The following is an 897,779-nucleotide window of genomic DNA, read 5'->3' on the forward strand; positions in this document are numbered from 1 at the left end:
AACTCAGCATCAATGAAGGGCTCGTGACAGTTGCACTGCCACCGGAAGCGCTCGACCGATATTTTCACGATGAGGAAGAACGCTGGCGCCGCGTCATCAGCGAGGCAGGAATCAAGGTCGAGTAGGACAACGCCGAGCCCTATTGCACTGCAATGATCGGTGCGCCCGTAACCCCGTTAAGGAATATTCCAGCCTCGCGGGGGTTGCAGAGAACGCGCCTTTCAGGCACTTGGCCCGAACGGTCTTCGTCGCCACACTCGTGTTCTGCCATCCATTCAGACCCCATGGAGGATCCCCATGTTCAGTACGCTCCAGCGCATGCTCGCTGCTGCGATTTTTGTGACGGCCTGTTTCGCTCTGCCGGCGTCGGCGCAGGAAACGATGCGCATCCGCGGCACGATCGAGGGCGTCGACGGCGCAACCTATGTCGTCAAAAATCGCGACGGCGCGGAAATGAAGCTCACCGTCACCGATCCCCAGCTCTATGTTGCGATCGTCAAATCGACGATGGCCGACATCAAGCCGGGTCAGTTCGTCGGCGCCACCGGCATGACCCAGCCCGACGGAAGCCAGAAGGCGATCGAAGTGCACATCTTCCCGGAATCGATGCGTGGCACCGGCGAAGGCCACTATGACTGGGACCTCAGGCCCAACACCAAGATGACCAACGCCAATGTCGAGCAGACGGTTGGCGGTGTCGACGGGCCGGTGTTGACCGTGAAATACAAGGACGGTGAGAAGAAGGTGCTGGTGACGCCGGAGACCCAGGTCGTCACTTATGTGATCGGCGACAAGGCCGATCTGAAGCCTGGCACCAAGATCTTCGTGGGCGCCGCGAAGAAGGGCGCTGACGGAACCTGGCAGACGCCGCGCGTCACCTACGGCAAGGACGGTTTGACGCCGCCGATGTGAAGCTACGTTATTTTTAACGAACTACCGGGAAGTAAACTTCAACAAGGAGAGTACATAATGCGTTCGACCATTACTCTGGCGTTGGCGGCGTTTGCCGCCGTGACGATCTCTTCGCAGGCACTCGCGCAGGCTCCGGCGCCCGCACCGGCAGCTCCGCCGGCGATGCCGTCGGCTGGCGGCACGCCCGATGCGATGCCGTTCGATATTCCCTATGGCCAATCGATCGGTCTCGAGAAGGCCAAGCAGGTGATGGCGGCGGCCGAGGCCGAAGCCAAGAAGCGCAACTGGAAAATGAACATCGCCATCGTCGACACCAACGGCGAGCAGGTGCTGTTCGAACGAATGGAAGGCGCCCAGATTGCTTCCGGCGCGATCTCGACCAACAAGGCTCGCACCGCTGCGCGCTTCCGCCGCGAAACCCGCGTGTTCTTTAACGCCTACGAGACCGGTCATAACTTTGCTGGCACCCTCGATCCGACGTTGACGGCAAGCCCGGGCGGATTCCCGCTCGTTGAGGGCGGCAAGCTGATCGGCGCGATCGGCTGCAGCGGCGGCACCGGCGATCAGGATGCGGCCATCTGCAAGGTCGGCGCGGAGATCGTGAAGTAAACTGCGTATCTAGCGCTTTAGTCTAGATCCAACTGACATCAGCGCCGCGGAGGTAATCCTCCGCGGCGCTGTCGTGTTGATCAGACGTCATCGCTGCAATGCGGCAACGCAAAATGCTGGACGGCACACCGATCCGGTCGTAGACAGCAAAAAAGATGGCCGGCTTCGGCCGCTCAAGCCTGCGAAGCCGATTATGAGAGGATGCCCGTCATGTGGGTGCTGTTGCTGTTGCCGTTCGTCGGTCTGTTGTGGGTGCCCTTCTACAATTTCCAGGAGCCGGCGCTGTTCGGCTTTCCCTTCTTCTACTGGTACCAGCTCGCCTGGGTGCCGATCTGCTCGCTTCTGATCTGGATCGTGTATCGCTCGCAAAAGCCCGACGACGAAACGCCGTAAGAATCCGCGCCCCTCAAGCCGCGCCCTTCAAGTCAACCAAGGCCCGCCATGTCCGCAGATATCGATTGGACCGCACTCGTCATCTTCGTATTCTTCTTTGCCCTCGTGACCGTGATGGGTTTCTTCGCGGCGCGCTGGAAATCCGGCGCGACGACCGAGCACCTCGACGAGTGGGGCCTGGGCGGACGTCAGTTCGGCACCTGGATCACCTGGTTTCTGGTCGGCGGCGATTTCTACACTGCCTATACCGTGATCGCCGTTCCGGCGCTGGTTTATGCGGTCGGCGCGTATGGCTTCTTTGCACTTCCCTATACGATCGTGGTCTATCCCTTCGTTTTCGCGGTGATGCCGCTGCTCTGGAAGGTGGCGCATGCCAAGGGGCATGTGACCGCAGCCGACGTGGTCCAGGACGCCTATAGTTCGCGCGCGCTCGAGCTCGCGGTTGCGGTCACCGGCATTGTCGCGACCATGCCCTACATCGCCTTGCAGCTGATCGGCATGGGCGTCGTGATCAAGGCGATCGGCCTGACCGGCGAACTGCCGATCGTCGCGGCCTTCGTCATTCTGGCGCTCTATACCTATAGCTCGGGTCTCCGGGCGCCGGCTTTGATCGCCTTCGTCAAGGACATCATGATCTATATCGTGGTGCTGGTCGCAGTCGTCGTGGTGCCGATGAAGCTCGGCGGCTATGCCGCGGTGTTTTCCGCCGCCAACGACGCCTTTGCCGCCAAGGGCGGCGCCACCGGCCTGATGCTGAAGCCGTCGCAGATGTTGCCCTATGCGAGCCTTGCGCTCGGCTCGGCGTTTGCCGCCTTCATGTATCCGCATACGCTGACCGGCATCTTCGCCTCCAAGTCTGCCGATACGATCCGCAAGAACGCGGTGCTGTTGCCGGCCTATACGCTTCTGCTTGGCTTGATCGCGCTGCTCGGCTACATGGCCTACGCCGCCAACATCAAGGTGGCCTCGAACAACGACGTCGTGCCGATGTTGTTCAAGACCCTGTTCCCATCCTGGTTTGCCGGCTTTGCGTTTTCGGCCATCGCGATCGGTGCGCTGGTGCCGGCCGCGGTGATGAGCATCGGCGCAGCTAATCTCTTCACGCGCAATATCTGGAAGTCCTACGTCAATCCGGATATCAGCCACGCCGGCGAAGCGTCGGTTGCCAAGATCGCGTCTCTCGTGGTCAAGGTCGGCGCGCTCGCCTTCATCACCTTCCTGCCGACGCAATATGCGCTCGATCTGCAATTGCTCGGCGGCCTGTGGATCTTGCAAACCTTCCCGGCGCTGGTGTTTGGCCTGTTCACGCGCCGGCTGCGTGCATCCGGACTGTTGCTCGGCTGGGCCGTCGGCACGCTGTGGGGAACCTGGACGGCGTGGAGCAACGGCTTGAAGCCGCTCGCCACGCTCCAGTTGGGCGACACCAGCTACGTGTTCTACGTCGGGCTGGGCGCGCTGATCCTCAACGCGGCGGTGGCGATCGCCGTCTCGGCGCTGGTCAACATGGCCGCGCCGCGGACCGTCACTGTTCGATCTTGATATTTCCGGCGCGTGCGACTTCGGTCCATCGCGCGATGTCGGCGGCCAGGATTCGCGCAAATTCTTCCGAGGAGTTGCCGACCGGCTGAATGCCGAGCGGCTTCAGCCGGGCCGCGACGTCGGGCTCCCTGATGATCCGCGTCAGTTCGGCCTCCAACTTCTTCACGATCGCAGGCGGCGTCTGCCTCGGTGCGAAAATGCCGCTCCACAACACCGCATCGACGTCGGTGCCGGCTTCCTTCATGGTCGGCACGTCGGGCAGGTCTGCCGCGCGGGTCGGCGAGGTCACCGCAAGCGCGCGCACCTGGCCGCCCTTGACCTGGCCCGACACGGGGCCGGCGTCGGCAATCGTCGCGGTCACCTGGCCGGAAATCACCGCCATCACCGAGTCGTTGGCGCCCTTGTAGGGGATCTCCTGCATCGGCGCGCCGGTCTTCTGCTTGAACAATTCGGTGACCAGCTGAAACGCGGCGGAGGATGACGAATAATTCGCCTCCTTCGGATGCGCCTTGGCAAAAGTGATCAGATCAGCCACGGACTTGATCGGCGACGTCGCATTGACGATCAGGATCAGCGGGAACGAGCCGAGTTCGGTGATCGGAATGAAATCCTTCACCGGATCGTAGCCCAGCCTGGCATAAACCGCGGGATTGATCGCCATCGCGCCGCTGGCACCGATCAGCAGCGTATAGCCGTCCGGTGCCGACTTCGCGACATATTCGGTGGCAACGATCGCGCCGCCGCCCGGCTTGTTATCGATGACGACGGCCTGACCCAGGCTTTCCGACAGCTTCTGTCCAACGATGCGCGCGATCAGGTCGTTGCCGCCGCCCGGCGTGAAGCCGACGACGATATGAATCGCCCGTGTTGGATATTTTGATGGGTCTTCCTGCGCGTCTGCAGAAGTTGAAAGCGCTAGTCCGAGGCAGGCAATGATCGCGATGTTCCGACAAAAAATCATCATGTCGTCATAACCGGGTGATCTGGACATGGAGCACCGCGGCCTGGCCGTCGTCGAGCGCGGCGAGACAACGATCGATTGCGGCTGCAAGGTCCTCCGGTTCGGTGACGTGCTCGCCATGCGCGCCGAAGGCTTTCGCGACGCCCGAAAAATCCCGCCGCTCGCCCTGACGGCCTGACGTCAGCCGTGATTGAAACTGATCGGTCGCCGCGGCCACGCCCTTGGGGTAGACGCGCTGCACGGCCGATTTCACCGCCTGCCAGCCGCCATTGTCGAGCACGATCGTGAAGATCGGCACACGATACTGTTGCGCGACGGCGTAGACGCTGTCGGGCGAGGAGAAATGAAATCCGCCGTCGCCGATCACCTGCACGATGCGGCGGTTGGGTTCGGCGAGCTTCAGCCCGAGCGCCATGCCGCCGGAAAACCCGAGGCCGCCGCCGGCAAGCCCGACATAGCTGCGGGGCCTGGTGCGCCTGATGTGCTCTTGCAGGATCGGTGCGTTACGGATCGCTTCGTTGACGAGGATATCGTCCTGCGAGATTTTATCGTTCAGCGTCGCAAATAGAAAGGCGGGCGTAAGCGCGCCGGACGTGCCGATATTGGCCCTTGCTTCCGCCCGGCGCTTGTTCATCGCCTCGCGCGCGCCGCTCCAGCTTGCGATCCTCGCCGCGACGCGTTGGCGAAAGGCGCTGTCGGCCTTGGCTTCGATCGCCTCGCAGACTTGCTGGAGTATCGTGGCGCAATCGCCCTGGATGCGCAGGTCGGTCGGAAAGCCCCACATCGGAAAATCCGCTTTCAGCGGATCGATATCGATCTGGATCCATTTGATGGCGTCCGCGCGCTTGGCATATTGCGGCACGAATGGCACGTCGGAATCGAGCAGCAGGCCGAGATCGGCACCTTCCATCAGCGGCACCGGATCGAAGCCGGCAAAGCAGGGCGAGTCCTGCGAGATGTTGAGGTCGATCGAATTGAACTCCGCGACACGAATCCCGCAAAGCTGCGCCAGGCGTTCGAGCGCCGCCACGGCCTGCGCCTTACGCCCGAGATAGGCGGTGACGGCGATCGGATTCGTTGCAGCCATCAGCGCATCTGCAATCGCCTCGACCCGCGCGGGCTCGATGCCGCCCGCCTGCACGCTGCCATAGCGCGCCGGCGGATAGGCGGGCATCGCCGCATCATCCCATTCTTCGGCGAGCGTCTCGCGCGGCAGCATCATGTAGACCGGCCCGGGCGGATCGCTTTGCGCGAAGGCATGCGCCCGCGCCAGCGCCTCTTTCACCACGATGCCGGACGGCAGCGAGTATTCCCATTTCGCGTAAGGGCGGACGATGCTTGCGATATCGTAAGGGTCCTGCACGAAATGCACGTAGGTGTCGCGCGATCCCGGCAACTCGCCGTGCAGCGTGAACGGCGCGCGTCCGGCGAACAGCAGGACCGGCAGGCGATAGCGAAACAGGTTCTGGATCGCCATGCAGGCATTCGCCGTGCCGGCATCGACATGCACGAACACGGCCTGCGCTTTTCCCGTGGCCAGCGCGTAGCCGGCGGCCATGTGCACCGCGACCACCTCGTGCGGACACAGGATCACTTCCGGATGCTTGCGCCCGTCGCGATCCCACTCGGCCATCGCCTCGATCAGCGAGACGTGGTCGGTGCCGAGATTGGCGAAGATGTAGTCGATGCCGAGGTCGACGAGACCTTGGAGGAAATGATGCGCCGTCGAATGGCGGGTCATCGCACTACTTCTCGGCGACGAATTTGTTGCGCAGCGTGCCGATGCCGGTGATCTCGATCTCGACAACGTCACCCGCCTTGATGTTCGGCGATGCGCCGTCTGTTCCCATCCAGATCACATCGCCGGGCCATAGCGTGAAATACTTCGTCATCTCGACGATGAATGCCTTGACCCCGAACAGCATGTCGTTGGTGTGGAAACGATTGCTCTCCTTGCCGTTCAGCCGCACGATGGTTTCCATCTTGTCGAGATCGGCGGAGGTCTCGATCCAGGGGCCCATCGGCTTGAAGGTGTCGGCGTTTTTCGAGCGCCACAGGCCCCGGTCGGCCTTCTGCCAGCTCCGCTCGCTGACGTCGTTGCCGATGGTGTAGCCGAACACGCAATCCATCGCGTTCGCCTCGGTGAGATGCTTGGCTTTCTTGCCGATCACCACGACAAGCTCGCCTTCGTAGTGAATCTGCTCGGTCGCATTGGCCGGGATGATCACGTTCTCGTCATGCGCGATCAGCGCGTTCTGGGCGCGATAGCCGACTTCCGGCCGATCCGGCACGTTCGGCACCTCGCCGCGCTTGTTGGCGGCTTCCTTGAGATGCTTGAGATAGTTCAGTCCCACGCAATAGAAGGTGCGTGGGATAACCGGCAGCTCGATCTTGACCTCGGCGAGCGCATGCGTTCGCGGCGTGCGCTGCCATTCGCCGAACGGATCGCCGTCGACCGCGATCACGCGGTCGCCTTCGACGATCCCCCAGGATGAGGTCTGGTTAGCCGTAAACTTCAGCCAGCGCATGGCGTAACCCGGCCGGTTCGAGCGACGGTTACTCTTCCTTCACATATGTCGAGGTCGCCGGACCTTCGCCCTGGATCAGGAGCACGGCGTCCTCATCCTTGGCGCCGTCCCAATGCACTTGCTTGCCGAAATGGGTCACGAAGCTGCCGGCGGGCAGCGGGGTCGTGTTGGCGGGATCGAAATGCGGCCCCGTGCCGACCCACCAGGTGCCTTGCAGCACGACGATGTAGCGGTCGTTCGGGTGGAAGTGAGGCCGGCTGAAATGGGTGCCCTTGGTCCATTTGGTATAGACCATGTAAAATCCCGGTTTAGAGGGATCGCCAACCACCACGGCCTGTTGCGCCCCGCGCGCATCGACCGGGCCCCAGGGAATCTGGTCCGGCAGCTTGTAAATCACAGCGGCTGAGTTGAGCTCGGCCGCCGACGTGATGCTCAGCATGCCGGCGAGCGCCAGCGGCATCAGCAGAAATCGCCAGAGCCGGTTTGTGATTTTCATGATTTTCCTCCCGTGAAAACTGCCTTGGCCCTTATTTTGGGGCGGGCGGATGCTATCCGGTCCGCCTGTCAGGGGGCAAGGGGCGGACACGCATGCGCGGCCGCTCATGCCGTCAACATTTTGCAAACCGTGAGAGTCGTTTACTTAAGCCCGTAAGCAATTGAAAACCCGTCGCCGCCAAAGTTGCTCCCATCAGGAAATTCTGGCCGGGAAGTTTCGGGGAGACAGTCGATGAGCGGGATGGCCATTCTGGAAAACGTGCGGCGATATCGCGCCACGGCGTCGTTGTATCGTCAGACGGCGTCGTTCCGTCCGCTTCAGCGGCTCTCGCTGCTGGAGCAGGCGCTTGAGTGGGAACGCCGCGCTTTGGCCGAGCTCGAGGCCTATTTCGGCCAGCGCGAAACGGGCGTGAGCCCGTTGCAGAGCTGGATGGTCCAGACCACCACCTGGCCGATGCTTAACGCCGCGTAAGTTTTTCGCAGCAGCGCCTCAGGCGCGCATGCCGATGGCCGGCCCAAATGGCGGGTCATCCGGTCCACTAACGTTGGGCGGCGCTTCCGCGTAATGATCGAACCGCATCGTGAATGTGGCGCGGCCACTCGAATTCTCGCGTAACGGACTGGCGTAACCGAACATGTTCATGAGCGGCACCATCGCGTGGACGACTACGACATCGCTACGCGTATCCTGCCCGGTTATTTGACTCCGTCGTAACCGCAGATCGCGAATGACTGCCCCGGCGCAATCCGTCGGCGTCACCACTTCCACTTTCATGATTGGCTCGAGCAGGACTGGCTTGCCCTTCTGCAAGGCTTCGCGGAAGCAGGCACGAGCCGCGATCTCGAAAGCCAGCGCCGACGAGTCGACGTCGTGGTACTTGCCGTCGATCAGCTGCACCTTGACGTCGAATACGGGAAAGCCGGCGACCACGCCGGACGACAGCACGCTCTCCAGGCCCTTTTCGATACCGGGGATATATTCCTTCGGCACCGCGTCGCCCACGATCTTCGTTTCGAATTCGTAGCCTTTGCCGGACTCGTTCGGTTCGACGATGAGCGTGACCGACGCGAACTGGCCAGTGCGGCCGGTCTGCTTCTTGTGAGTGTAACTATGCTCGACACGCTGGGTGATGCGTTCGCGGAACGCGACCTGCGGCGCGCCGATATTGGCGTTTATTCCATCGCGTTTCAGGAAACCGACTTTCGCGTCGAGATGCTCTTCGCTCGTTCCTTTCAAAATGGTCTGACCGGACTCGCCGTCAGTCGATACGACAAATGACGGGTCTTCCGCGGCGAGCTTGGCAAGCGCCTCACCGAGCTTTTGCTGATCGGCCTTCGTCTTCGGCTCGATCGCGACCTCGATGACTGGTAGTCGACTGGCATCATCGTCCGGCATTGCTGTATTCCAAATAAAACACGAAGTTCACTTCAATCTATACCACAGGTTGCCGCCCGGCCTAATTTGCCGGCATAGCTTCACGCACGCATCCATTAGAATTTTGAATTATTTCTATGCGGTTTTCCGGGGTTGCTCTTTGCCTGACCTTTGGCAAGAGTTGCCTGCCTTGCCTGCCTTGCCTGCCTTGCCTGCCTTGCCTGCCTTGACGGGCATCCCCTCGCGAAAGCCGCTCAAATATGACAATCGAAAAAATCCAGCCCGACAAGTTGTTCAAGCGCGCCGTCGGCGGCCATGTGCTCTATTCCCATGTCGTCGTCGCTTCCGGTGAAAGACTGGTGTTCGTCTCCGGCCAGCTGGCGCGCGACAAGGATGGCCAGATCGTCGGTCCGAAGGACATGCGCGCGCAGATCAAGCAGGTCGGCGAAAACCTGAAGAATGCGCTGGAGGCCGCCGGCGCGACGCTCGGCGATCTGGTCAAGACGACAACCTTCGTGACGGACATCGACGAGTTCTTCAAGCACGTCGATGTCAGGCACAACTATCTCGGCGTTGGCCTGCCCGCGAGCACAACCGTTGAGGTGCGTCGGCTGTCACATCCCGACCTCGTCGTCGAAATCGAGGCGATGGCGATCCTGAGGGCATAGCGGCTGGCCTTCAGCATAATGGCTCTTCTCAAGGCATGAGATTTGCCTGATGTTACGGCCGTTGTTTTTGCCATTTCGGCTTTTGCCATTTCGGCTTTGCTAATTTCGTTTGGCCGATGAGAGGAAACCAGATGCCATCGTCGTTCTCCATGTCCCGCCGTGCCGTCATGCGGGGCGCCGCCGGCGCTGCGTTGTCGGCGCCGTTCGTGTCGCGCACCGCGTTCGCCGCGGTGCCCAATATCCGTTATGCGACCGGCGGCGGCATTGGTCCGAACGAGATGGAGACGATCATCTTCCTCGACTACGTCAGGCAGAACGTCCTGAAGAACTACGGCAAGGCCTACACGCTCGACATGACGTTCACGCGCGGCACGCCCGAGGCAGCGGCACTGCTCGCGGCGGGGCAGGCGGACCTCGCCACGTTGTCCGGGCCGGCCTTTGCCACCATCATCGTCAAGGACGCGGTGCCGAATGGGCTGACCATCATCTCGGACAATTACCAGGATGGCCATCCCGGCAACGCGACCAACAGCTTCATGGTGTTGAAGGACTCGGCCATCAAGACCATCGCCGACCTCAAGGGCAAGAAGATCGGCATCAACGCGTTTGCCTCCGCCGTCGATCTGGCGCTGCGCGTGGTGCTGAAGAAAAACAACATCGATCCGCGGCGCGATGTCGAGATCGTCGAAATCGCCTTCCCGAATATCGCCTCCGCCATCCGCGAGAAGCGCATCGATTGCGGCGTGCTGGTGATTCCGTTCCTGGCGATGGAGAGCCCGAAGGGTGACCTGCGGCCGGTCTTCACCGGCGGCGATGCGTTCGGTCCGTCCTCGGTGATCTTCCAGGTCACGACCAATGCGTTCCTGAAAGAGCATCCCGAAGCGGTGAAGGCTTTCCTGGCCGACTATGTCGACGGCATCGGCTGGTTCTACGATCCCGCCAACCGCGAGAAGGCAATCCAGCTCGTGTCGGACTTCACCAAGTCGTCAAAGGACGTGCTGAATTCCTACTTCGCGACCGGCCGCGACTATTATCGCGATCCCAATGCCTGCGTAACGGCGCAGACCATCCAGAAGCCGCTCGATGCGATGTTTGAGGAAAAGCTGATCGATCGCCGCATCGACGCCTCAAAGTATCTCAACGTCAGTCTGCTGCCGAAACCGTGCGCATTGTGATGCCGGATCTCCCCAAGGTCGATATCAAGGGGGTTTCCAAAACTTATCCCGGCGACCGACAGGCGGTACAGGCGCTTCAGACCGTCAACCTCTCGATCAAGACAGGCGAGTTCGTCTCCATCGTCGGGCCGTCCGGCTGCGGCAAGAGCACGCTGCTTTATGTCGTCGGCGGCTTTCTTCCCGCGGCTGGCGAAGTCCTGGTCGATGGCAAGGCCATCGCGGGACCCGGCATCGATCGCGGCGTGGTGTTTCAGGAATATGCGCTGTTTCCTTGGCTCACGGTGCGTAACAACATTCTCTACGGGCTTGAGCGTGGTGGGTTGCCCGCCGACGAACGTGCACGCATCACCGACCGCTTGATCGGCGTGATCGGCCTCAACGGATTTGAAGACCGCTACCCGCGCGAGCTTTCCGGCGGCATGAAGCAGCGCGTTGCGATCGCACGAACGCTGGCCTGCGATCCGTCCATCCTGCTGCTCGACGAGCCCTTCGGGGCGCTGGATGCGCAGACCCGCGAGGTCATGCAGGATGAGCTGTTGCGGATCTGGCTCGAGACCCGCAAGACCGTGCTGATGATCACCCACGATGTCAGCGAGGCGGTCTATCTCTCCAACCGCATCTGCGTGATGTCGGCGCGGCCGGGCAAGATCGTCGAGGAGTTCACCATCGACCTCGATCGCACCATCCCGCGCGAACAGCTCTTCACGTCGGATGCCTTCAACAAGGTGCGCAACGAGGTCTGGATTTCGGTACGGAAGCAGGCATTAGCGGCCCAACTCTAACATTCGCATCCCGGTTTGGCAGGCACTTTTGCGAATGTTAGAGTCAAAGGGGCCGCTAACATCATACGTTTTTGATGGAGTTTTGGATTTGACATTCGCATACGAGTCCGTGGTTTCGCTGGTAGCGAATGTCAAATCCATTCCATCAACGGCCGAGAAGATGGCGCATGGAAACTGACCGCGCCTCAAAGCTGTCGTCACCCCTCGGGCGGGTGTTGCCGCTGCTGCTGATCGGCCTGATCTGGCAAGCGGCCAGCTCCTTGAGCATCGTCGATCCTGCCTTTTTGCCGTCGCCGGCGCGCATCGGCGCCGCCGCCTATGATTTGCTGACGGGGCGGGAGATCAGGGACAATATCTTCATCACGCTATGGCGCGCGGGTCTTGGACTCACGCTCGGTTCGATCGCCGGCATCTGGCTCGGCCTGATGATGGCGCGCTCGCCGGTGTTTCGCGCCTATGCCGCGCCTGTTGTCGGCGGCACCTATTCATTGCCGAAGTCGGCGCTGATCCCGCTCTTCATCCTGTGGTTCGGGATCGGCACGGTGACCACCGTCTGTGCGGTGTTTCTGGCGTGCCTGTTGCCGATGGTCGTCAACACGGCGCAGGGCGTCTCGTCCACGCCGCGCGTCCTGGTCTGGGGCGCGGAAGCATTCGGCACACAGCCGCGCGCGATGTTATGGCGGGTCTACCTGCCACACGCGCTGCCGGATATTTTCGCCGGCCTTCGCGTCGCGCTCGGATTTTCCTTTGTGCTGGCGATCTCCTCGGAGATGATTGCGTCAACCAACGGCATCGGCAAACTGATCTTCATGTACGGCGAGAACGGCGCCTACGATTACATGTTCGCCGCGATTGCCTGCGTGGTGGTCGTCGCATTTCTGGCCGATCGTCTGCTGCTGATGCTGACGGCAAAAAGCCTCCGCTGGCATGAATCGTCCCGAGGATCCTCATGAACAGGGCGATGACGGCCAAGGCCGTAACCCAACGCGGTCTTTTCATCCGTTCGATGACCTCGGTGCTCGTGATCGTCGTGATCTGGGAAGCCGCCGCCCGAGCCGGCCTGGCGTCGGCTTTGTTCCTGCCGCCGTTCACGAAGGTCATTGCCGAATGGTGGTCCGTCTGTGCCGACGGCTCGTTGCCGCTTGATCTTTCCGTCAGCCTGTCGCGCGCGGCGGTCGGGCTTTGTCTGGCGACTGCGATCGGCGTGCCGCTCGGAATCGCGATGGCGCGCAATCGATTTCTGCACTGGCTGTTCGACCCCGTGATCGCGCTCGCGTTCCCATCGCCGAAGATCGCGTTCCTGCCGATCTTCATTCTCTGGTTCGGCATTTACAGCCTCTCGAAAATCCTGCTGGTCGCGTTCGCCTGCGTCTTTCCGATCCTGATCGGAAGTTTTGCGGCGGCGACCGGCGTCAACCGGGTCCTGATCTGGTCGGCCACGTCGATGGGGACGTCGAACGCCGGTGTATTGTTCCGCATCGTGCTGCCGGCGGCGTGGCCGCGGATCTTCGCCGCGTTGCGCGTTGCGCTGCCGGTGTCGCTGATCACGACCTTTACGGCGGAGATGGTCAGTGGCGGCGGCGGAATGGGCGCGACGCTGATGTATTCGCAACGCTTCTTCGAAAGTCCGACCGTGTTCGCCTATATCCTGACCATGCTCGGCGTCGGCCTGCTGCTCGATTTCGTCATGCTGAAGCTGCAAGCGGCATCGGCCTGGTCGCAGCCGTCGTGATTGCTTCGGAAGGCCGCATCTTCTAGAAATCCCTGCCATGACCGATTTCCGCGGCGTATTTCCCTATCTGGTCTCGCCCGTCGATGCCGACGGCACGATTCGCCGCGATGTGCTGGCGCGCCTCTGCGGCGACCTCATCGCGTCCGGCGTCCATGGGCTGACGCCGCTCGGTTCTACCGGCGAGTTCGCCTATCTCAACAACGCCCAGCGGCTCGCCGTGGTAGAGACCACGATCGAGGCCGCTGATGGCCGCGTGCCGGTCGTGGCCGGCGTCGCCTCGACTTCGACCATGGATGCCGTGACACAGGCCAAGGCGTATCAAAAACTTGGCGCCACCGGCATTCTGGCGATCCTGGAGGCATATTTTCCGCTTTCGGATGCGCAGGTCGAATCCTACTTCCGCGCCATTGCGGATGCGGTCGACATTCCTGTTGTCATCTATACCAATCCGCAATTCCAGCGCTCGGACCTGTCGCTCGATTGTATTCAGCGTCTGGCGGCCCATCCGCGCATCCAGTACATCAAGGACGCTTCCACCAATACCGGGCGGCTGCTGTCGATCATGAATCGCTGCGGCGATTCCATCCGCGTGTTTTCGGCGTCCGCCCATATTCCGGCTGCGGTGATGCTGATCGGCGGTGTGGGCTGGATGGCGGGGCCGGCCTGCATCATTCCACGCCAGAGCGTTGCGCTTTATGATCTCTGCAAGGCCAAGCGCTGGGACGAGGCGCTCACACTCCAGCGCAAATTGTGGCGGGTCAACGAGGCCTTCGCCCGTTATAACCTCGCGGCCTGCATCAAGGCGGCGCTTTCGATCCAGCGCTATGACGTCGGCGATCCCGTCCGACCCCAGAAGGCGCTTTCGGCCGACGAGCGCAAGGCGGTCGAGGCGGTGCTGCGGGAAGTGGGGTAAGGCGCGTGTCGTGCCCAACTCACCACCGTCATTCCGGGGCAGCCCGCGAGGGCTGAACCCGGAATCCATTCCTCCCAGCATTCGCGCGGTGCCATGGATTCCGGGTTCGCTCGTTGCACTCGCGCCCCGGAATGACCGGGAAGGGCTTGGCCTGTTCCTTGCCTGTCGCTAGTGTCCCGGTTCTGACATTCGTATCCTGTCGCGGCGGGTGTTTTTACGAATGTCAGAACCAAAGGGACACTAGCAAACATTATATTGATAGTGTGTGGCTTTGACACTGACGTTCCTTGGAAGATGTAGCCGCGAAACCGCAAGGAACGTCAGTGTCGCCACACTATTTACATTACCGCCCAGACAAAACCTCAAGGAAAGTACGATGAACATTCTTCCCGGCAATCTACGTTTCGGTGCAGGCAAGTCGCCCAAGCGTCTGGAAGACCAGCGGCTGTTGACCGGCAAGGGTCAGTTCATCGACGACAAGCCGGAAGAGGGCGCGCTGTGGCTCTATATGCTGCGCTCGCCGCATGCGCACGCCAGGATCGTTTCGATCGATACCAAGGCCGCCCGCGCGATGCCGGGCGTGGAGGCCATCTATACCGGCGCTGATCTGATCGCCGAGGACATCGGCACGCTGCCGACGCTGCTGATTTTCCCGCGGCCCGACGGCTCGCCGATGACGGTGCCGCCGCGCCGGCTGCTGGCCCGTGATCTGGTGCGCTATGTCGGCGAGACCGTTGCCGCGGTGGTTGCGACCTCACGTTACGCTGCGCAGAGCGCTGCCGAGGCGATCGTGGTCGAATATGAAGAACTACCCTCGGTGGTCGATCCGCTGGCGGCGGCCGAGCCGGGCGCGCCGCTCGTGTGGTCTGAAGTACCCGACAATGTCGTGGCCCGCATGAGCTATGGCGACGCGGCGGCGGTCGAAGCGGTCTTCGCCAAGGCCGAGCATGTCGTTTCGCTCGATCTCGTCAATCAACGCCTCGTGCCTTGCGCGATGGAGCCACGTTCGGCCATTGCCGAAGTCGACAAGAAGACCGGCCGCCTGATCCTGCATGTGCAGTCGCAGACGCCGGCCTCGACCCGTGACATCCTTGCGGAAGCCGTGCTGAAGCGGCCAAAAGAAAGCATCCAGGTTCTGGTCGGCGATATCGGCGGCGGCTTCGGCCATAAAACCAACCTCTATCCGGAAGACGGGATGGTGGCTTACGCCGCCGTCAAGCTGAACAAGAAAGTGCGCTGGCGCGGCGAACGCTCGGACGATTTTCTGGGTGGCACCCATGGCCGCGACCTGACCACTACGGCTGAATTTGCGCTCGATGGCAAAGGCCGTGTGCAGGCGTTCCGCGTGCGATCCGTTGGCGGCACCGGCGCCTACATCTCCGGCACCGGCGCGTTGATCCCGCTGATCCTCGGACCCTTCGTGCAGACCGGCGTCTATGATCTGCCGCTGGTGCATTACGACCTCAAGGCAGTGATGACCCACACCGCGCCTGTGGCCGCTTATCGCGGCGCCGGCCGCCCCGAGGCCGTGTTCGTCGTCGAGCGGCTGATGGATGCGGCCGCGCGGCAGTTGAAGATCGACCCCCGCGCGATCCGAAAAGCGAACTACGTCAAGCCGGCGCAGATGCCTTACACCAACGCCGTTGGCCAGGTGTACGATTCCGGCGCCTTCGCGCATATGCTGGAGCGCGCTACCAAGCTTGCCGACTGGGATGGCTTCGCCGCCCGCAAGAAAGCCGCCAGGAAAAAAGGCCTGCTCTATGGCCGTGGCCTCACCAGCTATATCGAATGGACCGGCGGCACTGTGCACAACGAAAAGGTCTCACTGCACGCGACCGCCGATGGGCGCATCGTGCTTCATGCCGGCACGCAGGCGATGGGGCAGGGCTTGCAGACTTCATTCGCGCAGATGATCGCGGAAGCGCTCGGCGTCTCCATCGACAAGGTCGATGTGGTGCAGGGCAACACCGATCTTGCGATCGGTTTCGGCAGCGTCGGCTCGCGCTCGCTGTTCGTCGGCGGCACGGCCGCAGTCGTCTCGGCTGCCGACCTGATCACCAAAGCCCGTGAAAAGGCATCGCAGGTGCTGGAAGCCTCCGTCGAGGATATCGAATATCGCGACGGTAGGCTGACGGTGGTCGGCACCGACAAGCATGTCAGCCTGTTCGACATCGCTAAAAAGGAATCGGGCGCGCGGCTCTCGGTCGACAGCGAAGGTCAGACCGACGGCCCGAGCTGGCCGAACGGCACGCATATCTGCGAGGTCGAGATCGATCCGGAGACCGGCGTGACGCGCGTGGTACGTTATACGACGGTGGACGATGTCGGTGTCGCCATCAATCCGATGCTGGTGACGGGGCAGGTGCATGGCGGCGTCGCACAAGGCATCGGTCAGGCGCTCTATGAGGGCGTGACCTACAGCAACGAAGGCCAATTGATCACCGCGAGCTATCAGGATTACTGTATCCCGCGTGCCGACGACGTGCCGTCGATCGAAGTCACGCTGGATGGTTCGGCGCCCTGCCGCACAAATCCGCTCGGCGCCAAAGGTTGCGGCGAGTCCGGCGCGATCGGTGGCCCGCCGTGTATCGCCAATGGCGTGATGGATGCGCTCGCCGATCTCGGCATTACCTCGATCCAGACCCCGATCTCGCCGATGAAGGTCTGGGAAGCGATCCGCGACGCCAGGACGAAGGCGGCGTAGCTATCTTCTTATCCCTCCCCCGCGCAGCGTGGGGAGGGAAGGCCGAAGCGCAGCGAAGGCCAGGGTGGGGCTCTTGATCCTTAAAGAGGCGCAGCCCACCCGACTCATCGTTCGCCTGCGCTCACGATGAGCCACCCTCCCCGCAAGGGGAAGGGATAAGAAAGCGCACCTGAACCTTTCCTGTCATCAAAGCGACTTAAACCGGCAGCTCCGCAGAATTGCGAGCTCGATGCGGTTTAGGCGGCTGCCCTATCAGTGCTCTTCTGATAGGTTCGTTAGGCGGCTGTAAAGGAGATATTCGATGCGCAAGTTTTTGACCGTGCTCGCAGCACTGGCGACGCTGAGCCTGACCAATTGCGGCTATAACGCGATTCAGACCAACGACGAGCAGGTCAAGTCGGCCTGGTCGGAAGTGCTCAACCAGTATCAGCGCCGTGCCGACCTCGTGCCGAACCTCGTCAATTCGGTGAAGGGTTTTGCGCAGCAGGAAAAGGACGTGCTGCTCGGGGTGACCAATGCGCGCGCCAAGGTTGGCAGCATCCAGGCGACGCCGGAGCTCGTCAACGATCCAGGCGCGTTTGCGAAATTCCAGCAGGCCCAGGGCGAACTCTCCAGCGCCTTGTCCAAGCTTCTGGTGGTGACCGAAAACTATCCGCAGCTCAAATCCGACGCGCTGTTTCACGACCTGATGACGCAACTCGAAGGCACTGAGAATCGAATCACGGTAGCGCGCAATCGCTATATCAAGTCGGTGCAGGATTATAACGTCGGCATCCGCACCTTCCCGAACAACCTGACGGCGATGGTGTTCGGTTACAAGGAAAAGGCCAACTTTACGGTCGAGAACGAAAAGGAAATTTCGACCGCTCCGAAGGTGGATTTCAATCCGGCGCCCGCGCCGGCGAAGTAGCTTCGCTTCGATGCTTGTGAGGGCTCTCATCTTTGCGCTCCTGATCTGCTGGCCGCTTGCGGCGTCGGCGCAAGTCGCCGTGCCGGCTTTGTCCGGGCGCGTCGTCGACCAGACCGGCACGCTGTCGGCGAGCGACGCGGCTGCGCTGACGCAACGGCTGAAGGACCTCGAGACCCGCAAGGGCAGCCAGGTCGCGGTCCTCATCGTTCCGACCACCCAGCCCGAGGCGATCGAGCAATTCTCGATCCGCGTGGCGGAAGCCTGGAAGATCGGGCGCAAGAAGATCGACGACGGTGCGTTGCTCGTCGTCGCCAAGGATGATCACAAGCTGCGCATTGAAGTCGGCTATGGGCTCGAAGGCGCGCTTCCCGACGTGACTGCCCGACGCATCATCGATGAAATCATCGTACCGCGCTTCAAGACCGGCGATTTCGCCGGGGGAATTTCAGCCGGCGTCGACCGCATCATTCGTGTGATCGATGGTGAACCGCTGCCGGTCCCGAAGCCGGAGGTTTCGCACAGCGTCGACCCGAGCATGTTCTTTGACATCGTTTTCAGTCCGTTCGGTTTTATCGGCTATGCGGCGATCGCCGCCATCTTTCGTGGTCTTCTGGGCCGGATGCTCGGCTCCGGCGTCACCGCCGGCGTGGTCGGCGCGGTCGTCTGGTTTCTGTTAGGCTCGATCGCTCTGTCTGGTATCTTCGGCGTCGCCGCCTTCTTCCTCACGATGTTTGGCGACGCCATCCTGTCCGCGAGCCAGCAGGCCTCGCGTAGCGGACGCGGCGGCTACGGTGGAAGCTGGTCGTCGGGATCGTCGGGCGGGTCATGGTCCAGCGGGTCGAGCTCGAGCGACAGCGGCGGGTTTTCCGGCGGCGGCGGCGATTTCGGCGGTGGCGGCGCCTCAGGGAGCTGGTAGCGGGAGTTGGTGGCGATGGGGATCGGGCGCATCGGCAAGCATCTGCTTGAGCATCACTGGCGGGCGCGTCGGATTTTTCCGAAGCAGGTGCTCGACCTGATCGAGCAGACGATCAAGGCCGGCGAGGCCACCACGTCCGGGCAGGTGCGCTTCGTCGTCGAAGGCGCGCTCGACGGCAAGCCTCTGTTCTCCAACCAATCCGCTCGCGAGCGCGCGCTGGATATCTTCTCGCATTTGCGGATCTGGGACACCGCGCACAACAATGGAGTGCTGATCTATCTCTTGCTTGCCGATCGCAAGGTCGAGATCGTCGCCGACCGCGGTATCGATGCGAAAGTCGGTAGCGCCGCCTGGCAGAAAATCTGCGCGGCGATGGAAGCGGATTTTCGCGCCGGCAATTTTTCAGGCGGTGTGATCAGGGGAATCCAGGCCGTCTCGCGCGAGCTCGCGACGTATTTTCCGCGACAAGGCGGCGGGCCGAACGAACTGCCGGATGCGCCGATCGTGATCTGAGCTCGTCATTCAGGGGCGATGCGAAGCATCGAACCCGGAATCCATTTCTCCCAGCGTTCAAGCGGGGCAATGGATTCCGGGCCTACGCCTTGCGGCGTATCCCGGAATGACGCTAGTTGATAGAGCGTACGCTGATCGCTGCTACGCGTGCTTTGCGGTCGCGCATCATGTTGTTCATCATGCTGAACCGTTCATTCGTCTGCGGTTCATTCTCACTGCGACATTCTCTTTGCCGAGGTCACGCCGTGGTCGGCCTCTCGCGAGATCAAACGAATGGAGCACAGTCATGTTGAAGAATTGGATCGCCGCCGGTGCCTTCGCCTGTGGCCTGGGCTTGATGGTTGGAACGCCGACTGCGCAGGCGATGCCGATCGGCGATATCGGTAACGGCGACGCGCAGGTCATTCCCGTTTCCGGCGGCTGCGGTCCTTACTGGCACCGCGGTCCGTATGGCGGATGCCGGCCGGGCGGACAATGGGGCTATCCGGGCGGAGGGGATGGCGGTGTAAGCCCCATTTTTGGCCCGTATGGCGGCAGGTGGTGTCCGCCGGGTTATCACCTCGGCCCGTACCGGGGCCGGTGTTGGCCGAACTGACGGGAGCACACGTCGCTGATTGCGGCGTGTGACACACAAATCTCAAGACAGTCGCTATTGCCTTCGCTCTCCGGGTTACTGCGGATGAGCCCGCTTCTCGCAATGTCGGTTAACAGCCCCGCCGCTCCATTGCGAGCCAACGGGACCGCGCTTTTGCGCGGCCCCGTTGGACTTCGCCGCTGGAATGACTTGGCTCGCGTACGCTCACGCTCGCTTTCCACCAGCAGGCGGGCTGACGGGATCGGCCTTGAGTGAAGGACGCTCTGCCACGCGATCGAACCATGCTTTGACATGGGTATTTTCGGGCGCGATCCCTTGCCCAACCAGGGCGGCAAAATCGAGCCAGCAGAACAGCAGGATGTCGGCGAGCGTGAAGCGCTTGCCGCAGAGATATTCCCGTCCGTCCGCCAATTGGCCGTTGAGCCAGGCCAAGCGATTGGCGGCGACCATCTTCAGGCCGATTGAGGCTTCGGGAATGACGGGAATACGTTTCTCGAAAAATTTCACGGCCTCGCCGTAACGGTAGCCGTTGGCCATCGGCTCGCAGATGTTGAGATCGACGCGGCGCGTCCACATCCGGCATTCGGCGCGTTCCATCGGCGTTGCCCCGATCATTGCCGGCGCGGGCTTGATCTCCTCGAGATATTCGCAGATCGCGGTGATCTCGGAGAGATAGCTGCCGTCGTCGAGTTCGAGCGTCGGCATCTGGCCGTGCGGATTGCGCTTGAGATGTTCGGCCTGGCGGTTCTCGCCGCCGCGCAGATCGACGGTCTGCCTCGGCATCTCGATGCCTTTTTCCGCGATGAAGATGCGCACGACGCGCGGATTGGGCCCGATCGAGTCGTAGAGTTTCACTGGCGTTACCCCCCTTTTTTGCGGCACGCGCATTGAGCCGACGGTCCGGCGGCCTGTCAAACGAGCCACCCTCGGTTCATGCAGGCAGCCGGAAATCGCCTGCGGCACGCCGAAGCCGGCTTTGAAACAGCCCCGGCCATTTCCTAAAATTTCGGTAAGCCCGAGGCGAAGTAAGGATTTGGCAAGATATGAAAGTTACCAAATGGTCAATCTTTTAGGGAGAATTGACCGTGAGCGACCAAGCAGCCGAGCAGCCGAGCGTTGAACAGGGTTCCCTCAATTTTAGCGCTTCCCGTCCGGCCGATGCGCCAGGCGAGCCGGTAACGGCCTCCGCCGGCGAAGTTGGCCCGGCCAAGGATGCGGCGGCGCCTGATGCGGTCGTATCCGAGCCCGTCGCGGCGGCGCCTTCGATGTCCGAGCCTTCGGTGTCCGAGCTGACGTCGTCCGAAGCGCCCAAAGCCGAACCGGTCAAGGCCGAGCCGGCAAAGGCCGAGCCGAGCGCTCAGGCCACCCAGCCGGAAGCCACGTCCGAGAAGGCTTCGCACGTCACCGGCAAGGTCCTCGTGATGCCGCGGGGCGATCGCGCCTGGACCGACCATGACATTCATGTCGGTGCGGAGGAGGCTACCGCGCATGGAAGCGTGTTCGGCAAGCGGCGGATTGCCGCGATCGCGGCCATGGTCACTCTGGCGATTGCAGCCGGCGCGCTGGGCGGCGCGTTCGCGACCGCAACTTTCATGCATGGCGGCAGCGAAGTCGCCAAGGCCGGCAGCCAGACCTCGCTGGAGGCTTCGTTGTCGCGGATCGATTCCGAGGTCCAGGCGCTGAAGACCGGGCTCGATCACACCTCCAAGCTCGGCATGAACCAGTTCAACAAGACCAGCGATCGCCTCGACAAGATCGAGCGTGCGCAGGCCGAACCGGCCGCCAAACTTGCCAAGCTCGGCGAAGCCGTCGACAAGCTCCGTGCTGCACCGGCTGCTGCGCCAGCTGCTGCGGCCGCAACGCCCGCCGCGGCATCTTCGGCGGCGAAGGATACGACCGGTTCGATCGGGCCGGCTTTCGCCCAGCAGCAAGCTGCCGCGCAGGCCCCGAAGATCGAAGCCAAGCCCGAGGCGAAGAGCGAAGTCGGCCGTTTGCCGACGCTGGACGACTGGGTGCTGCGTGACGTCGCTTATGGCGGCGCCCTGATCGGCAGCCGTCGCGGCACCTTTGAGGTCTATGCCGGCGACATGATCCCGGGGCTTGGCCGCGTCGACGCCATCCGCCGCCAGGACGGCCGCTGGGTGGTCGTGACCAGCCGCGGCCTGATCGTAGCGCGCTAAAGACATCTTTTTCCGGCATTCGCCGGAACGTGAATGACGGCGGTTGTCACAAGACAGCCGCCGTCTTTTTGTCTATTCCCTGAACCAAACGCCGCATTCGGGCTCCCGGAATGAGGGCTAAGATGCGGTGTTTGTCAGGACATGGGTTCCTTGCGTTATCTCCTCATCACCGTTGTGAGCGCTTTGTTTCTGTCGAGTTCCGGGCAAACTGCCCCGTTGCTGGAACGCGGCGCAGCGATCACCGATCCGCAGGCCTTGCGCGAACTCGACCGCGGACCATTTGGCCTGGCGCGGATGCTGTCGGCCTCTTCGAGCGAGCCGCTCACGGACAGCGCGCTGTTTGCGCTGCCTTCGATTGCGCCGATCCGAAAATCGCTTGACGGGGAATTCGAGCGCTACGTGCAGCGGCACAGCAGCGAGCACCCGAACCAGACCATCGGCGTCGGGGCGCAGTTCGACTTTCAGCTATTCGATCGCGATCAACTTTATTCGCCAGCGACGCGTTTCGTGCTGGCAGGAATCGTCAACCGGATGGACCGCGCCTTTGTATCGCCGGAGAGTTGCGGCGAAATCCGCCTGATCTACCGGCTCACGCAGTCAGATGCGCCGCCGGTCGGCGATCATGGCGCCTCGGCGCGGCTGCCGATGACGCTCAACCTGGTGCTGAAGGCGAGGGCCGATGGAAGCGCCGCCTCGCTCACCTGCGCGACGATCGCCCGCCGCTGGCTCGACACCGCCGACTCGCCGCTCACGGGCACAGCTCTCGCGGACCGGCTGATGTCGCCGGAAGGCGCGCTCTCCTCGATCGGGCCGGGCAACATCGACCGTATCGAAACCAATCTTCAGATCGTGCATGTCACGCAATCGCCGGCGCATGAGTTTCGCACCGACTATCTCCTGAAAGTCTTCGACTACAGTCCGAACACGAAAGTATTCGAGGAAGCGACGCTGGAAGACCAGATCGATCGCGAGCGTTTGTTGTCGGACGAAAAGCTCAAGCGCGACTTCAAGACGTGGTTGCTCGATCCCGCGCACCTCGCCGAATTCGATCGCGGCACCGTGCTGGTCCCGAAGGAATTTCTCGCCAAGGGCGCGATTGCACCGACCCCGATCGGTTTCGCGCCTTCATCTTCGCAGCCTTCCTTCGGCCTCGTGCAAGGCGAGGGCGACAATCCTGTCTTTTCGAACGACGATGTCGTCACGGCGCTGCAAAAGGCCGCCGCACGCGGGATCAAATTGCAAAATATTCGCTCGGTTGCGGGCTTTGCACGCCGCCTCAACGACATCACCTGCGCCGGATGCCACCAGACCCGCGGCATCGGCGGCTTTCATTTTCCGGGCGTCGACTGGATGGCGCAAAATCCGTCCAACACCACGATCGTGCCGGCCTCGCCGCATTTCTTCGGCGACCAGGTTCGCCGCCGCGAAATCCTGAGCGAAATCCGCGACGGGAAAGACGTCGATTACAGCCGCGGCTTTTCCGAGCGGCCGCAACTGCGTGGCAGCCGCGAACTGGCCGGCACCGAATATGACGACGGCTGGGGCGCGCATTGTTACGGCTTGCGCGCGAAAGCCGCCGACAATGACCGCAGCTTCGCGTCGTGGGCATGCGCCAAGGGGCTTTCCTGCCAGGTCATGAGCGAGGCTTCGCGCATGGGCATGTGTTTTGTCGGCAACCGGTAGCCGGCGGACAGTTCCGACAGATTGACAGTAGGCTCACTAATCGTGTTTGATTACGTAAAAGCCGCGTGAGAAAAAGCGGGAGGAAACATGGACGAGATTCTGATCGTCGGCGGCGGCATCGGCGGCCTGACCCTGGGGCTGGCGCTCCATGCAGCCCAAATCCCCTGCCGTATCTTCGAGTCGACACCGGAAATCCGCGCCGTCGGCGTCGGCATCAATCTTCTCCCGCACGCCACCAAGGAGCTTGCCGCACTCGGGCTCGATGCGGATCTCGCGCGGGTGGCGATTGCAACGAAAGATGCGTCGTTCTTCAACCGCTTCGGCCAGCTGATCTATCAGGAGCCGCTCGGGCGCGCGGCGGGCTATGACCATCCGCAATTCTCGATTCATCGCGGTGACCTGCAAATGGTCTTGCTCGATGCTTTCAGAAGCCGAGTTGGCGAAGACCGCATTCTCACCAACCATCACTGTACCGGCGTCGAGCAGGATGAGACAGGCGTCACCTTGCGCTTTGCATCCGGCCAAAGCGTGCGCGGGCGCGCCGCGATCGCCTGCGACGGCATCAATTCGGTCATCCGCAAGCAGTTCTTCCCGAACGAGGGCGAGCCGCGCTATTCCGGCGTCAACATGTGGCGCGGCGTCACGCGGTGGAAGCCGATCCTGTCGGGCGCCAGCGTCACGCGCGCGGGCTGGCTCTCGCATGGCAAGATGGTGATCTATCCGATCCGCGAGGCGGGCCCCGACGGCTTGCAGCTCATCAACTGGGTCGCCGAGATCGAAACGCCTAACTATCGCCGACGCGACTGGAATCGTGCGGGCTCGATTGACGATTTCATCGGCGCTTTCGCCGACTGGCATTTCGACTGGCTCGACGTTCCCGCCTTTATCCGCGCCGCCGACAGCGCGCTGGAATTTCCGATGGTCGATCAGGATCCGTTGCCGCGCTGGAGTTTCGGCCGCGTCACGCTGCTCGGCGATGCCGCACACCCGATGGTGCCGCGCGGCTCGAACGGCGCAGGGCAGGCGATCCTCGACACCCGGGCGATGGCGTCGGCACTGCTCGCACACGAGAACCCGGTTGTGGCCCTTGCGGTCTACGAGAAGGAACGGCTGGAGAAAACGAGCCGCATCGTCCTGACCAACCGCACCAACCCGCCGGATGCGATCCTGCGCGAAGTCTATCAGCGCACCAACGACAAGCCGTTCAAGGCGATTGGCGACGTTATCAGTCATGAAGAACTGGTTGCCTTGTCCGACAGCTACAAGCAGATTGCCGGCTTTTCCCGAGAAGCGTTGCGCGCCTAGACGCACCGGCGTTGCGCGTCTAAGCGAATCCGGTTCTCGTCCCCCGGAAAAATGCACTGATTTGCAGCGGCGCAGCTTGCAATGACGAAGTTTCAGGGAGACGAAGCGCGATGTCGGCGACGCCAGCACAGGATACCTCCAAGATTGATACAGCAGCGTTCATCGACGCCCAGCCGGTCAGCGCCTTTCAGATCAAGGTGCTTTTGACCTGCGCGGCGGTGCTGTTTCTCGATGGTTTCGACACCACGGCGATCGGCTATGTGGCGCCCGCGCTGACGAAGGAATGGCATATCGGCAAGGAAGCGCTCGGGCCCGTGTTCAGCGCGGGCCTGTTCGGATTGATGATCGGCGCGCTGCTGTTCGGTCCGTTGGCTGATCGTATCGGTCGCAAGAAGATCATCGTGCTCTCGACGCTGGCGTTCGGCGTCGGCACCTTGGTTACGTCTTTCGTCAATGATGTGAGTGTGCTGCTTGCCATCCGCTTCCTGACCGGGCTTGGTCTCGGCGGCGCGATGCCGAACACGGTGGCGCTTACCTCCGAATTCTCACCGCACCGCCGCCGCGCCACCATGGTCATGGTGATGTTTGTCGGCTTCTCGATTGGGGCCGCGCTTGGCGGCCTATTGGCCGCCGCCCTGATTCCGCAGTTCGGCTGGCGATCGGTGTTCGTCGTTGGCGGCGCCGCGCCGCTCGTGCTGGTGCCAATCCTGATCTGGCGGTTGCCGGAATCGGTACGGTACCTCGCGTTGACCGGTCGCTCCAATGCGCGGGTTGCCGAGTTATTGGCGCTTATCAATCCGAAAGCCGTCTTTGCCGCTGGCGCGCGCTTTGTCGTGAACGAGCCGGAGCTGAAAGGCATTCCGATCCAGCATCTCTTCAGGGAGCAAAGGACAATTCCCACGCTGCTCTTGTGGGTCGTGTTCTTCATGAGTCTGCTCGAGCTTTACTTCCTGTCGAACTGGCTGCCGACGGTGCTGAATGATCTCGGCGCCTCGATATCGACAGCCGCTGTCATCGGCTCGATGTTCCAGGTTGGCGGCGTGGTCGGCACGTTTGCGCTCGGCAGCATCATCGACCGCTTTTCGTTTCGGGCGCTGGCGCTGGTCTATTTCGTCGCGGTCTTTGCGGTCGGCGCGATCGGGCAGCTCGGGCACTCGGCTGCCCTCGTCACCACGGCGATCTTTGTTGCAGGGTTTTGTATCGTCGGCGGACAGATCGCCGCCAATGCGCTTGCCGCAGGCTTTTACCCGACCTCGGTCAGGGCGACCGGCGTTGGCTGGGCGCTCGGGATGGGACGGATCGGCTCGATCGTCGGCCCACTGGTCGGCGGCATGCTGCTCGGCTTGAAATGGAGCGTCGGCGAACTTTTTGGGACGGCGGCCGCAGCCGCGTTGTGCGCTGCGCTGGCGGCATTTTTGCTGGGGCGGCTGGCCGGATTGGGTGGAAGCGGCAGAAGCGCGAAGGATCAGGTCCCCTCGCTCGAGGCGGTGACGCGGGCGCAAGCCTAAGGTAGCTTATAGCCAGAGTCGTTGCAGGAGCTGCGCCGTGACCGATCCGACCGGAGAGAGCAGGGAACGCAACCGCGAGATCGCCGCCAATGAGAGCGTGCGGCAGACGACCAGTTCCATTCGCGTCAGTGTCTGGGCGGTCGCGGTCGCCATCGTGATCGGGCTGATCGCGTTCGGCTGGGTGATGATCAACAACAAGTAAGAAGCAAGCTTCAGTCGCCTTTTCCGGCGTAATGCGTCAGGCGCTTGCCCGGCAGGAGATCGTAGGCGGAGCGCCAGCCCGGCAGTGCCGCAACGCGTTGCAGCCAGCGATCGACTGCGGGATGGCTCGCCGCGAGATCGTAGCCGGTTTCGTCGCCCGGATAGTGAAGATAGGCGATCATCGATAGATCAGCGATGGTTGGCCGCATCCCGGCGACGAATGCGCTTCCCTGCACATGGGAATCGAGAATGCCGAGGAAATCGTCGAGACGCCGGCGCAGGAATTTCAGCACGCTCGGGTCAGCCGAGGGCGTGAAGGTGCGCAGGAAACGATAGGTCGCCATGTAGCCGGAGAGCTTGTGGTTGTCCCAGAACAGCCAGCGCAGCACTTCGTATTTCTCCGCACTGCTTTGACCGCCAAAGCGGCCATATTGCTCGGCGAGCTTGAGCAAGATCGGCGCGGTCTGGGTCAGGCGCACGCCGTCCTCTTCCAGCACTGGGATTTCGCCCATCTCGTTCACGGCTTTCCGCCACTCCGCCGTTCGCGTTACGCCGCCGGCGAAATCGGTCCAGACCGGCTCAAAGCGCTCGCCGCAAAGCGTCAGCATCAGCGCCAGCTTGTAGCTGTTGCCGGACTCCGGGAAGTAATGCAGTCGATAGCTCGGCATCTCTAAGTCCTCACGCGACGGCGCCGCCGGCTTTCAGGTTCCGGATCGCGGCCTCGTCGTAACCGGCCTCGCGCAGGATTTCCTCGCTGTGCTGGCCGACGTCGGGCGCCCGTCTCGGCTTGACCTTCTCGCTGCCATCGATCCAGATCGGGCTATTGATCGTCAGCATGATGTCGTTCGCAAACGGCACCAGCACGTCATTTTCGATCATCTGCCGGTCGTCGGGAATATCGTCGAGGATATTGACCACGCCGAACACCAGGCCGTTGCCGTCCAGAAGCTGGCGCCATTCGGCGAGATCCTTGCTGGCGAACACCTCATCGAAGATCGCGATCAATTCGATCGAGCGCGCATGGCGGTCGGCCTTGGTGGCAAAGCGTGCGTCATCGATCAGATCTTCGCGCCCCATGCAGCGCATCAGCGCCGGCCATTGCCGCTCTTCGTTGAGCAATGACAGGATCAGCCAGCGGCCGTCCTTGCAGCGGTAGTGATTGGTCACGGCATTCAGCGCGCGTTCGCGTGGCCGCCGTGGCTCGAACTTCGCGCCGCATAGCTTGGCCTGCGCCAGCACGCCCGCCGCCCATAGCCCGTTCGCCATCAGGTTCGAGGCGACGTGCGAGCCTTCGCCCGTGCGCTCGCGTTTGTAAAGCGCGGTGACGATCGCGCCGTAGAGCGCCATCGCGCAAGGGTGATCGCCCATGCCGGGCACCGAGCGCGCCGGCGTCGTGTTCTCGTCCGCCCGCACCAGGTCCATCAGGCCCGATCGCGCCCAATAGGCGTTGCTGTCGAAGCCGGGCTTGTCGGCCTCGGCGCCTTTTTCGCCATAGCCGGTGAAGGACGCGTAGATCAGGCGCGGGTTGAGCGGCTTGATGTCTTCATAGGTGATGCCAAGGCGCTTGCGCACGCCGGGTGGAAAATTGGTGATGAAGACATCTGCTTCAGCGGCGAGCCGGTACAGCACGTCGCGTCCGTCAGGCCTGGAGAGATCGAGCGCGAGGCTTCGCTTGTTTCGTCCCTCCAGCAGCCAGGCGAAGTTATGCGGGCTCGCCGGATAGCCCGGCAGCTTCGGCAGCAGCCGATAGGGATCGCCCGTTCCCGGCGGTTCGATCTTGATCACCTCCGCGCCGAAATCCGACAGCACGGTTGCGGCCGCGGGCGCCGCGATGAAGCTCGCGCAATCCAGAACCTTTAAACCTTCGAAGATGCCGCCCGCCATGATGGAACTGTCCTCGCCACAGTGTTGGTTTTATTCCGTGCTGTGGAAGAGTCTTCCCACGCAGCTTGCAGACGGTTTTGATCGATAACGGCGACCGACGCAACGGCCGTTTATGCGTCCAGTGACGGCAACTATTCCTCGCCGGACAGTAGCGCGGCGTTGCCGCCGGCCGCGGCCGTGTTGACCGTCACGGTCTGCTCGGTGGCAAAACGCGCCAGATAATGCGGGCCGCCGGCCTTTGGCCCGGTCCCGGAGAGGCGGGAGCCGCCGAACGGCTGCACACCGACCACCGCGCCAATGATGTTGCGGTTGACGTAGACATTGCCCACCGCGAGGCGATCGATCACCGTCTCGACCACGTCGTCGATTCGCGAGTGGATGCCGAGCGTCAGCCCGTAACCGGTGCGTTCGATCGAGGCCAGCACCCCGTCGAGGCGTTCGGCCGGATATCGAACGACATGCAGGATCGGGCCGAACACTTCTTCCGTCAGCTGGCTTGCGCTGGCGAGTTCAAAGATGTGCGGGGCGACATATTGGCCCGTGGGCACGATCCCTTCGAAATGGACGCGCGCTTCGCGTTTCATGCGCGCGATATGGCTGTCCAGGCGGGTCTTCGCATCGGCATCGATGACGGGACCGATATGGACGCTGGTGTCGATGGGATCGCCGATCTTCAGTTCACGCGCGGCGCCGGAAGCCATCTCGATCATGCGGTCGGCGACGTCTTCCTGTACGAACAGAATTCGCAGCGCCGAGCAGCGTTGGCCGGCCGAGCGAAAGGCTGAAGTCAAGACGTCATCGGCGACCTGCTCGGGCAGCGCGGTCGCATCGACGATCATGGCGTTGATGCCGCCGGTTTCCGCAATCAGCGGCACGATGGCGTTATCCTTGGCGGCGAGCGTACGGTTGATGGCGCGCGCGACCTCGGTCGAGCCGGTAAAGGCGACACCGGCGACATCGGGATGGGCCGTCAGCGCCGCACCGATGCGGCCATCGCCGGGCAGAAGATGCAGTGCGGAAGCTGGCACACCGGCCTCATGCAGCAACCGCACCGCTTCAAAGGCAATCAGCGGCGCCTGTTCGGCGGGCTTGGCGACCACGGCATTGCCGGCCATCAGCGCCGCTGTGACCTGGCCTGAGAAGATCGCGAGCGGAAAATTCCATGGCGAGATTGCGACGAACACGCCGCGGCCGCGCAAGGCCAGCGCGTTGCTCTCACCGGTGGGGCCCGGCATCGCCTCGCTATTGCCGAAGAGATCGCGTCCCTGCGCGGCATAGTAACGGCAGAAGTCGATCGCCTCGCGGACTTCCGAAATTGCATCGTCCAGCGTCTTGCCGCCCTCGCGTTGCAGCAGCGCAATGAATCGCGCGGCGCGTTGCTCCAGAAGTTCGGCAGCGCGGTCGAGGGCGCTCGCGCGCGTTGCCGCCGCCGTTCGACTCCATCCGAAAAATCCGGCGCGCGCGGTGACCATGGCGGCATTGGCGTCGTCGATGGTCGCTTCGATCACGCGCCCGATCAATTTCGCCGGATCGGCGGGACTGAAGAGCTCGCGGGCCTGGCCGGTTGCGGCCTTGCCGCCGATCAGTGACGTCGCAATCACAGGCGCGGTCTCGGCTGCGACCGACGCAAGCAAGCCGTGCAACGCTGCGCGATCTCCGAATTCGAGGCCTCGGGAATTCTTCCGCTCGGGTCGGTAGAGATCCGCAGGCAGGGCAATATTGGGGTGCCGGGCGTTTGCCGGCGTGCCGATGATATCGGCCGGGCGGCGTAGCAATTTCGCGATGGGCACCTGATCGTCGGCCGCGAGCGCCACGAACGACGAATTCGCCCCGTTCTCCAGCAAGCGGCGCACCAGATAAGCGAGCAGGTCGCGGTGGCTGCCGACCGGCGCGTAGGTGCGGCAAGCCAATGTTGGCCGGTCCCTGGTCAGCTGCTCATAGAGTGCCTCGCCCATGCCGTGCAGGCGCTGCAATTCAAAACCACCTTGATCGCCGGCGCGTTCGAGCACGGTCGCGACCGTCAGCGCGTTATGGGTGGCAAATTGTGGAAACAGCCGCGGCCGCAGCTTCAGCAGTTGCTCGGCACCGGCGACGTAGTTGAGGTCAGTCATCGCCTTGCGCGTGAACACCGGATAATCGGACAGCCCGCGTTCCTGCGCCCGCTTGATCTCGGTGTCCCAATAGGCGCCCTTGACGAGGCGCACCATCATGCGCCGGTTCAGCGCGGCGGCGAGTTCATGCGCATAGTCGATCACGCTACTGGCGCGCTTCTGGTAAGCCTGAATCGCCAGGCCAAAGCCGTCCCAGCCTGAAAGCGACCTGTCGGCAAAAGCGGCCGCGATCACGTCCAGCGAAAGTTCGAGCCGGTCGGCCTCCTCGGCATCCACGGTTAGGTTGAGGTCGAAAGACTTGGCGCGACGCGCCAGATCAATCAACCTCGGCACCAGTTCGGACAGCACGCGCGGCTGGCTCACGGCTTCGAAACGCGGATGCAGCGCCGAGAGCTTGATCGAGATGCCCGGCCGGTCGGGCAGGGGGCGCGTGCCGGCGCTGGCGCCGATCGCGTCAATTGCGCGCGCATAGGCGTCAAAGTAGCGCTGCGCATCTTCCGCGGTCCGCGCGCCTTCGCCGAGCATGTCGAACGAATAGCGCAGCGCGGCGCCGGATTGCGCGCGGGCGAGCGCAGCCTCGATGGTCTCGCCAAGCACGAAATGGCTTCCCATCAGCCGCATCGCGTGCCGCGTGGCGGCGCGTACAGCCGGCGCGCCGAGCCGCTTTACAAGCCGTCCGATGGTGCCGTCCGGCGTCTCGCCAGGCTGGATCACCCGCGCCGACATTCCGAGCGCCCAGGCCGAGGCGTTGACCAGGAAGGCGCTCGATTTGGTCTCGTGATGGATGAAGTCGCCTTCGCCGAGCTTGTCCTCGATGAAGCGGTCGGCGGTGCGCGCATCCGGCACACGCAACAGCGCTTCCGCCAGCACCATCAGCGCCAGGCCCTCCTTGGTGGAGAGCGCGAACTCGCGCAGCATGTCCTCGACGCCGCCGAGCGGATCGTCGTTGTTGCGGATCGCCTCGATCAGGCGCGTCGCCGTCTGGTCGATTCGCGCCTCGCGCTCCCGGCTCAGCCGGGCCGTCTCCAGGAGCTTGCTTGCGATGGCGACATCGTCCGCGGCGTAGGGCGCCGTAAATGGGGCGAGGCCGGCAGGTTTGGGAAGCATCGCAAGCTCCGAGAATCGCCCGAAGCTTACATTCAAGCCGTTCCTTAAGAAATCGGCATCAATGTCGCCGTCAGCCCGCCCGCAACGAAGCGCCGTGGCTGATCGGCGCAAGAGAGTGCCCGTCCTGGCGCTTGGACCACGCCACGTAGCTTGCGACCAGCGTCATGATGGCGAAGCCGGAAAGGCTGACCAGGGTCTGTTCGAGCAGCGATCCGGAACCCATCACCAGCACGAAATGGCCGGCCAGCGAAAGGAACACACCGGCACAGAACACCGGCAGCGCCTGCTCGCCGCAGACGATCAGCGGCTTGAAGACCGGCCAGTTCAAGCCGTGCCATTTCTTCGGGATCAGACGAGTGGCGAACAACGCCACGACCGCGAAATGCAGGATGCGGTAGGGCGCGAGATTGACCCGGTCAGTGGGGATGAAAACGTCATGCAGCCAGGCGGGAAGCTGGTCGCCCAGCGCGGGAAAGCGCGCGGCCATCGATATCACGTAGGAGAAGACGAGAAAGGCCGCGCCGACATAGGCCCATACCGGCGCGCGGAACAGCGCGCGAAACCGGCTGACGCCGCCGAGCGCGCACCAGGCGCCGAGCACGAACAGCAACTGCCAGCAGAATGGATTGAAATCCCAGGTGCCGTCGGGGAAGGTCGCCAGGTTCCATTCAAACTGGCGTGCGGCCACGTAAAGCGCGATCGAACCGGTCAGCGCCAGCGCTGGGGCGCGCAGCAACAGCCACAGCGCGACGGGGAAGAATGCCATCAGCAGTACCGAAAGCTGAAGCAAATCGAGATTCAGCGCCCTGGATTGCAGCAACAGGCCGTGCGAGACGGTGCGGACCGGGTCTTCCAGAAGACCGGCAAAGTTGAATTCGTAGATGATATCGGGCGCGGCATAACGCGTGGCGACGTCGCCGACCGACACCGCGTAAATCGCAAACAGCACGATGAACGCGGCATAGAGCTGCCAGGCGCGCTTGATGACCCGCGTCGCGCCGACGATGGCGCCGCGCTGGAGCATGATCGGCCCATAGGTCAGGGCTGCGTTATAGCCGATGATGAAAACGAACATGTCGGCTGCGCCGCTCAAGCCGAGATGGCGCGGCGTGATCCAGCTCACGACGTCGTTGGGGATGTGGTCCAGAAAAATGAACCAGTTCGCCAGACCGAGGAACAGATAGAGCCTCGTGTCGCGCGCGTGACGAACGAGGGCGGCGGTAGCATTCATGACGTCAATTTCGTGGTGGGGCGTTCTGCCGGCAAAACAACGGACCGTGCACTTATGATTATTCACCCGCGCTTGCAAGCCGGCTCGCTGTTACGTGAGTCAAAGGTGATCTGCGGTATGCATACATGCTAAATGCCGCAGGGAACACGAAGCCGTGAGCGGCGGGAATATTTAACAATCCGTTAAGCGAACCGGACCGGATCAAAAGTCCGCATCATTGCCGCCGCGGGCTCGTCATGCGGGTGGATTGGCCGCTAATAGGTCGCGGCGAGATATTCGACGATCTTCGGCACATCGGCGTCGGGAATTGGCGCGCCATAGACCTTGATCATCTTGGTGACTTCGGCCCGCCAGAAATCCGTCTTGAATTTTGGCCCGCGCGGCTGGGTCACAATGTAGTCAGCCGAATGGCACCCCGTACAGTTGTTCATGACGACATCGAGATTGGGGCCGGGTCTGAAGGCTGCCGCTTCGGGCGGCAGGTCATAGGCGATCGGGGCTGCGGCGGCCGCGCCGTATTTCAGGATCAGGCCGAGCACGATGATGAGCAGGATCGCGAACAGAAGCCGTCGTTTCATGATCGAACTCCTGTGCGCTGGTGGTCCGATTCTAACATTCGCATCCCGTTTCAGCGGCCACTTTTGCGAATGTTAGAATCAAAGGACCACTAGAAGATATAAGTTTGTAGTGAAGTTTAGGATTTGACATTCGCTTTCCGAACTTGCGGCTGGGTGGGTAGCGAATGTCAAATCCACTCCACTACGCCGCGGTAACGCGGACGGTTTCGACGACATTGCGCAGATAGCCGGCCGGGTTCCAGCCCGGATCCATCGGCTGCGTGTCGCCCGAATTGCTGGTCGCGCGCACCCGCAAGTCGTAGGCGCCGGGAATGAGCTTGACCGGGAGCTTCCATTCGCGGAACGAATATTTGCCGAGATCGCGGCCGAGCTTCGCCGGCGTCCAGGTCGTGCCATTGTCGGTGGAGACGGCAACCTCCTTGATGCCCTTGCCGCCGTCGAAGGCGATACCCTTCAAGGTGACATCCTTGCGCGCCTTCACGCGCGCGCCGTTGCTCACATTGGTGATGAAAGAGCGGATCGTGAAACGGTTGATCGGGATCGTCGCCTTGGGCGCCGTGCCGGGTTCGACGCAGCCGCATGGCGTGTCCGGAATCCGGTAGGCGGTCTTCATCCAGAATCCGTCGAAGACACTGTCGATCACGGTGATCTCGTTCAGGTGCTTGACCCAGTAGGTGCCGTAATAGCCGGGCACCACCAGCCTCAGCGGAAAGCCGTTCAGAAACGGCAGATCCTCGCCGTTCATGCCATAGGCCAGCATCACCTCGCCGTCGCGCGCGTGATCGATGTCGAGCGCCTTGACGAAATCCGGTGTCGGCTCCATCACCGGTCCGTCCATGCCGTTGAACGTCACTTGACGTGCGCCCGCCTGCACGCCCGCCATGTCGAGCACGGCCTTGAGCGGCACGCCGCGCCATCGCGCATTGCCCATCGCGCCGTTGCCGAGTTGCCCGCCGGCGACGCGCGGCTCGGAGAAGCCGCGGCTGTTGCCCGAGCACTGGTTGACCGCGACGAGTTCGGTGGCGGGCAGTTTTCGGATCTCCTTCAACGACAGCTTGAGTGGCCGGTCGACCTTGCCCTTGATCTCAAGCGTGAACTTGTCGGGATCGAGGTTGTAGGGAATGTCGGCCAGATGATAGCGCACGAAGAAGGCGTTGTTCGGCGTGATCGGGCCGCTGTCGAAGACCGAAAACGGGGTTTCGAGTTGCGGCGGGCGGCTGGTCAGTCCGATCATCGGCCGCTTCTGCGGATATCTCACCAGCGGGCGCTCGCCGTTGTCGAACGGCAGGACGACGGCATCCTCGAGTGCGAAAGCCCGCGGTGCTGAAAAACCGGCGGCCAATGCCGCAAGGCCCGTACGCTTGAGCAGCTCCCGTCGGTCCATCATGGCGCGTCTCCCTGGTATTTTCTTTTGCAAGCTTGTTGCCGGCGAGTGTGACACCTGATGTCACCAAGTCAAATCCGGACCGGCGACCCGGCCGAGCCATCGAAGGCTTTCGTTCTAGTGGTCCGATTCTAACATTTGCATCCCGATCAGGCAGGCACTTTTGCAAATGTTAGAATCAAAGGACCACTAGTAAATTAAGGTTCCTAGTGGAGTTTTGGATTTGACATTCGCTTTACGCAATCCGGGCCAGGGGGTAGCGAATGTCAAATCCACTCCACTAGCAAAAAATGCGACACTCCGGCCGTGAGGGCGGCCGGAGCGTCAGATGTTGGCAGTAAGTCGTATAGATCAGTCGACGCAGATGTTCACGGTGCGCAGGCGATAGCCCCGCGGCGTCAGCACGCGCTGCGACACGAAGCAGCTCTCGCTGACAACAGCGGCGTCAACGGCGGCGTCGACAACACCGACAATACCGAAGCCGCCGAAGTGATGATGGTAGCCTCCGAAGCCGCCGAAGGGTTTTGCGGATGCGGTCGAGGGCGCGAGCGCGGCACCGAGAGAGGCGGCGATGGCAATGGCGATGGTCAGTTTGCGAAACATGGTCAGTCTCCTCAAATGGCGCGCTGGTCGGCGCGCGGGTTGGACGATCAGTTTGACCCCTTGCCCGTCAGTCGCGTCGTTTCAAAGCGGGGTTCGATTGGAGCTCAATCGTCCGGAGGATTTTTTTCTGAACGCCCGTTCAGCATGGGGGGTGGGTTGCGGGCCTGACGGTTAAGACCGTCAGGCGGCGACGGGCGTCTCGGCCTCGAGGAGGGCCGACAAGAAGCTCGCCTGTTCCACCACGCACACGCTGGTCGGTCCGGTGCGGCCGCGAATTGCGACGTCCTGCCGCGGCAGCGCGTCGATTGCGAGCCCCGCCGTGGCGCGCACTTCGTCGGAAAAGATGACCTCGCAACCAAGGCTCTTGGTCATGTCCTGCAACCGCGCCGCAACATTGACCGCGTCGCCGAGCGCGGTGAACACCATGTGATCGCGGTAGCCGATATCGCCCACGATCACCTCGCCGCCGTGAATGCCGATGCCGAAGCGGATCGGCTCGCGCAGGTCGTTCTTGAGGAACTGATTGAGCTCATCGATATGGGCCGAGATGTGCCCCGCCGCCGTCAGCGCCTGGCGACAGGCGGTTTGCCGGTTGGTCGTAAGCCCGAACAGCGCAAGTTGCCCGTCGCCGAGAAACTGGTTCGGCTGGCCGCCGCATTCGATCACGGCCTTCGAGACCGCGCCGAGAAAGCGGTTGACGACGAACACCGTGTCGAACGGCAGGCGGTTTTCCGCAAGCCTGGTCGAGCCGCGCATGTCCACGAACATGCTGACGAGATAGCGCTCTTCGCCGATATGCGAGGGGCCATGGCGGGTCGGCGCGACCTGCGGCGTGAAGATCTGGAAAAATGAAAGGTCGGTCTCGGGGCGGAGCTGACAGGCGAGGCGAATCGCGGGGTCCGCAGCGCTCCCGACCCGGTTGAGTACGAAGGATTCACGGTTCGAGGGCTGTGGCAAGGCTGCGCAGTCGCCGATGATGCGAATGCGGCAGGTCGAGCAGCGGGCGCGGCCTCCGCACACGCTGGCATGCGGGACCTGATGGCGCAGGCTTGCTTCCAGCACGGAAAGGCCCTTCGGCACCCGGATGGCGCGGCCATTGCCGTAGGAAAGCGTGATCATGCCGCCGCGTCGCTCGTGCAGCGTGCGAACGCCGCGCGCGATCAGCACGAAGCCGAGCAGGCCGAGATAGCCGATCAGGAAGTAGTTGGTGATGGCCTCCAGTGTCTGCGCCTCGCCCGCCGCGCCGACCTTGTCTGGCGAGAGGTTGGCGGCCCGCCACTCCGGGTCAGCGCTGTCCTTCATGACGGTCCGGCCGCCCTGGTAGATGCCAAGCAAGGCGAGAGCCGGGACCAGTACGGCGGCGGCCAGCAGGAACGGTGCGGCATGGCGGAAGAACGTCTTCAGGCGCAGCCAGAAGTACAGGCCGATGCAGCCGTGGATCCACGAGATGACCAGCACGAGCATGGTAGATCCGAACCGGGGCCCCATCGCCGCGAAGTAGCCGTGAAGTACTTGCGGATAGAACTTCTCTTGCGCAAACAGGGTATGCCCGAGCCTCGTGCTGATCACATGCGCGGCAATGAGCGCCGGGATGCTCAGACCGAGCACGAGTTGCAGCGGCTCGATGGTCTTCCAGCGGAATTGCCGGCGTTCGTAGAGTGCCCAGATGCCGAGGCCGCCATGGACCAGCACCGCAGTGTAAAACACGATCACCACGGGCAGGAACTGCCAGAACAGGAGATGGTAGTGCAGGCCCCAGGCCAGCGCCTCCGCGGAGATATTGCCGAGCGCGTGGTTGAGGAAATGGCTGATCAGGTAGGCAAACAGGATCAGCCCGCAGATCATGCGAATTTGTCGGACGCTGACGCCGCGGAAGAACGTTCCGATTCGGGCGAGGTTGAACGCGGTCATGCCGATCTCTCGATTCATAAGACCCGGGAAACTAGCGTTTAATTCCGCCGGGCACGAGTGGCCGTCCTCGTGAATTTGGCTACTGCCGGGCCGTTGACACCTCAGGCCCAGTCGGGGAGAAAGCGCCGTGACCATGGCGCCCCACGATAGTTTTCGCGACAAAGCGGCAAATCGCGACGTTCGGTTATGGCTCGGCGTCATCGTGCTGATCGCGGCGATGACGGTCATGCGCGGCCTCTATGCGGGCCTGCTCGATCTGCGGACGGACGAGGCCTATTACTGGACCTGGTCCAGGGAAAGCGTGCTGTCCTTCCTCGACCATCCGCCGATGGTAGCGTGGTTCGTGCGCCTCGGCACCGCGATCTTCGGCGACACCAGTTTCGGTGCGCGGTTTGCCGGCCTGCTGGCGATGCTGGCCACGCAAATTCTGCTGGCCGATATGGTCTGGCGCGTCACGCGCGACGCCCGCGCGGTTGTCACCGCCGTGCTGATGATGGAGGCCTCGCTCTATTTCGGCCTGCTGATGACCAAGATCTCGCCCGACGTCCCGCAGGTTCTGTTCGTCACGGCGATGGTGTGGGCGTTGGTCCGGCTTGCCGTGAGCGGCGACGGGCGGTGGTGGCTTGCGGCCGGCGCTTTCGCGGGGCTGGCGGCGCTGTCGAAGTTCACGATTGCGCTTCTGATCCCGGCGGTGCTCGTATTCGCGCTTGCGCCGCGCTGGCGCGGCCAGTGGCTGCGCAGTCCCTATCCCTACGCCGCCGCCGTGATTGCGCTGCTGCTGTTCATGCCGGTCGTGGTCTGGAACGTGCAGCACGACTGGGCCTCGTTCCGTTTCCAGGCGGTGCGGGCGACCTCGGCGACGTCGGAACACACTTGGTCGTTTCGCACCTTCGGCGAATTCATCGGGTTGCAATTCGGCCTTGTCGGCTTTGTGCTGCTGCCCGTGGTGCTGACCGGGGTCGGCCTGACGGCGCGGCGCGGATTTCGACGCGGGGATGCGATCGCCATGCTGCTGTCGACGGCGGTGATCGTTCCCTTATCCTACTTCCTCTGGAAATCGTTCTCCTTGCGCATCGGCGATACCTGGCCGACGCTGATCTGGCCGCTTGGGTTTGCCGCGGCCGCCATCAATCTTGTGACGCTGCGGCAAGAGGGATGGAGCGCCTCGTTCGTCGCGATGTCATTCCGCTGGGCCAGGATCGCCATCGTTTCCGGCATCGCCTTTGTCGTCGTTGTCTGCGTCTATTATCTCGCGCTGCCCTATAATTTCATCGGCCGCACCGATCCGGTCGGCGGCGAGGCCGGCTACGAGGCGGTCGTTGCCCGGGTCGAGGCCGAACTGCAAAAGACCGGCGCGACCTGGATCGCGACGACGGACTATCGCACCTGCGCGATGCTGCGCTGGTTCTTCAAAACCAGAGTGCCGGTGGTGCAGATCAACGAGCGCGGGCGATATCAGGGTTTTCGCGCGCCTGACATAAGTCTGATCGCGGGCCATGTCGGCCTCTATGTCGGGCGCGAACCTGAAAACAACCCGGCGATTGCGTTATGGGCGTCGGTGCCGGCCAAACGCGAGCCGCTCGAAAGCGTCGATCGCGTCTGGCGTGGCGTGGTGATGGATACTTATGCGATCGAAAAGTTCACCGGCTGGACGCCGGACCTGTCGCCGCCGCGGGACTCGCCGCTGTTCGGCTGGCGCTGGCTGGCCTAGACCAGCGTAGACTCACTTCTCGCCGTCGCGCTGGCGCAACAGGTCCTTGGCGAGATCGGTCAGCGACGGACGCGGCAACGCCGTAAACGGCAGCGGCCTGGTGAGGTCGATCGCCGCCAGTCCGAGCCGCGCCGTCAGCAGCCCGTTGAGGAAGCCTTCGCCGAGCCGCTGCGACAATTTGGCCGTCAGGCCGTGACCGAGGATCTGCTGGATCACGCTGTCGCTCGCGGCCATGCCGCCGGTGATCGCCAGATGCGCCAGCACATGGCGGATCAACTTGATCATGCCGAGCGTGCCGGGCCGGCCGCCATAGAGCAAAGCGAGCTGCCGGATCAGGCGGAGCGAGGCCGCAAACACGAAGGCGACGTCGAACAGCGCGCGCGGGCTGATCGCGGTGACGAGCGAGACACGCTGGGCGGCGGCGGAAATCAGCATCCGCGCTTCCTGGTCGAGCGGGCTCATCAATTCGCGTTCGGCCAGCCGAATCATGTCGGCGCCGTCGATGATGTCGCCTGAGTGGTGGGTCAGTGTGGCGCGGGCGCGCGCCAGGTGCGGATTGGCATGCGCGATCTTCAGGAGGTCGCGCAGCACGTTGCGGCTTTCGTTGCGATCGTCGCTCACGATAACCGCGGCCGCGCGCCGGTGCAGTTCTTCGATCGTCGATAGCCGCATCAGGCAGATCGCCTCGCGCGCGGCGATCACCAGCAGCGAAAGCGTGGCCACCAACGTCAGCGCCAGGCCGAGGAAGCCGAGGCTGTCGCTGCGCGCAAACAGGTCCTCGATCAGGTGCGCCACACCGAGGCCGGCCCCGAGCAGCACCAGCCCGCCAACGGCACCCCAGAACAGCGTGCCCCAGCGAAAACGCCGCTCGGCCGGCAAAATCGTTGGCTCGATCGCAACCGGCAACTGCGGCGCATCGTCTTCCGGGGTGACGTGAATGGTGCCGCGCGCCGGATGGCCTTGCTCGCTCGCATCGGTCACGACCACCTTGGCATCGTCGAGCTTGAAGGTCGCGGGCCTGCGATAGGAACGCTCGCTCATTGCAGTCGGTCTCCAATCAGGAACTGCATCGCCCGGTCGAGGCGGATGTGAGGCAGCGCCGGACCATTCTCGCCCTCTTGCGCAAGAGGCGGGGGGCGGAAGCGCAGGAAGCGGAAGTCGGTCCCATCGTCCTGGCCGCCGGCAAGGCCGCGAAACGCGTTTTCACCCGCGAACAAAGCTTGCGGGTCGTCGGGCAGCTCGCCTGGAAAGGTCGCTACTTCCGTGTTGCCGTCGAACACCTCGCCGTCCGCTTTCTCGCCTGACATCGGCGTTCCCAGGATCGACGGCAGCGTTTCGCGCCCGCGTGTCACTTGCGCCTCACGTGTGGCGCGGACCGCGGCCAGCGCCACCACGTCGATGGTAGCGCCAGTGTCTTCGGCGCGAGCCGCCGCGCGCGTGACGGCGCGCCGCAGCACCGCTTCCAGGCGATCATGACTCGAATGATGCAAGTGATCGGCTTTGGTCGCGGCAAACAGGATGCGATCGATCTTCGGGCGAAACAGCGCATTGAGGAACGTGCCGCGGCCGACCCGGAAGCAATCGAGGATGCCGGCGAGCGCCGCCTCGAGATCGAACAGCGCGCTTGGACCCGAGTTGAACGCAGCCAGCGCATCGACCAGGACCACTTGGCGGTCGAGCCGCGCGAAATGGTCGCGGAAGAACGGCCGCACCACGACGTCCTTGTAGGACCGATAGCGCCGCCGCATCATCGCCCACAGCGATCCCTCTGGCGCGGTGCCGTCTTCCGGCACATCCAGCGGTGCAAAGGTCAGCGCCGGCGAACCCGCGAGGCTGCCGGGCATCAGGAAACGGCCCGGCGGCAACAGGCTCATGGCGAAGCGCTCGTCGCGGCAGGCGCGCAGGTACTCGGTGAACAGCCGCGCCGAGGCGAGCGCCGCCTGCTCGTCTGCCGGCGCCTCGGCCTTGAGGCCCGAGAGGTACGCATGCCAGGCGGAGGCAAGCGGCGCGCGGGCCCCGCCACGCGACAACGCCAGGCTCTCGCGTGACCACTGTTCGTAGGATTTGTTGAGCAACGGCAGATCGAGCAGCCATTCGCCGGGGTAGTCGACAATGTCCAGCGTGAGCGTGCGTTCCGCGCCGTTCTGTCGCTGATAGTCGATCACGAGCCGCAACTCGCTGATGTCCACCGTTGAGTTCGGCCAGGCGCGCTGGTCGATGAGGGTGTGGACGTGGCGCTCGTAGTCAAAGCGCGGCACCGCGTCGTCCGGCTGCGGCTCGAGCCGGGCACGCGCGATCCGGCCTGTGGCGAGCGGCTCGAACACGGGAAAACGCCCGCCGCGGGTGAGGCCGTGGATCAAGGCCGTGATGAACACCGTCTTGCCGGCCCGTGAAAGTCCGGTGATTCCGAGCCGCAGCGTGGGATTGAAGAGGCCTTCGCTGAAATCCATCAGCGCGCGCGCCGAAATGCGCGCCTCTTCCACCATGTCGGAAAAATCAAAGGCCATGTGCCAGGAGTTTGCGGCCAGGTGAGTAGCGAATGTCAATCCACTCCACCAAACGGGGGAAATCCGGGTCTTTTGAGCGGTAAATTTGGTAAACCAATCACAAAGGTGGCAATTGGCCCGCCAAAATCAAGTTTTCACATTTACGACGCGATTTTTGCCTTACTGTTTAGGGGATCGTTGAGGCCCCAAAGTTATTATCTGTTTCAGCGTGAAGAAGTGTAGTACCGGCCCATATGTCCGTCTTCAGACTGAAGCAGTTCGCCTCCCATTCGGCCCATGCGGCCGCTGATGCGATTCGCTGGAATTACGACCGCGCCGAGCTGATCGCCGACGGCATCGTTCACGGCATTGGCGTGTTCAGTGCGATTATTGCCGTCACCGTGCTGATCGTGCTCGCGGCCGTGTTCGCCTCGGCCTATGAGATCGTCACCGTGTCGGTCTATGCCGCGGGCTTGCTCGCGATGCTCGGATTTTCCGCCGCCTATAACCTCTGGCCGGTCTCGCGCCGCAAATGGATCCTGCGCCGCTTCGATCACTCGGCGATCTACGTGTTGATTGCGGCGACCTATACGCCGATCTTTGCCCAGTTGCAGGACCGCGCGTTCGCGATGTCGCTGCTCGCTGGCGTCTGGGGCGTGGCGGCGGTCGGCATCGCGGTGAAACTGCTGTTCCCCGGACGGTTCGACCGGCTCTCGGTCGGGCTCTATCTGGCCATGGGCTGGAGCGGCCTGATCGCCTATGACGCCGGCCTTTCCTCGCTGCCAAGTGTGGCGTTGTGGTTCATTATCGCCGGTGGCCTGCTTTACAGTTTCGGGGTAATCTTCCACGCATGGCAACGGCTGCGGTTCCAGAACGTGATCTGGCATTCGTTCGTGCTGCTCGGCGCGGCGTGCCACTATACGGCCGTGCTCGACCTCGTTCTGACGTAAGTCCGATTCCAACACTTAAGGTTCTGCGATGCAGGTGAGCGGCAAAATCGTCGTCGTCACCGGCGGCGCCAATGGCATCGGACGGGCCTTGTGCGAGGCCTTTCACGGCGCCGGTGCGGCCAAGGTGATCGTGGCCGATCTGGATGTCGCTGCCGCTCGGACGGTGGCAGCGTCGATCGATGGCGCGGCGTTCAAATGCGACGTCGCGCAGGAAAAGGATGTCCGTCACGTCATCGAGGAGACCGAGCGGTTGTTCGGACCGATCGCGCTGTTCTGCTCGAATGCCGGCATCTTTGCCGGCATCGATCCCTTGTCGGCGAATGCCGGCGGCAGCTCGGATGAACCGTTTTCGCGAAGCTAGGCCGTTCACGTCATGGCGCATATCTATGCGGCGCGGCATCTCGTCCCGCGCTTCAAGGCGCGCGGCGGCGGTTACTTCCTCAATACGATTTCCGCCGCGGGACTTTTGTCGCAGGTCGGCAGCGCGGCCTATTCCACCACCAAGCATGCCGCCGTCGGCTTTGCGGAGAACCTCGCGATTTCCCACAAGGCCCACGGCATCAAGGTCTCGATCCTGTGCCCGCAGGGCGTCGATACCGAGATGCTCCGTACGCTCCCGAAGGGGCCGCAATCCGGCGACGGCAATCTGCCGCCGGCGCAGGTGGCGAAAGATGTGCTGGAAGGCATCGAGCGGGAGACGTTTCTGATTCTGCCGCATCCGCAGGTGCTTACCTACATGCGCAACAAGACCGAGAATTACGACCGCTGGATTGGCGGCATGGCGAAGATCCAGGCCAAGCTGCGGGAAGAGCACGGCGGGTGACTGCTTAGCCTTTCCCGCAAGGGGAGGGATCAAGGGCGTCACTCATCCAGCGCCGGCGCGGCCTCACGGCCTGTCTGCCGGTCCGCTTTTAGGGCAGCTGCATACAGCCTCAAGCCTTCGCACACCGTTCGCTGCTCGGATTTGCTCAAATGCCCGAGCGCGCCCGTCACCTGGCGCCTGCCGAAATCGTGAAGCGTAGCCAGCGTGCGCCGCCCTTTCGCCGTGAGCGACAGCGGCTTGCTGCGCGCATCGATCGGGTCCGTCGTCTCCTTGAGTTCGCCGGCCTCGATCAGCTTGTGAACCATGCGGCTGACGCTCGATTTCTCCAGATGCAGGAATTCCGCGAGTTGCATCGCGGTCATCGGGCCGCGCAAGCCAATCTCGAGGACGGTGTGGACCGCCGACGGTGGATAGTCGGTGGCTGCGACCGTCGCCTCCATGAAGCCGAGTTCGCGCACCATCTGCCGGGAGGCCGAACGAATGCCGTCGATGAGGGCAATGTCGAGGTCAGGCATCTTGACTCCTCAGATAGTTGTATAATACAACTATCTGAGATGAGTGACAAGGCCCCGGACAAACCGGACCGGCCTTCTGTCGCGATCGGTTGGGCGTCATGAGTGAAATGTTGCCAAGCGGAGTTTGTCCGCAGACCAAGCTCTCGGGTCGCATGCTGGGAAAGGTCTGCCTGGTCACGGGAGGCGGCAGCGGTATCGGCCGCGCCTCCGCGCTTCTGATGGCGGAGGAGGGGGCTGCCGCCGTGCTGATTGCCGGCCGGCGGCAATCCGAGATCGAAGCCGCGGCGCGAGCCTGCGAGGATCTCGGCGCAGAGGCGTGCGCAATCAGAACCGACGTCACGCGCGAGGAAGAAGTCGAGCGCCTCATCGCGACAGCGATCGCGCGCTTTGGCAGGCTGGATGCCGTCTTCAACGATGCGGGCTTTCAGGAAAGACGCGCTCCTCTGGAAGCACAGGACAGCGCCGTCTACGATACGGTATTCGATACCAACGTGCGGGGCGTATTTCTTTGCCTGCGGCATCAGCTGCCGGTGATGTTCGCGCAAGGTTCGGGCAGGATCGTCATCAATGCCTCGGTGAGCGGTGTCCGCAATCCAAATCCGGGCCTGTCGCTTTATTCCGCTTCCAAGGCTGCGGTGCTGTCGCTGGTCCGTTCGGCTGCGATGGAAGCTGCATCGCGCGGCGTCTCCATCAACGCGGTCGCGCCGGGCCGCGTCATCACCGATATGATGCTGCGCTCGGGCGTCGGTGATATGGCAAGTGTTGCGGCCGGCTTGCCGCTGAGGCGTATGGGCAAGGCGGAGGAGGTGGCCGAGGCTGTGGTCTGGCTGCTCTCAGACGCGTCGTCTTACGTGGTAGGTCACATTCTTGCGGCCGATGGCGGCTTCCTGGCCTCCTGAGGCCGCGCTAGCTACGCCTTGCGCTCGTACAGCACCGGCACCGTGGAATCGACCATCACCTCGACGACGCTCGTGCCGTCGTGCGACAGCGCGCGCTTGAGCGCACCCGCCAATTCGGATGACCTGGTCACCCGCGTCGCGTCGCAGCCTAAACCTTCCGCGATCTTCACGAAGTCGATGCCGGGCAGGTTGAGGCCGGGCACATCGCGCACCTGCATCACCTGGCTGAAGGAACGCATTGCGCCGTAGCCTTCGTTATTGATGACGACGACCGTCAAAGGCAGATTCCGCTGCGCGGCCGTCCACAGCGCCTGGATCGAATACATCGCCGAGCCATCGCCGACGAGGCAGACGGTGCGGATGTCGGGGCGGCCGAGTGCGATGCCGACGGAGGCCGGCAGGCTGTGACCGAGCCCGCCGCTGGCCATGGTGTAAAAGCTGTCCGCGCCCCGCATCGGCATGAATTTCTGCATCGCCGGACGGTGCGAAGGCGCTTCTTCCACCAGCACGGCGCCATCCGGCATCGCAACGCCAAGGCTGTGCAGCAGAAATTCTGCCGGAATCGGATCGGCGGCCTGCGGGGCGGCCGGCAGCACGCGGCCCTTGGGCAGCGTGCGTTTGGTCGCAGGCGTTAGTTCGATCAACGCCGCGAGCGCGGGCTTCATGGTGGCGACGATGCTGGCGCCACTTGGTGTCACGGACGCGGCCTCGGGGTCATCGGTGATCTGGAACAGCGTGGTTGCGCCATCGAAGATCGCGGCATGGCCTTCGACATGAAAGGTGAAAACCGGCGCGCCGATCACGACGACGAGGTCATAGGCGCGCAACGCCTCCGAAATCTGGCCGGGCGAGGCGTGCAGAAAGCCGGCAAATTGCGGGTGGCGTTCCGGGAAGCTGCACCGCGCCGAGAAAGGACTGACCCAGACGGCGGCGCGGGTCTTTTCCGCGAGCCGCACCATCAGCTCGACGGCCTGCGCGCGGTCGATGCCCGGGCCGACGACGAAAGCCGGATGTTGGCTTGCCGCGAGCGCGTCCGCCAATCCCCTGATCGCATCACGGTCGGGGCTCAGTTCCCGCGTGACGCTGCGCGCCTCAATCGCTTGCGCCGGTTTGGTCCAGTCGTCGATCGGCACCGAAACGAAGGTCGGTCCGCAAGGCGGCTGCATCGCGGTGTAATAGGCGCGTGCAATCGCGGCCGGCACGTCCTCGGCCCGCGCCGGCTCGACCGCAAACTTCACATAGGGCCGCGGAAACTCGGATGCGCGTTCGGCAAACAGAAACGGCTGCAAGGGCAGGATCGAGCGCGCCTGCTGGCCGGCGGTGATCACGAGCGGGGTCTGGTTGCGAAAGGCCGTGAAGACGTTGCCGAGCGCATGTCCGACGCCGGCCGCCGAATGCAGATTGACGAAGCCGGCGTTGCGGGTGGCTTGCGCATAGCCGTCGGCCATGCCGATCACGGAAGCTTCCTGCAAACCTAGCACATAGTCGATGTCGCCGGGCCAGTCGCTCAGGAAGGGCAGCTCGGTCGAGCCGGGATTGCCGAAGACTTTTTTGATGCCGAACGCGCGCAACAGGTCGAAGGTCGCCTGCTTGACGGTGATCGTGCTCACCACGTCGCGGTGCCCTTCATGGTCGGCTGGCCTTCGGAATTGGCTGTCCAGGTTTCGAGGCCGGCTGCGGTCTCATTGGCATTGACGGAGAAATTGCCCTCGAACAATGGCTGCACGCCGCGATAGGAAAACTTCTTCGGCACCAGGCCGCGCAGTTTCGCGGCGAATTCGATCTGCAACGCCGCCTGCATCGGCCCGTGGAAGATCAACCCGGGATAGCCCTCGACCTTGGTGACGTAATCGCGGTCGTAGTGGATGCGATGACCATTGAAGGTCAGCGCCGAGTAGCGAAACAACAGCACCGGATCGGCGAAGTGCGTTTCACGGTGTTTTGCCGTCGGCGGCGGCCCGGCGGGTTTGGCGGGCGCGGACGATCCAGGGGTGACATCGCGATAGACAATGTCATGTCTTTCGCGGATCGCGATGCCACGCGGCGTCGTCAGTTCGTGGTCCACGGCGACGAAACACAGCTGCCCGGTCGAGCCGGATTTCAGGTTCACGTCCTTGATGCGCGAGGTGCGCGTGACCTCGTCGCCGACGCGCAGCGTATCGAAGAATTCAAGCTCGCCACCGGCCCACATCCGTCGCGGCAGGGGCACCGGCGGCAGGAAGCCGCCGCGCGCCGGATGGCCGTCGGGGCCTAGTTCGGAAGCCGGCACGACCGTCGGCGCCAGGCACCAATGCACGGTGAACGGCGCGGCATCGCCGGTCTTGGGTTCGCCCACGGTGAGGAACAGCGTGGCGCGCAGGCCCTTGACCAGTTGCGCGGTGACGATGTCGGTGGCTTCGGTGCTGCGGCCGATCCATTGCCGCAAATGGTCGAGGTCGGGCTTTTCGGTCATGACGCTTTCCGCGAAGATTTGCCGTGAGAGGCAGGCTGCTCGCCGATCGCGGGCACCGCGCCGTAATGACGCGGCTCGTCGACGAAGATCGCGGCCGGCGCGGGATAGCTCACGACTCCTTTAGGGGTTTCCACCTCGATCCGCCGCAGGTGCGGATGCTGCGCCAGGTCGTCCATGGTGTTGACCTCGGCAAAGGCGATGTCGGCCTCCGCAAGTCGCTTCAGCAGTTCGTCGCGCGTCATCGCGCCAAAACTGTTAGCCACGATGCCGTCGGTGAGGTGGCGGTTCTTGACGCGCTCGACCATGTTGGAAAAGCGCGGATCGTTCGGCAGGTCGGGTTGATCGAGCACCTTGGCGCAGAGTGTCTTCCACTCGCGCTCGCTCTGGATCGAAATCAGGATGTCCTTGCCGTCCCTGGAGCGGAACACGCCGTAGGGCGCGATCGAGGGATGGGCCAGCCCGATGCGCTTGGGCGGCTGGCCGGCTTCGGAATTCAAGAGCGGCACGGCGAGCCAGTCCGCCATCACGTCGAACATCGAGATGCGGATGTCGGCGCCCTTACCCGTCCGCGAGCGCGCAATCAATGCTTCGAGGATCGAGGCATGCGCGGTGGCGCCGGTTGCGATATCGACGATCGACAGCCCCACGCGCGAGGGGCCCTCCGGTCCGCCGGTGATCGAAGCAAGCCCGCTTTCGGCCTGGATCAAAAGATCATAGGCCTTGCGGTGCGCGTAGGGCCCTTCATCACCGTAACCGGTGATGGTGCAGGTGATCAGCGCCGGATAATCCTTCTTCAGCCGGTCCAGCGAGAAGCCGAGCTTGTCCATCGAGCCGGGTTTCAGATTTTGCAACAGCACGTCGGCGCCGGCGATGAGCCGCTCCAGTTCAGCGCGGCCCTCTTTGGTCGCGAGATCGACCACGGCCGAATCCTTGCCGCGGTTGAGCCAGACGAAATAGCTGCTTTGGCCCTTCGCAGCGGCGTCGTAGCCGCGGGCAAAGTCGCCCTCGGGACGTTCCACCTTGATGACATGGGCGCCGGCATCCGCCAGGCGTGACGAGCAGAAGGGCGCGGCGACGGCCTGTTCGACGGCGATGACGGTTATTCCCTCGAGCGGCAACATGTTTCGTTCTCAATAAGAGCGGGGCATGCCGAGAATATGCTCGGCGATATAGGACAAGACCAGATTGGTCGAGATCGGCGCCACCTGATAGAGCCGCGTCTCGCGGAACTTGCGCTCGACGTCGTACTCCTCGGCGAAGCCAAAGCCGCCATGGGTTTGCACGCAGGCATTCGCCGCTTCCCAGGAGGCATCTGCCGCCAGCATCTTCGCCATGTTGGCTTCCGCGCCGCAGTCAAGGCCGGCTTCGTATTTGCGAACCGCTTCCTTCACCATCAGTTCGGCGGCGCGCATCGCCGCATAGGCCTTGGCGATCGGAAACTGGACGCCTTGATTCTGGCCGATCGGGCGGCCGAACACCGCGCGATCCCTGGCATAGGTCGAAGCCTTCTCGATGAACCATTTGGCGTCGCCGATGCATTCGGACGCGATCAGGATGCGCTCGGTGTTCATGCCGGAGAGGATGTAGCGAAAACCTTTACCTTCCTCGCCGATCAGGTTTTCCGCCGGCACCTTCATGTCGGTGAAGAACACTTCGGTGGTCGAGTGATTCATCATGGTGCGGATCGGGCGGATCGTGAGCCCCGCCTTCTTGGCTTCCCGCATGTCGACGATGAACACCGAAAGTCCGTCGGTGCGCTTCTTCGCCTGCTCCTTCGGCGTGGTGCGCGCGAGCAGGATCATCAGGTCGGAATATTCGGCGCGGCTGGTCCAGATCTTCTGGCCGTTGACGATATAGCTGTCATTGCCCTCGCGCCGGGCGAAGGTCTTCAGCGAGGAGGTGTCGGTGCCGCTGGAAGGCTCCGTGACGCCAAACGCCTGCAGGCGCAATTCGCCGCTGGCGATCTTCGGTAGCCATTGCGCCTTCTGAGCGTCGCTGCCGTGCCGTAGCACCGTGCCCATGGTGTACATCTGGGCGTGGCAGGCGCCGGCGTTGCAGCCGTTCCTGTGAATCTCTTCCAGGATCGCGGTCGCGGCCGACAGCTTCAGCCCCGCGCCGCCATATTCCTCGGGGATCAGCACCGAGAGATAACCGGACTCGGTCAGCGCATCGACGAAGGCTTTCGGATAGGCCATCTCGCGATCGAGCTTGCGCCAGTATTCGCCGGGAAACTGCGCACACAGCTTGCCGACGGCGTCGCGGATGTCGGCATGTTCGTCGGGTTGATCGGTCGTTGTCATCGGAACTCGGTTGGAAGATCAAGGCCGCGCATGGTGGCGGTACAGAATGCGCAGAGGGTTTCGCTAATCCCGTCTTTGCTGAAGATTTCGACCGTTGCAACCCCGATCGAGCCCGACATTTTCAGGGTCTTGGCCCGGGCCACCAGCTCCGCACCGCGCGCGGGCTCCATGAAGTTGATCTTGAGCTCGACCGTGACCCCGATCCGTCCCTTCGGCAATTGCGAGGTGACCGCGATGCCGGCGGCCTGGTCGGCCAGCGCCGTGATCACGCCACCGTGGAAATGGCCGAAAAACTGCAAAAGATCGTCTCGGCGCGGCAGCGCCACTTCGGCATAGCCTGGCTGAACGGTGACGATGCGGAAACCGGCCGCCTTCGTGAAACCCTTGGCATTGACGGCTTCCGCGAGGCTTGGCGGGTTCAGCGCCTCGTTCATGAGGGTATGCGCACAGGTAGGGACTCGATACCCCGCACAAAGCTCGAATAAACCCGCTTCGGCTCGCCGACCACCTCGATGCGCTCGAACCGCTTCAGTATTTCCTGCCAGACGATCTTCAGTTGCAGTTCGGCCAACCGCATGCCGACGCAGCGGTGGATGCCGAAGCCGAACGACAGGTGGATCCGTGGCCGCGCGCGGTCGATGATGAACTCGTTGGGCCGTTCGATGACTTCCTCGTCGCGATTGCCGGAGACGTACCACATCACCACGCGGTCGCCCTTCTTGATCTTCTTGCCGCCGAGTTCAGTGTCAACGAGGGCGGTGCGCCGCATATGCGCAAGCGGCGTCTGCCAGCGGATCACTTCCGGCACCATGGTGTCGATCAATGCCGGATTTTCGCGAAGCTTGCGGTATTCGTCCGGGTTTTCGTTCAGCGCCAGCACCGAACCGCTCATGGTGTTGCGCGTGGTGTCGTTGCCGCCGACGATCAGGAGAATGATGTTCCCCATCAGGTTGTCGGGGTCCATGTAACGCGTGGCTTCGTTGTGGGCCATCATCGAGATCAGGTCGTTTCTTGGCTCGACGTTGACGCGTTCGTTCCATAGCTTTGAGAAATAGGCCGCACACTCGTCCATCTCGGCGCGGCGCTGCTCTTCGGAATCGACGATGCCGCCTTTCGGCAACGCGGTCGAGACGTCCGACCAGCGCGTCAGCTTGCGGCGTTCCTCGAACGGAAAGTCGAACAGCGTCGCCAGCATCTGCGTGGTCAGTTCGATCGAAACCAGATCGACGAAATTGAAGGTCTCGTTGCGCGGCAGCGAATCCAGCACGCGCCCGGTGCGCTCGCGGATCAGGATCGCGAGCTGATCCAGATGCGTCGGTGTGAACATCGGCGACACCGTCTTGCGCTGCGCCGAATGCCGCGGCTGGTCCATGGCGATGAAGCTCGGCCAGTCATAGCCGGGCGGAACGTCACGGATCGAAATGCCGCCCAGCGACACGTCCGAGGAGAAGATGCCGTGGTTGGTATCGACATGCATGATGTCGTTATATTTGGTGACCGACCAATAGGGCTCGATCGGCGACTTGGTGCAGTAATGCACCGGCTCTTCCTTGCGTAGCCGTTCGAAGTAGGGCCACAGCGTATCGCTGCGGAACAGTTGCGGCGCGCCGGGGTGAAAATCCGCCAGCGGCATGGCATAGGCGGCCTCGCGCGCGGCGCGCAACATTTCCTGCTTGTCGATTCCCGGCGATGTCTGGATGTTCATGGTCGCTCTTCCCTCGAACTGCCCCTGCCGTTGAATCGGAAGATGGTATGGTTTGACCGAATTACATCCCCTTGCACGGTTGAGGGCAAGAGAGAGTTTCGGTGAAGCCGTTGTAATCGCCGTGGCATGCCACGCGCGGCCCGTGACAAGGCGAAGCCGAGGGATTAAGGCATAGTTTAAAACAACGTCTGATTTCCCCGAAAGGCGCCCGCCATGATTCCGAATGCATACCGGACGTTTAATTTCGACCTCGGCGAGACCGCCGATGCGTTGCGCGAGACCGTGCACGATTTCTCGTCCAACGAAATTGCCCCGCGCGCCGCCGAGATCGACAAGACGAATCAGTTTCCGATGGATCTCTGGCCCAAACTCGGCGCTCTCGGCCTGCACGGCATTACGGTCGAGGAGGAATATGGCGGTTCCGGCCTCGGCTATCTCGAACATTGCGTGGCGATGGAGGAGATTTCGCGCGCATCCGCTGCGGTCGGCCTGTCCTACGGCGCGCATTCAAATCTCTGCGTCAATCAGCTCCGCCGCAACGGCACCGACGCGCAGAAGAAGAAATACCTGCCCGGGCTGATTTCCGGGGAGGATGTCGGGGCGCTGGCGATGTCGGAGCCCGGTTCCGGCTCGGATGTGGTGTCGATGGCGACCCGCGCCGAGAAGAAGGGCGATCGCTACGTGCTCAACGGTTCCAAGATGTGGATCACCAACGGCCCGGTCGCCGAGACGCTTGTGGTCTACGCGAAGACCGATCCGTCCGCCGGCCCGCGCGGCATCACGGCGTTCATCATCGAAAAGGGCATGAAGGGATTTTCCACCGCGCAGAAATTGGACAAGCTCGGCATGCGCGGTTCCGACACCGCCGAACTGGTGTTCGACAATTGCGAGGTGCCGGAAGAAAACGTGCTCGGCGAAGTCGGCCGCGGCGTCAACATCCTGATGTCGGGCCTTGATTACGAGCGTGCGGTGCTGGCGGCGGGTCCGCTTGGCATCATGCAGGCCTGCATGGACGTGGTGCTGCCCTACATTCACGAGCGCAAGCAGTTCGGTGAGCCGATCGGGAGCTTTCAATTGGTGCAGGGCAAGGTCGCCGACATGTACACGACGATGAACGCCTCGCGCGCCTACGTTTATGCGGTGGCGAAAGCCTGCGACCGCGGCGAGACCACGCGCGAGGACGCCGCTGGCGCCATTCTTTATGCCGCCGAAAAAGCGACACAATGCGCGCTCGACGCGATCCAGTTGCTCGGTGGCAACGGTTATATCAACGATTATCCGACGGGACGCTTGCTGCGCGACGCCAAGCTTTATGAAATCGGCGCCGGCACATCCGAAATCCGCCGCATGCTGATTGGCCGGGAATTGTTTGAGAAATCCGCATAATTCGTAACAAATCGATGACATCGCGCTCGCGTTGACATCAGCTCAATCCGAGGTTTCACTGCGGCGCCTTACTCGGGGGTGTTTCAGTGAACGAAATGGGTTCCGTGCCGCACGTTCCAGCGCGGCCGCCGTTGCCGGCCTCTGCGGTGAAGGTGGAATTTTCCGGTAAACGTGGCGACTTCTTCCGTCTGGTGCGCAATGGCACCGGGCTTGAGCTGATCACCTTCGGTTTTTATCGCTTCTGGCTCGCCACCGACATTCGCCATCATCTGTGGTCGCATATTTCGATCGAGGGAGACGCGCCGGAATATACCGGACGCGGAAGAGAGCTCTTGATCGGCTTCCTGTTCGCGATGGCGATCCTGTTGCCGATCTATCTCGCCTACTTCCTCATCGGTATCGAGGCGGAGCGTTACAAGGCCTTTGCCAGCTTTCCGCTGGTCCTGTTCTTCTATCTGTTCGGACAATTCGCGATCTATCGCGCGCGGCGCTATCGCCTGACGCGCACGGTGTGGCGCGGCGTACGCTTCTGGATGGATGGTTCGGGCTGGGCCTATGCGGTACGGGCCGCAGGATGGGCCCTGCTGGTCGCAGTTACATTCGGTGCGGTGCTGCCGTGGCGCGAAGCCGCGCTCGAGCGCTACAAGATGCGGCATTGCCATTACGGGGATCTGCAAGGCAGCTTTGAAGGTCGCGGGTCCGAGCTGTTCAAACGCGGCTGGAAATTATGGCTGGCGGCCCTTTCACCGCTCATCGCCGGGCTCGCGATTGCCATTGTGAACGCCGGTCACAAGATGACTTCCGCGGAAAGCCGCGTGTTGGGTCTCGTCATGCTGATCTGGATGATCGCCCTGCCATTCATCTATGGCGCCTTCAAAGCGATCGAATGGCGCTGGTGGATTTCCGGAATCCGTTTTGGCGAGGTCTCGTTTGAATCCGATCTCGCGTCAGGCGCGCTCTACGGCCTCTACTGGAAAATGATCGGCTGGTACGTGCTGATCTCGCTGGCGTTCGGCGCCTATCTGGTCGCTTGCGTCGGCCTGTTCGTCGGCTTTGGCGATGCCGCCCATATCGCCGCTCGCATGCAGGGAAAAATCTCGGTGACGGTGGCGATGATCTTCGGCTATCTCGCGATCATCCTCGCCATGAATATCGCGCTGCGGGTCTATCTGTTGCGCGACATCTGGGCGAGGGCGGCCGGCTCGACCACGGTCTTCCGCCTAGAGGCCGCCGATAACGTCGCGGCCAAGGGCGAACTCGCCGATGCCCTGGGCGAAGGCTTTGCCAATGGCCTGGATGTGGTTGGATTCTAGGTATGACGTCTGCCACGGACCGCGAATCCCAACCCGGCCCAACCGGTATTGCACCGCCGCCGCAGGGCAGCGCTTCCATTTTCTACGATGGCACGTCGAGCCGCCGTCATACCGTGCAACTCAGCCTTAAAGACCGGCTCGAAGTCGCCGAAAACGGCGCAGTCCTCGCCGGCTGGCCATTTGCCGATATTCGCCGTGTCGACGGTGTCGCCGGTGTCTTGCGCCTCAGTTGCTCCAGCGCACCGCCGCTGGCGCGGTTGGAGGTGCGCGACATGGCGCTTACTGAGGCGCTGATCCTCCGCTGTCCGCATCTCGACGACAATGCGGCCGGGCGTGGCGTCACCGCCATCATCGGCTGGTCGATCGCAGCCACCGTATCGATCGTCGCCGTGATCTGGTTCGGGCTTCCGTTGGCTGCGGATCGTCTGGCGCCGCTGGTGCCGCCTGCGCTGGAACGCCGCATCGGCGATGCGGCCGAAGGGCAAATCTCGGCCTTGTTTGGCGGCAAGCCATGCAAGGCTGCCGCCGGCGCTGCTGCCTTCAATAAGCTGATCAGGGAAATCTCGACCGCGGCCGGCTTCAACACGCCGGTTCGCTCCGCCGTGCTGGATACGCCGGTGCCGAATGCCTTCGCGTTGCCGGGCGGCAAGGTCTTTCTGTTTGATGGATTGCTCGCGCGATCGAACGACCCGGACGAAATCGCGGGCGTGTTGGCGCATGAACTCGGCCATGTCATGCATCGCGACAATACGCGCAACATGATCTATAGCGGCGGCACGTCGTTCCTGATCGGGCTGTTGTTCGGCGACGTTACCGGTTCGGGCGCGCTCGTGTTCGGCTCACGCTCGCTCTTTACCGCGTCCTATTCGCGCGAGGCCGAGCAGAACGCCGATGATTTTGCGATTTCCGTCATGCACCGGCTCGGCCGTCCGACCAAGCCGATGGGCGACTTGATCTTCCGCGTCACCGGCAATCAGGCGGACAAGACGTTGTCCATCCTGGCCAACCACCCGCTCACGGAAGACCGGCTCAAACACCTTTCGGACGAAAACCGTCCCGCCAGCGGCCCGCCGCTGCTCACCACGTCGGAATGGGCAGCGCTGAAGGCGGTGTGCAAGAGTGGGAGTTGAGGGGCGCATGTTGATCGTCATGTTTTCTGCAAGAAGATCAAACAGTGGGCCGAGACCCATTTTCTCGAACGGATGGTTCTCCGATTGTCGTCGTGCTAAGCGATGGATCTAAACACGCGGTCTTCGAGAACAGCCGCGCCGCATCATATGGATCAACTTACCGAGCTCTCGATGATTTGGAATCGCTGGCGACCACGCCTGATCTATCTGGTGATGTCGGCATTCGTCACCTGGCACGCCCTTGCTCTTGTGATCGCACCAGTTCCGACCTCAAGCGAACTGGTGGACGCGCCGCGGGCTATCCTTCAGCCTTATCTGACCTTGTTGAGAATGGACAATCCGTGGAGCTTCTTCGCGCCGACCATTGGCGGGGCTGACGTTCGCTATATCGTCGAGGATGCCGCCGGCGGCCGCGCCGAATTTGGAACGGCCGAAAAGACAAGCTGGTTTCATCCGGAGCATCTCTGGCTGAAGGACTGGAATTACTCGATCATCGACAATCCCGAACTCTACGCCGATCGCGCCGGTGAAATCCTGTGCCGCAAGCACGCCTCGATGCGTCCGGTTTCGATCACCTTTGTGCAACGCGTGCACATCGGTTTCAAACCCGAGGACTGGTTGAGCGGGAAGCGCCCCCTGGATCCCGAGTTCACCAGGGAGAGGACCGTGCAGACCGTTCAATGTCCCACGCCATGACACTCACTCGCTTGCTCCGCGACACGTTTGCAGCCCTCGGCCAAGCCTGGTCCCAGCTCTGGTTTGAGGACAGCCCCACCACGCCGCTGGAGATCACCCGCATCGGCGTCGGCGCGGCAATGCTGCTGCACTACACGCTCGCAATCCCCCATCTTTTCGAGATGTGGGGTAACGACGGCTGGTCGCCGCGCGAGGTTGCTCTCAGTATCCGCGAACCCTGGATGCAGTCGATCTTCTTCTATTTCGACGCCCCATGGCAGTTGGCCGCCTTCCACGGTCTCTTTCTGCTGTGTTGCGCCGCGCTGATGGTCGGCTGGCGGACGTCCTGGGTGAAATGGGTCCTGCTGGTGGGCCACATCTCCTACGTCTATCGCAACCTGACGCTGGTTTACGGTGTCGACTGGATTGTCTCCAGCCTGCTCTTCATCATGTGTATTGCGCCGGTGGGGCGTGCGATGAGCCTGGATCGCGTGCGCGCGGTGCGCAAGGCAAAACTCGGGAATCTTGAAGCCGTGTTGCCGCCCTATCACAGTCCCTGGGCCGGCGCCTGCATCCGGCTGATGCAGATCCAGATGGCGGTGATCTTCTTCTACAGCGCGGTCAGCAAGCTGCATGCGGACATCTGGCTGAACGGCGACGCCGTGTGGATCATGTTCACGTCCGACGACTACTATCACAGCACCATGGTGAGTCTGCTGGCTTCGCACTACTGGATCGGAAACCTCGCGACATACGGCACGGTTCTCGTCGAGATCGCATTCCCGTTCCTGATCTGGCAGCCGAGCACGCGCCCATACCTGCTGGCTGCCGCGATCATTCTTCATCTGCTGTTCGCGTTCCTGATGGGACTGTTCTATTTCTCCATCGTGATGATCATGGGCCATGTGAGCTTCGTGCGGCCGGAATGGCTGGCGCAGCTCGGCGCGGCGTGGAAGCGCACCATCGGCGAGATGGAGATGATCTACGACGGCCGATGCGGGTTCTGCGTGCGATCGATGGCCTGGTTTCTGGCCTTCGACGGCCTTTCGCAAATCAAGGTGCGTAACTTTCGCGACGATCCCTCTCCAGCGGTCAGCGACGCGCAAATGGAGAAGGCGCTCTACCTCGTCCTGCCGGACGGCCGCGCGTTGCCGGGTTTCGAAGCCTATCGATACGTCGTGCCTCGCGTACCGGGTCTATGGTGGCAGATACCGCTATTTTACGTGCCGGTCGTCAGCCGCCTCATCGGCCATCCCGTATACAACTGGATTGCCTCGCATCGAAGCCTGCTGTCCGCGATGTTGAACCGCCCCGTCACCGGGATCATCAAGCAACAGGAACGGTAACGGCGGAAACAGCCGGCATCAGTCGTCGGTATCAGCGGCTGGTATTAATCAAAGGCTGCCGTCGTCTCACTCGCGATCTCGAACAGATCAAGATCGGGATGGTTCGACAGCACGAAGATGCTGAGCGGCTGGTCGAGATAACGGCAGATATACGAATAGAAGCCGCTCCATGAACCTTCGTGCTCGGCAAAGCGCCCGAGGTGATTGACGCCGACGTACCAGCCAAATCCGTAGTTCGTTGCAGAGCCATCGTTGGTGCGGCCGCTGGTGAAGATCTCGCGCATGCCGGCCTCACTGAGCAGGCTGTTCGTCGCGAGCGCGCGATCGTAAAGACCGAGATCGGACACGGTCGTGTAAAACGATCCCGATCCCACGATCTCGTCGTGTCCAAAACCGCCGTGCACGACGTAACCGCCACGATCGTCGCGGAAATATCCGGTGGCGCAACGGGGATCGCCTGTCCGCTGGTCTGGAATCGAAAACGTATCCTTCATGCCGACCACGTCGAATACGCGTTGCTGGAAGAAGTCATGGTACGACTGGCCCGACACGGTCTCGATCACTGCGCCAAGCAACTCGTAGCCGGAATTGCTGTAAAAGAACTCGTCGCCTGGGCGGCAACCGTCTGTTGCCATCGGACAACCGAGATCGGCATAGGTGCGGATCATGTCGGCATTGGTCGCCCGTTCGAAGCGAGCCAGCACTTTTTCAAAACCTTCTTCGTCATAGAGATCGCGAATCCCGGACGTGTGATGCAGTAACCGGCGGATCGTCATCTCTGGGCCAAAGCCGCTGAGCGTCGGAAGATACTTGCCGAGGGAATCGTCGACATCGAGCTTTCCTTCGTCGGCGAGCATCGAAATCCCCAGCCCAGTAAACTGTTTCCCGCAACTGGCCAGGTGGAATATCGTGTCCGGTGTAATCGCCCGTCCGTCCATGTTGGCGAGCCCATAGCCGGCCGCGTGAACGACAACGCCGCCCTTGAGGACGGTGAGCGCGAGCCCCGGACGATCGGGCCGGATCAGGCCTGCGATGTAGCCATCGATCTGCGCCGACGGCGCTGTTCCGGCATGCCTCGCCTTGGGCAGGATACGGTTCCAAATCCACGCCATGGCCCCATTCCTTTCTCGTCTCGACACCGGAAGGCTTGGACGGCTTGCTCGCGACAGCGGCCGTCTTGCGTTCACAGGCGCCGAATAAGAAACATTCACAACGGCAGGCGTCGGTCGCACGAATTCGCGCCCGCGCGCGAACGCTTCGCGCTTGCCGCAGGCCGTGACGAGGATAGATGTTTGTTGGCTACCTCACCACCACCAGCGCGCCGACCGAAACGCGGTTGTAGAGGTCGGTGACATCTTCGTTGGTCATGCGGAAGCAGCCGGAGGAGACGGCGTGGCCGATCGTCTCCGGCTCGTTGGAGCCGTGGATGCGATAAAGCGTCGAGCCCAAATACATCGCGCGGGCGCCAAGCGGATTTTCGATGCCGCCGGCCATGTAGCGCGGCAGATCGGGTCGCCGCCTGCGCATCTCGGCCGGCGGGGTCCAGCCCGGCCATTCCTTTTTCGCGCTGACGTGGTGGACGCCGGTCCAGCGGAAGCCGTCGCGGCCGACGCCGATACCGTAGCGCAGCGCCTCGCCATTGCCCAGGATCAGGTAAAGCCGGCGCTCCGAAGTCGAGATGAAGATGGTGCCGGGCGGCTGTGCAACTGGCGCGGCAACCCGTTCACGCTGGATCGGACCGGAGCCGCCGCTTTCGCCGAAATAGTCGGAGCCCGGACCATAATAGGGCGCGCCGCGCTGCTGCATGCCCGGCTGCATCATCGGCTGCTGCTGGCGGCGGAAGCCGAAGAAGTCATCGTCCATGGTGGCGCGGGCGGGGGAGGCGGCGGCCAGCACCATCAGGGCCGCAGCCAGGGTGGCGAAAATCCGGGTCATCGGGTTCCTCGCTATTAGGCTTGATATGAAAGCAGGCCATATCGGGGGTATTTTCGCAAGCGAACATGACGGATTTCGAAAGGTGCGGTTAAAATTGCGCGGGCTATCGGTGTGATGGCAGCCATGCAGGGTAATCCCCCTTTGACTGATTGCGCGAGGAATGATTGATCTTGAGGCAAATCGAAGCCTTTGAACCGCGAACGGAGCTGAACGAATGAACGGTGCTGAAAGTCTGGTGCGGACCCTGGTCGCGGGCGGCGTCGACGTCTGTTTCACCAACCCCGGCACTTCCGAGATGCATTTCGTCGCGGCGCTGGATCGCGTGGAGGGCATGCGCTGCGTGCTCGGCCTGTTTGAAGGCGTGGTAACGGGCGCGGCCGACGGCTACTTCCGCATGAAGGGGACGCCAGCCTCGACGCTCCTGCATCTCGGGCCCGGCCTCGCCAATGGCCTTGCCAATCTGCATAACGCCAAGAAGGCGCATTCAGGCATCGTCAACATCGTCGGCCAGCATGCGACCTACCACATCGGCTACAACGCGCCGCTGACCTCCGATATCGAAGGCCTGGCGCGGCCGATGTCGGAATGGGTGCGGACCTCGCCGGATGCGAAGTCCGTCGCCGCCGACGGCGCAGCCGCGATCGCTGCCGCCAAGAGCGCGCCGCCCCAGATCGCGACGCTGATCCTGCCGGCCGACACCGCCTGGAACGAGGCCGACGGCATCGCAACGGTCGCCGCGCCGAAGCAGCAGCCGGGTTTTTCGACTGAGGCGGTCGAGAAGGCCGCGAAGATCCTGCATTCCGGCGGTACGCAGAATCTCCTGCTCGTCACCGGCAACGCGCTGACCGAGCGTGGGCTCGCGCTGGCGCAGCAGATCGCCGGCAAGACCGGCTGCAAGGTGATGGGCCAGACCTATCACCCGCGCATGGCGCGCGGCCGTGGCCGGTTCTCGATCGACCGCATCCCTTACGTGATCGAGCTGGCGCTGCCGATCCTGAAGGACTTCAAGAACATCGTCCTGGTCGAGGCCAACGAGCCCATCGCCTTCTTCGCCTATCCGAACAAGCCGAGCGAACTCAAGCCCGCTGGCTGCGAGATCCATCGCATGACCGCCTGGGGCGGCAACTCGATTGCGGCGCTGGAGGCGCTTTCGGATGCGCTTGGCGCCAAGCCGTCCGACGTCAAGCCGCAAGCCCTCGCCGAACTCACCAAGCCGACGGGCGGGCTGACGTTTGCCACGATCGCGCAGGCGATCGCGTGCGCGATCCCCGAGAATGCGATCATCGTCGACGAATCGCTCACCACCGGCCGCGGCTTCTTTCCGCCGACGGCGGCGGCCGCGCCGCATGACTGGCTTCAGAACATGGGCGGCTCGATCGGCTTTTCGACGCCGGTCGCAACCGGCGCCGCGGTCGCATGTCCCGACCGCAAGGTGATCTGCATGGTCGGCGACGGCAGCTCGATGTACACCATCCAGTCCCTGTGGACGCAGGCGCGCGAGGGGCTCAATATCCTCACCGTTGTGTTCGCCAACCGTATCTATCAAATCCTGCGCGGCGAGTTCGATGGCGTCGGCGCCGGGGCGCCGGGCAAGCGCGCGATGGACATGTTGACGATCGACAGGCCGACCATCGACTTTGTCGCGCTCGCCAAGGGCATGGGCGTCGAGGCGCGCGCGGTCAAATCCGCCGAAGAGTTCAACAAGGCGCTGGCGGATTTCGTCCCGGTCAAGGGGCCGCATTTGATCGAAGTGCAGATGTGAGTAGTATCGTCGAGAGATAAACGCCGTCATTGCGAGCGAAGCGAAGCAATCCAGACTCAAGAAGGACTGGATTGCTTCGTCGCTCCAGCGCAAAATTGCTTTGCAATTTTGTCGCGGGCTCCTCGCAATGACGATACGCGGGGGCCAGATGCGCACCGAACTGGACAAGGTCGTCGCCGCGCTGAAGGAATTTTACGCCCGTGAGGCCTTGCTGTTCGAGCAGGACCTCGGCGAGCGAACCCTGACTCATCGCCTGGCCGTGGAGATGGAACGGCAATTTCCGGACTTCGAGGTCGACTGCGACTTCGACCGGCTCGGCCCGAGAACTCTGAATTTGCCGCGCGGTTCGATCGTGTCGACCGATGATCATCTCGGCAAGTCGATCTACCCCGACATCGTCGTGCATCAGCGCGCGGTTCCGAAAAACCACATCGCCATCGAGGTGCGCAAGGCTTCGAACCACCAGCCGGTGGAGCACGACCGGCACAAGCTGCGCGCCCTGACCGACCAGCACATCTGGTTCGCCTACTGGATCGGGGTGCTGGTGCTGCTCGGAAAAAGCGGCGTGACGTCTTCGGAAGTCTTTGTCTCGGGCGAGCCGCACGAGGAGTTATCGAAGTATCTCGCGCAGCGGCTGAAAGAGGCCGGGATCGGCGTCGCGTAGGGCTGCGAGTTTATCTGCCCCGGCCGGCCTTTTCCCGCATGCGATAGAACTTGAGCGCCATTCGCGCGGTTTCCGGCTGAAGGCGGAAGAAGTTGGCGAAGGTCACGTCGAGCTGCTGGCGGGACGTGCCGTTGACGCCGGCATGCAGCAGCAGAAACTTCAGCGTCGTTGCCCATGAGAAATCGAGCGCGCGGGCGATCACCACGATCTGTTCGGTCTGCTTCTGGACGAAAGCCCGTTCCACCGAGCCGGTCGGGATGTCGCACATCAGCGCCAATGCGGCGACGATCTTGTCGAACGAGCCTTCGTCGGCAAACGCGATCAGCCGGTCTTCGTTCAGCTTGCCCGCGGCGTTCAGATCGCGGACTTCGTCGGCGGCCCGCGCAAACTCGTTGGAGCCGGCGCGCGCCTTGGCCTGAATGTCGTCGGTCGCCTGCGCGACCATCGACTTGATCAGTTCGGCGCGCCGCGGGTCGGCCTCGACAAGCTGGTTCTTGACCACCTCGGAGGCATCGACGAACAGCTTGACCAGGTTTTGCCGCGGGATATCCGGGCGCGACCAGACGCACAGCGCGAGGTCGCCGTCGTCGCGCGCCTTCCGCACCAGGGTGGAAACGCCGAAATCGGAGAATTTTGCCCCGGTATTATGCGCGGTCGCCGAGACCACGGCACGGTTGCCGCGGTCGACCAGCACGTCGGTCACTTCTTCGACCAGCATCTTGCGGCCGGAGATCGCCAGCAAATGGTCCTGGCTCTTGGTCAGTGCGGTATCGACCAGCGTCTCGACGTCCAGCCGTTCGCTATGGGTAAGAACGGGGCCGGCGACCTGGATCGCGTCGTCCTGCGCCAGCAGGCGGATGACCCCGCGTGGCGCGTCGGGGAGTTTTGCCAAACGGCCACCGAACTGCGCGCGGGCCGCGCTCTCGATGTTTTCGAGCAGCTTGCTCATCACGACGTCGAACAGCGCGACCTGATCTTCGGAAAACGCCCCGGAGCGGAGCGCAAACAGGTCGGTCACCCGGCGCAGCACCTCGGCGCGCCGCGCCAGGTCCTTGCTGCCGAGCGCGTCCTCGAGCTGGTCGATCAAACCGCCGTGCGGGTCCATTTGCGCGTTCATGGCCAGAATCCGTAGGTCTTGCACACTAGTGTCCCGGTTATGACATTCGTCTTGTATCGCGGCCGTTTCGTTTTACGAATGTCAGAACCAAAGGGACACTAGCAAATATATGATTCTAGTGTGGCTTCGACTCTGACGTTCCTTTGAAGAACTCGCGGCGCCACTGAAAGGAACGTCAGTGTCGCCACGCTAGGCCACCATATTTTGTTTAACCGACGGATAACGAATCGATAAATCGAGCTCGGCGACCGGTACCGGGCGGCTGAAAAGGTAGCCCTGGGCGAGGTTAACGCCGGCCTGGCGCATATATTCGAACTGCTGCTCGGTCTCGATGCCCTCCACGGTCGTGAGCTTGTCGAGGCCGCGCGCCAGCGCGATCACCGACGACACCACCGCGGCATAGTCCCGCCGCTCCAGAACGTCGCGGGTAAAGGCCCGGTCGATCTTGATCTTGTCGAACGGAAAATTCGTCAGGTAGGTCACCGACGAATAGCCGGTGCCGAAATCGTCCAGTGCCAGCGTTATTCCGAGATTCTTGAGCTGGCGGATCGTCGCCAGATGCGCTTCCTGGTTTTCAAGCAGCGAGGTCTCGGTGATTTCGAGCTCCAGCCGCTCCGGCTCCAGTCCGCTTTCGACCAGCGCGCACAGGATCACCTCGAACAGGTTGCCCCTCTTGAACTGGACCGCCGAGATGTTGATCGCTAGCTTGACATGCGAGGGCCACTTCGCCGCGTCAGCGCAGGCCCGTTGCAGGATCCATTCGCCGATCGGCGCGATCAGGCCGGTGGATTCGGCGAGCGGGATGAACTCGTCGGGTCCGACCAGCCCCCTGTCCGGATGCCGCCAGCGCACCAGCGCCTCGACGCCGCAGATTTGCCGGGTCGCGACGTCGACCACCGGCTGGTAATGCAGTTCGAACTGCGCCTCCGCGATGGCATCGCGCAATTCGCTTTCCGCCAGTTGCTGCGAGGTTGCGCTTTCCAGCATGTCCGGCTGATAGATGCGGAAATCGTTGCGCCCTTGCGACTTCGTAGCATACAGCGCGAGGTCGGCGCTCTTGAGCAGTCCGTCGGGAGCGGTGCCGTGTTCGGGCGCCATGGCGATGCCGATGCTGGTCCCGACATTGACCTCGAAGCCGCCGAGATCGAACGGTTCGGAAATCGCGTTGATGATGCGGAGCGCCAGTGCGATCGCTCCTTCACGTTGCGTCGGGCCGCCTTCCTGGATGATGGCGAATTCGTCGCCGCCAAGCCGCGCCAGCAGGTCGGTTTCGCGGAGCGTGGATTTCAGCCGGCGGGCGACTTCGACCAGAAGCTGGTCGCCGGCGGGATGACCGTACCTGTCGTTGACCGCCTTGAAGCGGTCGAGGTCGAGCATCATGACGGTGATTTCGGTGCCGCCGCGCTTCAGCCGCCTGGTGGCCTCGTCGAGCTTCTCGTTGAACTGGGCGCGATTGGGCAAGCCGGTCAGAACGTCGTGCCGCGCCAGATGGACGATCTCGGCTTCCGCGCGCCGCCGCTCGGTGATGTCTTCCATGATCGACAGCCAGCCACCGCCTGCCATCGGTAGACGCGTGAGCTGCAGCAGGCGGCCGTCCGCGAGCTGTTCGACCCGCTGCGAATCCGGCGGAAGTTCGGACAGCTCCGCGACCCTCGCAGTTACCGCGTCGGCGCTGGAATATCCCTTGATCAACCCGCGGGAGAGCTCGTCGGTCACGATAACTTCAAAGGGCGTTCCGACCTTAAGCAATTCCTGCGGCACGTTGCGCAGCTCGGTATAGCGTTTGTTCCAGACGACAAGCCGCTTGTTCTCGTCGAACATGCACAGCCCCTGCGTCATGTGGCTCAGCGCGAGGTCGAACCGCATGTTGATGCGCGCAAGCTCGGCGGCCTGATTGAAAAGCGCTTCCTCGTCGCCGACGCGCTCGGTGATGTCTTCGTGGATCGCGATCCATCCACCGCCGGCGATCGCCGTATTCGTGATCGAGATCGTCCGTCCGTTCTGGAGGCGCGCGACGTTGGTGTTCTTGCCGTGTTCTCGAAGCTCGTTCCGGAATTCGCTGACATAGGCTTTGGCGTCGAAGTCGAGACCGGCGGTCTGCTTGCGGTGCGCGACGATGTCGTTGATGTCCGCGCCCTGCCTGACAACGTCGGGCGACATCCCGTAGAGCTCGACGTAGTGCTCATTCCAGACCAGCAGGCGGCCGTCGGCATCGAACATGCTGAGGCCCGTCGGCATGTTGGCGAGCGCGGCATCGAAGCGGGCATTGGTCCTGTGGAGCGCGATCGAATTCCCGGCGAGTTCCCTGATGGCGCGCCAGACGAAAGCGCCCATCAGCAGGATGAAGCAGGCGATCGCGGCGGCTTCGACCAGCCGGCGGATGGCGCTCGCTTTCCAGGGTGCCATCAGGTCATCCATGTTCTGGGCGACCGCGACGAAGATCGGATAGTTGCGTCCCTGTTCGTAGCTGTTGAAACGCGACACGCCGTCGATCGAAGCCTTGATCTCGAGGCTTCCGGACGGCGCCTGTTTCACCGCTGCCATGATTTTGCTTTGCGCCATGTCGCGGCCGATATTGGCTTCGACGAACGGCCGCCGCACCAGAAGCGTCCCGTCGTTCGTCACCAGGATGACGGCGCTGTTATCGCCGAGGTCGAGGCGATCGTACATGTCCTGGAAGTAGTTCGGATCGATCGCGGTGAGCGCCACGCCGCCGAACGATCCGTCCGGCTTGTTGAAGCGGCGCGTGACCGGGATCAGCCATCCGTTGGACTGGCTGTGAACCGGGCGGCCGATGCGAAGCACATCGTCGTCATGCGAACGGTGGTAGATGAAATATTCGCGATCGGCGAATTGCGAGGGAGCATTCTCTCCGAGCAGGTTCACGACCATCGTCCCCTTGTCGTCGAGGACGCCGAAGGCGAGGAACTGGGCGGAGTTTTTCACTTCCCTCTTGAACCAGGCCTTCATCCGTTCGCGTCCCGCCGCATCCAGCGTTTCGCGTTCAAGCCGTTCGACGACGCCGATCAGCACCGCGTCGGCGGTGCGGAAGGTCAGCTCGGCGTGCTGAATGAGGGAACTCGTGAGGTTCGCCGTGTCCTTGCGTGCGTCGACCATGACTTCCGAGTGATGGGAGACGACGCGGGCGACTTCCAGACCGACCACGATGGTGCAGGCCAGCGCGACAAACCACGCAATGCCGCGCGTCGCCAAAAGGTGCGCCGTGCCGCCGGCCTTCATCCGTGCCTTCAGTCCGAACATGACGGTGGCAGTTCCGTAAACTTCCGGAGAATAAGGAGAATTTACCCACCACGGTAATTTTAAGGGGTTAAGAAAGTGGCGCGGCGATCGCTTAAATGCCGTGCGCAGGGTGGGGCAGATGGCTTGCCAGGAGATCCGAAAACGCTCTCTGATGTCGACCCATCGGTTGATGTGCGCGCCTTGCGTGCGCAATGGTTCCGTAGAAGTACGGAACCGCCCGTCAAAGGCGACGGGAACTTGCCGCATCGCGGAATGAGCGGATTTACGCCGCGTTAAATCTGTTAGCGGCGAACGCTTGCCCGAAGCGCGAGGTGCTAGCTGGCGTCTTCTTTCGCGCGCTCCTTGATATCCGCTTCCGCGGCGTCGAGCTCTTCCGGACTGGCATTCTCGATCGATGCCATCCGGTTGTTGGCGGCTTCCAGCGCCAGGATCAGTTCGGAGAGCTTGACCTGCAGCGCCTTGGTGTCGCGGTTTTGCGTGTTCTGAATCAGGAACACCATCAGGAAGGTGACGATCGTGGTGCCGGTGTTGATGACCAGTTGCCACGTGTCGCTGTAGTGAAACAGCGGGCCGCTGACCGCCCAGATCATCACGACAAGAGCAGCAACCACGAAAGCCGACGATGTGCCGGCCCAATGCGCAATCGCCGCGGAAAAGCGCACGAACCAGTGACGCGATCGCGTGCCTGAACCCGTCAGCGTTGACACCGGAAGACTGCCGCGCATGCATCGGTTCCCGAGAATTACCGCCTTATAATTCTTCGGGTTCCTGTTGGTTCCATGTCGAGGTGGAACGCGTCCCCCCGGCTGGTTAACGGCCGTGCGATTCTAGTGAGCGCTCAAGCGTTCGAGCGTGAGGCGGGCGATCGCAGCCGGCGCCTGGTCCGGAATCGCGAAAACACAGCTGACATTGATTTCGCAAAGCACGTAAGAGTCCTCGCCGGCGGCGTCCTTTGGTCCATACAGAAAGTCCGCGTCCCAGATGATGGGGAGCGAATGTCTCTCGATGCCGAGGACTTTCATCATCTGCGGCGTCCACTCGCTCTCCATTTTCGTCCGCAGGGCCTGAAACTGCGGTGCATCGGGCCCATGCATGATGCGCGGCCCGGGTTGCGCGGCCGGTGCGTCCGGTCCTTCGGGCGGAGGCGGGATCAGCGCCTTTATCTTCTGGTGTCCGAAGCCGGCAACCTTGTCCGCGCCCATGTAACAGCGAATCATCCCGTCGGGCAGCCGCGGCTGAAATGGTTGGTCGATGATGCATCCGCCCCAATCGAAATAGGGATCGCAGCGTGCGATAAATCTTTCGAGCGGCAAGGTCTCCGGCACGCTGCCGCTGCGCGCTTCGAGCACCGTGACGGAAGGCGTGGCGCCGGACGGCTGTGTGATCAGCTCGACCTTCCAGACGCCCTGACCGGCATTGCCGCGATTCTGCTTGATGACGCGCGGTCCACCTGCGTGAAGCTGAAACGGGAAGCCGTCGCGAAATTCGCCGGCGCTGCGGTAGAGACAGGTGTCGGTGCCCCAGCCGAGATGTTTCGTGCGGTGCAGGACTTCCTTGACGCCCATCTTGAGGATCACGTCAGGATGCGCGCTGACGAAGCGTCCCGTTGCAGCCACCTCGCGCAGCAGGGCGTCAAGCTTCTCCCGCGTCCGCTCGTCCTGAAGCGGATTGACCCAAACCAATACGCCGTCGGTTTTCATGAGCTGCGCGCGGACCTCGTCCTGCAACTCCTCGCAGTAGACCGCGGGTTCTGCTTCGATGCCGAGCACCCGAAGCTCGGAGAATATCCTGATGTAGCGATTATTTTCCGGCGTCGCCTCGGCGCGCGTGGCGCCATCTCCACGCCAGACTATCGCAACTTTATGGCTCACCGCGAAAGGCCCCAGTTGCTGAAGGTCACGCCGGGCTTCGTCGGCGCCTTGTCGCCTTCCTCCTTGAACGCAAAGGTAAGGCCGGCGCGGATTTCATTGACGGCGTGACCGTTCACGGTCGCGTAGCGATAGGCGGCGTCGAGCGCGAGATCCTTATCGACCTGCCAGATCGCGCCGACCAGCACCGAACGGCTTTCGGTCTCGGTCCAGACCTTGTCGTAGAACGTCTCGAGCACCGGGCGGACTTTCCAGTCGCGCGGTCCCTCGAGGATGACGCCGACGAACGCTTCGGCCTGATGGTCGCGGGTGAGATTGGTTTCGACGTTGAAATGCGCCGTACCCCAGTCCCAGCGCTGCGACACGATGCCCGCCCAGCTGAAGCCGACGCCGGAGTCGGCATTGATGCCGGGCAACAGCGGGCCGAATTCGGTGGCGACGCTGATGCCGGATCCGGATTTGTCCTGCAGCGAGCCGGGGATGATGACGTATTTGAGGAATGCGCCGGTGGCGGCGACGCTGGGCTGGCCGCCGCCGGTGATCGGCGACAGCATCGCGGTTTGCAGCACCATTTCCCAGCGATCGGCGAATCCGTAGTTATAAACGACGAACGGCGCCACCGCGGTCGATTGCGATCCCGTCTTTTGGTAACCGAACGGCTGCAGTTCGATCTCGGTTTCGTTGACGTCGGCGACCGCCGCATCGGTGCCGTCAAAAGGCCGATAGGCGAGAGCCGGCGGCGCGCAAAGCCCGAGCACGAACGCGGTCAGCGCAACTGCCGCCAGCGTGCGTCGGGTGTGAGCGCGTCGTCTCATCGCGACATCCGCCAGGGCGAGCGATCCGGCCAGGATTCCAGCGCGGCCTTTGCCCATTCGATCGATTTGTCGGTGTGGCAGAGGTTGCAGGCGTTCGGGATCTTCAGCGTCTCGGTGTCGCCCGGCGTCACGAAGCGGAAGGTGTGACTCCGCACGTTCTGGTCGGCGATGGTCTGCTCGATCTTGGGCATGTGGCAGGCGATGCATTCGCTGCCGGCGCTATCCGCCTTGTGGTGGGTATGCGCCTCGACGCTGGGTGCGTGCGGACCGGCCTGCGCATTCGGGCCATGGCAATCGAGGCACAGCGCATTGCCTTGCTTGCGCACCATGGCGACATTGTCGCCGCCATGCGGATCATGGCAGGAAAAGCAGGTGACGCCGCGGGCGTACATCAGGCTTTGCACGAAGTCGTTGCCTTGCATGCGGTTCTTGTGGGAGGTGCCGTCGGCAAAATGGGTGAACGTGGTTTCGCCGAGCTTGTGCTCCTCAAGATTCCAGTAGTCTTTCAGATTCTTGGTGACGTCGTAACCCACCGGCCAGTCATAATATTTGCCTTCGATCGGCTTGGTTTTGGGCTGGCCCTGCGAGTGGCACTGGATGCAGGTGTCGCTGGCATGGACGTAATCGAAGCGGCCGGGATTGGCGACGGTCTCGCGAACCGGCTTCCTGACATGCGCCTCGCCCGGGCCGTGACAACGCTCGCAGCCGACATTCCATTCCGTCACCGTCTTGGTCTTGATGTCGTAGTTCACCGAGTGGCAGCCGTCGCAGAGCGGCCCGGTCGGACGCTGGAAATTATCGGGCGGGTAAAGCGCCGCCCACCAGTCGCCGGTATTGGGTACGAAATACTTGCTCCAGGTCTGATGATAGACGTCCCATTGCACTGGAAGCGGGAAATAGTCGTCGCCGATTTTCTTGAAGTAGCGCTGCTTCCAGCGGCTGCCATAGACGAGGGCGACATCGTCTTTGGTGAAGTTGAAGACCGGATTTGGCTTCGTGATGTCGGGGATGATCGCGTCGGGATGTTCGCGCGGATCGCGCACCACGTTGGCCATGCGCGTCTTGATCCAGCGCGCGTAGACCTCTTCGTGACATCCCTTGCACGCTAGCGATCCGACATAGCGTCCGTGATCCGGCGGCGGGCTCGCATCCGCAGCCGCTGCGGCGGGAACGAGCGACGCCACTTCCGGCAGATGGCGGATGTAACTCACGAGCTGCCAGATCTGCCGGTCGGGCAAATTCCAGGCGGGCATGCCGGTGTTACGAATGCCGTTGCGGATGTGATAGAAAAGCTCGCCGTCGGGCGTCGCCTGGATTGCAAACGAACGCAGCGCGGGCGGGCGCGGATATTGTCCGGCGCCGATGGTCGTCTTGCCGCCGCCGTCATAGGCGTGGCAGGTCTCGCACTTCTCCCGATATAGATCCCGGCCCGCCGCGATGTCGGCGAGATCCTTCAGCGGATTGATGGCGTTCTTGGCTTGGGCGGGGACGCTCTGGTGCAAAAGCCACGTGGCAATGACGACCTCTGCGGTCGGCGGCTCCTGATGGGCGATCGACAGGCCGGGAACAAGAGCCGCGTAGAGCGCGCCGCCGACGGCGCCAACCGCCACAATAATGCCGGCGACCCAGATGAGGGTTTTTCTTCGCTGCGTGTTTTTGGGGGATTCGAGGTTATCTGAAGACATGCTGCGTCCTTGGCGAACGGGACGCGATACTTTGGCTTGGCGCCTCGCGGGGAGATCGCTTTCCCCGTTCGACGAATTAAGTCGGTCGTCCCCGATCTGTCAACCGGCGGAGGCTCCGCGCGACTCACGAACAGTTCATCGCTCAAATTGAGGGCAGTTCTAGTGGACCATGACCCAGTCCGGTCGAAGAATCGGATACGCAATGAGACCGATGACGGCGGTTGCGCCGATCAGCAAGGGATTGCTGACCTTCCAGCGGAACAGGATGGCTAGGCACGCGATTCCGATCAGCGCCGTCAGCCAGTCGCCGATCGCGATCTTTCCAAGCAGGAAACAGGCGCCCAGGATGGTTCCGATCGCGGCCGCATACGCTCCCTTGACGAAACCCTGAACATTGGCGTTTCCGCGATGGCGTGCAAGCAGCGGCGCCACGATCAGCACCAGAAGGAACGACGGCAGGAAGATGCCAATCGTCGACACCACCGATCCCCAGAATCCGGCGACAAGATAGCCGACGAAAGTGGCCGTGATTACCACGGGACCGGGGCTGATCATGCCGACAGCAACCGCGATGAGGAATTGTCGCTCGTCCAGCCAACCGTACTGCTGCACCAGTCCCTGTTCGAGGAACGGAACGATCACGAGCCCGCTGCCGAAGGTCATCGAGCCGGCCTTGAGAAAGAACAGCAGGAGCTTGCCGAGGACCGAGCCTGTCGCGACCGGCGCAATAGGGGCCGCGACAGCCGGCACCACAATGATCGCCGGCAGGGTCGCCGATGTCCGCTTGAACAGGCTGCCATAATAGAGGATGCCGACGAGCCCGGCGCCAATGAACAGCAGCGCGACTTCTGCTTGCAGGATCACGGTGACGGCAAGACAGACGGCCGCAATCCCCCACTGCAACCAGTCTTCCATGCCGAGTTTTGTCAGCCGATAACAGGAATGCAGAATGAGGGCGATCACCGCCGGGCTGACGCCGTAGAAGATAGCCGTTACCGGCTGAAGATCTCCCAGATAGACGTAGAGCGCGCCGAGCGCGGCCACGATCACAAAATTCGGAAGGATGAATGCCCATCCGCCGGCCCAGGCGCCCCAGAAGCCGCAGCGGAGCCAGGCGATATAGATGCCGACCTGAATCGCCAGCGGCCCGGGCAACGATTGGCAGATCGCGATCGCCTCGCGCATCTGCTCTTTCGTCAGCCACTTCTTGTCATCGACCAGTTCCCGCTCCATCTGGCCGACCAGTGCGACCGGACCGCCGAAGCCGAGAAAGCCGAGCCGCAGGAAATAGCGCACCAGTTCGGCCATCCGGCCTTGCTTGATTGCCGTTTCTGTCATGGTCGATACCTCGGTTCGATATCAGCTCTTCGTACTCGCGGTCTTGTCCAGCGCCGCGCGCAGGCCCTTCGCCAGCTTCACGGCATCATCGTTGGCCCAGAAATGCATGAAGTACAGGCGCGGCTGTTCGTCGAGCATGTGACTGTGCAGCGCCGTCACCTCGATGCCGTTCTCTCGCAGCGCTCTGATGACGGGATTGACTTCGCTCCCAATCAGGACGAAGTCGCCCGTAATGGCAGCCTTGCCGCTGCCCGTCCGCTGGAAGTTGATGGCGGTCGCCACACCCATTGGACCGACCGGCGCGAGCTGTATTCCTTCTTCGGTGACCGGATCGCGGCGCGGCACGCCGAACTGGTAGACGCCGCCATTGGCCTGTCCCTTGACGCCGATGATCTGGTCGAGCTGTGCCGTGTCGAGATCGACGGCTGGAGGAGGCGACGTCGACGCCGGGATGATAAGCGGCGTCTTGCTTTCGGCGAGTGCGTTACGGATGGCTGAGGCCAGCTTGACCGGATCGCCATGGCCGCCGACATGCATGTAGAAGGTCGCAGGATTCGCGCGCAGCAGATGATTGTGCACGGCGGTGATCTCAAGGCCGCCTTCCATCAGTTTAAGCATCACCGGATTGACCTCGGACTCCAGCAACACCAGGTCGCCCATCGCCATCACGCCGCCATGCGCGGGCTTGAACGCGACCCAGCCGCCGAGCGCAAAGCTCGTTTTGATCGCCACACCATCCAGCGTCACCGAAAGATCGGAGCGCCCGAAGCCGTAACGATGCACGTCGCCGGAGACGGCCGCTTTCCGGCCAAGCGTCTCGTCGACTTTCGTCCAGTCGATCTCCTGGGCATGCGCGGGCGAAATGAAAACGTCCGCGATGACGTTCCATCCGGCCTTTGCGCCGAGGGTGGCGGAAAACGCCGCGAGAACGAGTGTCGTTGTCAGGAACTTGTTGCGCATGATCGCGTCCTCTCTGCTGATTCATCGCCCCACGTCGTGCTCTCCCCCTTACGGCTTCGCCTTGTTCGTCGGCCAGTTGTGGGTTTCCTTCGCTGCGTCCCGGCACCAGCGATAGAACGCGTCGTAGAGCAGCATGCCGGCGTCGAGCTGTTCCAGATCGTCGTCATACATCCGCGACAGGCCGAGCGAGGCCGCGAGCAATCCCGGCGCCTCCGGCGAAAGATCGAGCCGTGCCGTGTCGGCCGCGCGCACCATGGCGGCCAGCCGCTCCAATGGCGGCATCGACAGGCCGAACTCCTGGACCATGACGTCGAACGTGCACAGCTCGCCGCGATGGCTCCAGAATACGTGTTCGACGTCGAACGGCACGGCTTCAAAGCGCGCGGCGACGCCATCGACTTCGGCAGGCGCAACGAACAGGAAAACGGCGCGAGGGTCGACGAAACGGCGGATCAGCCAGGGACAGGCAATGCGGTCGATCTTCGGCCGCGACCGCGTGACCCAGACCGTGCGTCCCTGCGCATCGCGCTTTGGAAGCTTGTCGGCCGCAACCGTCGGAAGCCCAGCCTTTCTCCAGGCGGCGTGGCCGCCTTCCAGCGTCTCGGCGGCGATGCCATCGTGGCGGAGCCGCGCCGCAGTGCCTTCGGCGAGCGCTCCACCGTTGCGGCAGATCACGATCACAGGCTGCCCGGCAAAGCTGGCCGACCATTCCCCGACATGACGATGTGACTGGCGCGATGCGCCCGGAATGAGGCGCGGGTCCGCCGCCAAGTCTTCGTCGGGGCGAACGTCGATCAGCGCCGGCGCCTTCGCCGTGCCAACGAGGCGGAACAGTTTTTCGGATGAAATCGAGGTGTAGGATGACATGCTGCGTCCTTGGTGAACCGGACGCGATTCTTGGGCATGTCGCCTGGAGGGGAGATCGCTATCCCCTGCTGGATTTAGTATCAAGACGAGCGAGCTTGTCAATCATCCAGTTGCTGTTCCTAGATTCGAACCAGGAGATAGGATGGATCAGATTGTTAGTCGGAGCGCGGGGCGCGCGGCAATGAACGCGGCGCGTTGTCACGATCACAGGCAGGTATCGTTGATCATGATCCGGCAAGGTTTCTCCTTGCCGCCCTTGCCGCGTTTTTCGCGCTTGGGTTCCGGCGCTGCGATCACCATCGCCCAATAGGTGCGGCCGCTCTTGGCGCTTCTGGCGCTGGCGATGCCGACGCGCGAGGCGCCGTGCATCAACAGGTTATAGCGGTGCCCGCTCGATTCGATCCATTGATCGAGCGTCTTCGGGAATGTGTCGTGGCCGTAGGCGATGTTCTCGGCGGATCTGACCGGACCAAGCTGGGTGACGCGCGCGCTGAACGGCCGCAGCGCGTCGTGCTCGAGCACGTCTCTCGCCGCCATCGCCTTTGCCTGCTCTTCGGCGATCCGTGAGAGCGCCGCATCGGTCTTCACCTTGCCTTCGCCGTGCGCGAGCCGGTAACCGGAAATCATCTCGGCCGGCGTCGCGGCCTCGGCAGCCACCGAGCAAACGAGCGCGAACAGGATTGCAGCCGAAGCGACGAGCCATCGAGGCGATGTGGTCGGATCTTGCATGATGAGGTCTGGTCCCTTGCCTGAAACAGAGGTTTTTCTAGCAGGAAAAGGCCAAAAAATGGCGATCCGGCCGTTCGTTGGCCCGGTCTCGATCAGGAATCTTCCCCGATCGGCGTAACTCCCGGCGCTGTTCCGACGTAGATCACCCCACGGGCCTTGTGCCTGAACAGAGGTGGACGCGTGAGCGAGGATCTGAGTTTCCGAAGGGCGCAAGAGGACGATTTTGCCGCCGTGCGCGGCCTTGCCGAACAGTTGGCAGCCCACATCGAAGAGCCGCCGCCACCACTGACGCTCGAGCGTTATCTCACCTTCTATGTTCGCGATCATGCGCCAATGCATCTCGTTCTCGCGGAGCGCGGCGGTCGCGTGGTCGGCATGATCGCGTGGGTACTGACTCACGAACTCTATAGCGCCCGCGCTTGCGTGTATGTCAGCGACATTGCGGTCCATGCCGAGGCGCGCGGGCAGGGCGTCGGCAAGGCGCTGATGGCGCAGGCGAAGGCTGGGGTCGCACGCAAGGAGCGCGCAAGCTTGCCTGGGATGTGTGGGACCGCAACGTCACCGCCCGGCAATTCTATCAACGCCTCGGCGCCGCCATCGATTCCGAGGCGATCGGCCACGTCCTGACGCTTGGCGACTAGTGTCCGTGAGAAGCCGGCGACGGCGCCCCAATCCGCGGGTGCGGATGCGGCCGTAGTCCTCCGTGTCGAGGCGGATTGACATCCGGTCCATATTTCAATAATCGTTGAAGTATGGAAAAGACAGCCGCCGTCGCCGCGCTTGCCGCGCTCGCCCAGGACAATCGTCTCGACGTCTTCCGCCTGCTGGTCCAGGCCGGGCCGGACGGCATGACGGCGGGTTCGATCGCCGAGGCGCTGGATCTGGCCCCCAACACATTGACGTTCCACTTCGACCGGCTGCGCATGGCGGGGCTGGCGACCGTCAGGCGGGACGGACGCTCGATGATCTATGCCGCGCAGTTCGAGACCATGGACGCGCTGCTCGGCTTCCTGACCGAGAATTGCTGCGGCGGGGCGCCGTGCGCGCCGGCCGTCGTCTGCAAGCCTGCGCGCAAGCGCACCAAAGTGCCAGCCTGAAAGGACATGCCATGAAGCGCCTGCACGTTCATGTCTCCGTCGAGGACATCAAGCAATCGGTCGGCTTCTACTCGGCACTGTTCGCCTCAGAGCCCTCGGTCGTGAAATCCGATTATGCGAAATGGATGCTCGAAGACCCGCGGGTGAATTTCGCGATCTCGACGCGGGGCCGCGAGCCAGGTCTCGATCATCTCGGCATTCAGGTGGAGAGCGCCGGCGAATTGCAGGAAGTATATGCGCGCCTGCGCCAGGCCGGTGGCGACGTGATCGAGCAGGGCGAGACGGCCTGCTGCTACGCCAAGTCCGAAAAATCCTGGATCGATGATCCCGCCGGAATCGCGTGGGAGACCTTTCACACCATGGGAGAGAGCATCGTCTATGGCGACGGCAGCGGCGAGAACCAGGCGCGCGTTGCCCATGAAAGGGAACACGAAAAGCAAAATGAGAAGCAATCGGCCTGTTGCGCGCCGCAAGCGGCGCCGAAACCGTCTTCGGCCTGCTGCTGAGGCGCGGACATGAGCTACAACGTCTTGTTTCTCTGCACGGGCAACAGCGCGCGATCAATCCTTGCGGAATCGCTGCTGCGCAAGGATGGCGCAGGACGCTTCCAGGCCTTCTCGGCCGGAAGTCAGCCCAAGGGCGAAGTAAATCCCTTTGCGCTCCGCGTGCTCAAAGAGTCAGGTTATCCGATTGATGGACTTCGCTCGAAAAGCTGGCTGGAGTTCTCGGCGGCCGGCGCGCCGGTGATGGATTTCGTGTTTACCGTCTGCGATAGCGCGGCCGGCGAAACCTGTCCGGTATGGCCCGGCCAGCCGATGGCGGCGCATTGGGGGATCGAGGACCCGGCTGCGGTCGAGGGGAGCGATATGCAGAAAATAGCCGCCTTCGTTCAGGCGCAACGCTACCTGAAAACGCATATCGATCTGCTCATGAATTTGCTGATGAAGAGTATTGATGCGCCAACGCTGCGCTCGCGCCTGACCGAGATAGGCCAGGTCGAGGGTGCAAGCCGTCGCCGCCCGGGCGCCGCCTGATGGACGTTGTCATCTACCACAATCCGGACTGCGGCACCTCGCGCAACACGCTTGCCATGATCCGCAACGCCGGCATCGAGCCGCATGTCGTCGAGTATCTGAAGACGCCGCCCTCGCGCGCGCTGCTTAGGGAGCTTGTCGGACGCATGGGCATTTCGGTGCGCGACCTGCTGCGCGAGAAGGGCACGCCCTATGCCGAGCTCGGGCTAGGCGACCGCTCCCTGAACGATGACGCGCTTCTCGATGCGATGATGGCGCATCCGATCCTGATCAACCGGCCGATCGTCGTGACGCCGAATGGCGTGAGGCTTTGCCGTCCCTCCGAACAGGTCCTCGACCTCCTGCCGGCGCAGGAAGGCGAGTTCGTCAAGGAAGACGGCGAGCGCGTCTTGTTGAGGCGCGGCGGCCGATGATGGATGCTTCGCCAACTGTCGCGCCGGGCGTTGCGTCCAACGTTGCACCGAGCCTTGCACCGAGCCTTGCGCAGCGCGCGACGGCGGAGTGTCTGGGCACCGCGTTCCTGCTCGCAACCGTCGTCGGCTCCGGGATCATGGCCGCCAAATTGGCAGGGGGTAACGGCGCGGTCGCGCTTCTGTGCAACACGCTGCCGACCGGCGCCATTCTCGCCGTGCTCATTCTCGCGTTTGGCCCCGTTTCCGGCGCGCATTTCAATCCGGTCGTCTCGGTCGCGCTGGTGCTGCGCCGCGAATTGCCGGCGAATGTCGCGGCCGTCTATATCGTTGCGCAAATCCTCGGCGGCATCCTCGGCGTGCTCGCGGCGCACGCCATGTTCGAACTGCCGCTGTGGCAGCTATCGATGACGGTGCGATCAGGCCCTGGTCAGTGGTTTGCGGAGTCGGTCGCGACGTTCGGATTGTTGCTGACGATCTTCGGAGTTTCGGCCCGCTCGCCAGGCGCAATTCCCTACGCGGTCGGGCTCTATATCACGGCGGCCTATTGGTTCACCGCGTCGACATCGTTTGCCAACCCCGCGGTGACCATCGCCCGCGCGTTGTCGGACACCTATGCCGGCATTGCGCCCGCAGGCGTCGCCGCGTTCATCGCGGCGCAGCTCGCGGGTGCTGCGATCGCCGTTCCGCTGGCGCGGTGGCTGTGGCGATAGATAGGGCTGCGGCATCCAGCAGGTTGTGATGTCTCGATCTGGTGCGTTCCGTTGCAGTTCCTGACGCAACCCGGATAAACTCCGGCGAGGCCATTTCTTAGGCTCCCTCCAAGAGTAGTGAGAATGCTGACGCGCTGGTCGTTTTTGTTGCTGTCCGCCTTCGTTGGGTTACTCGGTTCAGGCGTCTCTGCCTCGGCGGAGGAATGGAAGTCGCAAAGCTATCCGGATGACGGCTTTCAGGTCGAGTTCTCCGGACCCGTGGCGGTGACAGAGACGGCGATGTCCGAGCAAACCAAAAGCAGGATTGTTCGCGCGACGAACTATTTGCAGGAGGGCGGCGCCTCCGCCTACTTCGTGGCGGCCATGCTGATGAACGAGTCCGTCAATTTCGATGGCGGATCTGCGGACGCTTTTCTGGTCAGCCAATGTCAGGCCAAGAAAGAGACGCCGGTCACGCTTACCGGGGCTGAGAAGGGCCTTGAAATCGTGGGGTCGAACTGCCTCGGCAATGGCAGTCACTTCGAGCAACGGTTTTTTCAGCGAGGCAAATGGTTCTATCAGGTCACGGCCATTTACACCGCCGACGGCGGCGCGGAAGCCGCGCGTCATTTCCTGAACTCGTTCAAGCTGCTTTGGCAGGCCGAGTTGATGTCAAAACCGGTGCGCGCGGCGAGTTTGAACCGGTAGAGCGCTCCGCTTTCGCCGTGCAGGACCTTCCGCGCAGGGCGAAATCCACAGGCTCAGTCATCTCGGGAACCCGGTTTCATCTGGATTCAGAAGGGGTTCCATCTTGAAATAAAATTTGAGGGGATATTTCTAAAAAGAGTCTTGATTTGCCTTCTATCTCCGTCGGGCGACATCGAATGCGTAAGGGAAAGTGACCGATCAGGGTGGCCTTCCGGCAGTCGGTTCCTGCAACGAAGTGAGATTTGGGGTGTGCGTCAATGACGAAGCACTTTTGTTCAAGCGTTCTCACGGCTCTAATCGCCGCGCTGTTTTCAATGGCGATCGCGCCGGCAATTGCAAAGCAACAATGCAGCGCATCGATGCCTTCAGGTTCGCACGGCTATTGGTCCTGGCGCATGATCGACGGACGCAAATGCTGGTACGAAGGCAAACCGATGCTTTCGAAATCATCGCTGGAGTGGCCGGCGCAGCCAGCTGCCAAGCCGGATGCTGAAGAAGTCGCAAGCGCTGTGACGGAGAAGCCGGGCAATCCACTGGATGCCCAGGCAAGGGTGATCGATCCAGATTCCAGGGCAAGGGTGATCGATCGGGATACTTTCGACGCGCTGTGGCGAGCCAGGGTCGGACGCTAGGACGCTAATCAGAACAGCGAGCGCGTTGGGGGTCAGTCATGGATCGCGTCCATCAGAGCAAGCGGATTGGCAAGGAAGCCAGCGACGAAAAGCGGATATTCTGTACCGCGTGTGCGGCGGAGCCCAGCCTGTTCATTTCGCTTCTCGACACGCGAAGCGGCAAACAACATCGCCTCTTCAAATGCGAATGCGGAAAGATCGTCTGGGACGATTAGGGCCGGCTTAGCCCGCACGCATCAGTCCGTCTTCGCCAACGACCATTAAGTGTGGTCAAATATCCCGCTTGTCTCCGTCAATAATGTCGTCAATGTAACTGACGTGCCATACCATTCCTATTTGTGCGTCACCCGGCACGTCGTCCTTGCGACCAGAATATACGCCGATGACGCGGTCTATTGGGCCATCGGTCGTCGCCGCGAAGGCGTTACTCTCCATGATGTGGCTATTCCAACTTCGTAGAATTACAGGTGAGCCAGACATTCCGGGGCGAGAAGCGGTGTCTACGAGGTAGTAGCCCGTTGCTGCTTTCACTAGGTCGGGCTCTGACGCGATGCTACCACGTTTCCAAACGGGAAAGGCCGGTGGGCCTGAGCCGAACGGATACCCAAGAATGAAAACGTCCACGCCTATCATAATTGCAATTCGGCCGGGCGCGAGTTCATTCACCGGGAGCAGCGTAACCTTGCCCTTCAGAGCGTCGGCATCAAGCGGAATTGCGACTATGTCTATGGCGCGTATGTGCTGGGCTGCATAGACGAGCCATAGTGGTTCGTCATTATCGTCCCGTATAGGGATATCAACAATCTCCCGCTCCAATGCTCCAACTCGGATAACGAAGCTGCATCGAAATCTATTCGGCCGCGCCCCTGTTTTTAACAGCAGTTGCTTAGTGAAAATATGCGTGGCTGTAGCGACGTGCCAATTCGTAATCAAGTAGAAGCGGTCCCGGCGTTTCCAAACGAAGCCCGTCGCTTCGGGAAGTCTTAAATCGTTGAAGAATGGGGTGATCGGAACTGTAGAAAGCGATAGTCGATCTAATGCCATCGTTTTTCGTCCGTTCAGTGGCTCATCAAGCCAACGCAGTTTTCCAAATATCGAATGCTCGCTCGCTGTATTCTTCGGCTTCATCCCATCGCAAGGGTATTGCGTTTCCCTTCGCAAAAAGCTCCAAACACTCGCCCATAGTTGTGACTGCTTGTGATAGAGATTTAAGCTCGGCGTAGGTCACTCGCTTTTCTATCTTGTGAGGGGTCAGGTGCGCGACCCCGCGATTTCTAAAATGGACGAGCCTTCCGTGCAGGTCCGTCCAATCAATCGAGCGGTAGGTTTGCAGGAATAGTTCTACAGCTTCACCGGCTAGCTTCATGGTGTTGGACGTCGAGAATGCGCTATCGTCTAGCTCTTTCAGAAGTGATGCAGCGACGGTTTCAGACTTCAGCTTGTGATAAATCGCCTGAAAGCTTACTTGCTTCAAATTGCTATCCAGCAAGAGAGACAACCGCGTTACAGCAGTGAACGCGCAATCGCTTCTATACCCGGCCGCGATTTCACGACGGTCGGTATTTATGTCCGCTTCAAGAAGCGCTCGATTCACGCCTTCCCAAAGCGCAAACGAAATCGCAGTGGCTGCCGCGACCTTCATCAATCGCGGGGCGTTGGTCAGAATATACTCTACGTCGTTATCCACAGCGAGTTCCCGTGCTGTCGTCTGTTAGCGGTCCAATTCTAGTTGCTTTGCCTGTGCCGGAGAAGACAGTCTGTAATCACCGGAATGGGCGCAGCGCGAGGGGCGGCGAGTGCAGCCCAAAACAGATTTGCTTTGAAACCCCTCAAATAATAGCTAAAGCCGAAACGAATGGTGACGACACATGGCTAGGTTTCCTGACGAGTCCGAAGTCAATGCAGCTACCGCCGCGTTCGAGCCGTATTACAAAGCGGTCGGCAAAGTCGTTCATGCTTGGAACGGGCTTCAGGAGCAACTCGCGATTGTCTTCTGCCGTGTGACCAATATTGACCAAACCATGGGGTTATCTGTCTGGCATTCTGCCAATAGTGATCGTGCTCAGCGGCAGATGCTGAAAGCTGCGCTTAGCGCCGTCGATGATGATTGGCACCTGAAGTATCCGAAAGGAGAGGAAGATATCAGGTGGCTGCTGAGTAGCGCGGACGCGCTTGCGGAGGTCCGCAATAACGTCATCCATGCGCCTTGCAGCGTTGCGCTAGACGACAAGTCTGACTTTGAAATTATTCCGTTTTCGTTTCACGGCAACAGGCGAGCGAAGGCTCTACGCGGCAAAGTCATTCTTGACGAATTTTGCCGCTGCGAGGCCAATGCAAATCGTCTCAAAGGATATGCCCGATGGATTGATTGTGTGTTGAGCCTTGAAGGTTACGCTTGGCCCGACAGGCCGGTGCTATCGTAGCCGGCGTCGTTGGGGTTCAAGCCAAACTTCCTTATTGAATAGCCGGGATCAGCCGGTCATAGGCATCTCGTACCTTTGTCACTAATTAATCTTCGTGCACGTGCCTCCCTGCATCGTAGGCGTATCGGCGTTATCGTCTCTTCCATCTACGTACCCGGCGAGATACGCAGCCAAGAAACGATTTGTTCGAAGATTGAAGCGGTATTCACTCGAAAGCGAGTTGCAACGAAATGTGTTCCAATCCCCAAAGCTTACGGGTCTGCTCTCACCATAGCTATCGTGGGATAAGCACGGATTTTGAAAATTCTCTCCAGATTGCGTGATGGTTACCGCGAAGTCATTCACCAATCCGTCTTTCTGGAAAACGTCCTTGATCGTCCTGGTCTGCAAGAACTTTAGCTTCAAGGAGCACCAAGGTCCGCGTGATAAGGCGTTGGGATTGTCTGACGTGAAGGCGATGTTTTTAGAGATGAAGGGCGTCATCGGCTGAAATGAAAAAACCCGTCGTCAATCTATTGGAGCGCAACTGCCCGGAATGTATGGGTGGCGGCTATACGGTTGCGCCACACCCAACGCGGCCCGGAGTCAAGATTTATAAGGAATGCAAGGAGTGCCGTGGCAAGGGACGTGTTGCCGCCAACTGATGCGAGCTTTTGGAAGATCGAATGAATGTCGCGTGTCGAAAAGAGTTGCATGACGCGCAACAATCCAAATTATTTGGATTCGCTGTCAGCTAACGATTTCTGTCGGAAATATCCGACTCAGTTTGCTCTTTGCAAACTTCTTGCTCGGGGAATTTCAGTCTCACTTAACTTTCCATGCTTCTTGGGCGGCGTTTTCAGCATCCGCTTAAGAATGTCATCTCTGGTAAGTGGTTGAGATTCCTTGGCCACGATCTCGCTACAAAATGTATGACAAGATTCTTGCGCGTTGGCTGTTGCGCATCAGACTCAGTTTCGCGTTCAATGGCGGCAACGTCGTGGGACTGATTCGTCCGACCTGCGGCGGAGAGTGCGGGAAGCTGTGCAACCAGCCCCCGCTTTCTCTGGCGATCCCCGCTCTACCCGGAGCGGGACCACGGTGACGGCATCCAACCCGTCTACCGTAGTATCGAGTACCCAACGGCCCTGCGGTTCACCCCGTGGGGCCGTTGCCCTTTCAGCCTACCGATTCTGAGTTCGCAATTTGCGAATCACATATTCGGCTCAACCGAAACTTCGGTAACCGTACCGGTCACATCCAGCTACGGTCAAAGACAAAGTGTCCCAGACAATCACAAACTGTGAACTTCTACTCACGGAATCCCCTGATACCGTTGGATTCGGCGGCATGTAAGGTGTTTAACTCCACACGGCGAGCGCAGAACATCGCGCAAACCTACTGCACGGATTTTGCACGTAACTGCACGCCATTTCATGCTTCGTTCTGCGTGCATACGCCAATCGGCGAACTACCCAACCGGTCGCCAACTCAAAAAGTATCTGATTTCATTGAAGCTTCTGGTGGGCGCACAAGGGATCGAACCTTGGACCTCTCCCGTGTGAAGGGAACGCTCTCCCGCTGAGCTATGCGCCCGGCTGCCCGCAGGGGTGCCAGAAGGGTGCGATTTACGAAGCAGGGGGCAGGGGTGTCAAGCGAAGACTCTATGTCTCATGGGAGTTTTCGTTCCCCGGATGCTGCGCAATACGCGGCGAAGCGGCGTAGTGCGCTGCTGATCCGGGGCCCATCATCCGCGTGTTCATCATGGGTCCCGGCTCTGCGGCGCAGCGCTCCACGCTGCTGCCGCGTCCGGGACACGGCCGGGCTCAAGCAATTGCTCATCACTTGACATGATTTCCGCTGCCACGCCTGATTTGCCCGTCGTGCCAATCGGCCGCAGGGTCGCGCCTTGAGCCGTCGTGCAAATCAGACGCAGAATTCCGGCCATCCCGCGCCCACCAAGGAGGGCGTTTCGCGATCGTCACGAACGTTGGGCGCGGGGAGCGGTGGACGCTTTGGCTTGCGAACGACGAACGCAGGTGCGAAGCGGACGGCGAAGTCGTGTGGTCCTGATGCCTCGACGCTGGCATCAACCCGGTGACGATGCTCCGCATCGCACCGGGGACGGAGACAACAAGCCCGATCTCCGGGGAGAGCACGAAGGAAACCGTTAAAACCATTCGCGCAGGGAATGCCGTGTTTCTCGGCTCACCTGTGGTGACGACGTGTGTTTTTCTACACACAAAACTGCGGGTGCGATCTGAGCGCCCGGCATTCCCTGCGCCCTCCGATTGTCGAGGGACGATGTTCTGATAGAGACTCGGGTGCGAAAGTGCCGCGGGAGTGCGAAGGCGTGTCTGCTCCATCCTTCGAGACGCATCGCCCAAAGGCGATGCTCCTCAGGATGAGGCTGCGCAAGTGGCTGATAATCTCGCTGAGCTAAACCCTCATGGTGAGGAGGCGTGCGTGCCCGAGCAGGCCGAACGAAAGCAAGGCCGTTAGCGAACGGCACGAAACAACAACGCGCCGTCGCTGGACGATGCTTCGTATCGCCAGGAGAACCATGAGGCCCTCACGCCCCCTGACGGGCGCGGGAGGCGTGGGCTTGCAGCGCGCGGATGCGCTCGGCGAGCGTGCCGCCGCCTTCACTTGCGCTGCCGCTGGCTGAACCATTCGCTGGCTTGGCGGGTTCTGTAGCCAGCAGCGCCTCGATCGGCGAGTTCGGTCCTTCGAGCTGCATCGCCAGCTTGGCGACTTCGGCGGCGATGTCGTTGATGCGTTCGCGTAACAGCGCATTCTCCATGCGCTCGGTGGCCCAGGACGATTCCGCCTGCTGCTGGATCGCGTTGATGTCGCGTTGCAGTTTTGAACGCTCGTCGCGTGCGACGCGAAGCTGGTCCTCGACGGCGGCCTTCTCGGACTTCAGCTTCTCGATGACAGGCGCCGAGCCGCCGCTGGCGAGCGCAAGCTCGTCGCGCAAGGCCTGAATGGTGCGTTCGCTCGTGTCCTTGGCCTGGCGCAACTGATTGGCTTCGTAATCGCGCTCGGCGAGCAGTTTGCCTTGCGTGGCAAGCCGTCCTTCGAGATCGTTGACGCGGTTAGAGAGCAGTTCGGCTTCCTTGACTTGCAGGATCAACTGGCGATCCAGATCCGTGACGCGCTGGCTCAGGTTCTCGACGCGGCCGCGCGCCTCGCCGAGATCGCGGCTGGCGGTCTCCGAGGCGGTGCGCTCCTGTTCGAGCCGCGCCTGCGTGGTGGTGAATTCCTTCTCGGCATCGCCGACGCGGTTCTTCAGCGCATCGATCTGCGTATGCACGGCGACCAGTTCGACCTGCCGGCTCTCGGCCATCACGGAGCGGTCGTTCAGCTCGGTCTTGAGGCCGGCGAGTTCGTTCTGCTTGTCGCTCAGCGCCTTCTCGGCGTTGCGCAGCGATGCAGTCTTGGTCGCAAATTCTTCTTCGGTGGCGCGAAGCTGCTCCTTCACCGCCTTCTCGCGCGCTTCCAGCGAAAAGATCGTTGCGTTCTTCTCGCCAAGCTCGAGCTTCATGCGATTGATCGCGTCGGTCTTCTTGCCGAGTTCGGCGAGCTGGCTCGTGGTCTTGTGCTTGAGCTGGTCGACGCTCATCTCCAGCCGCCGCGCCGACATCGCAAATTCCGCGCGCAGCTGGTCCTTGTCGGCCTGGATCTCCGCCATCGATAGAGGTGTCGCCGCTTCCATGCGCCGGGTGGTCAGCCGCACTGCACGGTTATGCACCAGCGGCACGATCGTCAGACCGAGCAGCATCGCGACCAGGAAACCGATCGCCAGATACATGGCCGGCTCGACCATAAAACCTCCACACCAACACGAACGCTAATGACTCGTTAACTAACAATGCCACGGCGCGTGGGGGCAAGGCCAGTCCCAAGCATCGTTAACGTGAATCGGGTCGAACCCGCGTGTTCCGGTTTGGAAACTGCCCGTTACCTGGGCAGGAAAATCAGAAGGGATTCCAGGTCGCGTGCGGCGTGTACTTCAGATAGCCGATATTGGCGCCGAGCCTTAAGCCCAGGCCCGAGCGGATCGGCACCAGCACGATGTTGTTGGCGGTCAGCGCCGTCATGCCGAAGCCGCCGATGATATAGGCGGAACCGTCGATACCGGCGAAGCGCTGGTAGATCGCGCTGGTGGCCGGCAGGTTGTAGACGAGCGTCATGGTGCGCGCGCCGTCGCCGCCCCAGTCGAATCCGACCGACGGCCCCTGCCAATACACCCGCAGATCGCCGGCGTTCTTGGTGTAGAGCGTGCCCTCGCCATAACGCAGGCCTGCGACGAACGCGCCCGAGCCTTCTTCGCCGAGCACGTAGCCGTTCGGCAGACCCCACTGGCTGACCGCGCGCTCGATCACGGAAGCAAGCCCGCGCGAGACGTTGCCGAAGAACTTGTGGCCGGCGCCGACCAGTTCGTCCGGCCCGTAGGTGTTCGGTGACGGCTGGCGCTGCGGTGGCGGCAGGTCCGGCGGCGGCGCCTGTTGCGCCGAAACCGGCACAGCCCAGCACGTCAGCGCGATGAACGACATCGCAGCAAGGCGGGTGGCGAAATTCATCGAAGTTCCCCTAGATAGTCGGATCCGGCGACGGCTTTAACTCAATGCTGACTAGCATGAATTTAGGCTGAACCGGCTTGTCCCCCCGACTCGGAAGTTATCAGGTTCAACTATGACGCTAGAACGGCAGGAAGCCAACGGCATCGCGACGAAACCGCATTTTCGGCCCCGAATGGCCTTGATTTCGCTCGTCCTGCTGGCGGGCTTGGGCGCAAGTGTGGCGGCAGGATCGATGGCGCGGGCGGCCACGACCGAACGCGTGGTCACCAATCGCTATAGCGGGCTCGCCATCGAGGGCTACGACCCCGTCGCCTATTTCATCGACGGTAACCCCGAAGTCGGGCTGCCGGCTTACGAGGCGGCGCAGGGCGGGGCGGTCTGGCGCTTTCGCAACGAGGGCAACCGCGATTCCTTCATCGCCCATCCCGAAATCTATGGCCCCCAGTTCGGCGGCTATGACCCGGTGGATCTGGCGCGCGGCGTGACGGTGGCCGGAAACCCGCGGTTCTGGCTGATCGCCAGCGATCGGCTTTATCTGTTCGGGCGCGAAGACACCCGCGATGCCTTTGCCGCCAACCCGGCGCCCTTTCTGAAAGAGGCGCTCCAGCGCTGGCCGGCGCTGGAGAACCAGCTCGCGCAGTAGCTGGTCGCACAGGCATCCTCTCCCCTCATCCTGAGGAGCCGCGTGAGCGGCCTCTCGAAGGATGAGGCCGGCATCGTGGCCACATGGTTCGAGACGCGCTAGCTCCGCTACCGCTCCTCACCATGAGGGTCCTGGGCTGGCGATCCCCGGTTCTAGCTCGCTTCCGGATCGCCCCAGGCGATGAACGCGGGCACGATAAAGTCGCCGCCCTTGCCAAAACGCAGCGCGCGCCCGGCGGCGTCCGTGACCTTGCCGCCGGCCCCCGTGACGATGGCGTGGCCGGCCGCGATATCCCACTCACTGGTTGGCGCGAGCCGCGGATAGACGTCGACCTCGCCCTCGGCCACCTTGGCCAGCTTCACGGCCGAGCCGAGCTTTAGCCGCACCGCGCCCGGCCTCGCATCGATGAAGGCTTCAGAAGCGGCGTCAGCATGTGAGCGGCTCGTCGCCGCCACCCAGGCCTGCCCCGCTGGCGGAAAGCGGCGGGTGCGGATCGCCTGCGCCGGTCCGCTCTCCTGAGCCCGATTATTTCCCTGGCCGATCGCGAGCCGCTCGGCGCCGCGACCGATTCCCTCAGTAGCCAGTCCGCGCCAGATCAGCCCGAGCGCAGGCGCGCCGATGATGCCGAGCAGCGGCGTTCCCTTGACCACCAGCGCGATATTGACGGTGAACTCGTCGCGGCCGGCGACGAACTCCTTGGTGCCGTCGAGCGGATCGATCAGGAAGAAGGCGTCGGGGCAGCCGCCGAGCGGCCTGGCGCGCTCTTCGGAAAGGGCGGGAATATCGGGCGCGAGTTGCTTCAGCCCGTCAGCGATGATGCGGTCGGCCGCCAGGTCGGCGTCCGTGACCGGCGAGCCGTCGGCCTTGCCGTCGACCTGCATCCTCTTGCGATCGATCTTGAGGATCGCCGATCCGGCCCGGGCGACCAGCGCGGTCAGCGGCGCCATCAGGCGGGCGGCGGCGTCGTCGCCGATGGGGGACGAAGAAACGTGCCTTGGGGGCGGCGAGCCTTTCAATTGCCTCATCTCCTGCGTAGCGACACCAGCTATAAGCCGCTTGTGTGGGGAAGCGTAGCCGCTCCGCGCTTCCCTGTGTTGGCAGCTCATGGCCCGCCAGTGTATCAAACCGTCAACTCAGTCTGCCGTGATTCGGTCGCACGGCGCTGACATCGATTTCAGCTCCGATTTTCAGGAACGCCCAAGGAACACTTAATGTCTGGTGCCCCCGGTCCCGCTCCCGATGCCCTTGAACTGGCGGCGTTGCTGTGTTCGCGGGTCTGCCACGATCTCATCAGCCCGGTGGGCGCCATCGTCAACGGCCTCGAGGTGCTGGACGACAATCCCAAGCCCGAAGATCGCGAATTTGCGCTCGACCTGATCCGCAAGAGCGCGAAGACGGCGTCGGCCCGGCTGCAGTTCTGCCGCCTGGCGTTCGGCGCGGCCGGCTCGGCCGGGGCCCAGATCGATCTCGGCGACGCGCAGAACATGGCGCGCGGCCATATCGAGGACGGCAAGACCTCGATCGCCTGGAACCTGCCGCGGCTGCTGTTGCCGAAGAACCGCGTCAAGCTGCTCCTGAACATGATGGTGATCGCGCAGCAGACCATTCCGCGCGGCGGCACGCTCACGGTCGATCCGATCGGCGAGGGCGAGAGGATGAGTTTCCGCGTCACGGCAAGCGGGCTCAATGCGCGGCTGCCGCAGAATATTGCCGATATCCTGGGTTCGGGGCAGATCGCGGCGAGCGACGCCCATTCGGTGCAGCCGTATTATACGCGCCTGCTCGCCGAGTCCTGCGGGCTGGGCGTCAAGCTGGTGGCCGAGGGCGAATCGGTGGTGGTCACGGCGGCCTGAAACGTCGCGCGGCTGAAATGACGGCGTTTCGGTTGGCATGAGCGGTGGCGCGCGGCGTTCGAACGTGTCGCTGCGCCGGCGAAGGGGTTAACGAAGCGTAACCAAACGCATCATCGCGACCCCGGTATTCTACGGGGAGAGCTTATCTCTTTGTTGAGGCCGTTCTTTTCCACTTACTCAACCAAACTTAAACGCTTTGCATAGAAGCTGGCCACACTCGGAAAGCGCGCCGAATGCGCGTGTGGGGTGAAGGCCAGATTTCATGGACGATCTTTTGAGAGAGTTTTTGACGGAGACCAGCGAAAGCCTGGACACCGTCGACAATCAGCTGGTGCGGTTCGAGCAAGAGCCGAACAATGCCAAGATTTTGGACAACATCTTCCGTCTGGTACACACCATCAAGGGAACCTGCGGTTTCCTTGGTTTGCCACGGCTCGAAGCGCTCGCCCACGCCGGCGAAACGCTGATGGGCAAATTCCGTGACGGCATGCCGGTCACGGCCGAAGCGGTGACGCTGATCCTGGGCAGCATCGACCGCATCAAGGAAATTCTCGGCGGGCTGGAAGCGACCGAGGCCGAGCCCGAAGGCAACGATCAGGACCTGATCGTGCAGCTTCACCAGATGGTCGAACGCGGCATGGCCGCGATGGAAGCGGCCCCTGTGGAGGCGGCAGCGCCGCCGCTGGTGCCGGCTGCGCCGGCGAACACCGAAGGCCAATTGACCTATCAGGTGCTGGAACGCGAGTTACGGCCGGGGGAAGTATCGCTCGACGAGCTTGAGCGTGCCTTCCGCGAAACCGCGATCGAAGTTGCGGCGCCCGCGCCGGCGCCGGTGGCAAAGGCGGCGCCGAAGGCCGAAGCCAGCGCTGCGCCCGCTCCCAAAGCGGAAGCCAAGCCGGCGGCTGTGGCCGAAAAGGCCCCCAAGTCCCCCGCCAAAAAGGCAAAGGTCGCGGTGGAAGTGGACGCAAGCGAAGGCGACCGCGTCGCCAACCAGTCGATCCGCGTCAATGTCGATACGCTTGAGCACCTGATGACGATGGTGTCCGAGCTGGTGCTGACGCGTAACCAGCTTTTGGAAATTTCCCGCCGCAACGAGGATACCGAATTCAAGGTGCCGTTGCAGCGGCTGTCGAACGTCACCGCCGAGTTGCAGGAAGGCGTCATGAAGACGCGCATGCAGCCGATCGGCAATGCGTGGCAGAAGCTGCCGCGTATCGTGCGCGACCTCTCGAGCGAATTGCAGAAGCAGATCGAACTCGAGATGCACGGCGCCGACACCGAGCTCGACCGCCAGGTGCTCGATCTGATCAAGGATCCGCTGACGCACATGGTGCGCAACTCGGCCGATCACGGGCTCGAGACGCCTGCCGAGCGCGCCGCCGCCGGCAAGCCGGAGACCGGTACGATCCGTCTCTCCGCCTATCACGAAGGTGGCCACATCATCATCTGCATCGCCGACAATGGCCGCGGTCTCAACACCGAGCGCATCAAGGCAAAGGCGCTTCAGAACAACCTCGTCACCGAGGCTGAACTGGAGAAGATGACGGAAGCGCAGATCCACAAGTTCATCTTCGCGCCGGGCTTCTCGACCGCGGCGGCCGTCACCAGCGTCTCCGGCCGCGGCGTCGGCATGGACGTGGTGCGCACCAACATCGATCAGATCGGTGGCACCATCGACATCAAGTCGGTCTCCGGCGAAGGCTCCTCCGTCACCATCAAGATTCCACTGACGCTTGCGATCGTCTCGGCGCTGATCGTGGAAGCCGGCGGCGATCGCTTCGCCATCCCGCAGCTTTCGGTGGTCGAACTGGTGCGAGCGCGCGCCAACTCCGAACACCGCATCGAGCGCATCAAGGACACGGCCGTATTGCGCCTGCGCAACAAGCTGTTGCCGCTGATGCATCTGAAGAAGCTGCTCAAGATCGATGACGGCTCTTCCTCCGACCCGGAAAACGGCTTTATCGTCGTGACCCAGGTCGGCAGCCAGACCTTCGGCATCGTGGTCGACGGCGTGTTCCACACCGAGGAAATCGTGGTCAAGCCGATGTCGACCAAGCTGCGTCACATCGACATGTTCTCCGGCAATACCATTCTGGGCGACGGCGCGGTGATCATGATCATCGACCCCAACGGCATTGCGAAGGCGCTTGGCGCCGCCGGTAACGCCGCCCATGAGATCGCCGATGAGAACGCCGCCCATCGCGCCGCCACCGCCGAACAGCTCACCTCGCTGCTGGTGTTCCGCGCCGGCTCCGATCAGCCGAAGGCGGTGCCGCTCGGCCTCGTCACGCGACTCGAAGAAATCGCCGCCGACAAGATCGAGCTCTCCAACGGCCGCTCGATGGTGCAGTATCGCGATCAACTGATGCCGCTCGTGCAGATGAGCGGCGTCAACGTCCGCTCTTCCGGTTCGCAGCCGATCCTGGTGTTTGCCGACGACGGCCGCTCGATGGGGCTCGTCGTCGACGAGATCATCGATATCGTCGAGGAACGCCTCAACATCGAGGTAGCCGGATCGAGCGAGGGCATTCTCGGCTCTGCCGTGATCAAGGGACAGGCAACCGAAGTGATCGACGTCGGTCATTTCCTGCCGATGGCGTTTGCCGACTGGTTCTCGCGCAAGGAAATGCGCCCCTCTCAGTCCGCGCAATCGGTGCTCCTGGTCGACGACTCCGCGTTCTTCCGCAACATGCTGGCGCCGGTGCTGAAGGCCGCGGGCTACAAGGTTCGCACGGCTCCGAGCGCCCAGGAAGGCCTCGCGGCATTGCGCTCCGGCCAGTCCTTCGATGCGGTGCTGACCGACATCGAAATGCCCGACATGAACGGCTTCGAATTCGCCGAGACGATCCGCGCCGACTCGCATCTTGCGGCAATGCCGATCATCGCTCTGTCCTCGCTGGTTTCGCCGGCGGCGATCGAGCGCGGGCGTCAGGCCGGATTCCACGATTACGTTGCGAAGTTCGATCGTCCCGGACTGATCGCGGCCCTCAAGGAACAGACCGCCGAGATGAACCGGGAAGCGGCATAGGGATCACAGCATGACCAGCAAAACCGAAACCGTCGAAGGCGCCGTCGCCGAGTATGTCACTGCCATGATCGGAGGCCAGTTGTTCGGTCTGCCGATCTCGCGGGTGCAGGACGTGTTCATGCCGGAGCGCGTGACCCGCGTTCCGCTGGCCTCGCGCGAGGTCGCCGGCGTACTCAATCTGCGCGGCCGCATCGTCACCGTGGTCAACATGCGTGCCCGTCTCGGGATGCCGAAGAACGAGGACGGCAAGCCGCCGATGGCGGTCGGCGTAGACCTGCGCGGCGAATCCTATGGCCTCTTGATCGACCAGATCGGTGAAGTGCTGAAGCTTCCCGACGACGGCCGCGAAGAAAACCCGGTCAACCTCGATCCCCGCATGGCCAAGCTTGCCGGCGGCGTGCACCGGCTCGACGGCCAATTGATGGTTGTCCTGGATGTCGATCGGGTACTCGAACTTTCACCTGAAATGATGGCCGCTTGAAACTGACGAACGCGTAGCTGAAGTAGCAAATTGATTTAAAGCAAGGGCAACACCATGAAAACATGTCTGGTCGTGGATGACTCGAGCGTCATCCGAAAGGTTGCGAGGCGCATTCTGGAAGGTCTGGATTTCCAGATCGTGGAAGCCGAAGACGGCGAGAAGGCGCTCGAGGTGTGCAAGCGCGGATTGCCGGAAGCCATCCTCTTGGACTGGAACATGCCGGTGATGGACGGTTACGAATTCCTCGGCAATCTCCGTCGTATGCCGGGCGGCGACCAGCCCAAGGTGGTGTTCTGCACGACGGAAAACGATGTGGCTCACATTGCGCGCGCGCTTCACGCCGGCGCCAACGAGTACATCATGAAGCCGTTCGACAAGGACATCGTGACGGCCAAGTTCCAGGAAGTCGGCCTGATCTGATTTCAAATCCGTATCCGGCGGCTCGCCAGCCCCGGCTATACCGTGGAAAGCGTGTGTGCGCTTTGCGGCCTATGAGTTGAGTTCGGTTGGTGAGTATGAGTGTTGCGTTGACAAGTCATTCGGCTACGAGCCCGGTGCAGCCAGAACCGCTGCGGGTCATGGTTGTCGACGATTCCGTCGTCATCAGGGGCATGATCTCCCGCTGGCTGGGCTCCGAGCCTGATATCGTTGTCGCGGCATCGCTGCGCACCGGGCTCGAGGCTGTCAACCAGGTCGAGCGCATCAATCCCGACATCGCCGTCCTGGACATCGAGATGCCCGAGCTCGACGGCATTTCGGCGCTGCCGCAGCTGCTCGCCAAGAAGCGCAACCTGATCGTAATCATGGCCTCGACGCTGACCCGCCGTAACGCGGAGATCAGCTTCAAAGCGCTGTCGCTCGGCGCCTCGGATTATATCCCCAAGCCGGAAAGCACCCGCGAATCCTCGGCGGCCGAAACCTTCCGCCACGATCTGGTGCAGAAGATCCGCCACCTTGGCGCCAAGGTCCGCCGCTCGCCGACGCATGCTCATGCGCACGCGCCGGCCGCCGATCGTGCGCTTCGTGCGCCGGCGATAACGGCCCCGATCGCGCGGCGCAATTTCTCGATGCAAAGCCCCCGCGTGCTGCTGATCGGCTCGTCGACCGGCGGCCCGCAGGCGCTCATGAGCCTGGTGGCAGAGATCGGTCCGGTGATCGACCGCTTCCCGGTCTTGATCACGCAGCACATGCCGCCGACGTTCACGACCATCCTGGCCGAACATCTCGCGCGCGCCAGCCACCGGCCGGCGCATGAGGCGATCGACGGCGAAGTCATCAAGCCCGGCCACATCTATCTCGCGCCGGGCGGCCGCCACATGCGTGTGACGCGCCAGGGCGCAGGCGCGGTGATCGCGCTCGACGATGGCGCCCCCATCAATTTCTGCAAGCCGGCGGTCGATCCGCTGTTCAGCTCCGCGATCGAGGTCTGGCAGGGCTCCATCATGGCGCTGGTCCTCACCGGAATGGGGTCGGACGGCACGCGTGGCGGCAAGGACATCGTCGCCGCCGGCGGCAGCGTGATTGCACAAGACGAAGCTACAAGCGTGGTGTGGGGAATGCCCGGCGCGGCCGCGCACGCCGGCATTTGTGCGGCCGTGCTGCCGCTCAATCAGATCGCACCGAAACTGGTCAGGTTGTTCTCAGGAGATCGCTCGTGACGCCGTTGGATTATGAGTTCTTGCGGAAGCTGCTAAAAGAACGCTCCGGGCTCGATCTGTCAGCCGACAAGCAATATCTGGTCGAGAGCCGGCTGGTGCCGCTCGCGCGCAAGGCTGGCCTTGCGGGCATCAGCGAGCTCGTTCAGAAGATGAAGGCGGGAGCCGCCGAGCCGTTGATTGCGGAAGTGGTCGAGGCCATGACCACCAACGAGACCTTCTTCTTCCGCGACAAGACGCCGTTCGATCATCTGAAGGACACGATGCTGCCGGCGGTATTGCAGGCGCGCGCGGCGCGGCGTGCCCTGCGCATCTGGTGCGCGGCTTCTTCCACGGGACAGGAGCCGTATTCGATCGCGATGTGTCTGAAGGGCCTGGGCGCGGCGCTCGCGGGCTGGAAGATCGACATCGTGGCGACCGACCTGTCGCTGGGCGTTCTGGAAAAATCCAAGGCCGGCATCTTCAGCCAGTTCGAAGTGCAGCGCGGCCTGCCGATTCAGCTTCTGGTCAAGCATTTTACGCAAGTCGGCGATATGTGGCAGCTCAATGCCGATATCCGTTCGATGGTGCAGCACCGCCAGCTCAACCTGCTTCAGGATTTCGGTCACCTCGGAACCTTCGACATCATCTTCTGCCGCAACGTGCTGATCTATTTCGACCAGGATACCAAGGCCGGCATTTTCGAGCGCATGGCGAAGCTGGTCGACACCGACGGCTTCCTGGTGTTAGGGGCCGCCGAATCCGTGGTCGGCATCTCCGACGCCTTCAAGCCGTTTCCCGAGCGGCGCGGGCTCTATCGCCCGAATTCGGCGCGGACCGTCAGGCCCGGCCTGGCCGGTGCGATGCCGCAACGGGCGGCTGCGCTCGCGGCGCGATAGCCGCGGCGTTCGCCGCAAGCGCTGAAATGGCTTCGACGTGAGCCTGAACGACTGAAACGGAAGCCTATCCGAACGGCGCGCCGGCTATTCGGAAGATGATCGGGCCGGCAATCAGCAAACCGAGCAGCAACGCACGGGCTCTCGGTCTGTCGATCGCATCGAGCAACACCAGGTTCGCCAGCGGAATGATGGCCAGCAGCGGCAGGTAGTAGCGCGGATAGGCGCTCGTCAGCCAGCCGAACTCGATATGCAGCCGGTAGGCGAAGATGCCGTGGATCATCAACGTCGCGGCAAAGGCGAGGCAGCCGGCCACGACGATGATGTCGAGCGGCTCTGCCTTTGCGCCTACGGTTCGCCGAACCGCCAGAGCAAGGCCCGCGAAGGCGCATAGCGCCGTCGCAACGGGAATCGCCAACGCTGCGTAGTTCAACACGTTGCGCGGCTTGTCGGTGGGCATCCAGTCGGTCACGAATTCAGAGAGGAAACTTACCACGAAGGCGACGGATGAGGAGCGGGGTGCGTCGGTCCAACCCTTGGCGAGCGCGATGCTCCTGATCATCTCGATCTGCCCCGGCGTTTGCGGTACCGGATTGCCATACTGTGCGCAAAATACGATATAAGGCGCACCAGCGAGCAGCGCAGCAACCGCGATCGGCCCGATCCATCGCCAGGGCAGCCGCCCATGCCACAGCAACCATAGCAGCACGCCGCCGACCAATCCGCCTGTCAGCAACAGCGCGGTGAACTTGGCCCATGACGCAATGATGACGCCGATGAGCGCCGCCACAAGCCATGCCGGGTGGCTCGCGATCAGGAGTTGCGCCGCTGCGAGCGCCGCGATGCCGCTGCCGGCAAAGGCCGCATTGTCGTTGTTGACGGCGCCCGCCAGCGGCACCAGCACGGGAATACAGGCCAGAGGCAGGACGTAGGCGTAGAGCTTCAGCGGCGGCAGCCTCAGGGCGATGCCGATCGCCATCCACGCCGCGAGCCCGATCGCGGCAAGCGCTACATTGAGGAACCGGTAGAAAAGAACCGCGTCGGAATGGCCTTCCAGGGCGGGGCCGATCCGAGCCAGCAACCAGTAGTAAACCGGGGGATGATCGAGATAGTTCGCCACCTCCGTGAAGCGGAAGGTCGATGCGTCCAGCATCCGCATCTCAGCGAATGCGGGCCACATCTCGTGGGTGCTCTGAAGGTGCGCGACGTAGGAGACGTGAGCCACTTCATCGTAGCCGAACGTCACGTCCTTGCGGATCGCGCTGAGCGATGCGGCGGCGATGAACAGCGTCAAGACAATGATGCACACACGCCAGCCGGCATAGGTCGCCGCCGCGCTTTCCCGTTGCTGTGGAGGCGCATCCAAATTGCTGGTCAGGGACATGGCGGCAGTGTGCGGCGCACCCGTTAAATAAGTCCTATGTGGTTGTTGCCGGAGCGGTGCAGACGAATTGCTAATCATGCCGCCGAAAAATGGCCGGTGCCGCGTGTGGGCTGGGGTACGAACTGGCAACCATTGGAATTCATAATCGCCTCGGGCAAGCCGGTGTTCGCCACGACTGGCTGAGACGTTTTGAGGATCGGTCTGATATGACGCGCATAGGTACCCGGGCGGAGGTGTGGTTCTGCAACATCGTCGCATCGTTCGCACGTTACGTCGCCGAGCGTGCGCTGCCTGAATCTGTCCCCATGCTGATGCGGCGTGATGCCGTTCTCGACGCCTTCGATTACGCCAAAACCAATATGCAAGACGCCTACTCGTTCCTGGACCGGTTCGAGGGGCTAAGCCAGTCAATCGACGACGCCAGGAGACGCTTTCCGTCACGCACGCGCGTGCTCGAATTCGGCGTCTACAAGGCCGGAATGATCAACTACCAGGCGAAGAAATTTCCGCAGTTCAGCTTTGTCGGCTTCGACAGTTTTGAAGGCTTGCAGCAGCGCTGGAGCGGCATGGCTCCCGAAAAGACCTTCGATCTCGGCGGCAGGCTGCCAAAGGTCCGGCGCAATGTTGCCTTGGTGAAGGGATGGTTTGCCGAGTCGGGGCCGCGCTGGAAAGCGTCCAATCCCGCCGCCGATATTCCGCTTCTGGTGCATGTCGATTGCGACACATACGCCGCGACCGTCGATGTGCTCGAGCTATGTTCGGACTATGTCGAACAGGGGGTCGTCTTTCATTTTGACGATTATTTCGGATTTCCCAATTGGCGCACCGGCGGGTTCAAGGCGCTCAAGGAAATCTCCGAAAAGAAGCGCTGGCGCCTGACCTATCTCTCCTACGGGACCAAGGAGGCGGCTGTCCTCGCCGAAGCGAACGCGGCCTGATTGCCCGCGGCATTGTTGCGGCCGTGGGACGTGGCTGGGACAACGATTGACGTTTCATTAACGCCCCGATGGCGCTGTACCGCCGCCGATAAGCCTGACGTTAACAAAGCTCTGGGCAAAGTAGCGCGCCAAATGATCTTTGGGGGCCCTGGTCGCGCATGAAGGTGGATGCAGATATCTTTGTGATCGGCGCGGGGCCCGCCGGTCTGACCGCCGCGTATTGCCTGACCAAGGAGACGCCCTCGGTCATCGTCATCGAGAAAGACCCGGTCTACGTCGGTGGCATCAGCCGCACCGTGCGGCACGGCGACTACCTGTTCGACGTTGGCGGCCACCGCTTCTTCTCCAAGTCGAAGGAGGTCGTCGACCTCTGGCACGAGATCCTGCCCGACGATTTCATCACACGGCCCCGATTGTCGCGGATCTATTACGGCGGGAAATTCTATTCCTATCCGTTGAGTGCGTTCGAGGCGCTGCGCAATCTCGGCATCTTCACCAGCGCGATCTGCATGCTCTCCTACGCCTATGCCAGGATGTTTCCGGTGGCGTCACCGCGCAGCTTTCATGACTGGGTCCGCAACCAGTTCGGCGAGCGGCTGTTTCAGATTTTCTTCAAGACCTACACCGAAAAGGTGTGGGGTATGTCATGCGACGAGATCTCCGCCGACTGGGCGGCGCAGCGCATCAAGGGGCTGAGCCTTCGCGTCGCGGTGATGAACGCGCTGCAACGCTCGTTCCGGCGGAAGCCGGCAGCGGCCGGGTCGGCGGCGGTCAAGACCTTGATCGAGACGTTCCAGTATCCGCGCCGGGGGCCGGGCATGATGTGGGAGGCCGCGGCGGCCAAGGTCAGGGAACGCGGCGGCCGGATTCTGATGGGCCGCGAGTTGGCCGGATTGAGCTACAGCAGCACGGAGAAGCTCTGGCACATCGAGGTTTCGACCTCTGACGGAAAACGCGAGAGCTATACCGCGCGCGACGTCATCTGTTCGGCGCCGGTGCGCGAACTGGTTCAGAAGCTCTCGCCGAAGCCGATCTGCCTGCTCAATGCCCGCGAACTGCGCTATCGCGACTTCCTGACTGTCGCGCTGATGATCGACAAGCCGGAAACCTTTGCCGACAACTGGGTCTATATCCACGACCCCAGCGTAAAGGTCGGTCGCGTGCAGAATTTCGGTTCATGGTCGCCGGAGATGTCGCCGGCCGGCACGACCTGTCTCGGCCTCGAATATTTCTGTTTCGAAGGCGACGGCCTGTGGACGATGTCCGACGATGAACTGATCGCGCTTGCCAAGCAGGAGATCACCAAAGTCGGTCTCGTTTCGGCGGATGACGTGACCGGCGGCTGCGTGGTGCGTCAGCAGAAGGCCTATCCGGTCTATGACGACGCCTACCGCGACCACATGGCGATGATCCGGCTCGACCTCGAGCAGAGCTATCCGACCTTGCATCTGGTCGGCCGCAACGGGATGCACAAATACAATAACCAGGACCACGCGATGATGACCGCGATGCTGACGGCGCGGAACATCCTGGCTGGCGAGCGCCTCTACGATATCTGGCAGATCAACGAGGACGCGGAATATCATGAAGCGGGCGCCTCTGGCGCGCAGGCGGCGCTGGCCAGCGAACGTCTTGTGCCCGTCAAGGTGAACAGCCGGGCAGCCTGAGTTGTCGGCCCCGGCTTTTCGGTTGACGCGTTTTCTTCACGCGAACCGGTTCCCACTTCACTTGAAAACGCTTTAGAGGATCGCGTGCGGCAGGAAGCGCGAGGTGTTGCCCGTGATCGGGTTTTCGTCCTCGCGGATCGATAGTCCGCAACTCACGTGATCGACCAGCCAGCTTCCCAGTACCGGATATTGGCCGGAAAAATTCGGCAATGGCGCCAGCGCCTGTCGGATGTAGCCTTCGGCGCCATAGGGACCTGGCTCGGCGGCGACGATATCGCCGTGACGCACGATCGAGACATTGGCGCCTTCGCGGGAATACAGCGGCTTGCGCACAAAGGACGAACTGAGGCTTTTCGCGTTCGGTTCGTCCTCGAAGAAAGCCGGCAGCAGATTCGGATGGCCTGGAAACATCTCCCATAACAGAGCGAGCACGCCCTTGTTGGAAAGGATCGCCTTCCACGGTGGTTCGATCCAGCGGGTCAGCGAGAGGCGAAGTTTGGGGCCGAAGGCCTCCTGAAACATCCATTCCCAGGGATAGAGTTTGAAGGCCAGCCTGATCTTCTCATCGTCGAGATCGAGGAAGCCGCGGCCGTCGCGCCAGCCGATGCTCTCCATGGCGAGCAATGTGGTCTGAAGGCCGGCCTGCCGTGCGGTGTCTTCGAGATAGGCAAGGGTCGTCGCGTCTTCCGGATTATCGAGAACCCCCGCCAGATACAGGTGGTGATTGGTCGTGCCGAACTTCTTCCAGGCTTCGATCAGCCGCTCGTGCAGCGAGTTGAACTGGTCGGCGCCGGAATTTAGCCCTTGCCGCTCGATGTTCTGCTCTAGCCAGGTCCATTGAAACACCGCCGCTTCGAAAATCGAGGTCGGTGTGTCGGCGTTATACTCCAGAAGTTTGGCATCGCCGCTGCCGCCATAGCTGAGATCGAGCCGACCGTAGAGGCTCGGATCGCCCCTGAGCCATGAATCGCGGATCAGCGGCCAGAACGCCTGCGGAATCCGCAACCGTTTCAGATGCCGGTCGTCTTCGACCACGCGCGCGCAGAGTTCGCGGCACATCGCCTCGATCTCGCCGGTCGGCGTCTCGATCCGGTCCTCGATTTCGGAAAGCGTGAAGGCGTAATAAGAGCGCTCGTCCCAGTAGCGTTCGCCATCGATGGTGTGAAAGTCGAAGCCGCAGGCCTGCGCGGTCGCCTGCCAGTCGTCGCGCTCGTTGCAGGGGATGCGTTGCAAATTAGCCGCCGCCGGAGAAAAGATGCGCGAAGCTGCCGAAGCCGCCGCGTGCCGTTGTGGTCGAGCCTGCGCCGGTCGACGTTCCCGACGAAGAGCTGCCGCTATAGTAGCTGCTGTGCGACCACCAGCTTCCCGAGCCGCCATGGCCGCCGCCCCAACGTGACCCACAGGTCGTGGCCGGTGTCGGCGACGGCTGTATGGTCGTCCCGGATATCGGCGGCGAAGGCCCGGCCATTGCCGACGGGCTTGCCGGCTGGCAGTTCTCGCGCGGCATCAGCGCGTAGGCGCCGCCGCCCACCGCCATGGTGCCCATCATCAGCAGTGCAACATGGTGAGAGCGCTTGACCGGCGGCGTCGGCGTCGGCGAAGCAACGACCGGCTTACGCTTGCCGAATTCCGTGGGCGGCGTTGCCATCTCTGCCAGCCAATCTTTAGTAGATCATCGAGGCGGCGTTGAGCGCGCCGGCGGCGAGCGAGGATAAGCCCAGCCAGATCGCGGGGGCCATTTCGCCGGCGGCGATCTTGGCCGACAGGTTCGGCACCGGAATCTTGATCACGTAATAGACCACGATCTGGACGATCAGCGCGACCAGGCTCCAGACCAGGCAGTCCACGACATTGGAGGAATGGGCGATCGCGCTCACCACCGGCAACGTGAAGCCCAGCAGGCTCAAACCCAACGCGATCGCGGCGGCCGGATCGTTGTCGCGAATCAGCTTGAACTCGTCATGTGGCGTGATGCGCGTATAGACGAAGAGATAGACGACGACGCAGAGGATCGCCGTGCAGAAGTAGACCAGAAATGCCGGAAGACCGGCGAGCGATTGCAGGATCATCGTGACTTTGCCTCGCTGATTTCATGCTGCCGACACTGTCGCTCAATATAGAAGTCCGAATCCGGCGAGCGTTCGTATTTTACGACAACTTTAAAATGGTCGCCCCCGCACAAGGAGAGTTCAAATGCCTCAGGTCGCGGTTGCCTTTTCGAACAATGATATTGCCGTCGTTGCCTGGACATTCGATCGACATCTCGATGGCTGTCTCGGCTTTGCCATTCACCAGATCGACATCGACAACAACAGCAAGGAAACGATCCTGCCGGCGATGGCGCGCTTTGCCGGCCAGACTGGCGCGGTCCTGACCACCGCGCAAGCGCCGATCCAGAAGTTCTGGTGGAAAGACCTGTATGCCAAACGCGGGGGATCTTACGAATATCTCATCGTTCCGATGGGCGGCACTCCGGGGCAGACGCTGACGCCGTTGGCCGGTGTCCAGCCGTTGCGCAGCAACCGCGTCACGCTGACGCCGCAGCGAGCGCCGTTCGAAGTCTATTTCAATCGCGGCATTGTCGCGACACAGGCGCTGGCGCATGCGCTCGGCGACCATCCGAGCGTCGATGCGCTGACGCCCCATATCCAGAACCCGGCCGATCCGATCCGCATCAACCTGATGGGCCAGTTGCAGGAGGGCGTGACCTCGCTGCTTGCCCGCGCCGACAAGAACGGCGGCACCATTCATGCCGCGCTATACGAACTCAACGATCCGCAAGGGCTGGAAAAGCAGCTTCATGACAGCGCCAGGCGCCTGAACGTGATCCTCGGCAACGAGGTGGGCCCCAAGAGCGACGACGCCGATGCCGCCAACCGCGCGGCGCTGAAGGCCGCCGGCGCCAATGTGATCGACCGTATTCTCGGCAAGGGCGACATCCCGCACAACAAGTTCATGGTGCTGAGCGAGAACAACCAGCCCACCGCCGTGCTGTCGGGCTCGACCAACTGGACCTCGACCGGGCTTTGCACCCAATCCAACAACGCCCTCGTCATCGAATCGAAAGACGTGGCGCAGCGCTACATCGACTACTGGAACGCGTTGAAGGCCGACACCGATGCAGCCGGGGGCGATCAGCACAAGCTGCAGTCGCCGACCTTGCGTACCTTCGACCATGGCAACAACGACAAGGCGATTACCGGCCCGATCGACCTCGGAGGCGGCGTCAAGGTCGAGGTGATGTTGTCGCCCAACACGCCGGGCAAGCTGGCCAAGAACCCGGACAAGCCCAACGACATGGGGCGCGTGTTCCAGCTGATGGATGGCGCCAAACAGGCGATCCTGTTTCTCGCCTTCGACCCCGGCAACAACTCCATTCTGGATGAGGCGGGAAGCCTGCTTCGGCGAAAGCCCGACCTGTTCGTCCGCGGCGCACTGACCAATGCCCAGCGCGCGACCAATTTTTCCGAGGCCCTGCATGCGGGCGGTTCGGCGGAAGCTGATGATGCGGCCGCGCCCGCCGAGCACGCCAGAGGGGCAGGGACCGTCACCGTGGTCGGCGATCAGGGCAAACCCAAGAAGCAGGGTGAGGCGAACGGTATCGACTACCGCGCCATCCCCGCCGGCGCCATCACGGCGCAGGACGCGCCCGGCGGCTGGGAAGCGGAGCTCGCGAAATACGGCTTTGCCATCATCCACAGCAAGATCGTCGTGATCGATCCGTTCAGCGACGATTGTGTGGTCGTCACCGGTTCGCACAATCTCGGCTACCGTGCTTCCCACAACAATGACGAGAACATGGTGATCATCCACGGCCATCGCGGATTGGCGGAAGCCTATGCCTGCAATGTGCTCGATGTGTACGATCACTACGCCTGGCGCTTCCTGCTGAAGGAGCACCCGAACCAGTTCGGCAAGCCGCTGGAAGGCGACGACCAGTGGCAGGAGCGCTATATCACCGGACCTGCCGTCAAGTCGGCCGAGATGCGGTTCTGGCTAGCCGCGGGCGGGCAGACGCCATCATCGGCGGCGACGGGCGCATCGAAACAGCCGGTCGTGTCCAACGCGCCGCCGACGGCGCCTGAAGCCCCGGTGGAGCAGGCCGCGGTCGTGCAACAGGCCAAAGCAAAGACAAAGACGGCAAAGCGAGCCGTCAAGCCGGCTGCCAAGAAAGCGGCGGCGAAATCCTCGGCCGGGAAGGTCGCGAAGAAGGCGGTGAAGAAGGTAGCGAAGAAAGCTGCCAAGAAGGCCGTCAAGGCGTCCAGGGGTTCAAAGAAGGCCGCCAAGAAAGCAGCGAAGGTGCCGGCGAAAAAGGCTGGCAAGAAAGCCGCCAAGAAAGCTGCAAAGCCCTGGGTCGGCAACAAGGCCGCAAAGAAGAAAGCTGGCAAGAAGAAGCGCTGATAAAACCGTTTCCCCAAATAAAAACCCCGCCATTTGCGGCGGGGTCCAGTTTCGGGAGGATGAGCCTACGGGCTCGCTACGTAAACATCAGGCGGGAATGCGCTCTTCATGTTCGTGCGGCTCGCGCAGCACGTAACCGCGGCCCCACACGGTTTCGATGAAGTTGCGGCCTTCCGAGGCGTTCGCAAGCTTCTTGCGCAGCTTGCAGATGAAGACGTCGATGATCTTCAGTTCGGGTTCGTCCATACCGCCATAGAGGTGGTTGAGGAACATTTCCTTGGTGAGCGTGGTGCCCTTGCGGAGCGAAAGCAGCTCCAGCATCTGGTATTCCTTGCCCGTCAGGTGCACGCGCTGGCCGCCGACCTCGACCGTCTTGGTGTCGAGATTGACCACGAGGTCGCCGGTCTGGATGACCGACTGGGCGTGGCCCTTGGAACGGCGCACGATCGCGTGAATGCGCGCGACCAGTTCGTCCTTGTGGAAGGGCTTGGTCATGTAGTCGTCGGCGCCGACGCCGAGACCCTTGACCTTGTCCTCGATGCCGGCGAGGCCGGAGAGGATCAGAATGGGTGTCTTGATCTTGGAGACCCGGAGCTGCTTGAGCACGTCGTAACCGGACATGTCGGGCAGGTTGAGGTCGAGAAGAATAATGTCGTAGTCGTAAAGCTTTCCGAGATCGACGCCTTCTTCCCCGAGATCCGTCGTATAGACGTTAAAACTCTCGGATTTCAGCATCAGCTCGATCGACTGCGCGACGGCGCTGTCATCTTCTATCAGCAAAACGCGCATGCCAGTCCCCTATAGTCGCCGCTCCGGGCGTCAGGTCGGCCGCACTTGCGGCACTCAAAACGCCTTTGAACAACTGATTCGGATCCTGACGGGATATGGTTAACAAAATCTGATTCTGATCCGCAAGGCCTTTAGGTGCAATTTTTAGCGAATCGCCCTAAGATATTGCGTCGAAGCAGCTTTTCGTACCCGATCTCGATCAAGCTCAACATTAAGAGTCAGGGCTATCCGACTCTCAAGATTCGCCCTTCCTTAAAGCTAAGGTCGAGCGTCCTCAGTCACCAAAGACAGTGACGTAATGATTAACGATGCGGGTAAACACCAAGTTAAGGGCGGAGCCCTCCACTTAAGGTTTTCGCAATGAAGGCGCTTGCCGAACAGATCGGCGATATCGACGGCATCAACATTTATGGCCGCGTCGTCGGCGTTCGCGGGTTGATGGTGGAGATCGCAGGTCCCATTCACGCCATGAGCGTCGGCGCGCGCATCGTGATCGACACCGGCGGCAACCGCTTCATCCCCTGCGAGGTGATCGGCTTCACCGGGAACAATGCGGTGGTGATGCCGTTCGCCGGTCTCGACGGGGTCAGGCGCGGCTGCCGCGCCGTGATCGGCAACGCCGGCAACCAGGTGCGCCCCTCGGTGCACTGGCTCGGCCGTGTCATCAATGCGATGGGAGAGCCGATCGACGGCAAGGGACCGCTGACCCAAGGCGCCTCGCCCGTGCCCTACCGCAACATGCCGCCGCCGGCGCATTCGCGCAAACGCGTTGGCACTCCGCTCGATCTTGGCGTGCGCGCACTCAATACGTTTCTCACCTGCTGCCGCGGCCAGCGCATGGGCATCTTCGCAGGTTCCGGCGTCGGCAAGTCGGTGCTGTTGTCGATGCTGGCGCGCAACGTCGATGCCGATGTCACGGTGATTGGGCTCGTCGGCGAACGCGGCCGCGAGGTGCAGGAGTTCCTTCAGGACGATCTCGGCGACGAAGGCCTCGCGCGGTCGGTCGTGGTGGTCGCGACGTCAGACGAGCCTGCGCTGATGCGGCGGCAGGCCGCTTACCTGACGCTTGCGATCGCCGAGCATTTCCGCGACGAGCATAAGGACGTTCTGTGTCTGATGGATTCGGTGACGCGCTTTGCGATGGCGCAGCGCGAGATCGGTCTGTCCGCCGGCGAGCCGCCGACCGCCAAGGGCTATACGCCGACCGTGTTCACCGAGCTGCCGAAGCTCCTTGAGCGCGCCGGTCCCGGCATGGGCGAGGGCACCATCACCGGCATCTTCACGGTGCTGGTTGATGGCGACGATCACAATGAGCCGATCGCGGACGCCGTGCGCGGCATTCTCGACGGCCACATCGTCATGGAGCGGCGGATCGCCGAACGCGGAAGGTTTCCGGCGATTAACATTCTCAAATCGGTGTCGCGCACCATGCCGCGATCGGCCGATCCGGCGTTCCTGCCCGTCATCACCAAGGCGCGCCAGACCATGGCGACCTACGCCGATATGGAGGAGTTGATCCGGTTAGGGGCCTACAAAGCGGGCTCGAGCGTCGAAGTCGACGAGGCGATCCGCCTGAATGAGCCGCTGGAGGGGTTTTTGCGCCAGGCCAAGGACGAATCTACCGGCCTCACGGAAGGTTATGGGCGATTGCAGCGAATCCTTCAGGGTTTGGAAACGGAACGCTAACTTTGTCAGGCCATCATCCGCGCCACAGTTGTGATGCCGGCGGGGTCCCCACGGGGAGCCGGCACGTGTCCCGTAGCAAATTGGGACTTCTGGGGAGTATGAGTCGATGAAGTCACGTGAAACGCTAATCCGTCTGAAGAAATTTCAGGTCGATGAAAAGCGCCGCCGGGTCTCGCAGATCGAAGCCATGATCGCCGATTTCCAGCGCATGTCGGTCGACCTGGAACGCGAAATCCAGAGCGAACAGGAACGCGCCGGTATCAACGATCCCTCGCATTTCGCTTATCCGACCTACGCCAAGGCTGCGATCCAGCGCCGGGAAAATCTCACCCGTTCGGCCGAGGAGCTGCGCGTTCAGCTCGATGAAGCCCGCGGTCTTCTGTCCGAGGCTTTCGACGAATTGAAGAAGGTCGAGCTGCTCGACGAGCGCGATCAGGCACGCGAACGCGCCGAAGAGAGTGCGCGCGAACAGGCCGATCTCGACAGCATCGGCTTGATGCGCGCCCGCATCGGCGCCATCGCGTAAAGCACCATAACGTCGTTTTGAACTGTTGAACCCGGCCCTTTCAAGGTCCGGGTTTTTTGCGTGTCAGCCGCGACCGGGGAGCCAATCCAAAAGGCTCGCGGCAGCTTTCCAGATAGACGGATTTGGCCCAAGATGTGATAGGACAAAGCTTGCGATGGCCTCCAAGGCACTCGCAATTTTGGGGGAGTTAAATGCTGACGCCAGCAGAGCTGGTCTGGCTGATTGCCGCGGTGGCGAAGGGGGATGAGGCTGCTTTCGAGCGACTCTACGCCGCCACGCGGGCGAAACTCTTTGGCGTCGTGCTCCGTATCTTGCGGCGACAGGATCTCGCCGAGGAGGTGATACAGGAAGCTTACGTCAAGATCTGGAATAGCGCAGGACAGTTCAATCCGGGCCAGTCGTCGCCGATCACATGGATGGCGTCGATTGCGCGCAATCGCGCGATCGACGTCGTGCGCAAGCGCACCGAGGCCTCGATCGAAGAGGAGCCGGCCGCGATGGAAGTCGCAGCCGATACGCCCGATCCGCTGGCGCGGCGCGAGATGACGGAAGATTTGAAGCGGCTGCTGGAGTGCGTCGGCAGGCTCGAGCCCGATCGGCAAAAGCTGGTGCTGCTTGCCTATTACAACGGCTGGAGCCGCGAGCAGCTGTCGGAGAAATTCGAGGCGCCGGTGAACACCGTAAAGACATGGCTGCGTCGCAGCATGATGGATATCAGGGAGTGTCTCGGTCTTTCGTGAGCGAGACCGGCTTGAAAGTATGATGGCCTATAGCGACGACCATATTGCACTCGCTGCGGAATACGCACTCGGCACGCTGGATGCCGACGAGCGCGCGCAGGTCGAATCCATGATGGCCGTCGACAAGAACTTCGCGGCGATGGTTGCCGCATGGGAGCACAAGCTCGGCGCGCTCAATCAGATGGTCGGTTCGGTCGAACCGCGCGCGGAGGTGTGGGACAGGATCAAGGCCGCGACCGGACGTACCGAACAGCGTGCACCGCTGGTGCTGCCGGAGCCGGCGGCGCCGGAAACCGAAGCCGCTCGGGTTATCGCCGAAGCGGCCGGTACGCTTGGCGCGGATACTTTCAGCGCCAACAATTCCGGCGCAGAGCGTTTCGACGCAGACAATTTCCGCGCCGACAACGTGGTTCAGCTGGCGGCCTCTGCCCGCCGCTGGCGCGCGATCGCAACCGCGACCTCGGCGATCGCGGCAGCATTGGTCGTGATGATCGGTGTCGGGGTTTCGATGCCGGATCTGCTGCCGGACAGCATGCGGCCGAAGCCGAGGACGCAAGTCGCGGAGACCAAGGGGCCGGCAGCGGGAGCCGCGCGGCTGACGGGCCAATATGTCGCGGTGCTCCAGAAGGACGGCGGCGGACCGGCCTTCATCCTCACGGTCGATGCAGCGACGCGGAATTTCACGGTGCGCAAGGTCGGCGCCTCGGCTGACCCAGGCTCGAGTTTCGAGCTGTGGCTGATCTCCGACAAGCTGGGCAAGCCGCGCTCGCTCGGCGTGATCGGCACCAGCGATTTCACCTCGCGGCCGGTGCTTTCTTCCTATGATGCCGACCTGGTGAAGGGCGCGACCTATGCGGTGACGGTCGAACAGGCCGGCGGATCGCCCGACGGCAATCCGCATTCGGCGCCGGTCTTTGCTGGCAAGCTGATCGAGACGGTGCCGCCGCCGCGCTGACGTCGAGACAACCAGGATATTAGGGACACTAAGTGCTCGCGCCCTCGACGATCACGCGACTCGGAGCGTTGACGATTGCACAAAAAGAAAACGCCCGTGGGGGGCGGGCGTTTTCGGGGGCCAACTTGGGGGACAGTTGGGTCTTCCATTATCCACGTAGCGTTTTGGGGGGCTGGTAAAGCGCTCCGTGAATTCCTTAAAACTCTTATCGCACCATTGAGGTGTCCGAACTCGTTACGACCACCGGCTTGCCCGCCTTGATGACGCGCGCGGTCTGCGTCGAACCGTCATCGGAGAACGTGCGAACCGAAATTCCAAAGCCCATGACCATGATGCCGGCAACCAGCGCCATCACCACAATCTTGAGGTGCGTCGAGCGATCAGCGCTGTAAATCGAATGATTCATCAAAGCCTCCTGCCACCTGCGCTTGCTTGCCGGATTCGTCGTCCGCGTCCGCCGGCAGGTTCACCACCTCGGCGATAGAAACGTAGGATATCGTCTATTGTTTCTTTAGGGGTGATCACAAAGCAGTGATAATACGTGATCTTCCGCGATCAGTTTCGCTGGAAAAGATCGAAAAACTCAGAATTATTAAGTAAATATAGCCACTTAAGGTTCCAACAGGATTTCGACGCAAAAATGGCCCGGATTACGGGAAATTAAGAAATCAGTTGCCTGTGTCCGAAAAACATATGCCGTTTCGCACTGATTTGCGAGCCAAGGCGCTGTTCCCTGAGGGTTTTCCGGTGTCGCGGCTTAAATGCTGCCGACCGTCTTCAGCCGGGCACGGGGGTGGATTTCGGCCTGCGACAAAACGGTCGTCTGGGCCCGGAAGCGCTCAACCAGAGAACGAACGAAGGGCCGGATCGAGGCGGACGTTACCAGAACGGGCGACTCGCCCTCGCGCGCGGCCTGTTCGAAACGGTCGCGGACGATCGTCATGAATTCCGACAGCCGCGACGGCTGCATCGCGAGGCTGCGCTCCTCACCCTGGCCGATCAGCGATTCCGCAAACGCCTGTTCCCATTTCGCCGACAGCGCGATCAGCGGCAGGTAGCCGTTGATCGTGGTGTTCTGGGCGCAGATCTGCCGCGCCAGACGCGCACGGACGTGCTCGACCACCGTCGCCGGGTTGCGCGAGAAGGCGAGCGCGTCGGCAATGCCTTCGAGAATGGTGGAGAGATCGCGGATCGAAATGCGCTCGGCGAGCAACAACTGGAGCACGCGCTGGATGCCGGAGATCGTGATCTGGGTCGGAACGATGTCCTTGACGAGTTCGCCCTGTTCCTTCGGCAATTCCTTGATGAGCTTCTGCACCTCGCCATAGGACAACAGATCCGACACGTTGTTCTTGAGCAGCTCGGTGAGGTGGGTCGACATCACGGTCGCGGCGTCGACGACGGTGTAGCCCTTGAGCGTGGCTTCTTCCTTCATGCTGGCGTCGACCCAGGTGGCGGGCAGGCCAAACGTCGGCTCGGTGGTGTGGATGCCCGGCACGTCGACCTGGCTGCCGCCGGGATCCATCGCCATGAACTGGTTCGGCCAGATCCGGCCCGTGCCCGCATCCACTTCCTTGATCTTGATGATGTAGGTGTTGGCCTCGAGCTGCACGTTGTCGAGGATGCGCACCGAGGGCATCACGAAGCCCATCTCGATCGCAAGCGAGCGGCGCAATGCCTTGATCTGTTCGGTCAACCGGTCGGTGCCGTCCGGACCGTTCACCAGCGGCAGCAGCGCGTAACCGAGTTCGATCTTGAGGTCGTCGATCTTGAGCGCAGCCGAGATCGGCTCCTCGGCCGCAGCCGCCGCAGCCGCGGCCGCCGCCGGGGTCGCTGCCGCTGCGCTTGCGGCCGCGGCGGTGGCTGTGCGCTTATGCTTGCGGGCCGAAAACGCCAGCGCCGCGGCGCCGCCGCCCAGCGCCAGAAACGGCAGCATCGGAATGCCAGGCAGCAGAGAAAGCACCAGCATCACCCCGGCCGACATGCCGAGCGCCTGCGGATAACCCGACAGCTGCTTCATCAAGGCCTTGTCGGCCGCGCCCGATACGCCGGCCTTCGAGACCAGAAGGCCCGCCGCGGTCGAGACGATCAGCGCCGGGATCTGGGTGACGAGGCCGTCGCCGACGGTGAGCAGCGTGTAGGTGTGGGCCGCTTCGGAAAAACTCAGGGATTGCTGCGCCACCCCGATGATGATGCCGCCGATAATGTTGATGAACACGACGAGCAGGCCCGCCACCGCGTCGCCGCGCACGAACTTCGAGGCACCGTCCATGGCGCCGAAGAAGCCGCTTTCGTCTTCCAGCGCCTTGCGCCGTTCCTTGGCGACCTTCTCGTCGATCAGGCCGGCGGAGAGATCGGCGTCGATCGCCATCTGCTTGCCGGGCATGGAGTCGAGGTGGAAGCGGGCGGCGACTTCGGCGATGCGGCCCGAACCCTTGGTGATGACGACGAAGTTCACGATCACCAGGATCGCAAACACGATGATGCCGATGACGTAATTGCCGCCCATCACGAAGCCGCCGAAGGCTTCGATGACATGGCCGGCGGCATCCGTCCCTTCATGGCCGTGGGAGAGGATCAACCGCGTTGAGGCGAGGTTGAGCGACAGCCGCAGCATGGTCGAGATCAAGAGGATGGTCGGAAATGCCGAGAATTCCAGTGGCGCCTGGATGAACAGCGAGGTCATCAGGATCAGGATCGACAACGTGATCGAGATCGCCAGAAACAGGTCGAGGATGACCGAGGGCAGAGGGAGGATCAGCACCACCAGGATGGTGAGGATGCCGAAGGCGAGCGCGAGATCGCCGCGCTTGAGGATGGTGCCGATTTCGCTGAGGCTGAAATTGGAGGGAGCGGCTGTGCCCTGGCCTGCCGTGATGTCGACCATCGAACCCAACTCCTCCCGCGAATGCCGACCACGGCGACCAAACGTCTGCGCGGCGGCCGCAGGGCCACCGTTTCGAAAGTGAGGCACCGCACTGGCGTCCACGGAGTACTCCCCCGTTTTACGCGGCTGACGACACTCGACTTCTCAACTGGGCAATTTTTGCCCGGTGTATGGTTAGCAAACGGTTAACGCGGGGTGATTTCGACCGATCAAGCGGCAAATGGCCGCCGCTTGCGGCGGTAGCATTCAGTCCGCGCGTCCGCCGCCGCCTTCTCGTCCGCATCGCTTGTTCCCATCGTCTTGCGCGAGGCGCGTCAGCACGTGGCAACACGGTCTTGCGCATCTGCATGCCCAATATCGCGGCATTGTGGGTTGACCGTAGGCAAAATGGCAGCAACTCTGCTTACGCCGTGGACACTACCGTCGACCTCACCCGACATTCTCCGCCGTTCGTTCCCGACTCGCGCCGGGCATGGACGCGCCTTGTCGTGGCCGTGCTGATCGGCTCGCTCGGCAGCGTCGGCATGTGGTCCGTCGTGGTCGCGCTTCCCACCGTTCAGAGTGAATTTGCGGCGACGCGCGGCATCGCCTCGCTCGCTTTCACGCTGGCGATGCTTGGTTTCGGCATTGGCCAGGTCGTGACGGGCAGGATCAGCGACCGCTACGGCATCGTCGCGGCGATCGGCGTCGGCATCGGCCTTCTCGGTCTCGGCTATGTCGGCGCGGGGCTGTCGCCCACGATCTGGCAATACACCCTGGTGCACTTTCTCATCGGCTTGTCTTCGGCGGCGACGTTTGGACCGCTGATGGCGGAAGCCTCGCACTGGTTCGACCGCTATCGGGGACTGGCGGTCGCGATCGCTGCCAGCGGCAACTACATCGGCGGCACGATCTGGCCGCCGCTCACCAATTGGGGCATTCAATCGGCCGGTTGGCGCGATACCCATATTGCGATCGGCATTTTCACGGCCGTGGCGATGACGCTGGCGCTGATTGTGCTGCGCCTGCTGATGGGAGTGGGAACGCGGCGCAGCCACGTCAACGCAGCCGCGCCGCGGGTCGATTTGCGGCTGTCCACCAATGCGCTGACTGCAATTCTGTCGCTGGCGAGCATTGCCTGTTGCGTGGCGATGTCGATGCCGCAGGTTCATATCGTCGCTTATTGCGGCGACCTCGGTTATGGCGTGGCGCGAGGCGCCGAAATGCTGTCGCTGATGCTCGGTTTCGGCATCGTCAGCCGCATCGGTTCGGGCTTTCTCGCCGACAGGATCGGCGGCATCCGCACGCTGCTGATCGGCTCGATCGCGCAAGGCTCGGCGCTGTTGATGTATCTGTTCTTCGATGGCCTGACGTCGCTTTACGTCATTTCCGCGCTGTTCGGCCTGTTCCAGGGCGGCATCGTGCCGAGCTATGCCATCATTGTGCGCGAGGCGATGCCGGCTTCGGAAGCTGCGACCCGGATCGGGATCGTGATCTTTGCGTCCGTGTTCGGGATGTCGTTCGGGGGCTGGGTGTCGGGCGTGATCTTCGACGCCACCGGCTCCTACGCGGCCGCATTTCTCAACGGGCTGGCGTGGAACGCGCTCAACATCACCATCACGGTCGCGCTGCTGCTGCGCGCCCGGCAGCGGCTGGCGATGGCGGTTTAACGGCGTGGCGCGGCTTAGCGCGTGCCGGCCTTCAGGGCGGGACTGTCGAAAACCACGTCGATCAGATCGTCGGAGACGAGCGGCTCCCGCTGTATGACGAGGCGGAAGACGTCGTGGCAGGCGGGACATTCATAAGCCCGCACGTCGTGCCGGTTTCTGCCGGGCCTGATGCTGATCAGCGTTCTTTCGAGGTTGCAGCTTGTGCAGGTCGGTGCGCCCGCCATGTCCGTCGCCTTCTTCGCGTAATGGTTGTTTGACGGCCGCACACTATCTTGGTTGCTCCGGGTAGCGGTTAATTTAATGAACCGTACGAATACGGGCCGGAGGATTACGGACCTCTCCACTGCCTGATGCAGAAAAGCGCTGAATATGCAGCCCATTTGGGCAGCGCCGCGCGTGCGAATCCTGTAACGAATGTCAACAGGCTGTCACAGTCGTAGTCCTTGTTCGGGACGCCTCGATTTGTAGGCCTGTCATTTTTACGTTTGCCTTTTGGATTCATGACCGAGCCCATTTCAACTTTGCCGGCATCGACTGAGACCACGGAGGTCCTGCGGTTCTTGCGCAGGTTCGCCGACCTGATGTCGACCAGCAGCAATTCGGACAATCTGCTGCGCGCGGCCGGGCTGCTTGAGACGCAGGGCAACCTCCTGAAGGAAACAACAGAGCTGCTTCAGGCCGAGCGCAGCCGGGCCGCTGCCGGCGCCGAGACCCGCACGGCGTTCGAGCTAAGGATCGGTGAGATGGAGCGCGAAATCCTTGCTTTGACGTCGCGGCTCGCCGAACAGCAATCGCGCGCGGACGAAGTCGTCGCCGAAATGGAGCGCCGGCAAGGCGAATTCCTGCAACGGGCCGAAGAGGCGGAAGCCCGTCTGGTGGCGATCCGGGAGGCGCCGCCCGAGATACCGGAAGGCTCCGTCGCCGTGCAGCTCTCGACCTTGCAGGTCGCGAAGGCGCAGTTCGAATCGCTTGCTGCGAGCTTCGAAAAGTCCGGCAATATCGTCTCGCAGGTGATGTGCGAAGCCAGCGCCTCAACGCTCGATCGCGTGATCCTTGATGCCGCCGCAGGCGATGATGCGGACGATCGTGCCCAGGACGCGGCCTGACGGCCGCTTCAGGCCCAAGTACAGTCAGGCAGTAGAATCAAGCGAATTTCGCGCCCTCGGCTGATCGCGCAAAACTTTTGGCCGTCGAGATGATAGGATGGGCAGCGCCGGCGGTGACCGCTGCTGCTGCCATCGCTCGCGACGGGATTGTGATGACCGGGAACATCAAAACGCCACTCGAAAAATTGCCGGTAACGCTGCGCGACGTCGAAGCGGCCGCGGCAACGCTCGCCGGCTTCGTCAAGCGCACGAATTTCGACCACAGCCGCACGCTGTCCGACATCACCGGCGCGGAGATCTGGCTCAAATTCGAGAACTTGCAGTTCACGGCGACCTTCAAGGAGCGCGGCGCTCTCAATCGGCTGTCGGCGCTGTCGGCCGACCAGCGCAGACAGGGCGTGATCGCGGCCTCGGCCGGCAATCACGCACAGGGCGTCGCCTACCACGCCGCGCGCCTCGAGATTCCCTCGACCATCTACGTGCCCGTTGGCACGCCCACGGTGAAGATCGAGAACACCCGGCGCCATGGCGCGACCGTGATCGAAGGCGGCGTCACCCTGGAAGAAGCGGCTTCGCTCGCCAAGGCCTACGGCGCAAGCCGCGGACTGACCTACATTCATCCCTACGACGATCCGCTGATCATCGCGGGGCAGGGCACGATCGCGCTGGAGATATTGTCATCGGTACCCGATCTCGACGTGCTGATCGTCCCGATCGGCGGCGGCGGGCTCATCTCCGGCATGGCGGTCGCCGCCAAGACGCTGAAGCCCGGAATCGAGGTCGTCGGCGTCCAGGCTGCGCTCTACCCGTCGATGTATAATGTGATCAAGGCGCAGACGCTGCCGATGCGCGGCGATACGCTGGCGGAAGGAATCGCGGTGAAGGCGCCGGGCGCCATCACCTCCGAAATCGTGCGCGCGCTGGTCGACGACATCGTTCTCGTCACCGAGCAGGATGTCGAGCATGCGCTGAGCCTGCTGTTGAACATCGAGAAGTCCGTCACCGAAGGCGCCGGCGCGGCCGGTCTTGCCGCCGTGCTCGCCGATCCCGATCGCTTCCGCGGCCGCAAGCTTGGCCTGGTGCTGAGCGGCGGCAACATCGACCCGCGTCTGTTGTCAGGCGTGCTGACGCGCCAGCTCGCGCGAGAAGGCCGGCTGTCGCGGCTGCGCTTCGATATCGTCGACCGGCCGGGGCAGCTTGCCGCCGTCGTCGCGGTGTTGAGCAACGCCGGGGCCAACATCGTGGAGGTCTCGCACCAGCGGATTTTCACCGACCTGCCGGCCAAGGATGTGGTTCTCGAGGTCCTCATCGAGAGCCGCGACCGCGCGCATCTGGCTTCGATCATCAAGGCCTTGAAGACCGCCGGCATTCAGGTCGAGGTACTTGGCTAGCCGCCGCCGGTAAAGTTTTCGCTGCGCACGGCCCAGCCGGTCACGCGCCCTTCGATCAGCGAAAAGCCGGCATAGAGCGCCACGCCGAGAATGGCGAGGATGAACAGGCCGGCAAACACCAGCGGCACGTCGAAGCTCGAGCTTGCGATCATCATCAAATTGCCGATGCCGCGGTTGGAGGCCACCGTCTCCGAGATCACCGCGCCGACAAAGGCCAGCGTGGCGGCGACTTTGAGCGAAGCAAAGAAGTAAGGCATCGTGCGCGGCAGGCCGATGTTCCAGAGGATCTCCCACTTGGTCGCGCGCAGCGTGCGCATCACATCCTGCAATTCGGGTTCGGTGGCGGCCAGTCCCGTCGCGACGTTCACGACGATCGGAAAGATGCACATGATCATGGCGGTGAGCACCGCGGGCACGGTGCCGGCGCCGAACCACAACACGAAGATCGGCACGACAGCGACTTTCGGGATCGAGGAAAACCCCACCAGCAACGGGTAGGCGACGTCGTACGCGAGACGCGACGATCCGATCAGAATCCCCAACAAAACGCCGATGGCGATCCCGAGCGCAAAGCCGACCAGCGTCGTATAGAGCGTCTGGACCGCGTGCGGCCAGATCGCGGGAAAGCGTGTCCACAGCGTCACCAGGATCTGGCTCGGCCGCGGCAGCACGATGTCGGAGACATTAAAGATCAGGCACAAAACCTCCCAAGCCACGAAGAAGCCGAGGATGCAGACGATCGACAGAATCTGACGGCGGACGGTCTCGTTCATGTCGCGTCCTCCTGGACGGCGCGTGCGGCGACGATGCGTTCGCGTAAGCGTTGGGTGAGGGAGACGAATTCGGGCTGAAAGGAAATTTCGATGGTGCGAGGCCTGGCGAACGGCACCTCGCTATCGTCGACAATACGCCCGGGCCTGGCCTGCATCACGCAAATGCGGCCGGCGAGATAGGCGGCTTCCTTGAGATCGTGCGTGACCAGCAAGACCGTCGGCCGCTTCTCGATCCACAATTGCTGCATGATCTCCCACAATTCCTCGCGGGTGAACTGGTCGAGCGCGCCAAAGGGCTCATCGAGCAACAACAGCGTCGGATCGTGGATCAGCGCGCGGCACAGCGAAGCGCGCTGCTGCATGCCGCCGGAGAGTTGCCAGGGAAACTTGTCGCCAAAACCGGCGAGGCCCACCCTTGCCAACGACGCTTCGACGCGGTCGCGATATTCGCCGCGCTTCTTGCGGGAAAATTCCTTTTTGAATGGCGGCACGATCTTCAGCGGCATCATGACGTTGTCGCGGACATTCAGCCACGGCAGCAGCGTCGGATTCTGGAACGCCATGCCGATCCGCGCGCTCTCGGCATCCACCTCGCGCCCGGCCACGAACACGTTGCCTTCGGTCGCGGCCAGCGTACCGGCGACAAGCTTCAGGATGGTCGACTTGCCGCAGCCGGACGGACCGACGAGGGCGACGAATTCACCATGGCTGATGCGCAACGACGTCTCGCTGAGCGCCGTCACCTTGTTCTTGCCGCCGAAGGTCACCCGCACCTTTTCCAGGTCGATGACGTTCCCTACGGGAAGCGGGAGGGAATCGGCCATCTTGCTAGCCTTTTCCGCCGGTGACGGCGGCCATGGTGGCATCGGTATTTTTCGGTGCCGGCGCCGGCATCTTCTGGATCGTATGAACCGAACGGCCGGTGCCGCGCGCCTGTTCGTTCAGCACGCGGTTCTTCATGACGAAGCGGCCGCGCACGATGGTGTGGATCGGCAGCGCCGTACAACTCCAGCCCTGCCACGGCGAGATTTTCGATTTCGACTGGATTTTCGCGTCGTCGATGCTCCAGCGGCGGTTCATGTCAACGATCGCGATGTCGGCATCAGACCCAACTGTGAGCGTGCCCTTGCGCGGGTAGAGCCCGAACTGCTTCGCCGGATTTTCCGCGCTCCAGCGCACATAGTCGCGGATGGTGGCGCGGCCGCGATTGATCTCGGTCAGCATCAGCGGCATTTGCGTTTCGACGCCGGGGAAGCCGCAATCGACGGTCCAGATATCGTTACGCGTTTTCTCTTCCGGCGTATGCGGCGCATGATCGGTCGCCACCATGTCGATGGTGCCGTCGATCAGCGCGTTCCATAGCGGCTCCCGGTTTGGCGCCTCGCGCACCGGCGGGTTGACCCGGACGATGCCGCCCGATTTCTCGTAATCCTTTTCCGACAGCAACAGATAATGCGGGCAGGTCTCGCCGGTGATCTCGACGCCGCGCGCTTTGGCTTCCGCCAGCGGGCGCAACTCGGCGGCCGAGGAGATATGCAGCACGTGGATGCGCGCGCCGGTCCATTCGGCGAGGATGGCTGCACGTGCGACCGCCTCGACTGCAACGACCGCGGGCCGTGACGCCAGGTGCGCCAGCGGCTCGGTGCGGCCGGCGGCGCGCAAGCGGGACTCGCGCCGCTCCATGATGGAATTGGTCTCCGCATGCAGCGAAATGCGTTTTCCGGTCGGCGCGACCAGTTCGAACAGCTCCAGCATCGCGCCGGTGGAAGGCGAGGGGATGCGCCCAAACGTGTTGCCCATGTAGCACTTGAAGCCGATGACGCCGGCTTCAACCAGTTCGTCGATATGTGTCAGGCTTTCCTCGCCGAGCACGGCATAGAGCCCGTAATCGACGTAGGCCTTCTCGGAAGCGAGCTTGTGCTTGGCCGTCAGCACTTCGGCATTCGCCACCGTCGGGATCGTGTTCGGCATGTCGAACACCGTGGTGACGCCGCCGAATGCCGCAGCCGCCGTGCCGCTGCCGAAATCCTCCTTGTGCGAATAGCCGGGATCGCGGAAATGCACATGGACGTCGATCGCGCCGGGCAGCACGTGCATCCCGCTCGCGTCTAGCGTCTCGATCGCCGCGGGCATGGCCTCGGGCGCGCCGATCGCGTGGATCTTGCCGTCCTTGACCGCGATGCTGGCGCGGTACTCTGCATCGGGCGAAACCACGATGCCGCCGTGGATGACGAGATCGACCTTGTCTTGCGTGGTCATCGTTTACGGCCTCCTCACAGCATCGCCCAGCCGCCATCGACCGGAAGGTCGACGCCGGTGATCTGGCGTGACACGTCGCTTGCAAAAAATAAACAGGCGTTGGCGACGTCCTCGTCGACCGTGATGCGTTTCAGCGCATAATCGGCAGCGTGCCGCTGTGCGGCCTCTTCCTCCGTGATGCCGAGCTTTTGCGCCATGTCGCGGCAGACCTTGTCGCGAAAACGCGGACCGTCGACCATGCCGGGCGCGACGCAATTGACGTTGATGTTGTGCTGGCCGACTTCGAGCGCGAAACTCTTGGTGATGCCGCGCAGGCCCCATTTCGAGGCCGAGTAGGCGACGCGCCCGGCGCGGCCGCGCATGCCGAAGGTGCCGCCGACATTGACGATCTTGCCGTAGCGCTGGTCGATCATGGTCGGCAGCACCGCACGCATGGTGTGGAAGCAGCCGTTCATGTTGAGCGTGACGATGTCGTCGAATTCCTCCGGCGTCGTCTGCACGCCGGTCTTGCCGATCGGCCCCGACCCGCCCGCGATATTGACCAGCACGTCGATCCGGCCGCCAAAGGCCTGTTTGGCCGCCTCCGCCGCAGCGTCGCACTGTTTGGCGTCGGTCAGGTCGCAGGCGACGACGACAGCGCTGCCGCCGCGCGACTTGACCTCGTTGGCGACAGGCTCGATCGCAGCAGTGTCGCGGCCGATCAGCACCAGCTTGCAGCCTTCATTGGCGAAAGCGTGGGTGACGGCGGCGCCCATGCCCTTGGCGGGGCCGGTGATGACAACGACGCGGTTTTCGAGAGAGAGCTTCATGGCTTGGTCCGTCTTGTGTCAGGTCGCGGGCCGGACCGAAGTCGGGCGTTCGCTCAATGGCGGCAGGAAGCTGCGGTCGAAGATTTCACCAACCGCGGGCGTGCGCGGCAGTTCCTTGGCCTTGACCACGATGTCGATCGCCTTTGTCATGCGTTCGTCGCTGATATCGCCGACGCCGATCTTGGCGATCTCCGGATGGCTCATCTCGTCGGCCATCGTCGCGTCCAGCCGCGCGCGTTCGATGGCGGGCTTCACCAGCGGCTCGCGCTTGACGACGGCGTCGATCGCGGCCTGCGGATCGGCGATGGCGTCCTTGATGCCGTGGTTCAGCGCCCGCACGAATCCCTTCACGGCCTCGGGATGTTCCTTGACCAGCTTGCGCGAGACGATGATGGCGTTGGAATAAAGATCCATGCCGTAGTTTTCGAATTTGATGAAACGCATTTCCTTGTCGGCGTCGATGCCTGAGAGTTTCGCGCTGAAGCGGATCGTGGTGACGTAGCCGAACACGCCGTCGACCTGGCCCTGCATCAGCATCTGCTCGCGCAGGTTCGGCTGCATGTTGACGATCTCGACCTTCGAGCAATCGATCTTGGCGGACGAACACAACGCCGGAAACAGCTTCAGCGCGCCGTCATTGGCGGGGCTGCCGAGCTTGCGGCCGACGAAATCGGCCGGCGTCTTGATCGGACTGTCGGTCTTCACGGCGACTGTGAACGGCGGACGATCGTAGATCATGAGCACGCCGACCGGCGCGTCCTCGGGCTTCTTGGCGGCGAGTTCGACCAGCGCGTTGATGTCGCCGAAGCCGGCGTCGTAGGCGCCGTTGGCGACCTGCGGGACCGCGGCGCCGGAGCCGTTGCCCTGGTCGAAGGTGACTTCGAGCCCTTCCTGTTTGAAGTAGCCGCGGTCGTCCGCCAGGAAGAACATCCCCTGCGGCCCCTCATATTTCCAGTTCAGCACCATCCGGATTTTGGTCTGGGCCTGTGCCGTGGCCGCGAAGCCGGCCGAGAGGGCCAAACCCAAAGCGAAACTCAAGGCAAGCGCCTGCATTCCACGAAATGCGTGGGTCCTGATCATCGGATTTTCCCTGTGTTGGAGCTGCTTTTTCGGCCTCGGCCCGCTTTTGCCGCTCGGGCCGTCCTTGGGAACGAAGGCTAGGCCTTTCCAGTGATCTTATCCGCTGCTATCTTTTGACTTGAGCGGTGCAAAAAAGGCATCACTAAATCATGCGCCATTTGAGACTGCTGAGCCATGTCGTCGAGGTCGCCCGGACCGGTTCGATCCGCAAAGCGGCCGAACAGCTCAACCTGACGCCGTCGGCGATGAACCGGCGCATCCAGGATCTCGAAGCCGAGATCGGCACGCCATTGTTCGAGCGGCGGCCGCGCGGCGTGAAACTGACCACCGCCGGCGAAATGTTCGTGCGTTATGCGCGCAGCCAGATCGCGGACGCAGAGCGGATGAAGTCGCATGTCGAGGATCTGCGCGGGCTTCGGCGAGGTCCGGTGCTGATCGCCAGCAGCCAGGCGCTCGCGCTGGACTTTCTGGCCTCGCGCGTTGCCGGATTTCAGAAACAGCATCCGCGCGTGACCTTCGATCTGAAAACCCTGGATCACGAACGGGCGCTCGATGCGCTTGCGGCCTATGACGTCGATCTGGCGTTGGTCTTCCGCCCCTCGATGCGGCCGACGCTTCGGGTTATCGCCAGCGTCCCTCAGCGGCTGGTCGCCATCGTCCGCGCCGATCATCCGCTGGCGGCGAAAAAATCCGTCAGGCTATCCGAGTGCGCGGAATATCCCGCGGCGCTGGCCGACCGCTCGCTCGGCGGCCGGCAGATTCTCGACGAAGTCGCGGCCCGGCGCGACCTGCGCCTCAACGTGATGGCGGAATCGAATTCGTTCGAGATGCTGCGCGGCCTGGTGCACCGCTGCAACCTGATTTCGTTCCAGATCGAAATCGGCGCGCCATCCGGCGATCTCGGCATGAGCCTGGTCGGCGTGCCAGTCGACACGAGGGACGTGCCGGCCGGAGAGCTCGTGTTGTGCCAGTTGCGCGGGCGGGTGCTCCCGATCGCGGCGGCGGCCTTCTCGGAGACCTTGTCGAAAAGCCTGCATGACATGAAGGCATCTGCGTCGAGATCGTGAGTCAGCGATCAACTTTTTTCCGGGCTTGCTCGATCGAACACGTCATGGTGTTCTGCGAAAGCAAAAGCGTGGAATAAACAACATGTCTCTGTCTTCGGTCGACGTCATCCGCATTCCGACTTCAGGTCCCGGCGATACGTCCGGTCTGATCAAGCTGATCGAGACGGGCCGTATCGATCCGAAATCGATCCTTGCCATCCTCGGAAAGACCGAAGGTAACGGCGGCGTCAACGACTTCACGCGCGAATATTCCACCGTTGCGCTCGCGGGCGTGCTGGCGTCCCGTCTCGGCATTTCGACCGAGGAGGTCGAGCATCGCATCGCTTTCGTGATGTCGGGCGGCACCGAAGGCGTGCTGAGCCCGCACATCACGGTCTTCACGCGAACGCCGCTACCCGCTTCGCAGGCCAGGCGCACGGAAGGCAAGCGTCTTAGCATTGGTATTGCGCATACCCGCGAGTTCCGTCCCGAAGAACTCGGCCGCAGGGCGCAGATCGCCGAGACCGCGGCGGCGGTGCGCAAGGCCATGACCGAGGCCGCGATCAGCGACGTCGCGGACGTGCATTTCGTGCAGGTGAAATGTCCGCTCTTGACCAGTGAGCGCGTCGATGCCGCCGAGGCGCGCGGTGCCGGCACGGTGACGAAGAGCTCCTATGCGTCGATGGGCTATTCGCGCGGCGCTTCCGCGCTCGGCGTGGCGCTGGCGCTCGGCGAACTGGCAGCCGAGCCGCGCGAAGAGGATGTGCTCAGGCGCTGGGATCTGTTTTCCGCGGTCGCGTCGAGTTCAGCCGGAATCGAGCTGATGCATAACGTGGTCGTCGTAATGGGAAACTCGGTCTCGTCGTCGAGCGACCTCGTCATCGGGCATGCGGTGATGAAGGACGCGATCGATGCCGCCGCCGTCAGGGCTGCGCTTGGCAGCGTCGGATTGCGCGCAGACGGGACCTCGAATGCGGCGATTGGCGAGCGGATCGTCAATATTTTCGCCAAGGCAGAGGCCGCGCCCGACGGTCTGGTCCGCGGGCTTCGCCATACCATGCTGAACGACACCGACATCAGTTCGACTCGCCACGCCCGCGCGGCGGTGGGCGGTCTCGTCGCCGGTCTTGCCGGAACCACCGCCGTCTACGTCTCGGGCGGCGCCGAGCATCAAGGCCCTGCCGGCGGCGGGCCGGTCGCGGTGATCGCGCGCGCCTGAATGCCGCCACGCCGCGGCGGACGCGTTTAGTCAGGCCGGACGCTAAATTTTATTTGAGAATGAATATCCGCCTTGGCAGTGGGTTTCATCTCATGGTGCTGGCAGGAGAGAACCCATGAGGCGATTGGCGATCCGGCTTTCAATAATCTGTGCAACCGCGCTGGTGATTGTTCCGGTCCTGGCGTCCGGTGAGGCCGAAGCGGGTCACCGGCACCATATGAAGAAACACGCAAGGCATTGGCGTCACGCCGGCCCCTGGTTTGGCCAGCCGCCGACCTATGCTGCGCCTTATGCAAGTTCGGGTCCGGTCTGCCCGGGCATCGGCCGCAGCTTCGACTGCAAGATATGGCCGCCGCCGTATGAGGACGATCCCGACCGCAAGGTCTCCAAGCACTGAGACCCATAGAGCCGTCCGGGGCTCTGCGGGACTGAGTTGCCTGGCGCGGCACATCTCGCGCTTCTCGCAATGGCGTTGCTATGCCTGTTGCGAGAAGCTGCCGCTGGCCGCCTCTCATTCGCGCATGGCAAACGGCCCTTCGGCTCTGGACACACATCGTTGGTGACGTCAAAACTGCCTCAAAATAATGAGGAGACGCGCCGATGCCGATTATCGATTCCCAGGTCCACGCCTACGAGGCCAACACGCCGAAGCGGCCCTGGCACTCTGTGCCGAATTGGCCGCCGCATGTCACCGGCGACGAGATGGTCGCGGCGATGGACAAGGTCGGCGTCGACGGCGCGATCTTCATCTCCGCTTTTTCGATGTACCAGTATGACGCGAGCTATGCGGTCGAGGTGGCGCGGGCCCATCCCAACCGGATGGCGATCGTCAAGCCGGTCAATCCGGACGACGCTGGCGTGGACGACGTCATCGCCGAGTGGAAGAAGACGCCGGGCACGGTTGGCGTCCGCATCATGCTGACGAAGGAGGGCAAGCGCGATCCCAAGGATCCCGGCCTCGACCGGATCGCGCGCTCGGCCCTGCGTCACGATTTTCCGGTCAACATCCTGTGCTGGGACAATCTGGAGGCGGGCACCTCGCTGATCGACCGCCATCCCGATACCCGTTTCATTCTCGACCATCTCGGCATCTTGCAGCCGCGCGTACCGCCAGCGCCTAGCGAGCCGTGGGCCGACTTGCCCAAGGTGCTCGATCTGGCGAAACGCAAGAACGTGGTCATCAAGGTCTCGGGCGCCTGCACGCTGTCGAAACAGCCCTATCCTTACTCCGACATATGGGATCCGTTGGCGCGCGTGTTCGACGCCTGGGGTTTCGAACGCTGCCTGTGGGGTACGGACTGGACGCGCGCGTTCGCCGTCGTCAATTACGAGCAGGGCGTCAAGCCGTTCCTGGAAACGGATCGCTTGAGCGCCAGCGAACGCGCCATGCTGATGGGCGGCGCCTGCGCCAAGGCCTACGGCTGGTCGCCGAAGAAGAGTTAGCAACGAGAGTTGGCTCGTTACGGCGGACATTCCGCGCCGCTGTCGATCCAGGCTTGCACCAGTTGCCCGGCGGCCTGTTGGCTGCCGGGCGCGGGATCGCGTCCTTCGCTCTAGTTTTCGAGCTTGTACATCTTTGCCTTGTCCAGCTTGTAGGACCACGGCAATCCGGCATTCTTCCATCCGTTGACGGCGCGCAGCCCGGCCTTGGGCCCGTCTTTGGCGAGATCGCCTTCATATCCATCGACAACCGAATAGACGTTCTTGAATCCCGCCTCGGCCAGCAGATTGGCCGCAGCCGCGCTGCGGTCGCCGGAGCGGCAAATCAATACGATGGTGTCGGTCGCTTTCAGACCTTTTGCCGCCAGCCTGTGACGAACCTCGGGCAGGAAATCAGGATTGAGTTCAAGCTTCAGCGTTGCCTTCGCGCCGTCCCAGGCCGGAAAATCGGGTTCCTTCATGTAGGGGACGTTGGCATCCGCCTGCGCAGGCATCCCCAGGAACGCGACCTCCGCCGGTGTGCGTATGTCGAGGAACAGCGCCTTTGAGGTGTTCTGATCCACGAGCTTTGCCGCTTCCTGCGACGAGAGATACATCCCAAGCTTGGTGCGCTTGATATCCGGCACCGCAGCTGCATCGAACGCGTGCGCGTTTCCGCAAGCCATCAGCAGGACGATCAACCCACCAGCGAAAGCTCTCATTGTTTTCATTGTACACTCCCCATCTTCACATCTTCGCCTCTTGTTCGAGAGGCTTGTTGCTCTCGCCGTCGAGATCGCGCTCAAAGTTCCGGCTTCGTCCTCAGTGCGAAAAAGCCGACTGCGAAAACTCGAAATCGGCGAAAGATCGGCCGCGGTCAGCGCCCCTTGTGGAAGATTTGACTTCGAGTGCGTCACAACTGTGACCTTGCCTCGCTTCAGCCGCTGATGTTTGCAAAGCGTTAACGGCACGACGGCGAACGATCGCTTCGCGTCAGGCCGATTGCAATGCAGCAGACGAAATCGCGAACACGGAAGAACAAACTGCGAGTCGGTCGCCGCTTGCCGTGTTCGGTCGTGTTCCAATCGACGGAACAAATGGCAGTTCAGATTCGGCCACACTCAAACCCAACAATCTTCCAAAAGTGGCGTGGCCCAGTCGATATTTGGACGGATTCGAGTCGCTGACTGTTCGACCTCTAGTAGCGGGGCGCTCTGGGTGAAAAAATTCGTAAATGATTTCCGAGGTGCCCCGTCGTTGCGTAACAGTCGGCGGGAGACCAGCCATGGAAGACGACGCTCCGCGTTATCCGTCTTACAAACCTGACACCGAGCTCTACGATGAGCGGCCGGCGGCCGGTCTTTCAGTCACGCCTTACCAGCTCAGGCCCTCGGCGCAAGCGGAGCGATCCGTACCCCTGTTTCTTTCCGACCGTGACGGGGTGCCGGATCCGAGCGAATACGCGTCTCGTCCGGCGGCCAAGGTAAAGCTGGGCTCCTACTACACCTCGCGAATTCTTGCCGGCGCGGTGGGCGGGGCAATACTGGCCGGCCTCGCCGCGCTGGTCACGTCGGATTCAGCCCGCGACGTCATCGCCAGCGCCAAGGCGTCGAGCGCTGCGGCGCTTTCGGTAGCATCAGTCGTGATGCAGCCGAGCGCGACGCCGCCCAAGACGGCTGACATCAAGGCCGCTGACATCAAGATGGCCGACATACAATTGAAGGAACCCGCATCCCCGTCGGCGCCGGACGGTCAGGCCGCCGCTCCGGGAAGCATCACGGTCGCGGCGGTGACGCCGACCCGTGACGATATCAAGACGGCCTATCAAGGCGCGTTGCAGGGCAGCACTCCGCAAGCCGCGACCGCCCCGGAAGTTGTGGCGCCGGCAGATCCCGTCATTCATCGCCTGGACGCGAGCGAGATCGCCTCGCTGCTCAAGCGGGGGGATGGCCTGATTGCGAGCGGCGATGTTGCTGCCGCCCGTCTGGTGCTGCGGCGCGCGGCCGAGGCAGGCGACGCCCGCGCGGCGATGATGCTTGCCGGAACCTATGATCCGACGGTTCTGGAGAAGCTCGGCGTTCATGGTGTCGTACCCGATCTCGCCATGGCGCGAAGCTGGTACGAAAAAGCGCGGCGCTTCGGCGCGCCGGAGGCGTCGTCGCAGCTCGACCGGCTCGCCAACCGGCAACACTAGTGTGGCGGTTCAGAAGCGTCATCGCAGCTCCCGAATTTCTTGAAGATCTCCAGCAGAGGGTAAATTTATGGGCGTCCTGACCGCAGCGGCTAGAAATCTCTTCCTGTATCTGTCGTTCTTCGCATCGCTGATCGCGGCAATGAGCTGGTCGCATCCCTCCGTGGCCGAAGGCCAAAGGCGTGCCGCAGCTCAGACTCAGGCGGCGGCGACCGCCAACAGCTACGAGGAGAAGAAGCGCCAGGCCAACGATATCGCCGTTTCGGTCGTGGTATCCGGCCTCTCATGTACGTGCGCGAGGTTCACGGAGGACATCCGCAACGTCGTGAACGATCTGGGCCCGGACGGCATTCGTATTCTCCCGGTGCTTGGCGTTGGCGGACTTCAAAACGTCAACGACGTGCTGTTTCTCAAGAACATCGACATGGGCGTCGTCGACGAGGACAATCTTCGGCTTCTGAAGCAGAAGGACCCGGTGCTCTACGCCAACATCGAACAGCGCATCCAGTACATCACCAAGCTCTACAATTCCGAATTTCATGTTCTCGCCCGCGACGAGATCAAGTCCTACGACGATCTGCGTGGCAAGAAGGTCAACTTCAACCTGAAGGACAGCCAGACCGAAGTCACCGCCGACACGGTTTTCAATGCGCTCAATATTCCGGTACAGCGCTCCTATTACGACAACGACGAAGCCATCAAGCGGCTGATCGCGGGAGATATCTCGGCGATGATCATCCTGACGGGCGCGCCACAGGCCGCCCTTGCCAAACTGAAGAAGGAAGACGGTGTGCACTTCCTGGCGCTGGATCAGGAAAGCCTGCCGAAGCGCGACCTTCACGATCTGTTTGCCAGCTATCTGCCGGCCGAGATCACCCACGAGCTCTACCCGAACCTGGTCGCGGAGGGAACCTCGGTTCCGACCATCGCCAACCGGGCGCTGCTCGTCGCCTATGCCTGGCCGGAGAATTCGGAAAAGTACAGGAAGGTCGCTAAATTCGTCGATGCGTTCTTCAGCAAGATCGACCAGTTCAACAACACATCGCGGCATCCGAAATGGCGAGAGGTCAATCTTTCGGCCGATATGCCGGGCTGGGTGCGGTTCAAGCCCGCGGCTGACTGGCTCGCCGCCCACAAGAATCAGCCGGTGTCCGCCAATTCCGAGGGTGCGACCGGACTTTCCACCGTGGAGCTTCGGCTGGCGTTCGACAAGTTCATGCAGACCTACGCGTCGGCTTCCGGCGGCAAGGAACTCTCGGCCAGGGACCGCGAAGCGCTTTTCGTCCGCTTCAAGGAGAGTCTTGCCGGATCGAAAGCGCAGCAGGCCAACGCGCACTAGTGTCCTGATTCCGAAGTTCGCATGATCTTGCGGCCCCGTGTTTGCGAACTTCGGAATCGAAAGGACACTAGCAAGCTACTGTTCTAGTGTGGCCTTTGGCTCAGAAGTCCGCATGACGAGATCGCGGTATACCCGATGCGGACTTCTGAGCCGCCACACTAAGATCGTCATCACCCGGGACGCGGCGCCTGACAGCGCCGCACTCCACTCAAGCGAACAGCCCCGCGCGTCAAGCGCGGGGCTTTTTTGTTGACGACGTTTTCTTGACGAAATTATTTTGTCGCAAAGCGATCACAGTTGCGCAGCGAACTTTTTTGGCTGCGAGGAAAATTTCGCGAGAAATGTTGGAATAATAAGTGAAGTGAAACAGTCGCGTCACAAAATGGCATAACAAGCCGACAATATTGCGCGGCGTTACGCATCGTTGCGGATCTTTGCTCGTCCTCGCTGCATCCCCGCGGCTCAACCGGGCATTCCGCAATTCCTATTCTGCAAGCCTTGTTCTAAAAGTCCTGGGATCGATGGATGATTGGTAAGAGTGTGGCGCTGAGCCTCCTGCTCGTGACGCTTGTCTGCGCGCGAAACGCGCAAGCGGGCGTGCTCGACGACGCGGCCGAGCGCTATCGTCCCTATGCGATTGAAGGAATCGGGTCGGCGTTATCGGGCGCGCGCGATCTTCGCGCGCGTGTCGCTGCGAAAGATCTGTCAGGCGCGAGAAAAGCCTGGCTGTCGGCGCGGGCGGGGTGGGAACGTTCGGAAGTCTTCACCGCGGGCTTCGTGCCGGAACTCGACGCGTTGATCGATGCCTGGCCCAATGCCGACAGCGGTTTCCACACCATCGAGGCCAAACTGTTCGGCGCCGGCCAGACCGACGTCGAGGCCGACACTGACGCGCTGGTCAGGAATCTCGACGAGCTTCACGGCAAGCTCCGCAATATGGCGCTTCCGCCGCAAGGCCTGCTCGATGGCACGGTGCGGCTCGCTTATGAGATCGGCGAGAGCAAGGCGGATGGCGGCGAAGCGCGCATCAGCGGCACCTCGCTCGAGGACATGCGCAATAACCTCGCCGGCGTCGAATTCGCCTATCGCACGGTTTTCGAAGGTGCCCTCAAGGCCGCCGACGCAGGCCTTGCGGAGAGCGTGACCAGGCGGATCGAGCAGCTCAAGACCATCGTCGCGGCGCGCGATCTTCCGCATGTCGATGTCCGGGCGCTGCGGCGCTCCAGCGAGGAACTTGTGGTCGCACTTCAGGCGGCTTCCGTCAAACTCGGACTGCGCCGGCCGACGCTGGAGGCTCAATCGCGATGAGCTTTCGCTGGTTAAGCGGCGCCGCCGCAATTGCTTTCCTGATCGCTGGTCTTCACGGGCGTGTTCTGGCGTTCCCGGTCGATGGCGACCAGACGACGTTGCCAGCAAAAACCGAGCTGAACGAGGACGCGCTGAGCCGTCCGCGCGAGGTCTTCCATTCCGAGATTACGGGCCGCCGGTCGGATCTGATCAAGCTCGGCAATCTGGCGTTCTCGTCGCCTTCGATCCTCGGACCCGTCGCGCAGCAGGCGGGCATCAGTTGCGAGACCTGCCATGTCAACGGCGCCGGCAACGCAAAGTTCTTCATGCCGAAAATGTCGACGCGTCCGGGGAATTTCGACACCACCGGCGCGCTGTTCAATCCGAAGGCGGACAATGCCGTGCTCGACCCCGTGCGGATTCCGAGCTTGCGCGGCGCCCGCTATCTCGCACCCTACGGCGCCGACGGCCGCCTGGCCTCGCTCCGTGACTTCGTTCGCAATGTCATCGTCAATGAATTTGCCGGCGCCGAACCGTCGCCTGCGATCGTCGACGCCATCGTCGCCTATATCCACGACATCGATTTTCTGCCGAACCCCAACCTTGGTCCGGGCGGCCGGCTGGTCGGCAAGATCAGCGAATCGGAACGGCGCGGGGAGGCGCTGTTCTCAAGACCGTTCCCGCACGACGCGGGCATGAGTTGCGCGGCCTGCCACGTTCCGTCCGCCGCCTTCGTCGACCACCAGCAGCATGACGTCGGCACCGGCGGATTGTTCAAGACGCCGACGCTGCGCAATGCCGATTTCAACGCGCCATATTTTCACGACGGCCGTTTCGACACCTATGGTCAGGTGGTCGCTCACTTCGACAAGGTATTCGACCTTGGCCTGTCGGCGCAGGATCAAAAGGACCTCGTGGCCTATCTCACGGCGGTCGGTGACGGGTTGATGCCCTATGAGCCCGGCGGCGCCGGCGCTTCCCTGAAAGAAATAGGCGACTTCGCAAGCCTGCTCGGCCGTGCGATTCCCGCAGGCGACAAGGACGTCGTTTCGCTCGCGGTCGATACGATCGGCGGCGAACTGCGCGAACTGACCGAGCAATATCCAGATCGCAAGGACACCAGCGTCGCCGGTGGCGAAGCCGAACGCGCCAACGCGCGTGCCGCGCTCAAGGAAGCCGTGCTGCTGCTTCGTCGGATCGATATGGCGGTCGGCGACGGTCGCACCGCGGACGCGCTGGCCGACTATCAGAACTATCGATCTTTCATGGCCGCCGCCGTTCCTTCGATGCTGGCCTATGCCGAACCGTTCTCGCTCTTCAACGCCGCGGTGCATGACCGGCACTACGGGGCCCTCCGTCAGGTCATGCAGTCGAAACACATGTCGCAGTAGAGCCCGCGAGTCGCGTGGCTGAAACTTGATCGGCACGTTCGTACAGCGTCACAGCCGAACATGAATGACGCGCATCGATGGCGCGGGCAATCGATCGCGCAGCGTCGCAAGCGAAAGCTTGCGCGCTCAATATGCGTTGTCGATTGAATGTCGTTTATCATCGCACGAATACATCGCTCCAAAAATATCTTGAATCATTTTGATCTTCTCGCGCCGTTTCACAACGTTGATACGCCTGCGTCACGTTGATGCACTACGTAGCGCAGCGTTAACAACACCATCTTTGGAGTCGATGATGACTTTCAAATTCAAGAATCACTGGCGAACCACCACGGCGTTGTGCATCGCTTCGACGATCGCGCTCGCTGCCACCACGGCTTATGCCTCCGGTATCGGCGGCCTCAGCAACTGGGACAAGCGTTTCCACCTCAACCGCTTCCTCAAGCTCGTTGCCGAACTCGAGAACGGCAAGAACGACAACAAGGGCCACGATCATGGCCACGAGGGGCAGACCGCTTCTCCGATCAAGCACGTGATCGTGCTGATCGGTGAAAACCGCGGGCTCGATCACACCTTTGGTGTCTACAAGCCGAAGGGCAAGGGCGAGACCATCTCCAACCTGCTCTTCAAGGGCATCGTCAACGAAGACGGGACGCCCGGCCCGAACTTCTCGCTGGCGCAGCAGTACTCGGTCGGCATGCAGCCGTCGTACTACATCGGTGTTCCGGCGGCCGCCAAGTCGCCCTACAACAGCGTCAACACGATGCCGCAGCCGAACACCAACGGTGCGCCGGTGGCTCAGAGCGCGACCGGAGCTCCGTTCCAGAACGTGACCGAAGCCAGCGTCGAAAAGGACATGGATCCGGCGAACCTCGACATCCTGACCACCGGCTTCACCGGCCTGCCGGGCGGCTCGCTCGACACCCGCATCCCGGGCGCCGGCCATCTGACCGGACCGTTCCCGTTGCAGGGTGCGTCGATCAATGACGACGACTACACCGGTGACACGACACACCGCTTCTACCAGGACTGGCAGCAGAACGATTGCAGCGTCGCCAACTCGACGAAGAGCAATACCTCGGGCTGCTTGAACGACCTGTTCCCGTTCGTGATGGTGACCTACTCCAACGGCAACAGCCAGGGCTCTTCGATGGGCTTCTACAACGCCGAGCAAGGCGAAGCTCCGATCCTGAAGATGCTGGCTGACCGCTTCACCCTGGGCGACAACTTCCACCAGTCGTTCCATGGCGGCACCGGCGCCAACCACGTGATGCTGGGCACCGGCGATGCGATCTACTGGAGCGACGGCAACGGCAACCCGACCACGCCGCCCTCGAGCATGATCGCCAACCCGAACCCGAAGCCGGGCACGAACAACGCGTACACGGCCGACCAGGCGTTCAGCGCTTGCGCCGACTTCACCCAGCCCGGCGTCGGACCGATCGTGTCCTACCTGAACAATCTGCCCTATGCGGCGGAACCGAACTGCCAGGCCAACCACTATTACATGCTCGACAACACCAACCCCGGCTATCTGCCGAACGGTGCGCCGTCGGGTGGCAACAACCTGCCTCCGTCGTCGCTTCGCAACATTGGCGATGCGCTGATCGAAAAGAACATTTCGTGGGCCTACTACGGCGGTGCCTATAATGCTGCCGTGGCGCTCTCGAACGACGCGGTCAAGAACGGCTCGACCAACTTCGGCGCGTTCGCCGCCACCGATCTGCCCAACGCGATCGGCGTTGCCTACTGCCAGATCTGCAATCCGTTCCAGTATGCGACCTCGATCATGGCCAATCCGGCCGTGCGCACGGCGCATATCAAGGACACTGCCGATCTGATCACGGCTATCCACAACAACACGCTGCCTTCAGTGTCGTTCGGCAAGCCGGACGGTCTGCTTGACGGTCATCCGTCGAGCTCGAAGGTCGACCTGTTCGAGGCCTACGCTCTCAACGTGCTGCAAGCGCTGGATGCCAATCCGGAGCTGAAGGCCGAGACCGCGGTGCTCATCACCTGGGACGAAGCCGGCGGATACTGGGACTCGGGCTTCATCCAGTCGATCGACTACTTCGGCGACGGACCGCGTATCCCGCTCCTGATCCTCTCGCCGTACTCCACCGGCGGCAAGGTCTATCATAACTACGGCGACCACGTTTCGATCCTGAAGTTCATTGAGCGCAACTGGAATCTGAAGCCGCTTACGGGCCGCAGCCGCGACAACCTGCCGAATCCGACGTTCAAGAAGAACAATGCGTATGTGCCGACCAACAGCCCGGCGCTCGCTGACCTGTTCGACGCGTTCGATTTCGACAAGGCGGTCAACATCAACTACACCGAGTGATCGCAAGTCCGATCACGACGTAAGTGATACGTCGAAAGAATGGTGCCGACCGGACCTGCGAGGGTTTGGTCGGCACTGCCTTGTCAAGTGGATGCCAGCGATGATCGAAGGTTTTACGTTTTTGAATTGGCGCCGGGTGGCCTCACATCTGCTGGCGCTTTCGACTTTTTCGGTGCTCGGGGTTTTTGCTGTTCAAGCACAACAGTTTTCTGCCGATATCATCACGCGGCATGACGGCGTATCTTCGGCGGCCGGACGCTTAAGCGTGCGCGACGGCAAGGTAAGGATCGAAACAGTGGAGCACGCCGACGGCTTCTTCCTGGTCGATCCGGCAAAGCCGTCGGCCACTTTCGTGCGGCCCGGCGCGCGCGTCTTCATGGACGCCGGGCAGTCGACCCGCTTGACGCGCGTGTTCGTTCCCGTCGATCCGGATGCGCCGTGCCGGCAATGGCAGGCGATGGCGCGGCTCGCAGGTGCGGCCGGGGAGGGCACGTGGCGCTGCGATCAAACAGGCGAGGAGACGATCGAAGGCCGCAGCACCGTCGCCTTCAAGGTCGTGTCCGGGGCCGGGCAGGAGTTTGCCGGCTGGATCGATCGCGAGCTCGCCTTTCCGTTGCGGATCAAGACGGAAGACGGCGCACTCGTGGCGCTGACAGCCATCAAGGACGCGCCTCAGCCCGTATCGTCCTTCGAAATTCCCGCGAGCTTTCGAAAATTCAGCCTCGATGCGTTGATGGAGCGGATCAAGCAAAGCGACGTCTGGGTCGCGCAGCCGGAAGACGACAAGGCGCCTCGCCCCTAAGGGGAACGCCTAATGTAGAAGTAAGAGATTCGTGACGATTTCTTCTACACGACTGATGGAGATGCCCGTACGTTGCTCGAGGGCGAGAGGATGATCCGTCGGCTCAAGCTCTATCGACGGTCGGCGGCCGCCGCCGCGTAGATGCAGGTTTGTCTTGAGGTTTATCGTCCCCGAATAAAGCGAGATACTGTTGCTTAGCCATCCAAACTTTGGCGGCTCGTTTTCGATCACCGGTGCATTCCACAATTCAACGATGCGGTCGAAACTTGTGGTGGAAACCGAAACCCACACGCCCCACACGAAGTGGTCATCCTGACCAAGGATCGGTATTTCAAGGCAGCCCCGAACGAAGATGTCCTTGCCGTCGACGATGCAAACGTCGCTGTCTAGCTTTGCGCGATCCTGGCGCTCGGATTCCGGGATTTGGAGCCAATGGTCCGGCGCGCCGCAAGCGAAATCTAGCGGCAGGGTATTGAACTGCCTTCCGCAACAGCGGCATTTCCAAGCGTGATGCATGCTGGCTGTCAGTATCAAGCCGGTGCCAGCGCGATGACGCGCAGCGGACTGCCTGAACCGTCGGCGATCTTAAGGGGTGCTGCGATGATGACGGCGCCGGTTGGCGGCAACTGGTCCAGATTGATCAGGCTGGTGATACCGAATTTGCCGGCGCCATGCATCGTGCCGTGGTTCGGGAAAGGCGGATCGAAGGTGCCGGCCTGACCCGCGTCGGTTCCGATGGTCTCGACGCCGACGCCCAGCACGTCGCGCTGGTGCGCCAGGAATTCGGAGCAGGCTTTCGCGAAACCAGGCGAGTGCGGGCCGTCGTCGCGCACATTGAGGAAGTCTTCGCGTTTGGTGCGGGCGCTCCAGCCGGTGCGCAGCAGCACCCATGATCCCGCAGGAATACGGCCGTGCGTGCTCTCCCAGGCCTGAACGCGGTCGGGCGTGAGCAGGAAGTCCGGATTGGCCTTGACGTCTGCGGTGACGTCGATGACGCAGGCAGGACCGACGAACTTCCGGGGTTGAATCGTGTCGGTCGCATTCTCGGGCAGGTCCTTGCCGGTGATCCAGTGGACCGGCGCGTCGAAATGCGTGCCGGTGTGTTCGCCGAGGTTCAGCACGTTCCAGTACCATGCCGGCCCGCGTGAATCGTAGCGCGAGATTTCGGTGAGTGTCAGCCCCGGCGACGGCGCGAAGATCGGCGGCAGATCGATCACGGGAGTCTCGGGGCCGAGCGTCGTGGTGAGGTCGACGACGCGAATCCGCTTTGCGTTCAGTTCTTCCACCAGTTGGGTCAATACGCTTGATTGCTTCTCGGCCATGCTTGCCTCCCTCACGCCAAACGAAAATTGTGCCTCACTCGTGTTGCCGCAGCGCCTTCAGTCCTTCCAGCGCCCGCTTGAACTGGAAGCGGTTTTCCAATAGCGGCAAATCCATGTGGAACGATTTGGGTCCGATCGCCTCGACCTTGGCAACGATCGTGGTCAGTTTCCCGCCCGCGAGTGCGCCGGCCACCGCGCTTTTGAGCTGATCCGGCGTGTGGGCCTCTGTCACTTGCGGAACAGCGCACGCCCGCGCTACGCCGGCAAGGTCGGTGCCCGTCGCCGTTGCGGTCGGAAAGCCGCCGACAGAAAGCAGGCTGGCATTGTCGAACACAATATGGACGAGGTTGCCGGGCGAGTAGCGCGCCATCGTGCTCAGCGTGCCCAGGTTCATCAGCAGCGAGCCGTCGCCGTCGATCACGATGACCTTGTGGCGCGGCATGGCGACCGCAATCCCCAGCCCCATCGATGACGCGAGCCCCATCGCGTGTTCGAGGTAGAAGAAGTTGTGACGATGGCCGAGCGTAAAGAGTTCCACCGCTACCGCGCCCATGATCGTGACGACGATCTGGTCTTTCAGTTCGGGATAGATCGCCTCTAACGCATCCACACGCAGCACGAGTTACTCCTCCCACATCAGTTCGCGGGTCAACAGCACGGCGACCGGCGAGAGCGAGGCGTGTGCAAGCGTCTGTGCGTCCTTGATGCGGCGCCGCGCGTCGTTGGGGTTCGAGAGGTGCCAGACCGGAATGCCCAGTGTCCGCAACAGCGGCTCGGTGATCATGCCGCCTTGCGTCTGCCACGGATCGCGCTCGCCCATGTGGCCGCGGTAGCTGATCAGCATCAGCAGCGGAATCTTGTAGAGCTGCGCGAGAGAGACGATCGGGTTGATGGCGGCGAGGAAGCCGTGGTTCTGCATCAGAAGCGCGGAGCTGACACCCGCCAGATGGGCGCCTGCGGAGATGCCGATCGCCTCTTCTTCCTTGGCGACGCGGATCAGCGTCACCTCGGGGTCGTCATCGGCCATCCGGATCAGATGCACCAGCCAGGTTTCCGGCAGCGCGGACATGATCTTCACGTCGCAGGCCTTGAGCGCCTCGTAGATCACCTGGGAGTTGGCGAGTGAAACTGGCATACGCCACACCCTTTTTGCCGTCGCGCGCGCCTTGAGTGGTTGCCAAGCCTAGCACACGCTGTCGCACGGCGGCAACGTCGCCGGTACTGTCATTGCCGTCCTTTGAAATTTCGGCGCATGTCCGGCAATTCGGCCGGAACGTCGCATTCGCGCTCAGTGGCTACCCAGCACCGGGCCGAACGACTGCCAGCCTTTACCGTCGAACTTGACGAGTTGCAATTGCTCGATCGGATAATGATCGGTGGCGCTGGTATTGAGCTTGATCCCCGGCAAAAGCAGCGGCAGCTCTAGATCCCTGATGTTGTTCGCCTGCTTCATGAGATTTTCACGGGAGAGGTCGTCGCCGCACTGCCGCATGACCTGTACGAAGGTAGCGGCAATCGAGACGCCGATCTCGTTTTGCGGGTCCTTGGCATCGCCATCCGAATAATACTGCTTCATAAAATCGAGATACCATTTGATGCCGGTATCATTTGCAAATTGTGGATCGGACGGATCCTTCAAATAAGCCGTGGAAATGATTCCGGTCGAATGATCGAGCCCGGCGGGCGTTAATACGGTCGCGATCGAGTTGGCGTTCTGCACCAGAAAGTGTGTCGGATGCCAGTCGAGTTCGGCGGCTTTCTTGATGGTCTGTGCTGCGGCCTTGGCCGTGACGGCGCTGAACAAGACATTCGCCCCCGATGCCTTGAGCGTGATCACCTCGGAGTCCACCGTCGGCTCGGAAACTTCGTAAGCGAGCTCCTTCACGATCAGTTTGTCGGCGGCATCGCCCAAACCCGCCTTGAAGCCGGACACGAAATCCCGGCCATAGTCATCGTTCTGCGACAGAATGGCGATCTTCGCGTCCTTGATCGTCTCCCGTATATACGTCCCGTAGATCATTCCCTCGGAACGGTAGGTCGGATACCAGCCCATCGTCCAAGGGTAGTTCGCGACATCGCCCCATTTCGAGGCGCCGGTGGCCAGGAAGATATGGGGCACGGCCTTGCCGTTGACGTATTTGACGATGGCCGAATTCGTGGGCGTCCCCATCGTGCCGACAATGCCGAGCACCTCGTCGCTCTCGATCAGACGCCGATGCTGTTCGACCGTCTTCGGTGGCGAATAGGCATCGTCGAGCGAGATCAACTTGATCTTGCGGCCGTTCACCCCGCCCTGGTCGTTGATCATCTTGTAGTAGGCGGCTTGCGCCCGGCCCTGTGTGCCATAGGCCGATAGTGGGCCGCTGTAAGGATTGGTCTGGCCGATCAGTATTTCGGCAGGACCTTCCGCCTGCGCGGCGGCCGAAAACAACAGGCCCGTCATCAGTCCGAGGATCAGCGCACGCGCAAACATGATGGATGTCTCCCTCGATGTCTTCATTCGGCGTCAAACTCAAGCTAGCGTAATCACCTCTTCACGGGGAATGCCCCGCTCCTGCGCGATCTTGCGCTCAAGCGCGAGCCGGGCATGGATGCGGGCACCATCCGAGGCGATGTTGATCAGCGGTCGGTCGCCGAGCTTGCGCAACGTCGCGTACTGGGCGACCAGCACATCCTCGTCTTCCTTGAAGGCGTGCTCTATTTCGGTGAACAGCTCTTCCGTCGCCTGCGGCTCGTTCTGACGATGGCCATTGGCAACCGACCACATGAACCAGCTTGTGTGCTCGGTCTCCGGCGTGATGCCGTAGAAGATCCGAAGCCCGAAGCCGCCGTCGCGATCGTCTTTTTCATAGGCGCCTTCGCCGACGTTGCGGGCGCCGGTAAATTGCAGAATGCAGGAAGGCGCGACATATTCGAATTCGCCCCAGCGATCCACCCGGCCCGCGAACTTCACCGCCTTGGCGTAGATGCCCGGCGGCTGACAGTTCAGCATCCAGCGAATGAACTTCACGCCATCTTCGGTCGGCGAGATCTTCATCTCGGCGCGTTCGTAGGCGTCGACGTTGCTCGCCAGCGTCGACTTGTGAACGTAGGCGGCGTGGGTCTGGTCGAGGAGATTGTCGGACAGCAGGAGGTAGTTGCAATCGAGCCGTTCGGTCTTGCACTTGTGCGGCCACCGCGCGTGCCAGGGATAGCTCGGAATGGCGGCCGGGTCCGACAGGCTGGCGTCGCCCATCCAGATCAGGCCGTCGCGCTCGGCAACGGGAAAGCTGCGGACCCTGGCGCTCTTCGGAACGAGAGGCTGGCCTGGTATTTCGACGCAGTTTCCGCTGCGATCGAAGACCATGCCGTGATATTCGCAGCGGATGTTGTTTCCGAAAACCTCGCCACGGGACAGCGGCATGCCCCTGTGGCAACAGCGGTCTTCAAGGGCGACCACCACCTGGCCGTCGGACTGCCGATAAAATACCACCGGCTCTTCGAGCAACGTCCGCGCAAGCGGCTTTGTGCCGATCTCCGTAGCCCAAGCGGCCACGTACCACGCGTTGTAGAGAAACATGACGATCCCCCATTCACGACGCCGTGTCCGAAAATCGTAACATAAATTAGCTTCGTTACAATGCTAATTTTTAGAGCATTAGGCGGTGAGGGGAAATCTCCTGGGATTCGGCGCGTGGCCGATCGCCCGGGCTTGCGGGTTGCTGGTTCCGGCTTGCAGTTCGCTACAACCCCGTCAACCGAAGAGACCATGCCGCAGCAAATCGACGCCGGCGGCACTTGGATGGGATTTGGAGTACGCGGCTCGCTTCTGCGCGCATCGTGTCTGCAATGCGCCTTGCTATCGAAGCCGGTCGATCTTCGCGGCCATATCGGGATAGCGGCTGACACGGTAGGTGGCGTTCTTGCAGGTCAGCACCCAAACCTCGTGATCCGGCTTCGATCGCTTCGTGTCCCGCGTGGCGCGCCGCGCGTCGTCGCATACGACGCCTTGCGTGCGTACCTGGGCCGCCAGCATGTCCTTTGCGGTTTCGGCAGCCGCCGTTGCGATCAGCCCGAAAGGTCCCGATGGCATCGTCGCGAAGATCAAGAGCAGCAAACTTGCGAAATAGCGAGGCAGCGTCATGAGTCACTCCAGGGCGGCAAGGCGGCGCTGAGGCTCCACGCGAGAATAAGGACACGCAAAATACCACGCCGCGCACAAACGGAATACGGCAAAGCGCTTTATGGTCCGGGCTTCCGCGTGGCCGTGCCGCGCACTCCCTCTAATTCACCACCGTCATCGCCCGCGTGCATCGCGCACGGCCGGGCCAGCCGGCAATGCCCGCCATCGAAATTTACGGAAGGTTAACGAGGGGAAAAAAGCTTTCACCCTCAATGTGATCGCGTCTTTTCAGGTCGCGGTTTCGCGCGCGAGAGGCCGTTCAACCCTTGCGAGAAATGACCTGCATCGGTACGGTCGCAGCAGAGTTAATTTTCCGTGAATGGATCAGTTGAAATGACCGCAGTTCGGAGCGTGGAGCCGGAAGAACGTGTCGGAAGCCTGCCGCCAGGCACGATCGTCGGTGGTCCGGTGGTCGAGGCCAAGCTGCGCGAATCCTATGTCGTGTTCGGCATTCTTTACGCCGGTTCGATCGCAGCCGTGCTCTGGACGATCATGCAAGGCATCGGCTGGGTGGAGATTGCGGTCTTCGCCGGCATGTTCTGGCTGACCATGTTCGGGATGGGCGCCGGCATGCATCGCCTGTTCGTGCATCGGAGCTTTCGCTGCGGTCCGGTGATGAGGGCGTTCTTCGCTGCGATCGCCACGATGTCGGTGCAGGGCTCGGTGCTCAAATGGGTCTCCAATCATCGCCGGCACCATCTCTACGCCGACAAGCCCGGTGACGTGCACAGCCCTTTCTATGACGGCCGCGGCAACCGCTATCTCAGCTTCGTCAAGGGCATGTTGCATGCGCAAGGCTCCTGGGTGTTCGACGATGTCGCGACCGACGGCGAATACTACGCCAAGGATATTGTGGCCGACCCGATCGCCATGTTCTTCACGAGAACGCGCTGGGTCTGGTACGGCCTGTCGGCCGTTTTCATTCCGGGCGCCATCGGCTACGCGGTTGGCGGATTCCACACCATGATGGGCTGCGTGCTGTTCGCAGGCCTTCTGCGCGCCTACCTCATGGTGCTCGTCACCTCGCTGGTCAACTCGTTCTGCCATAGCGACGGCCGCTACGGTTACCGTCGCTTCGAGCTCAATGACGGCACGACCAACGAGCTGGTAATCTCGATCCTCACTCTCGGTGAAGGGCTGCACAACAACCATCACCGGTTTCCGCGCGACGCCTATATTTCGCACGCCTGGTACGAAATCGACATCAATGGCCTGATCATTCGCGGGCTTGGGAAACTCGGGCTCGTGCACGACGTTTTCGACGGCGGACGCGCGTCGGCGGAACCGACCGAGCAGACTTCGCAAGCGGTGACCTAAGAATACGGCGAGTCCTTCCGAGGCAGCGAGCCGTCGCTGTCCGACCTCTTTCCGGAGTGATTCGGGATCGTAGAGCCGGACCGCATCGACCTTGTGGATATCGACGGTCTGGCCACAGCGCGCTTTGCTTTGGACAAGTCGGCTTACATCACCGGTGTCGGCGTGGCGAGGGACTGGTATCACAGCGCGGCTTACGAGAACGACCGGCATCGGCACCTCGGCCGGCTACGCGGCTGCGATCGTCGAAAGCGCAAACGTCCCGCGGCTACCTCAATTCCGGAATAGGCTAGCCCGGAATTATGCACGATCTATTCCGCAGCTATGATAGCCTCTCTCCCCGGAGAGAGTCGGATGGATCGGCTCGAAGGCATCAAGATATTCGTGCGCGTCGTCGAAAGCGGGAGCTTTTCGGCGGTCGCGCGCGAGCTTGGGACAGGGCAGCCGGCGATCAGCAAGCAGGTCGCAGCGCTTGAAGAACATCTCGGTGCGCAGCTTCTTGTGCGCACTTCCCGCAGTCTGAGCCTGACCGAGGCCGGACGCGACTTTTACGAATCTGCCGTGCGACTCATCAGCGATTTCGAGGCGGCAGAATCCCGCATCGGTTCGGGACAGGCCTCGCCGTCTGGCGTGGTGCGCGTCAGCGCCGCGCCCGGCTTCTCTCACCGCTATGTCGTGCCGAAACTACCGTCGTTCCGCGCGCGCTTTCCCAAGGTTGTCGTCGAGATGCTGGCCTCCGAGCGGACGAGCAATCTCGTCGAAGAAGGCATCGACCTCGCCATTCGCAATGGCCCCCTTTCGGACTCTAGCCTTGTCGCGCGCAAGATCGGCGAGTCCGCCGTCGTCGCCGTCGCATCCGCGGAGTATCTGGAACGCAGAGGAGAGCCCACGCGCCCCGGCGATATCGACGGCCACGACGGCGTGATTTTCGTCTCACAGAATGGACCGCGACCCTGGACCTTCGCCACTCGCGCCGGAGTGATATCCTATCAGGCGGCGGCATCGTTTCGCAGCAATGACGGCGAAGAGCAACGCGCCGCGGTCCTTGCCGGCCTCGGTATCACGCAGGCGCCCCACTGGCTTTTTGCAGCCGACATACGCGCCGGAACCGTGCGGCGAATCCTGCGCGATTGTGAGCCGGCCAAAATTCCGATCAGCGCCGTGCGACCCGCGTCCCGCCGTCAGCCCAGCAAAGTCGCCGTGTTTGTTGACTTTCTCGCTGAGCTGCTCGCTGACGAGGAAACCTGATCTATTCCCCAATGGGATCGATGCTATCCGAACTGAACGTCTAATGCCCGCTTCGTCGAATTAGTAGGTTTGCATCGCCGACAATGAATGAGGTGATGCCATGAAACGGCTCGACAATAAGGTTGCGATAGTGACAGGCGCTTCAAAAGGAATCGGAGCGGGCATTGCAAAAGCCTTCGGCGCGGAAGGTGCGGCGGTGGTTGTGAACTATGCGCGCGATCATGAAGGCGCGGAACGGGTGGTGCGCGAAATCGCCGGCAAAGGTGGGCGCGCCATCGCCGTGCAAGGCGACGTGGCGCAGAGGTCCGACGCGCAACGCCTCGTCGCGGAGGCGAAAAAAGCCTTCGGCCGCCTGGATGTCCTTGTGAATAACGCGGGCGTCTTCTCGTTCGCACCCTTCGAGCAGTTCAGCGAGCAGGAGTTTCACCGTCAGTTCAACACGAATGTGCTTGGCACGTTCCTCATGATCGAAGCCGCTTTGCCGGCGTTCGGTGCGGAAGGCGGCGGCATTATCAACATCGGATCGACGGAGAGTGTCGCTGCCGACCCGACCCTTTCGATCTACGTGGCGTCAAAGAGCGCCGTCGATGGCTTGACGCGCGTGCTCTCAAAAGAGTTCGGCCCCAGGAAAATCCGCGTTAACGCTCTCAGTCCCGGTGGAACCCAAACGGAGGGTGCGCACGCGGCGGGCGTCATGGGCCCGGAGTTCAAAAAGCAGGTGATCGCCAGTACGCCGCTGGGCCGCTTGGGCCAACCCGAGGACATCGCGCGCGTGGCCGTATTTCTTGCCTCGGATGATGCGGGCTGGCTCACGGGAGAAATCATCTTCGCGAACGGCGGCAACAAGTAAAACGACTTCAGGAGAATAGCTTGCGCGGATCCGCGGGGCTGTAACAGTGAAACGAAAGGAGGAAGGTCATGATTGACCATATCTATCTCCCCGTCTCTGACCTGAAGCGGTCGAGTGAACTCTATAAGAAGATGCTTGAGCCGCTTGGCATCGACATGCCCTACAAGTTCGATCGACTTCTCGGTTTCGCTATCAATGGCGAGCCGGGTTTCTGGCTGAAGAATGGCGAAGTCGCCAAGGACCTTTACGTCGCATTCACCGCCAAGAGCGCGGACGCTGTCAGGGCCAGCTACAAGGCGGCGATAGACGCGGGAGCTACTTCAATCAAGGAACCGAGCCTTCGGCCCGAATGGCGTGCCGACTACTTCGCGGCAAACATCGGCGACCCGGACGGATACAACATCGAGATTGCCTATAAGCCTTGGCTCTACAAATAAGCGGTACGAGCCATCTACCCATCTGAGGCCAGCCGGCCAGACGCCACTGGGCGTACGGGTGGCCGACGATAAAGAGCTTCTTGCCGCCGATGTTGTCTTCGTCGCGACGCCGCCGGCCGCGCTTGACGACGTGGCGGCTGCGCTGAAGGGTTAAGCGACTTCATGAACGGTACGACATTTCGTATTGACGGCGGCGGTACGCTGACGGTCTGATTTTCACTTCAATAAGGGCCGAGTTTGTGATGTACATTCCAGCAATGGTGGGCCCGGCAGGACTCGAACCTGCAACCAGACCGTTATGAGCGGCCGGCTCTAACCATTGAGCTACAGGCCCCCGCGAATGCCGACAACGGCCAAGCGGTTGCGGGAGATGGATTACCTTGCGTCGGGCGATCCGGCAATGCCGGGGACCTGTAATTTGCAATTTCGGATTTTCAGAAATTTGCCTTGACCGCGGGATAGAAACAGGAATATGCCGATTTGTATCCCGCGCCTCTCCAGAGGGGCGTTTCGCGATCGTCACGAACGTTGGGCGCGGGATGCGATGGACGCTCTTCGCGCCGCCGGACGACTGGCGCTTGGGGCGGACGGCGAAGTCGTGTGGTCCTGATGTCTCGACGCTGACATCTGGCGATAATGCTTAAGCATTACGCCTGCGGCGACAAAAAGCCCGATCACCGGGGAGAGCACGAAGGAAACCGTAACACCATCGCGCGGGGAATGCTGGAATCGTTCGGCAACCCTGTGGTGGCTAACTCGTGTGCTTTCTACTTTCGCACGCGAGGCTGCGGGGTGTTCGAGCCCCCGGCATTCCCCGCGCCCTCTCGTGAGAGGGCGGAAATTCTTGCAAGACTCGGGCGTCAAGCGTCGCGGGAAGGTGAGGGTGTGTCTGGCGACTATTTCCACGTCGTCCCGGCGAACGCCGGACCCATAACCACAGGGGTGAGTGATGGAGCGAAAGCCGTCGACCAATGTCTTTCAAAACAAACGCCGCGGCGTATGGGTCCCGGCGTTCGCCGGGACGACGGAAGCGGTATACGCAAGGCAATGACGGCAACCTCAATCCACCGACACGCCGGCAAATTCGACCACCTTGCGCCATTTCTCGGTTTCAACCTCAATGAGTTTTCCGAATTCGGCAGGGGTCATCGGCTTCGGAATGCCGCCGAGCATCGCCAGTCGCTCGACGAGTTTCGGATCCTTGAGCGCTTCGGCAACCGCCTTGTTGAGGATCTCCACCACTTCCGGCGGCGTGCCCTTGGGCGCGGAGATGCCATAGAAGCCGACCGATTCGAATCCCGGCACGGTCTCGGCGATCGCGGGCACATCGGGCAGGCCCGGCCAGCGTTGCGGCGAGGTAACGCCGAGCGCGCGCACGGTGCCGGCGCGCGATTGCTCGAGGCCAGAGGGCATGTTGTCGAAGATCAGCTGCACCTTGTTGGAGATGATGTCGGGGAAGGCGATCGCCGATCCGCGATAGGGAACGTGCAGCATGTTGCAGCCGGTCATCGCCTTGAACAATTCGCCCGACATATGCACCGAGGTGCCGAGGCCCGACGACGCATAGGAAACCTTGCCCGGATTGGCCTTGCAGTAGTCGATGAATTCCTGGACGTTCTTCACCGGCATCGCGTTGGAGACGACGAGCATGTTGGTCAACTGCATGATGCTCGCGACCGGCACGGTGTCGCGGATGAAATCATAATTGAGGTGCTTGTAGAGCGAGGTCGCGATCGCGTTGTTGGGTGCGACGAACAGAAGCGTGTAGCCATCCGGCGTGGAGTTGATGGCGGTTGCGGCCGCAATGCTGCCGCCGGAGCCGGCGCGGTTCTCGACCACGAATTGCTGTCCGAGACGTTCCGACAGCCATTGCGCCATGATGCGCGCCACGACGTCGACCGGGCCGCCGGCGGCAAAGCCGATCAGCCAGTGCACGGGCCGGTTCGGATAATCGGCGGCCAATGTCGGCCGCGCGCCAGCCAGGCCCAAAACAGCGATGGTGGCAATCATCGCTGCGCGCAAAGCTTTCATGACGGCCGCTCCATTCAAACGCCGGGTAAGCTATGCTTTCATACAAAGCGGGACTTGCCTATGGTGCCCCGCTCGGGACCTTTTGTCTCATTCGGGCTTGGCTGAAATGTGAAGGGGTTTTACCGATGGTCATCAGGTGTGCGATCGGAGTGGCCTTCGCGCTGCTTCTGGCAGGTAGCGTTGCAGCGCAAGAAGGAGACAAGACTGTGCCGAAACTGACCGTGGTTCTTGCAACCGCAACGCAGGGCGGCGGCTTTCCGCTCTACGGCAACGCCTTTGCGGAAGTCATGATGCAGGCCGATCCGACGCTCGTGGTCGAGACCCGCAACACCATGGGGTCCAGCGAAAACATTCCCTCGCTCGAACAGAACAAGTTCGATCTCGGGCTGGTGGCCGGGGAATCCTTCAACCAGGCGCGGGAAGGCGTCGGAGGCAAGCCTCCGATCAAGCTGAAGATCCTGACCGCGATCTACGGCACCGCCGGTATGTTCGCGGTACGCGCCGACAGCAAGTATCACACGATTCAAGATCTCGTCGGCAAGCCCATTGCTTTTGGTGCGAAGGGCTCGGGCATTCCGATCCTGTCGCGCTACATGCTGGACGGGATCGGGTTGAAGCAGGACGAAGACTTCAAGGCCTTCCTGCTCGATCACGCCAAGGAGGGTCCGGAGATGGTGCTCGACGGACGGGCGGAAGCGATCTGGGGGGCGGGCATCGGCTATCCCGGCTTCATGGAGCTTGCGAAGAGCGCGCCGGGCGTCCGCTTCATCGCGCCGACGGCCGACGAGATCGCGCGGATGACCGCCAAGCATCCGTTCCTCAAGCCCATGACGATTCCGGCCGGCAGCTATCCGACGCAGAACGCTGACATCAAATCGCTGGGGTCGTGGAGTTTCATCCTGACCAAGACCGATCTGCCCGATGATGTTGCCTACCGGCTGGCGCGCACGTTGCACGGCGCTGAAGGCGCGTTCTGCAAGCGCTTGGCGCAGGCCTGCGAAACCACGGCGGTGAATACGGTGGCAGCCGTGCCGGATATTGCGCTCATTCATCCCGGCGTGATGAAATATTTCCGCGAGATCGGCGTGGTGAAACAGTGAGAGAAGTATCGTGCCCCGGATCTGCGTCGCTTCATTGCATGCCGCGACGCGTCCGGGACATGAGTACCGTCACTTCTTCACCATCGCACACGCGGGATCCGGCGGGCCGAAGGCGTCCTCGCCGGAGATCGTCGTCAGCACATTATAATAGTCCCACGCGTATTTTGACTCGTCCGGCGTCTTGACCTGCACCAGCATCAGATCGTGAACCATCAGGTTATCTTCGCGCAGGCGTCCGTTGCGGGCGAAGAAATCCTCGATCGGTTTTTCGCGCATCTTCGCCGTCACCGCGAGCGGCTCGTCGGTTCCGCTGGCTTCGATCGCCTTGAGATAGTTCGTCACGGCCGAATAGACGCCGGCCTGCCACATTGTCGGCATCTGGCCCACTTTGGCGAAATAGCGCCTCGACCAGTCGCGCGTCTTGTCGTCCATGTCCCAGTAGAACGACGTCGTCAGCAACAGGCCCTGGGCTGCCGGAAGACCAAGCGCGTGAATGTCGGTGATCAGCGCCAACAGCCCGGCCATCTGCTGGCCGCCCTTGAAGATGCCGAACTCGCCGGCAGATTTAATCTCATTGATGTTGTTCGGCGGGCCCGCGGCGATCCCGATGATCTTTGCCTTCGACGCCTGCGCCTGCAGGATAAAGGACGAGACGTCCGCCGTGGCAAAGGGCAAACGAACCGAGCCGAGCACCTTGCCGTGGTTCCTGGCGATGACGGCGGATGCCTCCTTTTCCAGCGAATGACCAAACGCAAAATCATCGGTCAGGAAGAACCAGCTGTCGCCGCCGCGCTTGACCACTTCCTGCGCGGTGCCGGTCGCGAGCGCCCGGGTATCGAACACCCACTGGATCGCATAGGGCGAACAGTATTTGCCGTGAAAATCCGAGGTGCCGGTCGACTGCGTCATGAACAGCCGGTGCTTGTCGTTGGCGACGTTCTGTACGGCGAGCCCGACCGCCGAGACCGGCACGTCCACGATCAGGTCCACCTGTTCGACGTCATACCAGCGTCGCGCCAGTGTCGCGCCGATATCGGGCTTGTTCTGGTGATCGCCGGATACGAGCAGGATCGGCTTTCCCGCGACCAGCTTGCCGAAATCGTCGATCGCCATTTGGGCCGCGGTGAGCGAGCCCTTGCCGGTTGCGGTGGAGGCCGGGCCGTTCATGTCGGTGAGCACGCCGATCTTGACGACGTTGTCGGAGATTTGCGCCGATGCGGGAGCCGCGACCATAAGCGCCGCGGCGAAAGCCAGACCTGGCATCATCCTTCCGCTGACCATCGCATTCTCCCTTCACGCGGCGCATCGGCCAAAGTCCGGGCCGGCATCATGTACGCATTCATTCGACATTCGGCCACTGCCGTCAACGCGGGGAGGCCGCATCCGGCGCCCCCCCGCCGCGGCTTGCGCGTGGCCGTTGCATTGCCGATCTTTATCCTATCGGGACGTAGCATGACATTCGCCGGCAGCCGAGCTAAGGACAGACGGCCGGCCCAAAGGTAGGCAGCGGAGGTTGATGGATGAAAGTGATCGGAGTGGCCGGCTGGAGCGGCGCGGGGAAGACGACGCTGATTTCGCGCGTCATTCCATATCTGCGCGAGCGAGGCCTGCGCGTTTCCGTGATCAAGCATGCCCATCACGAATTCGATGTCGACGTGCCGGGCAAGGATTCCTGGGTCCATCGGCAATCCGGCGCGGAGGAGGTGCTGGTGTCATCAGCCAACCGTTGGGCCTTGATGCACGAGCTGCGCGGCGCGGCCGAGCCGTCCTTGCCGGAACTGCTCAAGAAGATGTCGCTGGTAGACCTTCTGATTGTCGAAGGTTTCAAGTCCGAGCCGTATCGCAAGATCGAGGTGCATCGAAAGGACAGCGGCAAGCCGCCGTTATTCCCCGATGATCCCGCCATCGCCTGCATCGCGACGGATGCCGAGATCGAGACCGCGCTTCCGGTGGCCCATCTCGATGACATTCCGGCGGTGGCCGCGATGATGCACAAATATGCGCTTCCACTCGAAGACGTGTTGGCCGCACGCGCCAACGATGCCTAAATGTTGCGCATGATCCCGGCGAAGCTCGATCTCACCGGCCTGAAGTGCCCACTGCCCGCGCTGATGACGGCGAAAGCGTTGAAGAAGCTTGCGCCGGGGCAGTTGCTGGAGGTTCATTGCACCGATCCGCTTTCGGTGATCGATATTCCGAGCCTCGTTCACAAGACCGGCGGCCAGGTCGAGATCACCGAACGAACGGAACAACGGATTATTTTCGTGATCGAAAAGGCGAATGGCTCGATTGAAGAAGCCAATGCTGCCGCGGACGACAACGCTTAGGCCGGTCGAGACAATTGACCGCACCCCTCTGTGCGCCGGGCGGGCGGTCGGTGATAACCAACTCTACCATTTGCCTATCGACATAAGGCGGAGCTTCTGTCCCAATTCTTTTGGAACACGCGCTGGGCGGGGACGGCGCAGCGGGAAATTGTGCAAAGCAACAAAGCAGAGCTTCGCAACCCATCGGGAATTTTGGCTATAGATAGCGGTTAAACGCACAGACATGCCCGGCACGGGCGGCTGTAGGGGAGGATTGGATGACGACGATCAGCAGCACGGGGACTGTGCAGGGCAATGGTACGGGAATTCTCGACCGCGCGCACACGATCGCAAAGCCCGGCTTCAATCGCTGGATGGTGCCGCCGGCAGCGCTCTGCATTCATCTGTGCATCGGCATGGCCTACGGCTTTTCGGTGTTCTGGCTGCCGCTGTCGCGCGCGATCGGCCTGACCGCGCCGAAAGCGTGCCCTGATATTTCGCTGTGGCAGGAACTCTTCACCACCACCTGCGACTGGAAGGTGGCGAGCCTCGGCTGGATGTACACGCTGTTCTTCGTCGTGCTTGGCGTCTCGGCGGCAATCTGGGGTGGCTGGCTTGAACGCGCAGGTCCGCGCAAGGCGGGTGTCGTCGCGGCCTGCTGCTGGGGCGGCGGACTCCTCCTTGGCGCGCTTGGCATTTACGTCCACCAGCTCTGGATCATGTGGCTCGGCTCCGGCGTCATCGGCGGCATCGGCCTCGGTCTCGGCTACATCTCCCCGGTCTCTACACTTGTCAAATGGTTCCCCGACCGACGCGGCATGGCGACCGGCATGGCCATCATGGGTTTCGGCGGCGGCGCGATGATCGGCTTGCCGCTCGCCGACAAGCTAATGAACTACTTCAAGACGCCGACCTCGGTCGGCGCGTGGGAAACGTTTATCACCATGGGCGTCATCTACTTCGTCTTCATGATGATTGGCGCATTCTCCTACCGCGTCGTGCCGGACGGCTGGAAGCCCGATGGCTGGACGGCGCCAAGCGAAAACAAGACGATGATCTCGCAGCACAACGTTCATCTCGACAACGCGCACAGGACGCCGCAATTCTGGCTGATCTGGTGGGTGCTCTGTCTGAACGTGTCGGCGGGCATCGGCGTGATCGGCCAGGCGGTTCCAATGTTGCAGGAAATTTTCGCCGGCAATCTGATCGGTCTGCCCGGCGTGAAGTTCAACGCGCTTAGCGTCGAACAGAAGGCGGCGATTGCGACGATCGCAGCCGGTTTCGGAGGGCTGTTGTCGTTGTTCAACATCGGCGGCCGCTTCTTCTGGGCGTCGTTTTCCGACTATATCGGCCGCAAGAACACCTACTATACGTTCTTTATCCTCGGTATCGTGCTCTATGCACTGGCGCCGACCTTTGCAGCCACCGGCTCGAAGCTTCTGTTCGTGCTCGGCTTCGGCATCATCCTGTCGATGTATGGCGGCGGCTTCGCGACCGTGCCGGCCTATCTCGCCGATATGTTCGGTACGCAGTTCGTCGGCGCCATTCACGGTCGCTTGCTGACGGCGTGGTCGACGGCCGGCATCATCGGCCCGGTGGTGGTGAACTATATCCGCGAGTTTCAGCTCCAGGCGGGCGTGCCGCGCGATCAAGTCTACAACATCACCATGTACATCCTTTGTGCGATGCTGGTGGCGGGCCTGATCTGCAACTATCTGGTCAAGCCTGTGGACCCCAAGTGGCACATGAGCGACGATGAGGTCGCGAAGGCCCAGGCTGGCAAGAGCGCCGGTGGGGTTCAAAGCGGCTCGTTCGGTATCGGCAAGGGCGGGCTTGACACCAAGGCAGGGTTGTTCTGGCTGTTCGTCGGTATTCCGCTGGCCTGGGGCGTCTACAAGACGCTGGAAAGCGCGGCCAAGATCTTCTGATCGTGGTTTGGCATCGCGAACGCCGACAGCGTTTTCGCGATGCCTCTCTCCTCAACAATCAATCAAAGAATTCATCAGGGGGATTTCCCATGCTTCGAATTGCCACTTGCCTCGTTGCGGCGTCCTTGGTCGCGGGCAGCATTGCTTCCGCATCGGCGCAAACGACGGAGGCCAAGCCTTCGCGGATGAAGCTCACGATGGAAAAGCTGAAAGAGATGAAGGCCAAGTGGTTGGCGAACCGGCCCAAGCTGAAGGCTTGCAAGATCGAGGTGAAGAGGAAGGGGCTCACCGGCGACGAACGCTGGTTCTACATCTCGGATTGCATGGAGCGGAGCTAAGATCGACGCCGCGTCAGACGAACGATTCGGCCAGCGCCAGGTAGAGCGCAAACAGAAATCCGCCGACCGTGGGGAGCACCACGAGCGAACCGCCTTCTTCCAGCGCGACTGGAATCATCGCGTGGGCGACGAGCGCGAGCACGGCCCCGCCGGCAACGGCCTGGGCGAAGATCGCCGGTAGTGCGTCGCTGCCGGCGATGAAGGCTTTTCCTGCCGCCGCGGCCACTACGCCTGCAATCAACACAGTCGACCAAAGACCGAAAATCACCGCAGGACGATAGCCGGCCTTCGTCAACATCGATGCGCTTGCCGCCGCTTCCGGAATTCCCCCAAGAAACATTCCCAGCATAAGGGTCAGCGACAGATTTCCGATCGCGGTAAACTTGGCCCCAATGACGAGGCAGCCCGGAATGGTGTCGAGAATATTTCCGAAGACGATCGCCATTCCCGCGCCGCTGGCGGCCTCCACCAGCATTTTGCCGGTCTCGCGCCGGTTGAGGTGGTCCAGACTTCCGCTCGCGACTTTGGCCCACAGGGCCGCATCAGTTCCTCCCGCACTGAGATTGCTGATCGCACGCTGATGGCTGATGCGCTTTACTGCGCGGGCCAATTCGCCGTCAGCCGCGACGAGTTCCTCGAAGTCCTCCCTTCCAATTTTCAGCAGACCTGAATCTTCGGCGGCGCGGATCGTGGCGGTGCGCGGACCGCCGCTCAGCAAGGACATTTCCCCGAACGTGTGACCCGCGCCGAGCACTGCGATTGGGCCCGCAGCGGTTTTGCTTTCCGTTGTGGTATCGGTCAGAACCTCGACTGTTCCACGCGCTACAATGTAGAGGGCATCGCCCGCGTCTCCTGCCCTGAACAAAATGTCACCGGCCTTGAGTTGCAGCTCACGAATACGCGGCAGGATTTGCTCGATCTGCTCGGCCGGCAAGTGGCGCAGCAGATCGCTTTTCGCCAGCAGTTGGATCCGTTCCCGCGCGTCCGCCTGTTTGCGGGCCAGTGCATATTCGCGAAACTGGGTGACATAGCGAACGGCGGCGCCCTTCTTCTCCAGAGCCAGCGACGCCGAGTAGTAGATGGCTGCGCCGGCCCCAAAACCCGTGCTGACAAACATCCAAGCAGAGCGTGCATCGAAGCCCTGCTGATGTAGCGATAGCGCGCCTTCATATGCGAGCTCGATCGCCAGTGCGGAAATCAGGGCGCCGGCGGCAAAGGCTAGCAGGCACGCAAGGGGGCGCTTTGAGAAAGGAAAGTACAGACCTATGGCGGCTCCCAGAAGAGAAGATGATGTCGTCCCAAGGCCAAGTGCCGCCGCAATGGCCAGCTCGTAAGGGAAGCTCATTGACATGGGTGCCCGGCGGCTACGCCACAATCCAACGAATATCAAATACCCTTCGCCCGGTGCTCAATGGCCCTGACGATCCCGCGGGTCAACGCAACCGCTCGTCGCCAGCCGGCCAACGCCAACCGCAGGGGCCGCTTGAGATGCACGATCAGCGGATTGCCATGATTTTCGACGTCAAGTTCGAACCGCTCGGACGGGAATATCGTCGCGCAGCAAGCTCGCGCAGAGACCCTCCGCGCAAACGCGAGTGCTGAGCTCCTGAAGAGGAAGATGCCGCCGATCTCTCCCTTGACGTCGCGTGCTAGCCAAAATCCATCGCTGTCGCGCCCGATAAAGAATGCCGGGATCGACGCATCGAGAATGCCTGGATCGAGTGGCTGAAAGCACGTTTGTGAGTTCGCAGGGTTCGAAGCCCGCGATTTTGAAAACCCGGAATAGGTGAGCGGCATGGCGATCATGATGCGACCAGTGACCTGCACGTCCATGAGCGCGAACCGCGATCATGAGTCGGCGTAATTTCGTACCATTATCTGCTCCCGATCCCCGTAGGATTGCGATAGAGGCGGACGAGGCATTTCATAAGAAAGAAATAAAGACGGCGTGAACTTCTCAAGGAGCGCTGCCTGCATTTATTGCCCGTCTATGAAAGCGTTGCTCTGCCGATCTCGAATTCCTATGCGCGTTGCGTGCATGTTCCGCTCAGACCCAGAGATCACGGAGCCATCCATGCGGCGACTTTCGTTCATCGTTTCCCGACTTGCTTCGTTCGTTCGTCACATGGCGGATGCGCTGGGCCCGTTCTGGGACGTCAGGAAATATCGCCCGGAGCGCTACTATATGCGAGGTCCCGGGCCGAAATGGCGCGAGAAACATTCCTCTCGTCCCGCGTGAGGTCGTTCTCCCCGATTTCAAGAATCGCATCCGCCACCTTGGCTTTCGCCTGATCCGATAGTCCGACCAGGGGCAGGCGGGTGTCGGGACGCATCAGGCCGAGCAAGCTCAGCACATATTTGACCGCGGCCGGATTTTCGGCTGCGAGGCATTCCGCCAGCCGCGAAAGCCGTTGCTGCCATTGCCGGGCGGCCGGCATCCGGCCTTGTTCGTAGCTTGAAAGCATATCCCGGCATGCGGAAGGCGCGACGTTCGACAGGATCGAAATGCACCCGTCGCCGCCGCTGCAAAGAAAAGCAAGCGCGGTCGGATCGTTTCCCGACAGCAGGCGGAACAGCGCCGGCACTCTCGATCGCAGGCGCGCTGGACGGGATAGATCGCCCGTCGAATCCTTCACTCCGATGAACTGCGGCGATTGCGAAAGCGTCGCAAGAGTGTCGTCGGACAGGCCGCGGATGGTTCGCGAAGGATCATCATGCAGGATGATCGGCAACGCTGTCGCATCGGCGATCGTGCGAAAATGCGCTTCGATGCCAGCCTGCATCGGCTTGTTGTAGTAGGGCACGACCGACAGCAGCGCATCGGCGCCGGCAGCTTCGGCGCGCCTCGCCCATGCGGCGGCCTGGCCGGTCGAGTTCGATCCTGCGCCTGCGATCACGCGGGCCTGTCCGCCGGCCACTTCAGTCGCCGCGCGAATAATGGTCTCGCGCTCATCCCAGCTCAAAGTGTTGAATTCGCCTGATGTCTCTCCGACGACGATCGCCGAAACGCCGGCCCGCATCTGCCGTTCGCAGAGCCTGGCGAACGCGCCCAGATCGACCGCTCCGGTTTCATCGAATGGCGTCGGAATATCCGGGATGATGCCCGTGAGCCAATCCATCAGGTTTGCCACGCGGTTCGCCAATGGTGTCATTGCGCGTTACGCCGCACGCTCGATCCGGCCAAATCCATGACGGCAGGCGGAGAGCACAAGTCCCTGGTGGCACCGCACGCCGGCCTCGATCCGAAAACCCATTTGCTGAAGCTTGGCCCGTACCCCGAGACTGGAATTGTCGGAATCGATGAGGACGGCGACGGTCGCGTTGGTGCAGAGAAACGGCGATATGTCGCCCAGCGCCTTTTCGATGGCCGGTGAGCCGCGATCGGCCAGCAGGCCGATCGCATGCTGCCGCCGCGGCAGCCAGCTCGACGAAATCGGAGTCACGCGCATGAAGCCGCGGCGTTTCAGCCCCAGATGGAGTTCCATGGCGCCGCTGCCGGCGACGATGGCGCGCTGCAGGAGCGACAGGCCCGTAAGCCCGATCATCGTGTCGAGGACCTGCACTTGATCAGACGCGGAATGAAGCTGAACCATGGTGTTCTCCTGAACGATGGCCGGCACATCACGAGAGCGCCTTCAGGCCGTCAGGTTCCTGCCGCTGATATCAAGCTCGATCTCGCGCGGCAGTTCCACGATCGTTTCGGGATGATGTCCGTTTTCAAAGAGAGCGAATTTCAACGCCTGGGCGCGATTGACGAACAGTCCGCCATAGAGGCCATGCTGTTCCTGGGCGACCCAGTTGCCGCGGCTATTCCTGCCGATAAACGTAATGGTCGATGCAGAGTTGCACGAGGGAGGCTCGACGAGTTTCACGTTGGTATTCCTTTTCATGACGAGACAAGCCGGATCCCGGTCGTTCAAACGTTCCGCTGCTGCTGGTGGAAAAGAGAGGCAGAGGCTGGACGCCGGACGTTGGCTTGACTCATGTCCGGCGAATATCTGCGGGAAGGGATATGAATTCGATGGACGCGGGCCTGCGATCTCATAAGGGCCGCATAAGGTTAAGGCTGGAGTTTCAACGCGGGAGGTGAACGCTGAATGCGATCAACAGGCAGCCCAGCGCGGCGTAAGCGATCGCTTCATCCCAGTGATTGAAAGCCCGTCCGAACGGCTCCTCACGCTTGAAGATGGCCAGGACGGTACTCAGGATCGTGGACATCACAAGCAATAGCATCAAGGTTTGGTCGAACCTGATGCTGCCGAAGGCCGCGAAGACGAGAAGAATGATCATCCGCAGCCAGAAGCGAATGACGACGCGGATCGTCTGCACCTCGCGCGTCAAATTCGTGTCGGGCTGCTGAGCCACGCGGGCGGCCTCTTACATGAAGTTGTCGCAGCAAAGCGGCACGTCGAGCGGTTCATCCGCGCGGGAAGGACGCGCCACGTTACCTTCGACGTCCGGCGCGCTCTCACGTTTTACGTCGACGATCGCGCTCAGGATCGCAAGGCAGAGGTCGCTGTGACGGGCTTCGGCCGGTTGATCGAGCCAGTCGGGAAGTTCGCGCCGCTGCGACAGCGTGCAATGCCATTCGCCGGCGTCATGGATGATCCGGCGAAGGCGCCATTGCGGCGTTTCCAGCGCGAGCAAGGCCAGCGCTGCGTCGGTCCAGGCGCCGGACTGAACGAACTGCTGGAAGTGCTCAAAGTCCCTGGTCCGCCTGACGGATGGCAGGCGCCAGCATGCGTCGCGAACGACCTCCGAGAAAAGTTCGGGGGTGACACTGTCGGCGTCACGAAGCCTGTCGGCAAGCCGGGATAAGGCTGAACTCATGCCGCCAATATCTTCGGCGGCGAGTATGAATTCGAGGGCGGTGAACCCGCGATCTCATAAAAGAAGTATAAAGCCCGCGCGAGGCGCCTCAGCCCAATTAGGAAGCCGGTGCGAACGCGCCGGCAAGGCAGCACAGCGCCGCATAGGCGCTTGCCTCGTCCCAGTGATTGAGCGTCGTATCCCCGAGTTCCTCGCGATCGAACATGGCGACGACCGTGGCCAGGATCGCAGACATCCACAGCATCAGGGTCAAGCCGCGTTCGAAGCCGATGCCGCCAACCACGGCGAATGCAACGATCGCGGCCATGCGCAGGCCAAAGCGCGCAATTACCTCCGCCGACTTCGACGCGGACGAGAGTTTGCGGACACGGCTTGCGACAAACGGCGGCATGATCGGAGTTTCCAAAGTGAAATTCGTGACAGATGGCTCGCGGGTTTGCCTGCAAGGCTCGGGCCAGATGCAAGATTTTGACGGCAAAGCGGTTCACCGCCTCCGGCGAACGCGCTCGAATCTGGCGAGAAGCTCATTGGAAAACGAGGCTGGTTCGCGGCCAAAGAAATATATTATCCATAGGCGGCGCGACGTGCGTGGTACGCGCGAGCGAAACCGATCGCCTTGATCAGAAGGTGGCCTCGATCAGAAAGCTGTCTCGATCAGAAAACGGACTTCGCCCCGGAAGCCAATTGCAGGTAGCTCGGATGGGCCGGATCGCACCACAAACGAAACACCTGGCCGCGCCGCGGCGGCGGGCCCTGCCACGGCATCCGGTCCTGCAACGTCGTGACATAGGGAGCGCCGTGTCGCGGCGTGATCTCGAGCGTGACCTTGACGAGCCAGGTGTCGATCGGCGCGTACGGCAATTGTTCGGAATAAACCACACGCGCGGTGCAAGGCTGCAACGGACCCGGCGCTTCCTGGGCCTGCGCCGCCCCGCCTGCCAGCATCGCGCAAGCCAGCATGATCGCTGAAGTGGTCACGGGTTTCATGGTCGCTTCCGTTTGCCTGGTCCGGTGAGGATCGCCAACCAGATTGCGTGCGGGATCTGATAAAATCAAGCTGGTAGAGTGGATTTGACATTCGCTACCCGCCCAGCCGCGAACAGGTAACGCGGATCGGGCGTGTGAATTGAACGGCTGAATCAATTCCGGCGGTGGGTGCCGAGCGCGACGAGAACAAAACCGGCGGCGATCGCAAGCACGATGAGCATCCAGTACTGGCCGTCAAAGCCAAGAAAGGAAAAGTGCTCGACCAGAAAGTGCAACGCCCCCACGCCCCCGTTTTCCGGGCGCACGATAAGCATTCCGGCTTCAAAAATATATTATTTTTATATATCTCATGCCAACGACATGGCGGCGCTCGTGCCGCCTATTTGAAGTGGGCACTAGTCGGCCGCCATGTCCTCGAAGCGGGACTGGAGCCGGTAGCCGACGCCGGATTCCGTCACCAGGAGGCGCGGCCGGTTGGGATCGCTTTCGATTTTCTGGCGCAGCTTGCGAACCAGGATACGCAGGTACTGGATGTTATCGCGCTGATTGCCGCTCCAGATGTCCTTCAAAAGCTGATCATGCGTTACCACAAGCCCGACATGGGTCGCCAGGATGTGGAGCAGGCGATACTCCTTCCGCGTCAGGCGCACCGGTTGATTGTTCAATGACACCGTTCGCGTGACGAGATCGACCGACAGCGGTCCCGCCACGACGACCGGATTTTCCGTGGCGCTCTTGAAGTAGCGGCGAAGTGCGGCTTCGCTGCGCGCAAGCAGCTCCGCCATGCCGAACGGCTTGACCACGTAGTCGTCTGCGCCGGCCTGGAGCAGCCGGACCTTCTCGTCTTCGCTTGCGATGATCGACAGAATGATAACCGGAACGTTCGACCAGGAGCGGATCCGCTCGAGCACCTCGGCGCCGTGAAGATCAGGCAGGTTCAGGTCGAGGATGATGAGGTCCGGCGCGCTGAAGGTCGCGGACTTCAGGCCGTCGGTTGCGTTTTCCGCCTCGATCACCGAGTAGCCCTGCAATTCGAAGCCGGCGCGGAGGAAGCGCCTTATCTTCGACTCGTCCTCGATCAGGAGCACATTGTTTGCAGGTCTATTCATTGGATGCGGCCGTCATTTCGGATTGCTTCATGGTCGAGCCGGGCAGGGTGATGGATGCGGTGGCGCCCAGCCCTTGGCCGGGGCTCGTAATATCGATGGTGCCGCCATTGGCGTCGACGAAGATGGATGCGATCCAGAAGCCGAGGCCGGATCCCGGGATCGTCGCCTGATGGCGCTGGCTCCGGAACGACCGGCTGCCGAGCTGCGGCCGTTCATCGGCGGTGATGCCGACGCCCTGGTCGGAAATCGACAACACGACGTCGTCGTGCCGGCGTCTGACCCTGACCACGATCGTCGAGCCGGACGGGGAATACTTGGCGGCATTTTCCAGCAGCTGGCCGCAGGATTCTTCCAGCAGGCCAGAATCGACATGGACCAGCGGCAGGTCGTCGTCGAATTCAGTTTCGACCTTGTGGGCGACGAGCCGGCGCGCGCGCGCCTTGATCGCGGCGTTGACGATGTCGCGCGGATCGGTCCATTCGAGATTTGGCGAGATGCCGCCCGCGGTAGCGCGGGTGGCATTGAGAAGGTTCTGGATGAAACTGTCGAGCTCGGCGACCTCGTCGGATATGGCTTCCACCAGCAAGTGGGCGCGCTCGTCTTTCTGTATCAGCGGAATCGAATCGAGCACGCTGGCCGAGCCTCGGATCGCCGCAAGCGGTGTTCGCAGTTCATGCGACAGCGTGCCGTGAAACGCATCCCGCAGCAGCTGGGCTTGCAGGCGAAGCCTCGCATCCTCCATCGCTTTTTCGATATCGATCCGCTGCAAGGTCAGCGACACTTCTTCGAGGATCGACGCTGCGCGGCGGGTGCCGCTCTCCAGCGCTTCTGCCGTGCCCGCGCCGATATTGACCGCAACGAGTCCGACGATCGCGGTTTCCGAACGCACCATGTGCAAGAGCCAGACGTTTTGGGTCGCCGGGTCGGTCACGGAGCGAACCGGTTCGGCTGTCGAAATGGCCGAGGCCGCGCTTTCCTTCACCGCCGCCGGCACGGAGCCGGACCTCGGCGGCTCAAGCTGCCCGTCGCCTTTGGCGGCGAAGTAGACCGCCGGCTGGCCGAGCGTCTGCGAGAGGTAGTTCTCGATCGCGGAGACCAGTTCCGAAACGGTAAAGCAGGCCGCCAGGCGCCGCGAGAAATCATAGAGGTTGTGAATGTCCCGCTCGCGCTGTCGCAGCGTCTCGGTCTCCTGGCGCAGACGCGAGGCGAGATTGCTCGCGACGAGCGCCACCACGAAAAACAGCAGGAGGTCGATGGCTTCCTGCGGGTCCTCGACCTGAAAGCTGTAGATGGGAGGGAAGAAGAAAAAGTCGGCTTGCGCCATGCTGACGATGCAAGCGAGCGTCGCCGGCCAGATTCCCCATCGGGTGGCGGCAATGATGACGGGGACGAGATAGGCGATCGGGACGAGGCTTGCCGCGACGGTTTCCTTCAACAGCAACAGCAACGCCGTGACCAGCGTGACGCCGACAAGCGACAACAGCAAAGGGACGACGTTCGTTTGCAAAAAATCGTGGCGCGCCGCCTTGCTGACCGGCGCGGGCGTGATGTCTCGATCCTTGCCGCCGGAAAGTCCGGGTTTGGCGAGCCTGGTTATTATCGGCAAAAGAACGTGCCTCTAAACGGAGGACATCGGCCGATCATCGCTTCGGTTCCAAGACCCGGCGCAACGGCCGGGCTCGAAAAGACCGCAACAAAAATCGTGCACCGGCAGCGAGTGATTGTGAAAGAAGGACGCGAGGTCGAACGAACGGAATTAGATACGACCTGCAAATCTCCTCATTCGCTTCAAATCAATCGATGCTTCGATGTCGTCAACACCCGGCACTGCAGCATTCTTCAAGTCGGCGTATAAAATCTATGCCGTTTGTCTCTCGAAGAGATATAAAAGTAATATATTTTCGAAAGCGGCGTCGGCGATGCCTACATCGCCTCGAGCTGGCCGATCGCTCCGCTATGGCCGGTTCCATCAGCCGGAAGGCCGTAAAGCTCGGCATCGTGGGTATTCGGCGGCGGCGCGAGCGCCGCGATCGCAGCCGAATTCAGATATTTCGGCGGATACAGGTAGAATTCGATCAACGGGTTTTGCGGGCCGCGCGCACCGGCCTTGAGGATTTCCCGCGACTTGGTGGCTTCCCGCGGGTAAATGCTGCTCCAGCCGGCAAAACGGCTCGTCAGAATCTCAAGCGACAGGATCGTGCTTGCGATTCTCACAAAGCCCGCGTTTGATTTCTTGGCGCTTCGGGTCGTCGAGGCCTTTCGCAGCACCTGGCGAAGCGGCGCATGCGCCTCGATGAATGGCCCAAGCCCCGCCTTCCACAGAATGTCGGGCAGGCACGAATAGCCATGGAGGTCGTGGAAACTCTCGATCAGCACCTGGCACTGCGAGACCAGGCCTTTCGGCAGAAAGCTGAAATCGACATTGTCGCTCTCGCCCGCGTCCAATACGCGGCTCCTGCCGTTCGCGCGCTCTGCCTTGACGACCATTGCCTCGCCTCATGATCAGCGAATGGGCTGTTCTCAACGCGACGCAGCATAACGACGGGTCCCATATAGGTTCGATATAGAAGTCGGGCGCATTACATAGATAAAAGATATCGAATGATGACTTTGCGACCGCAAGCTATGGCGGAAAGGCAACAGCGTTCAAAAAACTATTAAAAACAATTGCTGAATATGTGAGATTCGGCGCGGATTCCTCCGAATCTTGCCGCCTATCGCGGCAGCGTCGAAAGCAATTGGCAAATTGCTGAGCAAAATCAGCCGAAATCGCAAATTCATATATTTTTTCTTTATGAAACGGTGCAGCAATCCGTATCGATTTCCTTGTTCCCGCGACGAAAGATTGCCGCAAGTATGAACGGTCTCGCAAGGACGCCTGGGGGTGACCTTAAGACCGACAGCTTGGGGCAAGATCATGAAAAGACTTCTTCTGGCGGGCGCGTCATTGGCCGCCATGGGTTTGATGGGCGGCGCTTACGCAGCGGATGCGTCTCTACCGACGAAAACGCCGGCGTGCAGGGGCGATGTCGATCCCTACAAGAACTACGCCTGTCTCGACACCTATCTCGGCACGACGTTCTGGGAGCGGTTCTTCAACTACTACCGGCTTGAGTGGGGCCACGATTCGGCGCCCGCCGATCCGAAGGCGCCGCCGTCGCGACGCGCCGAATGGCCGGCAACTCCGCAGACCACGCCGCCGATGCCGTTTACCGAATGGCCCTATGGCGGAACCACCAACCTCGGCGTGACGCGACCAAGCTCGGTTGACAGTCCGCTGATGAACGCGCTCGGCAACACCGGCGTCGGAAGCTGGATGAACGAAAACCACATTCAGGTTTATGGCTGGCTCAACGCCGGCGGCAACCTTTCGACCAATACGGTTCGGGGCGGCAACGCACCGGCGGCCTACCTCTACAATCCCAACACCGTGCAGCTCGATCAGGCGGTGGTTTACATCGAACGTCTGCCCGACACCGTGCAGAAGGACCACATCGACTGGGGCTTCCGTATCGCGCCGATTTACGGCGAGAACTATCGCTACACGACGGCGTACGGACTGTGGAGCTATCAGCTCCTGAACCAGAACAAGAACTACGGTTATGACCTGCCGATGGCCTATGGCGAAGTGTTCGTGCCGTGGGTTGCCGATGGCATGCTGATCCGGTTCGGGCGCTTCATCTCGATCCCGGACATCGAGGCCCAGCTCGCGCCGAACAACTACATGTATACGCACTCGATGACGTATACGTTCGACAACTACACCAACACCGGAATCGAGGTCACGACCGCGCTGAACAAGAACTGGATTCTCCAGACGGGCATCGTGGCAGGCACCGAAGCAATGCCGTGGCATGTCGGCGCTACCCTTCCAAATCCGTTCCCGAACCCGCTGTATCCGAATTCGACCTACCTGAAGGATCCGGGAGCGAAGCCAAGCTTCACACTTGGCGTTCGCTGGACCAGCGACGACGGGCGCGACAACATCAATGTGGTCGCGGACGGGATAAACAACGGCGTCTGGGGTTACAACAACCTGCAATGGTACGGGTTGACCTACTATCACAAGTTCAACGACCAGTGGCACATCTCGTTCGAGGCCTACAATGGCCATCAGAGCGGCGTGATAAACCTCAACAACGCCACCGCCCTGAACATTCTTGCGATGGGCGGCACGCCGTTCTCACCTCAGAACATCCCCTTCAACGCGCCAGGCGGAGCGCTTTGCAAAAGCCCGGCTGGGCTGACCTGCAACGCGGACTGGAACGCCACCACGATGTACCTGAACTACAGGGCGACGGCGCTCGACAACATCTCTTATCGAGCTGAGTTCTTCGACGACAGAGAGGGGCAGCGAACCGGCACCAAGACGCGCTACGTCGAGACCGGCATCGGTTGGCAGCACTGGTTCTCGCCGCAGATCGAGATCCGGCCGGAGTTCACCTACTACAAGTCGCTCGACGCGTTCGCGTTCAACGGCAACTCCAACATGGGCATCCCGGCCACCCGCAACTACGCCCTCATCGGTTCGGCCGACATCATCATTCACTTCTGAGGTGGGAAGCCGTGTGACGGCCGGGGCCGTCACACCTTTCACTGAAACCAATTCGACAGGGGCTAACAATGAAACGAATTCTTCTCACCTCCGTCTCGCTCGGTGTGTTGGGCGCGATGTCACCGGCGCTTGGCGCCGACCTGCCTTACGCCAAGGCGCCACAGGCGATCCAATCGGTCTACGACTGGACGGGCGTCTATATCGGCGGGTACGGTGGTGGTGGCTTTGGCAACCACAACTACAACAACGCCAACGGTCCTGCCGGCAATGCCAATTTCACGGTCAACTACGATTCGACGGGCGGCATCGGCGGCGGCGAGGTTGGTTACAACTGGCAGAGCGGCAGCTATCTGACCGGCATCGAGGCCGACGGGTTCTGGTCGGGCATCAAGGGTGGCGACGCCAGCCAGGCGCTCGGCGTCGTCGATCAGAGCAATCTTCGTTGGGGCGGCTCGCTTCGCGCGCGAGGCGGCATTGCCATCGACCGCTTGCTATTGTTCTTCACCGGCGGCTGGGCGTTCGGTGACATCCAGCACACCAGCACCGCGCCAGGATTTGCGGTCGACCAGTTCACGAATCACCGCAACGGTCTCGCGGCCGGTGGCGGCATCGCCTATGCGATCACCAACAACATCCTCGGCAAGCTGGAATACCGCTACTATGACTTCGGCAGCTACAGCCGGGCGGGCAATCCGCTCACGCCGAATGGACAGCTGCCTTACAGCGTCGCCAGCACCTACTCCGTCGTGACGGTTGGCATCGACTTCAAGTTCGGTGGTCCCGTGGTCGCCAAGTACTGACGAGCGGACAGCGTGAATAAAGATGACATTGGGGGCTTAAGATGGTTCGAAACGTAAAGCTGGCGCTGACGGGCTTGTTGATGGTGCTGGGCGCCACCGGCGTTGCGCAGGCCGCAGACATGCCGCTCAAGGCAAAGCCGTTGGCTGGAGCGGGTTACAACTGGACCGGCTGTTATATCGGCGGCGACGTCGGCGGCGCTTGGTCTCGCATGGACACCTCAAGGTTCGCGCAGGACGGTATCGGTCCGTCGTTTGCGGATTACGGCCGCGAAGACGACAAGGGCTTTATGGGTGGCGGACAGGCGGGCTGCGATTTCCAGACCACCAATCTGGTGTTTGGCATCCAGGGCACGTTCGACTTCGGCGGCGTCAAAGGCTCGCACGCGCTGACGGACATCCCGACCTTCTCGGAGACCAACAACCTCCAGGCCGTCTACACGGCGACCGGTCGCATGGGATATCTCTACACGCCATCGTTCCTCGGCTACGTCAAAGTCGGCATGGCCTGGATGCAAGACAAGAACCAGGTGCTTCAGCCGGGCGGCGCATTGTTAGAATCCGCCAAATTCACCTTGCCCGGGATGACGGCTGGCCTCGGCTTTGAGTGGATGTTCTTGCCCAACTGGTCGGCGTTCGCCGAATACAATTACATGTGGATCGAAGATACCTCGGGCCAGCACTTCACGCCGGCGCCGGGTCTGATCGGTGAAACTCTCAACGTAAAGCAGACCGTGCAAATGGTGCGTGTCGGCGTCAATTACAAATTCCACTGGGACGGTCCGGTCGTTGCCAAATATTGAGCTCTGCTTGCCGGCCGGTGTCGGTGATGCCGGCCGGCAAATGTTAGAATCGGACCACAGGGTGGGCTCGGCTTGAACCATATCCGCACCGGTCGGTTGCGAATCAGTAGCGTCGCATGGTTTGCCGCGTTGGCAGTTTGCTTCATCGGCGGGGAGTGCGCTGGCGAGGCGCAACCCTTGCACCGTCCGACGGCCCCCCTGACGCGGCAGTCTAATGGTGCAACAGGCACGCCCGGTTCTGTACCCCCTCCGGGCCGGCCTGCGCCGATGCGCTATCACGGAGGTCCGAAATCTCCGATGTGGCGCGGCTAGTGGTCCGATTCTAACATTCGCATCCCTTCTCAGCGGGCACCTTTGCGAATGTTAGAATCAAAGGACACTAGCAAATATAGGTTTCTAGTGGAGTTTGAGATTTGATATTCGCTTCCAAATTTGCGGCTAGGCGGGTTGCGAATGTCAAATCCACTCCACTAGCTGGAATTGCCTGTGTCACGGTCATGTGAGACGGGTGCGGGTCAGCCTGACGGAATCGCCGAAATTGCCACCGGCGGTGGCACGGATCTTGATGAAGGTGGGCTTCGAAAACAGCCGCTTTTGCCAGTGCCCGAATCAGCAACAGGTGCAGAATATCTGAGCAAATCTGAGGGTTTTTCGGCGTATCGGCTGCCTTTCCGGGGGGCTTTGTCCTAAAACAGACGAGGCGGCGCAGCTGATCCGTAAGGACGGTGTAAGCGCGATGCTGTAACGCAGCATGACAAGTGGACGGCGATTTTGGGGACATTGGAGTGAGTGCTTTCGGAAGGCTGTCGAAATCCCGGGCGATCTGGCTCGCCGTAATTGTGGCGGGCGGCGTCGTGCTGTTTTGGGGCAGGGGTTTCATCGGGCTCGCCGACGGTCAATCCGGCAGCAAGGAACGCGTTGCTGCGATCGAACCCGTCAAGCCCGCCGCCTCAGATGAGCAATCCGTCGACCTGACCGCGAAGCAGGCGGCATCCATCAAGATTGGACCGGTGCCGTCGCGCGATTTCGCGCTTCTCAAAACCGCCGTCGGCACCATCGACTTCAACGAGAATCTTCTCGTTCAGGTTTTTTCGCAATACCAGGGCAAAATCCTCAAGGCCTTCTACAACATCGGCGAAGAAGTGAAGGCCGGCGAAGTGCTGTTCACGATCGACAGCCCCGATCTGCTTCAGGCCGAATCGACCCTGCTGGCCGCGGCCGGCGTGCTCGAATTGCAGAAGAAGACGCTGGCGCGCCTCACCAACCTCATGAAGTCGGGCGGCAGCGCGCAAAAGGACGTCGACCAGTCGACTTCCGACCAGCAGACCGCCGAAGGCAACTTCAAGGCCGCCAAGGATGCGGTGCGAATCTTCGGCAAGAGCGACGCGGAGATCGAGCAGATCCTCAATGACCGCAGGGTCGATTCCACGCTGGTGGTTCCGAGCCCGATCGGGGGCCGCGTGGTCGCGCGCAACGCGGCGCCGGGATTCCTGACCCAGCCCGGTGCTGCGCCGGCGCCCTTCACCGTCGCCGATCTCTCGACCATGTGGATGCTGGCCAATGTCATCGAGACCGACGCGCCGGCCTACAAGCTCGGCCAACAGGTCCAGGTCACGGTGCCCGCCTATCCTGACAAGGTCTTCACCGGCCGCGTCACCGCGCTCGGCGCGATGATCGATCCCAACACCCACCGGCAACTGGTGCGCTCCGAAATCGACGACCCCGAACATCTGCTGCGCTCGGGAATGTTTGCAAGCTTCGTCATCCACGTCGGCGATCCCGTTCGTTCGCTGGCGGTGCCGGCCGAAGGCGTGGTGCGGGAAGGCGACGGCACGATGTCGGTGTGGGCCACCAAGGACAGCCGCCATTTCGTCAAGCGCACCGTCAAGACCGGAATGCAGCAGGATGGCTGGACGCAGATTTTGACGGGACTGATGCCTGATGAGACGGTTGTCACGGACGGTGCGGTGTTCCTGAGCAACAAGCTCTTGTTGGGCGATGCCGGTTAAATCGGCTAAGGACGGCGGTACCAGTTGATCAAGTCCCTGCTCGAATTTGGCCTGACGCGCAGCGCGATCATCGTGCTGGGTGTCGTGGTCTTTTGCGCCGCGGGGCTCGTGGCGTTTTCGAAGCTGAACATCGAGGCCTATCCAAATCCGGCGCCGGTGATCCTGGAAATCACGGCGCAGGCGGCCGGTCTCTCCGCCGAAGAAATGGAAAAGTACTACACGATCCCGATGGAAGTCGGCCTCTACCCGACGCCGGGCGTCGTCAACATCCGCTCGACCTCGTTCTACGGCCTGTCGTTCGTCCGCGTCACCTTCAGATACGGCACCGATTTCTACTTTGCGCTGACGCAGGCTTCCGTCAGCCTCCAGCAGAACGTCAACCTGCCGGGCAACCAGGTTCCGCAAATCCAGCAATCGAGCCTCGTCGGCGAGATCTATCGCTACCAGCTCGTCGGCCCCCCGCATTTCGGCCTGACCAACCTGCGCACGCTCCAGGACTACGTCGTGGCCCGCCGCTTCCTGACCATTCCGGGCGTGGTGCAGATCAATGCCTGGGGCGGCACCACCAAGCAGTTCAACGTCGATGCCGACCTGCAGAAGCTGGAAGCCTACAACATCACCATTCCCCAGCTCGTCGCCGCGCTCGGCAATGCCAACATCAATGTCGGCGGGCGCGAGATCACGATCGGGCAGCAATCGGTGAACATCCGCGGCGTTGGCCTCGTCGACTCGGGCGGTGCCGACGACGTCACCAAGGGCTACAAGGTCCAGGACATCGAGAACGTGGTGCTGGCGCAGGTGAACGGCCTGCCGATCCAGGTCAAGCATGTCGCGACCGTCTCCGTCGGCTTCGTGCCGCGGCTTGGCATCGGCGGCCGGGACCATGACGACGACGTCGCCACCGCGATCGTGGTGATGGGGCGGACCCAGCACACCAACGACATCATCCCGAAAGTGCAGGCCGAAGTTCAAAGGCTCAACAGCGACGGCAGTCTGCCGCCGGGCGTCAAGATCGTTCCCTATTACGATCGCAGTTCGCTGGTCGGGATCACCACACACACGGTGCTGCACAACCTGATTTTCGGTTGCCTGCTGGTTTTCATTATCCAGTGGGTGTTTCTCGGCGACCTGCGCAGCGCCATCATCGTCAGCGCCAACATTCCGTTCGCGCTGTTCTTCGCCATCATCATCCTCGTCCTGCAAGGCGAGGACGCCAACCTGTTGTCGCTCGGCGCGGTCGACTTCGGCATCATCGTCGATTCCGCCGTGATCATGATGGAAAACATCTACCGGAATTTTCAGTCCTCGCCGGAGAGCCGGCAGACGTTGCTCCAGCATCTGTCGGAAGGCTATTGGGGGACGGATCCCACCTCCGCGCACAACCAGGTTTCCGGCTCGCCCAAGTGGACCGAGCGGCTACGCATGATCTTTGTCAGCGCGCTGCAAGTCGACAAGGCCGTGTTCTTCACCGCGGCCATCACCGTCACCGCCTTCGTGCCGCTGTTCACGATGCAGGGCGTCGAGGGCCAGATCTTCGGCCCGATGGCGCGAACCTATGGCTACGCGCTCGCGGGCGCGCTGCTCGCCACCTTTACGGTGACGCCGGTGCTGGCCTCGCTGCTGTTGCCCAAGCATATCGAGGAGACCGAGACCGTCATCGTGCGGATGCTGCGCAGGAGCTACACGCCGGTGCTGCGCTGGGCGCTGTCGAATCTCGCGGTTTCAGTGACGATCGGTATTGTCTTTCTGGCATTGAGCGTGCTTGCGGCCTCTCGCCTGGGAAGCGAGTTCCTGCCGGCTCTGGAAGAGGGCAATTTCTGGATCCGCGCCGCGATGCCGTCGACGATGTCGCTCGATTCCGGCACGGCCGTCACCGGCAAGATGCGGGAGATCCTGTTGCGGCACCCGGAAGTCGTCACCGTGGTCTCGCAGCACGGCCGTCCCGACAATGGCAGCGATGCCTCGCCGTTCTCGAATGTCGAGTTGTTCGCGCCGCTCAAGCCGTTCGACGAGTGGCCGCCGAATCTGACCAAGGAAAAGCTGACAGAAGAGCTGCAAAAGGAATTTGCCGACGAATTGCCCGGCATCGGTTTCAACTTCTCGCAATATATCCAGGACAATGTCGAGGAAGCGCTGTCAGGCGTGAAGGGCGCCAACTCCGTCAAGGTCATCGGTCCCAATCTCGAGGTCCTCGAAGGTCTCGCGACCCAGGTGATGGACGAGATGGCCAGGATCCGCGGCGTTGCCGACCTCGGAATCTTCCATCTCCTGGGCCAGCCCAATCTCAACATCAAGGTCGACCGCGAAAAGGCCGCCCGCTACGGGCTGAACACCGGCGACGTCAACACGGTGGTTCAGGCCGCGCTCGGCGGCACCACGGCAACCACCGTGCTGGAAGGCGACCGGCAATTCGCTCTCGCCGTCAGGCTGGACGCCAGATATCGCTCCAGCATCGACGCCGTCCGCAATCTTAAAGTGGCCTATTCGACGCCTTCGGGTACCAACGCTTACGTTCCCCTCAGCGAGTTGGCCAACATCACGCTCGACACCGGCGCCTCCTTTATCTATCGCGAGCGCAGCCAGCGCTACATTCCGATCAAGTTCTCTGTGCGCGGCCGCGACCTCGGCAGCACGGTGGCCGAAGCGCAGGAGCGGGTCGGCAAGGCCATCAAGCTTCCCAACGGCTATCAGCTCGTCTGGGCCGGCGAGTTCGACAGCCTCCAGGCCGCCAAGCAGCGGTTGATGATCGTGGTGCCGATCACGCTGCTTCTGATCCTCGTGTTGTTGTACGGGCTGTTCAATTCGCTGCGCGACAGCCTGTTGTCGGTCGCCGGCATTCCCTTTGCGATCGGTGGCGGCCTGATCGCGCTTTATTTCGCCGGGCTCGATTTCTCGGTCTCGGCGGCGATCGGCTTCATCTCGCTGTTCGGCGTCGCCGTGATGGACGGCATTCTCAACATCACCTATTTCCGCGAACTGCGTGCGCAGGGCATGGGGATTGCGGAAGCGGTATTTCACGGCGCCGAACAACGGATGCGGCCGATGCTGATGACGGCGCTCTCGGCCGGCGTCGGTCTGTTCCCCGCCGCGATTTCCCACGGCATCGGCAGCCAGGTGCAACGTCCGTTGGCTACCGTCGTCGTGGGTGGTATGTTCATCGGGCCGCTGCTTTTGTTGATCGTTGCGCCGGCGCTTCGAAAGATCTTCCTCTCGCGAGACGCCGAGAACGCTGTGGTCGCGGGTGATCCGGTCGTAGTCACCGAAGGCAATCCCGATGGCTAGCGGCGTCAGCAACAGACTCCGATCCGCGACCAGTGCCGTCGCGATCGCCGCAATGTCGTTGGCGATGTCCGGCTGCGCGGTTGGGCCGAATTTCCAGCCGGCCGCCGCGCCCGATGTCACCGGCTATGTCAAAGGCAATCTCGCCTCGGCGGATCCGGGAAAAGAGACGGCTTCCGTTTCCGGAAAGGAAACGGCTCCAGTGCCCGGGCAGCGTTTCCTCAACGGCGCCGACGTTTCGACGCGCTGGTGGGCGGCCTTCAAGTCCGAACCGCTGAACGAACTGGTGCGCGAATCGGTCAACCACAATCCGAACCTGCAAGCCGCGGAAGCCGCGATCAAGATCGCGCGCTACAACGCGCTCGCGCAGCGCGGCCTGTACTTCCCGCAAATCACCGGTAACTCGACGACCCAGCAAAACCTGGTGGCCAATCCGCAGCAGGTCCCCGGAGTTCCGAACGGGACGCCGCAATACGAATTCTCGCTGGTGACGAACCAGCTCACGGTATCGTTCGTACCTGATATCTGGGGCGGCAATGTCCGCGCGGTCGAAGGTCTCGACGCCACCGCCGAGCAGCAACTGTTCCAGCTCGAGGCCGCCTTCCTGACGCTGACCAGCAACGTGGTCACGGCGGCTATACAAGAGGCTTCGTTGCGCGGACAGATCGCGGCGACCCAGCGCATCATCGCGATCGAAAAGCGCCTGCTCGATATCCTGAAGCGGCAGCAAAACCTGGGCCAGGCGGCGCTGGCCGACGTGCTGGCGCAGGATGCGGCGCTGGCACAGGCCGAGGAATTGCTGCCGCCGCTTGAAAAGCAGCTCGCGCAGCAGCGCGACCTCCTCACGTCGCTCGCCGGCCAATATGCCGCCGACGAGGTCCGGCAGAAATTCGATCTCGCGCACCTGAAGCTGCCGACCAATCTGCCGGTCAGCGTGCCGGGCAAGCTCGTCAATCAACGGCCCGACGTGCGCGCGGCGGAAGCCAATATGCATTCGGCCGCAGCACAAATTGGCGTCGCAATCGCAGCGCGCCTGCCCAACATCACGCTCTCGGCCAATGGCGGCTCGGCCGCGTTCAACTGGCCGCAGACCTTTGCGCCGGGCACCGGCTTCTTCACGCTCGGCGCCGCTGCCACCGCGCCGATCTTCGACGGGCTCACGCTCTATCACAAGCAGAAGGCGGCCGAGGCCGCGCTCGAGCAGGCCGAAGCGCAATATCGCGCCGCCGTCATCACGGCCTTCCAGAACGTCGCCGATGCACTGCGCGCGTTGCAGTCCGACGCCAGGGCCATGCGCGCGGCGCGGCGCGCGGAAGATGCCGCCAAGGCCAGCCTCGACATCGTCGAGAAGCAACTCAGCGAAGGCCAGGTCAATCAGCTTGCCGTGCTGAACGCGCAGCAAACCTACCTGACCGCGGCCGTGGTGCGGGTGCAGACCGAGGCCAATCGCATCTCGGATACGGCGGCTCTGTTCATGGCACTCGGTGGCAACTGGCCTGCGAACTGCACTGTGCCCGACTGGCGCCAATGCGCGCTGGGCGAAGCGCCCGCGCCCGAGGTGGTTGCCGCGACCGAGGCGAAATAGCGAGTAAGTCTGAAGTCCTCTATGCAGACGCGTCGTGCATCTGTACTCACAACGGAAGGTAACCCGTTGAGAGAGTGATATGGACATCAGAATCTTCCTGTTTTTGATCCTGGCGACGTCGCTGGAAACCTTCGGCGACGCGATCGTGCGAATCGGTCTCGGTCAGACCGCCTGGCTGCCGCGCGGCGGGCTGTTTCTCGCCGGAGCGATTCTTCTTTTCGGTTATGGCGTGTCGCTGAACCTTGCGCCGATCGAATTCAACCGCGTCGCCGGATTTTACATCGCGACGCTTTTCATCGTGTGGCAGGTGGTCAATCTGATCATGTTTCGGACGCTGCCGGACATGCCAATTCTGGTCGGCGGCGCGCTGATCGTCGGCGGCGGGTTGATCGTGACGTTCTGGAATTGAGCGAACGAAGGTTCCGCTCGCGGTTTCCCGGGAAGGGCGGTTGCTTACCAGACCACGTAGGCGCAGAGCACAGCGAGCGGCAGCAGCAGCAAGCCCATATACATCCAGATGCGATACGCGCCCGCATCCTTCGGCAGGATGAAAAGGTTGACGACGAACCAGCCGCAAACGCCAACGCCCATCAGCACGCGAATGAGATCGCCGGGAGTCTCGTAGATCGAGGACAGGCGCTCGATCTGAGGGCTTGCCACCTTGGCCGTGATGATGATGAGGACGATCAGGAATAGCGTTCGGCCAAATACGCCGCCATACCAGACACGGGCAGTGGGCGGGGCGTCGGTCAATTTTGCCTTAGCCGTTTGATTCGGCTGCAGATTCGTATCTGTGCGCATTGCACAATCCTGAATCACCGTGCCTAAAACGATATCGCTTGTCGCATTGCAACGGCAAGTCGTTATTTTTTGTATATCACCGGAACAAAGCGTCAGTGTTTCTGACGCATCCGAGGCATGCGGCAATCGGCAGTAACGATCAGCCAAGAATTGGATGTCGCGCCTGAAAATTCCTGACCTATAGTCAAAGGGCGGGAGGGACACATGACAGGCAGATCGAGGGTGATGTGGCAGGCGATCGTCGTCGCGGCCTTGCTGTCGCTGGTTGCTTCTGCTGCCGCCTATGCCCAGTTGAAGAAAGGCAGCCACGCGGCGCCATCCACCGAGACCAAGCCGAAGGTGGATGAGAAAGCCTACAAGGCCGCGCTTGATCGGATCCCCACTCCGAAAAAGCCCTATGATCCCTGGAGCCAGGTCCACGAGCCGGAGCCGACGGCGAAGCCGGCCGGCAAATCAAATTAGGACGTCAGTTTCGCGTAAGCCGAATCGGTGGCGCAGCCGCCGCGGTTGCTGGCTTCTCGCTCGTTCACGACTTGAGCAGCGGACAACGCCTGGCCGCTTCTTGTTAACCAGAGCGTGATGCTTCTTTCACCGACCACTCTGGCGTGCCGATCTTTTATGCATCTGCCGTTTGTTTGTTGCACTCAGCGACGGCGAGGAACATGATCTCGATCAGAGACAACAAGACATCATCAAGATGTCGGGTCATCATCGGGCGAAAACGCTCGGGCTCCGTTGTCTTCAGATCGACCGGAGGAAACCATGCACAGCTATCTTGCGATCGGAAAACTCGTCGTTCTCTGCGTTGCGCTTCTTGCTCTCGCGGTCGTCCGTGCGGAAGCCGGGGCGTCCGCCAGCGCGCCGACGAAAAACCAGCGCTCAAGCCAACTAGCGCAACACCAGACGGGTCACAACACTCCGATTACCGAATACTCGTCATCCTCGGCACGCAATCGCTCGCATTGAGCTTAATTGCGATCGACCTGGCTGTTCTCTGATTCGGCACGGCGCGGCGGGTTGATCTCGCGTACCCATTGGCGCGCGCTCGCAAGAACATCGGGCAGGGCGGCATCGACCTCATCCCTGGTCATGCCGGGGGTGATGCGCGGGTCGTAAAGAATATTGAGAAGATACTGATCGTAGACGTCGAAGAAACCCATCTGGACGTCGTCATTGAACATCGTCCACGGCACCGAGGCGTCGTCGTTGATGACGCCCAGCGCCTGCAACAGTTCCTCGTAGGCGCAATCAAGGAAAGTGAAGTCTCCCGCATCGACCGGCAGGATCACTTCGGCGCGCCGGATACGAAAGCTTTCGTCCTTGCCGATGCCCGACAGGCATTCCGGCTTCAGCTCTTTCTGGATCTGCCTGGCCCTGTCGCTGCCATAGAGCGCGCGAATGGTCGATTTCAACTTGCGCTCGGGAACGAGGCGCACCGTGAAATTGGCGGCGCGGCGATCGGTGGTGAGATCGATATCGAGGTGGTTCACGCGCGAGCGAATGTCGGACACCACATTGGCGAGTTCGCTGCGCCGCTGCGGCGCGGCGCCTGCTTCGACGAAAATCCGTACCGGTTCGTCGAATTTGCGCACCCGTCCCGCCGGCTTGTCGGTCTGTAGTTCGGCGCCGAACGCAATCTTGAAGAAGCCTTCCCTGATTTCCTCGTTAGTGAAATCGGTTCGCTCGGCGGCGCGACGGCTCGCGATCTCGGGATTTTCCGCGCGCGCCGGGACGCTACCCAATCCAGTGAACGCCATCACGAAAACCGACGCCGCCAGTATGTGAGACATCCTTGCCATGACGCGGCTTGCGGCAATGGGAACGATGGAGAGATCGATTTTCATATCCGTTTGCCGCGATTGAGATAAAAAAATAATATCTTTTCTTCTCAGCTACTTAGCGCTGTTTTCCAAGCAAGACTCGTACCGCCTCGCATGCGCGTTCGATCCGCGATGGTCGTGGCGATCAAGGTAGCGACGGCGGGATAGGATATCGGGATGGGGCGAGTGGCTTTCTTATAGGGATGTTGTGGGACGTGCAGAGGCTCACCACTTCGCATCGGCCTTTATGAGTTTCTTATAAGGTCGCTGGTCCCGCCGCCTCGAAAACCTATGGCCTGGATGGCACTTCATGACCAGTTCCGAGGGGCGATCACCGGATCGCCTTTTGGTCTCATGCGCGTTGTGACGCGCGAGGGAGATTTCCATGCTGGACCTGATCATGTTGGCGCTTGGCCTCGGCTTCTTCGTAGCCGCGCTCGGCTACACCTACGCCTGCGAGCGGCTTTGATCCGGAAGACAGCGCTTCAAAGGACGTAAGGCCATGATGTTCGACTATGCGCTTGCGAGTTTGGTCTCCGCGGGCCTGCTGTTTTACCTGACCTACGCGCTGCTGCGGCCAGAGCGCTTCTGACCGCCGCGCGAGGCGCCTCGAGCGCCCTTCGCCTGTGATTCCCAACTCGCTGCCAAAGGCATCCCTGCCATGACCGCCATCGGATGGACTCAAATTCTTCTGTTCTGCGTCATCGTCGTCGCGCTCGCCAAGCCGCTCGGCTGGTACATGACGCGCGTATTCGAGGGCGAGCGGACGCCGCTGTCGCCGCTGCTCCGTCCCGTTGAAGTCGCGATCTACTGGATCGGCGGGGTCGACGAAAAGCGCGAGCAGCACTGGGTCACCTATACGCTGGCGATGCTGTTCTTTCACGTCGGCGGCTTTGTCATTCTCTATGCGCTGATGCGGCTTCAGGCCGGGCTTCCGTTCAATCCGGCCGGCCAACCCGCGGTGCCCGAAGACCTCGCCTTCAACACCGCGATCAGCTTCATCACCAACACCAACTGGCAGAACTACGGTGGCGAGAGCACGATGTCCTATCTCGTGCAGATGCTCGGGCTGACGCACCAGAATTTCCTGTCGGCTGCGACCGGCATTGCGCTGGCAGTTGCGCTGATCCGCGGCTTCTCCCGCGCCTCGGTGCGCACCGTCGGCAATTTCTGGGTCGATGTGACCCGCACCACGCTCTATGTGCTGTTGCCGGTCTGTATCGTCTATTCGCTGTTCCTGGTCTGGCAGGGCATGCCGCAGACGCTTGGCGCCTATGTCGAGGCGACGACGCTGGAAGGCGCGAAACAGACGATCGCGGTCGGACCGGTGGCTTCGCAGGTCGCGATCAAGATGCTCGGCACCAATGGCGGCGGCTTCTTCAACGCTAACGCGGCGCATCCGTTCGAGAATCCGACCGCAATCTCCAATTTCGTGCAGATGCTGTCGATCTTCGCGATCGGCGCCGCCCTGACCAACGTGTTCGGCCGCATGGTCGGCAATCAGCGGCAGGGCTGGGCGATCCTCGCGGTCATGGGCGTGCTGTTTCTGGCCGGCGTCTCGGTTACGTATTGGGCCGAGGCCAACGGCACCGCGACCCTCGATGCGCTCGGGCTTGCCGGCGGCAACATGGAGGGCAAGGAAGTCCGCTTCGGCATCGTGGCCTCGAGCCTGTTTGCGGTCATCACCACCGCGGCCTCCTGCGGCGCGGTCAATGCGATGCACGACAGCTTTACGGCGTTGGGCGGCATGATTCCGCTGATCAACATGCAGCTCGGCGAAATCATCGTTGGCGGCGTCGGCGCGGGCCTCTACGGCATGCTGCTGTTCGTCGTGCTCGCGATCTTTGTCGCCGGTCTGATGGTCGGACGCACGCCGGAATATGTCGGCAAGAAGATCGAGGCGCGCGAGGTCAAGATGGCGATGCTCGCCATTCTGGTGCTGCCCTTGATGTATCTCGGCTGGACCGCCGTTGCGGTGGTGCTGCCGTCGACGGTTGCGGCGATGAACAATGCCGGGCCGCACGGCTTTACCGAAGTGCTCTACGCCTACACGTCGGCGACCGGCAATAACGGCTCGGCGTTTGCCGGGCTGTCCGGCAACACCTTCTTCTACAACGTCACGCTCGCAAGCGCGATGTTCGTCGGCCGCTTCTTCATGATCGTGCCGGCGATGGCGATGGCAGGTTCGCTTGCGGCCAAGAAATCCATCCCGCCGTCCGCGGGCACCTTGCCCACGACCGGCGGATTGTTCGTCGGCCTCGTCGTCGGCGTGATCCTCATCATCGGCGGTCTCACCTTCTTCCCGGCGCTGGCGCTCGGTCCGATCGTCGAGCACCTGGCGATGAACGCCAACAATCTGTTCTGACCGGTTATTCGGAGCTGTCTCCATGGAAGTCGTCCAGAAAACCAATCGGCAAACACCGGCCGCCACGATGCTCGACCCGAAGATCGTGGGACCCGCGATCGGCTCGGCTTTCGCCAAGCTCGATCCGCGGGCCATGGTCAAGAACCCCGTGATGTTCGTGGTCGAGGTCGTCGCTGCTCTCACCACCGTGATCTTCCTGCGCGATCTGGCAACGGGCGGCAGCGATCTCGGCTTTACCTTTCAGATCATCCTGTGGCTGTGGTTCACGGTGCTGTTTGCCAATTTCGCCGAAGCGGTCGCCGAGGGACGGGGCAAGGCGCAGGCCGAATCGCTGCGCAAGACCCGCACCGAAAGCCAGGCCAAGCTCTTGAGCGGCGAAGGCCGGGAATATCGCCTGGTGCCGGGCACGAGTCTCAAGGTCGGCGATATCGTGCTGGTCGAAGCCGGCGACAACATCCCCTCCGACGGCGAGGTGATCGAAGGCGTCGCCTCGGTGAACGAAGCCGCGATTACAGGCGAATCGGCGCCCGTGATCCGGGAATCCGGCGGCGATCGTTCGGCTGTGACCGGCGGCACGCAGGTGCTGTCGGACTGGATTCGCGTCCGCATTACCGCCGCGCAAGGATCGACCTTCATCGACCGCATGATCAAGCTGGTGGAGGGCGCCGAGCGGCAGAAGACGCCGAACGAGATCGCGCTGAACATCCTGCTCGCAGGTCTCACCATCATCTTCGTGTTTGCCACCGTGACCATCCCGAGTTACGCGGCTTACGCCGGTGGCCAGATTTCGGTGATCATTTTGGTGGCGCTGTTCGTGACGCTGATCCCGACCACCATCGGCGCGTTGTTGTCGGCGATCGGAATCGCCGGCATGGACCGGCTGGTGCGCTTCAATGTGCTGGCGATGTCGGGCCGGGCGGTCGAGGCCGCCGGCGACGTCGATACGCTGCTGCTCGACAAGACCGGCACGATTACGCTCGGCAACCGCCAGGCGACGGCGTTCCGCCCCATTCGCGGCGTCAGCGAACAGGAACTGGCGGACGCCGCCCAGCTCGCCTCGCTCGCGGACGAGACGCCGGAAGGGCGTTCGATCGTGGTGCTGGCGAAAGAGAAATACGGCATCCGCGGCCGCGACATGGCCGAACTGTCCGCGATCTTCGTTCCGTTCACGGCGCAGACCCGCATGAGCGGCATCGATGCCGGCGGCTCGTCGGTGCGCAAGGGCGCGGTGGAAGCGATCCTGAACTACGTCGGCGGCGTCACGGCCCAGGCCAGTACGGCAGGCAACACGGTGCGCGCACTTCAGCCGCAGCTCGGTTCGGACGCCGCGCGCGAAATCAGCGCCATTTCGGACGAAATCGCCAAATCCGGTGGTACGCCGCTCGCGGTCGCCAAAGACGGCCGGCTGCTCGGCGTCGTTCACCTGAAGGACATCGTCAAGGGCGGCATCCGCGAGCGCTTTGCCGAGTTGCGTCGCATGGGCATCCGCACGGTGATGATCACCGGCGACAATCCGATGACGGCGGCCGCCATCGCGGCCGAAGCCGGCGTCGACGATTTCCTCGCGCAGGCGACGCCCGAAGACAAATTGAAGCTGATCCGCAACGAACAGGCCAACGGCAAGCTGGTGGCGATGTGCGGCGATGGCACCAACGACGCGCCGGCGCTCGCTCAAGCCGATGTCGGCGTCGCCATGAACACCGGCACGCAGGCGGCGCGCGAGGCCGGCAACATGGTCGATCTCGATTCCAACCCGACCAAGCTGATCGAGGTGGTCGAGATCGGCAAGCAGCTTTTGATGACGCGCGGTGCGCTGACGACCTTCTCGATCGCCAACGACGTCGCCAAGTACTTCGCAATCATTCCGGCGATGTTCCTGGCGTTCTATCCGCAGCTTGCGGTGCTCAACGTCATGCACCTCGCAAGTCCGCAAAGCGCGATCCTGTCGGCGATCATCTTCAACGCGCTGATCATCGTGGCGCTGATCCCGTTGGCGCTGAAGGGCGTGGCCTACCGGGCCATCGGCGCCGGCGCGCTGCTGCGCCGTAACCTGATGGTCTATGGCGTCGGCGGCATCATCATTCCCTTTATCGGCATCAAGGCGATCGATCTCGTCATCGCCGCCTTGCACCTTGCCTAACCACGTCATTGCGAGCGAAGCGAAGCAATCCAGAAAGACCACCACGAAAGCAAGGGCTGGATTGCTTCGTCGCATACGCTCCTCGCGATGACGACGGAACTACAGGAGACCTAATATGCTGAGAGAAATTCGCCCCGCGATCCTGATCCTGCTGCTGTTGACGCTGATCACGGGCCTCGCCTATCCGCTTGCGATCACGGAAATCGCGGGTGTGCTGCTTCCGTATCAAGCGCAAGGCAGCCTGATCGAGCGCGACGGCAAGGTTGTCGGCTCGGCCCTGATCGGGCAGGAATTCAAGCAGGACAAGTATTTCCACGGCCGGCTTTCGGCGACGACCGCGCCCGATCCGGCCGATTCGAGCAAGACGGTGCCCGCACCCTACAACGCTGCGAATTCTGGCGCCGCTAACCTCGGCCCGACCAGCAAGGCGCTCGCCGATCGCTTGAAGGAAGATGTCGACAAGCTGAAGGCCGAAAATCCTGGCGCGAGCGTTCCGGTCGATCTCGTCACGACATCAGCCAGCGGGCTCGACCCGGATATCTCGCCGGAAGGCGCGCTGTTTCAGGTGCCGCGGGTGGCGAAGGCCAGGGGCATGGCGGAAGACAAGGTGCGACAGCTCGTGACCGAGAATACCGCCGGCCGCCTGGTTGGGTTATTTGGTGAGCCCAGGGTTAACGTTCTGGCGCTTAACCTTGCGCTGGACGCAGCCGTGCGCAACTAGGGCCCTCTAGGCCCGACGGAGCGCGGGGACTATATTATTGCTATGGTTCAGCAGCCGCGCCGCGACCCCGAAACACGCCCTTCGCCGGAAGCCCTGCTGGAGGCGGCCCGGCGCGAGAACAGTGAAGCCGGGCGCTTAAAGATTTTCGTCGGCGCCGCTCCCGGCGTCGGCAAGACCTACGAAATGCTGCAAAGCGCGCACGCCCGGCAAAAAGCCGGCGTCGATGTCGTGGTCGGCATCGTCGAGACCCATGGGCGGGTCGAGACCGAGGCGCTGCTGCATGGGCTTGAGGTCATTCCCCGCAAGCGCGTCACCTACAGGGATCAGACCATCGAGGAGATGGACCTCGATGCGCTGATCGCGCGGCGCCCGCGACTCGCGCTGGTCGACGAACTGGCCCATACCAACGCGCCCGGCAGCCGCCACCCCAAGCGTTATCTCGATGTCGAGGAGCTGTTGTCGCGCGGCATCGATGTCTATACCGCCGTCAACATCCAGCACATCGAAAGTCTCAACGACGTGGTCGCGCAGATCACGCATGTGCGGGTGCGTGAGACCGTGCCGGATTCGGTGTTCGACCGTGCCGACGCCATCGAACTGATCGACCTCACGCCGGACGATCTCATTCAGCGGCTGAAGGAAGGCAAGGTCTATGTTCCCAAGCAGGCCGAGCGGGCGCTGGAACATTATTTCTCGCCGGGCAATCTGACCGCGCTGCGCGAGCTCGCGTTGCGCCGTACCGCGGAACGCGTCGACGAGCAGCTTCTCAACCACATGCAGGCCAACGCGATCGCCGGACCCTGGGCTGCCGGCGAACGCATCCTCGTCTGCATCAGCGAAGATCCGCGCTCGGCGGGACTTGTGCGCTACACCAAACGCCTGGCAGATCGCCTGCACGCGCCGTGGACGGCGCTCAGCATCGAGACGCGGCGCTCCCTGCGTTTGAGCGACGAGGATCGCGACCGGCTGGCCGATACGTTGCGGCTCGCGGAATCGCTTGGCGGCGAGGCGCTGACGATTCCGGCGATCGGGCGGCGGATCGCCGACGACGTCATCGGTTTTGCCCAAACCAATAATGTCACTCAGATCATCATCGGCAAATCGATGCGAAGCTGGTGGTTCGAGCTGACGCGTGGATCGGTGGTGCACGATCTGGTGCGCCGCGCCGGCAACATCAGCGTCAACGTGATCGCGGGCGAAGAGCTCGCTGCGGACCCCGTTCCGAAAAAGACGGTGCGTACGGCGGAGCGGCGCGAGCCGTTCCAGCCGCGGCCTTACTTGATGTCGCTCCTGATCGTGGCGGCGGGATTGGTCGCGGCAGCGTTTGTTCAGCCGCTGTTCGGCGGGATCGAGAATGTCGATCTGGTTTTCCTCACCGCCGTGGTCGCGGTGGCCGTGCGCTACGGCCTGTGGCCGTCGATCCTTGCCAGCATTGCATCGTCGCTTTGCTACAACTTCTTCTTCATGCCGCCGATCTATACGTTCACCATCACCGATCCGAACAATGTGGTGGCTTTCTTCTTTTTCATGCTGATCGCCATCCTGGTCTCCAACGTTGCCGCGCGGGTGCGCTCGCAGGCCGATACCGCCATTGGCCGTATCAGAACCACCGAATTGCTCTATGCGTTCAGCCGCAAACTGGCAGGCACCGGCACGCTCGACGATGTGCTGTGGGCGACCGCCTACCAGACCGCGCTGATGCTGAAGGTCCGCGTGGTGCTGCTATTGCCGGAGAAGGGCGTGCTCACGGTGAAAGCCGGCTATCCGCCGGAGGATCAGCTCGACCAGGCCGATCTCGCCGCCGCCAACTGGGCCTGGGGCAATGATCGCCCCGCCGGTCGCGGCTCCGATACGCTGCCCGGCGCCAGGCGGCTGTTTCTGCCGATGCGCACCGGCCGTGGCCTGATCGGCGTCATCGGCATCGACGACGACAAGAGCGGACCTCTATTGACGCCGGACGATCGCCGTCTGCTCGATGCGCTGGTCGATCAGGGTGCGCTTGCGATCGAACGCGTGCTGCTGGTGGAAGACATGGACCGCGTCAAGCGCAACGTCGAGTCGGATCGCCTGCGCTCGGCGTTGTTGACGTCGATTTCGCACGATCTCAAGACGCCGCTGGCGTCCGTGCTGGGCTCGGCCTCGACCATGCGTGATCTTTCCGGCGCGCTTTCGGAAGCCGAGAAGCGTGATCTGCTGGCGACCGTGATCGACGAGTCCGAGCGGCTCAACCGCTTTATCGCCAATCTGCTCGACATGACCAAGCTCGAATCCGGCGCCATCAAGCCCAATGCCGCGCGGCTCGATGTCAGCGAGGTGATCGGCAGCGCGCTGCGTCGCGCCAGCAAGATCCTGGCGCATCACAGGATCTCGCTCGAACTCGAGGCCGATCTGCCGATGCTCGAACTCGATGCCGTGCTGTTCGAGCAGGCGCTTTTCAATCTGCTCGACAATGCCGCCAAATATGCGCCGCCGGAGACCACGATCTCGATCCGTGGATGGCGGGAACAGAGATCTGTTACGCTCCAGATTCTCGACGAAGGCGAGGGCATTCCGCGCTCGGAGCTGGAAAGCGTGTTTGACAAGTTCTATCGCGCCCAGAAGGGCGATCACGTCCGTCCCGGCACCGGCCTCGGATTGGCGATTTCGCGCGGCTTTGTCGAGGCGATGGGCGGCACGATCTCCGCCGACAACCGCAACGACCGCTCGGGCGCGGTGCTGACCATCCGGCTGCCCATTCCACCCTCGGCCGCCAACGCATTGGATACCGCCGCATGAGCGCGACCCCGATCAAGGTCCTTGTCATCGACGACGAGCCGCCGATCCGCAAATTGCTGCGGATGGGTCTGACCACGCAAGGTTACGAAATCCTCGAGGCGCCGAACGGCAAGACCGGCCTCGAATTGCTCGCGGAGGATCCGGCCCTGATCATCCTCGATCTCGGTTTGCCGGACATTCAGGGGCATGACCTGTTGCGGATGATCCGCGGCCGCAACGACAGCGTGCCGATTGTGGTGCTGTCGAGCCGCGGTGACGAGGCCGGCAAGGTCGAGGCGCTCGATCTCGGCGCCGACGATTACCTGACCAAGCCGTTCGGCATGGACGAATTGCTGGCCCGCATGCGCGCGGCGCTCCGCCATCAGTTGCAGGTGCACGGCGAGCGCCCGGTGTTTCGTACCGGCGATCTTTCGGTCGACCTGGTGCGCCGTATCGTCAAGGTCGGCGAGCGCGAAGTGAAATTGTCGCCGAAGGAATACGATCTCCTGCGCGTCATGGTGCAGCATGCCGGCAAGGTGCTGACCCACCGGCTGCTGCTCAAGGAGCTGTGGGACGAGATGACCGACGCCCAATATCTGCGCGTCTACGTGCGCCAGCTCCGGCAGAAGATCGAGGCCGATCCCGAACGGCCGCAATTTGTGCTGACCGAAACCGGCATCGGCTATCGCTTGCGAGCGCCGGACTAGCGGGTGGCCCTCATTCCGGAGGCGCTCCGCGCTACCGCCGGACTTCGGCGACGCGGAGAAGGCCGCGAACACCGCCCTCCACGCCGAGGCACAGAATCCAGTAAAACAGGATCGCGCAGACAAAGCTTGCGAACGGCACGTAATAGGTCGCCTGAATCTCGTTCGCGGCGTAAGTCAGTTCCTGGACGGTGATGATGACCAGGAACGCGCTGTCCTTGATGACCTGGATCATCTGGTTGCCGAGCATCGGCACGGCGTCGAGCAAGACCGGCGGCAGAATGATGCGCACCAGCAACCGCCAGCCGTGAAACCCGAACGCACGCGCGGCTTCGTCGGCTTCGGGCGGTTGCGCCTTCCAGGCGCCTCGCAGCAGCTCGGCCACATAGGCGGCGTTGTAAATCGCAAGCGCGGTAACGCCGGCGGTCATATTGTCCAGGGTGATGCCGGTCGACGGCAGGCCGTAGTAGAGCAGGTAGCACAACAGCATGAAGGGGACTGCGCGGATGACGTCGATGGCCGCCTTCACCGGGCGAACGATGGCGGGTCCGCCTTGTACCAGGAGCCCGAATACCGCAAAGCCAAGTATGCCTGCGAGTACCGAGGAAATGGCGACGATCTCCAGCGTGAGCAGCAATCCGCTCAGCATCTGATCACGCTGCGACCACACGATCTCGAAGCCGTGAAAATTCATATCGCGTTCCCGGCGAGTTGGCGGTTTTCGAACAGCCGCTGGGCCAGAACGAGGACGCCGATGATGGCAAGGTAGATGATCAGCGCGACCGTGAACGGCGGCACCGGTTCATAAGTGGCGGCCCCGATGCGCACCGCCGCCCGCGTCACATCCGCCACGCCGATCACTGCGATGGCGGGGCTGACCTTGACCAGCAACGTCATCTCGTTGACCAGGGCCGGCAGTGCCGACCGCAGGAGTTGAGGCAGAACGATTTGGCGAAAACGAAGATGGCGGCGCATGCCAAAGGCCTTTGCGGCCTCAAGCTGGTCCTTGGGGAAGGCGAGCAAGGCTCCGCGCCAGATTTCGCAGTTGTAAGCCATGGAGCCCAGCGCGAGAGTGGCCACCGCTGCCACCACTCTTGGAAGTTCGATGCCCAAAACCGGCAGGGCAAAGTAAACCAGCAGCATCAGCGTGACCGACGGCGTCGCGCGAAGCAGGCTCACCAGGACCGCCACTAGTCCGTCGAGGCCCGGGATCTTCGCCCATCGGACAAGCGCCAGCATCAGTCCGAGCGGACTGCCGAGCACGATCGCGATCGCCGAGATCGCGATCGTATTGCCCGCACCGGCCAGCAGCGCGAGATAGTCGACGGCCCGCATCAGATGTTGGCGACGGGTTCCACCGACATGCTTTCGAAGGTGGTATCGAACCACTTCTTCTGGAGTGCGTACATCGAGCCGTCCTTGCGCGCGCCGAGCAGGAAGTCGTTGAAGACCTTCAGAAGCTCCGTGTTGCCCTTCTGCACGGCCCAGGCAATGTAGGTGGGTTTGGAGATGGCTTCGCCGAGTTCGAAGACCGTCGGCTTTTCCTTTGCGACCGTGGCCAGGCTGAGAAACGTATTGACGACGAAGTCGATGCGGCCAATCGAGAGGTCCTGATAGGCTTCGGGATAGCCCTGATACGTCACGATCTTGCCGAGCGTGCCACCGGTCGCCTTCAGCATATCCTCGAGCTGCGGCAGCAGCTTCAGCATGGCGCTTCCGGCTTCGACGCCGAGCGGCTTGCCGGAAAGGTCCTTGATCGACGTGATCTTGGGGTCGCCCTTGCGCTTGAGATAGAAGTCGACGGAGGCGGCGACCGGGCTGGTGAAATCGAGGGCCTGGATACGTTCGGGGGTAACGAGGATCGCCGTCACGGCCGCATCGTATTTTCCGCTGCTGACGCCCGGCAGAATGCCGGTCCATGGGATGATGTCCTGACGGACCTCGAACCCAACCTTCTTCTTCAGCATCTCGAGCAGTTCCTGATCGTAGCCGGTGGCCACGCCGTCCTTCATGAATTCAAAAGGCCGGTAATCGTCCTCGGTGGCGACCGTCATGAAGCCGCGCTTGGTGATGCCCGCAAGCGTTTCCGCCCGGCCCGAACGAGGCAGGCCGATCGCTGCGGCGGCGGAAGCTGCGCCCATCAGCATGTGACGTCTGGTCAGGCCGGAATCAATCTTCGAAGCCATGTCGATCTCCTGTTGCTACCGTTTTGCGCTGTTAAAATCAGGCAAGGAGCGTGCCATCGGGCGTCCGTTCTGCTTGCGCTATCGAGCGGCTGCTCCGCATTTGCATCGTTCAGGCGGCGGATTGGTCCGCGCGGCGCGCGGCCTGGATGGTGGCGGCCTGGTCGCGGTACCGCGCCCAGATCGAATCCAGATACTCCATCGAGACGGGATCTAGGTCCGTTCGGGGTTCGGGATCCCGGCTCCAATGGCCATAGGCGTCGACGCCGGCGACCGGCATCGCTGAACGCGGACCGAGCGTCGAGCGGACGTGGGCGGCCATGTAGAAAAACGCCACGCCGATGCGCCGGTCGTCCGAGCGGTTCGGCAGCGAGTCATGCGCGGTGCGCTCGTGGTGCAGGGAGAACTGCCCGGGTTCGAGCGGCATTTCGACCGCGAGGTTGTCGTCGATTCCCTGCAACGACTGGCCGCGCGCCAGCAGATTATTCGCATCGTAGGTTTCTTCATGGACCAGATCCGGCCCCCGGTGACTTCCGGGCAGGACGCGCAGGCAGCCGCTCTCTGAAGTCGCAGGCGACAACGCGATCCATGCCGTGACGCAGTCGTGCGGGTCGAGGCCGTAATAGGCCGAGTCCTGATGCCAGGAGACGAAGCGTATATCGCGCGCATTCTTGGCAAAGGCCGACGATCCGAACAGCAGCACGTCCGACCCTATGAGCGATTGCACGGCTTCAACGATGGCGGGGTGGCGGGCGAGTTCGCACATCCAGGGGAAGGCGAGGTGGGCCTTGATCTTGAGACGCTTGTTGACCTCCTCGCCGGACTGGGCTTCGTAAGTCTCGATCCGGCCACGCAGCGTGGCGGCCTCTGTCGAGGAAATAGCGTTGAGCGGGAAAAGGTAGCCGCTGGTTTGGAAGAAATCGATTTGTTGCTGCGTCAGCCCAGAGCCCATCGGTCGCTCTCCTATTTCGATACTCCGCGTATCGTTTCTATGATAGGAGCGGCTGTCAACGCCGAATTTTGTGCATTTCCCGCTTACAGGGGCGTTACGTCCGATGATTGATCTTGCAAAGAAAAAGCGGGCGGCGGCCACGCCGGCAGCCCCCGCGCGGCTCGGAAGGCCGCGCGATGAAGCAGCCCGCGCCGCCATCTTGAGATCGGCCAACGCCATTCTCGAAGAGAAAGGGATCGGCGGCTTCACGATCGAAGCGGTTGCCGCGCGCGCCGGCGTCGCCAAAACCACCATCTACCGCTGGTGGCCGAGCAAGGGCGCGCTCGCGATGGCGGGTTTTCTGGCCGAGACCGCGCCCAAGATCTCCTACCCGAATAGTGGCTCGGCGCGGGCCGATCTGATCAGCCAGTTGCGGCGGGTCGCATCCGTCTATGGCGGAAAAACTGGACGCGTGCTGGCGGCGATCCTGGCCGAGGGCCAGCGCGACCCCAATACGATGACGGCGTATATCGAGGGCTACGCGCGCCCGCGCCGCGAGGCGGCCAAAGCGATCCTGAGCGCCGGGGTTGAGCGGGGCGAGCTCCGGGCAGACATCGACCTCGAGGCGACGGTCGATGTGCTTTACGGACCGATCTACTACCGCATGCTCGTTCCGTTGGCGCCACTCGATCCCAAATGGGCGGAGAAGATGGCAAACCATGTCTTTGCCGGACTGTTGAAGTCCAGGCCCACATCGCCAAAGCGATCCTAGCAGCGTGGGATTTGAGTGGATTAGATATTCGCTAACCACGGCTACCCACGAGGCCGCAGCCGAATGTCGGGTTTTGGGGTCAAGGCGGACGAGCGCCCTGCGCCTGACGAAATTCACACCCGGACTTTGGGAACCATTCCCCGGCGAGCCTATTGGCTCACTGACACAATCACTTTTTGGAGAAACGCCATGAAAGCTTTCGCAATCACTCTGGCAGCCGCGGCAAGTACGCTTCTTGCGACCGCTGCTTCCGCTGCTCCGCTTTCCGCCAATGTATCAGTTGCACCGGAGAGCAATATTCAAAACGTTCGCATGGTCTGCGATGAAGTCGGTCGTTGCTGGCGCGAACGCGGCGAACGCCGCGTCGTCATCCGCGATGGACGCGATGATTACGGATATGCGCCTCGCGAGCGTTACATCGAGCGGCGTGGCTATGAGGAGCGTGGCGGTGTCGGCTTCAGCGTGCCCGGCGTGAGCGTCGGAATCGACCGCTACTGACGGATGATGAAGATTCGATGAGAAAGGTCGCGGAGCAATCCGCGACTTTTCCTTTGGAGGCACGAAGCGGACGAGAGCAAGCTGCTTGACGTCCGCTGACCTAACGCGGACATTCGAAACAAACTTCGTCAAGACGCCTCAGTCGCCTTCATTGTGCATGAGCTGCGCCGCGAGATAGTCGGAAATTGTCCTCACCTTAAGAGAGGGGCGGCGGCCGGTCGGATAAACGGCGTGCAGTTCGACCCAATCGAGCTGATAGTCGGAAAGGATCGGAACGACTTCGCCAGCCTCGAGCTCGGTCCGGCACATCCATCGCGAGGCGACAGCTATTCCAAGCCCGGCTTTCGCGCAGGCGATAACGCCATCGGCCGAGGTAACCGTTATCGACCCTTGCACGGTTACGGATTCTGCTTTCCCCGATCGTGTGAAATTCCAGCCGCTCCGGCTGGAAAGACCAGGGCCGAGAATGCAGTCATGCCCGGCGAGATCGGCGAGCGTTCGCGGCATTCCCTTGCGCGCAAGATAGCCAGGCGAGGCAATGGCCATGCGCGGGGCCTTGCCCAGCAATCGCGCGCCAAATCCGGAATCCGGCAGCCGGCCCAGTCGCAGGGCCATATCGGCCCCCTCGGCGATCAGGTCCTCGGTCCGGTCCGACATCAGTAGTTCGATGCGCAGTTTCGGATGCTGCGTGACAAACCCGGGCAGACGAGGAATCACTTCGCGAGCTCCGAGTGCCCCCGACAATGCGACCCGTAATGTGCCACGCAGGCTGTCGACGCCGCGCGCCGCATTTTCGGCATCGTCAAGATCGCCCAGGATTTGCTGCGCTCGCGCCAGAAACACCCGCCCGGCCTCGGTCGGCGTGACGTGCCGCGTGGTGCGCAAAAGCAGCTTGACGCCCAGCCGCGCCTCAAGGTCTGCGACCATCCGCGATATCGAAGGCTGCGACACCCCGAGCTCGCGCGCAACGCGAGAGAAGCTGCCGGTCTCGCCGGCGCGGACGAAGGCTGTCAGTTCCCGGAGCCGGTCACTCATACGCTGGATGTATAAGTCAGATACGAACTGTCCGTCTACCGCGCGCACGGTCCGATGTCATCTTTGGGAAGGCCGACGGGAGCCCGACGGCCGAAGAGGAAGCAACCAAGGAGGCGCAAATGACGAAGACAGCTCTTATTACCGGAGCCACGAGTGGCATCGGCCGCGCGGTGGCCAACCAACTGGCGCAGTCGGGCGTTCAGGTCATCGTGGTCGGCCGCAACGTGCAGCGCGGCGAAGACACGATTTCGCAAATACGGGCCGCGGGCGGGAAAGCCGATTTCATCGCTTCCGACCTTCGCGATGCCGCGAGCGCCCGTGTAGTTGCGAAGAAGGCCCTCGAGTTGGGTAAGGGCCACGTCGACATCCTGATCAACAACGCCGGCGTGTTCCCATTCGGCCCGACGCATGAAATGAGCGAGGCGTCATTCGACGACGTCTATGCGCTCAACGTGAAGGTTCCCTTTTTCCTTGTCGCCGAGCTTGCTCCGTTGATGGCGGAGCGCGGCAAAGGAGCAATCGTCAACGTTTCGACGATGGTGGCCGACTATGGCGCGCCGGGCTTGAGCCTGTACGGATCAAGCAAGGCTGCAATCAATCTACTGACCAAGGCCTGGGCGGCCGAATATGGACCCAAGGGCGTCCGCGTAAATGCGGTCAGTCCCGGCCCGACGCGGACCGAAGGCACGGCGGCAATGGGTGAGGATGCGCTGCGGCATCTTGCGGCGCAAGCACCCGCCGGGCGTCCGGCTGCGCCAGAGGAGATTGCCGAGGCGATCGTGTTCCTGACCAGCGACCGCGCCAGCTTCATCCAGGGTGCGATTGTGCCGGCCGATGGCGGCCGGACGGCCGTATGAACGTGACAGCCATCCGCATGGTCATCTTTGGCGAGCGAGCCTCGCCAACAACGAGGAACTGAAACCATGAGCGCAACCGACGCAAACAAGGTGCTCGTCACGGGTGCCAGCGGCCTGCTGGGTGTCGCCACTATCGAAAAATTTCTTTCCGCGGGCTGGGAGGTCGTCGGAGTATCGCGTCGCAAGCCGGAGCTACCAAGCGGCCGCGACTTCGAGTTTCTGTCGGTCGATCTCCGCGACAAACAAGCCGCCCGCCTTGCGTTCGAACCGCTGACGGACATCACGCACATCGCCTATACCGCCTTGCATGAGAGGCCCGAATTGGTCGCGGGCTGGTCGAGCAAGGAACAGATCGAGACCAACAATGCCATGCTTCACAACGTGGTGGAGCCCATCGTGCGAATCGCCACCAATTTCCGGCACATCAGTATCCTGCAAGGAACAAAGATCTACGGCGTGCACCTTCACCCGATTCCTATCCCGGCCCGCGAGCGTGATGCTCGCAAGGACCATGAGAACTTCTTTTTCGATCAGGAAGCCTATGTGCGCGAGATGGGCGCCCGGCATGGCTTCAACTATACGGCCTTGCGTCCGCAGCTGGTAACCGGTGCCACCCCCGGTGCGTTAAACGTCCTTCCCGCAATCGGCGTCTATGCGGCGATCCGGCGCGAGAAGGGTGAACCGTTCGGCTTTCCCGGCGGCCCTTCGTTCGTGTGGGAAGCCGCGGACGCAGACCTTGTCGCCGACGTCATGGTCTGGGCGGCGCAGTCGCCCCAGGCAGCGAACGAGGCATTCAATATCACCAACGGCGACGTGTTCGAGTGGCGTAACATGTGGCCAGCCATGGCCAAAGTTCTTGGTGTCGAAACGGGGCCGGACATGCCAACGAGCGTGACGGCCTACCTGAAGGAAAATGCGGATATCTGGGACCGGATCGTCATGAAGTACGGGCTTCGTTCGCGGAGCCTGCGGGAATTCGTCGGCCAGGGAGACCAGCACGCGGACTTCGCATTCGCCTACGGCGCGCCGGAAGGACCTCGGGCATTCGTGAGCACCGTCAAGCTGCGCCAGGCCGGGTTCACCAAGACAGTCGATACCGAGGACGCCTTCGGGAACGCGCTAAAGTCTTTGCTCGATCGCAAACTGCTGCCGTCCGTCACGAAATGATCGGACCAGGATACACAATCGTTTTGGGCGACTGACGCCTGCCGGATGGCTGGTGTTCGACGATGCGCTAGCGTTGGCCCCAGCGACATGTCAGCTATTGCCACTTCCCTGGATTGACCCAAAAACGTAGGTTGGGTCGTTTGAAAAGGTCCTTTACACGCCCAAGCTGGGCCAAGGGCGCCGAGATAAAAAAATGCGCTAAGGAACTGAAGCTTTCCCGGGCACGGCAAAATGCCGGAAAGAGCCATTCCCAATTTTCGTTTCCCGGTTTAGGCTCCTCACAGGCGCCGGCCAACGGCGCGAACGCGAAAAAATCCGCGTCAGGAGCGAGCGGACGTAATCCGCCGGTCCAAAAAATGGGGAGTTCACGCGATGAACCAGCCGTTCAAGCTCGACGTCAACGGCCAAACTCACTCCATCAATGCCGATCCGGATATGCCGTTGCTGTATGCGCTGCGCAACGATGTCGGTCTCAACAACCCTCATTTCGGCTGTGGATTGGCGCAATGCGGTGCCTGCACCGTGCATGTCGATGGCCAGCCGACGCGTTCTTGTGTGACGCCTCTATCGGCTGTCGGTGAATCCAAGATCGTGACACTGGCAGGTCTTGGCACTCCCGAAAAACCGCACCCATTGCAGGCCGCCTATGTCGAGGAGCAGGTGCTGCAATGCGGCTACTGCATCAATGGCTGGTTGATGACCGCGGCAGCATTCCTGCGCGATAACAAGAAACCGACGGAAGATCAGATCAAGGATGCATTGTCCGGATTGAAGTGCCGTTGCGGTACCCACATCAGCATTCTCAAGGCGGTCAAGCGCGCCGCCGAGATGATGGGCTGAGGAGGGGGAGCCATGACAAAGTTCGAAAACGCAACTTCGCTCACCCGTCGTTCTGTATTGCTCGGCGGCGGCGCCCTGGTGGTGTCGATTGGTGCCGGCGTCACGCTCGATACCGTGCTGACGATTGGTCAAGCTTACGCGCAAGGGACAAAGCCGCCGCTGACGCCAGAGCAGCTATCGTCGTACATCGCGGTGAATGCCGACGGCCGCGTCGCGGCCTACTTCGGCAAGATGGATATGGGGCATGGACTGCACGTTGCGGTCGCCCAGATCGTAGCCGAAGAGCTCGACGTTCCTTTCAAGAGCGTCAAGGTCTTCATGGCCGATACGGCTACCTCTGTAAATCAGGGCGGTGCATCGGGGTCTACCGGCATCCAGCTTGGCGGCAAACAAATGCGTGTGGCGGCGGCGGAAGCGCGCCGTGTGTTGGTCGAAATGGCGGCGGGACGATTGTCGGTGCCGATTGACAAGCTGACGGTCAATGATGGCGTTGTCAGCGCTATCGATGACAAAGCCAAGAGCGTTTCTTATGCGCAATTGATCGGCGGCCAGTATTTCAACATCAAGCTCGACTGGAACAAGGAGATCGGCAACGCACTGTATGCACCGGGCAAGGCGATGCCAAAAAAGCCCAGCGAACACAAAATCGTTGGTCAGCCGATCAAGCGCGAAGACGTCGCGCCGAAAGTCTTCTGCGAGGAGGACTTCGTCACTGACGTCAAAGTTCCCAATATGATGCACGGCCGCATGATCCGGCCGTCGGTCGCCGGCTCGGTACCCGTCAAGATCGATGAGAGCTCGATCAGGGATATTCCGGGCGCCAGGGTCGTCTGGCAAAAAGGTTTTCTTGGCGTCGTCGCTGACCGGGAATGGGACGCAATCCGGGCGGTCGAAAAGCTGAAGGTCGAGTGGTCTGCCGAGGCACAGCCTTTTCCGCTACAGGCCTCACTGTTCGATCACATTCGAAAAGCCCCGGTGCGAAAGCGCATGGTGGAGAAAGAAAACGGTGATTTGGATGCGGCCTTCAATACGGCAACCAAAATCATCGAGGCCGATTATGAGTGGCCATTTCAGTCGCATGCCAGTATGGGACCGGCCTGTTCACTTGTAGAGATCAAGGACGGCAACGTCACCTGCTGGAGTGGGACGCAAAAATCTCATTTCGTTCGGGATGGACTGGCTGCCGTGCTGCAAGTCCCTCCAGATCGCGTTCATGTGATCTTCAAGTCGGGGCCAGGCTCCTATGGCCGCAACGACGCCGATGACTGCGCGATGGATGCCGCCATTCTCGCTCAAGCGGTCGGCCGTCCGGTACGGCTGCAGTACATGCGCGATCAGGGCACCGGCTGGGACCCAAAGGGACCTGCCTCCGTTCATCGGGCGAAGGCCGGGCTCAATGCCGCCGGCGAGGTGATCGCGTACGAGTTCAACAGCAAGGCTTTCTCGCGCGTCGACGTCGATACCAACGGTGGAAAACCGCCGGATACGCTGACAGGGCAGGCTCTCGGCGTTGCCTTGAAATCAGGTGATGGTTTTGGTGTGCCGGCGGAATCCTATGAGATAGCCAACAAGCGGATGACGTGGGAGACTATTCCGCCACTGCTCGATCGCTCATCCCCCCTGCGCACGTCCCATTTGCGCGATCCGGTAGGACCGCAGATTCATTTCGCCAGCGAATCCTTCATCGATGAGCTGGCGGCGGCGGTGAACGCCGATCCAATCGAGTTCCGCCTCCGTCATGTCAAGGACCCTCGCGATATCGCTGTCATCAAGGCAGCGGCGCAGAAGGCCAATTGGGAAACGCGGACATCGCCACGACGCGACCAGACTGGCGCCAAGGTGTCCGGCCGTGGCATCGCTTACGCTCAACGTAACGGCACCCGCGTCGCCGTTATCGCCGAGGTCGATGTCGATCGGTCGAATGGAAAGATTTGGGCGCGCAAATTCACGGTGGCGCATGATTGCGGGCAGATCATCAACCCGGACGGTCTGGTGAAATGCGTCGAGGGCAACATCGTGCAGGGTGTTAGCCGCGCTCTGTGGGAGGAGGTCACCTTCGATCGTAACGCCGTCACCAGCGTGGACTGGATCACGTATCCGATCCTCGACATCACGGAAACGCCGGGCCAGGTCGACGTCGTCTTGATCAACTATCCAGACATCGCTCCGTCGGGTGCGGGGGAGCCTTCGATACGTCCGGTGGCCGCCGCGATCGGTAATGCAATCTTCGATGCGACAGGCGTGCGCATTCGCCGAGTTCCGTTCTCGCCGGAGCGGGTTAAGGCAGCGTTCTCGTAGCAAACGGAAACACACGAAGATCTCATATCGGTGGCAGCGTTGCCGCAATAGCGCGGTCGCGTTCCCCGGATGCTGCGCAGCGCGCTAGCGGTGCGCTGCTGATCCGGGGTCCATTATCCTTACGGGAGCGAGAATGGGTCCCGGATCTGCGTCATGTCATGCCGCGACGCGTCCGGGACACGAGACAAACCGCGAGAGAGCCGGTTGCGCCTAAAATCCAAATTCCGAAGCCCGATCAAGCCTGAGTCTATTGTCCACTCCTTTTTGCAAAAATATTTCGTTTCGCCCGTCGGGCAAATCATCTCTACAAGCTCGCGCCATCCCGCCTCGATAAGAGCAACTGTGTCGAGATAGACGAGGGCCTGGGCGCGATAAAGGTTCGCTCGATCAGGCGGGTGCGTAACGAGCGGTGTCCCATTTCTGGTGGCGAGCGATCATGACGTTGAGAATGCAGATCAGCTTGCGCATGCAGGCCACGAGAGCCACCTTCGGCTCCTTTCCCTTGGCGATCAGGCGGCGATAGAAGGCCTTGGCGACTGGATTGTTCTGCGTGGCAGCGCCGAGGCAAGGCATGTAGATGGCGTTGCGGATCCAGCGGCGGCCGCCCTTGATGTGGCGCTCGCCCCGGCGCTTTCCACTGTCATCGTCGTAAGGAGCGATGCCTACCAAAGCGGCGGCGATCTTATCGTTCACTTGCCCGAGTTCTGGCATCCCTGCAACGAGGATCGCGGAGGTCGTTTCGGCAAAGCCCGGCACGCTCTCGATAATTTCGGCACGCTCGGCAAGGTGCGGTGTAGCCTTGACCTTGGCTGCGATCGCAGTCTCGAGCTTTTCAATTTCGGTCGCCAGACTCTTCAAGACGCGGGCCTGTGCTTTCTGAACCGGTCCCGGCGCGGCATGTGCACTTTGGCTTTGCAATCGGACCTTCAGCTCAACGAGCGCTAGGCGTGCTTTCACCAGGGCCGCCAGTTCCTCTTGCGCAGCATCATGTGTCTGGCTCGGCGTCTCGCCGAACGTCTCGGCAAACCAGGCGATCATCTCAGCATCGATCGTATCACTCTTGGCAAGCCGTCCGGCCGATTGAGCGAAGTGACGAACCCGCTTTGGGTCCACGATCCGTACCTCGATGCCGGCATCGTGCAGCACCTTGCGCCATTCACGCTCGTAACCGCCGCTCGCCTCCATCACCGCCTTGCCTACCTGGTGCCTGCGAAGCCAGGCCACCAGTTTGCGGCGACCTTGGGCGGTGTTCGGACAGGTCTGCCGCAACGCCAATGCTCGAATGCACAGGTCCACCTTGTCTTTGGCGACGTCGATGCCCACGACAGCGAGTTGATTTTGTGCCATCATCCACTCCCTTCCTTGCTCGGTTCGGGCTCGAAGCCCTTGCAACTGTTCGGGTTGAGGAAGACACCGGAGCTGTCCCTCGCTCTGATACAGGTTTTGCCGCCTTTGGGGCGCTACGGGCTCAGTTCCAGCAACGGGCGGTTTTGATCCAACCGCCCGTTCGCACATCTTGCCAAAATTTGCGGACACAAGGGGCGCTTCGCGATCGTCACGAACGTTGGGTGCGGGATGCGGTGGACGCTTTCGGTGCGAAGGACGAACGCGCTTGAGGCGGACGGCGAAGTCGTGTGGTCTTGGCGCCCCGATGCTGGCGCTAAATCGGCGAAAGGTGTTTCGCCGATGACGGAGACAATAAGGCCCGGTCTCCGGAGAGAGCACGAAGGAAACCGTTAAAACCACTGCGCAGGGAAGGCCGGATTGATCCGGTGAACCTGTGGTGACTTGTCTGCGTGCTTTATTTTCGCACGCGGAGCTGCGGGTGCATCAGACGCCCGGCTTTCCCTGCGCCCTCCAAGGGCGAACTGGTCAGGCAAGACTCGGGTGCACGCCGCGAGAATACGGACGTGTGTGGAGCTAACAACGGCGACGGGGGCTGGCAGGAACCATCTTCGTTTGCGCTGATTAGTTCCACGCCACAAGGAGAAGTGTCATGGCACGCAAATATTCGAAGAAGGCCTCCAGCAGCGTCGAACGCGCGATGAAGAAGCGCAACGCCGGCACGTTGAAGAGCGGCCGTTCGGGTCGAACGGTCAAGAGCCGCAAGCAGGCGATTGCAATCGGGCTCTCCGAGGCGAGAGCGGCCGGAAACAAGGTGCCGAAGAAGGCGACCGGTAGGCGGACGGGCAAGGCAGCGAAACGCAAAACCGCCTAGCCAGGCGGGCGCTACAGCGGCTTTTCATCCGGTACGAGGGAGCATTACAATGCTCCCTCCATTTGTGGGTAGAAGCCTGATTTCGAGATTGCCCTTGCCCCCCAAAAGCCTTTCCACGTACCGGAAGAAGCGGGATTTCGAAAAGACCTCGGAGCCCAGCGGCGACGCGACGGTGGCGCCGTCCAAACAACGTCGCTTTGTGATCCAGAAGCACGATGCGACGCGGCTGCATTACGATTTCAGGCTCGAGTTCGATGGCGTTTTCAAGTCATGGGCGGTGACGAGGGGACCCTCGCTCGACCCGCACGACAAGCGGCTTGCGGTCGAGGTCGAAGACCATCCGCTCGATTACGGCGATTTCGAAGGCACGATTCCCAAGGGACAATATGGCGGTGGCACGGTGCAGCTCTGGGACCGCGGCACCTGGGAATCCGACAACCCCGAGAAGGGCTTTGCCAAGGGCGACCTGAAATTCACGCTGCATGGCGACAAGCTGCATGGAAGCTGGGTGCTGGTGCGGATGCGCCATGATCGCACCGGCGGCAAACGCACCAACTGGCTCCTGATCAAGCACCGCGACGAGTATGCCCGCGAAGGCGAGGGTAACGATCTTCTCGCGGAAGATCGCTCGGTCGCTTCGGGGCGCAGCATGAGCCAGATCGCCAGCGGCAAGGGCAAGCCGCCGAAACCGTTCATGACCGCGCGTGGCGGGCCCAAGAGTCATATCAAGGCCGATGCGGTCTGGAATTCGAACCGGGGCGCGGCGGCGGAAGCGCGTGCGCACAACAGCAGAGCCGTTGCGGCGCCAAAGGCCGCGAAGGTCGATGCGATCCCGGATTTTGTCGCGTTCGAACTATGCACGGCGGTCGAACAACCGCCGAGCGGGACCGGCTGGGGCCACGAGATCAAGTTCGACGGCTATCGCGTCCAGTTGCGGGTCGAGGATGGCGAAGTGACGCTGAAAACCCGAAAAGGTCTCGACTGGACCGACAAGTTCAAGGCGATCGCGAAGGCGGGCAGCGCGCTGCCGGACGCGATGATCGATGGCGAGATCGTCGCGCTGGACCATGAAGGTAACCCGAACTTCTCGGCGCTCCAGGCCGCCATTGCCGACGGCAAAACGGATCAGTTGATTTATTATGCCTTCGATCTTTTGCTTGCCGGAGACGAAGACCTTCGCCGCTTGCCACTCGGGACGCGAAAGGCGCGGCTGAAACAATTGCTCGACGCACAGAAGAAGACCTCGAAGTCGATCCGCTATGTCGAGCATTTCGAAGCCGATGGTACCGATGTTCTGGAATCCGCAAAAAAACTCTCGCTCGAAGGCATCGTCTCCAAGAAGCTGAGCGCACCCTATCGCTCGGGGCGTTCCGAAAGCTGGACCAAGACCAAATCCCGCGCCGGGCAGGAAGTCGTGCTCGGCGGCTGGAAGACGACGAACGGTAAATTCCGCTCGCTGATGGCCGGCGTCTATCGCGACGATCACCTGGCCTTTGTCGGGATCATCGGAACGGGCTTTGGGCAGGATACGGTCCGGCGCATCATGCCCGCGCTCAAAAAAGCGGAAGCGGATGAGAGCCCGTTTGGCGGTAAGGATGCGCCACGCAAGACCCGCGATATTCATTGGCTGAAGCCGGAGCTGGTCGCGGAAATCGAGTTCGCCGGCTTTACCGACGGCGGCAACATCCGGCAGGCGGCGTTCAAGGGGCTGCGTCAGGACAAGCCGGCAGGCGAAGTCGTTGCGGAGAAGGTGGCCATGGTGAACGTGATCAGGCCTGCGCCAAAAGCCTCCAACAATTCCGGCGAAGTGATGGGCGTTGTGATCTCAAAGCCCGACAAGGAGCTGTGGCCGGCGACGAGCGACGGCGAGGGTGTCACCAAGCTCGATCTGGCGCGCTATTTCGAGGCGGTGGGCGAATGGATGCTCCCGCATCTCAAGGGGCGGCCGTGCTCGGTGGTGCGCGCGCCCGACGGGATCAAAGGCGAGACGTTCTTCCAGCGCCACGCGATGACGGGAACGTCAAAGCTGCTCGAGCTGGTCAGGGTTTCCGGCGATCGCAAACCGTATTTGCAGATCGACCGCGTCGAGGGGCTTGCGGCAGTGGCGCAGTCCGGCGGGCTCGAACTGCATCCGTGGAATTGCGCGCCGGATGCGACCGACGTTCCCGGGCGTCTTGTGTTCGATCTCGACCCTGCGCCGAATGTCGGCTTTGCCGATGTGATCGAGGCCGCCAGGGACATGCGCGAGCGTCTCACGGCGCTCGGCCTTGAAAGCTTCTGCAAGACCACCGGCGGCAAGGGCCTGCACGTCGTGGCGCCGCTGACTTATGGCGCCAAGGACAGGGTGACGTGGAAGGAAGCCAAGGCCTTTGCGCAAGGCGTCTGCCAGTGGATGGCTCAGGACAATCCGGAAGCATACCTGCTCAACATGTCGAAGAAGCTGCGCAAGGGAAAGATCTTCCTCGACTATCTGCGCAATGATCGCATGGCGACGGCGGTTGCGGTGCTTTCGCCGCGCGCGCGTGAAGGCGCCACGGTATCGATGCCGCTCACCTGGGCGCAGGTGCGTGGCGATCTCGATCCCAGGCGCTACACCGTTCGCACCGTCCCGGCCTTGCTCGCGAAGGGCAAGGCGTGGGACGGCTACGATGACGCCGCATCGTCGATCAGAAGCGCGATGAAGAAGCTGGGCGGTAAATTGTAGTCGCAATCGCGGCGGTCAAATCCGTCCAAGCAGAAGTAGTATCAGCAGGATCACGATGACGAGCCCGAGGCCGCCGCCGCCATAATAGCCGGTGCCATAGAAGGGGCCGCCGCCAACGCCGCTAAAACCGCCGAGCAGGGCGATCACCAGAATAATCAGAATGATGGTACCAAGGGACATCGAATCCTCCAGCCGTAACGTTTGTGTGCGTTCCAGCCAGCCAACAAACGGGACTCGTGAAAGTTCCGCGTGTTCGCAGTGCACTTGGTAGCGGTTTTGGGAGTGAAAACGACGTTTGCGTTAAGCGAATTGCCTGATCCGTCTCGCGGCCGGATTCGCGGCGCCGACATAGCTTGCCTTGAGCGCGACGACCGGCAGATGCTCGAACAGAACGGCCAGAGGTATGCGGGACTTATCCGACAGGCCTGCGCTTTGAAGCGAATAGCCATCGATATGAAGCTCGCCGTCGAAAGCATTGCCGCGCGGCCACACTCGGCCCTGATCGGAGAGCGGCGCGTAGCACCGCGCGACAGCCGCGATCACCGCGTGGCGGCCGCGGCGGCGGGCAAATGCGATCACATGATCGCGGTGGGGGCCGCTGACTTGCAGCTGCTCGTTATCGCCATGCCCGAAAACGTCTGCAAGCTCGTTGCGGAGCCTGAGAACATGCCGGGTCCAGGCCAGCTTGATATGGCCGTTCGGCCAATCCCGAATGAGGGCCTGCCAACCGGGCTGCTCAACGTGCTTCAAGACGTCAGCGCGCTCGGCGAAATCGACCGGCCGGCGATTGTCGGGATCGACCATCGACAGATCCCAGAATTCCGTTCCCTGATAGAAGTCAGGCACGCCGGGCATCATCGCCTTCAGCGTGACCTGGCTCAGCGAATTGAGCGCGCCCAGCAGCGCGACCCGGCGCGCAAAATGATCCAGCGAATCCAGAAATTCGGCCGAAACCGACCGATCCAGGATTCGGTCGATGAAGTTGCAGACGGAGGTCTCATAAGCTTGGTGCGGATTGAGCCAGCTCGTCTCCTGCTTGCCCTCGCGCGCCGCCTTCACGGCATAGGCCCTGAGCCGCTCTGTCAGGGAATGGTCTGGGGACTTGATCGGCCACACCCCGAGCAGGGTCTGATAGAGCATGTATTCGAACGTTGCCGACGGCGCGCGAAAATTGCCGTCGGTGGTGATATGCGGCGCATTGAGCACCTTCCAGCGCGCGACGATCGCTGTCCATTCGCCCGGGAGCTCGCTGAGTGCGATCAGCCGCGCGCGGGCGTCTTCACCGCGCTTGGTGTCGTGCGTCGCGGTCGTCGTCATCGCGTGCGGCCAATCTTGGGCGCGGGTCACCATCATCTTGTGAAAGGCGTCGGGCGACAGCGCCGAAGCAGACGGCTCGCCGCCGACTTCGTTGAGCGCGAGCAGGCGGTGCCAGCGATAGAAGGCGGTATCTTCCAGCGACTTCGCCATCAAGGGTCCGGTGAACTGCTGCACTTTCTGCGCAAATCGCCGCACCCGCGTCGCGCTGTGCAAGGCCAGGCCAGGTCTAGCGAGATCCATGGTCAACGCATCGCGAAGAAAATCGAAGATCCCTTCGTCGGCCGCGTACCATTCCGCGCGCGCTTTTTCGATCGTCTCCGAAATCAGGGCGCGATCCTCAGGCGCTGCGCCGGCCGCGGTGAGATAAGTCCGGTAGATCGGAAAGTTCAGTACATAAAGTTCGAGCGCCTGGCGCAGGCTGTCAGCGGAGAAGTCGCGCGTCGAATAATGTCCGGCCGCGATGCGAGCGAGCAGTCGCGCCAGCACGGTGAATTCGCTGGTGAGCAGCGTTTCCAGCACGCGCCGCTTGGCCGCCTTCAGCACGGGCGCGAGTACCGGCGGCATGTTGCTGATCTGACGCCAGACCTCGTCGAGTGCCTCCAGTCCCTTTTCGCTGGCCAGTACGCGGGAAATCGCATTGAGCGTCTCATAGCCGGTCGTGCCTTCGACGCCGGCAAAAGGCCGCAAGTCTTCGTGCTCGCCGAGAATCTTCTCGACCACGAGATAGAACGAGCGCCCGGCCTTGCCGCCGGCCTTCCGGATCAACCGGCTCAGGCGCTGGAAGTATTGTGCCGGATCGCGCAGACCGTCGATGTGATCGAGCCGCAAGCCCTGCAACTTGCCTTCTTCGATCAACCGCCGGACCAGACCATGGGCGACGTTAAAGGTCGCAGCGTCTTCCACCCGCAACCCCGCCAGCGAATTGACGTCGAAGAAGCGGCGATAGTTGATGTCGCTGGAGGCGAGCCGCCAATGTCCGAGCTTGTAGTGCTGGCGCTCGAGCAGATGGTGCAGGACCTGGGTTTGGGTAGGACGATCCGGTCCGGCGCGATAGGCGGCAAGTCCGCGTTCGATGATCTCGCGGCTGCCGTCGATGTCCTTCAGCTCGGCCTTGAAGGTCGGCGCCTCCTTACGGTTCGGATGCCGCAAGCCATGGTAGCGCGAGGCCAGATGGAGAATGCGTTTTCTGGCGAGACCATTCTCGGCGACCGCCTCCCTGACGATCGTGGTCAGGATTTCGCCGTAACGCTCCGGCGCGATCGGCAGGCGGTGCTCGAAATACCAGGCCGAGAAGCTGCCTTCGCCGGCGTCGTAACGCAGCTCGATCTCGCCGTTTTCGAGCGCCTTGCCGTAGGAGGAGCCGAGGATAGGAAGCAGCACGCCGCCGCGCGCACGATAGGGCAACAGCTCCCAGTCGATGTCGAACGAAACCGCGTGTGGCGAAGCCTCGCCCCATTCCAGAACGTCAAGCCACCACGGATTGTCGTCAAAGTGCACGCCGACATGGTTCGGGACGAAGTCGAGGATCAAGCCAAGGTCATGCTTCTTCAGCGTTTGGCTCAAGCGTTCAAAACCTTGGTCGCCGCCGAGTTCGGGATTGATGACGGTATGGTCGACGACGTCATAGCCGTGGGTCGAACCCTTGCGTGCCTTGGTGAAGGGTGAGGCATAAACGTGGCTGATACCGAGCGCTTTCAGATAGGGAACGACAGCAGATGCGGCATCGAAATCGAAGTTTGCGGTGAGTTGCAAACGGTAGGTCGCGATCGGAACGGCTGACGGCATCAGCGTGTTTCCACACACCAGAGCACGGACCAGGGTGTCATCGCGTCGCTTGGTGTGCCCCAGATCGGGGTTCCATGGTTTTCGTTGGCCTGGCCGGGAATGGTGCGGTCGGCCAGATTGGCCAGGAGCGACAGCCTGGCGCCGTCGCCAAGATACCAGCTTGCGTTCAGCAATCCGCTGTCGGCCGCATGCGTCTCACCGAAGCGCGTGCCTGCAAGACGCGGCATGATGTGATGCCGACGAAGCGCCAGAAGCTCGCGCACCAGCGTCAACCGTTCGCGGCCGCTGCCATTCACGTTATCCCAATCCAGAATGGCCGAGCGAAACGTGTCTTCGCTCAAGGGGTCCGGCACATCGCCGCCGAATTTGTCATAGGCCCAGGCATATTCGTCTCGGCGGCCTTTGCGGACGGCTTCGGCAAGGCCGCCGTTGAAGTCGCAGAAGAATGGAAAGGGGGCTTTCGAGCCCCATTCCTCACCCATGAACAATAAGGGAATTGCAGGAGAGAGGAGCGTGATGGCAAAGGCGGCTTCGATGGCTTCTCGCTTCGCTAATGCCTCGAGCCGATCACCGAACGGGCGGTTGCCGATCTGGTCATGGTTTTGCAGGAAGTTGACGAAGGCGGTTGGCGAAAGCCCGCCGCTTGTCTCGCCGCGCGGCTTTCCGCCGCGATGTTCGGAAGCCTCGCCTTGATAAGCGAAACCGGCACCAAGACAGCGGGCGACGTCGGCGAGCGGCGCGCGCTGATAATCGCGGTAGTAGCCTTGCTTCTCGCCGGTCAGCGTCACGTGCCAGGCGTGGTGATAGTCGTCGTTCCATTGCGCGCGATATTTCCCGCCTGGCGGCCCCGGCGCGGGGTCGAGCAGGCTGACGCAGTTGTCGTCGTTTTCGAGCACGAGATGGATATGGCGGCCGGTTTCGGCGGCGAGTTGACCTGCGGCGAGGCTGAGATCGTGCAGCATCGGGATTTCGCCGGTCTCGGTGATAGCGTGCACGGCGTCCAGCCGCAGCCCGTCGAAGCGGTATTCATCGAGCCAGTAGAGCGCGTTCTCGATCGCAAAGGCGCGCGCCTGCGGTACGCGATAATCGATGGCGCTGCCCCACGGCGTCTGCGCCTCGGTAAAGAACGCCGGCGCATAGCGGCCGAGATAATTTCCCTCCGGCCCGAAGTGATTATAGACGACATCGAGGAACACCATCAGTCCGCGCAGATGCGCCTCGTCGACCAGGAGCTTCAAGTCTTCAGGGCGGCCATAGGCGCTGTCGGGCGCATACCACAGCACGCCGTCATAGCCCCAGTTGCGCGCGCCCGCGAAGTCCGCCAGCGGCAGCAACTCCAGCGCCGTGACGCCGGTCTCGATCAGATGATCGAGCTTGCCGATCATGGCCTTGTAAGTGCCTTCCTTTGTGAAGGCGCCGACATGCGCTTCCAGCAGCACGGTCTCGTGCCAGGGGCGACCGCGCCAATCCGTGGCGCGCCAGGCGTAGCTGCTATGATCGATCACCTCGCTCGCGCCGAACACGTCGTCGGGCTGAAAGGCCGATGCGGGATCGGGGACATCGATCTCGTCGTCGATGCGAAACCGATAGCGCGTTCCGGCCTTGGCGTCGGGGATGGTGATTTCGAACCAGCCGTGTCTGGCGGACGCAAGCGGATGGCGCTGCTGGCCCAGAAGCAGATCGACGCGCCTGGCCGCCGGCGCCCACAGGCGAAACGCGGTGCCGTCAGTGGTCAGCTTTGGGCCAAAATGCCATTCATTCATGCCGAACCTGAAAAGACCAGTACCGAGCGGGGTGGCGCGGTGGTCTCGCTTCCCGACGGGAAGTCCGCCGCCGTCTGCTTAACGTCGGCCGTGTTCAATAGTTGCTGCCAGCTCTTGTATTCCGGCAGTTTTGGCATCCTGAATTTGATGGCTTCGGGCGCGGCATTGAGCACAATGAAGACCGGCGGATCGTTTTGTTCGACTGGTCCCAGCACGTAAGCAAGAAAGCGCCCTTCGGGAAATTTCCAGTCTTGTTCTTTCATATCCTCGGCGGCCGGCGTCAGCCACAGCACGCCGTAAGAACCGTCGGCACGCCGCCCGTCGAGCCAGCGCTGCTTACGGATTTGTGGAAAGCGACTACGAATTGCGGTCAAGTGGGCGATGAAATCGATGAGGTCGCTGCCCTCGCGGCCTGTGCCTTCCCAGCCGATCCAGCCGGTCTCGTTGTCCTGGCAATAGGCGTTGTTGTTGCCGTTCTGGCTGTTGCCGACCTCGTCGCCGGCGAGAATGAGCGGCACGCCCTGGGCCAGGAGAAGACAAGCGAGCTGGTTTCTGCGCAACCGGAGACGCAGCGCATTGATCGCGGAATCGTCGGTCGGGCCTTCGTGGCCGCAATTGTTGCTGTGGTTGTCGTTGGAGCCGTCGCGATTGTCTTCGCCGTTCGCCTCGTTGTGTTTGCTGTTATAGCTGAAGAGGTCGTTGAGCGTGAACCCGTCATGCACGGTGATGTGGTTGATGCTCGCGCGCTGCACCCGACCGTCATGGTTGAACAGGTCAGACGAGCCGGTCATGCGGCTGGAGATTTCGCCGATCAGACTGCCTTCACCGCTCCAGTAACGGCGCATCGCGCTGCGGTAGCGGTCGTTCCATTCCGACCATTGCGAGGGAAAGCCGCCGACCTGGTAGCCGCCCATGCCGAGATCCCAGGGCTCGGCGACCAGCTTGGCGGTGGCAAGCACCGGATCCTGACGCACGGCAGTGAGGAAAGCGGAGTTGCGGTCGAAGCCGTTCGGGCCGCGGCCAAGCGTGGTGGCGAGATCGAAACGGAAGCCGTCGACATGGCAGACCTCGACCCAGTAGCGCAGCGAATCCATCACCATCTGCAAGACGCGGGGATGAGAGAGGTTCACCGAATTGCCGCAACCGGTGAAATCGTCGTAGTAGCGCGGGTTCTCCGGCTTGAGCCAGTAATAAGAAGCGTTGTCGATGCCACGGAACGACAGCGTCGGCCCCATATGATTACCTTCGGCGGTGTGGTTATAGACGACGTCGAGCATCACCTCGATGCCGGCATCGTGCAATCGCGCTACCGCCGTGCGAAAAGAGTCGAGCGAATTGTCCTGCGCATAGCGCGCTTCCGGCGCAAAGAACGCCAGCGTGTTGTAGCCCCAGTAATTGACGAGCTTCTTTTCGACCAGTACGCGGTCGTCCACCAGGCCGTGGATCGGCAGCAATTCGATCGTCGTGACCCCGAGCCGCTTGAGATGCGCAATCATCGCAGGTGAAGAGAGCCCGCCATAGGTGCCACGCAGATTGGGCGGAACGTCGTCGCGCCGTTGCGTCAGGCCCTTGACGTGGGCCTCATAGATAACGGTGTCCTCCCAGGGCACACTCGGCCTGACCTCGCGCCGGCCCCAGTTGAAGGCCTCGTCGACCACGACAGCTTTCGGCATGCCGCGCGCATTGTCGCGCCGGTCGAATGAAAGGTCCTCGCGCGCGCTCCCGGTGCGATAGCCGAAATGCGCATCGCTCCATACCAGCCGTCCGGCCATCCGCCGCGCATAGGGGTCGAGCAGCAGCTTGTTGGGATTGAAGCGGTGGCCTTGCTCCGGCGCGTAGGGGCCGTGAACGCGATAGCCGTAAAGCTGGCCCGGAGAGACGTCGTTGAGATAGCCGTGCCAGACGTCCTCGGTACGCTCGGGCAGTTCGATGCGCTCGATCTCGCGCCGGCCCTGGCCGTCGAACAGACAAAGCTCGACCTTTTGCGCGTTGGCTGTGAACAGCGCGAAGTTGGTTCCTCGTCCGTCCCAGCTTGCACCGAGGCGCGAGGGCGATCCCGCCGTCAGTCGCATTAGTGGCTTTCAGGTACGAGAAAAATAGTGGCGAGCGGTGGAATGGTCAGTCTCAGTTCGGGCCCCATGCCCTCAAGCGTTTTGACTTCGCCGACATTGCCGACATTGCTGCCGCCATAATGCGACGAATCCGTATTGAGAACCTCGCGCCACGTGCCGGCGATCGGCACGTGCACAATGTAATTGTGGTATACGTTCGGAGAGAAATTCGTCACGACAAGACAGCGCGCGCGCTCGTCCCGTCCCTTGCGCAACCAGGCAAACACGTTGCCGTGCGAGTCGTCGGCCACCAGCCAATCGAACCCGGAAGGATCGCAATCGAGTTCGTGCAGCGCGGGCGTTTCACGATAAAGCCAGTTCAGGTCGCGGACCAGCGATTGCACGCCGGCGTGGGGCGCCTGCTGGAGCAGGTGCCAGTCGAGCGAATGGTCGTGATTCCATTCGTTCGATTGCGCAAATTCGCAGCCCATGAACAACAGCTTCTTGCCGGGATGGCCGAACATGAAGCCGTAATACGCACGCAAATTTGCAAAGCGCTGCCAGTCGTCGCCCGGCATGCGTCCGAGGATCGAGCGTTTGCCATGCACCACTTCGTCATGCGACAGCGGCAGGATGAAATTTTCGGAGAACGCGTAGTGCAGGCCGAACAGGATGTCGCCGTGATGATATTGCCGGTGTATCGGCTCCTTGCCGATATACTTCAGCGTATCGTGCATCCAGCCCATGTTCCATTTGTAGCCGAAGCCGAGTCCGCCGAATTCCACCGGGCGTGACACCTGCGGCCAGGCGGTGGATTCTTCCGCCGCGGTCGTGGCATGCGGGAATTGGCCGAACACCTCGGTGTTGAAGCGGCGCAGGAAGGCGATGGCGTCGAGATTTTCCCGCCCGCCGAACCGGTTGGGCACCCATTCGCCGGCCGGCCGGCTGTAGTCGAGATAAAGCATCGAGGCCACGGCATCGACGCGCAGGCCGTCGATGCCGTAACGATCGAGCCAGAACAGCGCGTTCGAGACCAGGAAATTGACGGCCTCGGTACGTCCGTAATTATAGATCAGCGTGCCCCAGTCGAGGTGCCGGCCCTGAAGCGGATTGGCGTGTTCGTAGAGCGCGGTGCCATCGAAACGGCCGAGCCCGTGCGGGTCGTCGGGGAAATGTCCGGGCACCCAGTCGAGCCACACGCCAAGCCCCTGGGCATGGCAGGCTTCGATCAGCGCGGCAAAATCCTCAGGCCCGCCAAAGCGGCTGGTCGGGGCGAACAATCCGGTCGGCTGATAGCCCCATGAGCCGTCGAAGGGATGTTCGCTCACGGGCAAAAATTCGATGTGGGTGAAGCCCATGTCGTGGGCGTAGGCTGGCAGCTGCTCGGCCATTTCGCGATAGGTCAGCCATTCGTTGTTGCCCTTGCGCCGCCATGATCCGAGATGGACCTCGTAGATCGACACCGGCCCGTTCAACGAATTGATATCGACGGAAGCCGGGCGGGGGCGCGGCAGCTTCTCCTCGTCGAACACGACGGAGGCTGTGCTCGGGCGGATTTCGGCGGCAAAGGCCAGCGGGTCGGATTTCAGCGGCAGATGTTCGCCCTGCCGGCTGAAGATGTTGAACTTGTACCGGTCGCCTTGCGCGGCGTGCGGGATGAACAGCTCCCAATAACCGAGGCCGCGCACGCGCATCGGGTGACGCCGCGGATTCCAGAAATTGAAGTCGCCGACCACGCTGACTTGCCGCGCGTTGGGCGCGAACACCACGAAGGCGACGCCCGGTACGCCCTCCATCTCCATCGGATGGGCGCCAAGCTTTTCGTAAAGCTTTTGGTGGGTGCCTTCGCCGAGCAGATAGAGATCGTAGTCGGTCAGGACGGGCGGAAAGCGGTAGGGATCGTCAAGGTCGACCACCTTCTCGCCGAAGCGCGCGCGCAATTGATAGGCGGTCGAGCCGTTGGGCAGAACGCCGGCGAACAGGCCATCGTCGTGGATACGTGTCAGCGCGGCCGCCTCGCCATGCGGGGCGATCGCATCGACTTTCTCCGCCTCGGGCAGGAAAGCGCGCACGACCGTCTGGCCGTCTTCCTTGTGAGGGCCGAGATACTGAAACGGATCGGAGTGACGGCCTTCCAGGATCGCATAGGCTTCGGCAGAAAGCTTGGTCATGCGGCCTCGCGGGCGGGCTGAGACAAAATCCGCAAGATCCGGGCAATGGTTGCCGGCGCGGCCTCTGCCCGCTGTACTAGATCGGTTTCAAGCACGTCGAAAGCCTTTTCGAGCAGGAAGAAGTCCAGCATCCGCTGTGCGGTGCCGGCATCCGTGGGCCAGAGCGAGGAAGCGTCCGTCAATTCGCGATAGGCGCCGACAAAGGCTGCGGTGGCGCGGTCGACCCAGTTCGTCAACGCGGAGCCGAGCCGGCCATACTCATCCGGCGCCAGGTGAAGGGCGCGCTCGCGCGCCGCCTGGCTCGCAGCTTCGATCGACCAGATCAGGCTCGCGACGTCGCGCGCAGCCGGCGCCTTGCGGCGGCGCTCCTCGATCGGTTGACGGACGTCGCCCTCAAAGCCGGTCAGGAAGACGTCGTCCTTGACGATCAGCACCCGCCCCAGATGGAAGTCGCCGTGCAGGCGCAAGTTAAGACCAGCTGTCCTGGACGGCATCAGCCCATTCAGGCGGTCACGCAACCTGTCTTGCTGCGCCAGTAACTCATCGACCAGGGCGCGATCGGCTTCGTTGAACGAATAGCGGCGCTGCTTCAGGCTTTGACAGGCGCGTTCGGCGCCTTGCACGACCGCGGCGGTCCAGCGGGCAACGTCGTGCGCGTTGATCGCCTCGGGCGTCAAATCGGGCGATCCGCTCGCGGTCGCGAGTGCCAGATGCAGTTCGGCGGTGCGCCGGCCGATCTGGGACAGGTTGCGCAGATAGGCGGTCTGCTCTTCGCTTTGCCGCGCGTGGCTGTCGCCTGCCAAAAGCCGCTGCGTCTCGAGCAGGCGATCGAGATAAGCCGCCGTCACCGTCCAGGCATCGCCCTGATTGCCGACCTGGACGTGAACGATGGCGATCGCGCTGCGTTGATCGCCCCCGATCAGTTCGGCGCTGCCGAGCATCGCCGGCGCATTGGCAAAACCCGCAACATCGGTCAGAAACCGGCCGATCTCGATCTCCGGATTGAGGCCGCTTTCGAGCTTGCGAAACAATTTTACGGTGTAATCGGAATCAACTTGCAGCAAACTGCTGAACAGCGCGCCGTCGAGCGGTGCGACGCGTTCGGGCAGTCTGATCTGTTTGTTGACGAATTGGCTCGTCGGCTTGAATTCCAGCTTCAACCCGTTCTCTTCGATCGTGATCCGATGACTGAGATTGCGCAGCAAAAGCCCGATGAAGATCGGGCTGGCCGCGACATCGAGCAGCGTGCCTTCGCGCGCGCCCTGGCGCACCGCCGCCAGCGCATTCGGATTATAGCGCTCGCGGTCGAAGCGCACCCATTCGATCAGCATCGGCATCACGTAACGGGATTTGGACTCATCCTCGGCGGTCTGAAAAAACGCAAGCCAGGGCCGGTTGTCGCCGATGTCGCAAAACGGGATCGCCGAGGTCAGCGTGGGATGGATCGCAGACGCGGTGTGGACCGGGAACCAGCGGGAGCGCGCGAGGTGACCCGGCAGCACGTCGCATTCGAACACGCTGCGGGTGCGCGCGAGCGATACCCACGTGGCGCCCACCGGTACGACCAGCGTTTCGAATTCGGGCACGATCGAGGGCGCGGCCGGCTCCGACTTGTCGCGCTCCTGAAGCTGGAACCAGTAGAAACCGTACGGCGCCAGCGTGATCATGTAGGGCAGTTCGCCAATCGCCGGGAAATGCGTGCGTCCGAGCATTTCCAGCGGCACGCGATCCCTGAATGCCGAGAGATCGAGCTCGGTTGCCTGCGCCGAGCGGGAAAGGTTGGCGACGCAGAGAATGACCTCGTCGCCGAGTTGGCGCACGTATGCGAGCACCGAACGATTGGCTGGGCGGATGAAGCTGATGCTGCCGCGGCCGAAAGCGAGCGTCGACTTGCGCACCGCAATCAGCTTCTTCATCGCGCTCAGCAGCGACGACAGGCTGCGCGACTGCGCCTCGACATTGACCGCCTCATAGCCATAGACCGAGTCCATGATGATGGGGGCGTAAAGCCGCGCGGGGTCGGCGCGCGAAAAGCCGCCGTTGCGGTCCGGCGTCCACTGCATCGGCGTGCGCACGCCGTTGCGGTCGCCGAGATAGATATTGTCGCCCATGCCGATCTCGTCGCCGTAGTAGATGATCGGCGTGCCTGGAAACGACAGCAGCAGCGAGTTCATCAGCTCGATCTTGCGCCGGTCGTTGTCCATCAGCGGCGCGAGCCGCCGGCGGATGCCGACATTGATCCGCGCGCGCGGATCGTTGGCGTAGGTCGACCACAGATAGTCGCGCTCGACGTCGGTGACCATTTCGAGCGTCAGTTCGTCGTGGTTGCGCAGAAACAGCGCCCACTGGCAATCGCCCGGAATATCCGGCGTCTGGCGCATGATGTCGGTGATCGGGAAGCGATCTTCCTGCGCGATCGCCATGTAGATGCGCGGCATCAGCGGGAAGTGATAGGCCATATGGCATTCGTCGCTGTTGCCGAAATAGTACTGGACGTCCTCCGGCCACTGATTGGCCTCGGCGAGCAGCACCTTGCCCTTGGCGTATTTGTCGAGCTCGGCGCGCAGCCGCCGGACGACCTCGTGCGTCTCGGGCAGGTTTTCGTTGTTGGTGCCGTCACGCTCGCAGAGATACGGAATGGCGTCGAGGCGGAAGCCGTCGACCCCGGTATCGAGCCAGCGCTTCATCACCTGGACGATGGCGTTGACCACCCGCGGATTGTCGAAGTTCAGATCCGGCTGGTGCGAAAAGAAGCGGTGCCAGTAGAACTGGCCGGCTTCCGGATCCCAGGTCCAGTTCGATTTTTCCGTGTCGGTGAAGATGATGCGCGTGCCTTGATACTTCTGGTCGGTATCGCTCCAGACGTACCAGTTGCGCGCGCCCGATTTTGGGTCGCTGCGCTTGGCGCGCTTGAACCAGTGATGCTGGTCGGAAGTGTGGTTAACGACGAGTTCGATGATGACCCTTAAACCCCGCCGCTTGGCCTCGACGATGAAGCGGCGAAAATCCTTCATATTCCCGAAGTCGGGATTGATGGAGCCGTAGTCGGCGATGTCGTAGCCGTCGTCGCGGCCGGGCGAGGGATAGAACGGCAGCAGCCAAAGCGTTGTCACGCCGAGCTCTTGCAGGTAGTCGAGTTTTTCGGTCAGGCCAGCGAAATCGCCGATGCCGTCATTGTTGCTGTCGGCAAACGCCTTGACGTGCAGCTGGTAGATGATGGCGTCCTTGTACCAGAGCTGGTCGCCGTCGAGCGCAGCCGCCGCCGTTTCCTTTGTATCGATGGAGGACATCAGATTCATCGGGGCCGGCGGGGGGGCAGATACGGGATCAGGGTAGGGTTCAGGCCGGGCGCGTGCCGAGCCTTCGGCGGTTTCGGTGATTTTGTTCACGATGGAGCCGTCGGCATTGAGTGGTCCCATTTCGTTCGCGCGAAAGGAGATGCTGGGGACTATATAAAAAGCCGCTCCCCTCCCATTGGTTCCCTTCGGAACGGCATGGTGGGCGAGAGCGTTAGCCACTTCTATCCTCTTCCGAAATCGGTAGAATTTGCGGCGATCTCCCGCTTTACCTGTTTCCCCCTCTGTTCTCTATTTTCTGCAAATGGCGTGCCGAATGGACGTTTATGACCGTGCCAAGGAATTGGGTATCCAGACCGAGTTTGTGGACGGTCAGGGTCACCGCCACCTGACAGATGCGACCGCGCTCAAGATCATCCTTGATGCCCTTCCGGAGCGAAATCCGCCCCGGTTTCTGGCCGGCCCTGTCGTTATCCGCTCCCGTGAACCCGCGCGCACCGAATTGAGCGCGGCGGCCGTACTCCCGGTCTCCTGGACGCTCATGGCCGGCAGTGAAGTGATCGCGCAAGGCGAGGCGGAGGGCTGCGTCATTGCCTGGCCGGCCAACTGGCAGCAAGGGATCTATCGCCTGCGGCTTACCGACGCGGCCTCGTTCAGCGAGGAGGTCCCGCTGATCGTCTCGCCGCCGGGCGCCTTTTCCGGGGAGTTCGATCGCGGCTGGCTCATCGCCGTCCAGCTTTATAGCGTTCGTTCGCGACGCAACTGGGGCATCGGCGATTTTACGGATCTGGCCGCGCTGCTCGAACTGGCCGCGCAGCTCGGGGCGGATGGCATCGGCCTCAATCCGCTGCACGCGCTGTTCGACGACAAGCCGGCCGATTGCAGTCCCTATTCGCCGAACAGCCGGCTGTTTCTCAACCCGCTCTATATCGATGTCGAACAGATCCCCGAATTCGAGGCTGGCCGCGAGGCTCATAAGGCCGCCGCGCGCTTAAGGGAGGGCCATCTCGTCGATTACAAGGGCGTGGCTGATCTCAAATGGCGGGCGTTGCGCGCGGCCTTTGCGAAGTTCAAGGCGCGCCCGGCCAAGGGGCGGAAGGAAGACTTCGATGCCTTCCGCGCCGAGCGCGCGCCGCTGCTGTCGCGGTTTGCCTGCTTTGAAGCGTTGCGGCACCGGCTCGACCAGCCGTGGTGGGAGTGGCCGGCCGAATGGCGCGTACCGGATGACGCCAAATGCACGGAGCTGCGCCAGGGCGAATTCGCGACCGAGATCGAATTCGTCGAGTTCGTGCAATGGACCGCCGACCGGCAGTTGCGTGCCTGTCGCGATCTGGCGCATCAACTCGGCCTGAAGGTCGGGCTTTATCTCGACGTCGCGGTCGGCGTGCAGTCCGGCGGCTTCGATGCCTGGAACGAACAGACAGCGATCTCGCGTCATCTGTCGGTCGGCGCGCCGCCCGATCCGCTCAACCTCGCCGGCCAGAATTGGGGTCTTGCCGGCTTCAATGCCGCCGGTCTCGAACTGCAATCGTTCGCGCCGTTCTGCGAGATGCTCGGCGCCTCGATGCGCTACGCCGGCGCGATCAGGCTGGACCATGTGCTTGGCCTGAAGCGGCTTTACCTCGTGCCGCACGGCTTTGCCGCCGACAATGGCGCCTATGTGCAAATGCCGTTCGAGGCGCTGCTGGCGGCGACTGCGATGGAGAGCGCGGCGCATCGTTGCATCGTGATCGGCGAAGATCTCGGCACGGTGCCGGAAGGCTTTCGCGATACGATGGCATCCTGGGGTATCTGGTCGTATCTCGTCATGATGTTCGAACGCGACGACCGCGGCGCATTCCGCACGCCTGATTATTATCTGCCGAACGCACTCGTGACCTTCAACACCCACGATCTGTCGACTTACGCGGGCTGGCGTTCGTTTGCCGATCTCAAGATCAAGCGCTCGATCGGCATCGACCCCGGCGAGAGCGATGATGCGCGCTGGCACGCGCTGACCATGCTCGACGAGGTGCTTCGCCATCATGCGATTCACGACAACGACCTCTATGCCGTGGCGGCTTTCATGTCGAAGACGCGATCGCGTCTGCTTGCGATCTCGCTCGAGGACCTGCTCGGCGTGATCGATCAGCCGAACATTCCGGGCACCGTGGATGAACACCCGAACTGGCGGCAGCGGTTGCCGGTCGCGGTCGACGACATTGCCCAGGAAATCGATATCGAAGCGCTGAAGGATGCAACACAGGAGCGGGCGAGCGGCCACGGCCTGAACGAGGCCGCCGCCAGCCGATAGTATAACGTGTCCAAAATCGAAGATTACGGCCTGATCGGGGATTGCGAGACCGCGGCTCTGGTCGGCCGCGATGGTTCGATCGACTGGCTGTGCTGGCCGGCCTTCGATTCCGATGCCTGTTTTGCCGCCATCCTCGGCACACGCAAGAACGGCCGCTGGCAGATTGCGCCGGCGCTGGAGGTCGTGAACACGTCGCGCCGTTACTGGGACAACACGCTGATCCTGGAGACGCGATTCGAGACCAAAGATGGCGCCGTTTCCGTCATCGACTTCATGCCGCCGCGCGGAAACGCTTCCGACGTGGTCCGCCTCGTCCGTGGCATGAAAGGCGACGTGAAGATGCGGATGGAACTCGTCATCCGCTTTGGGACGGGTTCGGAGATTCCGTGGGTCAAGCGTACCGAAAACGGCGCGCTGCTGGCGATCTGCGGACCGGACATGACCGTGTTGCGAACGCCCGTGAAGCTGCGCGGCGAAGATATGACCACGGTTTCCGATTTCGAGGTGAGCGAAGGCAAGACCATTCCTTTCGTTCTGACCTATGGGGCTTCGCATCTGGAATTGCCAAATCCGATCGATCCCGCCCGCGCTTTACAGGATACCGAGGACTTCTGGCTCGATTGGTGCAGCCGTTGCACCTATGACGGCGACAGCCGCGACCTCGTGATGCGCTCCCTGATCACGCTCAAGGCGCTGACCTATGAGCCGACCGGCGGCATCGTCGCCGCGCCCACCACATCGCTGCCGGAAAAGCTCGGTGGTAGCAGAAACTGGGACTATCGATATTGCTGGCTGCGCGATGCGACCTTCACGCTGCTGGCGCTGATGAATTCGGGTTATACCGAGGAAGCCTCCGATTGGCACAATTGGCTGTTACGCGCGGCAGCCGGCGCGCCCGATAACATGCAGATCATGTACGGCATCAAGGGCGAGCGTCGCCTCCTCGAGTGGGAGGCCGGCTGGTTGCCCGGCTATGAAGGTGCGCAGCCGGTGCGGCTCGGCAATGCGGCGCATGCCCAGTTGCAGCTCGATGTCTACGGCGAATTGATGGATGCGTTCCACCAGTCACGGGTGACCAAGCTGAAGCTCGATGACGGGACCTGGGATCTCGAATGCACCGTGCTCCATCACCTCGCCGATGTCTGGGATCAGCCGGACCACGGTATCTGGGAGCGGCGCGGTGAGGGCCGTCACTATGTATTTTCCAAAGTCATGTGCTGGGTCGCATTCGACCGCGGCGTCAAGAGCGCGGAGGAATTCGGCTTCAAGGCGCCGCTCGATCGTTGGAAGGCCTTGCGCGATGCCATCCATCGCGACGTCTGCGAGAAAGGATTCGATCGCAGACTGAACAGTTTTGTCGAATCCTACGGCGCGGAAGTATTCGACGCCAGTCTCCTGCTGCTGCCGGCGGTCGGCTTCCTGCCGGGTTCGGATCCGCGCATCCGCGGCACGATCGCCGCGATCGAGCGCCACATGATGCGGGATGGCTTTGTGCTGCGGCACGATCCGCGCGAGATCACGCAGGAGACACAACCGATCGAGGGGGCTTTCCTGGCGTGCTCGCTTTGGCTTGCGGATGCCTATGTGCTGTGCGGCGAGATCGACAAGGCGCAAGCGCTGTTCGACCGCGTGGTCGCCGTCGCCAACGATCTTGGGTTGCTCGCCGAAGAATACGATTCAGGCGCGGGCCGCCAGACCGGAAATTTTCCGCAAGCCTTGACCCATATCGCGCTGATCAACACCGCGCATAACCTGAACGAAGCCAGGCATGCCAACGACAAGCCGGCGATGCAGCGGTCGAAGTAGGCTTAACCGGACGAATCGAGAATCGTCTCCATAGCTTTGGCAAAGCCCTCTTCCTCATTCGAAGCGGTGACGTGCGTGGCTTGCTGCTTCACGTCGTCGCTGGCATTGCCCATCGCAAATGATGTTCCGCTGACGCGAAACATCGCGAGATCGTTCCGCATGTCGCCGATGGTGGCGACCGCATCTGTCGAAACGCCAAGCTGATGCGCGATCGTCTGCACGAACGTGCCCTTGTTGACGCCGGGCGGGGTGATGTCGAGGTAGTAGCTTTGCGAACGGACGGCGGTCGCCTGTGCGCCGAGCGCCTCCTGCATGGCGATTTCACAGCGCTCCAGGCCGGCCGCATCTGCGCTCGCGCCGACGATCTTGCAGGCTTTTGAAAGATACGGCGTGAAATCGTCGACGATGGCGGGATCGGCGCGGATCGCGCGTTTTTCGTGTGGAACATATTGGCCGTTGGGATCGCGGGCGAGCCAGAGGTCACTCGTGAACAGCCAGATTTCAGCGCCAAACTCCGTCAATATTTCCAGCGCACGCCGCGCCGCGGCTTCCGGAATCAGATGCTGTTCGACCGGCTTCAGCGCGGGATCGACGATGCAACTGCCGTTGAAAGCGCCGATAGGCAGCGCGATGCCGAGCGGTTCGACGAGAAACCGCATGCCGATGGTCGGACGGCTCGAGGTGATCGTAAAGCCGATGCCGGTCTCGTGCAGTTTCCGCACGGCCGCGATGGCACGGTCGGTCAGAAGCTTTTCCTTGGTCAGGAGCGTGCCGTCGACATCGGAGACAACGAGCGCGATCTTGGTCATGGGCTTTGGGTCCTGACTTGGGCTTGGGCGACAATGTTATTGACGATGGTTTCGACCGGCGCGTCGATCGAGACGGTGATGGGACGCTCGTCGGCCTGCGGCGGCTCCAGTGTCCTGAATTGGCTGTCGAGTAGTCCCGGCGGCATGAAGTGCCCTTTGCGCCGGGCGAGCCGGTCGGCGATCAAAGTCTGGCTGCCGTCGAGAAAGACGAAACGCACGTCGTGCCGTCCGCGCAGCAGCACATCGCGGTAGACGCGCTTCAGCGCAGAACAGGCGATCACGACATGGCCGCTGGCCTCGCAGACGCGGCCGATCTCGTCCGCGATGGCCTCAAGCCATGGCCAGCGGTCTTCGTCGGTCAGCGGATGTCCCGCGCGCATCTTGGCGACGTTGCTGGCCGGGTGAAAGCGGTCGCCGTCCTCAAAAGCCCAACTTAAACGCTCGGCAAGCGCGGTGGCGATCGTGCTTTTGCCTGAACCCGAAACCCCCATCACGATCAGGGCGCAGGGCGATTTGTCCGGTCTGTTCAAGAAATCACTCTCCGACCGCGGCCCGATCGACCAGCATGACCGTCTCTCCGATCGAGCGCGCACGGTTTGCCGGCAGGCTTTCATCCTTTGAAAGCTTGTCCAGTATCGCACGTTTTTCTTTTCCCGCGACCTCGAACAGCATTTCGCGGCACGAGGCGAGCGCCGGCAGCGTGAGCGTCACCCGCGGCACGAAGGGTTCGACATGAGCCTGCGGCACGCCGGTGACCCAGCGCCTGGTCTCGGCGAGCGCCGGATAGCCGGGAAACAGCGAGGCGGTATGGCCATCGGGGCCGACGCCCATCAGCACGACATCGAACAGTGGTCGCTTCGGGTCGAGATCGTTGGCGCCGTAGAAGGTCTTCAGCTCGCGCTCATAACGCTGCGCGGATTCGTCGGGGCTGGCGGCATCGGTCGGGATCGGGTGGATGTGGTCCTTGGGTGCGAGACGATCGAGAAAAATGCGTCGCGCCATTGCCATATTGCTCAGGGGATCGGAAGGCGGAACGAAGCGCTCGTCGCCGATGAACCAGTGCACGCGGTCCCAGGGAATTCTTTTGGCGCAAGCGTCCGTCGCCAGCAATTGATAAAGCTGTTTCGGGCTCGATCCGCCGGTCAGGCAAATCGCGATGCGGCCCGGATTGGCAGCGATCCTCGCCATCAGATGTGCCGCGGCGGTGGCCGCAAGCGCAGCCGGATCGGCGACGACGATCCGGTTGATGGCGGCAGGCATCAGCCGAACTTGCGCCAGCTACGGCCGTCGCGCTCGATCAGTTGATCGGCCGCATCGGGGCCTTCGCTGCCGGCCTTGTAAGGTTCGAGACCGCGGGCGCCGGCTTTCTTCCAGGCGTCCAGGAAAGGCTGCACCGCCTGCCAGCCGGCCTCGACGCTGTCGGCGCGCTGAAACAGGATATTGTCGCCGATCATGCAGTCGTAGATCAGCGTCTCGTAACCCGTCGACGGCTCGACCTGAAAATAGTCCTTGTAGCGGAATTTCATCTCGACGCCGTCGATGTTGATCGTCGGGCCCGGCACCTTGGTGTTGAACTGAAGCGTGATGCCTTCGTTGGGTTCGACCGCGATGACGAGATAGTTCTGCGACAGGTTATCGACCGGGGTGTCGCGGAACATCGCAAACGGCGCCTGCTTGAACTTGATCGCGACTTCCGTCCGCTTCATGCCGAGCGCCTTGCCGGTGCGCAGGTAAAACGGCACGCCGGCCCAGCGCCAGTTGTCGATGGTCAGTCTCAGCGCGGCGTAGGTCTCGGTCGTGGAGTCCGGCTTGACGTCCTCGGTCTTGCGGTAGTCGGGGATGTCGTTGTCGCCGCTTTTGCCGGCCTGATACTGGCCGCGCACCGAATTCTTCAGCGCTTCGGCTTCGGTCTCGGTCTGGATCGCCGCCAGCACCTCGGCCTTTGCCGAGCGTACCGCGTGGGCCTCGAATTTCGCCGGCGGCTCCATCGCGACCAGCGACAACAGCTGGAACAGATGGTTCGGCACCATGTCGCGCAGCGCGCCGGTCGCGTCGTAGAAGCTGCCGCGATGGCCGACATCGAGCTTTTCGTCGACCGTGATCTGGATGTGGTCAATGTGGTTGCGATTCCAGATCGGCTCGAACATGCCGTTGGCGAACCGAAGCACCAGGATATTCTGGACCGTTTCCTTGCCGAGATAGTGATCGATCCGGTAGATCTGATGCTCTTCAGCGATGCTGAGCAGTTCGCCGTTGAGCGCCTTGGCGGAGGCGAGATCCGTGCCGAACGGTTTCTCGACGACGAGCCGCCGCCAATAACCGTTCTCCTTCAGCATGCCGGTGCGGCCAAGCTGCTTGGCGATCGGCGCAAACCCGGTCGGCGGCGTTGCCAGGTAAAACAGCCGGTTGCCGCCGGTCTGGCGGTTGGTCTCGAGCTTGTGCAAACGCTCGGCCATCGCATCGAACGAGGCCGGATCGCTGGGATCGGCCTCGATGCAGGTCACACATTCGAGCAGGCGCTTGGCGATCTCGTCATCGACGGGGCGCGTCTTGTATTTCTTCAGGCCCGCAAGCAGGCTTTCGCGCATTTCGTCGCTCGACATGCCCTTGCGCGCCACGCCGACCACGCAGAATTTCTCCGGCAACAGGTCGGCCGCTGCGAGGTTATAGAGCGCGGGGAGCACGAGACGATGCGTCAGGTCGCCGGTCGCGCCGAAGATGACGAACGAGCAGGACTCAGGTTTGTGCTTCTTGGCGGATGGTTTTGTCACGAATGGCCGGCCTTCGGTGGGTTGGACGCCCCTTGCGGGGCTTCATGCGGCTCCTTGTGGCCGCCAAAGCCCTCGCGCATCGCGGAGAGAATTTTTTCCGCAAACGTATGTTCCTTGCGCGAACGAAAACGTGCGAATAGCGCCGCGGTCAAAACCTCGGCCGGCACCGCCTCGTCGATCGCGGCATTCACGGTCCAGCGGCCTTCGCCGGAATCCTCGACAAAGCCCGAATAGGTCCCAAGCGTCGGGTTTTTCGCCAGCGCCGACGCGGTGAGGTCGAGCAGCCAGGAGGGGATGACGCTGCCGCGGCGCCAGACTTCGGCGATGTCGGCAATGTCGAGGTCGAATCGATGGTCTTGCGGTAGCGCTTCGATATTGGCGTTCTTGAGGATGTCGAAGCCTTCGGCATAGGCCTGCATCAGGCCATACTCGATGCCATTGTGAATCATTTTCACGAAATGCCCGGCGCCGACCGGGCCTGCATGCAGATAGCCCTGCTCGACGCGCGGATCGCGTCCCTGCCGTCCGTCGGTGCGCGGGATGTCGCCGATCCCGGGCGCCAGCGTCTTGAAGATCGGGTCGAGGCGATCGACCACCTGTTTGTCGCCGCCGATCATCATGCAGTAGCCGCGCTCGATGCCCCAGACGCCGCCGGACGTGCCGACATCGACGTAGTGAATGCCGCGCGCTTGCAGCGCCTTGCCACGGCGGACGTCGTCCTGCCAGAAGGTGTTGCCGCCATCGATGATGACGTCGCCTTTTTCCATCAGCTTGGCGATCGCTTCGATCGTGGTTTCGGTGATGCGGCCGGCCGGCAGCATGATCCAGGCGGTGCGCGGCTTTTCCAGCTTGCCGATGAATTCTTCCAGCATGTTCGCGCCCGCCGCGCCTTCTGCGGCGAGTCCAGCGACGGCCTTGGCGTCCTTGTCATAGACGACCGCCGTATGTCCGTTTCGCATCAGGCGGCGGACAATGTTGCCGCCCATCCGCCCGAGGCCAATCATGCCGAGTTGCATCGTGAGGTCCTCAGTTCAACGCTTGCCGGATGGCGTGGTCCAGTGTCTTCAGGCCGGCTTTGAGGTCGCCTTTCAGATGCACGCGCAATGCGCGCCGGCCGCGCTCGGTCAGCACGTCGAAGTCGCCGCGCGCCTGCGCCGCCTTGATGATGCCGAAGCTGGCTTTTTGTCCTGGCACCGGCAAATCCTTGGCATCGTCCGCCGTGATCTGGAGGAAAACGCCGGAGTCCGGACCGCCCTTGTAGGCTTGCCCGGTCGAGTGCAGGAAGCGCGGGCCGAATTCCGCACAGGTTGCGACGTGGCGTTGATCGCGCACGGCGAGCCGCGCGCCCTCCAGCGTGTCGATATGGTCGGCGTTGCGCTCGATATAGGCGAGTAGCGCGACATAATCGTCGGCATGGACGCGCGAGAAGTGCGCCTTCAGCCAGGATTCCAGCGTGCCGTCGGCGCCGGCCTTGCGCAAATCACTGGCATTGGCCTCGTCGGTATAGAGGTCGGCCTCGCCGGTCGAGATCACAGGTTCTTCCGCCGGCAGGCTGCCTGATTTTTCGAAAGCCGTCGTCAGCTCGCGTGTCTTGACCTTGGCGGCCTCGACATCGGGCTGGTTGAACGGATTGATGCCGAGAACGGCGCCCGCCACGGCAGTGGCGATTTCAAAGCGGTAGAATTCCTGGCCGATGTGTTCGATCGACTTGATCACGATGCGAACGACGGGATGGCCGGCTTTTTCCAGCGCATCGAGCCTGGCGTCGTGGCCCGCGTCGTTTTCGCCTTCGGTACGAAGATCGATAAAGAAGCGATCGTGGCCATAGACTGAGACCTCGGCAATGGTCTCGCCATCGATTGGAATCAGGCCCTTGCCTTCCTTGCCGGTGGATTCGGCGATGAGCTGCTCGGCCCAGGCGCCGAAATCGGCGATCTTTTCCGACGAGAAGATCGTCACCTTGTCGCGGCCTTCGAGCCCGGCAAGGCCCATGGCAAGGCCAAGCTGCACGCCGGGATTTTCATGCGGCGGCACATCCGCGCCGCAGGAACGCACCATCGCGAGCGTGTGATGGATCAGGCTCTTCACGTCGATGCCGGCCGTTGCCGCAGGCACCAGCCCGAAGGGTGACAGTACCGAATAGCGGCCGCCGATCGTGGGTTCGCCGTGGAACGTGCGCGCAAAACCCTGTTTCTTCGCGACCTTCTCCAGCGATGAGCCAGGATCGGTCACGGCGATGAAGCGATGCCCGGCTTTTTCGGCGCCGATCGCCTTGGAGACCTGCGCGAAGAAATAATCCTTCATCACGTTCGGTTCGGTGGTGCCGCCGGATTTACTCGAGACGATGAACACGGTCTTCTTGAGATCGATCGCCTTTTCCATCGCGCGAACCTGCGCCGGATCGGTGGAATCGAGCACGTGCAATTTGGGAAAGCCGGATTTCTTCGGGAACGTCTCGGCCAGTACTTCCGGCCCGAGGCTCGATCCGCCCATGCCGAGCACGACGGCGTCGGAGAAATTCTGCCCCTTCACTCGCCGCGCATAGTCCTCGTAGTCGGCGATGTCGGCCTTGGCCGGGCTGTCGAGCCAGCCGAGCCATTTGTTTTCGTCGTCGCCGGTCCAGACGGTCTTGTCCTTGTGCCAAAGCCTCCGGATCTTGGCGCCAGCGCGCCATTCTTCGGTGCTCTTCTCGACCGCCTTTTTCAGAGCGGAGCCAAGCGCGAGCTTCTGCGCGCCGATCGCGGCGCCGAGCACGGTGGCGCGCTTGTGGGCGACGGCGCCGTACAGCTTGTCGGCGGCGTCCGCGAATAATTTCACGCCGTCCTCGACGAGCTCTTCGGTGATCGCACCGAGCGAAACGCCGGACTTTTCGAGTTCGGCGAGGATTTGCCGTGCTTCCTCGACGTTTTCCTCAAGGCTGTCGCGCGGCTTGCCGTGGTCGCGGAAGGCGTCCAGCGTTGCCGGCGGCACGGTGTTGACCGTGTTCGGGCCGATCAGCTCCTCGACATAGAGCACGTCGCTATAGTCCTTGTTCTTGGTGCCGGTCGAGGCCCACAACAGCCGCTGTGGCTTGGCGCCCTTGGCAGCGAGCTTTTCCCAGCGCGCGCCGGAAAACAGCTGCTTGTATTCCTGATAAGCGAGCTTGGCGTTGGCGATCGCGACCTTGCCCTTCAACGCGGCGAGCCGTTCCTTTTCCTGCGGGTCATTGGCGCGCGCGATCTTCTCGTCGAGTTGCTTGTCGACCGCGCTATCGATGCGGCTGACGAAGAAGCTCGCGACGCTTGCGACATGGGAGGGATCGCCGCCATCGGCGACGAGCTTTTCGAGACCGGCGATATAGGCCTTCGCGACCTCGATATAGACCTGTTGCGAGAACAACAGCGTGATGTTGATGCTGAGGCCCTTGCCGGTCAGGTGCTCGATCGCGGGCAGGCCTTCCGGCGTCGCCGGCACCTTGACCATGAGGTTCTTGCGGTGCACGTCGTGCCAGAGCCGCATCGCCTCTGCGATGGTGCCCTTGGTATCCATGGCGAGATAAGGCGACACCTCCAGGCTGACGAAGCCGTCATTGCCGTGGAATTCGTCATAGACCGGCCGCAATACGTCGGCGGCGTGCTGGATGTCCTCGACCGCGACGTGTTCGAACAGGTCGGCGACCGAGCGATCGCCTTTTTTCAAGGCGTTGCCGATCGCGCCGTCATATTCGTCCGAACTGCCGATCGCTTTCTCGAAGATCGAGGGATTGGAAGTCACGCCCTTGACGCCGTCGGTATCGATCAGCTTCTTCAGCTCACCCTTGGCGACAAAGCCGCGTGCCAGAAAATCCAGCCAGACAGCCTGGCCATGGTTTTCGAGTTGCTTGACCGGATTCATGGTGTCCTGTTTCGGTTTGAGCAGAAGGGGCGTGACAGCTGGAAGCGGACATTAGCGAGAGGGGCTGCCCTCAACAATCCCGGAGGATTAGCCCCTTAAGTGACCGGATTATGGGCACCCCGAACCGGATAACGCTTCGGCGGCGATATCGATCCTCCGGGATGCCAGCCTAAGTCGTCACGTCCGATCAATTTTTCGGCTTCATGACGGCCCGCCATGTCATGGACTCTCCCAATCTTGCATGTCTGGGCTGTTACGGTCAGTGCCTTCCGGGCGATCTTGGCCACTGCTATCGTACCTCCATAAAAATAACTGCAGGGAGGATCACCACATGCTGCCAGAGGATGTCAGAACCACCAGTCGACGCCGCTTTTTGCAATATTGCGCGGCCTCGCCCCTGCTGGCGTCCGGGGCCTTCGCGGCCAAGGCTCTGGAAGCACCGTCGAAATTGCCCGATCCGATGATGTGGGCGCCGCCCGGCAGCATCGAGCCCATCAAGAGCCCGAAAGAGGCGATCAACGTGTTCGATTTCGAACCGGTCGCGCGGGCCAACGTGCCGCCGGCCCATTTCGGCTACATGGCCTCCGGCATCGACGACGAAGTCACGCTGCGCGCCAACCGCGAGGATTTCAGGAAATTCCAGTTGATGCCGCATCGGCTCAACGACGTCTCCAAGATCGATACCTCGATCGAACTGTTCGGAACGAAATACGACTCGCCGATTTTCGTCTGCCCGACCGGCGCCAACCAGTTCTTCCACCCCGATGGCGAACTGGCGGTGGCGCGCGCGGCGAAGGCCGGCAATCACCTGCAGATGCTGTCGACCTCGTCGAATTTCTCCGTCGATGACGTGACCAAGGAGCGCGGCGGTCCGGTCTGGTTTCAGCTCTATGCCTCGCCGAGCTTTGAGGTCGCGAAAGCGCTGATCAAGCGCGCCGACGGCGCCGGCTGTCCGGTGCTGATGGTGACGGTGGACCGCCTCGCCGGCCGTAACCAGGAGACGCTCTTCCGCCTGATGAAGTCCGACACCCGTCAATGCTCAGGCTGTCATGATCGCTCGAGTTTTGCCTCACGCGCGCTGCGCCGGCACAACTACGACGGCATCGATCTCACCGGCATCAAGGGCGCCGGCGAATCGTCGAATCTCGATTGGGACACCGTCAAGCGCATGCGCGACGTCACCAAGATGAAGATCATGCTCAAGGGTATCATCACGGCCGACGACGCCGAGCTTGCCGTGCAGAACGGCATCGACGGCATTCTGGTGTCCAACCATGGTGGCCGCGGCGAAGACAACGGCCGCTCGACCATCGACGCGCTGCCCGAGATCATCACGGCGGTGAAGGGACGGATGCCGGTCATCGTCGACTCCGGATTCCGCCGCGGCACCGATGCGGTGAAGGCGCTGGCGATGGGCGCGCAGGCGGTCGGCGTCGGCCGCCCCTATCTCTGGGGGCTCGGCGCTTTCGGCCAGGAAGGCGTGGAGCGCGTGCTTGAACTCGTGCGCATCGAGACAAAAGCCGCCATGCAGCAATGCGGTGCCAAGTCGGTGAAGGAACTCAATGCGAGCTATGTGCGCCGGGTGACGTGACGAAGCTTCGGGATGGGTTTGAGGTCGTGCGTAGGCTGTTCATTTGCCTTTCATCTGCCGAATGCTAGGTTCCTGCTGATTTTCCGGCCCGTTCGGTAAAATCGTTGCAAAAGGAGGAAGAGGATGATTCGGACTTTCCTTATTGGCACCACCTTGGCACTGGGTCTGACGACCGCTGCCAGCGCGGCAGTTTCGCCTGCGCCGATGGGCGTTACCAACAGCTCGGTGATCAAGGTTGCGGAAGGCTGCGGACGTGGCTGGTGGCGTGGCCCCGGCGGCCGGTGTCATCCGATGTTCGACGGTCGGGCTTGCCCTCCCGGATACCATCTCGGACCGGAGCGCCGGCGCTGCTGGCCCAACTAATCGTCGACTGAACTTGAACGGCGGCCGGGTCATTGCGACCCGGCCGTTTTCATTTGGGAACAGACACATTCGGAAACGTTGGCGCCCAGCCCACTGTCATCGCGTCGTCAAGTCAGGATTTATTGAAGTGCCGCTTCGCTTTCGGCATTCATGAATTTCGGTGTCGAGTGTCTAATCTGACAGATCGACGGGAGGAGGGGACACCGTTCCGATTTTTATTCGGCTTTTGAAGTCAGGAACTCTGAAATGGACGGCGGTCTACAGCAAAGCAAGGTCCCCGAAGTCACTCTGATTTTCTGGCTGATCAAGATACTTGCAACGACGCTCGGGGAAACCGGTGGTGATGCGGTATCGATGTCGATGGACTTCGGCTATGCGCTCTCCAGTCTCTTGTTCATCGGCATCTTTTTCGTTGCGGTGGCCGCACAGATTTCTGCCAAATCTTTTCATCCGCTGCTGTACTGGTTCGTCGTGATCACGACCACGACCGCGGGTACGACGATTGCGGATTTCGCTGACCGCTCGCTTGGAATCGGTTATCCCGGCGGCGCTTCGCTGCTGTTCCTGCTCCTGTTGGCGTCTTTCACCTTCTGGTACAGCTCTGAGGGAGCCATATCGGTCGCGACCGTGACCGGGCCGAGGGTCGAGGCCTTCTACTGGGTTTCGATCCTGTTTTCGCAGACGCTTGGTACTGCGCTTGGCGACTGGATGGCCGATACGAACGGGCTCGGCTACGCGGGTGGGGCGCTGGTATTCTCTGCCGGCATTGCCGTCATCGCGGCAGCCTATTTCTGGACCAGTATATCCCGAACGTTGCTGTTCTGGGCCGCCTTCATCCTGACGCGTCCGCTTGGCGCCACTCTCGGCGATTGGCTCGACAAGCCTGTACAGGACGGCGGTCTGGCCTTCAGCCGATACCATGCAACGGCGCTTCTCGGCGCGGCTATCCTTGCATGCGTTGCATTCCTGCCGCAGCGGGCTGGTCCGCATGCGGGCGAACCCGGTGCATCGCGTTCCTAGGGGCAGGCAGCAAGATCAACGCAAGGATGCGTTGATCTTTTCCAGCGCCGTCGTGCCGGGACAAAGCACATCGGCCTCGAGGCGATTGAGCGGCTGCTCCACCGTGTTGAGGTGGCTGTGCAGGTCTTCCGCATCGGGGTCGACGTAAAGCAGTCCAGTGACGATCTGCCCCTTGGCGGCATGTTTCTGCAAGAACGCCATCGCGCCGACGCGGTCATGCGCGTCGTAGTCGGCATCGATCTTGCGCAGCGCGATCTTGCTGCCGTCGTGCTGCTCGACCACCTGCACCGTACCGGGCGCGTAATCGACCGAGATCGGCTCGCGGCCGGTCAGCACGTCCAGGCGATTCACCGCGTCGTTGTGCTCGCGCACATAATCGAAGCTCTTGGTCGAGCCGGCATGATTGTTGAACGCAATGCAGGGGCTGATGATATCGATGAATGATGCGCCCTTGTGTTCGATCGCAGCCGCGATCAACGGCACCAGCTGGGTCTTGTCGCCGGAGAAGCTGCGCGCCACGAAGCTCGCGCCGAGCTGAAGCGCAATTGCGACCAGATCGACCGCGTTGTCGGTATTGGTCACGCCCTTCTTGGATTTCGAGCCGCGGTCGGCGGTGGCCGAGAACTGGCCCTTGGTGAGGCCGTACACGCCGTTGTTCTCGACGATATAGGTCATGTTGACGCCGCGCCGGATCGAATGCGCGAACTGGCCGAAGCCGATCGAAGCCGAGTCGCCGTCGCCGGAGACACCGAGATAGATCAGGTCGCGGTTGGCGAGATTGGCGCCGGTCAAAACCGACGGCATGCGGCCGTGCACGGTATTGAAGCCGTGCGAATTGCCGAGGAAATAGTCCGGCGTTTTCGACGAGCAGCCGATGCCGGAAATCTTCGCCACCCGATGTGGCTCGATCGAGAGCTCGTAGCAGGCCTCGATGATGGAGGCGGTGATTGAGTCATGGCCGCATCCGGCGCACAGCGTCGAAATCTTGCCTTCGTAGTCGCGATGGGTATAGCCGAGGCGATTCTTGGTCAGGCCCGGATGGTGGAATTTGGGCTTGGCGATATAGGTCATGACTTCACCTTGCGCAGCGGAGTCAGCTTGAGCTGATCCTGATGTTCGCCGATCGCGTTTGCGATGAAACGGGCGGTGATCGGCGTGCCGTCATAATGGCGGATCGGCACCAGCCGCACCGGATCGATGCCGTTCTCGTTGACGATCAGCGAACGAAGCTGGGCGTCGCGGTTCTGCTCGACCACATACACGAAGTCGTGGTCGGCGATGAAGCTCGCGACGGAGGAGTGGAACGGGAAGGCGCGGATGCGCATGCGGTCGAGCATGTGGCCGCGCGCTTCCAGAAGCTGGATCGCCTCGTCCATCGCCGGCGCAGTCGAGCCGAAATAGAGCACGCCGTATTTGGTCGGCTTGGCGGCGTTGGCCTGCAACGGCCGCGGCACCATGTCCTGCGCGGTCTCGAACTTGCGCACCAGCCGCTGCATGTTGTCGGCGTAGACCGCGCCTTCTTCGGAGTATCGCGCGTAACGGTCGCGCGAGGTGCCGCGGGTGAAGTAGGAGCCTTTGGTCGGATGCGTACCCGGATAGGTGCGGTAGGGGATGCCGTCGCCATCGACGTCCAGATAGCGGCCGAAGTCGCGACCCTCGTCGAGCATCTCGGCGGTCATCACCTTGCCGCGGTCATATTGCCGGGCATCGTCCCACTTCAAGGGACGGCTGAGCCGGTGATTCATGCCGATGTCGAGATCGAGCATCAGGAAGATCGTGGTCTGAAGCCGCTCGGCGAGATCGAAGGCTTGCGCCGCGAATTCGAAGGCTTCGGCCGGGTCTTCCGGAAACAGCAGCACGTGCTTGGTGTCGCCGTGCGAAGCATAGGCGCAGGCGATGATGTCGCATTGCTGGGTGCGGGTCGGCATGCCGGTCGAGGGGCCGGCGCGTTGCACGTTCATGATCACGGCCGGAATTTCAGCGAAGTACGAAAGCCCGATGAATTCGGTCATCAGCGAGATGCCGGGGCCGGAGGTCGCCGTGAAGGCGCGTGCGCCGTTCCACCCGGCGCCGACCACGATGCCGATCGAGGCCAGTTCGTCTTCGCCCTGCACGATCGCATAGTTGGCCTTGCCGGTTTTGGGATCGTGCCTCAGCTTCTTGCAGTGGGCGCCAAAGGCGTCCGCCAGCGAGGACGACGGCGTGATCGGATACCAGGCGCAGACGGTGGCGCCGCCATAGACTGCGCCGAGGGCTGCCGCGCTGTTGCCTTCGATGAAGATGCGGTCGCCGACCTTGTCGGCTTTCTTCACCTGCAACCCGATCGGGCATTTCAGGTTTTGCAGCGCCCAGTCGCGCCCCAGATGCAGCGCGTGGACGTTCGAGGATAAGAGCTTTTCCTTGCCCTTGTACTGCTCGGCGATCAGTTGCTCGATCAGCTTCGGGTCCATGTCGAGCAGCGCACACAGGCTGCCGAGATAGATGATGTTCTTGAACAGCTGGCGCTGGCGCGGGTCGGTATAGGTCGAGTTGGTGATCGCGGTCAGCGGCACACCGATCACGGTGATGTCGTCGCGGAATTTCGACTGCGGCAGCGGTTTGGTGGAATCGTAAAACAGGTAGCCGCCGGGCTCGATTCCGGCGACGTCCTTGTCCCAGGTCTGCGGGTTCATCGCCACCATCAAGTCGACGCCGCCGCGGGCGCCGAGATGGCCATCTTCGGTTACCCGCACCTCATACCAGGTCGGCAGGCCCTGAATGTTGGAAGGGAAGATATTGCGTGGGCTGACCGGCACGCCGTGGCGCAGGATGGAGCGGGCGAACAGTTCGTTGGCGCTCGCCGAACCCGAGCCATTGACGTTGGCGAAGCGGACGACGAAGTCGTTTACGCTGCTGATCGGGCTTTGGACGGGCATGATGTTCCTGCATAGGTCATGTCGATCAAATACTTCTGCATGTCCCAGGCGCCGGTGGGACAACGCTCGGCGCAGAGCCCGCAATGCAGGCAGACGTCCTCGTCCTTCACCATGACGCGTCCGGTCTTGAGGTCGCTCGAGACGTAAAGATCCTGATCGGGATGAGACGAGGGCGCCTTCAGCCGTTGGCGCAAATCCGCCTCGTCGCCGTTTGGCGTGAAGGTGATGCAGTCCATCGGGCAGATGTCGACGCAGGCGTCGCATTCGATGCAGAGCGAAGTCGAAAACACCGTCTGCACGTCGCAGTTCAGGCAGCGCTGCGCTTCGCCCAGCGCCAGCTTGACATCATAGCCGAGCTCGACTTCGGCGCGGATGTCCTTTAGCGCGATCACCTTGTCGCGATGCGGCACCTTGAAGCGCTTGTCGTCGGAAATGTCGTTATCGTAGCTCCACTCGTGAATACCCATCTTCTGCGAAGAAATATGCACCTCGGGCAGCGGCCGTTCCTGCACGTCTTCGCCGGAGATCAGCCGGTGGATCGAGAGTGCGGCGTCGTGGCCGTGCGCGACCGCCCAGATGATGTTCTTGGGGCCGAACGCGGCGTCGCCGCCGAAAAACACCTTGGGATTGGTCGAGCCCATGGTCTTGGCATCGACCTTCGGCATGTCCCATTTGTCGAACTCGATGCCGCAATCGCGCTCGATCCAGGGAAATGCGTTTTCCTGGCCAACGGCGACCAGCACGTCGTCGCAGTTGATCGTCTCGTGCGCCTCGCCGGTCGGCACCAGGTTGCGCTTGCCCTTGGCGTCGTATTCGGCCTTCACCTTCTCGAAGGTGACGCCGGTGAGCTTGCCGTTGTTGTGCACGAAGGCGACCGGCACCATGAAGTTGAGGATCGGAATATCCTCATGCATGGCGTCTTCCTTCTCCCAAGGAGAGGCCTTCATCTCCTCGAAGCCGGAGCGCACGATCACCTTGACGCTCTCGCCGCCGAGGCGGCGCGCGGTGCGGCAGCAATCCATCGCTGTGTTGCCGCCGCCGAGCACGATCACGCGCTTGCCGATCTTGTCGGTGTGGCCAAACGAGACGCTGGAGAGCCAGTCGATGCCGATGTGGACGTGGCTTGCTGCCTCTTTGCGTCCGGGGATCTCGAGTTCGCGGCCGCGCGGGGCACCGGAGCCGACGAAGATCGCGTCGTAATTTTCCGAGAGCAGTTTCTTGAGGCTGTCGATGCGGTGACCGGCCTTGAACTCGATGCCGAGGTTGAGGATGTAGTCGGTCTCTTCGTCGATGACGGAGTCAGGCAGGCGGAATTTCGGGATCTGCGTCCGCATCATGCCGCCGGCCTTCGGGTCCTGGTCGAACACGGTGCAGTGGTAGCCGAGCGGCGCAAGATCGCGCGCCACCGTCAGCGAGGCCGGCCCGCCGCCGATGATGGCGATTCGCTTGCCGTTCTTCGCAGCCGGACGCGGCAGGCGGCTCTTGATGTCATCCTTGAAGTCGGCGGCGACGCGCTTGAGGCGGCAGATCGCGACCGGATTTTCCTCGACCCGGCCGCGGCGGCAGGCCGGCTCGCAGGGACGGTCACAGGTGCGTCCGAGAATTCCCGGAAACACGTTCGATTTCCAATTGATCATGTAGGCGTCGCTGTAGCGGCCTTCGGCGATCAAGCGGATGTATTCCGGAACGGGAGTGTGTGCGGGGCAGGCCCATTGGCAGTCGACTACTTTGTGGAAGTAGTCCGGCGCCGAGATGTCAGTCGGTTTCATTCCTACCTATCCGCGCAAGCTTCCTGGTGGAAACAGCGCGGCCTTATTTTGTACGAACGCTCAGATCACGGCGTTCTTTCGGTTCTTAAATTGCTTCATCTGTTTATCGCATTAAAGCCCCAATCATGCTGATGTCCAAAGCCAATTTTGTTTGATCGTTCAGCTTTCCCGAATGAGTAGCGGATTTGTCGCATAAAGATTAATTTATGTGGCGGTGCAGCATGAACGAATGCGCCGAACGTCGCAGGAAATGTTTCTTCTTATGAAATGTCGGCTTTGGCGATGTCCCAGAGCAGACGGTAGGAGCCGCTCGCAACGATGGTCATCAAAGGCCCGCACTTGTTCAACCGCGGAGCAATGAACTTTGGCGGGTTAGCGTCGGTGTGATCGATGAGCCAGAACCAGTCGCTGGTGCCCTCATCCGAAGCATTGCCGGTGAGGGGTCTTGAGAGCCGAGGGTCGCTTTCGAGCAGATGCATCGAGATCACACCATCAAGGCCGTCAGGATCGAGTGCGTCGCGAAGGCGCGCACGCAGTTCATCTTCTTGTCCACGCGCTGGCCGCATGCGGACAATGCCGAGCCAGGCCGCGCGACCTTTGCCGCGGCTGATCGTGATGCGCGCCACGCTGCGGATCATGTTCTTGAAGCGCGCGATGTTTGCTTTCGACCAGGCAGTCTGGCTGGCAAGCGCCGCCCGATAGGCGGGGCTGTCGAGCACCTCGAAGGTTTCGGTCGAATAGAGGCTCAGATATTTCGGCATCGAGCTTTCTTCGGCGATGTAACGCCGCGCCTCGATGAAACCTTCGATGGCGACACGCTCTTCGAGATGTTCGCGGTCGTACCAGCGGTTGAAGTCGGCCTCATCAGCGGCATCGACGTCCATCGAGGTCAGCAGCATGCCTTTTCCGGCGATTGGCATTTTGTGTTCTCCCAATCCTCATGGTGAGGAGGCGTGAAACGCCGTCTCGAACCATGAGGCCAAGCTGTTGGCCTCATCCTTCGAGACGCTTGCTTTGCAAGCTCCTCAGGATGAGGGGGTAGCTAGCTTGCAATCCTCGACGCCACGTCGGCGATCGCCTTCATCACGGCGTTGCGCACGCCGGGATCGTACAGCGTATGGCCGGCGCGTTCGACGACGCGAAGTTCGGCATCGACCCATCGCGACGCCAGCGCATGCGCGGTCGCGGGCGGACACAACAGATCATATCGTCCCTGCACGATGACGCCGGGAATGCCGGTGAGCTTGCCGGCATCATCCAGCAGCTGGTTCGGCCGTATGAAGCAGTCATTGGCAAAGTAATGCGCTTCCATGAACGGCGTGGCGGGCAGCGCGCCTGACGATTTCAACAATGCGAGGTCCAGCCGCATCCGCGTCGGCGAATGTTCCGACAGGATTCGCTCGGTGTCGTGCCAGGCGCGGGCGAAGGGGGCATGCACCGTCGCATCGGCATCGAGAATGCGCCGCCAATAGGCTTGCAGCGGTTGCTTGCGCTCGGCTTCGGGCAGCAGGTCGATGAAATCATCGCTGAGCGCGGGATAAAACTGCGGCAGCGTCTTCAGGAATGCGGCGTCAAGCTCCGCGCGCGTACCGAGGAACGTCGCGCGCAACACGATGCCGGACACGCGGTTCGGACAGACTTGCGCATAAGCCAGCGCCAGCGTCGCGCCCCAGGAGCCCCCGACCACCAGCCAGCGCTCGAAGCCGAATTTTTCGCGGATCGTCTCCATATCCGCGATCAGGTGCGGCAACGTATTGTGCTCACGGAAGCCTTTGGGGCGGCTGCGGCCTGCGCCGCGCTGATCGAACAGCACCGCATGGAATCGTTCGGGATCGAACAGGCGGCGGTGATCGGGCTGGCATCCGCTGCCGGGACCGCCATGCAGATAGACGGCGGGCATACCGCCTTCGCGGCCGACGCTCTCGACATGGATTTCGTGGCCGTCGCCGACCGGCAACAGTTCGGACGTCAGCGTCGTAAAGGGATCGGCGCGTCCCACGCCCGCGTCAGGTGGCACTTTCCGTCTCCGGCGTGCCGCCCGCGAAATTGCGATAGATGAAGCGGTTGTGCTCGCCGGCCGCTTCGTCGGATGCGGCCTTGAAAATCCGCTCATGGTGCGGCGACAGCGTGCAGGCGGGGTCGGTATTGCCGGCGTCGCCCGTCAGCGCAAAGGCCTGGCAGCGGCAGCCGCCGAAATCGACCTCGCGAAATTCGCAACTCTTGCACGGCTCGGGCATCCAGCCGGTGCCGCGATAGCGGTTGAAAGCCTCGGAGTTTTGCCAGATCCAGGCGATCGAATGATTGGAGCGCACGGACAGGAATTCGAGCCCGGTGATGCTCTCGGCGGCGTGGCACGGCAGGATCTTGCCGGCCGGCGAGATGTTGAAGAATTGCCGGCCCCAGCCGCCCATGCATTTCTTCGGCCGCAGCGCGTAATAGTCCGGCACGACGTAATCGATCGCGAGCGTGCCTTTGAGGCGCGTCTGCGCCTCCTCGACGATGCGGCTCGTCTCCTCGATCTGCTCCAGCGTCGGCATCAGCGCGGCGCGGTTCTTCAGCGCCCAGCCGTAATACTGCACGTTGGCGACCTCGAGCCGGTCGGCATCGAGATCGACCGCCATCTGGATGATGTCAGGCAGTTGATGCAGGTTTTGCCGGTGCATCACGGCGTTCACCGTCAGCGGCAACTCGAGCTCGCGCGTCCATTTGGCGACTTCGAGCTTCTTGGCGTGCGCATTCTTGAAACCGGCGACGCGATCGGCCACGACAGGCTCGTTGCCCTGGAAGCTGATCTGAACATGGCAAAGCCCGGCATCGGCCAACGCAGCGAGCTTCTCGCGCGTCAGCATGACGGCCGAGGTGATCAGGTTGGAATAGAGCCCGACGTCGCTGGCATGCTGAACCAGTTCGACGATGTCCTTGCGCGCGGTCGGCTCGCCGCCGGAAAAATGGATCTGCAACACGCCGATCTCGGCGAGCTCGCTCAGGACCTTTTTCCATTCTTCGGTGCTGAGCTCGGTGCCGGCACGATCGAGCTCGATCGGATTCGAGCAATACGGACATTGCAGCGGGCAACGGTGGGTGAGCTCGGCCAGCACGGCCAAGGGAATCCCAAACGTCTCCGCCGTCGAGCGGCGGGATTCCAGCGCCGCCAGCCCGTCAGCGGGATCAGCAACAAAGGGATTCGCATCGGTCAGCGTCGGACTCATGATGTTCTCACGGCGTCTTCTCCCGTGCCTCGGTGAGAAAGCCCTTGTCGGCGAGGTCTTGCAGCATCGCGACCACGTCGGTCGCGATCGCCTCGCGCGGCGCGGCATATTTCTCGGCGAGCTGATCGACCATCTCGGCGACGCTGCGCGCGCCGTCGCAGAGGTGCAGCACTTCGACCGCAATTGCGTCGGGCGCGAGCACGCGCTCCGGCGCCAGGATCACCCAGACCTGCCGCGTCTCATCGAATTTCAGCTTGGCGTGACGCGGCAGTTTCGGCCGGCTCGCTTCACTGACGGTGATGTTGCGGCTGGAGGTCATGGTTCCCGTATTTCTTTATTCAACTCGTTTTAATCAACTCGGCTTCTTTAGTTCGCCTTGGGCACAAAGGCTCCCGGCGGAATATGGCCCTCGACATAGGCATGATACAGCGCATCGAGCTGAACCCATAGCACGTTGGTCTTGAAGATCAGGGCGTTACAAACCGCCTCGCGCTGTTCCGGCGTCTTGGCGTGGGCCTTGACGTAGTCGAGCGCAAAACTGGCGTCGCGCGGCGCCTGGGTCAGGCGGCGGCTGAAATAGCTCATGATGTCCGGGTTCACAAAATCGTAGTGCGCCAGCATGCCGGAGATGCGCTCTTCGTGCAGGTTCGGCGCGAACAGTTCCGTCAGCGAGGAGGCGATGGCCTCCAGCGGGCTCTTGTCGCGGACGAAATGCACATAGGCTTCGACCGCAAAGCGCGTCGCCGGCAAAATGCCCTCGGTGGATTCGACATACGCCGTATCCAGCCCCAGGCCTTCGGTCAGTTTCAGCCAGCGCTCGATGCCGCCTTCGGAACCGATATTGCCGTCATGGTCTTCGATCCGGTGCCGCCATTCCACGCGTATATTGCGGTCGCGAAAGCGCGAGATCACCACCGCATCCTTGATCGGGATCGTGCTCTGATAATAGTAGCGGTTGAGCGCCCAAGCCTGCACCTGGCCCTTGTTGAGCTTGCCGCCGTGCAGCAGTTTGTGAAACGGATGCAGGCTGTGATAGCGCGTCTCGCCGATAAAGCGCAGCGCGGCTTCGAGCTCGGTCGCGCTGTTCAACACGGTCTTAGCCCCGAGCGAAAGCGCCGTCATTCCCTCCAGCTTCATCACAGCACAATCTCCGTTCCGTCCGCAGGGATTTGCCATCCCGCTTGCTCGGCCGCCCGGCGCTCTTCGGAATTGCGCAGCAGAGCCGGGTTCGAGTTGTTGATATGCAGGAATATCTTTCGTTCGATGCCGAGATTTTCAAGCGCTGCGATCGCGCCTTGCTCGCCCGACATCGAGATATGTCCCATGCTCCGTCCGGTCTTGGTTGCAAGGCCGGCGGCGATCATTTCGTCGTCCCGCCACACCGTGCCGTCGAAGAACAGCAGCGGCGCGCCCTTGAGCCTCGATTTGAGGTCGTCGGTCACCTCGGCGCAAGCCGCGATAAAAAAGAAAAACTTGCCGGTCGTCTTGTCGCGGATGCGAAGGCCGAGCGTGTCGCCGGCGGCCTCAGCTCCCTCGCGCCGTTCGCCTTCGAGATACCAGGCGCCCTTGCCGGTGACCTCGAACGGCAGGATCTCGATGCCGGAGGGCGTCCCATCCGGCAGCGCCGGTTCGAACGCCCGGTCAATACCGATTGCTTGACGCTTGACGTTCTTTTCGCTGAGTACGTTGAAGACGCTGTTGGACTTCAACGTCGCCAGCACTTTTTCGTGCGCGTAGATCGCGAACGGCCATCCCTCGCGCATCGAGAGCAGGCCCGCGATCGCATCGATCTCGCCATTGGTCAGGATCACGCCCGCGATCGGCGAATGACGAAGTTTTCCGTGCGCGGGATGAAGGGCAGGGGTTGCGGTGATTTGCTGGCGCAGGTCGGGCGAGGCGTTGATCAGAAACCAGTGATCGCCGTCGGCGCTGATCGCGAGTGAGGCCTGCGTGCTCTGCAATTCGGGATGCGTGGTTCGCGCGGCCCGGCACACCCGACAGCCGCAATTCCACTGCGGAACGCCACCACCTGCGGCCGCGCCCAGGACGACGACACGCAACATGACCCGTCTCCCGGAATCCTAAGAACACTGAATTTCTGGATATCGCGGGTTCTCAAAAACGCTCGAGAACGACGCCTCAAAAACTTCAAAGGTGGAAGCGGGGTGAAGGTCACGCCCTCACAGGCGCGTCACTCCCGGCAATCCACCTTGTTCAAGAAGGATACTTTTGCTGCCGCTTACTTGCGGGCGGCGCAGGCATACATGTTGATTTCCATGCCGACCGGCACTTCGACGATCTTCGGTGCTTTCCAGGCCATTTTGGCTCTCCTTAAAGTGAAACCGGACGAACTCCGCCCTGCCGTTAAGGTAATGCGGAACGAAAACTTCGCCAGCGGAATCTTTCCGACGGGGCGGGGCAGTTGAATAAATGGTGCGATGCACAATATGTTCTGGAGGTGCCCCCAGGTTTCCTGTCAAAACAATGACGCATCAATAGGTTCTTCTGACTGTCTCCTTCGTCCAATGGATCAACCCGCCGCTTCGGCCTATGCCCGATAAAGCAACTGTGAAAGATGCCGGCAGCCTTAACCCTGCCGGGTTCAGATCCTCAAAGCCGAAACAAGGTTCGATCATGCCGAGATATTTCTTCAACACGCGAATCGGCAATGAAGTGATCTCCGATCCGGAAGGTGAGGAACTGCGCAATCCGGACCGCGCCTGGGAAGTCGCCCGCGCCATGATCCTCGAGCTTTTGAAGATCGAGGGAATGGAGGACCTGATGCGGGCCGTGCTCGAAGTCACCGATGACGAGGGGGAAATCGTGCTCGAGTTTCCCTTTGCGGAGGCCATCCTCGACGAGACCGAAACGCCGGCGGATGATGCCAACATACCCGTCACGAAGCATTGATATGACGGGCTGAGACCGGACGCGGCCAGGCGCGCTACCATGGACATGCCTTCGCGACCGCGAAGCACTTTCCGTCGCAGCCTTCCGGGATATGTTTCCGATTGCGTACGGACGCGAAAATATTCAAGAGTACGGCCACGAAGTCCGCCGGTACGGGCAAGGGAATGCCCCGCGCACCGGTCGAAGGCTTCCACAAAGGGAGAATATTATGAGGATCAGGTCATCGGCGCCGCGCAGCCTGTTGCTGGCGGGCGCCTTCATTGGAGTTTTGAGTTACGGCGCGGCCGCGCAGACGGCCGCCCCCCCGGCTGCTGCGCCTGCCGCCGCCCAACCACTTCCACCGGGATCGCCAATGATCGGCCGGCCGGATAACGAGGCGGCACAAAAGCTGGCGCCAAATGCGCCGCCGTCGCCGCTTGCGACTGCGCCCGATAAGCTGCCGATGGACAAGCTAAAGGTGCCGGCCGGTTTCAACCTGGAAGTCTATGCCGCCGGCATGGCGAACGCCCGTTCGCTCGCGCTCGGCGACAAGGGCACAGTCTTTGTCGGCAGCCGCACCGTCGACAAGGTCTATGCCATCGTCAACAAGGACGGCAAACGCGAGGTCAAGATCGTAGCCTCCGGCCTCTATCGGCCGAATGGCGTCGCCTTCAAGGATGGCACCCTTTATATCGCCGAGCTGTCGAAGGTTTCGAAGATCGAGAAGATCGAGGACAATCTCGACAACCCGCCGAAGCCGACCGTGATCTACGACAACCTGCCGAAGGACGAAGCCCACGGCTGGAAGTTCATCGCGATCGGGCCGGACAACAAGCTCTACGTTCCGGTCGGCCAGCCCGGCAACAACGTGCTGCATGACAAGGATCACGGCCAGATCCGCCGTATCAATCTCGACGGCTCCGGCGCTGAAGTGGTGGCCGTTGGCGTCCGCAACACCGTCGGCTTCGACTGGAATCCCGAAACCAAGCAGCTCTACTTCACCGACAACAGCCGCGACTGGATGTCGGAAGACCTTCCCAATGACGAATTGAATCGCGTCACCAAGGTCGGCGAGCATTTTGGTTCGCCCTACTGCTGGCAGGGCAACATCCCCGACCCGGAATTCGGCTGGGGCCATTCGTGCAGCGAGTTCACCCCGCCGGTCGGCCTAATGGGCCCGCATGCGGCGTCGCTCGGCATGCGCTTTTACACCGGCAAGATGTTCCCGGCGGCCTTCAAGAACCAGGTCATCGTGGCGCGCCACGGCTCCTGGAACAAGACCAACAAGTTCGGTGGTGACGTCGTTGTTGCTCATCTCAACAAGGACGGCACGGTCAAGAACATCGAGCCGATCGTCACCGGCTTCCTCCAGGACAACAAGTATGTTGGCCGTCCGGTGGACGTGATGCAGATGAAAGACGGTTCGATGCTGATTTCCGACGACTGGAACGGCGCGGTCTATCGTCTCAGCTACGGCAAGGCGAAGGTCGCCGCGCAATAACGCACGAGACCAAAATCGGGGGCGACCGGGAAGGTTCGCCCCCGATTTTCTTTTAGGGAATTGAGATTGAGGCTCTCATCGATGCGAAAGACAACAACAATCGTCGCGGCGCTGGTGCTCGCTTCATTTGCGGGTTCGGCGAGAGCGGCGGAAACGGTCGTGCAGCGCGCGGTCACCTGTTTTGCCTGCCATGGCGAGCACGGCCAGTCCGAGATGGAAAACACGCCGTCGCTCGGCGGCCAGCAGGCGCCTTACGCCCTGATCCAGCTCTTCATGTTTCGCGAAAAGCTGCGCACCTTCGATCCGATGAACGAGATGGTGAAGTCGTTCACTGATGACGATCTCCAGAAATTTTCCGATTTCATCGCCAAGCTGCCGAAGCCGCAGCCGCCGGCGGAAGCGGGCGATCCCGCGCGGATGCAGAAGGGGCTGGCGCTGGCGCAACAGCATCGCTGCAACAGCTGCCACAACGCCGATTTGTCCGGCAAGGAAAACGTGCCGCGCCTGGCCAACCAGCGCGAGGATTATCTCAACAAGACGCTCGCCGAATACAAGGACAACTCCCGGCATGGCTACGACGGCACCATGGCGGACGTGATGGGCGAAGTGCCGAAGGAGCAGATCGCCGACCTCGCTTATTACATCTCGCACTATCGATAGGCGCGCGCTACAACTTCCCGCAGCGACTGGGGGAGCGAAACATGAAAGACATCTGGCGCCTGCCGGCTCAAGAACTGGCCGGCCTGATCAAGTCGAAAAAGGTCTCGGCCAGGGAAGCCGCGGTATCGGCGCTGGCGCGGCTCGATGCCGTCAATCCCGCGATCAATGCGGTGGTCGATCATCGGCCCGACGATGTGCTGGCGCAGGCGGCCGAAGTCGATGCGGCGATCGCGCGCGGCGAGGATGTCGGCGTGCTGGCCGGCGTGCCGGTCACGATCAAGGCGAATATCGATCAGGCAGGCTATGCCAACACCAACGGGCTGAAGCTTCAGCGCGACACCATCGCCAGGGACAACAGTCCGGTGGTCGATAATCTGCGCAAGGCCGGCGCGGTCATCCTCGGACGTACCAATTGCCCGGCGTTCTCCTATCGCTGGTTTACGACCAACCTTGTTCACGGCAACACCAAGAATCCGCGCGATCCATCGATCACGCCCGGCGGCTCGTCCGGCGGTGCGGGGGCTGCGGTTGCAGCCGGTATCGGCCATATCGCGCACGGCACCGATATCGCGGGCTCGATCCGTTATCCGGCCTATGTCAACGGCGTGCATGGCCTGCGCACGACGACGGGCCGCGTTGCCGCTTTCAACGCCGCGCTGCCCGAGCGCACCATCGGGCCGCAGATCGCAGCGGTTTCGGGACCGCTGGCGCGCACCATCGGCGATTTGCGGATTTCGCTTGAGGCGATGTCGATGCCCGATGCGCGCGATCCCTGGTGGGTGCCCGCGCCGCTCGAGGGCCCGCCGAGACCGAAGCGCGTCGCTCTGTGCGTCAATCCGGAGGGGCTTGATCCCGTCGCCGAGGTGAGGGCCGCACTCGTCGATGCGGCCAAGCGGCTAGAACGCGCCGGCTGGAAAGTGGAAGAGGTCACGTCACTGCCGCCGCTGAAGGAGGCGGCCGAAAACCAGACCAAACTCTGGCTCGGCGACAATTATGAAGGGCAGCTCGCGGCCGCCGAGCGCGAGGGCGATCTCGGTGCGCTCGCTTGTCTCCGTGGCAACAAGTCGAAGGTGTTTCCATTCGACGCGCTGACGCTCTCGAAAATCCTGACGCGACGGGCGACGCTGGTGCGCGACTGGTCGCTGTTCCTCGAAAAATATCCGGTGCTGTTGATGCCGGTGTGCGGCGAACTGCCGTTCCCAGACGAGCTCGACACCAAGGACGATGCGTCGTTTGCACGCGTCTGGCGCGCGCAACTGCCGCAGATCGCCATTCCCTTCATGGGACTGCCTGGTTTGACGGTTTCCACGGGGCTGGTCGGGCGCGTGCCAGTCGGCGTTCATCTCGTGGCAGGGCGTTATCGCGAAGACCTTCTCCTGCTCGCGGGCGAAGCGATCGAGGCCGGCGGGGTGCCGCCTTCGCCGATCGATCCATATCTGGGCTGACGAAGATGACCTCGATCTACGATTTCAGCGCGACATCGCTCGCCGGCGAAGATACCCCGCTCAGGCGGTTTGAAGGCAACGTGCTTCTGATCGTCAACACCGCGAGCGCCTGCGGATTCACGCCGCAATATAAGGGCCTCGAGGCGTTGCAGCAGAAATACGGCGCACGCGGCTTTTCCGTGCTCGGCTTTCCCTGCAACCAGTTCGGACGGCAGGAGCCGGGCAGCGCGGCGCAGATCGGGGAGTTCTGCTCCTCGAACTACGCCGTCACCTTTCCGATGTTCGACAAGATCGAGGTCAACGGCGACAACGCCCATCCGCTCTATCAATATCTTCGGCGCGAAAAGTCCGGACTGCTCGGTTCCGCGATCAAGTGGAATTTCACCAAATTCCTGATCGACCGTTCGGGCAAGGTGGTCGGGCGTTACGCGCCGATCGCGACGCCGGAATCGCTTACCAAAGACATCGAGGCATTGCTGTGAACGAAAAGAACGAAGCGCCGGACCAGTTGCCGGATCGCCTGTCGGTCGATCCCCAGAGCCCCTATTACAACGAGGCGGTGCTTTCGCGCGACGTCGGCATTCGCTTCAAGGGCGTCGAGAAAAAAAATGTCGAGGAATACTGCGTCAGCGAGGGCTGGATTCGCGTCACCGCCGGCAATGCCAAGGATCGTTTCGGCAACCCGCTGACCATCAAGGTGCATGGTCCGGTCGAGCCGTATTTCAAGGATGAGCCGAAGGCCTGACGACATCGCCTGTCTCGTCATTGCGAGGAGCGAAAGCGACGAAGCAATCCAGATTTCGTCTTTGTACAGCTGGATTGCTTCGCTTCGCTCGCAATGACGGATGAATCAAAAGCTATAACTATAAGGCCACCCCATGTCCGTTCGCATTATCGACATCCAGGAGATTACAAAACCGATCTCCTCACCGATCCGTAACGCCTATATCGATTTCACCAAGATGACGACGAGCCTGGTTGCCGTCGTTACCGATGCGGTTCGCGACGGCAAGCGCGTCGTCGGCTACGGCTTCAATTCGAACGGCCGTTACGGGCAGGGCGGTCTGATCCGCGAGCGCTTTGCCGCGCGCATCAAGGACGCCGATCCGAAGTCGCTGCTCAACGACGCCGGCGACAACCTCGATCCCGACAAGGTCTGGGCCACGCTGATGTCGAACGAGAAGCCGGGCGGGCACGGCGAGCGCTCGGTCGCGGTCGGCACCATCGATATGGCGGTGTGGGATGCGGTGGCGAAAATTGCGGGCAAGCCGCTGTTTCGCCTGCTTGCCGAACGTCACGGCGTGAGCGCCAATCCGCGCGTCTTCGTCTATGCTGCCGGCGGCTATTATTATCCCGGCAAGGATCTGTCGATGCTGCGCGCGGAAATGCGCGGCTATCTCGACCGCGGTTACAACGTCGTCAAGATGAAGATCGGCGGCGCGCCCATCGAGGAGGATCGCACGCGCATCGAGGCGGTGCTGAAGGAGATCGGCAAGGACGCCCAGCTCGCGGTCGACGCCAACGGCCGCTTCGATCTCGAGACCGCGATCGCCTATGCGAAGATGCTGCGCGACTATCCCTTGTTCTGGTACGAGGAAGCCGGCGATCCGCTCGACTTTCAGCTTCAGGCGGCGCTGGCGGAGTTTTACCCGGCGCCGATGGCGACCGGGGAGAATCTCTTCAGCCACCAGGACGCGCGCAATCTGTTGCGCTATGGCGGCATGCGGCCGGACCGCGACTGGCTGCAATTCGACTGCGCGCTGAGTTACGGGCTCTGCGAATATCAGCGCACGTTGGAGGGGCTCAAGGTGGCCGGCTGGTCTCCAAGCCGCTGCATCCCGCATGGCGGACACCAGATGTCGCTCAATATCGCCGCCGGCCTCGGACTTGGCGGCAATGAAAGCTATCCCGACCTGTTCCAGCCCTATGGCGGCTTCCCCGATGGCGTGCGCGTCGAGAGCGGCCATATCACCATGCCGGATTTGCCCGGCATCGGCTTTGAAGGGAAGTCCGATCTCTACCGCGAGATGAAGGCACTCGCATCGTAAGCCGTGCGATTGAATTTCATCACCTGAAAATTCAGCAAGCCGAATCGATACGCTGACGTCGCGCACGCCGGGCGAACGTTTAGAATCCCTCGAAGAAAGCCCAATCCGCGATAGCGCTCCGCGTCCGCAATGGTTTAAGGCGGACCGAAGCACGCGGGTCTCAATCGCGTTGCATCGATCTTGACCGGCGCGCACGATGGACGAACTGAACGGACGCATGATTGCCTGCCAGCTTCTGGTTGCCGGCCTGATTGCGCGCGTCGCCAATGATTCCAAGGATCCGTTGCGGTTTCTGTCGGATTTTCGCGACGAGATGCGGGCGGTCGTTGCCGGTGTAAGGATCGCAGGCTCCGAGAATTCCGAGCGCGCGCGCGAAGTCGCCAAGCAGACCGTCGACGAACTTTTTTCGCTGATGAAGCCGCCGAGCAGCGATTGAAATGCGCGCCGACTACGCATGAGTGGTTGTTTCTTACCTGCACTTAGAAAGACTCTTAGATCGACTACAAACGTCAGAATTAGAATCGATTTGATCTAGGAATATTCAAAGCGGCGCAGTGTTGACCGCAATTTTTGCGCTCGATACCAACCATCATTCGCTCATGTTGGGAACATGCATGAGCCAAGAAAAATGATGGGGCGATTTGATGGGTACGGTAAGAGCACCGCGTTCGCTGCGTGCGAATGCGGCGACGAACTTCTTTGACGAACGGCTTGACGGCCAGGCGAGCCGCAAGGTCTCCGCGGTAGCGGGACTGGTGGCGGTGGCGTCTTTTTCAAGCGGTGCTGAAGCGCAGCAATCCAATCTTCCGCCGGTCTCCGTTGACGCGCCTGTCGCGCGTCCGAAGCCCGCGGCCAGCGCGCCGACGCCGGACCAGATCAGGGCGCGCAATGCGCTGCGCCGTGCCGCCAGGCGTCAGCAACAGCAGGCCAAGCCCGAACCGGCGGTGGCTGCTCCCGCGCTGGCGCCGGATCGCGATCGCTATGCGGATCCCGCCGCGCCTTACAAGGGCGACCGCATCCAGGCTTCGGGAAAGTTTCCCGAGCCATTGCTGAATACTCCCAAGACGGTGACGGTGCTGACCAAGGACGTCCTGGAAGACAAGAATGCCACCACGCTGAAGCAGGCGATCCTGAGCACGGCGGGCGTGACGCTCGGCAGCGGTGAGGGCGGCAACGCGTTCGGCGACCGCTTCTTCATCCGCGGTTTCGATGCTCGCAACGACGTCTTCATCGACGGCGTGCGCGACCCCGGCGTCAGCGTTCGCGAGAACTTCTTCACCGAGCAGGTCGAGATCCTGCGCGGTCCGGGGTCATCCTTCGCCGGCCGCGGCACCACCGGTGGCGCCATCAACATCGTCACCAAGGAAGCTCAGCAGGAAAAGAGCTTCTACAACATGGATACGACATTCGGCACCGACGCGACCAAGCGGATCGTGCTCGACGTCAACCAGATCGTCACCCCGACCTTTGCCGTTCGCGCCGGCGGCATGTTCCAGGACGCCGACGTGGCGGGCCGCAACTACGTCACCGACGATCGCTCGGGCGGGTTTATCGCGACCAAGTGGACGCCGACCGACGCGATCAAGATCACCACGGACTATGTTCACACCGACCTGCACGGCATTCCCGATTTCGGCGTGCCGTATTACCGGCCGGGCGCCGGAACCTCGTCGAGCAATCAGCAGTTCACCTCGACGGCTGGTGCGCCATATCCGGATGTCGGCGTCAACCGAAACAATTTCTACGGCTTCATCTACCGCGACTTCTTCCAGGTTCAGCAGGACATCGGCACGGTCAACACCGAAGTCAAACTCACGCCCGATCTCACCTTCAACGACAAGGTGCGGGTCTCGCATTCGCTGAACAATTACATCGGCACGTTGCCGGAATCGCCGAGCGCGCCGATCCCGTTGTCGGCTGCGACGTTCACGGCCAATCCGCAGAGCCGATACCAGACGACCGATGTGCTCGCCAACCAGAGCGAATTGACTTACAAATTCAACACCGGCGATTTCAAGCACACGCTGCTCGGCGGCGTCGAAGTCGACCGGGAAACTTCCTCGATCGACAAATATCAAGGGTTCAATTCCGAGCTCGTGACGGGTGTACCATTCAACGGCAGCGGCTCGGTGGCCGGCCAGAGCGTGTTCAATCCATCGTATAATTTCACGCCCTTCGGTTCCGCTGCGACCCTGCTCGGGAAGCCGACCAATCTCGCGATCGACACCGCCAGCGGCTATGTGCTCGACAGTGTCAACTACCGCGACCTCGTCATCCTCAACGGTGGCGTCCGCGTGGACGACTATCGCCTCAACACGTCGGGCTTCGGAACGGGCGCCCTGGCGAATACGTTCGGCACCCAATCGGCCGAGTTCACCATGCCGAACTTCAACCTCGGCATCACGCTGAAGCCGCTGCCCTACGCCAGTGTCTATGCGGCCTACGCAACCTCGTCGAATCCGGTCGGCGCCGAGTTCGACGGCACCAGCACCGCTTATGGCGGCGTCGCTCCCGTTCTCGCCAACAGCCCGAACCAGATCTTTGGGCCTGAAAAGAACCAGGCGATCGAGCTCGGCACCAAGTGGGAATTGTTCAACCGGCATCTGTTGCTGACCGGCGCGTTGTTCCAGACCAACAAGGAAAATGCGCGTGAGGCCTACAACGTCAGCACCGCGGCGACGGCAACGGCCAACTGCCCGTATATGGGGGTGACGGCGTCGTGCATCATCGCCGGGTCGGAATACTATGTCCGTGGTATCGACCTCGAGGCAGCCGGCAAGATCACCGACAAATGGAGCATTTTCGGCGGTCTCGTGCTGATGCAGTCGCAGGTGACCAAATCGAACGTGCCGCCCGCGGCGATGCCGCAGCCGCTGCTGTACAGCACCAACGTCGGCCTGCCGCTCGCCAACGTCGCGCACCAGTCCTTCAGCCTGTTGAGCAAATACCAGCTCACGGATATGTGGGAACTCGGCGGCCAGGCGGTCTATCGCTCGCAGATCTATGGCGGCCAGTTGCTGGCCGCGAACGAGGGCACTTCGATTCCGAGCTACTGGAAGTTCGATGCGTTCGTGGAAGCCAAGATCGACAAGAACTGGAGGGTCAAGCTCTACGTCAACAACATCACCAACAAGCTCTATTACGACGCGCTGTACCAGAGTGCCGCGCCATTCGTGCTGGAGGCGCCGGGACGCGCCGCCTACATCGTCGTATCCGCGAGGTATTGATCGCACACGATGCTGGTTTGCATCCCCAACGCCTTGAGCAAGGATGAGGTGGCGGATTTCCGCCGCCTCATGGACGAGAACGCGTGGGAAGACGGCCGCTCGACCGCCGGCGCCCAATCGGCGATGGTGAAAAGCAACGAGCAGCTGCCGCCCGACAGCGAGGTCGCGCGCAAGCTCGGCAGCCGCATCGTCTCGGCGCTGACCTCCAATCCGCGGTTCATCTCGGCGGCGATCCCGTTGCAGATCTTTCCGCCGCTGTTCAACCGCTATCGCGCCGCCGACGGACATCACTTCGGCATCCATGTCGATAACGCCGTGCGTGGCGATCGCCTGACAGGTTTGCGCATCCGTACCGATTTGTCGGTGACGCTGTTTCTGTCGGAGCCCGACGAATATGACGGCGGCGAACTGGTGGTGGAGGACCTTTACGGCTCGCACGAGGTCAAGCTGCCGGCCGGCGATCTCGTGGTCTATCCGGCGTCCAGCCTTCACATGGTGACGCCGGTCACGCGCGGCATGCGCGTCGCCTCGTTCTTCTGGCTGCAAAGCATGATCCGCGACGCCCATGCGCGAAGCCTGATCTTCGACCTCGACGTCTCGATCCAGGCGCTGGTGGAGCGGTTGGGGCGCGACGATCCGGAGACGGTCAGGCTGACCGGCATCTACCACAACCTGATTCGCGTCTGGGCGGAGGTTTGACGGTTCCGGACTCTATCCTTCGAGACGCATCGCTTTCGCGATGCTCCTCAGGGTGAGGTCTTGGACCCTCATGGTGAGGAGGCGCGTGCACCCGAGCAGACCGAGACGTAGCGAGGTCGTTAGCGAACGGTGCAAAACTAAGAGCACCGTCTCTGGACAATGTCTGCGCATTGCCGGGAGAACCATAAGGCCGAACTAGCCCAACCGCGCTGTTACGCCTGCTTGGGCAGGGCAACGATATCGAGCAGCCGGCGGCCTTCGCCCTTGAGCTGTTTCCTCACGGCGCTCGACGCCACCACGGTTCCGTCATTGGCATAGGCCTCGTGGTTCTTCTCGATGTCGTCGAGGCGATAGAGATAGTTGACCATGACGCTGGCGGATTCGCGCAAGCCCTTGGGCGAGACGTCGCCGAGCCAGTTGATCCGCTCCAGCCGCGCGCCGTTGCCGAGATGGAAACGCGCGACCGAATCGATCAGGCGTCCCTTGGGCGTGCGGGCTTTCAGGAAATAGTACGCCGCCAAAGACTCGATGATGGGACGGAGCTGGCCTTCGAGCTCGGGATTCTTCCACCAGTCGGGCTCGTCGAGATGCTTGAGAACAGGGCGCTCGTCCTCGGTGACGGGAAGATACGGCGTCGTCTTCAGCCATTTCATGAAGCCCGGCACCGGCGACAGCGTCACGAAGTTTTCAAGCTTCGGCAATTCGCGGCGCAGTTCTTCGACCACCTGCTTGATCAGGAAGTTGCCGAAGGAAATGCCGCCGAGACCGCGCTGGGTGTTGGAAATCGAATAGAATACCGCGGTGCGGGCGCGTTCGACGGCTACCGGCTCGCGGTCCTCCGCGAGCAGGGGAGCGATCGCGTTCGGGATTTCTTCCGTGAGCGCCACCTCGACGAAAATCAGCGGCTCATCGACGAGGGCCGGGTGAAAGAAGGCGTAGCAGCGCCGGTCGACGGGATCGATGCGGCGTCGCAGATCGTTCCAGCCGCCGATTTCGTGCACCGCCTCATAGCGGATGATCTTTTCCAGGATGTTGGCCGGCGTCGACCAGTCGATTCTGCGCAGCACGAGGAATCCCCTGTTGAACCAGGACCCGAGCAGATGCACCACGTCGCGGTCGAGTGAGGCGAGATTCTTGTCGCCGGCCTTTTTGTCGCCGTTCATCAGATCGAGCAGATCGGCGCGCATCTCGACGAGATCTGCCGTGCCGCCGGGGGCGCGGTTCAGCCGCCGGATCAGCTCCTGCCGCCTCGGCTCGGAGGCAAAGTGCAGCGCGCCGCCATTGCCGTCACCGGGTTCGGCCATCCAGGCTTCGATGGCCTTGTTCACCCTGTCCCGGTCGGGGCCGAATTTCTGTGACAGGGCACTGAAGAAGGCACGCCGCTGATCGGCGTCGAGATCGCGATAGCGATCGAGAACCTCGCTCGCCATCGCGGTGCCGGAGGCTTCGCCGCGGCCCGACAACAGCGCCTCGCAGAGTTCGATCAGGCCGTCGGCGTCACCTTTGCCGTCGTCCAGTTTGCCGCGCTGGAGCAGGGTGCGCCCGCGCTCCGAAATGGTTGCCAGCAGGTCGCTGAAGAAGGCGTTGGCCATCGTTTGACTGATCTGTTCCGGGCTGAACTACGGGTACATGTTACACAGATTTAAGGCGAAGTACGTTCCAATCAAGCACAACAATTTGTCAGGGTTGTTGCGGCTGACGCCCGTTAATCCTTTTGGACGAATTCGGTCGGCGTCCGGCCGGTAACTTGCCGGAAGGCATGCGAAAATGCAGGCAGGCTTGCATATCCGAGTTGGCCTGCGACCTGTTTGATCGAGACATTCGTATCGGTTGACAGTCGCTCGATGGCCGCCGCAATCCGCGCCCGTTGGCACCAGCTCTTGAAACTCAACTGCGTTTCGGACGTGAACAGCCGCGACAAGGTGCGTGCCGACGTCCCCACCTGGCGCGCCAGGGTCTCGATTTCATGCAGCGCGGTCGGATCGTCGAGCACGATGCTGGCCGCGCGGCGGCAGCGCGGGTCTTGCGGCAGCGGGATGAACGTCGCCGAATCCTCGGCCTGATGCAGTTCGTGCATGGCCAGCCGTATCAACAGGGTGGTGCGGTCGCTGTCGTTACGGCCATCGAACAGGGCCAGGATCGTCTCGTGCAACAGGGGCGACACCCGCACGACGAATTCCTCGGTCAGGTCTGGGTCCTGTTGCTCACGCTTCAGCCACGCCAAATCGAAATACAGCGTGCGCATATCGATGTCGGCGAGCACGTCGATCGCGTGCGGGAGCCGGGCCGGCACCCATACCGCGCGATCCGGGGGGACCAGCCAGCGTCCCCTGGGGGTCGTGACCTGCATCGTCCCTTTGGCCGCGTATACGAGCTGTGCCTCCCGATGCATATGGGTGTCGAGCCGCACGCCTTTCTTATAGTGGTTTGCAATCAAATGAACGCCGTCGCCGGTCGAGGCCCGGCGTCCCTGGATCGCAGCAATTGGCTTTTCGGCGATATTCATTGGCCGCATCCCGTCAGCTCAAGACCGTATAACCTATTTCGGTCATTGCAGGAATCGTCCATGAACAATCCTACCCGCGTCATCGGCTTTGTTAACGCTGCGCATTTCATCGATCACTACTCGATGCTGATCTTTGCGGCGGCCGTCATTGTGATGGGGCCGGCGCTCGGCATGGCCTATTCCGAACTGCTGCCTTATGCGACGCCCGGCTTTGTGGCTTTCGGCGCCGGCTCGCTGTTGACCGGCTGGCTCGGTGACCGCTGGAGCCGCCGCCACATGATGGTGATTTTCTTCCTCGGCATCGGCGCCTCGATGATCGCGGTCGGTTTCGTCAACACGCCGTTCCAGCTTGGCGCCGCGTTGCTGTCGATCGGCCTGTTCGCCTCGATCTATCATCCGGTCGGCACCGCGATGATCGTCTCCTACGCCGAGGCGCTCGGCCGCGAGATGGGCATCAACGGCGTATGGGGCAATCTCGGCGTGGCGTCGTCGGCGCTCGTCACCGGCATCGTCGGACAGTATCTCGGCTGGCGCTGGGCCTTCATTCTGCCGGGCGCGATCACGATCCTGCTCGGGTTTTGCTTTGCGGTCATGGTGAGCCACGAAGACCGCAGCAATGTGAGGCAGGCGGCGGCACAGGCGCGCGTTGCGAAAGAAGACATGTGGCGGGTGATCGTGGCGCTCCTGATCGTGGTGATCGCGATCTCGACGACGTTCAACGCCGTGACGGTGGCGCTTCCAAAGCTGTTTGCCGAGCGCCTGAACGGCCTCACGCAAAGCCCGGCGCTGCTGGGCGTCATCGCGGCCGGCGTCTACGTGTTCGGCGCGATGACCCAGTACACGATCGGTAAATTGCTCGATCGATACTCGCTGAAAGCGGTCTCGCTGCCGCTGTCGTTCGTACTGGCGCCGTTTTTGTACGTGGCGGCCGAACTGTCGAACCTGCCGCTGATCATCGCGGCGATTGGCATCGTGATGGGCGCGTTCGGTCAGGTCACCGTCAACGACGCCATGGTCGGCAAATACACCAGCGAGGAATGGCGCTCGCGCGCCTATGCCGTGCGCTACTTCGTCGGCTTTACCGCAGCGGGTGTTTCGGTCGGCATCGTTGCCTGGCTGTACCAGCAGGGCGGCTTCGTCACCATGCTGCATGCCTTTGGCGGGCTGTGCCTGCTGACGGTCGCGGCCGCGCTCATCCTGCCCGTCGAGATCAGGACTCCGGCCGCCCAATCCGGCTAAACTCCGCCCTCAAGGATCGATTCGGAAGGCCCGCCGCTACGGCGGTATCGGAAACCGGCTATACTGGGCCGCGACGTCGCGGATTGTCGCGGGCTGTGACTTCGGTCCGGCATATTGCTTGCATTCATTTTAGCCAACGCCCCGTTATATCGCTTTTTTGACGGGGAACTCGCTTAAGGAGCGAAGGCCCCATGACCATTGCAACCGCAGCACCGATGGCCGGTACCACACACGCGCGCATGAATTCGATCGTGTTTGCGAGTTGCTTCGGCACCATCATCGAGTGGTATGACTTCCTGATCTACGCCACGGCCGCGACGCTCGTTTTCAACAAGGCGTTCTTTCCGTCCTTCGATCCGCTCGCCGGGACACTTGCCGCGCTCGGCAGCTATGCGGTCGGATTTCTGGCCCGCCCGCTCGGCGGCGCTTTGTTCGGCCATTTCGGCGACCGGTTGGGCCGCAAATCCATGCTGGTGCTGACGCTGTTCATCATGGGCCTGAGCACCTTCTGCATCGGCCTGCTGCCGACCTACGCCTCGATCGGCGTGCTCGCGCCGATCCTTCTGATCCTGCTGCGTATCATTCAGGGCATCGGGCTCGGTGGCGAATGGGGCGGCGCCTCGCTGATGGTGCTGGAGCATGCGCCGGCCGACAAGCGCGGCTTCTACACGAGTTTTGTGCAGATCGGGTTTCCCATTGGACTCGTACTGGCAACGCTGGTCTTCTCCCTCGTCACCAAATTGCCGGAAGCGGATTTTGCGAGCTACGGCTGGCGCATCCCGTTCCTCATCAGCGTTGTCCTGCTTGGCGTCGGCACTTTCGTCCGTTCGCGGGTGCCGGAGACGCCGGTGTTCGAAGGTATGAAGCGGCGCGACGATCTATCCAAAAATCCGGTGGGTGAAGCCGTCGGCAAGAATGCCAAATCTTTCCTGATCGCGGTCGGCCTGAAACTCTCCGAAGTGTCCTGGGTCTATATGCTGACGGTTTTCGTGGTCGGTTATGCCACGACGAAACTCGGTCTTGCCAAGTCGTTGATGCTCGACGCGGTGATGTACGCCGCCTTGCTCGAACTCGTGAGCCTCCCGCTGTTCGGTTGGCTGTCTGACAAGTTCGGCCGCAAGCCGTTCTACATTCTCGGCGCGCTGTTTACGATCGCCTTTGCATTCCCGTTGTTCTGGATGGTGGAAAGCAAGAGCACGGTGTTGATCTTCACGGGCATCATGATCGCGATGAATTTCGGTCACGGCATGATGTTCGGCCTTGAGTCCTGTTACTTCCCGGAACTGTTTGGCCCGCGCGTGCGCTACAGCGGCGCGTCGTTCGGCTTCCAGGTCTCGGCGGCGATCGGCGGCGGCTTCGCACCGATCCTCGCGACCGCGCTCGCCGGATATTTCGGAGGTACCGGTGGCGTCGCCATCATGATGATCGTTCTCGCACTGATCACATTGGCCGCGGCACTGGCGGCACGCGAGACCCGCGGCGGCTCGCTGACGGACTGATCCCGCCATGCGCTTCGGCATCTTCATCTATGACGGTGTCGAACCGATCGACCTCGCCACCTTCGGCGTGCTGTCGATGGCGCGCCGGATCGCGCCGGAAATCTCGATTCTTACCATTGCCCCTCGCGCCGGCGAAGTGGCGCTCGCCAACGGGCTGAAGGTGACGGCCGACTACGGCGTCGATCACGCACCCGCCTGCGACATCGTCATTGTCACCGGCGGCCCCGGCTGGACCGCGCAGGCCAAGGCGCCGGCAACGCTCGATTACATCCGCCGCGTCCACGCCTCGTCCCGCATCGCCTCCGTCTGTACCGGCGGCATGATCCTCGCGGCCAGCGGCGTGCTGGATGGTGGACCGGCGACAACCAAGATCGAGGTGGTGCCGCCGGAGACGCCGCCGGTGAAGGCGATGCGCGAGACATATCCGGCGATCGACGTGCGCGAAGCTATGCTGGTGGAGCGGGGCGACGGCGTGGTCACCGGCGGCGGCGTCACGCTGTGCATCGACACCACGCTGCATCTGCTAAGCCGGATGCTCGGCGAAGAGGTCGCCGACGAGACCGCGCGTATCATGGAATATAGCCGCGCCTGGCGCGCCAACCGCGAGGCATTTGCGCCGGTGCTTTCCGAAAGGCGCGCCGGCTGACGACGCGAATAGCTGCCTCACCGAATTTTCATTCCAACCGCAGTGTTGCGGCCCCCGCCGATTGGCCATAATGACTTCTGTTGAAGGCCTCAAAACGCTCAAACAAGGGGCCGCGGGAGCAAAGGTTATGCGTCATGGGTTTTTGCCTCACATCGGCGGTCTTATTCTCGGAGTTTCGGTCATGCTGACGGGTAACGCTCATGCCGACGGCCTGAAGGACCAGATCGCGCCGACCGGCAAGCTTCGGGTCGCGATCGGGATCAGCCCGGCCGGTGGCGCGTACTGGTCGACCAAAACCGAAAACGGCTATGCCGGCGTGCCGGTCGATCTCGGCAAGGCGCTGGCGGACCAGCTGGGGCTGCCGGTCGAATATGTCACCTATTCGAATTCCGGTTTGATCACGGATGCCGCCGCCAAAGGCGAATGGGATGTCAGCTTCCTGCCTGAAGATACCGAACGGGCGAAGAAGATCGCGTTCGGCCCGATCTACGAGGTCACGGAAGCGACCTACATCGTGAAAGCCGGCTCGACCATCAAGGATTTCGCGAGTCTCGATCAGCCGAACGTCAAGGTCGTGGCCGTCAACGATACCACCACCATGCGCGGCGCGCAGGCGCATCTGAAGAACGCCAAGGTCACGGGCTATCAGACCTATGACGAAATCTTCAGTCTGCTGAAGAACGGCGAGGTCGACGCGTTCGCGTTGTCGCGCGACCAGCTCAATGCGCTTGCCAAGAAGATTCCGGGCACGCGCGTGCTCGACGAAACCTTCAAGCAGACGGTGACCGCGGTTGCCGTCCCGCTCAATCACCCGCTGTCGCTGGAATATGCCAGCAAGTTCATGACGGATGCGAAATCGAGCGGTCTGTTGCGCAAGGCGTTCGACAATAACGGCCTGAAGGACACGCCGCTGCGGGCGAAGTGACCCTTGTCTTTACCTCTCCCCTTGCGGGAGAGGTCGGATCGCATCGCCAGATGCGATCCGGGTGAGGGGTATGGGGCTATCGAGGGACCTTAACCCCTCACCCGGTTTCTCGCTGACGCTCGAAACCACCCTCTCCCGCAAGGGGAGAGGGTATCCCGCGGATGCCGGGCATTCGTTCAAACAAAAAACCTACTTCGCCGTGCCTTCGATCGGCTCGAGGCCGGAGTTGACGATGGTCTCGCGCGCGGCGGGCGAGGCGAGGAATTTGATCAGTGCCTTGCCGGCTTCGGGCTCCTTCGACGCCGACGCGATGCCGGCCGAGAATACCGTCACCTTCTGCAAGGATTCCGGGAGCGGGCCGATAATGTCGACACCGGCAACCGCCTTCAATTCGCTGATCTGCTGCATGCCGATCTCGGCTTCGCCTTTCGCCACGATCTCGGCGACTGGCGTGGCCGGAATCTTTTTCGCCTTGTCCTTCATGTCGGCCGTGATGCCGAGCTTGTCGAACATCTCGGTCGAGATATAGACGCCGCTGGCGCTGTCGGAATAGGCGACGGACTTTGCCGCGAGCAGCGCGCGCTTCACCGCATCCGCCGTCGAAATATCCGGCCTCGGGCTGCCGGCCTTCACCGCAACGCCGATCTTGGAATTGACGAGGTCGACGCGGCTCGTCGCCTTGCCCTTCTTGACCAGGTCGTCGAGCGCATAGCCCACCAGAATAAGGACGTCGGCGGGCTCACCGCGGTCGAGCCGCGTCGGGATGGCATTCACCGTCGTGCCCATCGACGGGCCATAGGCCGTGATCACCTTGTTGCCGGTCGCTTTCTCGAACTCTGGCACCAGCGCGTTATAGGCCGCCGACAGCCCGCCCGAGATCATCACGTGGACTTCGGCGGCTTGTGCGGCGCCCGCAAGCCAAAGCACGGCGGCGGCGCCAATTGCGACATTGCGAAAATGAGGAGATGAGAAACGCATGGAAATCCTCCCGGCTCTTATTGCCGTCGCTTTTAGCGGGGAGGGGCTTGCCGCGCAAACGCGCTCGCGTCAATGGCCCATGAATTAAGGGCGTCTACGCGTTGACGTGCACGAAATCGCGGAGCAACGGGTAGATCTCGTTGTTCCAGCGCCGGCCGCTGAACACGCCATAATGCCCGACGCCGGCTTGCAGGTGGTGCACCCGCCGGTAGGCGCGCACGCCGGTGCAGAGCTCTTGCGCGGCCAGCGTCTGCCCGACCGAGCAGATATCGTCCTTCTCGCCCTCGACCGTCATCAGCCCCATGCGCTTGATCGCTGTGGGATTCACCGGCCGGCCGCGGAAGGTCATCTTGCCTTGCGGCAGCACGTGCTCTTGAAACACGTCTCGCACGGTTTCGAGGTAAAACTCCGCCGGCAGATCCATCACCGCGAAATATTCGTCGTAGAAATTCTTGATGGTCTCGGCCTTCTCGGTCTCGCCGCGGGCGAGGTGATTGGCGAGATCCATGTGCTGCTTGATGTGGCGCTCGAGATTCATCGACACGAATGCAGTTAATTGCACGAAGCCGGGATAAACCTGCCGGAATGCGCCCTTGCACTGAACGGGCACGTAATTGATCAGGTTGGTCTCGAACCACTTGATCGGTTTGCTCTTGGCGAACTGGTTCACCTTGGTGGGTTGGATACGGGTGTCGATCGGACCCGCCATCAGCGTCAGTGTCGCCGGGCGCGAGGGGTGATTGTCCTCGCTCATGATCGCAGCCGCCGCGAGCGCCGACACCGAAGGCTGGCAGATCGCCACCATGTGCGCGCGCGGTCCGAGCTTGTCGAGAAAGGTGATCAGGTGCTCGGTGTAATCGTCGAGGCCGAACCGGCCGTCGCGAAGCGGAATGTCGCGCGGGTTGTGCCAGTCGGTGATGTAGACGTCGTGGTCCTGAAGCAGCGTCTGCACGGTGCCGCGGAGCAGCGTGGCGAAATGACCGGACATCGGCGCCACCAGCAACATCCGCGGCTGTTCGGGCGCGTTCTCCTTCTTGAAGTGCAACAGCGACCCGAACGGGGTGGCGAAGGCGACTTCCTCGGTCACTTCATATTCGCGGTTGCCCACCGTCACCCGGTCGATGCCATAGGCCGGGCGGGAGTAGGTCAGCGAGGTGCGCGAGATCAGTTCCAGAGCGGCTGCCAGCCGCCGAAAGAACTTGTCGGACATGCCCTGTGGGAGCAGGTTGAGATATTTCAGGGCCTGCAAGGCCCCGCTCCGCCAGGGCTCGGTCAGATCCGTATGGTTCTGATAAGCCTGATACAATAACGACGTCATTCAAACACCCCTGCCCATGCTGCCATGCAATATTGAAGCCAGAGCGGAGTCAAACAGCCCAAAAAACTGGCACGTCACTTGCTGTTGAAAGCGAATGGAATCGAATGAAATCGAATGAAAACGAAGCGAAAGAGCGGGGAAGGGCCCTATGGCGAAGGCGACACTTACCATCAGCAGCAAGAACTACTCGTCCTGGTCGCTGCGCGGCTGGCTGCTGACGCGGTTTTCGGGGCTGGAATTCGAGGAGATCGTCACCGCGCCCGATGATCCCTCGGCTCGGGCCGAAATCCTGCTGCTGTCCCCGACCATCCTGGTGCCATGCCTGCGGCACGAGGGGGCGACGGTGTGGGATACGCTGGCGATCGCCGAGTACCTCAACGAGATCAGGCCCGACGCGGGGCTATTGCCTGCCGACCGCGTCCACCGGGCGCATTGCCGGTCGATTTGCGGCGAAATCCATTCCGGCTTCACCACGCTGCGGGCATCGCTCCCGGTCAATCTCAAGGGGCATTTTCCGAACTTCAAGATCTGGTCGCGGGCGCAGGCCGACATCGATCGGGTCTGCACCATCTGGCGCGAGTGCCTGGCGGAGTCGGGCGGGCCGTTCCTGTTCGGCGAGCAACGCACCATGGCGGACGCCATGTACGCGCCGGTCGTGACGCGCTTCAAAACCTATGACGTCAAGCTCGAGCCGCGGCTCAAGCAATATGCCGACCTCATCATGGCGATGCCGGAAATGCAGGAGTGGATCGAGGCGGCTCGCGCTGAGCCTTCCGATATCGAAGAACTCGAGGTGGATTATTAGGCGGCGCCAAGCGCGCTGCCTGTTTGCACGGCTTACGCGTAAGGCGTGCCGTGCTCAACTTCATGCCAGCGAGGCGCGCTTGGCGAGCTGACGCGACGGGCCATCAGCGCCGCGCAAGAATTGCCTGATCGAAATTCAAAGCCACGTCCAACGGCTTCGCCCTGCTCGACGCCGTGATCCCAAAAATCGCTGCGGTGCGATGCGGCTGGCGTGATTTTCGCATAGCAACAGCACGCTTTGAACGCGCCAATCCGTGCTGCCAAAAAATTGGACGCCGGCGATTGTCGCGATTTGCGTCAAACAGTGGTGGAGGCCTGAGATGAACCAGCATGCGGCCGTCAGCAAATTTTCCCACGTCAAACCCACCGATACCGAATTCAAGGGCGGAGGTCTTCGCGACTTCTTCCTGTACCGCGACCTCGGCATCGCGGCAGCGACCGGCGGGCAGGTGATCTGCCACCTCGTCAAGGCCAATGCCGACATGCCGCCGGAAGACGGCACCGGCTGGCATCGTCATGATTGCGATTTTCAGATCGTGATCATGATGAAGGGCTGGGCCCGCTTTATGTACGAAGACAAGCCGACGCTCGTGCAGGCCGGCGATGTCGTCCATCAGCGGCCAGGGATCGTGCATTACCTGTTCGATTACTCGCCGGACATGGAGTATCTCGAAATCGTCAGCCCGGCGGATTTCAAGACCGTCGATATGCCGCCGGCCACCGACAAGGTGCCGCCGGTGACGCCCTGGAAGTAGGAATTAACGATTTCGCGCCGTCATCGGCGATTGCCGCGCGTCGTCGGTCTGGGTGTAGTGCCGGGCATTTCGTCCAGACCGATATCTAGTCGTGAACATCGGAGTACGCGGTGATTCGGCTGATTCGGGCGCGATTCGTTCCGGCCGCGTTCCGTGTCTTAACGCCGCACCATTTCACGTCGCATTTTGATACAGGTTGCGAAGTGATGACCGTTAGCCGCGGCGCTAGAGCTCCTTTGATTCCGAAGTTCGCAAGCAATCGCGGCGACCTCCGATGCGAACTTCGGAATCAAAGGAGCTCTAGCAACATATTTTTGCTAGTGCGGCTTCAAATTCGCCGCACCAGCCGCCAGCCGATCACATTGGCTTCCAGCATCCCGCCCGACTCGTGATTGCGCCAGGCGCCGTCGCTGAAACGACAGGCGAACGGCAGTTCGTAGGTGCCGCTCTGGTCTTCGCACAACACTTGGACCGGCACGCCCGGCGGCGGCTCTCCCTCACCATCGAATTGCGCCAGCCGTTTTTCGCGCGTCGCCATTTCCCGTCGCCTTCGTCCATGGTGCGCGGGCGGATCGCCGGCCCGCATCGACCAACCTCAATGCGCGATTGAGGTCGCAGTGTGGTAGCATCGGGCCTTGAAATGTTCACTCGCAACAATTTTACCGCGCGATGTCGGTTGAAATGAGGTTTGGGATGATCGGCCGTTTTGGCTGCGGCTTGTTCGCGGTCCTGTTCGTTACCGGACTTGTTCATGCGCAGGATGTTCCCGGCATCGAGATTTGCACCGCCGAGAAGACGATGGAACGGCGCACCAGCTGTCTTCAGAGCAATGTCGAGTTCCTTCAGAAGACGATCGCGAAACTGGCCCTGGATCACCAGCAGAAGCTCGACGCAGCCAAGGCGCAGATCGACGCGTTGAAGGTGAACCTCATTGCGTTGCAAAAGATGGTGGAGGAGTTGAAGGCGGTACAGACTAAGGCGCCGGACAATACGAAGAAAGCCGATACGCCGCCTGCGAAAGATGCGGCCGCGAAAGACGCGCCCAGGGATGTGCCGAAGGATGCGCCGAAGGACGGGGCAGTGAAAGAGGGCGGCAAGTAATTTCTGCCAGCGCATGCGAACTTCGGATTCGAGACACCAGTGGTCCTTTGATTCCAACATTCGCAAGAGTGCTGCCGGGAAGGGATGCGAATGTTGGAATCGGACCACTAGAAGCGCAACGACGATCAAACGCGGCGCGCGCCGGGAGCGCATGATGGCGCCGTTTCGTGGAGTTCGTTGATCCAATGAATCCGGCCGAAAGAGCGCTCTGGTATATCGAAAGCCATCTCGCAAGCGAACTGACGCTTGACGAGATCTCGGGCGTTGCCGGAGTTTCGCGCTTTCACATGGTGCGGGCGTTCGCTGCGGCGACGGGCTTTTCGGTCATGCGCTACGTACGGGCACGCCGTCTGACCGAAGCGGCGCGTTCACTTGCGGCCGGTGCGCCGGATATTCTCAACGTAGCGCTGGATGCGGAATACGGCTCCCACGAGGCGTTTACCCGCGCGTTCCGCGATCATTTCGGGCTCACGCCCGAGTCGGTTCGCGGGCTTGCGTGCATCGAAGACCTCAAGCTTCAGGAGCCGATCCAGATGAACTCATCGATCATCGAGAATCTCGATTCCCCGCGTTTCGAAACCACAAGGCCGCTGCTGGTTGCCGGCGTCGGCGAGCGTTATAATCACGAGAACAGCGCCGGCATTCCGGGTCAGTGGCAACGTTTCCATCAGGTAGCCGAGGATATTCCGCACCGCGTCGGCGGGGTCGCTTATGGCGTCTGCTGCAATGGGGACGATGCCGGCAATTTCGACTATATCGCGGGCGTGGAGGTCTCTGACTTTTCCGATCTGCCGCGACCGTTCTTCCGGGTGAGGATTCCCGAAGCGCGCTATGCCGTGTTCAGCCATCGCGAACACATCTCGACCATCCGCCGCACCGTCAACACCATCTGGAACCAGTGGTTGCCAGCCTCCGGCTTCAAGCTCGCCGATGCGCCGAATTTCGAGCGCTACGACGAAAAATTCGATCCCGTCACCGGCAATGGCGGGTTCGAAATCTGGATTCCGGTAAAGGAATAATATCGGCCTGAACTTTCGGCATTTCGCAGCACGCGCCCATGCATTGCGGCTGCTTGCAAGCGCTGGCTGCTTTGCCCTAACGTCGCCGCAGAAAATGCGGTGCGCGACCGGCGGTGCGCTGCGAAAAACCCCGGGAGGATCTATGCCTGACATCCGTGTTCTCGCCTCCGGCCTCGAGTTTCCGGAAGGTCCGGTTGCAATGCCGGATGGATCGGTGGTGCTGGTCGAGATCCGCGGGAAACGGTTGACTCGCGTCCATCCCGACGGGCGCAAGGAAGTGGTCGCGCAAATTCCCGGCGGCCCGAATGGCGCGGCGCTCGGCCCCGACGGAAAGATCTATATCTGCAATAACGGCGGCTTTTCCTGGATTCCGACCGGCAAGACGATCATGCCGGGGGCCCAGCCGGACGACTATCTCGGCGGCTCGATCCAGCGCGTCGATTTGCAGAGCGGCAAGGTCGAAACCGTCGTGACCAAATGCGGCGAGCACGCGCTGCGCGGCCCCAACGACCTCGTCTTCGACAGACATGGCGGCCTGTGGTTCTCCGATCTCGGCAAGCGCCGCGCGCGCGAGATGGATGTCGGCGCGTTTTACTATCTCAAGCCCGGATGTGCGGAGATCGTCGAGGGCGTGCATGGCGTGCTGCCCGCCAACGGCATCGGGCTGTCGCCGGACGAGAAGACCGTCTACATCGCCGAGACGCCGACCGCGCGGCTTTGGGCCTACGACATTCCGGAGCCTGGCGTGGTGAAACCGCGCGAGGTGATCTATCGCGGCGAGCGCGGCAGGCCGATCGCGGGCCTTGGCGGCTATCAGATGTTCGATTCGCTCGCGGTCGAGGCGAACGGCAATGTCTGTGTCGCCACGCTGATCTCGGGCTGTATCTCGGTGATTGCGCCGGATGGCGCGCTGGTCGAGCAGGTGCCGACCGGCGACCGCGTCACCACCAATATCGCCTTTGGCGGACCCGAGTTGAAAACGGCTTACATCACGCTGTCCGGCGAGGGCGAACTCGTTGCGATGGATTGGCCGCGGCCCGGTCTGCCGCTGAATTTTTTGAACAGATGAGAAAGCTGCTTAACCCTCATGGTGAGGAGCGTCGTACTCACGACGCGTCTCGAACCATGAGGCCACCACATGAGCCTCACCCTTCGAGACGCGCTTCTAACGAAGCGCTCCTCAGGATGAGGAAGAGGAGAACCCGATGCCCTGGCCTGAACCCGTAACGCTGAGCGGTCCGCATGCGCGGCTTGAGCCGTTGGCGCACGCGCATCTGGCCGGATTGACGGAGGCGGTGGCGGACGGCGATCTGTGGAAGCTGTGGTACACGGCGATACCGAAACCTGAAGAAATGGCGAAGGAAATCGATCGCAGGCTCGGCTTGCAGGCGAAAGGCTCGATGCTGCCGTTCACGGTGTTCGATGCCGACGGCAAGATCGCGGGCATGTCGACCTACATGAACATCGACGCCGCGAACCGTCGCGTCGAGATCGGCTCGACGTGGTATGCCAAGCGCGTGCAGCGCACCGCGCTCAACACCCAGTGCAAGCTGTTGCTGCTGTCACATGCGTTCGAAAAACTCGATTGCATCGCGGTGGAATTTCGCACGCATTTCTTCAACCACCAGAGCCGGCGCGGTATCGAGCGGCTGGGCGCCAAGCAGGATGGCATTTTGCGCAACCACCAGATCGGGCCGAACGGCACGCTGCGCGACACGGTGGTGTTCAGCATCATCGCCTCGGAATGGCCGACGGCGAAAGCGCATCTCACGTTTCAACTAAATGAAAAGCCGCGGACATAGCGTTTTCAAGCGCGTGAAGAAAAACGCGTCAAACAAAGAATCAAAAATCATGGATACGTTCGACTATGTGATCATCGGTGCAGGTTCGGCCGGTTGTGTGCTGGCCAGCCGCCTGGGCGAGGACCCGGCAGCGAAAGTCTGCGTGCTCGAGGCGGGGCCGCGCGATTGGCATCCGTACATTCATCTGCCGGCCGGTTTCATCAAGACGTTCCATATGCGCAGCGTCAACTGGGCCTATCAGCAGGAGCCGGGCCCGTGGACCGGCGGCCGCAGCATCTACGCGCCGCGCGGCAAGACGCTTGGCGGATCGTCCTCGATCAACGGCCACATCTATAATCGCGGCCAGCGCCAGGATTTCGATACCTGGGCGCAGATCGGCAACCGCGGCTGGAGCTATTCGGACGTGCTGCCGTATTTCAAGCGGCTGGAAACGCGCGTGGGTCCCGGCGACGACACCTATCGCGGCCGCGAGGGCAACCTCACCGTCACCACCATGGACTGGAAGGACCCGTTATGCGAGGCCTTCATGGCAGGCGCGATCTCGCTCGGCATTCCGCGCAATCCCGATTACAACGGCGCGATTCAGGAGGGCGTGTCCTACGCCCAACGTACCATCAAGAACGGCCTGCGCGTCAGTGCTGCCACCGCTTTCCTGCATCCGGCGATCAAGCGCGGCAACATCGACGTGCGCACCCATGCCCACGTCACCGGGATCGTCTTTGAAGGCAAGCGCGCGGTCGGCGTGCGTTACCGCCGCGGCGGCAAGAACGGAACGCTGCACGAGGTGCGTGCAGCCAGGGAAATCATTCTGGCCGGCGGCACCTATAATTCGCCGCAGCTCCTGCAACTGTCCGGGGTCGGTTCGCCGGAGCTGTTGCAGTCGCACGGCATCGAGGTTCGTCACGCGCTGCCGGGTGTCGGCGAGGGCTTGCAGGATCATTACGCGCCGCGTTCGGTCGCGCGCGTCAAGAACATCAAGACCATCAACGAACGCCGGCGCGGTCTGAGCCTGGTCGGCGAGGCCTTGAAGTGGGCCGCCACGCGGCGCGGTCTGCTGTCGTTGTCACCGACCATGGTCTACTGCTTCTGGCATTCCGGCGAGACCACCGAAAGCTCCGACCTGCAACTGACGTTCACGCCGGCGAGTTACAAGGAAGGCGTGCAGGGCACGCTCGAAGACTTGCCGGGCATGACGGTGACGTCCTGGCAGCAGCGGCCCGAGAGCCGTGGCTATGTCCGCATTCGCTCGGCCGATCCGTTCGTGCAGCCGATCATCCAGACCAACTATCTCACCGCCGATCTCGATCGCCGCATCGTCGTCGCCGGCATGAAGCTGGCGCGGCGGCTTCTGGAGTCGGATCCGCTCAGGCCCTATTACGACTACGAGGATTTCCCCGGACCGGACGTGCAGACCGACGAGGAGTTCCTTCAGGCTGCCACCAAGCGCGGCACCACCACGTTCCATCCCGGATGTACCTGCCGCATGGGGCCGGCCGATGCATCCTGGGCTGTGGTCGACGATAGCTTGCGCGTTCATGGCCTCGAGGGCCTGCGCGTGGTCGATGCCTCGATCATGCCGCGGATGATCTCGGCCAACCTCAACGCGTCGACGCAGATGATCGCAGACAAGGCGAGCGACATGATCCGCGGCAAGGCTCCGCTGGAGGCGGTGCGTTTGGCGGGATAGTTCCGACGGAGCAATGCGTGTTTGCACCAATCACCATCGCAGCCCGATCACGTCTTCCGTGGCAGTGACTGGATGCGGTCGAGCAGGGAATGGCAGTAGTCCAGTGTCGGTTTCCGATCGCTATACAGGATGTGATAGATGATCGGCGCCACCACGTGGTCGAGTACTTCGTCGACATCGAACGGGGTTTCGCCACGCGCTTTGGCTCGTTCGGCGATGGTCGTCAGATGCTCGATCGTATAGTTCCCGCACCGGACCGTGTGGGATCCTGGCTGAGAAAATACGTCCCTTAGCAACTCGCGGCCTACCGGCGACGACATCTCTTCCATGAATTGTTCGATGAACACCCGCAGGTCCGACGTCATGGCGCCGGTTTCTTCGGGATCGGCGATCGGTCTCAGCCGCTGGACGGCGACGTCGGCGAACAGGGCCGACAGGTCACCCCACCGCCGGTAAATCGTCGACGGCGTTACGCCGGCCGCGGCGGCGATTTGCGGCACCGTCAGTTCGTCGCGGGAGGTGGCTACGGCCAGACGCTGTACCGCCTCGTGCACGGCGCTTTGGATGCGTGCGCTCCGCCCCCCGACCCGAATCCGCTCTTTGACGGCCACGTTTCTGCTCCGTGCAACCTTGCCATGCCAAAACGAAGGTCGATCTTAATGCAAATAATTTGCTTTAAGGCGGCAGGCTCCCATATGCTAACGCTACATATTAGCTTTAGGAGCTTCCCGTGCAAGCCTGTCAGACAAATTCGTCCACCGCGGCCGCCGACGCGCTCGTTACCGGCCAGGAAAGCTCCGCCCGCGTCCTGACGCCCGCTGCCATGACCGTGTTCAGTTTTGCAGGCGCGATGTTGATCGCAGCCAGCAGCAGCGCGGTGACGCCGCTCTATCATCTCTATCAGGCGTCGATGCATCTCACGCCGTTCTGGATCACGATTGTCTTCTCGAGCTATGTCGCAAGCTTGCTTACGGCGCTGCTGACGGTCGGCGGGTTGTCCGACTATGTCGGCCGCCGTCCGGTGATCCTTTCGGCGTTGCTGTTGAACGCCTTGGCGATGATCCTGTTCTCGGAGGCGCAGGGCGTCGGGCAATTGATCCTGGCGCGAATGGTGCAGGGGCTTAGCGTCGGTGTCGGCACGACCGCGTTGGGGGCCGCGATTCTCGATACCAACCGCGCCCGCGGACCTCTTCTCAATAGCGTTACGGCGTTTCTGGGCATGACCGCCGGCTCGCTGGGAGCGGCGGCGCTGATTACGTTTGCAACCGACCCGTTGCATCGGGTGTATGAGGTTCTACTCGCGCTGACGGCACTGATGATCGCACTGCTTTATGTCATGCCCGAAAGCAGCACGCGAAAGATCGGTGCGCTGGCCTCGTTACGTCCGCAGATCCGCGTGCCGCCGCAGTCGCGGACTATTCTTGCCAGGCTCACGCCGGCCAATGTCGCAGCCTGGGCGCTTGGCGGCCTCTATCTGTCGCTGATGCCGACCGTGGTTGCGACGACGATGGGAATCGCTTCGCCCTGGGTCGGAGGTTTGGTGGTCGCGGCGTTGATGCTGACCGCAGCCATCGCGGTCGCGACGTTCCGCAATTGGCCGGTGCGGCGTTTGATCCTGATGAGTACCAGCACGCTGGGGCTGGGCGTGGCCGTATCGATGATCGGAATCCAGCAACAACAGGTGGTTGCGCTACTCGCGGGCACCATGATCGCAGGCGTAGGATTTGGGTCGACTTTTTCGGGAACGCTGCGCGCGTTGCTGCCGACCGCCGAACCCCATCAGCGCGCCGGACTGCTCTCGGCGTTCTATCTGCAATCCTATCTCGCGTTCAGCGTGCCCGCGGTCGTGGCCGGACTATCGGTCCCGCATATCGGGCTTTCGACCACGGCCTATCTCTATGGCGCTGTCATCATCCTGCTCGCCTTCATCTCGATGATGGCGTCGCTGTGGGCGGATCGTTGACGGCCGCTGAAGTTGCTGGCTAGCCGCGCCAAAACGAAAGACCTGTGTGCGCCGCGCCACATCCGAGAACCGAAATTTGGGTTCGCGAGCAATGTCATTCGATCGGGGGATACCGCGGCAGTCGGGAGTCGTGCATCCGTAGGCGCAGTGAGCATCGCTTAACGTATTCGCGGAATTCGCATGAAAAAGATCATTCTGGCGACGGTTCTCGCCGGGATCGGTTCGACCGCTGCCTGGGCGGCCGACCTCGGCGCGTCGAACGCGCCGGTTATGGCCGAGGTCTATAGCTGGACCGGGTTTTACGTCGGCGGCGACGCCGGTATGGCGGGCGTGAAAAACAATTTCACGTCGAATTTCTCACAGCGGGATTCCGATCCGACCCTTACCAATAATGTCCAGGACAACCCGTTCAGTCCCACGCCGTTCATCGGCGGCGGCCATGCCGGATTTAACTGGCAGTTCGCGCCGAACCTGGTGGCTGGTGTCGAGGGCGACTGGCAGTCGGTGCGCTCGCGTCAATCGTTCTGCCGCCAGACGGACTTCACGAGTGTGGCTTGTGTGGACGGCCCAACGAACGATCGCGGCTTTGCATCCGCCAGCGGCGAGCTGGACTGGGTTGCCACCGCGCGGGGGCGCGTCGGCTGGGCGACGGGTCCCTTGATGATCTACGGCACTGGCGGTGCGGCGTTTGCAAAGGTCGCGAACTCGGTGGGGTTGAGCTGTTTGCAAGGGGGTTGCGCTGATAGCGGCGGTCCGAGCCGCCATCTTTCGGCTTCGGTCAGTTCGTCGACGCAGCAGACCGGATGGGTGATCGGCGCCGGCGTCGAATGGATGTTCGCCCAGAACTGGATCGTCCGTGGAGAATATCAACACATCGATTTGGGCAGCATGTCCTCGGCAATCAGTCCCGCTGGTTGCTCTAACGTTAGCTGCAGCTTCTCGGCGACGCAGAAGATGGGCCTCGATATCCTGCGCGCGGGCGTCAGCTACAAGTTCGGCGGCTGATCGGCGGTTCACACTCCGGCTATCGAAAAGCCCGGCGTCACAGGCTGTGTGAGAACTGGGGCAAATCAGATAGAGAGGCCGCATCATTAATGATGCGGCCTTTTTCATGCGCTACATTCGAGGTGGGGACCGTAACCAGGCGAGTTTTTTGCCGGCACGGATCGATGATTACGTTGCCGCTGATGCGGCGGTGCGGGTAATCGATGCCTTTGTTGAAGGTCTCGATATGTTCGGGCTCGGCTTGGTTCGAGCGACACCGGCGGCGACCGGGCGGCCCGGCTATGACCCGCGCGATCTTCTGAAGCTCTATATCTACGGGTACCTCAACGAGGTTCGTTCGAGCCGCAAGCTGGAACGCGAGTGCCGGCGCAATGTCGAACTGATGTGGCTGTTGGGGCGGCTTGCCCCCGACTTCAAAACAATTGCGGACTTTCGGCGGGACAATGCAGCCGGGATCGTAGGGGCATGCCGGGCCTTCGTGCTGTTCTGCCGCGAGCAAGGACTATTTGCGGCCCGTCTGGTGGCCCTCGACGGTTCGAAGTTCCGGGCGGTGGCGAGCGCCAAGCGGATTATGGGCGAACGCAAGGTCGCCGAAGAGGCCGGCCGGATCGATCAACAGATCGCGGCTTATCTTGCCAACCTCGACAGCATCGATGCGGGCGAGCGGGCCGATAGCGATGCGGAACAAACGGCTGCGGCTCTCCAGGCTCTCAGGGCACGCCGCACCGACCTTGATGCTCTGGCGGCGCGACTTAAGGCGGAAGATCGGACTAGTCTTGTAGAAGGTGAGCTCGATGCGCGGCCGATGGGTAAAGGGGCAGGCTCCAAGCCTCCTTCCTACAATGTCCAGACGGCGGTCGATGCTGCGACGGGGCTGATCGTCCACCATGAGGTTACAACCGAACCCACCGACAACCGGCTGCTCCATCCGATGGCCAAGGCGACGAAGGATGCGGTGGCGGCCGATACGCTCACGGTGGTGGCGGACGCTGGCTATTCGAACGGAGCAGACGCGGCAGCCTGCGAGAACGATGGCATCACGCCTTGTGTGCCAGCGAACCGGGCCGTCAACAATCAAGGCGACTTCTTCGACCGCACGGCCTTCATCTATGAGCCGCAAACCGACAGTTTTCGTTGTCCGGCGGGCCGAACACTGGTGCGCAAGCAAATCCTCACCAGAAAGCAGAGCGTCTTGTATATCGCCGACGATTGTTCGGGTTGCGCGCTCAAGCCGAGATGCACCCGCGTCGAGCGCCGCTTCGTTCAAAGACACCTTTACGAGGACGCGCTTCAACGCATGAATGCCCGCGTCGAAGCCGATCCACACCTCATGCGGCAGCGGCGATGCGCGGCTGAACACCCGTTCGGAACCATCAAGCGGATGACGGCTGGCGGCAGGTTCCTCACCCGAGGCCTTACCAACGTCAAGACTGAAGCCGCCCTCAGCGTTCTTGTCTACAACATCATGCGGGTCATCAATCTCATCGGCTCGCAAAGCCTCAAGATTAGGCTCGCCTGACCCTAAAAATTAAAAAAGAGGCCCCGGATCACCGCAGCCTCTCGTTTCCACACAGCCTGATTTCGGCCGGGTTTTCGAAGTTCAGGGTGTTGCGATCAATCGCAGTACTGAACGCGGCGGAAGCGCCAATCATAACCATCCCAGTAACGCTCACGCACCCAACGGCAGGGCGGTCCGGGCGGAGCCACGTAAACCGGAGCGGGAGCCTGCTGAGCCGCGATCGCGCCACCGACGATCGCGCCACCGATGATGCCACCGGCAACCGCGGCGCCAAGCGCGCGCTGGGCGTTGGCCGGGGTCGCGCTGAGTGCGCCGGCGACCGTTGCGACCGCAAGGAGCGCAGCAAATGTCTTCTTCATGTTCAGGACTCTCCTGGAGATGCGGCGCCTCTCAAGCGCCAGAGGTTAAGTTGATTCGTACGCCGAGCTTGGAATGTACCCTGTCGCCGAAGAAGCGCACAACGGTCAACCCGAAGTGAACCTGTTAGCACATCCGTCTCAAAAACGGTTTTTTCGCGCCATTATTCAGCACGATTTGAAAATCGGGCGGGATGACGCGATCATCCCGTCCGATTTAATGAAGATGAATGTTTATCAGCCGCAAACCTGGACGCGGCGGAAGCGCCAGGCATAGCCGTCCCAGAAGCGCTGACGCTGCCAGTAACAGCCATACGGCTCTTCGGCGACGTAGGCCGGACGGTAGGCCGGGCCATAATAGGCGCCGGGTGCGTAGCCGGGTCCGTAGTAGTGGGGGCCGGGACCGTAATAATAGGGGCTGGCCGCGACGGCGCTGCCGACGATCGCACCGCCGATAAGTCCACCCGCGATGGCCGCGCCAAGGGCGCGTTGAGCGTGGGCGGGGGCCGAGGCGGAGAAAGCCAAGGTGCCGATGGTGGCCAGTGCCACCAGAATTTTCCTCATGGCATCACCTTTCTGATTGGATCACGAGACTACGCTGTCCAAGCGGTCCGTCGATTGAAGGTTCCACATTCCACTTGAATGATCAATGAACGAGGTCGTCATAATAGCGGCTCAATCCAGCAACTTACGTGTCCATTGTGCCATGCACAATGGTTCCGCCACCTGCCGGAGACAGGGGCCGTGAGGGACCGGTTGTTGGCGATGATCGTCGTGGTCGGCGCGCTGGTTGCCGGCTGGATGGTGGTGAGCGGTACAGGCCGCAATCAGCGGGGGCGGGGGTCGACCTCAGATGGCTCATCCGGCGGAGATGGCGGTGGCGGCGGCGACTGACGCACGCAGATTTAGATTCATTCCAGAGTAGGCCGCCTATCAGTTTGGAATTACTTGAAAATGCCGTTTTAGCCTTTGCATCGGGCGCCGCGCTTTTATATCGAAAGGCTCCACTCACCGATGGGCCTGCCGTTTTCGATGATCGTTTGTTCCTGCAACGTGCTTAGCGACCATGATGTCCGCAGTGCCGTCGAAGGCTCGCAACATCTTCCCCGCAACGCCAAGCAAATCTATGGATGCCTCGGATGCAGCGCCGAGTGCGGCCGTTGCGCGCGCACGATCAAGACCATCATCGATGAGGCGCTAGGGGCTTGCGCCAAGGCCTGCTGCAGCGGTTGCCCGCACAGCCAGAGCCACAGCCATTCCGCGACACACGAGCCGGTCGACTTCGCCATCGCGGCGGGCTAACCCTCCCGTATCATCCTGAATATTTTTCCTTTTTTGCCGGTCAGGCAAAAGGGTTGCTCGTCTTCTCAATCTCATTTAGAAGCGTTCTAAATCATCGCGTGAGACTCCTCCGCGATCATTCAACCGGAGTGCACCATGCAGGGCGACCCAAAGGTCATCGACTATCTCAACAAGGGTTTGCGGCACGAACTCACGGCCATCAATCAATACTGGCTGCACTACCGGCTGCTCGGCAATTGGGGTCTGCTCGAGATGGCCAAGGTCTGGCGCAAGGAATCCATCGAGGAGATGGAGCACGCCGACAAGCTCGTCGATCGCATCATCTTCCTCGACGGCTTTCCGAACATGCAGGTGCTCGATCCCTTGCGGATCGGCCAGAACGTCAAGGAAGTCATCGATTGCGATCTCGCCGCCGAGATCAGCGCGCGCCTGCTCTACCAGGAAGCCGCCACGCACTGCCACAGCGTGAAGGACTACGTCTCGCGCGACCTGTTCGAAAAGCTGATGAAGGACGAGGAACACCACATCGACTTCCTCGAAACCCAGATCGACCTGATCGGGCGGATCGGGCTCGAGCTCTACACCCAGAAGCATGTCGGCGGGCTCGAGAGCGGCGAGCACTGATTTTTCGCTTACCGTTCCCTCGGCGGCGCTTTCTCTTTCATCGTCATGGCCGGGCTTGTCCCGGCCATGACAGAAAGTGTCACAGCTGCGTCTTGTAGCGCGCCTCGACCTCGGTCTGCGTTTCGGGGTCGCCGAGCCTGGTCTGGTCGTGGATCACCTGGCTGATCGAGGGAAACACCTCGCGCTCGACCTGCGTGTCGCGCGACCACAGCTTCGAGCGCATCAAGGCCTTGCCGCAGTGGAAGTAAGCTTCCGACACTTCGATGCGCAGCACCGCGCGCGGCAGCTTGCCGAACTCTTCCATCGCAGCGAGCAGCGCGGGATCCGTCGTGACCGCACCGCGGCCGCCGACGCGCAGCGTCTCGTCGATGCCGGGCACGAAGAAGATCAGTTGCAACAGGCCGCTGCCCTCGACGATGTTCTTGAAACTGTCGATGCGGTTGTTGCCGGGGCGATCGGGCATCAAGAGATCGTGGGGGCCGTCGACGCGGATGAAACCCGGATGGCCGCCGCGCGGCGAGGCGTCGACGCTGCCGTCGGAACCTGACGTCGCCAGCACGCAGAACGGCGACATCTCGATGAACTTTCTCGCATGAATGTCGATCTCGGGCCGCGCCTTGGCGAGCACGCGCGCGGTCGGCTTGGCGTAGATCGTGGCGAGGTCGGTGGAGGTGACGTCGGTCAAGGCTGTGCTCCAGCAGGTTCAACGCGAAGCGTATCAGCCAGTCATCGTCCGGTCATGTGCCAATTTTGCACCCCGTCATTGCCTGCGACAAACGCACAGCGTTTGCGCAAGGGAGTGAAACGACGAAGTAGCGACCGATGGACGAATCTTACACCGCGTCCGCCGGCACGAAACAGCTGATGACGATGCTGCCGCGATGATGGACATACCATACCACCGCCTGGCCGACCGGATTGCCGCGATCGCGGATGATCGCGTGCGCCGGCACCTCCATCCACTGGCCCTCGATCGGCACCCAATAGGCGCCGGAGCGGAAATCATATTCGGTCTGGTGGCCGTCTGAGATGTCGCAGCAGGGTACGCCGTTCGGCGCGATCACGCCCTTGAACCAGGCGCGGATATCGGCGGGTACGTTTTCATATTGTCCGTTGTCGAAGGCGAGCGCCGTACCCGCCAGTGTGCAACATGCAAGCAACAGGGCGATGGGCGCGAGCTTTCGCATTCGATCCTCCAGACGATCTTGGCGAATCCAACGCGGTGATTAGGCCCGAGACGTTTGGCGGATGCACGCTCAAATAATATGCGTTGGCAGTGCAACGCAATTGATGCGGCGCGAAAAGGGTGCGACGGAGAGGCGCCGTTACATCCCGCGTGCGGGTGCCGAACGCAACAATTGCTCGATCTGATCCTTGTAGAATTTGGCGTTGCCGGTCGTGCTGTGGCCGCGCGTCTCGCTTGATGCCGGGATCAAATAGAGTTTGCCGTTCTTGACGTGGCTGAGCGCGTCAAAGATGACGCCGGTCTCGGGCGGGTTGCGTTCGTCGTCGACCGAGTTGATGGCGAGCAGCACGGCCTCGATCCGCGACAATTTCGCGGATGCATCGTAGTCGTGCGAAGCCTGCCATTGATAGATGAAGTCGTTGGCGTCGGTTGTGAGCGGCGCGGCAAGCCGTTCGTCAACCATCTTGTCGGCCGTGGCTGTCGTCGGCGCTTGCTCCTGATAGGCGAGCGTGCCGCCGGAACTCGCAAAGCCGTAAGCAGCGACCGCATATTTCATCATGCGCGGCTGGCTCGTGTAGTTGCCGTTGTTGTAGTCGGGGTCGTTGCGGATGGTCTCGATCATCATCCGCCGCAGCATCCAGTTGCGCGCCGCCATCGCGGTCGGTTGCGAGGCCATCGGCACCACCACATCCATCATGTCCGGATACTTTTCAGCCCACAGCCAGGCATGCATGCCTCCCATGGAATTGCCGATCACGAGCCGCAGATGCTTGATGCCGAGGCCTTCCTTGACCAGGCGATATTGCGCCTCGACCATGTCGTCGTAGTCGTAACTCGGAAACGCGGTCTTTGCGCCGTCGGAGGGCTTTGACGATTTGCCGTGGCCGATGCCGTCGGGAATGATGATGTAGTATCTGGATGCATCGAGCGGTTGGCCCGCGCCGAACAATTCACCCGCAAAGGTTGGCGTCAGCATGCTGGCCGCCGAGCCGCCGGAGCCGTGGAGCACCAGTACCGGCTGGCCGGTCGGCTCGCCGACGGTGGTGTAATGCAACTTCAATTCCGCGATCGTCTCGCCGCCGTGGAATTTGAAATCACGCGCGATGAAATCGCCTTGCTTTGGCGCCGGATAGTCGGCGGCCATCGCGGCAAACGAAGTGACGGCAAAGATGGCCGACAGCAGACCTCTCATGGCCTCATTCCGCATTATGGATGGTCTTCGACGTCGGTGTCCGGACGGTCGTCACCGGCGGCGGTCTCGGTGTGCCATTTGCCGTCCGCCGTCTCATACTCGATCGCCTCGGTGCGTCCGGGCACGCGCTGTTCGGAAGCGGCGCGCCGGGCGGCGGCGAGAGCCTTGGCGTGGCTGGCGAAGCTCTCCGAGAACACACCGTCGACAGTGTACGCCCAGCCGCCATCGTGCTCGACGATCTTGTAGGTGACGTGACTCATCGGCAACCTTCCTTTTGTGGGGCTAGTGTCCACTTTTCCGAAGTTCGTGCTCTGTCGCAGCACCCACCTTTCACGAACTTCGGAAAGTCATGGACACTAGCAAACTTATTGATTCCAGTACCGCTTCCCTATTTGAAGTTCCTGGATCGAATTCGCCGCTTGTGGTGCAGGAACTTCGAACAGGCGGTACTGGCGGGGCTTACGGGAAGCAGGCGCGCCGCCTATTCTATGACAAAATGGGCGGTGAAACAGCCCGCCCACCATCAGGCGTCGCGAAGTCTTGTAACAGGGAAATGAAAAATGTGCCGAAACATCAAGACGCTGTTTAACTTTGAGCCGCCGGCGACGGCGGACGAAATTCACGCTTCCGCCCTGCAATTCGTCCGCAAGCTCTCCGGCTTCAACAAACCGTCACAGGCAAATGCTGAAGCATTCGACCGTGCGGTAGCCGAGGTCAGCGCGGCCGCGCATCGGCTGCTGGACTCGCTCCACACCCATGCGCCGGCGCGCGATCGCGAGATCGAGGCCGAAAAGGCCAAGGAACGGTCGCGGGCAAGATTCGCCTGAGTCTTTGTCAAATGGCGCCTGATCGGGTAGTGGGTTCGCGAACTGCGAGGTGCAAGAGTTCTATGGTCTGGTATGTCTATCTCGGCTGGCTCTTCGCCGGTGCGTTTCTGGCCAACGCAATTCCCCACACCGTACAGGGCATCTCGGGCAATCCGTTTCCGACCCCGTTTGCTTCCCCGCCGGGCCGCGGCAACTCCCCGCCGGTGCTCAATGTCATCTGGGGCTTCTTCAATCTTATCGTCGGGGCTGCGCTGATCTACATCACCCTGCCGCAGCTTCCGCCGCCCTGGCCGCTGGTTGCGCTCGCGCTGATCGGCGCACGCCTCGTGGCGCTACGTCTTGCCAATCATTTTGGAAAGGTGCGCAAGCAAGCGCACCCATAGCGCCTTACTCCTTGTCCTTATCTTTGTTCTTGTGCTTGTGTTTGTGCTTCTTGTCTTTTTTATCTTTCTTGTCTTTCTTCTTCCGCTTCCTGTCACGGTCCTCGTCGCCATCGCCCTCGTCGAACAGCACCTCGTCGCGATCCTGCTCGGCGAAGGCCCGTTGCGTGGCCGCATCGCGTTCGGCGGCCTCTAACGCCTCGCGTTCGCGCTGCCGCTTGTAGTCTTCATAGGCATCGAACAGTTGATGCAGCCAAGGCAGCACCTGCTCGATGGAAGGCAACGGGCCGGCGGGGCCGACTTCGCCGCGCGGCCCCTTCTCGCCTTGAACGCCTTGTTTACCTTGAGGACCCGGCTCGCCGCGTTTGCCTTGCGCACCAGGCTTTCCCGGCTTGCCTTGCACGCCGGGTTTGCCCCGCGCTCCCTCGGGGCCCGGACGCCCCGGATGGCCCTGAGGTCCCGGGCGGCCAATCAAACTGTTCGCCACGTGTTTAACTCCTGGTGAATCTTACTCCCGTTTTAGCAGACCGCGAATGGCACCAGCAATTGTACGGGGAACGGATCAACATCAATCGTAAACCTCGCTCCGCCTAGGATGAGCCAAGGATAAACCAGGGGTGGCAATACGAGGCGCGACGATGAACGAGGGCTGGAAGGTATTTTGGTTGTTCGCTGTGGTTTTCGCCGTGGCATTTGGCGCCGAGCGGACGTTCGTTGCCGATGTGGTGCCGGTCGCATTCGCCGATTTGCCGCAGCCTTTATGGGCGGTCCTGACGGCGATGGTTTTGCGCGCGCTTGAACTGATATCAGGCAGCGTGTCGCTGATCGCGCTGATTTTGATGTGCGGCGTGTGGGCCGATCACCTGCGGCAAGTCCAGGTCAGCGCGCAGGAGCGGCTGAAAGCACGGTTCATCGAAAAGTAGTACGCACCTGGATCCGCGCCTCTAGCCGCATTTGCCGAATGCCTCGCGCCAGCCAACGGCGTCGACCGGCGGCAAGGTATAGCTATCCCGGCCGGCTGAAATCTTGAGCGCCTTGCCGGAATCAAGCAGATCGAGAAGACGGTTCCTGAGCGCCCTCCACTTCTTGCCGTAGAGAGCGAGGTCAGCCCGCCGATAGCCGAGGTCGAATTGGACGAATGTGGTTGCGAGGTCATCGAACGGCGCCTCGAAATCCCCCAAGAACGCCATGCTTCTCTTTCCCGAAGCGATAACGAGGCGGGTATTGCCCTCCGTCTTTGCCTTGCCCGGATATTTGGCATGTAATGCGAAGGCGCGGCCGCAGCCGATGAGGAACGTCGCCTTGCCGTCTTCGGAATAACTCAGGATGCTGTGATCCCGTTCGTCGAGTTCGTACTTCCAGGAGCCTGCAACGGCCGGCTGGGCAATCATGCCGGCAAGCCATATCACGAGCCCTGGTGCGTGCATCCGCATATGTTTCCCCGCGGTTCAGATCGCGCGATAGCCGCCATCCGCCATCACGATCGATCCCGTGACGTAAGCGGCGAGATCGGAGGCGAGGAAGATCGCCGGTCCCACGATATCTTCCGGCTGGCCGGCGCGGCCTAGCGGCGTGTGGTCGATGAAGATCTTGATCAGTTCCGGGTTGTTGGCGCGCACCGCGGCATTGAGCGGTGTTTCGATCAGGCCGGGGCCGATCGCATTGACGCGCACGCCATATTTGCCGAGTTCGGCGGCCAGCGCCCGCGTAAAGCCGAGCACGCCGTGCTTGGAGGTGGTGTAGGCCACGGAATTCGGCGTGCGCACATGCACGAAGGATTGGATCGAGGCGATGTTGACGATGCGGCCCTTGCTGGCGCGGATCGGCTCGAGAAAGGCGTGCGTGACGTTGAAGACGCCGTCGAGGTTGATGGAAATGATGTCGTCCCAATCCTTGATCATCGCCGCGCCGTCGCCGGCAAAGGCGTTGCGGCGGTTGATGCCGGCATTGTTGACGAGGATCGAGACCTGGCCGACCTGTTCACTGACGCGTTTGGCGAGCGCCACGCAATCCTCGCGCCTGACGACGTCGAGGTGGAAACTGGACGCGAGACCGCCGGCGCGGCGGATCTCCTCGGCGGCGTCCTCGGCCGCCTGTTCGTTGATGTCGATCAGCGCGACCTGCGCGCCCTCGCGGGCATAGCCAAAAGCGATCGCCCGGCCGATGCCGGAGCCTGCGCCGGTGACGGCGGCGATATGGTTCTCGAGAAGTCCGGGCATTGTTTTTCCTCCGCTGTTTGTTGGCCGGAAGCTTAACATCCGCTCGCCGCCGCGACAGCGCTTTTCGTTACAATCTGATTCGAATTAGCCGAAACCGGAACGGAAAGTGTTAGCACCGCATCGTGCTTAATGGTTCTCGGGTAATTCGTCATGAATCGGCGACTTGCGGAGTGGAAGCTCGAATTCGATCGCATCTGGTCGGCGCACGCGCCTGACTATGGTGAGGCGGTGACGCTCGCGCAGTTGATTGCGGACTGCGCCGAAGATGAGGCGTTGCGTCAGGCGGCGGCCCAGGCGCTGCCGATCCTGCGATGTGCCGCGCAAGACAGCACCGACCATGCGACTTGCGTTGCGGCACGGCGGCGGATCAGTGTCATTCGCGAGGTGATGGCCGCCCTCACCGCGCCGCAATTCGGCAGGCGTTCGGCGCTGCCGAAATCGCTCACGCCGGAAGAACGCTCGCGCCAGCTTCTGGGATTGCCGCTCGATCGCCGCCTGTCCGAGAGTGAAATCCATCGCGCCTACAAGCTGCTCGCCAAGCGCACGCATCCGGATGCCGGCGGCAGCGAAGAGGCATTCTTGAGGATATCGGCCGCGCACGAGGCGCTGATGAAAGAGCGGCGCATGCCGCCGCGCCACTAAGCCATTAGTAAGTCATTGGTCAGTGATAGCGCGCGCGGCGATCGTAAAACGGCGAAAAAGACTTTCGGATTCTCGCGTCGGCCTCGTCGTCGAGAAACACGACGTCGAGATGGGCTTCGGTATTGAACAGCGCCCCAAAGGCGCGGTCCATCTGTAGCGCGAGCTTGCCGCTTTCCTGCCTGTCGTGGGTCAGGAGAACCAGCACGGTGCCACCGCTATGGTTGGCGCGCAGAAGATAGGCCCGCGCCACGGTGGTATCGAGATCGAGCAGAACGGAAATCGCTTCCTTGAGGCGCTGCTCGTGCGCGCCATCCTGTTCGCCCATGAAGGCGATGCCTGTTGCGGAGAACTGGTGAAGCAATCGAACCTCCCGCCAAAAGCGAAGGTGAGCACTGGACGCGTAAACGCTCAACCCGTGCTCACCGTTCCTCTTTTGTGGGTATGATTTTGTCGGAAGATTGATACCCACTTATTGCCGGATTTTGCCGCTTACAGCGAGCAGTAGCCCTTGTGCAGCAGCCAGCCCTTGACGGCGACCGCGCGCTCGAAAGTGGCCTGGCGGTGGGTCATGACGGTGTAGCTGGTCGGCCACGGCGAGATCGCGAAGCCGTTGTCCCAGATCTGGCAGTAGCCGGTGTCGGCCTACTTGATCACATGGAAGGGCGCGGCTTCGGCCGGGCTTGCGGCGGCGAAGGCGGTGGCGGCAACGACGGCGGCAGCGGCAAGGGTGCGGATGTGATGCATGGTTATCTCCTTAAGTATGGGTTGGTGATCCGCTGGACCTGCTAATGGAGGCCTTTCGCGGCTTGTGTCTTCCGGGTCAGGGGGATCGACCCGAATGCCCATGAGTGTCGGTGGCGGCGAAACCGGTTCAAACCAATCGGGTTTCAAGATGACTTCAAAATGGTTTTCGTCGGGGCGCTTGCAAAGATGCTTTCCTTAACGCAAAAGCGGCCTCGGCTAATGTTTGAGCAAGACGCCGCGGCATTAACGAATGGCGTCACGCGGGGAGGAGAAGATGACGGCTGCGAGCGAGGAGAAGGTTAACCCGGTTGCGCCGGAGCGGCTGCATCAGGCGCTCGGCATTTACCAGTCCGCGCTGGTTGGCGAGCCGGACGAGAAGGGCGAAGCGCCGGCGGTGGACGAGCCTGCGAGCCAGCGTGCGCTGCTTGCGGTCAAGCGCGAATTTGCCGATCCGAAGGAATTCTTCAGCCTCAGTCTCCGGCTCCAGCGCTTCACGGAAATCGTCGGCGACAGGACGCTGATCAAGTGGGGGATGGTCAAGCACTCGGAAGGCGGTATTGAGGTTCACGACGCCGTCGTCAACGCACTCGCCGCAGCTCCCTTCCGCAAGTCAGGCGTACTCGACAAGGACGTGTTTCACGAACTGGTCAAGGCCGAGTTCAACCGGCTCGAGGCAGCGGAGAAGAGCTGAAGCGGTTCGCGCACCTCTCCTCATCGTCATTCCGGGATGCGCCGTCAGGCGCAGGCCCGGAATCCACAGCGCCGCTCGAACAAGCTCAGAAATGGATTCCGGGTTCGCTCGTTTCACTCGCGCCCCGGAATGACGAATTCACCCATCCGCCGCCGTCGCCGCGACGACCTCGCTCGCCGTCTCGCCGGCCACCTTGCGGCGTTGCCATAGCTCGTAGCCGAACATGCCGAGCACCATCGCCGCGACAAACACGATCATCGGCATGGTGAGACCGGCGAGGTTTACCAGCGCAGGACCTGGACAAATTCCGGAAAGGCCCCAGCCGATTCCGAACAGCGCTGAACCTGCCACGAGCGGTGCATCGATATCGTTGCGCGCGGGCCAGGAGAATTTTGCGGCGAATAGCGGCGCGCTCCGCCGCCGCGCCAGCGCAAAGCCCGCGCCGGCCACGATGACCGCACCCGCCATTACGCAGGCGAGCGTGGCGTCCCATGTGCCGAAGAAATCGAGGAAGCCGAGAACCTTTTCCGGTTCGGTCATGCCGGAGATCAGTAATCCCAGTCCGAACACGACGCCGCAACCGAAGCTCGCGAGGATCAGCATCATCGCACTACCCTCCGAAGCCGTGACGAACCAGCGCAACCGTGACGATCGCCGCGCCCATGAATATCAGCGTGGCGACGATCGAGCGCGCCGAGACGCGCGCGAAACCGCAGACGCCGTGGCCCGAGGTGCAGCCATTGCCCATTCGGGTGCCGAACCCGACCAGAAGACCGGCGATCGCGTAGAGCACGAGGTTTGACGATGAGAGCCGCGCCGGCCCTGATGTGCCCAACAGCGGTCCGATCAGTGCTGCAGCTATAAGGCCAACGATGAAGGCGAGCCGCCAGGCGCGGTCGCGGCTCGTGGTCAACACTCCGCCGAGGATGCCGGACACGCCAGCCAGCCGTCCGGCCGACAGCATCAGAGCTGCGGAGGCGAGCCCGATCAGTGCACCGCCGATCAGTCCGCTCGTGGGCGTGAAATGGTGCATGTTCTGCCCTCCTGCTATAGCTGAGGCCTGCGAATTGCCACGATAGAGTCGCCCGTAGCCGCCGCCAATGCCTTTTTGCCGGCGCTTTCGATCGGTTACACTCCCGCCGCCAAACGATTCGATTGTTTTCAAACGCAAATCTGGGGGAAACCAATGAGACTATCATCCGCCGTCCGCACGATCGTCCTCGTGCTTGTTGCTTTCGTTGGGCTCTCGTCGGCCGCGCGCGCCGATGAAGGCTATGTGCAGCTCACGATCATCAAGGCCGGATGGATCATCGGCGGCAACGGCGGCAGCGGCGTCTTGGATTTCCACGGCCGCCGTTATCCGCTCACGGTTGGCGGCATCGATTATGGTCTGGTGTTCGGCGGATCGCGCGCGGTGCTGCGCGGCCGCGTCAGCAACATCTGGCGGCCGTCGGATATCGCGGGCGCCTATGCGGCAGGCGGCGCCGGCATCGTGGTCGGCGGCGGCGTGCGCGGCATCCTGCTCACCAATGCGCGGGGCGTCACGCTCGAACTCGCCGGCTCGCAGTTTGGCCTGATGGCGAATGCGGATTTGAGCGGCCTTGCGATCGGCCTGAGGTAGAGCTCCTTTCTTATCCCCCACGCGTTCCGCGGGGGAGGGATCAAGGTGCTCAGCCGCCGGTTCGCCTGAAAATGTCCTCAGGCGGCACCGGCGGCGTTATCCCAAAGGTTTCACGCAATACATCGTCGAGCTCACCGGCGTTCGCCAGCGTGCGCTCCTTGGTCAATTCGCCGTCGCGTGCCTCCAGCGTCAGCGCGCGATCGACCAGCCGAATGCGCCGGTTGCCTGACAGCCGCTCGACGATCAGCCTTGTGGTGAGCGGAATCGTCGAGTTGGTCGAGGTGAACCAGTTGCCGAGCTCGTAGTCGGCCTGAAGCTGTGGATGCAGGTCGAAGACGTACATCGCGCGCCAGCTGCCGTCGCGTTTGGCATTGAGCCACAGCAAACCGTCCGTCTCGGTGAGACGATAGGTGCCGAGCACGGTGGTCTGCTCGATGTCGGTTTTGAATTGCAGGGGCGCATCCAGGAGGCAGGCGCCAAACCCGGCGTCGACGAGATAAGCGCCGTCCGCAAGATCGACCTTCAGCAGCATGTGTGTTTTTGGCCCGAGCGGACTGCCTGGCGGCGACATCCAGCGCACCCGCCCCCCAAGCCCGGTGACCTCAAAGCCGATCGCCTGGAGCGCCGCCCGCAACAGCAGATTGTGCTCGTAGCAATATCCGCCGCGGCTTCCCTCGACGAGCTTGGCCTGGATCGAGGTGAGATCGAGCTTGACCGGGCGGCGCAACAGCGGATCAATCGCCTCGAACGGGATCGCAGCGAGATGCGCGGTCTGGAGGGCTTTCAGCGTCGCGAGATCGGCCGCGACCGGGCCGCTATGGCCGATCCGCGCCAGGTATTTGTCCAGCCGAAATTCATGATCCATCATGCGCCGCCTCTGTCGGCTGCGATACTATGCCAGGGAACGGCGCCAAGGCCAGCGCGGGAGCGCTGGCAACATGAAAGCAAAGGAAAAGGCCGGGGTTCGCCCGGCCTTTTGATTTCCCGATGTTGCGAGCCTCAGAACGTGCAGGCGCGGCTCACCCGCATCTTTTCCTGGATCGCGGCGGCTTCGGTGAACGTCGGCACCGGCTTGCTGACGACCTTGTAGTCGGACAGGAAGTGCACCGGCTGTTGTTGCAAGTTGGTGTTCCAGATCTGGCAGACGCCGGTGTTGTCCCAGCGGATCACGTAATAGCCCTGCGGCATGGGCATGGGGCGGGCGAACGCGGCTGACGAAGCCAGGATGGCGGCGGCGGCGGCGAGAGCGGTGGTGCGACGCATGAAAGTCTCCTTTGGTGATGACTGAGAGTTATAGTTCCCCGCGCCCCATGAAGCCAGTAGCGGCCTCTAACGGTGGCGCTGACGGCGGAGTGGTGCGTCAAAAGGGTGACAGGCGCCAGTAGCAAGCGCGTGATTGGTGGACGTCACGCCAGGATGAGATATCGTGGTGATGCCGAACATGGCAGGGAGGACCAGTGCCGCCTATTTGAAGTTCCTGCACCACAAGCGGCGAACTCGATCCAGGAACTTCAAATAGAAAGCGGCACTAGAATCATGAGTTTGCTAGTACCCATAACTTTCCGAAGTTCGTGGATGGTGGGTGCTGAGATGGTGCACGAACTTCGGAAAGTGGGTACTAGGATGAGCATGACAGGTCGAGCCAGCGGTATCGCAACGTTTGGTGCGGCTGCCGCGCTGTTATCTCAGATGATTCAGCTCAGTCCCGGATTTTCGGCGGCGCCGCTCACCGTCGCGGTGGCCGACTTCGACTATTTCGACACCTCAGGCGAAGTCAGGGATCAGCGCGCGGAGCATCGGGCGCGCATGCTGCGTTTCACCGAACTGCTCCGCGAGAGCCTCAGCTCGCAAGGCGATTATCACGTGCAGCCTCTCGAATGCACTGATCCGCCCTGTACGCCCATCAACATGCAGCCGGCCAGGTTCATCGACGCCAGCCGCCGCTCGGGCGCGCGCTTCGTCGTCTATGGCGGCATCCACAAGATGAGCACGCTGGTGCAATGGGGCGACATCCAGTTGCTCGACCTCGAGGCCGACAAGGTGCTGTTTCGCCAGAACGTCACCTTTCGCGGCGACACCGACGAAGCCTACCGTCGCGCCGCCGCCTTCGTCAGCGGCAGCGTCAGGGATGCGCTGGAGAAGAGGTGAGGGCCTTCGTTCAAGCACCGGAATGCGCATGACCCGCGAAGATCTGATCGCCGCTTATTCGGCGGCGAACCGGCATTATCACAATCTGGCTCATATCCAGGACTGTCTCGACCAGCTCGCTCGTGTCGATGCCCTGTCGGGGGCCGAGCGCACCATTCTGGAAGCGGCGATCTGGTGGCACGACGTCGTCTATGATCCGACGCGATCGGACAATGAGGAGCTCAGCGCACAACTCGCTGAACAGAATCTCGGTGCGGAGATGCGTGAGGAGGTCGGCAGGCTGATCCGCCTGACCAGGACGCATCAGGTCGAGGCGGGCGATAAATTAGGAACCATCCTGATTTCGATCGATCTGTCGATCCTGGCCGCCGAGCCGGCGCGTTACGACACCTATGCTGCGGCCATTCGCAAGGAGTTCGCGCACGTACCGGATGCCGTCTATCGGGCGGGCCGGTCCGACGTGCTGCAGCGCTTCGCAGCAAAGCCGGTGATCTTTCCCGATGCGGTTTTTGCACAGGCGCTTGATTGGAGAGCGCGGGAGAATCTGGCGCGCGAACTTGCGGTTCTTAGCGAGTGAAGGCGAAGATTTTCAGAAGAAAAAAGCCGGGCTTTCCAGGCTGTGTGAGAACTGGGGCAAATCAGATAGAGAGGCCGCATCATTAATGATGCGGCCTTTTTCATGCGCTACATTCGAGGTGGGGACCGTAACCAGGCGAGTTTTTTGCCGGCACGGATCGATGATTACGTTGCCGCTGATGCGGCGGTGCGGGTAATCGATGCCTTTGTTGAAGGTCTCGATATGTTCGGGCTCGGCTTGGTTCGAGCGACACCGGCGGCGACCGGGCGGCCCGGCTATGACCCGCGCGATCTTCTGAAGCTCTATATCTACGGGTACCTCAACGAGGTTCGTTCGAGCCGCAAGCTGGAACGCGAGTGCCGGCGCAATGTCGAACTGATGTGGCTGTTGGGGCGGCTTGCCCCCGACTTCAAAACAATTGCGGACTTTCGGCGGGACAATGCAGCCGGGATCGTAGGGGCATGCCGGGCCTTCGTGCTGTTCTGCCGCGAGCAGGGACTATTTGCGGCCCGTCTGGTGGCCCTCGACGGTTCGAAGTTCCGGGCGGTGGCGAGCGCCAAGCGGATTATGGGCGAACGCAAGGTCGCCGAAGAGGCCGGCCGGATCGATCAACAGATCGCGGCTTATCTTGCCAACCTCGACAGCATCGATGCGGGCGAGCGGGCCGATAGCGATGCGGAACAAACGGCTGCGGCTCTCCAGGCTCTCAGGGCACGCCGCACCGACCTTGATGCTCTGGCGGCGCGACTTAAGGCGGAAGATCGGACTAGTCTTGTAGAAGGTGAGCTCGATGCGCGGCCGATGGGTAAAGGGGCAGGCTCCAAGCCTCCTTCCTACAATGTCCAGACGGCGGTCGATGCTGCGACGGGGCTGATCGTCCACCATGAGGTTACAACCGAACCCACCGACAACCGGCTGCTCCATCCGATGGCCAAGGCGACGAAGGATGCGGTGGCGGCCGATACGCTCACGGTGGTGGCGGACGCTGGCTATTCGAACGGAGCAGACGCGGCAGCCTGCGAGAACGATGGCATCACGCCTTGTGTGCCAGCGAACCGGGCCGTCAACAATCAGGGCGACTTCTTCGACCGCACGGCCTTCATCTATGAGCCGCAAACCGACAGTTTTCGTTGTCCGGCGGGCCGAACACTGGTGCGCAAGCAAATCCTCACCAGAAAGCAGAGCGTCTTGTATATCGCCGACGATTGTTCGGGTTGCGCGCTCAAGCCGAGATGCACCCGCGTCGAGCGCCGCTTCGTTCAAAGACACCTTTACGAGGACGCGCTTCAACGCATGAATGCCCGCGTCGAAGCCGATCCACACCTCATGCGGCAGCGGCGATGCGCGGCTGAACACCCGTTCGGAACCATCAAGCGGATGACGGCTGGCGGCAGGTTCCTCACCCGAGGCCTTACCAACGTCAAGACTGAAGCCGCCCTCAGCGTTCTTGTCTACAACATCATGCGGGTCATCAATCTCATCGGCTCGCAAAGCCTCAAGATTAGGCTCGCCTGACCCTAAAAATTAAAAAAAGAGGCCCCGGATCACCGCAGCCTCTCGTTTCCACACAGCCTGTTTCGCCCGGCCTTTATTTGTCCGATGGATGACCGGGTCCCGCCTTCGCCGAGGCTACGGCGGGCATGCAAGCCCGGGCACGACTTGCGGAAGGCTACAACACCTTGTTGCTCGCCTTCACCTTGTCCGCATCGAGATAGACGCTCGCGCCCATTTCCTTGAACTTGGCGCTCATCTGCGCCATGCCCTGTTCCTGGTCATTGAGCGTCGCGGCGTAGTCGCGCACGTCCTGCGTGATTTTCATCGAGCAGAACTTTGGGCCGCACATCGAGCAGAAATGCGCGACCTTGTGGGCGTCCTTCGGCAGCGTCTCGTCGTGGAATTTGCACGCGGTTTCCGGATCGAGGCCGAGGTTGAACTGGTCCTCCCAGCGGAAGTCGAACCGCGCGCGCGACAGCGCATCGTCGCGCAGTTGCGCCGCCGGGTGGCCCTTGGCGAGGTCGGAAGCGTGCGCCGAGATCTTGTAGGTGATCACGCCGGTCTTGACGTCGTTGCGATCCGGCAACCCAAGATGCTCCTTCGGCGTCACGTAACACAGCATCGCGCAGCCGAACCAGCCGATCATGGCAGCGCCAATGCCTGAGGTGATGTGGTCATAGCCCGGCGCGATGTCGGTGGTCAGCGGGCCCAACGTATAGAACGGCGCTTCGCCGCACTCCCTAAGCTGCTTGTCCATGTTGATCTTGATCTTGTGCATCGGCACGTGGCCGGGGCCTTCGATCATGACCTGGCAGCCTTTCTTCCAGGCGATCTTTGTGAGTTCGCCGAGCGTTTCGAGTTCGGCAAACTGCGCGCGGTCGTTGGCATCCGCGATCGAACCCGGACGCAGGCCATCGCCGAGCGAGAACGACACGTCGTATTTGCGCATGATGTCGCAAATGTCCTCGAAGTGCGTGTAGAGGAAGCTCTCCTTGTGATGCGCCAGGCACCACTTCGCCATGATCGAGCCGCCGCGCGAGACGATGCCGGTGACGCGATTTGCGGTGAGATGGATGTAGGCCAGCCGCACGCCGGCGTGGATCGTGAAGTAGTCGACGCCCTGTTCGCACTGTTCGATCAGCGTGTCGCGGTAGAGATCCCAGGTCAGCGCGACGGGATCGCCGTTGCACTTTTCCAGCGCCTGGTAGATCGGCACCGTGCCGATCGGTACCGGCGAGTTGCGCAGGATCCATTCGCGGGTGGTGTGGATGTTGCGCCCCGTGGAGAGGTCCATCACGGTGTCGGCGCCCCAGCGGGTCGCCCACACCATCTTGTCGACTTCCTCTTCCACCGACGAACTCACGGCGGAGTTGCCGATATTGGCGTTGATCTTGGTGAGGAAGTTGCGGCCGATGATCATCGGCTCGAGTTCGCCGTGATTGATGTTGGAGGGAATGATGGCGCGGCCGCGTGCGATTTCGCTGCACACGAATTCCGGCGTGACGAACGGCGGGATCTCGGCCCCAAAGCTCTCGCCGTTGGCGAGCGCTTCTTCCGCGCGTTCGAGCTGAGCTTTGCGGCCAAGATTCTCGCGCTCGGCGACGTAGATCATCTCCTTGGTGATGATGCCGGCGCGCGCAAACTCAAGCTGCGTGATCTTGTGGCCGTCGAGACCGCGCAACGGCTTGTGATAGCCGGTGAAGGCCTTTGCGGCATGGGCCGTGCCGACATTGCCGTTGTCTTCCGGCTTGACGCTGCGGCCCTCATATTCCTCGACGCCGCCGCGCTCCCTGACCCAGGCGGTGCGATGTCGCTGCAACCCGCTGTTGACGTCGATCACGACGTTCGGATCGGTGTAGGGCCCCGAAGTGTCATAGACCGGCAGATTAGGCTCGCCGGCTTTTTCGGAGAGGATGATCTCGCGCAGCGGCACGCGCAGATCGGGCGCGGCATCCGGGGTTGCAAAGATCTTGCGTGAGGAGGGCAACGGGCCCGTAGTCACGGCGGGGACGGTCGTGTCGGGATCGGGGCGAATGTTCATATGGTCCTCCTTTTAATTACTCACACGTCGTTCCGGACGAGCCGCGTAGCGGCGCGATCCGGAACCTCGAGGTTGTTGCGTTGTAAAGCCGCGAGCGACGCTCTCTCACTCCCTCCCCCCTTGTGGGGGAGGGTGGGGAGAGGGGTAGCGATGAGCCATCGTGCGGCTCACCCCCACCCCTAACCCCTCCCCACAAGGGGGAGGGGAACAGAGACTGCGGGAGCCTCTGCGCGCGATAATATAGGAACACAATAGAAGCTCGCATCACGCGGCCTCCTTCAGTCTGAGCCAGGCGCGTACCCGCTTGTCGGGGTCGGCGTTCTGGGTGACGTCGGAAACGACCGCGATCGAATCCGCGCCGGCTGCAAAAATCTCGGGCGCTTGTTCAAGCCTGATGCCGCCGATCGCAACCAAAGGAATCGCGCCGACGCGCTGCTTCCATTCGGTGATCTTCGCAATGCCCTGCGGCGCGAAGCGCATCGACTTCAGCGTGGTCGGAAAGATCGGGCCGAGCGCGACATAATCGGGCTTGGCGGCAAGCGCGGTCTCGAGTTCCGCATCGTCATGGGTCGAGATGCCGAGTGTGAGGCCGGCGGCGCGGATCGCCGGCACGTCGGCCTGGCTAAGGTCTTCCTGGCCGAGGTGCAGATGTTTCGCACCCGTTGCAATCGCCGCGCGCCAGTAATCGTTGACGACGAGCTTGGCGGCGGTGCCCCTGATGACTTCAAGGGCGTCCTTCACCGTCTGCAACGCGTCCGCCTCGGTCAAATTCTTGGCGCGAAGCTGAATCGTGCCGACGCCGAGCAGCGCCAGCCGCGCGACCCAGGCGACGCTATCGACGACGGGATAAAAGCGATCAGGATACGGCATGCCAGAACGGTGTCCCAACGACAGGGGTTGAAGGGGAGGCGAAGTCGCGCGCTTCCATCAGGCCAGCCTCAAAAGCGGTGCGTCCGGCCTCGACGCCGACGCGGAACGCGCCTGCCATCGCGACCGGATCGGTCGCTTTTGCGATCGCGGTGTTGAGCAGCACGGCGTCGTAGCCGAGTTCGAGCGCGCGTGCGGCGTGGCTCGGCGCGCCCAGACCCGCATCGACCACCAGCGTCACGTCCGGCAGGCGGTCGCGCAGCAGTTTCAGCGCGTCCGCGTTGATGATGCCTTTCGCGCTGCCGATCGGCGCGGCCCAGGGCATCACCACCTTGCAGCCGGCATCGACCAGCCGCGTTGCTACAGATAAATCCTCGGTGCAATAGGGGAACACCTCGAAGCCGTCCTTGGTGAGGATATCGGCGGCTTCGACCAGGCCGACCACGTCGGGCTGGAGCGTGTCGTTGTCGGCGATCACTTCCAGCTTGATCCAGTTGGTGGCGAACAATTCGCGCGCGAGTTTTGCGGTCGTCACCGCTTCGCGCACGCTGCGGCAGCCGGCGGTGTTCGGCAATACCGTCACATTGAGCTCGCGGATCAGATTCCAGAACGCATCGCCGGTCTTGCCGCCGGCGGCCTCGCGCCGCAGCGACACCGTGACGATCTCGCTGCCGGAGGCGCGGATCGCGTTTTGCATGATCGCGGGCGAGGGATAGAGCGCCGTGCCGATCAGGAGGCGGGACGCGAAGGTTTTGCCGTAGAAGGTTAGCATCAGTGTCTATCCTCGTCGTCCCGGCCAAGAGAGCGCAGCGAACGCGAGCCGGGACCCATACCGCGTGATATCAGTAGCTGGCACGCAGGGAGACGCTCGTGGCCGTTCTTCAAGCCGGTGGTTATGGGTCCCTGCTTTCGCAGGGACGACGTAAGACGATGGGGCGCGGGCATGACGAACTATCCTCCCTGCCGCGGCGTGATGATCTCGATCTCGTCGCCAGCCTTGAGTTGAGTTTCGGCCCAGCGGCTTCGCGGCAGCACGTCGTAATTCACCGCGATCGCAAAATGCGTGCCTTCGTAGTCGAGCTCACTGAGCAGCGCATCGACGCTCATCGCGGCGATCTCGCGGGCTTCGCCGTTGATGATCACGCGCATCGCATCACCTCATTGTCGATGGTGCCGCGCTCGACATAGCCGAGCGTGAGTTCGGCAAGCGCCGGCGCCAGCAGGAAGCCGTGGCGATAGAGCCCGTTCACCGCGATGCGCTCGTTATCGATCGCGATGCGCGGCAGGTTGTCAGGGTAGGCCGGGCGCAGCCCCGAGCCGAATTCGAGGATGCGCGCTTCGCCAAAGGCCGGATGCACGGCATAGGCCGCGCCCAATAGCTCAAGCGCCGAGCGGACGCTGACGCCGCTGTTCTCGCTCTCGATCGAGGTCGCCCCCAGCATGAAACGGTGGTTCTCGCGCGGGATCACGTACAGCGGAAAGCGCGGATGGATCAGCCGCACCGGGCGCTTGAGCTCGACCTCGTCGGTCTCGATCAGGATCAGCTCGCCCTTGACGCCGCGAAGCTCGCTTTGTTCGTTTCGCGCGGCGAGCCCGCGGCAATCGATCACGATGCCGTCGACATCCTCAGGCTCGATCCGGCTGTCGAACGCGATGTTGCCGCCGGCTGCGCGAATGCGCGCATGGATCTCGGGCAGGATCTTGCGCGGCTCGACATGGCCTTCCTCGGCATAGAACAGTCCCTCGCGAAAGCGTCCTTCGAGCCAAGGCTCGATCTCGCTGACGCCTTGCGCATCGAGCCGCTGGTAGCCGCTCGTCAGCCGCGCGAAGCGTTCGAAATCGGCGCGGTCGCGCGCATGCGCCACCACCAGCGAGCCGTTGAAGGCGGTGTCCGGAAAATAGTCGCGCCACAGTTTCAGCGAACGAAGGCCCAGCCGTACGATCGCGGGCTCGGTGGCTTCGGCCTCGCAATAGGGCGCGAGCATGCCGCCGGCCCAGTGGCTGGTGGATTGCGTCATCGCGGCGTCGCTGCGCTCGTGTAGCGTCACGCTGCGGCCGGCGTTGGCGAATAACAGCGCTTGCCAGGCACCTGCGATGCCTGCGCCGATCACAGAAATCGGGGTGACGGAAATCGGGGAATCCCCCCGCGGGTTCGTCGAATTCTGGTACATCCCTGTCCCTTCGCCGGCATGACCCGGATCAGGTTCAAAGGGTCACCGCGGTCTCCTGGTCCTGAAAATGGGACCCGGAGGGTGCAGTCTCTCAGCTCCTCGTCGGAGCTCCCCTCGGAACAGGCTCAATTTAGGCTTATGGACGAAGCTGTCAACGCGTCCGACCGGGAACTGCACCGATTGCATAGCTCAGACGCTTTGCCTGCGTGCCCCGGACGCAGTGCAACGCACCCGGGACAGGGCTCAGCGGGGCATCACGTCATTCCGCACCCTGTCCGGGACGTCGGACCCGAGGCTAGATTCATGGCGCTGCCGCTTGGCGACATAGTAGTAGCCGCCCGCATAGTAGCTGACCGCCCGGTTCTGATTGCCGTTTGCAGCGCGATAGGCGCCGGCGAGATACTTTACCGCGTAAGTCAGATTGGTCTCGGGGTCGCGCAGTCCTTCGGCCGTGCCGGTATAGCCGAGGCCCCGCGCCGTCGCGAGTTTGATCTGCATCATGCCGATGGCCCCGCCGCGTCCGACCAGGCCCGGGCGATAGCGGCTTTCGCGCACGATCACGCGATGCACCAGCTCGACCGGCACGCCATTGGCCTGCGCGTGCCGCGCGACCATCTCGTCATATTGGCTGCGCTGGGCGAACGCCGATCCCGGGAAGACGAGGGTCAGGGCCAAGCCAAGCGAGGCGAGGGCTACAAGGTGCTTCATCCGATATGGCCTCCAGCCGCGCGATGCGATGCTGCAGTGAAGCATCGAAATCCGCGCAATGACTTGGCTTGCTGCGACATAGATGTGGCGAAAAACCGGCCTGCCATATTTGGCCGCCTCAAAAAGCAGGCGGGCCGCATTTAATCGAAATGTGCGGCGAATTTGAATCATCGCGGCGTCGCGTCGCGGTGACTTCGCCGTCGATTTGCCTCATTACTGCTTCATCAAAGTCTCGCTCGCAACACGTCGCATCCGACAGCAACTCTGTCCCATCGCGACTCATGCCCGAGCTTCAGGACGTCACGCCATACAAACAAAAAACGGGAGGTGCGCCATGGCCGGATCAGGACTCCGTTCTTTGCCTCGGGAAAATCCCTGCGCTCAATGCGGCAGATTGATTTCGCTCCCCGAATGGGTCGAGCAAGAACCCGGCCGCACCTTCTATCTGTGGCGATGCATGGCCTGTGACTATCACTTCGAGTCGGTCGCTTATTTCGATGCACAAGAGACCGACGACGCGATCGCCGCGTAGAGCGACGTCCGCGCGCTAGCGCAAGAGCTCCAAACTTATTCCGCTGCGAGCTGCCGGCTAACCTGCCTCACGGGCAATTCGATGCGTACGATCAGCCCGTGCGGTTGCCGGTCGTGAAGCGACAACTCGCCGCCATGCGCGAGCACGATCGCGCGTGCGATCGAAAGGCCGAGGCCAAAGCCGGTGGTGTCATCCATGTTGCGCGCATCATCGCCGCGCACGAACGGCTCCAGCATGACTTCCTTGCGGGCATCCGAAATGCCGGGCCCGTCATCCTCGACCTCGATGGTTGCGGTGTCGGCCGAGACTTCGAGACGAATGGTGGCGTGGGCGCCGTAGCGGACGGAATTCTCCACGAGGTTGTTGACGCTGCGCGTCAGGTCGTCCGGCCGCACGGTCGCCATGGCGCGCTGCGGGCCTTCGTAGACCACCTTGTGGCCGACGTCGGCAAACTGATCGGCGACGAGCTGAAGCGTGGATGCGATATCGGTCAGCGTCATCGCCTCCAGCTTGCGGTCGTTGCGCAGGAACGACAACACCGCTTCCAGCATCGAGCGCATCTGGTCGAGATCGCTCATCATGCGACGGCGATGGCCGTCATCCTCGATGAATTCCGCCCGCAGCCGCATCCGCGTGATCGGCGTCCGCAGGTCGTGGCTGATCGCAGCCAGCATCTTGGTGCGGTCGTCGATCAGGGTGGAAATGCGTTCGCGCATCCGGTTCAGCGCCTTGGCCACGAAGCGGATCTCCTCCGGGCCGCGTTCGGGAAGGGACGCCGTCGCGCCGTTGACGCTGAAATTCTCGGCCGCCTTCGCAAACGCCGACAGCGGCGCTGTCAACGCCCGCGCCGCCCACAGGCTGAGCAGGCTGACGCTGACGATCGCGAATAATAGCGTCGCGAGCCACGGTCCGCCCCAGAACGGCCGCGGCCGCGGATCGCGCAGCACGCGCGCCGAGATCATCGCGCCGTCGGGCAACACAATGCCGACGCGCTGGTGCTTCTGGTCGTTGACGAGCGGAAAAATGCGATAGCTCGCGTCGAGCCGCCGGTGTAGGCCGCGCAGGTCGAATTTTTCAGGATCGCCTGCTTCGGGAACGGGTCCCGGCGGCAACGGCTGGATGTCGAGCTTGGGAAAGGCGCGCGCCAGATCAACGAGCAGCCGCGGGCGCTCGGTGGCCGGCGCGGCGCCGAGCAACTGCACCGCGGCGGCGAACTGCGCGTGACCGCGATCGACGCTCAGGTCGGGCTGCTCCGGGCGGCTGATCAGGAAGATGATCGTCAGGATGAGGTGAATGGCCGCGATCGAGGTGAGCACCAGCGCGGTGATCTGCCCGCTGATGGTCCTCAGGTTGAGGAAGTCGGCCAGTTTCATTTGGCTCCGTCGACCGGCATCGCCGCAGGCTCCACCGTCGGTGTGAACAGATATCCGCCCGAGCGCACGGTCTTGATCATGCTGGAGTCCTGCGGGTCGGTTTCGATCTTGCGGCGGATGCGGCTTACTAGCACGTCGATGGATCGTTCGAAAGAACCGGCGTTGCGGCCCTGCGTCAGGTCGAGCAGGCTGTCGCGCGACAGCACCCGGCCCGGGCGTTCGCAGAAGGCGCGAAGCAGGTCGAATTCAGCTGACGTCATCGCCACGCGCGCGCCGGCCGGGTTGCGCAGTTCGCGGAGGCGGAAGTCGATCCGCCAGCCCTGGAAGTTCAGCGCGGTTGCGCCCATCACCGCGCTTGCGGTTTGCGCCGCTGCCTGGCGGCGCAACACGGCATTGATGCGGGCGAGCAGTTCGCGGGGATTGAAGGGCTTTGCGAGATAATCGTCGGCGCCCATCTCGAGGCCGAGGATGCGGTCGACGTCCTCGCCGCGCGCGGTCAGCATGATGATCGGCACCTGCGACTCGCCGCGGATCTTCCGGCATAGGCTCAGGCCATCCTCGCCGGGCAACATGACGTCGAGGATCACGAGGTCGACGCGATGGTCGGTCATGGCGCGGCTCATCTCGCGCCCATCATTGGCCGTCGTGACGTTGCAGGCGTTGTTACGGAGATATTTCGCGATCAGCGTCCGCGTTTCGCGGTCGTCTTCGACGACAAGAATGTTCGGCGGTACGGGGGCCATCATGAATCCTCTGCCTGACAATACCACTCCACTGCGCCACTTTTTTGTTTCCAGATATTTCCGTCTTCGCAGGCGCAACACCGTGCAACAAGTCCGCTTTTGCCAGATGGGCGCGCCTTCCGGAAAGATGTCCCCGTCACTTCGAAGCGATTCCCTTAGCACGGCGTCGGCAGCGAAAATTCTTACAAAAAGCTCATGTTCGATACCGTTATCCTCCTGACCGGCCCGATCGAACGAGCGGTTCTGCCGTCGGCGCTGCTCGGCCATAACCCCGGCCTCACCGTGGTGTCGATCGAGCGCGCGAGCGAACTGGCCGGCTTGAGCGAAGCGGTGCTGAAGCGTTCGCGGCTGATCGCCTTCGTGACGCCGGTGATCGTGCCGCGGTCGATTTTGGCTCTGGTCGGTTACGGCGCTTTCAACTTTCATCCGGGACCGCCGACTTATCCCGGATGGGCGCCGGCGCATTTTGCAATCTACGATCAGGCGGCGGATTTCGGCGCGACCGTCCATGCCATGGTCGAACAGGTCGATGCCGGTCCGATCATCGAACTCGCCTCGTTTCCAATTCCGCCGCACACCACGGTGCTCGGGCTCGAAGGTCTCGCTTATGCCCATCTCGCGCTTTTGTTCTGGCGCACGGCGAAGTGGCTGGCGACGGACCGCGATCCTCCGCCGGCTCTGCCAGTTGCGTGGAGCAACAGGAAATATTCGCGCCAGAACTATCGCGCGATGTGCGAGATCCCGCTCGACATTTCCAAGAGCGAACTCGAGCGGCGGCTGAAGGTGTTCGGCGGCAACTACTTCGGCGTCGCGCCGTCGATCCGTCTGCACGGCGTCGAATTCCGCGCCGTCACCGAGCCCCAAGCGGTGAGTGAACTCGAGACGCTCGGCAGAAACTGAGTTCCCCGGCTCGCAGCGGATTGCAGGAACTGTGTCACAGCGGAACACGCGTTGCATTGTCGCATTCGAAATTCGGGGAACAACGGAACGCCGATTGCAGCATCGTGTTTTCTCTTCACCTTTGGGCTTAAGGAGGAGACACACATGTTCGCAAAAGCTTTCACGGCGGCGTTGGCCAGCACGGCGCTACTCGCCACCATCGCATCGGCGCAAACCCCGACCCCGACCACCGACCGCGCAGATACGGCTGCGAGCTCGAGCACATCGGGTTCGACGACACTGTCAAGCTCGCAGTTGCAGGGCGACTGGCGCGCCTCGAAGGTCGTGGGGCTGAGCGTCTACAACGAAAACAACGAGAAGCTCGGTTCGATCAATGACCTCTTGATGGACAAGGGCGGGAACATCAAGGCGGTGGTGCTTGGCGTCGGCGGCTTCCTCGGCATGGGCGAACACCTCGTTGCTGTTCCGCTGGAGAAAGTGAAGTTCTCCAGTGAAGCCATCGCCTATACCGGCACGGCCAGCACCGGCACGCCGGGCGCGGGTGGCGGCAGCATGGCCAATCGCCCGGCCAATCCGACCACGATGCCTCCGACCACGACGGGTTCGGCCGGCACCGCGAGCGCGACCAAGTCCAATCCCTGGTATCCCGACCACGCGGTGTTCAACGCGAACAAGGACGAACTGAAGTCGATGCCCGAGTTCAAGTACGCGCAGTAAGGCTGAATTCGGCATCCATAAGCAGCGGCAGTGAAGAGCGCGCCCGGTTTTGCCGGGCGCGTTTTTGCAGTGCGGTAGATTGATCATTCCGTCGTGCGGCAAATCTAGGCTCGGCCGTCATGCGCTCCGTTGCTTTTTGTTGCAGATAGATCACTTCCGGCAGCAAAAACGCCTTGGAACCGGGCAAATGCATAATGTATTCGTCGCCTTTGGAGGCACTGGCGCTATGCTAGCGGCAAGTTCACTTTTTTGAATGAGTCGTTTGGGGGGAGTGCCATGAAGAGAATCGCATTGCTGCTTTCCGCGCTGGCCTTCGGAACCAGCACGGCCATCGCCGCGGATTTGCCGGTCAAAGCGCCGCCACCACCGATCATTCCGGAATTCAACTGGACCGGCGTTTACGTCGGCGCCAACTTCGGCGGCATGTGGACGTCCCAGAGCGCCGTCTGGCCCAACATCGGCGCGACCCGCTTCGACCACAACGGGTCGTTCGGCGTTGGCGGCTTGAATGGCGGGGCTCAATATCAGTTCAGCAACAACTGGGTGCTCGGCGTAGACTTCTCGTGGTTCTCCGGCTTCGACGACACGCAGGTTGCCGGCTCGCCGGCTACCGGTTGTGCCAATCCTTTCTTGCTCAGCTGCGCCGCAGGCCTTCAGAGTGTTGTCACCGTGGGTCCGCGGGTAGGCTACGCGTGGCGGGACGTCTTCTTCTATGGCCAGGGCGGCTACGCAAGTGGAGAAATCAATACGAGTTCTTTCGTCAGGGTTGGTCCAGCGCTCCTTCAGTTTGACAACTTTAGCAAGCGCCATGACGGGTGGTTCGCAGGCGCCGGCGTCGACTGGGCTGTCTGGAAGGGCAGGCAGACCGCGATCGTCATCGGTCTGGACTACAAGCATGTCGACCTTGGCACGACCACGATGATCAGCCCGGGAGATGGTGTTGCCTTCTGCTCCGTCGACTGTCGCTCCATCAAGACCAGTGCGGACGTCGTTCAGGCGCGCTTCTCGCTGAAGTTCGATCCGATCACCCCGCTTACGCCGGTGGTGGCGAAGTACTGACCGCACACGGTCGTTCAGACATCGAGGGCCCTGACTTCGGTCAGGGCCCTTTTTGCTGAAGCGACTTTGCGCCTTTCAGCGTCGATGTCCCCCTGTTAGTCTTGGCCTACGGCAGAGGCATCTGCCTCCTGCCAAGACCGAACGGGAGGACGACATGACCGAGAGCGTCTACAAAGTCATTGAACTGATCGGTACCAGCAAGGAATCATGGGAGAAGGCGGCCGCGGCCGCCGTCGACAGGGCCGGCAAAACATTGCGAGATCTTCGCGTCGCCGAAGTCGTCAAGCTCGACCTGCAACTCGATGCCAAAGGCAAGGTTGAAGCCTATCGCGCCAAGCTCAACGTCTCCTTCAAATTCGAGGACTGACTAGAGCATTTGAGCTCGAGTGTCAGAATGAAGAAAACGCGTCCGGTTTTGCCGGGCGCGTTTTTTGTTTGGTCGTCATTGCGAGCGAAGCGAAGCAATCCAGTCATGACCGCGGATAAGGATTCTGGATTGCTTCGTCGCCTGCGCTCCTCGCAATGACGGTGCGAACAAACCTCAGTTCGTCTTCACCAGCGGGCAATTGCCCTTGTCGAGCGGACGGAAGGCTTCGTCGCCCGGCACCGTGGCGAGCAGCTTGTACAGATCCCACTCGCCCTTCGATTCCTCGGGCTTCTTGACCTCGAACAGATACATGTCGTGGACCATGCGGCCGTCGATGCGGATCTTGCCACCGTGAGCGAAGAAATCGTTGACCGGGGTAGCGCGCATCTGCGCCATCACCTTTTGCGAGTCGTCGGTGCCGATCGCCTCGATGGCGTTCAGGTAATGCATGGTCGCCGAATAGAGGCCGGCCTGGATCATGGTCGGCATGTGGCCGACCTTGTCGTTGAAGCGCTTGGAGAAGGCGCGCGTCTCGTCATCGCGATCCCAGTAGAAGGCGTCGGTGACGATCAGCCCCTGCGTCGCCTTGATACCGAGCGAATGTACGTCGGTGATTTCGGTGAGCAGCGCGATCATCTTCTGCCCGCCCTGCGTGATGCCGAACTCGGCTGCCTGCTTCAACGCGTTCTGGCTGTCGCCGCCGGCGTTGGCCAGACCGATCACCTTGGCCTTCGAGGATTGAGCTTGCAGCAGGAAGGAGGAGAAATCCGAATTGTTGAGCGGATGACGCACGTCGCCGAGCACCTTGCCGCCGTTCTCCTTCACGACATTGGCAGCATCGCGTTCGAGTGCCATGCCGAAGGCATAGTCCGCGGTGACGAAGAACCATGTGTCCTCGCCGCGCTTGACCATCGCCTTGCCGGCGACGTTGGAGAGCGAATAGGTGTCGTAGGTCCAGTGCACCGTGTTGGGCGAGCACGCAACGCCGGTGAGGTCGGACGTGCCGCCGCCAGAGTTGATATGGATCTTGTTCTTCTCGCGGGTCAGCGCCGAAATCGGCAGCGCGACGGAGGAGGTGGGCACGTCGAAGATCGCGTCGACCTTCTCGTTGTCGTACCAGCTGCGGGCGATGGACAAGGCGATGTCGGGCTTGTTCTGGTGGTCGGCCGAAATCATTTCGACCTTCAGCTTGCCCTTGTAATCGTCGATCGCCATCTGCACGGCGGCGACCGACCCCTTGCCGGTGGCGTCCGCATAAAGGCTCGACATGTCGGTCAGGACGCCGATCTTGACGACGTCGTCGGAGATCTGTGCGCTCGCGGCCCCACCGGACACAGCGAGTGCAAGTCCGGCCATGAGCGTGGCTGCAAATGATTTCATAATCCCTCCCTGGATATTGCTGTTGTTTTATTACCGCTTTTGTACCCGGCTTCGCGTGCGTCCGCCAAGCCTGAAAAGATGTCAGCCGGGAGCGGTACAGGAAGGAGGACTCGTTAACCCTCATGGTGAGGAGGCGGGTGCCCGAGCAGACCGAGCGCTGGCGAGGTCGTTAGCGAACGGCACGAAAGACGATACGCCGTCGCTGGACGATGCTCCGCATCGCCAGGAGAACAATGAGGCCCGGCCGGTGGCCTCATCCGACGCATCGCTTTTGCGATGCTCCTCAGGATGAGGAAAAGCAGCTTGCCTCAAAACCCGGGCAGCGCCGCGACCGTCACGTTGATGGTGCCGGAGACCTCCGCGATCAGCCGCAGCGTGTTGGAATCGTAGGCGATGTCGGACAAAGCGAGGTTGGCGATATCGGTCGTCACCCGCGCGCCGTTGTCGCTTCTTTGCAGGTCCGAGACCGCGCTTGCGATCATCTTTTGCGCATCGCCCAGGAACGGCTTGAGGTCCACGGTGGTCTTCTCGGCCAGCACCTTCTGAAGATGCGGCATAACGGCGCGTGCCGCCGCGCCGAGCAGCCCGAAGGCGGCCTCGGACTCCACCGCCATCTCCACACTGGTGAGCCTAAGGATCTGGCTCTTCTGATCGAGCGTCGGCTTGCCCCAGATGTAGACGGTGGCCTCGCCGCCGAACGACAGGAAGCTCGCCTTCTCCTTGGCGTTGATCAGAAGCGAAATCAGAAGCCGGTCGCCGGAAGCCGCCACCTGCACATGCTTGACGGTTACATCGGTCGAACTCGATCCGTCCTCGGGAAAGTGGCGTCCGATCAGTTGCGCTTCCACCAGCTTGTCGACGTCGGCAAAGGGAATGTCGATGGGGATGCCGATGCTGACGGTCGGCTGCGTCGGCGGCACGATCGAAAGTTTTTCCGGGAACGGACACATCGGCGTGGTTTCTTTCGGCGTGATGCGGGTTTCCGCCTCGATGCCGAGGGTCATCATGATCGTGGTGGCGCTGACACTGGGCTGCACCGCGACTGCCCGCGTCGGCCGTAACTCCAGCCACAGCGGCGGCGCCGAAGCATTGCCGGCCGTGAGCGGAATCGAACGGCAGGCCTTGCTCCACTGGATGCGCGCATTGCGTTCGAACGAAGGATCGTTGCGAATCCGGTTGCCTGCGGCCTCGACCTGGTCGGCGACATTCTTGTCGATCACCGGCTTGATCTGCGCCGGCACGTTGACGCGGGCGCCGGCGACCGCGAGGCTGGTGTCGCCGAGATTCACCTGGCCGCTCAGATTGGGTTCGATCCGCCAGGTAGCCGAGAACTTCGGTCGCGAACTGACGGTCACGTTGCCCTTGATCTCGGCGGACGCATTGACGCCCTTGATGTTGATGCTGCTGATCTGCTTGGCGACGTTGCCGCCGAGCAGCCCGCCGATGGCATCTCCGACCGCGCCGGTGGTCTTGGCGGCCAGCGAACCCGTGACGTTCAGCTTTCCGCTCAGGCCGGTGGTGAGGGACAGGGCGTCCTGTCCGCCGGAAACCCCGATCGGCCCGCGCGAGGCGGTCCAGCCGATGTCGGCGTTTTGCAGCACCTGCGACACCGGATTATCCGCCTTGCCGGAAAAATTGCGCGGCGTGCCGCGATCCGCCGCGGCCTGGATCGCGGTGATGGGAATGGCGATCTGGGCCATGATGACGGAGCTGCGGGGGGCGGACGGCAGTGGTGGGAGTTCGGCCACGGCCGGGCGGAAGGCCGAGCCACGCGGAGAAAGCCAGTCCATCGCCAGCAAACTGGCGACAAACGAGATCGCGAGCACTGCGGCCCCGATCAGAATGACCTTCAAACGCATCGTCCCCCCGGACTGATTCAATAAGACTCTATAGGGCCGGGGTGGGGGGCGGCTACCCCGCTTGCCGGTAATTCGATAGGCCCAAGATATGCTCGAAGGCTCCGGCTGCAATATGGTCGGATTGTTTCTGTTAGGAAAAGCAGGGCCTTACAAAAGCAGGAAAGGTGCGGGGGGACGCCGCGCCTTTCTTTATGTGGGACCTTGGGGGAGGTCCCTGGGGGAAACTAGGAAACTAGAAGCGTTAGCTTCGCTGGGCCGGCGCGTTATCGGCGCGGCGTTCCATCGGCATCACGATCACCCGGGTGCCGACGTTCACGCGTGAGTAGAGATCGGTGACATCCTGGTTGGTGAGGCGAATGCAACCGGAAGAAACGTGGGTGCCGATGGTTGAAGGCTGATTGGTGCCGTGAATGCGATAGACCGTGCCGCCGAGATACATCGCGCGTGCGCCGAGCGGATTGCCGGGGCCGCCGGCCATATGACGCGGTAGATAAGGTTGACGCGCGATCATCTCCGGCGGCGGAGTCCAGTCCGGCCACTCGGCCTTCTTCGTGACCGTCTGCACGCCCGACCAGGTGAAACCATCGCGGCCGACGCCGATGCCGTAGCGGATCGCCTGTCCGCCTCCGAGCACATAATAGAGATAAGTGTTGGGATTATCGATGATGATCGTGCCCGCCGGCTCGCGCGTCGGATAGTTGACGGTCTGACGTTTGAAGCGCGCCGGCAGTTCGAACGGCGCATCGCCCTCGTCGGACGGGGCGGGCTGAACGGCCCGCGGTTGTTCGAGCGCCGGGAAAGGAAACAGCGGCAAGGGTGCGGCGGTAGCCGAGCCGGTCAACGCCATCGCGCCAGCGATCAGTGTCACGCTCGCCAAAGCGCGGCGCGAATACGAAACGAGATTACGAGATCCGAACATCTACCGCCCCCTGTTGTTAGCGTTGCGCGACCGTTTGGGCCACGTCGTTGGGAACGATCCTTAACCGCAAACCGTTTCCGGACATTTTCGCCGATTAGCGAAAATGTCTTCACCGCCTTCATGAATCGTTTCATCTCAGTGTCATGAAGCGGCGGGAAGGGCCCCGCAAACAACCATTAACCCCGGAAAGTGGTCGCCATGCGAAAATCGGGGTCGTTAACCTCTATGACGTCACACGCTTGAAATATCTCTGACGCAACGTCGCGCCGAAAAGAATCAGCAGGGCTGAATCGGCGATGCGAATCTTGATAGCGACAGACGCCTGGCATCCGCAGGTCAACGGCGTGGTGCGCACATTGACCTCGCTCCAGCGAGCCGCAGGCCCGCTCGGCGCGGAGATTCAATTTCTGACCCCTGAGGGTTTTCCCTCGATGGAATTGCCGACCTATCCGGGCTTGCGCGTCGCGTGGACGAACCGGCGCGAGATTGCAGCTAGAATCGAAGCCGCGAACCCTGAAGCGATCCACGTCGCGACCGAAGGTCCGGTCGGCTGGGCAGTGCGCGCCTATTGCCGCCGGCACGGGCTTGCGTTCACGACGTCCTATACGACGCGCTTTCCGGAATATATCGCGGTCCGCTCAATTATTCCGGCCGCGGTCAGCTACGCGGTGTTGCGCCATTTCCACAATTCGGCGGCGACCACGATGGTCGCGGTGCCGTCCCTTTATAACGAACTCGCCGGGCGTGGCTTCCGCAAGCTCGGCTTCTGGGGTCGCGGCGTCGATACGAAGTTGTTCAACCCGGATCATCCGGCGCTGCTCGACCTGCCGCGCCCGATCTTCATGACCATGGGACGCGTCGCGGTCGAAAAGAACATCGAGGCGTTCCTGTCGCTCGACTTGCCCGGCACGAAGGTCGTGGTCGGCGACGGGCCGCAGCGGGCCGAGCTCGCGCAAAAATATCCCGATGTGAAATTTTTGGGGGAAAAGAAGGGCGCGGACCTAACCGCGCATCTCGCCGCCGCGGATGTTTTCGTCTTCCCCAGTCTCACCGACACCTTTGGCGTCGTGCAACTCGAGGCGCTGGCCTGCGGCACGCCGGTCGCGGCGTTTCCGGTCACCGGCCCGATCGACGTGATCGCAGATCATCCGATCGGCGCGCTCGATAACGACCTGCGCGCGGCGTGCCTGCGTGCGCTTAACCAATCGCGTGAAACCTGCCGGCAATTTGCGCTGGAGCGGTCCTGGGAAAACAGCGCGCGTCAGTTCATCGGTAACCTGAGTGCCTTGCAACCGAGCCGGTCGCCACGTCAGGTGCCGATCGTGGCGGAAAGTCATGCAGTGGGTGGCTAAGAGTCAACGTCAGGACCACACATCAGACGCCGGATCGGGCTACGCCGGATCGGCGCTTTACGAAGGAAACGAGAAAACGACGATGGCAGAGAGCATCAAGCTGGACGGCACTGAACTCGACTTCGACCGCGAAATGGTCGAACAGGCCTATGACCGCTGGGCCCCGGTTTACGACCTCGTGTTCGGAGGCGTGTTCTCCAAGGGTCGCGACGCCGCGATCCAGGCCACCAACAAGATCGGCGGCCGCGTGCTGGAAGTCGGTGTCGGCACCGGCATTTCATTGCCGCTCTATTCGCCAAACTTGCGGATTTTCGGCACCGACATTTCGGAAGCCATGCTCAACAAGGCGCGCAAGCGCGTCGCCGAGCAGAAGTTGAAGAATGTCGAGGGGCTTGCGGTGATGGATGCCGAGAAGCTCGAATTCGAAGACGACAGCTTCGACGTCGTGATGGCGCAATATGTCGTCACGGCTGTACCGAATCCGGAAGTGGCGCTCGACGAATTTGCCCGTGTGCTGCGGCCCGGCGGCGAACTGATCATCCTCACCCGCGTCAGCGCCGATCAGGGTATGCGCCGGTTCATCGAGCAGGGGTTGCAGCCGGTGGTTCGCCACCTCGGTTTCCGTACGGCCGAGTTCGCGTGGTCGCGCTACACCAACTGGCTGTCAGGCGCCAAGAAGGTGGAGCTGGTGGAGCGCCGCCTGATCCCGCCGTTCGGCCATTTCTCGCTGGTCCGTATCCGGAAGATTGCGGCATCGGCCTAAGGCCTTGCTCGCGCACCTGAGTTTTATGACAGCGTCACTGCAAAGAGTTTTGTGACATTATGATGATGTCACACACCAGACATCGAAATCCTGTAAAGTTCCTTCGAATCACCTTTTGGGGAAGACCATGATCAAGAATTTCCGGGAGCAGCTGCGGATCCAGCGCTGGGATGACCATCGCTTCTATCACCACAGCCGGATCAATCAGAGCCTGCACTTCGTCAGCGCCGTGAGCTTCCTCATCGGCTACGTGATGATGTTCTTCGATCCCTTGATGTCGGCGCTGATCGGCTGGCTGGTCTCGATGACCTCGCGCCAGGCCGGACACTTCTTCTTCGAGCCGCGCGACTACGACCATCTCAACCACGCGACCCACGAGCACAAGGAAGAGATCAAGGTCGGCTATAACCTGCGCCGCAAGATCGTTCTGATGACGATCTGGGCCTTGTCGCCGGTCGTGCTCTATGTCGATCCGACGCTGTTCGGCCTAGTCACGCCCTGGGCTTCGCCGGCCGACTTCATGCGTCAGGTCGCCAAAGTGTGGCTCGTGGTGGGTCTCGGCGGTTTGCTGTTCCGCGGTGTGCAGCTCTTCTTCATCCGCGACGTCGAAACCGGCCTCGTCTGGATGACCAAGATCCTCACCGACCCCTTCAACGACTTCAAGCTCTACTGCAAGGCGCCGCTCGCGCTGCTGCGTGGCGAACTGATCGATCCGGGCCTCGATATCATCGAGCACAACGAGCTCGTCGAAAAGCACGCCTGAGATCTGAAACGTTGCGTCGTTACGAATCTTCGAATGCCCGGTCTTGCGCCGGGCATTTGCGTTTTTCAATGCGACGTCATTCCGGGGCGCGAGTGAAACGAGCGAACCCGGAATCCATCTGTCGATGCGGCGCGTGGCGAAATGGATTCCGGGTCTGGTCCTTCGGACCATCCCGGAATGACGGCGTGACGATCAAGTCGGGGCGGAAAGGTACGACGAGCCTAGACTCAGCGCCGAAACTTGCTTGCCAGCATCTCTTTGAGGATCTGGCGGCGGATTGCCTTGTTGGTGAGCGTGGGCAGATGCCACCACCAGCCGTCGCGCTTCATCTTTTGCGCGGCCGCGACAAAGCGGCTCTCGACTTCCGCGAAATCGGCGTCGGTGAAGTTCAGGCTGAAGATGAAGCGTCCAGTGCCGACCCAGCTCAGGTGCAGCCCTTCGGCGCGCAGATAATACTGGAGCATCCAGTTGTAGCGGGACGGTTCGGTGTATTGCACCGTCCAGACCGAGGAGAAGTTGGCGACGCGAACGGGAAGGTCTTCCTTCTCGAGCCGGGTGTTGAGCGCCTCGGCGCGACCGTTCCAGGTCTCGTCCAGCCGGTCATAGATGCTGCGGAAGTTCGGGCTCGCCAGGCGCGACAGGAACTCGTCCATCGCGGTCATCACGTAGGGATGTGCATTGAAGGTGCCGCGGGCAAAGCAGACGTCAGCCGGGCGATCGTCGCGGAAGCGGCGCATCAGCTCCTTCTTGCCGCAGACGACGCCGATGGGCAGGCCGCCAGCGAGGCTCTTGCCGTAGGTCACCATGTCGGCGTGGACGCCGAAATATTCCTGGGCACCGCCGGCCGCGATCCGGAAGCCGAGAAACACCTCGTCGAAGATCAGCACGATGCCGCGTTCGGTGCAGACCTCGCGCAGTTGCTTCAGCCAGGCGGTGTAGGCCTCGCGGTCGAAGCGTGCGTTGCGCGAGGAATCGACCAGCGCGGAATCGCCGGGCGCGTTGACGTTCGGATGCAGCGCCTGCAACGGATTGACCAGCACGCAGGCGATGTCGCGGCGGGTACGCAGCACATGCAGCGTCTTCTCCGACATGTCGGCGAGCGTGTAGGTCTCGTGCGCGGCGATCGGATTGCCGACGCCGGGCTGCACGTCGCCCCACCAGCCGTGATAGGCGCCGGCGAAGCGAACCAGATGCGTGCGCTTGGTGTGGTAACGCGCCAACCGCACCGCCTGCATCACGGCCTCGGTGCCGGACATGTGGAACGAGACTTCGTCCTGGCCGGAAAGCTCGCAGATGCGCTTGACGTTGTCGGCGACGACGGGATGGTAGCTGCCGAGCACGGGGCCGAGTTTTTCGGCACGCTTCTCGCCCTCAGTGATGCACTCCTTATAGAAGTCGTTGCCGAAGATGTTGACGCCGTAGGAGCCGGTGAGGTCGTAGAACACGTTGCCGTCGACGTCGGTCACGGTGACGCCGGAGGAAGACTCCATGAAGGCCGAGGTGCCAAGATTTTTCTGTACCAGGCTGGAGAACTGGAACGGCACGCGGTAGGCGCGAGTGAATTGCAGGTCGGAGATGTGCGTGACGGCTTCCGCCGTCATCTGCCGCCCCTTGGCGTAACGCTCGGCGTAAAGCCTGGCGAGCGCAAAGAAGGCGTCCTTGCGCTGGCTGGCGATTTCAGCCGGCGCGCCGTCGGCGCTGAAGTACTGGTCGCCGGAGAATTCGTAGAACGGCAACAGCTTCGCCACGCGCCGGGACATCTTCGAATGTCCGCTCAGCGAGCGGTGCTTGGCCCGCGACAATTCGAGGCGTGCCTTGACCTTGGGGAAAGCAGCGGCGGCGCCGGCCACGGCTGCGGCGGATAGAGAGAGAATCGGGAGAGACGAATCCATGCCAGAAGCGCTAGCCGGTCGATCTGACAGATTCATGACAGTGAAGGGCCTGATCACAGCCCTGACCGAGCAGGAAAACCTTAATTTCCTGCTGACCAACCGTATTCCGCGTGCCGCGATCACCCGTTTCATGGGCTGGTTCAGCAAGATCGAAAACCCTTATGTCTGCGCGGCCTCGATCGCGCTCTGGCGGCTGTTCTCCGACCTCGACCTCTCCGAGGCGAAAAAGACTGAATTCAAGAGCCTGCACGACTGCTTCACCCGCGAGTTGAAAGACGGCCTGCGGCCGTTCGATCCCGACCCGTCCGTCGTCACGAGCCCGAGCGATGCGATCATCGGCGCGCATGGCGCGATCGAGGACACCGAGCTGTTCCAGATCAAGGGCGCGAACTATTCATTGAAGGACCTGCTCGGCGACGACCGTCTGGTGGAAACCCACCGCAATGGCCGCTTCGTCACCTTGCGGCTGACCTCGAGCATGTATCACCGCTTCCACGCGCCGGCCGACTTCCGCATCGAACACGTCACCTTCATCTCGGGCGACGTCTGGAACGTCAACCCGATCGCGCTGAAGCGGGTCGAAAAACTGTTCTGCAAGAACGAACGCGCGGTGATCGAGACGCATCTCTCGTCCGGCGAGGCGCTGACGATTGTGCCGGTCGCCGCGATTCTGGTCGCAAGCCTGCGGCTGCACTGCATCGAGGCGACGCTGAACGCGCAGACGCGCGGGCCGACCACGTTTCCCTGCGATGCGCAGGTGCGGAAGGGCGACGAACTCGGCTGGTTCGAGCACGGCTCGACCATCATCGTGCTGACGCCGGATCGTTTTGAGTTTTGCGACAATGTGCGCGAGGGCGCGCGGATCAAGGCCGGACAGCCATTGTTGCGAAAGCCTTGAGGTTGCAAAAGCCACAGTGAGTTGTGGATTCTTCAGGCGGGATACGAAAATGAGAATCCATCGTCGATTTTGTGGAACTTCTGACGTATAAAAAACATGAGTCGATTGGACCCGGCTCGCTTCATGGATTGATTAAGGATTGAGAGATGGCGCGTACGCCTGTTCTGGCGGCGGGAGGTATTGTGTTGCGGCAGTCGAGGCCCCGGCTGATCGCGGTGGTGCGCTTACGTAAAGGTGAGTGGGTTTTGCCGAAGGGCAAGCTCGACGACGGCGAAACGCCGCGCGATGCCGCCGAGCGCGAGGTGCTGGAAGAGACCGGACACGACGTCTCGGTGCACGAATTCCTCGGCACGCTGGCCTATGACGCCGGCGGACGCCCCAAGATCGTTCACTATTGGCGGATGGAAACACAGGGCGGCCCGACGCGCGACCTCATGCGCGATGTGATCGCAGTCGACTGGTTGCCGCTGGAGGCCGCCGTCGAACGGTTGTCACGCGATCACGAGCGGGCATTCCTCGCCAATGTCGGACCGCTGGCGCTGGAAAGCGCGGCGCTCGCGCGTCGTTCGCGCGAGATGAAGGTAGCCCAGCCTGCCAAGCGCCCGCGCCGCCGTTCGGTAGCGAAGCCGACATCTGCGATTTCTCCGCCGGTTGCGCCGGTGGCCGATGAAGCGGCGATCGAACGGAACGGCGTTGAGCATGGCGTCATCGAGCGAAACGTCATCGAGCGGGACGTCATCCAGCATGAGGCTTTATTGCCTGACGACGACGCGATCGATGCCTTCGCCTCGCTGCTGACGCGGGAGATCGCTCCGTCATCCGCGGAAGCGGAACGTTTCGATGCCGGCTCTTCCCGGGCGATCGGTGCTGAGGCGATTGTCGCTCGGGATAATGCGACGAGCGAGGCGCCGCATGGCTCGCGCGTCAACGTGATGCAGCGCGTGCGCGGCTGGTTGCGGCGGGCGGTGTAGGTGGGGGCTGTGCGTTGCGCGGATCGGCCTCATGGTTCGAGACGCGCTTGCGCGCTCCTGACCATGAGGGTCGTTCTTGACCGCTTGCTCAGGCCTCATCCTGAGGAGCCGCGTGAGCGGCGTCTCGAAGGATGATTCTTTACCGCTTTCTTTCCCTCGGCGGCTTTTTCGGCGGCGGCGGACGCTTTGGCGGCGCGGCTGCCCGGTTCGGCGCTCCGCCTGGATGGAGGGCGGGCGCGTTCACCGGCCGCTGCGCGCCGGGCGGCTGTTGCGGCTGACCCTGTTGGGTGCTGCGGTTTGGCGCCGCCGGTTGTCCGCTCGGCGCTCCACCTTGCCCGGGCTGCCGGTTCTCACCGGCGCGGTTCGGCGCACCCGTTTGTCCCGTTTGTCCCGGCGGACCGTGTTGGCCGGTGCGGTTGGGCGAAGCCGGTTGCTGCGGGCCGCCGGGCCGCTGTTGCAGGTTGTTCTGCCGCTGACCCGGTTGGCCCTGACCCGGCTGACGCTGGTTCGGCCGGCCTTGACCAGGTTGACTTGGCGCGTTGCGCTGGTTGTTGCGGTTCAGGTTCGGATTGGCGCGGCGTAACGCGCGTTGTTCGGTCACCACCTGCCGTCCCACGGCTTGCGCGGCATGGACCTGACGCACGACGCCCTGGTCGCGCGCCGCCTGTTGCGGCGAGATCCGAAGCGGCGCCGCCGTGAAGCGTCCGCCGGCGCCGGCACGGACCGTAAAGCCGCTGGCGCCCTGGTTGAGCGTGCCGAGCCGCGCGCCGCTCGAGCGATCGGCGACGTCGATGGTGCCGACATGGCCGTCCGGATCGGGATAGAGCTTGATGTTGTGAGCGCCGCTGCCGGCGCCGTCCACTTCGACGAGCCCGGTGGTGCCGCGGATGCCGAGCGTCGCGGTCGGCGTCGTGATCTCCATGTTGCCGGTCTTGGCGACGGCGGAAGCGACAAACGCAACCGTGCCCTTGGTGACGTCGAACAGCGCCGAGTTCTGCTTGCCGCCGTCCTCATAGATGAAGTCGTCGATCTTGATCGAGGCTTTGGCCGTGAGGTTGAAGGTGGTCTCGTCGTTGAAGGTGATGCCGAGGGTGGAATCGGCAAACGTCGTCACGACGTCGTTGAGATAGATGTCGTCCTTGAGCTTGAGCGGCAGCGTATTCTGGTTGCGGACGACGCTGGCGCTGCCGGTCAGCGTTGCGACATTGCCGATCGGCTCGTCGGACGCCGCGCCCTGCGCCGGAGGCGTCGTGGCAGGTGCAGGCGCGGCCGCAGCGGGCGAGGTCGGGTTCGCTGCGGGCGCAGGAGCTGGAACAGGTGCGGGCGAGGGCGCAGCCGGCTGGGCCTGCGCGAGCTGCATCTCGCCTGAGTTCAGATGCATCGCCGGCACGGCGTCCTCAGTAGGCACTGCATAGGCGTGCGCTGCGCCCGGCAGCGTCAGGCTGAAAAGAAACGCGATCGCGCACGATCGCAAACCCTTCGATCTGTCAGAGCGCGGGCCGCTTGATAACAGGATCATCTCTGCCTTCGGATTGCCGGGGGACGCGCAGGGGAGAGGTTCACATCATAGGTTTGATACTTTTGCCGATCGGACCGATGGCGGCAAGAACGCAATCGGCGACGGCGGTTGCGATTGAGGGGGTCTTCGGCTGAACGCCGCATGAATGACCGGACCTACCCGGACACCACATTTCGAATTTGTCATCCAATCCATCTGAACCGGAGCGGGCATCCATCGCGACCGACGGATGCTTGTTATTGAGATGGAGAATTCAAATGAAACGTATTGCCTTGATAGTCGTGCTGCTGATCGGCAGCGTTGTCGGTGCGAAGGCCGATCATGATGTCTACACCAACGTCGCCAAACATCCGCGCGGCGACGCCGTGCTGCAAGCCGACACCAGTGCTTGCACGGGATTGCTCGGTGCGCCGCAGAACGGCGTACCGACGTCGCGCGAATACAAGAGCTGCATGTTGAGCCACGGATGGCGGTTCAGCCACACGGTGCGGGAGCGTACGTCGCGCTCGGGATTTTATCCCGACCCGGACAATCCCGGCATGATGTGCAAGAGCTTCAAGATCGGTGACGTCACCGGTTCGGACTGCTCGAATGTCTGGTAGCCGCGATGTCTGCTGGCAAAATAAAGCCGGCGGCTGGATCAATCCAACCGCCGGCCTTCTGATTTCGGATGGGTCTCGTGTCCTAGAACATGCCAAGCACGATCGCGCCGACAAAGGCGAACGCGACATAGGCCGTCACGATGCTCAACTTGTTGATGAAAGGACTCAAGGTCATCACAAACCTCCCGAGGGTCAGAGCCAGTGGTCCGATTTCAACATTCGCATCCCTTCTCAGCGGGCAGTCTTGCGAATGTCGAAATCAAAGGGCCACCTGAAGAAATTCATCTTCACTGGAGCTTTGGATTTTGCATTCGCCTTACGAACTCGCCGTCAGGTCTGCAGCGAATGTCAAATCCGCTCCAGTGGTCCGCCATAACGCTTAAGGCTAACGATCCGTTCCACGCCAAAAAAGGCAGCGTTGCTGTCCATCCGTTCCATCTCGGCGGCGCACAACGGTTCGTCACGTGGTTAAAGAGTCGTGAAAACAAGGCGTTGATGAGTCCTTAAATAAATTCGTTGAAGTTCTCCCGCATGACGCGCGGAGTTTGTTTGTATCTCGTCGGCTCCTTCGTCCTTGTTTCGCTTGCGGGATGCGGCCGCGGATTCTTCTCCGAGGAGCGCGAGCCGTGGCGGGCCGAGGCTGAGATCGCCTGCCTGAAATCCGGCGAGGTCAAGGAAGGCCCTGATCTGGTTCGGATAAGTCCGATCTCCGGCCCCGGTGCCTGCGGCGCCGATTTTCCGCTGAAAGTCTCTGCGCTCGGCGAAAGCTCCGCGAGTTTCGGTTTTGCCGACGAGGATATGCGTCCGCCCGCCGGCATCGGCAATCAGCCGCGCTGGCCGGGCGGCCAGCCGCCTCCGCCGCCGCCGTCGACTTATTATCCGGACCAGCCGTATCGCGCGCCTGGCTATAGCGGCTCGAACTACGACGCCCCCAGTAATTATGGCGCGTCGTCCAACGGTCCGGTTTCGTTGCGCGCGCCTGGCCTCGCGCCGGACCAGGAGGATGAAAGCGCATCGCATGGCTGGCAGGCAGGGCCGTCATCACCCTATGCGCCGCAGCCGAACTATTCGCGCGACCGCTATCCGCCGGGCGCGCCGGAGCGCGTCGAAGCGCCGCCTCTCGCGCCGTCGTATCAGCCACCACCGCGGCTCGGTCCGGGGCCGATGCAGGCGATAGCCGCGGGGCCGGTCGCGGTGAAGCCCGCCGCGACGCTCGCGTGCCCGCTCGTCTCGGTGCTCGACCGGTGGATCGCCGAGACCGTGCAGCCGGCGGCGCAGCGCTGGTTTCGCCAGCGCGTGGTCGAGATCAAGCAGATCTCGGCCTATTCCTGCCGCGGCATGAACGGCAATTCGAGCGCGCATATTTCCGAACATGCGTTCGGCAATGCGCTCGACATTGCCGCCTTTACGTTGGCCGACGGACGCCACGTCACGGTGAAGGATGGCTGGCGCGGCTTGCCGGAAGAGCAGGGCTTCCTGCGCGATGTCGAGGCGGGCGCGTGCCAGCAATTCACCACAGTGCTGGCGCCGGGCTCTAACGTCTATCACTACGACCACATTCATGTGGACCTGATGCGCCGTGCCTCGCGTCGTCTGATCTGCCAGCCTGCCGCCGTCTCCGGCGAGGAAGTCGCCTCGCGCGCCATGCAGCGCAACCCTTACGCCTCGTCGCGTGAGCCATATGCGACGGGATCGCTCGGCGCGCGCAAGGCCGCCTCGCGCAGGCACGGCGAAAAGGTCAACGAGGAAGACGAGTTCGAGGACGAGTAGGCATTCCCCGGACGCGGCGCGACACGAAGTGGTGCGCTGCTGATCCGGGGTCCACTATCTTCACATCGTATTGTATATGCATGGGCCCCGGCTCTGCGGGGCAGCGTTACGCGCTGCACCGCGTCCGGGACACGCGAGCGCCCGCCGTCACCCGTACACATTCCGCCCTATTCAGGTCTATAAAGCCCCCAATCATCCGCCACCGGCACAAGGGAGCTTTTCATGTCAGACCCGATCGATCGCCGCCGTTTCCTCGGAGCTTCCGCAACCACCATTGCCGCAACGCAATTTTCCCTGAGCGCCGCCGCGAATGCGCAGACGCCATCGGCAAGCGGTTCGGCGAAGGGCGGCGGCAACACGTCCTTTGCGTCCCTGAAGCAGATCAACGCGGGCGTGCTCAACGTCGGTTACGCGGAAGCCGGACCTGCGGACGGCAAGCCGGTGATCCTGCTGCACGGCTGGCCCTACGACATCCACGCCTTCGTCGACGTGGCGCCGATCCTGGTGTCATCGGGTCATCGCGTCATCATTCCGCACTTGCGCGGCTATGGCACGACGGCGTTTCTGTCGGATGCCACGTTGCGCAGCGGCCAGCCCGTGGCGGTTTCCGCCGACATTGTCGCGCTGATGGATGCGCTCAAAATCGAGAAAGCGACGCTGGCCGGTTTCGACTGGGGCGCGCGCTCGGCCGACATCATCGCAGCGCTATGGCCGGAGCGCTGCACCGCGCTGGTTTCCGTCAGCGGTTATCTGATCGGAAGCCAGGAAGCCGGCAAGCTGCCGCTGCCGCCGGCGGCCGAACTGCAATGGTGGTATCAGTTCTACTTCGCGACCGAACGCGGGCGATTGGGTTATGAAAAATATCGCCGTGAATTTTCCAAGCTGATCTGGAAGCTCGCCTCGCCGAAATGGAATTTCGACGACGCCACGTTCGAGCGCAGCGCGAAAGCCTTCGACAATCCGGATCACGTCGCGATCGTGATTCACAATTATCGCTGGCGGCAGGCATTGGCTGAAGGCGAAGCGAAATTTGACGAGCTCGAAGCGAAGCTTGCGAAAGCGCCGGTGATCGCCGTGCCGACGATTACGATGGAGGGCGATGCCAACGGCGCACCGCATCCGGAGCCATCGGCCTATGCGAAAATGTTCTCGGGCAAATATTCGTATCGCCTGATATCAGGCGGCATCGGGCACAACCTGCCGCAGGAAGCGCCGCAGGCCTTTGCCGACGCGGTGATCGATGTGGCGAAGGGCGGGTGATCGCACGCCGTAATGGCCATCTCTTCGTCATGGCCGGGCTTGCCGCCTTCGCTAAAGCTTCGGCGGCCAAGTGAGCTAGTGGCCCCGGCGAAGCCTTGGCGGAGACGGGACCCGGCCATCCACGTCGTCGGTCTCCCAAAGTAAGACGTGGATCACCGGGCATAGGCGAGTGGAAGCTACGCCGTTCTTCGAACGGCTAGGCCCGGTGATGACGAGTGGATAGATTGCTTCGTCGCTAACGCTCTCTTGCGTTTGTCGCACGCAATGACGGGGGTGCAGCCAACGACGCCAACGCCTATTCCGGCTTGATATTGGCGGCCTTGATGATCGGCCACCATTTCTCCATTTCGGCTTTCTGAAAGCTGCCGAGCGCCTGCGGGGTCTGCTGATCGGGCGCGGGAATGTCCTGACCGAGTTCTGCCAGTCTCGCGCGGACGGTTGAATCCGCCAGCGCATCGACAACGGCGGAATTGAGACTGGCGATGACGCTGGCCCGGGTATCCTTCGGGACCCATAGCCCGTGCCAGACGGCGACGTAAAAGCCCGGCAAGCCGGCTGCATCCGTCGTCGGGATGTCGGGTGCGACTGAAGATGGATTCTTTGCCGTGACGGCATAAGCCTTGATGGTTTTCGCCCTCACCTGCGGCAGGGCGTTCGAGACCTGGTCGAAAAGAATGTCGATCTGCTCTGCCATTAAAGCCTGTAACGCGGGTCCGGTGCCACGAAAGGGGACCATCGTCGCCGAAATCTTCAGATGTTGCTCGAGATACACCCCGCTGAGGTGGGCTGCACTTCCGGGCCCGCCCGTTCCGATCAGAATCGCGCGGGGCTGCGCCTTGATCCAGGTGATCAATTCCTCGAGCGTCGTTGCGGGTATGCCGGGTTTACCGAGAAGCAACTGCGCATTGCTGGCAACCAGCGCAACCGGTTTCAGGTCGTTCAGCAGATCATACGGTAGCGAATAGATGGCGCCGTTGAAAACGTGTGAACCAACGTTGCCGATGCTGAGCGTCGTGCCATCCGGCGAGGCGCGCGCGACACGACCGACGCCTATGCTTCCGCTCGCGCCCGGCACATTTTCGATTAAAACGTTTTGCCCAAGCCCGACCGAGATGCGCTGGGCCAGAATTCGCGCGAGCGTGTCGGTCGGGCCACCCGCCGCATAGGGCACGATGATGGTGACCGGACGCGAAGACTGTGCAAGCGCGCCAGGCAGGCGCGCCACGACCGGCCATCCGGCCATGCCAGCCACCAGGGCGATAAATTGACGACGTTTCATGCCTGCTTCACATCGAGGGATCGTTGCGCGTCGAACTCAGCGATTTTACTCGGCGCCAGATCGTAAAATCTTGTCCCGCTCGAATAGCTGCTTTTCGCTTTGGCCGTTGCGATGGGTTGCGACGATTTGAAGGCGTGCGCCGGCGTCGATGGCCTCGAACGAAATCCTGTCGTCTTTCGGATCATTGCGCCATCGCCCGGGCTCATCGGCCCAGACAACGCGGCTGCCCTCGATCCTGCATCGATACGTCCAGACGAAACTGTCGATGGGCCGCGTGTAGGTAAGGAAGAAAACGTCGCCTCTTGTCAGGGCGACCTTGATTAATTTCGGATCGCGGTCCTTGATTGCTGCAATCGCAGTCCGGCAAATCGCCTCAGGCTCAAACAACGGCGCCGCTGCGACAAACGATCCGGTCGCCGGCCACGCAATCAACAGAACCATCGCGAAAGTCTTTACCCGATCCATCGGCCGCCCCCACCAAACCGCAGCATCGCTCCGAAGCCGTTCGGACTCGGTCCTGCTGAGCTTGGTCAGACTAGAAGCAGAATGCGGGTGCGTCCACATCAGGAGGTTTTCGCACCGCAATCGGTCGCTCGGACGACGGAGAGACCGTGTTGAGAGCCGTTGTGAAGAACTTAGTCATCCTTCTTCCAAATGAAGAACGCAGTGCACGCAATCTCTTCGGTGGTCTCCGCGAAACACATCTGCGTAGGGTACTCGGCATTTTCGACCGAGATCGGCACGCTGAAATCGTGGTTTTTCCCTTCACTGTCCTGGCGAGCGACATGGAGAAGGCCCGCTCCGTCGATCCAGTAGGTGCCTTGCATTGAGACCTGCAAAGTCGCCCGGGGTCCTGTTGCAAGGTTGTAGCTGCCCTCGCGATGCTGAACTTTGACTTCGAGGCAGCCAAGCGTCATCCATTCGTCGCGTTCCCAGTCTTGCCAGGCCCCTTTAAATCTACAGTCAGGTTCGGAATGCAGTTTGAAGTAGGCTGCTGTCATCGCGTCGGCGGGCAAGGCTTGGCCGATCTCTTTCCGAGCACTGCGGAAAGTCGCCGCCGTTAGCACGACAAACCCGACGATCACCATCGTGGTGATGTAACGGATGACGCTGCCTTGTGCATTCATCCCCACCGTTCCTTGCGTCAGCGCGGTGCTTGGTCCCCTTTTCGCCAGAAAGGGCCGCTCCTTGATACCCGAGCTCGCTGATGAACGGTGTGAACTGGGTCACAAGCGGCCGCTCGTCTGGAGACCGAGGCGCGCCGCCGGCCTCACCAGGAGGCGGACATCACGACTATCGAACACGAAGTCAGCTTCGGGTCACTAACGGATGTCACAGCTCGACGTCGTCATGTCTGTTTCGTCCTCAAGCAGCGGACATCGACGCAACCGTCCGTGATGTCCGCTAACGGTCAACAGGAGAACATCCTGCTGCCTTTACGACGAGAAGGGCGGCCTTGCGTTTTTGCTTGGACAGCGCCAAAATTCCGTAGGTCATCGCTCGCCTCCCGGTTCCCCCGTTTCCTACGGCATGGCAAAGAGCGATAGTTATTCTTCTGACGCCAACCACCTTGGTTTGCGGGCAGGCGAACGGAACCCCGTCTGAGACAACCCGCGAGCAAAGGAAGTTGTCGTGTCATCAATCGATGAACTCAAATCCGAGGCCGCAGCGCTTGAAGCGAAAGCGAGCGCTCAGGGGCATCCCCTCAAACACTGCGACGCCCTTGAGCAGGTCGCAAGAAATCACGGGTACGATAGCTGGCGTGCTTGTCGTGCAATCTTGGGCGATCAAGTCTCAGGCACTGGCAGCACGCTGCCGGAAAAGTCCCCTATCAACAACATCGAGATGAAGCGTTATACCAGCAAGGAATGGAACTTCGCGCTGGATATCCCCGCGCGTTGGAATGCATTTCCTGCCGTGCCAACCAACAGCCCGTACGAGGTGATTCGTTTCGCTTCGCATGAAGGCGGCGTGCACGTCTCAATCATTTTTCGGCAACCCTACGATCCCGGACAGGGTCTCAAGGCATACGTCGATCAAATACAACAATCTCTGGTTAACGCCGGTTTCGGAAATTTTGTTCCGGGTGAAACTACCATCGGATCGCGTGTGGTGCCGACACTCGACTTTGACAAGCCTGACGACAAAGGTGGCACCTGGAGTGTTCGCCATTACTTCGTGCTTTATGGCACGCTTGCGTACGTGGTGAGTTTTGGCACCAGCAGATGGCACGCAATGGCCGATCTGTTCGACCGAATAGCGAAAACCTTCGTCGTGGACGTGGAGGCGAAATCTTCGTCGCTTGAACCGTGACACTCAATCGGAGGGCTCCGCGTCGACGGTCGCTTCCGCTCCGGGTCACTAACGGAAGCCACAGCTTGGCGTCGTCATGTCTGTTTCGCGCTTGGCAGCGGACATCGTATCGGCTGCCAATCATGTCGGCGAAGTGCCGATTGTGTTGCAAAAGTCGAAAGTTGCAGCGGTCCAAATTTTTGGCGAAAACCCGAAGCGCAAAGAGGTCGATGATTCGCATAGTCTCAGTCGCGCTGCCGAAGTCGCCGACGAATTTGTCGCAAGGCGACGAGGTCCCTCAGATCATTACACGAATAACGCGCCAGCGGCCCTGAGAAATTTTGCATTTCCTGCAAAACGACTTTTGCAACACTATCTGCCAACAGGCGACGCTACACGCTCAGGGATGCTACGAAAAAGGGCCGCCAACTGAGGCGGCCTTTATCATCCCGTAGTGGTACGGACACGCCAGGAATTGTCGCCTTGTGCTAGAGTTACCCTGTAGTAGGGGACTCTATGACGACCATTTACGGGGATGCCGTGCCTACACCAAACGGCGCTAAACCTTGGGCTGCCGTTCTGTATTCAGACAGTGGCGAAATCAGTCGGACTGCCGCAGACACTAGAGAGCTTGCTGAGGCTATGGTCGCTTATTTCCTCGAAAAGCTTGCCGCCTACGCCCGGATGTCTTTTGCCGATCACGCCAGCGCGGAGCGGTACTAATTCAAACTAGGCCACTGTGATTTTCAAAACCGGCCACCAGGGTCGGAAACAGGCCGGTACCCGAGCGTCTATGGAACGAACCAGAATCCTAGCTGCAGCGCCAGGATGACGAGCTGACAACCGCCGATCAGCGCGCGCAGGATCATGGCCTCACGGACCTAGCGGCAAAAGCGCATGGCGCAGCGTCGCGCTTGAAACCCCCATCAGCCCCGTGAAGGGGCTGTCGAGTTCCAGAACCAGAAAAATCGCCCCGGCAAATGACAGCGCGCAGACAAGCAATGAGGCTATCACGACCGGATTGGTTGGCGCGAACAGAGTGAAGCTGACGAAAATCGCGCTCAGCCAGAAAACCAGAATGATCAGAAACGGTGTCGGGATTGAACCGCCGGCCTGCGCAAACAGAAGCAGCCGGGTCTGCGCGCCTTCGGTAAAGGCCGCGATGGCGCGTGATTGCAGTGAGCGCTGCGTGTCATTGCTCGGCGACAGGCTTTCCAGTTCATTCTCGAAGGCCAAAGACTGGGCGCTCGCCCTGAAAGGAACCGGCTTGTCGGCCGCAACCTCTCCCTCATGCCAAATGCTGTTGGCCAACGGCTCAATGCTTTGCCGCAGACGGGTTCGGACGGGAATTGCGTTCGGACCATATTGCGCGAGCAACTCGTCAAGAAGAATGATTTTGGCGGTCATCTGCCTGACCTGGCTGGTCTTCTGGTCGAACGAGCCTTTCGCCGATGCGATCAACAGTCCCAGTACAAGGGCGGCCAGTGTACCGATCAGGCCCGTTGCTATTTTGACAACGTCCTTGGAGTCCGGCTGAAGATGACTTTCCGACAGCAGGGGTCGAGCGGCGGCGCCGGCCAGGGCGCCGCCTGATATCACCACGAAGACAAGAAGCGAGATCAACAGGTCAGTCATGATATCTCCGTCAGCTACGCCGACCGACACCCGACTCTGACGTCGATCAATCCGAGGTGCTTATGGTACTTTCGTCACCGACGCCGGGCTCCATTTTCCCGTGAGTGCGTCGGACTTTGGACCATAAAGACGCATGGTCAGATTAAACGCTCCCTTCGGCGCCGGAAGCCAGTTGGCCTCCTTATCCTTGCCAGGATTCTCGTTCTGGAAATAGAGGTCGAGCGATCCATCTGCATTGGTCTTGAACGGCATCCAGCTCGCGACCGCGAAACGATTCAAGCTGTTTCCGACTTGAAACCCTTCGGTGTCATAGAGGGTGATGGACCAGAAGGCGTTCACCGGCGGCGCGGCGCCCTTGTCGTAGTGGATTGTGTATTTGTTTGCGCCGTCGAGCGGCTTGCCGGTGTTGTCGCCCAGATTCAGCGGATATATGGCATCCTCCGGAAGATTGGCGCCGAGGCCTACCTGGGACACCATGGCGCGCTTGAGATAGTAATTACCGTAGACACCCATGGTGTCGGTGTTCATCGACCAGCCGTTCACGACGCGGGCGAGGGTCGCGATCTTCCACGTCATGAGGTGCTGGGCGTCCGCAGGCGCGCTCTCCAGCGCTTTCTTCACGGCCGGGTCGAGTTTTTCGAAATCGAAGCTCTTGCCAGGCTCGATGCCGATACGCTTCATCTGTGAGATGATCGGCTGATCGGTATCGTGAGGCGGATGCAGCTTCAGCAGTTCAGCTGCGTAGGCAAAGTATTTCGCGGCTGGCATGGTATCGACCTGAATCTTCGGCGGCGTCTTCATATCGATGCCGGGGTCGATTTTTACAATCGCGGGCTCAGGTGGCTTGCCCCAACGCGAGAGCGGCGTGACCACGTAGCCAGCTTGGATTTTATGCACCGCTTCGTAATCGGCCGGGCCGTCAGTCTTGGTACGACCAATGATCCAGACATAGGGAGTAGGCGCGCTGATGCGCGTAAATCCTTCCGGTACCGTTCCTGTCCAGCCGGGCGGGGTCATCAGAAAATTGGCCGCCGTCGTCCCCGTCGTCCGCCAGCCTGGGGACGCAAAGACGTCGGTCCACATGTCGAGCATCGGCAGCAGATAAAATCTCCCGTCAGTGTCGGGCGCAGAGACGACCAGCGGCTCCTTGGTTAAATCCAGCCAGGCGATGGAATAGAGCGTGTCGAAATTGGAGCGAACAACCCCCTTGAAGTCAGCGGGAGGATATTCCGGGACGTTGACAAATGTATTCATCGGACCTTTACCGAACTCCGTGCCCGGCTCGACGTTGGTGAATTGCTTGCGCGTGATGTCCATCGTCAGCAGGGGATAGAAGTAGACATAGGCATCGATGCCGATGGCGCGCGCCGCCTCCTCGGTGATGGACGAAGAAGCGCTCTGTGCCATCGCTGATTGTATGAAGCTTCCTGCGAGAAATAATGCGATCATCGAGCGCTTCATGACGGTTCTCCCTGTTAAGGCTCAAATTTCGTCAATCCTGGCTTCCCGTCGATTGCCGAGGCCCATTAATCAGTACACCCTGCGGTGAACGACCACGGCGCGCCGCGGCGCAACTACAACGGCGCGGTGGTGGACCCGAGGGGCTCCAACGACTACGGCGCCGCGGGTGGAGACACAGCCCGCACGATAGACGCCGCGGGCGCAGACAACCGCGCTTGCCTCCATCGTGCTCAAGGCAATGAAGCTTCCTGCCAGCAATAGAGAGATCGTAAGGCGTCTCATGACTGTTCTCCTTGGGTTAAGGGCCCAAACCCGTCGGTCGCGCGCCGCGTCGCTCAGGCCGCGGAGACCACCGCGGGTCTCTTCGCAAGCATCGCTCGTCGATCGTGTATCAAACCCTCCAGCCGATGCGCAGCCACATTGAGCGTCGCGTCATCTACCGCGTTCTCGTCCCCGCCGGCGGATTTGGTGCGCTGCGCATTGAGGATGTCGTCGATCTCTTCTTCGATGTCTGACAACTCGGCCTCGGTGCTTGCCTTCCGGATCCGGCGTCCCAGCGCATAAAGAGAATCCAGCGGACCTTGTCCGGTTGAGGGCTGGGCCAGTCCAAGGAATTTCCAGGCCGCGGCGAGTAAGGTGGCCGCGCCCCCGAGTGCCATCGGCGTCAGGTAAATCCAGTTGCCGTATTCATCCATGAAGCTTTGCTGGGTGCTGTTGTATACGGCTGCCGCGCCGGGATGCAGCGGAAGGTAGGCATCCTGATCGGTGCTGGGCGCGGTGATCTGTGCGAAAATCGGGTCCTCGGCGAGAAGCTCCCTGCGCACTTTCATGATCGTTAGCGTAAGGCTGGTGATCAAATCAGCGCTGAGCTTCTTGTGTGCAACCAGATACAATGAAGCCCTCAAGGTCGTCAGGTCATCGTCCGGCACTGGTGGCGACCCGCGCAGCGTGCCCTTGGGAACGTCGAAGCTCTCATAAGCGCGTTCGGCTTGTGCGATTGCCCCGGCGGACTCGATCGGGACCAGCACCGGCAACGCTTTGGAGCCTCCCTGTTGAAAGAAGTCCCGCACCAGTGACAGATATTTTCCAGCCAGTGGAATCACGACCAGCAGCGCACTCACCTCTTTGGATTGAATGGCGCGCCGGGCATCCGTCAACGCGATATCCTTGAAGACCTTGGCGCGGTCGAGGCCGAATTCCCTGCTCAGCACGTCGACAATTTTGCTATTGGCGTCCCCGCCAATCACGCCGACGCGGCGGCCCTTCAACTTGTCGATACCGTCGATGGGAGAACCCGGCGGCGCGATGATGAGCACGACCACATGGCTCACGACGACGACGGCTTGCGCTTGCGACAGATCGCCGGCGTCACCGCGAACCACCGCGAGATCGACCTTGCCCGCCGAAAACGAGCTCGCCGCTTCAAGCGCCGTGCCGTTGTCGATAACCTTGAGGCGCACCGGCGCGTTGGTCGAAACCAGCCGGCTCGCAATGGCCGACATCGCCTTGGCGGCTTCGCCGTCGATCGACCCCACCGCCACGCTCAGCGTTACCGGGCGCGTGTAATACCGATAGGCAAGGAGGCTCGCGCCCGACGCAAGTCCAACCACACCGACAAGCAGGACAAAACGAAGCCAGACTGGCCAATTTTGCGAAACCATGCTCGTTCCTCTAACGGGTCGACACAATCCTTCTGGTGCTGTCTTTGAGGTCAGCTGATCCCGAACTGCGGCACGCGATCAGAGTCATGGCATTCATTTGCCGCCTTGTTCGATCCCATGCGGAACGTACCGCCGGGAACGAGCCGCATGCCGGCTTGCTTCCGATGTCGGGCCGGAGAGTCCGCGTCGGCAAGACTCATGGGGACCTGACTTGATCTGGTGAAGGTGCGCCCTTCGGCACATCAACAGCGCTGTCGGGGGTTTAAGGTCGATCAATTTCAGAGCAGAAATTTTCGATAATTGCCGCATGACGAAGATCGGCATAAAGCCAGTGCGGGCGGTCACGCAAAGCGTGTCAGGCACCCTGACACTTATGACCGTTGTTTATCTCCGATGGAAATTCTGCACCCGATGCAACTTGGGAGCAAGCACGTTTGTCACCGCAATTGCGAAACCATTGAGGGAAGGAATTCAGCCGCCACTCCGTTTGGGGTTACTAACGCACTCCGTTTGGGGTTACTAACGGAAGTCACATCTCGGCGTCGTCATGTCGGCCGCAGCAGCGGACATCGCAAGCGCAGTAGATTCACTTGACACGAATTTGCATCCCCCAACTGATTTGCCCGTCGTGCCAATGTGCCGCAGGCGTTTGCCTTGTGACGACGGGCAAATCACGAGCAGATTTCCGCGCGTCCTGTGCCCGCCAGGAGGGGCGCTTCGCGATCGTCACGAACGTTGGCGCAGGATGCGATGGACGCCTTCGCGCGCCGGACGATGCGCGCTTCAGGGCGGACGGTGAAGTCGTGTGGTCCTGGCATCCGATGCTGATGCCAAGCGAGCGACAATGCTTCGCATTGCGCTGGCGACGGTGGCAAGAAAGCCGGTCACCGGGGAGAGCACGAAGGAAGCCGTTAAAACCAATCGCGCAGGGAATGCCGGAATGTTCGGCGAACCTGTGGTGACTTATCTGCGTGCTTTTATTTTTTCGCACGCGGAGCTGCGGGTGCGTCTCGCATCCGGCATTTCCTGCGCCCTCTGTTTTGGAGGAGGGATGTTGTTTTGCAAGGACTCGGAGGCGATGGCCCTCGCGGGAGGGAAAAGCTATGTCCGATCGTTGTCCCGTCCATCCTTCGAGACGCATCGCTTACGCGATGCTCCTCAGGATGAGGTCGGAGCAAGCCGTTCAAGCCCCTCATGGTGAGGAGGTGCGAAGCGCCGTCTCGAACCATGAGGCCCGGACGTTCGCATCGACGATGCCCTCACTTCTTCCCATACGCGGACAAAAATACCCGCGTGGCGCTGGCGATCACCTGGTGGATGCGCTCGGGCGAGGGCGCGGGCGCGGCTTGAAAAATAAACGGCTGGAACAGCGAGGCCTGGCACATCTGGGTGAATTGGGTCGCGGCCAGCGGGATGTCGTCGATGGCGAGATCGCCGAGGCCCACCCGCACCTCGAGATAGGCCGAAAACCGCGCGGTCGTGACCGCGATCACGTTGTTATAGAAATTCCGTCCTACCTCCGGCATCCGTTCGGCGATTGCCATCACCGTGCGGATCGCCGAGCCGCCGCCCGGTCGGCACAGCACCCCGATATAGGCCTGGCCGAAATCCATCAGTGTGGTGGTGACGTCGCGTTCCGGGTCGAAGTTAAAGACCTGCTTGCCGTGCTCGAGGCTTTCCTCCTCGACGATCGCCTCAAACAACCGGCTCTTGTCGTCGAAGTAGACGTAGAGTGTGCCCTTGGAGACGCCGGCGGCGCGGGCAATCTCGCCCATGCTGGCGCCGTCAAAGCCCAGATCCATGAAGACCTTGCGGGCGCCGTCGACGATCTGCCGGCGCTTGGCGGAATCCACTTCGCCGACCAGACGGAGAGGTGACGTGTTCTCTGCAACCATTGGTTTATCTTCCGGGAAGATTTGGCGGCGGGAAACAACTTCGAAGGGTGTTCCCCGTATAGTATCCGGGTAAGATATATATTGACCGAACGGTTCGGTCAATGATACTTTGATCACAATCGGCGGAGGCCTGTGCGGCCTTCGTCAGCAATATATTTTTAGTGTGGGAGGGGCCGCGATGGCCGCAGCGAGAGATCAGGCGGCGCGGATTTTGCGCGAGGAGCTGGAAGTGACCGGCAACGAAGGCCCCAAGGCTTCGTCCGAAAAGGCTTCGTCCGAAAAGGCTTCGTCCGAAATCGCCGAACCGATTCGCGCCCATGCTTCCGACGAGACCACCCGCCGTGGTCCTGATGTGACCGATCGCCCGGGCGTCGCAAAGCCCGTGGCCGCGGAAGCCAAAGGAGCGCCGGCGGCAAAACCCCAGAACCGCAAGAAGACCGTGTTCTTCGGCGTGGTCGCGCTGCTTGCGCTCGCAGCTTGCGCTTACGGCGTGCACTGGTTCCTGGTCGGCCGCTTCCACGTCGCGACCGATGACGCCTATGTGCGCACCAACAACACCGTGCTCGGTGCGCGGGTATCCGGACACATCGCAACGATCCTGCCGCGCGACAACGCGCTGGTTCATGCCGGCGACGTCGTCTTCAAGATCGACGACGGCGATTATCGTATCGCGGTCGACGCGGCGCGCACCCGGATTGCGACCCAGCAGGCGACGATCGAACGGCTCGGCCGCCAGGTCGTCGCGCAGGAAAGCGCAGCCGAGCAGGCCAGGGCGCAGCTCGCCTCCGCCGAAGCCGGGCTGAAGCGCGCCGGTCTCGACTACGATCGCCAGCAGCAGCTCAACGAGAAAGGCTACGCCTCGCGCGCCACTTACGAAGTTTCCGAAGCCGGCCGCGATCAGGGCATGGCGGGGGTGAAGTCGGCCCGCGCCGCTGTCGATGCCGCGCAAAGCAATGTCGAAGTGGCGAAGGCGCAGCAGGCGGAAGCCCGCGCCCAGTTGATGGAATTGCAGACCACGCTCGCCAAGGCCGAACGCGACCTCGATTTCACCTCGGTGCGTGCGCCGGTCGAAGGCACCTTCTCAAACCGCATGGTCAACACCGGCGACTTCATCGCCGTCGGCCAACGGCTCGGCAACGTGGTGCCGCTCGACGACGTCTTCATCGACGCCAATTTCAAGGAAACCCAGCTCAAGCGGATCCGTCCCGGACAGCCGGTGACGATCGCGGTCGATGCCTATGGCCATCGCAAGTTCGCCGGTATCGTCGAGAGCATCTCGCCGGCCGCGGGCTCGGTGTTCACGCTGTTGCCGCCGGATAACGCCACCGGCAACTTCACCAAGATAGTGCAGCGCCTGCCGGTTCGGATTCGCGTGCCGAAGGATGTGGCGCGGCAGAACCTTCTGCGCGCCGGCATGTCGGTCTACGCCACCGTCGATACCACGGACGGCGCGGCCGACGCCGAAAGCGAAGCCGACCTGGATTCACCGACCGCGACCCATCGGCAGTAAGAGAGACCCATGCCGCCTGCCGTCATCGCGAGCGACAGCGAAGCGATCCAGAGTTACTCCTTGGCCCTGGATTGCTTCGTCGCGTGCGCTCCCGTGCGCAAACGCTTTGCGTTTGTCGCAGGCAATGACGGATCAGTCGCATCATGACCGATACAACAGCATCGCCCGCTATGATCGCCGCGCCGGCCGAACGCATCGAGCCGCGGCGGCTGGTGGCGTTTCTGATCATGGTGTTCGGGATGTTCATGTCGATCCTGGACATCCAGGTCGTCTCGGCCTCGCTCACCGACATCCAGGCCGGCCTTTCGGCGAGCTCGACCGAAGTCTCGTGGGTGCAGACCGCCTATCTGATCGCCGAGGTGATCGCGATACCCCTGTCCGGCTTTCTGTCGCGCGCCCTCGGCACGCGCTTGTTGTTTGCGATTTCGGCGGCCGGTTTCACCATTTCGAGTTTTCTCTGCGGCTTTGCCTCGACGATCGAGCAGATGATCCTATGGCGCGCGATCCAGGGATTTCTCGGTGCGGGCATGATCCCGACCGTGTTCGCTTCCGCCTATACGGTGTTCCCGCGTTCGAAGTTCCACATCGTCGGTCCGATCATCGGCCTGGTCGCGACGCTGGCGCCGACCATCGGGCCCACGGTCGGCGGCATCATCACCGACCTGATGTCCTGGCACTGGCTTTTCTTCATCAATGTCGTGCCGGGCGTCATCATCACCTTCGGCGTCCTGGCGCTGGTCGACTTCGACGAACCGAATTTCGCATTGCTCGAACACTTCGACTGGTTCGGCCTGATCACGATGGCGGGATTTCTCGGCGCGCTCGAATACGTGCTGGAGGAAGGCCCGCAATATGAGTGGTTGCAGGATACGTCGGTGGCGGTATGTGCCGCGGTCTGCGTGACCTCGGCCATCGCGTTTTTCTACCGCGTGCTGACGGCGAACGAACCGATCGTCGATATCAGGGCCTTCAAGAATCGCAATTTCGGCGTCGGCTGCCTGATCTCGTTCTGCGTCGGCATCGGCCTTTACGGGCTGACCTACATGTATCCGCGCTATCTCTCCGAGGTGCGCGGCTACAGCGCGCTGATGATCGGCGAGACCATGTTCGTGTCGGGCGCCACCATGTTCCTGATGGCGCCGATCGTCGGCCGGATGATGCAGAAGGTCGACATGCGTCTGATCATCGCCTTCGGCCTTGTCGTCTTCGCGGCTGGCTCCTACCAGATGACCTGGATCACCCGCGATTACGATTTCTACGAGTTGCTGTTGCCGCAGATCCTGCGCGGCATCGGCATGATGTGCGCCATGGTGCCGACCAACACGATCGCGCTCGGGACGCTTGAAGCCGATCGCGTCAAGAACGCCTCCGGCCTGTTCAACCTGACGCGCAATCTCGGCGGCGCGGTGGGACTGGCCGTCATCAACGAGGTGCTCAACGATCGCACCGATCTGCACATCTCGCGGCTTCAGGATCGCGTTCACTGGGGCAACGTGATGGCGACCGAAACGCTCAACGATTTCACCCAGCGTATGCAGGGCATGGGCGACGCCGCGTTGATGGCTTTGAAGCAGCTCTCGCAGATCGTCCACCGCCAGGCCGTAGTGATGGGCTATGGCGACGCCTTCTTCATGTTGACTCTGTTTTACGTCGGCTTGAGCCTGATGGTCATGCTGTTGAAGAAGCCGAACCCGGCCGCGACGGCGGGCGGCGGCGGCCACTAAGCCAGCCGTCATTGCGAGGAGTGAAACGACGAAGCAATCCAGAATCCTTGAGCGGTTCCGCTGGATTGCTTCGCTACGCTCGCAATGACCGCGTGGATGTTGTCTGATCCGAGAATCCGTGGTTGAAGGGCCGGATGGCGCAAGGCGCATCCATTCCGGCCCGAAGTCCGTTTCAGCGCGTGCAGATATCGTCCGCGCGATGGATCGCAGGCCTGCTCGTGCTGACGGCGGTGGCGTGGTTGGTTGCGCTCGCCGGTCTACTTGCGGTCGCCAACCGCGTTCACGATGATGTCCCGGTGTTGCTCTCGCAAAAGCTGCCGCTGCTGGCGTCGCATCCCGACCTGATTTTCGGCGGCGACAGCCGCACGCTCTATCAGGTCGATCCGCGTCTTGCGGCGCAGTTGGCCGGCAAGGCGGAGGGATCGGCGGTCAATATCGCCTATGACGCCGGCGAGCCGCTGGCGCTGCTTGCCGTGATGCGCCGCGAACCTGATCTGTTTCGGAATGCGCATGTCGTCGTCAGCGTTTCGCCGTTTGTGTTCAACGACGGCGCCCGCCAGGCCGTGTTCAATCCGCAAGATGCCGTCGCCCGGCTCGGCGTGTTCGGGCAAATGACGACGTATTTGCCGCTGCGCGTCTCCACGCTGATCCGTTTCATCCGCGAGGCCTTTGCGGCCCGGCTTGAATCGCAGCGGCCGACCAGCCGTCCGGTGCAGTCGCTGGCGGCGTCCGGCCTTTTCTTTCTCGATATTTCTCAACCCGAAGACCGCCTGCCTGCCGCCATCGGCGCCCATCCGCATTACGCCAACTGGAATATCGCAGGCGCCAAGGCTCGCTTCGAGACCGCCGCGCTGTGCGACATGGTGAACCTGGCGCGCAAGGTGACGGTGGTCATTCCGCCCTGGGCGCCGCGCTACGATCGCGCGAAAGATCCCGAATGGAAGGAAAAGGACAACCGATATGTGTCGCTGGTAACGGTTGTCGGCCGCGCCTGCGGCTTTGACGTGGTGAACATCATGTCGGTCCCGGGCGTTACGCAGGCCAACTACGCCGACGAGATGCACGTGAATATCTCGGGCATTCCAATCTATACGCGCTATCTGATGTCGCGATTGGCTCCGTAAAGTCCCTCGCGATGCTGTTTTCCTCCTACACCTTCCTGTTTCAATTCCTTCCGGCCGTAGCGCTTGCCTTCGCCGCGGCGCGGCGTCATTCGCCGCGTGCCGGCATCCTGGTGCTGGCCGTCGCATCGCTGTTTTTCTACGGCGCGTGGAAGCCGGTCTATCTGGTGCTGCTGATAGCCTCTATCGGGGCGAATTTTTCGCTCGGCCTCCTGATGGAGGATGGCTCGCGCCGACGCGCCGTCGGCATGCTCGGCGTGGCGCTCAATCTCGCGCTGCTTTGTTATTTCAAATACACGAACTTCATCTTCGACAGCATCAGCACGTTGACCGGCGCGCCGTTGCCGTTCGTGAACGTCGTGCTGCCGCTCGGCATCTCCTTCTTCACGTTTCAGCAGATCGCCTATCTGGTCGACGTGATGCGGGGTGCGAAGGTCGAGCGCGACATCGTGGCCTACACGCTGTTCGTGTCGTTCTTCCCGCATCTGATCGCCGGGCCGCTGGTCCACCATGCGGAGATGATCCCGCAATTCAAGCGCGGGCGCACCTCGCGTTCGGCGGCGCTGGCGGCACGGGGATTGGCGATCTTCGCCGCCGGGCTGTTCAAGAAGGTGGTGATCGCGGACAACCTCGCGCAGTTCGTCTCGCCGGTCTATGCCCATCTCGACGCCGGCGGCGCGGTCACCCCTAGCTGGGCGTGGCTCTCGACATTGTCCTACGCGTTCCAGATCTATTTCGATTTCTCCGGCTATTCCGATATGGCGATCGGGCTGGCGCTGTTGTTCGGCATCCGCCTGCCGGTCAATTTCCGTTCGCCCTACAAGGCGACCTCGATCATCGATTTCTGGCGGCGATGGCACATCACGCTGTCCCGCTTCCTGCGCGACTATCTCTACATTCCGCTCGGCGGCAACCGGCTCGGAGAGCGCCGCCGCTATCTCAACCTGATGCTGACGATGCTGCTCGGTGGACTCTGGCACGGGGCGGGGTGGAATTTTCTGATCTGGGGCGGTCTTCACGGCGTTTATCTCAGCCTCAATCACCGCTGGCAGAAGTGGCGAGGCGCGGCGCCGAAGGCTGCGTCGTCCAATCACCTTGCTGACATCGCCGCATGGGCCGTCACGTTCAGCGCCGTCGTCATCGCCTGGGTGTTCTTTCGCGCCAAGACGTTTGCCGGGGCGTGGGCGGTGTTGAGCGCGATGTTCGGCTTTGGCGGCGGCAGTTCGTCCTATGTTTCGCCGGGCATTCTGCGTGTGATGGACCTGCCGATTTTGGTAAGCGAAGAGCGTCTGCTCGCGATCGGCAGCGCCGCGGTGGCGCTGTCGCTTGCGCTTGCCTTGTTCCTCCCCAATGTGGCCGAACTCTACGGCGATCGCGAATATCGCCGCGCGGTGGAACCATCACGCGGGCCGCGCTGGCGGCCGAACTTCGCGTGGGCCTTGCTGTCGGCGCTCGCGATCGCCGTCTCGCTGTTCGGCATGTGGCAGCGGCTTGAATTTCTCTATTTTCAATTTTGAGTGTTCGGTTTGACTGTTCGGCGCGGCGCTCTTGTGTTGCGAATCCCGCGCGACGCCTTTATATAGAGCGCATCGTTGCTCGAACCGGGGAGATTTGCATGATTTCGACATTTTCGCAGATCGTATCCTCGCGTCCGAGGCCGATTTTGGATGCATGTCTTCTGGGTACCCTGCGGGCCGGTTGAGGGCCTTATCCGACAGCATCGATCGGGGCTGAACCCCCGGTCCTTTTTCCCAAGTCGTTGAAATTCAGATCGCCGCGTGCGCGCAAGGCTTTGCCTCGACGCGTCGCGCCCAGAGGAGCCGTCGCGCGTTTTCCCCCGACGGAAGAGAGCCATGATTGCAGATGCCAAGAAACGGCCGGCCGCCATCCGCGTGGTCATTCCATTCGTGTTCCGCCACTGGCTCGAGCAGCCGAGGCTGGCTGCCATCGTGGCCGGCGGTTTTCTCGGCGCGACCGTCGCCGATCTGTTCATGCCGGTTTTCTCCGGCCGGCTGGTCGATGCGCTCGCGCCGGGCGCCGCGCACGAGGTGGCGCGCCATGATGCCTTCGTTGCATTCGGCGGCATCGTCGCGCTCGGATTCGTGTCGATCATGCTGCGCATCGTCGGGATGCAGGCGATCGTGCCGTTCACGCTGCGCATCATGTCCGATCTCGCGCGCGATGCGTTTGCGCGCGTGCAGCGCTTTTCGACGGATTGGCACGCCAACAGCTTTGCCGGCTCGACCGTGCGCAAGGTCACCCGCGGCATGTGGGCGATCGATCTCTACAACGATACGATCCTGATGGCGCTGTTGCCGTCGTTGATGGTGCTGCTCGGTTCGATGATCCTGCTCGGGCTGCACTGGACCCTGCTTGGTCTCGTCGCCGCGGTGGGCGCGCTGGTCTACGTCCCGATGACGGTGGTGTTCTCGACGCAATACATCGCGCCGGTTGCGCGGATATCCAATGCCTGGGACACCAAGGTTGGCGGCACGCTGGCCGATGCCATGACCTGCAACGCGGTCGTGAAATCGTTCGGCGCGGAGGCGCGCGAGGACGAAAGACTGGCGCGAGTCCTAAACCGTTGGAGCCGTCGCGTCAACCGGACCTGGCTGCGCTACAATTACACCAATGCGGCTCAGCTCGCGGTGCTGTTGTGCTTGCGTGGTTCGGTGATCGGCGGCGCTCTGCTATTGTGGATCCTGGGCCGCGCCACGCCGGGCGACGTGACCTACGTGCTCACCAGCTATTACGTGATCCACGCCTATCTGCGCGACGTCGGCATGCACATCAACAACCTTCAGCGTTCGGTGAACGACATGGAGGAACTGGTCGCGATCCATGACGAGGCGATCGGCGTTTCCGATGCGGTGGGTGCTGCTCCGATCCACATCGCAAGCGGCCACGTCGTGTTCGAGGACGTGACGTTCCACTATGGCGGGCACCAGACGCCGCTCTATACGGGTCTGTCGGTCGACATTCGTGCCGGCGAGCGCGTCGGCCTTGTCGGCCGTTCCGGCTCGGGCAAGACGACCTTCGTCAAGCTGTTGCAGCGGCTCTATGACGTCTCGGGCGGAGGGATCCTGATCGACGGGCAGAATATTGCCGACGTGACGCAGCAATCGCTGCGCAGCCAGATCGCAGTCGTGCAGCAGGAGCCGATCCTGTTTCACCGCTCGCTTGCCGAGAACATCGCTTATGGCCGGCCGGATGCCGGGGAAGCGGCGATCGAGCGGGCGGCGCGGTTGGCCAATGCGCACGACTTCATCCGGCGTCTGCCGAAGGGCTACGGCACGCTGGTGGGCGAACGCGGCGTCAAGCTCTCCGGCGGCGAGCGTCAGCGCGTGGCGCTGGCGCGTGCGTTCCTGGCCGATGCGCCGATCCTGATTCTGGACGAGGCGACCTCAAGCCTGGATTCGGAATCGGAAGCGCTGATTACGGAGGCAATGGAGCGGCTGATGAAGGGGCGGACCTCGATCGTGATCGCGCACCGCTTCTCCACGGTGCGCGGTCTCGACCGGATTCTGGTGTTCGACCATGGCCGGATCGCAGAGCAGGGCACGCACGCGTTGCTTTCGCGGCGAAGCGGCGGAATCTATCGGAGCCTGTTCGAGCGCCAGGCGTCCGAATTCATGACCAGCGCGGCGGCGGGGTGAGGCATCGCCCCGCCGGGCCAGCTACGGCAGCGGCACGCTGCTCCACACCAGCGTCACGCCGGAGAGGAACAAAAGCCCGAGCACGACGTCACGGAAATTTCCATCACTCAAGGCGTGATAGGTGCGCGTGCCGAGCCATGCGCCGCCGATCGTTGCCGGCAATACGACGAGTGCCAGCCACATCGTCTCGCGGGTGATCAGCCCTGAGCCCGCCTGTGCGATCAACGCGGCCGTCAGGATCGTCCAGTTGAACATCTGGAACAGGCCGCGCCGCTCATCCTTGCCCCAGCCGCGCACGCTCGCCCACAGAATAGGAACGGGACCGGAGAGGCCGGCGAGCCCGCCGAGCACGCCGCCGACAAAGCCGATGCCGGTGTCGGCCGCCTTGCCGCCGATATTCGAGGCGATCGGCTGACGCTGGAAATAGAGCGCGGCCGGAAAAATCAGAAGCAGGACGCCGACCGAAAGTTTGAACAGCCGCGGATCGGCATAGGCGACCAGCAAGGTGCCGATCGGCACGCCGGCCAGTCCGCCGAGCACAAAGGGCCACACCAGCTTGAAGTCAATCGACCGCCAGATCGACGGCATCGTCCAGGTCTGCGCGATGATGGAGCACACCAGCACCAGCTGGACCGCGACATCCGGCGTCACAACGTAAAGCCAGATGCCGAGCGCCATCAGCGCGGTGCCGAAACCGGCAAGCCCTGAGACAAAGCCGCCGGCAAGCGCGCCGAACATCAGCACCCCGACGGTTATTCCGTTCATGTTGTTATTGGCCGCTGCTCTGCCGGGGTCCGAAGATCGCGGTGTAAAGATCGGTGGTATGCCCGCCGGAGGGAATGCCGTAGGCGGTCGGAGCGTCCGCTTCCGGCGGCGGCGCGGGTGGCGCGGGTTGTTGTGCGACCGACTGAACCGGTGCGGGCTGGGGCGCCGGTTGCGGCGGCGTGCGGCCGGCCGCGGTGGTCCGGCCCGATCGGCCCGGCGCGGTTGCATTCTGGGGGGCCTGCGCGACCGGTTGCGCATCCACCGGCTGAACCGGTTGGGCCGTCGCGACGGCTGTCGTGGGAGCAGGCGGCGGCTGGCGCGAGCCGAAAAATTCGGTGTAGAGGTCTGTGGTCGTGCCCTCGCTGGTGATGCCGTACATGGTCTTGTACGGCTGCTCGCCCTGGTTCGACCCTTGGCTGGATGCTTGCGCGGAGGTCGCGTTGTTTGCCGCGGCGCATCCGGCAGCGACGACCGCGATGGCGGCGAGTGCTGTGGCAGCCCGGATGCAGGACAATGCGCGGCTCAAGACGTTCCCCCTGACCGATACCGATATTCGGCCGATTTCCCAAGCAATAAAGCGGGGATATGGCGCTCGCAAGGCAAAGCATAGCGCCGAAACAGGGCCTCCCGCCATGCCCTTGAAATGGCGAGGGGTCCGGCGCGTTCCCGCCGAACCCCTCGTTATCGGTATCAGCCGGCCTGTAAGCCGGGTTCTGTAGGGCCTTGCCCGCATTGCTGCGGCCAAGACGTGGCGGCCATTCCTCTGGGACAGCGCTTGCGCGTTGCCTCGAGCAACCTACCCGGACGGCGAGCCTGACATCGCTCCCGCGGGCGTTTTCGCTTTCGCGAACGACCCGCGTCGCCATCCCTATTCGGTCTTGCTCCCGGTGTGGTTTGCCGTGCCGGTTCCGTTGCCGGACCCGCGGTGCGCTCTTACCGCACCTTTTCACCCTTACTGCCTCCCGAAGGAGGAAGCGGTTCGTTCTCTGTGGCACTTTCCCTGGGGTTGCCCCCGCCGGATGTTATCCGGCACCGTATGTCGATGGAGCCCGGACTTTCCTCTCCCGCGAGGGAGCGGCCGCCCGGCCGACTGACGTGCCAAGGCATGGGGTTTATGGCTGATGGCGTCAAGCCGTTAACGCCGGGGAACAGGGGCCAAAAATAATTATCGTGAAGATGTCGTTTGGAGGTGGGCTTACCCGACTAGTGGCTGGCAATGATGCCGATCCAAAGGGAGTAGAACGATGCAGTATTTGCTGATGATCTATCGAAGCGAGGCCGAACTCTTCAAAATGAACGACGCCGACCGTCAGAAGATGTCGGCCGAGTACGGTACGTTTACGCAGTCGATTATCCAGAGCGGCCACTTCAAGGCCGGCGACGGATTGCAGCCCTCGACCACGGCGACCACCGTGCGCGTGCGCGACGGCAAGGTCCTGACCACCGACGGCCCGTTTGCGGAAACCCGCGAGCAACTCGGCGGCTACTATCTGGTCGAAGCCAAGGACCTCGACGCGGCGATTGCGATCGCGGCGCGAATTCCCGGCGCCAGGGATGGTTCGATCGAGGTCCGGCCGATCATGATCTATTCGCCGGAGTTGGTTCAAGCGAGAGCCGGCAGGGCATGATCCAAAAATAATGAGGCCGGCCGAGATCGAAAAAATATTTCGCGACGAGACGGGGCGGGCGCTCGCCACGCTGATCCGCCTCGTCGGCGATTTCGATCTCGCCGAAGACGCGCTCCAGGAAGCCTTTGCGGCTGCGCTGGAGCGCTGGTCGTCGACTGAAGCGCCTGCCAATCCGCGGGCGTGGCTGGTCAGCGTGGCGCGCAACAAGGCGATCGACCGCATTCGCCGGCAAATCTCGTTTCGCGAGAAAGAAGCCGAGCTGATGCATGAGACGCTGTTGAATGCCGAGGGCCTGCCGGAAGAAGACCGTGCGATCCTCGACGACGACATGTTGCGGCTGATCTTCACCTGCTGTCATCCGTCGTTCGCCGCGGAAGTGCAGGTCGCGCTGACCTTGCGCACCGTCTGCGGGCTGACCACCTCGCAGGTGGCGCGGGCCTTTCTGGTCAGCGAGGAGGCGATGGGCCAGCGTCTGGTCCGCGCCAAGCAGAAGATCAGGCTGGCCGGCATTCCCTATGAAGTGCCCGAACGCGATGCGCTGGCGTTAAGGCTGCGCGGCGTGCTGGCGGTGATCTATCTGGTCTTCACCGAAGGCTATGCAGCGACATCAGGCGAAGCGCTGATGCGGCCCGATCTGGCGCGCGAAGCGATCAGGCTGGCGCGCCTGCTCGACGTCTTGATGCCGGGCCGCCGCGAGGTGAAGGGCTTGCTCGCCTTGATGCTGCTGCACGATGCGCGCCGCGCGGGCCGCGAGACCAAAGGCGGCGATGTCGTTCTGCTCGAAGAGCAGGACCGCACGCTGTGGGACCGGTCGCAGATCGATGAAGGGTTGCGCCTCGTCGAAGAAGCGTTGCAACTGCCAGGTCTTCCGGAGCCCTATGCCGTGCAGGCGGCCATCGCAGCGCTGCATGCGCAAGCGCCAAGTCACAACGATACCGACTGGAAACAGATCGCCGGACTTTATGAGGTGCTGCTGCGGATCAGCCCCTCGCCGGTGATCGAGCTCAACCGCGCCGCGGCGGTGGCGATGGTCGACGGACCGGCGCGCGCGCTCGACCTCATCGAGGCCTTGCAGGCGCGCGGGAGTCTGGATGGCTACGAATTACTGCCGGCGGTGCGCGCCGACCTGTTGCGCCGGCTCGGCCGGCGTGAAGCGGCGCGCGAGGCTTATCTGGCGGCAACGGCCGCCACGCAGCTCGAGCCGTTGCGGCGGCTTTACGCAAGGCGATTGGCGGAGATCGACGTTTAAGAGCGAAACCGGATCAGTTCTTCAGGACCATTTGGCCACCACGATCATTTGGTCACCAGGATCATGTCGTCGATGACGAGCGCGTCGATGCCGGATTTGCGGAAGGTGACGATCGCGTCGGTCGGCGTGCAGACGATCGGCTCGCTGTCGTTGAACGAAGTATTGACGACGATGGGCACGCCGGTCAGTTCGTGGAAAGACGAGATCAGCTCGTGATAGCGCGGATTAAGCTTGCGGCTCACAAGCTGTACGCGCGCCGTGCCGTCCTTGTGCACGACCGCGGGGATGCGGTTGAGCTTGTCGGCGTTGACGCGTGGTGTGAACAGCATGAACTCGTGGCTTGCCGAACGCGGTCCGACGTCAAACCAGTCGTCGGCATGTTCGGCGAGCACGCTCGGCGCAAAGGGGCGGAAGTCTTCGCGGTGCTTGACCTTCTGGTTGAGAATGTCGCGCATCTCCGGCCGGCGCGGATCGGCCAGCAGCGAGCGGTTGCCGAGCGCGCGCGGGCCAAACTCCATCCGTCCCTGAAACCAGGCGACGATCTTGCCGTCGGCGATCAGTTTGGCAGCGTCGCGCGCCGGCGACTTGCTGCGCCGCGCGCTGAGGCCGGACGCCTTGATCGCCGCCGCAATTTCGCGCTTGTTGAAGGACGGGCCGAGATACGGCGTGGAATGGCCGCGCTGCGGCAGCTTCTTCTGCGTGTCGACATGCACGGCAAAGGCGGCGCCGATCGCCGTGCCTCCATCGTGCGGCGCGGAAGGAATGAAGAGGTTGGCGAACGCGCCGGACTTCTGGATGACTTCGTTGGCTACGCAATTCAGCCCGACGCCGCCGGAGAGGCACAGATTGTCTGACGGCACCAGGCGTTTGATACGCCGTACCAGCGCCATGACCGCCGCATCGGTCGCCTCCTGAAGCGCGGCTGCGATATCGCCGTGTCTTGGCTCGAACGGATCATCCTCATAGCGTGGCGGACCGAACAAGGCCACGATCCTGTCGTGGCTTTCCGGCGTCATGCCGAGCAGGCCTTGGGCGACGCCGAAATTCTCCTTCTCGGAGCGAAGGATCGATTGAAACTTTTCGCGGTAGACCGCGGGATTGCCGTAAGCGGCAAGTCCCATGGTCTTGGACGCGTCGTAGTGCGAGAAGCCGAGATAGCCGGAGAACACCTCCCACAAAAAGCCCATGGAGTGCGGATAGTCGAAAACCTCGATTTCCTTGATATTCGTGCCGGCGGCCTTCGCCAGCGAGGCGCCCGCGGTCTCGCCGATGCCGTCAATGGTGAGAACGGCCGCATGGTCAAACGTCGAAGGGAAGTAGGCCGACGCAGCATGCGCCAGATGATGCGACACGAAATGCAGTCGCTTGCCGAGCGTACGTCCGAGCAGTTCGTCGACCGCCGCAGGGACCTGACCGATCCGCAGGCGGAAGGTTTCCTCAAACTTCGGATCCCACCACTGAGGCTGATATGACTTCCGGCGGCGCTTCGGGTCGAAGGAGTATCCGACGTAATCGATGTCCTTTGCGGTGAGCCCGGCGGCTTTCAGGCAGTAGCGGATCGAACGCTCAGGCAGCTGGTGCGGGTTATCGAAGCTCGCCTCCTTGCCGTGCTTGATGCGATTGAACCGCTCTTCCTCGACGGCGGCCACCAGCTTGCCGTCGACCAATAGCGCCGCCGCCGACTCGTGGTACACGCAGTTAATCCCAAGGACGTTTGCCACTTACTCCTCCCGTTCCTGACACGTCAGCGGGCGGCGGTCGCCTCAACGCAAGGCAACAGCCGCCCGGCTGGTCTGATGACCCGCATGGGGTCTATCCCTTTGTAATCAGGGCCATGCCTCCGGTTCAATTTCCGAGGTCTTGGATCGCCTTGCCGTGCTGAACCGATGCTGAACGCGGTTGTCAGAATGGACGAGCCCGGCCCACGATCGGATGCCGTCCCCCATTCTCCCGTGTCGAAATAACGGGAGTCAACGGCGGCTGGCGGCTGAAAGCAGGCGTTAAGTTGTCGCGGCCGCGATCGCTTCCGCCGGCAGGCTGGCCAGCAGCGTTTGCAGCGTGACCAGCGTCGAATGATCGGCGACGCCGTCGACGCGGGCAGGGCGGAAATGACGCTGGAAAGCGGTGACCACTTCCATCGTGGTGGTGTCGTATTTCCCGGTCACCGGAACGCCATAGCCGTAGCGGGCGAGCGCCAGTTGCAGATCGCGAACGGCGTCGCTGATCCTGCCGATCTTGAGCCCTTCGCTGCGTACGATCGGCGCCGGCTGAACCCAGTGGCCGACGCCGGAATTCGCCATCGAATGCCACGGAAATTTTTCGCCCGGATCCTTCTTGCGCGTGGGCGCCACATCGGAATGCGCCAGCACCCGGTGCGAGGGCACGTTGCGGCGAAGCATGATGCCGCGGCACAGCGCGATGACGGCTGCGATCTGGCGCAATGGATATTCCGGATAACCCCAGTCGTGCCCGCGATTGACGATCTCGACGCCGATCGAACAGGAGTTGATGTCGTCCTCGCCGGCCCAGGTCGCGACGCCGGCATGCCAGGCGCGCTTGGATTCGGGGACACACTGAATGATGCGGCCGTCTTCCAGAACGATGTAGTGCGCCGACACGTCGGTGCCCGCGGTGCAAAGCTGGGCAATCGCGCCCTGCACGTCGGGCATGCCCGTGTAGTGCAGCAGGATCATGTCGGCGATTCGGCCCTTGTTCCGCTCGCCGAAATTGGCCGACGGGATGACGTCGGAGGCGATCGAGGAATCGGGATTGAAGGTCTGCATATTCGCGATAGGCCGGGGCAGCGGGGTGGCGCGCCGCTTCGAATCAGGAACAGGAGATGCGAACGAACCGAGCGACATATCAATACTCAAAAGCGGGCAGTACGGCGGCAACGGTATATTTTCAAAATATATGCCACCACTATTCTCCGACCCGGGCCCGCGCGCAATCTCATGGCCGTTCCGTTACCAGCATTTTGCCCAACTGTGTGCGGAACGCATCACTTCGGCCGTCATGTCGGTGGATAACCCGGCCGGAGGAGCGGTGACCGGTGATCAACCAGCCGGAGGAGCCGTCAACGCTTTCTTAACGCTACCTGTCGTTACTAAGTCGTGAAGAGCTGTGCCCGGTTTCGGTCCGGCTGGCGCCGTCGCATGAGGTCGACGCCAGAGGGCGCGCGCCTTGGGCCAGGTCGGGAACCTCCGGGCGGTGGAGGGGGCTGGAAGCATAGGTTTGACGTGCCCTTTCGAATCCCAGCTTCGCAGGAGAAGGCGCCGCGCGTTGCGGCGAAGGCTCAAAGCTGGCTGGGAACAGGGCTCGTCGGGGCGCAGATTCGGCCTTTCCGTCCGCTGGTGACATCGCAAGGGCGGGTCAAAAGCTTATTGTCGAGGCGTTATGGACGACCGAGCCTCCGAGTTCCCTGTTCGGCTCCGGTGTTGGCCGGGAGAGCCGGCATGACCGAGCCGGCCGGCCGCCTGCCCCACATTCCCGTGCTCGGCCGCAAGGTGCTCGAGTGGCTCGCGCCGCGCGAGGGCGGAATCTATGTCGATGCGACCTTCGGCGCCGGCGGCTACAGCCGGGCGATCCTCAACACACCGTTGGCGCGCGTCATCGGCATCGACCGCGACCGCACCGCGATTGCCGGCGGCTTCGACCTCGTCGAGCGTTCGCAAGGCCGCCTCACGCTGGTCGAGGACCGGTTCTCCAATCTGGCAGAGGTCTGCGCCGCGCAAGGCGCGGCGTCGGTCGACGGCGTCGTGATGGATATCGGCGTATCGTCGATGCAGCTCGACCAGGCCGCGCGCGGCTTTTCGTTTCGCGCTGATGGTCCGCTCGACATGCGGATGGGACAGGACGGCCCGACCGCGGCGGATGTGATCGCAAAAGCCTCCGAGGCCGATCTCGCCAACATCATCTATATCTTCGGTGAGGAGCGTCACTCGCGCGCGGTGGCGCGGGCGATCGTCGCCGCGCGCAAGGAGGCGCCGATCACCTCGACGCGCGCGCTTGCCGATCTCGTGGCCAAGGTGGTGCGCGCAAAGCCCGGCGACATTCACCCGGCGACGCGGACGTTTCAGGGTTTGCGGATCTTCGTCAACCAGGAACTCGACGAATTGCATCTGGCGCTGATCGCCGCCGAGCGCGTGCTCAAGCCCGGCGGCCGGCTGGTCGTGGTGTCGTTTCATTCGCTGGAAGACCGCATCGTCAAGAACTTCTTCAATGAACGCGCCAGGACAAGCGGCGGCTCGCGGCACCAGCCGGAGACGTCGCTGCGTCGGCCGAGCTTTGCCATTCTCACCAAGCGGCCGGTCGTGGCCGATGACGACGAAGTCGCGGCCAATCCGCGTGCGCGTTCTGCCAAGCTCCGCGCCGCCGCGCGCACCGACGCCGCCGCCCATTCGGCCGGCGACCTGCCGGGATGGCCGACGATTGCCACCGTGATGAGGGGAGGCTGACGCATGCGCCTCATCCATCTTCTCGTGATCGGTGCCCTGGTGTTTGCCGCGGCCTACGTCTACCGGATCAAGATGGAATCGACCGAACGCACCGAGCGGGTGCTGCGGCTGCGCGCGCAAATTCGTGAGGAGCGCGACGCGATCGCGGTGTTGCGCGCGGAATGGGCCAAGCTCGATTCACCACTGCGGCTGCAAGGGCTCGCCGAGCGTCATTTGCCGCTCAAGCCGCTCAATGCCAATCAATACGATTCCCTGAAGAACCTGCCGGATCGTCCGCCAAGCCTCGTCAAGCCCGGCGATCCCGACCCGATCGGTTCAATGCTCGAAACCATCGAGGCCCGTGTCGACGCCCCAGTGACAACGGGCTCGATCCCGCGACAAGAGGGTAGCCGATGACCGGTCGCTTGCCTGCCGTTCACCAGCGGGAGCCGTGGCGGCAACGGCTGGTCCGCAGCCTGCTGTACGGGCGCAATGTCGATCGCGCCGCGAAGGCGCGCGCCCGCGTCGGCTTCGTGATGCTGGCCTTTGTCGCGGTCTATGCCGTGATCGGCGGCCGGCTCGTGATGTTTGCGACCGGCGCGTTCAACCAGAGTGCGCATCGTATCGCTGCACGGGAGCGCCTGGCGACCGCCCGGCCCGACATCGTCGACCGCAACGGCGAAATCCTTGCCACCGACGTCAAGGCGCCAAGCCTGTTCGGCGAGCCGCGCCGCATCATCGACAAGGACGAGGCGATCGAACTCCTGACGGCGACGCTGCCCGATCTCGACACTGGCGAAGTGCGCGAGCGTCTGGCGGGGCGCAAGGGATTTGTCTGGCTCAAGCGCGAAATCACGCCGCAACAGCAGCAGGAAATCCACCGCCTCGGCATTCCCGGCATCGGCTTCCTGCGCGAGAACAAGCGCGTCTATCCGACCGGCAACGAGGTCGCGCACCTGATCGGCCTCGTCAACATCGACAATCAGGGCATCGCCGGGATGGAGAAGTGGCTCGATGACAGTCATCTGACCGACCTCCACCAGGCGGGATTTGCGACCGATGACAATCAGCTTCCAATCCAGTTGTCGGTCGACCTGCGGGTCGAGCATGCGCTGCGCGATGAACTGCTCAAGGCCAAGGAAAAATTCCACGCCAAGGCGGCGTCCGGCCTCGTCACCAATGTCAGGACCGGCGAAGTGGTCGCGATGGTCTCGGTGCCGGATTTCGATCCGAACAATCCGAAGGAAGCGCACGATCCCGACCGTATCAATCGCCTGACCACCGGCGTCTACGAGATGGGCTCGACGTTCAAGGCGTTTACGCTGGCGATGGCGCTCGACACCGGCAAGTACAATCTCGATTCGCAGTGGGATGCGCGCGGCCCGCTGCACTTTGGAAAATTCGCGATCCACGACGACGAGCCGAAGGGCCGCTTCCTCAACATGAAGGAGGTCTTCACCTTCTCCTCCAACGTCGGTGCGGCGCGCATCGCGTTGTCGCAAGGCGTCGAAGCCCACAAGGCGTTCCTGCGCAAGATGGGCCAGCTCGACCGGCTGCGCACCGAATTGCCGGAGAGCGCTTCGCCGATCGTGCCGCGGCGCTGGAGCGAACTGAACACCATCACCATCGCCTTCGGCCACGGCATGGCGGTCGCGCCGTTGCAGGCGGTGATGGGCGTCAGCGCGCTCGTCAACGGCGGCTATCTCATCCCGCCGACCTTCCGCAAGCGCACCGAGGAAGAGGCGATGGAAGTCGCCAAGCGGGTGATCAGGCCGGAGACGTCGGAGAAGATGCGGTTCCTGATGCGGCTCAATGCCGAGATCGGCACCGCGCGCAAGGCCGACGTCAAGGGCTACTATATCGGCGGCAAGACCGGCACGGCCGAGAAAGTCATCAACGGCCGCTACGCCAAGAAGCGCGTGCTGACCGCCTTTACCGCGATCCTGCCGGTCGACAAGCCGCGCTATCAGCTCCTGATCATGCTGGACGAACCGCAGCCGCTGAAGGAAACCCACGGCTTCATCACCTCGGGCTGGAACGCGGTGCCGACCGCCGGCAACGTGATTTCGCGCATTGCGCCCCTCCTGGGCGTCGAGCCTCGCTTCGACCTGCCGCCGTCCGACCGCCTTATTCTTGCGGCATCGAAGACGCCCTGAGACCGTAGCAGACGGCGAACATCGCCGCAGTTACGCCGCCGCAAAGTAATCTTTTATCCATCCGCCCATTTAACCGCATCACAGCCGCGACAAAAGCGAAGCGAGCTCGCTCTGCCGGTGCGTATCGGTTTTTGCAAATATAGACTTCAGCTGTTTTCGTGCGGTTTCGCGCGCGATGCCAAGCATCTCGGCAGCTTTTTCCGGAGAGGCGCCTGCTGCGATCAATGGGGCAAGCCGTGCTTCCGCAACTGTCAAATCGAAAATCTGACGCAGAAGCCTGGGATCGGCGTTTCGCGCCGACCCAAGGTCGTTAAGAATCAAAAGGGCGCGTGCGCCGAGGAACGGACTGCGTGCTGCTCCGTCGACCGGCATAATCTGCATGACTACCGGTGCGGAATTCTCTCTTCTCACAACAATGGGGAGAACGGAAAGCGCAGCGGCGTCGCTTGTCGATCGGGACCGGTCAATAAACGCACCGAGCGCCCGGTTGGCTTCGCGGTCTCGGAAGACGAGGCGCTTGTTGCTCACGCGAATCTCGTCGTTAAAGATCCTGGAGGCAGCCGAGTTAAATTCCAGCACGAGACCTTGTCGACTGAGGGCAATCGCCGGTTTCTGAACGAGATCAAGAGCATTGGTGGCAGCAAGGAGCGTTTGACGACCAACCGCCTTGGACAAGGTTGCTGTCTCGGTTAGGCGGGTTGGTAAAAATGCAAGTGCTTGCATTTCAGAAGCCTGGAAAGGCCCTTCTTGCGAAGTCCTTTGCAAAGCAAGCGCCCAGAGAGAGGTCCCTGCGAAGAAGCCAACTCCTGCCCACCATCGCAATTTCCAGTTTGCGGCATGTGCGTAGAGCGGGTCGTGCATCATCTCTCGCTCGGTCGCGAAAAGGTTCTGGTCCGTGATGATCGATCGGCCGGTCAGTAGCAAGGGCACACCGCGGCTCGCCCGGACGTCGACGATGTGGAGATTATTTTTGAAATAGCTCTTGATAAAATCGTCAACCGAAGGCGTTCTTGGGATCTCGGGAGTTCTGACATCGCTTTGAAGCAAAGCGGCTCCCTTCGTAGACAAAGCGCTACATATTTCCTCCATGAGGAGAGGCCACCTACCGGGATCGATGACGGCTTCCCCAAGGCGCCCGGTGGCCTTATTCAGTCTTTCGATATCGACACTTCCCACTCGGCGTCGCCAGGTACCACGGTGGTAAGATTTGCGCCTCAACCGGCAGCGCCATAGTTTTTGAACTCCGGTCTGTTTTCAATCCCATTTTTGGAAGCAAGAGGCCTGCATGTGGCCTATTTAATAGGCGAACGATAGCTCCGTCGACCGGTCAGGCATCGTTCATTCAGAGATGTAATCGGTTTGATCTGTGTCGTGGCCCATTTGGGTCATGACGAGAGTTCATTCAGTAGACAATGCGCTTCGATCGCGCCGCGCTACAGCCGCTGAAGGAAACCTATGGCTTCATCACCTCGGGCTGGAACGCGGTGCCTACCGCCGGCAACCTGATTTCGCGCATTGCGCCGCTCCCGGGCGTGGAGCCCCGTTTCGACCCGCCGCCGTCCGACCGCCTTATTCTTGCGGCAGCGAAGACAACCCGGTAATCCTCGTACCGTGCCCGTATGGATTCGGTAACGGCCCGAAGGGCGTCGACCGAACTGGAACACGATGAAGTTGCTGGATCTTTTCAGCGAAGACGCTCGCCCCGCGATACAGCCCGAGGCGGCCGCAATTGAGATTTCGGGGCTTGCGGTCGACAGCCGCGCCGTGAAGCCGGGCGATCTGTTCTTTGCACTCGCTGGCGCCAAAACCGACGGCGTGCGCTTCGTCGAGGCTGCCGTTGCGGCCGGTGCGGTGGCGGTTGCCGGAAATCATCCTCCGGTCGGTGGATGTCGCGTGCCGTTTGTGAGGATAGCAAATCCGCGGCGCGAACTGGCACAGGCCTCCGCGAGATTCTTTCCCAGGCAACCCGCAACCATCGCGGCCGTCACCGGCACAAGCGGCAAGACTTCGGTGGCCGCTTTCACGCGCCAGATCTGGCAGCGTCTTGGCTTTCAGGCCGCCAGCATCGGCACCATCGGTCTCGTCTCACCGAAGCGCACGGTTTATGGCTCGCTGACGACGCCGGATCCGGTCGCACTGCACCGGCAGCTCGACGAAATCACGCGCGACGGCGTCACCCACCTGGCGTTCGAGGCTTCCTCGCACGGGCTCGATCAACTCAGGCTCGATGGCGTGCGCGTGAATGCCGGCGGCTTCACCAATCTTTCGCGCGACCACATGGATTACCATCCGGATGTCGCGCATTACCTTGCGGCGAAACTTCGGCTGTTCGGGGATCTCGTGGTCGACGGCGGCGCCGCTGTGATTTCGGCGGATCACGACTGCTCGCCTGAAGTGATCGAGGCGGCGCGGCAACGCAAGCTCGTGACGATGACGGTCGGCCGCAACGGCGACGGCGCGGGCGAGGGCATTCGTGTCGCGGCCAGTGCGATCGACGGTTTTGCGCAACGGATCGAGCTGGAACATCGCGGCCGCCGTACTTCGATTCATCTGCCGCTGGTCGGCGAATTTCAGATCGAGAATGCCGTCGTCGCGGCGGGGCTCGCGATCGGCACCGGCAGCGATCCCGCGCAGGTTTTCGCGGCACTCGAAACGCTCGAAGGTGCGAAAGGCCGTCTGGAGCGGGTCGGCGAATTCAACGGCGCGCCGATCTTCGTCGACTACGCGCACAAGCCGGACGCGCTGACGAAAGCTCTGCAGGCCCTGCGGCCCTATACGCAACGAAAGCTCGTTGTCGTGTTCGGCGCGGGCGGCGACCGTGACGCCGGCAAGCGTCCCCTGATGGGCGCGATTGCGGCCGAGAATGCCGACGAGGTGATCATCACCGACGACAATCCGCGCAGTGAAAATCCGGCGGCGATCCGCGCGGCGATCATCGCCGCGGCCAAGGGCGCAACGGAAATCGGCGATCGCACCGAGGCGATCGGCAAGGCCATTGCCGGTCTTGCCAAAGGCGATGTGCTCCTGATCGCGGGCAAGGGCCACGAGACCGGACAGATCATCGGCGATCGCGTGCTGCCGTTCAGCGACCACGATGCGGTGGCATCCGCTTTGGCGGAGGCGGTAGCATGAGCGCGACGCCGCTATGGACATCCGGGGCGATGGCCTCAGCCATGAGTGCCGGGACCAGCGGCGCGTTGCCGGACGCCATATCAGGCATTTCCATCGACAGCCGCACGTTGGCCCCGGGCGAAGCGTATTTTGCGATTCGTGGCGCGGTGCATGACGGGCACCACTTTGTCGATGCCGCGCTCAAAGCCGGCGCTGGCCTTGCGGTCGTGGAAAAAGCGCAAGCCGACAAATTTGCATCCGACGCGCCGCTGCTCGTGGTTGACGACGTGCTGGCGGCATTGGTCGATCTCGGACGCGCCTCGCGTGCTCGCTTCGACGGGCAGGTGATCGCGGTCACGGGTTCGGTCGGCAAGACCTCGACCAAGGAAGCGCTGTTGCACGTGCTCGCAAGCCAGGGACAGACGCATGCCTCCGCCGCGTCGTTCAACAATCACTGGGGCGTGCCGCTGTCGCTGGCGCGCTGCCCGGCGGGTGCGCGGTTCGCCGTGTTCGAGATCGGGATGAATCACGCCGGTGAAATCGCCCCGCTCGTCAAGATGGTGCGGCCGCACGTGGCGATCATCACGACCGTGGAGCCGGTGCATCTGGAGTTCTTCTCCGGCATCGAGGCGATTGCCGATGCCAAGGCGGAAATCTTCGAAGGCGTCGAGCCCGGCGGGGCCGCGGTGCTCAACCGCGACAATTCGCAATTCGCGCGGCTTTCCCGCCGCGCCAGGGCTTGCGGCATCGCGCGCATCGTGTCGTTCGGCGCCGACAAGAAGTGCGAAGCCCGCCTGATCGATGTGTCGCTGCATGCGACCTGCTCGGCGGTGCATGCCGAAATTCTCGGGCATGAAGTGACCTACAAGCTCGGCATGCCCGGCCGTCACATGGCGATGAATTCGCTGGCGGTGCTGTCGGCGGCCTCGCTGGCGGGCGCCGACCTCGCACTGGCCTCGCTGTCGTTGTCGCAATTGGTGCCGCCGGCCGGCCGGGGCGTCCGCCAGATCCTCGAAGTGCCCGGTGGCGAAGTCACCCTGATCGACGAGAGCTATAACGCCAACCCGGCGTCGATGGCGGCGGCACTCAGCGTCCTTGGCCGCGCCAAGGTCGGCCCGCAAGGCCGGCGGATCGCGGTCTTGGGCGATATGCTCGAATTGGGTCCGGCCAGCGCGAAATTGCATGCCGGCCTGAATGACGCCATCAAGGCCGATCATATCGACCTGGTGTTTTGTTGTGGCCCGTTAATGCGTAACCTCTGGGACAGTCTTTCCACCGGCAAACGGGGCGGCTATGCCGATAGCGCGGCTGGCCTCGAAGCGCAGGTTCTGGCTGCGGTTCGGGCCGGCGACGTCCTGATGGTCAAAGGCTCGAACGGATCGAAGACGAAGACCATTGTTGCCGCGCTCGAAAGGCGCTTTCCCGGCAAAGCGGCGTTCGACGAGGCCGCGGTATAGGCTGGCGAATGTCAAATCCAACCAAAATTCGATATTTGCCAGTGGTCCTTTGATTCCAACATTTGTAAAAGTGCCTGCTGAGCAGGGATACCAAGAATCGGACCACTAGTACCGCCGATCTGAAGTCCCTACAGCGCAAGCGGCGAACCCGATCAGGGACTTCAGATCGATTAAGCGGTACTAGAATCAATGAGTTTGCTAGTGCCCATTGGCTTTCCGAAGTTCGCGAAGGTGGGCGCTGCGATGGATCACGAACTTCGGAAAGTGGGCACTAGATGTTTTACTGGTTGATCGAACTGTCCAACACGGTTCCGGCGTTTGCCTTCCTGCACAGTCTTCTGAACGTGTTTCGCTACATCACGTTTCGCACTGGCGGCGCGATGGTGACGGGTGCGCTGTTCGTCTTTCTGTTCGGGCCCTGGATCATCGACCATTTGCGGCTCCGCCAGGGCAAAGGCCAGCCGATCCGCACCGACGGCCCGCAGTCCCATCTCGTCAAAAAGGGCACGCCCACCATGGGCGGGCTGATGATCCTGTCGGGGCTCGTGGTCTCGACCGTGCTCTGGGCCAATCCGGTCAACCCTTATGTCTGGATCGTGCTCGCAGTCACGCTCGGCTTCGGCTTCATAGGCTTCTATGACGACTACCTGAAGGTCACCAAGCAGAGCCATAGCGGCTTTGCCGGCCGCATCCGCCTGCTGCTCGAGACGATCATTGCGCTGGTCGCCTGTTATGCGCTGGTGCGGCTCGGACGCGAACCGTTCTCGACCTCGCTGGTGATTCCCTTCTTCAAGGATGTGGCGCTGAATCTCGGCTGGTTCTTCGCGGTGTTCGGTGCGTTCATCATTGTCGGCGCCGGCAATGCGGTGAACCTGACCGACGGGCTCGACGGGCTTGCGATCGTGCCGGTGATGATCGCGGCCGCGAGCTTCGGCATGATCTCCTATCTCACCGGCAACGCGGTGTTCTCGGACTACCTTCAGATCAATTACGTGCCCGGCACCGGCGAACTCGCGGTGATCTGCGGCGCGGTGCTCGGCGCAGGCCTCGGCTTCCTCTGGTTCAACGCGCCGCCGGCCTCGATCTTCATGGGCGACACCGGTTCGCTCGCGCTTGGCGGCATGCTCGGCTCGATCGCGGTTGCGGTGAAGCACGAGATCGTGCTCGCGGTGATCGGGGGGCTGTTCGTGCTGGAAGCGGTCTCGGTGATCGTGCAGGTGACGTCGTTCAAGCTCACCGGCAAGCGCATCTTCAAGATGGCGCCGATCCATCACCATTTCGAACAATTGGGCTGGACCGAGCCGCAGATCGTGATCCGGTTCTGGATCATCTCGGTGATGCTGGCGCTCGTCGGCCTCTCAACACTAAAGCTGCGGTGATCACTTGATCCCCGTCACCTCCTTTGCGGGCAAGACGGTCGCGGTGTTCGGCCTTGGCGGCTCGGGGCTCGCAAGCTGTCACGCGCTGAAAGCCGGCGGCGCCCACGTGGTCGCCGGCGACGATGGCGCCGAGCGGCTGGCGGAAGCGGCCAAAGCCGGTTTCATCACCGCGGACTTGCGAACGGTCAACTGGTCGCGCCTTGCCGCATTGATCCTGACGCCGGGCGCGCCGCTGACTCATCCTGCGCCGCACTGGAGCGTGCTGATGGCGCGCCAGGCCGGCGTCGAGGTGATCGGCGACATCGAATTGTTCTGCCGCGAGCGTCAGCGTCACGCGCCGGATGCGCCATTCGTTGCGATCACCGGCACCAACGGCAAATCGACGACGACGGCGCTGACGGCGCATCTGATGAAAGTGGCCGGTTACGACACCCAGATGGGCGGCAATATCGGCACCGCGATCCTGTCGCTGGAGCCGCCGCGCAAGGGCCGCGTGCATGTGATCGAGATGTCGTCGTATCAAATTGATCTGACTCCCTCGCTCGATCCGGCCGTCGGCATCCTCATCAATGTCAGCGAAGACCATATCGACCGTCACGGCACGCTCGAACATTATGCCGCCGTGAAGGAGCGTCTCGTCGCCGGTGTGCAATCGCAGGGCACGGCCATCGTCGGCGTCGATGACATCTGGTGCCGCGCGAGCGCCGACCGGATCGAGCAGGCGGGAAAGCGCGTCGTGCGTATTTCCGTGAAGAACCCGCTGCCTGACGGTCTCTTTGTCGATCACGAGACGATCTGGCGCGCATCCGGCGGCGCGCGCAGCGAGATCGCGAAAATCGGCGGCATCGGCTCGCTGCGCGGTCTGCACAATGCGCAGAACGCGGCCTGCGCTTCGGCTGCCGCATTGGCGTTGGGCGTTGCCGGCGATGTCCTGCAAAAAGGCTTGCGCAGTTTTCCGGGGCTGGCGCACCGGATGGAGCAGGTCGGCCGCCGCGATCACGTGCTGTTCGTCAACGACTCCAAGGGCACCAATGCGGACGCCACGGCGCATGCGTTGTCGTCGTTTGGCGATATCTTCTGGATCGCGGGCGGAAAACCCAAGGCCGGCGGCATCACCGGCCTCACCGAATATTTCCCGCGCATCCGCAAGGCCTATCTGATTGGCGAGGCCGCGCCGGAATTCGCCGGCACGCTGGGTGCGACCGTGCCGCATGAGATTTCGCAGACGCTTGATGTCGCGGTGGAGAACGCCGCGCGCGATGCGCAGGCGTCGGGATTAAAGGAAGCCGTGGTTCTTCTGTCGCCGGCTTGCGCCTCGTTCGACCAGTACCGCAACTTCGAAATCCGCGGGACGAAGTTTCGCGACCTGGTGCAGGCGCTGCCGGGCGTGAAGCCGGTGGTCTAACCTCGTCATGGCCGGGTTTATCCCGGCCATCCACGTCTTTCTTATTTCGTCGCTCTCAAGACGTGGATGCCCGGCACGGGCCGGGCATGACGGTCGAGTGCGCCAAAACATCTCGATTCCATTAACCCCTTGGAAACCATCATGGGCGACCAATGGGCGATCTCTCTCCCTTGGGAACGCCCATGCTCTCCCGTGAACAGCGAAACCCCCTCAGCGACTGGTGGTGGACGGTCGATCGCCTGCAACTGGCGGCGATCGGTGCGCTGATTCTGGGCGGGGTCATCCTGTCGCTGGCGGCGAGCCCGCAAGTGGCGACCCGGATCGGGCTCGATCCCTTCCACTTCTTCAATCGCCACGTCATGTTCCTGCTGCCGTCCTTCACCGTGCTGCTCGGCGTGTCGTTCCTGTCGCCGCGGCAGATCAGGCGCACCGCGCTGATCGTCTTCGCCGTCAGCATCGCACTGATCGTGATCACGCTTCTGGTCGGGCCGGAAGTGAAGGGTTCGCGGCGCTGGATCACCTTGATCGGCGTCAACATCCAGGCCTCGGAATCCGCCAAACCCGCTTTCGTCGTGCTGGCCGCGTGGCTGTTTGCGGAATCGACCAAGCGGCCGGAAATGCCGGCAACCTCGATGGCGATGACGCTGCTGCTGACGCTGGTCTCGCTGCTGGTGATGGAGCCCGACTTCGGTCAGACCATGCTGATCCTGATGGTATGGGGCTCGCTGTTCTTCATCGCCGGCATGCGCATGATCTGGGTGGCGGGGCTGGCGGGCGCCGCCGGCACCGGTCTGTTCGCCGCCTATCTGTTCGTGCCGCACGTCGCAGGCCGCATCAAACGTTTCATGAATCCCGCCTCCGGCGACACCTTCCAGGTCGACACCGCGATGGAGGCCTTCGGCAATGGCGGCTGGTTCGGATTGGGGCCCGGCGAGGGCACTGCCAAGCGCAGCCTGCCGGACAGCCACACCGACTTCGTGTTTGCGGTCGCGGCAGAAGAATTTGGAATTATTCTGTGCCTGGTGCTGCTCGCGCTGTTTGCGTTCGTCGTGATCCGCGCGCTGTCGCGCGCCTATTCCAGCGAGGACATGTTCGCGCGCTTCGCGGCTTCCGGCCTTGCCATCCTGTTCGGCGTCCAAGCCGCGATCAATATGTCGGTCAATCTGCAACTGATTCCGGCCAAGGGCATGACGCTACCGTTCATCTCCTACGGCGGTTCCTCGATGGTCTCGCTGGCCTATGGCGTCGGCATGATGCTGGCGCTGACGCGGCAGCGGCCGCGCACGGAGCAGGAATCGATGAACGCCTCGGCCGCGCAAAGCTACGCGTAGGACTTTCGCTCCTCGCCATATCCATGCTTTGGCAGTAAAGAAGCGGCCATGGAGCAAAACCCTCTCATCCTGCTTGCCGCCGGCGGCACCGGCGGACATCTGTTTCCGGCCGAAGCGCTCGGCGTGGAATTGACGAGGCGCGGCCTGCGTGTTCGCCTCGCGACCGATGCGCGCGCGCTGCGTTACTCGGGCCTGTTCTCGCGCGACACCATCGACGTGGTGCCGAGCGAGACCTTACGCAGCCGCAATCCGTTGTCGCTAGCACGCACAGCCTTCACGCTTGCGGCCGGTATGGTCGTTGCAACGCATCTGTTGTGGAAACTCAAGCCAGCCGCGGTGGTCGGCTTTGGCGGCTATCCGACATTACCGCCGCTTCTTGCAGCAAAGTTGCTCCGCATTCCTTCCGTCATTCACGACGCCAATGCGGTGCTTGGCCGCGCCAATCGCTTCCTGTCTGCCTACGTCAGTGCGATCGCGACCTCGCTGCCCGGCGTGCTCGATCGCGATCCGCAACTTGCTTCGAAGACCACGGTTGTCGGCACGCCGATGCGGCCTGCGATCGTTGCCGCAGCCGCCGTGAAATACGCAACGCCAGAGGTTGGCGGTCCGATGCGTCTCTTGATTACCGGCGGCAGCCAGGGCGCGCGCGTGATGGCCGATATCGTGCCGGGCGCGATCGAGAAACTAGATCCGTCGCTGTGGCGCCGGCTGCTGTTGACCCAGCAGGTGCGCGAAGAGGACATGACGCGGGTGCGCGCGGTCTATGACCGGCTCAAGATCAACGCGGAGCTTGCGCCGTTCTTTGCCGATCTGCCGGCGCGGCTCGCCGCCAATCATCTCGTGATCTCGCGTTCCGGCGCGGGCACGGTGTCCGAACTCGCCGCGATCGGCCGGCCCTCGATCCTGGTGCCGTTGCCCGGCGCGATCGACCAGGACCAGTTCGCCAATGCCGGCGTGTTGTCGGAAGCCGGTGGCGCGCTGCGGCTTCCGCAAAGCGAGTTCACGCCGGAGCGGCTGGCATCCGAGATTTCGGCGCTTGCCGCCGATCCCGCAAAGCTGGCCAACATGGCGAAAGCCGCCCGGAACGCCGGCCGGCTCGATGCCGCCGAGCGGCTCGCCGATCTGGTGGTGAAAGTCGCCGGGATTTAGGCGATCGCGGGGAAATTTTGGTCCTCGGGCGTCATGGCCGGGCTTGTCCCGGCCATCTACGTCTTTCATAAGTTGCTTGTGAATCAAGGCGTGGATGCCCGGGACAAGCCCGGGCATGACGAAGATGAGGAAATCATGAGACTGCCGCGCGAGATTGGACCCATCCACTTTGTCGGGATCGGCGGTATCGGAATGAGCGGCATCGCCGAGGTCTTGAGCAATCTCGGCTACACGGTGCAGGGCTCCGACGCCTCCGAAGGCGCCAATGTCGTTCGTTTGCGCGAGAAGGGCGTCAAGGTCGTCGTCGGCCACAAGGCGGAGAACGTCGATGGCGCCGACGTCGTCGTGGTGTCGACCGCGATCAAGCGCGACAATCCGGAATTGATGGCGGCGCGCGCCAGCCGTATTCCCGTGGTGCGCCGCGCCGAAATGCTCGCCGAGTTGATGCGGCTGAAGAGTTGCGTGGCCATTGCCGGCACCCATGGCAAGACCACGACGACGACCATGGTTGCAACCTTGCTCGATGCCGGCGGGCTCGATCCCACCGTGATCAATGGCGGCATCATCAACGCCTATGGTTCGAATGCGCGGCTCGGCGCCGGCGACTGGATGGTGGTCGAAGCCGATGAGAGCGACGGCACATTCCTGAAGCTTCCGGCCGACGTCGTGATCGTCACCAATATCGATCCCGAACATCTCGATCACTTCAAGACCTTCGATGCGATCCAGGACGCATTCCGCGACTTCGTCGAGAACGTGCCGTTCTACGGCTTTGCCGTGATGTGCATCGACCATCCGGTGGTGCAGACGCTCGTCGGCAAGATCGAGGACCGCCGCATCATCACCTATGGCGAGAACCCGCAGGCCGATGTGCGGCTCGTCGACCTTTCGCCGATGGGCGGCGGCTCGGCGTTCAAGGTCGTGATCCGCGACCGCAAGGGCGGTGCCGCGCACGAGATAAATGACGTCACGCTGCCGATGCCGGGACGGCACAATGCGCTGAACGCGACGGCGGCAATTGCGGTGGCGCATGCGCTCGGGCTTTCCAACGATGCGATCCGCAAAGCGCTGGCGGGCTTCGGTGGCGTCAAGCGGCGCTTCACCAAGACCGGCGAATGGAACGGCGTCACTATCATCGACGACTACGGTCATCATCCGGTCGAGATATCAGCCGTGCTGAAGGCTGCGCGCGAGTCGACCAACGGCAAGGTGATCGCGGTGGTGCAGCCGCATCGCTTCACCCGCCTGCAATCTCTGTTCGAGGAGTTCTGCACCTGTTTCAACGATGCCGATACCGTGATCGTGGCAGACGTCTATCCGGCCGGCGAGACGCCGATCGAAGGCATCGACCGCGATCATTTCGTGCTCGGCCTGCGCGCCCACGGTCATCGCGAGGTGATTCCGTTACCGAATGCGGCGGCGCTCGCTGGTATCGTCAAGGGACTCGCCGGTAGTGGCGATCTCGTCGTCTTGCTCGGCGCGGGCAACATCACGCAATGGGCCTACGCGCTGCCCGGCGAGTTGAAGGCGCAGGGGTAGGCATTTCGATGTTGAGCACGGCTTGTGGCGCTCGCACTGCTCTGCCCTCTCCCCCCTTGTGGGGGAGAGGTGGAGGGAACGGAGATAGCAAGCCCGGCCATGACAAGTTGAGAGATCGCGATTGACCTTCCCTGACCTCACGCCCGACCTCAAAGCCGCGATGCCGGAATTACGCGGGCGGCTGACGGCGAACCAGTCGCTCGCGGAGCTGACCTGGTTTCGCGTCGGTGGTCCGGCGCAAATCCTGTTCACGCCGGCGGATGAAAACGATCTCGCTTATTTCCTCGCGCGTCTTCCCACTGAGCTGCCGGTCCATGTCGTCGGCGTCGGCTCGAACCTGATCGTACGCGATGGCGGTCTGCCGGGCGTTGTCGTTCGTCTGGCTCCGCGCGGTTTCGGCGAGACCTCTACGCAAGACGTTGTCGTCACGGCCGGCGCGGCGGCGCTCGACAAGCGCGTGGCGGAGACGGCAGCATCCGCAAACCTCGCCGGGCTGGAATTCTTCTTCGGCATTCCCGGCACCATCGGCGGCGCGCTCCGCATGAATGCCGGCGCCAACGGCGCGGAGACCAAGGATGTGCTGATCGAGGCGTCCGGCATCAGTCGCGATGGCCGCAAGCACGTCTTTACCAATGCAGAGATGAAATTCGTCTACCGCAACTCCGGCGTCGATCCATCGATCATTTTCACTTCGGCCCGCTTTCAGGGCAAACCGGCCTCAGTCGAGGCGATCCGCGCGCGGATGAACGAGGTGCAGGCCCATCGCGAGGCGGCGCAGCCGATCCGCGAGAAGACCGGAGGCTCGACCTTCAAGAATCCGCCCGGAAACAGCGCCTGGAAGCTGGTCGACGCGGCCGGCTGCCGAGGTCTGCGCGTCGGCGGCGCGCAGGTTTCGGAAATGCACTGCAACTTCCTGATCAACACCGGTGAGGCCACGGCCGCCGACATAGAGACGCTGGGCGAAACGGTTCGCACGCGCGTGAAGGAAAATTCCGGAATCGAGTTACAATGGGAAATCAAGCGGATCGGGATTTTGGCTTAAGTGTCATGGCGCATTAACGGCGTGAATCGAATCGACGGAATCAACTGATGCGGATCACCATTCTCTTCGGCGGCACGAACAAGGAGCGGCTGGTGTCGGTGGCATCGGCGCAGGCGCTGCACACCACGCTGCCCGACGCGGATCTGTGGTTCTGGGATGCCGACGATTCCGTGCACGCGGCCGGCGGCAAGGCGCTGCTCGCCCATGCGCGCCCGTTCGAGGATCCGTTCACGGCGGATGGCGCGAGCGTCGGGGGATCGATCGAGCAGGCGATGGACCGCGCCAAGGCCGAGGACCGACTCTTGGTGCTCGCTCTGCACGGTGGCCGCGCCGAGAACGGCGAATTGCAGGCGATCTGCGAGATGCGTGGCATCGCCTTTACCGGTTCGGGCTCGGCCTCGTCCAATCTCGCTTTCGACAAGGTCGCGGCCAAGCGCTTTGCGGCGATCGCGGGCGTTACATCGTGCGACGGCATTGCGTTGGACGATATCGAGGCGGCCTTTGCCGAACATGGCAGGCTGATCGCCAAACCGGCGCGCGACGGCTCGAGTTACGGGCTTATCTTCGTCAATTCGAAGCAGGATATCGTCGCGGTTCGCAACGCCGCGAAATCCGAGGAATACGTTATCGAGCCGTTCATCGCCGGCACCGAATCGACCTGCGGCGTGCTGGAGCAGGCGGACGGTTCGGTGATCGCGCTGCCGCCGATCGAGATCATTCCGGCCGAGGGAGGGGAGGGCTTCGACTACCGGGCGAAATATCTCGCCAGCGCCACGCAAGAGATCTGTCCGGGCCGCTTCGCGCCGGAAATCAGTACGAAAATCATGGACATGGCGCTGCGGGCGCACCTGGCCCTGTCGTGCACGGGTTACTCGCGCACCGACTTCATCGTTTCGGACAAGGGGCCGGTCTATCTCGAGACCAACACCCTGCCGGGACTGACCAAGGCCTCGCTTTACCCCAAGGCCTTGAAGGCCCAAGGCATCGAATTCGCCGATTTCCTTAGAGGTCAGATCGCGATCGCCGAACGGCGGGCAGGGAGATAGTTCAACCGACCGCCACGGTTTCATCAGGTGGATCGAGTGCGCGATTATAACTCCAAGTTCCTTGGGCCTCACGGCGTGCGATAATCTCGACTTCGCCTACGATGTTTCGATTCAAGTCCTTGATGAGCCCCGCTGGGATGGCATAGTCCGGCCCGGTCTGCCCTTCCACGAGAGCGAGGAACGGCAAACTGCCTACATTAACATGCACGAGAGCGACCGCATCGCTGTGTTCGATCAAGCGCCGCGTCGCATCGTCATCTGGTGGCTCGAAAAGCAGGCTAACTGTAACGGTGGAGTTTTCCGTAGGTGGAAGCGCGCGATATCCAGTCATCTCGATCCACGCCAACTCCTTGGCGTTGACGGCCCAATAGACCGGCAGGCAGCCAAATCGGCGGCGGCGCCTGCGGAATTCCTCGATCCACCAATCATTCTGCCATTCCTCGTATCCGAACAGCATGCCTTCCATGCGCTCGAAATCCTCGCTCCATTTGGATTTTGCCACCGCATCCTTGATCAGTTTCCACGCGGGCACGCGCCACTCCTCACCAATGCGGGTGTAGTAAACGGTGCGAAGGCCCTCAGCGACTTTGCCATGTTTGAGATGGATGGGCTCCTCAAACGGCTCGACCACCACTTCCTTGTGAAGCGCGCCCTCGGCTACGTACCGATCAAACTTCTCCTCGTTCCAATGGCGTTCCGGCGGATACTCCTCGCTGAACCGAGCCAACTGCTTCCTGCCTTCGAGTAGCAATGGCAACTCGTAGCCGCCGTGGATCAGGTAGGGGACGTCGCGGATCGAATGCCATGAAGCCAGCAAGACCTCGCGCCCTTCAGGGTCAAATGCAGTGCCAAAGCGTTCGTTGATCGCCGCGAGTTCGGTCGTATCGAGGAAGTAGCCGCGCTCAAGCGTCGGATCGTCACTCGTATCCGCGAGCAGGGCTCGAAGATCCTCGACCTCATTGACGAAGAACTGAGCCTCTAGCACCGGACTTCCGTGATCGGGATCAAGGGCCTGGAGGAGAAAGCGACGGGGTTCGGGATTCATGAAAACCAGCCAATTCGACCGACATGTTCTTCGTTCGATTGTATTGGGTGGCAAGTACACGCGAAAGCAGATCGGGCCTGATTTCCCTCCCTCGGCCAGGGGAACCGGTTCAAGCGTTACGGAAATCCTAACGTTACTTACCAAAGCCTTATCAAAACACGCGAAATCGAGGCCTCAGCGGGCCGAATTTACCTTTTGTTTACCAGGAAGTCCGAAGGTTAACGCCGGCGGCGCATATGCGCTTGGCCGCCGGGGCGCGCTGTTCGCGTACAGCACGCGTGGGGACGGGAACTTGTCTTGGGGGGCAAGACCCAACGCTCAAAGCCCGGCACGGCCGAGCCGTCAGATGCGCCCGCTCCGCAATGGTTGCGGGCTTCAACGGTTTGCGAGCTCGAGTAATGAATGGTGGAGGACGTCTCGCCCGGTCGCCGAGATCGCCGAGGCAACAGACGGATCTGATGGACGCCCTCGCTGGCGTCGCCGCCGCCTTGCGCGCGTGGCTGCCTTTTGCCGCCTCTCCCGCCAAAGTGCGCCGTCGCAACGATCAGCCGTCCGGCCTGATTGCATTCATGGAAAATCGCCTGCCGCGCCGCAGTGGTCTCGCCGCGACGCTGCTGTTGCTGATCGCGAGCACAGGTCTTGGCGTCGTCAAGGGCGGCCATCTCGAAGCGTTCCTCGCGACCTTGAGCGAGGCGCGCAACGCGATCGCCAACTCGGCCGGTTTCCGCATCACCTCGGTCGCCATCAACGGCCGCAAGCAGCTGACGCAGGACGAAATTCTCACCATCGGCGGCGTCAACGGCCGCTCTTCGCTGCTGTTCCTCGATGCCTCCTCGGTGCGCGAGAAGCTGAAAGCCGATCCCTGGATTAGCGAAGCCACGGTGCTGAAACTCTATCCCGGCCAGTTGCGCATCGATATCGTCGAACGGGCGCCGTTCGCGCTCTGGCAACGCAACGGCCAGCTGTCGGTGATTTCCGAAGATGGCGCGGTGCTGGAGCGGTATGTCTCGCCGCGTTTCGTGAAATTGCCTCTCGTGGTCGGCAAGGGCGCCGAGACCCGTGCCCGCGACTTCCTGGCGCTGCTCGCCCGTTATCCGCAGATCAATGATGTGACCAAGGCCGCGGTTCTGGTCGGCGAACGCCGCTGGAACCTGCGCCTCAACGACGGTCTCGACATTCGCCTGCCGGAAAACGACGTTAGTAACGCGCTCGCAACCTTGAGCAATCTCGACAAGAACGAGCATCTGTTCGCCAAGGACATCGTCGCGATCGACCTGCGGCAGCCCGACCGGCTCGTCGTGCAACTGTCCGACGATGCGGCCAAGGCGCGCGAAGAAGCGCTCAAGAAGAAAGATCCGAAGAAGAAGGTCGGCGACGCATGACGGGCCTCGATCGCAAACAGGCGCCGAAGACGCGACAGATGCCGCAGAAGCGCACCGCGCTGGTGGCCTCGCTCGATATCGGTACCCACAAGATCGCCTGCCTGATCGCGCGGCTGAAGCCGAGCGCGCCGCATGAATCCCTGCGCGGACGCACCCATGCGGTCGAATTGATCGGCTACGGCCAGATCCGTTCGCGCGGCGTCAAGGCCGGCGCGGTGGTCGATCTCGCCGAATGCGAGCAGGCGGTCCGGCAAGCGGTTGCGCTTGCGGAAGACATGGCCAGGGTTCGCGTCGAATCGGTATTGCTGTCGGTGTCGGCCGGGCGGTTGCAGGCCCAGCTGGTTGAAGCTGCGGCCGACATCAAGGGCGGCGCTGTGACCTCGGCCGACGTCGCGCGCATCACCTCGGCCGGCATGCACCATGCGACCGTCGAGGGCCGCACTGCGCTGCACGCCTTGCCGACCGGATACTCCATCGACGGCGTCAAGGGCGTCCGCGATCCCAAGGGCATGATGGCCCGCCAGTTCGGCGTCGATATGAACGTGGTCACGTCGGATACGACCGTGGTCAAAAACCTGATGCTCGTGGTCGAGCGCTGCCATCTCAACGTCGAGGCGATGGCGGCGAGCCCCTACGTGGCGGGCCTGGCGATCCTGACCGACGACGAGGCCGATCTTGGCGCCGCTGTGGTCGAAATGGGGGCGGGGACCACCACGATTGCGACCTATTCGGGGGGGCGGCTCGTCCACACATCCGGGTTTGCGCTGGGCGGCCACCACATCACCATGGATCTTGCGCGAGGGGTCTCCGCATGCATTGCGGATGCCGAGCGAATCAAGACGTTATATGGCACTGTGCTGACCGGCGGGTCTGACGCACACGAGCTGATGTCCGTGCCGTCTACCGGCGACGACGAGCTGGATGTTCCGCAGGTCGTGTCACGCGCCACGATTGCAAACATCGTCCGGCACCGTGCCGAGGAGATTTTTGAGATGGTCAGGGACCGGCTTGCGGATTCTCCCTTTGCGGCGGAGCCCAAAGCCCGTGTCGTCCTGAGCGGTGGCGCCTGTCAGCTCACCGGAACGCTGGAACTTGCCACCCGAATCCTCAACCGCCCGGTACGAATCGGCCGCCCGCTCGGCTTCAGCCGCCTTCCCAACGAGGCCAAGGGCGCCTCCTTCGCGGTGCCGGCCGGCCTCCTGGTCTATCCGCAATACGCTCATCTCGAACATGTCGAACCGCGGTACACGCGGCAGCTCCGGACAGGGACCGACGGCTATTTTGGAAAAGTCGGACGATGGCTTCGTGAGGGCTTCTGATGAATCTTTTTCGCAAATCCGAAATTTCACCAACACCCGCGGCTCAATGCCGGGGCGAAACCACGCGCGCGTGACCCGAGAGGCAAACATGGCACTCAATATTACTCCTCCTGACATTCATGAGCTGAAGCCCCGGATCACCGTCTTCGGCGTCGGTGGCGCCGGCGGCAACGCCGTCAACAACATGATCACGGCGGGCTTGCAGGGGGTCGACTTCGTCGTCGCCAACACGGACGCGCAGGCGCTCACGATGTCGAAGGCGCAGCGCATCATCCAGATGGGCACGCAGGTCACACAGGGCCTGGGCGCCGGTTCGCAGCCCGATGTTGGCGCAGCCGCGGCGCAAGAAGTCCTCGACGAGATCCGCGATCACATCTCCGGCGTCAACATGGTGTTCGTCACCGCCGGCATGGGCGGCGGCACCGGCACGGGTGCTGCCCCCGTCATCGCCAAGATCGCGCGCGACCTCGGCATCCTCACCGTCGGCGTCGTCACCAAGCCGTTCCACTTCGAAGGCCAGCGGCGCATGCGCACGGCCGAAGCCGGCATCACCGAGCTTCACAAGGTGGTCGACACGCTCCTGATCATCCCGAACCAGAACTTGTTCCGGGTCGCCAACGAAAAGACCACCTTCGCCGACGCCTTCGCGATGGCCGACCAGGTGCTCTATTCGGGCGTCGCCTGCATCACCGACCTGATGGTCAAGGAAGGCCTGATCAATCTCGACTTCGCCGACGTCCGCGCGGTGATGCGGGAGATGGGCAAGGCGATGATGGGCACCGGCGAGGCCACCGGCGAGAAGCGCGCGCTGACCGCCGCCGAAGCCGCGATCGCCAACCCCCTGATCGACGACTCCTCGATGAAGGGCGCGCGCGGTCTTCTGATCTCGATCACCGGCGGCAAGGACCTGACGCTGTTCGAGGTCGACGAAGCCGCCACGCGGATTCGCGAAGAGGTCGATCAGGATGCCAACATCATCGTCGGCGCCACTTTCGACGAAGCGCTCGACGGCGTCATCCGCGTCTCGGTGGTCGCCACCGGCATCGAACAGGCGCTGATCTCCCGCAACGCCGGGGTCTCGCCGCCGTCTGTCGCCACCCCGATCGCGCCCGCGGCTTCGTCAGGACCGGATTCGCGTCTGGCCGAACTGACCGCCCGGCTCCGCGCCGACAATGCGCGGCTGGCCGAACGCGCCCACAAGTTCGAAAGCTCGAACAGCGCCCAGCCTGCGCCCTTGACGCCGCCGCGCCCGACCGTCGAGCGCGCCGCGCTCGCGGCGATCGCCGCTGCCGTGTCGACCGACGCGCCGCAGGCGCACGCCGCGCCGTTGCAGCCGGCGGCTTATGGCGACGTCACCGTTCGCCCGATCGCGCAGAAGCCGACCCTGTTTCCCGATCCGGAAGTAGCGTCCGCGCCCGCTGCCGAAGCCGCCCCGCCGGAAAACTTCATTCCGCAGGCGGCCGAGCGGCCGCCAGCCCGTGCGCCGCGGATGCCGAAGTTCGAGGACCTGCCGATGCCGGCCCAGAACGAAATCCGTCAGGCCCGCGGGGAAATCGAGGACGACCATCCGCAGAAGGCCAAGATGTCGCTGTTGCAGCGTCTGGCCAATGTCGGCCTTGGCCGCCGCGACGAGGAAAGCGAGCCGCCGATTGCCGCGCGCGCCGCAGGACCGGCCATGCCGGCCATGCCGCCGCTCCCCGACCGCAAGCCGCAGCGCACGGTTTCTCAGCAAATGGGGAATCATGGGCCGGTATCAGAGTATGCGCCGCGCCAGGTCCCGCAGGGGTTGGACATCCACGGCCGCCAGGCGCCTGTGGCCCCCGCGCCACAGGGCGATGACCATCTTGATATCCCAGCTTTCCTGCGCCGGCAGGGCAGCTGAAACTTGTTACAATCTTGACGATGCCAAGAGGCCCCGGTCTGACCGCCGGGGCCTCTTTCGTTTTGCGGCCCGCTTGAGGCTGTGTTTCGATCCAAGCCATTGAAAATAAAATGTTATATTTGTCTGCTAAAGTTCCGATGACAGCCGTTTGAAGGTTGCTTTCGGTGCCGGATTTGGGTCAGGCCTTGGCGCGAATGCGGCAGAGATAGGGTAACAATCGGTAAAAAAGCGTGAGTTGGCGTGCAATAAGGCAATGACTATTCTGACCGCGACTTGGGGAACCACTGAGTCGGACCGGCGACAAATAGGGGTAGCTGGTCTGGTCTCACGGTAAGTCAGTGTGGGCACTTCTGTATGAAATTCGGCCGGCAGACAACGCTGCGTTCGCAAGCTACCGTGACAGGTGTCGGCGTCCATTCCGGACTACCGGTCAATCTCACAATCGGACCTGCATCCGTGGATGCGGGTTTTGTTTTTGTCCGCACCAGTCCTGATGGCGGCGACCGTGAAGTTCGCGCTGTCGCTGAATCCGTCATCGCCACCGAATTTGCCACCGTCCTTGGCGACCGCCAGCAGGGCCCGCTCGTCTCCACCGCAGAGCACGTGCTGGCCGCATTGCGCGGCATGGGTGTGGATAACGCCACCATCGAAGTCGACGGCCCCGAAGTGCCGATCATGGACGGCAGCGCCGCCGCTTTTGTGGCCGCGATCGAGCAGGCCGGCATCGTCAGCCAGTCGGCGGCACGCCGTTTCATCCAGGTCACCAAGCCGGTGCAGGTCGCAATCGGCGATTCCTTCGGTGAGCTGCGCCCGAACAATTCCGGTTTCCGCGCGGAAGTGGAAATCGATTTCGCCAATCCCGTGATCGGCCGGCAAAGCTACATCCTCGATCTCAGTGCGGAGCGCTTCCGCCGCGATATCTCCCGCGCCCGCACCTTCGGCTGCGTCAACGACGTTGCCCGCCTCTGGAGCGCCGGTTTTGCGCTCGGCGCCTCCTTCGAGAATTCGGTGGTGTTCGACGACACCCGCCTGCTCAACACCGAAGGCCTCCGTTACAGCGACGAATGCGTCCGTCACAAGGTCCTGGACGTGATCGGTGATCTCGCGCTGGCGGGCCTGCCGCTGCTTGGCACCTACCGCTCGGTGCGCGGCGGTCACAAGCTCAATCATGCGGTTCTGACCGCGCTCTTGGCCGACCGCTCGGCCTGGCGGGTGGTCGAGGCCGAAGCCGGCCGCCGCACGCGCGCTCCCGCCGAGGTCGGCCGCGGCATGGTCGGCGGTCTGGTCGCTCCCGCCTACGGTCCGGACGTTTCCTGAAACGTCCCTTTCTTGCCCGCCGTCTCATTATCCGCGTGATTTTGCGCTATCCACGCCAATGGACCGTGTTTTTGCCGATAGCCATCCGCCTTAATCCGGGCGAAATGCCTACGTATCCGGTTGGTTAAGGGGCTTGTTTTAGATAAACAGGGGCCGGGGCGACGATTGCGCCGGTCCCCATTATGCTGCGCCCCCTGCGCATGAAAGGCGTCAGGCCTGAACTCGATGTCGATAAACCGTATGGCGCTCACTCTGCGACTTTCGAATCGTTGGAGTCTCGTGGCTCTCGCGCGGCAAGACGTTGTGCGACGCCTGCGTGTCGCCGCCGGCCTTGTCGTGGCCGCGACCATGTTGAGCGCGTGCAGCTCGGCCACCGAGCTCTGGGACAAGGTCACCCAGAAGGACGACACCTTCGTCGAGCAGCCCGCCGAACAGCTCTACAACGAAGGCCTGTTCCTGACGAACGAGAAGCGCGACGCCAAGGGCGGCGCGAAGAAGTTCGAGGAAGTGGACCGTCAGCATCCCTATTCGGACCTGGCGCGCAAATCGCTGCTGATGTCGGCCTACGCCTATTATCAGGCGAACGATTATGACAGCTGCATCGGGGCTGCGACCCGCTACGTCACGCTGCATCCGGGAAGCGCGGACGCGGCCTATGCGCAATACCTGATTGCCGCGTCGCATTACGACCAGATCACCGACGTCAGCCGCGACCAGACCCGGACCGAAAAGGCGATCGCGGCGCTGGAAGAAGTCGTACGAAAATATCCGACGTCGGAATATGCCGTCAGCGCCAAGGCCAAGCTGGAGGCCGCGCGCGACCAGCTTGCGGGTCGCGAGATGAATGTGGGCCGCCAATTATTGCAGAAGCGCAACTACATCGGCGCCATCAACCGATTCAAGACCGTGGTGACGCAGTACCAGACCACGCGCCACGTCGAGGAAGCGCTGGCGCGGCTAACCGAAGCCTATATGGCGGTCGGCATCGTCGGCGAGGCTCAGACCGCGGCCGCCGTGCTCGGGCACAATTTTCCCGACAGTCCCTGGTACAAGGACGCCTATAATCTAGTAAAAGGCGGCGGCTACGAGCCGACCGAGAACACGGGCTCCTATATTTCCAAGGCCTTCAAGAAGCTCGGTCTCGGCTAGGATCTGATTCCAATCAGGCATGGAATCGGGTTTGATTCCTCTAATTGGAACCTGATCTGGGATTTATCCTCTCATGCTGGCGCGTCTGTCGATCCGTGACATCGTCCTGATCGAACGGCTCGATATCGAGTTTTCCCGAGGGCTCGCGGTTTTGACCGGCGAGACCGGCGCGGGCAAATCCATTTTGCTGGATGCCTTTGCGCTGGCGCTCGGCGGCCGCGGCGATGCCACCCTGGTGCGTAACGGCGCCGAGCAGGGCCAGGTCACGGCCGTATTCGATGTGCCGAAGGGCCATCCGGCCGCGGCTATCCTCGCCGACAACGGCCTGGACGACACCGGAGAGATGATCCTGCGCCGCGTGCAACTGGCCGATGGCCGCACCCGCGCCTTCATCAACGATCAGGCGATCAGCGTGCAGACCCTGAAAGCGCTGGGCTCGGCGCTGGTCGAGATCCACGGCCAGCATGATGAACGCGCGCTGGTCGATGCCTCGACCCACCGCCGCCTGCTCGATGCGTTTTCCGGGCTCGAAAAAGACGTCGCCGCGCTGGAGAAGCTCTGGGAGGCGCGGCGCGAGGCCAACCGCCTGCTCGACGAGCACCGCGCTGGCATGGAGCGGGCTGCGCGGGAGGCAGATTATCTGCGGCACGCTTCCGACGAATTGAAGCAGCTCGCGCCAAAGGACGGCGAGGAAACGGCTTTGGCCTCCCGCCGCACCACGATGATGCAGGGCGAGAAGATCGCCTCCGACCTGCGCGAGGCGCAGGAAGCGGTCTCCGGCAATCACTCGCCGGTGGCTGCGCTGTCGGCCGCGGTGCGCCGGCTCGAACGGCGCGCGGCGAATTCACCGGCTTTGGTCGAGCCCGCGGTGAAGGCGATCGATATCGCGATCAACGCGTTAGAGGAGGCCGATCAGCATCTGTCGAGAGCGCTGGCTGCTGCGGATTTTGATCCGGCCGAGCTCGAGCGCATCGAAGAGCGGTTGTTCGCCTTGCGCGCGGCTTCCCGCAAATATTCGACCCCGGTCGACGGGCTCGCCGCGCTTGCCACCAAATATGCCGCCGATGTCGCGCTGATCGATGCCGGCGCCGATCAGTTGAAGAAGCTGGAAGAGGCGGCCGATGCCGCCGACAAGCGCTATGTGGCCGCGGCCGCCAAACTCTCCGCAGCGCGGGTCAAGTCGGCGGAAAAGCTCAACAAGGCCGTCAACGCCGAGCTTGCGCCGCTAAAACTCGAGCGCGCGAAATTCACCACGCAGGTGGACTCCGATCCGGCGTCGCCCGGTCCGCAAGGCTATGACCGCGTCGAGTTCTGGGTACAGACCAATCCGGGCACCCGGCCCGGGCCACTGATGAAAGTCGCCTCCGGCGGCGAGCTGTCGCGCTTTCTTCTGGCGCTCAAGGTCGTGCTGTCCGACCGCGGCTCCGCGCCAACGCTGGTGTTCGACGAAATCGACACCGGGGTCGGTGGCGCGGTCGCGGATGCGATCGGCGCGCGGCTGGCGCGGCTCGCCTCCAAGGTGCAGGTGATGGCGGTGACGCATGCGCCGCAGGTCGCCGCGCGCGCGGACCAGCATCTCTTGATCTCCAAGGATGCGCTCGACAAGGGCAAGCGCGTCGCCACCCGCGTCAATGCGCTGGCGGCCGATCACCGCCGCGAGGAAATCGCCCGCATGCTCGCCGGCGCCGAAATCACCGCGGAGGCCCGCGCCGCCGCCGAGCGGCTGCTCAAGGCGGCGACGGCGTAGTACATTTCCTGCCATGGCAACCAAGGCAAAACCCAAAAAGCTCACCGAGGTCGCCGACCTCACCAAGGCGCAGGCCAAGGTCGAGCACATGCGGCTGGCGCTTGAGATCGAAGGGCATGACACGGCGTATTACCAGGACGACGCCCCCAAAGTCACCGACGCCGAATACGACGCGCTGCGCCAGCGCTTCAACGCGATCGAAAAACGCTTTCCGGAACTGGTCAGCGCGGAATCGCCATCGCAGAAGGTCGGCGCCGCGCCTTCCGGCAGGTTTAGCAAGGTGCGTCATGCGGTGCCGATGCTCTCGCTCGACAACGCCTTTGCCGAGGAGGATGTGGTCGATTTCGTTGGCCGAATCCGCCGCTTCCTGAAGCTATCCGAGGACGAGCGCATCGATTTTTCCGCCGAGCCAAAGATCGACGGGCTCTCGATGTCGCTGCGCTACGAGGATGGCGAACTCGTCACCGCTGCGACGCGCGGCGACGGGGCGGAAGGCGAGGACGTCACCGCCAACATCCGTACGCTCGACGACGTGCCGAAGAAGCTGAAGGGACGCAAGTTCCCGCAAATCTGCGAGGTGCGCGGCGAGGTCTACATGACCAAGAAGGCGTTTCTGGTTCTCAACAAGAAGCAGGTTGAGGCCGGGGAAGCGCCGTTCGCCAATCCGCGCAACTCGGCCGCCGGCTCGCTGCGTCAGAAAGACCCCACGATCACTGCCTCGCGCCCGCTCGGCTTCTTTGCCTATGCCTGGGGCGAGATGAGTGACATGCCGGAAGACACGCAGTCCGGCATGATCGCCTGGTTCGAACACTGCGGCTTCAAGACCAATCCGCTGACAAAGCTCTGCCACTCGGTCGAGGAACTGATCGCGTTTCATCGCAAGATCGAGGAACAGCGCGCCAAACTCGACTACGACATCGACGGCGTGGTCTACAAGGTCGATCGCCTCGACTGGCAGGAACGCCTCGGCTTCGTCTCGCGCACCCCGCGCTGGGGCATTGCGCACAAATTTCCGGCCGAGCGCGCCACGACGATCCTGCGCGATATCGAGATCCAGGTCGGGCGCACCGGTTCGTTCACGCCGGTCGGCAAGCTGGAGCCGGTCGGCGTCGGCGGCGTCATCGTGCAGAACGTCACGCTGCACAACGAGGACTACATCCGGGGCATCGGCAACAAGGGCGAGGAACTGCGCGAGGGCCGCGATATCCGGATCGGCGACACCGTCGTGATCCAGCGCGCCGGCGACGTGATCCCGCAAGTTGTCGATGTCGTCATCGACAAACGCCCGAAGGATGCCAGGGTTTTTCACTTTCCGAAAAAATGCCCGTGTCCGCTGCATACCGACGTGGTGCGCGAGGAAACCGCAACCGGCGAGGAAGGCTCGCGTGCGCGTTGCAGCGGCGAGTTCGCCTGCCCCTACCAGAAGATCGAGCATCTGAAGCTGTTCGTGTCGCGGCGTGCCTTCGACATCGATGGTCTCGGCGAGAAGCAATTGCAATATTTCTTCGACGAGGAATGGGTTCGCGAGCCGGCCGACATCTTCACGCTGCAGAAGCGCAACGCCAAACTCAAGCTCGAGGAGATCGAGGGTTATGGCGAAACCTCCGTGCGCAATCTGTTCGCGGCCATCGAAGGCCGGCGCACGATTTCGCTGGAGCGCTTCATCTATGCGCTCGGCATGCGCCATGTCGGCGAGACCACGGCGCTGGCGCTGGCGCGCGGTTATGGCTCCTGGGATGCCTTCCACGACGCCTGCATGAAGGTCACCAGGGACGACGAGGAAGCCATCGCCGAAATGGATGCGCTCGACCAGATCGGCGACACCGTGATCGCCAGCATCAAGGCCTATTTCGGCGAAAGCCATAACCGCGGGATTGTCGAGCGGCTGACGCGCGAGGTCGATATCCTCGATGCCGAAAAGCCGAAGAGCAATTCGATCGTTGCCGGCAAGACGGTGGTGTTCACGGGGTCGCTGGAGAAGATGACGCGCGACGAGGCCAAGGCGATGGCCGAGCGCCTCGGGGCCAAGGCGGCGGGCTCGGTGTCAAAGAAAACGGATTATGTCGTCGCGGGTCCCGGCGCGGGCTCAAAGCTTGCAGAGGCGACAAAGCACGGCGTCACGGTTTTGACGGAAGACGAGTGGCTGAAGATGGTCGGAGAGTAGCACCGCATCCGCAACTTCCGTCGTCATCATCCGCGAAAGCGGATGATCCAGTATTCCAGAGACATCGATTTGTTATCGAGAGGGCTCGGTGTACTGGATACCCCGCTTTCGCGGGGTATGACCAGGAGCGGGGCATTCTCTGGCCTCACACGATCCCGCTCTCTTCTTCCGCCTGTTCGATCAGTTCCTCGCTCACCACCACATTGCGCCGGGGAATGATGAAGACCATGGTCGAGGCGCAAGCGAGCGAAAGCGCGAACACCGCGGCGTTGAGCGGGGCGGGCGTGGTGAAGTGGCCACCGAGATAAGCGCCGAACTGCGACAGGAACGATCCCAGCCCCATCTGCAAGAATCCCATCGCGCCCGAGGCGGTACCGGCGGCCTCGGGCCGCACGCTGATGGCCCCGGCCGCCGAGTTCGACATCACGAAGGCATTGGCGAACATCACGATCATCTGGGTGCCGAACAGCCACGCCGGCGCCTGGTTGATGCCGGTGAGGCCGCAGACGAGGTTGAGCAGGCTGCCGGCGAGTTGCAGCGCGAGCCCGAACCAGATCAGCCGCTCCAGAGAATGGCGCGGCGCAAAGCGCACACAAAAGAGATTGCCGACCAGGTAGGCGAAGCCGATAAGAGCAAACCACGCGCCATATTCAGCGCCGGTGCGCCCCATATGCGTAATGACGATATAGGGGGCGCCGCCTGCGAAGGTGAAGATGATCTGCGAGGCCAGCACCTGGCACAGCATATAGCCGATGAAGGCGCGGCTGGTTAGAAGACCGCCGACATCGCGGCGGAAGCTCGCGCTGGCGAGCCTTTCGCGGCGGGTCTCCGGCAGCGCCAGCGCAATGGCGGCGGCCACAACCAGTGACATCGCCGTAGTGGCGTAGAAGATGGCGCGCCAGCCGAATGAGTTCTCGATCAGACCACCGGCCAAGGGGCTCAGCATCTGCGCGATCATCATGACGCCGATCACGAGTGAGATCATCGAGGAGATACGTTCGCGGCTATAGAGGTCGCGGATGATGGCACGGCTTATCACCATGCCACTGGCGCCGCCGAACGCCTGGAAGAAACGCGCGGCGATCAGTTGCGGCAGCGTCTCGGCGAAACTGCACGCCGCGCTTGCCACCACCATCAGGCCGAGACCCGCGAGCAAGACCGGCCGCCGTCCGAAGCGATCGGACAGCGGCCCCATCAGGATCTGCGAGCAGGCGATGCCGACCATGTAGAGCGACACCGTCATCTGCGCGATGGAGACGTTGCTATCGAACGTCTTCGCAAGTACCGGCAGCGCCGGCACCAGCATGTAGAGCGAGATCGGCGCCACGCCGGTCATGGCGACCAGAAGCAACAGCATGATCCGCGTCTTCGCGGAGCTTTCGCTGTCGGTCAGTGCGGCCGATCTGCCGACGACGCCGTGCATGAGGGTCCAGTTTCCGCAGTCGCGATCAGACCGCAAAGCGGTCCGGTATGCGTCCTCTGCTTTGTTGGAGTGATCTTGTTGAGTCGGACTTTAGCCGCATTCGGCGAAGCGCAAATGCGGTGTTTCGGAATGCCGCTACTCGTTTTCCGGGATGCGTTGCGCGCAATCGGACCTGTTATTCAGGCATGGCGAGAAAGGCGGCAGCTGCACCTACAGCGACAGCGGCGCGGTAGCCCCGTCGAGCCAGGCTTTCGTCGCCTCGTCGACATGGCCGCGCACGGCGTGGCGCACCCGCTCGTGGTATTCGTTGAGCCAGCTCAATTCGTCGCTCGCGAGCATGTTGAGGTCGACCAAGCGACGATCGATCGGCGCGAGCGTCAGGGTTTCGAAAGCGTTAACCGGCTTCTCGGCGCCTGCGACGTCGGCGGCGACGACGAGTTCGAGGTTCTCGATGCGGATGCCGAAGGCGTCGGTCTTGTAGTAACCCGGCTCGTTGGAGAGGATCATGCCGCGCTTGAGGGGCGTGGTGCCGAGCTTGGAAATCCGCGCAGGTCCCTCGTGCACCGAGAGGTAACTGCCGACGCCGTGGCCGGTGCCATGCTCGAAATCGACGCCGGCCTGCCAAAGATATTGCCGCGCCAGCGTATCGAGCTGCGCACCTGTCGTGCCATCCGGAAACAGCGCACGCGAGATCGCGATGTGGCCGCGCAGCACGCGGGTGAAGCGATCGCGCATTTCTTGCGTCGGCTCGCCGATCGCAATGGTGCGGGTGACGTCGGTGGTGCCGTCTTCATATTGCGCGCCGGAATCGATCAGCAGCAGATCGCCGCGCGCGATGCGGCGGTTGCTCTTGCGGGTGACGCGGTAATGCACGATGGCGCCATTCGGCCCGGTGCCCGAAATGGTCGGAAACGAAACGTCCTTCAGTGCGCCGGTGTCGCGGCGGAAGGTTTCCAGCGCCTCGACGGCGTCGATTTCAGTCAGGCTGCCTGCGGGCGCCTCGCGGTCGACCCAGGCGAGAAACCGTGCCAGTGCGATCGCATCGCGCCGATGCGCGGCCTTCGTGCCGGCGATTTCGGTGTCGTTCTTGACGGCCTTGAGCAGAGCGACCGGATCGCTGCCGCGGATCACCTTGCCGCCGGCCGACGAAATCAGGCGGGTCAGCGCGTCCGCAGCGGTCGCGCTGTCGAGCGCAATCGAAGCGCCGCTTTTCGACAGTTCGATCAGTTTCGGCGTCAGCGCGCCCGGCTCGACCACGGTTGCAGTCTGTTCGAGGTGGTCACGCACGCTGTTGGAAAGCTTGCGATGGTCGATGAACAGTGTCGGCCGGCCGCTTTTCGGCAGAAGCGCGTAGGACAGGGGCAGGGGGGTATGGGCGACGTCAGCGCCGCGGATATTGAAGGCCCAGGCCACGGCATGGCTGTCGGACAACACCAGCGCGTCGGCGCCGACCTTGGCGATCTCGGTCTCGATCCGCTTCAGCTTGTCGGCTTCGATTTCGCCCGCGAATTGCTTGCCGTGCAGGGCGACCGGCGCGAGCGGCAGCGGCGGGCGTTCGGTCCAGACCGCATCGACCGGGTTAGTATCGACCGCGACCAGTTCCGCGCCCGCCTTGGCGCAAGCCGCCGCAAGCTTCTCGGCGGATGCCGTCGTGTGCAGCCAGGGATCGAAGCCGAGGCGGTCGCCGGCAACAAGATGCTGTGCCAGCCAGGCCTCCGGCGGCGGATCCACCAGCGGCTGGACGCTCCAGACCTTGGTGTCGACCTGCTTGCCGGCTTGTAGCGTGTAGCGCCCATCGACGAACACCGCGGCCTCGCGGACGAGCACGATCGCCATGCCGGCCGATCCGGTGAAGCCGGTGAGCCAAGCCAGCCGTTCCTCGGAGGGCGGCACATATTCGTTCTGCTGCTGATCGGCGCGCGGCACCACGAAGCCGGTCAGGTTGCGTCTCGTCAACTCCTCGCGGAATGCGGATAGACGCGCGGACAAAGCGATGCCGGTTTCCGGCTCTTCGAAGGTCTGGAAGTGGGCTTCAAACATTGGACGATAGTAGCATCATTCCCGGGACGGCGGGGTAACCGACTCAATTCGCTTCCGATTCGGAATTTAGTGTGATTGAATTGCTGCACCCGCATTAGACGGGGTTGAACGTTTCATGACGCGAAAATGTCCTGAAGCGAATCAAGAAGATCCTTCCGGGTGGAATTCCAAGGCCAGTTCCAAGGGCGTCAGTTTCCAGCGTCGAGGGATTAACCATGCCCGTCTTCACCTTCGAGAAGATTTCGCCGCCGATGCGCCGCGTAACCGCTTCTTCGTCCACCGCCGAGAAACCGCGCGGCGTTCTGCCCCGGCTTCTGGATCGATTTGCGGAGAGCCGCGCCAAGCGCAAGGTCAGTGCCGAGAAGGCGGCTCAGCAGAAGTCGCGGAAGCAGGCGAAGTAGGCCCCTCATCCTGAGGGCGGCGCTTGCGCCGCGTCTCGAAGGATGAAGGCCCGGATAGCGGCCTCATGGTTCTCCCGGCGATGCGAAGCATCGTCCGGACGTCGCATATCCCACTTTGCACCGTTCGCGACGGCCTCGCTATAGCTCGGCCTGCTCGGGTGCTCGCTCCTCCTCACCATGAGGGTCAACGTTTCCTACCGCGCTTTGTGAAGTAACAGGCTGCTCCAGCCTTCGATCCGGATGTGGCGCTCGACCACGAGCCCGCGCGCCCGATAGGCCGCGATCACCGCCGGCGCCTGGGGCGTCAGCAGTCCCGACAGGATCACGCGCGCCCCACCAGCCAGATGCCGGGACATCGCCGTTGCCATCTGCCGCAGCGGATTGGCGAGAATGTTGGCCAGCACCAGGTCGAACGGCTGACGCTCCCGCAACCTGGGCGCGGCAAAGCCATTGCCCCACGTCACCTCGACAAATGGGCCGACGCGGTTGGACCGCGCGTTGCCGGCGGCCACTTTCACCGACAGCGCATCGATGTCGCTCGCCAGCACTTTGGTTTGCAGCGCCTTGGCGGCGGCGATCGCCAAAACGCCGGTGCCGGTGCCGAGATCGAGCGCGCGCCGGGGCTGATGCGCCTTCAGGACGTGGTCGAGCAGCAAGAGGCAGCCGTGGGTGGTGCCGTGATGGCCGGTGCCGAAGGCCAGCGCCGCCTCGATCTCGATGCCGAGCTTGTTGGGCGTCACCTTGGCCCGGTCGTGCTGGCCATGGACGACGAAACGCCCGGCATGGACCGGCACCAGTTCGTCGAGCGTGGCGCGGACCCAGTCCTTGGCCTCGATCGTGTCGAACCGGACGGACCGCCCGGCGTCCTCGCCCGCGGCGAGGCCAACCAGCTCGCGGATCGCGGCCTCATTGGGGGCGTCGGTAAAGTAGATGGTGATATCCCAGCGCCCGCTTGGTCCCTCGAAGGCGCCGATGGCGGCTTCGCTCTCATCGAGCGTCTCGGTCAGGAGGTCGGAGATGCGCCGGGCGGTGTGTTCATCGCCGATGGCCAACGTGGCGCGATGGCTTTGGGGTGTGAGCGTCGAGGTCATTTGTGAAATTCAGGAAAGAGGGTGGGCGGGGACTAGTGCGGCGACTCTGACGTTCCTTTCAGTTTCGCAGCGACCTGTTCAAAGGAACGTCAGAGTCCAAGCCGCACTAGAAAACCAATATATGCCAGTGTCCCGTTGGTTCTGACATTCGTAGCGGTGCCCGTTGTGACAGATTACGAATGTCAGAACCGGGACACTGGTATGGCGCAGTTTAAGGCTTCATTCACCTTGTTCTTCTAGGTTCCTGCCCCGGAACGGCCTCTGGCCAGCGTATACCGTGCTGATCCAGTGCCTCGCGTGATCTGTTGGTTAAAAACAGATTAATGCGCAAGGGTATAGAGGTGGTTTTAAACCATCCTGTGAGGCGCTTCATCCGCAGCCTCAATTTTCCTACCGCTTTCCCCAAATGCACGCCAGATCTCCCGAACGATTAAGTGTTGGTTAAAGCCGGCATTCCATCGTTTTGAATTTGTTAAGAGATCGCGCACGTCTCGAGCATGCCGGCGTCGCTGCTGCGCGTCTTTGCGTCATCGTCATCCACAGGCGCACATGAGACGAGGCCCACCGCCGCAGCTTCGATTTGCGCATATCCCCATTTTATCCACGCTACTTCACAGCGGACGCAAAGCTCATCCACAACACTATCCACCGAACATACCGCGACCATTCGACCGAACACGCGGGTCCTTCGGGTAGGATGGGTGCGCTTGAGCCCCAGGAGAAGCGGACCGGATCGATGCGGAACGGGCTTTACTCCATCCACATCCACATGCTCGACGGCGTGAAAGGCCGCGACAGCGGCGTTCTCATCCTGAGGGACGGCGAGCTGCTCGGCGGCGGTCCGTACTTCTGGTCGGTCGGGCGCTACAGCGTCGGTGACGGAACCTGGAAGGGCGAGCTCGTCACCAACCAGCACACGCCCTTCAACGATCCCTTCGTCCGCCCGCTGTTCGGCGGCGAGGAGGTTTCAAGCGGATTCACCGGCAAATTCTCCGGCGACGCATCCGAGGTGTTCGGCACCACGCTGGTGGGCGCGCGCAGCCTCAGTTTTCACGCGGTGCTGAAGCGGCTGGCGGAGGGTTAGGGGAGGGGGTGGGAAGGGTTCTTTTGGCGGTGTTGGTGAATCTGTCACCGTGACCGCTAGTTTGGCGGACCTTGCACCAAAAATATGATGAGAATGATTGGCCAAAGCGCGTTGATGGCCACGGATTCTGCCAGTCCTATGAGAAAATCGCTCGCGCTATGAATATGGCCGAATGCGCCGGAGCGATAAGCGCTAAGAGCGCGTTAAATTCCAATAGGACAAATCCGATTAGGTAAATCCAGAGAACAATTCGAGCCAATCGCTTTACGGCCGCCATTTTGCTTCTTCCACACCCGTCCACAGCCTATCCACCGTCTATCCAAACAGCGCGCGGTGATCCCGCAGGATCGTCTGCGCGGCGTTGTGGCCGGGGGCGCCGGTGACACCGCCGCCGGGGTGGGCGCCGGAACCGCAGTGATAGAGCCCCTTCAGGGGGCCGCGGTAATCGGCGTGGCCGAGCATCGGCCGTGCCGAGAACAACTGGTTCAGCGTCAGTGCGCCGTGGAAGATGTCCCCTCCGAGCAGGCCGAACTGCCGTTCGAGGTCGAGCGGCGAGAGAATCTGGCGTCCGATGATGCTACTCGCAAAACCCGGCGCGTACCGGTCGACGGTTGCGACCATGAGGTCGGCGACTTCCTCTCTGGTGTCGTCCCAGGAACGCCCATCCGGCAATTCCGGCGCGACGTGCTGGCAGAACAGGCTCGCGACATGCTGGCCGGCCGGCGCAAGGCTGTCGTCAAGGGTTGACGGGATCAGCATTTCCACGACCGGCGCGCGGCTCCAGCCGTGTTCGCGTGCGTCCTGCCAGGCGCGATCCATATAGGCGAGGCTCGGCGCCATGATGATGCCGGAGGTGAGGTGATCGCCGTTGCCCGGCAGCGCCGTGAAGGAGGGGAGCGCGCTCAGCGCCACGTTCATGCGAAACGTGCCGGAGGCATTCTTCCAGCTTTTCATGCGCGCGAGAAAGTCTTCCGGTAGCGCGTTTGAAGGCACCAGGCGGGTGTAAAGCAGCTTTGGATTGACACTCGAAGCGACATATTTTGCGCGCGTCGTCTCGCCATTGTCGAGCACGACGCCGACGGCGCGGTCGCGCTCGACGATCACCTCGCGCACACCAGCATCGAGCGTGATCTCGGCGCCGGCCTGTCGCGCCGTGGCCGCGATCGCCTGACCGATCGCGCCCATGCCGCCGATGGCATGACCCCAGACGCCCTTCTTGCCGTTCACCTCGCCGAAGGCGTGATGCAACATCACATAGGCCGAGCCGGCGGCGTAGGGCGAAGCGTAGTTGCCGACAATGGCATCGAAACCGAACAGCGCCTTGATCAGGTCGCTGTCGAACACTTCGTCCAGCATTTCGCCGGCCGAGCGCGTGAACAGATCGAGCAATAGGCGCTGCTGCTCCAGCGACAGCTTTCTTAAGATGTTCGCGGTGCCGAGCGCGCTGAAACTCTCGCGGATCGCGGCCGTCCCGAAGCTCTCGACGAGGTTTGGCGGCGCGCGCAGCACCAGGGCGCGCAGCACATCCGCGATCTCTTCGAGTTTCCGGTTGAAGCCGTCGAGTTCGCCGGCGTCATGTGGGCTCAGTCTGGCGAGCGAATCCTTGGTGCGGCCTTCGCCGGTCAGGAGATAACGGCCGTCGGGCGCGGGCAGGAAATTTTGCGCGCGGCGTTCGACGATCCGCAAGCCATGCTGGCTAAGTTTCAGGTCGGAAATAATTTTCGGATTGAGCAGGCTCACCGTATAGGCCGCGACCGAATTGCGGAACCCCGGCGCGAATTCTTCCGTAACCGCCGCGCCACCCACGACCTTGCGCCGCTCGACCACGCGCACGCCAAGGCCTGCCTGCGCCAGATAGGCCGCGCAAGTCAGGCCGTTATGTCCGGCCCCGATGATAATGACATCCGTTTCGTTCATGCGAGCTTTTAGAAACATCCCGTCAAAAAAGTGACACCTCCATATCAGACCGCGCGTCGCCTGCACATCCGCCGGAGGGGCCACATTGCCCGCCGCGCGTTCCTATGCTCCATTGCCGCCGGAACGATCCCGCATCACGAAACACCCCGCCGGAGTTTTCATGACCCCATCCGATCCGCAACTGCCTGCGGAAACGTCTTCTGCGGGCCGCAACCGGCTGGTGCTTCTGACCTACACCGCGGCGATTTTCGTCAGCGCATTGTTGCTGTTCTCGGTCCAGCCGCTATTCACCAAGATGGTGCTGCCGCGGCTCGGCGGTTCGCCGGCGGTGTGGTCGGTAGCGATGGTGTTCTTCCAGTCGCTACTGCTGGCGGGCTACGTCTATGCGCATCTTCTGATGCGGATCAAAAGCCGCGTCATCCCGATCGTGGTGCATCTGGTGCTGCTGATCGTGGCCTTTATCACGCTGCCGCTGGCGATCTCGGCGCATTGGGGCGATCCGCCGACCAGTGGATACGCGCTATGGCTGCTCGGCCTGTTCGTGGCCTCGATCGGCCTGCCGTTCTTTGCGCTCGCCGCCAACAACCCGCTGCTGCAAGCCTGGTTCGTCCGTACTGGCCATCCCGACGGCGCCGATCCGTACTTCCTCTACGCGTCTTCCAATATCGGCAGCTTTCTCGCGCTGCTGTCTTATCCGCTTGTGCTGGAACCGATCTTCAGCCTGCGGACGCAAAACCTGATCTGGACCGGTGGCTATGGTCTTTTGATCGTTCTCATCGCCGCTTGCGGCTTCCTGTTATGGCGTTCGCCGGCGCGATCCCCTGCGGCCTTGGCGGCTGAAAGTGACGCGCCGGCGCCTTCATTTGCGTTGCGCGCGCGCTGGGTGTTCCTCGCAGCCGTCCCGTCCGGCCTTCTGATCGCGGTGACCGCGCATATTTCGACCGACGTCGCCGCGGCGCCGCTGCTGTGGGTGCTGCCGCTCTCGCTCTATCTGTTGACCTGGGTGCTGGTGTTTCAGCAACGCCCGTGGCTGCCGCACAAATGGGTGCTGTGGGCGCAGCCGGCGGCCATCGCCGGCGTCATCGTGCTGCTCGCTGTCGGCGGCGAACAGAATCTACTGCTGACGATCGGCGGGCATCAGCTTTGTTTCTTCGTGATCGCGATGGCCTGCCACGGCGAACTGGCGCGTACGCGTCCGCCCGCCAAATATCTCACCGGCTTCTATGTTGCGCTGTCGTTCGGCGGCATGATCGGCGGGCTGTTCGCCGGCTTGATCGCGCCGAATGTATTCTCGTGGGTGGCGGAATATCCGATCCTGATCGTGCTTGCCGCACTCTGCCGTCCGCCGGCGAATGAACGCCTGCCGTGGCTGAGCCGCCTGGCCTGGCCGTTGGTGGTCATCGTGGCGCTGGCCTTGATTGCTCTCTCGCAAACCAAGGGCGAGACGTTCGACTGGCTCGATGAGCATCGGGTCTATGTGGCGGGCAGTATCGCCGTGCTCGGCATGCTGCTGGCGCTCTTGCTCAACACTGCGCGCCTCAAGCTTGCCGCCGTCGCCGCACTGGCGCTGGCGCTCGTCCGTGTCTATCCCGCCGACGATGGACGCGTCGATACCGTGCGCAGTTTCTTCGGCGTCCACAAGATCGTAACGACGCCGAGCGGCCAGTATCACGTGCTGCTGCACGGCACGACGATTCACGGCGCCGAGCGATTCCAGAACGACGACGGCACGCCGGCGCAAGGCCGGCCGGAGCCGATCTCCTACTATCACAAGGATGGCGGCATCGGTCAGGCGGTGGCGGCGATCCGCGAGCGCAAGGGTGCGCCGCTGCGCGCGGCGGCGATCGGGCTTGGCTCGGGCACGCTCGCCTGCGTCGGACTGCCCGGCGAGGACTGGAAGTTCTTCGAAATCGACCAGTCGATGGTCGATACCGCGCGCGATCCGAAATACTTCACCTACGTGCAGAATTGCCAGCCGGACCTGAAGCCGGTGATCGGCGATGCGCGGCTGACCTTTGCGCGCGAGCCGGACGGCCTCTACGACATCATCATTGTCGACGCCTATTCGTCGGATGCGATTCCGATCCATCTCGCCACCCAGGAGGCGATGAAGATCTACAAGGACAAGCTGGCGCCGGAGGGTGTCGTCCTGATGCACGTCTCCAACCGGCATCTGGAACTGGCGAGCGTCGTGGTCGGCATTGCCGACGCCAACGGGATGAAGAGCTGGGTCTACAACGAGGACTCCGGCCGCGACGGCGAATACATCTTCGCAACCAACGTGGTGGTGTCAGCGCGCGACGAGGCCGACGTCGGCAAGCTTGCCTCGTCCGACAAATGGGAAGAGACCGACCCGACCGCCAACCAGCGGGTGTGGACCGACGATTACTGCAACGTGTTGGGTGCGGTTTATCGGCGGCTGCGCGATGGCGAGTGATATCTAAACTCGTTTTAATCCTCCAAGTGCCTGCGAACGTCCCGCTTTGAAGGAACCCGGAAGTTCCCTCCGGCGTTGGTGACATTAAATGTCCCAATCGTGCCGCCGCACGCGTTCGCGTGCGATGCCGGCACCGCAGTTGTGCCGGAGGAGCGTCATGCGAAGTATCAAATGGTTGTCGGTGATTGTGTTGTCGGTCACGCTTGCAGGCACCGCCTTCGCGGCGGGACGTGGCGGCGGTGGAGGCCGAGGTGGTGGAGGCGGTCACGGTGGCGGCGGGCATGGTGGCGGGGCTCACTTCGGCGGGGGCGGCGGACACTTTGGCGGCGGACATTTCGCTGGCGCCCGCGGTGGCGGCTTCCGTGGCGGCGGCGCCCGCTTTGCCGGCGGCGGACGACATTACGGCGGAAGGGCGGCCGTCTCACATGCATCGGGCGGACGGGCGGCGGCGTTCTCGCGTGCCGCCGGCGGCAGCAGTTTTCGCGGCAATCGCACCGCCGCGACCAATGGCAACCTGAACCAAGGGAATCGCCAGGCTCTGAACGGCCGGAGTGCGATACGCGCCAACGCGATTCATCACGCACTCGCCGCAGGCGCCGTTGCCGGCGCGCTGCATAATCACAACGCGCTGCATAACCCGGACACCCGCGCGCATATCTCGGCGGCGGCGGCGACCGCTGGATGGCGCGGCCACGGCCGCAACGGCGGCTGGTGGCGTCATGCCCATGGCGGCTATGGCTGGGTCGGCCCGTTGTTCTGGCCGTTCGCCTATTACGATCTCTCCGATTACGCGATGTGGGGGTATGATCCCTCGCTCTGGGATTACGGCTACGGCGACATCTATGCCGGCATCTTCGCACCCTACGGCTATGACGATCTTGCCGGCTATCTGCCGTACGGCGGACGCGGCTATTCATCGGGCGGTGCGGCGCCATCGGCCAACGCGCCGAGTGAAGTGGCGCAGATGTGCGGCGATGACAGCCAGGAGATCGCGGGCCTTCCGATCGACAAAATCCAGCAGGCCCTCAATCCGAACGACGAGCAGCGCAAGGCGCTCGACGATCTCGCCAATGCCTCGGTGAAGGCGGCCCAGGCCATCAAGGCGGCCTGTCCGAACGACGTCGCCTCGACCGCGCCGGGCAGATTGGCTGCGATGCAGACCCGGCTGGAGGCGATGATTTCGGCGGTGCGCATCGTGCAGCCGCCGCTCGATCATTTCTACGGCCTGCTCAACGACGAGCAGAAGACGCGGCTGACCTCGCTCGGCGAAGATCAGCGGCGCGGCCGCAACGATCAGGGCGCGCTGGCGCCAAACTGCGGCACCAGCGGACAGGCGACCGACTGGCCGGCGGCCGAGATCGAGAGCCGTGTTCATCCGACCGACGCGCAGCGCGCGAGCTTCGACAATCTGAAGGACGCGAGCGCCAAGGCCGCCGACTTGCTTAAGAGCACCTGCGAACCCAACGAAGCGTTGACGCCGCCGGCGCGGCTCTCGGCTGCGGCTAAGCGGCTGGATGCGATGTTGCAGGCGGTCGAGACCGTCAAGTCGGCGCTCGACAGCCTCTACAGTGAGCTGAGCGACGAGCAGAAGGCGCAGTTCGAATCGATCGGACCGGGCCGCAATGTCGCCGCTTCCGCGTCGTCACCGGATGACGGTGCTGCGCCGTCGTCGCGGCATTCTCACCGGCGTCATCACGTCAATGTCGTCGGTCTCGTCCGTCGGCTGATCGGGTTCTAAAAAGGCACCGATCGATAGAGCCTCATGGTTCGAGACGCCGCGTCAAGGACGCGGCTCCTCACCATCAGGGTCAAGATCGAGCTATGAGTCACGACCTCATCCCGAGGAGGCGCGAAGCGCCGTCTCGAGGGATGTGTGGGCTCGGATGCCGAAGCTTCAGTGATCGCCGCCGACGTTGGCGAACTTCGGAGCCGGAGTTTTGGCCGGGTTCGTGGCGATCACCGCGCGCCGGTCGGCCACCGCATGATGGAATTGCTCGAGCACGAGGCCGTAGGCGGAGAGGTCGCTGTCGTCGATCGCGCCGTCTTCGTAGCATTCGAGCGTCTCGCGCAGGAATTCGTCGGCTTCCTCCTGCAAGGCATCGAGTTCCTCGACGGCGTCGGTCTTGCGGACCTGCGTGATGTGAGCTAGCAGCTTGTCGCGATGCTCGGCGGTGATGTTGCGCTCATCGCGCCTTGCGTAATGGCGTAGCCACGCGCCGATCGAGCCGAGCGCCGACATCAGCAGGATGGCACCCCAGAAGTAATCGCTGTACTTGTCGAGGAAGGTCCGCTCGTTGCCGTCGATATAGGCCGCTGCGCCCGGATGTGCCGGGATCGCCGCGTCCTTGTCGGTGTCCGGCTTCTGGAGCTTCGCCGCCGCGCGATCTTCCCTGACAAGCGCAGGCCGTACCGCAAACAGCGCCCGCGTGAACGTGCCGACTGTCGTGTCGGACAGCGACTTCGGCGCCACGATCAAATGGTCGACGCCGAGGGTCTCGACCTTGTCCTCGGGTCGCGCTGGCGCCGATGTGAAGGAACTGCCGGGAATCTCTTCGGACTCGTAAAGCGGGTGCTTGTGCGAGATCGCTTCCGAAACGTCGATCGGAATGAACACCGGCTCGCCGCGCAGGCGCGCGGTCGTCGCGATGGCGTCGGTCGTGATCCTGCTGTCGAGGGGGCCGACCGTCATGAAGGCGTCGATCGACGGGTCCTTCACCATGTCGTTGATCTGCGCGACGGAGAACCGCGAGATCGTGACCTTGTCGGGGTTGAGGCCGGATTCGCTCAGGATCACCTTGAGCAAGGTGACATTGACCGCGGTGCGGCCAAGGACGCCGACGCGCCGGCCGTCGAGGTCGGCGACCTCCTTGATTTTTGCTTTCTCTTTTTTGCCGCCGCCTTTGCCGGAGGGGGCCCACAATACCACGACGTTCTTCCGCAAGATGGCAACCGCCCCGGCGCCCTTGGGCATGTCCTCGTCGGCGCGACCGACCGCCAGATCGGTTTCATTGGTGTTCAAGAGCCCGAGGCTCTCGACCGGGCCGGCCGTCGGAATCACCGTCAGCCGGACCGGGCTGCCCTCGTTGATGAAGGTCTGCGCCAGTGACTGGATGATTTTTACGTCGTCGCTTCCGGGCGGTCCCACGGCAATGCGTAAGGTGGCGGGCCGCGAGAGCATGAAAGCCGCGCCGGCAATCGCCGCGACGATCAGGAGCGCGGCGGCAATGAGCAGAAACGGCGAGCTCTGCTTTCGCCTCCGGATCGCCCGGTTAACGCTCGAACTGTCCGACACAGACATGTTGCAGCCGGTTTGAGAGGGGCGCCCTTAAACTCCAGGAATGCGCTGCATCATCCTTATCATGTCCCGTGGTTTCACGGGGCAGGATTTGTGTCGCCAGCGCCTGCGAATCGCGTCACGATGGTTACCGTTTGATGGTTCGTCCGGCCCGCAGGCGCTCATTCCCGGCAGCGATCCTGCGCGCTCATTTTGGACGCGATTTTTGACAGAACTGGCAGGCCTGCCGATCGTTATCGGACCGGCAGCTTTCATGGCCAGGACCGAAAAGCCAGAACTTGAAACATTCGCATCCTCATTCGGCGGCTGTTTTGCCGATTGTTAAAACCATAATGCCGCAAGCAACGTATTGGATTCGGTCGGAGTTTACGATTTGGCAATAGCGCTTCACGAGCTCGCCGCGCGATGGCGAGGGCTGGCCGGACTATTGCTGCTTGCCGCGGGTTTGTCGGCCTGTTCGCAGGAGATCGACTACACCCCGGAGCAGCGGAGCTGTATCGCCCAGCACTACAGCGCTTACGACGCCAAACAGATCAACCAGTGTGTGGACGTGTGCCGGGTCTGCATGAAGGGCAACGTCGTGACCTGCAACACCTCGTGCCGGCTACGGGGCGCGAGCTAGCGACGTTTTTCAACAAGTGAGCGACGTTTACCTAACTGTGCCAATCCGGTGCAAACGGCCCTGCGGCTGTGCTGCGGGGCTTGACCGGCTTTTGAAGACATTGAATCATTGGGGCTTTCAGGCGTAAGCCCCAAGATGTTAGAGATTGGTATTATTAGTATCATTGTGCTGGCGGTCGGCTACTGGGTCACCCTGTGGCTGATGGGCCGTCATGACGACGTATTGCATGGTGATTTCGTTCACGAAGAAGAGGGCGCCGAAGCGTCCGTGGCTGCCGGTCAGCCGCTGCACGCCGGACCGGTTTTTCCGCCCCGATCGCCATTCCCGCCTAAGATCGTAACCCGGCGATCCCCCATCACGTCTTCCGCTGCGACCAAGCCTGCTCCGGCGCTTCCCGCGCAGGCTCCGCCGCCAACGCCGGCCCTTTCAGAGCGTTCGGATACGCTGCAAACGCTGCTGGCGTCCATCAAGCGAGACTTGAAGGACGCCTCACAGCTTTAAGTGAAGTGGGGATCGGCGCTGGATCGCTGATCAGTAAAGCCCGCCGCGCGGTTGATAGTAGTAGCCGCGTGGTGGCTGCTGATACGGATCGTTGTAGCCGCCACCATAGGGCTGAGGCTGTGGCTGCTGCTGATAGTACGCCTGTCCGTCATAGGCGCGGCGGCGCGGCGCCGGATAACGCTGGTCGGTTGAACTGCCATCGGCCGGATAGATGTAGCCGTCATCGGCCTGCTGCTGCGGTTGCGGCTGCGGCATGGGACGGCGGCCGGGGAGAAATTGCGGCTGCGGCGTCAGCGTGACCGGCTGGCCGGAATCGGAATATTGCGGCTGGGCATATTGCTGCTGATACGGCTGCTGCTGCTGATAGGGTTGTTGCTGATATTGCTGGTCGGGCTGCGCAGGCTCGGCGCGCGCGACCGCGGTGTTGCGGCGCGGATTGCGGGCCAGCGCCACTGTGGACGAACCCGTCAACGTCACGGTGGTGTTGAGCACACCTTGTTGCTCCACCAGTGCGTATAGCGTCGTGGCATTGGCTTTCGACAACCGCACGCAGCCATGCGATGCGGGCGTGCCGAGCCGGCCTTCGGAATCGGTGCCGTGGATCGCATGTCCGATCTTGGTGAAGAAGATCGAATGCGGCATCGGCGCGTCGTCGAATTCCTTCGAGTAGTGCTCCGCTTCCATGCGGAAGGCGCGGAAGGTGCCGTTCGGTGTTTCGCGCGAGGGGATGCCGGAGGAGACGGGCCAGTGATAGCGCTCGACGCCGTCGACCGCGACGGTCATTATCTGCGCATCCTTGTCGATGGTGATGTAGACCTTGGCCTGCGCCGCGCCCGCGGCAAACAGCATCAGGGTGGTTGCGGCTACGAGAAGGGAACGCATGTACCTATGGCCTCCGGCCTTGACGACTACTCCCCTGTCCCCGACGGCCAATATGCCCGAATTGCGGCCGCGGTTCCAGTGACGCTTTCGGGATCGTTAATGCCACCCTTGAGCAAAAGCCTGACCGCGAGGTGGCGACGATGTGTCGTTCATCTTGATGACCAGTGGAGTGGATTTGACATTAGCTGCCGGCCCCACCGGCCTCATGACGAAGCGGTGAACGCGGAACCGGCCCGTCACGCCAGCGTTATATCCTCACATTCATGGGATGAGGAATTGACGATGGCGAAGCGAGGTAATGCGATCAAGACCGTGGCGCACCCTGTCGAGGTGCCGGCCCTGCGTTGGCTGGCAGCAGTGGCGTTGGCGCTCGCTTTGATCGCCATTCCGCATCTGGCGCATGCGCAGGGCGTCGTGGGCGGTATGGAGCGCGGCGCTGCACAGGGTTCTTATGACGGTGGCCGCGTCGCGGGTCCGGTGGGCTCAGTGGTTGGCGGAGCCGTTGGCGCCGGTGTTGGTGGCGCTATTGGCGCGGTCGACGGCGTTCTCGGCATCCCCGGTCCGCGCTGCCATGGCTACTACAACCGTTACGGCCACTGGCGCTGTTACCGGTACTGAGCTTCGAATAACGAAACGATCCCGGGTCGCGCATCGCGCGGCTCGGGATCCTTTTCGAGATCAATTCTTCAGCCGGTATCCGGTCTTGAAGATCCACGCCACCACGATCATGCAGACGACGAGGAAGGCCACGGTCATGCCGACGCTTAGGGCGACGCTGACGTCCGCGATCTCATAGAAGCTCCAGCGGAAGCCCGAGATCAGATAGACCACCGGATTGAGCAGCGTGATGGTGCGCCAGCCTGACGGCAGCATGTTCACCGAATAGAAGCTGCCGCCGAGGAAGGTCAGCGGCGTCACCACCAGCATCGGAATCATCTGGAGTTTTTCGAAACCATCGGCCCAGATGCCGATGATGAAGCCGAACAGGCTGAACGTCACCGCCGTCAGCACCAGGAAAGTCAGCATCCAGATCGGATGGTGAATGTGCAGCGGCACGAACAGGCCGGCGGTCGCCAGGATGATGAGGCCGAGCACGATCGATTTGGTCGCGGCCGCCCCGACATAGCCGAGCACGATCTCGAAATAGGAAATCGGCGCCGAGAGGATTTCGTAGATGGTGCCGACGAATTTCGGGAAGTAGATGCCGAACGAGGCGTTCGCAATGCTCTGGGTCAGCACCGACAGCATCACGAGGCCCGGCACGATGAAGGTGCCGTAGCTCACACCCTCGACCTCTGTGATGCGCGAGCCAATGGCGGCGCCGAACACCACGAAGTAAAGCGAGGTCGACACCACGGGTGACACGATGCTTTGCAGCAGCGTGCGCCAGGTGCGCGCCATTTCAAACTTGTAGATTGCGCCGACGGCCCGGAAATTCATGGCTGACGTACCAAACTGACGAAAATATCTTCCAGCGAGCTCTGACTGGTTTCGAGATCGGCCAAGCGGATGCCGGCATTGCGGAGATCGCCGAGCAGGCTGGTGATCCCGGTGCGGTCGGCTGACGTGTCGTAGTTGTAGACGAGGTCCTGGCCGCCGTTCGCAAGCTCGAGATTGTAGGCGGCCAACGCCGGCGGAATCGCCGCGAGGCCCGATTGCAGATGAAGCTTGAGTTGCTTCTTGCCGAGCTTCTGCATCAGGTCGGCCTTGTCCTCGACCAGAATGATCTCACCCTTGTTGATGACGCCGACGCGGTCGGCCATCTCCTCGGCCTCACCGATGTAATGGGTGGTGAGAATGATGGTGACGCCGGAGGCCTTGAGGCCGCGCACCACCTCCCACATGCCCTTGCGCAATTCGACATCGACACCCGCCGTCGGCTCGTCGAGGAACAGCACCTGCGGCTCGTGCGACAGCGCTTTTGCGATCATCACGCGGCGCTTCATGCCGCCGGACAGCGTGACGATCTTGGAATCCTTCTTCTCCCACAACGAGAGATCGCGCAGCACTTTTTCGATGTAGGCCGGGTTCTTCGGCTTGTTGAACAGGCCGCGGCTGAAGCTCACCGTTCCCCACACCGTCTCGAAGGCGTCGGTGTGCAATTCCTGCGGCACCAGGCCGATCAGCGTGCGCGCGGCCCGGGCGTCGGTGATGATGTCATGGCCGTCGACTGTGACGCGGCCGGCGCTCAGATTGTTGATGCCGCAAATGATGCTGATCAGCGTGGTCTTGCCGGCGCCGTTCGGCCCGAGCAAAGCGAAGATTTCGCCTTTCTCGATCTCCAGGTTGATGTCCTTCAGCGCCTGGAAACCGGAGCCGTAGGTCTTGGAGAGGTGGGAAACGGAAATGATCGAAGGCATGCCGGAGCGAAGCTTTTTGTCGGAAATGAAGCAAGGCGGGATCACACAGATAGGAAATAAAAATCCTTCTGCAATCCTGCCATTGGGTTTTCTCGGTTGTTTATGACCCGTCGAAGGAAATATCCTGTTGCCAACGAGAAATCAAAACAACCGGCAAAATAGCCGGTGCCAAGGAAGCGTCAGGGAAACGTCGGGGCTCTGTCAGCATGATGTCAGCAGGGAAGAATGTGCGCGCCGCCTTGATCGTGGCGACGGTGTTTGCGGCAGCGCAGAACGCCTCGCGCGCGGCGGAGACGACCATCCGGCTCGGCAATACCGCGCCCTATAGCGGTCCCGCGTCGGCTTACGGCACGATCGCCCGCGCCGAGGCTGCCTATTTCCAGATGCTCAACGACCAGGGCGGCATCAACGGCCGCAAAATCGAGTTCCTTACGCTCGATGACGCCTACTCGCCGGCGAAAACGGTCGAGCAGACCCGCAAGCTGGTCGAGCAGGACGACGTGCTCGCGATGTTTTCTTCCGTCGGCACGGCGCCGAACATCTCGGTACAGAAGTATCTCAACGCCAAACGCGTGCCGCAGATCTTCGTGTCGTCCGGCGCCACGCGCTGGAACGACCCCGGGCATTTTCCATGGACGGTCGGCTTCAACCCGACCTACGAACTCGAGGGCAAGCTCTACGCCCAATATATTCTCAAGACCAAGCCCGACGCCAAGATCGCGGTGATCGCCCCGAACGAGGATGCGGGCAAGGATTACGTGCGCGGCTTCAAGGAGGGCCTTGGCGAGCATATCAATCAACTGGTCTCGGAGACCACCTACCTCACCGCCGATCCCACCATCGACTCGCAAATGGTGACGATGCGCGAGTCCGGCGCGGATGTTTTCTTTGCGGAAGCGACGCCGAAATTTGCGGCGCAGGCGATCAAGAAAGCCGCCAGCATGGGCTGGAAGCCACTGATCATCCTGCCGACGGTGTCGAATTCGTTCTCGGCGGTGCTGGAGCCGGCGGGGCTTGAGAATTCGATCGGCGTCGTGACCGGGCTCTATCTGAAGGACCCCAACGATGCGCGATGGGCCGACGATCCCGCGCTCAAGGACTGGTTTTCCTGGATGCAGAAGTATCAGCCCAATGCGTCGACCGGCGATCTCTTCAACGTGCAGGGCTACACGGTGGCGCAGATCATGGCGCTGGTCCTGAAGAACTGCGGTGATGATTTGAGCCGCGACAACATCATCAGGCAGACCAAGTCGCTTGATGGAGTAGAGATGCCGCTGTTGCTGCCCGGCATCAAGGTCACCGTCGATCCAGACAACGTCACGCCGATCCGCCAGATTCAGATGGCGCGGTTCGACGGCAAGTCCTGGGTGCTGTTCGGGGATGTGCTGGGGGAGAAGTAGGTGAAGTCCTGTTTCTCCGCTTCCTTGAATTTAGCCTTCTGGCGAATTTCGGGGTAGAAGCGTCCTAGCTTCGTGCCCGGCACCGGGATCCCGACCGTGAAGGACGACGCCGGCCACGATAATAACGTCCAATAGCCGATATCGAGATGGGGTCATTGCCTTGCGTCTGTCACTGGCTGAGACCACTCAAGCGAACAAAGTCAATGGCCCAGGATAGGTTCAATCCCGCATTACGATGGTTTGCCACGATCTGTCTGGTGGGCTTCATTTCCAGCGGTTGTCTGCGGTACCTTTTGCCGCACGATTTTCATCCTGCGAAGAGTGCCAGAGTTGACCCGGCGGCGGTCCCGCCAGAATCGTCGTCGAAATCGCCGCCGTCCCAGCCGCCGGCGGTAGCTGCGCCCGCTCCTGTTTCGCAGCCACCGGCAGCGCAGCAAATGACAACACTTCAGCCAGCCGATGCTGGCCCTTTGCCGCCGCAACCCAAGCAGCCTCTGACAAACGCGCTCCCGTCGCAGCCACTATCGCCGGCCGAGCCGTCCAAGCCGACTGAGAAAGTACGCGCTTGCGTTATCGGCGATCCTGAGTTGCGTGATCTGTTCGCTGCCCAACTTCTGCAATCGATGACTGGAAAGATTGTTAGCGGGGATTGTTCAACCGTCGAAGGGCCCATCGTCATCGTATCCGGGTTTGCAAGCAAGCTGGCGACGAGTGATCCAGCGTGCAGAACCACCGACGGGCACCTCTATGAAATCATCGTTTCCATCTCGCGGCCGGGAAGCAATTCCGACATCAGCCGGACCGTTTCCGCCAGCCGCTGTTCGAGCCGTATCAGGAATGAGGATATAGCGCTTGGACGTGAAGCGAAAAATCAAGCTGTGCTTCAGGGCATCATCAGTTTACGTGACCTGCTGCAGCATCTGTCTGAAAATTGATTTGGAGATTTCGTCTTTCATGCGTGGCTTGTGTCGGTCTTTGGCGGACACGCCGGCCGGCGTCCGAAATCTCGCCGCGGACAAGCTTGGCAGGCTTCTACTGAAAATAATTATTGATGATGCGCAGGTCGGAGAGCGACGGCTGGGCGCCGTTCATGCTCGCCTCGATCACCCGCCGGCAGACCGCCGCGGTAGCCTCGTCCCGGAAGTCGTTCGCGGCTTCCAGCACCGTGCGCGCGGTATCGAGCGCGCCGCCGTCCTGCTTGGGCGCATCGGATGGGTCGAGCGACGCGCCGCCCTTGCGGCCGAAACCCTGGCCCGCGGCCCTGCCGAAGGCGGGCACACCCTTGCCGAATGGAATTCCGCTCATGCTCGCCGATCCCCCTTCATCACGCATAGAGCGCGGCCGCGAGGCTCGGATCGAGCGGCGCGGTGCCGTTCTTGCGTGACTGGTAGAAGGCAAGCACGCTGCGCGAGGTCTCGATGTTGAGATTCTCGTAGTCGGTTTCGAGCCGCTTGAGGTCGCTCGCCGTGATGCGGTGATCCTTGGCGCCGAGGAACAACAACGCCATCATGGTGGCCCAGGAGAAATTGAGCGCCTTCGCCAGGATCAGAAGCGTCTCGCGATTCTTGTCGAACAGCGCGCGTTCGATCACATCGTTGGGCAGCGCGCACAACAGCGACAGGCCGATTGTGACTTCCTCGAGCCGGTGCGAGCGCGCATAGGTCGAGATGCTGGCTTCGTTCAGGTTGCCGCTCTTGTGTTGCGTCGTCACGACGCGCTTGGCGACGAAATGGGTGCGCGAGACGGGGCCGAATTTCGACTGCAACTCGCCGCCAAGGTCCGTGACCGACGACTGGATCTGCCGCGCCATGTCCGGACGCTCGCTCTCCAGGCGCTTCCTCACGTCGGCGGTCGCCTTTGCGATCAGCTGCTGGAATACGTGGCGCGGGATGTCCTTGCGCAGGCCAAGCTGCTCGGCGAGGATTGAATCGCCTTCCGCGCGCTGGACCATGTTCAGGAAACCGAAATCGGAAAACTTGGCGCCGGTGTTGCTGGCGACCGAATTGACGACGTCCTGGTCGCCGCGCTTGACGAGTTCGTCGGTGACGCGCTCCTCGAGCGTTTCGCGCTTGGAGATCGAGAGCAGGTGGGCCTGGCTCTTGGTGCAGGCGTTGGCGACCAGCGCGTAGGTCTCGAGCTGCTTGGAATCCCGCAGTACGGGCCCGGCGACTTCGATCACGTCGTCGAATGCGAGCTTGTGAATGATGTTGACGGGAGCCTGGTCGAAGTGCGCCAGCCGCTCGGATAGCTGCGCACGGGCCGCGACCTCGATTTCGTCGGCGAGCCGGGTGACCACTTCGCCGAAGGTCCAGATCTCGTCGTCGCTGAAGTCGCCGGCGATCATCAGGTCGGTGGTGTGCCACAGCGCGCGCGCCCGGCTTTCCGGCGTGCCGCGGGCAACCGCTTCCTCGAGATCATCGAGGAACGACTTCGATTCGGTCTTTCTGGCCGTCTTGAATTGCAGGCTCATTTTGGGTGCCAAATCCTTCGGCGTAACCTCATGTGTCGACGAGGATACAGATCAGGCCCGAGTTTTCGGTAAAAAAGGCCGCGAAGTATTATCGATCAAAATTCGCTCAAGTGAGAACCATTCGTTAAGGATTGTGGCGACGCGGCAGGAGCGCGTCAGCGAGCGCCGAAGATAGCGACAGCGAGCGCGATCCGCGCGACGGTCCGGGGTCCGACTCCTGTGCCACGGCTCGCCCTAAGAAAAATCCGCCGGCCTTTCGGGCCGGCGGATCGATGGTGTCGTTGATAACGGCCGCTATCAGGGCAGGAATTCGCCGAGCGGGCCGCCGCCGAAGTCGAACAGGTCGAACAGGTCGCTGATCGCCGGGCTGTTCAGCGGCACATACGGATTGTTCGGCAGCGCGATCGGGTTCGGGTAGTTGTCGCGGCTGCGATGCGTGATCGGCCGCAGGCCCCAATTCCGCTCGATGAATTTAACGATCGAGACGTGATCGGAATAGGTGTGCGAGACGTGGCCGGGGATCGCGTGCGGCGACACCACGATCAGCGGGATACGGGTGCCGTCGCCGAAGTAGTCGAGCGGCTGCACGTAGCCGGAGTCGAAGTAGCCGCCACCTTCATCGAAGGTGATGAAGATCGCCGTATCCTTGGCGTAGTCCGAGGCCTCGACCTGGTCGACGATCTTCTTCGCGAAGCCTTCGAACAGGTTGAGCTTCGACGACGACGGGTGACCGTCGACGTATCCGCTCGGCTTGACCACCGAAACCGCGGGCAGGTTGTGGTTGGTGATGTCGCTATACAGGTTCACCGAGTCCTGAATATGCGCTGCGACCTGATCCGGATGCGACATGATCGAGGTGTCGTACTGGAACGGATTGCAGATGTTGCAATACTCGTCGGCATTCGGTCCGGCAGAAGCCCAGTTCAGCTGGTAGGGGTCGTTGACGTAGTTGTTCCACTGGTCGCCGTAGTACTTCCACGAGATGTTCTTCTCGCTGAGGCGGTCACCGATGCTCGGCACCGACGACGGCGGGATGGTGAACGGCGTGTTGGACGGGTTCTGGTCGATATCGGCGCGCTTGCCGTTGCCGAAGTAACCCGGATTGTAGTTGTTCAAGAGATAGTAGTGGCCCGGTTGGCAGTTCGGGTCGATCTGGAGCTTCTTGAGATACGACACGATCGGACCAACGCCGGGCTGGCTGGTGTCGGCGCAAGCCGAGTAGGAGCCGCCACCGGAGACCGGAGCGGTTTCGAAGGGCGGCGGGAAGCCGCCGTTGCCGCCGGCGCCATAGCCGTCCTCGGTGTACCAGTTGTTGGTGCCGGGCTGCGGGTTCGGGTTTTCGATCGTGTTGATGATGCCGGCGTCGGGGTTCGGGCCGTTCTGGTAGGGCGCGGTGAACACCTGAGTGCCGTTCGGCGGAACGGCCGCGTTGCCGTTGCCGTCCGAGTACCAGAGCATGTCGGCGTGGCCGAACATGATGTGGTTGGCGCCGGTGCCGCCGTTGACGGACTGGTGGAAGTTGTCGCTCATCGCGTACTTCTGCGACAGGCTCGCGAAGTAGGGTACGTCGCCCTTCTGCACGTTGTAGAAGCCGAGCGCCGTCGATCCTTCGCCCGTGCTCGCGAAGCCGAAGTTGGTTGGCTGCGCCGCGCCGTTGGTGCCGGCGCCGACGGTTACCTCGACCCAGGCGAACAGGTTGGCGTTGCAGCCCGACGGATTGTCGCGGCTGGCGGCGTTGTGGTTGCAGTTCAGCTGCTGCCACATCTGATAGAAACGATGCACCGGGCTGGCCGAATAGGAGTCATAGGGCAACGCGGCGCCGTTGGTGAGCTGGAAGGGACCCGCCGGCAGGGCATTCACGTTGGTGATGCGCGCATCCGGCGTACCCTTTTGCAGGCTCGGGTCGGTCGACTGATAGCTGCCGGTCAGCAGGAACTGATAGTAGTCGGGCGCCAGACCGCTTTCGGTTTGCTGGGCCAGCGACAGCGTGACCAGGCACTGAGCGAAGCTGTGGTCGCCGCAGGTCTTGGGGCCGCCGACGATCGGGGGAGGCAACTGGTCGTTCGGGAAGTTCTGCTGCGGAGGGCTCAGCAGGAAAGCGTCGGCCGGACCCGCGTCACTCGCAGCCGCCTGATGCGCCTTCTCGAAGTTGGGGCCGGGGATCGCGTTCTTGTTGCTATCCAGCTTGATGATGCCCTTGGAGAGGAGATTGTCGACGCTCTCGCCGTGCTTGTTCGGCACATAGGTGGCGTACACGTGGTCGAAGCTGCGGTTTTCACCGATGATGACGATCACATGCTTGATCGGCGTCCTGGGTTCGTGTCCGTCGCCGCCGCCCGGAAAGCCGATCGGGAAGGGGAAGCCGGGGGGAAAACCGGGGAAGCCCGGGAAGAGGGGTTCGGCCAGCACGGGCGTGGCGATGAACTGGCCCAGCGCCAGCGCGCTGAGGGTGAGGCGGCAACTTTGCAGCCAACGTGACTTTTGCTTGTCGCGCATTAAAGCTCTCCTTTGTTCTGCTGATGGGTCGGCGTCGTTGAAGTCACAGTGCTCCTCGGCACGACCTTGATCCGTCCCATCATGCCGCCGTCCTCGTGCTCGAGGACGTGGCAGTGGTAGACAAAGGTGCCGACGATGTTGGGATCGCGAAAATCCATGCGTAGCCGCACGCTGGGATAGGCCAGCATCCGGCTTTTGTAGTAGGGGACGTTCACGGTATCGCGCAGGAACGGTTCGTTGACGGCGATGCCGGACCAGTCGCGCAGCTGGAAGTGAAGCTGATGAATGTGGAAATCATGCAGCTCCATCGAGCGGTTCTCGATGATCCAGTCTTCGACGTCGCCCTGCCTGACGACGATATCCGCTGTGTCCGAATGCGGATCGAACGGCTTCGGATCTTCGCCGTCGGTAGTCAGAAAAAACTTGGTGGGACTATTGGGATCGTTCGCGTTCTCCTGTTTCTCGGAAAAGAAAAGTTTTCTGACGCGCACCGGCGCGGTGTCGCCGACCCACGGCCGCTGCGGCTTCGGCAACGGCTCGGCGTGCACCGGCAGCGCGGATTGCGGCTCGCTCGCGTCGGCATTGGCCGTGATCGCCAGCAGCGCGCGGTTGGGATCGTTCTCGCCGGCCGGCCCGGTGTCGACAGCACGCGTCACCAGGAGGGCGCCCGAGCCGGCCGGCGGTCCTTCAACGACGAATTCGGCGCGCGAGCCCGGCGGCACGCCGACATGGTCAACCCATTGCACCGGCTGTGACGGGCTGCCCTGGAATTGCAGCGGCACGCCGTCGAGGCCGACGACGCCGATCTTCTGCGGCGCGCGGCGCACCAGCAGAGCCAGGTTGAGATAGGTGATGGCGGAGGCGTTCAGCACGCGCCAGAGCTGCCGCTCGCCCGGCTTCATCGACAGCTGCGCCGGCGGATAGTTCGGATAGGGCACGGCGACGAAATTGACCGACAGATCCTTCGACGGCTTGCCGAAACCGGTGCCGGAGTTGACCGCGTCGCCGTCGCTGTCGAGCTGGCTTTTCGACATCGCGGGCGGCTCGAACTTCGACGGCGGCGCGTCGGGGTTGAGGAGATCCTGGTCGCGAATGACGATCAGGCGCTCGGGCAGGCCCGCCAGATCGGGGTTGGCGCGCTCGATGCCTTCGATGATCAGCGCGCCGGAAGCACCTCCCAGCACCTGCGTCTTGCTGAAACCGTGAAGGTGCGGGTGATACCAGTAGAGGCCGGGCGCCGCGTCATCTCCGATGCGCAGGCGATAGTCGAACGGCATGTCGTCCGGCTGAATCGAGGTTTTCAGCACGTCGTCCTGGTGACACACCGGCGGCACGGTGAGGCCGTGGAAATGCAGATTGGTCGAAACCGGCGTCATCGCGCCGCTTTCGCACGCATCAAGCTTCTTTTTTGCCGTGCAGATCGGCGCGCCGGCGAACGCCTGATCGATCGCGGGCGTGCCCGTATCGGGATCGGCAAGATCGTTCTTGAAATGAATGACGAGTTCGTCGCCTGGCTTCACGCGCAAGGTCGGCGACGGCTTGCCGTCCGGCGTCAGGTAGCAGTAGCGCGTGGTTCCGTCGGCAAGCTTTTGATCGAGAATGCGCAAATCCGTCTCGAGCACGCCATCATGGCTGCGCAATTCGGCTGGCTCTGCGATCGCGCTTCCGGGTTTGGGCCGGCTACACGCATCCTGTGGCGGCGGCAGCGGCGCGTTTTGCGGACCTGTGGCGCCGAGCAACGACGTCAGGCTGCTTGCGGCGAGCCCGAGGCAAGCCGCGGCGGCAGCACAGGAAATCGGGAGGAGTCGCCGCACACCGCACCTGCCAATACGGTGCCGTCGGCTGCGCCGAGGCCAAACTTGGCTCGATCCAGCACGTTGCGACCGTCACAGAAATTTCTGTTCAACGAGGGAAATGTTGAAGGACCTGCAACCTAGCGACGCGGTGTTGCGGGAATCTGGCAGGTTTCTAACACGCAAATGACAGTTGTTTGCGGCGCAACGACGCAAGCCGTGCATGCGGCGGCTTAAAGTGTTGACCGATCAACTGGATGGATCGTGAGATAGTGAGACGTGTTCGCGGGCCATGTTTGCCACGCAGACACGTATGTTATCGAACGCACGATTTATCTCTCGAGCAAGTTCCGATCGGCGGGACCGCACCTAAGCACGTTGAAAGCCGCCATATGAGCCCTTGTGGAAGATCAGCGGGCTGCAACTGCTTTCTTCACCTGACAGCACGTGGCCAAGAACAATGTCGTGGTCGCCCGCTTTGTGGATGGCTGCGATCTTGCAACAGAGCTTGGCTGCCGCGCCGCGCAACAACGGCAAGCCATCGGCGCTGAAAGTGACGGCAAGATTTTCGAACCGGTTTCCTCTGGCCGTGAAGCGGGCGGATATGTCGGACTGATGCTGGCCGAGAACGTTCACCGAGAAATAGCCGCGGTTTCGAATTGCCGTCCCGGTCGCGCTGCCTTCGCCGGTGCAGAACAACAGCATGCAGGGCGAAAGCGACACGGACGTCAGCGAGTTGACCGTCGCGCCGAACAACTCGCCGTTCCATTCGGTTGCAACGACGGCGACGCCGGTCGCAAACGCTCCCATGACCGAACGGAAGCGCTTGGGATCGATCGCGGCGCCGTGCAGCGGACTCGATGGCGAAGGCGATGAAATATGCTCGTTCATGTCATCGTGGTTCCTCAAGTCCATCGACGAGCCGTGGCGGCGGCCGTCTATTTCCGCATCATGTGATAGCTGAGTTCGCCGGGGTCGGTGAGATCGGGCACCTTCCAGCCGTCGAGATCGTATTCGGCCATGCAGTCCTCGGCAAAACCCTTGAAGCGATCGGCATTGCCGGAGGCCTGGGCGCCGAACAGGCAGTAGCGGCGGATTTCCTCGGTAGAACCGCCATAGTTGATCTCGTAGAGCTCGTGCCGTCCACCGAACTCGCTGCCGATGCAATCCCACAGCAGCTTGAGCAGTTTGACGCGCTCCTCGGCCTTGTAGCCGTTGGAGCCGCGCAAGTACCGATCGAGGTAGGGGCGGATCTCGCCGTTCTTGAAGTCGCTGGAATGGCTGTTGAGATAGATCAGACCGGAGGCGACCGTCTGCTCGATCAGATATTTCACCTTGGTGTAGGCCATGGTGGCGATGATCTGATAGGCGTTGCCGGGATCCATGTTGGGCAGCAGATAGTCGCCGATCCAGGGTTTGGGATCGCGGACCATGGCGTCCGACAGGCTCCAGAACAGGTTACGCCAGGCGATGACTTCGCCGACATTGGCCTGCACGCCGCGATAGTCCTTGGTGCCGGCAGCTTCCGTCGCCTTCAACAGGAGCCCGCTGATGAAGTCGAGCTTCACGGCAAGCCGCGTGCACCCATGCACGACGAAACGCGGCAGGAATCCGGTGCGCGGAAAGAAGTTGTTCGCCTTCTCGATGTCGCCATAGACGAAGACGTTTTCCCAAGGCACCAGGACCTTGTCCATGATGAAGACGGCGTCGTTCTCATCGAGCCGGCTCGAGATCGGATAGTCGAACGGACTTCCCATCACGCTCGCGCTCATCTCATAGGACGTGCGGCAGATGAACTTCACGCCGGGCGCATTGGTCGGCACCATGAACACGGCCGCGAACTTCTTGTCCTGAAGCGGAATCAGTCCGTGGTGCGCCACGAACGTATAGTTCGTCAGCACCGAGCCGGTCGCGACCACCTTGGCGCCCGACACGATGAGACCGGCGTCGGTCTCCTTCTCGACATGACAGCAGACGTCGGCAACCTCGTTCGGCGGGCGATCGCGATCGACCGGCGGATGAATGATGGCGTGATTGATGAAGGGGACGCGTTCCTGGCTGAACTTGTACCAGCGTTTTGCGTTCTCCTGGTACGGGTCGTAGAAGTCGGCGTTCGCACCCAACGTGGCGAGGAAAGCGGCCTTGTAGTCCGGCGCCCGCCCCATCCAGCCATAGGTGATCTTGGCCCATTCGGCGATGGCGTTGCGGCCCTGGATCATCTCGTCCATGGTTTTCGGCGCCTTGAAGAAGGCGTGGGTCATGCCACCATTGCCGGTATCGGTCGGCAGCAGGAGCTTGTCCTTGCGCTTGTCGTCATGCAGCGCGTCGTAGAGGCGGGCCACCATCCGCGCGGTGTTGCGGAAGGCCGGGTGCGTGGTGACGTCCTTGACCCGTTCGCCGTAAATGTAGACGGCGCGGTCGTCGCGCAGCGATTCCAGATATTCCGCCCCCGTCTGTGGGCGCGTGACTTTGACGTTGCCGGTGTGTTCGGGCGGAATTGCCGATGCCGTCTGCGCCTTGCTTGCCATCGCGTCGTCTCCCCTGGTTGTTCGATTATCGAACAAGTGTCCGTATTCCGAACTTGGTGAGACGATACGGCCGCCCGTGCCGGTTGGCAAGAGACGGCAAGGCCGACCGCGAAGATCAGACGGTCATCGAGGAGACCTGGTCGGCGATCCGGTTGAGCTCGGGGAGGAAGTGCTCGCGCATCTCGTTGCGCGTGGTGCGGGTCGAGTGCGTCGACAGATTGATGGCGCCGACCGCCTGGCCGCTGCGGTCAAGAACCGGAACAGCCAGCGCGCGCAGGCCCCGCTCCAGCTCTTCGTCGATGATCGAGAACCGCTGGGCGCGATCGGCGCGGATGCGGTCGAACAGGGCCTGCGGGTCGGTGATGGTCTGTGGTGTGTAGGCGTCGATGCGGTGCGACCGCAGCCGTCGCCAGATCTCGGCCTCATCGAGGTAGCCGAACAGCACGCGCCCGAGCGCGGTGTGCAGAGCGGGCAGGCGGCTGCCGACCGACAGCGCCGCTGACATGATCCTGCGCGCCGGCACGCGCGCGACATAGACGATGTCGTTGCCTTGCAGGATCGCGGCCGAACAGGATTCGCCGAGCCGTTCGCTCAGTTCGCGCATCAAGGGCAGTGCGCGATCGATCCAGCTCTGCGTCGACAGATAGGCAAAGCCGAGATCGAGAATCCGCGGCGAGAGCGAAAAGCTGCGTCCATCCTGCTCGACGTAACCGAGCTGGGCGAGGGTGCGCAGGACGCGGCGCGCCGTGGCCCGCGACAGGTCGGCCACCTGGGCTGCTTCCGACAGGGTCATGGTCGGCCTTTGCTTGCCGAACGCGCCAAGCACCGCGAGGCCCTTGGCAAGCGTCGTCATGAACTCCTTGTCGTCCTGGGGGGCGCCTTTACGTCGTTGCGGAGGTTGTGCCACCACGCGGCCTGTTGACTCCATTTGGTCTCTGGCGGAGACTGGTCGACATACGAACGATTGTTCGAATATCGAACGCCGGCCCGTGTGTCAATCGACCACGATGAGAATCCGGCGCATCCAGAGGGGAGGACGCGCAGATGACCTGCCACAATACCAGCTCGACTCATCGTTCCGCGATCGACCGCCGCAAGCTGCTGAAATACTCGGCCGCCTCGGGCGTCGTACTTTCCGCCGGTCTGAAATCTCCCGCCATCGCGCAGGTACGGCCCATCAAGCTGGGCTATGTCTCGCCGCTCACCGGGCCGCTTGCCGCCTTTGCCGAGGCCGACAACTTCATCCTCGCCAATTTCAAGGAAGCGACCAAAGCCGGCATCAAGGTCGGCAACGCCACCGTGCCGGTCGAGGTCGTCGTCAAGGACAGCCAGTCGAATCCGAACCGCGCCGCCGAAGTCGCCAAGGATCTGATCGTCCAGGACAAGATCGATCTGATGCTGGTGGCCTCGACGCCCGAGACGACCAATCCGGTTTCCACCCAATGCGAGATCGAGGAGGTGCCGTGCATCTCCACCATGGCGCCGTGGCAGCCGTGGTTCATCGGCCGTCAGGCCAATCCTGCCGGCGGACCGCCGGCCTGGAAAGGCTTCAACCATACCTATCACTTCTTCTGGGGCCTGGAGGACGTCATCGCCGTCTTCACCAACATGTGGGCCCAGGTCGAAACCAACAAATCGGTCGGCGCGCTGTTTCCGAACGACGGCGACGGCAATGCCTGGGGCGACAAGGTCGTCGGCTTCCCGCCGGTGCTCAACAAAGGTGGCTACAAGCTCACCGATCCCGGCCGCTATCAGAACCTCACCGACAATTTCTCGGCGCAGATCGGCGCGTTCAAGTCGGCCAATTGCGAGATCATCACCGGCGTGGTGCTGCCGCCGGATTTTACCACGTTCTGGAAGCAGGCATTGCAGCAAGGCTTCAAGCCGAAGGTCGCGTCGATCGGCAAGGCGATCCTGTTTCCGGTCGCCGTCGAGGCGCTCGGCAAGGACGGCCATAATCTGTCGTCGGAAGTCTGGTGGACGCCGAACCATCCGTTCAAGTCGTCGCTGACGGGAATGAGCGCGAAGGATCTCGCCGCCGGCTATGAGGCCGCGACCAAGAAACAGTGGACGCAACCGATCGGTTTCGTGCACGCGCTGTTTGAACTGGCTGTCGATGTGCTCAAGCGCACGCCGGACCGCGACAGCAAGGCGATCACGGCGACCATTGCATCCACCAATCTCGATACCGTCGTCGGCAAGGTGCAGTGGAACGGCGCGAATCTGCCGCCGTTTGCCGCCAAGAACGTCAGCAAGACGCCGCTGGTCGGCGGCCAGTGGCGTTACAAGGACGGCAAATACGATATCGTCATCACGGACAACAAAACCGCGCCGACGATTCCCGTCGGTGGCAAAATGGAAGCGATCGCGTAGGCGCTGGCCGTTGACGTTGCATGCTGCTGGATGTTGCCGGTTTGAAGAAAAGCTTCGGCTCGATCGTGGTCGCAGACGACCTCGATCTTGCGGTCGCCGCCCATGAGGCCGTCGGCATCATCGGGCCGAACGGTGCGGGCAAGACCTCGCTGTTCAATCTGATCACCGGCGACCTCGCGCAGGATGCCGGCGCCATCCACTTCGACGGCCGCGACCTCGCGAACGAACAACCGCAGCGCCGTTGCCGGGCAGGTCTCGGCCGTACCCGCGAGATTCCGCAGCCGTTCGAAAAGCTCACGGTGTTCGAAAATCTTCTGGTCGGCGCCGTCCATGGCCGCCACAAGACGGAGCGCGAGGCGGCGCAGTCCTGCGGCGAAATCCTCGAGCAACTCGACCTGTTGAAGCGCGCCAATATGCTGGCCGGCTCCCTGACCCTGCTCGAACGCAAGCGGCTGGAAATGGCGCGGGCGCTGGCGACGTCACCAAAACTTCTGCTGCTCGATGAAATCGCCGGCGGCTTGACCGAAGGCGAATGCGCCGAACTCGTGGCCACCATTCGCGCGATCCGCGGAACCGGTGTTGCGATTCTCTGGATCGAACATGTCGTGCATGCGCTGTTTGCCGTGATCGATCGCCTGGTCGTTCTCAATTTCGGACGCAAGATCGCGGAAGGGGCGCCGAAGGAAGTCATGCAGCGGAGTGAGGTGCACCAGATCTATATCGGCATCGAGGCGTGACGCATGGCGTTGCTTGAGACCCGCAACCTCACGTCGTTCTATGGCGACTTCCAGGCGCTCTATGGCATCGATACGACGCTGGAGCGCGGCGAGACCGTCGCCATCATCGGCGCCAACGGTGCGGGCAAGTCGACCTTCCTGAAAGCGATCGCCGGACTCATTCGGGGGCCGGCCGACAGTGTCATTCTCGACGGACAGCCGATCGGCGACCGGATCGCGGCCGATATCGTCAAACTCGGCGTCGCACTCGTGCCCGAAGGGCGGCGGCTTTTTCCGTCGCTGACGGTCGAAGAAAATCTGTTGATCGGCAATTATGGCCGCAAGGCCAGGGGACCATGGACACTCGATCGGGTCTATGCGCTGTTTCCGGTTCTGAAGGAACGCCGTCACTCGGCAACGACAACGCTGTCAGGTGGGCAGCAGCAAATGGCCGCGATCGGTCGCGCCTTGATGTCCAACCCCCGCATTCTGCTGTGCGACGAAATCAGCCTCGGCCTTGCGCCGATCGTCATCGCCGGCATTTACGGTGCGATGCCACAGATCAAGGCGGCCGGCGCCAGCGTTGTGCTGGTCGAGCAGGACATCGTCCAGGCCATGAAGGTCGCCGATCGGGTCTACTGCTTCCAGGAGGGCCGGCTGTCGCTCACCGGCCGTCCGCGCGACCTGACGCGCGAGCAGATTCACCGCGCGTATTTTGGTTCATGAAATGACCGGTTGGCTTGACGCGGTGATCCAGGGTGTGCTGCTCGGCGGGCTTTACGCGCTGTTCGCGGCGGGGCTGTCCCTGATTTTCGGCATCATGCGGCTCGTCAACCTGGCCCATGGCGATCTCATCGTGTTCGCGGCCTATGCCATTCTGCTGGTTGCTGGCCATCTCGGTCTCGATCCGTTCGCCGCAGTCCTGCTGGCGATTCCGATCCTATTTGTAATCGGTTTCGTGCTTCAATATGTCCTCCTGAACAGGACACTCGGACACGACTTGTTGCCGCCATTGCTCGTGACGTTCGGCCTTTCGATCGTCATCCAGAACGGGCTGTTGCAGCTATTTTCCGCGGACAGCCGGCGCTTAAGCTCCGGTGCGATCGAAACGGCCTCGATCCCGCTCGGCGGCGGCATTGCGGTGGGCGTGGTGCCGCTGTTGACGTTGTTGGCCGCGATTGCCCTGATCGTGTTTCTCAATCTCATTTTCTATCGCACGCCGATCGGGCGAGCCTTCCGCGCGACCTCGGATGATCTGGAAGTCGCGCAGCTCATGGGAATCGAAGTTGGGCGCACCTTTGCCGTCGCAATGGGCCTCGCCTTCGTCGTGGTGGCGGTTGCCGCACTCTTTCTGGGCTTAAGAGCGAATTTCGATCCGACCATTGGTCCCGCACGGCTGCTCTACGCTTTCGAGGCCGTCATCATCGGCGGCCTCGGCAGTCTCTGGGGCACGCTTGCTGGTGGCATCGTGCTTGGCCTCGCGCAGACGATCGGTGCGCGGATCGATCCGGAATGGCAGATCCTGGCCGGTCATCTCGCCTTTCTTGCGGTGCTCGCGATACGGCCGCGCGGCCTGTTCCCGCGGGCGCAGGATTGACATGACCATGGCTGAGGACGCGACAAAATCGAGCCACACGTTCCGCATCGAAACTGCGGGCCGGGCATCGCGCGCCATTGCGGCAGCAGCGATCATCATCGCATGTTTGCTGATGCTGCTTCCACTCGTTGCCGGCCGCAACCTGATTCAGGACATGATCTTCCTGTTCTACATGCTGGCGCTGGCGCAATGCTGGAACCTGCTAGCCGGCTATGCTGGTCTGATTTCCGTCGGGCAGCAGGCATTCGTTGGTCTTGGCGGCTACTTGCTGTTTGCGCTTACATTACTGGGCGGCATCGATCCCCTGTTGGCTATTCCGCTCGCGGGCGTCGCTTCGGCATTGCTCGCCTTGCCAACCGCGCTGATCGTTTTCCGCCTCCGCGGCGCTTATTTCGCGATCGGCACCTGGGTCGTGGCCGAGATCTATCGTCTGGTCTTCGCCCAGTTCAAGCCGCTCGGCGGTGGCACAGGGACCTCGCTGACGCCGTCGATTACGTCGTCGGTGCCTGGCATCGAATGGGTGAAGGCGCTGCTCGATGTGCGAACGCCGGCCGCGCGCGACATCATCTCTTATTGGGTGGCGCTGGCCTTGATGGGCGGCACGCTTGCGGTCGTGTACGTCATCCTGCGGTCGCGCCGCGGCCTCGCGCTTGGGGCGATCCGCGACAACGAGCTGGCTGCCGCCGGTCTCGGCGTTGATATCTATCGTATCAAGCTCGCCGTCTATGTCGCAGCTGCCGCCATGACCGGCATGATCGGCGCGCTGATCTATCTTCAGAAGGCGCGGATTTCGCCGGATGCAGCCTTCTCGGTGCTGGACTGGACCGCCTACATCATCTTCATCACTGTCATCGGCGGCATTGGCACCATGGAAGGGCCGGCGGTCGGCGCCGTCGTCTTTTACTTGATGCAGCGTTATCTCGCCGACTTCGGCGCATCCTATCTCATCCTGCTCGGCACGCTCGGTATTGTCATCATGCTGTTTGCGCCACGCGGGCTATGGGGCCTGCTCACCGACCGTTACGATTTGACGCTGTTTCCGACGCGACGACGGCTGGTTGTCGATGAAGGAGATAGCCATTTCGGATAGCGGATGCCGCTCAACCGACCGAGATGCGATAGCTGAGGACTTCGGTCTTCCCAGGTTCGATCTTCATGATGCCGGGCTTGTCGAAAAATTCGCCATCGAAGTCGAGCGGCGAGGCGAAACCGCGCCACGGCTCAAGGCAGAGGAAAGGCGCGCCGTCCGGTTTGGACCAGATGCCGAGTTCGCGAAAGCCTTGCCAGTGCAGGCCAATCGACGGGCCGCGGTCGGCCGCGTAGCGGATGCCGGTGCTTGCCGGGTGATCCAGAATGACGGCGTCGTCGGCGAAAAGCTGTTCCGAAAGCGCGAGAAATTTGCCTTCGATCGGCGTCGGCTCCGGCTTCGACCGCAACAATCCGCCCTTCAGGCGGCGAATGGGCGCGGGCTCAACGTTCGAAAAATGGATTCCGTAAGACTCCTTCGGCAAGCCCGGCAGCAGCGGCCAGTTGAATGCGGGATGGCCGCCGAGCGATGCGGGCAACGTCTCATCGCCCGTATTGGTGACCTCAAAGCGTATGTTGAGATCGGCGCCATCGACCGCGTAGCTAATGGCCAATCGAAACGCGAACGGAAAACGCTGGCGGCTGGTGGCATCGTCGGTGAGGTCAAGCGTGCAGGACGTTGTCGTACGCTCGCGCCACGCAAACGTCATGTCCCGCGCAAATCCGTGCTGCGTCATGGGATAGGTTTTTCCCTGATGCCGCAACGCGTCGTTCTTGAGTTTGCCTACGATCGGAAACAGGTTCGGCGAATGCCGCGGCCAGGCAGGTCCCGCCTGCCACAACAGCTCAAGCCCCTCGGCGTTTTTCAACGAGCACAGTTCGGCGCCGTCGGCCTTGATGGTCGCGCGAATGCCGCTGGTTGCGAGCGTGTGGTCCATGACTTGGGCTTACGCCCGCTCGACAAAACTGTCGACGACCTTTTTCTCGCCGGCCTTTTCGAAAGCGATCGTGAGCTTGTTGCCGTCGATCTTCACCACATGGCCGTAGCCGAACTTCTGGTGAAACACGCGGTCTTTCAGGTTGAAGTCCGACGTCGTGCCGGTGGATTTCGCGATCAGTTCGCCTTCGATCACCAGCGGCGTGCGTTTTTGTTTCGAGAATCCGCCGGCGTCGCGCGAGCCGTAGGACGTCTGCCGTTCCTCGAAGCCGTGATTCTGACGGCCGCCTCGCGCGCGATTGGCCTGGGCGCGCTGCCAGCCCGGCGTGCCGTAGCTCGAGCCGAAGGATTCCACGTTGTCGAAGCGCGAGGGACCGTAGCCGCTGGCGCCGCCCCAGCCGGAGCCGCCTTTGGATTCCGTGATCTCGACATTATGCGCCGGCAGTTCATCGAGGAAGCGCGACGGGATCGTGGTCGACCAGGTGCCGTGGATGCGGCGGTTGGTGGCGAAATAGAGTTTGGCGCGGCGCCGCGCGCGGGTCAGCCCGACATGGGCGAGCCGGCGCTCCTCTTCCAGGCCCGCGCGGCCCTGTTCGTCGAGCGTGCGCTGGCTTGGAAACAGGCCTTCCTCCCAGCCGGGCAGGAACACATTGTCGAATTCCAGCCCCTTGGCCGAGTGCAGCGTCATCAGTGACACGGCCTCTTCTTCGGCGCCGCCGTCGCGGTCCATCACCAGCGAGATGTGTTCGAGGAAACCTTGCAGGTTCTCGAACTCTTCCATCGAGCGCACCAGTTCCTTCAGGTTGTCGAGCCGGCCCGCGGCGTCCGCCGAACGGTCCTTCTGCCACATGTCGGTGTAGCCGCTTTCGTCGAGCACGGCTTCGGCCAGTTCCGTGTGCGAGGCCACTTCGGCCTGCGCGCGCCAACGGTCGAAACTGGTCAGGAGATCGCGCAAGCTGCCGCGCGCCTTCGGCTTCAATTCGTCGGTCTCGACCACGGCACGCGCCGCCTCGAACAGCGGGATGCGCCGCTTGCGGGCGTGGTCGTGCAGCATCTGCACGGTGGCGTCGCCCAGCCCGCGTTTCGGAACGTTGACGATGCGCTCGAAGGCGAGATCGTCGGCCGGCGAGTTGACGACGCGCAAGTAAGCCAGCGCGTCGCGGATTTCGGCGCGCTCATAGAACCGTGGGCCACCGATCACGCGATAGGGCAGGCCGAGCGTGACAAAGCGGTCTTCGAACTCGCGCATCTGGAACGAGGCCCGCACCAGAATGGCGACCTGGTTGAGGTTCTCTTTTCTGCGCTGGAGATCCTCGATCTCCTCGCCGATCGCGCGCGCTTCCTCTTCGGAGTCCCAGGCGCCGGTCACGGTGACTTTTTCGCCGTCGACATCCTCGGTGCGCAGCGTCTTGCCGAGCCGGCCTTCGTTGTGCGCGATCAGGTGCGAGGCGGCGGCGAGGATATGGCCGGTCGAGCGGTAGTTGCGCTCGAGGCGGATGACTTTCGCGCCGGGGAAGTCGTGCTCGAAGCGCAGGATGTTGTCGACCTCCGCGCCGCGCCAGCCATAGATCGACTGATCGTCGTCGCCGACGCAACAGATGTTGCGGGGGGCAGATAGCTTCGCCACATTCTTCTCGTCATCACCGGACCGATGCGAAGCATCGAGACCCGGTGATCCATCTTGCAAAGAGTCGATGGGGTCTGAAGGTGTCTCTCCCACAAGGGGAGAGGGGACAGAAGCGCGGGGCGAGGTGGGCGAAGGACTCGGCGCCTGCGCGAGCAGCCGCAGCCAGAGATACTGCGCGACGTTGGTGTCTTGGTACTCGTCGACCAGGATGAACTTGAAGCGGTGCTGGTATTGCCGCAGCACGTCCGGGTGCTCACGGAACAGGCGGATGTTTTCCAGCAGGAGATCGCCGAAGTCGGCGGCGTTGAGAATCTTCAACCGCTCCTGATAGCTCGCATAGAGCTTGCCGCCCTTGCCGTTGGCGAACACTGCGGCTTCGCCCGACGGCACCTGTGACGGACCGAGGCCGCGATTCTTCCAACCGTCGATCAGGCCGGCCAGCATGCGCGCCGGCCAGCGCTTGTCGTCGATGCCTTCGGCCTGCAAAAGTTGCTTCAATAACCGCACCTGGTCGTCGGTATCGAGCACGGTGAAATTGGATTTCAGCTGCACCATCTCGGCATGCATCCGCAGGATGCGTCCGCCGATCGAGTGGAAGGTGCCGAGCCAGGGCATGCCCTCGACCGCCTGGCCCAGCATTTCGCCAAGCCGGTGCTTCATCTCGCGCGCAGCCTTGTTGGTGAAGGTCACCGAGAGGATTTCGCCCGGCCGCGCCCGGCCCTGGCTCAGGATATGGGCGATGCGGCAGGTCAGGACGCGGGTCTTGCCGGTGCCGGCGCCGGCCAGCACCAGCACGGGACCGTCCAGCGTCTCCACCGCTTCGCGCTGCTCGGGATTGAGGCGCGAGAGATAGGATGGGCTTGCGGCCGCGCGCGCACGCGCCGCGATCCCGCCAGCCACGGGCTGGTGGTCGGGCACGTCACGATGGGGCAGATGATTCGGCTCGGTCATGTCGCGATTCGTTTTCCCGCCCAAATTGGACCAGTCGGGTAGCGAAGGGGAGCCTTCATAGCAGGAATGAAACGCATATAGGGCGTGAGACGCCGTTTTGACAGGAGTTATCCAGCCCCGAATACCCCCGTCATTTGTTCCTTTTGAAGCGAGATTTTTGGCTGTCTTCGAGCCTTAAGGCGGCCGGAACCTTTGTTCCCGGCTGCGATTGGTCCAACGACTGCGTCGGCGCTTCGCGCGCGACGCCAAAACGGATCAAGCGGAGCTTGTCATGTTGAGCTGGGTCGTCACCTTTCTGGTCATTGCGTTAATCGCCGGCATTCTCGGTTTCGGCGGCATTGCGGGCGTGTCCATTGAAATCGCCAAGACGATCTTCTTTATCGCCGTCATCCTGTTCATCGTGTCGGCCGTGGTCGGCCTCGCGCGCGGCAGGACGCGCGTTTAGAGCTCGAATAAAAAGGCCCGGGGCGAAAGCCGCGGGCTTTTTTGAACGGGTAAGAGATCGGTCAGTTGGCGGCCGTGATCGCCGCGTATTCGCGCTGCACGCCGGCTAGATGTTGAGCGATGACGTGGGCGATTTCCTTGGCATGCGTTGAAATCATGAAATGGGCGGCGTCCGCCACCCGCGTGACGGCCGCATTCGGAATGCACTGGCCCAATAGGCGGTTGGCGCGCTTGACCGCCGGGTGGCTCTTGGCGCCCATCAGCACCAGCGTGGGAAGCCGCACGCGTGCGAGCAGCGCCGGCGTCAGCGTGAAGCCGTAGACGCTCTTCCAGTCGAGCAGGTTGACCGGCGTCGTTTCGATCGCATAGTCGCGAACGCGTTGCGGCCAGCCGGCAAAGGTGCCTTCGCCGCCGTAGAAATCGATCATCTGAGAGATCGCGCACGTGTCGCCGGCCTTGTAGGCCGCGAAGTACTCGTCCGTCATGGTGCGGAAGGCGAAATAATCTTCTTGTTCGAACATCATCCGCAGCAGTTCCGGCGCGGGCGCTTCGATGATGGTAAGACTGCGCAGCGACACGCGCCGCCGCTGTGCGACTGCAAGCGCCGACAGGCCGCCAAAGGAATGCCCGACCAGGTGGACGGGGGCGCCGGTATGACGGATCACCGCTTCGATGATGTCGGCTTCGTGCGCGATGCTGGCGTCGAGCGCGGTGCGGCGCTCGGTCGTGCCGCCATAGCCGGACAGGCTGGTCGTGACGCAGCGAAAGCGATTTTCCCAATGCGCCATGATCGGCCGCCATGCCGCGCCCGTGCTGCATGATCCCGGCACCAGAACGACGGTCGGGCCGGTTCCGGTTTCGTCGTAGTCGATGCGTCCGAACGAATCCCTGATCATCGGATCGAAATTCCCTGAAAAAATGTGGATTGGGGGCCGCGAATAGCGCGGGTGAGCGGCGAGACATAGATTTCGCCGGGCCGTTTATCGTCATGCGTTCGCAGGACAGGGCTCAGGATTTTGCCGCGATTGACCTGACATGTCGGACATCATGGCGTGAGCGCGCGCCGTTTTCCCTGCGTGCGGCACTGGCGTTCGCCGCCGCCGGAGATAGGATTGGCCGAGGCGGCGGCTGAGCGGGGCAGGGGGCGCCATGAACTTTTCCGAATACGTAAAGCAAGACGCGGTGAGCCTTGCGGACCGGGTCTGGCGCCGCGAAGTGACGGCGGATGAATTGCTGGCGCTGGCGCTTCGCCAGAACGAAACGGCGCAGCCGAAGACCAACGCGATCTGCCGGATGATGGAGACCGAGGCCCGCGCGCAACTCCAGAAGCCGCTGACGGGCGCGTTGGCCGGCGTGCCGTTTCTGATCAAGGATATTGCGCAGGACTATGCCGGCTTGCCGACCGCCGCCGGCAGCCGCGCGCTGCAGAAAAACGTCGCGGCCGAACACTCGCATGTCGTTCGAGCCTATCTCGAGGCCGGGCTCGTGATTTTCGGCAAGACCAATCTGCCGGAGCTCGGATTGAAGGGCGTGTCGGACTCGCAAACTAACGGCCGCGTTTGCAATCCCTGGAACGCCGCCCACACGCCCGGAGGATCGAGCGGTGGCGCCGCCGCGGCGGTCGCTTCAGGCGTCGTGCCGATGGCGGCCGCCAATGACGGCGGCGGCTCGATCCGCATTCCCGCCGCCTGTTGCGGTTTGTTCGGCCTGAAACCCTCGCGCGGGCTGATCTCCGCGGGGCCCGGATGCGGCGAATACTGGTTCGGTGCGTCCGCCGAAGGCGTGATCTCGCGCAGCGTGCGCGATACGGCCGCAGCGCTTGACGTGATCGCCGGCGGCGAGCCGGGGGAGCCTTTTTTTGCCGCACGGCCGAGCGAGGCCTACGCCAAATCGATGCCGCGCGACCCCGGCCGCTTGCGGATCGGATTTTCCGCCGCCTCGCCGATCGGCACCGACGTGCACCCGGAGGCAAAGGCAGCAGTCGAGCGCGCGGCCGCCTTGCTGCGTGGCCTGGGCCACGAGGTCGAAGAGGCTTCGCCCGAGATCGACGGCGCAGCCCTCGCCAAGGCCTTCCTGCATGTCTATTTCGGACAGGTCGCGGCGATGGTAGCGCAGGCCCGCGCGGCAGGCGCCGGGCGGGAGGATTTCGAGCTGTTGTCGCGGGTGCTGGCGACGCTCGGAGACGCGGTTTCGGCCGGTGTGCTGACGACACATCTGCTCAAATGGAATGAATTCGCCCGCGCGCTTGCTCGTTTTCACCAGCGCTACGACATGCTGCTCACGCCGACACTGGCGCATCCGCCGGTGCGCCATGGCCAGGGCGATCCCAGCGCGGTGGAGCAGAGCCTGCTCGGTCTGCTGGATCGCACCGGCCTGCTCGGCTTCATGGCGCGCCAGGGCTGGTTCGACAGCACCATCGACAAGATCGCGCTCGACAGCCTGCAATATGTGCCGTTTACGCAACTCGCCAATCTCACCGGCGTGCCGGCCATGAGCGTGCCGCTGCATTGGACGGCGGACGGCCTGCCGCTCGGGGTTCAATTCGTCGGGCACATGGGCGACGAGGTGCGTCTGTTGCAACTCGCCCGTCAGCTCGAGACGGCGCAACCCTGGTTCGATCGGCTGCCGGCGTGGGTGACGCAGGCCTGACCTGCAACCGAGCGGATTTCACTTCGCCGGCATGCCGATCGCGCGCCCGACGCCCTCGGGCCGCGGCAGCAGCGCATGCGCGCTTGCGACCGCGTCGATCGTGGTGCGGATATCGGGCGGGAAGGGCGCGGTCTTACGCTTTTCCATGTCGACATGCATGGTCATGTTTTCCGACGTCGCCGACAGCCAGCCGTCGCGGGCGTGGCGCAGTTCCTCGAACGTATGCAGGCGTTTTTCGTCCGCGGCGAGCAGGTAGACCGAGATCTGCACGGGGTCGCCGAGGTGAATTTCCCGCAGATAGCGCACATGGCATTCGGCGGTGAAGGTCGAGTTGTTGCGCGCCTTCTTGTAGGCCGGGCCGATGCCGAGCAGGAGCCACAACTCGTCGATCGCCCGGTCGAACATCACGTTGTAATAGGCCATGTTGAGATGGCCGTTATAGTCGATCCACTGCGGCTCGATCTGCATCACCGAGGAGAGGAATGGCGTAGGCGCGCCGCTACTACGTGTCGTCATCCGTGTCCATTCCTTACAGCAGGTCTTGATGTCTTGACCCTCTATACATCCTTTGCCACGGTAATTCCGTGGACGGAGATCCCGGAGTGGGAACAACGATTACCAATACCCCAAAGCGCGCCGAGCCGAAGGCGGTTGCGGCGGTGGTGGAAAAGCTCGCGGCCCGGTTCGGCAACCGGCTGGTCACCTCGCAAGCGGTGCGCGAACAACACGCCCATACCACAACCTGGTTGCAATCGCAGCCACCTGACGCGGTGGTCTTCGCGCAGGAGACGGCCGACGTTCAGGACGTGGTGCGCGTGTGCGCCGCCCACGGCGTTCCTGTGATCGCGTTCGGCACCGGGACATCGCTCGAAGGCCAGGTCAATGCGCCGGCCGGCGGCGTCTGCGTCGATTTCCGCGACATGAACAAGGTGCTGGAGGTCCACGCCGAAGACCTCGATTGCGTGATCCAGCCCGGCGTCACCCGCAAGGCGCTGAACGAACATCTGCGTGACCAGGGCGTCTTCTTTCCGATCGATCCCGGCGCCGACGCTTCGCTCGGCGGCATGGCCTCGACGCGCGCCTCCGGCACCAACGCGGTGCGCTACGGCACCATGCGCGAGAACGTGCTGGCGCTGAAGGTCGTGCGCGGCGACGGCGAGATCATCAACACCGGCACGCGGGCAAAGAAATCCAGCGCCGGCTATGACCTCACCCATCTCTTCATCGGCGCCGAAGGCACGCTCGGCATCATCACAGAACTCACGATTCGCCTGCGCGGGATTCCCGAAACCATCGCTGCGGCGGCCTGCTCGTTCGATAGCGTACGCGGCGCCTGCCAGGCGACGATTATGGCGATCCAGACCGGCATTCCCGTGGCGCGGATCGAGCTGTTGAACGCCGAGCAGGTCAAGGCGTGCAATTCCTACTCGAAATTGTCGTTGCCGGAGACGCCGCTGTTGCTGCTGGAGTTTCACGGCAGCGAGGCAGATGTCGCGGAGCAGTCGAAGAATTTCGCCGAGATCGCAGGCGAATGCGGTGGCGGCGGTTTCACCTGGACCACGCGCCCCGAGGACCGCACCAAATTGTGGCAGGCGCGGCACGATGCCTATTGGGCGGTCAAGGCGCTGCGTCCCGGCGCCGGCGTGGTGGCGACGGATGTCTGTGTACCGATTTCGCGGCTCGCCGATTGCGTCACCGAAACCGAGGACGACCTGAAACGGCTGCGGCTGCAATCGCCGATCGTCGGCCATGTCGGCGACGGCAATTTCCACTGTTCGCTGCTTTGCGATGTCGACGATGCCGCCGAAATGGCGCGCGGAGAGGAATTCATGCACCGCCTGGTCGAGCGGGCGCAGTCGATGCAGGGCACCTGCACCGGCGAGCATGGCATCGGCCAGGGCAAGCAGAAGTATCTCAAGGGCGAACTCGGTGCTGAGGCGATCGATGCCATGCGCGCGATCAAGCAGGCGCTCGATCCAAAAAACATCTTTAACCCCGGAAAAATCGTTCCGGCACCGAGCGAATGACTCAATTCGTGGGTAGATTAATGTGGCCAGCGGCGTATGTGATCGACATGGATTTTGGCTTGGAAAATTCGGCTTGGGAATTTGGGACCAGATGATGCGCCTTGGCCGAAAACCGTTCGCTGTCATGGTCTTGCTGCTGGCCTCAGCCATATCGGCCGGCGCCGAAGACAATGCTCCGCGCGGATCGAACACGAATTCCGCGCAGACCCAGCCGGCCGTTGCGCCGAGCGACACCGATGAACTGAAGCCGCAGACGCCGGACACCGACTTGTTCGCGCTGATGACCGGAACCTGCAGCACGCTCAAGATTGCCGGGCACGATTTTCCCTGCCGCACCGTCGCCTATTCGCACAGCGTTGGCGGCCGCGCCTATTTCACCATCGCCATTGACGACCCGTCGGACCCGAGCCATATCGTTTCGTTCTCCGGGGATGCCGGCAAGCGCAGCAACGATAATATCTACGATTTGGCGGTCGACCGGATGCTGCTCAATTCGAAGAGCCAGCCGAAGGCGGACGGCCTGCCGGTGCCGGCGGTGGTGAAGTCGGCGGGCAGGTGCGTGCAGCTCGGCAATTTCGCCACCGGTCATGTCACGAGCGTGGTCTGCTCGGCCACCGACAGAAGCGGCAAGCGCTACGACCTGCGCTTCGAATCCGACGGCACGCCGATCACGGTGCGCCGCGTGAATCCGTCGTCGCCGACTATCCGCGGGCAGGGCTAAGTTTCCAGGAAGACGCGCCATGGCGATGCGCTGGTTCAACAAGCCCAAGCCGAAAGAGATTTGGGAAGAGCCTGTGGTCTGGCCGATCGGCGATATCGAGGCCGCGCACCGCATTCGCGATATTTGTCGCTCCGCCGCCGACAGCGCCGCGAGTGCAGCGGCTCCCGATGCCAAAAATCGCCAGGACGAGTTTCAGCGCTACGAGCGCGCAGCGCGCGCGGCCATGGAAACCGCGATGAAGATCGGCGACGACTTGCTGCGCGATTCAGCCGTGCGCCAGATCATCGATCTCTGCCTGACGGCCGACGATGTGAGGACCGCGCGAATTCTGTTCCGCGCGATTCAATCGCCGTCGATCCGCGACGAGGTGCTGCGCGACCATCCACAGCTGGCGTCCTAGGTCCTTCGTTATTTCTCGACCGCGCCGCCGCTCTCGGCCCAGTCCTTGAAGCCGCCGATGTTGTAGACCTCGTTATAGCCCATGTCCTTGAGCAGCTTGCCGGCGAGCGCCGCGCGTCCGCCGGAAGCGCAGTAGATCAGGACGGTCTTGTCCCTGGAAAAATTCTTGTCGTGGGTCGGCGAATCCGGGTCGGCGCGGAATTCAAGAAGTCCGCGTGACACGTGAACCGCGCCGGCGGCCTTGCCGCTCGCCTGCACTTCGGTGCCGTCGCGAATGTCCAACAGCAACGTGTTGCCCTTGGCGATCTTCTCGCGCGCCTCGGCAGGCGTGATCTTCGGCACCGCAGCGTTGGCGGCTTCCATCATCTGCTTGACACCGAGCGCCATTTTTCATCTCCCTGGTCGTTCGTCTAGTTTCGACGATAGCTGCTTATAGTCGTCATTGCGAGCGAAGCGAAGCAATCCAGTTGATCAAAATAGCTGGATTGCTTCCGCCTACGCGCCGAAGCGCTTCGGCGGACTCCAAGCGCGCCATAGCTCGCGTGAGCGAGCGACGGCGGGTCGCCGCTTTCGCTCCTCGCAATGACGTCTGGCGTTTCGATCGTTATAGAATGCACCTCCAGAGGGATCATTTGATGCGGCTTCCGTTCTTCTACGGCTGGATCATCATCGCGGTGACTTTCGTCACCATGGCGATCGGCGTCAATGCACGAACCGCCTTTTCACTGCTGTTTCCGCCTGTTCTCGGTGAGTTCGGCTGGGACCGCGGCGTCACCGCCGGCGCATTCTCCTTCGGCTTTGTGATCTCGGCCATCGCCAGTCCCCTGATCGGCCGCCTGATGGATCGCCTCGGCCCGCGCAGCGTCATGGAGCTTGGTACCGTGCTGATGGCAAGCGGCCTCTTGCTCGCGCCGCTGACGCGAGAGCCCTGGCATCTTTATCTCACCATTGGCGTGCTGGTCGGCGCCGGCAGCATCTGCCTCGGCTATACCGGCCAGTCCCTCTATCTGCCGAACTGGTTTCACCGCTCGCGCGGCCTGGCGATCGGGCTCGCTTTCGCGGGCGTCGGCGTCGGTTCGGTGACGCTGCTGCCCTGGGTGCAGCTCCTGATCGACGGAAGCGGCTGGCGCGCCGCCTGTACCGCGATCGGGCTTCTGGTTCTGATCGTGCTGGTGCCGATCAATCTTCTGTTGCGCAAGCGCCCCGAGGATCTTGGCCTCTTGCCGGACGGCGACGCCGCGCCATCGGAATCGGAGGAGAAGCCGCGATCGAATGTCGTCGATCCGGTCTGGGCCGGCATCGACTGGACGTTGTCGCGCGCCATCCGCACCGCGCGTTTCTGGTGGATTGCGGTCGGCTATTTCGCCGGGCTTTACATCTGGTACGCGGTCCAGGTGCACCAGACCAAATACCTGCTCGACATCGGCTTCAGCCCGGCGGTCGCGGTGTGGTCGTTGGGTGCGGTCTCGACGCTCGGCATTCCCGGTCAGATTTTTCTAGGCCATCTGTCCGACCGGATCGGCCGCGAATGGGTCTGGGCGATCGGCTGTATCGGGTTTGCGATCTCCTTTGCAGCGTTGATCGCGCTGGCGCAGGTTCATTCGCTGGCGCTGATCTATCTCATGGTGTTCACGCAAGGTGCGCTCGGTTATGGGCTGACGTCGGTGATGGGCGCGATCGTGGTCGAAATCTTTCAGGGCAAGCACTACGGCAGCATTTTCGGGACCATCCAGGTCTCGGCGCTGGCCGGCGGCGCGGTCGGTCCGCTGGTGACCGGAGTCCTGCACGATCTCACCGGCAGCTACAGCGAGGCATTCCTGATCGCGATCGCCATGTGCGCGTTGTCCGCGCTGGCGATCTGGCGCGCCTCGCCTCGAAAAATCCGTGCCGTGGCAGGCCGGCTGCACCGGATACCAGATTAATTATCCGACAGTCCCGCGATGGGACGATCTTCGGACCTTCATCTGGCGCGATAACTCTTCTATATTCGGCGAAACCGGAGGGAGACGCTTATGAACGAGCCCGCACAGGCTGCGGCTGCGCCGTTGTTCAATCCGCTGTCGCCGGAATTCATTCGCAATCCCTATCCGCATTACGACCACCTTCGCCAGCTCGATCCCGTGCACATCACCGCGCACGGTATGTATCTCGTCAGCCGCCATGCCGACGTCAGCAGCGTGTTGCGTGACAAGCGCTTCGGCAAGGATTTCGTCGAGCGGTCGACGCGCCGCTATGGCCCGAAGATCATGGAAGAGCCGATCTTCCGCTCGATGAGCCACTGGATGCTGCAACAGGACCCGCCGGATCACACCCGCCTGCGCGGTCTGGTGGTGAAGGCCTTCACGGCGCGGCGGGTCGAGGACATGCGGCCGCGCATCCAGGAGGTTGTCGACCGGACGCTCGATCGCGTCATCCCGCAGGGGCAGATGGACCTGATTGAGGATTTCGCCTTCCGCCTGCCGGTCACGATCATTTGCGACATGCTCGGCATCCCGAAAGAACATCGCGAGGTGTTCTTCAGCGGCACGCGCGATAGCGGCCGCATCCTCGATCCGGTGCCGCTGACGCCGGAAGATATCGCGAAAAGCAATGCCAACTATGTGCTGTCGCAGATGTATTTTCAGCAGCTGTTCGAGTTGCGGCGGAAACAGCCGGGCGACGACCTGACCACGCAACTGGTGCAGGCCGAGGAAGACGGCTCCAAGCTCACCAATGAGGAGCTGACCGCCAACATCATCCTGTTGTTCGGGGCCGGTCACGAGACCACCGTCAATCTGATCGGCAACGGGCTGTTGGCGCTCTATCGCAATCCGGACCAGCTTGCGCTGTTGAAAGCGCGCCCTGAGCTGATCGCCAATGCGATCGAGGAGTTTCTGCGTTACGATTCCTCGGTGCAGATGACGGGCCGGGTGACGCTGGAGAGCATCGACGATCTCGGGGATAAGAAAATCCCCAAAGGGGAAACCGTGCTCTGTCTGCTCGGCTCGGCCAATCGTGATCCGGCGGCCTATCCCGACCAGCCCGATCGGCTGGATATCACGCGGCCGAATGTGCGCCCGCTGTCGTTCGGCGGCGGCATCCACTTCTGCCTCGGCGCGCAGCTCGCCCGCATCGAGGCCGAAATCGCGATCTCGACGCTGTTGCGGCGGTTGCCGGACCTGCGGCTCGATGATGCCCAGAATCCGGAATGGCGGCCGACCTTCGTCCTGCGCGGCCTCAAGCGGCTACCCGCGCGTTGGTGAGCGGTAACTAGTGCCCTCTTTCCGAAGTTCGCAAGATATTGCGGCGACCCCTGTTGCGAACTTCGGAAAGTCGAGGGCACTAGCAAATATGGGATGCTAGTACCGCTTTCGATCTGAAGTCCCTGAACGTGGTTGCGGCTTGGGGCGCAGGGACTTCAGATCGGCGGTACTAGCCGCTGTGACTTCGCCACAGTTCACTTTATATATGGCCCGTAACGGCATAGCGTTTGCTTGGGCACGCGAGGCGCGTCCGCAGCCGCTCTTTTCAACAGGAGACACCGTGCAGACGACGCTGCTCGGATTGGCGATTGCCTTGATCATTGCGCTGGTGGCTGCGCTGGTCGGGCCGTATTTCGTCGACTGGAACCAGTTCCGTCCGCAATTCGAGGCTGAGGCCAGCCAAGTCGTCGGCGCGCCGGTGCGCGTCGCCGGTGCGCTTGAGGCCCGCCTGCTGCCGTCGCCGAGCCTGCGGCTGCGTTCGGTCGTGGTCGGCGGCGCCAACGACCTCGGCAAGGTGAGGGCCGACAAGCTCGATGTCGAGTTCAGCCTCGGCTCGCTGATGCGCGGCGAATGGCGCGCTACCCAGCTTTCCATCGACGGTATGGCGCTCGACCTTGGCCTCGACCCGAAAGGCGCGATCGACTGGCCGTCGGGCCAGGGAAAATTCAACCTCGGCTCGTTGTCGATCGACCGGCTGCATCTCACCGGCCGCGCCGCGCTGCACGACGCTTTGAGCCACCGCACGCTCGAACTGAGTAACATTGTTTTTGCCGGTGACGTCCGTTCGCTGGCTGGCGCCCTGCGCGGCGATGGCGGCGTGACGGTCTCCGGTACGCGCTATCCGTTCCGCGTCTCGTCCGGCCAGAGCGCGGACGGCAACAGCACCCGGCTGCATCTGGTTGTCGATTCCAGCGCGCGGCCGCTCTCGGTGGAGCTTGATGGCTTCCTGAGCTTCGAGGCGCGCAGCCCCCGCTTCGAGGGCACCGTCGCCTTGGTGGCCAGCGCAGGGAAGGGCGACAAGAACGCGTCATTAGCCAGTGCGCCTTTATCCAACCTGCCTTTATCCAACGTGCCTTGGCGGATCGCCGCCAGGGTTAAGGCCGATCGTGCCTCGGCCAAGCTCGACCAGATCGAGACGAGTTATGGCGCAGATGACGTCGCGCTCAAGCTCACCGGCACCGGTGAACTTCGTTTCGGCACCGCGCCCTTGCTGCACGCGGCGCTATCGGCGCGCCAACTGGATGCCGACCGCTTTGCGGCCAGAGAAGGGACCAAGGACGGCGGCGTCAACGCCGCCAAATCAAACAACGCCAAGCCAAATAACGCCAAGTCAAACAACGCCATCAAGCTCGGCGACGGCAATGACGCGGCCGATCCGATTCGGGTGATGCCGGTGTTGCGGGCGCTGGCGGCCGCGTTGCCGGAGACGCCGATTCCAGCCGCGCTCGAGCTCTCCGCCGAGCAGATCGTCGTTGGCGGACGTAGCGTGCAGAATTTCGCGGCCGAGCTTCGCAGCGATACCAGGACGTGGGCGCTCGATCGCCTCGATCTTCGTGCGCCGGGCACGACGCATGTGACGCTGAGCGGCAAAGCGGGCAATGCGACGCCGGGCGATGCCAAATCGGGCGACGCCAGCTCTGGCCGGTTCAAGGGCGCGCTGTCGGTCGAATCTTCCGATCCCGATGCGCTGGTGATGTGGCTCCAGGGACGCAGCGAACCCGGCTATCACAGCCAGAACGCATTTCGCCTCAACGGCGATGTCAGCATCGACGCCAACGGCGTTGCCATCGACAACGTCAAATCCGAGATCGATGGCGGCGTTCTCGAAGGGCGTGTCGCATGGACGCACGATGCTAGGAGTGTTGCGTCATTCGAGGCGGCGCTGAAGGCCGAACGCCTCGACCTTGATGCCGCGAACGTCTTTGCGCGCGCCGTGGTCGGCCCGCAAGGCGAATGGCCGGAACGCGCCAGGCTTTCGCTCAGCATCAATCATGCGATCTCGGCCGGCCAGGACCTGCATCCGTTCGCGGCGAAATTCGGTTATGACCCGAAGGGCTGGACGCTGGAGTCCTTGAAGATCGGCGAAGCCGGCGGCGTCATGCTCGATGGCAACGGCACCTTCGATCGCACCAACGCAACCGGCAAGTTCGCGCTCAATTCAGGCGCGGCCTCGTTGTCGCAACTCGCGGGCGCGATCGCGCCGGTGTTGCCAAAATTTGCCGTACGGCTCAACGCGATGAAGCTGGCGCCGGGCCCGGCGCATCTGAGGCTCGCGCTCGCGGTCGATAAGGAAGCAGGACGCGCCGATCGCGCCAATGCGCAAGCCACCATCGATCTCGACGCGCCGCAGTTCAAGGGTTCGGCCTCGATCTCGGCCAAGCCGGGCGCTGCAAATCTGCGCGATGCCGATCTCGACAAGCTCTTGCATGGTGACGTCACCGTCGAGACCAAACTCGCTTCTGAGCAGGGCGCGTCGTTGCTGGCGCTGCTCGGGCTCGATGGCGTCATCGCGGCGCGCGACGGGGCCGCCCAGCTTCAGGGCTCAGTGTCGGGCGCATGGGGCACGCCGCTTCGTCTCAAGCTCGATCTCACGGGTGCGGGCTTCGAGGCCGAGGCGCAAGGCACCGCCGATCCCTTCGTGCAGGAATTCGATCCCAGGGCCATCAAGGCCAATTTTTCCCTCAAAGCGCGTGGCCTCAATCTTTCGCCGTTGTTCGACCTCAAGCCGTCGGACAAGGCGATGCAGGATGTCGGCCTGTCGACGCGTGTGTCGTTCACGAACGGCAAGGTCACGCTCGACGACATCGACGGCACGATCGCGGGTTCGCGGCTGCGCGGCCACGTGGCGATGACGCTCGATGGCGAGCGCAAGATCGACGGCGAGGTTGGCCTCGATGCGCTGGAACTGGCGCCGGCCTTTGCCTTGATCATCGGCGCCGGGCGCGACGCGGCGGAGCCGCTGGGTAACGGGCTCGCCAAGGGCTGGCGCGGGCAGGTCGCGTTTCAGGCGTTGCGCGGCGTGCTGCCGGGCGGCAGCGAGTTGCGCCCCTTGAGCGGTACGGTGAAAGGTGACGGACAGTCGCTTAACGTCGAGGGGATCAAGGGCGGCATCGGCGGCGGCGACGTCAGCGGCGCGATCGAAGCAAGGCAAACCGCAGGTGGGCTGTCGCTCAACAGCCGCGTCGCTTTCGCCGGCGTCGACGGCAGCACCTTGCACTATCGTGCGCTCGCGATGCCCGCGGGGCGCACGTCCTTGCAGATGACGCTCACAAGCCAGGGCCGCAGTGCTTCTGCGCTGACCGGCGCGATGTCCGGCAACGGCACCGTGACGCTGGAGGCGGCGCGTATCGCCGGTCTCGATCCGCACGCCTTCGAGGTCGCGATCCGCGCCAGCGACGCCGGCCAGGCGACCGACGATGCTCGCCTGCGCAAGATCGTCGAGCCGGCGCTGTCGGGCGGCGCGCTTCTGGTTTCCTCGGCGCAGATCCCGTTCACGATCCATGACGGCCGGCTTCGCGTCAGCGCGACGACGCTGGACGGCGAGGGCGTCCGCGCCATCGTGTCCGGCGGCTACGACATTCCCGCCGACCAGGCCGATCTTCGCGCCGGGTTGACCGCGTCGGGCGTCGCTGCCGGGCAGGCGAGCCCGCCGGAAATTGCGATTTTCGCCGCCGGCACGCCCGATGCGCTCAACCGAACCGTCGATGTCGCGGCGCTGTCGTCATGGCTGGCGGTGCGGGCGATCGATCGCGAGACCAAGCGGCTGGATTCGATCGAGCGCGGCGAGGCGAGCCCGGCCTCGATCCAGCCGGCCCAGCCGATGAGCTTGCCAGAACCTGCCTCGCCGGGCCTCACATCTCCCGGTTCGCCGTCCGCCGACGCGCCGCTACGGCCGCTGCCACCGAAGCCGCGGGTGAGCGTGCCGCGCTCGGCCGTCATTCCACCAACAGCACCGGCGGTGAATGCGCCGCCGGCGAACAGTGCCGCGACGACCGGCGCACCCGTCGTCAGCCAGCAGGTCCCGCCGCCTTTGCCGCCCCCGATCGAGGTGCGTCCGGCTCCGCGTCCGGCGCGGCCGAAGCCGCCGCTGGTGCTGACGCCCCCGCAACCTTCCTTCTAGCGAAGGGCGGATCTCGCTAGTGGTCCGATTCTAACATTCGCATCCCCTCTCGGCAGCTCCTTTTGCGAATGTTAGAATCAAAGGACCACTAGTAAATATAGGTTTCTAGTGGAGTTTAGGATTTGACATTCGCGTTGCGAGGCCGCGGCTAGGTGGGGAGCGAATGTCAAATCCACTCCACTAGCCTTGTGCAGAAAGTGATCCTCGGCGTGGTTTTCATGCGTCCATGTGAAAACCGGCCTTCTCGGCTCCGGGGGCGCGGAGGTAGGGTTCTACTTAGTTCGTGATACAAACGGATCTTCCCCGGGGAGCGGGCGTGCCGAGATGACGCTGAACCAGATCTGCCAATGGATCGATCATACGGCGGTGAGCGAGTGGATCAAGCAAGCGGCATGGGTCGTGCCCACCGTGCAGACGATCCATATCCTTACCATTGCGGTCGTCGCCAGTTCCGCGCTGATGCTTGATCTGCGTCTGATCGGCGTGTTCTGGGGCAATCGCCCGCTCGAAGTTGTGAAGGCGCGGTTCCTGCCGCTGATCTGGTGGCCGCTGCTGCTATTGTTGGCGACCGGCATCATCATGATCACCGCGGAGCCGGCGCGCTCGCTGAAGAACCCGGCCTTCCAGCTCAAGATGCTGCTCCTGATCGCCGCACTCGTCGTCACGGGGCTGTTTCAGTTTCTTCACCGCCGCAGCAGCACGTCGGACGATGGACCCCGCGCCGCCGCGGTGACGCTCGCCATCGTCTCGATCGTGCTATGGTCCTCGATCATCTTCGCCGGGCGCTGGATCGCCTATTTCGCCTGATGCCCTCGTTCACACCCGCATGACAGCTAACATGGATGGTTTCGGTGGAGATTGATCGCGCTCTCGAGTGGTTGCAGTCGACGCCGTTCGCGCTCGCGATCGCGGAGAACGACATCCTGTTCCCGTGGATCGAGTCCGTTCACGTCTTGGCGATTGTGCTCGTGGTCGGGACGATCTCGATCGTCGACCTGCGGCTATTGGGTGTCGCCTCGCTCGATATCAGCGCCAGGCGGCTGATGCGCGACATCATCCCCTACACCTGGTGCGCATTCGCGGTCGCTGCGGTCACGGGATCGCTGATGTTTTCATCCGACGCCACGCATTACGGCCATAACCGCCTGTTCCAGATCAAGTTGGTGATGCTTGTGCTCGCCGGGTTGAACATGGCGGCGTTTCATCTGTTCGGCGAACGCGACATCGAGCGGTGGGACGCGCCGGGCGCGACGACGCCGGTGGCCGCGAAGGCGGCGGCATCGATTTCACTCTTCGCCTGGATCGCGATCGTCTCGCTCGGCCGCGGCACCGGCTTCACGATGCACTAGTGGTCCGATTCTAACATTCGCCTCCCTTTTCGGCGGTCACCTTTGCGAATGTTAGGACCGCTAGCAAATTTGTGATTTCAGTGCCGCTTTCCATTTGAGGTTCCTGATAGAAGTTGCAACGGGTACTGTAGGAACCTCAAATGGGCGGCACTGACTTCATTTTGAAACAACTTCTGGCTAGCCTTCACCTTGCCGAGCTCAAATCACTCTTTCCTTTCGGAGAAATACGCGTGAAATCGGGTCCAATCGGTATCGTATCTGCCGCTGTCTTCGCGGCGCTGCTCGCGCCGTCGATGGCGATAGCCCAGGCGCCGCAAAAGGCGCCCGCGGTGATCAATCCGCCGCCGACCGCCCAGGACTGGGCCGACATCGCCAAACTGCCGGACTGGAGCGGCGTCTGGAATCCGAAGATCACGGATCAGGACGCGCAGGTGAAGACCAACCCGCCGCCCTGGAACGAAGAGGCTGCGAAGAAGATCCAGCACATGTTCGCCGAGGAAAAGGCCGGCCGCCCGACGCTGATCTTCGCCAACTGTCTGCCCGAGGCGCATCCGTCCTGGATGCTGGTCACCCACAACGCGATGGAAATCCTGTTCACGCCCGGCCGCGTGACCATGCTCGGCGAATCCGACGGCAACCGCCTGCGCCGCATCTATACCGACGGACGAGGCCATCCCGAGCATTCCGATCCGACCTTCCACGGTCACTCGATCGGTCACTGGGAAGGCGACACGCTGGTCATCGACACCACTGACATCGTTCCCCAGGCGCCGCTCGCCGTCAGCGAGGCGGCCGGTCTTCCCAACAACGGCGACATGCACGTGATCGAGCGCATTCATCTCGCCGACAAGGACATCCTGCACGATGAGCTCGAAATCATCGCGCCACATATCCTCACCAAGCCGTGGAAGACGACGCGCATCTTCTTCCGCCAGCGCGCGCGCAAGTTCGATATCGTCGAGGGCGTCTGCGCCGCCGGCGACCTGGTCGAACGCGTCAATGCTGAAGGCGACAACGTTTTTGTCCCCGTGCAAAAATCTGAATGGGGCCACACCACCGCCGTTCCGGCGAAGTAGCTAGTGGTCTGATTCTAACATTTGCTACCCACTCTCGGTACGCACTTTTGCAAATGTTAGAATCAAAAGACCACTAGGAAATAAAGGTCTCTAGTGGAGTTTGGGATTTGACATTCGCTTTCAGACTCTGCGGCCCGTTGGGTAGCGAATGTCAAATCCACTCCACTAGCAAAAAAAATCCAGGAGAATGACCATGCGGAATGTCCTGAAGTTGTTCGGTGCGTTTGCCTTCGTTGCGGTACTGGCGGGCGGAATCTCGCAAGTGGCCGCGCACCACTCGGCGGCGATGTTCGATTTCACGAAAATGTTGAAGCTCAAAGGCAAGGTCGTGGAGATGCGCTGGGTCAACCCGCATGTCACGATCACCATCACCGGGTCGCCCAGTGCGGATGAAGCGCCGGCCGACTGGCTGATGGAAACGACCAGCCCCGGAAACCTGACCCGCGTCGGCGGCTGGCGGCGCGATATCATCAAGCCGGGCGATGAGATCGAGGTCACCTTCCACCCCGAACGCGAAGCCGGAAAGAAGAGCGGGCTGTTGCGGGAGATGAAGCTGCTGTCGACCGGTGAAGTTTTCCCGGCCAACATCCGCGATCAGGAAAAGCCGGGGCTTGAATAGGAATTGTCTCGATAGAGCAAGCTGGGGCATCCTTCGATGAGATCAATCGGTGTGTTGGCCGTCTTCGCGGTCGTCGCCGCGGGAATTTCGCAAGGCGCTGCCCACCATTCCGGGTCGATGTTCGATATGTTCCGGAGCGAGGTGCTCAAGGGCAAGGTGGTCGAGCTGCGTTGGGTCAATCCGCACGTCATGCTGACTGTCAAAGGCACGCTCAAGTCCGGCGAAGCGCCGGCCGACTGGCTGATCGAAACCACCAGTCCCGGAAACCTGACGCGCGTCGACGAGGGCTGGCAGCGCGACGCCGTGAGACCCGGCGAGGAGGTCGAAGTCGTGTTCCATCCGCTGCGCCAGCCTGGCAAAAGGCTAGGCCTTTTGCGCCAACTGACAACGCTTTCCAACGGCCGGGTATTCGCGACCAATATCCGCGACCGGGAAATGGCGGACATCGAGTAGAGCCATGCGTGCTTTCCCCAAACAGAAATCTGTCCTGGTTGGCATCCTCGTGGCAGCGCTCGGCATTGCAGCCGCGCCATCGCAGGCGGAGGATCAGCCGCCGGCCAAGGATACGATCTTCACCCGCAAGGTCGTGATGGGCGAGATCGACATGAACATGGACGAGATCGAAACCATGCTGGCCCCGGAAGGCAAGCTGGAGCTTCTGGACGCGCAGGAACATGCCGAAGTGATCTCGACCTTGCTGATGGCCTTTCCGCATCTGTTTCCACCGGCCACCAACCAGTGGAAGGAGGGCGCAACGCGCGATCCCGCCACCGACACCTTCGCCAATCCGGCGATCTGGTCGAATTTTTCCGATTTCTACCAGCAGGCGAGCCAGGCCTCGAAGATCGCCTGGAATGCAAGCCGCGCTAAAAAGCCCGACGAGTTCAGGGCGCAGATCAAGGAACTGCGCCTGCGCTGCAATGGCTGTCACGCAGTGAACCTGAAGACGGAATAACGTCAGCGCCGCGATCAAGCGACGCCCGTCAAGACTTGCGCCTGAAGACCTTACGAGACCTTGTCGGCAACCGGCGGCTTTGCCTCGGCGACCGGCGCTGCCGCGGCCTGCGCGCGCGTGCGGAAATAATCGAGCACGAAGAGCCGGATCGCCGATGACAGGTTGCCCTGCTGGCGATTGCTGTCGATCTCGCCGACCAGTTCGGAAAGCGTGATGTTCCGAAGGCCCGAGATCTCCTTCATGCCGTTCCAGAACGCTTCTTCGAGGCTGACGCTGGTCTTGTGGCCTGCGACCACAATCGATCGCTTCACAACAGGGGACTTCATGAAGCCTCCCCGCCATCGATCTGATGTTGGTCGAGCAGTTCGCGCGCCCGCTCGTTTCGAGCTTCCTCGCGCTCGCGTTCGGAGCGGGTGCGGCCGAATTTGGACCGGTTGGCCGCAGCTTCCTGCTCCGACCGCTCCTTCTCCGTACGCTTCCTGAATCTGTTCAGATTGATCAAATCTCCCATGGCCGCCCCCGTCATACAGATACGGTCGTTGAGGAGAGGATGCATTCAATCGGTGAGCGCGTGCGGGCTCCCGTTATATTCAACCGAATATACGGCAGGTTCACGCAAGCCGGTTCGACCTTCATTATGAATTCCCCATTATGCAGTCGGATCTCAAATGTCGTGTGTCGATTTCTCGAAATAATTTTTGCTCTACCACGGTAATGCGCCGCGGTAAAAGCCGCTGAAGCATATTCTTTAGACGATATGTGGGTTTATTGCCGCTTTGCATAGCGCCATGCACCATTCATCCGGGGTGCGTCATTTCGCGCGGCTTGACCAGACGGTCGAATTCGTCAGCAGAAACAAAACCGAGCCTGACCGCCTCTTCCTTCAACGTAGTGCCGCGTGCGTGCGCAGATTTGGCCACTTTAGCGGCATTGTCGTAGCCGATTTTCGGCGCCAGCGCGGTCACCAGCATCAGCGAACGCTGCATCAGCTCCTGGATGCGTTTTTCGTCGGCGCGTATTCCCTCGACGCAATTCTCCGTAAAAGAACGGGTGACGTCGGACATGAGTTGTATGGAATTCATCATACAATATGCCAGAACCGGCTTGTAAACATTCAGTTCGAAGTGGCCTTGGCTGCCGGCGGCCGTGATGGCGGCCTGATTGCCGAATACCTGGCAGCATACCATGGTTACGGCCTCACACTGCGTCGGATTGACCTTGCCCGGCATGATCGAGGACCCCGGCTCGTTCTCGGGCAGGATCAGCTCGCCCAGGCCCGACCGCGGACCGGAGCCGAGCAGGCGGATGTCGTTGGCAATCTTGAAAAGGCCGGTGGCGGCCGCGTTCAGCGCGCCATGCGCGAACACATAGGCGTCGTTGGAGGCGAGCGCCTCGAACTTGTTGGCAGCGCTTGTGAAGGGCTGTCGGGTAATCTTGGCAACGTGCCGGGCAAACGTCCTGGCAAACTTCGGCTTTGAATTGAGGCCGGTGCCGACCGCGGTGCCGCCTTGCGCCAGCGGATAAAGCTCCTTCAGGCCGGCGCGTATTCGCGCCATGCCGTGCTCGACCTGGGCGGCGTAACCGGAAAATTCCTGGCCCAGCGTCAGCGGCGTCGCATCCTGGGTATGGGTGCGGCCGATTTTGACGATTTTTGAAAACGCCTTTTCTTTCGCCCGCAGCGCGCGGAGCAGCATCGTCAGCGCCGGCAACAACTGGTGCGTGATCGCGGTTGCGGCTGCGATGTGCATCGCGGTCGGGAACGAGTCGTTCGACGACTGGCTCATATTGACGTGATCGTTGGGATGCACCGGCGACTTGGCGCCGAGCTTGCCGCCGAGCAATTCGCTGGCGCGATTGGCGATCACCTCGTTGAGATTCATGTTGGTCTGGGTGCCGGAGCCGGTCTGCCAGACCACCAGCGGGAAATGATCGTCGAACTTTCCGTCGATCACTTCGCGTGCGGCACGGGTGATGACGCCGGCGCGCCGCTGATCGAGGATCCGCAGCTCGCGGTTGGTTTCGGCTGCCGCGAGCTTGACGACGCCGAGCGCGTGGATGATTTCGATCGGCATCCGGTCGCGGCCGATGCGGAAATTCTGCCTCGACCGCTCGGTCTGCGCACCCCAGTAGCGGCTGGCATCAACCTCGATGGGGCCGAAACTGTCGGTCTCGGTGCGCGTCGACTTTGACGGGGAAGAAGATTTCGAACGGGCCATCGTCACACTCGATCAAGTCGCACCCGATCACGCTCGCGTCGAGCAGCCGTTGTGCGTGCCTATTTTTTGCGGAAGCGGTCGAGCCGCACCACCTCAGCACCCTCGGACGGTTTTTCCGGCTCATCTTTGGTCTCCGGCGCGGGCACCTGCGGAACGGATGCCGCCGTGGCCGGCTGGCTCTCCTCGGTCGAGGGCGCGGCGTCGGACGTTTCGAATTGCAGGCCGAACTGCACGGAAGGGTCGAAGAAGCTCTTGATGGCGCTGAAGGGAATGACGAGGCGCTCGGGGATTCCGCCAAACGACAGGCCGACCTCGAAGCGATCTTCGGTCACCACGAGGTCCCAGAACTGGTGCTGGAGAATGACGGTCATCTCTTCCGGATATTGCGCCAGAAGACGCGGCGACAATTTCACGCCCTCGGCGGTCGAGACGAAGGTGATGAAGAAATGATGTTCGCCCGGCAGGCCGTGCTCGGCGGCGTCGGCCAGCACGCGACGCAGCACCCCGCGCAACGCATCGCGGGCCAGTACGTCGTATCGGATGTGATCGGTCGCCATATCAGGTCCTGTCGCGCAATTTAAAGAATTTGCCCGCGGAGGGTTGGCTAAACGCCAAAGCCGACTCGGGGCAGGTTCCCCATCGTACCCCGCTCTTTCGCGGAGGTCAGCAGCCTGAAGCGGGGTCAAACGGGCTAGTCGTCAAGGAAAGTGGAGGCTTCTGTTGCCAGGTGCCTCCGAACCCCGCCTAACGGAGCTTAACCCGTTAGGACTTTAAGATGGTCTTTCAAACTGCGTTACGCAGCCTGAGCAACCGGAGCATAGTTGTCGTTTGCAACTATTGCATGGCCCGATGTCGGCGGAACCATACCGAGAAAAAACGCGCCCTTTACGCCCTCGTCGATCCTGTTTCGCCCCCGCCGAAACCCGCGTTCAATACGCGAAGGTCACGGGTTTTGGTGGAGGCGCCGGGTACTGCCCCCGGGTCCGAATGGTTTATTGCGACGGTCATTTATTTCCATAGCCGGCGAACCGGCACCGCTAATATAGGGCGCAAAGGTTAGGAAAGACAGAGCCGAAAAAGCTGGCAGTTTCCAGATAACATCGAAAACCCCGGAAGAGGCAGTGTGCTCAGCAAAATACTGATTTTTATTGCTTTTATCGCCATCTCCTTGCTCGTTGCAGGCCTGTTCGGCGCCGTCCACGATCAGATCAGCTACACCGTCTCTCCCGAATATTTCACGCGCTTCAAATTCATCCAATTCCACCTCGTTAATTCGGATTTGCCCGAACGTGTTCGGGCAGGAATCGTGGGTTTCAAAGCCTCGTGGTGGATGGGGATTCCGGTCGGCGTTTTGTGCGGAGCCGCCGGCTTCGTCCAGCGCACGCCTTTAATAATGTTGCGCGCCTTGACGTTCTCGCTTGCTATCGCCGTTGCCGTCGTCCTTTTGGCCGCTCTCGCGGGTCTGGTTTACGGTTGGTTCCAGACGCGCTCCGTTGATCTGGGTGCCTATGCGGGCTGGTATGTTCCTCGTGGCTTGAACGATGTGCGCGCGTTTTTGTGCGCAGGCTATATGCACAATGCGGCCTATCTCGGCGGTGTTTTCGCCATACCGGTCATTTGGGCATTTCATATGCGTTTCCGCGCGGCGCACAGGGCGGCGCGACCTTAAACTGAAACGTGAGCTTTAAGAGGTGGAAACAAGAGGTGGAAACCGAGGGAGTAAGGGGTTGGCCCAGCGCTGGTCCCCCTTTAAATGAAGCCATGCCCCCGGATTCGTCACCGGCCGCCGCCACGGCGCCTGATCTCTCCAAATCGCCACCAGATCTCCTCACGCTCTTTATTGCCTTCGCGAAAATGTCGCTGGCGGGTTTTGGCGGCGTCCTGGTGTGGGCGCGGCGCGGCATCGTCGACCATCACAAATGGATGACGGCGGACGAGTTCAACGAAACCTTCGCGCTGTGCCATTTCCTGCCCGGCCCCAACATCGTCAATCTCACTTTCGTGTTCGGCTCGCGCTTAAGGGGAATTCCCGGCGCGATTGCCGCATTTTCCGGACTGGTCGGTCCGCCGGCGCTGATCATGGTGGTAATGGGGATGCTCTATCACCGCTATGGCGAGATCGACGCGCTGCGGCGGATCCTGTCGGGCGTAGCCTGTGCGGCGATCGGGTTGATGCTCGCGGTCGTGTTCCGGATGATGACGCCGCTGTTCAAGCGCCGCGACGTGATCGCGCTGCTGGTCATGGTCGCGGTCTTTGTCGCGATCGGCGTCCTGCGCCTGCCGTTGCCGGCGGTGCTGCTCGTGGCGATCCCGATCTCGATCGCCATTACGTACTGGGTGAAGCGGGAGGCGGCATGAACTCCGATTCCAATCCCGTTTTCGCGCTGGCGCTAACCTTTGCCACCATGTCGCTGTTCGCCGTCGGCGGCGCCAATTCGGCGATCCCTGAAATGCATCGCGTCGCGGTCGACGTGCACCATTGGCTGACCGACAAGCAATTTACCGATGTGTACGCCATTGCGCAGCTCTCGCCGGGGCCGAACGTGCTGATCGTCACGCTGATCGGTTATTCGGTCGCGGGACTTCCGGGCGCGCTGGTCGCGACGCTTGCGATGTGCGTGCCGACCGCGGTCCTCGCGCTGTTCGTCAGCCGCTTCCTGACCCGTTCGAGCCAGGCGCGCTGGCCCGGCATCGTCCAGGCGGCGCTGGTGCCGCTGTCGATCGGGCTGATGGGGGCGAGCGGTTTCATCCTGGCGCGCACCTCCGACCAGACGGTGGTGGCGGCGCTGGTCACCATCGGCGCGGCGGTGCTGGCGTCGGTGACCAAGCTCAACCCGCTGTGGATGCTGGTCGCGGGTGGCTGCCTCGGCTTTGCCGGCCTGATCGGGTGAGCCGGTTCCCGGCCAGTGTGGTGGATTTGGCATTCGCTACAGTAGAGCCCCGAGTCCGCGACGAGCGAATGCCAAATCCAAAACCACACTGGAATCCAATATTTGCAAGTGTCCCTTTGGTTTTGACATTCGTAAACAGACACGCCGCAACGGGATACGAATGTCAAAACCGGGACACTTGTTTGTGCCGGTCCGAATGCTCACTTTTCAGGGTATAAAAGGCGGATAGAGCCGAATCGGCATATTGAAGGCCGCACCCGGCCGCTAAAAGTTCGCCCTGCGCCGTACAGTCCGGCGCGACCGTGGAACGTCACAATACCATGATTCAGTATCACGACCTGCTCGAACGGATTCTGGCCGACGGCGTGGAGAAATCCGACCGCACCGGCACCGGCACGTTCTCGGTGTTCGGGCACCAGATGCGCTTCAATCTGGCGGCGGGCTTTCCGATGCTGACCACCAAGAAACTGCCGCTGAAGGCGATCATCCACGAGCTGTTGTGGTTCCTGAGGGGCGACACCAACATCAAATATCTGCACGACCATGGCGTCACGATCTGGGACGAATGGGCCGACGCCAATGGCGATCTGGGTCCGGTCTACGGTTCGCAGTGGCGCTCGTGGCCCGCGCCCGACGGGCGCAAGATCGATCAGATTTCAAACGTCATCGAGATGATCCGGAAGAATCCGGATTCGCGGCGGCTGATCGTGAGCGCGTGGAATCCGGCCGAGATCGACCAGATGGCGCTGCCGCCGTGTCACTGCCTGTTCCAGTTCTATGTCGGAGGCGGCAAGCTGTCGTGCCAGCTCTATCAGCGCTCGGCGGATGTATTTCTCGGCGTGCCCTTCAACATCGCTTCCTACGCGCTGCTCACCATGATGGTCGCGGAGGTCACCGGATTGAAGGCGGGCGAATTCGTGCATTCCTTCGGCGACGTGCATCTTTATTCCAACCACGTCGAGCAGGCGCGGCTGCAACTGACGCGCGCGCCGCGGGCGCTGCCGACCATGAAGATCAATCCGGCGGTGAAGGATATCTTCGGCTTCCGCTTCGAGGACTTCGTGCTCGAAGGCTACGACCCGCATCCGCACATCAAGGCCGAGGTCGCGGTGTGAATTTATCGATTCGTCGAGCGCGCGCCGATGAAGCAGGTGTTGTACTCGCGCTGATCCGTGAACTCGCCGAATACGAAAAACTCCTGCACGAAGTTGAAGCGTCCGAAGCGATGATTGCGGACGCGTTGTTCTGCGACAATCCGCGCCTGTTCTGCGATATCGCGGAATGGAACGGCGAGGTCGCGGGCTTCGCGGTCTGGTTCGTCAATTTCTCGACGTTTAGCGGTCGCCCTGGAATCTATCTGGAAGACCTGTTCGTGCGACCCGCCTTGCGCGGCAAGGGCATCGGCAAGGCGCTGCTGTCGCACCTGGCAAAAGAATGCGTCGCCAACAACTGGTCGCGCCTGCAATGGTCGGTGCTCGACTGGAACGCGCCGTCGATCGCGTTCTACAAGTCGCTCGGCGCGGTGCTGATGGATGAGTGGACAATCTGCAAGGTCGCAGGCCCCGCGCTGAAGCAACTCGCCCAAGGAGAGCGCTAGGATGGAGATCGTGCTCATCGTCGCGGTCGCCGACAATGGCGTGATCGGTGCTGACGGCGCCATTCCCTGGCGGCTCAAGACCGACCTGCAACGCTTCAAGGCGCTCACGACCGGAAAGCCGGTCGTGATGGGCCGCAAGACTTTCCTGTCGCTGCGCCGACCGCTGCCCGGACGCACCAACATCGTGATGACGCGGGATGCGGCGTTTCGCGCCAATGGCGCCGTCGTGACGACATCGCCCGACCATGCGCTTGATGTGGCGAAGGGTGACGCGCTGCGGCGTTTCGTCACTGAAATCGCCGTGATCGGCGGGGCTGAAATCTATGCCCAATGGATCGGCCGCGCGGCGCGGCTCGAGGTGACGGAAGTGCACGCAAGCCCAACAGGCGATACCCGTTTTGGACCCATCGACAAGGCGGTCTGGGAGGAGGTGGCGCGGGCCGAAAAGCCGTCCGGTCCGGACGACAGCGCGGCCTTTTCCTTTGTCACCTATGTCAGGCGAAACCCGCGTTAACCGCACCCGCCAATGTTTACATTGACAATCAGGGGCCCCGGCATAGCTGTTTCGGGCCCAATACCGAGGCAAAGCGCGCGTTGTAAGGGAAGTAGCCGTCCCCTATAAAGCCCCGGCGGATGTTACCGGTCGCCGGTCGATCTGCCGTGTACCCCATCAAGGAGAGTTGAATGGCGTGGAAGAATCAGGGCGGAGGCCCCTGGGGTGCGGGTCCGAAAGGCCCATGGGGCTCCGGCCCGCAGCCGACCGGGGGAGGACCGAGGCCGCCCGATCTTGAAGATCTTCTCCGCCGCGCCCAGGACCGTCTGCAACAGTTCTTGCCGGGTGGTTATTTCAGTGGCCTCGGCATCAGCCTTCTTTTGCTCGCCGTCGTTGCGATCTGGGGCCTGACCGGCTTCTTCCGCGTGCAGTCCGAAGAACTCGGCGTCGTGCTGCGTTTCGGCCAGCACGTGCGCACCGTCGGCCCCGGCCTGAGCTATCATTTGCCTTACCCGATCGAGACCGTGCAGCTGCCGAAGGCGCTTCGCGTCTCGACCCTCAATATCGGCTTCACCTTCGAAGAGTCGCCGCGTCGCGCCCGCGACGGCCGGCGCGACATCCAGGAAGAGAGCCTGATGCTGACCGGCGACGAGAACATCGTCGACGTCCAGTTCACGGTGCTCTGGCGCATCAAGCCGAACGGCGCTGCCGACTTCCTCTTCAACATCCAGAATCCGGAAGGGACCGTGAAGGCGGTGGCCGAAAGCGCAATGCGCGAAGTGGTCGGCCGCACCAACATCCAGCCGATTCTCACCACCAAGAAGGACGATGCCGAGAAAGAGGTCCACGAGCTGATGCAGAAGACGCTCGACACCTATGGCTCGGGCATCGCGATCCAGCAGGTGCAGATGGGCCAGGTCAATCCGCCGGCCGACGTGATCCAGTCCTTCAACGACGTGCAGAACGCCAAGACCGAACTCGAGAGCTTGCAGAACGAGGCGCAGACCTACGCCAACGGCATCGTGCCGGACGCCAAGGGCCGTGCCGCCCAGATCCTGCAGGTCGCCGAGGGCTACAAGCAGCAGGCGGTTGCCGAGGCCAAGGGCCAGAGCGCGCGCTTCCTCAAGGTGTACGACGAATACAAGAAAGCGCCCGACGTGACGCGTGAACGCATCTATCTGGAGACGATGGAGCGTGTGCTCGGCAATTCCGAGAAGCTGGTCTATGACGGCGGATCCGGACAGAACATCGTGCCTTATCTGCCGTTGAACGAACTGTCGCGGCGGCCCGCGCCGTCTTCTCAGTCGCAACAGCCCACCACGGGAGGCTCCCGATGAGGTCCCCCGTCACAGGCATCATCTTTTTGCTGTTGCTCTTGCTGGCGTTGATCGTCGGCTACAGCTCGGTGTTCGCCGTGCAGCAGACCGAGCAGGCGCTGGTGGTGCGGTTGGGCAAGCCGGTCGATGTCGTCACCGATCCCGGCCTGCACTTCAAGGCGCCGTTCATCGACACCGTGATCCCGGTCGACAAGCGTATCCTGGATCTGGAAAATCCGGCGCAGGAAATCATCGCCTCGGACCAGAAGCGGCTCGTGGTCGATGCGTTTGCGCGCTATAAGATCAAGAACGCGCTGCAATTCTATCAGAGCGTCGGCACCATCCAGGCCGCCAACCTCCAGCTCGCGACGCTGTTGAACTCTGCGTTGCGCCGTGTGCTCGGCGAAGTGACCTTGATCCAGGTCGTGCGCGATCAGCGCGAGCCGCTGATGCAGCGCATCCGCGCCCAGCTCGATCACGAAGCCGACGGTTACGGCATTCAGGTCGTCGACGTGCGGATCCGCCGCGCCGACCTGCCTGACCAGAACAGCCAGGCGGTCTATCAGCGCATGAAGACCGAGCGCCAGCGCGAGGCGGCCGAGTTCCGCGCGCAGGGCCGGCAGAAGGCGCAGGAAATCCGTTCCAGCGCCGACCGTGAAGCGACCGTGATCGTGGCCGAAGCCAACTCGAAGGCGGAGCAGGTCCGCGGCGAGGGCGATGCCGAGCGCAACCGGCTGTTCGCCGAGTCCTATGGCAAGGACGTCGATTTCTTTGCATTCTATCGTTCCATGACCGCCTACGAAAACAGCCTCAAGAGCAACGACACACGTTTCCTGTTGCGGCCGGATTCGGATTTCTTCAGGTTCTTTGGCGGCGCGAGCGGCAAGCCGGGTACGCCTGCGGCGGCTCAGGCGAAGCCGTAAGGTTTTTTCGATAAAGGCCGCGGGCGAACTCTCGCCCCGGCCCAAACAAGAATTTCGAAACGGGAGGTTTTCATCCGATGAGGTCCATAGCGTTCGCCGACTTCCTCATCGGTGTTGGAATCCTGTTCGTGATCGAAGGCCTGATGTTTGCGGCCGCCCCGGTCTGGCTCAAGCGGGCGATGAAAAGCGCGCAGGAAGCACCCGACAATGTTTTGCGGATCGTCGGCATCGGCTCGGCGGTAGCGGGATTGATCCTGATCTGGCTGGTTCGCCGCTAAACCGACTCCATCTGCCGCTTTCCTGGGCGTGCCGGGGACGATTTGGAACGTCCGTTTTTCGCCGGATTGGTAGGCTCAAAAGCTTGCGCGGCTACCCCCTTCGGGCGCACTCTGCTCATTAAATCCCCGCTGCTTCGACAAGAGAGAACCGATATGACCGTTGCAACCTATGCCCCGCGCCATCGCCTGCGCCCCCTGTTGGCGGCAGCATGTCTCGGCGCTGCGACCATCATGGCCTCGGCGCTGCCGGTTCAGGCGCGCGGACCGGACGGCATCGCCGATGTTGCCGAGAAAGTGATCGACGCGGTCGTCAACATCTCGACCTCGCAAACCGTCGAGGCCAAGGGCGGCTCCGGCGAAGGCCGTGGCGCGATGCCGCAACTGCCGCCGGGCTCGCCGTTCGAGGATTTCTTCGACGACTTCTTCAAGAACAGGCGCGGCCCGAATGGTCCGCGCAGCGGCGGCGACATGCAACCGCACAAGACCAACTCGCTCGGCTCGGGCTTCATTATCGATACGTCCGGCATCGTCGTGACCAATAATCACGTCATTGCGGATGCCGACGAGATCAACGTCATCCTGAACGACGGCACCAAGATCAAGGCCGAACTGGTCGGCGTCGACAAGAAGACCGACCTTGCGGTGCTCAAGTTCAAGCCGTCGCGGCAACTGACGGCGGTGAAGTTCGGCGATTCCGACAAGCTTCGCCTCGGCGAATGGGTGATTGCGATCGGCAATCCCTTCAGCCTCGGCGGCACGGTGACGGCCGGCATCGTCTCGGCACGCAACCGCGACATCTCGAACGGTCCGTATGACAACTACATCCAGACCGACGCCGCCATCAATCGCGGCAACTCCGGCGGTCCGCTGTTCAACCTCGAGGGCGATGTGATCGGCGTCAACACGCTGATCATTTCGCCGACCGGCGGTTCGATCGGCATCGGTTTTGCGGTGCCGTCGAAGACGGTGGCCGGTGTCGTCGAGCAGCTCCAGAAATTCGGCGAACTGCGCCGCGGCTGGCTCGGCGTCCGCATTCAGCAGGTGACGGATGAAATCGCCGAAAGCCTGAACATCAAGCCGGCGCGCGGCGCGCTCGTCGCCGGCGTCGACGACAAGGGCCCGGCCAAGCCGGCCGGCATCGAGCCCGGCGACGTCGTCGTCAAGTTCGACGGCAAGGACGTCAAGGAGCCGAAGGACCTGTCGCGTGTCGTCGCCGACACGGCGGTCGGCAAGGAAGTCGACGTCGTCATCATCCGCAAGGGCGAGGAGCAGACCAAGCGCGTCACGCTTGGCCGCCTCGAAGACACCGACAAGCCGCAGCCCGCTTCCGCCAAATCGACGCCGGAGCCGGAGAAGCTGGTGACGCAAAAGGCGCTCGGGCTCGACCTCGCCAATCTCAGCAAGGATCTGCGCAGCCGCTACAAGATCAAGGACAGCGTCAAGGGCGTGATCATCACCGGCGTCGACAACGCCTCGGACGCCGCCGAGAAGCGATTGGCGGCGGGTGACGTCATCGTCGAGGTCGCGCAGGAGGCGGTCGCCAACGCCGCCGACATCAAGAAGCGCGTCGAGCAATTGAAGAAGGACGGCAAGAAGTCCGTGCTGCTTCTGGTCTCGAACGCTGACGGCGAATTGCGCTTCGTCGCGCTGAGCGTGCAGTAGGAAATTTCGGCTGACGTCATCATGCCCGGACCATGGTCCGGGCATGATGCATTTTACAGACTAGTTGTGCGCGGTGCCGACCGTCGTCGCGCTCGTCGCTGACGCCACGGTGTGGCGCGGCGTGAGCACGCTGAGCTGATGCGGAGACGCCGGCATGTTGTTGCGCGTCAGCGTCGGTGTCGCGGTCTGCTCCTGGACACCCGTTCCGCCCATCACCGCAACCTGGAGCGGGGTAGCGGGGAAGGAGGAGGCTTCGAATGTGGGAAGCTCGCCTGCCCACGCCGTCGCGCTTTCCAGCACAGCGAAGGCGCAGACGGTGGTGACGGCGAGACGTTTAACGAGGGGACGTTGCAAGGGACGTTGAGAGCGACGTTGCATGGATGAGATCCTTTGGATGACGTTTCGCAGATCGCGCATTTCGCGATCGCGTTTCGGTTCCTTGGACTCTCCCTGACGTGAAATGGTTCAAGCCCGCCTTGGGCTGATTTGCAACTCATGGCTTCGTGAGGCGGCCAATTGGCACGCAATGCCAACACTGCCCCTGGTCTGAGACATGAAATTTCGCGTTTGGTTCAAGCTTGGGAAGGATAATTCTTCAACGCTCGCGTCGAGATATCGTGAATCGTTCTTAACGATTCGAACTCTCGAAACTACGCGCCCGCAAACGCCTCGCGCGTAAATCCTTGCGCGTAGAGCAGTGCAGTGAGGTCGCCGTAATCGATGCGCGCGGCGGCAGCGGCGGCAACCGCGGGCTTGGCGTGATAGGCGACGCCGAGGCCGGCCTCTTGCACCATGCCGAGATCGTTGGCGCCGTCGCCGACGACGAGCGTGTCGATGTTGTCGAGGTCAAAACCTTCACGCAGTTCGATCAGCGTGGCGAGCTTGGCGTCGCGGCCGAGGATCGGCTCCTTCACTTCGCCCGTCAATTTGCCGTCGTGCACGATCAACTCGTTGCCGCGGTTTTCCTGAAAGCCGATTTTTTCGGCGATGGTTTTCGTGAACAGCGTGAAGCCGCCTGAAATGAGACAGGTGTAGGCGCCGTGGGCGCGCATGGTCGCGACCAGTTCGCGCCCGCCCGGCGTCAACGTGATGCGCTCCTCGATGACCTTGTCAATGACGTCGACCGGCAATCCCTTGAGCAGCGCCACGCGCTCGCGCAGCGCAGGTTCAAACTCGATCTCGCCGCGCATGGCCCGTTCGGTGATCGCGGCGACATGGGCTTTCAGTCCGACGAAGTCCGCGAGTTCGTCGATGCATTCCTGCCCGATCATGGTGGAATCCATATCGGCCAGAAAAAGCTTCTTGCGCCGCCCCAGCACCGGCTGCACGACGATGTCGATCGGTAGATCCTCGCGCGCCTCGCGCAGGCGTTTGGCGATGGCGGCGATGTCCTCATGGCCGTCGCCGAATGGGATGTCGGCGGCGACCTCGTCCCACAGCCATTGCGCAGGCCCGGCCTTGGGTAGAATGGCGCGCGCGCCGTCCAGCACCGTGCTATCGAGAGCAGGGTTTGCAGGATGGCAGATCAGTGTGGCAACGAGGGACATGAATTTTCTGGGTCACGACATCTCTGCCGTGCTTATCGCAGGGCCGACCGCCAGCGGCAAGTCGGCGCTCGCGCTCGATCTTGCCCGAAAAACCAGTGGCGTCGTGATCAACACGGATTCCATGCAGGTCTATCGCGACCTGCGCGTGCTGACCGCGCGTCCCTCGGTGGAGGAAGAGAAGGAGGTTCCGCACCGCCTCTATGGCCATGTCGACGCAGCGGTGAACTTTTCCGCCGGCGCCTGGGTGACGGACGCCACTAAAGTGCTCGGCGAAGCGCGCGCGGAAAAACGCCAGCCAATCTTTGTCGGCGGCTCCGGTCTTTACTTCAAGGCGCTGACGCGGGGGCTCTCCGCCGTGCCGTCGATTCCCGCTGAAGTGCGCGATGCCGTGCGCGCGCGGCTGGAGCGCGATGGCGTCGAGGCGCTGCATGCGGAGCTGCAACGGCGTGACGCGGCTTATGCCGAACGCTTGAAGCCGCGCGACCGCACCCGCATCGCGCGCGCGCTGGAGGTGATCGAGGCCACCGGCCGGTCACTGACGGATTGGCATCGCGAAGGCTTGCCGCCGCTGTTGCCGCCGGGGTCGTTCCGCGCGCTGTTTCTCATGCCCGAACGCGATGTGCTCTACGCGCGCATCGACGCGCGTTTCGAGAAGATGCTGCAAGCCGGCGCGCTCAATGAGGTGAAGCAGCTCGCCGCGCGAAATCTCGATCCGCTGTTGCCGGCGATGAAGGCGCATGGCGTGCCGGCGCTGATCCGTCATCTCAAGGGCGAGATCACCCGCGACGAGGCCAGCGAGATCGGCCGCGCCGATACGCGCCATTACGCCAAGCGACAGTTCACCTGGTTCCGGCACCAGCTGCCGGAGTTCGAATGGACGGCGCCCGAGGCGGCGGGGGCGTGGCTTCAAAGCCGCGTTGGGTAGGAATTCGGCACACCGCATGGCAGAAACCCTTAATTCACCCTCGCCGAACGTTGGGAAGCCGGTTACATTTGTATTCGGGCGCGATCCTCCGCTGGCGGCTTGACTTTTGGCCTTTCGGCAGTATGTTCGCGCAACCTTTGGGAAGCCCGAGCGGTCCTATGCGAAATATTATTACCAACCTCCTTATTATCGTAGTCGTACCCAGGCGCGCCGCCGGGGATGGCTAGCTGCCATCCAAATTCGGACGGTGCGCCAGGGCCCTCTTCGGGTCCTTTTTTATTTCCCAAACCAGACCAGCAAAAACATCGCGCCAGCAACGGCGCATCCGGAGCCAGCCAAGGAAATACGTCATGAGTGACAACAGCCACGATCCGAACCAGATGACCGGCGCAGCCATGATCGTGCGCGCGCTGGCCGATCATGGCGTCCAGCACATTTTCGGCTATCCCGGCGGCGCGGTGCTTCCGATCTATGACGAGATTTTCCAGCAAAGCGACGTCGAGCACATTCTCGTCCGCCACGAGCAGGGCGCCGGCCATGCCGCCGAAGGCTATGCGCGCTCGACCGGCAAGCCGGGCGTGGTGCTGGTGACCTCGGGTCCGGGCGCCACCAACATGGTGACGCCGCTGACCGACGCGCTGATGGATTCGATTCCGCTGGTCTGCATCACAGGCCAGGTTCCGACGCACCTGATCGGCAACGACGCGTTCCAGGAATGCGACACCGTGGGCATCACGCGGCCCTGCACCAAGCACAACTGGCTGGTGCGCAACGTCAACGATCTGGCGAAGGTGCTGCACGAGGCGTTTTATGTCGCGACCACCGGGCGTCCTGGTCCGGTTGTCGTCGACGTGCCGAAGGACGTGCAGTTCGCGACCGGAACCTATCACCCGCCGCGCAAATCCGACGTGCACATCTCGTATGCGCCTAGGGTGAAGGGCGATGCAATGGCGATCCGAAAGGCGGTGGCGCTGCTCGCCGGCGCCAAACGGCCGGTGATCTATTCCGGCGGCGGCGTCATCAATGCTGGCGTCGAAGCCTCGAAGCTGTTGCGCGAACTGGTCGAGATCACGGGCTTCCCGATCACCTCGACCCTGATGGGTCTGGGCGCGTACCCTGCGTCGGGCAAGAACTGGCTGGGTATGCTCGGCATGCACGGCACCTACGAAGCCAACATGGCGATGCATGACTGCGACGTCATGCTGTGCGTCGGTGCGCGTTTCGACGACCGCATCACCGGGCGGACGGACGCGTTCTCGCCCGGCTCGAAGAAGATTCACATCGATATCGACCCGTCCTCGATCAACAAGAACATCCGCGTCGACGTTCCGATCATCGGCGATGCCGCCAATGTGCTCGGCGATCTCTTGCAGGTGTTCAAGGCGGAGGCGAAGAAGCCCGACATCAAGGCCTGGTGGGCGGAGATAGCGAAATGGCGTGCGCGCAATTCGCTGTCCTACAAGAAGAACAACGATGTCATCCTGCCGCAATTCGCGATCCAGAAGCTGTTCGAGGCGACGCGCGGCAAGGACACCTACATCACCACCGAAGTCGGCCAGCACCAGATGTGGGCGGCGCAGTTCTTCGGCTTCGAGGAGCCGCACCGCTGGATGACATCCGGCGGCCTCGGCACCATGGGCTATGGCCTCCCCGCAGCACTCGGCGTTCAGGTCGCGCACCCGGATAGCCTCGTGATCGATATTGCGGGCGATGCCTCGGTGCAGATGACGATCCAGGAAATGTCGACGGCGGTTCAGCACGAATTGCCGATCAAGATCTTCATCCTGAACAACCAGTACATGGGCATGGTGCGGCAGTGGCAGCAGCTGCTGCACGGCAACCGCCTGTCGCATTCCTACTCCGAGGCGCTGCCGGATTTCGTCAAGCTTGCGGACGCTTATGGCTGCGTCGGCTTGCAGGCGATAAAGCCTTCCGATCTCGACGGCGCGATCAAGGACATGATCAAGGTCAAGCGTCCCGTGCTGTTCGATTGCCGCGTGGCGGCGCTGGAAAACTGCTTCCCGATGATTCCGTCCGGCAAGGCGCATAACGAGATGCTGTTGCCGGCGGAAGCCAATGGCGAAGCGACCGCGGCAGCCTTTGCGAGCGGCAAGGCGCTGGTGTGAGCATGTTCAACCTCGCAGAAATCGAGCGTGCTCACGACATCGTCCGCGCGGCAATGACGCCGACGGCTGCTCATGCCTGGCCGCTGCTGGCGCAACGTCTCGGAACGACCGTGGTCGTCAAGCACGAGAACCACACGCCGGCCGGTGCGTTCAAGGTGCGCGGCGGCCTCGTCTACATGGATCGCCTCAAGCGCGAGCGGCCGCAAACGGCCGGCATCATTTCCGCAACCACGGGCAATCACGGCCAGAGCCTCGCTTTTGCCGGAAGCCGCCATCGTTTGCCGGTGACGATCTATGTGCCGCACGGCAACTCGACCGAGAAGAACCGGGCCATGAAGGCGTTCGGCGCCAACTTGATCGAATATGGCGAGGATTTCGAGGCGGCTCGCGACGAGGCGAAGCGTCACGCAGCGCGCGACGGTCTGGAAATTGTGCCGTCGTTTCACCGCGACCTGGTGCTCGGCGTCTCGACCTATGCGCTTGAGCTGTTTCGCAGCGCGCCCGATATCGACGTGCTCTATGTGCCGATCGGGCAGGGTTCCGGCATCTCCGGCTGCATCCTGGCGCGCGACCTGTTGGGTAAGAAGACCGAAATCGTCGGCGTGCAGTCGACGGAAGCGCCGTCCTATGCGCTGTCGTTCAAGGCCGGCACGATCGTGAGCACTAATTCCAGCAACACCCGCGCCGACGGCGTGGCGACGCGGATTCCCGATCCCGAGGCGTTCGAGATCATCCGCAAGGGTGCTTCGCGCATTGTCCAGGTGACCGACGACGAGATCGGTGCGGCGATCCGCGCCTACTGGACCGACACGCATAACCTTGCCGAAGGTGCGGGTGCGGCCGCGCTCGCGGCGGCGTTGCAGGAGAAAGCAAATCTGCGCGGCAAGCGCGTCGGCCTCGTGCTATCTGGCGGCAACATCGATTTCGAACTGTTTCGCAAGTGGGTGATGGCGGACGACGCCGTCGCTCAGAAGGTGATGATGGCATGACGTGCGTCGCGCCAGAGATTCAGCCGTCATGGCCGGGCGTGACCCGGCCATCCACGTCTCCTTTTCGTGGAAGGAGAGACGTGGATGCCCGGCACAAGGCCGGGCATGACGGAGAGATATGACTAAGGGGACACCAATGAACCAGCCCGCATCCGCCTATTTCATGGAAGAACAAAAGGCGCCGAACGAGACGCACACGCTCTCGGTGCTGGTGCAGAACGAACCGGGCGTGCTCGCCCGCGTGATCGGCCTGTTCTCCGGTCGCGGCTACAACATCGAAAGCCTCACCGTTTCCGAAACCGAGAGCCAGAAGCATCTCTCGCGCATCACCATCGTCACTACGGGCACGCCTGACGTGATCGAGCAGATCAAGCATCAGCTCGACCGCATGGTGCCGGTCTATCGCGTCGTCGACATGACGCTCGCCGGCCGTTCGATCGAGCGGGAGCTCGCGATGGTGAAGGTGCGCGGCTCGGGCGAGCATCGCGTCGAAGCGCTGCGGCTGGCCGAAGCGTTCCGTGCACGCGTGATCGACGCCACCAACGAAAGCTTCGTGTTCGAAATCACCGGCGCTTCGTCGAAGATCAACCAGTTCATCGATCTGATGCGCCCGCTTGGTCTCGTCGAAGTGTCGCGCACCGGCGTTGCCGCCATTGGCCGCGGAGCCGAGGGGATGTGAGTCATGCTGGCGCGCGACTGGTACTATAACCAACGTCGGCGGATCGGGATCGACAGGGCGGTCGCTTCGCTTTACGGCGGCGATGACGACGCCGATCTGCGCGCGCGCGCTACATTGTCCAGGCTGGGCGTAAAAAAGGGCTGGCGTATCGCCGACATCGGTTGCGGCAACGGCGTGCTCGCCTGCGAGGCGGCGCGGGCCGGCGCCGAAGTCGACGCGATCGATATATCACCGGCGATGCTGGCGCTCGCCGAAATCTCGGCAAGCGACCGCAAGGTCGCGATCCGCACCCAATCGGCAGGGCTTTTGAGCTTTGCCTATCAGCCGAGCAGCTATGACCTCATCGTCAGCGAATTCACGCTGCATCACCTGCCGGATTTCTGGAAGGCGGTGGCGATGTCGCGGATCTTCGCGGCCCTGAAGCCCGGCGCCAATTTTTTTCTGCGCGACATCGTGTTCGTGCGCACGCCCGACGGCACCGAGCGCGACGTCGAGGAGTGGGCCGAGTTCTCGATCACCAACCACGACTTCAACCGCGACAGCGTCGTTACCCATATGCGCGACGAATATTCGACCTTCGGCTGGGTGATCGAGCGCATGCTGACGGATGCCGGCTTCGAACTGACCTCGGCCGATTATCACGCGCCGCTGCACGGCACGTATTTGTTGCGAAAACCGAAACACGGCGAGCAAGCATGATCCGGAAAAGCGGGAACCGGTTTTCCCTCGCGACAAATGCAAAGCGTTTGCGCGGAGATCATGCGCAGACAAAGGCTGACAACTAGAAAAAGAGAACAATGAAACCTGCCGACGTCTGCACTGCCGTCCTGGTCGCGGTGATCTGGGGAAGCTCGTTTGTGCTGAGCCGCATTGCGCTCGACGAATTGTCGCCGACGCTGATGACGGCGTTGCGCTTTACCATGGGAGCCCTGCCATGCCTCTTCGTGCCGCGGCCGAAGGTTTCATGGACGGTCCTGATTTCGATCAGCTTCACGCTGTTTCTCGGCCAGTTCCTCACCCAGGCCTACGGCATCGCGCACGGCGTACCGGTCGGCCTCACCAGCGTGCTCGTGCATAGCCAGGCGTTGTTCACGATTGCTTTCGCGGCGATCCTGTTCGACGAGCGTCCCTCGCGGATACAGACGGTCGGCATTGCAATTGCGACCGCTGGCTTGCTGATGGTCTGCGGCACCGTCGGTTATGACTTCAGCGTCTCGGCCTTTGCGGTGCTGATGCTGTCGCCGATTTTTTTCGCCGCCGGCAATCTCCTGCTGCGGCGCGCGCCAAACGTACCGATGTTCGATCTGTCGGCGTGGCTCTGTTTGGTGGCAGCGGTGCCGTTGCTGGCGGTTGCTGTCGTTCACGATGGCGCGCAACCAACCTGGCACGCGCTGTCGCAGATGTCGCTTCCGGTGTTCGGTTGCGTGCTCGGGATCGGCCTGGGCTCGACTTGCATCGCTTATTGGTTATGGGGCCGGTTGCTGCGCGACTATCCGGCGGCGCAGGTGGTGCCGTTCGCGCTGCTGGTGCCATTTGTCGGCTCGGCGGCCTCCAGCATCGTCTTTCATGAAACCTTCGGGCCGCTTCGCCTGGCCGGCATGCTGACGGTGATCGGCGGTATTGCCGTGATGGTGCTGTCGAAGCGGCGGCACGCGATTGCAGAGGTGGTGCGCGCATGATTTCGCGGGAGTTGTTTTTCGCCTTCGCCCTGTTCGCCGCGGTGATGTTCTTTACGCCGGGGCCGAACAACATCATGGTGATGTCGTCGGGGCTGACTTACGGCTTTCGCCGCACCTTGCCGCATATCGCCGGCGTCGTCATCGGCTTTGCCTTCATGGTCGGCGCGGTCGGCCTCGGCTTCGGCACGGTCTTCATTGCCTTTCCGGTGTTGCAGACCATCCTCAAATATGCCGGCGCGGCCTACCTGATCTATCTCGCGGTCATGATCGCGATGGCCGGTCCGCCCAAGCCCGGAGAGGCGAGCCGCGGTCCGCTGACGTTCTGGCAGGGCGCGATGTTTCAGTGGGTCAACGTCAAGGGCTGGGTCGCGATCATCGGCACCATCACGGCCTATGCGGCGATTGCGAAATTCCCGCTCAACATCGTGCTCCAGGTTGTGATCTTCCTTTTGATGGGAACGGCCTCGATCACGACCTGGACGCTGTTCGGCAGCGCCTTGCGGCCGTTCCTGACCTCACCGCGTGCGGTGCGGATCTTCAATATCGCGATGGCGCTATTGCTGCTGGCCTCGCTCTACCCGGTTTTCATGGAATAGGAGCGACGAAAAGAGGGTTTACCCCCCTCCCTAAAATGTCTAGACCACGCGGGAAATTCGAAGGCCCCCGGCGGTCGATCTACCCCGAGCCTGACCCTTCAAACCTGATCCATCGGCCGCTTGCCGGCCCCGTCTACAGAGGAAACGAACATGCGTGTTTATTACGATCGCGATGCCGACCTGAACCTGATCAAGGGCAAGAAGGTCCTCATCGTCGGCTATGGCAGCCAGGGCCACGCCCATGCGCTGAACCTGAAGGACTCCGGCGTCAAGGAAGTGGCGATTGCGCTGCGCAAGGGCTCGGCTTCCGCGAAGAAGGCCGAAGCCGCCGGGTTCAAGGTGTACGAAGTCGCCGAGGGCGCCAAGTGGGCCGACCTCGTGATGATGCTGACGCCGGACGAATTGCAGGGCGATATCTATCGCGAGCACCTGCACGACAACATGAAGAAGGGCTCGGCGCTGGTGTTCGCCCACGGCCTCAACGTGCATTTCAATCTTCTTGACCCCCGGGCAGACCTTGACGTGCTGATGATCGCCCCGAAGGGCCCCGGCCACACCGTGCGTTCGGAATATCAGCGCGGCGGCGGCGTGCCCTGCCTGATCGCGATCGCCAAGGACGTCTCGGGCAACGCCCATGACCTCGGCCTCAGCTACGCATCCGCAGTCGGCGGCGGCCGCGCCGGCATCATCGAGACCACCTTCAAGGAAGAATGCGAAACCGACCTGTTCGGCGAGCAGGTCGTGCTGTGCGGCGGTCTGGTCGAGCTGATCAAGGGCGGCTACGAGACGCTGGTCGAAGCCGGCTACGCGCCGGAGATGGCCTATTTCGAGTGCCTGCACGAAGTGAAGTTGATCGTCGACCTGATCTACGAAGGCGGCATCGCCAACATGAACTATTCGATCTCCAACACCGCCGAATATGGCGAATACGTCACCGGCCCGCGCATCATCACCGACGAGACCAAGAAGGAAATGCGGAAAGTTCTGGCCGACATCCAGGGCGGCAAGTTCGCCCGCGACTGGATGCTCGAGAACAAGGTCAACCAGACCTCGTTCAAGGCGACCCGCGCCAAGCTCGCCGCCCACCCGATCGAGGAAATCGGCGCCAAGCTCCGCGACATGATGCCGTGGATCAAGAAGGGCGCGCTGGTGGACAAGAGCAAGAACTGAGGGCTCGTGCCCCGGATGCTGTGCAGCGTGCTGTTCTTCGCGGCGTGATGCACTGCTGATCCGGGGCCTGGAAGCTTGTAGTCAGCCCCTTTGGCAGCCGGGCAAAATGGATCCCGGCTCTGCGTTGCAGCATTGCATGCCGCAACGCGTCCGGGACGCGCGCCCAAGATCGCGGTGACTTTGAACAGAACGCGGTGCATTGCCGATGGACTTGCACCGCGTTTTTCGTTTTTTAGAGGATCGCAAGCTCTTCAAGCCGGGCATAGCTTGCCTCCATGCCGTGCTCCATTCCACTTTCGAGCATCCGCGCGCGCGTTTCCGCATCTGGCAGCGTCATGCGCATGGTCATCAACGTGCCGTCGCCATCCTTCTCGAACCGGGTTTCGCAATGATTGTCCGGCGTCTGTTCGGGCAGAAACATGCGCTCGACATGGACGATGCGGCTGAAAGGCTCAAGCTCCAGAAATTCCCCGGTGAGATGGAAGCCGCGGCGGCCGGGCATCGCCCATTCGTAGCGGATCTTGCCGCCCGGCCGTGGCTCGCAGATGCAGACCGGCATGGTCCAGCCGTCGGGGCCAAGCATCCATTGCTGGATGAGCGCGGGCTCGGTATGCGCGCGATACACGGCCTCGGGTGGTGCGGCAAAGTGCCGGACCACGATCAGGAATTGGTCACCCTCTGTTTTCAGCGTCAGTTTACTCATCGCTACTTCTCTCCTCGTTTTGAAGTCATGGCCGCCAGGAGCCCGTCAAGCCTCTCGTAGTTCTTGTCGAGCGCCTTGCGCAGCATGGCGAGCCATTGGTCGATGTCGTCGATTCCGGCATCCGACAGTCGGCAGTGGCGGCGCGTGCCGTCGGCCCGTCGAACGATCAAGCCCGCGCTCTCCAGCATCTTCAGGTGCCGCGAGATGGCGGGCTGGCTCATGTCGAACGGCCTGGCGAGTTCCATCACGGTGGCCTCGCCCTTGGTGAGGCGGGCCAGAATCGCCCGGCGCGTCGGATCGGCGAGTGCGAGGAAAGCCGCATCAAGGCGGGCGGAACGTTCTGTGCTAATCATAACTCATATGTTATATAACAAATGAGTTATGGTCAAGGCCGGGTATGATGATTTTTTGCCCGTGATCGAGCAGGGCGCGTCGCTGGACGAGACGAAGAACTCGGCGAACTGGCCTCATGGTTCGAGACGCCGCAAACGCGCGGCTCCTCACCATGAGGGTCTAGCCCAGAATGAAGACCTCATCCCGAGGAGGCGCGAGCAATAGCTAGCGCCGTCTCGAGGGATGGCCAGGACATGAAAGCGGCGCCCTACAGCGCCGCAATACAATCGATCTCGATATCGAACGGGCCGAACCAGCGCGGCACGCAAACGAAGATCCGCGCCGGCGGATTGTTCGGGAAATACCGATCGTAGACCGCGTTAACGGCGGCGAACTTTTCCGCCGAGGTGCAATAGACATTGCACTTGAGCACCTGGTCGAGCGAGGAGCCCGCTGTTTCCACGCAGAGCTTCAACTGCGCCAGCACGATCTCGGCCTGGCGTTCGACCGATGCGCCGACGGCGACGTTGCCGGTCTCGGGATCGAACGGCGGCAGCCCCGACACGTAAATCGTATCGTTGTGCCGCGTGGCGATGCAGGCGGGTGCCTTCACCCGCTCCAGGTATGTCGTCAGGGGTTCGACGCGGATCGTTTCTCTTGCCATGCATTTGCTCCATCGGCTGGGGCGTCTGCTTTAGCAGACGGTCCCGATCGCATGCTTCGATAAAGATCGAAGTGTCGATGTAGCGATAATGCTTGCGGGTTTGTAAGGCCGGCCTCAGCCGTGGCGGCCCGCTTTGGCCAGCGTCTCCGAGGGACGCTCGCCGAAGGCTTCGCGATAGTCGCGCGCGAAGTGGCCGAGATTGCCGAAGCCGCAGATAAAGGCGACCGCGGTCACTGACGTTTCCTTGTCGGCAGCGGTCAGCATCTGGCGGGCGTGGCGGAGCCGGACCGTCCGGGCAAAGGCCATCGGCGAATAACCGCGGGTCTGCTGAAAGGCGCGGAAGATCGCGCGGGCGCCGACGCCGGTGGCTTCCACGAGCTTCTCGATCGTGATCGCCTGGTCCCAATGCGCTTCGATGAAATCTTCCGCCCGGCGTACATGCGAGGGCAGCGTATCTTTTGGCTCGCGCTCCAGGAGATGGCTGAAGTTGTGACGGTTGGCGCACAGGAACGCCACCAGCACGGTCTGCTCGAGCTCGTGCAGCACCAGCGCCGGCAACTGGTCGGAACTGGCGTCGAGCTGCTCGGCGAAAAAGCTGGTCAGGCGCCAGAGCTGTTGAAAGCGCGGCGCGTTTCGGTTGATGGCATGTTCGAACTTGAGCCTGCCGTTCGGCCGGGCGCCGAGAAGATAAGTGAGCTTCCGTTCGAAAGCGCCGGCCTCGATCCTCAGGTTGAACCATTCATGGGCGCCAGCGCTGGCAATGGAGACTTTCTGGCCGGGTGACACGATGCAGCATTGGTCGGCATCCAGCGCAACCGAGTGCTTTCCGATCGTCGTTTGGCCCTTGCCGCTCAGGGTGCTGAACAGGCGAAACCGTTCGACCTCGGGAAAGTCGGCCCTCGCGGTGGCGCTGCCCCGGCCGTAGATCAGGCCGATGCTTTGAAGTTGAACGAGGTTGCCTCTCGCCGTCAGGTCTTTGGACGATTTGATCTCGGCACTGGTCGCGCCGTATCGCGTCAGCAACGCATGTCTGAATTCTTCCGGATCGGAAGTACGAAAGACCGGAAAGCGCTGGAGCGGATTGACCAGAGGTTCAAAAGACATGGTTCAGATCTGCTCGCGTGACTACACATCGTTGTGCGTCTGGTACCCATTACTTTCCGAAGTTCGCGAAAGGTAGAGTATTAGGTCTTCACGCTACAGGACTTTCCCATCGGCGGGAAGCAGCGGTCCGGCATGTGGTCGCGCGGTTATATCAATTGAAATATTTTGCACATCGATGCCTGTCGTTTGTGCACAAGCTATTCCATTTCAAGACGTGAATACCGCCGGCGCGAAGCAATGTTTGCTGCCAAAAAATGACATTCGTCATCTGTTACTTGGTAACGCGGCCGACGCGGAGCCGCGTCTCACTACCGACCGAGCGATGATGGCGACTTCGTTTGACCGCACCACTGATCTGATCGGCCCGCGCGCCTGGTGACCATGGAAGTCGCGGCGATGAATCCGGCGGGATCGATTGCGGCGAAAGCCCCGATCGCGACGGCATGCAGGCCAGCGAAGGTCACACCAGGATAGCGGCGGTTGCGGCGTCCACCGCGTCCAGCCATTGGGCCAGAGTCGCGCCAGCGCTTGCTGCCGAAAACGCCGTGCAAAAGAACACCAGCGAGGTTCGCGCGGTAAAGCGGATCACCCGGCGCACCCCGTCCGCGTCGAGTGGAGGGCGGCCGGAGCGAAGCGACGTTCGGGTGGGGCGTTAGTGCCGGCGAAAAGCCTATGCCGCGTGGAGTTCTTGAGGACCCCCACCCCAGCTCGCCGCCGCTCGCCGACCTTGAGAGCGAGCTTGCTCGCCTCGGACCCGCAAGGGGGAGGGAGAAGGCTGCCAGCGCCGCCGCGGCTTGAGGAGGCGGTTACCATGCCCGCGTTGTTGCGCCGCCAAATGCATTGCGGCTTTGTGACAATCAAACTACATTTTTATGACACGGCGTCGGGGGCCCGGGCTTCGCCGTGTGCCGGCTGGTCGTCGCCAGCCAAGGCTTGGTTGCGTCGGGCGGCACTGTCATCCATGGCAATCCCGCCCCAGTCTGGTCCCGCCGCGACTAGCGCAGCCGCAGGTCTTGCCGCGGTCTCAACCTGGCGGTGGCTGGCGGTGGCCGCGCCGCATCTGGCGGCGCTCGCCATCATGCTGGCGACCGAAGTCGATTTCTCCGCCCGGTTCGGCTTTCTCCTGACCTGGGCCTTCCTGAATTGTTTCTGGATCGCGTTGTTGCGGCGGCCGGCGCTGTCGGGGGCGCTGTCACTGACGCTGGTCGTGGTGCTGATCCTGCTGTCGCGCCTCAAGCACGACATCGCGCAGATGACCGCGAACTTCGTCGACCTGATGGTGATCGACCGCGACACCGCCGCGTTTCTGTTCACGATCTTTCCGGACCTGCGCTGGTCGGTGATTGCGGCGGCGCTGGTGACGCTGCCTCTGATGGCAGCGTTGTGGTGGCTCGATCCGTTTCGTTTTCGCCGCCTGCCGTCGCTGGCCTGCGCGCTTGGCTGTCTGGTCGGCCTCGTCGGCTATTCAATGGCCTTCCCGGAGGAAGCCTGGCGCGGCTATTTCGATGACGGCTATGTCTCGAAATTCGCCCGGTCCGGTGTCACCGCGGTGTCGGATTTCCTTCAATACGGATACATGGAGTCCGATGCGGTCGCCGACGGCCATCTGAAGACGCCGCTGGTCAATTCCTGCCACCCCACACGCCAACTGCCCAACATCATTCTCATTCACGACGAGTCGAGCTTTGACATCCGCCTCGCTGATGGCGTGAAGGTGCCGGCGGGCTATGGCAGCCATTTCAAATCCTTCGACGGGAAGGCGCGCAAGTTTCTCGCCGAGGGCAATGGCGGGCCGAGCTGGTTCACCGAATACAACGTGCTGGCCGGGCTCTCGTCGCGGTCTTTCGGCCGCTTCGCCTATTTCGTGACGCGGATCGCATCCGGTCGTGTCGAGCGAGGCCTGCCACTGTCACTGCGCCGCTGCGGCTATAACACGCTGTCGCTTTATCCCGCGTTCGGCGCCTTCATGGGTGCGCGCAACTTCCAACTCACAACCGGCATCCAGCACTTCTACGATGCGCAGGATCTCGGTGCATCGGAAATCGAGCCCGACAGTTTCTTCTACGACAAGGCGCTCGGCCTGATGTCAAAGCATTCTTCCAGTTCGCCGCTGTTCACCTTCGTTTATCTGTCGGCCAATCACTTTCCCTGGGAGCCGCGTTTTCGTCCGGACCTGATGCCCACATGGCGCGATACGGGCAATGGACCTGTCGTCGACGAATATCTGCGGCGTCAGGCGATGAGCGTGAGCGACTATGCCGCGTTCATTGCCTCCTTGAAGAAGCAGTTTCCGGGTAAGCCGTTCCTGATCGTGCGCTATGGCGATCATCAGCCGGAATTCTCGCCGCATCTGCTCGACCCCGGCCTTGATCAAGCCGGGATCGGCAAGAAGCTCGAGAGGTACGATCCGCGCTATTTCGCGACCTATTACGCCATCGACGCGGTCAACTTCGCGCCAGTCGCAAGCCCCGCCGTCATGGATACGATCGATGGTCCCTATCTGCCGCTGGTGATCCAGGAGGCGGCGGGCGTTCCGCTCGATCCGTCCTTTACCGAGCAGAAGGAGATCATGCTCCGCTGCCAGGGCCTGTTTTACGGCTGCAAAAGCGGGGCTGAAGCGCGCCGCTTCAACAGCCTTTTGATCGATGCCGGTCTGATCCAGGGGCTGTAGAACTTTTTCCGATATTTTGCGGCAGCCGCTATTCCGAACCGGTCACCCAGCCGTGCGGGACGGCTTGCTTGAACGCTCACGACAGTGTCGGTACGTTCGCGTCCAGGAAATTTCCGGGAGCGCGCGGGCCATGAAGCAGATCAGGATCGGCGACGTCACCATCGATTCCGTGATCGAGCGCGACGGACCCTGGCGGCGGCCGCAGGATTTCTTTCCCCACTATGACGAGGCGACCTTCCGCCGTCATCTGCCCGCAATGGAGCCCGAGGTCTGGGACGAGGCGGAAGGCAAGATCGTCATCACCTATCAGACTTTTGTGGTACGCACGCCGCGCTACACCATCCTGGTCGACACCTGCACCGGCGAGGACAAGGGCCATCCGCCGCCGTTCGACTTTCCCGGCAAGGAGCGCTGGCGCAACGAACTGTTTGCGCTCGGCATCGGTTTCGAGCAGGTCGATTACGTCTTCTGCACCCATCTGCACATCGACCACACCGGTTGGAACACGACCTTGCGCGACGGCCGCTGGGTGCCGACCTTTCCGAACGCCAAATACGTGTTTCACAAAGGCGAATATGCGGCGTGGGAAGCCGAACACAACAAGCGCAACGATCCGCCGGGCACCGTGTTTCGCGACAATTGCCTGCCCATCGTCGAGGCCGGGCAGGCGCTGTTGGTCGACGACGACTACGCGCTCGACGATACGATCACGCTGACGCCGACGCCGGGACATTCGCCCTGTCACTGTTGCGTCAACATCCACTCAGGCGGCAAGCGCGCCGTCGTCGCCGGCGACCTCATGCATCATGCGATCCAGTGCCGCGAGGTCGACTGGTCGTCGAAACCGGACTGGGACATGAGGCAGTCGGCCCAGTCGCGGCGGTCGTTCTTCACCTCGGTCGCGGGCACCGACACGCTGATCCTGCCGATCCATTTCCCGTCGCCGACGGCCGGCTTCATTACGGCTGACGACGGGCGCTTCAACTATCGCTTCAAGCGCGACTGAATTTTTACAGAAAATCCAACGAAAGAAACCGGAAATGCCGAAATATCCCTTGATCGTCCTGTTGGCCGCGCTCGGCGCGGCGCCGGCCTTTGCTACGTCCTCATTGGCCGCCGAGATGAAGCCCGTGATCGACAACGAGCGCGTCAAGGTCTGGGACATAACCGAGAGCATCCCGGCCATGCCCGACGATTTCGTCGCCATCGACTTCGCCAAGGGCACTGCCATCTATGGCCGTGCGGGTGAGACCGCGGGCGTCCCGGGCGTTCGCACCGTGATCATCGACCTGAAAAACAACCCGGTGCCGCCGCGCGCCAACAACTCCGGCTATCCCAACGCCTATCCGCGCCCGCATATCGACAAGCTGATCGAGAACGACCGCGTCATCGTCTGGCACTACCGCTGGTTCCTCAACGATCCGACGCCGATGCATTTCCACGACAAGGATGTCGTCGTCACTTATCTCGAAGACTCGCCCCTGCAATCGACCGAGCCGAACGGCAAGGCCGTCGTGAACGAGTACAAATCGGGCGATATCCGCTTCAACAAGCGCGACCGCATCCACACCGAGCTCGTGGTGCGTGGCTCGGCCAGTGCGGTGATCATGGAATTGAAGTAGGATGCGGCACATCCCACAGCATCTTCAAATCCAGATGCATTAACCAGCGGACGTAACGGTGAGACGCTTCATACCCTTCGCGTTGGCTTTGATTTTTTATCACGGCGTTATGAACAGCGCCGTACTTGCTGCCGATGTGAGAGCTGCAATTGCGGCAGTCTCGGCCGACCTTTGTGGTGAAATGATCCGTCACAAGACTCTCACTGATAAAGGACCGGTCAATTGTAGCCGACTGAAACTCATCAAGTTCAGCTACTTCGGATTTGACGACGCTGCGCACTCTGATGGCGAGATCATCGTCCTTGATGCCGCCGCGCACTATGTCGCTGCCATATTCGATGCGCTTCTCGATCGCCACTTCCCGATCGCCAAGGCACACCTGATGAACCACTATGACGGCGACGATGATGCCGCGGACGTCGACAATAATACCTCGTCTTTCAACGACCGTGTCGTGGCTGGGACCAATACCTTGTCATTGCACGCCTACGGCCTCGCGATTGATCTAAATCCCGTCCAGAACCCGTTCATCCAGATTAAAGCTGGAAAGCGTGAGGTTTCTCCGGACGAAGGAAAGCAGTATCTCGACCGAAACGCCACGAAACCAGGCATGGCCGAGACAGTCATCGACATCTTTGCCGACAACGGCTTTTCGATTTGGGGAGGCGACTGGCACAGTCCGATCGACTACCAGCATTTTCAGGTCAGTCGGGCTCTTGCGCAGCAGCTGGCGAGTGTGTCCGCCGCGAATGCCCGAGCCATTTTTGAGCAGCACGTTGAGCGGTATCGTCAGTGTCGGCGAAGCGGGAAAAGTAGAGGAGATTGCGGGGTAGATTGACGCTATCTCATTCGTACTGCCTTGGGGACATAGTGGTTTGCGGTCGAACGGTCTTCCACTCCCGCCCGATATCGCCTAAGAGCGGCCCGAAACCTTGATCCGGGCTCCCTCCACGCATGATTAGACTAGACAATATCAGTAAGCAGATCGGCCATCAGATCCTGTTCATCGAAGCCTCCGCCACGCTCCAGAAGGGCGAGAAGGCGGGTCTGGTCGGCCCCAACGGCGCCGGCAAGACGACGCTGTTCCGCATGATCACGGAGCAGGAACTGCCCGATGAAGGACAGGTGTCGCTCGATCGCGGCATCACCATCGGCTATTTCAGCCAGGATGTCGGCGAGATGAGTGGCCGCAGCGCGGTGGCCGAGGTGATGGACGGGGCAGGGCCGGTCGCCGCGGTCTCGGCCGAGTTGAAGGCGCTGGAAGCGGCGATGGCCGATCCCGATCGCGCCGATCAGATGGAAGAGATCATCGCGCAGTATGGCGAGGTCCAACATCGCTTCGAGGAACTCGACGGCTATGCGCTGGAAGGCCGCGCGCGCGAAGTGCTGGCGGGGCTTTCGTTCAGCCAGGAGATGATGGACGGCGACGTCGGCGTGCTCTCCGGCGGCTGGAAGATGCGCGTGGCGCTGGCGCGGATCCTGTTGATGCGGCCTGACGTCATGCTGCTCGACGAACCGAGCAACCATCTCGACCTCGAGAGCCTGATCTGGCTCGAACAGTTTCTCAAAGGCTATGAAGGCGCGCTGCTGATGACCTCGCACGATCGCGAGTTCATGAACCGCATCATCAACAAGATCGTCGAGATCGACGGCGGCTCCCTCACGACCTATTCCGGCGACTACGAATTCTACGAGACGCAGCGCGCGCTCTCCGAAAAGCAGCAGCAGGCCCAGTTCGAGCGCCAGCAGGCGATGCTGGCCAAGGAGATCAAGTTCATCGAGCGCTTCAAGGCGCGCGCCTCGCATGCCGCGCAAGTGCAGAGCCGGGTGAAGAAGCTGGAGAAGATCGAGCGGGTCGAGCCGCCGCGGCGGCGTCAGACCGTCGCTTTCGATTTTCCGCCGGCGCCGCGCTCGGGCGAAGACGTCGTCAGCCTGAAGAGTGTGCAAAAGGCCTATGGCAGCCGTGTCATCTATGACGGACTCGATTTCATGATCCGCCGCAGGGAACGCTGGTGCGTGATGGGCGTGAACGGCGCCGGCAAGTCCACGCTGTTGAAGCTGGTGGCGGGATCGACCGAACCCGACACCGGCGCGGTGGCATTGGGCGGCAGCGTCAAGATGGGTTATTTCGCGCAGCATGCGATGGACCTGCTCGACGGCGAACGCACGGTGTTCCAGTCGCTGGAAGATGCGTTTCCGCAGGCCGGCCAGGGCTCGCTTCGCGCGCTCGCCGGCTGCTTCGGCTTTTCCGGCGACGACGTTGAGAAGCGTTGCCGGGTGCTGTCGGGCGGCGAGAAAGCGCGGCTGGTGATGGCGATCATGCTGTACGATCCGCCGAACTTCCTGGTGCTGGACGAGCCGACCAACCATCTCGACATGGCGACCAAGGAAATGCTGATCACAGCGCTCTCGGAATACGAAGGCACCATGCTGTTCGTTTCGCATGACCGGCATTTTCTCGCAGCACTTTCGAACCGCGTGCTCGAGCTGACGCCGGAAGGCATCCATCAATATGGCGGTGGCTACACCGAATATGTCGCACGCTCCGGTCACGAGGCGCCGGGCCTGCACAGCTAGTGGAGTGGATTTGATCTTCGGATGCGAATGCTAGAATCGGACCGCTGGACGTTGTTGCGCCGCGCGATCATACGACAGCATTGCTGCCGCGATGATGTTCACGGGAACATTGACAAATCAGCGCGTCGCTACCAACCTCTCCCACGTGACCAACATCAACGGTTGGCCGAAGCAGAGGAGGTTTGATGACTCCACCTGCACAAAGGGCCGCGATTATCGCTGAGGCACCGGTTCGGGCTTAGGCGTAGCGGCAACCCCACGAACACCGTTCCGAGAGCGGCTTATGGCCCGCATCAGTGAGGCATGGGCCAATTGGCCCCTCTCGGAAGGGGGTTGCAGTTCCCCGGAATTCTCCGCGCGACATTTGAAGCATGTTTATTCGGCCGGTTGCGGGTTCGTGCTCGGTCCGGGCGCCGTCTCGCGTCCGAGGAAGTAGCTCTGCAACGCCGGCACGATCACCAGCAGCATGATCGGCCCGATCAGCATTCCCCCGACGATGACGGTTGCCAGCGGCCGCTGCACCTGACTGCCGATTCCGGTCGACAGCGCGGCCGGCAGCAGGCCGATACACGCCGACAGGGTCATCATCAGGATCGGCCGCATCTGCTGGTCGACCGCCTCGAACATCGCCTCTTCCGGGTCGATGCCGCTGGCGGCGACGCGATAGTAGCCGTGGATGATCAGGATGCCGCTCATGACGGCGACGCCGAACAGCGAGATGAATCCGATCGCAGCCGAGATCGAGAAGTTCAAGCCAAATGCGTACAGGCCGATAATGCCGCCGCTGATCGCAAAGGGCAGCCCAAGCAGCGCCAGCAGGCTGTGGCGGAGTGAATTGAACAGGCCGTAGAGCAGTACCATGATGAAGACGAACGTCACCGGCAGGATGATGGCGAGCCGCTTCTTGGCCTGCTGCAGCCATTCGAACTCGCCGGCCCAGTCGATGCGATAGCCGGTCGGCAGCTTGACGTTCTTGCCGATGCGCTCCTGGGCTTCCTCTACCGCGCCGGCAAGGTCGCGCCCGCGCACCGAGAACTTGATCGGCACAAAGCGCTGGTTGCGTTCGCGGAAGATGTAGGAGGCGCCGGTGTCGAGCGTGATCGCAGCGAAATCGCTCAAGGGTATGAAGGCGGTTCCGTTGGCGGTCTGAACGCCGACCTTGAGGTTGCGCACCTTGTCGATGTCGTTGCGGTATTCGGGCGCGAACCGCACCGCCACGCCGAACTGGCGGTCGGCCTCGAGCAGGTTGGTGGCGACCGTGCCGCCGAGCGCTGCCTGCACGACCGTGTTGGCGTCGCTGACGTTCAACCCATAGCGCGCCGCCTTCTCGCGATCGATCCTGATGTTGAGATTGGGCTGTCCAAGCACCCAGAACACGCCAAGGTCGGTAATGCCCTGCACCTTGGCCATTTCCTCCATGGCGTCCCTGGCGATCTTTTCCAGCGTCTTCAGGTCGGGGCCGACGATCTTGATGGAGTTGGCGCCTTTGACGCCCGACAGCCCTTCCTCGACATTGTCCTGGATGTATTGCGAGAAATTGAAATTGATGCCGACGAATTTTTCGGAGAATTCAGCCTGCAATTCCTCGACCAGCTTTTCCTTGGTGTAATTCGCGGGCCATTCGTCGAACGGTTTCAACGGCACGAAGAATTCGGCGTTGAAGAAGCCGGCGGCGTCGCTGCCATTGTCCGGGCGGCCATGCTGCGACACCACCGTGATGACCTCGGGGTGTTTCAGCAGGATTTCGCGCATCTGGTTCACGAACGGCATGCCGGCTTCCAGCGACAGCGTCGGCGGCATCGAGGCGCGAATCCACAAATTGCCTTCTTCCAGCGTCGGCAGGAACTCGCTGCCGAGGCGCGAGCCGAGGAAACCGGAGACCAGAAGGAACACGAACCCGATTGCGATCGTGACCGGCCGCCTCCGCAGTGAAAAGCGCAGCACCGGCCGATAGACACGACGTATGGCGCGCACCACGATGGTCTCGACCTCGCTGATATGCGCGGCCATCAATAGCGAGCAGAGGCATGGCGTCACGGTGAAGGTCGCCAGCAGCGCGCCGACCAGCGCATAGGCATAGGTCCTCGCCATCGGACCGAAGATCTGGCCCTCGACCCCCTGCATCGTGAACAGCGGGATGAAGGCCGCGACGATGATGGCAGTCGAAAAGAACACCGCGCGGTCGACCTGCATGGCGCTGATCAGGATCAGCCGGAGCCGGTCGGTCCATGTCATATCGGTCGATGGCTGGCCGGCGCCGGTGGGATCGTCGCCCCAGCGCTTTTCCGCAAGCTGATGGAACAGCGCCTGCTTCTCTTCCGGCCTCGATGCGAAGTTTCGATAGATGTTTTCAACGAGGATCACCGCGGCATCGACAATGATGCCGAAATCGACGGCGCCGACCGAGAGCAGGTTGGCGTCCTCGCCGCGAATGACGAGGATGATGATGCTGAAGAACAGCGCGAAGGGGACGTTGATGCCGACGATGACGGCGCTGCGCAAGTCGCCGAGGAACAGCCACTGCACGATAAAAATCAAAAGACAACCGAACAACAGGTTATGCATCACCGTGTTGGTGGTGACGCCGACGAGTGTCGAGCGGTCGTAGAACGGCACCAGCTTCAGCCCGGGCGGCAGGCTGCCGTCGGAGTTGATCTTCTCGATCTCGGATCGCACGCGCTTGACCACGTCGTTGGTGTGCAGCGTGCGGTTCATGATGATGATCGCCGCGACCACGTCTTCGTCATGATCGCGCCCGGCCTTGCCGAGCCGCGGCACATAGCCGATCGAAACCCTGGCGACATCCCTGACGAAGATCGGCAGGCCGCTTGGCGACGCCAGCATCACGTTCTCGATGTCGCGAACCTTGTATCCCTGCGTCAGATCGGTTTCGCCGCCGGAGTCCATCAGTCCGACGCCGCGCACGTTCACGGATTGCTGTCCGATATTGATGGTGCGGCCGCCGACATTGACGTTGGCGTTGCCGAGCGCAGTGATGACCTGCTGCAAGGTCACGCCATAGGCTTCGAGTTTTCGCGGATCGATCTCGACGTCATATTCCTTGGTGGTGCCGCCCCAGGTGTTGACCTGCACCACGCCGGGCACGGATAGCAGCCGCCGTTGCAGGATCCAGTCCTGGACCGTGCGCAGGTTGCTCAAGCCGAAATGCGGCGGGCCCATCAGCTCATAGCGGTAGATTTCGCCGACAAGGCTCGTTCCCTGGATTTGCGCCGAGACGTTGCCGGGCAGGGTGACGTTCTGCTGGAGATTGATGGCGGTCTGCGTCAGCGCAAAATAATAGTCGACGCCGTACTGGAAGACGACGCGGACAAAGGACAGGCCGAAGAATGAGGTCGAGCGAATGACGTCGACGCCGGGCGTCGCAGCGAGCCCGACCTCGATCGGGATCGTGTAATAGCGCTCCATCTCCTCGGCCGACAGGCCGCTGGATTGCGCCGTGATCTCCAGCATGACCGGCGCCGGATTGGGATAGGCCTCGATGTTGAGCCGGGAAAATGCAAAAATACCGGCCGCGACAAAGCCCAGCAGGCCCAGCAGGACCAGCGGACGCCGGGTCAGGCTGAAGGTGAGGAGTCCTTTAAGCAGAGATTGCCCCCCGAATTTTGAGGATCGCATTTCGCCCGGTGAACGGAAAACCGGACGAATCTCAGAGCGTTCCTCAATTGAGGGTGGATGGTAGACACTTTCCACGTGGGGCTGAAGTCCAAATCGGTCGGAAATGGCCCGCGTCCAGCGGAGTTTTCGCAGGCGGCGTTCCCTGGCGTCATGGCGGCCCGGCCGTAGGAATAAAATATATTTAACATTCCCACTTCCGGCGCTGCCCCGGCCGAGCGGCGAATGTCCGATCCGTGAGCGGCCAGACGTCACGCCATCTTCGCTTTTCGTCCGCCTCCGTCGTGCTATTCTAAAAACCAGATCCGGAAAGAAATCCGGACGGGAGGGGAGCCATGCTGAGGGGATTTGGGGCGCATTGCGCCTTTGCGCTTGCCGCTGGTCTGTTGGCCGGCACGTTCGATGTTCAGGCTGCCGGCAATGATGCCAACATCTGCATCAAGGAAGCCGGCGATGCGGCAATCGATGCTTGTTCGCGCGCCATCCAGTCCAAGCGCTTCTCCGGTCACGTGCTGGCGCGCCAGTATCTGAGCCGCGGCGTCGAACGGCGGGCGAAAGAGGATTATGAATCCGCGCTTGCGGATTTCGCTGAAGCGGCGAAGATCGACAAGAAATATGCCGACGCGTTCTACAACCGTTGCGCTGTCTACAATTTCAGAAAAGAATACGACGCGGCCATCACCGAATGCAGCCAGGCCATCAAGCTCGGCCCCAGCGCCGACGCCACCGTGGCCGGCGGCAGCGAACGTCTCGGAAAGGATAACGCGTTGTCCGACTACTACGCCGAACGCGGCTCTGCCTATTTCAGGAAGGACGACTACGTCCACGCGCTTGTGGACCTCGACAATGCGATCCGCCTCAATGCGAATAACGGCAGGGCGCTGAAAACCCGCGGGCTTACCTATGAGGCCAAGGGTGATTCCCGCGCCGCGGCCGACCTCGCCTCGGCCAAGCTGCTTGGCGAGTGAGGTTTGATGTTGATGTCGGAGGCAAGCGCGAAGGATCATTGGGAAGCGGTCTACACCACACGAGACGAAGCCGGCGTCAGCTGGTTTCAGGACAGTCCCTCACCCTCATTCGAATTGATCGAACGGCTGAAGCCAACAAGGGATACGCAGGTCATCGACATTGGCGGCGGCGCCTCCCGCCTGGTGGATGCGCTTCTGGAGCGCGGCTTCCGCCACCCTACGGTGCTGGACATTTCGCAAGCAGCGCTCGATCTCGCCTGTTTGCGGCTCGGCCGGCGTGCCAGCCTGGCGCGGTGGATCGTCGAGGACGTAAGGGAGTGGGAGCCTTCAAAGCGCTTCGACATCTGGCACGATCGCGCCGCGTTTCATTTCCTGGTCGAGGCATCGGATCGCGCCGCCTATGTCGCGCGGCTGACACGGGCGCTCAAGCCCGGCGGCCACGCCATCATCGCGACCTTTGCGCCGGACGGTCCGGAAAAATGCAGCGGACTGCCGGTCTATCGCACCGATGCGAAAGGGTTGGCGCAGGAATTGGGAGAGGCTTTCACTCTAGTGGATACCCAAGCGCACGATCACGTCACGCCCAACCATTCCAGCCAGCGTTTTCAATTTTCGGTTTTTCAGCGCCAATAAGAACGCTTACTGGAACGACGCCGTGGCGGCGTACCACTGCGGCTGCGGCGACACGTAGCGCGGCGCCGGCTGCGTCGTCACATTGCGCGGCGGTGTGCGCGGCACCGGCAACGGCACGGCCTTCGGCAGCGCGTCGGCATGCTGCGTCTTGCCGTTCGTGGCAGCGATCGACTTGGTCTTGCCCGGCTTCTCGCCCCGCTTCAGGAGCGGCAGTTCGGGGAAGGCGCGATCATCGGATTTGTCACGGAAGAACAAGAGGCCTCGGTCGACATAGGGTGCGGTGAATTTCGTCTCGAGCTGCGTCAGTTGATCAGCCTCGACGGCCGTGGCGCCGGCGTCGCCGTTGGCGAAAATCTCATGCACGTGAGAGAGGCTCACATGATCGGCCGCGGCCTCTGGTGCAGGCGGCGAGGCGCCTTCCGCCTCCGCTGGCGCCATGGCCATCGCGTTCACCACGCTGGCCGGACCCGTATTCTCGGTCCTGGCGGCGATAAAGGCGCTTACGGCGGCCGGGTCGGGCGCGTCGTTCGGGCTGACGGCTGCGATACTGGCGGTAAGCCGCGTCGTGAGGTCGTAGGGGCTCGTCACCGTGTGCGCGGCGGCAAGGCTTCCGGTGGGCGCAACGAGGGCCACCGACATGTGCATGAACAGGAGATAGCCGCCGACGGTCACGACCGAGACGGAGGCAAAGGCCAGCACGCCGGACGCGATCCGGTGAATCCGCGCGGCGATCGGATGCGCCGCCGCCGGGTCCTTTTCCTGCTGCGCCAGCACGAGCAAGTGGTCGTAAACCGCGCGCTGGTCCTTGTCCAAAAGGATATCGTTGGCGCGGACGATCTGCCGGAACTTGATCGCGGCATCGGGGTCGCCGGGCCGCAAATCCGGATGCGCGCCTTTGACAGCCTTGCGAAACGCAGACCTCAGGCCTTCGGCATCATCGTGTGGAAGTGCCCCAAGCAAATCGTAAAGCGTATCCATTGCGCTCTCGCTGCAGGATATTCACTCGTCCCCCGGCCGAAATTCCTGGTGCGAAATTCGCTGCGGAGTACGCGTCAACTAAATTCACCGCGACCAAAATCATGTTGATCCACTAGGGCGAAAAAATGACTGTATCCGCGTACGTCAAAAAAGCTTCTTGAGGCGAGGCAGGTTTTCTTAACAGGTCGCGCGTCATACAGCACATTGCCCGTGTGATACCGCAATGCTGCGCGGCTTGTGGCATAAGCAAGGCAGCGCTGCGTCAAGATCCGGCTCCCTGTTTCATTGCTGTGACGCCCGGCCCCGAACCTGATGGCGCGCTCGCCGTCGCGGGTCCGCAAAAATGGTTCGCGCCGGCGTGCCGGGCTGCCCCGACAGGCGCGTTAACCAACAAGCGGCGAGGCAGGTAGCGAATGTCAAATCCACTCCACCGCCCGGGCTGCAATTCGTTCCCGCGCAACCGTCACTCTAAAAAATACTTTAAGCCTCAATAAATGTTCTTTTAGTTGGCCCGCGCCACAGCAGGGCTAGATTCCTCTTATCGACCGGTTCGTCTCCGGGATTCTCCGGGCTGATCGCGAAGCGAGCAGCGCACGAGAACCGAACGCGGCGACGGGCCGGATCTGAAAGTTTCGTTGACCGCTAGCGCATGATCATCGCGCCAGGGCCCCGCATTGTTGCGCGGCACCGGCGCGGCGGAAAACTGCCCTCTTTTTCTTGCCGATCGTGCGTCGATTGGAAGATAGCCAAGGAGGAAATGACCATGATCAGACTATCGCTTATCGGCGTTGCCGCCGTTGTCGCCACGACCACCTTCGCAGTGCCCGCTTTGGCGCAACACAGGGCGACCCATGTCGCCAATGCCTATGCGCAGGCAAGCGCCGGCACCTGCGGTTATCAGGAGCCGGGCAACCCCTACAGCCAGCAAGAGGACTATCTGGCCTGGAGCGCCTGGCGCGCGCGCGGCGGCTGGGATGACAGGGTTGATACCGACTGTATGGCGAAACGTCCGGGCCGCTTTGGCTTCTGACGGATCGTTTGACGCGCGATGGAGCCCCCTCCATCGCGCGTCTTATTTTGCGGTCTTTGCTGAGTCGATCTTTTCCCACAGCCAGCGCGCCACTGCATCCGGCGAAGCCTCACTGTTGCCGCCCGCGGCGCGCAAATTCGCCTCCCGCATTACGGCAATATCGATGCGGCCGAGCAGCGCCTGCAACGCCGCCCGTAACGCCTGATCCTCGGCGCGCTTCGGCGCCATCAACACAATCGCATCGTAAGGCGGGATCGCGCTTTTGGGATCGTCGAGCGCGACGAGATCGTATTTCGCGATCAGCCCGTCGCTGGTATAGCCCGCGATCACGTCGACTTCGCCCGATGCCACGGCGGCATACATGAAATCCGGCTGCATCTGCCGCTGCGTCCTGAAGTTCAATCCATAGGCGGTTTGCAGCGCCTTCCATTCCGGCCGCGAGAAGAATTCATAGTCGGCGGCAATCGACATCGTGCCCGCGCGCACCGCAAGATCGGCGACGGAACGAATGCCGAGCGCTGCGGCACGTTTCCTCGGCATCACCAGCGCATAGGCGTTCTCGAAGCCGAGCTCGCCGAACAGCGTCACGTTCTGGCGTGCGAGTTCGGACTTCAACTCGCCCAGCAATTCCTGGCGCGGCTTTATTTCGCTGTGGTGAAACTGATTGGTCCACAGCGTGCCGGAATAGTCGACATAGACGTCGATATCGCCGTTCACCAGCGCCTGGTAGATCACGTTGGAGCCGAGGCCTTCGCGCCGGGTCGCGGGGAGGCCTGCGGCGGAGAGGCGCTCTCCGATCAGTGCCGCGAGCACATATTGCTCGGCAAAGGTCTTGGCGCCGACGACGTAAGCCTGTGACGAACGCGCCATCGAAGGCACGAGCGTGGCGGCGACCAGGGCTGCGATGCCGGCGCCGCCGAACACGACGCGAAGCCGTTGCCGCAGGCGCAGGCCCGCTTCGATCAGCGCGAGCAGTTGATCGACGGCGAGTGCGAGCAGCGCCGCGGCCGCGCAGCCGAACAGCACCAGCACCCAGTTCTGGGTTTGCAAGCCGGCAAAGATGTAATTGCCGAGGCTGGTCTGGCCAATCGGTGTTGAGAGTGTCGCCGTGCCGATCACCCAGACGGCGGCGGTGCGGATGCCCGCCATCATCACCGGCAGCGCCAGCGGCACTTCCACCATCGTCAGCGACTGCAGGGCGGTCATGCCGACGCCCTGGGCGGCTTCCAGGACCTGTGGCTCGATGCCGCGCAGGCCGGTGATGGTGTTTCGCAAGACCGGCAGCATCGAGTAGAGCGCAAGCGCCAGCACCGCCGGCAGGAAGCCGAACGCCGAGAAGCCGAAGCCGAACCATTTGAGCGTTAACGCGGTGGCCGCGAGCAGCAGCGGATAGAACAGCGCGAGCAGCGCCAGTCCGGGCACGGTCTGCACGATGCTGGCCACGCCCAGCAGCAAAGCGCGCATCACCGGACGGTTGCGCGACACGAGCGCCAGCGGCAGCGATACCAGAAGCCCGAGCGCGAGCGCGGCGAGGCTGACCCGCACATGGCTGCCGAGATAATCGGGCAGGCGGGTCCATGCCTCGAGCCAGCGCGGGTCGGAAAACAAACTCATGTGCTGCTCCCCGGGAGAGCCGCATTGAGGCGTTCGGCCTGCCGGCGCGGCGTGCGCAGCAATTCGGCGACATAGGCATCGCCGCTTTGCGCCAGCTCGGACGCCGTGCCTGTCGCCAATATCCGCCCCTCCCGCATCACCGCGATCCGGTCAGCCAGCAGAATGGCCTCGGTCATGTCATGCGTGATCATGACCGTGGTGAGTTCGAGCTCCTTGTGAAGGGCGCGGTAATCGTCCCCGAGCGCGTCGCGCGTCAGCGGATCGAGCGCGCCGAACGGCTCATCCATCAGCACGATCTTGGGTCTTGCGGCGAGCGCCCGCGCCACGCCGACGCGCTGGCGCTGGCCGCCGGAGAGTTCATGCGGAAAGCGGTCTCGAAACTGTTTGCGGTCGAGCCGCACGAGGTCGAGCAATTCATCGACCGTTGCCGCGATGTCGCTCTCGCGCTCCCCCTTGAGTTTCGGCGTGATGCCGATATTGGCGGCGACGCTCATATGCGGGAACAGCCCGCCGCTCTGAAAGACGGTGCCGATGCGCCGGCGCAGGCCGACCGGATCGGCGGCGCGGACGTCTTCGCCTTCAATGATGATGCGGCCGGTGTCCGCCTCGATCAGCCGGTTGGCGAGCCGCAGCAGCGTGGTCTTGCCCGAGCCGGAGCTGCCGACGATGGCGAGAAATTCGCACGTCCCGACGTCGAGTGAGACGTCGTCGACGGCCTTGACGCGGCCGCCATCAAAGCTCTTGCCGACATGGTCGAAGACGATCAGGGCGGCAACCTCCGTTTGCGGGCATGCGTCGTTTGTGGGAATGCGTCGCGGTTGAGGCCGCTTCAAAGCTCCCGCCATCCAATTACCACGTCACGGCCTTGCGTTGAACTTGTCGTTCGAAGGCGCTAAGGCTTTCCAAAAGCTCCAATCAAGGACATCCGGGGTGGAAGAGCCAAAATCAACCAACAAGACGTCCACGGCGGTCGCGCTGCAGGACGCCACCGTCGCCTTCCGCCTCGCCGAGGGACGCGTCTATACCGCGGTCGAGAAGGCCAATCTCAACGTGGCGCCGGGCGAGTTCGTCGCCATCGTCGGGCCTACCGGCTGCGGCAAATCGACGTTGCTCAACATCGCGGCAGGGCTGTTGGCGCCGGCTGCGGGGAGCGTGAAGATCTTCGATGCGCCGCTGTCGGGCCTCAACCGCCAGGCGGGTTATCTTTTTCAGGCCGATGCGCTGTTTCCCTGGAAAACCGCGATCGACAACGTCGCGATCGCGCTCGAAATCGACGGCACGCCGCGCCGCGAGGCACTGGAGCGGGCGCAGCGCTTTCTCGCCCAGGTCGGCCTTGGCGCCTTTTCCCTGCGCTACCCGCACATGCTCTCCGGCGGCCAGCGCAAGCGCGTCGGCCTCGCGCAGGTCCTGATCCGCGACCCGAAGATCTTGCTGATGGACGAGCCGTTCGGGCCGCTCGATGCGCAGACGCGCCAGATCATGGGCAATCTGTTGCTCGAGCTCTGGAGCGCCGACCGCAAGGCGGTGCTGTTTGTGACCCACGACCTGGAGGAGGCGATCTCGCTCGCCGACCGGGTGGTGATCATGTCGGCCGGTCCTTCCGCCCGCATCATCGGCGACTGGCGCGTGACGCTGCCGCGGCCGCGCGACATCACCGAGGTGAAGCTGACCAAGGCCTTCCACGACCTGCACCGGGAAATCTGGGACGCGCTGAAGGACGAGGTCATGAAGGGCTACGCCCAAACCACCAAAGAAATGACCGAGGCCAGCTGATTTCTCTTCGTCGTCCCCGCGTAGGCGGGGACCCATAACCACAGGCTGTCTTGGTTAAGGGAGGTCTTGCCACACCGCTTTTAGACGACAGAGCACGGCGTATGGGTCCCTGCTTCCGCAGGGACGACAACAGAGGATGTTCACGCCTTTGTCACGAGAGGGTCCGACGAGCAGGCGACCTTGATCTGGCCGGGGCGGCCGCTACACTCCGCGCGCCAAAAACGGCTCCCTCCAGGGAGCGCGCATAATCAAAGGCAACAAGGCTAATCAAGCCAACTATAAAGGGAAGATGTCATGTTCCTACGTGGATCAATTCTGGCCGGCGCCGTCTCGCTTGCGGCCATGGGCGTTGCTCCGGCCAAGGCGGACGGCGTGTTCACGCTGACCTCGCCGAGCTTCAAGGACGGCGAGCGGCTGGCGGTGAAGAACGCCGGCAACAACAAGTCCAACCCGAACTGCGTCGGCGAGAACGTGTCGCCGGCGCTGAGCTGGGCCAACCCCCCGGAAGGCACCAAGAGCTATGCGCTTCTGATGTTCGATCCCGAAGGCCGTCCGCCCGGCGGCGTCAGCCACTGGGTCGCCTATGGCATTCCGGTCTCCGTCACCGGATTCGCCGAGGGTGAAGTCTCCAAGGCGAGCGACAAGTATGTCGGCGGCACCAACCTGATGAAGCTGTCGAACTATTTCGGTCCCTGCACGCCTCCGGGTCCGATTCACCACTACACCTTCACGCTGATGGCGACCGACCTCGAGCCGACCGCGCTCGCAGCCGGCCTCACCCGCGACGAGGCGATCAAGGCGCTCGACGGCCACGTCAAGCAGGCCACCGGCCTGATCGGCACCTTCTCCAAGCCGTGAGTACACTCGATAGTCCCTCCTGTCCGGGAGGGACTATCGGATTTTCCGTCGTCCCCGCGCACGCGGGGACCCATAACCACAGTTGTCCATGGCGAGAGGCGGTTTCTGCCACGTCGCCCAATTGATAAGCCGCAGTTTATGGGTCCCTGCTTTCGCAGGGACGACAAAGAATTGAGATGACGATGCCCCGCGTGACGCTTCTTTCCCTGCAAATACTGGTCGCGGTCGTCGCGCTGGCGCTCTGGCAATTGTTCGCCACCGTGCCGATCTTCGGCCACATGGTGCTGCCGCCGTTTTTCTTCTCGACGCCGATTGCCGTCGGTAGCCAGATCATCGACTGGTTCGCGACCGGCGTGATCTGGAAGCACTTGGCGATCACGCTGTGGGAATCGATCCTGGCTTTTGCGATCGGCTCGTTCTTAGGGGTGGCGATCGGGTTCTGGTTCGCGCGCAAGCCGCTGGTGGCCGCGATCTTCGACCCCTATGTGAAAATGGCCAACGCGCTGCCGCGGGTGGTGCTGGCGCCGATCTTTGCGCTGTGGCTTGGCCTCGGCATCTGGTCGAAAGTGGCGCTCGGCGTCACGCTCGTGTTCTTCATCGTCTTCTTCAACGTCTATCAGGGCGTCAAGGAAGTCTCGACCACCGTGCGCGACAACGCGCGCATGATCGGAATGAACGAAGGGCAGTTGATGCGCCACGTCTATTGGCCGTCGGCACTGTCGTGGATGTTCTCTTCGCTGCATACGTCCGTGGGCTTTGCCGTCGTCGGCGCGGTGGTCGGCGAATATCTCGGATCGGCGGCGGGTCTCGGTTACCTGATCCAGCAGGCCGAAGGCGTGTTCGACGTTGCCGGCGTGTTCGCCGGCATGTTCGTGCTGTCGGCCTTCGTCATCCTGATCGACATCATCGTCACCATGGTCGAGAAGCGCCTCCTGGTTTGGCGTCCCAATGCCAGCGAGGCGAGGGCGTAGGGCACTGTGTCGTTCCGGGGCGTCCGAAGGACGAACCCGGAACCCATTTTTCCAGCGGCTCTGTTGCTAGATGGATTCCGGGTCTGGTGCTTACGCACCATCCCGGAATGACGATCACCTTCGTCTACTTCTCACAGCCAGCGCGCTGCTCTATCCTGCACGCCAACAGGACTTTCCCGGGAGGAAATCATGAAGACGATCGTCCAGAAACTGGCCGCGGCAACGCTCGCCCTCGCCATGATTTCCGCGCCCGCTCTCGCGCAGAGCAAGGTCACGATCGCGGTCGGCGGCGGCGCCTGTCTCTGCTACCTGCCGACGGTGCTGGCCAAGCAACTCGGCGAATATGAAAAGGCCGGGCTTGCGGTCGAGGTCGTCGATCTCAAGGGTGGATCGGATGCGCTGAAGGCCGTGCTCGGCGGCAGCGCCGACGTGGTTTCCGGCTATTTCGACCATTGCGTCAATCTCGCCGCCAAGCACCAGGAACTGGTGTCGTTCGTGGTCTATGACCGCTATCCCGGCGAGGCGCTGGTGGTGTCGCCGAAGCACACCTCGGAGATCACCTCGATCAAGGACCTCGCCGGCAAGAAGGTCGGCGTCAGCGCGCCGGGCTCCTCGACCGATTTCTTTCTCAAATATCTCCTGAAGAAAAATGGCGTCGATCCCGCAAGCGTGGCCGTGATCGGCGTTGGCCTGGGGGCCACCGCAGTCGCGTCGATGGAGCAGGGCCAGATCGATGCGCTGGTAACGCTCGATCCCACCGTCACAGTTCTCCAGGGCAGTCATTCGGACCTGCGCATTCTCTCCGATACCCGCACCGGCAAGGACACGCTGGATGTATTCGGCGGCGAGTATCCGGGCGGCGCGCTCTATTCGACGGCGGCCTGGATCGCATCGCACGACAAGGAAACGCAGGCTCTGACGCAGGCGATCCTCAATACGCTGGCCTGGATTCATTCTCATTCCGCCGAGGAGATCATGGCGAAGATGCCGGGCGAAATCGTCGGCAAGAACACCGAGCTTTATCTCGCCGCGCTGAAGAACACGATTCCGATGTATTCAGAGACCGGCAAGATGGACCCCAAGGGCGCGGACGCGGTGCTGGCGGTGTTCAGCACGGGCTCGCCGGAGGTCGCGAAAGCCAATATCGACGTGACCAAGACCTATACCAACAAGTTCGTCGAGCGCGCGGCGAAGACGACGGGTTCGAATGCGAAGTGACCTCGCCCCAGATCCATCGCATCGCGACGCTTGAATTGAAGGTTAAGCCCTTCGCATGGCCGTTCGCGCAAGCGCGGCGCAACGAGATCGACGCGCATTTCGCCGAGAAGCGGCGCGAGAAGCCGGAGATCTGGAACGGCCGCGTTTTGCTCGGGCGCAACGCGGTGCGGAGCCGCGATCATCTGAAGGCGGATTTTTTCGAGACAGATTTTGCGAGCTTCCTGGCGTGGCGCGACTGGGGCTTTCCGGATCCTGATGTCTTCAACGGCTTTGGCATGGGTGCGGTCAAATCGTCGGACGGCGCGTTTCTGCTCGGCGAGATGGGCGTTCACACCGCCAATGCGGGGCGCATTTATTTTCCCGCCGGCACGCCCGATCCCGATGACATCCGGGAAGGGGCGGTCGATATCGCCGGCAGCGTCGTTCGCGAGCTTGCCGAGGAGACCGGCCTGGGCGAATCGGACTATACGATGGACGGGGTTTGGACCTGCGTCTTTACCCGTGCTTCGATTGCGATGATCCGGATCCTGCGCGTCGCCGAGAACGGCGAGGCGCTGCAAGCGAGGGTCGAGGCTTATCTCGCGCGCGAGACCAGGCCGGAATTGCGTGCCGTTCATCTCGTGCGTTCGACTTCCGAACTTGTGCCCACGATGCCGCGTTTTGTCAGCGCGTTTCTTGAAGCTCAACTTCCTCCATAGGGGCCATGGGCAAGAAGGCCAGGCAGTCCAGAAAAGCAAAGAAGGCCAGGAAAGCGGCGAAGAAGGCCAGCCGGTCCGTGATCGCGCGGCTGAAGCCGTTCGTCGCCCCGTTCCGGTTCGACGGCAAAAGCGAGTTTCACCTCAAGTCGTACAGCACGGCGGAGAGGGGCGGCCTCGACAAGGACGAGGGCGAGAAGATCCTCGACGCCAACCGCAAGCGGCTCAGCGATCTTCAGGAACGGCTCTACGCCCAGGATAGCTGGTCGCTGCTCGTGATCTTCCAGGGCATGGACGCCTCCGGCAAGGACAGCGCCATCAACGGCATCTTCGAAGGCGTCAATCCGCAGGGCTGCGAGGTCACCTCCTTCAAGCAGCCGACCTCCCACGAACTCGACCACGACTTCATGTGGCGCGCCATGATCGCGCTGCCCGAGCGCGGCCGCATCGGCATTTTCAACCGCTCCTACTACGAAGAATGCCTGGTGACGCGCGTGCATCACGACCTGCTGGCGAAGGAGAAGATTCCGCGCAAGCTGATCAGTCCCGCGATCTGGCAGGAACGCTTCGCGGATATCACCGCATTCGAGCGTTATCTGTCGCGCAACGGCACGGTGGTGCTGAAGTTCTTCCTCAACATCTCGAAGAAAAAGCAGCGCGAGCGATTTCTCGACCGGCTGGAGCAGACCTCAAAGAACTGGAAGTTCTCGATGAGCGACGTGACCGAGCGCGCGTTCTGGTCGCGCTACATGGCGGCCTACCAGGACGTCATTCGACACACCTCGACGGGCGATGCGCCCTGGCACCTGGTACCCGCCGACCACAAATGGTTCGCCCGCGTGGTGATCGGCTCGGTGATCGTCAGCGCGCTGGAAGATCTCAACCTGCGTTATCCGCGCGTCGACAGCGCCTCGAAAGCCGAGTTCGCCAAAGCGCGAAAGGCGCTCGAGGATGAACGCGACATCGAGGAAGCAAGGCGCCGGCGGCCGGCCAAAAAAAGCCGGTCAGTAAAAATTTAGGCAAGAGCGCGAAAAGCCCGTCCAGGCGCCGCTCTCCGCAACGTGATGACGCTGTGTAAGTACAGATTAACAATATCGCAGAACCATTTCGCAAACCTTCCGCCTTACTTGTTCACGCATGGGATACGAGGCAGGACATAGCGCGAAGCTGGACGCGTGTGAGCAGGACCGGCTCGCCGCGCTGGACCAGTATGACGTGCTGGATACTCCGCCCGAAGAAGCGTTCGATCGCATCACCCGCCTGGTTCGCAGCATCTTCGGCGTCTCGATGTCGACGGTGACCCTGATCGACGGCCATCGCCAGTGGTTCAAGTCGCAACAGGGAATGCCGAACGCCGAGACCGAGCGCGCGCCCGCGCTCTGCAACGCGGCGATCCACCATCCGCGTCCGCTCGTCGTGCCGGATACGTTGCAGGACAGGCGATTTGCCGACAATCCGTTTGTCGTCGGCGCCCCGTTCATCCGCTTCTACGCCGGCGTTCAGCTTCGCTCGCCGGAAGGGCACGCGATCGGCACGCTGTGCGCGATGCACGACCAGCCGAAGACATTCGATAATGCGCAATTGGCCATTCTCGTCGACCTCGCCAAGACCGTCACCAGTGAACTCGAACTACGCACGGTGGCGACACGGGACGCGCTGACCGGCGCGCTGTCGCGGCGCGCGCTGCGCGAGGAGTGTTCGCGGGCGATTTCGCTCGCCCGGCGGCATCGCTTCGAGCTTGCCTGCATCTTCTTCGACCTCGATCATTTCAAGAACATCAACGACACCCATGGCCACGGCACCGGCGGCCAGGTGCTGCGGGCCTGTGTCGAGGCCTGCCGCGGCGAGCTGCGCTCGACCGATACCGTCGGCCGTTTCGGCGGCGAGGAATTCGTCGTGCTGTTGCCGCATACCGGCGCCCAGGCGGCGATGGCCGTCGCCGAAAAAATTCGCGGGGCGATCGCGCGCTGCCGGGTCGAGGCCGAAGCCGGGCCCTTGCGCGTCACCGCAAGCTTCGGCGTCGCCGCGCTCGATGGCGGCGATCTCGACGTCGACCAGCTCGTCAAGCGCGCCGATGCCGCGCTCTATGCCGCCAAGGATGGTGGGCGCAACAATTGCCAGATGTGGCAGACGGTCGAGGAGGTCAATCCCGGCCTGCTGCGGCGCGTCTTGAAGGCCGGCCAGATCACCTTCAATGGCGGCCGTTCGACCATCGAATGCACCATCCGTGGGCTGTCGCGAAACGGCGCCATGTTGCAGGTGATTTCGACCGCCGATGTGCCGGATCGCTTCAAGCTCGGCGTGCTGTCGGATGAACTGTATCGGATGTGCAGGATTGCGACCAAGCGCGACACCCAGATCGAAGTCGTGTTCGAATAGGCGTGATTTAAGCGCACCGAACGCCCGCCTATTGGCGATTTTCCCTTGCCGAGAACAGTTCTCTGGGATCAAATCGGTCCGCGTTCAACATTTCCCCGGGGAGATACAATGCTTAGAAAAATCATGCTGGCGGGTCTGGTCGTCGCATTTGCCGGCGGTGCGGCCTTTGCGCAGGATGCGAGCTGCGATGCCAAGGCGGTTGGCAAGGACGGCAAGCCGCTCGCCGGCGCGGCCAAGACGTCCTCGATGAAGAAGTGCTGTGAGGCGGCCGCGGTGAGCGCGGATGGCAAGAAGCTTTCCGGCGCTGCCAAGACCTCTTCCGTCAAGAAGTGCATGGGCGCCTGATCGCGCAGTGCGCATTCTCGGATCGAGAGCCGCTCTTCGGGGCGGCTTTCTTTTTGCGCTTTGAAAATCGAGTTCTGCGATGCGGCATACGTTGTCGAAAGAAACTCGCAATAAATAAGGCTGGCGCTCCCCGGTTTTGCCTTGTTCGACCAAGGAAGCGCCCCAATAATCCCAAAAAACCGACGCCTCATGTGGGTAGCTAATGTGTTTGGCCCATCATGTGAGTGAGTAAACATGGCGCATCAAAATCCCTCAACGAGCTCGGAAGACGGACTGGCATCCCTGGCTCAGCCGATGGCACATGAGGCTGAGGAACGTTCGGAACAGCTTCAGGCGCAGCTCAAAAGCTCGGAGCGGTTGATCGAATATTATAACCAGGTCGTTGCCGAGATCCGCGCCTCGCTCGAGCGGATTGAAGAGAGCGACAAGGCATCCTGAGGAACTCAACTCTCGAATAACGTCCCATTGGCCTCCTCGATCCCAAGAGATTTGAGGGGGCCAATTGCTTTTGCGCGGACTCGAATCGCGTGCGTGTTGCATCTCCACATCAACGCCGCGCAACGAACAAGGCGACACCGCGTTTCAAACGCAATCAGGGCGGACTTCTGACTTTTAGTGATCGCACGACAACTACACGTGAACGGAGTGTGATCATGCCGACGATTCAAGAAGAAAAGCGCACCAAGCCGCGTTCGCGCAGCCGCAAGGCGGATCAACGCAGCTCAAAGGGCGGGCAGAAACAGGTCGAGGTGAGGGCGGAGGCGGACCCCGTCAGCCCGATGGTCGCGGAACCCGAGGCGACGGAAGTCCAGGTCGTGGAAATGGAAGCGGTCGTGGTTGATGTCGCGCCGGTGGCAGTGATGGAGCCCGTGATTGCAACGGAGCCCGTGGTTGCATTGGAACAGCCGGAACCAACGGCGTTGACCGGTGAAGTGCTGCCGCCGGAAGTCCTTCGGCCCGCGTCTCAGGTAGATGGTTTTCAGGCGATCGCGCAGGCCTATGGCGAATACTCCAAAAAATCGTGGCTTAACGGACGCTTCCTGATGGAGCGGCTGATCGCGGCACGCACGTTCGACGAGGCGATCGAGATCCAGGGCGAATTCGCCAAGCAGGCCTACACCAACTTTCTCACCCAGTCGGAGCGGATTTGCGGGCTCTACGGCGCGTGGACCCAGCAATTCTTCAGGCCGCTTGAAAAACTCGCAACCGGCTGGCCCCGCAACTAGTTCGGCCGCTCGGAACTCCGCATCACCGTTGCCTCCGGTTCGCGATGCGGACATTTGAGCCAAAGCCACACTGGATCATTTGTCTGCTGGCGTCCTTTTAATCGGGCACGCGTCCTGCGTGGTGCAACCAGGCGTGGATGATCTGCCACTTGTCACGCCGGCCCGGGCGGAAATCCAATAGCGGCGAGCTTCTGTCCTGAAGCTCGCAAAAGAATTTCAGCGTATCGCGGGCGGTTGGCGTTGTGGGATCGATCGGCTGGGCCTGGAGCCAACGATCCCATTCTTGAAGCACCTGGGACTTCCACTGATCCTGTCGCATCGAACGCGCGTCCTTCTGAAGACGTGATGAGACCCCCTTTTTGACAAAAAGGGGCCCGGGTGGTTCGCGCTGGTCTTTTGGGAGCAGGTTTCTTGCGCGATCGCTCGGGGAGAGCGATCCGGAAAGTGCCCGACGCCGCCGTGCCGGTGAACACTTTCAAACCCACTATGCTCAGGAGGGCTTAACCGTTTCTAAATGCGTCTGCATGGATGTCAAGCGATTGGTCCTGATTTGGCACCATTCGCTAGACCGGTGTGGTTTTTCGTCCTCGCATTGTCTCTCATTGTGCCACTGGCGCTTTGAATCTAACATCGATTCCAACATCGCGTGCCCAACGAGATCGAGAGAGATGCCGAAAAGCCTTTGCAGCGGCCTTGTCCACATCCCTGGCCCCGTGACGCGACGTCTGGGTGTCGGTTTGGTGACAGCGGCGTTGGTATTCGCGAACCTGACCGGTGTTTCGACCGTGGCTTCCGCCAGCTACAAAGCGGCTCAGCCGGTCCCGCTCGGTGCGCCGCTTACCTTCGGCATGAGCCCGGACGAGGTTTCGGCCGTCCTGGGCGTACCCTTGAGTTACGTGCGCGGCAGCCGCGGCAACGAACTCTTGCTGGCGCTGCCGAACGTCAAGGGCAGCGCGCTCACGATCCGGAGCGACGGGCTTTATTTGCAGTTCCGAAGGGGAAGGCTGAGCGGATGGAAGGGCGATTGGGGAACGGCCAGGCCGCCGTTCGTGGGCTGGTGAGTGCGATGAGCGTGAGAGCCGCAGTTCTGTTGGCGGCCTTGGCGGCCACGATCGCCGGCGCCTCGGCGCAGACCTATGGCGAGGGCCGCCGCTACGGCAACGGCAATACCGCGAGCTTCTTCTTTTACGACAACCGCGACGACCAGCGCGATTTCCCGACCAATGGCGTCTTCCCGGGCAACTTCGCCGCCAGTCCGGTCTGGGCGGGCGTCGGCGCGGCCGGATGGCTCGGCGGCAACCCGCAGCATCAGAACGCGCCCTATCCGTCCCAGAGCTATACCGTCAACACCCGCGGCTATGTCACCTGTCCGCACACCCGCGTTGAGCTGGGCGCGGACGGGCGGCGCTATGTGCGCTGCCTGACGCCGTAACGATCGCCGGCCGGCCCCGGCGATTAAGCACAGCTTGCGCCCTATTGCGGTCTTGACGGTCGCGGACTGCATCAGGTCTGATTGGCGCCATGGTCCGGGCTTTCTCACGCGCTATTCTGGCCACGATTGTGTTGGCATCGGCTTCGTCTGCGAGCCTTTCCGCGCCGGTCGAAACCCAGAGCTTCGAAAGCTCGACGACAATCCTGGCGGAAAGCTGTGGCAAGGACATCGAAGCCAATTGCCTTGGCGTCAGTCTCGATGCGACGCGGCTCAAGGAATGCCTGTCCCGCAATCAGGACGTCGTCTCGGCGCAATGCCGCGCCGATTACAGCAGGGCGTTCGACGCGATCAGCAAGCGCATTTCCGCGCGCAGTGCGGTCTGGAAGGCGTGCGACCGCGACAAGCAGAAGATCTGTGCCGAGGCGCAAGGCAAGCCCGGCGAGACCATGGCTTGCCTTTTGAAAGCGCCGACCAAGAGCCTGGGCTGGGGATGCAACCAGGCGCTCGGCCAGGCGGGGTACCGCTGATGGCGGCCCGGCGGCTTGTCCTTCTAACCATGGGCTGGCTTGCGATCGCGGTCTTCCCGGTTGCGGCGCAGGAAGCGCCGTCCGCGGAGACCATCATCGCCGCGCTCGCCAGGCTCGAGGCGCCCTCCGATATCGAGGTGCCGGCGCTGCGCCAGCAGGCGGCCGATCGCGTCAAGGCCAAGACCGATCCCATCGCGCTCAAGCGCCCGCCGATTTCGCGGGAACTGACCAAGCTGCCGCATATCGACCTCGACATTCAGTTCAGCCCGGATACGCCGGTGATCCGCCCGGCCTCCTACCGCACGATCGCGCGCCTCGCCGATGCGCTGACCAATCCGGCGCTGATGTCTTACGTCTTCCTCGTCGTCGGCCACATGGATGCCAACGGCCGGCGCGACAACAATCTCTTGCTCAGCCAGCGCCGCGCGGAAGCGATCCGCGACGCGCTGGTGACGACCTTCAAGGTCTCGGCCAAGCGCGTTCACGCGGTCGGTCTCGGAGAGGAGCAGCTGCTGGACGCCAACAATCCCAAGGCTGCGGCCAACCAGCAGACCCAGATCGTCACGCTGCGCGAGGTCGAGCCGGTGACTCCCAGCGGAAGCGCCAAACCGCCGGACACCCATGCCAAGAAATCCTCGCGCAAGGGCAGCAAATAAGGCCAGCCTGCCCGCTGCGCCTTCGCGGATCGATCCACAAAAAGGTCAACCCCGCTGACCATCTTTTGGCGTTGCGGGGGTCTGCCGAACTCGTCTAGAACAGGCCATTAGCGGCGATCTTCGGAAACCTTGTGTCAATGGTTTTGCCCGAAGGTTGGCTGCAAATAGGGTCTGGCAATGCTGATTCGCGGCGAAATCATCGAGGTTCAGGGGCAGGCGGCCATCGCCATGGCTCCCGGCTCGATTTCGCTTGCGCCGCCGCCGGCCCTCATTCTCGGCGGGATTCTGCTTCTTATCGGCCCCTGAGGGCCGTCTGGGCGATTGCGCCTGGGCACTCAGGGGTTTGTAGCGATAGCAACCGAGAAACCCTTTAGCGCTCACCTGACATGGCGCGACCGACCCAAAGGAAGTAGCAGATGACCAAAGCCGAAAAGTCCGAAAAGGACCGCGTCGTTATATTCGACACCACCTTGCGCGACGGCGAACAGTGCCCCGGCGCCACCATGACCTTCGAGGAGAAGCTCGAGGTCGCCGAGATGCTCGACGACATGGGCGTCGACATCATCGAGGCGGGTTTTCCCATCACGAGCGAAGGCGACTTCCAGGCGGTCCGCGAGATCGCCCGCCGCTCCAAGAACGCGGTCATCGCCGGTCTCTCCCGTGCCCATCCCGACGACATCGACCGCTGTGCGGCCGCGGTGAAATTCGCCAAGCGCGGCCGCGTGCATACGGTGATCGCGACCTCGCCGTTGCACATGCGGGTGAAGCTCAACAAGACGCCGGAGCAGGTCCTGGAGACCTCGGTCGCCATGGTCTCGCGCGCGCGCAACCAGATCGACGACGTCGAATGGTCGGCCGAAGACGGCACGCGTTCGGAGATGGATTACCTGTGCCGCATCGTCGAGGCCGTGATCAAGGCCGGCGCCACCACGGTCAACATCCCCGACACCGTGGGTTACACCGTGCCGGAGGAATACACCCACTTCATGCGCACGCTGATCGAGCGGGTGCCGAATTCGGACAAGGCTGTGTTCTCGGTTCACTGCCACAACGACCTCGGCATGGCGGTCGCGAATTCGCTCGCCGGTGTCGCCGGCGGCGCGCGCCAGGTCGAATGCACCATCAACGGCATCGGCGAACGCGCGGGCAATGCTGCGCTCGAAGAGATCGTGATGGCGATGCGCGTGCGCAACGACAAATTCCCGTACTGGAACAGGATCGACACCACGAAACTCACGGCGGCGTCGAAACTGGTCTCGGCCGCGACGTCGTTCCCGGTGCAGTACAACAAGGCGATCGTCGGGCGGAATGCGTTCGCGCATGAGAGCGGCATCCATCAGGACGGCGTGCTGAAGGACGCCTCGACCTACGAGATCATGAAGCCGGAAATGGTCGGGCTGAAGCAGTCGTCGCTGGTGCTCGGCAAGCATTCCGGCCGCCATGCCTTCGTGCACAAGCTGGAAGAGATGGGCTACAAGCTGGGCGCTAACCAGATCGAGGACGCCTTTGTGCGGATGAAGGCGCTCGCCGATCGCAAGAAGGACATCTACGACGAGGACATCGAGGCGCTGGTCGACGAGGAGATCGCAGCCTCGCACGACCGCATCAAGCTCGCCTCGCTGACGGTGATCGCCGGCACGCACGGGCCGCAGCGCGCGACCATGAAGCTCGACGTCGACGGCCAGATCAGGATTGAGGAAGCCGAAGGCAACGGTCCGGTCGATGCGGTGTTCAACTGCATCAAGCGGCTGGTGCCGCACGAGGCCAAGCTCGAACTCTATCAGGTGCACGCCGTCACCGAAGGCACCGACGCGCAAGCCGAAGTGTCGGTGCGGCTCGCCCATGAGGGCCGCTCGATGACCGCGCGCGCCGCCGATCCGGATACGCTCGTGGCATCCGCGAAAGCCTATCTCGGCGCGCTCAACAAGATCGTCATGAAGCGCCAGCGCGACGTGCCGGCGCAGGCGGCGGGCTAGGTAGCGAACGTCAAACCCGCTCCACTAGCGACAACCATCGCTCACAAACTGCCTCGAACGAAAAGCCCCGGACCTGTCCGGGGCTTTTTCGATTCGGCACCTCACGATCTGCTCACGATCGCTCACGACGGCTCGCGAACGACTCACTTACTCGTTATCTCAAGGTGAAGTCTGGAACGGGAACCGGCGATGTAACGTTTTCGCGCAGCCCAGAGGCGAAAACGCCCGGGTCAAGGGAGGGGAAAACCCAACGGAGAAACAAAATGAACCCAGCAAGAACTTCGATCGCTGCCACGGCTTTCGCGTGTGCCGCACTCTTCTCGGTGGCGAGCGCCCAGGCCGCCGCCGACCACGCGCATGCCGTGAAGCATGTCGCGGCTCACCACCATCATCATCACGCGCGCGGTCCTGTTGCCGCCGGCGCCGATCTCGCGGCCGGCGCATTCGACACGGCCGGCGTGGTGGCGGCTGGTGCAATTGGCACGGCGGGCGCGATCGCGGCAGCGCCGTTCGGCACGGGACCCTATGCAGGCAACGGCTATTACGGGTCGAGCACCTGGGGCGACTTTGATTGCAGCCCCGGTTACGCCGGCTGCCGTCCCTATGCGACGAAGGACTGGAGCAAGCCGTAAGCGCGCTTCCCGGCTGACAAGACCATGAGCGAAGAGGCGGCCGCGATGGCCGCCTCTTTTGTTTTCCGATATACCGAAATCGGTACACCCAATCGTAGATGCTCCTACGCCGGCAAAGGCATGCTGCGCTACGCGTGGTGAGCGAAAGCGCGCGGGCCGGCAGAGCAGACGGTGCGAGTCCGTCCGGATCTCAAAGCGTGCAATTGGGAAAATGAAAGACTTAACGATCGGTGACCGGCAGGCGCGTCATTCTGGAGCGACGTATTAAATTTGTTATGGAATGACCGATAACCCTCCATGCCCTCAATCTGCGGCTGACGCCGGGGGTTGGGCGGCGGCCCCGCAGTGTTCTCAGCACGGCGGGGCCGTTCGCAAGGCTACTGCAATCCTTCGATGTGAACCCGAGCTTTTTCAACTTTCAGTTCTTCGATCGGAATGTGCAGGCTCTTGATACTTCCCTCGTCGGCGACGCGGGTACACAAGCAGCGATAATGATCAATTTCCTTGTCGATCTCTGCGCACCGCCAACACATCGTCTGCTCCAACCTTCGCAAGACCAACCGGCGGCGTTTGGTTGAGTTCCTGCGCGATGCATTCTGGATGGGCAGCGTGCTTCCGAACTGGCCAACGATGGGCTGACCAAAGAAGTGTGCACTTGTGCGCACAATCTGTTTTTAACCGCCGCCTTATATGATGACGGTCATGTTTAAAGGTATTTTTTCAATCGTGGTTGCAGCCTGCATTCTCTATCAGGCAGACCAGTATCTGTACGACGGCCGCCACGCAGGCGCGATTTCATCGCTGGCGTGGAGCTTCGTGCGCTGATCTGGCCCGTAGAGTTCAATTGGCGGGAAGGCAGGCCCGCGCGTGCCTGTGCCAGGAATAGCGCTGGCTGCAGGGCGGCCGCGGCTGCGCGCCTGCCGGGCATTCGTTCCAGCCGCCCGCGCCGGCCTCCCAGCCATTGACCACGCACGCACCCGCCATCGTGCTGTGACAGCCCGGACCGCAATCGTCCGCCGCTTGCGCCACGCCGACCAAAGCAGACACCAGCATCGCCGCCGCCAGAAATCTCATGTCGTCCCTCCCGCTTGAAGATCGTTGACTGCGACTCTGCCTAACTCGCAACGTGTCGAGGAGTTCCCTCGCCAGCGGACGATCGCATATTTCTCGAATCGCGCGCCGCGAAATTTCCGTGACGGGCGAACGAAGCGCGATGCGCGCAAGAATCCCGTCATTCGAATGGTGGACAGGCGCAATCCGCAACGTCATGCGAACGACGGAAATTTGCGGATGAACTCACAAAAACTGTTCTCTTTCTACAACGCCGCGCAACGAAGCGTGGGAAGCTTGCAGCATGTTTGTGATCATCTTCGCGCGGGCAGCTAAACGCCTCTGGCTCGAAATAAACCTTCTTCGTTCCCTGAGGAAAATATGCGCTACGTGAATACAAGGCTTCTTCTCGCCGCGGCGATCGCTTCGCTTGGCCTGAAGACCGCTGCGTCGGCTGCCGATCTGCCGGCGCGGACCTATGCCAAGGCGCCTGAATACGTGCCGCAATGCGCCTGGTGCGGATGGTACATCGGCGTCAACGGCGGCGGCGCGTGGGGTGATCGCACTGGGGACATCCGCGGTTTTTCGAGTGACTTTACTCAAGTGGTCGCCTTTGGCCTCACGCCGTCCCAGCTTGGGGCCGCGCACAATGGCGGCTTTGGCGGCGGCCAGTTCGGCTATAACTGGACAATGAGCAATTGGGTCGCCGGTTTCGAGGCGGACATTCAGGGAAGCGATATCGGTAGTACGAATACGATCAATTTTGCAGCTATCGCTCTGGGACCGACAGCTACAAGCGTTTCAACTAGGCGCGACCATATCGATTGGTTCGGAACGGTGCGTGGCAGGCTCGGCGTCACATTCGGTACCATTCTGTTTTACGGAACGGGTGGTCTCGCTTTTGGCGGCGCCCAGAGTTCTGTCGGTAACGCGATTCCGGCCCTCGGCGTCAACTTCACAGGTAGTTCGAGCGACACGCGCTTTGGCTGGGCGGCCGGCGCGGGTCTCGAGTGGATGGTCGCGTCGAACTGGAGCCTGAAGGCCGAGTATCTTCACGTCGACCTCGGCAGTTCGAACGTCACCATGACGGATCCGCTATTCTCTGGACCCGCTGCTACCTACCGCTTCCACCACGAATTCGACTCGGCGCGCATCGGCGTGAACTATCATTTCGGCGGACCGATCGTCGCGAAGTACTGAGCTTCGCGCTTTCAAAAAACAAAAGTCCCCGCCGTCGTGAACCGGCGGGGACTTCGTTTGGGTGGATGTCACGAGGCTATGAGGGGTTCGCGCGAGGCGCCCCATAGGTGTCGCTCCAAGGACCCGCAACCAAAACTAGCGCAGCAATGTGGTTCCCGCGCGGCTGTATTTTGTGCAGGCGGAGATCGGCGCGCGGGACGGAGATACCGTCGCGCGCCGTTGATGGCGGTCGTTATCGCGAAGCCGACGGTCCTCCTGCGACGCCCCGGAGCGGCAGCATCACCGGCACATGCGGAGCCGAACTCGTGACGCGCGGCGCGCCGTCGGCGTAGGTCGGCAACGGCTCGTCGCGGCCCTTGATCAGGGCTTCGAGGAAGAGAAAGAATTTCTCCGACAACATCTGATGGACTCCGTTGTTCATCAATTGGATGGAATCCTGCGCCCGCTCTGTTTCATTCCTGTTTCGCGCAGGCAGCCAAATGGTTTCGCCGGCCCTGGCGCCGGCCTACCGCCGTCACAAGCCTGTGAGGGGGCGGGACGATTTGGTCCGGGGAAGCGCCGTGCCGGAACCTGCGAATCGTTACGGCGTTACCGCTACGGGCCATCGCCTGACTGACGTGCCGGTCTCCCGGCATCTGTCAGGCGGAAATGATCAGCATCAAGACGCGGCGGGGAATGCGGGCGCTGCCCCCCCCGATCCGCTTGGGGGGACCTGCCAGAAATGGGAATCAGCTCCGGCAAGCAAACCGAGGACGAGATACCTCCTCGAAGGCTGCCTTGCCCGATATGCGGAATGAACATGATCGGCGCGGCAACGGTCGGGCAAGGCACGCAGAAGCACGAATGCCTGCGCTGTGGCCACCGGGAAGAGCGCGCAAGCGACGAGCCGAACAGGCGGCGCTAGCGCTGTGTAGCGGCGGTCGCGAATCCGCCGCTGGCGAGACGTCGCCTCAGCCCTGTCGCGTCATCCTTGTCGTTTCATCCCTGGCGGGAAAAAAACTTCAGGACGTCTTCGACCATGAGGTAGCCGGTAACGTAGCCAAGCCCGGCCAGGATCATGAGGGCGATTGCCAACCAGACCCACAAGGGCATGGGTTCGCGCAGCCCCGACGGTTTCATCGCAAACCTCCCCAACCCCGGCACCTGCCGATCCAATCCTCTCGCATGTGATCTGACAACAGTGACCGAACGTCGCGGCGATGCCGTCCACCGCGATCGTGACGCCGACGTCGAGGATATCCGTTGTGGGATCTCGCGTGGCCTGCCGCCGCCGCCGATGTGATTCGAGCGGTGCATTTTTGAATCGATCGCGATTAACCATGAAGCCCCGACATGGCCGCTGGCTTCTTCATGCAAACATGTCAGGGGAATCGGTGGCCACGCTGCATTGCGTTAACGGCCGAAATTAGAAACAGTCGTTTTGCGGAAGTGCCAATTGCAAGGATCGATAGTGTCGGAGTCCGTCAGGTTAATCGTTAACGCCTACGTTCAGCTCAGAGATCGCCAGGCGATCGAACAGCTTCGCGAACATCGGCGGCTGTTGCGCGAGAAGCTCCAGGCGATCGCCGGGGGCGATTTTGATCCCAGCCGCTCGCTTCGCCTGATCGACAGCGATCTGAGCGAGATCGACGCAGGACTTGCGCGGCTGCAATAGCCGGGCGACGCCATGCCGCGTAAGCCATGCCTAGGCGCGATCCCAGGGAGGATCGGGAGCGAAGCGACCCGCGATGAAATCGATGAAGCAACGTATCTTCGCGGGCGGATGGCGATCGGGCAGGTAAACGGCGTAAATGCCGCCAAGCGCGAAAGTCGGGTGGTCAAGCGCAAGCGCAACCAGATTGCCGGCGCGTAAATCGTCCGCCACGATGAAAGCGGGTTGATAGATCAGGCCATGTCCGGCGACCGCGGCGGCGCGCAACGCTTCGCCATTGTTGGCGCGCAGATTGCCGGAGATGCGGACTTTGACGTCGCCACGCGCGCCGAATATCCAGTGGTCGGTCACTTGCGAGAGCGTATAGCCGAGGCAATTGTGGTCGGTCAGGCTTGAAACGGTTTTCGGCCTGCCCTGTCTTTTCAGGTATGAAGGCGCCCCGCACAAAACCAGACGGGACGGTGCAAGGCGCCGCGCAATCAGGCTCGAGTCTCTGAGTTTGCCGATTCGTATCGCAAGGTCCCAACCCTCTTCGGCGAGATCGACGAGCCGATCGTTGAGGCCGAGTTCGATCGAGATGCGCGGATGAAGCGCGGAAAACTCGGTAAGCAGTGGCGCGATCTGGCTGCTGCCGAATACAACCGGCGCCGTTAGCCGAAGCAGCCCGCGCGGTTCTACCCGGTCGGCGCCGACGCTCGTGTCCGCTTCCTCGAACTCGGCCAGTATTCGCTCGGAAGCCTCCAGGTAGTTGCGCCCGGCCTCGGTGATCGAAAGCTTTCGCGTCGTGCGGTGAAACAGTTTGACGCCGAGGCGGCCTTCGATGGCCGCGATGTGCTTGGTGACCATGGTCTGCGAAAGACCGAGTGCGCGCGCGGCGGCTGAAAGGCTTCCGCACGAGGCAACCTTTGCGAAGACTTCGAGACCCGTCATTCGGTCGAGCACGGCAATCTCACTCTCCAGGTGTGAAGTGAATTCCGAAATTAGCGGATTAAGGATCGCGTGGGAATGATGGATAAGCGGCTGTCGGGATACGTTGATTGGGAGAGATGAATGAAGGCGCACGCGTTTTTATTGGCAGCGGCGGTCATGGCCGGCGGAATTGGCGCAGCCTGCACCGCCGAATATCTGACGAGCGATTTTCCGAAGAGCCGCGGCTATTCGCCGGCGGTCATCACCAAGGGCGGACGGACGATTTGGCTGGCAGGCGAGGGCGGCAACAAGGATGCGGCCGGGCACGATATCTCGGGTAACATCGAGGCGCAGACCAAGCTTGCATTCGACAATATTGCCCAGTCGCTGAAGCTCGCCGGCGGAAGCCTCGACAACGTCGTCAAGATGACGGTGTTCATCAAGAACGTGGAAGATGGAAACAAGTTCGTTGCGCTTCGCAAGAGCTTCTTCCCGTCCGGCAACTATCCGGCAAGCTCCCTGATCACCATCAAGGATCTGGCGCAGCCTGGATGGGTCATCGAGATCGACGCCGTCGCGGTCATCGGCGACGGCTAGGCGACGGCGGCCTGCCGCCACAGAGGCGCCGCACGCCACGCGTTCGAAGGGCAGCCGCATGCGCGACACGCAGCGGCTTGGCTTTCATGCCGGCAAGAATGTCAGCCGGCCTGGCTGTGCGATTTGCGCTTCGCCGGCTTTGCAGCCTCCACCGGCGGCGGCGATGGTGCGGGAGCCGCAACAGGTGCGGGACCATAGGTCTGCAATTCGCATTGATCCATGATGACGGCCAGCCGCGAGCCTTTGTAGGTGTCGTTTTCTAGAAACGTTGAGTAAGTGCGGCGCGGCGTGTCCGCCGGCGGATTTATTTCCCTGACGCAAACGAAATAGCTGCCCGGCCCGCGCTCGGTTCGTCGAACGGCAGAGATTTCCAGCGGGCTGACAAGCTTGGCTTCGCCAGCGATGGCGGCAACGGCGGCCGCGACCGCCGCGTCGGCCGGAGGCGATGGCGGCGCATAGGCCATTTCGACAGGACCCTGCGTGCTTGCGCATGCGCTCAACAGCAGAAACAACAGGATCGCGGCGTGATGGGTCTTCATGCCATTGGCTTCAGCGTCAAACCGAGACTTTTCTGTGGACGGGCGGCGACCGCCCTGAGGAAACGGGGACGACCTTGTGTTTCGCTTCGTTCACATTGATCGGCGCCGCGCCGGTGTCAGTCTTGGTTGGAGGAAACGGCAGGGCCGATTAGGACAACGATTCTGCTTGATCTATGTGAGCGCGCTCCCCGGCGGCATCTGAAACGATGCCCAGGGAATAAGCGTCTGTGCTGGAGGGAGCTAAGATGACAGGAGCCGTTTTTCAACCCGAGGTTATCGAACTCATGCGGTCCGTGCTGGACGAGGCGTCGGCCATGCTTCCTGAAGCGAAGCGAACGTCAACGGCCAAGGCCGACATCGCTTCCAACATTCTGGCTTGTGCAGCGAAGGGGGAGCGTGACCCGCTGGTGTTAAAGGCAGCCGCGCTTTCAGCGATCATCGAATGCAGCCGCTATTCGCACGACGTCTCGGAGAACAGGCGGGCGATCTGATCACCTGACGTCGGCGCCCCCGCCAGCTCAGCAGCTTCTTGATCAGCGTCGCGCCAAGAATGCGCCAGGAACAAGAATAATCTGAAGCAGCCGCTGCGTCGGAAACAGCCTGTTGAGCGCGGGGCCGGGGTTTGGGCGTTCCATCGCTCCCTGTCGGGAGATGGCGCAATCCGGTCTATCCGCGGAACGACCGGCGGACACGCCGGCGTTCATCCCGCGCGCGATGTTCATCTCCCGATCGCGGCCCACGGCCTTCTCCCCTGGTCCAGTGTTCCAGCCCTCCCGGAAACTCGCTAAGGTTCGCCCGCGACGCAGGGACACATAAGAATTCCCGCGCAATCCAGGGAGAGGCGACCCATGATAACAAGCTCCAGACTACGTCTTGCGGTTCTGGCCGCAGGCCTTTGCTTGCCGGCGACGGCTTTTTCGCTCGAGGCCAGCCTGCGCGAGGTCCCGGCAAAGGAAATCCCGGTGCCGACCGCTGGCGTCAGTCCGCAGGAGCAGGCCGTGATCGGCGCGGCGCTTCCGCCATACTGGAACGATCATCCCAAGGACGCCGCCGCCTGGAAGGCGCTGATCAACCTGCGCGCCGATGTGATCAACAAGACCCTGCCGGGCCTGCGCGAGAAGTTCGGCGTCAAGTCCGAGCAGGTCACGATCGCGGGCGTCAATTGCTACATTCTCACGCCGGACAATATTCCCGAACCGAACCGCAATCGCCTGCTGGTTCACGTGCATGGCGGCGGCTACGTCTTCGCCCCCGGCGAGGCCGCCACGCGCGAGGCGATCCTGATGGCAGGCATCGGCAAGTTCAAGGTGATCTCGATCGACTACCGCATGCCGCCGGATTTTCCCTATCCGGCCGCGATGGATGACGCGATGGCGGTGTGGAAAGAGGCGGTCAAGACGAACGACCCGAAGAAGATGGCGATCTTCGGCACATCGACCGGCGGCGGCATGACGCTGGCGATGGTGCTGCGGGCGCGAACTGAAGGATTGCCGCTGCCGGCGGCGACCGCGCCCGGCACGCCCTGGTCGGACATGACCAAGACCGGCGACACCTTCTTCACCAATGAGAAGGTCGACAACATCCTGGTCAGCAACGATGGCTGGCTCGGCGAGGCCGCCAGGCTCTATGCCAATGGTCACGACCTCAAGGATCCGCAACTCTCGCCGATCTATGGCGACCTCACCGGTTTTCCGCCGACCATTCTCACCTCAGGCACGCGCGATCTGTTCCTGTCCAATACCGTGCGCGTGCATCGCAAGCTCCGTCAGGCCGGCGTCGCCGCCGATCTCCACGTGTTCGAGGGGCAGTCGCATGCGCAATATGCCGGCGATCCCGATGCGCCCGAGACCAGGGAGCACTTTGGCGAGTTGACCGCCTTCTTCGACAGGTATCTGGCGAAGTAATTTTCCGTAAACACAACAGCAACGCCGTGGCCCACCAGCCGATCGTCACGGCCACTGATAAACTGGCTTGCAAGGGGAGAACACCATGACGACGCTGGCCTATGACAACCTTCCGGATGTGCAGAGATCAGTGAAGGCGCGGCCACTGTTCGCGATGCGGCTGAGCGTCCGGCCGCTACAGGTGGTCGGCGCGACGCCCGTGGGTGTTCGCCGCATCGGTGTGGTGTTCGGCGGGGTCTTCGAAGGCGAGCGACTGTCCGGCGAAGTTCTGGATGGCGGCAGTGACTGGCAGGTCCTGCGCCCCGATGGCGTGCTGACGCTCGACGTCCGCCTGGTGTTGAAAACCACCGACGGCGCCGAAATCGGCATGACATATCGGGGCCTGCGCCACGGCGCCGCCGATGTGCTGCAACGGATTGATCGCGGTGAGCGCGTCGATCCCGCGAGCTACTACTTCCGCATCAATCCGGTGTTCGAGACGGCATCGCCAACGTACGACTGGCTCAACCGCATCCTCTGCATCGGCATCGGCGACCGCCATGCCGATGGGCCGGTCTACAGCGTGTTCGAAGTCTTGTGAGGTGATCTGCTGACGCTAACTCCGGGTACCGTGCGAGCGGCGCCGCAACAGGTCAGTGGAATTGATAGTTCAGCCCGACACGCGCGATGTTGCCGTTGAAGCGCGTCGAGGTCTGCACGTTGTTGACGAAGTAATTCGGAACCGCAAAGCCGTTCAGCGGATCCGCCACCTGACTGCTCGAAGTCGCACGACCAAGGTCATAGTAGAGATATTCGACCTTGACCGACCATTGCCGTGTCCACATCCACTCCAGACCGCCGCCCGCTGTCCAACCGGCGCTCGTCTGCGAGAGGCTCGAGCCGGTGCTGAGATTGTTGCAAACGACCAGCGCGCAATTAAAACCAGTGACGAGATTCGATGTCGCGTTGGTGGATGTCCTCACCCCACCATAAGCGAGACCGCCGGTGCCATAGACAAGCAAGCCCGGAGTGGCCAGCCAACCCAGCCGCCCGCGCACGGTGCCGAGATAATCGATCGCTTTGGTGGCCGACAGGTTTGAACTCACAGTGCCCGAGCCGTCGGCCAAGGCAACGGTTGCATTGCTGGCGCCGCTGGCCCTGGAGGACGCGACGCCCTGAATGTCAGCCTCGAAGCCCGCGACCCAGTTATTGAATTGCCGATTATATCCAAATTGACCGCCGCCGATGAAGCCGCTGGCCTTGCCGGAGAACACGCCCGATGTGCCCTGAGCCGCTGCCGCTGCAGTCTCCGCGCCACCTCCGCAGATGCCGACGGGACAGAATTGGAGCGTGGTCGTGTTCACATTGATCGGGTCATCGCTCCATGTTCCGCCCACGTTGAAGCCGCCATACCACCCGGTCCAGCTATAGACCGGCGCGGGCGCAGGCGGCGGAGCCTTGACCGCCATGTCAGCCGCAAGCGCGGGCGTTCCGATCAGTGCGAGCGTGGCAATTGAGGAAATGAGCAGCCGCTTCTTCATGGCAGCCCTCGAAGTATGCCGGAAATCTACCATCGGGGCTGCCGAGGGGCTGTGACGGTTTTAGCACAGTGAAGCGAAAGATCGCCGGCGAAAGCCGGCTAACAGCCCCGGCAGATTCCGGTGAACGAGCTGACCTCGCGGGGGGCGGGCCGGCGATGGCGTGTCTTGCCTTTCGGCTCGACGGCATACGCGTCGATCGTGCGCTGCGAGGCATATGGGTAATAAGTCGGCGCAGCCGCGCGAGACGGCGCGATAGGCGCCTGGGGGACGGTGATCGTCGGGTTGTTGGCGCGGAGCGGCGGCACGCTCGCGGCGTTGCCGAAGCCGCTCAGATCGGTCGGCGACCTGGGATTGGCGGGCCCATACGGGATGCCGTTGATCGGCGTCATGCCGGCGCCGGCTGTGCCGGCAGGTGGCGTGAGCTGCGCCAAGGCTTCGCCTGCGAAGCAGACGCCAATCAGCACCGCTACAACCAGCGAAATGATGCGCGACATGTGGCTCTCCGGACCGGCACTTTCAACACGAATATAGGCAACACAAATATAGGACGCCTGTTCCCGTCATCACAGCCGTCATCATGCGATTTTGAAATGCCAGGGTGAGAGCCGCTACTGCCTGATCGTGTCGGTGATGCGGGCGCCGCCGTAGGGAAAGGCTGATGTCGCGTCCCAGACACCGGATGCCAAGCACGTGCGGAAAACGCGGCTGCAAACCCCTTCCGATCCCGTTGGCCCATATACGCGACGATACGATATGCAGCGTCCGAGTTGATTGGTGCATGTGCGTGAGCCGGCGCCGACATGGACGTGGTTCTTCGCGAGCGCTTGTTCGCACTCCTGAACCTGGCTCATGATGGATTGCATGACGGCTGGCGCCGGCAGGGTTTTCAACCCGTCGCGCTCGCCCACATTGATCCGGGGATTGGCGCAGGCGCTTTGGTAGGCGCGATACGTGCTCAAAATAGCCCGCTGCCTTCGCAGTCGCTCGCGAAAGATGGGTAGGGCCACCGGGCAAACTGCAAGGGTGACCTTCGCAGAAGCCGAAATGCCCGTAGCCCTTTCATAGGCGCGCAAATACCAATCGTCGTTCGATGTGGAGATGCGATTGTAATTCCGCGCCGCATCGCCGCAAGGAGTGGCGAGCGCAGTCGCCTGCGAAGCGAGACACAGGGCCGAGATCAACAGACCCCGGATCAGATAAGGCGCACGCATCGTTTCTTTCACCTCAAGCCGACATGCGCTTCGTAAGCAGCGCCGATCTCGGCGCCGCCGAAGCGAAAACGCTAGTTTACCGGAATGCGTGTAGTATTTCAGAACTTCTACCTGGATTGAAGGGCTCACGGCGGCGTGAAGGGAGCGGGATTCGCTGGGCGCATTAACCGATTTCATGCGCGGCGATTAAGGTTGCCGCGCGAATCGTGATTTGGGCCGGGGCATGGCTTGCTAAACTCGGGAGATGGAAACGACCACAGGGCCCCCGAAAGAGACCAAGACGGCCGAAGAGTTGGCGTCGATGATCCTCGCCGACCTGCGTCAGGTCGAGGGCTGTCCGAAGAAGGGCGTCACGGTCATTGTTTACGGCATTCCGTGGAAAGCGCTCTTGATGTTCGGTGCGGCCGCCGGCCCCGTCCGCAACAAGGCCGAGCTTCAGCGATTTTTCGAGATCATCACCGAGCGTTTGCAGCGGCTCTACGAAGCGATCGTTTAGGCGGACGGTCGCGGCGTGTAAGCGCGCGAACCAGGCAGGATCGTGCCGCCGTCGGCGCAGATCAGCGAGAGGCGATCATCCTGGGCTTCGCCCCGCGCTACCGGCTTGCAAAAGAAACCCGCCATTTGCGACGGGCGCCAAGTTTAGGGAGAAGCCGCACAAGGGCGGCAATCACTACGTTAGGCTGATTCGCTCGCTCGACGGTGTGCTCCAATTCACACAACGGCAAGTAAAGCTCGGTTACAACCCCGAACAGCCACCGGTTCCATCCAATCTCCTCGTCGGTTCAGCCGTAAGTGAAGTCCGGCTTGCTTTGCCCGACTTCGATAATATAGCCGTCCGGATCGCGAATGTAGCAGCGCGTCTCGCCGTACTTGACCTTTGGCTCCGTGATAAATTCGGCTCCTCGGCTTCGCCATAGTTCATAGCAGGCTTGAATATCGGCAACGCGGATATTCATGAAGCTGCTGACTGAATCGGGGTTGGCGGGGACGCTGAGCGTCACCGATGGCTTGTCGGGTGTCAGGCCGCCCCCGACGTTGACAATGAGCCACGTGTTCGCGATCTGGATGTAGCCCGGCACGCCCTTGCTGTCGCCTCTGCTCAGAATGGTACTGCCGAAGACCGTTTCGTAAAATCGAAGCGATCGCTCGATGTCGGCAACGGTGAGAAAATGTGCGACGGTAATGCCGTCCTTCGGCGGCATCTGATAGCTTTTCTGCTCGACGTGTACCTGGTTCATGGGCGACTCCAATTCGGATGTGCAATGAACTGAGGGAGGCAGATGGGGACGTCGTCCCGCACTCACCAATGCGGGGGACGGCAGTTCCATCCCGGAGCGCAGCATATCACCGTTACGATACGAATTTGGACTACTCGCGAAAATCAAAACTAGGCCACTCGGGGACGACGTAGGCCATGAGCTCCGGTCTGGATAGGTGAATTTGCGCCGACGGAGCCGAAGCGTTCTTGGCCTGCCGCTTGGGATTGCAAGTGCGGGCATTGACGTCGCCGCGCTGACCGCCGATGCTAGTGGAGTGATTTGACGAGGCGGAGAAGTATGACATGGGGCTCATATCAGTTCTGATCGGTGTGCTGGTCATCGTGGTCGTCGGAGCCATCTGCTTTTGGGCTATCGACAAGTTTGCCGCTGACCGGCGATTATCACAGCTTCTGAAGTTGCTCGTTGTACTCATTTGCCTCGGCGCAATTTTGCAGCGAGTGCTTCCGCTGATTTAAGTGTCGCGCGGGGTGTCGTGGTCGCTTGGCTTCGAAGATCTTGCAGGGCCGCCAGTTTCCGCGTTTGCACCGTCACGCTTTTGCTACCCCGCCAATTCGGGCGAGGTAGCGTAGCTTATCGGCTCAAGGGCTCTACAGGACGTTAGCTTCCCGGAGGATTCAGCACGGGGCCGTCGTTGCGCGGAGCCGAGGGGTTGAAGCGATCGAGTGCCGGCGGAGCGACACTGATTGACCCGACTTGATCATAGCTTCCCCGGTAGTCCGAAATATCGCGGCCGAAATACGCCTTGCTCCGGTTGTGGTGGTGCTCGGACGCCGCCGCCGTTTCAACCGCCGATCCCGAGATCAGCAGCACGCCAAACATGACAAGAAATGTTCTTTGCATGGTCGTCTCCTTAGACATCGTGGGTTATTGCGCGTGTTGATGCGACCAGGCATCAATTCAGTCGAACGTAGGCTGCACGCCGAGGAGCCAGTGTCGGCTAGTTCACATCTCACGAGGTCTTGACGTATGCGCGCTGACGGTCCGCGGTGACCTGTACGGATAGGAAGGCGGGCGCGCGGATCGCCTGCGTTGCCATGCGGCGGGAAACACGCGATGGTTTCGGACATGGTTCGACGAGGAGCTTCGATCGATGTCTGATGAAGTGCGGATTGGCTTGCTGCGATTGAAGTTTCTGATCGACGACGCCGACAACGGCGGCAAGGTGGCGATGTTCGAGATGACGGTGCCGGAGCAGGCGAAGGTGCCTGCCGCGCATTACCATCGCGACTTCGAGGAGATCTGGTATGGCCTCGGCGGCACGTTGACCGTCACGGTCGACGGGGTGGCGCACCGGTTGCAGTCGGGCGACGCCCTGTTCGTGCCGCGCGGCGCCGTGCACCGCTTCGACAATCTCGACACTGGCGATGCCCGCGCGCTCATCACCTTGACCCCGGCCGTCGCTGGTAAAAAGTATTTCGAGGAAATCGGAGCCGTCGTGAATGCGGGCGGACCGCCCGACATGGCGAAGGTCAAGGCCGTCATGGAGAAGTACGGCCTGATCGTGGCGTGAGGTGAATGCTTACGGTCGAAGAACCCGTCAGAGCTTTTGCCAGATGAGCGTAATGACGATCATCTTGCCATCGATTGGGCTTGCTTGCGGCCGCGTCGTGTAAATCACACGGTCGCCATCGACCGTCACATCCCTGACGAACGTGGTGCCGCAGCGAATTTCGTCCGAGCAGATGTCGACGTGATGGGTCACGGTCTTGCCATCGAACTCGTAACTGCCCCCGTAGGCCAGCATGGTGCGGAAGAGCTGGGCACGCTGATGGTCCGTCAGCTTCGCCGAACTCTCTGCCTTGGGCCTGTCGCCATAGGTAATCAGGACCAGCATGCGGCCATCCGCGCCATACATGATGGAGCCCTTCGCATTCTCGTCGGGCACGTCCTCGCCCGTATCGAGATGCCTCGTGGACGAGCTGATGAGCCGGTACGTGCCGGCCAGTTCGGTGCCTGCGGCAAGCGCGGGGCGCGCCGACATCAACGCCGCGGCCAGTGCCAGCATTGGCGCGCCGGCCACAGGCAGCAGGCCGAGAGCGATGATCCATTTCGCAAGTTGCATGTTCGATCCCGTAGGATTGCTAGATGGCGGATGGTTCTCGTGTCGAGAGCTGGAATCGTCGCATGTCCCGCGACGCGCCGACCGCTCAACGCACACCAAGCGCGCCCGCATTTGACGACTGGCGCAAAGGACGGACTCGTCTGCGAAGTCGAACTTCAGGTCCAAGCAGTCCGCTTCAATGTTGAGCTATTCAATCGGCGTGGATTTTGTCGGCCTCAGGCTTTTTGTCCTTCGCGCCGAACATCGCGCCAAACATGATGATGGGTAGGTAAAAGAAAAGCATGGCAATATCCTCCATTGCCACGACAACACGCGGTTATCCGCGCACGTTCCCAGGATAAATAGCCGAGTTTCTGGAACGCTTTCGTCCCCTATCGAGCTACCTTGTGCTTCTCGGCTGGCTTGTGGCGCTGCTCGGCGTTACCGAAGGCTTCGCGGATCGGCTCAACCCATGGCATTCGGCGATGTCAAGGCAACATGCCCGGCTCGACGAGCTTCATTCGAGGATTGGATGCCAACCAATTTTTGATGCACGCTTCCCGCGTAGCCCCGGTCGCCACCACGCAGCGAACCTTCCGGCCTGCGCGTTGAGCAGTTACAATCTGAGAAATCCAGGGACGATCATCGGTCATTGGCCCTTCGACTGAAAAGGTGCCAGCGTTGTCGTCCCTCAAAATTAGAAAGAATGGTTTTTGAGCCACCGGAGCCGGTCCTTGCGAAACTCACCACCAAGACATTAGCAGGAAATCACCGGGGCCGGGTAGTCAGGAAAGACGCCGGGTATCGGTGCGAGATTGCCTACGTAGCGATTGACCACGCGGAAGAGCGCGATCATGGGGGCTTGGTTGGTGGTGGTGCTGTAGAGGTTGCACACCGGCGCGCGTCGTACGTTAATGCTTGTATTCCAGCCAGAACGGTTGAGATGGGTCTTGGGGAGTAGTGCTGGTCGGACCGTATCCGATCGCCTCAACGATTACCTCTTCATCGCCAGCGGAGCCATCCCAGTGCACTGCTTTGGCCGGGTGCAGCATGTAGCTCCCCGGCTTAAGAGCTACGGCGTGATCAGGATCGAATGTGTCGCCCGTTCCTGTGTACCACGTACCTTTGAGAACAGTGATGTGTCGGTCTTCGCCGTGCCAATGTGGCCGGTCCATCACATGAGGCGGGAATTTGACACGCGTCACGTAGATGCCGGGCTTGGTCGGGTCGCCCATAACAACGGCGAGTTGAGCGCCGTGACCGTTCGGGAAGTCTTTCCAGTTTACTTCGTCGGGTGTGATCCGGACGAAGCCCTTATCGTCCGTTGCGGCCAGCGCCGACAAACCAATAAGAGCGCACGCAAGCACGGGCATGAACCTTGGAAGCAGACCTGTCATCGTTTTCCTCCCAAAAAATGGTCTCGCTATTTGACCCACTCTCGAAGTCCGATCGCTCACTACTCTACCACACTGATGTCATCTCAGGCTGAAATCTCTGTGCTATTGCCGCTGCCGGTGATGTTGGGTCCGGCTGCATGCGCATCCGCAGAGCGATCAGGGCAAATCACCGGCACGATTCCGCCCGTCTCGCGCCCGAGAAGAAGGGGCGTATCGCGATCGTCGCGAACGTTGGGCTCAGAGAGAGCACGCTAGCGCGGCAGCGCCACAAGTGCGTTGCGGAGCGGCTCGTCGGAAATCCTCATCAAGCCGGCGAACGGCTGGCTCAGTTCCAGGATCAGGAAGATTGCGGCGGACGCGGCCAAAGAGAAGATGCAGAGGATGGTGACCGTCCTCGCATTGCTTTCCGCAAACAGGCTGATGCTTGCGAAGATCAGCGCCAGCCAGCCCACCAGCACGATCAGGAAGGGAATCGGGATCGAGCCGGTGGTCGAGGTGAACAGCAGGAGGCGCGTCTTGCCGATCTCGATCAGGGCATCCATCGCCCGCGACTGATAGAACCGCTGCGCGTCGGTTTTCGGAGCGAGTTTGAGAACCTCATCATAAATCGCCAGCGACTGCGCATCGGCATGAAATGGCCTCTGGCTTGCGAATACCGGCTGGCCCTCGCTCCATATTCGAGCGGCCGCAATACCGACGTCGCTCCGCAGCAGCGCCCGGACGGCTTCCGCGTCCGGCCCAAACAGCACAAGCGTGTTGTCCAGCAGGATGACGTGGGCGATCAATTGCTTGATTTGGCTGCTTTCGGCCTCGTATCTGCCGTTGGCTGATGCGATCAGAAGACCGAGCACGAGCGATGCAAGCGTGGCAATCAGCGCGGTGCCTTGCCGCACGACATCCTTGGTGTCGCCACTCAGATGGTGATCGGGCAGCTTGCGGCGCACGAAGATGCCGAGAAACGTGCCTCCGAAAATGCAGACGAAGGCTGCGAGCGACATCAATAGCGGCGTCATTGCGGTCATCCGCCGGGCTCCCTGACCTAACGCGATGTTTTTATTTGACAGGGATCAGACAGGCGATCCCTGATTTGCCCGTCGCGTTAATCCGCCGCAGGCGTTTCGCTTGTGACGACGGGCAAATCACCGGCACGATTCCGCCCGTCTCGCGCCCGAGAAGACGGGCGTATCGCGATCGTCACGGACGTTGGGCGCGGGATGCGGTGGACGCGAGCGTTGCGCCAGGACGAAGCGCAGTGCCGCGGACGGCGAAGTCGTGTGGGCCTGATATCCCGACGCTGATATCCGGTGCAACGCGCGAGCGTTGTCACCTACGGAGACAACAAAGCCCGGTCTCCGGGGCGAGCACGAAGGAAGCCGTTAAAACCATTCGCGCAGGGAAGGCCGGGCGACGTCCGGTGAACCTGTGGTGACTTGTCTGCGTGCTTTCTATTTTTTGCACGCGGAGCTGCGGGTGCATCGGTGCGCCCGGCTTTCCCAGCGCCCTCGGTTTGAGGGCAGTGCTCATAGCTCGGGCGGAATGCGCCGCGGGAAGGCGAGGGTGTGTTTACAAAGGAAGCGGCAACATCTGCGTGTCCCGGACGCGTTGCGGCGTGCAATGCCGCAGCGCTGAGCCGGGACCCATCATGGACCCCGGATCAGCAGCGCATCACGCCGCTGTTGCGGCGCGCTGCGCAGCGTCCGGGGAAGGCAAGAGCGGATTTGTGCACCGCAGCAACCGGCGCGTTCACCACCCTGCCAAGGGGGAATGGCCTTTCCGTCGCCTTCTCTCTAAAAGGTGCGGGAGAGCGTTTAAGAAAAGTCTGGGAAGCGGGCAAAAGCACGCCTCCCGAACGAGATGAGCGGGAGGAAGCATGCGTAGACTGGTTTGGGCGGCGGCAGCAGCCGCGCTGGTGTTGGCAGGACCTGCGGCGGCGCAGTCGCCGATCGTGATCAAGTTCAGCCACGTCGTGGCCGCCGACACGCCCAAGGGCAAGGCCGCCGAAAAATTCAAGGAACTGGCCGAGAAATACACCGCCGGCAAGGTGAAGGTCGAAGTCTATCCGAACTCGACGCTCTACAAGGACAAGGAAGAACTCGAAGCCTTGCAGCTCGGCGCCGTGCAGATGCTGGCGCCGTCGAACTCGAAGTTCGGTCCGATCGGGATCAGGGAATTCGAGGTGTTCGACCTGCCGTACATCCTTCCCGATCTTGCGACCTTGCGCAAAGTCACCGACGGACCTTTGGGCGCAAGATTGCTCAAGCTGCTCGACTCCAAGGGAATGACGGGTCTGGCCTACTGGGACAACGGCTTCAAGGAAATGTCGGCCAACCGCAAGCTGGTCGCGCCCTCCGACTACAAAGGCCTGAAATTCCGCATCCAGTCGTCGAAAGTGCTGGAAGCGCAATTCCGCACGCTGGGCGCGATTCCGCAGGTGATGGCGTTCTCGGATGTCTATCAGGCGCTGCAAACCGGCGTGGTCGACGGCCAAGAGAACACCTGGTCGAACATGTACACCCAGAAAATGCACGAGGTGCAGAAATACGCCACCGTCACCACCCACGGCTACATCGGTTACGTCGTGGTCGTGAACAAGAAGTTCTGGGATGGCCTGCCAGCGGATGTCCGCGAGGCTTGCGCGAAAGCGATGAAGGAAGCGACCGACTACGGCAACAACCAGTCCGCCAAGGAAAACGACGACGCGCTGGAAGAGATCAAGAAGTCCGGCAAGACCGAGATCGTCACGCTGTCGGCTGAGCAGAACGAGGCGATGCGCAAGGCGATGATGCCGGTCTACAAGGACGTCGCGTCGCGGGTGGGCCAACCCTTGATCGACGAATTCCTGAAGGAGACGGGCCGCAGCCCGATGAATTGAGCGGTAGCTGAACGCGAACCGTGACAAGTTGCTACGTCATGCCCGGGCATAGCCGTTCGGAAGAACGGCGTCGCTTCCGCTAGCCTATGTCCCGGGCATCCACGTCTTGGCACGGATCAATAAGAAAGACATGGATGGCCGGACAAGCCCGGCCATGACGAGTAATAGGCAGAGGTTATGCTGGCTGGTGTCCGGTCAGGCTGATGGGGGGCTAGGTGTTCTTACGTATTCTCGACCGGCTCGAGGAAATCATCATCGCGAGCCTGATGGGCGCCGCGACGCTGATTACCTTCGTCACCGTGGTGCATCGCTTTCTCGTCGATGTGCCGGTGCTGTATCCGTATTTGTTCTGGATCAATCTCGCCTGGTCGCAGGAACTCTGCATCTACATGTTCATCTGGATGGCGAAGTTCGGCGCGGCCTATGGCGTGCGCACCGGCATCCATGTCGGCGTCGACGTGCTGATCAAGCGGCTCAATGACCGCTGGCGCAAGGGCGTGATCCTGTTCGGCCTGATGGGCGGCGCCCTGTTCACCGCGATCGTCGGCACCATGGGCGCGAAATTCGTCTACGAGCTGATGCACACCGACCAAGTGTCGCCTGACCTCGAGATCCCGAGTTGGATCGTCTACGGCTGCATTCCGCTCGGCTCCTACCTGATGTGCTTCCGCTTCCTTCAGGTGTGCTGGACCTACTTCTGGACCGACGAACTGCCGCATCATGATGCGACCAATGTCGACGGCATCGAGGTCGTCTCTCCCAAAGCGCCTGTTGCGATGGGAGAAGCCTGATGAGCGCCGCGCTGATTTTCGGACTGCTGTTCGCGCTGATGCTGACGGGCATGCCGATCTCGATTTCGCTCGGCCTCACCGTGTTGATGTTCCTGTTCACGATGACGGAAGTGCCGATCGAAAGCGTCGGCCTGAAACTGTTTTCCGGCCTCGACAATTTCGGGATCATGGCGATTCCGTTCTTCATCCTCGCCGGCACGTTTTTGACGCGCGGCGGCGTGGCGCGGCGCATGATCGCGTTCACGACGTCGTTGGTCGGCCATCTGCCGGGCGGGCTGGGGCTCGCGGGCGTTGCGGCCTGCGCGATGTTTGCCGCGATCTCCGGCTCGAGCGTGGCGACGGTGGTTGCGATCGGCTCGATCATGCTGCCGGCGATGGTCGAGCATGGCTATCCGCAGCGCTTCGGCGTCGGCGTGATCTCGACCTCGGGCGCGCTCGGCATCCTGGTGCCGCCCTCGATCATCCTCGTGCTCTATGGTGTCTCCACCAACACCTCGATCGGCGCGCTGTTCATGGCCGGCATCGTGCCCGGCATCCTGCTCGCTCTGATGCTGGCGGCGGTGACCTGGTTCATCGCCTACCGCCGGGGCTATCCAAGGATGCCGCGCGCCACCCTTGGCGAACAGGTGAAGGCGTTCCGCGAAAGCGTCTGGGGTCTGGCGCTGATCGCCATCGTGCTGGGCGGCATCTATGGCGGCGTCTTCACGCCGACCGAAGCAGCTGCCGTGGCCGCGACCTACGCCTTCTTCATCACCGTGTTCATCTACAAGGAGCTCAAACTAAAAGAAGTCGGCAAGGTGCTGTTGCAGGCGGCGAGCATGTCCTCGATGCTGCTCTACATCATCACCAACGCGGTGCTGTTCTCGTTCCTGATGACGCACGAACAGATCCCGCAGGAAATGGCGGCCTGGATCATCGACAAGCATTTCGGCGTCTGGACCTTCCTGCTGGTGGTCAACATCATCCTGCTCGCGGCCGGCAACGTCATGGACCCGTCATCGATCCTCCTGATCATGGCGCCGATCCTGTTTCCGCTCGCGACCAAGATCGGCATCCATCCGGTGCATCTGGGCGTGCTGATGATCGTCAATACCGAGGTCGGGCTCTGCCATCCGCCGGTCGGTCTCAACCTTTATATTGCCAGCGGCATCGCAAAAATGGGCATCAGCGAGATCACGGTCGCGGTGCTGCCGTGGTTGTGCGCGATGCTGGTTTTCTTAGGGCTGATCACCTACGTGCCGGAGATTTCGCTCTGGCTGCCGCGGCTGCTCGGCATGATTTAGTGGTCTAATCCTTTGTCGTGATTGGAGTGTTTCCAATCGTGAACGGAATTAAATCTTGGTAAGAGTGGCGTTCGTTGCCGAACTGTAAGTTGAATGCGGAGGCGCGCATGCCCATTCTTCGTCCACCTACTAGTGGTCCAATTCTAACATTCGTATCCCTTCTCAGCGGGCACTCTTGCGAATGTTAGAATTGAAGGACCACTAGCAAATTTAACGTTCTGGTGGAGTTTGGGATTTGACATTCGCCTGTCGGACCCGCGGCTAGGTGGGTAGCGAATGTCAAATCCACTCCACCGAGGGAGGTTGACATGAGGAAGTTTGCTATCGCCGGCGTTGCCGCGCTCGCCATCGCTGCCACCACGGCGGTCTATGCCCAGCATAGCTGGTTTCATGATCACATGATGGGGCATACCCGGATGAGCGCCGAGGATCGCGCGGCGATGGCTGACGCCAAGATCGCGGCGGTACATGCCGGATTGAAGCTGAGCGCGGACCAGGAAAAGCTGTGGCCGCCGGTCGAGAGCGCGGTGCGCGATCTCGTCAAGATCAGGATCGATCGCGCCAAGGCGCGCGAGGCCGCCGAAGCCGCCGCCAATGGCGCCGATCTGCAGCAGCCCGATCCGGTGACGCGTCTGCGCAACCGCGCCGACCGGATGGCTGCGACCGCCACCGCCCTGAAGAAGATCGCCGATGCGGCCGATCCGCTCTACAAGACTTTGGACGACGGCCAGAAGCGCCGTCTCGCGATGCTCACCCACTGGAACCGTGAAGGCGGAGGCTGGCGCGGCCGCTTCCAGCGCGGCATGATGGGCGGCGATCGTGACGGCGACCGCGGCCCGGATTCCGGGCGGCTCTGACCGCATCCGATTTTCGTCGATCGGCATCCTTATCTGCGTCAAGCCGCCGGAAATCCCGGCGGCTTTTTCGCGAACGGAGCGGCCGGCGGAGGCCCGCGCGCCGCCTCTCGCGGGGAATTGCCCGAATCCGGTGGATTTTCCGGCAGTTACGCGCCGCGCAGGAGGGCCGAAAATGCCCACAGGCTTGCTGGACATCGTAAGGTCGCTTTGCTAAACGACGCCCTCTTGCGGTGGCCCTTTCCGGACTACTTTGAAGTTCCGGGCGCATAGCTCAGTTGGTAGAGCAGCTGACTCTTAATCAGCGGGTCCCAGGTTCGAGCCCTGGTGCGCCCACCATCCTCAAGAGATTGGCCCGCAAGGGCTTTTGACCGGAAGTAGCGCTCGGAGCGTCAAACCGACGCGATCGACCCATCGCGGATGTTTGACGCTTCGGCCTGATACCAGCGGCTAGATTTATGCAGCAGCCAAAGGACCGGCCGTTTGTCCGCTCAAGGCCCTTAACGGGTGTAGCCGTTCAATTGCGAAGCCCGCCTTCATCGCGGCAAAGCAGATCATTTGACGGAATAGATCGTTGGAAGCTGAACGGGGAAGACCGCCCCAGCGAGCCCCATCCCTTGACGTCCGCTGACGGTCATGACGCTCACACATTCCAATCGGTTCACCCGTGAAGCAAACCCAGCAGTTTAGCACCGATATCCTACCAGGGCGCTCGATAAGAAGCTGGCACGAGCCAGATCACACGCAGTCGGTTTAGAGAACGAAGTGCCGAACCATTTACTCGTCAACGAACCATCGTTGTCGACCCAGGGAATCGGCGGCAGTTGCGGGAAATAAGGTCCCCCCCACGGCAGCACTTTCGAAAGCGTCACTCTGCCCGGAAACTGTGCGAGGAAAGCCGGGTTCATTCCGCCGTCCAGTCCGCTGTAGATTGGCGCGGCTGGCACGTTGTCTTGAAGCAATTGCGCGTATTCAAGCTCGTCGGTGCGTTGTTTCTCCAGCGCCCGCCGCGCGATTTGCGGATTCACGACAAAGGCGGGGCATTTATCGGTGGGATTGAACACAAGAGGATTCGGCGAATTTGGAGGAGGTTGCGCATCGAATACATAGAGACGATTGCATACATCCACCTTAGGTTCGAGATGCGTCGTCTCGAAGTGATCGTTGCCGATCTTGAGCATTTTCCAGAAGGCCAAGTTCGGACTACTTCGATGCCGCGCCAGATTCGTCGGCGTCAAGCGGAACGGATAGGCCTGGACCTGAAATGACGGCCGGCCGCCGAGGAACGAGTCGCGCGCTAGCGAGTAGATCTCGCTTATCTGTTCGTCGGTCATGGCATAGCAACCGCTCGACGAGCAGTCGCCGTGGATCATGAGCAAGCTGCCGTCGCGCTTGTTCGCTTTGTCGAAGTTGTTGGGGTAGCCGACGTTGATTGCAAGATAGAAGTTGGAGTTGGGATTCATCAACTCGGGTGTAATTGTATAGAATCCCTCTGGAGCCTGCCGGTCGCCCTCCTGCAACTTCGGCCCAAGATCGCCCGACCACCGACAGATCGGATAGATCTTGAGGATCTGGAAAAGGCCGGTGGTGTCCTGTTTCCAGACTTCGAGCTCCGCCTCTTCCTTGAAAACGCGCACAACGATAGGTGAATATTTTGGCATCTTCTTTTGTCGGAGCAGCGAGAGCAACTCGGGCGGTAGCTCCTTTGTTGCCTTAGTCGGCAACCGATTGCTGTTTTCGCCAAGGCACGTGACCGGCGTCAACCCCGCGGCAAAGGCCGCCATCAGCACAAGTGCACGGAGTACCGTAGCGCGGATCATTACTGCACCTCTGACGCGGAACCCTTCCTATCTGGAAGCCTGTAGTCGGTGGCTTTCGTAAGGCAACCCAGGTGGGTGCAGGTCCGACGAAGTCCGAGCTTACCGTCAACCTCAAGACCGCCAAGGCGCTCGGTCTCGCCGTGCCGCCCTCACTGCTTGGACGCGCCGACAAGGTGATCGAATAGAGATGCCGTTTGCTACGGCGCGTCGAAGTCGGACCGAAACGGCTGGAGCTGCTGCAGGAACTGGTTCCGGGCGCGCGCATTGTCGGCCTGCTCGTCAACCCGACCAATCCGAAGCTTGCCGATGCCCAGTCGAGAGACGGCGAGGCAGCCGCGCGCAGTTACGGTCTGCAGATACATGTCCTCCGCGCCAGTAGCGAAAGCGAGTTTGAGCCGGATTTCGCGGCCTTGGCCCGGCTCGGAGCCGGAGCCCTCGTGATCGGCAACGACGCCCTGTTCCTTAGCCAGAGCCGCCGCTTGGCTACACTGGCGATCCGCTACGCGATGCCCACCATCCACCAGAGTCGCGCGTTCGCCGCGGCAGGCGGCCTAGCGAGCTACGGCGGCAGCGTGGCGGAGGCGCACCGCAACGCCGGGGTCTATGCCGGCCGGATACTGAAGGGCGAACGCGCGGCCGATCTGCCCGTCGTGCAGTCCACGAAAATTGAGCTGACCCTCAATCTCAGAGCCGCTAAGGCGCTCGGACTCGCCGTGCCGGAATTGCTGCTTGCCCGCGCCGACGAGGTGATCGAATAGGTTGATCACTTCCGTTCATGGGCTTTACGGACCCGTCCGGCCCGTCCGATGACGTCCGCTTTTGAGCGTAAAGCAGACGTCGCCGTTCCATAACATTCGATGAGCGTACCCATTTCCGCTGTTGTGGCGAGAGCCGACTTTACTCAGCTCCCAACGCTACGTCAGCTAATGACCGGACTGGGACGTCACCAACTCGCAAGCCCTTTCATCCGCCTCCCGTTTTCATGCAAGCAACTAGCGTTCCGGGATTGCCGGCGATTTGTAGCGGGTCAAGGAGCGCTGAATCGGGTGCGCGCACAAAGCGGCGCTGGCCAATTACCGAAGTCCCTCGCCGGGAGCGCGTCCCGCAGATTTCACGTGAGTAATTATTACCGACGTTCTCGCTGCGGCAACCTCCGCTTGGCGACCTAAAGCCAATTATTCCACGCGAGCAACGATGCCGTGGGCGCACGTTGTACCCCAAGAACGGAAACGACGGACCGACCGCTGGTTGACGGGTTTGTCGGGCGATCTAAGTGCGTTCTCATCACGAACTCACTGAGCCCGGCCTAAACCCTTCTCGGCTAATGTCTTGATACTTTGCAAAAGTAGTTGCAGGGCATGAACGTCTTCCATTTCGTCCGATCCGTCCGCAAGACTTAGGATATTTCGTAGGGCTTCCTCTGGAGTCATGGCGTCACCTCACGTTTCCGGTCCCAATATGCTATATCGGGACGCTGCCGTTTGGCACCGCAAAGGCAACGCGACCGTCGTGACCGGCGAAGCTCGCAGTCGCCGAGCAATCGACGTATGTTAGCGAAAAGGAAACGCTATGTCCGACGAAGACATGAAGGCTGAGCTCGAACGTCTCCGCAACGAAAACGCCGCGCTCAAAAAGGGAGCTTCCGACGGCATCCGCATGAAGGTAAGTGAAAAGGGAGCGGTCTCAGTTTACGGAATGGGACGCTTTCCGGTGACCTTATATAAAGAGCAATGGTTGAAACTTCTGAACATGTCCAATGAGATTCGTGCGTTTATTGCCGAAAATGAAGGGCAGCTGAAGGCGAAGGAGTGAACGCCGACGGCGTCGAGAAGGAGAACCTCTCATTAAACAGAGATATCCAAAGTTCTGTATCGGTCTGAAGTTGTAACCGTCACGCAGCGAGCCAATGCCCCTTGTGAATATCGAACTTCACTGCCCCCTCGTCCCGCATCTTCAATAGCAGCGACTGGCAGTCCTCCTGATTCTTTATGTTTACGCGTTTCATGATCTCGAAAGCTTTCAGGGGCTTTTCGCGAAGGGCGGTCAAAATCTTTTCTCGATCAGTCATGGGGGTTCCTAGCGATAGTAGCGTCGCCGACGCAATGTAGTTGCACGTTCCTGACGCTGGTCCAATCGCAAAAATTTCTTACACAATTTTTCGATCACCACTGCGAGAAATGGCGGCGCCGATTCCTCACGCCGGGAAAGTTGGCCGCGGGGCCGCCCCGATTTCTTCGCCGCAGGAAGGCCAGATTCCGCAAGCCTCGCGCCGGGCTTTGGAACTTTGGCCCGAGATTGGTGCCTATCTTGTAGGCACGCAGAAATTGCTAGTCAGCCATGAATTCTCTGCAAAGCGAGAAGACGAGGTCAAGCGGTTGTTGCCGTTGAAGGGGCAAGGCTAGCGAGTGTGAGCTATGGACCTCGAACCAAAGCACAATCAGGCAATCCGTGACGAAATAGGAGACAGGCTGCGCATTTTGCTAAAACGGGAACCATCAGCCGTGTCCGCTCGCCTGCGCACGCTTCTCCGTCGATTCGACGAAGCGGATCACGGTTCGCCTTCGATCGTGCCAGATGTTCCCTAGTCGAAGCTCATTTGGTGAAGAGTTGGCTGAGCAGATTTTCCAGGCGTCGCGATGACGACGTTTTGCACGGGGAGGTTTCAATGAGCGAATATGTGGAGGCTCGTTACGCAAAGCTGGTACTGCGCGAAGCTCGCTTGGCAGAAGAGGATGTGGCGTCCAAGTTGATCAACGAGCTTTTGCGTGACTTGAAATCGTTTCAAGACTTGGACTCTGCTCGTGTCCAGGCTGTGACATCGATACGCCAGCTCTCGCTCAGCCTTGATCGGCCTCAATCGCTTCATGCGCGCGAGTGGGAGGCGGCTGATCAAGCTGCCGAAGCCTGGTGCCGGAACGCATTACTTTGAAAAAGTTGCGCCGGGCAAGTCCGCGATGGGCCAATAGGAGTTTTGCCGAGAAGAAGCTGATTATACCGATCCTTGCACTTGGCGCCGAAAAGTCCTTTAGCGATCAGCAGACTGCGATCCTGTGCGAAGTGGGGACGAACGTCGAAGGCGGTATCGTCACAGGCTCCGGGCACTGATCATGGAAGAACAGCCGGCACAGACAGTGAGTAAGGTCCGCGCTTTTCTCGACGGAAAATGAGCTGCTGATGGCTGGTCTCCTGGCCCAGCACAATCTAAGCGTCGACCTCCGCTCGGAGTGGCAACCGGAGTGCGACCGCGCGTCCCGCGCCGACGAGTGATCGAGTAGGCAAGTCCGCTTCGCGGGGTAAAGCGGAGATCCCGTGGTCACGTCGCCATGTCGGCTTTTGGACCCAGAACCGACATCGAGCCTGATCGCGTCTTGGGTCTAGCTCGCGACTGCGAAAAAAGGCCCGGCTTTTGCCGAGCCGTTCCTATTGTTGGGCGGCGAACGGTTGGCTTAGAAATCCATACCGCCCATACCGCCCATTCCGCCGCCGCCCTGAGGCATGCCTCCGGCACCGGCGTTTTTCTTCGGAACTTCGGCCACCATGGCTTCGGTGGTGATCAGGAGAGCCGCAACCGAAGCCGCGTTCTGGATTGCCACACGGACCACCTTGGTCGGGTCAATGATGCCCTTGGAGATCAGGTTGACGTATTCGCCAGTCTGGCTGTCGAAGCCGAACGAATACTGATCCTTTTCGAGGATCTTGCCGACGATGACGGAGCCGTCCTCGCCCGCGTTGATCGCGATCTGGCGGGCCGGATAGGATAGTGCTTTGCGCACGATCTCGACGCCGGTCTTCTGGTCGTCGTTCTTGGTGCGAATGCCCTTCAGGTGCTCGGAAGCACGCAGCAGAGCGACACCGCCGCCCGGAACGATGCCTTCTTCCACAGCCGCACGGGTCGCATGCATCGCGTCATCCACGCGATCCTTGCGCTCCTTCACCTCGACCTCGGTCGCGCCACCGACGCGGATCACCGCGACGCCGCCGGCGAGCTTGGCTAGACGCTCCTGGAGCTTCTCACGGTCGTAGTCCGAGGTGGTTTCCTCAATCTGCGCCTTGATCTGGTTCACGCGCGCCTCGATGTCGACCTTCTTGCCGGCGCCATTGACGATCGTGGTGTTTTCCTTGTCGATCATCACCTTCTTGGCGCGGCCAAGCATGTTGAGGGTGACGTTCTCGAGCTTGATGCCGAGATCTTCCGAGACCGCCTGGCCGCCGGTCAGGATCGCGATGTCCTGCAGCATGGCCTTGCGGCGATCGCCGAAGCCCGGAGCCTTGACGGCCGCGACCTTCAGGCCGCCACGCAGACGGTTGACGACCAGGGTGGCGAGGGCTTCGCCTTCGACGTCTTCCGCGATAATCACAAGCGGCTTACCGCTCTGCGCCACGGCTTCCAGTAAGGGAAGCAATTCATTTAACTGAGACAACTTCTTTTCACTGATGAGGACGTAGGCATCTTCCATTTCAACGCGCATCTTGTCGGCGTTGGTGACGAAGTAGGGTGAGATGTAGCCGCGGTCGAACTGCATGCCTTCGACGACCTCGAGTTCGGTTTCGAGCGACTTGGCTTCCTCGACCGTGATCACGCCCTCATTGCCGACCTTCTTCATGGCGTCAGAGAGGAACTTGCCGATCTCGGCATCGCCGTTGGCCGAAATGGTGCCGACCTGGGCGATTTCCTCGTTCGAGGTGACCTTCTTGGAGTTCTTGACGAGGTCGGCGACCACGGCTTCCACCGCAAGGTCGATACCGCGCTTCAGATCCATCGGGTTCATGCCGGCGGCAACCGCCTTGGCGCCTTCGCGCACGATCGCAGCGGCGAGAACCGTCGCGGTGGTGGTGCCGTCGCCGGCGGCATCGGCCGACTTGGAGGCGACTTCGCGCACCATCTGGGCGCCCATGTTCTCGAACTTGTCGTCAAGCTCGATTTCCTTGGCGACAGTGACGCCGTCCTTGGTGATGCGGGGGGCGCCGAACGACTTGTCGAGCACGACGTTGCGGCCCTTGGGGCCGAGCGTCACTTTTACTGCATTGTTGAGAATTTCAACGCCGCGCAACATCCTGTCGCGGGCATCGACGCCGAATTTGACTTCTTTGGCTGACATAGTGGTCTCCGTTTTCAATCGATCCCATGCCGCTGAAATAGGCGGGTTCTTCGGGGATGAGATTTGAACCTGCGGGCCGCATCCTTCGAGACGCCGGCTGTGCCGGCTCCTCAGGATGAGGTAAAGTGACTGGCGCGCTTACGCGGCTTTCTTCTTAGCGGCGGGCAGATCGGTGAGAACGCCCATAATGTCGCTTTCCTTCATGATCAGCAGTTCCTGACCATCGAGCTTGACCTCGGTGCCCGACCACTTGCCGAACAACACGCGGTCGCCAACCTTGAGGTCAATCGGGATCAGCTTGCCGGCTTCGTCGCGGCCACCCGGACCGACGGCGGTGATTTCGCCCTGCGAGGGCTTTTCCTTGGCAGTGTCCGGAATGATGATGCCGCCAGTGGTCTTCTCTTCGGCGTCGATACGCTTGACCACGACGCGGTCGTGAAGCGGACGGAATTTCATGCTGTCCTCCTATTTTCTGATTGTTGTTGCTTGGACTAAATAGCAGTCGAGGCTAGCGAGTGCTGACCACCGGTAAGTAAGCCCGGGTGCGGGGCGTACAAGACCTTCGCGAAACCATATTCTACTCAGGGCACAATAACTACGTAGGGCCGGCGGCTACCATTTGGCGCAACCACGGGAGTTGCCGCAATGATTTTGAAACTCGCGACCAACGACAAGGCCAGCACTGGATCGATCTTTCGCGCATTCTGCAGATGATGCTGATTGACGCTTAGGACGGTTATCCTAAAACTCAAATTGCGATCGAGCGGTTCGGAACGGCATGGAATTTCCGCCTTTAGCGGACGTCGTTGGATATCCGCCTTTGGGAGCAAGCAGACGTCACCGTTCCATAACATTCGACGTGCGAACGACATGTCCGCTGTGGAGGCAAAAGCCGGCATCACCAAGTCCCGCACCAAGGCAGCTAGTGACCCTCAACGGACCTCGAGACCGCTTTAGTTTAAGAGCCTTCAACTTCCGCGTTCGAAGCCAGATAGTTGAACGTCGGGCAGGGTCTGGATGAGCAGAACCGATTTAAAGGTCGTACAATTGCCATCACGTATTTGTCGGTTGTCGGTCGCAGCGATGGATGCGCTCCTGACGCTCGTGCGCGACTGGCCGGCCGCCTTCACCACACAACCGATCTCCCGAGAGTTCGACCAGGCTGGTGTGAAACGCGACCGGCGCTGGTTAGAGGAGTTACGCAAACGCGAGTACGTCCGAAATCGGCCGACGCGGCTTCTGCGGCCAATTCGCCTCCGTTGGATAGCCGACGGCAACGAGGAGTGCCGGCACCTCATTATCGCTGAGACTAAACTCACGTGACACGCCGACCGGATCAAACCCGATCATCGGCGTAGTTCCCAGACCCATCGCCTGCGCTGCGCGAATCAGTCCGCTTGCGCCAAAGGTCGCCGATCGAATTGCCTCATCGCGCTGGATCTGAGGCTTCCCGAAGTAAAGCGATTTTGCTGCGGCCTCCCAGCCCGGCACCATCTCGACAGGCATGAAACCTGCCGCAACCGAGCCCGCCAGTCGATCAGCCATCACATCAGCCACGGCCAGTTCACCGACCACGATGAAAGTGACGGCAGCTTCGGTAACCTTGGGCTGATCAGCCGCAACCGCCCGCAGCCTTGCTTTGGCTTCCGGCGACCGCACCGCTATAAAGCGCCAATTTTGCAGGTGGAACGCGGTCGGAGAGAATGTCGCCAGGCGCACCAGCTCACGAACTTGATCGTCGGGAATGCTTTTCGACGCATCGTAAAGGTTGGTGGTTTTCTGGCGCTCGATCGCTTCAATCACAGAAGTATTCATCGCAATTTTCCTTTAGTTGGGCATTGTTTCGTGGATCGGGGTCTGGGCGTCTTCGGACATTGCAGCGCACGAAATTTGATCAAGGGAGATCGGCAGCGGTCACACGCAGCACCGCCGCGCCTGTGGTTCGGCGCTCTTCGAGATCATGGTGAGCTTCGATTAGCTGGCTAAACGGATAAAGATTGCTCGGATCGACCTTGAGAATTCCCGTCGCGATTGCGTCGAATAGGTCGGCTGCGGCGACCGCCAGATCTTCTGCAGTGGACGTATAGTGAGGGAGAATGGGCCACGTCAGATAAAGCGCGCGTGGTGCCAACTCGAATGGGTCCAACGGTTCCGGGAACCCAGACGCCTTCCCGAATTGCACAAGCGTTCCGCGCGGCCTGAGAACTGCCAGCGACCCACGGAACGTGTCCGCCCCGACGGAGTCGAAAACAGCTGCCACGCCATCGCCTGCGGTGAATGCAAGCGCTTCGGCGACGAAGTCTTCGGAGGAATAATTGATGACGTGGTCGCAGCCGGCATGACGTGCAACCTTCACCTTAGCGTCGCTAGACACTGTGCCGATCACCTTTAGGCCAAGTGCTTTTGCCCATTGAACGAAAATCTGGCCAACACCGCCCGCTGCTGCATGATACAGAACGGTGTCACCGGGTCGGAGCTCGAGCACCTCTTTGAGCAGATAGCGAGCGGTGAGCCCCTTTAGAAAGGCACTAGCTGCTTGGTCGTCAGAAACACCTGCCGGAATGCGGACAAGCCGGTCAGCGGGATGCAAGCGGGCCGTAGCGTAGGCGCCAAATGCGGTATCGCCATAGACGACGCGGTCACCCACGCTGACGTTTTTGACGTTTTTGCCAACGGCTTCGACTACCCCGGCGGCCTCGTCGCCGATGATCGCTGGAAAGGCAGGGACCGGAAGAGTACCTCTGCGATAATAAACGTCGACGAAGTTGAGACCTATGACGGTGTTGCGGATCAATGCTTCATCGTCGCCCGGCTCGCCCACGACGATGTCCTCGAATCTCAGGACTTCGGGAGGACCATATTCGTGAATACGGGCGACTCTCGCGGTGGTTGGCATGGCATTTCGCCTTTCAAAGCGCCAGTGATCATCGTTCGCCTGCTCGCAGAGCGGCGTGAATGTTACTTGGCAGTTGGTGGAGGATGGTCGCGGCCGGAAGGACCGGCTGCGGCAGCGTCTAAAGCTTGATGCGATGTCCGCTGGCTGACGAGACCGCTGCCTGTTCAAGCAGCTGTTGCATGAAGAGGGCGTCCTCGAAGCTGGGCACGGTTCGCGAGCCGCTTGCGAGATCGCGGGCATGAACCTCGAAGAGATCGGCGAGCTCCAGCACGCCGCTAGGAAGATCAGAGGGTGGCAACCAGTAGTACGATGCGGGCACTCCGAGTGGCGCCATTTTGCTGTCCGCTACGCGGGCACCGAATAATTTATATTCTTCGCCCACGCCCCCGAACGCCGAGGTGTTGGTGATCTGCAAATCACCATCATCACCCGTGATATCGATCTGAACGCCGGTGCCATGATGTTTCCCGCCCTCAATATGAACGGCGAACACGGCTCCGCTTGCGAGGATGCCTTGCAGCAGCAATTGATCCGGAACCTTCGTGCTGATCTCCTCGCCCGTTTCGATGATTGTGATTTCTGGCCACTGGTTGACAGAAACGGCTGAGATTTCAGTCGGACGGCCTACGATCGAGAAGAGCGGGTCCATCAAGTGCGCGCCGAAAATCGAGGTAACGCCCATGAAATTTTCGGGGAAGGCGCTCCAACGAATTGCCTTGTTGCGATTCTTGCCGAAACTGCTCACCGTCACATGCATCCTGACCGAGCGCACACGACCGACGTAGCCGTCGCCGAGAAGATCCTTCAGATAGCGCAGCCCTGGAGCGAACCGGCGTTGGGTGCCGAGAATGGTTTGCACACCAGCTTTTGCCGCAAGGTCGACCAGTTCAGCCGAGGTCTTCGAGTCCGGCGTCAAGGGCCATTCGCAGTACACGGTCTTCCCCGCAGCGATCGCTGCGCGTACCGCTTCCTCGTGCTGCGGACCTGTCGTGAGCACGAGGACGATGTCGACGTCTGGATGGAAAACCAATTCATCGATCGATCCGACGACATGCCTGATACCGAAGGTGTCCGCTGCAGACAGCGCCGCGTCGTGACGCTGGCTGTAGACAGCCGCCATTTCATATTGCGGCAGAAGGCTGAGCACGCGAGCGGGGCCGTTCAAAGCCCAGTTTCCGACGCCGATCAGGCCAACACGGATGATCGTGTGGTTGGCAGAGGGGGCACTGCTGTTGGCTATGGTCGATGAGGTGGACATGGGCTTCTCCTGCTTGTTGAAGCCAATATCGGTTGTATTTGTCTGGACGATAATTAGGCTATTCTCGATTGGACCTTTCGGGATTTGCGAGAAATGGACACCCTGGAAGCCCTCCGCCTGTACGTAGCTGTGGCTGAGACCGGCAGCTTTTCAGCCGCCGCCCGTCAAGTGTCTGTTTCGACCTCAACGGTCACGGTCGCGCTTCAGCAGTTGGAAGAGCAGGCGCGGGTTAGTCTGATCACGCGATCGACCCGCAGATTGAGCTTCACGTTCGAAGGGCGACGTTTTCTTGCCGATGCTAGAAAGCTCTTGGCAGACTGGGACGCATCCATCGCCGGGGTTCAGGATGGACCCTTGCGCGGCCCAATCCGGATGACGGCCACGCAATATTTTGGCCGGACCGAAGTAGCGCCGCTGATCGATCGCTTTCTTGACTTACACCCCGCCGTACAAATTGCGCTGCACTTGTCCGATGGAGTCGTCGATCTCGTGGAGCAGGACATTGACCTAGCACTCCGCAATGGTCCCTTGGCGGATTCGGCTCTCAAGGCTCGACTGATACTTCGAGGGCGCCGCGTAGTGTGCGCCGCGCCATCCTATTGGGCAAACCATGCTGCCCCCAATCACCCAGATGACCTGGCCGCGCACAATTGCCTCGTCCACCCGCGCCCTAGATCGACCTTTTCTTCGTGGTCTTTCACCGTTGAGGGACGACCGGTTACGGTTCGTGTTGCGGGCAATCGCGTTGCCAGCGATGGCGGTGTTCTTCGCCAATGGGCGCTCGACGGCCACGGCGTCATCATGCGAAACGATTTGGATATCCGTAAGGAGCTTGCCTCTGGCGCACTTGTCACCGCTCTCGACACGTTCGTGACTTCCAACGCCAATCTGTACGCTGTCACCGCAGGCAGCGTCACTAGTCAGCGTGTGCGAACGTTCATCGATTTCCTGGCGAAGAATCTGGTCGCGGACTGACCTTTCCGGTGCCGCTTTAGCGACATTGCTCGCAAATCCCGAAAAGTCCTGTCGACATTCATCCGATTATCATCATCTCGACAATGCGCGATATCCCACGTGCACCAGAAACGACGGGCGGAGCCGCTGCCTTCGGTCTGGTCTGCTCAGGCTGTGAGCGTGAATCGAGATGAAGGACGCCCGTGATGAAGAAGGTCGCCGTCTATGTGAACCCGTACGACAAGGTCCATTTTGGACCGTCGACTGTCATGACTCTGCACCGCTTCGGCATTTTCGATCCCGACGTCGCGCGCAGGGTCCCCACGCTGTCGCCTTTTTCTGCGAAGCTGACAGCTCATCTTCGTTTCCAAGGAATCCCCTTCGAACCCGTCGCCGAACAGGGTGTTGGCAACGCGCCGCGTGGAAAGGTGCCTTTCATCACGGTCGATGGCATGAAAGTCGCCGATTCCGACCTGGTCATCGGCTTTCTGAAGACCGCCTTTCCAGATCCCGACGCCGGTTTGAGCGACCATCAGCGCGCTGTCGGCCACCTCGTCCAGCGTACGCTGGAGGACCATCTCTATTGGATCGCGCTGATCTACGAGTTCTATGATCAAGAAGGTTCGGACTGGTTCTTCGAGCATGCCTTCGGCGGAATGGGCCCCGGCCTTCAGGGGCTGCGGGACGACATGGAAGACCGCACCTACAAGCAGGGCATCGCGCGTTATACGCCCGACGAAATCGTGGACAAGGCGTCGAAGGATCTCGCGGCCGTCGCCGAAATTCTGGGCGAAAATCGATATCTTCTCGGCACCGACCGGCCGACGTCTTTTGACGCCGTCGTCTTCGGAATGACCATCCTGGTCTATCAGCTCCGCGAGATGCATCCCAGGCTAACCGACTACGCCCGAAGCCTCCCGAACCTCACAGAGTACATCGGCAATTTGCTTACCGAGTTCTTCCCCGACCTCGATCGCGACTTCTAGGTCTATTGCCTAGAGTTTGCCGAGTCCTGGCTTTTATTTGAAGGAAACCGGCCTATGGTCGAACAATCCGTTCCGGCTGACTCCGTGTCAGCGCTTCGCGAGAGTGCTCTCGCCGCCGCCGGCGTCCGCGGCATTTTTACAAACCTGATCGACGGAAAGAGTGTCGGTGCTCGCAATAACCTGGATGTTCTTGATCCCGCCACCGGTGAGCTGCTCGCCAAAGTGCCGGACATTGAGCGCGACGGAATGGATGCAGCGTTCGCGGCCGCCCGCCGAGCCTTTTCCTCGTGGAGCAAATTGACCTGGGAGGCGCGACGATCGATCCTCGAGAAGGCGTTCGAGAATGTCAAAGCGCATCGTGAAGAGCTCGTCACCCTCCTCATGGCCGAGGGAGGGCGCCCGAGAAGCCTGGCCTTGTGGGAAGTCGCGGCTGTTTTGGATGACTTCGCGCCGGGCGTTCTCGCGCAAAGCCTTCCCGACGTGGAAGCCACCCAGCCGGGCGTTGGCCGGGTCACCCGGCACTATGCGCCCCTCGGCGTCGTCGTGGCCATCAGTCCCTGGAATCTCCCGTTACTTCTGTCGTACGACAAGGTCGTTCCCGCCCTGATCGCGGGCAACACAGTCGTCCTGAAGCCGTCTTTCTACACACCGCTGACCGTGTTGCGCGTCGCGGAACTGGTGCGGGACATTCTCCCCGCCGGCATACTGAACGTGGTGACTGGAGGCGACAATGTCGGCCCCTGGATGACGTCCCACCCCGAAGCCGACAAGATCTCGTTCACGGGCTCCACTCAGACCGGCCGGCGGGTTTTCGAGTCAGCCTCCCAGACGCTGAAGCACCTGACCCTCGAGTTGGGCGGCAATGACGCCGGGATCGTGCTGCCGGACGTCGACGTTGATGCGGTGATCGCTCCCATTTTCTGGGGCATGTTCTTGGTAAACGGTCAGGGTTGCATCACGATCAAGCGGCTGTTGGTGCATGAAAGCCGCTACGACGAAGTCGCCGCGGCCCTCTCGAAATTTGCCGGCGAGCAAGTCATGGGAGATGGATTCGATCCCGCCACCACGATCGGGCCCATCCAAAATCGGGCGCAGCTTCTGCGGCTTCAGGCGACTTGGGCGGCCATTCAAAAGGATGGCGTCGCTGTTCTATATCGCGGCGAGGAGATTGAAGGGAAAGGCAACTTCTTTCCAGTCACGATCCTCGACAACCCCTCACCCCACGCCGACTACGTGAAGCTCGAGAACTTCGGTCCTCTGAGATCGCTGATCAAATACAGCACCATCGATGAGGCGCTCGCGATCGCCAATTCCACAGACTACGGGCTTGGGGGATCGGTTTGGGGCCGCGACCCGGCCGAGCTGGACGCGGTCGCTCATCGGATGGAGGCCGGGACCGTTTGGATCAACCAGCACTTGGTCGTAAATCCGAGCGTGCCGTTCGGCGGTAACAAGGACTCGGGCTTTGGCGTGCAGTATGGCGCCGAAGGCCTGAAGGAATATTGCTACTTGCGCGTGATTTCAGCGAAGACGTGAGGTCCATGTCTGCGATTTGACGTGAACTGCAACCGCCCTATCGGTTCACGCCAACGCCCAATCCCACCCAATTTCAGCCGTCCCTCGCGCCAGCAATTGAGGCGGCCGGGAGATCGACCAGGAGAAAACCAAATGACCTCAGTGTCCGATACCTTCGACTACATCGTAGTGGGAGCAGGCAGCGCCGGCTGCGTCGTGGCCAGCCGCCTGGTCAAAGACCATGGGGCGACGGTGCTGCTTTTGGAGGCCGGGCCGCTCGACGACAACATGCTGATCCACATGCCCGCCGGAGCCGTCAAAATCGTGTTCGGCAAATCGCCTTACATCAAGCGCTACACCTCGACGCCCCAGCCAGCGCTTGAGGGGCGAGCCGTCGACATCATGCAAGGGAACGTCGTTGGCGGGGGAAGCTCGGTCAACGCCATGTGCTACGCTCGCGGCTCCAAGGACGACTATGACCGTTGGAACACGTTATCCGGCGATGCGGGCTGGGGCTGGGACGACCTGGTCCCCTATTTCCGCAAGCAGGAGGGCAACGTCAGGTTGGAGAACGCCGCGCACAGCGGAGACGGTCCCCTCAAGGTTTCCGACCCGGCCTACATCTCCGAGGCCGCCAATATCTTCATCCGGACGATGCAAAAACTGAAAGTACCTTTCACCGACGATTTCACGGGCGGTCAGCTGCACGGCGTGGGGTACGAACAATCGACGACCTTTCGAGGAAAACGCCGCAGCTCGGCGGACTCGTTCCTGAGGCAGGTGATCGGCGACGAGCGCTTGACCCTGGTTACCGAAGCGAGGGCCAACCGATTGCTGTTCGACGGTCAGCGGGCTGTCGGGGTCGAATACGTCAAAGATGGGAAAGTCCATCAGGCGATGGCGAAGCATGAGGTCGTCTTGACGGCCGGGGCGTTCGCCACGCCCAAGCTCCTGATGCTTTCAGGGATCGGACCCGCCGATCACCTGGCCCAGTTCGACATCCCAGTCGTAGCCGACCTGCCCGGCGTCGGCCAGAATCTGCAAGATCACAACGAAGTCTTTCTGTCGCTTTCGACGAAGGGCCCGTTTGGCTATTTCGGCGAGGACGCAGGGATCAAGCTGATCCGGAACGTCATTCAGTATTACGCCTTTGGCACAGGCCCTATCGCTTCCACGGGATCCGAGACGATGGCGTTCGTCAATTTGGACGATCCCGCCGGGCCGCCCGATATCCAAATCTATTGCATTGGTTTGATGTGGCCGACACTGATGGTCAAGCCACGCAACGCCGTTACGCTTCTGGCCAATTTGGTTCGCCCGCTTTCCTACGGGTCTGTCCGCTTGAAGTCGGCGCTTCCAGAGGATGACGTTGAGGTCAATCCGAATTGGATGAGCGATCCGGAGGACACGCGACGCCTATTGAAGGCGTTAAAGTATCTCCGGACGATCGCCGCAACAGCACCGTTCACCGACATCGTGGAAGAAGAGCTGTCGCCGGGACAGGCAATAACGGACGACGCGGAGCTCGTCGAATACATGAAAGCGACAACGCAGAGCAACTTCCACCCGGTCGGCACCTGCCGAATGGGTAGGACGGAAGACCCCATGACCGTGGTCACGCCCGACTTGCGGGTTAAGGGGATCGACGGCCTTCGGGTCATGGATGCCTCCATTATGCCCAGGATTATCAGCGCCAACACGAACGCCACCGTTATGGCGGTCGCCGACAAGGGTGTCGATCTTCTGACTGGGACCTACACAGGGCGCGTTGCCGCCGCGCAGTAACGACCCCTAATAGGTGAGGCAAGACCATGTCTGATCGCTTGAACTATAACACACTCGCTCCAGCAGCCATGAAGGCACTCGGGGGCGTTCACGTCTACCTTCATAGCCAGGCCGACCTTCCCAAAAATCTGATCGATCTCGCTTACTTGCGCACATCGCAGATCAATGGCTGTGCCTATTGTATCGATATGCATTCCCAAGATCTGATCGCGCAGGGTGTGCCGGTCAACAAGCTCTTGCTGGTCTCAGCATGGCATGAAGCAGGCGACATCTTCGATATGCGTGAACGTGGCGTGCTGGCTTGGACGGAGACTGTCACGGACGTCGCGAGAACCGGTGTGCCAGACGATGCCTACGCCGCTGCATTGGCAGTCTTCTCGGAGAAGGAACTCGCCGACCTTACCGTCGCTGTCGGGGTAATGGGCGCCTACAATAGGCTTGCGATTTCGTTTCACCAAAGACCTGCGGCTCGCAAAGGCGAGTAGCGGACACGTCCGCTCCGTCTGGTAACGTCCGCTTTTGAGCGTGAAGCAGACGTCGCCGTTCCATAACATTCGATCCGCGCCCGACAAGATCACCGACTGATGGCTTCTCGGCAGTAAGTTCATGTCATTGACCCGAAAGAGACATGGGCGCGAGCAACGCCACCACCGTCGTTTATTCAATTACCTTGTCCGCACGCGCTATGAGCCCGGTCGGAATTTCGTGACCGATCGCTTTGGCCGTCTCGAGATTGATGACCAGCTCAAACCTTGTCGGTTGACCTCGATCCGCGCCGAAGCGATGACCGTTTTATTAAAACTGGCCATTTAAAGGTAAACGCGATGATTGGCTTTTGGGACAATTACGCGGCGATATACTCGGCGCTTAAGTGCCTCCTCAAGTACCGAATCCAGCGCGGCCGACGTACCGACGATTGGATTGCCGATGGTCAAAGTTTACATGGATGGCCTACTGTTTTTTGAAGGCGGCCGAGAATTGCGCATCGTGGCTTACGACGTGAGCCGAACCAGCGCCGTGGTGCATTCAGATGGACTCGGCCTCCTTCCGATACACTTTTACATCACGTTCGACGGCTTTATCACCGTTGGAAAATCCCGACTTGAATGGAGATATCGGGACGATGTTGGTGTCGTCTTCGAAAGATGGCTTGATATCCCTCAGTGTAAAATGTTCGACAACGGCCAAGGTGCGATCCATGACCGATGAGCAGCTCGCAGCTATGCACCGATTACTCGCCGAGTACCATCGAAAGCGCGCCCAGGAAGCTGTTCTCAACGTCGTGCAACAATATCACGCTGACCTTGGGCAACGCCTTGCGGATGAGGCCGTGCTGATACCAAGGCGAAGGGCGATAGCGGAGCGGCTTCATGAGCGCGAACAGAAGATTGCGAAAGATGGCGGTGAGAACGAATGACATCCGGGCCGGGTCCGTCAATCGAAGAGTGCCGCGCGTTGGCTGCCGAGTACAAAAAGCTGGCATCCGATCCGAACAATTCGGGGCGCACATCTAGCGTGCTTAAGAACATTTCCAACAGCTGGACAGCACTAGCGCACCAGTTACAGGCCCTTGCGGCCATCACGAAAGCAAAAGAGTAGTAGGCCGCTTCACGTTGGCGCCTACAGCAAGCTGACGCGTCGCTGTTAGGTTCTTAAGCGCGATAGCCGGGCCATCGCAGCCGAAATTGGCGTGAGCCAGCAAATGGACGCCGCTGGTCGTAAATGGACATCGTTGAACATTCGGTCCCTGCGTCGCGCGCAAAAGGGTGCTGATGCGTTCGAGCCTTGGCCGGTCACCGCCGAGCGATGGCAAGTTCGACGGCCTGCTGGGATAGGCGTCGGCGATGTCCGCGTTTATGCGGATTACGGACTCAAGCCGGACATCCAGTCATGTCCTCTGTTAATTCTGGCAGGCGATGTTGACCGCTGGGCGAGGGACACAAGTTGCGCGAGGGATTGGACCTGCATTTTCTCCATCACCCTCTGACGATGGGCCTTGATGGTACGCATAGTGCAGCCCAGCGCGTGGGCGGCCTGTTTGTTGGTGTTACCGCGAATGATGAGTTCGAAAACCTGCTGTTCGCGTGGCGTCAAAGCCGCGAGGTGAGCGTGAACTATGTCCAGCTCGCTCTTCAAGGCGCGTGCCGCTTCGTGATGCGCAATCGCGCGCTCAACAGAGCGAAGCAGTTCATCCGACGATAAGGGCTTGGTCAGAAAATCCACCGCACCCGCCTTGATGGCTCGTACAGTGACCGGAATGTCGGGGTAACCAGAGAGGAATATAATAGGCAGCGTCGATCCGAGTCCGCTCAAGCGCTCTTGCAGTCCCGGACCGCTGAGTCCCGGCATCCGCACGTCGAGAAGAACGCAGCTTGAGACACTTTCGCTGGGCAGGTTATCCAGCAACTGGTGAGCCGAATTGTACGCCGCAACCGTGTAGCCGGCGTGACTTAAACGGCGTTCTATGGCTTTCAGGAAGGCGGCATCATCATCGACTATGTGCACAAATCCCAAGCGCTGGCCGGAACGAGACACGCGATCAAAATTAGGATCGTGTTTGTTCATGTCGCACGCCAACTGTACCAGACGGGAGCATGAGCGGGCCGATGATGGAACCAAGATAGCTTAGGTCAAGTATCGGACACAACTAAAAATAGGCCACGGCGTCGGTTAAAACCAGGCGACTGACGAAATAGGTCAGTACCTCTGGCCGATGTCCTAAACGGACCCTGACACCGCTCTATCCAGCGGCTCAATCAGCGACTCCGCCGACAATGGCTTTGTGAGGTAGGCTAGGCACCCAGATTGCAGCGCAGCCTCGCGAACGACGGGGTCTTCATTTCCTGTGATGTAGATGACCGGCACAGATACGTTCGCCGCGTTAAGACGGTGCTTCAATTCGATGCCTGACCCATCGCCTAGGTCGATATCGAGAAGGACGCAAACCACCCCGTCGAACTGCCCGTGATTTGCGAAGGCTTCCGCCGAGCCAAACAACAAGCTCTCGTAACCGAACTGCCGCAGCAGTCGCGCTATGCTTCGCAGCATTGCGGGGTCGTCATCGACGACAAGGACAAGATTGGCCGTGTGCATTGATAGCACTCCACAATGAGCAGGCGGAGGCAAGTACGGCCACCGATGTGCAAAGGGGTTTAAATCAGGGAAAATCGAGCTTCGGCGCTAAAACGCTCAACAAGCCCTTGTCACCGATGTTCGATCAACCCCACACAATCGTCAATCCGGCAAAGTGTCCAAAACGGACAGCTCCTCAGCAGATTTGTCAAGCAGCCGGCGTATGTGCTGATAACTGCGCATCCCAAGCAAAGAATTGAGCGCGCTCTGCTCCATGTAATAGCGATGTCCCTGACGATGGATGAGACCCCAGCTTTGCAACCGACCCAACCTGCGTATCACAGTCGTGCGTGGCACGCGCATGTAGGCCGCAATCTTTGCGACCGAAAATGGTTTTTCCTCGAATTGCCCAAGAGCTACGCATAACCCTATAAAAAACGTCTCCAATCGGCTACCGAACGGCTCAGCTGCTGGGGCGTAGGATCCGTGCAAACTCCTCATGATGTCGATCATCAGACGACAAAGTACCAACCGTTGCCGCGCTGATTGGATGGTGTGCGAATTATCTTTGCTAATCGATCGTTTCCTTCCCACGGATCGCCTGAAGCCTGCGGGCCAGGTCCGCTTCACCTCAGAAGCGGAGGTCATTGGAATTTATAGTTCAGCCCGACGCGAAAGAGCGGCCGGTGCGATCTGTTAGCAAAGAGGTGAGGGCGGTGAATATTGCGACGCCTGCGTTCGGCCCATCCTTCGGTGTGTGGCTCAGAATGAATAATTGGCGCTTGAGTCAATTGACTTAGATCAATGCACCCTACGCGCCGATGTTTGCTATGGGAACAACCAAATGCGCCCGTAACATTTGTCTCCCGCCATGCTCCTCAAGTCTACAATGGTACTCAAGCTGGCCGTGCCTCTAGTGCTGGTCGCGCTTGTCAAGCCGGCCAGCGCCGTTCAGATAAAGCGCGTGGGGACCGACTCAGGGGGCGTTCTCAGACTACGCGGTGACATAAAGGCCGGAGACTACGGCAGATTGAAATCGATCCTGCAAAACGGAGCAGTTGTGGGCCTGGAGATCAGGTCTGACGGCGGTTCCCTCGAAGAGGGTCTCGACATCGCGCGGGTCGTTCGAGACAAGGGCCTCGTCGTGTACGCGTCCAAAGAGTGCGACTCGGCGTGCGCCCTCATCTTCCTGGCCGCGAAGGAACGGTACATCGGTCGTCGTTGCAGAATAGGAGTGCATTCCGTTTCCAACGATCGGGGGAAGGAAGACGGAGACAGCATCCGCACCACCGTCCAGATGTCGCGGCTTCTAGCCGGACTCGGAGTGCCGCATTCTATCATTGGCAAAATCGTCGCGACGCCTCCGGCCAAGATGACCTATCTGGACAATCGCGATCTGGCCGGGCTGAGCGTGCACCGAACCAATCCCTTCCGGGACATCTATAACGCTGCGAACGTGGCCCGCAGCCAGGAGGCCAGCTCAGTTTGCAATACCGGCGTTAACGTTGAGACCGAAGCAATAGCCCGCGCCGGACAAAGGTCCTGCACGACGTCGGCCGCGCATGTCCCGGAGAGCCGTGAACGCTAGATGAAGAGTCGCCAGGTTCTCAGTGCGGCAGGTCAGCAGGCTTCGGCAGCCGGCTGGCGATACGGCTTCCAGATGCTCCGGCGACCGCCGCCATGCATTCTGATCCCGGCCTACAATAGAGTGGGCGAAGGACGTGAGCGAGTTAGAACGTTAGACCTCCGGCGTCCTGCACTGTCTGCCGGTTGGCAAAGTCCCAGATCGGAGACGAGGCGAGCAGCGCGACGGTCGCCATCAGCAACAACCCGGAATAGAGCCGGCCGCCGGACCGGTTAAACTCCTGGACGTGGTAGCGCAATCCGCCGATCAGCAGGCATGCGCCGAGCATGAAAAGGGCGTTAGTGACAATTGCGCCCCCGATCGACGCCTTCACCAGCATGTACTGGCCGGCGCGCAGCGCTGTGATGGCGATGATCGTTCCGTAAGATTGCCAAGCGTGGCATTGAGCAATCCGCCGACGGCATCGCCGGTCTTGGCGGCGACCGCTTCGGTCGCGTGGCTCAGCAGGGCGGCCAGCGGCACGATGGCGAGCATCGGCCAGCATAAACAACAAGGTAGGAGAATGCGGCGCCGCCGCTTCAGCTACCAGTACGGTAGGTACGAAGACCAGCATCCAGAGCAAAGGGGTTTGCCGGATTTCCGTGAGCAGGGCTTGCATCGCGGCTGCCGCCTCGATATTGGGTGCGATGGCGGAAAATCCCACTCCGTTGCGGACCGGCGTTGATCTGGCTCAACACGCATTTTTCGCCTTCCCCTCAGAAAATTTCCGCGTTGGGTCAAACTCTGCCCTCGGACCGCAATAGAGCTAGGTCCGTTCATCTCTGGATTGCGTTGCAAAAGTCGGAAGTTGCAGCGGTCCAAATTTTTGGCGAAAACCTGAAACGCAACGAGGTCGACGATTCGCATAGTCTCAGTCGCGCTACCGAAGTCGCCGACGAATTTGGCGCAAGGGGATGAGGCCCCTCAGATCATTGCCAGCGGCTCTCAGAAATTTTGTATCTACTGCTAAACGACTTTTGCAACACTATCCTCTGCATAGCGGACTTGTGCTGATGGCACCGGCATAACATTTCGTGCCCGGAACAGACTCATGCAACTACCGCAGCAAGCAACGTCTGTTCGATCACCTCGTCAGCACGGGTCTGCAGGACCGGCCCGCCGGCACCCGGCTTTTCAGTGCTTCGCGTTGATGCAGATCAATTGGCAGCTGCTCATTTGGCGCAACGTGTTCAGGCGCCGCCTTCATCGGCGCGGTCCCGCTGATCTGGGTCATCGGGGCGGATACGGCCTGCCCTAGGTCATCGAGGCTACGCCAAGCGAAGCAAGAGGTTGTTTGCAGCAGCCGAAGCGCACCGCGAAACAAGACGGTGATGGAGGATATTGTGACCCATGTTCTAATCGTCATGAGCTGGCTTGGGGCTGTCAATGGTGCCGTGATATCGACACAGGAGTTTACGAGCGAAGAGCGTTGCGAAGCAGCCCGGCAGGCACTGATCGAGTACGCCAAGGCCCGTGGCCTTGACGAGACGCTTAGGCCGCTCTGCATGCAAAAATGAGGCTGGATAGATAGGCTGCATACCATCGTTTGACCCCTCATGGCGCGTGCTGGAAACCAAAGATCAATATGGTCCGTGCATCGACATTGATGGATCTTACGTCCCTCGTAGTATTCCTGTTTGCTCATTCAGAACGCAGCACGGCACGGCGGTTCACCTTCTGCGCCGGCCGCGCGTTCATCTCATAGACGTTGGCGAAAGCGGTGATGTCCGCGTCGGCGACCTGTATGGGGTTAGTAAGCAGCAGCCATTCGACGGTTTCGGAGCAGGGCGGTGTCGTCAGCGAGCCAGGATAGCGATAGTAGGCGTGCCGCCCCCGAGCCAAGAGGCCGTTCGGGTTGATAGCCGAGTCGGCTTTGACGGTCTCACCTTCATGGGTTGGCATGGTTGAGATGATCCTACTGAACACCGGGTTGGGCTTTCCTGCGACCATCAGCGCAGCGACCACGGCGAGCGCGCCCGAAGCATGAGCATGAACAAAATGCGCTTCCATGGCAAAGCGCTTGCCGCCGATGAGGTGCTCGCTCGGATGATGGAAGTGAAACTGCAACAGCCGGTAAGGCCCGCTGCCAAAACTGAGCGTGTTCCCCTGGCCCGCATTGAGTTGGATTGTGTGACCGTTGTTGACAATGGTGTCAGCGTTCTTGCCCCAGGAAATCCTGAGCGGCGGCAGTTGCGCTCTAATCGACCCGAGAATGTCGATGGGCGATTGCTGGCTACCAACTGAGCAGACTTTGCTCTCGGCATCGACATCGCCCCACTTATCGGGGCCAGCAGTGCCTCGATAGGTCCAATGCGTCGCCTCGACGGCGAAGCCGGTGGACGTGCAGAGCGGGCACAGTGCGAGCCCGGTCAAGGCTTTCAATGCGTGGCGACGGTTCATACAATCCTCTTCGACGGTTGCACAAGCTCAACCATAAAGCCGCGCTAGACTTGCGACGCCGGGCGCGAGTCGCTCCTTCCAACAATTTCCTTCGGTAATCCATCGAAGCAATCGTCCGGTTGTGGTTTGAGATAGATCAAGCTCTGTTCGGTGTTAGGGCCGGATCGTCTAGAGAGACGAACTTCGGGACAACGTCGCTGCTCCTCGGCCGTTTCCGCCTCCTTGACGGCGGCTTTCTTCTGGATTTCCTTTGCGGTCGGCAGCAGTTCATCGATTTTGTTGGGCATGGCAGTTCCTGAACTTCGGGCAATTCACCATTCCTGCCCTCTAAAGCTACGGCCGCGCGAAGACACCATCCTTTGATCCAGATCAAACCTCGTCTGACGCTAGGCCGCACCGTCCCGCGCAACGGGGCAGTCGAGAGATGCAGTGACCGACCAGCTTCATCCAATGATGCCGCATCATCTGCCGTTCTATGTCGTCAAGCCCGGCGAGACGGATGTCCTGATGATCGTGATGGGCGTCTTTCTGATCTTGGCGATACTCGGTGTTGGCAACGTCTACTTGCGCCTGCACTCCCTTCCGGAGCGGATGGCCCACAAGGGACAAAAACTACAATTCGAGATCGTAGCCGTGCTCGGGCTGCTCTCGCTCTTCACCCATATCCACATCTTCCGGATCGCCGGGCTATTGCTCGCCCTGGTCGATCTGCCCGATTTCACCACCCCACTTTCGAGCATCGCGGGATCGGTCGAGAGGATAGCAGATAACGAAAGTCCTCCGACCGAGTCGCCTGCAGATGAAACAGCGGAGGTTCAAGCAACCCGAGCGGTGGAACGCGCCTCGCTCGCTGTCTCAAGGTCCGCGAGTGCGCCAGCGAAGGAGGGCCACGGCCATGTTTGAGCTTATGCTCTGCTCCTTATTTACCCTGGTCCCGGATTATCTTTATCGCCGCTATAGGCAAGGCAAGCGGATCGGCAGAGAGATCACGTTGTTCTCGATGTGGTACGAGCTTCGATGGGGAATTACCGGATGCGTGATGCTCACGGTGCTCCTCATCACCATGATCTTCTACTATCACCCGTCCACCAGTTCGGCTGCGCTGTTCTTCAGGACGGTGCCGATCGCGCCGGAAACCATAGGGCGTGTTGCCGAGGTGTTTGTCGACTTTAGCGCGCCGGTCAAGAAGGGTACAGTGCTGTTCACGCTCGACAGCTCGAAGCAGCGCGCCGCGACCGAAACCGCCAAAAAGAAGATTGCGGAAGTCAATGTTCAGCTCGTCGCAGCAAAGGTCGATGTGGCCAAAGCAGAAGCCCAGCTTCAGCAGGCTCAAAGCGACTACAAGCAGGCCAAGGCTGAGCTCGACGTGAAGAGCGAATTGCAGCGGCGCAGCCCCGGTATCGTACCGCAGCGCGAGATCGAGAAACTGCAGGTGCTCGCTGATGGCCGGCAGGCTGCGGTCGGTGCAGCGAGTGCGGCAAAGCAATCTACCGAGATCCAGATGTCGACGGTCCTTCCGGCAGCCAAGGCAAGCGCGCAAGCCGTGCTCGATCAAGCCGAGGTCGAGTTGGACAAGACGATCGTTCGTGCCGGTGTCGACGGACGGGTCGAGCAGTTTTTGCTGCGGCCCGGCGATGTCGTAAACCCATTAATGAGGCCGGCCGGCATTTTGATTCCTGAGGGTGCAGGCCAGCGTGGGCTGCAGGCCGGTTTCGGACAGATTGAAGCGCAGGTGTTGAAGCCCGGAATGATCGCGGAAGCCGCGTGCACGTCGCTGCCCTGGACCATTATCCCGATGGTCATCACGAGCGTGCAGGATTACATCGCGGCCGGGCAGTTCCGTGGCGGTGAGCAGCTCATCGATGCCAGCGCCGCCAAGCCCGGAACGATTCTGGTATTCTTGGAGCCCCTTGAGAAGGACGGCTTGGCCGATGTTACGGCTGGCAGCAGCTGCATCGTCAACGCCTACACCAGCAACCACGAGGTCATCGCGTCAAAGGAGACCGGCGCGTTCAAAGGCTTTGCTCTGCACGCGATCGATGCCACCGGCCTCGTGCATGCCTTACTGCTGCGAATCCAGGCACTGCTGCTACCAGTCAAGACATTGGTGCTGAGCGGCCATTAATGCGCTCCATCTCGTTTCGAAGAAACGAAGCATGACAGGTTTTGAAAAGGTCAGTCATGCGTTTGGCCAATGGCCCGAACGTAAAGGGACTACTCATTATAAAGAGCGATGGAAAGGGGGCCAGTACCCAATGAAAGAGGCCGCCTCTGGGGGGAGTGGGGCGGCCTCCGGTTCACTGAAATAAACCGAGTCACGACTGGGTGGGGCAGTAGGGGGACGTCGTCGTGACCGGAACTATCGAAGCTGATCGTCCGAAACCGCTTTTAGCCTCTCAGTACAGCTTTCTGAAGCGGCCTTCACGAACCATAAAAGAGCTACGAGCGCGATTGCGACCGGTATCGGGCCTAGCACAACTACCAAGATACGATACGCAAGATCGTCTCGCATTGGAGAAGGTATCTAACCATGGAACCAATGCAATGTGCGGTTTGTGCCATGTGTGGACGTATATGGACCCGCCCGATTGCAACAGATCGGCTGAGTTAGTATCGATGGTCACAACTGCTGACGTATATCCGGCTTCTTGATGCGGCTGGACAACGTCTTCGCCGCGAGCCTCGATGGGTTTTCGCCCGGGGGGTGACCGTCTCACCATCTCTTGCCTTTTGCTGCAATTGCCGAGGTGGGACCTCCTTCTCCTTTACCGAACCGTCAAGCCGCCGCTTTCATCGACCGTTCCGGTTCATAAGCGGTATTGCCCGCGAGCATCGCCCAGACGATTCTCGCGTTCTTGTTAGCAAGTGCCACCGCCGCAACATTTGCATGTCGCCGTTGCCGCAGTTTTCCGAGCCAAAGGCTTCTTGCATCCTGCTTGCCGCCAGCTCGCGCCAGGGCAGCGCGGGCACCGTGGATCATCAGCGTGCGCAGGTATCGATCGCCGCGCTTGCTGATGCCAAATAGATGGGCTCTTCCTCCGCTCGATCGTTGTTTCGGTACCAGGCCAAGCCAAGCCGCGAACTGACGACCGTTCTTGAAGCAGGTTCTGTCACCGACAGCTGCGGTCAATGCCGTCGCCGTAATCGGACCAATTCCCTCGATCTTGCCGAGGCGCTGGCAGGGCTCGCTGTTGCGGAAGATTTCGCATATTCGGCGATCGTAGGATGCAATTCGCCGATCCAGTTCAGCCAATTCCTCCCGCAGCTCCCTCATGAGAGAACGGACTAGCTCGCTGAGGTCGTCATTGCAGTGTGCGACGAGTTCGGCGAGGCCACGCCGTAACTGGGTGATGTCCCGCGGGATGACGATTCCGTGCTCGGCAAGGAGACCGCGCACCTGGTTCACCAGCTTAACCCGATCCGATATTAGGCGACGGCGAACCCGATGTACGGCCTGAACTGCCAGCTGCTCGGTCGACTTCGGCGGAACAAACCGCATCGACGGCCGACTGATCGCTTCACAGATGGCTTCTGCATCATTTCGGTCATTCTTGTTCGACTTGACGTACGGCGTCACGAACTGGGGGCTGATTAGCCGAACCTGATGACCTAGATCGGTGAGCACTTGGGCCCAGCAATGTGCTCCGTTAGAGGCCTCCATGCCCACCATGCACGGCGGCAAATTGGCGAAGAAGCGCGATACGAAATCCCGCCGCAGAGTCTTCCGCAGGACGATCTTCCCGCGTGCATCGACGCCATGAACCGCAAACCTATACGAACGACCTGCATGACACTCCTCCTTGGCTGCAGCTGACGTTCGAGATTCCACCTCGCCGCGAGGGCGGGGTCCATACCATTGGCTCCGGGTTGGCAAGAGCTTTTTTCACGTTTTGCAGCATTGGTCGGTGCAGCCATGTGTTCGGCGCCTTTCAATGCGGCTCACATGACCGCTGGCAATAATGCCCTCCGCGGATCAGGTCCCGGTCAAAACCGCGCATTCGACGATGCGATGGCACAAGTGGGTTGTCCTGATCGCCGGATCGACCGGCTCTGCATTACGTGCTGTTCGCCCTCCCAACCTTCACATCACGCCGGGCATCCGGCGCGATTTGCTTATCGCGCAAGCGCGACGGGTTCCTCGTATCGCTCGCCCCAGGCCATCATGGCCCAGACCATTCGGGCGATCTTGTTGGCAAGCGCGATAGCTGCGACCTTGGTCGGCCGCCGCGCCAGCAACGCCGTGAGCCAGGGCCGATGTTTGGTGCCATGGATCTTGGCGTAACGGATGACAGAAAGCGCGCCGGCCACAAACAGGCCGCGCAGATAGCGATCACCTTGCTTGCTTATATTACTGAGCCTGTTCTTGCCTCCACTGGAGTGCTGCTTCGGCACCATACCGATCCAGGCCGAGAAGTTGCGCCCTGATCTGAAGGACGTCGGATCAGCAACGGCAGCGACCAAAGCAGTGGCCAGCACCGGACCGACGTCAGGGGCTTCTTCGAGCCTCTTGCTCATTTCGTTGGATCGATGTCCTCTGAATCGCGGGAGCCTTAACAGCGCCCACCTCCATGGCACCGATGTGCCGGCGAAGGAGCCGTCCACAGCATCAACATCGGAAGGCGCTCCGCTTCGTATAGCGCGATGGAATCTCTTACCGTCGGACCAGTGGAAGTTTAATCTCAAACGAGGCACCGCCGTGATCGCGATTTTTGGCCTGTATCAACCCACGGTGAGCCGCGATAATGGTGCTCGCGATGGACAGCCCCATCCCCATGCCTTCCGGCTTGCTGGTGAAAAACGGCTCGAAGATCTCCTTTAATTTGTCTTCGGGAATGCCCGGCCCGAGATCGGACACGGATAGTTCGGCAAAGCCTTCGACGCGCGAAGTCCGGATACTGATGACGCGGTTTTCGGCAGGCGTGTCCATCATCGCGTCGATCCCGTTCACGACAAGGTTTAGAATGACTTGTTGAAGTTGGATGCGATCACCAAGAATCGGAAGCGCGTCCGGAGCGTTCACACCAACCAGTTCGATCTTGCGCCTGACGGCAAGAGAAGAAAGAAATTCGATGGTTTCCCGCGCGAGGTCGTTGAGGTCGAGACTTTTCAGTTCGAAGGGTGTCTTTCTGAGAAGGCTCCTCACCCTGCGGATGACTTCGGCGGCGCGTCGGTCGTCCCGTACAATATCGCCAACAATCTCGTTCAGTTCCACGATGTCAGGGCTCGAAGATTTCAGAATTTCCTGTGCGGTTTCGGCGTTGCTCAGAATAGAGCCCAACGGCTGGTTGATTTCATGAGCGATTGAGGCGGTCAGTTCGCCAGCGGTCGAGAAGCGGTTAACATGGACAAGTTCTGCCATCCGCTGCCCGGACTCCGCTTCGGCCAAACGACGCCGACGATGTGCATTCAGCAGGATCGTGATAAACCCAGCTTGCATGAGCATCACGGCCGCGATCAGCGCGATTTGCCATGAATACCGTTCCCATGCCGTTGGCTCCCGAAACCAGATTTCGCTGCCCGGCGGCAGGCGGCTCTCGCTGATGTTCCAGCGCTTAAGTTGTCGCCAATCGTATTTCGGTGTTGAGAAGCCAACCGGAGAAACCTTGATGTCACTTCCCTTCTCTCCTGCCAACATTCGGAGGGCAACGGCAGCAATCGGTCGGGCGCCCTCGTCCGCTGAAAACATCGGGCCGCCAACAATCTCACCGTTAAAGTGCGACAGGTCGAACGTAAAAATGGGAGCGTTGGCGACCTCAGAGATGCGCTTCAACGGCTCCTTGTCTCCATAGACGGCACCTGCGCCGTCCACCGCTAGCACCAGAAAAAAGATTGCACTGTGGGGCGGCAAACTCGCAACCTGCTGCAAGATTTCCCCGAACGGCCGCTCGTTGTAAAAGCGCAACTCAACCTTGTTCTCCAGCAGACGACCCAATATCCGTTGCTGCTCGGCAGCCCAAAATCGCTCATTGGGGGAGTTTCCGATGATCATTGCGATGGTCTTCGTCTCCGGCAACAGCCGCAGAATATTTTGGACAAGAGCGGCTTCGTCGAACCGCACCCCAACCACGGCGTCTTGCTCGGACAACGCGGATTGTTCAACCCGGCGCTCTTCGACTACCGCGAGCAGCATCGGCGTTGCCGGAAACAGGTCTGGCCTGTGTTGCTGGACGAAGCGAGCCGCGGGCGCAAAGATAGCGACGATCAAATCGGGCGGTCTTTGAGCGTAGAGCGCCTTGAGATACTCAACAAATTTGGCCTCAGCGGCGTCGTCGCCATTCCGAGCCGTGACGAGCGATTGTTCGTGAATGTCCAGCGGCCAAGGCGACCGTCGGTTCAATTCATTGCGGATCTCTCCGCTCCATGCGGCTGCCTGCTGGAAATTCGGGCCATACGAGTGAAGGAACAGGATTTGTTTCGGCCGAGCGGCAGTCTCGCCAGACTTAGGCTGTGCGGCACTCTCGCCAATTGAGACCAACAGGACGGCGGCGGCGGCGACCCACATATAAACAAGCCGCTTCAGCGGTGAGGTGCGTAGTGCGGCTATGCGGCCCCCATGGGGCGCGATCCGTCGGCTCAGGATTTCCCGACATTCGACTAGAGCATCCAAAGAAGTCGCCTCACCGGGCCCCATTACTGCGCCCTACCAGTACATGACCACGTTAGCCAGCAAATTGAGGTCACTCCCCGTCTGCGGTGTATAGATCACGGGTGTGGGATTGTTCGTGTAGCCGAGGCCGATGCCCGCGCGAATGCCAGGCGCAATGGCTGCATTATATGCTGCGGTGATCGAAAAATTGCCGCTATGCGCGAGTTGGCCACTCTGCAAGACGGCATCGACCACATAGTTGCTGAAGACGTTTCGGGAGACGACCAGGGACACCATATCCGCCGGCCGGGACGGCAGAAGACCTATCCCGTAAAGGCGTAGCTCGTAATACTGGCTGATGCGATTGAATTCCGGCGGCGCGTACATTGCGCTGACGCCCGCGTACCATCCTCTTGCAGCCTGACCTACCGCCGCCGCCAGTTGGACAACTTGTTGATCCGCCAGAACGTAACCCGCGTAATTCCCGGTATTCCGCCCGCCAAATTCAAAATCGACGTATCTGCTGGTGTTGATGATCGGTGCGGCACGCACCCAGGTCGCAAGCTGGCCGGGCGATGCCTCCTTGCGATAACCAAACTCGTCGATGATGAGAACCCCGCTGTTCAGCGTAGCCCAGTCCAGCCCAGCCGGATTGGCAGCCTTCTCAGCGAGGGGACCATCCGGATTACTGGCGACCTGCACGCCGAATTTGTTGTAAAGGCCGTCAGGACCATTGACCTTGATGTTGACCGCCGGTTTCGTAAAAGCATAAGCGCTAAGGCCAGCTTCGAACAGAATCGATCCGCTCGGTCCAAAGATGCTGGACGACAAATTACCCGCCGGAAAAGGCCCGGAATACTCAAAGTAATTGCTCAGATATCCAACCTTCAATTCAACCTGCTTGTTCAGGAAGGTCTGATAATAACTAAGTGTCGCGAGACCCAATGTGTTCGGACCGCCGGGGTCCCACGTATCATAATTGTAGATGCCGCCAACCACGATCTGCCCATCGGGTATTCCGTATCGGCTGAGGTCATAAGTGAACTGCATCACGTTATTCGTGAGAAAGGTTGGCTTCTGACCGCTATAGACCTGCTGGCCGAATGTGGTCCGCTCTGCGGGTAACATGTTGTCGAAAAAGTTGTTGTTGCTATAGCCGATGTATCCGATCCCGAGGGCTGCAAGACTTGATCGAATGCCCGCGAAATCAGGGTCGATGGTATCCTGCGGGCCGGGTAGCGCTATCGTGAGCCCTTTGATCCGAAGCGCCTCGAAATCCGGCGTTGGCGTGCCTGTCGCGGGGACGAACGCTGTATTCTCTAGTTCTCCTGCATGACATTCTGCCCGCAGAAGCAGCGCCGCACAAATCGATAACGTGATCGCCCTTAACATGGTCAAGGCTCAATCGGAATGCAACCAGAATACAACGCGGTGCAATCATGTCCAGTCTATCGCGTTTGCTGCCTCCCTAACCGTTGGGTCGCAGTGTAGATTTTTGTGGGGCCGCGGGCCTCGTCGCAACCGCCGCTCTGCTAATTTTCACGAGCGTGGTAGGTCTGAAAGAGGCGGACTAAAAGTCGCCTCTTTCAGCTTTCTTTTAGAGCCGCCCTACCGATGGCGACCTAATGACTCCAAGCCTCTGAATAAGGGCTGCAGTCATAGATGTGATGGGGCTGACATTCATGAAAACCCCAGGGGCTGGACGCATAGTAGCCGCCGGCCCAACCCGAGCCTGTATTCGCATAAGCATAAGAATCTGCATAGCCAGAAGGTTGGCCATAGTAAGCCGCCGGAGCATAAGCTCCACTCCGATAGTAACCCGAACGATAGTAGCCTCCGGGGGTCGTGGCTGCTACCGCTGCAGCACCGATCGCGGCGGTTGCTACGCCGGCGCCCACTACACCGGCGCCATAACCATATGCGGCCCGCCGGTAGTTTCGACGCGCGACACCCGCAACGCTCACGGGCGTCAATGGACGACCGATACGCGCCTGTGCACTCTCGATCGATAGCGAGACGCCGCGCTGCTCGGACCAGCCGAACGAGAATAGCGTTGCGCAGGTGAGGGTAGTGGTCGCTATCGCAATTTTCTTAAAACTCATGTCCATTGCCATTCTCCAATGCTTTCTGCCCCTTGCACAAACGGTGCGGCTTCGTGGCGATGAGAGCCTTGCGCTATGTCAAGCCTGAGCACTACGAGCTAAAAAGGGCAGATTTTCTGACCAATTGTCCGGCTATATCTTGGGCCCTTCGTTCCGGACGACATCGATGGAAGCATCAAGCCGATTCGCTACGCGTGCCCACCATCCGGGGCCGCACTCCACGTTCGCGGCTCGAAATAGCTGCGCGTCTTGCTGCCGCTCGAGAGGAGCAACATCAACGCGCAGATCCAGACGCGGACATTACCTGCCTTGGTGTGCGTAGCCAAAGGCCCGCGTGTAAGACGCATGTCCATTGGGACAATGACCATCGGGGCAATAGTTCCGGGGCACGTGCCCGTCGTAGGTTTTCGGGAGCAATTCTCCCAGGCAGGGGACTCAAATGACTGATCAGTCGGAGTTTAATTCGCGCGCGGCATTATGTCGGTTGTTGGCACAGCGTGAGCCGGCCAACCGAGCTTTCTGGATGGCGGAAGCGGAAAATTGGTCACGCCTTTCGAAGGAGAAGCGTGACGGCGAGGACAGCGTGAAGATGGATTCCGGAATTTTGATGCGTCGGCGCGCGCAATCGACCAAATTTCTGATGATCCTAATCTAACAGAGGTTATTCGCAAACAGACTTGCCAACGTACACGGCGGATGTCCGATCAGGCGAGCGTCGCCTGAGCGGAAGTGGCCGCGTAGTGAGCGATGGCAGTTTAATCTGAAATACGGCGCCGGGATCCGGGCTCGCTGGCTGCGAATATCTGCCCATCGGGCGCTTCCACAATGGTCCGCGCAATCGAGAAAGAAAGCTTTCCTGTTCGGAAATACACTTCTTGGCACGAAAAAGGGTCGTCTCTTGGCACGAAAAAGCGTCGTCGAAAGTGATTGCATGCTGGTGTGCTCGATCGGCGCGAGCATGCCGGCCCGATCTTCGGGAAGCAGCGCGCGGATTTTGACCGGACGGCCGCTTGATCTGGATCAAGCGACCGCTGCGTAAGCGCCGATAGTCTGGCAGGCACCGGCAATTTCTACCGTGTTGTCCGGTCGCACGTTTGGAACGAGGTATCCAACGATGGCTCTGAGGATGTTTCGGCAAAGCATCGCCGGCGACGAAATCATCCAACTGGCGGTCCGCCTGGTGCTCATCGCCTTACTGGCCTATTGGTCGTTCGTTCTGATCCGTCCATTCATTCCGATTCTCATCTGGAGTATGGTTCTAGCGGTTTCCCTATACCCGCCTTACGACTGGCTATCGCTGCATCTCGGCAATCGGCCGAAGCTGGCAGCCGCCACCACCACAGGCGTCACTCTCGCGATCATTGTCGGACCGGTTACATGGCTTGGCTCTGGCCTGGTCGATGGCTTGCAAAGCATTGCGGGCCATCTTAGCGCCGGCACTCTGACGATCCCGGCACCTCCCGAAGGCGTCAAGGGCTGGCCGATCGTCGGCGGGCAGATTTACACCCTTTGGGACTATGCTTCGACAAATCTAAGAGCTGCGCTGCGCGAGCTCGCTCCGCATTTGAAGCCATTGGCAAGTCTGGTACTCGCCTTTGCGGGCAGCGCGGGTTTGGGAGCGCTCAAATTTGTTGCGGCAGTCGCACTCTCCGGCTTCCTGTTCCACTACGGTCCGCGGCTCGTCACGACAACAAAAATGATTCAGACGCGGCTCGTCACACAGCGAAGTCAGGATTTCGTCGCGCTGGCCGGGCTGACGATACGCACCGTGGCTAACGGAGTAATCGGCGTAGCCGTCCTTCAAGCGATGCTGGCGGGAATCGGATTAAAGCTTGCGGGGGTGCCTCACGCGGGCTTGCTGGCTTTCGCGGTATTGATTCTTGCAGTCCTGCAAATCGGGTCGGCGGTCGTTCTTATTCCCGTTATGATATGGATTTGGGCGACCAAGGATTTCGCGGCGGCGCTGCCGTTGATAATCTACCTTTTGATCGTGGGGTTCGCCGACAATGTCGTGAAGCCGATACTGATGGGGCGCGGGCTGAGCACGCCTACGCTTGTAATCTTCATCGGTGTTCTGGGTGGCATGCTGGCACATGGAATCCTTGGCCTGTTTGTCGGGCCCATCGTCCTCGCGGTGACATGGGAACTGGCGAGGGCATGGATCCGCGAAGAGCGGGCCGAGCTAGCCGGGCCTGACATGGAGCAGGGCACAGAAGCACTGGCAGCGAAGGCCTAGCGTCTGGCGCGCAACAAGGCCGATGGCCAAGGGTGGCATGGAGTAGCGAATGCCCCTGCGACAATATTTTTTCTGTGTTGGCGGCGTGCTGCTTGCAGTGTTGTTCATCCTGGATTCGTGGTTTCCAAAACCTCCAGTCGTTGAGAAGGCGCCAGCCAATTTGCCTCTCATTCGCATACATTCCGATCGGAAATGGCCGGAGCGCGTCGTCTACGATACCAGCCTCCCGACAATCGTTGCGACTTCGACCGCAAGTGCGGAAGTGCCCGCGCCGGAGATGGTTGGCGTCGCGCCGGCCAATACAAGAGTACGAGAGGCTTTGGCGATGCAAAAGTTGTCTGCCGACCAATCGCAGCGGTCCAACGCGAAAGTGCGAGAACCGAAGCCGGTACACCAGAGTAAGCTCGCCAGGAAGCGCGCACCAGCGCCTAGATTCGCGATGGTACGCCAGCCGCAATTCGGCTGGTTCGGCGGTAATTTCTGGTAAGGGCAGCGGATCAACGTTAGCCGGGACGGACAAGTCCGCCGGGGTGACAAGACGTCGGTACGTGTAGCCAGAATGTCTGGAAGTTGATGTCGCAGGAAGCGAAGTCCTTGCCGCACAAATATGCCGCGCTCAAGAAAACTGCGAATTTGGTTGATCACAGCCGTACGATCGCTGACGAGGCGAGACCGAACGCGATGGAGCGCCTGGAGATCCAATTGATTGTCGGTTTTTACTGGAACACAACGTGTCGAGGGACGCTGTACGGCTTCGGCGACTGCGTAGGCATCCCGAAAGTCGTTCTTGTGGCCTTGCCGGAACGGTTTGGCATAAACGGGCGGTACCTGCTTTATGTCATGGCCGAGCGCACTTAGCTCGCGAGCCACATAGTGCGTCGCCATGCCGGCTTCGAGTCCGATCAGGCACCGCGGCACATTGGCGAGCCGGGCTGCGATCCGGCCGCGAGCGATCTTCTCCCGCAAAACGATTGCCCCCTTGTCGTCGAGGCCGATCAAATGGAGGGTGTTCTTGCCCGTATCGATGCCAATGGTGTGTGCGACTATAACGGCTGTCTTATGGGACATAGCGATGTGCTCCTCGTGCTTCTAAGCCTCCGTCATTCTCTGAGCGGTTCGGGGCGGGAGCACGGCCGGTCCATCCCATTCTGAGACATGCCGGTGTGGTCTGTCGATCTCCGTTTCATCGGAGCAGATTGGAAATGATCAACGCTGGGTGAAAGTGACGCGATTGATCCTGAACCGACGAATCGGAATGTCCGCTGTCAGGTCAGGGGGTGAAGAGGGAAGCGTACCAGCACCTGATCGGTTCTCGCGCAAGCGCGACCTTGGGGCAAACACCGATCGACGGCTGGGCGTGTCATGGTCTGTGTCCCTAGTTTTCGAGAAGGTTTCGGCTCGGTCCTCGTACGGACCTTGATCTATGTCAAGCCTTCGAGCGACCAGCGCCGTAACTCTGTACGGACCGCTTGAACACGAGAGTCGGACCATCCCCGTGCCGTAAGAGGTCGGAGTGATTAGACGGTTTAGAGAGGAGCAGAATAATGATCAGGCTGATTACTGTTGCTGGCTTCACCTTATCGGTTGCAATATCGGCACAAGCTATGACGCCTGCGCCGATTCCTCAGCCGGACGGTATGATCATGCAAATCGCTGCCGCCTGCGGCGTTGGTAGGACACGAGTTAACGGTGTGTGCGTGGCCAGAACCACCATCCGCCAGACCCGCCGAGCCGTCCGCAGGTGTGCGGTCGGAGTGACTTGCTAGCGCTGATGTTTCAAACTGTCGGTGCTTGGGATGGTCGCGCACCTGTCAAGTGTTCCATGTCGTGTCGTGAGAGCCATTGATCATCGCAACACGCTCGGCCAGCGAAGGCATGTCGTTTTCAAAATGGTAGACAAGCAGGTAACGGAGGAGAGGAATCTCATGAAAAGGCTAGCAATCATCGGAGCAACGTTCATTGGCAGCATGATGCTTTGCGCTGTCCCTTTGTCTCTGCATTTCTCGCAAGCGACTGTCGTTTCAGTCGCGCTGGATACGGCGGATGCGCGAGTCGGGCGGCCCGGGACGCCCGGCAGCGTCGCAGGTGTGGCGCGCCGATCTGCACGGCGCTGCGCCGCTGGCGTTACTTGCTAATAAGCCGCGCGGCTTAAGATAACCCTCGGGGACGCGGACCGGCAGGAAACGTATCGAGAGTATCTGTGTCGCCAAGGACCACTATCAGCCATCTGCGCGGAGGGGCAAATCTTAATGGCTGATTACAGTCTAAATCTGATGGCAAAATCCCGTTGCGATAAATGTGCATGAATGAGCAATTTTGATCATTAAGCTCGAGTTGTGCTGCGGCATAATGTCTTGACGGCATCCATCGGTGACCGAGAGTCTTCTACTCCCGCCTCTCTCATTTGATCACCCGAAAGGAGATCAGTCATGTCACGTCGGACCATTACCTCGGTTGTTGCATCCGTCATCATTGGCATTGGATGCATTGCGACGATTTCAACTGACGCCTTTGCGTACCGCGGTGGCGGTCGTGCTGGTGTTGGTCGTGCTGGCGTTTATCACGGTGGCGTCCACCGCGCTGGCGTTTACCGTGGTGGCGTTTACCGTGGTGCAGCCGTACGCCGTGGGGTGGCCGTAGGCGTCGGAGCTGCCGCGGTCGGTGCTGCTGCTTACGGCGCATACGGCGCTGCCCGCTGCGGATACTACCCCTATCCAGCCTGCAACTACTAGAACTGGTGCAGAACTCGTTGCCCCTTGCGCTTTATCCCGGCGACAGAAGAATCAACGTTTGTTTGAACCAAGGACCCTCACGCGCGTGTACTGCGGGGCTGCCTCGCGCGCGCGTAGGCGCAGCCGCTGCGCGTAAGGAAATCTGACTGAGCCTCAGGTCGGGGCTTTCTGTCAGATCCCAAGCCCGGCATTCGTCACGCCATTGGCACAGCTCGGTAGCGCTTGATAGGGCTGTCGAAATGAGATGGCCTCGACCCCGCCCAATCGAGAAGACCTGCAAGGCCTGCAATGGCGCAAGACTGGGCAGTTCAAAACAACGTCCGTATCATTGCGGGTATTGAGGTTACGCAGCATGAAGCGATCACAACAAATGTATTCGTTTTCTGGTTGGTAATCTTCCTGGCTGTCTCGGAATAGAGACGCGCGGCGTGCTCATATAAAGAAACTTCGTCGCTTTGGAAGGCAGATATGTTTTCACTAAGGCTGCTCAGCACATCGACTGGCAACAATCTTCTCGTTAGTTGCGCTCTAACGAAGGTAGAACCGCTGTTGCGGTCAACGCCATCGATACTTCTTGCCAGAGACCTTGAAGTTACAATCGGGCTCATGGTGGCTTCTCATCGTGGGCCACAGCGCGGTCAGTGTTATTCGCAAACCGTCGCAGAGCTTGATCTGGATCAATCCAGCGTCGAGCGAGCAAGATGGCCAGTCCGACTCCGCAGCCAGTCATCGTGTCGAGGCCGCGTGCTAGAAGCAACTGGCTGACGTCCGAAATGGCTGTACTAACGCCGGTCACCATCAGTATGGCCATCGAGGTGAAAAAGAGCACGGCGAACGCATAGTGTGCGGCGAGTTTCGTGCTGCCGATCTCCAACCCGGCCAACCATTCCAAGGCTTTAGCGGGCGGCCGGGTCGGCCAACTTGCGCGCCGCCTTGTCGATGCCGACAAGGCGCCGCTAGCAGCGCCAATCCTCGCCGCGCTCTTTAACGCACACACTGATCACTCGTTTGACCAAAACTATTGCACTCGCGGACGCGGCGCTCCGACCTTGATCCGCGCCGAAGCGATGACCGTTTTATTAAAACTGGCCATTTAAAGGTAAACGCGATGATTGGCTTTTGGGACAATTACGCGGCGATATACTCGGCGCTTAGGTGCCTCCTCAAAGCACAGAATCCAGCGCGGCCGACGTACCGAGGATTGGATTGCCATGATCAAGCATTACATGCAAGGTGTGCTGTTCTTTGAAGGCGGCCCAGAATTGCGCATCGTGGCTTACGACGTGAGCCGAACCAGCGCCGCGGTGCATTCAGATGGAATCGGCCTCATTCCGATACACTTTTAATCACTTTCGACGGCTTTCTCACCGTTGGAAAATGCCGACTTGCATGGAGATATCGGGACGATGTTGGTGTCGTCTTTGAATGATGGCTTGATATCCCTCAGTGTAAGATGTTCGACAACGGCCAAGGTGCGATCCATGACCGATGAGCAGCTCGAAGCTATGCACCGAGTGTCACAAATTCCGTGGAAATACGGTGCCGTGATCGGAATGGCAGCAGTCCAAATGATCAAGCCAGAAGTTGAACGGCCGTCGGTATCATGCGCGCATGGAGCAGGATCGTTGGTTTCAGATGATGATCATTTCCTTCGGGGCACTGACGATTGTGCTGTTCGCGCTCGTCCTCTTCTGGCGTTGAGATCGAGCGATGGCACGTTCCAGAAAGCTGTCGCGCAGCGAAGCAAAATAAGAGTGTGCGAAACACTGTTTGAGCGCTTGGCCCTGCATCGCGCAAATGGCCTTGGCCGCTCTCTGTGTCCACGTCGCCCAAAATCTCGAACGCACGCCGCCTGTGCGCCACGGCGCGGCTGTGTTGGAGCGGCGGCGGGGGATACCGGAACTGCCGGTTTCCTACATTTCCGAACGCGGCGGTTGCCCGCTTTCGATTGGCGGCTTGAGGACGCGCAGGTGGCGGCTGTTCTGACCTGCATCCGGAACAATTGGGGGAATGCAGCTGCACCCGTAGCGGCAAGCGCGGTAGCGAGCCAGCGCGCTTCGCTGGCCAGATCGCCCTGACCAATACGGTTATTGTGGTGCGTTGGGCAACTCCGAAGCTGAACACCGCCGAGTTGCGATTTCGTCGCTGCAAACTTCATCTAAAGTAGGTAAGCTCTGGTCTAGACAACGGCACCTCGGGGTGAAGCAGTTGCTCAAAAACCGTCGCGATTGCCAAGCGAAACCGCGATCCCATAGCAAAATGTATCCAAGAGGTCGTCGTCCCGCCTGCTATCTTTATCCCCCATCCGAAAGCTCTCAATCTGGTCGACCAAGTGGTTTTTCGTCCTTCGCTTATAGGGACTGACCTTGGCATAGGCATAGTCAGTGTACTTTACCTCGCCCCGGAAAACATATCCGGACACGCTAAGTGCTCGCTCATCTTTCCCCATCGCCGTCAGCTTAGAGTCTATAGCGGTCGCCGGCATTCCCCGACGGAGGGCTTGTTGCAACAGGATTGTACCAGAGTTTTTTTCCTCGATCATCGCTCCCAGCGAACCCCCACGCGCCTGGCATTGCTGCGCGAGTTCCTCCAGCCGCCTGAACACGACCAGTAGCCATGCTTCCAGCAACGCTGCCTCGATCTGCACAATGTCCCAATCAAGAATCATAAGCGGGTAGGCTGAGCCGTGGCGTCCGAGCGCAAAGAAGGTGACAGCAATCGTGTTGTGTTCGGTCCCTGTCTTTGAGGCCGTATCAATAACTGCAAACACGCAGTGCGCAGGGATGGGCACGGACTGATTTCGGAAGGACGGGATAATCCATCGTCGTCGCCTGAAACTCTCCGATGATCATGACCGCTTTTGCGGTAAGAGCCGCAGAGCCGACATTCAGGCTGAACCACTTTGCTTTTCCGGCTCTAAGCACCGCAGACTCTCTATCAACCTTCGAAATCGCCGGCACTTCTCCTCGGCGCTGTGACGGTCGAGCGCTGCAGGATTGGAGGAGAGTGGTGACGCGGCTCGCGCGGCGTGGGACGTTCCGAAGGGTCGCGTCCGAGCTTGGATTGCAGCTCGACGAGGTCGGTGAACACGTCAGCCTGGCGGCGTAATTCGTCGGCGATCATCGGCGGCTGGCTCGAAATCGTCGAAATCACGGTCACCCGCACGCCCCGCCGCTGCACGGCCTCGACCAGCGAACGGAAGTCGCCGTCACCGGAGAAAATCACGATCTGGTCGACATGCTCGGCAAGCTCCATCGCGTCGACGGCAAGCTCGATATCCATGTTGCCCTTCACCTTGCGGCGGCCGCTGGCATCGATGAATTCCTTCGTCGCCTTGGTGACGACGGTGTAGCCGTTGTAGTCGAGCCAATCGACCAACGGCCGAATCGATGAGTATTCCTGGTCCTCGATGATGGCCGTGTAATAGAATGCCCGGACCAGCGTGCCCCGACTTTGGAATTCTTTGAGAAGGCGCTTGTAGTCGATGTCGAAGCCGAGCGTCTTGGCAGTCGCGTAGAGATTGGCGCCATCGATGAACAGTGCAATTCTGTCGGAAAAAGATTTCATGCAAGTACTGACCTTTGGAGGTGATTTAGCGACCACATCGATGGTTTCATCGCGAGTCGAGATTAGGTCTCGCAATAACTGGCGCGAAGCCATGATCAATTTCGGTCCGCAATCTCTGGGGAAATAGCGCCCGTCTTACGGTACCTGAGGTATTTAGGGCGGCTTGCCGAAAGGCCGAGTAGTTGGCATACTGTCTCCGTTGTAATCCGTTGATTGCTCAACTTCGAGGCGTGCTATATCCAGAATAAGGACGACGAACGTTAGGCCCGCCTCGTCTGCGTAGGAGACAGCTTCGTCAATGGCGTCGCGGAGCTGCCTAATTTTTGTCTGTCGTTCCATCATGAGTGCCGCGTCAAAGAGCGTGCGATGACAGAATCTCGTCTTGCTGAATTACTTCGGATCAAGGAAGGACGGACGATCTCCCGCGAGGCTATCGAGAACTGGCGGTTACTGAAGATGTTCAACAAGCTGTCACCCGCGCAGCGCCTCGAAATACTCGAGCTACTCGAAGAATATTTGCGGCGCTGATCACGCGATCGCGTAGCGACTTCGATATTACGCAACACGCTGCCATTTCCTTCTCTGAGTCAGGGGTCGCAATCGCAGCTTGATGCGAGGTGGCAACAACGTGACCTGAGGCGTTGGCTTGCCCGCAGGAACACCGGATAAGATCTCGAGCTCACAGGAAGAGGAGAGCTCCAGCGCCAGCAATTGGAGTTCGAGCAAACCGAGGCCAATACCGACGCACGCGCGCGGACCAAGGCCAAAAGGCATGAAAGCTGGCGTGTTGTATGAGCGGTCCAGTCGGAAGCTGTCGGGATCAGTCCAGTAGCGTTCGTTACGCTGCATTTGCCATGAACTGATGATAAGTGAAGTTCCGCGATTGAGTTGAATTCCACCAAGCTCCTGCGGCGCACGAACTTCTCGCGATAGCCAATAGAACGGCGGATAGAGCCTAAGAACCTCGCGCGCCACGCGAAGGCTGAGATCAGCCTTCGGCAGTTTCAACGGATCGATCTCTCCGGAATCGCCCATGACGGCTTCCGATTCTTCGGCGAGTCGGGTAGCAAGCCCTGGCACGGTCGCGAGATAATAAAGCAACCAAGCAGCGGCGTTTCCGGTCGTGTGATGACCGGCTAGCAATAGCAACAAGATTTCGTCTCGCATGTCGCCGGCTGATAAATTGAGACTTTCCAGCGCTTGCAACAACGTCGCTGAACTCGCGCGATTGCGAAGTCGGTCGACGACCGCCCCCATGATCGCACGGCTTTGGCCTAATTCGCGCCGCTTGATGAAGCTGCGCCACGGTGTTCGCGGCAACACGCGAAAAAGGCTATCCGCCATTTCTTCTTCCGCTATATGCACGGCTTCCATCAATGCGGATTCATCGGCCGCTGTTAGCGCGCCATTGCCGAATAGGAGCGCGACTATGATCCGAAGAGCGAGTGGCGCTGTGACGTCATGAGCGTCGAATGACGGCTCACGGACCAACAGCGAAGCGTGCCTGCGTATTAGGCCAGCGATTTGCGGCACGAAGTCGTTCATGATGCCGCGCGCCAGATGCTGATGAATAACTCCCCGCCGTCGCTGGTGCTCTGGGCCGCTCAATGTGAGTGAGCTCGCGCCGATTACTGTCCGAAGCTTATGGACCAAACGCCCTTTATCGATCGCCGATTCGTCAGCCTTGAGAATACTCTTGGCGAGCGCTGCGTCGGTTACCAGATAAACCGGTGAGAGACCCAGGTTGAGCTGCACCAAAGGAGGCGCGTCCGGAGAGCTGTGCGTCTTAAATAGCTCGAGTGGATTATGCAGAAAGGCGCTCACGTCCGAAAACGGATGCTTCATCGATGATCTCCATGGATTGTGTCAGTTCGAGCAGTGCCTTCACGGCAGGCGTGGGCTTTCGCGAAATCGGTATTTCGCCGGCAACCGCAAGGATCCATCGCCCGTCGTCGTGAAACCCGACAATCTGAACGTCGCCATATCGGGACGTCGAAAGGCCAATCCGATTAAGCAGCCGTTCGTGAGATAGCTCAGCCAGAGCTACCAAAGCTGCGGCGTTGCGCGCCAACGCGAAGCGGACCATGAGGCTGTAGAGCACAGTGCTGGCCTGCCGGTGTGCGGCAAGCACCCCGAACCGACTAATCTCGACGTAATCGGCCGACTTCGGAAACGACCGATTGGAAGCCATGTGCGAAAATATCGTGTGAGCCAGATAGGGCCGGTCGCAGCTTATGGCTCGAAAGCAGCCGATGATTTGACCTTCGGCCGATAGGGCGCAGTAGATCGCGTCTTCGGTGTCGAACTCGTCGCGTTCGCAGCCGTTCTCGACCGCCAGCATCCAGCCCAGTTCGCGGACGAACAGCGCGTGACGTAACCGAAGTAGCGACAGTGCTAGGTCGGGGTTCGTCGCGGCCGAGAAAAACACCGCTTTGTATTTAGGTTGCTGCAACTTGCCGCCCCAAAGCCGTATTGCGCCAGCCGTAGGAAGATGATGGGATCGGCATTAAATTTATATTGGGAATTTTCCTAAGGTTTGAGCGGATGAGCGTTCTTGAAGACGATTTAAGCGCGTTAGAGGCCTGCGGCTCGCTCGCGGAAATTCGTAGGGTTTTCCAACGCATTATCGAGGATTATGGATTTAGCTCGTTCGGCTTCATGGACGCCTCCCATCCATGGGAAGACAACCCCCTCCTTGTCTCCACGCATAGCACGGCATGGATCGATACCTATCGTGCTGAAAACTTCATCGCTACCGATCCTTGCTTGGCTTTGGCTCGTCGCACAAATTTGCCTTTTCACTGGGGGAGCGTGCCGCTTCCGACAGTGACAGGCAAACGCAAGCCCGGAGCGATCAAAACCATGGAGGCGGCTCGCGACTTTGGTGTCAACGAGGGTCTCACTATCCCGGTCCACTATAACGATGCGCTAGGTCGACGTTATAGCAGCGTCTGCGCGCTATTCTGGAAGGATCCTGCCAACCGCTTCTATGCTAGCCTCAAGCTTAACAGCGTACAACTGCATCTCATTTTACTCTATCTCGCACAGAAGATCGTGGATCTATATGCCGTCGAAATAAGAGCCCAAACCCGAAACTTTGGCGAACTTCATGCATCACCGTTGACGGATCGTGAGAAGGAAGTCCTCAAATGGGCTGGCATGGGCAAGACCTCTGAGGAAACAGCGGTCATTCTCAATGTGAGCCACAAGACCGTTGAGGCTCATATTAAAAGCGCGACTATTAAACTTGGCGCCACTAATAAGACGCAGGCGACGGTCCAAGCGGTTTACCGTGGCTTGATAGATATCTGAAGAGTTGCCTGCCCCGAGACACTTTTTAACGCGGCAAGCCGACCGTAAAAGTAACAATAATATGCACGAACCGCTGCGGACATGGGCGCTCGCCCCGTTGACGGAACAAAGGTTACGCCAGGGCTGCTCTTTCAACCTTCGAAATCGGGCGTCCTCTCGTCACGGCGTCGTGGTGGTCGCCGGATGCAGGGATTGCGGAGCGTGATGACGCGGCTCGCGCGGGGCAGGACGCTCGGATGGGTCGCGGCCGAGCTTGGATTGCAGCTCGATCAGATCAGTGAATACATCGGTCTGACGCCGCAATTCGTCGGCGATCATCGATGGCTGGCTTGAAATTGTTGAGATTACGGTGACGCGCACGCCGCGGCGCTGCACGGCTTCAACCAGGGGACGGAAGTCGCCGTCACCGGAGAATAACACGATCTGGTCGACATGCTCAGCGAGTTCCATCGCGTCAACGGCAAGCTCGATGTCCATGTTGCCCTTCACCTTGCGGCGGCCGCTGGCGTCGATGAATTCCTTGGTCGCCTTCGTGACTACGGTGAAGCCGTTGTAATCGAGCCAATCGATAAGCGGACGAATGGACGAATATTCCTGATCTTCAATAATAGCGGTGTAGTAGAAGGCACGGACTAACGTCCCCCGACTTTGGAACTCCTTCAGAAGGCGCCTGTAGTCGATGTCGAAGCCGAGTGTCTTGGCGGTTGCGTAGAGATTGGCGCCGTCAATGAACAGCGCAATCCTGTTAGAAGAAGATGTCATGCTGACCTTTTAGAAATTGATGCGGAAGCGATGAGCCCGCTGGTTCAATGTCCACTTGATTGTATTGTGCGTGGAAGTGGAGGCTCGTAATGCCTCAAGCGGCAACTGAAACCAACCCACGATCACACTCATCTAATCCAATTAGTTTAAGTTTAAAATACTTTTTTGTAGAGGGAATTGGCGAAAATTAGGCAGGAAAAGCTTTCCCCGTTTTTGAAGTCGTCTTGAGTAAACGTGGCCGAGCGTGGAAATGGCAGGTGTGCACTACCACCGGCCGGCTGATCATGTGCGGGGCCGGGCCTAGCCGTCCCGCAGCCACATACAATGCTTACAGGGCACTCTTTCTGCTTCTGCAGTCAGCCCCAAATCAACCGATTCGGCTGAGCAGTCCTGCTGGCGCGGGTCCCGATCCCTCGGGCCGCGGTCCTTCTCAGGCGCACCGTCGACGGATCTAGATACGACATGCCAGCGGAGTGATAAGTGCTGACGCGAGACGTTAGATAGCCGCACCGGATGGACGGACCAGAACAGCGCTTGTCGCGGCTAAAGCGCTAATAGCGGCGCCAATCGTTGCAGCAATTTCGAATGCAGAAATCAGTGCGACGCCCGAAGATGCGATCACCGGCCCATGAGCGTGGTGGCGACCAGGCCGCTCGTACGCGCGATCGCGGTGTTGAGCCCGGACGCCGCGCCCGAGTGACAGCTATTGACCGACATGAGTACCGCTGTGGTAAGCGGAGCGACCGCGCCTGCCATTCCGACCGCAATTACGGTCATGGCGGGAAAGGCGCAAAGCCAGTAGCTCGTGCTCGATCCGGCACGCAGCATAAGTAGAAAGCCAACCGCGACAATGATTGGTCCCGTGACCAGTAGCGGGCGGAAGCGATAGCAATCGCGGAGCGATATGGAGTTGGGAGCGCAGTCAGCGCCGGATTGGAGGATCGAAATGGCAAACTGATATTTGTCGTGGCTGTCGCTACCGATGATGCTTGGGCGGCTTGCCGTAGCCGACTTCATCCTCACTCATTTAAATTCCGTGATAAACGGGAAATTCATGGCGGAGACCGGTTTCGCGGGACTGCATCCGCCACCAAGGATCATCTTTGGTTTCCAATGGCTTCGCCAGATGTCTGTTGAGACCAAAAAACGAGTCTCGTGCGACGTTCTTTGTGACTGGAGGTCGCACAGAGTGGATTGGCGCGCGACTTTTCGTATTTTCTCCTTCGCTCTCGTATCTTCACCCCGTTCGATACAGCGCGAAAATCCGATGATACAGGGCGCTTATTTGCTCGTCGTAGAACAGGATATTAGGGCGAGCAAAACGGACAATCTGTTCTGCCTGTCGCCGCAGAGTGTGCCGCTTGCTGCGGGACCACCAGCGAGCTAGCGCGGACACCTTGACATGCTCGACCTGGTAGAGGCGGGAAAAATGCAAGAACCATCAAGGCTCATGGCGCGGCATCTCGACCGCGACCGTAAAGTCAAACTGTGAATCCTTAATGTTGCGGGTGCTCGCTCTGAAAAAAGGACACGTTTCAAGCTGAGCATCCATTTCTGAACTCGTTTATTTGCTCAAAACAATTTTGCCCGCGCGAATAGCACGCGCACCGCTTGAGTTGCCTGGACATTTAGCATCCCGTTCTCAGCTGCTGCCTCTAGTGCGACCTTGGCTTCAGCGTGCAACGACCGATACTCCATCCATTCCACGGGGCTGAGGCTGGTAATGAATCGGTAGGCCTGTCCGACGGTAGCAATGATAACAGGTTGGCCGTCGACTTTTAATTTGAACGTCGCTCTTAACAGGGTGTGAGAATCATATGCGCGTTTCATTCGGCGTTACTCAATGGTTATGTGCCCTGAAGCAATCGACGTTTAGTGAGGCTGAGGCTTTCTTCGGCTGATGAGCCACGCAAATGTTGCCAGGGTAGTATAACGAGCGCGCCGGTGCCCAAGCCAATTCGCGCGGCCAATAAAAGGTTTGAGTGCGGACCACCTTCGCCGGTTTCCAGCGATATGGCCAAGCGATACGCGGAGTTATCGCCGTGGACGTTAGCCGCCTCGCAGTTGACTGGTAATAGCATTGGCCGCCTTGAAGGTGAGCGCCGTCATGGTGATTGTACTGTTGCCGCAGGCGGTAGATGGCATGGCGCCGCCGCCTGGAAGGAATAGATTTTCGTGATCGTGAGAACGGCAGTTAACATCAACCACTGAGCTGGCTGGATCCGCGCCCATGATGGTGCCACCCATGATGTGTTTGCTCTGAACGAACTTTGGTGTGGCTTTGACGTCGATTGCGCCCATCGCCTCGGCAATGCGCCTGCCAATTGGCACCGAATAGGTATCGGAGCATTTCCTGACATAATCACCGACGTCATAGTGGATGGCTGGTTTGGGGAGACCAAGCCAATCCTTCTTGTCCGAGAGTGTCATGCGATTATTCGGATCAGGCAGCATTTCGTGCGCCACCACGATGTCGGCTGTACAGGCGGTCATGCGGCGGATATCTTCATCGAGCGCCTTGCCGACGAAACCTTTTTTCAATGCGGCGAAAGTAATGAAGCGATTGCGTCCGAAACCGAAATTGTAGTTAGTCGTGAAGAAACTATGACGCATTCGCTCGAAGCAGCCGCTGACCGGATTGAAAAGCACGCTGGTGCTCAATTGCGCAATGGGAGAGTGTCTGTGCCGGGGGTTGGAAGCCGGCATGCGTCCGCGGTTGCCAGGGATTGGACCACGGTTCGCTCAGACAGATATGACTTCTCGCCAAAAGAGCAAATAACGATGAAGGTGACGCTCTGGCTCCGATATTGGGCTGCTTGAGGGAGGGGACATATTGCGTCACATTGCGTTGGTTGCGATTCTGTTGTTCGGCACCAGCCATGCAGCTTTGGCGGCGGACCCAGGGCGATGCCGGGATCTAAACCGCCGTTATACCACCAGCAAGTCCGAAATGAGCGCGATCGAAATGTCGTCGACACTGTTCGCCGCCGCCGAACGCAATTGTATCAACCTTGCGTCTGCATTGCTCGACCAAGGCGTCTCGGTGGATGCACGGGACCGGTTAGGCGCCCGACCTCTTAGCCGAGCGGCACGATCCGGCCATCTCGAGATGGTCGATCTCCTCTTGCAAAGGGGCGCGCCAATCAACGCGCGCGATCTAGCAGGCGCGACCGCGCTTTACGTTGCCGCCGAGCGCGGTCAGGTCTCCGTCGTGCAGCGTCTCATCGACAAGGGGGCCGACATTGGTCTTAAAGGACGAAGTGGCACCTCACCGCTTGCGGTGGCCTCCTTCGCCGGCAGGAATCAGGTCGTCGGAATACTGCTCGCGCACGGAGCCGATGGCCGAGCGGCGGATGACACCGGCAAGCCACCGATCGTCTATGCCGCCGCGAGCGGCAGCCTTGATATTGTTCGGCAGTTGTTGGCCCAGGATATCGATATCAATGCGCGCTACGCCAACGATCTTACGTTACTAATGTGGGCAGCGGGCCCTGATCAAGCTGTCGCAGAGGCACAGGCTTTGGAGGTCGTTTCATATCTCGTCGATGCCGGAGCTCACGTCGATGATAGGGACGATCGCGGCCGCACGGCATTGATGACTGCCGCCGAAGGCAATCACACCGATATCACCAGGTTCTTGCTCAGCCACGGTGCCGATCCGTCTCTTCGAGACAAGGCTGGCAAGAGCGCAGCTGATCTCACTACGCTATCGGCCTTGCGTGAAGAGTTGACGCGGCGCTGAATTGCCATCTCGGCACACGCTCACAGCCCCGCGAGATACTCTGCCAGCGCGGTCAGATCCTCGGGTGCAGTCGCGATCATCAGGTCGCTCATGCCGGGGTTGTTGCCGCGAGCGCGGGTTCGGAAGTCCGCCATGGTCTTCGCCAGATAGTCGCGGCCCTGGCCGGCCAAACGAGGCACCGTGCTATCGCCCTGGAAATGGTCGAGATGACAACCCGTACAGCCGATCGAACTGTTGGCGGTCAAAGCGCGCTGTGAAACATCTTTCGACGCGCGTGGTTGGCCGAGATCCGGCCACGGCTTCTTCGAGAAGTATTCGGCAACCGCAAGCATGTCGTCTCGTTCAAAGGTGGAGGCGATCGGCTGCATGATTTCGCTCCTGCGATCGCCACGCTTGAAATCGCGGAGCTGGATATAGAGATAGCCGGTCTGCTGTCCCCAGATAATTGGAATCGTCTTGTCGACCGGTTTGCCATTCTCGCCATGGCACCCGGAACAGACCTGGACTTTCTCGTCCAGCGTCTGCGCGCACAGCGGCGTGATTGCGAACACCATCGCTGCCACGCTACCCGCGATAATGGAATAAAACCTGATGCTCATCTTCGCTTTCGCCAGTTTCCAAAAGAAGCGGGACCGCAAGCGGTCCCGCCCGTCACTAGCTGATGCGCCTCGTTTTTAGTCGAGCGAGAACGCGATGATGTTGTTCCCGCGCTTGGAGTCGACCTGAACGTTACCGCCGGCGCCAACTACGACATATTGCTTGTTTCCGACAACATAGCTGGACGGCGGAGCGTTGACACCCGCGCCGGCGCGGAAGCTCCACAACTCCTTGCCGTTCGATGAATCATATGCCGCGAACTTGCCGTTGCTTTCGCCGGTGAACACCAGACCGCCCGCCGTGGCGAGAATGCCGCCGATCATCGGTTCCGGTGTCTTGACTTGCCACTTGATCTTGCCGGAGTCGTAGTTGACAGCTGTGATGTTGCCGGACTGCGTCTCGGTCGGGATGACCTTGAACGCGCCGCCGAGCCACAGCTTGCCGTTCGGATAGGGCGAGTTCTCGACATGGTAGGTCATGGGCTGGTGAAGATTGATCGCATAGGCCAGGCTCTGGCCCGGATCGGTGGCGATCGGTGACCATTCGACGCCGCCATTTGCGCCGGGCAGCATGCGCGCGCCATCCTTGGTCGGAAGCACCCACATGTTTTCCTGCGGCACCATCGCCTCCGAAAAGCGGATCAGGCTGCAGTCCTTGCGATCATGCACATAGACATGCCCAGTCTTGCCGGCGTGAAGGACGCCGGGGATGGTCTTGCCATTCTTGTCCTTGACGTCGACTAGCACCGTCGGGCTGACCGCATCGAGGTCCCATACGTCGTGGGCGATATACTGGAAGTGACAGACGTATTTTCCCGTGTCGAGATCGAGCGAAACCAGCGAGTTCGTGTAGAGATTGTCACCCGGGCGGTTGGAACCGTCGAGATCGGGCGACGGATTGCCAACCACGAAGTAGATCCTGTTGGTAGCAAGATCGACCGAGGGGTTTTGCCACACGCCGCCGCCGAGCTTGGCAGAGGGGTCGCCGGTCTTGGCCAACTGATCCTTTTCGGCCTGGATGTCGCGGTGCATATCGCGCCCGGTCGCGTCCTTGGTGGCCCAGACGCCCACGGTGCTGTCAGGAATGGTGTTGAAATTCCAGATTTGCTTGCCCGTGTTGGCGTCATAGGCGCGCACGAAGCCGCGGATGCCGTATTCGCCACCGTTGGTGCCGATCAGCACCTTGTCCTTGATCACCGTCGGAGCCATCGTCTCGCTGTAGCCCAACTCGGGGTCGGCAATGTCGGTCCTCCAGACCACCTCGCCGTTCTTGGCGTTCAGAGCGACCAGCTTGGAGTCGAGCGTGGCGAGATAGACTTTGTCGCCCAGAACCTGGACGCCGCGATTGTTCGGTCCGCAGCAGAAGGTCGTGATCGGCCCCATCTTGTGATTGTAGTGCCAGAGCTGCTGGCCGGTCTTGGCATCAAGCGCGTAGACATGGCTGAACGAGGTCGTGACGAACATCACGCCATCGACGACGATCGGTGAAGTCTCGAGCGATTCCTTGACATCGGTCTGAAAGATCCAGGCGACATGCAAGTGCTTGACGTTGTCGCGACTGATCTGCTTGGCGGGATAAAAACGCGTCTGGGCGTAGTTGCCGTTGGTCAGCAGAAAATCTTTTGCGTTCTTGTCGGCCGAATTGAGCTGTTGCTGGGTGACGGGTGCAACCTTTGCGTTGCCGAGCGCCGCTTTTCCTTCCTGCTTGACTTCTTGCGCGTCTGCGGTCGCCGATAAGAGTGCGAAGCTGCCGATTATAGCAAAACCGGCCGTAAGACCTCTCACGTATTTCATGATTTCCCCCTGTGGTCTTTTTGTCGCTGAATGAAACCAGCAATATCAGGAACACCTCAATAGTGCTGATTGTGAGGTGCACCGTCAATGATCTGTTCTTCGACGCTTGCTGCATCAGCGAAGGACTTCGGCTTTGCCGATCGCGACCGGTTTGGAAGGTATCCTCGGACCGGCCCCCTTCGTCTGTTTCTAGCCCGTCGCTGACGTTGGACAACACCTCCCAGTGTCGGCTTAAAAGACCCTGGGCTTCGAAACGCCAGCCGATAGACTACAAGCGGTGTTGCGCTGACCGATTGAGTGCACCCCCTTGGTGGCAATCATTTCAAACAAGCTTTCAGACCCGCATGCTTGGTTGGCAGCCGTTTTCTTTGCGGCGATCGGCGTCGCTTCATGGATAGCTGATAACGCGGCAAGGATCTGAAGCGTTCGCAAGCCAGACTGCACCACGGGCTCCCGGACTGCCTAATTTGCTTAAAAATCTATCCCCTTCCTGGGGAAGCTTGTCGCGGGCGCGCAACCCGAGATAGCGTATAGGCGCTGCGATTCTCGGCAACCAGCGGAGACACACGATGGGCGATATTAAGAAGCGGTCGGGTGTAGATAGGCGAACCACAAAGGAACGGCGGTCTGGAATAGACACGCGCTCTGAAGAAGAAAAGCGAGTAATAGGTGAACGCCGATCCGGAGCAGATAGGCGATCAGCTAAGGATAAAGGAGCCAAGACTTAGCAACGCTTTGGCCGCCGTTGTGTGAATTGGGGTGCATCCTCCAGCGAGCGAATTGGCCTAGCGTTGCGATGCCGTCGCTAACGGCGGTTCCTCCCTTAACTTGGCGCCCGTCGCGAATGGCGGGTCTCTTTTGCAAGGGCCTCCCGGCTGGCCTTCGCGCGTGCAGTATTGCCTTCAGCGCCAGCGCGTGTTGTTTGAAGCCAGATGGACGACGCCGCCAGTTGCCGTAAGCGAGCCAAAGAAGCCGCAGACATAGCTGACAAGATGGCAAACCCGCAAGATCGTGCGGCATGGCTGAGGGTTGCCTCGGACTGGTTGAGGCTTGCAGAAGCTGCCGAGGCGGAACAGAAAAATAAGCGTCGCCCGGAATAGGCATCAACATTTGCTGCACTGACTCGGTTGTCGGATGTGAAGGCCATGTTTGAGCAGATGCGGAAACTATTAAGCGACGATTGCTGACCTTGGCTTCAAAATATGAAGCGGATCTTCTGAAGCAGTCATCGCAAATCACGATCCATTTGACGGCACAGGTCGTACCAACAGAGACATCTCGCAACCAATAAAGCGGGTGCTCACACGCGGTCTAGCTCCTATGGCAGAGCAACCAATTGACCGGCGGCAGCGATACGTCGATTGCGCCAACTGGTCGTTTTGGGCAACAAATCTCGCGCTATGCTCACAGAGATGGCCTCGGAATCGCTGAAGTTTGCTCTATCCGCCATTGGAACTGCCGCCGCGCTGCGGCTCGCCTGGTTGTCCCCCGAGCTGTCCGTTGGTTGGCCCCCGGTCGCGCCTGGCAAGTCCCGGTGAGCGCTTGAGTTGCTCAGCCGTTGGCTCTTTGATCATCGGATCTCCGACCCATTGTTTCGCATCAGGTCCGCCTGGCAATCTGTTAGTTTGTGCATACACCGACGTAAGTCCGGTCAGCAAGAAAGCCGCTGCGATAGCAATCATAATGCGCTTCATCGTCGATCTCCGTTTAGCTCCCAAGCTAAGTTCACCTCGGGCCCTGCGGTTCCTGAAGCATCAAGTAGCGGAGTTCAGGGCTGCCCGGTGCCGCCGGCCGCACCATAAACGGCGCCAGTCGTATAGCTCGCATCGCTTGATGCAAGCTGGACATAAATGGACGCGAGCTCTGCGGGCTGACCAGGACGACCGAAGGATGACATGCTCCCGAACTTCTCAAGCTTTTCCATGCTGGCACCGCCCGATACTTGCAGTGGCGTCCAGATCGGTCCAGGAGCGACACCGCACACGCGAATGCCTTTGGGAGCTAACTGCTTCGCCAGCGACTTTACAAAGTTCATCGTTGCGGCCTTGGTCTGAGCGTAGTCGTAAAGATCTGGCGATGGGTCGTAGGCCTGCTCGGAGGTGGTGCCAATGATGACGGCACCTGGCTTCATATACGGCAATGCCGCCCTGATGATGTAGAACGGCGCGTAGATGTTAGTCTTCATCGTCCAGTCGAACTGCTCATCCGTTATGTCCAGAATTGAATCATGCGCCTGCTGGCGGCCCGCATTGCTTACAAGGATATCTACCCCGCCGAGTTTCTGAACCGCGTCTTCTACAAGTTTCTTACAAAATGCGGCATCGCGGAGATCGCCCGGCAATGCCACGCCATTGCGTCCCGCTTCCTTGATCAGTCGGATTACTTCCTGCGCATCAGGCTCTTCATCAGGATGATAGTTGACGGCGACGTCCGCGCCTTCTCGTGCGTAGGCAATAGCAGCAGCTCGGCCCATGCCGCTATCTCCGCCTGTGATCAGCGCCCGGCGGCCAGTTAGGCGTCCGCTACCTTTGTAGCTTGTCTCGCCGTGGTCGGGCTTTGGATCCATCTTGGCGGCCAGCCCGGGCCAAGGCTGAGACTGGCGCTTAAAGGGAGGTCTCGGGTACCGGTCTGTGGGATTTTGCATCGGCTGACCTGCGTGTTGGGCCTGCTGCCCCGACGTCTGAGCTAGAATTGGCTGGGCGCCGAACGTTGCAATATCGGCCACACTCCCCCGACAAGTCGGCGGCGCGTAATTCGGTCCTCATCTCCAGGGTTGAGCCAGGATTTCTTGAAGAACCGATTCTCGTCCATATGCGATGACTCCAAAGATGAACTTTGTTTGGCTCCATCGAGCCGGCTCTTTTTTGGGGCCCTGCGGCATCTTCTTGAAACGGCATCCGTCGGCCGTCCATCTAGCCCCTATTTGCGGGCTTTATTCATATCTTCTGCCATCTGAAGGTGATGCTGCAATGCAGGGAGAGTGCTGCCAGCCCAGTCCTTCAGTTTCGCGTTGTCGCCGCCTTTGGCGTAGCGTTCGAACAGTGAGACGGCATCCTTGTGCGCACTCACCTGCATTGGGTCATACTCGCTCGCAAAGTCCTTAGCCTTTGCATCCTTCAGCTTGTCGAGCTTCTTCTGGGAAGAATTATCTATGTCCGACGGGATAGCCGACTTGAGATCACCAAATGCCAAGTCCTTCAGTTCGCCGCTGGTCTTGGTATGATCCGTGATCATCTGCTCGGCGAACTTTTTTTCCTCCGCGTTTCCTTTGTCTTGCGCAATTCTGGCGGCAGCGATCTCTAGCATGTCGCTTGTTGCGGCTTCTTTGATGAAGTCCTCCGTTTTAGGTGTGATGCCGAGGGCTGAGTTGACGCCCGTCTGTTCACCAAGCGACTGCGAAAAAGCTGGCGCGGCTAAAGCTGCGGTCAAGGTGACCGCGACAAAAATAGTCTTCATGTATGTCCTCCCAAATAATGCTCCGCGGCTGAAACCCGGTGGCGCGATCGAGGTTCCTATCGTCGTTGCGAGAAGTTGTAGCGATGAGGAACTGGCGTCGTTTGAGACTGTTGAGCGAGCGTCTAACTGAATCGAGGTAACGCCATGGATTGGAATCGAGTCGAGGGAAATTGGAAGCAAGTAAAGGGCAAGGTCAAGGAGCAATGGGGCAAGCTCACTGACGATGATCTTGATGTCATCAATGGCAAGCAAGACCAGCTCGAGGGACGCCTACAGCAGCGCTATGGTTACGCCAAGGATCGCGCCGCCAAGGAAATTAACGATTGGTACGCTAGCCAGAAATGGTGATTGGACAAAAGCCAGGAACAGGAGGGCCTCTTCTCAGTTGAGCCGGACGCTGCATTCCAACGTAGCGTCCATCGAAGGACAGACTCAGCCCTCGCCCAATGTGGCGGGGGCTTTTTCCTTTTGTGTACGAAAGTGGACCCTCATCGGACAACGTCCGGATCTCTGACCTAGAGCCTCGCTTCGTCTGCAAAGCATGTGGCACCCGACGCGCCGATTTTCGTCCGGCGCACCCCCGCGGATCGGAGCTGGTCCTTGGTCGACGGCCCGCTTTAAATAGGAACTGATCGCCGCAATGTGAGTTCGCTCTGCCGGATAAAATATCCGAACGAGGAAAATCATGCGGGCAAATCTCAAAATTAGATCTACCGTATCCAGCCAATATTCTGACAGGCTTGCTTCCATGATCCCGGCAGCTTTCCTGGCGATTGGAGGGCTGCTCACTGTGGCATGGACCTGCATCCTCGGCTTGTGCACCTACGACGTCATTTCCTGGCTTTTCAAATGACCTGCCTCCAATGCAGGGACTGTGGCTGGGTCTGCGAGGAGCATCCGGGTCGACCGTGGCAAGGCAATCAGGCCTGCAACTGCGGCGCTCCCGGAATGCCGTGCCCAGCTTGCAACTCGCCTGCTGAAGGCGAGATGCCCAGGATGCCGGCCGGCTTTGAAACCGAGTTTGATCGGAGCTTCCTGGTGGAATTAGCAGACGGCTCCGCCAGTCCTGGACGTGCATTGGCGGAGCCGCCAACGGCGGGATGCTTAGAGGAGGCACAGATCCGCCGTCCATAAGGTTACGGGCGCAATCGCCTTAGGTTGCTAAGCTCGGATCACGATTGCGATTGTTCAAATCTGAACCGAGCCCTCTGAACGATTTTAGGAACACCCGTTACCCCAGCGAATTATCTCGGCGTGGAGAGAGGGTAGTAACTCAGGCCCCGCAAACGCGAGGCCTTTTCTTTGACTGCGTGTGCCGACTTATCAATTACCGCCGCTCTGGCAGCGGCCGCCCGGCTTTGTTGAAGATGAGAGCACATGAAAAAGCCCCGGCAATGCCGGGGCTTTCGTGGTCAGTTCTGGATCAACTCAATATCGGGCGACGACCGGACCGCCGAACTTGTAGTTCACGCGGGCGCGTTGAAGGCTTCCGTATGACGGCTATGGTGGGTTGGGTCTAAAGGGCCCTTCACTATTCCCATCGAGGGTGACGACGACCGTTGCGAGTTCTGGGCTCTCCAGAAGCTCTGCCGCCTTCACGGCAAGGTGCCGGTGGCACCGGCGGGCTAGGGGCGAACCCAACGCCTGGTTTCGGCGTCGCATTGTGGGCAGCGATACGCCGCCTCGCGCAATTCAGCCTCGCCCTTGACCAGCTTCATAGCGAGAAGCCGCATTGTGAGTCGGCAGTTTGGGCACGTCACACGCCCAATGGAATTGTCGGCGGCACCGGAGCGTTCGATCAACTCGAGCGGCATTCTTCTGCCTCCCATCTCCGCGGAGACAAGGCCTCGGACTGGGGGTTGGTTCCCACCAAAGTTCCACAGTAACGATAGGGCTTCACGAGGCAGCGTTAAGAGCCTGTACAGCCTCGCAGAAATGGAACGAAGCGGGGCCTCAAGAGGTAGTGAAGTGGCGATCACCGGAGTGCAGAAAATGAACGAAATACCCAGTCAGTCCGCTGAAGGACCGCCGATCATCACCGTCGGCGAACTGAAGGCCGAATTGAGTCGGTGGCCGGACGCTGCTGCCGTCACCTTCCGGTGTCCGCTGCAAGGTCAGGAGCTCCGGTTTTACCGAGTTCAAAGTCCTTCGAGCGATATCGTGCAGGTCGAGCTTAATCAGTATCCGGAGACGCCACCCGTCGTACCCGCATGACGGGCAATTGAAGAGCGATGCCATGTCCAAGGATGAGGAGTTTTTGCTCTACCCTATCGATACCGGCGACGATCCAAGTTGCCCGGCGTGTGGTAAGACAATGCTTGTCGCCGCGATAGAGGAGCGAGGAGACCAGCCGAACTTTATCACCTTCAGATGCGAGCAATGTGGCCGCACCGAAAAGTTCATTTATGATTAGGCCCCATCTTAGGGTGGGGTAGCGTTGGCCTGCACGAAGCTAGCTTTTGTGGCTTACTTTCGCGGTTACCTCGAAACTCTCTCAGGAATTTAGCTTCCAGAGGGATTCAGCGTTGGGTCTTCGCCGCCGGCCTCGACGGGTCGAAACGATCAAGCATTCGTGGCGTGACAATGATCCGCCCGTTCACATGATTGTAGGCTCCGCGAAGATCCGATAGGTCACGGCCGAAATAAGCCTTGCTCCGGGTGAAGCGCGATCTTCTCGGCCTCAAGCTTCTCTATCAGGTCGTCAGCAGCTTGGTGCGTCGAGGGATCGATTACCCGCTCCTTGATCCATCGGTAGTGAGCAATGGTCTTGTCGATCTCGACGCACTTCTCGCACATTCCCAGTTCCGCATTCGCGCGTTGTCACTCTCCGTATATTGACGTCCGAGAATGGTATTTGTTCATCTACGTGAATTAGGACGCTTCCGCCCTGCTCGACGGGCATCATCTCCCTGTGGCCTGTGCTGTGAAAACTAAGGCGGCCTCACTTTGGCTTGCGCCTAAACGTCTCGATTTTGCGGCTGAGTTGCCAAAGTTCTACGTCGTGACCATCGATCAGTTGTTTGGCGCATTCTTTCGCCGTGTCGTCGTCAGGACAGAACAAATCAAGCGCCCGAATAAAATGGCCATCCTCACCAATGATGTAGGCCCGATACTCAGCCATTGGTCCGCAAGCGGCCCTCACTTCGGCGGCTGCAATCCAGGGGAGTTGGCCCATTCGTCAATGTGAGAGGCGGTGTCCGCCCGCCGTGCCCTTCTAAGTAGAGCTTCTCGCTCCGGGCCAGGTCGAAGCTTGGCAGCCTTGGCTTTCAGATCTTCGGCGAAGTTTTTCAATCGATAGGGAAAGGTAAGGGTCTGTTTGAATCGGCGACGCTGCATGACACGACCTCGTGCTTACGGGTCCTAACCGCAGGGTTTGCACTTACGATCATAATATATGCGGTCCGCCGCCGTTCAGTTCCTTAGTGCACACAATGAGAATTAGGGCAGCGCTGTTGACGGTGTTGGCCCGGCCATTGGGATCGCCGCAAGGTGGGCCCCTTTTTGATTTTCGAGAGTTACTTTCCGCATGACTACTTGCATGCGCTGTCTCGGATGCCGCTGGGTCTGCGAGGCCCATCCCCACATGGCGTGGGAAGGCGATTATGCCTGCGGCTGCGGCGCGCCCGGCATGCCTTGCCCGCTCTGCAATGCGAGCGATGGAGTTGATCCGCCGAAGATGCCGCCGGGCTTTGTCGAAGATGAGAGCGCATGATCGGCAAGCGCTTCGGCCTTCCAGTGTGAATAGGCGATATGAACACCTGTCCCATCTGCGGCGTTGAGACGGAGGAACTCGATAGGACGGGCGATGCCGTAGGCTTCGATTGTCCTCGGCACGGCAAGTTCAAAGTCGCCGGCAGTGTGCTGGGCAGCGACGCCTTCCTGAACGCCCCTCGCCCGCAGTGGGAGGCCGCGCTCGAGAAGGCCAGATACAGGACCGTACAGGATGCGTGGCCCTGTATCACCAGGTCTGATTTTCTCTAGGTTCCAGGCACCAGCCTATGACTGCGGCCAGCGTGTCTCTCCAACGTTAATCAGTGCAGCGATCAAGATCAGCACGAAAGTGACCATCATCCAGTTCTGGAACGGGATGCCGATAAGCGTGACCTGATCTATGAGCCAGTCGTCCATGAAGCCGATTGTAGAGGGCCGACCTGACACGGTCCTTACAGAATTTGGCCATGAGGGTCGGAAATCTGCCAGTACCCGCCACGGTGCTGTCCCAATTGATGACGGCCTCAGCCAGCCCCCGCCGCTGAGGCCGTTTCCGTTGTGAGCCCCCCAACCGAGGCGACCTCTCAATCATTGAAATATCGTCTACCCGCGCGCTCGAACACTATTACCATAATCGCCACGATCAGAAGCGTAGCTGTAGTCAAAGCGAGGATTTCTTTCAGCATCGCGCTCGCCTCGATTTTTACCCTCGCGATGATTAAGAAGTTCCAGCTTCGCTTGCAGATCGGTGATTTGCTGCACCAGGTTGGCTTACTCGGCGGCGATATTCTCAACGGACGGGCCAAGCTTCGTCATCACGCTCCTCCTAACTAAACGGGTCGGCAAATGCTGATTTTGAAATTTTCTCGCCCGCCGGCATCCTATAGTTTTCCAGTACGAGGATTCCGGAGAAGCCCGGTGTTCCGTGCCTGGAACTGGCAGCGCCCAACTTGGTTGGCTTCGAATGGAAAAGCCGCGCAAATACTCTCTTGGTGACCTCTTCGATACCTTCTGGTTAGTCTTTGCCCTGACAGCAATCTGGGGGCACCCTTATCACTGTGTCGGCTCAGCGCTGCTCGGATGATCCTTATCTGCCGTCACGTTTTCAGTGGAGGTCACCGAATGCGACGCCCAGCCAATTTCCCTTGCGCCAGGCGACCTACAGCGGCGCCGCAGACCGTCGCTCGGTATGGCAAGGCTAAACTTGTGTGGAATGAATAGCGGAACCCGTGGCGGAAAGATCGCGCACCGCGCATTCGATCAATCCCGTTTTCAGGATGCGCCTGCGGGGTGCCTTTCGATAATCGACCATGTGGAAGAGGACTCGCCCTTTCCGAAAAGTACACAAGTGAACTCTCAGCCTGTCTCACCAGCCTGTTCGGCCATCGCCTGCCGACCAGGCTCGGAAGCGAAAGTATGGGGGCCCTCACTTTCGCTTTGGTCGCACTCGACGAAACACGATTTGCCGTCTGACGACATGTTCCTGAAACCTACCGAGAGCATGCTGAGCCCATTGATCAAACAATGGGGTTCGATCATGCGCATCAAGGCCATTGCTTTCGCGACGATTGCCGTCCTTACTGCCAGCGCCGCCGTTGCGGCCGCGCACCCATATAACGTTTGTGAGATTCGACTTGGCGCGGACTGGCACTGCAGCCGCACCATGGTGGTAGTGACGACCTGCCACCGCTCCTAAAGAAGTGGGCCGGAGAAGCAAAACCCCCGCCGGCTTTTCGTCCGACGGGGGCGTTCAGGTGGATGGCGCGAGGCGACGGACGAGCGGGAGCAGATCCGCCGGTGTCGCTCCAAGGACCCGCACATTCATAACAATGTCATCAACCGGTTCCTGCAAGTCCAAGAGTTGGGCACGTCAACCCCGTTGCAAGCTTGCGAAGGCGCGCAAGCAAGAATCCTGTGGAAAACTTACCCCTATCTAGTGTTCCACCAACCGATGTGAATTGCGGGGACGATTCGTGTTGACATGATGGGCAGAGCAATGGGGGTGCAGCCATGGATCGACAGACAGAAACCGCCGCGCCGCGCTATAGGCATCGCCTCAGCGACCTGCCGAGATGTATTTCCTGCTCCGAGGAACTGATCGCGCCGGAAGCGTCTGCGTTCAGGCCCAACGGAGAGATATCGTACCTGTGGTGTTGTGACTATTGCGGTCAGAGCGTGGTCACGAGGGCTGCGAAGGTACGCGTGACGTTGGGCCAGCGCGTCAGTCGACAATGATCCGTCCCTTGCCGCCGCATTCCTTGCACTGAGCAAAGATCCGGACACCCGGGCGCACCGGTGGCTTAGCCGGCGCCATTCCAGTGCCGTTACATGCAGGACACGGTCGCTCGATTGGGCGTTCAACGGGCTTTTTCATCGCGCCCCTTTCAGGCTGCACGAAGTGTTGCACGTCGTCGTAGTGCCATGGTCAAATCTCTTACAGACTGCCACGCACTGGTCCAACGACTTCGGATTATAAGTCGGATATAGATCTGTTGCGCAGCTTCGTGCGGGCCCGGTGGCACCGCTGTCGGGGGAGCACGCCCCTAGCACCGACGCCAAGACTGCGAACGCCGCAAATCGCTTCATGAAACCTCGGGGCCAATCCTGACACGACGCGCATGACTCCACCGTCTAGCGCGAGGGAATGGCCGGACGCTTACGCCAACCTTACAGGCCATCGTTGGCGCCAAGTCGACCGCATCATTCTTCGATAGAGCGCAACTGGATGAGTCCGACGCGGCGCCCTGCGTCCCAAACCTCGATCGCGTAGCTCTCCCGAATTGTATGGCCGGCGCGATGGCGTCGATATCCGTTTGACCTCGAACTCGTGCGGCTCGGCAAAGATGTGCCCACCCTGGTCGACGGGGAACGATCGATAGATCGGCATGGCTGCTTACTGCGCGGTATGAGCTGGTGGCTGCTGATGCGGCCTGTGGTGGACGACATATTGCGCGCCCAGAGCAACGAGAATGCCAGCCAGCACCACGACCGTCACGGCGATTATCAGCTGCTTGGTTGAGCCAAACATACAGAGCCTGTCTAAAGCCGGGAGATCATGCTGATGTCCACGGCGTAGGACTTCGCGATTTCAGCCAAGGTCTCCTTACGGGAGGCGCGCTGCTTGAGCGCCTCCTGCCGTTGATACGACTTCCCGCGCGTGAGGGACGGCCGATTTCCCTGGGGTCGGTTCGGTGGGTCGACCGTGCCAGGCCGCGACGAGGCGCCGCGACCCAGCAAAAGGAATCCACGCGCACGCCGACCGTTCCAGAAAAGAAAATGGCCTCAGCCTTGGCAGGGGAAGCTGAGGCCAACTTCTGAGTGTTGCGTATGCCGCGGGGCGGCAAGCCGGAATAACTGAGCGGGCTGCCAACGGTTCCAAAGCCGGTGGCTCTTCCCGGCATGAAGGGCGAGTTTCCGGCGGTTTTTATTCGAGAGCGCGCCCTTCAATTCGAAATTATTGGGCCTGTTTAAGATACAGCGCCCCACTCTCCCGCAAATTCGAGGACCCGATCACGCTTCCGAACGGCCAGACGCTGGTCACGCTCAAGGACGCCGCCGACTACATCATGAAGCTGCCGAAAGCCGAGCAGAATCACGAGAAGTGGCAGACCGCCGTCGAGGTCTTGATCATGGCGGCCGAAGGTCGCGGCCCGACAATGCATGCGCGGATCGGCGTAATGCAGGCGTTGAACCGGGACAAGCCGCGCGTCTTCGCCGACCGCAAAGACAATCGTTGGGGAAAGCGGAAGCTGGCACGGGATCGCGTGGCGTCGAGGCCCTGACAAATTCTCCAGCGTCGACCGATGGGGCCTCTGATCCCCGCCTCGCAGATCGCTGCCGCATCATTCGCATCATTCTTGCTGCGTTTGAGGTAGGCCTTCACATAGCTCGGCGGCATCAGCTTCACCGTATGACCAAAGGCCTGCAACTCGCGACCCCAATGATGAGCTGCCGGGCAAGCTTCGATACCAACAAGGCACGGCGGTAATTCTCTGAAAAACTCCAGCATCTTCGAACGGCTGACGCGCTTGCGTATCAATACCGTTCCGACGTCATCGACACCGTGAACTTGGAATACCGACTTCGCAATATCGAGACCAATCGTGATAACTTCGCCCATGGACGGCTCCCCTCATAGTGGTTCGCTTCAGCGCAACCACCCTATGGCACTTCGATGCCGCAGAGTGGGCGCCGTCCACAGCATCAAAAACAGAAGTGGCTCAACCTGAAAGGCTTGTCGGTTCTACCCTCAGAAGCGGATATCTTCAGCGAGGTCGGCATGTCGGTTTCGTGCCAATAGGCGACATTGCACGCTGATGTCAAAGAGGCCGCCAACTAAGGCGGCTTTATGCAAACAAGATAATTAGCCCAATACCGATCATTAGGTTTATGCCAGCAATCATCATGACAAGAAAAAAATCTGCCGGAAGTTGGTCTGCTCGCCGCGCGCTGAGGCGTTCGGGCATGGAGCGGTCCTTGTTAAGGACATCCTACGGCATGGACCTATTGAGTCTGATCAAAACAGCTCGCGGAGCTTACTTCGGCGGCTGTAGCTCGCCTTAGCACCGATGTCCAATTCTGCACTTTCATGCGGAACAAACGACCCTCCACTGAGTTTGTGCATGGAACTTTGTGCAGGCGGGAAGAAGTGGCAAATAGCGAAAGCCTTCCAGTTATCCTCATCGTCGAGGACGAAACCCTAATCCAAACCCTTGTAGAGGAAGCACTGGCGGATGGCGGGTTTGAAACCGCTATCGCGCCATCGGCTGAAGAAGCCGTAACTTTGTTGCGGAGCGGGGTTACTGACTACCGGGCGCTCGTCACGGACATCAATCTTAAGGGGAACATGAACGGGTGGGAGGTTGCAAGACGCGCGAGGGAGATCGACCCCGCATTTCCAATCGTATACATGACGGGTGCCGCTGCCGACGAGTGGGCTTCGCAGGGCGTTCCCAATAGCGTTCTACTGGTGAAGCCGTTTGCCCCGGCGCAGATTTTAACTGCGGTCTCTCAACTTCTCAACGCTGCTGCTCAGGGTCAAAGTTAACATGGAGGGCATATCCGTATTTTTGGTTGAGGACGAAGCCCTGATCCGAATGATGATTGTCGACATGCTTGAGGAGCTTGGGCATCGAGTAGTTGCCGAAGCCGGTAGCATTCAATCGGCCGAACCGTTGGCCCGTACCTCTGCATTCGACTTGGGGGTTTTCGATATTAATATCGGTGGCCTCGCCATCAGTCCCATCGCAGAGATCGTCACCGCACGAGGTCTGCCGTTCGTATTCGTCAGCGGTTATGGCCCAGCCGGGCGGCCAGAGTTGTTCAACGACAAGCCGGTGCTGCGCAAGCCATTTTTGATTTCAGAGTTTGCGACCTTGATCAATGCGGCCGTGGGCGACAAGTCAAACGGGCAATAATCAGCTCCTTTGTGACCACGTTCGATGTCCGTTGAAAAACCGCCTAAGCTAATCAGTCGGAGCGAGTACGCAGGAAAAGGTCAATTAATCAGACCCTAACCAAACTTCACAACCACGATTCAACATCCAATCTGTATCTCTCTTTCTCAATTAGGATTGAGCGATGGCTTATGGAGACCGCAAGAGTGATCGTGTTCAGTTCGAACGGGGTATTCCAGTCTATCTGATGGGGATTGACGGAACCTGGCGTCGGGAATGCAAGATGATCGACGTGTCACAGACCGGTGCGCGTTTGCATATTGAGGGTTCTCTCGAAGGACTCGATCTCAAGGAGTTTTTCCTTCTTCTGTCATCAACCGGTCTCGCGTATCGGCGTTGTCAGCTAGTGCGTGTTGATGGTGATCAACTCGGCGTCGAATTTCTGGCTCGCGACACGCTCAAAAGGAAAGCGAGGAAGCGGTCCGACCAAGTCGATTGAGCTTGGCGAGCATAATGTCCGAAACGGGTTAAAAGTCGACCCGACGGCCCTGAAATTCGACTTCCGCTTTACCGCTGATAGTGTTGCAAAAGTCGAAAGTTGCAGCGGTCCAAATTTTTGGCGAAAACCTGATGCGCAAAGAGGTCGATGATTCGCATAGTCTCAATCGCGCTACCGAAGCCGCCCACGAATTTGGCGCAAGGCGATGAGGTCCCTCAGATCACTACACGAATAACGCGCCGGCGGCCCTCAGAAATTCTGCATCTCCTGCAAAACGACTCTTGCACTATCCCACTGGAAGCGGAACTGACGCGGCTTTGTCTCATCGTTCACAAACGTCTCGATAGACAGATTGTTTGGATCCACTAGATCCGAAGCAAAACGGCCCTCTCGGACTCGAAGCTTTCGATTGCCATCACCAGTAGAGCGACGGTCAATTCGTCATCCGTCGTCGCGAGTGCGTGACGAAGCTCAACGATCTTTTTGTCGATTGCTTCACGCCTGAACATAGTCGAGTGTCCGCATCACATCGAGAAAGCGAGATGCGCTGATTCGCCATGACCCGCCAGATCGCGCAAAACACAAGCCGGCGGTTGGGGCCGGTTTCGAAAAATGATGCGCTGCCGGTGTCGCCGACGACGGCGAATAAGGCTGCCCGCAACTTCTCAATTTCGAGCTGGTCGCGCGCCCTGAGATATCAAGAATTTGGATCGGGTCGGCCACGATTACTTCGATACGAGGGCGACCTTACAGGCGGCTTACCGCGTAAGGACGGTCGATACGAAGAGGCCCCGCCGGAGCGGGGCCTCTCTGCTTTGCTCTGGTCTGCGCTCAGTTTCCCGGGGGACGATCGCTTACGCCTTCGCCACCGACCCGGGACTTATCACGCGCGCCGGGTACCACGCCAGGCGTTGCCGGTCGGACGACTGGCGCGAGACCCGTCGTTTGCTCGTTTTGGATTGTTCCAGCGGGATCAACGACCTTGGGGCCCGCGCCGTCAGGTACGACAACCGGCCGTTCGGTTGGGGGCACGGTATCGACGATGGTTTGCGCGAACGCCAGTGAGCCGGTCAGCGATAGAGCAGCCGCGATGGAGATAGTTCGAATTTTCATGGGAATTCCTCCATTAGAAAGAGGTGAAACACATGGCTCGCGAGTTCGTTTCAACGCGAGCAGGCCCTCATGGCGTCCATGGCAAAAGGCTTGAGCAGCACGAGTTCCTCGCTACCTCGGCGGGCGAGGTCCTTTTTCCCGCTATTGATGATTGTCCGGCCGCGCATTCCAAAATCGGCGGAACATCGAGGCAAGGAACGAACCTTGGCAACTCGTGTTTTGGTGTTGGGCAGATCGAGCATTGGAGGAGTTGAAAATGAAACTGTTAACTAAAGCAGTTGCCGGCGCTGCGATCGGTGTCGGCATTCTTGCTGCATCCGCGGTTTCTGCATCGGCGGCTATCGTGTGCAGCGGCAATGTTTGCTGGCATACTCATGAGGGATATGAATATCCGGCATCGGCCGGTGTCGTTATTCATGAGGACGACTGGAAATGGGGTCCGAGTGAAAAATTTACGTTCCGCGAACACGAAGGCCGAGGATATTGGCGCGGAGATACCTGGACGACCTGGTAAGTTAAGGAGGCCGCCAACAAGGCGGCCTCCTTTTTTGAACTAAGCGAAGTATTCGAATTCAATCAGGTTGACGAGGCTTCGAATTCGCGCAGAACGCAATCCATCGATGTCCGAGCTGAATGTGCGGCGCACCCTGAGGGAAGACCTCAGTCACACACCTCAACCTGGCGAATGCGCCAGCCCCACGGGGTCCAAGCCCGCCTTGGGACAAAATAGCAGCCGCCACCGTAGTAGGCGTAACTAGCATAACCGTAGGGGTACCCATAACCGTAAGGGTAGCCCCAGGCGTATGGTGCGGCCGCCAATCCAAGGCCCAAGCCGACGGCGCCGAGAGCCAATCCTGCGCCACCGAAGCCTCCGTGGAATCCTCCGCCATGGAAACCGCCGTGGAAGCCGCCACCAAAGCCCCGGGCAGACGCTGCGGTTGGTGCAACGGTGCTGAGTGCTGCAGCCGCAAGCGCTCCGATCATCATCTTCCTGAACATAATCCCATCCTCCTTGATGAAAACCAGGACTATGTTTCAACATCGTCTGCAGGGGCGAAGTTCGGAAATAGGAATGACGAGTTGATAATTTAATTCATATGAACAATCGTTCAGCGGTCCGGTGTCGAATGACGATCGTCAGGTAAACCGCTAGCAGCGTCGCCATCCCTGCCGCCGGCTTCCTTGTAGAACAGATCTAAATTGGTTGCGAGATATTCGGCCCAGAGTTGCATCATCATCGTTTTTACTACCTCAGAATCGTAGGTATCGCCGCTTGGGGCCTCGCATTCAAGGCGGCCAAGCCGCATGGACCCGGAACGAGGATCGCTGCAGTGCGGCACGAAGGAGGCATCTGTTGGCTTATGTGTAACGCCCTGTGGCGTGATGTTGAATTGGTCGCGGGTAACTAGAATGCTTGCCATGGTCTCTTGCTTCGGAATTGAGGCCATCGCCTTTGGCTATCTGCGCGAGCGCTAGTTGAACAGGGGCAAAGTGCCTTCGGCTATCCGCGACTGCGCCGTATTCGAACGGCGATGGCCTCCCAAATTTAATCGCTCGCCAGAGCGCTTGTTCCTCGAAGCCGGGAAAAACTGGAAACTTCCTCTGTCGAGAAGAGTTGGCACTCGAATGAGTTTGTCTCGGAGCTTGAGCATGGTCGACGACGGCACGCTACGAATGGCAATCGATACGGCCTGGTCCGTCTACCGCACGAGGCATCGCGAGGTCGATGCGGCGGATAGCCGTCGATGTTTGCTCGAACGCCACCTGCATGGGAGACGGGAAGCACGCGGAGATGATGCCGCCGAACTCACGGCCTTCGGCATCGCTTACCTCGAGTGGCTTCCTGAGGACGAATGCTGAGGCGGGTGGAAGCAATCATCCGGCGAGTGGCGGCCGAGAACGCCAGGCCGGATTGGACCATTTCCTTCCTCGTTTCCGCAGTTGTCGTGATGGCACTGCGCTCGAACTTCGACTAGCGGGCAGCCCGATGCGTATCGCTCAGCTCGCTCCCTTGGCCGAAAGCGTCCCGCCGAAACTCTATGGCGGCACCGAGCGGGTAGTCGCGTGGCTGGTTGACGAGTTGGTCGCGCTCGGCCATCAAGTCACGCTTTTTGCGAGTGGCGATTCCCAGACACGCGGCGAGCTTCATGCGGTGTGGCCCCGCGCGCTCCGTCTGGGCAAAAAGGGGACGGATCCGAACGCCGCCTGTGCCGTGCTGCTCGAGGCTGTCGCGAAGCGGACGAAAGATTTTGACATGATTCATGCTCACATCGATTGGCTGCCGCTTCCGCTCCTCAGTCGCCTGGGTGTGCCGTTTCTCACGACCATGCACGGGCGGCTCGACCTGCCAGGATTGGGTAACGTCATTCGGGCATTTCCGCGAGCCCCCTTCGTGTCGATTTCGGACGATCAGCGGCGGCCGCTCCCGGAAGCGAACTGGACCGCAACGATCCATCACGGACTGCCGCTGGATTTGTTTCGCTCTTCCGTCGCTCCAGGATCATATCTGGCGTTTCTCGGACGTCTCACCGCCGAGAAGGGACCGGAAGATGCTATCCGCATCGCGCACGCCGTCCGGCGACCTCTTCGCATCGCAGCCAAGATCCCTCGCGGCGAGACCGTTTACTTCAAGAAGCGTCTTGAGCCTCTCATCGATGGCAAGAAGGTCCATCTGGTCGGAGAGGTCGACGATGCCAAAAAGCAGCCGTTCCTGGCCGAGGCCGCCGCCTTATTGTTTCCAATCGATTGGCCAGAGCCTTTCGGACTGGTCATGATCGAGGCGATGGCCTGCGGAACGCCCGTGATCGCATATCGCTCCGGCTCCGTTCCCGAGGTGATCGAGGACGGTGTGACGGGCTTCATTGTCGAGGACGAAAAGCAGGCGATCGCTGCGGTGCATCGGGTGGAGGAATTGGACAGGCGAAAGATACGTTCGCGCTTCGAGGAACGCTTTGCGGCGAGACGAATGGCGAAAGAGTACGAAGCTCTGTACCGAAAACTGGCCGCCGCTGAGGCTCCGCAGGCACGCGCTCGTTTGGATATTCAACCGCCGGGAACGTGAAATACCCTAGGGAAGACGGCTCTCGGAAAGCCTGGCGGTTTCTCATGCTTGTGCTGATCGCCTTGGCGGCGGCAGGTCCGGCGGTGGGCGCGGAAATGAATGCGGTGGCCATCAATGGGCGGCATTTGCTGGTGGTAAAGAAGGAACTCAAGGCCGCACGCGTCAAGCCCTGGATCCGGAGAAGGTCGGGGCGACGGTTCTATCGGAAGCCTAGTTTGTTTTGTGTGCACTAGTGAACTGAGCGCCCATCTGCAGCATACTAGTATCAGAAGTGAAGTTAGCACCGTAAGACTAAGGTTGTGTCATGCAGCGTCGCCGGTTCAAACAGATCACTTCTCTAGAACAAAGACTATCAGAAGAAGCCAAACGATTACGAGAACAGGCCAAAAAGCTACCACCCAGTTCGGATCGGGAACGCCTGTTACGCAAGGCGCGGGAAGACGAAATGGCGGCTCAAATGACCGGCTGGATCGCGTCACCGGGTTTGCAGCCACCGAACTAAGTTTTCGGGTGCGGGATCAGTTAGTGGGTTGGGCTCCCATGAAGGATTACCAAGCCTAGATTGAAACTTCGAAGGGATGCGGCCGAGGCCGCCCTGATGCGAGACCTGGCCACTGATCCGATCAAGCGCGACATGTTCGGCCGACTGGGCGAACACCTCAGCCGACTCGCCGACGAATCGGTGAGCTGAGGGCCGTGCTCAGCCGTTTGGAGGATAACGCTGCGGTCATCTTTCGATGCCCGCTGAAAGACCAGGAGCTCAGATTTTATCGAGTCCAAAGCTTATCGAAGCATGTCGTCCAAATTGAGCTCAACCAATATCCGGAGACGCCGCTCGTCTTGCCCTCATGAGGATCGAACACGGGGGCGGAGCAACGCAAGTGTAAGGATATTGCAAATGTCGAAAGATGAGGAGTATCTGCTCTATCCCTCAACACCGGCGAGGATCCGCTTTGCCTTGGCTGCGCGCTATCATGACCGTCGCGGTGCACGAATCCCGCGAGACCAAGCCTGACTTCATAACGTCCAGACGCGCAAGTTGTGGGAGATCCGAGAGGCTTGTCGGCGACGAATAGCGATCCGGCTTCGTTTTCGCAGTTGAACGCCGTCTAGCTTCGACCGAACACGGCCTCAGGAAGGCCAAGGTAACCTGATCGTCAATCATACCGATCAGTTTTCACCGCAGCTTGTTCCTATAAGTGGCCAGATTCGAAGGCCTATCGAAAGGTTGGGCGCCGCCAATTCTTCACTTTTCGTCTGGGCGATCGCCGGGACCGGCTTCAAAACGTATCCGTCGTACTCAACGATGCAGCGGCCTCAATGATGCAGCAGCATGATGAGAATGATCAGCGGGATCGGAATTCCGAGAAGCCAAAGTAGAATTGGCATGATGTCTTTCCTTTCGTTTTGTGGGTTAGGGATTAGTCACGGGGTTGCTATGGGCCTTTTTGCCCCACGTCCCATCGCGGAGGCCGCCGCCTTCGGTTGCCGCAAGTGCTGCACAGAAGGCGCCGATGAACAGTGATAGCGTCAGCCAAATCGCGGTCTGCATTGCCGCTTTGCGGGCCTTATCAAGGTCCGTCTTGACCTGATTCACGACGTCGTTGACCCGCTTCTCCGCATCTGCCTGGCTCAAGCCGGTGCGGGCTGAGACAACCTTGGCTGCGTAGGCGCGGTCGGCGGGATTGAGATCAGTGCCATCGTGAAAGCTTTTGGTGAATAGGCGGACCAATTCGAACCGGATGTCAGATGGATTTTGTTGGCCTTGAGCAGACGGATTGTCGGGGCGCAGTAAGCTGTCGACGTAGATGCTCATCGGTGAGGACTGTGAGGCGCTCGCCGCCGCTCCTTGTGTCGCACCGGCGATCGTTCCTCCTAATATCGAGCTTGCAGGCGACGCGAGAAGCACGGCACCGAGAACGGAGGCGGCAGCCCAAGCTAGAAAGCCGTGGGCTGTATCTCGGAAATGCACTTCTGTCGTTTGTACGCCAACCCATTTTGTTCGCAGTCGACCGGCAAGGTAACCTCCCAGGGCGGACGAGATCATCGCCATGACGATGAAATACAGCCCGGTACCAATCTGGAAGGTGGTAGCGGAAACCCCGGAATTTCCCCACGGCGAAACGACCGTGAAACCCATGCCCGCGCCGAAAGAAAGGAGTAAAAGCGTGAGGGCCAGCGAGGCCACGGCGCCCGCGAGTACGGCAGGCCAAGAAACTCCCGAGACCGTCGGCTCAACCTCGTTAACTTGAGGGTTTTGACGCAAAGCATTTTCCATGTGGTTCTCCAGGCGGCCAAGGATCGGACTGCCCAGCAAATGCTCAGATGGAACGAAGGTTCCTGTTGGGGCATCGAATGATTGAACGGCCGAACGACCGCAACGCAACAAGCTCTTTTAACCTCCGCCGGTAGAGTGCGCTTCTCGGGCACCTGTCGTGGGGCTTTCCGGCTAATTTCTTTCCCACCGTATCGTTCTCCAAACCGAACACCGATCTGGCGTCCAACACAGGCCACGCCGCCCGCTCAACTGCCATTAACGACTCCAGCGATGGGCCATCGGCGAGGTCTCAAGCAGGCGCGCCCAGGGGCCGGAGGAGTTTAAGTGCTCTAAGTCAGGTAGCGTTCCTAAACCACATAAAGAGCCTCTAACCGCTTTAGGCTGAGCAAGATGAGCTTGGCCGGGCGCAGTTTCGATGACTGAAAGTCGCCCGATCGGAGGAGCGTCCGCAGGAACGTCGGCCGAATTGTCCCGTTAAGCATCAGCCATCTAGGAGTAGGGTCTAATGTCCGAACTTGCAAAATCGCGCGCATCAGCGGGGGGATTGGTCCGCTCTTATGGGAATGACTTGCGCGGCTGGGCAGGTAGCATTGCAAACCGATACAGGAGCGCGGCAGTCGTTGTGGTGGGTAGTAGTCTAGCGCTGCTAATTGCGATAGGCTTCGGCATCGCCGCGGCTTTTCATTTTTTTGCATTGCGCTTCGGAGAAAACACAGCTTACGCCAGCGTAGGTGGGTTTTTTGCTGTCCTCGGAGTGATCGGCTTCATATCAGTTTTGATAATATTGAGGCGAACAAATCCACCGCTGCCGCGCCCGCAACGGCAATTCGAAGAGTTCAAGCGATCGATTGCTATACCCGTGACCCTGCGGACACTTGGCCGCGACGATCGCTTAGGTGCAATTGCAAAAGATCCGGTGGCCCAAATCATCATGACCGCATCGGCGGCTTTGGCACTCGGATGGATTGCCGCCGCGAGCCGAAGCGCAAAACGTCCAATGTGAGAGTCTATGCAGCCGGTGCACCGAAGAGAGCAAGTTTCCGGCGAGCATCCGAGGCTGTGGGCAGTCGGGCTTAGTTTGGCTCTGTTTGCGCTGGCCTATCGCGCTGAGACACGATTTACGGCTCCTGCTGAAAGTCGCGAATGCCGGCTGTTGGATCCGAGCCGTGGACGTCTTGTCGCATCTCCATCAGATATTCCCACACAGGGCTGGAAAGATATTCTCGTGCGCGTCTATGCGAACATCTCCAAACACCGGATCTTCGCGCTCGCAGCAGGCATCACATATTACAGCATCCTGGCGATTTTTCCGGCGATTGCGGCGTTGGTTGCGATGTATGGTGTGTTCGCTGATCCTTCGATGATTTCGCGCCATCTCGATCAACTCGGTGGATTTCTCCCGGGCGGAGCTATCGACGTGGCTCGCGAACAGCTCATGCGCGTAGCTTCGAAAGGACCTCAGGCGCTTGGCCTGACGTTTCTAGTCGGGTTGGCTGTCTCAATTTGGAGCTCGAATGCGGCAATGAAATCCCTCTTTGATACCCTAAACATCGTTCACGGCGAGGGCGAGAAACGTGGCCTAGTCAAGCTGAATGCGATCTCTCTTGGGTTCACCGTGGCAAGTATCATTTTCATTTTAGCCGCGCTCGGTGCGATTGTTGCAGTGCCTGTCATCCTAACTTACATCGGTCTCTCCGATACGAGCGAAGTGTTGCTACGTGTAGGGCGGTGGCCGGCGATGTATCTCACTCTCACTTTCGCACTGGCCGTTATCTATCGCTATGGACCCAGCCAAAAAACTCCTCGATGGAGGTGGATAACCGCGGGGAGCGCCATCGCTGCCCTGGTTTGGCTTGCCACCTCAGGACTTTTCTCTTGGTACGCCGCTAACTTCGGCAAATTCAATGAGACTTATGGCTCTCTCGGCGCCGCCGTGGGCTTCATGACTTGGCTCTGGATTTCCGCGATCGCTATTCTGCTCGGCGCCGAGATCGATGCCGAAATGGAGCGTCAGAGCACACGCGACGCCACGACCGGATTTTCAAAGCCGATGGGGGCGAGAGGAGCGCGGATGGCAGATAATGTAAGAGCGACACAAGGTGGATGAGAGATGGCTAACCTTCTGAAGCTGCCGACATGGGCAGATGACGACTAAGTCTTCGCGGTGGGCGAGTCGCCAAGCGGAAGTACTTGCAAACTGGACTTCGATCCCGATCTGCGCCTCTTCACCCTCGCCAAGCCTTTGATGGCCGGCCTTAGCTATCCGTTCGATTGGGGGATTTCGATCACGCTTGCTATCGAAGAGGTAGCAGAGTGAGTACTGCTGACCAATTGAGAACCAAACCTCGGGGCCGATGCGGATCCGTAAGCAGTTTACGAATCGCAAATTTTGCTTAGTGCGATCCAAGTACCAATCGCAGCTTTTCAGCCAATTCATCCCTACGGTAAGGCTTACTCAATACCGGCAGATTTTTTTCGTAGAATTCGCCATCCCCACCTTCGCCGACATAACCCGATGTCAACAAAACCTTCAGGTCCGGACGAAGGGCTCTTGCCTCAACCGCTAACTGAGCTCCGTTCATGCCTCCGGGCATTACAACGTCCGAAAACATGATGTCGATACGTTCGGTCCCGTGCAAATGATCCAGTGCCTGGCGCGCGTCTCTCGCCACTACCACTCTGTACTGCAACTCTTCCAGACTCTCGACCGCCATGTTAAGAACCTGCTCATCATCTTCGACGAGCAGTACTGTTTCCCCCGTTGCTGCCCGTCTCAACGGCAATTGGCCAGATGAATGCAAGTGCGATTCTGAGAGCCGCTCGTCGGAGCGAGGAAGGAACAGCTGGACGGTAGTACCCCGTCCTTTTTTTGATTTAATCGCAACGTAGCCACCCGCACTACGAATGAATCCGTAAACTTGAGCCAATCCCAATCCCGAGCCCTTTCCGACTTCCTTGGTCGTAAAAAAGGGCTCAAACACATGATCCAACGTGTTCTGATCAATTCCCGTGCCTTCGTCAGTAACGCTAATTTGCACATACGCGCCCGGACTCACCCCCTTTTCGGCTACTGCCTCGGACCCGCAATGAACATTCTTACTTGTGATCGAAATGGTGCCGCCTTGCGGCATTGCATCGCGTGAGTTGACGACAAGATTGAGAATTGCAGACTCAAGTTGCGCCGCATCGACTCGAATCGGATGAATGCCGGCGTCAAGGTCGAACCTGAGGGTAATTGAATCGCCGACCGCGCGTTCAGCCAGACCTTTGAAATCCAGCAACAGTCGGTTGGGATTCAATGTTTCGGGATGCAGCATCTGGCGGCGGGAATAGGCGAGTAATTGCTGGGTGAGCTGTTCGCCCCGACGGGCTGCGGTCATCGCCGCCTGCGCAAGACGAGCTACGCGCTCCGGCTGGTCAGGCCGACGGATAACCATATCAAGGCCACCGACGATTACCGTCAGGAGGTTGTTGAAGTCGTGAGCGACACCGCCAGTGAGTTGACCGATAGCCTCCATCCTTTGCGCCTTGTGAAGCGCAGCCTCGGTTTGCTTGCGATCCGTAATATCCATTAAGATTCCGGCCATACGGATCGGCCGTCGGCTGGCGTCGTAACCGACGCGGCCCTTGGCGGCGATCCATCGTGCCTTTCCATCCCGGCGGTTGACACGACACTCAATCTCGAAGCTACCGCTCTGAGCAGCTTTCTCGAGCGCTGTTTCGGCTGCCTGTCGATCTTCGTCGGCGATATGGGCTAAGAACTGGCGAGTACTCCAGGAAGGTAGGAGGTCCTTGTATCCGAATATCTGATCGTGCCTTAAGGTCCGACGGGCGGAGTCGTGAACCAAATCGAAATCCCACGATCCCATCTCCGCAGAATCCAATGCAAACGCCAGGGTGTCGCGGGCTTCATTCAACTCGCTAGTGCGCTGTTCGACACGCTGTTCAAGTGTGTCATTGAGCGCTCGCAGCTCAACCGCGGTACGCTTTTGCTCTTCCAACAAGGATTCGACCTGATACTGACGCTTGCGAGCTCGCAATACTGATCTTGCCGCGCTTGCGAGCGTTTCCGCATTGATAGGCCGCTCCAACAGAACCACGTTTCCGAGTCGTCGAAGCAAATCCGAGGAACCAGCAGAGCGATGGCCTACCTGTTTTGTCGCAAGAGCAATGATCGGCAAATCGGACCACGGCGGTTGACGAGCAAACCAGTCAAGTAGGGCATCGAGTCCAGTCCCGGTGAGCGACTCTTCGGTTACAATTAGTCCCCCGGACGCCTTCTGAATGTTGTCGTGAAGACTCACTAAGCTGTCGCATATCACCGATGAAATGGCGCTTCGTTCGAGGGCTTGGCGGATCACTTCCGCATCCCTTCCTCGCGGTGCAAGAATCAGGAGAGCTTCACGCACGATGTTATTCCGCCGGCCGTGCGTTCGGTGATGGCACCAGCAGATTCGCATCGCCCTTGTAAGATGGCAGACCTGACAAAACACCATCGAAGTCGCGTAGTGGCTCTCCGACTTCAAGCCCATTGTCGCCGAGGTTGAATTCCCGAATCGAACGCTCGTGGTAGCTCGTTCGGCTTTTGACCACGGAGATGGCGGCCCGAACTGTGGCTTTTGCTTCGAAAAAACGAAAAAGCAAAATAGTGTCGCTCAGGTAGCTTAGGTCGATATCCGTTCGCATGTCGCCGACCAACCCGTGCTGGCCGAGTATCAACATGGTAGTGATGCCCGACTGATTGAGGTAGTTGAGCAGTTCGTGCATTTGCAACAGTAGATAATGCTCACCTGGCATGGCTTGCAGATAGGCATTGAGACTATCGATACAGACGTACGATGAGCCGCCTTGTTCTACTGCGACTCTTGCTCGACTGGTAAACTCACCCGGCGAAAGCTCAGCTGGGTCGATTTGCTGAATATCAAGGTCACCGTGCTCAATATAGGGAGTCAGGTCCATCCCCAGAGCCTTGCTTCGCAGCAAGAGAGTTGAAATTCCTTCGTCGAACCAAAAGTAGGTTGCCTTGGCGCCACGATCCAAGGCTGTCCGAATACAGAAGATTGCCGTCGTGGTCTTGCCTACACCGGACGGGCCGATCAAGAGTGTGTTGGTCCCTGGCGTCAAACCTCCGCCAAGTAGCTGATCGAGCCCCTTGTTGCCCGTGGTCATTGCCTGCGGTGAGAACTCGGCGCCGTGTTCGGACGCTACCAGCCGTGGAAATACCGAGAGACCGCCGCGGTCGAGAATAAAGTCGTGATAGCCCCCGCGGAACTTGATGCCTCTCATTTTAACGACGCGGAGCCGTCGACGCTCTGCGCCGAAATCTCGGGCGGCCTGTTCAAGCGAGATCACACCATGAGCAATACTGTGGAGTTGAAGATCGTTGGGATCCGATGTTCGGTCGTCCAACATCAGAACAGTGCAATCGCGGCTTGCGAAGAATTGCTTTAAAGCTAAAATCTGGCGCCGGTAACGCAGGGGGTTTTGTGCCAGAAGCCTCATCTCCGACAGGCTATCAAACACAATACGGGAGGGGCGGAGCTCCTCAACGCGCTTCATCACTTCGCGGGTCGTTTCGCCCAATTCGACCTCCGATGGGTGCAAAATGGTTTGCTCCCGCTCCGGATCGAGGTCGCCCTGGTTGACAAGTTCAAAGAGCGACAGGGGCTCAAGCGACCAGCCGTGGGTTGCTGCGACCGCGGTAAGTTCCTCCGCGGTTTCCGAGAGTGTAATGTAGAGCCCGGTTTCGCCCCGTCGAATACCTTCCAGCAGAAACTGCAGGGAGAGCGTGGTCTTGCCGGTGCCGGGAGTTCCTTCGACCAAGTAGACACGATGCTTAGTAAGGCCGCCGCCAAGAATGTCGTCCAACCCGCTAATTCCAGTTGAAGCGCGCGTGGTTTCCTCAGTTGAAGTTTTCACTGCCAGCCGTCCACCTTTCCTCGGTCGTTCTTAACTTTCGACCTTCAGAGTGGGTTCCAATGACCGCGTCGCTGCCAGGCGTCCGTTTGGCTTAGGGCAGACGGTCGCTGATAAGCCCGAAGGTGCAACCAGTAAGTCATTGATTGTTCTTAACCGTCGCTATCTCTTAATTGCTGGTTTCTTAATTTGGAACCGTTTGCGCGTGCTATCCGTTTCGGTGTCGGATCTCGGCCAAAGGGGATGAGCTTGCACAAGGTCAAATACCGCCTGAACGACCCGCGGTTGGCACCACGCCGGACGAAGTTGGAAATTCCTGGGTGGTCGGGAAGCCGTGATCCTCGGACGGACGGATCGCATGAGCAGGTGTGGCACTGCGTGCCGTTTTCCGAAGGCGCGCAATATGGCATCGAGCTTTTCTATCCCTACGGCAGCGAGCTTCACGTGACAACCAAGGATGGCCGATTGCTGCTCGAGGGAGATTGGGGCGAACGGCCCGAGAGTGGCATACAGTGGCCGCCCTTTCGGAATTTCGGGGCGGGCTTCTATACCTATCAACTTCTTCTCGACCTCAAGGTCGAGAACGGCCTCGCCATACGCACCGAGCCGCATCCCCGGTTCTATACGGATCGCAGCGACACCGTCCCAATCGCGGTGCCCGCTCTGGTTCGCAACTGGTGGCCGATGCTGTTTTTTTGCGTCTTCAAGGCACCGGGGGAGGGGCGTACGCACATTTTTCGTTCCGGTGAGCCATTCGCGCAGATCATCGTGATTCCCGAGGAAGCTTCGTTCGAGCTAGAGCCAATGAGCGAAAACGAGGCGGCGGAACGCGAACTACAGTCGCGCCGCATCCATGCGAACCGTCCGAAGCTCGCGGCGGGGACCGAATGGACGTCTTCGACTGATACAGTGTTCGACGGTACCTATCGGCATCTGCATCGCGCAGCCAAAGAGAAGATGCGGCCGGGCTAAAATCTTCCCAGGTGCCGACGGCAAGGGTCCCGACGCGAAAGCATCGGGACCTTTTCTCAATCACACGTCAGTAACGGTTGTGATGATGGTGATGGTGGTGGTGATGGTGCCGATGTCGTCCGATCACGACCACGGGCCCGCGGCGCCAATGACTGTGATGATGGTGATGGTGATGATGATGATATTGAGCGAGCTGGACGTTGGCTTCCTCAGAAGTGGGCGCACGCTCATCGACGACCTTGAGGACTTCTGCGGCATTCGGAATCGGTTGCAGCAGGTCGGCGTAGGAGTTGGCTTGCAGGGGGTCTATAGGCAATGGGGATGCCGGCGCGGCCTGTGCGGTGGTCAGCGTACTGAGCGCCGCCACCGCTCCCAAAAGCCCGGCTATCTTCTTTTCCATGTATTTCGCTCCAAAATGTCTCTGCCCGCGAGCGCAACGCATCCACCCGACGAATGTTCCGATTTGAGGGAGCCAGTCACCTTCTTACGGGGAAAACCTTATCTGCAGCTCGGCTTCCGATAATCAGTTTTGCATCATCACCCAACGCGGAATCGACCTCAGCATTGTTGGACGGTACGCCCGGCCCGACGGGGATAAACCGCCGCTTAGTTCTGCTTCGACGGAGACGAGGATCTTGCGGGGGATTCACGCTTGCGGCTGGATTTTTCAACCCGAGCCACGGCGAGCAGGGTTGATGCATCGGGAACAAACGGCAATAGCCTCACGTTGAAGGGCGGGGCTTGCGTGAGGAGGAATACATGAAGAGGCTTCTTGTCGGCTGCGCCTTAGCCGGCGTGCTTGTTACCAGCGCTTACGCCGCGACAACGGTCATGACGGCGGCCCCCAGCGAAAGCTGGACCGTGACCAACTACTATAAGCAGGCCGTCTACGATCCCAAGGAAAACAAGATTGGCGATGTCGATGATGTTTTGGTCGACAAGTCCGGCAAGGTTACTGGCCTCGTCATCGGGGTCGGAGGCTTTCTTGGCGCCGGGGAGAAGGACGTCATCGTCCCGTTCGGGTCTGTAAAAACCGCGAAGCGAAACGACAAATGGTGGTTGACCTTGGACGAGACCAAGGATGGATTGAAAAACGCGCCGGGCTTTAAATACGATAAGGCGAGCACGACCTGGGTCCCCGAAAAGAAGTGATTGATCTAGCCCGAAGCCCCGATTCGTCGGGGCTTCGGCATTTCGAGCGCCAAGCGACTACGACACGTTTCGTACGGCATTTTGTCGTGGCGTAAAGTGTTATTACTCCGGGCGCAGCCCTATGGCTGAACATCGGGCGACCACGACGGGCATTTCATTCGGGTCGTTGACATCTTCTGCGATAAGGACGAAGCGCCAAAGAACGCGCCAAACAACTGGTTGACGGTCACGACGTTGAGCTTTGGCAGTTCGAGCGCAAAGTCGCGAGGTTCAAGCACAAGCCGTAACGACAGGGCGGAAGGTCGAACAGCTTGCTCATGCGAACAAGTCCGCTCTCGCCTGCGTGAACCCGGTGAACGTGCCTGACTCGTGGTGCAGGATTCAGCCGTCGCAACGTTCTGAATGATCCGCGGTATGGTCACCGACGGTCACGGATTTGAGCCGCTGCGTTTCAGTGTCTTCCTGTCCGCGCCGGTCGAGGTCGTCACAATTTTTCGCCAAGAAGAGAGAGCGGATGCTGCCGCGTTATTTTCTCGGCTTCAGAATTGGCGGGAGAAGGTGTCGAGTTCGATGGGTGTGTCGCGACTTCGCACATCTTGCGATTACGTTGTGCCGATGTCTGAACATCCGGCAAGATATTGCACGGGTTACCTCGGCGATATCGGAGTTCCGCGCGATCCCGCCCCAATGGATTTAAAGGACGACTAGAATACCCTGCAAGGACCCCACCGGAGTTGCTGCCTTACAACGAAGGGCAAAGACCTCGTCTATATGGGCAAGGTCGGAACCGGCTGGTCCCGGACTATCTCAAGCCAAATAAGGAAACAGATCGACACGGTGGTGAGCCCTAAGTCACAGCTCACCAAGCCGATCAAAAAACCCAAAGCAACGTGGGTCGAGCCGAAGTTCTTTGCTGAACTTGAGTATCGCGACATCACCTCGGAAGGCCTATTGCGCGCGAGTGCATTCAAGGGGCTGATTAGGACTTAACATTTGTTGTAACTCGCCCGTTTTGGAACTGTGGTAGCGCGATAACGTTCTCCGCAGACGGAGGACACGTGCACAACCTACATAACAAGAGCCAACCCGATCGCTCGAAGATCAATATGCAAGAGGACTTCGAGGTCAAATACTGGACCCGTCAGCTCGGCGTCTCAAAGGCGCAGCTGCAGGCAGCGGTCGACAAGGTCGGCAACGCCGCGGCTGCGGTTCGCAAAGAGTTGGCGACATGACGCATTTTCGTAAGAGAGTCCATCACGAACTGATTTTCAATGAGCGTCTTGCAGACCATGCACCCAAAGCGAAGGCAAGCAGAGCTCTTGCCGGAAGGGAAAGCGCGCGACGCTCTGCTGGAAAAGGCGCGGCAATTCGAATCGCAGATTTCTTTTAACGACGAGCTATTCGAAGAAAGTCGGGGCTGACTCACTTGTATGAGAATCACTTCGTGTATCCGGCAGCAGCCGGTGTCGTCGTTCATGAAGATGGCTGGAGATGGGGCCCGCGTGACAAATATACGTTCCGCGAACACGAAGGCCGGGGAGATTGGCGCGGAAATACCTGGACAACCTGGTAAGTTAAGGAGGCCGCCAATGAGGCGAGCTCTTGCTGGGGCTGAGATTTCATCCCGAACAAATTTAATCGGCCATTGGGGTCGCGCTAATGCGGCCCCTTTCGATTTTTGAGAGTTACTTTCCGCATGACGACTTGCATGCGTTGCTTCGGATGCCGCTGGGTTTGCGAGGCCCTTCCTCATATGGCGTGGGAGGGCGACTACGCTTGTGGCTGCGGCGCGCCAGGCATGCCTTGCCCAACGAGAGCGACGACCTCGAGCCACCGAAGATGTCGCCAGGCTTTGGCGAGGATGACGGCGGCTAATCTGTGCGGGCCGTTTGAGCACCTGCACCGGCGCCAGCCAGAAGGGACGACACCGCCGCTGGGGTCTGGCTAAGCACTTTGCCCATTGCCGCCAGGTACTCTCGATAGTCGGGCGTGTTAGATCGCCGGTTCAGAGAGCAAACTTAGGCCCGCGTTTGCAAGGGGCCGACCAAAACCTCGCGGCGGGCCTACCACAGTAGATCAACATAGTTTTTAAACCTTTCGGCCTGGGGTAGTTTGAAATTATTCCGCAGCAACACTGCATTTCCTACAATGAAAGTCGGGCCCCTTGCGAGTTTTCACGACCTTGAATCCACGCGGCACGGATTCGACCGATGGCCACTTCCTGTCTTGTCGTTGAACCAGGCTGGCCATCCCGGTCCTACCGCATTTCGGGCAGCGTAACTTTTCATACCAATCATCGATCATTGACCCGGTAGCCGTCATTAAATCGAACTCTTATCTGGATCATCCAAGCCCAGTTCTTTTGTTCGCTTCGCCGCCAGCTGTCGATAAGCCGCCGCCTGTTTTTCAAATTGCTTTTTGACCCCTGCATCTTGTTCTTCAGCCGCAAGTCGCTCGAATTGGATCGCGTGCTCCAGATACTCGGCAATCATTTTCACAACTCACGCCCCTCCCATCCCATGTCGCCACCGTCCGAACTATTGACTAATTGGCGTGGCCAATTCTTCGGTGTTTTGATGCCCAGCGAAAAGCCCGGCACGCGGGCCGGGCTGATCGCCAGTATTCATTCAAGATTGAATGCACGAAAGCGGAATTCATAATCGTGGTCGGTGCACTTTTGGACACTTTCGGATCCGATCCAGACGCCGCGGCGGGAACGGTTTGCGGCTTTCGGGCCTCTATTTGCGACAGCAAAACGGAGGCTGCCATGCCATTGTTCCATTTTAACTCTCTCACCGGTGACATGTTTTTACCAGACCCGGAGGGTGAAGACCTTCCTAACGTTGCCTTGGCGCGCGAGGTGGCCGAGCAATCCGCCCGGGAGGCGCTTATCGAGGCGGTCAAGACCGGCGACATTGCCCCCGATTGCATTCAGGTTACGAATAGCGAGGGGCACGAGGTGGCGACCGTCTTCCTCGAAGACCTACTGCGCGGTTGATGCTCGCAGGCCTGATAAGGTCGAAGTCGTGCTTACAAGTGTTATCGCGGTTCGCGCGGCGAAGGCGGCTTGAAGGTTCAGCCGGCGAAATGGCGTGCGACGCCGAACAATGCACTGGTGGCCAGCACCATCGTCAGCATCGCTCCGACGACGTTTCGAGTAAGCCGCTCACGAGTCATATGCCGCATGGAAACCTCCAGACGCATGGGAGGTAAACCGGCGGAGGACAGACGGTTCCCCCGCGGAGATGGGCGAACCTCGTCGGGGACGGGCTCAACGAAAAGGCCCCCGCCTTATGGGCGGGGCCAGACTCGTTATTTCACGTCGATGTTGGGGTCAACGCGTAGGCATTGTGCCCCGGTTCTATGACAAGGCCGCAAGGCCCCGCAGGCGGCCCTCCTTCATTTAGCGAGCGCCGGAGACTGTCCCGGCGTCAGTCCGCGCTGTTTGACGAGCGGATCGTTGGTGTCACGCGGCGTTATCCAGTGATCGACCACATAGAGCGATCCGAAATAAACTAGGAAGCCAGCGGTCGCAGCGACGATGACGGCCCCGATCAATTGCCTTGTTGAAAGCTCCCCAGACATATGACAGAGCCTATCGGTTCCAGTGTTTAACACAAGGAGAAGGCCGCCTCAGTGGGCGGGCTCACGCTGCCTTCAGGGTGGACCAGTTGGCGGCCTCACCGGACTGATTTGTGAAAGCGGGCCGGAGGCGCGGTTTGGGGTGAATCAATGAATGAGCCCCTACGGCCACGAGGATAGCCGCGGCGACGATTATCGCCAAGACGATAGCCAGCTCCTTGTTGGACCCGAACACGTTGCGCAGACCTCAGGAAGTGAACCTCTAGTCCTCGTCGGAATGTCGCTCGATCAGTCCAACCCGCCGCTCGTGATTCCGGACTTCCAGCTTGAGTGTCGGCAAGCGTCATGGCGTGCGCGATAGCCTCGATGTCGCTCTTCGCGATGAACGCCTGTGACGGACTGCAGAAGGCCGGTGGTGTCGACGGGAAATGCGCGGTACATCGGCAGGTCAAACCCGTGAACGATATCAATTTTCCCGCTTAGGCTCTTCCGGTAGGCTAAACGTCAGCCGTCGATCAGCCAGAAACGGACCCGGAGCGATCGTTGGCGCTTCAAATCGGAACTATCGAAGCTTCGCCTTCGGTTTGCCGGAATCGGAATTGGGGCCGAGGCAGCCTCAGTTGGGACTTCCGAAGGTCTGCTGCGGCAAAGCTCGCTCAATTGCCGCAAGCGGAAATAGGATTGTCGGCCTCCCACGCCGGGGTCGCGTAGTCGAGCGCGACCATCCGCCCCTTCAGAGCAACGCTTCTCCGCGGACCGAATGGCGAGAGTTCGGAAAGCGCGTACCGCAAATTGATCTCCGGCGCGGGGGGCACTCGGCTGCGGCATCGCTGCGCCAAGGCTGAACGTCGGCTCGAAACGAAGCTGGCCGGCGAACTGCCGGCGTGGTTCGATGGCTTTTCAGCTAACGGATCTGTCGACCAGCGGCCAGCAGCAGCGCGCAAGTGAACCTCGGCGACGGCAGAGCGTTGGAAATTCCTACGTCCCCGAACCTTGGACATCCATGCGTACAGCAGCAAGAACTCGATCCAGCCTTCTTCGCCGGCAGCCAAGGTTTCCGATCACCGTCCGCCCGACGAAGGCCGATCTAGCGATCGCGAGTGAAATCGCCCGCGACACCGGCCCGGCTCCGGAGGAGGTGGCACGCGCCCTGACCTGGGGCGCTGACGAGAAGGTCCTTCTGGTTTTGGCGGCGGGCGGCTGGCTTGCCTCGCGCGGTCAAGGCGAACCGCTGAGGCGCGCCGGCAACCATGCCTTGCTGGTCGCGGTTGCGGCATCGTTGCTACCGCACGGGATGAAGCTTCTGTTTGACCAGACTCGTCCCGATCGCAGGACTGTGCTGGGCCACATTCACGGCATCTCGTTTTCCGGCAAGCGTGAGGATGCCTTTCCCTCCGGCCACGCGCTGCACATGGGTGCGCTCGCGTCGGCCGCCGGCACGCTTCCCGCCGGGCCCCGCCGAGCAATCAGAGCGCTCGCAGTCGGGCTTTCGCTGACGCGCGTCGCGGTTTTGGCCCACTGGGCAAGCGACGTCGTCGCCGGATTCGCGCTCGGAGCCATTCTCGAGCGGACCCTTCGACTGTGGACGGGCTATCCCCTCGATTCTTCGAAGGAGGGCAATCATGCCGAACCTTGAAGACCTGAAGGAATGCGCGGAGCGCGCCACCGGCATACGGCGACCTGGCAAGGGAGAGGCTTGCGATTTCGCGCGGGCGAGAAAACCCCACGCCGTTCGCTTCAAGGACGACGGTCTCGTCCCTAACCATCCGCGGTGGCCGCTCATCATCTACCGAGGCGCCGTCGAACTCGATGACCGCCACGATCCTGCGGCCGTGATCGAGGACCTGTTCGAAGCGAACGGATGGGGCGACACATGGCGCGACGGCATCTACGACTACGTGCACTATCACTCCAGGATCCACGAGGTTCTCGGCATCGCACGCGGCAAGGGGAGGGTCCGCTTCGGCGGCAAGAAAGGTCGAATATTTACGTTGAAGGCCGGCGACGTCGCCGTCCTGCCTGCCGGCACAGGCCACCAATGCCTGTCTGCATCCGACGACTTTCTCGTCATCGGCGCCTACCCGCCAGCCGGGACCTACGACGAGTGTACAACCATCCAGGACCGCCCCCGCGCCCTCAAGACCATCCCGAAGGTCGCATCGCCGCGTAAGGATCCCGTTTATGGGACCGGCGGCCCGGTATCTAGACTCTGGAAGAAAGCCAGATGACCGAGTACCTCGTCCGCTTCCTGGTCGGGGGCGTCGTGGTCTCGGCGTTCGCGATGCTGGGAGACATGCTGCGTCCCAAAAGCTTCGCCGGTCTGTTCGGGGCCGCGCCCTCCGTTGCGCTCGCCACGCTCGGCATCGCCGTGCACGGGCAAGGAGCCGATTACGCGGCCCAGCAAACTTGGGCGATGACGGCGGGGGCGATCGCGCTCGCGGTCTATGGCGTCGTCGTCTGCCAACTCCTCATTCGCACCCCGATACGGGCGGCCGTCGCCACGTTGCTGTCGCTCGCCGTCTGGCTGGTGATCGCATTCGGCCTGTTGATCCTCGCCGGAGGCCAGACATGAGCCCGATCGGTTTTTCGCCCTCGTCGCTCAAGGAAGGCCGCTGGTACGAATACCTCATTCGCTTCGTGCTCGGCGGCTCCGCGACCGTTTTCACCGGCTTCGTCAGTAGCCGTTTCGGGGCCTCGATCGGCGGTCTGTTTCTGGCACTTCCGGCCATCTTCTGCGCGAGCGCGACCCTGATCGAAAAGCATGAAATCCGCCGCAAGCGCGGGGCGGCCCTCGACGGCCGGCGACGGGGGAAGGAGGCCGCCGCGCTGGACTCCGCCGGTGCCGCGCTCGGCGCCCTCGGAATGCTGTCCTTCGCGATCGTGTTTTCGGTGACGGTGAAACGCAGCATCCCAGGCGCCTTCATCGGCGCGTCGGTCGCCTGGTTGGTGGTCTCGGTGGCGGCTTGGTACGCGCGCCGTAAGACGCGGTGCGTCCGGAGGACAGACAAATCAGCGGCCCCGGATTCCCGGGACCGCTGAGCAGTGAGAGGGCGTCAGGCCGCGGTCGAGGCCTTTGCGTTGACGCCCTTGCGCAGTGCCACCGTGTTCAGCTTGGCGTTCGCTGCCTTTTCCTCGTTGAGGTTGGTCGTCAGGAAGCGCACGATCTCGTCGTGACCGAGTTCTTCGGCCCATGCGATCAGGGTCCCGTAGCGACACATTTCGTAGTGCTCGACGGCCTGCGCGTTGGCGACGATGGCGGCGTCCAAAACCGCCTTGTCCTCGATCTCGCCAGCGGTCTCGTCCGCTTCCTTGATGATGCCGTCGATCGCCGGGCACTGCGTGCCGCTGGGCTGCTTGCCCAGCTTCTCGAACACCTTCTGAAGCCGCTGGACCTGCTTGGTGGTCTCTTCGAGGTGACTCTTCAGACCGCTTACGAGGTCGCGGTTGGTCGCCTTGTCGATCATCTTCGGAAGCGCTTTGAGGATCTGCTGTTCGGCGTAGTAGATGTCCTGCAGACCGTGGAGCAGCAGGTCCTCCATCGATTTTATGTCCTTGGTGAACATACCCATATTCGAGGTCTCCTTTCGCGATAATGGCGATGGAACGCTGTTGCGCGGCTGCTGTTCCATCAGGGGTTTACTCGGGAGATCGATATCTCTGAGGGACTGGACCGTTTGGCCGGTCTGCTGGAACGAGCAGCGCTGGACGTGGGGGCGACATGCCGCGCGAGATTCAGGAAGCGCTGTTTGAGACGGCTATGAAGGGGCGGCAGGCCGAGCGCGAGGAACTCGCCCGCCTGCTGCACGACCGTCATCCGCGCACGCGGCACCCCGCGAAGCCTGGCGGAGTGCAGTGAAGGAACCGGTTTCGGTATCGAAGCGTCGGCCGGGCTCGTCCAACGTCGCGGCCATACCCACCTGTGCCGCGAAGAGCGATCGTCTCGCCGTAACACGCATAAGGTCATTTTTGTTCCTCGCCCGTCCCCAGCGTCTGGCGTTCGATTAATCGCCGTCTGACCAGTTTCGCCTGACCGCAACCACGCCGCTCGCTGAACGAAAAAGCCAGGCCGATCGGCCGCTTTCAATATCGATGGCAAAAATCTCACGCGGCGGCAGTTGTAGACGTTGCTTGCTCAGAAACCACGTGAGATTGGTGTGGCGCGCCGGCAGCGGCGTCGATGCAAAGCTTGACGGCCTCGCCCAGGCTCGCGGCGACTAGATCGGCTTTTGCGTTATCACGCAGTATTTCCAACGCAACTTGGTCGATGTCTTTAACCCAACAGCCCAAGATAATAATTGCCTTTGGTAACTTCCGCCTTAGGCGCCGAACGGAATAACGCATATGCGCTGGCCCACTCGAATCGAGATAGACTAGGCAGACGATCGCAACGCCGGTCGTATCGAGCCGGTAGACATTTGTGGTAGAAAGCGCCTCTGGCCCCTCGAAGCGTGCTGCCAGCCCGTGTGCAGTCGAAAGCTGGGCCAGCATGATTGCGGCCGCTTCATCGATGAGACTGCGTCCAGCTATGCAGAGAACGGGATGTTCACCAAGCCAATCGGGCGACAGCTCTTCTCTGCCGAGAACTGGTAAATTTTCATGTGCCGCATTTTCCGCGACACTTTCGACCGCTGACGAAGCTTCAGCATCTGTGGTCAAATGCACTTTCGTCGGTGGCCGGTCATCCTGATCAGCAAGGTCACTTGCAAATTCGCTGACGGTATCTCGAATCTTTGTCAGCCGTTCTTGGTCAAGCGCGCCTCGCTCAGCATCAACTTGTGCAAGCTGCAAGCCCTTCAATGCGACCTCATCGTAGTATGAGGCCAGAGATCGCTCCTTCAGAAATTCTTCAGCTTTTTCGGCGGCTTCAGTCGGGTCGCCCGCTAGCATGCGCTGATAAAAGATTTCGGGGGGAGAGAGAGCTGGGCGGTCTCCAAACATGACGTCAAGAAATTCCAGGCGCTCCACATGACGCCCAAGCACAACAAGGCATACCGTCAGAGGTGTAGCGAGGACGAGACCAATCGGGCCCCAAAGCGCGGTCCAAAACGTCGCCGCCGCAACCACAGCAACTGGGGAAAGCCCTGTACTATGGCCGTAGACCATCGGCTCGATAACGTGGCCTACAATAGGCTCAACGGTAAGAAAAAGTGCGAGCGTCCACAACAGCATCGACCAGCCGGGGTCGACGGCGACCGCCAGAGCAAGCGGGAACGCGGACGCAATAACGGCACCGATGTAGGGTACGAAGCGAAGGACTGTCGCCAGAATGCCCCACAGAATCGCGCTTGGCGTACCTATTACCCATAGCCCTACACCAATCACCACACCAAAAGCGCCGTTCAGAATAAGCTGTGTCAGGAACAGCCGACTAAGGCGTCTCGCCGCGTCGTCGAGCGCAGCTGTTGTTCGCTGCAGGTCGTAGGATCCGGCCAGTCGAATAAGCCGGTTACGAAGATCTTCGCGTTGAAGCAAAATGAAGATGACAAAAATGATGATGATGCCAGTCGTGGCGAGGGGATGAACAAGCGGAGAGATCAGAGTGCGCAGGCTTTCGAGGGCACCAGGATCGGGCTGGCGGACTTCTACTGGAACGGGTATCTGCGGACCAGACGCGCTGGAATTACCAATCAAGTTTGGTCCGCGCGCAGATGGCGCGTCTTTCGGCCTATCGATCTCTTTACCCAGGTCCTTCAACATGTCAGAAGCGCGTTCAAGCGTGCCCCTGCCAGCTCTTGTATCTCGAAATGACTGGATCTTTTCGCTTATCGTCGATTGATAGCGAGGGAGGTCTCCGGCGAGCTGCGTCAATTGCGTGGCGAGCAAACTCCCCATCGCAAAAATGAGTGCAAAGGCAAGTATGGCGACGCTCACGACCGCCAATTCGCGCGGCACATGGATGCGCTGCAGTATTACAACTACCGGTGCCAGTACAAAGCTAAGAAGAATCGCCAATGCAATGGGCACGAAGATCTCACGACCAAAATAGAGCATCGCGATAATGATGACAGCGAGGATTGCGGTCGCCACCGCGCTAAGCAGTGCCACGACCTCATCGGTAGAGCGTGCTTTGAAAGGTCGCGTTACGACGGGCCCCATCTGCGCTCCCTAAGAAGTTTCCAGCCCTGATTAAAACAATGTGGCCGGGTGGAATGAAAAAAGCCGCGCGGGCATTACTCCGCGCGGCCTTGGCAAGCGACTGTCGGTTTCCCGGTTCCGCCACTGCATGACAATAGGCGAGCACCGCAAAGGTTTCGTGCCGTAAGAAAGAAAAGCAACTGCCAGCCACGACGTGCGTTGGGGAGTGCGATCGAATCTTCATCGGCGCGTCCGATTCCCGCGGACGCTACCCCGACTACTTCTTATCGGGCGCTTGAGCGTTTGATGCAGCCCTTGGCCTCGACATCGCTTGTTGCAGCCAATGACAACGAAGCGGCACAAGCCGTAGCGAGAACCCATTTCATGACTACCACCTTTCAAAATTCCTCATCGAGGATCAATGCCGGGACGGTCGACAAGAGTCCCGGACTTATCCCGACCTCGCACCGAAACAATAGTCGCTTGCAAGGCTGAACTTGCTTTCCTTACACGCGCGTTCTAACCCGGAAACCGGACAGAGAACGGGCCGCGTTTGAGCAAGACCAATGCGCATCCGTAACGTTCTGGACGGGCGGCGCAGTACGCTCGGCGTACGGCTTTGTTCACAAAAAGACGGACGATCGTTCCACAGCGGAACTTCTTCGCCTGATCATGCATTTGTGATTCCGTATTGGGAAAACAGGCTGTGGTTCTGCAAAATGTTACGACGCTGCGTTGAGAGACTGAACCCTTATCAATCACTGGCGCTGCTCGCCATTTCGACCAGCCTTATCGAGCCGCTAAAGATTTTTGCCGTGGCGATCGCCGGTGCTGGACACTGGGTTGCAGGCACGATCACCGTAGTTTTCGCTTACGCAGTAAGCGTTATGCTCGTTGAGCGCCTTTTTGAGATCGTCAAACCGAAGCTGTTGACGCTGCCGTGGTTTGCTCGACTATGGCATTGGTTCGTCGCTCGTCGGGATCGCGCTCTTGGATGGCTCTGCCAAGCTCTAACATTTGGCCACTCGTTTGCTCTGCACGACCCGCTGGGATGCAGAGTGCATCCTAATCTTGATTTTAGTCCAATACGGCGACCGCCCTCGACCTGCCGAAGCCGCTGAGCCGCCCCTAAAAGCCGGACCAGCTATCGTCGCGCGCCAGCACTCACGACTAACGTGGATGTGCAACAACTACAGTGACCACAAATACGATAGAAAGCGAACGCGAAGGTGCTTCGCAGAACCGGCTTAGCTGATCAAGTATTCCGCCAGTTCGTCGACTATTCCCCACGCGCGACTGGCCGATCTTGCACCTCAATCGATGTAAACAAATAGGCGTTTTGACCCGGGGTATATCCACAAGTGAACGGCTGGCTCGAACGAGTAACCACCGTTTAAAGCGCGTCTGGATATCATCGAGTGGAATGACGCAGATACCTACCCCTCTCAGTGGTGACCGAGATGGAGTAGTTCTGCCGTACTAGTTCCGGCCGATCCGCGCGCAGCCGCGTTATAGAAAATCAGAGGTCGTAAAACAGGGGCCAGGAGTCCGGTATGGCTCTACGTTTAGCCTTTCGAGCGCGGCTTCCTATTGCTGGCGAACGGTGTTCAGGAAGGCATCGCTTCCCAAGACAGAAACTTGCCCTGGCGAGGCCGATCAAAACCTTTGGCATCGCCCGCAATGTCGAGTTCCACAGTCTCGGCATCGCAGATCGGGCAGGTATTCATGCCGGCTCACATAGCGGCTGAGGAGCATTCTAACCGTCTTTCAAGATCGTCTTTACTTCTTTCGTCGGCCAGCTCTCGCTCGCGGGTATCACCCGAACCCGACTGTTATCCGACTCGCTGATGAGCGCATGCGAGCATGCGTCATCGTTGATGCGGACGAGCTTTAAATCAACATCCGGTTTCCAATTGAGGGTAACATCAAGGTCGCCCGGGAATATTCGCCACGTCGTCTCGTCGTCGAGTTCGACTATATGGCTCTCGGAGTGACGGCGAATTTTCATTATCGACTCTCTCGACCTTCCTGGCTGTCTGCTTTCAACGAAGCGACCTCGGCTTCGAGATCGTCTACGATGTCCGCAAGGAAGCGCAAGGCGATAGGATCGGACGTTTCCTCCCTCATTTTCTTATACCGAGTAAGCGAATCGCCGAGGTTATTTAGCAGTTACTCTTTGTGTTGGTTCATCGCAGTGCCCACGGTGAAAGTTCGCGGTTGTTGTGAATACGATAGTCACTTCAAAAAAGCCTCGCGCTCGCCGGGAGCTGCGGACCGACAGTCACCACCCTTGCAGTTTGCTAAGTCGCTTGATCAGCACTCGTTCCTGACCAGCGCTCGACATGTCCCGAATGTCCAAATCGATACATTCGAAGATGAGCAGCGGTTCCGTTTCGGGGGGCCGACGGTGGCGGTAGCGCATTCGTTAAGTGGGGACCCATCCGCGTGACAATAGTTAGGTCACAATGGAAGGAACCCCAGGGAAACGCTGCCGCTGTGGTCATTTCAATTTGTCCATTCGGTCGGGCCAGTTTTTCGTTTCGGTCGCAATCCAGCGGTTAGCCTCTTCTTCGGTCGCAAAATTCCCGACATGCGAGAGGACGCCGGGCATATTTGCTCGTTTCCATGACGATAACGGGAATCCTTGACGGCGGAGGACCCAGCAGACTTGTCGAGTATCACGGTTGACAATGGTCTGGCACCCGTTGCGGTACCGGAGGTACCGCAACGATGCCAAAACTTAACCCCCATCGCCCGTGCTACGCAATTCCAAAACACATTGTAGAGCTACGGCATTATTCAGCACGGCTCGGATTTCGGTTTTGTCTAGCCAGTCGACGGCTTCTTCGAAGGTCTCGCATTGATCAATCTTCGCCCGAGCCGTCGCGAGGGGCACGTCGATCTGTCTCAACTTGAGATGGCTAATGCGAGGCAGCAAATTCAAATGATATTTGAGCATTTCGGCATCCTGCCGGAGTTGCTGCAGAGCCCCCGTCACTTGGATACGCGCGGATGCAGTAAGTTCGTTCGCGCGAAGCACAACCGGAGGCGGACGGTTATCTTCCGGTGTAGCAAACAGCCCGGCCGCTCTCGACTGCCGGGAAATCAACAAACCCAGTGGAATTGCAAGCACCAAACCGACAATAACCGGTGACATCCACAGTAGGAGGGGAATCGATACAGCAAACGCGCTCAACCCCATCAAAACACCGCACAGCGTAGGCACGGCGAGCTTGCGATAGATTTCGTGCCGCGCCACCTCACCGCCGCTTCGGTGCTGGACCTGCCATCCAGCGTCTCGGCCTAAGAGAATTTCCGCGACTGCCTTGGATTGAAAAATCATCATCGATGGCGCAATCAGCGCGGAAAGGAGTGTTTCGGATAGGATGCCGCCAAACACCCGAATAGATCCGGAAAATGAGGTGCGGTCCTCGCGGTGGCTGATCAACGCCAAGTACGCCAGCAGTTTGGGTAGAACCAGAAGTCCCATTGTGGCGGCAAACACCCATGCTGCCAACACAGGATCCTGCTGAGGCCAGGTCGGGAACAGCGAGAAGCCCTTAGGAAAATACTCCGGTCGGATAAAGTTAGCCTGCAACGAAATCAATAGTCCTAGGATCAGAAAGATAAGCCACATTGGCGCTGTAACGTAAGAACCGATACCTGTGAGCAGGTGAATGCGCGACACCCAATGCAGGCCGCGCGCGCGCAATACCGCGATATGTTGAAGGTTACCTTGACACCAGCGTCGGTCCCTGGCTGCGAAATCCAGAATTGATGGCGGGACTTCTTCGAAGCTCCCCCCAAGCTCGGGTGCCATATAGACGGCCCAGCCGGCCCGCCTCATCAAAGCGGCTTCTACGAAGTCATGGCTAAGGATATGCCCGCCAAAGGGCTGACGGCCGCGGAGTTCTGGTAATCCCGCCTCTTCTGCGAATGCGCGTACACGAATGATGGCGTTGTGCCCCCAGTAGTTGCTTTCTGGTCCGTGCCACCACGCGTTACCGGCAGCGACGATCGGGCCGTACACTCGACCGGCGAATTGCTGCAGACGGCTGAACAGACTGCGGGCATTGACAATAACAGGCTGCGTTTGAATCAGCGCGACGTCGGGATAATTTTCCATCGTACGAGCCAAGCGGACAATCGTGTCGCCCGCCATCAGACTATCCGCGTCAAGAACAATCATATGATCGTACGCCGCACCGAACCGTCTTACCCACTCAGCGATGTTGCCCGATTTTCGGGCGGTGTTATCGGATCGATGGCGATAGTAAAGCCGATCTGCGCCGCAGGCGCGACGCAAGGCGATGAAGGCTACCTCTTCGCGTACCCAAGTATCCGGGTCAGTTGTATCGCTAAGCAGAAACCAATCAAACTGTGCATCGTTACCGGTGGCAGCTACCGATTCGTACATCGCGCGGAGTCGGGCCATCAAATCATGCGGATCTTCGTTATATGTTGGCAATAGCATGGCTGTACGCGACGACAATTGCGGAAGCGGGCCGTCGCGATCGATCTTGAGTCCGCCTTGATGTCTAGTAAGCAGAACGAAAAACCCAGCCAAGGCCGACATGAATGAAAAGGCTACCCACGCAAGCAGAATGAGGAAAAAAGCAAGCAGCATTACTTCGAGCACGGTTACGCCGCCGACCTTTACGACCCTATACATTTCGTAGCCACCTGCGATCGTAAGCAACGTCGCACCGGAAAAGATGAACGCTCGGCGAAACAGCAAGACAGTTTGGAACGGGGAAGAAGCTCGCTTTCTCTCCGTTATCTGATCGAGCCGGCACGGCTCCATCGAAAGTGTGCTTTCCGGAGGAAGAAAATGGTCGGCGATGGCGCTCCAAGCCGGCTCCGGCGATTTCTCTAGGGTGTCCATCGATAGGTCCACACCTCGGAAATCGCCGTGTCATTCTGGACAAGGACAGCTCGCAATTCGATTGGCATTTTGTTCTTGACCGAACACTGAAAGCTCAAACGCCATCCGCCTGTCTCCGGGTTGGGTTCGGTGACAATGTTGGTGAGTTCAGACTTTTCCGCAGTCACCATTCCTTTGATGCTTTTTGGATCGACACCCTTAAGCTTGTCGCCAATCAGCTCCAGCACAAACAGCTTGTTGTCGTCGCCTCGGGCCCCGATTCCGGTCCGCGTGAAGCGCGCCAGCGCGTCGGATTTCGGGGCGTCTGGCCCCCAGTGCATGCGGTAGGTGAAGTTGTATTCGTTCTTGGCGGTGAGCGGCTGCTTTGGACGCCAAAAGGCCGCGATATTGTCGTGAATCTCTTCCTTGGTGGGGATCTCGAACAAGACGACAGCGCCTTCGCCCCAATCCCCGATCGGCTCAAACCAAAGGCTGGGACGGCGTTCAAATCGTGATTCGAGGTCCTGATAGGCAAAGTACTTTTTCTCCCGCTGCATCAATCCGAATCCACGCGGATTGAGGTCGGCGAAGGTGCTCACCTGTAGATCGCGTGGATTGCTGAGAGGACGCCAGAGTTGTTCGCCCTTGCCATTCGAGATCGCAAGACCGTCGGAGTCGTGTACCGCGGGGCGGAAATCATCGAAGTTTTTTCGGTCGTTTGGTCCGAAGAAAAACATACTCGTCATCGGCGTAAGACCGCCGTGTGGAAGATCCACTCTTGGATAGAGTGACATCTCAACGTCGAAGACTGTGCTCTCGCCTGGGCGAATGGTGAAACGATAACTTGCGGCGGCGCTTTTTCCGTCCAGCAAGGCGTGGAGGACAAGAGAGGTTGCGTTTGGCGCTGGCTTCTCTAACCAAAACGCCTTGAACACAGGAAATTCTTCACCCTTGCTTTCCCCGGTGTCGATCGATAGTCCGCGGGCGGACAAGCCATAAGTCTCTCCCTTTGCAACTGCGCGGAAGTAACTTGCGCCAAGGAAGACGCAAATCTCGTCGTAATAATCCGGCCTGTTAATTGGATTGTGAATGCGAAAGCCGGCGAAACCGAGATCGACATCGGGCCACTGCTGAAGACCGCCGCCGAACGAGAAGTCATCGCGCCGGTACCTTATCGGAACGGCACGTCCGTTGCTCACTTCGAACAGATCGACCCTGTTTTTGTAAAAGAAACCCCGATGAAAGAACTGCGCTTGGAATGGCAGTTTTTCGTTACGCCATAGCGCATGCTCCGGTTGAAATCGAATAGATCGGTATTGGTCGTAATTGAGATCCTTCAGAGCGTCAGGCAGCTTTTCGTCCGGCGGCTCGAACGGCTTGACGGCAAGAGACCGGGCTAGTTCGCGTACGAATGATGAACCGAACGCCAGATCCGCTGTCGGGTCCGCCGCGTTCGTTCGCGGCAGGGCGGCGGCGGCGGAAAGCACAGCCGAGGCGCGCAAAAGTTGCCGACGATTCAAGGAATTCCTCCCGTTCCAGACCAGGCTGGGAAACGGTCAGAGGTTGAAGGAGTTCCTCTGGTGCGACATTCCAGCCCAAAATGAGGCCTGCATGTGACCCGACCGGATGATAATCGAGCGCTCGATAGCGAACTGGCGATTGCAGCGGTTTTCGTCTCGACGATTTGGGTCGTCGCGATCTTGCATTGGATAGCGAAGGACGCCGTTATACCTTGGGATTCCAAAAATCAGTTCTATGCCTTCTTTCGGTTCTTGTCCGAAACTCTGCATTCCGGCGAATTGCCGTTTTGGAATCCGTACCACTATGGCGGGCATCCGAGCGTTGCAGATCCTCAATCGTTGATTTTTTCACCCGTTTTTGCCGCCTGGGCCGCAATCGATCGTTTTCCCACGATGCGGGCATTCGACATTGTCGTCCAGGCCCATCTGTTGTTAGGTGGTCTCGCTATAGTTTTCATCGGTTGGCGGGCCCGGTGGTCGATAGCCAGCTGTGTTCTGGCCGCGACGTTGTTCATGCTTGGCGGTCCAGCCTCCGGCCGCCTACAGCATACCGGTATCATTCTGAGCTACAGCGCTTTCCCAGTTGCACTCTTGTTTTTGCAGCTCGGGCTTGAGCGGCGCTCCTACATATTGGCCCTCGGTTTTTCGGTAGTTGCGGTGGGTATGGCACTCGGTCGCAACCAAGTGGCATTGCTTCTTTGTGCGCTGCTGATCTCGGCTGCCGTGGCGGAAATACTGGGGGCGCAGAAATCTATGAGATATTTGCGGGAGCGCGGCGGCGTGCTCGCCCTCATGATCGTTGCAGGGGGAGCGCTGCTGTTCATACCACTGCTCCTCACGGCGCAATTCGCTATCCTCTCAAACCGGCCTAGCGAAGGGCTCGATGAAGCGCTGAGGGGGTCATTGTATCCAGCGAATTTCGCGACCGTTGCCATTCCCAATATCTTCGGCACCCACTCGGCTTATTGGGGGCCTGGCGCCGCAACTTCGGCTGACGTCGACTTGACCGACGATTCCGAAAACTACCTTTTTCTCGGCGGGGTGCCCACATTTGTTCTGCTTTGGCTCGGCGTCGCAGGACGACGTGCGTGGCAACCCGGACGCCGGCTGATGGCCTGTGCGCTCGTCATTTCCTGTCTTTTCATGCTGGGGCGCTACACGCCGCTCTACAGCCTCGGATTTCGGTTTATTCCCGCTATCGATCTCTTCCGACGCCCCACCGACGCCAGTTTCGTCTTCGCCATTGCGGCCGCCTTTCTTGCTGGTCACTGCCTCACTGACTACGTCCGAAACGGCATGCCGCACTTCCGAATAGTGAGCACATTACTTGCGCTATTGGTGTCTCTTGCGATCGCTGTGTCGGCTGTCGAATTCTCGGCCAGGACCGGACATGCGGCGGATGCCACTCACGAGGCTCTTGTCTCGCTGGCATTGATGTTGGCTGCGGGCCTGTTTCTTTTTGCCGCGCGAAGCGCCCCGGCCCGCGCTGGTGCAGCTATTGTGGTCACCCTTGCCGCTGCGACCGAATTGACGTGGTGGAACACGGCCTCGCGTTTGAACGCTGAACCCTGGAATTTTTATGCGGTCCTTGAAGCACCGTCGGGAGCGAACGCAGCGACGATCGCATTGTTGGAACAGTCCATCGAAGCCGATCACCGCCGCGGCGATTATCCGCGTGTCGAAGTCTTAGGCCTTGGCGGGCCGTGGCAGAATCTTGCGATGGTTCGCGGCTGGGAAGCAACAAATGGGTACAATCCGCTGCGAATCGGTTCGTACGACCGCCTTGTTTCACCTGGCGAGCAAAATTGGGATGTGTCCCAGCGTCAGTTTCCGCGTTCGTTCGACAACTATAGCTGCTCACTTGCGAAGGCGCTCGGCCTGACGTACCTCATTCTAGGCTCGGCCTTGCAAGATTTGCCAGGCCTTTCGATTCTGCCATCTTCCGAACTTCTACTCTCTGGGCCTCCCATCTGGCTCTACAGGATTCAAGGCGCGTCGCCTCGAGTGAGCATGGTCAGTGAGTTCATTACAGCAGCGCCTCGAGTGGATCTTCCTTTCAGCCGGACTGACTACGATAGTCCGCCGGGCATCGGGGCGCCGCCCGATCGCAGCCCCGCCCTGCCACCCCCTGCAGGAGCACTTCCGGGGAAAGCAAAAATTGAGCTCTTAGCGCCGGGTCGGCTCGGCGTCGTCACCACTTCGACAACTGCAGCATTTTTGCTGGTGCACGACCTATTCTATCCAGGATGGGTAGCGGAAATCGACGGGAAACGAACGCCCATGGTCCGAGCCGATGTGCTATTTCGAGCCGTGGAAGTCCCCGCCGGTATGCACCATGTTACGTTTAGCTTTGCTCCGTTTTCGTCGGAAAACTTGAAAGGTGCGCTGGCCGACGCCCTAAGCTTGCGGGCGGCGCCCCGTTGAGAACTGCTACTGGCGAACCAATCAATAGGAGCTTAGGTTTCACTACTGTAAAGAGCCGTTCAACGAAGGGAGACTAAACGAGTAGGCGCCTTCAGCCTACCGCTCCGCCCGGCGTGTGCGACCTAGGCGACCGCAAATATTCAAGTACGAGGAGTTTTTGATCTATCCTATCGACACTGGCGATGATCCTAGCTGTCCGAAATGGCGGCCACACCCCGTCATTAGCGACCCAGTCGTTGGGAACTTCTTCCGACATTTGCGCATTTTTCATGCGATGCCGAAGTATTTCTTTCACGTCACGCATGTGCATACGCAAATCGATGACCAAGGCGAGGAGCTGCCAGACAAGCACGCCGCTTGGAAGGAAGCCACCGAAACGGCGGGTCAGATACTGCAGGACATTGATGGAAAACTGACACCCGGCCGCGACTGGCGCATGGAAGTGACCGACGAATTTCAGAACACACTATTTGTTTTGCACATCAGCGCCGAGGAGCCGTAACACTTAGGAACGTCGAGCACTTGGGCTGCCCGCGAGCCGCAATTCCGGAGGCAACGGCATTAGAAGGAACCCGTCGCGCTCGCGCGATAGAGATCGCGCCGAATGTCCGGCGTGTAATGGGAGGGCTTACGATGCAGACGCGGTCGATCCGGCGACAAGGATAACCCGTTAGTGCCAGCGCATCGTCGATGAAAGCGGCCTGACGGTTCGGTAAAGGAGAAGGAGGTCCCACCTCGGAATTGCAGCAAAGGCAAGAGATGGTGAGACGGTCACCCCAGCGCTTCCTGGCCCTGATGTGTGGGCCGGCACGGCTTCGGCCGACGTCTGGGAGCCGTTGAGGTGGAAGCGGGCGAAAACCCATCGAGGCTCGCGGCGAAGATGTTGTCCAGCCGCATCAAGAAGCCGGATATACGTCAGCAGTTGTGACCATCGATATCAGCCGATCTGTTGAAGCGGGCGGGTCCATCCACACGGCACATCAGTCCGGGTTCGGTTGGGCTATGCGGGCGCATCGACGATCTGGCGGACCTTGTTGATCAGCATCGTGTTCGCGAACGGCTTGGTGATGACGGACATTTCCGGGCTCGAGGTGCCCGTTTCCGACAGCGGCGTTCTCTGCGAAACCGGTGATGAACAGGACCTTCAGTTTGGGATTGATGCCCCGCGCGGCGTCTGCGACCTGACGTCCGTTCAGGCCGTTCGGCGATCCGACGTCGGTGATGAGATGACCATCACGGTTTCAACGTCGCCGCGGTCGACGGATGCGGCTTCCGGCGTGTCTTCGCCCGAAAGCTCCCCGACGAATCGCGGGAAAATAGAGCGTCATAGTCTTGCCTTTTCCGATCTCCGAGTAGACCCTGACCTGGCCGCCGGACTGGCGGACGAAGCCGTAGATCATGGAAAGGCCGAGACCGGTACCCTGGCCCTCACATGCAAAGCTCTGCCTGACTCATATCGACCGGCCCTAGCCGGTTGAAGACTCGGCTGTTTCTTGCGTCCTCCTATCCATCTGCGCAGCCCAAGCGCAGGCCAGATCGATAGCCGAGACGCAAGTGGCAATCTAGTCGACCGAAGCACTAGCGCGCTCAGGCGTGATAGAATCATCGCAAAAACCAAAAAAGCACCGCACGATGGCGGCTATCACGACGCCCATGGCCTTTGGCGGCCCTAGCGAGCGCCAACAACATTTCCGCCAGCTCGAATGGGAACTTCGGATACGGTATAAGGTTTGCTTGCATGATTGTCGGTGGGCTAAGCGACAGCAGGAGTCTCTCCATGGCGACGCAGATTGTGATGGACCATACCGGCGACCGTCGACACCAATTCGATCCCAAAAACACTAATGAGTTGGCCGAAGCCGAAAAGCGTTTTAAGGAATTGACGGGATTGGGATTTACGGCAGCCGAGCGAACGACGACTGGTGAGACCCTGAAGGTCAAGTCGTTCGATCCGACCGCCCGGGAAACTGTGTTTTTCCCTCGCCTAGTAGGCGGTTAAATGACCTATGGACTTCCTGCTCCGAATTTGGCGGCGCCCGACCCGTCTCGGTCACGTGCCATACGCCAACTCTACCGTATTCTTAGGGTCCCTGAAGCCCATGGTCGGCGTCTTTTGCGACGATGGCTATCAGCCGAACAACTGGCGCAATTTGATGCACGTAATTTTTTCGATGTTATCGGCTGCCACACGGCTAAGCGGTATCGCGTCTACTATGCGAACGTGGCCAACGTGGAAGAAATCGACAAAGTCGGCCGTCCGATAAAGCGCTACTGTTTCATACCAAAAGGCGATCTGGTGCCTGGCGATGTCATGTTGGCTCAAAAGATAGCTCTCGAAACAGACGAGCTAGCCGCGCTCGCAGTGGCAAACAAATTTACGCCACGGCCGCAACGTACGAACTGAGTCGTCCGCAAGCGTCGTCTAGACCCCCCAGCCGCAGGCGCCTTCGTCAATGACATGAGGGCGTTCTTTGCTGGCAAGCAAGACCGATATAAGCAGGAGAAGATTGCTGCGAGGATAATTGCATGTCCTCCGGCAATATCGAGGACCCCGCGAGAAAGCGCTTCGCCTTACGCAACACTTAACCGTTTGGTCAAGGAAGTCGCTGTTGCCACCATGCGACTTAAGGCGCAGCTTGCGAACCGTCATGTCACGCTGCGGCTACGACAACGAAATTCAGCGACTGCGTGTTGGGCAAAAGCGGCGGGGGATCGATCAGGCCTACAATCACGACGAACAGTGGATCATCCACAAGATAGCGTTCGAAGCGGCCCATGACTACACCGCGGAGTTGGTCGGTGCGAAGTAGGGAACGTCGGGGATTGGATCGAAAGCCGCTTTGACCCGTTAGCCTAGCATGCCGCCAGCACAGAATCGGCCGACCGTCGGCCAATTGGCCAAAGCCCACACGTTTAGAATCCTAACGATGGTGGCGACCTGGGTGCTGATCTTCGGTGCCTTTGTCTACCATCCCGAATGGATCCGGGCGTGGCTTCGTTTTGTAACATCTGCCATCGAAGCCGTCGCCGATCAGGTGCCGGAGCCCTGGGGTGCGCGGGTCGAGGTTATGCTGAGAGAACTCGGAGGCGTCATTTGGATCCAGATCGCTTCCGCGATTGTCCTACTTCGCCTGATTATTTGGCTACCTTTCCATCTCTGGCGCCTCGGCAGAGAGCGCCGTGTCATAAGGCCGCCAGCTACTTTCAGCGACGCTGATCAATCGCGTGCAGAATAAGGGGCCTTTGAAAAAAATGGGTGCCGCACCTCTCCTTTGGCCTGCCTTAGCGCGATAGCCGATGTCAGTTGATTGAAGGAAGCGGGCACCAGTTTATGAGTTCTCACCGATTCCGTCAGCCCTCGCTTGTCCGCGATGTCATCCCTCATGTTGGCGTTGAGAATTGGAACCAACGAAGCCAAGCCGCTTTATGCCTCATTATTGGAGGTGGGTTATGAAGATCGAGGCCGGATACGATATCGCATTCCATTTCCCACAAGAGACGGCCATGGTGTTGATGCTGAGCGTGCATCCCGAGCGCCGGCATGATTTGCTTACGGCGCACTCAATTCAGTTCTCCCCAGAAATCGTCGCGCGAGACTACCTTGACGGTTTTGGAAATGTTTGTACGAGGCTGGTAGCGCCTCCCGGTGTTCTCGAAATCCGCAACCGATTTGTCATCCAGGACAGCGGCATGTCCGATGAGGTACAGCTTGATGCCGAGCAATTGCCCGTCGACAAGCTGCCGGACGAAATTCTCATTTACTTGCTCGGCAGCCGCTATTGCGACACTCAAAAGTTGAGCGATCTAGCTTGGGCGATGTTTGGACCAATCCAAGGCGGCTGGCACAGGGTTCGGGCAATTTGCGATTATGTGCATAACCATATCCAATTTGGCTATCATCATGCCCGCAACGATCGGACTGCCGCCGAAGGACACGAAGAGCGCATCGGCGTGTGTCGCGACTTCGCACATCTTGCGATTACGCTGTGCCGATGTCTGAACATCCCGGCGCGATATTGCACGGGTTACCTCGGTGATATCGGAGTTCCGCGCGATCCCGCCCCAATGGATTTCAGCGCTTGGTTTGAGGTCTTCATCGGCGGTCGCTGGTTCACATTTGACGCACGGCATAACCATTCGAGGGTCGGCCGCATCGTCATTGCCCGCGGGCGAGATGCTGCCGATGTTGCCATTTCTACGAGCTTTGGCCCTGCCATCTTGACGCGATTTGCCGTTGTTACTGAAGAGTTGAAAGAGGATGAATCGCTGTCGCCCGACGGGTGCCGGCCCACGACAGCCCAAAGCGAAGCAGGGTTCAATTTTGAGATTGCTTGATGTGAAGAAAGCCGCACTCATAGAGCGAGTGCGAGTCTGTCGCCTTTAGGATCAGTCATGACAGAGCTTAAGCGACCGGAGCGAGGACCGATCCCGACACAGCCCAATCGCGGACCTGAACCGCGGCCGATGTCCATGAACCCGTCCAAGCCCGAAAAAAATCCCGGTCGGCCCCACTCTGCGCCGTCCAAATAACAAACGGTGTCGACCCGGCGTCAGTCCCTTAAAAAGCAAAGACATTTCTGAAGGACACGCAAGGCGGCGGATGAATTGAAATACCGTGCTGATACATAGCTGATTTGTTCCGTACCGCCTGTTTGCGAATTAGCGCCCCCGCGGACATCCTCGGTTAATCTTGAACTAAGCGCACACTTTCCTCATTTCTGCGATCTTGGCTAGTAAATTTTCTTTTTGACGCGTCAGGATCCCCGTGACGTTTGGGTCTCCGCTCGCTTCGCGCAACGCGTCGTTATATTCCTCAACGACGTTTTCTTCGCCACTTACAAAAGCAGGAAGCGTTTTCTTGCTGATGCCAGTGAGCGCTGCCCGGACGCCGACAACCGTCTCGTGAACGACCGACATAAATGAACCGTTTTCATCGGGGACTTCGCCAGCCAAAATCAGTGACTGATGGAGTTCTCGGTGGTCCGTATGCCGCAAAGAAATCATTTCCTTGCAAATGCGGCCGACTCGTCGTCGGTGTCCTTTAACGCGAGCTCATACGCGGCCCGGGTATCAACCAGAGCCGTGTGAAGTTCCTTGAGGCTTTCTGCTGCCATGTAACATCCATACGGTTGATTATTTGAACAGTCCGACGAACCGTTGCCACAATGTCTGTCCGGCTGCATCGCGTCTCGATGGTGAGGGTTGAGTAGAGCTGGGTGGGTCGGATGCCGGGAAAGACCCTTCCAGACCCGAGGAGAGGTTGGTGTGTTTTTCGCGACTTGCCGCCGCGATAGTAGCGGGATCGTCGGCGTACTTGTCGAAAGGTGCCGGATCAAATTTTTCTGCCATTGGTGCTCTCGTTACCACGGACAAATGGGTTCCTGTTGCCGCACCAATAGGCAGGGCGGCGATTGGTTCCTCGGAGGGCAGGAAGCCGCACTCGGGTCGGAGATGGCGGCTTCGGTGGAACGAGTTGCGTCCACGGCAACTGATCCAGTTCGTTGGCTGTCGTTAGCAAAGCCAAAGCCACAGGTTGCTTTCTCTTTGGAGCGACGGTCCGGCTTCAACATTAGGGAGGAGACGATGCTGCGCCGATTGATTCCTTTGACTTTGATGCTGGCGGGTGCGAACGCGGTTTTGGCCGATGATATGAAAATGCCGACTAACTCTGGTGATCTCAAATGGGGTCCTGCACCGGCGCTACCAAAAGGGGCGGAAATCACCGTTCTGTCGGGCGATCCTTCCAAAGACGGACTTTATGTTGTCCGATTGAAAATGCCGGACGGCTACAAGATCCCCGCGCACAATCATCCGACAACCGAATACGCAACTGTCATATCCGGTAATTTTCATCTGGGAATGGGCGACAAGCTTGATGAGAAAAACGCTGTCGAACTAACCGCAGGTGGTTACGGCGAAGCCCCTGAGAAAATGAATCACTATGCTTGAGCAAGCAGTGCGTCTGTTGTCCAAGTGCACGGCTAAGGGCAGTTCGCGATTACATATGTTAATCCCGCTGATGATCCGAGTAAGCAGTAAGTTCGGCCTCAACCGCACCTGCCGGTTTAGCCAATAGTTTTCATGGAAACGGCTCCGCCACCGTGAATATGGCGGAGCCGTCATCATCCCGCGATCGTAGTGTTGGGGGCCGGACGACGAGATGAACCTTAGCCCCAATTTTAACGGGAACGTCGTCCGCCTGGCTTATGTCAATCAACATTTAAAGGATGCGAGCGTGACTGATGCGCCGGCCGAAATTTTAGGGGCTCGGTAACGGAGCAACGCCGCCTCGCGATCATATTCGGCTCAGGCGGCGTTGTGCTTGGTGGCCCGTTGACTGCAGGTCACAATTGTCCCCGCATCTTTTGCAGGAGAGAGGCTGCGAAGTCCCCGCGTTCCCGCACGAAGCGCTCCTGGTGCGCCTTGAAGTTTGCAATGCGCTGTTGGCCTGCCACGAGCAGGACCGCGCAGAGCGCCACCGCAAGCATTGCGCCCACGAGGTCAAGATCTTTGCCCATCGGTTTTCCAAAAAGGAAGGCCCGACCGTGTTGCGGCCGGGTCTAAAGCTTCCGTTATCGTGTAGTTGCAGGGGCCGCAGCTGTCGTGGTGGGCGCGGCAGGCGTAACGGTCGGAGAAGTCTGGCCTGTCGTCGTGCGAGGGGTCGAGTTGCGTGTGGCGGGGGGGGCGAATTGTTATCAGCAGTTCGGTTGTGGCCCCACGGGCCAAACAGCATCAACGCGCCAGCGATCACTACCGCCGCAATAATGGAAGCCGCCAAGGGCGCGCGCGCTTCGCTCGGCGTAGGACGCGCCTCGACCGGCTTTCCCCGCTCATTGCCGCAGGGCCGGCCCGGGTGCAGTCCCCAACCCTTTCAGGAACGGTTCAGCAGGAACTAAGTCCGGGCCGGTCGGTTGGAGGGTCACTAGTGCGGATTGTCATGTCAAAGAGGGATTCACTTAGATACGGGCCGCCCGGCGAGAATGCGGTCCACGTTTGCGTCGATATGCAAAGGATGTTCGCGGAAGCCACGGAATGGAAGATGCCGTGGCTTGAACGGGTGCTGCCGAACATCGTTGCGATCACGTCTGCGCACGGGGAAAGAACCATTTTCACGCGCTTCATACCCGCCCGGAAGCCCGGCCAGGGCGTGGGCATGTGGCGGCATTATTACGAGCGATGGGCGTCGATGACCATCAACCGGATCGGGCCGGATATGATCGGTCTCGTTCCAGATCTCATGAAGTTCGTGCCACCCGCGAAGATGTTCGACAAGCATGTGTATTCTCCCTGGACCGGCAGCGCCTTGCATATGCAGCTGCGCGACGCGGGCGTCGACACGCTCGTGATCACCGGTGGCGAGACGGATGTCTGCGTGCTCGCAACCATGCTGGGCGCCATCGACTGGGGCTTCCGCGTCATTCTCGTCACGGATGCCTTGTGCAGCTCCGCGGACGAGACGCATGACGCGATGATGAATATCTATCTGAACCGCTTCGGCGAGCAGGTCGAGACGGTCACGACCGGCACTCTCCTCGAAAGCTGGCCTGGCAGTGCACGGGCGCGCAAGGCGTCATGAGCGGCTGGCCGTGCCATCTCGTGCAGATGATCTTCGTTTGCAGCGATACGACGAGCACCTTGACCTTTTGCAGTCGTCCTTCCCGCGGCCCCCTCAACCTCTTCGAGCGAAGTCACCCGAACTCCTTCAGCTTTCTAGTATGTACTTAAGGACCGACGATGCCAAATCTTATCAATCTGCCGCCCTTTACCGAAGACGGTGACGTTTGCGTTGTGGTCGAAACGCCCCGGGGCAGCCGGGCTAAGTTCGATTACGACCCAAAGCTCAAGACATTTACGCTGTCAAAGTCGCTGCTAACGGGTCTTACCTATCCGCACGACTGGGGGTTCGTGCCCTCGACCCAGGCCGACGACGGCGACCCGATCGATGTCATGGTCGTGCACGACGCCGCGACCTTCCCGGGCATTATCCTCACTTGCCGCGTCATCGGCATTCTTCAAATCGAGCAGAAGCACAAGGGTAAGACCCTGCGCAACGACCGTGTGTTCGCCGTGCCCAGGGATTCGCACTCGGAGCAGGCCCTGAAGGACGTGAGCGATCTTTCGAAGCCGATCCGACAGGAGCTTGAAAAGTTCTTCAAGGCGACCGATGAGCTTGAGGACAAAAAGCTTACTATCATTGGCTGGAAAGGGCCTAAGGCGGCCGTGCAGGCCATCAAGGATGCTTCTAAATCGTTCAAGAAGAACGGCGAGTAATAGCTGCGCGGCCTTCGCGCGCTGCTTTTTTGCCGCCGGCCGTTGAGCTTCTTTCGCGAGCCGCCCGCGCAGAGGGTAGCGGCGCGGCACCCTCGGTGTCATCGTCGAGACCGCGAGGGAGGCGCTCGCAAAGGCTGCGGAGTTTCTCGAGGAAGGCACAGGGAGGTGATCTTCAAGGATCTGCTCGGAAACGTTTTGGACCGTGCTGTGGTAGTGACTATGGCCGAAATCGAATAATAACCGAGGCGCACTAAGGGCCGCCGCCACCGATGACCTTCAGGATCGGGATCATCTCCGACACGCACGGGCTGCTCAGACCGGAGGCGGAGCGTCGCCTGGCTGGCGTCGATCACATCATTCATGGCGGCGACATTGGACGTCCCGAAATTATAGACGCGTTGCGTCGCATCGCCCCGGTTACTGCGATACGCGGAAACGTGGATATTGACGACTGGGCTGTTGCATACCGTGAGACCGAGGCCGTGCGACTTGCGGGAAAAGCGATCTACGTTCTGCACGATCTGAAGACCCTGCGGATCGATCCGATCGCGCGCCGCATCGACGTCGTCGTGTCCGGTCATTCCCGTGCGCCGAAGATCGACATGGCCGACGGCGTGCTCTACCTGAATCCAGGAAGCGCGGGCCGGCGGCGCTTCGGGCTGCCCGTCACGCTTGCGACGATCGACGTGACGCCGGACAAGCTGCGGGCGGAAATCCATGATCTCGGCGATGTATAACCTGTCGCGAGGATGCGTCGGCTTAAATCGGTGGCAGATCCAGATGAGGAGGCGGAGGAAGGACCGCCCGAATCCGGTCCCCCGGCGAGACCTCGCCTCCCTCCGTTACGATCGCCATGACGCCGGCCTTGAAACGTGGCCCCGCCGCTTCGCCCTGCAGGCGATTCTTCAATCCGCACATGAAGCGATCGATGAGGACGCAAGGCGTGCGGAGTCCGGTAAGTTCGAGCATCGCCGAGGCGCCAAGTAGGAGCAACGTGCCCAAGGGAAGGCATTCGAGATCGAGCCCGACCGTAGCGATGTTCTCGCCGAGATCTCCTTGGCACACCTCGAATCCGGAAGTCCGGAGCGCATCGAATAGTTCGCTCGGGATCAGGTGGACCTGCCGGAGGTTGGGCGCCTTTGGGTTGCGCCGCGCCAGGTATCCGTGCCGCACGAAAGGTCCGTAATGCGCATCGCCTTCGATGCCATGGCCCCTCGTCAATATGATCGATGGTCGAGAGATCTTGCTAAAGCGATGCCGCCCGTCGATGGACACGGCGACCACTGCGCCACTCGGGACGGAATCCTGTTCGTGAAGTTGGATTTCTGGCTCAGGCACGTTGCCGAATGGACGGTTTAATCGGACGATCTTGAGAAGCTGGAGTGGCAGCGGCCCTGACCGAGGCCGCGGAGATGACGCGTCGTAATCCCTAAGGTTCCACCGAGCTCTCCCCTTGCGCATCGTGAAGAGACATCCATATGCCATCCATGGAGATGGTATATGGATGGAAATCAAATGGCCTCGCATGTTCAAGACCTAAGGCCGAAGCCTCCGGAAACCGAGAAGATCACCATCAACCTTGGCTATGTCGACTTGGGCCATGTGGATTTGATGGTGAAGGACGGATTCTATTCGAACCGCACGGATTTCATCCGGACGGCCATCCGCAATCAGCTCGAACGGCACGCCGACGTGGTCAAGCAATCCACGGCCCGTAAAGGTCTGGACCTCGGTCTACGAAACTACACGCGCGCGGATCTCGAGGCGGCGCAGGAAGCTGGCGAGATGCTGCATATCAACGTGCTCGGTCTTGCCAGCATCGCCCAGGACGTCTCTGCAGATCTCGCCCGCGCCACCATCGCCTCCGTTTCGGTGCTCGGAGCCCTCCATGCCACCCCTGCGGTCAAGGCCGCTCTTTCCGATAGAACAAGGTGAACACGATGTTGAATCGGGACACGCTCCGCGAGGCCACGCGGTTGACACAAGCAGGGCAACTGACCGAAGCCACGGCGCTGCTGCAGCGAATGTTGAGAGGCGAGCGCCCGCCGGCGGAGGCATCGCCCAACCCAAGTCGCGTTCGCCTTCCAGGCCGCGCTCCGCCCACCATCGACCTCAAGGCCAACGGCGTCGGCATGGCCGAACGCGCAGCGCCGGCGGAGACGCCCGCCACGGCGCGTCGGCACCGGCCATTGTTCGATCGCGCGAAGGACGGCACCTGGCTCGGCCTGCGGGGCGTCAAGGGCCCGCGTCCTTCGATGGCCGACATCGTGCCGGAAGGAACGAAGTTCATCGACGGCATCTACACCAACCAGGCCGGAAGCCGGACCTACAAGCTCTTCGTCCCGAGCAGCTACCACCAAGGTCAGCCGCTGCCGCTCGTGGTGATGCTCCACGGTTGCACCCAGTCGCCGGACGATTTTGCAGCCGGCACCAGAATGAACTTCATCGCGCAAGAACAGAACTGCCTGGTGGTCTATCCGGCGCAGCCCAGCGGCGCCAATCCGTCCAAATGCTGGAATTGGTTTCGCGCGGCGGACCAGCGCCGTGACGAAGGCGAGCCTTCGCTGATCGCGGGCATCACCCGCCGTGTCATGCAGGACTATTCGGTCGATCCGAAGCGCGTCTTCGTTGCCGGCTTCTCGGCCGGAGGCGCCGCTGCGGCCGTCATGGGTGCCACCTATAGCGATCTGTACGCGGCGGTCGGGATCCATTCCGGTCTCGCCTACGGAGCGGCTTCCGATATGCCATCGTCGTTCGCCGCCATGCGACAAGGGGGCAAAGGCGGTCGTCAAGGCGGCCCGATGATCCCAACCATTATTTTTCACGGTGACCGCGACACCACCGTGCATCCCGACAACGGCGCCCACCTTGTCGAACATGCCATCGGAGCGACAACGACACGAAAGAAGGTTCATCGCGGCGAAATTCCGAGAGGGCATGGATATACCCGCACGACTCACACCGACGGCGAACGCGAGATTCTGGAGCACTGGAATGTCCACGGCGCCGGCCATGCATGGTCCGGAGGCAGCCCGGCCGGATCCTTTACGGACGGAGAGGGGCCGGATGCAACGAAGGAAATGCTGCGTTTCTTTCTCGAGCATCCGAAAGCATTGAAGGCACATTAGAGTCTGTTTTGGTGCCCGGCTTCTGCAGTTCCAATTTCCTGCGTCTGCTGGCTCCGGTTGGGCGAGGTATTGGCGCAGGAGGGCGCGACGGGGTCGGAACAGAGTGCGTCCTGATTGGTTGGCCTGCTGATCCTTCACGATCGGAGAACGCACATGAGATGGGTTTTGGCGGCGGCTTTCGCGGTCGCGGTTTCGTTCGCTCTCGCGCCCGCTGCGGACGCAAAGGGCTGCATCAAGGGGGCCATCGTCGGCGGTGTCGCCGGCCACATGGCGGGACACGGCAAACTTGGTGCTGCGGCCGGGTGCGTCGTCGGCCATCACGAAGCGAACAAGGCCGACCCGAACAAGGCGAACGCTCAGGCTCCCTCGGATCGGAAGTGATCCGGATGGGAAGCGGCGGCCACCGGGGCCGGCTCTTTCCCCCGAGATGCGTTTTCTTCGGCCTTGTCTTGGTGTTCATGACGGGCTCCGCGTTCGCTGCCGAAATGAATGCGGCAGCGATCAACTCCGCCGAGCCCTCGAAAAAGACGCTGTCGGAGACCAAAGCCGACCCCGGCAGGCATCAGGCTGCAGGTTCTGCTTGACCGGGCGCACTTCTCGGCGGGCGAGATCGACGGCAAATTCGGAGAGAATGCGAAGAAGGCATTGCGGGCCTGCGAAAAGGCGCAGCAGTTGGCGAGTCCGCCGAGGTCGGCACCGACGTTTGGGGAAAGCTTGCATCGGACGACCGGCCGGTGATTGTGAGCTACGCCATCTCCGACAAAGACGTCTGACATAAAGTGATTCATGCGGAATGGGACGCGATTCCGAGCGATTTTGGCGAAGCAGCTACTCCTGAGCTGCTTGCCGAGGCCAGGGCGCTGCCGCAACCCCGGGCACCGTAGGCAATTGGCCGGCTGTTTGGGCATCAGACACGATAGTTGCCGCCGTCGCGGCGGTAACGTGGCCTGGGCGGAAAGAACTCTAGCTCCGCTTGGTCAGTAGCAGATTGCCACGATTTCTGATTGCCACTTGCGCGGCCTTGGCGAAACGCTGCAACAGCCACGGCAACGTGACTTCCAGCCGGGCATGATCATCCGAGACATCCAGATGACCCGACGCTGTCTGTCCCAGCGCGCGCACGCTGAAAGACAGGCGATCACCTTCCCATCTTTCCTCGTCGACCTGAAGGATTGGGACGTTGGCAGTCGCGCGTGCCAAGCCGGTCTTGAGGCGGCGCATAGCCTCTTCACGCCCAAGACGATGAGGAATTGAAACGATAAGAGGTGCGGACATCTTGGACACCCCGCCCACCACAGCATACGTTTTCAATGCGGCCGGTGGCGAACCGGTTCCTACGCATAGAGGGTCTACTCTAAATCTTCAGGAAATCGGTCAAACGGTATCGTCGCTCGATCTAACAGCGTCCCTCAGACCTACAATACCCATTAGAAGCCAGATCACGCCGGCCACGACTAGAAGATAAGCTGACGTCTCCGCGTCGCTGAGCCTCATCATGAATGCTCGCCAAAGAAAGCCCTGCGCTTGTCGAAGGTCGCAGGGCCTAGGTCGCCACCCTCTCCATTGCCAAGCCAACTCGCTCGATCAATGGGCGTTCCCCAAGGCGATGGGCTGCATTATGTTCAGATTTAAACAATCGCATCGTGATCCGGGTCTAGCAACCTTAAGCATTGCGGCCCGTAGCTTCTTGTACGGCGGTTCTGTGCCTCCTCAAAGCGTGCCCGCCGTTGGCGGCCTCGTCTTTGTGCCAGCCCCTAGACGGGGTCGTCTTTTGTTTGGCTAGCCGCGTATCGATCCCGCGCGAGCTCCCGCTTTCCCCAAGGCGTCGTCTTCTCACCGGTTTTGAAGACGCGCTCAACGTTCCGGTTCAGGGCCTGCGTCACACCTATCCGGGCATGCATCAACGGGCCGCGACCTTCGGCCGCCATGATCAACACTTCGATCGCGACTAAGCGTCAGGAACGGCTTTCCGCATAGCAAAGTCCCGCGAATGCACGGGCAATGCCGCCTAGAACAAACGAGAGCGCAATAGCGGCTCCAGCGTTGGCAGCAGCCGCGCGTCCCGTGAGGTGCGAATCCAGATATCCGTTTGAATGAACGCTCGTCCGCCTATATTGATTTCTACGCTTTTCGGGATGGCCTGCGATTTCGAAGGAAACGACCGAGCAGACGACGCTTGCCTTTGCGTCGAATAAGATCGATGTCGCTGACAAGTTTCGCACCGCCCTTGCGCCGCTCTAGGGTTATCTTGCGGCTGTGATAGGCCTCAAGCTCGGCGCGATGGGCAACACTGACGATCGTCGCCTTGGGTAACTCCTTCATCAACATCTCCATCATCTTGTTCTGGCTCTTCTCGTCAAGGGCAGAGGTCGCCTCGTCCAGAACGACGATATCGGGGTTGTGCAGAAGCAGTCGAGCAAATGCGAGACGCTGCTTCTCGCCGCCGGACAACGTTTGATCCCACGGCGCATCCTCTTCAATTTTTTCCTTGAGGTGGTCGAGCCCGACCTTGTGAAGCGCGACGCCAATCTCCTTGTCGTCCCAGCTTTCTTCAGATCCGGGATAGGCAACCGCGCGGCGTAGTGTGCCGGATGGCACGTAGGGCCGCTGCGGCAGCATGAACAGACGGCGATCGGGATGGAAGTTGACGCTGCCGCTGCCCCACGGCCAGAGGCCTGCAATGGCGCGCACCAGCGTGCTCTTGCCTGAGCCGGATTCGCCCGCGACGAGCAGCCGTTCGCCAGGTTCGACGACCACCTCGGTTTCGTCGACCACGGCCGTGCCGTTGTCCAGCGAAACCGACAGGTTCTCGAGGCTTAGCATCGCTTCGCCCGTTGTTTCCCCGTGCTGGATGCGGCCGAAACCGTCGGCTTGCTCGGCGCGCTCGAGGCCATCGAGCGACATCATCAGGGAGGCGATCCGGCGTGCGCATGCGTTCCAGTCAGCGAGCCTGGGATAGTTGTCGACCAGCCACCCAAATGCGCTCTGCACGATCGTGAACGCAGATGCCGCCTGCATCACCTGTCCAAGCGTCATGCTGCCATCCAGAAATTTGGGCGCACAAAGCAGGAGCGGGACGACAGGCGCGATCAGGCTGGAGCCTTGCGACACGAGCGTGGTGCGCATGTGCTGTCCGGCCAGCCGCGCCCATTGCCGCAGTACATTGGAGAAAGTTCTGTCGATGCCGTCGCGCTCTTCCTCTTCGCCGCCAAGTAACGCAATGCTTTCGCCATTCTCGCGCACGCGCGTCAACGTATAACGGAATTCGGCCTCCGCCTGGTTCTTGTCCTCCGATATCTGAACGAAGCGGCGCCCGATCGCCATGATCGATCCCGAGGCGATGGTCGCATAAAGAATTGCCGCGATCACCAGGAAGCCGGGAATTGTGAGCGTTGAATTCCCGACCGTGATAGTGAGCGCGCCACCGATGGTCCAGAGCACGACGATGAAAGTTGAGGCGGATAAGAATGCAGAGGTAACGCCGGCGATGAAATCGACGGGCGAGTCGGTCGCCACGCGCAAATCCTCGGCAATACGGTATTCCGGATTCTTGTGATCGCCACCAACCAGGTTGAGCTGGTAGTAGCGGCCATTGGCGAGCCAGCGTGAGATTACCGATGTGGTTAGCCATGTGCGCCAGCGGCGTTGGATGCTCATCCGCGTGAACACTTGAGCGATGCCGAGAGCGACGCTGCCAACCGCGAGCGGAAAGAAGATGGCAGTGAGGTGATAGACGGTGGCGCTGTCGCGCTTTTCGATGGCATCGAAGATCGAACGATTCCAGAGGTTGATCCCGTATTGGAAACCGACCGTCCCGACTATAAGAATGAGAAGTCCCACTGAAAATGGAATTGCGAGGCGATCACCCGTGCCGCCCCAATAGCCGCAGGCGCTGATCCAGAAGCGCGTCAGCAGGTATCTCTTGCGCGCTTCCTCGGCTTCTTCGGGTGTCAGCTCGGGGTCGGTTTCGACAATCTCAGGCGGTGGCAGCTCAACCTGATCTCCGCCTTCGGCGACGACTTCGACGATCGGTGCCTTTTCGTTCGATTTGTCGCCCTCGTGTGGCTCGACGACCGTGCGCTTTCCATCTTTAACGTCTGTGTCTGTCATTAACTAATAATCGGAGCAAGATCATAAGGTTCCATCGAGGGAACAAGATATCACGGCGCAGTTCCCCGAAGTCCAGAATGGTACATCACCATGGCTCACGCGGGCCAGATTGGCTCGCAGACGAATTTGCCGAACTGATTTTCGCGCTTGGTATTGTTGGCACTGGCTTGCTCGCGAAACCCCGTTCTTGCAGGGTCCACGGCCTACGCGGTAGGTGAGGGCAGGAAGTGGCCTGTTGGACTTGCGCGAAAGCCGAAGCAAGCCGTGGCCTTCTACTCGGTGCTTGCGCTATCAGTTATCCTTGGAGTTTTGCTTAACTTCAGCAAGCTTGATCCGATCAAGGCGCTCTACTGGAGCGCTGTGATCAACGGCGTCCTCGCTGCTCCGGTCATGGTGATGTTGATGGTCCTCGTGCGCCGTAAAAAGGTGATGGGGACTTCACCATAAAGAGCAGTCTCTATTGGCTCGGCTGGGCGTCCACCATCGCGATGTTCTGTATTGTACGTATGGGCGCGACCTTCTTTCTCTAAGCGCAGCCCTTCGCGTGAGAGTTCAGACCGTGCGCCGGACAACCGTCCGCGCTCGCTCTACCGTCTGCGCGCGACGATCCAGCCAACTATGAACGCGATCGCAAGGCTCCGCAGAGGCGATTCGCGGGTGATCCGTGTCACCTGATCGAGCACGCCGCCGGGCCGCCGACTGTCGTCAATGGCGCTCGCGATGCTTTCGGTGGTCTTCTGAACGGCTTCCGCAGCATCTTGAACGGCCCCCGTCGCCTTGTCGAGCACGGTTCGGGGATCGGTTTCGTTCGTAGCCATATCTCGCGCTCCTACGCGTCAACGACATCACCCGATGCCGATCGCTGCATCGCATAAAACCCGATCAATGACGGCGATCGCTAAGGCGCTTAGCAGCCTTCGTCAGCTACCTTTGCGCCCTGAGCTTCTTGTGCCGCGGTTGGTTTACCCTGCATTTGCCTTTGGGCGTCCTGAGAGGAAGTTGCGACATCCCCGGTTGCCCGATTCATGGTGCTGGTCGGAGGATGCTCGGTATCGCGCGAGGGCGCCGTGCCCGTCGTCGAACTTGTATGGCCGACCGTGGGTCCGGAGCCGGCGTCCTTGTTGGTCGTATTGTTGGTCGTATTGCACGGGCCCGCCTGCGCCACGTTCGCAGAGAGAACGACCGCCGCGCAACTCGCGAAGAATATGTTGGCTGTCTTCATGACCAGGTCTCCATCAGCTGAGACTCAACCAACCATGCGAGAAAACCGATGTTCCTAACTTCCTCTTGCAAGCCCGGATTGTCTGCCGCGGATCACTTGCAGTGGAATGGCGGCACCCGATGATGCGTCGCAGCGAAGACAGTTGAAAAATTCAATTGCTGGGCATCAACTTCCGGACCTAGATATCCGCGTTACGGCTTGCGTCCGGAGGAAGCCATGGAAACAGGAGCGGCATTTTAGCCTGAACTTATAAGGCTCATGAAGTCTGTTTTGGAGGAGGCCGCGGCCCCGCTTCCCGAAGTGGCCTCTGTGATTTTAACCCAAGCGGCGAGGGGAGAGCGTGATTGGATGGCGCTGAAAATGGCGGCGTTGTCCGCCGTTAAAGATTGCACGCTACTCGCAGGACAGATCGACGGTTCGTCTGAAGCAAACCGCGCCCCACACCGGTGCACATCGTGAAACCGCCGTTGGCTTGGCATTCTTCCGCTACCGGAAAACGCCTTTTATCAGCCCCCATCAAACTCGAATGGAGTGCCGAAACGGAGACCTTGCCATTGGACGATCGTTGAACGGTGAAGTCGATCTCTTTGGTGGCTTTCGTGTTGCCGACGGTCACCGATATCGCGCCGCTGCATTTCAGCGTCTTCTTATCTGCACTGGTCGATGTCGTCACTATTTTTTCGCCAAGAAGGTAGAGCGGAGGCTGCTGCTGTATTTTTTCGGTTTCAGAACTTGCTCCAGGAGATGCCGAGTTTGATGCGGTCTTGGCGGCAAATTTGCCCAACGCGTTATCGTGATTGTCCGAAACAGACTTGAGAACAGCATCGCGTGTTTCGAAAGAATCGCATTCAGGCTTCGCGTTGCAACCGCCAAGGAAAGTCAGAAAACAGCTGCTCTCCAAAATTATCGATAGCTTGAACAAATTCGGCATCAGGGCCTGTGGCTACGTCATGATCAACCATCGGTAACACAGCGGGATACATCTAGTTCCGGCGGCCTCGTCTACTCGACGAACCCTTGCAGGACTTCGGGCGTTGCGGTGGTGCGGTCGTCGACCTATCTCGCTTACGACCAGGCTGGAACCCTGACATGTCAATGGAATTAAGCCGATATGGGATTGAGGAAGGACATCAAGCGACAGGCTCAACGGGCCGAACGAGCCGCCACGGAGACGGCTGACGCTGTCGTCGCCGACCAGATGAAGACCCTAGCCGAAGCCTTCAATGCTCAGGCCGCCGTCCAGAAACGGAAAAAGAAGAAGAAAAAGAAAGATGAGCTTCACCGTTAAGGGTATGTGCAGACACGGTGAGCTGATGCACCGCCGAAAGACGCCTGAGACCGCACTCAAGAAAGCTCGCGAGCTCGCCAAGACCGGCTGCTACAACCTGCACATCGTCACACCCGAAGGACGCGATTATGATTCTTCGGAATTTGGAGACCTTCCTCGTTCGCATGTTGCAGCGCGACGCGTGCTGACCCGGGTGCCGTGAATGCCCCGGACCGCTCCGATGCGCAGATCTGGCCATCCGCTAATGCGCATTGAAGCAATAAAGCCGGGTGGATTTGGAACTCTGCGTGACACGCCCGGTTCTACCGCTGAACGCAATAAGGCGTGCGATGGACGGCATCATTTATCTGGTTGGGTTGATCGTGATTATCATGGCCATTCTCTCGTTCTTTGGCTTGCGGTGAGGGACGAATGACCACCATCGAAACTGCCGCCGAACTTCGGAGAACCGATCCGGCCTGGCATTTGGCTTGGTCGCCCATCGTACTTAGTGCGCTGACGGCCACAGCGGTGTCGTCGATCTTGATTGCATTCGGAGCAGCCGTCGGTCTTGGTGTCAGCTCCGCTTCGCCAACCTGGCGAGACGCCTTGGTCGCACTTTGGTTGTTGTCGGGAATCTTTCTGATCCTCGCGGCGTTGGTCAGCTTCGGATGCGGTGGTTACCTTGCAGGCCGTGCGAGGCCATCATACGACGGCGTTGCGGCTGAAGATGTCGAACGCCGCGATGGTTGGCACGGCGTGGCTTCTTGGGCGGTAGCGGTCGTGTTGAGCGCAATAGTCGCAGCTCTGATTGCCATTTCGACAATCGGTCGCGCTTCGGCACTGACTGCTCCACCATCGTCATCCGAACCGGTTATTTTAAGCTACGATGTCGATCATCTGCTTCGCGCGCAGCGGCGCTTGCCCAATGCCGAGCTCGGGGCGATTCGCGCTGAGGTAGGACGAGTTTTGCTCACATCCTCAAGCCACAGCGGCGTCAGTGCTGACGATCACGCGTTTTTGGTTCAGACGGTGAGTACGGTAACGGGTTTAACCGGTCCGGACGCCGAGCGGCGAGTTGATACGGTCATCGCGGATTCGAAACGCGCGATCACACGTGCTCGCGCAAGTACCATCATCCTGGCGTTCTCGATCGCTACCAGTTTGCTGCTCGGCGTTATCGCAGCTTGGGCGGGCGCAGAGGCTGGCGGCCGGCATCGAGATGGCATGCCGCCTCCGGCCTGGATGCAACACAGAAGCCGTTTTAATCGTCGTCGGGACGCTTGGCAGCGGCCTATGCCTGTGCCGTAAAACGTGCCTTGCCCGTAAGTCGCTGGTGCGACATCATCGTTGGCTCGGCGACTGACGAAGGACGGCTAGGTTACGTAATCGTCGTATCTAACGGAGAGGATCTGAACCAATTCATGCTGGATCCGCCTCTAAGACCGCTGCCGGTAACTTGCCGAAGCCCTGGAAGGCGCCGCTCATCCTGTTAACATAATGTGTTCGGCACATCTTCGCTGCACCGACAAGTCAGTGCCCTTCGGAAAGTACTGTCTCAGTAGGCCATCGGCGTTTTCGTTCTCTCCGGGTGCTGTGAGGTAATCTTTGCAGACTATCCCGCGCGGGGGCAGCCGGTCCATCCCATTAGCGGGCTTCAGAGCGTCCAACCTACCAAGTGGCGGCCCGGGGCTTACTTCATCGATTGCGTTTCGGCTTGCCCCTTGCTCGGCTCCCAAGAGGCCGGGAGGATGACTCGGATCGGACGAGCTTCCGCTGAGCTTTGAGCAACAGAGTGTGCTTTGTCGCTCGCCGGCTCCGGCAACTTATCCTTAACGGCGTCCGCTAAGGAGACTGACACCAGAGCAATCAACATCGCCAAAGTCGTTGCCGCCAGCCGCACATCCAACATCGAGTGTCTCCTGTTCGATTTGGTGCGACAACGCGGCGCAGGCAGGTTGGTTCAAAGCGGGTTTCGGGAACGAGTGGCAATTATTGCAGTTGTTGCGGGCGTGCCCACAACGGGCCGGCTGAGGAGGAGACAGAATGAATATCAAAGCGATTATTGCTGCCGCAGCGCTCACTGCAATTGCAGCTCCAGCGTTCGCGGAATCTTACTACGTCGTCCAGGACGCGAAGACCAAGAAGTGCACAATCACCGAAACGAAGCCGACGACCACAGAAACCACCGTGGTGGGCGATGGCACGGTGTATAAGACCCGAACTGAAGCCGAAACCGGTATGAAGTCGGTCAAGGTCTGCACGTCGAACTAAGGAAATGTTTCCCCGGCTGCGCGCGATTTCCATTTCCCACGCGAGCATGGGGGAACGGAATGTCCGCCCCACTATTAGGTCCCCGGCGCATCCGCGCTGGGGCTTTTTTAGGAGGCGGCCAATCACCGACCTCCACTAGGCTGTTATTTTTGATCGGATCACCACGCGGCCCGCACTGCGCGGCGCCGTAGATAGAAAGAAAGCCCCGAAGCATTTCGGGGCCTCCATCGGAGCGGCAGATCAGTGATGCAAATGCATCAGCCAATAGCCGCCGCCGCCTATGACCAAAAGCGTGGGAATACCCCACAACAAAATCACTGGCATTTTTTCCTCCTCAGCTTGCCACCATCAATAAAATTACGCGCTGCCCTGATCCTTTGTTCCCCCTGTATGACGGACAAAGTCGCTTGCATTGGCGCTTCCTGAGGAACCACGCAACATTTGTTAGCTCCCTGGGCGGAATGCCGGGACCTGCCATGTGACCATCTGTATCAAGTTGAACACGCAAATCGAAATCCAAGGATGCAAATGATCCGCTCAAATGACAGACGTGCCGACGGTCATTGCACTCCGAACGGCTTCTGCCACCTATGAAGCAGGGAAGCTAGCCACAGTTGCTTCTGTCCATGCTGTATGCCGCTGGGGCTGAAGGTTTACCCTGTACGGGCTTTGCGCCGAGGGGGTCCATCGCGCTTCCAAGGTCTTGCGAGCAAGAAAGGCCGTTGCGTGGGCGACACCGACGACTTCAGAAATCGTTCGTTCGCTTCTATTTGGATCGGCCTTCGCTCTGCTCCTTACTGTCTACGAAAGCGACCGGAGTTCCCTTCACCGCCTGGCCCGCGATTTTCTCGGCAGCCCAATTCGTAAGGCGAACGCAGCCATGCGACTCGGCCTTCGAGACTTGTCCGGGTGAAGGCGTGCCATGGATGCCATAGCCGTTGGCTGACAAGGTGAGCGTTTTGACTCATAACGAAAGAAGGCCCGCCGTAGCGGGCCTTTGTTGTTAATTATATCGCGACACCGTAGTAATCGTTTACAGATCGGGCCCTCGCGGGGTCATTCCAGTTCCACGCATTATCATTGCCGTACTTAGGGGCGCCCTGAAGCTGCTTCTCAGTGATCCCGGTGCGATAGCCGCCAAGGCTAGTGTCATATTTGAGCGACTGCCAAGGCAGCGGATAATGGTCATCGCCAATACCTAAAAAGCCGCCGAAGCTAAGGACAGCATACGACACCTTACCGGTCTGCTTGTCGATCATCACACGCTCGATGGAGCCGATCTTGGTATCGTTCGCGCCGTAAACTGCAGTTCCTTCGACCTTATCGCTGCCAATAAGGGAGCCCGTTTCTCTTGATTCTGTGGTCATGGGTTTTCCTCCGTTGTGTAAGACGTCAAACAGAATGGAAATTGAAATGTTCCTGAAATGTTGAGCGTGTTAGGCGCGCCTCTTCAGTATCGGAACGACTCCAGCACGCGCTCTATCGCCGGGTGCCTCCTGTTTTTCACCTTGAGCACAGGCCGTGAAATCTCGCGCGGCCGAGTAAGGCCGCTTCAGCGGGCGGCCTCTTTCATTTCGAAAAGTCAAATCAAATGGCCCCAGCCTTTGGGGGAAGGCTGGGGCCTTGTCCTAGGGGGACACAACTCCGGTAGCGGGGCGATTACCGGGTCACGGGTTTGATTCATTCCGTGCCCAAACGTTCCAAAGGGAAACGGCTCCGCAGCAGCTTAGGGGGCCGGCGGGGCCGCCGCGACCTTCAAACACATTCTGGGTGGTCCGAAGATCGCTGGCAAAGGCTACGTCACCAAGTTCGATCAATGAAACCAGCCTTGCTGAGTAATTCGGCCGCCGGCCCAGTCTCCAACTTCCTGGAGCGTGTTTGAAACCAAAAAGAGGCGACCCAGTACTAATATGAACAGGTAGCCCGGTTGGCTACCCGCCTGATTGCGGGAATGAAGCATGTGCGAGAAGTGCGTCGAGATCGACAGCAAGATTGAGCGTTACAAGAGGCTCGCAAGACAGATGAGTGACAAGCGCACCCTCGAAGGGATCGATGAGTTGATCCGTCAACACGAGGCTGAGAAGACCGCTCTCCACCCAAAGCAGCACGAGTAAGAACGTCCGTCCGTGGCATACACGGCTTACATCGGCGACAGCCTTGCGAAAGACGTTAAAATGGCTCGCGCGGCCGGCTGTTTCGCGATTTGGGCAAAATACGGCGTGTCCAAGGATGAAGACATGTATGCGAAGCTAGTGAAAATCTCGCATTGGAGCGAGGACGACATTGCCCGTGATCCGTGATTGGCGATATTGAAATGCGATGGTCCCGGGACGACCTCGTCCAGTACCTCAAAACCGGCACCAACAAATGGACGCTGGCCTCCGGGCCGATGGCCGAAGCCGTGTCTCACTCCACGTCCCGGATGAAGGACGAGGATATCATCGCTATCGCGACCTATCTGAAGGACAGTGGCAAAGGCGTCGCGAGCACGAGGCCTGAGCCGGTCGCGGCCAGCACCAATGCGATGCGCGCCGGCGGGGCGATTTACAAGGACAGTTGTGCGGCGTGCCACAAGGATTCGGGCGAAGGCGAGGTTAATCTCTTTCCGCGATTAGCCGGTAGCGCGTTGGTGCAGTCTGACGATCCAACGACGCTGTCGCATGTCGTTCTGCGCGGGACGCGCGCGGTTTCCACGGCGGGCGCGCCGACAGCCCCGCCATGCCCGCTTTCGATTGGCGGCTTGGCGACGCACAGGTGGCGGCTGTTCTGACGTATATCCGGAACAGTTGGGGAAATGCGGCGGGATCAGTCTCGGCAAGCGCGGTGGCAAACCAGCGTGCCTCGCTGGCCAAGTCACCCTGAGCTGACGAACTAAATCTGGGTTGGAAACTCGACGTCGCAGGTCCGGATCTGGGAGGTCGGCCCGCATGGCCTTGGTGCGCTTCTTCGAGTTCATCATAGGCTGGCGTAATTCGTAACCATCCGGTGAGGGCCGCGGGATAGTCGCGTGGTTCTGTGATCCGATCATGCGGCGGACTGAACAAGGAGCTTCTTCCATTCCCAAGGGAGTAGCTCATTGAGCCGGCCTTGCGGAGTGGCGGCGATGCGGGCGAGCACGTCGGCCAGCCATGCTTGCGGATCGATGTCGTTGAGCTTTGCCGTCATGATCAGGGTGGCCATGATGGCGGCGCGGTCGGCCCCACGTTCGGAGCCGGCGAACAGCCAGGACTTGCGACCCAAAGCAAAGCCGCGCAGCGCGCGCTCCGCCGCGTTGTTGGTCAGACAGATCCGCCAGTCATCGACGAAGCGGGTGAACCGGTCCCAGCGGCGCAGCATGTAGTCGATGGGCTTGGCGACCGCGGACGAGTTCGACAGCCGGGCACGCTGCTCGCGCAGCCAGGCTTCGAGCGCCGTCAGCAGCGGCGCACTCTGTTGCCGGCGGACCCGCAGCCGCTCTTCGGCGCTTTGACCATTGATGCCGCGTTCAATGTCGAACAGTGCATCGATGCGCTTGACTGCTTCCAGCGCGATCGGCGAGATCGCCGCGGCGTTCTTGTCTCGCCTCGCATTGGCGGCGATGTCCGCCAACTCGAAGAACTGCCGCCTGGCGTGCGCCCAACAAAGTGCGGGCATGATGGGTCCCTGCGCGCGCGATGGGTCGTACAGCGCGTTGTAGCCGCTGTAGGCGTCCGCTTGCAGGATGCCGGTGAACGTCTGAAGATGCTGGGCAGGATGCTCCTGCCGGCGATCGCGCGAGGCGTAATAGAGCGCGGCCGGCGGCGCCCGTCCCCGGAACGGGCGGTCGTCGCGGACATAGGTCCAGATGTGGCCCTTGACCGTCTGGCCCTTGGCCAGGATCGGCACCGTGGTGTCGTCGCCATGCAGTCGCTCGGCGGAGAGGACATGACGCTCGATCAGCCGATAAAGCGGCTGCAGGGTCGTCGCACAGGCGCCGACCTGGTCGGCCAGCGTCGATAGGCTCAGATCGATGCCCTCCCGGGCGTAGCGCTCGCTCTGCCGGTTCAAAGGCTGATGCTGGCCAAACTTCTCGAACAGGATCATGGCCAAGAGGTTGGGCCCGGCAAAGCCGCGCGGCGTCACGTGGAAGGGCGCCGGCGGTTGGGTGATTGTCTCGCAATCCCGGCACGAGAACTTCTCGCGCACGGTCTGGATCACCTTCCACTGCCGCGGAATGACCTCCAGCGTCTCGGTGATGTCCTCACCCAGTTTCGAGAGCCTCGATGACCCGCAGCAAGGACAGCTCTCCGGCGCCGGGACCACGACCCGCTCGCGCGGCAGATGATCGGGGAACGGTTTGCGCGACGGCCGCTTACGCTGGAAGGACTTGACGGTCTGTGTCTGAGCCGCCGCCCTCTCAGCCGCCAGTTCGTCCTCGGTTGCGGTTGCTTCCAGCTCTTCAAGCTGAAGCTCCATCTGCTCCAAGAGCCGCGCCTTGCGCTCCGATCGGCTGCCGTAAATCTGGCGACGCAGCTTCTCGATCTCGAGCTTGAGGTAACTGATCAGTGCTTCGGCCGCCTTCGCGTTGGCCGCTTCCGCTTTGGCGCTCGCCGCGACCGCTTCCGCTTGCAGGCGCGCGGCGCGCTCCGCGAGGATCATCGCATGCGCGGCGGCCAGATCGGTGGGGAGCGATTCAGAGGTGGTCACAACGATGATGGAATCACATCCATCGCGATCCGAGAAGTGCAAAGCCTCATCCGACCGATGTCGGCCGCCACGTCTCTTGTGGGTGCCTCCAGTCAATCCCGGACAGGAGATAACCGAGCTGCGCCGACGAGATCGTCACCGCACCCTCAGCCGGGCTCGGCCAGATGAAGCGACCCCGCTCCAGGCGCTTCGTGAACAGGCAGGCGCCCTGGCCATCATGCCAGATCACCTTCAGCAGATTGCCGCGACGACCGCGGAAGCAAAACAGGTGGCCGCCCAGCGGGTCGCGATGCAGGATCTCCTGCACCTGCAAGGCCAGCGACGGAAAGCCCTTCCGCATGTCGGTATAGCCGGTTGCGAGCCACACCCGCACGCCGGCCGGCAACGGGATCATCGTGACTGCCCATCAGTCAGCGCCGCCACGACTGCGCTCAGCGTCGCGGCGTCAACCGCGCCCGTGATCCGCATCCGAGCCCCGGCCGCGAACTCGATCTCGATCGCACCGCTGGTCCCGGAGGGCGCCGCCGACGGTTGCCGCTCTGGCGCAATGGAGACCGCCGCAAAACGGACTTCGTCAGCTTGCCGCTGCATCGGCCCGGGCTCGCAAACGAGGACGCCCGTGCGGGCCTGCCGCCGCCAGGCCGTGACCAGATTGCGGTGAACATCATGTCGTCGAGCAACCTCGACAACACTGGCCCCGGGCGCCAGACTCTCCTCCACGATCCGAAGCTTCTCGGCAGTGGTCCACCGCCGTCGTCGCTCTGGACCGGACAGAATCGTAACCGTTGTCACGTTTGCTCATTTGCTTGCAAATTAATGAGCAAATCATCTCACGATCGAGCCCAATCCGGGAAGGCGGCCCTCAGCGGAGGCTTACCGTAATTCGGCGAAGACAAGCGTAGCAAAAAAAACTTGCGTGCTTCTGATCTGCACTCGTCATTGCGATCGCTCACAATTTATAGAGCATCCAAGGTCGTATTCAGAGGCGACCCTAACAGGCGCTGCAAACGCTCGTGCGACGGATGACCATTTTCTGCCGGATAAGCCCGCAGGTGCGACCTGCAAGTCATTGATTTTTCTCGACCGGTGGCTGTCTCTTAATCAGCGGGTCACGATAGGCATGAGCGACGGTTCCGTCATTGTTGTCTAAGATGCTCCACTCGGCAATCGGCGGGTTAAAATCCGCCTCGCCGTTGCCCGTAGTAGCTTCAATAATTGTGATCGGACTCAGGTTGCCAGTGCTCACGGTTACGGTGCTTATAACTTATATTCGCTCGAGCAACGAAGCCTGCCTTTCTGCGTATCCGCTTCAAAAAGGCTTTTGCCTATCAGCCGCCTGAGCTAGCTCAATCCACCCCGCAGCTATTCGCAGCCAAAATTCCTTGTCGGCAGGATCGCTGGCCCGTTCTGCTTCAAGGCGGCAGTCTTCAGCCTCTTTGCGTAGCTTTTTCACGTCCATGCTGCATTGCTACCAAAATTTCCTGACCGGTATGACAGTGGCGGGCATGCTAGAGACGAACCACAGAGGCCCCCTGTCTAAGTCTGTTGCCGCTTAACATCGGGTGGGCGGGACGGTCTTCAGGGGATAACGGGCGATCTCGCTATTCCTCCATGTACTCACTAATGAAACCGTCGAACTCTTCGCGATTGGTGCACGTTATTTTGTCCTTCAAGTTACGCGTCAGTTCGCACGTTACTAATTCCACCGAGTACTCGGGTGTTTCAGTTTGCGAGAACCAACTTGCGTAGTTCCGGAGTTTAAGTGCATCCCACAAATTGATATAATTGCGCAGATACCTTCCGTCAAAATAGGTATTGTCCGTCAGAATGAGGCATCGATTAATCTTGGGATTGTAGTGGCTCTTAGCTGTCATGCCCAATTTGGCTGTCAGCTCCTTGTTCTCTGTCGAGAATTCCTGAAATGCCCGATTTGCCTGCGCTTCGCACATCTGTTGTCGGTCTAACGATTGCGAATGCGCGGGAAAGCGGAACAAGTCGCTCAGTGTTAGCGTCCCGACGACAACAATTGTACCCAGACTTTTATTCAATGCAGAATGGGACATTGGCTGTCTTCTCCCGCTGTTGGCTAGCGCCCCACTTTAGTTTTTGGAAATGTGCCTGTCCGCCTCGAACCCTCGCAACTAGTTTATTTAGCTGGTCCTAAGTTGGGCCGGGAGCCCTTAGCAGAAGTCTGTTTCGCCTGAATTTTTGCAAGGACCCGGGGCATGAGCTCAGCGGCTATTTTCGCATGTGCTTCAGGCGTGAAGTGGATGTGATCGAAGGCGTAGTAATCGTCCGGAAAAACCGGATCGAAGACGATAAACGCGATCCGACGGCTACGTAGATGATCCGTTATCTCAGCGATGTTGTTGGCCCGACGCTCCGAAGACACGAAAAAACGCCGGTCGTTCCCTCCGGGTTGCAGTATCACCAGGTCCGTCTGGTCGGGAATCGCCGAATCAAGGCGTGCGAGCATGCCGGCCGTGGTGTCAAATGGGCGGCCTGAATTCGTTACCTGGACTTGATAACCCGCGGTCTTGAGCATTTGCTCTAAGACGTGAGGGTAGGCCTGTTCCGAGCTCACAATCCAACCGGACGTGTTGCTTGCTCCGATAGCCACAACTCTAAATGGGTCTGCCCGAGCATTCTCGGCTAGGAGAAACAACGCGTGCGCGCCGACCAGAATGATCCAGCTCAGTCTCAAAACACTTGTCACGACCTGCCCCTCCTTCAAAACACGTAATAAACCAAATAGACCTGCCCAATTCGGCCGGACGTACGCTTTCTGGCGCTTTGTTCACTTCCACAGGGCGGGTTCACGGTGAAAGATAGCACCGCGGGCAAGTACCCGATATGGACACAAAAAGTGGCACATAACTGTGCGAGCCATCTGAAATTGCGGCAAAAACAAAAACCCTGTGATCGGATCGCGTTTCATTGTCCGATGGGCTGGCGACGATTTGCGCTTAGTTCGTGAGCGGCAGCGGTTTCGGAAAACAGCGTCGGTGACGAGCTTGAACGCCAGATCTGTCACGGCGGTTCGGCCAAAATGGAGAATTCGCTCAAGCTACTTTTTTGGTTTTGCCCTGAAGCTAGACCACAAATGACCGAGCAGCGATAGCAATAGGGCGCCTGCAACAATGGGAAGCCAAATCGAGGCGGTCAGCATGAAGAATGAGACGACCACGATACGGCCAAACACCGATTCGCTGATCGGGTACCTTAGTCCGACGAAATATGCGTATAGAGCAAAGATGATGGCCAGCGCTGTCCACGCGGTGACAAGAACTAGTAACAGGTCAATGAGCTGGCTGGTATAAATGTGCATGAGTGCACGTCCCGACAGCATCAGCACAAATTCTTGTCAGTCGCCGCGAGCGATCTGAGGGGACGCTCGCGGCGTCGGATGTAATTTTCGGTATCGGCGAGTCACTTTCGGATGTGTGGCCGCAAACCTGGTGATTAGAGTTCCACCGTCGACGATGAGTCCGACGGGGCGCTGCATCAATTGGCATTATGGTTCGAGTAAGACGGGGCAGACTTAGGTCGGCACGAGCTCCCTTGGCTGACAGTTTCCCGCTTGACAACCGTTGGCTCCGGCGTTTCGCTACGCCTTTAAACTATTGATTTCATTGCGCGTGGCGGTGTGTAACATGACAACTCCGCAGATAATCGCGAATAAGACCCAGCCCGGAACGCCCGTGGCGAAGCGGCTAGTATTTCATATTGGCGGTTATGATCCAATCACGCCGTACTCTAGCGCGCAACGACGCTTTGTTCGCGAAATTGCGAGGTTCCAAGGTACCTGGTCAGTGAAAGCGACCGTTGACGGTCTGCGTGATACCGCCGATCAAATCCGATGGAAGGTGACGACAACTGGTCCCGATTGGCTGGTAGAAACCGATTACCATCTGGTTCGATGGCACGACGTAATTGAGGCCTTTGGGCGTCAAAGCATTGGCTCACGTATTGCCCTTGGCATTCTTGCCTTTCTGGATTTCGTTTTGGCCGGCACTCTTTGGCGTTACTTGCTGACCAACTGGCGCTACGCAGGTTTCTTTCTCTATCCATTCGTCATGTTCGCACTGCTCATCGCGATCGCCTTCTTGATTGGCGTGTTTGCTTTCAAAATCACCGGATCAATTCCCATTGCTACCGGTGGAGGCCTCTTCGGGTTCGCAGCCCTTTTTGCGGGTCCGTGGCGCTGGCTGCACTTGGGCAACTTGTTCGATGATTGGATTTTTTCTCGGGAGTATGTTCGATGCGGCAATTCGGAAATCGAGCAAAGGCTAGACAGGTTGGCCACTGAGCTTGTGGCTGCGGCGAGCAACTCTACCGCAGACGAAATTTTGGTCATAGGGCACAGTCTTGGCGCCGTACTTGCGGTTGATCTTCTTGATCGCGCCCTGAAGCTGGACCCTGCGCTCGGTCGGAACAGAATTCCCGTCACATTCTTGAGCGTTGGATCATCCATACTCAAGATAGGTCTGCACCCGAAGGCAATGCGTTTTCGCGCGGCGATGGAACGCGTCGCCACGTCGCGCGCGATCTTCTGGGGCGATTATCAGGCCCTTGTCGACCCATTGAACTTTTACAAAAGCCGGCCGATGGCTGAAATGGGTTTGTCAAAAGAGAACGAAGCGACCGTCAGGATTGTGAGACTTAGTCTAATGCTCGACCGCGACATGTACCGACGCATCCGCCTCAACTTCTTCCGATTGCACTGCCAGTTCGTCAGCGGAAATGATAGGCGAACATCGTACGATTACTTCATGCTCACATGCGGACCTATTTCAGCCAAATCCCAGACGCTCGCCTCGGATGGCGCCGTCTCGATGATCGCTGACGACGGAGCACTTATTACGAGCTCACCGCCGTCCGGAAGTGAGCTGCTGGGGGAGTGCGGGCACAGCAGCCTGATCCAATGACGCCAACCCTCTCAAAGATCGTTTTCGTTGCCTTGGTGATCGGCTGGTTCCTGATACGCTACAAGTACGCGCGGCGTTCGCGCCGTGAAAGGATCGTATGGAGCGCTCGGGGCCCTCTGGAAACCTCGTTGCTGCTTACGTCGCTCGCCGGACTTGGGCTTGTGCCGCTCGTCTACGTAGCTACAGCGATACCCCGGTTCGCCGCTTACGGCTTTCATCCCTCATTCGCATGGTTCGGACTTTTCTTTGCGATTGGGGCTTTAGCTATGTTTCATCTGACACATCGTGCACTCGGACGGAATTGGTCGATCAGTCTCGATGTACGGGAAAACCATGAGCTTGTGACGCATGGGATTTACCAGACAGTTCGACACCCGATGTATTCGGCATTTTGGCTTTGGGCTATCGCACAGGCGTTGCTGCTGCCTAATTGGTTCGCTGGCTTCGCGGGCCTCACCGGATTCGGGATTTTGTACTTTGGCCGCGTCGCAAGGGAGGAGCGAATGATGCTGGAAATCTTTGGCGAGAACTATCGCGCATATATGGCGCGGACTGGTCGGATCTTCCCGTCGATTTTCCTGAAGCAGTCCCGTCAGGGTCGATCCTGAGCCTCGGACAACCAAAGCCGTCGTATCCAAATGCGTGAAACATCGTACCATTTTTGCAACATCTGACAGAAAACGGCCGTCGGCGCCGCCTATCGTCAGTCTGCCGTTGCGGTCGTGGCATGCGTCAGGTTAATTTTAGACGTCAGTAGTTCGCGGTCTATTTCGAATTGGAGCTGTCAATGCTGAAATTCGTTATTCTAGGTGTTGCTTCGCTAGCCTTCGTCGGAACAGCAGCTGCTGCCGACCTCCCACGCCCTCAGCCTCAGCCAGTTGCCGCGCCTGTGGGCAAATATCCAATGGGCAAATATCCCGTCGGCAAGAGCCCGCTGGGCAAATATCCGGTTGCCGCGCCGGCCCCGCTAGTGACGAAGGGGTGAGCTAGAGTCTACCCTCACGTAGGCGGCGCTCATCTTGGGGCGATGGGCCGACTGTGGCATTCGATCTTTGGATTCGAAGATGCTTGGAGCGACTCGGAACTGTCCAAGTCTGCAGCATCTGGCTGGAGCCACGGTGTTCGCGGCGTTCGTAGCCTTGGGGGCCTCCAGCAGCGGTGCGCAGGAACGCCAGGACGCTTCACCGAGATCGGCGGCAAAACACGCTGAGAGCATGGCTGCTGTTAGGTTGAGCGCTCCTCCAGTTACAGCAGTTGTAAAGCCGGTTCGAAGCACCACAGCCAGAGGTCCTTACTACGTTGATTTTCGCGCTCGTACGGCAGCGACCTACGGTCATGCGTTTATTTGGTACGGAAAGACGGGCGAAAAAGAGGTCGAAGTCGCGGGTCTGGCGCCGGCTGGTGACGAACTGCCGTACATTTTGGGGCATATCATATTTGTTCCCTCCGAGACTGGGGCGAGTTACGGAGACCTTGACGAGCAATATTTGACGGCCAGTTATCGCGTCTATCTGAGTGAGGCTGACGCAAAAAGGGTCTTTGCTTACATCAAACATCTCCAGGAGATTTCGCCGGTATGGAATGCGGCCACGATGAATTGCACCGCTTTTCTCGGGCGCATAGCGAGCTTCATGGGGATGAAAGCTCCTTTTCATTTGTTGCTGCCTGAGGAATACGTGAACCAACTCAGAGAGCTTAATGACGGACGAAAAACGGTTCAGCTTGAACCCGATCAAGGCTAGACCCGTCAGCATTGAGTTGGTCCGGTTTTCCTGAAGGGGCCGGCGGTGTTTCGCAAGTTCTGCTTCGGCGGCAGCATTCGAGGACACCCGGTACTGGACGCATCTACTCGCCTCAGCTGAGCTTCGCGCGGAAGTATCCCTGTATGCCGCAGCGGCATTCCACCGACCAATGGATCAGACCCTAGTTTTGAGCTAAGTCGTCCGAGCGCCTGGATCGCCGCGCGGACGACAGCTTCGCTGCAATATTTCAGTATGAGCCATTGGGCCACTATTCGAGGGACTCCAAATGCGGGTCTATATCATTGTTGCCGGCGTAGTTCTCCTGGTGATCGGAAAGGCGAGCGCCACGGTGGTCGATAAAGGAACCGACTTGCAGAGCTCCTGCGAGCTACTTGTTCAAAACTCATTTCGCGATCAGGCCGAAGCCCGGTCAGCGGGCTCGTGTGAAGGGATGATTGAGACCGCGATGCTCTTTTCGCCAAATTTGCCCGCCGACGTGCGCGCATGTCCTCCCGCGCAAGGCAGCGTTATGCAGAGTGCCAAAGTCCTTCTGCGGTACTTGAATGACAATCCCGATCGGGTGAAAGAGCCGGGGGTTACTATCGCTATCGAAGCATTCAGGGATGCTTGGCCTTGCCATGGGGACGGCGCGCCTAGTGGGCCCAGACCAAAACAACGTGTGCCGAAAAAGCCGAAACAATAGAGAGCACGAATTGCGCGTGACGCGATCGTAGCTTTGTCGCCGAAATACGCCGTGCATCTCGCGCCACTGTAATGTCGACCAGGCGCAATAGCTTAATCAGGTGAATCTAACTCATCTGGCGTAGGCGTGATCTCGGGTTCATCGACGTCAGCATTTTTCTGAAAGGCAAAACCAACTATTCCCAACATCACCAAAATGCATCCGGTGACTATCATCCAATGAGCAACATCAATTTTGGAGATGGAATGCGTGACTCAAGACCCCTTGCTTCCAGGATGCGGAGCTTAAGAAAGAGGCCCGCGCGTGCGGGAAGGCGTTCCCTGAGCAATCTTCGGAGCAATTTTCAGATTTAGTCAATGGCAATCGTGATCTGTGTTTGACTCAGCGCGGCATGTTCACATGCGGTTGCGGTGTGGCGTTGGTTTAAAGTTGGTTGGGCCTCAGCCGTCAGTTCGTCGTTACCGATGAATAAGAGGAAGCGGCCCGCTCACTTTTAATCGGCGGGTCCCTCGTCCGAGCCTTGGTGCGCCCGCAAACCAAAAACCTTGTTTGCAATAGCTTTGTGCGACAACGGCTGAGAGCAGCCAGTTCAGTGCGACGTTGTTTGTCGTCAGAGGTCGCACGACCGGTCACGCCGGAGGTGGCGGGTCCGTTGTTCGCGCGCCAATTTGGCTCAAAAATAGGAGCCAGAAAGGGCGCCCTCAAGCGGCTTTTCTTTCCTTCCGAATGACGATGAAGAGTTCCACGGGGGGAGGGGGAAACGCGTGAATCGCCCCCCTGACTCGCGCCCCCACGAGTTACGATCCGCTTTGCCTGCGCTCGGGTCAAACCGAGACCCATCATTCCGACAAAGTGGAAACCCATTGAGGGTTCAATGCAGGTCTAACGGCTCAGTTGTCGGAATGGGCGTTGATTTTCCTAGCAAATCATACGCCTCTTAATCAGCGGGTCCCAGGTTCGAGCCCTAGTGCGCCCACCACCCAGTCTTCCGAAACCTAGATGTCGGAGACCGTGGGCGGAAAGGCGGCTTTTGCGGCCATTTTTCGCGGTTGTTGAGGGCCGCATTCTGTCTCCAATCTTCCCTCCTGGTCTCTAAGGCGGTATTTGCGCCTCCGTCTCCGGCGGCAAAATTCCCGTTCCGCAGAGCGGGCTCCGGGGAATCGGCGGACCGTTCTCGTGGGCAAGAAGCGCCAAAAGTCGAATGAGTGAACGCAGCTTGAGCCGGACAAGGACTAATTCGAGCTCAGCCCGAGGTCCTGGAATTGCCGGCTCCACAAGACGTCGGGATCGCGCAGGCGCTCGATGTTGATGCCACGAGGGAGCCGTCCTTCGACCGCTGCCTTGACGAGCGGCGGAGTCAGGAACGCAAGCGAGAGGGTGAGATTGACTTGGCGCACCGTGCACCGCTCGCGTTTTGCCAGTTGCTCGGCGTCGATGACGGATCCACTGACGATTTCATCAAGCCAGCACCGACCCCGAGCGATAGCGCTGACAAGTCGAGCGCGACGTTCCGCTCGATCAGGTCGAATATTCTCTCGGGTCGTTCCGTGAGGTAGCAGGATTTCTCGAGAACGCTTGAATGGGGGCTTTTGCCAGGCGGTCGAGACAACCTCGGGAGCAGCCGCCTCATCGATCGGTTTCAGCGTGATCGCGAGTTGGGTCTTTTTTACCTCGATGTACGAAATCAGAGATATCAGCGTTGTTTGATCAAGGATCAGGTCCTGTTGATTGCCGAGGGGCGGCTGCTTGGAAAGATGTTGCCGGATCGCTGATACGATGGCTTTCTCAATCTCTGTTGCCGGGACCCGTGAAACCGATCCAAGCTTAGCTGTCCTTGCTTCCCCATGCAGGCTGGGTTGAGAGGCATAGTAGCGATAGCGCACGCCGGCCTTGGTGGCGTGGGTCGCAATCATGCGATGACCGGCATCGTCGAACAGAAGATCCTTCAACAAGTGATCGGATTTTTGCCTCGTGAGGGTTTTGTGAGATTGGTGCGTGCTTAGCTTCTTCTGAACGGCGTCGAACAGACTTCGGTCCATGATCGCCGGCTGTTCTCCAGGCAGAATTTCACCTTTGTATTCGACCTCACCGATGAAGAACCGATTGCGAAGGAGATGCGTGAGCGTCCCTCTGCCGAACGGAATGCCGCCGCGCGTTTTGCCGGTGCTAAACGTCCTGGCCTTGGTATGAATTTCCTTTTTCTTGAGATCGCGGGCCAGCTCATTAATCCCGCTGACCTCAAGATATCTGCGAAAGATCAACCGAACCCGCTCGGCCTCCTCATCCACGATAAGGAGCTTGCTGTCCTTTAGCTCATAGCCGAGGGGGAGGGGGCCTCCAACCCAGAGCCCCTTCCGTTTGGACGCTGCAATCTTGTCCCGGATGCGTTCGGATGTGACCTCTCGTTCGAACTGGGCAAAGGACAGCAGCACGTTGAGCGTCAAACGGCCCATAGATGTCGTCGTGTTGAACTGTTGCGTGACTGAGACAAATGAGACGCCATGGGCATCGAACAGTTCAACCAACTTCGCAAAATCGGCCAGCGATCGGGTCAGGCGATCGACCTTATAGACCACGATGACATCGATCTTGCGGGATCTAATGTCCTCTAGCAGTCGTTGCAGATGGGGACGATCAGTCGAGCCACCCGAATAGCCCCCGTCGTCGTATCTGGAGCGGATCAGGGTCCAACCGGCGTGGGCCTGGCTTTTGATGTAAGCCGACGAGGCTTCATACTGTGCATCCAGAGAGTTGAAGTCCTGATCGAGACCCTGATCTGTCGACACCCGAGTATAGATCGCGCATCGGACCTTTTGTGGGGATCCCGCCTTCATTGGGATTCCTCCGTGCTGGACACCCGTTCCCGCAGACCAAAGAAGCGGGGCCCATTCCATTTGGTCCCGGTGATCGCGAAGGCGACTTGCGAGAGGCTATCGAAGATCTGTCCGTTCCAGGCGAAGCCATCGGGCATAACCATGACGCGATGTGACTTTCGGTCCCATTCGCGAACCAAAACTGTACCCGAGGCGGGACAAAACGTCTCTGGTCCGAGGCTGCCAGGCTCTTCGCAACATCGGGAGTCTGTCGGCGCCTGCCCTCAACTCGCTCTAGAACCTTTAGCGTGCCAGCGTCGAGGTCGCCAAATTGATCGGCTTGAACTCTATAGGCGAGAATTCGAAATAGCAGATAACGGCTAATGTGTTTTGGAGCGGTCCGGCCGAACAGGTTTTGCCAACTGGTCCTCAAGCCCGCTAGATCGAGATCGCGCAAATGCGCGATCTGATCTTCTACGGAGGCCGCTTGAGATGCGACGTTCCTCTTACCCATGGGCCGCCGTCTCCGAGCGGCTTGCTGACTGCGGCCTTGCAGCTGCAACGCGATAAACTCGTCCGGACTTGGTTTTCTCTGACGCGAGGTTCAGACCGAGCTTTCTTCTCACGACACCTGCGAGGAAGGCGCGTACAGAATGCGGCTGCCAGCCGATAGCATGTACCATCGCAGCGATCGTTGCACCGCCTTTAAGCTGTAGCATTGCCAGGACGCGATCATGCTTGGTCGCGCTGCGCTGCGGTGTTGGCGTTGGGGGCGCACCGCTATTGTTTTTTGATCCGACGGATCGAGGAGTCTTTCGGGATTTTGTGCGCGAGCTGGATTTTGATTTGGCTTTTTCCACTAGGACCTCCGCGGTAGGCGACGCTATCCGTCGCACCACCACGACCCCGCTTAGCCAGCTGGCCGCGGGGTTCGATCCTCTGGCGCCCGTTTGGCGCCTGAAGCAAAAACAGCAACGCTCCGTTTGCAGCAAAAGTCCAGTCCAACACGAGCAATCTTGTTGCTCTTGACCGTTTGCTTGCGTGAATCAGGCGACTGATAAGGAAATGGCAGAAAGCTTATCAGTCGTGATGGATTTTCAATTCTGCAACCGCCAGTGCGGCACCGCGATGGCCGATTTTGATTCCACCATACGGAGGTTCGAATCCTCCCGCCCCAGCCAAGCACTCTTTCAACTTTAGATAGTTTGCAACTTAGTTGAGAGAACCCCTTAAAATAAGGGTTTTTTGTAGGATGACTCGCTTTTTATGTCTCTGCAAGCGTGCTACTTCTACGAGAATTCCCCGAAAGTCTCCAGCTACTGACGACAATATTCCCGTTTTTGGGAGACTTTGCGCAGAGACTTTTCCGACAATCACTGCGTGACCGAGGCAGCAGTGAGGTTTCCTCTATCCGCCTCGATTTCCATGGTCTGCTAACGCAAGCAAAGCAGACAACTTCTATTCGAACTCGCTTGTGGGGCGTGTTGACGATCACGAGCCGTGTCTTGGGACCGATCGCGGTTCAATCGCGGCCGATCGCTGAGTTGGACCGGCCTAAAGATGGGCACCCGGCGGGGTTTTTTGTTGTGCGCGGCGGCGCGCAGAGAAGCCTCTCTGAGGACGTGAAGCTGTGGCAGCGCAATCTCATCCCGCTTGTGCCGATCGTCTTCGGCGAAATATGCCTTCATGTCATTGATAAAACCATGAGCGATGGCGGGAGGCAGTTCGATGGGCTTGCGGATCATGAGCGCTCATCTTCAACAAAGCCGGGCGGCGTCTTCGGCGGATCAACTCCATCGCTGGCGTTGCAGGCTGGGCAAGGCATGCCAGGAGCACCACAGCCGCAAGCATAATCGCCTTCCCACGGCATATGGGAATGGGCCTCGCAGACCCAGCGGCATCCGAAACAGCGCTGGCATGTGGTCATACGGAAAGTAACTCTCGAAAATCAAAGGGGCCGCATTAGCGCGACTACCGTAGAGTTTTGCAGTGGATGGAGTAGCCGGAAAAAATACGTCTGTAGCGCTGTCCCAATTTGCGTGGGTTCACTACTACGGAACTGAAGGGCGGGTCTCGACGTATTAGAATTGAAAAAATTGCAAACCCAACGGTTAGGACCCGTAAACCCCGAGGTTGTGTCATGCAGCGTCGCCGATTCAAGAACACACTTACTTTTCCCGATCGACTGAAAACCTTTTCCGAAGAGCTAAAGGCCAAGGCTTCTGAGCTTCGGCCAGGTCCCGAGCGGGACGCCCTACTTAGAAGGGCCCGGCAGGCAGACACCGCCTCCCATATTGATGAGTGGGCCAACTCCCCCGGACTACAGCCGCCGAAGTAAGGCAGCATTTAGCAGTTGAGCCGAACGCCAGCGCGTGGTCTCTGGCTGGATGGATGACGTCGCCCGATTACGCCAGCAGGCGGCCGATGCCCAAGCGCACGCTGAGAAGGCAATAAACCCGCTCGACAAAGAGGCGTGGCTGAAGGTCGCTGGCGAATGGATCAAGCTGGCGCGGAACGCCGAGACGCGAACGAAAAAGTAAGGCCGGCTGAGTTGGCGGCCACTGTAGGTGGCTTAAAACAGCAACAGAAGAATAAATAGGCGTCCGCCCGGTCCTACTTCAATTGCTCTTCCAAATCGCGGATCAGTTCCTGCAGACGCTCGGTCGTAAGGGCGTCCATAGATTGTTCGACCATTCGGCGGGCCTGCGCTAACCGCCGTTCTAACTCTTTGCGGTCAGAGTCTTCAGTCATGAGTACTCCCTCACATAACTACCGAGGAGCGCCCCTATTTTTTCAAGTTTGACTGGATTTTAGGATCGTGACTGAACCTGGCTATCTTTCGGTCGCGCTGCCAGAGTTCAACATCGTGACCGTTTACAAGCTGTTCTGCCTGTTTCTCGGCCTCTAAGTCATCGGCGCAGTTGAGGCGAACCGAGCTGTGAAAATGGCCGTCAGGTCCGACGATGTAAGCGCGATAATCCGGCATGATGCCGCTCCCGTATTGGGCGGGAGCGTTACAGAACTCTCGGTCACCGATAGATGCCGATTACAGGGCGGTGATGTAGGACAATACGGCCCGCCCTGTAACGTTCCAAAAGGGAAAACGGCCCCAGCGTGCTGGCAAAGCTGGGGCCGCCATTTCATCGGATGCTAGCGGGGGCATGCAGCATCCGGTCGCGCTGAGCCAAGCTATTGACAGATACATCGTTCCAAAGCAGTCGGATGGAAGCCGCTACGGCTTGGGGCTGGGGAAGGATTGTCTACCGTGCGTCGTGGCGTCCGGTGGTGCCCGCTCAAGTTCCGCACGAGCCACTTTCTCTCGTAACAAGATCACCTCGTACATCAACTTCTCGAGCTCGCTAATGGTGAGCTTGCCGTCGAGGTCATCAGTTTTTCGCCGCTCCAAAGTCATGCGCAGTGAACGCGCCATCACCAGCGGGGGTTGCTATAGCGGCATTGCGCCGCGCTATTATGAAATAGGAACTAAATAGCCGATCCTGCTTGCGCGTCGCCGCTGCGCCCGCTTTTCGCTAGGATGGCGACGGCAAGATGCTCGAGATCGGGTTGCTAAAGCAGTTCGATGGTCGTGGTGACCACATGAAAAAGGACGGCACCGTCCTTTCTTTGCCTCAGAAGGATATCGCTGCCGAAGCAGGCATTTCAGAGCATCAGCGTAAACAAGCCGTCCGCGTGACGTAGTGGGTCTGGACGAACTCGAAGATGCGCCTGCTCTGGCGTTCATTGCGTCAATCGAAAAACGAGCGGGCTATTTGCTTATGGAGGCAATCGTCCCGAGCGATCTTCACTTTTTCTTCCGTGCCTCTGCGGCCTCTGCGAGCCTAAGCCACTCCAAGGCAACCTTCTGCCATGCCGCTCGATCCTGCGGGTTATCCATCTTGTCGGCTATGTCCGCGGCTTCTCTGGCTCGCTTGCGGCACTCGGGCGCGTCATCCATTGGAAAACAGAACACCACATCGCCAGCGGCTTGCGCAACGAGCTTGTGGCTGAGTAAATTACTCAATTTACTGCCGGTATTTTTCCGGAATCCACAAGCGGTCGGCCCGGATGTCTACTAGCCCTCTCACGAGAGGCGACTACAATGGACGCAAGCGGCATACACCTGGTCATTGTGTTGACCGACGACCTAACTCATCGACTGTGGGCGGCAGCGACACCGCGCGAGCAGGCAGTTGATAGCGTGCTCGAAGTCATTCCCGAGGGTTGGACCGCTCGTTTGATTAACGGTCCGCAACATCCGTGGATGGTGGCTGGTGTGTCGGGGTTGGCGCCCGGCGAGGTGCGCGAGCTGACCGGGATGAGCCGCTGGCAAGCAAAAGTGAGTTTGTCACTCGGGCCGCGAGAGAGGCTTTTCTTTCGTGTGCTGCCCTACCACCCCGGCTAGAAAATAACGCACCGGCGCCGTAGACGTCGCGGCGGCAAACGTCATCGGTGGCGGGATGGAATTTGCCGCCACATGACCGCCGCGCAGCGCGCTATGGCGACGGCTATGATCTATCCGGAAACGCGCTCGTGTATCTCATTTTGGGACTGGCCGACTGGTATCGAGGAACCCAAGGTCCAATACATTTAATGAAACCGCGTGTCTCTTGGTCCGTTGTCTTTTCAGAAAAGAGGAGAGATGGAACATGGACAAGGAACACGTTAAGGGCGCTGCCGATAAGGCGAAGGGCGCGATCAAGGATGCTGCCGGCAGAGTGACCGGCGACAAGGAACTTCAGTCCGAAGGTAAAATGGATAAAGCGAAGGGGTCGGCCCACAACGCCGCTGGCGACGTGAAAGACGCCGTCAAGAACGCAACAAAGTAGCTAAGCTTTTGGAGCCGCAGATTTAGGGCCGCTTTCGGGCGGCCCTTTTTCTTGCGCTGATATAGGGACCAACGGCGCGGAGTTACCCGAAGCCAATCCGACTGTAGACTAGGTACAGCACGCCTTGGAGGAGAAGGGCGGCGAAGAAATACTTCACGGTCTCGCCGCGCGCGTCGCGGAGTTCTCGATTGAGGTCCAGTTGCAAAGCGTTGCGAACACTTGGCGAGGCTGCCAGCCGCCGTCGGCTCCACGCTCTGTGCAGGAGGTGCCTGATCTCATATTCCTTTAGAGGCCTCTTCACTTTCCCTCCGCTTTCAGCCCCAGCTCGACCAGGCGATGCTGGCGCCCCTCATTTTGATCCATTCTTTGATGACCGACCATACTTCCGGGGGCAACATCAGCCAAGACATCCTGCGACGACGTCGGGAGGAAGATTGATGTGCGGCGGTGTAGTGGGTAATGGCTGGAAAACCACGAGCCGCCAGCCTATTGCTTGATGCAAAGAATGACCGTTTGCGGTGGATCGCTTTGACCGGGTTTGGCATCGCAGCTCGCACCACTATCACCAAGCGTCCGTGGCGCCTGGCCCGGCTCACCGGATTTAGTGATGCAGGTTGCGCTTATCATGACTTCGTTGGTGCCGCACATCGCTGGCTTTGAAATTCCGCCATCGGCCTCGGACCGTACGACGCGGAATGGTAAGGGCGGAGAAATACCATCTCGCCCGTCCTTTCCTGGCCGACCCTCAGGACCCTGGGGTCCCGGTGGACCAGCCTGTCCCATTTGACCCGGATCACCCTTATCGCCCTTGTCACCTTTATCGCCTTTCGCGCCACAGCCGCTTAGGGCCAAAGCAGAGATCAGAACCCAAACCCAAAGTGTCGCTTGTTTCATGTTGGAACCCATAGAGACGATCGCTAACCCGCGATCGTCGGCTAAGGTTCCCGCCGATAACGCGGCCTGTCCACGGCCGGCCGCGAGCTCCCATTAATAGGTCCGGCCGTGCCCGACGAACGGCGGGAATGAACCATTCTGCTGTAAGCACGTATTCTTGGGATGAGCGAGAAATCCAAATTCCACTCGAAAATGATCAAGGATGGTCGCTGGACCGTTGCCATAAATACTGGACATGGCCCCGTCTCGCATGTCGGGAATTTTGCGACCGAGGAAGAGGCTAACCGCTGGATTGCAACCGAATCGCAGAACTGGCCCCAACCAGCGGCCAACCCCCGACGCTAAGGTCCTTCAATCAGCCTGCCTGGTGCCTTGCCTGTCCCGCCGCACGCGGGGCAGGGATGGAAAAGGATCTTGCGTCCCGGCTGGACGGCACGCATCCGCGGCTCATTGCCGGTCCCGAAACACTCTTTGCAATCTTTGGTCTGGTCACTCATTTCGATCTCCTCGAATCGGGGTTATGCCTCGCGGCCGATCGAAGCCCGATGCGAATTGGCGAACAACGCACCCGGCGGGAGCGCGGGGCTTCGGTCCCGCGCTCACGGGCCCGCCAGCGCGAACTGGCAAGCTGCATATGTTGGGAACAACGTTCTGTCGTGACCGTTGGCGATAATTAGCAGGAGATCGTCATGCCGAAAGAAAACGATTTAGAAGGTCCACAAGACCAAGGCGGCAAGCACGGCGGGCAGGCGGGAATGCCGAGCCACTCTCCTACGGCGGCCGATCAAGGCATTGCGCGCGACGAGCGCGGACAGGAACGGCCGCGAGATAACGAGAGAGCGCAGCAAGTCAGTCGCAAAGACAAGGGGAACGACCTCCCGGGCCAGAGGCGTTAGCGAGGATAGCGCCTCGGCCCTAACCAAGGACTCACCGGCGGGCTTCCTAGACTCGTGGAGGGGCTATTCGAGGGGCTTCGGTCCCGCGTTTTTATGACTGCATCCATGGCCACCGAGTGCTTTCGATGGACGCAAGCTGCCCGTGACATTGCACCAGAGTTACGTCGAGATTCTGGAATTGGCGCGTCGTTAAGAAGTGCCCATGCGGGCAGCTCCATGGGTTCCAGTCCGGCAGCCGTGATGCATTTCGGAACACAGAACCTCAAGTTGAATTTAGATTGGAAAGCAAAAACGGAGATCGACGATGAAGCCAATTCAGATTGCTGTTGCGGCGGCTTTCTTGGTAACCGGAGCTACGGCGCATGCACAACAAAGCAAGATGCCGGGCGGACCTGACGCAAAACAATGGGTCGGAGACCCCATGATCAAGGAGCCAACGGATGAGCAACTCAAGCGCTCGCCGGGACTTGCGAGGCACGACCGGGGGCCAACCAATGGACAGCTCGGCGGACAGCCAGGGGAGCCGCAGCGCGGCGGTAATTCCAATGGCGGATAAGCTAAACGTTGTCACTCAGCTCTCCGCTACTCTGTCAAACGCATGATGCGAGACAGCCATGGAAGGCCCCGCCGGACAGGCTGTGTGAGAACTGGGGCAAATCAGATAGAGAGGCCGCATCATTAATGATGCGGCCTTTTTCATGCGCTACATTCGAGGTGGGGACCGTAACCAGGCGAGTTTTTTGCCGGCACGGATCGATGATTACGTTGCCGCTGATGCGGCGGTGCGGGTAATCGATGCCTTTGTTGAAGGTCTCGATATGTTCGGGCTCGGCTTGGTTCGAGCGACACCGGCGGCGACCGGGCGGCCCGGCTATGACCCGCGCGATCTTCTGAAGCTCTATATCTACGGGTACCTCAACGAGGTTCGTTCGAGCCGCAAGCTGGAACGCGAGTGCCGGCGCAATGTCGAACTGATGTGGCTGTTGGGGCGGCTTGCCCCCGACTTCAAAACAATTGCGGACTTTCGGCGGGACAATGCAGCCGGGATCGTAGGGGCATGCCGGGCCTTCGTGCTGTTCTGCCGCGAGCAGGGACTATTTGCGGCCCGTCTGGTGGCCCTCGACGGTTCGAAGTTCCGGGCGGTGGCGAGCGCCAAGCGGATTATGGGCGAACGCAAGGTCGCCGAAGAGGCCGGCCGGATCGATCAACAGATCGCGGCTTATCTTGCCAACCTCGACAGCATCGATGCGGGCGAGCGGGCCGATAGCGATGCGGAACAAACGGCTGCGGCTCTCCAGGCTCTCAGGGCACGCCGCACCGACCTTGATGCTCTGGCGGCGCGACTTAAGGCGGAAGATCGGACTAGTCTTGTAGAAGGTGAGCTCGATGCGCGGCCGATGGGTAAAGGGGCAGGCTCCAAGCCTCCTTCCTACAATGTCCAGACGGCGGTCGATGCTGCGACGGGGCTGATCGTCCACCATGAGGTTACAACCGAACCCACCGACAACCGGCTGCTCCATCCGATGGCCAAGGCGACGAAGGATGCGGTGGCGGCCGATACGCTCACGGTGGTGGCGGACGCTGGCTATTCGAACGGAGCAGACGCGGCAGCCTGCGAGAACGATGGCATCACGCCTTGTGTGCCAGCGAACCGGGCCGTCAACAATCAAGGCGACTTCTTCGACCGCACGGCCTTCATCTATGAGCCGCAAACCGACAGTTTTCGTTGTCCGGCGGGCCGAACACTGGTGCGCAAGCAAATCCTCACCAGAAAGCAGAGCGTCTTGTATATCGCCGACGATTGTTCGGGTTGCGCGCTCAAGCCGAGATGCACCCGCGTCGAGCGCCGCTTCGTTCAAAGACACCTTTACGAGGACGCGCTTCAACGCATGAATGCCCGCGTCGAAGCCGATCCACACCTCATGCGGCAGCGGCGATGCGCGGCTGAACACCCGTTCGGAACCATCAAGCGGATGACGGCTGGCGGCAGGTTCCTCACCCGAGGCCTTACCAACGTCAAGACTGAAGCCGCCCTCAGCGTTCTTGTCTACAACATCATGCGGGTCATCAATCTCATCGGCTCGCAAAGCCTCAAGATTAGGCTCGCCTGACCCTAAAAATTAAAAAAGAGGCCCCGGATCACCGCAGCCTCTCGTTTCCACACAGCCTGGTCAGGCCGGGCTTTTGCGTCGGATGCGGGACGGATTTCAACGATCCCGAACGGCCTATAACGTATGTCCGTCCTCTGATCCGCGGCCGGTGCCGATCCACTTGTCGTCGGTCGTTGGTCCGAAGCCGGATTTGTCCCGGTCCGGCTTGACCGCAAAGCCCTGGCGGAAGGCATAGAAGATAAAGCCCACGATAAGGACGGCGCAAAAAAGTCCAAGAATCCAGTCGGGCATGATCTGATCCTTTGTGTGCCGCACGTCGTTATTGCGACGAGGGGCGCTTAATTCAGTCGCCTCAAACCTCTCTTCGGTTCAAAAACGCCGAAGCGTCCATTTCAGAAGGAGTGGCCGCCGGCATCCGATCCTCCGCCATCAGATGAGTTCGGATAGTCGTTCTCGGTGCGCCCACCGTTGCTGGTTCGATCTGGTGCGATCTTCGTGCCCTGACGAAAGGCATAGAAGATGAAGCCAACGAGAAGAACAACGCAGACAGGTCCGAGAATCCAGTCGGGCATGATCCAATCCGCAAAAGGGTGCAGGAAAACCAGCGATGCAACCATACGTCGCAAAACTTGACGCCTCTAGCCGGCAGCGATCACAATTTGCGGCAGATCTTATCGGCTTGTTGGCCTCAGACCTCGCGCCGGCTCAGGAAAGCCAGCCGCTCGAACAGATGCACATCCTGTTCGTTCTTGAGCAGCGCGCCATGCAGCGGCGGGATCAGTTTGCGCGGATCGCGCTCCCTCAGGCTCTCCGGCGTGATGTCTTCGTTCAGGAGCAGCTTCAGCCAGTCCAGAAGCTCCGAGGTCGACGGCTTCTTCTTGAGGCCCGGCACCTCGCGCACCTCGAAGAAAATGCGCAGCGCTTCTTCGACCAGGCGCTTCTTGATGCCGGGGAAATGCACGTCGACGATCCGGCCCATGGTGTCGGCGTCGGGGAACTTGATGTAGTGGAAGAAGCAGCGGCGCAGAAATGCGTCCGGCAGCTCCTTTTCGTTGTTCGACGTGATCATGATGATCGGGCGCTGCGCGGCCTTGATCGTCTCGCCAGTCTCGTAGACGTGGAATTCCATGCGGTCGAGTTCGAGCAGCAGGTCGTTGGGGAATTCAATGTCGGCCTTGTCGATCTCGTCGATCAGAAGCACCGGCCGCTGCTCGCTGGCAAAGGCGTCCCACAACTTGCCGCGCTTGATGTAGTTCTTGATGTCGGACACGCGCGCATCGCCAAGCTGGCTGTCGCGCAGCCGCGATACCGCGTCGTATTCGTAGAGACCCTGCTGCGCCTTGGTGGTGGACTTGATGTGCCAGGTCAAAAGCGGGGCCTTCAGCGCCTTCGCAACTTCTTCCGCCAGCACCGTCTTGCCGGTGCCAGGCTCGCCCTTGATCAGGAGCGGCCGCTCGAGCACGATCGAGGCGTTGACCGCCACCTTGAGGTCTTCGGTGGCGACGTAGTCCTTGGTGCCAGTGAATTTCATCGAGGCGTTGCCTTGTTTGTCGAGACGAGGACGCCTCTGGACAGGAAAAGACCGCCACATCGGGCGGTCGTTGCCCCTAATGTAATTGAAAAACCTTGCAGGTCCAGACCGGTACGGCTCCCGTCATGCTGCCCTGATCCGCACGGGCTACCCTTGACGCGGGCAGTGGGGCAGGCAATCTGAAGGGCATGTTCCTGCAATTCTTCACATCGCTGCGCGAGGCCCAGGTGCCCGTGACCTTGCGCGAATATCTGACGCTGATGGAGGCGATCGACGCCGACCTCGCGGAGCAGTCGGTGGAGAATTTCTATTATCTCTCCCGCGCCGCTTTGGTGAAGGACGAGCGCAACCTCGACAAATTCGACCGCGTGTTCGGCACCGTGTTCAAGGGGCTGGAAAGCCTGCTCGACGCGATGCTCAAGGCCGATATCCCCGAGGAATGGCTGAAGAAGCTCGCGGAAAAATACCTGACCGAAGAAGAGAAGAAGCAGATCGAGGCGATGGGCTGGGACAAGCTCATGGAGACGCTTCGCAAGCGGCTGGAAGAGCAGAAGGGGCGTCATCAGGGCGGCAGCAAGTGGATCGGCACCGCCGGTACGTCTCCTTTTGGTGCCCATGGCTACAACCCGGAAGGCGTGCGAATCGGGCAGGAGAAGAACCGCAACTTCCGCGCGGTCAAGGTGTGGGACCGCCGTGAGTTCAAGGATCTCGACGGCAATGTCGAGCTCGGCATCCGCAACATCAAGATTGCGCTGCGTCGCCTGCGCAAATTCGCCCGCACCGGCGCGCCGGACGAACTCGATCTCGACACCACCATCCGCGAGACCGCCAATCACGGCTATCTCGACGTCCATATGCGCCCCGAGCGGCGCAATGCGGTAAAGGTGCTGGTGTTCTTCGATATCGGCGGCTCGATGGATTCCCACATCGAGCAGGTCGAGGAATTGTTCTCGGCTGCGAAAAGCGAATTCAAGCATATGGAATATTTCTACTTCCACAACTGCCTCTATGAGGGCGTGTGGAAGCAGAACCGCCGCCGCTTCACCGATCGCACGCCGACCTGGGATGTGCTGCATAAATATCCGCACGACTACAAAATCGTGTTTGTCGGCGACGCCTCGATGTCGCCTTACGAGGTCATGGTGCCGGGCGGCTCGGTCGAGCATGTCAACGAAGAGGCGGGCGCGGTCTGGCTCGAACGCGTCACGCGCACCTATCCGCACGCGGTATGGCTCAATCCGGTTTCGCAAAAGCACTGGGACTATTCGGAATCGACCACCATCATCCGCCGCATCTTTGCTAATCGCATGTATCCGATCACGATTGAGGGTCTGGAGAACGCGATGAAGGAATTGGTGCGGTAATAAAAATACGTGCCCCGGACGCAGCGCAGCGCTTATGCGGTGTGCTGCTGATCCGGGGCCCAGGAAAGTGTCCGCGCTATGGGTCCCGGCTCCGCGGTGCATCGTACCGGACGACGTTTTGCGTCGCCGGGAGAACGTTGCGCCGCGTCCGGGGATACGAGAAGTGGCCGACACGTGTGAGGAAACACTTTATGCCCCAGACCATTCATCGCGGGATCAAGGCCCTCGTCGACGAGGCCAATGCCGAAATCGAAACCCTGAGCGCGGCGGAAGCGATCAAGGCCGCGCAGGGCAGTGACGTCGTCATCGTCGACATCCGTGATCCGCGCGAACTCGAACGCGAAGGCAAAATTCCGGGCTCGTTCTCCTGTACGCGCGGCATGCTGGAGTTCTGGATCGATCCGCAAAGCCCCTATGCGAAACCGGTCTTTCAGCAAGACAAGAAGTTCATCTTTCACTGCGCCGGGGGCTTGCGTTCGGCGCTTGCGGCCAAGACCGCGCAGGATATGGGGTTGAAGCCGGTGGCGCACATCGCGGGTGGCTTTGCCGCCTGGCGTGATGCCGGCGGGCCGACCGAGAAATGGGAACCGAAGAAGAAGGCAGACAAATGACCACCACCAACGACCCCCTCGTCTCTACCGAATGGCTGGCAGAGCGTCTGAAAGATGCCAACGTGAAGCTGCTCGATGCCACGTTCAAACTGCCCGGCGTGCTGCCGCTGCCAAAGGATGATTATCTCGCCGCGCATATTCCGGGCGCGGTCTATTTCGACGTCGATGCGGTGTCGGATCATTCCAATCCATTGCCGCACATGTTCCCGAGCGGCGAACAGTTCGGCCGCGATGTCGGGGCGCTCGGCGTTTCAAACAACGATACGGTCGTGATCTACGACGCCGGCGGCTGGGTCGCCGCCCCGCGCGCATGGTGGATGTTCCTGTCCTACGGCCATCGCGACGTCCGCATCCTCAATGGCGGCTTGAAGAAGTGGCGCGCGGAAGGACGTGCCGTCGAGAGCGGCGAGGTGACGGCGAAGCCCGCGACCATCAAGGCAAACTACGACGCCAGGCGCGTTCGCTCGATCGAGCAGATGATCGCCAATGTCGCAAGCCACGCCGAGCAGGTGATCGATGCGCGCGCCGCCGACCGCTTCGAGGGGCGCGCGGTCGAGCCGCGTCCGGGCATTCGTTCGGGTCACATTCCGGGCGCGCTCAATCTGCCCTACAACAATCTCTTCGATGCCGCGACCGGCACGATGAAGCCGCTCGACGACCTGAGGAAAGCCTTTACCGGCGCCGGCGTCGATACGGCAAAACCCATCGTCACAAGCTGCGGCTCCGGCGTTTCAGCGGCGGTCCTGACGCTTGCGCTCTACCGCCTCGGCGTCGAGAACACCGCGCTCTATGATGGCTCGTGGTCGGAATGGGGCAAGGCGGATGGTCCGCCGATCGCGACCGGGGCTGCCTGATAGAAGCTAATGCGAAGCCGCAGCCGGCGGAAATGATTGCGGCTGCGCGAACGGATTGGCCTGTTGCTGTTGCAACATCAGCTGCGCGCGCAAGGCGAGCCGCCGTCGCTGCAGTGCGCGCCGGGCCTGCACGCGCTTCTTGATTGCGGCTTGATCGGGTCTCGCCCGGGGGAGCTTCACCGTTCGCAAGGGTATTGACGCATCGTCGGTGACGTCGACCGGCGGGCCACCAAGGGTTGCGATTTTCATGGCCGCGACACTGACGGCAGCTTCCGCGCCGGACGCTGTTTCAGCCGTTGCGCCGGCCGGATCTATTTGTGGCTGGCTCGCTGGCGCAGCGATTGGTTCGCTCTCGATTGGCTCGATCTTGACCGCCGTTGTGTCCGATGTGGCGACGGTCATCTTGCGCTCGTCGGCGCCAGTCGTTGGCTCGATCCCCGTTGCTGCAGCCGGGGACGAAACAGCTTCGGTCGCGGGCGGATTTCCCGGCATCGATGCCGGCGTTGGCAACTCGGCCGGTTTGGCGGGCTCGAGAGGCGGCGCTTCAGCCGGCCGCAAGGCTGCAACCTGGTCGCTGCGCGCAGGTTCGACGGAGGGCATCGGCTGAGCGACGGGCGCAGGCGTCACCGCGGTCTGGTCATTCGCCTTGTCGAATGAATTCGGTTCGACGCGCAGCGTGGCGAGCACCGGCGTCGTCGTGTCCGGGCGTTGCGCAAACGGAAATTCCGGCGCCGCGCGCCAGGACGAGTTGCTGGCAAAGGATTCGTGGGCGGCGCGCAGCAGCGCGGCGGCGCCGAGCCCGAAAATCAGGAGCGACATCGACAACATGGTGGCTGCGAAAAGGAAGCGAAAGCCGGGAAGCATGGGCGCGCGAAATTCTTCCGAAAAGCTTGGCGGACGGGAACGCGGTGGCCACTCGAAGTCGAACTCGCCGGTGATCCCTGGATTCTCGGCTACTCACAAAAAACGCCCGCCGAAAATCGATAGCGAGCGCGGGAATCGGACCACTGGTGAAGCAGATTGGCCGCGCGCTGGAGCGACGAATCAGATTTGTTCAAGAATAGCGCAACGAGTTCGCGGCGCTCGTAAAATCTCGACGCAATTGAAATCGTCTTGTGCGGTGTTACCTCGCAGCCGCAGATATTGAGGCGAAAGGCCTCGCTTGTTCATCTCCGGTTCCAAGATGAACGGCTAAAACGGCCCAAAACCGGGTATCAGAGGCCCCAGTAAAGGGGTCGTGTCCGGCAGCAATACGGGGTACTTTGTCTTGAATGCGCCGCGATCTTCGGTCATCTGCCGTTAACGATCCGGTGGCGCCTTTGGGGCTATACAAGAGTAATGATGACCAATCGCATTCTGACGATTTGTGCCGCGATTTCTGCTGCCGTGGCAGCGGAAGCCGCAGGAACCTCGCTTGCGTCGGCGCAAAGCTACCCGGTCGGTCCGGGGACCGTCTATTCGCCTTCTCCGCCGCCCGGCTATCCCGGCGACTATCGCGGGCCGCGCCCGGCCGACTTTGACGCGCTGGATGACGAGGATAGTCCGAATGGACCCGGCTCGTCCCGCTTGTCGCCGCCCGGTGCGGTGCCGGCGCCGAACGATCCGCGTTACGGGCGCCCGATCTATTCTGACCGCGGCGGTCCAATCCAGTCGCCCGACGATCCCCGTTATGGCCACCCCCCGGGCCTCTATCAGGGACCGGTGATGTCGCCGGATGATCCGCGCTACGGCCGCCCGGCACCGGCGCCGGCCTATTCCGGTCCCGTGATGTCGCCGGACGACCCGCGCTATGGCCGTCCCGCACCGCCTCCGGGTGGCTATACCGGGCCGGTGATGTCGCCGGATGATCCGCGTTATGGCCGGCCGGCCGCACCGCCGGCGGTGATCTATGCCGATCGGCCTGCCGGTGCGCCACAGCCTTATGGTTCGCCCGTCGGCGAAGACGATTACGGCCGCGGGGTTCGTCCGCCCGGTGCCGTCGGTCCTCAGGGTAACGTCACCGGAAGCGTCCAGCCGCCGCAAGGTGCCGGTCCCCAGGGGCCTGACAACAAGACCGTGATGCTGCTGCCGCCGGAAGAGCAACCGGATGCGGCACCCGTCAACCTGCCGCCGAATCTGCGCCGGCAGGAGGTCAATTTCGCCACCAAGGAACCGGCGGGCACGCTCGTCGTCGATACGCCGAATACGTATCTCTATTACATCCTCGGCAATAACCGCGCGATCCGCTACGGCGTCCGCGTCGGCCGCGACGGCTTCACCTGGACCGGTGTGCAGAAGATCACCCGCAAGGCGGAATGGCCGGATTGGCATCCGCCGACCGAAATGATCGAACGCCAGCCCTATCTGCCGCGCTTCATGGCCGGCGGTCCCGGCAATCCGCTCGGCGCGCGGGCGATGTATCTCGGCAGCACCGTCTACCGCATCCACGGCACCAACCAGCCCTCGACGATCGGTAAGTTCGTCTCCTCGGGCTGTATAGGCATGCTGAACGAGGACGTCTCGGACCTGTTCGATCGCGTCAAGGTCGGTACCCGCGTCGTCGTGTTACCGGGTGGTCCGCCGCCGGGTGCGACCACGACGGCTTCGGCCGCGCCCGTGCCGGGCCCGTCGGCCGGACCTAGCGCTGCACCTGCGCCGAGCCTGCCCGGCACCCAGCCGACCTCGGTTCCGCCGCTGCCGCCACCGGTCACGGTTCGCTGACCATCAGCTCTCGATGACTTTGTTAAAAGCGCGCCCCACCCCGGCGCGCTTTTTTGTCACGTCGCCAGCCGTCGCCGTACTCATGCCCGGTAAGAAGTCGTTTACGATTTTTTCATAACGATGGTGCCAAACGTCAGTTCGTTCGTGTTGGCGCCAAACCATGAAATGGAAGTGAGCGGTGAGTACGATTGCTGCCAGCGCCAGCCATATCAATCCCGTCAACGAGACGCTCTATCGCCAGAGCAACCTGCTCGGTGACTGGAAGGGGACGACCAAGCAAAATCACGCAGCCGTTGAATTCAAGGTCATCAGCATCAACGGAAGTACGGCGCAGGTCGAGTACACACATAACGGACGTACCGAACGCGGGCAGGCCACCGTCAGCCAGAACTCCATCAGCTTCGGCAATGTGACGATCGCGACCCGCAACGGCACGCAGGCGGCGTTCGAGTTCGCCTATCAGCCGTCAGGACAGTTGGCCGCGACCGGCACCCAGACGGCCGTCCTCACCAAGGACGCCAGCGCCACCGCGGCTAATGCCAATCCGCTGGTCGGGAGCTGGACCGGTGCGACGGTCGACCACACCGCCTCGTTCACGGTCAGCTCGATCGACGGACGGGACGCGCAGGTCAAATATGCGGTCGACGGCCGCAGCGGTCAGGGTACAGGCGACGTCAGCAAGAATTCGGTTCTGCTCGGCAACGTGGCATTCAATAATATCGACGGAACGCACGGCACCGTGACGTATCAGACCTATCTACATCAGACGATCACGCTTCCTGTCACAAAGTTCGTGCCCAAGACGGCCTGATCGTGACGGCCTGATCGTCGATCCCCTGAGCCTTACGCCAGCCGCCGTACCGGCTCGCTCTTGAACCAGCCGTCGATGCCTTCGACCATCTGATTGTAGTGGGCGATGAAGGTTTCCTGCGTGACGTAGCCGAGATGCGGCGTCAGCACGAGGTTGTCGAGTTTGCGGAACGGATGGTCGACCGGTAGCGGCTCGACCGAGAACACGTCGACCGCAGCGCCCGCGATCTTGCGCGCTTTCAGCGTCTCCAGGAGCGCCAATTCATCGACAATCGGACCGCGCGCGCTGTTGACGAGGAAGCTCGTCGGTTTCATGCGGGCGAGGTCGGCGGCGCCGACCAGACCGCGCGAGCGGTCGCTCAGCACCATATGGATGGTGATGATATCGGCGGTCGAGAACAGCTCTTCCTTGGTGGCGTAACCGACGCCGACTTCCTGGCAACGTTCCTTGGTGAGGTTCGGGCTCCAGGCGATCACGTTCATGCCGAACACTTTCGCCATCGCCGAAACCTTGGCGCCGAGTTTGCCCAGGCCCAGCACGCCGAGCGTCTTGCCGTCGATTTCGATGCCGACATGCTTCTGCAGATATTCGCCGGCATGCATGCGGGCGTTCTCGCGGCCGATATTGCGGGTCAGTTCCAGGATCATGCCCATGGTGAGCGCCGCGGTCGGATCGCGCGGCCAGTGGGTGCCGCAGACGACGATCTGCTTGTCCTTCGCGGCCGCCAGGTCGATCGAATTGTTGCGCATGCCCGAGGTAATCAGGAGCTTCAGTTTGGGCAAAGCGTCGAACATGGCGCGCGGGAACGGCGTGCGCTCGCGCATCGCCAGGATGACTTCGAAATCCTTCAGCGCGCTGACGGCGGCTTCCGGCGAAGCAAACGGCTGGCTGAAGACGGTGATATCGACGCGATCCTCGACTTTGGACCAGTCAGCGACCTTGAGCGAGAGATTGAGGTAGTCGTCGAGAATTGCACAGCGCAGCCGCGTCATGGTCAGGTCCACTTCTGAGTATGGACGGCGCTCCATCGGCGCCGCCTCTTTGGAAGGCGCGCATGGTTGCGCGGCGCGCCCGTTCAGGCAAGCGCCACAGCTATCAAAATGTGGTCGGAGGACGGGGGTGTTTGCGCGTTACCGGCGGCTTCGGTCGGCCGGCGAGGGCGAACTCAGTTGGCGCGGCGAAGGGCGGCCGCCTGCTTGGCGCGGCAGGCCGGGCCCGGACCGCGCATGTAATGAAGTTCAGGGCGGTAGGGGTCGAGCGCCTTGGCGAAGAATGCGCTGAAGAAGGCGAGCAGGCCGGCGAAGGGATGGCTCTGTCCGTCGCGGCGGGCTGCCGGGGAGCGAATGGAAACCGAATCGATGATCGCCATGACGAATCCTGTCTTTTTTCCGGCGTCTTCTGACCCATTGGACGCCTCCTTGTGGCGTCGGGTTCGAGTTTCGGTCGCAACTTATTAAAAGAAGGTTTCAATTGTCCGGATCCCGTGTTCCTACCGGGACCCAACAGGCGGGACTGGTGAACAGAGGGAAAACCCGGGCCGGTCCGGCTCGGACGGTTGCCCTTTGGGGCCTGCGCCGCTACATGACGGCCAAGCTAAACATCCTTAAAAATCTCTTGATTCCAGGGGCCTCGATGGCGCGCCAATTCGTCTATTTCATGCAGGGTCTGTCCAAGACCTATCCGCCGAACCGCAAGGTGCTGGATAACATCCATTTGTCGTTCTACCCCGACGCCAAGATCGGCGTGCTCGGCGTCAACGGCTCGGGCAAATCGACCCTGCTCAAGATCATGGCCGGGCTCGACAAGGAATATACCGGCGAGGCCTGGGTCGCCGAGGGCGCCCGCGTCGGCTACCTCGAGCAGGAGCCGCACCTCGACGCCACCAAGACCGTTCGCGAGAACGTCATGCTGGGGGTTGCCAAGCAAAAGGCGATCCTCGACCGCTACAACGAGCTGGCGGTCAACTATTCGGAAGAGACCGCCGATGAGATGACCAAGCTGCAGGACGAGATCGAGGCCGCCGGCCTCTGGGATCTCGACAGCAAGGTCGACCAGGCGATGGATGCGTTGCGCTGCCCGCCCGACGATTCCGATGTGACGAAGCTGTCCGGCGGTGAACGCCGCCGCGTCGCGCTCTGTCGGCTGCTGCTCGACCAGCCCGAACTGTTGCTGCTCGACGAACCGACCAACCATCTCGACGCGGAATCCGTGTCATGGCTGGAAGGCCATTTGCGCAACTATCCCGGTGCGATCCTGATCGTGACCCACGACCGCTACTTCCTCGATAATGTCACGAGCTGGATCCTTGAACTCGATCGCGGCAAGGGCATTCCCTACGAGGGCAACTATTCGTCCTGGCTGGTGCAGAAGCAGAAGCGGCTCGAGCAGGAAGGCCGCGAGGAGGCCGCGCATCAACGCACACTGGCGCGCGAACAGGAATGGATCGCGGCTTCGCCCAAGGCGCGCCAGGCCAAATCCAAGGCGCGCTACCAGCGCTACGAAGATCTGTTGAAGCAGGCGTCCGAAAAGCAGACCCAGACCGCGCAGATCACGATTCCCGTGGCCGAGCGTCTCGGTCAGAACGTGGTCGATTTCGAGGGGCTCGTGAAAGGCTATGGCGACCGCCTCCTGATCGACAATCTCTCCTTCAAGCTGCCGCCCGGCGGCATCGTCGGTGTGATCGGCGCCAACGGCGCCGGCAAGACCACGTTGTTCCGCATGATCACGGGTCAGGAGAAGCCGGACGCCGGCACGATTGCGATCGGCGAGAGCGTGCATCTCGGCTATGTCGACCAGTCGCGCGACGATCTCGAGGCCAAGAAGACCGTATGGGAGGAAATTTCCGGCGGCAATGAACTGATCCTGCTCGGCAAGCGCGAGGTCAATTCACGCGGCTATTGCTCGTCGTTCAACTTCAAGGGCGCGGACCAGCAGAAGAAAGTCGGCGCGCTCTCCGGCGGTGAACGCAACCGCGTGCATCTGGCCAAGATGCTCAAGTCCGGCGCCAACGTCTTGTTGCTCGACGAGCCGACCAACGACCTCGATGTCGATACGCTGCGCGCGCTCGAAGAGGCGCTGGAGGATTTCGCCGGCTGCGCCGTCATCATCAGCCACGATCGCTGGTTCCTCGATCGCATCGCCACCCACATGCTTGCCTTTGAAGGCGACAGCCATGTCGAATGGTTCGAAGGCAACTTCCAGGACTATGAGAAGGACAAGATGCGCCGGCTCGGCCAGGATTCCGTCATCCCGCACCGGGTGAAGTACAAGAAGCTGACGCGGTAGGGGGCGGCGTCTACAATCCGCGGCCGGAATTTGCTTCTAGCGGGTTAGAAAGTAGCGCCGTCAATTCAGTCCGCACACGATCCAAAACGCTGCCGTATTCGCGCGTTTGCGACTGCCGAAACAGACGCATGGTCGGGTACCACGGATTGTCGTCCCGATGAAGCAGCCAGCGAAAGTCCGGCGTGTACGGCAGCAAGATCCATGTTGGCCGGCCGAGAGCTGCGGCGAGGTGCGCGACACTGGTGTCGACCGTGAGCACCAGATCGAGACAAGACACGAGCGCAGCGGTCTCGGCGAAATCGGTCATATGCTCGGAGAGATCGACGACCTCTCTCCTCTCGCGGAGAAAATCGGCATCCTGCGGCCGCGGGTTGTTTTGCAGGCTGACGAACGTCGCATCGATATCGAGAATGCGAGACATTGCTTGCAACGATATCGACCGGTTTTGGTCGTTCCGATGTTTCGGATTGCCGGACCAGGCTAACCCGATCCGCAATCTCTCATGCGGGCCCAGACGGCTTTCCCAGGTTCGTACCCGGTCTGCATCGGGAGAAGGCAAATAGCTTTCGCAGGCCGGCACATTGTCACGCGTCGTCCTGAACGCCAGCGGCAGACTGTCGATGGGGATATGAAAGTCGAATGGCGGCAGCGCAGTCCCCGGCAACTTCGGCAGACATAGCGAAACGCCCTGCAATCGCGAAAGCAGCGGACAGAGCGACGGTTCGACCACGAGGATGACGCGGGCGCCGCGGGATGCGAGCAGCGGCACGTAGCGTGCGAACTGGATGACGTCTCCCAGTCCTTCGTCCTGACAGACGATCACGGTCTTGCTGGCGACGGATTCTGCCCCAAGCCACATCGGGCCGGAGAATTTAGGATACGACTCCACTAGCGCTGGAATTCTCCAGCGTACCTCGCGCCCGCTCCAGCCTGCTTCGAAATTTCCTCTCAACATCTGGAGCAAGGCAAGATTCCAGGCCGCTTCGGCGTAGTTCGGATCGGCCGCTATGGCGCGCTCATACATTGCTTCCGCTTCGTCGAAACAATGGAGTTCGGTCAATACCGCCGCTTTGTTGGCGAGCGGTCTCGCCTGATCCGGCTTGATCTGTAGTGAGCGCTCGTACCAGATCAGCGCTTCGTCCCGCCGTCCCAACGCATGAAGCGCACCGCCATGGTTGTTGCAGACGTCGGCGCTGGCGGGATCCAGCTTTATGGCACGCTGGCTATCGGCCAGGGCTTCCTCGAACCTTTTCATCTCCCGCAGAACGAGACTGCGCATTTGGAGCGTCAAGGCGTGATCCCCCAGCAACTCCAGGCTTTTGTCGAAGAAAGGAAGGGCTTCCTCGAAGCGTCCCAATCCGTGAAGAATATATCCTGCCTTGCACGCCGCATGGCCATTCCGCGGATCGAGCGCCAGCGTATGCTGGAAACAGAGAAGGGCGTCCTGCGAACGGCCAGCCTCGATGAGGGCATCGCCCATTTGCCACCAAAGCATCGCGTCGCCGGGCGCTAGCCCAACGGCCTTGTCGAATACCTTGATCGCCTCATCAAGCCTGCCCGATTTCGCGAGTGCCGTCCCCAAGGTCGTCAGATATTGCGCTTTTGGATCTTTCCTGATCGCACGTGACGCCCACTCGACGGCATGATCGAACTGACTTGCTTCCATATGCGCGACGGCGATCAGGTTCATGGTCTCCGGATTTTCCGGATCCATTGCCAGGGCCTGCTGGCAGCCGAGATGCGCGTCCAAAAAACGTCCAGCAAGGATGTGCCGGATGATGGCAGCGTGAAGCACTGCGATCGCGTGTGCTTGGCGGTCGCCCTTCTTGGTTTTGATCTTGTTGGCCACCGGCGAGCTCAGCGGTTTATGGTAGGAATTGTATGCCAGCAGGCGGCACAAAGCGCCGCTCGGCGACCGCCGGATGACGACAGCACAAATCCGGTCGTGATTGCTTGTCTCGCTGGCTAACCCGCATCGATTGTTGGCGCCGCTTGCTCGAATTGACCGATTCGAATCATTTCCAAGGCGACTATCGGTCAATATTTCTCGAAATACAATTCGACGTCGAGAGCGTGATGGGCCGCACCAGTCATGGATTTGCCGCTGATGATCGTGCTTATATCCACGCTCCGTCACGATATCTCGATGTGGAATATCCCGACATCAAATGCGACAGAACCGGATCACCAGACTAGCAGTTGCGCTGGCTTTCGCTGGGTTCTTTGGGATGTCGATACTTCCCACCCGCGCCGCGTCCGATCCCGCCTTTACACAGTTCATCGCTTCGCTGTGGCCTGAAGCGCAGGCGCAAGGCGTGTCGCGCGCGACGTTCGATCGCGAGACCGCGGGCCTCGAGCCGGACTACAAGCTGCCCGACCTGATCCTGCCGGGACGGCCCGCCACAGGCGCGCCGTCGCAGGCCGAATTCGTGCAGGTGCCGGCCGACTACATCAAGGAAGCGTCGATCGCGCGGCTGGCGGCCGAGGCCCAAAAGCTGATGGCGAAATATCGCAGCGCTCTCGACGGCATCGAAAAGCAGTTCGGCGTGCCGGCGCCGATCGTGCTCGCGATCTGGGGCCGGGAGACCGATTTCGGCCGCTACACTTTGCCATATGACGGCGTGCGCGTGCTGGCGACGCAGGCCTATGTCGGCCGCCGCAAGGATCAGTACCGCGACGAATTCATCTTAGGCTTGAAACTGATCAATGACGGCGAGGTCACGCGCAAGGATTTGCGCGCCTCGTGGGCCGGCGCGACCGGGCTCACGCAGTTTTTGCCCTCGGAGTTCTACAAGCATGCCGTCGATTTCGATGGCGACGGCCGCAAGGACATCTGGCACTCGGTGCCGGATGCGCTGGCGTCGGCCGCCGAGCAACTCGTCAACAAGGGATGGCAGAGGGGCGTGCGCTGGGCCTATGAAGTCACGCCGCCCGCCAACACTGACTGCACATCTGGTGTGCCGGAGGTGACGAAACCGCTTCGTCAATGGCTGCGCGAAGGCTTCGTGCCGGTGCGCGGGCAACGGTTGAGCGCGGCCGAGCAGGCGGAGGAGGCTTCGCTGCTGCAGCCGGAAGGCGTTTATGGCCCGTCATTCCTGACCACGAAGAACTACTTCGTGATCAAGGAGTATAATTTCTCCGATCTCTATGTGCTGTTCGTCGGCCATCTCGCCGATCGCATGGTGGCGCCGCTTCCCTTCGCCACGCCGTGGTCGGCATCGACGCAGCTGCGCACCAAAGACGTCGAGGCGATGCAGCGCCATCTGACGCGCATCGGCCTCTATGCCGACAGGGTCGACGGCAAGGCCGGCATGAAGACGCGCTCGGCGGTCGGCGCCTATCAGAAACAGGCAGGGCTCACGGTGGACTGCTGGCCGAGCGAGGCGGTGCTGCGCTCGCTTTCGCGATAGCGTTTTCGAGCGAAGCCTGCCCTCGGACTTGATCCGGGGGTGGGTACCGGTTCGCGTGAAGAAAACGCGTCAAACAAAACTAGCGTTTTAGAGCAGGCCTTTCAGAAACCTCCGGCAACAAAAAACCCGGCCATTTCCAGGCTGTGTGAGAACTGGGGCAAATCAGATAGAGAGGCCGCATCATTAATGATGCGGCCTTTTTCATGCGCTACATTCGAGGTGGGGACCGTAACCAGGCGAGTTTTTTGCCGGCACGGATCGATGATTACGTTGCCGCTGATGCGGCGGTGCGGGTAATCGATGCCTTTGTTGAAGGTCTCGATATGTTCGGGCTCGGCTTGGTTCGAGCGACACCGGCGGTGACCGGGCGGCCCGGCTATGACCCGCGCGATCTTCTGAAGCTCTATATCTACGGGTACCTCAACGAGGTTCGTTCGAGCCGCAAGCTGGAACGCGAGTGCCGGCGCAATGTCGAACTGATGTGGCTGTTGGGGCGGCTTGCCCCCGACTTCAAAACAATTGCGGACTTTCGGCGGGACAATGCAGCCGGGATCGTAGGGGCATGCCGGGCCTTCGTGCTGTTCTGCCGCGAGCAGGGACTATTTGCGGCCCGTCTGGTGGCCCTCGACGGTTCGAAGTTCCGGGCGGTGGCGAGCGCCAAGCGGATTATGGGCGAACGCAAGGTCGCCGAAGAGGCCGGCCGGATCGATCAACAGATCGCGGCTTATCTTGCCAACCTCGACAGCATCGATGCGGGCGAGCGGGCCGATAGCGATGCGGAACAAACGGCTGCGGCTCTCCAGGCTCTCAGGGCACGCCGCACCGACCTTGATGCTCTGGCGGCGCGACTTAAGGCGGAAGATCGGACTAGTCTTGTAGAAGGTGAGCTCGATGCGCGGCCGATGGGTAAAGGGGCAGGCTCCAAGCCTCCTTCCTACAATGTCCAGACGGCGGTCGATGCTGCGACGGGGCTGATCGTCCACCATGAGGTTACAACCGAACCCACCGACAACCGGCTGCTCCATCCGATGGCCAAGGCGACGAAGGATGCGGTGGCGGCCGATACGCTCACGGTGGTGGCGGACGCTGGCTATTCGAACGGAGCAGACGCGGCAGCCTGCGAGAACGATGGCATCACGCCTTGTGTGCCAGCGAACCGGGCCGTCAACAATCAAGGCGACTTCTTCGACCGCACGGCCTTCATCTATGAGCCGCAAACCGACAGTTTTCGTTGTCCGGCGGGCCGAACACTGGTGCGCAAGCAAATCCTCACCAGAAAGCAGAGCGTCTTGTATATCGCCGACGATTGTTCGGGTTGCGCGCTCAAGCCGAGATGCACCCGCGTCGAGCGCCGCTTCGTTCAAAGACACCTTTACGAGGACGCGCTTCAATGCATGAATGCCCGCGTCGAAGCCGATCCACACCTCATGCGGCAGCGGCGATGCGCGGCTGAACACCCGTTCGGAACCATCAAGCGGATGACGGCTGGCGGCAGGTTCCTCACCCGAGGCCTTACCAACGTCAAGACTGAAGCCGCCCTCAGCGTTCTTGTCTACAACATCATGCGGGTCATCAATCTCATCGGCTCGCAAAGCCTCAAGATTAGGCTCGCCTGACCCTAAAAATTAAAAAAAGAGGCCCCGGATCACCGCAGCCTCTCGTTTCCACACAGCCTGATTGTCCGGGGCTTTTTCATTTGCGCTCATTCCCCACCCACTGAGGCGGCCTTCTCCTTGAGCTAGCAGACTGGAACCGATAGCTTCAGCGCCATGCTGGGGGAATCTTCAACGAAGCAATTGATCGGGGCCGTTATCGTCGCTGCGGCGGCTGGCTTCCTAGTTTATTTCGGATCGCTCTATGTGGTCGATCACTGGATAACGCCGCGTGACACCAACGATCCGCTCGTCAAGCAACGCGGCTTGAAGTTAGAACAGGCTCCGGCTCTAGCGAAATGAAAGAAGGTAACCAACCGAAGCGGCCTTATTCATCCCAAATGCGCTCGCCGCACCTTTCGCATTTGAAAAGACGAATTGTCTTTCCCTGCTCGGAATCGAGAAACTGATGGCTAAGTTTAAGGGCGGCAGCACACGCCGGGCAATGAAGAAATCAATCTCGATCTTGCACCACCGTGTTTTGGTTTTCGTGCATGCCCGAACCCTATCGTTCCAGCGCTAAGTTCAGAATTTGGACGTTTGTTCCTAAAAGTGGGATTAGGACATCTCCAAAACTCAGAGGGCACTACGGTTTTCAGAACCGGCTACGGGGGTCGCAGGCCAACACCGCTCCCCGGTGCAGCCGACCACGGGCCCCACTTCGTGCGGGCCATTTCGTTGCGCCCATCATCCCCGATGGTGGGTTCGCAGGAACGATCTGTCCGGCGCCGGCTTACCTCCTATACGTCTGGAGGATTCCATGCGGCATATGACCCGGGAGCGGCTTACTCGAAACGTCGTGGGAGCGATGGTAGCGATGGTGCTGGCCACCGGCGCATTGTTCGGCGTCGCACGCCATTTCGCGGGCTGAACCGGAGCCTTAGAGCGTGTCAGCCCTCACCAACAAGCCGTGGAGCGCCGAGGAGGATGCCGCCCTGCTGTCGTTAAGAGCGGCCGGCCTGAAGTGGCACGCCATCGCCAAACGGCTACGGCGGACGGAATCTAGCGCCGTCAGCCGGGCCGCAAAGTTGCGAGCTGAGCAGACGCGCCATCACCGTGCCGGGACCTTACTTGAGAGCACACAAACCGATTACGGTAAGCACGCTGCCCCGGATCGCCGTCAGGGCGAAGACTAACCAGAAGGTATCAAAGAGGACACCAAAAGAATATCGGCGGGGGCTTTTCCATCCGAAGAAAACCAACGGCGGGCGCTGCCAGTTCCGTGACCGCGAAACCGTTCAAACTGTCGAACTTTCGCGTGAACCAGACCACGTTCGGCACGAGTTCGAGCAAAAGATTTTGGCGGCGAGAAAGTTTACGCCACCGACATTAGGCGCGCTCGCTGTCCGCAAGCGCAGGCTATGGGGGCAGAGTCGTCAGTTGCGCTTTTCTTCTTAGGAGAACTCGCCCCGGTGCCCGGGCTTTTTGTTTTGCGCGGGCACTCGTCAGGCGGGCGGCCGTGCGGCCGGCGTAAGTCTGTTTGCGACTGCGAGCGCAGCTCGCTCGTTTGTTTCCAGTGCTATCTTTTGAGCCAACATGACATCGCCGGGCACCAGATCGCCTTCTGGTATGAAACAGTAGCGCACTATCGGATGGCCGACTTGGTCGAGCTCTTCCACGTTCGCCACTTTCGCATAATAAATGCGATACCGCCTAGCCGTGTGGCAGCCGATGACATCGAAAGAGCTGCGTGCATCAAATTGCGCCAGCTGTTCGGCTGATAGCCAGCGTCGTAAAAGACGCCGACCACGGGCTTCAGGGACCCTAAGCATACGGTAGAGCTGGCGGACCGCACGGAACCGAGGCGGGTCGGGCGACCCGCGCCAAATTCGGAGCCGGGAGGCCATAGGTTCGTTCAACCGCCTACCAGGCGAGGGAAAAACACGGTTTCCTGCGCGGTCGGATCGAAAGAAGTGACCTTCATGGTCTTACCGGCCTTCGTTCGCTCGGCTGCCGTGAATCCGAGTCCCGTCAATTCCTTGAAACGCTTTTCGGCTTCAGCCAACTCATTGGTGTTTTTGGGGTCGAATTGGTGTCGACGGTCGCCAGTATGGTCCATCACAATCTGGGTCGACATGGAGAGACTCCTGCTGTTGCCTAGCCCACCGATAATCATGCAAGCAAACTTTGTACCGCAGCCTGAGTTCCCATTTTCGCCGGGCGCAAAGGTGGGATCGGACATCGGCGCGGCGAACGCGAACCCCATATTTCGCCGAAAGTGATCTTCTGTTGTCGTGGTTCCTTTGCCTTCGCGGGCGGGGTGGCTCTGCTATCGGCTGATCGGACGCGGAGGGAAGCCGCTAGGCTTGTTGGGGTGATGCCCCCAACGGCCCCAGCCTCGGGGGAAAGACTGGGGCATGTCCTTGGGGGAGGACATCGACGCCCGGTAATGGGGGCATTTTTCCGGGTGTCGAGTCGACGATTCATTCAGAACCCGATCGTTCCGACACCAGCTCTCTCTTTTCGGGCCCAATGTTGGTGAAGGTCAGTCCGGGTCGACGCGGGGCGCACGCGGCACATTTCTGGGAGCCAGCGCCCGATCGATTGCCTTCTCAGCCGCGGCCACGGCTTCGGATTTGGTCTCCGCTTGGCCCCTCAGCACCATGCCTTCAACGGTGACGGACCATTTCCAGACCCGGCGCTCTATGCCTTGAATGACCTTGTATGTCGTGGCTCGGTATTCCATTCCACAAAAATCGGCGGCCTCTTTTTTGTTCCCCACGGTTGGTGCCCCGATGTGCGAAGGCCGCCGGGAGGCCCTTGCAAAAGAGACCCGCCATTCGCGACGGGTGCCAAGTTTAGGGAGGAGCCGCCGGGAGGCGGCATTCGCGAGGTTAGGCCGATTCGCTTGCTCGAGGTGTGCCGCAATTCACACAATGGCAGGCAATCACTGAGTTAGATGGAAACGCCGAGCAGCGGCAGAACCCTTTGCAGGATGGCCGCGAGGCAGATTAGCAGCTTGAGCAGTTGTGACAGGCGACGATCGACGGAAAACTTGTCAATCGCCCAAAAGCAGATCGCGCCGATGACGACAATTATCAAAACGCCAATTAAAGCCGAAATCATTGCGATCCTCCGTCTACGCCGAAAAAGGAGGCGCTAGGCTACCGCGCTCAGTTTGCTGTTTGCTCTAGTATTGGCGCCAAAGCGATTGCGAAGGGCTTCTTCGACGAGCGAGAGTGTTTTCTAACGCACACCGGAGCAGCCGCCTGGGCAAGCGGCTTCAGTTCTCAGTTTCAGAATCCGCCCCGCGATTCTAAACATCACTCGAGGAACGTTTTTGACTTCTCGTCCTGATTTGTGGCCGCATCCTTCTTCAGATCAAGCTCGGCCTGAAGCCAAAATTCGTCGTCTCGTCCTTCAGGCCGGCCAGCTTGCTCCCAGAGTTGATGAGCGCGCGCACGAATTGCTTCTTCGGGAATAGGCATAACAGTCTCCGATCGATTTGCTGGCAGGCCGCGCGCGGGGTGGCTCCTGGGAAAGCCTCCGCCTATGGCAACAAAGCGCAACGCCACGAAGTTCCGTTAAATAGTGCTACTTTGAAAACTCCGAGAAGGGCGTGCGCAAATACAACAGTCGCCGGCGACATTGTGATCGACCACGGATTCCGTAAGGGAAATCGGCCGACTCAGTCGTAGCATCCGTGTGTCCAACAGCGGGTGAGGAGAGGATGCCGTACTATTCCTTTGATCTAGTTGTAGACGAAGAGTTGAAGCACCAAGGCGGCCTTATTCTTGAGAACCTTGATGTTGCCTCTGATCGAGCCGAGCAACTAGCGAACGAGTTGTGCCTAGTGCTCCCAGAATTGAAAAAGAAGGAATGCGCGGTCCGAGTTGCCGATAGCGAGAACAAGGAGCTTTATCGCACGCCGCTAGTTCCGATCCCAACCTGGATGCAACCTCGCCTTTAGGAGAGGCTGGTTGAAGCTCTTAGCCTGAATGCGGTGCTCGATGGAAAGGCGATCTAATCGAGCAGGGGATTTTCGACCAGCTGGCGTTTCCCGTGCTTTTTCAGCAGATCGTTGAAAGCCTCAACCGCCAAGGCGTTCAGCGTTGCGTCGTTTTCTATCGCCAGCATCTTCAGCGCCCGCCAGCCGTCGGCATTTATACGAACCAGTACAGATTTAAACGCGCCAGGGTCGCGAGCTCGTGGTCCAGTGGTCTTCGGCTTGCGGCCCATCGTCGCCTCGATTGAATGAATATCAAACAATCAAACCTTAGGCGGGGAGGGTTACTGAATCAAATATGCAACACGACCGCCCGAAATCAGGGTGTGCCTATATTGTGATTGCACGATATCAGTAAATGGTGTTTGCTTCCGATAACGCTTCTTCTCGGAAGTAAAGGAACCGAGCATATGTCATCGTCCCTTACCGTTATCGAAACCGCCCAAAACCTGCCGGCCGCGCTCGGGCCGGACCTGACGGCGGCGGTGGATCTTGCCAAGGCAGAGAAGGCAGCCAGCACGCGCAAGGCCTACGGGACCGACTTTCTGATTTTCCGAACCTGGTGCGAGGAAAAGGGCGTCTCTGCCCTTCCTGCGGCTCCTGAGACGGTGGCGGCGTATCTGGCAGCCCAGGCGCCCACCTCGAAAGCCTCAACTCTTGGCCGTCGTGTCGCCGCCATCCGGTATGCCCACAAGCTGGCCGGTCTGGCTCTTCCGACTGATGCGGAAGGGGTCAAGGCCACCATGAGGGGGATCCGACGCACCTATGGCAGCGCCAGGGTGCTAAGGCCCCGGCTGTGGCCGGCAAGGTGCTGGGTATGGTCGCAACCGCTCCCGACAAGCTTGCGGGGTTGCGCGATCGGGCATTGCTGCTGATCGGCTTTGGCGGTGCATTGCGACGATCGGAGCTCGTGGCTTTGGACGTTGCCGACATCGAGGAAACCGCAACAGGGCTCTTGGTCACCATCCGTGGCAGCAAGACGGACCAGGAGCGGGCGGGGGTGGCCATTGCGATTGCTCGAGGTGACGTTGCTTGCCCTGCCAAAGCCTTGAGCGAGTGGCTGACCGCGGCTGGTATTGAGACGGGGCCAATCTTCCGGCCAATCGACAAGGCAGGAACGGTGCGAGCCTCACGGCTTACGTGCCGATCGGTGGCCAATATCGTAAAAGCCTATGCAGCTCGGGCGGGCCTCGATGCCGGTGCTTTCTCCGGGCATTCGCTGCGGGCCGGCTTCCTGACTTCAGCAGCAGGTAAGGGCGCATCGATATTCAAGATGATGGATGTTTCACGGCACAAGTCAGTGGACACCTTGCGCGGCTACGTCCGCGATGCCGAGCTGTTTAAGGATCATGCGGGCGCAGGCTTATTGTGAGAATGCCTCCTCGTTCGGAATATCGCAGAGTGGATCAAGATCACCGAGCGATTATCAACCTCTCAATCTGAGAGTTTGAGGGCGGACGGACGCGGCGGAAGGCCAAGAGGGATTGAGACGGCGGCGCGTGAGATTGGCGCGAGGCCAAAAATGGACGAACTGCCTGAACCTTCGGTTGGCCGCCGCGACTCACGTCTAGGGCGAGTTGCGCCCGAATGATGGGGAGCATCCGTCCTATTTGCACAATCGGAGGGAATGCCATGAGATCCAACTACAAAATCACAATGGTATTGCTGGCTGGCGTCGCAATCGGCGCTATCGCGGTTCAGGGCCTTCACGCTCAGGGAGCAAAGCTGAAGGCCTACGCTGTCAGCGAGAGCGAAATCCTCGATGCTTCAGCCCAAGCCGCCTATCTGACTGTCGCCCGGAAGGCGCTGGAAGCAGCCAATGGTCGCTCCTTACGCACCGCGGCCGGACGTGTGGTTCAAATAGAAGGCGCGCCACCTCCCAAGAGCGTGGGGATCATCGAATGGAATAGCGTGGATGAGGCCGTGGCCTTCTACAAGTCGAAAGCCTGGACGGACCTTGCACCCGACCGTGACAAGGCGGTCAAGGTGACGCGAAGGTACGTCGTTGAAGCTGAAAAGTAGCACTCAAAGGCAGGGGCCGCCTCAGTGGGTGGCCCCTGCGACTCGACGTTCTATAGAGCGGGCCAGCAGACGGCCCAACCACTAGCGGCAATTCAGCGCGCTGAATTGTCTTGGAGCTGCTCTAGGCCCGCTTCGATCACGCCCAGCTCGATTGCTATGGTCCCCATGAGAAGGCTGAGGTTGAACTCCGATTTTGATTGTAATTCATTCAGATCATCCGCGAGTTTCCGTCGATGATCTCTGAGCCTTTCCAGTGAGTGCTTGTCCTTGAGCCGAACAAGCGCGCTGACGATTTGCTCCATGGCCTCGGACATTTGAGCTACCTCCGCCGATCCAGCCAGTTCCCGCACTGTCTCATACGGGAGGCCGCAAGACGCGGTAGTCCTGTATTCCCCAGGCCCAAGTTCTAGCGGCTTTCCGATTATCCGAAATTGCGGAATCATGGGAGATGCGAGAGCAAAAGATCACCCTCGGAGAAATGCGCGCAGCCGGCGTGCACGGGCTCCTGGTCTACTGCTCGGATTACCGCTGCAGCCACCACCTGAAGATCAGCGCCGACCCGTGGCCTGACGAAGTTCGGCTTTCCGATCTGGAGCCGCGTTTCGTCTGCAAGGTGTGCGGCGTGCGAGGTGCCGATATCCGCCCCCCGCGCGGATGGGTACTACCGCAAGGTAAGCCGCTCGGCGACCCGGCTATAACGAAAGAGGCCGCCCACTGAGGGGCGGCCTTACTGCGCAGCCTTTGAATTTAGGGCTTGCTCAACCTCATCGGCCAGACTTTTAAAGTGTCTGTGGAGCCTATCGTACAATTCTCGCTTGTCGGGATCGGAGGCGAGGTCGCGGATCAGGGCAGCCTCAGACGCGTCCGTGCGAAGCTTCTCAACGGAAGCGCGGTAATCTTTCATTTCGGTGGCTGCAAACCGGGCGAGTTGACCCAATCATCTAAGTGAGAAGCGGTTTCGGCTTGGCGAGCCTTCCGGAGCAGTTCGTTCCTATCTACGCCAGGTGGAAGAGCAAACGCTTTGGTGCGTATCTCATCAGCGAACGAGATAAGACGGTCTTTCAGAGATTCTGATTGCTTAAAACGACGCCGTACCTGCATGGCGCGCTCCGTTCCATGAGAGGAAGGCGGGAGCGCAATTGGCGTTCTCATCACCGATAACTGCCGCGTGACGGGCGGTGACGCTGGAAGCGTGCGCCCTAGTTAGTGAGAGAGACAGTCCACAAGTGAACACAAGAATTAATAAATTATAAATTAGGACACTCGCGGATTCGAATTAGGACACCGGGGGTCAAATACGGACAGTACCCGCTGCCGGCTCAATTATGTCCGCTTCTCTAATCGGCCGTTAGGGGTCAAGCACTTTCAGACTATCCATGTTTGCGGTGTTGGTGTCGCCCACGGGCTCGTGCTTCTCTTCGGAATCGGCACCAAGGCCCTTCCAGTATGGGATTCGAAGACGAGGCGGAACAATCTTTGGGGCGGCCTTGCCGTCTTACAGACAGTGGGTCCAAGCGGACATACGAACTCACCTCATCCATCGTCCCGTGAGGGACATCATTCCACCGCTCGGTGGAACTCGAGTGTCCTCCTATCGCGTTTAATCCTGCTAGTCCTCACGCCGCTGTAACTTCCCGGCTCCATCGGAACTCGGTGCCTGGCGATCTTCATGGCCCAGGCCTTGAGCCAGGACCACTTCGCCAAACGCACCAGCATGAAGACGCTACGCAGTCAGAAACTGCGAATGCTGTTGACCCATCGCAAACTGCTGCAGTCCAAGGCCATCGCCATCGATAACGACCTGCGAGGGACTTTGCGCAACTTCGGCCTCAAGGTGGGCGTGGTAGGAACGGTGAAGTTCGAGGCGCGCATCAAGGAGCTTGTCGAAAGCTTCCCGGATCTTGCTGAGTTAGTCGAACCGCTGCTGATTGTCCGGCGGACGCTTCGTGAGCAGATCGGCATTCTTCATCGTCGCTTGCTGGCTATCGTTCGGAATGATGATGTGTGCCGGCGCCTGATGACCATCCCGGGTGTTGGTCCCGTTGTGGCGCTGACCTATCGCGCGACTGTCGACGTGCCCGCCCGCTTCCGAAACTCCAAGGCGGTCGGGGCGGTGTTTGGGCTCACGCCTTCCAGGTATCAATCTGGCGAGATTGACCGACCCGGCGCCATATCAAGGTGCGGCGACGAGATGATGCGGGCAATGCTCTACGAAGCGGCTCATATCATGCTGGTGCGTTTGGCAAAGTGGTCCTGGCTCAAGGCCTGGGCCATGAAGATCGCCAGGCACCGCGGGATGAAGAAGGCGATCGTGGCGCTGGCGCGCCGGTTGGCGGTGATCATGCACCGCATCTGGGTTGACGGTACCGAGTTCCGATGGAGCCGGGAAGTTACAGCGGCGTGAGGACTAGCAGGATTAAGCGCGATAGGAGGACACTCGAGCTCCACCGAGCGGTGGAATGATGTCCCTCGCGGGACGATGGATGAGGTGAGTTCGTATGTCCGCTTGGACCCACTGTCTGTAAGACGGCAAGGCCGCCCCAAAGATTGTTCCGCCTCGTCTTCGAATCCCATACTGGAAGGGCCTTGGTGCCGATTCCGAAGAGAAGCACGAGCCCGTGGGCGACACCAACACCGCAAACATGGATAGTCTGAAAGTGCTTGACCCCTAACGGCCGATTAGAGAAGCGGACATCGCCGAGAAAATATTTCACCGAATGCGAGTCCCCCAGCCGAGTATGGCGTCCTTGTTGGATCATATGGGCACATTGAAGCCGCTTTCACTGAGAACGGCCGAATTGATTTCTGGCAGCGGCCTGTTTTCAGGGAACGCCAGTCACTACATAAGTACATCGCCGCGCCGCTATCGGCTTCTGTCGGTGACTGAGAGTGTTGTGCTCCCGCCTCATGACGGAGCAGAACGATGCCGAATCCCCCACACGTTCCACGTTCGAAAGATTTCGATCCGCTGGCCTTCCTTAGCAGAGCTGGGGATGGAAAGACGCTTCAACGATACCGGAAAGACCAGAAGATATTCACCCAGGGAGAAGATGCCGATGCCGTCTTCTTCATTCGCAGCGGCAAGGTCAAGGTCGCCGTACTATCCGAGCACGGCAAGGAAGCAGTCATTGGGTTTTTGACGAACCATCAGTTCTTCGGAGAGGGATGTCTTCAAGGGTCCAAATTTCGAGGCGGGACGAGCTACGCCATGGAAGACTGCCTGATCACTGCGATAACAAAACCCGCCATGCGTGCAGCTTTGATCAAAGAGCCGAAGTTTTCGACATTTTTCTTGACGTATTTGTTGTCGCGAAACACTCGGATCGAGGACGACTTGATCGACCAGTTGTTCAATTCCAGCGAACGACGGCTGGCTCGCCTTCTATTGCTTTTGGCGGATTTCGGAGCAGAAGGCGGGCCAAAGCCGATCCCGATTACACTCAGCCAAGAAACCCTGGCGGAGATGATCGGAACAACTCGATCACGGGTGAACTTCTTCATGAACAAATTTAGAAAAAAGGGATTCATCAATTATAATGGGAAAATCGAGGTTCATCGCTCGCTGCTGGACGCCGTATTGCGGGACAAACCTCAAATACGAGAGGACGAGTAACGCCGCCGACAAACCTTCCGTTGATGCAAAGATAAAATCAGGGAGGTGAGCAAAACAGAACATCGCGCGATGGTGCGCCGCGCCATGATTGATCCATCACCGACCCTGTGACGGCATCTATCCGGTGACTGAGAGTGTTGTGCTCCCGCCCTGACAAGGCCCGCAACCATGTACTTCCAACCGCGATGTTCAATCTGTAAAGGCGCAACGACGTTGGCGCGGACCACGCCCAGCTATTTAGGCTTCCACATTCGCACCTTTGAGTGCCAACTGTGCAGCGACATCCACCAGATTGTCACCGAATGGGATGACCCTATGAAATCCGGGAAAACGCAAGGTTGGCTTCGCAGCGAATTGCGAGCACCAACGTAAGGCCGGGTACTGGCCCCTTTCCATCCGCCTGATGGTAATCCCGGTATTGAGTTTTGACATGGCACGCTCAGGCCCCGGTGCGCCACGAACCCACGGCACGTTCGGAACAACGCTGGTTGATCATATGGTTCCATTGCGGAACAATCTGAGTGCCGCCGCATTACCCATCCCCGCGATAACGCGGTTCAAAGGAACAAACATCTCATGAAACGGCTTTTATTGATCGGATTTGCAGCTTTCACTTTCGCGCTCGCTCCAATTCTCTCCGCGTCGGCGATGCCGAGTGCAAACCCAAATGCACTTATCGGCGTTAACGACTCAATCATCCAAGTTCACGGCCACGGCCATGGCTGGGGCCATCACGGTGGTCGAGGCCACCACTATGGATGGGGTCGAGGCCATCATCGTGGTCATCACCATTGGTGAAACATCGCTGCCATTGATGTTGATCGTTCTGGGGGGGGCCGCTTTTGGGCGGCTTTTCTTTGGTCATGCCGCGATGTCCGACTAGAGTCCGTTATGCGGGGCAGAAGCGGACAGGCAGACAGGCCCAGCGGGGTTTAATTACCCTCCCGGCATCCCCACATATGGTTCATGACCCCGTGGCAACCACCCAAGCGCGAACCGAAGAAAACCAAGGCCGAGCTTTACGAGATGCTGGCCGAAGCCGTTCGCAATACGCAGGCTGAGAATAAGCGCCTGCAACGGGTCAAGAAAGATCGCGGCGAAAAAGCCGCATGACGCCGGCGGCGTTTGCCGTCTGTCAGGTGAGGAAAGTTCACTCTGTTTGCTTTGGCCTTAGCGGCTTGCTCACTCAAATTCCTCCCGCTGCCGAGGAACTAAGATGCAATGAAGCGGTTGAACTAACGCTCTCTCAAATCTCTCAAAATGTAGCGCGATGCGCCCAGCGCAAAGGATAGCCTGTGTTCACCGGGCAGCCGCGCCAAACTACGAAAGTCATCCCAACACCATGCTGCGAAGATCACAACACACCAAAGAAAATCAACCGACCGGATTTGTCCGCCACCCGGCGGGTAATGTTCAGAACTTCCGAAGAAACTATGAGCGTTATTTGTCACTTGCCCGCGCCGAAGCTATGGCCGGAGATCGGATCGTGGCGGAGAATTACTCCCAACACGCCGAACATTATTTTCGGGCAATGCGCGAGCGTCAAAGTTAAGGATGCGAGTCAGCAAAATGTTGCGTCCGTCGGTTGATCCGGCATTCGAAAAGTCCGAACCATGGTCAATCGGCCAAACGAGGGGGTACACCCCCCGCCTCCCCACACGGTTCGTACTTCAATCATGCCCTACCTGAAAAATTTCCGGTCGGGTTATAGGCGATGGGTTGCATTTTCGTTGAACACACGCTGGACGACGGAACGCCGACCTTTGGGCACAGATTGATTGTCCGCTTTTGAAGGTGGACCGGACATCGAACATTTGAGGCTTGATGTCGGCTTGTGACCCAACAGCGACATTCGGCAATGGGTTTGGATGGTGGCTTTAGCCCCTAGCAAATTGCTCGATTGAGCCGCTAAGATGGCGTCTCCTGAGCATGGGTTATGGCATGCAGCGGCGCGAGTTCATCGGTCTCATCGGCGGCACGGTGGCGTGGCCCGTGGCTTCGCGCGCTCAACAGCGCGAGCGAATACACCGGATCGGCGTTCTCGTCGGACCCGGTCGTAATCCCGGTTCGCTTAAAAACCTTGCGGCCTTCGTGGCGGGTCTGGAAGCACTTGGCTGGAAGCAAGACGTCAACGTCCAGATGGACTACCGTTGGGCAGATGACGACGCCGGCCGCGCCCGAACGTTTGCGATGGAACTGGTCAGCTTCTCCCCCGCAGTGATTTTTGGATCTTCCACTGTCGCGACGCAAGCGCTGCATGATGCAACAACCACGGTGCCGATCGTCTTCGTCAACGTCACTGACCCGGCGGCCGGGGGTTTTGTGTCCAGTCTCGCGCGACCGTCCGGCAACATCACTGGGTTCACACCCTTCGAGTATGATATCTGCGGAAAATGGCTGGAATTGCTGAAGGAGATGGCACCTCGCCTGACGCGAGTCGCAATGCTCGGCGATCCCAACAATCATAATTTCAAGGGATTTCAGAAATCGTTCGAAACAGCGGCGAAATCAATGTCTGTCGAGTGGATTTCGGTTCCAGTCCGAAGCGCGGATGACATTGATCGCGGTATCAGGTCGCTGGCTGAGCAAGCGAACGGCGGATTGATCATATCGGCCGCGGCCTTCTCCATGTCCAACCTCGGGCAGATCGTGGAATTGGCGATCGGGTACAAATTGCCGGCGATCTTCTGGAACCGCTCCCAAGTCGCCGGAGGCGGTTTGATGTCATATGGACCGGATCCGGTTGATATGCATCGCCGCGCCGCAAGCTATGTCGATCGCATCCTCAAGGGCGAGAAGCCCGGTGACCTTCCGGTGCAAGAGCCAACGAAAGTCGAGCTAATCATCAACGCCAAAACGGCGAAGGCAATCAACCTCGTCGTTCCCCCGGCACTGCTTGCACGCGCCGACGAGGTGATAGAATGAGGCTGGCGACTTCCGCTGTTGGCACGAAACCGACATTCCGATGTAGTCGCCGCATGTCCGCTGTTGAGGGCAGAACCGACATGCCTTTCAGGCTGAGCCACTCCTGCTTTTGACCCGAAGATGGGGTTATCGGCCGGCCCAGCTTGTGGATAGCTGAAGATTTTGGGTGCTGCGCTTCAGGCTGATGGTGAAACGAGGTCCGTGGTAACGGCCTCAAGCATCAGAAGGAGAAGCGCAGCATGGACCATTTTGCTGGATTGGACGTATCGGTCAAGGAGACAAGTGTCTGCATTGTGGATGACACGGGCAGGATCGCGAAGGAATTAAGGGTAGCAAGCGAGCCAGACGCTCTGCTGCGGGTTCTGGGGAACCCGGCCTACCGTTTCAAGCGGATCGGATTGGAGGCTGGGCCGCTGTCGCAATGGCTTTTCGGTGCGCTTGCCGAAGCAGGCTTGCCTGTCATCTGTGTCGAGACGCGGCACATGCGGGCGGTTCTGAAGGCGCAGATCAACAAGACGGATCGCAACGATGCGCGCGGTATGGCCCAGATGATGCGGGCGGGGCTTTATCGCCCGGTGCATGTGAAGACGCTACGCAGTCAGAAACTGCGAATGCTGTTGACCCATCGCAAACTGCTGCAGTCCAAGGCCATCGCCGTCGATAACGACCTGCGAGGTACTTTGCGCAACTTCGGCCTCAAGGTGGGCGTGGTAGGAACGGTGAAGTTCGAGGCGCGCATCAAGGAGCTTGTCGAAAGCTTCCCGGATCTTGCTGAGTTAGTCGAACCGCTGCTGATTGTCCGGCGGACGCTTCGTGAGCAGATCGGCATTCTTCATCGTCGCTTGCTGGCTATCGTTCGGAATGATGATGTGTGCCGGCGCCTGATGACCATCCCGGGTGTTGGTCCCGTTGTGGCGCTGACCTATCGCGCGACTGTCGACGTGCCCGCCCGCTTCCGAAACTCCAAGGCGGTCGGGGCGGTGTTTGGGCTCACGCCTTCCAGGTATCAATCTGGCGAGATTGACCGACCCGGCGCCATATCAAGGTGCGGCGACGAGATGATGCGGGCAATGCTCTACGAAGCGGCTCATATCATGCTGGTGCGTTTGGCAAAGTGGTCCTGGCTCAAGGCCTGGGCCATGAAGATCGCCAGGCACCGCGGGATGAAGAAGGCGATCGTGGCGCTGGCGCGCCGGTTGGCGGTGATCATGCACCGCATCTGGGTTGACGGTACCGAGTTCCGATGGAGCCGGGAAGTTACAGCGGCGTGAGGACTAGCAGGATTAAGCGCGATAGGAGGACACTCGAGCTCCACCGAGCGGTGGAATGATGTCCCTCGCGGGACGATGGATGAGGTGAGTTCGTATGTCCGCTTGGACCCACTGTCTGTAAGACGGCAAGGCCGCCCCAAAGATTGTTCCGCCTCGTCTTCGAATCCCATACTGGAAGGGCCTTGGTGCCGATTCCGAAGAGAAGCACGAGCCCGTGGGCGACACCAACACCGCAAACATGGATAGTCTGAAAGTGCTTGACCCCTAACGGCCGATTAGAGAAGCGGACATGCGACCAACATGAATTGGCGTGGGGCATCGGTGCAGGAAGCCGACGCAAGCAAATTAGCCGTCAATGTGTGGCGCCGGCGTCCTTCAATGCGGCTTTGATCTCGTCATCTTTAGCCACATTCAGCGCCGTGGTGCCGTCGTTCCCCTTGGCATCGACGTCAGCACCCTTTTCAAGGAGCGTCCGCACGACCTCGATGTGACCTTGCTCAGAAGCCGCCATTAGCGGCGTAGCACCGTCCTTGTTGCCCGTGGCATTGACGTCGGCACCTTTGTCGAGCAAGGCGCGAACGACATCGAGGTTACCGTGATAAGACGCCTCCATGAGTGCCGTCGTGAGTGCAAAACCGGTCTCGTTGCTCCTGGCGTTGACGTCGGCACCTCTATCGAGCAAGGCCCGAACGATTTCGAGGCGACGAATTATGGCGCCGGCGCCCGAGAGCAACGCCGTACGACCAAATTTGTCCTTGGCGTTGACGTTGGCACCTTTGCGGAGCAAAGCCCGAACGGCCTCAGTTTGACCGTTGACGGAGGCCGCCATCAGCGCCGTACCACCGCTCTCGTAGGCCGTGGCATTGACGTCGACGCCCCTTGCGAGCAGCTTTTGCATGGCAGCGAGATCGCCAGCTCTCGCCGCAGAGATAAAGGCTTCCGCGGGCGTAGGGGGCGCGCAGAGCTTTGCCCTACGCTTGTACTGCTGATTGTCCGATAGGCGTTTCCATTCGCCGGCCATTTCGCAGTTCGAGAGAATTAAATTGTCGTCTTTGTCGGCGCGCCATGTGCACGTCCCTTCGATATCTTTAAGACCATCGCCGGTACTGATGAGTGCGCCATTGAAGGCACGCGGCGGCCACCAAAACCTGATTCCGTTGCGAGCGCGGACATTATACTTTCCGCAGTCCCCGAAGCCTTCCCTGTACCCCATCCTGATCGAATCCATCACACCGCGGTCAAACAGGCAGAAACTCCGTCGGTAGCCGTCATCTTGGGCGTCGTAGCACCCCAAACGTGGTCTGGACTTGGAAGTTGCGGACGCTGCGGCCGTCAATGGTATGGGTAACAGAAAGCCGAGCGTCAAAATGAGAACGCGGGCACGGAGAAAAATGGAATGTATCGTGTTCACGCTGAACGCAATTTGAGGCCCTAAGCCAACTGGAATTGGCGTCCTCAACATGAAAGATCGCAGCACCGGCGGCCCTCGGCGCTGATGCGGACCTTCGTGTGAGGCGAGCATCTTATACCCAAGACAACTCGTACTAGCAAACGCCGATGACTGCTTCTGGCACTTTTGAGACATGCCGTCAGATGGCAACGACGTCTGTTCATCGAGGTAGAGCGGAAGTCGTTGGTAGGAGGCCAAACCGACGCGAATGACCTAGAACGGAAGTCGTCGCCCCCTACAAATATAAGTTGCGCCTGTGAAACTTATTCTCATTCAGGTTGTTGTTTGGTTGATCCCTGCAAGCCGAGGGATAGAGGCAACAAGTCAGCAGCGCCCAAGATGATCAAATCTCTCTCTGCCCTGGCGATATTCGCGCTCCTCGGAGTTTCGGTGATCGCTTTGCCAGGTTTTGCGCCCGAGGTAAAAGCAAGGGAGGTCGCGGTCCTGGGAAAGAGCGATCGACTTGAAGTCCGGACGACTGACTGCTCAACGCAGGTCTGGCCGAATTTTGCCGCCTCCTGTTTGCGGAGGCCCGGTTCAAGTTCCAAAATCCTGGAAGCTCGCCTGGTCACAACTCCCCGCTGAATTATCCTCCGTCTACCTCACTCGCAAATCGGATATTTCATGAGCTATCCCGTGCACCAAGAAGACATTGAGATCGACCACGTTCACAACGCGGCGCTCTGCAGGGAAATCAGCGAAAGGCTTGTCATCGCACTGGGCCAGAAGTCGATCGGAATGTCTCCACATTTGATGCTGCTCATGAGCCGATTGCGCGATGAGCCTCCGGAACCCATCAATTCGATCCGTTGAAGATTTTTTGTGCGTCACCGCCCGGCAGATGATGGGACGGCAACCACATGCGATTAGCCATTGGAGCGAAGCGAATTAGCTCGCTATCTGTTCTCGGAAGGCGCAATGCTGACCGCCATAGCGCTCAGTGGTCGCCGAGATTCCTGGCAGTTGCTGTCTTCATCATTTCCTTTCGGCAATCCCGCTGCTGATCTGAGATCGGCTGTCGGACGAGCGAGTGAGGCTATTTATGTCGAAAGATTCAACTGCGGTGCCGAATGTTCTGGTCGTTGAAGACGAGATGATCCTGCGCATGCGCGCGGTCGATATCGTGCAAGATGCGGGGTTCAACCCCGTCGAAGCGGTCAGCGCCGACCAGGCAATGTCACTTCTTTAAGCCCGCTCGGATATCTCGTTGCTTTTCACGGATATTCAAATGCCGGGCAGCATCGACGGCTTGAAGCTTGCCCACGCGGTGCACGACCGTTGGCCAACCATCAAGATCATCCTGGTTTCCGGTCAAGTGAAACTATCCGACGCAGAACGGCCAGCGGACAGCCGCTTCTTTGGCAAGCCGCTGGGTGTCGAGCAGATGATCGCTGAATTACAAGCCATGGTGGGAGCAGGGGCGCTACGAATTGTGCCCGACGCTGCCGTATCGTCGGCGAACGGGGACCTTCATGCTGCGGGTCAATTGCGCCGTCGTCGCGCTCGGCGCAGGAAGTCGTCCTGTCAGCCGAGAACGAAAGCCTCCGCCTATTGCTGGAGCAGGCGAACATCAATGCTGAGACTTTGCTCGTTCAAGCCGGCATCGAGGCCAAGAGCGCGAAGCCGCCGACAAATTGCAGAAGCTGATCCTTGGTGAGCTGCATCATCGCATCAAGAACACCCTTGCTACGGTGAGTGCAATCGCCTCTCAGAGCTTCCGTGCAGCGCCCAGCATCGGGGCTGGCCAGAAGGCGATGGAGGCTCGGCTGGCCGCGTTGGGGCGAGCCCACGATCTACTGATGCAGGTCAGCTGGGCCAGCGCAAGTCTGACCCACATCTTCAGCAGCGCGACGGAGCCTTACGATAGCCAAGGCATCAGGCGCTTCCATTTCAACGGACCGGACCTCAAAATTAGCTCAGGCGCCGTCATTGCACTCGTGATGACCTTCAATGAACTTTGTACCAATACCACCAAATTTGGCGCACTCTCCGTTCCCGCAGGCCGGGTCGAAGTCGCGTGGACGATAGATGTGCCGGAGCAGAGGCTCCGCCTGGTCTGGACTGAAAGCGGAGGTCCGGCGGTTGAGCCGCCGGTACGGCAAAGCTTCGGCACCCGCATGATGACGTCTCTCGGCCAGCAATTGAACGGCCAAGTTCAGCTCGCCTATGAACGGTCCGGCTTCGTCTATTCGCTGGACGTCCCGCTCAATTCCCTTCAAGCGGTGGCTTAAAATTGTCAGTCCGCTATCGGTGCGCAGCGGGCGTTCAAGGCCTTGGACGGCCAACTCGCTACGGTGCGCTTTGACCCGGACAATTCGGAGAGCATCGAAGCAGCAATCCGCACTATGGAATCGGCGATAGATGATAAGATTGCACCTTACCGATCCAATCCCTTCGTCGCGCCGTTAACTCCTAAAATGAAAGAGAAGTATCGAGAGGCGATTTTAGAGCGAGCCAAAACCGCAAAGTAAGTCACAGAATGAGACTGACCAATCGACACTGCTTTGCGTGGTATGTACGGCTCTGAAAGGCCAGACTTCTCTAGCATTTCGTACATGTACGGCGTTTGCTGGCTCTGCCTGCGCGCTAGGTTGGGGGCGATTTGGGACAAGTGCTCCTTCGAACGAAAACGACGCTCAGTGGGGATAGATGCACGAGTTTGGCTGGCATCAGCAATATCGAAGCGGCCATTGTCTCTGTGATGCTTATCTAGGACGAGTACCGCTAGATCCGCCGAGGCAAGATCGATGGTAGAAAGCGGTGGGCGCTGAAGCGCAGGGAAAGCTTACAAGTGTTCGGCAAGATCGTCGCTGGTTTCTGATGCAACATCTGATGCTTCGCGCCAAGGCCAGACTTCGCAACGCGACCAAGCCGCTGGGCCAGGCGGCGGTAGGCGCGTTGACGATCGGAATACTGCGTACCGCTCGCTATTTCGATCCGACCAAGACCGCCAACTTGTTCGGCCGGATCGCTCGCTCAATCGGGCCCATGATGCGAGAGCAAAAGATCGGCCGCACTAATCTAACCGCCGCATTTCCGGAGAAATCGCCTGCAGAGATCGAGACCATTCTCGCAGGCGTCTGGGACAATCTCGGTCGTGTCGGCGCCGAATTCGCGCATCTTGATCACATCTGGAAGTACGATCCCGCACGGCCCGAGGATAGCCGGATCGAAATCGACAAGCGCTCGTATGAATTGTTTACGCAACTGCGGCTCGACGGCAAACCGGCGCTGATCTTTGCAAGTCATCTCGCCAACTGGGAGCTTCCCGCTCTGGCTGCCGTCGCGCACGGGCTGGACACAGCGATCCTATATCGCCGGCCCAACATCACGTCCGCCGACCGCATCATCCAGGATATGCGCGCCGTAAAAATGGGCACGCTAATTCCGGCTGGTCGTGACGCACCCCTAAGACTTGCGGAGGCCCTGAAAAATGGCAAGCATGTCGGGATGCTGATCGACCAGTACCTGACCAACGGCGTCGAGGTCATTTTTTTTGGCCGCAAGACCAAAGCCAATCCGATGCTGGCCCGGCTGCTGCGGCAGATCGAGTGCCCGATTCATGGCGTACGCATCATCCGCCTGCCTGGACACCGCTTTCGTGGCGAACTGTCTGAAGAAGTAAAGCCGGTCCGCGACGCCGCCGGGCAAATCGACATTCAGGGAACGATGCAGGCGGTCACGTCGGTGATCGAGGGCTGGATCCGCGAACATCCCGATCAGTGGTTGTGGCTACACCGCCGCTGGCGGTAACGCTCCACGTCTCAGTGTGGTAACGCGTCGCGGAACCTCCCGAGCCAATTGCGCTGTTTGATAGCAGGCATCGCGCGGCTGGCTTGGGAGGTGGTCGTCCACGGGACAATCAGATAGTGGTGTCACTCCCTCGGCGCTACCTGACAAGACCAACCATTGCGTTTTCGGCGCTTTTGCCAGTCGAGAGACCGCCTGAGTCACCCGATCGAGCAGCGGAACAGTCCCCATGGGCCAGTGCGACATCCCCCAAGGAGGTGATCAAAGGCATAGCGAACTTTGCCGTCCATCAAACCGCATCTTTATGAGTTCATTGCCACCGTGGCCCTCACTGGAGACATACCATCCAGCTCGGCAATGCGGCGGTCAATCTCGCCGATCACGCGTTTCGAGAACGGCCCGAGGTGCATGTACAGCGCCATCAGCATCACGATGTAACGCAGCGCACCTGGATTGGTCTTGGCGACTTCCACAAAGGTCTCCCAAAACGGCTCGCGAACCTCCGGGAGGGCCCGCATGATCTTGTATACGTTGTCGATGCCGCCAGGCCTCTTGCGCACATCGCCATCCGGCAGGTCGCGGCGCCGGTCGGACCGGTCGAGCATGGCTGCGAGACGCGACAGCCGTCCTGCATATGCTGCCGGACTGTAGACGTGCCGGAGCACGGCCTTGTAATCGGCAAGGATTTCACGAAGCGGACGCTTGGTATCGAAATTACAGCCGAGGGTGCACTGATCGCCCGCTTGCTCGACGTTCATGAGGTCATGGCCCCGGTGCAAGCGGCCTTCTGCGGCCAACCGCCGTGTGAGCTGTGTGCCAGGCAGCGCATAAAGCAGTCCAACCATGCAAACTGGAATGCTCGCCTCCTCGATGAAGTCGGCCATTGCCTGTCCCATCGAGGCCTTTTCGTTGTCGAATCCGACGATGAAGCCGGCGGTGACGAACATGCCGTAGCCATAGATCTTGTGAATGCACTCGGCGATGTTGCGCCTGGTGTTCTGCTTCTTCTTCATCTGCACGAGCGTCTCGGGATCCGGGCTCTCGATGCCGACGAAAATCGCGAAGAAGTTCGCATCCTTCATTGCCTGCAACAGCTCGCTGTCGTCTGCGATGTTGATCGAGGCTTCGGTCGAGAATTCGAATGGATAGTCGTGCTCTTCCAGCCAAGCTTTGAGTCGCGGCAGCAGGGTGCGGAGGTTCTTCTTGTTGCCGATGAAATTGTCGTCGACGAAATCGACGTGCCCGCGATAGCCGTGATCGTAGAGCGCTTGCAGCTCCGCGAGAATCTGATCGTTGGTCTTGGTGCGCGGCACGCGACCATACAGCTCGATGATGTCGCAGAACTCGCAGGTGAACGGGCAGCCGCGCGAATATTGCACACCGATGAAGAGATAGTGATGGAAGTTGAGCAGATCGTAGCGAGGCATCGGGCTCAGAGTGACATCGATTTTGAATTTCTCGGCGATGAACGCGCCCTTGCGCTCGCCGCCTTCCCAGGCGGCGATGAACTGCTCTATGACATGCTCGGCCTCGCCGATCACCTGGAAGTCCGCGTCCGCGTAAAGATGCGGGCTGGAGGAGACGTCCGGCCCACCGACACATACTGGCTTGCCGTGCAGGTGGGCGAGATCGATCAGGTAGATGGCATCAGGCTGCTGGTTGAGCATTCCGCCGATCATCACAAGATCGGCCCAGTCGAGGTCCGCGTCTATCAAAGCCTCGGTATTGCGGTTGACGAGCCGGATGTCCCAATGCTTCGGCAACATGGCGGCGACGGTGATCAGGCCGAGTGGCGCCGCCGGATACTTCGCGCCGACGAGTTCGCAGGCTTCCGCATAGTTCCAAAACGAGTTCGGAACGAACTTCGGATAGATCATTAGGACGCGGCAGGGGATCGTCATGTCTTTCCCGAAGGTTCGGCCACAGGGTGTCACGCAGTTCGTCGGGACTCAAGGGTTCGATTCGGTCCTCGGCTCGGCCATGCCGCCTGGCGCTATCGGACCATTCGATCAAGGCAGCCCGACGCGCAACCAAAAATTACCTCATTAGCCGCATTTTGGATCCGACAAGCCCTAATGCAGGCGCGTGTGGCATCGCTCCATACGACGCCCTTGATTTGAGATTTCGACATACAGCGATTGATGCATGCCTTGTCGCCGTCGGGGCATTTCACCAAACACGCCGCAAGCCCATGTCGGTCCCCCTCTGAGAGCGCCGCTTCCTGGGCAGTCGCGAGCGGCAGCGTTATCGCGCCCATAATCCAAAGCACCGACAAGGTCGTCACCGCTATTTTGTGAAGATCCGCCATTACCCAAACCCTCATTCTGGATAGGTCGGTACACTACTAGGACTCGGGTCATTCGAATTTTCGGGCTCTCCAGCGAGAGTCCGATCTCGGATCCCGCGGTCCGCGGCTTGCCCTCGTGACGGTCGGATCCTCGATTCTCAAGATCGCACGATCTTCCTGGCCAGCCGACTGTATCCGACAACGTCCGCCGCCAAAATCGGATTACCTTCTTCGTAGCGTGACGCGAGAATCGCGGCGAATACGTGTCTCCAGACGCGGACTGATGTTGGTATTTGGCACTGGCGTCCAAGCCGCTCTTCTTGGAAAGAGTAGCCGGCCCAAGACGACTTGCCAAGGCAGGCGAAGGCGTCAGTTGCGAACCGGGCCGTGGCCAATCGGAGGTTCAATTCTGTCATGCCAAGAGTGAACCGCGTTGAAGTAACAGCGCTACCATGACTAACCTGACTAGGCGTTAGGGTACGGTAACGTCCGCTGTGGCCTTAAGCGAAATAGATTACGCTCATCGAATGTTATGGAAGAATTGAGCCACTCGTTGGTCACTCCGAAGCACCTGTCCAAAACCTTCGAACGAGCCAATGCTGAGCGCCCGTCCTTCAGACCTTCTCTATCAAGTGAACTTCGACCGGAAATCCCATTAGCTGAATATCGCCGCATGGCTATTGCTCGCGTTGGCTTTCTACGAAAGCCCGGAGGTTCTTACGGGCGCTCAGCGGCTAATCCAGCGTGGCATCGAGTTTGATGAGGCGGCCGACAGGCAGCTTGCCAGCGCGCTTCGGCTCGATTGCCTTGCTTGGTCAGCGTTGCAGTTTACGGGAGGTCCCGAAGCACCGTCACCGACGATCGCGGCGGCGTTGCAAGGCGGCGTCGAATTGCTCGAAGTTCAATTCCGCCAATGCAATCACACGGAACTTATCGACTTAGCTTTGGTGATTTGGCCGCGTGAGCGGCCTATCCACACCTTAAGGCGCGCCCTCTATTGCGCTAAATGTCTGAAGAACTATCAGAGGAAACGCCGGCCAGACCTGATCGGCTTACGGGTTCGCCAGAACCCCGATCCGACGTCACCGATGAAATGAACAAGTACGTCAAGACGACCGTGGTCCGATCCGGAGGCCGCGATGAAGAAAATTTTGGAAATTGCCAACGGCGTTGAAGCCGTGCAGGACGGCCGCATCCATATCGAGAAGATCAACGGGCCATTCCTGTTCACGCATGGCGCTCTGCCTGCGCAGTACAGCGCGGGACTAAAGCTCGCGATCGAGCGCGGCTTCCTCATGATGCATGAAAGCGGGACTTACGTGAAGTTCACGCAAGCTGGGTCAGACTTGTTCGCGTAGAGGCTTTGTCAGATACGTCTATTGCAGACTGGTGAGCCCGGCTTCGATCACTTCCAGTTCGCTATCAAGCAGACGGGAGAGATATCCTGTATCGAAAGCGTCGCTGTTTTTGCCCTTCAGGGCATTTCGAAGTCCTTGCCGATGTTCGCGGAGTTCTTCGATCTTCACGCGATCCTTCAAGCGCACATACCCATCAACGATCAGTTTAACAGCTTCGGACATCACCTAACTCCAGACCTCAAAGGGTTTGATCCGGCGAGCTTTTTCTCGGATTTTCCGATTGCGTGCAAGAGTGAACGGGAGCGCGCCTCAGCCGGGAAATGATCACAAGTGCACACGAAAAGACTTCCTCGGCCAAGCTTTCCCCGGCGCGAGGAACAACCGGCCAGAGGACGACGTTGACCAGCCGTATCATCCCCCATGATACGCCCCCTGAACGGCCTCAGCGTTTCCCCCGGCGCTGAGGCCTTTTATTTGCAATCTCGCCGGCCTGTAATTTTGGGTTCCGGACACTGGAACCTGCTGGGCCTTTCCGCGTAATTCACAGGCCGTGAACTTGCCCGGTCGGAATGCAGCCGGGAAAATTCGGGGTTTCAACTCTGAGGGGTCTTCGATGATGATCGAGGGAAGCTTCGAGCCGCGAGTGCAGGCAAATATGGATGTCGCGCTTGAAAGGGTTTGCGGAAAAGCGCCTGACGGCCAGCGACATGACGTTCGAAAACGTGTCGCCAAAGCAATTCTGCAATGCGCTAAAAGCGGAAAGACGGCCCTTGGAGCGTTGACCGAGGCCGGCGAGAAGGCCCTTTGGCGTATACCTAATAAAGTAGCCTAAATTCGATCGCTGGTACTTTCGAGCCGCTCGTAAAACAAAGGCATATTCCTATATCGGGACTATGCCCCAATTTGATTTTTGCATTCCTACAGTCGGCAAAACTGTGCCCGCCGGCGCAGACTGGTTTCACGAGATTAAATACGACGGCTATCGGCTGCGCGTCGAGCGGGATCGTCCGTGCGCCTGATCACGAGAGGCGGCCACGACTGGACGAAGCGCTTCCTGTGGACCGCCGAGGCCGCGTTAAAGAACCGCCGCAAACAGTTCGTCATCGACGGCGAGGCCGTGATCCTTGGTCTTGACGGTGTGTCCGATTTCAACTTCATTCCCGCCGACAGAACGGCGAAGTTCAGCTTTGCGCATTTGACGTGCTCGCGCTCGACGGCGACGACCTTCGAGACCTCCCGCTTTCGATGCGCAAGACGCATCTTGAGCGCCTGCTACACGGCCGCCCCGACGGCATCTTCGTCAACCCGTTCGAAATCGAAGCCATCGGCCCTGAACTTTTCCGGGCCGCGTGCAGCACGGGTCTCAAAGGTTTGGTTTCTAAGCACAGCGATCGCCCGTACCGAGGCGGACGATCGCCGCACTGGATCAAGGTGAAGAACCGATCGCATCATGCCTTTGATAGAGTAGCGGAGAACTTTCGATGACGACGACAGTTGCGAGGCTTCTCGCACAGAAAGAGGCTTTATTGGCACGCCTCGAAGAACAGCCCGGCGACAGCGAGCGAGCGCTGATCGAGGCGACTTTGGCGAAGATCGACACCGCGTTGAACTTGCTGGACAGTGCTGGCCCCGGCGAGCCCACCTAAGTGTGCAACCTTTACAGCATCACGACCAACCAAGCCGCGATGATCGCGCTCTTTCGCGTCATGAACCGCTATGTCGGCAACTTGCCGCCAATGTCGGGCGTGTTTCCTGACTACCCAGCCCCGGTCATTCGCGAAGCCGACGGTGGCCTTGAACTAACGATGATGCGTTGGGGAATGCCGCCGCCGCCACGGACAGGCGGCCCGCCCGTCACCAACATCCATGATACGTCATCGCCGCACTGGCGGATGTGGCTAAAGCGTGAGAACCGTTGCCTTGTGCCCTTCAATAGCTTCGCCGAATACGCGCCAGAACCGAACCCTGAGACGAAGAAAAAGGATGTTGTTTGGTTCGCACTCAACGATGATCGTCCGCTCGCCACGTTCGCCGGCATCTGGACGACGTTCAACGGCGATCGCGGGACGAAGTCAAAGCCTGTGCCCGGCCCGCACCAAATCTATGGCTTCCTGACGACGGCGCCGAATGCCGTCGTCGAATCGATCCATCCGAAGACCATGCCCGTGATCCTGACGACGGACGAAGAACGTGAGGTCTGGTTGCGAGCGCCGTGGGATGAAGCAAAGGCGCTGCAACGACCGCTGCCGGACGGTGCGTTGAAGATAGTGATGCGTGGCGCAGACAAGGAGGACATCTTAGCCGCATGAAGGAACTCTCCGCCCCCCGAGAGCCTCGATCGGCGCGAAGCATCTTCAGTTTTGCCAGAAAAAATCCCCCGTCGGGGCGATGCCGGCGGGGGTGAGATTTCGGGTGAAACCCCAAGGCCCAACGAAGGGCAGCCTTTAGATTCCTGACAATCGAACAGCGGCAGCTCTAAACAAGCAAGTCTAAGAGTTGGGCAGCCGGCCAGCAGATTTCATGTTGTGAAAACCGTCTAGATATCATCCAGCGGTATGACGCAGATACCTATGCCGTCCTCAGTGGTGACCGAGATCGAGTAGTTCTGCCCTGATAATTCTGGCCGCTCCGCGCGCAACGAGCGCGCCAGCTTTATCGCCTCGATCTGCGCGATGGTGTCGTCGATCAACTCATGTAGGCCGTAGTCGGAGACCCTTCGGCTGTCGACGAGCTTGAAATGGTAGCGCGGCATCTGTCCTATATTGCAAATTGAATGCCATGACGGCTTGGAGGACGCCGATGACAGCATCTTACGTAGATTTCACCGCGGCCGCGTTCGCGTTTGCGGCGGCCGTCCTTTGGTTCTATGCGGCCTTCGGCACTGATGTTTACGTAGAGGAACAAGACGTCGCACGCGGCGACGTCATCGTTTCAAAGAAGGGGCGCCTTTATGACGTCAGAGCATCGATGATAAAACAATCGAGGTGGATCAGTTATGCAGCCATCGCCGCGGGCATCGCTGCGGCTCTTCAGTGCATTGGTCTCATGATGAAAGGCTAACCAAGATCGGTGACTACCGCGGTTCAGAAATAGTTCCGGCGCGCGCGGTCGCCCGCGACGTCGCCCGGGCCGAAGCCCTTGGCGCCGATCTGGACCGCGTCGCCGGGACGTCGCTGGACATGGGCGCCGAACTGGACGCGCTGGTCAGCAATGGCGCGTTCCAGATTTAACTTTTGTGGTCGCTATTTAGCTTAACGATCGACTTTAGTTGCGCCGCTATTTTTAGACGCTCAAAAGTTCGCTAGTCGCGAACACAGACCCCCATCCGTTTCCGCGATGAGAAGCCGCCGCATCCCCCAATGCGGCGGCTTCGGCAAAGCTGGCATGGGTGCGGCGATGAAGAAAGAAGACCTAAAGGAAATGGCCAGTCGTTGCAGGCTTATCGCCCGCAAGGCGGACAAATTCACAAGGATACGACTGCTCGAACTGGCTTCGAAATACGAAGCACAGCTTGAACGCCGATCGCCGCCCGTCAAAAGCGCATACCGCAATGACCACCGCGGCAAAGGGCAATAAGAACTAAGGCGCTCATGGCTGCAATGAACGATACTTCCTTCGAGGATGAGTTCGAACGCAGAACCTCGAAGCGGATAAAGCACAATCGAGGCGCGCTCCTCCGCATTGCAGGGCTACGCAACCTCTTCGAATTGACGGTACGTGACGTATCGGATCGCGGTATCGCCGTTCGGCTACATATCGACCTGCCGCTGCTCCCAGTCGACTTTGACATATCCGATAACGGATTTCGGTCGGCCCAGCATTGTCGACTAATCTGGCGCCAAGGCAGTTTTGTCGGCGCCGAGTTTGTCGATTAGCGTTTAATCGATCTGGTTAGAGGAATATATTCTTACGATGAAACCAAGATTGCTAATTCTTGCTATCGCTCTAGTGGTCGCGAGCGTGCTGTTTGCACGAACCGCGACGGACGCAAAGACGTGTGGTTTTTGGGGTCCAATTTCGGAAGGCGTGTCCTGCCGATGATCCCAAGCGCTCTCGAATAGGACGCCGCCCCCCGCGCGGGGCGAGATTGCCCGTAGCGGGGACACACTTCGAAAAAGCCCCGGGGTTCCGAAACGAAACTCCGGGAAAATGACGGCAGCCGACGTTGGACTAACAACCCAAGAGATTTTCGAGGCCCGCCAAGATCAGGGACGCCGAAACGCGCGGCCCGGGCATCGTTCGGGCCGTTATCGATGCGATCGGATATAACTATGCGAAGCCTCAAGATAGCAGGTACATCAACTCAGCTGTTGAAAGCAGGTAACTCGCAAGCCCGATCAATTGGGCCGCTTCGTTCCGGCCGATCGCGACGTCCCTATGGCTCGGCGGATTGCGAGCGTAAACTGGCTGGCATAATGGTGCATGAGCGCTCGGCTCTTCCCATCGATATTTCTCAAGTACGTCCGGCAGACCTATCTGCGGGACCACGAAAGTGACTTGGGAACCAAGTGTCTCAAATTCAGTGCCATTTTCGCAACATCTGACAAAAAAGGCTGCCTGGACTGCCAATTCCCAGTCTATCCATTGCCGCCGTGGCGAGCGTCAGGGTATTTTTATGTTAAATTCCAAGATATCTCGATTCACTGGGGGACTTTCGATGTTGAAATTCGTGATCCTGGGCGTCGCTTCTCTAGCCTTCGTGGGAACAGCAGCTGCTGCCGACCTCCCACGAGCTCAGCCTCAGCCGGTCGCCGCGCCGGTAGGCAAATATCCCATGGGTAAATATCCCGTCGGCAAGAGCCCGCTAGGCAAATATCCCGTTGCGGCCCCGGCCCCGCTAGTGACCAAAGGTTGATCTAATATCTATTCGTGCGTCGGCCAGTTTCGTTTTTGGAGTGGGGGACATCGGGGTCCGGAATCGATAACGATGAACCGATCCACTAGCCCCTCAACGTCTCGCCAGCGCTTTTGGCTTTCTCAGCCACATCCGCTTGGCCTTTGCCTCGGCACGCTTTTTGAGCTCAGCCTTGATCTTTTCGATCAGGGTTGGCTCTGACGTCTGAATTTTAAGGGTGGAGTTCACGTGCGCGCCCTCCGATTAGCTCTACTTAGCAAGCTAGTCCAATTTGGCCACACACGCAAAAGCCGCCAAGGCTTTCCCTCGACGGCTTATGTCGTCGCGTTGCACTTGCGTAGAGTTAGCCGCGCCGAGCGGTGCTCGGACGTAGCCTGAGCCTGCTAGCCACCGGCCGCAATGCCTTCATCGAATGAGGCGTTCGATGCGTTGCCGGCGTGTCGGGTCCAACGTAGCCCGATGCAGAACAAGTTGTCACTGGCGACGGTCCTTATCAAGCCAGCGGTGCTGTCCCATCGATGAAATGGAAAAGGGCGACCCTCGCGAGCCGCCGCTCTTCAGCTAAGGGCCAGTTTCGATTAGCGCGAAAGTTGAATTCTTAGCAAAGCCTCCTGTAACGCCTCCATCGCCCGTCGAAGGTGCGAAGATGCTTCGCCCTCCTCCTTTTCTTTCGCGACGATAACCAGCAACGTCTCTTCTGCCGCTTTGAGCTTCTGGATATCGCTGGATGCTGGATTCGACTGCGAAGGACGCACGGCTCACCGCCCGGAGGCTGGAACTGCCGCGGACCGCTGCCCTTCCGACGGCGGAGTGGCGGGGTGGCCCAAGCAGAAACGGCTTTTCGGCTGGTTATTCCTGCGGCAGAATAGCTAACGTGCGGCTATAGGAGTCGAGAAAGTGTTTGGCTGGCTTAAAACCGAGCGTCGTGAGCGACGAAGGACAGTTAGGTTAGACCGAAAATATCTTGAAGCAAGGTCACGGCGCTTTCTGAAGATTTATCTGGACGCAGATGAAACGCGAAAGCCTCAATTCTATCGGGCGGTCGAAGAGGCGTCCAAGCGATGCCAGCCAGCGGACTCTGGTTTACCGCCTTCCGAATTAGAAGATGCTCAGATCGCCGAAGCCACTTCCCGGGCGGCGATGAAAATAGTTTTAGAGCGAACTGCCTCGAAAAAAGATGACCGACTTGCCGACTTCCTAACCGATGCCTATGCAACCGTCGGCATCGCATACCATCGCGCAGCTGGCGCCTACACGATGGACCAAGAAATGCAGGAATTGGGCACTGCGGCTGTTCACCTCCTCACGATAGCGACCTCATACACGGATGCGCAAAAATAGGAGGGGGACTGTTAGATGATGGTCGCTGCGTCTGGTCAATTGATGTCGGAATGAATAACCTAAGATCGCCCCATGGTCAAAAAATTACTTCCATTCGCCAAGGATTTGGTTGGCGATGGATATGTGCTTGTCGGCATCTTCGCGCCGCTGCTGTCGATTGCCTTCACCATTGCGAAGGCCTTCGACATGCCAGAGCTAAGCCACCTCCGCGATGCTCCAATTTATCGTGGCTTCGTAATGCGTCTTATAGAGCCACAGGAAGGGCCTTGGTGCCGATTCCGAAGAGAAGCACGAGCCCGTGGGCGACACCAACACCGCAAACATGGATAGTCTGAAAGTGCTTGACCCCTAACGGCCGATTAGAGAAGTGGCCATCGGCGTCTAACATATTTTGCGCGGCTCAAGTCCCAGCGTTTCAGAAATTAGCGGCAACAAGATCATAAGAGCCCCTGCTTCCGCGAACATAGATCCTGGCCGCGGCGGCACATATCAAATCACGATTGCGATCGAACGCGTTCAGAAAGCCCGACTCATCGGCGCGCGAATTTGGTTGAATTCGCCTCAATGCGTCTTCGCTTATAAAAAATGATGCTTCTATTGCGCTGTCGTGCCCCCAAAATCGAACGGCGCGCCGCGTTTGGTCGTATGACCGACTGTGGTTTGGAAAATCAATCACGAGGTTGATCACGTCGTCGCTGGTCTACGACAGCTCTGACCGAGACTGGAATTAGTGAACCGTCACGGTTGATTGCGGGTTGTAACGTCCGTTTGGTTGCAACGAAGACTTGGCCACCCATCCGCCTTAACGACTTGATGCGTTTGGCCCACTGTCGTTCAATGCGACGATGGAAGCTCATGGGGCATGTCGCAATCACTAGGTCAACCTCACTGACACGCTCGTAGGCGTAGATCGTATGTTTCGTTTACGTAGGTAGTAATTTCGCTTTTGCGAGCACAATCGCAGCAGTGCCGCTCTTTTTCAAATCTCAAATACGGGAGCGCTGCCGAATTCTAAGTCGCCGAAAGGCGTCATAGGCAGGACAGTGATATCGCGAACCATGCAGGATGCATGCACCACGAATTGTACGCTCTCAGCTGGCGAAATGGCGCGCGGCTGCGAAGAGCGCAGTCGTGAACATTATCATCGTGAAAAGCGCGCCTATAACCCCCCGTGTTAGCCGCGCGCTGCTCAAATGCTGGGACATGGCATTCTCCGGAACTTGCAATGGCAATCGCCGAAGGCAGCGGATGGTTCCAGCGAAAGTCAAGCCAGCCCAACCTGGCGCCTCTATTGCCCGCAGATGAATCGCTCCGACGGCCCACATTGGCGGGTTCTAAAGGAAATGAATTGGGGTTTGGGCTTTGGCCGATGGTGGGTTCAATGCGCGAACGGTCCAGGGGTTCTTGTTCGCAAGGGAACAAGTTGCGGCAGCCGACGTTGTGACTTCGGCCATGAAGGCTTGTAGGTCCGAAGATGAGCGTCCCGACCATTGAGCAGATCCGCACCCGCGCCCACCAACTATGGGAGACGGCCGGCCGGCCCGCAGGTCACGAAGACGCATTCTGGTATGAAGCCGAGCGCGAACTGCGCCAGAGTGACGGGACCAACAATCCCGAAGAAAAGGCGGATACTTTCCTTGAATAAGGTCGGGCAAGTCGCCTGATGATCCTGTGAGGCCGTGGACCGCATCCCGCTCGAGTCGGGCCGCATCTAAGTTTGGGTTCACGCCTGCAAGTCGCAGCCGCATATCCGAATCCGACTTGCGTGGCCTCGCTCCACTGCGCTTTCACATCTTTTGACGCCTTGTTGAGGTGGACGTGCTGGTCGACCTGATCAGCCCATCCCACAGGAATGAGGTGGTGTTTCCCGTCGGGAGCATCGCTCTTTGTCAGCTTGATCTTGTCCTTGCCATCGAGATCGGATGATCGACTTTGCCGATCGTTTTTCCCCCGAGGCGATCACGTCCACATGAAGCTCATTCTCGAAGGTCTAAAGCTGACCACCAACTAAGGCGGATAAACTTCGCCAAGGAACGCTTAACAAACATTGACTCAGTTGGAGGTGGCCGATGCCGCATTATTATTTCGATATCAAAGACGGCCACAGGCTGGTGGACCCGGCAGGCTTTACTTCGATGATGATGACCACAGGGGCTGAAGCCGTTTGAAACATCGCCACTTGATAAAGGAACGTCTCTTCGTGCGGGTTGTTGAAAAAAGAGGGCGGCTCGAAAGGACCTCTTTCCACAGCTGTTCGCAATCGATCTACTCGTCGTGTTTAGGATGCCAAAAAGCAAACCAACCCCCACCGGCCCAATGAGAATGCAACCCATCGAGCACGGCTCGATATTGCCGACACAAGGGCTGCCTATGATGCCAACCGCGGGAAAGGCGGCGAAGCCGCCCCAACCGAAACGGCAGCGGACAAGGGCGGAAGCCGTCCGCGCCGCCAAAGCGAGAATAGCGCGCCGAGACTCCCTGCGGACGCAGCGGCATGCCCAAAAGGGCAAAGTACTGCCCTAGTTTCTAGAGTCGATTTCCTGATCGAGCTCGCGAAGGAACGACAGCCCCTCTACCGTCAAGCGGTGTTCGTCCTTTTCGCCCTCCGTGTATATTTTCATCAGATGTCTGGAAAGCCGTTCGCGGGCGCCATTCGCCTCAGAACGGTCTGCTAGAGTTCCGTATATGCTCAGCGCGCGGTCGACGGGTAGAATGTTCATTGGATTGCCTCGGATGGTTAAGCCGTTAGGTAAGGTTCATTCCTCCGTATCGTTCCGGGAAAAGAAATTATGTCGTAATGCGATTTTAGGCGCGGTGTCTGGGCTTATTCGGGCGAAGAGTGGCGGCTGCAACTTTCCCGATCCGAGTTGCATCCGAAAGCCATGGCGGATCAAATGACTCGTCAACCCGTATATGTCGAAGAGAACGATGTGCGCACTTTCGAATGCGCGAAGTGCAATTCCAGCGAGCGCTTTTTTTAGGTCGCGATCTAAGCGCGACTTCTACGCTGACTTGAACTAGATCGGCGGCTTGAAAATTTTCCGTTTCAGAACGGCTAGGTGCCCCTTCGGATTTGCTGCCGGCTTACGTGCGCATGTGGTCAATATTGACCACTCACCGTTTTCGAGTGACCGAGTCTGCGCCGCCGCCGCTGGATCATCCGCTCCATCGTTAAGAGCATAGGCCACCATCACGCGTTCCACCCGGCCTCAAGCGAAATCCGGAGCGATCCCGGCATCGAGCATGCCTATCTCCGCTCACCGAACGGCGAAGGTCGGTTTCGGAGTACAAAGATCTTGTAATTCGCAAACCATTATTTGAAGCTTAAGCCATGAATTCCTCCGAGAATGGGCTCAGCAAAACACCCGATAAACGTCCAAATATATTGTTGCGGCTGCTCGGACCCGGGCTGGTCACGGGGGCCGCCGACGACGATCCGTCCGGCATCGCGACCTATTCCCAGGCCGGCGCGCAATTTGGTTATGGCCTGCTGTGGACAGTTTTTCTGACGACACCATTCATGATCGCAATCCAGCTTGTCAGCGCTCAAATCGGCCGAGTGACGGGAAAAGGTATCATCGCCAATGTAAAAGACTTCGCTCCGCGCTGGCTGGTCATATCTCTCGTATCCATGCTGGTGATAGCCAACACGTTCAACATCGCGGCGGACCTCGCTGCGATGGGCGAAGCGCTCTCGCTCGTGACCGGCGGCCTTGACCACGAGCACGCCTTGATTTTCGCGGCAACCTCAGTGCTGCTGCAGGTGTTTGTGCGGTACCGGCGTTATGCGCCCGCCCTGAAGTTTCTCACCTTGGTATTATTCTTTTACGTTGCCACCGCATTCACCGTCCACATTCCGTGGGGCAAAGCGTTTGTGCGCGCAGTGTGGCCGGCTGCCGAGGTTAACCGCGATTATCTGCTCATGGTTGTTGCGGTGCTCGGGACAACCATCAGTCCTTACCTCTTTTTCTGGCAGGCATCCCAGGAGGTCGAGGAGATGAAGCAAAATCGGCCGCGGCGCCCGTTAAAAGAACGGCGCCCTCTAAAGGAGCTATTGCATGGTGGCGAATCTGAAATTCAGCGCATCGCGTTGGACACCAGCGTGGGCATGGCGTTTTCGAACATCATCGCTTTCTTTATTATTCTAACCACGGCCGCCGTGCTCAATGCCGGCGGCGTGACCAAGATCCACAGCGCGGCGGAGGCGGCTGAGGCCCTGCGGCCACTTGCCGGTGATTTGACCTTCGTTTTGTTTGCGCTCGGGATTGTCGGTACGGGACTGCTTGCGGTCCCGGTGCTAGCCGGCTCGGCAGCGTATTGCGTTTCCGAGGCATTCGGCTGGCACGCCACTCTAGAGGCGAAAGCGCCGGATGCTGTCGGGTTTTACAGTATCATTGCCGCCGCCACGGTGGTGGGACTCGCGCTCGGTTATACGCCAATCGATCCCATACAAATGCTGATTTGGAGCGCCGTGCTCAATGGTATTGTCGCTGTTCCAATCATGACGGTCATGATGGTGGTCGTTACGCGCCTTTCGGTGATGGGCCGTTTCAGCGCCCGCCCGACACTCACCTTCTTTGGATGGGCTGGCACAGCGCTGATGGCTGTTACCGTTGTGGCACTCCTCTGGTCCTCGATTAGCTGAATCGCACTCTCAGCCGAGTATTGACTACGAAGTAAAAAGCAAGCGTCCGTTTGACGGTCAACGATTGCGTGGATCGCCGCTTCGTCGGCGGCCGAGACTGGTGATCCGTTTGGAGGATTATTGTTTTGTGCCATAGCTAACTCAAGTTGCCCAGCAACGAGGAAAACGTTTGCGATGCCAAATTTGAGAAGCTTGTTCACTTGAACGCCCTTCGATCGAAGCCGACCACAAGGGCCGGCAAGCGTTCTGGGTTGCCAAATCCGTTCGCCCTCGGCGGAGGGAACGGGCCTGTGGCCTAGTTTGAAATACGCTGTGGCCTAATTTGAATCGTTAATTTTTGAGAAGTGAGCAATATTGAACATCGGATTCGATTTGCGACGCCGCATGATCGGTATCGTCACTGCGTATCCGAGGGGAGCATCATGCCCCAGGCCAACCGAAATGCCTCGCCGCCGCGTCTCTATGCCATGCCGGAACTTATCGAGATGCGTCGCCAAGTGCTCCGGTTTGCTCGGTCGTTACCGCCCGGCCCAGAGCGGAATAATCGCCGGCAGATTGCCTCATCGCTGCGACCGTGACACTTGAAGCGCGCCTTGCCGAAGAGGCTGTGAAGCTTCGAAAGGAAGCTCAGGGTACGCCTCATGGCATAGAACGCGAGCGACTTATGCGGCGTGCCCGGCAGGCTGAAACTGGCTCACACATAAGCGAATGGCTGCGCTCGGCAGGACTACAGCCGCCGAAGTAGCTAGCTGCTAGGAGGCGCTATGGCAGTCATCTTAGTTTTAAAAATCGCCACCCTTGGACTATGCGTCTTTTCGACGTTGCTGGCGTCTATGCTCTACTTCAATTTGTAAGAAGTAAGAAGCCTGAGCAAAATTGCTCACATCGCAGGACGCAAGTTGGGCGACGCGGGAACGATAGCCGTGAGGCGCCGTTGTTTTTTTGGCAGCCAGCGGATACCCGTCGGCGTCAGCGGAGAATTCCGATGGAATTGATCTTGATTATTGTTGTCGTGGTGCTGTTGTTCGGTGGCGGCGGGTATTGGGGTCGGCGACGCGGCCACTGGTGAAACTCACCGACGACGAAGGCGTGATCATACGTCTGAGTTGATCGTTGCGCTATTCGTGGTTGACTCTCACGCAACACGCAGCCGAGCTGGCGAGCACCGGGAACGCGAGCAGTTCCATGCCGACGATCCTGAGCGCCAACAAAACGAAGGAGTGAAGGAATTCACTAATGCTAATTTTAAGGTAGCAACGGGCGGACATTCAAAATGCCTAAAAAGCCGAAGATCGATCACGAGTACCACGCCAACAAGGACAAGATGGAGATAACGATTCGGGGGTATTCGCCGAGCAAGAAGTCTCGCGACACCATCATAGAAAAACTAATGGCGCAGCTTGAAGGCAGCCCGGATCGTGCCATCGCCGACGTCAAAAAGACTTCTAAAAAAGAACCTGGCAAAAAGCAGCATGGTCTACCAAAGGTGTCCAGGCTGGCTGAGGTTGGTGACTAAAAGACGGGAAAAAGACAACACGGCACCGGATTTCAAGTCCACTCGGCGAGCTATGCTGAACCGAAGCAGACGATGACATCGCAATCGGCGGCGTAGCCTGACCGATGTCTGCTCTCGGGGGTAAAACAGAAATCCCATTTCAAGGCGTCAGGACCGTTTTTTTGACCCGATTCGGACATTTCCAACGGTCTGCCGCTCCCATCGACACCGGCCGAGTGATCAATTTAGCTCAATAATGACCCTGTCTAACGACGGACCTAAAGTGGCCTGAGACCATTGACACTGATCTCCCCACCGCCTTCGGTTCATCCTGCGCAAGAAAATCGCGCGGGGAAAGGTTACCCGTGTTTAGAAAGCAATTTAGCGAGGTTGAGGACGCCTGTGCGCTGGCACAAGCGATGGTAGACACCGTTCGATGTGAAGGGAATTGAAGGTGCGTTCGCAACGCTTGCGCAGGACAAAGGTAGATGCATTGCTGGTCGGCAGCGATCCGCTCTTTGACGTGAATCGCGACGAGCTCGTTGCACTAGTAGCCGCAACAGCGATCCCAGCAATCTATCAGTTTCGCGAATTTACGACCGCCGGTGGACTCATAAGTTATGATCCAGATATCGCCGATGCCTATCGGCGGGCCGGCGTTTACGCCGGGAAGATACTAAGGGGCGCACTGCCTGCCGATCTGCCGATCCAACAACCGACGAAGTTTCAACTTGTCATCAACCTCAAGACCGCAAAGGCACTGGGCATCGAAATCCCGCCGACCCTGCTCGCCCGCGCCGACGAGGTGATCGAATGAAGCTACGCGAGTTCATCACGCTGGTGGGCAAGCAGCTTGATGCCGCCGCCATGTCGGCCTTTGCGGTCCCCCGCCACCCCTTTAAATTCACGCGGCGTGTCCCTTGTCTGAATCCTTGAAGGTGGTCACGGTTTCTTCCACGCCCTTTTCGTAACTGCCCGCGAGCCTCTCGATACTGTCCGGCCACATCCTCGGCATTGAAACTTGAAAGTGCATAATTGGCTTCAAAGCATTCATGCCGATTGCCGTCGCCGCGGTGACCCGAAGGAGGTCGCGGACCCCATCCGGCCGAAAGGCGGTGGCGGCATCGGCGACCGACGCGGCAAGCCCAAGGAGCTATTGCATCACTCCGATCAAGGCAGCCAGTACACCAGCGAGCAGTTCCAACAGCTGATGGCGGACAGCGGCATCGTCTGCAGCATGAGCCGATTCGGCAACGTCTGGGACAATGCGGCGATGGAGAGCTTCTTCTCGTCACTGAAGCCCGAGCGGGTGCTTCGGGCGATGAAATAGTTCAACGATACCGACGGCATGTAGCCAAAAATGCTAAGCGGCTAGGCAAGCCTAAATTAAGACAAAGCACACAGACCGTGCGCTGAAGCGAAGGCGGCGGCGACGGAAGTAGTTCAACGGCCTTCAGGTACGTGAGACACCGACCCTCAGCCGCCGCTGGTTCCAAAGCATTGCGTTTCATGTTGCGCGCCACATGGCGAACCACCAGGAACCTAAACTTGGAGATAACGTCCGGTTGGAACGTTAGCCCGCACAGCATGTTGTCACTGCAGGGGAGGACCTTTTGGCCGACCCGATCGTCCCTTGGAGTTTCAGATGAGCAAACGTAAGCCGGCAACGGCGTTAAAGCACGCTGGCCACCCCAAAATATCCGCGAAGGCCCAACGCGCCGCTCAGACTATTGTTAGAAGTCCCAAAGACGGCCGTATCCGCTCGGCTGGGGAAGGCGCGACTGAATCGTCCCCAAAGCCTGTCGACGGGCAACAAGAGGCTCTTGAGAATCCGGTGACGGCCTTACAAGATGACTACAATCAGACCGTGACAGCCTTGCAAGATGACTGCGAACAGACAGTGACGGATAGCGAGGCAAAGAAACTGGTTAGCGTTTCCTTAGCCACTGCCAACGCGGGAGCTTATCAAGCAAAGCTGATGGAAATGGCACACGCCAACATGCAATTTGCGTTTGAATTCGCTCAAAGGATTGCGACGATGAAGTCGCCCGTTGAATTTCCAGGTGTTATCTTTGAATTCACAGGCAAGCGGATCGCTATGTTTGGAAATTATTCGAGAGAAATGGCTGAACTAAGTACCAAGAGGTGAAGGTTTAAAAGATCTGCTGTTGGTGTTTATTCATTCCGACATCAATTAACCAGACGCAGCGACCATCATCTAACAGTCCCCTCTTGTTTTTGCGCATCAATGTAAGAGGTCGCGATCGTGAGGAGATGAACGGCAGCAGTGCCCAATTCCTGCATTTCTTGGTCCATCGTGTAGGCGCCAGCGGCGCGATGGTATGCGATGCCAACGGTTGCATAGGCATCGGTTAGGAAGTCGGCAAGTCGATCATCCTTTTTCAAGGCAGTTCGCTCTAAGACTATTTTCACCGCCGCCCGGGAAGTGGCTTCGGCGATGTGAGCATCGTCTAATTCGAAAGGCGGTAAACCTGAGTCCGCTGGCTGGCATCGCCCACGCGACCACTTCTGACGTAGCACAATCGCGCCGTGCTCATCGTGGCCGACAACATGGAACGAGTTCTTGCCAATATCGATACCGATTACGGCGATCGCTGAGTTGAGTGTTTTCGACATGGCGTGTGCTCCTTGTCTTGGTGCCCCTGCTCAGCTTATCGCGGGCGTGGCAGGAGCACGGCCGGACCATCCCATTAGCGGACTTTGGTTTCCTATCGCCAGGAAAACTGGCAAGGTGATAATGTCATTGACAACCCTTTGAGAGTTCCATCGTGGGCGTAATTGAGCGAAATAATGTCAACGTTCGCGGATCAGCCGACCGGACCATGATATTTGCCCATGGGTTCGGTTGCGATCAGAACATGTGGCGGTTCGTGGAACCCGCCTTTGAAGGTGAATTTAGGACAGTCTTGTTCGACCACGTTGGCGCCGGCGCCTCCGACCTCAAGGCCTACGACAAAACCAAATACTCGACACTGGAAGGTTACGCCGACGACGTGGTGGAAATCGGCCGTGAACTTGGCTTGAAGGATGCTGTCTTCGTCGGCCATTCCGTCAGCAGCATGATCGGCGTTTTGGCTGCGCAAAAGGCGCCGGGAATATTCGGAAAGCTGGTCCTGGTCGGGCCTTCGGCCCGCTACATTGACGATGGCGACTACGTCGGCGGCTTCAGCGAACAGCAGATCGAAGAGCTCTTGCAGTTTCTGGAAGCGAATCATATGGGCTGGTCCGCGCAGATGGCGCCGGCGATCATGGGTAATCCGGATCGTCCCGAACTCGGCGAGGAATTGACCAATAGCTTTTGCCGGACCGATCCCGAAATAGCCAGAGCCTTTGCGCGGGTCACGTTCAAGTCCGACAACCGCGGCGACCTCGCCAAGGTCGAGATCCCGACGCTCATCCTTCAGTGCAGTGAAGACATCATCGCTTCAAAGGAGGTCGGCGAGTTCATCCATCGCGGCATACCGGACAGCGAGATCATCATCCTTGAGGCAACCGGCCATTGCCCCAATCTAAGTGCACCCGACGAGGTTATCGCCGCGATGCGAACATTCGTCTGAGCCTTTCGTGCCCGAGCCCCGCATCGATGATTTCGAGGACATGTTCGAGAATTCACCCTGCGGGTACATTACGCTGGAAACCAACGGCCGCATCGCGGGCGTGAACAAGACCCTGCTGAGATGGATCGGCCGGACGGCCGATGAAATGACCGGCAAGCGGTTCAGCGATTTCCTCAATATGGCGGGACGAATCTTTTACGAAACCCATATCGCGCCGCTGCTGCGAATGCAGGGATTTTTCAACGAATTCGCGATCGACATGGTGACGGCGACGGGCGAGCCAATGCAGATGATCTGCAACGCGCTGGAAGGCCGGGATGCCGCCGGCAAGCCGTTGTTCACCCGGCTGGCCTTGTTAAAGGCCACCGACCGGCGGCGTTACGAACAGGAGCTTTTGTCGGCGCGTGAAGCTGCAAAGACGAGTCTGGCGAGCGAACGCGAGACGTCCGAGTTGCGCGAGCAATTTATTGCCGTCCTCGGCCATGATCTTCGCAATCCGCTGGCGTCGATCAGCGCAGGGGTACGCATCCTGGGCCGCGACGCGAAGACGGAAAAAGCGCATCAGGTCGTTGCGATGTTGCAGACCACCGTCATGCGCATGGCGGAGCTGATCGACAACGTGCTCGATTTCGCGCGCGGGCGGCTTGGCGGAGGCATCACGCTTGATCGCAACGCCCGCAAACCGCTGGAGCCCGTGCTGCATCAGGTGATCGATGAACTGCGGCTGTCTTCGCCGGGCCGCCAGATCGAAGCCGAATATGCCATCGACAGTCCGGTGGATTGCGACAGAACCCGCATTGGGCAACTCGTTTCCAATCTCGTTGGAAATGCCATCAGTCATGGAACGGCCAGCCAGCCCGTGCGGGTGCGCGCGGAGACGGAGGAGGGGCTGTTCAAGTTTTCCGTCGCGAACGGCGGCGAGCCCATTCCCCAGGCTGCGATGGAAAAACTGTTCGAACCCTTCTTCCGGGGCGAAGTGCGCGCCAGCCGGCAGGGACTGGGGCTCGGTCTGCACATTGCCTCTCAAATTGCAAAAGCCCATGACGGTGTGCTGACCGTGACCTCGACGCCTGAGGAAACCAAATTCACCTTTGTCATGCCGCTTCGGTGAGCGCTCTACGGATGTCGCCTTTTGGCGCACTTAGCGGACATGTCCGGTCGCGCTCGCGATGTCCGCTGTTCGGGTGATAGTGTTGCAAAAGTCGTTTTGCAGGAAATGCAAAATTTCTCAGGGCCGCTGGCGCGTTATTCGTGTAATGATCTGAGGGACCTCGTCGCCTTGCGACAAATTCGTCGGCGACTTCGGCAGCGCGACTGAGACTATGCGAATCATCGACCTCCTTGCGCTTCAGGTTTTCGCCAAAAATTTGAACCGCTGCAACTTTCGACTTTTGCAACACTATCCGGGTGAAAGCAGACATCTCACTCTCGCCGAACCCACTTCCGTTGATGACCCCTGGGCGGACATTTGTGGGGTCTCCGGCGAGTTTCGGTAAGCTATTCGAATCTGGGAGCTCGTTATCCTATCTGCCTCGAGCTTTGCGGCGCGCAGCGGCAGCCAATTTCGTCGGCTTCTTTGGTAATTTCCGCTCCGGCCCGAGCTTAGAGACGCCTTGTTCGCTTTCTTGATGAGGGAACGTTGCCTGGCCTCCAAGGAGGCCGGCATTATCTTCCTTCAACGCGTGCTCCACACAGCCACGGATGTGCGAGACCATAATCTTTTGTGCCTGATTCCAGTCGCGAACGAGCGCCGCCTCCAACAGAGCCTGATGCTCGCGCGCGGCAATCTCCCCGCGAAACACAATGGCGATCATCTGATAGCGGAGATAGCGGTCGTATGCGGCTGCGTGGGCGGCAAGAAGGACATCAGAGCCGCAGGCCGAGATCAGCGAATGGTGAAAACCCCAGTCGCACTGCTTCCAGAGTTCCTGGTCCTGCCGCTGCCCTTCGAGCATGCGCTTTTCCATCACACCCAGCTTATGGTGGGCAGAAACCACGCGGCCTTCCCAGTCCAGATCGCCGGCGGCGAACGACTGTTCGAGTGCGTGATTTTCGAGAAGGAGGCGCAGTTCGGCGACCTGCCTGAAGTCTGCCGCCGAGACCGGCGCGACCTCAAATCCACGCTGGCCTTCGGCGACGATCAGGCCTTCTGCGCACATCCGGGTCAGCAGTTCACGGAGGGTGGGGATCGAAGTGCCATAGCTCTCGCTGACCCGCTCAAGCCTCAGCTTTTGGCCCGGAGCGAGGGCACCGAAAATGATGTCGGAGCGGATACGCCGGTAGGCGGATTCGCCGATGGTTTCTGTCGTCTGTGTCTTGGTCAGCACGTTTTGATCTCTCGGTCGTAGCAAATTTAGCACTTTTGACGGAACTATGCGCCTCAATCAGTCGGTATCTGGTAGTTGTCCAAAGCGCCCGCGGCATCCATTGCCGCGCGCCAGGCGAAGACGATCGCGGGCCCGATCATCGTTCCCGGCCCTGGATACGTTCCTCTGAAGATGGAGGCAGCATCGGTACCGGCCGCGTAAAGCCCCCGGAGTGGTGCCCCATCAGACCGCAGTACGCGGCCGCGGGAGTCGGTGCGTAACCCCGCGCTGCTCGCGAGATCGGCGGGCCAAACTGCGACGGCGCAATAGGGACCGAGACCAATCTTCCTCAGGCATGGATTCGGCTTGTTCAATGGGTCGCCGTTGAACTGATTAAGCGCGCTCGTTCCGCGGCCGAACTCCTCGTCGACACCGGTCTCGGCATAGCTGTTGTAACGCTCGATTGTCCGTGAAAGGGCTTCACCGTTCACGCCGATCTTCGTCGCGAGACCCGCGATCGTGTCACCCTCGATCAGATACCCAGCCTCGATAAAGCGGCGCAGATCGCGGGTGCCGGGATGAACCAAGCCGACTCCGTAATCGTCGATAAAACTCCGGTCGCAGACAAGGTACGATGGCACGCTTGCAGGCGACCGGTCCGACCGGAGCATTGCCTCTACGAAGTCGTGGTAGGAATCGGCCTCATTGACGAAACGCCGACCGCTTGCATCGACGGCTAGCAGTCCCGGCTTCGCGCGATCCAGCATGATGTGCGGAAAGACAGAGAGGTGGCCGTCGAGCTGTTTCATCACCGAGCAAGGCATCCAGAGCGCGGGACTCTGTAACTTGCGGTCGATTTCTCCGGATGCGCGCTCGCCGGCGAGGATGCCATCGCCGGTGTTAGATTCCGGAGCGAGCGAGTAACGGCGAGCGCTTTCGGGAAGGAAGCGATTGCGCAATTCCTCGTTCCAGCCGATCCCTCCGGTCGCCAGCACGACACCATTTCGCGCGCGCACTCTCACGTCGCCAGCAGGCGTCGACAGGACGGCGCCCACGATCCTGTCGCCGATGCGGACCAATTCCGTGAGCGCGGTCCCGTATCGGATTTCGACCGACAATCGCCTGAGGTCGTTGAGCAGTCGTCCGACCAACGCGTTGCCCATGATCAGACGTGTCCCGCGCGTGAAGGAGAGACGGTCCCATACGTGCCTGCCGATCAGCTTGACGACATGTCGGAAGTTGCTCCACGTCCGGAGCGGCGAAACTAGAGGCTCGATGTCGTACTTTCCGACCATCATGCCACCAAGCACCATGAACTCGCGACGTGGCGGACGTACGCGATCGAAGTCGCAGCCGAGCTGTCTTCCGTCGAAATGTACTGCGCCGAGCGCGCGCCCACCGACGGCCGCTCCGGGTAAATTCCGGTAATCCGGGTGAACCGGTGGTGACGTGAAGACGACGCTGCTCCTCCGTTCGAGGTAGTCCAGCACAACCGGACCCGAGGCGAGGAACGCCGACAATCGTTCGTCGCCCATGTCCCCGCCCAGCATCCCGCCGAGATAGATCTTCGCAGCGGCGATCGAGTCAGGGACGCCGGCCCTCTCGCTCTGATGGCTTCCCGGGATCCAGACCGATCCGGCGGAAGTTGCCGTCGTGCCGCCGACCTTTTCGGACTTCTCGCAGAGAATGACATTCAATCCTTCGAGGGCACCGACGAGCGCAGCCGTCATGCCGGCTGCGCCGGCTCCGACCACCAGGAGATCCGTCTCGCTGTCCCAATGACGATCGTTGGCTAACAGCATGGCACCTCGTTCTAGAGAAATCCGATCGAGATCCAGGGCACGAAGGCCACCAGCAGCAGCCCGATCAGGAGGGCGACAATGTACCCGGCGATCGGCTTGAGTCCTTCGTCCGGATGCACCTTGCTGATTGCACAGGCGGCATAGTAGCCGACGCCGAAAGGTGGCGCGAACAACCCGACACCCATCGCGAGGATGATGACCATAGCGTAGTGCACTTCGTGCACGCCGACCTGCCTGGCGATCGGAAACAGCAGCGGGCCGAACAGTACGACGGCCGGAATACCCTCGAGCACGCTACCCAGCACTACGAACGCCGCGATCGAAACCAGGAGAAATGTCGGAACGCCGCCGGGCAGGCCTGCCATCGCTCGAGCGAGATCGCGCGAGAAGCCGGATTGCGTCAGCGACCAGGCCATGCCGGTCGCGGCGCCGATGATAAGAAGGATCGCGCCCGATAGAGCTGCGGTCTCGACCAACATCGGGTAGATCCGCTGCCAGTCAAACCGGCGGTAGATCAGAAGGCCCGCGAGCGCGGCATATGCAATTCCGATCGTAGATACCTCGGTCGCGGTCGCTACTCCCTCGATCACCGCGCCGCGGATGATGAACGGAAGGGCGATGGCGGGCAGCGCGATGACGAAGGTCCTACCGATTTCTCGCATGGATGCCCGAGACACGTGCGAAAGATCCTCGCTGCGATTCCGGCGCCACACGACGACGCAGAGGATAGCGCCGACGACGATGCCTGGCAGCAGTCCTCCCGTGAACAGCGCTGCGATCGAAACGCCGGTGACCGATCCGATTGTAATTAGAACGAGGCTAGGAGGGATCGTTTCCGTCTGTGCGCCGGTGGCAGATAGGAGCGCGACCAGTTCCCCCGGCTTCGATCCCCGAGCCTTCATCTCCGGAAAGAGAGCAGGTGCGATTGCGGCCATGTCGGCCGCTTTCGATCCGGAGATGCCAGAGACCAGATACATCGCGCCGATCAACACGTAGGAAAGACCGCCTCGCACGTGCGCGAGCAAACTGGCCAGAAAATTGATCATGGCCCGCGCCATTCCCGTCATTTCGATCAGAAGTCCGAGGAAGACGAACAGCGGAACGGACAGCAGGATGAGATTGGAGATGCCTTCTTCGATCCGCCCGACGACCACGACAATGGGGGTTTGCGTGGTCAGAGCCTGATAGCCGAACGTGGCAAGCCCAAAGGCGAACGCAATCGGTACGCCTGCGAAGACCAGGCAGGCCACGATGCCGACGAAGAAGATCAGGAGATTGAGATTGCCGAGGTTCTCCAAAGTAGGTTGCTGCAGGCATAGTCCGCCCACCATTACAGCGGTGACAATCAACGCGCCCATCACGTGGCGCCAATTGCCCACGGCGAGCAGCCTTACGACGCCGACCGCCGTCATGACCGCGAAGCCGACGGGCAGCGCGGTTGCGCGCCAGGCGTCTGAAATTTCCATCGCCGGTGTTGTGACAGGCAGTTCGTCCGCAGCGAAATCGTATGCAGATGGGAGAATTAGCAGCAAGAACGACAGCCCCGCGACGATCGCGACCACGTCCAGGGTAGCTCGCATCGGCGGCGAGAGCATGCCCACGAGCGCCGTCATACGCATGTGTTCGGAGCGGTGCAGAGCTATCGCAGATCCCAGCATCGCTAGCCAGAGAAACAAGGTCGACGCCAGTTCATCCGACCAGATGATCGGATGATGGAACACATATCGGGACGCGACGCCGCCGAGCAGCACGAACACTTCGACGATGACCAGGACCGCCGTCGGCACGGCGATGATGATCCCCAGCGCGCGATCGATTTTTCGCAGCGCGCCACCGGAGCGGGTTTGCGGAGCGACCTCCGAGGGGATCGGAGGACTACCTGATGCTGCTGCGGTGGCCATCATGATGCGGTTCAGGCGAGACTCCCGGAATACTTTTCCAGCACGGCCCAGGCTTCCGGGCCGTATTTCTGCTTCCAGTCGGCGTAGAATCCGGCCTTGGTCAGCAACTGCCGGAATTGCGCCTTGTCGGGACGATTGAACACGAGCCCCTTCGCCTTGAGACTGCTCTCGAGATCGACGTTAAGCCGCTCGGTCTCTGTCCGTTGCTTGACCGTAGCCGTTTCGAAGGACTTCGTGATCAGAGCGAGATCGTCCGCGGCAAGCGACTTGATCCGCTTGCCGTTGGCGATGATCCACAGGCCATCCCACATGTGTTCCGTGATGGAGCAGTATTTCTGGACTTCGTAGTATTTGCCCGACTCGATGATCGTGAGCGGATTCTCCTGTCCATCGACAATCCTGGTCTGGAGCGCGGAATACAGTTCGTTGATGGTGATCGAAGTCGGCGAGGCGCCCAATGCCGTGAAAAGCGAGACCCAGACCGGGCTTGGCGGGACACGCATCTTCATGCCCTTCAGATCGTCGACGGAAGCGATCGGACGGTTGCTTGTGGTGATGTTGCGATAGCCGCTGTCGAGAATCCTGGGGAAGGCATAGATGCCCACCTTGTCCAGCCCGGCGCGGATGGCGGCTCCGAGGTCGCCATCCATCGCCTGCCAGACGTGAGCATAGTCGCTGAATGCAAACGCCATCCCGCTGATGCCGGCGATTGGCGAGACAACCTGCATCGAAATGCCGGACGCGGTCATCATGTCGATGGCGCCTGAGCGCACCTGGGTCAGCATGGCCGCGTCCGACCCGAGCTGGGCGTTCGGAAAAAACTGGATATCAATGCGGTCGTTCGACTGTTGTCGGATTTCGGCGCAGGCTGCCTCCATCGCCTTCGACGAGGGATGGCTGTCGGCAAACTGTCCGCCGACCTTGAGGTTGATTTTGCCTCCTTGTGCGATCGCGGGCGCTGCCCAGATGGCCGCCATGGAGCCGAGCGCGGTATTGCCGAATTGCCTGCGGTTGAGCATCATCTTACCCTCCCTGTTCTTATCGATCAGGCCTTGCCGGCCTTTGCGAGATCCGCGAGCGCGTCGATCGCCAACACGTAGCCGGTAGCCCCGAGGCCCGCGATCACCCCCGTGACGCCATGTGACATCAGCGACTTCTGATACATGGGCTCGCGCTTGTGGATGTTGGTGATGTGGACCTCGACCTTCGGCCCGTCGAACATCTTCAAGGCATCAAGCAGCGCTATCGAATGGAACGAAAATCCAGCCGGGTTGATCGCAACGCCGATCCTGGTGCCGCGCGCTTCGTGCAACCAATCGATCAACGCCGCTTCGGAATTCGATTGGCGGAAGTCGACCTCGAGGCCATGCTTCCTTCCTTGCTCGACGCATCTCTTCTTGATGTCTTCGAGTGTGTCGCGTCCGTAGATTTCAGGCTCGCGCACGCCAAGCAGGTTCAGGTTCGGTCCGTTCAGGACCAAAATCGTTCCCGTCATGAATGTCTCCTCCTGTCCTGCCGGCGGGCAGCGACTTCGTGAGGTCGGGTCTAATCATCTGGTGAAAGTAAAATCAACTGGTGTTTTATAATTTACTAGGTGATATTGCAACTAACAATAGGTATCCGAGCGTTGACAGCGCGCGAACTTTCACCGCCAAAGCTTTCGCCCGTGGGGTGCAGACCGCTCACTGATTCAAAGGAAAGGCAGAGATAGATATGTCGCTTCTGGGTAAGGCTGCGGTGGCCATGTGGTGGAACATCCGTCCCGACCAACGCGCGGAGTTCGGCGACTGGCATTCGCATGAACATTTTCCGGAGCGGATGAGCATCCCGGGGTTCCGGCGCGGATCGCGTTGGACGAGCACGCTCGATACCGAAGGGTTTTTCGTGCTCTACGAGCTGGAGAAATACGAAGTCCTGACGTCCAAGGGATATCTGGACAAGCTAAACGCGCCGACTCCCTGGTCGACGAAGATGATGCCGCATCACCTGAATATGGTGCGCAGCCAATGTCGGGTAGCGGCGAGCTTTGGCGGTGGCGTCGCTACGTCGCTGGCGACCATCAGGCTTTCGTCCCAATCGGGGAAAGCGGCGCCATTGCACGCAGCGCTCGGTCATCGGCTTCAGGAGTTGGCTTCGAAACCCGGTCTGGTGGGGGCGCATCTCTTGATCACCGATACGCCAAAGACAAACTCGCCAACAACCGAGCAGCAGATCCGAGGATCAGACGCAGCTGCCGACTGGATTGTTCTGCTCTCGGGTTATGACCCGGAAGTCGTGCAAAAAGTGATTGCGGACGAGTTCTCATCCCAAGCACTGCATCTGTTGGGCGCCCACGAAAAATCCACGATGGGTCGCTACAAACTCGCCTTTGCGATGACGCCTGCGGATGTGCCTGCGACATAGATCGCGCAGAAATGCCTTCTCGACTTTCGCGACGTGAATGCCCGCTAATGGCACCGAACGGACATGCCGCCATGCCCGAGCTGGGTCTGCTTCCGGGGGTAAATCGGACCTCACAATTGCGAACGCTGACTGCCGGTATTGCTGCTGAGCGGACATCGCCGAGAAAATATTTCATCGGACCACCCCCAACGCCTTCCGAGCATGGAGTTTACCGCTACACTGCGACAGCCTGATCCCTGAGGGTTGGCATGAAGCGGCGTGAGTTCATCATGCTTGTCGGCGGCGCGACAGCGGCTTGGCCGGTTACTGTCCGCGCACAGCAGTCGACAATGCCGGTGGTTGGATTTCTTAATGCGGCCTCGCCACAGGGCTATCCCCGGCCATTGTCGGCGTTCCTCAAAGGTTTGGGCGAAGCCGGTTATGTGGACGGCCGAAACGTTGTTATCCAATACCGTTGGGCGGAGGGCCACAATGAGCGGCTCCCGGCGATGGCGGCTGATCTGGTTCAAAGCCAGGTGACTGTGATTGCGGCGACCAGCACTCCGGCAGCCCTTGCGGCGAAGGCCGCGACTTCGAGCATTCCAATCGTCTTTGAAACGGGCGGCGATCCAATTCGACTCGGCCTGGTCGCCGGTCTCAATAGGCCGGGCGGCAACGTGACCGGCGCGGCTTCATTGGCTGTCGAGGTAACAGCGAAGGGACTGGAATTGCTGCACGAGTTGATCCCCTCGGCGCGCGTCATAGGTCTGCTCATCAACCCGAATGAACCTGCTGCCGCCGAGCCCCAAGAAAGGGAGGTTCTGTCGGCGGCTCGCACGTTCGCGTTAGAAGTCCATGTCCTTAATGCTGGAACCGAACGCGAGCTTGATTCAATCTTTGCCAAGCTGGTCGCTTTGCAAGCATCCGCTCTTGTGATCAGTGCGGGTGCTTTCTTCAGCAGCCATAGCAAACAACTCGCGGAACTGGCAGTCCGCCACGCGATTCCTACCATTCATACAGCGCGCGAATTCGCTACGGCCGGGGGTCTGCTGAGTTATGGATCGGACATTACGGACTCATATCGCCTCGCCGGAATCTATACGGGGCGAATCCTCAAGGGCGAAAAGCCCGCCGACCTGCCGGTTCAACAGGCAACAAAAGTGGAGCTGATCATAAATCTAAAAACCGCTAAAGCGCTTGGAATCTCGGTACCGCTGCCGATACTCGGCCGTGCCGATGAAGTGATTGAATGAATTGCTCGATGTCTGAGTTTGGCGGCGGGTTCAACCGATCGCTGCAACACATTCTGCGAACTTCTCAGCTGGAGTCTGATAGAGCAAGGTCTTTCGAGGTCTTTCATTGAGCTGCCTTGCGATTGCGCTGAGCTTGGCCTGGCTATGCACGGATAGATTGGTGCCACGCGGAAGATACTGGCGCAGCAATCTGTTGGTGTTTTCGTTTGACCCGCGCTGCCAGGGACAGCGAGGGTCACAGAAGTAGACGTCGACCTCGGTGGCTAATGTCAGGCGCTGATGATCGGCGAGCTCTTTGCCTCTGTCCCAGGTCAGCGACCGGTAAAGTTCGCTGGGCAGTCGCTGCGATTGCTTGATGAGCGCCGAGACGACGCTTTCGGTGTCCTTGTTCGCAACCTTGACCAGCATCACGTAGCGCGAATGGCGCTCGACAAGTGTTGCGACATAGCTGTTCCTCGATCCGCCGATCAGGTCGCCTTCCCAGTGGCCTGGGACCGCACGATCTTCAACAGATGCTGGTCGTTCTCTGATGGATACGGCATCCTTGATCTGGCCGAGCCCGTTCCGTTTCAGGCTGGCGTACCTGGAACGGCGGATCGTGCGTTTTGCTCTCAGGTGCTCAAGCAACTCTTTTTTCAACACGCCGCGCGCCTGAATGAACAGGCTGCGATAGATCGTTTCGTGTGACACTTGCTTTTGTGGCTCCTCCGGATATGTGCGCTTGAGCCAGCCAGCTATTTGTTCCGGCGACCATTGTCGCCGCAGCCCGATTGATACTGTTCGCCTCAAGAACGGGTGGCAAGCCAGCTTGCAAAGCTTGGGGCGCCGCGCCCGATCCCACGCGGCCTGATCTGATCCAGCAGCCCGGTAGCGGTCCGTTCCTCCGTTGCGGTTGACTTCGCGACTGACGGTCGATGCCGATCGTCCCAAGTGGCGCGCGATCGATCGCAACGAGCGGCGCATGCTGAGCCACCGAGAAATCTCCTCTCGTTCAGAAAGACTGAGCGCCCGTTTGCCACGGCGCCGATCTGGTGGACGAATGCCACCGGTTGGCGAAATCACTGAAAAGACTGACGAAGAATCCCGGTCAAATCGACGTCCGATCGAACTCATCGGCTCGCCAGCCTGCCACCGATCCCAGATCTCAGACCGCAAAGCCGCAGAATAATGGATGCGAGGTCGCCGCTTCATGTTCACACTCCATCTTTGCTAAAAGACTAGAGTGTTGCGCCGACCGGTTGAGCCCTCCGCACTTTTCCGACATGCCTGATCTAGCCGATGATGTCGGCTATTGGGGGCGAAGCGGACAAGTCGCGGCCAACTTTCGGATTATGGATTTTCGGTCCACCATTTGGGCCATCTGACCTTGTGAGGTGTGCGAGTGGCCTTCACGACGATTCGCTGATCGGTGAGACTGAGTGGCCGGGAGAGGCGGGCCAACGCTGCCTCGACGAGCCACGGTTCGAGGGCCATTCGTGCAGTCTCGCGGTAGGGATCGAGTTTCCTCGCCATTCGCAGCGGCTCAAGCGCAGGTGTGACGCTTCCGGGCGCCACACACACGTGCACGATCGCGCTGATCCGAGACTGGCCTGCGCCTCGGCGCTCCCTGGCTTCCTCGATCACGGCTAGGGATGCACGGGCTGCGGCATCGTCGCCTTCTAGCCCGCGTTTTGTGAGCTGGAGAAGGAAGGCCTCGGCTGCCGTCACCCGGCGCTCGGCTCCGTCCTCGCGGATTTTCACTGTCTGGCCTAGAACGGCCTCATAAGGCGCTTGGCGATGACGCCCGCGGGGACGACCGGTCGGATTGCCGCTCTGGCCCTTTGCAAAACGCCTCGCTCTTGGCGGCTTGCGATATCCAACGTCTCCTTGCTCGGAATTGTCTGGCAAACCGTCCTCCGACATCATGTCTCCCGTGGCCAGCGCAGACTGTCCCGATCGCGCGTGCAGCGGCGTATCTCATCACGTTCGCTGTCGGTCAGGCGATCACCGCCTCGCCTGCGGCGCAGAGCCGTCTGAACTGCCCAAGGCTCAAGCAGAAGCTGCGCCCGATCGGCGCCAATGTCCGCGCGCGCTGGGTCGAGCGCGGCGATCCCGAGAAGCAGGAGAGCGTCATCCGCGTTGTCGGGATCGGGCGAGATGTGATGTGTGATCGGGCGTGGCGAAGCTTTCGGCGTCTGCTTCGCCAGCCAGGCCTCGCGCTTCATGATCCATTTCAGAACTTCGCGCTGGGCCATGCGTTTGCCTGCCAGCGCATCGCGATAGGTCCGCTGCTGTAGCGCTTCCTCCATCGTTATCTCCCGCGTGGCGCCGCGGTCAGCTACGGTGATGGTCTTTTCTACCAAAACCTCGAACGCGGAGGATTTTGGAACATGAGACGAGGTTGGGCGTCCTTTGAGATTGCCGCTGCGGCCCTTCGGGAACCAGCCCGGGTTCGGTGCGGCACGGGAGCGGGACTTATCGCTCATGACGCCGGCTCCTCAAGACGCGGCTCGAGACCCGTCCGCGCTGACCAGCGTTCGATCGCCACATCGACGTAGGCCGGATCGATATCGAGCCCGCGGAAGCGCCGTCCGGTCCTTTCGGCTGCCATGAGCGTGGTTCCGGAACCCAGAAAGAGGTCCAGCACAAGATCGCCGTGCCGGGTTACATCCTGGATGGCGTCGGCGACCAGTCCCGTCGGCTTGACCGTCGGATGCAAGGCCAAATCCTCTCGTCGGCTCCCTCGCATGGAATTTACCGAAGCATAGTCCCAGACATTGGTGCGGTTGCGGCCATGCTTACCGAGTTCGACCATGTTGAGATGGGGCGCCGTTCCTACCCGGTAGACAAAGACGAGTTCATGCTTGGACCGGTACAACGATCCCATCCCAGCGTTGGACTTGTTCCAGATGCACAAGTTTAAAAGCCCACCATAGACCGTGCGGCCAACTGCCGAGACGTCGTCCATGTGGCGCCAGTCCATGCAGACGAAGTGGACCGCGCCATCGCGCGAGAAGCGTGCAGCTGCGCTCAGCGTGTCAGTAAGGAAGGAACGGAACTCCGCCCCGCTCATCTCACCCGAGGCCATCGCAAACTCGCGATGGCTTCCGGCGGACACCGCATGCCCCCCAATCCGGACATTGTAGGGAGGATCGAGGAAAGCCGCATCGACACGCGCCCCATCGCCGATGACCCGCCGCAGAAATTCGTCATCGCGACCGTCGCCACATCCCACCCGGTGATTTCCGAGAATCCAGATATCGCCTGGCTTCGTTCGTGGCGTTGCAGGAACCGGTGGGATAACTTCGTCATCGGGATCGGCGGCCGACGAGAGAATGACATCGATCTCGCCCGTCGAAAAGCCGGTCAGCGTGGGATCAATATCGATTTCAATCGAAGCGAGTTCGCCCAGTTCCAGCTGCAGGATTTCCAGATCCCAGCCGGCATTGAGCGCAATCTTATTATCGGCGATCCGAAGCGCTCGCTTCTGGGTGTCTGAGAGTCCCGGCAGGATGATGGTTGGAACCTCAGTAAGCCCCAACGCCCGCGCGGCCTGAAGCCTGCCATGGCCGGCGATGATATGGCCGTCGGGATCAGCAAGGATCGGATTGGTAAACCCGAACGCTTCGATTGATGCTTTGATCTGATCGATCTGGCGCTTCGGATGGGTACGGGCGTTACGTGGATCGGGAACGAGGTCGCCGACTGCGCGGTAGCTGATAGCCAGCCGCGACGCGAGTGCAATTGAGGGTGTGTTTTTCATAATCGAGATTGCGGGGTGAGAAACTAAGTTTTTCTTACCGTGCACCTCACAACCTTGCGAGAGCAGCGCTAACGGCTAGCCGAATCCAGCAGATGTTAGTTTTTACAAAAGGAGCACGCCGAAATAGCCAACGAGCGTGTCGTTTTGTTTCCGGCTGATGGTGATGCTTGAGCGGTGCGGTGCCTGGCAGGTGCTTGGCGAGACGAGGCAGTGCAATACGTGAGGCCAAGCCATTTGCGCGATTCGTCCTGGATTGTCACCTGTTACGACGTGGCAAATGTCTGATATCGCCGATCTCAAGCCCTGTTCTCGCGCTTGAATTACCTGTTTTGCGGAATAACAGGAAACTGCTTGGGCGCCCCTGTAACCGATTTGAATCTCGGTTGATTTTCTCGCGACTGGCGGCTCAGGACCCCCCGAAAGCCTGTTTTAGGCCGAAAATTCCAAAAAATTCCCTGTTCTTGAGGTGGAGACGGGTTTCGCTAGACTGCATCCGCCACCACCCAAATCAAAGACTTCCGGCCCTGCGCGGAAATCCAGTTCAAGCCAGCGCGATTGCATCGATCGCGACCAGCACGCCCGGAATGTCGGCGCCGAAACGTGCCATCGCCCGGGCCGGCTTCGCGTCGGGAAAGAACTCCGCATAGGCTTCGTTCATTTCCTTGTAGAGATCGCTGCGGGCCAGCAGCACGGTGATCTTCACCACGCGATCGAGCGAACTTCCGGCGGCCCTGAGAATTGTTTCGACATTGCGCAGCGCCTGCCGCGTCTGCTCCTGCATCGTGCTGCCCACAATCTCGGTCGGCGCGCCGCCCGGCTTGACGGGGATTTGTCCCGACACAAACACAAAGCCGTTGGCAATGACGGCGTGCGAGTACGGCGAATGCGGCGCCGGGTAGCCCGGGACCTCGACGTGGCGGATCGCACGCGGAATTTCAGATTCTGCCACCCTGCTCCTCCTGGAGTAGAACAAATGCGCAGGCACTATCGCATATTCGGTGGCCCGCCTCACCATGGGCGCAGGAAAAACGGGCTTCGCGTTGCGGCAAGACTGTCGTTTTAGGGTCCGACGGCAATCATTTCCCGCTCGCCGCCGGGTCACGAAATGCTACTCTTGGCGCGGTTGTTGCTAGGACGCTCACGGGGCGAACGGTGGTCGCAGCCGGGTTTTGCTGGGCCGCCCTTGATCGTGGTTGGCCATGAAAGACACGGTACTTCTGCTGGCGATGAACGGGCTGATCTGGGGGCTGATCATTGCCCTGATCGCGCTCGGGCTGTCGGTCATCTTCGGCCTGCTCGATATCATCAACATCGCGCATGGCGACTTCTTCATGGTCGGTACCGTGCTCGCCTGGTTCAGCCTGTCGGCGACGGGCGATTTCTGGATTGGCTTCATCGTTGCCCCCCTGATCGGCTTTCTCCTCGGCGCTGTCATTCAGCGCCTCGTCATCCAGCCGATCCACGGTTCGGCGGCGCTATCGATCGTGGCGACGTTCGGCCTCTCGCTCATCCTTCAGGAGGTCGTGCGGATGACCTTTGGCGCGACGCCGCGCCGGATATTGGCGCCGATCCAGGGCACCGTTTCGTTGTTTGGCGTCGACTACGAAATCTATCGCCTGTTCGCCGCCGCAGTAGCCATGGCGGCGCTCGCCGGCTTCTTCCTGTTTCTGCAACATACGAGGCTTGGAATCTGGATGCGAGCCGTGCGCCACGATCGCGAGACGGCGATTGCGATGGGTATCCCGGCCGGGCGCGTCTACGTCATGACCTTCGGCATCGGCTTCGCGCTTGCGGCATTTGGCGGGGCGGTCGCGTCTCCGATTACCACGGTCGATTTTCGCGGTGGCGTCGACGTGCTGCCGTTTTGCTTCATGGCGGTCATCATCGGAGGGCTCGGCAACCTGCCGGGAACGGTGGCGGCCGCGGTTCTGTTGGCGTTCATTGAGGGGCTCATCCAGAGCATGGCGAGTCCTACGATTGCGCGAATTTCTTCGCTGGTACTGATGAGCGTGGTGTTGCTGCTGCGGCCGCAGGGCCTGTTCAAGGGTTTTGTGAAATGAGCCCGCGTTCGATCCAGATCGGGCTTGCGATAGCGGCGGCGACGTTCCTGATCGCGGTGCCGTGGCTCATTCCCGTACTCGCCGACAATTTCTGGGTCAGCGTCATGACGGAGATTCTGATCTGGTCGCTGTTTGCGGCGAGCGTCAACCTGCTGTTCGGCTATGTCGGGCTTCTGTCGTTCGGGCAAGCGCTCTATTTCGGATTCGGCATGTATGGCGTGGCGCTGGGGATCGACCGCTTCGGTCTGTCGTTCTGGCCGGCTTTCGGCCTCGGCGTCGCGGCAGCGATGGCGATGGCGCTGGTCTCCGGTACCTTCGCGGTCCGGCTGAGCTGGCACTACTTCGCGATCATCACCGTGGTGTTCTCGCTGATCTTCTATTTCCTCGCCGTGTCGATGAAGCCGTTGACCGGCGGCGACGACGGAATCAACTTTTCCCTGCCGCCGGTCTTCAAGCTTGACGGCAAAATCCTCGGCCTTACCGACCCGACCTTCCAGTATTTCTTTGTGCTGGCGGTGGTTTCGCTTTGCTTCTTCCTGATGTACCGGCTGATCAACAGCCCGCTCGGCAAGAGCTTTCTGGCGATCCGGGACAACCACCTCCGCGCATCGCTGATCGGCCTCAACGTCTATATGTTGCGGCTCGTCGCTTTCGTCATGGCGGGCTTTCTCGCCGGCGTATCCGGGGCCTTGTTTGCATTCTTTGGCCGATACGCTTCCGCCAGCTACATGTTCTACCAGGTTTCCGGCGAGGCCGTGGTGTGGACCATCGTCGGCGGTGCCGGCACGATGTTCGGGCCGCTGGTCGGAACCGCCTTGTTTATCGTGATACGCGAAATCGTTTCCAGTCACTGGGAACATCACTCGCTGATCGTCGGGCTCCTGGCCATCCTGTCGGTGATCTTCGCGCCAAAGGGAATCGTCGGTCTCTGGAACGGATGGATGAGCCGGTTGGGCGAGCGTGAAGATGTCGAGCGAGAGAGTGTCAAGCCGGCCTCGCAACCGTTGACCGTACGGGCAGAGCCATGAGCGAACCGGTCCTGCGAACCGAGAATCTCGCCAAGCGGTTTGGCGGCCTTACGGCGGTCGATAATCTCAGCATCGCCATTCCGCCAGGCCGCATCCACGCCATCATCGGCCCGAACGGAGCGGGGAAGACGACGTTCTTCAACCTCGTCACCGGCATGCTCAGTCCGACCAGTGGCCGGATATTCTTTCGGGGGCACGACATCACCGGGCTCAGGCCTCATGCGATCAGCCGATTGGGAATCAAGCGAACCCTTCAGGTGAAGAGCGTTTTCCCGGAGCTTTCCGTTGCCGACAACCTCTGGGTCACGAGGCAGGCGAGATCCCGATTCCTGAATCCGTTCCGCGCTGCTGCCAGCGACAAGGAGACGCGGTTGCGGGTCGAGCAGACGCTCGAACAGACTGGCCTATCGGCGCTGGCCGCGCGCTCCGCAGGCACCTTGTCCTATGGTGACGTCGCGATGCTCGAGATCGGCATGGCCATGATCTCGGAGCCAAGCCTGCTGCTGCTGGATGAGCCGACATGCGGCATGAGCCCTGCGGAAACCAGCCGCGCAGTCGCCAAGATACGAGACCTGGCGCGCACCATCGACATCGTCATCATCGAGCACGACATGGATGTCGTTTTCGGAATTGCCGACGACATCACCGTGCTGGCGCAAGGGGCGATACTGGCCAGCGGCAATCCTGCGCAAATCGCCGGCGATGAGCGCGTCCGCGAGGCCTATCTCGGCCGGCCTGAAGATGAAGACTTCGTCGAGGAGGCCGCGCATGCTTAGCCTCCGGGACCTTCACGTCCACATGGGAAAGCTGCACATCCTCCAGGGCGTTACGCTCGAGGTGAAAGCGGGCGAGTCCGCGGCGCTGCTGGGCCGCAACGGTGTCGGCAAGACGACCACGCTGCGCGCGATCATGGGACTGGTATCGAAAACGGGCGGGACGATCCAGTTCGACGGCCTCAATCTTTCGAACTATCCGGCGCACGAGATTGCCGGCAAGGGAATTGGCTACGTCCCGCAGGGACGAGGCATTTTCCCCGGCCTTTCGGTGCTCGAGAATTTGAACATCGGCGTCAAGGGCAAGCGTGATCGTGACCGCGAGGATTATGTCTTTGCCTGCTTTCCAAGGCTCAAGGAACGATTGCACCAGCCGGGCAACACGCTATCGGGCGGCGAACAGCAGATGCTGGCGATAGGCCGCTGCCTGATGATGCGCCCCCGCCTGATCATCCTTGACGAGCCGACCGAAGGGATCATGCCGCGGCTGGTATCGCAGATCAGGCGCGAAATTCATCGCATCAATCAAAGCGGGGTATCGATCCTGTTGGTCGAACAGAATGTCGAGACGGCGCTAAAACTCTGCTCGAACGTGTTTCTGATGGAGAAGGGCGCCATCGTCCATTCGGGCACATCTCCCGAACTCAAGGCCCGACCTGAAATCGTGCATCGTTATCTCGGACTGACGCAGTAATTTCGGACATTTCAAAAGGAGGATTTGATCATGGCAAGAAAATTATCGCGCCGCAGCTTCCTCGAATGTGCGCTGGCAGGCGGCGCGGCGGCCAGCACTGCCAACCTCACGATCATGCGCGACGCATTTGCGCAAGGTTCAGGTCCGATCGTCATCGGACATCACTGCGATCTCACCGGCGCGATATCGTCATGGGGGGTGTGGCACGACAAGGCCGCCAAGGCCGCGGTTGACTTGATCAACAAGGATGGCGGGATTGCCGGGCGCAAGGTCGAACTCGTGACCGAGGATACCGAGTCCAATCCGGCGAGCGGCGCCCGCAAGCTGCGAAACCTGATCCAGCGTACCAACGCCGAATTCATCATCGGCTCGGTCCATTCCGGGGTCATGCTGGCGTCGATACCGATCGCAACCGAGCTCAAGACTATCTACTTCTCGACCGGCGAAGCCACCGAAGCGACGGGCAGCAAAGGCACGCGCTTCTCGTTCCGCACCGGTACGGATACGTATTCCATCGCGGCGGCCAGCCTGCCGTGGTGCGTCGAGAACTTGGGCAAAGCCTGGACCATCATCTACGCCGATTACGCCTGGGGACAGAGCACGGCGCAAGAATCGAAGGTCTATATCGAGCGCGCCGGCGGGAAAGTCCTCAACGCCATTCCCGTGCCGCTCGACGCCAAGGATTTCGTGCCGTATCTCGCGCAGATTTCCGCCGACACCGAGGTCCTGTTGCCGGCTTTCATCAGCTCGCTGTCGGTTGCGTTTTATACGCAGGCCAAGAGCATGGGGCTCGATAGAAAGATGAAAATGTATTCGTCGTCGGCCAGCCTTGAGACCATTGCCCCCGACGACATCAAAGGCGCCGCCGAGGGCGTCTATTTCTTCGAGACTTTTCCGCGCCAGCTCACGGCAAAGGACGACAGCTTCCACAAGGAGTTCAACAAGCTCCTCGGTATCGACGATGTCGACGCGCGCGAGATCGGGGGTAGCCGCGTCATGGACAAGAGCCACGGCTGGCAGCCCTGGGAAGATATCTTCGCGCTCAAGCAGGCGATCGAGGAATCCGGCTACAAGACGCGCAAGGATGTAGAGGGCGTCATCCGGGTGTTGGAAGGGATGAAGATGACGAATTCGCTCGCGCATCCGCAAGGCGACAAGATACTCCGCAAGGAAGACCATGTCGGAATCATCGATTGCTACATCAGCCGCGTCGAAAACGGAAAGCTCGAGGTCAAAAAGCGAATTCCAAAGGAGGAGCTCGCCAGCAACATGCCGCTCCGGCATGACCTGTCGGCGATGCCGGTGTGAGCTGCCGCGTTTGCGGGGAAGGCCCCGGACGTTCCGGGGCCTTCCGTTGCGACTGGCCGGTGGCAGGTATCGTTTATGGCCCGAACTGTTTGGCCGGCGTCTGGTTGAAGTCAGGTTCGTCGGCCACGCAGGTGAAGTTCGCCGCGATGTTGGTGCTGCCGCTGCCACTATACTTCGCGACCTTCGGATAGACGCATAGCGGCCGTGTCATCGCCACACCCAGCGACGGTGTGTCGTTGACGAACTTGGTGGCCGGGATCGTGTCCGGCGCCACGCCCTGCTCGACCCATTCGACCAGCGGGGTCAGCGCGTCGAACACGTTCGGCCCCGGTCCACCCGAGCAGTGATACATGCCGGGCACCATGAACAGACGGGCATATTTCTGCGTGTCTTTCAGCGCAGGGTCGTTGCTGTCGAAGCGCGCGGGCTGCGCAAAGGCACGGCCGTTCTGCACCAGCGCGTTGAAATAGTTGATGCTGCTTTGCGAGGGGATCAGCGGATCAGCCCAGCCATGATACATCACGAGCTTGCCGCCATGCTCGCGGAACTCGCTCAGGTCGGTGCTGGTCGCGTTCAGCACTTTCGCGAGCTGGTCGTCCACCGTGTCGACGTCCCGATTGAAATCGAAGTTGGTGAAGTTGACGGGGCTGGTCGGAATGCCGAACGCTGCGCCGTAGACCCAGTAGAACAGGCCGTCGAAGGCCGGCTCAGGCAGGTTCTCCGTAAACTCAAGGCCGAGCGCGAGGATATTGTCGGTCTCGTTGCCGCGCTCGGAGCCGGGATTGATGACTTGCTTGGTCACTGGGTCAATCGTGCCGGCATAATAGCTGCGCATCGTGGTGACCTGGTCCGCGGTGAGGCACGCCGGCGGGACGTTGCCGCCGGTGCATTGCAGGACGGCGGGATCGAAATGGCAGTCGCGCGGATCGGTCAGGAACTGATCGGTCTTGGCGCCGCCATCCTGCCCCACGCAAGCCGCGATCACGGCCTTGTTGATCAGCGTCATCTGACCGGGCTGGATGAAACGCGAGGCGTTGGCATGGGTGTTTTGCCACGACCCCAGGCCCGCCATGTGCAGGTGCGTGCGGTTGAAGGCGGCGGCTCCCGCGAGGATGCCGTCATAGTCGTGTGGGAAGCGCTGCGCTTCCATCAGCGCGTTCTGGCCGCCGGTCGAGCAGCCGGCGAAATAAGACTTCTTCGCGCGCTGCGCGTAGTAGGCGTCGGCGATTTCCTTGCCGCGCACGGTCATGAGATGGATCGCGCGGTAGCCGAAATCCTTGATCCGCTCGGGATGGCCGAACAGGCCGGTCGACGGGTTCGCCGGATCGCCGAAGTCGATGGCGAGCACATTGCCCTTGTTGCCGTCAGAGCCGCAGAACAGCGGGTTGCAGCCGGACGAGCCGGTGCCGAGATCGCTGTTGGTAGTAGCAAAACCGGCGACGATACCTTGTGCGAGTTCGCCATAGGTGATGACGCCCTGGAAGCCACCGCCGCCGGTGCCAAGGAACCGTCCGTTCCAGTTGGATTCCGGCAACCATGCTTCGATCTGGATCTGGGAGTCAGACGTCGGCGTCAGCGTTGCGGTGACGCGACAGAACGCCGGCAGGCCGGTGATCGGCGTCGAACCGGGAGGCGTAAAAGAACCGCCGGTGATGTCGGTCGCCGACGTGATCGTGGTGTGTTCGAAACTGCGGGATTGCAGATTGGTGCACGGCGTCGCCATTGCTGACGTGCTGGCAATCGCGACGAAGGCAAAGCTCAAGCCCGCGCCGACAAGATAGGGTCGATGCATGGTCGTCCTCCCTGATCATTTTGATTGTGAGAGACGCGCCGTCAAAACGACGCACCTCGCGGACAACGATGTACCTACCTGTGATAGCTGTAAAGACTCATCGCTACTTCGATCGCATCGCGTCATTTCCACGCCGCGGAAATCGTCGCAGCGATGTCATCTGTTCGTCATGCGACACGATCGGCTGCACACAGACAGATCTGCAAGTGTGGCGATGCGTGCAAATCAAAAGCCCCGGACTTTCATCCGGGGTTTATCGAAACGCAGCGCTTTTTTAAAAGGCGCTCGCCGCAATCGGCGCGATGGATGGTCGATCGCAAAATCCCCGCCTCAGCCGTGTGGCGAACTCGCGGCCAGATGGGTAGCGAATGTCAAATCCGCTCCACTAGCGGAGCGGCTTGAGCGGTTTCACCTGCGGCCTTGCCGAGCCTTGCCATCAGGACCAGTCCGGACGCGGCCGTCAGAAGCTGGGTGCCGACGAGAAGCCAGAAGCCTCGCGCGAGGTTATCGCCGGTACGGGACATCATGGCCGCGCCCATCATCATCGGCATCAGCGCCGAGGTGAGGTTGCCGATGCCGTTGATCAGGCCATAGGTGCTGCCGACGGTGCCGTCTCTGGCGACGTGCTGCACAAGGCTCGGGATCGCAGGCGCCTGAAAACCCCAACCGGCGCCGGCGAGGACGAGCGCGGAGGCCGCGACATACGGATTGTCGGCGAGGATCGCCATGGTCACACAAAGCGCGGTGGTCACGCCGCCGATCGCGAACACGACCGGCGCCTTCGATCGCGGCAGCAGATCGACGACCGAGCCGCCGGCGACGTTGGCGATGATGCCGACGAAGAAAGGAAGGCCGGCGAAGATGCTCATTTCATTGAGCGAGAAATGCCGTGCCTCCTTCAGATAGGAAGGCAGCCATGTGCTCGCGCCCCAGAGATAGCTCAGCGTGCAGATCTCGACGATGAGGATCCAGAACAAATGCGGTGTCCGTAGCGCCGCCAGCAGCAGAGAGAAGGCCGAGCTCCCGTCGCGGGTGGCCGGGCGCGTCGGCGTGGGCAACGATCGGATGAACAGTGCGATCAGCGGCAGTCCGATGGCGAGGTTGAGCACCGCCAGCGCCCAGAACGAATCGCGCCAACCGAAATGCACGATCAGGAAGTTGACGACCGAGTAGCCCGCGCCAAGGCCGATGCTGACGCCGAGCGAACTCACGGCGTTCGGCTTGCCGACTTCGTTCGGGGCGAAGTGCTCCTTGACGTACATGGTTTTCAGCGAAAACAGCGGACCTTCGGCGCAGCCGAGCAGCAGTCGCCACAGCAGGAAGACGGTGGCGCCGGCGGCGAGCGCCGAGGCGGCCGTGAAGACCGTCCACAGCAGCACGCTGATCATAAGGCTGGTGCGAACGCTCCAGCGGGATTCGAACACCGGTGTGAGAAACCATGCCGAGAGGCCGTATCCGAACAGGAACAGCGAAACCAGCCGTCCCTGCGCGACGCGGTCTCCCTCGAGCCCGAGCGTGTGGAGGAAATCCGCATTGGTGATCATCAACGACACGTTGATGCGGTCGACGTAAGCGATGCTCACGACGATCATGAGAACGATCACGCCGGCCCACCGTCTCGACTGCACGATCGTTCTCCCGTTTCGAAATGGACCAGGCGAAGGCTGGATTGCCGCGAAAAAAATTCAGTGCATCGAAAATCCGCCGTCGACGGCGAGCGCCTGTCCGGTAATGAACTTCGAATCGTCGGACATCAGGAAGGCGGCGACGCCGTCCAGATCGTCCGGCATCTGCTTGCGCTTGAGCACCTGCTTCTGCGCATAGTCGTTCCAGCGTTGTTCGGGAATGTCCTTGGTGGCTTCGCCGACCGTCAGTCCGGGCAACAGGCAATTGACGCGGATCATTCGCTCGCCAAGTTCGCGCGCCAGCGACCGCGTCATGCCGATGATGGCCGACTTGCTGGTGACATAGTGGAGCAGGCGAGGGGCGCCCCAGTAAATGGAATCCGACGAGACGGTCACGATCGAGCCGCCGTCGCGCATGATGGGCGCAATGGCGCGCACCGTCAGCCAGGTGCCGCGGACGTTGATCGCCATCATCCGGTCCCAGGCCTCGATGGTAAGCTCGTCGTAGGTCTTGCCGCCGACATTGTTGGCCCATCCGGCGTTTGCGATCAGGCCGTCGATCCCATCGCAGCCCTCGCGCGCCCGGCGCGCCATCTCGGCCACCGACCTTTCCGAGGAGACGTCGACCTGGACGAAGCGCGCATCGCCGCCGTTCGCCTTCAACGCCGTCTCCGCTTCGACGCCGAGAGCGGGGTCGATCTCCGCGATGATGACGCTTGCGCCCTCGCGGCACAGCCGATCGGCATAGGAGAAACCGAGGCCCCGTCCTGACCCGGTGATGACGATCCGCCGTCCGCTGAATCTTCCGCCCATGCTGGTCATGACCTCCGCTAAAGCTTCAGTGCTTCGGTGGCGACGGCGTACTGAAAATAGTTGCGCTGGTCGCGATCGTAGATCGTGACCGATGCGCCGCCTCCCGCCCGTCCGGTGAAGGCTTCGTCGCTGATATGATCGTAGCCGTCGAAAGCGACATCGCCGGTCAGTCGAAGGTCGATCGCGCCTTGCCTGCCGGCGACGAGGATGCGGCCGTCCGCCGTCGATGCGCTGACCCCCGAAGTGATGTCGACAAAGCCATCCGCCGTCGGATTGATCTCGAATGTCTCGCCGGTTCCCAGCGAATAAAGCCGCAACGGACAATGCCCGGAGCGCCGCCGGTGCGCCTCGGCCACAATGATACGTCGGATTTCTGGGCTCATGATCGCTCGTCCTGTCGCGTCAGGCGTGACCGCGGCCGGTTTGATCGATCGCCACGACCTGACGGCGGGTCTTGCCGTCGATGCCGCCTGCTATCGCCCATTCCGCGAAGTTTTCCGGCTTGCGCTCGTGCGTGGCCGCATTCCAGTCGGCCGTGCAGTAATCCTCGTCGGCGTAATATTCGAGCGGCGCGGCGAGCGGGTTTTCGAAGTACCAGAAATAAGCCGAGGAGATCGGATGACGGCCGGGGCCGATTTCGGTCTTCCAGCCCTTCTTGCTCATCGCGATGCCGCCGCCGATGAGCTCGTGAATATCTGTCACCGTAAAGGCGACGTGATTGATGCCGGCTTTGCCAGGCCGGTTGAGGATGAACAGGTTGTGGTGATCGCCGACCTGCTGGCAGCGGGTAAAGGCGCCGTGGCCGGGATATTCGTCGCTGATCACGAAGCCAAGCTTCTCGGTGTAGAAGGCGCGCATGGCGGGAAAATCGGCCGCGAACACCACGACGTGGCCGATGTTGATCGGATGCGCCTGGGTGTGAATCGGCGAGCGCTGATTGACGCGCTGGTGCGAGCCGGGCGCGTTCGGCATCGTCGGCTTGACGGTGATCGGCGTGCGGCGGCTGACCCGGAAGGCGAGGCTCAGGCCATTCGGATCGGTGACGCGGGGCAGGCCGTCGGAGCCGGTCCTAAAAGTTTCGACGCCGCGAAGCACGGCCAGGCTTTTCTGAAGCTCCTGCTCGCTCGCCGCGCCCCAGATCACCTCGCGCACGGTGTTGCCGCTTTCGATCGGAGGCGGCAGATCCGGCGCGTCGTGCGGGCGGACGATCACTTCCGCGCCGTCACGGGTTCGATAGACCAGGCGATCGTCGGCGACGGAGACCTGCGTCACGCCCCAGTCGTCCAGAAAGCGCCGTGCCGCGGCCATGTCGGCCACGCCGAAGACAATTGCGTCGATACCATTGAACGCCATGATCGCAGACCCCTTCATTAAAACTACGCGCCGGCCTCGCGCCATATCCTGCCGGTGGTGCGGGCGCTGACATCGCAACCCAGCGCCGTTGCGAGACATCAGCTGCGCTTGACCTTCGCCAGCGGATGGTCGGCGGGGTAGGTCGGCGTGACCGGCTTCGGAGAACCGATCATCACCATCATGATGGCATCCTCTTCGCCGACATTGATCTCGCCGCGGTACACGCCCGGCGGCACCGAGATGCAATCGCGCTCGCCGAGGATCGATTCCCAGCGCTCGCCGTCCTTTTCGACCATCACCTTGATCTTGCCGCGCAGCACGAAGAAGACTTCTTCGGCATCGACGTGGAGATGCATCGGGCCTTCGCCGCCGGCAGGGATGATCATGTTCGAGAGCGTAAAGTTTTCCGACGGGATCACGTTGCTATCCGAAGCAACGCCGGTGGCGCCGGTGCCGATGAAGCGCTTTTGCGCGCGCCGGTACTTCGGGTCGAAGTCGGCCTGGAATTTCAGCGCGTTCCAGTCATAGGGACGGTCGGCGACGCGCGCGACGCGGCTCTTCATCCAGTCCTCGAAACTGGCGCCTTCGGGCCTATCCCAGGAATGTTTCTGCTGTCGGGTGGTGTCATCCATGTTCGCTCTCCTTGATGGCTTGTTAGTGTGTGGGGTTCTCGATGGTTGGGCATTCCAGTTCATAGCGGTGAAGCTGACGATTGGCGCGGTGAAGCGGGAGCTGAAGCCGCGTGACGGCCGAGATCCTGCGAGATGGCCTGTGCGGTCGCCACCACCTCCGCTTTCAGTGCGCCGTTGAGCTCGGTGTCGTTGGTGAAAAGAGCCACGGCGGAAATATTGATGGCGGCGACGATCCGGTCGGTCATGTCGCGCACCGGGGCGGCGACGCTGGCAACGCCCGGCTCGTAGGTCGCGTTTTGTACGACAAAGCCCTCGCGGCGGTCGTCAGTGAGTTGTTTCAGGAGTTCGGCGAGATTGGTCGGCGGCGTATCGGCGGCAAGCGAGGCATCGTCATAGAGCTGATGGATCTCGGTCTCCGGCAATCCCGACAAGAGCACGCGCCCCATGGTGGTGCGGCGCGCGGGCAGGCGGGTGCCCACGTGGACGGTGCTGGCGATCGAGCGTCGCGTCGCCACGCGTGCGAGATAAACGACGTCGCGCCCGTGCAGTTCGCCAAGATGCGCAGACCATCCGGTGCGGTCACGCAGGCGGATCAGGTGCGGCATCGCCACCTCGACGAGGTCGCGCGAGGCGAGATAGCCGAAGCCGAGGCTGAGAACCTGCGGGCCGAGGCGATAGCTCTTGGTGTTGCTGTCGTAGGCGACGTAGCCGAGCGCGCTCAGCGTGTAGAGCAGCCGATACGCCGATGAGCGGGTGACGCCGAGCGTGTGGGCGACTTCGGACAGGGTAAGGGACTGCTGATCCCCGGACAGGGTCGCGAGGATGTCGAGCCCGCGGATCAATGCCGGCACTAGATAGCGCTCGTCGATACCATCCGGCAGCGCCGTCATGCTGGACGCTGGCGCATTTCCTGCCAGGCGCTTGCCTGCCACGTCCGACATCCCAATCCCTATCTGCTTGAATGATGTTTTGCTAATTAAACCAAGTATAATATACAAAACTGAAATCGGCAAGGCCTTTTTCGAGATCCGCGAACCGACCCCGGTTCAGCGGTATCTAGCTGCTAATTTTCATTTACCTATTGACAAGCAGCCGTCATGAGGTTTTCCTGAGCATAATTGAACATAAAGTTCATATTTGAACAGTCGGGGAAGCGGTCGTGACATCCGTGCGTGAGCTTGCCGAGGGAGTTGAGGTCTTTCGCCGTCGCGGCGAAGCGCAACGCTGCGCGTTCGTGCTGCTCCATGGCGTCGGCAGCAACGCGCGCAGCTTCGAGCCCTTGGTGCAGGCGCTGCCGCCGTCGATCGAGACGATCGCCTGGAACGCGCCGGGTTACGGACAATCGAAGCCGCTTGCCAAGGATTCTCCGGCGCCGCGTGACTATGCCGCCGCGCTCGCCGCTGTCATGGACAGGCTCGGCATCTCGCGTGCCGTTCTCGTCGGCCATTCCCTGGGCTCGTTGTTTGCCGCCAGCTTTGCCGCCAACTATCCCGAACGGGTTTCCGCGCTCGCGCTACTGTCGCCTGCGCTCGGCTATCGTGTGCCGGCGCACGAGCCGTTGCCGCCAGCCGTGCAGCAGCGCATCGATGAACTCAATACGCTCGGTGGGCAAGCGTTCGCAGCGAAGCGCGCGGCGCGGCTGGTCGGCGATCCAGCGCAAAAGCCGCATGTCCTGGCCGCCGTCGAGCGCGCCATGGCGGCGGTGCATCCGCAAGGCTATGCGCAGGCCGTTCGCGCGCTCGGCGCGGGCGACATGCTCGCCGATCTCGCCGCGGTCTCAGTGCCGTCCCTTGTCGCGGTCGGCTCGAAGGACCTGATCACGCCGCCCGATAACGCGAAAGCCGCACGGGACGCCCTGCGCGGAAAGACGACGTATCACGAGATCGCCGGATCGGGCCACGCCTTGCCGCAGGAAGAACCCGCCGTGGTCGCGCGTTTGTTGGCCGCCTTTGTCGGAGACAATGCCCATGCCTAAGCTACCAAAGAGCGATGCAGAGACCGAAGGCGACGATCTCTATGCGTCGCCGCCGGTGCAGCGCGCCGCGCGTCTGCTGCGCTACATCGCCGAAGGCGATGCGGTCACCAATATGTCGGAAACGGCGAGGGCGCTTGGCATCAACCGCACGACGCTTGTGCGCCTGCTCCATACCCTGAGCGCCGAGCGTTTCATCGAACCGCGTCCCGGCGGCAACGGCTGGCGCATCGGCGTTGGACTGATTGGTCTCGCCGCGCAAGCGTTCTTCTCCGAGGATCTGGTGCAGACGTCGGTTCCGGTCCTGACCCGGCTTGCCGATGCGCTCGGCCTGTCGGCGCATCTCGGCGTGCTCGATGGGCTTGAGATCGTCTATCTGGTGCGGCGCGTGCCGAATTATGTGTTTGCGAGCAATATCCGCATCGGCAGCCGGCTGCCGGCTCACGCAGCCAATATGGGCCGCATCATTCTCGCCAATCTGCCGGCGGCTCAGGTCGATCGTCTCTACGCAGGAGCAACCCTCGCACCGGTCACATCGCATACGGCGGTGACACTGGTGCAATTGCACGCCCAGCTCGACGCCGACCGCGCGGCGGGACTGGCCTGGAGCGATGGCAATTACGAAGCCGACATCAGCTCGGTCGCGGCGGCGATTTTCGATGCGACCGGCGCGCCGGTTGCCGCCATCAATGTCAGCGGTCATGCGACCGATTTCGCCGGCGCCAGCCGCCGGTCGCAGATCGCAACAAGTGTGGGGGATGCGGCGGCCGAAATTTCGCAGCGGCTCGGCTGGCGCGGCCATTCCGAGACGGCGACCGATCGCACAACGCCACGACGAAGCCTGGCGTGAGGAGAGGACCGTGGACCTGAAACTTGCCAACCGCATCGCAGTCGTCACCGGCGGAAGCTCGGGGATCGGTCTTGCGACCGCGCAGCTGCTCGTGGAAGCAGGCGCACGCGTCGCGATCTGCGGACGCAACGAGGAACGGCTCGCGCGCGCCAGGGCGAAACTCGAAGACATCAAGTCGGGGTGCGTGCTGGCGAAGACCTGCGACGTGCTCGACACTGAAGCGGTCGCCACATTTGCCCGCAACGTTGCAGCCTGGAGCGGCGGCCGCGTCGACCTGCTCGTCAACAATGCCGGGCAGGGGCGCGTGTCCACCTTCGAATCCACCACCGACGCACAGTGGCGCGAAGAATTCGATCTGAAGTTTTTCAGCCAGATCCTGCCGATCCGCGCCTTCAAGCCGCTACTCGATGCAAGTGACGCGCCGGCCATTGTGGGCGTCAATTCGCTGCTCGCGCTGCAGCCGGAAGCACACATGGTTTGCACATCGGCGGCGCGCGCCGGCGTACAGAATTTGCTGAAATCGCTGGCAAGCGAGTTTGCACCCCGGATCCGCGTCAACACCATTTTGCTCGGTCTCGTCGACTCCGGCCAATGGCAGCGGCGCTTCGAGGCGCGGGCCGACAAGACCCAGTCGCGTGAAGACTGGTTCGCCGGCCTCGCGCGCGAAAAGCGCATCCCGCTTGGACGCCTCGGCACACCGGACGAGCCGGCGCGCGCTATCGTTTTCCTCGGCTCGCCCGCCGCAAGCTACATCACTGGCGCCAGTCTCGAGATTTCGGGCGGCGTGTCCCGATACATCTAACGGATCATGGTCATGAACATCTCCCTCGCCAAAGAGCGTATCGCCCCCTCCGACGCCGCATCGCATGAAGAAGCGGTCGGCGATGCGATCGCCCGCGCGCTGGCCGATCTCGGCGTCACCACGGTGTTCGGCGTGATCTCGATCCACAACATGCCGATCCTCGATGCGATCGGGCGTCATGGGCGCATTCGTTTCGTGCCGGCCCGCGGCGAGGCGGGCGCCATGAACATGGCGGACGCCTATGCGCGCGTCTCGCGCTCGCTCGGCGTCTGCATCACCTCGACCGGAACAGCTGCGGGCAATGCGGCGGGATCCCAGGTCGAAGCGCTCACCGCGGGGTCTCCGGTGCTGCACATCACGACCCAGGTCGATCGCGAGTTCGCCGATCGCGACCGTGCCGCGATCCACGACGTGCCGAGGCAGCCCGATATGCTGAAGGCCATCAGCAAGGCGTACTTGCGCATTTGGGAGCCCGCGGCTGCGATCGGCACGCTGCTTTCGGCTGTGCGTCAGGCTTTGACGGCACCCGCGGGGCCGGTCGCGCTCGAGATTCCGGTCGATGTGCAACGGCTGAAGGTGCGCCGGCGCGAGCTTGGCAAGCTGACGGACGTCCCGCGCGTGATGCCGGAGCCGTCCGAGCTCGATGCGCTGGCGGCGCGCGTGCGGCAAGCACGACGTCCGCTGCTCTGGCTCGGCGGCGGATCGCGTGGCGCCGCGGCGGCAGCACTTGAGCTCGTCGATCGCGGCTTTGGCGCGGTGACGAGCACCAACGGACGCGCGGTCGTGCCGGAAGGTCATCCGCGCAATCTCGGCGCTTTCAACATGACCCGCGATGCGGAGGCGATCTATGCCCGATCCGATCTGATGATCGTGATCGGCTCGCGGCTGCGCGGCAACGAGACCAAGAACAATCGCATGACATTGCCGCCGCTGATTCAGGTCGATGCGGATTCGTTGCAAGCCGGGCGTAACTATCCAGTCGAGCAATTCATCTGCGGCGATGCAAATCTGGTGCTCGAAGGCCTGCTCGAGCGGCTGCCGAAGAAGCTAGAGACGGACGCAGCATTTCTTTCGGAGATTGCTCCGGCCCGCGGCCAGTCGGAGGCTGCGCTGCGTGACAATCTCGGTCCCTATGCCGCGCTCGCCGACACGCTGAGCCAGCGCGTCAGCGGCAACGGCCATCCCTGGGTGCGCGACGTCACGATCTCGAACAGCACGTTCGGCAATCGTTATGTTCGCCTTGCCGCGCCGCATCTCGGCGTCCACGCGCTCGGCGGCGGTATCGGTCAGGGCATCGCGATGGGCATTGGCGCGGCAATGGCCGGCGTTACCGCCAAGACCATCACGCTGCTCGGCGACGGTGGCTCGCAACTGATGCTGGGCGAGTTGGCCACGGCCGTCGAGATGGAAGCGAACATGGTTTTCGTGCTGATGAACGACCAGGGCTACGGCGTCATCCGCAACATCCAGGATGCGCAGTATGGCGGGCGCAAGGTTTACTCCAACATCCTGACGCCGGACTTCTCTCTCATCTGCAAGGCTGTCGGCCTTCCGCACGAACGGGTGCAGCGGATCGAGGACATCGACGCCGCGCTCGACCGCGCGATCGCCATGCCCGGACCCTGTTTGATCCAAATCGACATGGTTGCGATCGGGCCGTTCCGGCAAAGCTTCGCCGGTCCGCCGGCGGGCGCAGCGGGGGGGCGCACGTGATGCTGCGGCGTCTCGGTATCATTGGAGCCGGAGGGATCGCGGACGTCGCGCTGTCGACGCGGCGCGAACTTCTCAACCGCGCCGGCAATCTTGTGATCTAGGAACGTGCGGATGACAAACGTCATGGAGACGCAGAACAGACTTTATATCGGTGGCGAGTGGCGGCGTGGCCGTGGCGCCGAAATCGTTTCGAATTTCCCTGCCGACGGATCGCTGAATGCCCGTCTGTCCGGCGCCTCGATCGAGGATGTCGATCTTGCGATCGAGCGCGCCGAGGACGCCGCCAACGATCCGGCCTGGCGAAGGCTGCTTCCGCATGAGCGCGCGACGTTTCTCTATCGTATCGCCGAGGGTATCGCGAAAAACGCCGAACGCATCTCGCAGGTGCAGTCGCGCGACACCGGCAAGACGCTGACCGAAACCTATGCGCTCGCGATGAGCGCGTCCGGCACCTTCCGCTACATGGCGGCGGCGCTCGAGACCATGGAAGAGGCGATCACGCCGTCGCGTGGACAATATCTGACGTTCTCGGTACACGAACCGCTCGGCGTTACCGCCGGGATCACGCCGTGGAACTCGCCGATCGCGTCCGATGCGCAGAAAGTGGCGCCGGCACTCGCCGCCGGCAACGCGATCCTGCTCAAGCCGTCGTCATGGAGCCCGCTGGTCTCTCTAGAGCTTGCGCGCATCATCGATGAAGCGGGCCTGCCGCGGGGACTGTTCTCGACGCTGCCCGGCGCGGGCGCGATCGTCGGCGACCGGCTGGTGCAGCATCCCGCCATCAAGAAGGTTTCATTCACCGGCGGCACCGAAACCGGCCGCGGGCTCGCGCGCAAGGCGGCCGACAAGTTGATGACGGTGTCGCTCGAACTCGGCGGCAAGTCGCCGACCATCGTATTCGCCGATGCCGATCTCGATATCGCCTGCGCCGGCGTTCTGTTCGGCATCTTCTCCTCGACGGGACAGTCCTGCATCGCCGGCTCACGGCTGTTCGTCGAACGCAGCATCTACCAAGCCTTTGTGGCGAAGCTCGTCGCTGCGACCGAGCGCTTGCGGATCGGCCATCCCTTCGACAAGGCCACGCAAGTTGCGCCGCTGATCAGGCCGCGCCACCGCGACGAAATCGAGGCCCATGTTGCCCGCGCGCGCGCCGATGGCGGCCGTGTCCTGACCGGCGGCGAGCGGCCGATAGGAGCCGACTATCAGCAGGGTACCTATTACAGGCCCACCATTGTCGCTGATCTCGACAACCAAGCGGCGCTGTGCCGCGAGGAGGTTTTCGGGCCCGTGCTCGCCGTGCTGCCGTTCGACGACGAAGCCGAATTGATCCGGCAGTCCAACGACAACGCCTATGGACTCGCTTGCGGGATCTACACGCGGGATTTTCCAAAAGCCTGGCGGGTGGCGCGCGGCATCGATGCCGGCACCGTCTGGATCAACACCTACAAGCAGTTCTCGATATCGACGCCGTTCGGCGGCACCAAGGAGAGCGGCGTCGGGCGGGAGAAGGGCCGCGACGGCATTCGCGCCTGGATGGCACAGAAATCGCTTTATTGCGATCTTGGCAACCGGCCGCATCCGTGGGCCGCGATCGCGGTGTGAAGGGAGAGTGAGATGTCGGACGTCGCAGAAATGATCCCGCCTGCAAAACTCGGCGCGAGCGCATCGAATGCCGCCGCGCCATCGAGCATTCAGGCCCGCGTGCGCGCCATGCGTTGGGAAGCGCCCGGCGTGCTGTCGCTCGAACTCTCTTCTGCCGACGGCGCCATGTTGCCGCCCTTCGAGCCCGGCGCGCATGTCGATCTTCGCCTGCCGGATGGCACGTTGCGGCAATATTCGCTGTGCGGCGATCCATCGGATCGCTCGCACTACCGGCTCGGCATTCGCGCGGTCAGCGGCGGGCTGTCGTCGACCTTCGTGCACCGCAAGCTGCGCCCCGGCGAACTCGTGACCGTCAGCGCGCCGCGCAACAATTTTCCGCTTGAAGACGCGCAGCGTTACATTTTCGTTGCCGGTGGCATCGGAATCACGCCGCTGATTCCGATGATGCGGGAAGCGCGCGAGCGCGGCAGGCCGTGGACATTGCTCTATTGCAACAAGCGAGACGGCGAGGCGCCGTTTCTTGACGAGATCCGCGCGCTCGGCGGCGAGGTTTCCTTGCACAGTTCGGAGGCCGGCACGCGGCTCGATGTCGCAAGCAAGCTGGCTGCGATGCAGGACGGCGCCATGATCTATTGTTGCGGGCCTGAGCGGCTGATGACCGCGGTAGAGGAGGCGACTGCCGCCTGGCCGGAAGGCACCGTGCATTTCGAATGGTTCGCGCCGCGCAGCCGGCCGGCTGATGATGCCGCGGGCAGCTTCGAGGTGGTCTGCAATCTCTCTGGCTTGACGCTCACCGTGCCCGAAGATCGCAGCGTTCTCGATATTCTCAACGAGGCCGGCATCGAGGTTCCCTGCTCATGCCAGCAAGGAATTTGCGGAACCTGCGAGACGCGGGTGGTTTCCGGCGAAGTCGACCATCGCGACAGCATCCTGTCGTCGGTCGAGCGCGCCGCAAACGAGACCATGATGACATGCGTGTCGCGGGCCAAGGCCGGCTCGCGCCTCATTCTTGATATTTGACGGCATCGCCGCGATGGCGGCGTGGCGGAGTTTTTGAACGACCTGAGATGAACCCGATCGTTTGGGAGGACAGCATGGAATACCGATTTCCCTACCTCAGTCCGCATCAGACCCGGACTCAGCCGCCGACCGCGTGGCAGCAGGAACTCGCCAACGCGATCGAGGGCATTTTCAGCAAGGGCGCGCGCGAGCTCGATGAACTTGTCGCCGGCCTGAACGCCTCGCGCGTTCGCCCGCCGAACGGCGGCGACTGGACCGAAGCCAATTTCACCGCGGTCATGAAAGAACTGGGAGCCTGACCATGAGCGTTGCAACACTCGACCGTACCGCCAATACACCCGCGCCCACCGATCAGCAGGTCCAGGCCTATCTGCTCACCGGCTTGCGCAATCGCTGGTGGCCGATCCTGCCCTCGCGCTTCGTCGAAGCCGGCGGCAAGCCGCTCGGCCTGACCCGGCTCGGCGAATCTCTGGTGCTGTGGCGCGACTCGCGCGGCGTCATTCACGTGCAGGCCGATCGTTGTCCTCATCGCGCGGTGCCGCTGTCGCGCGGCATCAACGAGGGCGATCGGCTGCGCTGCAATTACCACGGCGTCGAGGTTGGCCCCGACGGCAAGGTGCTGAAGGTTCCCGGCCAACCCGGCTGCCCGCTCGAAGGCAAGAAGGCGGTGAAGACCTATCCGTCGCGAGAAATAGCCGGCGCCATCTTCGCCTGGTTCGGCGACGCGCTGCACCAGGAGGCGAGCGAGTTTGAGCCCCCGGAGCAATTGGTTGATCCGGAATACTCGCACTTCCTCTGCTATGCAGACTGGGAGATGGCGTGGCGTTATGCCTTCGACAATCTCATGGATCCCATGCATGGCACATTCCTGCATGCCAACTCCCACACCATGTTCCAGGGGGAGACCCAGGCCCATTTCGTCACCCGCGATACGCCGCATGGCTATTTCTTCGAGAAAGAAGGTCAGCGCGACGTGAACTTCGATTGGAGCGAATTTGTCGATAAAGGTGCGCTCTATGTTCGTCTCGAAATTCCCTATCCGCCATCGGGCGGACCCGGCGGCAATTTCGGGATCGTCGGTTTCGGTACCCCGATCGACGAGAATACAATGTGCGTGTTCTTCTGGCGCGTCCGCAAGGTGAACGGCTGGCAGCGCGACGTTTGGCGCTTCCTTTACAAGACCAATCTCGAACCGCGTCACTGGGACGTTCTTGAGCAGGACCGCGAGATCCTCGCCGGCGTCAAGCCGGGCCTCGAGAAATACGAGATGCTCTATCAGCACGATGCCGGCGTGATCCGGCTGCGCCGTTATCTGGCGCAGCAAGCGCGCAAGCAACTGGTCGAACTTCAGGCCGCAGGGAAATAACGGTCGCGCGCGACGGCGACATCATGCAGCGGACGGCTGCAAACGGAGGCTAGGATGAATGTTATGGCACAGCAACCGGCGGGCGCGCTGGAGACGGCTGACAACACGCTCAGTCCCCAGGCAAGCCACGCGATCTGGGGCGCGGCGGTCGGCTTCTTTGTCGACAATTACGACATCTTTCTGCCGGTCATCGCGCTTGCGCCGGCCATGGTCTACTTTATCCCGGCGGATGTGCCGCCCGGCATCGCGGCGGTGGCGTCCGCAATGATCTTTGCGACGACGCTGATCGGCCGGCCGTTGGGAGCGTTCATCTTCGGTCACTTTGCCGACACCATCGGCAGAAAGCGCACGACCATCATTTCGGTGATGGGTTTTGGTGTCGTCACGCTGCTGATTGCCGTCCTGCCTGGCTATGAGACGCTTGGGCCGGCGGTGATCTGGATTTTCATCGGCTTGCGTCTGATCGACGGCATCTTCCTCGGCGGCGAATACACCTCCGCCAATCCGCTGGCGATGGAATATTGTCCAAAGGACAAGCGCGGTCTGTTTGGCGCGGTGATCCAGAGCGCAGCGCCGCTGGGGACGGCTGGCATTTCGCTCGTGACGCTGGCGGTGCTGCTGCTGTTTCCGGCAAAGGGACCCGGCTCGCCCTATGTGGAGTGGGGATGGAGAATTCCCTTCTTCGTGGGTTCGATCATGGCGTTTGCGCTTGCCTATTATTACCAGAATTCAGTCGAGGAATCCGAAATCTGGCGCAAGTCGGACAAGACCGCGCACGCTAGTTCGCCGATCAAGATGCTGTTCACCGGCGAAAACCTGAAGAGCTTCTTGCAGGTGTTCGTTGTGATGACCGGCTTCTGGCTGCTTCTCAACGCCTCGCTTGCGGTGATGCCCGGTCTGCTTGCCGTGCAGATGAAAGTGGGAAGCGTCGAGACCACAAGCGCGCTCGTGATCGCCTATCTCGCGCTGAGCGTGGTCTACGTTCTCGGCGGCGTAGTCAGCCAGCTCATCGGCCGCCGGACCTATCTGCTGGTCGCAAGCGTCTGCACGGCGACGCTGGGCACGCTTTGTTACTACCTGCTGTTGAACACGGTTCCCGGTGATCTGACACGCATCATGATCCTGACGACGTTGACAACGGTGCTGGTCGTCGCTCCCGGCGCGCTCGGCACCGTCTATATCAACGAACGGTTCAGAACGACGGTCAGGGCATCCGGCTTCGGCCTGGGCTACAGCCTCGCAATCATTCTGCCCGCGTTCTACGTCTTCTATCAGACCTGGCTCGCCTACTTTATGCCTTTCAAGTACACCGTGCTGGTGCTGGTGGTGGTCGGGGCCGTCCTCATCTTCGTCGGAGCCGCGCTCGGTCCCGAGACCAAGGATGTCGATTTTGGATCTGCGGCCGCGGAGAAGACGTAGTCTTCATTCGCGTCGACAAGATAGTCCTCGTTCTTCATCCGGCTTACCGCGCCGAGGACCGTGTTGACTGGCGCGAATGCGAGTTTTGGCTCGCTGAACGCCGCTCGTTGCCCAAAATCAGATCGCACAGGAGTTCGATTTCTTCGTCGCTGCACGCCGCGCCTCGATTCACATGGGCCCCCATCGCGAAACCATCGAAGGCCATGAAGATGATGTGCGATACGGATTTCACGTTGACGGCCTTCAGGCGATCGGGCGGCAGGATGTCGCGAAGCATCTCGGCTACCGATTTCTCGGCCGTCTTCAGCAGCGACGGGTCATATCCCTCGCGGCTCGCACCCGAAACGGCCTGAATAATATTGTTGGCGAACGCGTTTTCTTCCGCCGGGATATCGCGCCAGATCACCGCGATCAGATGCTTGAGCCTCTTGCGGGAATTACGTATCGCCAGGAGCTCGATCTCGAGTCGCTTGAGGCGCTCTCGAAGCCAGGGGTCGTAGATGGAATAGAGAATGTCGAACTTCGAAGGAAAATACGAATAGAGGTTCGCCGTGGATATCTCGGCCTCACCGGCGATCTGACTGAGAGTCGTGCCGTTGTAACTCTGTTCGCGAAACAGGCGATGTGCCGCGCCGAGGATCGCTTCGCGTACGGCCGGCTTTTTAACTTGCGCCATTGCTAAATCCTACGGCTTCGCCAAGCGGGTTCCGGTCCCTGGTCAAGGAATGGGCGTTTAACGAATGACATTTGGTATTGACAGTTCTGCCCACAAGGCTTTTGATCTCGATCAAGAACATTTTCAAGTTTGGACAATGGAGGTGACCAATGTTGCAGGCAGCCATTCGCGCGCCCGAGGGAAATCCCGCAGGTCTGGCCTTTCTTTATCGGCGGCAGTTCGAGCTTTGCAAGGTGCAGCGCGGCGAAACGATCGCGCTGGTCAGCGACCTGACGACCCGACGCGAATATATCCAGGCTGCGTTCGCCGCCGCGGATGAATTGGGCGCCGACGTCTATGAGATGTGCGTCAATTCGGTCCCCTCATGGACCAAGGTCGGCGTCCCCACCATCGGCAAGTGCAAGGGGACGTTGGAGGCTGTTCGCGCCGCCGATATCATTGTTATCTTCCACGTTCCATTATTCACGAAGTGGCTCAAGGAGGTCATGAATGGCGGCACGCGCGTCCTGATGATCATCGATGCGCCAGACGATCTCGATCATCTGATGTCGCCCAAGGGTCTCAAGGACGCCGTCAAACATGCGCACAAGCGGCTGAGCCAGACCAAGAAGGTCCACGTCGTAAGCGATGCCGGAACCGATTTCACGTACACCTGCGGCGAATATCCGGTGATGAGTCAGTGGGGTTATGCCGACGAACCCGGCCATTTCGACCATTGGGGCGCCGGGCATGTTCACACGTTTCCCAACGAAGGGACCGCGAACGGCACCGTCGTTTTCCAGCCTGGTGACATCATCATTCTTCCCTACTGCCGGTACGTCCAGGATCCTGTTCGCCTCGATATCCGCGACGGCTTCGTCACCAAGATCGACGGCGGCCTCGATGCCAAGCTGATGCGGGACTGGTTGAACGACAACAAATCCTCTCCCGACGATCGCGATCCCTTTGCGGTGTCGCATTTGGGCTGGGGCCTCAATCCGCAATCGCTGTGGTACGGAATTGCGCTCAACGGTGACGAGCCCGAACGCAGCCGCGCAGCCGCACGCACTTTCCCCGGCAACTTCCTGTTCTCCACCGGGCCGAATAGCCAGGGCGGCGGCAAGCGAAATACCCGCGGCCACTATGACGTGCCGATGCGGGATTGCACCGTTGTTCTCGACAACGAGGTGGTGATCGAGAAAGGTCGTCTCGTAGACCCGGCGATGGTGGTCGAGCGCGAAGCACGCTAGGGCGCGATCGATATGCGTATCGAGGATCGCTTTTCCATTGCCGCCCCTCGCGATCGTGTCTGGCAGGCGATTCGCAGCCCGGACATCGTGGCTTCGTGCCTGCCAGGATGCCACGACGTCGAGGTCATCAGTCCAACCAATTACAAGGCCAGAATCCGGGTGCAGCTCGGCCCCATCAAGGCGGACTTCGCGATCGATATCGATGTGATCTCTGAAATCGAATTCGAGGAAGTGCGCTCTCGTTCCCGGGGCGAGGAAGGGGGCAGGGCCAGTTCGCTGTCTTCGGAGAATGTGCTGCGACTGACTGCGCTCGATGCCGAGACCACCGAACTGCATTACTCATCCGAAGTCGCGGTGGTCGGTCGCCTCGGCAAATTCGGCCTCGGTGTCATGAAGAAAAAGGCGGAAAGCCTCGGCCACGACTTTGCGGTCGCCTTCAGACAAAAAATTGAACATGCCGCGGTAGACAAGTAACATCGATGGATCTCTTCCTTCCACAAACGATCGAAGAGGCGGTTGGACTTCTGGTCCAGCATGAGGGCGCCCGCTGCATCTCCGGGGGCGCCACGCTCGTCGCGATGATGAATGCGGGCCTGGTCGAGCCGGCCGCCTTGATCAGCTTGCGGCAGATCCCGGCGCTGTCCGGGATCGTGCGCGAAGCCGATGGCCGGGTTCGAATCGGCGCGATGACGCGCCACGTCGACACCGCGACTTCGGCTTGCTTCAAGGATGGGCAGCGCGTCGTGCCTTCTGCCGCGGTGCGTATCGCCAATCGCGTCGTCCGCAATATGGGCACGATGGGCGGGTCGATTTCGTTTGCGGATCCTGCGGCCGACTACCTCGCCGCGCTTACGGCCGCAGAAGCGATAATCGACATTGCCTCACCTGAAGGCAGCCGATCGCTTCCCATCGCCGACTTCGTCACGGATTGGTACACCACCGCGCTTGCTCCCGACGAAATTGTTACGTCGATCAACGTTCCGGCCGCGCCGCTTGGCTCGGTCGGCCATTACGAGAAACTGGCGCGAGTTTCCGGTGATTTCGCGATTGTTTCGATTGCGATCATGGCGAAGTTCGAAGGCGATATCTGCACGTTCATTCGCATGGCGGTGGGCGGATGCGGGCCCGCCCCGCTGCGCCTGCGGGAAGCGGAAGCTTTGCTCGAAGGAACCTCCGTGAGTCCTTCGCTGATTTCGGAAGCGGGCCGTATGCTGGTTGCCATCAGCGACCCCGTCGACGACGTGCGTGCATCGGCCGAATATCGTCGCACCGTGCTGCCGCGGCTGCTCGTGAAGGCGATTTCACAGATCCAACACGCAGAAAAAGCCGAGGTCGCATGAGCAGGCCGCAGCTCATCGAACTATGTGTGAACGGTTCGCAGCGGGCGGCTCGCGCCGGCTCGGATCAGACGCTGCTCGAGGTGTTGCGCGACGAGCTTCATCTCACCGGGCCAAAGCGTGGCTGCAACCAGGGAGTTTGCGGAGCCTGCACGGTGCTGGTCGATGATCAGCCGGTTCGCTCGTGCCTGTCGCTGGCGGTCCTGACCCAGAACCGATCAATCACCACGGTCGAAGGGCTGGCGGATGGAAAATCACTGACGGCCTTGCAGAAGGCCATCATCGACTTTGGCGCCGTCCAGTGCGGATTTTGCACCGGCGGAATGCTGATGGTCGCGCATGCGCTGTTGGCCGAAAATCCGCACCCGACCCCGGACGAAGTCCGATCGGCGCTTTCCGGCAACCTGTGCCGTTGTTCCGGTTACACCAAGATTGTCGAGGCCGTCTGTCGCGCCAACGAAGGAATGCACCCGTGAGCGTGGTCGGACAAAGCATTCCCCGGTTGGATAGCCGCGAAAAGGTATCGGGCAGGGCGCATTACATCGCCGACCTTTACCGGCCCGGCATGCTGTATGGCGCCATCCTTGGCAGTCCGTACGCCCACGCTCGCATCAAATCCTATGATGTGCGCGCTGCCAAGCAACTTCCCGGCGTGGTCAGCGTCTTGACCGGTTCGGATTTCAAGGGCGGGAAGTTCGGTCCCTTCATCAAGGATGAAACCGTCCTGGCGGCCGGAAAAGTTCGCTACGTCGGCGAACCCGTCTGCATTGTTGCGGCCGAAGATGAAAAAACGGCTCGCCGCGCCGCCCGCATGATCGAGGTGGAATACGAGGAGCTGCCAGCGGTCTTGACGCCTGATGAGGCCATGGCGGCGTCCGCGCCGGTCATTCATGAAGACAACGAATCCTATTTTCGCGTGCATCACACGGACTGCGGCGGAAATCTGGCCTGGTCGACCTCCTTTGCGGAAGGCGATATCGAGCGCGCCTGGTCGGATTGCGACGTCATCGTCGAGGGCGAGTTCGAGACGCAAGCGCAGGCGCACGTGGCCATCGAACCATGTGGGGCGCTGGCGGAAATCGATTCGACCGGTCGGGTGACGTTGTGGTCCTCCAACCAATCCGTATTCCGCGTCCAGGCCAACGTCTGCGAGGCGCTCAGCCTTTCGATGTCAAAGTTGCGATGCGTGACCCCTCGGGTGGGTGGCGGCTTCGGCAACAAGATGGAAATGCATGTTCAGGCGATGACGGCGGCGCTTGCGATCGACAGCGGCCGGCCGGTCAAGCTCATCCTCAGCAGGGAAGAGGACTTTGAAATCGTCCGCCACCGGCACCCTTATCGGATCCGGGCAAAAACCGGCGCAAAGCGCGACGGCACGCTGGTCGCACGTGAAGTGGATATTGTCGTCGATTGCGGGGCATATGGTGACGACAGCCCGGGCGTGATGGGCTTTTCGTTGCTGATGGCGCGTGGGCCATACCGGATTCCGAATGTGCGCGCGGCAGGGCGGCTGTATTACACCAACAAGATCCGGTTTGGGGCCTTCAGGGGTTTCGGCAATCCGCAGGTGTCGTTCGCGACCGAGATCCAGATCGACGAGATCGCCGAAAAAATCGGCATGGATCCGCTCGAGCTTCGATTGAAGAACGCTACGCGCAAGGGTGACAGCTGGGTCGGCGGCGGGCCCGTCCACTCCGACGGCTTTGTAGGTTGCCTGAAAGCCGTTCGTGAATCTTCCGGGTGGAATCGCCGTGACAAGCTGCCGGCCGCGCCCGGCAAACGTCGCAGTCTTGGTTTGGCCTGTTCCTCTCACATCAGCGGCTTGCTGGCGACGGCTGCGATCGTTCGCGTCCTCGAAGATGGCACGATCGTTCTGAACACCGGGGCCGTCGATATCGGACAGGGCTCGGATACCGTGCTGACGCAGATGTGCGCCGCCTCACTGGAAATCCCGGTCGATCGCGTTGTCATCGGCAGTCCCGACACTGACAGTTCGCCTTACAATTGGGGAACGACCGCCAGCCGCGTAACCTATATGGTCGGACGGGCGATCGTTGCGGCGGCGGCTGAGGTGGAGGAAAAACTCAAGACCCACGCTGCCGATATTTTCGAGTGCTCGACCGCGGACCTCACGCTGCGTCCGGGCGGCAAGATCGGGATCGTCGGCATTCCGGAACGCGAGTTGAGTTTCCAGGATCTATCGCTTCGGGCGCACTGGGCGGTTGGCGGTCCCATCATGGGGTCGGCCAGCGTGATGTACGACCAGCAGACGATTGATCCGAAGCGGACCATCGCAACCGGAGTGCCATTTCCGCAGATCGGCGTGTTCTCATTTTCGGCAATCGTTTGCGACGTCGAAGTCGATGAGGCGACCGGCAAGGTCACCGTCAATGAAGCATGGTCGGCGTGTGACGTCGGAAAGGCCATCAATCCCGGATCCGTCGAGGGACAGATACAGGGCGGCTTTGTCCAGGGGCTCGGCTTCGCCCTCTGCGAGGAAGTCGTATGGGATGGCGCCAAGATCGCCAACCCCAGCCTCATGGACTACAAAGTACCGACGACACTTGATGTGCCGCCCAAGGTCCATGCTCTTCTCATCGAAGATCCGGAGCCGGATGGCCCGTTCGGCGCCAAGGGCATCGGCGAAATTCCCATCTGCGCCGTCGCGCCGGCCGTCATGAACGGCATAGCGGGGGCATGCGGCCGTCGCTTGCGCCGGCTTCCCGCCACCCCGAGCGGGTGCTTTTTGCGATGCTCGACGCAGGAGAGCCTCATGCGTCCTGAAGATTATCCCGCGCAGGAACCGTTTTCGCCGCCCGCACGCCTCTATCATGACGAGGTGATGAAGCGCGGTGCCTCCGTCATCGGGGGAAAAGAATTTTCATATGGACCTGATCCGTACCAGAGCGTGACGATCTGGAACGCGCAAAAACCAAATGGCGCGGTGCTTGCGTTCATTCACGGGGGCGGGTGGACCAATGGCTACAAGGAATGGATGGCGTTCATGGCGCCGGCCTTCGCGGATGCCGGAATCACGTTCGCAAGCATTGGATACAGGCTGGCTCCGCAGCATGTATTTCCGGCCGGCTTTGATGACGCCGCCGCGGGAGTGGCTTTGGTGGCCAGGCATGCGCGCTCATTTGGCGGTGACCCGTTGCGGGTTTTTGTCGGCGGCCATTCGGCCGGTGGACATTATGCAGCCCTCATGGCGCTGACGCGCTCCGATATCGCGCTGCGCGGCTGTTTGCCGATCTCGGGCGTGTTCGACTTCGGTCCGCAGTCCGAACTCACGATGAGGCCGCGCTTCCTTGGCCCTCCCGATTCGGGCAGCGAAGGGCCGGCCAGTCCGATTACCAATATCAGCGGCAAACCTGGCCCATTTTTCATCGCTCACGGCAGTGAAGATTTTCCTCATCTCATGAGCCAGTCGGTTCGCATGGAGGACGCGCTGCGCGCCGCCGGCGGCGAAGTCGAGTGGCTCGTGCTCCAGGGGCGAGATCATTTTACTGCAAGCTATGCCGGTGGCGAATCGAAGGGGCCTTGGGTGCCGCGGGCTGTCGAGTGGATTTTGCGGCATTAACGACCAAAGCGAGAGGGTATCCGGATGAAAAGACTTCTCCTCGCCGCGATATTTGCGGCAGCACTACCCCACTTGGCGTCGGCCGAGGATCCCATCAAGATCGGCTATGCGATCTCGAAAACCGGTCCTTTCGCGCCCGCCGCGCAAACCCAGCTCAATGCCTATCAGCTTTGGGCGGACAAGGTCGCAGCCGACGGCGGCATCGACGTCGGCGGCGTCAAGCGGCCGGTTCAGTTTGTGGTCTATGACGATCAGTCAGATTTCGGCAAGGCGCCGGCGATATATGAGAAGCTGATTACCAGCGACAAGGTCGATCTGCTGCTCGCGCCGTGGGGCACGCCTTTTCATTTTTCGATCGTCGGCATTCTGGAGAAGTATCATTTTCCGGTCGTAGGCAATTCGGCGGCATCGACCACGATCCGTGACGTCAAGCCGGGCAATATCTGGTTTACGACCTCGGCCATTCCGGATCATCTTGCGAGTGAGCTCGTCAAGATGATGAAGTCCGCAGGCGTCAAGACGGTCGCCATCAACACCCTGCAACTGCCGTTTTCGCAGGAATTCAAGAAATACCTGATGCCCGCGATCGAGAAGGACGGTGGCTTCAAGGTCGTCGTCAACGAGGAATATGCGCCCGACACCAAGGATATGACGGCGACACTCACCAAGATCAAGCAGGCGGCCCCGGACGCTATTCTGTCGCTGTCCTATCCGCCGGATTCGGTGTTGTTCATGAAGCAGGAACGCGAACTCGGCATCAATGCGCCGTTCCAACTGGTCCTGATCGGGCCGACCGATCATTTCTTCTCCAAGATCTTCGGCTCCAATCTCGATGGCACCATCACCATGGGCCATTGGTCGCCGGCGCAGGCAAAGTGGCCCAAAGCCAAACCGTTCTACGATGCCTATTTCAAGAAATTCAACGAGCCGCCGGACTATCTGGATTCGGCTCTGGCCTGGATGTCGATCGAGGTCCTCGAACAGGCCGTCAAGAAGGTCGGTCTCGACAAGGACAAGTTGAGACAGGAGATCGCTTCGGATACCTTCGACACCATCAATGGTCCCGTGAAGTTCAACGGCGTCGAGAACGTCACCACGCCCACGATGTATCTGCAATTCCAGAAAGGCGAGGCGCAGATCATCTGGCCGGCATCCGAGGAGACCGCAAAGATGATCAAGAAGCCTGCCTGGTCGCAGAACTGAATGCGTAGCGAGTGCCAAGCATGAGCGTGCTGCTGTCTGGCCAGCTGCTCGCGGCCGCCTTGGCACTCGCCTCTCTCTATGCGCTCGTCGCAATGGGCCTCAACCTTGTCTATGGCACCATGCGCTTGCTCAACATCGCTCACGGCGAATTCGTGATGCTCGGTGGTTATGTCACCTACTGGAGCTTCACGCATCTCGGGATCAGCCCGCTGCTATCGATGCTGATCGCGCCCGCTCTCGGGGCGTGCCTGGGCATGCTCATTTACCTCGTTCTGTTTCGGCGCCTGCTGCGATCGCCGAAGCTTGCCGCGCGCGTCGAGGCGAATTCGCTCCTGATCTTCTTTGGTGTCTCGGTCATTTTTCAAAACGTGATGGCGCTGTTATTTACGTCTACCCAACGGGGTTACGTGTACCTGGATCAGGTGATCAACATCGGCAACGTGGCGATGACGGCCAACCGTCTGATCCTGTTTGGTGTGGCGTCGTCAGCCTGCCTGCTGTGTCTGGCCTTTTTTCGATACACCCGCGCAGGAAGCGCGGTGCGCGCCGTGATCCAGCAGCGCGACGCATCTGCCCTGGTGGGAATTGACATTGATCGGTTGAATATCATGGTGTTCGCCCTTGGCTTTGCGCTGGCGGCGCTAGCCGGCGTGCTGGTGAGCATGGTGCAGGAAATTACACCGTTCATCGGATTTCCGTTCACGATTTCCGCCTTTGTCATCATTACCCTCGGTGGTCTGGGCAATCTGTTCGGTTCGCTATTGGGCGCGCTGCTGCTCGCAGCGGTGGAAGTCTACGGCACGGCCATTATCTCATCGAGCTTTCGGTCGATCCTTGTCTACGGCGTGTTTATCGCGGTCCTTCTCGTCAAGCCGGAGGGGTTGCTTGGCCGTGCGGTCGTAGCCAGATGAAGCGGGCGGAAACGCGTCGGCATCTGCCGTTCATCAGCGGGCTGGTTGCGGCCGTCGCAGCCGGCGCGATGCTCGTGACGTGGGGCGACGAATATGCGGTCGGCGTCGGGCTGACGCTGGTGATGTGGATTGCCCTGGTGCAAAGCTGGGCCGCTTTCTCCGGCCTGTCCGGATATATCTCGCTGGGCCATGCCGTATTTTATGGTGTCGGGGCCTATGTCATGGTCGCCGGTTGGCAAACACTGCCGATATGGCTTTCCGTCGTCGCAGCCGGTCTCGCAGCCGGCGCGGTCGCCTTGCTGCTCGGCTGGCCTTCACTGCGCGTGCGCGGGCCTTACTTCGTGATTCTGACGTTCGGCCTGGCCGAATTCGTCAAATATATCGTCGTCAGCATCGAGGCCGCGCTTGGGCGAAACGGGCGGCTCCTGATCGGCGCGCCAGGCCTGCGCGAACTGTTCGTTGCCATGCTCTTTCTGGCCGTGCTCAGCACGACAGGTCTCTATGCATTACGCCGGTCCAGACTCGGAACCGGACTGATCGCTATTCGCGAAGATGAAATCGCGGCCGAAGCCGTCGGCGTCAATACCGCCAGGACCAAGCTTGTCATCTTTGGCCTGTCGGCCATTGTTCCGGGGATGGTGGGCGCGCTAATGAGCCTTCGCTTCACTTATTTCGAGCCGATGCAATCCTTCAGTCCGGTGACATCCTTCACGATCGTGACGATTGCGGTTCTCGGTGGCAGTGACGACGTTCCCGGCCCGCTGTTGGGTACGGTGTTTCTGGTGGCATTATCGGAATTGCTCTGGGCGAGAGCGCCCGAGCTCTACATGATCATTCTGGGCGTGCTTCTGGTCGGCTTTGTGCTGTTCGCGCCGGAAGGCATCTACGGAAAGCTTCGGTCCTGGGGCAGGGGAGGCGCGCGGTGAGCCTTTTACGCCTTGACGACGTCAGCAAGTCCTACGGCGGCGTTTCCGCAATCCGCAATTTCAGCCTGCACGTCGAGGAGGGCGAGATCGTTGGCCTAATGGGCGCTAACGGTGCGGGGAAAACCACAGCCTTCAGCCTGATCGCGGGTACGCAGCCTGTTACCAACGGCGAAATCTGGTTTGCCGGCGCGCGGATCGATCAGATGTCCGCCTACCAGATCAACCGCCTTGGAATCGCGCGGACGTTCCAGATCGTGCGACCTTTCGTTGGCTTGACTGTACTGGAGAACCTCGTGGTCGCCGCGATGCATGGTCATCAAGCCGAACCCGCGCGCGCCGCTGCCGAGGCGAGGTCTTTCGCCATCTTGCAGGAGCTGGGTCTCGCCCGTCAGGCCGATCATCTGGCTGGAACACTGACCCTCGCCGGACGCAAGCGGCTTGAAATCGCGCGCGCCATAGCCACCGGGCCGCGATTGTTGCTGCTGGATGAGGTGCTGGCGGGCTTGACCGCGACGGAGGTCGCTGCTGCGCTCGACATGATACGGCATGTCCATCAGCGCTACCACCTCACGCTGATCGTCATCGAACACGTGATGCGCGCATTGATGAAATTGTGCAGCCGAATCGTCGTGCTGCATCACGGCGAAAAACTTGCCGAGGGAGCGCCGAACGATATCGTTGTCGACCAGCGCGTGATATCCGCCTATTTCGGAAAGCGCGCATCATGACCGAATTGCTCTCGGTGAGGGATCTCGATGCGGGTTATGGACCGGTTCAGGTTCTCAAACACGTCGGGTTTTCCGTATCGGAACATTCGATCACGGCCGTGATCGGCAGCAACGGCGCGGGTAAGACAACGATGATGCGCACCGTCGCTGGATTACTATCAGCCAGCTCTGGACAGATTTCCTTCGCCGGCAAGGATGTCACGCTGACGCCGACACATTTGCGGGTTGCGGAAGGCATCGTCCTGATTCCGGAGGGGCGCCTCGTCTTCCCGGACTTTACCGTGGAGGAGACATTACGAATTGGCGCCTATTCCTCTCGGGCCCACGCCGGAGCCGATGCCCGCGCCGCCGAAATGTATGAGTTGTTCCCGCGCCTGCGTGAGCGGCGGAATGTCCGGGCGGGCTCTTTGTCTGGCGGCGAACAGCAGATGCTTGCGATTGCGAGAGGGCTCATGGCGGCCCCGAGATTACTGCTGCTGGACGAGCCGAGCCTCGGCCTCGCTCCATCGACCGCACAAATGCTGTTCGAGACCATTGTCGAAGTCCGTCGGCGTGGCATTACGATCTGTCTGGTCGAGCAGGATGTGCATTCGACGCTGGAGATTGCCGACTATGCGTATGTCCTGGAGGACGGGGCTATCGTGGCCGATGGGTTGGCGAACGAAATGCTGGGGTCGGCGCAGGTGAGGGAAAGCTATCTCGGGCTGTGAGCCGCACTGACGGTTGCATGCCCGTTGGATCGGCTCACGGGTGCCAGGTCACGAACTTCTTTTCCAGAAATTCAATCGCATAATAGAGCGCGATACTGATGAAGGTGAGGAGGAGGATCGCCGCAAACGCCAGAGGGGTTTGCGACTGGGCTGTCGACACAAGGATCATGTAGCCCAATCCCTCCTGCGCTGCCACAAACTCGCCGATGACCGCGCCGATCACGGCGAAGGTGATGGCAATCTTGCAGCCGGTGAAGAGATGCGGCATTGCGATCGGGGCGCGCAGGCGGCGAAAGATGGCAAGTTTTGAAGCCCGGAGCGAGTACATCAGATCCATCATCGGCTTTGGAACGGCTTCGAATCCCGCCACGACGTTTACGAGTATCGGGAAGAAGCAGACCAGGACCACGATAACGATCTTGGGCCAGTTTCCGATTCCCAGCCACAGAATGACCAACGGCGCGAGTGCCACCTTCGGAACCGACTGTAGTCCGAGCAGAATGGGATAAAGCAGCCGTCGCGCGGTGCTCGTGAATGCGATGATAACCGCGAGCGGCAGCGACAGGACGAGCGCCAGCACGAACCCGATGATGGTTTCCCGCACCGTGACATAGGTGTTGTAAAGCAGTTCCGGCGCCCATTCCTTCGCCATGGCGAAGATGGCGGTCGGCGCTGGAAGGATCCAGCCCGGAATATGAAAAGCCCGCGTGCCGGCCTCCCACAGGATCGTCAGCACGAGACAGATCAGCGGCGTCGTTGCGCGGGCTGAAATTGCTTTCCAGGACGTATCCAAGTTAATTCCGCTGGCGTGTGAAAAGCAGATCCCGCGCGATCTGATGGATTTCGATGAAGCGGGGGTCCTTCATCGTATGGACGTCGCGCGGTCGCGGCAGATCGACTCTCATGTCCAGCCGGATGCGACCAGGCCGATCCGACATGATGACGATGCGGTCGCCAAGCAGGATAGCTTCCCCCAGATCGTGGGTGATGAGCAGCGCCGTGCGCCCCAGCTCCTGCCACAGCCGCGACAGTTCAAGCGAGAGCTCTTCGCGGGTCAGCGCATCGAGCGCACCGAACGGCTCATCCAGCAGCAGCAGTTGCGGATCGGCCAGAACGGCGCGGCAGAAGGCGGCCCGCTGTTTCATGCCGCCGGACAGCATGTGCGGCTTGTGGCCGGCGAAGTCCTTCAGGCCGGTCAATTCGAGCAACCAGTGCGCGCGCTCCAGCGCAGCGGCTTTCGGTAGCGAGAGAACGTCGGCAGGAAGCATGACGTTTTCAAGCACGCTTGCCCAGGGAAACAGCACGTGATCCTGAAAGACGATGCCGACCTTGCGGGAGGGGCCGTCGAGTTCATCTCCGTATCGCCGCAACCGGCCACCCGTTGGTTTTTCCAGGCCGGCGATCAATCTGAGCAGGGTCGATTTCCCGCAGCCGGAAGGGCCAACGATCGAGACGAAACTTCCGGTCTCGATCGCAAGATCAAGAGGACCCAGCGCCGGTGTGGCCTTCGGGCCGTCGCCGAAAGTCTTGGTAACACCGAAAAGCTCGATGGCTGCGGTTTCGCTGCTCCAAGAGCCGCCCGCGTTCGTCCCGGCCGCGGACGAGACGATTGCGGCCGGATGCTCACCCATCATTCGATGAACCCCGGTGCAAACATGTCTTTCGGATCGACGGGGCGATTGATGGGATATGATTTAGCCACGATGTCGATGGTCTGCTTGAGGTGTTCTTCATCGATCGCGCCGAGCGGACGGTCTGGCAAGACCGCAAGCTCTTTCACAAGTTCAGTTTCGCCCGTTCCAACCTCCGGCGAAATCTCCTTGTGATATCTATTGAGGATCACACCGGCCTCGGAGGGATTGGCGAACGCATCGCGCATCCCCTTGAGTGTCGCACGTACGAAAGCCTTCAGCAGATCGGGATTTTCCTTGATCGTCTGCTCGGTGGCGATGAGTCCGTTGCCGTAATAATCGAGCCCGCCGTCCTTGTAGGCGAGGCGGATGAGTTTACGCGGCCGGACCGACGCATCGATCAGCGGCTCGCCGACCGTGAATTGGCCAATCGCATCCACGCGGCCCGTCGCCAACAGGGACGGCAGCGACGCACTTTCGGCGGAAACCCACTTGACCTTCTTGGGATCGACGCCGGCCGCCTGCGCATAGGCGTTGAAGATCAACGGAATGGCGCTGAACGCGGAGTCCGCAACCGTCTTGCCCTCGAGATCCCTGGGCGTCTTGATGCCGCTGTCGGCGAGGGCAAAGATGGCGTGCGGTGGCTTGGCATAGACCACCGCCAGCAGTTTGACCGGAATGGCATCGTTGCTGCGCGCGAGGACGAGTGCGCCCGCATCGGCAAAGCCGATCATGGCGGCGCCCGAGGCGACCTTCTTGATGGCGTCGATCGAGCCCTGACCGCGCAGTATGGTGACGTTCAATCCCTCGGCCTTGTAGTACCCCTTGTCGAGGGCGACGTAGAAATAGGAATGCCGTCCGTTGTATCCGAAGTCCGTGATGAAGTTTACGTCCGTGGCATGGGCCGCCGCGACGCCGCCAAGAGCAACGCCGCCGAGAGCAAGCCCCAGGACTGCCAAAGCGTAAAGTCGGGCCAGTACGCTCATGACGGAACTCCTGGGTTGAGGCGCAACCTCTATGAGAACCAGCTGCGGCGGCTCGCGTGTGAATTCGCTTTAACTCAAACGAGTTAACGCTAGAAAATTTGCGGGAGGGGGTCAATGCCGTGGCACGTCCAATTTGAATGCAGCCCTGCCAAATTGCGAAGCATGCTGCGCAGTGAAATGATTTAAGCGATGCGGGCCGCACCCGGCGAGCGGTTCAGTCGGTGGACGGCGGCTTGGCTTGACAGCCAGAAAGGCCGTTCATACCCTCGAATCGTTCGACGTCGCATGAAAATGGTCTGGTTCGCGCGTTTTGTTCGCCAGGCTGAGTCAACATTGGTGCAATGAAAAATCAGAAACGCATTGCGGTCGTCGGCGCGGGACTCGGCGGTTTGAGCGCAGCCGGCTTCCTGCAACGAGCCGGTTTTGACGTGACCGTCTATGAGCAGGCGCCATCGTTCTCCCGTATCGGGGCGGGGATTATCCTCAGCGCCAACGTCATGAAAGCGCTTCGCCGGCTGGGCGCTGAAGGCGCATTGGTCGAAGCTGGCATCAAACCGCACAGCTATATCAGTCGCGCCTGGGACAGCGGCGAAAAGATGTACGAGATCATCTTCGATGCTGCGAGCGAAGAACGCTTTGGCGGGCCGTATCTCAACATTCACCGCGGCGATCTGCACGCGGTGCTGGAACACGTCGTCACGCCGGGAACGATCATCTTCAACTCTCGTCTGATCGATCTGAAGGAGACGAGCCATTCGGTTCGCCTGGTTTTCGACAACGGCGTCGAAACCGAGGCCGACATCGTCATTGGCGCCGACGGTATCCGATCCAGGGTTCGTGAATTTCTGCTCGGCAACGAGGCTCCGCGCTTCGTTGGCTCTGTTGCGCACCGCGCGATCTTCGCAACCGAGAGCCTGCGCGGATTCGAGATTCCCGACTGCACCAAGTGGTGGGGCCGGGACCGGCATATTCTCCCCTATTTCATGACAAGCCGGCGTGACGAGATCTATGCCATTGGCGTTGTCCCGCAAGCGACGTGGGACAGCGATGCCGCGTCGCTGCCCTCGTCGCGCGATGAATTCCTGGCGGCGTTTGACGGCTTTCACGACGACTTGCGCCGCGTGCTCGAAGCGGCGGAAGACGTGAGCGTCTGGCCGATCTACGATCGGGAACGCAACGATCGCTGGAGTGGCGGCCGTATCGTGTTGCTCGGCGACGCCTGCCATCCGATGCGTCCCTATATGGCGGCTGGCGGCGCCATGGCGGTCGAGGATGGCGCGATCCTCAGCCGCTGTCTCGCGACATTCGACGAGCCGGCCGAGGCTTTCCGGTGCTATGAGGCAACCCGCATTCCTCGCGTCGCCGATGTTCAGCGCATTTCCATCGAGAACAGCTGGATGCGCGGTCCGACCGACACCGATTGGTTCTATTGCTATGATCCCTGCACCGCGCCGCTGACACCACCGTCATAACACTTAAGGGTCGTTTCGCCAGGAGGCGGCAGATGTTCAAGCCCAAGCCGGATCCCATGATCGCACGTGACCTGGTCGGGTACGGCGAGACGCTGCCCAATCCGGCGTGGCCGGGCGGCGCTGCGATCGCCGTCAACTTCAATCTGAACGTCGAGGGCGGCGGCGAAGCCACGCTCGTGAACGGCGATGACATCTCGGAAGGAATGCTCAATGACATCGGCGTCGGCACACAGGTGGGCGCACGCGTTCCGCTCGTGGAATCGGTTTTCGAGTATGGCAGCCGGCGTGGCGTCTGGCGCGTTCTGGACGTCTTTCGCGAATTCAAGATCAAGACCAGCGTTCTCGGGGTCGCGCGGGCGTTGGAGCAAAACCCGCGGCTGGCGAAGGCGTTTGTCGATCGCGGCCACGAGGTCGTCAGTCACGGATATCGCTGGATCGATTACGGCGCGGTCCCTGAGGACGTTGAGCGATTGCATATCAAGCGGGCGGTCGAGATACTGACGAATTTGACGGGCTGGCGGCCGGTGGGGTGGATGACGGGGCGTCCCGGCCCGAACACGCGCCGTCTTCTCGTCGAGGCCGGCGGTTTCCTGTACGACCGGGATTCGCTTGCGGATGAACTTCCCTACTGGCTTGAAGTCGAGGGCAAGCCGCACCTCGTCATTCCCTATTCCTACGAGGCGAACGACAATCGGTTCAACGAGAACAGCGGGTTTTCGACCGGAGAACAGTTTTTCACCTACATGCGCGACGCCTTTGACGTCCTGCATCGTGAAGGGCGGAACGGATCGCCGAAGCTTCTCTCGATCGGACTGCATGACCGGCTGATTGGCCGGCCCGGGCGCTGCATGGGCCTGATCAAGCTTCTCGACTATATGCGCAGCTTCGACGATGTCTGGTTCTGTACGGGCGCCGATATCGCGCATCACTGGCGCGACAAATTCCCGGCCGACACTGTATCCTGAAGCCGTCAATCCAGACTTGAATCGACGCAGGTTTCGAAAACCGGCGGGCGTCTCAAGGCGCCCCCCGAAAGGAAGCTCAGGCCGAGGCGGTCAAAGCCCTGTCTCGACATGGCGGTGTCGCGCGCCCACAGGCCCGCATCGAGATAGCGCTGTAGCGAACGAGCGAGCAGCTCTTGGGGTACATCGGGAAAAAAGGCAGCGACGGCCTCGGCGAGCTCCGTTCCGTTATGGGCGGTGAGCCATCCTTGCATCTTGGCCAGCGCGCGGGTCACGGCGAGGAGTGCATCACGATGTGCGGCGGCTTTGTTTCGCGTCGTGATGAAGGAAGTATAGACGGTTGGCCCCCGCGAACTGGCTGCATACAGCACCGTGCCGGCTTGTTCTATTTCAGCGCGCGAGACAAACGGCTCGAACGCCTGCATCACGTCGAGCTCGTTTTCGCGGAGCGCCGTGTAGTTATCCGGCATGGTTCGGTCGTGAACTCTCGGGATCATAGCCGGATCGATGGCGGCGTCGCGCAAGTCCTGTTGCAGGCACATCCACGGCGTCGGCACCTCCGAGACAGTCGCAAAACGCAGATGCGCAAGATCGGAAAGCTCAAACCGGTCGACGTTTCCGATCAGGAAGAAGGGATCTCGGGATACGACCTCGCCAAAACATACCAGCGGACTTTGCTCGTCCCGATCATGCGCCGTCATCACGCGCATCGGGCCGCCCCAGGTGAGATCGATCGTACCATTTGTCAGGTGCGCAATGGCGTCGCCCGGGGCGTGGCTGGAGACCAGTTCGACGTCGACGCCTTCCCGCGCGTAGAAGCCAAGCGCGTGAATGGCGTAATACGGCGCATAGAAGAGCGCGCGGAAGTTTTCCATGAGCCTGATCTTCACGTCGATCTCCAGATTTTTTATTCCAGAACCAGGCCGGAGGACTTGATCGGCCCGGCCCATTTGGCGATTTCGCCGGTGACGAACCGGGCAAGATAGGCTGATGATCGCCGGTCGTCACCGACGAGATCGATGCCATTTTCCTGAAAACGCTTCCGCACCGTCGGATCGTTCATGGCCGCGACAGTGGCATCGTGCAGCTTTTGGACGATAGAGGCAGGCGTGTTCCTGGGCAGGAAAAATGCGCTCCAGTTGGAAGCCTCGAAGCCGGTCAATCCCTGCTCATGCGCCGACGCAAGATCTGGCAAGCTCGGCGAACGATCGTGGCTCAATATGGCGATCGGCTTGATGGCGCCGCTTTCAATTTGAGCAAGCGCGGCCGGTGTATCGATGCAGAGATAGTCGACCCGCTGGGCAATCAGGTCCTGCATTGCCAGCGCGCCGCCGCGATACGGCACGTGGGTGACATCGACGCCTACCCGCGCGTTCATCAACGCGCAGCCGAGATGGGTGGCGGAGCCGGCGCCAGCCGACGCAAATCGCATCGTCTTCTGGTTTTCCTTCGCGTACGCCATGAATTCCTGCAGATTGCTGGCAGGCAGGTCCTTCCGCGCCACCATTACCAACGATAGCTCCGCGACCAGCACGACCGGCGCGAAATCAGCCGTCGCGTTATAAAAGGGCGTCTTGTAGAGCGTCTGGCTGACGGCATGCGTGCCGACATTGCCGAGCAAGAATTGATATCCGTCCGGCGCCGCCTTGGCGACGCGGGCCGCGCCGAGCATGCCGCCGGCTCCGCCTACATTCTCGACGATCACCTGCATCTGCAAGGCGTCGCTCAGGGCGGATTGCAAAATGCGGGCGACCGCGTCCATCGGACCGCCGGTTGCGAACGGGACCACCATGGTCAGCGGCCGCCTCGGCCAGGTCTCGGCCTTGGCCGGTACTACGCCGGCCGCAAACAACGCGATCAGAACGAGGCGAAGCATCAGGGCTCCCGAAGCGCAAGCCAGGGCGCTTTTGCGGATTTACTCGACTGGGATATCTTGCCCGGGCCGGATAGACAAATCAGGTGAGGTTGATCATGCGTCTCTGGATGAGGCTCGTTCTTGGAGCCTGGCTTGCGATCATCTCGAATTCCGTGCGAGCCGAGTACCCGGAGAGGTTGATCACCTTGATCGTTGCGGTGCCTGCGGGAGGCGCGGGCGATCTGGTCGCACGGCAGTTTGCGAGCCGGCTTTCCGAAGTGCTGAAGCAAAATGTGGTCGTCGAAAACAGGGGCGGCGCAGCCGGTACGATCGCTACCTCTTTCACGGCGCGGGCGGCGGCGGATGGTTATACGCTGCTGCTCTCGTCGATTGCCACGCACAGCATCGCTCCCGCGGTCTACAAGAACATCACCTACGATCCATCGAAGGATTTCTCGCATATTGGCCTGATCGCGACAGCGCCGGCGATTCTCAGTGTCAATTCCGCACTCCCGATTCACTCGGTCGCTGATCTCGTCAATTATGCCAGAGCCAGGCCGGCCGAGCTGAATTTCGGCTCTTCCGGCACCGGCAGCGGGCCGCAGCTCTGGGGCGAGATGTTCATGGGCGCAGCGGGCGTGAAGCTGACGCACGTGCCGTACAAGGGATCGGCTCCCGCGGTGGTCGATCTGCTGGCCGGCAGGGTGCAAATGATGTTCGACGCGGCGGCGGCTCAAGTGTCGGGGATACAAACCGGGCAGCTGCGTCCGCTGGCTGTGTTGGATAGAGCGCGGTCCAGTTTCTTTCCGGAGGTGCCAACGATGGCCGAGGCCGGCTATCCATCGGTCACAGGTAATTTGTGGTACGGCCTTTCCGGTCCGGCGAAGTTGCCGCCGGACATCGTGGCCCGGCTTCAGGGTGCTTTACAAAAAATCGCGGCGATGCCGGATTTCCAGGAAGCGTTGAAACAGGTCGGCTTCCTTTCCACGCCGACCTCTCCGCAAGCCTATTCCCAGTTCATTCTGGATGAGAACGACAAATACCGGAAGATTGCGCGAGCGGCCGACGTCACGGTCGAATGATCTCGCTGGCAGGACGCGCAACGAAACCCACCGGGAAGTTCAGGCCGAAGCGTCGAGTTGTACCCACACATATCCTTGTTCGACGCGGACAGGGTAGATGCGCAGCCGCCGGCTCGCCCAACCTTCCGAAATGCTGCCATCGTCGAGACCGAACGAGGCGGCATGATGCGGACACACCAGCCGCCCCTGTGATAGGTGCCCGAGGCTGAGATCGGCCTGTTCGTGCGGGCAGGCGCGCTCGCAGGCGACCGCGCGGCCGTCGTTCCAGATCAGGATCAAATCGGTGCCCGCGACCCGCGTGCAGATCATGCCTTGATTGATCAGGCGTTCGAGCGCGCAGGCAAGGGTCCATCCTGAGGGGGGCGACGACTTGTCGCTTGCCTCACCCACCGAGATAGGCCTTGCGCACGTGTTCATTCGCGATCAGTTCAGTGCCGGGGCCGGATAGCACGATCCGGCCGCCCTCGAGCAGATAGGCGTGGTCGCACATGCCAAGTGCTGCGAATGCATTCTGCTCGACCAGTAACACGGTGGTTCCCGCCGCCTGGATGCGGCGGATGATGGCAAACGTTTGCTCGACGATGTTGGGCGCCAGCCCCAGCGAAGGTTCGTCGAACATGATCAGGCGCGGCCGCGACATCATTGCGCGGCCGATCGCAAGCATCTGTTGCTCGCCGCCCGACAGGGTGCCGGCAGCTTGCTGCCGCCGTTCGGCCAGACGCGGGAAATCAACATAGATCCGGTCGCGATCGCCGGCGACTTCCGACGCGTCGCTTCGAAGATACGCGCCCATGTTGAGGTTTTCCTCGACCGTCATGTGCGGGAAGACACGGCGGCCCTCCGGACAATGCGCGATGCCGGAAGCGAGAACCCGCGGCGGCTTGGCGCCGGTCATGTCCTTGCCCTCGAACACCAGCGAGCCGGAGCTCGGCGGCACAAGCCCCGAGATCGCGCGCAGCGTTGTGCTTTTTCCGGCGCCGTTCGCGCCGATCAGCGCCACCAGTTGCCCGGTCTTCACTTGCAGTGAAATGCCCTTGAGCGCGGCAACGCCGCCATAGCCGCAGACCATGTCGTTGATCTCAAGCATGCACCGCCGCCTTTCCGAGATAGGCTTCGATGACGGCGGGATCGTTCCGGATCGTATCCGGCGGACCTTCGGCGATGATGCGTCCGTAGTTGAGGACCACGATGCGGTCGGAGACGCTCATCACCATCGGCATGTCGTGTTCGACCAGCAGGATCGTGACGCCGCGGCTGCGAATGTTGCGGATCAGCTCGACGAAGGTGTGCGTCTCCGAAGCGTTCATGCCGGAGACCGGCTCGTCCAGCAGCAACATCGAGGGACCAGCCGCCAGCGCCAGTGCCACGCCGACCAGCCGCTGCTCGCCATAGGATAGCGAGCCTGCGAGGTCGTGGATGCGCCGGCCGAGACCAACCCATTCGGCGAGTTCGTGGGCCCGTTCGCGCACTTTTCGCTCAGTCAGTCGCGCCCGCGGCAGGCCGAGGAGCGCCTCCGGCAGATGAACGCGGCTTTGCCGGTGTAGCCCGATCAGGAGATTGTCGTAGATGGTGTCGTTGGGAAAGACGCTGGTGCGCTGGAACGTGCGTACCAGGCCAATATCGGCGATCTGGTGCGGCTTCAATCCGTCGAGCGGCGTGCCGCGGTAGCTGACGCTGCCATGCGTCGGCGCGAGAAAGCCGGTGACGATATTGAAAGCGGTGGTCTTGCCGGCGCCATTTGGCCCAATGAGGCTGACGATCTCGCCTTCGTCGACGGTAAAGTTCAGGTCTGACAAGGCGACGAGGCCGCCGAAGTGAATTGCGACGTGCTCGACCTTCAAGGCGGGTACGGCCGTCGTCATGCCGGCTCCTTCGCATCATTCTTGGCGAAGGCCATTCCATCCGGCGCGGGAGCTTGCCCGCGCTGTTTCGATAGCAGCCGCGAAAACGAAGGCACGATGCCGCGCGGCAGAAGAAACAGAATGACAATCAGAACGCCGCCATAGGCGATCCATTGCGCTTCGGGCGCCATGATCGGCCTTAAGAACACCGGCATCAGGCCGAAGATCAGCCCGCCGACGATCGGGCCGGCGAGCGATCCTTTGCCGCCGGAGATCACCATGATCACCATGGTGACGGTGTTGATGAAGGCGAAGATGTCGGGATCGATGATACGGATATAGTGCGCGTAAAGGCTGCCGGCGGCGCCCGCGATCGCGGCCGAAATCACCGCGGCGAGCGTCAGCGTCCGGGTGACGTCGATGCCGACGGAGACCGCGAGCGTTTCGTTTTCCATCAGGCCACGCATGGCGCGGCCGAAATGCGAGCGGACGAGGCGCGCGATCAGGACATGGGCGATTACGGCCACCGCCAGCACCAGATAGTAGTTGTGAAACTTGGTCCGCATCACCAGCTCGTCGAAGCCGGGCAGCGGAATCGCGATGGAGGGAATGTTGTTCAGCGCCAGCGGGCCTTGCGTGAGTTCGACCCAGTTGAGCGCCACCAGACGCACGACTTCGGCAAAGGAAATGGTCACGATGACGAAATAGGCGCCGCGCACGCGAAACGACAGGCGTCCGACCAGGTAGCCGCAGAGGCCCGCCACCACGATCGCCAAAAAGAATCCCGCAATCGGCGGCCAGGGTTCGTGCACGATATGAAAGTCGCCGAACACACCGATATCGAAGCCGAGCGACGTGAGGGCGCTGGTATAGGCGCCGATACCGAAGAAGGCGACATGGCCCAGGCTCAACTGGCCGGTGAAGCCGAGCAAGAGATTGAGGCTCATCGCGCCGATGATGAAAATCCCGGTCGTGATCAGCGCATTCATCAGATAGGGATCGCGCAGCCACAACGGCACCGAGGCAAGGGCTGCGATCGAAACAAGCGTTGCGATCAGCTTCATCCGACGCGCTCCGAACGCGCGAACAGTCCGGTGGGTCTGGCGATCAGCACCGCGATGATGATCAGAAAGCCCATGGCATCGCGGTAACCCGACGAGACATAGCCCGCGCCGAGCTCTTCGGCGAGCGCCAGGATGAAGCCGCCGATCACCGCGCCCGTGATGTTGCCCAACCCGCCGAGGATCACGATCGCAAAGGCTTTGACGGCGGCGAGGTCGCCCATTTGCGGAAAGATCACATAGACCGGGCCGAGCAGGGCGCCGGCGGCCGCAGCCAGACTCGATCCGATCGCAAAGGTGGACGTATATATAAGGTCAACATTGACGCCCATCAGCGATGCGGTGTCGTGATCCTGGAACGTCGCACGCATCGCGCAGCCGAGCTTGGTGCGGTTGATCAGGAGATACGTGGCGACGATCAGGAGCGCCGCGGCCGCCAGCACGAACAATCGCAGCCACGACACCGAAACCGGCCCGATGACCAACGGCGCTTCCGGAAATGGCGTCGCGACGGATTTGGCGACGCCGCCCCAGATCCAGAGCGCGCCGGATTGCATGGCGATCCAGGCGCCGATCATCACCAGCATGGTGGTATCAATGTCGGAGCCGCGCAGCGGCCGCAGCAAGGTCAATTCGATGATGGCACCGAGCGCCCAGCCTGCAACGACGGCGACCGGCAAAGCGAGGAAGAAGTTCATCCCCAACTGCTGCACCACGATGAACATCATGTAGGCGCCGAACGTGTACAGCACGCCGTGGGTGAAGTTCACGACGTTCATGATGCCGAAGATCAATGTGAGCCCGATCCCAAGCAGCGCGTAGGTGCCGCCGAGGACCAGCATATTGACCAGATGTTGCAGAAACTCGCTCAACGCCAATCCGAGGGCTCAAGAAAAGCAAAGGGCGAGGGCGGTTTACCCGCGCCTCGCCCCGTTATTACACCAGTATTACAGCGACTTCATACCGACTTTGCCGTCGCTGATCTCGATCAGATAGACGTTCGGCTGGCTCTGGCCGCTTTCCTTGCCTTCCGGACCGGACTTCTTGAACACGATGTCGCCGTTGAGGCCCTTGACGTCGATCGCCCACAGCGCGGTCTTGATCGCTGCGGCTTCGGGCTTGCCGGCCTTCTCGATCGCGGCCGCCGCGGTGCGGATGCCGTCATAGCCGCGGAAGCTCTCGGTGCATCCGGCAAAATCGAAGCCGCGCTTCTTCCACTCGGCGATGAAATATTCGGTCGCCTTCGGGTTCGGCGTCTTCTCCGGGAACCAGGGCAGGAAGGTCGTCAGGTGCATGGTGCCATTGGCCGCAGCGCCAGCCTGGGCGATGATCTGGTCCGGATTCTGCGAGCCACCGGTGGTGATGATCTTCTTCTTCAGGCCCAGCGCGGCTGCCTGCTTGAAGATCAGCGTGAGCTGATCGACCGCCGTGGTGACGATCAGCGTTTCGGAATCGGAGCCTTTGATCTTGGACAACTGCGCGCTCATGTCCTGCGCGCCCTGGTCCATGGTTTCGACCAGGCCGACATTGATGCCCTTTTCCTTGAACATCCTGCTGAAGTCCTCGGCGGTGCCGCGGCCCCAGTCATTGTTGATGACCAGAAAGTCGGCCTTCTTCAGTTCGAGCTTGTCGACGATCTGCCTGAACGCAGCCGCTTCGACCGGCGCCGGCGGCGCGATGCGGAAGATGTAGGGATTGCCGCTGGTGGTGATCTTGCTCGACGAGGACGTCTCGACCACCATCGGCGTCTCGTATTCCATCAGTTTCGGCATCACCGCGAGCGTGAGGCTGGAGCCCCAGGCGCCCATCATCACCGGCACCTTGTCGCGGGTGATCAGCTTTTCGGCAACGGCGGCGGCTTCGGTCGGATTGCTTTTGTTGTCCTCGATCACGAGCTCGATCTGCTTGCCGAGGATGCCGCCCTTGGCGTTGATCTCTTCGGCTGCGATCTTGGCGCCGTTGACGACGTAGGTGCCGGAGGCGGCGAAGGCGCCGGTCAGCGGCTCATTCACGCCGATCTTGATGGTTTCGGCATATGCCGTGCTGCTTAGGAGGCCAATTGCCAGTGCAGCGGTCGAAAGGTGTCGGATCGTTGATATCATGGTGGGCTCCCCGCTCTCTTTGTTGGTTTTCAAAATCCAGATATTGCACCCGACATGCGAATTCCGGTCAGTCTATCCCTTCCTCCAGCCGGTGGCGCGCCAATCAGCGTGACATACGCGCGCACCGCGCCGGCAAATTGTGTCCTGGCCCTTTGAATGCGAAGCATACTTCGCAGTTTGGAGAGTGCAAGGTTCATGCCGCAATATGAGGCAGCGGTATTGCCGGAACCGGCATTTGCGCTGGGATTTCAAGGGTGGCCGGCCTTGCCACGTCCCGGCCATGGCGTCAGTATGAACAAAAATACGCCAGCCGCGGGGGGAGAGAAATGTTGCTCAAGCGATGCGTGATTTTCGCTGCCGCTCTGATATGGGCGATGCCTTCAGGGCACGTGCAGGCGGCGGACAAAGCGACACTCCTGCTCAACTGGTATCTCTATGCGGAGCATGCCCCGTTCTTTCTGGGCAAGGAGCGCGGCTATTTCGACAAGGAAGGCATTGACCTCGATATCCAGGAGGGGCGGGGCTCCGTTCCCACGGTTCAGGCGGTTGCGGCGGGCACGGCCACTTTTGGTTACGCCGATATGGCCTCGATCCTGAGGGCCGCCGACAAGGGCGCGCCGGTCGAGGTCGTCGGCGTGCTGCTGCAAAGAAGCCCGATGGCCTTCATTTCGCTGAGCGAGAAAAATATCCGAGCGCCGCAGGACCTTCGCGGCAAGTCGCTGGCGCTGACACCCGGCGATTCCCTGTCGCAGCTTCTGCCGCTGGTGCTCGGCAAGGTTGGCATGAAGGAAAGCGATCTCACGGTGATTGCAGGCGACAATCGCGCCAAGCTGAACGCGGTGATCAACGCCCAGGCCGATGCCATGCTCGGCTATTCCATGGACCAGAACCTCAAGATTGCCGCCGCCACGCAAAAGCCGGTCACGGTGCTGCCGTTTGCCGATTACGGCGTCAACCTTGCCAGTTCGTCGATCGTGGTCGGGCGGGATACCGCGGGCAAACAGGGCGATCTGGTCAGCCGGTTTATGCGGGCCGCGACGCTTGCGGTCGCGGACGCCGAAAAAGATCCCGCGGCGGCGATCGATGCGATGCTGAAAGCGAGCCCGAAAGCTGGCGCGCGCGACGACCTGATCGAGGGATTGAAGCTGACCATTCCGCTCTATCACACCGGTGAAACCAGGGGACAGCCGCCGTTTCGCGCCAGCGCGAGCGAGGTCAAGGCCTCGGTCAATTTGCTCGCCGAGTCCGGAACCATCAGCCAGGCGTCCGCGGGGCGCATCGACGACTTCATCTCGTTCAAGTTTCTGCCGAACTAAAAGCGTTGGAGAGCAAGCGAATGCCGAATGCCGCAAGAATAAAAACCACGACGGTCGGCTCTTATCCTATTCCCGACTGGCTGGTCGCGCTTCCGTCCGAACAAGCGCTGCTCGACGCCACGCGCGTGGTCATCTCGACGCAGGAAGAAGCCGGGATCGACGTCGTGTGCGACGGCGAGCTCTACCGGTTCGACATCAACCATCCCGAGACCAACGGCATGATCGAATATTTCGTCAAGCCGATGTCGGGCGTCAGCCAGGGCATCGAATTTGCCGAGTTGATGAAATTTCGCCAGCTGCCGGGCATGAAATTTCGCACGCGGCCGCCGGGCATGGTGACGGGTGCGCTCGGCAGCGGCGCGCTTGATTTGCCGATCGCCTGCGAGCGGGCGAAGGCGATGGCGAGGCATCCCTTCAAGTTCACGCTCACCGGTCCGCACATGCTGGCGAAGACCCTGATCAACCGCCATTACAAGGATCGCCGCGAGCTGGCGCTCGCCATTGCCGGCGTGCTGGCCGAACAGGTCTCGCATATCGACGCCGAAATCGTTCAGCTCGATGAAGCCAATCTGCCGGGCCATCCCGAGGAGTGGTCGTGGGCGGCTGAAGCCATCAACGTCGTGCTCGACGCGGTCAAGACCAAAGCCGCCGTTCATCTCTGCTTCGGCAATTACGGCGGCCAGTCGATCCAGAAAGGAAGCTGGAAGAACCTGATCGATTATCTGAACGCGCTGCATGTCGATCACATCATCATGGAATGCGCGCACCGTCCGCCCGAGGAACTGGCGATCTTCAGGGAGTTGCGGCCGGAGATCGGCTTTGGCCTTGGCGTGATCGACGTCAAGGCGACGGAAATCGAACAGCCGGAGGCGGTCGCCCGCGCCATCGAGCGCGCGGAAAAGACGCTCGGACCTGATCGGGTGAAATATGTTCACCCCGATTGCGGCTTCTGGATGCTGAAGCGCACGATTGCCGACGGCAAGATGCGCGCGCTGGTGCGCGGCCGCGATCTGTATGAAGGGCGCTCGGGCTGAGAGGCTGGGCGCTACTTCGCGCGTGAAGGCCGCAAGCCGGCGGCGGCGCGGGCGCGCTGCTCGATCTTGTCCCATGCGCCAGCACTGATATCGGAGGCCGGCGCGATCCAGGAGCCGCCGACGGCCGCGACCTTGGGATGCGCGAGCCATTCGCGCGCATTCGCTTCAGTGATGCCGCCGGTCGGACAATAGCGGACTTGTGGAAACGGCCCGCCGAGCGCGTTCAACGCCGCCAAGCCTCCGGCCGGGATCGCTGGAAAGAATTTCACGATCTCAAAGCCGTTGACGACGCAAGCGATCAAATCTGACGCCGTCTGGATGCCGGGCCCGAACGGCAGGTCGCTTTGGCTCGCGGCGGCGAGCAGATCGGGCGTCACGCCGGGGCTGACGGCAAAGGTGGCGCCGAGTTTTTGCGCGCGCTCGAGATCCTGCGGCGTCAGCACGGTGCCGATGCCGACTATCGCCTCCGGCACCTCGTTGATGATCGCCCATGCTGCTTCCAGCGCTGCGTCCGTGCGCAACGTGATCTCGATCGCGCGCAGTCCGCCGACGACCAGCGCGCGGGCGAGCGGCAGTGCGTGCGAGGCATCCGTGATCGTGATCACGGGAATGACCGGCGCCAGCGCGAAAATCTCTGTCAGACGCGCGTGACCCTTGGTCAGGCCGTTGGACTTGCTCATCCGATCTCTCCGCGTGTCAGGACATTTTTCGGCATGCGCTCGCGTTCGATCACCGCGCCCGGCGACAGGATCACCGCAGCCGCCAGGCGATGGCCGGCCAATGCGGCTTCGCGCGGCGAAGCGCCGGTGATGCGCGCGGCGAGGTAAGCGGCGTTGAAGGAGTCTCCGGCGGCGGTGGTGTCGACAGGCTGCACCACATGCGGCGGCGGCGCCTCGATGCAATCGCTGCCCGTGGCGATGACGCAACCATGCGCGCCGCGCTTGACGACGATCTCGCTGATCCCGGCGGCGCGAAGGCGGTCGACGCACTGCTGCAAATTGTCGTCGCCGAACAATGCCTGCTCGTCCTCGAAGGTCGGCATCGCCAAATCGATCAGCGGCAGCATCTCTTCAAAGGCGCGGCGGGCGGTGGCCTTGTCGATCCAGCCATGCGGACGATAGTTGCCGTCGAAAGCGATCTTGCCGCCGTTTCGTCTGGTATTGGCGAGCAGCTCACGCAGGCGCGCCCGTCCGCTGTCGCCATAAAGCGACAGGCTGATGCCGGATAGATAAAGCCAGTCGAACCGCGCCAGGCGATCAAGCAGGGCGCTATCTGCGCGGTCGAACAATTCGCGGGCCGGCGCACGATCGCGCCAATAGAGAAAGGTGCGCTCGCCGCGCGCATCGCGCTCGATCATGTAGAGGCCGGGCAGGCGGCCGGCGACGCGCGTCACCAGATCGGTCTTGATGCCCTCGCTTTGCCAGCTCGTCAGCATGGCCTCGCTCAGCGCATCGTCACCGAGCGCGGTGACGTAGGAAGCGTCGACGCCAAGCCGTGACAGGTATAGCGCGGTATTGAGGGTGTCGCCGCCAAAGCCGCGCCGGAACGCGCCGTCCGGCGTTTGCGAGAATTCGATCATGCATTCGCCGATGGCGGCAACCTTCATGGCTCTGCTCTAATCGCCGGTTCCATCGTTGACAATACCAAATTGACCGCATCCGGCTCACCTTGCGATTGGCGTGGGCGTCTAGCTTTGTTCTAATCTGCGGGCATGACCACGTCCGAGGATATCGTTCGCCGCGCCGCCGCCGCCTTCAATGCCGGCCGGCGCGACGAGGCGCGACAGCTCTGCGAGGAGGGGCTGGTCACATCGCCGGGCGAACCGATGATCAGCCATCTGCTGGCGGCCGTGCTGGCCACATCCGGCGAATTTGATGCGGCGCGGAAGCATGTCGAAGCGAGCCTTACGGCACAGCCGGACAATGCGGCGGCGCGTCTGCTTGCGGCGCGTCTGGCCAGAATGGCCGGCGAGTTCGACCGTGCGCTCGAGCATCTCGACCGGGGCATCGCGGTTGCGCCGCAGCGCGAAGCGTTCATCGAGAAAGCGCGAACGTTCGATCAGGCCGGGCTTTGGCCGCAGGCACGACAGGCCTGGAATGCGATCCTGGACGTCATTCCCGACCACGCCGAGGCCGCCGCGCGGTCGGGGCGGCTTGCGTGGGAGGACGGCGAGGCGGCGCTTGCGGTGAAGTTTCTGGAGCGCGCGACGCAGAAGGACGCGCCGGCGTCGGTGTGGTTCGATCTCGGTCTCGCGCGGCAGGATCTGCGGGACTATACGAACGCGACAGCCGCCTATCGCAAGGCGATCGAGCTGAAGGATGACCATGCCGAAGCCGTGTTCAATCTCGGCGTGGTCTTGCAGGAGACAGGCGATCTCGATGCCGCCATGCGGGCCTACGCGCAGGCCTATCGCCTGCGGCCTTCGAGCTTCGGCAACATTGCGATGGCGCTGACCTCGGCGTCGCATGGCAGGCTGTGGCTCGACGAGGCCGCGCTTCGCCGTGAGCTTGGAGGTTAGATGTGCCCGCGCCGCGCCCGAAAATGCTTTCGATAGACGTTGGGGCGGTCGAGAACTTCCGCGACCGTTTTCTCGTAGGCGCGTTTATGCGCGTCGTCGAAAGTGTCGAATTCCAGTTCGGTTGCCTCGCGCGGCACCGCGAACACCTGCGCCACCGGCGTTCCCTTTGGCAGCACACCGGAGAAATCAGGTTTGGTCCAGATAGCAGGAAAATTGATGCCACCGTCATGGAAGAGATCGGCGTCCACGAGCCCCGTGATCAGGCGAAACGGCAGATCGTCGCGATTGACGGGATGGGTGGCAAACAGCGACCAACCCTGTTCGACTTCGATGGTCCAGAAGCTGTTGAACTTGATCGCGGCCTGATCATCGCGCGCAAACGGCGCGCCCGCGAATTGCGAGGCGACATGAAAGCTCAGGGGCGCGCGCGGATGGCCCGACGCGGCAGGTTGGGGAATATCCCAGTCCCACGAAAACGAGCCGCGGTCGACGTTCACGTCGCAGGGAAGCGGGATCAGCGCGCCGTAGGCCATGGCGTCGACAAAGGGCGGACATTGCTTGACCGTGCGGATGTCGCGGCCGTGAATGTCCGAATGCGCTTTCGCCGGCATCTGGCGCAGCCAGTCCGGCAGGCCGCCGCGCGCGGGCGTCGGCCGCGGCAGGTGATCGGCGAGCGCCGGATCGCAGCGAAAGATCATGCGCATGGGGAACTCCAGAAGCGGAAGGCAGGCACTATATCGTCATTGCGAGCGAAGCGAAGCAATCCAGTTCGCCGTAAAGGGAAGAATGGATTGCTTCGTCGCTTTGCTCCCGTGCGCAAACGCTTCGCGTTTGCCGCAGGCAATGACGAAAAGAAAAGGGCCGGGATCGCTCCCGGCCCTTCGTTTTCTTCTCGTCATGCGCGGGCATAGCCGTTCGAAGAACGGCGTCGCTTCCGCTCGCCTATGACCCGCGCATCCACGTCTTGCTTCGTGGCGGCGAAAGTCGTGGATGGCCGGGTCAAGCCCGGCCATGCCGATGTTGTGAGACTTCAATTCAGCGACGCCCGCTTCGGCGGCGAGGCCGGCCACGACTTGATCAGCGTGTCGTAGTCGACAGTCTCGCCTTTCGGCTTCTCGTTGGCGAGCTTGCGCTGGGGCGCGATGTTGCCGTCCTTCTCCGACTTGGCGAACCAGAACTCGGCGGTTTCCTTCTTGTTCATCTTCGGCCCGCAGGCGCCTTGCACGCCTGATTTCTCGAGCCGTTCCATCACCGAGTCCTGAGCGGCTGCGAGCGAATCCATCGCGGCCTGCGGTGTCTTGGCTCCCGACGATGCGTCGCCGATGTTCTGCCACCACAATTGAGCCAGCTTCGGATAATCCGGCACGTTGTTGCCGGTCGGGGTCCACTGCACGCGCGCCGGCGAGCGGTAGAATTCGATCAGGCCGCCGAGTTTCGGCGCACGTTCCGTGAACGACTTGTCCCAGATGTCGGACTCGCGGATGAAGGTGAGGCCGACATGGCTCTTCTTCAAGGACACCGTCTTGGAGACGATGAACTGCTGATAAAGCCAGGCTGCCTTGCGGCGGTCGACCGGTGTCGACTTCAACAGCGTTGCCGAGCCGACGTCCTGGTAGCCGAGCTTCATGCCGTCCTTCCAATACGAGCCGTGCGGCGAGGGGGCCATGCGCCACTTCGGCGTGCCGTCGGCGTTCATCACGGCGAGGCCCGGCTTCACCATGTCGGCGGTGAAGGCCGTGTACCAGAAGATCTGCTGGGCGATGTTGCCCTGCGAGGGCACCGGGCCCGACTCGGAGAAGGTCATGCCTTGCGCCTGCGGCGGGGCATACTTCTTCATCCAGTCGAGATATTTGACGATCGAATAGACCGCCGCCGGACCGTTGACGTCGCCGCCGCGCTCGACGGAAGAGCCGACCGGACGGCAGCCTTCCATGCGGATGCCCCATTCGTCGACCGGCAATCCGTTCGGAATGCCCCGGTCGCCGTTGCCGGCCATCGAGAGCCAGGCGTCGGTGAAGCGCCATCCGAGCGAGGGATCCTTCTTGCCGTAGTCCATGTGGCCATAGACACGGACGCCGTTGATTTCCTTGATGTCGTTGGTGAAGAACTCGGCGATGTCTTCATAGGCCGACCAGTTCACGGGAACGCCGAGGTCGTAGCCATACTTGGCCTTGAACTTGGCCTTGTAGTCCGGATTGGAGAACCAGTCGTAGCGGAACCAGTAGAGGTTCGCGAACTGCTGGTCGGGCAACTGATAGAGATGGCCGTTCGGCGCGGTCGTGAAGGACTTGCCGATGAAGTCGTTGACGTCGAGACCGGGATTGGTGACGTCCTTGCCTTCGCCGGCCATCCATTCCGTGAGGTCGACGGCCTGGCCATAGCGGAAATGCGTGCCGATGAAGTCGGAGTCGTTGATCCAGCCGTCATACACGTTCTTGCCCGACTGCATCTGGGTCTGGATCTTTTCGACGACGTCACCTTCCTGGATGATGTCGTGCTTGACCTTGATGCCGGTGATTTCCTCGAACGCCTTTGCGAGCGTCTTGGATTCATATTCATGCACGGTCAGCGTTTCGGAGACCGCGTTGATCTCCATGCCCTTGAAGCGTTCAGCGGCCTTGATGAACCACTGCATTTCCTTCAACTGGTCTTCCTTGGAAAGTGTCGACGGCTGAAACTCGCTGTCGATCCACTTTTTGGCGGCGGCCTCGTCCGCAAATGCGGGCAAGGTGATCGCGGACGATGCCGCCATCAGCGCGACCGCCGATGTCATCATCAAGACGCGTGTCCGTGACGGACCGTTCCTCATCTTAAGATGTCGCATGGTGCTTCCTCCGTTGCAGCGACTGACAAATAGTCCAGGTCCAGGTTGATCCCGGATCTGCTCGTTTTCGCTTAGGCCTCAGACGGTGCGGAAGATCGCAGCCGCCGAAACAAGCGAAATTACGGTGGCGAGCCAGAGGCTCGACAATTCGATTCCTTCCCCGACCGGCAGAGTCGCCACCGTGTCGGTGCCGGCAAAGCCGATCCACAACAGGTGAATGACCGCGGCCAATACCAGCGAGATGAACAGGCGGTCGCCGCGCGTGGTGGGGATACGCAAGATGCCGACGCGCTCGGCTTCGGGGTAGGCGATCGCAAGCCAGGTCATGACGCAAAGGGTCGCGGCGAGCAGCACGAAGAAGATCGCGGTCGGCAGCGTCCAGGCCATCCATGCGAGGCTTTCCATTGCTCTACTCCTTGCGCATGATCTGGTCCGAAAACCGCTTCACACTTTTCGGGATCATGCGCGCCTCCTTTACACCCTGCCGAGCGCGAAACCGCGCGCGATATAGTTGCGGACAAACCAGATCACGAGTGCGCCGGGGATGATGGTCAACACGCCCGCCGCGGCGAGCAGGCCCCAATCCATGCCGGCGGCCGAGACGGTTCGGGTCATCACGGCCGAGATCGGCTTGGCGTCGACGGAGGTCAGTGTGCGCGCCAGCAGCAACTCGACCCACGAGAACATGAAGCAAAAGAAGGCGGCGACGCCGATGCCGCTCGCGATCAGCGGCATCAGGATCTTCACGAAGAACCGGGGGAAGGAATAACCATCGAGGAACGCAGTCTCGTCGATCTCGCGCGGCACGCCGGAGACGAAGCCCTCGAGGATCCACACCGCCAGCGGCACATTGAAGATACAGTGCGCGAGCGCCACTGCCCACGGCGTATCGAACAGGCCGATCGCCGAGTACAGGTTGAAGAACGGCAGCGCGTAGACCGCGGCCGGGGCCATGCGGTTCGACAGCAGCCAGAAGAACAGATGCTTGTCGCCGAGGAAACGATAGCGCGAGAATGCGTAGGCCGCGGGCAGCGCCACCGCGATCGAGATCACGGTGTTGATGACGACATATTTCAGCGAATTGATGTAGCCGGTATACCAGCTCTCGTCGGTGAAGATGCGGATATAATTTTCGAGCGTCGGCTGGTGCGGCCATAGGTTCATGGTCGAGACGATCTCGCCATTGGTCTTCAGGCTCATATTGACGAGCCAGTAGATCGGCAGCAGCAGGAACACCAGGAACAGCGACAGGATCAGGCGGCGGCCGGGGATCGAATGCATCACGCCGCTCCCTTCGCAGCTCGACGCTCGACGCCGGCATTGGTCATCACGGTGTAGAACACCCAGCACACGATGATGATGATCAGGTTATAGACCAGCGACAGCGCGGCGGCCTTGCCGAGGTCGAATTGGCCGAGCGCGATCTTGACCAGTTCGATCGAAATGAAGGTGGTCGAATTGCCCGGCCCGCCGCCGGTGACGACGAACGGCTCGGTGTAGATCATGAAACTGTCCATGAAACGCAGCAGCACGGCGATCAGGAGCACGCGCTTCATTTTCGGCAACTGGATGGCGGTGAACACCGCCCATCGCGACGCGCCGTCGATCTGGGCGGCCTGATAATAGGCGTCCGGAATCGATTTCAGTCCGGCGTAGCACAACAGCGCCACGAGGCTGGTCCAGTGCCAGACGTCCATCACGATGACGGTGGCCCAGGCGTCGAATTCGTTGGAGACGTAGTTGTAGTTGATGCCGATATGATTGAGCGTAAAGCCGAGCAAGCCAATATCAGGACGCCCGAAGATCTGCCAGATGGTGCCGACCACGTTCCACGGGATCAGCAGCGGCAAAGCCATGATGACGAGGCAGGCGGCGACGCTCCAGCCTTGCCGGGGCATCGACAGCGCGACGACAATGCCGAGCGGCACTTCGATTAAGAGGATCACGGCCGAGAAGAACAGGTTGCGCCAGAGCGAGGCAAAGAAACGCGAGCCGAGATCGCTGGAAGGATCGAGCAGTTCCTTGAACCAGCCGACGCCGTTCCAGAAGAACTGATTGTTGCCGAACGTATCCTGCATCGAATAGTTCACGACCGTCATCAGCGGGAGGATCGCGGAGAAGGCGACCACCAGGAACACCGGCAGCACCAACAGCCATGCTTTCTGGTTGATGGTCTTGTCCATCAGGCCTCACCCTCGACCAGAAGACTGTCGGCGTAGACGTGGACGCGCGACGGATCGAAGACGAGGCCGGCGTTGTTGCCGGACACCGAGAATCCCGGCGGGACCTTCGCGGAAAATCTGGTATCGCCGACACGGACATGGGCAAAACGAACGCGGCCGAGATCGTCGATGCGTTCGATGTTGGCGGCAAGCAGATTGGACGCCGGGCTTGCGATCTCGACGAACTCCGGCCGCACGCCAACCTCGATCCTGGCGCCCGCCGGCAAGCGGTCGTAACTCCTATTCAGCGCGATCGCATGTCCGCTGATGGTAGCCTCGCGACCGCTTACCTGGGCGGGCACGATGTTCATGCCGGGCGAGCCGATGAAATAGCCGACGAATGTATGCGCCGGGCGGTCGAACAGTTCAGCCGGCGTGCCGCTTTGCACCACGCGGCCGTCATGCATCACCACGACCGTATCGGCAAAGGTCAGCGCCTCGGTCTGGTCGTGCGTCACGTAGATCATGGTCAGGTCGAGGTCGCGGTGCAGCGCCCGCAGTTTCGAGCGCAATTGCCATTTCAGTTCGGGATCGATCACGGTGAGCGGCTCGTCGAACAGCACCGCGGCGACGTCGGAACGAACGAGGCCCCGGCCGAGCGAGATCTTCTGCTTGGCGTCGGCGGTGAGGCGCTGGGCCTTTCGCGACAAATAAGGCGTGAGATCGAGCAGGCCGGCGATCTCGGCGACGCGCGCGTCGATCTCGGGCCTGGGCATGCCGCGGTTCTTCAAGGGAAATGCGAGATTCTGCCCGACCGTCATGGTGTCGTAGATCACCGGAAACTGGAACACCTGCGCGATGTTGCGCGTTTGCGTGGTCTGGGTGGTGACATCGACACCATCAAACAGGATCTTGCCGCGCGAGGGCGTGACGATGCCGGAGATCAGGTTGAGAAGCGTGGTCTTGCCGCAGCCGGAAGGCCCGAGCAGCGCATAGGCGCCGCCGCGCCGCCATGTCATGGTGACCGGCTTGAGCGCAAAGGACTCTTCAGGCGCGTCGTTGCCGCCGTAGGAATGCGCGAGGTCGACGAGGTCAATGCGCGCCATGCTGGATCACCTCGCGCCAGGCGCCGCGACCAGACGACCGGCCGCATCGAACACAAAAATATTGTCCGGATCGAGCACGGCGTCGAGCACGTCGCCGGGCTGATATTCATGCACGCCCGGCAGCACTGCGACCCAGTTCGACGCGTCGCGCTCCAGATGCACAAAACTTTCGGAGCCGGTGATTTCCGTCACCGTCACCGTGGCATGGAAGGCGTGGCGGCCGGGAATGCCGTTGGCGATCTCCAGCTGATGCGCGCGGAAGCCGACGCGGTAGTCGCCGTCGTTGAGGCCAGCGTAAAGTCCGGCGGCGGGCGCGGCGATGCCGCCGGCATATTGCACGGAGCCGTTTTTCTTCTCGATGCCTACAACATTAAGCGGCGGATCGGAAAACACCTGCGCGACACGTAACGTATCGGGGCGGCGATAGACCAGCGGCGTCTCGCCTGCCTGCAACACTTGACCTTCCCACATGCACACGGTGCGGCCGCCGAGCAATAGTGCTTCCGACGGCTCGGTGGTCGCATAGACGAAGATCGCACCGGATGCCTCGAAGATGCGCGGCAATTCCGTGCGCAGCTCCTCGCGCAGCTTGTAGTCGAGGTTGGCGAGCGGCTCATCGAGCAACACGAGGTCGGCGCCCTTGACCAGTGCGCGGGCAATCGCCGTGCGTTGTTGCTGGCCGCCGGAGAGCTGCAACGGTGTGCGATCCAGATACGGCTCGAGCTTCAGGAGTTTGGCGGCCTCTCGTACGCGGCTGTCGATCTCGGCGCGCGGCTTGCCCTGCACGCGCAGCGGCGAAGCGATGTTCTCGTAGACCGTCAGCGAGGGGTAGTTGATGAATTGCTGATAGACCATTGCGACGGAACGTTGTCTTACGTCGGCGCCGGTGACGTCCTTGCCGTCGACCAGCACGCGGCCAGACGAGGGTTTATCGAGGCCGGCGAGCAGGCGCATGATCGAGGTCTTGCCCGACAGCGTCGGTCCCAGCAAAACACTCAGCGTGCCGCGCTCGAGTTTCAGGCTGACGTCGCGGATGGTCGTGACGCCATCGACCAGACGCGAGATATTGACGAGCTCGACGCTCATGCCCGTCCTCCAGTCTCGGCGAGGTGGCTCTTGGGCGTCGCGTGTTGCGCGGAGATCCAGACGTCAAGGGCGGCGGTTTCCTGCGGCGTCAGCCGCAGGCCGAGTTTGGATCGCCGCCATACGATGTCTTCGGTGGTGCAGGCCCATTCTTCCGCGATCAGGTATTTGACTTCGGCCTCCGTCAGGCTCGCGCCGAACAACTGGCCGAGGTCGTTCATCGACTTCGCATGGCCCAATATCCTGACGGCGCGCGTGCCATAGGCGTGCGCCAGCCGGTTGGCGTGGAAGGAGCTGAGGAACGGATAGTCGCGGATCAATTCCGCTGTCAGTGCGGGGATCGCCGAAACATCGAGGTCGCCGCCGGGCAAGGGCGCGTGGCCGGTCCATCCTTCCTGCGCCTTGGTGCCTTTGAGATAGGGCTCGAGTTTCTCCAGCGCCTCTTCCGCCAACCGTCGATGCGTCGTGATCTTGCCGCCATAGATCGAGAGCAGCGGCGCGCCACCGGGCAAATCGAGCTCGAACACATATTCGCGGGTCGCGGCCTTGGCTTCGCTGGCGCCGTCATCGTAGAGCGGGCGAACACCGGCATAGGTCCACACCACATCCGTGGGTTTCACGGGCTTGGCCAGATATTCGCTGACGGAGGCGCAGAGATATTCGATCTCTTGGGGTGTGGCTTTCACCTTGGCGGGATCGCCGTGATAATCCTGATCGGTGGTGCCGATCAGCGTGAAGTCGTCCTGATAGGGAATGACGAAGACGATGCGGCCGTCGCTGTTCTGGAACATGTAGGCGCGATCGTGGTCGTAGAGCTTGCGCACCACGATGTGCGATCCCTGCACCAGCCGCACTTTCGCCCGCGCATTGACGCCCGATCCGGCCGCCAGCACCTGCTCGACCCACGGGCCGCCGGCATTGACGAGCACGCGCGCACGAACGGTCGAGCGTTCGCCGTTTGAGATGTTCTCCAGCGTGACTTCCCAGATGCCGTCGACTTGTCGAATCCCGGCGGCGCGGCTGCGGGTGCGAATCTCGGCGCCACGGTTGGCCGCATCGCGCGCGGTGAGCACGACGAGTCGCGCATCGTCGACAAAGCAATCCGAATATTCGAAGCCTTTATGGTAGCGGTTTGATACCAGCGACTTGCCGACCTCGTCGCGGGTGAGATCGACCGAGCGCGTCGGCGGCAGCCGGTGCCGGCCGCCGATGTGGTCATAAAGAAAGAGCCCGAGCCGCAGCAGCCAGGCGGGGCGGAGCCCGTCATGATGCGGCAGCACGAAACGAAGCGGCCGGATGATGTGGGGCGCGATTCCCCAGAGGATTTCCCGCTCGATCAGCGCCTCGCGCACCAAACGAAACTCGTAATATTCGAGATAGCGCAGTCCGCCATGCACGAGCTTGGTCGACCAGGACGATGTCCCGCTCGCCAAGTCATTCATTTCACAAAGAAAAACTGAATTGCCCCGACCCGCCGCGTCGCGCGCGATACCGCAGCCGTTGACGCCGCCTCCGACGATCAAGAGGTCGAAAATCCGATCCAAGGCGCTTCCCCAGCACTCGCCTTATTGGCGATTTCACTTTCGTTTTGGATTAAATCACAAGTAAATGCGAAAGCAACTCGGCAGGGCCGGTTTTCCCGGCGGATTTCGGAACTCAGCCTACGGAAGAGCGTGGCTCGGCGTCGGTCTCGTCCGCCTCGACCGATTCCGGCAATGCCTCGATCACCTCGATGCCGTGGGTCCGGCAGACTTCCGCAAGCCCGGCCGGCAGCGCGACATCCGTCACGAAGGTGTTGATCTGCGTGATGTCGGCGATCCGCACCGGCGCGCTACGCCTGAATTTGGTGGAATCGGCGACCAGCATCACGCTGCGCGCGTTGGAAATGATCGCCTGCGCCGCCTGCACCTCGCGATAGTCAAAGTCGAGCAGCGCGCCGTCCTGGTCGATCGCGGACGCGCCGATGATGGCGTAGTCGACCTTGAACTGTCCGATCAGGCTGGTCGCGGTCGATCCGATCACCGCGCCGTCGGCACGGCGCACCGCGCCACCGGCCACGATGACCTCGATGCGCGGATACCGATAGAGCTGCATCGCGACGTTGAGGTTGTTGGTGATGACCAGAAGATCCTCATGCGAGGTCAGCGCGCTTGCGACTTCTTCCGTGGTGGTGCCGATGTTGATGAAGAGCGAGCAGCCATTCGGAATGAGGGCGGCAGCGGCGGCGCCGATCGCCTTTTTTTCTTCGGCCGCGACGAAGCGGCGCGCTTCGTAAGCGAGATTCTCGACGCCGGAGGCGATGATGGCGCCGCCGTGAATGCGCGTCAGCGCGTGGTGGTCGCAGAGATCGTTGAGGTCCTTGCGGATGGTCTGCGCCGAAACCTCAAAACGCCGCACCAGATCTTCCACCATCACGCGGCCTTGCGTGCGCGCGATGTTCAAGATCTCGGTCTGGCGGTTCGAAAGCACGGTCAACGCGGCACCCATGGAACAGGCATCCATGGTGCGGCGGTTTGGCGAGCCGGTCAACGTGGCAGATTCATCGCCGCGGCGTGAACGGCGTTGGTTAATGGTTAGGGCGGATCCATGCCCTTGGCCTTGAGCGACGCCGCGCCGGCCGGACTGGCGAGAAGTTCGATCAGCGCCTTGGCGGCTTCGGGATTCTGACTTGTCGATCCGATGCCGACAGCAAAGATCATTCTGCTGTTGAGATCGCCGGGCAGGGGACCGACAACGACGGTGCCCGGCACCGCCGCGATTTCGGACGCCTGCGCCACGCCCATTTCGACTTCGCCCCTGGCGACGAGTTCGCCGGCTTGCGCATTCGGCACCAGCGTGGTCTTGGCCTTCATCTCTTCAGTGATGCCGAGACGATCGAGCACCTTGGCAAAATAGACGCCGCTGGCGCCGCCCCTCGCGGGGTCGGCGTAGGAGATCGACTTGACGGCGAGCAGCACCGCTTTCAGCTTTTCTGCCGTCGAGATATCGGGAACAGGTGCGCCGGCGCGAACGCCGACGGCGACATAGGACGCCCCGACATTGACGATGCTGCCTTGACTGACTTTAGCCTGGGTCGCGAGATCGTCGAGGACCGGGCGCGACAGGATGATCACATCGCCGGTCTCGCCGCCGTCGATCTTTTTCTTCAGCTCCGCGATGGTGCTGTAGACGATCGTCAGGTGGTTGCCGTTGCTCTCGAACTTCGGCTTGAGCTCGTCGAGCGCGGGCGTCAGCGCCACCGTGCTCAGGACTTTCAATTCCGCGGCGCGCGCGCCAGAAGTCGAGGTCATGAGCGCCGACACCAGAGAACTACAGAACAAGGCCGCGACCGCGGCTTGCGCGCTGAAAAAAGCGGACATGATGACGGGTCTCCTGCGTGGCTCGGTTTCACCGTAACCGAAGCTTCACTGGAGCGGTAGATTTTATCCGGCATGAGTGCTGGTGACGGGTGCGGCGCGCCCGCCCAAAAAAGTCTCGGACACCACGGGATCGTCGATCAATTCGCTGGCCGGGCCCGACGTGATGACGCGGCCGGTCTCCATCAGATAGGCGCGGTCGGCGATCTTGAGCGTCTGGCGCGCCTTTTGTTCGACCAGCAACACGGTCAGCCCCTCGCGCCGCAGGTCCTGGATCATTGCAAACACGGCGTCGGTCATTTTCGGCGCGAGCCCCAGCGACGGCTCGTCGAGCAGCAATAATTTCGGCTTCGACAAAAGCGCCCGCGCGATGGCGAGCATCTGCTGTTCGCCGCCGCTCATCAGGCTTGCCAGCAGATTGCGCCGCTCCGCCAGAATTGAAAAGCGCTCGAGCAGCGCAGCGAGGTCTTTCGCCGCTTGCGCTCTGTCGCGGCGCGTATAGAGGCCCATCAGCAGATTATCCTGCACGGTCATGGTGCCGAGGATGCCGCGTCCCTCGGGCACCAGCGCGACGCCGCGGCGCAGATTGCGCTCGGCGCTGTTGGGCTTGAGAACCTCGCCTTCAAAAGCGACCTCGCCGCGATAGGGCAGGAGGCCAACGATGGCGCGCGCCACGGTGGTCTTGCCGGCGCCGTTGGCGCCGATCAGCGCGACGATCTCGCCTTGCGCGATGTCGAGCGCGATGCCGCGCACCGCCTGGATGGCGCCATAACGAACGACGAGATCGCTGACCCTGAGCATCACGCCGCCTGGCATCACGCGGCCTGCCCAAGATAGGCGTCGAGCACCGCCGGGTTCGTCCTGATTTCGTCTGGCCGCCCTTGCGCGATCAGCACGCCGAAGTCGAGCACATAAAGCTGGTCGCAGAGGTTCATCACGAAGGCCATGTCGTGCTCGATCAACAGAATACTCAAGCCCTCTTCGCGCAGCCGCAGCATCAGCGTGCGGATGGTCTCGGCCTCGTCGTGGTTCATGCCGGCTACGGGCTCGTCGAGCAGCAGCAGTTTAGGCCGCGCGGTGACCGCGCGCGCCATCTCGACCTTGCGCTGCAAACCGTAAGGCAGCGAGCGCGCCAGGCGGTTGCGGACATCGCCGAGTCCGAAGAATTCCAGCACCTCTTCGGCGCGCTCGATCACGTGCGGATTGGAGAAGCGCATCGGCAACAGGCGTCGCGCAAACGGGCCCGTGTGCGGCTGCGCCACCAACAGATGCTCCCAGACCGTCATGTCGGAGAACAGACGGATGTTCTGGAAGGTGCGCATGATCCCGGCGCGGGCGATTCGGTGCGACGGCTCGGACGTCACCGCGTGAGCGTCGAGCAACACCGTGCCGGAAGTGGCGCGATAGGCGCCGGTGATGACGTTGAAGGTCGTGGTCTTGCCGGCGCCGTTCGGCCCGATCAGGCCGACGATCTGCCTGGGCGCCACCTCCAGCGACAGCTCCGTCAACGCATACACGCCGCCGAATGTTTTCGTGACGCGATCGAGTTTCAGGCGAGGCGGCGTGATCAGGGTCATGCCTGCGACCTCGGCAAAACCAAACGGAACAGCGCGCGGTCAAGCAGGCCCTGGCGGCGCACCAACAGCATGCCGATCAACAGCGCGCCGAAGGCGGCAAAGCGCCAGTCGGCCAGGAAACGAAGATATTCGGGCAGGATGACGAGCATCACCGCGCCGGCGAGCGCACCCGGCGCGACCGTCGAGCCGCCGAGAATGACCGCGAGCACGAAATCGATCGAACGCTCGAACGAGAAATTGCCGGGCTCGATATAGACATGATGGTGGGCAAAGAGACCGCCGGCAATCGCCGCGACCGCAGCACCACAGCCGAAGGCGCCAACCTTGATCTCGGTCGGGTTGAGGCCGACGAGGCCGGCCGCGGTCTCGTCGTCGCGCACCGCACGGATCTCAAGCCAGATCGGGGAGGCCTCGATCAGCATGATCACGGCCAGGATGACAAGCGCCCAGGTCCAGATATAGCCGGTGGAGACATGGTGCATCCCATGAAAGCCGCCGGAGCCGCCCATCGCCGTAAAATTCTGGAAAAAACTCCGCACCATCTCGCCGAAGCCGAGCGTGGCCATCGCCAGATAAATGCCTTTGAGGCGCAGCGCCGGAAAACCGACGGCAATGCCGATCAGGCCTGACACCAGTGCCGCGACGATCAGCGCCGCGGTGACCGGCAAGCCAACCTCGACCGTCAGCCATGAGGTGAGATAGGCGCCGATCCCCATGAAGCCGGCATTGCCGAGCGACAATTGTCCAGTGGCGAGGATGATGTAGACGCTCAGCGCGCCCAAAAGGAGAATGCCGATGTCGGAGAGCAGCCCGGCGTAATACATCGACATGGTCAGACCCTCTGGCCCTGATCGCTGCGGCCGCCGCCGAGCAACCCTTGCGGACGCAATAGCAGGATCAGGATCATGAAGCCGTAGACCACGAAGTCGCGGATCTGCGAACCACCGTATGCAACCGTCATCACTTCGACCACGCCCATCAAGGGACCGGCGATCAGCGCGCCCCAGATGCGCGTGGTGCCGCCGACCACCATCACCGCAATCGCCTTCAGCCCGATCTCGACGCCGATATAGGGCGTGATCGCCGCATAATGCACGCCGATGAGAACACCGGCCGCGCCGGCCAGCGCGCCGGACAGCATGAAGGCAATCAGCGTGACGCGGCCGGCGGGAACGCCGAGCAGCCGCGCGACGTCGCGATTTTCAGCGACCGCCCGCAGCGCGCGGCCGATCGACGTGCGCTGAACCAGAAAGGCGAGCAGCGCCACCAGCAGCACCGTCACGCCGAGCACCGTGAGCTGGATCGCGCTGACGCTGACCGGGCCGATGTTGAAGCGGCCGCTCAAGACTTCGTCGGTGAGTTGCAGCGGGTCGGAGCCCCAGACGTTGGTCGCGACGTTTTGCAAGATGATGGAGAAACCGAGTGTGGAGAGCATCGGCGTCACCACGGAGGCGGTGCGAAACGGCTGATACCCGATGCGCTCGACGATCGCGGCCACCAGCGCCGCGCCTGCCATGCCCGCGATCAGCGCAAGCGGCAGCGGCAGTTGCGCCATCACCACCGCGAAGCCGAAATAGCCGCCGAGCATGAAGAGTTCGGCGATCGCGAGGTTGAGGACGCCGAGAATGCCCATCACCAGCGAGAAGGACAGCGCGATCAGCGTGTAGACCGCCCCTAACGTCAAACCGTTCACGAGTTGCTGGATCAGCACGTCTTGGAGTCCCCTGAAGGAGAGATGTCGTTGGATTGTGTCTTTTGTTTTTTTGTTCCGTCGTGGCCGGCCTTGTGCCGGGCATCGTCTTCCGAAGTTTCAGAAAAGAAAGACGTGGATGGCCGGGACGAGCCCGGCCATGACGGTCTTTACGGAGCTCAACACCCCTGCTTGCCGTCCGGCGCGCTGCAACCGCGCACCTTGGATTGCCAGGTGCCGTTCTGGCCCTGCACGATATAGAAGGCCTTGATGGCGTCGCCGTCTTCGTTGAACGCGATCGGTCCGCCGAGTCCGGCAAAGCCTGAGAGCTTCGCCATGTAATCGCGGATCCTGGTGCGGTCGGCCTCCAGGTCGTCCGGCTTGCCGGTGACGCCGGCCTTTTTGACCGCCTCGATATAGATGCTGGCGATCTCGTAAATATTGGCGTCGTACATCGACGGCTCGATCTCGGCCGGCAGGCCCGAGATCTTGCGCAGCACCGGCGTCAATTCCTTGACGAACTTCTCAGGCTTGTCGCCGGCCATGCTGGCGTAGAACGTCGCCGGCGCCACGATCGGAATTTCCGGCGCGGCTTTCAGGATCGCCGACGAAATCAGCTGCGTCGAGCCGACCACCGGCTTGATGACGCCCTGGCGCTTCATCTCGCGGATCACGGTGACGGCCTGGCTGTAGTCGGCACTGACGACGACGCCATCCGGATTGAGCGCCTTGATCTTGGTGACTTGCGCGCTGACGTCGAGATCGCCGGTGTTGAAGGAGAGCGGATCGTTGGCGTTCAGCACCTCGATGCCGTTGTCCTTCATCAGGCCGGGCATGATCTTGCTGCCGACGGTCGCCGCCGTCGCGTCCTTGGCGTCGAAGATGATCGCGACAGTCTTGATGCTGAAGGCCTCCTTGTAATACGGCACCGTGGTACGGCCGAGCACGCCTTCGTCGATGGTGTTGCGGAACGCCCAGGGACGGTTGAGCTTGGCGACGCCGGGTTTCGAGGAGGCCTGTGAGGTCGACACCACTTTCATTTCGTTGGCGACCGGGAAGGTGACTTCCGCCGCGCTCGAGGTGAGGGGGCCTGCGACCGCGAGCACATGATCGTCGCCGGCAAGCTTGCGAAGATTGTTGGTGGCTTGCGCCGGCTTGGTCGCGTCGTCGAGGATCACGATGCGGAGTTTCGCGCCGTTGATACCGCCGGCGTCGTTGACCTGCTTCTCCAGCATTTGCAGCGTCGCGGTGTTGGTGCGGCCCCATTCGGCGAACGGGCCGCTCGACGGCACGATGGCGCCGAGCACGACCTCGTCTGCCGCGTAGGCCGGAGCGCTTGCGATCGCTCCCGACAGCGCCGCCGTGAGCCCCGCGGCAAAAAGCACTCTGATCAATCCGGACGTCATTGCGGAATCTCCCATTCGCGATGCCACCGACCGCCTAGAGGAGATCACCCAAGCAGCTTCCCCTCAGGCCTTACTTGCGGGAAGCTAGCACCAGAAAGCGAGCTTGAAAAGCTTCGTTAGTTATGTAATTATCGAAGACAGTTGGGGACGAGGGAGGACAAACGATGGCTGAAACCGGCGCCGACACCATCAAAATCAAGCGTGTGTTGACGTTTCTCGACGAGACGCGGGTGGCTGATGGCCGCGACACTGTGCCGCCGCTGCGCAAGGCCGCCGCGGTTGCGATCGTCGATAATCCCTTCGCCGGCCGTTTCGTGCAGGACCTGTCGCCATTGACGCGGGCGAGCGAAGCGATCGGACGCGAGATCTGCGCAATCGCTGTGCGCCTGCTGGCGCCGGATCAGGCAGTCAGCTACGGCAAGGCCGCGGTCATCGGCATCAATGGCGAGCAGGAACATGGCAACGCCATGCTGACCACGGTATTCGGCAACGTGATGCGTGAGGCGATCGGCGGCGGCAAGGCCTGGATTTCCTCGATGACCAAGCGCGCCGCGCCGGGCGCTGCGATCGATATTCCGCTGGCGCACAAGGATGCGCTCTACGTGCGCTCGCACTACGATGGCATGACGTTGACGCTGCCGGACGCGCCGCAGCCGAACGAAATTGCGATCATCGCGGTCTATGCGACGCGCAGCCGGCCGAACCAGCGCGTCGGCGGCCTGTCGGCGGCGGAGATCAAGGGCCAGGACGGGCTTACCTAGTATTTTGCCGGTGCGCCGGCGGCGATCCAAAGAATAAAGCATCAGGTGGAGCGGAACATGACGGTTGCAAAGACAGGTGCCGAGCACATCGCCTCGTTGCGCGATGGGCGCACGGTCTACATCGATGGCGCGCTGGTCGAGGATGTCACCACGCATCCCGCGTTCAAGAACGCGATCCAGTCCTCGGCCGCGCTTTACGATTATCAGGCCAGGCCTGAAAACATCGAGATGATGACCTTCATGCCCGAAGGCTCGAACCGCCGGGTCAACCGCGCCTGGCAGATGCCGAAGAGCTATGAGGAGATGGTGACGCGCCGCAGGGCGCTGCAGGCCTGGTCGCGCGTGCATTACGGTTTCATGGGCCGTTCGCCGGATCACGTGGCGTCCGCCTTGATCGGTCAGCGCATGGGCATCGAGGTCTTCCGCAAGCACGGGCCGCAGCGCGCCAAGGCGCTGGAAGATTACGTCGACTACGCCACCAAGAGCGACCTATTCCTCACTTACGTGATCATCAACCCGCAGGCCGAACGCGCCAAGAACTGGGGCGATCAGGTATCAGATCTCGTCGCGCGCATCGTCGATGAGGATTCCACCGGCATCACCATCCGCGGCGCCAAGATGCTCGGCACGTCCTCGATCATGGCCAACGAAATACTGGTCGCCAATTTGCAGCCGCTGAAGCAGGGCGAGGAAGACCTCGCCTTCTCGTGCGCGCTGCCGATGAGCGCCAAGGGCATTCGCGTGCTGTCGCGCAAGTCCTATGAGGCTTCCGCCGTGTCGGTGTTCGACAACCCGCTGTCGTCGCGTTTCGACGAGAACGATGCGCTGGTCTATTTCGACGATGTCAAGGTCCCGTGGGACCGGCTGTTCGTCTATCGCGACACGGACGTGTGCCGCCAGCAATTCCACGAAACCTGGGGTCATTCGTACCAGAATTACCAGGCGCAGATCCGCCTCTCGGTGAAGATTCGTTTTCTCGCAGGTCTCGCCCGCAAGCTCACCGAGGCGATCGGTACCACCAACATCCCTTCCGTCAGCGAGAAGCTCGGCTACATGGCAGCGCAAGCCAGCATGGTCGAAGCGATGCTGTCGGGCATGGAAGCGAGCGGCACCAAGGCCGGCGAGTACTGGGTGCCGAACAAGCACTTCATGTATTCGGCGCAGGTGCTGACGCAGGATCTCTATCCGCAGTTCGTCAACGCGATCCGCGAACTTTCCGGCGGCGCCCTGATCATGCTGCCGTCGTCGATCAAGGATTTCGGCGATCCCATGATCAACAAGATCATCCAGACCACGCAGCGCGCGGCGAATCTCGAACCTGCGGACAAGGTCAAGTTCCTGAAAGCCTGCTGGGACGCCGTCGGTTCGGAATTCGGTTCGCGCCACCAGCAATACGAAATGTTCTATGCCGGTGCGCGTTTCGTCACCGCCGGGCATAGCTTCCGCACCTTCGACTGGAACAACGCCACTTCGATGGTCGAAAACCTGATGGCTTCGTATAGTCTGGAAAACGAGATGAATGGGTTGAAGCACTAAGCTACGCCGTCATGCCCGGCCTTGTGCCGGGCATCCACGTCTTTACAGTCGTGCGGCGCCAAAGACGTGGATGGCCGGGTCAAGCCCGGCCATGACGATGGTAAGAGAAGCGATCAGGAGACGGCGCATGAAAGTCGCGATCACCAATCTCGGGACCATCGTTTCCGGCGACTGGCACTCTCCCTTTGTTCAGGGCGATACCGTCATTTCCCATGACGGCAAGATCGTCAGCGCCGGCACGGCCAACGCCGCCGCGGTCGAGGCCTGCGACGTCGTGATTGATGCCGGCGGCATGACCGCGATTCCCGGCCTGATCGATTCCCACGTGCACATCACGTTTGGCGACTACACGCCGCGCCAGCGCACGGTCGGTTATCTCGAAAGCTATCTGCATGGCGGTGTTACCACCTCGATCTCGGCCTCCGAGGTGCATGTGCCTGGCCGGCCGCGCGATGTCGAAGGCGTCAAGGCGCTCGCGGTCGCAGCCCAACGCTGCTTTGCGGATTATCGCCCCGGCGGCATGCGCGTGATCGCAGGCTCGGTCATTCTCGAGCCCGGCCTGAAAGACGAAGACTTCGTCGAGCTCGCAAAAAAAAGCGTAAGTCTTGCCAAGGCCGGCTTCGGCGCGGTGAAGACGGCGTATGACTATGCGCCGCTGGTGGCCGGCGCCAAGGCTGCGGGCCTCATCACCACCTGTCACACCGGCGGTTCATCGATTCCAGGTTCCGGCGCGATCACCGGCGATCATCTCTTGAAGATCCATCCGCACGTCTCGTTCCATATCAATGGCGGGCCGACCGCGATGCCCGATCGCGATTTCGAGCGCGTGATCCGTGAAAGCGAGATCGCGCTTCAGGTCTGTACCGCGGGCAATCTGCGCACCACCTTGTTGTGCGGCAAGCTGGCGCTGGAACTTGACGCCTTCGACCGCTTCATCATCGCAACCGACACGCCGACCGGCAGCGGCATCATGCCGCTCGGCATCCTCTACACCATGGCGCATCTGGCGAGCCTCACCGCGATGACGCCGGAGCAGGCGATTTGTGCGGCGAGCGGCAATAACGCCAGGGTTTATCGGCTCGACAGTGGTTTTCTCAAAACAGGTCACGCCGCCGACATCGTGCTACTCGATGCGCCCGATGGCGGCACGCAAGGCACAGCGCTCGATGCCATTAGGCATGGCGACATCGCCGCGATTGGCGCAGTGGTGACCGCGGGCGTGCCGCGTTTTGTCGGCCGCAGCCGCAATACGCCGGCGACCACGCGCAAAGCGCGCGTGGCGAAATCGTCCGTGATGCAGGATTTTGCCGCCGCGGCGCATTGAGGTTACGGGCGTAACTCACTCGTCATGCGCGGGCATAACCGTTCTTCGAACGGCTATGCCCGGCAATGACCAAGATCCCGTACCCGAAAACTCAAGCCGGATCGAAGTAGTGGATTTCGAACAGCAGGCAGCCTTTTTCAGACTTGAACGGGCCGTGCCAGGCGCCGGGCGGCCGCGAGGCATAGGTGTTCGGCGCAAAGGACTCGCCGCCCTTGCCCTGTTCATCGTTGCCGACGGTCAGATCGCCCGAGACCAGGTAAACTTCTTCCCAATATTCATGCACGAAGGGCTTGGTCGTGTAGACGCCGGGCGCAAAGCGCAGCAGCCGCGAGCGCGAGCCGCGCTTGTTGGTCTCGTCCAGCGCGCCCGAGAGAATCTTCTGCTGAATGCCGGCGGGATAGCCGGTCGGCGTTTCCCAGCCGCTCGACATGTCGAGGGCGTGAAATTCCTTGTGTTCCTTGTTGATCGCCATACTAGAACTCCGATTCCAAAATTCGCCGCACTGGTCTCCGGGGCAGGGATGGGCTATATACTCCATAAATTAGCTAGTTTTCCAAAGTTTTTCGTGAGGTATAGAAGGCATGCTCGAATTCCAGCTCGCACCCCGGCAGGGCGACACCCAGCGGATCGGCTATGAGGTAGCCAACCTGATTGTCGCCGGCTGGACCGGTCGCGACGAGGCGGCGCTGCGCCATCATATCGAGGAGCTCGCTGCGATCGGTGTGCCGCGGCCGTCCTCGGTGCCGGTATTTTACCGCAACGGCGCGCTCAACGTCACGCAGGCCACGCGGATTCAGGTGCTCGGGCCCGATACGTCGGGCGAGGCCGAACCCGTAGTGGTCGCGCATGGCGGCAAGCTGTGGCTGACGGTCGGTTCTGATCATACCGACCGCAAGGCCGAGACGATGGGGATAGCACTGTCCAAGCAGCTCTGCGCCAAGCCCGTGGGGCGTGAGCTCTGGCTGCTCGACGATGTCGTCGCTCACTGGGACCAATTGAAGCTGCGCGCTTTCGCCACCATCGACGGCCGCCGCGTCATCTATCAGGAAGGTACGCTTGCCAACATGCGCACGCCGGCCGACTTGATCGCGCGCTATGGCTCGGCGTTGTCGCCGGGCACCATGATGTTCTGCGGCACGCTGGGCGCGATCGGCGGAATCCGCCCGGCAAGCCGCTTCGAAGTGGAATTGGAAGACCCCGTGCACAACCGCACGCTCCAGCTGGCTTACGATATTGACAACCTGCCGGTAGTCACCTGATCCATCGCGTGAGGCTTTTGAGATTGATTCCCGCCGGATCTGGCGAACCAGGCCAGACCTGCAAAACGGAGAACGCCCGTGTCGCGCCAGAAAGCTAAGACGGATCGAGGTCAGACGCCGCGCCGCACTGAGGCGAGCGGTGCGCGCGGCGGCCTGCCGCTGACGGTGAGCCGGCCGGAGCTTCTGAACGACGGCACCGATCGCGATTTCCGCAAGCTCGTGCACAACATCTTCGCCTTCATGGCGCGGCACGAGACGATCCGTGACGGCCATGCGCGCCAAATTGGGCTGGCCGGCGTCGAATACACCATCCTGATCTCGATCGGTCATCTCGGGCTTGATGGCGACGTCAACGTCAAGACCATCGCCGATCACCTGCATATGAGCGGCGCGTTCGTCACCACCGTGACCAGCAAGTTGCAGACGCTCGGGCTTGTCGAGAAAACCCAGGACAGCGTCGACCGGCGGCGGATTTCGCTCGCGATCACCGAAAAGGGCAAGGCGCTGTTGCGCCAGCTCGCGCCCTATCAGCGCGAGATCAACGACGTCGAGTTCGGCCCGCTCAGCCGCGAAGACTTCCAGACTGTTTCGCGCATCCTCGAATCGCTGATCGATTCCAGCGACAAGGCGTTTGCCTTGCAACGCTACAAGTCGTCGATCAAGGAAACGACCAAGGTCGCCTAGGTGAATTTTTCGAATGAAGCGATAGGACTCCGAGCAGGTGCAGCGTGTCGGCGTGCTCCGCATCGTCAAGCTGGCGAGCGTTCAGGCGAGCACGCGCTGACCCCGACAGGTCTTGCGGCCTCGCGAGACCACCCCTTTTCCCGGCTGGCAACGTGTGGTAGCTCTTTCAGAGATCGCTACCCAGAGGCCCGCGATGCAGGCTCGATCGATCGTATTTCTTTCGGCTTTACTTGCTTCGGCGGGTGCCAATCCGTCCGCCGCCCAGGACTCGATGTCATGCGAGGCGAAGCAACTCTGCTCAAAAACCTCTTCCTGTGCTGGTGGCACCTCCCTCGTGAGCGATCCCCGGCCCGGCGAGATTCAGGGGCTGATGTCCTGGCACTCCGACGTCTTTCGCAAGGATACTCCTGGTCCGATCGCCAGGCAGTCATATTGCTATTACCGGGTCATCAAGGTCGATGACGCTACCGTGCTTCCGTTATTTTGGCGGGCGGCGGGTCTGAGATATTTGGGGACCAAGGCGGGTGACGAAAAGGGCTGTGTGTTTGCCTGCACCGACAACAGATGGGACGAGAAAGCTCCACCAAGCAAGCCGATCAGTGGCACCATCCAATATCAGACCAAGGTACAATCCAAAGACGCTGAAAGCTGGGGGCCGGAATCCGGCTGGACGGCGAACGACCTTGGTCAACTCGAGCGCAGGCCGGGCGCCACCGATCCGGACAGCGGCAGTAGAACGCTGGTGGCCCAGGAGACGCGCGGCGTTGCGGTCGAGTTTGAAACGCGGGTACTTCCGAACGGCATGGTTCGATACGGCGTGCGCAATGTCGGGAAAATCCCGGTCCGTGTTGTCTGGAACGTCGCAAGAAACGACGAGCTCGCAAAAGTGGAGGGGCCTTTTACCCGCTCTGGAATCGAGCTTGGCCCGGGCGAATCGCGCACCTACGATATTCCCGTCGTGCAGGCGGGCAAGGATGCAACGATTACACGGTGGCAAACCCAGGCCTCGGTAAGCGTCGCAAACGGCCCGTCCATCCTGGCGGCAATTCCGGCCGTGGGCCCGAGCAATGGCGTCTTTGCCTCGAATCCGGTTGAGTTCTGGCAGGCGGGAGCGCCTCGATAATGAAAAAAATCGGGGAGTTCGTTGCAGAGCATGTCAATAAGGCGCTCGCAGCCGCTGCTGCGGCGGCGTTCGGCTATTTCGCAGCCGTAGGGTATTGGTTCTGCGACATTCTGGCCGTGAATGAAATCTATTGCGCGCCACTCTTGGTACGCAGCGAAATTTTTTTCGGAATTGGCGTGCTTATCGCGATCCTTTGCATGGCATGGCGCTTGGTCTCAACACCGGTCGCCAACAAGGCTGCTGTCATTTTGTTCGCCATCGCCATCATTTGCCTTGCCGTCTTGATGATCATCACGCGCGAGACGGCTTTGCCACGCACGCCCGAGGAAATCATCGAAATTCATTATGTCGTTCCGCTGCAAGTTGTCTTGGGTTTCATACTTGGCCAGATCCTGATCTGGATTTTCGATTACGTCGGTTCTGATTTGAGAGACTACGTGCGCAAGAAATTCAAGCTCGACAATTCGGATATCACGTAGCCGGCGATTGCCGGGCTTTCAAACCAGCACGCGCTGATCCCGATAGGTCTTGCCGGCGCGCGAGACGGTCAACGTTCCGCCGCGGATCTCGATGACGGGCAGTTCCGCCAGCGCGTTGACGACGTGGTGCATGGTCGGAAGATCGGACCATGTCGCCTTGTGGAAGCGCACGAGGCCTGTACCGGTCTGCTGCCGTTCGATCGTCATGTCCGGGTCGGCCAGCGGCGACAGCGTGACCTGCTGCAATTCGCTCTCGCCCCACGTGCCGGTGCGCGGAACGTATTTGAGCATCAGCGTTCCATCGGAGGACGCCTTCGCCGGCGGCGGCTCATCGCGCAAATCCGACACACGCATGTCGAGAAATCGAAAGCCCATCCAGCCGGCATTGCAGATCTGCGCGCCTTCGGAAAAGCGCGGCTCCTGTATCTCGGCGTAAAGCTTGGGGTGGCCGATTTCGCACCGACCCGTGATGATGGGATCGGCGAGGTTCTCCCAGACGACGCTGAGAAAGCGTCCGCTCGCACGATCCTGCCGCCCGGTGAAGGTCGCGGGCCAGCTCACCCAGATCATGGTGTAGCCGCGTCCGGCGAGCCAGTCGATGTCGGTCATGTGGTGGGCTTCGACCGTGACGACGGGTTCGCCGGCGAGCGCAAAGCCTTCCGGCAAATGCCGTTCGAGCAGCGCGCCATCGGTCAGGAAGCTCGCCGCCACCGAAAGCCGGCGCGGGCACTTCGTCGAATCCCCCACGATGCCGTCGGGCATCTGGCGTGGGCCTGGCGCCGGTCCGAAATGCGTCGGCATCCGGTAGATGCGGTTGGGCTCGAAACGATAGGTCATGACGCCTCCCGGTCGGTCAAACTTCCATTCTTGACGATAATGTCAAACTTGACAGTGATGTCAAGAATGCTAATAGTGACCGCTGAAAAGACAAGGCTGAGCCAGATGGTCGGCGTGCGTCAGTTCGACGAACAGGAAGTGATTGCGCTCGCGCTCGATGTGTTCTGGCGCAAGGGCCTCAACGACGCCACGATGCAGGATCTCGCGGAAGCGACCGGCGTGCAGCGCGGCAGCCTTTACAATGCCTATGGCGACAAGGAAGCGATCTTCTTGCGCGCCTTCGACCGCTACGCGGCGGATTTCCTGGCGTCGGTCGAAAATCTGCTGGCGGAGGGCGATGTCGCCGAGAGACTGACCAAATTCTTCGACAGCGCCGTTGTGAACATGACGGGCGGTTCGCCGCCGCGCGGTTGCCTGACCACGCGCACCGCGCTCAATGCCGGGATTTCAAGCGAGGCCGTGCGCGAGCGCGTGCAGGATCTGCTCGGCAAGCTCGAGCAGGTTGTTGCCAGGGCGATCACTGCCGCGCCCGATGGACGGTCCGCGGCTGCGGCCCACCGCCTGGCGCGCGTGGTCGTGACGTTCACGCGCGGATTGGCGGTGATGGAGCGCGCCGGATATAGCCGCAAGCAGCTCAGGGAATCGGCTGCGACCTTCGTCGATGCCCTGGTGCAGGGAGAGTCATCATGATTGCCGTCATCACGACGTATCCATTGCCACAGCCGATGACGCGGGAAGAGGCGCGGCGCAATTTCCTGAGCACGGCCCCCAGATATCAGGGCGTCGCTGGTCTCGTTCGCAAGTATTACTATCTGTCGCAAGACGGCATGACCATCGGCGGGGTCTATCTCTGGAATTCCCGCGCTGAAGCCGAGGCGACGTTCGACGAGAGCTGGCGCGCGGTCATGCGCGACAGGTACAATTCGGATCCGTCAGTTGTGTATTTCGACTGTCCCGTCGTGGTCGACAACCTGACCCACGAAATCCTCAGCGACGACTAAACCGGCGGGAACGCCAGGAAGGCCGGCAGTTTTTCCGCGCGCGCCGAAAGCGCCGCGAGCGACGGATGGCGCGCTTCCGAAATCAGGCCGGGCAGCTCCATTTGCGTGAAGCGCCAGGCCACCGCGCTCGTGATGTCGGCCTGCAACGGACGATCTTCGAACAACCACGGTTTTGCGGCGGCGATCTCCTGCTCGAGCAGGCCGTAGGCGGCCTCCAGTTGTCCCTGCACGCGGTCGAGCCAGGGCTGATGATGTTTTTCCGGCGGGCGCAGGTTTCGCTCGTAGACGATCTGCACGCTCTTGTCGCTGGCCGCGAGCGCAAGACCTGTGATCCGCTGCGCGCGGGCGAGCGCTGGCCTCTCTTTCGGCGTGAGGCTGCGCCCGGACGCAACGAGGCGTTCGAGATATTCGAGGATCAGTGCGGAATCCATCAGCACGACGCCGTCATCCGTGACAAAGGTCGGCGCCTTGACGACGGGATTGATGGCCGAGAACGCCTCGAAATTCCGGAACACCGACAACGCTTCGTGCGAGAACGGCAACTCCATCAGTTGCAGCGAAATCGCGACACGACGCACGTAGGGGGAATCGAGCATTCCAATCAGTCTCATCACTTGTCCTTTGATGTTGCGCCGGGCTTTTCCGCCGTTCATTTCCCGGTAGCGGGCCGATCGCCACGCGCGATGTTACAACAGCTCCGATCCGCCGTCCGCGACGACCTGCGCGACGGCCTGAAAGCCTCCGCGCCCGCGCGACCCGCCGGAAGGTCCGAGGGGGCGGGTAGCCGTAGCCGGCCAGTAGGGCGTTTTTCGCCGGCCAGAAGGGCGTTTTTCCCTTGTTTTTCAGCGACAATTTCCCCTGGCGGGCAGTCCGGTCCCGGCGCGTCCGGCCGCGCGTTTCCCCGGGAAACACGAACGGAAACCAATTTCCCGCTTCCTGAAATCGAATTCATCGGCGGACGAAATGGGCCTGAAACACAAGGCTGCAATCCTTCCCGGGTAATCAACAACGGAGTTGGTTCCATGAGCATCATTCTTCGCCTGATCTATCGCGAATATTGCCGGGCCTGCCTCGGGCATCTCAAATATTTCTGAGCAGATCGATCAGATGCCGCGGCCAAAGACCATTCTCCTCCCGACGCTTCTTGCCACCGTTTTTACCGGAATAGCGATCTGGCTCGTTGCGGGGCCGCCGAAGATTTCCGCGCGGCCCTTCAACGCCCACCCGTTCTTTGTCTCGACCAAGTAGTTGCGTTGAATTCATGATCCGTTTGACCTGGAGCTCATCATGCAGCGCGAATTGCCCACCATTAATTTCACGAGCGAGGCCGAGGTGCGTTCCAAGGCCGAATCCCGCCGTACCGAAGAAGTCGCGAATTTGCTGAAGGATTTCTTTGCCGGGTGGACGCCAAGGCTCCGCCGGACATTAAGGCTCCGCCGGATTCTGGAAGCCGTTCGAGAGACGCAGCGTCCGGCAGCGGCCGGGAGGTCGTAACGAGCGGCGTCCGTCTCAGACGCCAGCGCGGCGCTTTCACAACCCGAAATAGAACAGCGTAGAACCCCTCCCGCGCGACCGTCGCCGGAGGGGTTCTTCGTCGCGCCTGCTATCAAGACGACGTGATAGTTACCCACGCTTAACGAAAAGCGCTTAGGCTCCGCATCATAATTTCTGGCCTCATAAGTTTTAATACCAAATCATACCAATGGCCTACGCGGTTACCAGAAGGGCAGCAACGGCGCGCCTTCCGTTTCGGGAGAGATCATCGATTCCCCTGGAGGCGCTTGCAGTCATTGGGCTTGGCAAAGGCTCCGGCCGGCGGCGCGCTCCAGGCCCGCGCAGGTTGCAACGTAACTTTCCCGAAAGCGGGGCCGCATGAACAGCAACTGGAATAACCGGAAATCCGATCGGGTGCAGTTTCAGCGGGCGTTCCCGGCGAACCTGATGGGCGTCGACGGCACCTGGACCCGCGTCTGCCATATGCTGGATGTTTCATCGACCGGGGCGCGGCTGGAAATCGAGGGCACGACCGAGGTCCTGCGCGCCAAGGAATTCTTCCTGGTCCTGTCCTCGACGGGGTTAGCCTTCCGCCGCTGCGAAATGGTCTGGATCGACGGCACGACCGTCGGCATTCGTTTTCTTCTCAACACTGCCAAGGGCAACAACAAAAAGAGCGCGCAGCGCTGAACCGGTTCTCCGCGCGTCCACGGAAAAAACGTTGCGGATCTCGCAGCGTCACAACAAGACCGAGAAGTCAACGAGAACTGGCGGGTGGGTGCAGACGATCCGCTCAGAAGCGGACGGTCCGTTGCGCCGCCGACAGCGAGAATTCGTCGAAGGTCTTTCGCGCTCTGTCGAGCTCCGCGGCAGGGACCGGCGATTGACCCGGGCGGTGCTTGACGATCGCTGCCGCCGTCGCCCAGTCGAGCCTGGACGCCTTGCACGCCAGAACCAGACCCTCGATGCTGTCGCTGGCGATCATCGGCAGCACGACTTCGACCGGCGAACCCGTCAGCAAGGCAAGCGCGGCGACGATGTTGGTATACTCGCCGCGAACCGCGAAGCGGTTGATCGTGGAATCGTTCAGCTTGCCCTTGCGGCCGAGCTCCATCATTTTGGCCCGGGCGTCCGCGTAGTCCGGCTGCTCCGAACTGGCCAGGACCTTCTTCGTACCCGCGGTCGCGATCGTGTTTTCGATCTGCTCCCGCATCACGGCCGGCATGGCGTTGAGGTGCCGCATCCGCGCATCTTCGATCTTTGCGCGGACCTTGCGCTTGAGCGGTTCAGGCAGGTCCGACCGGCGGGCGAGCTTTTGCGCCAGACGAGGATCAGTCCCGGCTATTTGCACGAGCCGCGCCCAATCGGCCTCCAGCAGGCGCGCGCCGAGATTTTCGGCAAGGGCGTGGTTGATCGCGGGATCGGCGAACTGGACCAGCGCTTCGCTGACGGCAGGATCGACCGTATGGCGCAGCGCGATCGCAACACGATGTCTGGCGCCGCCGGATCGCACCACCTCGAGCAGCAGCTCCGGCGTCAGGCGCAGGGATCTGAGAATGGGAATCGAAACCGATTCGTCGCCGTCAAGCGCGAGCCGCCTGTTACAGAGCGGCAGCGTGCATTTGATATCGGAAAGTTGATGGCTGAGTTGCGCCAGCGATGGCGTGTCCACATGGTCGGTCAATCGGACGAGGACGTCATCGAACAGTGCGACCTGATTGGCCGCCAGGCTGCTGGCGCGCTCCAGAAACAGCTTCGTGATCTGACGTAAAGTAATCGCCCACCGCTCCGGAGACCATCCGTCGATCGCGTCCAGCTCCGAGATCAATAGTGCCGATGTCGATGGCATCGGTTGCCTCATGGGCTCTAATTGGAATTGGGCGAGCGAAATCTGCTCGCCAAAAGTGTAGCGGGTGATTATTCAATTAAACTATTCCGTAAGGGCTAAGGTTTCTTTAAGACCATCGGAGCCGGCAAGCCCGGCCGTTAAGGTCTCGTTAACGGCTTGCGACCGCGCCTCGCCCGAGGGGCCGCATCGCCGGCTGGACCGGCTACTTCGACAGCTCGCGAATTTCACCCGGCTTCATGCCGGCAAACGCATCGCTCGCGCCATCGCCACGATTATCGGCGCGGCCGGCCAAAGCTGATCAACCTGCTCAAAATCGCCGCAGCCGGCGCGAGCCGCGGCCTGCTCGCGTCAATCTCCCGACAGCCGGGCAGGCTGGGCGGTCATGGCGGCGCTCGTGGCGCCCGGCAATACAATATTTCCGGCCCAGATGTGCAACGCGAGTAAGCCGGCAATGATCGCACCCAGCATGGCGTAGCCGGCTGCTTCGGAAATCGAAACCCTGCGCTCAGGCCTATCGCTCATCGACATCTTCAATTCCTTTCAAAATCTGATCGCGGCTCTTGCTATCGATGAGGTGTTGATAGCGCCGCAGAATGCGTTGGGCCTCAAAGCGTCTGGAATGATGCAGGGCTTCGACGACGGCTGTGAAAAATCCCCGTCGTTTGACGGCTCGCTTGAATGAAGGTGCTTCGGAATCGATAATCGCATGTGATGGCAATGACGCATCGCTCATGGGGTAAGCTCTGCTGCTTGCGTGATCGATGCATCGAACATGCCGTCGTTCACTGGGATCGCGTGCGAGAGAACTCACATATCAAGCGATCGTGAGCGCTATTGAAGCGCGACGATGACAGGCGCTGGCTTGTTCCCGGACTCTGGCGACGCTTTGTTGGACGTAAACGTCAATGTGCTAGCCGCGCGCCCACTCGCCGACGACGCGATGCACCTCCAGCAGATGCTCGCGCAGCTGCTCGAGCGCGAAGCCGAGCGCAAAGAAACGCTCCACGGTTTCGCTGTTCATGTCGCGGGTCAGTCCTTCATAGCGTACCGCGCCGAACTCCTCGCTGTAATCGCGGAACGCATGTTCGACGGCGTCGAGCGGAGGCGGCGGCTTTTGAGCGCGGAGCGCTGTGGCGCTGGTGCGCAAGAAATCGCGGCCTGCGGCTTCGACATGGGCCAGCGGCTGTTCCAGCCGCATCGAGACCTCCGCAGGGAGTGCGCATCCCACGACGCGGCCCAGCATCACGATGTCATGGCGTAGCCGCAGCATCGTTCGCAGAAGCGGTCCGAGTTCGGGACCGGAGGTGAGGCGGGCATTGCGCTCGTGCTGGGCTTCCGCGCCGATTGTGTTCAGCCGCGTCAGCGCGGTCGCGATGCCGTCCTGGATCCGCCGCCGTTCGGCCGGGTCGAGTTCGCGGGTGTGATCCTCCAGAAAGCGCGACAGCGCGTCGGCCATCAGGTCGAGCATGTCGGCGGCCGTCTGGGCGGTGATCTCGCCGGCGCGGGAGGGAAACAGCAGGAACGAGACGATGAAGCCGACCGCGCCACCGGTGGTCACTTCCAGCACGCGATCGAGCGCAGACGCTGCCGGGCTGACATGTTGCATGCTTGGCACCAGCAGCACGATGATCGCCGTGATCGGCAGCACGTTGAAGTTGGCGCGGAACGAGGCGATGAAGGCGAGCGGCGCAATCGCCAGCGCCAGCACCGCAAGCAACGCCCATTCGCTGTCATGCGGAATCAGGATCGCCAGCGCGCCGCCATAGGCGACGCCGGCGAAGGTTCCGATCAGGTAATCGCTCGCGACCTTTACCGATCGGCCGAGGCTCGCCTGGGTCACGATCAGCGAGGTCAGCACCGCCCAGAGCGGCAGATGCAGGTGCAGGATTTGCGCAGCCACGAAAGCGAGCAGCGCGCCGACGGTCACCCGCAGCGCCAGGATCAATTGCAGCCGATGGCGGCGGATCCGGGCGCGGATCCACGTGAATAGTCTGGAAACGCGGCTTTCGCTGGAAGACATGCGGCTCGCATCAGCGGGGGGACTGAGACTCTATTCCTAGCCTGCTTCCTTACCAACACAATGTCGAGCGCAAACGCAAATCGGGCTCCGAGCCTGATGGCTCGGAGCCCGATTTTTCATTCACTCCTCATCCTGAGGAGCCGCGTGAGCGGCGTCTCGAAGGATGAGGCCGGTATCGGGCTTCATGGTTCGAGACGGCGCGTTCGCGCCTCCTCACCATGAGGGTTAGAATTTAGTGTGCCAGCGGGTCGGGCCGCAACTGCACCTTGAACACCTTCGGGTAGGCCTCGGTGCCGCCTTCGCCATGGAAGTTGGCGCGGGTGCCGGAGGTGGTCCAGAGCCCGCGGCCTTTCCAGCCCTTCTTGTCGTCGTCGATCCGGCCGTCGACATTCTTCGTAAAGAAGCCGAGCGGGTAGGGCATGCGCATGTTGACCCACTTGCCGTCGACCAGCGCCAGCAGCGATTCCGCGCCATTGGCTTCGGCGATCGGCACGTTCTTGCCGAGGCCAAGGACGTTGTAGCGGTCAACCCACACGTAATAAGCGTGGTTGGCGCTGCCCTTGGGGTCGAGCCCTTTGAACTGCGGTCCCGGCAGGCGATAGACGTGCCAACCTTCCGGACACTGCTTGCCTTCCGCTGATGTCGGGCCGTTGAGCGGTCCCTTGCACAGCTTGCGGTCGAAGCTTCCGAGATGGCCGCTCGACAGCACCGTCCAGACAACGCCGTCGAGGCCGATATCGATGCCGCGCGGACCGAACGTGCCCTCCGGCGGCTGATACACTTCGGCGAGCGCCGTGTTGGCGGGATCGGAGCCCGGCATCAGGCGAATGATGTAGCCGGGCTGATCGATGCGCGAAAAGCCGCGATCCATCGCCTGGCCCCAGACGGAGTCGTCAACCGGGCTCGGCATAATGCCGTAGAACGATGCGGCGATGCGCTTGTCCTTGGTCGGATCGAGCGGGTCCTTGGCGCCCACGTAAGCATCGCGCTTGCCGTTGCCATTGGCGTCGATCACAAGCGGGGTCCACCCCTGAGAGGCGACGCCGTCCTTGGTCTCGAGGAATTTCCTGGTGTTGAGCCAGCCGACGATACCGCCACCGAGACCCGGACCGCCCGCGCTCGTCCACAGCGTGTTGTTGGCGTCGTGACCGAAATAGAGATGATGCGTCGAGAAGCAGGTGTTGATCATGTCCCACTTGCCGGTCGAAGGGTCGAAGCGTGACAGTTCGCGCACGGCCGAAGCCTGCGGATCGGCTTTGGCGGACGGATGGTCGGAGCCCTGTTTGCAATAGTCGGGGTTGGCCGGCGGGCGCAGCTTGGCGGTGAACCAGACCTTGCCTTGTTCGTCCATCATCACGTTGTGGATCGAGGTGTGACCGTCCCAGATCGCTTCGTCGCCCCAATAGGCCGAGGTGCCGTGCGGCGCATCCGCCGAACCCTGCATTTTCTCGTCGAGGTAAGGTTCCTTGATCGTGGACGCGACGTTCTTGATCGGATCGAGCGTCGGAATGAGGTCGGTGCTCTCTTCCGGCGAACCGTAGATCAGCCCGTTGGCGTTGACATGCGGGTTACGCTTGTCGGTCGAGATCGCATCGTGCTGGTAATGTCCGGGCGTCGCCCAGTCCCACAGCGTGTAGACGACGTTGCGCTCGATGCCTTTGGGGCGTTCCGGCTTGTCGAACGGCAAGGCGCCGCCGGCGATCTTGTCCGTCCATTTCGAGAACACCTCGTTGACCTTGTCCGGTCCGATGCTGTTGATCGCAGTCGCCATGTATTCCATGGCCTGGCCCGCTTGCGTGCGGATCGCCCAGGCGGTCTGCGAATCCTGAGCGGCGTCCTTGAACAGTTTTGGCACTTCGCGAATGCCGCGCGTGCCGATGGCGTGGCAGGACTGGCACATGTTCTTCACGGTATCGACGAACTGCGCCTGCGTCTTCATCGTCTCGGGCATCTTGTTGCCCTTGGCGCCGGTGCCGGGGAATTCGCTCGCGGGCGGAATGTCGATCAGCGAATACCAGTACATGCCGGGATAGTGCTGCGCATCGGCGGCGGCGGACTCAGCCGGCTTGACCTTGAAGTCGACGGTCTTGCCCGGCTTGATGTCGACCGACGCGCTGTCGGTCAGGCCATAGCCGCGAACCCAGACCTTGTAACTCGCATCCGGCAATTCCGGAATGACGAAGCGGCCCTGATCATCGGTCACGACGATCTTGGCATATTTCGTCGGCAGGTCCTTGGTCTCGGCGATGATCCAGACGCCGGCTTCCGGTCCCTTGTCGCCGACCACTTGCCCGCCGATGTCATGGGCGGAGATATCGATCTTGGCCGCCAGCGCGGCGCTGCCGAGAATCAGCGCCAACGCGCTCGCACTTCCGGCAATCAATCGATTCAACTTCATGGTTCGTTCCCTCATCATGCGGCTATCTCTCACCGGCCGCGCGGTCCGCGCCCCTTATGGCACACGGCCTGTCATTTCCGCTATTTCGACCAAAGTCTTCGTCTTGTCGAGGGCCGCGCGACCGCGGCCGTTTGCTTCTCACATGGTGAAAAATAGCGAAAGACCCCCTTGGATTTGAAGGATGGACCTTTAACATGGCGGGTAGTGGAGTGGATTGACTTCACCAAGTCCAACAAGACCAAGAAGACTACGTCTCGCAAGCAACCGGGGCAGGTGGCCGTCGAGAGCCGCCGCCTCAAACAAATGGGAGGACGGCTTGGCAGGGGCAACACCGCTTCGCGCGCTGCTGCAACGCGATGGATGTTTGACGCTTCCGGGCGTCTTTGACGGCATCTCGGCGCGAATGGCCGCCAGCACCGGCTTCGACGCACTTTATATGACGGGCTATGGCGTCGTCGCCTCCGCGCTCGGCGTGGCGGACGCCGGCACCGCGACCTTTTCCGAAATGCTCGACCGCGTGCGCTGCATTGCGGGCGCCACGAACCTGCCGTTTCTCGCCGACGGCGATACTGGCTATGGCGGGCTGTTGAATGTCGATCGCACCGTGCGCGGCTACGCCGCTGCCGGCGCCTCCGGCATCCAGCTCGAGGATCAGGAGTTTCCCAAGAAATGCGGCCACACGGAATTTCGCCGTGTCATTCCCGCCGACGACGCGGTCGCGAAAATTCGCGTCGCCGTCGAGGCGCGGCCAGCTAAGGACTTCCTCATCGTCGCGCGCACCGATGCGCGTTACGCCGAGGGGTTGGATGCGGCGCTGCGCCGCGCCGAACGGTTTCTCGAAGCGGGCGCCGACGTGCTGTTCGTCGAGAGCCCGGAGAGCCTGGAGGAATTGCGCCGCGTCGCCGAAACCTTCAAGGGCGCGTGGCTACTGGCTAACATGGTCGAGGGCGGCCGCACGCCGTATCTGTCGACGGCCGAACTCGGCGCCATGGGATTCAAGATCGCGCTCTATCCCGGCTCAGGCTTCCTGACGGCGGCGGGCGCGCTGCAACTCGTCTATCGCCATCTGAAGAGCGACGGCATCGGCACCGGCAGCAAGGCGCCGATGCTGCCATTCTCCGAGATGAACGAGTTGATGGGCTTTCCCGCCGTGCATGCGTTCGAAAAGCGCCACGGCCTGAGCGGGAGCCAGCACGAGAAGTGAAGCGTTGACTGTTCGAACCGGAAATCCTCAGCTGAACCGATAAAGGATGACGCGATGGCACAGGGAAAACGCACTTTCCGACTTCGGCAGGTTGGCTTTTTCCTCGCTGTGGTCGCGATCATCATGGCCTGGACCTTGCAACGCTCGCGCGCCGAAACCATCACGGTGACGCATTGGGGCGGGCAGTTCTATGGCGTGCCCTATGCGGTCGCGATGGAAAAAGGCTTCTTCAAGAAAAACGACGTCGACGTGTCAGGCATTCTGACTGCGGCCGGCGGCGGCACCGCGGTGCGCAACACATTGGCCGGCGGCATTCCCTTTGGCGAAGTGTCGCTCGCAGCCGCCGTGCAGGCGATCAATGCCGGCCAGAAACTCATCATCATCGGCGCCGGCACGTGGTCGGTAGCCGACCAGATGTGGGTGGTGAAAAAGGATTCGACGCTTCAAGGCATCAAGGATCTCGCGGGCAAGCAGATCGCCTATACCGCGCCGGGCTCGGTCAGCAACATGCTGATCCTGATGGCGCTGAAGGCGAGCGGCATGACGCCGCAACAGGTCAAGCTGGTGCCGGCCGGCGATCTCGGCGCCAATATCTCCGCGGTCGGCAGCGGCGCAATCGATGCCGGCTTCTCGGACGAACTGATCTACGCTCAGCATAAGGAACTGGTGAAGCCGCTGTTCATGGTGCGCGACGTGCTCGACCCGCGCATGATGCAGACCGTGATGATCACGACCGGCGAATACGCCAGGGCGCATCCCGACATCATCAAGGGCCTCATCAACGCGCGCCGCCAGGGCCTGGCCTATGCGTTCGATCATCCGGACGAGGCGGCCGACATCACCGCGAAGGCCTACAACAATCCGAACATCGAGCTCTTCCGCAGTCACGTCCGCGAACTGATCCGGGTCAACTACTGGAGCGACGGCCGGCTCGATTACGCGAGCATGAACCACATGGTCGAGGGCCTTCAGATCACCGGGCAGATGAAGGGCGAAGTCGACTGGCCGAAATATGTCGACACGTCGTATCTGCCGGCGGACTTGCGGCCGACGCAATGAGGAACTCGTGGTGAGCGGAGAAGCCCAGGTATCGCTGAGCGAGGTGGTGCGCCGTTATGACGGGCCGCCCGTCGTGCAGGCGCTCGGGCCGATCAGCCTCGACATCAAATGCGGCGAGTTCTTCTCGATCGTCGGTCCGTCCGGCTGCGGCAAGTCGACCTTGCTCGACGTGGTCGCGGGCCTGGTGCGTCCGACCAGCGGCAGCGTTTGTTTCGAGGGCAAGGAATTGCACGGCGAGGTGCCCGACGGCATCGGCGTCGTGTTCCAGGAAGATTCCAGCATGCCGTGGCTCTCCGTGCGCGACAACGTCGCGTTCGGCTTGCGCACATCCAGCCTGCCGAAGCAGGAAGTCGCAACGCGGGTCGATCACGCGATCAGCTTTATGGGCCTTGCGCAATTTGCCGGTCACTATCCGGCGCAGTTGTCGGGTGGCATGCGGCAACGCGTGTGCATCGCGCGCACCCTGGTGCTGCGTCCGCGGCTGATTTTGCTGGACGAACCTTTCGGTGCGCTCGATCAGCAGACGCGGCTTCTGATGGGCGACGAATTGCTGCGGTTGTGGCGCGAGACCGGCGCGACGGTGCTGCTCATCACGCACGCGCTGGATGAGGCCGCGATGCTGTCGGATCGTGTCGGCGTCATGAGCGCGCGGCCCGGCCGTTTCATCGACATGGTCGAAACCGGATGGCCGCGCGACCGCGACAGCCGCGTGATCTCGGAGTCGCAATTCGGCGCGCTGACCGCGCGGCTGTGGTCGTCGCTGCGCGAAGAATCGCTCAAGACCCTGGGCAGGGCGGCATGACGCGGCGGCACGCCGCCCTCATCGTGCGGACAGCCATATTGGCGGCGCTGGTTGCGTTGCTCGAGATCGGCTGCCGTTTCGGCTTCATCGACACCCTGACGGTGATCGCGCCGAGCGACATGGTGGCGTCAATGGCGGACCAGATCCGGTCTGGTGATCTCGACGCGAGTATCGTGACGACATTCTCGACCATCCTGATCGCGTTTGCGCTCGCGGTTGTCCTTGGCACCGCACTTGGCGCATTGATTCACCGCTTTGCGCGCCTTCGTGACGTCGCCGACCCGCTGCTGGCGTCCTATTATTCGGTTCCGACCTTCATCTTCTATCCGCTGCTGGTGGCGCTGCTCGGCCTCGGCAAAGCGCCGCTGGTCGTGCTCGGCATTCTCTCGGCCACGCCGGCGGTCGTCATCAGCACGTTATCTGGGCTCGACAGCGTCGCGCCCGTGTTGATGAAGCTCGCGCGTGTGCATCGGTTGACGCCGGCGCGGACGCTGAGGTGGATCGTCTTGCCGGCCGCGTTGCCGCATCTCTTTACGGGTTTCAAGCTGGCGCTGAGTTACGCGCTGATCGGCGTCATCGCCGGCGAATTCATCCTGTCGGGCACCGGGCTCGGTTACGCGATTTCCTATGCCTATCAGAGCTTCGACAACCGCGCGATGTATGGCGTGATGCTGTTCGTGCTGCTGGTCGCGGTGACCGCCAACGGCATCCTCTATGTCTGGGAGGGGCGATTGGCGCGCCGCCGGTCACGGGGATGAGCGAGCTCTCGTTCGATCATAAGCAAAAGCTCATCCCGCGCCGGCACTTCCGCGCCTTCGACGCCGTCGTGCTCACCCTGCTAATGCTGACGTTCTGGCAGGTGATCGGGAGCTGGACGCAGGGCGTCGCGGTTTCGCCGCCGCTGCCGACGCTGGTCTACCTTGGTGATCTGCTCGCTACGCCGATGTTCTGGGACCACGCCGCCGCGACGCTCGAAGCATTCTTGCTGGCGTTCGTGCTCTCCGCGTTGATCGGTCTTGTGCTCGGCCTGATCTTCGGTATCAGGCGTTTTACCGGCGAAGTGGCCGAACCCATTCTGGCCGGCTTCTACACCATCCCGAAAGTGACGCTCTATCCGGTCGTGCTGCTGCTGTTTGGTCTCGGCATGTCCGCCAAGGTTGCCTTCGGCGTCATGCACGGGCTGGTGCCGATGACGCTGTTCACGCTTGGCGCGGTGCGCAACCTGCCGCCGGTGCTCATTCGCACGGCGCGCGTGCTGCGGTTGTCGCCCGGACGCACCATGCGCTGGGTGCTGGTGCCGGCTTGCTTGCCTGACATCGTCAATGGTCTGCGTATCAGCTTCTCGCTAAGCTTGCTTGGCGTCCTGATCGGAGAGATGTTTTCATCGCAGCGCGGCCTCGGCTTCCTGCTGGTCAACGGCATGGCGCAGCACAACGTGCCACTGTCGACTGCTGTTGTGACCGTGATCGTGGTGATGGCGATTGCGGCCAACACGCTGATGCTGCGGATCGGCAAGCGATTTGCACAGCGTGCGGATACTGTGGCTGGATAAGCCACGAAAGGAGAACGGCATGACAAGGCCGACGACAACGTTAAAGACCATCCTCGACCGCCGCCAGGCGACGATACTGGCCGGCGCGGCCAACGGGCTGTTCGCGCGGATCGTCGAGGATCTCGGCTATGAGGCCGTCTATATCACCGGCGCCGGCGTCGCCAACATGTATCTCGGCGCGCCCGATATTGGTCTGACCACGCTGACCGAGATCGCCAATCACGTCGCGGCGATTTCGGACGCGGTCGCCATTCCTTTGCTGGTCGACGCCGACACCGGCTTCGGCAATGCGGTGAACATGGTGCGCACCGTGAAGGTGCTGGAGCGGGCAGGCGCCGCCGGACTACAGATCGAGGACCAGGTGTTTCCGAAGAAGTGCGGCCATTTCGACGGCAAGCACGTCGTGCCGCTGGAAGAAATGATTGCGAAGATCAAGGCCGCCGTCGACACGCGCAAGGACGGCGATCTTCAGATCGTCGCGCGTACTGATGCGCGGGCCATTCTGGGCCTTCAGGCCGCGATTGATCGGGCCGGCGCCATGATCGAAGCCGGCGCCGACGTGACCTTTGTGGAAGCGCCGACCTCGGCCGACGAACTGGCGCAGATCGCCAAAAGCCTTTCCGTGCCGCAAGTCGCCAATATCGTGTTCGGCGGCCGCACGCCGGAATTGGGACAGAAAAAATTCGCCGAGCTCGGTTTCGGCTGCGTGCTCTACGCCAACGCCGCGCTTCAGGCGGCACTCAAGGCGTCGCATGAGGTGCTGGCATCGTTGAGGCAGGAGGGCTCGCTTTCGTCCGTCGCCGATCGGCTCGCCGGTTTCGAAGTGCGCCAGCAGACGGTTTCAAAACCAAAATACGACGAACTCGAACGCCGCTATCGTGGGGGATGAGGCGCGCTGCCGCTACCGAATGCTGCTTTGCCGGCAGCAGGAAGACGTCAATGTCAGCGCCGCGTAACGATGCGCTTCGATCGCGATTTCCGGTGTTCTCGTTTGACATCGAAGTAGTTGAGATCGGCCGTGACGCTCTCGATGACCCGCATGACTGCCTCGATCCGGTCCGTATCGGCGGTGACGTGGTGGGCGAGATAGACGCGGCCGACGGTGAGCTGCGGCTTGGTGGCGACGACGGCAAGCGCGCCGGAAGGGCGATAGGCCTCGATCATCCGCTTTGGAAAGATGCCGACGCCGATCCCCGCCGCAACGAGTTGGGCGGCCGCGTTGACGCTGGTGCAAATGCAGAGCGGACCCGGCTTCTGCCTGGCAGAGGAAAACCACGCGATCGTGTTGCGATACATCGAAGTCGGCGGCGGTGTGGTGACGACGGTCAGGCGGGACAACGCGCGAGGCGACGCTCCCATCCGCTTAGCGAGAGCGGTTGTCGCCGCCCAGACATTGGTCTGCGGACCGAGTGGCAGCAGTCGCAAGGTACGATCGCCGACGGGGTCGACGAGAACGGCGAGATCGAGGTTGCCTTGCGACAGTTCCTGCTCGAGCGCCGAGCTGGTGGTGACGGTCCATTCCGGACGCAGCAGCTTGTATTGACCGGCGAGCGCAGGCACCAGGTGCCGGAGGCAGACGACGGCAAAGCCTTCCGCCAGTCCTATTCGGATGCGCCCCTCGACGGCGGCGGGCGTCCCGGCCTTGTGAAGATGTCCGTAGGCGTCGAGCACCGGCTTTACCTTGGCGAGAAAGGCATACCCCGCGCGGGACACGCGCACGCCGCGGCCGTACCGCTCGAGCACTGGCGTCGCAAGCTCTGCTTCGAGTTTCCGCAAGCGCAGCGAGAGCGTCGGTTGCGTGACGTTCAAGTGGGCGGCGGCGCGATGCACCGAGCCGAGTTCGGCGACCCAGTAGAACGCTTCGAGCTGTGCGATGCTGATTCGATTCATTGGAAAAACCTATCAAAGCGGGAAAAACCATTTAATTGGACAGGTATCCCCTTATGAATATTAGCTCGGGATGGGCGCGCATAGAGAAAAACGCCGGATACAGCCGGCAAGCGTGTCGTGGGATGGAAACGCAGCCAAAACGGGGGACGACGTGACCTATCGCCGGGGCTGGATTGCGCTGCTGATTTTTACGGTCGTGATCATCAACTATATCGACCGCATCGCACTGTCGGTGGCGGCAAAGCCGATTGTCGCCGAATACGGATTCTCGCCGGTGCAGATGGGCTATCTGTTTTCCGGCTTCCTGTGGACCTATGTGGTTTGCCTGGTGCCGCTCGGACTTCTGGTCGAACGGATCGGCATCAAGAGAATGGTCGGCGGCGGCATCGCGATCTGGTCGACCGCCACCGCGTTGACGGCCGCGGCAAGCGGCTTTGTCTCGATCCTGGCGGCGCGGCTTGTGATGGGCGCGAGCGAAGCGACGACATTCCCGGCCTGCGGCGGCGCGATCCGCCAATGGTTTCCGGAACGCGAGCGCGGCTTCGTCACGACCTTGTTCAATGGCGGCTCTTCCGCAGGCCCCGCGGTCGGCGCGATTCTCACCGCGGCGCTGGTCAGTTCGTTCGATTGGCGCACCGCCTTCGTCGTACTGGGCGCGATCGGCTTTGTCTGGCTCATCGCATGGCTGATCTGGTACGGCACGCCCGAAGAAGCGCGTTGGCTGAGCGAAGCCGAACGAACGAAAATCCTGACCGAGCGCGACGGTACCGGAGTGGCGACCACGAAGTCGCCGCCGCCGTCTTCGCTCGGCTATCTCCTGAGCCAGCGCAGCGTCTGGGGGCTCGTGCTCACCCAAGCGTGTCTCGTCTACACGGCCTATCTGTTTCTGACGTGGTTGCCGACTTATTTGCAGTCGACCCGCGAGCTCTCGACCATGAACACGGGCTATCTCACCGCAATCCCGTATCTTTGCACCGTCATGCTCGGCGTCACGATTGCCCGCATCAGCGACCGCGTGCTCTCGTCAAAAGACGTCCAGGCCGGCCGCCGCCGCAACTTCATCGCGGCCATGGCGATCCTCGCGATGCTGATCCTGCTCGCCCCGCACGTCGATGGCCTGTTCCAGTTATTGGGTGTGCTGACCCTGGTGTTGACGGGGGCGACGACGGGTTCGGGCTTGAACTTCACGCTCGCCAGCGACCTCTTGCGCAATCCACGTGACGTCTCGCGCGTGGTTGCCATCACGTCTTTCGGAGGCAATTTTTTTGGCCTCATTTCACCGATCATCACCGGCTATGTGGTTGCCGGCACCGGCGGCTATACCTGGGCGTTCCGCATCGCGGCAGTGCTGTTGTTTTGCGGATGCCTCTTTACGCTCAGCCTGACGCGCCGGCCGATCGAACCGCAGCACGCCTGAAATTTCTGGAGACCTCTGATCATGGCAAACACGATGAAGCACCATTACGCGAGACTGCGCCGTCCCGTCACCGACGAGACGCGCGCGGGCGTCATCGAGGATTTTCCCGAAATCGAGCTGGTGCCGGACAAGGCGCTCGGCAATCTCTGTGTCGAGGCCTGGAGCCATTCGCTGTGCTGCTCGGATTACAAGCGGATCAGGGATATCCCGCCCTGGGGCAATCCGAACGGCCCGATCCTGAGCAAGGGAAGCCAGACCGATCATCTGCGCGGCGTGGTGCGCACGACCAAGGTGCTGGCGGAGGAATTCGAGCATTCGCATCCGAACGTTCGCATCGACTGGGATGTGCTGATGGCAGGCTCCGTCTGCCATGACGTCGGCAAGCCTTACGAGTTCGATCCGAGCAACCGCGCGCGGTGGCAGGCCGATCCGGCCGACAGCGGTTCGCCGACGTTCCGTCACTCCGTTTTTGGCATGCACGTTTGCCTGACGGTGGGTCTGCCGGAAGAAGTCGCGCACATCGCGGTCGGCCACTCCTTCGAAGGGCTCCACATGGGCGTGAGCGCCGAATGCATGATCGTCCGCCAGGCCGACCATGGTTGGTGGCACGTCGCCGGCGCGCTGGGCCTGCTCGAGCCGGCGACCATCGGCGCGCTGCCGAATAATTTGCGCGCCCGCAATCTCTAAACGTTACTGCGGCTTTGGATCGGCCGCGACGGTCTGGTTGACCTGGACCACCATCGGCCTTGGCGGGTCGGGGAGTTGCTGTTCCCAGCCGCCGCCGAGCGCCTTGAACAAGGTGACCAGATAGAGCGCGACATTGGTGGTGCTCTGCGCATATTGCTGCTCGTTCTGCAACAGGCTGCGCTCGGCATCGAGCACCGTGATGAAGTCGGCGACGCCGTCATTATAGCGTGAGCGGGAAAGATCGAGCGCGGCGCGGGTGTGATCGAGCTGGGCGCGCAGCCGCGCGCGGCGGACCTGTTCGAGCCGGAGCGCCGCGATCGCGTTGACCACTTCGTGCCAGGCTTGCAGCACCGTCTTGTGATAGCCGAGGGCTGCTTCGGCCTGCTGCGCCTCGCTCAACGCCAGCGAACTCTTCAGCCGCGCGCCGTCGAAGATCGGCAGCGTCACGCTGGGGCCGGCGTTGTATTGCAGCGAGCTTGCCTTGAACAGGCTGTTGAACTGGAGCGAGTCCAGCACGACCTGTCCGTTGAGCTGGAACTTCGGATAGAACGAGGCTACCGCAACGCCGACATTGGCGGTCGCTTCATGCAGCTGATCCTCGGCCTGGCGGATATCCGGCCGGCGGCGCGCCAGTTCCGACGGCATGCCCAGAGGGACGTGCGGCGGCAGGCGGAGCGCGCGCCACGAACCGAGTTCGCCGTTGAGCGAGGACGGCGGCAAATCGAGCAGCAGCGCGATCGCGTTCTGATACTGGATTTCCTGCTGCTGAAGCGCCGGCACTTGCGCGCGAATGCCTTCGACCTGCGCTGCGGCGTTCTCGGCGTCAAGACCGCTGCGCACGCCCTTCTGCTGGAGCTGTTGGGCGAGCTGAAGAATATCGCGATCGACCCTGACATTGTTCTCGGCGATGCGGATCTGCTCCTGCGTGCCGCGAAGCTGGATGTAGTTGCGCGCGAGTTCGGCGAGGCTCGACACCAGCGCATCGCGGCGCCGGTCTTCCGCCTGGGTGACTTGAGCGTCGGCGGACTCGACCTGCCGTCGCACGCGGCCCCAGAGATCGAGCTCCCACGACATGTCGAAGCCGACCGTATATTCGTTGATCGGCGGAATGCTGCCCGCCGAAGGGCCGAGCAGGGGCGTCAGAAGGCTGACAATGCCGTTCTGGCTGTAGAGTTCGCGCTGGTACTTGGCGTCGCCGTTGATCGAGGGAAGTTCGGCGGCAGCCGCGACGCCGCGCTGGAAGCGGCTTTCGGCGATGCGGATTGCGGCGGTCCGCACATCGAGATTGGCCTCCGCAATGCGGCCTTCGAGATTGGTCAAAACCGGGTCGCCGAAGATTTTCCACCAGTTCGGATCGGTCGGCGCCGGCAGATGCGCGTCCGTGACCGTTTGGCCGCCGAACGTCTTGTTGTCGGGTAAATGCGGATTCGGCTCGACGAAGTCGGGCCCAAGCGTACAGGCGGAAAGCGTGGTGCCACAAAGCAGCGTCATGACAGCAGCGATGGCGCCGCCGCGGCGACGGTGGAAACTCGACATCAATGGCCTCCGCCCCGCGTGCCGCCGGTCTTCGGCGACAGCAGGAAGCACAGCGGTACAATCAGGAACGCGACGATCGCGCAGTAGAAGAACACGTCGCGATAGCCGAGGATCGCAGCCTGCGTCCTGAACACCTGATAGACGCGCCCGACCGCGGCGTCATGCGCGGCGGCACCGACGCGGCCGAGTGAGTGCAGCGTCTGTTCATATTGCGCGACCAGCGCCTGATAGGGCTGGTTGAACGGCGTGGTCCATTGCGAGAGATAACTCTGATGAACCTGGGAGCGCTCGGTCACCTGCGCGGTTGCGAGCGCAATGCCGATCGAGCCGAAGATGTTTCGAAACATCGCAAACAACGCCGCGCCGTCGCCATTGAGTTCCCGCGGCAGCGTCATGTAGGCGATGGTCGAGATCGGCACGAACAGGAAGGCAAGCCCCGCCGACTGGAAGGTTCGCATGAAGACCAGCGTCTTGAAATCGATGTTCGGCACCAGCGTGCTCGAATAAAGCAGCGCGCAGCCGATGATGGTGAAGCCGCCGGCGATCAGATAGCGAATCTGGATCTTGGTCATCAGCCGGCCGACGAAGGGAATCAGGATGATGACCGCGATCCCACCGGGCGACAGGATCAGGCCGGCCCAGGTCGCCGTGTACAACAGCACAGTCTGGGCGAATTGCGGGATCAAGACGGCGCTCGCGTACAAAATGCCGCCGGTGGCTCCGATCATGATGCAGCCGCCGGTGAAGTTCCGGTCGGCGAACACCGACAGATCGACGATAGGCTTCCTGGCGATCAGCAGCCAGCCGATCGCGCCAAGTATCCCAAGGAAAGCGAGCAGCGCCATCAGGCAGATGAAGTTAGAATGGAACCAGTCGGCATCCTCGCCTCGGTCGAGCATGATCTCGAGACAACCGAGGCCGATCGTGATCAGGGAGAGACCGATATAGTCGATGCCGCGGCTGCGCCGGTTCTTTTCCCACGGCGGGTCTTCGACCATCACCGAAACGAAGAAGGCGGCGACCATGCCGACCGGGACGTTGAGAAAGAAGATCCAGCGCCAGGTCACCTGATCGGTAATGAAGCCGCCCAGCGTCGGCCCCAGCACCGGCGCCACGATGGTTGCGATCGCGGTGACGCCGAAGGCCGCGCCGCGCTTGGCGGGCGGAAAATAATCGAGAATGATCGATTGCTGGTTCGGCTGCAGTCCGCCGCCGAAGAATCCCTGCATCAGCCGAAAGATGATGAGCTGGGTCAGGCTTTGCGCGATCCCGCACAGGAACGAGCACACCGTGAACATGATGATGCAGATGATGAAGTAGCGCTTGCGGCCGAACAGGTCGCTGAGCCATCCGGAGATCGTCAGCACGATGCCGTTGGCGACGAGATAGGAGGTCAGCGCCCAGGTGGCTTCGTCATTGCTCGACGACAGGCTTCCAGCAATGTGCGGCAGCGCCACGTTCACGATCGTGGTGTCGAGAATTTCCATGAACGCGGCGCTCGTCACGATCACCGCGATGAGCCACGGATTATATTGCGGCTTCCATTGCTCCTCTAGCTTGGCGTCGCTCATCGGTCATCGCACCGTGACCGTAGGCACCGCCGAAATCCCGAGCGGCAGCGGCACCTTGGGATCGAGCCCTTTGTCGATCACGATCTTCACCGGCACGCGCTGAACGATCTTGATGAAATTGCCGGTGGCGTTTTCGGGCGGGAAGGCCGTGAACTTCGAGCCGGAACCGAGCTGGATGCTGTCGACATGACCCTCGAGCCGCAGATGCGGATAGGCGTCGACGCGGATCTCGACGCGCTGGCCGGGCCGCATGTTGACGAGCTGGCTCTCCTTGAAGTTCGCCGTGATCCAGATTTCCGGCGCGACGATCGAGAAGATCTGCTGGCCGGGCGCGACGTAGTTACCGGTTTCGACGTTGCGCTTGGTCACCCAGCCGTCCTGCGGCGCGGCGACCTGTGTCCAGGACAGGTTCAAATTCGCCTGGTCGAGCCGCGCCTGCGCCTGTTCGACCTGTCCCTTGAGCTGGCCGACCGCCGCATCCGTCTCGCCGATCCGCTCCGGCACCGGCGAGTTCTGCCTCACCTGTGCTTCGGCAAGCGCGATCTGCGCTTCCGCCTGCTTCAATGCGGCTTCCGCCGCATCGACATCCTGTTGCGAGGTCGCAGCCTTCGGCAGCGCCTTTTGACGCTCGTAATCGGCCTTGGTTCTCGCCCGCGTCGCCTGGGCCTGTTCGAGCTGCGCCTTTGCGACCTCTAGCTGCGCCGGGAAATTCTTCTTCGCAACCTCGAGGCCGAATTGCTGCCCGCGATATTGCGCCTGCGCCGTCGCCAACGCGCCTTCGGCCTGTTCGCGGTCGATCTGGTATTGCCGTGGATCGATATGGATCAGCGGCTGGCCTTGCTTGACGAACTGGTTGTCGTCGACGTCGAGCGAGATCACCGCGCCCGAGATGCGCGGCGCGATCGTGATGGCGCGGCCATCGGTATAGGCGTCGTCGGTTTCCTCGATATTGCGCGTCGTCAGCCAGTAATAAATGCCGCCGATCACCAGCAGCGCGATCACCACAACGCCGATGATGAAGACGGTGGGCCGGCGTTTTTTTCGGGCTTCCTCGCGCGCGGAGGCGACGGCCGCCTTGCCACTATCCCCGGGCGCGGCCTTTGCGGAATCCGGCTTTGCCTCGCCGGGCGCAGGCGCCTCGTCTTGACGCTCAGCCCGCTTCGCTTCGGGCGAACGGGTTGTTGCATCGACTTCGTCAACCGACATAGGGTGCGCCCCTTGCAACCACGAATTCCACCAGCCTTGCCACTTTCACTTCAATGGCGCCCCGGATATAACCGTACCCGATGGTTCGGTTAGAGACAAGGGTTGCCCCTCAATGCAAAGCGCCCCCGCCATGCCTAAAGAAGCGGTCATTCGAAAAGTTCCGCGCGGCGAACGGCGGCGCGAGGAACTGATTGACGTTGCTGAGAAAATTTTCTTGGCGCGCGGCTTCCCCGAGACCACGATGCAGATGATCGCGGAAGCGGCCGGTGCCTCCAAGGAAACGCTGTACCGGCATTTTGAAAGCAAGGAGCTCCTGTTTGCCGAGATCGTCAGCCGCAAGGCGCGGGCGATCTCCGGTCCCGATGGCGCGATTGCGCGCGGGGGCAGCGCGGAAGTCGTGCTATCGGCGCTCGGCACCAGTCTTCTGACGACCGTCTGCACTGGCCAGGGGGCATTCCTGTTTCGGACCGTCGTCGCCGAGGCTGCGCGGACGCCGGAGCTAGGCGATCTCTTTTTTGAACGCGGCCCCGGGGCCACCGTCGATCGGCTCACGCAATATCTGAAGGACGCCACCAAGCGAGGCGAATTGCATTGCGACGACCCGGCCGTCGCGGCGCGGTTGTTTCTTGGCGCGGTGGCGGCGCAATTCCACCTCCGCCGTCTGTTGCAATCGAACTGGAAGCCGCCGGCGGCGAGCGAAATCGATCGTCACGTCACGGCAGCCGTCTCGATGTTCCTGAAAGAATTCGGCCCGCAGCGGACAGGCGACAGACGGTAGCCGTGCGGCCTGTAACGCGCTTGGCACAGAACTCCCTCTCCCCGCGTGCGGGGAAAGGGCAGAAGCCATATTGAGCCGGACGCTATTTTCGCGCGGCAATCGCGGCCGTATGCATATCGCCGGCAAGATCGGGCGACGTCGACGTGAAAAGATGGTTCACGGCGATGGCAAGCACCAGGAGTACCAGCGCCGTGCTGTAGAACATCAGGCTTCGGCGCAGCCACTTCTTGTAGATGATGCGATCTTCCGGTGACAAAAATCGAAGCTGGCTTTGTGACGGCCCCATGATGGTGCTCCTTTCGATTTCGTGAAACGCGGCCGAGAGATCAAAACGGCGCCAACTGCTCCTGCGGGTCGAAGGAAGCAATCGGTATATTGTAGTGTGCGGATCCCGCGATCAGCAGAAGCGAGAGGGCCCAGATGATGAGCGGAACGCCCAGGACCAGGGGCTGTTGCGGCAATACTTTCGGTTCTGCAATCCGGATATAGGTCGGCATCGGGAATCCCTTGCTGTCCGCCGTCATGGCGGTGATGAGTTTCAAGAACGCTTTGAGAAAACTTTTTGGTCGTTACGGAAACGCAGCCATGAGCGCGATGTCGTTCGGCGTGTTGCCCGGCGACAGCGCGGCCAGATAAATCGCAATCATAAGCACGATCAGAAGTGCGGCCCCCGTCAGCGCACCGTAAGCGCCGAACGCGGGCAAATTGACTTGAGCTTTATCGCTGGGGCTCAATCGAGCAAAATTCGTCATCGTGTCCTCCCAAGGAAAGACCTGAAAAAATTCAAAAGCGGCTTACTCAACAATAGTCGTCGCAAGTATCACTTGGGCTTCATCAACTACGCTTGATGGATTACGCTTCAAGCGGCACGTGAACTATGAACTCATTCACACGCGCGCCGATTTTCAAACGCGCTCAATTGTCACAAATGCGTAACGCCGCAGCATCGCTGCGAACAAAAAACCGGTAAGCCTCGGCATGAACAATGCGCGAGAGGATCGCACGGGAACGCTGCATTTTTGTTACGAATGCAAATCAGCAAGATGTATGCCAACGGTCGATTGCTGACGAAGCCGGGGCTTTCCCGTGCAGAGAGGCTCTGCTTTGGATTAAATCGTGGGCAGCAAGCCGTGATATTTTACCGGCTGCCGATTCTTTGGCATGTTCTCTGCTTAAGAAATCTGCGGCAGTATCCGGAATCTTCGGCAGCGAAGGTTGAACAGCAACGAGGCAGCCATGACCGATCATGCATTCTTTATGGCCAAGGCCTACGACCAGGCGCTGGCGAGCTATCAAAGCGGCGGCGTGCCCGTCGGCAGCGTGCTGGTTCGTGGCGGCGAGATCGTCGGCGAGGGCCACAACCAGCGGGTCCAGAAGTCCGACCCGATCGCGCATGGCGAAATGGATTGCCTGCGCAGGGCCGGACGGCAGCGCAGTTACCGTGACACGGTGATCTATACGACGCTGTCGCCGTGCATGATGTGCACGGGTACGATCATCCTGTTCAAGATCCCGACGGTCGTGATTGGCGAGTGCGTCAATTTCGGTGGCAACGAGCAATTGTTGCGGGACCGCGGCGTCAACGTGATCGACCTGAAGGATCCACGATGCATCGAGCTGATGGCGCGGTTCATCCGCGAGCGGCCGGATATCTGGAACGAGGACATCGCGGAGTAGCGTCCGCGTTCGCGGCTGTTTCTTGCGGCAAATAAAAAGACGGGGCCGATACGGCCCCGTCTTCCAGGAATCAGGTAAGGGCGGATCGCGTTACTACTTCATCGCGTCATAGACGGCGAAGGAGTAGGCGCCTTCCGGCTTCTTGGTGATGACGGGATCGGAGCCGCCCGCCATCAATTCGGCGACCGTGCGGTCGTAGTCCTTGACGTCGAGCTTGCCGTTGCTCTCGCCGAGCAGCTTGGCGACCTCGCCCATCATGCGCTTCTGGTCCTTCTCGGTCTTGGCGCCGGTGGTGTCGGCGGCGAGAATGATCTTCACGGCTTCGTCAACATGGGTCTTGGCGTAGTCCCAGCCCTTCATCGAGGCCTTCACGAACTTCGCCATCTTGGCGACGAAGGCCGGGTCCTTCAGGTTCTTCTCCAGAACGTAGAGCCCGTCTTCCAGCGTTGCCACGCCCTCGTCTTCGTACTTGAAGACCACGAGCTGGCTCGGCTTGTAGCCGCCGTCGATCACCTGCCAGTATTCGTTGTAGGTCATGGTGGAGACGCAGTCGGCCTGCTTCTGCAACAGCGGATCGACGTTGAAGCCCTGCTTGATGACCTTCACGCCGGCTGGCGAGGCGTCGGTCTTGAGGTTGAGCTTCGACATCCAGGACAGGAACGGATATTCGTTGCCGCCATACCAGACGCCGATGGTCTTGCCCTTGAAGTCGGTGGGCTTCTTGATGCCGGTCTCGGCGCGGCAGGTCAGCATCAGCCCGGAGCGCTTGAAGGTCTGCGAGATGTTGACGAGCGGCACGCCCTTTTCGCGCGAGGCGAGCGCGGACGGCATCCAGTCAACGGTGACGTCGGCGCCGCCGCCGGCGATGATCTGCGGCGGGGCGACGTCGGGGCCGCCCGGCTTGATCGTGACGTCAAGGCCTGCGTCCTTGTAGAAGCCCTTCTCCTTGGCGACGTAGTAGCCGGCGAACTGCGCCTGGGTGACCCATTTGAGCTGAATGGTCACGGAATCGGCGGCCTGGGCGGACGAAACCGCAAGACCGAGCGCGAGACCGGCGGTGATAGCGAGACTCTGTTTCATGATTAACCCCAAATCAAAGGACCTTGCCGACCTAGGTCCGATACGATGGATGCCAGAAAGTTGTCGCGCGTTCGGCCAGCGTGACACATCCGTAGAAAGCCATTCCCGCGAGGGCCGCGAGTGCGATCTCCGCCCAGACCATGTCGATGGCCATCCGGCCGGCCTCGGTGGAGATGCGAAACCCGATTCCCTGCGTCGGTGTCCCGAAGAACTCCGCGACGATCGCGCCAATCAGCGCCAGCGTCGCGTTGATCTTGAGCGCATTGAAAATAAAGGGCAACGCCGCCGGTAAGTAAAGCTTGGCGAGCGTTTGCCGGGGGCTTGCCGCATAGGAGCGCATCAGGTCGCGCTCGATATGGCCGGACGCGGAAAGGCCGGCAATGGCGTTCACCAGCATCGGGAAGAACGTCACCAGAACCACCACGGCCGCCTTCGACGGCCAGTCGAACCCGAACCACATCACCATGATCGGCGCGACGCCGACCAGCGGAAGGGCGGAAAAGAAATTGCCGAGCGGCAGCAGGCCGCGGCTCAGGAACTGGTAGCGGTGGGCGAGGATGGCGACCAGAAGGCCTGCGCCGCAGCCGATCGCGTATCCGATCAGCACGCCCTTGATGAAGGTCTGGGTGAAGTCTTGGGCGAGCGTCGGCAGCGAGTTTGCAAACCGCGAAGCCGCCGCACTCGGCGCCGGCAGCAAGACCGGCGGCACGCCGAAGCCGCGCACCGCGACTTCCCAGAGATAAAACACCGTTAGCCCGAACAATAACGGCACCAGCAGGTTCACGGCGCGTTGCTGCGGACGGCGCAACCGCCGCAGGTTCGCAAGATTGACGAGCACGAGCGCAACCGCAAGCCAGGCTGCGATCGCGATCATCCAGAAGCCGGTCTGCGCCGAACCCGCGACCAGATCATCGCGCAGCAGCATCAGCGAAGCGGTCGCCGCGAGCGCCGCGCCAATGAGGCCCGCAACCGTCGCGCGGCTGTCGGCGAACCAGGCCGCGAGCAGGAACAGAACCCCTGCGGTCGCCGCGATTTCGCAGATGATCTGCCGCGCGGCAAGCGGCTGCGCCTCGGGCGCCAGCGACAGCGCAAAGGCAAGCGCGATGGCGCCGGCAGCGAGCAGGAATCCGAGCCGTAGCTTGCGCGCCTCCATCAGTGCGCTCCCATGCGAGCGTTGACGCCGCGCTCGACCAGGCCGACCAGACCGATCAGGCTGGATGCGAGCAACGCAGAAGCAACCAGCGCCGCCCAGATCTGGACGGTCTGGCCGTAGTAAGAGCCTGCAAGCAGCCGCGCGCCGATCCCGGCCTCGGCGCCGGTCGGCAACTCCGCGACGATGGCGCCGATCAGCGAGATCGTGATCGCGACTTTCAGGCTGGCAAAGAGATACGGCACCGAGGCCGGCCAGCGCAGCTTCCACAGCACCTGGCGCTGCGTCGCCGACCACGTCCGCATCAACTCGACCTGCAACGGATCGGGCGAGGTGAACCCTTTCACCATGCCGATCGCGATCGGGAAGAAGCAGAGATAGGCCGAGATGATCGATTTCGGCAACAGGCCGTGCAGCCCGATCGCACCCAGCACCACGATGAAGATCGGCGCAAGCGCCAGGATCGGTACCATCTGCGAACAGATGATCCAGGGCAAAAGGCTGCGCTCCAGCACGCGGCTATGCACGATCAATAGCGCGAGCGCGATTCCGAACAGCGCGCCGAGGCCGAAGCCGAGCGCGGTCGCCGACAGCGTGACCAGCGAGTGATAGATCAGGCTGCGCGGCGCCATCGGCGGATAGCCGAACACGCCATCGACAAAGGTGCTGACCACCTGGTGCGGCGCCGGCAGCAGCGGCCGCTCGGCGTCCATCGTGCCTGCCAGAACGTCGCTGATGGTGTAGGGCGTCTCTTCGCGCTCAAAAGCGTCTTTCACCAGCGACCAGTTCATCGGAACCGCGGCGACATACCAGATCGCGATCAGCGCCAGCACCATGGTGGCGACCGGCGCGTAGCGCTCGACGATGGCGCGTTGGATGAGCGAGGGCGCGCGCGCCGGCAGTGCCAGCGAGCTACTCGACATGAGCGCTATTCGTCATAAGAGTGTCCCGCGCGCAAGCCATTGCGCACCCGCTGCGCTATTTTCAGGAATTCCGGCGTCTCGCGGATTTCCAGCGAACGATCCGCCGGGAAGTCGCAATCGATGATGTCGATGATGCGGCCGGGCCGCGGCGACATCACCACGATCTTGGTCGAGAGAAACACCGCTTCCGGAATCGAATGGGTGACGAACAATACCGTCTTTTCCGTCGACTTCCACAATTGCAGCAATTGCTCGTTGAGGTGGTCGCGCACGATTTCATCCAGAGCGCCGAACGGCTCGTCCATCAGGAGCATCGCGGGATCGAACGACAGCGCGCGCGCAATCGAGACGCGCTGCTGCATGCCGCCGGACAATTGCCAGGGAAACTTGCGCTCGAAGCCTTTGAGGTTGACCATCGCAAGATAACGCTCGGCGCGAATCTGCTGTTCGTTCTCCGAAAAGCCCATGATCTCGAGCGGCAGCTTGAGGTTTTTCTCGATCGTGCGCCAGGGAAACAGCGCCGGAGCCTGGAATACATAGCCGTAGCTGCGCGCCAGCCTCGCGTTCTCCGCCGTCATGCCGTTGACCAGCAGTGTGCCGGAGGTCGGCTGCTGCAAGTCGGCGATGACCCGCAGCATCGTGGTCTTGCCGCAGCCGGACGGGCCGATGAAGGAGACGAACTCGCCTTCGGCAATTTGCAGATCGACATTGGACAGGGCCTCGACCCGGCCGTCCGCGGTCTCGAACGTCAGCGAGATCGCTTTCGCCTCGACCACCAGCCGTTTGGACGCCGGCTCGGCGGACATTACGTCAATACTCCTGACGGATGAGGGCCGCGACATTCATTCACTCGGGGAAAGGCCGGCCTGCGGATCGCTGGCGACCGAAATACTGCGTTTTGGCGATGCCATATCCGAATAGTGGCAAAAGCGATGGCCAGAGGCGCGCACAATGTTTGCGCAGCCCGATAGAAAGTTGAGCAGGGTTGCGCCCCATTTCCACGCAGTTTGGCCGACAATGCCTGCACCCCGGTTTTGACTTGCCCGACTTCGCGACAGATAATCGAAATTGCTGCGTTCGCGAAGCGGGCGCGAAAGCCACAAAACCGCGCGCGCATCATGAAGCCTGCCTCATTCAAATACATCGCCGCCTCCTCCCTCGACCAGGCGTTGTCCCTCAAGGCCGAGTATGGCGACGAGGCGCGATTCCTGGCCGGCGGCCAGAGCCTGATCCCGGCCATGAACTTCCGCTTGGCCCGTCCTGACGTGCTGATTGACCTCAACCGCCTGCCCGAACTGGCCGGAATCGACCAGTCGAAGGGTCAGACTATAAGGGTTGGCGCCATGACGCGATATCGGGCGCTGGAGCGGGATCAGGCCTTCCTGAAGTCCTGCCCGTTGTTTGCCGACGCGCTGCCGCATATCGCCCATCCGCAGATCCGTAACCGCGGCACCATCGGCGGCAACCTTTCCCATGCCGATCCGGCCTCCGAACTGCCGGCGATCGCCACCGCGATGCAGGCCCGCATGACGATCAGGTCGTCCAAAAGCGAGCGCGAAATCGATGCATCGGAGTTCTTCGCAGGCCTTCTGACGACGAGCCTTGAGGCGGAGGAAATGCTGACCGAGATCGCCTTTCCGGCGCCGCGCCCACGTTCGGGAAGCTGTTTCATGGAGGTCGCGCGGCGGCGGGGCGATTTTGCGCTGGCCGGCGTCGCCGCGATCGTCACCCTGGACGATCAGGGCAAATGCGCAGGCGTGCGGCTGGCGCTCTGCGGCGTCGGCGATACGCCGGTTGACGCCAGCGATTCGGCGGCGTCTCTCATCGGACAAGCCTGCTCTGAGGCGGCGATCGAGGTGGTCGCGGCCAGCGTGCAAAGCGCGATCGACCCGCCGGGCAACGTCCATGCGAGCGCCGACTATCAGCGCCACATCGCTGGCGTTCTGACGCGCCGGGCGCTCGCGGCCGCGCATGAGCGGGTCGCTCATGCCTGATGCGGCCCACGACGTTGCCTTGACGGTCAACGGCACGTCCTATCGCGGCACGATCGAGGCGCGGATGCTGCTGAGTGATTTCCTGCGCCACGAATTGAAACTTGCCGGCACCCATGTCGGCTGCGAACATGGCGTCTGCGGCGCCTGCACGGTGCTGCTCGACGGCGCGCCGGTTCGCTCCTGCCTGATGTTTGCGGTGCAGGCCAACGGCAGCACGCTTTCCACCATCGAGGGGCTGGCCTCGGCATCCGGCGATCTCAGCCCGTTGCAGGCGGCGATGCACGAACATCACGGCCTGCAATGCGGCTACTGCACGCCCGGCATCCTGATGACCATGACCGCTTTCCTGCGCGAGCACACGTCGCCCTCGGAAGACGAAGTACGCGAGGCGTTGTCCGGCAACCTCTGCCGCTGCACCGGCTATCAGAACATCGTCGATGCCGTCCTGAAAGCAGCCGAGACGATGCGGGCGGCCGCGCCATGACCACGCGTTTTTTCGGCGCGCCCATCAAACGCAACGAGGACAAGAAACTCCTCACCGGACGGGCGTTGTTCATCGACGACGTCGAATTGCCGGGCATGGTGCACGCCGCCTTCCTGCGCAGCCAGGTCGCGCACGCCAGGATCAAGCACATCGACGTGTCGGAGGCACTCAAGCGCGACGGTGTGATCGCGGTCTATACCGCGCATGACCTTGGGCCCTATTGGCAACCGGGCCCGCTATTGGTTCCGCCACCGCCGATTCCCGGCAGCATCTTCAACACGCGCACCCATGTGCCGCTTGCCAAGGACATGATCCGCTGTGCCGGTGAGCCGATCGCGATCGTGGTCGCGGAAAACCGCTACATCGCCGAAGACGCACTCGATGATATCGCCGTCGAACTGCAAATTCTCCCCGCGGTGGTCGATCTCGAAAAGGCCCTGCAAAAAGGCTCCGCGCTGGTTCACGACGACCTCGGCAACAATGTCGCGGCCCATGTGCGGCAGACCAAGGGCGATTACGCCAGGGCGGCGGCGAAGGCCCACCGGACGATCAAGCGGCGTTTTCGCTACGAGCACGGCATCTCCTCGCCGATCGAGACCCGCGGCGTGGTCGCGCAATGGGACGCGCGCGCCGAGCATATGACGGTGTGGGATACGACGCAGGCGCCGGTATTCGTGCGCAACGTGCTGGCCGGCGCGCTCGGGCTGGGCGAAGCCCAGGTGCGGGTGATCGCGCCGTTCGTCGGCGGCGGCTTCGGCCCGAAGATCATGATGCTCTACCCGGAGGAGGCGACGCTGCCTTGGATGGCGATGCGGCTGAATCGTCCGATCAAATGGATCGAGGACCGCTTCGAGCATTTCGTCGCGACCACGCATGAACGCGGGCAGATTCACGACGCGGAAATCGCGGTTGCCAAGGACGGTCGCATTCTCGGGGTGAAGGACATTTTCCTTCACGACAACGGCGCCTATAACCCTTACGGCTTGACGGTGCCGATCAACAGCCAGTGCACGCTGCTCGGTCCCTATGTGATCCCGGCCTATGACTCGACGTTCACGTCGGTGTTCACCAGTCTCACGATCGTCACGCCCTATCGCGGCGCGGGCCGCCAGCACGGCGTGTTCGTGATCGAGCGGCTGCTCGACCTCGCCGCCCGCGAACTCGGCATCGATCCCGCCGAAATCCGCCGCCGCAATCTGATCCCGAAAGATGCGTTCCCGTTCAACAACGAGATCATCTACCAGGATTTTGCACCGCTGAGCTATGACAGCGGCAATTACGAGCCGGTGCTCGACAGGGCGCTGGCCGCGATCGGCTACGATCATTTCATCAAGGAAGAGCAACCGAAACTGCGGGCGCAGGGGCGCTGCGTCGGCGTTGGTCTCGCCTGTTATGTCGAAGGCACCGGCATCGGCCCTTATGAGGGCGCGAAGGTTCAGGTGCGCACCAATGGCAAGGTCAGCGTCGCGACCGGCGTCGGCACGCAGGGGCAGGGACATTTCACGAGCTTTGCGCAGATCGTGGCCGAACAGCTCGGCGTCGACGTGACCGATGTCGACATCGTCACCGGCGATACCGATCGTTTCTACTGGGGCGCCGGCACCTTCGCCAGCCGCGGCGCGGTCGTTGCCGGCAATGCGGTGAACGAGGCCTCGCTCGTGGTACGCAAGAAGGCGCTGAAATTGGCGAGCGAAGCCTTCGAATGTTCGGAGGAAGACCTGGTGCTCGCCGACGGCAAGGTCTCGATCATAGGCATCCCGGAAAAGTTCATCCGCCTCGGCGAACTCGCGCAGCGCGCCAATCCGATGCGCGGCGCGGTCAAGCCCGGCACCGAACCCGGACTGGAATCGACGCAATATTTCGGCCCGCCGAGTGGCTCTACCGCGAACGGTGTCCATGCGATGATCGTCGAGGTCGACCCCGAGACGTTCCAGTTGCAGATTCTCAAGTACGTCGTGGTGCACGACTGCGGCACCGTGATCAATCCGATGATCCTGGAGGGACAGATCCACGGCGGCGTGGCGCAGGGCATCGGAAATGCGTTCTACGAGAAACTGTCTTATGACGATCAGGGGCAGTTGCTGAATGCCTCGCTCGCCGACTACCTGCTGCCGACCTCGCTTGACGTGCCGCGGATGACGCTCGATCACACCGTGACGCCGTCGCCGCTCAACCCGCTCGGCATCAAGGGCGCGGGCGAGGCCGGCGCCATCCCGGTCGGGCCGCTGTTTGCGCAGGCAATCGAGGACGCGCTTCAGCTCGGGGATCGCGGCATCGAGCTTCTAGAGATTCCGTTGAGCCCGAGCCGCGTGTTCGAACTGATCGGCGAGGGCAAAGCTGAAGGAAGCGGAGCATGAAGCGCGCGCAGGTCTTTCGGTTGTCGATGGCCCATCCCGGCGATCTCTCGGCGCTGGAGAAGCTGATCGTTGGCGGCACAGTCCGCGCATCGGATGTGGTTGCGATCATCGGCAAGACCGAAGGCAATGGCGGCGTCAACGACTTCACCCGCGGTTACTTCACGCAGACGCTGATGGCGCTGCTGTCGGTGCATCTGGGAAAGCCCGCGTCGCAACTCATCAAGGAAATCCCCTGCGTGCTGTCGGGCGGTACCGAGGGCGTGATGAGCCCGCACTATAGCGTATTTTGCATCAGCGACGATCCGGCCGCCACGCGGCAATATCCAAAGGCGCTCGCGATCGGCACGGCCTTTGCGCCGGTGGCGGTCGAGAATGTCGGGCGACGCGCCCATGTCGAAAGCGTTGCAACGGCCGTCCGGCAGGCAATCGACAATGCCGGTATCGAGAAACTGGAAGACGTTCATTTCGTGCAGGTCAAATGTCCCTGCGTGACGGTGGCGCGCGCCTCGGCGGCGATCGCGGCCGGAAAGCCGCCGCGCACCACCGATCCCAACCGTTCGATGGCGTTTGCGCGGGCGGCCGGCGCATTCGGCGTTGCGCTGGCGCTCGACGAGATCAAACCTGATCGTTTCAACGACGACTCGCTGCTCGCGGACTTCACCATCCAGTCGCCGCGCGCCAGCATTTCCTCCGGCGTGGAGGTCGAGAGCAACGAGGTGATCGTGCTCGGCAACAGCCCGGCCTGGGGCGGCGATCTCAGGATCGCGCACGCCTCCATGAGCGACGCGCTCGATATCGGCGGCGTTTTCGACGTGCTCGCCGATCTCGGCATCAAGGCAAATCCGCAAGTCCCGGTGCGCGACACCGAGCGCATCGCCTGCGTGCTGGTGAAATGCGAGCCCGACCGGCGCGGCAACATCCGCGGCCACCGTCACACCATGCTCGACGATACCGACATCAATGCGCAGCGGCATATCCGCGGGGCGGTCGCAGGCCTCGTCGCCGGCGTGGTCGGCGACGGCCGCATCTTCGTCTCCGGCGGCGCCGAGCATCAGGGTCCGGACGGCGGCGGCCTGATCGCGGTCATCGCCTCGCAACGGGGCGGTCATTGATGCGGATCGTGATCGTCGGCGCCGGGGTTGCGGGCTGCGTGATGGCGCGCAAGCTGTCGCAGCTCGACGGCGTCGAAGTCACTTGTCTGGAGCGCGTTGCGCCCAACGATCATTCGGAAGCCGGCACCGGCCTCAATGTCGGGCCGAATGCCGTGAACGCGTTGAGTCTCGCCGATCCGGCCCTTGCGGATGCGATCACGCGCGCGAGCTTTTCCTGGACCAACTGGCGCATTTCGCTGACCGATGGCACGGAACTCTTCAATCTGAAACTCAGGGATGTTGCCAGTGGCCCGGGCTGGCGCATCCGCTGGTCGGAGCTCTATCGCGTGCTGCGCGAGGCCGCCGGGCCGACGGTGCATTATGCCTGCGAGATTACAGACATCGGCCGCGACGCGGGCGATCCGCGCAAAACCACGATTGCGTGGACGCAGAACGGAAAACAACACCGCCTCGACGACATCGATCTCCTGATTGCCGCCGATGGCCGCTACTCCCGCGTTCGCCGCGTCTTTTCCGGCGAGCCGGCCGTGCGCCAGACCGGCGTTGCGATCTCGCGGGTGCTGGTGCCGGACACCTCCGGTGGCCTGATCGACGATTACGAGCAGTGGTTCAACGGGCCGAAACGCCTGCTCGCCTTTCGCGTGCCGCCCGGCCACATCTACATCGCCTGCGCTTTTCCGATTGCGCCGGATGCCGATATTCCTCCCGACTTCAAGACGCCGGAAGCGTTGCGCGCGGCCTATACGCCGCCGAACGCTGCACCGAGCGACCAGGCGCAATGGATGATCGATCAGGTCTGCGCCAATGTCGCCGATACGCACTGGGCGCGGATGCAGGAGCACGACGCGCTCTATCATGCCGCCGATTGCAACGTGCTTTATCTCGGCGATGCTGCCCACGGCATGGTGCCGACCTTGGGGCAGGGCGCGACGCAGGCGATCGAGGATGCGGCGGTAGCCTCCACGCTGATTGCGATGCGCCACGCGCAAGGTGCGCGCGATGTCGCTTCGTGGCTTGATGAAATAGTCAACCTGCGCGAGCGGCGCATGCGCTTTGTGATGGAGTTTTCGCTTTCCGCGACCGACACCATGCTGGAAGGCGCCGACCCCGTCGCCGGCACGAAGCACAAGACCGAGGCGCCTTTCATCGATTCCCTCAAGGTGCTTTACAAAGACATCGGATTGCCGCTGAATCCGCAATAGACAAGGAGAGACGCCATGACGCTGCCGCTCGCCACCGTGCACGGGCTATTTCACATCGCGATCAAGACCGACAATCTCGCGGCGACGCGCAAGTTCTGGGTCGACGTCATCGGCTTGCGCGAATTTCCGCGGCCGGATTTCGGCTATCCCGGCGCCTGGCTCGGCTGCACCCAGCCGGGCGGGCTCGCCATCATCCATGTCTATGCCGGCGGCCCGGCGCTCGGGCCAAGCGGAAAGGCGGAAGCGGGCACCGCTGCGATCGACCACGTCTCGCTGTCCTGCTCGGGCTATCGCTCTTATGTGTCGCGCTTCAAGGAATCCGGCCTGGATTTTCGCGAATTCATCGTGCCCGGCACCTCGCTGTGGCAATTGTTCGTCTATGACCCTTCCGGCGTCCAGCTCGAACTGACGTTCGAGTCCGGCGGCGAGGGCGCCGAGAAGCCCGACCTGTCCGAAGGGCGCAAATACGTCGCGGGTGCGAACTTCTTCGACAAGGCGAAATATCCGAAGCTTGCGTGAGGCTTCGCGCAGGCGCGGACGATGCGGCCATGGCGAGCAGGGCGTCGCGTCATCGGCGACGAATAGCTCGCGACTGTTGAAATGGAAGAAGTCATTCGCGAGTGACGAGCAAGCGCGCGGCGCGGGCGATATCCGGCTCACGTGCCGATAAAACAACTAAAAAGTGCGAAGCGACAAGCCGCGCCATTTGAACGGGCGGATGCGCGCCACGCGGTGACGCGAAGACATGACCGGGAACATGATGGTTAAGCGGGCGCTAACGAATTTCAAGCTATCGTGAATGGAGCCATTAGAACCGTCATACTTTTCTTTTTGTATCCCGGAGAACTCTCGATGCTGCGCAATATGACCATTGCCCCCAAGCTTGGCATTCTGGTGGGCGCAACCCTGCTCGGTCTTTGCGCCGCCTGCGTCATCGCCCTCATCCTGATGCAGAAGGAAATGTATAACGCGCGGGTCGATCAGACCAAGTCGATCGTCGGCATGGCGAAGAACATGGCGGGTGAGCTGAAGCGCCAGGTCGATGCCGGCGAGATGACCAAGGATCAGGCGATGGCGATGCTGCGCAAGCTCGGCAATGCCATGAAGTACGACAACGGCTCCGGCTATCTCTTCGCCACCGGCTATGACGGTATCACCCAGATGTCGCCCGAACCCCAGCAGGTCGGCACCAACCGCATGGATGTCGTGACCAACGGCAGAAAACTTTCTCAGGAGCTGCTGGACGGCGTCCGCGCCAAGGGCGAGATTTTGCTGCCCTACGAATATGTCAAACCCGGCCAGGAAACACCGATCCGGAAGGTCGGTTACGCGGTCGCGATTCCCGGCTTCGACATGTATCTCGGCACCGGTGCCTATCTCGACGACCTCGATGCCAAGCTGAAGCCGATCATGTGGCTGCTCGGTCTTTCCACCATCGGCATCGGCCTGATCTCGGGCGCTATTGCCTGGGTCATCGGCCGCGGCATCAGCCGTCCGCTCAATATGCTCGGCGCCCGGATGGAAGGGCTCGCCGGCGGCGAACTCGACAGCGAGATTCCCGGCGCCGGCCGCGGCGACGAAGTCGGCAAGATGGCCAAGACGGTCAAGATCTTCAAGGACAACGCGCTGCGGATGCGCGAACTCGAGAAGGCCGAGGCCGCAACGCGCGAGCGTGCGACGTCCGAACGCCGCTCGGCGATGGATGGACTTGCCGGCGACTTCGAGCGCAGCGTCAACGGCATCGTCCGCTCGGTTTCCACCGCGGCGGCGAGCATGCAGACCACCGCGCAGTCGATGACCGCGAGCGCAAGCGACGCCAGCGCGCGGGCGGCCAATGTCAGCGCCGCCTCGCAGAGCGCCTCCGGCAATGTCGGCACCGTGGCCGCAGCCGCTGAAGAGCTGTCGAGCTCGGTTGCGGAAATCTCGCGCCAGGTCGGCCGCTCCAGCCAAATCGCAAGCCAGGCTGTGACCGACGCCGAACGCACCAATGCGACGGTGCAAGTGCTGTCGACGGGTGCTGAAAAGATCGGCGAGGTGGTCAAGCTGATTCACTCGATCGCCGCACAAACCAATCTGCTTGCGCTCAACGCCACCATCGAGGCGGCGCGGGCCGGCGAATCCGGCCGCGGCTTTGCGGTGGTCGCCTCCGAAGTGAAGGCGCTCGCCAACCAGACCGCGAAGGCGACTGAAGAAATCTCCGCCCAGGTCGAGGCGATGCAGCAGTCGACCAACGACGCGGTGACCGCGATCAACGGCATCTCGCGTACGATCGCTCAGATGAGCGAGATCACCACCTCGATCGCAAGCTCGGTCGAGCAGCAGGGCGAGGCGACGCGCGAGATCGCCCGCAACATCCAGTCGGCGGCGGCCGGATCGAACGAGATCAGCGTACATATCGGTGGCGTCACCACCGCCGCGGCGGCGACCGGCACGGCGGCCTCCGAGGTGCTGGAAAACGCACGAGAGCTCGACAGCCAGTCGGGCATGCTGCGCAGCGCCGTCGACGGCTTCCTCGCCAAGGTGCGCGCGGCGTAAAAACGCCGCCATTGCCGAAATCTGCGATTGCTGCCACCTTGTCCCCGTTGCTGAAACGACGGGGATAAGGTGCGTCATGTCGCGATTTTGGACGGCTGTCATATTGCTCGCGGTCCTGCCGGGCTGGACCGACACCAGGGGGATGGTCCGCGTTGACGCCGCCGCGCCCGACAAGCCCTATGACTTCGTGGTGCACGTCCGAAACATTCCGGACATCAAGTATAATCCGCTGGTGAGGCAAGACCGCAACCGCATGGCGCTCCATCTCGTCCGTGGCGAATGCCACCGCGCCCGTGTCGTCGGCGAGGACATCGTCAAAACCGAGATCTACGGCATCACGAGCAGTCTGCCCGATTACATCGTGCTGGTGAGCTGCGCGCGGAAATAGCGCCGCGCGGGCGAGGCCGCACGGGAAGGCGTTGTCTAATCACGTTACGCGCGGCGCGCTTCCGGCACAGGCTGCTTCACCGGCTCGACGGTGGCGATGCCGCGCAACAGACGCCCGAGCAGGTCGGAGCCGGTGATGATGCGCTTGCGCGTGCTCCAGACCAGGATCAGGTCGTTTTCGATCACGTCGTCTTCGGGGGTTTCCTGCACCACCCGCATCCGTCCGATGACGTCACCAAGCTTGGCCTTGGTGTCGCGGATGACGATCGGCCGGTGCCAATAGGCGGACGTATCCAGTTCAAGCTCGTTGAACAGCGCATCGCGCAGGAAGTGATGCGCATCGAGCACGAAGGCCGGCTCGCCGGTCGAGGAATCCGTGATGATTACCCACTTCATGCCGGAGGCATCGACCTGGCGCAGGAAGGGATCGTCGGGCGAGCGCGTGAATTCCGGCAGCACGCAGCGCTCGTTGGAAAGCGGAAGGCTGATGATGCTTTTGACGTCGACGAATTCGCCCTCGTCACAAACGGAAATGTCGTCGAGGTCGAGGAAGTTCTGCGCGCCAGTGGCTTCCAGCTTGCCGATCGTGCCTTCGCTCGTCGAATGGCGCGCCAGCATCGAGCGAAGATCGCGTTCCTTCATGTAGGCCGGGCCTTCCGGGCCGAGCCAGGTGTCCAGCAGCATCGCGGTCGGCTTGGCGAGCGGGTAGAGCAAGACGCGATAGAAATTCAGAAACGGGAGGAAGCGCGAGGTCATTTTCAGCGCGTTGCGCGAGAAATACGCCTGCGGAATGATTTCTCCCAGCATGGTAATGGCAAAAGCCGAGAAGAAGAACGCCGCAACGCCGTGCAGCACGGAATCCGACAGCAGCGTCAAGAGCACGTTGGTCGTGACATTGCCCCAAATCACGGTCGCCAGAACCTGGTTGGCGTTGTGTCGTAACTCCAAAACCTTGACGGCGTCCTTGTTGCCGCCATCGGCTTCGACCTGAAGCCGAAGCAGGCTGAGGCTGAAGACAGCAAGGTTGAGCCCGGCAAACAGCGCCGACTGGACGATGCATGCGAAGACGCCGAGCCAGGCGCCATATGTGCTGAACGCGGCCATGCTTGCCATCCCAATATTATTGACGCGACGACTGGTGGCGCCGTCGCGACCGCTGCCGCTTTACTCGGCTGCTTGGGCGACGGCGTCGACCTCTTTATTATAGTCGAACACCACGCGGCCGTAAGGCAAGGTGAGATCGGCGATGTAGTGGTGGGCGCCGATGACGCGGCGGACCGGGAAATCGGCGACCGGTGCGTTGACATGCGGAACCAGATGCAGCCGGCCAGGTCCGATCCACGATCCCTTCACGACGATGTCGGCAAGGTTGATCGCCACGAGCTGGCAGACTTCGGCGCGGCCGTCGACGCCAGGGATCAGCTTCAGATTGACCTGGGTCTTGGACAGCGTGGCGCGGGTCAGCGAGCCGTCGCTGGCCATCGCTTCGTGCTTGTAGCCCATGGTGCCCATGGCGACGAGCTGCCCGGCATATTCCAGCGTGCCGGTCAGCGTGTCCTTGACGATCTCGAGTTTCGGGTGCGCGTACTTCTTGGGAAAGCCCCAGATCTCGCGGCCGGCAACGATCGGCGGATCGTCGTCGAGATACATCTGCGAGACGAAGTTGACTTCCTCGCCGTTCAGCCGCGCCGGGATCACGAGACCGGACTCAGTGTAGCTGCCGAAGCCTGAGGAGTCCGGCATCTTGATCCATTCATAATGCACGATCGGCGTCTCGATCGGCTCCAGCGGCTCGGGCAGGCCGGCGCGGATCAGGTCGGGATCGGTTTCATAGCTGATCACGAGAAATTCGCGATCGATGAAACGGTAGGGGCCTGCGGGATAGCTCGGACCGGCCAGCGGCATGGACGGAAGCTTTAAGACGTCTGCCTTGCGCATCGAAAATCCCTTTGTCGTTTTGAAGCGGAGTCGTTTTGAAGCGGAGCCGTTTTGAAGCGGATTGCGTTTGAAACAAATTGACATCAGCCGACGCCGTCACGCGTGATCTTCGCAAGCAGGATCGGAATACCGAGACGAGATCGCTTTTTGCCGGACGGTAACCAAGCTGTTTGACGGCTGCATGAAGCACGGCGTGACGTGTGCCGGGAATGCGATCCTGTCACACCAGCGTCACTGCCTTTTTTCACTCTGCGTCCCAAACAAATGGCTGGGACCTGATGTCATGGATCAACTAGCAACCGATCAACGACTGCTTACAGATGCCGACAGCGCGCAGAAATGGCGCCCCGATGGTTGCCATCGCATCGCGCTGGTGTTGCAGGGCGGCGGCGCGCTCGGCGCCTACCAGGCCGGCGTGTATCAGGCGCTGCACGAAGCCGGCATGGAGCCGGACTGGGTGTGCGGCGTGTCGATCGGCGCGATCAATTCGGCGATCATCGCCGGCAATCCGCCGGAGCAGCGGCTGGAAAAGCTGCAAACCTTCTGGGACCGCATCACCGCGCGGAAAGTCTGGCACTACACGCCGGACGGCGACATCTATCGCAAGGCGCGTAACCTGACGAGCTCGTTCATGACCTCGACGCTCGGCCAGCCCGGCTTCTTCAAGCCGCACGAGGTCAATCCGTGGTTCAGCCCGGCCGGCGCGAAAACCGCCACCAGCTATTACGACACGACGCCGCTGCGCGAAACGCTGCTGGAGCTCGTCGATTTCGACCTCATCAACTCGCGCCCGATTCACTTCGCGGTCGGCGCGGTGAACGTGCTCACCGGCAACTTCCTCTATTTCGACAACAAGAAGGAAGTGATCGAGCCCGAACACGTGATGGCGAGCGGCGCGCTGCCGCCGGCGCTGCCGATGGTGCGCATTGGCACCGATCATTTCTGGGACGGCGGCATCGTGTCGAACACGCCGCTCCAGCATCTGCTCGATCAGGAAGACGGCAAGAACTCGCTGGTGTTCCAGGTCGACCTGTTCAGCGCGCGCGGGCAGTTGCCGCGCGACATCCATGAGGTCACGTCGCGCCACAAGGACATCGTCTATTCCTCGCGCACGCGCCACAACACGGACATCTACAGGCGCATGAACAACGTCAAGGCTTCGCTCTACAAGGCGCTGCTCAAGGTGCCGGAAGCGGAATTGACGGCGGAGGAACGCACCATGCGCGAAAAACTCGCGCATCTCTCCGGTATCACCATTCTGCAACTGATCTATCAGCAGAAGGCCTATGAGGGCGACTCGAAGGATTACGACTTCTCGGCGACCTCGATGCGCGAGCACTGGATGAGCGGGCTGGAAGATACGCGCCGGACCCTGAAGCGCCGCGACTGGCTCGCGATGCCGCCCGAGGGCATGGGCATCGTCGTCCACGACGTCCACCGTGAGCGGGATTACTGAAGTTCTGCTTCGATCTTTAGTGGGCGCCGAGTCCCATCAGGCGCTTGATCGCCGAGGAGAAGCCGTGGCGGCCTTGCTCGCGATCGACGACGGATTGATCGGTCACCCAGTTGAGCTGGACCGCGCGGCGCTTGCCTTCGAACGGGTGATGGCCGTGCCATGAATTGTCGGATCGCTTGAAGACCAGAAGCGTGCCGCCCGACGGCTCGACTTCGGCGGCGAAATTCTCGAGATCGGTGCCGTTGCGCAGGATGCGCAGGCGGCCGGTCGAACTCTCCCAGGACTCATCGTTCATGTAGAGCAGGACGGTGATGATCTTGGTCTTGGAGTCGGTGTGGATCTTGCCGTCGCGCGCCCGGCAGAAGCCGCGCACGGTATACATGGTCGGCCGGCCGGTCAGGTCGACGTCGAACTTTTCCTCGACCAGTTGACGGAACGGCGCGTCCAGCAGTTCGTCCATCAGCTTCTTGAAATGTCCGGAAATCTTCAGGCCCCCAGGCGGATGCGAGCCGGGGCCGGGCACTTCGGGATAATCGGACAGAACCTGATCCAGTTTTTCGCGCTCGACGAAATTCCGCACGATCACGTAGTCGAACGGATCGCGTTCGATTCGTGTGGCGCGCAGCGTGTCAAGTTTCAGCATGGTTCCTCCTGGCGAGGCCGGTCCCGGCCGCGTCTGGCTGGTCTTTTCGCGGCAAGCTAAGCGGCTTTTGCCCCTCGGTCCACAGCCGATCGTAGACGGCGCGGATGCCGCGCGCCTCGGCCGCGAGCGAAAAATTGGCCTGCACGAATTCGAGTGCGGCGCGGCCGGTCTCCTTGGTGGCTTGCGGATCGCGCAAGTAAGGTTCGATCGCAGCCGTGAGCGCATCGCCATCGCCGGCCGGCACGATCGCGCCGTTGACGCCGGGCTTGATCATGATGGGAAAGGAGCCGGCGTCCGAGGTGACGACTGCCGTTTCCGAAGCCATGGCCTCTAACGGGGTCAGGCCAAAACCCTCCTGGCGCGACGGCGCCACAAACAGCGTGAAGCGCCGGTACCACACCGCGATATCCTCGACGTCGCCCAGGAAGATGATCCTCTGCGTGAGGCCGGCGGCCGCAACCTTCGCCTTCAACTCGCGCTCGAAGGCGAGATTGTCCGACGTGGTGCGGCCGGTGATCACGGCCGTCCAGTCCGGATAGTTCGGCAATAGCCGCACCATCGCATCGACAAACAGGTCCGTGCCCTTCTGGTGGCGAATGCGCCCGGTGCAGCCGATGGCGTATTTGCCGGGAAGTCCCGTCGAGGCGTAGTCGTCCGCGCTGTCGCGGGCCGGACGGAAATGGTCGAAGTCGGTGCCGTGCGGCACGACCGTATAGGGCACTTCGAGGAAAGCGCCGGAGCGTTCGCTGGTGGCGATCACCGCATCCATCCGCCGCAGCATCCAGCGCGTCAGCGCCTTGTGACGCCGCTGGCCGGCGGAGTTGAAGATCACTTTGAGCGGGGCGCGCAGCACGTCGCGCAACACAAGCCCTGCGATCATCTCGTTGTTGCGGCGGCAATGATAGATGCGGAAGGGACGGCTGGCCGGCCGGCGAAACAGTCTTGGCACGTCGCGCCAGCGCATGCGCGGCACCCGCTCCGGCAGATCGAAACCGAGGGCTGCGATCTTCAGGGTCTTGGCCTGCTCGGGCACGAGCTGCACGACCGCGGTCGTGCCGCCGGACTGGCGCCAGTTGAAATTCGTGGCCACCACCTCGATTTCCGAGAAATTGTCAGTCAACGCGGTCGATCCCTGGCGGAACGGGCTACCCCTCATTCCCGATCACGGCGTAGCAGCGCCGATGGGCGCTCGCAAGGTGGCACGGCCGGTATCAAGGCTCTTCTTGTCGGCCAGCGGCAAGCGATAATTCCTCAGAAAAAGCAGATACCTAGGCCAGTCTGAGAACGCGCCGTGAAAGACTGTCCGAAAGCGTTTCCAAAACGGCCCCGCGGTGCCAGTATCCATCGCTGCGGACGCGAGCCGGGGACGTGCGAGATGTCAGCAGCCCAGTTCAACGTGGACGCCTGGCTCGATCGCATCGGATATCGGGGGCCGACGTCGCCGACCCTTGAAACATTGAACAGGCTGATCTTTGCCCACGCCCATGCCGTTTCCTACGAAACGCTGGACATCATGCTTGGACGCCCGCCCAAGCTCGACATCGCGACGCTTCAGGCCAAGATGATCGATGGCGGGCGGGGCGGGTACTGCTTCGAGCAGAACATGCTCTTCCGTGCCGCGCTGCGGGCTCTCGGTTATCGGATTACGAGCCTGCAAGGCCGCGTGGTCCGGGGATTGGCCATCGATGCGCCGCGCCCCGCCATTCATATGCTGCAGCAAGTGGAACTGCCTGAAGGTTCGTACCTTGCAGATGTTGGATTCGGCAATCTTGCTCCGACCTGCGCGCTATCGCTAAAGCCTTTGGCCGAACAGGAAACGCCACACGAAACGATGCGGTTCATTGACGTTGAGGGCGAATTGACCCTGCAAGCGCTGCTCAGGCATGGGTGGGAGCACATTTACCGCGTCATTCCATATCCGCGATACGACGCGGAATACGACATCACCAACTGGTACACGGCAACGCATCCGCAGACGCCGTACCAAGGCAACATCATTGCCGCGAGGCCGGGACCGAACCGGACACGGGTCACCATGTACAACGCGCGTGTCACGGTGCGCGACGCGGAAGGGCGCGCCGAAAAACGGTGGCTTTCGAACGACCAAGAATATCACGACGTGCTACGCGGGGAGTTCGGCCTGAACATCTCCGATCAGGAGATCGACCAGTGCGTAACTGTGATGAAGGCGAAAGGTACGGGTGACGCGCCGCACCCATTTTTTGGGTAATGTTAGCGCGTAGCGGGCGTCGTCCCGCGCAAGTTCCCCAAGGACAGCAGATAGATAGAGATGCATTCATTCGGCTCGCTTCCAGACGAGTTCTTAAAGTTGTTGAATGCGGGAATTCGGCCTCCCGAACGGGTTACCGATCGTGCCAAGAATGCGCCGCTGACGTGACTCCGTCTAAACAAAAATCTTTCACCGTGAAGCCATTCACAGACGGTATTGTCGCCATAGCTCAAAATAGAGCAGGCCTACGTATTTTGACGTTTTTGAACGAATTTCAGGCGCGGCTTTTTAGAGGCAGATATGGCACTCGAAATCATTATTCGAAGGCGCCGCAATACTAGTCCTCCGCCGGGTACGGATGCGCCTGAAAAGTCCGAGTCCCCCGAGGGCACGAAGAAAGACGACCAGCCCGCCAACGACAATGAGGGGACGTGGCCGTTCATTCCGTTTCCAGACGGCTGGTAGGGGTTCATCAGTCGCGCTGCGTGTCGCCGCGCCAATTCGCAGACGGCTAATCGTCCGACTCGCGCGCTTCGCGAGCCAGTCTTTCCGCCCTCAGGCGTTCGCGATTTTCATAAAAGGCCTTTTGCGCGGCTTCGTGGTCGCGCATCGCCTGCTCGGCGTCGGCACGCCGTTCGGCATTTCGGGCCGCTCGCTGTTCAGATGTGAGCACTCGAGCCGGGCGAGCTGAAAAAGTATCCGTCATAAGGACACAACGTCCAGGCGGCCCGAAAGTTCCGCGCGGGAACTTCCCTGATGGCGCGGGAGAAAGAAGAATCCCTTCCTCCCAGCCTAATATGTGGTCCGCAACCGTCTTGCTTCAAGACCCGCACCATCCCGTAGAACGGCGCGCCTTACGCGGCCATCTACAGGGGGTCTTGAAATGAATGCAGTGTCGTCGAATGCGGATGCCGATCATGCGGTGGTGATTGCCGGCGGAGGTCCGACCGGGCTGATGCTGGCGGGCGAGCTGGCGCTAGCGGGCATCGATGTCGCCATCGTCGAGCAGCGTGTGAACCAGGATCTCATCGGGCCGCGCGCCAGGGGCTTGCACGCGCGCACCATCGAGGTGTTCGACCAGCGCGGCATCGCCGATCTGGCGCAAGGGCAGGTGGCGCAGGTTGCGGGCTTTGCCTGGGTCCGTCTCGACATCAGCGATTTTCCGACGCGCCATCCTTACGAGCTCGCGCTGTTGCAGCACCGGATCGAGCGCATTCTTGAGGAATGGGTCCGCGAATTCGACGTGCCGATCTATCGCGGGCGCGAGGTCAGCGATGTCGCGCAAGATGATACGGGCGTGGATGTGATCCTCGCCGATGGTCATCGTCTGAGGGCGGAATATCTTATCGGCTGCGACGGCGGACGAAGTGTGGTGCGAAAATCCTGTCGCATCGACTTTCCGGGCTGGGATGCGACCACCAGCAGTCTCATTGCCGAAGTCGAGATGACGGACGAGCCGGAATGCGGCATCCGCCGCGACGCGCTCGGCGTTCATTCCATCAGCCGGCCGCAGAATGGCGGGCCTGTGCAGGTGCTGGTTTCCGAACCGCGTTACGACCGCGCAGGCGAACCCACGCTGCATGATCTCAGCGCAGCACTGATGGCGGTCTACGGCACTGATTATGGCGTGCACAGTCCGACCTCGATTTCGAGATTCACCGACGCGGCGCGGCAGGCGGAGTTCTATCGCAAGGGACGCGTGCTGCTCGCGGGAGACGCCGCCCACGTGCATCCACCGATCGGCGGCCAGGGGCTTCAGATCGGCGTGCAGGATGCGGTCAATCTTGGATGGAAGCTGGCGCAGGTCGTGAAGGGAATGTCGCCGCCAATGCTGCTCGATACGTATCACAGCGAGCGCCATCCCATCGCGGCGCTCGTCTTGCGTAACACGATGGCGCAGATGGTGCTCCTGCGCGTCGACGATCGCATCAGGGCTTTACGCGATTGCGTGGCCGACCTTCTGAGCCTGGACGAGGCCCGCCAACGCTTCGCCGCAATGATGTCGGGCCTCGATGTCAGGTACGATCTTGGCCAAGGACATCCGTTGCTCGGGCGCCGCATGCCCGATCTCGATATCACCACGGCGAACGGCCCGCGGCGCGTCTTCACGCTGCTGCACCGGGCAAGGCCGCTGTTGCTGAACCTCAGTGAGGCCAACCGCATCGACATCACGTCTTGGGCAGATCGCGTCGCGATGGTCGACGCCAGATGCGATGGCCCGTGGCAGTTGCCGGTGATCGGCGCGGTTATCGCGCCAGATGCGGTTCTGATCCGTCCTGACGGCTATGTCGCCTGGGTGGGTGAGGGGACGCAGGGAGGACTCGCCGACGCGCTCACCACCTGGTTCGGAGAGCCCGCGGCGTAGCGTGTCACAGGCGCTTCGGCAGGCGCGCCTTCGGCAGCACGCAATGGATGCCCTTGTTGAGGTCGACCATCTGTGTGACGCGCAAATCCGCCGCCAGCGAGCACAGCGTGTAGGCATCCTGTTTGGAAATGCCGGAATGATCGCAGATCAGCGTGATCATGTCGCGCAGCGCCTGCTTCACGGCATCGTCGAGATCCTCGTCGAAGCCCATGGTGATCCAGGCGTCTGGCTTCTCAGCCCGCGGCGTCGTCAGCTTCATGTCCTTGCGCACATGGAATTCGAAAGTGCCGGTCAGTGGCAGCTCGATCGCGGTGAGACAAACCTCGCCATCGCCCTGCACGCCATGACCGTCGCCGGCCGAGAACAGCGCGCCGGGAACGAAAACCGGGAAATAGGTTGACGTGCCGACGCCGAGCTCCTTGTTGTCCATGTTGCCGCCGAACACCCGCGGCTGGGTCGAAGACAGCCGGCCCCAGCTGGCTGCGGGCGCGACGCCGAAATTGCCGAAGAACGGTGCTAAGGGCAGCTCCTGTCCCCACGGCATCTTGGCGACGTTGCGCGTCCGGTCGAGCGGAATATGAATCCTTCGCAATTCCGGGAAATCTTCCGGCAGCGTGCCCCAGAACGGCAACTGGAGATTCCAGCCCCAGTCGGTACGCAGCTGGATGTCGAGCAGGCGCACTTCCAGCACGTCGCCCGGCTCCGCGCCCTCGACGTAAATCGGCCCGGTGAGCAGATGCGGACCCGGTCCGCGAAACGTGCGCGTCAGGACCTCTTCATGATCCGGCAACACCGCAAAGCCGGAACCCGGCTCCGGCAAGTCTTCGGGCTCGCCGGACAGCGTCTCGATGGTGACGCGGTCGCCCGAGGCGATCCTGAGTACCGGCGGCAGCGTGGCGTCCCACAGGCCCCAATGCACATTGCCGGGTGTCGAACGAAGCGTGTGGTCCATTGGTTGCCTCCCTTGCCGCGGCCTCCGTATCAGGCCCGCGGAAGGGAGACATTGCAATATGGATGCCATTCAGTTTTGAGTGGCTTGCTCCCAAAAAATCCGCGCCCTCAATAAACCTTCGGCACGAACATCTCTTCCGGGATGTGATCGCGGCGATAGGCCGGATCGTGAATGCGGTCCGGCAGCGTGACGCTCGGATGCGTGACGTCGCCATAGGGAATCTGCGTCAACAGATGCGAGATGCAGTTCAGCCGCGCGCGTTTCTTGTCGACGGCCTCGACCACCCACCACGGCGCTTCCGGAATATGGGTCCGGTGCAGCATGTCTTCCTTGGCCTTGGTGTATTGCTCCCAGCGCGCGCGGGACTGCACGTCCATGGGCGACAGCTTCCATTGCTTGAGCGGATCGTGGATGCGCATCATGAAGCGGAACTGCTGCTCTTCATCGGTGATCGAGAACCAGTATTTGACGAGGATGATGCCGGAACGCACCAGCATGCGCTCGAACTCCGGCACGGTACGGAAGAACTCTTCGACCTGGTCTTCGGTGCAAAAGCCCATCACGCGTTCGACGCCGGCGCGGTTGTACCAGGAGCGGTCGAACAGCACGATCTCGCCGCCGGCCGGCAGGTGCGTGGCGTAGCGCTGGAAGTACCATTGCGTGCGCTCGCGCTCGTTGGGCGCGGGCAGCGCCGCGACACGGCAGATCCGCGGATTGAGGCGCTGGGTGATGCGTTTGATCACGCCGCCCTTGCCGGCGGAGTCGCGGCCCTCGAAGATCACGACCACTTTCAGCTTCTGATGCTGCACCCAGTCCTGCAACTTCACGAGCTCGCCTTGCAGCCGCAACAGCTCCTGGAAGTACTGCTGGCGGTCCATCCCCTCATCGGCGTCGCGGGCATTGGTTTCGCCTTGAAGCGTCTGGAGCCGGTGGTCGTCGAGCTCCATCTCGATCTCTTCGTCGAGCGTGTCCTGAAGGTCGGCGTCGATCAGCTTGCGCATATTGGCGCCGTCGGCCGCAATCGTCTCGGTCATCGAAATCCCCTATTGTCCCGCGTTGCCCCTAAAATTCCCTCGTCCTTTGACGGGGTTATGACAGTTGCCGGATGTAGCGCCCAACCCCGCCGCAGGAGCCGGTTACCGGTAGCCTTCATATCACCGTCAAGGACGGCCTCTACCACGGATTCCAAAGGGGGCGCGTCGATGCAGCGGATGATCGAGAATTTGCGGATCGGTCCCTATGCGATGCGCTACAGCGTGTTTGTCCCCCGCCTTTATAACCTTTGCCGTTCCCTTGGCTTTGAGCGCCACCGCATGCTGCCGTCGCGGGCGTTTTGTTCGGACGAAGGCCAGGGTTATCCGGTCATCCTGATTGCCCAGCATTTCGGCACCTTTCCATTCGACCACGGCCGCGTCGGCGGCAAGGTATCCATCAACCGCCACGGTCCTTACGCGAACCATGGCGAGGACCTCGTCATCATCCAGGCGAGCCATGTCGGCTATGACGCCGATTCCGGCCGCTTCGGCGTCTATATGCGCGAGCGCACCGACGGCTGTGGTTTCGGCTCCAATTGCGGCAAGCTGGCTGCGGTGCTGCACTGGTATCACGACGAATACAAAGCTGCGCGCGAGCTCATTCGTTTTGGCCGTCTCGACGGCGAACAGGTCGTCTATCTCGACAATCAATATCTCGACGACAAACGTTCGGAAGGCCTGTTTCCGAAACTCGATCTCCTGGTCGAGGGCTCTTCCGATCCCGTGCGCGCGCTCGCGACCTCAAAGGCGTTTCGCGCCTCGAAGAATTTGCGCGAGCACCTCGGCGCCGACCAGTGGCGGGATGAATCGCAGGCCTTGGGAGAACACCTCAACGCCGATCTCTTCACCTTCCAGCGGCAACTGTCCCGCGACCCCGAAGAGCATGACATCCTGGAGCAGGAGCTGCTGCCGGCGATGCCGGCGCTGGTGACCTCGGCGAATCCCGCGCTCGATGCGGCGCGCTTCGTGACGCAAGTCGAATTCGATCGCTGCTACCGCAGCATTCTGCGCGAGCCGGCCTATTACGGAAAGAATCTTTTGTTCATTTCCGGCGTCAATATCGATGTCTCGCCGCGCTCGAGCTTTCCGTTTCCGCTGATCAAGTTCGTGCCGTGGGCCGCCTATGCTGCCTTGCGCGACGGCCGCAAGTTCCTGCTCGAACAGGCTGAACGAACAACTGCGAAGTCAGCCGGCGGAAAATCCGGATCGGTTGTCGTTCGATGATTCGATCCGGCGCATGGCGGACGCCGAGGAAATTCGTTTAGACGTTTGAATACTTCTTCCTCATCCTGAGGAGCCGCAAAGCGGCGTCTCGAAGGATGAAGCCAATATCGGGGCCTCATGGTTCTCCTGGCGATGCGAAGCATCGTCCAGTGGCGGCGCGTTAATCTTGTGCCATTCGCTAACGGCCTCGCTTGCGCTTGGCCTGCTCGGGCACGCGCGCCTCCTCACCATGAGGGTTTTAGCGCAGTAAGAACATAAAGGAGTCTATTGTGGATCGACGTTCATTTCTGGTGTGTTTCCGCGGTCTCATCGCGGTGAAGGCAGCGCGGACGGCGCGTGCGCTCTGGACCCGGCCGCTGTTTCGACTGCGGGCGTACTGAGCGACGTGACGCGGCGTCGTGGCGGCTTTTGTCAAGTGCGCGCGAACTGACGCAGCGCGCGAAAGCGATGGCCGGATTCTGCAAGCCGGCGCACCGACACTGGACAATTTCACGAAGACGCACTTAGATCGACCCGTCTGTGCTGCAATGGAAAAAGATCGGGGGACGTTGGTGCGCGCAAGATGCTTTGCAATTCTTCTCATGCTGCTCGGTCCTGTAGCAGCCCGCGCCGACATCGAATCCTTCCCGTCCGGTTTTAAAACCAGGACCATCGCGGCCAATGGCACCCAGATCTATGTTCGTACTGGCGGTCAGGGTCCCGCGGTGATCCTGATCCACGGCTTTGGCGATACTGGCGACATGTGGGCCAGGCTTGCGGCGGAGCTGGCGCGCGATCACACCGTGGTCGTGCCGGATTTGCGCGGCATGGGCCTCTCCGGCAAGCCCGATAATGGCTACGATAAATGGACCCAGGCGGCCGACATGCGCGGCGTCTTGCAGGCGCTCGGCATCGAAAAAGCCGATGTCGTCGGACACGATATCGGAACCATGGTGGCTTATGCTTACGCGGCGCGATATCGCGACATGACCGAAAAGCTGGTCGTCATGGATGCTCCCGTGCCTGGTGTGCCGCCGTGGGACGAGATTGTTCGCAGCCAGCAGCTTTGGCACTTTGACCTCGGCGGCAGCGACATGGAGCGGTTGGTCAAGGGCCGCGAACGCATCTATCTGGACCGCTTCTGGAATGATTTCGCGGGCACGCCGTCAAAAATCAGCGAAGCGACGCGTCACCACTATACAACACTCTATGCGAGACCCGGCGCCATGCATGCCGCATTCGCCCAGTTCAGGTCGATCCGCAAAGATGCCGAAGACAACAAGAAAGCGATCGCAACGAAGTTGACCGTTCCTGTGCTGGCGATCGGTGGCGAGAAATCCTTCGGCGCGATGGAAGCCGTTGTGATGCGGAATGCGGCCACTGACGTAACCGAGGTGGTCATTCCTGACGCCGGCCATTGGTTGATGGAAGAACAGCCCGTGGCGACCATCAAGGCGATACGCCAGTTTCTCGACGGCAAGAAATAGGATCAGCTGTCAAAAAAGCCTCGTCATTGCAAGAGAAGCGGGCGCGCCATCACTTGCAATGACGTGGATGGATATTCCCGCCACGCGGACCGCGCGCCGGTCGAATACATTCCAGCAACTCGAAATCAGCTGCCGGCAGGGCGCCGTGTGATGTCTTCGCCGCCCGTGATCTGCGGGTCCCTATCAACGTTGCCGGAATTCTCCGGAGACCAGCGGTCCCGTATCCGGTTGGCATTGTAGGACGGCTCGTTCGCCTGATTATACGCTCCGCGCGGGCTGGACTGGGACACCAGGTTGTAGCCGTTTGCCGGCCCGCGCTTGCCGGCGTCCTGAGCCAGCACTGGCGTGGCAACAGTGGCGAAGAGAATCATCACTCCACTTAGCATTTTGGCTTTGGTCATTTTGGCGTTTCCATCTCTCTTGTGAGCGCTGATGCGCGCGATGCTGATGTAGCTCGCTGCAATCAGACCGGCCGGAGCGGCCTGAAATTCCCTCACCGTCTTTCCTGTCCGGATCGCGTCCGGAGAATGATCGTCGACATATCAAGGCAAACTTGAACGCTCGCCTGGCTGATTTGTCTGGCCCGGCACGCCACAGGCGTCAGCGAAAGTGAAGGGTGTGACGTTCGGACTGCGGTTTTTCCGGCAAAACCGTCAACATGGCTTGCGACGATGAGGCGGGGCAGTCGGTTAACGACCGGCCGAATGTCGAGCTCGAACGCGCTTATACGTCGTTTGTCGCGCACGTTATGTTGATGGTTTGTGAGCCCCTCGTCATCAGCGCGACACGTCTCTACCGCATCGCGGAACTACTCGAACAGCTGCGTCACCGCAAAGATGATCAGCCCGACCAGGCCGCCGACGAGCGTGCCGTTGATGCGGATATATTGCAGGTCGCGCCCCACAGTGAGCTCGATACGCTCGGTCAGCGTCTCCGTGTCCCAATTCTCGACCACCTTGCGGATGAATTCGGCGATTTCCTTGCGCCGCGGCGCCACCGTGCGCAGCACCGCGACGCGAAGCCAGCGGTTGATGCCGGTGCGGAAGTTGTCGTCGTTCTGAATTCGCGTCCCCAAGCCGGTCAGCAGACGCTCGATGACTCTTGTCAATTGTGCCTGCGTCTCCGGCGCTTCGAGGCGGTTTTCGATCGACACCCAGAGCCCGTCGATCTGCCCGATCACCGCGGGCGTTGCGAGCAGTTTGGCTTTCAGCTCTTCGCCCTTTTCGATCATTTCGGGTTTGGTGGCGAGATCACCGATCAACTCCTCGATGGTTGTCGTCATCTCGATCCGCCAGGGGTGGCTCGGCTCGCGCATTTCTTCGAGAATCCGCAACACGCCGTCGATGATCTTGTCGGCCACGATGCCGTCGATCCATTTCGGGATCAGACGCGAGGTGCGCCTGGATACCTTGTCGCGGAGCGTCTCGCGGTTATTCGCCAGCGTCGTAGAGGCCCAGTCGAGAAGTCTTTCGGCGAGCGCCTGCATTTCGCCGTGGGCCCACAGAAGCGACAGCACCTTTGAGGCGAAAGCAGAGGCCGGAATGCGCTCGATGCCGCCGCGCACCGCGCTGCTCAAAAAAGCATTAAGGTCCTCGCGCGGCAGCGCCGACAGCGCCTGGTTGAGGGACGAGGTCGCGCGCTGCGCCACGTTCTTGGCGTTGTCGCCGCGCATCAGCCAGCGCCCGACCCAGCCACCGATGTCGACGTCGCGGATGCGCTCGGCCAGCACCCGCGGCGAAAGGAAATTGTTGGCCATGAAACGGCCGATCGCGACCCCAATGCGCTCCTTGCTGTTGGCGACGATTGCGGTATGAGGAATCGGAATGCCGAGCGGATGGCGAAACAGCGCCACCACGGCAAACCAGTCGGCGCTGGCGCCGATCATGCCGGCCTCGGCAAACGCCCTGACATAAGCGAGCCACGGCCAGTCCTTCATCCAGACCGAGGTCGCGACAAAGATCACCAGCATCAGGACGAGCAGCGAGGTCGCAAAGGTGCGCGCCTGGCGCAGCGCCTGCCGGCGCTCTTCCATGCTGCCGCCCGCGACCGCGATCCGGCTCGGCCGCGGTTTCGCTTCGGGCGGTTTCGTTTCAGGAGGTGCTAGATCAGGAGACCGCATTGGGTTTTGGGGCTAGTGTCAAAGCCCTCATCCTGAGGAGCGCGCGTTGCGCGCGTCTCGAAGGATGTAGGCCCGTCTGAGGCCTCAGGGTTCGAGACGCCGCTTCGCGGCTCCTCACCATGAGGGTTGGGACATAGTAAGGCTGGCGAATGTCAAATCTACTCCACTAGGGGGCAGAGAGTTCAGCATATCGCTGCTTAATATGGGAGCTGCCATAGATACGTTCCAGTCGCCGCAGCGTAAAGTGGGCGTGGGCGACCCGCTGGAAATGGTCCATGAACACGATATTGACCGTGGCGCCACCGACCGCGCCGATGATCGGCAGCGCGCCGGCGGCGACCTTGTCGGAAACCACGAGACCAAAGCGCGAGACGATTTCGCTGACGAGGCTTGCGACCACCGGCGCCGACGCGTCGATCGCGCCGCGTTCCAGCGCCAGCGCTGCGATATCGTGGGTGTATTTGCTGATCAGCGCGCGCGCTGCGTAGTAGCCGACGTCGAGATTGTCCTCGTTGCGCTTGGCGCCGTAGGCAAACACTTCGAGACAGGCGAGGCGCGCTTCCAAGGTGGAGAGGTCTTCGCCCTGGTGCTGGGCGATTTCGGCAATCGCGCGCAGCATCAAGGTCGTGGTCAGCGGCAGTTCGACCGCGAGCGCGCCGAAGCCGAACAATCCGCTGACGCCGCCTGTGACGCCGGCGAGGAATGACGAAAATCCCGTCGAAGGCGAGCGCGGCGGTTTCTCGTCGAGCGTATCGACGGCGACTTCGAGCCCCTTCAGCACCGCCGTGCGCACCGCGCCGGAGAGCTGCTTGTTCAGCGCCTTGGGCAGAAAGCCGAGCACGCGATGGATGGGCACGCCGGCATAGTCGGCGAGGCGGGCGGCGAAGTTCCGCCCCTCCAGGTATTTGACCGCCTTTTGCAAGGCGGCGTGGTCGGCCGTGGAGATCGTGGTGGCGAGGGCGGCCGGGCCGTTCATTGGTACCGTAGCATCGGCCGGACGCCGTTGGCGCTTGCCAGGATCGCCGAACCGTTGGAGATGAGCGCGGTGACTTCCGGTGTGATCAATCCGCCCGGCAGCGCCAGCCCGAGCGCGATGGCGTTGAGCGTGGCGACGATCGCATAGTTCTGCCTGATCAGAGAGACCGCGCCGCGCGAAATCTCGACCGCCTGCACGAGCTTCCACAGCGAATCTTCCATCAGCACGACGTCGGCGGATTCGTGCGTGACTTCGGCGCCGTGCTTCATGGCGATGCCGACATCGGCAAAACTCAGGGCCGGCGAGTCGTTGATGCCGTCGCCGACCATGGCGACGCGGCGGCCTTGACGCTGCAAATCCTGGATCACGCTCGCCTTGTCCGCGGGCAGCATGTCCGCAAAGTGCCGCGTCAGCCCGATGTCGTTGCACACCGCACGCGCGACCACGGCGTTGTCGCCGGTCAGCATGATGGTGTTCTTGATGCCCATCTCGTGCAGCTTCCGGATCACCTGCCGGCTCTCGTCGCGAATCTTGTCGGAATAGGGAACAAGCCCGGCAAGGTCGCCGTCGACCGCGATATAGAGGCTCGAAAAGCCCTTTTCATCGAGGCCGGCGCGGTCGATCACGGATTTATCGGTCGAGATGTTGCATTGGCGCATGAAGCGCTCGTTGCCGACATGGACGTCATAGCCGTTGACCTGGCCCTCGACCCCGAGCCCAAGCCGGTATTGCGTCTCGTGGCAGGGCGGGACATTGACGCCAAGTTCGCGCGCCCGGCTGCGCAGCGCTTCGGCAACCGGGTGCTGAAGCTTGGTTTCGGCGGCGGCCGCCAGTCCGAGCAGATGGTTCGGCGTGATGTGGTTCTGATAGGACAGCACATCGATGACGGCGGGCGTGCCGTGCGTCAGCGTGCCGGTCTTGTCGAAGACCACGGTGTCGATGTCGGCGAGCTTTTCCATGTGGCCGCCGCTCTTGATGATCATGCCGGAGCGCGCCGCATGCGTCATCGAGGCCAGCACCGATGTCGGCGCCGCGACGCGGATGCCGGTGCCGAAGTCGACGATCACAAGCGACAGGAAGCGGTTGAAGTCGCCGGTCACGGCCGCGGTGCCGGCGGCGAGCGCCAGTGTCGGCGCCACCAGGCCATCGGCAAAACGCTCGGCATGGTTCTGCATGCGGGTGTCGCCGATCGGCGCGCTTTCGACCAGACGAACGATTTGCCCGGCGGTGGTGGCAGTGCCGACGCGCAAGCTGCGGATGGTGATCTGGCCTTCGCGGATCACGGTCGCGGCAAAGGCGGCTTCGCCTTTGGAACGCGAGACCGGCAGGCCTTCGCCGGTGATGGTCTTCTGGTCGATGGTGGCCTGGCCGTCGATGATCTCGCCATCGACCGGGATCATCTCGCCCGGATAGACGACGACGAGATCGTCGACCTTCAACTCGGTTGCCGGGATCTGCACCACCTGGCCGTCGCACAACAGCCAGGCGGTCCTGGTCTGGAATTCCAGGAGTTCGCTGATCGCGCGTTTCTGGCCCGCCGCGGTCAGATCGCGGATCCAGTCGCCGAGCTTGATCAGCCAGGTGACGATGCACCCCGCAAGCGGATTGCCTTGCAGCATCGAGGCTGAGATCGCGAGCGTGTCGAGCACGTCGATATTGAGCCGGCTCTCGTTCGACCACACCTTCCAGGCGCGTCTGGCGATCGGGATCGCATTCCACAGCATCAACGGCGTGTTGATGGCCATGACGACGGGATTGGCGGAAAACGCCATCAGCAGCGAAAGCGTGGGCAGCGCCAGCGGCGCGTCCTTGGAAATCACCGGCGTCGTCGGCTTCGATGACGCTTCGGGCGGAGCTTGCGTGGCGCAGAGCGCCTTGATCTCGGCAAGGCTCAAGCTCTTGAAGCGTTCGAGCTGCGCCATCAGCAGCGGCTCATGAACGGGATCGTACTCGATCACGAGGCTTGCGCAGTCGTAATTGATGCGTGCGGTGCGAACGCCCGACTGCCCGCCGAGCCAGCCGAGAAATTTTCCGCCGAGACGCCGATCGCGAAGCGCCGGAACGGTGAGTCTCGCCCGTCCCCTCATCAGATGTCGGATCGAACATTCCATGGAGTCGTGATCTCGCCGCCCACCCTAGTACCGCCTATTAGAAGTTCCTGCACCACAAGCGGCAAATTCGATCCAGGAACTTCAAATAGGGAAGCGGTACTAGAATCAATAAGTTTGCTAGTGCCCATGACTTTCCGAAGTTCGTGACGGTGGGTGCTGCAAGGGAGCACGAACTTCGGAAAGTGGGCACTAGTCGATCAGTCAATGCGATCAGGCGGGTGCGAGAATCTCCTCTTCTTCTTCCGGATCTTCATCGGCCGCACGCGCGGCCTCGGCCATACCGGCTTGAATCATATGGTTGAGCGCAAAGATCGAAATCGTGACCCACACGGGCGTTGCGGCGCTGGCGCCGACCTCGAAAATGGTGAAACCGGCAATGCCCAAAGCGAGCACGATCTTCAGATCGACGACGTTTCCGGTCGCAAGTTTAATGCCTTCATCGAAATGCCTGAAGTAATCGACGATGACGCGGGCGGTGTGGGAATGCTCGGCGAGATATTCGGCTTCCTGCTCGATCTTGCTGGCGAGCGCGTCGATCTCGTTGGTCGGGGGCCGCTCGTGGCCGCCGGTGTGATGCTTCTCGAGGTGGCCGTGGAAGGCGTCGTGATGATCGGTGTCGTAGCGCAGCACCACGCTGCCGGTGGTCGGGTTGACCGTGACTTCCTCGATGCCCGGGATCGCATTGAACATCTGCTTGATCTGGTCGACCAGCTCCGGGCTCTCTTTCACGCCGGGCACTTTGAGCCGAACGCGGCCAGGGACCTGATGGGCAACTTGCACGTTCATGGTCGTCGGCATGGCTCAAGCTCTCATCCGGGAAAGCCCGAAGGCAGGTCCAAAGCCCCGATCAGGCCGTGTGACGATCCGCGTCCTTTGCGGCGGTCTCGGCCTCGGCCTTCGCTTCGGCCACGGCGTCATGCACGTGCTCGCGCGCCTCGTGGAACATTTCCTTGGACTTCTGGGCGAGCTTGTAGGTGCCGCGAACCGTCGACTTGAACAGCGGGTTCAGCGCGCCGCCGAGTTTCGGAAGGTATTTCGGGGCGGCGACAGCGGCGGCGCCGAGCGCAATGCCCGGCAAAAGGGCAACCTCGAACAATGCAGCGCCCACAGCGACCACGGCTACCGCGGCAACCGCCTTGCCGACCACGCCATCTTCGTGGGCCTGCGACGGGGTCTCTTCGGAAAACGAAGCGTGCCCATTACCAGCCGTCATTGTACCAGTCCTTCCATGTTGGACCACATAAGCAATGTCCATTGCATAAAAGCTCAATTAGAAGGGTAAGTGACAGTTTCATGACACCTCTAAAACGGCGTGCGCGCTTCGCTCGCCAAACTTTTGATTTGTTTCAAAAAATGACGATGCTGCCGCCGGCACGGAGCAGCCATACGGCTGGCGGATTTGCCGCTCGCGACATCCGGATCTGAAACTTGAGGCCGGCTTTCAGTCCCGGCAGACCGCCAGCAACAGGCCGCGAAGCCATCGATGCGCCGGGTCGGCATCTAGGCGCGGGTGCCAGATCTGGGACACCGTGACCGGGTCGGTTTGCACCGGCAAGGGAAAGGCACGTGTGCGCCGGCGGGCGGTCTTGGGCTGATCGCCATGCGCCGTTTTGTGAAACGAAGCCGTGACGAGGGCCACGAGGTCGGACGTGCTCGCAATCGCCAGCGCTTCGGCAAAGCCGGGCACGACGGCGACAACGTTGCGCTCAAGTCCGAGGTCGGCGAGCGCGGAATCGACCGGGCCGCTCGCGCTGCCGCGGCGCGAGACCACGACATGATCGCAGGCCGCGTAGCGCTCGGGCGTGATCTTGCCCCCTGCCAGGATGCCCTACGCGCACCGCGCCGACGAAGTGATCGCGGAACAGCGCCTGAAGGCGCACCTCCGGTCCCGACTGGCCGAGAACGCCAATCTCGAGGTCGACCCTTCCCGCAACGCCCGCACGTCCTTGTCCGGCTTCGGTGCAAAACGCAGGCGCACGCCGGGCGCCGCGTCCTTTATCGCGCCAAGGATGCGCGCGCCGAAAGCCTGGACAAAACCGTCATTGGCCCGGATCGTAAATGTCCGTTCCAATCCGGAAAGGTCGGGCGTCACGGCAGCGGGCCGCAGCATCGCGACCGCATCCGTTGCCGTCTGTCGCACGCGATCGCGAAGTTCCTCGGCATAGGGCGTCGGCACGAGGTCGCGGCGGGCGCGAACGAGCAGCGGGTCGCCGGTCGCAGTACGCAGCCGCACCAGCGTACGGCTCATTGCGGAAGCGCTCAGGCCCAGCCGGCGCGCCGCGCCCGCCACGCTGCCCTCGGCGAGCAGCGCATCCAGCGCGGTGAGAAGATTGAGGTCCACGGCGGTCATCGCGGGATAAATAACATGGTGGGGTAGCGGATTTCATCCGAATTGCGTTTGGCGCAGTAATACACTGCGTCCGATGCCCCTTCCGCGTCCTGTGCCGAAGCTGCTATCCCGCTGGGGGGCTTGGAAGGAATCTTTCTTCAATGGATGACACAACAACAGGGGTTAAACCCCCGGCGCCGAGAATGCGGTCCTTCGCGGCGATGCGCCACCCAGGATTCCGCGCGCAATTCTCGACCTTCGTGCTCGCGATGATGGCCGACAATATCGAGCACGTGATCAGCTACTGGGTCGTGTTCCAGAAATTTCATTCGCCCGCGCTCGGCGGTTTTGCCGTGGTCTCGCACTGGCTGCCGTTCCTGATGTTCTCGGTCGCCTCCGGCGCGCTCGCCGAGCGCTTCGATCCGCGCCGCGTCATCCAGTGCGGCATGGCGCTCTTCATCATCGCCTCGCTCGCCTGGGCCTATTTCTTCTTCACCGATAGCTTGCAGATGTGGCAGGCGATGGCGATCCTCGTCGTCCACGGCTGCGCCGGTGTCCTGTGGCAAACGCCAAATCAAATGTTGCTCTACGACATCGTCGGCCCCGCCGAACTGGAAAGCGCGGTGCGGCTGAATGCGATGGCGCGCTATCTCGCGGTGCTCGCGGGGCCTGCGGTGGGCGCGGCCATTCTGCTTGCCTTCGGGCCTGCCTACGGCATTGCGCTCAACACGGTGTTCTATCTGCCGCTGGTGCTGTGGCTGATCTCGGCGCCCTATGGGCCGAAGTTCCGCAAGGCTGCTGCCGCCGCACCCCGGCGCGCGGTGCGCGGGCTCAACGACATCCTCACGACCATCCAAGACATCAAGGGACATCCAACCATCGTTTCCATGGTGCTGCTGGCCGGTGCGGCGTCGTTCTTTGTCGGCAATGCCTATAGCTCGCAGATGCCGAATTTTGCCGCCGACCTCAGGCACGGCGATCCCGGCATCGCCTACAGCATGCTGCTGGCGGCGGATGCCGCCGGCGGGCTGCTGGCGGGCCTGATTCTTGAAGGCGGCGGGTTGCTGGCGCCGAAGCCACGCACCGCGATGATCCTGGCGCTGTTATGGGGCGGGGCGCTGGCGGTGTTTTCGCTCGCCAATACCTATTGGCTTGCGCTCGGTTTCCTGCTCGCCGCCGGATTCCTTGAACTCTCCTTCAACGCCATGGCGCAGAGCCTCGTGCAGCTCGACGCGCCGCTCGACAAGCGCGGGCGCGTCATCGGCCTGTTCAACATGGCAAGCCTCGGCTTGAAGACCTTCAGCGGCATCTCGGTCGGCTTGCTCGGAAGCCTGATCGGGATTCACTGGTCGCTCGGACTGTCGGCGATTGCCGCCATGCTGGTCGCCGGCGTTCTGCTGGTGTTGCCTTGAACGCCGCCGTTCGCTAACGGCCTCGCGCTCGCTCGGCCTGCTCGGGCGGGCCTGGCCACATCGACATCATTTGTTCGACGACCTTGCGCAGGCTGGCGCGTGAGGCGCCGTCGCGGGCCTTGATCGAAAGACCGTACAAGGTCGTGACGATCATGCCCGCCAACGCGTCGACATCGGCGCCGGAGGGGATTTCGCCGGCGTCGCGACCGGCGGCAACGCGATCGCGAACCAGGCGCTCGGCCATGCGCCGGCGGCCGGCGAGTTCGTCGAGGATGTCGCTGGAGTCGGTGGTGCAGTTGGTCGCGGCGAGCACCACCATGCAGCCCTTCGGATTGCCCGGCTCAAAGAACGACTCGATCGTATCCATCAAGAGACGGCGCATCGCGCGCTCGGCGGTCGGCTCGTTGAAGGCGGCTTGCGCAAAACTTCCGGGACCGCTCTGATAACGATCGACCGCCTCGAGAAAGAGACGCTTCTTGTCGCCGAAGGCCGCATAGAGTGACGGCGGCGTGATGCCCATCGTCTCCGTCAGGTCGCTCACCGACGTCGCGTCATAACCTCGCCGCCAGAACAGATGCATCGCGCGATCGAGCGCATCGTCGCGATCGAACGCCCGTGGCCGTCCGCGTGGCCGTGAGGAAGGCGCCGCCTTATTCATAGCGATCGATATATATCTCTTGACGCTGTGTCGCAACCATGCGTAATAACGTATCGATCACTACAAAAATGATGGACCACATGAAAAGCGCCGGCAGACTAGCGGGGAAGGTTGCGATCGTTACCGGGGCCAGCTCCGGAATCGGCGAGGCGACGGCGAAACTGTTCGCTGAAGAGGGCGCGCAGGTCGTGGTTGGCGCAAGGCGCGCGGCCGAACTCAACCACCTGGTTGACGAGATCGAGGCTTGCGGCGGCAAGGCGGTGGCGCTGCCCGGCGATGTCTGCGACGAGGCTTACGCGCGGGCGCTGGTCCATCTCGCCGAGACGACGTTCGGCGGGCTCGATATCGCCTTCAACAATGCCGGCACGATTGGCGGGATGGGGCCGACGATCGAGGTTTCCGCCGCGTCCTTTGTCGAGACCGTCACCACCAACCTGGTCGCGGCGTTTCTCGGCGCGAAATGCCAGCTTCCGGCGATGCTCCGCCGCGGCGCGGGTTCGCTGATCTTCACCTCGAGCATCGCGGGCCACACCGTCGGATTTCCCGGTGTTGCGAGCTACAGCGCCAGCAAGTCCGGCCTCATCGGGCTGACGCAGTCGCTCGCGGCGGAATTTGGCCCGAGAAATATCCGCGTCAACGCGATCCTGCCCGGCGCCGTCGATACGCCGATGTACCGGCAAATGAATGCGACGGCGGAAGCGCAGGGTTTCATCGCCAATCTACATGCGCTCAAGCGCGTCTCTTCGCCGGAGGAGCTTGCGCGCGCGGTGCTCTATCTCGCCTCCGACGACGCCTCGTTCATGACGGGGGCTGCGATGATCGTCGACGGCGGCACCTCGATCAACCGCACCTGAAGCAAAACTCTTCGAAGCGAGAGATCATCGATGCAGAAGCCGATCTGCCTGATCACGGGCGCGACCGAAGGCATCGGCCGCGCCACGGCCATCGAACTCGCTAGCCGCGGATTTTCGGTCGTCATCGCCGCGCGCGACGCAGCACGGGCTGAGGCCGCGAAAAACGAGATCGCGGCCGAAACCGATAATCCTGACATCGACACCATCGTCGCCGATCTGAGATCGTTCGCGCAGGTGCGTCAGCTTTGCGAAACGTTTCACCGGCGTTATCCCCGGCTCGACGTGCTCGTCAACAATGCCGGCATTCTGGCCTCCGAAAACGATCTCACCGAAGACGGGTTTGAAGCGACGCTCCTGGTCAATTACCTCTCGGCCTTCTATCTGACGCAGCTCATGCTCGATGCGCTGAAGAGAGCCGGGCAGGGCCGGATCATCAACCTTTCTTCCAGCGTCCATGCGATCGGCAAATTCGATTCCGAACATCTGCAACGGGGGCGACGTTTTCCGGCCTTCAGCGCCTACGCGAATTCCAAGCTGTTGATGCTGCTGTTTTCGATCGAGCTTGCCGAGCGGCTGAAGAATACACCGGTTACGGCCAACGCGGTCCATCCAGGCATCGTCAAGACGCCGATGATGCTCAATGCGCGCGGCTTCTTCCGTGCGGTCGCCTGGCTCGCACTGCCATTTGCGATCTCGCCGCAACAGGGCGCGGCGACGTCGGTGTATCTGGCGACGTCGCCCGAGGTGGCGGAAGTGAGCGGGAAATATTTCACGCGGAGCAGGGAGACGAAATTCAAGACCGCGTTCAACACGACGGAAAGTCGCGAGCACTTGTGGAATCTCAGCATGCAGTCCGTGGGGCTGGCCGGGACCAAGTGAGCGAAGGGAAGTGACGATGCTCAGACGACTCGGATATTTCTACGGCGGGGCTTTCATCACCGGCGGCGTGCTCGGTTTCGTCCCGGGCGTGACCGTCGACGATATGTTCCTCGGTATCTTCATGGTGAACCCGCTGCACAGCGCCATGCACGCCGCCTCCGGCGTGATTTTCCTGCTGGCCTCGACCCTGGGCGCAGGCGCCGCGCGGCTGTGGTTTCAGATTTTTGGCGCGGTCTACGCGGCGCTGGCCGCAATGGGCTTCTGGGTCGGCAATGGCATGATCCTCAATTGTATCACCAACAACTGGAACGACAGCTGGGGGCATGCCGGGCTTGCGCTGTCGATGCTGGTGATCGGTTTCGCCACGGCAAAGCCGGCGGCATTGGCGCGGGCCTAACAGCAACAGCAACACGGTCGTACCCCGAGGCCGTTTGGCCTCGGGGCGCTGCACTCTTTACACAACGCTTACGTTATTATTCGGCGGCGGGCTTGCGCGAGATCGCTTCGCCGCCAGGGCGCGTGCGGTTCGTCGACGAGCTCATGCCGGTCGTCGTGCCAGCGCGGAAATAATGATGGGTTTTCATATGATGCACCATGGCTTGATGGTGCAGCTTGTGCGGCGCCGTCGATTTGGGCGCCATCGGCTTGGCTTCGCTGGTCGCAGGCGGCGACGCCGTATCCGACTGTGCGACGGCGATGGTCGGCGCTGCGAGCAGGGAAGCCGCCAGAAGCGTCGAAGCGAGCAGTTTCGTGGTCATGGAAACCTCCTCGATAAGTGACGTGAGGAGCAAACGGGTAGTCAAAGCTTGTGTTCCCTGTTTTCGGATCTGCAATCAGCGGAACTTGCGGGAATGCGGGGAAGGCCCGGCACAACCTTCGGCCTCGCCGCGGGATCACCGCGATCGTTGGCATTCAATTCGCGAGCACCTATAGTTGTTCCGGGGTTTTTGAGGCAGGGGCGCGTTTTGCGGGTTGCGATCATTACGGGGGCGGGGTCGGGCATCGGCGCTGCGGTGGCGCGGCGTCTCGCCAAACCGGACGCGCGCCTCATGCTGCACGGTCAGGGCAGCGATGCCGCCGGGCTCTCACGGTTGCAAACCATCGCGGGCGAATGCGAAAAGGCCGGTGCGAAGGTTGGCACTTCGACCGGCGACCTGGCGAAAGCCGGAACAGCCTCTGCGCTCGTTAGCGCGGCGCGCGAAAAATTCGGTTCCATCGATTGGGTCGTGCATGCGGCGGGTTTTGCCGACCGCCGTGGTTTTGGCGAGTTGCCGCGCGAGGGCCTCGAACGCGCCTTTGCGGTCATGGCCGCAAGCTTCCATGAAATGACCAGCGCGGCGCTTTCCGATCTGAAGCGGCCGCAGGCCAGAGTCGTCGCCGTCTCCAGTTTTGCCGCGCATCGCTTCACGCCGGACTCGACCTATCCCGGCTCCGGCTCGGCCAAGGCCGCGCTCGAAGTGCTGGTGAAGTGTCTTGCGATCGAGCTCGCCGACACCGGCGCCACCGCAAACGTCGTCGTGCCCGGCTTCACGCGCAAGGATCAGGGCCTGACCGGTGCGCTCGACGCCGCAGCCTGGCAGAAGGTCGCGAGCGCCAATCCGCTGTCGCGCCTTGCCGAGTCGGACGAGGTTGCCGCGGTGATCGCATTCCTGTTGTCGGCGGAAGCCTCGCATGTGACCGGCGTGTCGCTGCCGGTCGATGGCGGGCTCACTTTAATTTAGAGGTTGAACTGAATGTCGGACGGTATCGCGGGCAAGCAAGTGGATGTCGCCGTGCTCGGCGCGGGTATCGTCGGTGTCTCGGCCGGCATCGCCGCCCGGCAACGCGGGCTCTCGGTGGTCGTGATCGACCGCCGTGAACCCGGCAGCGAGACGTCCTACGGCAATGCCGGCATTCTCTCGAGCGGCTCGATCCTGCCGCTCAACCGGCCGTCATTGTGGAGCGCGCTGCCTTCCTATCTCGGCAACACCAGCGCCGCGTTGCGCTGGGATCCTCTGTGGGTGATGCGCAATCTCGACTGGGTCGCGCGCTTTCTCGGCAACGCCGCCATGCCGTCGCGCACAAGGCCGCGCGCCGCCGCACTTCATGGCCTGATCGGCGCATCGCTGAAACTGCACCGCGACTGGATCGTGAAGGCCAATGCCGGAAATCGTATCCGCGAGACGGGCTGGCTCAAGGCGTGGCGCAATGAAGCGACGGAATCCGCCAAACAAGAGCAGGCGTTTCTCGCCGAGTTCGGCATCAAGAGCGAACTGCTCGACCGCCAGGCGATCTCGGCGCTCGAGCCGAACATCCTGCCGGTCTACAAGACCGGATTGCTGCACACCCAGACCGCATCGGTGGATTCGCCGGGCGCGGTGACCAAGGCCTATGCGCGGATGCTGGCCGGCAATGGCGGCGAAGTTCGCCAATCCGATATCAAGGCGATTGAGGTAACGGATAACGGCTGGCGCGTCGTGCTCGGCGATGGCGCGATTTCCGCGCGCCACGTCGTGGTCGCGCTCGGACCGTGGTCGGCTGACATCTTGAGGCCGCTGGGTTATCGCGTGCCGCTCGCAGTCGAGCGCGGCTATCACCAGGAGTTCGCGCCCAATCCGGCACGCAGCTTGCAACGACCGATCCATGATGCCGACGGAGGTTTCCTGATGACGCCGATGGAGAATGGCATTCGCGTCACCTCCGGCGTCGAACTGACCGACCGCGACGCGCCATCGTCGTTGGCGCAGCTCGACATGGTAGTGCCGCTGGCGCGCGGCGTCGTCGAATTTGGCTCGGCCGTGGCCGAGCCCTGGCGCGGAGCGCGGCCGACCTTGCCGGACAGTCTGCCGATGATCGGCAAGGCGCCGCGACATCAGGGCCTCTGGCTTGCCTTCGGCAACCAGCATATCGGTTTCACCACCGGGCCCGCGACGGGCTCCGCGGTGGCCGCGATGATCGCGGGCGAGGCGCCGTCATTCGACGTCGCGGCATTTTCGCCGGCCCGTTACATCTGATGAGGGGGCGGTTGATCCATGCATGAGGTGGGGCGACAGGGGCCGGGATGAATTACGTCTGGGATTTCGGCATCCTTTCGAAATACAGCCATTTGTTCTGGCTCGGGATCGGCTGGACGATGATCTACACCGTCGCCACCATCTTGCTTGGAAGTTTGATCGGCCTTGTCGTCGGCATTATTCGCCTGCGGCGTTATCCGGTGATTGACTGGCTCCTGATCGCCTATATCGAACTGTTTCGCTGCACGCCGCTGCTCGTTCAAATCATCTGGTTCTATTACGCGTTTCCCGTCGTCATCGGCGTCAACATCCCAGCCCATGTCGCGGCGATGACGGTGCTGTCGCTCTATGGTGGCGCGTTCTATGCCGAGATCGTGCGTGGCTCGATCGAGAGCGTGGCGCGCGGGCAGTGGGACGCAGCCCGCGCGCTGGGCTTGCGGCCCTGGCGTTTGCTGCGGCTCGTGATCATGCCGCAGGCGCTGAAACCGATGCTTGCTCCGTACGTCAACCAGTCGGTCACGCAGTTGAAGAACACCTCGCTGGTGTCGGTGATCGCGGTGCCTGATCTGGTCTACAATGCCACGCTGATCAACGCCGACACCTACCGGCCGCTCGAGGTCTATACCGTCGTCGCGCTGATTTACTTCGCGATCCTGTTTCCGTCGACGCTAGTCGCGCGCCGGCTCGAACGCGGCATGACGTACGACAAGGCGTGAGGCCTGGACAGACGCTACGGCCCGTGTCCGCTTCCGGAAGCCGGCCTCCCTCAGGCGTCGTTCCAGCGTCTGAAAATCACACTGGCGTTGACCCCGCCGAAGCCGAAACCGTTCGAGATTGCGTGTTCGAAGCTGGCGGGCCTTGCGGCCGGACCGACGATATCAAGGCCGCCACAATGTTCGTCTGGCTGTTCGAAGTTCAGGGTCGGCGGCGCCAGCTGATCCTGAAGCGCCTTGATGGTAAAAATCGCCTCGATCCCGCCGGCGGCGCCCAGCGTGTGGCCTGTTGCCGACTTGGTCGCGCTGATCGCGAGCGACGGCTCGGTGCCGAACACTGATTTGATGGCCGCCAACTCACCACGGTCGCCGACCGGGGTCGAAGTGGCGTGCGCGTTCAGGTGGCCGATGTCGGACGGCGACAAGCGCGCCTGAGCGAGCGCCGCGTGCATCGCTCGCGCGGCTCCTGCTCCGTCCTCAGGACCGGCGGTGACGTGATGGGCATCGGCCGTTGTTCCGTATCCGACGAGTTCGGCAATTGGCGCCGCGCCGCGTGATCGGGCATGATCGAGCGACTCGATCACGAGGATGCCTGCGCCTTCCGACATGACGAAACCGTCGCGCGCGGTGTCGAAGGGGCGCGACGCGGATTCGGGACGGTCGTTGAATCTCGTGGAAAGAGCACGCGCGGCGCCGAAGCCGCCGAGGCTGACACGATTGATCGTGGCTTCCGACCCGCCACACACGGCGATATCCGCCTCGCCGGCCCTGATCAGACGCGCGGCATCGCCGATAGCCTGTACACTTGCTGCACACGCCGTCACAGGCGTGCCAATTGGACCCTTGTAGCCGTGGAGGATCGATATCCAGCCTGCGGCCAGATTTGAAAGAAACGACGGAACCGTGAACGGAGACAGCCGCCGCGGTCCCCGCGCATCCGTTAGTCGCACGGCTTCGGTAATGGAATGAAATCCGCCGATACCAGATGCGACGACGGTCGCGGTTCTCGCGCTTTCCGAGTCTGTTTTCGGCCTCCAATTCGCCTGGCTGATCGCTTCTTGCGCCGCGGCGAGCGCCAACTGGATGAAGCGATCCATCTTTTTCTGATCTTTTGGCGGCACGAACCGATCAGGATTAAAACCGTGCTCTTCATCGACAGATGGAACAAATCCCGCAACCTGGCACGCGATATCTTCTGCAACGCCTTGCGGAATACGCCGAATTCCCGAGATGCCTTTAATAAGCCTGGACCAGGCGTTCGCGACGCTGCAGCCCAACGGCGACACCAGCCCCATGCCTGTGACGACAATCCTGTCCCGCGCACTAAACGGCATGTTCATCTTCGAGGTCTTTTCGTTGCAACGGGCGACAGTCTCTTATTTTATTATGATCATCATTTTATAACTAGCAGGGCGTATGGCAGGACGCAATGGTCCGGCTGCGGAATATTGGAAGAGCCGGTAAGGAGGCGGGGTTTCACGGCGCCGGCGGGGCGCGGCATGACGTGTGACAAGGCGAGAGCTAACGGCCTCATGGTTCGAGACGCCGCAAATGCGGCTCCTCACCATGAGGATCGAAGTCCTCATCCCGAGGAGGCGCGTAAGCGCCGTCTCGAGGGATGGTACCGGAAGAAGCGCTTAGATCAGATACTCAACTCGACCGGCACGTCCTCAGGCTTCACGCCGGACAGCGCCAGTCCCTTGACGAACCACTCGCGCATCTGGCCGATGCCGCGATTGTAGTCGATCCATACCGAGAGGAAATCGCGCCAGCGCTTGTCAGGTTCGCGGCGAACCGCGCAGCCGCTCGCAACCGTCACCGACGGCGATGCCAGGATCTTGTAGGTGCCAAGGCTCGGGTTCTTGGCGATCGCGGTCAGTCCCAGCACCAGCGCGTTGACCACGCAGTCGACGCGGCCAGACGCCATCTCCAGCATCACCTCGTCGCGCGACTTCATGGATTTGATGGTGGCATTCGGCGCAAAGCGCCGCGCTACGGCTTCGTTCGCCGAGCCGACGTCGACCGCAATCCTCACCTCGGGCTTGTTGACATCGGCCCAGGTCCTGGCTTCGAGGCCCTTTTTCAGCATCGCGCCGAAGGGATGCGGAAAAACGAGATTGGTGAAATCGACCACCAGCGCGCGCTGCGGCGTCGGATTGAGCGCAAAGCCGAGATCGATCTTGTTGGCCTGCAAATCCAGAATCGAGTTGCCGTAGGTCGATTCGACATATTCGAGCTTGACGTCGAGCAGCTTCGCAATGTCGTTCGCCATCTCGATCGAGAAGCCGGACCAGGTGCCGGTGGCGAGATCCTTGTTGAAGTAGGGCAGTTCGCCCGGCAGCACCGCGATCCGCATCACCTTCGTGGAGCGAATGCGGTCGAGCGTGTTGTCGGCGGCGCTTTGCGCGTGAGCCGGCGTGACCAGCGAGGACGCGATCGCGGCACCGGAGCCGATCGCCAGCGCATAGCGCAGCGCCTCGCGGCGGTCCTCGGAAATCCTGCTCTCGTCTGATGTCGTCACGCCACCCTCCTGCCAAATGCCCACCGAACCCTAGCGCGCACCTCGCATGGCAGCAATAGCGCGGGCATCTACCCTTTTGCCGCGCTGGCGTCTAATCCTATGGCGGGCCGCACTTCGTTCAGGCCATCACTTGCGAGGAATTCATGTCAGCAGAACTCAACATCTATAATCCGGACGAACTCGGCCCCCCGATGGGACAGTACACCCATGTGACGCGGGTGAAGGCGAACGAATTCCTGTTCATCGCCGGCATGCTGTCGGGCGATTCCAAGGGCAACGTGATCGGCGACGGCGATTTCGACGCCCAGACCGCCCAGGTGTTTCGTAATGTCGAGGCGGCGCTGAGGTCGGCCGGCGCGAGCTGGGCCAATGTCGTTCAGTTCACGACGTATCTGGTTCATTCGCAGGACATTCCGAAGTTCATGGCTTTTCGCTTGCGGGAATTCCCGAAGATGTTTCCGAACGGGAAATATCCGCCGAACACGCTGCTCATCGTCGACCGCCTGGTGAAGGAGCAGTTTCTGGTCGAGGTGCAGACCATCGCGGCGGTGTGAGGTTATTTCACCTCGCCCCGCTTGCGGGGAGAGGTCGCAGTGCATCGTTAGATGCGCTGCGGGTGAGGGGGACTCCCCACATTTTCCCTTGCGGAGACTCCCCCTCACCCCAACCCTCTCCCCGCAAGCGGGGCGAGGGAGCGATCACCCAAAACTCAGATCGCAATATTTATCCGGGTCGGTCAAAAGCTTCCTGGGAAGGGCGTAGCGGCTGCGCAGTTCGAGCACACAGTCGAATCCGGAACGGATGATCTCGCAGGTCCTGAAAAAGCCGCGCGCGGAATCGAGCAGCTCACTGTAGCTCGCCTCCGCCATCGCTTCCGTCATTTGCGGCAGATGGCCGCGCAGGATCGCAATCGCCTCGTCGCGGGGTCTGGGCTCGTAGAGCCACGCGATCGATTTGCGGTAGGCGGCGATATAGGCCTCGACCTTGCCGCGGTTGTCTTTGGCCCAGCTCCGGCGGACGGCAGCGACATTGCCCTGATAGGGGCCGATGACGTCGGTCGCTTTGACGAATTCGGTGAAGCCCGCATTCTTCGCGACGATATTATACGGCGCCGACAACAATGTCGCGGCGTGCTTGCCCTCGCGCAGGGCGTTCCAGCGCTGCACCATGCCGCCGGCGCGGGCGATCTCGTAATCGCCTTTGTCCTTGTCGAGGCCGTGGCGGCGCAGGATCTCGTACAGCACGAAGGCGTAGCCCGTCGTGGCGGCATCGACCGATACTGTCTTGCCCCTGAGATCCTCGATTCTCGCAATCGAGGGCGAAGCCACCAGGCTGAGGAAACTGCTGTCGCTGCCCATCACCGCGACAAACTCGGGTTGCGGCCCGATCGGCGCTTCGCCCTGGCCCTCGACATAGGCGACGATGTTGTCGACCGCGGTCATCGCGATATCGAACTTGGCCAGCGAGAAGTCCGTCATCTGGGTGACGGAGTTCGGCGTGTCCTGGATTTCGACGGCAATGCCGGCCTCGGTGAAGAAACCCTTGTCCTGGCCGACATAGACGCCCCAGTTGAAGCCGCCGGGAAAGACGTTGACGGTGACGGTGGAGAGATCGCTGCGCGCCATCGACATTATCCTGCCTGCTTGATTTGCCGCGACATGTCCTGTGGCCGCAGCAACAGCGCGATGACGGCGCCGACAAGACACAACGCCACGAGCTGGATATTGCCGGCAATGGTCCAGCCCGAAAGCCCCGCGATCCAGCCGATGAGATAGCCCGCCACGGTGGCCGAGCCATAGACACAGGTGACGAACAGGCCCGAGACGCGACCGGCGAGGCTTGCGGCGACCGCTTTGACGTGACAGGCCGCGAGATTGACGAAGATCGTGCCGCTGAAGGTCGCCCCTAACACGAGGGACAATGTGGCTTGCGTCGCAAAATCGGCCGGGCCGTTGAACAAGAGCGCTGCGATTGCGCTTGCGACCAGAAAGCTCAAGCCCAGCACGAGCCGCGGCGAGAAGCGGTCGCCGAGCCATCCCGTGAACAGCGAGACCAGGACGCCGAGCCCGTAAATACTCATCACCTTGCCGGCATCGGCGGGCGCGTAATGAAGCTGCTCGCGCAGGAAGGTCGGATACATGCCGAGATAGCCGTAGAGCGCGAGCCCAAACAGCACGCTTAAGGTCGCGAGCACGATGGTGTTGCGATTGTTGAGCGAGGCCGCGCCGCCCGAGACGCGGCTCGCGTTTTCCTCGCCTTTGGTTTCGCTTAGGGCAGGCCGCACGACGGCTGCGATCAGCACCATCATCGCAAGGCCGATGACGCCATAGATGATCATGGGCGCGCGCCAGGTGCCGTAATCGACGAGCAGCTTCGCTCCCAGCCACGGCCCGATCGCGGCGCCTCCGGCATAGGCATAATTCAGCAGGCCGACGCCGGCCGCACGGCTGCGCGCGAAATAGCTGGAGAACACCGCCAGCAAGGCGGTGAGCTGCATCGCTTCGCCGATGCCGGTGATCGCGCGATAGAACAGCATGTCGGCAAAGCCCGTCGCGATCACCGTGATCACGGTCGCCACGGAATAGATGAGAATGCCGATCTGGATCACGGTCTTGCGCTGATAGCGCGACATCAGATAGCCGGTCGGAATGCCCGCCAGCGTCATGCCCAAGGTGAAGATCGTCGAGAGCAGGCCGCCCTGCGGCAGGCTGAATCCGTATTCACGGCGCACGTCGGTCAGCATCAGCGGAAACAGGGTGCGGTCCATCGCATTGACGGCATAGGAAGCGATCAGCACGGCGATGGCGGCAATGGCGATCGCACTATCCGTCGTACGTGACGTCGCCTCGATGCTCGGAGGCGTTGTGGTCCGATCCGTCATCTTGCCCCAAATTCCCGCTTTTTGGCCGGTTTTCGCGCGATTTTGGCGCGCAAGCCCGCAGCTTCTGCATTCGAGAAAGGAGGTAAGCGATCGGTAAACGCAATGTCAAATGCGCTCCTCCGGCGTGGCCGTGTCTCGCCGATTTTTGTTGCACGATCAGCGCGTCGCGGGGCGGCGAGCCGCGTGGCATATCCAGCGTTAATGAAGGGTCACCGCGGTTTGCGAAAACCGAGGGAATGCGAATCCTCACCATTAAAAATTTGGCTCTATGGCTATGGCTTTAGAAAATTCGATTGCCCTATCGCCAGGATATTCGATGGCCGAAGTCGCTTACGCCTTGCAGGATCTTAACGATGCGATTGGACGCGGCACCGCAGAGAGCCGCGCCAAGGCGTTGTGGCATGCGACCGACGTTCTCGTCGAAGGCGAATTCGGCGAAGAGCAGATCCGTATTTTCGGCGAGGTGATCGCGCGCCTTGCCGACGAAATCGAGGAGACGGCGCGCGCCGAGCTGTCGCGGCGGCTTGCGCATTCCAGCAACGCGCCGGTCAAGGTCGTGCAGATGCTCGCCTTCGACGACTCGATCGATGTCGCCGGTCCGGTCCTGCAGTTTTCCCCGCGTCTCGACGCGAAAGCGCTGATTGCCAATATCCGTTGCAAGGGCCAGCCGCACCTGCTTGCGATCTCGCGCCGGCCCTCGGTGCCGGTCGAGGTGACGGACGAACTCGTCACCCGCGGCAACCAGGAGGTGGTGCAATCAGTCGCCGCGAATGCCGGTGCGTGTTTCTCCGATTTTGCCTTCCGCCAGATGATCAAGCGATCGGAGACCGATGCCGTGCTCGCCGAGCGCGTCGGCATGCGCAAGGAAATTCCGCCGCAGATGTTCCGCGTGCTGATTGCCAAGGCCTCCGGCGAGGTGCGGCGCAAGCTCGAGCGCGAACGCCCGGACCTGACCAAGGTCATTCAGGCCTCGGTGGGCCAGGCCGCCGGCAAGCTCTATTCGAAATTCGGTCCGGGCCAGGAGAGCTATCTGGCGCTCAAGCAGTCCGTGGTCGAAGCGCACAAGGCCGGCCGGCTGACCGAAAAGAGTATCGCGAATTACGCGATTGCGCACAAGTTCGAGGAAGCGGTCATCGCGCTGTCGCTGCTCTCCTCGCTGCCGGTCGACGTCGTCGAGCAGATGCTGCTCGTCAACAACCGCGATCTGATCCTGGTGCTGTCGAAGGCGCTGGAGTTTTCGTGGGAAACCGCGATGGGGCTGTTGTTCCTGGGCGCGGAAAATCATCGCATGGCTTCCCGTGAGCTCGACGACCTCAGGTGCGAGTTCAAGCGCGCCGATATCAGGATGTCGCGCGGCATCCTGGAAGTCTACCAGTCGCACTGGCGCGCCGGGCAGGGCGACGTCAGGGACGAAGGCAGGTCGGACGGCAAGTCGGAAGCCAAGTCGGAAGCCAAGTCCGACACCAAGTCCGACGGCAAGACAGAAGCGTTGCACTAGCTCCTGACGCCATTGCGCTCAAAGGGGTGGTGACTGCGATCTCCGGCGGTTAAGCTTTCACGCTTTCCGACGAGAGATTCACATGCTGGCCTCACAGCGCAGCCTGTTCTCAGTGCCGCGCGACATCTGCTACCTGAATTCGGCCTCCTATAGCCCGCTGCCGTTGCGCACCCAGGAGGCCGCGCGCGAAGCGGTCGGCCGCAAGGGCGCGCCGTGGACAGTGGATGGGTCGTTCGCCAACCGTCAGCACGAACGCGCCAGAAGCGCCGCCGCCCGGCTGATCAACGCCGACGCCAGCGATATCGCGCTGATTTCCTCGGTGAGCTACGGCGTGGCGACCGCCGGCAAGATCCTGGCGATCCCCGCCGGCATGCGGGTGCTGGTGCTGGAAAACGACCATTCTTCTCCGATCCTGGAATGGCAGAGCCGGTCGGCGGCGGCCGGTTTCACCATCGAGACCGTGCGCCAGCCGCTCGACGGCGACTGGACGTCGGCCGTGCTGGCGGCCATCGAGCGGCCGGGCGCAGCAAGGCTGGCGCTGGCCTCGATCTCTTCGGTGCACTGGTCGGACGGCGGCATGATCGACATCGACAAGGTCGCTGCCGCGCTCAAGCGCCAAGGCGCGCTGTTTCTGATCGATGCGACGCATGCGGTCGGCGTGATCGCGATGGATGTCGCCAGGCTCGATCCGGATTTCGTGATCTTCCCGACCTATAAATGGCTGCTCGGGCCCTATGGCCGCGCCTTTATCTACATCGCCAAGCGTCACCAGAACGGCATTCCGCTGGAACAGACCGGCTTCGGCCGCCGCGAAATCCGCTCCGACGCCGAAATCTATTTTGCCGATGTGAGCTATGTTGCGGGCGCCCGGCGCTTCGACATGGGCGAGCGCGACCATTTCATCGCGATGGAAATGGCCGCGATCGGCATGGAGATGATGGCCGAGTGGGGCGCGGACGCGGTGGCCGGACGCCTCAAGATGCTCACGGACCGGATCGCGGAGGGCCTGGCCGGCACCAAACTCCGCTTGATGGATACGAATTTTCGTAGCCCCCACATCCTGAGCCTGGGTTTTGCCGGCGGCCTGCCGGCTGGCCTGGTCGACAGCCTCGCGGGACAGGGCGTTCATGTTGCAGCGCGGTTGGCGCGCATGCGCCTTTCGCCCCATGTCTTCAACGACGAGGAAGACGCCGACCGCTTCGTTGCGGCGCTGAAGCAGCGGATTTGAAATAGCGGACACGGGCGGTTCGCTCCCTCTCCCGCTTGCGGGGAGGGTTGGGGTGGGGGCGTCCCGGCGCTTGGCTGAGTGGGTAGACATTGCCCCACCCGCTGCGCGCCGGCGCGCAATTGCGCTGCCGAGCGCGTCGACCTCCCCGCGAGCGGGAGAGGTGAAGAAGGTGGAACCCAACCGCACCCCTCTGAATTGATTCTCCAAATTGAACCTTGCGCCTTCAGGCGCGACCTATTTCTAAGAGGCACGTCACAAGAGGCAGCCTTCAGGGAGGCTCTCATGACCGACTGGCGCGATTCCATGGTGGACAGGCCCACCGAAGAGGGAGCTTACACCGCAGGTTGGACCGTTTCCGGTCTTGCGGTTCTCGGTGCGATCGTCGCGATCTGGGTGTTCGGTATCTAGGGTCGAAAATTCGATTTTCGGGCGTGGGCCCTTCAGGCAACGCGCTTCTCGCTTTGTGCTAAGCTCATCACCGCTTCAGCCTGACCGTCGTGTCCACAAGACGGTGGGCGAAAGCTGCTTATTTTCCAAAAAAACATCTGAATTGTTTTGAGGAGGATTTGTGATGCTTCGATTTTCAATTGCGCTTGTTGCTGTACTGGCCCTGATCGGGGCAACGACCGTCGCCGTTTCGCCTGCATCGGCTTACACCGGTGCGGCATTTAACAAATGCATGGCGAAATGCCAGGCGCAAGGCAGCAGGAGGTGCGACTGGTGGTGCGACAAAAAGCACTGATCCCGCCGCACCAACGACTTGCTTGAGAAGGTCTGAATGCGATGACGCGCCCTCGCGGGGGCGCGTTATTTGTTTGACGGGCCCCTTTTAGACCACTGGACGGGGCGCCCACGGCTGGCTTATATAGAAGCTTAGGAGACTAAGCATTTTCGGGAGAGAGCGGCTATGCTCACGCAGGCGGAAAACGAGTTGCTGTGTCGCGTCGAGGGCGATGCGCCGATGGGGCAGTTGATGCGCCGCCACTGGGTGCCGGCGGTGCTGTCCGAACAGGTCACGTCCGACGGCGCGCCGGTCAGGGTTCAGCTCTTCGGTGAAAAGCTGGTCGCGTTTCGTGACTCGAACGGCAAGATCGGGCTGCTCGGCGAATCCTGTCCGCACCGCAAGGCCTCGCTCGCGTTCGGCCGCAACGAGGAATGCGGCTTGCGCTGCCTCTATCACGGCTGGAAGTTCGACGCCGACGGCAACGTCGTCGACATGCCGTCAGAGCCGAAAGCGAGCGCGCTACCGGAGAAAGCAAAACATCTTTCCTACCCGACGCGCGAGGCCGGCGGCTTCGTCTGGGCCTATATGGGACCGCCGGACACGATGCCGGAATTCGAAGCCCCACCCTGGGCGCCGCATGCGGACACCCGCGTTGCGATTGCCAAGATCGAACTGCCCTGCAACTGGGCGCAGATCATGGAGGGCCAGATCGACTCGGCGCATTCCTCCACGCTGCATTCCTCCGACATGCGCCCCGCCAAGGGCGATGCGCAGGCCAAGGGCGATCACTGGGTGCGGCCGTCCACCGACAAGAATCCGCGCATTCAGGTCCAGCTCACCAATTACGGCATGCGCTATGCGGCGATCCGCCGCCCGATCGCGAACGCCAACACGCACGATTATGTGCGCATCACGACCTATGTCGCGCCGTTCACCGCGCTGATCCCGCCGAACAGCACCTATAACGTCACGAGCGTGATCGTGCCGCGCAGCGACACGTCGAGCAGCTTTCACTTCATCGCCTGGGCGGAAGGCGAGCAGGCCGGCATCGGCCTCGATGCCTGGCGGAAGTTCTGCGTGCTCGAGGTCGGCGTTGATGTCGATGCGCAATTCAAGCCCATCCGGCGCCACGCGCATAACGACTATTTGCAGGATCGCGCGGCGATGGCCGGCGGCGACAGCTTTACCGGCATTCCCGGCATTCCCAACCAGGACATCGCGATGTGGGAATCGATGGGCCCGATCGCCGACCGCACGCAGGAGCGCCTTGGCGCCAGCGACATCGCGATCGTGCAGTTCCGCCGGCTGATGATCGATGCGGCGAAGGCCTTCACCGAGGAGGCGCGGGTGATCGGTCACATCGCGCCAAAGCTGCCCCAAGCAAAACTTCGCTCCTATCAGGGCGTGGTGGAGAAGACTGTTCCCTGGCGCACGCTCGGCGCCTCCGACGACGAGGTGAAGGTTCTCTCGGGCCTCGAGGAGGACGAAACAGACAAGGAAATGGCGGGCGCGGCGGCGTAGCGCGGATATCGAGAAGCCGCTACAACGGACAAAACGCCAAAAGTCTTGGGAGGATCGATTGCGCGTCCGTGTTACTATTGTTGCCGCCACCTTGCTCTGCGGCCTCTCTTTTGCGCATGCGGCTGACCGTGAGATCAACGTCATCCTGCCGCTCACCGGCGGCGGCGCGTTCCTCGGCAAGGCGGAACAGCAGGCGCTCCAGCAATTCGAGAAGGCGGCCAATGCCGATGGCGGCATTCATAGCCAGCCGTTGAAGTTCGTGTTCCATGACGATCAGTCGAGCCCGCAGGTTGCAGTCCAGCTCGCCAACCAGGTGAAGGCTTCCAATCCGCCGGTCATCCTCGGCTCGGGGCTAGTCGCGCTCTGCAACGCGATGGCGCCGCTGATGAAGGATGGCCCGCTGCTTTATTGCTTCTCGCCCGGCATCCATCCGGTGAGCGGCGGCTTCGTCTACAGTTCGAGCATCTCGACCAAGGAGCTCGCCGCGGCGCTGCTTCGCTACTTCGGCGCCAAGGGCTGGAAAAAGGTCGCACTGATCACCTCCACCGACGCCAGCGGACAGGACGCCTACAAGAACCTGAAGTCGCTGTTCGGCAGCGACGGCCATAAGGATGTCGAACTTGTCGCCGAGGCGCAGCTCAATCCGACCGATGTCAGCGCCGCGGCGCAGATCCAGCGGCTGAAGGGCGCCAACCCCGATGTGCTGATCGCGTGGTCGACGGGCGGGCCGATCGGCACCGTGTTCAAGGCGATTCACGATGCCGGAATCGAACTGCCGGTCGCCACCACCAACGGCAACCAGACCTACGCGCAGATGGCGCAATATGCCGCCTTCCTGCCGAAAGAGCTTTACATTCCGGCCGCGGATTTTCTGAAATCCTCGCAACCGCCGAAGGCGGACGAAGCGGGCGCGGCGAAGCAGGCCTTCTACAAGGCGTTCGAGGGCACAGACATCAAGCCCGACGGTTCCTCGACCTATGCCTGGGACCCGGCGCTCTTGGTCGTCAATGCCTTGCGCAAATTGAAGCCGGACGCGACCGCGGCGGACCTGCGCGGCTATTTCAACGACCTCAAGGGCGTTGCCGGCATCAACGGCTTCTACGATTTCAAGGCCGTGCCCAACCGCGGGCTGGATGAATCGAATGTGGTCGTGACGCGCTGGGACCCTGCCGCGCAAACCTGGGCGGTGGTCTCAGATCCCCTCGGCATTCCGAAGTAACGCGCATGATTCTTCGATCAAGGCCCCATGGTTCTCCTGGCGATGCGAAGCATCGTCCAGAACGCCACGTTCTCTTGGCGCCGTTCGCTAACGGCCCTGCAAGGGCAGGGCCTGCTCGGGCGCGCGTGGCTCCTCACCATGAGGGTCTTAATTTTCTCAGCGCATTCGGACCTCATCCTGAGGAGGCGCGAGCACCCGAGCAGGCCGAGCTACGGCGAGGCCGTCGCGAATGGTGCAAGATCGATAAGCGCCGTCTCGAAGGATGGCAAGTGAGCTTGCCACGTGCTTGAGTTCATCCAGATCGCGATCGGAGGGCTCGTCGTCGGCAGCATCTATGCTGCGATCGCGCTCGGCTTCTCGCTGGTCTACCGCGTCACCGGCGCGATCAATCTCTCGCAAGGCGGCTTCGCGCTCGTCTCCGCGATGATCGGCTACACCTTTGCGGTCGCCTGGGGCTGGCCGCTGGTGTTCGCGATCCCCGCCGCGGTAGCGACGACCGTGATCGCGGGCGTGGCGCTGGCGCGCTTTACCTTCGTGCCGGCCTTGAGCCGGCTTTCCAACGCCAATGTGCTGATGCTGACCGCCGGCATCCTCACCATGATCGAGGGATTTTCGCTCGTAGTCTGGGGCAGCCAGCCCTATGCGACGCCGCCGTTCTCCGGCGAAAAGCCGCTTGTCTTCGGCGCGATCCTGATTCCGACGCAGGCGTTCTGGGTATTTGGCGCCACCGCGCTTTCGATTTTCGCGCTGTGGTTTCTGATCGCCAGAACGAAACTCGGTAAAGGCTTAAGGGCCTGTGCGGAGAATCCCGCCGCCGCGAGCCTGATGGGCATCGACGTGCCGAGAATGACGCTGTTGAGTTTTGGCCTTGCAACGCTGATCGCGGCGATTTCGGGCGTGATCGTCGCACCAACCACCTCGCTGCAATTCGACACCGGGCGTCTCTTCACGATTTCCGGATTCGTGGCGGCCGCCATCGGCGGCATCGCCTCGTTTCCCGGTGCGGTCATCGGCGGGCTTTTTCTCGGTCTCGTCACGCAGCTCTCGACTGCCTATATCTCCTCGCTGTTTTCGAGCGCGATCTCGCTGCTCATTCTGCTGGTGGTGCTGATCTGGCGGCCGCAAGGCCTGATCCAGGCCGGCGTCCCGCGCCGGCAGGATACGCGCGATGAAGTGAAGGCCGCAGGCCACGCCGCGAAACTCCCCGCCCATCTCGGCTGGCCGCTCGCGGCGCTCGCCGTCATCGTGGCCGCGCTCATTCCCTTCGTCGTCACCGACAACGGCATCCTCAGCGGGCTCGTGATTGCCGCGATCCTGTTCATGGCGCTGATGGGGCTCGATGTGCTGATGGGCTATGCCGGGCAGGTCAGCCTCGGACAGGCCGGCTTCATGGCGATCGGCGGTTATACCTCCGGCTATCTCGCGATCAACTATGACACCGCGCCGGTGCTTTCGATCCTGGCCGGCATCGGCGTGTCGCTGGCTTGTGCATTGGTGCTTTCGGTGGTGACGCTGCGGCTACGCGGGCTTTATCTGGCGCTGGCCACGCTCGCCTTCGGGCTTCTGGTCGATTCCTGCGCCGTCGGCTTCCTCGACATCACTGGCGGGCCGTCGGGCCTCGTCGGTATTCCCTCGTTTTCGGTGGCGGGCTTCACCTTCGCCTCGCCACGGGCGATGTATTATCTCGTGCTCGCGCTGGACGTGATTATCCTGGTCGGGCTGGTTGGCGCGATGCGCTCGGGCTTTGGCCGCGCGCTGAAGGCGATCCGCTCCGACCAGATGGCCGCCGCCGCGCTCGGCGTCAACGTCGTGCGCTATAAGCTCGCGGCGTTCCTGATCAGCGTGGCCTTGGCCTCGCTCGCCGGCAGTCTTTACGCGTTCTTCTTCAACTTTCTCAGCCCCGAGATGGTCGGCACTTCGCGCTCGCTTGAACTGGTGGCGATGCTGATCATCGGCGGCGAAAGCACGCTGGTCGGCGGTCTGTTCGGCGCGCTGCTCCTGACGCTGCTGCCGGTGATTTTCGCGCCGCTCGCGATCTACAAGACCTTTGCTTCGGGCGCGCTACTCGTCATCAGCTTCCTGCATCTGCCGCAAGGGATTTACGGCGCGCTGATCGAGATCATCACGCGGCTTGGCCGTTCGCGCGACGTTTCCGCGGCGAAGGCCAGCGCAGCGGATAACAAGGCCAGCGCCTCCGATAACAAGGTCAGTGCCAATCAGGTGCAGGCGTCATGAGCGCGACCGACACACAAGCGCAAGCAAGTGAAAGCGCGATCCTGAGTGTACGCAACCTCGCCAAGAGCTTTGGCGGGTTGAAAGCCATCAACGACGTGTCGTTCGACGCGCAAGCGGGCGAAGTGACCGCGCTGATCGGGCCTAATGGAGCGGGCAAGACCACCGTCTTCAATCTCGTCACCAACATCATGTCGCGCGATGCGGGGAGGGTGATGTTTGCGGGCCGCGATCTGGCTAATCTGTCGCCGGTGAAGATCGCTAGTCTGGGCCTGATCCGCACTTTCCAGTCGGCGCGGGTGTTTCCCGGCATGACGGCGATCGAGAACGTGATGGTCGGCGGCCATCGCCTTGGCCGTCATTCGTTGCCGAGCCAGTCGCTGTGGCTCCCCGGTGCGCGCGATGAGGAACGGACGTTGCGCCTGCGCGCCGAGGAGATGCTCGAGCTCGTCGGTCTCGCGCCCTTTGCCGACATGCATGCGACCGAATTGCCGATGGGCGCGCAGAAGCTGCTGGAGGTGGTGCGCGCGCTGATGGCGCAGCCGAAACTGCTTTGTCTCGATGAGCCGGCAGCGGGCCTCAACGACACCGAAACCCAGGAGCTCGCCAATCTGTTGCGTGCGATCCGAAAGCTCGGCATTCCCGTACTTGTCGTCGAGCACAACATGTCGCTGGTGATGAATGTCGCCGGCCGTATCGTGGTGCTCGATTCCGGCGCGATCATCGCGACCGGCACGCCGGCGGAAGTGCAGAGCAACAGCCGCGTGATCGAGGCGTATCTGGGGCGAGAGGGGCAGGGCCATGCCGCTACTTGAGCTCAAGTCACTGGCGATCGGCTATGGCCATCATCGCGTGCTGGAAGATATCAACCTCACGCTGCAACGCGGCGAGATCGTCACGCTATTGGGCGCGAACGGCGCCGGCAAGTCGACGCTCGCCAAAGCCGTCTCCGGCCTGTTGCGCCCGCAGGCGGGGTCCATCCTGCTCGAAGGCGAAGCGATCGAGACGCTGTCGCCTGCGATGCGGCTACAACGCGGCATCGCGCACGTGCCGGAGGGCCGGCAGATCTTTGCCGGCATGACGGTTGCGGAAAACCTTGCGCTCGGTGGCTATGCGGTCTCCAAGGCGGACGCCGCCGCGCAACTGGAAACCGTGGGCTCGCTATTCCCGGTGCTGCGTGAGCGCATGAACGATATCGCCGGCAATTTCTCCGGCGGGCAGCAGCAGATGCTGGCCATCGCACGTGGCCTGATGGCGAAGCCGAAAATCCTCCTGCTCGATGAGCCCTCGCTCGGTGTCGCGCCGCTATTGGTCGCTGAAATCTTCCGCCTGATCGTGGCGTTGCGCCAACAAGGCATCACCATCCTGCTGGCCGAGCAGAATGCGAAGGCTGCGCTGTCGATCGCCGATCGCGGCTATGTGTTCGAGAACGGCCGCATCACGCTGTCCGGCGTGGCGAAGGACTTGTTGGAGTCGAAGGAAATCGCCGAACGCTATCTCGGCATGAGCGGCACGACGGAAGCCTCCGACGCGGCGGGCGCGGCGCTGGCGGCGAAATTGCGCGGTGTGATGTTTGGGGCAGAATGAGCGGCTAACCCTCATGGTGAGGAGGCGCGGCACCCGAGCAGGCCGAGCTATAGCGAGGCCGTCGCGAATGGTGCAAAATGAAACGAGCCGTCTCCGGACGATGCTTTGCATCGCCGGGAGAACCATGAGGCCGATACCCCTCCTTCGAGACGCGGCCGTTCGGCCGCTCCTCAGGATGAGGCCTGAGCAAGCGGGTAAAACAACCATGGCACTGATCCGCATCGAGCCGAAACTGGACGCCTCATCCGGTCTTTATTGCGTCGAGATCTTCCATCCGGCCGAGGCCGAGCAGCCGTTCGTCACCACCGAGCCGCGCTACAAGACCGCCGCCGCCGCCGAGAACGACGTGATCGCAATCATTGCGTCGCGGGCGAATAGTGCGAAGGCGTGACGCAGATGCCTCCTTAACCTCTCCCCTTGTGGGAGAGGTCGGCTGCGAAGCACCCGGGAGAGGGGTAATCTTATTCAGACTGCAACCCCTCTCCCCAACCCTCTCCCACAAGGGGAGAGGGAGCTCACTGCCGTTACGGCGACGAGCAGCGATCAAACTTGATTGTTTAACTCCACCTCTTGCCCCGTCTTCGCCGCCTCCAGGATCGCGAGACAAATCTCCAGTGTCGCCAGTCCCCATTCGCCGGAATGCAGCGGCGGCGTGCCTGATATGGCAGCGGCATAGAGTTCGTCGACGACCTCGGCGCGCGGAATCTTCGGCGCGGGGAGCTCGTCGAGATGGCGCGCCTTGTCGCCATAGACCATGACGCCGTGCGGCAACGGGCGGAGGTCGGCGTGCTCGCAGCTTGCGACAACGAGCCCGAAATGGTTGTGCGCGATCTCGCCATCGATGCGAAACGCGTCGCTCCCCGAGGTGCCATAGGCGCGGGCGTTCTTCAGCGCGATCTCCTCCGTCACGCTGGAGGCTTTGAGCAGGTTTTGCCGGGCGCGGCCGTAGGACGCCTCGCCGTCGCGGCCTTGCCCGAGTTCGCCCCACCAGCCCATGAACTCGTCAGTGTCGAAATGCGCGTAGCCGCTATAGGTCAGCGACGCAAAGCTGCCGTCGGCGAACTTGATCTGCGCGGAATATGCCCCTTCGGTGCTGCGCGCGGCGTCCCAGTTGCCGGTGAAGGCGCGAATCGACGTCGCCTTGGCCTGCGCCAGCAGGCGGACGATATCGACCTGGTGCGCGGCCTGGCTGAACACCACGCCCCCGCCCTGGCTGGTGTCGAGTTCTTCCGGCCGGCGCGGGCGATAGAGGAAGTCCGTGAAGTTCAACGCATTGATCATGCGGACATGGCCGTAGGCGCCGCTCCGGATCATCGCGCGCGCCCTTAAGTAAGGCAGGTCGAAGCTGTGGCTGTGGCCGACCAGAAGCGTGATGTTGGCTTCACGCGCCGCCGCGATCATTTCCTGACATTCCGCGACCGACAGCGCCATCGGTTTCTCGACCAGCGCGTGCTTGCCGTACTTGGCGGCAAGTTTCACATGCGCGACGTGAAACTGATGCGGCGAGGCGATGTAGACGGCGCTCAGGTCGGGATCGGCGCACAGCGCTTCGGCGTCTTCAAAGCTCTTGGCGTTGAATTCATGCGCAAAGCGCTCGCGGGCGTCTGCGCGGGGATCGCTGGCGGCGGTGAGTTGAATGCGCGGGTCGGCCGTAAAGGTCGGCAGCATCAGGGTGAAGGCGCGGCCGAGACCGATGACGCCGAGTTTTAAGGGTTCGATCATGATCACCCCCAACTCGTCATGCCCGGCCTTGTGCGGGCATCCACGTCTTTTTCACCATCCGCAAGGAAGACGTGGATGGCCGGGCATAGGCGAGCGGAAGCGACGCCGTTCTTCGAACGGCTATGCCCGGCCATGACTGAAAATAGGTTTCCCCGCTCATCCCTAAATCTCCAGCGTCAGTGTCGATGATTTCGCGCGGCTGACGCAAATCATGATGTCGCGCTTCTTCTCATCGTCCGAGAGCACGAGGTCGCGATGGTCCGGTTCGCCCTCGGTAAAGCGGCAGCGGCACGTGCCGCAGGTGCCGCTCTCGCAGGAACTCGGCAAAACATGGCCATGTTGCCGCAGCGTATCGAGGATCGAGATATGGGCTGCGACCTCGTAGGTCGCGCCGCTCTTCGAAAGCCTGACCTCGAACTTGACGTCATCGGCATGGGGCGCCGAGGCGCCGACAAAATCCTCGAAATGCACCGCCGAGTCCGGCCAGTGGCCGGTCATGTCGCGCACCGCGTCCATCAACCCGCGCGGGCCGCAGCAATAAAGATGCGCGCCGTGCTGTTGTTCCAATACCGGCCACAGATCATAGGCCTGGCCGGGATCGCCGTCGTCGTGATGCAGCACGACCTTTCCTTCAAACGTGGGCTGCGCAAACTCCTCGCGAAACGCCATCATCGAGGGGGTTCGCGTGAAGTAATAGAGCATGAAATTCGATGTGCCGTGCCGCAGGCAGTGCAGGATCATGGCGCGGATCGGCGTGATGCCGATGCCGCCGGCAATGAAGATCAGCCGCTTCGGCTCGGCCGCCGCCATCTCGAATTCGTTTTCCGGCGGCTCGGCGGTAACCGTATCGCCTTCGTTGACGTCGCGGGTAAAACTCAGCGAACCGCCGCGGCCGGTGGTCTCCTGCTTCACCGCGATCAGGTAGCGGTCGCGCTCAGCAGGGTCGTTGCAGAGCGAGTAGCGCCGCTTCTGTCCGGAAGGGGCGGTCACGGTGATATGCGAGCCCGGCGCGAATGCGGGCAACTCGCCGCCGTCGCCTGCGCGCAGTTCGAACAGGAACACGCCGTCGGCGATTTCCGACTTGTGGCGGACTTTCAGGGTCAGTTCCCGCGTCTCGGGATCGGTCGTCATGGCGTCCTCGGGGGCTCCTGACCGAATACTTAGCTTGCTAAGCAAATTCTGCAACCCCTGATGCAGGGACGAGAGGTGCCATTTGCCTGTCGTTGACGAATGTGCAATCTGGGGTGAGACGGAGCATCGTGACCAGCTTGAAGAAATCCACCGCCAGGAAGAAAGCCAGCAAGGCCAGCCTGACCAAGGCCAGCCCCGCCAAGCGGCGTGCGGTCGCCGAGGCCGAGCTGCCGTTTGCCGACAGCGTCGGCTACCAGGTCCGCGCCACCCATCGTGCGCTGCAACGCTTCCTGCAGTTCAAGATCGAGCCGCACGGCATCACCACCGGCATGTGGTACTTCCTGCGCGCGCTCTGGCATGAGGATGGCCTGACCCAGCGGGAGCTTTCGAATCGCGTCGGCACCATGGAGCCGACCACGCTGAGCGCCATTCTGGTGATGGAAAAGAAGGGGCTGGTCCGCCGGGTTCGCAACGCGGACGATCGCCGGAAATGGCACATCCATCTGACACCAAAGGGGCGCGCGGCGAAGGCGAGGCTGCTGCCGCTGGCGCGGGAGGTGGTCGATACCGCAGTGCAAAATCTCTCCCGCAGCGAGGTCGCGCAACTCTTGAAGAACCTCGCCGACGTGCAGAACAGCCTGAACACGACGCTCGCCCGGCTCGATGGCGCAAATAACGCTACGGTCGAATAGCCCAACGGCGCAATAGGTCTCCCTCTCCCCTCATCCTGAGGAGCCGCGGAGCGGCGTCTCGAAGGATGAGGTCGATACCGGGGCCTCATGGTTCGAGACGCGCCAGGGGCGCTCCTCACCAGAGGGGCAAGAGCAGCTTATGATGCTATGAAAATAAGCCGCAAGTTCGCGCCGGCTCTCAGGCCTGATCTGCGCCCAAAGCCTATGGGCAAGAAACGGACGCGCCAGTATGCTCCGCCCGCCTGATTTGGGAGGAATGCATATGGCAAAACTCAATATCAACGGCACAGTCAGAGAAGTTTCGGCGGAGGCCGATACACCCTTGCTGTGGGTTATCCGGGAACATGTCGGTCTCACCGGCACCAAGTATGGTTGCGGCATCGCCCAGTGCGGCGCCTGTTCGGTTCACTTCAACGGCGAAGTTCAGCGCTCCTGCCAGATCCCGCTCGGACAGATCACCGAAAGCGACGTGATCGTCACGATCGAAGGATTGTCGTCCAACACCTCGCATCCGGTGCAGAAGGCGTGGGCTGCGGTCGACGTGCCGCAATGCGGCTACTGCCAGTCCGGCCAGATCATGGCCGCCGCGGCGCTCCTGAAGAAGAATCCGAAGCCGACCGACAAGGACATCGACGAAGCGATGACCAATATCTGCCGCTGCGGCACCTATCAGCGCATCCGCGAGGCCGTGCACATGGCGGCCAATGGCGGCGGCACCACCGGGCAGGGAGGTTAGTCATGAATCGTCCTGTCACGGAAAAGCATCTCAAACTTTCGCGCCGCGATTTCATCATCGGGTCGGCGGCGATCGCAGGCGGCGGATTGGCGCTCGGCATGAACGTGCCGTTCGCCTATGCCGAAGGCACGCCGGCGGGCGCGACGCAAGTCAACCTCTGGGTCGCGATCAAGCCGGATGATACCTGCGTGATTCGCGTCGCGCGCTCCGAAATGGGGCAGGGCACGCTCACGGGTCTCGCGCAGCTCGTTGCCGAAGAACTCGAATGCGACTGGGCCAAGGTGACGACGCAAGGCGTCACGCCGGGCGAAAATCTCGCCTCCAAGCGCGCCTGGGGTGAAATGGGCACCGGCGGTAGCCGCGGCATCCGTACCTCGCAGGATTATGTTCGCAAGGGTGGCGCCGCTGCGCGCATGATGCTTGTTCAGGCCGCGGCTACTCAGTTGAACGTCCCGGTCGGCGAACTCACCGTGTCGAAGGGCGTCATTGCGCACGGTGCGAGCCAACGCAGCTTGCGTTACGGCGAAGTCGCAGCCGCGGCCGGCAAATTGACGCCGCCCGACACCAAGGACATCAAGCTCAAGGACCCCAAGACCTGGACGATTGCCGGCCGAGCGTTGAAGCGGCTCGATACCGCCGACAAGCTCGACGGCAGCAAGATCTTTGCGATCGACTTGAAGCTGCCCGGCATGCTCTGCGCCGCGATCAAGGATTGCCCGGTGTTCGGCGGCAAGCTCAAAAGCTACGACGAGAGCAAGGTGCTGGGAATGCCCGGCGTCAAGAAGGTGGTCAAGGTCAAGGACACCGGCGTTGCCGTCGTCGCCGACACCTGGTGGCGCGCCAAGAAGGCGCTCGATGCGCTGCCGATCGTCTGGGACGAAGGCGAGAACGCCACCAAGTCCTCGGCGACGATCGCGGAGATGATGAAAGAGGGCCTCACCGCGACCGCGACCAATGGCGAACGGCAGAACGGCGATGCCTTGAAGGCGATTGCCGAAGCGCCGAAGAAGCTCGAGGCGACGTACTCCACGCCGTTCCTCGCGCATGCGCCGCTGGAAATGATGAACTGCACGGTAAAACTCTCGGCAGACCGGGCGGACGCCTGGGTGCCGACGCAGAACCTCGAAGCGTCGCTTGCGGCGCTGTCGGAATCATCAGGCGTTCCGCTCGCGAATTGCGAAATCCATCGCCACGACCTCGGCGGCGGTTTCGGACGGCGCGGCGGCACGCAGGACTATGTCCACCAGGCCGCCGAGATCGCAAAGTCCTTCCCGGATACGCCGATCAAGATGATCTGGACCCGTGAGGAAGATCAGGCGCACGATTTCTACCGCCCGATCTCCCAGTGCAAGCTGTCCGCCGGTCTCGATAACGACGGCAAACTGGTCGGCCTGCATGTTCGCGTGTCCGGCCAGTCGATCAACGCGATCGCCAATCCCAACGCGATCGTCAACGGCAAGGACATGCGGCAGTTGCAGGGCTATTACGACACGCCCGGCGACGCGCAGCTCGGCTACGACGTGCCGAACCTCCTGATCGAGTACGCCATGCGCAACAGCCATGTGCCGGTCGGTCCGTGGCGCGGCGTCAACACCAACCAGAACGCCGTCTACATGGAATGCTTCATGGAGGAGTTGGCGCGGGCGGCGGGCAAGGATTCGCTCGAATTCCGCCGTGCGCTGATGAAGGAGCATCCCAAGCATCTCGCCGTGCTCGAGGCGGTGGCGGAGAAGGCCGGGTGGGGCACGCCATTGCCTGCGGGCGTTCATCGCGGCCTCGCCCAGTTCATGGGCTATGGCAGCTACTCGGCAGCGGTCGCCGAAGTATCAGTGAGCCCGCAAGGCAAGCTGAAAGTTCATCGCATGGTGCTCGGCGTCAATTCCGGCCATGCGGTCAACCCCGGCCAGATCGAGGCGCAGGTGCAGGGCTCGGTGGCGTTTGGTTTGACGGCGACCCTCTACGGCGAAATGCCGGTCGAGAAAGGCCGCATGACCAGCCTCAACTTCGACTCATACGAGATCATGCGCCTTGCCGAAATGCCGAAGGTCGAAACCGTGATCGTGCCGACCTACGATTTCTGGGGCGGCATCGGCGAGCCGACCATCTGCGTGGTCGCGCCATCGGTGATGAACGCGATCTATGCGGCGACGGGCAAGCCGGTGCGCAGCCTGCCGCTGAAGAACGTCAAGCTGGTGTGAGGCGCAAGGTAGTTGTCAAACCCTCGTGGTGAGGAGCGCGAAGCGCGTCTCGAACCATGAGGCCCAGATGTCGGCCTCATCCTTCGAGACGCCGCTTTGGCGGCTCCTCAGGATGAGGGGAGATAGTAGACAACCGCCCGCGTGCTTCCGATCGAGGAAGCCCGCGGGCGAAGTTTTTTGACGTCGTCTCTTAAATTCCAGACTTTAGTCGTTGTGATGAATGACGGTTTTGCTGCGGTTGCCGTCACTGTCTTCCTTCTTGATCACCGTGGTGCGATCGCGGTCGGGCTCATCCCGCTTGATCACGGTCTTTTCCTCGACACGGTCGCGGTGCTCGCCAACGGTCACGCCGGCGCCGACAGGGCCGACCCGAACGCCGACATCGTCGGCCAGGGCCGGCGCGGCCAAAGCGCAGGTCGCGGCGGCCGTCAATAGAATCTTCCTCATTGCATCCTCCTTCTGTCCAATGGAGGTCCAACCGTTGGGCCTAGGCGCCGTTCCGGGAACGCGCGCACAAAAATTTCGCATTTTTGCAAAATCGGTGGGATCATTTGTCTGTTCCATCGCCACACTTGAACCATCAGCCTATGGAACAGGAGCAGCCGCCCGACGATTCTCGGGCTATTGTCTTGTTGAAAGTCGTGGGGCGCGCGTCGCATGTCAGGCCAGGTCGAACTTGTCTTGAAGAAGATTGGTCAATTCCTGCGCCCGATCAGCGAGGCGCCAAAGGACGGCCGCTGGATTCTGGCCAAGTCCGCCGACGGCTTCAAAGTCTGCCACTGGGATCGCAATCCGCCCGGCCTTGCGGGTCCGACTTGGACCGAAGCCAATGACGCCTCGCGCGGCTACCTCGACGATTATTTCGAAGGCTGGATCGATCCGGCCGAGCTGAAATTGTGGGACTACGCCACGCTCGCCGATCTCCTGATCGCCTTTGTCGACGATGCCAACGCGCATGGCGACGAGCGGGCGCTTCGAATTCTCAAGACGCGCGTCGCCAAAGCCTGACGGTCAAGGGTCTGATCGGGGTGCGACAGGATCTGATCGATGGCGCCAGGCCCTATTCCGGCGCGCGAACAAACGGCGGCTTGGTACTCGTTCGTGGCAGCCTGTATTTCACCTTCAGTAGCGATTCTTTCATATCGTCGAAAATAATTTCATCCAGAGTTGCCATTTCGGCCCGCATCGCATTACAGCAGAACACCATCAATCGGTTGGAAACGGGGAGGTTGCTGGCAGACCGGTAGAGCTCCTCACACTCGATCGTCAGGTGTCGCCCACCTTTCGCGCTCGCCAGTGCCAGCCGCGATCGAATCTCTTGCCGGAAATGATCCGTCGAAACCATGTTGCATCCAATGCCTGGCAAGAAATGATCACGGCAGGACAGATTTGAGATTCAGGACATCGCGCGCATGAGGGCTGCGATCTCGATCGTCGCAAAGTTCGAGTAGCTGTCGGATACGGCGTACGGCAAAATGATCTGATCGTTGTGCCGCATCGCCCCGCAGGTATAGACGACGTTGGGGACGTAGCCTTCGCGCTCCGACGGCTCGGGATGCAGCAGCGGGTCGACCGAACGCGCCAGCACCTTGGCGGGATCGTTCCTGTCGAGCAGAGCCGCGCCGATCGAATATTTTCGCAGCGGGCCGACACCGTGCGTGAGCAACAACCAGCCTTCGTCGAGTTCGATCGGTGAACCGCAGTTCCCGATCTGCACGAATTCCCAGGGGAATTGCGGCTTCAGGATCGCGCGACCGCCATCCCACCGGTACAGATCGTTCGAATAGATCAGATAGAGGTTCTCATTGTCCTGGCGCGCGATCATGGCGTATTTGCCGTCGATCCGGCGCGGGAACAATGCCATGCCCTTGTTGCGCGCGGCGTTGCCTTGCAGCGGCGTCATTCGAAACGACCGGAAGTCGTTCGTCTCGAGCAACTCCGATCGGATCGCCCTGCCCGTATAGGCGGTATAGGTCGCGTAATAGGTCGTCCGGCCGCCATCGCTGAATTGGACGAAGCGAGCGTCTTCGATGCCCTGCGACTGATACTCCGTGACCGGGAAGATGACGCGCTCGCTGATGTCCATGTCTTCTTCGAAGGTGACCCCAACCTCGTCGCCGAGGGGGCCGGGTATTCGATGACTGATCCGGGGACTCGAGGCGAGCCGGGTGGGCGGATCGACCGCCAGGCTGCCGTCGGCTGCGATGGTACCGGTGCGGAACGTCAGCGAAGATACGTGCCCCTCGCCAACGGCACGAAGGCTGAGAATGAAGCGCAAGCCGCCTTCCGGCGCGCCGGACTGGTCGGGGTGTGCGACGATGCTGGGATTGAACAGCGCCGAGGCTTCGAAAGAATATTCGTTCAGAAAATAGGCGCCGAGAAGCTGGCGCTGGGTTTCGGAAAAGACGTCGTGTGCCGCGAGCGCATCTTCCATTTCGTCGGCGCGAAGCTCGAAGGTCTCCACCAAATTGCGATGCCGGCCTTGAAAGTTTTCCAGCACGTCCGCCAACAGACTGGCCGCGACCTTCGGGTCGAGTGCGAGAAGGCGTTCGACGATATGGTTCGCACGCGTCTTGTCGGTCGGGTTGAGATCGCGGGGCTCGGTTGCCGGCTTGAAAGGGCGCACGATCACGCGCGCGGGGTCGGGACGAAGGTGAAGTGCCTGCCGATGCAGGAAAGAGGCTTGCGACAAGTTGCCCTCGGTTCGCTGGAGTGGGGGTAAAATCAGGCGCCGATGGAACGAAGCGCCGCAGGAGCAGCGACGCCGACATTGACGCGCGCAAGCTGACGAATATCGGCAAGCCCGAGCAGATATGAGACGACGGATTCGCCGCCGCGATTTTCGTTGGCGCGATCGGGATGCAATCCGTCGCGGCAACTGCCGGTCTCGGGATCGACGAGCACGATCGACAAATCGTTGCGGCCGAGGAACCATGCGAAAACGTTGGTTGCGATCGCCTTCCATTCGACATCACCATCCGCCCGCCACGCAGTCAGGCAGGCGGCGATGGTCGCCGTAGCCTCCACCGGCTGCTGATCGAACGCACGGGGCGGTTGGCGCAGTTCGCCGAACCCGGCCGTCCCAACGGGGCGGAACTGACCTGTCGGCGTTGTCTGCTGTGTCATCAGCCAGCGCAGCGACCTCAATCCGGCATCAACATAGCCGGGCGTTTGCGTCGCGATGCCCGTCTGCATCAAGGCCTGCGGCAGCCGGGCGTTGTCATAGGCCAGACCTTCCTCGAACCACGACCAGTCCGGCGTCTCGACCGATGCGAGGCCGGACATCAATCCGTCGGCAAGCGAATGCCTGATTTCCCGGGCGCGGAGATCGTCAGGCGCGACGGCGCAATAACCATCCAAACCCAGCAGCGTGAAAGCCGATGCCCGGGGCGATCGAAACGTCATCACGGTGGGCAGCGCTTCGGCAAACAGGGCGGCGGCCCATCGCTGACGCGAGGGGTTCGCATCCCTGCGAGCGCACTCACCCAGCGCCCAGAGGGTTCGCCCATGGCTGTCCTCGGACCCACGATCTTCAAGCCAGGTTCGATTGAAGCCCATGAAATTGCGAAATCGCCTGGTGTCGGGATTCCACGCATGTTGGACGAATGCGGCAAACCGGGCCGTCAATACCTCGGACAGCCGTTTTTCGCCGGGATTGTTGAGAGCGCAGGCAAGCAGCAAGGCTCGCGCATTGTCATCCACGCAATAGCCGTGCGCCCGATCCGGCACCGAATGCACTGCGTGCTGGAACAGACCAGTATCGTCGCACATGGAAAGAAAATGGCCTAGTTGCATGTCCGACGCCGCAGGGCTATGCGCGATCGCAACCGGCCCGGTCCGCGCGACGACCTTGAGCCAGTCGCCATGGCGCGCATTCTCGAATACGGCGATGTAACGCTCCGCCGTGCGCTCCCACGTCATCGACCGGCTGGTGGCATAAGCGCGCTCGCGCATCGCCTGCCGGCGAGGCGCATCGGTGAGCAACAGCGCGATTTCCTTGCCGATCGCGGCCGCGTTGCCGAACGGCACGATCACACCGCGACCGTCGTCCAGCAGCTCCAATGCGTGCCAGTAGGGCGTCGAAACGACCGGCTTGCCCAGCCCGAAGCTGTAGGCAAGCGTCCCCGACGTCATTTGCGCCTCATTGAGATAGGGCGTGACATAGACGTCGCACATCGAAATGAATTCAAGCAAGGTCGCCTGGTCTACGAACTGATCGAGAAATACGACGTGACTCTCGACCCCGAGTTCGCGCACGCGGGTCATCAGGCTCTCGCGATAGGCCTCGCCCTGGTCGCGCACCAGATTGGGATGCGTCGCGCCAAGCACGACGTAGACCGCGTCTGTCCGGCGTTGCAGGATCGAGGGCATGGCGTCGATCATGACCTCGATGCCCTTGCTCGGAGAGAGCAGGCCGAACGTCAGAATGACGGCACGACCGTCGAATCCGAGTTTGGCTTTTGCAGCGTCAGGCTCCGCAAACGGAAATTCGGGGATGCCGTGGGCGATGACCTCGATCTTGTCATCCACCACGCCATAGCTGCTGCGCAGCATCTCCTTTCCCTTGATCGCCATCACGATGATTTTCGAAGATGTCTCGACGAGCCGTTCCATCACCGCGCGTTGGGCGGCGTTCGGCTTGGCCAGCACGGTGTGCAGCGTCGTCACGACCGGCATGTGCAGTCGTGAAAGCAGTTCGAGAATGTAGCCGCCGGCTTCGCCGCCAAATATTCCGAACTCGTGCTGCAGGCAGACGACGTCAAAACGGCCGGCGTTCAGGAAGGCCGCGGCGCGCACATAGTCTTCGACGACATCATCCCTGATCTGAAAAGCGACCGAAGCGGGATAGTCATAGGTTTGACCGTGGTCGTTCACCGCAACGATACAGGTTTCGATGTTTGGCCGTGAGTTCGCAATCGCCCGTTCCAGATCGGTCGTGAAGGTGGCGATACCGCAACGGCGAGGCAACGAATTGCCGATCACGGCGATGCGACGATGCGGCGTCATGCTTGAATCCTGGTGGGGCCTTGAGTCCTGGCGGGGCCTTGCGCCTCGGGTGGGTCCGCGAGTTCCGGAAGCGCGGGAGCCGCTGAACGCATTGGTGTTCCGGACTGCTCACCCAGCGCCAGCAATAGCGAATCGACCGGACGGCTTGCGGGATAGGCGATCAGCACGGTCAGTCCACCGGCGCCGACCTCGATGCTGGTGCGGCCGCCGCCAACAAAGACTGATTGTCCGATGGATACGGCAGACAATCCGATTGCCGCGTGACCATCGAGAACGAGGATCCAGGTCTCAGGCTCGGCAAGCAGCGCCCAGCTTGAACCCTCAGGCAGCTCAGCCCGCTCCAGGACGAAATGCCGGCTCGCAATGAGCGCCGTTCGGACCGGCGTCAGGCGGGCCGGATGGCAGGACGCCCGAAGCGGCCACGGGTGGGCGACCGCGACGCCGTTGTCTTCATGCAATTCGCGTTGCCTTCCAAAATCGAACAGGCGGAATGTCGCGTCGCTGCGCTGCTGAATTTCGGCAAGCACGATCCCGGCGCCGATGGCATGGATGGTGCCGGCCGGGATGTAGATCACGTCGTTCTTCGCGACCGGGCGCCAGTCGACCAGCTCGGTGATGGAACCGTTCCGGATTGATACACTTAGCTGCTGTGGCGTTATGCGGTGCGTCAGTCCCACGCCTATCCGCGCGCCGGGCTCGGCCGAAAGGATATACCATGCCTCGCTCTTGCCGTTCGGCATTCCCATTGCGCGGGCGAAAGTGTCGTCCGGATGAACCTGGATCGATAGCGGTTCGCTGGTGAACAGGAGTTTGAGAAGCAAGGTCGGAGTGCGGGCATCCTTGCCGGCTCGTTCGAACCACAGTTCGCCGATGGCATCATCCGAACCGTCAAGGCTGCTCCAGGGGTGCAGATCGCGGACCCCCCACGGCTTGTGGACGGCCCGTACGGCGGCAAGCTCGGTGGCCATGAGTTGTCCTGATCCATGACGCGCACGTCGGGGCGACGTGCCGTCGGCTGATACATCCGCAAGATTTGGCTTAGCTGAGGCGTCGCGTTTTCGAGCGGACTTCGCCGCAAGAACTGATCACGCTATTGCCCGTTGCGAAGTTCGTGGAAGTGAGTGCTGCGACAGCGCACGAACCGCGGAAAGTGGGCGTTCCCTCGACATATAAGGACTGTTCCACCCGATAACAACCTTCGTTGACCGGTCCGAACGCGAAAGGCCCGATTACGGTGGCGTCGCGGACGCCGCAAGCCGTCCAGCGTTGACCTTTTCCTGAAGCTTTTCGGCCTCAAGCTGTCCGGACGGTCGCTCTCTTCACTGTGGCTCGAAACGGGTCACTATCATGATCGGATAGTTGCGAGACCGGTCAGCCTGAACCACGTAAGCTTGGACCACGGCATAAACTTCCACGGGACTGCCGAGCTTGGCGTCGGCACCTAGGCCGGGGACCAAAACATCCTCAACATAAGCCGCAATTGTTCGCCCCGTGTTCGACGTGAATGTAAAACAATGGTTGATGCTGACCTGCTGAAGGAAATTTTCGGACCCTGTCAGTCGTAACGCCGTCTCGAGCGGTGCGTTGCTGCAGGACACAGGAAACGACCGCAAGGTCGCTACGAACCTGACCTTATCTAGCTCCGCCGTGTAGGAGACGCCTGGACCGTCCGCTTTGGTGATGTCGTTCCATCTCTCGAATACTGCATCGAGCGTGGTTTCTCGGTAACCGCTGAAATTTTGCGCCAAGGCACAGGTGGCGAGGAAAAACAGAACAACAAGCGCGCGCCAGACCAAGCGAGTCTCCTGAAGAATACCACCTTAGATGTGCAACATTATTCTGCAGGTAAGATATTTTCAAGCAAAGCGTCGGAATGACCGGTTGGGTCATTTTTGCCGAGACGGCGGCGCCGAGCGGGCGCTTCGGACTTTGCAAAGCCGCGTCAAGCCGGGCGGATCGGGTGGGCGGTACTCAGCGCGCCGTTATTGCTGCTGCTGATTGGCTGCTGCCGCCGCGAGCAGTCCGGGATCGTCTCGCAGCTTTTCGGCTTCGACCTGTCCGGACGGCGTGTTGTCGTCGAGGAAGCGATCGAGAATCGACTGGATCGTGCTCTTGACGCCGTCCGGGCCGCGGTCGCTCAGCTCGTTATGCTGGTAGGGGGTCTTGACCACGGTGATGCCGGCCTTCTGGCACATCTCCTCGTCTGGTACGACGCCGGGATCAGCCTTGAACACCGGATCCTTGGAGCGGAACGACAGGATCTTGAACTTGCCGTCGGTGATGAAGGGGACACGCAGGTTGTCGAGCGTCACCACCTTCTTGATCAGTTCGGGATGGCGCTTGGCGAAGTACATCGAGATATCGCCGCCATTGGAATGGCCGACCATGGTGAGCCGGTGATAGTCGGCGTTCGGATAGCTGTTCTTCAGCTCGTCCAGCACAAACATGATGTTGGCGATGCCTTTATTGTAATGCGGCCGGCGTCCGACATATTCCTCATCGGCCTGCGTCACCATCGCCCCGTCGGCCTCGATGTCGTGCTGAACGCTCACGACCAGATAGCCGCGCATCGCAAACACGTTCGACAGGAACGAGTATTCGGTGAATTTGACCGTGTTGCCGTGGTTGAGGATCGCCACCGGCAGCGTGATCATGTCGGCGATCGATTCCATTTCGCGGTCGCGTCGCACCGAAATATCGACCTCGACCGGGCGGTCGGTCCGCATCGGGTCGTACAGCGTCAGCGTCTTGTGACGGATCGCCCACTTGCTGGCCGTGAAATAGCCAGCCGCGGCCAGCACGCAAATCGAAAGCAGAATGGTCATTCCGCGTTTCATCGCCGCCTCTCTCGTCTGAAATTGTCGGTTGAAAAAGCCGAGAGCATTTTCTCGCCGTTTCGTCACAGCGGCGTGACAGCAGGATATTCGTCACAACGACGTGACATCCGTGCCAGAGCCTTGTGAATCAAGCACTTGGCTGCCGGCCGAGGATGATGCGCCCCTGTTTCCCACGGCTGGCTGGGCGCGCTATGGTAGTCGGCTATGGGGTCGGCCCATTTTGATGGCTAGGGGGAGTTTTCATCGATGTCACTTGATCGCGTCAGCAAATATGCGCCCGAAATACTCGGCATCGCCCGCGTGGTGATCGGACTTTTGTTTCTGGAGCACGGTACCTCGAAGCTGTTCGACTTTCCGCACGGACCGGTCCAGCCGGCCATGGGCTCGCTCATCTGGTTTCAGGGCATCATCGAACTGGTCGGCGGCGCGCTGTTTGCGGTCGGCTTTCTGACGCGCCCCGTGGCCTTCATTCTCGCCGGCGATATGGCAGTCGCCTATTTCATGGCCCATGCGTCGAAGGGTTTCTTCCCGATGCTCAATGGCGGCGACGCGGCCATTCTCTATTGCTTCGTCTTCCTGGTCTATTTCGTGACCGGGCCCGGCCGCTGGGCCGCGGACGCCTCGGCGAAGTGACGCCTCGTTCACTTCTCCCCGCAAGCGGGGAGAAGTGAAGAATCAGCGGGTACCGCTTGCCGCTTTTCACGGCACGCCTTCAGTCGAACTTTTGTCATAACGACGAGGTAGAGCGCTGAAAAGCGATCGTGGAGCTTCGCCTTGGGTAATCTGGCAACCATCGAGGTCAAGGCTTTCGTGCCGGCGCGCGATTTCGACCTCTCCAAGCAATTCTATCAGGACCTCGGCTTCGATATGGCGTGGTCCAGCGACGCGCTGGCGTATTTCTGCCACGGCGATTCGTCGTTTCTGCTCCAGAACTACTACGTCAAGGAACATGCCGACAACTTCATGATGCATCTGTTGGTCGAGGACGTGGACGCCTGGTGGAAGCATGTCGAGGCTCAGGGGATTGCCTCGAAATACGGCATCAAGGCCGAGCCGCCTGAAGACCGGGACTGGGGCTTGCGCGACTTCATTCTGGTCGACCCCACCGGCGTCCTGTGGCGTATCGGCCAGGACATTCCTTCCAAGTAGAGCCGACAAATAGAGCCGACGGATTCTGGAGCTTCGATTTCGAAGTTCGCAGACGATAGCCGTTGCATCGGGCCGTTGTATCGTCAGCAGACAAACGACGGCGATGCGTGCCGTTTTCATTCATCACCATAAACACGCAGCGCCATGATGCATGGCGCTGCCGCATGTCAATGACATAACGCGCGTGCTGCGTTTTGCATTCAGCGGCAGTTCAGCGAGATGAATGCGTAGTGCGTGCCGAGCGATTGAATCACCACGTCTGCGGGTGAACGAAACGGCTCAAGTCCTGAAGCTCACTTTCCCGAAAGAGGCACTCATGAAATCACGCGGCTTTATTTCTGTTGTGGTCGGCGCAATGGTGCTGACACTTCCACTTGTTGGGTGCGCCACCTACGCGCAGGCAGATGCGCTGTCAGTCCCTGCGGGACTGTTCGGTACATGCCCGCCCGGCTATTGGCTCGGCCGTGCAGGGCAGGCGTGTTGGATAAAGCAGGTGCGGCCGGGCCCGTATGGAGGGTGCCCGGCCGATTACCACCTCGGACCTCAAGGGGGCTGGTGCTGGGCGAACTACGTCGACTAGGGCTTATCCGGCTTTGATGCGTCGAAGGATCGGTTGCTTTCGTGGCGGCGTGCATGTTGGCGCCGCCGCGCGGCAGTGCCGTCCGCCGTCAGATTCCATCGATGATCGCGAGGTTTCCGCTCGCACTGTTTAACCGCAATCCGATGATCTTCTGGTAATCTGCCGAGCGGTACCAACCTTCGGCTGCCGCGCGGTCGGGAAACTCGAGTATCACTGTACGCGGTTGCCACTCGCCCTCGAGCACCGAGCACTTGCCGCCGCGGACGAGGAACTTGCCTTCGAACGGGACAAGTGTGGCGGCAACGACCTTGCCGTATTCGCTCATCATCGCCGCATCGTGGACCGTATCGGCCGCGATCACATAGGCTTTCATCCATTATTCTCCTGATGTCGCGATATCCTATCGAGCGCGGGAGGAAATGACGAGACGTTCATAGTTCGGTCGTCCCTGCGAAAGCAGGGCCCCATAACCACGGGCGTCTCGGTTTATCCGGGTGGCAGCCGGCCGTCTCAACTTGGAGGCCGCGGCGTATGGGTCCCCGCGTGCGCGGGGACGACAGCGAGAGAAATCCTAACGCCCGCCGCTTTCGTGCGCATCCCATCGCGCCTCATCCGCGCTTTCGAAGATGTGCGGGGCCAGCCCACGGCCCTCCAGGGCCTCACCGAGCTTGATGCGCAGGAAGCCCGAGGTCGTGTAGCGCGAGACGCCGGAATAATAGCGGTCGGTGAGCGAGCGCACCATGGCGGAATATTCGTCGAGCAGGTCGGGCGGAATCGAGAAATTGTCGTAGTTGACGATGGCGTAGACGCGGCGGCCGAGCGGCGCGAGCTTGGCTTCGACCGCATTATGGATAGCCTCGATGTCCGCCTGGCTGCGCACCACGAAACGCTCGAGGTTGATGAAGAACAATTCCTGCTGGCGGTCATAGGTGAAGCGGTCGTCGAGCGGGATCGCGACCATGTCGCGGCGCAGATCCATCACGCCCTCGTGGAAAATGCGCGCATCCATCAGCGACGGTTCGCGTGGGACATGCGGCTTGAAATCCATCAGCGCCAGAATATCGCGCTCGATATCGATGCCGGGCGCGACCTCGATCAATTCGAGTCCATCCGAGCCGAGCGTAAAGACGCAGCGCTCGGTGACGTACAACCCCGGCTGGCCGCGCGCGACCGCGTAAGCGCCCGAGAACGTCACATGCTCCACGGCCTCGACAAATTTTGGCGACCGCGCTTCGTCGATGATCGATAGCTTGCCCTCGGCGCAGTTGATGCGCAGTTTGCCGGCGCCGAAGGTGCCGACGAACACCACCTTCTTGGCGTTCTGGCTGATATTGATGAAGCCGCCGGCGCCTGCGAGCTTGGGACCGAACTTGGAGACATTGAGATTGCCGGACCGGTCGACCTGGGCGAGGCCGAGGAAGGCGGCGTCCAGCCCACCGCCGTCATAGAGGTCGAACTGATAGGGCTGGTCGATCACGGCCTGCGTGTTGATCGCCGCGCCAAAGTCGATGCCGCTGGCCGGAATGCCGCCGATCACGCCGGGCTCTGCGGTCAGCGTGATCAGGTCGATGATTTTCTCTTCGTTTGCCACCGCCGCAATGCCTTCGGGCATGCCGATGCCGAGATTGACGACGCTGTTGGCCTTCAGTTCGAAAGCGGCGCGGCGGGCGATGATCTTGCGCTCGCTCATGGGCAAGGCCGGCAGCGAGCCCGCGCGCACGCGAATTTCCGAGGAGAACGCCGGGTTATATTGCGTCCCAAAAGTCTGCCAGTGGTTTTCGGGCCTTGCGACCACGACGCAATCGACGAGGATGCCGGGGATTTTCACCTGGCGCGGGTTGAGCGTGCCGCTTTCGGCGACACGTTCGACCTGCGCGATCACTAGCCCGCCGGAATTATGCGCGGCCATCGCAATCGCCAGCGCCTCCAGTGTCAGCGCTTCCTTCTCCATGGTGAGGTTCCCGTCAGGGTCGCCTGTCGTGGCGCGGATGATGCCGATGTTGATCGGGAAGGTCTTGTAGAGCAGGCAGTCCTCGCCGCCGATCCTGATCAACTCGACCAGGTCTTCCGACGTGCGCGCATTCAGCTTGCCGCCGCCGTTGCGCGGATCGACAAAGGTGCCAAGGCCGACGCGGCTGATATGGGCAGGGCGCCGCGCGGCGATGTCGCGAAACAGATGCGTGATCACGCCCTGCGGCAGGTTATAGGCTTCGATCTGGTTCGATATCGCAAGCTGCTGCAATTTCGGCGCCAGGCCCCAATGGCCGCCGATCACGCGCTTGACGAGGCCATCATGCGCGAAGTGATTGAGCCCGCGTTCCTTGCCGTCGCCCTGGCCGGCGGCATAGACCAGCGTGAGGTTCTTCGGCTTGCCTTGCGTGTAGGGCGCGTCGGTTTCGTTTTCGAGATAGAGCGCTTCCAGGGCCAGTGCGATTTCCTCGGCAAAACCGATGCCGACGAAGCCGCCGGTCGCGACGGTGTCGCCGTCTCGGATCAGCCGCACGGCCTCCGCCGCGCTCACCACCTTGCCCTTTTCCGACAGCCGCAGGAATTGCAGGGCAGGGTGCTGGCTCATGGCTGGCTCCTTGGGTGAAATCTACACGGCTAAACCAGTCCCGTGAGGTAGTAGACGGCGATCACGAAGAACACGCCGAGCGTCTTGAGACACGTGACGGCGAAGATGTCCTTGTAGGACTGCCGATGCGTCAGCCCGGTCACCGCGAGCAGCGTGATGACCGCGCCATTATGCGGCAGCGTATCCATGCCGCCGGACGCCATCGATGCGACGCGGTGCAGCACCTCCGGCGGGATATGCGCGGCTTCGGCCATGGCGATGAAGTCCTTGGCCATCGCCGCAAGCGCAATCGACATGCCGCCGGACGCCGAGCCCGTGATGCCCGCGAGCGAGGTGACGGTGATGGCCTCGTTGACCAGCGGATTCGGAATCGATTTCAGCGCGTCCTTGATGACGAGAAAGCCGGGCAGCGCCGCGATCACGCCGCCGAAGCCATATTCGGACGCGGTGTTCATGGCGGCGAGCAATGCGCCGGCGACGGCAGCCTTGCTGCCTTCCGCAAAAGTCGAGCGGAGTTTCGGGAAGGCAAAGATGAAGACGGTGATGATGCCCGCCAGCAGCGCGCCTTCCACCGCCCAGATCGCCTTGATGCTGGCAATCGGCGTGGGGATCGCGAGGTCGAGCGCCAGCGTCAGGTCGTAACTGGCGCCATAGGCGCGATCGATCAGGCCGCCGAACAGGCCGGGAAAGCCGCCGAGCACGAGGTTGACGACAAAGACGACGATCAACGGCAGGAAGGCGATGAAGGCCGGCGCGAGATCTTTCGTATCGACCGGCGGCGGCTCGTTCAAGTGCCCCTCGCCATAGCCTTCGCCGGCCGCTGCCGCCACGCGGCGCCGCCATTCCAGATAAGTGAGGCCGAGCACCAGGATGAAGAGCCCGCCCAGCGTGCCGAGGATCGGCGCCGCGCCATTGGTGGTCTTGAAATAGGTGGTCGGAATGATGTTCTGGATTTGCGGGCTGAACGGCAGCGAATCCATGGTGAAGGAAAACGCACCGAGCGCAATGGTGCCGGGGATCAGGCGCTTCGGGATATTGCCGGCGCGGAACATTTCCGCTGCAAAGGGGTAGGCGGCAAACACCACGACGAACAGCGACACGCCGCCATAGGTCAGCACGCCGCACACCAATACGATCGCGAGCATCGCGCGCTCGGAGCCGACCAGATCGATCACGGCCGCCACGATCGATTTGGAAAAGCCGGAGAGTTCGATGACCTTTCCGAACACCGCGCCCAACAGGAAGACGGGAAAGTAGAGCTTCGCAAAACCCACCATCTTGTCCATGAACAGGCTGGTGAAAGCTGCGGGTACCGCGCCGGGATCGGTCAGAAGCACCGCGCCGAGCGCTGCGACCGGCGCAAACAGGATCACGCTGAAGCCGCGATAGGCGACGAACATCAGGAAAAACAGCGCGGCAAGCGCGATCAGAAAACTCATCAAGGCCTCCCCTTGGAACGTCCCTCTGGAACGGCTCGCGTTGGTCTTGTGGTTGTTTTTGCGAACTACCCAAAGTGTGCGTCAGGTGGTCGCAGACGCGCAAGCAATTTTCAGCGACAGCGCATTGTGCGCGGGCCGCGGATAAAAATCTTGTCACAAAAGTAAAAGGCCGGCGGGAATTCCCGCCGGCCCGAAATACCAGATGCCAGGGAGCTGAAAGCTTAAGGCTCCAGTAAAAGCGTCAGCCGTGTCCTAATTTCAGCTTCGCCACCATCCGACGATGCGAGCTTTGAGACGCTGCAGATAATCGGTAAGCCAGAATTTCGAGCAATCGAAGCAGAGGTAAAACTCTTGGTTTGACGGGACATCGTCGAAGAACTTCTCTTTCCCGCACATCATGCAGTGAAGTTTATGACCCATTGCACTTCGCCCAAAGAAGGCCTCACTTCATTCAAGCGCTCAAGCCTTATGCATTCAGTCTTGGCAACAGCTTCAACGCATTGCCGCGCTCGATGTCCATGATCTGTGCATCGGTGAAGACGCCGGATGAGCGCAAGCCCTTCACGTGGTCGATCGCGGTGCGATAGGGGAAGTCCGTCCCGAACAGGATCTGCGAGGTCGGGATCACGGCCGTCAGCGCCGACATCGACGCCTTGTTCGAGGTTTGCGCGGTGTCGTAATAGAAGCGCGTCAGTTCGGCGAGCGTGCCGTCCGGCACCGCCGGCTGGAATTGCTTGTCGATCAGCGGCTGGCGGACGAAGCGCTCGATGAGGAACGGCATGGTGCCGCCGGCATGCGAGAAGATCCATTTGATGTCGCGGAATTTCGCGGCATTGCCCGAGAACACGATGTCGCCGATCGTGCGCGTGGTGTCGGTGCCCCATTCCACCAGCGTCGGCGGTTCGGTCTTGAGAAGGTTGACGCAGCAATCGGCGGTCGAGGGATGGGTGTAGACCACACATTTGCGGCGGTTGAGTTCTTCCATCACCGGCAAGAACGACGGATGGCCGAGCCACTTGTCGCGGTAGTTCGTCATCAGCCCGATGCCGTCGAGCTTGAGCGTATCGAGCGCGTATTCGATCTCCTTCAACGACGCGTCGATATCGGCCAGCGGCAGCATCGCCCAGCCGCCGAAGCGGCCGGGATGGTCCGCAATCAACTTGGCGTTATATTCGTTGCACTCACGGACAAGTTTGCGCGCTGCCTCGCCGCTCGTGAAGTTCACGCCGGGCTGCGTCACCGAAAGCATCGAGACCACGACGCCGGCGGCGTCCATGTCGGCGAGCGATTTTTCGATGGTCCAGCCGCGCAGCAGGCCGTCGCCGAAATTGTTGGCGACCGCGGCCTGGATAAACGTCGGCGGCGATAAATGATGATGAACGTCGATCCGGTAAGGTTTTTCGCCCGTTTGCGCTGATGCCTTTCGGAACGGACCAAGGCCGGTTGCGAGCAGCGCCGCCGTGCCCGCCGCGCCCGCCACGAATTGACGTCGACCCAGGCCGCCCGCCGTCAACGATATCGTGTCTTCGCATCCGCAGGCGCAGCCGCGCATCGCGAGGCGCTTGTTGCCGTCGCCCGTTTCACCACTGTGACTCATAAAAACTCTCTCCCCGTTGTTCCGATTCCGAAGTCGCGGTCGGTTCAGGATTTCTTGATTGAAGATTGAAGCGGCCACACCTTAGCGATGTTGCTGTGCGACACAATAGGTCGCCGGTGTCCTACGCTCCGCGGCGAAATCGCCTTCAAAGCACGGGCTTTTGCATGCAAACGCGTCAGGCGTGCCGCCTTCTGCTGCATTGCAATGCGGCTTGTGTAAAAGAATGTTGATCTCTGTCGCAGCGACAAAACGAAACAGACCTCTGCCACGAAATCTGCTAGGTTTGGAGCGTTACTTGGCTTCACCAAAGGGAGTGGAGTTCATGAACAGGCTCGTTGAAATTCGCCGCCAGGAGCATTTCTGCCGTGAGCGTGCGTTACATGATTCCGAGCGTAAGGTGTTTTGGCTTGCGGAGGCCGAAGTATGGGAGCAGCGCGCGCTCGACGAGATCGCGTTTCACTTCCGCGAGTGCAATACTGAAATTCCCGGTCAATCAGTTCACAGCCAGTCCCTGAACGCCGCGTAAGCGGGCACACATTTTTTTACGCGCGGGCGGCCGAAAGGTCGCCCGCGTTGCGTTTGTTTGGGCGGCGTCCTTGGGGCCTCGCGGATCGCCGGCTCGGCCTGCCGTTGCATGCCACCAATCCCTGTGCTAGATACTGAACCATATGGTTCAGTATAGCCAGACCCGCTTCGATGTCTCGTTCGCCGCGCTCTCGGACGCCACCCGGCGCGGCGTTCTGGAGCAGCTCGCGCGTGCGGACGCTTCGATCACCGACCTTGCCGGCAAGTTCCACATGACGCTGACGGGCATGAAGAAGCATGTCCGCGTCCTCGAACAAGCGGGGCTCGTCACCACGGAGAAGGTCGGGCGCGTGCGGACCTGCAAGCTCGGCCTGCGCCGGCTGGAGGAAGAGGCGGCATGGATCGAGAGGTACCGCCAACTCTGGGCCGCACGCTTCGACGAGCTGGACAAGGTTGTCGAGGAACTGAAACGGAGGGAGAAGTCCGATGGACGCAAGAGGAGAGGGTGAGCCGACGCCTGCGAACAACCGCACCACGGTGGAGCGGAAGTCCGACCGTGAGCTCGTCGTGAGGCGAACCTTCAACGCCCCGGCGCGCCTCGTGTTCGAGGCGTGGACCAGGCCCGAGCTGCTCAAGCGGTGGTGGGCGCCGAAGTCGAGCGGCATGTCCCTGCTTTCCTGCGAGGCCGATGTTCGTGCCGGGGGCCGGTACCGTTTCGAGTTCGGCCACGAGGCTTCGAAGCAGATGGCGTTCTTCGGCAGGTACCTCGAAGTGACGCCGTACTCGCGCCTCGTCTGGACCAATGAGGAAAGCGAGGACGGCGCCGTCACCACGCTGACCTTCGAGGAAAAAGCCGGCCAGACGCTGCTGGTCCTGCACGAGCTCTATCCCTCGAAGGAAGCTCTCGACGCTGCCATCGCCGGGATGGAGGGCGGGATGCCCGAGACGTTCGAGCAACTGGACGAACTCCTCGTCACCTTACGCGGGTAACAAGGACGCGGGTGCAGGCATCGCTTACGCAGTTTGCGCTAGGCAGGCTATTGTGGCCGGGCATGGCTTCCCCTCATGGTGAGGAGGCGCGAGCACCCGAGCAGGCCGAGCTACGCGAGGACGTCGCGAACGGTGCAAGTAAAGACGCGCCGCTGGACGACGCTTCGCGTCGCCAGGAGAACCATGAGGCCTCGGTATTGGCCTCATCCTTCGAGACGCCGCTAGCGCGGCTCCTCAGGATGAGGGTTTGTCGCTTGAAGGGGACCCCCAACCCCTCCCCCTTTCAAGGGAAGGGTCCGGCTGCTAAGGCAAGTCTGTGAAGACAAACAATAAAAGCCAGCAGGGCGAGGACTAAGCGGGATGACGGGTGTGGGTGAGGGCGTCTCCGGCGTGTCCAGTGCCAGCGCATCGATGGCGGAAGATGCCGCGCTGCACCGCGCGGTGCAGAAGGCCGCACTGCGCTTCGTGCCGCTGCTGACCATCGCCTATCTCTTCAATTACCTCGACCGCACCAGCCTCAGCGTGGCCGCGCTGACGATGAATCAGCAATTGGGCCTGACCCCTGCCCAGTTCGGGCTCGCCGCCGGCATCTTCTTCCTCAGCTATTCCACGTTCGAAATCCCGAGCAACCTCTTGCTCTATAAAGTGGGCGCGCGGCGCTGGATCGCGCGGATCATGATCAGTTGGGGCCTGGTCTCGGCGGCGATGGTCTTCGTCACCGGCCCGAACAGCTTTTATGGCTTGCGGTTTCTGCTCGGCATCATGGAAGCCGGCTTCTTTCCCGGCGTGACGTTCTTTCTCGCCGCCTGGTTTCCGACCCAATACCGCACACGGATGCTGGCCTGGTTCCTGGTCGGCATTCCCCTGTCTTCGCTGGTCGGCACCCCCATTTGCAGCATGTTGCTTCAGATGGACGGCATCTGGGGCTTGCATGGCTGGCAATGGATGTTTCTGCTGGTGAGCCTGCCGTGCGTGCCGCTCGGCATTGCAACCCTCATTCTCCTTGCCGACCGGCCGCAGACGGCCCACTGGCTCACGAGCGAAGAGCGCGACGCGCTCGATCATGTGCTGGCTTCCGAAGTGCGGGAGCGGCCGCATTCTTCGCTTTGGGCCGCACTGAAGGACGCGCGCGTCTTGATCTGCACCGCGATCCAGTTCGGCTTCACGCTCGGCTCCTACGGCATCGGCGTCTGGCTGCCGTTGATGCTCAGGGAATATCACCTCTCCAACGCCGAGATCGGATGGATCGCGGCGATCCCGTATCTGTTTGCCACCGTCGGCATGATCCTGTGGGCGCGCTGGGTCGACCAGAAAGGCCAGCGTATCGCCAACCTCGCCATCGCCTGCACGTTAGGTGCGGTCGGCCTGTTGCTGCCGATCTTCTCCAACTCGCTCGTTTCGGCCGTTGCCGGATTTAGCCTGGCGCTGATCGGCGTTACGGCTGCGCGCGCCATCTTCTGGACCATTCCGACGCGCTTCCTCACCGGCGTCGCGGCCGCCGGCGGGCTCGCCTTCATCAACTCGGTCGCCACCACCGGCGGCTTCTTCGGGCCGTCGTTGATGGGCGTGCTGAAACAGTATTCCGGCTCCTATGTCGTCGGCCTGCTCGCGGTTGCCGCCATCATCTTCGCATCCACGATCGCCTCGCTGTCGCTGAAGCTGTTTATTTCCCGCGAGTAACAAACGCAGCGCGCCACCACGTCGCTCGCTGAATTTTTCGGGAAAAGCTGGAAAGATCGCAAAACTTTCGCATGCCTGTAACACAGCCTGCGCAAGTTGCGCCCGCTTGAATCTTTCGCATCCCTTCGCGCAATGTATCGCGTCGCGAAGCTTTTCATTCTGGGAAAAAATAGAAATGAACCTCACGGAAACGCGTTCGCTTCGCGGACGGTCGCTCATGAACACGCGCTTTGCCGTCGCGCTGCTTGCCACCACCGCGCTGGGCGGCACGCTCGCTTATGCCGATAATGACGATTTCTTTTTCTTCCGACCCGGCGATCTGCTGGTGTCGAAGGCCGTTTATTCCGCCCCCAACATCGTCGCCGGCACGACCCAGCTTCCGCCGGGCTGCGGCCCCACGCCCATTGTGACCCCTTGCGCCGCCGCGAACAACGACGGCACCTACCCCTTCGTGTTCAACAATGCGAACGTCGACGGCTCGTTCTCGGTCGCCTCCAAAATCGTACTCGACGAACTGCGCGCCGATAAGGATGGCGATTTCGTGCAGTCGCTGGAAGTGCCGAACAGCACCCAGCGCCACGTCACCGCCACCAGCGATCAGGCTGTCACCAGCTTCCAGTCGAAGTCGGAGCTTGCGATCAACCTGTCGGTTGATCATAAGGCTGTGACGTTCCTTGGCTACCTCGCCCCGGTCGCCGCGCTGGACGTGTCCAACTCCAACACGCCCTCCGTGATCGACCCGACCGATACGGATACCGCCAACCCGACCTATCGCGTCTTCGCTGACGTCGACGCGTTCGGCCATTTCCGCTTCACCAAGACCAACGCCTATAGCGGCGACAATGGCCGCGCCGCGATCCTGAACGACGCCCATGGCGCTAACGTGCATTACGGTTCCGGTAACGCCGGCAACGGCTCTGCGGTGAAGTTCACGGTAAACGGCGTCAAGGTCAGCTCGCAACCGGTCGGCATCATCGAAGGTGGCGGCGCGCAGTTCGAACTGGCCTCGAATCAGCCGTTGAACGCGCAGATCGATCCCGGTCAGCCGACGCCGGTCGGCAGCTTCAACATCGTTGAACTCGGTCTCGCGACCGACAAGATCGGCAAGGACACCAATTTCCGCGGCCTGACGGTGTTCAACAACGTCGTCTACTTCACCAAGGGCTCGGGCGGCAACGGCGTCAACACGCTGTACTTCATCGACACCAGCGGCAACGCCGCCAACGGCAATCCGAAGGCTTGCCCGAACGGCTCAGGCCTGCCGGCGCTGGGTGCGACGCTGCCGACCGCGCCGATGACCATCACCAATGCGGGGGTGACTCCGGAGACAGCGGGGAGCGTGCAGGCCGTGGGCGTGTTGCCCTACAACATGTGCATCCTGAAAGGCTTCCCGACCGTGCTGGCGAGTTCGACCGCCGCGCCGCCCGCACCACAGGTGACGTTCCCGTTCGGCGTCTGGTTTGCGGATTCCAAAACGGTGTACATCGCCGACGAAGGCAGCGGCGACAACACGTTTGCCGGCAACACCTATACCAATGCCGGCGCGCAGACCACCGCGGGCTTGCAGAAGTATGTGTTCAACGAGGCGACCGGCGCCTGGCAGTTCGCCTATACCCTGTCGGCCGGCCTTAACCTCGGCGTGCCCTACACTGTCACCGGCTATCCGACTGGCACCAACAGTGCGACCGGCCTGCCGTGGTCGCCCGCGACCGACGGCCTGCGTAACCTGACCGGCCGCGTCAACCACGACGGCACCGCCACCATCTGGGCGGTCACCTCGACGGTCAGCGGCAGCGGCGACCAGGGCGCCGATCCGAACAAGCTCGTGATGATCACGGACAAGCTCTCGGCCACCACGCTGCCGGCGAACGAAAGCTTCAAGACGATCCGCACTTCGGCCTTCGGCGAGCTGTACCGCGGCGTGTCGTTCACGCCCGGCACCGATTTCGATCGGGACGATCGCCACGCGTTCGGCGATCTGCTCTGCGACTTCGGCCTCTGCGGCCGCGATCACTGATCGCGTCCGAACAAGACCGCCAGCGCTTCATTTGTATTGCGTCGAAGCGCGCGCCCACTGCCTCTCCCCGCGTATCATGCGCGGGGAGATTTTTTTATGAGGGCGTGGTCAGCAAAGGGCCATCAAGCGGCATGCGGAGCGATTTGCAGCCGGCTTCCGCCGAACAAGACTGCCAAAATCGTCAGATGAGTTCAGGTCGCTGGAGGATGCTGTGCGAATGACAACGTGTAGCCGCTGTCGTCCAGCAGGCCAAACTCGCGCACGCCGTATTCCATGGTCTCGATCGGATAAACGATGCGCGCGCGTGTCTTGAGAGTCTCCCATAGCTCGTCGACATTGTCGACGTCCAGATAGATCGAGCCGGTAAAGCTCGGGCCTTTCCAGGGGACATGGGCATTGGGCAGCGAAAGCATAATGTCTGCGGCACCCAGCCGAACGCGTGCAAAACCTTCCAGTTGCAGTGTGCAGGTGAAGCCAAGCTGCTCCACGTGAATTTCACGGACCGCGCTACGTCCTCAGTTGCGAGCGCTATCGAGACGTCATAAACAGCCATGCCTTCAACCCCGAACCACTTCGGCCGACCCAGCATAGATCAAGCTTTGGCGCGGTAGGCCATTCAAGCACTTCACTTCTGCGTTGGGTCGTCAGCCGGAACCGTGCAGCTGTCCGGTTCCGCGGGATTTCGGAAGGTCCGGTCGTCTGAATCGCCGGTTCATCCTGCCGTTCGCATCGCGGGCTTGGCTTGCGTGGCGATGAACTGCAAGGCGGCACCGACGCCGAGCAGTCCCAGACAAACCGCCGGCACCAGCATTGCCGCCGCCGCGCTGCCGCCCATCTCGGCAGCCAACGGCATCAGGTTCTGCGCGGCAAAGCCGCCGAAGCTTCCCAGCATCGAGATCGCGCCGATGCCGGCGGCGGCGCGCTCACCGGTCAGGAAGCGCGACGGCAGCGACCAGAAGCACGGCAGCAAAAGCGAGATGCAGGGCGTGCCGACGATCATGGCGACCAGCCGCATCCAGTTTTCCGGCACTAGCGTCGAGAGCACGAAGGCGACGACGCCGATAGTGGCGAGCACGACCATCGCCATCACCACCGAGCGATGCTCGCGCAGGCGTTTTGGCAAGATCAGCAGCATCGGCACGGTGACGAGCCAGGGCAGTGCGGTCAGAAGTCCGTTCTGCGTTCCCGTCATGCCAAACCCCTTGATCACGGTCGGCGTCCAGTAGATCACGCCGTAGAGCGAGGTGAGGATCAGCGCGTAGACGCCGGAGAGGAACCAGACGCGGCCATCCCACAGCACTTGCCACAGCGAATGGCCGTCGTGTTTCGCCGCGCTCTCTTCCTCGAGCCGCCGCGTCAGCCAGCTCTTCTCGGTGTCGTCGAGAAAGTCAGCCTCATTGGGCCGGTTCGGCAACAGCGCCAGCACCAGGAAGCCGAGCAGCACGGCAGGCAGCCCGGTGACGATGAAAACCCATTGCCAGCCGGAGAGGCCGAGGAATCCGTGCATGTCGAGTAACGGGCCGGAGAACAGCGCGCCGAACATGTTGCCGAAGGCGCTGCCGAGCGTGATGATGCCCATCACGCGCACCCGATAGCTTTGCGGAAACCAGATCGAGGTGACGTAGATGATGCCGGGATAGGCGCCGGCCTCGGCGACGCCGAGCACGAACCTCATCACGGTGAACATCCAGTCGGAGGAGACAAAGGCCATCGCCACCGTCACGGCGCCCCAGCTCACCAGAATGCGCGTCAGCCAGGCGCGCGCGCCGAACTTGTGGATCGCGAGCGTGCTCGGGATTTCGCAGATCAAGTAGCCGATGAAGAACAGCGATGCCGCCAGGCCGAACGCCCGCTCGGACATGCCAAGCTCGCGCGCCATTTGCAGTTTGGCAAAGCCGATATTGCTGCGATCGATGACCGCGACGAGATAGACCAGCATCAGGATCGGCATCACGCGGGCGATGATGCGCGACATCAGTTGCGGTTCGTCGACCGTACGATCCATGCCCCAAATCCTCCCTCTGGTCGTGTTCTTACGTCGTGTTCTTGCGTCGTATTCTTGTTCAGTCTTTGGTCAGCGCATCCCGCGGCACGTAGTTGCGCCAGTTGCCTTCGAGCTGTGGCATCTCGGCAAAGGTCTTGCGCGCGTCGGCGGCGCGGCCGATCAGGTCCTTCGCGGTGATTTCTTTGGCGTTCAGATAATCCTTCAGCTCGGCAAGCGAGCGCTCGATCAGCTCGAAGCCGCGCAGCATCACGGGCGAGGAGATTTCGGCGGCGCTGGCGCCGGCCAGCATCACGCGCGCAATGTCGAGACCGTTCTGGATTCCATTCGTGGCAATCAGCGGCTTGTCGCGCCCGACCGCCGCGCGCGACAACGACAGCCAGTGGCAGGTCAGCGGCAGATTCCAGTACCCGCCGACGCCGAGCGTCGTATCAAGCACGGGCCGCATGGTGTCGAGATCGGGGATCAGGCCGAGCAGACGGCCAGCCATGACGACGCTGTCGGCGCCTGCCGTGAACGCGGCGCGCGCCAGCTCCGGAACCTGTTCACTCTGGCCTGTGATCTTGACCCAGAGCGGCATCGACACCGCAGTCCGGATCGAGCGCACGATCGTCATCACGCGCCCAGGCATCAGCTCAGTCGCCACCGCGCCCTTGGCGGCCTGCGAGGCATAGGGCGTGCCGATGTTGAGTTCGAGCAGGCGCAACCCAGCTCCTTGCACCTGGCGCGCCATGTCGATAGCGTGATCGAGATCGCCGAGGATCAAGCTCGCGGCGACATAGGCATCGCTTTTGGCGGCTTCACGATCGAGCCGCGATACGCTCTCCAGCCATTGATCGAAGGAACCGGGATAGAGCCCCGAGCGGCAGGCGATGAAGGCCGACGCGGGCGCCGACGCATTCCACTCCCGCCGTTGCCATGTTTCGTCGAACACGGCGTATTCGGCCGCATCCAACTGAGTTTTTGCGGCCTGAACCTCGTTGGTCGATTTCATCACGACCACGGCCGCGCCTGCGCTTAAAGCGCGCCGCACGCCGGCTTCCTCGATCAGATGTTCGGCCGCGCCCGCAATGAGCGGGTTCTTCAAACGCAGCGAACCTATAGTGACATCCAATATGCCCGCCATCGCGTCACGCCGCCTCGAGCCCGAGCATCCTCGCGGCGTTGGTTGCGACCATCTTGTGGATGTCCTCGTCGCTATAGCCGAGGTCCATGCACAGCGCGACGCCTCGCCGAAACCCTTCGAGCGGCGAGAACACGCCGACCTGGCCCAGATCAGAACAGATCACGGTCTGATCGACGCCGGCGGCCTCGATGTGGTGGCGTAAATCCTCGCCCGTCGCGACCTTGAACTTCGATCCCTCCAGGAACATGCAGATGGAATGTTCGACGAATGCGCCCATCGCGGCGATGCCCTTGACGTCGTTGAGGCTGGCGCCGACGATTTCTTCGGGATGCGTGAACGCAAGACGCTTGACGCCGCGGCGCCGGGCTTCCTCGAAGATGACCCAGGTTTCGCTGACGTGCAGATGCCCGCTCGCGAGCAGCATGTCGTTTTTGGCGATCACATCCAGCACTTCCTTGACCGAGTCGAGAATCTTCTTGTTGGCGTCGAGCACCGGCACGGCTGACGCGGGACGCATCTTCGAGGTCGAGGCCGGATGCACCCAGCTCGAGTTCTTTTCCCAGCGCAGGTGATTTTCCGCCGCCAGCGTCGGCATCCACACCGTCTTGCCGCCCATCGCCGCGGTATGCTCGACCGCGTAAGGATTCATGCCGCCGACGACGTTATTCAGCACGATGCCGGAAAAGATTTTCGTCTTCAGCTCGGGATGATGCTTGGTGATCAGTTGCGCGGTCGCAACGCCCGCATAGTCGTGATCCTTGGTGAGGACGGCGGCAAAGCCTGCTTCCGAATATTGCCGGACCAGGTCGAGATGATCCACGGCGCGCGGCGCGATCGACGGCCCGCTGTGGACATGCGGATCGACCGCGCCTTGCAGGATCTTGTCGATGCGCGCCTCGCGCGCCGATGTTCCGGACTTGTCCGCGACTTTTGCTTCACTCATCACTGTTCTCCCTGTTGTTTCTTTTGAAGGGCGCGTTACGCGCCTTTATGCGGTTCGTTGTCTGGCCGGGCGCAGGTCCGAATTTCTGGTGCCGTGGCCAAGCATGCGCGAGATTTGCGCCGCGGCCGCCTTCAGCGCCGCAACGCTCTTCAAATCAGGCTTGGCGGGCAGGAACTGGATCGAGCCGACCAGCGCCAGCGCGCCGATGCAGGCGTCCTTGCCGTCGAAGATCGGCGCGGCCACCGCATTGATGCCGAGCATCGCCTGCTCCGGCGCGGTGGCAAAACCTTCGCTCGCGACGCGCGCGAGTTCTTCTTCGACCGTCTTGCGATCGGTCACGGTATGCGCGGTGAAGGCGGGCAGGGGTTTTGACAGCACGCGCTCGCGCATGGCTGATGATGCAAAGGCGAGCTGCACCTTGCCCTGCGCGGAGGAATGAAACTGGAGTTCGCTGCCGGGCCGCACGCCGATTTCGATCGCGGCGGTGCCGCCGACCATGCTCGATATCAGCGCGCCGCGCGGCGAGGATTCCGACAGCACCACAGAGTGGCCGAGCAAATCGCGCAGCTCGCGCATCGGCCCCGAGGCGAGCTGAATGAGATCGGCCTCGGGCGCGTAATGGGCGAGCAGGCGGCTGCGCGGGCCCCTTGCATATCTAGATGTGCTCGGGTTTTGCACGAGATAGCCGCGCTCGACGAGCGTCAGCAGGTGACGGTGCACGGAGCCCTTGGTGAGGCCGAGCCGGTCGGCGATTTGCGTGACGCCGAGCTCCTCGTCGGAGAAGGCGACCGCCTCCAGCACATCGAGCGCGACCTGCACGGAACGCACCCCGCCGTCCACGCGCTCTTCGGTCATCGCGGGCATTTCCGCTTTTGTTTTCAAAGGCAAAATCTCGTTTCCAGGCGGTCGTAGGGGTCGTTTTGGGGCGTTGCGAAGATTCGTATTGACGTCTTGGGACGTATCGATATACAGAACGATGTATCACGCTCGCGAACAACAAACAACCGCTAAATCGAGAAATCGCGGGTCGCCCAAGGAGGACTGACATGAGCGAAGCGATGCGCGCCGCGACCCACGCCCGGCATTACGCCGAGCCGCCGCAGGCAACCGATGCCGACGGCACGCGCCACTGGATCACGCGCGCGGCCAATTTCATCACGGCTGTCAGCCACGCGAAGGAAGGCGCCGTCCTCGCGCGCAACAATCCCGACGAATACATGGTGCTGCTGCCGCCGGGCTCGGAAGTCACCGTCGAGGCGGGCAGCGAGCGCATCGAAAGCAAAGGCAACAGCCTGATCATCGTGCCGCCCGGCCAAAGCCGCATCACTGTGCGGAAAGCGGGCATGGTGGCGCGGGTGTTTTCCAAGCGCGCCGAGGATCTCGCGAAGACGGCCGTGAATGCCTCGACCTATGCCGATGGCGCGCCGGAAGTGGCGGACCTGAAGCCCTGGCCCGATCCTGCCGGTGGTTTTCGCCTGCGCCATTACGATCTCGACAAGGCGGTGAGCCCCGATCCGTCACCGCTCAAGATGCGCGTATTTCGTTCGACCAATCTCATGGTCAACATTTTCATGCCGTGGCAGAAGCGCCGCGACGAGACCAAACTCTCGCCACACAGCCACGACGACTTCGAGCAGATTTCGCTCAGCATGGAAGGTGCGTTCGTGCATCACCTGCGTTATCCGTGGTCACCCGACAAGACGCGCTGGCGCGAGGACGAACACGCCCGCTACGATCAGAGCCCGTCGGTGCTGGTGATCCCTGCGCGCGTGCTACACACCACGCAGGACGTCGGCGAGGGCACGACCTGGCTGGTCGACGTGTTCGGCCCGCCGCGGATGGATTTCTCCTCGCGCGAAGGTTTTGTGCTTAACGCGGCCGATTATCCGATGCCATCAGCGCATTGATCCGCAAACATCGCGAGAGCTGACTAACAGCCCGCTGGCGCAACGTCGCCTTTATCAATTGGGACGCCCAGGGAGGGCCCGATGGCTCAGTTTTTCACGCGTGTTTCATTTGCTTCTGACAATGAGGCGGCGGCGTATAATCGCGCCGCCTGGAAGCTCATTCCGTTCCTGCTCATTCTCTACATCATCTCGTTTCTCGACCGCGTGAATGTCGGCTTCGCGAAATTGCAGATGAGCGCCGACATCGGCCTGTCGGACGCCGTGTTCGGCCTTGGCGCCGGCATCTTCTTCATCGGCTATGCCGCTTGCGAAATTCCGAGCAATCTTCTGCTGCAGCGCTTCGGCGCGCGGATCTGGATTTCGCGCATTCTCGTGGTGTGGGGCATCATCTCGGTCTGCTTCATGTTCGTCACCACGCCGGCGCAGTTCCTCAGCCTTCGCTTTCTGCTCGGCATTGCCGAAGCCGGCTTCTATCCCGGCATCGTGCTGTATCTCACCTACTGGTTTCCCGGAAAACTGCGCTCGCAGGTCTGCGCGCTGTTCTTTGTCGGCATTCCCATCGCCGGGCTGATCGGCGCGCCCTTGAGCGGCTTCATCATGAAGCAGATGGCGGGTGTTTCCGGCTTTGCCGGCTGGCAATGGCTGTTCCTGCTGGAAGGCGCGCCGGCGGTGATCGGCGGCATCGTCACCTTCTTCTATCTCAGTAACGGTCCGAAAGACGCGAAGTGGCTGACGGCTTCCGAGCGCAACGTCATCATGCCGGCGCTGGAAGCCGAGGACGCCACCCATCGCGCCATGGGCCACGGCCATCGCCTGGTCGATGCGCTGTTGAGCGGGAAAGTCTGGCTGCTCGCGATCACCAACTTCACGCTGCTCGGCGGCATCTACGGCATCTCGTTCTGGATGCCGCAGATCGTGAAAGACCTCGGCGTGCACGACGTGTTCATCAATGGCCTCGTCACCTCGATTCCCTTTGCGGTTGCCTGCGTCGCCATGATCGTGGTCGGCCGCTCGTCCGATCGCATGCGCGAGCGCAAGTGGCACATCATCCTCTCGGCTGCGGTCGGCGCGCTGGGACTGGTCGGCGGCGCGTCGCTGACGGCAACGCCGGCGCTGGCGCTCGCCAGCCTCTCACTGGCTTTGGGCGGTGCGCTGGCCTCGATCACCGTGCTCTGGGTATTGCCGAGTGCGCTGCTCACCGGCGCGGCGAACGCTGGCGGGCTCGCGCTGATGGCGACCATCGGCAATCTCGGCGGCTACGTCGCGCCCTATGTCGTCGGCCTCGCCAAGGAAGCGACGGGCCGCACCGACTTCGGTCTTTACCTGATGGCGGTCGCGATGGTGCTCGGCGCGCTCTTGGTGCAGCTCCTGCCGCGCAACGCCACGATTGACGAGGCCGAGCATGCGCCTGTGTTGAAGGAAGGCTCAGTGGTCGGGGCGACCTGAGAGCGTTATCCGTCAAATGTCGCGGGCCGGCGTGCCCTACGCCGGCTCATGCTTCCGCAAATCCCTGATGTGATCGAAGGCCGACGCCTGAAGATCGGCGCTTGAGCTGGCGATCTCTGGGACCGCGGCCTCGGCCAGGATATCCTCGGTGACATCCTCCACGCTGAAATCCGCGACCTCGTGAATGAAGCTGATATTGGCGTATTCGCCGGAGGCGATGCGCGAGACCACCTCGCGGCGGGTGATTTCGGGATCGACGATGGCCTCTCGGCCGCGGCGGCCGTAATCGATCATGACGACGAAATACTGCATGCGGGGCGGATATCCTTCGCGACGTCACCTGATGGAATCAGTTGACGAGTTGGTTCCATTATTTCTGAAAATCAGAAATTTGGCAAGGAAAATTTCTGATAATCAGAAGTTAGTCATTCCGGGGCGATGCGAAGCATCGAACCCGGAATCCATTTATCGTCGCGTTCAGGTGGAGCGATGGATTCTCAGGTGCGCAATTGCGCACCATAGTTCGCATCTTCGATGCGCCCCGGAATGACGTCGTTACTTCGCGGCCGGCTTGCCGGCATGACCGGCGAGCTTTTTCCGTGAGCGCGCCGCGGCCCGCGCCCGCAGGCGATCGATCTGGCCGCGCGGCAGGGTCACGCAGATTTCGCCGATCCATTCCAGCTTCACGCCCGCGATCGGCTTGGCGTTGAAGCTCGTGAGGTTGACGACATGCGCGCTCTTGCCGCGCTCGATCGTCTTCAGGTAGCGCTCGCCGGACTTCAGGCGCACGACAGCCTCCTCGCCATAGAAGCTCGACAGCGGATGGCGCTGTTCGCGGTAGACCACGATAATATCGCCGCTTTCGTATTTCGGCAGCATGGAATCGCCGACCACCTCGAAGGCGACGGTTTCTTCCGCGATCGGGAACGGCAGTTGCACTTCGCCGAGGCCTTCGGGCGGCATCTGCTCGTGTTCCGGCGTGATCGATGCGCCGGCGCCGACGCGGCCCATGATCGGCACCGCATTGAGTTCGAGATAGTCGATGATCGGCTGAAGCTCGCTGGCCTTGATCAGCCGCGCTTCGGCCAGGATCTCCGACACCGCGCCCGGCCGCACGCCCATCGCCGCCGCGAGCCCGCCCTTGGTCTTGCCGGGCTTCGCCAGTCCCCGCTCGATCATCCTGACGTCCAGCATCGCGATTCTCCGCACCGTCAATGGTCAGATCCTATATTTCCGATTATCCGAAATCAAGCTTGACTTATTTCGGAATATCCGAAATAAAGGGAGCACAACGTGAAACTTCAGGGAATGTGGAATGCAATCAACGTGGGAGGAGGCGCACTCGGTCGCGCTGCGTGCGTATCTCGACAAGGGCCTGTCGTTTTCGGAAATCGCCCGCGCTCTCAACCAGCAATTCGGAACCGCCTATACCCGCAATGCCGCGATCGGCCGCGCCCGCCGCCTGGGGCTGTCGGTGCCGCTGCGGCCGCCCTCGGACAGCGTCATGGGCTCGCCGAAGCGGCCGGATGCGCGGCGGATTTGCCAATCCCGCGCCCGCAAGGTCGGGCATGTCCGGCCGAAACCCTCCACCGTCGAGCGCGCCGAAGCGCTCCAGCTTCGGTGCGTGGCGATCACGCCGCGGCATCTTTTGCTGGTCGATCTGGAGGCGAACGATTGCCGTTATCCCTATGGCGGCGACGTCGAGGGCGAGCCCTTCACCTTTTGCGGCCATCCGCGCCACGAAGGCTCGAGCTATTGCCTGTCGCATTTTCATCTGACGAACCTGCCGGAGGCTGACACCGAGCCGGCCGCGCGCGCCAAGACCGCGCTGCGGCTCGTGGAGGCAGCATGAGCGGCGAGGCTGATTCCCGGCTTGCGCGGATGAAGCGGCTGCCGCCGCGGCTTCGCATCGCGCATCTCGTGGCATTGCTGCGTCACGAGACGGACGGCTCGCTGCGCGCCGCCGAACTGACGCGCTTGCTCGCGGCCCAATCAGCATTGGCGGACGGCCACCGCGGATGAAGCGACCGTGGATGCCGCTCTATGTCGGCGACTATCTCGGCGACACCGGTCATCTGACGACGGCGCAGCATGGCGCGTATCTGCTCTTGATGATGCATTACTGGCGCAAGGGCGAACTGCCCGATGATGACGTCCAGTTGTCGAAGATCACGAAGTTGCCGTTGCGGACCTGGTGCGACTATCGCCCGGTCTTGCAGAATTTTTTCCACGACGGGTGGAAGCACAAGCGCATCGACATGGAGCTCGAACGCATGATGCGCGTCTCCGAGAAGCGCGCGATCGCGGGAAAAAAGGGAGGGCTTGGTTCGGCGCTGTCCCGCATGAAGCTCGAAAATGTCAGGGAAGAAAGGTCGTTGCCGCGAGCAATTGCTTCGGTTTGCTCAAGCCGGGCTTCAGCAAACGTCGACCACTCACACTCACACTCACACTCACACTCACACTCACACAAGATTCTTTCTTCTGAAGCGACGGGCGAAAGAAGCGCCGTCGCGCCGCCAGCGAAGCCGGGCAAGGCGGCTATACCCATCAGCGCCGAACTCGCGGCACTGATGGCGCACAAATCCTAAAAGAGACCATCTGATCGTTCGTCTTCCAAGAAAAGGAGTTCGGCCATGCCCCGCGCCAGGCGCTCAAGACTTCGTAAAACGACCCACGCGCATGATCGAAAGGCGCGCGACCTGCCGCTGAATGCGGAAGTCGCCACTGTGGAGATCGACGATCCCCTGGCGCTCGAACCGGGCGAGAAGATCATAGCACTTCGTTCGATCCGCAACGATCCGCTGGCGCGGCTGCACAACCATCATCAGATCGACGAGGCGCAGTATCGCGGCGGCCGGGCGTTTCAGGACGATTGGGAAAAGGCCGAGCGGGGCCCGCGCGCGGTCGACCCGACGCGCGAATATGTCGACGGCGGTCGCGCGCGCGAACCGATTACCGAGCGGCAGCGCCGCGCGGTGCTGCGGCTCAATCGCATCGAGCATGAACTAGGCGCCGACGGCATCATGCTGGTGCATGAAGTGCTGCTGCTTGGATTGACGATGGAGCAGATCGGCCTGCGGCGCGGCCTGCGCGGCCAGCGCTGGAAGGATTACTTCTCCCGGCGCTTTCAGGAATGCCTCGATCGCCTGGGCAAACTTACGGTTTCGCGAGTTCTAAATCAAAAGGCCGCTGACTAAACGTCAGCGGCCTTCCGGGTAGAAATATGGGATTAGGATGAAATTCTTCCAGCCCCGGATGCCGAGCATCATATCGCTCGTTGATGAACGAATGGAGTCGAAAATTACAGGGTTTCTGTGACACCGCGTCGCTGTTGTAGAGGCAACACAGTCGCGGGTCGCGCTCGCGCGCGAGGGCCATCGCAAGCAGCGTTTGCTACGTTACTCCGTAACCAAAAAAGCGTCAGCATGGATGACGTGATTGCGGAGGAACTACCGTGCTTTCCCGGGATTTATTTGCGTCAGGGGTTTGATCGCCCGCGCGGCAGGAGGCCATTGACGATGTTGCTGGCGGCAAAGGAAATCGGAGCTCAGTCGGTCGCATATTCGCCCGAAGAGATCGAGATCATGTCGGCGGCGCTGGCGGTCTGCATCGAGAGCCTGCCCGAGCCCGTCTCCGCCACGATGGTTCATCAGCTCGCTCTATCGATCCTCGCCAATGCCGGCCGCGGCGAGCACGACGTCGCGTCGCTGGTGCGGATGGCGCTGGTCGAGCTGCGGATCACCCCGCATCATTAAAGCGCAACCGTAATCTTGGGCTCGCCTCACTAGCGGCGCGCGCCCGGCCTGCTAGGCTTGTCTTGTCCGCTTCAAGGCTCGCCTCGCATGAAGAATTCCGCCTTTCGCGCCGATCCGCAAGTCAAGCGCATCACCGTACATGCGCTCAACGTCGGCGACCGCATCAACACCGCAAGCTTCGAGAAGGAAGCGCTGTCGGCGGTGCCGCTGGCGCTGCGGGCCGGCCATGACGGGATTGCGGTGTTATTTCGCTATGGCGCGGTGGTCTTCCTCAACATGACGATGGAGGAGGAGGCGGCCTTTCTCGACCGGCTGTTGCCGCGGATCGGGGGCAGGTTGACGCCGCCGGAAGAAGAGGCCGCCGCGGTTGAGCTATTGGACGAAAACGAGGACCAGGTCGGCTCCGGCGGGCCGATCCACGTGCGCGACATGTCGATGGCGCGGCTATTGGTCGTCTCCGACGTACTCGCCAAGAGCGTCGTGCTCGCCCATGACGAGCGCGAAGTCGCAAAAGTGTTCGAGCGCATCGAGCCCTTTGTGCGCGAACTTGCGACCTCAGGCAAATTTCACCGCAACCGGCGCGGCATCCTCAAGATGATCGGCGAGGCGCTGCTCGTGCAGCACAACGTCTCGGGCCGGGTGGCAATCACCGACAAGCCCGACGCCCTGTGGGACAGGCCCGATCTCGAGCGGCTCTATGCGCGGCTGGAAGACGAATACGAGTTGATCGGGCGGGTCGAGACGCTCAATCGCAAGCTCGCGGTGGTCGCCGAGACCGCCGACACGCTCGCCGACATCATCGACACGCGCCGCTCGCTGCGGCTCGAGATCATCGTCGTGCTCCTGATCGGCTTTGAGATCGTGATCGGCATCTCCCAGATATTCGCCGCCCGCGGGCATTGATCAAAATCCACCTCTCCCCTTGTAGGAGAGGTCGGCTGCGAAGCAGCCGGGCGAGGGGTATTTAGCAGACGCGCCGTAACCCCTCTCCCCAACCCTCTCCCACAAGGGGAGAGGGGGCGCACCTTCGCTGGGGCGGAAAGCCCGCCACACTCCACCCTCGCTCGGCCACGATCATTTCCCGGCAATGTCCCGAAAAGGGACAAAACTCTGACGTTTTCGGCCACATTCGGGCGTGACGTTAACCAAATGCAAACCATCACGGTAATAACCATTCTGGCGCTGCTGACGATTTCGGGGGCAGTTGTCTCCGATCGGCTTCTGACGGGCCCGGAGCAGTCTGTGACGGTGCGTTTCTGACACTTAGCCTGGGTGTGGGCGCGTCTGGCGGTGTCGACATGATCCTTGGGGGACGTCGAACATGCTTTCCGTAGATCAATTCCTGAGACTTATCAGTGTGCCGGCCGTGGCTGCGGCCTTCTTGATCGCCTCACAGGTATCGGGTGCGGGCGTTTTCCACTAGACGCCGGCACAACTGACGCGCGAAGTGTCCAGACTTCGATCCTGACATAATGGGTTGAAACAGGCGGCGCGGCCGCCTGTCGGCGTGCCGATCTCCAGCCATTCCCGTCATTTTTAGCGAAAATCGCGCGTTTACTGCGTGAATGTTCGGATGGAACACACTTTTCGCTAAAATGCTGTGTGCACTTCTTTACACAACCTTAGAGCGCCGCCCGTAAATTTACGGTCGAGCCCATCGGTGTGAGGGAACGCTGGTGGGCGTTCATGTGCTCACAGGAGGCAGGCTTTGCGGAATCTTCTCAAGAGGTTTTTGGCGGATCAGGCGGGGGCAACCGCGATCGAGTACGGTCTGATCGCGGCCGGTATTGCGCTCGCCATCATTGCGGCGGTCAACGGCCTCGGCTCGAACCTGAACGGCGTCTTCACCAGCGTCAATAATTCGCTGAAGTAATCTGCTTCCCCTTTCTCAGGGGGGCTGCGACATCTGGCAAAACCCCGCCGGGAACTTCGGTTCCGGCGGGGTTTTTCGTGGGTGATCGGGCGGGGCGGGAAGGTGATTGTGCGGGAAGGTGATTGTGTCGGTCTTTTTGACCCTTGGTTTGACTCCCGGTTCTTTGGCTTCCCGCCTCAATGTCCCGGCGGACTTGATATCTCCCCGCCCGAGATCTCGTCGCCAGAGATCCGGTTGGTTTGGGCGGC

General features: G+C 61.2%; 888 protein-coding genes, 3 tRNA genes, 2 other RNA genes, 19 pseudogenes and 1 riboswitch (2 of these 913 only partly in view). Of the genes and pseudogenes, 501 read left to right on the forward strand and 411 right to left on the reverse strand.

Going from position 1 to position 897,779, the window contains the following annotated elements; genetic code table 11:
* From BUA38_RS18840 to mctP, 5 genes are all read left to right on the forward strand, one after another.
* Positions 1-125: the end of a tripartite tricarboxylate transporter substrate binding protein gene (locus BUA38_RS18840; RefSeq protein WP_072820078.1), read on the forward strand. 868 nt of this gene lie to the left of the window's left edge; only the last 125 of its 993 coding nucleotides appear in the window; the start codon falls outside the window, past its left edge; its stop codon occupies positions 123-125.
* A 172-nt stretch (positions 126-297) separates the two neighbouring features.
* Positions 298-912, forward strand: a complete 615-nt coding sequence (locus BUA38_RS18845) for a hypothetical protein (protein ID WP_072820080.1) — start codon at positions 298-300, stop codon at positions 910-912.
* 57 nt (positions 913-969) lie between these two features.
* Positions 970-1,521 carry a GlcG/HbpS family heme-binding protein gene (locus BUA38_RS18850; protein WP_072820082.1) on the forward strand — a complete coding sequence of 184 codons (552 nt, stop codon included), beginning with the start codon at positions 970-972 and terminating at the stop codon, positions 1,519-1,521.
* A 210-nt stretch (positions 1,522-1,731) separates the two neighbouring features.
* Positions 1,732-1,914, forward strand: coding sequence for a DUF3311 domain-containing protein (locus tag BUA38_RS18855; protein WP_072826233.1), 183 nt, complete (start codon positions 1,732-1,734; stop codon positions 1,912-1,914).
* Between the two features lie 48 nt (positions 1,915-1,962).
* On the forward strand, positions 1,963-3,453 hold the full coding sequence (mctP, locus tag BUA38_RS18860; protein WP_072820084.1) for a monocarboxylate uptake permease MctP: 1,491 nt from the start codon (positions 1,963-1,965) through the stop codon (positions 3,451-3,453).
* On the opposite strand, the gene BUA38_RS18865 is transcribed toward mctP, so the two are convergent.
* Genes BUA38_RS18865 through BUA38_RS18880 form a run of 4 tightly spaced genes read right to left on the reverse strand, consistent with a single transcriptional unit; the run spans position 3,437 to position 7,438 of the window.
* The gene (locus BUA38_RS18865) at positions 3,437-4,444 is read right to left on the reverse strand and encodes a Bug family tripartite tricarboxylate transporter substrate binding protein (RefSeq protein WP_172806046.1); all 1,008 of its coding nucleotides are present in this window, start codon (positions 4,442-4,444) and stop codon (positions 3,437-3,439) included. The two genes, mctP and BUA38_RS18865, sit on opposite strands and share 17 nt — an antisense overlap.
* On the reverse strand, positions 4,422-6,155 hold the full coding sequence (locus tag BUA38_RS18870) for a thiamine pyrophosphate-requiring protein (protein ID WP_072820086.1): 1,734 nt from the start codon (positions 6,153-6,155) through the stop codon (positions 4,422-4,424). Before BUA38_RS18870 ends, BUA38_RS18865 begins: the two co-directional genes overlap by 23 nt.
* A gap of 4 nt (positions 6,156-6,159) precedes the next feature.
* Positions 6,160-6,942, reverse strand: coding sequence for a fumarylacetoacetate hydrolase family protein (locus BUA38_RS18875; protein WP_072820088.1), 783 nt, complete (start codon positions 6,940-6,942; stop codon positions 6,160-6,162).
* 28 nt (positions 6,943-6,970) lie between these two features.
* A complete protein-coding gene (locus BUA38_RS18880; protein ID WP_072820090.1) occupies positions 6,971-7,438 on the reverse strand; it encodes a cupin domain-containing protein in 468 nt (155 codons plus the stop codon).
* A gap of 231 nt (positions 7,439-7,669) precedes the next feature.
* Here BUA38_RS18880 and BUA38_RS18885 point away from each other — a divergent pair, with 231 nt between their 5' ends.
* Positions 7,670-7,909: a hypothetical protein gene (locus tag BUA38_RS18885; protein ID WP_072820092.1), complete on the forward strand. Its 240-nt coding sequence runs from the start codon at positions 7,670-7,672 to the stop codon at positions 7,907-7,909.
* 18 nt (positions 7,910-7,927) lie between these two features.
* On the opposite strand, the pseudogene fusA reads toward BUA38_RS18885, so the two are convergent.
* Positions 7,928-8,806, reverse strand: a pseudogene (gene fusA / locus BUA38_RS18890) (elongation factor G); the annotation flags it as partial.
* A 266-nt stretch (positions 8,807-9,072) separates the two neighbouring features.
* On the opposite strand from fusA, the gene BUA38_RS18895 reads away from it, so the two are divergent.
* The 11 genes from BUA38_RS18895 to BUA38_RS18945 all read left to right on the forward strand — a co-directional run bounded on the left by BUA38_RS18895 (position 9,073) and on the right by BUA38_RS18945 (position 19,720).
* Positions 9,073-9,480 carry a RidA family protein gene (locus BUA38_RS18895; protein WP_072820097.1) on the forward strand — a complete coding sequence of 136 codons (408 nt, stop codon included), beginning with the start codon at positions 9,073-9,075 and terminating at the stop codon, positions 9,478-9,480.
* 131 nt (positions 9,481-9,611) lie between these two features.
* The gene (locus BUA38_RS18900; RefSeq protein ID WP_172806047.1) at positions 9,612-10,655 is read left to right on the forward strand and encodes an ABC transporter substrate-binding protein; all 1,044 of its coding nucleotides are present in this window, start codon (positions 9,612-9,614) and stop codon (positions 10,653-10,655) included.
* Positions 10,655-11,437 carry an ABC transporter ATP-binding protein gene (locus BUA38_RS18905; RefSeq protein WP_072820106.1) on the forward strand — a complete coding sequence of 261 codons (783 nt, stop codon included), beginning with the start codon at positions 10,655-10,657 and terminating at the stop codon, positions 11,435-11,437. The genes BUA38_RS18900 and BUA38_RS18905 overlap by 1 nt, the downstream gene beginning before the upstream one ends.
* A 167-nt stretch (positions 11,438-11,604) precedes the next feature.
* On the forward strand, positions 11,605-12,390 hold the full coding sequence (locus tag BUA38_RS18910) for an ABC transporter permease (protein ID WP_072820108.1): 786 nt from the start codon (positions 11,605-11,607) through the stop codon (positions 12,388-12,390).
* Complete coding sequence (locus BUA38_RS18915) at positions 12,387-13,169, forward strand: ABC transporter permease (protein WP_072820113.1); 783 nt, start codon at positions 12,387-12,389, stop codon at positions 13,167-13,169. Before BUA38_RS18910 ends, BUA38_RS18915 begins: the two co-directional genes overlap by 4 nt.
* A gap of 37 nt (positions 13,170-13,206) precedes the next feature.
* A complete protein-coding gene (locus BUA38_RS18920; RefSeq protein ID WP_072820115.1) occupies positions 13,207-14,082 on the forward strand; it encodes a dihydrodipicolinate synthase family protein in 876 nt (291 codons plus the stop codon).
* A 376-nt stretch (positions 14,083-14,458) separates the two neighbouring features.
* Positions 14,459-16,786: a xanthine dehydrogenase family protein molybdopterin-binding subunit gene (locus tag BUA38_RS18925; protein ID WP_072820117.1), complete on the forward strand. Its 2,328-nt coding sequence runs from the start codon at positions 14,459-14,461 to the stop codon at positions 16,784-16,786.
* A gap of 301 nt (positions 16,787-17,087) precedes the next feature.
* Positions 17,088-17,696, forward strand: a complete 609-nt coding sequence (locus BUA38_RS18930; protein WP_072820119.1) for a LemA family protein — start codon at positions 17,088-17,090, stop codon at positions 17,694-17,696.
* Between the two features lie 10 nt (positions 17,697-17,706).
* A complete protein-coding gene (locus tag BUA38_RS18935; protein WP_072820121.1) occupies positions 17,707-18,612 on the forward strand; it encodes a TPM domain-containing protein in 906 nt (301 codons plus the stop codon).
* Positions 18,613-18,627: 15 nt separating this feature from the next.
* Positions 18,628-19,125: a TPM domain-containing protein gene (locus tag BUA38_RS18940; protein WP_072820123.1), complete on the forward strand. Its 498-nt coding sequence runs from the start codon at positions 18,628-18,630 to the stop codon at positions 19,123-19,125.
* Between the two features lie 286 nt (positions 19,126-19,411).
* Positions 19,412-19,720 (forward strand): GCG_CRPN prefix-to-repeats domain-containing protein, encoded by a 309-nt coding sequence (locus BUA38_RS18945; RefSeq protein WP_072820125.1) that lies wholly within the window; start codon positions 19,412-19,414, stop codon positions 19,718-19,720.
* 204 nt (positions 19,721-19,924) lie between these two features.
* Here BUA38_RS18945 and BUA38_RS18950 read toward each other — a convergent pair whose 3' ends face one another.
* Positions 19,925-20,575 (reverse strand): glutathione S-transferase family protein, encoded by a 651-nt coding sequence (locus tag BUA38_RS18950; RefSeq protein WP_072820127.1) that lies wholly within the window; start codon positions 20,573-20,575, stop codon positions 19,925-19,927.
* 230 nt (positions 20,576-20,805) lie between these two features.
* On the opposite strand from BUA38_RS18950, the gene BUA38_RS18955 reads away from it, so the two are divergent.
* From BUA38_RS18955 to BUA38_RS37560, 5 genes are all read left to right on the forward strand, one after another.
* Positions 20,806-21,900, forward strand: coding sequence for a hypothetical protein (locus tag BUA38_RS18955; protein ID WP_244552989.1), 1,095 nt, complete (start codon positions 20,806-20,808; stop codon positions 21,898-21,900).
* Positions 21,901-22,041: 141 nt separating this feature from the next.
* The gene (locus BUA38_RS18960; RefSeq protein ID WP_072820131.1) at positions 22,042-23,583 is read left to right on the forward strand and encodes a hypothetical protein; all 1,542 of its coding nucleotides are present in this window, start codon (positions 22,042-22,044) and stop codon (positions 23,581-23,583) included.
* An 87-nt stretch (positions 23,584-23,670) separates the two neighbouring features.
* On the forward strand, positions 23,671-24,888 hold the full coding sequence (locus tag BUA38_RS18965) for a flavin-dependent oxidoreductase (protein WP_072820132.1): 1,218 nt from the start codon (positions 23,671-23,673) through the stop codon (positions 24,886-24,888).
* A 110-nt stretch (positions 24,889-24,998) separates the two neighbouring features.
* On the forward strand, positions 24,999-26,396 hold the full coding sequence (locus BUA38_RS18970) for an MFS transporter (RefSeq protein ID WP_072820134.1): 1,398 nt from the start codon (positions 24,999-25,001) through the stop codon (positions 26,394-26,396).
* A gap of 37 nt (positions 26,397-26,433) precedes the next feature.
* A complete protein-coding gene (locus tag BUA38_RS37560) occupies positions 26,434-26,598 on the forward strand; it encodes a hypothetical protein (RefSeq protein ID WP_172806048.1) in 165 nt (54 codons plus the stop codon).
* Between the two features lie 10 nt (positions 26,599-26,608).
* On the opposite strand, the gene BUA38_RS18975 is transcribed toward BUA38_RS37560, so the two are convergent.
* From BUA38_RS18975 to BUA38_RS19010, 8 genes are all read right to left on the reverse strand, one after another.
* Entirely contained in the window at positions 26,609-27,265 is a 657-nt protein-coding gene (locus tag BUA38_RS18975; protein ID WP_072820136.1) for a glutathione S-transferase family protein, read from the reverse strand.
* A gap of 10 nt (positions 27,266-27,275) precedes the next feature.
* The gene (locus tag BUA38_RS18980) at positions 27,276-28,481 is read right to left on the reverse strand and encodes a CaiB/BaiF CoA transferase family protein (RefSeq protein ID WP_072820138.1); all 1,206 of its coding nucleotides are present in this window, start codon (positions 28,479-28,481) and stop codon (positions 27,276-27,278) included.
* Positions 28,482-28,612: 131 nt separating this feature from the next.
* Positions 28,613-31,699 carry a bifunctional proline dehydrogenase/L-glutamate gamma-semialdehyde dehydrogenase PutA gene (gene putA, locus BUA38_RS18985; protein WP_072826235.1) on the reverse strand — a complete coding sequence of 1,029 codons (3,087 nt, stop codon included), beginning with the start codon at positions 31,697-31,699 and terminating at the stop codon, positions 28,613-28,615.
* A 70-nt stretch (positions 31,700-31,769) separates the two neighbouring features.
* Positions 31,770-32,930 (reverse strand): OpgC domain-containing protein, encoded by a 1,161-nt coding sequence (locus BUA38_RS18990; protein ID WP_072820140.1) that lies wholly within the window; start codon positions 32,928-32,930, stop codon positions 31,770-31,772.
* 254 nt (positions 32,931-33,184) lie between these two features.
* Entirely contained in the window at positions 33,185-33,508 is a 324-nt protein-coding gene (locus BUA38_RS18995) for a cytochrome c (protein ID WP_156898576.1), read from the reverse strand.
* A 181-nt stretch (positions 33,509-33,689) separates the two neighbouring features.
* Positions 33,690-34,895, reverse strand: coding sequence for a molybdopterin-dependent oxidoreductase (locus tag BUA38_RS19000; protein WP_072820142.1), 1,206 nt, complete (start codon positions 34,893-34,895; stop codon positions 33,690-33,692).
* A 348-nt stretch (positions 34,896-35,243) separates the two neighbouring features.
* Positions 35,244-35,495, reverse strand: coding sequence for a hypothetical protein (locus tag BUA38_RS19005; RefSeq protein WP_072820144.1), 252 nt, complete (start codon positions 35,493-35,495; stop codon positions 35,244-35,246).
* A gap of 180 nt (positions 35,496-35,675) precedes the next feature.
* Positions 35,676-37,406, reverse strand: coding sequence for an adenylate/guanylate cyclase domain-containing protein (locus tag BUA38_RS19010; RefSeq protein WP_072826237.1), 1,731 nt, complete (start codon positions 37,404-37,406; stop codon positions 35,676-35,678).
* A 133-nt stretch (positions 37,407-37,539) separates the two neighbouring features.
* Here BUA38_RS19010 and BUA38_RS19015 point away from each other — a divergent pair, with 133 nt between their 5' ends.
* Complete coding sequence (locus BUA38_RS19015) at positions 37,540-39,117, forward strand: glycosyltransferase family 39 protein (protein ID WP_083587650.1); 1,578 nt, start codon at positions 37,540-37,542, stop codon at positions 39,115-39,117.
* A 12-nt stretch (positions 39,118-39,129) separates the two neighbouring features.
* Here BUA38_RS19015 and BUA38_RS19020 read toward each other — a convergent pair whose 3' ends face one another.
* Positions 39,130-40,158 carry a YcjF family protein gene (locus BUA38_RS19020; protein WP_072820146.1) on the reverse strand — a complete coding sequence of 343 codons (1,029 nt, stop codon included), beginning with the start codon at positions 40,156-40,158 and terminating at the stop codon, positions 39,130-39,132.
* Entirely contained in the window at positions 40,155-41,624 is a 1,470-nt protein-coding gene (locus BUA38_RS19025) for a YcjX family protein (RefSeq protein ID WP_072820148.1), read from the reverse strand. The genes BUA38_RS19020 and BUA38_RS19025 overlap by 4 nt, the downstream gene beginning before the upstream one ends.
* A 233-nt stretch (positions 41,625-41,857) precedes the next feature.
* Here BUA38_RS19025 and trhA point away from each other — a divergent pair, with 233 nt between their 5' ends.
* Both trhA and BUA38_RS19035 read left to right on the forward strand, forming a co-directional pair.
* Entirely contained in the window at positions 41,858-42,553 is a 696-nt protein-coding gene (gene trhA, locus BUA38_RS19030; protein ID WP_072820150.1) for a PAQR family membrane homeostasis protein TrhA, read from the forward strand.
* Between the two features lie 28 nt (positions 42,554-42,581).
* Positions 42,582-43,376 (forward strand): annotated as a pseudogene (locus BUA38_RS19035) (SDR family oxidoreductase).
* Between the two features lie 38 nt (positions 43,377-43,414).
* On the opposite strand, the gene BUA38_RS19040 reads toward BUA38_RS19035, so the two are convergent.
* The gene (locus tag BUA38_RS19040; RefSeq protein WP_072820151.1) at positions 43,415-43,891 is read right to left on the reverse strand and encodes a MarR family winged helix-turn-helix transcriptional regulator; all 477 of its coding nucleotides are present in this window, start codon (positions 43,889-43,891) and stop codon (positions 43,415-43,417) included.
* A 98-nt stretch (positions 43,892-43,989) separates the two neighbouring features.
* Between BUA38_RS19040 and BUA38_RS19045 the strand changes: the two genes are divergently transcribed.
* Positions 43,990-44,790 (forward strand): SDR family NAD(P)-dependent oxidoreductase, encoded by an 801-nt coding sequence (locus BUA38_RS19045; RefSeq protein ID WP_072820153.1) that lies wholly within the window; start codon positions 43,990-43,992, stop codon positions 44,788-44,790.
* Between the two features lie 11 nt (positions 44,791-44,801).
* On the opposite strand, the gene mdlC is transcribed toward BUA38_RS19045, so the two are convergent.
* From mdlC to BUA38_RS19075, 6 genes are read right to left on the reverse strand one after another with little or no spacing between them, the layout of a single operon-like run.
* Positions 44,802-46,403, reverse strand: a complete 1,602-nt coding sequence (gene mdlC, locus BUA38_RS19050) for a benzoylformate decarboxylase (protein WP_072820155.1) — start codon at positions 46,401-46,403, stop codon at positions 44,802-44,804.
* Positions 46,397-47,242, reverse strand: coding sequence for an FAS1-like dehydratase domain-containing protein (locus BUA38_RS19055; protein ID WP_072820156.1), 846 nt, complete (start codon positions 47,240-47,242; stop codon positions 46,397-46,399). Before BUA38_RS19055 ends, mdlC begins: the two co-directional genes overlap by 7 nt.
* Positions 47,239-48,363, reverse strand: coding sequence for a CaiB/BaiF CoA transferase family protein (locus BUA38_RS19060; RefSeq protein ID WP_072820158.1), 1,125 nt, complete (start codon positions 48,361-48,363; stop codon positions 47,239-47,241). The genes BUA38_RS19055 and BUA38_RS19060 overlap by 4 nt, the downstream gene beginning before the upstream one ends.
* Before the next feature lie 9 nt (positions 48,364-48,372).
* Complete coding sequence (locus tag BUA38_RS19065; protein WP_072820160.1) at positions 48,373-49,542, reverse strand: acyl-CoA dehydrogenase family protein; 1,170 nt, start codon at positions 49,540-49,542, stop codon at positions 48,373-48,375.
* Positions 49,539-49,976: a PaaI family thioesterase gene (locus tag BUA38_RS19070; RefSeq protein ID WP_072820162.1), complete on the reverse strand. Its 438-nt coding sequence runs from the start codon at positions 49,974-49,976 to the stop codon at positions 49,539-49,541. Before BUA38_RS19070 ends, BUA38_RS19065 begins: the two co-directional genes overlap by 4 nt.
* Positions 49,973-51,247 (reverse strand): cytochrome P450, encoded by a 1,275-nt coding sequence (locus BUA38_RS19075; protein WP_072820164.1) that lies wholly within the window; start codon positions 51,245-51,247, stop codon positions 49,973-49,975. Before BUA38_RS19075 ends, BUA38_RS19070 begins: the two co-directional genes overlap by 4 nt.
* Before the next feature lie 213 nt (positions 51,248-51,460).
* Here BUA38_RS19075 and BUA38_RS19080 point away from each other — a divergent pair, with 213 nt between their 5' ends.
* The 5 genes from BUA38_RS19080 (at position 51,461) to BUA38_RS19100 (ending at position 57,097) form a co-directional block, all read left to right on the forward strand.
* Positions 51,461-52,633 (forward strand): isovaleryl-CoA dehydrogenase, encoded by a 1,173-nt coding sequence (locus BUA38_RS19080; protein WP_072820166.1) that lies wholly within the window; start codon positions 51,461-51,463, stop codon positions 52,631-52,633.
* Positions 52,634-52,728: 95 nt separating this feature from the next.
* Complete coding sequence (locus tag BUA38_RS19085; RefSeq protein ID WP_072820168.1) at positions 52,729-53,946, forward strand: DUF898 family protein; 1,218 nt, start codon at positions 52,729-52,731, stop codon at positions 53,944-53,946.
* Between the two features lie 2 nt (positions 53,947-53,948).
* Positions 53,949-55,076 carry a M48 family metallopeptidase gene (locus BUA38_RS19090; protein WP_083587651.1) on the forward strand — a complete coding sequence of 376 codons (1,128 nt, stop codon included), beginning with the start codon at positions 53,949-53,951 and terminating at the stop codon, positions 55,074-55,076.
* 171 nt (positions 55,077-55,247) lie between these two features.
* The gene (locus BUA38_RS19095) at positions 55,248-55,772 is read left to right on the forward strand and encodes a hypothetical protein (protein ID WP_156898577.1); all 525 of its coding nucleotides are present in this window, start codon (positions 55,248-55,250) and stop codon (positions 55,770-55,772) included.
* Positions 55,757-57,097, forward strand: a complete 1,341-nt coding sequence (locus tag BUA38_RS19100) for a DCC1-like thiol-disulfide oxidoreductase family protein (protein WP_072820172.1) — start codon at positions 55,757-55,759, stop codon at positions 57,095-57,097. The genes BUA38_RS19095 and BUA38_RS19100 overlap by 16 nt, the downstream gene beginning before the upstream one ends.
* A 44-nt stretch (positions 57,098-57,141) precedes the next feature.
* On the opposite strand, the gene BUA38_RS19105 is transcribed toward BUA38_RS19100, so the two are convergent.
* Both BUA38_RS19105 and BUA38_RS19110 read right to left on the reverse strand, forming a co-directional pair.
* Positions 57,142-58,209 (reverse strand): serine hydrolase domain-containing protein, encoded by a 1,068-nt coding sequence (locus tag BUA38_RS19105; RefSeq protein ID WP_072820174.1) that lies wholly within the window; start codon positions 58,207-58,209, stop codon positions 57,142-57,144.
* A 187-nt stretch (positions 58,210-58,396) separates the two neighbouring features.
* Complete coding sequence (locus BUA38_RS19110; RefSeq protein WP_425304924.1) at positions 58,397-59,032, reverse strand: L,D-transpeptidase; 636 nt, start codon at positions 59,030-59,032, stop codon at positions 58,397-58,399.
* 214 nt (positions 59,033-59,246) lie between these two features.
* On the opposite strand from BUA38_RS19110, the gene BUA38_RS19115 reads away from it, so the two are divergent.
* A complete protein-coding gene (locus BUA38_RS19115; protein WP_072820176.1) occupies positions 59,247-60,794 on the forward strand; it encodes an acetolactate synthase large subunit in 1,548 nt (515 codons plus the stop codon).
* Between the two features lie 148 nt (positions 60,795-60,942).
* The gene (locus BUA38_RS19120) at positions 60,943-61,458 is read left to right on the forward strand and encodes a hypothetical protein (protein WP_072826241.1); all 516 of its coding nucleotides are present in this window, start codon (positions 60,943-60,945) and stop codon (positions 61,456-61,458) included.
* Positions 61,459-61,468: 10 nt separating this feature from the next.
* Here BUA38_RS19120 and BUA38_RS19125 read toward each other — a convergent pair whose 3' ends face one another.
* The 10 genes from BUA38_RS19125 to BUA38_RS19170 all read right to left on the reverse strand — a co-directional run bounded on the left by BUA38_RS19125 (position 61,469) and on the right by BUA38_RS19170 (position 74,098).
* Positions 61,469-62,575 carry a DUF2336 domain-containing protein gene (locus BUA38_RS19125; protein ID WP_244552991.1) on the reverse strand — a complete coding sequence of 369 codons (1,107 nt, stop codon included), beginning with the start codon at positions 62,573-62,575 and terminating at the stop codon, positions 61,469-61,471.
* 189 nt (positions 62,576-62,764) lie between these two features.
* Positions 62,765-65,836, reverse strand: a complete 3,072-nt coding sequence (locus tag BUA38_RS19130; RefSeq protein ID WP_072820178.1) for a bifunctional diguanylate cyclase/phosphodiesterase — start codon at positions 65,834-65,836, stop codon at positions 62,765-62,767.
* Positions 65,837-66,150: 314 nt separating this feature from the next.
* Complete coding sequence (locus tag BUA38_RS19135; RefSeq protein WP_072820180.1) at positions 66,151-66,561, reverse strand: low affinity iron permease family protein; 411 nt, start codon at positions 66,559-66,561, stop codon at positions 66,151-66,153.
* Positions 66,562-66,663: 102 nt separating this feature from the next.
* The gene (locus BUA38_RS19140; RefSeq protein WP_072820182.1) at positions 66,664-67,707 is read right to left on the reverse strand and encodes a Cj0069 family protein; all 1,044 of its coding nucleotides are present in this window, start codon (positions 67,705-67,707) and stop codon (positions 66,664-66,666) included.
* Entirely contained in the window at positions 67,704-68,519 is an 816-nt protein-coding gene (locus BUA38_RS19145) for a hypothetical protein (protein WP_197685864.1), read from the reverse strand. The genes BUA38_RS19140 and BUA38_RS19145 overlap by 4 nt, the downstream gene beginning before the upstream one ends.
* Positions 68,516-70,204 (reverse strand): c-type cytochrome, encoded by a 1,689-nt coding sequence (locus BUA38_RS19150; RefSeq protein ID WP_072820185.1) that lies wholly within the window; start codon positions 70,202-70,204, stop codon positions 68,516-68,518. Before BUA38_RS19150 ends, BUA38_RS19145 begins: the two co-directional genes overlap by 4 nt.
* Positions 70,205-70,363: 159 nt before the next feature.
* The gene (chrA, locus tag BUA38_RS19155; protein WP_072820186.1) at positions 70,364-71,542 is read right to left on the reverse strand and encodes a chromate efflux transporter; all 1,179 of its coding nucleotides are present in this window, start codon (positions 71,540-71,542) and stop codon (positions 70,364-70,366) included.
* 21 nt (positions 71,543-71,563) lie between these two features.
* On the reverse strand, positions 71,564-72,502 hold the full coding sequence (locus BUA38_RS19160; RefSeq protein ID WP_072820187.1) for a DUF1259 domain-containing protein: 939 nt from the start codon (positions 72,500-72,502) through the stop codon (positions 71,564-71,566).
* 48 nt (positions 72,503-72,550) lie between these two features.
* Positions 72,551-73,369 carry a chromate resistance protein ChrB domain-containing protein gene (locus BUA38_RS19165; RefSeq protein ID WP_072820188.1) on the reverse strand — a complete coding sequence of 273 codons (819 nt, stop codon included), beginning with the start codon at positions 73,367-73,369 and terminating at the stop codon, positions 72,551-72,553.
* A gap of 204 nt (positions 73,370-73,573) precedes the next feature.
* A complete protein-coding gene (locus tag BUA38_RS19170) occupies positions 73,574-74,098 on the reverse strand; it encodes a CAP domain-containing protein (protein WP_072820190.1) in 525 nt (174 codons plus the stop codon).
* Positions 74,099-74,278: 180 nt separating this feature from the next.
* On the opposite strand from BUA38_RS19170, the gene BUA38_RS19175 reads away from it, so the two are divergent.
* The 9 genes from BUA38_RS19175 (at position 74,279) to BUA38_RS36795 (ending at position 78,886) form a co-directional block, all read left to right on the forward strand.
* Entirely contained in the window at positions 74,279-74,725 is a 447-nt protein-coding gene (locus tag BUA38_RS19175; RefSeq protein ID WP_072820192.1) for a GNAT family N-acetyltransferase, read from the forward strand.
* A gap of 125 nt (positions 74,726-74,850) precedes the next feature.
* The gene (locus BUA38_RS19180) at positions 74,851-75,195 is read left to right on the forward strand and encodes an ArsR/SmtB family transcription factor (protein ID WP_072820194.1); all 345 of its coding nucleotides are present in this window, start codon (positions 74,851-74,853) and stop codon (positions 75,193-75,195) included.
* Positions 75,196-75,206: 11 nt separating this feature from the next.
* Entirely contained in the window at positions 75,207-75,701 is a 495-nt protein-coding gene (locus BUA38_RS19185) for an ArsI/CadI family heavy metal resistance metalloenzyme (protein ID WP_072820196.1), read from the forward strand.
* Between the two features lie 9 nt (positions 75,702-75,710).
* Positions 75,711-76,229 carry an arsenate reductase ArsC gene (locus BUA38_RS19190; RefSeq protein ID WP_072820198.1) on the forward strand — a complete coding sequence of 173 codons (519 nt, stop codon included), beginning with the start codon at positions 75,711-75,713 and terminating at the stop codon, positions 76,227-76,229.
* The gene (gene arsC / locus BUA38_RS19195) at positions 76,229-76,642 is read left to right on the forward strand and encodes an arsenate reductase (glutaredoxin) (protein ID WP_072820200.1); all 414 of its coding nucleotides are present in this window, start codon (positions 76,229-76,231) and stop codon (positions 76,640-76,642) included. Before BUA38_RS19190 ends, arsC begins: the two co-directional genes overlap by 1 nt.
* Positions 76,642-77,352, forward strand: a complete 711-nt coding sequence (locus BUA38_RS19200; RefSeq protein ID WP_072820202.1) for an aquaporin — start codon at positions 76,642-76,644, stop codon at positions 77,350-77,352. The genes arsC and BUA38_RS19200 overlap by 1 nt, the downstream gene beginning before the upstream one ends.
* A gap of 123 nt (positions 77,353-77,475) precedes the next feature.
* The gene (locus BUA38_RS19205; RefSeq protein WP_072820204.1) at positions 77,476-78,039 is read left to right on the forward strand and encodes a hypothetical protein; all 564 of its coding nucleotides are present in this window, start codon (positions 77,476-77,478) and stop codon (positions 78,037-78,039) included.
* 359 nt (positions 78,040-78,398) lie between these two features.
* Complete coding sequence (locus BUA38_RS19210; protein ID WP_072826243.1) at positions 78,399-78,671, forward strand: hypothetical protein; 273 nt, start codon at positions 78,399-78,401, stop codon at positions 78,669-78,671.
* A 38-nt stretch (positions 78,672-78,709) separates the two neighbouring features.
* On the forward strand, positions 78,710-78,886 hold the full coding sequence (locus tag BUA38_RS36795) for a hypothetical protein (RefSeq protein WP_156898578.1): 177 nt from the start codon (positions 78,710-78,712) through the stop codon (positions 78,884-78,886).
* A 55-nt stretch (positions 78,887-78,941) separates the two neighbouring features.
* On the opposite strand, the gene BUA38_RS19215 is transcribed toward BUA38_RS36795, so the two are convergent.
* Entirely contained in the window at positions 78,942-79,799 is an 858-nt protein-coding gene (locus BUA38_RS19215) for a S1 family peptidase (protein ID WP_083587655.1), read from the reverse strand.
* On the reverse strand, positions 79,741-80,358 hold the full coding sequence (locus BUA38_RS19220; protein WP_072820208.1) for a hypothetical protein: 618 nt from the start codon (positions 80,356-80,358) through the stop codon (positions 79,741-79,743). The genes BUA38_RS19215 and BUA38_RS19220 overlap by 59 nt, the downstream gene beginning before the upstream one ends.
* 181 nt (positions 80,359-80,539) lie before the next feature.
* On the opposite strand from BUA38_RS19220, the gene BUA38_RS19225 reads away from it, so the two are divergent.
* Complete coding sequence (locus BUA38_RS19225) at positions 80,540-81,094, forward strand: hypothetical protein (RefSeq protein WP_072820210.1); 555 nt, start codon at positions 80,540-80,542, stop codon at positions 81,092-81,094.
* Between the two features lie 1,500 nt (positions 81,095-82,594).
* On the opposite strand, the gene BUA38_RS19230 is transcribed toward BUA38_RS19225, so the two are convergent.
* From BUA38_RS19230 to BUA38_RS19240, 3 genes are all read right to left on the reverse strand, one after another.
* Positions 82,595-82,669: transfer RNA gene (locus tag BUA38_RS19230), tRNA-Val, on the reverse strand.
* 976 nt (positions 82,670-83,645) lie between these two features.
* Positions 83,646-84,902 carry a hypothetical protein gene (locus BUA38_RS19235; protein ID WP_072820211.1) on the reverse strand — a complete coding sequence of 419 codons (1,257 nt, stop codon included), beginning with the start codon at positions 84,900-84,902 and terminating at the stop codon, positions 83,646-83,648.
* 151 nt (positions 84,903-85,053) lie between these two features.
* Positions 85,054-85,659 carry a DUF1134 domain-containing protein gene (locus tag BUA38_RS19240; RefSeq protein WP_072820213.1) on the reverse strand — a complete coding sequence of 202 codons (606 nt, stop codon included), beginning with the start codon at positions 85,657-85,659 and terminating at the stop codon, positions 85,054-85,056.
* A 172-nt stretch (positions 85,660-85,831) separates the two neighbouring features.
* Between BUA38_RS19240 and BUA38_RS19245 the strand changes: the two genes are divergently transcribed.
* The gene (locus BUA38_RS19245; RefSeq protein WP_072826244.1) at positions 85,832-86,302 is read left to right on the forward strand and encodes a YHS domain-containing (seleno)protein; all 471 of its coding nucleotides are present in this window, start codon (positions 85,832-85,834) and stop codon (positions 86,300-86,302) included.
* 152 nt (positions 86,303-86,454) lie between these two features.
* On the opposite strand, the gene BUA38_RS19250 is transcribed toward BUA38_RS19245, so the two are convergent.
* Entirely contained in the window at positions 86,455-87,249 is a 795-nt protein-coding gene (locus tag BUA38_RS19250) for a 3'(2'),5'-bisphosphate nucleotidase CysQ family protein (RefSeq protein ID WP_072820215.1), read from the reverse strand.
* 264 nt (positions 87,250-87,513) lie between these two features.
* Here BUA38_RS19250 and chpT point away from each other — a divergent pair, with 264 nt between their 5' ends.
* The 6 genes from chpT (at position 87,514) to BUA38_RS19280 (ending at position 94,197) form a co-directional block, all read left to right on the forward strand.
* Positions 87,514-88,155: a histidine phosphotransferase ChpT gene (gene chpT, locus BUA38_RS19255; protein ID WP_072820217.1), complete on the forward strand. Its 642-nt coding sequence runs from the start codon at positions 87,514-87,516 to the stop codon at positions 88,153-88,155.
* 262 nt (positions 88,156-88,417) lie between these two features.
* Positions 88,418-91,183 (forward strand): hybrid sensor histidine kinase/response regulator, encoded by a 2,766-nt coding sequence (locus tag BUA38_RS19260; RefSeq protein WP_072820219.1) that lies wholly within the window; start codon positions 88,418-88,420, stop codon positions 91,181-91,183.
* 10 nt (positions 91,184-91,193) lie between these two features.
* Complete coding sequence (locus tag BUA38_RS19265; protein ID WP_072820221.1) at positions 91,194-91,664, forward strand: chemotaxis protein CheW; 471 nt, start codon at positions 91,194-91,196, stop codon at positions 91,662-91,664.
* 54 nt (positions 91,665-91,718) lie between these two features.
* Complete coding sequence (locus BUA38_RS19270; protein WP_072820222.1) at positions 91,719-92,084, forward strand: response regulator; 366 nt, start codon at positions 91,719-91,721, stop codon at positions 92,082-92,084.
* Positions 92,085-92,179: 95 nt separating this feature from the next.
* The gene (locus BUA38_RS19275) at positions 92,180-93,322 is read left to right on the forward strand and encodes a protein-glutamate methylesterase/protein-glutamine glutaminase (RefSeq protein WP_072820224.1); all 1,143 of its coding nucleotides are present in this window, start codon (positions 92,180-92,182) and stop codon (positions 93,320-93,322) included.
* Positions 93,319-94,197, forward strand: coding sequence for a CheR family methyltransferase (locus tag BUA38_RS19280; protein ID WP_072820226.1), 879 nt, complete (start codon positions 93,319-93,321; stop codon positions 94,195-94,197). Before BUA38_RS19275 ends, BUA38_RS19280 begins: the two co-directional genes overlap by 4 nt.
* A gap of 64 nt (positions 94,198-94,261) precedes the next feature.
* Here the strand turns inward: BUA38_RS19280 and BUA38_RS19285 are convergent, their stop codons facing one another.
* The gene (locus BUA38_RS19285; protein ID WP_072820228.1) at positions 94,262-95,578 is read right to left on the reverse strand and encodes a hypothetical protein; all 1,317 of its coding nucleotides are present in this window, start codon (positions 95,576-95,578) and stop codon (positions 94,262-94,264) included.
* 206 nt (positions 95,579-95,784) lie between these two features.
* Between BUA38_RS19285 and BUA38_RS19290 the strand changes: the two genes are divergently transcribed.
* Both BUA38_RS19290 and BUA38_RS19295 read left to right on the forward strand, forming a co-directional pair.
* Complete coding sequence (locus BUA38_RS19290) at positions 95,785-96,516, forward strand: class I SAM-dependent methyltransferase (RefSeq protein ID WP_072820230.1); 732 nt, start codon at positions 95,785-95,787, stop codon at positions 96,514-96,516.
* Between the two features lie 158 nt (positions 96,517-96,674).
* Positions 96,675-98,183: an NAD(P)/FAD-dependent oxidoreductase gene (locus BUA38_RS19295; RefSeq protein WP_072820232.1), complete on the forward strand. Its 1,509-nt coding sequence runs from the start codon at positions 96,675-96,677 to the stop codon at positions 98,181-98,183.
* 72 nt (positions 98,184-98,255) lie between these two features.
* Here BUA38_RS19295 and BUA38_RS19300 read toward each other — a convergent pair whose 3' ends face one another.
* Genes BUA38_RS19300 through BUA38_RS19310 form a run of 3 tightly spaced genes read right to left on the reverse strand, consistent with a single transcriptional unit; the run spans position 98,256 to position 100,252 of the window.
* Positions 98,256-99,416 (reverse strand): glutathionylspermidine synthase family protein, encoded by a 1,161-nt coding sequence (locus tag BUA38_RS19300; RefSeq protein WP_072820234.1) that lies wholly within the window; start codon positions 99,414-99,416, stop codon positions 98,256-98,258.
* Position 99,417: 1 nt separating this feature from the next.
* On the reverse strand, positions 99,418-99,831 hold the full coding sequence (locus tag BUA38_RS19305; protein WP_072820236.1) for a hypothetical protein: 414 nt from the start codon (positions 99,829-99,831) through the stop codon (positions 99,418-99,420).
* A gap of 16 nt (positions 99,832-99,847) precedes the next feature.
* The gene (locus tag BUA38_RS19310; RefSeq protein WP_072820238.1) at positions 99,848-100,252 is read right to left on the reverse strand and encodes a DUF350 domain-containing protein; all 405 of its coding nucleotides are present in this window, start codon (positions 100,250-100,252) and stop codon (positions 99,848-99,850) included.
* 124 nt (positions 100,253-100,376) lie between these two features.
* Here BUA38_RS19310 and BUA38_RS19315 point away from each other — a divergent pair, with 124 nt between their 5' ends.
* Positions 100,377-102,584, forward strand: a complete 2,208-nt coding sequence (locus BUA38_RS19315) for a phospholipase D-like domain-containing protein (protein ID WP_072820240.1) — start codon at positions 100,377-100,379, stop codon at positions 102,582-102,584.
* An 87-nt stretch (positions 102,585-102,671) separates the two neighbouring features.
* Here BUA38_RS19315 and ctrA read toward each other — a convergent pair whose 3' ends face one another.
* Positions 102,672-103,373: a response regulator transcription factor CtrA gene (gene ctrA, locus BUA38_RS19320; protein WP_008138878.1), complete on the reverse strand. Its 702-nt coding sequence runs from the start codon at positions 103,371-103,373 to the stop codon at positions 102,672-102,674.
* A gap of 360 nt (positions 103,374-103,733) precedes the next feature.
* Here ctrA and fliI point away from each other — a divergent pair, with 360 nt between their 5' ends.
* From fliI to BUA38_RS19340, 4 genes are all read left to right on the forward strand, one after another.
* Positions 103,734-105,059: a flagellar protein export ATPase FliI gene (gene fliI / locus BUA38_RS19325; protein WP_072820242.1), complete on the forward strand. Its 1,326-nt coding sequence runs from the start codon at positions 103,734-103,736 to the stop codon at positions 105,057-105,059.
* Positions 105,060-105,165: 106 nt separating this feature from the next.
* On the forward strand, positions 105,166-105,585 hold the full coding sequence (gene fliJ / locus BUA38_RS19330) for a flagellar export protein FliJ (RefSeq protein ID WP_072820244.1): 420 nt from the start codon (positions 105,166-105,168) through the stop codon (positions 105,583-105,585).
* A 191-nt stretch (positions 105,586-105,776) separates the two neighbouring features.
* Positions 105,777-106,325 carry a sigma-70 family RNA polymerase sigma factor gene (locus tag BUA38_RS19335; protein ID WP_072820246.1) on the forward strand — a complete coding sequence of 183 codons (549 nt, stop codon included), beginning with the start codon at positions 105,777-105,779 and terminating at the stop codon, positions 106,323-106,325.
* A gap of 22 nt (positions 106,326-106,347) precedes the next feature.
* On the forward strand, positions 106,348-107,280 hold the full coding sequence (locus BUA38_RS19340; RefSeq protein ID WP_072826245.1) for an anti-sigma factor: 933 nt from the start codon (positions 106,348-106,350) through the stop codon (positions 107,278-107,280).
* A 205-nt stretch (positions 107,281-107,485) separates the two neighbouring features.
* Here BUA38_RS19340 and BUA38_RS19345 read toward each other — a convergent pair whose 3' ends face one another.
* On the reverse strand, positions 107,486-107,686 hold the full coding sequence (locus BUA38_RS19345; RefSeq protein ID WP_072820248.1) for a hypothetical protein: 201 nt from the start codon (positions 107,684-107,686) through the stop codon (positions 107,486-107,488).
* A gap of 351 nt (positions 107,687-108,037) precedes the next feature.
* Positions 108,038-110,269 (reverse strand): flagellar biosynthesis protein FlhA, encoded by a 2,232-nt coding sequence (gene flhA, locus BUA38_RS19350; protein ID WP_156898579.1) that lies wholly within the window; start codon positions 110,267-110,269, stop codon positions 108,038-108,040.
* A gap of 308 nt (positions 110,270-110,577) precedes the next feature.
* On the opposite strand from flhA, the gene BUA38_RS19355 reads away from it, so the two are divergent.
* A complete protein-coding gene (locus BUA38_RS19355; RefSeq protein ID WP_072826246.1) occupies positions 110,578-111,816 on the forward strand; it encodes an MFS transporter in 1,239 nt (412 codons plus the stop codon).
* Positions 111,817-111,830: 14 nt separating this feature from the next.
* Here BUA38_RS19355 and BUA38_RS19360 read toward each other — a convergent pair whose 3' ends face one another.
* Positions 111,831-112,040 (reverse strand): hypothetical protein, encoded by a 210-nt coding sequence (locus BUA38_RS19360; protein WP_156898580.1) that lies wholly within the window; start codon positions 112,038-112,040, stop codon positions 111,831-111,833.
* Between the two features lie 336 nt (positions 112,041-112,376).
* On the opposite strand from BUA38_RS19360, the gene BUA38_RS19365 reads away from it, so the two are divergent.
* Together BUA38_RS19365 and BUA38_RS19370 are read left to right on the forward strand one after the other, a co-directional pair.
* Complete coding sequence (locus BUA38_RS19365) at positions 112,377-112,922, forward strand: hypothetical protein (protein ID WP_156898581.1); 546 nt, start codon at positions 112,377-112,379, stop codon at positions 112,920-112,922.
* A 152-nt stretch (positions 112,923-113,074) separates the two neighbouring features.
* A complete protein-coding gene (locus BUA38_RS19370) occupies positions 113,075-114,313 on the forward strand; it encodes a threonine ammonia-lyase (RefSeq protein WP_072826247.1) in 1,239 nt (412 codons plus the stop codon).
* Here the strand turns inward: BUA38_RS19370 and BUA38_RS19375 are convergent.
* From BUA38_RS19375 to BUA38_RS19395, 5 genes are read right to left on the reverse strand one after another with little or no spacing between them, the layout of a single operon-like run.
* Complete coding sequence (locus tag BUA38_RS19375) at positions 114,310-115,086, reverse strand: ABC transporter permease (protein WP_072820256.1); 777 nt, start codon at positions 115,084-115,086, stop codon at positions 114,310-114,312. The two genes, BUA38_RS19370 and BUA38_RS19375, sit on opposite strands and share 4 nt — an antisense overlap.
* A complete protein-coding gene (locus tag BUA38_RS19380) occupies positions 115,083-115,910 on the reverse strand; it encodes an ABC transporter ATP-binding protein (protein ID WP_072820258.1) in 828 nt (275 codons plus the stop codon). Before BUA38_RS19380 ends, BUA38_RS19375 begins: the two co-directional genes overlap by 4 nt.
* A gap of 4 nt (positions 115,911-115,914) precedes the next feature.
* Entirely contained in the window at positions 115,915-117,345 is a 1,431-nt protein-coding gene (gene allB / locus BUA38_RS19385) for an allantoinase AllB (RefSeq protein ID WP_072820260.1), read from the reverse strand.
* Positions 117,346-117,359: 14 nt separating this feature from the next.
* The gene (locus BUA38_RS19390) at positions 117,360-118,154 is read right to left on the reverse strand and encodes an SDR family NAD(P)-dependent oxidoreductase (RefSeq protein WP_072820262.1); all 795 of its coding nucleotides are present in this window, start codon (positions 118,152-118,154) and stop codon (positions 117,360-117,362) included.
* A gap of 18 nt (positions 118,155-118,172) precedes the next feature.
* On the reverse strand, positions 118,173-119,234 hold the full coding sequence (locus BUA38_RS19395; RefSeq protein ID WP_244552992.1) for an ABC transporter substrate-binding protein: 1,062 nt from the start codon (positions 119,232-119,234) through the stop codon (positions 118,173-118,175).
* 149 nt (positions 119,235-119,383) lie between these two features.
* Here BUA38_RS19395 and BUA38_RS19400 point away from each other — a divergent pair, with 149 nt between their 5' ends.
* The 4 genes from BUA38_RS19400 (at position 119,384) to BUA38_RS19415 (ending at position 122,942) form a co-directional block, all read left to right on the forward strand.
* On the forward strand, positions 119,384-120,301 hold the full coding sequence (locus tag BUA38_RS19400; protein ID WP_072820266.1) for a LysR family transcriptional regulator: 918 nt from the start codon (positions 119,384-119,386) through the stop codon (positions 120,299-120,301).
* An 82-nt stretch (positions 120,302-120,383) separates the two neighbouring features.
* Positions 120,384-121,499, forward strand: a complete 1,116-nt coding sequence (locus tag BUA38_RS19405; protein ID WP_072820268.1) for a ring-opening amidohydrolase — start codon at positions 120,384-120,386, stop codon at positions 121,497-121,499.
* 115 nt (positions 121,500-121,614) lie between these two features.
* Positions 121,615-121,896, forward strand: coding sequence for a hypothetical protein (locus BUA38_RS19410; RefSeq protein WP_072820269.1), 282 nt, complete (start codon positions 121,615-121,617; stop codon positions 121,894-121,896).
* A gap of 203 nt (positions 121,897-122,099) precedes the next feature.
* Positions 122,100-122,942: an amidohydrolase family protein gene (locus BUA38_RS19415; protein WP_072820271.1), complete on the forward strand. Its 843-nt coding sequence runs from the start codon at positions 122,100-122,102 to the stop codon at positions 122,940-122,942.
* A 110-nt stretch (positions 122,943-123,052) separates the two neighbouring features.
* Here the strand turns inward: BUA38_RS19415 and BUA38_RS19420 are convergent, their stop codons facing one another.
* Positions 123,053-123,649, reverse strand: coding sequence for a rhodanese-like domain-containing protein (locus BUA38_RS19420; RefSeq protein WP_072820273.1), 597 nt, complete (start codon positions 123,647-123,649; stop codon positions 123,053-123,055).
* A 554-nt stretch (positions 123,650-124,203) separates the two neighbouring features.
* Here BUA38_RS19420 and BUA38_RS19425 point away from each other — a divergent pair.
* The 6 genes from BUA38_RS19425 (at position 124,204) to BUA38_RS19450 (ending at position 132,272) form a co-directional block, all read left to right on the forward strand.
* Positions 124,204-125,112, forward strand: a complete 909-nt coding sequence (locus tag BUA38_RS19425) for a hypothetical protein (RefSeq protein ID WP_072820275.1) — start codon at positions 124,204-124,206, stop codon at positions 125,110-125,112.
* Positions 125,113-125,179: 67 nt separating this feature from the next.
* Positions 125,180-126,448, forward strand: a complete 1,269-nt coding sequence (locus BUA38_RS19430; protein ID WP_072820277.1) for a TAXI family TRAP transporter solute-binding subunit — start codon at positions 125,180-125,182, stop codon at positions 126,446-126,448.
* Positions 126,449-126,973: 525 nt separating this feature from the next.
* The gene (locus BUA38_RS19435; protein WP_072820279.1) at positions 126,974-127,756 is read left to right on the forward strand and encodes an EfeM/EfeO family lipoprotein; all 783 of its coding nucleotides are present in this window, start codon (positions 126,974-126,976) and stop codon (positions 127,754-127,756) included.
* The gene (locus BUA38_RS19440) at positions 127,753-129,126 is read left to right on the forward strand and encodes a cytochrome c peroxidase (RefSeq protein WP_072820281.1); all 1,374 of its coding nucleotides are present in this window, start codon (positions 127,753-127,755) and stop codon (positions 129,124-129,126) included. Before BUA38_RS19435 ends, BUA38_RS19440 begins: the two co-directional genes overlap by 4 nt.
* A 295-nt stretch (positions 129,127-129,421) precedes the next feature.
* Positions 129,422-131,470, forward strand: coding sequence for a phospholipase C (locus BUA38_RS19445; protein ID WP_072826248.1), 2,049 nt, complete (start codon positions 129,422-129,424; stop codon positions 131,468-131,470).
* A gap of 100 nt (positions 131,471-131,570) precedes the next feature.
* Positions 131,571-132,272, forward strand: coding sequence for a hypothetical protein (locus BUA38_RS19450; RefSeq protein WP_072820283.1), 702 nt, complete (start codon positions 131,571-131,573; stop codon positions 132,270-132,272).
* A 9-nt stretch (positions 132,273-132,281) separates the two neighbouring features.
* Here the strand turns inward: BUA38_RS19450 and BUA38_RS19455 are convergent, their stop codons facing one another.
* The 7 genes from BUA38_RS19455 to BUA38_RS19485 all read right to left on the reverse strand — a co-directional run bounded on the left by BUA38_RS19455 (position 132,282) and on the right by BUA38_RS19485 (position 137,717).
* On the reverse strand, positions 132,282-132,788 hold the full coding sequence (locus BUA38_RS19455) for a DUF2199 domain-containing protein (RefSeq protein ID WP_072820285.1): 507 nt from the start codon (positions 132,786-132,788) through the stop codon (positions 132,282-132,284).
* Positions 132,789-132,802: 14 nt separating this feature from the next.
* Complete coding sequence (locus BUA38_RS19460; RefSeq protein ID WP_072820287.1) at positions 132,803-133,594, reverse strand: cyclase family protein; 792 nt, start codon at positions 133,592-133,594, stop codon at positions 132,803-132,805.
* A 34-nt stretch (positions 133,595-133,628) separates the two neighbouring features.
* Positions 133,629-134,213: a thiamine pyrophosphate-dependent enzyme gene (locus tag BUA38_RS19465; RefSeq protein ID WP_072820289.1), complete on the reverse strand. Its 585-nt coding sequence runs from the start codon at positions 134,211-134,213 to the stop codon at positions 133,629-133,631.
* A gap of 3 nt (positions 134,214-134,216) precedes the next feature.
* Positions 134,217-134,729 carry a thiamine pyrophosphate-binding protein gene (locus tag BUA38_RS19470; RefSeq protein WP_072820291.1) on the reverse strand — a complete coding sequence of 171 codons (513 nt, stop codon included), beginning with the start codon at positions 134,727-134,729 and terminating at the stop codon, positions 134,217-134,219.
* A gap of 153 nt (positions 134,730-134,882) precedes the next feature.
* Entirely contained in the window at positions 134,883-136,067 is a 1,185-nt protein-coding gene (locus tag BUA38_RS19475) for an ABC transporter substrate-binding protein (RefSeq protein ID WP_083587658.1), read from the reverse strand.
* A 39-nt stretch (positions 136,068-136,106) separates the two neighbouring features.
* Positions 136,107-137,153, reverse strand: a complete 1,047-nt coding sequence (locus BUA38_RS19480; protein WP_072820295.1) for an aromatic ring-hydroxylating dioxygenase subunit alpha — start codon at positions 137,151-137,153, stop codon at positions 136,107-136,109.
* 279 nt (positions 137,154-137,432) lie between these two features.
* Positions 137,433-137,717 carry a hypothetical protein gene (locus tag BUA38_RS19485; protein WP_244552993.1) on the reverse strand — a complete coding sequence of 95 codons (285 nt, stop codon included), beginning with the start codon at positions 137,715-137,717 and terminating at the stop codon, positions 137,433-137,435.
* A 372-nt stretch (positions 137,718-138,089) separates the two neighbouring features.
* Here BUA38_RS19485 and BUA38_RS19490 point away from each other — a divergent pair, with 372 nt between their 5' ends.
* The 4 genes from BUA38_RS19490 (at position 138,090) to BUA38_RS19510 (ending at position 141,605) form a co-directional block, all read left to right on the forward strand.
* Positions 138,090-139,073 carry an acyl-CoA desaturase gene (locus BUA38_RS19490; protein ID WP_072820297.1) on the forward strand — a complete coding sequence of 328 codons (984 nt, stop codon included), beginning with the start codon at positions 138,090-138,092 and terminating at the stop codon, positions 139,071-139,073.
* A 351-nt stretch (positions 139,074-139,424) separates the two neighbouring features.
* Positions 139,425-140,318, forward strand: coding sequence for a LysR family transcriptional regulator (locus tag BUA38_RS19500; protein ID WP_072820301.1), 894 nt, complete (start codon positions 139,425-139,427; stop codon positions 140,316-140,318).
* Positions 140,319-140,418: 100 nt separating this feature from the next.
* Positions 140,419-141,168: an SDR family NAD(P)-dependent oxidoreductase gene (locus BUA38_RS19505; protein ID WP_072820303.1), complete on the forward strand. Its 750-nt coding sequence runs from the start codon at positions 140,419-140,421 to the stop codon at positions 141,166-141,168.
* 68 nt (positions 141,169-141,236) lie between these two features.
* A complete protein-coding gene (locus BUA38_RS19510) occupies positions 141,237-141,605 on the forward strand; it encodes a VOC family protein (protein WP_072820305.1) in 369 nt (122 codons plus the stop codon).
* Positions 141,606-141,863: 258 nt separating this feature from the next.
* Here the strand turns inward: BUA38_RS19510 and BUA38_RS19515 are convergent.
* Positions 141,864-141,939, reverse strand: a tRNA-Ile gene (locus BUA38_RS19515).
* A 725-nt stretch (positions 141,940-142,664) separates the two neighbouring features.
* Complete coding sequence (locus BUA38_RS19520; RefSeq protein ID WP_244553321.1) at positions 142,665-143,615, reverse strand: Bug family tripartite tricarboxylate transporter substrate binding protein; 951 nt, start codon at positions 143,613-143,615, stop codon at positions 142,665-142,667.
* A gap of 146 nt (positions 143,616-143,761) precedes the next feature.
* Here BUA38_RS19520 and BUA38_RS19525 point away from each other — a divergent pair, with 146 nt between their 5' ends.
* Positions 143,762-144,736: a TAXI family TRAP transporter solute-binding subunit gene (locus tag BUA38_RS19525; protein ID WP_072820309.1), complete on the forward strand. Its 975-nt coding sequence runs from the start codon at positions 143,762-143,764 to the stop codon at positions 144,734-144,736.
* Positions 144,737-144,805: 69 nt separating this feature from the next.
* Here the strand turns inward: BUA38_RS19525 and BUA38_RS19530 are convergent, their stop codons facing one another.
* On the reverse strand, positions 144,806-146,002 hold the full coding sequence (locus tag BUA38_RS19530; protein WP_072826250.1) for an ABC transporter substrate-binding protein: 1,197 nt from the start codon (positions 146,000-146,002) through the stop codon (positions 144,806-144,808).
* A 254-nt stretch (positions 146,003-146,256) separates the two neighbouring features.
* On the opposite strand from BUA38_RS19530, the gene mobB reads away from it, so the two are divergent.
* From mobB to BUA38_RS19550, 4 genes are all read left to right on the forward strand, one after another.
* Positions 146,257-146,784: a molybdopterin-guanine dinucleotide biosynthesis protein B gene (gene mobB, locus BUA38_RS19535; RefSeq protein WP_072820311.1), complete on the forward strand. Its 528-nt coding sequence runs from the start codon at positions 146,257-146,259 to the stop codon at positions 146,782-146,784.
* Positions 146,785-146,793: 9 nt separating this feature from the next.
* A complete protein-coding gene (locus tag BUA38_RS19540; protein ID WP_072826251.1) occupies positions 146,794-147,063 on the forward strand; it encodes a sulfurtransferase TusA family protein in 270 nt (89 codons plus the stop codon).
* 257 nt (positions 147,064-147,320) lie between these two features.
* A complete protein-coding gene (locus tag BUA38_RS19545) occupies positions 147,321-148,970 on the forward strand; it encodes an OFA family MFS transporter (RefSeq protein WP_072820313.1) in 1,650 nt (549 codons plus the stop codon).
* Between the two features lie 89 nt (positions 148,971-149,059).
* A complete protein-coding gene (locus BUA38_RS19550; protein ID WP_072820315.1) occupies positions 149,060-149,308 on the forward strand; it encodes a hypothetical protein in 249 nt (82 codons plus the stop codon).
* A gap of 13 nt (positions 149,309-149,321) precedes the next feature.
* Here BUA38_RS19550 and BUA38_RS19555 read toward each other — a convergent pair whose 3' ends face one another.
* The 12 genes from BUA38_RS19555 to BUA38_RS19605 form a co-directional block, all read right to left on the reverse strand.
* A complete protein-coding gene (locus tag BUA38_RS19555; RefSeq protein ID WP_172806050.1) occupies positions 149,322-150,653 on the reverse strand; it encodes a cyclic nucleotide-binding domain-containing protein in 1,332 nt (443 codons plus the stop codon).
* A 41-nt stretch (positions 150,654-150,694) separates the two neighbouring features.
* Positions 150,695-151,141 carry a hypothetical protein gene (locus BUA38_RS19560; protein ID WP_072820319.1) on the reverse strand — a complete coding sequence of 149 codons (447 nt, stop codon included), beginning with the start codon at positions 151,139-151,141 and terminating at the stop codon, positions 150,695-150,697.
* 323 nt (positions 151,142-151,464) lie between these two features.
* The gene (gene dapA, locus BUA38_RS19565) at positions 151,465-152,427 is read right to left on the reverse strand and encodes a 4-hydroxy-tetrahydrodipicolinate synthase (RefSeq protein WP_244552995.1); all 963 of its coding nucleotides are present in this window, start codon (positions 152,425-152,427) and stop codon (positions 151,465-151,467) included.
* A gap of 39 nt (positions 152,428-152,466) precedes the next feature.
* Complete coding sequence (locus BUA38_RS19570; protein WP_072820323.1) at positions 152,467-152,901, reverse strand: hypothetical protein; 435 nt, start codon at positions 152,899-152,901, stop codon at positions 152,467-152,469.
* Between the two features lie 42 nt (positions 152,902-152,943).
* Complete coding sequence (locus BUA38_RS19575; protein ID WP_072826252.1) at positions 152,944-153,180, reverse strand: hypothetical protein; 237 nt, start codon at positions 153,178-153,180, stop codon at positions 152,944-152,946.
* Positions 153,181-153,382: 202 nt separating this feature from the next.
* Positions 153,383-153,673 carry a hypothetical protein gene (locus BUA38_RS19580; RefSeq protein ID WP_072820325.1) on the reverse strand — a complete coding sequence of 97 codons (291 nt, stop codon included), beginning with the start codon at positions 153,671-153,673 and terminating at the stop codon, positions 153,383-153,385.
* A 12-nt stretch (positions 153,674-153,685) separates the two neighbouring features.
* Positions 153,686-154,138, reverse strand: a complete 453-nt coding sequence (locus tag BUA38_RS19585) for a hypothetical protein (protein WP_072820327.1) — start codon at positions 154,136-154,138, stop codon at positions 153,686-153,688.
* A gap of 97 nt (positions 154,139-154,235) precedes the next feature.
* Positions 154,236-154,529, reverse strand: a complete 294-nt coding sequence (locus BUA38_RS19590) for a hypothetical protein (protein ID WP_072820330.1) — start codon at positions 154,527-154,529, stop codon at positions 154,236-154,238.
* 263 nt (positions 154,530-154,792) lie between these two features.
* Entirely contained in the window at positions 154,793-155,125 is a 333-nt protein-coding gene (locus BUA38_RS19595; protein ID WP_072820332.1) for a hypothetical protein, read from the reverse strand.
* Between the two features lie 152 nt (positions 155,126-155,277).
* Positions 155,278-155,439, reverse strand: coding sequence for a hypothetical protein (locus tag BUA38_RS36800; RefSeq protein WP_156898582.1), 162 nt, complete (start codon positions 155,437-155,439; stop codon positions 155,278-155,280).
* 81 nt (positions 155,440-155,520) lie between these two features.
* Positions 155,521-156,234, reverse strand: a complete 714-nt coding sequence (locus BUA38_RS19600) for a response regulator (protein WP_072820334.1) — start codon at positions 156,232-156,234, stop codon at positions 155,521-155,523.
* Entirely contained in the window at positions 156,227-157,741 is a 1,515-nt protein-coding gene (locus tag BUA38_RS19605) for a sensor histidine kinase (protein WP_172806051.1), read from the reverse strand. Before BUA38_RS19605 ends, BUA38_RS19600 begins: the two co-directional genes overlap by 8 nt.
* Here BUA38_RS19605 and BUA38_RS37565 point away from each other — a divergent pair.
* The gene (locus BUA38_RS37565) at positions 157,736-158,089 is read left to right on the forward strand and encodes a hypothetical protein (RefSeq protein WP_172806052.1); all 354 of its coding nucleotides are present in this window, start codon (positions 157,736-157,738) and stop codon (positions 158,087-158,089) included. The genes BUA38_RS19605 and BUA38_RS37565 overlap by 6 nt on opposite strands.
* A gap of 68 nt (positions 158,090-158,157) precedes the next feature.
* On the opposite strand, the gene BUA38_RS19610 is transcribed toward BUA38_RS37565, so the two are convergent.
* Positions 158,158-158,721, reverse strand: coding sequence for a hypothetical protein (locus BUA38_RS19610; RefSeq protein ID WP_072820337.1), 564 nt, complete (start codon positions 158,719-158,721; stop codon positions 158,158-158,160).
* A gap of 430 nt (positions 158,722-159,151) precedes the next feature.
* Here BUA38_RS19610 and BUA38_RS19615 point away from each other — a divergent pair, with 430 nt between their 5' ends.
* The 7 genes from BUA38_RS19615 to BUA38_RS19645 all read left to right on the forward strand — a co-directional run bounded on the left by BUA38_RS19615 (position 159,152) and on the right by BUA38_RS19645 (position 169,671).
* On the forward strand, positions 159,152-160,789 hold the full coding sequence (locus tag BUA38_RS19615) for an outer membrane beta-barrel protein (RefSeq protein ID WP_072820339.1): 1,638 nt from the start codon (positions 159,152-159,154) through the stop codon (positions 160,787-160,789).
* 68 nt (positions 160,790-160,857) lie between these two features.
* The gene (locus BUA38_RS19620) at positions 160,858-161,589 is read left to right on the forward strand and encodes an outer membrane protein (RefSeq protein WP_072820341.1); all 732 of its coding nucleotides are present in this window, start codon (positions 160,858-160,860) and stop codon (positions 161,587-161,589) included.
* Positions 161,590-161,630: 41 nt separating this feature from the next.
* Complete coding sequence (locus tag BUA38_RS19625) at positions 161,631-162,389, forward strand: outer membrane protein (RefSeq protein WP_072820343.1); 759 nt, start codon at positions 161,631-161,633, stop codon at positions 162,387-162,389.
* 785 nt (positions 162,390-163,174) lie between these two features.
* The gene (locus BUA38_RS19630) at positions 163,175-164,398 is read left to right on the forward strand and encodes an efflux RND transporter periplasmic adaptor subunit (protein ID WP_244552996.1); all 1,224 of its coding nucleotides are present in this window, start codon (positions 163,175-163,177) and stop codon (positions 164,396-164,398) included.
* Between the two features lie 24 nt (positions 164,399-164,422).
* On the forward strand, positions 164,423-167,680 hold the full coding sequence (locus BUA38_RS19635; RefSeq protein WP_072820344.1) for an efflux RND transporter permease subunit: 3,258 nt from the start codon (positions 164,423-164,425) through the stop codon (positions 167,678-167,680).
* The gene (locus BUA38_RS19640; protein ID WP_072820346.1) at positions 167,673-169,262 is read left to right on the forward strand and encodes an efflux transporter outer membrane subunit; all 1,590 of its coding nucleotides are present in this window, start codon (positions 167,673-167,675) and stop codon (positions 169,260-169,262) included. Before BUA38_RS19635 ends, BUA38_RS19640 begins: the two co-directional genes overlap by 8 nt.
* A gap of 79 nt (positions 169,263-169,341) precedes the next feature.
* A complete protein-coding gene (locus BUA38_RS19645; RefSeq protein WP_072820348.1) occupies positions 169,342-169,671 on the forward strand; it encodes a hypothetical protein in 330 nt (109 codons plus the stop codon).
* A gap of 44 nt (positions 169,672-169,715) precedes the next feature.
* Here BUA38_RS19645 and BUA38_RS19650 read toward each other — a convergent pair whose 3' ends face one another.
* Complete coding sequence (locus tag BUA38_RS19650) at positions 169,716-170,015, reverse strand: hypothetical protein (RefSeq protein WP_172806053.1); 300 nt, start codon at positions 170,013-170,015, stop codon at positions 169,716-169,718.
* Positions 170,016-170,267: 252 nt separating this feature from the next.
* Here BUA38_RS19650 and BUA38_RS19655 point away from each other — a divergent pair, with 252 nt between their 5' ends.
* Positions 170,268-170,525: a hypothetical protein gene (locus BUA38_RS19655; RefSeq protein WP_244552997.1), complete on the forward strand. Its 258-nt coding sequence runs from the start codon at positions 170,268-170,270 to the stop codon at positions 170,523-170,525.
* Positions 170,526-171,031: 506 nt separating this feature from the next.
* On the opposite strand, the gene BUA38_RS19665 is transcribed toward BUA38_RS19655, so the two are convergent.
* Positions 171,032-171,907: a DUF2927 domain-containing protein gene (locus tag BUA38_RS19665; protein ID WP_244552998.1), complete on the reverse strand. Its 876-nt coding sequence runs from the start codon at positions 171,905-171,907 to the stop codon at positions 171,032-171,034.
* Positions 171,908-172,385: 478 nt separating this feature from the next.
* On the opposite strand from BUA38_RS19665, the gene BUA38_RS19670 reads away from it, so the two are divergent.
* The 6 genes from BUA38_RS19670 to BUA38_RS19695 all read left to right on the forward strand — a co-directional run bounded on the left by BUA38_RS19670 (position 172,386) and on the right by BUA38_RS19695 (position 180,570).
* Positions 172,386-172,475, forward strand: coding sequence for a K(+)-transporting ATPase subunit F (locus tag BUA38_RS19670; RefSeq protein ID WP_072820356.1), 90 nt, complete (start codon positions 172,386-172,388; stop codon positions 172,473-172,475).
* Between the two features lie 69 nt (positions 172,476-172,544).
* Positions 172,545-174,248 carry a potassium-transporting ATPase subunit KdpA gene (kdpA, locus tag BUA38_RS19675; protein ID WP_072820358.1) on the forward strand — a complete coding sequence of 568 codons (1,704 nt, stop codon included), beginning with the start codon at positions 172,545-172,547 and terminating at the stop codon, positions 174,246-174,248.
* Positions 174,249-174,270: 22 nt separating this feature from the next.
* Positions 174,271-176,388, forward strand: coding sequence for a potassium-transporting ATPase subunit KdpB (gene kdpB, locus BUA38_RS19680; protein ID WP_072820360.1), 2,118 nt, complete (start codon positions 174,271-174,273; stop codon positions 176,386-176,388).
* Between the two features lie 115 nt (positions 176,389-176,503).
* A complete protein-coding gene (locus tag BUA38_RS19685; RefSeq protein ID WP_072820362.1) occupies positions 176,504-177,109 on the forward strand; it encodes a K(+)-transporting ATPase subunit C in 606 nt (201 codons plus the stop codon).
* Positions 177,110-177,151: 42 nt separating this feature from the next.
* Positions 177,152-179,884, forward strand: coding sequence for a sensor histidine kinase (locus tag BUA38_RS19690; protein ID WP_072820364.1), 2,733 nt, complete (start codon positions 177,152-177,154; stop codon positions 179,882-179,884).
* Positions 179,881-180,570 (forward strand): response regulator, encoded by a 690-nt coding sequence (locus BUA38_RS19695; protein WP_072820366.1) that lies wholly within the window; start codon positions 179,881-179,883, stop codon positions 180,568-180,570. The genes BUA38_RS19690 and BUA38_RS19695 overlap by 4 nt, the downstream gene beginning before the upstream one ends.
* A gap of 31 nt (positions 180,571-180,601) precedes the next feature.
* Here the strand turns inward: BUA38_RS19695 and BUA38_RS19700 are convergent, their stop codons facing one another.
* The 4 genes from BUA38_RS19700 to BUA38_RS19715 form a co-directional block, all read right to left on the reverse strand.
* On the reverse strand, positions 180,602-181,261 hold the full coding sequence (locus BUA38_RS19700) for an amino acid ABC transporter permease (RefSeq protein ID WP_072820368.1): 660 nt from the start codon (positions 181,259-181,261) through the stop codon (positions 180,602-180,604).
* Positions 181,258-181,902, reverse strand: coding sequence for an amino acid ABC transporter permease (locus tag BUA38_RS19705; RefSeq protein ID WP_072820370.1), 645 nt, complete (start codon positions 181,900-181,902; stop codon positions 181,258-181,260). Before BUA38_RS19705 ends, BUA38_RS19700 begins: the two co-directional genes overlap by 4 nt.
* Positions 181,902-182,753 carry a transporter substrate-binding domain-containing protein gene (locus BUA38_RS19710; protein ID WP_197685865.1) on the reverse strand — a complete coding sequence of 284 codons (852 nt, stop codon included), beginning with the start codon at positions 182,751-182,753 and terminating at the stop codon, positions 181,902-181,904. The genes BUA38_RS19705 and BUA38_RS19710 overlap by 1 nt, the downstream gene beginning before the upstream one ends.
* Before the next feature lie 109 nt (positions 182,754-182,862).
* Positions 182,863-183,702 (reverse strand): phytanoyl-CoA dioxygenase family protein, encoded by an 840-nt coding sequence (locus BUA38_RS19715; RefSeq protein WP_072820372.1) that lies wholly within the window; start codon positions 183,700-183,702, stop codon positions 182,863-182,865.
* Positions 183,703-183,805: 103 nt separating this feature from the next.
* Between BUA38_RS19715 and BUA38_RS19720 the strand changes: the two genes are divergently transcribed.
* Both BUA38_RS19720 and BUA38_RS19725 read left to right on the forward strand, forming a co-directional pair.
* Positions 183,806-184,453, forward strand: a complete 648-nt coding sequence (locus BUA38_RS19720) for a TetR/AcrR family transcriptional regulator (RefSeq protein ID WP_072820374.1) — start codon at positions 183,806-183,808, stop codon at positions 184,451-184,453.
* A 189-nt stretch (positions 184,454-184,642) separates the two neighbouring features.
* Positions 184,643-184,951, forward strand: a complete 309-nt coding sequence (locus BUA38_RS19725) for a hypothetical protein (RefSeq protein ID WP_072820376.1) — start codon at positions 184,643-184,645, stop codon at positions 184,949-184,951.
* Between the two features lie 138 nt (positions 184,952-185,089).
* On the opposite strand, the gene BUA38_RS19730 is transcribed toward BUA38_RS19725, so the two are convergent.
* A complete protein-coding gene (locus tag BUA38_RS19730; RefSeq protein WP_072820378.1) occupies positions 185,090-185,986 on the reverse strand; it encodes a LysR family transcriptional regulator in 897 nt (298 codons plus the stop codon).
* A gap of 119 nt (positions 185,987-186,105) precedes the next feature.
* Here BUA38_RS19730 and BUA38_RS19735 point away from each other — a divergent pair, with 119 nt between their 5' ends.
* From BUA38_RS19735 to BUA38_RS19750, 4 genes are all read left to right on the forward strand, one after another.
* The gene (locus BUA38_RS19735) at positions 186,106-186,843 is read left to right on the forward strand and encodes an SDR family NAD(P)-dependent oxidoreductase (RefSeq protein WP_156898583.1); all 738 of its coding nucleotides are present in this window, start codon (positions 186,106-186,108) and stop codon (positions 186,841-186,843) included.
* A gap of 66 nt (positions 186,844-186,909) precedes the next feature.
* Positions 186,910-188,010 (forward strand): SDR family oxidoreductase, encoded by a 1,101-nt coding sequence (locus BUA38_RS19740; RefSeq protein ID WP_072820380.1) that lies wholly within the window; start codon positions 186,910-186,912, stop codon positions 188,008-188,010.
* A gap of 372 nt (positions 188,011-188,382) precedes the next feature.
* Positions 188,383-188,850 carry a (2Fe-2S)-binding protein gene (locus tag BUA38_RS19745; protein WP_072820382.1) on the forward strand — a complete coding sequence of 156 codons (468 nt, stop codon included), beginning with the start codon at positions 188,383-188,385 and terminating at the stop codon, positions 188,848-188,850.
* Between the two features lie 12 nt (positions 188,851-188,862).
* Positions 188,863-191,148 (forward strand): xanthine dehydrogenase family protein molybdopterin-binding subunit, encoded by a 2,286-nt coding sequence (locus BUA38_RS19750; RefSeq protein ID WP_072820384.1) that lies wholly within the window; start codon positions 188,863-188,865, stop codon positions 191,146-191,148.
* 387 nt (positions 191,149-191,535) lie between these two features.
* Here the strand turns inward: BUA38_RS19750 and BUA38_RS19755 are convergent, their stop codons facing one another.
* Positions 191,536-192,498 (reverse strand): IS110 family transposase, encoded by a 963-nt coding sequence (locus BUA38_RS19755; RefSeq protein ID WP_156898584.1) that lies wholly within the window; start codon positions 192,496-192,498, stop codon positions 191,536-191,538.
* A gap of 646 nt (positions 192,499-193,144) precedes the next feature.
* Between BUA38_RS19755 and BUA38_RS19760 the strand changes: the two are divergent.
* Both BUA38_RS19760 and ligD read left to right on the forward strand, forming a co-directional pair.
* Positions 193,145-193,363, forward strand: a pseudogene (locus BUA38_RS19760) (DUF6496 domain-containing protein); the annotation flags it as partial.
* 52 nt (positions 193,364-193,415) lie between these two features.
* Positions 193,416-196,070, forward strand: a complete 2,655-nt coding sequence (ligD, locus tag BUA38_RS19765; protein WP_072820388.1) for a DNA ligase D — start codon at positions 193,416-193,418, stop codon at positions 196,068-196,070.
* 15 nt (positions 196,071-196,085) lie between these two features.
* Here the strand turns inward: ligD and BUA38_RS19770 are convergent, their stop codons facing one another.
* The 6 genes from BUA38_RS19770 to treS all read right to left on the reverse strand — a co-directional run bounded on the left by BUA38_RS19770 (position 196,086) and on the right by treS (position 208,456).
* Complete coding sequence (locus BUA38_RS19770; protein WP_072820390.1) at positions 196,086-196,250, reverse strand: DUF3309 family protein; 165 nt, start codon at positions 196,248-196,250, stop codon at positions 196,086-196,088.
* A 120-nt stretch (positions 196,251-196,370) separates the two neighbouring features.
* Entirely contained in the window at positions 196,371-199,172 is a 2,802-nt protein-coding gene (gene treY / locus BUA38_RS19775; protein ID WP_072826258.1) for a malto-oligosyltrehalose synthase, read from the reverse strand.
* Positions 199,172-200,935, reverse strand: a complete 1,764-nt coding sequence (gene treZ / locus BUA38_RS19780) for a malto-oligosyltrehalose trehalohydrolase (protein WP_072820392.1) — start codon at positions 200,933-200,935, stop codon at positions 199,172-199,174. The genes treY and treZ overlap by 1 nt, the downstream gene beginning before the upstream one ends.
* Positions 200,932-203,007: a glycogen debranching protein GlgX gene (glgX, locus tag BUA38_RS19785; protein WP_072820394.1), complete on the reverse strand. Its 2,076-nt coding sequence runs from the start codon at positions 203,005-203,007 to the stop codon at positions 200,932-200,934. The genes treZ and glgX overlap by 4 nt, the downstream gene beginning before the upstream one ends.
* Positions 203,007-205,157, reverse strand: coding sequence for a 1,4-alpha-glucan branching protein GlgB (gene glgB, locus BUA38_RS19790; protein WP_072820396.1), 2,151 nt, complete (start codon positions 205,155-205,157; stop codon positions 203,007-203,009). Before glgB ends, glgX begins: the two co-directional genes overlap by 1 nt.
* A complete protein-coding gene (gene treS / locus BUA38_RS19795) occupies positions 205,154-208,456 on the reverse strand; it encodes a maltose alpha-D-glucosyltransferase (protein ID WP_072826259.1) in 3,303 nt (1,100 codons plus the stop codon). The genes glgB and treS overlap by 4 nt, the downstream gene beginning before the upstream one ends.
* 313 nt (positions 208,457-208,769) lie before the next feature.
* On the opposite strand from treS, the gene malQ reads away from it, so the two are divergent.
* Together malQ and BUA38_RS19805 are read left to right on the forward strand one after the other, a co-directional pair.
* On the forward strand, positions 208,770-210,746 hold the full coding sequence (malQ, locus tag BUA38_RS19800; RefSeq protein ID WP_072820398.1) for a 4-alpha-glucanotransferase: 1,977 nt from the start codon (positions 208,770-208,772) through the stop codon (positions 210,744-210,746).
* Positions 210,747-210,752: 6 nt separating this feature from the next.
* Positions 210,753-212,552: a glycoside hydrolase family 15 protein gene (locus BUA38_RS19805; protein WP_072820400.1), complete on the forward strand. Its 1,800-nt coding sequence runs from the start codon at positions 210,753-210,755 to the stop codon at positions 212,550-212,552.
* A gap of 2 nt (positions 212,553-212,554) precedes the next feature.
* Here the strand turns inward: BUA38_RS19805 and BUA38_RS19810 are convergent, their stop codons facing one another.
* Genes BUA38_RS19810 through BUA38_RS19835 form a run of 6 tightly spaced genes read right to left on the reverse strand, consistent with a single transcriptional unit; the run spans position 212,555 to position 220,005 of the window.
* The gene (locus BUA38_RS19810) at positions 212,555-213,361 is read right to left on the reverse strand and encodes a Cof-type HAD-IIB family hydrolase (protein ID WP_072820402.1); all 807 of its coding nucleotides are present in this window, start codon (positions 213,359-213,361) and stop codon (positions 212,555-212,557) included.
* The gene (locus BUA38_RS19815; RefSeq protein ID WP_072820404.1) at positions 213,358-213,852 is read right to left on the reverse strand and encodes a gluconokinase; all 495 of its coding nucleotides are present in this window, start codon (positions 213,850-213,852) and stop codon (positions 213,358-213,360) included. The genes BUA38_RS19810 and BUA38_RS19815 overlap by 4 nt, the downstream gene beginning before the upstream one ends.
* 43 nt (positions 213,853-213,895) lie before the next feature.
* Positions 213,896-214,621: a 6-phosphogluconolactonase gene (gene pgl, locus BUA38_RS19820; protein ID WP_072820406.1), complete on the reverse strand. Its 726-nt coding sequence runs from the start codon at positions 214,619-214,621 to the stop codon at positions 213,896-213,898.
* A complete protein-coding gene (zwf, locus tag BUA38_RS19825; protein WP_072820408.1) occupies positions 214,621-216,132 on the reverse strand; it encodes a glucose-6-phosphate dehydrogenase in 1,512 nt (503 codons plus the stop codon). The genes pgl and zwf overlap by 1 nt, the downstream gene beginning before the upstream one ends.
* On the reverse strand, positions 216,129-217,148 hold the full coding sequence (gene gnd / locus BUA38_RS19830; protein ID WP_072820410.1) for a phosphogluconate dehydrogenase (NAD(+)-dependent, decarboxylating): 1,020 nt from the start codon (positions 217,146-217,148) through the stop codon (positions 216,129-216,131). The genes zwf and gnd overlap by 4 nt, the downstream gene beginning before the upstream one ends.
* A 10-nt stretch (positions 217,149-217,158) precedes the next feature.
* The gene (locus BUA38_RS19835) at positions 217,159-220,005 is read right to left on the reverse strand and encodes a bifunctional transaldolase/phosoglucose isomerase (RefSeq protein WP_072820412.1); all 2,847 of its coding nucleotides are present in this window, start codon (positions 220,003-220,005) and stop codon (positions 217,159-217,161) included.
* Positions 220,006-220,336: 331 nt separating this feature from the next.
* Between BUA38_RS19835 and BUA38_RS19840 the strand changes: the two genes are divergently transcribed.
* The 3 genes from BUA38_RS19840 (at position 220,337) to BUA38_RS19850 (ending at position 222,979) form a co-directional block, all read left to right on the forward strand.
* Positions 220,337-221,596 carry an alpha-hydroxy acid oxidase gene (locus tag BUA38_RS19840; RefSeq protein WP_172806054.1) on the forward strand — a complete coding sequence of 420 codons (1,260 nt, stop codon included), beginning with the start codon at positions 220,337-220,339 and terminating at the stop codon, positions 221,594-221,596.
* A gap of 204 nt (positions 221,597-221,800) precedes the next feature.
* Entirely contained in the window at positions 221,801-221,959 is a 159-nt protein-coding gene (locus tag BUA38_RS38805) for a GCG_CRPN prefix-to-repeats domain-containing protein (protein ID WP_425304982.1), read from the forward strand.
* 246 nt (positions 221,960-222,205) lie between these two features.
* Entirely contained in the window at positions 222,206-222,979 is a 774-nt protein-coding gene (locus BUA38_RS19850) for a hypothetical protein (RefSeq protein ID WP_072820416.1), read from the forward strand.
* A gap of 15 nt (positions 222,980-222,994) precedes the next feature.
* On the opposite strand, the gene BUA38_RS19855 is transcribed toward BUA38_RS19850, so the two are convergent.
* The 10 genes from BUA38_RS19855 to pqqA all read right to left on the reverse strand — a co-directional run bounded on the left by BUA38_RS19855 (position 222,995) and on the right by pqqA (position 233,192).
* Positions 222,995-224,050 (reverse strand): 2-oxoacid:ferredoxin oxidoreductase subunit beta, encoded by a 1,056-nt coding sequence (locus tag BUA38_RS19855; RefSeq protein WP_072820418.1) that lies wholly within the window; start codon positions 224,048-224,050, stop codon positions 222,995-222,997.
* Complete coding sequence (locus BUA38_RS19860) at positions 224,047-225,894, reverse strand: 2-oxoacid:acceptor oxidoreductase subunit alpha (RefSeq protein ID WP_072820420.1); 1,848 nt, start codon at positions 225,892-225,894, stop codon at positions 224,047-224,049. Before BUA38_RS19860 ends, BUA38_RS19855 begins: the two co-directional genes overlap by 4 nt.
* A complete protein-coding gene (locus tag BUA38_RS19865) occupies positions 225,864-227,663 on the reverse strand; it encodes an FAD-dependent oxidoreductase (protein WP_072820422.1) in 1,800 nt (599 codons plus the stop codon). The genes BUA38_RS19860 and BUA38_RS19865 overlap by 31 nt, the downstream gene beginning before the upstream one ends.
* 260 nt (positions 227,664-227,923) lie before the next feature.
* Entirely contained in the window at positions 227,924-228,583 is a 660-nt protein-coding gene (locus BUA38_RS19870; protein ID WP_072820424.1) for a DUF4286 family protein, read from the reverse strand.
* Positions 228,584-228,705: 122 nt separating this feature from the next.
* Positions 228,706-229,680: a prolyl aminopeptidase gene (pip, locus tag BUA38_RS19875; protein ID WP_072820426.1), complete on the reverse strand. Its 975-nt coding sequence runs from the start codon at positions 229,678-229,680 to the stop codon at positions 228,706-228,708.
* Positions 229,670-230,872 carry a pyrroloquinoline quinone biosynthesis protein PqqE gene (pqqE, locus tag BUA38_RS19880; protein ID WP_072820428.1) on the reverse strand — a complete coding sequence of 401 codons (1,203 nt, stop codon included), beginning with the start codon at positions 230,870-230,872 and terminating at the stop codon, positions 229,670-229,672. The genes pip and pqqE overlap by 11 nt, the downstream gene beginning before the upstream one ends.
* A 7-nt stretch (positions 230,873-230,879) precedes the next feature.
* Positions 230,880-231,191 carry a pyrroloquinoline quinone biosynthesis peptide chaperone PqqD gene (pqqD, locus tag BUA38_RS19885; protein WP_072820429.1) on the reverse strand — a complete coding sequence of 104 codons (312 nt, stop codon included), beginning with the start codon at positions 231,189-231,191 and terminating at the stop codon, positions 230,880-230,882.
* Between the two features lie 47 nt (positions 231,192-231,238).
* A complete protein-coding gene (gene pqqC, locus BUA38_RS19890) occupies positions 231,239-232,009 on the reverse strand; it encodes a pyrroloquinoline-quinone synthase PqqC (protein WP_072820431.1) in 771 nt (256 codons plus the stop codon).
* On the reverse strand, positions 232,009-232,935 hold the full coding sequence (pqqB, locus tag BUA38_RS19895) for a pyrroloquinoline quinone biosynthesis protein PqqB (protein WP_072820433.1): 927 nt from the start codon (positions 232,933-232,935) through the stop codon (positions 232,009-232,011). The genes pqqC and pqqB overlap by 1 nt, the downstream gene beginning before the upstream one ends.
* Before the next feature lie 176 nt (positions 232,936-233,111).
* Positions 233,112-233,192 (reverse strand): pyrroloquinoline quinone precursor peptide PqqA, encoded by an 81-nt coding sequence (pqqA, locus tag BUA38_RS19900; protein WP_012029362.1) that lies wholly within the window; start codon positions 233,190-233,192, stop codon positions 233,112-233,114.
* A 314-nt stretch (positions 233,193-233,506) separates the two neighbouring features.
* Here pqqA and BUA38_RS19905 point away from each other — a divergent pair, with 314 nt between their 5' ends.
* The 10 genes from BUA38_RS19905 to BUA38_RS19950 all read left to right on the forward strand — a co-directional run bounded on the left by BUA38_RS19905 (position 233,507) and on the right by BUA38_RS19950 (position 243,341).
* Positions 233,507-233,782, forward strand: a complete 276-nt coding sequence (locus BUA38_RS19905) for a DUF6894 family protein (RefSeq protein WP_072820440.1) — start codon at positions 233,507-233,509, stop codon at positions 233,780-233,782.
* A gap of 208 nt (positions 233,783-233,990) precedes the next feature.
* Positions 233,991-235,262, forward strand: coding sequence for a PQQ-dependent sugar dehydrogenase (locus BUA38_RS19910; RefSeq protein WP_083587660.1), 1,272 nt, complete (start codon positions 233,991-233,993; stop codon positions 235,260-235,262).
* A gap of 81 nt (positions 235,263-235,343) precedes the next feature.
* Positions 235,344-235,922 (forward strand): c-type cytochrome, encoded by a 579-nt coding sequence (locus BUA38_RS19915; protein ID WP_072820442.1) that lies wholly within the window; start codon positions 235,344-235,346, stop codon positions 235,920-235,922.
* Positions 235,923-235,963: 41 nt separating this feature from the next.
* Positions 235,964-237,367: an amidase family protein gene (locus BUA38_RS19920; RefSeq protein WP_072820444.1), complete on the forward strand. Its 1,404-nt coding sequence runs from the start codon at positions 235,964-235,966 to the stop codon at positions 237,365-237,367.
* A 5-nt stretch (positions 237,368-237,372) separates the two neighbouring features.
* Positions 237,373-237,849 (forward strand): glutathione peroxidase, encoded by a 477-nt coding sequence (locus BUA38_RS19925; protein WP_072820446.1) that lies wholly within the window; start codon positions 237,373-237,375, stop codon positions 237,847-237,849.
* Positions 237,846-238,112 carry a DUF3297 family protein gene (locus tag BUA38_RS19930; RefSeq protein ID WP_072820448.1) on the forward strand — a complete coding sequence of 89 codons (267 nt, stop codon included), beginning with the start codon at positions 237,846-237,848 and terminating at the stop codon, positions 238,110-238,112. The genes BUA38_RS19925 and BUA38_RS19930 overlap by 4 nt, the downstream gene beginning before the upstream one ends.
* 133 nt (positions 238,113-238,245) lie before the next feature.
* Positions 238,246-239,415 (forward strand): mandelate racemase/muconate lactonizing enzyme family protein, encoded by a 1,170-nt coding sequence (locus tag BUA38_RS19935; RefSeq protein WP_072820450.1) that lies wholly within the window; start codon positions 238,246-238,248, stop codon positions 239,413-239,415.
* 196 nt (positions 239,416-239,611) lie between these two features.
* The gene (locus BUA38_RS19940) at positions 239,612-239,851 is read left to right on the forward strand and encodes a hypothetical protein (protein ID WP_072820452.1); all 240 of its coding nucleotides are present in this window, start codon (positions 239,612-239,614) and stop codon (positions 239,849-239,851) included.
* A 208-nt stretch (positions 239,852-240,059) separates the two neighbouring features.
* Positions 240,060-242,642 (forward strand): TonB-dependent receptor, encoded by a 2,583-nt coding sequence (locus BUA38_RS19945; protein WP_072820454.1) that lies wholly within the window; start codon positions 240,060-240,062, stop codon positions 242,640-242,642.
* A gap of 9 nt (positions 242,643-242,651) precedes the next feature.
* A complete protein-coding gene (locus BUA38_RS19950; RefSeq protein ID WP_072820456.1) occupies positions 242,652-243,341 on the forward strand; it encodes a Fe2+-dependent dioxygenase in 690 nt (229 codons plus the stop codon).
* A 212-nt stretch (positions 243,342-243,553) separates the two neighbouring features.
* Here BUA38_RS19950 and BUA38_RS19955 read toward each other — a convergent pair whose 3' ends face one another.
* Positions 243,554-244,933, reverse strand: a complete 1,380-nt coding sequence (locus tag BUA38_RS19955) for a malonyl-CoA decarboxylase (protein ID WP_072820458.1) — start codon at positions 244,931-244,933, stop codon at positions 243,554-243,556.
* 113 nt (positions 244,934-245,046) lie between these two features.
* The gene (locus BUA38_RS19960) at positions 245,047-245,847 is read right to left on the reverse strand and encodes an AraC family transcriptional regulator (protein ID WP_072820460.1); all 801 of its coding nucleotides are present in this window, start codon (positions 245,845-245,847) and stop codon (positions 245,047-245,049) included.
* 60 nt (positions 245,848-245,907) lie between these two features.
* Between BUA38_RS19960 and BUA38_RS19965 the strand changes: the two genes are divergently transcribed.
* The 4 genes from BUA38_RS19965 to BUA38_RS19980 all read left to right on the forward strand — a co-directional run bounded on the left by BUA38_RS19965 (position 245,908) and on the right by BUA38_RS19980 (position 250,156).
* Entirely contained in the window at positions 245,908-247,086 is a 1,179-nt protein-coding gene (locus tag BUA38_RS19965) for an MFS transporter (protein ID WP_072820462.1), read from the forward strand.
* Positions 247,087-247,277: 191 nt separating this feature from the next.
* Complete coding sequence (locus BUA38_RS19970; protein ID WP_072820464.1) at positions 247,278-248,585, forward strand: MFS transporter; 1,308 nt, start codon at positions 247,278-247,280, stop codon at positions 248,583-248,585.
* A 7-nt stretch (positions 248,586-248,592) separates the two neighbouring features.
* Entirely contained in the window at positions 248,593-249,231 is a 639-nt protein-coding gene (locus tag BUA38_RS19975) for a DJ-1/PfpI family protein (RefSeq protein ID WP_072820466.1), read from the forward strand.
* A gap of 181 nt (positions 249,232-249,412) precedes the next feature.
* Positions 249,413-250,156 carry a transporter substrate-binding domain-containing protein gene (locus BUA38_RS19980; protein ID WP_072820468.1) on the forward strand — a complete coding sequence of 248 codons (744 nt, stop codon included), beginning with the start codon at positions 249,413-249,415 and terminating at the stop codon, positions 250,154-250,156.
* 189 nt (positions 250,157-250,345) lie between these two features.
* Here BUA38_RS19980 and BUA38_RS19985 read toward each other — a convergent pair whose 3' ends face one another.
* Both BUA38_RS19985 and BUA38_RS19990 read right to left on the reverse strand, forming a co-directional pair.
* Positions 250,346-251,134, reverse strand: coding sequence for a molybdate ABC transporter substrate-binding protein (locus tag BUA38_RS19985; protein WP_072820470.1), 789 nt, complete (start codon positions 251,132-251,134; stop codon positions 250,346-250,348).
* 94 nt (positions 251,135-251,228) lie between these two features.
* Positions 251,229-252,452: a polyhydroxyalkanoate depolymerase gene (locus BUA38_RS19990; protein WP_072820472.1), complete on the reverse strand. Its 1,224-nt coding sequence runs from the start codon at positions 252,450-252,452 to the stop codon at positions 251,229-251,231.
* A 148-nt stretch (positions 252,453-252,600) separates the two neighbouring features.
* Between BUA38_RS19990 and BUA38_RS19995 the strand changes: the two genes are divergently transcribed.
* Positions 252,601-253,257, forward strand: a complete 657-nt coding sequence (locus BUA38_RS19995) for a glutathione S-transferase family protein (protein WP_072820474.1) — start codon at positions 252,601-252,603, stop codon at positions 253,255-253,257.
* A gap of 319 nt (positions 253,258-253,576) precedes the next feature.
* Positions 253,577-254,011 (forward strand): cupin domain-containing protein, encoded by a 435-nt coding sequence (locus tag BUA38_RS20000; protein WP_072820476.1) that lies wholly within the window; start codon positions 253,577-253,579, stop codon positions 254,009-254,011.
* Between the two features lie 328 nt (positions 254,012-254,339).
* Here the strand turns inward: BUA38_RS20000 and BUA38_RS20005 are convergent, their stop codons facing one another.
* Positions 254,340-254,549 (reverse strand): hypothetical protein, encoded by a 210-nt coding sequence (locus tag BUA38_RS20005; RefSeq protein ID WP_072820478.1) that lies wholly within the window; start codon positions 254,547-254,549, stop codon positions 254,340-254,342.
* A gap of 155 nt (positions 254,550-254,704) precedes the next feature.
* On the opposite strand from BUA38_RS20005, the gene BUA38_RS20010 reads away from it, so the two are divergent.
* The 5 genes from BUA38_RS20010 to BUA38_RS20030 all read left to right on the forward strand — a co-directional run bounded on the left by BUA38_RS20010 (position 254,705) and on the right by BUA38_RS20030 (position 259,620).
* Positions 254,705-255,112 (forward strand): hypothetical protein, encoded by a 408-nt coding sequence (locus BUA38_RS20010; RefSeq protein WP_072820480.1) that lies wholly within the window; start codon positions 254,705-254,707, stop codon positions 255,110-255,112.
* Between the two features lie 185 nt (positions 255,113-255,297).
* Positions 255,298-256,131 (forward strand): AraC family transcriptional regulator, encoded by an 834-nt coding sequence (locus BUA38_RS20015; RefSeq protein ID WP_072820481.1) that lies wholly within the window; start codon positions 255,298-255,300, stop codon positions 256,129-256,131.
* Positions 256,132-256,273: 142 nt separating this feature from the next.
* On the forward strand, positions 256,274-257,200 hold the full coding sequence (locus tag BUA38_RS20020; protein ID WP_072820483.1) for an SMP-30/gluconolactonase/LRE family protein: 927 nt from the start codon (positions 256,274-256,276) through the stop codon (positions 257,198-257,200).
* 136 nt (positions 257,201-257,336) lie between these two features.
* On the forward strand, positions 257,337-257,933 hold the full coding sequence (locus BUA38_RS20025; RefSeq protein ID WP_072820485.1) for a GNAT family N-acetyltransferase: 597 nt from the start codon (positions 257,337-257,339) through the stop codon (positions 257,931-257,933).
* A gap of 49 nt (positions 257,934-257,982) precedes the next feature.
* Positions 257,983-259,620 carry a GMC family oxidoreductase gene (locus tag BUA38_RS20030; protein ID WP_072826262.1) on the forward strand — a complete coding sequence of 546 codons (1,638 nt, stop codon included), beginning with the start codon at positions 257,983-257,985 and terminating at the stop codon, positions 259,618-259,620.
* A 47-nt stretch (positions 259,621-259,667) separates the two neighbouring features.
* On the opposite strand, the gene BUA38_RS20035 is transcribed toward BUA38_RS20030, so the two are convergent.
* On the reverse strand, positions 259,668-260,231 hold the full coding sequence (locus tag BUA38_RS20035) for a TetR/AcrR family transcriptional regulator (protein ID WP_072820487.1): 564 nt from the start codon (positions 260,229-260,231) through the stop codon (positions 259,668-259,670).
* A 119-nt stretch (positions 260,232-260,350) separates the two neighbouring features.
* Here BUA38_RS20035 and BUA38_RS20040 point away from each other — a divergent pair, with 119 nt between their 5' ends.
* From BUA38_RS20040 to BUA38_RS20050, 3 genes are all read left to right on the forward strand, one after another.
* Positions 260,351-261,583: an MFS transporter gene (locus tag BUA38_RS20040; protein ID WP_244552999.1), complete on the forward strand. Its 1,233-nt coding sequence runs from the start codon at positions 260,351-260,353 to the stop codon at positions 261,581-261,583.
* Positions 261,584-261,763: 180 nt separating this feature from the next.
* Positions 261,764-262,588, forward strand: coding sequence for an outer membrane protein (locus BUA38_RS20045; RefSeq protein ID WP_072820489.1), 825 nt, complete (start codon positions 261,764-261,766; stop codon positions 262,586-262,588).
* 106 nt (positions 262,589-262,694) lie between these two features.
* Positions 262,695-264,107, forward strand: a complete 1,413-nt coding sequence (locus BUA38_RS20050) for an IS1182 family transposase (protein ID WP_072816060.1) — start codon at positions 262,695-262,697, stop codon at positions 264,105-264,107.
* 95 nt (positions 264,108-264,202) lie between these two features.
* Here BUA38_RS20050 and BUA38_RS20055 read toward each other — a convergent pair whose 3' ends face one another.
* Entirely contained in the window at positions 264,203-264,466 is a 264-nt protein-coding gene (locus tag BUA38_RS20055) for a hypothetical protein (protein WP_072820491.1), read from the reverse strand.
* A 73-nt stretch (positions 264,467-264,539) separates the two neighbouring features.
* Between BUA38_RS20055 and BUA38_RS37570 the strand changes: the two genes are divergently transcribed.
* Positions 264,540-264,740 carry a hypothetical protein gene (locus BUA38_RS37570; protein ID WP_172806055.1) on the forward strand — a complete coding sequence of 67 codons (201 nt, stop codon included), beginning with the start codon at positions 264,540-264,542 and terminating at the stop codon, positions 264,738-264,740.
* On the opposite strand, the gene BUA38_RS20060 is transcribed toward BUA38_RS37570, so the two are convergent.
* Positions 264,701-265,027, reverse strand: coding sequence for a hypothetical protein (locus BUA38_RS20060; protein WP_072820494.1), 327 nt, complete (start codon positions 265,025-265,027; stop codon positions 264,701-264,703). The genes BUA38_RS37570 and BUA38_RS20060 overlap by 40 nt on opposite strands.
* A gap of 180 nt (positions 265,028-265,207) precedes the next feature.
* Between BUA38_RS20060 and BUA38_RS36805 the strand changes: the two genes are divergently transcribed.
* From BUA38_RS36805 to bfr, 3 genes are all read left to right on the forward strand, one after another.
* Positions 265,208-265,357: a hypothetical protein gene (locus BUA38_RS36805; RefSeq protein WP_156898587.1), complete on the forward strand. Its 150-nt coding sequence runs from the start codon at positions 265,208-265,210 to the stop codon at positions 265,355-265,357.
* A 138-nt stretch (positions 265,358-265,495) separates the two neighbouring features.
* Positions 265,496-265,765 carry a (2Fe-2S)-binding protein gene (locus BUA38_RS20065; RefSeq protein WP_072826264.1) on the forward strand — a complete coding sequence of 90 codons (270 nt, stop codon included), beginning with the start codon at positions 265,496-265,498 and terminating at the stop codon, positions 265,763-265,765.
* A gap of 135 nt (positions 265,766-265,900) precedes the next feature.
* The gene (bfr, locus tag BUA38_RS20070; protein ID WP_072820496.1) at positions 265,901-266,389 is read left to right on the forward strand and encodes a bacterioferritin; all 489 of its coding nucleotides are present in this window, start codon (positions 265,901-265,903) and stop codon (positions 266,387-266,389) included.
* A gap of 79 nt (positions 266,390-266,468) precedes the next feature.
* Here the strand turns inward: bfr and BUA38_RS20075 are convergent, their stop codons facing one another.
* The 4 genes from BUA38_RS20075 to BUA38_RS20090 all read right to left on the reverse strand — a co-directional run bounded on the left by BUA38_RS20075 (position 266,469) and on the right by BUA38_RS20090 (position 269,027).
* On the reverse strand, positions 266,469-267,074 hold the full coding sequence (locus tag BUA38_RS20075; protein ID WP_072820498.1) for a pyridoxamine 5'-phosphate oxidase family protein: 606 nt from the start codon (positions 267,072-267,074) through the stop codon (positions 266,469-266,471).
* Positions 267,075-267,222: 148 nt separating this feature from the next.
* Entirely contained in the window at positions 267,223-267,576 is a 354-nt protein-coding gene (locus BUA38_RS20080; RefSeq protein ID WP_072820500.1) for a hypothetical protein, read from the reverse strand.
* Positions 267,577-267,714: 138 nt separating this feature from the next.
* Positions 267,715-268,767: an alpha/beta fold hydrolase gene (locus BUA38_RS20085; protein ID WP_072826265.1), complete on the reverse strand. Its 1,053-nt coding sequence runs from the start codon at positions 268,765-268,767 to the stop codon at positions 267,715-267,717.
* A gap of 14 nt (positions 268,768-268,781) precedes the next feature.
* Positions 268,782-269,027 carry a DUF2188 domain-containing protein gene (locus BUA38_RS20090; RefSeq protein WP_072826266.1) on the reverse strand — a complete coding sequence of 82 codons (246 nt, stop codon included), beginning with the start codon at positions 269,025-269,027 and terminating at the stop codon, positions 268,782-268,784.
* 300 nt (positions 269,028-269,327) lie between these two features.
* Here BUA38_RS20090 and BUA38_RS20095 point away from each other — a divergent pair, with 300 nt between their 5' ends.
* Positions 269,328-269,594 carry a DUF2277 domain-containing protein gene (locus BUA38_RS20095; protein WP_072820502.1) on the forward strand — a complete coding sequence of 89 codons (267 nt, stop codon included), beginning with the start codon at positions 269,328-269,330 and terminating at the stop codon, positions 269,592-269,594.
* 62 nt (positions 269,595-269,656) lie between these two features.
* Positions 269,657-269,977, forward strand: a complete 321-nt coding sequence (locus tag BUA38_RS20100) for a hypothetical protein (RefSeq protein ID WP_072820504.1) — start codon at positions 269,657-269,659, stop codon at positions 269,975-269,977.
* Positions 269,978-269,981: 4 nt separating this feature from the next.
* Here the strand turns inward: BUA38_RS20100 and BUA38_RS20105 are convergent, their stop codons facing one another.
* The gene (locus BUA38_RS20105; RefSeq protein WP_338076263.1) at positions 269,982-270,377 is read right to left on the reverse strand and encodes a collagen-like protein; all 396 of its coding nucleotides are present in this window, start codon (positions 270,375-270,377) and stop codon (positions 269,982-269,984) included.
* 235 nt (positions 270,378-270,612) lie between these two features.
* Here BUA38_RS20105 and BUA38_RS20110 point away from each other — a divergent pair, with 235 nt between their 5' ends.
* Positions 270,613-270,897, forward strand: a complete 285-nt coding sequence (locus BUA38_RS20110; RefSeq protein WP_072820509.1) for a hypothetical protein — start codon at positions 270,613-270,615, stop codon at positions 270,895-270,897.
* A 21-nt stretch (positions 270,898-270,918) separates the two neighbouring features.
* Here BUA38_RS20110 and BUA38_RS20115 read toward each other — a convergent pair whose 3' ends face one another.
* Both BUA38_RS20115 and BUA38_RS20120 read right to left on the reverse strand, forming a co-directional pair.
* Positions 270,919-271,407: a hypothetical protein gene (locus tag BUA38_RS20115; protein WP_072820511.1), complete on the reverse strand. Its 489-nt coding sequence runs from the start codon at positions 271,405-271,407 to the stop codon at positions 270,919-270,921.
* 15 nt (positions 271,408-271,422) lie between these two features.
* The gene (locus BUA38_RS20120) at positions 271,423-272,193 is read right to left on the reverse strand and encodes an SDR family NAD(P)-dependent oxidoreductase (RefSeq protein WP_072820513.1); all 771 of its coding nucleotides are present in this window, start codon (positions 272,191-272,193) and stop codon (positions 271,423-271,425) included.
* A 150-nt stretch (positions 272,194-272,343) separates the two neighbouring features.
* On the opposite strand from BUA38_RS20120, the gene BUA38_RS20125 reads away from it, so the two are divergent.
* On the forward strand, positions 272,344-272,835 hold the full coding sequence (locus BUA38_RS20125; RefSeq protein ID WP_072820515.1) for a J domain-containing protein: 492 nt from the start codon (positions 272,344-272,346) through the stop codon (positions 272,833-272,835).
* Positions 272,836-272,854: 19 nt separating this feature from the next.
* Here the strand turns inward: BUA38_RS20125 and BUA38_RS20130 are convergent, their stop codons facing one another.
* The gene (locus BUA38_RS20130) at positions 272,855-273,196 is read right to left on the reverse strand and encodes an enhanced serine sensitivity protein SseB C-terminal domain-containing protein (protein WP_156898589.1); all 342 of its coding nucleotides are present in this window, start codon (positions 273,194-273,196) and stop codon (positions 272,855-272,857) included.
* A 657-nt stretch (positions 273,197-273,853) separates the two neighbouring features.
* Between BUA38_RS20130 and BUA38_RS20140 the strand changes: the two genes are divergently transcribed.
* A complete protein-coding gene (locus tag BUA38_RS20140) occupies positions 273,854-274,270 on the forward strand; it encodes a hypothetical protein (protein ID WP_156898590.1) in 417 nt (138 codons plus the stop codon).
* A gap of 138 nt (positions 274,271-274,408) precedes the next feature.
* Here the strand turns inward: BUA38_RS20140 and BUA38_RS20145 are convergent, their stop codons facing one another.
* Both BUA38_RS20145 and BUA38_RS20150 read right to left on the reverse strand, forming a co-directional pair.
* Positions 274,409-274,876: a DUF6691 family protein gene (locus BUA38_RS20145; protein WP_172806056.1), complete on the reverse strand. Its 468-nt coding sequence runs from the start codon at positions 274,874-274,876 to the stop codon at positions 274,409-274,411.
* A gap of 4 nt (positions 274,877-274,880) precedes the next feature.
* Positions 274,881-275,303 (reverse strand): YeeE/YedE family protein, encoded by a 423-nt coding sequence (locus BUA38_RS20150; protein WP_072820521.1) that lies wholly within the window; start codon positions 275,301-275,303, stop codon positions 274,881-274,883.
* A gap of 153 nt (positions 275,304-275,456) precedes the next feature.
* On the opposite strand from BUA38_RS20150, the gene BUA38_RS20155 reads away from it, so the two are divergent.
* Positions 275,457-275,891 (forward strand): hypothetical protein, encoded by a 435-nt coding sequence (locus BUA38_RS20155; RefSeq protein ID WP_072820523.1) that lies wholly within the window; start codon positions 275,457-275,459, stop codon positions 275,889-275,891.
* Positions 275,892-275,940: 49 nt separating this feature from the next.
* Here the strand turns inward: BUA38_RS20155 and BUA38_RS20160 are convergent, their stop codons facing one another.
* Both BUA38_RS20160 and BUA38_RS20165 read right to left on the reverse strand, forming a co-directional pair.
* The gene (locus BUA38_RS20160; protein WP_338076264.1) at positions 275,941-276,759 is read right to left on the reverse strand and encodes an arylamine N-acetyltransferase family protein; all 819 of its coding nucleotides are present in this window, start codon (positions 276,757-276,759) and stop codon (positions 275,941-275,943) included.
* Between the two features lie 131 nt (positions 276,760-276,890).
* The gene (locus BUA38_RS20165) at positions 276,891-277,154 is read right to left on the reverse strand and encodes a hypothetical protein (RefSeq protein WP_072820525.1); all 264 of its coding nucleotides are present in this window, start codon (positions 277,152-277,154) and stop codon (positions 276,891-276,893) included.
* A gap of 360 nt (positions 277,155-277,514) precedes the next feature.
* On the opposite strand from BUA38_RS20165, the gene BUA38_RS37575 reads away from it, so the two are divergent.
* The 3 genes from BUA38_RS37575 to BUA38_RS20180 all read left to right on the forward strand — a co-directional run bounded on the left by BUA38_RS37575 (position 277,515) and on the right by BUA38_RS20180 (position 280,131).
* A complete protein-coding gene (locus BUA38_RS37575; protein WP_172806057.1) occupies positions 277,515-278,039 on the forward strand; it encodes a DUF2380 domain-containing protein in 525 nt (174 codons plus the stop codon).
* Positions 278,040-278,067: 28 nt separating this feature from the next.
* The gene (locus BUA38_RS20175) at positions 278,068-278,616 is read left to right on the forward strand and encodes an HD domain-containing protein (protein ID WP_072826269.1); all 549 of its coding nucleotides are present in this window, start codon (positions 278,068-278,070) and stop codon (positions 278,614-278,616) included.
* A gap of 102 nt (positions 278,617-278,718) precedes the next feature.
* Positions 278,719-280,131: an IS1182 family transposase gene (locus BUA38_RS20180; protein ID WP_072816060.1), complete on the forward strand. Its 1,413-nt coding sequence runs from the start codon at positions 278,719-278,721 to the stop codon at positions 280,129-280,131.
* Positions 280,132-280,285: 154 nt separating this feature from the next.
* Here the strand turns inward: BUA38_RS20180 and thiC are convergent, their stop codons facing one another.
* From thiC to BUA38_RS20210, 6 genes are all read right to left on the reverse strand, one after another.
* Positions 280,286-282,151, reverse strand: coding sequence for a phosphomethylpyrimidine synthase ThiC (thiC, locus tag BUA38_RS20185; RefSeq protein ID WP_072820530.1), 1,866 nt, complete (start codon positions 282,149-282,151; stop codon positions 280,286-280,288).
* Positions 282,152-282,415: 264 nt separating this feature from the next.
* Positions 282,416-283,021 (reverse strand): thiamine phosphate synthase, encoded by a 606-nt coding sequence (locus tag BUA38_RS20190; RefSeq protein WP_072820532.1) that lies wholly within the window; start codon positions 283,019-283,021, stop codon positions 282,416-282,418.
* A complete protein-coding gene (locus BUA38_RS20195) occupies positions 283,008-283,790 on the reverse strand; it encodes a thiazole synthase (protein ID WP_072820534.1) in 783 nt (260 codons plus the stop codon). Before BUA38_RS20195 ends, BUA38_RS20190 begins: the two co-directional genes overlap by 14 nt.
* 179 nt (positions 283,791-283,969) lie before the next feature.
* A complete protein-coding gene (gene thiS, locus BUA38_RS20200) occupies positions 283,970-284,167 on the reverse strand; it encodes a sulfur carrier protein ThiS (protein ID WP_072820536.1) in 198 nt (65 codons plus the stop codon).
* Positions 284,158-285,189: an FAD-dependent oxidoreductase gene (locus BUA38_RS20205; RefSeq protein WP_072820538.1), complete on the reverse strand. Its 1,032-nt coding sequence runs from the start codon at positions 285,187-285,189 to the stop codon at positions 284,158-284,160. The genes thiS and BUA38_RS20205 overlap by 10 nt, the downstream gene beginning before the upstream one ends.
* Positions 285,177-285,314, reverse strand: a riboswitch (TPP riboswitch). It overlaps the preceding gene by 13 nt.
* Before the next feature lie 118 nt (positions 285,315-285,432).
* On the reverse strand, positions 285,433-285,897 hold the full coding sequence (locus BUA38_RS20210; RefSeq protein WP_072826270.1) for a lytic transglycosylase domain-containing protein: 465 nt from the start codon (positions 285,895-285,897) through the stop codon (positions 285,433-285,435).
* A gap of 334 nt (positions 285,898-286,231) precedes the next feature.
* On the opposite strand from BUA38_RS20210, the gene BUA38_RS20215 reads away from it, so the two are divergent.
* A complete protein-coding gene (locus BUA38_RS20215) occupies positions 286,232-286,429 on the forward strand; it encodes a hypothetical protein (protein ID WP_072820540.1) in 198 nt (65 codons plus the stop codon).
* Positions 286,430-286,464: 35 nt separating this feature from the next.
* Here the strand turns inward: BUA38_RS20215 and BUA38_RS20220 are convergent, their stop codons facing one another.
* Both BUA38_RS20220 and BUA38_RS20225 read right to left on the reverse strand, forming a co-directional pair.
* A complete protein-coding gene (locus tag BUA38_RS20220; protein ID WP_072820542.1) occupies positions 286,465-287,802 on the reverse strand; it encodes an ATP-binding protein in 1,338 nt (445 codons plus the stop codon).
* Positions 287,799-288,545, reverse strand: a complete 747-nt coding sequence (locus BUA38_RS20225; RefSeq protein WP_072826271.1) for a response regulator — start codon at positions 288,543-288,545, stop codon at positions 287,799-287,801. Before BUA38_RS20225 ends, BUA38_RS20220 begins: the two co-directional genes overlap by 4 nt.
* Before the next feature lie 195 nt (positions 288,546-288,740).
* Here BUA38_RS20225 and BUA38_RS20230 point away from each other — a divergent pair, with 195 nt between their 5' ends.
* Together BUA38_RS20230 and BUA38_RS20235 are read left to right on the forward strand one after the other, a co-directional pair.
* Positions 288,741-289,445, forward strand: a complete 705-nt coding sequence (locus tag BUA38_RS20230; RefSeq protein WP_072820545.1) for a formyltransferase family protein — start codon at positions 288,741-288,743, stop codon at positions 289,443-289,445.
* A 144-nt stretch (positions 289,446-289,589) separates the two neighbouring features.
* The gene (locus BUA38_RS20235) at positions 289,590-290,162 is read left to right on the forward strand and encodes a PRC-barrel domain-containing protein (protein ID WP_072820547.1); all 573 of its coding nucleotides are present in this window, start codon (positions 289,590-289,592) and stop codon (positions 290,160-290,162) included.
* Here the strand turns inward: BUA38_RS20235 and BUA38_RS36810 are convergent.
* Entirely contained in the window at positions 290,146-290,355 is a 210-nt protein-coding gene (locus BUA38_RS36810; protein WP_156898592.1) for a hypothetical protein, read from the reverse strand. The genes BUA38_RS20235 and BUA38_RS36810 overlap by 17 nt on opposite strands.
* An 83-nt stretch (positions 290,356-290,438) precedes the next feature.
* On the opposite strand from BUA38_RS36810, the gene BUA38_RS20240 reads away from it, so the two are divergent.
* A complete protein-coding gene (locus tag BUA38_RS20240; RefSeq protein WP_072820548.1) occupies positions 290,439-291,221 on the forward strand; it encodes an outer membrane protein in 783 nt (260 codons plus the stop codon).
* 154 nt (positions 291,222-291,375) lie between these two features.
* Positions 291,376-291,588, forward strand: a complete 213-nt coding sequence (locus tag BUA38_RS20245) for a dodecin family protein (RefSeq protein ID WP_072820551.1) — start codon at positions 291,376-291,378, stop codon at positions 291,586-291,588.
* A gap of 174 nt (positions 291,589-291,762) precedes the next feature.
* Here the strand turns inward: BUA38_RS20245 and BUA38_RS20250 are convergent, their stop codons facing one another.
* The 3 genes from BUA38_RS20250 to BUA38_RS20260 all read right to left on the reverse strand — a co-directional run bounded on the left by BUA38_RS20250 (position 291,763) and on the right by BUA38_RS20260 (position 295,746).
* Positions 291,763-292,968, reverse strand: coding sequence for an ABC transporter substrate-binding protein (locus tag BUA38_RS20250; protein WP_072820553.1), 1,206 nt, complete (start codon positions 292,966-292,968; stop codon positions 291,763-291,765).
* A 308-nt stretch (positions 292,969-293,276) separates the two neighbouring features.
* Positions 293,277-294,827, reverse strand: coding sequence for a DUF4403 family protein (locus BUA38_RS20255; RefSeq protein WP_072820555.1), 1,551 nt, complete (start codon positions 294,825-294,827; stop codon positions 293,277-293,279).
* Between the two features lie 241 nt (positions 294,828-295,068).
* Positions 295,069-295,746, reverse strand: a complete 678-nt coding sequence (locus BUA38_RS20260) for a L,D-transpeptidase (protein ID WP_072820558.1) — start codon at positions 295,744-295,746, stop codon at positions 295,069-295,071.
* A 296-nt stretch (positions 295,747-296,042) separates the two neighbouring features.
* Between BUA38_RS20260 and BUA38_RS20265 the strand changes: the two genes are divergently transcribed.
* The 3 genes from BUA38_RS20265 to BUA38_RS20275 all read left to right on the forward strand — a co-directional run bounded on the left by BUA38_RS20265 (position 296,043) and on the right by BUA38_RS20275 (position 298,624).
* Positions 296,043-297,098, forward strand: coding sequence for a glycosyltransferase family 4 protein (locus BUA38_RS20265; RefSeq protein ID WP_072820561.1), 1,056 nt, complete (start codon positions 296,043-296,045; stop codon positions 297,096-297,098).
* A gap of 82 nt (positions 297,099-297,180) precedes the next feature.
* Positions 297,181-297,861: a class I SAM-dependent methyltransferase gene (locus BUA38_RS20270; RefSeq protein WP_072826272.1), complete on the forward strand. Its 681-nt coding sequence runs from the start codon at positions 297,181-297,183 to the stop codon at positions 297,859-297,861.
* A 127-nt stretch (positions 297,862-297,988) separates the two neighbouring features.
* Positions 297,989-298,624, forward strand: coding sequence for a hypothetical protein (locus BUA38_RS20275; RefSeq protein ID WP_072820564.1), 636 nt, complete (start codon positions 297,989-297,991; stop codon positions 298,622-298,624).
* A 227-nt stretch (positions 298,625-298,851) separates the two neighbouring features.
* Here BUA38_RS20275 and BUA38_RS20280 read toward each other — a convergent pair whose 3' ends face one another.
* Positions 298,852-300,516, reverse strand: a complete 1,665-nt coding sequence (locus BUA38_RS20280) for an aminotransferase class III-fold pyridoxal phosphate-dependent enzyme (RefSeq protein ID WP_072820567.1) — start codon at positions 300,514-300,516, stop codon at positions 298,852-298,854.
* A 34-nt stretch (positions 300,517-300,550) separates the two neighbouring features.
* Here BUA38_RS20280 and asd point away from each other — a divergent pair, with 34 nt between their 5' ends.
* Both asd and BUA38_RS36235 read left to right on the forward strand, forming a co-directional pair.
* On the forward strand, positions 300,551-301,414 hold the full coding sequence (gene asd / locus BUA38_RS20285; RefSeq protein WP_072820569.1) for an archaetidylserine decarboxylase: 864 nt from the start codon (positions 300,551-300,553) through the stop codon (positions 301,412-301,414).
* A gap of 146 nt (positions 301,415-301,560) precedes the next feature.
* A complete protein-coding gene (locus tag BUA38_RS36235) occupies positions 301,561-302,385 on the forward strand; it encodes an NUDIX hydrolase (protein ID WP_083587663.1) in 825 nt (274 codons plus the stop codon).
* Positions 302,386-302,524: 139 nt separating this feature from the next.
* On the opposite strand, the gene BUA38_RS20295 is transcribed toward BUA38_RS36235, so the two are convergent.
* Positions 302,525-303,904, reverse strand: a complete 1,380-nt coding sequence (locus tag BUA38_RS20295) for a FecR family protein (RefSeq protein ID WP_072820572.1) — start codon at positions 303,902-303,904, stop codon at positions 302,525-302,527.
* A 257-nt stretch (positions 303,905-304,161) separates the two neighbouring features.
* Here BUA38_RS20295 and BUA38_RS20300 point away from each other — a divergent pair, with 257 nt between their 5' ends.
* From BUA38_RS20300 to BUA38_RS20310, 3 genes are all read left to right on the forward strand, one after another.
* Entirely contained in the window at positions 304,162-304,506 is a 345-nt protein-coding gene (locus BUA38_RS20300) for a hypothetical protein (protein ID WP_072820575.1), read from the forward strand.
* A gap of 531 nt (positions 304,507-305,037) precedes the next feature.
* Complete coding sequence (locus tag BUA38_RS20305) at positions 305,038-306,276, forward strand: extensin family protein (RefSeq protein WP_072820578.1); 1,239 nt, start codon at positions 305,038-305,040, stop codon at positions 306,274-306,276.
* Between the two features lie 222 nt (positions 306,277-306,498).
* The gene (locus BUA38_RS20310; RefSeq protein WP_072820581.1) at positions 306,499-307,536 is read left to right on the forward strand and encodes an alpha/beta fold hydrolase; all 1,038 of its coding nucleotides are present in this window, start codon (positions 306,499-306,501) and stop codon (positions 307,534-307,536) included.
* A gap of 295 nt (positions 307,537-307,831) precedes the next feature.
* On the opposite strand, the gene BUA38_RS20315 is transcribed toward BUA38_RS20310, so the two are convergent.
* The 3 genes from BUA38_RS20315 to BUA38_RS20325 all read right to left on the reverse strand — a co-directional run bounded on the left by BUA38_RS20315 (position 307,832) and on the right by BUA38_RS20325 (position 309,942).
* Positions 307,832-308,815 (reverse strand): tripartite tricarboxylate transporter substrate-binding protein, encoded by a 984-nt coding sequence (locus BUA38_RS20315; RefSeq protein ID WP_072820584.1) that lies wholly within the window; start codon positions 308,813-308,815, stop codon positions 307,832-307,834.
* A 45-nt stretch (positions 308,816-308,860) separates the two neighbouring features.
* Complete coding sequence (locus BUA38_RS20320) at positions 308,861-309,280, reverse strand: hypothetical protein (protein ID WP_072820586.1); 420 nt, start codon at positions 309,278-309,280, stop codon at positions 308,861-308,863.
* 170 nt (positions 309,281-309,450) lie between these two features.
* Positions 309,451-309,942: a hypothetical protein gene (locus BUA38_RS20325; RefSeq protein ID WP_156898593.1), complete on the reverse strand. Its 492-nt coding sequence runs from the start codon at positions 309,940-309,942 to the stop codon at positions 309,451-309,453.
* Positions 309,943-310,447: 505 nt separating this feature from the next.
* Here BUA38_RS20325 and BUA38_RS20330 point away from each other — a divergent pair.
* Positions 310,448-311,128: a glyoxalase superfamily protein gene (locus BUA38_RS20330; RefSeq protein WP_156898594.1), complete on the forward strand. Its 681-nt coding sequence runs from the start codon at positions 310,448-310,450 to the stop codon at positions 311,126-311,128.
* Between the two features lie 76 nt (positions 311,129-311,204).
* On the forward strand, positions 311,205-311,540 hold the full coding sequence (locus BUA38_RS36815; RefSeq protein ID WP_156898595.1) for a hypothetical protein: 336 nt from the start codon (positions 311,205-311,207) through the stop codon (positions 311,538-311,540).
* 440 nt (positions 311,541-311,980) lie between these two features.
* On the opposite strand, the gene BUA38_RS20340 is transcribed toward BUA38_RS36815, so the two are convergent.
* From BUA38_RS20340 to BUA38_RS20355, 4 genes are all read right to left on the reverse strand, one after another.
* Complete coding sequence (locus tag BUA38_RS20340; RefSeq protein WP_072820603.1) at positions 311,981-312,742, reverse strand: DUF4239 domain-containing protein; 762 nt, start codon at positions 312,740-312,742, stop codon at positions 311,981-311,983.
* Between the two features lie 60 nt (positions 312,743-312,802).
* The gene (locus BUA38_RS20345) at positions 312,803-314,203 is read right to left on the reverse strand and encodes a DUF1254 domain-containing protein (RefSeq protein WP_072820607.1); all 1,401 of its coding nucleotides are present in this window, start codon (positions 314,201-314,203) and stop codon (positions 312,803-312,805) included.
* A 69-nt stretch (positions 314,204-314,272) separates the two neighbouring features.
* On the reverse strand, positions 314,273-314,485 hold the full coding sequence (locus tag BUA38_RS20350; RefSeq protein WP_072820610.1) for a hypothetical protein: 213 nt from the start codon (positions 314,483-314,485) through the stop codon (positions 314,273-314,275).
* Between the two features lie 53 nt (positions 314,486-314,538).
* Positions 314,539-315,864: a TAXI family TRAP transporter solute-binding subunit gene (locus BUA38_RS20355; RefSeq protein ID WP_072820613.1), complete on the reverse strand. Its 1,326-nt coding sequence runs from the start codon at positions 315,862-315,864 to the stop codon at positions 314,539-314,541.
* A gap of 844 nt (positions 315,865-316,708) precedes the next feature.
* Here BUA38_RS20355 and BUA38_RS36820 point away from each other — a divergent pair.
* The gene (locus BUA38_RS36820; RefSeq protein ID WP_156898596.1) at positions 316,709-317,065 is read left to right on the forward strand and encodes a hypothetical protein; all 357 of its coding nucleotides are present in this window, start codon (positions 316,709-316,711) and stop codon (positions 317,063-317,065) included.
* A 58-nt stretch (positions 317,066-317,123) separates the two neighbouring features.
* Here the strand turns inward: BUA38_RS36820 and BUA38_RS20360 are convergent, their stop codons facing one another.
* Positions 317,124-317,759, reverse strand: a complete 636-nt coding sequence (locus tag BUA38_RS20360; RefSeq protein WP_072820616.1) for a TetR/AcrR family transcriptional regulator — start codon at positions 317,757-317,759, stop codon at positions 317,124-317,126.
* Between the two features lie 178 nt (positions 317,760-317,937).
* Here BUA38_RS20360 and BUA38_RS20365 point away from each other — a divergent pair, with 178 nt between their 5' ends.
* From BUA38_RS20365 to BUA38_RS20385, 5 genes are all read left to right on the forward strand, one after another.
* The gene (locus BUA38_RS20365; RefSeq protein ID WP_072820619.1) at positions 317,938-319,269 is read left to right on the forward strand and encodes an HlyD family secretion protein; all 1,332 of its coding nucleotides are present in this window, start codon (positions 317,938-317,940) and stop codon (positions 319,267-319,269) included.
* 143 nt (positions 319,270-319,412) lie between these two features.
* The gene (locus BUA38_RS20370) at positions 319,413-320,993 is read left to right on the forward strand and encodes a DHA2 family efflux MFS transporter permease subunit (RefSeq protein WP_072820621.1); all 1,581 of its coding nucleotides are present in this window, start codon (positions 319,413-319,415) and stop codon (positions 320,991-320,993) included.
* A gap of 122 nt (positions 320,994-321,115) precedes the next feature.
* Positions 321,116-322,117 carry a hypothetical protein gene (locus tag BUA38_RS20375; RefSeq protein ID WP_172806058.1) on the forward strand — a complete coding sequence of 334 codons (1,002 nt, stop codon included), beginning with the start codon at positions 321,116-321,118 and terminating at the stop codon, positions 322,115-322,117.
* Between the two features lie 11 nt (positions 322,118-322,128).
* Positions 322,129-323,631 (forward strand): MBOAT family O-acyltransferase, encoded by a 1,503-nt coding sequence (locus tag BUA38_RS20380; protein ID WP_072820626.1) that lies wholly within the window; start codon positions 322,129-322,131, stop codon positions 323,629-323,631.
* Positions 323,632-323,967: 336 nt separating this feature from the next.
* A complete protein-coding gene (locus tag BUA38_RS20385; RefSeq protein WP_072820628.1) occupies positions 323,968-325,770 on the forward strand; it encodes an ABC transporter ATP-binding protein in 1,803 nt (600 codons plus the stop codon).
* Positions 325,771-325,791: 21 nt separating this feature from the next.
* Here BUA38_RS20385 and BUA38_RS20390 read toward each other — a convergent pair whose 3' ends face one another.
* The 3 genes from BUA38_RS20390 to rnpB form a co-directional block, all read right to left on the reverse strand.
* Positions 325,792-326,535, reverse strand: coding sequence for a sulfite exporter TauE/SafE family protein (locus BUA38_RS20390; RefSeq protein WP_072820630.1), 744 nt, complete (start codon positions 326,533-326,535; stop codon positions 325,792-325,794).
* Between the two features lie 4 nt (positions 326,536-326,539).
* Complete coding sequence (locus BUA38_RS20395) at positions 326,540-327,061, reverse strand: hypothetical protein (RefSeq protein WP_072820632.1); 522 nt, start codon at positions 327,059-327,061, stop codon at positions 326,540-326,542.
* Positions 327,062-327,221: 160 nt separating this feature from the next.
* An RNA gene (gene rnpB / locus BUA38_RS20400) (RNase P RNA component class A) lies at positions 327,222-327,629 on the reverse strand.
* A gap of 150 nt (positions 327,630-327,779) precedes the next feature.
* Between rnpB and BUA38_RS20405 the strand changes: the two genes are divergently transcribed.
* Both BUA38_RS20405 and BUA38_RS20410 read left to right on the forward strand, forming a co-directional pair.
* Positions 327,780-328,163 (forward strand): YciI family protein, encoded by a 384-nt coding sequence (locus BUA38_RS20405; protein ID WP_072820634.1) that lies wholly within the window; start codon positions 327,780-327,782, stop codon positions 328,161-328,163.
* A gap of 10 nt (positions 328,164-328,173) precedes the next feature.
* Positions 328,174-329,412, forward strand: coding sequence for an RNA polymerase sigma factor (locus BUA38_RS20410; RefSeq protein WP_072820636.1), 1,239 nt, complete (start codon positions 328,174-328,176; stop codon positions 329,410-329,412).
* 44 nt (positions 329,413-329,456) lie between these two features.
* On the opposite strand, the gene BUA38_RS20415 is transcribed toward BUA38_RS20410, so the two are convergent.
* Both BUA38_RS20415 and BUA38_RS20420 read right to left on the reverse strand, forming a co-directional pair.
* On the reverse strand, positions 329,457-331,133 hold the full coding sequence (locus BUA38_RS20415; protein WP_072820638.1) for a carbamoyltransferase family protein: 1,677 nt from the start codon (positions 331,131-331,133) through the stop codon (positions 329,457-329,459).
* Between the two features lie 279 nt (positions 331,134-331,412).
* The gene (locus BUA38_RS20420; RefSeq protein ID WP_072826273.1) at positions 331,413-332,195 is read right to left on the reverse strand and encodes an N-acetylmuramoyl-L-alanine amidase; all 783 of its coding nucleotides are present in this window, start codon (positions 332,193-332,195) and stop codon (positions 331,413-331,415) included.
* A 672-nt stretch (positions 332,196-332,867) separates the two neighbouring features.
* Between BUA38_RS20420 and rsmH the strand changes: the two genes are divergently transcribed.
* Genes rsmH through BUA38_RS20435 form a run of 3 tightly spaced genes read left to right on the forward strand, consistent with a single transcriptional unit; the run spans position 332,868 to position 336,004 of the window.
* Positions 332,868-333,869: a 16S rRNA (cytosine(1402)-N(4))-methyltransferase RsmH gene (rsmH, locus tag BUA38_RS20425; RefSeq protein ID WP_072820640.1), complete on the forward strand. Its 1,002-nt coding sequence runs from the start codon at positions 332,868-332,870 to the stop codon at positions 333,867-333,869.
* 3 nt (positions 333,870-333,872) lie between these two features.
* Entirely contained in the window at positions 333,873-334,265 is a 393-nt protein-coding gene (gene ftsL, locus BUA38_RS20430) for a cell division protein FtsL (protein ID WP_072820642.1), read from the forward strand.
* Positions 334,262-336,004, forward strand: a complete 1,743-nt coding sequence (locus tag BUA38_RS20435; protein ID WP_072820643.1) for a peptidoglycan D,D-transpeptidase FtsI family protein — start codon at positions 334,262-334,264, stop codon at positions 336,002-336,004. The genes ftsL and BUA38_RS20435 overlap by 4 nt, the downstream gene beginning before the upstream one ends.
* A gap of 78 nt (positions 336,005-336,082) precedes the next feature.
* On the opposite strand, the gene BUA38_RS20440 is transcribed toward BUA38_RS20435, so the two are convergent.
* Positions 336,083-337,051: a helix-turn-helix transcriptional regulator gene (locus BUA38_RS20440; protein ID WP_172806059.1), complete on the reverse strand. Its 969-nt coding sequence runs from the start codon at positions 337,049-337,051 to the stop codon at positions 336,083-336,085.
* A 365-nt stretch (positions 337,052-337,416) separates the two neighbouring features.
* Between BUA38_RS20440 and BUA38_RS20445 the strand changes: the two genes are divergently transcribed.
* From BUA38_RS20445 to BUA38_RS20490, 10 genes are all read left to right on the forward strand, one after another.
* A complete protein-coding gene (locus BUA38_RS20445; RefSeq protein ID WP_072820648.1) occupies positions 337,417-337,605 on the forward strand; it encodes a hypothetical protein in 189 nt (62 codons plus the stop codon).
* A 64-nt stretch (positions 337,606-337,669) separates the two neighbouring features.
* Complete coding sequence (locus BUA38_RS20450; protein WP_072820650.1) at positions 337,670-339,136, forward strand: UDP-N-acetylmuramoyl-L-alanyl-D-glutamate--2,6-diaminopimelate ligase; 1,467 nt, start codon at positions 337,670-337,672, stop codon at positions 339,134-339,136.
* A complete protein-coding gene (locus tag BUA38_RS20455) occupies positions 339,133-340,572 on the forward strand; it encodes a UDP-N-acetylmuramoylalanyl-D-glutamyl-2,6-diaminopimelate--D-alanyl-D-alanine ligase (protein ID WP_072820653.1) in 1,440 nt (479 codons plus the stop codon). Before BUA38_RS20450 ends, BUA38_RS20455 begins: the two co-directional genes overlap by 4 nt.
* Before the next feature lie 275 nt (positions 340,573-340,847).
* Positions 340,848-341,951, forward strand: coding sequence for a phospho-N-acetylmuramoyl-pentapeptide-transferase (mraY, locus tag BUA38_RS20460; protein ID WP_072820655.1), 1,104 nt, complete (start codon positions 340,848-340,850; stop codon positions 341,949-341,951).
* A gap of 4 nt (positions 341,952-341,955) precedes the next feature.
* A complete protein-coding gene (murD, locus tag BUA38_RS20465; protein ID WP_072820658.1) occupies positions 341,956-343,356 on the forward strand; it encodes a UDP-N-acetylmuramoyl-L-alanine--D-glutamate ligase in 1,401 nt (466 codons plus the stop codon).
* A 182-nt stretch (positions 343,357-343,538) separates the two neighbouring features.
* Positions 343,539-344,687, forward strand: a complete 1,149-nt coding sequence (gene ftsW, locus BUA38_RS20470; protein WP_072820661.1) for a putative lipid II flippase FtsW — start codon at positions 343,539-343,541, stop codon at positions 344,685-344,687.
* A 48-nt stretch (positions 344,688-344,735) separates the two neighbouring features.
* A complete protein-coding gene (gene murG, locus BUA38_RS20475; RefSeq protein ID WP_072820664.1) occupies positions 344,736-345,836 on the forward strand; it encodes an undecaprenyldiphospho-muramoylpentapeptide beta-N-acetylglucosaminyltransferase in 1,101 nt (366 codons plus the stop codon).
* A 135-nt stretch (positions 345,837-345,971) separates the two neighbouring features.
* The gene (gene murC / locus BUA38_RS20480; protein ID WP_072826274.1) at positions 345,972-347,375 is read left to right on the forward strand and encodes a UDP-N-acetylmuramate--L-alanine ligase; all 1,404 of its coding nucleotides are present in this window, start codon (positions 345,972-345,974) and stop codon (positions 347,373-347,375) included.
* 121 nt (positions 347,376-347,496) lie between these two features.
* Positions 347,497-348,417, forward strand: coding sequence for a UDP-N-acetylmuramate dehydrogenase (gene murB, locus BUA38_RS20485; RefSeq protein WP_072820666.1), 921 nt, complete (start codon positions 347,497-347,499; stop codon positions 348,415-348,417).
* 47 nt (positions 348,418-348,464) lie between these two features.
* A complete protein-coding gene (locus tag BUA38_RS20490; protein ID WP_072820669.1) occupies positions 348,465-349,463 on the forward strand; it encodes a D-alanine--D-alanine ligase family protein in 999 nt (332 codons plus the stop codon).
* Position 349,464: 1 nt separating this feature from the next.
* On the opposite strand, the gene BUA38_RS20495 is transcribed toward BUA38_RS20490, so the two are convergent.
* Positions 349,465-350,508, reverse strand: coding sequence for a hypothetical protein (locus BUA38_RS20495; protein WP_072820672.1), 1,044 nt, complete (start codon positions 350,506-350,508; stop codon positions 349,465-349,467).
* A 398-nt stretch (positions 350,509-350,906) separates the two neighbouring features.
* Here BUA38_RS20495 and BUA38_RS20500 point away from each other — a divergent pair, with 398 nt between their 5' ends.
* From BUA38_RS20500 to ligA, 7 genes are all read left to right on the forward strand, one after another.
* On the forward strand, positions 350,907-351,890 hold the full coding sequence (locus tag BUA38_RS20500; RefSeq protein ID WP_072820674.1) for a cell division protein FtsQ/DivIB: 984 nt from the start codon (positions 350,907-350,909) through the stop codon (positions 351,888-351,890).
* Positions 351,887-353,209 (forward strand): cell division protein FtsA, encoded by a 1,323-nt coding sequence (ftsA, locus tag BUA38_RS20505; RefSeq protein WP_072820677.1) that lies wholly within the window; start codon positions 351,887-351,889, stop codon positions 353,207-353,209. Before BUA38_RS20500 ends, ftsA begins: the two co-directional genes overlap by 4 nt.
* Positions 353,210-353,297: 88 nt before the next feature.
* Positions 353,298-355,091 carry a cell division protein FtsZ gene (gene ftsZ, locus BUA38_RS20510; RefSeq protein ID WP_072826275.1) on the forward strand — a complete coding sequence of 598 codons (1,794 nt, stop codon included), beginning with the start codon at positions 353,298-353,300 and terminating at the stop codon, positions 355,089-355,091.
* Positions 355,092-355,445: 354 nt separating this feature from the next.
* The gene (lpxC, locus tag BUA38_RS20515) at positions 355,446-356,408 is read left to right on the forward strand and encodes a UDP-3-O-acyl-N-acetylglucosamine deacetylase (RefSeq protein WP_072820679.1); all 963 of its coding nucleotides are present in this window, start codon (positions 355,446-355,448) and stop codon (positions 356,406-356,408) included.
* Between the two features lie 225 nt (positions 356,409-356,633).
* Positions 356,634-357,557, forward strand: coding sequence for an outer membrane protein assembly factor BamD (locus BUA38_RS20520; RefSeq protein ID WP_083587664.1), 924 nt, complete (start codon positions 356,634-356,636; stop codon positions 357,555-357,557).
* A gap of 73 nt (positions 357,558-357,630) precedes the next feature.
* Complete coding sequence (gene recN, locus BUA38_RS20525; RefSeq protein WP_072820685.1) at positions 357,631-359,304, forward strand: DNA repair protein RecN; 1,674 nt, start codon at positions 357,631-357,633, stop codon at positions 359,302-359,304.
* 13 nt (positions 359,305-359,317) lie between these two features.
* Positions 359,318-361,468 (forward strand): NAD-dependent DNA ligase LigA, encoded by a 2,151-nt coding sequence (ligA, locus tag BUA38_RS20530; protein WP_072820687.1) that lies wholly within the window; start codon positions 359,318-359,320, stop codon positions 361,466-361,468.
* A gap of 145 nt (positions 361,469-361,613) precedes the next feature.
* Here ligA and BUA38_RS20535 read toward each other — a convergent pair whose 3' ends face one another.
* A complete protein-coding gene (locus tag BUA38_RS20535) occupies positions 361,614-362,891 on the reverse strand; it encodes a multidrug effflux MFS transporter (RefSeq protein ID WP_072820690.1) in 1,278 nt (425 codons plus the stop codon).
* Between the two features lie 210 nt (positions 362,892-363,101).
* Positions 363,102-364,931 (reverse strand): aminopeptidase P family protein, encoded by a 1,830-nt coding sequence (locus BUA38_RS20540; RefSeq protein ID WP_072820693.1) that lies wholly within the window; start codon positions 364,929-364,931, stop codon positions 363,102-363,104.
* Positions 364,932-365,146: 215 nt separating this feature from the next.
* Here BUA38_RS20540 and BUA38_RS20545 point away from each other — a divergent pair, with 215 nt between their 5' ends.
* The gene (locus tag BUA38_RS20545; protein WP_072820695.1) at positions 365,147-365,332 is read left to right on the forward strand and encodes a hypothetical protein; all 186 of its coding nucleotides are present in this window, start codon (positions 365,147-365,149) and stop codon (positions 365,330-365,332) included.
* Between the two features lie 194 nt (positions 365,333-365,526).
* Here the strand turns inward: BUA38_RS20545 and BUA38_RS20550 are convergent, their stop codons facing one another.
* Positions 365,527-366,423, reverse strand: coding sequence for a 50S ribosomal protein L11 methyltransferase (locus BUA38_RS20550; RefSeq protein ID WP_072820697.1), 897 nt, complete (start codon positions 366,421-366,423; stop codon positions 365,527-365,529).
* A 736-nt stretch (positions 366,424-367,159) separates the two neighbouring features.
* Between BUA38_RS20550 and BUA38_RS20560 the strand changes: the two genes are divergently transcribed.
* On the forward strand, positions 367,160-367,507 hold the full coding sequence (locus tag BUA38_RS20560; RefSeq protein WP_072826276.1) for a GrlR family regulatory protein: 348 nt from the start codon (positions 367,160-367,162) through the stop codon (positions 367,505-367,507).
* A 315-nt stretch (positions 367,508-367,822) separates the two neighbouring features.
* Here BUA38_RS20560 and BUA38_RS20565 read toward each other — a convergent pair whose 3' ends face one another.
* On the reverse strand, positions 367,823-369,424 hold the full coding sequence (locus BUA38_RS20565) for a phytoene desaturase family protein (protein ID WP_072820701.1): 1,602 nt from the start codon (positions 369,422-369,424) through the stop codon (positions 367,823-367,825).
* A gap of 160 nt (positions 369,425-369,584) precedes the next feature.
* On the opposite strand from BUA38_RS20565, the gene BUA38_RS20570 reads away from it, so the two are divergent.
* Both BUA38_RS20570 and BUA38_RS20575 read left to right on the forward strand, forming a co-directional pair.
* Complete coding sequence (locus BUA38_RS20570) at positions 369,585-371,861, forward strand: fused MFS/spermidine synthase (RefSeq protein WP_072820703.1); 2,277 nt, start codon at positions 369,585-369,587, stop codon at positions 371,859-371,861.
* Positions 371,862-372,018: 157 nt separating this feature from the next.
* Positions 372,019-373,599 (forward strand): Spy/CpxP family protein refolding chaperone, encoded by a 1,581-nt coding sequence (locus BUA38_RS20575; RefSeq protein ID WP_072820705.1) that lies wholly within the window; start codon positions 372,019-372,021, stop codon positions 373,597-373,599.
* 156 nt (positions 373,600-373,755) lie between these two features.
* Here the strand turns inward: BUA38_RS20575 and BUA38_RS20580 are convergent, their stop codons facing one another.
* On the reverse strand, positions 373,756-375,159 hold the full coding sequence (locus BUA38_RS20580; RefSeq protein ID WP_072820707.1) for a TAXI family TRAP transporter solute-binding subunit: 1,404 nt from the start codon (positions 375,157-375,159) through the stop codon (positions 373,756-373,758).
* Between the two features lie 40 nt (positions 375,160-375,199).
* On the opposite strand from BUA38_RS20580, the gene BUA38_RS37580 reads away from it, so the two are divergent.
* The 3 genes from BUA38_RS37580 to BUA38_RS20595 all read left to right on the forward strand — a co-directional run bounded on the left by BUA38_RS37580 (position 375,200) and on the right by BUA38_RS20595 (position 376,279).
* Complete coding sequence (locus BUA38_RS37580; protein ID WP_072820710.1) at positions 375,200-375,481, forward strand: hypothetical protein; 282 nt, start codon at positions 375,200-375,202, stop codon at positions 375,479-375,481.
* A 48-nt stretch (positions 375,482-375,529) separates the two neighbouring features.
* Positions 375,530-375,778 carry a hypothetical protein gene (locus tag BUA38_RS20590; RefSeq protein WP_156898600.1) on the forward strand — a complete coding sequence of 83 codons (249 nt, stop codon included), beginning with the start codon at positions 375,530-375,532 and terminating at the stop codon, positions 375,776-375,778.
* Between the two features lie 108 nt (positions 375,779-375,886).
* Complete coding sequence (locus BUA38_RS20595) at positions 375,887-376,279, forward strand: hypothetical protein (RefSeq protein WP_244553001.1); 393 nt, start codon at positions 375,887-375,889, stop codon at positions 376,277-376,279.
* Positions 376,280-376,309: 30 nt separating this feature from the next.
* Here BUA38_RS20595 and BUA38_RS20600 read toward each other — a convergent pair whose 3' ends face one another.
* Entirely contained in the window at positions 376,310-377,161 is an 852-nt protein-coding gene (locus tag BUA38_RS20600; RefSeq protein ID WP_072820714.1) for a L,D-transpeptidase, read from the reverse strand.
* A gap of 282 nt (positions 377,162-377,443) precedes the next feature.
* On the opposite strand from BUA38_RS20600, the gene BUA38_RS20605 reads away from it, so the two are divergent.
* Positions 377,444-377,779, forward strand: a complete 336-nt coding sequence (locus BUA38_RS20605; protein ID WP_072820716.1) for a hypothetical protein — start codon at positions 377,444-377,446, stop codon at positions 377,777-377,779.
* 60 nt (positions 377,780-377,839) lie between these two features.
* Here BUA38_RS20605 and BUA38_RS20610 read toward each other — a convergent pair whose 3' ends face one another.
* Both BUA38_RS20610 and BUA38_RS20615 read right to left on the reverse strand, forming a co-directional pair.
* Complete coding sequence (locus tag BUA38_RS20610; RefSeq protein WP_072820717.1) at positions 377,840-378,601, reverse strand: ABC transporter permease; 762 nt, start codon at positions 378,599-378,601, stop codon at positions 377,840-377,842.
* A complete protein-coding gene (locus BUA38_RS20615) occupies positions 378,598-379,521 on the reverse strand; it encodes an ABC transporter ATP-binding protein (RefSeq protein ID WP_072826278.1) in 924 nt (307 codons plus the stop codon). Before BUA38_RS20615 ends, BUA38_RS20610 begins: the two co-directional genes overlap by 4 nt.
* A gap of 206 nt (positions 379,522-379,727) precedes the next feature.
* On the opposite strand from BUA38_RS20615, the gene BUA38_RS20620 reads away from it, so the two are divergent.
* Positions 379,728-380,921, forward strand: a complete 1,194-nt coding sequence (locus tag BUA38_RS20620; protein WP_072820719.1) for an ABC transporter substrate-binding protein — start codon at positions 379,728-379,730, stop codon at positions 380,919-380,921.
* A 203-nt stretch (positions 380,922-381,124) separates the two neighbouring features.
* Positions 381,125-381,856: a hypothetical protein gene (locus tag BUA38_RS36825; protein ID WP_156898601.1), complete on the forward strand. Its 732-nt coding sequence runs from the start codon at positions 381,125-381,127 to the stop codon at positions 381,854-381,856.
* 97 nt (positions 381,857-381,953) lie between these two features.
* Here the strand turns inward: BUA38_RS36825 and BUA38_RS20635 are convergent, their stop codons facing one another.
* The 7 genes from BUA38_RS20635 to BUA38_RS20665 form a co-directional block, all read right to left on the reverse strand.
* Positions 381,954-382,226, reverse strand: coding sequence for a hypothetical protein (locus BUA38_RS20635; protein WP_072820728.1), 273 nt, complete (start codon positions 382,224-382,226; stop codon positions 381,954-381,956).
* 19 nt (positions 382,227-382,245) lie between these two features.
* The gene (locus tag BUA38_RS20640) at positions 382,246-383,391 is read right to left on the reverse strand and encodes a DUF2336 domain-containing protein (protein WP_072820730.1); all 1,146 of its coding nucleotides are present in this window, start codon (positions 383,389-383,391) and stop codon (positions 382,246-382,248) included.
* 297 nt (positions 383,392-383,688) lie between these two features.
* The gene (locus tag BUA38_RS20645; RefSeq protein WP_072820731.1) at positions 383,689-385,887 is read right to left on the reverse strand and encodes an alkaline phosphatase family protein; all 2,199 of its coding nucleotides are present in this window, start codon (positions 385,885-385,887) and stop codon (positions 383,689-383,691) included.
* A complete protein-coding gene (locus BUA38_RS20650) occupies positions 385,887-387,701 on the reverse strand; it encodes a multicopper oxidase family protein (protein WP_197685866.1) in 1,815 nt (604 codons plus the stop codon). Before BUA38_RS20650 ends, BUA38_RS20645 begins: the two co-directional genes overlap by 1 nt.
* Positions 387,702-388,049: 348 nt before the next feature.
* Positions 388,050-388,571 carry a flavin reductase family protein gene (locus tag BUA38_RS20655; RefSeq protein ID WP_072820733.1) on the reverse strand — a complete coding sequence of 174 codons (522 nt, stop codon included), beginning with the start codon at positions 388,569-388,571 and terminating at the stop codon, positions 388,050-388,052.
* 47 nt (positions 388,572-388,618) lie between these two features.
* On the reverse strand, positions 388,619-390,208 hold the full coding sequence (locus BUA38_RS20660) for a 4-hydroxyphenylacetate 3-hydroxylase N-terminal domain-containing protein (RefSeq protein WP_072820737.1): 1,590 nt from the start codon (positions 390,206-390,208) through the stop codon (positions 388,619-388,621).
* A gap of 115 nt (positions 390,209-390,323) precedes the next feature.
* On the reverse strand, positions 390,324-391,061 hold the full coding sequence (locus tag BUA38_RS20665; RefSeq protein ID WP_072820742.1) for an IclR family transcriptional regulator domain-containing protein: 738 nt from the start codon (positions 391,059-391,061) through the stop codon (positions 390,324-390,326).
* 191 nt (positions 391,062-391,252) lie between these two features.
* Here BUA38_RS20665 and BUA38_RS20670 point away from each other — a divergent pair, with 191 nt between their 5' ends.
* The 5 genes from BUA38_RS20670 to BUA38_RS20690 are packed head-to-tail and all read left to right on the forward strand — an operon-like array spanning position 391,253 to position 395,984.
* Positions 391,253-392,581 carry an ABC transporter substrate-binding protein gene (locus tag BUA38_RS20670; RefSeq protein WP_072820744.1) on the forward strand — a complete coding sequence of 443 codons (1,329 nt, stop codon included), beginning with the start codon at positions 391,253-391,255 and terminating at the stop codon, positions 392,579-392,581.
* 20 nt (positions 392,582-392,601) lie between these two features.
* A complete protein-coding gene (locus BUA38_RS20675) occupies positions 392,602-393,318 on the forward strand; it encodes an ABC transporter ATP-binding protein (protein ID WP_072820746.1) in 717 nt (238 codons plus the stop codon).
* A gap of 3 nt (positions 393,319-393,321) precedes the next feature.
* On the forward strand, positions 393,322-394,023 hold the full coding sequence (locus BUA38_RS20680) for an ABC transporter ATP-binding protein (RefSeq protein ID WP_072820748.1): 702 nt from the start codon (positions 393,322-393,324) through the stop codon (positions 394,021-394,023).
* A 1-nt stretch (position 394,024) separates the two neighbouring features.
* A complete protein-coding gene (locus BUA38_RS20685; protein WP_072820750.1) occupies positions 394,025-394,894 on the forward strand; it encodes a branched-chain amino acid ABC transporter permease in 870 nt (289 codons plus the stop codon).
* 1 nt (position 394,895) lies between these two features.
* On the forward strand, positions 394,896-395,984 hold the full coding sequence (locus tag BUA38_RS20690) for a branched-chain amino acid ABC transporter permease (protein ID WP_083587670.1): 1,089 nt from the start codon (positions 394,896-394,898) through the stop codon (positions 395,982-395,984).
* A 10-nt stretch (positions 395,985-395,994) separates the two neighbouring features.
* Here BUA38_RS20690 and BUA38_RS20695 read toward each other — a convergent pair whose 3' ends face one another.
* On the reverse strand, positions 395,995-396,858 hold the full coding sequence (locus BUA38_RS20695; protein ID WP_072820752.1) for an aldose 1-epimerase family protein: 864 nt from the start codon (positions 396,856-396,858) through the stop codon (positions 395,995-395,997).
* A gap of 9 nt (positions 396,859-396,867) precedes the next feature.
* Positions 396,868-399,435, reverse strand: coding sequence for an ATP-dependent helicase (locus tag BUA38_RS20700; protein WP_072820754.1), 2,568 nt, complete (start codon positions 399,433-399,435; stop codon positions 396,868-396,870).
* 271 nt (positions 399,436-399,706) lie between these two features.
* Between BUA38_RS20700 and BUA38_RS20705 the strand changes: the two genes are divergently transcribed.
* The gene (locus BUA38_RS20705; protein ID WP_072826281.1) at positions 399,707-399,880 is read left to right on the forward strand and encodes a DUF1328 domain-containing protein; all 174 of its coding nucleotides are present in this window, start codon (positions 399,707-399,709) and stop codon (positions 399,878-399,880) included.
* 61 nt (positions 399,881-399,941) lie between these two features.
* On the opposite strand, the gene BUA38_RS20710 is transcribed toward BUA38_RS20705, so the two are convergent.
* On the reverse strand, positions 399,942-400,775 hold the full coding sequence (locus tag BUA38_RS20710) for an alpha/beta fold hydrolase (RefSeq protein ID WP_072820756.1): 834 nt from the start codon (positions 400,773-400,775) through the stop codon (positions 399,942-399,944).
* A gap of 253 nt (positions 400,776-401,028) precedes the next feature.
* On the opposite strand from BUA38_RS20710, the gene BUA38_RS20720 reads away from it, so the two are divergent.
* Positions 401,029-402,528 (forward strand): amidase, encoded by a 1,500-nt coding sequence (locus BUA38_RS20720; protein WP_072820759.1) that lies wholly within the window; start codon positions 401,029-401,031, stop codon positions 402,526-402,528.
* Between the two features lie 18 nt (positions 402,529-402,546).
* Here BUA38_RS20720 and BUA38_RS20725 read toward each other — a convergent pair whose 3' ends face one another.
* The gene (locus BUA38_RS20725) at positions 402,547-403,044 is read right to left on the reverse strand and encodes a thioesterase family protein (protein ID WP_072820760.1); all 498 of its coding nucleotides are present in this window, start codon (positions 403,042-403,044) and stop codon (positions 402,547-402,549) included.
* Positions 403,045-403,130: 86 nt separating this feature from the next.
* Here BUA38_RS20725 and BUA38_RS20730 point away from each other — a divergent pair, with 86 nt between their 5' ends.
* From BUA38_RS20730 to BUA38_RS20740, 3 genes are all read left to right on the forward strand, one after another.
* Positions 403,131-404,555 carry an FAD-binding oxidoreductase gene (locus BUA38_RS20730; protein WP_072820762.1) on the forward strand — a complete coding sequence of 475 codons (1,425 nt, stop codon included), beginning with the start codon at positions 403,131-403,133 and terminating at the stop codon, positions 404,553-404,555.
* A gap of 73 nt (positions 404,556-404,628) precedes the next feature.
* Entirely contained in the window at positions 404,629-405,276 is a 648-nt protein-coding gene (locus BUA38_RS20735; RefSeq protein ID WP_244553002.1) for a hypothetical protein, read from the forward strand.
* 19 nt (positions 405,277-405,295) lie between these two features.
* Entirely contained in the window at positions 405,296-405,676 is a 381-nt protein-coding gene (locus BUA38_RS20740) for a hypothetical protein (RefSeq protein ID WP_338076266.1), read from the forward strand.
* Between the two features lie 8 nt (positions 405,677-405,684).
* Here BUA38_RS20740 and BUA38_RS20745 read toward each other — a convergent pair whose 3' ends face one another.
* On the reverse strand, positions 405,685-406,062 hold the full coding sequence (locus BUA38_RS20745; RefSeq protein ID WP_072820764.1) for a rhodanese-like domain-containing protein: 378 nt from the start codon (positions 406,060-406,062) through the stop codon (positions 405,685-405,687).
* A gap of 248 nt (positions 406,063-406,310) precedes the next feature.
* Between BUA38_RS20745 and BUA38_RS20750 the strand changes: the two genes are divergently transcribed.
* The 9 genes from BUA38_RS20750 to BUA38_RS20790 all read left to right on the forward strand — a co-directional run bounded on the left by BUA38_RS20750 (position 406,311) and on the right by BUA38_RS20790 (position 417,036).
* Positions 406,311-407,597 carry an MFS transporter gene (locus BUA38_RS20750; protein ID WP_072820766.1) on the forward strand — a complete coding sequence of 429 codons (1,287 nt, stop codon included), beginning with the start codon at positions 406,311-406,313 and terminating at the stop codon, positions 407,595-407,597.
* A 90-nt stretch (positions 407,598-407,687) separates the two neighbouring features.
* Positions 407,688-408,917, forward strand: coding sequence for a cytochrome P450 (locus tag BUA38_RS20755; RefSeq protein ID WP_072820768.1), 1,230 nt, complete (start codon positions 407,688-407,690; stop codon positions 408,915-408,917).
* A gap of 280 nt (positions 408,918-409,197) precedes the next feature.
* Positions 409,198-413,037 (forward strand): AsmA family protein, encoded by a 3,840-nt coding sequence (locus BUA38_RS20760; RefSeq protein WP_072826284.1) that lies wholly within the window; start codon positions 409,198-409,200, stop codon positions 413,035-413,037.
* 324 nt (positions 413,038-413,361) lie between these two features.
* Positions 413,362-413,844, forward strand: coding sequence for a DUF6644 family protein (locus tag BUA38_RS20765; RefSeq protein ID WP_072820770.1), 483 nt, complete (start codon positions 413,362-413,364; stop codon positions 413,842-413,844).
* A 44-nt stretch (positions 413,845-413,888) separates the two neighbouring features.
* Positions 413,889-414,386, forward strand: coding sequence for a DUF6644 family protein (locus BUA38_RS20770; RefSeq protein ID WP_072826285.1), 498 nt, complete (start codon positions 413,889-413,891; stop codon positions 414,384-414,386).
* A 230-nt stretch (positions 414,387-414,616) separates the two neighbouring features.
* Complete coding sequence (locus tag BUA38_RS20775; protein ID WP_156898602.1) at positions 414,617-415,462, forward strand: hypothetical protein; 846 nt, start codon at positions 414,617-414,619, stop codon at positions 415,460-415,462.
* A 193-nt stretch (positions 415,463-415,655) separates the two neighbouring features.
* Entirely contained in the window at positions 415,656-416,081 is a 426-nt protein-coding gene (locus BUA38_RS20780) for a DUF6152 family protein (RefSeq protein ID WP_156898603.1), read from the forward strand.
* A gap of 36 nt (positions 416,082-416,117) precedes the next feature.
* Positions 416,118-416,534, forward strand: coding sequence for a DUF6152 family protein (locus tag BUA38_RS20785; RefSeq protein ID WP_072820776.1), 417 nt, complete (start codon positions 416,118-416,120; stop codon positions 416,532-416,534).
* A gap of 4 nt (positions 416,535-416,538) precedes the next feature.
* Positions 416,539-417,036 carry a cytochrome c gene (locus BUA38_RS20790; protein WP_072820778.1) on the forward strand — a complete coding sequence of 166 codons (498 nt, stop codon included), beginning with the start codon at positions 416,539-416,541 and terminating at the stop codon, positions 417,034-417,036.
* Positions 417,037-417,086: 50 nt separating this feature from the next.
* Here BUA38_RS20790 and BUA38_RS20795 read toward each other — a convergent pair whose 3' ends face one another.
* The 5 genes from BUA38_RS20795 to ssrA form a co-directional block, all read right to left on the reverse strand.
* Positions 417,087-417,362: a ribbon-helix-helix domain-containing protein gene (locus BUA38_RS20795; protein ID WP_072820780.1), complete on the reverse strand. Its 276-nt coding sequence runs from the start codon at positions 417,360-417,362 to the stop codon at positions 417,087-417,089.
* Positions 417,359-417,547, reverse strand: a complete 189-nt coding sequence (locus tag BUA38_RS20800; RefSeq protein ID WP_072826286.1) for a DUF4169 family protein — start codon at positions 417,545-417,547, stop codon at positions 417,359-417,361. Before BUA38_RS20800 ends, BUA38_RS20795 begins: the two co-directional genes overlap by 4 nt.
* Positions 417,548-417,833: 286 nt before the next feature.
* Positions 417,834-419,252: a class II fumarate hydratase gene (gene fumC, locus BUA38_RS20805; protein ID WP_072820782.1), complete on the reverse strand. Its 1,419-nt coding sequence runs from the start codon at positions 419,250-419,252 to the stop codon at positions 417,834-417,836.
* 59 nt (positions 419,253-419,311) lie between these two features.
* Positions 419,312-419,809, reverse strand: a complete 498-nt coding sequence (locus tag BUA38_RS20810; RefSeq protein ID WP_072820784.1) for an SspB family protein — start codon at positions 419,807-419,809, stop codon at positions 419,312-419,314.
* A gap of 149 nt (positions 419,810-419,958) precedes the next feature.
* Positions 419,959-420,324: a transfer-messenger RNA gene (ssrA, locus tag BUA38_RS20815) on the reverse strand.
* 51 nt (positions 420,325-420,375) lie between these two features.
* On the opposite strand from ssrA, the gene BUA38_RS20820 reads away from it, so the two are divergent.
* From BUA38_RS20820 to BUA38_RS20865, 10 genes are all read left to right on the forward strand, one after another.
* Positions 420,376-420,921 carry a hypothetical protein gene (locus BUA38_RS20820; protein ID WP_072820786.1) on the forward strand — a complete coding sequence of 182 codons (546 nt, stop codon included), beginning with the start codon at positions 420,376-420,378 and terminating at the stop codon, positions 420,919-420,921.
* Positions 420,922-421,013: 92 nt separating this feature from the next.
* Positions 421,014-421,610: a chromate transporter gene (locus BUA38_RS20825; RefSeq protein ID WP_072820788.1), complete on the forward strand. Its 597-nt coding sequence runs from the start codon at positions 421,014-421,016 to the stop codon at positions 421,608-421,610.
* Complete coding sequence (locus BUA38_RS20830) at positions 421,607-422,143, forward strand: chromate transporter (protein ID WP_072820790.1); 537 nt, start codon at positions 421,607-421,609, stop codon at positions 422,141-422,143. The genes BUA38_RS20825 and BUA38_RS20830 overlap by 4 nt, the downstream gene beginning before the upstream one ends.
* A gap of 320 nt (positions 422,144-422,463) precedes the next feature.
* Positions 422,464-423,258: a thymidylate synthase gene (locus tag BUA38_RS20835; protein ID WP_072826287.1), complete on the forward strand. Its 795-nt coding sequence runs from the start codon at positions 422,464-422,466 to the stop codon at positions 423,256-423,258.
* Positions 423,255-423,740 (forward strand): GNAT family N-acetyltransferase, encoded by a 486-nt coding sequence (locus BUA38_RS20840; protein WP_072820792.1) that lies wholly within the window; start codon positions 423,255-423,257, stop codon positions 423,738-423,740. Before BUA38_RS20835 ends, BUA38_RS20840 begins: the two co-directional genes overlap by 4 nt.
* 1 nt (position 423,741) lies before the next feature.
* On the forward strand, positions 423,742-424,254 hold the full coding sequence (locus BUA38_RS20845; protein WP_072820794.1) for a dihydrofolate reductase: 513 nt from the start codon (positions 423,742-423,744) through the stop codon (positions 424,252-424,254).
* Between the two features lie 170 nt (positions 424,255-424,424).
* The gene (gene hflK / locus BUA38_RS20850) at positions 424,425-425,570 is read left to right on the forward strand and encodes an FtsH protease activity modulator HflK (protein ID WP_072820796.1); all 1,146 of its coding nucleotides are present in this window, start codon (positions 424,425-424,427) and stop codon (positions 425,568-425,570) included.
* Positions 425,567-426,472, forward strand: coding sequence for a protease modulator HflC (gene hflC / locus BUA38_RS20855; RefSeq protein ID WP_072820798.1), 906 nt, complete (start codon positions 425,567-425,569; stop codon positions 426,470-426,472). Before hflK ends, hflC begins: the two co-directional genes overlap by 4 nt.
* A gap of 77 nt (positions 426,473-426,549) precedes the next feature.
* Complete coding sequence (locus BUA38_RS20860) at positions 426,550-426,750, forward strand: DUF2065 domain-containing protein (RefSeq protein WP_072820800.1); 201 nt, start codon at positions 426,550-426,552, stop codon at positions 426,748-426,750.
* A gap of 153 nt (positions 426,751-426,903) precedes the next feature.
* On the forward strand, positions 426,904-428,412 hold the full coding sequence (locus BUA38_RS20865; protein ID WP_072820802.1) for a Do family serine endopeptidase: 1,509 nt from the start codon (positions 426,904-426,906) through the stop codon (positions 428,410-428,412).
* A 60-nt stretch (positions 428,413-428,472) separates the two neighbouring features.
* Here BUA38_RS20865 and BUA38_RS20870 read toward each other — a convergent pair whose 3' ends face one another.
* Together BUA38_RS20870 and serB are read right to left on the reverse strand one after the other, a co-directional pair.
* Entirely contained in the window at positions 428,473-428,790 is a 318-nt protein-coding gene (locus tag BUA38_RS20870; RefSeq protein WP_072826288.1) for a hypothetical protein, read from the reverse strand.
* Positions 428,791-429,062: 272 nt separating this feature from the next.
* Positions 429,063-429,959: a phosphoserine phosphatase SerB gene (serB, locus tag BUA38_RS20875; protein ID WP_072820804.1), complete on the reverse strand. Its 897-nt coding sequence runs from the start codon at positions 429,957-429,959 to the stop codon at positions 429,063-429,065.
* Between serB and miaA the strand changes: the two genes are divergently transcribed.
* The 8 genes from miaA to ilvC all read left to right on the forward strand — a co-directional run bounded on the left by miaA (position 429,958) and on the right by ilvC (position 438,123).
* Positions 429,958-430,884: a tRNA (adenosine(37)-N6)-dimethylallyltransferase MiaA gene (gene miaA / locus BUA38_RS20880; RefSeq protein ID WP_072820806.1), complete on the forward strand. Its 927-nt coding sequence runs from the start codon at positions 429,958-429,960 to the stop codon at positions 430,882-430,884. The genes serB and miaA overlap by 2 nt on opposite strands.
* Before the next feature lie 350 nt (positions 430,885-431,234).
* Positions 431,235-433,010, forward strand: coding sequence for an acetolactate synthase 3 large subunit (locus BUA38_RS20885; RefSeq protein WP_072820808.1), 1,776 nt, complete (start codon positions 431,235-431,237; stop codon positions 433,008-433,010).
* A gap of 2 nt (positions 433,011-433,012) precedes the next feature.
* Positions 433,013-433,999 carry a threonine dehydratase gene (locus BUA38_RS20890; protein ID WP_072820810.1) on the forward strand — a complete coding sequence of 329 codons (987 nt, stop codon included), beginning with the start codon at positions 433,013-433,015 and terminating at the stop codon, positions 433,997-433,999.
* Positions 434,000-434,135: 136 nt separating this feature from the next.
* Positions 434,136-434,678 (forward strand): acetolactate synthase small subunit, encoded by a 543-nt coding sequence (ilvN, locus tag BUA38_RS20895; protein ID WP_072820812.1) that lies wholly within the window; start codon positions 434,136-434,138, stop codon positions 434,676-434,678.
* Between the two features lie 3 nt (positions 434,679-434,681).
* Entirely contained in the window at positions 434,682-435,377 is a 696-nt protein-coding gene (locus tag BUA38_RS20900) for a class I SAM-dependent methyltransferase (protein WP_072820814.1), read from the forward strand.
* Between the two features lie 98 nt (positions 435,378-435,475).
* Positions 435,476-436,357: an EamA family transporter gene (locus BUA38_RS20905; protein WP_072820816.1), complete on the forward strand. Its 882-nt coding sequence runs from the start codon at positions 435,476-435,478 to the stop codon at positions 436,355-436,357.
* Positions 436,354-436,953, forward strand: a complete 600-nt coding sequence (locus BUA38_RS20910) for a LysE family translocator (protein ID WP_425304926.1) — start codon at positions 436,354-436,356, stop codon at positions 436,951-436,953. The genes BUA38_RS20905 and BUA38_RS20910 overlap by 4 nt, the downstream gene beginning before the upstream one ends.
* Positions 436,954-437,103: 150 nt before the next feature.
* Positions 437,104-438,123: a ketol-acid reductoisomerase gene (gene ilvC, locus BUA38_RS20915; RefSeq protein ID WP_072820818.1), complete on the forward strand. Its 1,020-nt coding sequence runs from the start codon at positions 437,104-437,106 to the stop codon at positions 438,121-438,123.
* Between the two features lie 232 nt (positions 438,124-438,355).
* On the opposite strand, the gene BUA38_RS20920 is transcribed toward ilvC, so the two are convergent.
* The 4 genes from BUA38_RS20920 to BUA38_RS20935 form a co-directional block, all read right to left on the reverse strand.
* On the reverse strand, positions 438,356-438,826 hold the full coding sequence (locus BUA38_RS20920; RefSeq protein WP_072820820.1) for an SRPBCC domain-containing protein: 471 nt from the start codon (positions 438,824-438,826) through the stop codon (positions 438,356-438,358).
* A 2-nt stretch (positions 438,827-438,828) separates the two neighbouring features.
* Positions 438,829-439,179, reverse strand: coding sequence for an ArsR/SmtB family transcription factor (locus BUA38_RS20925; protein WP_072820822.1), 351 nt, complete (start codon positions 439,177-439,179; stop codon positions 438,829-438,831).
* 248 nt (positions 439,180-439,427) lie between these two features.
* Positions 439,428-439,823 carry a RidA family protein gene (locus BUA38_RS20930; RefSeq protein WP_072820824.1) on the reverse strand — a complete coding sequence of 132 codons (396 nt, stop codon included), beginning with the start codon at positions 439,821-439,823 and terminating at the stop codon, positions 439,428-439,430.
* 114 nt (positions 439,824-439,937) lie between these two features.
* Entirely contained in the window at positions 439,938-440,927 is a 990-nt protein-coding gene (locus BUA38_RS20935) for an AraC family transcriptional regulator (RefSeq protein ID WP_072820826.1), read from the reverse strand.
* 961 nt (positions 440,928-441,888) lie between these two features.
* On the opposite strand from BUA38_RS20935, the gene BUA38_RS20945 reads away from it, so the two are divergent.
* The 5 genes from BUA38_RS20945 to BUA38_RS20965 all read left to right on the forward strand — a co-directional run bounded on the left by BUA38_RS20945 (position 441,889) and on the right by BUA38_RS20965 (position 447,797).
* A complete protein-coding gene (locus BUA38_RS20945; RefSeq protein WP_072820830.1) occupies positions 441,889-443,598 on the forward strand; it encodes a sulfatase-like hydrolase/transferase in 1,710 nt (569 codons plus the stop codon).
* Between the two features lie 130 nt (positions 443,599-443,728).
* Complete coding sequence (locus BUA38_RS20950; RefSeq protein WP_072820832.1) at positions 443,729-444,604, forward strand: MBL fold metallo-hydrolase; 876 nt, start codon at positions 443,729-443,731, stop codon at positions 444,602-444,604.
* Between the two features lie 34 nt (positions 444,605-444,638).
* The gene (locus BUA38_RS20955; protein ID WP_072820834.1) at positions 444,639-445,220 is read left to right on the forward strand and encodes a hypothetical protein; all 582 of its coding nucleotides are present in this window, start codon (positions 444,639-444,641) and stop codon (positions 445,218-445,220) included.
* A 58-nt stretch (positions 445,221-445,278) separates the two neighbouring features.
* Complete coding sequence (locus BUA38_RS20960) at positions 445,279-446,058, forward strand: M15 family metallopeptidase (protein ID WP_156898604.1); 780 nt, start codon at positions 445,279-445,281, stop codon at positions 446,056-446,058.
* Positions 446,059-446,174: 116 nt separating this feature from the next.
* The gene (locus BUA38_RS20965) at positions 446,175-447,797 is read left to right on the forward strand and encodes an ABC-F family ATP-binding cassette domain-containing protein (protein ID WP_072820838.1); all 1,623 of its coding nucleotides are present in this window, start codon (positions 446,175-446,177) and stop codon (positions 447,795-447,797) included.
* A 375-nt stretch (positions 447,798-448,172) separates the two neighbouring features.
* Here BUA38_RS20965 and BUA38_RS20970 read toward each other — a convergent pair whose 3' ends face one another.
* Positions 448,173-451,433 (reverse strand): efflux RND transporter permease subunit, encoded by a 3,261-nt coding sequence (locus BUA38_RS20970; protein WP_244553003.1) that lies wholly within the window; start codon positions 451,431-451,433, stop codon positions 448,173-448,175.
* A gap of 332 nt (positions 451,434-451,765) precedes the next feature.
* Between BUA38_RS20970 and BUA38_RS20975 the strand changes: the two genes are divergently transcribed.
* Together BUA38_RS20975 and BUA38_RS20980 are read left to right on the forward strand one after the other, a co-directional pair.
* Positions 451,766-452,398 (forward strand): tetratricopeptide repeat protein, encoded by a 633-nt coding sequence (locus BUA38_RS20975; RefSeq protein WP_072820840.1) that lies wholly within the window; start codon positions 451,766-451,768, stop codon positions 452,396-452,398.
* Positions 452,399-452,410: 12 nt separating this feature from the next.
* Positions 452,411-453,031 carry a class I SAM-dependent methyltransferase gene (locus tag BUA38_RS20980; protein WP_072826291.1) on the forward strand — a complete coding sequence of 207 codons (621 nt, stop codon included), beginning with the start codon at positions 452,411-452,413 and terminating at the stop codon, positions 453,029-453,031.
* A gap of 6 nt (positions 453,032-453,037) precedes the next feature.
* Here the strand turns inward: BUA38_RS20980 and BUA38_RS20985 are convergent, their stop codons facing one another.
* The gene (locus BUA38_RS20985; protein WP_072820842.1) at positions 453,038-454,009 is read right to left on the reverse strand and encodes a J domain-containing protein; all 972 of its coding nucleotides are present in this window, start codon (positions 454,007-454,009) and stop codon (positions 453,038-453,040) included.
* A gap of 763 nt (positions 454,010-454,772) precedes the next feature.
* Between BUA38_RS20985 and BUA38_RS20990 the strand changes: the two genes are divergently transcribed.
* Positions 454,773-455,039: a hypothetical protein gene (locus BUA38_RS20990; protein WP_156898605.1), complete on the forward strand. Its 267-nt coding sequence runs from the start codon at positions 454,773-454,775 to the stop codon at positions 455,037-455,039.
* 42 nt (positions 455,040-455,081) lie between these two features.
* On the opposite strand, the gene BUA38_RS20995 is transcribed toward BUA38_RS20990, so the two are convergent.
* On the reverse strand, positions 455,082-456,653 hold the full coding sequence (locus BUA38_RS20995) for an ABC transporter permease/substrate-binding protein (RefSeq protein ID WP_072820846.1): 1,572 nt from the start codon (positions 456,651-456,653) through the stop codon (positions 455,082-455,084).
* Positions 456,650-457,420 carry an ATP-binding cassette domain-containing protein gene (locus BUA38_RS21000; protein ID WP_244553322.1) on the reverse strand — a complete coding sequence of 257 codons (771 nt, stop codon included), beginning with the start codon at positions 457,418-457,420 and terminating at the stop codon, positions 456,650-456,652. The genes BUA38_RS20995 and BUA38_RS21000 overlap by 4 nt, the downstream gene beginning before the upstream one ends.
* 163 nt (positions 457,421-457,583) lie before the next feature.
* Between BUA38_RS21000 and BUA38_RS21005 the strand changes: the two genes are divergently transcribed.
* The 18 genes from BUA38_RS21005 to BUA38_RS38480 all read left to right on the forward strand — a co-directional run bounded on the left by BUA38_RS21005 (position 457,584) and on the right by BUA38_RS38480 (position 472,166).
* Positions 457,584-458,426, forward strand: a complete 843-nt coding sequence (locus tag BUA38_RS21005) for an ABC transporter ATP-binding protein (protein ID WP_072820848.1) — start codon at positions 457,584-457,586, stop codon at positions 458,424-458,426.
* A gap of 294 nt (positions 458,427-458,720) precedes the next feature.
* Entirely contained in the window at positions 458,721-459,284 is a 564-nt protein-coding gene (locus BUA38_RS21010) for a YbhB/YbcL family Raf kinase inhibitor-like protein (protein WP_072820849.1), read from the forward strand.
* A 182-nt stretch (positions 459,285-459,466) separates the two neighbouring features.
* Entirely contained in the window at positions 459,467-460,255 is a 789-nt protein-coding gene (locus BUA38_RS21015; protein WP_072826293.1) for an ABC transporter permease, read from the forward strand.
* Positions 460,256-460,444: 189 nt separating this feature from the next.
* Positions 460,445-461,473, forward strand: a complete 1,029-nt coding sequence (locus tag BUA38_RS21020; RefSeq protein WP_072820850.1) for an ABC transporter substrate-binding protein — start codon at positions 460,445-460,447, stop codon at positions 461,471-461,473.
* The gene (locus BUA38_RS21025) at positions 461,470-462,171 is read left to right on the forward strand and encodes an NUDIX hydrolase (RefSeq protein WP_072820851.1); all 702 of its coding nucleotides are present in this window, start codon (positions 461,470-461,472) and stop codon (positions 462,169-462,171) included. Before BUA38_RS21020 ends, BUA38_RS21025 begins: the two co-directional genes overlap by 4 nt.
* A 5-nt stretch (positions 462,172-462,176) precedes the next feature.
* Positions 462,177-463,187, forward strand: a complete 1,011-nt coding sequence (locus BUA38_RS21030) for a polyphosphate kinase 2 family protein (protein ID WP_072820852.1) — start codon at positions 462,177-462,179, stop codon at positions 463,185-463,187.
* A 118-nt stretch (positions 463,188-463,305) separates the two neighbouring features.
* On the forward strand, positions 463,306-464,547 hold the full coding sequence (locus BUA38_RS21035) for a GGDEF domain-containing protein (protein WP_072820854.1): 1,242 nt from the start codon (positions 463,306-463,308) through the stop codon (positions 464,545-464,547).
* Between the two features lie 108 nt (positions 464,548-464,655).
* Positions 464,656-464,892, forward strand: coding sequence for a hypothetical protein (locus tag BUA38_RS21040; RefSeq protein ID WP_072820855.1), 237 nt, complete (start codon positions 464,656-464,658; stop codon positions 464,890-464,892).
* A 234-nt stretch (positions 464,893-465,126) separates the two neighbouring features.
* Positions 465,127-465,330 (forward strand): hypothetical protein, encoded by a 204-nt coding sequence (locus BUA38_RS36830; RefSeq protein WP_156898606.1) that lies wholly within the window; start codon positions 465,127-465,129, stop codon positions 465,328-465,330.
* Positions 465,331-465,545: 215 nt separating this feature from the next.
* Complete coding sequence (locus BUA38_RS36245) at positions 465,546-466,118, forward strand: phasin family protein (RefSeq protein WP_156898607.1); 573 nt, start codon at positions 465,546-465,548, stop codon at positions 466,116-466,118.
* 668 nt (positions 466,119-466,786) lie between these two features.
* Complete coding sequence (locus BUA38_RS38095) at positions 466,787-467,179, forward strand: hypothetical protein (protein ID WP_244553004.1); 393 nt, start codon at positions 466,787-466,789, stop codon at positions 467,177-467,179.
* Between the two features lie 5 nt (positions 467,180-467,184).
* The gene (locus BUA38_RS21060; protein WP_072820858.1) at positions 467,185-467,550 is read left to right on the forward strand and encodes a hypothetical protein; all 366 of its coding nucleotides are present in this window, start codon (positions 467,185-467,187) and stop codon (positions 467,548-467,550) included.
* Between the two features lie 89 nt (positions 467,551-467,639).
* The gene (locus BUA38_RS21065; RefSeq protein WP_072820859.1) at positions 467,640-468,077 is read left to right on the forward strand and encodes a hypothetical protein; all 438 of its coding nucleotides are present in this window, start codon (positions 467,640-467,642) and stop codon (positions 468,075-468,077) included.
* Complete coding sequence (locus BUA38_RS21070; RefSeq protein ID WP_072820861.1) at positions 468,077-468,733, forward strand: OmpA family protein; 657 nt, start codon at positions 468,077-468,079, stop codon at positions 468,731-468,733. Before BUA38_RS21065 ends, BUA38_RS21070 begins: the two co-directional genes overlap by 1 nt.
* 177 nt (positions 468,734-468,910) lie before the next feature.
* Positions 468,911-469,039, forward strand: a complete 129-nt coding sequence (locus tag BUA38_RS38475) for a hypothetical protein (protein ID WP_276328134.1) — start codon at positions 468,911-468,913, stop codon at positions 469,037-469,039.
* A 110-nt stretch (positions 469,040-469,149) separates the two neighbouring features.
* Positions 469,150-470,709, forward strand: a complete 1,560-nt coding sequence (locus tag BUA38_RS21075) for a 2-isopropylmalate synthase (RefSeq protein WP_072820862.1) — start codon at positions 469,150-469,152, stop codon at positions 470,707-470,709.
* 263 nt (positions 470,710-470,972) lie between these two features.
* Positions 470,973-471,341, forward strand: coding sequence for a hypothetical protein (locus BUA38_RS21080; RefSeq protein ID WP_156898608.1), 369 nt, complete (start codon positions 470,973-470,975; stop codon positions 471,339-471,341).
* 702 nt (positions 471,342-472,043) lie between these two features.
* Positions 472,044-472,166 (forward strand): hypothetical protein, encoded by a 123-nt coding sequence (locus BUA38_RS38480; protein WP_276328135.1) that lies wholly within the window; start codon positions 472,044-472,046, stop codon positions 472,164-472,166.
* A 15-nt stretch (positions 472,167-472,181) separates the two neighbouring features.
* Here the strand turns inward: BUA38_RS38480 and BUA38_RS21085 are convergent, their stop codons facing one another.
* On the reverse strand, positions 472,182-472,415 hold the full coding sequence (locus tag BUA38_RS21085) for a GCG_CRPN prefix-to-repeats domain-containing protein (RefSeq protein ID WP_072820866.1): 234 nt from the start codon (positions 472,413-472,415) through the stop codon (positions 472,182-472,184).
* Positions 472,416-472,772: 357 nt separating this feature from the next.
* Here BUA38_RS21085 and BUA38_RS21095 point away from each other — a divergent pair, with 357 nt between their 5' ends.
* Positions 472,773-473,591, forward strand: a complete 819-nt coding sequence (locus BUA38_RS21095; protein ID WP_072820869.1) for an outer membrane protein — start codon at positions 472,773-472,775, stop codon at positions 473,589-473,591.
* Between the two features lie 232 nt (positions 473,592-473,823).
* Here BUA38_RS21095 and BUA38_RS21100 read toward each other — a convergent pair whose 3' ends face one another.
* Entirely contained in the window at positions 473,824-474,012 is a 189-nt protein-coding gene (locus BUA38_RS21100; protein WP_072820870.1) for a hypothetical protein, read from the reverse strand.
* A gap of 557 nt (positions 474,013-474,569) precedes the next feature.
* Positions 474,570-474,710 (reverse strand): hypothetical protein, encoded by a 141-nt coding sequence (locus tag BUA38_RS37585; protein ID WP_172806060.1) that lies wholly within the window; start codon positions 474,708-474,710, stop codon positions 474,570-474,572.
* 316 nt (positions 474,711-475,026) lie between these two features.
* On the opposite strand from BUA38_RS37585, the gene BUA38_RS21110 reads away from it, so the two are divergent.
* Positions 475,027-475,245, forward strand: a complete 219-nt coding sequence (locus BUA38_RS21110; RefSeq protein ID WP_083587675.1) for a hypothetical protein — start codon at positions 475,027-475,029, stop codon at positions 475,243-475,245.
* 30 nt (positions 475,246-475,275) lie between these two features.
* Here BUA38_RS21110 and BUA38_RS21115 read toward each other — a convergent pair whose 3' ends face one another.
* Positions 475,276-476,184, reverse strand: a complete 909-nt coding sequence (locus tag BUA38_RS21115; protein ID WP_072820873.1) for a LysR family transcriptional regulator — start codon at positions 476,182-476,184, stop codon at positions 475,276-475,278.
* 108 nt (positions 476,185-476,292) lie between these two features.
* On the opposite strand from BUA38_RS21115, the gene BUA38_RS21120 reads away from it, so the two are divergent.
* On the forward strand, positions 476,293-476,748 hold the full coding sequence (locus tag BUA38_RS21120) for a RidA family protein (protein ID WP_197685867.1): 456 nt from the start codon (positions 476,293-476,295) through the stop codon (positions 476,746-476,748).
* Between the two features lie 101 nt (positions 476,749-476,849).
* Here BUA38_RS21120 and BUA38_RS21125 read toward each other — a convergent pair whose 3' ends face one another.
* Positions 476,850-477,287, reverse strand: coding sequence for a hypothetical protein (locus BUA38_RS21125; RefSeq protein ID WP_072820874.1), 438 nt, complete (start codon positions 477,285-477,287; stop codon positions 476,850-476,852).
* A 245-nt stretch (positions 477,288-477,532) separates the two neighbouring features.
* Between BUA38_RS21125 and BUA38_RS21130 the strand changes: the two genes are divergently transcribed.
* The 3 genes from BUA38_RS21130 (at position 477,533) to BUA38_RS21140 (ending at position 479,771) form a co-directional block, all read left to right on the forward strand.
* Positions 477,533-477,778, forward strand: coding sequence for a hypothetical protein (locus BUA38_RS21130; RefSeq protein ID WP_156898609.1), 246 nt, complete (start codon positions 477,533-477,535; stop codon positions 477,776-477,778).
* A 357-nt stretch (positions 477,779-478,135) separates the two neighbouring features.
* Positions 478,136-479,191 carry an alpha/beta hydrolase gene (locus BUA38_RS21135; RefSeq protein ID WP_072820878.1) on the forward strand — a complete coding sequence of 352 codons (1,056 nt, stop codon included), beginning with the start codon at positions 478,136-478,138 and terminating at the stop codon, positions 479,189-479,191.
* Positions 479,192-479,276: 85 nt separating this feature from the next.
* Positions 479,277-479,771, forward strand: a complete 495-nt coding sequence (locus BUA38_RS21140) for a DUF3237 domain-containing protein (RefSeq protein WP_072820880.1) — start codon at positions 479,277-479,279, stop codon at positions 479,769-479,771.
* A gap of 52 nt (positions 479,772-479,823) precedes the next feature.
* On the opposite strand, the gene BUA38_RS21145 is transcribed toward BUA38_RS21140, so the two are convergent.
* The 3 genes from BUA38_RS21145 to BUA38_RS21155 all read right to left on the reverse strand — a co-directional run bounded on the left by BUA38_RS21145 (position 479,824) and on the right by BUA38_RS21155 (position 481,922).
* Complete coding sequence (locus tag BUA38_RS21145) at positions 479,824-480,711, reverse strand: outer membrane protein (RefSeq protein WP_072820882.1); 888 nt, start codon at positions 480,709-480,711, stop codon at positions 479,824-479,826.
* Positions 480,712-480,809: 98 nt separating this feature from the next.
* Positions 480,810-481,205: a hypothetical protein gene (locus BUA38_RS21150; RefSeq protein ID WP_072820884.1), complete on the reverse strand. Its 396-nt coding sequence runs from the start codon at positions 481,203-481,205 to the stop codon at positions 480,810-480,812.
* Between the two features lie 114 nt (positions 481,206-481,319).
* Positions 481,320-481,922 carry a hypothetical protein gene (locus tag BUA38_RS21155; RefSeq protein WP_156898610.1) on the reverse strand — a complete coding sequence of 201 codons (603 nt, stop codon included), beginning with the start codon at positions 481,920-481,922 and terminating at the stop codon, positions 481,320-481,322.
* A gap of 244 nt (positions 481,923-482,166) precedes the next feature.
* Here BUA38_RS21155 and BUA38_RS21160 point away from each other — a divergent pair, with 244 nt between their 5' ends.
* Positions 482,167-482,418, forward strand: a complete 252-nt coding sequence (locus BUA38_RS21160; RefSeq protein ID WP_072820887.1) for a hypothetical protein — start codon at positions 482,167-482,169, stop codon at positions 482,416-482,418.
* Here the strand turns inward: BUA38_RS21160 and BUA38_RS38485 are convergent.
* Together BUA38_RS38485 and BUA38_RS21165 are read right to left on the reverse strand one after the other, a co-directional pair.
* Positions 482,415-482,543 (reverse strand): hypothetical protein, encoded by a 129-nt coding sequence (locus BUA38_RS38485; RefSeq protein WP_276328136.1) that lies wholly within the window; start codon positions 482,541-482,543, stop codon positions 482,415-482,417. The two genes, BUA38_RS21160 and BUA38_RS38485, sit on opposite strands and share 4 nt — an antisense overlap.
* A 161-nt stretch (positions 482,544-482,704) precedes the next feature.
* Positions 482,705-483,160: a VOC family protein gene (locus tag BUA38_RS21165; protein WP_072820889.1), complete on the reverse strand. Its 456-nt coding sequence runs from the start codon at positions 483,158-483,160 to the stop codon at positions 482,705-482,707.
* A gap of 323 nt (positions 483,161-483,483) precedes the next feature.
* Between BUA38_RS21165 and BUA38_RS36835 the strand changes: the two genes are divergently transcribed.
* Positions 483,484-483,657, forward strand: a complete 174-nt coding sequence (locus tag BUA38_RS36835) for a hypothetical protein (RefSeq protein WP_156898611.1) — start codon at positions 483,484-483,486, stop codon at positions 483,655-483,657.
* A gap of 142 nt (positions 483,658-483,799) precedes the next feature.
* Here the strand turns inward: BUA38_RS36835 and BUA38_RS21170 are convergent, their stop codons facing one another.
* On the reverse strand, positions 483,800-484,042 hold the full coding sequence (locus BUA38_RS21170) for a hypothetical protein (RefSeq protein WP_156898612.1): 243 nt from the start codon (positions 484,040-484,042) through the stop codon (positions 483,800-483,802).
* A 250-nt stretch (positions 484,043-484,292) separates the two neighbouring features.
* Here BUA38_RS21170 and BUA38_RS21175 point away from each other — a divergent pair, with 250 nt between their 5' ends.
* Complete coding sequence (locus BUA38_RS21175; RefSeq protein WP_072820893.1) at positions 484,293-484,712, forward strand: cupin domain-containing protein; 420 nt, start codon at positions 484,293-484,295, stop codon at positions 484,710-484,712.
* A 27-nt stretch (positions 484,713-484,739) separates the two neighbouring features.
* On the opposite strand, the gene BUA38_RS21180 is transcribed toward BUA38_RS21175, so the two are convergent.
* From BUA38_RS21180 to BUA38_RS21200, 4 genes and pseudogenes are all read right to left on the reverse strand, one after another.
* On the reverse strand, positions 484,740-485,264 hold the full coding sequence (locus tag BUA38_RS21180; protein ID WP_072820895.1) for a lipocalin-like domain-containing protein: 525 nt from the start codon (positions 485,262-485,264) through the stop codon (positions 484,740-484,742).
* A gap of 745 nt (positions 485,265-486,009) precedes the next feature.
* Positions 486,010-486,138, reverse strand: a pseudogene (locus BUA38_RS38100) (SOS response-associated peptidase); the annotation flags it as partial.
* A 16-nt stretch (positions 486,139-486,154) separates the two neighbouring features.
* A complete protein-coding gene (locus BUA38_RS21195) occupies positions 486,155-486,640 on the reverse strand; it encodes a cupin domain-containing protein (protein ID WP_072820900.1) in 486 nt (161 codons plus the stop codon).
* Positions 486,641-486,891: 251 nt separating this feature from the next.
* Positions 486,892-487,662: a DUF4239 domain-containing protein gene (locus tag BUA38_RS21200; RefSeq protein WP_083587677.1), complete on the reverse strand. Its 771-nt coding sequence runs from the start codon at positions 487,660-487,662 to the stop codon at positions 486,892-486,894.
* An 848-nt stretch (positions 487,663-488,510) separates the two neighbouring features.
* Between BUA38_RS21200 and BUA38_RS21205 the strand changes: the two genes are divergently transcribed.
* The 5 genes from BUA38_RS21205 to BUA38_RS21225 all read left to right on the forward strand — a co-directional run bounded on the left by BUA38_RS21205 (position 488,511) and on the right by BUA38_RS21225 (position 492,779).
* Positions 488,511-489,512: a TRAP transporter substrate-binding protein gene (locus BUA38_RS21205; RefSeq protein ID WP_072820902.1), complete on the forward strand. Its 1,002-nt coding sequence runs from the start codon at positions 488,511-488,513 to the stop codon at positions 489,510-489,512.
* Positions 489,513-489,727: 215 nt separating this feature from the next.
* Positions 489,728-490,303, forward strand: coding sequence for a TRAP transporter small permease (locus BUA38_RS21210; protein WP_072820904.1), 576 nt, complete (start codon positions 489,728-489,730; stop codon positions 490,301-490,303).
* On the forward strand, positions 490,303-491,586 hold the full coding sequence (locus tag BUA38_RS21215; protein ID WP_072820906.1) for a TRAP transporter large permease: 1,284 nt from the start codon (positions 490,303-490,305) through the stop codon (positions 491,584-491,586). Before BUA38_RS21210 ends, BUA38_RS21215 begins: the two co-directional genes overlap by 1 nt.
* Before the next feature lie 308 nt (positions 491,587-491,894).
* Positions 491,895-492,443, forward strand: a complete 549-nt coding sequence (locus BUA38_RS21220) for a Spy/CpxP family protein refolding chaperone (protein WP_072820908.1) — start codon at positions 491,895-491,897, stop codon at positions 492,441-492,443.
* Positions 492,444-492,703: 260 nt separating this feature from the next.
* A tRNA-Lys gene (locus BUA38_RS21225) sits at positions 492,704-492,779 on the forward strand.
* Positions 492,780-493,126: 347 nt separating this feature from the next.
* Here the strand turns inward: BUA38_RS21225 and BUA38_RS21230 are convergent.
* Positions 493,127-494,260, reverse strand: coding sequence for a L,D-transpeptidase family protein (locus tag BUA38_RS21230; protein WP_072820910.1), 1,134 nt, complete (start codon positions 494,258-494,260; stop codon positions 493,127-493,129).
* Between the two features lie 194 nt (positions 494,261-494,454).
* On the opposite strand from BUA38_RS21230, the gene BUA38_RS21235 reads away from it, so the two are divergent.
* The 3 genes from BUA38_RS21235 to BUA38_RS21250 all read left to right on the forward strand — a co-directional run bounded on the left by BUA38_RS21235 (position 494,455) and on the right by BUA38_RS21250 (position 497,189).
* On the forward strand, positions 494,455-495,018 hold the full coding sequence (locus tag BUA38_RS21235) for an ABC transporter substrate binding protein (protein ID WP_072820911.1): 564 nt from the start codon (positions 494,455-494,457) through the stop codon (positions 495,016-495,018).
* A gap of 811 nt (positions 495,019-495,829) precedes the next feature.
* Entirely contained in the window at positions 495,830-496,072 is a 243-nt protein-coding gene (locus tag BUA38_RS21240) for a hypothetical protein (protein WP_072820913.1), read from the forward strand.
* Positions 496,073-496,925: 853 nt separating this feature from the next.
* Positions 496,926-497,189 (forward strand): hypothetical protein, encoded by a 264-nt coding sequence (locus BUA38_RS21250; RefSeq protein WP_156898614.1) that lies wholly within the window; start codon positions 496,926-496,928, stop codon positions 497,187-497,189.
* 517 nt (positions 497,190-497,706) lie between these two features.
* Here BUA38_RS21250 and groL read toward each other — a convergent pair.
* The 5 genes from groL to BUA38_RS21280 all read right to left on the reverse strand — a co-directional run bounded on the left by groL (position 497,707) and on the right by BUA38_RS21280 (position 503,513).
* The gene (gene groL, locus BUA38_RS21260; protein WP_072820921.1) at positions 497,707-499,359 is read right to left on the reverse strand and encodes a chaperonin GroEL; all 1,653 of its coding nucleotides are present in this window, start codon (positions 499,357-499,359) and stop codon (positions 497,707-497,709) included.
* A 138-nt stretch (positions 499,360-499,497) separates the two neighbouring features.
* Positions 499,498-499,815, reverse strand: a complete 318-nt coding sequence (locus BUA38_RS21265; protein ID WP_072819647.1) for a co-chaperone GroES — start codon at positions 499,813-499,815, stop codon at positions 499,498-499,500.
* A gap of 741 nt (positions 499,816-500,556) precedes the next feature.
* A complete protein-coding gene (locus tag BUA38_RS21270) occupies positions 500,557-501,174 on the reverse strand; it encodes a nitroreductase family protein (protein WP_072820923.1) in 618 nt (205 codons plus the stop codon).
* Between the two features lie 79 nt (positions 501,175-501,253).
* Entirely contained in the window at positions 501,254-502,255 is a 1,002-nt protein-coding gene (locus tag BUA38_RS21275; RefSeq protein ID WP_072820925.1) for a quinone oxidoreductase family protein, read from the reverse strand.
* Positions 502,256-502,373: 118 nt separating this feature from the next.
* Positions 502,374-503,513 (reverse strand): Gfo/Idh/MocA family protein, encoded by a 1,140-nt coding sequence (locus BUA38_RS21280; RefSeq protein ID WP_072820927.1) that lies wholly within the window; start codon positions 503,511-503,513, stop codon positions 502,374-502,376.
* 93 nt (positions 503,514-503,606) lie between these two features.
* Between BUA38_RS21280 and BUA38_RS21285 the strand changes: the two genes are divergently transcribed.
* The 7 genes from BUA38_RS21285 to BUA38_RS21315 all read left to right on the forward strand — a co-directional run bounded on the left by BUA38_RS21285 (position 503,607) and on the right by BUA38_RS21315 (position 509,962).
* On the forward strand, positions 503,607-504,488 hold the full coding sequence (locus BUA38_RS21285; protein WP_072820929.1) for a LysR family transcriptional regulator: 882 nt from the start codon (positions 503,607-503,609) through the stop codon (positions 504,486-504,488).
* 185 nt (positions 504,489-504,673) lie between these two features.
* On the forward strand, positions 504,674-505,453 hold the full coding sequence (locus BUA38_RS21290; protein ID WP_072820931.1) for a glutathione S-transferase family protein: 780 nt from the start codon (positions 504,674-504,676) through the stop codon (positions 505,451-505,453).
* A 54-nt stretch (positions 505,454-505,507) separates the two neighbouring features.
* Positions 505,508-506,989, forward strand: a complete 1,482-nt coding sequence (locus BUA38_RS21295) for an aldehyde dehydrogenase family protein (RefSeq protein ID WP_072820933.1) — start codon at positions 505,508-505,510, stop codon at positions 506,987-506,989.
* A 132-nt stretch (positions 506,990-507,121) separates the two neighbouring features.
* Positions 507,122-508,753 (forward strand): GMC family oxidoreductase, encoded by a 1,632-nt coding sequence (locus BUA38_RS21300; RefSeq protein WP_072820935.1) that lies wholly within the window; start codon positions 507,122-507,124, stop codon positions 508,751-508,753.
* 26 nt (positions 508,754-508,779) lie between these two features.
* Entirely contained in the window at positions 508,780-509,238 is a 459-nt protein-coding gene (locus BUA38_RS21305) for a carboxymuconolactone decarboxylase family protein (protein ID WP_072820937.1), read from the forward strand.
* Between the two features lie 121 nt (positions 509,239-509,359).
* Positions 509,360-509,566: a hypothetical protein gene (locus tag BUA38_RS21310; protein WP_072820939.1), complete on the forward strand. Its 207-nt coding sequence runs from the start codon at positions 509,360-509,362 to the stop codon at positions 509,564-509,566.
* Between the two features lie 114 nt (positions 509,567-509,680).
* Positions 509,681-509,962, forward strand: a complete 282-nt coding sequence (locus BUA38_RS21315) for a hypothetical protein (RefSeq protein WP_072820941.1) — start codon at positions 509,681-509,683, stop codon at positions 509,960-509,962.
* A gap of 22 nt (positions 509,963-509,984) precedes the next feature.
* Here BUA38_RS21315 and BUA38_RS21320 read toward each other — a convergent pair whose 3' ends face one another.
* The 4 genes and pseudogenes from BUA38_RS21320 to BUA38_RS38810 all read right to left on the reverse strand — a co-directional run.
* Positions 509,985-510,173 (reverse strand): hypothetical protein, encoded by a 189-nt coding sequence (locus BUA38_RS21320; protein ID WP_072820943.1) that lies wholly within the window; start codon positions 510,171-510,173, stop codon positions 509,985-509,987.
* 443 nt (positions 510,174-510,616) lie between these two features.
* Positions 510,617-511,318 carry a response regulator transcription factor gene (locus BUA38_RS21325; RefSeq protein WP_072826299.1) on the reverse strand — a complete coding sequence of 234 codons (702 nt, stop codon included), beginning with the start codon at positions 511,316-511,318 and terminating at the stop codon, positions 510,617-510,619.
* Positions 511,319-511,471: 153 nt separating this feature from the next.
* Positions 511,472-511,846, reverse strand: coding sequence for a response regulator transcription factor (locus BUA38_RS21330; protein WP_072820945.1), 375 nt, complete (start codon positions 511,844-511,846; stop codon positions 511,472-511,474).
* Positions 511,847-512,501: 655 nt separating this feature from the next.
* Positions 512,502-512,582, reverse strand: a pseudogene (locus tag BUA38_RS38810) (S16 family serine protease); the annotation flags it as partial.
* 132 nt (positions 512,583-512,714) lie between these two features.
* Here BUA38_RS38810 and BUA38_RS21345 point away from each other — a divergent pair.
* Positions 512,715-513,413, forward strand: a complete 699-nt coding sequence (locus BUA38_RS21345; protein WP_156898615.1) for a hypothetical protein — start codon at positions 512,715-512,717, stop codon at positions 513,411-513,413.
* 196 nt (positions 513,414-513,609) lie between these two features.
* Here BUA38_RS21345 and BUA38_RS21350 read toward each other — a convergent pair.
* A pseudogene (locus BUA38_RS21350) lies at positions 513,610-514,068 on the reverse strand (calcium/proton exchanger); the annotation flags it as partial.
* Positions 514,069-514,792: 724 nt separating this feature from the next.
* Between BUA38_RS21350 and BUA38_RS21355 the strand changes: the two are divergent.
* Complete coding sequence (locus tag BUA38_RS21355) at positions 514,793-514,966, forward strand: hypothetical protein (RefSeq protein WP_172806061.1); 174 nt, start codon at positions 514,793-514,795, stop codon at positions 514,964-514,966.
* 124 nt (positions 514,967-515,090) lie between these two features.
* Here BUA38_RS21355 and BUA38_RS21360 read toward each other — a convergent pair whose 3' ends face one another.
* Together BUA38_RS21360 and BUA38_RS21365 are read right to left on the reverse strand one after the other, a co-directional pair.
* Positions 515,091-515,849, reverse strand: a complete 759-nt coding sequence (locus BUA38_RS21360; protein WP_072820951.1) for a carbonic anhydrase — start codon at positions 515,847-515,849, stop codon at positions 515,091-515,093.
* Positions 515,850-515,893: 44 nt separating this feature from the next.
* Positions 515,894-516,136 carry a hypothetical protein gene (locus BUA38_RS21365; RefSeq protein ID WP_072820953.1) on the reverse strand — a complete coding sequence of 81 codons (243 nt, stop codon included), beginning with the start codon at positions 516,134-516,136 and terminating at the stop codon, positions 515,894-515,896.
* Positions 516,137-516,278: 142 nt separating this feature from the next.
* Between BUA38_RS21365 and BUA38_RS21370 the strand changes: the two genes are divergently transcribed.
* Both BUA38_RS21370 and BUA38_RS21375 read left to right on the forward strand, forming a co-directional pair.
* The gene (locus tag BUA38_RS21370; RefSeq protein ID WP_072820955.1) at positions 516,279-516,752 is read left to right on the forward strand and encodes a hypothetical protein; all 474 of its coding nucleotides are present in this window, start codon (positions 516,279-516,281) and stop codon (positions 516,750-516,752) included.
* Positions 516,745-517,974 (forward strand): HlyD family secretion protein, encoded by a 1,230-nt coding sequence (locus BUA38_RS21375; RefSeq protein ID WP_072820957.1) that lies wholly within the window; start codon positions 516,745-516,747, stop codon positions 517,972-517,974. The genes BUA38_RS21370 and BUA38_RS21375 overlap by 8 nt, the downstream gene beginning before the upstream one ends.
* 651 nt (positions 517,975-518,625) lie before the next feature.
* Here the strand turns inward: BUA38_RS21375 and BUA38_RS21380 are convergent.
* From BUA38_RS21380 to BUA38_RS21395, 4 genes are all read right to left on the reverse strand, one after another.
* Positions 518,626-519,678, reverse strand: a complete 1,053-nt coding sequence (locus BUA38_RS21380) for an IS110 family transposase (protein WP_072820959.1) — start codon at positions 519,676-519,678, stop codon at positions 518,626-518,628.
* 284 nt (positions 519,679-519,962) lie between these two features.
* Positions 519,963-520,364, reverse strand: coding sequence for a transposase (locus BUA38_RS21385; protein ID WP_072820961.1), 402 nt, complete (start codon positions 520,362-520,364; stop codon positions 519,963-519,965).
* 136 nt (positions 520,365-520,500) lie between these two features.
* A complete protein-coding gene (locus BUA38_RS21390; protein WP_072820963.1) occupies positions 520,501-522,351 on the reverse strand; it encodes a sensor histidine kinase in 1,851 nt (616 codons plus the stop codon).
* A 138-nt stretch (positions 522,352-522,489) separates the two neighbouring features.
* Positions 522,490-523,827 carry a carbohydrate porin gene (locus tag BUA38_RS21395; protein ID WP_083587678.1) on the reverse strand — a complete coding sequence of 446 codons (1,338 nt, stop codon included), beginning with the start codon at positions 523,825-523,827 and terminating at the stop codon, positions 522,490-522,492.
* A gap of 1,836 nt (positions 523,828-525,663) precedes the next feature.
* On the opposite strand from BUA38_RS21395, the gene BUA38_RS21400 reads away from it, so the two are divergent.
* On the forward strand, positions 525,664-526,773 hold the full coding sequence (locus tag BUA38_RS21400) for an AI-2E family transporter (protein ID WP_244553005.1): 1,110 nt from the start codon (positions 525,664-525,666) through the stop codon (positions 526,771-526,773).
* 516 nt (positions 526,774-527,289) lie between these two features.
* Here BUA38_RS21400 and BUA38_RS38105 read toward each other — a convergent pair.
* A pseudogene (locus tag BUA38_RS38105) lies at positions 527,290-527,841 on the reverse strand (IS110 family transposase); the annotation flags it as partial.
* Positions 527,842-529,260: 1,419 nt separating this feature from the next.
* Between BUA38_RS38105 and BUA38_RS36845 the strand changes: the two are divergent.
* The 3 genes from BUA38_RS36845 to BUA38_RS38490 all read left to right on the forward strand — a co-directional run bounded on the left by BUA38_RS36845 (position 529,261) and on the right by BUA38_RS38490 (position 530,851).
* A complete protein-coding gene (locus tag BUA38_RS36845; protein WP_156898617.1) occupies positions 529,261-529,413 on the forward strand; it encodes a hypothetical protein in 153 nt (50 codons plus the stop codon).
* A gap of 949 nt (positions 529,414-530,362) precedes the next feature.
* Positions 530,363-530,602 carry a hypothetical protein gene (locus BUA38_RS21430; protein ID WP_072820973.1) on the forward strand — a complete coding sequence of 80 codons (240 nt, stop codon included), beginning with the start codon at positions 530,363-530,365 and terminating at the stop codon, positions 530,600-530,602.
* Between the two features lie 114 nt (positions 530,603-530,716).
* The gene (locus BUA38_RS38490) at positions 530,717-530,851 is read left to right on the forward strand and encodes a hypothetical protein (protein ID WP_276328137.1); all 135 of its coding nucleotides are present in this window, start codon (positions 530,717-530,719) and stop codon (positions 530,849-530,851) included.
* Between the two features lie 866 nt (positions 530,852-531,717).
* On the opposite strand, the gene BUA38_RS21435 is transcribed toward BUA38_RS38490, so the two are convergent.
* Together BUA38_RS21435 and BUA38_RS21440 are read right to left on the reverse strand one after the other, a co-directional pair.
* Positions 531,718-532,296, reverse strand: a complete 579-nt coding sequence (locus BUA38_RS21435) for a hypothetical protein (protein ID WP_156898618.1) — start codon at positions 532,294-532,296, stop codon at positions 531,718-531,720.
* Positions 532,297-532,442: 146 nt separating this feature from the next.
* Positions 532,443-533,072 carry an NYN domain-containing protein gene (locus BUA38_RS21440; protein WP_072820977.1) on the reverse strand — a complete coding sequence of 210 codons (630 nt, stop codon included), beginning with the start codon at positions 533,070-533,072 and terminating at the stop codon, positions 532,443-532,445.
* 366 nt (positions 533,073-533,438) lie between these two features.
* Here BUA38_RS21440 and BUA38_RS37595 point away from each other — a divergent pair, with 366 nt between their 5' ends.
* Positions 533,439-533,600 (forward strand): hypothetical protein, encoded by a 162-nt coding sequence (locus tag BUA38_RS37595; RefSeq protein WP_172806063.1) that lies wholly within the window; start codon positions 533,439-533,441, stop codon positions 533,598-533,600.
* A 27-nt stretch (positions 533,601-533,627) separates the two neighbouring features.
* Here BUA38_RS37595 and BUA38_RS21450 read toward each other — a convergent pair whose 3' ends face one another.
* Together BUA38_RS21450 and BUA38_RS21455 are read right to left on the reverse strand one after the other, a co-directional pair.
* Positions 533,628-534,917, reverse strand: coding sequence for a cytochrome P450 (locus BUA38_RS21450; protein WP_072820981.1), 1,290 nt, complete (start codon positions 534,915-534,917; stop codon positions 533,628-533,630).
* The gene (locus BUA38_RS21455) at positions 534,877-535,500 is read right to left on the reverse strand and encodes an acyl-homoserine-lactone synthase (RefSeq protein ID WP_276328173.1); all 624 of its coding nucleotides are present in this window, start codon (positions 535,498-535,500) and stop codon (positions 534,877-534,879) included. The genes BUA38_RS21450 and BUA38_RS21455 overlap by 41 nt, the downstream gene beginning before the upstream one ends.
* Positions 535,501-535,616: 116 nt before the next feature.
* Here BUA38_RS21455 and BUA38_RS21460 point away from each other — a divergent pair, with 116 nt between their 5' ends.
* Positions 535,617-536,384 carry an autoinducer binding domain-containing protein gene (locus BUA38_RS21460; RefSeq protein ID WP_072820985.1) on the forward strand — a complete coding sequence of 256 codons (768 nt, stop codon included), beginning with the start codon at positions 535,617-535,619 and terminating at the stop codon, positions 536,382-536,384.
* A gap of 159 nt (positions 536,385-536,543) precedes the next feature.
* Here the strand turns inward: BUA38_RS21460 and BUA38_RS21465 are convergent, their stop codons facing one another.
* The 4 genes from BUA38_RS21465 to BUA38_RS21485 form a co-directional block, all read right to left on the reverse strand.
* The gene (locus tag BUA38_RS21465) at positions 536,544-537,146 is read right to left on the reverse strand and encodes an NYN domain-containing protein (protein WP_072820987.1); all 603 of its coding nucleotides are present in this window, start codon (positions 537,144-537,146) and stop codon (positions 536,544-536,546) included.
* 618 nt (positions 537,147-537,764) lie between these two features.
* The gene (locus BUA38_RS21475) at positions 537,765-538,163 is read right to left on the reverse strand and encodes a hypothetical protein (RefSeq protein ID WP_072820991.1); all 399 of its coding nucleotides are present in this window, start codon (positions 538,161-538,163) and stop codon (positions 537,765-537,767) included.
* A 555-nt stretch (positions 538,164-538,718) separates the two neighbouring features.
* Positions 538,719-538,976 (reverse strand): hypothetical protein, encoded by a 258-nt coding sequence (locus BUA38_RS21480; protein ID WP_072820993.1) that lies wholly within the window; start codon positions 538,974-538,976, stop codon positions 538,719-538,721.
* Positions 538,977-539,195: 219 nt separating this feature from the next.
* A complete protein-coding gene (locus tag BUA38_RS21485) occupies positions 539,196-539,795 on the reverse strand; it encodes a GMC oxidoreductase (RefSeq protein WP_244553007.1) in 600 nt (199 codons plus the stop codon).
* A 214-nt stretch (positions 539,796-540,009) separates the two neighbouring features.
* On the opposite strand from BUA38_RS21485, the gene BUA38_RS21490 reads away from it, so the two are divergent.
* Positions 540,010-540,888, forward strand: coding sequence for an ankyrin repeat domain-containing protein (locus BUA38_RS21490; RefSeq protein WP_156898619.1), 879 nt, complete (start codon positions 540,010-540,012; stop codon positions 540,886-540,888).
* A 20-nt stretch (positions 540,889-540,908) separates the two neighbouring features.
* Here the strand turns inward: BUA38_RS21490 and BUA38_RS21495 are convergent, their stop codons facing one another.
* The 5 genes from BUA38_RS21495 to BUA38_RS21510 all read right to left on the reverse strand — a co-directional run bounded on the left by BUA38_RS21495 (position 540,909) and on the right by BUA38_RS21510 (position 546,734).
* A complete protein-coding gene (locus tag BUA38_RS21495) occupies positions 540,909-541,487 on the reverse strand; it encodes a c-type cytochrome (protein WP_072826303.1) in 579 nt (192 codons plus the stop codon).
* A gap of 75 nt (positions 541,488-541,562) precedes the next feature.
* Positions 541,563-543,278: a pyrroloquinoline quinone-dependent dehydrogenase gene (locus BUA38_RS21500; protein WP_072820997.1), complete on the reverse strand. Its 1,716-nt coding sequence runs from the start codon at positions 543,276-543,278 to the stop codon at positions 541,563-541,565.
* A gap of 1,439 nt (positions 543,279-544,717) precedes the next feature.
* Positions 544,718-544,972: a hypothetical protein gene (locus BUA38_RS37600; protein WP_172806064.1), complete on the reverse strand. Its 255-nt coding sequence runs from the start codon at positions 544,970-544,972 to the stop codon at positions 544,718-544,720.
* Positions 544,973-545,046: 74 nt separating this feature from the next.
* The gene (locus BUA38_RS21505; RefSeq protein WP_156898984.1) at positions 545,047-545,922 is read right to left on the reverse strand and encodes an SDR family oxidoreductase; all 876 of its coding nucleotides are present in this window, start codon (positions 545,920-545,922) and stop codon (positions 545,047-545,049) included.
* A 275-nt stretch (positions 545,923-546,197) separates the two neighbouring features.
* The gene (locus BUA38_RS21510) at positions 546,198-546,734 is read right to left on the reverse strand and encodes a DUF4142 domain-containing protein (protein WP_072821001.1); all 537 of its coding nucleotides are present in this window, start codon (positions 546,732-546,734) and stop codon (positions 546,198-546,200) included.
* Between the two features lie 144 nt (positions 546,735-546,878).
* Here BUA38_RS21510 and BUA38_RS21515 point away from each other — a divergent pair, with 144 nt between their 5' ends.
* The 3 genes from BUA38_RS21515 to BUA38_RS36855 all read left to right on the forward strand — a co-directional run bounded on the left by BUA38_RS21515 (position 546,879) and on the right by BUA38_RS36855 (position 549,147).
* Entirely contained in the window at positions 546,879-547,082 is a 204-nt protein-coding gene (locus BUA38_RS21515; RefSeq protein WP_072821003.1) for a CsbD family protein, read from the forward strand.
* A gap of 1,620 nt (positions 547,083-548,702) precedes the next feature.
* A complete protein-coding gene (locus BUA38_RS36850) occupies positions 548,703-548,948 on the forward strand; it encodes a hypothetical protein (protein ID WP_156898620.1) in 246 nt (81 codons plus the stop codon).
* Positions 548,949-548,970: 22 nt separating this feature from the next.
* Positions 548,971-549,147: a hypothetical protein gene (locus BUA38_RS36855; RefSeq protein WP_156898621.1), complete on the forward strand. Its 177-nt coding sequence runs from the start codon at positions 548,971-548,973 to the stop codon at positions 549,145-549,147.
* Positions 549,148-549,365: 218 nt separating this feature from the next.
* On the opposite strand, the gene BUA38_RS36860 is transcribed toward BUA38_RS36855, so the two are convergent.
* The 4 genes from BUA38_RS36860 to BUA38_RS38495 form a co-directional block, all read right to left on the reverse strand.
* Entirely contained in the window at positions 549,366-549,530 is a 165-nt protein-coding gene (locus tag BUA38_RS36860) for a hypothetical protein (RefSeq protein ID WP_156898622.1), read from the reverse strand.
* A 145-nt stretch (positions 549,531-549,675) separates the two neighbouring features.
* On the reverse strand, positions 549,676-549,855 hold the full coding sequence (locus tag BUA38_RS21525; RefSeq protein ID WP_072821007.1) for a hypothetical protein: 180 nt from the start codon (positions 549,853-549,855) through the stop codon (positions 549,676-549,678).
* Positions 549,856-550,334: 479 nt separating this feature from the next.
* The gene (locus BUA38_RS36865) at positions 550,335-550,568 is read right to left on the reverse strand and encodes a hypothetical protein (protein ID WP_156898623.1); all 234 of its coding nucleotides are present in this window, start codon (positions 550,566-550,568) and stop codon (positions 550,335-550,337) included.
* Positions 550,569-550,730: 162 nt separating this feature from the next.
* Entirely contained in the window at positions 550,731-550,862 is a 132-nt protein-coding gene (locus BUA38_RS38495) for a hypothetical protein (protein ID WP_276328138.1), read from the reverse strand.
* Positions 550,863-551,658: 796 nt separating this feature from the next.
* On the opposite strand from BUA38_RS38495, the gene BUA38_RS37605 reads away from it, so the two are divergent.
* Positions 551,659-552,141, forward strand: coding sequence for a hypothetical protein (locus tag BUA38_RS37605; RefSeq protein WP_172806065.1), 483 nt, complete (start codon positions 551,659-551,661; stop codon positions 552,139-552,141).
* Between the two features lie 1,197 nt (positions 552,142-553,338).
* Here BUA38_RS37605 and BUA38_RS38500 read toward each other — a convergent pair.
* Both BUA38_RS38500 and BUA38_RS38120 read right to left on the reverse strand, forming a co-directional pair.
* Positions 553,339-553,473 (reverse strand): hypothetical protein, encoded by a 135-nt coding sequence (locus BUA38_RS38500; protein ID WP_276328139.1) that lies wholly within the window; start codon positions 553,471-553,473, stop codon positions 553,339-553,341.
* Between the two features lie 783 nt (positions 553,474-554,256).
* Positions 554,257-554,565: pseudogene (locus tag BUA38_RS38120) on the reverse strand (IS110 family transposase); the annotation flags it as partial.
* Between the two features lie 528 nt (positions 554,566-555,093).
* On the opposite strand from BUA38_RS38120, the gene BUA38_RS21575 reads away from it, so the two are divergent.
* The 3 genes from BUA38_RS21575 (at position 555,094) to BUA38_RS21585 (ending at position 556,340) form a co-directional block, all read left to right on the forward strand.
* Positions 555,094-555,492: a response regulator gene (locus tag BUA38_RS21575; protein WP_072821027.1), complete on the forward strand. Its 399-nt coding sequence runs from the start codon at positions 555,094-555,096 to the stop codon at positions 555,490-555,492.
* Between the two features lies 1 nt (position 555,493).
* Positions 555,494-555,862, forward strand: coding sequence for a response regulator (locus BUA38_RS21580; RefSeq protein ID WP_072821029.1), 369 nt, complete (start codon positions 555,494-555,496; stop codon positions 555,860-555,862).
* A 163-nt stretch (positions 555,863-556,025) separates the two neighbouring features.
* Positions 556,026-556,340, forward strand: coding sequence for a PilZ domain-containing protein (locus BUA38_RS21585; protein ID WP_072821031.1), 315 nt, complete (start codon positions 556,026-556,028; stop codon positions 556,338-556,340).
* An 831-nt stretch (positions 556,341-557,171) separates the two neighbouring features.
* On the opposite strand, the gene BUA38_RS37610 is transcribed toward BUA38_RS21585, so the two are convergent.
* Entirely contained in the window at positions 557,172-557,453 is a 282-nt protein-coding gene (locus BUA38_RS37610) for a hypothetical protein (RefSeq protein ID WP_172806066.1), read from the reverse strand.
* A gap of 256 nt (positions 557,454-557,709) precedes the next feature.
* Between BUA38_RS37610 and BUA38_RS21595 the strand changes: the two genes are divergently transcribed.
* Together BUA38_RS21595 and BUA38_RS37615 are read left to right on the forward strand one after the other, a co-directional pair.
* Entirely contained in the window at positions 557,710-557,967 is a 258-nt protein-coding gene (locus BUA38_RS21595) for a hypothetical protein (protein ID WP_072821035.1), read from the forward strand.
* 374 nt (positions 557,968-558,341) lie between these two features.
* On the forward strand, positions 558,342-558,545 hold the full coding sequence (locus tag BUA38_RS37615) for a hypothetical protein (RefSeq protein WP_172806067.1): 204 nt from the start codon (positions 558,342-558,344) through the stop codon (positions 558,543-558,545).
* A gap of 17 nt (positions 558,546-558,562) precedes the next feature.
* Here BUA38_RS37615 and BUA38_RS36870 read toward each other — a convergent pair whose 3' ends face one another.
* The gene (locus BUA38_RS36870; RefSeq protein ID WP_156898625.1) at positions 558,563-558,874 is read right to left on the reverse strand and encodes a hypothetical protein; all 312 of its coding nucleotides are present in this window, start codon (positions 558,872-558,874) and stop codon (positions 558,563-558,565) included.
* A 229-nt stretch (positions 558,875-559,103) separates the two neighbouring features.
* Between BUA38_RS36870 and BUA38_RS21610 the strand changes: the two genes are divergently transcribed.
* The 3 genes from BUA38_RS21610 to BUA38_RS21620 all read left to right on the forward strand — a co-directional run bounded on the left by BUA38_RS21610 (position 559,104) and on the right by BUA38_RS21620 (position 560,747).
* Entirely contained in the window at positions 559,104-559,313 is a 210-nt protein-coding gene (locus BUA38_RS21610; RefSeq protein ID WP_072821041.1) for a hypothetical protein, read from the forward strand.
* A gap of 127 nt (positions 559,314-559,440) precedes the next feature.
* Complete coding sequence (locus BUA38_RS21615; RefSeq protein WP_072821043.1) at positions 559,441-560,514, forward strand: glycosyltransferase family 4 protein; 1,074 nt, start codon at positions 559,441-559,443, stop codon at positions 560,512-560,514.
* A gap of 44 nt (positions 560,515-560,558) precedes the next feature.
* Positions 560,559-560,747: a hypothetical protein gene (locus tag BUA38_RS21620; protein WP_156898626.1), complete on the forward strand. Its 189-nt coding sequence runs from the start codon at positions 560,559-560,561 to the stop codon at positions 560,745-560,747.
* A gap of 1,181 nt (positions 560,748-561,928) precedes the next feature.
* On the opposite strand, the gene BUA38_RS21630 is transcribed toward BUA38_RS21620, so the two are convergent.
* The gene (locus BUA38_RS21630; RefSeq protein ID WP_072826304.1) at positions 561,929-562,792 is read right to left on the reverse strand and encodes a hypothetical protein; all 864 of its coding nucleotides are present in this window, start codon (positions 562,790-562,792) and stop codon (positions 561,929-561,931) included.
* A gap of 505 nt (positions 562,793-563,297) precedes the next feature.
* On the opposite strand from BUA38_RS21630, the gene BUA38_RS21635 reads away from it, so the two are divergent.
* Complete coding sequence (locus tag BUA38_RS21635; protein WP_156898627.1) at positions 563,298-563,795, forward strand: hypothetical protein; 498 nt, start codon at positions 563,298-563,300, stop codon at positions 563,793-563,795.
* A gap of 6 nt (positions 563,796-563,801) precedes the next feature.
* Positions 563,802-564,899, forward strand: coding sequence for a YihY/virulence factor BrkB family protein (locus BUA38_RS21640; RefSeq protein WP_072821051.1), 1,098 nt, complete (start codon positions 563,802-563,804; stop codon positions 564,897-564,899).
* 286 nt (positions 564,900-565,185) lie between these two features.
* Here the strand turns inward: BUA38_RS21640 and BUA38_RS21645 are convergent, their stop codons facing one another.
* Together BUA38_RS21645 and BUA38_RS21650 are read right to left on the reverse strand one after the other, a co-directional pair.
* Positions 565,186-567,201 carry an ATP-binding protein gene (locus BUA38_RS21645; RefSeq protein ID WP_244553008.1) on the reverse strand — a complete coding sequence of 672 codons (2,016 nt, stop codon included), beginning with the start codon at positions 567,199-567,201 and terminating at the stop codon, positions 565,186-565,188.
* A gap of 4 nt (positions 567,202-567,205) precedes the next feature.
* Positions 567,206-568,717 carry an ATPase domain-containing protein gene (locus tag BUA38_RS21650; protein ID WP_072821055.1) on the reverse strand — a complete coding sequence of 504 codons (1,512 nt, stop codon included), beginning with the start codon at positions 568,715-568,717 and terminating at the stop codon, positions 567,206-567,208.
* 240 nt (positions 568,718-568,957) lie between these two features.
* On the opposite strand from BUA38_RS21650, the gene BUA38_RS21655 reads away from it, so the two are divergent.
* The gene (locus BUA38_RS21655; RefSeq protein ID WP_156898628.1) at positions 568,958-569,680 is read left to right on the forward strand and encodes a hypothetical protein; all 723 of its coding nucleotides are present in this window, start codon (positions 568,958-568,960) and stop codon (positions 569,678-569,680) included.
* Positions 569,681-569,747: 67 nt separating this feature from the next.
* On the opposite strand, the gene BUA38_RS21660 is transcribed toward BUA38_RS21655, so the two are convergent.
* Positions 569,748-570,080, reverse strand: a complete 333-nt coding sequence (locus BUA38_RS21660; protein ID WP_072821059.1) for a hypothetical protein — start codon at positions 570,078-570,080, stop codon at positions 569,748-569,750.
* Positions 570,081-570,421: 341 nt separating this feature from the next.
* On the opposite strand from BUA38_RS21660, the gene BUA38_RS21665 reads away from it, so the two are divergent.
* The 4 genes and pseudogenes from BUA38_RS21665 (at position 570,422) to BUA38_RS21675 (ending at position 572,064) form a co-directional block, all read left to right on the forward strand.
* Positions 570,422-570,832, forward strand: coding sequence for a PRC-barrel domain-containing protein (locus tag BUA38_RS21665; RefSeq protein WP_244553009.1), 411 nt, complete (start codon positions 570,422-570,424; stop codon positions 570,830-570,832).
* A 574-nt stretch (positions 570,833-571,406) separates the two neighbouring features.
* A pseudogene (locus tag BUA38_RS36875) lies at positions 571,407-571,525 on the forward strand (transglutaminase-like domain-containing protein); the annotation flags it as partial.
* A 78-nt stretch (positions 571,526-571,603) separates the two neighbouring features.
* Positions 571,604-571,822, forward strand: a complete 219-nt coding sequence (locus tag BUA38_RS21670; protein WP_244553010.1) for a hypothetical protein — start codon at positions 571,604-571,606, stop codon at positions 571,820-571,822.
* Between the two features lie 68 nt (positions 571,823-571,890).
* On the forward strand, positions 571,891-572,064 hold the full coding sequence (locus tag BUA38_RS21675) for a DUF3606 domain-containing protein (RefSeq protein WP_072821063.1): 174 nt from the start codon (positions 571,891-571,893) through the stop codon (positions 572,062-572,064).
* A gap of 1,089 nt (positions 572,065-573,153) precedes the next feature.
* On the opposite strand, the gene BUA38_RS37620 is transcribed toward BUA38_RS21675, so the two are convergent.
* Positions 573,154-573,330, reverse strand: coding sequence for a hypothetical protein (locus tag BUA38_RS37620; RefSeq protein WP_172806068.1), 177 nt, complete (start codon positions 573,328-573,330; stop codon positions 573,154-573,156).
* Between the two features lie 269 nt (positions 573,331-573,599).
* On the opposite strand from BUA38_RS37620, the gene BUA38_RS36880 reads away from it, so the two are divergent.
* Positions 573,600-573,830: a DUF6894 family protein gene (locus BUA38_RS36880; protein ID WP_156898629.1), complete on the forward strand. Its 231-nt coding sequence runs from the start codon at positions 573,600-573,602 to the stop codon at positions 573,828-573,830.
* A 401-nt stretch (positions 573,831-574,231) separates the two neighbouring features.
* Here BUA38_RS36880 and BUA38_RS36885 read toward each other — a convergent pair whose 3' ends face one another.
* The gene (locus tag BUA38_RS36885) at positions 574,232-574,417 is read right to left on the reverse strand and encodes a hypothetical protein (protein ID WP_156898630.1); all 186 of its coding nucleotides are present in this window, start codon (positions 574,415-574,417) and stop codon (positions 574,232-574,234) included.
* A gap of 1,000 nt (positions 574,418-575,417) precedes the next feature.
* On the opposite strand from BUA38_RS36885, the gene BUA38_RS21690 reads away from it, so the two are divergent.
* Genes BUA38_RS21690 through BUA38_RS21705 form a run of 4 tightly spaced genes read left to right on the forward strand, consistent with a single transcriptional unit; the run spans position 575,418 to position 577,453 of the window.
* Positions 575,418-576,050: a phosphatase PAP2 family protein gene (locus BUA38_RS21690; RefSeq protein ID WP_072821069.1), complete on the forward strand. Its 633-nt coding sequence runs from the start codon at positions 575,418-575,420 to the stop codon at positions 576,048-576,050.
* The gene (locus BUA38_RS21695; RefSeq protein ID WP_072821071.1) at positions 576,037-576,642 is read left to right on the forward strand and encodes a cupin domain-containing protein; all 606 of its coding nucleotides are present in this window, start codon (positions 576,037-576,039) and stop codon (positions 576,640-576,642) included. The genes BUA38_RS21690 and BUA38_RS21695 overlap by 14 nt, the downstream gene beginning before the upstream one ends.
* Positions 576,639-576,986 carry a DUF3147 family protein gene (locus tag BUA38_RS21700; protein WP_072821073.1) on the forward strand — a complete coding sequence of 116 codons (348 nt, stop codon included), beginning with the start codon at positions 576,639-576,641 and terminating at the stop codon, positions 576,984-576,986. Before BUA38_RS21695 ends, BUA38_RS21700 begins: the two co-directional genes overlap by 4 nt.
* Entirely contained in the window at positions 576,983-577,453 is a 471-nt protein-coding gene (locus tag BUA38_RS21705) for a DUF3147 family protein (RefSeq protein ID WP_072821075.1), read from the forward strand. Before BUA38_RS21700 ends, BUA38_RS21705 begins: the two co-directional genes overlap by 4 nt.
* A gap of 14 nt (positions 577,454-577,467) precedes the next feature.
* Here the strand turns inward: BUA38_RS21705 and BUA38_RS21710 are convergent, their stop codons facing one another.
* Positions 577,468-577,983, reverse strand: coding sequence for a ferritin-like domain-containing protein (locus BUA38_RS21710; protein WP_072826305.1), 516 nt, complete (start codon positions 577,981-577,983; stop codon positions 577,468-577,470).
* Positions 577,984-578,132: 149 nt separating this feature from the next.
* Between BUA38_RS21710 and BUA38_RS37625 the strand changes: the two genes are divergently transcribed.
* Entirely contained in the window at positions 578,133-578,270 is a 138-nt protein-coding gene (locus BUA38_RS37625) for a hypothetical protein (protein ID WP_172806069.1), read from the forward strand.
* A gap of 245 nt (positions 578,271-578,515) precedes the next feature.
* On the opposite strand, the gene BUA38_RS21715 is transcribed toward BUA38_RS37625, so the two are convergent.
* Complete coding sequence (locus tag BUA38_RS21715) at positions 578,516-580,510, reverse strand: AI-2E family transporter (RefSeq protein ID WP_072821077.1); 1,995 nt, start codon at positions 580,508-580,510, stop codon at positions 578,516-578,518.
* A 545-nt stretch (positions 580,511-581,055) separates the two neighbouring features.
* Between BUA38_RS21715 and BUA38_RS36890 the strand changes: the two genes are divergently transcribed.
* On the forward strand, positions 581,056-581,610 hold the full coding sequence (locus tag BUA38_RS36890; protein WP_156898631.1) for a hypothetical protein: 555 nt from the start codon (positions 581,056-581,058) through the stop codon (positions 581,608-581,610).
* A gap of 635 nt (positions 581,611-582,245) precedes the next feature.
* Here BUA38_RS36890 and BUA38_RS21720 read toward each other — a convergent pair.
* The 3 genes from BUA38_RS21720 to BUA38_RS21730 form a co-directional block, all read right to left on the reverse strand.
* Entirely contained in the window at positions 582,246-582,497 is a 252-nt protein-coding gene (locus BUA38_RS21720) for a hypothetical protein (RefSeq protein WP_072821079.1), read from the reverse strand.
* A 732-nt stretch (positions 582,498-583,229) separates the two neighbouring features.
* Positions 583,230-585,374, reverse strand: coding sequence for a glucans biosynthesis glucosyltransferase MdoH (gene mdoH / locus BUA38_RS21725; RefSeq protein ID WP_072821081.1), 2,145 nt, complete (start codon positions 585,372-585,374; stop codon positions 583,230-583,232).
* Entirely contained in the window at positions 585,362-586,873 is a 1,512-nt protein-coding gene (locus tag BUA38_RS21730) for a glucan biosynthesis protein G (RefSeq protein ID WP_156898632.1), read from the reverse strand. Before BUA38_RS21730 ends, mdoH begins: the two co-directional genes overlap by 13 nt.
* 93 nt (positions 586,874-586,966) lie before the next feature.
* On the opposite strand from BUA38_RS21730, the gene BUA38_RS21735 reads away from it, so the two are divergent.
* Together BUA38_RS21735 and BUA38_RS21740 are read left to right on the forward strand one after the other, a co-directional pair.
* A complete protein-coding gene (locus tag BUA38_RS21735) occupies positions 586,967-589,297 on the forward strand; it encodes a hypothetical protein (protein ID WP_083587686.1) in 2,331 nt (776 codons plus the stop codon).
* 157 nt (positions 589,298-589,454) lie between these two features.
* A complete protein-coding gene (locus BUA38_RS21740; RefSeq protein WP_244553011.1) occupies positions 589,455-589,799 on the forward strand; it encodes a DUF6894 family protein in 345 nt (114 codons plus the stop codon).
* A gap of 498 nt (positions 589,800-590,297) precedes the next feature.
* Here BUA38_RS21740 and BUA38_RS36275 read toward each other — a convergent pair.
* Positions 590,298-590,724 (reverse strand): annotated as a pseudogene (locus BUA38_RS36275) (PAS domain S-box protein); the annotation flags it as partial.
* Positions 590,725-591,074: 350 nt separating this feature from the next.
* Between BUA38_RS36275 and BUA38_RS21750 the strand changes: the two are divergent.
* From BUA38_RS21750 to BUA38_RS21770, 5 genes and pseudogenes are all read left to right on the forward strand, one after another.
* Positions 591,075-591,296, forward strand: coding sequence for a hypothetical protein (locus tag BUA38_RS21750; RefSeq protein WP_072826307.1), 222 nt, complete (start codon positions 591,075-591,077; stop codon positions 591,294-591,296).
* Positions 591,297-591,701, forward strand: a complete 405-nt coding sequence (locus BUA38_RS21755; RefSeq protein WP_072821087.1) for a hypothetical protein — start codon at positions 591,297-591,299, stop codon at positions 591,699-591,701.
* Positions 591,702-591,878: 177 nt separating this feature from the next.
* A pseudogene (locus BUA38_RS21760) lies at positions 591,879-592,104 on the forward strand (tyrosine-type recombinase/integrase); the annotation flags it as partial.
* 120 nt (positions 592,105-592,224) lie between these two features.
* The gene (locus tag BUA38_RS21765) at positions 592,225-592,533 is read left to right on the forward strand and encodes a hypothetical protein (protein ID WP_156898633.1); all 309 of its coding nucleotides are present in this window, start codon (positions 592,225-592,227) and stop codon (positions 592,531-592,533) included.
* 214 nt (positions 592,534-592,747) lie between these two features.
* The gene (locus BUA38_RS21770; RefSeq protein WP_072821091.1) at positions 592,748-593,632 is read left to right on the forward strand and encodes a transglutaminase-like domain-containing protein; all 885 of its coding nucleotides are present in this window, start codon (positions 592,748-592,750) and stop codon (positions 593,630-593,632) included.
* Positions 593,633-593,992: 360 nt separating this feature from the next.
* Here the strand turns inward: BUA38_RS21770 and BUA38_RS21775 are convergent, their stop codons facing one another.
* Together BUA38_RS21775 and BUA38_RS21780 are read right to left on the reverse strand one after the other, a co-directional pair.
* Positions 593,993-594,292: a DUF2383 domain-containing protein gene (locus tag BUA38_RS21775; RefSeq protein ID WP_244553012.1), complete on the reverse strand. Its 300-nt coding sequence runs from the start codon at positions 594,290-594,292 to the stop codon at positions 593,993-593,995.
* A 138-nt stretch (positions 594,293-594,430) separates the two neighbouring features.
* The gene (locus tag BUA38_RS21780) at positions 594,431-594,646 is read right to left on the reverse strand and encodes a hypothetical protein (protein WP_072821093.1); all 216 of its coding nucleotides are present in this window, start codon (positions 594,644-594,646) and stop codon (positions 594,431-594,433) included.
* A 234-nt stretch (positions 594,647-594,880) separates the two neighbouring features.
* Between BUA38_RS21780 and BUA38_RS21785 the strand changes: the two genes are divergently transcribed.
* Positions 594,881-595,246, forward strand: a complete 366-nt coding sequence (locus BUA38_RS21785) for a cupin domain-containing protein (protein WP_244553013.1) — start codon at positions 594,881-594,883, stop codon at positions 595,244-595,246.
* Positions 595,247-595,641: 395 nt separating this feature from the next.
* Here BUA38_RS21785 and BUA38_RS36895 read toward each other — a convergent pair whose 3' ends face one another.
* The gene (locus BUA38_RS36895; protein WP_156898634.1) at positions 595,642-595,815 is read right to left on the reverse strand and encodes a hypothetical protein; all 174 of its coding nucleotides are present in this window, start codon (positions 595,813-595,815) and stop codon (positions 595,642-595,644) included.
* Between the two features lie 419 nt (positions 595,816-596,234).
* Here BUA38_RS36895 and BUA38_RS21790 point away from each other — a divergent pair, with 419 nt between their 5' ends.
* The 3 genes from BUA38_RS21790 (at position 596,235) to BUA38_RS21800 (ending at position 598,305) form a co-directional block, all read left to right on the forward strand.
* Entirely contained in the window at positions 596,235-596,873 is a 639-nt protein-coding gene (locus tag BUA38_RS21790; RefSeq protein WP_072821095.1) for a cysteine hydrolase family protein, read from the forward strand.
* 158 nt (positions 596,874-597,031) lie between these two features.
* A complete protein-coding gene (locus BUA38_RS21795; protein ID WP_072821097.1) occupies positions 597,032-597,568 on the forward strand; it encodes an inorganic diphosphatase in 537 nt (178 codons plus the stop codon).
* 269 nt (positions 597,569-597,837) lie between these two features.
* Positions 597,838-598,305: a metallophosphoesterase family protein gene (locus BUA38_RS21800; protein WP_072821099.1), complete on the forward strand. Its 468-nt coding sequence runs from the start codon at positions 597,838-597,840 to the stop codon at positions 598,303-598,305.
* 22 nt (positions 598,306-598,327) lie between these two features.
* Here the strand turns inward: BUA38_RS21800 and BUA38_RS21805 are convergent, their stop codons facing one another.
* Positions 598,328-598,741 (reverse strand): MOSC domain-containing protein, encoded by a 414-nt coding sequence (locus tag BUA38_RS21805; RefSeq protein WP_244553014.1) that lies wholly within the window; start codon positions 598,739-598,741, stop codon positions 598,328-598,330.
* 342 nt (positions 598,742-599,083) lie between these two features.
* On the opposite strand from BUA38_RS21805, the gene BUA38_RS21810 reads away from it, so the two are divergent.
* The 3 genes from BUA38_RS21810 (at position 599,084) to BUA38_RS21820 (ending at position 601,077) form a co-directional block, all read left to right on the forward strand.
* Complete coding sequence (locus BUA38_RS21810; RefSeq protein ID WP_072821101.1) at positions 599,084-599,503, forward strand: CopG family transcriptional regulator; 420 nt, start codon at positions 599,084-599,086, stop codon at positions 599,501-599,503.
* 5 nt (positions 599,504-599,508) lie between these two features.
* Positions 599,509-600,696 carry an extracellular catalytic domain type 1 short-chain-length polyhydroxyalkanoate depolymerase gene (locus BUA38_RS21815; protein ID WP_072826309.1) on the forward strand — a complete coding sequence of 396 codons (1,188 nt, stop codon included), beginning with the start codon at positions 599,509-599,511 and terminating at the stop codon, positions 600,694-600,696.
* A gap of 153 nt (positions 600,697-600,849) precedes the next feature.
* A complete protein-coding gene (locus BUA38_RS21820; RefSeq protein WP_072821103.1) occupies positions 600,850-601,077 on the forward strand; it encodes a hypothetical protein in 228 nt (75 codons plus the stop codon).
* Positions 601,078-601,659: 582 nt separating this feature from the next.
* Here the strand turns inward: BUA38_RS21820 and BUA38_RS21830 are convergent.
* Complete coding sequence (locus BUA38_RS21830; RefSeq protein ID WP_072821107.1) at positions 601,660-601,971, reverse strand: polyhydroxyalkanoic acid system family protein; 312 nt, start codon at positions 601,969-601,971, stop codon at positions 601,660-601,662.
* Positions 601,972-602,817: 846 nt separating this feature from the next.
* Positions 602,818-604,806 carry an ABC transporter ATP-binding protein/permease gene (locus BUA38_RS21840; protein ID WP_072821111.1) on the reverse strand — a complete coding sequence of 663 codons (1,989 nt, stop codon included), beginning with the start codon at positions 604,804-604,806 and terminating at the stop codon, positions 602,818-602,820.
* A 113-nt stretch (positions 604,807-604,919) separates the two neighbouring features.
* Here BUA38_RS21840 and BUA38_RS21845 point away from each other — a divergent pair.
* Positions 604,920-605,336, forward strand: a pseudogene (locus BUA38_RS21845) (divalent metal cation transporter); the annotation flags it as partial.
* 57 nt (positions 605,337-605,393) lie between these two features.
* On the opposite strand, the gene BUA38_RS21850 reads toward BUA38_RS21845, so the two are convergent.
* The 3 genes from BUA38_RS21850 to BUA38_RS21860 all read right to left on the reverse strand — a co-directional run bounded on the left by BUA38_RS21850 (position 605,394) and on the right by BUA38_RS21860 (position 606,959).
* Positions 605,394-605,624 carry a hypothetical protein gene (locus BUA38_RS21850; RefSeq protein ID WP_072821113.1) on the reverse strand — a complete coding sequence of 77 codons (231 nt, stop codon included), beginning with the start codon at positions 605,622-605,624 and terminating at the stop codon, positions 605,394-605,396.
* Between the two features lie 89 nt (positions 605,625-605,713).
* On the reverse strand, positions 605,714-606,028 hold the full coding sequence (locus BUA38_RS21855) for a hypothetical protein (RefSeq protein ID WP_072821115.1): 315 nt from the start codon (positions 606,026-606,028) through the stop codon (positions 605,714-605,716).
* Between the two features lie 379 nt (positions 606,029-606,407).
* The gene (locus tag BUA38_RS21860; RefSeq protein WP_072821117.1) at positions 606,408-606,959 is read right to left on the reverse strand and encodes a hypothetical protein; all 552 of its coding nucleotides are present in this window, start codon (positions 606,957-606,959) and stop codon (positions 606,408-606,410) included.
* Positions 606,960-607,145: 186 nt separating this feature from the next.
* Here BUA38_RS21860 and BUA38_RS37630 point away from each other — a divergent pair, with 186 nt between their 5' ends.
* The 3 genes from BUA38_RS37630 to BUA38_RS21865 all read left to right on the forward strand — a co-directional run bounded on the left by BUA38_RS37630 (position 607,146) and on the right by BUA38_RS21865 (position 608,606).
* Positions 607,146-607,316, forward strand: a complete 171-nt coding sequence (locus BUA38_RS37630) for a hypothetical protein (protein WP_172805948.1) — start codon at positions 607,146-607,148, stop codon at positions 607,314-607,316.
* Complete coding sequence (locus BUA38_RS36900; protein ID WP_156898635.1) at positions 607,300-607,518, forward strand: hypothetical protein; 219 nt, start codon at positions 607,300-607,302, stop codon at positions 607,516-607,518. The genes BUA38_RS37630 and BUA38_RS36900 overlap by 17 nt, the downstream gene beginning before the upstream one ends.
* 209 nt (positions 607,519-607,727) lie before the next feature.
* A complete protein-coding gene (locus tag BUA38_RS21865) occupies positions 607,728-608,606 on the forward strand; it encodes a hypothetical protein (RefSeq protein ID WP_072821119.1) in 879 nt (292 codons plus the stop codon).
* 382 nt (positions 608,607-608,988) lie between these two features.
* Here BUA38_RS21865 and BUA38_RS21870 read toward each other — a convergent pair whose 3' ends face one another.
* Complete coding sequence (locus BUA38_RS21870) at positions 608,989-609,207, reverse strand: hypothetical protein (protein ID WP_072821121.1); 219 nt, start codon at positions 609,205-609,207, stop codon at positions 608,989-608,991.
* Between the two features lie 134 nt (positions 609,208-609,341).
* Here BUA38_RS21870 and BUA38_RS21875 point away from each other — a divergent pair, with 134 nt between their 5' ends.
* On the forward strand, positions 609,342-609,569 hold the full coding sequence (locus BUA38_RS21875) for a hypothetical protein (RefSeq protein WP_072821123.1): 228 nt from the start codon (positions 609,342-609,344) through the stop codon (positions 609,567-609,569).
* Positions 609,570-610,335: 766 nt separating this feature from the next.
* On the opposite strand, the gene BUA38_RS21880 is transcribed toward BUA38_RS21875, so the two are convergent.
* Together BUA38_RS21880 and BUA38_RS21885 are read right to left on the reverse strand one after the other, a co-directional pair.
* Positions 610,336-610,518: a L,D-transpeptidase gene (locus BUA38_RS21880; RefSeq protein WP_072821125.1), complete on the reverse strand. Its 183-nt coding sequence runs from the start codon at positions 610,516-610,518 to the stop codon at positions 610,336-610,338.
* A gap of 58 nt (positions 610,519-610,576) precedes the next feature.
* Positions 610,577-610,936 (reverse strand): PRC-barrel domain-containing protein, encoded by a 360-nt coding sequence (locus BUA38_RS21885; protein ID WP_072821127.1) that lies wholly within the window; start codon positions 610,934-610,936, stop codon positions 610,577-610,579.
* A gap of 759 nt (positions 610,937-611,695) precedes the next feature.
* Between BUA38_RS21885 and BUA38_RS21890 the strand changes: the two genes are divergently transcribed.
* Positions 611,696-611,869, forward strand: coding sequence for an HAD hydrolase-like protein (locus BUA38_RS21890; protein WP_156898637.1), 174 nt, complete (start codon positions 611,696-611,698; stop codon positions 611,867-611,869).
* A 14-nt stretch (positions 611,870-611,883) separates the two neighbouring features.
* On the forward strand, positions 611,884-612,339 hold the full coding sequence (locus tag BUA38_RS21895; protein WP_156898638.1) for a c-type cytochrome: 456 nt from the start codon (positions 611,884-611,886) through the stop codon (positions 612,337-612,339).
* A gap of 254 nt (positions 612,340-612,593) precedes the next feature.
* On the opposite strand, the gene tnpC is transcribed toward BUA38_RS21895, so the two are convergent.
* The 7 genes from tnpC to BUA38_RS21925 all read right to left on the reverse strand — a co-directional run bounded on the left by tnpC (position 612,594) and on the right by BUA38_RS21925 (position 617,562).
* On the reverse strand, positions 612,594-614,186 hold the full coding sequence (gene tnpC, locus BUA38_RS21900; protein WP_072825673.1) for an IS66 family transposase: 1,593 nt from the start codon (positions 614,184-614,186) through the stop codon (positions 612,594-612,596).
* Between the two features lie 94 nt (positions 614,187-614,280).
* Entirely contained in the window at positions 614,281-614,628 is a 348-nt protein-coding gene (tnpB, locus tag BUA38_RS21905) for an IS66 family insertion sequence element accessory protein TnpB (RefSeq protein WP_072815721.1), read from the reverse strand.
* Positions 614,625-615,026, reverse strand: a complete 402-nt coding sequence (tnpA, locus tag BUA38_RS38815; RefSeq protein WP_072815717.1) for an IS66-like element accessory protein TnpA — start codon at positions 615,024-615,026, stop codon at positions 614,625-614,627. Before tnpA ends, tnpB begins: the two co-directional genes overlap by 4 nt.
* A gap of 517 nt (positions 615,027-615,543) precedes the next feature.
* The gene (locus BUA38_RS36915; protein WP_156898640.1) at positions 615,544-615,693 is read right to left on the reverse strand and encodes a hypothetical protein; all 150 of its coding nucleotides are present in this window, start codon (positions 615,691-615,693) and stop codon (positions 615,544-615,546) included.
* Between the two features lie 142 nt (positions 615,694-615,835).
* Positions 615,836-616,297 (reverse strand): hypothetical protein, encoded by a 462-nt coding sequence (locus BUA38_RS21915; RefSeq protein ID WP_156898641.1) that lies wholly within the window; start codon positions 616,295-616,297, stop codon positions 615,836-615,838.
* Between the two features lie 83 nt (positions 616,298-616,380).
* Entirely contained in the window at positions 616,381-616,950 is a 570-nt protein-coding gene (locus tag BUA38_RS21920) for an SGNH/GDSL hydrolase family protein (RefSeq protein ID WP_172806071.1), read from the reverse strand.
* Positions 616,951-617,301: 351 nt separating this feature from the next.
* Positions 617,302-617,562 carry a hypothetical protein gene (locus tag BUA38_RS21925; RefSeq protein WP_072821133.1) on the reverse strand — a complete coding sequence of 87 codons (261 nt, stop codon included), beginning with the start codon at positions 617,560-617,562 and terminating at the stop codon, positions 617,302-617,304.
* Positions 617,563-617,887: 325 nt separating this feature from the next.
* Between BUA38_RS21925 and BUA38_RS21930 the strand changes: the two genes are divergently transcribed.
* The 4 genes from BUA38_RS21930 to BUA38_RS21950 all read left to right on the forward strand — a co-directional run bounded on the left by BUA38_RS21930 (position 617,888) and on the right by BUA38_RS21950 (position 621,607).
* Positions 617,888-619,162, forward strand: coding sequence for a hypothetical protein (locus BUA38_RS21930; RefSeq protein ID WP_072821135.1), 1,275 nt, complete (start codon positions 617,888-617,890; stop codon positions 619,160-619,162).
* Positions 619,159-619,770: a protein-S-isoprenylcysteine O-methyltransferase gene (locus tag BUA38_RS21935; protein ID WP_072821137.1), complete on the forward strand. Its 612-nt coding sequence runs from the start codon at positions 619,159-619,161 to the stop codon at positions 619,768-619,770. The genes BUA38_RS21930 and BUA38_RS21935 overlap by 4 nt, the downstream gene beginning before the upstream one ends.
* A 456-nt stretch (positions 619,771-620,226) precedes the next feature.
* On the forward strand, positions 620,227-620,904 hold the full coding sequence (locus BUA38_RS21945; RefSeq protein WP_072821139.1) for a hypothetical protein: 678 nt from the start codon (positions 620,227-620,229) through the stop codon (positions 620,902-620,904).
* A gap of 286 nt (positions 620,905-621,190) precedes the next feature.
* Positions 621,191-621,607 (forward strand): Rap1a/Tai family immunity protein, encoded by a 417-nt coding sequence (locus BUA38_RS21950; RefSeq protein ID WP_072821141.1) that lies wholly within the window; start codon positions 621,191-621,193, stop codon positions 621,605-621,607.
* A gap of 1,232 nt (positions 621,608-622,839) precedes the next feature.
* On the opposite strand, the gene BUA38_RS21955 is transcribed toward BUA38_RS21950, so the two are convergent.
* From BUA38_RS21955 to BUA38_RS38510, 4 genes and pseudogenes are all read right to left on the reverse strand, one after another.
* Positions 622,840-624,441 (reverse strand): recombinase family protein, encoded by a 1,602-nt coding sequence (locus BUA38_RS21955; protein WP_072821143.1) that lies wholly within the window; start codon positions 624,439-624,441, stop codon positions 622,840-622,842.
* Positions 624,438-624,584: a DUF2924 domain-containing protein gene (locus tag BUA38_RS38615; RefSeq protein WP_338076269.1), complete on the reverse strand. Its 147-nt coding sequence runs from the start codon at positions 624,582-624,584 to the stop codon at positions 624,438-624,440. The genes BUA38_RS21955 and BUA38_RS38615 overlap by 4 nt, the downstream gene beginning before the upstream one ends.
* A 158-nt stretch (positions 624,585-624,742) precedes the next feature.
* Positions 624,743-624,934 (reverse strand): annotated as a pseudogene (locus BUA38_RS38620) (DUF2924 domain-containing protein); the annotation flags it as partial.
* The gene (locus BUA38_RS38510; protein ID WP_338076270.1) at positions 624,927-625,322 is read right to left on the reverse strand and encodes a DUF3489 domain-containing protein; all 396 of its coding nucleotides are present in this window, start codon (positions 625,320-625,322) and stop codon (positions 624,927-624,929) included. The gene BUA38_RS38510 and the pseudogene BUA38_RS38620, both read right to left, overlap by 8 nt.
* A 603-nt stretch (positions 625,323-625,925) precedes the next feature.
* On the opposite strand from BUA38_RS38510, the gene BUA38_RS21970 reads away from it, so the two are divergent.
* A complete protein-coding gene (locus BUA38_RS21970; protein WP_156898642.1) occupies positions 625,926-626,273 on the forward strand; it encodes a hypothetical protein in 348 nt (115 codons plus the stop codon).
* Positions 626,274-626,807: 534 nt separating this feature from the next.
* Positions 626,808-626,960, forward strand: coding sequence for a hypothetical protein (locus BUA38_RS36920; RefSeq protein ID WP_156898643.1), 153 nt, complete (start codon positions 626,808-626,810; stop codon positions 626,958-626,960).
* 73 nt (positions 626,961-627,033) lie between these two features.
* Here the strand turns inward: BUA38_RS36920 and BUA38_RS36925 are convergent, their stop codons facing one another.
* Positions 627,034-627,171: a hypothetical protein gene (locus tag BUA38_RS36925; protein WP_156898644.1), complete on the reverse strand. Its 138-nt coding sequence runs from the start codon at positions 627,169-627,171 to the stop codon at positions 627,034-627,036.
* Between the two features lie 798 nt (positions 627,172-627,969).
* On the opposite strand from BUA38_RS36925, the gene BUA38_RS36930 reads away from it, so the two are divergent.
* The 5 genes from BUA38_RS36930 to BUA38_RS22030 all read left to right on the forward strand — a co-directional run bounded on the left by BUA38_RS36930 (position 627,970) and on the right by BUA38_RS22030 (position 633,147).
* A complete protein-coding gene (locus tag BUA38_RS36930; protein ID WP_156898645.1) occupies positions 627,970-628,119 on the forward strand; it encodes a hypothetical protein in 150 nt (49 codons plus the stop codon).
* Between the two features lie 400 nt (positions 628,120-628,519).
* A complete protein-coding gene (locus BUA38_RS21995) occupies positions 628,520-628,822 on the forward strand; it encodes a hypothetical protein (protein ID WP_072821154.1) in 303 nt (100 codons plus the stop codon).
* 244 nt (positions 628,823-629,066) lie between these two features.
* The gene (locus BUA38_RS22000; RefSeq protein ID WP_072821156.1) at positions 629,067-629,246 is read left to right on the forward strand and encodes a CsbD family protein; all 180 of its coding nucleotides are present in this window, start codon (positions 629,067-629,069) and stop codon (positions 629,244-629,246) included.
* Between the two features lie 1,295 nt (positions 629,247-630,541).
* Positions 630,542-630,817 carry a hypothetical protein gene (locus BUA38_RS22015; protein ID WP_072821162.1) on the forward strand — a complete coding sequence of 92 codons (276 nt, stop codon included), beginning with the start codon at positions 630,542-630,544 and terminating at the stop codon, positions 630,815-630,817.
* Positions 630,818-631,734: 917 nt separating this feature from the next.
* Positions 631,735-633,147: an IS1182 family transposase gene (locus tag BUA38_RS22030; RefSeq protein ID WP_072816060.1), complete on the forward strand. Its 1,413-nt coding sequence runs from the start codon at positions 631,735-631,737 to the stop codon at positions 633,145-633,147.
* 114 nt (positions 633,148-633,261) lie between these two features.
* On the opposite strand, the gene BUA38_RS36935 is transcribed toward BUA38_RS22030, so the two are convergent.
* From BUA38_RS36935 to BUA38_RS22040, 3 genes are all read right to left on the reverse strand, one after another.
* Positions 633,262-633,438 (reverse strand): hypothetical protein, encoded by a 177-nt coding sequence (locus tag BUA38_RS36935; protein ID WP_156898646.1) that lies wholly within the window; start codon positions 633,436-633,438, stop codon positions 633,262-633,264.
* A gap of 101 nt (positions 633,439-633,539) precedes the next feature.
* Positions 633,540-633,719, reverse strand: a complete 180-nt coding sequence (locus tag BUA38_RS22035) for a hypothetical protein (protein ID WP_156898647.1) — start codon at positions 633,717-633,719, stop codon at positions 633,540-633,542.
* A gap of 116 nt (positions 633,720-633,835) precedes the next feature.
* A complete protein-coding gene (locus tag BUA38_RS22040) occupies positions 633,836-634,678 on the reverse strand; it encodes an AAA family ATPase (protein ID WP_072826313.1) in 843 nt (280 codons plus the stop codon).
* 188 nt (positions 634,679-634,866) lie between these two features.
* Here BUA38_RS22040 and BUA38_RS22045 point away from each other — a divergent pair, with 188 nt between their 5' ends.
* From BUA38_RS22045 to sseA, 3 genes are all read left to right on the forward strand, one after another.
* Positions 634,867-636,042, forward strand: coding sequence for a vWA domain-containing protein (locus BUA38_RS22045; protein ID WP_072821171.1), 1,176 nt, complete (start codon positions 634,867-634,869; stop codon positions 636,040-636,042).
* A 191-nt stretch (positions 636,043-636,233) separates the two neighbouring features.
* Positions 636,234-636,653 (forward strand): rhodanese-like domain-containing protein, encoded by a 420-nt coding sequence (locus tag BUA38_RS22050; protein WP_072821173.1) that lies wholly within the window; start codon positions 636,234-636,236, stop codon positions 636,651-636,653.
* Entirely contained in the window at positions 636,650-637,507 is an 858-nt protein-coding gene (gene sseA / locus BUA38_RS22055; RefSeq protein ID WP_072821175.1) for a 3-mercaptopyruvate sulfurtransferase, read from the forward strand. The genes BUA38_RS22050 and sseA overlap by 4 nt, the downstream gene beginning before the upstream one ends.
* 6 nt (positions 637,508-637,513) lie before the next feature.
* Here sseA and BUA38_RS22060 read toward each other — a convergent pair whose 3' ends face one another.
* Positions 637,514-638,371 (reverse strand): hypothetical protein, encoded by an 858-nt coding sequence (locus BUA38_RS22060; protein ID WP_072821177.1) that lies wholly within the window; start codon positions 638,369-638,371, stop codon positions 637,514-637,516.
* A 477-nt stretch (positions 638,372-638,848) separates the two neighbouring features.
* On the opposite strand from BUA38_RS22060, the gene BUA38_RS22065 reads away from it, so the two are divergent.
* Positions 638,849-640,207 (forward strand): L,D-transpeptidase, encoded by a 1,359-nt coding sequence (locus tag BUA38_RS22065; RefSeq protein ID WP_072826314.1) that lies wholly within the window; start codon positions 638,849-638,851, stop codon positions 640,205-640,207.
* A gap of 178 nt (positions 640,208-640,385) precedes the next feature.
* Positions 640,386-641,018 carry a hypothetical protein gene (locus BUA38_RS22070; RefSeq protein ID WP_072821179.1) on the forward strand — a complete coding sequence of 211 codons (633 nt, stop codon included), beginning with the start codon at positions 640,386-640,388 and terminating at the stop codon, positions 641,016-641,018.
* Positions 641,019-641,050: 32 nt separating this feature from the next.
* On the opposite strand, the gene BUA38_RS22075 is transcribed toward BUA38_RS22070, so the two are convergent.
* Together BUA38_RS22075 and BUA38_RS22080 are read right to left on the reverse strand one after the other, a co-directional pair.
* Positions 641,051-642,010, reverse strand: a complete 960-nt coding sequence (locus tag BUA38_RS22075) for a D-2-hydroxyacid dehydrogenase family protein (protein WP_072826315.1) — start codon at positions 642,008-642,010, stop codon at positions 641,051-641,053.
* 173 nt (positions 642,011-642,183) lie between these two features.
* Positions 642,184-642,387: a hypothetical protein gene (locus BUA38_RS22080; RefSeq protein ID WP_072821181.1), complete on the reverse strand. Its 204-nt coding sequence runs from the start codon at positions 642,385-642,387 to the stop codon at positions 642,184-642,186.
* A 263-nt stretch (positions 642,388-642,650) separates the two neighbouring features.
* Here BUA38_RS22080 and ettA point away from each other — a divergent pair, with 263 nt between their 5' ends.
* Positions 642,651-644,303, forward strand: coding sequence for an energy-dependent translational throttle protein EttA (gene ettA / locus BUA38_RS22085; protein ID WP_072821183.1), 1,653 nt, complete (start codon positions 642,651-642,653; stop codon positions 644,301-644,303).
* A gap of 10 nt (positions 644,304-644,313) precedes the next feature.
* On the opposite strand, the gene BUA38_RS22090 is transcribed toward ettA, so the two are convergent.
* Complete coding sequence (locus BUA38_RS22090) at positions 644,314-646,152, reverse strand: tetratricopeptide repeat protein (RefSeq protein ID WP_072826316.1); 1,839 nt, start codon at positions 646,150-646,152, stop codon at positions 644,314-644,316.
* A gap of 379 nt (positions 646,153-646,531) precedes the next feature.
* On the opposite strand from BUA38_RS22090, the gene BUA38_RS22100 reads away from it, so the two are divergent.
* Both BUA38_RS22100 and BUA38_RS22105 read left to right on the forward strand, forming a co-directional pair.
* Entirely contained in the window at positions 646,532-647,713 is a 1,182-nt protein-coding gene (locus BUA38_RS22100) for a lytic murein transglycosylase (RefSeq protein ID WP_072821187.1), read from the forward strand.
* Between the two features lie 203 nt (positions 647,714-647,916).
* Complete coding sequence (locus tag BUA38_RS22105; protein ID WP_072821188.1) at positions 647,917-649,329, forward strand: IS1182 family transposase; 1,413 nt, start codon at positions 647,917-647,919, stop codon at positions 649,327-649,329.
* Between the two features lie 1,481 nt (positions 649,330-650,810).
* On the opposite strand, the gene BUA38_RS38155 is transcribed toward BUA38_RS22105, so the two are convergent.
* The 6 genes from BUA38_RS38155 to BUA38_RS22145 all read right to left on the reverse strand — a co-directional run bounded on the left by BUA38_RS38155 (position 650,811) and on the right by BUA38_RS22145 (position 653,574).
* On the reverse strand, positions 650,811-651,212 hold the full coding sequence (locus BUA38_RS38155) for a hypothetical protein (protein WP_072821194.1): 402 nt from the start codon (positions 651,210-651,212) through the stop codon (positions 650,811-650,813).
* A gap of 8 nt (positions 651,213-651,220) precedes the next feature.
* Positions 651,221-651,442, reverse strand: a complete 222-nt coding sequence (locus tag BUA38_RS22125) for a hypothetical protein (RefSeq protein ID WP_072826317.1) — start codon at positions 651,440-651,442, stop codon at positions 651,221-651,223.
* A gap of 408 nt (positions 651,443-651,850) precedes the next feature.
* The gene (locus tag BUA38_RS22130) at positions 651,851-652,087 is read right to left on the reverse strand and encodes a hypothetical protein (RefSeq protein ID WP_156898650.1); all 237 of its coding nucleotides are present in this window, start codon (positions 652,085-652,087) and stop codon (positions 651,851-651,853) included.
* Between the two features lie 173 nt (positions 652,088-652,260).
* On the reverse strand, positions 652,261-652,431 hold the full coding sequence (locus tag BUA38_RS36940; RefSeq protein ID WP_156898651.1) for a hypothetical protein: 171 nt from the start codon (positions 652,429-652,431) through the stop codon (positions 652,261-652,263).
* Positions 652,432-652,628: 197 nt separating this feature from the next.
* The gene (locus tag BUA38_RS22135) at positions 652,629-652,793 is read right to left on the reverse strand and encodes a DUF2934 domain-containing protein (protein ID WP_072821198.1); all 165 of its coding nucleotides are present in this window, start codon (positions 652,791-652,793) and stop codon (positions 652,629-652,631) included.
* A gap of 535 nt (positions 652,794-653,328) precedes the next feature.
* On the reverse strand, positions 653,329-653,574 hold the full coding sequence (locus BUA38_RS22145; protein WP_072821202.1) for a ribbon-helix-helix domain-containing protein: 246 nt from the start codon (positions 653,572-653,574) through the stop codon (positions 653,329-653,331).
* Positions 653,575-653,721: 147 nt separating this feature from the next.
* Here BUA38_RS22145 and BUA38_RS38160 point away from each other — a divergent pair, with 147 nt between their 5' ends.
* From BUA38_RS38160 to BUA38_RS22155, 3 genes are all read left to right on the forward strand, one after another.
* Positions 653,722-654,186: a hypothetical protein gene (locus tag BUA38_RS38160; protein ID WP_244553017.1), complete on the forward strand. Its 465-nt coding sequence runs from the start codon at positions 653,722-653,724 to the stop codon at positions 654,184-654,186.
* Positions 654,129-654,683 (forward strand): site-specific integrase, encoded by a 555-nt coding sequence (locus tag BUA38_RS38165; protein ID WP_244553018.1) that lies wholly within the window; start codon positions 654,129-654,131, stop codon positions 654,681-654,683. Before BUA38_RS38160 ends, BUA38_RS38165 begins: the two co-directional genes overlap by 58 nt.
* 260 nt (positions 654,684-654,943) lie before the next feature.
* The gene (locus tag BUA38_RS22155) at positions 654,944-655,333 is read left to right on the forward strand and encodes a DUF1330 domain-containing protein (RefSeq protein WP_072821204.1); all 390 of its coding nucleotides are present in this window, start codon (positions 654,944-654,946) and stop codon (positions 655,331-655,333) included.
* Positions 655,334-655,425: 92 nt separating this feature from the next.
* On the opposite strand, the gene BUA38_RS36945 is transcribed toward BUA38_RS22155, so the two are convergent.
* Entirely contained in the window at positions 655,426-655,647 is a 222-nt protein-coding gene (locus BUA38_RS36945) for a hypothetical protein (RefSeq protein ID WP_072826318.1), read from the reverse strand.
* Positions 655,648-655,781: 134 nt separating this feature from the next.
* On the opposite strand from BUA38_RS36945, the gene BUA38_RS22165 reads away from it, so the two are divergent.
* The 8 genes from BUA38_RS22165 (at position 655,782) to BUA38_RS22205 (ending at position 663,142) form a co-directional block, all read left to right on the forward strand.
* Complete coding sequence (locus BUA38_RS22165; RefSeq protein WP_072821206.1) at positions 655,782-656,051, forward strand: hypothetical protein; 270 nt, start codon at positions 655,782-655,784, stop codon at positions 656,049-656,051.
* 951 nt (positions 656,052-657,002) lie between these two features.
* The gene (locus tag BUA38_RS22175) at positions 657,003-657,737 is read left to right on the forward strand and encodes an IS110 family transposase (RefSeq protein ID WP_072821211.1); all 735 of its coding nucleotides are present in this window, start codon (positions 657,003-657,005) and stop codon (positions 657,735-657,737) included.
* A gap of 519 nt (positions 657,738-658,256) precedes the next feature.
* The gene (locus BUA38_RS22180) at positions 658,257-658,946 is read left to right on the forward strand and encodes a Crp/Fnr family transcriptional regulator (RefSeq protein WP_072821213.1); all 690 of its coding nucleotides are present in this window, start codon (positions 658,257-658,259) and stop codon (positions 658,944-658,946) included.
* A gap of 718 nt (positions 658,947-659,664) precedes the next feature.
* The gene (locus BUA38_RS36950; protein ID WP_156898652.1) at positions 659,665-659,829 is read left to right on the forward strand and encodes a hypothetical protein; all 165 of its coding nucleotides are present in this window, start codon (positions 659,665-659,667) and stop codon (positions 659,827-659,829) included.
* An 83-nt stretch (positions 659,830-659,912) separates the two neighbouring features.
* On the forward strand, positions 659,913-660,059 hold the full coding sequence (locus BUA38_RS36955) for a hypothetical protein (RefSeq protein WP_156898653.1): 147 nt from the start codon (positions 659,913-659,915) through the stop codon (positions 660,057-660,059).
* Between the two features lie 229 nt (positions 660,060-660,288).
* Positions 660,289-660,498 (forward strand): DUF4167 domain-containing protein, encoded by a 210-nt coding sequence (locus tag BUA38_RS36290; protein ID WP_083587693.1) that lies wholly within the window; start codon positions 660,289-660,291, stop codon positions 660,496-660,498.
* 389 nt (positions 660,499-660,887) lie between these two features.
* Positions 660,888-661,871 (forward strand): ABC transporter substrate-binding protein, encoded by a 984-nt coding sequence (locus tag BUA38_RS22200; protein ID WP_072826319.1) that lies wholly within the window; start codon positions 660,888-660,890, stop codon positions 661,869-661,871.
* A 239-nt stretch (positions 661,872-662,110) separates the two neighbouring features.
* Complete coding sequence (locus BUA38_RS22205; RefSeq protein ID WP_072821219.1) at positions 662,111-663,142, forward strand: IS110 family transposase; 1,032 nt, start codon at positions 662,111-662,113, stop codon at positions 663,140-663,142.
* Between the two features lie 352 nt (positions 663,143-663,494).
* Here BUA38_RS22205 and BUA38_RS36295 read toward each other — a convergent pair whose 3' ends face one another.
* On the reverse strand, positions 663,495-664,370 hold the full coding sequence (locus BUA38_RS36295; protein ID WP_172806072.1) for an ankyrin repeat domain-containing protein: 876 nt from the start codon (positions 664,368-664,370) through the stop codon (positions 663,495-663,497).
* A 561-nt stretch (positions 664,371-664,931) separates the two neighbouring features.
* Here BUA38_RS36295 and BUA38_RS38175 point away from each other — a divergent pair.
* The 7 genes from BUA38_RS38175 to BUA38_RS22240 all read left to right on the forward strand — a co-directional run bounded on the left by BUA38_RS38175 (position 664,932) and on the right by BUA38_RS22240 (position 668,345).
* Positions 664,932-665,177, forward strand: a complete 246-nt coding sequence (locus tag BUA38_RS38175) for a hypothetical protein (protein WP_072826321.1) — start codon at positions 664,932-664,934, stop codon at positions 665,175-665,177.
* Positions 665,178-665,216: 39 nt separating this feature from the next.
* Positions 665,217-665,405 carry a hypothetical protein gene (locus BUA38_RS22220; protein WP_072821221.1) on the forward strand — a complete coding sequence of 63 codons (189 nt, stop codon included), beginning with the start codon at positions 665,217-665,219 and terminating at the stop codon, positions 665,403-665,405.
* Between the two features lie 229 nt (positions 665,406-665,634).
* Entirely contained in the window at positions 665,635-665,781 is a 147-nt protein-coding gene (locus BUA38_RS38180; RefSeq protein WP_244553019.1) for a hypothetical protein, read from the forward strand.
* Positions 665,782-665,799: 18 nt separating this feature from the next.
* A complete protein-coding gene (locus BUA38_RS38625; RefSeq protein WP_338076272.1) occupies positions 665,800-666,249 on the forward strand; it encodes a hypothetical protein in 450 nt (149 codons plus the stop codon).
* Entirely contained in the window at positions 666,227-666,823 is a 597-nt protein-coding gene (locus BUA38_RS38190) for a sensor histidine kinase (RefSeq protein ID WP_083587696.1), read from the forward strand. The genes BUA38_RS38625 and BUA38_RS38190 overlap by 23 nt, the downstream gene beginning before the upstream one ends.
* 42 nt (positions 666,824-666,865) lie before the next feature.
* The gene (locus BUA38_RS22235) at positions 666,866-667,063 is read left to right on the forward strand and encodes a hypothetical protein (protein ID WP_244553020.1); all 198 of its coding nucleotides are present in this window, start codon (positions 666,866-666,868) and stop codon (positions 667,061-667,063) included.
* 349 nt (positions 667,064-667,412) lie between these two features.
* On the forward strand, positions 667,413-668,345 hold the full coding sequence (locus BUA38_RS22240; RefSeq protein WP_072821225.1) for a lipid A biosynthesis lauroyl acyltransferase: 933 nt from the start codon (positions 667,413-667,415) through the stop codon (positions 668,343-668,345).
* A gap of 299 nt (positions 668,346-668,644) precedes the next feature.
* On the opposite strand, the gene BUA38_RS22245 is transcribed toward BUA38_RS22240, so the two are convergent.
* Positions 668,645-670,243, reverse strand: a complete 1,599-nt coding sequence (locus BUA38_RS22245; protein ID WP_072821227.1) for a B12-binding domain-containing radical SAM protein — start codon at positions 670,241-670,243, stop codon at positions 668,645-668,647.
* A 1,075-nt stretch (positions 670,244-671,318) separates the two neighbouring features.
* Between BUA38_RS22245 and BUA38_RS36960 the strand changes: the two genes are divergently transcribed.
* Entirely contained in the window at positions 671,319-671,726 is a 408-nt protein-coding gene (locus BUA38_RS36960; protein WP_156898654.1) for a hypothetical protein, read from the forward strand.
* Between the two features lie 42 nt (positions 671,727-671,768).
* Positions 671,769-671,987: a hypothetical protein gene (locus BUA38_RS22260; protein ID WP_072821231.1), complete on the forward strand. Its 219-nt coding sequence runs from the start codon at positions 671,769-671,771 to the stop codon at positions 671,985-671,987.
* An 18-nt stretch (positions 671,988-672,005) separates the two neighbouring features.
* Here the strand turns inward: BUA38_RS22260 and BUA38_RS36965 are convergent, their stop codons facing one another.
* Positions 672,006-672,209, reverse strand: a complete 204-nt coding sequence (locus BUA38_RS36965; RefSeq protein ID WP_072821233.1) for a hypothetical protein — start codon at positions 672,207-672,209, stop codon at positions 672,006-672,008.
* Positions 672,210-673,187: 978 nt separating this feature from the next.
* Between BUA38_RS36965 and BUA38_RS38630 the strand changes: the two genes are divergently transcribed.
* The 3 genes from BUA38_RS38630 to BUA38_RS22280 are packed head-to-tail and all read left to right on the forward strand — an operon-like array spanning position 673,188 to position 674,296.
* Entirely contained in the window at positions 673,188-673,472 is a 285-nt protein-coding gene (locus tag BUA38_RS38630; protein ID WP_338076273.1) for a hypothetical protein, read from the forward strand.
* Positions 673,469-673,633, forward strand: a complete 165-nt coding sequence (locus tag BUA38_RS37645; RefSeq protein WP_172806073.1) for a hypothetical protein — start codon at positions 673,469-673,471, stop codon at positions 673,631-673,633. Before BUA38_RS38630 ends, BUA38_RS37645 begins: the two co-directional genes overlap by 4 nt.
* Entirely contained in the window at positions 673,634-674,296 is a 663-nt protein-coding gene (locus tag BUA38_RS22280; protein WP_072821235.1) for an SOS response-associated peptidase, read from the forward strand.
* Positions 674,297-674,523: 227 nt separating this feature from the next.
* Here the strand turns inward: BUA38_RS22280 and BUA38_RS22285 are convergent, their stop codons facing one another.
* A complete protein-coding gene (locus tag BUA38_RS22285; RefSeq protein ID WP_072821237.1) occupies positions 674,524-674,739 on the reverse strand; it encodes a DUF6894 family protein in 216 nt (71 codons plus the stop codon).
* 47 nt (positions 674,740-674,786) lie between these two features.
* Here BUA38_RS22285 and BUA38_RS22290 point away from each other — a divergent pair, with 47 nt between their 5' ends.
* From BUA38_RS22290 to BUA38_RS36970, 3 genes are all read left to right on the forward strand, one after another.
* Entirely contained in the window at positions 674,787-675,047 is a 261-nt protein-coding gene (locus tag BUA38_RS22290) for a hypothetical protein (RefSeq protein ID WP_156898655.1), read from the forward strand.
* A gap of 276 nt (positions 675,048-675,323) precedes the next feature.
* Positions 675,324-675,563 (forward strand): hypothetical protein, encoded by a 240-nt coding sequence (locus tag BUA38_RS22300; RefSeq protein WP_156898656.1) that lies wholly within the window; start codon positions 675,324-675,326, stop codon positions 675,561-675,563.
* Positions 675,564-677,739: 2,176 nt separating this feature from the next.
* Entirely contained in the window at positions 677,740-678,183 is a 444-nt protein-coding gene (locus BUA38_RS36970; protein ID WP_156898657.1) for a hypothetical protein, read from the forward strand.
* 415 nt (positions 678,184-678,598) lie between these two features.
* On the opposite strand, the gene BUA38_RS22320 is transcribed toward BUA38_RS36970, so the two are convergent.
* Complete coding sequence (locus tag BUA38_RS22320) at positions 678,599-678,871, reverse strand: DUF1488 domain-containing protein (protein ID WP_338076274.1); 273 nt, start codon at positions 678,869-678,871, stop codon at positions 678,599-678,601.
* A gap of 786 nt (positions 678,872-679,657) precedes the next feature.
* Here BUA38_RS22320 and BUA38_RS38200 point away from each other — a divergent pair.
* Positions 679,658-679,828: a DUF2934 domain-containing protein gene (locus tag BUA38_RS38200; RefSeq protein ID WP_072821255.1), complete on the forward strand. Its 171-nt coding sequence runs from the start codon at positions 679,658-679,660 to the stop codon at positions 679,826-679,828.
* 200 nt (positions 679,829-680,028) lie between these two features.
* On the opposite strand, the pseudogene BUA38_RS38820 reads toward BUA38_RS38200, so the two are convergent.
* Positions 680,029-680,082 (reverse strand): annotated as a pseudogene (locus tag BUA38_RS38820) (DUF2171 domain-containing protein); the annotation flags it as partial.
* Positions 680,083-681,514: 1,432 nt separating this feature from the next.
* Here BUA38_RS38820 and BUA38_RS22345 point away from each other — a divergent pair.
* From BUA38_RS22345 to BUA38_RS22375, 5 genes and pseudogenes are all read left to right on the forward strand, one after another.
* Positions 681,515-682,828: an NRAMP family divalent metal transporter gene (locus BUA38_RS22345; RefSeq protein ID WP_072821261.1), complete on the forward strand. Its 1,314-nt coding sequence runs from the start codon at positions 681,515-681,517 to the stop codon at positions 682,826-682,828.
* 1,273 nt (positions 682,829-684,101) lie between these two features.
* Positions 684,102-684,344: a hypothetical protein gene (locus BUA38_RS22355; protein ID WP_072821265.1), complete on the forward strand. Its 243-nt coding sequence runs from the start codon at positions 684,102-684,104 to the stop codon at positions 684,342-684,344.
* A gap of 433 nt (positions 684,345-684,777) precedes the next feature.
* Entirely contained in the window at positions 684,778-685,140 is a 363-nt protein-coding gene (locus BUA38_RS22360; RefSeq protein WP_172806074.1) for an ABC transporter substrate binding protein, read from the forward strand.
* A gap of 315 nt (positions 685,141-685,455) precedes the next feature.
* Positions 685,456-685,641, forward strand: a pseudogene (locus BUA38_RS22370) (IS3 family transposase); the annotation flags it as partial.
* A 327-nt stretch (positions 685,642-685,968) separates the two neighbouring features.
* Positions 685,969-686,472, forward strand: coding sequence for a phasin family protein (locus tag BUA38_RS22375; RefSeq protein ID WP_072821269.1), 504 nt, complete (start codon positions 685,969-685,971; stop codon positions 686,470-686,472).
* Between the two features lie 332 nt (positions 686,473-686,804).
* Here BUA38_RS22375 and BUA38_RS38215 read toward each other — a convergent pair.
* Positions 686,805-686,960: pseudogene (locus BUA38_RS38215) on the reverse strand (IS110 family transposase); the annotation flags it as partial.
* A 152-nt stretch (positions 686,961-687,112) separates the two neighbouring features.
* Between BUA38_RS38215 and BUA38_RS22385 the strand changes: the two are divergent.
* Both BUA38_RS22385 and BUA38_RS22390 read left to right on the forward strand, forming a co-directional pair.
* Positions 687,113-687,901: an alpha/beta fold hydrolase gene (locus BUA38_RS22385; protein WP_072821272.1), complete on the forward strand. Its 789-nt coding sequence runs from the start codon at positions 687,113-687,115 to the stop codon at positions 687,899-687,901.
* Between the two features lie 40 nt (positions 687,902-687,941).
* Entirely contained in the window at positions 687,942-689,012 is a 1,071-nt protein-coding gene (locus BUA38_RS22390) for a PAS domain-containing sensor histidine kinase (RefSeq protein WP_072826324.1), read from the forward strand.
* On the opposite strand, the gene BUA38_RS36975 is transcribed toward BUA38_RS22390, so the two are convergent.
* The 6 genes and pseudogenes from BUA38_RS36975 to BUA38_RS22415 all read right to left on the reverse strand — a co-directional run bounded on the left by BUA38_RS36975 (position 688,996) and on the right by BUA38_RS22415 (position 695,405).
* Entirely contained in the window at positions 688,996-689,322 is a 327-nt protein-coding gene (locus tag BUA38_RS36975; protein ID WP_156898659.1) for a hypothetical protein, read from the reverse strand. The genes BUA38_RS22390 and BUA38_RS36975 overlap by 17 nt on opposite strands.
* Before the next feature lie 255 nt (positions 689,323-689,577).
* A pseudogene (locus BUA38_RS22395) lies at positions 689,578-690,225 on the reverse strand (GntR family transcriptional regulator); the annotation flags it as partial.
* Between the two features lie 56 nt (positions 690,226-690,281).
* Complete coding sequence (locus tag BUA38_RS22400) at positions 690,282-692,009, reverse strand: FAD-dependent oxidoreductase (protein ID WP_072821276.1); 1,728 nt, start codon at positions 692,007-692,009, stop codon at positions 690,282-690,284.
* A gap of 11 nt (positions 692,010-692,020) precedes the next feature.
* Positions 692,021-693,910, reverse strand: a complete 1,890-nt coding sequence (locus BUA38_RS22405) for a TRAP transporter large permease subunit (RefSeq protein ID WP_083588043.1) — start codon at positions 693,908-693,910, stop codon at positions 692,021-692,023.
* An 11-nt stretch (positions 693,911-693,921) separates the two neighbouring features.
* Positions 693,922-694,932 (reverse strand): TRAP transporter substrate-binding protein, encoded by a 1,011-nt coding sequence (locus tag BUA38_RS22410; RefSeq protein WP_072821278.1) that lies wholly within the window; start codon positions 694,930-694,932, stop codon positions 693,922-693,924.
* Between the two features lie 23 nt (positions 694,933-694,955).
* A complete protein-coding gene (locus tag BUA38_RS22415) occupies positions 694,956-695,405 on the reverse strand; it encodes a type II 3-dehydroquinate dehydratase (protein WP_072821280.1) in 450 nt (149 codons plus the stop codon).
* A 218-nt stretch (positions 695,406-695,623) separates the two neighbouring features.
* Here BUA38_RS22415 and BUA38_RS22420 point away from each other — a divergent pair, with 218 nt between their 5' ends.
* Positions 695,624-696,313, forward strand: a complete 690-nt coding sequence (locus BUA38_RS22420) for a hypothetical protein (protein ID WP_072821282.1) — start codon at positions 695,624-695,626, stop codon at positions 696,311-696,313.
* 248 nt (positions 696,314-696,561) lie between these two features.
* A complete protein-coding gene (locus BUA38_RS22425) occupies positions 696,562-697,545 on the forward strand; it encodes an ABC transporter substrate-binding protein (protein WP_072821284.1) in 984 nt (327 codons plus the stop codon).
* Positions 697,546-697,575: 30 nt separating this feature from the next.
* On the opposite strand, the gene BUA38_RS22430 is transcribed toward BUA38_RS22425, so the two are convergent.
* The 5 genes from BUA38_RS22430 to BUA38_RS22450 form a co-directional block, all read right to left on the reverse strand.
* Positions 697,576-698,736 (reverse strand): IS30 family transposase, encoded by a 1,161-nt coding sequence (locus BUA38_RS22430; RefSeq protein ID WP_072821286.1) that lies wholly within the window; start codon positions 698,734-698,736, stop codon positions 697,576-697,578.
* A 138-nt stretch (positions 698,737-698,874) separates the two neighbouring features.
* Positions 698,875-699,450 (reverse strand): DUF5681 domain-containing protein, encoded by a 576-nt coding sequence (locus BUA38_RS38220; protein ID WP_072821288.1) that lies wholly within the window; start codon positions 699,448-699,450, stop codon positions 698,875-698,877.
* Complete coding sequence (locus BUA38_RS22440; protein ID WP_072821290.1) at positions 699,447-700,010, reverse strand: DUF5681 domain-containing protein; 564 nt, start codon at positions 700,008-700,010, stop codon at positions 699,447-699,449. Before BUA38_RS22440 ends, BUA38_RS38220 begins: the two co-directional genes overlap by 4 nt.
* The gene (locus BUA38_RS22445) at positions 700,007-701,332 is read right to left on the reverse strand and encodes a site-specific DNA-methyltransferase (RefSeq protein ID WP_244553022.1); all 1,326 of its coding nucleotides are present in this window, start codon (positions 701,330-701,332) and stop codon (positions 700,007-700,009) included. The genes BUA38_RS22440 and BUA38_RS22445 overlap by 4 nt, the downstream gene beginning before the upstream one ends.
* A 496-nt stretch (positions 701,333-701,828) precedes the next feature.
* Positions 701,829-702,236 carry a RidA family protein gene (locus BUA38_RS22450; RefSeq protein ID WP_197685868.1) on the reverse strand — a complete coding sequence of 136 codons (408 nt, stop codon included), beginning with the start codon at positions 702,234-702,236 and terminating at the stop codon, positions 701,829-701,831.
* Positions 702,237-702,486: 250 nt separating this feature from the next.
* Here BUA38_RS22450 and BUA38_RS22455 point away from each other — a divergent pair, with 250 nt between their 5' ends.
* From BUA38_RS22455 to BUA38_RS22475, 5 genes are read left to right on the forward strand one after another with little or no spacing between them, the layout of a single operon-like run.
* Positions 702,487-703,347: a branched-chain amino acid ABC transporter permease gene (locus BUA38_RS22455; protein ID WP_072821294.1), complete on the forward strand. Its 861-nt coding sequence runs from the start codon at positions 702,487-702,489 to the stop codon at positions 703,345-703,347.
* Positions 703,344-704,375 (forward strand): branched-chain amino acid ABC transporter permease, encoded by a 1,032-nt coding sequence (locus tag BUA38_RS22460; protein WP_072821296.1) that lies wholly within the window; start codon positions 703,344-703,346, stop codon positions 704,373-704,375. The genes BUA38_RS22455 and BUA38_RS22460 overlap by 4 nt, the downstream gene beginning before the upstream one ends.
* Positions 704,372-705,151, forward strand: a complete 780-nt coding sequence (locus BUA38_RS22465; RefSeq protein ID WP_072821298.1) for an ABC transporter ATP-binding protein — start codon at positions 704,372-704,374, stop codon at positions 705,149-705,151. The genes BUA38_RS22460 and BUA38_RS22465 overlap by 4 nt, the downstream gene beginning before the upstream one ends.
* Positions 705,144-705,842 carry an ABC transporter ATP-binding protein gene (locus BUA38_RS22470; protein WP_083587700.1) on the forward strand — a complete coding sequence of 233 codons (699 nt, stop codon included), beginning with the start codon at positions 705,144-705,146 and terminating at the stop codon, positions 705,840-705,842. The genes BUA38_RS22465 and BUA38_RS22470 overlap by 8 nt, the downstream gene beginning before the upstream one ends.
* 30 nt (positions 705,843-705,872) lie before the next feature.
* Positions 705,873-707,150: an ABC transporter substrate-binding protein gene (locus BUA38_RS22475; protein ID WP_072821302.1), complete on the forward strand. Its 1,278-nt coding sequence runs from the start codon at positions 705,873-705,875 to the stop codon at positions 707,148-707,150.
* Between the two features lie 73 nt (positions 707,151-707,223).
* Here the strand turns inward: BUA38_RS22475 and BUA38_RS22480 are convergent, their stop codons facing one another.
* From BUA38_RS22480 to BUA38_RS22510, 7 genes are all read right to left on the reverse strand, one after another.
* Positions 707,224-708,942, reverse strand: coding sequence for a tannase/feruloyl esterase family alpha/beta hydrolase (locus BUA38_RS22480; RefSeq protein WP_072821304.1), 1,719 nt, complete (start codon positions 708,940-708,942; stop codon positions 707,224-707,226).
* A gap of 371 nt (positions 708,943-709,313) precedes the next feature.
* Positions 709,314-710,570, reverse strand: coding sequence for an MFS transporter (locus tag BUA38_RS22485; RefSeq protein ID WP_156898660.1), 1,257 nt, complete (start codon positions 710,568-710,570; stop codon positions 709,314-709,316).
* A 57-nt stretch (positions 710,571-710,627) separates the two neighbouring features.
* Entirely contained in the window at positions 710,628-711,380 is a 753-nt protein-coding gene (locus tag BUA38_RS22490; protein WP_072821306.1) for an SDR family oxidoreductase, read from the reverse strand.
* Between the two features lie 17 nt (positions 711,381-711,397).
* Complete coding sequence (locus BUA38_RS22495) at positions 711,398-711,763, reverse strand: hypothetical protein (protein WP_156898661.1); 366 nt, start codon at positions 711,761-711,763, stop codon at positions 711,398-711,400.
* Between the two features lie 19 nt (positions 711,764-711,782).
* Complete coding sequence (locus BUA38_RS22500; protein ID WP_197685869.1) at positions 711,783-712,751, reverse strand: VOC family protein; 969 nt, start codon at positions 712,749-712,751, stop codon at positions 711,783-711,785.
* Between the two features lie 80 nt (positions 712,752-712,831).
* Complete coding sequence (locus BUA38_RS22505; protein WP_072821312.1) at positions 712,832-713,365, reverse strand: cupin domain-containing protein; 534 nt, start codon at positions 713,363-713,365, stop codon at positions 712,832-712,834.
* Positions 713,366-713,424: 59 nt separating this feature from the next.
* On the reverse strand, positions 713,425-714,306 hold the full coding sequence (locus BUA38_RS22510) for an IclR family transcriptional regulator (protein WP_197685870.1): 882 nt from the start codon (positions 714,304-714,306) through the stop codon (positions 713,425-713,427).
* A 218-nt stretch (positions 714,307-714,524) separates the two neighbouring features.
* Here BUA38_RS22510 and BUA38_RS22515 point away from each other — a divergent pair, with 218 nt between their 5' ends.
* The 9 genes from BUA38_RS22515 (at position 714,525) to BUA38_RS22555 (ending at position 724,109) form a co-directional block, all read left to right on the forward strand.
* The gene (locus BUA38_RS22515; RefSeq protein WP_072821314.1) at positions 714,525-715,340 is read left to right on the forward strand and encodes an alpha/beta fold hydrolase; all 816 of its coding nucleotides are present in this window, start codon (positions 714,525-714,527) and stop codon (positions 715,338-715,340) included.
* The gene (locus BUA38_RS22520; RefSeq protein WP_072821316.1) at positions 715,333-716,187 is read left to right on the forward strand and encodes an IclR family transcriptional regulator; all 855 of its coding nucleotides are present in this window, start codon (positions 715,333-715,335) and stop codon (positions 716,185-716,187) included. The genes BUA38_RS22515 and BUA38_RS22520 overlap by 8 nt, the downstream gene beginning before the upstream one ends.
* 10 nt (positions 716,188-716,197) lie before the next feature.
* On the forward strand, positions 716,198-716,989 hold the full coding sequence (locus tag BUA38_RS22525; RefSeq protein WP_072826329.1) for an SDR family oxidoreductase: 792 nt from the start codon (positions 716,198-716,200) through the stop codon (positions 716,987-716,989).
* Between the two features lie 12 nt (positions 716,990-717,001).
* Positions 717,002-718,702 carry a thiamine pyrophosphate-binding protein gene (locus tag BUA38_RS22530; protein ID WP_072826330.1) on the forward strand — a complete coding sequence of 567 codons (1,701 nt, stop codon included), beginning with the start codon at positions 717,002-717,004 and terminating at the stop codon, positions 718,700-718,702.
* 111 nt (positions 718,703-718,813) lie between these two features.
* The gene (locus BUA38_RS22535; RefSeq protein WP_072821318.1) at positions 718,814-720,304 is read left to right on the forward strand and encodes an aldehyde dehydrogenase; all 1,491 of its coding nucleotides are present in this window, start codon (positions 718,814-718,816) and stop codon (positions 720,302-720,304) included.
* Positions 720,305-720,316: 12 nt separating this feature from the next.
* Positions 720,317-721,324 carry a PDR/VanB family oxidoreductase gene (locus BUA38_RS22540; RefSeq protein ID WP_197685871.1) on the forward strand — a complete coding sequence of 336 codons (1,008 nt, stop codon included), beginning with the start codon at positions 720,317-720,319 and terminating at the stop codon, positions 721,322-721,324.
* 74 nt (positions 721,325-721,398) lie between these two features.
* Positions 721,399-721,623 (forward strand): recombinase-like helix-turn-helix domain-containing protein, encoded by a 225-nt coding sequence (locus BUA38_RS22545; RefSeq protein ID WP_072826332.1) that lies wholly within the window; start codon positions 721,399-721,401, stop codon positions 721,621-721,623.
* A gap of 2 nt (positions 721,624-721,625) precedes the next feature.
* Positions 721,626-722,690, forward strand: a complete 1,065-nt coding sequence (locus BUA38_RS22550) for an aromatic ring-hydroxylating oxygenase subunit alpha (protein ID WP_072821320.1) — start codon at positions 721,626-721,628, stop codon at positions 722,688-722,690.
* Between the two features lie 54 nt (positions 722,691-722,744).
* Positions 722,745-724,109, forward strand: a complete 1,365-nt coding sequence (locus BUA38_RS22555; protein WP_072821322.1) for an MFS transporter — start codon at positions 722,745-722,747, stop codon at positions 724,107-724,109.
* A 43-nt stretch (positions 724,110-724,152) separates the two neighbouring features.
* Here the strand turns inward: BUA38_RS22555 and BUA38_RS22560 are convergent, their stop codons facing one another.
* Positions 724,153-724,785, reverse strand: coding sequence for a TetR/AcrR family transcriptional regulator (locus tag BUA38_RS22560; RefSeq protein WP_072821324.1), 633 nt, complete (start codon positions 724,783-724,785; stop codon positions 724,153-724,155).
* A 149-nt stretch (positions 724,786-724,934) separates the two neighbouring features.
* Between BUA38_RS22560 and BUA38_RS22565 the strand changes: the two genes are divergently transcribed.
* From BUA38_RS22565 to BUA38_RS22615, 10 genes are read left to right on the forward strand one after another with little or no spacing between them, the layout of a single operon-like run.
* On the forward strand, positions 724,935-726,014 hold the full coding sequence (locus tag BUA38_RS22565; protein ID WP_072821326.1) for a hypothetical protein: 1,080 nt from the start codon (positions 724,935-724,937) through the stop codon (positions 726,012-726,014).
* 12 nt (positions 726,015-726,026) lie between these two features.
* Positions 726,027-726,488, forward strand: a complete 462-nt coding sequence (locus BUA38_RS22570) for a CoxG family protein (protein WP_072821328.1) — start codon at positions 726,027-726,029, stop codon at positions 726,486-726,488.
* Between the two features lie 5 nt (positions 726,489-726,493).
* Positions 726,494-727,354, forward strand: a complete 861-nt coding sequence (locus BUA38_RS22575; RefSeq protein ID WP_072821330.1) for an FAD binding domain-containing protein — start codon at positions 726,494-726,496, stop codon at positions 727,352-727,354.
* A complete protein-coding gene (locus BUA38_RS22580; protein WP_072821332.1) occupies positions 727,351-727,827 on the forward strand; it encodes a (2Fe-2S)-binding protein in 477 nt (158 codons plus the stop codon). The genes BUA38_RS22575 and BUA38_RS22580 overlap by 4 nt, the downstream gene beginning before the upstream one ends.
* Entirely contained in the window at positions 727,824-730,931 is a 3,108-nt protein-coding gene (locus BUA38_RS22585) for a molybdopterin cofactor-binding domain-containing protein (RefSeq protein WP_197685872.1), read from the forward strand. The genes BUA38_RS22580 and BUA38_RS22585 overlap by 4 nt, the downstream gene beginning before the upstream one ends.
* Before the next feature lie 24 nt (positions 730,932-730,955).
* Positions 730,956-732,134 carry an amino acid ABC transporter substrate-binding protein gene (locus BUA38_RS22595; protein ID WP_083587703.1) on the forward strand — a complete coding sequence of 393 codons (1,179 nt, stop codon included), beginning with the start codon at positions 730,956-730,958 and terminating at the stop codon, positions 732,132-732,134.
* A gap of 20 nt (positions 732,135-732,154) precedes the next feature.
* Positions 732,155-733,045, forward strand: a complete 891-nt coding sequence (locus BUA38_RS22600) for a branched-chain amino acid ABC transporter permease (protein ID WP_072821338.1) — start codon at positions 732,155-732,157, stop codon at positions 733,043-733,045.
* Complete coding sequence (locus tag BUA38_RS22605; RefSeq protein WP_072821340.1) at positions 733,042-733,971, forward strand: branched-chain amino acid ABC transporter permease; 930 nt, start codon at positions 733,042-733,044, stop codon at positions 733,969-733,971. Before BUA38_RS22600 ends, BUA38_RS22605 begins: the two co-directional genes overlap by 4 nt.
* A complete protein-coding gene (locus tag BUA38_RS22610; protein WP_072821342.1) occupies positions 733,968-734,699 on the forward strand; it encodes an ABC transporter ATP-binding protein in 732 nt (243 codons plus the stop codon). The genes BUA38_RS22605 and BUA38_RS22610 overlap by 4 nt, the downstream gene beginning before the upstream one ends.
* Positions 734,696-735,409 (forward strand): ABC transporter ATP-binding protein, encoded by a 714-nt coding sequence (locus BUA38_RS22615; protein ID WP_072821344.1) that lies wholly within the window; start codon positions 734,696-734,698, stop codon positions 735,407-735,409. The genes BUA38_RS22610 and BUA38_RS22615 overlap by 4 nt, the downstream gene beginning before the upstream one ends.
* 34 nt (positions 735,410-735,443) lie before the next feature.
* On the opposite strand, the gene BUA38_RS22620 is transcribed toward BUA38_RS22615, so the two are convergent.
* The 3 genes from BUA38_RS22620 to BUA38_RS22630 are packed head-to-tail and all read right to left on the reverse strand — an operon-like array spanning position 735,444 to position 738,026.
* Complete coding sequence (locus BUA38_RS22620; protein WP_072821346.1) at positions 735,444-736,202, reverse strand: ABC transporter permease; 759 nt, start codon at positions 736,200-736,202, stop codon at positions 735,444-735,446.
* Between the two features lies 1 nt (position 736,203).
* A complete protein-coding gene (locus tag BUA38_RS22625; RefSeq protein WP_244553023.1) occupies positions 736,204-737,043 on the reverse strand; it encodes an ABC transporter ATP-binding protein in 840 nt (279 codons plus the stop codon).
* Positions 737,040-738,026, reverse strand: coding sequence for an ABC transporter substrate-binding protein (locus tag BUA38_RS22630; RefSeq protein WP_072821348.1), 987 nt, complete (start codon positions 738,024-738,026; stop codon positions 737,040-737,042). The genes BUA38_RS22625 and BUA38_RS22630 overlap by 4 nt, the downstream gene beginning before the upstream one ends.
* Before the next feature lie 341 nt (positions 738,027-738,367).
* Between BUA38_RS22630 and BUA38_RS22635 the strand changes: the two genes are divergently transcribed.
* The gene (locus tag BUA38_RS22635; protein WP_072821350.1) at positions 738,368-739,498 is read left to right on the forward strand and encodes an FAD-dependent monooxygenase; all 1,131 of its coding nucleotides are present in this window, start codon (positions 738,368-738,370) and stop codon (positions 739,496-739,498) included.
* 32 nt (positions 739,499-739,530) lie between these two features.
* Positions 739,531-740,463: a polysaccharide deacetylase family protein gene (locus tag BUA38_RS22640; protein ID WP_244553024.1), complete on the forward strand. Its 933-nt coding sequence runs from the start codon at positions 739,531-739,533 to the stop codon at positions 740,461-740,463.
* A 5-nt stretch (positions 740,464-740,468) separates the two neighbouring features.
* Here BUA38_RS22640 and BUA38_RS22645 read toward each other — a convergent pair whose 3' ends face one another.
* Together BUA38_RS22645 and BUA38_RS22650 are read right to left on the reverse strand one after the other, a co-directional pair.
* Positions 740,469-741,410, reverse strand: a complete 942-nt coding sequence (locus tag BUA38_RS22645) for an ABC transporter substrate-binding protein (RefSeq protein ID WP_083587705.1) — start codon at positions 741,408-741,410, stop codon at positions 740,469-740,471.
* Positions 741,368-742,336, reverse strand: a complete 969-nt coding sequence (locus BUA38_RS22650) for a Bug family tripartite tricarboxylate transporter substrate binding protein (RefSeq protein WP_072821352.1) — start codon at positions 742,334-742,336, stop codon at positions 741,368-741,370. Before BUA38_RS22650 ends, BUA38_RS22645 begins: the two co-directional genes overlap by 43 nt.
* 95 nt (positions 742,337-742,431) lie before the next feature.
* Between BUA38_RS22650 and BUA38_RS22655 the strand changes: the two genes are divergently transcribed.
* Complete coding sequence (locus tag BUA38_RS22655) at positions 742,432-743,397, forward strand: Bug family tripartite tricarboxylate transporter substrate binding protein (protein WP_072821354.1); 966 nt, start codon at positions 742,432-742,434, stop codon at positions 743,395-743,397.
* Positions 743,398-743,436: 39 nt separating this feature from the next.
* Here BUA38_RS22655 and BUA38_RS22660 read toward each other — a convergent pair whose 3' ends face one another.
* From BUA38_RS22660 to BUA38_RS22685, 6 genes are all read right to left on the reverse strand, one after another.
* Entirely contained in the window at positions 743,437-743,787 is a 351-nt protein-coding gene (locus BUA38_RS22660) for a Rieske (2Fe-2S) protein (RefSeq protein ID WP_244553025.1), read from the reverse strand.
* The gene (locus tag BUA38_RS22665; protein ID WP_072821358.1) at positions 743,780-744,484 is read right to left on the reverse strand and encodes an ABC transporter ATP-binding protein; all 705 of its coding nucleotides are present in this window, start codon (positions 744,482-744,484) and stop codon (positions 743,780-743,782) included. The genes BUA38_RS22660 and BUA38_RS22665 overlap by 8 nt, the downstream gene beginning before the upstream one ends.
* Positions 744,477-745,259: an ABC transporter ATP-binding protein gene (locus BUA38_RS22670; RefSeq protein WP_072821360.1), complete on the reverse strand. Its 783-nt coding sequence runs from the start codon at positions 745,257-745,259 to the stop codon at positions 744,477-744,479. The genes BUA38_RS22665 and BUA38_RS22670 overlap by 8 nt, the downstream gene beginning before the upstream one ends.
* Positions 745,256-746,302, reverse strand: coding sequence for a branched-chain amino acid ABC transporter permease (locus BUA38_RS22675; RefSeq protein ID WP_072821362.1), 1,047 nt, complete (start codon positions 746,300-746,302; stop codon positions 745,256-745,258). The genes BUA38_RS22670 and BUA38_RS22675 overlap by 4 nt, the downstream gene beginning before the upstream one ends.
* Positions 746,299-747,171 (reverse strand): branched-chain amino acid ABC transporter permease, encoded by an 873-nt coding sequence (locus BUA38_RS22680; protein WP_072826336.1) that lies wholly within the window; start codon positions 747,169-747,171, stop codon positions 746,299-746,301. The genes BUA38_RS22675 and BUA38_RS22680 overlap by 4 nt, the downstream gene beginning before the upstream one ends.
* 75 nt (positions 747,172-747,246) lie before the next feature.
* Positions 747,247-748,401 carry an ABC transporter substrate-binding protein gene (locus tag BUA38_RS22685; RefSeq protein ID WP_072821365.1) on the reverse strand — a complete coding sequence of 385 codons (1,155 nt, stop codon included), beginning with the start codon at positions 748,399-748,401 and terminating at the stop codon, positions 747,247-747,249.
* Positions 748,402-748,727: 326 nt separating this feature from the next.
* On the opposite strand from BUA38_RS22685, the gene BUA38_RS22690 reads away from it, so the two are divergent.
* Both BUA38_RS22690 and BUA38_RS22695 read left to right on the forward strand, forming a co-directional pair.
* Positions 748,728-749,717, forward strand: coding sequence for an ABC transporter substrate-binding protein (locus tag BUA38_RS22690; RefSeq protein ID WP_072821367.1), 990 nt, complete (start codon positions 748,728-748,730; stop codon positions 749,715-749,717).
* A 20-nt stretch (positions 749,718-749,737) separates the two neighbouring features.
* On the forward strand, positions 749,738-750,751 hold the full coding sequence (locus BUA38_RS22695) for a cobalamin-independent methionine synthase II family protein (RefSeq protein WP_072821369.1): 1,014 nt from the start codon (positions 749,738-749,740) through the stop codon (positions 750,749-750,751).
* A gap of 11 nt (positions 750,752-750,762) precedes the next feature.
* Here BUA38_RS22695 and eda read toward each other — a convergent pair whose 3' ends face one another.
* Both eda and BUA38_RS22705 read right to left on the reverse strand, forming a co-directional pair.
* Positions 750,763-751,431, reverse strand: coding sequence for a bifunctional 4-hydroxy-2-oxoglutarate aldolase/2-dehydro-3-deoxy-phosphogluconate aldolase (eda, locus tag BUA38_RS22700; protein WP_072821371.1), 669 nt, complete (start codon positions 751,429-751,431; stop codon positions 750,763-750,765).
* Complete coding sequence (locus BUA38_RS22705; protein ID WP_072821373.1) at positions 751,428-752,357, reverse strand: sugar kinase; 930 nt, start codon at positions 752,355-752,357, stop codon at positions 751,428-751,430. Before BUA38_RS22705 ends, eda begins: the two co-directional genes overlap by 4 nt.
* A 105-nt stretch (positions 752,358-752,462) precedes the next feature.
* Here BUA38_RS22705 and BUA38_RS22710 point away from each other — a divergent pair, with 105 nt between their 5' ends.
* Positions 752,463-753,269, forward strand: a complete 807-nt coding sequence (locus BUA38_RS22710; protein ID WP_072821374.1) for a tetratricopeptide repeat protein — start codon at positions 752,463-752,465, stop codon at positions 753,267-753,269.
* Here the strand turns inward: BUA38_RS22710 and BUA38_RS22715 are convergent.
* The 16 genes from BUA38_RS22715 to BUA38_RS22790 form a co-directional block, all read right to left on the reverse strand.
* Positions 753,266-753,973, reverse strand: a complete 708-nt coding sequence (locus BUA38_RS22715) for a hypothetical protein (protein ID WP_072821375.1) — start codon at positions 753,971-753,973, stop codon at positions 753,266-753,268. The two genes, BUA38_RS22710 and BUA38_RS22715, sit on opposite strands and share 4 nt — an antisense overlap.
* A 36-nt stretch (positions 753,974-754,009) precedes the next feature.
* Entirely contained in the window at positions 754,010-754,339 is a 330-nt protein-coding gene (locus BUA38_RS22720; RefSeq protein WP_072821376.1) for a hypothetical protein, read from the reverse strand.
* Positions 754,300-756,093 (reverse strand): ABC transporter substrate-binding protein, encoded by a 1,794-nt coding sequence (locus BUA38_RS22725; RefSeq protein ID WP_072821378.1) that lies wholly within the window; start codon positions 756,091-756,093, stop codon positions 754,300-754,302. Before BUA38_RS22725 ends, BUA38_RS22720 begins: the two co-directional genes overlap by 40 nt.
* 78 nt (positions 756,094-756,171) lie before the next feature.
* Positions 756,172-756,498, reverse strand: a complete 327-nt coding sequence (locus BUA38_RS22730) for a DUF2160 domain-containing protein (protein ID WP_072821380.1) — start codon at positions 756,496-756,498, stop codon at positions 756,172-756,174.
* A 69-nt stretch (positions 756,499-756,567) separates the two neighbouring features.
* Positions 756,568-757,374, reverse strand: coding sequence for a carbohydrate ABC transporter permease (locus BUA38_RS22735; protein WP_072826337.1), 807 nt, complete (start codon positions 757,372-757,374; stop codon positions 756,568-756,570).
* Entirely contained in the window at positions 757,374-758,276 is a 903-nt protein-coding gene (locus BUA38_RS22740; protein WP_072821382.1) for a carbohydrate ABC transporter permease, read from the reverse strand. Before BUA38_RS22740 ends, BUA38_RS22735 begins: the two co-directional genes overlap by 1 nt.
* Positions 758,276-759,361 (reverse strand): ABC transporter ATP-binding protein, encoded by a 1,086-nt coding sequence (locus tag BUA38_RS22745; RefSeq protein WP_072821384.1) that lies wholly within the window; start codon positions 759,359-759,361, stop codon positions 758,276-758,278. The genes BUA38_RS22740 and BUA38_RS22745 overlap by 1 nt, the downstream gene beginning before the upstream one ends.
* A 6-nt stretch (positions 759,362-759,367) precedes the next feature.
* A complete protein-coding gene (locus tag BUA38_RS22750; protein ID WP_072821386.1) occupies positions 759,368-760,447 on the reverse strand; it encodes an ABC transporter ATP-binding protein in 1,080 nt (359 codons plus the stop codon).
* Positions 760,444-761,988: a glycerol-3-phosphate dehydrogenase gene (gene glpD, locus BUA38_RS22755; RefSeq protein WP_072821388.1), complete on the reverse strand. Its 1,545-nt coding sequence runs from the start codon at positions 761,986-761,988 to the stop codon at positions 760,444-760,446. Before glpD ends, BUA38_RS22750 begins: the two co-directional genes overlap by 4 nt.
* Positions 761,989-762,100: 112 nt before the next feature.
* Complete coding sequence (locus BUA38_RS22760; RefSeq protein ID WP_072826338.1) at positions 762,101-762,919, reverse strand: DeoR/GlpR family DNA-binding transcription regulator; 819 nt, start codon at positions 762,917-762,919, stop codon at positions 762,101-762,103.
* Between the two features lie 98 nt (positions 762,920-763,017).
* On the reverse strand, positions 763,018-763,803 hold the full coding sequence (locus BUA38_RS22765) for a molybdate ABC transporter substrate-binding protein (protein WP_072821389.1): 786 nt from the start codon (positions 763,801-763,803) through the stop codon (positions 763,018-763,020).
* Positions 763,804-763,866: 63 nt separating this feature from the next.
* Positions 763,867-764,601, reverse strand: a complete 735-nt coding sequence (locus BUA38_RS22770) for an ABC transporter ATP-binding protein (protein ID WP_156898662.1) — start codon at positions 764,599-764,601, stop codon at positions 763,867-763,869.
* A 14-nt stretch (positions 764,602-764,615) separates the two neighbouring features.
* The gene (locus tag BUA38_RS22775) at positions 764,616-765,377 is read right to left on the reverse strand and encodes an ABC transporter ATP-binding protein (protein ID WP_072821391.1); all 762 of its coding nucleotides are present in this window, start codon (positions 765,375-765,377) and stop codon (positions 764,616-764,618) included.
* On the reverse strand, positions 765,374-766,207 hold the full coding sequence (locus BUA38_RS22780; protein ID WP_072821393.1) for a branched-chain amino acid ABC transporter permease: 834 nt from the start codon (positions 766,205-766,207) through the stop codon (positions 765,374-765,376). Before BUA38_RS22780 ends, BUA38_RS22775 begins: the two co-directional genes overlap by 4 nt.
* Before the next feature lie 2 nt (positions 766,208-766,209).
* The gene (locus tag BUA38_RS22785) at positions 766,210-767,088 is read right to left on the reverse strand and encodes a branched-chain amino acid ABC transporter permease (RefSeq protein ID WP_072821395.1); all 879 of its coding nucleotides are present in this window, start codon (positions 767,086-767,088) and stop codon (positions 766,210-766,212) included.
* A gap of 158 nt (positions 767,089-767,246) precedes the next feature.
* A complete protein-coding gene (locus BUA38_RS22790) occupies positions 767,247-768,473 on the reverse strand; it encodes an ABC transporter substrate-binding protein (RefSeq protein ID WP_072821397.1) in 1,227 nt (408 codons plus the stop codon).
* A 164-nt stretch (positions 768,474-768,637) separates the two neighbouring features.
* On the opposite strand from BUA38_RS22790, the gene BUA38_RS22795 reads away from it, so the two are divergent.
* The 3 genes from BUA38_RS22795 (at position 768,638) to BUA38_RS22805 (ending at position 772,094) form a co-directional block, all read left to right on the forward strand.
* Positions 768,638-769,234: an amino acid synthesis family protein gene (locus tag BUA38_RS22795; protein WP_072821399.1), complete on the forward strand. Its 597-nt coding sequence runs from the start codon at positions 768,638-768,640 to the stop codon at positions 769,232-769,234.
* 57 nt (positions 769,235-769,291) lie between these two features.
* On the forward strand, positions 769,292-770,770 hold the full coding sequence (locus BUA38_RS22800; RefSeq protein ID WP_072821401.1) for a 4-hydroxyphenylacetate 3-hydroxylase family protein: 1,479 nt from the start codon (positions 769,292-769,294) through the stop codon (positions 770,768-770,770).
* Positions 770,771-770,897: 127 nt separating this feature from the next.
* Positions 770,898-772,094 (forward strand): amidohydrolase family protein, encoded by a 1,197-nt coding sequence (locus BUA38_RS22805; protein WP_083587708.1) that lies wholly within the window; start codon positions 770,898-770,900, stop codon positions 772,092-772,094.
* Between the two features lie 91 nt (positions 772,095-772,185).
* Here BUA38_RS22805 and BUA38_RS22810 read toward each other — a convergent pair whose 3' ends face one another.
* Positions 772,186-772,566: a cupin domain-containing protein gene (locus BUA38_RS22810; protein WP_072821403.1), complete on the reverse strand. Its 381-nt coding sequence runs from the start codon at positions 772,564-772,566 to the stop codon at positions 772,186-772,188.
* Positions 772,567-772,675: 109 nt separating this feature from the next.
* On the opposite strand from BUA38_RS22810, the gene BUA38_RS22815 reads away from it, so the two are divergent.
* From BUA38_RS22815 to BUA38_RS22830, 4 genes are all read left to right on the forward strand, one after another.
* Positions 772,676-773,353, forward strand: a complete 678-nt coding sequence (locus BUA38_RS22815) for a DUF2848 domain-containing protein (RefSeq protein WP_072821405.1) — start codon at positions 772,676-772,678, stop codon at positions 773,351-773,353.
* Positions 773,354-773,431: 78 nt separating this feature from the next.
* Positions 773,432-774,037: a MarR family winged helix-turn-helix transcriptional regulator gene (locus BUA38_RS22820; RefSeq protein ID WP_083587709.1), complete on the forward strand. Its 606-nt coding sequence runs from the start codon at positions 773,432-773,434 to the stop codon at positions 774,035-774,037.
* A 193-nt stretch (positions 774,038-774,230) separates the two neighbouring features.
* A complete protein-coding gene (locus BUA38_RS22825) occupies positions 774,231-775,160 on the forward strand; it encodes a hypothetical protein (protein ID WP_072821407.1) in 930 nt (309 codons plus the stop codon).
* Positions 775,160-775,639, forward strand: coding sequence for a hypothetical protein (locus tag BUA38_RS22830; RefSeq protein WP_072821409.1), 480 nt, complete (start codon positions 775,160-775,162; stop codon positions 775,637-775,639). The genes BUA38_RS22825 and BUA38_RS22830 overlap by 1 nt, the downstream gene beginning before the upstream one ends.
* Before the next feature lie 18 nt (positions 775,640-775,657).
* On the opposite strand, the gene BUA38_RS22835 is transcribed toward BUA38_RS22830, so the two are convergent.
* Positions 775,658-776,476: an acetoacetate decarboxylase family protein gene (locus BUA38_RS22835; protein WP_072821411.1), complete on the reverse strand. Its 819-nt coding sequence runs from the start codon at positions 776,474-776,476 to the stop codon at positions 775,658-775,660.
* A gap of 75 nt (positions 776,477-776,551) precedes the next feature.
* On the opposite strand from BUA38_RS22835, the gene BUA38_RS22840 reads away from it, so the two are divergent.
* Positions 776,552-777,166, forward strand: coding sequence for a TetR/AcrR family transcriptional regulator (locus BUA38_RS22840; RefSeq protein WP_172806075.1), 615 nt, complete (start codon positions 776,552-776,554; stop codon positions 777,164-777,166).
* Positions 777,163-777,477: a monooxygenase gene (locus BUA38_RS22845; RefSeq protein WP_072821413.1), complete on the forward strand. Its 315-nt coding sequence runs from the start codon at positions 777,163-777,165 to the stop codon at positions 777,475-777,477. Before BUA38_RS22840 ends, BUA38_RS22845 begins: the two co-directional genes overlap by 4 nt.
* Here the strand turns inward: BUA38_RS22845 and BUA38_RS22850 are convergent.
* The gene (locus BUA38_RS22850; protein ID WP_072826343.1) at positions 777,474-778,088 is read right to left on the reverse strand and encodes a glutathione S-transferase; all 615 of its coding nucleotides are present in this window, start codon (positions 778,086-778,088) and stop codon (positions 777,474-777,476) included. The genes BUA38_RS22845 and BUA38_RS22850 overlap by 4 nt on opposite strands.
* Positions 778,089-778,091: 3 nt before the next feature.
* Between BUA38_RS22850 and BUA38_RS36980 the strand changes: the two genes are divergently transcribed.
* The 4 genes from BUA38_RS36980 to BUA38_RS22860 all read left to right on the forward strand — a co-directional run bounded on the left by BUA38_RS36980 (position 778,092) and on the right by BUA38_RS22860 (position 779,661).
* The gene (locus tag BUA38_RS36980) at positions 778,092-778,571 is read left to right on the forward strand and encodes a hypothetical protein (RefSeq protein WP_156898663.1); all 480 of its coding nucleotides are present in this window, start codon (positions 778,092-778,094) and stop codon (positions 778,569-778,571) included.
* 13 nt (positions 778,572-778,584) lie between these two features.
* On the forward strand, positions 778,585-778,725 hold the full coding sequence (locus tag BUA38_RS36985) for a hypothetical protein (RefSeq protein WP_156898664.1): 141 nt from the start codon (positions 778,585-778,587) through the stop codon (positions 778,723-778,725).
* A 39-nt stretch (positions 778,726-778,764) separates the two neighbouring features.
* A complete protein-coding gene (locus BUA38_RS22855; protein ID WP_072821415.1) occupies positions 778,765-778,971 on the forward strand; it encodes a hypothetical protein in 207 nt (68 codons plus the stop codon).
* Positions 778,972-779,349: 378 nt separating this feature from the next.
* Entirely contained in the window at positions 779,350-779,661 is a 312-nt protein-coding gene (locus tag BUA38_RS22860; protein ID WP_072821417.1) for a PilZ domain-containing protein, read from the forward strand.
* 103 nt (positions 779,662-779,764) lie between these two features.
* Here the strand turns inward: BUA38_RS22860 and BUA38_RS22865 are convergent, their stop codons facing one another.
* The 5 genes from BUA38_RS22865 to BUA38_RS22885 all read right to left on the reverse strand — a co-directional run bounded on the left by BUA38_RS22865 (position 779,765) and on the right by BUA38_RS22885 (position 785,238).
* A complete protein-coding gene (locus tag BUA38_RS22865) occupies positions 779,765-780,820 on the reverse strand; it encodes a DUF2336 domain-containing protein (RefSeq protein WP_172806076.1) in 1,056 nt (351 codons plus the stop codon).
* A gap of 348 nt (positions 780,821-781,168) precedes the next feature.
* On the reverse strand, positions 781,169-781,342 hold the full coding sequence (locus BUA38_RS22870; RefSeq protein WP_156898665.1) for a hypothetical protein: 174 nt from the start codon (positions 781,340-781,342) through the stop codon (positions 781,169-781,171).
* On the reverse strand, positions 781,332-781,553 hold the full coding sequence (locus tag BUA38_RS22875) for a hypothetical protein (protein WP_072821423.1): 222 nt from the start codon (positions 781,551-781,553) through the stop codon (positions 781,332-781,334). Before BUA38_RS22875 ends, BUA38_RS22870 begins: the two co-directional genes overlap by 11 nt.
* A 177-nt stretch (positions 781,554-781,730) precedes the next feature.
* On the reverse strand, positions 781,731-782,840 hold the full coding sequence (locus BUA38_RS22880; RefSeq protein WP_072821425.1) for an FUSC family protein: 1,110 nt from the start codon (positions 782,838-782,840) through the stop codon (positions 781,731-781,733).
* Between the two features lie 232 nt (positions 782,841-783,072).
* Positions 783,073-785,238, reverse strand: a complete 2,166-nt coding sequence (locus BUA38_RS22885; RefSeq protein ID WP_083587711.1) for a carboxypeptidase-like regulatory domain-containing protein — start codon at positions 785,236-785,238, stop codon at positions 783,073-783,075.
* A 316-nt stretch (positions 785,239-785,554) separates the two neighbouring features.
* On the opposite strand from BUA38_RS22885, the gene BUA38_RS22890 reads away from it, so the two are divergent.
* Genes BUA38_RS22890 through BUA38_RS22915 form a run of 6 tightly spaced genes read left to right on the forward strand, consistent with a single transcriptional unit; the run spans position 785,555 to position 790,744 of the window.
* Positions 785,555-786,442, forward strand: a complete 888-nt coding sequence (locus tag BUA38_RS22890) for an isocitrate lyase/PEP mutase family protein (RefSeq protein ID WP_072821429.1) — start codon at positions 785,555-785,557, stop codon at positions 786,440-786,442.
* A gap of 54 nt (positions 786,443-786,496) precedes the next feature.
* A complete protein-coding gene (locus BUA38_RS22895; protein WP_072821431.1) occupies positions 786,497-787,501 on the forward strand; it encodes an ABC transporter substrate-binding protein in 1,005 nt (334 codons plus the stop codon).
* Positions 787,502-787,511: 10 nt separating this feature from the next.
* Complete coding sequence (locus tag BUA38_RS22900) at positions 787,512-788,303, forward strand: ABC transporter ATP-binding protein (RefSeq protein WP_244553026.1); 792 nt, start codon at positions 787,512-787,514, stop codon at positions 788,301-788,303.
* Positions 788,300-789,061, forward strand: a complete 762-nt coding sequence (locus tag BUA38_RS22905; protein ID WP_072821433.1) for an ABC transporter permease — start codon at positions 788,300-788,302, stop codon at positions 789,059-789,061. Before BUA38_RS22900 ends, BUA38_RS22905 begins: the two co-directional genes overlap by 4 nt.
* Complete coding sequence (locus tag BUA38_RS22910; protein WP_072821435.1) at positions 789,058-789,855, forward strand: ABC transporter permease; 798 nt, start codon at positions 789,058-789,060, stop codon at positions 789,853-789,855. The genes BUA38_RS22905 and BUA38_RS22910 overlap by 4 nt, the downstream gene beginning before the upstream one ends.
* A gap of 19 nt (positions 789,856-789,874) precedes the next feature.
* Positions 789,875-790,744, forward strand: a complete 870-nt coding sequence (locus BUA38_RS22915; RefSeq protein WP_072826345.1) for an isocitrate lyase/PEP mutase family protein — start codon at positions 789,875-789,877, stop codon at positions 790,742-790,744.
* 53 nt (positions 790,745-790,797) lie between these two features.
* Here the strand turns inward: BUA38_RS22915 and BUA38_RS22920 are convergent, their stop codons facing one another.
* Positions 790,798-791,745, reverse strand: a complete 948-nt coding sequence (locus BUA38_RS22920) for a LysR family transcriptional regulator (RefSeq protein ID WP_072821437.1) — start codon at positions 791,743-791,745, stop codon at positions 790,798-790,800.
* Positions 791,746-791,896: 151 nt separating this feature from the next.
* On the opposite strand from BUA38_RS22920, the gene BUA38_RS22925 reads away from it, so the two are divergent.
* Entirely contained in the window at positions 791,897-793,162 is a 1,266-nt protein-coding gene (locus tag BUA38_RS22925; protein ID WP_072826346.1) for an MFS transporter, read from the forward strand.
* A gap of 21 nt (positions 793,163-793,183) precedes the next feature.
* The gene (locus tag BUA38_RS22930; protein WP_072821439.1) at positions 793,184-793,849 is read left to right on the forward strand and encodes an HD domain-containing protein; all 666 of its coding nucleotides are present in this window, start codon (positions 793,184-793,186) and stop codon (positions 793,847-793,849) included.
* Positions 793,850-793,852: 3 nt separating this feature from the next.
* Here the strand turns inward: BUA38_RS22930 and BUA38_RS22935 are convergent, their stop codons facing one another.
* Genes BUA38_RS22935 through BUA38_RS22945 form a run of 3 tightly spaced genes read right to left on the reverse strand, consistent with a single transcriptional unit; the run spans position 793,853 to position 798,162 of the window.
* Positions 793,853-795,385, reverse strand: a complete 1,533-nt coding sequence (locus tag BUA38_RS22935) for an efflux transporter outer membrane subunit (RefSeq protein WP_072821441.1) — start codon at positions 795,383-795,385, stop codon at positions 793,853-793,855.
* Complete coding sequence (locus BUA38_RS22940; RefSeq protein WP_072821443.1) at positions 795,385-796,956, reverse strand: DHA2 family efflux MFS transporter permease subunit; 1,572 nt, start codon at positions 796,954-796,956, stop codon at positions 795,385-795,387. Before BUA38_RS22940 ends, BUA38_RS22935 begins: the two co-directional genes overlap by 1 nt.
* Before the next feature lie 3 nt (positions 796,957-796,959).
* Positions 796,960-798,162, reverse strand: coding sequence for an HlyD family secretion protein (locus tag BUA38_RS22945; protein ID WP_083587713.1), 1,203 nt, complete (start codon positions 798,160-798,162; stop codon positions 796,960-796,962).
* Between the two features lie 130 nt (positions 798,163-798,292).
* On the opposite strand from BUA38_RS22945, the gene BUA38_RS22950 reads away from it, so the two are divergent.
* Positions 798,293-798,940: a TetR/AcrR family transcriptional regulator gene (locus BUA38_RS22950; protein ID WP_072821445.1), complete on the forward strand. Its 648-nt coding sequence runs from the start codon at positions 798,293-798,295 to the stop codon at positions 798,938-798,940.
* An 82-nt stretch (positions 798,941-799,022) separates the two neighbouring features.
* On the opposite strand, the gene BUA38_RS22955 is transcribed toward BUA38_RS22950, so the two are convergent.
* The 3 genes from BUA38_RS22955 to BUA38_RS22965 are packed head-to-tail and all read right to left on the reverse strand — an operon-like array spanning position 799,023 to position 799,692.
* Positions 799,023-799,226 carry a hypothetical protein gene (locus BUA38_RS22955; RefSeq protein ID WP_072821447.1) on the reverse strand — a complete coding sequence of 68 codons (204 nt, stop codon included), beginning with the start codon at positions 799,224-799,226 and terminating at the stop codon, positions 799,023-799,025.
* A gap of 40 nt (positions 799,227-799,266) precedes the next feature.
* Positions 799,267-799,482, reverse strand: coding sequence for a hypothetical protein (locus BUA38_RS22960; protein WP_072821449.1), 216 nt, complete (start codon positions 799,480-799,482; stop codon positions 799,267-799,269).
* Positions 799,483-799,509: 27 nt separating this feature from the next.
* Complete coding sequence (locus BUA38_RS22965) at positions 799,510-799,692, reverse strand: hypothetical protein (protein WP_072821451.1); 183 nt, start codon at positions 799,690-799,692, stop codon at positions 799,510-799,512.
* Between the two features lie 484 nt (positions 799,693-800,176).
* On the opposite strand from BUA38_RS22965, the gene BUA38_RS22970 reads away from it, so the two are divergent.
* The gene (locus BUA38_RS22970) at positions 800,177-800,617 is read left to right on the forward strand and encodes a nucleoside deaminase (RefSeq protein WP_072826348.1); all 441 of its coding nucleotides are present in this window, start codon (positions 800,177-800,179) and stop codon (positions 800,615-800,617) included.
* A 93-nt stretch (positions 800,618-800,710) separates the two neighbouring features.
* Here the strand turns inward: BUA38_RS22970 and BUA38_RS22975 are convergent, their stop codons facing one another.
* From BUA38_RS22975 to BUA38_RS22990, 4 genes are read right to left on the reverse strand one after another with little or no spacing between them, the layout of a single operon-like run.
* On the reverse strand, positions 800,711-801,697 hold the full coding sequence (locus BUA38_RS22975; protein ID WP_072821453.1) for an ABC transporter substrate-binding protein: 987 nt from the start codon (positions 801,695-801,697) through the stop codon (positions 800,711-800,713).
* Positions 801,698-801,728: 31 nt separating this feature from the next.
* Positions 801,729-802,850, reverse strand: coding sequence for an ABC transporter permease (locus tag BUA38_RS22980; RefSeq protein ID WP_083587715.1), 1,122 nt, complete (start codon positions 802,848-802,850; stop codon positions 801,729-801,731).
* Positions 802,850-803,770: an ABC transporter permease gene (locus tag BUA38_RS22985; RefSeq protein WP_083587716.1), complete on the reverse strand. Its 921-nt coding sequence runs from the start codon at positions 803,768-803,770 to the stop codon at positions 802,850-802,852. The genes BUA38_RS22980 and BUA38_RS22985 overlap by 1 nt, the downstream gene beginning before the upstream one ends.
* Before the next feature lie 5 nt (positions 803,771-803,775).
* Positions 803,776-804,576 (reverse strand): ABC transporter ATP-binding protein, encoded by an 801-nt coding sequence (locus tag BUA38_RS22990; protein WP_072821455.1) that lies wholly within the window; start codon positions 804,574-804,576, stop codon positions 803,776-803,778.
* A gap of 312 nt (positions 804,577-804,888) precedes the next feature.
* On the opposite strand from BUA38_RS22990, the gene BUA38_RS22995 reads away from it, so the two are divergent.
* The 8 genes from BUA38_RS22995 to BUA38_RS23030 all read left to right on the forward strand — a co-directional run bounded on the left by BUA38_RS22995 (position 804,889) and on the right by BUA38_RS23030 (position 813,842).
* The gene (locus tag BUA38_RS22995; RefSeq protein WP_072826352.1) at positions 804,889-805,764 is read left to right on the forward strand and encodes an FAD binding domain-containing protein; all 876 of its coding nucleotides are present in this window, start codon (positions 804,889-804,891) and stop codon (positions 805,762-805,764) included.
* A complete protein-coding gene (locus BUA38_RS23000; RefSeq protein WP_276328141.1) occupies positions 805,742-806,248 on the forward strand; it encodes a (2Fe-2S)-binding protein in 507 nt (168 codons plus the stop codon). The genes BUA38_RS22995 and BUA38_RS23000 overlap by 23 nt, the downstream gene beginning before the upstream one ends.
* Positions 806,245-808,605, forward strand: coding sequence for a xanthine dehydrogenase family protein molybdopterin-binding subunit (locus tag BUA38_RS23005; RefSeq protein WP_072821457.1), 2,361 nt, complete (start codon positions 806,245-806,247; stop codon positions 808,603-808,605). The genes BUA38_RS23000 and BUA38_RS23005 overlap by 4 nt, the downstream gene beginning before the upstream one ends.
* Entirely contained in the window at positions 808,602-809,717 is a 1,116-nt protein-coding gene (locus tag BUA38_RS23010) for a ring-opening amidohydrolase (RefSeq protein WP_072821459.1), read from the forward strand. Before BUA38_RS23005 ends, BUA38_RS23010 begins: the two co-directional genes overlap by 4 nt.
* A complete protein-coding gene (locus tag BUA38_RS23015; RefSeq protein WP_072821461.1) occupies positions 809,717-810,919 on the forward strand; it encodes an FAD-dependent monooxygenase in 1,203 nt (400 codons plus the stop codon). The genes BUA38_RS23010 and BUA38_RS23015 overlap by 1 nt, the downstream gene beginning before the upstream one ends.
* 15 nt (positions 810,920-810,934) lie before the next feature.
* Positions 810,935-811,438, forward strand: coding sequence for a glyoxalase (locus BUA38_RS23020; protein WP_072821463.1), 504 nt, complete (start codon positions 810,935-810,937; stop codon positions 811,436-811,438).
* A 333-nt stretch (positions 811,439-811,771) separates the two neighbouring features.
* Positions 811,772-813,454, forward strand: coding sequence for a methyl-accepting chemotaxis protein (locus tag BUA38_RS23025; protein ID WP_072826353.1), 1,683 nt, complete (start codon positions 811,772-811,774; stop codon positions 813,452-813,454).
* Between the two features lie 76 nt (positions 813,455-813,530).
* Positions 813,531-813,842: a hypothetical protein gene (locus BUA38_RS23030; protein ID WP_156898667.1), complete on the forward strand. Its 312-nt coding sequence runs from the start codon at positions 813,531-813,533 to the stop codon at positions 813,840-813,842.
* Positions 813,843-813,886: 44 nt separating this feature from the next.
* Here the strand turns inward: BUA38_RS23030 and BUA38_RS23035 are convergent, their stop codons facing one another.
* Both BUA38_RS23035 and BUA38_RS23040 read right to left on the reverse strand, forming a co-directional pair.
* Positions 813,887-814,945 carry a DUF21 domain-containing protein gene (locus BUA38_RS23035; protein WP_072826354.1) on the reverse strand — a complete coding sequence of 353 codons (1,059 nt, stop codon included), beginning with the start codon at positions 814,943-814,945 and terminating at the stop codon, positions 813,887-813,889.
* Between the two features lie 60 nt (positions 814,946-815,005).
* Complete coding sequence (locus BUA38_RS23040; protein ID WP_072826355.1) at positions 815,006-815,779, reverse strand: acetoacetate decarboxylase; 774 nt, start codon at positions 815,777-815,779, stop codon at positions 815,006-815,008.
* A gap of 283 nt (positions 815,780-816,062) precedes the next feature.
* On the opposite strand from BUA38_RS23040, the gene BUA38_RS23045 reads away from it, so the two are divergent.
* Positions 816,063-817,235, forward strand: a complete 1,173-nt coding sequence (locus BUA38_RS23045; protein WP_072821467.1) for a patatin-like phospholipase family protein — start codon at positions 816,063-816,065, stop codon at positions 817,233-817,235.
* Positions 817,236-817,251: 16 nt separating this feature from the next.
* Here the strand turns inward: BUA38_RS23045 and BUA38_RS23050 are convergent, their stop codons facing one another.
* Both BUA38_RS23050 and BUA38_RS23055 read right to left on the reverse strand, forming a co-directional pair.
* Positions 817,252-817,878, reverse strand: a complete 627-nt coding sequence (locus BUA38_RS23050) for a 2OG-Fe(II) oxygenase (RefSeq protein ID WP_072821469.1) — start codon at positions 817,876-817,878, stop codon at positions 817,252-817,254.
* A complete protein-coding gene (locus BUA38_RS23055) occupies positions 817,865-819,034 on the reverse strand; it encodes a glycosyltransferase family 4 protein (RefSeq protein ID WP_083587718.1) in 1,170 nt (389 codons plus the stop codon). The genes BUA38_RS23050 and BUA38_RS23055 overlap by 14 nt, the downstream gene beginning before the upstream one ends.
* Positions 819,035-819,274: 240 nt before the next feature.
* Here BUA38_RS23055 and BUA38_RS23060 point away from each other — a divergent pair, with 240 nt between their 5' ends.
* Positions 819,275-820,108, forward strand: coding sequence for an arylamine N-acetyltransferase family protein (locus tag BUA38_RS23060; protein WP_172806077.1), 834 nt, complete (start codon positions 819,275-819,277; stop codon positions 820,106-820,108).
* Between the two features lie 511 nt (positions 820,109-820,619).
* On the opposite strand, the gene BUA38_RS23065 is transcribed toward BUA38_RS23060, so the two are convergent.
* Positions 820,620-820,814 (reverse strand): hypothetical protein, encoded by a 195-nt coding sequence (locus BUA38_RS23065; protein WP_072821475.1) that lies wholly within the window; start codon positions 820,812-820,814, stop codon positions 820,620-820,622.
* Between the two features lie 177 nt (positions 820,815-820,991).
* Here BUA38_RS23065 and BUA38_RS23070 point away from each other — a divergent pair, with 177 nt between their 5' ends.
* Positions 820,992-822,473, forward strand: coding sequence for an FAD-dependent monooxygenase (locus tag BUA38_RS23070; RefSeq protein ID WP_072821477.1), 1,482 nt, complete (start codon positions 820,992-820,994; stop codon positions 822,471-822,473).
* A 4-nt stretch (positions 822,474-822,477) separates the two neighbouring features.
* Here BUA38_RS23070 and BUA38_RS23075 read toward each other — a convergent pair whose 3' ends face one another.
* The gene (locus tag BUA38_RS23075; protein ID WP_072821479.1) at positions 822,478-823,425 is read right to left on the reverse strand and encodes an acetamidase/formamidase family protein; all 948 of its coding nucleotides are present in this window, start codon (positions 823,423-823,425) and stop codon (positions 822,478-822,480) included.
* Positions 823,426-823,532: 107 nt separating this feature from the next.
* The gene (gene ppk2 / locus BUA38_RS23080) at positions 823,533-824,426 is read right to left on the reverse strand and encodes a polyphosphate kinase 2 (RefSeq protein WP_425304983.1); all 894 of its coding nucleotides are present in this window, start codon (positions 824,424-824,426) and stop codon (positions 823,533-823,535) included.
* A 201-nt stretch (positions 824,427-824,627) separates the two neighbouring features.
* Between ppk2 and BUA38_RS23085 the strand changes: the two genes are divergently transcribed.
* Together BUA38_RS23085 and BUA38_RS23090 are read left to right on the forward strand one after the other, a co-directional pair.
* Complete coding sequence (locus BUA38_RS23085; RefSeq protein ID WP_072821483.1) at positions 824,628-825,683, forward strand: hypothetical protein; 1,056 nt, start codon at positions 824,628-824,630, stop codon at positions 825,681-825,683.
* Positions 825,684-826,264: 581 nt separating this feature from the next.
* Complete coding sequence (locus BUA38_RS23090; RefSeq protein WP_156898668.1) at positions 826,265-827,149, forward strand: alpha/beta fold hydrolase; 885 nt, start codon at positions 826,265-826,267, stop codon at positions 827,147-827,149.
* 125 nt (positions 827,150-827,274) lie between these two features.
* Here BUA38_RS23090 and BUA38_RS23095 read toward each other — a convergent pair whose 3' ends face one another.
* From BUA38_RS23095 to BUA38_RS23125, 7 genes and pseudogenes are all read right to left on the reverse strand, one after another.
* Positions 827,275-827,646, reverse strand: coding sequence for a hypothetical protein (locus BUA38_RS23095; RefSeq protein WP_072821485.1), 372 nt, complete (start codon positions 827,644-827,646; stop codon positions 827,275-827,277).
* Positions 827,647-827,957: 311 nt separating this feature from the next.
* Positions 827,958-829,181 (reverse strand): DUF445 domain-containing protein, encoded by a 1,224-nt coding sequence (locus BUA38_RS23100; RefSeq protein ID WP_072821487.1) that lies wholly within the window; start codon positions 829,179-829,181, stop codon positions 827,958-827,960.
* A gap of 253 nt (positions 829,182-829,434) precedes the next feature.
* The gene (locus BUA38_RS23105) at positions 829,435-830,244 is read right to left on the reverse strand and encodes an EcsC family protein (protein WP_072821489.1); all 810 of its coding nucleotides are present in this window, start codon (positions 830,242-830,244) and stop codon (positions 829,435-829,437) included.
* Entirely contained in the window at positions 830,241-832,331 is a 2,091-nt protein-coding gene (locus BUA38_RS23110) for a heavy metal translocating P-type ATPase (RefSeq protein ID WP_244553027.1), read from the reverse strand. The genes BUA38_RS23105 and BUA38_RS23110 overlap by 4 nt, the downstream gene beginning before the upstream one ends.
* Positions 832,332-832,565: 234 nt before the next feature.
* Entirely contained in the window at positions 832,566-833,153 is a 588-nt protein-coding gene (locus BUA38_RS23115; RefSeq protein WP_072821493.1) for an HMA2 domain-containing protein, read from the reverse strand.
* A gap of 49 nt (positions 833,154-833,202) precedes the next feature.
* Entirely contained in the window at positions 833,203-833,568 is a 366-nt protein-coding gene (locus BUA38_RS23120; protein ID WP_072821495.1) for a DUF5132 domain-containing protein, read from the reverse strand.
* Positions 833,569-833,796: 228 nt separating this feature from the next.
* A pseudogene (locus BUA38_RS23125) lies at positions 833,797-834,705 on the reverse strand (LysR family transcriptional regulator).
* Between the two features lie 182 nt (positions 834,706-834,887).
* Between BUA38_RS23125 and BUA38_RS23130 the strand changes: the two are divergent.
* The gene (locus tag BUA38_RS23130) at positions 834,888-836,096 is read left to right on the forward strand and encodes an MFS transporter (RefSeq protein ID WP_244553028.1); all 1,209 of its coding nucleotides are present in this window, start codon (positions 834,888-834,890) and stop codon (positions 836,094-836,096) included.
* 13 nt (positions 836,097-836,109) lie between these two features.
* Here BUA38_RS23130 and BUA38_RS23135 read toward each other — a convergent pair whose 3' ends face one another.
* Positions 836,110-836,754, reverse strand: a complete 645-nt coding sequence (locus BUA38_RS23135; RefSeq protein WP_072821499.1) for a TetR/AcrR family transcriptional regulator — start codon at positions 836,752-836,754, stop codon at positions 836,110-836,112.
* An 80-nt stretch (positions 836,755-836,834) separates the two neighbouring features.
* Between BUA38_RS23135 and BUA38_RS23140 the strand changes: the two genes are divergently transcribed.
* From BUA38_RS23140 to BUA38_RS23150, 3 genes are read left to right on the forward strand one after another with little or no spacing between them, the layout of a single operon-like run.
* Positions 836,835-837,608 (forward strand): SDR family oxidoreductase, encoded by a 774-nt coding sequence (locus BUA38_RS23140; protein ID WP_072826357.1) that lies wholly within the window; start codon positions 836,835-836,837, stop codon positions 837,606-837,608.
* A 30-nt stretch (positions 837,609-837,638) separates the two neighbouring features.
* Positions 837,639-838,487, forward strand: coding sequence for an SDR family oxidoreductase (locus BUA38_RS23145; RefSeq protein WP_072821501.1), 849 nt, complete (start codon positions 837,639-837,641; stop codon positions 838,485-838,487).
* 16 nt (positions 838,488-838,503) lie between these two features.
* Complete coding sequence (locus BUA38_RS23150) at positions 838,504-838,884, forward strand: DUF4383 domain-containing protein (protein ID WP_072821503.1); 381 nt, start codon at positions 838,504-838,506, stop codon at positions 838,882-838,884.
* Positions 838,885-838,960: 76 nt separating this feature from the next.
* On the opposite strand, the gene BUA38_RS23155 is transcribed toward BUA38_RS23150, so the two are convergent.
* The gene (locus tag BUA38_RS23155; RefSeq protein WP_072821505.1) at positions 838,961-839,245 is read right to left on the reverse strand and encodes a hypothetical protein; all 285 of its coding nucleotides are present in this window, start codon (positions 839,243-839,245) and stop codon (positions 838,961-838,963) included.
* A 207-nt stretch (positions 839,246-839,452) separates the two neighbouring features.
* On the opposite strand from BUA38_RS23155, the gene BUA38_RS23160 reads away from it, so the two are divergent.
* From BUA38_RS23160 to BUA38_RS23170, 3 genes are read left to right on the forward strand one after another with little or no spacing between them, the layout of a single operon-like run.
* Positions 839,453-840,208 carry an SDR family NAD(P)-dependent oxidoreductase gene (locus BUA38_RS23160; RefSeq protein ID WP_072821507.1) on the forward strand — a complete coding sequence of 252 codons (756 nt, stop codon included), beginning with the start codon at positions 839,453-839,455 and terminating at the stop codon, positions 840,206-840,208.
* 12 nt (positions 840,209-840,220) lie between these two features.
* Complete coding sequence (locus BUA38_RS23165; RefSeq protein WP_072821509.1) at positions 840,221-841,480, forward strand: NAD(P)/FAD-dependent oxidoreductase; 1,260 nt, start codon at positions 840,221-840,223, stop codon at positions 841,478-841,480.
* A gap of 47 nt (positions 841,481-841,527) precedes the next feature.
* Positions 841,528-842,196: an amino acid ABC transporter permease gene (locus tag BUA38_RS23170; protein WP_072821511.1), complete on the forward strand. Its 669-nt coding sequence runs from the start codon at positions 841,528-841,530 to the stop codon at positions 842,194-842,196.
* A 50-nt stretch (positions 842,197-842,246) separates the two neighbouring features.
* On the opposite strand, the gene fabF is transcribed toward BUA38_RS23170, so the two are convergent.
* Positions 842,247-843,527, reverse strand: coding sequence for a beta-ketoacyl-ACP synthase II (fabF, locus tag BUA38_RS23175; protein ID WP_072821513.1), 1,281 nt, complete (start codon positions 843,525-843,527; stop codon positions 842,247-842,249).
* A 308-nt stretch (positions 843,528-843,835) separates the two neighbouring features.
* The gene (locus BUA38_RS23180; RefSeq protein WP_072826358.1) at positions 843,836-844,714 is read right to left on the reverse strand and encodes a transporter substrate-binding domain-containing protein; all 879 of its coding nucleotides are present in this window, start codon (positions 844,712-844,714) and stop codon (positions 843,836-843,838) included.
* Between the two features lie 143 nt (positions 844,715-844,857).
* Here BUA38_RS23180 and BUA38_RS23185 point away from each other — a divergent pair, with 143 nt between their 5' ends.
* Entirely contained in the window at positions 844,858-845,268 is a 411-nt protein-coding gene (locus tag BUA38_RS23185) for a RidA family protein (RefSeq protein WP_072821515.1), read from the forward strand.
* A gap of 144 nt (positions 845,269-845,412) precedes the next feature.
* On the opposite strand, the gene BUA38_RS23190 is transcribed toward BUA38_RS23185, so the two are convergent.
* Together BUA38_RS23190 and BUA38_RS23195 are read right to left on the reverse strand one after the other, a co-directional pair.
* Positions 845,413-846,339, reverse strand: a complete 927-nt coding sequence (locus tag BUA38_RS23190) for an ABC transporter substrate-binding protein (protein WP_072826359.1) — start codon at positions 846,337-846,339, stop codon at positions 845,413-845,415.
* 5 nt (positions 846,340-846,344) lie between these two features.
* On the reverse strand, positions 846,345-847,595 hold the full coding sequence (locus tag BUA38_RS23195) for an MFS transporter (protein WP_072821517.1): 1,251 nt from the start codon (positions 847,593-847,595) through the stop codon (positions 846,345-846,347).
* Between the two features lie 316 nt (positions 847,596-847,911).
* Between BUA38_RS23195 and BUA38_RS23200 the strand changes: the two genes are divergently transcribed.
* The 10 genes from BUA38_RS23200 to BUA38_RS23240 all read left to right on the forward strand — a co-directional run bounded on the left by BUA38_RS23200 (position 847,912) and on the right by BUA38_RS23240 (position 857,995).
* Positions 847,912-849,093 (forward strand): DUF2336 domain-containing protein, encoded by a 1,182-nt coding sequence (locus tag BUA38_RS23200; RefSeq protein ID WP_072821518.1) that lies wholly within the window; start codon positions 847,912-847,914, stop codon positions 849,091-849,093.
* 82 nt (positions 849,094-849,175) lie between these two features.
* Complete coding sequence (locus BUA38_RS23205) at positions 849,176-850,321, forward strand: aminotransferase class V-fold PLP-dependent enzyme (RefSeq protein WP_072821520.1); 1,146 nt, start codon at positions 849,176-849,178, stop codon at positions 850,319-850,321.
* Positions 850,322-850,603: 282 nt separating this feature from the next.
* A complete protein-coding gene (locus BUA38_RS38515; RefSeq protein WP_276328142.1) occupies positions 850,604-850,729 on the forward strand; it encodes a hypothetical protein in 126 nt (41 codons plus the stop codon).
* A gap of 163 nt (positions 850,730-850,892) precedes the next feature.
* The gene (locus BUA38_RS36990; RefSeq protein ID WP_156898669.1) at positions 850,893-851,063 is read left to right on the forward strand and encodes a hypothetical protein; all 171 of its coding nucleotides are present in this window, start codon (positions 850,893-850,895) and stop codon (positions 851,061-851,063) included.
* A gap of 165 nt (positions 851,064-851,228) precedes the next feature.
* Positions 851,229-852,566 (forward strand): Rieske 2Fe-2S domain-containing protein, encoded by a 1,338-nt coding sequence (locus BUA38_RS23210; protein WP_072821522.1) that lies wholly within the window; start codon positions 851,229-851,231, stop codon positions 852,564-852,566.
* 58 nt (positions 852,567-852,624) lie between these two features.
* Positions 852,625-853,785, forward strand: a complete 1,161-nt coding sequence (locus BUA38_RS23215) for an ABC transporter substrate-binding protein (RefSeq protein ID WP_172806078.1) — start codon at positions 852,625-852,627, stop codon at positions 853,783-853,785.
* A 282-nt stretch (positions 853,786-854,067) separates the two neighbouring features.
* On the forward strand, positions 854,068-856,020 hold the full coding sequence (locus BUA38_RS23225; protein WP_072821528.1) for an ABC transporter permease: 1,953 nt from the start codon (positions 854,068-854,070) through the stop codon (positions 856,018-856,020).
* Positions 856,017-856,832, forward strand: coding sequence for an ABC transporter ATP-binding protein (locus BUA38_RS23230; RefSeq protein WP_072821530.1), 816 nt, complete (start codon positions 856,017-856,019; stop codon positions 856,830-856,832). Before BUA38_RS23225 ends, BUA38_RS23230 begins: the two co-directional genes overlap by 4 nt.
* Positions 856,819-857,604 carry an ABC transporter ATP-binding protein gene (locus BUA38_RS23235; protein ID WP_072821532.1) on the forward strand — a complete coding sequence of 262 codons (786 nt, stop codon included), beginning with the start codon at positions 856,819-856,821 and terminating at the stop codon, positions 857,602-857,604. The genes BUA38_RS23230 and BUA38_RS23235 overlap by 14 nt, the downstream gene beginning before the upstream one ends.
* 205 nt (positions 857,605-857,809) lie before the next feature.
* Positions 857,810-857,995, forward strand: coding sequence for a hypothetical protein (locus BUA38_RS23240; protein WP_072821533.1), 186 nt, complete (start codon positions 857,810-857,812; stop codon positions 857,993-857,995).
* A gap of 152 nt (positions 857,996-858,147) precedes the next feature.
* Here the strand turns inward: BUA38_RS23240 and BUA38_RS23245 are convergent, their stop codons facing one another.
* The gene (locus BUA38_RS23245; RefSeq protein WP_072821535.1) at positions 858,148-859,326 is read right to left on the reverse strand and encodes a Gfo/Idh/MocA family protein; all 1,179 of its coding nucleotides are present in this window, start codon (positions 859,324-859,326) and stop codon (positions 858,148-858,150) included.
* A 162-nt stretch (positions 859,327-859,488) separates the two neighbouring features.
* Positions 859,489-860,457: a PDR/VanB family oxidoreductase gene (locus BUA38_RS23250; protein WP_072821536.1), complete on the reverse strand. Its 969-nt coding sequence runs from the start codon at positions 860,455-860,457 to the stop codon at positions 859,489-859,491.
* Between the two features lie 128 nt (positions 860,458-860,585).
* On the opposite strand from BUA38_RS23250, the gene BUA38_RS36995 reads away from it, so the two are divergent.
* From BUA38_RS36995 to BUA38_RS23265, 3 genes are all read left to right on the forward strand, one after another.
* The gene (locus BUA38_RS36995) at positions 860,586-861,149 is read left to right on the forward strand and encodes a MarR family winged helix-turn-helix transcriptional regulator (RefSeq protein WP_156898670.1); all 564 of its coding nucleotides are present in this window, start codon (positions 860,586-860,588) and stop codon (positions 861,147-861,149) included.
* A 262-nt stretch (positions 861,150-861,411) separates the two neighbouring features.
* Positions 861,412-861,885 carry a (2Fe-2S)-binding protein gene (locus tag BUA38_RS23260; protein ID WP_072821538.1) on the forward strand — a complete coding sequence of 158 codons (474 nt, stop codon included), beginning with the start codon at positions 861,412-861,414 and terminating at the stop codon, positions 861,883-861,885.
* A gap of 2 nt (positions 861,886-861,887) precedes the next feature.
* A complete protein-coding gene (locus tag BUA38_RS23265; RefSeq protein WP_072821540.1) occupies positions 861,888-864,083 on the forward strand; it encodes a xanthine dehydrogenase family protein molybdopterin-binding subunit in 2,196 nt (731 codons plus the stop codon).
* A 204-nt stretch (positions 864,084-864,287) separates the two neighbouring features.
* Here BUA38_RS23265 and BUA38_RS23270 read toward each other — a convergent pair whose 3' ends face one another.
* Positions 864,288-864,530: a hypothetical protein gene (locus BUA38_RS23270; protein WP_072826361.1), complete on the reverse strand. Its 243-nt coding sequence runs from the start codon at positions 864,528-864,530 to the stop codon at positions 864,288-864,290.
* A 210-nt stretch (positions 864,531-864,740) separates the two neighbouring features.
* Here BUA38_RS23270 and BUA38_RS23275 point away from each other — a divergent pair, with 210 nt between their 5' ends.
* Positions 864,741-865,091 (forward strand): hypothetical protein, encoded by a 351-nt coding sequence (locus BUA38_RS23275; RefSeq protein WP_072821542.1) that lies wholly within the window; start codon positions 864,741-864,743, stop codon positions 865,089-865,091.
* Between the two features lie 52 nt (positions 865,092-865,143).
* Here BUA38_RS23275 and BUA38_RS23280 read toward each other — a convergent pair whose 3' ends face one another.
* From BUA38_RS23280 to BUA38_RS23305, 6 genes are all read right to left on the reverse strand, one after another.
* Positions 865,144-865,428 (reverse strand): hypothetical protein, encoded by a 285-nt coding sequence (locus BUA38_RS23280; protein WP_072821544.1) that lies wholly within the window; start codon positions 865,426-865,428, stop codon positions 865,144-865,146.
* Positions 865,429-865,479: 51 nt separating this feature from the next.
* Positions 865,480-866,775 carry a glycoside hydrolase family 130 protein gene (locus BUA38_RS23285; RefSeq protein WP_072821546.1) on the reverse strand — a complete coding sequence of 432 codons (1,296 nt, stop codon included), beginning with the start codon at positions 866,773-866,775 and terminating at the stop codon, positions 865,480-865,482.
* 32 nt (positions 866,776-866,807) lie between these two features.
* Positions 866,808-869,090 (reverse strand): glycosyltransferase family 4 protein, encoded by a 2,283-nt coding sequence (locus BUA38_RS23290; RefSeq protein WP_072821548.1) that lies wholly within the window; start codon positions 869,088-869,090, stop codon positions 866,808-866,810.
* Positions 869,087-870,058 carry a class I mannose-6-phosphate isomerase gene (locus tag BUA38_RS23295; protein ID WP_072821550.1) on the reverse strand — a complete coding sequence of 324 codons (972 nt, stop codon included), beginning with the start codon at positions 870,056-870,058 and terminating at the stop codon, positions 869,087-869,089. The genes BUA38_RS23290 and BUA38_RS23295 overlap by 4 nt, the downstream gene beginning before the upstream one ends.
* A gap of 351 nt (positions 870,059-870,409) precedes the next feature.
* The gene (locus BUA38_RS23300) at positions 870,410-870,886 is read right to left on the reverse strand and encodes a hypothetical protein (RefSeq protein ID WP_072821551.1); all 477 of its coding nucleotides are present in this window, start codon (positions 870,884-870,886) and stop codon (positions 870,410-870,412) included.
* A gap of 186 nt (positions 870,887-871,072) precedes the next feature.
* Entirely contained in the window at positions 871,073-871,927 is an 855-nt protein-coding gene (locus tag BUA38_RS23305; protein ID WP_072821553.1) for an alpha/beta fold hydrolase, read from the reverse strand.
* 246 nt (positions 871,928-872,173) lie between these two features.
* On the opposite strand from BUA38_RS23305, the gene BUA38_RS23310 reads away from it, so the two are divergent.
* On the forward strand, positions 872,174-872,560 hold the full coding sequence (locus BUA38_RS23310; protein WP_072821555.1) for a DoxX family protein: 387 nt from the start codon (positions 872,174-872,176) through the stop codon (positions 872,558-872,560).
* Between the two features lie 141 nt (positions 872,561-872,701).
* Complete coding sequence (locus BUA38_RS23315) at positions 872,702-873,076, forward strand: VOC family protein (RefSeq protein WP_072821557.1); 375 nt, start codon at positions 872,702-872,704, stop codon at positions 873,074-873,076.
* A 668-nt stretch (positions 873,077-873,744) separates the two neighbouring features.
* Here BUA38_RS23315 and BUA38_RS23320 read toward each other — a convergent pair.
* The 4 genes from BUA38_RS23320 to BUA38_RS23335 form a co-directional block, all read right to left on the reverse strand.
* A complete protein-coding gene (locus BUA38_RS23320) occupies positions 873,745-874,029 on the reverse strand; it encodes a DUF1330 domain-containing protein (protein WP_072821559.1) in 285 nt (94 codons plus the stop codon).
* A 198-nt stretch (positions 874,030-874,227) separates the two neighbouring features.
* The gene (locus BUA38_RS23325) at positions 874,228-876,231 is read right to left on the reverse strand and encodes an acyl CoA:acetate/3-ketoacid CoA transferase (RefSeq protein ID WP_072821561.1); all 2,004 of its coding nucleotides are present in this window, start codon (positions 876,229-876,231) and stop codon (positions 874,228-874,230) included.
* 29 nt (positions 876,232-876,260) lie between these two features.
* Complete coding sequence (locus BUA38_RS23330) at positions 876,261-877,670, reverse strand: GntP family permease (protein ID WP_072821563.1); 1,410 nt, start codon at positions 877,668-877,670, stop codon at positions 876,261-876,263.
* Positions 877,671-878,136: 466 nt separating this feature from the next.
* Entirely contained in the window at positions 878,137-879,267 is a 1,131-nt protein-coding gene (locus tag BUA38_RS23335) for an amidohydrolase family protein (RefSeq protein WP_083587723.1), read from the reverse strand.
* 322 nt (positions 879,268-879,589) lie between these two features.
* On the opposite strand from BUA38_RS23335, the gene BUA38_RS23340 reads away from it, so the two are divergent.
* The 5 genes from BUA38_RS23340 (at position 879,590) to BUA38_RS23365 (ending at position 884,479) form a co-directional block, all read left to right on the forward strand.
* The gene (locus BUA38_RS23340; RefSeq protein ID WP_072826363.1) at positions 879,590-879,793 is read left to right on the forward strand and encodes a hypothetical protein; all 204 of its coding nucleotides are present in this window, start codon (positions 879,590-879,592) and stop codon (positions 879,791-879,793) included.
* Between the two features lie 142 nt (positions 879,794-879,935).
* A complete protein-coding gene (locus tag BUA38_RS23345; RefSeq protein ID WP_072821565.1) occupies positions 879,936-880,301 on the forward strand; it encodes an ArsR/SmtB family transcription factor in 366 nt (121 codons plus the stop codon).
* Positions 880,279-880,782: an SRPBCC family protein gene (locus BUA38_RS23350; RefSeq protein ID WP_072821567.1), complete on the forward strand. Its 504-nt coding sequence runs from the start codon at positions 880,279-880,281 to the stop codon at positions 880,780-880,782. The genes BUA38_RS23345 and BUA38_RS23350 overlap by 23 nt, the downstream gene beginning before the upstream one ends.
* A 360-nt stretch (positions 880,783-881,142) precedes the next feature.
* The gene (locus BUA38_RS23360; protein WP_156898671.1) at positions 881,143-882,462 is read left to right on the forward strand and encodes an MFS transporter; all 1,320 of its coding nucleotides are present in this window, start codon (positions 881,143-881,145) and stop codon (positions 882,460-882,462) included.
* A gap of 175 nt (positions 882,463-882,637) precedes the next feature.
* Positions 882,638-884,479 (forward strand): hypothetical protein, encoded by a 1,842-nt coding sequence (locus BUA38_RS23365; RefSeq protein ID WP_072821571.1) that lies wholly within the window; start codon positions 882,638-882,640, stop codon positions 884,477-884,479.
* Between the two features lie 191 nt (positions 884,480-884,670).
* On the opposite strand, the gene BUA38_RS23370 is transcribed toward BUA38_RS23365, so the two are convergent.
* The 5 genes from BUA38_RS23370 to BUA38_RS23390 form a co-directional block, all read right to left on the reverse strand.
* Complete coding sequence (locus BUA38_RS23370; RefSeq protein ID WP_083587724.1) at positions 884,671-884,967, reverse strand: VOC family protein; 297 nt, start codon at positions 884,965-884,967, stop codon at positions 884,671-884,673.
* Positions 884,968-885,191: 224 nt separating this feature from the next.
* Positions 885,192-886,484: an MFS transporter gene (locus BUA38_RS23375; RefSeq protein WP_072821575.1), complete on the reverse strand. Its 1,293-nt coding sequence runs from the start codon at positions 886,482-886,484 to the stop codon at positions 885,192-885,194.
* A gap of 58 nt (positions 886,485-886,542) precedes the next feature.
* A complete protein-coding gene (locus BUA38_RS23380) occupies positions 886,543-887,607 on the reverse strand; it encodes a dihydroorotate dehydrogenase (protein ID WP_072821577.1) in 1,065 nt (354 codons plus the stop codon).
* 4 nt (positions 887,608-887,611) lie between these two features.
* Positions 887,612-888,550, reverse strand: a complete 939-nt coding sequence (locus BUA38_RS23385; RefSeq protein ID WP_072821579.1) for a DUF6282 family protein — start codon at positions 888,548-888,550, stop codon at positions 887,612-887,614.
* A gap of 45 nt (positions 888,551-888,595) precedes the next feature.
* Positions 888,596-889,405: an IclR family transcriptional regulator gene (locus BUA38_RS23390; RefSeq protein ID WP_072826365.1), complete on the reverse strand. Its 810-nt coding sequence runs from the start codon at positions 889,403-889,405 to the stop codon at positions 888,596-888,598.
* A gap of 191 nt (positions 889,406-889,596) precedes the next feature.
* On the opposite strand from BUA38_RS23390, the gene BUA38_RS23395 reads away from it, so the two are divergent.
* Both BUA38_RS23395 and BUA38_RS23400 read left to right on the forward strand, forming a co-directional pair.
* The gene (locus BUA38_RS23395) at positions 889,597-890,457 is read left to right on the forward strand and encodes a hypothetical protein (RefSeq protein ID WP_072821581.1); all 861 of its coding nucleotides are present in this window, start codon (positions 889,597-889,599) and stop codon (positions 890,455-890,457) included.
* A gap of 81 nt (positions 890,458-890,538) precedes the next feature.
* Positions 890,539-891,903 carry an MFS transporter gene (locus BUA38_RS23400; RefSeq protein ID WP_072821582.1) on the forward strand — a complete coding sequence of 455 codons (1,365 nt, stop codon included), beginning with the start codon at positions 890,539-890,541 and terminating at the stop codon, positions 891,901-891,903.
* A 36-nt stretch (positions 891,904-891,939) separates the two neighbouring features.
* On the opposite strand, the gene BUA38_RS23405 is transcribed toward BUA38_RS23400, so the two are convergent.
* Both BUA38_RS23405 and BUA38_RS23410 read right to left on the reverse strand, forming a co-directional pair.
* Positions 891,940-892,215: a hypothetical protein gene (locus tag BUA38_RS23405; RefSeq protein WP_072821584.1), complete on the reverse strand. Its 276-nt coding sequence runs from the start codon at positions 892,213-892,215 to the stop codon at positions 891,940-891,942.
* A gap of 243 nt (positions 892,216-892,458) precedes the next feature.
* Complete coding sequence (locus BUA38_RS23410) at positions 892,459-893,097, reverse strand: S24 family peptidase (RefSeq protein ID WP_072821585.1); 639 nt, start codon at positions 893,095-893,097, stop codon at positions 892,459-892,461.
* Positions 893,098-893,218: 121 nt separating this feature from the next.
* Here BUA38_RS23410 and BUA38_RS23415 point away from each other — a divergent pair, with 121 nt between their 5' ends.
* The 7 genes and pseudogenes from BUA38_RS23415 (at position 893,219) to BUA38_RS23440 (ending at position 897,531) form a co-directional block, all read left to right on the forward strand.
* Entirely contained in the window at positions 893,219-893,755 is a 537-nt protein-coding gene (locus tag BUA38_RS23415; RefSeq protein ID WP_072821587.1) for a GcrA family cell cycle regulator, read from the forward strand.
* Positions 893,752-893,925, forward strand: coding sequence for a hypothetical protein (locus tag BUA38_RS37000; protein WP_156898672.1), 174 nt, complete (start codon positions 893,752-893,754; stop codon positions 893,923-893,925). The genes BUA38_RS23415 and BUA38_RS37000 overlap by 4 nt, the downstream gene beginning before the upstream one ends.
* Positions 893,922-894,491: a YdaU family protein gene (locus BUA38_RS23420; RefSeq protein ID WP_072821588.1), complete on the forward strand. Its 570-nt coding sequence runs from the start codon at positions 893,922-893,924 to the stop codon at positions 894,489-894,491. The genes BUA38_RS37000 and BUA38_RS23420 overlap by 4 nt, the downstream gene beginning before the upstream one ends.
* A gap of 45 nt (positions 894,492-894,536) precedes the next feature.
* Positions 894,537-895,096: pseudogene (locus BUA38_RS23425) on the forward strand (hypothetical protein).
* A gap of 325 nt (positions 895,097-895,421) precedes the next feature.
* Positions 895,422-895,658, forward strand: a complete 237-nt coding sequence (locus tag BUA38_RS23430; RefSeq protein WP_072821591.1) for a hypothetical protein — start codon at positions 895,422-895,424, stop codon at positions 895,656-895,658.
* 87 nt (positions 895,659-895,745) lie between these two features.
* On the forward strand, positions 895,746-896,561 hold the full coding sequence (locus tag BUA38_RS23435) for an RMD1 family protein (RefSeq protein WP_072821592.1): 816 nt from the start codon (positions 895,746-895,748) through the stop codon (positions 896,559-896,561).
* A gap of 805 nt (positions 896,562-897,366) precedes the next feature.
* Positions 897,367-897,531: a Flp family type IVb pilin gene (locus BUA38_RS23440; protein ID WP_072821594.1), complete on the forward strand. Its 165-nt coding sequence runs from the start codon at positions 897,367-897,369 to the stop codon at positions 897,529-897,531.
* 176 nt (positions 897,532-897,707) lie between these two features.
* Here the strand turns inward: BUA38_RS23440 and BUA38_RS23445 are convergent, their stop codons facing one another.
* Positions 897,708-897,779: the end of an SPW repeat protein gene (locus tag BUA38_RS23445; protein ID WP_072821595.1), read on the reverse strand. Its footprint extends 345 nt past the window's final position; the window shows 72 of its 417 coding nt (coding positions 346-417); the start codon falls outside the window, past its right edge — the gene reads right to left on this strand; its stop codon occupies positions 897,708-897,710.

The organism is Bradyrhizobium erythrophlei, assembly GCF_900142985.1.
Classification (GTDB): domain Bacteria; phylum Pseudomonadota; class Alphaproteobacteria; order Rhizobiales; family Xanthobacteraceae; genus Bradyrhizobium; species Bradyrhizobium erythrophlei_B.

What these genes read in the sequence shown, in the direction of transcription:
- BUA38_RS18845 (WP_072820080.1), top strand. Translation starts at nt 298, where the DNA reads ATGTTCAGTACGCTCCAGCGCATGCTCGCTGCTGCGATTTTTGTGACG.
- BUA38_RS18850 (WP_072820082.1), top strand. Translation starts at nt 970, where the DNA reads ATGCGTTCGACCATTACTCTGGCGTTGGCGGCGTTTGCCGCCGTGACG.
- BUA38_RS18855 (WP_072826233.1), top strand. Translation starts at nt 1,732, where the DNA reads ATGTGGGTGCTGTTGCTGTTGCCGTTCGTCGGTCTGTTGTGGGTGCCC.
- mctP (WP_072820084.1), top strand. Translation starts at nt 1,963, where the DNA reads ATGTCCGCAGATATCGATTGGACCGCACTCGTCATCTTCGTATTCTTC.
- BUA38_RS18865 (WP_172806046.1), bottom strand. Translation starts at nt 4,444, where the DNA reads ATGTCCAGATCACCCGGTTATGACGACATGATGATTTTTTGTCGGAAC.
- BUA38_RS18870 (WP_072820086.1), bottom strand. Translation starts at nt 6,155, where the DNA reads ATGACCCGCCATTCGACGGCGCATCATTTCCTCCAAGGTCTCGTCGAC.
- BUA38_RS18875 (WP_072820088.1), bottom strand. Translation starts at nt 6,942, where the DNA reads ATGCGCTGGCTGAAGTTTACGGCTAACCAGACCTCATCCTGGGGGATC.
- BUA38_RS18880 (WP_072820090.1), bottom strand. Translation starts at nt 7,438, where the DNA reads ATGAAAATCACAAACCGGCTCTGGCGATTTCTGCTGATGCCGCTGGCG.
- BUA38_RS18885 (WP_072820092.1), top strand. Translation starts at nt 7,670, where the DNA reads ATGAGCGGGATGGCCATTCTGGAAAACGTGCGGCGATATCGCGCCACG.
- BUA38_RS18895 (WP_072820097.1), top strand. Translation starts at nt 9,073, where the DNA reads ATGACAATCGAAAAAATCCAGCCCGACAAGTTGTTCAAGCGCGCCGTC.
- BUA38_RS18900 (WP_172806047.1), top strand. Translation starts at nt 9,612, where the DNA reads ATGCCATCGTCGTTCTCCATGTCCCGCCGTGCCGTCATGCGGGGCGCC.
- BUA38_RS18905 (WP_072820106.1), top strand. Translation starts at nt 10,655, where the DNA reads ATGCCGGATCTCCCCAAGGTCGATATCAAGGGGGTTTCCAAAACTTAT.
- BUA38_RS18910 (WP_072820108.1), top strand. Translation starts at nt 11,605, where the DNA reads ATGGAAACTGACCGCGCCTCAAAGCTGTCGTCACCCCTCGGGCGGGTG.
- BUA38_RS18915 (WP_072820113.1), top strand. Translation starts at nt 12,387, where the DNA reads ATGAACAGGGCGATGACGGCCAAGGCCGTAACCCAACGCGGTCTTTTC.
- BUA38_RS18920 (WP_072820115.1), top strand. Translation starts at nt 13,207, where the DNA reads ATGACCGATTTCCGCGGCGTATTTCCCTATCTGGTCTCGCCCGTCGAT.
- BUA38_RS18925 (WP_072820117.1), top strand. Translation starts at nt 14,459, where the DNA reads ATGAACATTCTTCCCGGCAATCTACGTTTCGGTGCAGGCAAGTCGCCC.
- BUA38_RS18930 (WP_072820119.1), top strand. Translation starts at nt 17,088, where the DNA reads ATGCGCAAGTTTTTGACCGTGCTCGCAGCACTGGCGACGCTGAGCCTG.
- BUA38_RS18935 (WP_072820121.1), top strand. Translation starts at nt 17,707, where the DNA reads ATGCTTGTGAGGGCTCTCATCTTTGCGCTCCTGATCTGCTGGCCGCTT.
- BUA38_RS18940 (WP_072820123.1), top strand. Translation starts at nt 18,628, where the DNA reads ATGGGGATCGGGCGCATCGGCAAGCATCTGCTTGAGCATCACTGGCGG.
- BUA38_RS18945 (WP_072820125.1), top strand. Translation starts at nt 19,412, where the DNA reads ATGTTGAAGAATTGGATCGCCGCCGGTGCCTTCGCCTGTGGCCTGGGC.
- BUA38_RS18960 (WP_072820131.1), top strand. Translation starts at nt 22,042, where the DNA reads ATGGGTTCCTTGCGTTATCTCCTCATCACCGTTGTGAGCGCTTTGTTT.
- BUA38_RS18965 (WP_072820132.1), top strand. Translation starts at nt 23,671, where the DNA reads ATGGACGAGATTCTGATCGTCGGCGGCGGCATCGGCGGCCTGACCCTG.
- BUA38_RS18970 (WP_072820134.1), top strand. Translation starts at nt 24,999, where the DNA reads ATGTCGGCGACGCCAGCACAGGATACCTCCAAGATTGATACAGCAGCG.
- BUA38_RS18975 (WP_072820136.1), bottom strand. Translation starts at nt 27,265, where the DNA reads ATGCCGAGCTATCGACTGCATTACTTCCCGGAGTCCGGCAACAGCTAC.
- BUA38_RS18980 (WP_072820138.1), bottom strand. Translation starts at nt 28,481, where the DNA reads ATGGCGGGCGGCATCTTCGAAGGTTTAAAGGTTCTGGATTGCGCGAGC.
- putA (WP_072826235.1), bottom strand. Translation starts at nt 31,699, where the DNA reads ATGCTTCCCAAACCTGCCGGCCTCGCCCCATTTACGGCGCCCTACGCC.
- BUA38_RS18990 (WP_072820140.1), bottom strand. Translation starts at nt 32,930, where the DNA reads ATGAATGCTACCGCCGCCCTCGTTCGTCACGCGCGCGACACGAGGCTC.
- BUA38_RS18995 (WP_156898576.1), bottom strand. Translation starts at nt 33,508, where the DNA reads ATGAAACGACGGCTTCTGTTCGCGATCCTGCTCATCATCGTGCTCGGC.
- BUA38_RS19000 (WP_072820142.1), bottom strand. Translation starts at nt 34,895, where the DNA reads ATGATGGACCGACGGGAGCTGCTCAAGCGTACGGGCCTTGCGGCATTG.
- BUA38_RS19005 (WP_072820144.1), bottom strand. Translation starts at nt 35,495, where the DNA reads ATGTTTCGCAAACTGACCATCGCCATTGCCATCGCCGCCTCTCTCGGT.
- BUA38_RS19010 (WP_072826237.1), bottom strand. Translation starts at nt 37,406, where the DNA reads ATGACCGCGTTCAACCTCGCCCGAATCGGAACGTTCTTCCGCGGCGTC.
- BUA38_RS19015 (WP_083587650.1), top strand. Translation starts at nt 37,540, where the DNA reads ATGGCGCCCCACGATAGTTTTCGCGACAAAGCGGCAAATCGCGACGTT.
- BUA38_RS19020 (WP_072820146.1), bottom strand. Translation starts at nt 40,158, where the DNA reads ATGAGCGAGCGTTCCTATCGCAGGCCCGCGACCTTCAAGCTCGACGAT.
- BUA38_RS19025 (WP_072820148.1), bottom strand. Translation starts at nt 41,624, where the DNA reads ATGGCCTTTGATTTTTCCGACATGGTGGAAGAGGCGCGCATTTCGGCG.
- trhA (WP_072820150.1), top strand. Translation starts at nt 41,858, where the DNA reads ATGTCCGTCTTCAGACTGAAGCAGTTCGCCTCCCATTCGGCCCATGCG.
- BUA38_RS19040 (WP_072820151.1), bottom strand. Translation starts at nt 43,891, where the DNA reads ATGCCTGACCTCGACATTGCCCTCATCGACGGCATTCGTTCGGCCTCC.
- BUA38_RS19045 (WP_072820153.1), top strand. Translation starts at nt 43,990, where the DNA reads ATGAGTGAAATGTTGCCAAGCGGAGTTTGTCCGCAGACCAAGCTCTCG.
- BUA38_RS19055 (WP_072820156.1), bottom strand. Translation starts at nt 47,242, where the DNA reads ATGACCGAAAAGCCCGACCTCGACCATTTGCGGCAATGGATCGGCCGC.
- BUA38_RS19060 (WP_072820158.1), bottom strand. Translation starts at nt 48,363, where the DNA reads ATGTTGCCGCTCGAGGGAATAACCGTCATCGCCGTCGAACAGGCCGTC.
- BUA38_RS19065 (WP_072820160.1), bottom strand. Translation starts at nt 49,542, where the DNA reads ATGACAACGACCGATCAACCCGACGAACATGCCGACATCCGCGACGCC.
- BUA38_RS19070 (WP_072820162.1), bottom strand. Translation starts at nt 49,976, where the DNA reads ATGAACGAGGCGCTGAACCCGCCAAGCCTCGCGGAAGCCGTCAATGCC.
- BUA38_RS19075 (WP_072820164.1), bottom strand. Translation starts at nt 51,247, where the DNA reads ATGAACATCCAGACATCGCCGGGAATCGACAAGCAGGAAATGTTGCGC.
- BUA38_RS19080 (WP_072820166.1), top strand. Translation starts at nt 51,461, where the DNA reads ATGATTCCGAATGCATACCGGACGTTTAATTTCGACCTCGGCGAGACC.
- BUA38_RS19085 (WP_072820168.1), top strand. Translation starts at nt 52,729, where the DNA reads ATGGGTTCCGTGCCGCACGTTCCAGCGCGGCCGCCGTTGCCGGCCTCT.
- BUA38_RS19090 (WP_083587651.1), top strand. Translation starts at nt 53,949, where the DNA reads ATGACGTCTGCCACGGACCGCGAATCCCAACCCGGCCCAACCGGTATT.
- BUA38_RS19095 (WP_156898577.1), top strand. Translation starts at nt 55,248, where the DNA reads ATGATTTGGAATCGCTGGCGACCACGCCTGATCTATCTGGTGATGTCG.
- BUA38_RS19100 (WP_072820172.1), top strand. Translation starts at nt 55,757, where the DNA reads ATGTCCCACGCCATGACACTCACTCGCTTGCTCCGCGACACGTTTGCA.
- BUA38_RS19105 (WP_072820174.1), bottom strand. Translation starts at nt 58,209, where the DNA reads ATGGCGTGGATTTGGAACCGTATCCTGCCCAAGGCGAGGCATGCCGGA.
- BUA38_RS19110 (WP_425304924.1), bottom strand. Translation starts at nt 59,032, where the DNA reads ATGACCCGGATTTTCGCCACCCTGGCTGCGGCCCTGATGGTGCTGGCC.
- BUA38_RS19115 (WP_072820176.1), top strand. Translation starts at nt 59,247, where the DNA reads ATGAACGGTGCTGAAAGTCTGGTGCGGACCCTGGTCGCGGGCGGCGTC.
- BUA38_RS19120 (WP_072826241.1), top strand. Translation starts at nt 60,943, where the DNA reads ATGCGCACCGAACTGGACAAGGTCGTCGCCGCGCTGAAGGAATTTTAC.
- BUA38_RS19125 (WP_244552991.1), bottom strand. Translation starts at nt 62,575, where the DNA reads ATGAACGCGCAAATGGACCCGCACGGCGGTTTGATCGACCAGCTCGAG.
- BUA38_RS19130 (WP_072820178.1), bottom strand. Translation starts at nt 65,836, where the DNA reads ATGTTCGGACTGAAGGCACGGATGAAGGCCGGCGGCACGGCGCACCTT.
- BUA38_RS19135 (WP_072820180.1), bottom strand. Translation starts at nt 66,561, where the DNA reads ATGCGCGGCAGTCTTCCGGTGTCAACGCTGACGGGTTCAGGCACGCGA.
- BUA38_RS19145 (WP_197685864.1), bottom strand. Translation starts at nt 68,519, where the DNA reads ATGAGACGACGCGCTCACACCCGACGCACGCTGGCGGCAGTTGCGCTG.
- BUA38_RS19150 (WP_072820185.1), bottom strand. Translation starts at nt 70,204, where the DNA reads ATGTCTTCAGATAACCTCGAATCCCCCAAAAACACGCAGCGAAGAAAA.
- chrA (WP_072820186.1), bottom strand. Translation starts at nt 71,542, where the DNA reads ATGACAGAAACGGCAATCAAGCAAGGCCGGATGGCCGAACTGGTGCGC.
- BUA38_RS19160 (WP_072820187.1), bottom strand. Translation starts at nt 72,502, where the DNA reads ATGCGCAACAAGTTCCTGACAACGACACTCGTTCTCGCGGCGTTTTCC.
- BUA38_RS19165 (WP_072820188.1), bottom strand. Translation starts at nt 73,369, where the DNA reads ATGTCATCCTACACCTCGATTTCATCCGAAAAACTGTTCCGCCTCGTT.
- BUA38_RS19170 (WP_072820190.1), bottom strand. Translation starts at nt 74,098, where the DNA reads ATGCAAGATCCGACCACATCGCCTCGATGGCTCGTCGCTTCGGCTGCA.
- BUA38_RS19180 (WP_072820194.1), top strand. Translation starts at nt 74,851, where the DNA reads ATGGAAAAGACAGCCGCCGTCGCCGCGCTTGCCGCGCTCGCCCAGGAC.
- BUA38_RS19185 (WP_072820196.1), top strand. Translation starts at nt 75,207, where the DNA reads ATGAAGCGCCTGCACGTTCATGTCTCCGTCGAGGACATCAAGCAATCG.
- BUA38_RS19190 (WP_072820198.1), top strand. Translation starts at nt 75,711, where the DNA reads ATGAGCTACAACGTCTTGTTTCTCTGCACGGGCAACAGCGCGCGATCA.
- arsC (WP_072820200.1), top strand. Translation starts at nt 76,229, where the DNA reads ATGGACGTTGTCATCTACCACAATCCGGACTGCGGCACCTCGCGCAAC.
- BUA38_RS19200 (WP_072820202.1), top strand. Translation starts at nt 76,642, where the DNA reads ATGGATGCTTCGCCAACTGTCGCGCCGGGCGTTGCGTCCAACGTTGCA.
- BUA38_RS19205 (WP_072820204.1), top strand. Translation starts at nt 77,476, where the DNA reads ATGCTGACGCGCTGGTCGTTTTTGTTGCTGTCCGCCTTCGTTGGGTTA.
- BUA38_RS19210 (WP_072826243.1), top strand. Translation starts at nt 78,399, where the DNA reads ATGCCTTCAGGTTCGCACGGCTATTGGTCCTGGCGCATGATCGACGGA.
- BUA38_RS36795 (WP_156898578.1), top strand. Translation starts at nt 78,710, where the DNA reads ATGGATCGCGTCCATCAGAGCAAGCGGATTGGCAAGGAAGCCAGCGAC.
- BUA38_RS19215 (WP_083587655.1), bottom strand. Translation starts at nt 79,799, where the DNA reads ATGAAGCCGAAGAATACAGCGAGCGAGCATTCGATATTTGGAAAACTG.
- BUA38_RS19225 (WP_072820210.1), top strand. Translation starts at nt 80,540, where the DNA reads ATGGCTAGGTTTCCTGACGAGTCCGAAGTCAATGCAGCTACCGCCGCG.
- BUA38_RS19235 (WP_072820211.1), bottom strand. Translation starts at nt 84,902, where the DNA reads ATGGTCGAGCCGGCCATGTATCTGGCGATCGGTTTCCTGGTCGCGATG.
- BUA38_RS19240 (WP_072820213.1), bottom strand. Translation starts at nt 85,659, where the DNA reads ATGAATTTCGCCACCCGCCTTGCTGCGATGTCGTTCATCGCGCTGACG.
- BUA38_RS19245 (WP_072826244.1), top strand. Translation starts at nt 85,832, where the DNA reads ATGGCCTTGATTTCGCTCGTCCTGCTGGCGGGCTTGGGCGCAAGTGTG.
- BUA38_RS19250 (WP_072820215.1), bottom strand. Translation starts at nt 87,249, where the DNA reads ATGGCGCCGCTGACCGCGCTGGTCGCCCGGGCCGGATCGGCGATCCTC.
- chpT (WP_072820217.1), top strand. Translation starts at nt 87,514, where the DNA reads ATGTCTGGTGCCCCCGGTCCCGCTCCCGATGCCCTTGAACTGGCGGCG.
- BUA38_RS19260 (WP_072820219.1), top strand. Translation starts at nt 88,418, where the DNA reads ATGGACGATCTTTTGAGAGAGTTTTTGACGGAGACCAGCGAAAGCCTG.
- BUA38_RS19265 (WP_072820221.1), top strand. Translation starts at nt 91,194, where the DNA reads ATGACCAGCAAAACCGAAACCGTCGAAGGCGCCGTCGCCGAGTATGTC.
- BUA38_RS19270 (WP_072820222.1), top strand. Translation starts at nt 91,719, where the DNA reads ATGAAAACATGTCTGGTCGTGGATGACTCGAGCGTCATCCGAAAGGTT.
- BUA38_RS19275 (WP_072820224.1), top strand. Translation starts at nt 92,180, where the DNA reads ATGAGTGTTGCGTTGACAAGTCATTCGGCTACGAGCCCGGTGCAGCCA.
- BUA38_RS19285 (WP_072820228.1), bottom strand. Translation starts at nt 95,578, where the DNA reads ATGTCCCTGACCAGCAATTTGGATGCGCCTCCACAGCAACGGGAAAGC.
- BUA38_RS19290 (WP_072820230.1), top strand. Translation starts at nt 95,785, where the DNA reads ATGACGCGCATAGGTACCCGGGCGGAGGTGTGGTTCTGCAACATCGTC.
- BUA38_RS19295 (WP_072820232.1), top strand. Translation starts at nt 96,675, where the DNA reads ATGAAGGTGGATGCAGATATCTTTGTGATCGGCGCGGGGCCCGCCGGT.
- BUA38_RS19305 (WP_072820236.1), bottom strand. Translation starts at nt 99,831, where the DNA reads ATGGCAACGCCGCCCACGGAATTCGGCAAGCGTAAGCCGGTCGTTGCT.
- BUA38_RS19310 (WP_072820238.1), bottom strand. Translation starts at nt 100,252, where the DNA reads ATGATCCTGCAATCGCTCGCCGGTCTTCCGGCATTTCTGGTCTACTTC.
- BUA38_RS19315 (WP_072820240.1), top strand. Translation starts at nt 100,377, where the DNA reads ATGCCTCAGGTCGCGGTTGCCTTTTCGAACAATGATATTGCCGTCGTT.
- ctrA (WP_008138878.1), bottom strand. Translation starts at nt 103,373, where the DNA reads ATGCGCGTTTTGCTGATAGAAGATGACAGCGCCGTCGCGCAGTCGATC.
- fliI (WP_072820242.1), top strand. Translation starts at nt 103,734, where the DNA reads ATGAAGGCGCTTGCCGAACAGATCGGCGATATCGACGGCATCAACATT.
- fliJ (WP_072820244.1), top strand. Translation starts at nt 105,166, where the DNA reads ATGAAGTCACGTGAAACGCTAATCCGTCTGAAGAAATTTCAGGTCGAT.
- BUA38_RS19335 (WP_072820246.1), top strand. Translation starts at nt 105,777, where the DNA reads ATGCTGACGCCAGCAGAGCTGGTCTGGCTGATTGCCGCGGTGGCGAAG.
- BUA38_RS19340 (WP_072826245.1), top strand. Translation starts at nt 106,348, where the DNA reads ATGGCCTATAGCGACGACCATATTGCACTCGCTGCGGAATACGCACTC.
- BUA38_RS19345 (WP_072820248.1), bottom strand. Translation starts at nt 107,686, where the DNA reads ATGAATCATTCGATTTACAGCGCTGATCGCTCGACGCACCTCAAGATT.
- BUA38_RS19360 (WP_156898580.1), bottom strand. Translation starts at nt 112,040, where the DNA reads ATGGCGGGCGCACCGACCTGCACAAGCTGCAACCTCGAAAGAACGCTG.
- BUA38_RS19370 (WP_072826247.1), top strand. Translation starts at nt 113,075, where the DNA reads ATGACCGGGAACATCAAAACGCCACTCGAAAAATTGCCGGTAACGCTG.
- BUA38_RS19375 (WP_072820256.1), bottom strand. Translation starts at nt 115,086, where the DNA reads ATGAACGAGACCGTCCGCCGTCAGATTCTGTCGATCGTCTGCATCCTC.
- BUA38_RS19380 (WP_072820258.1), bottom strand. Translation starts at nt 115,910, where the DNA reads ATGGCCGATTCCCTCCCGCTTCCCGTAGGGAACGTCATCGACCTGGAA.
- allB (WP_072820260.1), bottom strand. Translation starts at nt 117,345, where the DNA reads ATGACCACGCAAGACAAGGTCGATCTCGTCATCCACGGCGGCATCGTG.
- BUA38_RS19390 (WP_072820262.1), bottom strand. Translation starts at nt 118,154, where the DNA reads ATGAAGCTCTCTCTCGAAAACCGCGTCGTTGTCATCACCGGCCCCGCC.
- BUA38_RS19395 (WP_244552992.1), bottom strand. Translation starts at nt 119,234, where the DNA reads ATGATCAGGACCCACGCATTTCGTGGAATGCAGGCGCTTGCCTTGAGT.
- BUA38_RS19400 (WP_072820266.1), top strand. Translation starts at nt 119,384, where the DNA reads ATGCGCCATTTGAGACTGCTGAGCCATGTCGTCGAGGTCGCCCGGACC.
- BUA38_RS19405 (WP_072820268.1), top strand. Translation starts at nt 120,384, where the DNA reads ATGTCTCTGTCTTCGGTCGACGTCATCCGCATTCCGACTTCAGGTCCC.
- BUA38_RS19410 (WP_072820269.1), top strand. Translation starts at nt 121,615, where the DNA reads ATGAGGCGATTGGCGATCCGGCTTTCAATAATCTGTGCAACCGCGCTG.
- BUA38_RS19415 (WP_072820271.1), top strand. Translation starts at nt 122,100, where the DNA reads ATGCCGATTATCGATTCCCAGGTCCACGCCTACGAGGCCAACACGCCG.
- BUA38_RS19420 (WP_072820273.1), bottom strand. Translation starts at nt 123,649, where the DNA reads ATGAAAACAATGAGAGCTTTCGCTGGTGGGTTGATCGTCCTGCTGATG.
- BUA38_RS19425 (WP_072820275.1), top strand. Translation starts at nt 124,204, where the DNA reads ATGGAAGACGACGCTCCGCGTTATCCGTCTTACAAACCTGACACCGAG.
- BUA38_RS19430 (WP_072820277.1), top strand. Translation starts at nt 125,180, where the DNA reads ATGGGCGTCCTGACCGCAGCGGCTAGAAATCTCTTCCTGTATCTGTCG.
- BUA38_RS19435 (WP_072820279.1), top strand. Translation starts at nt 126,974, where the DNA reads ATGATTGGTAAGAGTGTGGCGCTGAGCCTCCTGCTCGTGACGCTTGTC.
- BUA38_RS19440 (WP_072820281.1), top strand. Translation starts at nt 127,753, where the DNA reads ATGAGCTTTCGCTGGTTAAGCGGCGCCGCCGCAATTGCTTTCCTGATC.
- BUA38_RS19445 (WP_072826248.1), top strand. Translation starts at nt 129,422, where the DNA reads ATGACTTTCAAATTCAAGAATCACTGGCGAACCACCACGGCGTTGTGC.
- BUA38_RS19450 (WP_072820283.1), top strand. Translation starts at nt 131,571, where the DNA reads ATGATCGAAGGTTTTACGTTTTTGAATTGGCGCCGGGTGGCCTCACAT.
- BUA38_RS19455 (WP_072820285.1), bottom strand. Translation starts at nt 132,788, where the DNA reads ATGCATCACGCTTGGAAATGCCGCTGTTGCGGAAGGCAGTTCAATACC.
- BUA38_RS19460 (WP_072820287.1), bottom strand. Translation starts at nt 133,594, where the DNA reads ATGGCCGAGAAGCAATCAAGCGTATTGACCCAACTGGTGGAAGAACTG.
- BUA38_RS19470 (WP_072820291.1), bottom strand. Translation starts at nt 134,729, where the DNA reads ATGCCAGTTTCACTCGCCAACTCCCAGGTGATCTACGAGGCGCTCAAG.
- BUA38_RS19475 (WP_083587658.1), bottom strand. Translation starts at nt 136,067, where the DNA reads ATGTTTGCGCGTGCGCTGATCCTCGGACTGATGACGGGCCTGTTGTTT.
- BUA38_RS19480 (WP_072820295.1), bottom strand. Translation starts at nt 137,153, where the DNA reads ATGTTTCTCTACAACGCGTGGTACGTGGCCGCTTGGGCTACGGAGATC.
- BUA38_RS19485 (WP_244552993.1), bottom strand. Translation starts at nt 137,717, where the DNA reads ATGACGCTGCCTCGCTATTTCGCAAGTTTGCTGCTCTTGATCTTCGCG.
- BUA38_RS19490 (WP_072820297.1), top strand. Translation starts at nt 138,090, where the DNA reads ATGACCGCAGTTCGGAGCGTGGAGCCGGAAGAACGTGTCGGAAGCCTG.
- BUA38_RS19500 (WP_072820301.1), top strand. Translation starts at nt 139,425, where the DNA reads ATGGATCGGCTCGAAGGCATCAAGATATTCGTGCGCGTCGTCGAAAGC.
- BUA38_RS19505 (WP_072820303.1), top strand. Translation starts at nt 140,419, where the DNA reads ATGAAACGGCTCGACAATAAGGTTGCGATAGTGACAGGCGCTTCAAAA.
- BUA38_RS19510 (WP_072820305.1), top strand. Translation starts at nt 141,237, where the DNA reads ATGATTGACCATATCTATCTCCCCGTCTCTGACCTGAAGCGGTCGAGT.
- BUA38_RS19520 (WP_244553321.1), bottom strand. Translation starts at nt 143,615, where the DNA reads ATGATTGCCACCATCGCTGTTTTGGGCCTGGCTGGCGCGCGGCCGACA.
- BUA38_RS19525 (WP_072820309.1), top strand. Translation starts at nt 143,762, where the DNA reads ATGGTCATCAGGTGTGCGATCGGAGTGGCCTTCGCGCTGCTTCTGGCA.
- BUA38_RS19530 (WP_072826250.1), bottom strand. Translation starts at nt 146,002, where the DNA reads ATGATGCCAGGTCTGGCTTTCGCCGCGGCGCTTATGGTCGCGGCTCCC.
- mobB (WP_072820311.1), top strand. Translation starts at nt 146,257, where the DNA reads ATGAAAGTGATCGGAGTGGCCGGCTGGAGCGGCGCGGGGAAGACGACG.
- BUA38_RS19540 (WP_072826251.1), top strand. Translation starts at nt 146,794, where the DNA reads ATGATCCCGGCGAAGCTCGATCTCACCGGCCTGAAGTGCCCACTGCCC.
- BUA38_RS19545 (WP_072820313.1), top strand. Translation starts at nt 147,321, where the DNA reads ATGACGACGATCAGCAGCACGGGGACTGTGCAGGGCAATGGTACGGGA.
- BUA38_RS19550 (WP_072820315.1), top strand. Translation starts at nt 149,060, where the DNA reads ATGCTTCGAATTGCCACTTGCCTCGTTGCGGCGTCCTTGGTCGCGGGC.
- BUA38_RS19555 (WP_172806050.1), bottom strand. Translation starts at nt 150,653, where the DNA reads ATGAGCTTCCCTTACGAGCTGGCCATTGCGGCGGCACTTGGCCTTGGG.
- BUA38_RS19560 (WP_072820319.1), bottom strand. Translation starts at nt 151,141, where the DNA reads ATGGACGTGCAGGTCACTGGTCGCATCATGATCGCCATGCCGCTCACC.
- dapA (WP_244552995.1), bottom strand. Translation starts at nt 152,427, where the DNA reads ATGGATTGGCTCACGGGCATCATCCCGGATATTCCGACGCCATTCGAT.
- BUA38_RS19570 (WP_072820323.1), bottom strand. Translation starts at nt 152,901, where the DNA reads ATGGTTCAGCTTCATTCCGCGTCTGATCAAGTGCAGGTCCTCGACACG.
- BUA38_RS19585 (WP_072820327.1), bottom strand. Translation starts at nt 154,138, where the DNA reads ATGAGTTCAGCCTTATCCCGGCTTGCCGACAGGCTTCGTGACGCCGAC.
- BUA38_RS19590 (WP_072820330.1), bottom strand. Translation starts at nt 154,529, where the DNA reads ATGCCGCCGTTTGTCGCAAGCCGTGTCCGCAAACTCTCGTCCGCGTCG.
- BUA38_RS19595 (WP_072820332.1), bottom strand. Translation starts at nt 155,125, where the DNA reads ATGAAACCCGTGACCACTTCAGCGATCATGCTGGCTTGCGCGATGCTG.
- BUA38_RS36800 (WP_156898582.1), bottom strand. Translation starts at nt 155,439, where the DNA reads ATGCTTATCGTGCGCCCGGAAAACGGGGGCGTGGGGGCGTTGCACTTT.
- BUA38_RS19600 (WP_072820334.1), bottom strand. Translation starts at nt 156,234, where the DNA reads ATGAATAGACCTGCAAACAATGTGCTCCTGATCGAGGACGAGTCGAAG.
- BUA38_RS19610 (WP_072820337.1), bottom strand. Translation starts at nt 158,721, where the DNA reads ATGGTCGTCAAGGCAGAGCGCGCGAACGGCAGGAGCCGCGTATTGGAC.
- BUA38_RS19615 (WP_072820339.1), top strand. Translation starts at nt 159,152, where the DNA reads ATGAAAAGACTTCTTCTGGCGGGCGCGTCATTGGCCGCCATGGGTTTG.
- BUA38_RS19620 (WP_072820341.1), top strand. Translation starts at nt 160,858, where the DNA reads ATGAAACGAATTCTTCTCACCTCCGTCTCGCTCGGTGTGTTGGGCGCG.
- BUA38_RS19625 (WP_072820343.1), top strand. Translation starts at nt 161,631, where the DNA reads ATGGTTCGAAACGTAAAGCTGGCGCTGACGGGCTTGTTGATGGTGCTG.
- BUA38_RS19640 (WP_072820346.1), top strand. Translation starts at nt 167,673, where the DNA reads ATGGCTAGCGGCGTCAGCAACAGACTCCGATCCGCGACCAGTGCCGTC.
- BUA38_RS19645 (WP_072820348.1), top strand. Translation starts at nt 169,342, where the DNA reads ATGGACATCAGAATCTTCCTGTTTTTGATCCTGGCGACGTCGCTGGAA.
- BUA38_RS19655 (WP_244552997.1), top strand. Translation starts at nt 170,268, where the DNA reads ATGACAGGCAGATCGAGGGTGATGTGGCAGGCGATCGTCGTCGCGGCC.
- BUA38_RS19665 (WP_244552998.1), bottom strand. Translation starts at nt 171,907, where the DNA reads ATGAAAATCGATCTCTCCATCGTTCCCATTGCCGCAAGCCGCGTCATG.
- BUA38_RS19670 (WP_072820356.1), top strand. Translation starts at nt 172,386, where the DNA reads ATGATGTTCGACTATGCGCTTGCGAGTTTGGTCTCCGCGGGCCTGCTG.
- kdpA (WP_072820358.1), top strand. Translation starts at nt 172,545, where the DNA reads ATGACCGCCATCGGATGGACTCAAATTCTTCTGTTCTGCGTCATCGTC.
- kdpB (WP_072820360.1), top strand. Translation starts at nt 174,271, where the DNA reads ATGGAAGTCGTCCAGAAAACCAATCGGCAAACACCGGCCGCCACGATG.
- BUA38_RS19685 (WP_072820362.1), top strand. Translation starts at nt 176,504, where the DNA reads ATGCTGAGAGAAATTCGCCCCGCGATCCTGATCCTGCTGCTGTTGACG.
- BUA38_RS19690 (WP_072820364.1), top strand. Translation starts at nt 177,152, where the DNA reads ATGGTTCAGCAGCCGCGCCGCGACCCCGAAACACGCCCTTCGCCGGAA.
- BUA38_RS19695 (WP_072820366.1), top strand. Translation starts at nt 179,881, where the DNA reads ATGAGCGCGACCCCGATCAAGGTCCTTGTCATCGACGACGAGCCGCCG.
- BUA38_RS19700 (WP_072820368.1), bottom strand. Translation starts at nt 181,261, where the DNA reads ATGAATTTTCACGGCTTCGAGATCGTGTGGTCGCAGCGTGATCAGATG.
- BUA38_RS19705 (WP_072820370.1), bottom strand. Translation starts at nt 181,902, where the DNA reads ATGCGGGCCGTCGACTATCTCGCGCTGCTGGCCGGTGCGGGCAATACG.
- BUA38_RS19710 (WP_197685865.1), bottom strand. Translation starts at nt 182,753, where the DNA reads ATGGCTTCGAAGATTGATTCCGGCCTGACCAGACGTCACATGCTGATG.
- BUA38_RS19715 (WP_072820372.1), bottom strand. Translation starts at nt 183,702, where the DNA reads ATGGGCTCTGGGCTGACGCAGCAACAAATCGATTTCTTCCAAACCAGC.
- BUA38_RS19720 (WP_072820374.1), top strand. Translation starts at nt 183,806, where the DNA reads ATGATTGATCTTGCAAAGAAAAAGCGGGCGGCGGCCACGCCGGCAGCC.
- BUA38_RS19725 (WP_072820376.1), top strand. Translation starts at nt 184,643, where the DNA reads ATGAAAGCTTTCGCAATCACTCTGGCAGCCGCGGCAAGTACGCTTCTT.
- BUA38_RS19730 (WP_072820378.1), bottom strand. Translation starts at nt 185,986, where the DNA reads ATGAGTGACCGGCTCCGGGAACTGACAGCCTTCGTCCGCGCCGGCGAG.
- BUA38_RS19735 (WP_156898583.1), top strand. Translation starts at nt 186,106, where the DNA reads ATGACGAAGACAGCTCTTATTACCGGAGCCACGAGTGGCATCGGCCGC.
- BUA38_RS19740 (WP_072820380.1), top strand. Translation starts at nt 186,910, where the DNA reads ATGAGCGCAACCGACGCAAACAAGGTGCTCGTCACGGGTGCCAGCGGC.
- BUA38_RS19745 (WP_072820382.1), top strand. Translation starts at nt 188,383, where the DNA reads ATGAACCAGCCGTTCAAGCTCGACGTCAACGGCCAAACTCACTCCATC.
- BUA38_RS19750 (WP_072820384.1), top strand. Translation starts at nt 188,863, where the DNA reads ATGACAAAGTTCGAAAACGCAACTTCGCTCACCCGTCGTTCTGTATTG.
- BUA38_RS19755 (WP_156898584.1), bottom strand. Translation starts at nt 192,498, where the DNA reads ATGATGGCACAAAATCAACTCGCTGTCGTGGGCATCGACGTCGCCAAA.
- ligD (WP_072820388.1), top strand. Translation starts at nt 193,416, where the DNA reads ATGCTCCCTCCATTTGTGGGTAGAAGCCTGATTTCGAGATTGCCCTTG.
- BUA38_RS19770 (WP_072820390.1), bottom strand. Translation starts at nt 196,250, where the DNA reads ATGTCCCTTGGTACCATCATTCTGATTATTCTGGTGATCGCCCTGCTC.
- treY (WP_072826258.1), bottom strand. Translation starts at nt 199,172, where the DNA reads ATGCCGTCAGCCGTTCCGATCGCGACCTACCGTTTGCAACTCACCGCA.
- treZ (WP_072820392.1), bottom strand. Translation starts at nt 200,935, where the DNA reads ATGAATGAATGGCATTTTGGCCCAAAGCTGACCACTGACGGCACCGCG.
- glgX (WP_072820394.1), bottom strand. Translation starts at nt 203,007, where the DNA reads ATGCGACTGACGGCGGGATCGCCCTCGCGCCTCGGTGCAAGCTGGGAC.
- glgB (WP_072820396.1), bottom strand. Translation starts at nt 205,157, where the DNA reads ATGACCAAGCTTTCTGCCGAAGCCTATGCGATCCTGGAAGGCCGTCAC.
- treS (WP_072826259.1), bottom strand. Translation starts at nt 208,456, where the DNA reads ATGAATCTGATGTCCTCCATCGATACAAAGGAAACGGCGGCGGCTGCG.
- malQ (WP_072820398.1), top strand. Translation starts at nt 208,770, where the DNA reads ATGGACGTTTATGACCGTGCCAAGGAATTGGGTATCCAGACCGAGTTT.
- BUA38_RS19810 (WP_072820402.1), bottom strand. Translation starts at nt 213,361, where the DNA reads ATGACCAAGATCGCGCTCGTTGTCTCCGATGTCGACGGCACGCTCCTG.
- BUA38_RS19815 (WP_072820404.1), bottom strand. Translation starts at nt 213,852, where the DNA reads ATGGGGGTTTCGGGTTCAGGCAAAAGCACGATCGCCACCGCGCTTGCC.
- pgl (WP_072820406.1), bottom strand. Translation starts at nt 214,621, where the DNA reads ATGCCTGCCGCCATCAACCGGATCGTCGTCGCCGATCCGGCTGCGCTT.
- gnd (WP_072820410.1), bottom strand. Translation starts at nt 217,148, where the DNA reads ATGCAACTCGGCATGATTGGCCTCGGGCGGATGGGCGGCAACATTGTC.
- BUA38_RS19835 (WP_072820412.1), bottom strand. Translation starts at nt 220,005, where the DNA reads ATGAATCCGGTCAAGCAACTCGAAAACCATGGCCAGGCTGTCTGGCTG.
- BUA38_RS19840 (WP_172806054.1), top strand. Translation starts at nt 220,337, where the DNA reads ATGCTGCCAGAGGATGTCAGAACCACCAGTCGACGCCGCTTTTTGCAA.
- BUA38_RS38805 (WP_425304982.1), top strand. Translation starts at nt 221,801, where the DNA reads ATGGGCGTTACCAACAGCTCGGTGATCAAGGTTGCGGAAGGCTGCGGA.
- BUA38_RS19850 (WP_072820416.1), top strand. Translation starts at nt 222,206, where the DNA reads ATGGACGGCGGTCTACAGCAAAGCAAGGTCCCCGAAGTCACTCTGATT.
- BUA38_RS19855 (WP_072820418.1), bottom strand. Translation starts at nt 224,050, where the DNA reads ATGACCTATATCGCCAAGCCCAAATTCCACCATCCGGGCCTGACCAAG.
- BUA38_RS19860 (WP_072820420.1), bottom strand. Translation starts at nt 225,894, where the DNA reads ATGCCCGTCCAAAGCCCGATCAGCAGCGTAAACGACTTCGTCGTCCGC.
- BUA38_RS19865 (WP_072820422.1), bottom strand. Translation starts at nt 227,663, where the DNA reads ATGAAACCGACTGACATCTCGGCGCCGGACTACTTCCACAAAGTAGTC.
- BUA38_RS19870 (WP_072820424.1), bottom strand. Translation starts at nt 228,583, where the DNA reads ATGCCAATCGCCGGAAAAGGCATGCTGCTGACCTCGATGGACGTCGAT.
- pqqE (WP_072820428.1), bottom strand. Translation starts at nt 230,872, where the DNA reads ATGAGTCCGACGCTGACCGATGCGAATCCCTTTGTTGCTGATCCCGCT.
- pqqD (WP_072820429.1), bottom strand. Translation starts at nt 231,191, where the DNA reads ATGACCTCCAGCCGCAACATCACCGTCAGTGAAGCGAGCCGGCCGAAA.
- pqqC (WP_072820431.1), bottom strand. Translation starts at nt 232,009, where the DNA reads ATGAAGCTGGAGGGAATGACGGCGCTTTCGCTCGGGGCTAAGACCGTG.
- pqqB (WP_072820433.1), bottom strand. Translation starts at nt 232,935, where the DNA reads ATGTTGCGTGTCGTCGTCCTGGGCGCGGCCGCAGGTGGTGGCGTTCCG.
- pqqA (WP_012029362.1), bottom strand. Translation starts at nt 233,192, where the DNA reads ATGGCCTGGAAAGCACCGAAGATCGTCGAAGTGCCGGTCGGCATGGAA.
- BUA38_RS19905 (WP_072820440.1), top strand. Translation starts at nt 233,507, where the DNA reads ATGCCGAGATATTTCTTCAACACGCGAATCGGCAATGAAGTGATCTCC.
- BUA38_RS19910 (WP_083587660.1), top strand. Translation starts at nt 233,991, where the DNA reads ATGAGGATCAGGTCATCGGCGCCGCGCAGCCTGTTGCTGGCGGGCGCC.
- BUA38_RS19915 (WP_072820442.1), top strand. Translation starts at nt 235,344, where the DNA reads ATGCGAAAGACAACAACAATCGTCGCGGCGCTGGTGCTCGCTTCATTT.
- BUA38_RS19920 (WP_072820444.1), top strand. Translation starts at nt 235,964, where the DNA reads ATGAAAGACATCTGGCGCCTGCCGGCTCAAGAACTGGCCGGCCTGATC.
- BUA38_RS19925 (WP_072820446.1), top strand. Translation starts at nt 237,373, where the DNA reads ATGACCTCGATCTACGATTTCAGCGCGACATCGCTCGCCGGCGAAGAT.
- BUA38_RS19935 (WP_072820450.1), top strand. Translation starts at nt 238,246, where the DNA reads ATGTCCGTTCGCATTATCGACATCCAGGAGATTACAAAACCGATCTCC.
- BUA38_RS19940 (WP_072820452.1), top strand. Translation starts at nt 239,612, where the DNA reads ATGGACGAACTGAACGGACGCATGATTGCCTGCCAGCTTCTGGTTGCC.
- BUA38_RS19945 (WP_072820454.1), top strand. Translation starts at nt 240,060, where the DNA reads ATGGGTACGGTAAGAGCACCGCGTTCGCTGCGTGCGAATGCGGCGACG.
- BUA38_RS19950 (WP_072820456.1), top strand. Translation starts at nt 242,652, where the DNA reads ATGCTGGTTTGCATCCCCAACGCCTTGAGCAAGGATGAGGTGGCGGAT.
- BUA38_RS19955 (WP_072820458.1), bottom strand. Translation starts at nt 244,933, where the DNA reads ATGGCCAACGCCTTCTTCAGCGACCTGCTGGCAACCATTTCGGAGCGC.
- BUA38_RS19960 (WP_072820460.1), bottom strand. Translation starts at nt 245,847, where the DNA reads ATGAATATCGCCGAAAAGCCAATTGCTGCGATCCAGGGACGCCGGGCC.
- BUA38_RS19965 (WP_072820462.1), top strand. Translation starts at nt 245,908, where the DNA reads ATGAACAATCCTACCCGCGTCATCGGCTTTGTTAACGCTGCGCATTTC.
- BUA38_RS19970 (WP_072820464.1), top strand. Translation starts at nt 247,278, where the DNA reads ATGACCATTGCAACCGCAGCACCGATGGCCGGTACCACACACGCGCGC.
- BUA38_RS19975 (WP_072820466.1), top strand. Translation starts at nt 248,593, where the DNA reads ATGCGCTTCGGCATCTTCATCTATGACGGTGTCGAACCGATCGACCTC.
- BUA38_RS19980 (WP_072820468.1), top strand. Translation starts at nt 249,413, where the DNA reads ATGCTGACGGGTAACGCTCATGCCGACGGCCTGAAGGACCAGATCGCG.
- BUA38_RS19985 (WP_072820470.1), bottom strand. Translation starts at nt 251,134, where the DNA reads ATGCGTTTCTCATCTCCTCATTTTCGCAATGTCGCAATTGGCGCCGCC.
- BUA38_RS19990 (WP_072820472.1), bottom strand. Translation starts at nt 252,452, where the DNA reads ATGACGTCGTTATTGTATCAGGCTTATCAGAACCATACGGATCTGACC.
- BUA38_RS19995 (WP_072820474.1), top strand. Translation starts at nt 252,601, where the DNA reads ATGGCGAAGGCGACACTTACCATCAGCAGCAAGAACTACTCGTCCTGG.
- BUA38_RS20000 (WP_072820476.1), top strand. Translation starts at nt 253,577, where the DNA reads ATGAACCAGCATGCGGCCGTCAGCAAATTTTCCCACGTCAAACCCACC.
- BUA38_RS20005 (WP_072820478.1), bottom strand. Translation starts at nt 254,549, where the DNA reads ATGGCGACGCGCGAAAAACGGCTGGCGCAATTCGATGGTGAGGGAGAG.
- BUA38_RS20010 (WP_072820480.1), top strand. Translation starts at nt 254,705, where the DNA reads ATGATCGGCCGTTTTGGCTGCGGCTTGTTCGCGGTCCTGTTCGTTACC.
- BUA38_RS20015 (WP_072820481.1), top strand. Translation starts at nt 255,298, where the DNA reads ATGAATCCGGCCGAAAGAGCGCTCTGGTATATCGAAAGCCATCTCGCA.
- BUA38_RS20020 (WP_072820483.1), top strand. Translation starts at nt 256,274, where the DNA reads ATGCCTGACATCCGTGTTCTCGCCTCCGGCCTCGAGTTTCCGGAAGGT.
- BUA38_RS20025 (WP_072820485.1), top strand. Translation starts at nt 257,337, where the DNA reads ATGCCCTGGCCTGAACCCGTAACGCTGAGCGGTCCGCATGCGCGGCTT.
- BUA38_RS20030 (WP_072826262.1), top strand. Translation starts at nt 257,983, where the DNA reads ATGGATACGTTCGACTATGTGATCATCGGTGCAGGTTCGGCCGGTTGT.
- BUA38_RS20045 (WP_072820489.1), top strand. Translation starts at nt 261,764, where the DNA reads ATGAAAAAGATCATTCTGGCGACGGTTCTCGCCGGGATCGGTTCGACC.
- BUA38_RS20050 (WP_072816060.1), top strand. Translation starts at nt 262,695, where the DNA reads ATGCGCTACATTCGAGGTGGGGACCGTAACCAGGCGAGTTTTTTGCCG.
- BUA38_RS20055 (WP_072820491.1), bottom strand. Translation starts at nt 264,466, where the DNA reads ATGAAGAAGACATTTGCTGCGCTCCTTGCGGTCGCAACGGTCGCCGGC.
- BUA38_RS37570 (WP_172806055.1), top strand. Translation starts at nt 264,540, where the DNA reads ATGTACCCTGTCGCCGAAGAAGCGCACAACGGTCAACCCGAAGTGAAC.
- BUA38_RS20060 (WP_072820494.1), bottom strand. Translation starts at nt 265,027, where the DNA reads ATGAGGAAAATTCTGGTGGCACTGGCCACCATCGGCACCTTGGCTTTC.
- BUA38_RS20065 (WP_072826264.1), top strand. Translation starts at nt 265,496, where the DNA reads ATGATCGTTTGTTCCTGCAACGTGCTTAGCGACCATGATGTCCGCAGT.
- bfr (WP_072820496.1), top strand. Translation starts at nt 265,901, where the DNA reads ATGCAGGGCGACCCAAAGGTCATCGACTATCTCAACAAGGGTTTGCGG.
- BUA38_RS20080 (WP_072820500.1), bottom strand. Translation starts at nt 267,576, where the DNA reads ATGCGAAAGCTCGCGCCCATCGCCCTGTTGCTTGCATGTTGCACACTG.
- BUA38_RS20085 (WP_072826265.1), bottom strand. Translation starts at nt 268,767, where the DNA reads ATGAGAGGTCTGCTGTCGGCCATCTTTGCCGTCACTTCGTTTGCCGCG.
- BUA38_RS20090 (WP_072826266.1), bottom strand. Translation starts at nt 269,027, where the DNA reads ATGAGTCACGTCACCTACAAGATCGTCGAGCACGATGGCGGCTGGGCG.
- BUA38_RS20095 (WP_072820502.1), top strand. Translation starts at nt 269,328, where the DNA reads ATGTGCCGAAACATCAAGACGCTGTTTAACTTTGAGCCGCCGGCGACG.
- BUA38_RS20100 (WP_072820504.1), top strand. Translation starts at nt 269,657, where the DNA reads ATGGTCTGGTATGTCTATCTCGGCTGGCTCTTCGCCGGTGCGTTTCTG.
- BUA38_RS20110 (WP_072820509.1), top strand. Translation starts at nt 270,613, where the DNA reads ATGAACGAGGGCTGGAAGGTATTTTGGTTGTTCGCTGTGGTTTTCGCC.
- BUA38_RS20115 (WP_072820511.1), bottom strand. Translation starts at nt 271,407, where the DNA reads ATGCGGATGCACGCACCAGGGCTCGTGATATGGCTTGCCGGCATGATT.
- BUA38_RS20120 (WP_072820513.1), bottom strand. Translation starts at nt 272,193, where the DNA reads ATGCCCGGACTTCTCGAGAACCATATCGCCGCCGTCACCGGCGCAGGC.
- BUA38_RS20125 (WP_072820515.1), top strand. Translation starts at nt 272,344, where the DNA reads ATGAATCGGCGACTTGCGGAGTGGAAGCTCGAATTCGATCGCATCTGG.
- BUA38_RS20140 (WP_156898590.1), top strand. Translation starts at nt 273,854, where the DNA reads ATGACGGCTGCGAGCGAGGAGAAGGTTAACCCGGTTGCGCCGGAGCGG.
- BUA38_RS20145 (WP_172806056.1), bottom strand. Translation starts at nt 274,876, where the DNA reads ATGATGCTGATCCTCGCGAGCTTCGGTTGCGGCGTCGTGTTCGGACTG.
- BUA38_RS20150 (WP_072820521.1), bottom strand. Translation starts at nt 275,303, where the DNA reads ATGCACCATTTCACGCCCACGAGCGGACTGATCGGCGGTGCACTGATC.
- BUA38_RS20155 (WP_072820523.1), top strand. Translation starts at nt 275,457, where the DNA reads ATGAGACTATCATCCGCCGTCCGCACGATCGTCCTCGTGCTTGTTGCT.
- BUA38_RS20160 (WP_338076264.1), bottom strand. Translation starts at nt 276,759, where the DNA reads ATGATGGATCATGAATTTCGGCTGGACAAATACCTGGCGCGGATCGGC.
- BUA38_RS20165 (WP_072820525.1), bottom strand. Translation starts at nt 277,154, where the DNA reads ATGCGTCGCACCACCGCTCTCGCCGCCGCCGCCGCCATCCTGGCTTCG.
- BUA38_RS37575 (WP_172806057.1), top strand. Translation starts at nt 277,515, where the DNA reads ATGAGCATGACAGGTCGAGCCAGCGGTATCGCAACGTTTGGTGCGGCT.
- BUA38_RS20175 (WP_072826269.1), top strand. Translation starts at nt 278,068, where the DNA reads ATGACCCGCGAAGATCTGATCGCCGCTTATTCGGCGGCGAACCGGCAT.
- BUA38_RS20180 (WP_072816060.1), top strand. Translation starts at nt 278,719, where the DNA reads ATGCGCTACATTCGAGGTGGGGACCGTAACCAGGCGAGTTTTTTGCCG.
- thiC (WP_072820530.1), bottom strand. Translation starts at nt 282,151, where the DNA reads ATGAACATTCGCCCCGATCCCGACACGACCGTCCCCGCCGTGACTACG.
- BUA38_RS20190 (WP_072820532.1), bottom strand. Translation starts at nt 283,021, where the DNA reads ATGCCGTATCCTGATCGCTTTTATCCCGTCGTCGATAGCGTCGCCTGG.
- BUA38_RS20195 (WP_072820534.1), bottom strand. Translation starts at nt 283,790, where the DNA reads ATGCTAACCTTCTACGGCAAAACCTTCGCGTCCCGCCTCCTGATCGGC.
- thiS (WP_072820536.1), bottom strand. Translation starts at nt 284,167, where the DNA reads ATGCGCGTGATCATCAACGGCGAAGCCCGCGAGATCGCCGCGATGAGC.
- BUA38_RS20205 (WP_072820538.1), bottom strand. Translation starts at nt 285,189, where the DNA reads ATGTACCAGAATTCGACGAACCCGCGGGGGGATTCCCCGATTTCCGTC.
- BUA38_RS20210 (WP_072826270.1), bottom strand. Translation starts at nt 285,897, where the DNA reads ATGAAGCACCTTGTAGCCCTCGCCTCGCTTGGCTTGGCCCTGACCCTC.
- BUA38_RS20215 (WP_072820540.1), top strand. Translation starts at nt 286,232, where the DNA reads ATGGCCGGATCAGGACTCCGTTCTTTGCCTCGGGAAAATCCCTGCGCT.
- BUA38_RS20220 (WP_072820542.1), bottom strand. Translation starts at nt 287,802, where the DNA reads ATGAAACTGGCCGACTTCCTCAACCTGAGGACCATCAGCGGGCAGATC.
- BUA38_RS20225 (WP_072826271.1), bottom strand. Translation starts at nt 288,545, where the DNA reads ATGGCCCCCGTACCGCCGAACATTCTTGTCGTCGAAGACGACCGCGAA.
- BUA38_RS20230 (WP_072820545.1), top strand. Translation starts at nt 288,741, where the DNA reads ATGTTCGATACCGTTATCCTCCTGACCGGCCCGATCGAACGAGCGGTT.
- BUA38_RS20235 (WP_072820547.1), top strand. Translation starts at nt 289,590, where the DNA reads ATGTTCGCAAAAGCTTTCACGGCGGCGTTGGCCAGCACGGCGCTACTC.
- BUA38_RS36810 (WP_156898592.1), bottom strand. Translation starts at nt 290,355, where the DNA reads ATGCATTTGCCCGGTTCCAAGGCGTTTTTGCTGCCGGAAGTGATCTAT.
- BUA38_RS20240 (WP_072820548.1), top strand. Translation starts at nt 290,439, where the DNA reads ATGAAGAGAATCGCATTGCTGCTTTCCGCGCTGGCCTTCGGAACCAGC.
- BUA38_RS20245 (WP_072820551.1), top strand. Translation starts at nt 291,376, where the DNA reads ATGACCGAGAGCGTCTACAAAGTCATTGAACTGATCGGTACCAGCAAG.
- BUA38_RS20250 (WP_072820553.1), bottom strand. Translation starts at nt 292,968, where the DNA reads ATGAAATCATTTGCAGCCACGCTCATGGCCGGACTTGCACTCGCTGTG.
- BUA38_RS20255 (WP_072820555.1), bottom strand. Translation starts at nt 294,827, where the DNA reads ATGCGTTTGAAGGTCATTCTGATCGGGGCCGCAGTGCTCGCGATCTCG.
- BUA38_RS20260 (WP_072820558.1), bottom strand. Translation starts at nt 295,746, where the DNA reads ATGTTCGGATCTCGTAATCTCGTTTCGTATTCGCGCCGCGCTTTGGCG.
- BUA38_RS20265 (WP_072820561.1), top strand. Translation starts at nt 296,043, where the DNA reads ATGCGAATCTTGATAGCGACAGACGCCTGGCATCCGCAGGTCAACGGC.
- BUA38_RS20270 (WP_072826272.1), top strand. Translation starts at nt 297,181, where the DNA reads ATGGCAGAGAGCATCAAGCTGGACGGCACTGAACTCGACTTCGACCGC.
- BUA38_RS20275 (WP_072820564.1), top strand. Translation starts at nt 297,989, where the DNA reads ATGATCAAGAATTTCCGGGAGCAGCTGCGGATCCAGCGCTGGGATGAC.
- BUA38_RS20280 (WP_072820567.1), bottom strand. Translation starts at nt 300,516, where the DNA reads ATGGATTCGTCTCTCCCGATTCTCTCTCTATCCGCCGCAGCCGTGGCC.
- asd (WP_072820569.1), top strand. Translation starts at nt 300,551, where the DNA reads ATGACAGTGAAGGGCCTGATCACAGCCCTGACCGAGCAGGAAAACCTT.
- BUA38_RS36235 (WP_083587663.1), top strand. Translation starts at nt 301,561, where the DNA reads ATGGCGCGTACGCCTGTTCTGGCGGCGGGAGGTATTGTGTTGCGGCAG.
- BUA38_RS20295 (WP_072820572.1), bottom strand. Translation starts at nt 303,904, where the DNA reads ATGATCCTGTTATCAAGCGGCCCGCGCTCTGACAGATCGAAGGGTTTG.
- BUA38_RS20300 (WP_072820575.1), top strand. Translation starts at nt 304,162, where the DNA reads ATGAAACGTATTGCCTTGATAGTCGTGCTGCTGATCGGCAGCGTTGTC.
- BUA38_RS20305 (WP_072820578.1), top strand. Translation starts at nt 305,038, where the DNA reads ATGACGCGCGGAGTTTGTTTGTATCTCGTCGGCTCCTTCGTCCTTGTT.
- BUA38_RS20310 (WP_072820581.1), top strand. Translation starts at nt 306,499, where the DNA reads ATGTCAGACCCGATCGATCGCCGCCGTTTCCTCGGAGCTTCCGCAACC.
- BUA38_RS20315 (WP_072820584.1), bottom strand. Translation starts at nt 308,815, where the DNA reads ATGAAACGTCGTCAATTTATCGCCCTGGTGGCTGGCATGGCCGGATGG.
- BUA38_RS20320 (WP_072820586.1), bottom strand. Translation starts at nt 309,280, where the DNA reads ATGGATCGGGTAAAGACTTTCGCGATGGTTCTGTTGATTGCGTGGCCG.
- BUA38_RS20325 (WP_156898593.1), bottom strand. Translation starts at nt 309,942, where the DNA reads ATGAATGCACAAGGCAGCGTCATCCGTTACATCACCACGATGGTGATC.
- BUA38_RS36815 (WP_156898595.1), top strand. Translation starts at nt 311,205, where the DNA reads ATGTCTGTTTCGCGCTTGGCAGCGGACATCGTATCGGCTGCCAATCAT.
- BUA38_RS20340 (WP_072820603.1), bottom strand. Translation starts at nt 312,742, where the DNA reads ATGACTGACCTGTTGATCTCGCTTCTTGTCTTCGTGGTGATATCAGGC.
- BUA38_RS20345 (WP_072820607.1), bottom strand. Translation starts at nt 314,203, where the DNA reads ATGAAGCGCTCGATGATCGCATTATTTCTCGCAGGAAGCTTCATACAA.
- BUA38_RS20350 (WP_072820610.1), bottom strand. Translation starts at nt 314,485, where the DNA reads ATGAGACGCCTTACGATCTCTCTATTGCTGGCAGGAAGCTTCATTGCC.
- BUA38_RS20355 (WP_072820613.1), bottom strand. Translation starts at nt 315,864, where the DNA reads ATGGTTTCGCAAAATTGGCCAGTCTGGCTTCGTTTTGTCCTGCTTGTC.
- BUA38_RS36820 (WP_156898596.1), top strand. Translation starts at nt 316,709, where the DNA reads ATGCTTCGCATTGCGCTGGCGACGGTGGCAAGAAAGCCGGTCACCGGG.
- BUA38_RS20360 (WP_072820616.1), bottom strand. Translation starts at nt 317,759, where the DNA reads ATGGTTGCAGAGAACACGTCACCTCTCCGTCTGGTCGGCGAAGTGGAT.
- BUA38_RS20365 (WP_072820619.1), top strand. Translation starts at nt 317,938, where the DNA reads ATGGCCGCAGCGAGAGATCAGGCGGCGCGGATTTTGCGCGAGGAGCTG.
- BUA38_RS20370 (WP_072820621.1), top strand. Translation starts at nt 319,413, where the DNA reads ATGACCGATACAACAGCATCGCCCGCTATGATCGCCGCGCCGGCCGAA.
- BUA38_RS20380 (WP_072820626.1), top strand. Translation starts at nt 322,129, where the DNA reads ATGCTGTTTTCCTCCTACACCTTCCTGTTTCAATTCCTTCCGGCCGTA.
- BUA38_RS20385 (WP_072820628.1), top strand. Translation starts at nt 323,968, where the DNA reads ATGATTGCAGATGCCAAGAAACGGCCGGCCGCCATCCGCGTGGTCATT.
- BUA38_RS20390 (WP_072820630.1), bottom strand. Translation starts at nt 326,535, where the DNA reads ATGAACGGAATAACCGTCGGGGTGCTGATGTTCGGCGCGCTTGCCGGC.
- BUA38_RS20405 (WP_072820634.1), top strand. Translation starts at nt 327,780, where the DNA reads ATGCAGTATTTGCTGATGATCTATCGAAGCGAGGCCGAACTCTTCAAA.
- BUA38_RS20410 (WP_072820636.1), top strand. Translation starts at nt 328,174, where the DNA reads ATGAGGCCGGCCGAGATCGAAAAAATATTTCGCGACGAGACGGGGCGG.
- BUA38_RS20420 (WP_072826273.1), bottom strand. Translation starts at nt 332,195, where the DNA reads ATGCAGACCTTCAATCCCGATTCCTCGATCGCCTCCGACGTCATCCCG.
- rsmH (WP_072820640.1), top strand. Translation starts at nt 332,868, where the DNA reads ATGACCGAGCCGGCCGGCCGCCTGCCCCACATTCCCGTGCTCGGCCGC.
- ftsL (WP_072820642.1), top strand. Translation starts at nt 333,873, where the DNA reads ATGCGCCTCATCCATCTTCTCGTGATCGGTGCCCTGGTGTTTGCCGCG.
- BUA38_RS20435 (WP_072820643.1), top strand. Translation starts at nt 334,262, where the DNA reads ATGACCGGTCGCTTGCCTGCCGTTCACCAGCGGGAGCCGTGGCGGCAA.
- BUA38_RS20445 (WP_072820648.1), top strand. Translation starts at nt 337,417, where the DNA reads ATGCGCTTCGATCGCGCCGCGCTACAGCCGCTGAAGGAAACCTATGGC.
- BUA38_RS20450 (WP_072820650.1), top strand. Translation starts at nt 337,670, where the DNA reads ATGAAGTTGCTGGATCTTTTCAGCGAAGACGCTCGCCCCGCGATACAG.
- BUA38_RS20455 (WP_072820653.1), top strand. Translation starts at nt 339,133, where the DNA reads ATGAGCGCGACGCCGCTATGGACATCCGGGGCGATGGCCTCAGCCATG.
- mraY (WP_072820655.1), top strand. Translation starts at nt 340,848, where the DNA reads ATGTTTTACTGGTTGATCGAACTGTCCAACACGGTTCCGGCGTTTGCC.
- ftsW (WP_072820661.1), top strand. Translation starts at nt 343,539, where the DNA reads ATGCTCTCCCGTGAACAGCGAAACCCCCTCAGCGACTGGTGGTGGACG.
- murG (WP_072820664.1), top strand. Translation starts at nt 344,736, where the DNA reads ATGGAGCAAAACCCTCTCATCCTGCTTGCCGCCGGCGGCACCGGCGGA.
- murC (WP_072826274.1), top strand. Translation starts at nt 345,972, where the DNA reads ATGAGACTGCCGCGCGAGATTGGACCCATCCACTTTGTCGGGATCGGC.
- BUA38_RS20490 (WP_072820669.1), top strand. Translation starts at nt 348,465, where the DNA reads ATGCGGATCACCATTCTCTTCGGCGGCACGAACAAGGAGCGGCTGGTG.
- BUA38_RS20495 (WP_072820672.1), bottom strand. Translation starts at nt 350,508, where the DNA reads ATGAATCCCGAACCCCGTCGCTTTCTCCTCCAGGCCCTTGATCCCGAT.
- BUA38_RS20500 (WP_072820674.1), top strand. Translation starts at nt 350,907, where the DNA reads ATGAATGGTGGAGGACGTCTCGCCCGGTCGCCGAGATCGCCGAGGCAA.
- ftsA (WP_072820677.1), top strand. Translation starts at nt 351,887, where the DNA reads ATGACGGGCCTCGATCGCAAACAGGCGCCGAAGACGCGACAGATGCCG.
- ftsZ (WP_072826275.1), top strand. Translation starts at nt 353,298, where the DNA reads ATGGCACTCAATATTACTCCTCCTGACATTCATGAGCTGAAGCCCCGG.
- lpxC (WP_072820679.1), top strand. Translation starts at nt 355,446, where the DNA reads ATGAAATTCGGCCGGCAGACAACGCTGCGTTCGCAAGCTACCGTGACA.
- BUA38_RS20520 (WP_083587664.1), top strand. Translation starts at nt 356,634, where the DNA reads ATGTCGATAAACCGTATGGCGCTCACTCTGCGACTTTCGAATCGTTGG.
- recN (WP_072820685.1), top strand. Translation starts at nt 357,631, where the DNA reads ATGCTGGCGCGTCTGTCGATCCGTGACATCGTCCTGATCGAACGGCTC.
- ligA (WP_072820687.1), top strand. Translation starts at nt 359,318, where the DNA reads ATGGCAACCAAGGCAAAACCCAAAAAGCTCACCGAGGTCGCCGACCTC.
- BUA38_RS20535 (WP_072820690.1), bottom strand. Translation starts at nt 362,891, where the DNA reads ATGCACGGCGTCGTCGGCAGATCGGCCGCACTGACCGACAGCGAAAGC.
- BUA38_RS20540 (WP_072820693.1), bottom strand. Translation starts at nt 364,931, where the DNA reads ATGTTTGAAGCCCACTTCCAGACCTTCGAAGAGCCGGAAACCGGCATC.
- BUA38_RS20545 (WP_072820695.1), top strand. Translation starts at nt 365,147, where the DNA reads ATGCCCGTCTTCACCTTCGAGAAGATTTCGCCGCCGATGCGCCGCGTA.
- BUA38_RS20550 (WP_072820697.1), bottom strand. Translation starts at nt 366,423, where the DNA reads ATGACCTCGACGCTCACACCCCAAAGCCATCGCGCCACGTTGGCCATC.
- BUA38_RS20560 (WP_072826276.1), top strand. Translation starts at nt 367,160, where the DNA reads ATGCGGAACGGGCTTTACTCCATCCACATCCACATGCTCGACGGCGTG.
- BUA38_RS20565 (WP_072820701.1), bottom strand. Translation starts at nt 369,424, where the DNA reads ATGAACGAAACGGATGTCATTATCATCGGGGCCGGACATAACGGCCTG.
- BUA38_RS20570 (WP_072820703.1), top strand. Translation starts at nt 369,585, where the DNA reads ATGACCCCATCCGATCCGCAACTGCCTGCGGAAACGTCTTCTGCGGGC.
- BUA38_RS20575 (WP_072820705.1), top strand. Translation starts at nt 372,019, where the DNA reads ATGCGAAGTATCAAATGGTTGTCGGTGATTGTGTTGTCGGTCACGCTT.
- BUA38_RS20580 (WP_072820707.1), bottom strand. Translation starts at nt 375,159, where the DNA reads ATGTCTGTGTCGGACAGTTCGAGCGTTAACCGGGCGATCCGGAGGCGA.
- BUA38_RS37580 (WP_072820710.1), top strand. Translation starts at nt 375,200, where the DNA reads ATGCGCTGCATCATCCTTATCATGTCCCGTGGTTTCACGGGGCAGGAT.
- BUA38_RS20600 (WP_072820714.1), bottom strand. Translation starts at nt 377,161, where the DNA reads ATGCGTTCCCTTCTCGTAGCCGCAACCACCCTGATGCTGTTTGCCGCG.
- BUA38_RS20605 (WP_072820716.1), top strand. Translation starts at nt 377,444, where the DNA reads ATGGCGAAGCGAGGTAATGCGATCAAGACCGTGGCGCACCCTGTCGAG.
- BUA38_RS20610 (WP_072820717.1), bottom strand. Translation starts at nt 378,601, where the DNA reads ATGAATTTCCGGGCCGTCGGCGCAATCTACAAGTTTGAAATGGCGCGC.
- BUA38_RS20615 (WP_072826278.1), bottom strand. Translation starts at nt 379,521, where the DNA reads ATGCCTTCGATCATTTCCGTTTCCCACCTCTCCAAGACCTACGGCTCC.
- BUA38_RS20620 (WP_072820719.1), top strand. Translation starts at nt 379,728, where the DNA reads ATGATGTCAGCAGGGAAGAATGTGCGCGCCGCCTTGATCGTGGCGACG.
- BUA38_RS36825 (WP_156898601.1), top strand. Translation starts at nt 381,125, where the DNA reads ATGGCCCAGGATAGGTTCAATCCCGCATTACGATGGTTTGCCACGATC.
- BUA38_RS20635 (WP_072820728.1), bottom strand. Translation starts at nt 382,226, where the DNA reads ATGAGCGGAATTCCATTCGGCAAGGGTGTGCCCGCCTTCGGCAGGGCC.
- BUA38_RS20640 (WP_072820730.1), bottom strand. Translation starts at nt 383,391, where the DNA reads ATGAGCCTGCAATTCAAGACGGCCAGAAAGACCGAATCGAAGTCGTTC.
- BUA38_RS20645 (WP_072820731.1), bottom strand. Translation starts at nt 385,887, where the DNA reads ATGCGCGACAAGCAAAAGTCACGTTGGCTGCAAAGTTGCCGCCTCACC.
- BUA38_RS20655 (WP_072820733.1), bottom strand. Translation starts at nt 388,571, where the DNA reads ATGAACGAGCATATTTCATCGCCTTCGCCATCGAGTCCGCTGCACGGC.
- BUA38_RS20660 (WP_072820737.1), bottom strand. Translation starts at nt 390,208, where the DNA reads ATGGCAAGCAAGGCGCAGACGGCATCGGCAATTCCGCCCGAACACACC.
- BUA38_RS20665 (WP_072820742.1), bottom strand. Translation starts at nt 391,061, where the DNA reads ATGACGACGCTTGCCAAGGGCCTCGCGGTGCTTGGCGCGTTCGGCAAG.
- BUA38_RS20670 (WP_072820744.1), top strand. Translation starts at nt 391,253, where the DNA reads ATGACCTGCCACAATACCAGCTCGACTCATCGTTCCGCGATCGACCGC.
- BUA38_RS20675 (WP_072820746.1), top strand. Translation starts at nt 392,602, where the DNA reads ATGCTGCTGGATGTTGCCGGTTTGAAGAAAAGCTTCGGCTCGATCGTG.
- BUA38_RS20680 (WP_072820748.1), top strand. Translation starts at nt 393,322, where the DNA reads ATGGCGTTGCTTGAGACCCGCAACCTCACGTCGTTCTATGGCGACTTC.
- BUA38_RS20685 (WP_072820750.1), top strand. Translation starts at nt 394,025, where the DNA reads ATGACCGGTTGGCTTGACGCGGTGATCCAGGGTGTGCTGCTCGGCGGG.
- BUA38_RS20690 (WP_083587670.1), top strand. Translation starts at nt 394,896, where the DNA reads ATGACCATGGCTGAGGACGCGACAAAATCGAGCCACACGTTCCGCATC.
- BUA38_RS20695 (WP_072820752.1), bottom strand. Translation starts at nt 396,858, where the DNA reads ATGGACCACACGCTCGCAACCAGCGGCATTCGCGCGACCATCAAGGCC.
- BUA38_RS20700 (WP_072820754.1), bottom strand. Translation starts at nt 399,435, where the DNA reads ATGACCGAGCCGAATCATCTGCCCCATCGTGACGTGCCCGACCACCAG.
- BUA38_RS20705 (WP_072826281.1), top strand. Translation starts at nt 399,707, where the DNA reads ATGTTGAGCTGGGTCGTCACCTTTCTGGTCATTGCGTTAATCGCCGGC.
- BUA38_RS20710 (WP_072820756.1), bottom strand. Translation starts at nt 400,775, where the DNA reads ATGATCAGGGATTCGTTCGGACGCATCGACTACGACGAAACCGGAACC.
- BUA38_RS20720 (WP_072820759.1), top strand. Translation starts at nt 401,029, where the DNA reads ATGAACTTTTCCGAATACGTAAAGCAAGACGCGGTGAGCCTTGCGGAC.
- BUA38_RS20725 (WP_072820760.1), bottom strand. Translation starts at nt 403,044, where the DNA reads ATGACGACACGTAGTAGCGGCGCGCCTACGCCATTCCTCTCCTCGGTG.
- BUA38_RS20740 (WP_338076266.1), top strand. Translation starts at nt 405,296, where the DNA reads ATGGCGATGCGCTGGTTCAACAAGCCCAAGCCGAAAGAGATTTGGGAA.
- BUA38_RS20745 (WP_072820764.1), bottom strand. Translation starts at nt 406,062, where the DNA reads ATGGCGCTCGGTGTCAAGCAGATGATGGAAGCCGCCAACGCTGCGGTG.
- BUA38_RS20750 (WP_072820766.1), top strand. Translation starts at nt 406,311, where the DNA reads ATGCGGCTTCCGTTCTTCTACGGCTGGATCATCATCGCGGTGACTTTC.
- BUA38_RS20755 (WP_072820768.1), top strand. Translation starts at nt 407,688, where the DNA reads ATGAACGAGCCCGCACAGGCTGCGGCTGCGCCGTTGTTCAATCCGCTG.
- BUA38_RS20765 (WP_072820770.1), top strand. Translation starts at nt 413,362, where the DNA reads ATGACGCTGAACCAGATCTGCCAATGGATCGATCATACGGCGGTGAGC.
- BUA38_RS20780 (WP_156898603.1), top strand. Translation starts at nt 415,656, where the DNA reads ATGCGGAATGTCCTGAAGTTGTTCGGTGCGTTTGCCTTCGTTGCGGTA.
- BUA38_RS20785 (WP_072820776.1), top strand. Translation starts at nt 416,118, where the DNA reads ATGAGATCAATCGGTGTGTTGGCCGTCTTCGCGGTCGTCGCCGCGGGA.
- BUA38_RS20790 (WP_072820778.1), top strand. Translation starts at nt 416,539, where the DNA reads ATGCGTGCTTTCCCCAAACAGAAATCTGTCCTGGTTGGCATCCTCGTG.
- BUA38_RS20795 (WP_072820780.1), bottom strand. Translation starts at nt 417,362, where the DNA reads ATGAAGTCCCCTGTTGTGAAGCGATCGATTGTGGTCGCAGGCCACAAG.
- BUA38_RS20800 (WP_072826286.1), bottom strand. Translation starts at nt 417,547, where the DNA reads ATGGGAGATTTGATCAATCTGAACAGATTCAGGAAGCGTACGGAGAAG.
- fumC (WP_072820782.1), bottom strand. Translation starts at nt 419,252, where the DNA reads ATGGCCCGTTCGAAATCTTCTTCCCCGTCAAAGTCGACGCGCACCGAG.
- BUA38_RS20810 (WP_072820784.1), bottom strand. Translation starts at nt 419,809, where the DNA reads ATGGCGACCGATCACATCCGATACGACGTACTGGCCCGCGATGCGTTG.
- BUA38_RS20825 (WP_072820788.1), top strand. Translation starts at nt 421,014, where the DNA reads ATGCCCCCGGATTCGTCACCGGCCGCCGCCACGGCGCCTGATCTCTCC.
- BUA38_RS20830 (WP_072820790.1), top strand. Translation starts at nt 421,607, where the DNA reads ATGAACTCCGATTCCAATCCCGTTTTCGCGCTGGCGCTAACCTTTGCC.
- BUA38_RS20835 (WP_072826287.1), top strand. Translation starts at nt 422,464, where the DNA reads ATGATTCAGTATCACGACCTGCTCGAACGGATTCTGGCCGACGGCGTG.
- BUA38_RS20845 (WP_072820794.1), top strand. Translation starts at nt 423,742, where the DNA reads ATGGAGATCGTGCTCATCGTCGCGGTCGCCGACAATGGCGTGATCGGT.
- hflK (WP_072820796.1), top strand. Translation starts at nt 424,425, where the DNA reads ATGGCGTGGAAGAATCAGGGCGGAGGCCCCTGGGGTGCGGGTCCGAAA.
- hflC (WP_072820798.1), top strand. Translation starts at nt 425,567, where the DNA reads ATGAGGTCCCCCGTCACAGGCATCATCTTTTTGCTGTTGCTCTTGCTG.
- BUA38_RS20860 (WP_072820800.1), top strand. Translation starts at nt 426,550, where the DNA reads ATGAGGTCCATAGCGTTCGCCGACTTCCTCATCGGTGTTGGAATCCTG.
- BUA38_RS20865 (WP_072820802.1), top strand. Translation starts at nt 426,904, where the DNA reads ATGACCGTTGCAACCTATGCCCCGCGCCATCGCCTGCGCCCCCTGTTG.
- BUA38_RS20870 (WP_072826288.1), bottom strand. Translation starts at nt 428,790, where the DNA reads ATGCAACGTCGCTCTCAACGTCCCTTGCAACGTCCCCTCGTTAAACGT.
- miaA (WP_072820806.1), top strand. Translation starts at nt 429,958, where the DNA reads ATGAATTTTCTGGGTCACGACATCTCTGCCGTGCTTATCGCAGGGCCG.
- serB (WP_072820804.1), bottom strand. Translation starts at nt 429,959, where the DNA reads ATGTCCCTCGTTGCCACACTGATCTGCCATCCTGCAAACCCTGCTCTC.
- BUA38_RS20885 (WP_072820808.1), top strand. Translation starts at nt 431,235, where the DNA reads ATGAGTGACAACAGCCACGATCCGAACCAGATGACCGGCGCAGCCATG.
- BUA38_RS20890 (WP_072820810.1), top strand. Translation starts at nt 433,013, where the DNA reads ATGTTCAACCTCGCAGAAATCGAGCGTGCTCACGACATCGTCCGCGCG.
- ilvN (WP_072820812.1), top strand. Translation starts at nt 434,136, where the DNA reads ATGAACCAGCCCGCATCCGCCTATTTCATGGAAGAACAAAAGGCGCCG.
- BUA38_RS20900 (WP_072820814.1), top strand. Translation starts at nt 434,682, where the DNA reads ATGCTGGCGCGCGACTGGTACTATAACCAACGTCGGCGGATCGGGATC.
- BUA38_RS20905 (WP_072820816.1), top strand. Translation starts at nt 435,476, where the DNA reads ATGAAACCTGCCGACGTCTGCACTGCCGTCCTGGTCGCGGTGATCTGG.
- BUA38_RS20910 (WP_425304926.1), top strand. Translation starts at nt 436,354, where the DNA reads ATGATTTCGCGGGAGTTGTTTTTCGCCTTCGCCCTGTTCGCCGCGGTG.
- ilvC (WP_072820818.1), top strand. Translation starts at nt 437,104, where the DNA reads ATGCGTGTTTATTACGATCGCGATGCCGACCTGAACCTGATCAAGGGC.
- BUA38_RS20920 (WP_072820820.1), bottom strand. Translation starts at nt 438,826, where the DNA reads ATGAGTAAACTGACGCTGAAAACAGAGGGTGACCAATTCCTGATCGTG.
- BUA38_RS20925 (WP_072820822.1), bottom strand. Translation starts at nt 439,179, where the DNA reads ATGATTAGCACAGAACGTTCCGCCCGCCTTGATGCGGCTTTCCTCGCA.
- BUA38_RS20930 (WP_072820824.1), bottom strand. Translation starts at nt 439,823, where the DNA reads ATGGCAAGAGAAACGATCCGCGTCGAACCCCTGACGACATACCTGGAG.
- BUA38_RS20935 (WP_072820826.1), bottom strand. Translation starts at nt 440,927, where the DNA reads ATGTCTTTTGAACCTCTGGTCAATCCGCTCCAGCGCTTTCCGGTCTTT.
- BUA38_RS20945 (WP_072820830.1), top strand. Translation starts at nt 441,889, where the DNA reads ATGGCAATCCCGCCCCAGTCTGGTCCCGCCGCGACTAGCGCAGCCGCA.
- BUA38_RS20950 (WP_072820832.1), top strand. Translation starts at nt 443,729, where the DNA reads ATGAAGCAGATCAGGATCGGCGACGTCACCATCGATTCCGTGATCGAG.
- BUA38_RS20955 (WP_072820834.1), top strand. Translation starts at nt 444,639, where the DNA reads ATGCCGAAATATCCCTTGATCGTCCTGTTGGCCGCGCTCGGCGCGGCG.
- BUA38_RS20965 (WP_072820838.1), top strand. Translation starts at nt 446,175, where the DNA reads ATGATTAGACTAGACAATATCAGTAAGCAGATCGGCCATCAGATCCTG.
- BUA38_RS20970 (WP_244553003.1), bottom strand. Translation starts at nt 451,433, where the DNA reads ATGCGATCCTCAAAATTCGGGGGGCAATCTCTGCTTAAAGGACTCCTC.
- BUA38_RS20975 (WP_072820840.1), top strand. Translation starts at nt 451,766, where the DNA reads ATGCTGAGGGGATTTGGGGCGCATTGCGCCTTTGCGCTTGCCGCTGGT.
- BUA38_RS20980 (WP_072826291.1), top strand. Translation starts at nt 452,411, where the DNA reads ATGTCGGAGGCAAGCGCGAAGGATCATTGGGAAGCGGTCTACACCACA.
- BUA38_RS20985 (WP_072820842.1), bottom strand. Translation starts at nt 454,009, where the DNA reads ATGGATACGCTTTACGATTTGCTTGGGGCACTTCCACACGATGATGCC.
- BUA38_RS20990 (WP_156898605.1), top strand. Translation starts at nt 454,773, where the DNA reads ATGATCAGACTATCGCTTATCGGCGTTGCCGCCGTTGTCGCCACGACC.
- BUA38_RS20995 (WP_072820846.1), bottom strand. Translation starts at nt 456,653, where the DNA reads ATGAGTTTGTTTTCCGACCCGCGCTGGCTCGAGGCATGGACCCGCCTG.
- BUA38_RS21010 (WP_072820849.1), top strand. Translation starts at nt 458,721, where the DNA reads ATGTTCCTACGTGGATCAATTCTGGCCGGCGCCGTCTCGCTTGCGGCC.
- BUA38_RS21015 (WP_072826293.1), top strand. Translation starts at nt 459,467, where the DNA reads ATGCCCCGCGTGACGCTTCTTTCCCTGCAAATACTGGTCGCGGTCGTC.
- BUA38_RS21020 (WP_072820850.1), top strand. Translation starts at nt 460,445, where the DNA reads ATGAAGACGATCGTCCAGAAACTGGCCGCGGCAACGCTCGCCCTCGCC.
- BUA38_RS21030 (WP_072820852.1), top strand. Translation starts at nt 462,177, where the DNA reads ATGGGCAAGAAGGCCAGGCAGTCCAGAAAAGCAAAGAAGGCCAGGAAA.
- BUA38_RS21035 (WP_072820854.1), top strand. Translation starts at nt 463,306, where the DNA reads ATGGGATACGAGGCAGGACATAGCGCGAAGCTGGACGCGTGTGAGCAG.
- BUA38_RS21040 (WP_072820855.1), top strand. Translation starts at nt 464,656, where the DNA reads ATGCTTAGAAAAATCATGCTGGCGGGTCTGGTCGTCGCATTTGCCGGC.
- BUA38_RS36830 (WP_156898606.1), top strand. Translation starts at nt 465,127, where the DNA reads ATGGCGCATCAAAATCCCTCAACGAGCTCGGAAGACGGACTGGCATCC.
- BUA38_RS36245 (WP_156898607.1), top strand. Translation starts at nt 465,546, where the DNA reads ATGCCGACGATTCAAGAAGAAAAGCGCACCAAGCCGCGTTCGCGCAGC.
- BUA38_RS38095 (WP_244553004.1), top strand. Translation starts at nt 466,787, where the DNA reads ATGCCGAAAAGCCTTTGCAGCGGCCTTGTCCACATCCCTGGCCCCGTG.
- BUA38_RS21060 (WP_072820858.1), top strand. Translation starts at nt 467,185, where the DNA reads ATGAGCGTGAGAGCCGCAGTTCTGTTGGCGGCCTTGGCGGCCACGATC.
- BUA38_RS21065 (WP_072820859.1), top strand. Translation starts at nt 467,640, where the DNA reads ATGGTCCGGGCTTTCTCACGCGCTATTCTGGCCACGATTGTGTTGGCA.
- BUA38_RS21070 (WP_072820861.1), top strand. Translation starts at nt 468,077, where the DNA reads ATGGCGGCCCGGCGGCTTGTCCTTCTAACCATGGGCTGGCTTGCGATC.
- BUA38_RS38475 (WP_276328134.1), top strand. Translation starts at nt 468,911, where the DNA reads ATGCTGATTCGCGGCGAAATCATCGAGGTTCAGGGGCAGGCGGCCATC.
- BUA38_RS21075 (WP_072820862.1), top strand. Translation starts at nt 469,150, where the DNA reads ATGACCAAAGCCGAAAAGTCCGAAAAGGACCGCGTCGTTATATTCGAC.
- BUA38_RS21080 (WP_156898608.1), top strand. Translation starts at nt 470,973, where the DNA reads ATGAACCCAGCAAGAACTTCGATCGCTGCCACGGCTTTCGCGTGTGCC.
- BUA38_RS38480 (WP_276328135.1), top strand. Translation starts at nt 472,044, where the DNA reads ATGTTTAAAGGTATTTTTTCAATCGTGGTTGCAGCCTGCATTCTCTAT.
- BUA38_RS21085 (WP_072820866.1), bottom strand. Translation starts at nt 472,415, where the DNA reads ATGAGATTTCTGGCGGCGGCGATGCTGGTGTCTGCTTTGGTCGGCGTG.
- BUA38_RS21095 (WP_072820869.1), top strand. Translation starts at nt 472,773, where the DNA reads ATGCGCTACGTGAATACAAGGCTTCTTCTCGCCGCGGCGATCGCTTCG.
- BUA38_RS21100 (WP_072820870.1), bottom strand. Translation starts at nt 474,012, where the DNA reads ATGAACAACGGAGTCCATCAGATGTTGTCGGAGAAATTCTTTCTCTTC.
- BUA38_RS37585 (WP_172806060.1), bottom strand. Translation starts at nt 474,710, where the DNA reads ATGAAACCGTCGGGGCTGCGCGAACCCATGCCCTTGTGGGTCTGGTTG.
- BUA38_RS21120 (WP_197685867.1), top strand. Translation starts at nt 476,293, where the DNA reads ATGAAGGCGCACGCGTTTTTATTGGCAGCGGCGGTCATGGCCGGCGGA.
- BUA38_RS21125 (WP_072820874.1), bottom strand. Translation starts at nt 477,287, where the DNA reads ATGAAGACCCATCACGCCGCGATCCTGTTGTTTCTGCTGTTGAGCGCA.
- BUA38_RS21130 (WP_156898609.1), top strand. Translation starts at nt 477,533, where the DNA reads ATGACAGGAGCCGTTTTTCAACCCGAGGTTATCGAACTCATGCGGTCC.
- BUA38_RS21135 (WP_072820878.1), top strand. Translation starts at nt 478,136, where the DNA reads ATGATAACAAGCTCCAGACTACGTCTTGCGGTTCTGGCCGCAGGCCTT.
- BUA38_RS21140 (WP_072820880.1), top strand. Translation starts at nt 479,277, where the DNA reads ATGACGACGCTGGCCTATGACAACCTTCCGGATGTGCAGAGATCAGTG.
- BUA38_RS21145 (WP_072820882.1), bottom strand. Translation starts at nt 480,711, where the DNA reads ATGAAGAAGCGGCTGCTCATTTCCTCAATTGCCACGCTCGCACTGATC.
- BUA38_RS21150 (WP_072820884.1), bottom strand. Translation starts at nt 481,205, where the DNA reads ATGTCGCGCATCATTTCGCTGGTTGTAGCGGTGCTGATTGGCGTCTGC.
- BUA38_RS21155 (WP_156898610.1), bottom strand. Translation starts at nt 481,922, where the DNA reads ATGCGTGCGCCTTATCTGATCCGGGGTCTGTTGATCTCGGCCCTGTGT.
- BUA38_RS21160 (WP_072820887.1), top strand. Translation starts at nt 482,167, where the DNA reads ATGGAAACGACCACAGGGCCCCCGAAAGAGACCAAGACGGCCGAAGAG.
- BUA38_RS38485 (WP_276328136.1), bottom strand. Translation starts at nt 482,543, where the DNA reads ATGGCGGGTTTCTTTTGCAAGCCGGTAGCGCGGGGCGAAGCCCAGGAT.
- BUA38_RS21165 (WP_072820889.1), bottom strand. Translation starts at nt 483,160, where the DNA reads ATGAACCAGGTACACGTCGAGCAGAAAAGCTATCAGATGCCGCCGAAG.
- BUA38_RS36835 (WP_156898611.1), top strand. Translation starts at nt 483,484, where the DNA reads ATGGGGCTCATATCAGTTCTGATCGGTGTGCTGGTCATCGTGGTCGTC.
- BUA38_RS21170 (WP_156898612.1), bottom strand. Translation starts at nt 484,042, where the DNA reads ATGCAAAGAACATTTCTTGTCATGTTTGGCGTGCTGCTGATCTCGGGA.
- BUA38_RS21175 (WP_072820893.1), top strand. Translation starts at nt 484,293, where the DNA reads ATGTCTGATGAAGTGCGGATTGGCTTGCTGCGATTGAAGTTTCTGATC.
- BUA38_RS21180 (WP_072820895.1), bottom strand. Translation starts at nt 485,264, where the DNA reads ATGCAACTTGCGAAATGGATCATCGCTCTCGGCCTGCTGCCTGTGGCC.
- BUA38_RS21195 (WP_072820900.1), bottom strand. Translation starts at nt 486,640, where the DNA reads ATGACAGGTCTGCTTCCAAGGTTCATGCCCGTGCTTGCGTGCGCTCTT.
- BUA38_RS21200 (WP_083587677.1), bottom strand. Translation starts at nt 487,662, where the DNA reads ATGACCGCAATGACGCCGCTATTGATGTCGCTCGCAGCCTTCGTCTGC.
- BUA38_RS21205 (WP_072820902.1), top strand. Translation starts at nt 488,511, where the DNA reads ATGCGTAGACTGGTTTGGGCGGCGGCAGCAGCCGCGCTGGTGTTGGCA.
- BUA38_RS21215 (WP_072820906.1), top strand. Translation starts at nt 490,303, where the DNA reads ATGAGCGCCGCGCTGATTTTCGGACTGCTGTTCGCGCTGATGCTGACG.
- BUA38_RS21220 (WP_072820908.1), top strand. Translation starts at nt 491,895, where the DNA reads ATGAGGAAGTTTGCTATCGCCGGCGTTGCCGCGCTCGCCATCGCTGCC.
- BUA38_RS21230 (WP_072820910.1), bottom strand. Translation starts at nt 494,260, where the DNA reads ATGATCCGCGCTACGGTACTCCGTGCACTTGTGCTGATGGCGGCCTTT.
- BUA38_RS21240 (WP_072820913.1), top strand. Translation starts at nt 495,830, where the DNA reads ATGTCCGACGAAGACATGAAGGCTGAGCTCGAACGTCTCCGCAACGAA.
- BUA38_RS21250 (WP_156898614.1), top strand. Translation starts at nt 496,926, where the DNA reads ATGAGCGAATATGTGGAGGCTCGTTACGCAAAGCTGGTACTGCGCGAA.
- groL (WP_072820921.1), bottom strand. Translation starts at nt 499,359, where the DNA reads ATGTCAGCCAAAGAAGTCAAATTCGGCGTCGATGCCCGCGACAGGATG.
- BUA38_RS21265 (WP_072819647.1), bottom strand. Translation starts at nt 499,815, where the DNA reads ATGAAATTCCGTCCGCTTCACGACCGCGTCGTGGTCAAGCGTATCGAC.
- BUA38_RS21270 (WP_072820923.1), bottom strand. Translation starts at nt 501,174, where the DNA reads ATGAATACTTCTGTGATTGAAGCGATCGAGCGCCAGAAAACCACCAAC.
- BUA38_RS21275 (WP_072820925.1), bottom strand. Translation starts at nt 502,255, where the DNA reads ATGCCAACCACCGCGAGAGTCGCCCGTATTCACGAATATGGTCCTCCC.
- BUA38_RS21280 (WP_072820927.1), bottom strand. Translation starts at nt 503,513, where the DNA reads ATGTCCACCTCATCGACCATAGCCAACAGCAGTGCCCCCTCTGCCAAC.
- BUA38_RS21285 (WP_072820929.1), top strand. Translation starts at nt 503,607, where the DNA reads ATGGACACCCTGGAAGCCCTCCGCCTGTACGTAGCTGTGGCTGAGACC.
- BUA38_RS21290 (WP_072820931.1), top strand. Translation starts at nt 504,674, where the DNA reads ATGAAGAAGGTCGCCGTCTATGTGAACCCGTACGACAAGGTCCATTTT.
- BUA38_RS21295 (WP_072820933.1), top strand. Translation starts at nt 505,508, where the DNA reads ATGGTCGAACAATCCGTTCCGGCTGACTCCGTGTCAGCGCTTCGCGAG.
- BUA38_RS21300 (WP_072820935.1), top strand. Translation starts at nt 507,122, where the DNA reads ATGACCTCAGTGTCCGATACCTTCGACTACATCGTAGTGGGAGCAGGC.
- BUA38_RS21305 (WP_072820937.1), top strand. Translation starts at nt 508,780, where the DNA reads ATGTCTGATCGCTTGAACTATAACACACTCGCTCCAGCAGCCATGAAG.
- BUA38_RS21310 (WP_072820939.1), top strand. Translation starts at nt 509,360, where the DNA reads ATGTCATTGACCCGAAAGAGACATGGGCGCGAGCAACGCCACCACCGT.
- BUA38_RS21315 (WP_072820941.1), top strand. Translation starts at nt 509,681, where the DNA reads ATGGTCAAAGTTTACATGGATGGCCTACTGTTTTTTGAAGGCGGCCGA.
- BUA38_RS21320 (WP_072820943.1), bottom strand. Translation starts at nt 510,173, where the DNA reads ATGTCATTCGTTCTCACCGCCATCTTTCGCAATCTTCTGTTCGCGCTC.
- BUA38_RS21325 (WP_072826299.1), bottom strand. Translation starts at nt 511,318, where the DNA reads ATGAACAAACACGATCCTAATTTTGATCGCGTGTCTCGTTCCGGCCAG.
- BUA38_RS21330 (WP_072820945.1), bottom strand. Translation starts at nt 511,846, where the DNA reads ATGCACACGGCCAATCTTGTCCTTGTCGTCGATGACGACCCCGCAATG.
- BUA38_RS21345 (WP_156898615.1), top strand. Translation starts at nt 512,715, where the DNA reads ATGGTACTCAAGCTGGCCGTGCCTCTAGTGCTGGTCGCGCTTGTCAAG.
- BUA38_RS21360 (WP_072820951.1), bottom strand. Translation starts at nt 515,849, where the DNA reads ATGAACCGTCGCCACGCATTGAAAGCCTTGACCGGGCTCGCACTGTGC.
- BUA38_RS21365 (WP_072820953.1), bottom strand. Translation starts at nt 516,136, where the DNA reads ATGCCCAACAAAATCGATGAACTGCTGCCGACCGCAAAGGAAATCCAG.
- BUA38_RS21375 (WP_072820957.1), top strand. Translation starts at nt 516,745, where the DNA reads ATGTTTGAGCTTATGCTCTGCTCCTTATTTACCCTGGTCCCGGATTAT.
- BUA38_RS21385 (WP_072820961.1), bottom strand. Translation starts at nt 520,364, where the DNA reads ATGAGCAAGAGGCTCGAAGAAGCCCCTGACGTCGGTCCGGTGCTGGCC.
- BUA38_RS21390 (WP_072820963.1), bottom strand. Translation starts at nt 522,351, where the DNA reads ATGTGGGTCGCCGCCGCCGCCGTCCTGTTGGTCTCAATTGGCGAGAGT.
- BUA38_RS21395 (WP_083587678.1), bottom strand. Translation starts at nt 523,827, where the DNA reads ATGTTAAGGGCGATCACGTTATCGATTTGTGCGGCGCTGCTTCTGCGG.
- BUA38_RS21400 (WP_244553005.1), top strand. Translation starts at nt 525,664, where the DNA reads ATGTTTCGGCAAAGCATCGCCGGCGACGAAATCATCCAACTGGCGGTC.
- BUA38_RS38490 (WP_276328137.1), top strand. Translation starts at nt 530,717, where the DNA reads ATGATCAAGCATTACATGCAAGGTGTGCTGTTCTTTGAAGGCGGCCCA.
- BUA38_RS21440 (WP_072820977.1), bottom strand. Translation starts at nt 533,072, where the DNA reads ATGAAATCTTTTTCCGACAGAATTGCACTGTTCATCGATGGCGCCAAT.
- BUA38_RS37595 (WP_172806063.1), top strand. Translation starts at nt 533,439, where the DNA reads ATGACAGAATCTCGTCTTGCTGAATTACTTCGGATCAAGGAAGGACGG.
- BUA38_RS21450 (WP_072820981.1), bottom strand. Translation starts at nt 534,917, where the DNA reads ATGAAGCATCCGTTTTCGGACGTGAGCGCCTTTCTGCATAATCCACTC.
- BUA38_RS21460 (WP_072820985.1), top strand. Translation starts at nt 535,617, where the DNA reads ATGAGCGTTCTTGAAGACGATTTAAGCGCGTTAGAGGCCTGCGGCTCG.
- BUA38_RS21465 (WP_072820987.1), bottom strand. Translation starts at nt 537,146, where the DNA reads ATGACATCTTCTTCTAACAGGATTGCGCTGTTCATTGACGGCGCCAAT.
- BUA38_RS21475 (WP_072820991.1), bottom strand. Translation starts at nt 538,163, where the DNA reads ATGAAGTCGGCTACGGCAAGCCGCCCAAGCATCATCGGTAGCGACAGC.
- BUA38_RS21480 (WP_072820993.1), bottom strand. Translation starts at nt 538,976, where the DNA reads ATGAAACGCGCATATGATTCTCACACCCTGTTAAGAGCGACGTTCAAA.
- BUA38_RS21495 (WP_072826303.1), bottom strand. Translation starts at nt 541,487, where the DNA reads ATGAGCATCAGGTTTTATTCCATTATCGCGGGTAGCGTGGCAGCGATG.
- BUA38_RS21500 (WP_072820997.1), bottom strand. Translation starts at nt 543,278, where the DNA reads ATGAAATACGTGAGAGGTCTTACGGCCGGTTTTGCTATAATCGGCAGC.
- BUA38_RS37600 (WP_172806064.1), bottom strand. Translation starts at nt 544,972, where the DNA reads ATGAAGCGCATTATGATTGCTATCGCAGCGGCTTTCTTGCTGACCGGA.
- BUA38_RS21505 (WP_156898984.1), bottom strand. Translation starts at nt 545,922, where the DNA reads ATGCAAAATCCCACAGACCGGTACCCGAGACCTCCCTTTAAGCGCCAG.
- BUA38_RS21510 (WP_072821001.1), bottom strand. Translation starts at nt 546,734, where the DNA reads ATGAAGACTATTTTTGTCGCGGTCACCTTGACCGCAGCTTTAGCCGCG.
- BUA38_RS21515 (WP_072821003.1), top strand. Translation starts at nt 546,879, where the DNA reads ATGGATTGGAATCGAGTCGAGGGAAATTGGAAGCAAGTAAAGGGCAAG.
- BUA38_RS36855 (WP_156898621.1), top strand. Translation starts at nt 548,971, where the DNA reads ATGTCCAAGGATGAGGAGTTTTTGCTCTACCCTATCGATACCGGCGAC.
- BUA38_RS36860 (WP_156898622.1), bottom strand. Translation starts at nt 549,530, where the DNA reads ATGTGCGAGAAGTGCGTCGAGATCGACAAGACCATTGCTCACTACCGA.
- BUA38_RS21525 (WP_072821007.1), bottom strand. Translation starts at nt 549,855, where the DNA reads ATGGCTGAGTATCGGGCCTACATCATTGGTGAGGATGGCCATTTTATT.
- BUA38_RS38495 (WP_276328138.1), bottom strand. Translation starts at nt 550,862, where the DNA reads ATGGACGACTGGCTCATAGATCAGGTCACGCTTATCGGCATCCCGTTC.
- BUA38_RS37605 (WP_172806065.1), top strand. Translation starts at nt 551,659, where the DNA reads ATGAATAGCGGAACCCGTGGCGGAAAGATCGCGCACCGCGCATTCGAT.
- BUA38_RS38500 (WP_276328139.1), bottom strand. Translation starts at nt 553,473, where the DNA reads ATGTTTGGCTCAACCAAGCAGCTGATAATCGCCGTGACGGTCGTGGTG.
- BUA38_RS21580 (WP_072821029.1), top strand. Translation starts at nt 555,494, where the DNA reads ATGGAGGGCATATCCGTATTTTTGGTTGAGGACGAAGCCCTGATCCGA.
- BUA38_RS21585 (WP_072821031.1), top strand. Translation starts at nt 556,026, where the DNA reads ATGGCTTATGGAGACCGCAAGAGTGATCGTGTTCAGTTCGAACGGGGT.
- BUA38_RS37610 (WP_172806066.1), bottom strand. Translation starts at nt 557,453, where the DNA reads ATGAAAATTCGAACTATCTCCATCGCGGCTGCTCTATCGCTGACCGGC.
- BUA38_RS21595 (WP_072821035.1), top strand. Translation starts at nt 557,710, where the DNA reads ATGAAACTGTTAACTAAAGCAGTTGCCGGCGCTGCGATCGGTGTCGGC.
- BUA38_RS37615 (WP_172806067.1), top strand. Translation starts at nt 558,342, where the DNA reads ATGGAAACCGCCGTGGAAGCCGCCACCAAAGCCCCGGGCAGACGCTGC.
- BUA38_RS36870 (WP_156898625.1), bottom strand. Translation starts at nt 558,874, where the DNA reads ATGGCAAGCATTCTAGTTACCCGCGACCAATTCAACATCACGCCACAG.
- BUA38_RS21610 (WP_072821041.1), top strand. Translation starts at nt 559,104, where the DNA reads ATGGTCGACGACGGCACGCTACGAATGGCAATCGATACGGCCTGGTCC.
- BUA38_RS21615 (WP_072821043.1), top strand. Translation starts at nt 559,441, where the DNA reads ATGCGTATCGCTCAGCTCGCTCCCTTGGCCGAAAGCGTCCCGCCGAAA.
- BUA38_RS21620 (WP_156898626.1), top strand. Translation starts at nt 560,559, where the DNA reads ATGCTTGTGCTGATCGCCTTGGCGGCGGCAGGTCCGGCGGTGGGCGCG.
- BUA38_RS21630 (WP_072826304.1), bottom strand. Translation starts at nt 562,792, where the DNA reads ATGGAAAATGCTTTGCGTCAAAACCCTCAAGTTAACGAGGTTGAGCCG.
- BUA38_RS21635 (WP_156898627.1), top strand. Translation starts at nt 563,298, where the DNA reads ATGTCCGAACTTGCAAAATCGCGCGCATCAGCGGGGGGATTGGTCCGC.
- BUA38_RS21640 (WP_072821051.1), top strand. Translation starts at nt 563,802, where the DNA reads ATGCAGCCGGTGCACCGAAGAGAGCAAGTTTCCGGCGAGCATCCGAGG.
- BUA38_RS21660 (WP_072821059.1), bottom strand. Translation starts at nt 570,080, where the DNA reads ATGGAAAAGAAGATAGCCGGGCTTTTGGGAGCGGTGGCGGCGCTCAGT.
- BUA38_RS21670 (WP_244553010.1), top strand. Translation starts at nt 571,604, where the DNA reads ATGGGCAAGGTCGGAACCGGCTGGTCCCGGACTATCTCAAGCCAAATA.
- BUA38_RS36880 (WP_156898629.1), top strand. Translation starts at nt 573,600, where the DNA reads ATGCCATTGTTCCATTTTAACTCTCTCACCGGTGACATGTTTTTACCA.
- BUA38_RS36885 (WP_156898630.1), bottom strand. Translation starts at nt 574,417, where the DNA reads ATGTCTGGGGAGCTTTCAACAAGGCAATTGATCGGGGCCGTCATCGTC.
- BUA38_RS21690 (WP_072821069.1), top strand. Translation starts at nt 575,418, where the DNA reads ATGCGTACAGCAGCAAGAACTCGATCCAGCCTTCTTCGCCGGCAGCCA.
- BUA38_RS21695 (WP_072821071.1), top strand. Translation starts at nt 576,037, where the DNA reads ATGCCGAACCTTGAAGACCTGAAGGAATGCGCGGAGCGCGCCACCGGC.
- BUA38_RS21700 (WP_072821073.1), top strand. Translation starts at nt 576,639, where the DNA reads ATGACCGAGTACCTCGTCCGCTTCCTGGTCGGGGGCGTCGTGGTCTCG.
- BUA38_RS21705 (WP_072821075.1), top strand. Translation starts at nt 576,983, where the DNA reads ATGAGCCCGATCGGTTTTTCGCCCTCGTCGCTCAAGGAAGGCCGCTGG.
- BUA38_RS21710 (WP_072826305.1), bottom strand. Translation starts at nt 577,983, where the DNA reads ATGGGTATGTTCACCAAGGACATAAAATCGATGGAGGACCTGCTGCTC.
- BUA38_RS37625 (WP_172806069.1), top strand. Translation starts at nt 578,133, where the DNA reads ATGCCGCGCGAGATTCAGGAAGCGCTGTTTGAGACGGCTATGAAGGGG.
- BUA38_RS21715 (WP_072821077.1), bottom strand. Translation starts at nt 580,510, where the DNA reads ATGGGGCCCGTCGTAACGCGACCTTTCAAAGCACGCTCTACCGATGAG.
- BUA38_RS36890 (WP_156898631.1), top strand. Translation starts at nt 581,056, where the DNA reads ATGCGCATCCGTAACGTTCTGGACGGGCGGCGCAGTACGCTCGGCGTA.
- BUA38_RS21720 (WP_072821079.1), bottom strand. Translation starts at nt 582,497, where the DNA reads ATGAAAATTCGCCGTCACTCCGAGAGCCATATAGTCGAACTCGACGAC.
- mdoH (WP_072821081.1), bottom strand. Translation starts at nt 585,374, where the DNA reads ATGGACACCCTAGAGAAATCGCCGGAGCCGGCTTGGAGCGCCATCGCC.
- BUA38_RS21750 (WP_072826307.1), top strand. Translation starts at nt 591,075, where the DNA reads ATGGCGACGCAGATTGTGATGGACCATACCGGCGACCGTCGACACCAA.
- BUA38_RS21755 (WP_072821087.1), top strand. Translation starts at nt 591,297, where the DNA reads ATGACCTATGGACTTCCTGCTCCGAATTTGGCGGCGCCCGACCCGTCT.
- BUA38_RS21765 (WP_156898633.1), top strand. Translation starts at nt 592,225, where the DNA reads ATGGTGGCGACCTGGGTGCTGATCTTCGGTGCCTTTGTCTACCATCCC.
- BUA38_RS21770 (WP_072821091.1), top strand. Translation starts at nt 592,748, where the DNA reads ATGAAGATCGAGGCCGGATACGATATCGCATTCCATTTCCCACAAGAG.
- BUA38_RS21780 (WP_072821093.1), bottom strand. Translation starts at nt 594,646, where the DNA reads ATGGCAGAAAAATTTGATCCGGCACCTTTCGACAAGTACGCCGACGAT.
- BUA38_RS21785 (WP_244553013.1), top strand. Translation starts at nt 594,881, where the DNA reads ATGCTGCGCCGATTGATTCCTTTGACTTTGATGCTGGCGGGTGCGAAC.
- BUA38_RS36895 (WP_156898634.1), bottom strand. Translation starts at nt 595,815, where the DNA reads ATGGGCAAAGATCTTGACCTCGTGGGCGCAATGCTTGCGGTGGCGCTC.
- BUA38_RS21790 (WP_072821095.1), top strand. Translation starts at nt 596,235, where the DNA reads ATGTCAAAGAGGGATTCACTTAGATACGGGCCGCCCGGCGAGAATGCG.
- BUA38_RS21795 (WP_072821097.1), top strand. Translation starts at nt 597,032, where the DNA reads ATGCCAAATCTTATCAATCTGCCGCCCTTTACCGAAGACGGTGACGTT.
- BUA38_RS21800 (WP_072821099.1), top strand. Translation starts at nt 597,838, where the DNA reads ATGACCTTCAGGATCGGGATCATCTCCGACACGCACGGGCTGCTCAGA.
- BUA38_RS21810 (WP_072821101.1), top strand. Translation starts at nt 599,084, where the DNA reads ATGGCCTCGCATGTTCAAGACCTAAGGCCGAAGCCTCCGGAAACCGAG.
- BUA38_RS21815 (WP_072826309.1), top strand. Translation starts at nt 599,509, where the DNA reads ATGTTGAATCGGGACACGCTCCGCGAGGCCACGCGGTTGACACAAGCA.
- BUA38_RS21820 (WP_072821103.1), top strand. Translation starts at nt 600,850, where the DNA reads ATGAGATGGGTTTTGGCGGCGGCTTTCGCGGTCGCGGTTTCGTTCGCT.
- BUA38_RS21830 (WP_072821107.1), bottom strand. Translation starts at nt 601,971, where the DNA reads ATGTCCGCACCTCTTATCGTTTCAATTCCTCATCGTCTTGGGCGTGAA.
- BUA38_RS21840 (WP_072821111.1), bottom strand. Translation starts at nt 604,806, where the DNA reads ATGACAGACACAGACGTTAAAGATGGAAAGCGCACGGTCGTCGAGCCA.
- BUA38_RS21850 (WP_072821113.1), bottom strand. Translation starts at nt 605,624, where the DNA reads ATGGCTACGAACGAAACCGATCCCCGAACCGTGCTCGACAAGGCGACG.
- BUA38_RS21855 (WP_072821115.1), bottom strand. Translation starts at nt 606,028, where the DNA reads ATGAAGACAGCCAACATATTCTTCGCGAGTTGCGCGGCGGTCGTTCTC.
- BUA38_RS21860 (WP_072821117.1), bottom strand. Translation starts at nt 606,959, where the DNA reads ATGCCGAATTTGTTCAAGCTATCGATAATTTTGGAGAGCAGCTGTTTT.
- BUA38_RS36900 (WP_156898635.1), top strand. Translation starts at nt 607,300, where the DNA reads ATGAGCTTCACCGTTAAGGGTATGTGCAGACACGGTGAGCTGATGCAC.
- BUA38_RS21865 (WP_072821119.1), top strand. Translation starts at nt 607,728, where the DNA reads ATGACCACCATCGAAACTGCCGCCGAACTTCGGAGAACCGATCCGGCC.
- BUA38_RS21870 (WP_072821121.1), bottom strand. Translation starts at nt 609,207, where the DNA reads ATGTTGGATGTGCGGCTGGCGGCAACGACTTTGGCGATGTTGATTGCT.
- BUA38_RS21875 (WP_072821123.1), top strand. Translation starts at nt 609,342, where the DNA reads ATGAATATCAAAGCGATTATTGCTGCCGCAGCGCTCACTGCAATTGCA.
- BUA38_RS21885 (WP_072821127.1), bottom strand. Translation starts at nt 610,936, where the DNA reads ATGACCACAGAATCAAGAGAAACGGGCTCCCTTATTGGCAGCGATAAG.
- BUA38_RS21895 (WP_156898638.1), top strand. Translation starts at nt 611,884, where the DNA reads ATGCGATGGTCCCGGGACGACCTCGTCCAGTACCTCAAAACCGGCACC.
- tnpC (WP_072825673.1), bottom strand. Translation starts at nt 614,186, where the DNA reads ATGATCCTCGCGGAGCGCGCCGCGCGCCTGCAAGCGGAAGCGGTCGCG.
- tnpB (WP_072815721.1), bottom strand. Translation starts at nt 614,628, where the DNA reads ATGATCCCGTTGCCGGCCGGCGTGCGGGTGTGGCTCGCAACCGGCTAT.
- BUA38_RS36915 (WP_156898640.1), bottom strand. Translation starts at nt 615,693, where the DNA reads ATGGACGTGAAAAAGCTACGCAAAGAGGCTGAAGACTGCCGCCTTGAA.
- BUA38_RS21915 (WP_156898641.1), bottom strand. Translation starts at nt 616,297, where the DNA reads ATGTCCCATTCTGCATTGAATAAAAGTCTGGGTACAATTGTTGTCGTC.
- BUA38_RS21925 (WP_072821133.1), bottom strand. Translation starts at nt 617,562, where the DNA reads ATGCACATTTATACCAGCCAGCTCATTGACCTGTTACTAGTTCTTGTC.
- BUA38_RS21930 (WP_072821135.1), top strand. Translation starts at nt 617,888, where the DNA reads ATGACAACTCCGCAGATAATCGCGAATAAGACCCAGCCCGGAACGCCC.
- BUA38_RS21935 (WP_072821137.1), top strand. Translation starts at nt 619,159, where the DNA reads ATGACGCCAACCCTCTCAAAGATCGTTTTCGTTGCCTTGGTGATCGGC.
- BUA38_RS21945 (WP_072821139.1), top strand. Translation starts at nt 620,227, where the DNA reads ATGCTTGGAGCGACTCGGAACTGTCCAAGTCTGCAGCATCTGGCTGGA.
- BUA38_RS21950 (WP_072821141.1), top strand. Translation starts at nt 621,191, where the DNA reads ATGCGGGTCTATATCATTGTTGCCGGCGTAGTTCTCCTGGTGATCGGA.
- BUA38_RS21955 (WP_072821143.1), bottom strand. Translation starts at nt 624,441, where the DNA reads ATGAAGGCGGGATCCCCACAAAAGGTCCGATGCGCGATCTATACTCGG.
- BUA38_RS38615 (WP_338076269.1), bottom strand. Translation starts at nt 624,584, where the DNA reads ATGGTTATGCCCGATGGCTTCGCCTGGAACGGACAGATCTTCGATAGC.
- BUA38_RS36920 (WP_156898643.1), top strand. Translation starts at nt 626,808, where the DNA reads ATGGATGACGTCGCCCGATTACGCCAGCAGGCGGCCGATGCCCAAGCG.
- BUA38_RS36925 (WP_156898644.1), bottom strand. Translation starts at nt 627,171, where the DNA reads ATGACTGAAGACTCTGACCGCAAAGAGTTAGAACGGCGGTTAGCGCAG.
- BUA38_RS36930 (WP_156898645.1), top strand. Translation starts at nt 627,970, where the DNA reads ATGCTCGAGATCGGGTTGCTAAAGCAGTTCGATGGTCGTGGTGACCAC.
- BUA38_RS21995 (WP_072821154.1), top strand. Translation starts at nt 628,520, where the DNA reads ATGGACGCAAGCGGCATACACCTGGTCATTGTGTTGACCGACGACCTA.
- BUA38_RS22000 (WP_072821156.1), top strand. Translation starts at nt 629,067, where the DNA reads ATGGACAAGGAACACGTTAAGGGCGCTGCCGATAAGGCGAAGGGCGCG.
- BUA38_RS22015 (WP_072821162.1), top strand. Translation starts at nt 630,542, where the DNA reads ATGGAAAAGGATCTTGCGTCCCGGCTGGACGGCACGCATCCGCGGCTC.
- BUA38_RS22030 (WP_072816060.1), top strand. Translation starts at nt 631,735, where the DNA reads ATGCGCTACATTCGAGGTGGGGACCGTAACCAGGCGAGTTTTTTGCCG.
- BUA38_RS36935 (WP_156898646.1), bottom strand. Translation starts at nt 633,438, where the DNA reads ATGCCCGACTGGATTCTTGGACTTTTTTGCGCCGTCCTTATCGTGGGC.
- BUA38_RS22035 (WP_156898647.1), bottom strand. Translation starts at nt 633,719, where the DNA reads ATGCCCGACTGGATTCTCGGACCTGTCTGCGTTGTTCTTCTCGTTGGC.
- BUA38_RS22040 (WP_072826313.1), bottom strand. Translation starts at nt 634,678, where the DNA reads ATGAAATTCACTGGCACCAAGGACTACGTCGCCACCGAAGACCTCAAG.
- BUA38_RS22045 (WP_072821171.1), top strand. Translation starts at nt 634,867, where the DNA reads ATGTTCCTGCAATTCTTCACATCGCTGCGCGAGGCCCAGGTGCCCGTG.
- BUA38_RS22050 (WP_072821173.1), top strand. Translation starts at nt 636,234, where the DNA reads ATGCCCCAGACCATTCATCGCGGGATCAAGGCCCTCGTCGACGAGGCC.
- sseA (WP_072821175.1), top strand. Translation starts at nt 636,650, where the DNA reads ATGACCACCACCAACGACCCCCTCGTCTCTACCGAATGGCTGGCAGAG.
- BUA38_RS22060 (WP_072821177.1), bottom strand. Translation starts at nt 638,371, where the DNA reads ATGCTTCCCGGCTTTCGCTTCCTTTTCGCAGCCACCATGTTGTCGATG.
- BUA38_RS22065 (WP_072826314.1), top strand. Translation starts at nt 638,849, where the DNA reads ATGACCAATCGCATTCTGACGATTTGTGCCGCGATTTCTGCTGCCGTG.
- BUA38_RS22075 (WP_072826315.1), bottom strand. Translation starts at nt 642,010, where the DNA reads ATGACGCGGCTGCGCTGTGCAATTCTCGACGACTACCTCAATCTCTCG.
- BUA38_RS22080 (WP_072821181.1), bottom strand. Translation starts at nt 642,387, where the DNA reads ATGGCGATCATCGATTCGGTTTCCATTCGCTCCCCGGCAGCCCGCCGC.
- ettA (WP_072821183.1), top strand. Translation starts at nt 642,651, where the DNA reads ATGGCGCGCCAATTCGTCTATTTCATGCAGGGTCTGTCCAAGACCTAT.
- BUA38_RS22100 (WP_072821187.1), top strand. Translation starts at nt 646,532, where the DNA reads ATGTCGATACTTCCCACCCGCGCCGCGTCCGATCCCGCCTTTACACAG.
- BUA38_RS22105 (WP_072821188.1), top strand. Translation starts at nt 647,917, where the DNA reads ATGCGCTACATTCGAGGTGGGGACCGTAACCAGGCGAGTTTTTTGCCG.
- BUA38_RS38155 (WP_072821194.1), bottom strand. Translation starts at nt 651,212, where the DNA reads ATGGCCTCCCGGCTCCGAATTTGGCGCGGGTCGCCCGACCCGCCTCGG.
- BUA38_RS22125 (WP_072826317.1), bottom strand. Translation starts at nt 651,442, where the DNA reads ATGTCGACCCAGATTGTGATGGACCATACTGGCGACCGTCGACACCAA.
- BUA38_RS36940 (WP_156898651.1), bottom strand. Translation starts at nt 652,431, where the DNA reads ATGATTTCGGCTTTAATTGGCGTTTTGATAATTGTCGTCATCGGCGCG.
- BUA38_RS22135 (WP_072821198.1), bottom strand. Translation starts at nt 652,793, where the DNA reads ATGCCTATTCCCGAAGAAGCAATTCGTGCGCGCGCTCATCAACTCTGG.
- BUA38_RS38160 (WP_244553017.1), top strand. Translation starts at nt 653,722, where the DNA reads ATGTCATCGTCCCTTACCGTTATCGAAACCGCCCAAAACCTGCCGGCC.
- BUA38_RS38165 (WP_244553018.1), top strand. Translation starts at nt 654,129, where the DNA reads ATGGTCGCAACCGCTCCCGACAAGCTTGCGGGGTTGCGCGATCGGGCA.
- BUA38_RS22155 (WP_072821204.1), top strand. Translation starts at nt 654,944, where the DNA reads ATGAGATCCAACTACAAAATCACAATGGTATTGCTGGCTGGCGTCGCA.
- BUA38_RS36945 (WP_072826318.1), bottom strand. Translation starts at nt 655,647, where the DNA reads ATGTCCGAGGCCATGGAGCAAATCGTCAGCGCGCTTGTTCGGCTCAAG.
- BUA38_RS22165 (WP_072821206.1), top strand. Translation starts at nt 655,782, where the DNA reads ATGCGAGAGCAAAAGATCACCCTCGGAGAAATGCGCGCAGCCGGCGTG.
- BUA38_RS22175 (WP_072821211.1), top strand. Translation starts at nt 657,003, where the DNA reads ATGGCCCAGGCCTTGAGCCAGGACCACTTCGCCAAACGCACCAGCATG.
- BUA38_RS22180 (WP_072821213.1), top strand. Translation starts at nt 658,257, where the DNA reads ATGCCGAATCCCCCACACGTTCCACGTTCGAAAGATTTCGATCCGCTG.
- BUA38_RS36950 (WP_156898652.1), top strand. Translation starts at nt 659,665, where the DNA reads ATGGCTGGGGCCATCACGGTGGTCGAGGCCACCACTATGGATGGGGTC.
- BUA38_RS36955 (WP_156898653.1), top strand. Translation starts at nt 659,913, where the DNA reads ATGACCCCGTGGCAACCACCCAAGCGCGAACCGAAGAAAACCAAGGCC.
- BUA38_RS36290 (WP_083587693.1), top strand. Translation starts at nt 660,289, where the DNA reads ATGCTGCGAAGATCACAACACACCAAAGAAAATCAACCGACCGGATTT.
- BUA38_RS22200 (WP_072826319.1), top strand. Translation starts at nt 660,888, where the DNA reads ATGCAGCGGCGCGAGTTCATCGGTCTCATCGGCGGCACGGTGGCGTGG.
- BUA38_RS22205 (WP_072821219.1), top strand. Translation starts at nt 662,111, where the DNA reads ATGGACCATTTTGCTGGATTGGACGTATCGGTCAAGGAGACAAGTGTC.
- BUA38_RS36295 (WP_172806072.1), bottom strand. Translation starts at nt 664,370, where the DNA reads ATGGATTCGATCAGGATGGGGTACAGGGAAGGCTTCGGGGACTGCGGA.
- BUA38_RS38175 (WP_072826321.1), top strand. Translation starts at nt 664,932, where the DNA reads ATGATCAAATCTCTCTCTGCCCTGGCGATATTCGCGCTCCTCGGAGTT.
- BUA38_RS22220 (WP_072821221.1), top strand. Translation starts at nt 665,217, where the DNA reads ATGAGCTATCCCGTGCACCAAGAAGACATTGAGATCGACCACGTTCAC.
- BUA38_RS38180 (WP_244553019.1), top strand. Translation starts at nt 665,635, where the DNA reads ATGTCGAAAGATTCAACTGCGGTGCCGAATGTTCTGGTCGTTGAAGAC.
- BUA38_RS22240 (WP_072821225.1), top strand. Translation starts at nt 667,413, where the DNA reads ATGCAACATCTGATGCTTCGCGCCAAGGCCAGACTTCGCAACGCGACC.
- BUA38_RS22245 (WP_072821227.1), bottom strand. Translation starts at nt 670,243, where the DNA reads ATGACGATCCCCTGCCGCGTCCTAATGATCTATCCGAAGTTCGTTCCG.
- BUA38_RS22260 (WP_072821231.1), top strand. Translation starts at nt 671,769, where the DNA reads ATGAAGAAAATTTTGGAAATTGCCAACGGCGTTGAAGCCGTGCAGGAC.
- BUA38_RS36965 (WP_072821233.1), bottom strand. Translation starts at nt 672,209, where the DNA reads ATGTCCGAAGCTGTTAAACTGATCGTTGATGGGTATGTGCGCTTGAAG.
- BUA38_RS37645 (WP_172806073.1), top strand. Translation starts at nt 673,469, where the DNA reads ATGACGACGACAGTTGCGAGGCTTCTCGCACAGAAAGAGGCTTTATTG.
- BUA38_RS22285 (WP_072821237.1), bottom strand. Translation starts at nt 674,739, where the DNA reads ATGCCGCGCTACCATTTCAAGCTCGTCGACAGCCGAAGGGTCTCCGAC.
- BUA38_RS22290 (WP_156898655.1), top strand. Translation starts at nt 674,787, where the DNA reads ATGACAGCATCTTACGTAGATTTCACCGCGGCCGCGTTCGCGTTTGCG.
- BUA38_RS22300 (WP_156898656.1), top strand. Translation starts at nt 675,324, where the DNA reads ATGAGAAGCCGCCGCATCCCCCAATGCGGCGGCTTCGGCAAAGCTGGC.
- BUA38_RS38200 (WP_072821255.1), top strand. Translation starts at nt 679,658, where the DNA reads ATGAGCGTCCCGACCATTGAGCAGATCCGCACCCGCGCCCACCAACTA.
- BUA38_RS22345 (WP_072821261.1), top strand. Translation starts at nt 681,515, where the DNA reads ATGAATTCCTCCGAGAATGGGCTCAGCAAAACACCCGATAAACGTCCA.
- BUA38_RS22355 (WP_072821265.1), top strand. Translation starts at nt 684,102, where the DNA reads ATGCCTAAAAAGCCGAAGATCGATCACGAGTACCACGCCAACAAGGAC.
- BUA38_RS22375 (WP_072821269.1), top strand. Translation starts at nt 685,969, where the DNA reads ATGAGCAAACGTAAGCCGGCAACGGCGTTAAAGCACGCTGGCCACCCC.
- BUA38_RS22390 (WP_072826324.1), top strand. Translation starts at nt 687,942, where the DNA reads ATGTTCGAGAATTCACCCTGCGGGTACATTACGCTGGAAACCAACGGC.
- BUA38_RS36975 (WP_156898659.1), bottom strand. Translation starts at nt 689,322, where the DNA reads ATGTCTGCTTTCACCCGGATAGTGTTGCAAAAGTCGAAAGTTGCAGCG.
- BUA38_RS22400 (WP_072821276.1), bottom strand. Translation starts at nt 692,009, where the DNA reads ATGCTGTTAGCCAACGATCGTCATTGGGACAGCGAGACGGATCTCCTG.
- BUA38_RS22405 (WP_083588043.1), bottom strand. Translation starts at nt 693,910, where the DNA reads ATGGCCACCGCAGCAGCATCAGGTAGTCCTCCGATCCCCTCGGAGGTC.
- BUA38_RS22410 (WP_072821278.1), bottom strand. Translation starts at nt 694,932, where the DNA reads ATGATGCTCAACCGCAGGCAATTCGGCAATACCGCGCTCGGCTCCATG.
- BUA38_RS22415 (WP_072821280.1), bottom strand. Translation starts at nt 695,405, where the DNA reads ATGACGGGAACGATTTTGGTCCTGAACGGACCGAACCTGAACCTGCTT.
- BUA38_RS22420 (WP_072821282.1), top strand. Translation starts at nt 695,624, where the DNA reads ATGTCGCTTCTGGGTAAGGCTGCGGTGGCCATGTGGTGGAACATCCGT.
- BUA38_RS22425 (WP_072821284.1), top strand. Translation starts at nt 696,562, where the DNA reads ATGAAGCGGCGTGAGTTCATCATGCTTGTCGGCGGCGCGACAGCGGCT.
- BUA38_RS22430 (WP_072821286.1), bottom strand. Translation starts at nt 698,736, where the DNA reads ATGAAGCGGCGACCTCGCATCCATTATTCTGCGGCTTTGCGGTCTGAG.
- BUA38_RS38220 (WP_072821288.1), bottom strand. Translation starts at nt 699,450, where the DNA reads ATGATGTCGGAGGACGGTTTGCCAGACAATTCCGAGCAAGGAGACGTT.
- BUA38_RS22440 (WP_072821290.1), bottom strand. Translation starts at nt 700,010, where the DNA reads ATGAGCGATAAGTCCCGCTCCCGTGCCGCACCGAACCCGGGCTGGTTC.
- BUA38_RS22455 (WP_072821294.1), top strand. Translation starts at nt 702,487, where the DNA reads ATGAAAGACACGGTACTTCTGCTGGCGATGAACGGGCTGATCTGGGGG.
- BUA38_RS22460 (WP_072821296.1), top strand. Translation starts at nt 703,344, where the DNA reads ATGAGCCCGCGTTCGATCCAGATCGGGCTTGCGATAGCGGCGGCGACG.
- BUA38_RS22465 (WP_072821298.1), top strand. Translation starts at nt 704,372, where the DNA reads ATGAGCGAACCGGTCCTGCGAACCGAGAATCTCGCCAAGCGGTTTGGC.
- BUA38_RS22470 (WP_083587700.1), top strand. Translation starts at nt 705,144, where the DNA reads ATGCTTAGCCTCCGGGACCTTCACGTCCACATGGGAAAGCTGCACATC.
- BUA38_RS22475 (WP_072821302.1), top strand. Translation starts at nt 705,873, where the DNA reads ATGGCAAGAAAATTATCGCGCCGCAGCTTCCTCGAATGTGCGCTGGCA.
- BUA38_RS22480 (WP_072821304.1), bottom strand. Translation starts at nt 708,942, where the DNA reads ATGCATCGACCCTATCTTGTCGGCGCGGGCTTGAGCTTTGCCTTCGTC.
- BUA38_RS22490 (WP_072821306.1), bottom strand. Translation starts at nt 711,380, where the DNA reads ATGGGCGGAAGATTCAGCGGACGGCGGATCGTCATCACCGGGTCAGGA.
- BUA38_RS22495 (WP_156898661.1), bottom strand. Translation starts at nt 711,763, where the DNA reads ATGAGCCCAGAAATCCGACGTATCATTGTGGCCGAGGCGCACCGGCGG.
- BUA38_RS22500 (WP_197685869.1), bottom strand. Translation starts at nt 712,751, where the DNA reads ATGAAGGGGTCTGCGATCATGGCGTTCAATGGTATCGACGCAATTGTC.
- BUA38_RS22505 (WP_072821312.1), bottom strand. Translation starts at nt 713,365, where the DNA reads ATGGATGACACCACCCGACAGCAGAAACATTCCTGGGATAGGCCCGAA.
- BUA38_RS22510 (WP_197685870.1), bottom strand. Translation starts at nt 714,306, where the DNA reads ATGTCGGACGTGGCAGGCAAGCGCCTGGCAGGAAATGCGCCAGCGTCC.
- BUA38_RS22520 (WP_072821316.1), top strand. Translation starts at nt 715,333, where the DNA reads ATGCCTAAGCTACCAAAGAGCGATGCAGAGACCGAAGGCGACGATCTC.
- BUA38_RS22530 (WP_072826330.1), top strand. Translation starts at nt 717,002, where the DNA reads ATGAACATCTCCCTCGCCAAAGAGCGTATCGCCCCCTCCGACGCCGCA.
- BUA38_RS22535 (WP_072821318.1), top strand. Translation starts at nt 718,814, where the DNA reads ATGACAAACGTCATGGAGACGCAGAACAGACTTTATATCGGTGGCGAG.
- BUA38_RS22540 (WP_197685871.1), top strand. Translation starts at nt 720,317, where the DNA reads ATGTCGGACGTCGCAGAAATGATCCCGCCTGCAAAACTCGGCGCGAGC.
- BUA38_RS22545 (WP_072826332.1), top strand. Translation starts at nt 721,399, where the DNA reads ATGGAATACCGATTTCCCTACCTCAGTCCGCATCAGACCCGGACTCAG.
- BUA38_RS22550 (WP_072821320.1), top strand. Translation starts at nt 721,626, where the DNA reads ATGAGCGTTGCAACACTCGACCGTACCGCCAATACACCCGCGCCCACC.
- BUA38_RS22555 (WP_072821322.1), top strand. Translation starts at nt 722,745, where the DNA reads ATGAATGTTATGGCACAGCAACCGGCGGGCGCGCTGGAGACGGCTGAC.
- BUA38_RS22560 (WP_072821324.1), bottom strand. Translation starts at nt 724,785, where the DNA reads ATGGCGCAAGTTAAAAAGCCGGCCGTACGCGAAGCGATCCTCGGCGCG.
- BUA38_RS22565 (WP_072821326.1), top strand. Translation starts at nt 724,935, where the DNA reads ATGTTGCAGGCAGCCATTCGCGCGCCCGAGGGAAATCCCGCAGGTCTG.
- BUA38_RS22570 (WP_072821328.1), top strand. Translation starts at nt 726,027, where the DNA reads ATGCGTATCGAGGATCGCTTTTCCATTGCCGCCCCTCGCGATCGTGTC.
- BUA38_RS22575 (WP_072821330.1), top strand. Translation starts at nt 726,494, where the DNA reads ATGGATCTCTTCCTTCCACAAACGATCGAAGAGGCGGTTGGACTTCTG.
- BUA38_RS22580 (WP_072821332.1), top strand. Translation starts at nt 727,351, where the DNA reads ATGAGCAGGCCGCAGCTCATCGAACTATGTGTGAACGGTTCGCAGCGG.
- BUA38_RS22595 (WP_083587703.1), top strand. Translation starts at nt 730,956, where the DNA reads ATGAAAAGACTTCTCCTCGCCGCGATATTTGCGGCAGCACTACCCCAC.
- BUA38_RS22600 (WP_072821338.1), top strand. Translation starts at nt 732,155, where the DNA reads ATGAGCGTGCTGCTGTCTGGCCAGCTGCTCGCGGCCGCCTTGGCACTC.
- BUA38_RS22605 (WP_072821340.1), top strand. Translation starts at nt 733,042, where the DNA reads ATGAAGCGGGCGGAAACGCGTCGGCATCTGCCGTTCATCAGCGGGCTG.
- BUA38_RS22615 (WP_072821344.1), top strand. Translation starts at nt 734,696, where the DNA reads ATGACCGAATTGCTCTCGGTGAGGGATCTCGATGCGGGTTATGGACCG.
- BUA38_RS22625 (WP_244553023.1), bottom strand. Translation starts at nt 737,043, where the DNA reads ATGATGGGTGAGCATCCGGCCGCAATCGTCTCGTCCGCGGCCGGGACG.
- BUA38_RS22630 (WP_072821348.1), bottom strand. Translation starts at nt 738,026, where the DNA reads ATGAGCGTACTGGCCCGACTTTACGCTTTGGCAGTCCTGGGGCTTGCT.
- BUA38_RS22635 (WP_072821350.1), top strand. Translation starts at nt 738,368, where the DNA reads ATGAAAAATCAGAAACGCATTGCGGTCGTCGGCGCGGGACTCGGCGGT.
- BUA38_RS22640 (WP_244553024.1), top strand. Translation starts at nt 739,531, where the DNA reads ATGTTCAAGCCCAAGCCGGATCCCATGATCGCACGTGACCTGGTCGGG.
- BUA38_RS22645 (WP_083587705.1), bottom strand. Translation starts at nt 741,410, where the DNA reads ATGGGCCGGGCCGATCAAGTCCTCCGGCCTGGTTCTGGAATAAAAAAT.
- BUA38_RS22650 (WP_072821352.1), bottom strand. Translation starts at nt 742,336, where the DNA reads ATGCTTCGCCTCGTTCTGATCGCGTTGTTTGCGGCCGGCGTAGTACCG.
- BUA38_RS22655 (WP_072821354.1), top strand. Translation starts at nt 742,432, where the DNA reads ATGCGTCTCTGGATGAGGCTCGTTCTTGGAGCCTGGCTTGCGATCATC.
- BUA38_RS22665 (WP_072821358.1), bottom strand. Translation starts at nt 744,484, where the DNA reads ATGCTTGAGATCAACGACATGGTCTGCGGCTATGGCGGCGTTGCCGCG.
- BUA38_RS22670 (WP_072821360.1), bottom strand. Translation starts at nt 745,259, where the DNA reads ATGACGACGGCCGTACCCGCCTTGAAGGTCGAGCACGTCGCAATTCAC.
- BUA38_RS22675 (WP_072821362.1), bottom strand. Translation starts at nt 746,302, where the DNA reads ATGAAGCTGATCGCAACGCTTGTTTCGATCGCAGCCCTTGCCTCGGTG.
- BUA38_RS22685 (WP_072821365.1), bottom strand. Translation starts at nt 748,401, where the DNA reads ATGATATCAACGATCCGACACCTTTCGACCGCTGCACTGGCAATTGGC.
- BUA38_RS22690 (WP_072821367.1), top strand. Translation starts at nt 748,728, where the DNA reads ATGTTGCTCAAGCGATGCGTGATTTTCGCTGCCGCTCTGATATGGGCG.
- BUA38_RS22695 (WP_072821369.1), top strand. Translation starts at nt 749,738, where the DNA reads ATGCCGAATGCCGCAAGAATAAAAACCACGACGGTCGGCTCTTATCCT.
- eda (WP_072821371.1), bottom strand. Translation starts at nt 751,431, where the DNA reads ATGAGCAAGTCCAACGGCCTGACCAAGGGTCACGCGCGTCTGACAGAG.
- BUA38_RS22705 (WP_072821373.1), bottom strand. Translation starts at nt 752,357, where the DNA reads ATGAAGGTTGCCGCCATCGGCGAATGCATGATCGAATTCTCGCAAACG.
- BUA38_RS22710 (WP_072821374.1), top strand. Translation starts at nt 752,463, where the DNA reads ATGACCACGTCCGAGGATATCGTTCGCCGCGCCGCCGCCGCCTTCAAT.
- BUA38_RS22715 (WP_072821375.1), bottom strand. Translation starts at nt 753,973, where the DNA reads ATGCGCATGATCTTTCGCTGCGATCCGGCGCTCGCCGATCACCTGCCG.
- BUA38_RS22725 (WP_072821378.1), bottom strand. Translation starts at nt 756,093, where the DNA reads ATGCGACATCTTAAGATGAGGAACGGTCCGTCACGGACACGCGTCTTG.
- BUA38_RS22730 (WP_072821380.1), bottom strand. Translation starts at nt 756,498, where the DNA reads ATGGAAAGCCTCGCATGGATGGCCTGGACGCTGCCGACCGCGATCTTC.
- BUA38_RS22735 (WP_072826337.1), bottom strand. Translation starts at nt 757,374, where the DNA reads ATGCATTCGATCCCCGGCCGCCGCCTGATCCTGTCGCTGTTCCTGGTG.
- BUA38_RS22740 (WP_072821382.1), bottom strand. Translation starts at nt 758,276, where the DNA reads ATGGACAAGACCATCAACCAGAAAGCATGGCTGTTGGTGCTGCCGGTG.
- BUA38_RS22745 (WP_072821384.1), bottom strand. Translation starts at nt 759,361, where the DNA reads ATGGCGCGCATTGACCTCGTCGACCTCGCGCATTCCTACGGCGGCAAC.
- BUA38_RS22750 (WP_072821386.1), bottom strand. Translation starts at nt 760,447, where the DNA reads ATGAGCGTCGAGCTCGTCAATATCTCGCGTCTGGTCGATGGCGTCACG.
- BUA38_RS22765 (WP_072821389.1), bottom strand. Translation starts at nt 763,803, where the DNA reads ATGTCCGCTTTTTTCAGCGCGCAAGCCGCGGTCGCGGCCTTGTTCTGT.
- BUA38_RS22770 (WP_156898662.1), bottom strand. Translation starts at nt 764,601, where the DNA reads ATGCTCAGGGTCAGCGATCTCGTCGTTCGTTATGGCGCCATCCAGGCG.
- BUA38_RS22775 (WP_072821391.1), bottom strand. Translation starts at nt 765,377, where the DNA reads ATGACCCTGATCACGCCGCCTCGCCTGAAACTCGATCGCGTCACGAAA.
- BUA38_RS22780 (WP_072821393.1), bottom strand. Translation starts at nt 766,207, where the DNA reads ATGTCGATGTATTACGCCGGGCTGCTCTCCGACATCGGCATTCTCCTT.
- BUA38_RS22790 (WP_072821397.1), bottom strand. Translation starts at nt 768,473, where the DNA reads ATGACGTCCGGATTGATCAGAGTGCTTTTTGCCGCGGGGCTCACGGCG.
- BUA38_RS22795 (WP_072821399.1), top strand. Translation starts at nt 768,638, where the DNA reads ATGGCTGAAACCGGCGCCGACACCATCAAAATCAAGCGTGTGTTGACG.
- BUA38_RS22800 (WP_072821401.1), top strand. Translation starts at nt 769,292, where the DNA reads ATGACGGTTGCAAAGACAGGTGCCGAGCACATCGCCTCGTTGCGCGAT.
- BUA38_RS22805 (WP_083587708.1), top strand. Translation starts at nt 770,898, where the DNA reads ATGAAAGTCGCGATCACCAATCTCGGGACCATCGTTTCCGGCGACTGG.
- BUA38_RS22810 (WP_072821403.1), bottom strand. Translation starts at nt 772,566, where the DNA reads ATGGCGATCAACAAGGAACACAAGGAATTTCACGCCCTCGACATGTCG.
- BUA38_RS22815 (WP_072821405.1), top strand. Translation starts at nt 772,676, where the DNA reads ATGCTCGAATTCCAGCTCGCACCCCGGCAGGGCGACACCCAGCGGATC.
- BUA38_RS22825 (WP_072821407.1), top strand. Translation starts at nt 774,231, where the DNA reads ATGCAGGCTCGATCGATCGTATTTCTTTCGGCTTTACTTGCTTCGGCG.
- BUA38_RS22830 (WP_072821409.1), top strand. Translation starts at nt 775,160, where the DNA reads ATGAAAAAAATCGGGGAGTTCGTTGCAGAGCATGTCAATAAGGCGCTC.
- BUA38_RS22835 (WP_072821411.1), bottom strand. Translation starts at nt 776,476, where the DNA reads ATGACCTATCGTTTCGAGCCCAACCGCATCTACCGGATGCCGACGCAT.
- BUA38_RS22845 (WP_072821413.1), top strand. Translation starts at nt 777,163, where the DNA reads ATGATTGCCGTCATCACGACGTATCCATTGCCACAGCCGATGACGCGG.
- BUA38_RS22850 (WP_072826343.1), bottom strand. Translation starts at nt 778,088, where the DNA reads ATGAGACTGATTGGAATGCTCGATTCCCCCTACGTGCGTCGTGTCGCG.
- BUA38_RS36985 (WP_156898664.1), top strand. Translation starts at nt 778,585, where the DNA reads ATGCCGCGGCCAAAGACCATTCTCCTCCCGACGCTTCTTGCCACCGTT.
- BUA38_RS22855 (WP_072821415.1), top strand. Translation starts at nt 778,765, where the DNA reads ATGCAGCGCGAATTGCCCACCATTAATTTCACGAGCGAGGCCGAGGTG.
- BUA38_RS22860 (WP_072821417.1), top strand. Translation starts at nt 779,350, where the DNA reads ATGAACAGCAACTGGAATAACCGGAAATCCGATCGGGTGCAGTTTCAG.
- BUA38_RS22865 (WP_172806076.1), bottom strand. Translation starts at nt 780,820, where the DNA reads ATGCCATCGACATCGGCACTATTGATCTCGGAGCTGGACGCGATCGAC.
- BUA38_RS22870 (WP_156898665.1), bottom strand. Translation starts at nt 781,342, where the DNA reads ATGAGCGATAGGCCTGAGCGCAGGGTTTCGATTTCCGAAGCAGCCGGC.
- BUA38_RS22875 (WP_072821423.1), bottom strand. Translation starts at nt 781,553, where the DNA reads ATGAGCGATGCGTCATTGCCATCACATGCGATTATCGATTCCGAAGCA.
- BUA38_RS22880 (WP_072821425.1), bottom strand. Translation starts at nt 782,840, where the DNA reads ATGTCTTCCAGCGAAAGCCGCGTTTCCAGACTATTCACGTGGATCCGC.
- BUA38_RS22885 (WP_083587711.1), bottom strand. Translation starts at nt 785,238, where the DNA reads ATGAAGTTGAATCGATTGATTGCCGGAAGTGCGAGCGCGTTGGCGCTG.
- BUA38_RS22895 (WP_072821431.1), top strand. Translation starts at nt 786,497, where the DNA reads ATGGCACAGGGAAAACGCACTTTCCGACTTCGGCAGGTTGGCTTTTTC.
- BUA38_RS22905 (WP_072821433.1), top strand. Translation starts at nt 788,300, where the DNA reads ATGACGCGGCGGCACGCCGCCCTCATCGTGCGGACAGCCATATTGGCG.
- BUA38_RS22910 (WP_072821435.1), top strand. Translation starts at nt 789,058, where the DNA reads ATGAGCGAGCTCTCGTTCGATCATAAGCAAAAGCTCATCCCGCGCCGG.
- BUA38_RS22915 (WP_072826345.1), top strand. Translation starts at nt 789,875, where the DNA reads ATGACAAGGCCGACGACAACGTTAAAGACCATCCTCGACCGCCGCCAG.
- BUA38_RS22920 (WP_072821437.1), bottom strand. Translation starts at nt 791,745, where the DNA reads ATGAATCGAATCAGCATCGCACAGCTCGAAGCGTTCTACTGGGTCGCC.
- BUA38_RS22930 (WP_072821439.1), top strand. Translation starts at nt 793,184, where the DNA reads ATGGCAAACACGATGAAGCACCATTACGCGAGACTGCGCCGTCCCGTC.
- BUA38_RS22935 (WP_072821441.1), bottom strand. Translation starts at nt 795,385, where the DNA reads ATGTCGAGTTTCCACCGTCGCCGCGGCGGCGCCATCGCTGCTGTCATG.
- BUA38_RS22940 (WP_072821443.1), bottom strand. Translation starts at nt 796,956, where the DNA reads ATGAGCGACGCCAAGCTAGAGGAGCAATGGAAGCCGCAATATAATCCG.
- BUA38_RS22945 (WP_083587713.1), bottom strand. Translation starts at nt 798,162, where the DNA reads ATGTCGGTTGACGAAGTCGATGCAACAACCCGTTCGCCCGAAGCGAAG.
- BUA38_RS22950 (WP_072821445.1), top strand. Translation starts at nt 798,293, where the DNA reads ATGCCTAAAGAAGCGGTCATTCGAAAAGTTCCGCGCGGCGAACGGCGG.
- BUA38_RS22955 (WP_072821447.1), bottom strand. Translation starts at nt 799,226, where the DNA reads ATGGGGCCGTCACAAAGCCAGCTTCGATTTTTGTCACCGGAAGATCGC.
- BUA38_RS22965 (WP_072821451.1), bottom strand. Translation starts at nt 799,692, where the DNA reads ATGACGAATTTTGCTCGATTGAGCCCCAGCGATAAAGCTCAAGTCAAT.
- BUA38_RS22970 (WP_072826348.1), top strand. Translation starts at nt 800,177, where the DNA reads ATGACCGATCATGCATTCTTTATGGCCAAGGCCTACGACCAGGCGCTG.
- BUA38_RS22975 (WP_072821453.1), bottom strand. Translation starts at nt 801,697, where the DNA reads ATGAAACAGAGTCTCGCTATCACCGCCGGTCTCGCGCTCGGTCTTGCG.
- BUA38_RS22980 (WP_083587715.1), bottom strand. Translation starts at nt 802,850, where the DNA reads ATGGAGGCGCGCAAGCTACGGCTCGGATTCCTGCTCGCTGCCGGCGCC.
- BUA38_RS22985 (WP_083587716.1), bottom strand. Translation starts at nt 803,770, where the DNA reads ATGTCGAGTAGCTCGCTGGCACTGCCGGCGCGCGCGCCCTCGCTCATC.
- BUA38_RS22990 (WP_072821455.1), bottom strand. Translation starts at nt 804,576, where the DNA reads ATGTCCGCCGAGCCGGCGTCCAAACGGCTGGTGGTCGAGGCGAAAGCG.
- BUA38_RS22995 (WP_072826352.1), top strand. Translation starts at nt 804,889, where the DNA reads ATGAAGCCTGCCTCATTCAAATACATCGCCGCCTCCTCCCTCGACCAG.
- BUA38_RS23000 (WP_276328141.1), top strand. Translation starts at nt 805,742, where the DNA reads ATGAGCGGGTCGCTCATGCCTGATGCGGCCCACGACGTTGCCTTGACG.
- BUA38_RS23005 (WP_072821457.1), top strand. Translation starts at nt 806,245, where the DNA reads ATGACCACGCGTTTTTTCGGCGCGCCCATCAAACGCAACGAGGACAAG.
- BUA38_RS23010 (WP_072821459.1), top strand. Translation starts at nt 808,602, where the DNA reads ATGAAGCGCGCGCAGGTCTTTCGGTTGTCGATGGCCCATCCCGGCGAT.
- BUA38_RS23015 (WP_072821461.1), top strand. Translation starts at nt 809,717, where the DNA reads ATGCGGATCGTGATCGTCGGCGCCGGGGTTGCGGGCTGCGTGATGGCG.
- BUA38_RS23020 (WP_072821463.1), top strand. Translation starts at nt 810,935, where the DNA reads ATGACGCTGCCGCTCGCCACCGTGCACGGGCTATTTCACATCGCGATC.
- BUA38_RS23025 (WP_072826353.1), top strand. Translation starts at nt 811,772, where the DNA reads ATGCTGCGCAATATGACCATTGCCCCCAAGCTTGGCATTCTGGTGGGC.
- BUA38_RS23030 (WP_156898667.1), top strand. Translation starts at nt 813,531, where the DNA reads ATGTCGCGATTTTGGACGGCTGTCATATTGCTCGCGGTCCTGCCGGGC.
- BUA38_RS23035 (WP_072826354.1), bottom strand. Translation starts at nt 814,945, where the DNA reads ATGGCCGCGTTCAGCACATATGGCGCCTGGCTCGGCGTCTTCGCATGC.
- BUA38_RS23040 (WP_072826355.1), bottom strand. Translation starts at nt 815,779, where the DNA reads ATGCGCAAGGCAGACGTCTTAAAGCTTCCGTCCATGCCGCTGGCCGGT.
- BUA38_RS23045 (WP_072821467.1), top strand. Translation starts at nt 816,063, where the DNA reads ATGGATCAACTAGCAACCGATCAACGACTGCTTACAGATGCCGACAGC.
- BUA38_RS23050 (WP_072821469.1), bottom strand. Translation starts at nt 817,878, where the DNA reads ATGCTGAAACTTGACACGCTGCGCGCCACACGAATCGAACGCGATCCG.
- BUA38_RS23055 (WP_083587718.1), bottom strand. Translation starts at nt 819,034, where the DNA reads ATGAGGGGTAGCCCGTTCCGCCAGGGATCGACCGCGTTGACTGACAAT.
- BUA38_RS23065 (WP_072821475.1), bottom strand. Translation starts at nt 820,814, where the DNA reads ATGACGGATACTTTTTCAGCTCGCCCGGCTCGAGTGCTCACATCTGAA.
- BUA38_RS23070 (WP_072821477.1), top strand. Translation starts at nt 820,992, where the DNA reads ATGAATGCAGTGTCGTCGAATGCGGATGCCGATCATGCGGTGGTGATT.
- BUA38_RS23075 (WP_072821479.1), bottom strand. Translation starts at nt 823,425, where the DNA reads ATGGACCACACGCTTCGTTCGACACCCGGCAATGTGCATTGGGGCCTG.
- ppk2 (WP_425304983.1), bottom strand. Translation starts at nt 824,426, where the DNA reads ATGCGCAAGCTGATCGACGCCGACCTTCAGGACACGCTCGACGAAGAG.
- BUA38_RS23085 (WP_072821483.1), top strand. Translation starts at nt 824,628, where the DNA reads ATGCAGCGGATGATCGAGAATTTGCGGATCGGTCCCTATGCGATGCGC.
- BUA38_RS23090 (WP_156898668.1), top strand. Translation starts at nt 826,265, where the DNA reads ATGCTGCTCGGTCCTGTAGCAGCCCGCGCCGACATCGAATCCTTCCCG.
- BUA38_RS23100 (WP_072821487.1), bottom strand. Translation starts at nt 829,181, where the DNA reads ATGGAAGAGCGCCGGCAGGCGCTGCGCCAGGCGCGCACCTTTGCGACC.
- BUA38_RS23105 (WP_072821489.1), bottom strand. Translation starts at nt 830,244, where the DNA reads ATGAACGGCCCGGCCGCCCTCGCCACCACGATCTCCACGGCCGACCAC.
- BUA38_RS23110 (WP_244553027.1), bottom strand. Translation starts at nt 832,331, where the DNA reads ATGAGGGGACGGGCGAGACTCACCGTTCCGGCGCTTCGCGATCGGCGT.
- BUA38_RS23115 (WP_072821493.1), bottom strand. Translation starts at nt 833,153, where the DNA reads ATGCCGACGACCATGAACGTGCAAGTTGCCCATCAGGTCCCTGGCCGC.
- BUA38_RS23120 (WP_072821495.1), bottom strand. Translation starts at nt 833,568, where the DNA reads ATGACGGCTGGTAATGGGCACGCTTCGTTTTCCGAAGAGACCCCGTCG.
- BUA38_RS23130 (WP_244553028.1), top strand. Translation starts at nt 834,888, where the DNA reads ATGCGGTCCTTCGCGGCGATGCGCCACCCAGGATTCCGCGCGCAATTC.
- BUA38_RS23135 (WP_072821499.1), bottom strand. Translation starts at nt 836,754, where the DNA reads ATGAATAAGGCGGCGCCTTCCTCACGGCCACGCGGACGGCCACGGGCG.
- BUA38_RS23140 (WP_072826357.1), top strand. Translation starts at nt 836,835, where the DNA reads ATGAAAAGCGCCGGCAGACTAGCGGGGAAGGTTGCGATCGTTACCGGG.
- BUA38_RS23145 (WP_072821501.1), top strand. Translation starts at nt 837,639, where the DNA reads ATGCAGAAGCCGATCTGCCTGATCACGGGCGCGACCGAAGGCATCGGC.
- BUA38_RS23150 (WP_072821503.1), top strand. Translation starts at nt 838,504, where the DNA reads ATGCTCAGACGACTCGGATATTTCTACGGCGGGGCTTTCATCACCGGC.
- BUA38_RS23155 (WP_072821505.1), bottom strand. Translation starts at nt 839,245, where the DNA reads ATGACCACGAAACTGCTCGCTTCGACGCTTCTGGCGGCTTCCCTGCTC.
- BUA38_RS23165 (WP_072821509.1), top strand. Translation starts at nt 840,221, where the DNA reads ATGTCGGACGGTATCGCGGGCAAGCAAGTGGATGTCGCCGTGCTCGGC.
- BUA38_RS23170 (WP_072821511.1), top strand. Translation starts at nt 841,528, where the DNA reads ATGAATTACGTCTGGGATTTCGGCATCCTTTCGAAATACAGCCATTTG.
- fabF (WP_072821513.1), bottom strand. Translation starts at nt 843,527, where the DNA reads ATGCCGTTTAGTGCGCGGGACAGGATTGTCGTCACAGGCATGGGGCTG.
- BUA38_RS23185 (WP_072821515.1), top strand. Translation starts at nt 844,858, where the DNA reads ATGTCAGCAGAACTCAACATCTATAATCCGGACGAACTCGGCCCCCCG.
- BUA38_RS23190 (WP_072826359.1), bottom strand. Translation starts at nt 846,339, where the DNA reads ATGGCGCGCAGCGATCTCTCCACCGTCACCGTCAACGTCTTTCCCGGC.
- BUA38_RS23195 (WP_072821517.1), bottom strand. Translation starts at nt 847,595, where the DNA reads ATGACGGATCGGACCACAACGCCTCCGAGCATCGAGGCGACGTCACGT.
- BUA38_RS23200 (WP_072821518.1), top strand. Translation starts at nt 847,912, where the DNA reads ATGGCCGAAGTCGCTTACGCCTTGCAGGATCTTAACGATGCGATTGGA.
- BUA38_RS23205 (WP_072821520.1), top strand. Translation starts at nt 849,176, where the DNA reads ATGCTGGCCTCACAGCGCAGCCTGTTCTCAGTGCCGCGCGACATCTGC.
- BUA38_RS38515 (WP_276328142.1), top strand. Translation starts at nt 850,604, where the DNA reads ATGACCGACTGGCGCGATTCCATGGTGGACAGGCCCACCGAAGAGGGA.
- BUA38_RS36990 (WP_156898669.1), top strand. Translation starts at nt 850,893, where the DNA reads ATGCTTCGATTTTCAATTGCGCTTGTTGCTGTACTGGCCCTGATCGGG.
- BUA38_RS23210 (WP_072821522.1), top strand. Translation starts at nt 851,229, where the DNA reads ATGCTCACGCAGGCGGAAAACGAGTTGCTGTGTCGCGTCGAGGGCGAT.
- BUA38_RS23230 (WP_072821530.1), top strand. Translation starts at nt 856,017, where the DNA reads ATGAGCGCGACCGACACACAAGCGCAAGCAAGTGAAAGCGCGATCCTG.
- BUA38_RS23235 (WP_072821532.1), top strand. Translation starts at nt 856,819, where the DNA reads ATGCCGCTACTTGAGCTCAAGTCACTGGCGATCGGCTATGGCCATCAT.
- BUA38_RS23240 (WP_072821533.1), top strand. Translation starts at nt 857,810, where the DNA reads ATGGCACTGATCCGCATCGAGCCGAAACTGGACGCCTCATCCGGTCTT.
- BUA38_RS23245 (WP_072821535.1), bottom strand. Translation starts at nt 859,326, where the DNA reads ATGATCGAACCCTTAAAACTCGGCGTCATCGGTCTCGGCCGCGCCTTC.
- BUA38_RS23250 (WP_072821536.1), bottom strand. Translation starts at nt 860,457, where the DNA reads ATGACGACCGATCCCGAGACGCGGGAACTGACCCTGAAAGTCCGCCAC.
- BUA38_RS23260 (WP_072821538.1), top strand. Translation starts at nt 861,412, where the DNA reads ATGGCAAAACTCAATATCAACGGCACAGTCAGAGAAGTTTCGGCGGAG.
- BUA38_RS23265 (WP_072821540.1), top strand. Translation starts at nt 861,888, where the DNA reads ATGAATCGTCCTGTCACGGAAAAGCATCTCAAACTTTCGCGCCGCGAT.
- BUA38_RS23270 (WP_072826361.1), bottom strand. Translation starts at nt 864,530, where the DNA reads ATGAGGAAGATTCTATTGACGGCCGCCGCGACCTGCGCTTTGGCCGCG.
- BUA38_RS23275 (WP_072821542.1), top strand. Translation starts at nt 864,741, where the DNA reads ATGTCAGGCCAGGTCGAACTTGTCTTGAAGAAGATTGGTCAATTCCTG.
- BUA38_RS23280 (WP_072821544.1), bottom strand. Translation starts at nt 865,428, where the DNA reads ATGGTTTCGACGGATCATTTCCGGCAAGAGATTCGATCGCGGCTGGCA.
- BUA38_RS23290 (WP_072821548.1), bottom strand. Translation starts at nt 869,090, where the DNA reads ATGACGCCGCATCGTCGCATCGCCGTGATCGGCAATTCGTTGCCTCGC.
- BUA38_RS23295 (WP_072821550.1), bottom strand. Translation starts at nt 870,058, where the DNA reads ATGGCCACCGAGCTTGCCGCCGTACGGGCCGTCCACAAGCCGTGGGGG.
- BUA38_RS23305 (WP_072821553.1), bottom strand. Translation starts at nt 871,927, where the DNA reads ATGAAACGCGGAATGACCATTCTGCTTTCGATTTGCGTGCTGGCCGCG.
- BUA38_RS23310 (WP_072821555.1), top strand. Translation starts at nt 872,174, where the DNA reads ATGTCACTTGATCGCGTCAGCAAATATGCGCCCGAAATACTCGGCATC.
- BUA38_RS23320 (WP_072821559.1), bottom strand. Translation starts at nt 874,029, where the DNA reads ATGAAAGCCTATGTGATCGCGGCCGATACGGTCCACGATGCGGCGATG.
- BUA38_RS23325 (WP_072821561.1), bottom strand. Translation starts at nt 876,231, where the DNA reads ATGAGCCAGCACCCTGCCCTGCAATTCCTGCGGCTGTCGGAAAAGGGC.
- BUA38_RS23330 (WP_072821563.1), bottom strand. Translation starts at nt 877,670, where the DNA reads ATGAGTTTTCTGATCGCGCTTGCCGCGCTGTTTTTCCTGATGTTCGTC.
- BUA38_RS23335 (WP_083587723.1), bottom strand. Translation starts at nt 879,267, where the DNA reads ATGAGTCACAGTGGTGAAACGGGCGACGGCAACAAGCGCCTCGCGATG.
- BUA38_RS23340 (WP_072826363.1), top strand. Translation starts at nt 879,590, where the DNA reads ATGAACAGGCTCGTTGAAATTCGCCGCCAGGAGCATTTCTGCCGTGAG.
- BUA38_RS23345 (WP_072821565.1), top strand. Translation starts at nt 879,936, where the DNA reads ATGGTTCAGTATAGCCAGACCCGCTTCGATGTCTCGTTCGCCGCGCTC.
- BUA38_RS23350 (WP_072821567.1), top strand. Translation starts at nt 880,279, where the DNA reads ATGGACGCAAGAGGAGAGGGTGAGCCGACGCCTGCGAACAACCGCACC.
- BUA38_RS23360 (WP_156898671.1), top strand. Translation starts at nt 881,143, where the DNA reads ATGACGGGTGTGGGTGAGGGCGTCTCCGGCGTGTCCAGTGCCAGCGCA.
- BUA38_RS23365 (WP_072821571.1), top strand. Translation starts at nt 882,638, where the DNA reads ATGAACCTCACGGAAACGCGTTCGCTTCGCGGACGGTCGCTCATGAAC.
- BUA38_RS23375 (WP_072821575.1), bottom strand. Translation starts at nt 886,484, where the DNA reads ATGGATCGTACGGTCGACGAACCGCAACTGATGTCGCGCATCATCGCC.
- BUA38_RS23380 (WP_072821577.1), bottom strand. Translation starts at nt 887,607, where the DNA reads ATGGCGGGCATATTGGATGTCACTATAGGTTCGCTGCGTTTGAAGAAC.
- BUA38_RS23385 (WP_072821579.1), bottom strand. Translation starts at nt 888,550, where the DNA reads ATGAGTGAAGCAAAAGTCGCGGACAAGTCCGGAACATCGGCGCGCGAG.
- BUA38_RS23390 (WP_072826365.1), bottom strand. Translation starts at nt 889,405, where the DNA reads ATGACCGAAGAGCGCGTGGACGGCGGGGTGCGTTCCGTGCAGGTCGCG.
- BUA38_RS23395 (WP_072821581.1), top strand. Translation starts at nt 889,597, where the DNA reads ATGAGCGAAGCGATGCGCGCCGCGACCCACGCCCGGCATTACGCCGAG.
- BUA38_RS23400 (WP_072821582.1), top strand. Translation starts at nt 890,539, where the DNA reads ATGGCTCAGTTTTTCACGCGTGTTTCATTTGCTTCTGACAATGAGGCG.
- BUA38_RS23405 (WP_072821584.1), bottom strand. Translation starts at nt 892,215, where the DNA reads ATGCAGTATTTCGTCGTCATGATCGATTACGGCCGCCGCGGCCGAGAG.
- BUA38_RS23410 (WP_072821585.1), bottom strand. Translation starts at nt 893,097, where the DNA reads ATGCTGGACGTCAGGATGATCGAGCGGGGACTGGCGAAGCCCGGCAAG.
- BUA38_RS23415 (WP_072821587.1), top strand. Translation starts at nt 893,219, where the DNA reads ATGCAATCAACGTGGGAGGAGGCGCACTCGGTCGCGCTGCGTGCGTAT.
- BUA38_RS37000 (WP_156898672.1), top strand. Translation starts at nt 893,752, where the DNA reads ATGAGCGGCGAGGCTGATTCCCGGCTTGCGCGGATGAAGCGGCTGCCG.
- BUA38_RS23420 (WP_072821588.1), top strand. Translation starts at nt 893,922, where the DNA reads ATGAAGCGACCGTGGATGCCGCTCTATGTCGGCGACTATCTCGGCGAC.
- BUA38_RS23430 (WP_072821591.1), top strand. Translation starts at nt 895,422, where the DNA reads ATGTTGCTGGCGGCAAAGGAAATCGGAGCTCAGTCGGTCGCATATTCG.
- BUA38_RS23435 (WP_072821592.1), top strand. Translation starts at nt 895,746, where the DNA reads ATGAAGAATTCCGCCTTTCGCGCCGATCCGCAAGTCAAGCGCATCACC.